Annotated in this window: 742 protein-coding genes, 13 tRNA genes, 2 other RNA genes and 29 pseudogenes; 412 read left to right on the forward strand and 374 right to left on the reverse strand. The window is 70.2% G+C overall.

The genetic code is table 11. From position 1 onward, the window contains the following. The first annotated feature begins 127 nt into the window (after positions 1 to 127). On the forward strand, positions 128 to 292 hold the full coding sequence (locus LJ657_RS00005) for a hypothetical protein (protein WP_232645991.1): 165 nt from the start codon (positions 128 to 130) through the stop codon (positions 290 to 292). A 5-nt stretch (positions 293 to 297) separates the two neighbouring features. On the opposite strand, the gene LJ657_RS00010 is transcribed toward LJ657_RS00005, so the two are convergent. The 3 genes from LJ657_RS00010 to LJ657_RS00020 form a co-directional block, all read right to left on the reverse strand. Next, positions 298 to 3,438 carry a DEAD/DEAH box helicase gene (locus LJ657_RS00010; protein WP_308116994.1) on the reverse strand — a complete coding sequence of 1,047 codons (3,141 nt, stop codon included), beginning with the start codon at positions 3,436 to 3,438 and terminating at the stop codon, positions 298 to 300. Positions 3,439 to 3,617: 179 nt separating this feature from the next. Continuing rightward, on the reverse strand, positions 3,618 to 3,893 hold the full coding sequence (locus LJ657_RS00015; protein ID WP_232645992.1) for a hypothetical protein: 276 nt from the start codon (positions 3,891 to 3,893) through the stop codon (positions 3,618 to 3,620). 78 nt (positions 3,894 to 3,971) lie between these two features. Further along, positions 3,972 to 4,982, reverse strand: coding sequence for an SEC-C domain-containing protein (locus tag LJ657_RS00020; RefSeq protein WP_232645993.1), 1,011 nt, complete (start codon positions 4,980 to 4,982; stop codon positions 3,972 to 3,974). Between the two features lie 319 nt (positions 4,983 to 5,301). Here LJ657_RS00020 and LJ657_RS00025 point away from each other — a divergent pair, with 319 nt between their 5' ends. The 4 genes from LJ657_RS00025 (at position 5,302) to LJ657_RS00040 (ending at position 7,982) form a co-directional block, all read left to right on the forward strand. Next, on the forward strand, positions 5,302 to 5,598 hold the full coding sequence (locus LJ657_RS00025) for a WXG100 family type VII secretion target (RefSeq protein ID WP_232645994.1): 297 nt from the start codon (positions 5,302 to 5,304) through the stop codon (positions 5,596 to 5,598). Next, entirely contained in the window at positions 5,595 to 7,016 is a 1,422-nt protein-coding gene (locus tag LJ657_RS00030) for a WXG100-like domain-containing protein (RefSeq protein ID WP_232645995.1), read from the forward strand. The genes LJ657_RS00025 and LJ657_RS00030 overlap by 4 nt, the downstream gene beginning before the upstream one ends. Then, positions 7,004 to 7,426: a DUF6188 family protein gene (locus tag LJ657_RS00035; RefSeq protein WP_232645996.1), complete on the forward strand. Its 423-nt coding sequence runs from the start codon at positions 7,004 to 7,006 to the stop codon at positions 7,424 to 7,426. Before LJ657_RS00030 ends, LJ657_RS00035 begins: the two co-directional genes overlap by 13 nt. A gap of 97 nt (positions 7,427 to 7,523) precedes the next feature. Beyond that, positions 7,524 to 7,982, forward strand: coding sequence for a hypothetical protein (locus LJ657_RS00040; RefSeq protein ID WP_232645997.1), 459 nt, complete (start codon positions 7,524 to 7,526; stop codon positions 7,980 to 7,982). Between the two features lie 63 nt (positions 7,983 to 8,045). On the opposite strand, the gene LJ657_RS00045 is transcribed toward LJ657_RS00040, so the two are convergent. Then, the gene (locus LJ657_RS00045) at positions 8,046 to 9,191 is read right to left on the reverse strand and encodes an MFS transporter (RefSeq protein ID WP_232645998.1); all 1,146 of its coding nucleotides are present in this window, start codon (positions 9,189 to 9,191) and stop codon (positions 8,046 to 8,048) included. A gap of 47 nt (positions 9,192 to 9,238) precedes the next feature. Continuing rightward, complete coding sequence (locus LJ657_RS00050) at positions 9,239 to 10,711, reverse strand: glycoside hydrolase (protein WP_232645999.1); 1,473 nt, start codon at positions 10,709 to 10,711, stop codon at positions 9,239 to 9,241. A 227-nt stretch (positions 10,712 to 10,938) separates the two neighbouring features. Here LJ657_RS00050 and LJ657_RS00055 point away from each other — a divergent pair, with 227 nt between their 5' ends. Continuing rightward, positions 10,939 to 11,724, forward strand: coding sequence for a class E sortase (locus LJ657_RS00055; RefSeq protein ID WP_232646000.1), 786 nt, complete (start codon positions 10,939 to 10,941; stop codon positions 11,722 to 11,724). A 104-nt stretch (positions 11,725 to 11,828) separates the two neighbouring features. Here LJ657_RS00055 and LJ657_RS00060 read toward each other — a convergent pair whose 3' ends face one another. Beyond that, on the reverse strand, positions 11,829 to 13,229 hold the full coding sequence (locus tag LJ657_RS00060) for an MFS transporter (protein WP_372487780.1): 1,401 nt from the start codon (positions 13,227 to 13,229) through the stop codon (positions 11,829 to 11,831). Between the two features lie 161 nt (positions 13,230 to 13,390). Here LJ657_RS00060 and LJ657_RS00065 point away from each other — a divergent pair, with 161 nt between their 5' ends. The 4 genes from LJ657_RS00065 (at position 13,391) to LJ657_RS00080 (ending at position 16,109) form a co-directional block, all read left to right on the forward strand. Beyond that, complete coding sequence (locus tag LJ657_RS00065) at positions 13,391 to 13,930, forward strand: winged helix-turn-helix transcriptional regulator (RefSeq protein WP_232646001.1); 540 nt, start codon at positions 13,391 to 13,393, stop codon at positions 13,928 to 13,930. Between the two features lie 55 nt (positions 13,931 to 13,985). Beyond that, positions 13,986 to 14,312, forward strand: coding sequence for a DUF6412 domain-containing protein (locus tag LJ657_RS00070; RefSeq protein WP_232646002.1), 327 nt, complete (start codon positions 13,986 to 13,988; stop codon positions 14,310 to 14,312). A gap of 88 nt (positions 14,313 to 14,400) precedes the next feature. After that, positions 14,401 to 15,123 carry a YidC/Oxa1 family membrane protein insertase gene (locus LJ657_RS00075; RefSeq protein WP_232646003.1) on the forward strand — a complete coding sequence of 241 codons (723 nt, stop codon included), beginning with the start codon at positions 14,401 to 14,403 and terminating at the stop codon, positions 15,121 to 15,123. Between the two features lie 128 nt (positions 15,124 to 15,251). Beyond that, on the forward strand, positions 15,252 to 16,109 hold the full coding sequence (locus LJ657_RS00080) for a fumarylacetoacetate hydrolase family protein (protein ID WP_232646004.1): 858 nt from the start codon (positions 15,252 to 15,254) through the stop codon (positions 16,107 to 16,109). Between the two features lie 106 nt (positions 16,110 to 16,215). Here LJ657_RS00080 and LJ657_RS00085 read toward each other — a convergent pair whose 3' ends face one another. Then, on the reverse strand, positions 16,216 to 16,722 hold the full coding sequence (locus LJ657_RS00085; protein WP_099929141.1) for a heme-degrading domain-containing protein: 507 nt from the start codon (positions 16,720 to 16,722) through the stop codon (positions 16,216 to 16,218). After that, the gene (locus LJ657_RS00090) at positions 16,719 to 17,810 is read right to left on the reverse strand and encodes a Gfo/Idh/MocA family protein (protein ID WP_232646005.1); all 1,092 of its coding nucleotides are present in this window, start codon (positions 17,808 to 17,810) and stop codon (positions 16,719 to 16,721) included. Before LJ657_RS00090 ends, LJ657_RS00085 begins: the two co-directional genes overlap by 4 nt. On the opposite strand from LJ657_RS00090, the gene LJ657_RS00095 reads away from it, so the two are divergent. The 5 genes from LJ657_RS00095 (at position 17,809) to LJ657_RS00115 (ending at position 22,197) form a co-directional block, all read left to right on the forward strand. Further along, positions 17,809 to 18,993, forward strand: a complete 1,185-nt coding sequence (locus LJ657_RS00095; RefSeq protein ID WP_232646006.1) for an ROK family transcriptional regulator — start codon at positions 17,809 to 17,811, stop codon at positions 18,991 to 18,993. The genes LJ657_RS00090 and LJ657_RS00095 overlap by 2 nt on opposite strands. A gap of 247 nt (positions 18,994 to 19,240) precedes the next feature. Then, positions 19,241 to 19,990, forward strand: coding sequence for a hypothetical protein (locus LJ657_RS00100; RefSeq protein WP_232646766.1), 750 nt, complete (start codon positions 19,241 to 19,243; stop codon positions 19,988 to 19,990). 86 nt (positions 19,991 to 20,076) lie between these two features. Beyond that, positions 20,077 to 20,856, forward strand: a complete 780-nt coding sequence (locus tag LJ657_RS00105) for an HAD-IIA family hydrolase (protein WP_232646007.1) — start codon at positions 20,077 to 20,079, stop codon at positions 20,854 to 20,856. A gap of 92 nt (positions 20,857 to 20,948) precedes the next feature. After that, positions 20,949 to 21,527, forward strand: coding sequence for a hypothetical protein (locus LJ657_RS00110; RefSeq protein ID WP_232646008.1), 579 nt, complete (start codon positions 20,949 to 20,951; stop codon positions 21,525 to 21,527). 4 nt (positions 21,528 to 21,531) lie between these two features. Further along, complete coding sequence (locus tag LJ657_RS00115) at positions 21,532 to 22,197, forward strand: class F sortase (protein WP_232646009.1); 666 nt, start codon at positions 21,532 to 21,534, stop codon at positions 22,195 to 22,197. A 225-nt stretch (positions 22,198 to 22,422) separates the two neighbouring features. Here LJ657_RS00115 and LJ657_RS00120 read toward each other — a convergent pair whose 3' ends face one another. Beyond that, positions 22,423 to 22,878, reverse strand: coding sequence for an ANTAR domain-containing response regulator (locus LJ657_RS00120; protein WP_232646010.1), 456 nt, complete (start codon positions 22,876 to 22,878; stop codon positions 22,423 to 22,425). Positions 22,879 to 23,473: 595 nt separating this feature from the next. On the opposite strand from LJ657_RS00120, the gene LJ657_RS00125 reads away from it, so the two are divergent. Continuing rightward, positions 23,474 to 24,487 carry a glycoside hydrolase family 6 protein gene (locus LJ657_RS00125; protein WP_232646011.1) on the forward strand — a complete coding sequence of 338 codons (1,014 nt, stop codon included), beginning with the start codon at positions 23,474 to 23,476 and terminating at the stop codon, positions 24,485 to 24,487. 65 nt (positions 24,488 to 24,552) lie between these two features. Here LJ657_RS00125 and glxA read toward each other — a convergent pair whose 3' ends face one another. The 4 genes from glxA to LJ657_RS00145 all read right to left on the reverse strand — a co-directional run bounded on the left by glxA (position 24,553) and on the right by LJ657_RS00145 (position 29,970). Further along, the gene (glxA, locus tag LJ657_RS00130; protein WP_232646012.1) at positions 24,553 to 26,490 is read right to left on the reverse strand and encodes a radical copper oxidase GlxA; all 1,938 of its coding nucleotides are present in this window, start codon (positions 26,488 to 26,490) and stop codon (positions 24,553 to 24,555) included. Continuing rightward, positions 26,487 to 28,493, reverse strand: coding sequence for a glycosyltransferase family 2 protein (locus LJ657_RS00135; RefSeq protein WP_232646013.1), 2,007 nt, complete (start codon positions 28,491 to 28,493; stop codon positions 26,487 to 26,489). The genes glxA and LJ657_RS00135 overlap by 4 nt, the downstream gene beginning before the upstream one ends. Before the next feature lie 318 nt (positions 28,494 to 28,811). Continuing rightward, complete coding sequence (locus LJ657_RS00140) at positions 28,812 to 29,528, reverse strand: FadR/GntR family transcriptional regulator (protein ID WP_232646014.1); 717 nt, start codon at positions 29,526 to 29,528, stop codon at positions 28,812 to 28,814. A 368-nt stretch (positions 29,529 to 29,896) separates the two neighbouring features. Next, positions 29,897 to 29,970, reverse strand: a tRNA-Lys gene (locus LJ657_RS00145). Positions 29,971 to 30,157: 187 nt separating this feature from the next. Between LJ657_RS00145 and LJ657_RS00150 the strand changes: the two genes are divergently transcribed. The 5 genes from LJ657_RS00150 (at position 30,158) to LJ657_RS00170 (ending at position 35,739) form a co-directional block, all read left to right on the forward strand. Further along, a complete protein-coding gene (locus LJ657_RS00150) occupies positions 30,158 to 31,462 on the forward strand; it encodes a peptidoglycan-binding protein (protein ID WP_232646015.1) in 1,305 nt (434 codons plus the stop codon). 101 nt (positions 31,463 to 31,563) lie between these two features. Continuing rightward, a complete protein-coding gene (locus LJ657_RS00155; protein ID WP_232646016.1) occupies positions 31,564 to 32,673 on the forward strand; it encodes an SPFH domain-containing protein in 1,110 nt (369 codons plus the stop codon). A gap of 113 nt (positions 32,674 to 32,786) precedes the next feature. Then, positions 32,787 to 33,392, forward strand: coding sequence for a lytic polysaccharide monooxygenase auxiliary activity family 9 protein (locus tag LJ657_RS00160; protein ID WP_232646017.1), 606 nt, complete (start codon positions 32,787 to 32,789; stop codon positions 33,390 to 33,392). Positions 33,393 to 33,518: 126 nt separating this feature from the next. Then, the gene (locus tag LJ657_RS00165) at positions 33,519 to 34,037 is read left to right on the forward strand and encodes a DUF3592 domain-containing protein (protein ID WP_232646018.1); all 519 of its coding nucleotides are present in this window, start codon (positions 33,519 to 33,521) and stop codon (positions 34,035 to 34,037) included. 40 nt (positions 34,038 to 34,077) lie between these two features. Further along, complete coding sequence (locus tag LJ657_RS00170; RefSeq protein WP_232646019.1) at positions 34,078 to 35,739, forward strand: long-chain-fatty-acid--CoA ligase; 1,662 nt, start codon at positions 34,078 to 34,080, stop codon at positions 35,737 to 35,739. 136 nt (positions 35,740 to 35,875) lie between these two features. Here the strand turns inward: LJ657_RS00170 and LJ657_RS00175 are convergent. The 9 genes from LJ657_RS00175 to LJ657_RS00215 all read right to left on the reverse strand — a co-directional run bounded on the left by LJ657_RS00175 (position 35,876) and on the right by LJ657_RS00215 (position 42,005). Then, positions 35,876 to 35,949 (reverse strand) — tRNA-Lys (locus LJ657_RS00175). A gap of 115 nt (positions 35,950 to 36,064) precedes the next feature. Continuing rightward, entirely contained in the window at positions 36,065 to 36,823 is a 759-nt protein-coding gene (locus tag LJ657_RS00180) for an IclR family transcriptional regulator (RefSeq protein ID WP_232646020.1), read from the reverse strand. A 257-nt stretch (positions 36,824 to 37,080) separates the two neighbouring features. Next, positions 37,081 to 37,416: a LuxR C-terminal-related transcriptional regulator gene (locus LJ657_RS00185; protein ID WP_232646021.1), complete on the reverse strand. Its 336-nt coding sequence runs from the start codon at positions 37,414 to 37,416 to the stop codon at positions 37,081 to 37,083. Positions 37,417 to 37,679: 263 nt separating this feature from the next. Beyond that, on the reverse strand, positions 37,680 to 38,171 hold the full coding sequence (locus tag LJ657_RS00190) for a hypothetical protein (RefSeq protein WP_232646022.1): 492 nt from the start codon (positions 38,169 to 38,171) through the stop codon (positions 37,680 to 37,682). 181 nt (positions 38,172 to 38,352) lie between these two features. Then, positions 38,353 to 39,168, reverse strand: a complete 816-nt coding sequence (gene ehuA, locus LJ657_RS00195) for an ectoine/hydroxyectoine ABC transporter ATP-binding protein EhuA (protein ID WP_232646023.1) — start codon at positions 39,166 to 39,168, stop codon at positions 38,353 to 38,355. After that, entirely contained in the window at positions 39,158 to 39,808 is a 651-nt protein-coding gene (ehuD, locus tag LJ657_RS00200) for an ectoine/hydroxyectoine ABC transporter permease subunit EhuD (RefSeq protein ID WP_232646024.1), read from the reverse strand. The genes ehuA and ehuD overlap by 11 nt, the downstream gene beginning before the upstream one ends. Further along, entirely contained in the window at positions 39,805 to 40,560 is a 756-nt protein-coding gene (gene ehuC / locus LJ657_RS00205; protein WP_232646025.1) for an ectoine/hydroxyectoine ABC transporter permease subunit EhuC, read from the reverse strand. The genes ehuD and ehuC overlap by 4 nt, the downstream gene beginning before the upstream one ends. Beyond that, positions 40,557 to 41,492: an ectoine/hydroxyectoine ABC transporter substrate-binding protein EhuB gene (gene ehuB / locus LJ657_RS00210; RefSeq protein ID WP_372487781.1), complete on the reverse strand. Its 936-nt coding sequence runs from the start codon at positions 41,490 to 41,492 to the stop codon at positions 40,557 to 40,559. Before ehuB ends, ehuC begins: the two co-directional genes overlap by 4 nt. Positions 41,493 to 41,624: 132 nt before the next feature. Beyond that, the gene (locus LJ657_RS00215; RefSeq protein ID WP_232646026.1) at positions 41,625 to 42,005 is read right to left on the reverse strand and encodes a hypothetical protein; all 381 of its coding nucleotides are present in this window, start codon (positions 42,003 to 42,005) and stop codon (positions 41,625 to 41,627) included. Between the two features lie 214 nt (positions 42,006 to 42,219). Here LJ657_RS00215 and LJ657_RS00220 point away from each other — a divergent pair, with 214 nt between their 5' ends. Beyond that, complete coding sequence (locus tag LJ657_RS00220; protein WP_232646027.1) at positions 42,220 to 42,714, forward strand: DUF3830 family protein; 495 nt, start codon at positions 42,220 to 42,222, stop codon at positions 42,712 to 42,714. On the opposite strand, the gene LJ657_RS00225 is transcribed toward LJ657_RS00220, so the two are convergent. Together LJ657_RS00225 and LJ657_RS00230 are read right to left on the reverse strand one after the other, a co-directional pair. Then, a complete protein-coding gene (locus LJ657_RS00225; protein WP_232646028.1) occupies positions 42,695 to 44,134 on the reverse strand; it encodes an amidase in 1,440 nt (479 codons plus the stop codon). The two genes, LJ657_RS00220 and LJ657_RS00225, sit on opposite strands and share 20 nt — an antisense overlap. 22 nt (positions 44,135 to 44,156) lie before the next feature. After that, positions 44,157 to 45,104, reverse strand: coding sequence for a D-2-hydroxyacid dehydrogenase (locus LJ657_RS00230; protein WP_232646029.1), 948 nt, complete (start codon positions 45,102 to 45,104; stop codon positions 44,157 to 44,159). 151 nt (positions 45,105 to 45,255) lie between these two features. Here LJ657_RS00230 and LJ657_RS00235 point away from each other — a divergent pair, with 151 nt between their 5' ends. The 3 genes from LJ657_RS00235 (at position 45,256) to LJ657_RS00245 (ending at position 48,100) form a co-directional block, all read left to right on the forward strand. After that, positions 45,256 to 46,053, forward strand: a complete 798-nt coding sequence (locus LJ657_RS00235) for a maleate cis-trans isomerase family protein (protein ID WP_232646030.1) — start codon at positions 45,256 to 45,258, stop codon at positions 46,051 to 46,053. Then, entirely contained in the window at positions 46,050 to 46,781 is a 732-nt protein-coding gene (locus LJ657_RS00240) for a maleate cis-trans isomerase family protein (RefSeq protein WP_232646031.1), read from the forward strand. Before LJ657_RS00235 ends, LJ657_RS00240 begins: the two co-directional genes overlap by 4 nt. 230 nt (positions 46,782 to 47,011) lie before the next feature. Further along, on the forward strand, positions 47,012 to 48,100 hold the full coding sequence (locus LJ657_RS00245; protein WP_232646032.1) for an LLM class flavin-dependent oxidoreductase: 1,089 nt from the start codon (positions 47,012 to 47,014) through the stop codon (positions 48,098 to 48,100). Here the strand turns inward: LJ657_RS00245 and LJ657_RS00250 are convergent. Beyond that, a complete protein-coding gene (locus tag LJ657_RS00250; protein WP_232646033.1) occupies positions 48,079 to 49,956 on the reverse strand; it encodes a putative bifunctional diguanylate cyclase/phosphodiesterase in 1,878 nt (625 codons plus the stop codon). The genes LJ657_RS00245 and LJ657_RS00250 overlap by 22 nt on opposite strands. 315 nt (positions 49,957 to 50,271) lie before the next feature. On the opposite strand from LJ657_RS00250, the gene LJ657_RS00255 reads away from it, so the two are divergent. Further along, complete coding sequence (locus tag LJ657_RS00255; RefSeq protein WP_232646034.1) at positions 50,272 to 51,552, forward strand: M6 family metalloprotease domain-containing protein; 1,281 nt, start codon at positions 50,272 to 50,274, stop codon at positions 51,550 to 51,552. 246 nt (positions 51,553 to 51,798) lie between these two features. Here the strand turns inward: LJ657_RS00255 and LJ657_RS00260 are convergent. The 8 genes from LJ657_RS00260 to LJ657_RS00295 all read right to left on the reverse strand — a co-directional run bounded on the left by LJ657_RS00260 (position 51,799) and on the right by LJ657_RS00295 (position 58,343). After that, positions 51,799 to 51,872, reverse strand: a tRNA-Lys gene (locus LJ657_RS00260). After that, positions 51,863 to 52,456, reverse strand: coding sequence for a bifunctional DNA primase/polymerase (locus LJ657_RS00265; RefSeq protein WP_232646035.1), 594 nt, complete (start codon positions 52,454 to 52,456; stop codon positions 51,863 to 51,865). Before LJ657_RS00265 ends, LJ657_RS00260 begins: the two co-directional genes overlap by 10 nt. A gap of 130 nt (positions 52,457 to 52,586) precedes the next feature. Next, entirely contained in the window at positions 52,587 to 52,952 is a 366-nt protein-coding gene (locus LJ657_RS00270; protein WP_030943902.1) for a DUF8844 domain-containing protein, read from the reverse strand. 147 nt (positions 52,953 to 53,099) lie between these two features. After that, positions 53,100 to 53,273, reverse strand: a complete 174-nt coding sequence (locus tag LJ657_RS00275) for a hypothetical protein (protein ID WP_232646036.1) — start codon at positions 53,271 to 53,273, stop codon at positions 53,100 to 53,102. Beyond that, positions 53,270 to 54,607: an AAA domain-containing protein gene (locus LJ657_RS00280; protein ID WP_232646037.1), complete on the reverse strand. Its 1,338-nt coding sequence runs from the start codon at positions 54,605 to 54,607 to the stop codon at positions 53,270 to 53,272. The genes LJ657_RS00275 and LJ657_RS00280 overlap by 4 nt, the downstream gene beginning before the upstream one ends. Next, positions 54,604 to 56,193 (reverse strand): hypothetical protein, encoded by a 1,590-nt coding sequence (locus tag LJ657_RS00285; protein WP_232646038.1) that lies wholly within the window; start codon positions 56,191 to 56,193, stop codon positions 54,604 to 54,606. Before LJ657_RS00285 ends, LJ657_RS00280 begins: the two co-directional genes overlap by 4 nt. A 91-nt stretch (positions 56,194 to 56,284) precedes the next feature. Continuing rightward, complete coding sequence (locus LJ657_RS00290) at positions 56,285 to 57,445, reverse strand: PD-(D/E)XK nuclease family protein (RefSeq protein ID WP_232646039.1); 1,161 nt, start codon at positions 57,443 to 57,445, stop codon at positions 56,285 to 56,287. Next, a complete protein-coding gene (locus LJ657_RS00295) occupies positions 57,396 to 58,343 on the reverse strand; it encodes a phosphatase PAP2 family protein (RefSeq protein ID WP_232646040.1) in 948 nt (315 codons plus the stop codon). Before LJ657_RS00295 ends, LJ657_RS00290 begins: the two co-directional genes overlap by 50 nt. 194 nt (positions 58,344 to 58,537) lie before the next feature. Here LJ657_RS00295 and LJ657_RS00300 point away from each other — a divergent pair, with 194 nt between their 5' ends. Then, complete coding sequence (locus LJ657_RS00300) at positions 58,538 to 59,137, forward strand: histidine phosphatase family protein (protein WP_232646041.1); 600 nt, start codon at positions 58,538 to 58,540, stop codon at positions 59,135 to 59,137. Between the two features lie 158 nt (positions 59,138 to 59,295). Here the strand turns inward: LJ657_RS00300 and LJ657_RS00305 are convergent, their stop codons facing one another. After that, positions 59,296 to 60,762: an NsdA family TPR-like regulatory protein gene (locus LJ657_RS00305; RefSeq protein WP_232646042.1), complete on the reverse strand. Its 1,467-nt coding sequence runs from the start codon at positions 60,760 to 60,762 to the stop codon at positions 59,296 to 59,298. A 273-nt stretch (positions 60,763 to 61,035) separates the two neighbouring features. Between LJ657_RS00305 and LJ657_RS00310 the strand changes: the two genes are divergently transcribed. Beyond that, entirely contained in the window at positions 61,036 to 61,488 is a 453-nt protein-coding gene (locus LJ657_RS00310; protein ID WP_232646043.1) for a hypothetical protein, read from the forward strand. A 60-nt stretch (positions 61,489 to 61,548) separates the two neighbouring features. Beyond that, positions 61,549 to 62,418 (forward strand): spermidine synthase, encoded by an 870-nt coding sequence (locus LJ657_RS00315; protein WP_232646044.1) that lies wholly within the window; start codon positions 61,549 to 61,551, stop codon positions 62,416 to 62,418. A 26-nt stretch (positions 62,419 to 62,444) separates the two neighbouring features. Here the strand turns inward: LJ657_RS00315 and LJ657_RS00320 are convergent, their stop codons facing one another. Further along, positions 62,445 to 62,954 (reverse strand): hypothetical protein, encoded by a 510-nt coding sequence (locus LJ657_RS00320; protein ID WP_232646045.1) that lies wholly within the window; start codon positions 62,952 to 62,954, stop codon positions 62,445 to 62,447. A 111-nt stretch (positions 62,955 to 63,065) separates the two neighbouring features. Between LJ657_RS00320 and LJ657_RS00325 the strand changes: the two genes are divergently transcribed. From LJ657_RS00325 to LJ657_RS00335, 3 genes are all read left to right on the forward strand, one after another. Then, positions 63,066 to 63,785, forward strand: a complete 720-nt coding sequence (locus LJ657_RS00325; protein WP_232646046.1) for a response regulator transcription factor — start codon at positions 63,066 to 63,068, stop codon at positions 63,783 to 63,785. Continuing rightward, positions 63,782 to 65,185, forward strand: a complete 1,404-nt coding sequence (locus tag LJ657_RS00330) for a sensor histidine kinase (protein WP_232646047.1) — start codon at positions 63,782 to 63,784, stop codon at positions 65,183 to 65,185. Before LJ657_RS00325 ends, LJ657_RS00330 begins: the two co-directional genes overlap by 4 nt. 108 nt (positions 65,186 to 65,293) lie before the next feature. Continuing rightward, positions 65,294 to 66,736, forward strand: coding sequence for a cellulose binding domain-containing protein (locus LJ657_RS00335; protein ID WP_232646048.1), 1,443 nt, complete (start codon positions 65,294 to 65,296; stop codon positions 66,734 to 66,736). A gap of 294 nt (positions 66,737 to 67,030) precedes the next feature. Here the strand turns inward: LJ657_RS00335 and LJ657_RS00340 are convergent, their stop codons facing one another. From LJ657_RS00340 to LJ657_RS00355, 4 genes are all read right to left on the reverse strand, one after another. Further along, positions 67,031 to 68,470: a GH1 family beta-glucosidase gene (locus tag LJ657_RS00340; protein ID WP_232646049.1), complete on the reverse strand. Its 1,440-nt coding sequence runs from the start codon at positions 68,468 to 68,470 to the stop codon at positions 67,031 to 67,033. Between the two features lie 169 nt (positions 68,471 to 68,639). Further along, positions 68,640 to 69,533 (reverse strand): carbohydrate ABC transporter permease, encoded by an 894-nt coding sequence (locus LJ657_RS00345; RefSeq protein WP_232646050.1) that lies wholly within the window; start codon positions 69,531 to 69,533, stop codon positions 68,640 to 68,642. Then, positions 69,530 to 70,558, reverse strand: a complete 1,029-nt coding sequence (locus tag LJ657_RS00350; protein WP_232646051.1) for a carbohydrate ABC transporter permease — start codon at positions 70,556 to 70,558, stop codon at positions 69,530 to 69,532. Before LJ657_RS00350 ends, LJ657_RS00345 begins: the two co-directional genes overlap by 4 nt. Further along, a complete protein-coding gene (locus LJ657_RS00355) occupies positions 70,555 to 71,880 on the reverse strand; it encodes an ABC transporter substrate-binding protein (RefSeq protein WP_232646052.1) in 1,326 nt (441 codons plus the stop codon). The genes LJ657_RS00350 and LJ657_RS00355 overlap by 4 nt, the downstream gene beginning before the upstream one ends. A 390-nt stretch (positions 71,881 to 72,270) precedes the next feature. On the opposite strand from LJ657_RS00355, the gene LJ657_RS00360 reads away from it, so the two are divergent. Together LJ657_RS00360 and LJ657_RS00365 are read left to right on the forward strand one after the other, a co-directional pair. Then, on the forward strand, positions 72,271 to 73,311 hold the full coding sequence (locus LJ657_RS00360; protein WP_232646053.1) for a LacI family DNA-binding transcriptional regulator: 1,041 nt from the start codon (positions 72,271 to 72,273) through the stop codon (positions 73,309 to 73,311). Positions 73,312 to 73,783: 472 nt separating this feature from the next. Beyond that, on the forward strand, positions 73,784 to 74,575 hold the full coding sequence (locus tag LJ657_RS00365) for a serine/threonine protein kinase (RefSeq protein WP_232646054.1): 792 nt from the start codon (positions 73,784 to 73,786) through the stop codon (positions 74,573 to 74,575). Here LJ657_RS00365 and LJ657_RS00370 read toward each other — a convergent pair. The 5 genes from LJ657_RS00370 to LJ657_RS00390 form a co-directional block, all read right to left on the reverse strand. Next, complete coding sequence (locus LJ657_RS00370; RefSeq protein ID WP_232646055.1) at positions 74,564 to 74,974, reverse strand: GNAT family N-acetyltransferase; 411 nt, start codon at positions 74,972 to 74,974, stop codon at positions 74,564 to 74,566. The two genes, LJ657_RS00365 and LJ657_RS00370, sit on opposite strands and share 12 nt — an antisense overlap. 64 nt (positions 74,975 to 75,038) lie before the next feature. Continuing rightward, positions 75,039 to 75,111 (reverse strand) — tRNA-His (locus LJ657_RS00375). Between the two features lie 95 nt (positions 75,112 to 75,206). Then, a complete protein-coding gene (gene orn, locus LJ657_RS00380; RefSeq protein ID WP_232646056.1) occupies positions 75,207 to 75,818 on the reverse strand; it encodes an oligoribonuclease in 612 nt (203 codons plus the stop codon). Positions 75,819 to 75,927: 109 nt separating this feature from the next. Further along, positions 75,928 to 77,157 carry a helix-turn-helix domain-containing protein gene (locus LJ657_RS00385; RefSeq protein ID WP_232646057.1) on the reverse strand — a complete coding sequence of 410 codons (1,230 nt, stop codon included), beginning with the start codon at positions 77,155 to 77,157 and terminating at the stop codon, positions 75,928 to 75,930. A 377-nt stretch (positions 77,158 to 77,534) separates the two neighbouring features. Beyond that, the gene (locus LJ657_RS00390; protein ID WP_232646058.1) at positions 77,535 to 77,867 is read right to left on the reverse strand and encodes a hypothetical protein; all 333 of its coding nucleotides are present in this window, start codon (positions 77,865 to 77,867) and stop codon (positions 77,535 to 77,537) included. A gap of 335 nt (positions 77,868 to 78,202) precedes the next feature. Between LJ657_RS00390 and LJ657_RS00395 the strand changes: the two genes are divergently transcribed. Together LJ657_RS00395 and LJ657_RS00400 are read left to right on the forward strand one after the other, a co-directional pair. Continuing rightward, a complete protein-coding gene (locus LJ657_RS00395) occupies positions 78,203 to 78,730 on the forward strand; it encodes a universal stress protein (protein WP_115908015.1) in 528 nt (175 codons plus the stop codon). A gap of 150 nt (positions 78,731 to 78,880) precedes the next feature. Continuing rightward, complete coding sequence (locus LJ657_RS00400; RefSeq protein ID WP_232646059.1) at positions 78,881 to 79,447, forward strand: GPR1/FUN34/YaaH family transporter; 567 nt, start codon at positions 78,881 to 78,883, stop codon at positions 79,445 to 79,447. A gap of 176 nt (positions 79,448 to 79,623) precedes the next feature. On the opposite strand, the gene glmS is transcribed toward LJ657_RS00400, so the two are convergent. Together glmS and LJ657_RS00410 are read right to left on the reverse strand one after the other, a co-directional pair. Next, a complete protein-coding gene (glmS, locus tag LJ657_RS00405) occupies positions 79,624 to 81,441 on the reverse strand; it encodes a glutamine--fructose-6-phosphate transaminase (isomerizing) (protein WP_232646060.1) in 1,818 nt (605 codons plus the stop codon). 14 nt (positions 81,442 to 81,455) lie between these two features. Continuing rightward, positions 81,456 to 81,713: a hypothetical protein gene (locus tag LJ657_RS00410; protein ID WP_232646768.1), complete on the reverse strand. Its 258-nt coding sequence runs from the start codon at positions 81,711 to 81,713 to the stop codon at positions 81,456 to 81,458. A gap of 165 nt (positions 81,714 to 81,878) precedes the next feature. Between LJ657_RS00410 and LJ657_RS00415 the strand changes: the two genes are divergently transcribed. Then, the gene (locus tag LJ657_RS00415; RefSeq protein WP_232646769.1) at positions 81,879 to 83,444 is read left to right on the forward strand and encodes a purple acid phosphatase family protein; all 1,566 of its coding nucleotides are present in this window, start codon (positions 81,879 to 81,881) and stop codon (positions 83,442 to 83,444) included. 48 nt (positions 83,445 to 83,492) lie between these two features. Here the strand turns inward: LJ657_RS00415 and LJ657_RS00420 are convergent, their stop codons facing one another. Continuing rightward, positions 83,493 to 84,383 (reverse strand): DUF4429 domain-containing protein, encoded by an 891-nt coding sequence (locus LJ657_RS00420; protein ID WP_232646061.1) that lies wholly within the window; start codon positions 84,381 to 84,383, stop codon positions 83,493 to 83,495. Positions 84,384 to 84,445: 62 nt separating this feature from the next. On the opposite strand from LJ657_RS00420, the gene LJ657_RS00425 reads away from it, so the two are divergent. Next, positions 84,446 to 86,011, forward strand: a complete 1,566-nt coding sequence (locus tag LJ657_RS00425; RefSeq protein WP_232646062.1) for a beta-N-acetylhexosaminidase — start codon at positions 84,446 to 84,448, stop codon at positions 86,009 to 86,011. Between the two features lie 131 nt (positions 86,012 to 86,142). On the opposite strand, the gene LJ657_RS00430 is transcribed toward LJ657_RS00425, so the two are convergent. From LJ657_RS00430 to LJ657_RS00475, 10 genes are all read right to left on the reverse strand, one after another. Next, complete coding sequence (locus tag LJ657_RS00430; RefSeq protein WP_232646063.1) at positions 86,143 to 87,915, reverse strand: IucA/IucC family protein; 1,773 nt, start codon at positions 87,913 to 87,915, stop codon at positions 86,143 to 86,145. Beyond that, positions 87,912 to 88,451, reverse strand: a complete 540-nt coding sequence (locus LJ657_RS00435; RefSeq protein WP_232646064.1) for a GNAT family N-acetyltransferase — start codon at positions 88,449 to 88,451, stop codon at positions 87,912 to 87,914. Before LJ657_RS00435 ends, LJ657_RS00430 begins: the two co-directional genes overlap by 4 nt. Beyond that, positions 88,448 to 89,731 (reverse strand): lysine N(6)-hydroxylase/L-ornithine N(5)-oxygenase family protein, encoded by a 1,284-nt coding sequence (locus tag LJ657_RS00440; RefSeq protein ID WP_232646065.1) that lies wholly within the window; start codon positions 89,729 to 89,731, stop codon positions 88,448 to 88,450. Before LJ657_RS00440 ends, LJ657_RS00435 begins: the two co-directional genes overlap by 4 nt. Next, a complete protein-coding gene (gene desA / locus LJ657_RS00445) occupies positions 89,715 to 91,157 on the reverse strand; it encodes a lysine decarboxylase DesA (protein WP_232646066.1) in 1,443 nt (480 codons plus the stop codon). Before desA ends, LJ657_RS00440 begins: the two co-directional genes overlap by 17 nt. Before the next feature lie 118 nt (positions 91,158 to 91,275). Then, complete coding sequence (locus LJ657_RS00450) at positions 91,276 to 92,109, reverse strand: siderophore-interacting protein (RefSeq protein WP_232646067.1); 834 nt, start codon at positions 92,107 to 92,109, stop codon at positions 91,276 to 91,278. Positions 92,110 to 92,235: 126 nt separating this feature from the next. Beyond that, positions 92,236 to 93,282, reverse strand: a complete 1,047-nt coding sequence (locus tag LJ657_RS00455) for an ABC transporter substrate-binding protein (RefSeq protein ID WP_232646068.1) — start codon at positions 93,280 to 93,282, stop codon at positions 92,236 to 92,238. A gap of 141 nt (positions 93,283 to 93,423) precedes the next feature. Then, positions 93,424 to 94,584, reverse strand: a complete 1,161-nt coding sequence (locus LJ657_RS00460; RefSeq protein WP_232646069.1) for an acyl-CoA dehydrogenase family protein — start codon at positions 94,582 to 94,584, stop codon at positions 93,424 to 93,426. 8 nt (positions 94,585 to 94,592) lie between these two features. Beyond that, positions 94,593 to 95,516, reverse strand: a complete 924-nt coding sequence (locus LJ657_RS00465) for a hydroxymethylglutaryl-CoA lyase (protein ID WP_232646070.1) — start codon at positions 95,514 to 95,516, stop codon at positions 94,593 to 94,595. Continuing rightward, on the reverse strand, positions 95,513 to 97,492 hold the full coding sequence (locus LJ657_RS00470; protein ID WP_232646071.1) for an acetyl/propionyl/methylcrotonyl-CoA carboxylase subunit alpha: 1,980 nt from the start codon (positions 97,490 to 97,492) through the stop codon (positions 95,513 to 95,515). The genes LJ657_RS00465 and LJ657_RS00470 overlap by 4 nt, the downstream gene beginning before the upstream one ends. An 11-nt stretch (positions 97,493 to 97,503) precedes the next feature. Continuing rightward, entirely contained in the window at positions 97,504 to 99,120 is a 1,617-nt protein-coding gene (locus tag LJ657_RS00475; RefSeq protein ID WP_232646072.1) for a carboxyl transferase domain-containing protein, read from the reverse strand. A gap of 94 nt (positions 99,121 to 99,214) precedes the next feature. Here LJ657_RS00475 and LJ657_RS00480 point away from each other — a divergent pair, with 94 nt between their 5' ends. From LJ657_RS00480 to tesB, 3 genes are all read left to right on the forward strand, one after another. After that, entirely contained in the window at positions 99,215 to 99,811 is a 597-nt protein-coding gene (locus tag LJ657_RS00480) for an SACE_7040 family transcriptional regulator (RefSeq protein ID WP_232646073.1), read from the forward strand. A 107-nt stretch (positions 99,812 to 99,918) separates the two neighbouring features. Beyond that, positions 99,919 to 101,076: an acyl-CoA dehydrogenase family protein gene (locus tag LJ657_RS00485; RefSeq protein ID WP_232646074.1), complete on the forward strand. Its 1,158-nt coding sequence runs from the start codon at positions 99,919 to 99,921 to the stop codon at positions 101,074 to 101,076. A gap of 46 nt (positions 101,077 to 101,122) precedes the next feature. After that, complete coding sequence (tesB, locus tag LJ657_RS00490) at positions 101,123 to 101,989, forward strand: acyl-CoA thioesterase II (protein ID WP_232646075.1); 867 nt, start codon at positions 101,123 to 101,125, stop codon at positions 101,987 to 101,989. 37 nt (positions 101,990 to 102,026) lie between these two features. Here tesB and LJ657_RS00495 read toward each other — a convergent pair whose 3' ends face one another. Together LJ657_RS00495 and LJ657_RS00500 are read right to left on the reverse strand one after the other, a co-directional pair. After that, positions 102,027 to 102,818 carry a phosphatase gene (locus tag LJ657_RS00495; RefSeq protein WP_232646076.1) on the reverse strand — a complete coding sequence of 264 codons (792 nt, stop codon included), beginning with the start codon at positions 102,816 to 102,818 and terminating at the stop codon, positions 102,027 to 102,029. 122 nt (positions 102,819 to 102,940) lie between these two features. Next, positions 102,941 to 104,413 carry a PucR family transcriptional regulator gene (locus LJ657_RS00500; RefSeq protein WP_232646077.1) on the reverse strand — a complete coding sequence of 491 codons (1,473 nt, stop codon included), beginning with the start codon at positions 104,411 to 104,413 and terminating at the stop codon, positions 102,941 to 102,943. Between the two features lie 290 nt (positions 104,414 to 104,703). Between LJ657_RS00500 and LJ657_RS00505 the strand changes: the two are divergent. The 4 genes and pseudogenes from LJ657_RS00505 to LJ657_RS00520 all read left to right on the forward strand — a co-directional run. Further along, positions 104,704 to 105,084: pseudogene (locus LJ657_RS00505) on the forward strand (sodium:solute symporter); the annotation flags it as partial. Between the two features lie 66 nt (positions 105,085 to 105,150). Continuing rightward, entirely contained in the window at positions 105,151 to 106,119 is a 969-nt protein-coding gene (gene speB, locus LJ657_RS00510) for an agmatinase (protein ID WP_232646078.1), read from the forward strand. Continuing rightward, positions 106,116 to 107,801, forward strand: coding sequence for a thiamine pyrophosphate-binding protein (locus LJ657_RS00515; RefSeq protein WP_232646079.1), 1,686 nt, complete (start codon positions 106,116 to 106,118; stop codon positions 107,799 to 107,801). Before speB ends, LJ657_RS00515 begins: the two co-directional genes overlap by 4 nt. A gap of 63 nt (positions 107,802 to 107,864) precedes the next feature. Then, positions 107,865 to 109,487, forward strand: a complete 1,623-nt coding sequence (locus tag LJ657_RS00520) for an alpha/beta fold hydrolase (protein WP_232646080.1) — start codon at positions 107,865 to 107,867, stop codon at positions 109,485 to 109,487. A 259-nt stretch (positions 109,488 to 109,746) separates the two neighbouring features. Here LJ657_RS00520 and LJ657_RS00530 read toward each other — a convergent pair whose 3' ends face one another. Both LJ657_RS00530 and LJ657_RS00535 read right to left on the reverse strand, forming a co-directional pair. After that, entirely contained in the window at positions 109,747 to 110,550 is an 804-nt protein-coding gene (locus LJ657_RS00530) for an endonuclease I family protein (protein WP_232646081.1), read from the reverse strand. A 211-nt stretch (positions 110,551 to 110,761) separates the two neighbouring features. Further along, positions 110,762 to 113,023: an ArnT family glycosyltransferase gene (locus tag LJ657_RS00535; RefSeq protein ID WP_232646082.1), complete on the reverse strand. Its 2,262-nt coding sequence runs from the start codon at positions 113,021 to 113,023 to the stop codon at positions 110,762 to 110,764. 156 nt (positions 113,024 to 113,179) lie between these two features. Between LJ657_RS00535 and LJ657_RS00540 the strand changes: the two genes are divergently transcribed. The 5 genes from LJ657_RS00540 (at position 113,180) to LJ657_RS00560 (ending at position 120,987) form a co-directional block, all read left to right on the forward strand. After that, on the forward strand, positions 113,180 to 114,040 hold the full coding sequence (locus LJ657_RS00540; protein WP_232646083.1) for a serine hydrolase: 861 nt from the start codon (positions 113,180 to 113,182) through the stop codon (positions 114,038 to 114,040). A 48-nt stretch (positions 114,041 to 114,088) separates the two neighbouring features. Continuing rightward, the gene (locus LJ657_RS00545; RefSeq protein WP_232646084.1) at positions 114,089 to 115,117 is read left to right on the forward strand and encodes an esterase-like activity of phytase family protein; all 1,029 of its coding nucleotides are present in this window, start codon (positions 114,089 to 114,091) and stop codon (positions 115,115 to 115,117) included. 134 nt (positions 115,118 to 115,251) lie between these two features. Then, positions 115,252 to 118,995 (forward strand): ABC transporter ATP-binding protein, encoded by a 3,744-nt coding sequence (locus tag LJ657_RS00550; protein ID WP_232646085.1) that lies wholly within the window; start codon positions 115,252 to 115,254, stop codon positions 118,993 to 118,995. 77 nt (positions 118,996 to 119,072) lie between these two features. Beyond that, positions 119,073 to 119,468, forward strand: a complete 396-nt coding sequence (locus LJ657_RS00555) for a hypothetical protein (protein ID WP_232646086.1) — start codon at positions 119,073 to 119,075, stop codon at positions 119,466 to 119,468. Between the two features lie 97 nt (positions 119,469 to 119,565). Continuing rightward, on the forward strand, positions 119,566 to 120,987 hold the full coding sequence (locus tag LJ657_RS00560; protein ID WP_232646087.1) for a S28 family serine protease: 1,422 nt from the start codon (positions 119,566 to 119,568) through the stop codon (positions 120,985 to 120,987). 34 nt (positions 120,988 to 121,021) lie between these two features. On the opposite strand, the gene LJ657_RS00565 is transcribed toward LJ657_RS00560, so the two are convergent. After that, positions 121,022 to 121,657, reverse strand: a complete 636-nt coding sequence (locus LJ657_RS00565) for a hypothetical protein (protein ID WP_232646088.1) — start codon at positions 121,655 to 121,657, stop codon at positions 121,022 to 121,024. A 165-nt stretch (positions 121,658 to 121,822) separates the two neighbouring features. Continuing rightward, positions 121,823 to 123,616: a glycoside hydrolase family 3 protein gene (locus tag LJ657_RS00570; RefSeq protein WP_232646089.1), complete on the reverse strand. Its 1,794-nt coding sequence runs from the start codon at positions 123,614 to 123,616 to the stop codon at positions 121,823 to 121,825. 530 nt (positions 123,617 to 124,146) lie between these two features. Here LJ657_RS00570 and aroA point away from each other — a divergent pair. From aroA to LJ657_RS00585, 3 genes are read left to right on the forward strand one after another with little or no spacing between them, the layout of a single operon-like run. Next, entirely contained in the window at positions 124,147 to 125,397 is a 1,251-nt protein-coding gene (gene aroA / locus LJ657_RS00575) for a 3-phosphoshikimate 1-carboxyvinyltransferase (protein WP_232646090.1), read from the forward strand. Then, a complete protein-coding gene (locus tag LJ657_RS00580; RefSeq protein ID WP_232646091.1) occupies positions 125,387 to 126,064 on the forward strand; it encodes an HAD family hydrolase in 678 nt (225 codons plus the stop codon). The genes aroA and LJ657_RS00580 overlap by 11 nt, the downstream gene beginning before the upstream one ends. Before the next feature lie 14 nt (positions 126,065 to 126,078). After that, entirely contained in the window at positions 126,079 to 126,711 is a 633-nt protein-coding gene (locus LJ657_RS00585) for a GNAT family N-acetyltransferase (RefSeq protein WP_232646092.1), read from the forward strand. Here LJ657_RS00585 and LJ657_RS00590 read toward each other — a convergent pair. The 3 genes from LJ657_RS00590 to LJ657_RS00600 are packed head-to-tail and all read right to left on the reverse strand — an operon-like array spanning position 126,635 to position 129,154. Continuing rightward, positions 126,635 to 127,390, reverse strand: coding sequence for a LysR substrate-binding domain-containing protein (locus tag LJ657_RS00590; protein ID WP_232646093.1), 756 nt, complete (start codon positions 127,388 to 127,390; stop codon positions 126,635 to 126,637). The two genes, LJ657_RS00585 and LJ657_RS00590, sit on opposite strands and share 77 nt — an antisense overlap. A 19-nt stretch (positions 127,391 to 127,409) precedes the next feature. Beyond that, entirely contained in the window at positions 127,410 to 128,210 is an 801-nt protein-coding gene (locus tag LJ657_RS00595; RefSeq protein WP_232646094.1) for a sugar phosphate isomerase/epimerase family protein, read from the reverse strand. Positions 128,211 to 128,221: 11 nt separating this feature from the next. Further along, the gene (locus LJ657_RS00600) at positions 128,222 to 129,154 is read right to left on the reverse strand and encodes a bifunctional helix-turn-helix transcriptional regulator/GNAT family N-acetyltransferase (RefSeq protein WP_232646095.1); all 933 of its coding nucleotides are present in this window, start codon (positions 129,152 to 129,154) and stop codon (positions 128,222 to 128,224) included. A gap of 182 nt (positions 129,155 to 129,336) precedes the next feature. Between LJ657_RS00600 and LJ657_RS00605 the strand changes: the two genes are divergently transcribed. Further along, positions 129,337 to 130,065, forward strand: a complete 729-nt coding sequence (locus LJ657_RS00605) for a class I SAM-dependent methyltransferase (RefSeq protein ID WP_232646096.1) — start codon at positions 129,337 to 129,339, stop codon at positions 130,063 to 130,065. A 188-nt stretch (positions 130,066 to 130,253) separates the two neighbouring features. Here LJ657_RS00605 and LJ657_RS00610 read toward each other — a convergent pair whose 3' ends face one another. Next, positions 130,254 to 131,300, reverse strand: coding sequence for a LacI family DNA-binding transcriptional regulator (locus tag LJ657_RS00610; RefSeq protein ID WP_232646097.1), 1,047 nt, complete (start codon positions 131,298 to 131,300; stop codon positions 130,254 to 130,256). 311 nt (positions 131,301 to 131,611) lie between these two features. Between LJ657_RS00610 and LJ657_RS00615 the strand changes: the two genes are divergently transcribed. From LJ657_RS00615 to LJ657_RS00625, 3 genes are read left to right on the forward strand one after another with little or no spacing between them, the layout of a single operon-like run. Beyond that, positions 131,612 to 132,769, forward strand: coding sequence for a Gfo/Idh/MocA family protein (locus LJ657_RS00615; protein ID WP_232646098.1), 1,158 nt, complete (start codon positions 131,612 to 131,614; stop codon positions 132,767 to 132,769). Then, positions 132,766 to 133,920 (forward strand): dihydrodipicolinate synthase family protein, encoded by a 1,155-nt coding sequence (locus LJ657_RS00620; protein WP_232646099.1) that lies wholly within the window; start codon positions 132,766 to 132,768, stop codon positions 133,918 to 133,920. Before LJ657_RS00615 ends, LJ657_RS00620 begins: the two co-directional genes overlap by 4 nt. A gap of 32 nt (positions 133,921 to 133,952) precedes the next feature. After that, positions 133,953 to 134,750: a sugar phosphate isomerase/epimerase family protein gene (locus LJ657_RS00625; protein ID WP_232646770.1), complete on the forward strand. Its 798-nt coding sequence runs from the start codon at positions 133,953 to 133,955 to the stop codon at positions 134,748 to 134,750. An 88-nt stretch (positions 134,751 to 134,838) separates the two neighbouring features. Here the strand turns inward: LJ657_RS00625 and LJ657_RS00630 are convergent. The 9 genes and pseudogenes from LJ657_RS00630 to LJ657_RS00670 all read right to left on the reverse strand — a co-directional run. Continuing rightward, positions 134,839 to 135,258: pseudogene (locus LJ657_RS00630) on the reverse strand (zinc ribbon domain-containing protein); the annotation flags it as partial. A gap of 37 nt (positions 135,259 to 135,295) precedes the next feature. Next, positions 135,296 to 136,660, reverse strand: coding sequence for a hypothetical protein (locus LJ657_RS00635; RefSeq protein ID WP_232646100.1), 1,365 nt, complete (start codon positions 136,658 to 136,660; stop codon positions 135,296 to 135,298). A 13-nt stretch (positions 136,661 to 136,673) separates the two neighbouring features. Beyond that, positions 136,674 to 138,062 (reverse strand): type VII secretion integral membrane protein EccD, encoded by a 1,389-nt coding sequence (gene eccD, locus LJ657_RS00640; protein ID WP_232646101.1) that lies wholly within the window; start codon positions 138,060 to 138,062, stop codon positions 136,674 to 136,676. A 312-nt stretch (positions 138,063 to 138,374) separates the two neighbouring features. Next, a complete protein-coding gene (rbsD, locus tag LJ657_RS00645; protein ID WP_232646102.1) occupies positions 138,375 to 138,764 on the reverse strand; it encodes a D-ribose pyranase in 390 nt (129 codons plus the stop codon). Further along, positions 138,761 to 139,663 carry a ribokinase gene (locus LJ657_RS00650; protein ID WP_232646103.1) on the reverse strand — a complete coding sequence of 301 codons (903 nt, stop codon included), beginning with the start codon at positions 139,661 to 139,663 and terminating at the stop codon, positions 138,761 to 138,763. The genes rbsD and LJ657_RS00650 overlap by 4 nt, the downstream gene beginning before the upstream one ends. 139 nt (positions 139,664 to 139,802) lie before the next feature. After that, complete coding sequence (locus tag LJ657_RS00655) at positions 139,803 to 141,755, reverse strand: ABC transporter permease/substrate-binding protein (RefSeq protein WP_232646104.1); 1,953 nt, start codon at positions 141,753 to 141,755, stop codon at positions 139,803 to 139,805. Beyond that, entirely contained in the window at positions 141,745 to 143,274 is a 1,530-nt protein-coding gene (locus tag LJ657_RS00660) for a sugar ABC transporter ATP-binding protein (RefSeq protein ID WP_232646105.1), read from the reverse strand. The genes LJ657_RS00655 and LJ657_RS00660 overlap by 11 nt, the downstream gene beginning before the upstream one ends. After that, on the reverse strand, positions 143,271 to 144,287 hold the full coding sequence (locus LJ657_RS00665; protein ID WP_232646106.1) for a LacI family DNA-binding transcriptional regulator: 1,017 nt from the start codon (positions 144,285 to 144,287) through the stop codon (positions 143,271 to 143,273). Before LJ657_RS00665 ends, LJ657_RS00660 begins: the two co-directional genes overlap by 4 nt. Positions 144,288 to 144,444: 157 nt before the next feature. After that, entirely contained in the window at positions 144,445 to 145,083 is a 639-nt protein-coding gene (locus LJ657_RS00670; RefSeq protein ID WP_232646107.1) for a hypothetical protein, read from the reverse strand. A 264-nt stretch (positions 145,084 to 145,347) separates the two neighbouring features. On the opposite strand from LJ657_RS00670, the gene recD2 reads away from it, so the two are divergent. Together recD2 and LJ657_RS00680 are read left to right on the forward strand one after the other, a co-directional pair. Beyond that, positions 145,348 to 147,600, forward strand: coding sequence for an SF1B family DNA helicase RecD2 (gene recD2 / locus LJ657_RS00675; RefSeq protein WP_232646108.1), 2,253 nt, complete (start codon positions 145,348 to 145,350; stop codon positions 147,598 to 147,600). Positions 147,601 to 147,863: 263 nt separating this feature from the next. Continuing rightward, positions 147,864 to 149,153, forward strand: a complete 1,290-nt coding sequence (locus LJ657_RS00680; protein WP_232646109.1) for a citrate synthase — start codon at positions 147,864 to 147,866, stop codon at positions 149,151 to 149,153. Between the two features lie 706 nt (positions 149,154 to 149,859). On the opposite strand, the gene LJ657_RS00685 is transcribed toward LJ657_RS00680, so the two are convergent. From LJ657_RS00685 to LJ657_RS00695, 3 genes are all read right to left on the reverse strand, one after another. Beyond that, positions 149,860 to 152,118, reverse strand: a complete 2,259-nt coding sequence (locus tag LJ657_RS00685) for a heavy metal translocating P-type ATPase (protein WP_232646110.1) — start codon at positions 152,116 to 152,118, stop codon at positions 149,860 to 149,862. A 20-nt stretch (positions 152,119 to 152,138) separates the two neighbouring features. Beyond that, on the reverse strand, positions 152,139 to 152,378 hold the full coding sequence (locus LJ657_RS00690) for a heavy-metal-associated domain-containing protein (RefSeq protein ID WP_232646111.1): 240 nt from the start codon (positions 152,376 to 152,378) through the stop codon (positions 152,139 to 152,141). A gap of 106 nt (positions 152,379 to 152,484) precedes the next feature. Then, complete coding sequence (locus LJ657_RS00695) at positions 152,485 to 153,156, reverse strand: TetR/AcrR family transcriptional regulator (RefSeq protein ID WP_232646112.1); 672 nt, start codon at positions 153,154 to 153,156, stop codon at positions 152,485 to 152,487. Between the two features lie 131 nt (positions 153,157 to 153,287). Here LJ657_RS00695 and LJ657_RS00700 point away from each other — a divergent pair, with 131 nt between their 5' ends. Next, positions 153,288 to 155,495 carry an MMPL family transporter gene (locus LJ657_RS00700; RefSeq protein ID WP_232646113.1) on the forward strand — a complete coding sequence of 736 codons (2,208 nt, stop codon included), beginning with the start codon at positions 153,288 to 153,290 and terminating at the stop codon, positions 155,493 to 155,495. 79 nt (positions 155,496 to 155,574) lie between these two features. Further along, positions 155,575 to 156,618, forward strand: a complete 1,044-nt coding sequence (locus tag LJ657_RS00705; RefSeq protein WP_232646114.1) for a zinc-dependent alcohol dehydrogenase family protein — start codon at positions 155,575 to 155,577, stop codon at positions 156,616 to 156,618. On the opposite strand, the pseudogene LJ657_RS00710 reads toward LJ657_RS00705, so the two are convergent. The 3 genes and pseudogenes from LJ657_RS00710 to LJ657_RS00720 all read right to left on the reverse strand — a co-directional run. Then, positions 156,599 to 156,874 (reverse strand): annotated as a pseudogene (locus LJ657_RS00710) (GNAT family N-acetyltransferase); the annotation flags it as partial. The gene LJ657_RS00705 and the pseudogene LJ657_RS00710 overlap by 20 nt on opposite strands. 61 nt (positions 156,875 to 156,935) lie before the next feature. Next, complete coding sequence (locus LJ657_RS00715) at positions 156,936 to 157,160, reverse strand: helix-turn-helix transcriptional regulator (RefSeq protein ID WP_232646115.1); 225 nt, start codon at positions 157,158 to 157,160, stop codon at positions 156,936 to 156,938. A 378-nt stretch (positions 157,161 to 157,538) separates the two neighbouring features. Then, positions 157,539 to 158,459, reverse strand: coding sequence for a sugar phosphate isomerase/epimerase family protein (locus tag LJ657_RS00720; RefSeq protein ID WP_232646116.1), 921 nt, complete (start codon positions 158,457 to 158,459; stop codon positions 157,539 to 157,541). 125 nt (positions 158,460 to 158,584) lie between these two features. On the opposite strand from LJ657_RS00720, the gene iolC reads away from it, so the two are divergent. From iolC to LJ657_RS00775, 11 genes are all read left to right on the forward strand, one after another. Beyond that, on the forward strand, positions 158,585 to 159,535 hold the full coding sequence (gene iolC / locus LJ657_RS00725; protein ID WP_232646117.1) for a 5-dehydro-2-deoxygluconokinase: 951 nt from the start codon (positions 158,585 to 158,587) through the stop codon (positions 159,533 to 159,535). Continuing rightward, complete coding sequence (locus tag LJ657_RS00730; protein WP_232646118.1) at positions 159,532 to 160,422, forward strand: Cgl0159 family (beta/alpha)8-fold protein; 891 nt, start codon at positions 159,532 to 159,534, stop codon at positions 160,420 to 160,422. The genes iolC and LJ657_RS00730 overlap by 4 nt, the downstream gene beginning before the upstream one ends. 7 nt (positions 160,423 to 160,429) lie before the next feature. Further along, positions 160,430 to 161,257 (forward strand): 5-deoxy-glucuronate isomerase, encoded by an 828-nt coding sequence (iolB, locus tag LJ657_RS00735; protein WP_232646119.1) that lies wholly within the window; start codon positions 160,430 to 160,432, stop codon positions 161,255 to 161,257. Further along, positions 161,254 to 163,143 carry a 3D-(3,5/4)-trihydroxycyclohexane-1,2-dione acylhydrolase (decyclizing) gene (gene iolD / locus LJ657_RS00740; RefSeq protein WP_232646120.1) on the forward strand — a complete coding sequence of 630 codons (1,890 nt, stop codon included), beginning with the start codon at positions 161,254 to 161,256 and terminating at the stop codon, positions 163,141 to 163,143. Before iolB ends, iolD begins: the two co-directional genes overlap by 4 nt. A 14-nt stretch (positions 163,144 to 163,157) precedes the next feature. Then, positions 163,158 to 164,660, forward strand: coding sequence for a CoA-acylating methylmalonate-semialdehyde dehydrogenase (gene mmsA, locus LJ657_RS00745; RefSeq protein WP_232646121.1), 1,503 nt, complete (start codon positions 163,158 to 163,160; stop codon positions 164,658 to 164,660). Positions 164,661 to 164,913: 253 nt separating this feature from the next. Next, on the forward strand, positions 164,914 to 166,314 hold the full coding sequence (locus LJ657_RS00750) for an APC family permease (RefSeq protein ID WP_232646122.1): 1,401 nt from the start codon (positions 164,914 to 164,916) through the stop codon (positions 166,312 to 166,314). Positions 166,315 to 166,540: 226 nt separating this feature from the next. Further along, positions 166,541 to 169,321, forward strand: coding sequence for a CocE/NonD family hydrolase (locus LJ657_RS00755; protein WP_232646123.1), 2,781 nt, complete (start codon positions 166,541 to 166,543; stop codon positions 169,319 to 169,321). Continuing rightward, positions 169,318 to 170,190 (forward strand): ABC transporter permease, encoded by an 873-nt coding sequence (locus tag LJ657_RS00760; protein WP_232646124.1) that lies wholly within the window; start codon positions 169,318 to 169,320, stop codon positions 170,188 to 170,190. Before LJ657_RS00755 ends, LJ657_RS00760 begins: the two co-directional genes overlap by 4 nt. 147 nt (positions 170,191 to 170,337) lie before the next feature. Next, positions 170,338 to 171,966: a vWA domain-containing protein gene (locus LJ657_RS00765; RefSeq protein WP_232646125.1), complete on the forward strand. Its 1,629-nt coding sequence runs from the start codon at positions 170,338 to 170,340 to the stop codon at positions 171,964 to 171,966. A 97-nt stretch (positions 171,967 to 172,063) separates the two neighbouring features. Beyond that, positions 172,064 to 173,986 carry an AMP-dependent synthetase/ligase gene (locus LJ657_RS00770; RefSeq protein ID WP_232646126.1) on the forward strand — a complete coding sequence of 641 codons (1,923 nt, stop codon included), beginning with the start codon at positions 172,064 to 172,066 and terminating at the stop codon, positions 173,984 to 173,986. A 119-nt stretch (positions 173,987 to 174,105) separates the two neighbouring features. Continuing rightward, complete coding sequence (locus tag LJ657_RS00775) at positions 174,106 to 175,308, forward strand: glycoside hydrolase family 26 protein (RefSeq protein ID WP_232646127.1); 1,203 nt, start codon at positions 174,106 to 174,108, stop codon at positions 175,306 to 175,308. Here the strand turns inward: LJ657_RS00775 and LJ657_RS00780 are convergent. The 9 genes from LJ657_RS00780 to LJ657_RS00820 all read right to left on the reverse strand — a co-directional run bounded on the left by LJ657_RS00780 (position 175,284) and on the right by LJ657_RS00820 (position 185,581). Next, a complete protein-coding gene (locus LJ657_RS00780; RefSeq protein WP_232646128.1) occupies positions 175,284 to 176,159 on the reverse strand; it encodes a class I SAM-dependent methyltransferase in 876 nt (291 codons plus the stop codon). The two genes, LJ657_RS00775 and LJ657_RS00780, sit on opposite strands and share 25 nt — an antisense overlap. Before the next feature lie 97 nt (positions 176,160 to 176,256). Further along, a complete protein-coding gene (locus tag LJ657_RS00785) occupies positions 176,257 to 177,378 on the reverse strand; it encodes a GNAT family N-acetyltransferase (protein ID WP_232646129.1) in 1,122 nt (373 codons plus the stop codon). After that, complete coding sequence (locus LJ657_RS00790; RefSeq protein WP_232646130.1) at positions 177,375 to 178,043, reverse strand: YveK family protein; 669 nt, start codon at positions 178,041 to 178,043, stop codon at positions 177,375 to 177,377. Before LJ657_RS00790 ends, LJ657_RS00785 begins: the two co-directional genes overlap by 4 nt. Beyond that, positions 178,040 to 179,182 carry a glycosyltransferase gene (locus tag LJ657_RS00795; RefSeq protein ID WP_232646131.1) on the reverse strand — a complete coding sequence of 381 codons (1,143 nt, stop codon included), beginning with the start codon at positions 179,180 to 179,182 and terminating at the stop codon, positions 178,040 to 178,042. Before LJ657_RS00795 ends, LJ657_RS00790 begins: the two co-directional genes overlap by 4 nt. After that, on the reverse strand, positions 179,179 to 179,949 hold the full coding sequence (locus LJ657_RS00800; RefSeq protein ID WP_232646132.1) for a polysaccharide deacetylase family protein: 771 nt from the start codon (positions 179,947 to 179,949) through the stop codon (positions 179,179 to 179,181). The genes LJ657_RS00795 and LJ657_RS00800 overlap by 4 nt, the downstream gene beginning before the upstream one ends. After that, the gene (locus LJ657_RS00805) at positions 179,939 to 181,627 is read right to left on the reverse strand and encodes a lipid II flippase MurJ (RefSeq protein ID WP_232646133.1); all 1,689 of its coding nucleotides are present in this window, start codon (positions 181,625 to 181,627) and stop codon (positions 179,939 to 179,941) included. Before LJ657_RS00805 ends, LJ657_RS00800 begins: the two co-directional genes overlap by 11 nt. Further along, positions 181,624 to 182,955 carry an O-antigen ligase family protein gene (locus LJ657_RS00810; RefSeq protein ID WP_372487782.1) on the reverse strand — a complete coding sequence of 444 codons (1,332 nt, stop codon included), beginning with the start codon at positions 182,953 to 182,955 and terminating at the stop codon, positions 181,624 to 181,626. Before LJ657_RS00810 ends, LJ657_RS00805 begins: the two co-directional genes overlap by 4 nt. Positions 182,956 to 182,960: 5 nt before the next feature. Beyond that, positions 182,961 to 184,424: an exopolysaccharide biosynthesis polyprenyl glycosylphosphotransferase gene (locus LJ657_RS00815; protein ID WP_232646134.1), complete on the reverse strand. Its 1,464-nt coding sequence runs from the start codon at positions 184,422 to 184,424 to the stop codon at positions 182,961 to 182,963. A gap of 20 nt (positions 184,425 to 184,444) precedes the next feature. Continuing rightward, the gene (locus tag LJ657_RS00820; protein WP_232646135.1) at positions 184,445 to 185,581 is read right to left on the reverse strand and encodes a glycosyltransferase; all 1,137 of its coding nucleotides are present in this window, start codon (positions 185,579 to 185,581) and stop codon (positions 184,445 to 184,447) included. A gap of 323 nt (positions 185,582 to 185,904) precedes the next feature. Between LJ657_RS00820 and LJ657_RS00825 the strand changes: the two genes are divergently transcribed. Next, complete coding sequence (locus tag LJ657_RS00825) at positions 185,905 to 186,237, forward strand: hypothetical protein (protein ID WP_232646136.1); 333 nt, start codon at positions 185,905 to 185,907, stop codon at positions 186,235 to 186,237. Between the two features lie 447 nt (positions 186,238 to 186,684). Here LJ657_RS00825 and LJ657_RS00830 read toward each other — a convergent pair whose 3' ends face one another. The 4 genes from LJ657_RS00830 to LJ657_RS00845 all read right to left on the reverse strand — a co-directional run bounded on the left by LJ657_RS00830 (position 186,685) and on the right by LJ657_RS00845 (position 188,465). Further along, entirely contained in the window at positions 186,685 to 187,005 is a 321-nt protein-coding gene (locus LJ657_RS00830) for a hypothetical protein (protein WP_232646137.1), read from the reverse strand. Positions 187,006 to 187,064: 59 nt separating this feature from the next. After that, positions 187,065 to 187,382 (reverse strand): hypothetical protein, encoded by a 318-nt coding sequence (locus tag LJ657_RS00835; RefSeq protein WP_232646138.1) that lies wholly within the window; start codon positions 187,380 to 187,382, stop codon positions 187,065 to 187,067. 60 nt (positions 187,383 to 187,442) lie between these two features. Next, complete coding sequence (locus LJ657_RS00840) at positions 187,443 to 187,718, reverse strand: hypothetical protein (RefSeq protein WP_232646139.1); 276 nt, start codon at positions 187,716 to 187,718, stop codon at positions 187,443 to 187,445. Between the two features lie 351 nt (positions 187,719 to 188,069). Further along, positions 188,070 to 188,465, reverse strand: a complete 396-nt coding sequence (locus LJ657_RS00845) for a hypothetical protein (RefSeq protein ID WP_232646140.1) — start codon at positions 188,463 to 188,465, stop codon at positions 188,070 to 188,072. A gap of 278 nt (positions 188,466 to 188,743) precedes the next feature. On the opposite strand from LJ657_RS00845, the gene LJ657_RS00850 reads away from it, so the two are divergent. From LJ657_RS00850 to LJ657_RS00865, 4 genes are all read left to right on the forward strand, one after another. Continuing rightward, on the forward strand, positions 188,744 to 189,472 hold the full coding sequence (locus tag LJ657_RS00850; protein WP_232646141.1) for a glycoside hydrolase family 16 protein: 729 nt from the start codon (positions 188,744 to 188,746) through the stop codon (positions 189,470 to 189,472). Positions 189,473 to 189,493: 21 nt separating this feature from the next. Then, the gene (locus tag LJ657_RS00855; protein ID WP_232646142.1) at positions 189,494 to 190,036 is read left to right on the forward strand and encodes a hypothetical protein; all 543 of its coding nucleotides are present in this window, start codon (positions 189,494 to 189,496) and stop codon (positions 190,034 to 190,036) included. A 138-nt stretch (positions 190,037 to 190,174) separates the two neighbouring features. Further along, entirely contained in the window at positions 190,175 to 190,642 is a 468-nt protein-coding gene (locus tag LJ657_RS00860) for a tyrosinase family oxidase copper chaperone (protein WP_232646143.1), read from the forward strand. Beyond that, positions 190,626 to 191,498: a tyrosinase family protein gene (locus LJ657_RS00865; protein ID WP_232646144.1), complete on the forward strand. Its 873-nt coding sequence runs from the start codon at positions 190,626 to 190,628 to the stop codon at positions 191,496 to 191,498. Before LJ657_RS00860 ends, LJ657_RS00865 begins: the two co-directional genes overlap by 17 nt. A gap of 37 nt (positions 191,499 to 191,535) precedes the next feature. Here LJ657_RS00865 and LJ657_RS00870 read toward each other — a convergent pair whose 3' ends face one another. Continuing rightward, on the reverse strand, positions 191,536 to 192,495 hold the full coding sequence (locus LJ657_RS00870; protein WP_232646145.1) for a D-2-hydroxyacid dehydrogenase family protein: 960 nt from the start codon (positions 192,493 to 192,495) through the stop codon (positions 191,536 to 191,538). Between the two features lie 182 nt (positions 192,496 to 192,677). Here LJ657_RS00870 and LJ657_RS00875 point away from each other — a divergent pair, with 182 nt between their 5' ends. The 5 genes from LJ657_RS00875 (at position 192,678) to LJ657_RS00895 (ending at position 198,323) form a co-directional block, all read left to right on the forward strand. Next, the gene (locus LJ657_RS00875; RefSeq protein WP_232646146.1) at positions 192,678 to 192,956 is read left to right on the forward strand and encodes a hypothetical protein; all 279 of its coding nucleotides are present in this window, start codon (positions 192,678 to 192,680) and stop codon (positions 192,954 to 192,956) included. A gap of 166 nt (positions 192,957 to 193,122) precedes the next feature. Further along, positions 193,123 to 193,491 carry an ArsR/SmtB family transcription factor gene (locus LJ657_RS00880; RefSeq protein WP_232646147.1) on the forward strand — a complete coding sequence of 123 codons (369 nt, stop codon included), beginning with the start codon at positions 193,123 to 193,125 and terminating at the stop codon, positions 193,489 to 193,491. Beyond that, on the forward strand, positions 193,484 to 196,102 hold the full coding sequence (gene mgtA, locus LJ657_RS00885; protein WP_372487783.1) for a magnesium-translocating P-type ATPase: 2,619 nt from the start codon (positions 193,484 to 193,486) through the stop codon (positions 196,100 to 196,102). Before LJ657_RS00880 ends, mgtA begins: the two co-directional genes overlap by 8 nt. A 33-nt stretch (positions 196,103 to 196,135) precedes the next feature. Beyond that, positions 196,136 to 196,438, forward strand: a complete 303-nt coding sequence (gene tatA / locus LJ657_RS00890) for a Sec-independent protein translocase subunit TatA (RefSeq protein WP_232646148.1) — start codon at positions 196,136 to 196,138, stop codon at positions 196,436 to 196,438. Between the two features lie 166 nt (positions 196,439 to 196,604). Then, on the forward strand, positions 196,605 to 198,323 hold the full coding sequence (locus tag LJ657_RS00895; RefSeq protein WP_443735545.1) for an LCP family protein: 1,719 nt from the start codon (positions 196,605 to 196,607) through the stop codon (positions 198,321 to 198,323). A 28-nt stretch (positions 198,324 to 198,351) separates the two neighbouring features. On the opposite strand, the gene LJ657_RS00900 is transcribed toward LJ657_RS00895, so the two are convergent. Beyond that, a complete protein-coding gene (locus LJ657_RS00900; RefSeq protein ID WP_232646150.1) occupies positions 198,352 to 198,750 on the reverse strand; it encodes a winged helix-turn-helix transcriptional regulator in 399 nt (132 codons plus the stop codon). A 211-nt stretch (positions 198,751 to 198,961) separates the two neighbouring features. Then, a complete protein-coding gene (locus tag LJ657_RS00905) occupies positions 198,962 to 199,567 on the reverse strand; it encodes a TetR/AcrR family transcriptional regulator (RefSeq protein WP_232646151.1) in 606 nt (201 codons plus the stop codon). A 105-nt stretch (positions 199,568 to 199,672) separates the two neighbouring features. Here LJ657_RS00905 and LJ657_RS00910 point away from each other — a divergent pair, with 105 nt between their 5' ends. The 3 genes from LJ657_RS00910 to LJ657_RS00920 are packed head-to-tail and all read left to right on the forward strand — an operon-like array spanning position 199,673 to position 202,421. Continuing rightward, a complete protein-coding gene (locus LJ657_RS00910) occupies positions 199,673 to 200,443 on the forward strand; it encodes an SDR family NAD(P)-dependent oxidoreductase (RefSeq protein ID WP_232646152.1) in 771 nt (256 codons plus the stop codon). 29 nt (positions 200,444 to 200,472) lie between these two features. Continuing rightward, entirely contained in the window at positions 200,473 to 201,939 is a 1,467-nt protein-coding gene (locus tag LJ657_RS48855; protein ID WP_372487784.1) for an RHS repeat domain-containing protein, read from the forward strand. Between the two features lie 35 nt (positions 201,940 to 201,974). Further along, the gene (locus LJ657_RS00920) at positions 201,975 to 202,421 is read left to right on the forward strand and encodes a hypothetical protein (protein ID WP_232646153.1); all 447 of its coding nucleotides are present in this window, start codon (positions 201,975 to 201,977) and stop codon (positions 202,419 to 202,421) included. Positions 202,422 to 203,061: 640 nt separating this feature from the next. Here the strand turns inward: LJ657_RS00920 and LJ657_RS48490 are convergent. Next, a complete protein-coding gene (locus LJ657_RS48490) occupies positions 203,062 to 203,226 on the reverse strand; it encodes a hypothetical protein (RefSeq protein WP_308116996.1) in 165 nt (54 codons plus the stop codon). Between the two features lies 1 nt (position 203,227). Here LJ657_RS48490 and LJ657_RS48495 point away from each other — a divergent pair, with 1 nt between their 5' ends. After that, on the forward strand, positions 203,228 to 203,440 hold the full coding sequence (locus LJ657_RS48495; RefSeq protein WP_308116997.1) for a hypothetical protein: 213 nt from the start codon (positions 203,228 to 203,230) through the stop codon (positions 203,438 to 203,440). 1,017 nt (positions 203,441 to 204,457) lie between these two features. Here the strand turns inward: LJ657_RS48495 and LJ657_RS00930 are convergent. Then, a tRNA-Arg gene (locus tag LJ657_RS00930) sits at positions 204,458 to 204,533 on the reverse strand. A gap of 320 nt (positions 204,534 to 204,853) precedes the next feature. Between LJ657_RS00930 and LJ657_RS00935 the strand changes: the two genes are divergently transcribed. From LJ657_RS00935 to LJ657_RS00980, 10 genes and pseudogenes are all read left to right on the forward strand, one after another. Further along, entirely contained in the window at positions 204,854 to 206,461 is a 1,608-nt protein-coding gene (locus LJ657_RS00935) for a dynamin family protein (protein ID WP_232646154.1), read from the forward strand. Between the two features lie 153 nt (positions 206,462 to 206,614). Further along, positions 206,615 to 208,354, forward strand: a complete 1,740-nt coding sequence (locus tag LJ657_RS00940; protein WP_372487797.1) for a YfjP family GTPase — start codon at positions 206,615 to 206,617, stop codon at positions 208,352 to 208,354. Between the two features lie 273 nt (positions 208,355 to 208,627). Further along, positions 208,628 to 209,104 carry a single-stranded DNA-binding protein gene (locus tag LJ657_RS00945; protein WP_232646156.1) on the forward strand — a complete coding sequence of 159 codons (477 nt, stop codon included), beginning with the start codon at positions 208,628 to 208,630 and terminating at the stop codon, positions 209,102 to 209,104. Positions 209,105 to 209,370: 266 nt separating this feature from the next. Continuing rightward, complete coding sequence (locus tag LJ657_RS00950) at positions 209,371 to 210,780, forward strand: Cys-Gln thioester bond-forming surface protein (RefSeq protein ID WP_232646157.1); 1,410 nt, start codon at positions 209,371 to 209,373, stop codon at positions 210,778 to 210,780. A gap of 86 nt (positions 210,781 to 210,866) precedes the next feature. Continuing rightward, the gene (locus tag LJ657_RS00955) at positions 210,867 to 211,556 is read left to right on the forward strand and encodes a phosphotransferase family protein (protein WP_232646158.1); all 690 of its coding nucleotides are present in this window, start codon (positions 210,867 to 210,869) and stop codon (positions 211,554 to 211,556) included. Between the two features lie 90 nt (positions 211,557 to 211,646). Beyond that, positions 211,647 to 211,988, forward strand: a pseudogene (locus tag LJ657_RS00960) (hypothetical protein); the annotation flags it as partial. Between the two features lie 95 nt (positions 211,989 to 212,083). Continuing rightward, complete coding sequence (locus LJ657_RS00965) at positions 212,084 to 212,380, forward strand: zinc-ribbon domain-containing protein (RefSeq protein ID WP_232646159.1); 297 nt, start codon at positions 212,084 to 212,086, stop codon at positions 212,378 to 212,380. Positions 212,381 to 212,514: 134 nt separating this feature from the next. Further along, positions 212,515 to 214,179 (forward strand): energy-dependent translational throttle protein EttA, encoded by a 1,665-nt coding sequence (gene ettA / locus LJ657_RS00970; RefSeq protein ID WP_232646160.1) that lies wholly within the window; start codon positions 212,515 to 212,517, stop codon positions 214,177 to 214,179. Positions 214,180 to 214,185: 6 nt separating this feature from the next. After that, positions 214,186 to 214,599, forward strand: coding sequence for an acyl-CoA thioesterase (locus tag LJ657_RS00975; protein ID WP_232646161.1), 414 nt, complete (start codon positions 214,186 to 214,188; stop codon positions 214,597 to 214,599). Continuing rightward, positions 214,596 to 215,273, forward strand: coding sequence for a DUF8185 domain-containing protein (locus LJ657_RS00980; RefSeq protein ID WP_232646162.1), 678 nt, complete (start codon positions 214,596 to 214,598; stop codon positions 215,271 to 215,273). The genes LJ657_RS00975 and LJ657_RS00980 overlap by 4 nt, the downstream gene beginning before the upstream one ends. Positions 215,274 to 215,478: 205 nt before the next feature. On the opposite strand, the gene LJ657_RS00985 is transcribed toward LJ657_RS00980, so the two are convergent. Beyond that, positions 215,479 to 215,892: a globin gene (locus tag LJ657_RS00985; RefSeq protein ID WP_232646163.1), complete on the reverse strand. Its 414-nt coding sequence runs from the start codon at positions 215,890 to 215,892 to the stop codon at positions 215,479 to 215,481. Positions 215,893 to 216,015: 123 nt separating this feature from the next. On the opposite strand from LJ657_RS00985, the gene LJ657_RS00990 reads away from it, so the two are divergent. Further along, positions 216,016 to 216,999 carry a methyltransferase domain-containing protein gene (locus LJ657_RS00990; RefSeq protein WP_232646164.1) on the forward strand — a complete coding sequence of 328 codons (984 nt, stop codon included), beginning with the start codon at positions 216,016 to 216,018 and terminating at the stop codon, positions 216,997 to 216,999. Between the two features lie 106 nt (positions 217,000 to 217,105). Here the strand turns inward: LJ657_RS00990 and LJ657_RS00995 are convergent, their stop codons facing one another. The 14 genes from LJ657_RS00995 to LJ657_RS01060 all read right to left on the reverse strand — a co-directional run bounded on the left by LJ657_RS00995 (position 217,106) and on the right by LJ657_RS01060 (position 235,953). Beyond that, the gene (locus LJ657_RS00995; RefSeq protein ID WP_232646165.1) at positions 217,106 to 218,395 is read right to left on the reverse strand and encodes an FHA domain-containing protein; all 1,290 of its coding nucleotides are present in this window, start codon (positions 218,393 to 218,395) and stop codon (positions 217,106 to 217,108) included. 93 nt (positions 218,396 to 218,488) lie between these two features. Beyond that, positions 218,489 to 219,835 carry a vWA domain-containing protein gene (locus tag LJ657_RS01000; protein WP_232646166.1) on the reverse strand — a complete coding sequence of 449 codons (1,347 nt, stop codon included), beginning with the start codon at positions 219,833 to 219,835 and terminating at the stop codon, positions 218,489 to 218,491. A 98-nt stretch (positions 219,836 to 219,933) separates the two neighbouring features. Beyond that, complete coding sequence (locus tag LJ657_RS01005; protein ID WP_372487785.1) at positions 219,934 to 221,274, reverse strand: PP2C family protein-serine/threonine phosphatase; 1,341 nt, start codon at positions 221,272 to 221,274, stop codon at positions 219,934 to 219,936. Continuing rightward, complete coding sequence (locus LJ657_RS01010; protein WP_232646168.1) at positions 221,275 to 223,770, reverse strand: serine/threonine-protein kinase; 2,496 nt, start codon at positions 223,768 to 223,770, stop codon at positions 221,275 to 221,277. It abuts the gene before it with no gap. Continuing rightward, the gene (locus LJ657_RS01015; protein ID WP_232646169.1) at positions 223,767 to 225,095 is read right to left on the reverse strand and encodes a coiled-coil domain-containing protein; all 1,329 of its coding nucleotides are present in this window, start codon (positions 225,093 to 225,095) and stop codon (positions 223,767 to 223,769) included. The genes LJ657_RS01010 and LJ657_RS01015 overlap by 4 nt, the downstream gene beginning before the upstream one ends. Before the next feature lie 76 nt (positions 225,096 to 225,171). Next, positions 225,172 to 226,221: a glutamate ABC transporter substrate-binding protein gene (locus LJ657_RS01020; RefSeq protein WP_232646170.1), complete on the reverse strand. Its 1,050-nt coding sequence runs from the start codon at positions 226,219 to 226,221 to the stop codon at positions 225,172 to 225,174. Positions 226,222 to 226,235: 14 nt separating this feature from the next. Continuing rightward, positions 226,236 to 227,690, reverse strand: coding sequence for a GlnX family signal transduction membrane protein (locus tag LJ657_RS01025; protein ID WP_232646171.1), 1,455 nt, complete (start codon positions 227,688 to 227,690; stop codon positions 226,236 to 226,238). Positions 227,691 to 227,898: 208 nt separating this feature from the next. Continuing rightward, positions 227,899 to 228,888: an N-acetylglucosamine kinase gene (locus LJ657_RS01030; protein ID WP_232646172.1), complete on the reverse strand. Its 990-nt coding sequence runs from the start codon at positions 228,886 to 228,888 to the stop codon at positions 227,899 to 227,901. Next, positions 228,879 to 230,144: a 6-phospho-beta-glucosidase gene (locus tag LJ657_RS01035; RefSeq protein ID WP_232646173.1), complete on the reverse strand. Its 1,266-nt coding sequence runs from the start codon at positions 230,142 to 230,144 to the stop codon at positions 228,879 to 228,881. The genes LJ657_RS01030 and LJ657_RS01035 overlap by 10 nt, the downstream gene beginning before the upstream one ends. 6 nt (positions 230,145 to 230,150) lie before the next feature. After that, a complete protein-coding gene (locus LJ657_RS01040) occupies positions 230,151 to 231,044 on the reverse strand; it encodes a carbohydrate ABC transporter permease (protein ID WP_232646174.1) in 894 nt (297 codons plus the stop codon). 3 nt (positions 231,045 to 231,047) lie between these two features. After that, on the reverse strand, positions 231,048 to 232,016 hold the full coding sequence (locus LJ657_RS01045) for a carbohydrate ABC transporter permease (protein ID WP_232646175.1): 969 nt from the start codon (positions 232,014 to 232,016) through the stop codon (positions 231,048 to 231,050). Next, positions 232,016 to 233,353, reverse strand: a complete 1,338-nt coding sequence (locus tag LJ657_RS01050; RefSeq protein WP_232646176.1) for an ABC transporter substrate-binding protein — start codon at positions 233,351 to 233,353, stop codon at positions 232,016 to 232,018. Before LJ657_RS01050 ends, LJ657_RS01045 begins: the two co-directional genes overlap by 1 nt. A gap of 94 nt (positions 233,354 to 233,447) precedes the next feature. Continuing rightward, positions 233,448 to 234,659, reverse strand: coding sequence for an ROK family transcriptional regulator (locus tag LJ657_RS01055; protein ID WP_232646177.1), 1,212 nt, complete (start codon positions 234,657 to 234,659; stop codon positions 233,448 to 233,450). A 196-nt stretch (positions 234,660 to 234,855) separates the two neighbouring features. Then, the gene (locus LJ657_RS01060; protein WP_232646178.1) at positions 234,856 to 235,953 is read right to left on the reverse strand and encodes a mechanosensitive ion channel family protein; all 1,098 of its coding nucleotides are present in this window, start codon (positions 235,951 to 235,953) and stop codon (positions 234,856 to 234,858) included. Positions 235,954 to 236,276: 323 nt separating this feature from the next. Here LJ657_RS01060 and LJ657_RS01065 point away from each other — a divergent pair, with 323 nt between their 5' ends. From LJ657_RS01065 to LJ657_RS01085, 5 genes are all read left to right on the forward strand, one after another. Further along, positions 236,277 to 236,813, forward strand: a complete 537-nt coding sequence (locus LJ657_RS01065) for an HNH endonuclease (protein WP_046259555.1) — start codon at positions 236,277 to 236,279, stop codon at positions 236,811 to 236,813. Positions 236,814 to 237,008: 195 nt separating this feature from the next. Next, positions 237,009 to 237,164 (forward strand): DUF397 domain-containing protein, encoded by a 156-nt coding sequence (locus LJ657_RS01070; RefSeq protein ID WP_372487786.1) that lies wholly within the window; start codon positions 237,009 to 237,011, stop codon positions 237,162 to 237,164. Between the two features lie 108 nt (positions 237,165 to 237,272). Further along, a complete protein-coding gene (locus LJ657_RS01075) occupies positions 237,273 to 237,509 on the forward strand; it encodes a hypothetical protein (protein WP_372487787.1) in 237 nt (78 codons plus the stop codon). Then, positions 237,510 to 239,597 carry a 4-alpha-glucanotransferase gene (gene malQ, locus LJ657_RS01080; RefSeq protein ID WP_232646179.1) on the forward strand — a complete coding sequence of 696 codons (2,088 nt, stop codon included), beginning with the start codon at positions 237,510 to 237,512 and terminating at the stop codon, positions 239,595 to 239,597. 71 nt (positions 239,598 to 239,668) lie between these two features. Continuing rightward, positions 239,669 to 239,920, forward strand: coding sequence for a hypothetical protein (locus LJ657_RS01085; RefSeq protein ID WP_232646180.1), 252 nt, complete (start codon positions 239,669 to 239,671; stop codon positions 239,918 to 239,920). 122 nt (positions 239,921 to 240,042) lie between these two features. Here the strand turns inward: LJ657_RS01085 and LJ657_RS01090 are convergent, their stop codons facing one another. Next, positions 240,043 to 240,642 carry a TetR/AcrR family transcriptional regulator gene (locus LJ657_RS01090; protein WP_232646181.1) on the reverse strand — a complete coding sequence of 200 codons (600 nt, stop codon included), beginning with the start codon at positions 240,640 to 240,642 and terminating at the stop codon, positions 240,043 to 240,045. Between the two features lie 114 nt (positions 240,643 to 240,756). On the opposite strand from LJ657_RS01090, the gene LJ657_RS01095 reads away from it, so the two are divergent. Further along, positions 240,757 to 242,193, forward strand: coding sequence for an FAD-dependent monooxygenase (locus tag LJ657_RS01095; protein WP_232646182.1), 1,437 nt, complete (start codon positions 240,757 to 240,759; stop codon positions 242,191 to 242,193). Positions 242,194 to 242,229: 36 nt separating this feature from the next. Here the strand turns inward: LJ657_RS01095 and LJ657_RS01100 are convergent, their stop codons facing one another. After that, positions 242,230 to 242,739, reverse strand: a complete 510-nt coding sequence (locus LJ657_RS01100) for a MarR family winged helix-turn-helix transcriptional regulator (protein WP_232646183.1) — start codon at positions 242,737 to 242,739, stop codon at positions 242,230 to 242,232. A 150-nt stretch (positions 242,740 to 242,889) separates the two neighbouring features. Here LJ657_RS01100 and LJ657_RS01105 point away from each other — a divergent pair, with 150 nt between their 5' ends. The 5 genes from LJ657_RS01105 to LJ657_RS01125 all read left to right on the forward strand — a co-directional run bounded on the left by LJ657_RS01105 (position 242,890) and on the right by LJ657_RS01125 (position 247,730). Continuing rightward, positions 242,890 to 244,179, forward strand: coding sequence for an MFS transporter (locus tag LJ657_RS01105; protein WP_232646184.1), 1,290 nt, complete (start codon positions 242,890 to 242,892; stop codon positions 244,177 to 244,179). Next, positions 244,176 to 245,102 (forward strand): EamA family transporter, encoded by a 927-nt coding sequence (locus tag LJ657_RS01110; RefSeq protein ID WP_232646185.1) that lies wholly within the window; start codon positions 244,176 to 244,178, stop codon positions 245,100 to 245,102. The genes LJ657_RS01105 and LJ657_RS01110 overlap by 4 nt, the downstream gene beginning before the upstream one ends. Before the next feature lie 41 nt (positions 245,103 to 245,143). After that, positions 245,144 to 245,458 carry a hypothetical protein gene (locus tag LJ657_RS48860; RefSeq protein WP_372487788.1) on the forward strand — a complete coding sequence of 105 codons (315 nt, stop codon included), beginning with the start codon at positions 245,144 to 245,146 and terminating at the stop codon, positions 245,456 to 245,458. A gap of 115 nt (positions 245,459 to 245,573) precedes the next feature. Further along, positions 245,574 to 246,896 (forward strand): sigma-70 family RNA polymerase sigma factor, encoded by a 1,323-nt coding sequence (locus tag LJ657_RS01120; protein ID WP_232646186.1) that lies wholly within the window; start codon positions 245,574 to 245,576, stop codon positions 246,894 to 246,896. A 75-nt stretch (positions 246,897 to 246,971) separates the two neighbouring features. Further along, positions 246,972 to 247,730 carry an SDR family NAD(P)-dependent oxidoreductase gene (locus LJ657_RS01125; RefSeq protein WP_232646187.1) on the forward strand — a complete coding sequence of 253 codons (759 nt, stop codon included), beginning with the start codon at positions 246,972 to 246,974 and terminating at the stop codon, positions 247,728 to 247,730. 67 nt (positions 247,731 to 247,797) lie between these two features. Here the strand turns inward: LJ657_RS01125 and pepN (LJ657_RS01130) are convergent, their stop codons facing one another. Beyond that, the gene (pepN, locus tag LJ657_RS01130) at positions 247,798 to 250,368 is read right to left on the reverse strand and encodes an aminopeptidase N (protein ID WP_232646188.1); all 2,571 of its coding nucleotides are present in this window, start codon (positions 250,366 to 250,368) and stop codon (positions 247,798 to 247,800) included. A gap of 158 nt (positions 250,369 to 250,526) precedes the next feature. On the opposite strand from pepN (LJ657_RS01130), the gene LJ657_RS01135 reads away from it, so the two are divergent. Beyond that, entirely contained in the window at positions 250,527 to 250,997 is a 471-nt protein-coding gene (locus LJ657_RS01135) for a DUF1203 domain-containing protein (protein WP_232646189.1), read from the forward strand. On the opposite strand, the gene LJ657_RS01140 is transcribed toward LJ657_RS01135, so the two are convergent. Beyond that, positions 250,994 to 252,010: an aspartate-semialdehyde dehydrogenase gene (locus LJ657_RS01140; protein ID WP_232646190.1), complete on the reverse strand. Its 1,017-nt coding sequence runs from the start codon at positions 252,008 to 252,010 to the stop codon at positions 250,994 to 250,996. The genes LJ657_RS01135 and LJ657_RS01140 overlap by 4 nt on opposite strands. 307 nt (positions 252,011 to 252,317) lie before the next feature. On the opposite strand from LJ657_RS01140, the gene LJ657_RS01145 reads away from it, so the two are divergent. Continuing rightward, on the forward strand, positions 252,318 to 252,845 hold the full coding sequence (locus LJ657_RS01145) for an RNA polymerase sigma factor (RefSeq protein WP_232646775.1): 528 nt from the start codon (positions 252,318 to 252,320) through the stop codon (positions 252,843 to 252,845). Position 252,846: 1 nt separating this feature from the next. Continuing rightward, positions 252,847 to 253,587: a hypothetical protein gene (locus LJ657_RS01150; protein WP_232646191.1), complete on the forward strand. Its 741-nt coding sequence runs from the start codon at positions 252,847 to 252,849 to the stop codon at positions 253,585 to 253,587. 53 nt (positions 253,588 to 253,640) lie between these two features. Here LJ657_RS01150 and LJ657_RS01155 read toward each other — a convergent pair whose 3' ends face one another. Together LJ657_RS01155 and LJ657_RS01160 are read right to left on the reverse strand one after the other, a co-directional pair. Continuing rightward, complete coding sequence (locus tag LJ657_RS01155) at positions 253,641 to 256,928, reverse strand: S8 family serine peptidase (protein ID WP_232646192.1); 3,288 nt, start codon at positions 256,926 to 256,928, stop codon at positions 253,641 to 253,643. Positions 256,929 to 257,091: 163 nt separating this feature from the next. Next, positions 257,092 to 257,289 (reverse strand): annotated as a pseudogene (locus LJ657_RS01160) (CGNR zinc finger domain-containing protein); the annotation flags it as partial. Between LJ657_RS01160 and LJ657_RS01165 the strand changes: the two are divergent. The 6 genes and pseudogenes from LJ657_RS01165 to LJ657_RS01190 all read left to right on the forward strand — a co-directional run. Further along, positions 257,288 to 257,401 (forward strand): annotated as a pseudogene (locus LJ657_RS01165) (pyridoxamine 5'-phosphate oxidase family protein); the annotation flags it as partial. The pseudogenes LJ657_RS01160 and LJ657_RS01165 overlap by 2 nt on opposite strands. Before the next feature lie 9 nt (positions 257,402 to 257,410). Next, the gene (locus LJ657_RS01170; RefSeq protein ID WP_232646193.1) at positions 257,411 to 257,872 is read left to right on the forward strand and encodes an NUDIX hydrolase; all 462 of its coding nucleotides are present in this window, start codon (positions 257,411 to 257,413) and stop codon (positions 257,870 to 257,872) included. Positions 257,873 to 257,976: 104 nt separating this feature from the next. Then, positions 257,977 to 258,417: a hypothetical protein gene (locus LJ657_RS01175; protein WP_232646194.1), complete on the forward strand. Its 441-nt coding sequence runs from the start codon at positions 257,977 to 257,979 to the stop codon at positions 258,415 to 258,417. Further along, a complete protein-coding gene (locus LJ657_RS01180) occupies positions 258,414 to 259,553 on the forward strand; it encodes a serine/threonine kinase C-terminal domain-containing protein (RefSeq protein WP_232646195.1) in 1,140 nt (379 codons plus the stop codon). Before LJ657_RS01175 ends, LJ657_RS01180 begins: the two co-directional genes overlap by 4 nt. A 249-nt stretch (positions 259,554 to 259,802) precedes the next feature. Beyond that, positions 259,803 to 261,551 carry a TIGR03767 family metallophosphoesterase gene (locus tag LJ657_RS01185; protein ID WP_232646196.1) on the forward strand — a complete coding sequence of 583 codons (1,749 nt, stop codon included), beginning with the start codon at positions 259,803 to 259,805 and terminating at the stop codon, positions 261,549 to 261,551. Between the two features lie 127 nt (positions 261,552 to 261,678). Beyond that, positions 261,679 to 262,842: a serine hydrolase domain-containing protein gene (locus tag LJ657_RS01190; RefSeq protein ID WP_232646197.1), complete on the forward strand. Its 1,164-nt coding sequence runs from the start codon at positions 261,679 to 261,681 to the stop codon at positions 262,840 to 262,842. A gap of 23 nt (positions 262,843 to 262,865) precedes the next feature. Here LJ657_RS01190 and LJ657_RS01195 read toward each other — a convergent pair whose 3' ends face one another. Next, positions 262,866 to 263,117 (reverse strand): DUF397 domain-containing protein, encoded by a 252-nt coding sequence (locus tag LJ657_RS01195; protein ID WP_232646198.1) that lies wholly within the window; start codon positions 263,115 to 263,117, stop codon positions 262,866 to 262,868. 50 nt (positions 263,118 to 263,167) lie between these two features. Here LJ657_RS01195 and LJ657_RS01200 point away from each other — a divergent pair, with 50 nt between their 5' ends. Both LJ657_RS01200 and LJ657_RS01205 read left to right on the forward strand, forming a co-directional pair. After that, complete coding sequence (locus LJ657_RS01200; RefSeq protein WP_232646199.1) at positions 263,168 to 263,560, forward strand: ATP-binding protein; 393 nt, start codon at positions 263,168 to 263,170, stop codon at positions 263,558 to 263,560. 35 nt (positions 263,561 to 263,595) lie between these two features. Further along, positions 263,596 to 264,132 (forward strand): GNAT family N-acetyltransferase, encoded by a 537-nt coding sequence (locus tag LJ657_RS01205; RefSeq protein WP_232646200.1) that lies wholly within the window; start codon positions 263,596 to 263,598, stop codon positions 264,130 to 264,132. A 7-nt stretch (positions 264,133 to 264,139) separates the two neighbouring features. Here the strand turns inward: LJ657_RS01205 and LJ657_RS01210 are convergent. Further along, positions 264,140 to 264,364, reverse strand: a pseudogene (locus LJ657_RS01210) (formylglycine-generating enzyme family protein); the annotation flags it as partial. Positions 264,365 to 264,438: 74 nt separating this feature from the next. After that, positions 264,439 to 265,839 (reverse strand): MocR-like pyridoxine biosynthesis transcription factor PdxR, encoded by a 1,401-nt coding sequence (gene pdxR, locus LJ657_RS01215; RefSeq protein WP_232646201.1) that lies wholly within the window; start codon positions 265,837 to 265,839, stop codon positions 264,439 to 264,441. A gap of 46 nt (positions 265,840 to 265,885) precedes the next feature. On the opposite strand from pdxR, the gene LJ657_RS01220 reads away from it, so the two are divergent. Together LJ657_RS01220 and LJ657_RS01225 are read left to right on the forward strand one after the other, a co-directional pair. Next, positions 265,886 to 266,128, forward strand: coding sequence for a hypothetical protein (locus LJ657_RS01220; protein ID WP_232646202.1), 243 nt, complete (start codon positions 265,886 to 265,888; stop codon positions 266,126 to 266,128). Positions 266,129 to 266,199: 71 nt separating this feature from the next. Further along, positions 266,200 to 267,384 (forward strand): glycosyltransferase, encoded by a 1,185-nt coding sequence (locus tag LJ657_RS01225; RefSeq protein WP_232646776.1) that lies wholly within the window; start codon positions 266,200 to 266,202, stop codon positions 267,382 to 267,384. Between the two features lie 105 nt (positions 267,385 to 267,489). On the opposite strand, the gene LJ657_RS01230 is transcribed toward LJ657_RS01225, so the two are convergent. After that, a complete protein-coding gene (locus LJ657_RS01230; RefSeq protein WP_232646203.1) occupies positions 267,490 to 268,536 on the reverse strand; it encodes a hypothetical protein in 1,047 nt (348 codons plus the stop codon). Between the two features lie 213 nt (positions 268,537 to 268,749). Beyond that, positions 268,750 to 271,326 carry an aminopeptidase N gene (gene pepN, locus LJ657_RS01235; RefSeq protein ID WP_232646204.1) on the reverse strand — a complete coding sequence of 859 codons (2,577 nt, stop codon included), beginning with the start codon at positions 271,324 to 271,326 and terminating at the stop codon, positions 268,750 to 268,752. Positions 271,327 to 271,474: 148 nt separating this feature from the next. Here pepN (LJ657_RS01235) and LJ657_RS01240 point away from each other — a divergent pair, with 148 nt between their 5' ends. Beyond that, on the forward strand, positions 271,475 to 272,137 hold the full coding sequence (locus tag LJ657_RS01240) for a mycothiol-dependent nitroreductase Rv2466c family protein (RefSeq protein ID WP_232646205.1): 663 nt from the start codon (positions 271,475 to 271,477) through the stop codon (positions 272,135 to 272,137). Between the two features lie 3 nt (positions 272,138 to 272,140). Here the strand turns inward: LJ657_RS01240 and LJ657_RS01245 are convergent, their stop codons facing one another. The 6 genes from LJ657_RS01245 to LJ657_RS01280 form a co-directional block, all read right to left on the reverse strand. After that, on the reverse strand, positions 272,141 to 272,368 hold the full coding sequence (locus LJ657_RS01245) for a hypothetical protein (RefSeq protein WP_232646206.1): 228 nt from the start codon (positions 272,366 to 272,368) through the stop codon (positions 272,141 to 272,143). An 87-nt stretch (positions 272,369 to 272,455) separates the two neighbouring features. Beyond that, complete coding sequence (locus tag LJ657_RS01250; RefSeq protein ID WP_232646207.1) at positions 272,456 to 273,880, reverse strand: FGGY-family carbohydrate kinase; 1,425 nt, start codon at positions 273,878 to 273,880, stop codon at positions 272,456 to 272,458. A 129-nt stretch (positions 273,881 to 274,009) separates the two neighbouring features. Further along, on the reverse strand, positions 274,010 to 275,032 hold the full coding sequence (locus tag LJ657_RS01255; RefSeq protein WP_232646208.1) for a 2-hydroxyacid dehydrogenase: 1,023 nt from the start codon (positions 275,030 to 275,032) through the stop codon (positions 274,010 to 274,012). Next, positions 274,953 to 275,714: an ATP-binding cassette domain-containing protein gene (locus tag LJ657_RS48035; RefSeq protein WP_269785920.1), complete on the reverse strand. Its 762-nt coding sequence runs from the start codon at positions 275,712 to 275,714 to the stop codon at positions 274,953 to 274,955. The genes LJ657_RS01255 and LJ657_RS48035 overlap by 80 nt, the downstream gene beginning before the upstream one ends. Then, entirely contained in the window at positions 275,692 to 276,528 is an 837-nt protein-coding gene (locus LJ657_RS01275; RefSeq protein ID WP_232646209.1) for a DeoR/GlpR family DNA-binding transcription regulator, read from the reverse strand. Before LJ657_RS01275 ends, LJ657_RS48035 begins: the two co-directional genes overlap by 23 nt. Positions 276,529 to 276,538: 10 nt before the next feature. After that, entirely contained in the window at positions 276,539 to 276,838 is a 300-nt protein-coding gene (locus LJ657_RS01280) for a hypothetical protein (protein ID WP_232646210.1), read from the reverse strand. A 124-nt stretch (positions 276,839 to 276,962) separates the two neighbouring features. Here LJ657_RS01280 and LJ657_RS01285 point away from each other — a divergent pair, with 124 nt between their 5' ends. Together LJ657_RS01285 and LJ657_RS01290 are read left to right on the forward strand one after the other, a co-directional pair. Beyond that, positions 276,963 to 278,402, forward strand: coding sequence for an FGGY-family carbohydrate kinase (locus tag LJ657_RS01285; RefSeq protein WP_232646211.1), 1,440 nt, complete (start codon positions 276,963 to 276,965; stop codon positions 278,400 to 278,402). Continuing rightward, entirely contained in the window at positions 278,399 to 279,019 is a 621-nt protein-coding gene (locus LJ657_RS01290) for a histidine phosphatase family protein (RefSeq protein ID WP_232646212.1), read from the forward strand. The genes LJ657_RS01285 and LJ657_RS01290 overlap by 4 nt, the downstream gene beginning before the upstream one ends. 10 nt (positions 279,020 to 279,029) lie before the next feature. Here the strand turns inward: LJ657_RS01290 and LJ657_RS01295 are convergent, their stop codons facing one another. The 7 genes from LJ657_RS01295 to LJ657_RS01325 all read right to left on the reverse strand — a co-directional run bounded on the left by LJ657_RS01295 (position 279,030) and on the right by LJ657_RS01325 (position 286,927). Beyond that, entirely contained in the window at positions 279,030 to 280,412 is a 1,383-nt protein-coding gene (locus tag LJ657_RS01295) for an amino acid permease (protein ID WP_232646213.1), read from the reverse strand. Between the two features lie 113 nt (positions 280,413 to 280,525). Then, complete coding sequence (locus tag LJ657_RS01300; protein WP_232646214.1) at positions 280,526 to 281,440, reverse strand: TauD/TfdA dioxygenase family protein; 915 nt, start codon at positions 281,438 to 281,440, stop codon at positions 280,526 to 280,528. A 15-nt stretch (positions 281,441 to 281,455) separates the two neighbouring features. After that, on the reverse strand, positions 281,456 to 282,796 hold the full coding sequence (locus tag LJ657_RS01305) for an LLM class flavin-dependent oxidoreductase (protein WP_232646215.1): 1,341 nt from the start codon (positions 282,794 to 282,796) through the stop codon (positions 281,456 to 281,458). 122 nt (positions 282,797 to 282,918) lie between these two features. After that, positions 282,919 to 283,635, reverse strand: coding sequence for an ABC transporter ATP-binding protein (locus LJ657_RS01310; protein ID WP_232646216.1), 717 nt, complete (start codon positions 283,633 to 283,635; stop codon positions 282,919 to 282,921). Next, a complete protein-coding gene (locus LJ657_RS01315; protein WP_232646217.1) occupies positions 283,611 to 284,456 on the reverse strand; it encodes an ABC transporter permease in 846 nt (281 codons plus the stop codon). Before LJ657_RS01315 ends, LJ657_RS01310 begins: the two co-directional genes overlap by 25 nt. Before the next feature lie 5 nt (positions 284,457 to 284,461). Beyond that, complete coding sequence (locus LJ657_RS01320) at positions 284,462 to 285,529, reverse strand: ABC transporter substrate-binding protein (protein ID WP_232646218.1); 1,068 nt, start codon at positions 285,527 to 285,529, stop codon at positions 284,462 to 284,464. A 231-nt stretch (positions 285,530 to 285,760) separates the two neighbouring features. After that, a complete protein-coding gene (locus tag LJ657_RS01325) occupies positions 285,761 to 286,927 on the reverse strand; it encodes an ROK family protein (protein ID WP_232646219.1) in 1,167 nt (388 codons plus the stop codon). 424 nt (positions 286,928 to 287,351) lie between these two features. On the opposite strand from LJ657_RS01325, the gene LJ657_RS01330 reads away from it, so the two are divergent. Further along, a complete protein-coding gene (locus LJ657_RS01330) occupies positions 287,352 to 287,927 on the forward strand; it encodes a biotin transporter BioY (protein WP_232646220.1) in 576 nt (191 codons plus the stop codon). A gap of 12 nt (positions 287,928 to 287,939) precedes the next feature. On the opposite strand, the gene LJ657_RS01335 is transcribed toward LJ657_RS01330, so the two are convergent. Beyond that, a complete protein-coding gene (locus tag LJ657_RS01335) occupies positions 287,940 to 289,268 on the reverse strand; it encodes an FAD-binding oxidoreductase (RefSeq protein WP_232646221.1) in 1,329 nt (442 codons plus the stop codon). Positions 289,269 to 289,349: 81 nt separating this feature from the next. Then, complete coding sequence (locus LJ657_RS01340) at positions 289,350 to 290,081, reverse strand: LPXTG cell wall anchor domain-containing protein (protein ID WP_232646222.1); 732 nt, start codon at positions 290,079 to 290,081, stop codon at positions 289,350 to 289,352. Positions 290,082 to 290,295: 214 nt separating this feature from the next. Between LJ657_RS01340 and LJ657_RS01345 the strand changes: the two genes are divergently transcribed. Continuing rightward, the gene (locus LJ657_RS01345) at positions 290,296 to 292,644 is read left to right on the forward strand and encodes a serine/threonine-protein kinase (protein ID WP_372487789.1); all 2,349 of its coding nucleotides are present in this window, start codon (positions 290,296 to 290,298) and stop codon (positions 292,642 to 292,644) included. 74 nt (positions 292,645 to 292,718) lie between these two features. Here the strand turns inward: LJ657_RS01345 and LJ657_RS01350 are convergent, their stop codons facing one another. Further along, positions 292,719 to 294,140, reverse strand: coding sequence for an amino acid permease (locus tag LJ657_RS01350; RefSeq protein WP_232646223.1), 1,422 nt, complete (start codon positions 294,138 to 294,140; stop codon positions 292,719 to 292,721). A 217-nt stretch (positions 294,141 to 294,357) separates the two neighbouring features. On the opposite strand from LJ657_RS01350, the gene LJ657_RS01355 reads away from it, so the two are divergent. Together LJ657_RS01355 and LJ657_RS01360 are read left to right on the forward strand one after the other, a co-directional pair. After that, positions 294,358 to 294,843, forward strand: coding sequence for a ribose-5-phosphate isomerase (locus tag LJ657_RS01355; RefSeq protein WP_232646224.1), 486 nt, complete (start codon positions 294,358 to 294,360; stop codon positions 294,841 to 294,843). Positions 294,844 to 295,018: 175 nt separating this feature from the next. Next, complete coding sequence (locus tag LJ657_RS01360) at positions 295,019 to 295,828, forward strand: Fpg/Nei family DNA glycosylase (protein ID WP_232646225.1); 810 nt, start codon at positions 295,019 to 295,021, stop codon at positions 295,826 to 295,828. Between the two features lie 7 nt (positions 295,829 to 295,835). On the opposite strand, the gene LJ657_RS01365 is transcribed toward LJ657_RS01360, so the two are convergent. Beyond that, entirely contained in the window at positions 295,836 to 297,065 is a 1,230-nt protein-coding gene (locus LJ657_RS01365) for a GNAT family N-acetyltransferase (protein WP_232646226.1), read from the reverse strand. Positions 297,066 to 297,227: 162 nt separating this feature from the next. On the opposite strand from LJ657_RS01365, the gene LJ657_RS01370 reads away from it, so the two are divergent. Together LJ657_RS01370 and LJ657_RS01375 are read left to right on the forward strand one after the other, a co-directional pair. Then, complete coding sequence (locus LJ657_RS01370; RefSeq protein WP_232646227.1) at positions 297,228 to 298,418, forward strand: PP2C family protein-serine/threonine phosphatase; 1,191 nt, start codon at positions 297,228 to 297,230, stop codon at positions 298,416 to 298,418. Positions 298,419 to 298,422: 4 nt separating this feature from the next. Beyond that, entirely contained in the window at positions 298,423 to 298,890 is a 468-nt protein-coding gene (locus LJ657_RS01375; RefSeq protein ID WP_232646228.1) for an HD domain-containing protein, read from the forward strand. 104 nt (positions 298,891 to 298,994) lie between these two features. Here LJ657_RS01375 and LJ657_RS01380 read toward each other — a convergent pair whose 3' ends face one another. Then, on the reverse strand, positions 298,995 to 300,173 hold the full coding sequence (locus LJ657_RS01380; RefSeq protein WP_372487790.1) for an acyltransferase family protein: 1,179 nt from the start codon (positions 300,171 to 300,173) through the stop codon (positions 298,995 to 298,997). 616 nt (positions 300,174 to 300,789) lie between these two features. On the opposite strand from LJ657_RS01380, the gene LJ657_RS01385 reads away from it, so the two are divergent. Further along, positions 300,790 to 300,984, forward strand: a complete 195-nt coding sequence (locus tag LJ657_RS01385) for a hypothetical protein (protein ID WP_099928874.1) — start codon at positions 300,790 to 300,792, stop codon at positions 300,982 to 300,984. Positions 300,985 to 301,144: 160 nt separating this feature from the next. On the opposite strand, the gene LJ657_RS01390 is transcribed toward LJ657_RS01385, so the two are convergent. Further along, a tRNA-Gly gene (locus LJ657_RS01390) sits at positions 301,145 to 301,215 on the reverse strand. A gap of 130 nt (positions 301,216 to 301,345) precedes the next feature. Here LJ657_RS01390 and LJ657_RS01395 point away from each other — a divergent pair. From LJ657_RS01395 to clpX, 5 genes are all read left to right on the forward strand, one after another. After that, a tRNA-Pro gene (locus LJ657_RS01395) sits at positions 301,346 to 301,422 on the forward strand. 225 nt (positions 301,423 to 301,647) lie between these two features. Then, the gene (gene tig / locus LJ657_RS01400; RefSeq protein WP_232646230.1) at positions 301,648 to 303,045 is read left to right on the forward strand and encodes a trigger factor; all 1,398 of its coding nucleotides are present in this window, start codon (positions 301,648 to 301,650) and stop codon (positions 303,043 to 303,045) included. 382 nt (positions 303,046 to 303,427) lie between these two features. Continuing rightward, positions 303,428 to 304,051 carry an ATP-dependent Clp protease proteolytic subunit gene (locus tag LJ657_RS01405; RefSeq protein ID WP_308116999.1) on the forward strand — a complete coding sequence of 208 codons (624 nt, stop codon included), beginning with the start codon at positions 303,428 to 303,430 and terminating at the stop codon, positions 304,049 to 304,051. Positions 304,052 to 304,101: 50 nt separating this feature from the next. After that, positions 304,102 to 304,782: an ATP-dependent Clp protease proteolytic subunit gene (locus LJ657_RS01410; RefSeq protein WP_308117000.1), complete on the forward strand. Its 681-nt coding sequence runs from the start codon at positions 304,102 to 304,104 to the stop codon at positions 304,780 to 304,782. Positions 304,783 to 304,960: 178 nt separating this feature from the next. After that, entirely contained in the window at positions 304,961 to 306,250 is a 1,290-nt protein-coding gene (gene clpX, locus LJ657_RS01415) for an ATP-dependent Clp protease ATP-binding subunit ClpX (protein WP_232646231.1), read from the forward strand. 86 nt (positions 306,251 to 306,336) lie between these two features. Here clpX and LJ657_RS01420 read toward each other — a convergent pair whose 3' ends face one another. Further along, positions 306,337 to 307,359, reverse strand: coding sequence for a hypothetical protein (locus LJ657_RS01420; protein WP_232646232.1), 1,023 nt, complete (start codon positions 307,357 to 307,359; stop codon positions 306,337 to 306,339). Between the two features lie 136 nt (positions 307,360 to 307,495). Here LJ657_RS01420 and LJ657_RS01425 point away from each other — a divergent pair, with 136 nt between their 5' ends. The 11 genes from LJ657_RS01425 (at position 307,496) to LJ657_RS01475 (ending at position 323,078) form a co-directional block, all read left to right on the forward strand. Further along, positions 307,496 to 310,153 carry a valine--tRNA ligase gene (locus LJ657_RS01425; protein ID WP_232646233.1) on the forward strand — a complete coding sequence of 886 codons (2,658 nt, stop codon included), beginning with the start codon at positions 307,496 to 307,498 and terminating at the stop codon, positions 310,151 to 310,153. Between the two features lie 160 nt (positions 310,154 to 310,313). Continuing rightward, positions 310,314 to 311,798, forward strand: a complete 1,485-nt coding sequence (gene folC, locus LJ657_RS01430) for a bifunctional tetrahydrofolate synthase/dihydrofolate synthase (protein ID WP_232646234.1) — start codon at positions 310,314 to 310,316, stop codon at positions 311,796 to 311,798. Positions 311,799 to 311,804: 6 nt separating this feature from the next. After that, complete coding sequence (locus LJ657_RS01435) at positions 311,805 to 312,173, forward strand: DUF4233 domain-containing protein (RefSeq protein WP_232646235.1); 369 nt, start codon at positions 311,805 to 311,807, stop codon at positions 312,171 to 312,173. A gap of 71 nt (positions 312,174 to 312,244) precedes the next feature. Then, positions 312,245 to 312,658: a nucleoside-diphosphate kinase gene (gene ndk / locus LJ657_RS01440; RefSeq protein WP_232646236.1), complete on the forward strand. Its 414-nt coding sequence runs from the start codon at positions 312,245 to 312,247 to the stop codon at positions 312,656 to 312,658. Positions 312,659 to 312,958: 300 nt separating this feature from the next. Further along, entirely contained in the window at positions 312,959 to 313,978 is a 1,020-nt protein-coding gene (locus LJ657_RS01445; RefSeq protein WP_030934321.1) for a rod shape-determining protein, read from the forward strand. A 190-nt stretch (positions 313,979 to 314,168) separates the two neighbouring features. Beyond that, entirely contained in the window at positions 314,169 to 315,104 is a 936-nt protein-coding gene (gene mreC / locus LJ657_RS01450; RefSeq protein WP_232646237.1) for a rod shape-determining protein MreC, read from the forward strand. Positions 315,105 to 315,123: 19 nt separating this feature from the next. Beyond that, positions 315,124 to 315,804: a rod shape-determining protein MreD gene (gene mreD / locus LJ657_RS01455; protein WP_232646238.1), complete on the forward strand. Its 681-nt coding sequence runs from the start codon at positions 315,124 to 315,126 to the stop codon at positions 315,802 to 315,804. An 83-nt stretch (positions 315,805 to 315,887) separates the two neighbouring features. After that, entirely contained in the window at positions 315,888 to 318,137 is a 2,250-nt protein-coding gene (gene mrdA / locus LJ657_RS01460; protein WP_232646239.1) for a penicillin-binding protein 2, read from the forward strand. Continuing rightward, entirely contained in the window at positions 318,134 to 319,333 is a 1,200-nt protein-coding gene (rodA, locus tag LJ657_RS01465) for a rod shape-determining protein RodA (protein ID WP_232646240.1), read from the forward strand. The genes mrdA and rodA overlap by 4 nt, the downstream gene beginning before the upstream one ends. A gap of 165 nt (positions 319,334 to 319,498) precedes the next feature. Then, positions 319,499 to 321,004 (forward strand): CYTH and CHAD domain-containing protein, encoded by a 1,506-nt coding sequence (locus LJ657_RS01470; protein WP_232646241.1) that lies wholly within the window; start codon positions 319,499 to 319,501, stop codon positions 321,002 to 321,004. Positions 321,005 to 321,116: 112 nt separating this feature from the next. After that, positions 321,117 to 323,078 carry a TIGR03960 family B12-binding radical SAM protein gene (locus LJ657_RS01475; protein ID WP_232646242.1) on the forward strand — a complete coding sequence of 654 codons (1,962 nt, stop codon included), beginning with the start codon at positions 321,117 to 321,119 and terminating at the stop codon, positions 323,076 to 323,078. Positions 323,079 to 323,186: 108 nt separating this feature from the next. Here the strand turns inward: LJ657_RS01475 and LJ657_RS01480 are convergent. Beyond that, a pseudogene (locus LJ657_RS01480) lies at positions 323,187 to 323,344 on the reverse strand (recombinase family protein); the annotation flags it as partial. Between the two features lie 101 nt (positions 323,345 to 323,445). On the opposite strand from LJ657_RS01480, the gene LJ657_RS01485 reads away from it, so the two are divergent. After that, positions 323,446 to 324,228 carry a glycosyltransferase family 2 protein gene (locus tag LJ657_RS01485; protein ID WP_232646243.1) on the forward strand — a complete coding sequence of 261 codons (783 nt, stop codon included), beginning with the start codon at positions 323,446 to 323,448 and terminating at the stop codon, positions 324,226 to 324,228. On the opposite strand, the gene LJ657_RS01490 is transcribed toward LJ657_RS01485, so the two are convergent. Further along, positions 324,201 to 324,896, reverse strand: a complete 696-nt coding sequence (locus tag LJ657_RS01490; protein WP_232646244.1) for a DUF899 domain-containing protein — start codon at positions 324,894 to 324,896, stop codon at positions 324,201 to 324,203. The genes LJ657_RS01485 and LJ657_RS01490 overlap by 28 nt on opposite strands. Positions 324,897 to 325,017: 121 nt before the next feature. On the opposite strand from LJ657_RS01490, the gene LJ657_RS01495 reads away from it, so the two are divergent. From LJ657_RS01495 to LJ657_RS01570, 15 genes are all read left to right on the forward strand, one after another. Then, positions 325,018 to 326,097, forward strand: a complete 1,080-nt coding sequence (locus LJ657_RS01495) for a hypothetical protein (protein ID WP_232646245.1) — start codon at positions 325,018 to 325,020, stop codon at positions 326,095 to 326,097. Between the two features lie 48 nt (positions 326,098 to 326,145). Next, positions 326,146 to 326,910, forward strand: coding sequence for a TIGR03936 family radical SAM-associated protein (locus LJ657_RS01500; RefSeq protein ID WP_232646246.1), 765 nt, complete (start codon positions 326,146 to 326,148; stop codon positions 326,908 to 326,910). Between the two features lie 264 nt (positions 326,911 to 327,174). Next, complete coding sequence (locus LJ657_RS01505) at positions 327,175 to 330,945, forward strand: Rne/Rng family ribonuclease (RefSeq protein ID WP_232646247.1); 3,771 nt, start codon at positions 327,175 to 327,177, stop codon at positions 330,943 to 330,945. A gap of 235 nt (positions 330,946 to 331,180) precedes the next feature. Next, positions 331,181 to 331,501 carry a 50S ribosomal protein L21 gene (rplU, locus tag LJ657_RS01510; protein ID WP_007381993.1) on the forward strand — a complete coding sequence of 107 codons (321 nt, stop codon included), beginning with the start codon at positions 331,181 to 331,183 and terminating at the stop codon, positions 331,499 to 331,501. Positions 331,502 to 331,515: 14 nt separating this feature from the next. Next, complete coding sequence (gene rpmA, locus LJ657_RS01515) at positions 331,516 to 331,770, forward strand: 50S ribosomal protein L27 (RefSeq protein ID WP_019063244.1); 255 nt, start codon at positions 331,516 to 331,518, stop codon at positions 331,768 to 331,770. Positions 331,771 to 331,900: 130 nt separating this feature from the next. Beyond that, on the forward strand, positions 331,901 to 333,343 hold the full coding sequence (obgE, locus tag LJ657_RS01520) for a GTPase ObgE (protein ID WP_232646248.1): 1,443 nt from the start codon (positions 331,901 to 331,903) through the stop codon (positions 333,341 to 333,343). A 429-nt stretch (positions 333,344 to 333,772) separates the two neighbouring features. After that, positions 333,773 to 335,323, forward strand: coding sequence for an alkaline phosphatase D family protein (locus LJ657_RS01525; protein WP_232646249.1), 1,551 nt, complete (start codon positions 333,773 to 333,775; stop codon positions 335,321 to 335,323). Positions 335,324 to 335,860: 537 nt separating this feature from the next. Then, positions 335,861 to 337,357 (forward strand): bifunctional cytidylyltransferase/SDR family oxidoreductase, encoded by a 1,497-nt coding sequence (locus tag LJ657_RS01535; protein WP_232646250.1) that lies wholly within the window; start codon positions 335,861 to 335,863, stop codon positions 337,355 to 337,357. A gap of 180 nt (positions 337,358 to 337,537) precedes the next feature. After that, a complete protein-coding gene (locus LJ657_RS01540) occupies positions 337,538 to 339,646 on the forward strand; it encodes a hypothetical protein (RefSeq protein ID WP_232646251.1) in 2,109 nt (702 codons plus the stop codon). Between the two features lie 231 nt (positions 339,647 to 339,877). Then, complete coding sequence (locus LJ657_RS01545) at positions 339,878 to 341,098, forward strand: glycosyltransferase family 2 protein (RefSeq protein ID WP_232646252.1); 1,221 nt, start codon at positions 339,878 to 339,880, stop codon at positions 341,096 to 341,098. Between the two features lie 642 nt (positions 341,099 to 341,740). Beyond that, the gene (proB, locus tag LJ657_RS01550) at positions 341,741 to 342,868 is read left to right on the forward strand and encodes a glutamate 5-kinase (RefSeq protein ID WP_232646253.1); all 1,128 of its coding nucleotides are present in this window, start codon (positions 341,741 to 341,743) and stop codon (positions 342,866 to 342,868) included. A 768-nt stretch (positions 342,869 to 343,636) separates the two neighbouring features. Further along, positions 343,637 to 344,089: a DUF8830 family protein gene (locus LJ657_RS01555; protein ID WP_232646781.1), complete on the forward strand. Its 453-nt coding sequence runs from the start codon at positions 343,637 to 343,639 to the stop codon at positions 344,087 to 344,089. Between the two features lie 146 nt (positions 344,090 to 344,235). After that, positions 344,236 to 345,525, forward strand: coding sequence for a glutamate-5-semialdehyde dehydrogenase (locus LJ657_RS01560; RefSeq protein ID WP_232646254.1), 1,290 nt, complete (start codon positions 344,236 to 344,238; stop codon positions 345,523 to 345,525). A gap of 49 nt (positions 345,526 to 345,574) precedes the next feature. After that, on the forward strand, positions 345,575 to 346,132 hold the full coding sequence (locus LJ657_RS01565; RefSeq protein WP_443735547.1) for an SCO2584 family spore wall biosynthesis protein: 558 nt from the start codon (positions 345,575 to 345,577) through the stop codon (positions 346,130 to 346,132). 112 nt (positions 346,133 to 346,244) lie between these two features. After that, a complete protein-coding gene (locus LJ657_RS01570; RefSeq protein ID WP_232646256.1) occupies positions 346,245 to 347,318 on the forward strand; it encodes an SCO2583 family membrane protein in 1,074 nt (357 codons plus the stop codon). Between the two features lie 120 nt (positions 347,319 to 347,438). Here the strand turns inward: LJ657_RS01570 and LJ657_RS01575 are convergent, their stop codons facing one another. Next, on the reverse strand, positions 347,439 to 348,539 hold the full coding sequence (locus LJ657_RS01575) for a M48 family metallopeptidase (RefSeq protein WP_232646782.1): 1,101 nt from the start codon (positions 348,537 to 348,539) through the stop codon (positions 347,439 to 347,441). A 126-nt stretch (positions 348,540 to 348,665) separates the two neighbouring features. Here LJ657_RS01575 and LJ657_RS01580 point away from each other — a divergent pair, with 126 nt between their 5' ends. The 10 genes from LJ657_RS01580 (at position 348,666) to LJ657_RS01625 (ending at position 353,775) form a co-directional block, all read left to right on the forward strand. Next, positions 348,666 to 348,827, forward strand: a complete 162-nt coding sequence (locus LJ657_RS01580; protein ID WP_232646257.1) for a hypothetical protein — start codon at positions 348,666 to 348,668, stop codon at positions 348,825 to 348,827. A gap of 108 nt (positions 348,828 to 348,935) precedes the next feature. Then, positions 348,936 to 349,097 (forward strand): hypothetical protein, encoded by a 162-nt coding sequence (locus LJ657_RS01585; protein WP_232646258.1) that lies wholly within the window; start codon positions 348,936 to 348,938, stop codon positions 349,095 to 349,097. A 79-nt stretch (positions 349,098 to 349,176) separates the two neighbouring features. Beyond that, positions 349,177 to 349,863 (forward strand): nicotinate-nucleotide adenylyltransferase, encoded by a 687-nt coding sequence (gene nadD / locus LJ657_RS01590; RefSeq protein WP_232646259.1) that lies wholly within the window; start codon positions 349,177 to 349,179, stop codon positions 349,861 to 349,863. A 16-nt stretch (positions 349,864 to 349,879) separates the two neighbouring features. Beyond that, positions 349,880 to 351,589 carry an LCP family protein gene (locus LJ657_RS01595; RefSeq protein ID WP_232646260.1) on the forward strand — a complete coding sequence of 570 codons (1,710 nt, stop codon included), beginning with the start codon at positions 349,880 to 349,882 and terminating at the stop codon, positions 351,587 to 351,589. A 112-nt stretch (positions 351,590 to 351,701) separates the two neighbouring features. Further along, positions 351,702 to 352,145, forward strand: a complete 444-nt coding sequence (rsfS, locus tag LJ657_RS01600; RefSeq protein WP_232646261.1) for a ribosome silencing factor — start codon at positions 351,702 to 351,704, stop codon at positions 352,143 to 352,145. Then, a complete protein-coding gene (locus tag LJ657_RS01605; protein ID WP_232646262.1) occupies positions 352,145 to 352,816 on the forward strand; it encodes a histidine phosphatase family protein in 672 nt (223 codons plus the stop codon). The genes rsfS and LJ657_RS01605 overlap by 1 nt, the downstream gene beginning before the upstream one ends. A 91-nt stretch (positions 352,817 to 352,907) precedes the next feature. Continuing rightward, positions 352,908 to 352,980, forward strand: a tRNA-Ala gene (locus LJ657_RS01610). Positions 352,981 to 353,187: 207 nt separating this feature from the next. After that, positions 353,188 to 353,361 carry a hypothetical protein gene (locus tag LJ657_RS01615; RefSeq protein WP_107057459.1) on the forward strand — a complete coding sequence of 58 codons (174 nt, stop codon included), beginning with the start codon at positions 353,188 to 353,190 and terminating at the stop codon, positions 353,359 to 353,361. Between the two features lie 3 nt (positions 353,362 to 353,364). Continuing rightward, entirely contained in the window at positions 353,365 to 353,598 is a 234-nt protein-coding gene (locus LJ657_RS01620; RefSeq protein ID WP_003976229.1) for a hypothetical protein, read from the forward strand. Positions 353,599 to 353,702: 104 nt separating this feature from the next. Next, positions 353,703 to 353,775: transfer RNA gene (locus LJ657_RS01625), tRNA-Ala, on the forward strand. Positions 353,776 to 353,885: 110 nt separating this feature from the next. Here LJ657_RS01625 and LJ657_RS01630 read toward each other — a convergent pair. Both LJ657_RS01630 and LJ657_RS01635 read right to left on the reverse strand, forming a co-directional pair. After that, positions 353,886 to 355,499 (reverse strand): NADH-quinone oxidoreductase subunit NuoF family protein, encoded by a 1,614-nt coding sequence (locus LJ657_RS01630; protein WP_232646263.1) that lies wholly within the window; start codon positions 355,497 to 355,499, stop codon positions 353,886 to 353,888. Further along, positions 355,496 to 356,803, reverse strand: a complete 1,308-nt coding sequence (locus LJ657_RS01635) for a ferric reductase-like transmembrane domain-containing protein (protein ID WP_232646264.1) — start codon at positions 356,801 to 356,803, stop codon at positions 355,496 to 355,498. Before LJ657_RS01635 ends, LJ657_RS01630 begins: the two co-directional genes overlap by 4 nt. 419 nt (positions 356,804 to 357,222) lie before the next feature. Between LJ657_RS01635 and leuS the strand changes: the two genes are divergently transcribed. From leuS to holA, 9 genes are all read left to right on the forward strand, one after another. After that, on the forward strand, positions 357,223 to 360,105 hold the full coding sequence (gene leuS / locus LJ657_RS01640) for a leucine--tRNA ligase (RefSeq protein ID WP_232646265.1): 2,883 nt from the start codon (positions 357,223 to 357,225) through the stop codon (positions 360,103 to 360,105). 140 nt (positions 360,106 to 360,245) lie between these two features. Next, on the forward strand, positions 360,246 to 360,974 hold the full coding sequence (locus tag LJ657_RS01645; protein ID WP_232646266.1) for a hypothetical protein: 729 nt from the start codon (positions 360,246 to 360,248) through the stop codon (positions 360,972 to 360,974). A gap of 72 nt (positions 360,975 to 361,046) precedes the next feature. After that, positions 361,047 to 361,892: a DegV family protein gene (locus LJ657_RS01650; protein ID WP_232646267.1), complete on the forward strand. Its 846-nt coding sequence runs from the start codon at positions 361,047 to 361,049 to the stop codon at positions 361,890 to 361,892. 114 nt (positions 361,893 to 362,006) lie between these two features. Continuing rightward, a complete protein-coding gene (locus tag LJ657_RS01655; protein WP_232646268.1) occupies positions 362,007 to 363,026 on the forward strand; it encodes a ComEA family DNA-binding protein in 1,020 nt (339 codons plus the stop codon). Beyond that, positions 363,023 to 365,638 carry a ComEC/Rec2 family competence protein gene (locus LJ657_RS01660; protein ID WP_232646269.1) on the forward strand — a complete coding sequence of 872 codons (2,616 nt, stop codon included), beginning with the start codon at positions 363,023 to 363,025 and terminating at the stop codon, positions 365,636 to 365,638. The genes LJ657_RS01655 and LJ657_RS01660 overlap by 4 nt, the downstream gene beginning before the upstream one ends. A gap of 4 nt (positions 365,639 to 365,642) precedes the next feature. Next, positions 365,643 to 366,449 carry an arylamine N-acetyltransferase family protein gene (locus LJ657_RS01665; RefSeq protein WP_232646270.1) on the forward strand — a complete coding sequence of 269 codons (807 nt, stop codon included), beginning with the start codon at positions 365,643 to 365,645 and terminating at the stop codon, positions 366,447 to 366,449. A gap of 142 nt (positions 366,450 to 366,591) precedes the next feature. Further along, positions 366,592 to 367,473, forward strand: coding sequence for a YceI family protein (locus LJ657_RS01670; protein WP_232646783.1), 882 nt, complete (start codon positions 366,592 to 366,594; stop codon positions 367,471 to 367,473). 89 nt (positions 367,474 to 367,562) lie between these two features. Beyond that, a complete protein-coding gene (locus LJ657_RS01675) occupies positions 367,563 to 367,808 on the forward strand; it encodes a hypothetical protein (protein WP_232646271.1) in 246 nt (81 codons plus the stop codon). A gap of 132 nt (positions 367,809 to 367,940) precedes the next feature. Further along, positions 367,941 to 368,930 carry a DNA polymerase III subunit delta gene (gene holA / locus LJ657_RS01680; protein ID WP_232646272.1) on the forward strand — a complete coding sequence of 330 codons (990 nt, stop codon included), beginning with the start codon at positions 367,941 to 367,943 and terminating at the stop codon, positions 368,928 to 368,930. Positions 368,931 to 369,155: 225 nt separating this feature from the next. On the opposite strand, the gene rpsT is transcribed toward holA, so the two are convergent. Further along, positions 369,156 to 369,422 carry a 30S ribosomal protein S20 gene (rpsT, locus tag LJ657_RS01685; protein WP_232646273.1) on the reverse strand — a complete coding sequence of 89 codons (267 nt, stop codon included), beginning with the start codon at positions 369,420 to 369,422 and terminating at the stop codon, positions 369,156 to 369,158. A 245-nt stretch (positions 369,423 to 369,667) separates the two neighbouring features. On the opposite strand from rpsT, the gene lepA reads away from it, so the two are divergent. Together lepA and LJ657_RS01695 are read left to right on the forward strand one after the other, a co-directional pair. Beyond that, positions 369,668 to 371,536, forward strand: a complete 1,869-nt coding sequence (lepA, locus tag LJ657_RS01690; RefSeq protein ID WP_232646275.1) for a translation elongation factor 4 — start codon at positions 369,668 to 369,670, stop codon at positions 371,534 to 371,536. A 266-nt stretch (positions 371,537 to 371,802) separates the two neighbouring features. Continuing rightward, positions 371,803 to 373,677: an AMP-dependent synthetase/ligase gene (locus tag LJ657_RS01695; protein WP_232646277.1), complete on the forward strand. Its 1,875-nt coding sequence runs from the start codon at positions 371,803 to 371,805 to the stop codon at positions 373,675 to 373,677. Positions 373,678 to 373,782: 105 nt separating this feature from the next. Here the strand turns inward: LJ657_RS01695 and LJ657_RS01700 are convergent, their stop codons facing one another. Next, positions 373,783 to 374,358 carry a response regulator gene (locus LJ657_RS01700; protein ID WP_232646278.1) on the reverse strand — a complete coding sequence of 192 codons (576 nt, stop codon included), beginning with the start codon at positions 374,356 to 374,358 and terminating at the stop codon, positions 373,783 to 373,785. 12 nt (positions 374,359 to 374,370) lie between these two features. Beyond that, positions 374,371 to 378,513 carry a HAMP domain-containing protein gene (locus LJ657_RS01705; protein WP_232646280.1) on the reverse strand — a complete coding sequence of 1,381 codons (4,143 nt, stop codon included), beginning with the start codon at positions 378,511 to 378,513 and terminating at the stop codon, positions 374,371 to 374,373. Positions 378,514 to 378,615: 102 nt separating this feature from the next. Between LJ657_RS01705 and LJ657_RS01710 the strand changes: the two genes are divergently transcribed. The 3 genes from LJ657_RS01710 to LJ657_RS01720 all read left to right on the forward strand — a co-directional run bounded on the left by LJ657_RS01710 (position 378,616) and on the right by LJ657_RS01720 (position 382,586). Beyond that, positions 378,616 to 380,628, forward strand: coding sequence for an ATP-binding SpoIIE family protein phosphatase (locus LJ657_RS01710; RefSeq protein ID WP_232646282.1), 2,013 nt, complete (start codon positions 378,616 to 378,618; stop codon positions 380,626 to 380,628). Positions 380,629 to 380,659: 31 nt separating this feature from the next. After that, on the forward strand, positions 380,660 to 381,892 hold the full coding sequence (gene hemW / locus LJ657_RS01715; RefSeq protein WP_232646283.1) for a radical SAM family heme chaperone HemW: 1,233 nt from the start codon (positions 380,660 to 380,662) through the stop codon (positions 381,890 to 381,892). 127 nt (positions 381,893 to 382,019) lie between these two features. Further along, complete coding sequence (locus LJ657_RS01720) at positions 382,020 to 382,586, forward strand: Uma2 family endonuclease (protein WP_232646284.1); 567 nt, start codon at positions 382,020 to 382,022, stop codon at positions 382,584 to 382,586. On the opposite strand, the gene LJ657_RS01725 is transcribed toward LJ657_RS01720, so the two are convergent. Further along, complete coding sequence (locus LJ657_RS01725; protein WP_232646285.1) at positions 382,564 to 383,379, reverse strand: DUF3097 domain-containing protein; 816 nt, start codon at positions 383,377 to 383,379, stop codon at positions 382,564 to 382,566. The two genes, LJ657_RS01720 and LJ657_RS01725, sit on opposite strands and share 23 nt — an antisense overlap. 34 nt (positions 383,380 to 383,413) lie before the next feature. Continuing rightward, positions 383,414 to 384,142, reverse strand: a complete 729-nt coding sequence (locus LJ657_RS01730; protein WP_232646286.1) for an MBL fold metallo-hydrolase — start codon at positions 384,140 to 384,142, stop codon at positions 383,414 to 383,416. Positions 384,143 to 384,292: 150 nt separating this feature from the next. On the opposite strand from LJ657_RS01730, the gene hrcA reads away from it, so the two are divergent. From hrcA to LJ657_RS01780, 10 genes are all read left to right on the forward strand, one after another. Beyond that, positions 384,293 to 385,309: a heat-inducible transcriptional repressor HrcA gene (gene hrcA, locus LJ657_RS01735; protein WP_232646287.1), complete on the forward strand. Its 1,017-nt coding sequence runs from the start codon at positions 384,293 to 384,295 to the stop codon at positions 385,307 to 385,309. Then, the gene (gene dnaJ / locus LJ657_RS01740) at positions 385,310 to 386,446 is read left to right on the forward strand and encodes a molecular chaperone DnaJ (protein ID WP_232646288.1); all 1,137 of its coding nucleotides are present in this window, start codon (positions 385,310 to 385,312) and stop codon (positions 386,444 to 386,446) included. A 156-nt stretch (positions 386,447 to 386,602) separates the two neighbouring features. Further along, entirely contained in the window at positions 386,603 to 387,679 is a 1,077-nt protein-coding gene (locus LJ657_RS01745) for a nitronate monooxygenase (protein WP_232646290.1), read from the forward strand. Continuing rightward, entirely contained in the window at positions 387,676 to 388,428 is a 753-nt protein-coding gene (locus tag LJ657_RS01750; protein WP_232646292.1) for a 16S rRNA (uracil(1498)-N(3))-methyltransferase, read from the forward strand. Before LJ657_RS01745 ends, LJ657_RS01750 begins: the two co-directional genes overlap by 4 nt. Before the next feature lie 18 nt (positions 388,429 to 388,446). Further along, the gene (locus tag LJ657_RS01755; protein ID WP_232646293.1) at positions 388,447 to 388,839 is read left to right on the forward strand and encodes a VOC family protein; all 393 of its coding nucleotides are present in this window, start codon (positions 388,447 to 388,449) and stop codon (positions 388,837 to 388,839) included. Between the two features lie 77 nt (positions 388,840 to 388,916). Beyond that, a complete protein-coding gene (locus LJ657_RS01760) occupies positions 388,917 to 389,483 on the forward strand; it encodes a hypothetical protein (protein ID WP_372487791.1) in 567 nt (188 codons plus the stop codon). A 45-nt stretch (positions 389,484 to 389,528) separates the two neighbouring features. Beyond that, positions 389,529 to 392,744 (forward strand): S41 family peptidase, encoded by a 3,216-nt coding sequence (locus LJ657_RS01765; protein WP_232646297.1) that lies wholly within the window; start codon positions 389,529 to 389,531, stop codon positions 392,742 to 392,744. 64 nt (positions 392,745 to 392,808) lie between these two features. Beyond that, positions 392,809 to 393,162 (forward strand): histidine triad nucleotide-binding protein, encoded by a 354-nt coding sequence (locus tag LJ657_RS01770; protein ID WP_232646298.1) that lies wholly within the window; start codon positions 392,809 to 392,811, stop codon positions 393,160 to 393,162. A gap of 6 nt (positions 393,163 to 393,168) precedes the next feature. Continuing rightward, on the forward strand, positions 393,169 to 394,101 hold the full coding sequence (locus LJ657_RS01775; protein ID WP_232646303.1) for a ribonuclease Z: 933 nt from the start codon (positions 393,169 to 393,171) through the stop codon (positions 394,099 to 394,101). Between the two features lie 20 nt (positions 394,102 to 394,121). After that, positions 394,122 to 395,111: an adenosine deaminase gene (locus LJ657_RS01780; RefSeq protein WP_232646304.1), complete on the forward strand. Its 990-nt coding sequence runs from the start codon at positions 394,122 to 394,124 to the stop codon at positions 395,109 to 395,111. Here LJ657_RS01780 and LJ657_RS01785 read toward each other — a convergent pair. Further along, positions 395,108 to 396,331: an MFS transporter gene (locus LJ657_RS01785; RefSeq protein ID WP_232646305.1), complete on the reverse strand. Its 1,224-nt coding sequence runs from the start codon at positions 396,329 to 396,331 to the stop codon at positions 395,108 to 395,110. The genes LJ657_RS01780 and LJ657_RS01785 overlap by 4 nt on opposite strands. Before the next feature lie 196 nt (positions 396,332 to 396,527). After that, positions 396,528 to 397,313, reverse strand: coding sequence for an IclR family transcriptional regulator (locus LJ657_RS01790; protein ID WP_232646308.1), 786 nt, complete (start codon positions 397,311 to 397,313; stop codon positions 396,528 to 396,530). A gap of 144 nt (positions 397,314 to 397,457) precedes the next feature. Here LJ657_RS01790 and LJ657_RS01795 point away from each other — a divergent pair, with 144 nt between their 5' ends. The 11 genes from LJ657_RS01795 to LJ657_RS01845 all read left to right on the forward strand — a co-directional run bounded on the left by LJ657_RS01795 (position 397,458) and on the right by LJ657_RS01845 (position 409,018). After that, complete coding sequence (locus LJ657_RS01795; RefSeq protein ID WP_372487798.1) at positions 397,458 to 398,354, forward strand: 5-dehydro-4-deoxyglucarate dehydratase; 897 nt, start codon at positions 397,458 to 397,460, stop codon at positions 398,352 to 398,354. Then, a complete protein-coding gene (locus tag LJ657_RS01800; protein ID WP_232646311.1) occupies positions 398,351 to 399,640 on the forward strand; it encodes a glucarate dehydratase family protein in 1,290 nt (429 codons plus the stop codon). Before LJ657_RS01795 ends, LJ657_RS01800 begins: the two co-directional genes overlap by 4 nt. 172 nt (positions 399,641 to 399,812) lie before the next feature. Next, positions 399,813 to 400,961, forward strand: coding sequence for a carbohydrate kinase family protein (locus tag LJ657_RS01805; protein ID WP_232646312.1), 1,149 nt, complete (start codon positions 399,813 to 399,815; stop codon positions 400,959 to 400,961). 143 nt (positions 400,962 to 401,104) lie between these two features. Then, positions 401,105 to 403,264, forward strand: a complete 2,160-nt coding sequence (locus tag LJ657_RS01810; RefSeq protein WP_232646314.1) for a PhoH family protein — start codon at positions 401,105 to 401,107, stop codon at positions 403,262 to 403,264. A gap of 13 nt (positions 403,265 to 403,277) precedes the next feature. Further along, on the forward strand, positions 403,278 to 403,775 hold the full coding sequence (gene ybeY, locus LJ657_RS01815) for an rRNA maturation RNase YbeY (RefSeq protein WP_030934120.1): 498 nt from the start codon (positions 403,278 to 403,280) through the stop codon (positions 403,773 to 403,775). Then, positions 403,772 to 405,079, forward strand: a complete 1,308-nt coding sequence (locus LJ657_RS01820; protein WP_232646315.1) for a hemolysin family protein — start codon at positions 403,772 to 403,774, stop codon at positions 405,077 to 405,079. The genes ybeY and LJ657_RS01820 overlap by 4 nt, the downstream gene beginning before the upstream one ends. Further along, positions 405,076 to 405,435: an MmcQ/YjbR family DNA-binding protein gene (locus LJ657_RS01825; protein WP_232646316.1), complete on the forward strand. Its 360-nt coding sequence runs from the start codon at positions 405,076 to 405,078 to the stop codon at positions 405,433 to 405,435. The genes LJ657_RS01820 and LJ657_RS01825 overlap by 4 nt, the downstream gene beginning before the upstream one ends. Positions 405,436 to 405,454: 19 nt before the next feature. Next, positions 405,455 to 405,808, forward strand: a complete 354-nt coding sequence (locus tag LJ657_RS01830; protein ID WP_232646317.1) for a cytidine deaminase-like protein — start codon at positions 405,455 to 405,457, stop codon at positions 405,806 to 405,808. A 203-nt stretch (positions 405,809 to 406,011) separates the two neighbouring features. Further along, positions 406,012 to 406,488 carry a hypothetical protein gene (locus LJ657_RS01835; RefSeq protein ID WP_232646318.1) on the forward strand — a complete coding sequence of 159 codons (477 nt, stop codon included), beginning with the start codon at positions 406,012 to 406,014 and terminating at the stop codon, positions 406,486 to 406,488. Positions 406,489 to 406,629: 141 nt separating this feature from the next. Next, on the forward strand, positions 406,630 to 407,946 hold the full coding sequence (locus LJ657_RS01840) for a WxL domain-containing protein (protein WP_232646319.1): 1,317 nt from the start codon (positions 406,630 to 406,632) through the stop codon (positions 407,944 to 407,946). A 55-nt stretch (positions 407,947 to 408,001) separates the two neighbouring features. Then, entirely contained in the window at positions 408,002 to 409,018 is a 1,017-nt protein-coding gene (locus tag LJ657_RS01845) for a WxL protein peptidoglycan domain-containing protein (RefSeq protein WP_232646321.1), read from the forward strand. On the opposite strand, the gene LJ657_RS01850 is transcribed toward LJ657_RS01845, so the two are convergent. Both LJ657_RS01850 and LJ657_RS01855 read right to left on the reverse strand, forming a co-directional pair. Next, positions 408,912 to 409,250, reverse strand: coding sequence for a P-II family nitrogen regulator (locus LJ657_RS01850; RefSeq protein ID WP_232646324.1), 339 nt, complete (start codon positions 409,248 to 409,250; stop codon positions 408,912 to 408,914). The two genes, LJ657_RS01845 and LJ657_RS01850, sit on opposite strands and share 107 nt — an antisense overlap. Continuing rightward, positions 409,247 to 410,566 (reverse strand): ammonium transporter, encoded by a 1,320-nt coding sequence (locus tag LJ657_RS01855; protein WP_308117001.1) that lies wholly within the window; start codon positions 410,564 to 410,566, stop codon positions 409,247 to 409,249. Before LJ657_RS01855 ends, LJ657_RS01850 begins: the two co-directional genes overlap by 4 nt. A 174-nt stretch (positions 410,567 to 410,740) precedes the next feature. Here LJ657_RS01855 and era point away from each other — a divergent pair, with 174 nt between their 5' ends. Further along, positions 410,741 to 411,700 (forward strand): GTPase Era, encoded by a 960-nt coding sequence (gene era / locus LJ657_RS01860; RefSeq protein ID WP_232646325.1) that lies wholly within the window; start codon positions 410,741 to 410,743, stop codon positions 411,698 to 411,700. A gap of 103 nt (positions 411,701 to 411,803) precedes the next feature. On the opposite strand, the gene LJ657_RS01865 is transcribed toward era, so the two are convergent. The 4 genes from LJ657_RS01865 to LJ657_RS01880 are packed head-to-tail and all read right to left on the reverse strand — an operon-like array spanning position 411,804 to position 415,781. Further along, the gene (locus LJ657_RS01865) at positions 411,804 to 413,057 is read right to left on the reverse strand and encodes an MFS transporter (protein ID WP_232646327.1); all 1,254 of its coding nucleotides are present in this window, start codon (positions 413,055 to 413,057) and stop codon (positions 411,804 to 411,806) included. Next, positions 413,054 to 414,367, reverse strand: a complete 1,314-nt coding sequence (locus LJ657_RS01870) for a GH1 family beta-glucosidase (RefSeq protein WP_232646328.1) — start codon at positions 414,365 to 414,367, stop codon at positions 413,054 to 413,056. The genes LJ657_RS01865 and LJ657_RS01870 overlap by 4 nt, the downstream gene beginning before the upstream one ends. Before the next feature lie 58 nt (positions 414,368 to 414,425). Then, on the reverse strand, positions 414,426 to 414,692 hold the full coding sequence (locus LJ657_RS01875; protein WP_232646329.1) for a protealysin inhibitor emfourin: 267 nt from the start codon (positions 414,690 to 414,692) through the stop codon (positions 414,426 to 414,428). Positions 414,693 to 414,713: 21 nt separating this feature from the next. After that, positions 414,714 to 415,781, reverse strand: coding sequence for a M4 family metallopeptidase (locus tag LJ657_RS01880; protein WP_232646330.1), 1,068 nt, complete (start codon positions 415,779 to 415,781; stop codon positions 414,714 to 414,716). A 320-nt stretch (positions 415,782 to 416,101) separates the two neighbouring features. On the opposite strand from LJ657_RS01880, the gene leuA reads away from it, so the two are divergent. Together leuA and LJ657_RS01890 are read left to right on the forward strand one after the other, a co-directional pair. Beyond that, a complete protein-coding gene (leuA, locus tag LJ657_RS01885; protein ID WP_232646331.1) occupies positions 416,102 to 417,823 on the forward strand; it encodes a 2-isopropylmalate synthase in 1,722 nt (573 codons plus the stop codon). A gap of 354 nt (positions 417,824 to 418,177) precedes the next feature. Further along, positions 418,178 to 418,873, forward strand: coding sequence for a tellurite resistance TerB family protein (locus LJ657_RS01890; RefSeq protein WP_232646332.1), 696 nt, complete (start codon positions 418,178 to 418,180; stop codon positions 418,871 to 418,873). Between the two features lie 85 nt (positions 418,874 to 418,958). Here LJ657_RS01890 and LJ657_RS01895 read toward each other — a convergent pair whose 3' ends face one another. Continuing rightward, positions 418,959 to 419,402 (reverse strand): DUF6234 family protein, encoded by a 444-nt coding sequence (locus LJ657_RS01895; RefSeq protein WP_232646335.1) that lies wholly within the window; start codon positions 419,400 to 419,402, stop codon positions 418,959 to 418,961. Positions 419,403 to 419,638: 236 nt separating this feature from the next. Between LJ657_RS01895 and LJ657_RS01900 the strand changes: the two genes are divergently transcribed. From LJ657_RS01900 to LJ657_RS01915, 4 genes are read left to right on the forward strand one after another with little or no spacing between them, the layout of a single operon-like run. Further along, positions 419,639 to 421,720: an MMPL family transporter gene (locus tag LJ657_RS01900; protein ID WP_232646336.1), complete on the forward strand. Its 2,082-nt coding sequence runs from the start codon at positions 419,639 to 419,641 to the stop codon at positions 421,718 to 421,720. Positions 421,721 to 421,776: 56 nt separating this feature from the next. After that, positions 421,777 to 422,955: a sensor histidine kinase gene (locus LJ657_RS01905; RefSeq protein ID WP_232646785.1), complete on the forward strand. Its 1,179-nt coding sequence runs from the start codon at positions 421,777 to 421,779 to the stop codon at positions 422,953 to 422,955. Then, complete coding sequence (locus tag LJ657_RS01910) at positions 422,952 to 423,614, forward strand: response regulator (RefSeq protein ID WP_232646338.1); 663 nt, start codon at positions 422,952 to 422,954, stop codon at positions 423,612 to 423,614. Before LJ657_RS01905 ends, LJ657_RS01910 begins: the two co-directional genes overlap by 4 nt. A gap of 2 nt (positions 423,615 to 423,616) precedes the next feature. After that, on the forward strand, positions 423,617 to 424,804 hold the full coding sequence (locus tag LJ657_RS01915) for a sialidase family protein (protein WP_232646339.1): 1,188 nt from the start codon (positions 423,617 to 423,619) through the stop codon (positions 424,802 to 424,804). Between the two features lie 55 nt (positions 424,805 to 424,859). On the opposite strand, the gene LJ657_RS01920 is transcribed toward LJ657_RS01915, so the two are convergent. From LJ657_RS01920 to LJ657_RS01940, 4 genes and pseudogenes are all read right to left on the reverse strand, one after another. Next, positions 424,860 to 425,387: a hypothetical protein gene (locus LJ657_RS01920; RefSeq protein ID WP_232646340.1), complete on the reverse strand. Its 528-nt coding sequence runs from the start codon at positions 425,385 to 425,387 to the stop codon at positions 424,860 to 424,862. 447 nt (positions 425,388 to 425,834) lie between these two features. Continuing rightward, positions 425,835 to 426,191: a carboxymuconolactone decarboxylase family protein gene (locus LJ657_RS01930; RefSeq protein ID WP_232646342.1), complete on the reverse strand. Its 357-nt coding sequence runs from the start codon at positions 426,189 to 426,191 to the stop codon at positions 425,835 to 425,837. Between the two features lie 275 nt (positions 426,192 to 426,466). Then, positions 426,467 to 427,402, reverse strand: coding sequence for a dihydrodipicolinate synthase family protein (locus LJ657_RS01935; protein ID WP_232646344.1), 936 nt, complete (start codon positions 427,400 to 427,402; stop codon positions 426,467 to 426,469). Continuing rightward, a pseudogene (locus tag LJ657_RS01940) lies at positions 427,399 to 428,110 on the reverse strand (oligopeptide/dipeptide ABC transporter ATP-binding protein); the annotation flags it as partial. The gene LJ657_RS01935 and the pseudogene LJ657_RS01940, both read right to left, overlap by 4 nt. A 303-nt stretch (positions 428,111 to 428,413) precedes the next feature. Between LJ657_RS01940 and LJ657_RS01950 the strand changes: the two are divergent. After that, complete coding sequence (locus tag LJ657_RS01950) at positions 428,414 to 428,842, forward strand: phosphatase domain-containing protein (protein WP_232646345.1); 429 nt, start codon at positions 428,414 to 428,416, stop codon at positions 428,840 to 428,842. Positions 428,843 to 428,933: 91 nt separating this feature from the next. Here the strand turns inward: LJ657_RS01950 and bla are convergent, their stop codons facing one another. Then, complete coding sequence (gene bla / locus LJ657_RS01955; protein ID WP_232646786.1) at positions 428,934 to 429,806, reverse strand: class A beta-lactamase; 873 nt, start codon at positions 429,804 to 429,806, stop codon at positions 428,934 to 428,936. Positions 429,807 to 429,935: 129 nt separating this feature from the next. Here bla and LJ657_RS01960 point away from each other — a divergent pair, with 129 nt between their 5' ends. Both LJ657_RS01960 and LJ657_RS01965 read left to right on the forward strand, forming a co-directional pair. Then, positions 429,936 to 431,060, forward strand: coding sequence for a glycoside hydrolase family 113 protein (locus LJ657_RS01960; RefSeq protein WP_232646346.1), 1,125 nt, complete (start codon positions 429,936 to 429,938; stop codon positions 431,058 to 431,060). Between the two features lie 45 nt (positions 431,061 to 431,105). Then, entirely contained in the window at positions 431,106 to 431,552 is a 447-nt protein-coding gene (locus tag LJ657_RS01965) for a DUF1707 SHOCT-like domain-containing protein (RefSeq protein WP_232646347.1), read from the forward strand. Between the two features lie 13 nt (positions 431,553 to 431,565). Here LJ657_RS01965 and LJ657_RS01970 read toward each other — a convergent pair whose 3' ends face one another. The 3 genes from LJ657_RS01970 to LJ657_RS01980 form a co-directional block, all read right to left on the reverse strand. Beyond that, positions 431,566 to 433,041: an alpha/beta hydrolase gene (locus LJ657_RS01970; RefSeq protein ID WP_232646349.1), complete on the reverse strand. Its 1,476-nt coding sequence runs from the start codon at positions 433,039 to 433,041 to the stop codon at positions 431,566 to 431,568. 92 nt (positions 433,042 to 433,133) lie between these two features. After that, complete coding sequence (locus LJ657_RS01975; protein WP_232646350.1) at positions 433,134 to 433,961, reverse strand: ABC transporter permease; 828 nt, start codon at positions 433,959 to 433,961, stop codon at positions 433,134 to 433,136. Further along, positions 433,958 to 434,872: an ABC transporter ATP-binding protein gene (locus LJ657_RS01980; RefSeq protein ID WP_232646352.1), complete on the reverse strand. Its 915-nt coding sequence runs from the start codon at positions 434,870 to 434,872 to the stop codon at positions 433,958 to 433,960. The genes LJ657_RS01975 and LJ657_RS01980 overlap by 4 nt, the downstream gene beginning before the upstream one ends. Before the next feature lie 134 nt (positions 434,873 to 435,006). Here LJ657_RS01980 and LJ657_RS01985 point away from each other — a divergent pair, with 134 nt between their 5' ends. Continuing rightward, positions 435,007 to 436,206: a sensor histidine kinase gene (locus LJ657_RS01985; protein WP_232646353.1), complete on the forward strand. Its 1,200-nt coding sequence runs from the start codon at positions 435,007 to 435,009 to the stop codon at positions 436,204 to 436,206. Beyond that, entirely contained in the window at positions 436,203 to 436,865 is a 663-nt protein-coding gene (locus tag LJ657_RS01990; protein WP_232646354.1) for a response regulator transcription factor, read from the forward strand. Before LJ657_RS01985 ends, LJ657_RS01990 begins: the two co-directional genes overlap by 4 nt. Positions 436,866 to 436,892: 27 nt before the next feature. On the opposite strand, the gene LJ657_RS01995 is transcribed toward LJ657_RS01990, so the two are convergent. After that, entirely contained in the window at positions 436,893 to 437,402 is a 510-nt protein-coding gene (locus LJ657_RS01995) for a GNAT family N-acetyltransferase (protein ID WP_232646360.1), read from the reverse strand. Between the two features lie 276 nt (positions 437,403 to 437,678). Between LJ657_RS01995 and LJ657_RS02000 the strand changes: the two genes are divergently transcribed. The 12 genes and pseudogenes from LJ657_RS02000 (at position 437,679) to LJ657_RS02055 (ending at position 448,213) form a co-directional block, all read left to right on the forward strand. Continuing rightward, the gene (locus LJ657_RS02000) at positions 437,679 to 438,491 is read left to right on the forward strand and encodes an SCO2525 family SAM-dependent methyltransferase (RefSeq protein WP_232646361.1); all 813 of its coding nucleotides are present in this window, start codon (positions 437,679 to 437,681) and stop codon (positions 438,489 to 438,491) included. A 102-nt stretch (positions 438,492 to 438,593) separates the two neighbouring features. Further along, entirely contained in the window at positions 438,594 to 440,447 is a 1,854-nt protein-coding gene (locus LJ657_RS02005; protein ID WP_232646363.1) for an SCO2524 family protein, read from the forward strand. 4 nt (positions 440,448 to 440,451) lie between these two features. Then, the gene (locus tag LJ657_RS02010; protein WP_232646365.1) at positions 440,452 to 441,369 is read left to right on the forward strand and encodes an SCO2523 family variant P-loop protein; all 918 of its coding nucleotides are present in this window, start codon (positions 440,452 to 440,454) and stop codon (positions 441,367 to 441,369) included. After that, positions 441,366 to 442,352: an SCO2522 family protein gene (locus LJ657_RS02015; RefSeq protein ID WP_232646367.1), complete on the forward strand. Its 987-nt coding sequence runs from the start codon at positions 441,366 to 441,368 to the stop codon at positions 442,350 to 442,352. Before LJ657_RS02010 ends, LJ657_RS02015 begins: the two co-directional genes overlap by 4 nt. A 1-nt stretch (position 442,353) precedes the next feature. After that, positions 442,354 to 443,325: an SCO2521 family protein gene (locus tag LJ657_RS02020; RefSeq protein WP_232646375.1), complete on the forward strand. Its 972-nt coding sequence runs from the start codon at positions 442,354 to 442,356 to the stop codon at positions 443,323 to 443,325. A gap of 37 nt (positions 443,326 to 443,362) precedes the next feature. Beyond that, positions 443,363 to 444,397, forward strand: a complete 1,035-nt coding sequence (locus LJ657_RS02025) for a DUF6879 family protein (RefSeq protein ID WP_232646378.1) — start codon at positions 443,363 to 443,365, stop codon at positions 444,395 to 444,397. A gap of 381 nt (positions 444,398 to 444,778) precedes the next feature. Then, a complete protein-coding gene (locus LJ657_RS02030) occupies positions 444,779 to 444,994 on the forward strand; it encodes a hypothetical protein (RefSeq protein WP_232646380.1) in 216 nt (71 codons plus the stop codon). A gap of 15 nt (positions 444,995 to 445,009) precedes the next feature. Continuing rightward, positions 445,010 to 445,633 (forward strand): DUF1266 domain-containing protein, encoded by a 624-nt coding sequence (locus LJ657_RS02035; RefSeq protein ID WP_232646381.1) that lies wholly within the window; start codon positions 445,010 to 445,012, stop codon positions 445,631 to 445,633. A gap of 77 nt (positions 445,634 to 445,710) precedes the next feature. Then, the gene (recO, locus tag LJ657_RS02040) at positions 445,711 to 446,457 is read left to right on the forward strand and encodes a DNA repair protein RecO (RefSeq protein ID WP_232646383.1); all 747 of its coding nucleotides are present in this window, start codon (positions 445,711 to 445,713) and stop codon (positions 446,455 to 446,457) included. A gap of 23 nt (positions 446,458 to 446,480) precedes the next feature. Then, positions 446,481 to 447,332 (forward strand): isoprenyl transferase, encoded by an 852-nt coding sequence (locus tag LJ657_RS02045; protein ID WP_232646385.1) that lies wholly within the window; start codon positions 446,481 to 446,483, stop codon positions 447,330 to 447,332. 20 nt (positions 447,333 to 447,352) lie between these two features. Beyond that, positions 447,353 to 447,640: pseudogene (locus tag LJ657_RS02050) on the forward strand (histidine-type phosphatase); the annotation flags it as partial. A gap of 39 nt (positions 447,641 to 447,679) precedes the next feature. Further along, entirely contained in the window at positions 447,680 to 448,213 is a 534-nt protein-coding gene (locus LJ657_RS02055) for a YcxB family protein (RefSeq protein WP_232646386.1), read from the forward strand. Positions 448,214 to 448,216: 3 nt separating this feature from the next. Here LJ657_RS02055 and LJ657_RS02060 read toward each other — a convergent pair whose 3' ends face one another. The 4 genes from LJ657_RS02060 to LJ657_RS02075 all read right to left on the reverse strand — a co-directional run bounded on the left by LJ657_RS02060 (position 448,217) and on the right by LJ657_RS02075 (position 451,370). Beyond that, a complete protein-coding gene (locus tag LJ657_RS02060) occupies positions 448,217 to 448,633 on the reverse strand; it encodes a Fur family transcriptional regulator (RefSeq protein ID WP_232646388.1) in 417 nt (138 codons plus the stop codon). 61 nt (positions 448,634 to 448,694) lie between these two features. After that, entirely contained in the window at positions 448,695 to 449,597 is a 903-nt protein-coding gene (locus LJ657_RS02065) for a metal ABC transporter permease (RefSeq protein ID WP_232646390.1), read from the reverse strand. A 10-nt stretch (positions 449,598 to 449,607) separates the two neighbouring features. Continuing rightward, positions 449,608 to 450,414, reverse strand: a complete 807-nt coding sequence (locus LJ657_RS02070) for a metal ABC transporter ATP-binding protein (RefSeq protein WP_232646392.1) — start codon at positions 450,412 to 450,414, stop codon at positions 449,608 to 449,610. Further along, entirely contained in the window at positions 450,411 to 451,370 is a 960-nt protein-coding gene (locus LJ657_RS02075; RefSeq protein ID WP_232646397.1) for a metal ABC transporter substrate-binding protein, read from the reverse strand. Before LJ657_RS02075 ends, LJ657_RS02070 begins: the two co-directional genes overlap by 4 nt. Before the next feature lie 150 nt (positions 451,371 to 451,520). Here LJ657_RS02075 and LJ657_RS02080 point away from each other — a divergent pair, with 150 nt between their 5' ends. The 4 genes and pseudogenes from LJ657_RS02080 (at position 451,521) to LJ657_RS02095 (ending at position 455,436) form a co-directional block, all read left to right on the forward strand. Then, positions 451,521 to 452,903, forward strand: a complete 1,383-nt coding sequence (locus LJ657_RS02080) for a glycine--tRNA ligase (protein ID WP_232646398.1) — start codon at positions 451,521 to 451,523, stop codon at positions 452,901 to 452,903. Positions 452,904 to 453,058: 155 nt separating this feature from the next. Continuing rightward, a pseudogene (locus LJ657_RS02085) lies at positions 453,059 to 453,669 on the forward strand (LysE family translocator). A gap of 140 nt (positions 453,670 to 453,809) precedes the next feature. Next, positions 453,810 to 454,820 carry an aldo/keto reductase gene (locus tag LJ657_RS02090; protein WP_232646399.1) on the forward strand — a complete coding sequence of 337 codons (1,011 nt, stop codon included), beginning with the start codon at positions 453,810 to 453,812 and terminating at the stop codon, positions 454,818 to 454,820. A 25-nt stretch (positions 454,821 to 454,845) separates the two neighbouring features. Then, positions 454,846 to 455,436 (forward strand): TetR/AcrR family transcriptional regulator, encoded by a 591-nt coding sequence (locus LJ657_RS02095; protein ID WP_232646405.1) that lies wholly within the window; start codon positions 454,846 to 454,848, stop codon positions 455,434 to 455,436. 127 nt (positions 455,437 to 455,563) lie between these two features. Here LJ657_RS02095 and LJ657_RS02100 read toward each other — a convergent pair whose 3' ends face one another. The 3 genes from LJ657_RS02100 to LJ657_RS02110 form a co-directional block, all read right to left on the reverse strand. Beyond that, on the reverse strand, positions 455,564 to 456,709 hold the full coding sequence (locus LJ657_RS02100; RefSeq protein WP_232646406.1) for a serine hydrolase domain-containing protein: 1,146 nt from the start codon (positions 456,707 to 456,709) through the stop codon (positions 455,564 to 455,566). An 84-nt stretch (positions 456,710 to 456,793) separates the two neighbouring features. Beyond that, complete coding sequence (locus LJ657_RS02105) at positions 456,794 to 457,009, reverse strand: hypothetical protein (protein WP_123964983.1); 216 nt, start codon at positions 457,007 to 457,009, stop codon at positions 456,794 to 456,796. Positions 457,010 to 457,120: 111 nt separating this feature from the next. Beyond that, positions 457,121 to 458,548, reverse strand: coding sequence for an MFS transporter (locus tag LJ657_RS02110; protein WP_232646408.1), 1,428 nt, complete (start codon positions 458,546 to 458,548; stop codon positions 457,121 to 457,123). A 110-nt stretch (positions 458,549 to 458,658) separates the two neighbouring features. On the opposite strand from LJ657_RS02110, the gene LJ657_RS02115 reads away from it, so the two are divergent. Then, the gene (locus LJ657_RS02115) at positions 458,659 to 459,558 is read left to right on the forward strand and encodes a helix-turn-helix transcriptional regulator (RefSeq protein WP_232646787.1); all 900 of its coding nucleotides are present in this window, start codon (positions 458,659 to 458,661) and stop codon (positions 459,556 to 459,558) included. Between the two features lie 90 nt (positions 459,559 to 459,648). Here the strand turns inward: LJ657_RS02115 and LJ657_RS02120 are convergent, their stop codons facing one another. After that, positions 459,649 to 461,097: an MFS transporter gene (locus LJ657_RS02120; protein WP_232646410.1), complete on the reverse strand. Its 1,449-nt coding sequence runs from the start codon at positions 461,095 to 461,097 to the stop codon at positions 459,649 to 459,651. A 98-nt stretch (positions 461,098 to 461,195) separates the two neighbouring features. Between LJ657_RS02120 and dusB the strand changes: the two genes are divergently transcribed. Continuing rightward, on the forward strand, positions 461,196 to 462,392 hold the full coding sequence (gene dusB, locus LJ657_RS02125) for a tRNA dihydrouridine synthase DusB (protein WP_232646412.1): 1,197 nt from the start codon (positions 461,196 to 461,198) through the stop codon (positions 462,390 to 462,392). A gap of 14 nt (positions 462,393 to 462,406) precedes the next feature. Here dusB and LJ657_RS02130 read toward each other — a convergent pair whose 3' ends face one another. The 3 genes from LJ657_RS02130 to LJ657_RS02140 form a co-directional block, all read right to left on the reverse strand. Next, entirely contained in the window at positions 462,407 to 463,957 is a 1,551-nt protein-coding gene (locus LJ657_RS02130; RefSeq protein WP_232646788.1) for an alkaline phosphatase family protein, read from the reverse strand. Positions 463,958 to 464,457: 500 nt separating this feature from the next. After that, positions 464,458 to 466,395 carry an amylo-alpha-1,6-glucosidase gene (locus tag LJ657_RS02135; RefSeq protein WP_232646420.1) on the reverse strand — a complete coding sequence of 646 codons (1,938 nt, stop codon included), beginning with the start codon at positions 466,393 to 466,395 and terminating at the stop codon, positions 464,458 to 464,460. Continuing rightward, complete coding sequence (locus LJ657_RS02140) at positions 466,392 to 467,891, reverse strand: MGH1-like glycoside hydrolase domain-containing protein (RefSeq protein ID WP_232646421.1); 1,500 nt, start codon at positions 467,889 to 467,891, stop codon at positions 466,392 to 466,394. Before LJ657_RS02140 ends, LJ657_RS02135 begins: the two co-directional genes overlap by 4 nt. A gap of 120 nt (positions 467,892 to 468,011) precedes the next feature. On the opposite strand from LJ657_RS02140, the gene LJ657_RS02145 reads away from it, so the two are divergent. Continuing rightward, a complete protein-coding gene (locus LJ657_RS02145) occupies positions 468,012 to 469,208 on the forward strand; it encodes an ROK family transcriptional regulator (protein ID WP_232646422.1) in 1,197 nt (398 codons plus the stop codon). Between the two features lie 417 nt (positions 469,209 to 469,625). Beyond that, on the forward strand, positions 469,626 to 472,346 hold the full coding sequence (gene ppdK, locus LJ657_RS02150) for a pyruvate, phosphate dikinase (protein WP_232646428.1): 2,721 nt from the start codon (positions 469,626 to 469,628) through the stop codon (positions 472,344 to 472,346). A gap of 118 nt (positions 472,347 to 472,464) precedes the next feature. Here ppdK and LJ657_RS02155 read toward each other — a convergent pair whose 3' ends face one another. Next, the gene (locus LJ657_RS02155) at positions 472,465 to 472,992 is read right to left on the reverse strand and encodes a DUF4232 domain-containing protein (protein WP_232646430.1); all 528 of its coding nucleotides are present in this window, start codon (positions 472,990 to 472,992) and stop codon (positions 472,465 to 472,467) included. Positions 472,993 to 473,134: 142 nt separating this feature from the next. Here LJ657_RS02155 and LJ657_RS02160 point away from each other — a divergent pair, with 142 nt between their 5' ends. The 3 genes from LJ657_RS02160 (at position 473,135) to LJ657_RS02170 (ending at position 475,866) form a co-directional block, all read left to right on the forward strand. Further along, positions 473,135 to 474,061: an oxidoreductase gene (locus tag LJ657_RS02160; RefSeq protein WP_232646432.1), complete on the forward strand. Its 927-nt coding sequence runs from the start codon at positions 473,135 to 473,137 to the stop codon at positions 474,059 to 474,061. Positions 474,062 to 474,286: 225 nt separating this feature from the next. Next, a complete protein-coding gene (locus LJ657_RS02165) occupies positions 474,287 to 475,621 on the forward strand; it encodes a S8 family peptidase (protein WP_232646433.1) in 1,335 nt (444 codons plus the stop codon). Further along, a complete protein-coding gene (locus tag LJ657_RS02170; protein WP_030933889.1) occupies positions 475,618 to 475,866 on the forward strand; it encodes a hypothetical protein in 249 nt (82 codons plus the stop codon). The genes LJ657_RS02165 and LJ657_RS02170 overlap by 4 nt, the downstream gene beginning before the upstream one ends. Positions 475,867 to 475,938: 72 nt before the next feature. Here the strand turns inward: LJ657_RS02170 and LJ657_RS02175 are convergent. The 5 genes and pseudogenes from LJ657_RS02175 to LJ657_RS02195 form a co-directional block, all read right to left on the reverse strand. Then, positions 475,939 to 476,100, reverse strand: a pseudogene (locus LJ657_RS02175) (SDR family oxidoreductase); the annotation flags it as partial. Positions 476,101 to 476,376: 276 nt separating this feature from the next. Next, positions 476,377 to 476,901 (reverse strand): annotated as a pseudogene (locus tag LJ657_RS48500) (LLM class flavin-dependent oxidoreductase); the annotation flags it as partial. Continuing rightward, positions 476,847 to 477,197 carry a nitrite reductase small subunit NirD gene (gene nirD / locus LJ657_RS02185; protein ID WP_232646435.1) on the reverse strand — a complete coding sequence of 117 codons (351 nt, stop codon included), beginning with the start codon at positions 477,195 to 477,197 and terminating at the stop codon, positions 476,847 to 476,849. The pseudogene LJ657_RS48500 and the gene nirD, both read right to left, overlap by 55 nt. Continuing rightward, positions 477,194 to 479,788 carry a nitrite reductase large subunit NirB gene (gene nirB / locus LJ657_RS02190; RefSeq protein WP_232646437.1) on the reverse strand — a complete coding sequence of 865 codons (2,595 nt, stop codon included), beginning with the start codon at positions 479,786 to 479,788 and terminating at the stop codon, positions 477,194 to 477,196. Before nirB ends, nirD begins: the two co-directional genes overlap by 4 nt. Beyond that, entirely contained in the window at positions 479,788 to 481,014 is a 1,227-nt protein-coding gene (locus tag LJ657_RS02195) for an NAD(P)/FAD-dependent oxidoreductase (protein WP_232646438.1), read from the reverse strand. The genes nirB and LJ657_RS02195 overlap by 1 nt, the downstream gene beginning before the upstream one ends. A 220-nt stretch (positions 481,015 to 481,234) precedes the next feature. Here LJ657_RS02195 and LJ657_RS02200 point away from each other — a divergent pair, with 220 nt between their 5' ends. Both LJ657_RS02200 and cpt read left to right on the forward strand, forming a co-directional pair. Beyond that, on the forward strand, positions 481,235 to 482,017 hold the full coding sequence (locus LJ657_RS02200) for a sulfite exporter TauE/SafE family protein (protein ID WP_232646446.1): 783 nt from the start codon (positions 481,235 to 481,237) through the stop codon (positions 482,015 to 482,017). Positions 482,018 to 482,032: 15 nt separating this feature from the next. Then, the gene (gene cpt, locus LJ657_RS02205; protein ID WP_232646447.1) at positions 482,033 to 482,635 is read left to right on the forward strand and encodes a chloramphenicol phosphotransferase CPT; all 603 of its coding nucleotides are present in this window, start codon (positions 482,033 to 482,035) and stop codon (positions 482,633 to 482,635) included. Here cpt and LJ657_RS02210 read toward each other — a convergent pair. Next, entirely contained in the window at positions 482,587 to 483,210 is a 624-nt protein-coding gene (locus LJ657_RS02210) for a class F sortase (protein ID WP_232646449.1), read from the reverse strand. The genes cpt and LJ657_RS02210 overlap by 49 nt on opposite strands. 117 nt (positions 483,211 to 483,327) lie before the next feature. After that, entirely contained in the window at positions 483,328 to 483,852 is a 525-nt protein-coding gene (locus LJ657_RS02215; RefSeq protein ID WP_232646451.1) for a hypothetical protein, read from the reverse strand. Between the two features lie 304 nt (positions 483,853 to 484,156). On the opposite strand from LJ657_RS02215, the gene LJ657_RS02220 reads away from it, so the two are divergent. Further along, on the forward strand, positions 484,157 to 484,765 hold the full coding sequence (locus tag LJ657_RS02220; RefSeq protein ID WP_232646453.1) for an NADPH-dependent FMN reductase: 609 nt from the start codon (positions 484,157 to 484,159) through the stop codon (positions 484,763 to 484,765). Positions 484,766 to 484,939: 174 nt separating this feature from the next. On the opposite strand, the gene LJ657_RS02225 is transcribed toward LJ657_RS02220, so the two are convergent. Further along, positions 484,940 to 486,592, reverse strand: a complete 1,653-nt coding sequence (locus LJ657_RS02225; RefSeq protein ID WP_232646454.1) for a M4 family metallopeptidase — start codon at positions 486,590 to 486,592, stop codon at positions 484,940 to 484,942. A gap of 146 nt (positions 486,593 to 486,738) precedes the next feature. On the opposite strand from LJ657_RS02225, the gene LJ657_RS02230 reads away from it, so the two are divergent. Continuing rightward, entirely contained in the window at positions 486,739 to 487,167 is a 429-nt protein-coding gene (locus tag LJ657_RS02230) for a gamma-glutamylcyclotransferase family protein (RefSeq protein ID WP_232646456.1), read from the forward strand. A gap of 15 nt (positions 487,168 to 487,182) precedes the next feature. On the opposite strand, the gene LJ657_RS02235 is transcribed toward LJ657_RS02230, so the two are convergent. After that, positions 487,183 to 489,330 (reverse strand): molybdopterin oxidoreductase family protein, encoded by a 2,148-nt coding sequence (locus LJ657_RS02235; RefSeq protein ID WP_232646457.1) that lies wholly within the window; start codon positions 489,328 to 489,330, stop codon positions 487,183 to 487,185. A 102-nt stretch (positions 489,331 to 489,432) separates the two neighbouring features. Beyond that, complete coding sequence (locus tag LJ657_RS02240) at positions 489,433 to 490,104, reverse strand: SanA/YdcF family protein (protein ID WP_232646458.1); 672 nt, start codon at positions 490,102 to 490,104, stop codon at positions 489,433 to 489,435. 212 nt (positions 490,105 to 490,316) lie between these two features. On the opposite strand from LJ657_RS02240, the gene LJ657_RS02245 reads away from it, so the two are divergent. The 5 genes from LJ657_RS02245 (at position 490,317) to LJ657_RS02265 (ending at position 497,493) form a co-directional block, all read left to right on the forward strand. After that, the gene (locus LJ657_RS02245; RefSeq protein ID WP_232646459.1) at positions 490,317 to 491,213 is read left to right on the forward strand and encodes a sirohydrochlorin chelatase; all 897 of its coding nucleotides are present in this window, start codon (positions 490,317 to 490,319) and stop codon (positions 491,211 to 491,213) included. Between the two features lie 139 nt (positions 491,214 to 491,352). Continuing rightward, positions 491,353 to 492,609, forward strand: a complete 1,257-nt coding sequence (locus LJ657_RS02250) for a deoxyguanosinetriphosphate triphosphohydrolase (protein WP_232646460.1) — start codon at positions 491,353 to 491,355, stop codon at positions 492,607 to 492,609. A 168-nt stretch (positions 492,610 to 492,777) separates the two neighbouring features. Further along, on the forward strand, positions 492,778 to 494,043 hold the full coding sequence (locus LJ657_RS02255) for an NAD(P)/FAD-dependent oxidoreductase (RefSeq protein ID WP_232646461.1): 1,266 nt from the start codon (positions 492,778 to 492,780) through the stop codon (positions 494,041 to 494,043). A gap of 129 nt (positions 494,044 to 494,172) precedes the next feature. Beyond that, positions 494,173 to 496,074: a DNA primase gene (gene dnaG / locus LJ657_RS02260; protein ID WP_232646462.1), complete on the forward strand. Its 1,902-nt coding sequence runs from the start codon at positions 494,173 to 494,175 to the stop codon at positions 496,072 to 496,074. 102 nt (positions 496,075 to 496,176) lie between these two features. Beyond that, positions 496,177 to 497,493, forward strand: a complete 1,317-nt coding sequence (locus tag LJ657_RS02265) for an RNA polymerase sigma factor (protein ID WP_232646463.1) — start codon at positions 496,177 to 496,179, stop codon at positions 497,491 to 497,493. Between the two features lie 124 nt (positions 497,494 to 497,617). Here LJ657_RS02265 and LJ657_RS02270 read toward each other — a convergent pair whose 3' ends face one another. From LJ657_RS02270 to LJ657_RS02285, 4 genes are all read right to left on the reverse strand, one after another. Continuing rightward, positions 497,618 to 499,549 carry an ABC transporter ATP-binding protein gene (locus tag LJ657_RS02270; protein ID WP_232646464.1) on the reverse strand — a complete coding sequence of 644 codons (1,932 nt, stop codon included), beginning with the start codon at positions 499,547 to 499,549 and terminating at the stop codon, positions 497,618 to 497,620. Next, positions 499,549 to 501,282, reverse strand: a complete 1,734-nt coding sequence (locus LJ657_RS02275; protein ID WP_232646465.1) for an ABC transporter ATP-binding protein — start codon at positions 501,280 to 501,282, stop codon at positions 499,549 to 499,551. The genes LJ657_RS02270 and LJ657_RS02275 overlap by 1 nt, the downstream gene beginning before the upstream one ends. 115 nt (positions 501,283 to 501,397) lie before the next feature. Further along, on the reverse strand, positions 501,398 to 502,840 hold the full coding sequence (locus tag LJ657_RS02280) for an FGGY family carbohydrate kinase (RefSeq protein WP_232646466.1): 1,443 nt from the start codon (positions 502,838 to 502,840) through the stop codon (positions 501,398 to 501,400). A gap of 81 nt (positions 502,841 to 502,921) precedes the next feature. Continuing rightward, positions 502,922 to 503,227 carry a YtxH domain-containing protein gene (locus LJ657_RS02285; RefSeq protein ID WP_232646467.1) on the reverse strand — a complete coding sequence of 102 codons (306 nt, stop codon included), beginning with the start codon at positions 503,225 to 503,227 and terminating at the stop codon, positions 502,922 to 502,924. A 134-nt stretch (positions 503,228 to 503,361) separates the two neighbouring features. Here LJ657_RS02285 and LJ657_RS02290 point away from each other — a divergent pair. The 3 genes from LJ657_RS02290 to LJ657_RS02300 all read left to right on the forward strand — a co-directional run bounded on the left by LJ657_RS02290 (position 503,362) and on the right by LJ657_RS02300 (position 503,755). After that, positions 503,362 to 503,434, forward strand: a tRNA-Asn gene (locus LJ657_RS02290). Positions 503,435 to 503,439: 5 nt separating this feature from the next. After that, a tRNA-Asn gene (locus LJ657_RS02295) sits at positions 503,440 to 503,512 on the forward strand. Between the two features lie 166 nt (positions 503,513 to 503,678). Then, a tRNA-Ile gene (locus LJ657_RS02300) sits at positions 503,679 to 503,755 on the forward strand. A gap of 439 nt (positions 503,756 to 504,194) precedes the next feature. Here the strand turns inward: LJ657_RS02300 and LJ657_RS49480 are convergent. Next, a pseudogene (locus LJ657_RS49480) lies at positions 504,195 to 504,434 on the reverse strand (Rv1352/Rv1906c domain-containing protein). Between the two features lie 127 nt (positions 504,435 to 504,561). Between LJ657_RS49480 and LJ657_RS02305 the strand changes: the two are divergent. The 3 genes and pseudogenes from LJ657_RS02305 to LJ657_RS02315 form a co-directional block, all read left to right on the forward strand. Next, positions 504,562 to 504,654 (forward strand): annotated as a pseudogene (locus LJ657_RS02305) (flavodoxin family protein); the annotation flags it as partial. A 143-nt stretch (positions 504,655 to 504,797) separates the two neighbouring features. Beyond that, a complete protein-coding gene (locus tag LJ657_RS02310; protein ID WP_232646468.1) occupies positions 504,798 to 506,042 on the forward strand; it encodes a sensor histidine kinase in 1,245 nt (414 codons plus the stop codon). Further along, positions 506,030 to 506,677, forward strand: coding sequence for a LuxR C-terminal-related transcriptional regulator (locus LJ657_RS02315; RefSeq protein WP_232646469.1), 648 nt, complete (start codon positions 506,030 to 506,032; stop codon positions 506,675 to 506,677). The genes LJ657_RS02310 and LJ657_RS02315 overlap by 13 nt, the downstream gene beginning before the upstream one ends. A gap of 510 nt (positions 506,678 to 507,187) precedes the next feature. Here the strand turns inward: LJ657_RS02315 and LJ657_RS02320 are convergent. Both LJ657_RS02320 and LJ657_RS02325 read right to left on the reverse strand, forming a co-directional pair. Next, the gene (locus LJ657_RS02320) at positions 507,188 to 507,877 is read right to left on the reverse strand and encodes a 3-oxoacyl-[acyl-carrier-protein] synthase III C-terminal domain-containing protein (protein ID WP_232646470.1); all 690 of its coding nucleotides are present in this window, start codon (positions 507,875 to 507,877) and stop codon (positions 507,188 to 507,190) included. A gap of 325 nt (positions 507,878 to 508,202) precedes the next feature. Beyond that, entirely contained in the window at positions 508,203 to 508,634 is a 432-nt protein-coding gene (locus LJ657_RS02325; RefSeq protein ID WP_232646471.1) for a hypothetical protein, read from the reverse strand. 266 nt (positions 508,635 to 508,900) lie between these two features. On the opposite strand from LJ657_RS02325, the gene LJ657_RS02330 reads away from it, so the two are divergent. The 3 genes from LJ657_RS02330 (at position 508,901) to LJ657_RS02340 (ending at position 510,121) form a co-directional block, all read left to right on the forward strand. Continuing rightward, a complete protein-coding gene (locus LJ657_RS02330) occupies positions 508,901 to 509,539 on the forward strand; it encodes a class I SAM-dependent methyltransferase (RefSeq protein ID WP_232646472.1) in 639 nt (212 codons plus the stop codon). A gap of 115 nt (positions 509,540 to 509,654) precedes the next feature. Then, positions 509,655 to 509,855: an LLM class flavin-dependent oxidoreductase gene (locus tag LJ657_RS02335; RefSeq protein ID WP_232646473.1), complete on the forward strand. Its 201-nt coding sequence runs from the start codon at positions 509,655 to 509,657 to the stop codon at positions 509,853 to 509,855. A 2-nt stretch (positions 509,856 to 509,857) separates the two neighbouring features. Beyond that, complete coding sequence (locus tag LJ657_RS02340) at positions 509,858 to 510,121, forward strand: winged helix-turn-helix transcriptional regulator (RefSeq protein WP_232646474.1); 264 nt, start codon at positions 509,858 to 509,860, stop codon at positions 510,119 to 510,121. A gap of 46 nt (positions 510,122 to 510,167) precedes the next feature. Here LJ657_RS02340 and LJ657_RS02345 read toward each other — a convergent pair whose 3' ends face one another. After that, the gene (locus LJ657_RS02345; RefSeq protein ID WP_232646475.1) at positions 510,168 to 511,049 is read right to left on the reverse strand and encodes an SPL family radical SAM protein; all 882 of its coding nucleotides are present in this window, start codon (positions 511,047 to 511,049) and stop codon (positions 510,168 to 510,170) included. Positions 511,050 to 511,460: 411 nt separating this feature from the next. On the opposite strand from LJ657_RS02345, the gene LJ657_RS02350 reads away from it, so the two are divergent. Then, positions 511,461 to 511,853, forward strand: a complete 393-nt coding sequence (locus LJ657_RS02350) for a nuclear transport factor 2 family protein (RefSeq protein ID WP_232646476.1) — start codon at positions 511,461 to 511,463, stop codon at positions 511,851 to 511,853. A gap of 99 nt (positions 511,854 to 511,952) precedes the next feature. Beyond that, positions 511,953 to 512,378, forward strand: coding sequence for a PPOX class F420-dependent oxidoreductase (locus LJ657_RS02355; protein ID WP_232646477.1), 426 nt, complete (start codon positions 511,953 to 511,955; stop codon positions 512,376 to 512,378). Between the two features lie 85 nt (positions 512,379 to 512,463). Here LJ657_RS02355 and LJ657_RS02360 read toward each other — a convergent pair whose 3' ends face one another. The 3 genes from LJ657_RS02360 to LJ657_RS02370 all read right to left on the reverse strand — a co-directional run bounded on the left by LJ657_RS02360 (position 512,464) and on the right by LJ657_RS02370 (position 514,651). Then, entirely contained in the window at positions 512,464 to 512,979 is a 516-nt protein-coding gene (locus LJ657_RS02360) for a MarR family winged helix-turn-helix transcriptional regulator (RefSeq protein WP_232646478.1), read from the reverse strand. 296 nt (positions 512,980 to 513,275) lie between these two features. Next, on the reverse strand, positions 513,276 to 513,587 hold the full coding sequence (locus LJ657_RS02365; protein ID WP_232646479.1) for a hypothetical protein: 312 nt from the start codon (positions 513,585 to 513,587) through the stop codon (positions 513,276 to 513,278). 98 nt (positions 513,588 to 513,685) lie between these two features. Further along, positions 513,686 to 514,651: a helix-turn-helix transcriptional regulator gene (locus LJ657_RS02370; protein ID WP_232646480.1), complete on the reverse strand. Its 966-nt coding sequence runs from the start codon at positions 514,649 to 514,651 to the stop codon at positions 513,686 to 513,688. A 106-nt stretch (positions 514,652 to 514,757) separates the two neighbouring features. Here LJ657_RS02370 and LJ657_RS02375 point away from each other — a divergent pair, with 106 nt between their 5' ends. Together LJ657_RS02375 and LJ657_RS02380 are read left to right on the forward strand one after the other, a co-directional pair. Further along, positions 514,758 to 515,123: a VOC family protein gene (locus LJ657_RS02375; RefSeq protein ID WP_232646481.1), complete on the forward strand. Its 366-nt coding sequence runs from the start codon at positions 514,758 to 514,760 to the stop codon at positions 515,121 to 515,123. Positions 515,124 to 515,164: 41 nt separating this feature from the next. Next, positions 515,165 to 515,523 (forward strand): annotated as a pseudogene (locus tag LJ657_RS02380) (helix-turn-helix domain-containing protein); the annotation flags it as partial. 313 nt (positions 515,524 to 515,836) lie between these two features. Here the strand turns inward: LJ657_RS02380 and LJ657_RS02385 are convergent. The 3 genes from LJ657_RS02385 to LJ657_RS02395 all read right to left on the reverse strand — a co-directional run bounded on the left by LJ657_RS02385 (position 515,837) and on the right by LJ657_RS02395 (position 517,738). Next, complete coding sequence (locus LJ657_RS02385; protein ID WP_232646482.1) at positions 515,837 to 516,250, reverse strand: PIN domain nuclease; 414 nt, start codon at positions 516,248 to 516,250, stop codon at positions 515,837 to 515,839. Then, entirely contained in the window at positions 516,247 to 516,510 is a 264-nt protein-coding gene (locus LJ657_RS02390; protein WP_232646483.1) for a type II toxin-antitoxin system VapB family antitoxin, read from the reverse strand. The genes LJ657_RS02385 and LJ657_RS02390 overlap by 4 nt, the downstream gene beginning before the upstream one ends. Before the next feature lie 409 nt (positions 516,511 to 516,919). Next, positions 516,920 to 517,738 (reverse strand): oxidoreductase, encoded by an 819-nt coding sequence (locus LJ657_RS02395; protein ID WP_232646484.1) that lies wholly within the window; start codon positions 517,736 to 517,738, stop codon positions 516,920 to 516,922. A 203-nt stretch (positions 517,739 to 517,941) separates the two neighbouring features. Between LJ657_RS02395 and LJ657_RS02400 the strand changes: the two genes are divergently transcribed. Then, a complete protein-coding gene (locus LJ657_RS02400) occupies positions 517,942 to 518,520 on the forward strand; it encodes a TetR/AcrR family transcriptional regulator (protein ID WP_232646485.1) in 579 nt (192 codons plus the stop codon). A 605-nt stretch (positions 518,521 to 519,125) separates the two neighbouring features. Here the strand turns inward: LJ657_RS02400 and LJ657_RS02410 are convergent. Next, complete coding sequence (locus LJ657_RS02410; protein WP_232646486.1) at positions 519,126 to 519,677, reverse strand: COG4315 family predicted lipoprotein; 552 nt, start codon at positions 519,675 to 519,677, stop codon at positions 519,126 to 519,128. 308 nt (positions 519,678 to 519,985) lie between these two features. On the opposite strand from LJ657_RS02410, the gene LJ657_RS02415 reads away from it, so the two are divergent. Next, positions 519,986 to 520,657 (forward strand): anti-sigma factor family protein, encoded by a 672-nt coding sequence (locus LJ657_RS02415; protein WP_232646487.1) that lies wholly within the window; start codon positions 519,986 to 519,988, stop codon positions 520,655 to 520,657. Between the two features lie 95 nt (positions 520,658 to 520,752). Further along, entirely contained in the window at positions 520,753 to 521,262 is a 510-nt protein-coding gene (locus LJ657_RS02420; protein ID WP_232646488.1) for a hypothetical protein, read from the forward strand. A gap of 7 nt (positions 521,263 to 521,269) precedes the next feature. Here LJ657_RS02420 and LJ657_RS02425 read toward each other — a convergent pair whose 3' ends face one another. Further along, positions 521,270 to 522,148, reverse strand: coding sequence for a UbiA family prenyltransferase (locus LJ657_RS02425; RefSeq protein WP_232646489.1), 879 nt, complete (start codon positions 522,146 to 522,148; stop codon positions 521,270 to 521,272). 109 nt (positions 522,149 to 522,257) lie between these two features. On the opposite strand from LJ657_RS02425, the gene LJ657_RS02430 reads away from it, so the two are divergent. From LJ657_RS02430 to LJ657_RS02450, 5 genes are all read left to right on the forward strand, one after another. Then, positions 522,258 to 523,334, forward strand: a complete 1,077-nt coding sequence (locus LJ657_RS02430) for a type III polyketide synthase (protein ID WP_232646490.1) — start codon at positions 522,258 to 522,260, stop codon at positions 523,332 to 523,334. 7 nt (positions 523,335 to 523,341) lie between these two features. Then, positions 523,342 to 523,890 carry an isoprenylcysteine carboxyl methyltransferase family protein gene (locus tag LJ657_RS02435; RefSeq protein ID WP_232646491.1) on the forward strand — a complete coding sequence of 183 codons (549 nt, stop codon included), beginning with the start codon at positions 523,342 to 523,344 and terminating at the stop codon, positions 523,888 to 523,890. After that, positions 523,875 to 524,906, forward strand: a complete 1,032-nt coding sequence (locus tag LJ657_RS02440) for an NAD(P)/FAD-dependent oxidoreductase (RefSeq protein ID WP_232646492.1) — start codon at positions 523,875 to 523,877, stop codon at positions 524,904 to 524,906. The genes LJ657_RS02435 and LJ657_RS02440 overlap by 16 nt, the downstream gene beginning before the upstream one ends. A 21-nt stretch (positions 524,907 to 524,927) precedes the next feature. Beyond that, positions 524,928 to 525,437: a TetR/AcrR family transcriptional regulator gene (locus tag LJ657_RS02445; protein WP_232646789.1), complete on the forward strand. Its 510-nt coding sequence runs from the start codon at positions 524,928 to 524,930 to the stop codon at positions 525,435 to 525,437. 145 nt (positions 525,438 to 525,582) lie between these two features. Next, on the forward strand, positions 525,583 to 525,747 hold the full coding sequence (locus LJ657_RS02450; RefSeq protein WP_232646493.1) for a hypothetical protein: 165 nt from the start codon (positions 525,583 to 525,585) through the stop codon (positions 525,745 to 525,747). 7 nt (positions 525,748 to 525,754) lie between these two features. On the opposite strand, the gene LJ657_RS02455 is transcribed toward LJ657_RS02450, so the two are convergent. Together LJ657_RS02455 and LJ657_RS02460 are read right to left on the reverse strand one after the other, a co-directional pair. After that, on the reverse strand, positions 525,755 to 526,240 hold the full coding sequence (locus LJ657_RS02455) for a hypothetical protein (protein WP_232646494.1): 486 nt from the start codon (positions 526,238 to 526,240) through the stop codon (positions 525,755 to 525,757). A gap of 38 nt (positions 526,241 to 526,278) precedes the next feature. Beyond that, positions 526,279 to 526,614: pseudogene (locus LJ657_RS02460) on the reverse strand (pyridine nucleotide-disulfide oxidoreductase); the annotation flags it as partial. Positions 526,615 to 527,260: 646 nt separating this feature from the next. Here LJ657_RS02460 and LJ657_RS02465 point away from each other — a divergent pair. From LJ657_RS02465 to LJ657_RS02475, 3 genes are all read left to right on the forward strand, one after another. Continuing rightward, positions 527,261 to 528,127 (forward strand): DUF6424 family protein, encoded by an 867-nt coding sequence (locus LJ657_RS02465; RefSeq protein WP_232646495.1) that lies wholly within the window; start codon positions 527,261 to 527,263, stop codon positions 528,125 to 528,127. Positions 528,128 to 528,140: 13 nt separating this feature from the next. Then, entirely contained in the window at positions 528,141 to 529,256 is a 1,116-nt protein-coding gene (locus tag LJ657_RS02470) for a T6SS phospholipase effector Tle1-like catalytic domain-containing protein (protein ID WP_232646496.1), read from the forward strand. A gap of 371 nt (positions 529,257 to 529,627) precedes the next feature. Further along, positions 529,628 to 530,611: an anti-sigma factor RsbA family regulatory protein gene (locus LJ657_RS02475; protein WP_232646497.1), complete on the forward strand. Its 984-nt coding sequence runs from the start codon at positions 529,628 to 529,630 to the stop codon at positions 530,609 to 530,611. A gap of 13 nt (positions 530,612 to 530,624) precedes the next feature. On the opposite strand, the gene LJ657_RS02480 is transcribed toward LJ657_RS02475, so the two are convergent. The 7 genes from LJ657_RS02480 to LJ657_RS02510 all read right to left on the reverse strand — a co-directional run bounded on the left by LJ657_RS02480 (position 530,625) and on the right by LJ657_RS02510 (position 541,971). Then, positions 530,625 to 531,662, reverse strand: coding sequence for a rod shape-determining protein (locus tag LJ657_RS02480; RefSeq protein ID WP_232646498.1), 1,038 nt, complete (start codon positions 531,660 to 531,662; stop codon positions 530,625 to 530,627). A gap of 146 nt (positions 531,663 to 531,808) precedes the next feature. Continuing rightward, a complete protein-coding gene (locus LJ657_RS02485; protein ID WP_232646499.1) occupies positions 531,809 to 535,948 on the reverse strand; it encodes an SAV_2336 N-terminal domain-related protein in 4,140 nt (1,379 codons plus the stop codon). Further along, entirely contained in the window at positions 535,938 to 536,942 is a 1,005-nt protein-coding gene (locus LJ657_RS02490) for an AAA family ATPase (RefSeq protein ID WP_232646500.1), read from the reverse strand. The genes LJ657_RS02485 and LJ657_RS02490 overlap by 11 nt, the downstream gene beginning before the upstream one ends. A gap of 33 nt (positions 536,943 to 536,975) precedes the next feature. Further along, positions 536,976 to 538,637, reverse strand: a complete 1,662-nt coding sequence (locus LJ657_RS02495; protein ID WP_232646501.1) for a VMAP-C domain-containing protein — start codon at positions 538,635 to 538,637, stop codon at positions 536,976 to 536,978. Continuing rightward, on the reverse strand, positions 538,634 to 539,005 hold the full coding sequence (locus LJ657_RS02500) for a CU044_2847 family protein (protein WP_232646502.1): 372 nt from the start codon (positions 539,003 to 539,005) through the stop codon (positions 538,634 to 538,636). The genes LJ657_RS02495 and LJ657_RS02500 overlap by 4 nt, the downstream gene beginning before the upstream one ends. 100 nt (positions 539,006 to 539,105) lie before the next feature. Next, positions 539,106 to 540,533, reverse strand: a complete 1,428-nt coding sequence (locus LJ657_RS02505; RefSeq protein ID WP_232646503.1) for a carboxyl transferase domain-containing protein — start codon at positions 540,531 to 540,533, stop codon at positions 539,106 to 539,108. Further along, complete coding sequence (locus LJ657_RS02510; RefSeq protein WP_232646504.1) at positions 540,526 to 541,971, reverse strand: acyl-CoA synthetase; 1,446 nt, start codon at positions 541,969 to 541,971, stop codon at positions 540,526 to 540,528. The genes LJ657_RS02505 and LJ657_RS02510 overlap by 8 nt, the downstream gene beginning before the upstream one ends. Positions 541,972 to 542,216: 245 nt before the next feature. Here LJ657_RS02510 and LJ657_RS02515 point away from each other — a divergent pair, with 245 nt between their 5' ends. Next, positions 542,217 to 543,089 (forward strand): ATP-grasp domain-containing protein, encoded by an 873-nt coding sequence (locus LJ657_RS02515; RefSeq protein ID WP_232646505.1) that lies wholly within the window; start codon positions 542,217 to 542,219, stop codon positions 543,087 to 543,089. Positions 543,090 to 543,144: 55 nt separating this feature from the next. Here the strand turns inward: LJ657_RS02515 and LJ657_RS02520 are convergent, their stop codons facing one another. Beyond that, the gene (locus LJ657_RS02520; RefSeq protein WP_232646506.1) at positions 543,145 to 543,333 is read right to left on the reverse strand and encodes a hypothetical protein; all 189 of its coding nucleotides are present in this window, start codon (positions 543,331 to 543,333) and stop codon (positions 543,145 to 543,147) included. A 14-nt stretch (positions 543,334 to 543,347) separates the two neighbouring features. Next, a complete protein-coding gene (locus LJ657_RS02525; protein ID WP_232646507.1) occupies positions 543,348 to 543,932 on the reverse strand; it encodes an ArsR/SmtB family transcription factor in 585 nt (194 codons plus the stop codon). Between the two features lie 174 nt (positions 543,933 to 544,106). Between LJ657_RS02525 and LJ657_RS02530 the strand changes: the two genes are divergently transcribed. From LJ657_RS02530 to LJ657_RS02545, 4 genes are all read left to right on the forward strand, one after another. Further along, the gene (locus LJ657_RS02530) at positions 544,107 to 544,523 is read left to right on the forward strand and encodes a TIGR03668 family PPOX class F420-dependent oxidoreductase (RefSeq protein ID WP_232646508.1); all 417 of its coding nucleotides are present in this window, start codon (positions 544,107 to 544,109) and stop codon (positions 544,521 to 544,523) included. A 33-nt stretch (positions 544,524 to 544,556) separates the two neighbouring features. Next, complete coding sequence (locus LJ657_RS02535; RefSeq protein ID WP_232646509.1) at positions 544,557 to 544,778, forward strand: GntR family transcriptional regulator; 222 nt, start codon at positions 544,557 to 544,559, stop codon at positions 544,776 to 544,778. Between the two features lie 6 nt (positions 544,779 to 544,784). Then, positions 544,785 to 545,327 (forward strand): GntR family transcriptional regulator, encoded by a 543-nt coding sequence (locus LJ657_RS02540; protein ID WP_232646510.1) that lies wholly within the window; start codon positions 544,785 to 544,787, stop codon positions 545,325 to 545,327. A gap of 545 nt (positions 545,328 to 545,872) precedes the next feature. Beyond that, positions 545,873 to 546,292, forward strand: a complete 420-nt coding sequence (locus LJ657_RS02545) for an ATP-binding protein (protein ID WP_269785926.1) — start codon at positions 545,873 to 545,875, stop codon at positions 546,290 to 546,292. A 103-nt stretch (positions 546,293 to 546,395) separates the two neighbouring features. Here LJ657_RS02545 and LJ657_RS02550 read toward each other — a convergent pair whose 3' ends face one another. The 10 genes from LJ657_RS02550 to pgfA form a co-directional block, all read right to left on the reverse strand. Further along, positions 546,396 to 546,995 (reverse strand): hypothetical protein, encoded by a 600-nt coding sequence (locus tag LJ657_RS02550; protein WP_232646512.1) that lies wholly within the window; start codon positions 546,993 to 546,995, stop codon positions 546,396 to 546,398. Continuing rightward, complete coding sequence (locus tag LJ657_RS02555) at positions 546,961 to 547,791, reverse strand: FkbM family methyltransferase (protein WP_232646513.1); 831 nt, start codon at positions 547,789 to 547,791, stop codon at positions 546,961 to 546,963. The genes LJ657_RS02550 and LJ657_RS02555 overlap by 35 nt, the downstream gene beginning before the upstream one ends. Next, on the reverse strand, positions 547,788 to 548,018 hold the full coding sequence (locus tag LJ657_RS02560; RefSeq protein WP_232646514.1) for a Trm112 family protein: 231 nt from the start codon (positions 548,016 to 548,018) through the stop codon (positions 547,788 to 547,790). The genes LJ657_RS02555 and LJ657_RS02560 overlap by 4 nt, the downstream gene beginning before the upstream one ends. Beyond that, positions 548,015 to 548,935, reverse strand: coding sequence for a hypothetical protein (locus LJ657_RS02565; protein ID WP_232646790.1), 921 nt, complete (start codon positions 548,933 to 548,935; stop codon positions 548,015 to 548,017). The genes LJ657_RS02560 and LJ657_RS02565 overlap by 4 nt, the downstream gene beginning before the upstream one ends. 24 nt (positions 548,936 to 548,959) lie before the next feature. Next, positions 548,960 to 549,706 carry a class I SAM-dependent methyltransferase gene (locus tag LJ657_RS02570; protein ID WP_232646515.1) on the reverse strand — a complete coding sequence of 249 codons (747 nt, stop codon included), beginning with the start codon at positions 549,704 to 549,706 and terminating at the stop codon, positions 548,960 to 548,962. Beyond that, positions 549,703 to 551,190 carry a condensation protein gene (locus LJ657_RS02575; protein WP_232646516.1) on the reverse strand — a complete coding sequence of 496 codons (1,488 nt, stop codon included), beginning with the start codon at positions 551,188 to 551,190 and terminating at the stop codon, positions 549,703 to 549,705. The genes LJ657_RS02570 and LJ657_RS02575 overlap by 4 nt, the downstream gene beginning before the upstream one ends. Further along, a complete protein-coding gene (locus tag LJ657_RS02580; protein ID WP_232646517.1) occupies positions 551,187 to 555,581 on the reverse strand; it encodes an alpha-(1->3)-arabinofuranosyltransferase in 4,395 nt (1,464 codons plus the stop codon). The genes LJ657_RS02575 and LJ657_RS02580 overlap by 4 nt, the downstream gene beginning before the upstream one ends. Next, positions 555,578 to 556,429: a class I SAM-dependent methyltransferase gene (locus LJ657_RS02585; RefSeq protein ID WP_232646518.1), complete on the reverse strand. Its 852-nt coding sequence runs from the start codon at positions 556,427 to 556,429 to the stop codon at positions 555,578 to 555,580. The genes LJ657_RS02580 and LJ657_RS02585 overlap by 4 nt, the downstream gene beginning before the upstream one ends. Further along, positions 556,413 to 557,591: a glycosyltransferase family 4 protein gene (locus LJ657_RS02590; protein WP_232646519.1), complete on the reverse strand. Its 1,179-nt coding sequence runs from the start codon at positions 557,589 to 557,591 to the stop codon at positions 556,413 to 556,415. The genes LJ657_RS02585 and LJ657_RS02590 overlap by 17 nt, the downstream gene beginning before the upstream one ends. A gap of 206 nt (positions 557,592 to 557,797) precedes the next feature. After that, positions 557,798 to 558,772 carry a cell envelope lipid trafficking protein PgfA gene (gene pgfA / locus LJ657_RS02595; RefSeq protein WP_232646520.1) on the reverse strand — a complete coding sequence of 325 codons (975 nt, stop codon included), beginning with the start codon at positions 558,770 to 558,772 and terminating at the stop codon, positions 557,798 to 557,800. A gap of 198 nt (positions 558,773 to 558,970) precedes the next feature. Here pgfA and LJ657_RS02600 point away from each other — a divergent pair, with 198 nt between their 5' ends. Next, positions 558,971 to 559,123, forward strand: a complete 153-nt coding sequence (locus LJ657_RS02600) for a hypothetical protein (protein ID WP_185124029.1) — start codon at positions 558,971 to 558,973, stop codon at positions 559,121 to 559,123. A gap of 3 nt (positions 559,124 to 559,126) precedes the next feature. Next, positions 559,127 to 560,368: a PucR family transcriptional regulator gene (locus tag LJ657_RS02605; RefSeq protein ID WP_232646521.1), complete on the forward strand. Its 1,242-nt coding sequence runs from the start codon at positions 559,127 to 559,129 to the stop codon at positions 560,366 to 560,368. A gap of 252 nt (positions 560,369 to 560,620) precedes the next feature. Here LJ657_RS02605 and LJ657_RS02610 read toward each other — a convergent pair whose 3' ends face one another. Then, positions 560,621 to 561,670, reverse strand: coding sequence for an NAD-dependent epimerase/dehydratase family protein (locus tag LJ657_RS02610; protein ID WP_232646522.1), 1,050 nt, complete (start codon positions 561,668 to 561,670; stop codon positions 560,621 to 560,623). A gap of 134 nt (positions 561,671 to 561,804) precedes the next feature. Between LJ657_RS02610 and LJ657_RS02615 the strand changes: the two genes are divergently transcribed. Both LJ657_RS02615 and LJ657_RS02620 read left to right on the forward strand, forming a co-directional pair. Continuing rightward, complete coding sequence (locus LJ657_RS02615; protein WP_232646523.1) at positions 561,805 to 562,578, forward strand: IclR family transcriptional regulator; 774 nt, start codon at positions 561,805 to 561,807, stop codon at positions 562,576 to 562,578. Further along, entirely contained in the window at positions 562,575 to 563,420 is an 846-nt protein-coding gene (locus LJ657_RS02620) for an SMP-30/gluconolactonase/LRE family protein (protein WP_232646524.1), read from the forward strand. The genes LJ657_RS02615 and LJ657_RS02620 overlap by 4 nt, the downstream gene beginning before the upstream one ends. 394 nt (positions 563,421 to 563,814) lie before the next feature. Here LJ657_RS02620 and LJ657_RS02625 read toward each other — a convergent pair whose 3' ends face one another. Further along, on the reverse strand, positions 563,815 to 565,062 hold the full coding sequence (locus LJ657_RS02625; protein ID WP_232646525.1) for an MAB_1171c family putative transporter: 1,248 nt from the start codon (positions 565,060 to 565,062) through the stop codon (positions 563,815 to 563,817). After that, complete coding sequence (locus tag LJ657_RS02630; RefSeq protein WP_232646526.1) at positions 565,059 to 565,661, reverse strand: toxin-antitoxin system, toxin component family protein; 603 nt, start codon at positions 565,659 to 565,661, stop codon at positions 565,059 to 565,061. Before LJ657_RS02630 ends, LJ657_RS02625 begins: the two co-directional genes overlap by 4 nt. Positions 565,662 to 565,902: 241 nt before the next feature. Between LJ657_RS02630 and LJ657_RS02635 the strand changes: the two genes are divergently transcribed. The 5 genes from LJ657_RS02635 to arfA all read left to right on the forward strand — a co-directional run bounded on the left by LJ657_RS02635 (position 565,903) and on the right by arfA (position 571,655). After that, the gene (locus LJ657_RS02635) at positions 565,903 to 567,252 is read left to right on the forward strand and encodes an extracellular solute-binding protein (protein WP_232646527.1); all 1,350 of its coding nucleotides are present in this window, start codon (positions 565,903 to 565,905) and stop codon (positions 567,250 to 567,252) included. Next, positions 567,249 to 568,187 (forward strand): carbohydrate ABC transporter permease, encoded by a 939-nt coding sequence (locus LJ657_RS02640; protein WP_232646528.1) that lies wholly within the window; start codon positions 567,249 to 567,251, stop codon positions 568,185 to 568,187. The genes LJ657_RS02635 and LJ657_RS02640 overlap by 4 nt, the downstream gene beginning before the upstream one ends. Beyond that, complete coding sequence (locus tag LJ657_RS02645) at positions 568,184 to 569,065, forward strand: carbohydrate ABC transporter permease (RefSeq protein ID WP_232646529.1); 882 nt, start codon at positions 568,184 to 568,186, stop codon at positions 569,063 to 569,065. The genes LJ657_RS02640 and LJ657_RS02645 overlap by 4 nt, the downstream gene beginning before the upstream one ends. Next, the gene (locus LJ657_RS02650) at positions 569,062 to 570,030 is read left to right on the forward strand and encodes an arabinan endo-1,5-alpha-L-arabinosidase (RefSeq protein WP_232646530.1); all 969 of its coding nucleotides are present in this window, start codon (positions 569,062 to 569,064) and stop codon (positions 570,028 to 570,030) included. Before LJ657_RS02645 ends, LJ657_RS02650 begins: the two co-directional genes overlap by 4 nt. Before the next feature lie 113 nt (positions 570,031 to 570,143). After that, the gene (gene arfA, locus LJ657_RS02655) at positions 570,144 to 571,655 is read left to right on the forward strand and encodes an arabinosylfuranosidase ArfA (RefSeq protein WP_232646531.1); all 1,512 of its coding nucleotides are present in this window, start codon (positions 570,144 to 570,146) and stop codon (positions 571,653 to 571,655) included. Between the two features lie 4 nt (positions 571,656 to 571,659). Here arfA and LJ657_RS02660 read toward each other — a convergent pair whose 3' ends face one another. Continuing rightward, positions 571,660 to 574,641 (reverse strand): beta-galactosidase, encoded by a 2,982-nt coding sequence (locus LJ657_RS02660; protein WP_232646532.1) that lies wholly within the window; start codon positions 574,639 to 574,641, stop codon positions 571,660 to 571,662. A gap of 91 nt (positions 574,642 to 574,732) precedes the next feature. Here LJ657_RS02660 and LJ657_RS02665 point away from each other — a divergent pair, with 91 nt between their 5' ends. From LJ657_RS02665 to LJ657_RS02680, 4 genes are all read left to right on the forward strand, one after another. Further along, complete coding sequence (locus tag LJ657_RS02665) at positions 574,733 to 575,191, forward strand: RrF2 family transcriptional regulator (RefSeq protein ID WP_232646533.1); 459 nt, start codon at positions 574,733 to 574,735, stop codon at positions 575,189 to 575,191. 160 nt (positions 575,192 to 575,351) lie between these two features. Beyond that, entirely contained in the window at positions 575,352 to 575,801 is a 450-nt protein-coding gene (locus LJ657_RS02670; RefSeq protein ID WP_232646534.1) for a hypothetical protein, read from the forward strand. Then, positions 575,780 to 575,977, forward strand: a complete 198-nt coding sequence (locus LJ657_RS02675; protein ID WP_232646535.1) for a hypothetical protein — start codon at positions 575,780 to 575,782, stop codon at positions 575,975 to 575,977. The genes LJ657_RS02670 and LJ657_RS02675 overlap by 22 nt, the downstream gene beginning before the upstream one ends. Before the next feature lie 214 nt (positions 575,978 to 576,191). Beyond that, positions 576,192 to 576,842 (forward strand): DUF4360 domain-containing protein, encoded by a 651-nt coding sequence (locus LJ657_RS02680; protein ID WP_232646536.1) that lies wholly within the window; start codon positions 576,192 to 576,194, stop codon positions 576,840 to 576,842. A gap of 53 nt (positions 576,843 to 576,895) precedes the next feature. Here LJ657_RS02680 and LJ657_RS02685 read toward each other — a convergent pair whose 3' ends face one another. Both LJ657_RS02685 and LJ657_RS02690 read right to left on the reverse strand, forming a co-directional pair. Further along, positions 576,896 to 577,138 (reverse strand): DUF397 domain-containing protein, encoded by a 243-nt coding sequence (locus LJ657_RS02685; RefSeq protein ID WP_232646537.1) that lies wholly within the window; start codon positions 577,136 to 577,138, stop codon positions 576,896 to 576,898. Further along, a complete protein-coding gene (locus LJ657_RS02690) occupies positions 577,135 to 577,971 on the reverse strand; it encodes a helix-turn-helix domain-containing protein (RefSeq protein ID WP_232646538.1) in 837 nt (278 codons plus the stop codon). Before LJ657_RS02690 ends, LJ657_RS02685 begins: the two co-directional genes overlap by 4 nt. Positions 577,972 to 578,101: 130 nt before the next feature. Between LJ657_RS02690 and LJ657_RS02695 the strand changes: the two genes are divergently transcribed. Continuing rightward, positions 578,102 to 578,590, forward strand: coding sequence for an ATP-binding protein (locus LJ657_RS02695; protein ID WP_232646539.1), 489 nt, complete (start codon positions 578,102 to 578,104; stop codon positions 578,588 to 578,590). Here LJ657_RS02695 and LJ657_RS02700 read toward each other — a convergent pair. Next, positions 578,562 to 579,494 (reverse strand): hypothetical protein, encoded by a 933-nt coding sequence (locus LJ657_RS02700; RefSeq protein WP_232646540.1) that lies wholly within the window; start codon positions 579,492 to 579,494, stop codon positions 578,562 to 578,564. The two genes, LJ657_RS02695 and LJ657_RS02700, sit on opposite strands and share 29 nt — an antisense overlap. Before the next feature lie 4 nt (positions 579,495 to 579,498). Then, entirely contained in the window at positions 579,499 to 580,005 is a 507-nt protein-coding gene (locus LJ657_RS02705; RefSeq protein WP_232646541.1) for a hypothetical protein, read from the reverse strand. Between the two features lie 235 nt (positions 580,006 to 580,240). Here LJ657_RS02705 and LJ657_RS02710 point away from each other — a divergent pair, with 235 nt between their 5' ends. Next, positions 580,241 to 581,143, forward strand: a complete 903-nt coding sequence (locus LJ657_RS02710) for an arabinan endo-1,5-alpha-L-arabinosidase (RefSeq protein ID WP_232646791.1) — start codon at positions 580,241 to 580,243, stop codon at positions 581,141 to 581,143. 51 nt (positions 581,144 to 581,194) lie between these two features. On the opposite strand, the gene LJ657_RS02715 is transcribed toward LJ657_RS02710, so the two are convergent. From LJ657_RS02715 to LJ657_RS02750, 8 genes and pseudogenes are all read right to left on the reverse strand, one after another. Beyond that, a complete protein-coding gene (locus LJ657_RS02715; protein WP_232646542.1) occupies positions 581,195 to 582,829 on the reverse strand; it encodes a pyridoxal phosphate-dependent aminotransferase in 1,635 nt (544 codons plus the stop codon). A gap of 260 nt (positions 582,830 to 583,089) precedes the next feature. Next, a pseudogene (locus LJ657_RS02720) lies at positions 583,090 to 584,139 on the reverse strand (aldose epimerase family protein); the annotation flags it as partial. A gap of 65 nt (positions 584,140 to 584,204) precedes the next feature. Further along, a complete protein-coding gene (gene mmsB / locus LJ657_RS02725) occupies positions 584,205 to 585,452 on the reverse strand; it encodes a multiple monosaccharide ABC transporter permease (RefSeq protein ID WP_232646543.1) in 1,248 nt (415 codons plus the stop codon). Next, entirely contained in the window at positions 585,449 to 586,999 is a 1,551-nt protein-coding gene (mmsA, locus tag LJ657_RS02730; RefSeq protein ID WP_232646544.1) for a multiple monosaccharide ABC transporter ATP-binding protein, read from the reverse strand. The genes mmsB and mmsA (LJ657_RS02730) overlap by 4 nt, the downstream gene beginning before the upstream one ends. Before the next feature lie 62 nt (positions 587,000 to 587,061). Beyond that, positions 587,062 to 588,168, reverse strand: coding sequence for a multiple monosaccharide ABC transporter substrate-binding protein (gene chvE, locus LJ657_RS02735; protein WP_232646545.1), 1,107 nt, complete (start codon positions 588,166 to 588,168; stop codon positions 587,062 to 587,064). Between the two features lie 137 nt (positions 588,169 to 588,305). After that, on the reverse strand, positions 588,306 to 589,277 hold the full coding sequence (locus tag LJ657_RS02740; protein WP_232646546.1) for a hypothetical protein: 972 nt from the start codon (positions 589,275 to 589,277) through the stop codon (positions 588,306 to 588,308). Positions 589,278 to 589,386: 109 nt separating this feature from the next. Next, positions 589,387 to 590,391: a zinc-dependent alcohol dehydrogenase gene (locus LJ657_RS02745; protein ID WP_232646547.1), complete on the reverse strand. Its 1,005-nt coding sequence runs from the start codon at positions 590,389 to 590,391 to the stop codon at positions 589,387 to 589,389. Further along, complete coding sequence (locus LJ657_RS02750) at positions 590,388 to 591,545, reverse strand: mandelate racemase/muconate lactonizing enzyme family protein (protein ID WP_232646548.1); 1,158 nt, start codon at positions 591,543 to 591,545, stop codon at positions 590,388 to 590,390. Before LJ657_RS02750 ends, LJ657_RS02745 begins: the two co-directional genes overlap by 4 nt. A 255-nt stretch (positions 591,546 to 591,800) precedes the next feature. Here LJ657_RS02750 and LJ657_RS02755 point away from each other — a divergent pair, with 255 nt between their 5' ends. The 6 genes from LJ657_RS02755 (at position 591,801) to yjfF (ending at position 598,909) form a co-directional block, all read left to right on the forward strand. Beyond that, on the forward strand, positions 591,801 to 592,589 hold the full coding sequence (locus tag LJ657_RS02755) for an SCO2400 family protein (RefSeq protein WP_232646549.1): 789 nt from the start codon (positions 591,801 to 591,803) through the stop codon (positions 592,587 to 592,589). Positions 592,590 to 592,961: 372 nt separating this feature from the next. Continuing rightward, positions 592,962 to 594,008 (forward strand): LacI family DNA-binding transcriptional regulator, encoded by a 1,047-nt coding sequence (locus LJ657_RS02760; RefSeq protein ID WP_232646550.1) that lies wholly within the window; start codon positions 592,962 to 592,964, stop codon positions 594,006 to 594,008. A 135-nt stretch (positions 594,009 to 594,143) separates the two neighbouring features. After that, positions 594,144 to 595,145, forward strand: a complete 1,002-nt coding sequence (locus tag LJ657_RS02765) for an ABC transporter substrate-binding protein (RefSeq protein ID WP_232646551.1) — start codon at positions 594,144 to 594,146, stop codon at positions 595,143 to 595,145. A 97-nt stretch (positions 595,146 to 595,242) separates the two neighbouring features. Next, entirely contained in the window at positions 595,243 to 596,781 is a 1,539-nt protein-coding gene (locus LJ657_RS02770) for a sugar ABC transporter ATP-binding protein (protein WP_232646552.1), read from the forward strand. Then, a complete protein-coding gene (locus tag LJ657_RS02775; RefSeq protein ID WP_232646553.1) occupies positions 596,778 to 597,887 on the forward strand; it encodes an ABC transporter permease in 1,110 nt (369 codons plus the stop codon). Before LJ657_RS02770 ends, LJ657_RS02775 begins: the two co-directional genes overlap by 4 nt. Next, on the forward strand, positions 597,887 to 598,909 hold the full coding sequence (gene yjfF, locus LJ657_RS02780) for a galactofuranose ABC transporter, permease protein YjfF (protein ID WP_232646554.1): 1,023 nt from the start codon (positions 597,887 to 597,889) through the stop codon (positions 598,907 to 598,909). The genes LJ657_RS02775 and yjfF overlap by 1 nt, the downstream gene beginning before the upstream one ends. Before the next feature lie 102 nt (positions 598,910 to 599,011). Here the strand turns inward: yjfF and LJ657_RS02785 are convergent, their stop codons facing one another. Further along, positions 599,012 to 599,458 (reverse strand): MarR family winged helix-turn-helix transcriptional regulator, encoded by a 447-nt coding sequence (locus LJ657_RS02785; RefSeq protein WP_232646555.1) that lies wholly within the window; start codon positions 599,456 to 599,458, stop codon positions 599,012 to 599,014. Positions 599,459 to 599,557: 99 nt separating this feature from the next. Here LJ657_RS02785 and LJ657_RS02790 point away from each other — a divergent pair, with 99 nt between their 5' ends. Beyond that, the gene (locus tag LJ657_RS02790; RefSeq protein ID WP_232646556.1) at positions 599,558 to 600,556 is read left to right on the forward strand and encodes an NADP-dependent oxidoreductase; all 999 of its coding nucleotides are present in this window, start codon (positions 599,558 to 599,560) and stop codon (positions 600,554 to 600,556) included. Positions 600,557 to 600,652: 96 nt separating this feature from the next. After that, on the forward strand, positions 600,653 to 601,072 hold the full coding sequence (locus LJ657_RS02795; RefSeq protein WP_232646557.1) for an organic hydroperoxide resistance protein: 420 nt from the start codon (positions 600,653 to 600,655) through the stop codon (positions 601,070 to 601,072). An 84-nt stretch (positions 601,073 to 601,156) separates the two neighbouring features. Here the strand turns inward: LJ657_RS02795 and LJ657_RS02800 are convergent, their stop codons facing one another. Next, the gene (locus tag LJ657_RS02800) at positions 601,157 to 602,308 is read right to left on the reverse strand and encodes a serine hydrolase domain-containing protein (RefSeq protein ID WP_232646558.1); all 1,152 of its coding nucleotides are present in this window, start codon (positions 602,306 to 602,308) and stop codon (positions 601,157 to 601,159) included. Positions 602,309 to 602,533: 225 nt separating this feature from the next. Between LJ657_RS02800 and LJ657_RS02805 the strand changes: the two genes are divergently transcribed. Both LJ657_RS02805 and LJ657_RS02810 read left to right on the forward strand, forming a co-directional pair. After that, positions 602,534 to 603,397 (forward strand): hypothetical protein, encoded by an 864-nt coding sequence (locus LJ657_RS02805; protein WP_232646559.1) that lies wholly within the window; start codon positions 602,534 to 602,536, stop codon positions 603,395 to 603,397. Positions 603,398 to 603,529: 132 nt separating this feature from the next. Then, positions 603,530 to 604,345: an EI24 domain-containing protein gene (locus tag LJ657_RS02810; protein WP_232646560.1), complete on the forward strand. Its 816-nt coding sequence runs from the start codon at positions 603,530 to 603,532 to the stop codon at positions 604,343 to 604,345. On the opposite strand, the gene LJ657_RS02815 is transcribed toward LJ657_RS02810, so the two are convergent. Both LJ657_RS02815 and LJ657_RS02820 read right to left on the reverse strand, forming a co-directional pair. Then, entirely contained in the window at positions 604,323 to 605,579 is a 1,257-nt protein-coding gene (locus tag LJ657_RS02815; RefSeq protein ID WP_232646561.1) for a pyroglutamyl-peptidase I, read from the reverse strand. The two genes, LJ657_RS02810 and LJ657_RS02815, sit on opposite strands and share 23 nt — an antisense overlap. 123 nt (positions 605,580 to 605,702) lie before the next feature. Further along, a complete protein-coding gene (locus LJ657_RS02820; protein ID WP_232646562.1) occupies positions 605,703 to 606,653 on the reverse strand; it encodes a LysR family transcriptional regulator in 951 nt (316 codons plus the stop codon). A gap of 50 nt (positions 606,654 to 606,703) precedes the next feature. Between LJ657_RS02820 and LJ657_RS02825 the strand changes: the two genes are divergently transcribed. The 3 genes from LJ657_RS02825 to LJ657_RS02835 are packed head-to-tail and all read left to right on the forward strand — an operon-like array spanning position 606,704 to position 607,984. Further along, entirely contained in the window at positions 606,704 to 607,222 is a 519-nt protein-coding gene (locus LJ657_RS02825) for an NAD(P)-dependent oxidoreductase (RefSeq protein ID WP_232646563.1), read from the forward strand. A gap of 9 nt (positions 607,223 to 607,231) precedes the next feature. Beyond that, a complete protein-coding gene (locus tag LJ657_RS02830; RefSeq protein WP_232646564.1) occupies positions 607,232 to 607,621 on the forward strand; it encodes a RidA family protein in 390 nt (129 codons plus the stop codon). A gap of 24 nt (positions 607,622 to 607,645) precedes the next feature. Then, a complete protein-coding gene (locus LJ657_RS02835; protein ID WP_232646565.1) occupies positions 607,646 to 607,984 on the forward strand; it encodes a YrdB family protein in 339 nt (112 codons plus the stop codon). Positions 607,985 to 607,993: 9 nt separating this feature from the next. Here the strand turns inward: LJ657_RS02835 and LJ657_RS02840 are convergent, their stop codons facing one another. Then, positions 607,994 to 608,572, reverse strand: coding sequence for a TetR/AcrR family transcriptional regulator (locus LJ657_RS02840; protein WP_232646566.1), 579 nt, complete (start codon positions 608,570 to 608,572; stop codon positions 607,994 to 607,996). A 122-nt stretch (positions 608,573 to 608,694) separates the two neighbouring features. Here LJ657_RS02840 and LJ657_RS02845 point away from each other — a divergent pair, with 122 nt between their 5' ends. Further along, positions 608,695 to 611,139, forward strand: coding sequence for a beta-glucosidase (locus LJ657_RS02845; protein ID WP_232646567.1), 2,445 nt, complete (start codon positions 608,695 to 608,697; stop codon positions 611,137 to 611,139). A gap of 210 nt (positions 611,140 to 611,349) precedes the next feature. Here the strand turns inward: LJ657_RS02845 and LJ657_RS02850 are convergent, their stop codons facing one another. Together LJ657_RS02850 and LJ657_RS02855 are read right to left on the reverse strand one after the other, a co-directional pair. Next, positions 611,350 to 612,330 carry an aldose epimerase family protein gene (locus tag LJ657_RS02850; RefSeq protein ID WP_232646568.1) on the reverse strand — a complete coding sequence of 327 codons (981 nt, stop codon included), beginning with the start codon at positions 612,328 to 612,330 and terminating at the stop codon, positions 611,350 to 611,352. A 34-nt stretch (positions 612,331 to 612,364) separates the two neighbouring features. Then, positions 612,365 to 613,252, reverse strand: a complete 888-nt coding sequence (locus LJ657_RS02855) for an SGNH/GDSL hydrolase family protein (protein ID WP_232646569.1) — start codon at positions 613,250 to 613,252, stop codon at positions 612,365 to 612,367. Positions 613,253 to 613,517: 265 nt separating this feature from the next. Between LJ657_RS02855 and LJ657_RS02860 the strand changes: the two genes are divergently transcribed. Further along, the gene (locus LJ657_RS02860; protein ID WP_232646570.1) at positions 613,518 to 614,012 is read left to right on the forward strand and encodes a DUF3145 domain-containing protein; all 495 of its coding nucleotides are present in this window, start codon (positions 613,518 to 613,520) and stop codon (positions 614,010 to 614,012) included. A 150-nt stretch (positions 614,013 to 614,162) separates the two neighbouring features. Here LJ657_RS02860 and fabF read toward each other — a convergent pair whose 3' ends face one another. The 5 genes from fabF to fasR form a co-directional block, all read right to left on the reverse strand. Continuing rightward, positions 614,163 to 615,434, reverse strand: coding sequence for a beta-ketoacyl-ACP synthase II (gene fabF, locus LJ657_RS02865; protein WP_232646571.1), 1,272 nt, complete (start codon positions 615,432 to 615,434; stop codon positions 614,163 to 614,165). A gap of 79 nt (positions 615,435 to 615,513) precedes the next feature. Beyond that, entirely contained in the window at positions 615,514 to 615,762 is a 249-nt protein-coding gene (locus LJ657_RS02870; protein ID WP_030931809.1) for an acyl carrier protein, read from the reverse strand. A 108-nt stretch (positions 615,763 to 615,870) separates the two neighbouring features. After that, on the reverse strand, positions 615,871 to 616,869 hold the full coding sequence (locus LJ657_RS02875) for a ketoacyl-ACP synthase III (protein ID WP_232646572.1): 999 nt from the start codon (positions 616,867 to 616,869) through the stop codon (positions 615,871 to 615,873). Between the two features lie 20 nt (positions 616,870 to 616,889). Beyond that, entirely contained in the window at positions 616,890 to 617,807 is a 918-nt protein-coding gene (locus tag LJ657_RS02880; RefSeq protein ID WP_232646573.1) for an ACP S-malonyltransferase, read from the reverse strand. 89 nt (positions 617,808 to 617,896) lie between these two features. Further along, positions 617,897 to 619,102, reverse strand: a complete 1,206-nt coding sequence (fasR, locus tag LJ657_RS02885) for a fatty acid biosynthesis transcriptional regulator FasR (RefSeq protein ID WP_232646574.1) — start codon at positions 619,100 to 619,102, stop codon at positions 617,897 to 617,899. A 71-nt stretch (positions 619,103 to 619,173) separates the two neighbouring features. Here fasR and LJ657_RS02890 point away from each other — a divergent pair, with 71 nt between their 5' ends. Beyond that, complete coding sequence (locus LJ657_RS02890) at positions 619,174 to 619,851, forward strand: pirin family protein (protein WP_232646575.1); 678 nt, start codon at positions 619,174 to 619,176, stop codon at positions 619,849 to 619,851. A gap of 158 nt (positions 619,852 to 620,009) precedes the next feature. Here LJ657_RS02890 and LJ657_RS02895 read toward each other — a convergent pair whose 3' ends face one another. Both LJ657_RS02895 and LJ657_RS02900 read right to left on the reverse strand, forming a co-directional pair. Then, on the reverse strand, positions 620,010 to 620,831 hold the full coding sequence (locus LJ657_RS02895) for a serine hydrolase domain-containing protein (protein ID WP_232646576.1): 822 nt from the start codon (positions 620,829 to 620,831) through the stop codon (positions 620,010 to 620,012). A gap of 18 nt (positions 620,832 to 620,849) precedes the next feature. After that, on the reverse strand, positions 620,850 to 621,326 hold the full coding sequence (locus tag LJ657_RS02900; protein ID WP_232646577.1) for a GNAT family N-acetyltransferase: 477 nt from the start codon (positions 621,324 to 621,326) through the stop codon (positions 620,850 to 620,852). 112 nt (positions 621,327 to 621,438) lie between these two features. Between LJ657_RS02900 and LJ657_RS02905 the strand changes: the two genes are divergently transcribed. Beyond that, the gene (locus LJ657_RS02905; RefSeq protein WP_115908394.1) at positions 621,439 to 621,879 is read left to right on the forward strand and encodes a MerR family transcriptional regulator; all 441 of its coding nucleotides are present in this window, start codon (positions 621,439 to 621,441) and stop codon (positions 621,877 to 621,879) included. After that, a complete protein-coding gene (locus tag LJ657_RS02910; protein ID WP_232646578.1) occupies positions 621,876 to 622,892 on the forward strand; it encodes an aldo/keto reductase in 1,017 nt (338 codons plus the stop codon). Before LJ657_RS02905 ends, LJ657_RS02910 begins: the two co-directional genes overlap by 4 nt. 193 nt (positions 622,893 to 623,085) lie before the next feature. Here LJ657_RS02910 and LJ657_RS02915 read toward each other — a convergent pair whose 3' ends face one another. The 3 genes from LJ657_RS02915 to LJ657_RS02925 all read right to left on the reverse strand — a co-directional run bounded on the left by LJ657_RS02915 (position 623,086) and on the right by LJ657_RS02925 (position 625,959). Beyond that, positions 623,086 to 623,943 carry a DUF4429 domain-containing protein gene (locus tag LJ657_RS02915; RefSeq protein ID WP_232646793.1) on the reverse strand — a complete coding sequence of 286 codons (858 nt, stop codon included), beginning with the start codon at positions 623,941 to 623,943 and terminating at the stop codon, positions 623,086 to 623,088. Between the two features lie 57 nt (positions 623,944 to 624,000). Then, positions 624,001 to 625,218: an alpha/beta hydrolase gene (locus LJ657_RS02920; RefSeq protein WP_232646579.1), complete on the reverse strand. Its 1,218-nt coding sequence runs from the start codon at positions 625,216 to 625,218 to the stop codon at positions 624,001 to 624,003. 114 nt (positions 625,219 to 625,332) lie between these two features. After that, a complete protein-coding gene (locus LJ657_RS02925) occupies positions 625,333 to 625,959 on the reverse strand; it encodes a TetR family transcriptional regulator (RefSeq protein ID WP_232646580.1) in 627 nt (208 codons plus the stop codon). Positions 625,960 to 626,025: 66 nt separating this feature from the next. Here LJ657_RS02925 and LJ657_RS02930 point away from each other — a divergent pair, with 66 nt between their 5' ends. Both LJ657_RS02930 and LJ657_RS02935 read left to right on the forward strand, forming a co-directional pair. After that, the gene (locus tag LJ657_RS02930) at positions 626,026 to 627,645 is read left to right on the forward strand and encodes an MFS transporter (protein ID WP_232646581.1); all 1,620 of its coding nucleotides are present in this window, start codon (positions 626,026 to 626,028) and stop codon (positions 627,643 to 627,645) included. Positions 627,646 to 627,923: 278 nt separating this feature from the next. Next, positions 627,924 to 628,232: a small hydrophobic protein gene (locus tag LJ657_RS02935; protein WP_232646794.1), complete on the forward strand. Its 309-nt coding sequence runs from the start codon at positions 627,924 to 627,926 to the stop codon at positions 628,230 to 628,232. Positions 628,233 to 628,372: 140 nt separating this feature from the next. Here the strand turns inward: LJ657_RS02935 and LJ657_RS02940 are convergent, their stop codons facing one another. Both LJ657_RS02940 and aceE read right to left on the reverse strand, forming a co-directional pair. Continuing rightward, positions 628,373 to 629,110, reverse strand: coding sequence for a potassium channel family protein (locus tag LJ657_RS02940; protein ID WP_232646582.1), 738 nt, complete (start codon positions 629,108 to 629,110; stop codon positions 628,373 to 628,375). Positions 629,111 to 629,181: 71 nt separating this feature from the next. Continuing rightward, a complete protein-coding gene (aceE, locus tag LJ657_RS02945; RefSeq protein ID WP_232646583.1) occupies positions 629,182 to 631,929 on the reverse strand; it encodes a pyruvate dehydrogenase (acetyl-transferring), homodimeric type in 2,748 nt (915 codons plus the stop codon). A gap of 352 nt (positions 631,930 to 632,281) precedes the next feature. Between aceE and LJ657_RS02950 the strand changes: the two genes are divergently transcribed. The 6 genes from LJ657_RS02950 to LJ657_RS02975 all read left to right on the forward strand — a co-directional run bounded on the left by LJ657_RS02950 (position 632,282) and on the right by LJ657_RS02975 (position 636,732). After that, entirely contained in the window at positions 632,282 to 632,713 is a 432-nt protein-coding gene (locus LJ657_RS02950) for a DUF3052 domain-containing protein (RefSeq protein WP_232646584.1), read from the forward strand. 109 nt (positions 632,714 to 632,822) lie between these two features. Beyond that, positions 632,823 to 633,290, forward strand: coding sequence for a peroxiredoxin (locus LJ657_RS02955; RefSeq protein ID WP_232646585.1), 468 nt, complete (start codon positions 632,823 to 632,825; stop codon positions 633,288 to 633,290). 113 nt (positions 633,291 to 633,403) lie between these two features. Continuing rightward, on the forward strand, positions 633,404 to 633,979 hold the full coding sequence (locus LJ657_RS02960; RefSeq protein WP_232646586.1) for a calcium homeostasis/redox stress adaptation protein: 576 nt from the start codon (positions 633,404 to 633,406) through the stop codon (positions 633,977 to 633,979). 103 nt (positions 633,980 to 634,082) lie between these two features. Then, positions 634,083 to 634,661, forward strand: coding sequence for a TerD family protein (locus tag LJ657_RS02965; RefSeq protein ID WP_232646587.1), 579 nt, complete (start codon positions 634,083 to 634,085; stop codon positions 634,659 to 634,661). A gap of 52 nt (positions 634,662 to 634,713) precedes the next feature. After that, the gene (locus LJ657_RS02970; protein WP_232646588.1) at positions 634,714 to 635,862 is read left to right on the forward strand and encodes a DUF475 domain-containing protein; all 1,149 of its coding nucleotides are present in this window, start codon (positions 634,714 to 634,716) and stop codon (positions 635,860 to 635,862) included. Between the two features lie 132 nt (positions 635,863 to 635,994). After that, positions 635,995 to 636,732, forward strand: a complete 738-nt coding sequence (locus LJ657_RS02975) for a TerD family protein (RefSeq protein ID WP_232646589.1) — start codon at positions 635,995 to 635,997, stop codon at positions 636,730 to 636,732. 108 nt (positions 636,733 to 636,840) lie between these two features. On the opposite strand, the gene LJ657_RS02980 is transcribed toward LJ657_RS02975, so the two are convergent. Continuing rightward, on the reverse strand, positions 636,841 to 637,626 hold the full coding sequence (locus LJ657_RS02980) for a TerD family protein (protein ID WP_232646590.1): 786 nt from the start codon (positions 637,624 to 637,626) through the stop codon (positions 636,841 to 636,843). A gap of 207 nt (positions 637,627 to 637,833) precedes the next feature. On the opposite strand from LJ657_RS02980, the gene LJ657_RS02985 reads away from it, so the two are divergent. Genes LJ657_RS02985 through LJ657_RS02995 form a run of 3 tightly spaced genes read left to right on the forward strand, consistent with a single transcriptional unit; the run spans position 637,834 to position 642,465 of the window. Next, positions 637,834 to 639,000: an HpcH/HpaI aldolase/citrate lyase family protein gene (locus LJ657_RS02985; RefSeq protein ID WP_232646591.1), complete on the forward strand. Its 1,167-nt coding sequence runs from the start codon at positions 637,834 to 637,836 to the stop codon at positions 638,998 to 639,000. Positions 639,001 to 639,028: 28 nt separating this feature from the next. Beyond that, entirely contained in the window at positions 639,029 to 641,647 is a 2,619-nt protein-coding gene (locus LJ657_RS02990) for a phosphoribosyltransferase (protein ID WP_232646592.1), read from the forward strand. Continuing rightward, complete coding sequence (locus tag LJ657_RS02995) at positions 641,647 to 642,465, forward strand: HAD family hydrolase (RefSeq protein ID WP_232646593.1); 819 nt, start codon at positions 641,647 to 641,649, stop codon at positions 642,463 to 642,465. Before LJ657_RS02990 ends, LJ657_RS02995 begins: the two co-directional genes overlap by 1 nt. Before the next feature lie 86 nt (positions 642,466 to 642,551). Here the strand turns inward: LJ657_RS02995 and LJ657_RS03000 are convergent, their stop codons facing one another. From LJ657_RS03000 to LJ657_RS03010, 3 genes are all read right to left on the reverse strand, one after another. Continuing rightward, on the reverse strand, positions 642,552 to 642,773 hold the full coding sequence (locus LJ657_RS03000; protein WP_232646594.1) for an FmdB family zinc ribbon protein: 222 nt from the start codon (positions 642,771 to 642,773) through the stop codon (positions 642,552 to 642,554). A 247-nt stretch (positions 642,774 to 643,020) separates the two neighbouring features. Next, positions 643,021 to 644,394 carry a coiled-coil domain-containing protein gene (locus LJ657_RS03005; protein ID WP_232646595.1) on the reverse strand — a complete coding sequence of 458 codons (1,374 nt, stop codon included), beginning with the start codon at positions 644,392 to 644,394 and terminating at the stop codon, positions 643,021 to 643,023. An 81-nt stretch (positions 644,395 to 644,475) separates the two neighbouring features. Further along, entirely contained in the window at positions 644,476 to 645,258 is a 783-nt protein-coding gene (locus tag LJ657_RS03010; protein ID WP_232646596.1) for a DUF4097 family beta strand repeat-containing protein, read from the reverse strand. A gap of 173 nt (positions 645,259 to 645,431) precedes the next feature. Here LJ657_RS03010 and LJ657_RS03015 point away from each other — a divergent pair. Continuing rightward, a tRNA-Val gene (locus tag LJ657_RS03015) sits at positions 645,432 to 645,503 on the forward strand. Positions 645,504 to 645,571: 68 nt separating this feature from the next. Here the strand turns inward: LJ657_RS03015 and LJ657_RS03020 are convergent. Then, positions 645,572 to 645,898, reverse strand: coding sequence for a DUF8825 domain-containing protein (locus tag LJ657_RS03020; RefSeq protein ID WP_232646597.1), 327 nt, complete (start codon positions 645,896 to 645,898; stop codon positions 645,572 to 645,574). A 257-nt stretch (positions 645,899 to 646,155) separates the two neighbouring features. Between LJ657_RS03020 and LJ657_RS48865 the strand changes: the two are divergent. From LJ657_RS48865 to LJ657_RS03035, 3 genes and pseudogenes are all read left to right on the forward strand, one after another. Beyond that, positions 646,156 to 646,338, forward strand: a pseudogene (locus LJ657_RS48865) (EamA family transporter); the annotation flags it as partial. 362 nt (positions 646,339 to 646,700) lie between these two features. Further along, positions 646,701 to 647,252 carry a DMT family transporter gene (locus tag LJ657_RS48870; protein WP_232646795.1) on the forward strand — a complete coding sequence of 184 codons (552 nt, stop codon included), beginning with the start codon at positions 646,701 to 646,703 and terminating at the stop codon, positions 647,250 to 647,252. Beyond that, positions 647,162 to 647,686 carry a GNAT family N-acetyltransferase gene (locus tag LJ657_RS03035; RefSeq protein ID WP_232646598.1) on the forward strand — a complete coding sequence of 175 codons (525 nt, stop codon included), beginning with the start codon at positions 647,162 to 647,164 and terminating at the stop codon, positions 647,684 to 647,686. Before LJ657_RS48870 ends, LJ657_RS03035 begins: the two co-directional genes overlap by 91 nt. A gap of 34 nt (positions 647,687 to 647,720) precedes the next feature. Here LJ657_RS03035 and LJ657_RS03040 read toward each other — a convergent pair whose 3' ends face one another. Continuing rightward, positions 647,721 to 648,623 carry a ketopantoate reductase family protein gene (locus LJ657_RS03040; RefSeq protein WP_232646599.1) on the reverse strand — a complete coding sequence of 301 codons (903 nt, stop codon included), beginning with the start codon at positions 648,621 to 648,623 and terminating at the stop codon, positions 647,721 to 647,723. A 93-nt stretch (positions 648,624 to 648,716) separates the two neighbouring features. Here LJ657_RS03040 and LJ657_RS03045 point away from each other — a divergent pair, with 93 nt between their 5' ends. Beyond that, on the forward strand, positions 648,717 to 648,941 hold the full coding sequence (locus tag LJ657_RS03045; protein WP_232646796.1) for a DUF2277 domain-containing protein: 225 nt from the start codon (positions 648,717 to 648,719) through the stop codon (positions 648,939 to 648,941). 168 nt (positions 648,942 to 649,109) lie between these two features. Here the strand turns inward: LJ657_RS03045 and LJ657_RS03050 are convergent, their stop codons facing one another. From LJ657_RS03050 to LJ657_RS03065, 4 genes are all read right to left on the reverse strand, one after another. After that, the gene (locus LJ657_RS03050) at positions 649,110 to 649,721 is read right to left on the reverse strand and encodes a DedA family protein (protein WP_232646600.1); all 612 of its coding nucleotides are present in this window, start codon (positions 649,719 to 649,721) and stop codon (positions 649,110 to 649,112) included. Positions 649,722 to 649,912: 191 nt separating this feature from the next. After that, the gene (locus tag LJ657_RS03055; protein ID WP_232646601.1) at positions 649,913 to 650,368 is read right to left on the reverse strand and encodes a DoxX family protein; all 456 of its coding nucleotides are present in this window, start codon (positions 650,366 to 650,368) and stop codon (positions 649,913 to 649,915) included. Positions 650,369 to 650,665: 297 nt separating this feature from the next. Then, complete coding sequence (locus tag LJ657_RS03060) at positions 650,666 to 652,312, reverse strand: alkaline phosphatase D family protein (RefSeq protein ID WP_232646602.1); 1,647 nt, start codon at positions 652,310 to 652,312, stop codon at positions 650,666 to 650,668. A 91-nt stretch (positions 652,313 to 652,403) separates the two neighbouring features. Then, positions 652,404 to 653,048, reverse strand: a complete 645-nt coding sequence (locus tag LJ657_RS03065; protein WP_232646603.1) for an HNH endonuclease family protein — start codon at positions 653,046 to 653,048, stop codon at positions 652,404 to 652,406. 390 nt (positions 653,049 to 653,438) lie between these two features. On the opposite strand from LJ657_RS03065, the gene LJ657_RS03070 reads away from it, so the two are divergent. Next, on the forward strand, positions 653,439 to 654,020 hold the full coding sequence (locus LJ657_RS03070) for a TMEM165/GDT1 family protein (protein WP_232646604.1): 582 nt from the start codon (positions 653,439 to 653,441) through the stop codon (positions 654,018 to 654,020). A gap of 274 nt (positions 654,021 to 654,294) precedes the next feature. Then, positions 654,295 to 654,963: an HAD family hydrolase gene (locus tag LJ657_RS03075; RefSeq protein ID WP_232646605.1), complete on the forward strand. Its 669-nt coding sequence runs from the start codon at positions 654,295 to 654,297 to the stop codon at positions 654,961 to 654,963. A 211-nt stretch (positions 654,964 to 655,174) separates the two neighbouring features. On the opposite strand, the gene LJ657_RS03080 is transcribed toward LJ657_RS03075, so the two are convergent. After that, a complete protein-coding gene (locus tag LJ657_RS03080) occupies positions 655,175 to 656,122 on the reverse strand; it encodes a peptidoglycan-binding domain-containing protein (protein WP_232646606.1) in 948 nt (315 codons plus the stop codon). A 168-nt stretch (positions 656,123 to 656,290) separates the two neighbouring features. Between LJ657_RS03080 and LJ657_RS03085 the strand changes: the two genes are divergently transcribed. Beyond that, a complete protein-coding gene (locus LJ657_RS03085) occupies positions 656,291 to 658,372 on the forward strand; it encodes an MDR family MFS transporter (protein WP_232646607.1) in 2,082 nt (693 codons plus the stop codon). Here the strand turns inward: LJ657_RS03085 and LJ657_RS03090 are convergent. Together LJ657_RS03090 and LJ657_RS03095 are read right to left on the reverse strand one after the other, a co-directional pair. Then, complete coding sequence (locus LJ657_RS03090) at positions 658,365 to 658,880, reverse strand: GNAT family N-acetyltransferase (RefSeq protein ID WP_232646608.1); 516 nt, start codon at positions 658,878 to 658,880, stop codon at positions 658,365 to 658,367. The two genes, LJ657_RS03085 and LJ657_RS03090, sit on opposite strands and share 8 nt — an antisense overlap. Positions 658,881 to 658,884: 4 nt before the next feature. Further along, entirely contained in the window at positions 658,885 to 659,517 is a 633-nt protein-coding gene (locus LJ657_RS03095; protein WP_232646609.1) for a dihydrofolate reductase family protein, read from the reverse strand. 411 nt (positions 659,518 to 659,928) lie between these two features. Here LJ657_RS03095 and LJ657_RS03100 point away from each other — a divergent pair, with 411 nt between their 5' ends. Together LJ657_RS03100 and LJ657_RS03105 are read left to right on the forward strand one after the other, a co-directional pair. Then, positions 659,929 to 660,600: a hypothetical protein gene (locus LJ657_RS03100; RefSeq protein ID WP_232646610.1), complete on the forward strand. Its 672-nt coding sequence runs from the start codon at positions 659,929 to 659,931 to the stop codon at positions 660,598 to 660,600. Positions 660,601 to 660,605: 5 nt separating this feature from the next. Continuing rightward, complete coding sequence (locus LJ657_RS03105) at positions 660,606 to 661,043, forward strand: hypothetical protein (protein ID WP_232646611.1); 438 nt, start codon at positions 660,606 to 660,608, stop codon at positions 661,041 to 661,043. On the opposite strand, the gene LJ657_RS03110 is transcribed toward LJ657_RS03105, so the two are convergent. Continuing rightward, positions 661,032 to 661,484 carry a DnaJ family domain-containing protein gene (locus LJ657_RS03110; RefSeq protein WP_030931958.1) on the reverse strand — a complete coding sequence of 151 codons (453 nt, stop codon included), beginning with the start codon at positions 661,482 to 661,484 and terminating at the stop codon, positions 661,032 to 661,034. The two genes, LJ657_RS03105 and LJ657_RS03110, sit on opposite strands and share 12 nt — an antisense overlap. 82 nt (positions 661,485 to 661,566) lie before the next feature. Here LJ657_RS03110 and LJ657_RS03115 point away from each other — a divergent pair, with 82 nt between their 5' ends. After that, positions 661,567 to 661,959 (forward strand): FHA domain-containing protein, encoded by a 393-nt coding sequence (locus LJ657_RS03115; RefSeq protein WP_232646612.1) that lies wholly within the window; start codon positions 661,567 to 661,569, stop codon positions 661,957 to 661,959. 22 nt (positions 661,960 to 661,981) lie between these two features. Here the strand turns inward: LJ657_RS03115 and LJ657_RS03120 are convergent, their stop codons facing one another. Together LJ657_RS03120 and LJ657_RS03125 are read right to left on the reverse strand one after the other, a co-directional pair. Continuing rightward, positions 661,982 to 662,653: an O-methyltransferase gene (locus LJ657_RS03120; protein ID WP_232646613.1), complete on the reverse strand. Its 672-nt coding sequence runs from the start codon at positions 662,651 to 662,653 to the stop codon at positions 661,982 to 661,984. 102 nt (positions 662,654 to 662,755) lie between these two features. Beyond that, complete coding sequence (locus tag LJ657_RS03125) at positions 662,756 to 663,139, reverse strand: hypothetical protein (RefSeq protein WP_232646614.1); 384 nt, start codon at positions 663,137 to 663,139, stop codon at positions 662,756 to 662,758. A gap of 105 nt (positions 663,140 to 663,244) precedes the next feature. Between LJ657_RS03125 and LJ657_RS03130 the strand changes: the two genes are divergently transcribed. After that, on the forward strand, positions 663,245 to 665,299 hold the full coding sequence (locus LJ657_RS03130; protein WP_232646615.1) for a bifunctional glycosyltransferase 87/phosphatase PAP2 family protein: 2,055 nt from the start codon (positions 663,245 to 663,247) through the stop codon (positions 665,297 to 665,299). Here the strand turns inward: LJ657_RS03130 and LJ657_RS03135 are convergent. After that, complete coding sequence (locus LJ657_RS03135; protein ID WP_232646616.1) at positions 665,281 to 666,516, reverse strand: cytochrome P450; 1,236 nt, start codon at positions 666,514 to 666,516, stop codon at positions 665,281 to 665,283. The genes LJ657_RS03130 and LJ657_RS03135 overlap by 19 nt on opposite strands. A 247-nt stretch (positions 666,517 to 666,763) precedes the next feature. On the opposite strand from LJ657_RS03135, the gene LJ657_RS03140 reads away from it, so the two are divergent. After that, entirely contained in the window at positions 666,764 to 667,933 is a 1,170-nt protein-coding gene (locus LJ657_RS03140; RefSeq protein ID WP_232646617.1) for a steroid 3-ketoacyl-CoA thiolase, read from the forward strand. A gap of 46 nt (positions 667,934 to 667,979) precedes the next feature. Continuing rightward, positions 667,980 to 668,222, forward strand: a complete 243-nt coding sequence (locus LJ657_RS03145) for a hypothetical protein (protein WP_232646618.1) — start codon at positions 667,980 to 667,982, stop codon at positions 668,220 to 668,222. Here LJ657_RS03145 and LJ657_RS03150 read toward each other — a convergent pair. After that, positions 668,206 to 668,472 carry a DUF397 domain-containing protein gene (locus tag LJ657_RS03150; protein ID WP_232646797.1) on the reverse strand — a complete coding sequence of 89 codons (267 nt, stop codon included), beginning with the start codon at positions 668,470 to 668,472 and terminating at the stop codon, positions 668,206 to 668,208. The two genes, LJ657_RS03145 and LJ657_RS03150, sit on opposite strands and share 17 nt — an antisense overlap. On the opposite strand from LJ657_RS03150, the pseudogene LJ657_RS03155 reads away from it, so the two are divergent. The 4 genes and pseudogenes from LJ657_RS03155 to LJ657_RS03170 form a co-directional block, all read left to right on the forward strand. Beyond that, positions 668,434 to 668,613, forward strand: a pseudogene (locus tag LJ657_RS03155) (ATP-binding protein); the annotation flags it as partial. The gene LJ657_RS03150 and the pseudogene LJ657_RS03155 sit on opposite strands and share 39 nt — an antisense overlap. A 12-nt stretch (positions 668,614 to 668,625) precedes the next feature. Next, positions 668,626 to 669,177, forward strand: coding sequence for a GNAT family N-acetyltransferase (locus LJ657_RS03160; protein WP_232646619.1), 552 nt, complete (start codon positions 668,626 to 668,628; stop codon positions 669,175 to 669,177). Between the two features lie 48 nt (positions 669,178 to 669,225). Beyond that, positions 669,226 to 669,684: a hypothetical protein gene (locus LJ657_RS03165; protein ID WP_232646620.1), complete on the forward strand. Its 459-nt coding sequence runs from the start codon at positions 669,226 to 669,228 to the stop codon at positions 669,682 to 669,684. Then, on the forward strand, positions 669,681 to 670,145 hold the full coding sequence (locus LJ657_RS03170; RefSeq protein ID WP_232646621.1) for a pyridoxamine 5'-phosphate oxidase family protein: 465 nt from the start codon (positions 669,681 to 669,683) through the stop codon (positions 670,143 to 670,145). The genes LJ657_RS03165 and LJ657_RS03170 overlap by 4 nt, the downstream gene beginning before the upstream one ends. A 524-nt stretch (positions 670,146 to 670,669) precedes the next feature. On the opposite strand, the gene LJ657_RS03175 is transcribed toward LJ657_RS03170, so the two are convergent. Then, positions 670,670 to 671,350, reverse strand: coding sequence for a YoaK family protein (locus LJ657_RS03175; protein ID WP_232646622.1), 681 nt, complete (start codon positions 671,348 to 671,350; stop codon positions 670,670 to 670,672). A gap of 112 nt (positions 671,351 to 671,462) precedes the next feature. On the opposite strand from LJ657_RS03175, the gene LJ657_RS03180 reads away from it, so the two are divergent. Then, positions 671,463 to 672,719 (forward strand): alpha/beta hydrolase family protein, encoded by a 1,257-nt coding sequence (locus LJ657_RS03180; protein ID WP_232646623.1) that lies wholly within the window; start codon positions 671,463 to 671,465, stop codon positions 672,717 to 672,719. A 15-nt stretch (positions 672,720 to 672,734) separates the two neighbouring features. On the opposite strand, the gene LJ657_RS03185 is transcribed toward LJ657_RS03180, so the two are convergent. From LJ657_RS03185 to LJ657_RS03210, 6 genes are all read right to left on the reverse strand, one after another. Then, positions 672,735 to 673,154, reverse strand: a complete 420-nt coding sequence (locus LJ657_RS03185; protein WP_232646624.1) for an aggregation-promoting factor C-terminal-like domain-containing protein — start codon at positions 673,152 to 673,154, stop codon at positions 672,735 to 672,737. A 320-nt stretch (positions 673,155 to 673,474) separates the two neighbouring features. Next, on the reverse strand, positions 673,475 to 674,287 hold the full coding sequence (locus tag LJ657_RS03190) for an ECF transporter S component (protein ID WP_232646625.1): 813 nt from the start codon (positions 674,285 to 674,287) through the stop codon (positions 673,475 to 673,477). Beyond that, on the reverse strand, positions 674,284 to 676,056 hold the full coding sequence (locus LJ657_RS03195; RefSeq protein WP_232646626.1) for an ABC transporter ATP-binding protein: 1,773 nt from the start codon (positions 676,054 to 676,056) through the stop codon (positions 674,284 to 674,286). The genes LJ657_RS03190 and LJ657_RS03195 overlap by 4 nt, the downstream gene beginning before the upstream one ends. Continuing rightward, positions 676,053 to 677,231: an energy-coupling factor transporter transmembrane component T gene (locus LJ657_RS03200; protein WP_372487792.1), complete on the reverse strand. Its 1,179-nt coding sequence runs from the start codon at positions 677,229 to 677,231 to the stop codon at positions 676,053 to 676,055. The genes LJ657_RS03195 and LJ657_RS03200 overlap by 4 nt, the downstream gene beginning before the upstream one ends. Beyond that, on the reverse strand, positions 677,224 to 677,862 hold the full coding sequence (locus tag LJ657_RS03205; protein WP_232646628.1) for an SCO2322 family protein: 639 nt from the start codon (positions 677,860 to 677,862) through the stop codon (positions 677,224 to 677,226). Before LJ657_RS03205 ends, LJ657_RS03200 begins: the two co-directional genes overlap by 8 nt. After that, complete coding sequence (locus tag LJ657_RS03210) at positions 677,859 to 679,094, reverse strand: SCO2321 family membrane protein (RefSeq protein ID WP_232646629.1); 1,236 nt, start codon at positions 679,092 to 679,094, stop codon at positions 677,859 to 677,861. The genes LJ657_RS03205 and LJ657_RS03210 overlap by 4 nt, the downstream gene beginning before the upstream one ends. Before the next feature lie 326 nt (positions 679,095 to 679,420). Between LJ657_RS03210 and LJ657_RS03215 the strand changes: the two genes are divergently transcribed. Then, entirely contained in the window at positions 679,421 to 680,077 is a 657-nt protein-coding gene (locus LJ657_RS03215) for a phosphotransferase (RefSeq protein WP_232646630.1), read from the forward strand. Between the two features lie 187 nt (positions 680,078 to 680,264). Here LJ657_RS03215 and LJ657_RS03220 read toward each other — a convergent pair whose 3' ends face one another. Further along, complete coding sequence (locus LJ657_RS03220; RefSeq protein WP_232646631.1) at positions 680,265 to 681,293, reverse strand: Strvi_7410 family MBL fold metallo-hydrolase; 1,029 nt, start codon at positions 681,291 to 681,293, stop codon at positions 680,265 to 680,267. Positions 681,294 to 681,483: 190 nt separating this feature from the next. On the opposite strand from LJ657_RS03220, the gene LJ657_RS03225 reads away from it, so the two are divergent. Both LJ657_RS03225 and LJ657_RS03230 read left to right on the forward strand, forming a co-directional pair. Then, positions 681,484 to 682,941, forward strand: a complete 1,458-nt coding sequence (locus LJ657_RS03225; RefSeq protein ID WP_232646632.1) for an aldehyde dehydrogenase — start codon at positions 681,484 to 681,486, stop codon at positions 682,939 to 682,941. 4 nt (positions 682,942 to 682,945) lie between these two features. After that, on the forward strand, positions 682,946 to 683,218 hold the full coding sequence (locus tag LJ657_RS03230; protein WP_232646633.1) for a ferredoxin: 273 nt from the start codon (positions 682,946 to 682,948) through the stop codon (positions 683,216 to 683,218). A gap of 444 nt (positions 683,219 to 683,662) precedes the next feature. On the opposite strand, the gene LJ657_RS03235 is transcribed toward LJ657_RS03230, so the two are convergent. Next, complete coding sequence (locus tag LJ657_RS03235) at positions 683,663 to 684,313, reverse strand: TetR family transcriptional regulator (protein ID WP_232646634.1); 651 nt, start codon at positions 684,311 to 684,313, stop codon at positions 683,663 to 683,665. A 208-nt stretch (positions 684,314 to 684,521) separates the two neighbouring features. On the opposite strand from LJ657_RS03235, the gene LJ657_RS03240 reads away from it, so the two are divergent. From LJ657_RS03240 to LJ657_RS03250, 3 genes are read left to right on the forward strand one after another with little or no spacing between them, the layout of a single operon-like run. Continuing rightward, complete coding sequence (locus LJ657_RS03240) at positions 684,522 to 685,952, forward strand: glycosyltransferase family 4 protein (protein WP_232646635.1); 1,431 nt, start codon at positions 684,522 to 684,524, stop codon at positions 685,950 to 685,952. Next, on the forward strand, positions 685,946 to 686,680 hold the full coding sequence (locus tag LJ657_RS03245; protein WP_232646636.1) for a class I SAM-dependent methyltransferase: 735 nt from the start codon (positions 685,946 to 685,948) through the stop codon (positions 686,678 to 686,680). Before LJ657_RS03240 ends, LJ657_RS03245 begins: the two co-directional genes overlap by 7 nt. Beyond that, on the forward strand, positions 686,677 to 687,747 hold the full coding sequence (locus tag LJ657_RS03250; RefSeq protein WP_232646637.1) for a prenyltransferase/squalene oxidase repeat-containing protein: 1,071 nt from the start codon (positions 686,677 to 686,679) through the stop codon (positions 687,745 to 687,747). The genes LJ657_RS03245 and LJ657_RS03250 overlap by 4 nt, the downstream gene beginning before the upstream one ends. Positions 687,748 to 687,908: 161 nt before the next feature. On the opposite strand, the gene LJ657_RS03255 is transcribed toward LJ657_RS03250, so the two are convergent. Further along, on the reverse strand, positions 687,909 to 688,196 hold the full coding sequence (locus LJ657_RS03255) for a hypothetical protein (RefSeq protein WP_232646798.1): 288 nt from the start codon (positions 688,194 to 688,196) through the stop codon (positions 687,909 to 687,911). A gap of 97 nt (positions 688,197 to 688,293) precedes the next feature. Between LJ657_RS03255 and LJ657_RS03260 the strand changes: the two genes are divergently transcribed. Then, positions 688,294 to 688,698, forward strand: a complete 405-nt coding sequence (locus LJ657_RS03260; protein WP_232646638.1) for a VOC family protein — start codon at positions 688,294 to 688,296, stop codon at positions 688,696 to 688,698. Between the two features lies 1 nt (position 688,699). On the opposite strand, the gene LJ657_RS03265 is transcribed toward LJ657_RS03260, so the two are convergent. From LJ657_RS03265 to LJ657_RS03275, 3 genes are all read right to left on the reverse strand, one after another. After that, positions 688,700 to 689,710, reverse strand: a complete 1,011-nt coding sequence (locus LJ657_RS03265; RefSeq protein ID WP_232646639.1) for an LLM class F420-dependent oxidoreductase — start codon at positions 689,708 to 689,710, stop codon at positions 688,700 to 688,702. Positions 689,711 to 689,834: 124 nt separating this feature from the next. Continuing rightward, positions 689,835 to 690,641 (reverse strand): hypothetical protein, encoded by an 807-nt coding sequence (locus tag LJ657_RS03270; RefSeq protein ID WP_232646640.1) that lies wholly within the window; start codon positions 690,639 to 690,641, stop codon positions 689,835 to 689,837. An 86-nt stretch (positions 690,642 to 690,727) separates the two neighbouring features. Further along, entirely contained in the window at positions 690,728 to 691,699 is a 972-nt protein-coding gene (locus LJ657_RS03275; protein WP_232646641.1) for an N-acetylmuramoyl-L-alanine amidase, read from the reverse strand. A gap of 72 nt (positions 691,700 to 691,771) precedes the next feature. On the opposite strand from LJ657_RS03275, the pseudogene LJ657_RS03280 reads away from it, so the two are divergent. Further along, positions 691,772 to 692,025 (forward strand): annotated as a pseudogene (locus LJ657_RS03280) (Txe/YoeB family addiction module toxin); the annotation flags it as partial. Here the strand turns inward: LJ657_RS03280 and LJ657_RS03285 are convergent. Together LJ657_RS03285 and LJ657_RS03290 are read right to left on the reverse strand one after the other, a co-directional pair. Then, complete coding sequence (locus LJ657_RS03285) at positions 692,022 to 692,699, reverse strand: class I SAM-dependent methyltransferase (protein ID WP_232646642.1); 678 nt, start codon at positions 692,697 to 692,699, stop codon at positions 692,022 to 692,024. The pseudogene LJ657_RS03280 and the gene LJ657_RS03285 sit on opposite strands and share 4 nt — an antisense overlap. Positions 692,700 to 692,865: 166 nt before the next feature. Further along, the gene (locus tag LJ657_RS03290) at positions 692,866 to 694,599 is read right to left on the reverse strand and encodes an MFS transporter (protein WP_232646643.1); all 1,734 of its coding nucleotides are present in this window, start codon (positions 694,597 to 694,599) and stop codon (positions 692,866 to 692,868) included. Positions 694,600 to 694,814: 215 nt separating this feature from the next. On the opposite strand from LJ657_RS03290, the gene LJ657_RS03295 reads away from it, so the two are divergent. The 4 genes from LJ657_RS03295 (at position 694,815) to LJ657_RS03310 (ending at position 698,987) form a co-directional block, all read left to right on the forward strand. After that, on the forward strand, positions 694,815 to 696,029 hold the full coding sequence (locus LJ657_RS03295) for a lipid-transfer protein (RefSeq protein WP_232646644.1): 1,215 nt from the start codon (positions 694,815 to 694,817) through the stop codon (positions 696,027 to 696,029). A 64-nt stretch (positions 696,030 to 696,093) separates the two neighbouring features. Beyond that, on the forward strand, positions 696,094 to 697,572 hold the full coding sequence (locus LJ657_RS03300) for an MFS transporter (protein WP_372487793.1): 1,479 nt from the start codon (positions 696,094 to 696,096) through the stop codon (positions 697,570 to 697,572). Positions 697,573 to 697,623: 51 nt separating this feature from the next. Next, positions 697,624 to 698,166, forward strand: a complete 543-nt coding sequence (locus LJ657_RS03305; RefSeq protein ID WP_232646646.1) for a SigE family RNA polymerase sigma factor — start codon at positions 697,624 to 697,626, stop codon at positions 698,164 to 698,166. Next, positions 698,166 to 698,987 carry a hypothetical protein gene (locus tag LJ657_RS03310; RefSeq protein WP_232646647.1) on the forward strand — a complete coding sequence of 274 codons (822 nt, stop codon included), beginning with the start codon at positions 698,166 to 698,168 and terminating at the stop codon, positions 698,985 to 698,987. The genes LJ657_RS03305 and LJ657_RS03310 overlap by 1 nt, the downstream gene beginning before the upstream one ends. Before the next feature lie 27 nt (positions 698,988 to 699,014). Here the strand turns inward: LJ657_RS03310 and LJ657_RS03315 are convergent, their stop codons facing one another. Next, positions 699,015 to 699,647: a response regulator transcription factor gene (locus tag LJ657_RS03315; protein WP_232646799.1), complete on the reverse strand. Its 633-nt coding sequence runs from the start codon at positions 699,645 to 699,647 to the stop codon at positions 699,015 to 699,017. A gap of 261 nt (positions 699,648 to 699,908) precedes the next feature. On the opposite strand from LJ657_RS03315, the gene LJ657_RS03320 reads away from it, so the two are divergent. Further along, on the forward strand, positions 699,909 to 701,471 hold the full coding sequence (locus tag LJ657_RS03320; protein WP_232646648.1) for an alpha-L-arabinofuranosidase B: 1,563 nt from the start codon (positions 699,909 to 699,911) through the stop codon (positions 701,469 to 701,471). Here the strand turns inward: LJ657_RS03320 and LJ657_RS03325 are convergent. The 3 genes from LJ657_RS03325 to LJ657_RS03335 are packed head-to-tail and all read right to left on the reverse strand — an operon-like array spanning position 701,449 to position 704,382. Further along, entirely contained in the window at positions 701,449 to 702,726 is a 1,278-nt protein-coding gene (locus LJ657_RS03325) for a sensor histidine kinase (protein ID WP_232646649.1), read from the reverse strand. The two genes, LJ657_RS03320 and LJ657_RS03325, sit on opposite strands and share 23 nt — an antisense overlap. A 16-nt stretch (positions 702,727 to 702,742) precedes the next feature. Continuing rightward, on the reverse strand, positions 702,743 to 703,459 hold the full coding sequence (locus tag LJ657_RS03330; protein ID WP_232646650.1) for an ABC transporter permease: 717 nt from the start codon (positions 703,457 to 703,459) through the stop codon (positions 702,743 to 702,745). Beyond that, positions 703,459 to 704,382 (reverse strand): ABC transporter ATP-binding protein, encoded by a 924-nt coding sequence (locus LJ657_RS03335; protein ID WP_232646651.1) that lies wholly within the window; start codon positions 704,380 to 704,382, stop codon positions 703,459 to 703,461. The genes LJ657_RS03330 and LJ657_RS03335 overlap by 1 nt, the downstream gene beginning before the upstream one ends. Positions 704,383 to 704,639: 257 nt before the next feature. On the opposite strand from LJ657_RS03335, the gene chsH3 reads away from it, so the two are divergent. From chsH3 to LJ657_RS03350, 3 genes are read left to right on the forward strand one after another with little or no spacing between them, the layout of a single operon-like run. Continuing rightward, positions 704,640 to 705,497 carry an enoyl-CoA hydratase ChsH3 gene (chsH3, locus tag LJ657_RS03340; RefSeq protein ID WP_232646652.1) on the forward strand — a complete coding sequence of 286 codons (858 nt, stop codon included), beginning with the start codon at positions 704,640 to 704,642 and terminating at the stop codon, positions 705,495 to 705,497. A 29-nt stretch (positions 705,498 to 705,526) separates the two neighbouring features. After that, positions 705,527 to 706,612, forward strand: a complete 1,086-nt coding sequence (locus tag LJ657_RS03345; protein ID WP_232646653.1) for a Zn-dependent alcohol dehydrogenase — start codon at positions 705,527 to 705,529, stop codon at positions 706,610 to 706,612. 17 nt (positions 706,613 to 706,629) lie between these two features. After that, a complete protein-coding gene (locus LJ657_RS03350; protein WP_269786048.1) occupies positions 706,630 to 707,574 on the forward strand; it encodes a 3-oxoacyl-ACP reductase in 945 nt (314 codons plus the stop codon). Between the two features lie 67 nt (positions 707,575 to 707,641). Here the strand turns inward: LJ657_RS03350 and LJ657_RS03355 are convergent, their stop codons facing one another. Then, a complete protein-coding gene (locus LJ657_RS03355) occupies positions 707,642 to 707,797 on the reverse strand; it encodes a hypothetical protein (RefSeq protein WP_232646655.1) in 156 nt (51 codons plus the stop codon). Positions 707,798 to 707,893: 96 nt separating this feature from the next. After that, the gene (locus LJ657_RS03360; protein ID WP_232646656.1) at positions 707,894 to 709,072 is read right to left on the reverse strand and encodes a hypothetical protein; all 1,179 of its coding nucleotides are present in this window, start codon (positions 709,070 to 709,072) and stop codon (positions 707,894 to 707,896) included. Between the two features lie 221 nt (positions 709,073 to 709,293). Between LJ657_RS03360 and LJ657_RS03365 the strand changes: the two genes are divergently transcribed. From LJ657_RS03365 to LJ657_RS03375, 3 genes are read left to right on the forward strand one after another with little or no spacing between them, the layout of a single operon-like run. Continuing rightward, the gene (locus LJ657_RS03365) at positions 709,294 to 710,154 is read left to right on the forward strand and encodes a Nif3-like dinuclear metal center hexameric protein (protein ID WP_232646657.1); all 861 of its coding nucleotides are present in this window, start codon (positions 709,294 to 709,296) and stop codon (positions 710,152 to 710,154) included. Further along, positions 710,151 to 710,894 (forward strand): zinc ribbon domain-containing protein, encoded by a 744-nt coding sequence (locus tag LJ657_RS03370; RefSeq protein ID WP_232646800.1) that lies wholly within the window; start codon positions 710,151 to 710,153, stop codon positions 710,892 to 710,894. Before LJ657_RS03365 ends, LJ657_RS03370 begins: the two co-directional genes overlap by 4 nt. Positions 710,895 to 710,905: 11 nt before the next feature. Next, positions 710,906 to 712,096 carry a bifunctional RNase H/acid phosphatase gene (locus tag LJ657_RS03375; RefSeq protein WP_232646658.1) on the forward strand — a complete coding sequence of 397 codons (1,191 nt, stop codon included), beginning with the start codon at positions 710,906 to 710,908 and terminating at the stop codon, positions 712,094 to 712,096. On the opposite strand, the gene LJ657_RS03380 is transcribed toward LJ657_RS03375, so the two are convergent. After that, positions 712,071 to 712,718, reverse strand: a complete 648-nt coding sequence (locus tag LJ657_RS03380) for a bifunctional 4-hydroxy-2-oxoglutarate aldolase/2-dehydro-3-deoxy-phosphogluconate aldolase (protein WP_232646659.1) — start codon at positions 712,716 to 712,718, stop codon at positions 712,071 to 712,073. The two genes, LJ657_RS03375 and LJ657_RS03380, sit on opposite strands and share 26 nt — an antisense overlap. A gap of 72 nt (positions 712,719 to 712,790) precedes the next feature. Next, complete coding sequence (yaaA, locus tag LJ657_RS03385) at positions 712,791 to 713,573, reverse strand: peroxide stress protein YaaA (RefSeq protein WP_232646660.1); 783 nt, start codon at positions 713,571 to 713,573, stop codon at positions 712,791 to 712,793. A gap of 117 nt (positions 713,574 to 713,690) precedes the next feature. Between yaaA and LJ657_RS03390 the strand changes: the two genes are divergently transcribed. Further along, positions 713,691 to 715,124 carry an RNB domain-containing ribonuclease gene (locus LJ657_RS03390; RefSeq protein ID WP_232646661.1) on the forward strand — a complete coding sequence of 478 codons (1,434 nt, stop codon included), beginning with the start codon at positions 713,691 to 713,693 and terminating at the stop codon, positions 715,122 to 715,124. Here the strand turns inward: LJ657_RS03390 and LJ657_RS03395 are convergent. After that, entirely contained in the window at positions 715,075 to 715,701 is a 627-nt protein-coding gene (locus LJ657_RS03395; protein WP_232646662.1) for a hypothetical protein, read from the reverse strand. The genes LJ657_RS03390 and LJ657_RS03395 overlap by 50 nt on opposite strands. Then, positions 715,698 to 716,471 carry a MerR family transcriptional regulator gene (locus tag LJ657_RS03400; RefSeq protein WP_232646663.1) on the reverse strand — a complete coding sequence of 258 codons (774 nt, stop codon included), beginning with the start codon at positions 716,469 to 716,471 and terminating at the stop codon, positions 715,698 to 715,700. The genes LJ657_RS03395 and LJ657_RS03400 overlap by 4 nt, the downstream gene beginning before the upstream one ends. 163 nt (positions 716,472 to 716,634) lie before the next feature. Between LJ657_RS03400 and LJ657_RS03405 the strand changes: the two genes are divergently transcribed. The 7 genes and pseudogenes from LJ657_RS03405 to LJ657_RS03435 all read left to right on the forward strand — a co-directional run. After that, complete coding sequence (locus LJ657_RS03405; RefSeq protein WP_232646664.1) at positions 716,635 to 717,213, forward strand: Uma2 family endonuclease; 579 nt, start codon at positions 716,635 to 716,637, stop codon at positions 717,211 to 717,213. Between the two features lie 46 nt (positions 717,214 to 717,259). After that, positions 717,260 to 718,078: an AraC family transcriptional regulator gene (locus LJ657_RS03410; RefSeq protein WP_232646665.1), complete on the forward strand. Its 819-nt coding sequence runs from the start codon at positions 717,260 to 717,262 to the stop codon at positions 718,076 to 718,078. Between the two features lie 85 nt (positions 718,079 to 718,163). Further along, positions 718,164 to 718,883, forward strand: a pseudogene (locus LJ657_RS48875) (DMT family transporter); the annotation flags it as partial. Between the two features lie 118 nt (positions 718,884 to 719,001). Beyond that, positions 719,002 to 719,408: RNase P RNA component class A (gene rnpB / locus LJ657_RS03420), an RNA gene on the forward strand. A 399-nt stretch (positions 719,409 to 719,807) separates the two neighbouring features. Continuing rightward, positions 719,808 to 721,733 carry a zinc-ribbon domain-containing protein gene (locus LJ657_RS03425; protein ID WP_232646667.1) on the forward strand — a complete coding sequence of 642 codons (1,926 nt, stop codon included), beginning with the start codon at positions 719,808 to 719,810 and terminating at the stop codon, positions 721,731 to 721,733. 52 nt (positions 721,734 to 721,785) lie between these two features. Next, positions 721,786 to 722,191, forward strand: an RNA gene (gene rnpB / locus LJ657_RS03430) — RNase P RNA component class A. Between the two features lie 237 nt (positions 722,192 to 722,428). Beyond that, positions 722,429 to 722,689: pseudogene (locus LJ657_RS03435) on the forward strand (hypothetical protein); the annotation flags it as partial. Positions 722,690 to 722,709: 20 nt separating this feature from the next. On the opposite strand, the gene LJ657_RS48040 reads toward LJ657_RS03435, so the two are convergent. The 8 genes from LJ657_RS48040 to LJ657_RS03470 all read right to left on the reverse strand — a co-directional run bounded on the left by LJ657_RS48040 (position 722,710) and on the right by LJ657_RS03470 (position 729,320). Then, positions 722,710 to 722,832, reverse strand: a complete 123-nt coding sequence (locus LJ657_RS48040; protein WP_269786065.1) for a hypothetical protein — start codon at positions 722,830 to 722,832, stop codon at positions 722,710 to 722,712. Positions 722,833 to 722,993: 161 nt separating this feature from the next. Then, entirely contained in the window at positions 722,994 to 723,146 is a 153-nt protein-coding gene (locus LJ657_RS03440) for a hypothetical protein (protein ID WP_232646668.1), read from the reverse strand. After that, the gene (locus LJ657_RS03445) at positions 723,143 to 724,483 is read right to left on the reverse strand and encodes an NtaA/DmoA family FMN-dependent monooxygenase (protein ID WP_232646669.1); all 1,341 of its coding nucleotides are present in this window, start codon (positions 724,481 to 724,483) and stop codon (positions 723,143 to 723,145) included. Before LJ657_RS03445 ends, LJ657_RS03440 begins: the two co-directional genes overlap by 4 nt. Before the next feature lie 114 nt (positions 724,484 to 724,597). After that, complete coding sequence (locus LJ657_RS03450; protein ID WP_232646670.1) at positions 724,598 to 725,299, reverse strand: nitroreductase; 702 nt, start codon at positions 725,297 to 725,299, stop codon at positions 724,598 to 724,600. 272 nt (positions 725,300 to 725,571) lie between these two features. Then, on the reverse strand, positions 725,572 to 726,312 hold the full coding sequence (locus LJ657_RS03455) for an NADPH-dependent F420 reductase (protein WP_232646671.1): 741 nt from the start codon (positions 726,310 to 726,312) through the stop codon (positions 725,572 to 725,574). A gap of 104 nt (positions 726,313 to 726,416) precedes the next feature. Beyond that, positions 726,417 to 727,010, reverse strand: a complete 594-nt coding sequence (locus LJ657_RS03460) for a TetR/AcrR family transcriptional regulator (RefSeq protein ID WP_232646672.1) — start codon at positions 727,008 to 727,010, stop codon at positions 726,417 to 726,419. Between the two features lie 240 nt (positions 727,011 to 727,250). Beyond that, the gene (locus LJ657_RS03465; protein WP_232646673.1) at positions 727,251 to 728,087 is read right to left on the reverse strand and encodes a helix-turn-helix transcriptional regulator; all 837 of its coding nucleotides are present in this window, start codon (positions 728,085 to 728,087) and stop codon (positions 727,251 to 727,253) included. A 483-nt stretch (positions 728,088 to 728,570) separates the two neighbouring features. After that, a complete protein-coding gene (locus LJ657_RS03470; protein WP_232646674.1) occupies positions 728,571 to 729,320 on the reverse strand; it encodes an SDR family oxidoreductase in 750 nt (249 codons plus the stop codon). A 94-nt stretch (positions 729,321 to 729,414) separates the two neighbouring features. Between LJ657_RS03470 and LJ657_RS03475 the strand changes: the two are divergent. From LJ657_RS03475 to LJ657_RS03485, 3 genes and pseudogenes are all read left to right on the forward strand, one after another. After that, positions 729,415 to 729,555, forward strand: a pseudogene (locus LJ657_RS03475) (DUF6233 domain-containing protein); the annotation flags it as partial. Between the two features lie 160 nt (positions 729,556 to 729,715). Then, positions 729,716 to 729,823, forward strand: a pseudogene (locus tag LJ657_RS03480) (IS5/IS1182 family transposase); the annotation flags it as partial. A gap of 221 nt (positions 729,824 to 730,044) precedes the next feature. Next, positions 730,045 to 730,437, forward strand: a complete 393-nt coding sequence (locus LJ657_RS03485) for a nuclear transport factor 2 family protein (protein ID WP_308117003.1) — start codon at positions 730,045 to 730,047, stop codon at positions 730,435 to 730,437. Between the two features lie 8 nt (positions 730,438 to 730,445). Here the strand turns inward: LJ657_RS03485 and LJ657_RS03490 are convergent. After that, positions 730,446 to 731,253 (reverse strand): annotated as a pseudogene (locus tag LJ657_RS03490) (IS5 family transposase). A gap of 95 nt (positions 731,254 to 731,348) precedes the next feature. Here LJ657_RS03490 and LJ657_RS03495 point away from each other — a divergent pair. Together LJ657_RS03495 and LJ657_RS03500 are read left to right on the forward strand one after the other, a co-directional pair. Further along, positions 731,349 to 732,287: an alpha/beta fold hydrolase gene (locus LJ657_RS03495; RefSeq protein ID WP_232646676.1), complete on the forward strand. Its 939-nt coding sequence runs from the start codon at positions 731,349 to 731,351 to the stop codon at positions 732,285 to 732,287. A 274-nt stretch (positions 732,288 to 732,561) separates the two neighbouring features. Continuing rightward, positions 732,562 to 732,993, forward strand: coding sequence for a cupin domain-containing protein (locus tag LJ657_RS03500; protein WP_232646677.1), 432 nt, complete (start codon positions 732,562 to 732,564; stop codon positions 732,991 to 732,993). 344 nt (positions 732,994 to 733,337) lie between these two features. Here the strand turns inward: LJ657_RS03500 and LJ657_RS03505 are convergent, their stop codons facing one another. The 3 genes from LJ657_RS03505 to LJ657_RS03515 all read right to left on the reverse strand — a co-directional run bounded on the left by LJ657_RS03505 (position 733,338) and on the right by LJ657_RS03515 (position 734,938). After that, positions 733,338 to 733,613, reverse strand: coding sequence for a hypothetical protein (locus tag LJ657_RS03505; RefSeq protein WP_232646678.1), 276 nt, complete (start codon positions 733,611 to 733,613; stop codon positions 733,338 to 733,340). 105 nt (positions 733,614 to 733,718) lie between these two features. Continuing rightward, positions 733,719 to 734,774 (reverse strand): DUF4158 domain-containing protein, encoded by a 1,056-nt coding sequence (locus LJ657_RS03510; protein WP_308117004.1) that lies wholly within the window; start codon positions 734,772 to 734,774, stop codon positions 733,719 to 733,721. Between the two features lie 56 nt (positions 734,775 to 734,830). Beyond that, on the reverse strand, positions 734,831 to 734,938 hold the full coding sequence (locus LJ657_RS03515) for a DUF4158 domain-containing protein (protein WP_232646680.1): 108 nt from the start codon (positions 734,936 to 734,938) through the stop codon (positions 734,831 to 734,833). A 324-nt stretch (positions 734,939 to 735,262) separates the two neighbouring features. On the opposite strand from LJ657_RS03515, the gene LJ657_RS03520 reads away from it, so the two are divergent. The 9 genes from LJ657_RS03520 (at position 735,263) to LJ657_RS03560 (ending at position 747,350) form a co-directional block, all read left to right on the forward strand. Continuing rightward, positions 735,263 to 735,790: a (2Fe-2S)-binding protein gene (locus tag LJ657_RS03520; RefSeq protein ID WP_232646681.1), complete on the forward strand. Its 528-nt coding sequence runs from the start codon at positions 735,263 to 735,265 to the stop codon at positions 735,788 to 735,790. A 3-nt stretch (positions 735,791 to 735,793) separates the two neighbouring features. Next, a complete protein-coding gene (locus LJ657_RS03525) occupies positions 735,794 to 736,795 on the forward strand; it encodes an FAD binding domain-containing protein (RefSeq protein ID WP_232646682.1) in 1,002 nt (333 codons plus the stop codon). Beyond that, positions 736,792 to 738,966: a xanthine dehydrogenase family protein molybdopterin-binding subunit gene (locus LJ657_RS03530; RefSeq protein ID WP_232646683.1), complete on the forward strand. Its 2,175-nt coding sequence runs from the start codon at positions 736,792 to 736,794 to the stop codon at positions 738,964 to 738,966. Before LJ657_RS03525 ends, LJ657_RS03530 begins: the two co-directional genes overlap by 4 nt. Positions 738,967 to 739,269: 303 nt before the next feature. Continuing rightward, positions 739,270 to 740,430: an XdhC family protein gene (locus LJ657_RS03535; RefSeq protein WP_232646684.1), complete on the forward strand. Its 1,161-nt coding sequence runs from the start codon at positions 739,270 to 739,272 to the stop codon at positions 740,428 to 740,430. Positions 740,431 to 740,813: 383 nt separating this feature from the next. Continuing rightward, positions 740,814 to 742,454, forward strand: a complete 1,641-nt coding sequence (locus LJ657_RS03540; RefSeq protein ID WP_372487795.1) for an MFS transporter — start codon at positions 740,814 to 740,816, stop codon at positions 742,452 to 742,454. Positions 742,455 to 742,656: 202 nt separating this feature from the next. Beyond that, positions 742,657 to 743,631 (forward strand): Lrp/AsnC family transcriptional regulator, encoded by a 975-nt coding sequence (locus LJ657_RS03545; RefSeq protein WP_232646685.1) that lies wholly within the window; start codon positions 742,657 to 742,659, stop codon positions 743,629 to 743,631. A 59-nt stretch (positions 743,632 to 743,690) separates the two neighbouring features. Then, positions 743,691 to 744,704: an amidohydrolase family protein gene (locus tag LJ657_RS03550; protein WP_232646686.1), complete on the forward strand. Its 1,014-nt coding sequence runs from the start codon at positions 743,691 to 743,693 to the stop codon at positions 744,702 to 744,704. Between the two features lie 700 nt (positions 744,705 to 745,404). After that, positions 745,405 to 746,154: an SDR family oxidoreductase gene (locus LJ657_RS03555; protein WP_232646687.1), complete on the forward strand. Its 750-nt coding sequence runs from the start codon at positions 745,405 to 745,407 to the stop codon at positions 746,152 to 746,154. A 356-nt stretch (positions 746,155 to 746,510) separates the two neighbouring features. Then, entirely contained in the window at positions 746,511 to 747,350 is an 840-nt protein-coding gene (locus LJ657_RS03560) for a helix-turn-helix transcriptional regulator (protein ID WP_232646688.1), read from the forward strand. 624 nt (positions 747,351 to 747,974) lie between these two features. Here the strand turns inward: LJ657_RS03560 and LJ657_RS03565 are convergent. From LJ657_RS03565 to LJ657_RS03595, 7 genes are all read right to left on the reverse strand, one after another. After that, entirely contained in the window at positions 747,975 to 749,663 is a 1,689-nt protein-coding gene (locus LJ657_RS03565) for a CocE/NonD family hydrolase (RefSeq protein ID WP_232646689.1), read from the reverse strand. A 58-nt stretch (positions 749,664 to 749,721) separates the two neighbouring features. Continuing rightward, entirely contained in the window at positions 749,722 to 750,867 is a 1,146-nt protein-coding gene (locus LJ657_RS03570; protein WP_232646690.1) for a serine hydrolase domain-containing protein, read from the reverse strand. 1 nt (position 750,868) lies between these two features. Further along, positions 750,869 to 751,696 carry an alpha/beta fold hydrolase gene (locus tag LJ657_RS03575; protein WP_232646691.1) on the reverse strand — a complete coding sequence of 276 codons (828 nt, stop codon included), beginning with the start codon at positions 751,694 to 751,696 and terminating at the stop codon, positions 750,869 to 750,871. 222 nt (positions 751,697 to 751,918) lie between these two features. Next, positions 751,919 to 752,935, reverse strand: a complete 1,017-nt coding sequence (locus tag LJ657_RS03580; RefSeq protein WP_232646692.1) for an ABC transporter ATP-binding protein — start codon at positions 752,933 to 752,935, stop codon at positions 751,919 to 751,921. Position 752,936: 1 nt separating this feature from the next. Further along, complete coding sequence (locus LJ657_RS03585) at positions 752,937 to 754,877, reverse strand: dipeptide/oligopeptide/nickel ABC transporter permease/ATP-binding protein (protein WP_232646693.1); 1,941 nt, start codon at positions 754,875 to 754,877, stop codon at positions 752,937 to 752,939. 8 nt (positions 754,878 to 754,885) lie between these two features. Then, positions 754,886 to 755,920 (reverse strand): ABC transporter permease, encoded by a 1,035-nt coding sequence (locus LJ657_RS03590; protein WP_232646694.1) that lies wholly within the window; start codon positions 755,918 to 755,920, stop codon positions 754,886 to 754,888. A 2-nt stretch (positions 755,921 to 755,922) separates the two neighbouring features. After that, complete coding sequence (locus tag LJ657_RS03595; RefSeq protein ID WP_232646695.1) at positions 755,923 to 757,461, reverse strand: ABC transporter substrate-binding protein; 1,539 nt, start codon at positions 757,459 to 757,461, stop codon at positions 755,923 to 755,925. A 498-nt stretch (positions 757,462 to 757,959) separates the two neighbouring features. Here LJ657_RS03595 and LJ657_RS03600 point away from each other — a divergent pair, with 498 nt between their 5' ends. Both LJ657_RS03600 and LJ657_RS03605 read left to right on the forward strand, forming a co-directional pair. Then, positions 757,960 to 758,955 carry a LacI family DNA-binding transcriptional regulator gene (locus LJ657_RS03600; protein WP_232646696.1) on the forward strand — a complete coding sequence of 332 codons (996 nt, stop codon included), beginning with the start codon at positions 757,960 to 757,962 and terminating at the stop codon, positions 758,953 to 758,955. 236 nt (positions 758,956 to 759,191) lie between these two features. Continuing rightward, positions 759,192 to 760,511, forward strand: coding sequence for a cytochrome P450 (locus LJ657_RS03605; protein ID WP_232646697.1), 1,320 nt, complete (start codon positions 759,192 to 759,194; stop codon positions 760,509 to 760,511). A gap of 442 nt (positions 760,512 to 760,953) precedes the next feature. Here the strand turns inward: LJ657_RS03605 and LJ657_RS03610 are convergent, their stop codons facing one another. Together LJ657_RS03610 and LJ657_RS03615 are read right to left on the reverse strand one after the other, a co-directional pair. After that, positions 760,954 to 762,630 carry a CocE/NonD family hydrolase gene (locus LJ657_RS03610; RefSeq protein ID WP_232646698.1) on the reverse strand — a complete coding sequence of 559 codons (1,677 nt, stop codon included), beginning with the start codon at positions 762,628 to 762,630 and terminating at the stop codon, positions 760,954 to 760,956. 137 nt (positions 762,631 to 762,767) lie between these two features. Continuing rightward, positions 762,768 to 763,475 (reverse strand): enoyl-CoA hydratase/isomerase family protein, encoded by a 708-nt coding sequence (locus LJ657_RS03615; RefSeq protein WP_232646699.1) that lies wholly within the window; start codon positions 763,473 to 763,475, stop codon positions 762,768 to 762,770. Positions 763,476 to 763,695: 220 nt separating this feature from the next. Between LJ657_RS03615 and LJ657_RS03620 the strand changes: the two genes are divergently transcribed. Continuing rightward, entirely contained in the window at positions 763,696 to 766,113 is a 2,418-nt protein-coding gene (locus LJ657_RS03620) for a SpoIIE family protein phosphatase (protein WP_232646700.1), read from the forward strand. 182 nt (positions 766,114 to 766,295) lie between these two features. On the opposite strand, the gene LJ657_RS03625 is transcribed toward LJ657_RS03620, so the two are convergent. The 9 genes and pseudogenes from LJ657_RS03625 to LJ657_RS03665 form a co-directional block, all read right to left on the reverse strand. After that, positions 766,296 to 766,985 carry a TetR/AcrR family transcriptional regulator gene (locus LJ657_RS03625; RefSeq protein WP_232646701.1) on the reverse strand — a complete coding sequence of 230 codons (690 nt, stop codon included), beginning with the start codon at positions 766,983 to 766,985 and terminating at the stop codon, positions 766,296 to 766,298. A 156-nt stretch (positions 766,986 to 767,141) separates the two neighbouring features. Continuing rightward, positions 767,142 to 768,110, reverse strand: coding sequence for an NADPH:quinone oxidoreductase family protein (locus LJ657_RS03630; RefSeq protein WP_232646702.1), 969 nt, complete (start codon positions 768,108 to 768,110; stop codon positions 767,142 to 767,144). Positions 768,111 to 768,244: 134 nt separating this feature from the next. Then, on the reverse strand, positions 768,245 to 769,003 hold the full coding sequence (locus LJ657_RS03635) for an SDR family oxidoreductase (protein ID WP_232646703.1): 759 nt from the start codon (positions 769,001 to 769,003) through the stop codon (positions 768,245 to 768,247). Then, complete coding sequence (locus LJ657_RS03640) at positions 769,000 to 769,791, reverse strand: enoyl-CoA hydratase/isomerase family protein (RefSeq protein WP_232646704.1); 792 nt, start codon at positions 769,789 to 769,791, stop codon at positions 769,000 to 769,002. Before LJ657_RS03640 ends, LJ657_RS03635 begins: the two co-directional genes overlap by 4 nt. Then, on the reverse strand, positions 769,788 to 771,431 hold the full coding sequence (locus tag LJ657_RS03645; protein WP_232646705.1) for an AMP-binding protein: 1,644 nt from the start codon (positions 771,429 to 771,431) through the stop codon (positions 769,788 to 769,790). Before LJ657_RS03645 ends, LJ657_RS03640 begins: the two co-directional genes overlap by 4 nt. After that, positions 771,428 to 773,176, reverse strand: a complete 1,749-nt coding sequence (locus LJ657_RS03650; protein WP_232646706.1) for a CocE/NonD family hydrolase — start codon at positions 773,174 to 773,176, stop codon at positions 771,428 to 771,430. Before LJ657_RS03650 ends, LJ657_RS03645 begins: the two co-directional genes overlap by 4 nt. A 351-nt stretch (positions 773,177 to 773,527) precedes the next feature. Continuing rightward, positions 773,528 to 773,995, reverse strand: a pseudogene (locus LJ657_RS03655) (NAD-dependent malic enzyme); the annotation flags it as partial. An 85-nt stretch (positions 773,996 to 774,080) separates the two neighbouring features. Further along, entirely contained in the window at positions 774,081 to 775,424 is a 1,344-nt protein-coding gene (locus LJ657_RS03660; protein WP_232646707.1) for a cation:dicarboxylate symporter family transporter, read from the reverse strand. A gap of 165 nt (positions 775,425 to 775,589) precedes the next feature. Next, positions 775,590 to 776,756 (reverse strand): mandelate racemase/muconate lactonizing enzyme family protein, encoded by a 1,167-nt coding sequence (locus LJ657_RS03665; protein WP_308117005.1) that lies wholly within the window; start codon positions 776,754 to 776,756, stop codon positions 775,590 to 775,592. 109 nt (positions 776,757 to 776,865) lie between these two features. Between LJ657_RS03665 and LJ657_RS03670 the strand changes: the two genes are divergently transcribed. Next, positions 776,866 to 777,549: a GntR family transcriptional regulator gene (locus tag LJ657_RS03670; RefSeq protein ID WP_232646709.1), complete on the forward strand. Its 684-nt coding sequence runs from the start codon at positions 776,866 to 776,868 to the stop codon at positions 777,547 to 777,549. Between the two features lie 248 nt (positions 777,550 to 777,797). On the opposite strand, the gene LJ657_RS03680 is transcribed toward LJ657_RS03670, so the two are convergent. Then, positions 777,798 to 778,763: a tyrosine-type recombinase/integrase gene (locus LJ657_RS03680; protein ID WP_232646710.1), complete on the reverse strand. Its 966-nt coding sequence runs from the start codon at positions 778,761 to 778,763 to the stop codon at positions 777,798 to 777,800. A gap of 549 nt (positions 778,764 to 779,312) precedes the next feature. On the opposite strand from LJ657_RS03680, the gene LJ657_RS03685 reads away from it, so the two are divergent. The 3 genes from LJ657_RS03685 (at position 779,313) to LJ657_RS03695 (ending at position 783,743) form a co-directional block, all read left to right on the forward strand. Further along, the gene (locus tag LJ657_RS03685) at positions 779,313 to 779,531 is read left to right on the forward strand and encodes a helix-turn-helix domain-containing protein (protein ID WP_232646711.1); all 219 of its coding nucleotides are present in this window, start codon (positions 779,313 to 779,315) and stop codon (positions 779,529 to 779,531) included. Between the two features lie 399 nt (positions 779,532 to 779,930). Further along, on the forward strand, positions 779,931 to 781,817 hold the full coding sequence (locus tag LJ657_RS03690; protein ID WP_232646712.1) for an ATP-dependent nuclease: 1,887 nt from the start codon (positions 779,931 to 779,933) through the stop codon (positions 781,815 to 781,817). Between the two features lie 3 nt (positions 781,818 to 781,820). Further along, positions 781,821 to 783,743 (forward strand): UvrD-helicase domain-containing protein, encoded by a 1,923-nt coding sequence (locus LJ657_RS03695; protein WP_232646713.1) that lies wholly within the window; start codon positions 781,821 to 781,823, stop codon positions 783,741 to 783,743. On the opposite strand, the gene LJ657_RS03700 is transcribed toward LJ657_RS03695, so the two are convergent. Continuing rightward, positions 783,740 to 783,877, reverse strand: a complete 138-nt coding sequence (locus tag LJ657_RS03700) for a hypothetical protein (RefSeq protein WP_232646714.1) — start codon at positions 783,875 to 783,877, stop codon at positions 783,740 to 783,742. The genes LJ657_RS03695 and LJ657_RS03700 overlap by 4 nt on opposite strands. A 317-nt stretch (positions 783,878 to 784,194) precedes the next feature. On the opposite strand from LJ657_RS03700, the gene LJ657_RS03705 reads away from it, so the two are divergent. The 3 genes from LJ657_RS03705 to LJ657_RS03715 are packed head-to-tail and all read left to right on the forward strand — an operon-like array spanning position 784,195 to position 787,449. Beyond that, a complete protein-coding gene (locus LJ657_RS03705) occupies positions 784,195 to 784,632 on the forward strand; it encodes a hypothetical protein (protein ID WP_232646715.1) in 438 nt (145 codons plus the stop codon). A 1-nt stretch (position 784,633) separates the two neighbouring features. Then, positions 784,634 to 786,682, forward strand: coding sequence for a hypothetical protein (locus LJ657_RS03710; RefSeq protein WP_232646716.1), 2,049 nt, complete (start codon positions 784,634 to 784,636; stop codon positions 786,680 to 786,682). Next, positions 786,679 to 787,449 (forward strand): hypothetical protein, encoded by a 771-nt coding sequence (locus LJ657_RS03715; RefSeq protein WP_232646717.1) that lies wholly within the window; start codon positions 786,679 to 786,681, stop codon positions 787,447 to 787,449. The genes LJ657_RS03710 and LJ657_RS03715 overlap by 4 nt, the downstream gene beginning before the upstream one ends. A 412-nt stretch (positions 787,450 to 787,861) precedes the next feature. On the opposite strand, the gene LJ657_RS03720 is transcribed toward LJ657_RS03715, so the two are convergent. After that, a complete protein-coding gene (locus LJ657_RS03720; RefSeq protein WP_232646718.1) occupies positions 787,862 to 788,407 on the reverse strand; it encodes an IS1096 element passenger TnpR family protein in 546 nt (181 codons plus the stop codon). A 439-nt stretch (positions 788,408 to 788,846) separates the two neighbouring features. On the opposite strand from LJ657_RS03720, the gene LJ657_RS03725 reads away from it, so the two are divergent. From LJ657_RS03725 to LJ657_RS03740, 4 genes are all read left to right on the forward strand, one after another. Further along, positions 788,847 to 790,043, forward strand: a complete 1,197-nt coding sequence (locus tag LJ657_RS03725) for a helix-turn-helix domain-containing protein (RefSeq protein ID WP_232646719.1) — start codon at positions 788,847 to 788,849, stop codon at positions 790,041 to 790,043. Between the two features lie 37 nt (positions 790,044 to 790,080). Beyond that, the gene (locus LJ657_RS03730; protein ID WP_232646720.1) at positions 790,081 to 790,740 is read left to right on the forward strand and encodes a PIN domain-containing protein; all 660 of its coding nucleotides are present in this window, start codon (positions 790,081 to 790,083) and stop codon (positions 790,738 to 790,740) included. A gap of 321 nt (positions 790,741 to 791,061) precedes the next feature. Continuing rightward, positions 791,062 to 792,537: a hypothetical protein gene (locus LJ657_RS03735; RefSeq protein WP_232646721.1), complete on the forward strand. Its 1,476-nt coding sequence runs from the start codon at positions 791,062 to 791,064 to the stop codon at positions 792,535 to 792,537. A 594-nt stretch (positions 792,538 to 793,131) separates the two neighbouring features. Beyond that, a complete protein-coding gene (locus LJ657_RS03740; protein WP_232646722.1) occupies positions 793,132 to 794,715 on the forward strand; it encodes a hypothetical protein in 1,584 nt (527 codons plus the stop codon). A 168-nt stretch (positions 794,716 to 794,883) separates the two neighbouring features. Here the strand turns inward: LJ657_RS03740 and LJ657_RS03745 are convergent, their stop codons facing one another. Beyond that, entirely contained in the window at positions 794,884 to 795,060 is a 177-nt protein-coding gene (locus LJ657_RS03745; protein ID WP_232646723.1) for a hypothetical protein, read from the reverse strand. Positions 795,061 to 795,182: 122 nt separating this feature from the next. Then, positions 795,183 to 796,085 carry an SRA domain-containing endonuclease gene (locus LJ657_RS03750; protein WP_232646724.1) on the reverse strand — a complete coding sequence of 301 codons (903 nt, stop codon included), beginning with the start codon at positions 796,083 to 796,085 and terminating at the stop codon, positions 795,183 to 795,185. Between the two features lie 642 nt (positions 796,086 to 796,727). On the opposite strand from LJ657_RS03750, the gene LJ657_RS03755 reads away from it, so the two are divergent. From LJ657_RS03755 to LJ657_RS03770, 4 genes are all read left to right on the forward strand, one after another. Next, positions 796,728 to 797,999 carry a Wadjet anti-phage system protein JetD domain-containing protein gene (locus LJ657_RS03755; RefSeq protein ID WP_232646725.1) on the forward strand — a complete coding sequence of 424 codons (1,272 nt, stop codon included), beginning with the start codon at positions 796,728 to 796,730 and terminating at the stop codon, positions 797,997 to 797,999. Next, complete coding sequence (locus LJ657_RS03760; protein WP_232646726.1) at positions 797,996 to 799,270, forward strand: hypothetical protein; 1,275 nt, start codon at positions 797,996 to 797,998, stop codon at positions 799,268 to 799,270. Before LJ657_RS03755 ends, LJ657_RS03760 begins: the two co-directional genes overlap by 4 nt. Before the next feature lie 157 nt (positions 799,271 to 799,427). After that, on the forward strand, positions 799,428 to 800,516 hold the full coding sequence (locus LJ657_RS03765) for a helix-turn-helix domain-containing protein (RefSeq protein ID WP_232646727.1): 1,089 nt from the start codon (positions 799,428 to 799,430) through the stop codon (positions 800,514 to 800,516). Continuing rightward, positions 800,513 to 803,662 (forward strand): hypothetical protein, encoded by a 3,150-nt coding sequence (locus tag LJ657_RS03770; RefSeq protein WP_232646728.1) that lies wholly within the window; start codon positions 800,513 to 800,515, stop codon positions 803,660 to 803,662. The genes LJ657_RS03765 and LJ657_RS03770 overlap by 4 nt, the downstream gene beginning before the upstream one ends. A 100-nt stretch (positions 803,663 to 803,762) precedes the next feature. Here LJ657_RS03770 and LJ657_RS48510 read toward each other — a convergent pair whose 3' ends face one another. From LJ657_RS48510 to LJ657_RS03805, 7 genes are all read right to left on the reverse strand, one after another. Next, positions 803,763 to 804,767, reverse strand: a complete 1,005-nt coding sequence (locus LJ657_RS48510) for a restriction endonuclease (RefSeq protein ID WP_232646729.1) — start codon at positions 804,765 to 804,767, stop codon at positions 803,763 to 803,765. Between the two features lie 344 nt (positions 804,768 to 805,111). Then, positions 805,112 to 805,423, reverse strand: coding sequence for a hypothetical protein (locus LJ657_RS03780; protein WP_232646730.1), 312 nt, complete (start codon positions 805,421 to 805,423; stop codon positions 805,112 to 805,114). 122 nt (positions 805,424 to 805,545) lie between these two features. Next, positions 805,546 to 806,400, reverse strand: coding sequence for a hypothetical protein (locus LJ657_RS03785; protein ID WP_232646731.1), 855 nt, complete (start codon positions 806,398 to 806,400; stop codon positions 805,546 to 805,548). Continuing rightward, the gene (locus LJ657_RS03790; RefSeq protein ID WP_232646732.1) at positions 806,397 to 807,113 is read right to left on the reverse strand and encodes a ParA family protein; all 717 of its coding nucleotides are present in this window, start codon (positions 807,111 to 807,113) and stop codon (positions 806,397 to 806,399) included. The genes LJ657_RS03785 and LJ657_RS03790 overlap by 4 nt, the downstream gene beginning before the upstream one ends. Then, positions 807,110 to 807,271, reverse strand: coding sequence for a hypothetical protein (locus LJ657_RS03795; protein WP_232646733.1), 162 nt, complete (start codon positions 807,269 to 807,271; stop codon positions 807,110 to 807,112). The genes LJ657_RS03790 and LJ657_RS03795 overlap by 4 nt, the downstream gene beginning before the upstream one ends. After that, entirely contained in the window at positions 807,268 to 807,840 is a 573-nt protein-coding gene (locus LJ657_RS03800) for a helix-turn-helix domain-containing protein (protein ID WP_232646734.1), read from the reverse strand. Before LJ657_RS03800 ends, LJ657_RS03795 begins: the two co-directional genes overlap by 4 nt. Then, the gene (locus tag LJ657_RS03805) at positions 807,837 to 809,171 is read right to left on the reverse strand and encodes a MarR family winged helix-turn-helix transcriptional regulator (protein ID WP_232646735.1); all 1,335 of its coding nucleotides are present in this window, start codon (positions 809,169 to 809,171) and stop codon (positions 807,837 to 807,839) included. The genes LJ657_RS03800 and LJ657_RS03805 overlap by 4 nt, the downstream gene beginning before the upstream one ends. Before the next feature lie 934 nt (positions 809,172 to 810,105). On the opposite strand from LJ657_RS03805, the gene LJ657_RS03810 reads away from it, so the two are divergent. Continuing rightward, the gene (locus LJ657_RS03810) at positions 810,106 to 811,767 is read left to right on the forward strand and encodes an N-6 DNA methylase (RefSeq protein WP_232646736.1); all 1,662 of its coding nucleotides are present in this window, start codon (positions 810,106 to 810,108) and stop codon (positions 811,765 to 811,767) included. 33 nt (positions 811,768 to 811,800) lie between these two features. Here LJ657_RS03810 and LJ657_RS03815 read toward each other — a convergent pair whose 3' ends face one another. The 5 genes from LJ657_RS03815 to LJ657_RS03835 form a co-directional block, all read right to left on the reverse strand. Continuing rightward, positions 811,801 to 813,936, reverse strand: coding sequence for a UvrD-helicase domain-containing protein (locus LJ657_RS03815; protein ID WP_232646737.1), 2,136 nt, complete (start codon positions 813,934 to 813,936; stop codon positions 811,801 to 811,803). Positions 813,937 to 813,976: 40 nt separating this feature from the next. Continuing rightward, a complete protein-coding gene (locus LJ657_RS03820; RefSeq protein ID WP_232646738.1) occupies positions 813,977 to 815,188 on the reverse strand; it encodes an McrC family protein in 1,212 nt (403 codons plus the stop codon). After that, positions 815,185 to 817,002 carry a DUF4357 domain-containing protein gene (locus LJ657_RS03825; RefSeq protein WP_232646739.1) on the reverse strand — a complete coding sequence of 606 codons (1,818 nt, stop codon included), beginning with the start codon at positions 817,000 to 817,002 and terminating at the stop codon, positions 815,185 to 815,187. The genes LJ657_RS03820 and LJ657_RS03825 overlap by 4 nt, the downstream gene beginning before the upstream one ends. A gap of 90 nt (positions 817,003 to 817,092) precedes the next feature. Then, positions 817,093 to 817,470: a hypothetical protein gene (locus LJ657_RS03830; protein WP_232646740.1), complete on the reverse strand. Its 378-nt coding sequence runs from the start codon at positions 817,468 to 817,470 to the stop codon at positions 817,093 to 817,095. After that, a complete protein-coding gene (locus LJ657_RS03835; protein WP_232646741.1) occupies positions 817,467 to 819,884 on the reverse strand; it encodes an AAA family ATPase in 2,418 nt (805 codons plus the stop codon). Before LJ657_RS03835 ends, LJ657_RS03830 begins: the two co-directional genes overlap by 4 nt. Positions 819,885 to 820,069: 185 nt before the next feature. Between LJ657_RS03835 and LJ657_RS03840 the strand changes: the two genes are divergently transcribed. Further along, a complete protein-coding gene (locus tag LJ657_RS03840) occupies positions 820,070 to 820,570 on the forward strand; it encodes a hypothetical protein (RefSeq protein WP_232646742.1) in 501 nt (166 codons plus the stop codon). Positions 820,571 to 820,675: 105 nt separating this feature from the next. On the opposite strand, the gene LJ657_RS03845 is transcribed toward LJ657_RS03840, so the two are convergent. Then, on the reverse strand, positions 820,676 to 821,035 hold the full coding sequence (locus tag LJ657_RS03845) for a hypothetical protein (protein WP_232646743.1): 360 nt from the start codon (positions 821,033 to 821,035) through the stop codon (positions 820,676 to 820,678). Beyond that, positions 821,032 to 821,510: pseudogene (locus LJ657_RS03850) on the reverse strand (hypothetical protein). Before LJ657_RS03850 ends, LJ657_RS03845 begins: the two are co-directional and overlap by 4 nt. Before the next feature lie 257 nt (positions 821,511 to 821,767). On the opposite strand from LJ657_RS03850, the gene LJ657_RS03855 reads away from it, so the two are divergent. Together LJ657_RS03855 and LJ657_RS03860 are read left to right on the forward strand one after the other, a co-directional pair. Next, a complete protein-coding gene (locus LJ657_RS03855) occupies positions 821,768 to 822,121 on the forward strand; it encodes a DUF6247 family protein (RefSeq protein WP_372487796.1) in 354 nt (117 codons plus the stop codon). After that, a complete protein-coding gene (locus LJ657_RS03860; protein WP_232646744.1) occupies positions 822,118 to 822,381 on the forward strand; it encodes a hypothetical protein in 264 nt (87 codons plus the stop codon). Before LJ657_RS03855 ends, LJ657_RS03860 begins: the two co-directional genes overlap by 4 nt. A gap of 37 nt (positions 822,382 to 822,418) precedes the next feature. Here the strand turns inward: LJ657_RS03860 and LJ657_RS03865 are convergent, their stop codons facing one another. After that, positions 822,419 to 823,687, reverse strand: a complete 1,269-nt coding sequence (locus tag LJ657_RS03865; RefSeq protein WP_232646745.1) for an McrC family protein — start codon at positions 823,685 to 823,687, stop codon at positions 822,419 to 822,421. Beyond that, positions 823,680 to 825,773 (reverse strand): DUF8426 domain-containing protein, encoded by a 2,094-nt coding sequence (locus tag LJ657_RS03870; RefSeq protein ID WP_232646746.1) that lies wholly within the window; start codon positions 825,771 to 825,773, stop codon positions 823,680 to 823,682. The genes LJ657_RS03865 and LJ657_RS03870 overlap by 8 nt, the downstream gene beginning before the upstream one ends. Before the next feature lie 138 nt (positions 825,774 to 825,911). Here LJ657_RS03870 and LJ657_RS03875 point away from each other — a divergent pair, with 138 nt between their 5' ends. Beyond that, positions 825,912 to 826,139, forward strand: coding sequence for a hypothetical protein (locus LJ657_RS03875; RefSeq protein WP_232646747.1), 228 nt, complete (start codon positions 825,912 to 825,914; stop codon positions 826,137 to 826,139). A 27-nt stretch (positions 826,140 to 826,166) separates the two neighbouring features. Here LJ657_RS03875 and LJ657_RS03880 read toward each other — a convergent pair whose 3' ends face one another. The 3 genes from LJ657_RS03880 to LJ657_RS03890 all read right to left on the reverse strand — a co-directional run bounded on the left by LJ657_RS03880 (position 826,167) and on the right by LJ657_RS03890 (position 828,375). Then, positions 826,167 to 826,430 carry a hypothetical protein gene (locus LJ657_RS03880; RefSeq protein ID WP_232646748.1) on the reverse strand — a complete coding sequence of 88 codons (264 nt, stop codon included), beginning with the start codon at positions 826,428 to 826,430 and terminating at the stop codon, positions 826,167 to 826,169. 65 nt (positions 826,431 to 826,495) lie between these two features. After that, on the reverse strand, positions 826,496 to 827,791 hold the full coding sequence (locus tag LJ657_RS03885; protein ID WP_232646749.1) for a PIN-like domain-containing protein: 1,296 nt from the start codon (positions 827,789 to 827,791) through the stop codon (positions 826,496 to 826,498). Between the two features lie 146 nt (positions 827,792 to 827,937). Next, complete coding sequence (locus LJ657_RS03890) at positions 827,938 to 828,375, reverse strand: ATP-binding protein (protein WP_232646750.1); 438 nt, start codon at positions 828,373 to 828,375, stop codon at positions 827,938 to 827,940. 174 nt (positions 828,376 to 828,549) lie between these two features. Here LJ657_RS03890 and LJ657_RS03895 point away from each other — a divergent pair, with 174 nt between their 5' ends. After that, positions 828,550 to 829,437, forward strand: coding sequence for a helix-turn-helix domain-containing protein (locus LJ657_RS03895; RefSeq protein WP_232646751.1), 888 nt, complete (start codon positions 828,550 to 828,552; stop codon positions 829,435 to 829,437). After that, positions 829,434 to 829,619, forward strand: a complete 186-nt coding sequence (locus LJ657_RS03900) for a DUF397 domain-containing protein (protein ID WP_232646752.1) — start codon at positions 829,434 to 829,436, stop codon at positions 829,617 to 829,619. The genes LJ657_RS03895 and LJ657_RS03900 overlap by 4 nt, the downstream gene beginning before the upstream one ends. Before the next feature lie 6 nt (positions 829,620 to 829,625). On the opposite strand, the gene LJ657_RS03905 is transcribed toward LJ657_RS03900, so the two are convergent. The 6 genes and pseudogenes from LJ657_RS03905 to LJ657_RS49315 all read right to left on the reverse strand — a co-directional run. After that, positions 829,626 to 832,112 carry a hypothetical protein gene (locus LJ657_RS03905; RefSeq protein WP_232646753.1) on the reverse strand — a complete coding sequence of 829 codons (2,487 nt, stop codon included), beginning with the start codon at positions 832,110 to 832,112 and terminating at the stop codon, positions 829,626 to 829,628. 521 nt (positions 832,113 to 832,633) lie between these two features. Then, a complete protein-coding gene (locus LJ657_RS03910; protein WP_232646754.1) occupies positions 832,634 to 833,890 on the reverse strand; it encodes a hypothetical protein in 1,257 nt (418 codons plus the stop codon). A 64-nt stretch (positions 833,891 to 833,954) separates the two neighbouring features. Beyond that, on the reverse strand, positions 833,955 to 838,004 hold the full coding sequence (locus LJ657_RS03915) for an Eco57I restriction-modification methylase domain-containing protein (protein WP_232646755.1): 4,050 nt from the start codon (positions 838,002 to 838,004) through the stop codon (positions 833,955 to 833,957). Further along, complete coding sequence (locus LJ657_RS03920) at positions 838,004 to 840,964, reverse strand: DUF8741 domain-containing protein (RefSeq protein ID WP_232646756.1); 2,961 nt, start codon at positions 840,962 to 840,964, stop codon at positions 838,004 to 838,006. The genes LJ657_RS03915 and LJ657_RS03920 overlap by 1 nt, the downstream gene beginning before the upstream one ends. A 38-nt stretch (positions 840,965 to 841,002) precedes the next feature. Continuing rightward, positions 841,003 to 847,296 carry a protein kinase domain-containing protein gene (locus tag LJ657_RS03925; RefSeq protein WP_232646757.1) on the reverse strand — a complete coding sequence of 2,098 codons (6,294 nt, stop codon included), beginning with the start codon at positions 847,294 to 847,296 and terminating at the stop codon, positions 841,003 to 841,005. 1,556 nt (positions 847,297 to 848,852) lie between these two features. Then, positions 848,853 to 849,027: pseudogene (locus tag LJ657_RS49315) on the reverse strand (IS701 family transposase); the annotation flags it as partial. 163 nt (positions 849,028 to 849,190) lie between these two features. Here LJ657_RS49315 and LJ657_RS03935 point away from each other — a divergent pair. Then, complete coding sequence (locus LJ657_RS03935) at positions 849,191 to 851,026, forward strand: DUF262 domain-containing protein (RefSeq protein ID WP_232646759.1); 1,836 nt, start codon at positions 849,191 to 849,193, stop codon at positions 851,024 to 851,026. A gap of 90 nt (positions 851,027 to 851,116) precedes the next feature. Here the strand turns inward: LJ657_RS03935 and LJ657_RS03940 are convergent, their stop codons facing one another. Together LJ657_RS03940 and LJ657_RS03945 are read right to left on the reverse strand one after the other, a co-directional pair. Further along, positions 851,117 to 851,476 (reverse strand): hypothetical protein, encoded by a 360-nt coding sequence (locus LJ657_RS03940; RefSeq protein ID WP_232646760.1) that lies wholly within the window; start codon positions 851,474 to 851,476, stop codon positions 851,117 to 851,119. Further along, on the reverse strand, positions 851,473 to 851,952 hold the full coding sequence (locus LJ657_RS03945) for a hypothetical protein (RefSeq protein WP_232646761.1): 480 nt from the start codon (positions 851,950 to 851,952) through the stop codon (positions 851,473 to 851,475). Before LJ657_RS03945 ends, LJ657_RS03940 begins: the two co-directional genes overlap by 4 nt. A gap of 340 nt (positions 851,953 to 852,292) precedes the next feature. Here LJ657_RS03945 and LJ657_RS03950 point away from each other — a divergent pair, with 340 nt between their 5' ends. Continuing rightward, positions 852,293 to 852,520 carry a hypothetical protein gene (locus LJ657_RS03950; RefSeq protein ID WP_232646762.1) on the forward strand — a complete coding sequence of 76 codons (228 nt, stop codon included), beginning with the start codon at positions 852,293 to 852,295 and terminating at the stop codon, positions 852,518 to 852,520. Between the two features lie 19 nt (positions 852,521 to 852,539). Here LJ657_RS03950 and LJ657_RS03955 read toward each other — a convergent pair whose 3' ends face one another. Beyond that, positions 852,540 to 853,244, reverse strand: coding sequence for a terpene synthase family protein (locus LJ657_RS03955; protein WP_232646763.1), 705 nt, complete (start codon positions 853,242 to 853,244; stop codon positions 852,540 to 852,542). Positions 853,245 to 853,347 lie beyond the last annotated feature (103 nt).

Raw genomic sequence — 853,347 nt, forward strand, 5'->3', positions numbered from 1 at the left:
CATCGAGATGCACGACGAATGGATCGCTTTCCCCCGCCGCTACCTCCCCGAAGGCAGCATGGACAAGATCTACCCACCTGAAGATCCACCCGACACGGCTACACCACTACAGGGGACATGACCCGAAGTGCAGGAGATCGACGATGCCTGGGCGCAGGAGTCGAAGGAGTTCGAGGGGGAGACGGGCGAGGTACCTCTTCGTCTTCTGTCTCCGCACGACGAAGTCGAGACCGACTACGCGCGGATGGCCTGGAAAGTCGCCACCGCGCTCGCCCGAGAACTTCTCGGCTGACCTGGCTATCCGGCGGCGATGGCGGAATACGTCCAGACATCCGCCGGAAGGTCATGTTCGAGCTCCCACGTGATCGCCATCGGCTTGCTGCCGGTGTGTGTTTTGTACGTGCCCGGGCCCAGGAACATCCACGGCTCGGACTTGCCGATGGCGTTGGTCTTGTAGCGGCGCAGGAATAGCAGCACGTGGCTGCCCTGCTCGGCGTGGTGCTGATAGCGCAGCCCGATTCGGGAGTTTGCGGGAGTGTTGCCCTGCGACTCCCAGTGGAAGCGAGTGGGGGTGATCGCGTAGTCCTTGTAGCGGACGCTGGGGGAGAAGTCCTTTTCGTTCTTCTCCAGTGTGATCAGTAGGGCGTCAGTCTTGATCTCCTCTGCCCAAGCCGCTCCTTGGGAGAAGACCCCCGGCATTTGCCCGCCGAGTCGCGCTACGCCGAGCGCCGAGAGGACCTCGGAGCGGTTGTAAGCACTGTGGATCTTCAGGGGGAGGTGGCTGAGCGGGCCCTCCATGGGGATGGGGTAGTGGTCGGTTCGATCGAGGACGTATGTCAGGACCTGCTGGAGCTCATCGCGGAGCAGGTGTTGGACACGAAGGGATTCGAGGCCATCTCGGTAGCTGGTGAAGCCGCCGGCCTTGTCCCACAGGTTGAAGAAGAGCATGCGGGCGTATGCCTGCTCGGTCGGGGAGAGGGAGTCGTAGTCCGGGGCGCCGTCCGCTAGGAGGCGGAGGTATGTGTCGGCTCGGTCCTGGTCGTCCACGTGCAGGAAGGCGTGGACGCGCTTGAGGAGGTCCTCCTCGCCCGGCAGAGGGGCTTCCTTGATGACCCCCGCCTTACGCAGGACTTTGGTCCAGGAGTTGTCGCTCTTGTAGAGCTCCTTGATGTCCCGCCTGCTTTCGCGCAGGTAGGCGTCCAACTTGGGCGTGCTGTAGTCCCGGACCTCTTTCGCCAACGTGTTGATGGTGGCGTTGAGTTGGGTGCGGATGTTGTCGAGGACGAGCTCCTTCGACTTGCCCTCCAGGATGATCTGGCAGCCAGAGGGCAACTGCGGGAAGTCGCGTTCGATGCTGTCGACCAGGCGGTTGCGGGACAAGTTCGTCAGTGCCCGGAACTGCTCCTCGAACCGGAACTCCGCCCGGTGCTGGCCGATGAAGTCCAGCACTGTCAGCACCGGCTTGTTCGGCGTACGGCGCAGACCACGGCCCAGCTGTTGCAGGAAGACGGTCGCGCTGTTCGTGGGGCGTAGGAGAAGCAGGGTATCGACGTCGGGGATGTCCAGGCCCTCGTTGAACAGGTCGACGGAGAAGATGACTTGGATCTTGCCGTTCTTGAGGTCATCCAGCGTCCGATCCCGCTCCGCGGGAGACGAGTCGCTGTCGAGAGCCGCGGCCCGGAGTCCCACCTTGTTGAATTGCTTCGCCATGAAGTGGGCGTGCTTCTTGGTTACACAGAAGCCCAGGGCGCGCATGGCCGCGGGGTTGGAGATCTTGTCCTTGACCTGCTTGAGGACGATGAGAGCCTGTCCGTCGTCGGCCGTGTAGACGTTGCCGAGTTCGTCTCTGTCGTAGTTGCCCGATCGCCACTTCAGCCGGGTCAGATCTGTACCGTCCGGGATTCCGAAGTAGTGGAAGGGGCACAGCAGATCGGCCTCCAGGGCCTCCCACAGCCGCATTTCGGCGGCGATCCGGCCCCTGAAGAACTCGTCCTGCACATTCAGCCCGTCCATCCTCTCGGGCGTCGCGGTGAGGCCGAGCAGTTCGGTCGGCTTGAAGTGTTGGAGTACGCGGCGGTACGTGCTCGCCGTGGCGTGATGGAACTCGTCGATGACGATGACGTCGAAGTGGCCTGGATCGAGCTGTTCCAGCCGCTGGAGATTGAGGGACTGGACGCTGGCGAAGACGTGGGTCCAATCGCGGGGTTCCTGGCCGTTGTGGAGCAGTTCACCGAACGAGGCGTCGGCGAGCACCTCTTGGTAGGTGCGTAGGGACTGCCGCAGGATCTCCTTGCGGTGGGCTACGAAGAGCAGACGAGGACGTTCTCCACCGAGCCCGTCGCGCATGGCGCGGTAGTCCAAGGCGGCCATGACGGTCTTGCCTGTGCCAGTGGCGGCGACCAAAAGGTTTTCGTGGTGCCCGCGGATCTCGCGCTCGACCCGGAGACGCTCCAACATGTCCCGCTGGTGCGGGAAAGGCTGCACTTCGAGGCCGGAGAGGTTGATCTTGAGGTCGTCGCCCAGCCCCTTGCCCCCCGCTCGGGCCAGTGCATCGGCGAGGCGCTCGCCGTCCTCGTCGGGGTCGTAGGACTCGAAGGCGGGATCATCCCAGTACGCGTCGAAGGTCGCCTCGAACTTGTCGAGCACTCGGGGCGTGGCGACCGATGACAGCCGTACGTTCCACTCCAGACCGTCGAGGAGTGCGGCCTTGGACAGGTTGGAGCTGCCCACGTACGCCGTGTTGAAGCCGGTATCGCGGCGGAACAGCCAAGCCTTTGCGTGTAGACGCGTGGACCTGATCTCGTAGTTGACCTTCACTTCGGCGCCGAACTCGCGGACCAGGCGGTCCAAGGCATGTCTGTCGGTGGCACCGATGTATGTCGTCGTGATGATCCGGATCGGGACGTCCCGTTTCTTGGCCGCGCGGAGTGATTCCTCAAGGACCCGTATCCCGTGCCATTTCACGAACGCGCACAGCAGGTCGATGTGATCGGCCGTGGCCAGCTCCGCCCGCAGCTCGGCTCCCAGGTTGGGGTCGTCCGGGGCATTGGTGATCAGCGCGGTCTCGGAGAGGGGAGTCAGCGGACGGATCGCGTAGACACCAGGGGCTTCTTGCTCGGCGAGGGCGAGCAGCTGGCGGGGGCCGTCCGCGATGGAGTGCGTCTCGTCTTCTGCGTCCGGCGCGCTAGCGGCGAGCGACTCCATGATCTGGTTGGCGACGGCGACCTGCTTATTGTGCGGCAGTTGAGCCAGCCGCCGCCCGACAGCTTCGCCGATATGCCGAGCCAGCACGTGCGGTGTGGACTCTGCACTGACTTCCGCATCGATGGCCTTCCAGCCAGCGGCTTCCAGTCCCTCGATCTGATCCAGCAGGTCCTGAGTGACCAGCTTCTCGTAGACACCCGCGACAGGCTGTGTCAAGTCCCCCGATTCCGCCACGACTGCTCCCTAGATCCCTCGTGCCGATATGGATCTGTTCTAACAGCAGTCACTGACAATCGAAGGTCCCCCGCTGAAAAGTGATCGCTTTCAGACAGACAATTCTGGGATGGGACGCGCTGGCCTGAGCCGTGGGGGAGCTCTTCTGTACATGCGTCATGGCGGAAGTGCGGAGCCGACTACGTACGACGCATGACCTGGTACTTCGTCTCTGAACTCGGCCCCGGGTGAGGGACGTCGTGCCAGCCGATCTCCTTCGCCCGCTCCATGATTGCTTCGCGGGCGGCTGAGGCGGCTGTTTCGTCTTCGAAGAATGCGATGGACAGTCCGTTGCCCGTGGCCGGGTCGACGAGGTGGTACGCGCCATGGACTCCAGGAACGCCAGCTGCTGCTTCCAGCACCCAGTCCCGATCGTCGTCGGGCATCGGCTCCCATACGGCTACTCGCGCGATCATCGCTTCCTCCCGTGATGTGTTGGTGCCCTCGGCGTGCCAATCACGCGTGACCAGCTCACGACTACGGCCCAGAAACGATCAAGCGCCGTGGCACTCCCCATAACCCCGCCCCGACCCACACCAACACCCAGCCCCACGCTGCGGCGGCCACTCCACAGCCCGCCCCCGGGCCGCCAGCGTCGTCGCGTACTGCGGCAACAACTCCGCCTCCCCCGGCGAAGCCATCTCCGAGGCCGCGAAGGCCTCGTACGACGGCACCGTCCCCGTCACGATCCCCAGGTTCGGCGTGCCGGAGGCAGCCAGTTCCCGCAGGGACCCCTCTATCGTCGCCAGGTGCTCCTCATGCGACGGGTACTCGGCCGCCAGAGCCGGATACGCCTCCACCAGCTCCGTCAGTTCGCCTGCCGGCCAGTGCAGGACCGCCACCGGGAAGGGGCGGGACAGAGCCTCCCGATATGTCCCCAATTCCGCCCGCAGGCGCGAGATCTCCGCCGCCAGTTCCGCCGGGTTGTCCGACCCCAGGGACCACACCCGCTTCGGGTCGTGGAGCTCGTCCAAGGAGACCGGAGATGAGTGGAGGAGGTCCGCGACCGTGTCCCACTCGTCGTGGGCGACGCCCAGCATGCGGCGTACGCGGTGGCGGCCGAACAGCAACGGATGCGTCGAGTACGGCGGCTCCTCCACGCCGGTCAGGAGCACACGTGCCCCCTCCGTGAACGTCTCCTGGGCCGCCTCCAGCTCGTCGTGGGCCTCCAGGGACTCCGCCACGATCACCCAGGGGGCCGGGTCGCGGGGGGACGCCGTCCGGACGCCGTCGATGATCGCTCGGGCCTCGGCCTCGTGGCCGTACTCCCAGAGGTTGGAGGCCTTGAGGGCGCGTACCAGGTACGGGTTCTCCAGGGCCGCCTGGGACGACAACAGGCGGTCGTAGAGCGTGGTCGCGGCGGGGCGGTCGCCGGACAGTTCGAGGTGGGCCGCGGCCTGGATGAGCAGGGCCTCGGCGTCCTCGGGATACAGGCCGGCGGTCCGCTCCAGGCGAGCCGCTTCGGCGGTGTGGTCGACGTTCTCGGCAGGCGTGTCGGGGCGCATGAGGGAAACCGTACTGCCCAACAGCGGCTAAGAAGAGGTATGTGCTGGTCAAAGCGTGGGGATCGGATCAGGGCGTCTCCCCTGCGTGGGGCTGACCGGGTTCACCTGTCGGTGTTACCTCTCGACTTTTGCTGCGGCCGAGGAGTCTCGCGCCTCAGGAACCTTTGCGGTATTGCAAGACGGGAGCAACTGATCGATCAAGGGCGGTCAATGATCGGGTCAATATCAAACGTAGCGGAACACCATAACGGCATGGACGGGGCAAAAGGGAACCGGATGCTTGTGAGACTCTTCTCGGCTGACCACCGGGGGGAGACACATGCCGGGCGAGTTGAAGGTCCACTTCGAGACCTTGGCTGAGGCCACCGAGGAGCTCGACTCCGTAGCCAAGGCGTTGGAGGAGCATCTCGCGGAGCTGGACCGGGCCGTGAGCCGGATAGCGGAGAGCTGGGAAGGCGACGCACACGAGGCGTTCCACGGCTATTACCAGCAGTGGTCTTCGGCCTCGCGCAGTCTGCACCGCACGGTCCGCACGCTGCACAAGTCCCTGCGCACCGCACACGGCAACTATTCGGCGGCCAGGGCTGCCAACCTGAGGATGTGGGGGCGCCGATGAGCGCGTCCGGATCCGGCGGGAAGCCGATCGGTCTGTATCCCGAGGACCTGCACCGCGTGGCGCTGAGGTTCGCCAAGGGACAGGACCGTCTCGATCGCATCGCCGACACGCTCAACACCGCGCTTCAGAACGCGGCCGGCATGGCGGGCAACGACGACTACGGGAAGAAGTTCGGCGCGAAGTACGACCCCGCTGCGAGGGCCCTTTTCCGTACGCTCGCTGCGGCCGGGCGGGCGATCGGCCAACACTCGACGGGTTTGGTGACCACCGCCAACAACTACCTCAAGGCTGACCACCACTCCAACGTCAAGGCGGCGGTGGGCGGACCGGAGCGGTATCCGGTGCCACCGGTGTTCGCTGACGTGTCGTACCCCGAGCCAGGCTCGGCGATCGGGCCGGGCGACAGCGACGTCCCCGGCGCGATCGCGAAGTACTGGCCCAACGGCCACCAGGACAAGCTGCGCGCAGCGGCGGACGCCTACCGCGCGGCGGCCACCGCGATCGAGGACCTGGGCCAGGATCTGCATCAGCAGGTGCGCACGATCACCGACAACAACAATGACGACTCGGTTGATGCCATGGCCGAGTTCTGGGGGCAGATCTGGAAGGGTGGCCAGCGCGCGGACAAGGCGCCGTTGTCCGCGGTGAAGCACGCCTGCGACGAACTGGCCAAAGCCTGTGAGTCCTTCGCCCACGCCATCGACGAAGCGCACAGCAAGACTGAGTCGAAGCTGGCCGAGGCAGGCATAGCCATCGGGCTCACCAGTGTGGTCGGACTCCTGCTCACCCCGTTCACCGGCGGTGGCTCGGATGCAGGAGCGGCGGCCCTGGACGGCGCGGAGGCCGGCGCCATTCTCGGCGATGTCGCCGTCACTCTTGACGCGTCTGTCACTGCGATCAGCACCGACATGATCGCCGACCTGGAGGTCTACCTCGAAGCCGCCGCAGAGAGCGCCCCTGAGCTGGAAACGGTCGATGCCGAGACCACCGAGGTCAGCCAGGTCCTTGAACGTGAACTCGCCGAAACCGAAGCCCGGGAGCCCGCTGGGGTCGGCGGCCGAGGAGGAGGGGGAAGTGAACCGCCAAAGACCGGTGGAGGCGACGAGCCACCTTCCGAGGAACCCACGCCCGAAGAACAGGCGCGGTTTTCGGAGGCTGCCGAAGAGACACCGGAGCCCATACCCGAGGGCTGGGAACCGCGTGTTGCCGACAACGGCAAGGGGGTTGTGTTCCAGCGCCCGGGAGCTGAGGGAAACGCAGACATGATCAGGGTCATGGACCCGACACCCCGGTATCCGAACGGATATATTCGCGCCTATAATGAATATGGTCAACCTGTGGACGCGGCAGGAAAGCCTGGATCAAAGGCTGCCACCCACATTCCGACCGGATCGTCTTGGAGTTGGTGGCCGAAGTGAGCGATATGGAATTGATTGAGATCGCTGATTACTGGGATCTTCCGGTGGAGGGTTCTGAGGTGACGCGAGTGAGTTTCGACTGGGCGGTCTCCTTGCTCATCGGATCCCCTGAATCAACATTCGAGGTACGAATCGAGGACGGTATCAGGCTGGATACTCCCGAGCACGGCAGCTTGACGATCGACCCCGAAGGGGACCCGCAGCAACTGGCCGCAGCCCTTGTGCTGTTGCGTCAGCCTGTTGCCTACGTGCGTGCACTAAAGAATGGGGAGCTCAACATCGGCCTGGACAATGGCTCGACTCTCCGGGTGTCAGCATCTGATGAATATGAGCCTTGGGAGATCACGGAACCGCGCGGTACGCGCATTGTCTCCACCCCGGGTGGAAGCCTTGCCATTTGGCGAAGCTGAGAAATCCCACGGGACGAAACCACCCCTCAGTTGCTGGCGCAAACGGGGTCTGTTTTATTGGGGCGCTCGCACGTTCGTCGCACTCTTTCTGTTGCTGATGACAGTCATGATATTTGCCATGGCCATTGGAATAACTGTCGGCATCATCGAGGCGGGCGCTCCTCCTTGGGTCATCATTCCTCTGGTGGTGTTGGTTAGCGTGTCGAGCGCCTTCATGAATGCCCGATCGGCGATTCGGAAGCGGCGTGGGCAGGAAAATGTTGGCGACCATGAGCCCCGCCCTGAAAGTGCCCGCAAGAGCGAGATGCGAACACGCGGACGGCGCATGGCTGGTAGCGCTGGAGCGCTTGGCTATGGCCTGAGTGCGCTGGGCGGCATAGGCGCGTTCTTTGTCGTTATTAGCGTGCCGATCGCGGTGGGTGTATTCCCGGTGATCCTCTCGTACTGGTTGAAGCCATTTGCGCCCGGAGAACTCCGCGCCCGACGCAAGATTGCACGCTGGCTCACGCTCCATGGTCGAGAGGATGAGATCTGGGCTGGTTGGAAGATGTCTTGAGTCGCCACGAGAGCATGCAGGCGGGAACTGGAGGTCGGTGTCCGCAACGCCGTGAACGTCGAGTCACCTCGCCCCTCCCACAGCCACCCCCATAACCCCCACCCCCGCCAACACAATCCCCGCCCCCGCATACAGCGGAGCCGCATAACCGAACCCCGCGCTGATGGCCAAGCCCCCCAGCCAAGCCCCCAACGCATTCCCGACATTGGACGCCGATACGTTCGCGCTCGCCGCCAGTGGGACTCCTTGGGCGTGGTCCGTCACCCGGGTGATCATGCCGGGGACCTGGGCGAAGCCGAACACACCCGTCAGGAACACCAGGATCACGGCGGCTGTCGGGCTGCTCGCCAGCAGGCCGAACACGGCCAGCGTGGCACCGAGCGCGGCCAGGGAGATGATCAACGTGAGGTCGCGGTTGTGGTCCGCGGCGCGGCCGCCCGCCAGGTTGCCGAGGACCAGGCCGCTGCCGTAGACGACCAGCAGCCAGGCCACGTCCGTGGTCGAGAAGCCGGTGACCTCGGTGAAGGTGTAGGCGAGGTAGCTGAAGGCGCCGAACATGCCGCCGTAGCCCAGGGCGGTCGCGGTGAGGGTCAGCCAGACCTGGCGGGAGCGCATCGCCCGTAGCTGCCCTGTCAGGGCGCCCCCGGACCCGGCCGCCTTCCCCGCCCACCCCGGCACCAGCACCGCGATGGCGATCGCCGCCACCGCCCCGATCCCCGTGATCGCCCAGAACGTCACGCGCCAGCCCCAGCGTTCGCCGACCAGCGCGCCGAACGGGACCCCCAGCACGTTCGCCACCGTCAGGCCCGCGAACATCACCGCCACCGCCCGCGACGCACGTTCCGGTGGGACCAGACGGCGGGCGACGAGGGAGCCGATGCCGAAGAACGAGCCGTGGCACAGGGCGGCCACGATGCGGCCGAGCAGCATCACCGGGTAGTTCGGGGCGAGGGCTGAGAGGAGGTTGCCGAGGACGAACAGAACGACCAGGCCGGTGAGGACCGGCTTGCGGGGCAGCCCCGCCGTCGCGGCTGTCAGCGCTATCGCGCCCACCGCGACGGTCAGGGCGTAACCGGAGATCAGCCAGCCCGCCGCGGCCTCCGACACGTCGAGGCTCCGGCCCACCTGTGGCAGAAGCCCCGCGATCACGAACTCCGTCAGGCCGATCCCGAAACCGCCGAGCGCCAGTGCCACCAGCCCGGCCGGCATCCTCGTGGAAGGCGGGGAGGGCGTGGGAAACAAGGACGGCGAGGACGTCAGATCGTCACCCCGTCGATCTGCAAGGTCTGTACCGCCTTCCCCGCCAGCGACACCGAGACCGACTTCCCGCTCAGGAACGTGTCCGAGTACGACTTGTACAGGTCCCCGCCCGTCGTCACCGTGTTCCAGCGCGGGACCAGGCCACCCGAACCGCCGCTCACCGTCGAGAAGTTGGAGAGGTTGAAGGTGAAGGTCTGGGCCGACGTCGAGGTGTTCAGCGCCACGATCACCAGGCGCTTCGCGCTCGAGTCGTAGGCCGCGACCGCGTTGCTCACACCCGTGTCGAGGATCTTCATGCCCGGGCGGATGTGACGGCTGAACTGGGCCATCGTGTAGTACTTCGTCTGGACGGCGCCCGCCTGCAGCGTGCTCGCGTCGTACGCGATCATCGCCCAGTTCGAGGACGGGTCCATGACCTGCCAGTAGACCCAGGCGGTGGGGTGCAGCCAGCGGAAGTCGTAGAGGAGGTTGAAGGCGAGGGTGTAGCCGGTGCCGTCGTTGTCGCCGGTCTCCGAGTTCCACAGGGCCTTGCCGGCCGTCGTCACGACGTCGGTGTAGAGCAGGTCCCTGCGGCCGCCCGAGCCCTGGTAGCCGTGGACGTTGACCCGGTTCACATAGCCCTTCGTCGTCGACGAGAAGGAGTTCCACGTCGTGCGGGCCAGGTCGTAGCTCGTCTCGTCCGAGGCCGAGATCTTCGTGCCCGTCAGGCCACGCTTGTCCAACTCGCTGCGGACGTACGGCAGTACGGCGGACTGGACCGTCGAGTCGATGTGGCAGCCCTCCTGGGTGCCGGTCGCCTTCCACCAGCTGGAGCTCGGCTCGTTGAAGGCCTCCACCGTCGCGAAGTTCACGCCCCAGTTGTTCTTGGCGTAGAGGGCCACCGCCGCGAGGTGGGAGGCGTGCTGGCGGTAGTTCCAGGACTGGAGGTTGTTGCCGCCGTCGGAGGCGCCGGACGGGTTGTGGTTCAGGCACATCCACCACATGGGGGAGTTGGCGAACAGCTCGGTGGTCGCCCCGCGCGCGGTCGCCTTCACCAGCATCGCGCGCTGGGTGGCGTCGGCCGTCCACTTCCAGGCCGAGGACGTCGGGTCCTCGTTGTTCCAGTCCTGCCAGTAGCCCTCGATCTGCTTGAACGCCGGGATGTTCGGGGACGCGACCATGCTCGTGCCGCTCACAGAGTTCGAGCTGCACGCGCCCAGGTTGTAGCGGGCGATGTTCAGGCCCAGGCCGGGGAGCGTCGTGCCGTTGTACGCCGTCGACTTGGTGGTGAAGAAGATGTCGGCGAAGTCGTCCCGCGCGCCGAACACATTGGCCCACCAGGCCAGCGAGGTGCCCCAGCCCTCCCAGGTGCCGTACGACGTCCCCGGGTTGACGGCGATGGTGGCGTCCGCGCGTGCGGTGCCGGTCGCCAGGGCGCTGCCGAGGAGGGTGCCGCCCGCTGCGGTCAGCAGGGTTCTGCGTCGGATCATGGCTTCTCCGCCTTCGCCGGGTGACCTGGCCCGTCAGGTCACTGGAGGGAAGCATCGGGTGTGACGGGTGGGGTTGTCGAGGGTTGCGCAAGCCCTTTCTAAAACCTATGTGCGAAGTCCCGAACGGCCCCTGTCGTACGGCTGTCGAACGGCCGGTGCCGTGCGGGTCTGGTGACTTCGGCGTCCGGCCCTTATCGTGCGGGCGGCCCGGTGAAGGAGGTGTACGGATGCGCGTTCCCGTCGTGCAGCACACCACCCGGCGGCAGCGCGCGCGACGCCGGCGTGCGCTGTGGACCGGCGGCGAACTCCTCGTCACCGCGGGCCTCGTCCTCCTGCTCCTCGTCGTCCACCAGCTGTGGTGGACCAACCGGGAGGCCCGGCGCGGCGCCGAGCGGAAGGTGGAGGCGCTGGAGCGGGAGTGGGGTGAGGGGACCGGCGGCCAGGGGGACGGCGACTCCGGTACGGCCGCCCCGTCGGCGTCCGCCCAGCCGAACAGCGGCACCGGCACCGGCACCCGAACCCGCCAACAGACCGCCACCGCCCGGCAGCCCCGCCCCGACTGGTCCCAGGCCTACGCCGTCCTCACCATCCCCCGCCTGGGGCTGCGCGTCCCCGTCGCCGAGGGGGTCAGCAAGCAGGACGTCCTCAACAAGGGGTACGTCGGCCACTACCGCGGCACCGGGCAGCCGGGCCAGGTGGGCAACTTCGCGCTCGCGGGGCACCGGAACACCCACGGTGAGCCCTTCCGGTACATCAACCGGCTACGGGCCAAGGACCTCGTGGAGATCGAGACGGAGAGCGCGACCTATACGTACGCCGTCGACAGGACGCTGCCGCAGACCTCGGCTCGGGACTCCGGTGTCGTACGGCCGATTCCGCGCTCGATCGTGAAGCCGGGGTACGGGTATTCCGAGCCGGGCTACTACATCACGCTGACCACCTGCACTCCGGAGTACACCTCCAGGTACCGGCTGGTGGTGTGGGGCAAGCTCGTTTCCATGCGCCCCCGTTGAGCCCCCGTAGAGCCACAAGCCGAGTCCCGCCCGGCACGCTCGGCCCGGCACGCTCGGCCCGTCGCGCCCGGCCCGTCGCGCTCGGCCCGTCACGCTCGGCCCCGTCACGCCCGGCCCGTCCGCTCGCGCAGCACCAGCACCGCGACCGCCGCCAGCAGGGCCAGGCCCGCCGACACCAGCAGCGCGATGTTCGCGCCGTGCCCAAGGCCGCCCTTCGTGGACGTGACGATCGCGATCGTCAGGGCCACGCCGGCGCACGACCCGATGTAGCGGAAGGTCTGCTGGGCGCCCGAGCCCATGGCCGCGCGGGCCGCCGGAACCGACTCCACCGACAGCAGGGGCAGGGCGGCGTTCAGGAGGCCGCTGCCGATGCCGCCCAGGACCAGTCCGGGGAGGAGGCGGGGCCAGGAGCCCGAGTCGATCGCGCCCAGCATCGCCAGGACGCCCGCCGCGTGCAGGGTGAAGCCGACGGCCAGTTGGTGGCGGGGCGGGACGCGGCCCGCGAGGCGCTTCGCCTGGAGCGCCACCGTGAAGGACAGACCGGACCAGAGCAGGAACAGCCATGCCGTGTCCATGGGGGACAGGCCGAGCGCCTGCTGGAACAGGACCGGCAGGAAACTGAAGAGGCCGATCACCGCGAGGCCCGTGAACAGGCCTCCCGCGGACGAGGCGAGGAAGCCGGGGCGGCGCAGCAGGCTCAGGTCGATCATCGGGGTCGCGGTGCGCCGCTCCACCAGCGCGAACACGGCGACCAGCAGCACGGCCGCCAGGAACAGCAGGCCCACCTCGGGGCGCAGCCAGCCGTCCCGGCCGAGGGTGAGGGCGGCGACCAGGGACACCAGCGCCAGGCCGAAGGTCAGTGCGCCCAGGATGTCCGGGCGGCCGCCCCTCGGCGAGCGGGACTCCGTCAACGTACGGGTCCCCAGGACCGTCACGATCACCGCCGCCGCGCCCAGCACGCCGTACGCCACCCGCCAGTCGGGCATCGCGCCCGCTACCAGGGGGCCCGCCGCGATACCGCCGCTCACGAAGGCTCCCCACACGCCGGTCGCGTGCAGCCGGCCGCGCGGGGTCGGGAAGGCGTGGACCAGCAGGCCCAGACTGCTCGCCAGGATCGCCGCGCTCGCCGCGCCCTGCGCTGTGCGGGCCAGTGTGAACTGCAGGGTGGAGGAGGCCAGGGCGCCGAGGGCCGTGGTGATGCCGAGGGCGAGGGTGCCGGCCAGGAAGATCCGGCGGCGGCCGTAGTCGTCGGCCAGGCTGCCGGCGACCAGGAGAAGGGCCGCGAGGCCCAGCGGAGTGCCGTTGATGAGCCAGGCCTGTGCGGAGAGCGGGGTGTGCAGGGCGACGGCGGTGTCCCGGAGCGTGACCACGGGGGCGGTGTATGTCATCAGGGTCACGGCCGTCGCCGCGCTGGTCAGGGCGAGGGTGGCGCGAGGGTGCGGGGGCGCCTCCGGGTGGGGAGCCGGCTGCTGTGTGCGCGGAGCGCCGCCGACCGGGTCCTGCACCTCGGTTGCATCGGCTCCCGTGAGGGTTCGCCGGTTGCCGGTTCGTTCATTGCTGGTTGCTTCATCGATGGTTCGTTCATTGAACCCAGTCATGTCCTGAAAATAACATCACAGGTTCGGTCACTGAACCAAGGTTGCGGAAAATGGTTACAGTGGACGCCATGGCACTCGGCAAGGACTACGCGACACAGGAGTGCTCCATCGCCCGCGCGCTGGAGATCATCGGCGAGCGGTGGACGCTGCTCGTCATCCGCGACGCGCTCTACGGCGTGCGCCGCTACAACGACTTCCTCGTCCACCTCGGCATCCCGCGCGCGGTCCTCGCCGCCCGCCTCCAGGCGCTCACGGCGGAGGGGATCCTGGAGAAGCGGCGGTACCAGCAGTCGCCGCCGCGGGACGAGTACGTCATCACGGAACGCGGTATCGCCCTGTGGCCGGCCCTCCGCTCCCTCGGCCTCTGGGGCCGGCAGCACTACACCGAGATCCAGCTGCGCTACTTCCGGCACGCCGACTGCGGCACCGAACTCGGGCCGTACGGCGAATGCCCCGCGTGTGCAACCGTCGTACCCGTCGAGGACGTCCTCATGGAGCCGGGACCCGGGCTCGATCCGGACCCGGCGGATCCGGTCAGCCGGGCGCTGCTCGTGCCGAGGAGGCTGTTGCAGCCCCTGGAGCTGCCCGTCCAGCCCGGTCGGGTATAACCGTGGCAGGACGAATGAACGAGTAGCAGTGCGTACGCGGACGAGGGGGGGCGTCATGATCCGTAGCCGGATGGCGATGCCGTTGCGTCCTGCCGCCGTACTGCTCCTGCTGCCGCTCCTCGTCGTCCAGGTCGCGCTGCTCGACACCGGCAGCCTCACCGCCACCGTCGCGCTCGCCGCGACCGCCGCGGCCGGCTCGGCACTCGCCGCCTGCGCCCTGCTCACCGCGCGCAGCGCGCCCGCCGTGCCACCCACGCGGGTGCGTACGGCCATCCGCGACCGTGCCCGCCGTACGGCGTTCCTGCCGCAGCGCGACCCCGACGCCAAGGGGCGGACCCGGCCCCGGGCGCCCGGATCAGCCCTTCCGGCGACCGCCGCGTAGGGCTCACCACCACGTCAGTGACCCCGCGCGGGTCGTCATGCCGCCATGTCCCGGTACCGGCACGACGAGACCCCCGGAGGGCTCACCCATGTCCGTCTTCTCTGTGTTCGCCGACCTGGTCGGACACTTCGCCGACCTGCTCCAGCCGCTGTTCGGCGCCTCGGCGGCGGCCGCCGCCATCGTCCTGTTCACCGCTCTCGTACGACTCCTCGTACATCCCCTGTCCCGGGCCGCCGCGCGCGGGCAGAAGGCCCGGACCGCGTTGCAGCCGAAGATCGCCGAGCTGCGGAAGCAGCACAAGAAGGAACCCGAGAAGCTCCAGAAGGCGGTGCTGGAGCTGCATGCCGAGGAGAAGGTCTCGCCGGTGTCCGGGTGTCTGCCGTCCCTGCTGCAGTTGCCGGCGTTCTTCCTGCTGTACCACCTGTTCTCCAGCACGAGCATCGGCGGGCGGGCGAACGAACTGCTCACCCATCAGTTGCTCGGCGCTCCGCTGGGCGGGCGGTGGGCGGATGCGCTCGGCGGCGGTGGGGTGTTCGGCGGTGCGGGGGTGGTCTATGTCGGGCTGTTTGCCGTGGTCGCTGTTGTTGCCGCGTTCAACTATCGGCGGACGAAGCGGATGATGGTCGCCGGCAATCCCCTCGCCGTGCAGGAGGGCCAGTCGGTGCCGGGGGTCGGTGCCGTCAGCAAGGTCATGCCGTTCATGTCCTTCTTCACGCTCTTCACCGTGGCGGTGGTGCCGTTGGCCGCCGCGCTGTATGTGGTGACCAGTACGGCCTGGAGCGCTGTGGAGCGGGCCGCGCTCTATCAGTAGGCCCGCCGGTTACGGTCCAGTCCGTGAACCGGGTATTGCGGACTGGACCCTGACCTTGGAGGATCGACCAGTCCTCCGATGGCTGCACCCATCGGTCGGGCGCCCCGCGATCGAGGGAGATTGAGACCATGAAGCTGCTGCGAGTCGGTACGGCGGGTGCGGAGACGCCTGCGCTGCTCGACGCCGAGGGGGTTCTGCGGGACCTGTCCGGTGTCGTGACCGACATCGACGGGACGGTACTCGCCGACGACGAGGCGCTCGGCCGGATCCGCGCCGCCGCCGACGCCGGCGAGCTGCCCGCGCTGGACGCCACCGGTCTGCGGGCAGGGCCGCCGGTGGGGCGGATCGGCAAGATCGTGTGCATCGGGCTGAACTACCACGACCACGCCCGCGAGACCGGGGCCCAGCCGCCCGCCGAGCCGGTGATCTTCTTCAAGGCCGCGGACACGGTGGTGGGGCCCTACGACACGGTGCTGGTCCCTCGCCGGTCGGTGAAGACGGACTGGGAGGTCGAGCTCGCCGTCGTCATCGGGCGCACGGCACGGTATCTGTCGGACGACGAGGATCCGCTGGCGTACGTCGCCGGATACGCGGTCGCGCACGACGTGTCCGAGCGGGAGTTCCAGATCGAGCGGGGCGGGACCTGGGACAAGGGGAAGAACTGCGAGACGTTCAATCCGCTGGGGCCGTGGCTGGTGACGGCGGACGAGGTGGGTGATCCGCAGGATCTGTCTCTGAAGCTGTGGGTCAACGGGGAGTTGAAGCAGGACGGGACGACCGCTGAGCAGATCTTTCCCGTGGGGGAAGTCGTGCGGTATGTCAGCCAGTTCATGACCTTGTACCCCGGGGATGTCATTAACACGGGGACGCCGGCGGGGGTTGCCATGGGTGCGGCTGAGCCGAAGCCGTATCTGCGGGGCGGGGACGTGGTGGAGCTCGAGATTTCGGGGCTCGGTCGGCAGCGGCAGGAGTTCAAGGACGCCTAGAGGGGTGGGGGACTGCGCTTTGTGGGCGACCGCGGGTGCATCGTGGTCGCTCGCGCAGTTCCCCGCGCCCCTGAAAGATGCGCAGTTCCCCGCACCCCTGAAAGGGTCACCCCTTGTGCAGGAACTCCTCCAGGGCCTCCACCACGAAACGGTGGTCCGCCAGTTGGGGAAGGCCCGAGACCGTGACCGCGCCGATCACGCCTACGCCCAGGACGTTGATCGGGAAGGAGCCTCCGTGGGCCGCGTACTCGTCCGGGTCCAGGCGGGACGAGTCCTCGAAGGTGCTGCCCTTGGCGCGGAAGCGGGCGCCGACCAGGTAGGAGGCGGAGCCGAAGCGCTCGACCACGCGGCGCTTGCGGGCGATCCAGGCGTCGTTGTCCGGGGTTGAGCCGGGCAGGGCCGCATGGAAGAGCTGCTGGCCCGCGCGGTGGATGTCGATCGCGACCGGGGCCTGGCGCTCGCGGGCCATCTCCACGAGCAGGGAACCCAGCGCCCAGGCGTCCTCGTGGGTGAACTGGCTGAAGACCAGGTGCCGTTCCTGCGCCTCCAGTTCCTCCAGGGGAGGGGTGAGTTCAGGGTGGAACTTCGGGGTGATCTCCTGGTTGTGGGTCACAGCGCCACCGCCACTCCGTCGCGGGCCGAACGGCGGGCCGCCTCGAGTACGTCGAGGGCGGCGGCCGCGTCGAGAGCGGTCACCGGGTTGGGACCGTCGTCGTTGAGGGCCCTGGTCACGGCCGCATAGTAGGCCGGATAGTCGCCGGGAAGGGTGGGTTCGGGGCGGCCTTCTCCGGTCGCCGGGGATTCTCCCCCAGTGGGGGGACCCCCAGAGCCGATGCGGCCCCACAGGGACTCGGGCTCCGTGCCCCAGTCGGGGGTCGTGCCCGGGCGCTCGCCCTCCCGCAGCGCCGCCTCCTGGGGATCGAGGCCGTACTTGACGTAACCCGCCCGCGAGCCCAGCACCCGGAAACGCGGGCCGAGTTGGGCGGCCGTCGCGGAGACGTACAGATGGGAGCGCACGCCGTTGGCGTGGGTGAGGGCGATGAACGTGTCGTCGTCCGTCTCGGCACCCGGGCGGCGGATGTCCGACTCGGCGTAGACCTGTGCCGCCGGGCCGAAGAGGACCAGGGCCTGGTCGACGACATGGCTGCCGAGGTCGTAGAGCAGACCTCCGATCTCTGCGGGGTCGCCGGACTCGCGCCAGCCGCCCTTCGGCTGTGGACGCCAGCGCTCGAAGCGGGACTCGAAGCGCCACACCTCGCCCAACTCGCCCTCGGCCAGCAGCTTGCGCAGGGTCAGGAAGTCGTTGTCCCAGCGGCGGTTGTGGTAGACGGAGAGGAGGAGGCCGCGGTCCTCGGCGAGGGCGGCCAGCTCGCGTGCCTCGGCCGCCGTGCCCGCGACGGGCTTGTCGACGACCACCGGGAGGCCGGCCTTCAGGGCGGTGGTCGCCAGCGGGACATGCGTCCTGTTCGGGGACGCGATGACGATCAGGTCCAGCTCGGCGGCGCGGTCGAAGAGCTCGTCGGGGGTGGTCGCGATCCGTACGTCCGGGAACTCGGCGCGGGCCTGTCGCTGCCGCTCCGGGTTGGAGGTGACCACCGTGTCGAGGACGAGGCCCTCGGTCGCGGTGATCAGCGGGGCGTGGAAGACGGAGCCCGCGAGGCCGTAGCCGACGAGGCCCACGCGCAGAGGGGTACGAGTCATGCCTCCACTTTCACAACGCTGTTGCCAAAGTGCAAGCGTGAGGGAGAATGGAGGCGTGGACAGGACGAACGCAGGGGCGGAAGCGGGGACCGGGCGCACGGGGCTGACCGGGGCCGCCGGCGTCAATCTGCCGGTGCTGCGCAGCCACAACACGGCGCTCGTGCTCGATCTCCTGCGCACGGCCGGGGCGGAGGGCATCAGCCGGCTGGAACTCGCCGAGCGCACCGGGCTGACCCCGCAGGCCGTCAGCAAGATCACCGCCCGGCTGCGGGACGAGGGGCTCGCGACGGAGGCGGGCCGCAGGGCCTCGACGGGAGGTAAGCCCCCCACGGTGCTGCGGCTGGTGCCCGAGGCGGGCCACGCCGTCGGGCTGCACCTGGACCGCGACGAACTGCGGGCGGTCATGGTCGACCTCACGGGGACCGTGGTGGGGGAGCGGCGCACCTCGCTGGACCTGGGGGCGGGGGCCGAGGCCGTCGTCGACGCGGTGGCGGAGGAGGCGGGCGCGCTGATGGTGGGGGCCTCGGGCGCCGGTTCCGTCCTCGGCGTCGGTATCGCACTCCCCGGTCCGCTGGACCACAACCGTGGAGTCCTGCACCGCGTGACGGGGTTTCCCGAATGGGACGGCTTCCCCCTGCGGGACGCGCTCGCGCGGCGGCTCGGGGGGCCGGTCGTCGTCGACAAGGACACCAACGCCGCCGCGCTGGGACTCGCCGTCAGCGGCGAGAGCGGGTCCTTCGCCTATCTGCATCTCGCTACGGGGCTCGGCGCCGGGCTGGTCATCGGCGGCGCCGTGCACCGGGGCGCCCGTACGGGGGCCGGGGAGTTCGGGCACCAGGTGGTCCAACTGGACGGACCGCCGTGCGGCTGCGGCGGCCGCGGCTGTGTCGAGGCGCTGTGCCTGGCGGCGGTGGCACACGGCGCGCTCGACGAGGCGGCGCACGTGCTCGGCACCGCGGCCGGCAACCTCGTCGCCCTGCTCGACATCGACCTCGTACTCCTCGGCGGCCGCACGATCACGGCCGCCCCGGACACCTTCCTGCGAGGGGTACGCACCGTCCTCACCGAACGTGCCGAGCGCCTGGGCGAGGACCCGGTACCGGTTCGGCTCGCCTCCGGCGGGGTGGCCGAGGGCGCGGCACAGCTGGTACTGGCACGACTCTTCAGCCCGTCCCGCGCCTGAGTTTTCAGCCCGACCGGCGTTCGAGCCTTGAGCCTGTCCGGCGTTCGGGTCTTCAGCCCGTCCGGCGTTCGAGGACGAGGCCGTCCAGGCCGAAAGCGGGGGTCTGGGGGCGCAGCCCCAGGGACGGGACGCGAAGGGAAGGGGCAGAGGGGGCGAGACACGCGTGTGCGCTGAACGAGCGGACTTGACGCGCCGTACGGAGCGGCACCACTGCCCGGCCGCCGGCATCCGGCAGGGTCACGTGTCCATGCGACCCTGCACGCCCGTCTCCCTCTGCCTGGCGGCAGCCGCCCTGCTCCCCGCGGCGCCCCCGGCGCACGCGGCCCCCGGCCTCGGGGCCTGCGCCGCCCCCGACGACCGCCGCTTCCCCCTCACCACCCGTATCCACGGTGGCCCCGACTCCTATGAGGCGGGCGGCGGATACGGCGTCTGGTACCTGGACCTCACCAACACCACCACCCGGACCTGCGCGGACATCCACCCGGTCGTCGTGCTCGTCGACAGCCGGCACGCGCTGACGCCCGCGCAGCCCCGACTGGAGTTCTACGACGGCACCCGCCCGCAACCGCACCCCGTCCACTTCGAGACCACCGACGAGGACGAGCTGGTCGGCGCCTTCGACGACGGTTTCCCCGGCTTCACCGTAGGCCCGCGAAAGACCGTCACCGTGAAGGTCCGCCTCACGCTCACCTCGGAAGCCGCACCCAACGAGGTCACCGCCGACGCCGCCGTCGTCCAGCGGCGGGGCGACGACGGCGACTGGGTCGGGCAGTCCAACGACTACGTCTTCCGCATCCACAACGACGCGAGCCCCACCCCGGGCCCCACCGGCACGGGAACCGGCACCACCCCGCCCAGCCGAGCCCCCCGCCTCCCCTTCGCCGACGAACTCGCCCGCACCGGACTCGGTACTCCGGGCGCGGCCCTCGCCGCCGCCGCGGTCCTCGTCACCGGCGGCGCGCTGCTGCTCGCCCGAAGGCAGCGCAGGCGCCGCTGAGACGCCCATTCCCCAAGATCCGGCCAGTGTCTACTCTGGGGGCGCACGCAGCACCGCGTACATGCGTACGGCAGGAGATCCCGCACATGGCAGACCGCAGGCCCATCGAGTCGTGGCTCACCGACATGGACGGTGTGCTCATCCACGAGGGCGTACCGATCCCCGGCGCCGACGACTTCCTCAAGAAGCTGCGCGAGTCCGGCAAGCCCTTCCTGGTCCTCACCAACAACTCGATCTACACCCCGCGCGACCTGCACGCCCGGCTGCGCCGCATGGGCCTGGACGTGCCGGTCGAGTCCATCTGGACCTCGGCGCTGGCCACCGCCCAGTTCCTGGACGACCAGCGGCCGAGCGGCTCGGCCTACGTCATCGGCGAGGCGGGGCTCACCACCGCGCTGCACGACATCGGCTACATCCTCACCGACCACGAGCCGGACTACGTCGTTCTCGGCGAGACCCGCACGTACTCCTTCGAGGCCATGACCAAGGCCGTACGGCTGATCAACGGCGGCGCCCGCTTCATCTGCACCAACCCCGACGAGACCGGCCCCTCCACCGAGGGCCCGCTGCCCGCCACCGGCGCGGTCGCCGCACTCATCACCAAGGCGACGGGCAAGAAGCCGTACTTCGCGGGCAAGCCCAACCCGCTCATGATGCGGACCGGTCTCAACGCCATCGGGGCGCACTCCGAGACCAGCGCCATGATCGGCGACCGCATGGACACCGACGTACTGGCCGGCATGGAGGCCGGAATGCAGACGTTCCTGGTGCTCACGGGGCTGACCAGGCCCGAGCAGGTCGAGGACTTCCCGTACCGGCCGTCCAAGGTCGTCGACTCGATCGCGGATCTCGTCGACCGGATCTGAAACCCGTGTGACCCGTTCGGAGCAATGTGGCCCCGCTGAGGATGCGGCGCCCGGGTCCGAGGGGGAGTCTCCAGATATCTGGAGGTTTCACGATGGGTTCACTACGTCTCACTCTCTGTACGGGGGTCCTGGCGGTCTGCGCCCTCACCCCACCGGTGTACGCGGCCGGCGAGGGCGGAGCAGGCATCTCGGTGAGCCCCTCGTCCCCCGCCCCCGGCGCGGACGTCACGCTCCGGGTGACCGGCTGCTCCGCGAAGACGGCGAGCGCCGCGTCCAGGGCGTTCGTCGCGGACGTACGACTCGCGACCGCCGACGGCGGCCTCGCAGGGGGCACCCGGGTCCGCGCCTCGGCCGAGCCCGGCTCCTACGACGTGAAGGTCGCCTGCGCGGGCTCCATGATCACGAGCAAGATCACCGTCGTATCCCAGTCCCAGTCGCCGCCGACGTCCCAATCGGGGCGGCAGTCCCAGTCGCAGCCGGTCTCGCACGTTCCCGCGTCCCCCGTCGCTCCCGTCCACGCGGGCGGCGGTGGTACCGCGCACTTCGCCACCGTGGATGTCCGCGAGGCCGGGCCCGGAACGGGGCAGGCGGTCACCGGGCTGGTGCTCGTGGGCGCCGCCGCGGCCGCCGTCGCGGTCCTGAGCGCGCGCCGGAGCCGTGGAACGGACTGAACCCATGTCCGACGACGAGCGCTCCTCCGGCCCCGGGCGCCTCCTGATGGGCCTGACCTGGGTGGTGCTGCTGCTCGGCCTGTGGCTGTGGGCGCGGCAGGTGACCGACGTCCGGCAGGGCATACCGGTGACCGTCACCGGTGACATGGCCGCGGCCGGGCGGCTGCCGGATGCGGAACTCCCGCCCGCGGCCCGCCCGTTGGGGGACGCACTGCCGCAGCGCATCGACATTCCCGCCCTGGGCGTCGAAGCGCCCGTGGTGCCCCGCGGCCTGGACCGGCAGGGGGCGATCGACCCGCCGCCGTTCGACCGGCCGGGCGTCGTGGGCTGGTACGCGGCCGGGGCCAGACCGGGCGCCGCCGGGGCCGCGCTGATGGTGGGACACCTCGACACCGAGAACCGCCCCGCCGTCTTCTACAAGCTGAGCACCGTACGGCCCGGCCAGACCGTCCGCGTCGTCCGCGACGACCGCAGGGTCGCCGAGTTCACCGTCGACGACGTCCAGGTCCAGGACCGCGACCACTTCGACGCCCGGCAGGCCTACGGCCGGCACCGGCCGGGGCGCGCCGAGCTGCGGCTGATCACCTGCGGGGGCACCTTCGACCGGGGCAGCGGCAGCTACACGGCGAACGTGATCGTCTCGGCGTATCTCACGGGGACCGGTCGCTGAACCCCCTCACCGGGGCCCGCCCGCACCTGGCCCGGCCGACGGCCTGCTCCCCCCGAAGCCGCCGACCGGGCTGGTCCTCAACCGCGCGCGCACGGGCTGCGGGAGTAACCCGGCGACAGGCGCGGGAGGTTCAGGAGGCCACAGCGGCAAGGACCGGCCGGGGGCTGGGGCCGTCTGAGAAGACTCTGGATCTGAGAAGACTCTAGAACGGATGAGCGCCAGAGCCTAGAGTCCGAAGGACGGCAGGTTCCGTTGCGGTGGCTCTCCGTCACAACCGCTGGTGACCGAAGTCCATTGAGGGGTCCAGGAGGGCCCGTCGGACCGGTCCGGCGCTTCCCCGCGCAGCTCGTCGTCGTCCGCCACCCGCTCGATCGCCGCCTGCGCGACCCGGTTCAGCGGCAGTCGGCGCCGGCGTGCGTACTGCCTCAGGGCCGCGAACGCCTGATCGGCGTCGATGTTCCACCGCTCGGCGAGCATCCCCTTCGCCTGCTCGATACGGATCCGGCTGGAGAGCGCCTCCCGCAACTGGTCGGTCAGCGTGCGGTACCGCGTGTACGCGCGGTGGTTCCGCAGCCCCACGGCGGCGGCGCCGGCGAGGAGCTGCGCCACCGGCAGCCCCGACTGACCGCCCGCCGCGGAGCCGTCAGGGGAGGAGCCGTCGGGCGGGGCCGGCAGGAACACGTTGAGAGCACGGAGCGGTGTTCCGCCCCGGCGCAGCGGGACCGCGAGGTCCCCGCGATGCCGTGCCCGAGGGCCCGTTCGGTGAAGTCGGGCCGGCGGACGTCCGCGTGGGCCGCCCGGATGGAGACCGGCGGGACCGGCCTCCGGGAGTCATGGCTCTCCAGGCAGGGACCGCCGCCGTGCGGGCCGCGAGCGGGTCGAGCGCCAGCGCCTCCTGTCGGCTGCTGCCGCTCAGCGACACCGCATGGCCGCCGTCGATGAGCATGATCCCGGCCGCCCGCGCGGCCGGCAGCTCCACACAGTGGCCGGCCACTCGTCGCAGATGGTCCGTGGCCTCGAAGCTCTCGGCGAGGGTGTCCACCACCTCCACCACCTCCACCACCTCCACCAGCACCGTCGCCGGCCGGAGTTCCCGCGTGGTGTCGTACATGACCGCGCACCCCGCTTCCCCCCTGCCGCCCTCCTTTGTTGAAGCGCGCGCCCACCCCAGCCGTGGTGCTGTAACAGCTCGCCGACAAGGTTCGGGCGACCTCGTGGCGAGGCGGGCCGTATGTCAGGATTGAGACTCCGACCAGTGCACCCAAGGGGGAGTTGGATGTACGGCATGAGGGGGGCCGGAATGAGGGCTTCCGCGGCGGCGCTGGGGGCGGCGCTGCTGGTCGCGGGATGCTCCTCCGGAGGCGGCGACGACAAGAACGCCGGCGCGAGGATCACCCAACAGCCCAAGGACAGCGACCCGTTCTGGGTCAACCCGGACGGCAACGCGGCACGTCAGGTGGCCGCCTACGCCAAGTCCGGCCAGGACTCCGACGCCGAGCGGATCCGCAAGATCGCCGAGCAGCCCACCGGCGAGTGGATCGGCCCGGAGAACCCCGAGCAGGAGGCCCAGGGCTTCACCGAGGCCGCCGACAAGGCCGGCCGCACGGCCCTCCTGGTCCTCTACAACATCCCGCATCGCGACTGTGGCCAGTACTCCCAGGGCGGTGCGGCCGACGGCAACGCCTACCGCGCCTGGATCGACGGCGTGGCCACGGGTATCGGGGACCGCGCGACGATGGTGATCCTCGAACCGGACGCCGTACTGCACCTGGTGGACGGCTGCACCCAGGCCCAGTTCCAGGAGGAGCGCTACAGCCTCCTCAACTACGCCGTCACCAAGCTCAAGTCCCTGAAGAACACCAAGGTCTACCTCGACGCGGGCAACGCCGGCTGGGGCCACCCCGACCAGATCTTCCAGCCCCTCCAGCGCGCGGGCGTGGCCCAGGCCGACGGCTTCTCGGTCAACGTCTCCAACTTCTACTCCACCGACGACTCCATCGCGTACGGCAAGCAGCTCTCCGCGAAGGTGGACAACAAACACTTCGTCATCGACACCAGCCGCAACGGCAACGGCCCCTACACGGAAGGCAGGCCGGACGAGAACTGGTGCAACCCGCCCGGCCGAAAACTGGGCGAGACTCCGACGACGAAAACGGCGGATCCCCTGGTGGACGCATACCTGTGGGTCAAACGCCCGGGCGAGTCGGACGGCACCTGCAAGGGCGGCCCAAAGGCAGGCGAATGGTGGCCGACCTACGCTTTGAGCCTGGCGGCGGGGTCAGGTAGTTAGGGGCGCGGGGAACTGCGCGACAAGCCACAGTGCTCCCGCACCCAACCAACCAGCCCGCGGGAGCGCTACGGCACCTTCACCCACTGCGCCTTACTCGGCGTCCCCTGATCGTCATCGACAAACAGCATGTACCAGCCGGACGTCACCAGATTCCGGTTCTCCGGCACAGTAACCGTGATCTTGTCGCCGGAGACCTTGTAGTCCAAAGCAATGGACCGCTGATCGACATCAGTCACATGCGTCGACGCGCTTGGCCGAATCAACCGCACCTTCTTGATCGCCGAAGCCTGCGGAGACGTGAACGTCCCCGACCCGCCCCGAGCGATGGTCTGCGGCCCCCCGGACAACGACGGCCGCGAATCCCGGTAAAGATAGGGCGGGGTGTAGATCTCGATCCGCTGCTCGAACTTCCCCGGCTTCGTGTTCGCCTTGTCCCCGTACAACGAGTCCGACCCGAAGAACATCACCCGGCCGTCCGGCAGCAGAATCGACCCCGAGTGGTAGTTCCGCCCCACCTCGGGATCCGCGACCCTCTTGAACGTGTTGGTGTCCGGGTGGTAGATCCGGGCCTGCAGGATGTTGGAGTCGCTGCGCCCGCGATAGTCCTCCGACCCGCCGGACACCAGCACCGTGTCGTCGGGCAGCACCGAGGACTGCGGATACCGGGTCCCCTTCTCCAACGTCGGCCCGTCCACGAACTTCGGGTTGTTGTCCTTCAGGTCGATCAGCCGCGTCTTGTTGCTGGACAGCTTGGACTCGCCGACCCCGCCACCCCCGATCACCATGAACTTCTCGTTCTGTGCCGGAGGCAGCAGCACCGTGCCGGACGTCTCCATCTCGCCCGCGTCACTCAGCCCGGGCAGCTTGCTGAACTTGTTCGTGTCGACGTCCCAAACACCCGGATCGCGGCCCACGTTGTCCGGCCCGTACCCCGCATTCGACCCCGAGTAGAAGATCTTGCCGTTCTGCATCAGGAACAGTGCCGGGTACGTCGGGAACTGCCGGATCGTCGACGTGTACGTCCACTTCCTGGTCTTCGGGTCGAAGATCTCGTTCTTGCCCGGCACCAGCTGACCGATGTCGTCGAGACCGGACACGCTGAGGACCTTGCCGTCGCTCAGTGTCGTCAGCGTCGGATACCAGCGGGCCTCGTTCATCGGGTCGACCTTGATGTACTTCTCGGCGACCGGGTCGAACTCGAAGGCGTCCCGGATCCCCTGGAAGTCCTTCTTGTCGAGGGCGAGCTTCTGCGCGATGCCGTAGGTGTTGCGTGCGTCGGTGCCGGTCAGGCCCTGGATCCGGTAGTTGTCCTGAGTACCGGTCTCGTACTTCGTCCCGCTCTGCTTCGCCTCGACGTAAATACGCCCCAGACCGGGGTCGTTGCGCAGGAACCTGCCGGTCTTCGGGTCGAAGACCTTCTTCGCGCGCGGCACGAGCACCGGGTCCTTCGAGACGAAGGTCTTGCCGTTCTCCTTGCCCGTGAACCTCGTCCCCGCGGGCAGGGTCATCGGCTTGTCCGGGTTCTCGTTGTGCACCACCATCAGGCCGCCGGCCTTGGTGACGTCACCCTTCAGCTTCTCGTACCGCTTCGTCCCGCCCGCGATCAGCAGATTGCCGTTCGCCAACTGGGTGTGGCCGGTGCAGAACAGGTCCTTCGGCGTCGGGATCTTCTTGATCGTGCCCTTGACCGGGTCCCAGATCCGGGTGTCGAACTTCTTCGCGTTGAAGTTGTCCTGGTTGTTGCCCGAGCCCGCGATCAGCAGCACCTTGCCGGTGCGCAGCAGCGCCGCGTGAATGGTGTCCTGGCGGTATTCCGGGGGGAACTCGATGATGTCCCAGTGCCCGTTGTCCGCCTTGTACTCAGGTCTGTTGATCTTGTACTGGTGGTATTTCTCGGTGCCGACGCGGTAGAGCCACGGCCCGTTCATCCCGGCCAGCGCGAGTACCACCGCCGTGCCGATCGCGAGTCGACGGGCGCGGCGGCGGCCTGCACGGTCGTTCATTCCTTACGTCCCCCAAATCCACCGAGAGCGATCTGCATCGTCTGGTCGCTGCCTGCGCCCGGGCCCCCGCCGGAGGCGGCCCAGGTGGGCTTCTGCCCCGAGCCGTGCGGTGAGTGCGGCGCCTGCTGCCCGGGCAGCGGCTTCGGCTGGTACGCCGCAGCGGGCGCCGCCGAGTCCTGCGGCTCCTCGTACACCGGCGCGGGCGGCTGCTTCTTCGCCTGCCTGAGGCCGTACCGCCACGCGAAGATCGGCGACGCGGTGATCAGCAGGGCGAACGTGGCCCAGATGATCATCGCCGGGTGCGAGTGCCCGAGTGCGAAGCCGGCGGCGATCGAGCCGCCGAAGACCAGGATGAAGAACAGGTGGATCCGGAAGGTCCCGAACAGCGTGTCCGGGCTGGCCGAGTCGCCCTTGGGCGTCACCACGAACTTGCTCTTGCGGCGCAGCACGGTGTCCATCAGGGAGCGTGCGTAGATCGGCGCCGACAGGGCCGACATCACCATGCCCGCCACACCGCCGGAGCCCTCCGGCTCGTGCGGGGAGACGTTGTGCCGCCGGTTCCAGACGTACAGGCCGATCTGCAGCGCGGACGCGTTGCCGTACAGCATCAGCCAGACCGTCGGGTCGATGTTCACACCCGAGGCGCCCAGGCCCAGGAACAGCGCACAACTCAGCGCCGCCAGGATCCAGTTGAGGGCCGACATCGGGTAGAAGATGATCATCATCGTGTAGTTGAAGAGCTTGCCCGGAGGCAGTGAGAACCAGCCCTTCCAGTACTGCTTCAGGATCGTCTCGTACGTGCCCCGGGACCAGCGCAGTTGCTGCGTGAAGAAGTCCGTCCAGGCGCCCGGTCCCTCGCCCACCGCGAGCACGTCCGGCGTGTAGACCGACCGCCACTTCTTGCCCGTGGCCGGGTTCCGGTGCCGGTGGATCTCGAAGCCGGTGGCCATGTCCTCGGTGATCGAGTCGTACAGGCCGCCGATCTGCTGGAGCGCCTTGATGCGTACGGCGTTCGACGTACCGACGAACATCGGGGCGCCGTAGCGGTTTCCGGCCCGCTGGATGAGGGCGTGGAAGAGGAACTGCTGGGATTCCGCCGCCTTGGTGATGGGGTTGTCGTAGTTGCCGTACACCTGCGGGCCGATGACGAAGCCGACGTCCGGGTCGCGGAAGAAGCCGAGCATCCGCTCCAGGTAGTTGGGCAGTGGCACGTGGTCGGTGTCCACGGAGGCGAAGAAGTCGTAGTCGTCGCCGTGCGCCTGGAGCCAGGCGTTGTAGTTGCCGTGCTTGGTCTTCGCGCGGTGCGGGCCCTTCTTCTGGTTCCACGCCTCGACTCCCTTGCGGGAGAAGTGGTGCACGCCGAGGCGCTCGCAGACCGCCTTCACCTCGGCGTCGTCGCCCTCGTCAAGGAGCCAGATGTGCAGCAGCCCCCGGTGCCGCAGCCGCACGGCCGCCTCCAGGGTCTTCGTCACCATCTCCAGGGGTTCCTTGCCGGGCACGTACGTCGTGATGAACGCGACTCTCGTGCCGGTCTCCGGCACCACCGGGATGGGGTCGCGGGCGACCAGCGTGGCGTGCGCGTTGGACAGCACGTTCATGCAGCGGAAGAACTCGATCAGACCGATCGAGACGAGCATCACGACGTCCAGCGCCGGCAGGAGGCTGAAGGCGGGGTACTCGCGTTCGGTCCAGTGCTCCGGCTGCAGCAGCCAGCCGAGCAGGATCAGCGAGAGCAGCGGCGCCGCGCCCAGCATGAGGGCGGCGCGCAGCCGGTGCGGCTCCTGCGAGAGCAGCGAGCGGTACTGCACCTTGTAGGGCTTGTTCGGGTCGGGCTGGGTGAGGGGGCCGGCCAGCCGGCTGTAGTGCTCGTAGTCGTATCTCGGCAGTGTCTTCTTGATGCGGCGGAACTGGCCCGTCTGGCTGTTCCGGTGCGAAGGCATCCTTAGCTGGGTGGTTTCTGACGGATCGAAGTTTTGCCGGGCGCCCGTCGGCGTCGACGTCATGAGTCATCCCCCCACACGCAGGTCAGCCGCGTGTTGTGTTGGTTCCTTCCGCCCGCGGTCGAGTCCCCCTCGACTCCCCTCGGACGTATCAGTGACCGGCCGCAGTCACCACACTTTCCACACCCACAGACATGGAACCGCGACCTTCCGGTTGCATGATGCCCCCCTCGGCATCTGCCCGTGAACGGGGCCCCCTATCCCCACGAACCCGGCAACCGCTTACTAGACCCCCAACTGCCGCGTATCCGCAGCATCTTGGAAAACAGGGTTCTACGGCGTTCATCATGATCGCAAGATGCGAAACGCGGTGTTTACCGGTCATACGCGTTCATTGTGGCGCGCGTGGGGGTCCTGTGGACCAGTTGTGGACAGCCGGGCGCGGATGTTGCCGAAGTGCTCTCTTATCGCCTCCTCCGCCCGGACCGAGTCGCCCGACCGCACCGCGTCGAGGATGTCCCGGTGCCGTCTGCAGGTCACCGTGGGGTCCTGCGGCGCACCGCCCAGATCCGTCTGTACGCGGTGGAAGGCGTCCCAGAACGCCTCCAGGACCTCGCCGAGCAGCACGTTGGCCAGCCCCCGCCACAGGGTGGCGTGAAAGGCGCGGTCGGTGTCCGCGAGGCCGGCGCCCCCTTGCGCGGCCTGTTGTTCCATGCGGTTCACCAGGACGTCGAGTTCGACGAGGTCCGGCTCCGGGATCCGTCCCGCGCGCCGGGAGACGAGCCCCGTCTCCACCGCCTCGCGCAGCTCCAGCAGCTGGAGCAGGGAGTCCTCTCCCCGGTAGTGCCCGGCGACCGTGCGGAAGGCGAGGCCCTCGGTCATCGGGGCCAGTGACATCGGGCCGACATACGTCCCGAAGCCGTGCCGGATCTCCACGATGCCCATCGCCTGCAGTGCCTTCAGCGCTTCGCGCACCGAGTTCCGGCTCGCCCCGAGGAACTCCATCAACTCGGGCTCGGTCGGCAGCGGGGCCCCGGAGGGCAGCCTGCGGTCGATGATCAGCTTCTTGATCCGCTCCTGGAGGTCGCGCGCTGCCATGGCGAGAACGTAGTGCTCCGCTGGGTGAGCGGGACTGGGCCGTCGGGCGTGTGCGGGTGCGTCGTGGCTGGTCGCGCCCACGCGGCGGAGCCGCACATTGACAGAGCCCCGCGCCCCTTGCGGAGCTACCGAACCGCACCAGACTCTGCGCGCCCCGGCATGCGAAAGGCCCCCGCTTCCGCGGAGGGCCTCTGCTGTCTGCGCCGCCGGGGGCTCGAACCCCGGACCCGCTGATGCTGCATCTGCCGGGGGCTGATCCCCGGACCCCCAGCCGCCGCTGCGGCGCCGAGGGGGCGGGATCCGGCCCCGGTGGGGGCCCGTCCGCATGGCGAAGGCCCCCCGCTTCCGCGGAGGGCCTCTGCTGTCTGTGCGCCGCCAGGGACTCGAACCCCGGACCCGCTGATTAAGAGTCAGCTGCTCTAACCAACTGAGCTAGCGGCGCCTGCTGACGTCGTAACTCTACCCGACGGTCGGGAGTGCTCCGCACCACCCGCCCCCGGAGGCCCCCCGGTCACGGGTGGCCCTTGTACATCATTCGGACCGTCAACATGCGCGTCGGGAAGACCGTTGGGAAACTGATCACCGTGGACAGGCCCGGTCATTTTCATCTGGAGTGTGAGGGGAATCGCATGGCGGCACCGGTATTCGAGGAATTCGATCCGGCGAACGACTGCGACTGCCCGGGATGTGCGCACTGGCGGAGTGTTCTGCCGTATTCACGGGCCGGACGTCATCCGGCGGCCCGCCGGGCCGTGATCGTGGCGGCCGCAGCGTCCGCGGCCCTCGGCGCGGGACACGTGGCACCCGCGCTCGCCGCCCCGCACGTACCCCCCGGCCCAGGTGTTTCCGCAGGCAGCGAGGTCGCCACCCCGCAGGGCCACCGGGCTCCGCTGCACGGCCGGGGCGGTCCGCCCCTTGAGCCCGCGAGTGCGGTCAAGCTGCCCGAGACCACCCGCGCGGAGATCATCACCCGGGCCAGGACATGGGTTGACGCGAAGGTGCCGTACAGCATGGAGGCCTACTGGTACGACGGTTACCGACAGGACTGTTCGGGCTATGTCTCGATGGCCTGGGGGCTGCCCGGAAACGAATGGACGGGCAGCCTGAAGCGCTTCGGGGAGCGCGTCGCCAAGGAGGAACTGCAGCCTGGCGACATTCTGCTGTTCCACAATCCGCAGAACCCGGAGAGAGGCTCGCACGTCGTCATTTTCGGCGGCTGGAAGGACAGCACGCGCACCTCGTACCTCGCCTACGAGCAGCGGCCCCCGCAGACCCGCCGGAAGGACACCCCGTACGCCTACTGGCACCAGTCGGACCGCTACGTCCCCTACCGCTACAAGGGGCTCAAGGAGGACGCGGCGGGTCCGGACAAGCCGAAGCCTCCGGCTGCCGCGACGACGCCGTACCCGGGAGCGGCGTATTTCGGCCCGGGCGCGAACAACAAGTACGTGACCCAGCTCGGGCAGATGCTCGTCACGCGCGGTGCCGGGCGGTACTACACGATGGGCCCCGGCCCGCGCTGGTCGGACGCGGACCGCCGGGCCACCGGGGCCTTCCAGCTGGCCCAGGGCTGGAAGGGCGCGGAATCGGGCGGGCTGCCCGGGCCGCTGACCTGGGACCTGCTGGTTTCGGGCAAGGGCAAGGACATCGCTGGTGTCGAGGACTCGGATCCGCAGGTGCCTTCGTCCCACGGGGTGCAGGGCTATCCGGGACGGGCGATGTTCCGCCCCGGCGCCTCCAACCCCTATGTCACCCAGCTGGGAGAGCAGCTGGTGAAGAAGGGGTTCGACAAGTACTACACGACCGATCCGGGGCCGGACTGGGACGAGGAGGACCGGCGCAACGTCGAGGACTTCCAGCGCTCCCAGGGCTGGCGGGGCGGCGCGGCGGACGGCGTCCCGGGCCCGGAGACCTGGCGGCGGCTCTTCTCCTGAGCCCTTCCGGCAGTGCTGGCTTTTTCTGGTTACGAGCAGTTCGAGCGGTTTGGTTCGACCCACCCGTTGTGACGCATCTGGCGCGGAGGCTGGAGGCACGCATGAGTACGACCACTTCACAGACGCCCGAGTCCGAAGGACCGGGCAGACCCGGCCGCCTCATCCAGAACGAGGCGACCACCGAGATCCCCGTCCATCTGCTGTTCCGCGACGAACAGGACCCGGTGTCCGTACCCCTCAGGCCGACGGTGGTCGGCCGCCGGCAGGGGACGGGCGAACAGCCGAGGTTCCGGCGCCCCACGCCGGCGAAGCCACGGCCCGCGCCCGAGGTCGACCCCCAACTGGGCGAGCGGCCCGCCAGGGTGCTGCCCGCGACGGTGGGCGTGCTCGCGGGGGCCTGCGGGGCGGCCGGCTGCGTGGCGACCTCGTGGTGGGCCGGCGTCCTGCCGTCCCTCGCGGTGGCGGCGCTGCGGCTGCCGGCGGACCCGGGGGCCGGGCTCGGCCCCGCGCAGTGGGGGGCCTACGCGGGCGCGGCGGCGCTGGGCTTCTTCGGATTCGGCGGACTCGCGCGCGGCCGGACCGGACGGGCCTGGGTGCTGGGGCTGTACGGCCGCTACCGGGGGACCGTCCGGCGCACCGGCCTGATGTGGGTCAACCCGCTGCTGCTGCGCCGCCGGGTCGACGTACGGCTGCGGCACTGGCGCAGTGAGGAGATGCCCGCGGCCGACGGCAACGGTGTCGCGCTGCGCGTGGTGGTGCTGGTGGTGTGGCGGGTGCGCGACACGGCACGGGCGGTGCTGGGCATCGAGGACCACGAGACCTATCTGCGCGAGTGCGTGGAGGCGGCCCTCGCCCGGGTCGCGGTGGAGGCACCCGGCGCGGCGAGGGGTTCCATCGAGGCGGTCGGGGAGGTGCTCACCCGGCTGACGGCGGCGGACGCGGCGCCGGTCGGACTGGAGGTGTTCTCGGTGCAGCCGGTCCGGGTCGAGTACGCCCCAGAGGTCGCCGCCGCGATGCAGCGCCGCCGTATCGCGGCCATGGATGCGGAGCAGCGGGCGAGTGTGCTCACCTCGGTCGTCGACTCGGTGGAGGACACCGTGACCCGGCTGACCGTGCGGGGCCTGGTGGAACTGGACGACTACGAACGCAAGGCGCTGGTCAAGGACCTGACGGTGGCGTTCTGTGCGGGGCGCGGCGAACCGGGCCCGTGATGGGCATGGACACGTCTTATATATGGACACAGCCAAGGCACGGCAATAATCTGAGACTTGGTCTAGACCTGCACGCCTCATGGAACCTCCCCACGTTCTTCAGGAGCTGCAGCATGCGCAAGAAGGCCAAGTGGTACGCCGCCGCGCTCGGACTCACCACGGCAGGAGCCTTCGTGCTCTCCGCCGGAGGCGCGAGCGGCCACGGCTACACCGACCTGCCGGTCAGCAGGCAGAAGCTCTGCCAGAACGGCACCGTGACCAACTGCGGTGAGATCCAGTACGAGCCGCAGAGCGTCGAGGGCCCCAAGGGCTTCCCCGCCGCCGGACCGGCCGACGGTGCCATCTGCTCCGGCGGCAACTCCCGCTTCTCCCAGCTCGACAGTCCGAGGACCCCGTCGGGCGGGGCCTGGCCCACCACCAGGGTGACGGGCGGGCAGAGTTACACGTTCCGCTGGCAGTTCACCGCCATGCACGCCACCACCGACTTCAAGTACTACGTCACCAGGCAGGGCTGGAACCAGAACCACGACCTGGCCCGCTCCGACCTCAACACGACACCGTTCCTGACCGTCCCCTACAACGGGCAGCGTCCCCCGGCCACCCTCTCCCACAGCGGCACCCTGCCGTCCGGGCTGAGCGGCCACCACGTGATCGTCGCCGTATGGACGATCGCGGACACGGGCAACGCCTTCTATGCCTGCTCGGACGTCACGTTCTGATCCCGAACGCGGCCGTACGGGGTTCCTCGATCTCTGAGCCTTTCTTGAGCGAATTCCGCCCTACCCGCGGGTACGTTCCGGGTACGCCGACCGAACGGGGGCGGCGTACCCAGACCGGGGGACCCCATGGACGTGCTCTTCTACCTCGTGCCCAGCCTGATCCTGGCTGTGGTCCTCTTCGGCGCGTACAGCGTGGTGCGCCGCTCGCTGCAGATGAACAGCGCCTGGAACAGCGGGCTGACGGCGGAGGGGCGCTGTCTGCGGATGTTCACGACGACCCACGGCGGCAGTGGCGACTCGTCCGTGCACACCACGATGCACCACGTCTACGAGTTCACCGCCCGCGACGGCCGCGTCGTCCGCTTCGAGGAGAAGGACGGCCCGGCGACGGTGCTGGAGGGCGACTTCGTCACCGTCTACTACAGGGAGGGCAGTGAGGTCGTCGCCACGGCAAAGGCGCCGCGGCGGGCCGGGCTGGCGGCGTCCACCATCGCCGTCCTGGCGTTCCTCGGGGTGATAGCCGTGTTCTGCGTCGGCTTCATGGTCACGTACCACCAGATGTCCGAGAGCTTCGGCTTCGGCCTCGGCGAGAGCACCGACGACACGACCAACACCGTCGTCGACGGCGTGACGATGACCCCGTGACCCTCCACATCTGACGGTCCATCAACTACCGTGCGCGGCCATGGAGTCCAACAGGCGCACGGTCGCGGAACTCGTAGCCGAGCGGTGGGGGGACCACCGTCCCGGCCTGTGGTTCGAGGGACGCGCGCTCACCCACCACGAGGTGGCCGCGGGCGCCGCCGCCCGGGCGGCCCTGCTGGCCGACCTGCTGCCGGCCGGCGCCGAGCCCCATGTGGGGGTGCTGCTCGACAACACCCCTGAATACCCCCTGTGGTTGGGTGCCGCGGCGCTGGCGGGAGCGGCGCTCGCCGGGATCAACCCAACCCGCCGGGGCCCGGAGCTGGCCCGCGACATCCTGCACACCGAATGCCGCATGGTCATCACCGAGCGCACCCATCTCCCCCTCCTTGCCGACCTCGAACTCCCCGGCGTACGCCTCCTGTTGACCGACAGCGAGGAGTACGGGGACTTGCTCGCGTCGTATACGGGCGCCGCACCGGACGCCTCCCGGGCGGCCCCCGACGAACGCCTGCTCCTCTACTTCACGTCGGGCTCGACCGGCGCTCCGAAGGCCGCGATCTGCACCCAGGGGCGACTGGCCGCCGCGGGCGCGTCCCTCGTCGGCCAGTTCGGGGTGCGGCGCGACGACGTGCACTACGTCTGCATGCCGATGTTCCACGGCAACGCGGTGATCGCCGACTGGGCGCCCGCGCTGGCGGCCGGCGCGGGCGTGGCGCTGCGGCGGCGGTTCTCGGCGTCGGGGTTCCTGGCGGACGTACGGCAGTACGGGGCGACGTACTTCACGTATGTGGGGCGGGCCGTGCAGTACGTCCTGGCCACCGAGGAGCGTGAGGACGACCGGGACAATCCCCTCCGGCTCGGCTTCGGCACGGAGGCGGGCGCGGTGGACGCGGCGGCCTTCGAGCGGCGGTTCGGGGTGCGGCTGGTGGAGGGGTACGGGTCGTCGGAGGGCGGGGCGGCCGTGCAGTGGTCGCCGGGAACGCCGTCCGGAGCGGTCGGGCGGGCGGCGCCCGGGCTCGTCGTGCTCGATCCGGAGTCGCGCAAGGAATGTCCGCGCGCCGTGTTCGACGCGGCCGGGCGGCTGGTCAACGGGGACGAGGCCATAGGGGAGCTGGTGAACCAGGGGCCGAACCCCTTCGAGGGGTACTGGCGCAATCCCGCGGCGGAGGCCGAGCGGCGGCACGACGGCTGGTACTGGACCGGCGACCTCTTCTACCGCGACTTTGACGGCTACCTCTACTTCGCCGGCCGCACCGACGACCGCCTCCGCGTCGACAGCGAGAACCTGGCCGCCGCGATGATCGAGAACATCCTCGCCCGGTACGGGGGTGCCGAGGCGGTCGCTGTGTACGCCGTGCCGGACCCGGTGACCGGGGACCAGGTGATGGCGACGCTCGCGGGGAACTTCGATCCGGCGGCCTTCGCCGACTTCCTCGCCGCCCAGCCCGACCTCGGGACGAAGATGGCGCCCCGGTTCGTGCGGGTCGTGCGCCGGATGCCGGTCACGGCCACGAACAAGATCCACCGGGCGCAGCTCAGACGGCAGGGGTTCCGGTGCGCCGACCCCGTGTGGTGGCGGCCGCCCGGCGACCAGACATCCCCGTACCGAAGGCTGACCAGGGAAGACATCGAGGCGCTTCTCGCTGCCACGAGAAACCCTTCAGAGGCCCACCGCCGGGGACCCACCCCCCGGCCCCGCTGATTGCGCACTCCCGGGGATCGTGACATCAGCGGCTTCGCCACCGGCCCCCGGACCGCCGGCCGTCCGTGCAGGAGCCGGGAGGGACCTGCCTCAAAGGTGAAGGCCCCCCGCGTTTGCGAGGGGCCTTCACCGTTTGTGCGCCGCCAGGGACTCGAACCCCGGACCCGCTGATTAAGAGTCAGCTGCTCTAACCAACTGAGCTAGCGGCGCATGACTCCCGCCGACCGCGCTTCGTACGTTTCCGTGTCTCGCGGGCGGCGACGAAGAAAATAGTACCTGGTCCGGAGGGGTGCTCCGGACCACCTTCCGATTCGTCCGGAGCGCCCTAGATCGCCAGGGACAGCAGTACCGGCGCCGCGTTCCGGTTCAGGGTGTCCGCAGCTTGGCGGAGACGGTGGGCGTCCTCGACGGGGAGGGAGAGGGCCAGGCAGCCGACCGCGGAGCCGGCGCTGATCGGGACGGCCGCGCAGACCGTGCCGACCGCGTACTCCTGGAGGTCCAGGTGGGGCACGGTGGGCGGCTGGGACTCCAGACGGGAGAGCAGGAGCCGGTCGCTGGTGATCGTGCGCGAGGTGAGGCGGGCCAGCTTGTGGCGGGAGAGATGGTCGCGCCGGCTGTTGTGGTCGAGCTGGCCGAGGAGGCTCTTGCCGACCGCGGTGGCGTGCGCCGAGTAGCGGAAGTCGACCCACTCGTTGACCGCGGGGGTGGTCGGGCCGTCGGCGTACTGGGCGATCCTGATCTCGCCATCGACGTACCGGCTCAGGTACACGGCCGCTCCCACCGAGTCGCGCAGCCGGTCCAGGGTGCGCTGGAGCTTGTCGCGCAGTGCCTCTTCACGGCCCTGGGCGGAGCCGAGGCGGGTGAGGGCGTCGCCCGTGACATAGGCCCCGTCGGTGATCTGCTCGACGTAGCCCTCGCGGCGCAGCATCCTCAGGAGCGTGGTCAGACGCTCCGGGGTGAGGCCGGTGAGCCTGGCGAGCTCGGTGTCGGTGACTCCGGTGGTGTGCCGTGCCACGGTCTCCAGGACGCGCAGGGCGTCCTGGGCCGAGTGGTACGGCGCGGTCGGCTCGTGCTTCAGCGCCACGGTGGTCCCCCTGCACTCGCTCTACAACTGGGCCGTATTGCGGACAGCGAATCTCTTCCACGATAACGGTCAAGCGGCTTGTTGTGAGCGGTTGTTGACGAGATTCAGACCCCGGCGCACGGCTCTCAGCAGGGGCGCAGACACTCTGGCATATGCCGATGTCATGCCCCGGGGCCCGGACCTCGGGGATTGAACTGCGTTCAACTCCCGACGCGGCGGCGTCGCGGCGAGAAATTTCCGGGCCCGGGGCGAGACGTCTACCTGCTGTGGGAGCTTCTGCCCGGGCAGATCAGATCGTGGTGAAGGTTGGCGACGACCGCTGCCTCGAGCCGGGTGCGCAGTCCCAGCTTCTCGATGATGTGCGCGACATGGGCCTTGACCGTCCGCTCCGCGATGCCCAACTGGCGGGCGAGGAGGCGGTTGGGCAGTCCGCCCCCGAGGAGGACCAGGACCTGTCGCTCACGGTCCGTCAGCTCGTCCACCGCCGGTTCGGTCTCGACCGGCTGGAATGCGAGCCGACAGGGGCAGTGTGGATCTCCGGGCTCGTGCGGTGTGTTGTGGCAGTTGTATTGCTCGGCATTCTTGGTCAGCACGCTGATGGTTACCTTCCCCGTTTTACTTCACCTTCGCCCAACACTCTAGGGCAGTGCCTTCGCGTCCGCGATCCATTGGCGAGATCCACAGGGATAAGGGATAGGGGTGCGGGGGGCGATGCGAGGTCGAATTACGGAGAGGGGAGGGGTGCGGGAGGGGCGGGATATTTGCGGTCGGCGCGCGAGGGCCGCGGAATGCCTGCAATGCGATACGGCCCGCCTCGGCAGGCGGGCCGTATCGGCGAGGGGGCGGGGGTGGCGGCTCAGGCCTTGACACAGACCTTCGCCTCGCTGCGCACCGGGTTCGTCTCGTCGAGGGGGGAGTTGACGTAGGCGAAGGCGCAGATGTTCTGCTTGCCCCGGGGGTTCGTCTCCTTCACGGCCGTGGTGTACACCTTCTTGGCGGTGCCGCGCGCGGTGGTGTGCTTGATGTGGTTGTTGTTGATGCTGATGCCGACGACCACCACCTGGGACATCCGCACCTTGCACTCGCCCGAGGCCGCGCCGTTGGCGGTCCCGCCGGCGCTGACCGCCACGTAGACGCGGCACTTGTAGCGGGCCGGGCCGGTCGCGACCCACTTGCCGTACTTGTCCTTCCCGACCACGGCGGTCGCACCGGAGTGCGCGGTGCCGGCGGACGGTGCGGCGGTGGCGGCGGGGCTCGCCGCTCCCAGCAGGGCGAGGGACGCGGCGGCGGCCAGGCCTGCGGCTGCGACGCGGCCCACGGAAGTGCGGCGAGCGGTGGTCAATGCCATGGGGGATACCTCCAGGTAGCCGGAACCGGTGACGTGGTTGAAATTCTTCAACGCCGTTTCACCGGTCGCCATTGGGACTTGGGGAGGTGTCCAGAAGGGCAATGCCCTTATGGGCAGTCGCGTGCTGGGAAAATGTGTGAAGGGAAAGTCATTCACCCTTCACGCGACCGCCTCGGGCCGGTTACAGGACCGCGCTCAGGAATTGTCGGGTGCGCTCGTGGTCGGGCTCGGAGAATATTTTCTCCGGCGAACCGGACTCGATTACCCGGCCCGCGTCGAACATGAGGACATCGTCGGAAATATCCCGCGCGAAGTTCATCTCATGGGTGACGCAGAGCATCGTGATGTCCGTCGAGTGCGCGATGTCGCGCAACACGTCCAGCACGCCGGCCACCAGCTCGGGGTCGAGCGCGGAGGTGACCTCGTCGAGCAGCAGTACCTGGGGCCGCATGGCGAGGGCGCGGGCGATGGCGACACGCTGCTGCTGGCCGCCGGACAGCTGGGTCGGGTACTTGTCCGCGTGCTCGGTCAGGTCGACCAGGTCCAGCAGTTCCCGGGCCCGTTCCTCGGCCTCGTCCCTGGACAGGCCGAGGACATGCATCGGGGCCTCGGTGATGTTCCGCATGACCTTCATGTTGGGGAACAGGTTGAACTGCTGGAACACCATGCCGATGTGCTTGCGCACCTCACGGACGTGCTTCTCGCCGGCCGGGACGAGGCTGCCGCCCCGGTCCTCGTGCGTGAGGTACTCGCCGCCGACCTTGATGGTGCCCTCATCGGGCTTGATCAGGGTCATCAGCAGCCGCAGGATCGTGGTCTTGCCCGATCCGGACGGGCCGATCAGCGTGACGTGCTTGCCGGAGGAGACGGTGAAGTCCAGGGAGTCCAGGACGGTGTTGCCGCCGAAGCGCTTGGTGACCTTGTCGAAGCGGATCAGCTCGCTGCCGTCCACCGCGGGGTTGACCGTTTCTTTCGAGGGGCTGCTGTCAGCGGACAAGACGACGCTCCAGGACTCGCAGGAGAAGGGATGCCGGGTAGGAGATGACGATGAAGGCGATGCCGACGATCGTGATGGGCTCGACGGTGTGGAAGGTCTGGGCGGAGTACTGCCTGGCCTCGCCCAGCATCTCCAGCACGCCGATCACGAAGATCATCGGCGTGTCCTTGAGCATCGCGACGACGTAGTTGCCCAGCGCCGGTACGACCCGCCTGATCGCCTGCGGCAGGATCACCGCGAACCAGGTGCGGGCGCGGGGCAGGCTGAGCGCGGTGGCCGCCTCCCACTGGCCCACGGGTACGCCGTCGATGCCGGCGCGGTACACCTCGGCGGTGTACGTCGAGTAGTGCAGGCCCAGGCCGATCACGCCGGTGGTGAGCGCCGAGAGCGTGAGCCCCCATTCCGGCAGCACGTAGAAGAGGAAGAACAGCTGCACCAGCAGCGGGGTGTTCCGTACGAACTCGGTGACCGCCATCACCGGCCAGCGCACCGCGGCGTGCTCGGAGCGCTGCATCATGGCCCACACCAGGCCGAGGACGAAGGCGAGCACGGCGCCGAGCGCCAGTGCCTCAAGGGTGACCAGCAGACCGTGCCAGAACATCGGCATGAAGTCGCTGACCGCGTTCCAGTCCCACTTCACTGGGCAGCACCTCCGCCGGGAGTCGCGCCGGAGCGCGCGAAGTCGTTCACCTGGCCGCCGTTCATCCGCGCCCGCAGACCCTCGCGCTTCTGCGGGGCCTGGCCGACGCCGGCCTTGGCGTGCCGCTCCACGACGCGCATGCCGCGGGTGAGGACGAACGCCAGCACGAAGTACATGACGAGGATGATCGTGTAGACGGGCGCGCTCTGACCGGTGGCGTTGCGCACCAGTGAGGCGCCGAAGGTGATGTCGCCGACGCCCATGATCGAGACCAGCGCGCTGCCCTTGAGCATCTCGATGAGCAGGTTGTTGAAGGGCGGGACCATCCCCGGCCAGGCCTGCGGCAGGATGATCTTGCGCAGCTGCTGGGCGGGGCTGAAGCTGAGCGCGATGCCCGCCTCCCGCTGGGCCGGCGCCACCGCCTTCACGGCGCCTCGTACGATCTCCGAGCCGTAGGCGCCGTAGCTCAGTCCCAGGGCCAGCACGGCGGCCCACATCGGGACCAGCTGCCAGCCGAAGCCGATCGGCAGCACGAAGAAGATCCAGAACATCAGGATCAACGCGGAGGTGCCGCGGAAGATCTCGAAGTACGCGCCGGAGACGAAACGCACGATCCACAGCCGGTGGGTGCGCGCCAGGCCGATGGCGAAGGCGACCACGGCGGCGAGCGCCGCACTGTAGACGGTGAGCTGGACCGTGATCCATATGCCGTTGAGGAGGAGTTTCCACAAACCCCAGCTGATTTCGCTCATGGCTTGCACTTCTCCTTGGCGGTGATGGTCGTCATCTGGTCCTTCGTGAACCCGAAGGGCCGCATGACGTCCAGGAGTTCGCCGCTCCGCTTCATCTTGTGCAGCTCGCGGTTGTACGCGTCACGGAGATGGGTCTCCGGGCTGCGGAACGCGAAGGCGCCGACGTCGATGACCGGCTTTCCCTTCACATACGGCGTGACTTCCGGTGTGCCCTCCACCTTCCGGGACTTGCTCTGGTTCACGACATTGCGCACGGTGACCGCCGTGCCGACGAAGACATCGACACGGCCCTGCTCGACCGCGAGGAGGCCGGCCAGCTGGTCGGGCAGGGTCGTGATGTGCTTGACCCCGGCCTCCTTGGCGTAGTCGATCTCCGCGTAGCCGAGGCCGGTGGCCATCCTGGCCCCGGTTCTGGCGATGTCCTTGTAGGTGCGGAGGTTCTTCGGATTTCCCTTCGGCACGATGAAGGAATCGAGCATCTGGTATTCGGGGTCGGCGAAGATGACCTGATCGCAGCGTTCCGGAGTGATGTACATGCCGGCCGCGACGCAGTCGAACTGAAGGGAGTTGAGACCGGTGATCAGCGAGCCGAACTCGGTCGCGAACGGCTCTACCCTGCCGACCCCGAGCCGCTTGAAGATGCGCTCGGCGATGGCCGGAGCCTCGCCCGTCATCTTTCCGTCCTTGCCGATGTAGCCGAAGGGCTGTTCGCCCGCCAGGCCCAGCCGGACCACACCTTTCGCCCGGAGCTGTTCCAGCAGATGCCCGCCGTCGCCGGTGTCCGCCGTCGCCACCCTGCTGCATGCGCTGGTCGCGCCCATCGTGCCCACCGCGCCGAGCGCCGCTACCCCCGCGAGCAGCGAGCGGCGCCGGATGCCTGGTGCGTCGCTTCTTTTGTCGCTTACTGAGTTCTTGCCCTGTGGTGGAGCCATGGGCGCGCGTCTACCCAGACCGATTGCACCTATGCCGATCGTTTGTGGCCCCTGATCCAGGTGGGGTGCAGGCCATGAAAGGGACGTGCCCGATGCCCTGGCGCGGGCATCGGGCACGTCGGCGCGGAGCTGTCACCACTGCAGTGCGACGGTGCTGTTCCTCTCGTACGAGGCCGTCAGCTTCAGCTTCCCCTTCGGCATGTTCTTGCAGGTGAAGGTCTTCGCCGGCCAGCGCTCGCGGACCTCTCCGGAGCACACGATCCGGCCGTTGTGGCGCAGGTCCCAGCCGTACTTGTACGGCTTGCTGCCTCCGGTGTTGTCGATCCGCACCCGCACGGTCCCCTTCTTGGGGTGGACCTTGGCGAGGACGCAGTTGGCGGGACCACCACCGCACTTCTTGGTCGCGGTCGCGGCCCCGGCGGGGGCGGCACCGAGGGCCGTCGCTGCGGTCACGGCGACGGCCAGGACCCCGAGCCGGGTCATGCGGGGACGGCGGGCGGTCGGCGAGGTCATCGAGGGAGCCTCCTGGGCGGGATGTACTGATGCTTCAGCGGGATGTACTGATGCTTCACATGAGGTCACGCGTGGCCTCCTCCTGTGCGGGCACCAAGAGTCTTGTGGCGCGGGCACCACTGCTGCCATTGGCTCTTGGGGAGGTGACCGAACGGGCAATCGCGGCGTCGGCGCGGCACACATGGCTGAAACCAGCTCCCTAGGAGGGCACCACATGGCCGACCGTCACATCGAAGTCTCGCTGGTCAAGCGGGGCGTCCACTGCACGGCGAAACTCCTCGACGAGCGCGCGCCGCACACCTGCGCGGCGGTGTGGGACGCCCTTCCGCTGAGCAGCGACGTCTACCACGCCAAATACGCACGCAACGAGATCTACGCGCTGTTCCCGCCGTTCGCCGACCGGGAGCCGCCCCTGGAGAACCCGACGGTCACGCCCATCCCCGGCGACCTCTGCTACTTCTCCTTCGCCGGCACGGAGCTGGGCACCAAGGCCTACGGCTACGACACCGACGTACGCCCCGACACCACCGTCGTCGACCTCGCCCTCTTCTACGAGCGCAACAACCTGCTGCTCAACGGGGACGTGGGCTGGGTCCCGGGCATCGTCTGGGGTCAGGTGATCGAGGGCCTCGACGCGATGGCGGACGCCTGCAACGACCTGTGGCGCACGGGGGCGGCGGGGGAGACGCTCAGCTTCCGGCGGGTGTGACACCGGGCGTGACACCGGGCGTGACGCCGGCCGCGATCCCCGCCTCGTAGAGCGTGTGCGCCGCCCGCAGCACCAGTCCGTCCCGGTGCCGCGCCGCCACCAGCTGCAAGCCGATCGGCAGACCGTCCCCGTCCACGCCCACCGGGACGGTCGCCGCCGGCTGCTGCGTCATGTTGAACGGGTAGGTGAACGGGGTCCACCCCGTCCAGCGCCGGTGACCGGAGCCCTTCGGCACCTCGGCGCCCGCCTCGAACGCGGTGATGGGCAGCGTCGGGGTGACGAGGAGGTCGTAGGACTCGTGGAAGCGGCCCATGCGGCGGCCGAGTTCCATGCGGACGTCGACCGCGGCGAGGTAGTCCAGGGCGGAGAGGCGGGCCCCGGTCGCGCAGATCTCCCTCAGACCCGGGTCGAGCAACTTGCGCTGCTCCGGACCGAGTTGCTGGGTCACCCGAGCCGCGCCCGAGAACCACAGGGCGTGGAAGGCGTCCACCGGGTCGGTGAAGTCGGGGTCGGTCTCGGTGACGTACGCGCCGAGTTCCGCCAGCCGTTCGACCGCCCGCCGCACCGCGGCCGCCACCGCGGGCTGCACCGCCACCTGGCCGCCGAGGGACGGCGAGTAGGCGATCCGCAGGCCCTTCACCCCGCCGGACAGCCCGGCGACGAAGGAGCCGGGTGCCGCGGGCAGCGCCGACCAGTCGCGGTGGTCCGGCACCCCGATCACGTCCAGGAGCAGCGCCGCGTCCGCCGCGTCCCGGGTCATCGGGCCCACATGGGCCAGGGTGCCGAAGGCGCTCGCCGGGTAGAGGGGCACCCGGCCGTACGTCGGCTTCAGGGCGAAGACGCCGCAGAACGCCGCCGGGATACGGACGCTGCCGCCGCCGTCCGTGCCCAGCGCGAGGGGGCCGGCGCCCAGCGCCACGGCCGCCGCCGCGCCGCCGCTGGAGCCGCCCGCGGTGCGGGTCGGATCGTACGGATTGCGGGTCACCCCGGACCGCGGCGAGTCCGTGACGCCCTTCCAGCCGAACTCCGGGGTCGTGGTCTTGCCGATGAACACGGCTCCGTGCTCGCGCAGCCGGGCGACGGACGGGGCGTCCTCGTCCCAACTGCCCTGCTCCGGGATCGTCTTGGAGCCCTTGAGGGTGGGGGCGCCGCGCAGCAGGATGATGTCCTTGACGGTCGTCGGGACGCCGTCCACCAGGCCCTTCGGCTCACCGCGCCGCCATCGCCCCGTCGACTCCCGGGCCTGCGCGAGGGCCTGGTCCGCGAGCAGGCGCACGAAGGCGTTCACCTCTGGCTGGATCCGCTCGGCCTGTTCCAGCGCGGCCTGCGTGACCTCTTCCGGACTGAACTCCCCCTTGCGGTAGCTCTCGACGAGTCGTGCGGCGGTCAGGTCGGTGAGTTCGAGTCCGGGGTCCGTCATCTGTCCTCCATCGCTCGGCGGTTCAGCGTCCGGGTACGTACCCACGCTTCTTGTCCACCACGTTCAGCAGTGGTCTGCCCGCCTCCCAGCGCTCGTACAACTCGACGAACTGATTGCCGAGTTGATCGCGCCAGCCGATCGTGTCGCCGCTCATGTGCGGGGACACGATCAGGCCCGGGACCTCCCACAACGGGCTGTCGGGGGTGAGGGGTTCATGCTCGAAGACATCGAGGGCGGCGCCCGCGATCCACCGCTTGGTCAGCGCCTGGGCGAGCGCGTCCTCGACGACCAGACCGCCTCGCCCGATGTTGATGAAGCGGGCCGAGGGCTGCATCACGCCGAAGCGGCGCGCGTCGAACATGCCGTACGTCTGCTCGGTGAGCGGGGCGGCCGCGATCACCCAGTCGGCGCGGGCGATCAGCCGGTCCAGGTCGTTCGGGCCGTGGATGCCGGTGTGCGGAGTGCGCCCGACGATCGCCGTCGTCATGTCGAGCGCCTTGAGCGTGCGGGCGATCGTACGGCCGATGGGCCCGGAACCGACGACGCACGCGCGCGTGCCCGCGATCCGCTGCGTCTCGCGGTGCCGCCAGGTCCGCTCCCGCTGCAGCTCCCAGGTCCGCGGCAGGTCCTTGGCCATGGTGAGCACGAGCGCGGCGACGTACTCGGCGATGGGCTGGTCGAAGACGCCGCGCGCGTTGGTGACCACCGTGTCGGAGGCGGCGAGTTCCGGACACATCAGGTGGTCCACGCCCGCGCTCGCCGTGTGCACCCAGCGTGGCCGCGGGCCCTCGCCCGGCCAGGCGGAACGTACGGCCCGGGAGGCGAAGTCCCAGACCAGCAGGACGTCCGCGTGCGGCAGGCGCTCGGCGAGCGTCGACTCGTCGGCGTGCTCGATCCGGGCGCGGCCGGTGAGTCTGCCGAGGCGGGGGAGAGGGTCGGTGTCGAGGACGAGAAGCGTCGGGGTGGTCATGCGGAAAGCCGTTTCTACGGGAAGTTGCGGCCGTCTGACATGCGAGGTTTGACCACGCTCGCACCCGAACCTACCTTCGTCAACACGGGTGCGATGGGGGGTCCGTTGCTCCGCTGTTTCTCACGGTGAGGCGGTGGTCGCCATGGCTGCCATGGATGTTTCCTTTCTCGGTGGACCACTGCCCCAGCGGGGTGTGGGTGTGGTCGCCCCTTTCGACTTCGCTCTGGACCGCGAGCTGTGGCGCTGGGTCCCGGACGACGTCTCGCTGCATCTGGCGCGGACGCCCTTCGTACCGGTCGAGGTGAGTCTCGACCTGGCCCGGCTGGTGAGCGAGCACGAGACGCTGGACGACGCGGTCCGCACGCTGATCGCGGTCGCGCCGGAGGTCGTCGCGTACGCCTGCACCTCCGGCAGCTTCGTCGGCGGGGTCGCCGGGGAGCGCGCGATGTGCGCGGCGATGACCCGGGCCGGTGCCATCCCCTCCGTGACCACCTCGGGCGCTCTGCTGGAGGCCCTCGTGGCGCTCGGCGCACGGCGGGTGGCGCTGGTGACGCCGTACACCGTGTCGGTGACGCGCGCACTGGAGGAGTACGTCGCCGAGGCGGGCGTCAAGGTCACCGGATGCGCGTACATGGGCCTGACCCGGCACATCTGGAAGGTCCCGTACCGCGATGTGGTCGCCATGGCCCACAAGGCGGTACGACGGCCGGCCGACGTCCTGTTCATCAGCTGCACCAACCTCCCGACGTACGACGTCATCCCGCAACTGGAGGCCGAACTGCGCATCCCGGTGATCTCGGCCAACCAGGTGACGATGTGGGCTGCGCTGTCCCGACTGGGTACCCGGGCGGTGGGACCGTATCAGGCGCTGATCGATCCGGCGGCGCGCTCCGGCCCCGTACTGCCACAGCTCCCGGACGGCGAACAGCAGCAGGAAGGCAGGTCATGACGTCACTCGGATTCCTCTACCCCGGCCACTCCGCGGAGGACGAATACCCACGCATCGAGCAGTTGCTCGGCAGCAACATCCGCCTCGACGTCGTCCACACCGACATCGGCGAGGACGCGCACCGGGTGGACGCGTTGCGGGAGATGGGCTCGGCCGAGCGGCTCGCGGCGGGGGTCGAGCAGCTGCGTATGGCCGGCGCCGAGTCGGTGGTGTGGGCCTGCACCAGCGGGAGCTTCGTCTACGGCTGGGAGGGCGCCCACGAGCAGGTGCGCGCCCTGGCCCGTGCCGCCGGGATGCCGGCTTCGTCGACGTCCTTCGCCTTCGTGCACGCGCTGCAGGAGGTCGGGGCGCGGCGGGTGGCGGTCGGGGCGACGTACCCCGAGGACGTGGCCGGGCTGTTCGCGGACTTCCTGCGGGCGGGGGGTGCGGAGGTGACGTCCGTCCGTGGCGCCGGGATCATCACGGCGGCGGAGGTCGGGACGTGGGGGGAGGCGGAGGTGTTTCTGCTGGCCCGCGAGGCCGACCGTCCGGATGCGGACGCGCTGCTGCTGCCGGACACGGCGCTGCATACGGCTGCGCACATCCCGGCGCTGGAGAAGGAGCTGGGGAAGCCGGTGCTCACCGCGAATCAGGTCACTGTGTGGGAGGCGTTGCGGTTGGCTGATCGGCGGGTGAATGCGCCGATGCTGGGTGCTTTGTTCACGCGGGAGCCGATTGTGCAGGCCTGAGGGGTTCGCCCCCGCCGCCTCTACCCGTCCCGTCCCGGGGGCCAGCCCCCGGACCCCCGCTCCTCAAACGCCGGAGGGGCTGGATTTCATCGGCCAGGGCTGGAATTGGTCGGCCGGGGCTGGATTTCGTCGGCCGGGGCTGGAATTGGTCGGCCCCTGGGAATAAAACGGAGAGTGCCTCCTGTTAGGGGCTTGCGGACACGGCGTCGCAGCTAACAGGAGGCATTCACGTGACGGCAGACGAGATCCGGGGAACCGCGCAGGGCAGCGCGCCCGTGCCCCTCTCCGTACTGGACCTGGTGACCGTCGGCGCGGGGCGCACCGCCACCGATGCACTGCGCACGAGCGTCGACCTGTCCCGTCTCGCGGAGTCCCGCGGCTTCCACCGGTACTGGGTGGCCGAGCATCACTCCATGCCGGGGGTGGCCTCCTCGTCCCCCGCCGTGATCCTCGCGCACCTCGCCGCCCACACCGAACGCATCCGCCTCGGCTCTGGCGGCGTCATGCTCCCGAACCACGCGCCGCTGGTCATCGCAGAGCAGTTCGGCACGCTGGAGGCGATGGCTCCGGGCCGTGTCGACCTGGGCCTCGGCCGCGCCCCGGGCACGGACGGCGCCACCGCCGCGGCCCTGCGCCGCACGGAACGCCTCCACGAGGGCGCCGACGACTTCCCCGAGCAGCTCGCCGAGCTCACCCGCTTCCTGGACGACGACTTCCCGGACGGACACCGCTACCGCCGTATCCACGCAGTCCCCGGCCCGGTCCAGGCGACCTCCCCCGGCGGTGTCCAGTCCCCCCACCGCCCGCCGATCTGGCTGCTCGGCTCCTCCGGCTTCAGCGCCCGCCTGGCCGGCGCCCTCGGCCTGCCCTTCGCTTTCGCGCACCACTTCTCCGCGCAGAACACCGTCCCGGCCCTGGATCTGTACCGGGAGTCCTTCCGGCCCTCCGCCGTCCTGGACGCCCCCTACGCCCTCATCGGCGTCTCCGCCCTCGCCACCGACGACGAGAAGGAGGCCCGCCGCCAGGTCCTGGCCGCCGCCCTCAACATGGTCCGTCTGCGCACCGGCCGCCCCGGCCTCGTCCCGACCCCCGAGGAGGCCGAGGCGTACGAATTCAGCCCGATGGAGCGGGAGTTCGTCGACTCCTGGAACTCCAACGTCATCCACGGCACCCCGGACGAGGTCCGCACCGGCCTCGACGACCTCCAGAAGCGCACCGGCGCCGACGAGTTGATGATCACCGGCAACGCCCACAGCGGTGAGGTGCGGCTGCGCTCGTACGAACTCATCGCGGACGCCTACGGGTTGGCGACCGCCTGATCCCCGGCGTGTGCGCCCTGCTCCTCGCCGGGCCCGAGCAGTTCGGAGATGCGATCCGGTGACACCGGCCGTGAGTACAGCCACCCCTGGCCGGTGTCGCAGCCGATCCGCCGCAGCCGGGTCGCCTGCGCCGACGTCTCCACGCACTCCGCGGTGACCGTGATTCCGAGGCGGTGGGCGAGCTGGATCATCGCCTCGACCACGACCTCGTCGGCCGGGTTCGGCGGGACGGCGCCCTCCTTGTCGCTCTCGTACTGGAAGCCCCGTACGAAGGAGCCGTCCAGCTTCAGCACCGACACCGGCAGCCGGCTGAGATACGCCAGGTTCGAGTAGCCCGTGCCGAAGTCGTCGATCGCGATGCCGACGCCCATGGCGCTGAGGGCCTGGAGCGCTTGCAGGGGGCGGCCCGCCGAGCCCATCACCGCGGACTCCGTGAGTTCCAGCTGGAGCAGATGGGGCGCGAGCCCGGTCTCGGCGAGCGTCTCGGCCACATCGGCCACCAGATCCGAGTCCCAGACCTGACGCACCGCCACATTGACGCTCACGAACAGCGGCGGCTCGTCCGGATGGTCCACCTGCCAGCGGCGCGCCTGGCGGCACGCGGTGCGCAGGATCCAGCGGCCCAGCGGCACGATCGAGCCGTCCTCCTCCGCCAGTCCGATGAACCGATTCGGCGTCAGCATGCCGAACTGGGGATGGTTCCAACGGATCAGGGCTTCGACACCGCGCAGCCGGCCGTCCTCCATGCCCACCAACGGCTGGTATTCGAGCACGAATTCGTCGCGTTCGATGGCGGGGCGGAGCGTGGAGGCGAGGGCCTGGCGGGTCATACGGTGGGCGTTGCGCTCCGGGTCGAAGAGCGTCCAGCGGGCCTTTCCGTCGGCCTTCGCCCAGTAGAGCGTGGTGTCGGCCGCCTGCATCAGGGCGGTGGCGGTGGTGTCGGCCGCGCGCCGCTCCACCACGCCGATCGAGGCCGACACCGACACCCGCTGACCGGCGAGGTCGAACGGTGCCTGCACCGCCTCCAGCACCGCCTCGGCCAGATCGGCGAGTTGCTCCGTGCCCGTCGAGTCCTCCACCAGCAGGGCGAACTCGTCGCCGCCGAGTCTCGCCACCAGCGGGGCGCTCGTCCGGGCGTAACCCGCCGCGTCGGCGCAGCGCGTGAGGCGTTCGGCCACGGCGGCCAGCAGCCGGTCGCCGACGCGATGGCCGAGCGTGTCGTTGACGGCCTTGAAGCCGTCCAGGTCGAGATAGCACAGGCCGATCCGGCCGGTGCCGCTCTCCTCGTACGACTCCGCCTCCAGCGTGGCCGTCAGCCGTTCGAAGAACAGGGTGCGGTTGGGCAGCCGGGTCACCGGGTCGTGCATCTGCAAGTGACGTAGCCGGCCCTGGAGTTCACGGTGGGCGCTGATGTCGGTCAGCGACAGCAGTACGCCCTCGTCGTGGGCGGCCAGCGGCGAGACGGTGACCTGGACCCAGACCGACTGCCCGTCGGGGCTCTTCAGACGGCGCGTACAGCGCAGTCTGGCCTCCCGGCCGCGCAGCACCTCGCGGTACGCGTGCCAGGTGCGGGCGTCGGACGCCAGGTCCACCAGATCGGCGGCGAGGCGGCCGGCCAACTCGTCGGGGGCGCTGCCGAACAGGGCGCCGAACCCGTCGTTCGCGCTGACCACCAGCCCCTCGCGGTCGACGACCGCCATGGCCAGAGGCGCAGCCGTGAAGACGGAGTGGTACGCAGGCGGCTCCGTACGAGTCGTCAGCGACTCGGTACGAGGAGACGCATAGTCATTACTCTCTGTTACGGCGCCCCGGTCGAGGTCTGCCGTGGGCGCCGGCCCTTCGGACGTTCCGCTCACCGCTCGCTCCCGCAGTGCACTCGATCTCTGTCCGTGCAGGAAAGTGTGCCGATCATAGAGGCAGACCCAAGGGCCTTCCACCCCACGTCCAGTGTCCCCGATCGAGGGGCCCTTCTGGCAGATCGTTTCTGCCCGCAGCTGGACGGGTTGTTGGGGCCCCCGACCGCTTGTGACGTTCCGTGAGCGTTTCGGGGGTGTCGACTCTGATCGGGTCTTCTGCCCGACTCACTCATCTGGGGCAGGCGAACAGGGCGTAATACGACAAACTGACACAGGCTGGGTGCGGTGTCCCGAGTGCCGCCCCCGGAGGTCCCTGTGCCGCGTCAGTCCCCCCTCAAGGAGTTCAGGGGTTCCCGACTGCGCAGCACCGCCGCCGTGTTCACCACCCTGTCGGCGCTCGCCGCGACCTCGCTGGTGACCGGGCCGTCGATCGCCGAACCGTTCTCAGCGGTGCCGTGCGCGCTGCAGCGCACCGACGCCCATCACTCGGAGGGCCTCGACACCTGGAACGCCGCATATCCGCGGCCGACCCGCGCGTTGAAGGCCGTCATGATCTTCCTGTCCTTCCCGGACGCCGTCCCGCGGACCACACCCGCACAGTTGACCGCCGACCACTTCCCGGCCACCAGTCGCTACTTCGAACGTGCCTCCTACGGCAGGTTCACCCTCCATCCGCACGCGCTGCGGCACTGGATCCGGATGCCGGAGCCGTCCACGGCGTACGCGATGAAACGGGACTGGGGCGCCGAGCACCGGGCCGCCTATCTGCACGACGCACTCGCCGTCGCCGACCCGCAGGTCGACTTCTCCCGCTACGACATCGTCTACTTCGTGGCCGATCCGGACGCGCCCGGCGTGGACTCGGACGCGACGAAGGTCGTCAACCTGGACACCCCGCTCAGGGCCGACGGCACGGACATCCGCCGGGTCGTCACCGTCTTCGAGAAACACCCGCCGGACCGGCTCGTACTGGCCCATGAGACCGGACACGTCTTCGACCTGCCGGATCTGTACCACCGGCCGGACGACGGCAAGGGCGACTGGGACACGTACGTCGGGGACTGGGATCTGATGGGCAGCCAGTTCGGGCTGGCTCCGGACCTCTTCGGCTGGCACAAGTGGAAGCTGGGCTGGCTGGACCCCCGGCAGGTGGTGTGCGTGCGCGAGGCCGGCGTCACGCGGCTCACCCTGGAGCCGCTGGGTGCCGGGCCGGGGATTCCGGTCAGGGGCGCGGCGGGGCCGCCGGCCTTCGGGTTCGGGCACGGCGCGAAGCTCGCGGTGGTGCGGACCGGGCACGACAGTGTGCTCGCCTTCGAGGCGCGCGGGCCGATCGGCAACGACGCGGCGGCCTGCCGGTCGGGGATCCTCGTCTACCGGGTGCGGGGCGGCGCCCAGTCCGGCGGCGGCCCGATCGAGGTGATCGACGCCCACCCGCACACGGAGGCGTGCTGGGAGAACTCCGTCTACCCCCCTCTCGCCGACGCTCCCGTCTCCCTGGGTGAGACCTTCACGGTGCCAGGGGAGGGGATCAGGGTGGGGGTGGAGGGGCGGACGGTGTCGGGGGCTTGGACGGTGAAGATCACGGCCGGGGGCTGACTTCCCCGGCCTGCGGCCACGGCACCAGGGCGGTTTCTTGGAGCTGTGGCGGGTAAGGGCGCGGGTGGCGAGCCCGTGCCACGCCTCCGCGGCTGGGGTTGGCCTCTTCGCCCTGCGGCCACAACAGCCACCGGTGTAAGGGGGGTGTGGGTGGCGAAGCCCCCACAACGCGCGGCGAAGCCGCGCAAAAACGACGATGGCGAGACAGTTCGCGCTTTCCGCGAACAGGCCTCGCCATCGTCACAGTGCGCCGCCAGGGACTCGAACCCCGGACCCGCTGATTAAGAGTCAGCTGCTCTAACCAACTGAGCTAGCGGCGCCTGCTGACGTCGTAGACCTTAGCATCCTGATCGGCGGGAGGAAAAATCGATATGCGCACCGCCGCACGGGCGGCCCGTACGGCCGCCCAGAGCAGGATCTCGGGGCCCGGCAGCCAGGGATGGCGAGTGTCGGGGGCGACCAGCCAGCGGGAGTCGGGGGAGGCCGGCGGGGTGGTCGTGAGCAGGGGCGGGACGGTCACCGCGTCGCCCCTGCCGTGGCACAGCAGCGGCGGGATCGCCCCCGTACGGCCGAACTCCTCCCAGCGCAGCAGTGAGGGCAGCCGCTGGGCCGTGCCGGGCGCCGCGAACAGCAGCATCCGGCCCCGGAAGGTCGCCACCGGACCGGAACCCGGGCCCTCGTCCCACAGCCGGTCGACCATCCGGCGCGCGAAGACCGCCGGCGCGCTGACGACGTCGAAGGCCGAGCCGCACGGGAGCACCACCGGGGCGTCGGCGCGCTCCCTCCAGAGGGCGAGCGTGCTGCGCGGATACGTCCCTGCCGAGGCGAGCCAGGCGGCGCCGTCCGCGGTGACCCCGCTGACGTCGAAGCGGTCGGAGAACACGTCGGTGCGTTCGCTGCTCATGGCATCTATATCTACCGGCTGTGAACGCACCGCTCCCCACGGTTGCCGGAAACCGGGACAGAGGGGAGAGGGGAGGAGTATCTTGCCCGCCTGGCATATGCCAAAGCGAAGTGGGTCGTATTCACACCGCTCACACGGGGTCCGCGGAGCCCCGTCCCTCGGCCCCGCTCATCAGGTCCCGTCCGTACTCGACCATCTTCTTGGCATAGTCCTCGGTCCACTCGGCGCGTTCCGCGATGTCCGCCGGCGTCAGCCGGTCGAACCGCCGGGGGTCGGCCAGTTGCGCGGCCGCCATCGCCTGGAACTCCACCGCCCGGTCGGCCGCCGCGCGGAATGCCTGCGCCAGCTCCGTCGAGCGGGCCAGCAGCGCCCGCGGATCGTCGATCGACTCCAGGTCGAAGAAGTGCTCCGGGTCGGAGGCCGCCTCCGCGGGCTCGAAGAGCAGGGGCGCGGGGCGTAGCCGCGGTTCGTTCCGACGCGGCGTGGGCTCCGCCATGTCTTCTCCTCCTCGTACGTCGCGATCGACCCGTCCAGGACCGGGCCACCGTCCATTGTCCCGCGGCCACGCAAGTGGGCCGGGAACCCCGGGTCCCTCAAGGTCCGAACGGCACCCGATGTTCCCGGAGCCGCGCCGGCTCCGCGGTCACGGCTGCCGGCTCACCCGGTGCTCGGCCAGGCGCGCCAGTACCGCTTGGTTCGCCTCCCAGCCGTCGGGGCTGTATTCATTGGCCGCCTCCGGCGGCGTGCCGGGCTCCGGCCGGCGGGTTGGCGGGGCGGGGGTCGAGGGGAGTTGCTGGGTGTCCGGGGTCTCGGTCACGGCTGCCGGCTCACCCGGTGCTCGGCCAGGCGCGCCAGTACCGCTTGGTTCGCCTCCCAGCCGTCGGGGAACTTCACCAGGGTTCCCAGCTGCACCGGCTCCGTGGAGGGATAGTCGTCCAGGAGTTCGCTCACGCCTGCCCGGCAGACCACGATGCAGGCGTGGCGGTGGCGGGAGGTGAGGACGCACAGACGGCCCGTTTCCAGGTGGAAGGCGGTGGCGTCGGGGCGGCCGGAGAGGGGATGGAGGATGACCGTGACGTCGTACTCGCGGCCCTGGAGGCGGTTCGCCGTGTCGACCGTGACGTCCGTGACGCCCAGCTCCGCCAGTGCCGCCCGGACGGCCGCCGCCTGGTCGCGGTGGGCCGTGCCCACGGCGATCCGGTCGGGGGTCAGGGGCAGGGGCTCCTCGGGTGCGCGCTCCGACGTCGCCGCGCCGCCCCGGTCCACCAGCCGCCGTACGACCGTCGCGACCGCCCGCACCGCTTCGGGGTCGGTGCGCGGGGTGTGCCGGGCGGGCAGCTCCAGCAGGCCCCAGCCCCACTCGGCCGCCTCGTCGATCACCCGGTCGGGGCCGGAGCCGTCGGACGGCACGGCGAAGGCGAGACGGCGGTCGCCGTGGCCCGTGCCGCTACGGAAGGGCGTGTACGGGTAGAAGGCGTCCGAGACCAGGGGGGCCGCGGAGGCCGGGAGGCGCCAGGACACCGGCAGGCGGTGCTGCGGCAGTTCCGGGTTGTGGGCCAGAAGGGTGGTCACGGCGGAGGCCGAGGGGTCGTACGACAGCCCCGCCCACTGCTCGCTGCCCACGATGGAGAAGGGGTCGAGCTGACCCGGATCGCCCACGAACAGCGCCCGCTCGAACAGCCCCGCCACCGCGAGCAGCGCGTCCGAGCGCATCTGGTACGCCTCGTCCACGATGGCGTGCCGCCACGGCTCGTCGACCTTCACATGAGCCCACTTCGCGGCCGTGGAGATGACGACCGAGAGGCCGGTCAGATCGCCCGCCTTCGCCGACTTGCGGACGTTCGGCAGGTCGTCGAGCGCCTTGTCGTAGGGGTCCGTGTCGCTGCTGTGAAGGCGGCCGACGGCAAGTTCCCGGTTCTTCTCCGCGAGGCGCAGCACGAGGTCGTCGACCTGGGCGTTCGTCTGGGCGACGATCATCAACGGGCGCCCCGCGTCGGCCAGTTCGAGGGCCGCGCGGACGACGAGCGTGGACTTTCCGGCGCCGGGCGGCGAGTCGACGACCACGCCGCGGTGGGTGCCGTGCAGGGTGTCGCGCAGGATGGCGTCGGTGGCCTCCGCGGCCAGGGCGCCGGGGTCGAAGGCGGATGTCACAGCACGTCCTCCGAGGTCAGGGGATCGGCGGCCTCCGCAGCGGCCTCGCCCGGCGGTCCGCCATGGGTCCACGGCGTCTCCTGCGGGTCGGGCAGCTTCGGGCCGCCCCGCTGCTCGTGCTCGAAGAGGGTGAAGCAGAGTTGGTCGCCCTTCTCGGGCACCGACCCGGCCTCGGGCTCCTTGCCGCGCCCCATCTTGTCGACCACGCGCAGCACGAGCAGATCCTCCGCCTCCCACCCGACGAACTCCGCCGCCTGCGGCTTGCCGCCCAGCGAGCGGTACACCCTGACCCGCTCGCCCAGGTGTGGGCGGTCCTCCGTCCGCACGGTGACCAGGGGGCGCGGGCTGGGCCGCTTGCTCTCGCTGTACGCCATCACCACATCCGTCACCTCCCCGGCGAACGCCTCCCCGGACAGCCGCCGCCCCGCCATCACCAGCGGATCGTCAAGCGCCTCCTGGGCCTCCAGACGGGCCTGTTCGCGCTCGCGTGCGGCGAGCTTGTTGGCGGCGGTGACCGCGTCGTCGCGGCGCGGCTGCGGCGGTTCGCCCGCGACGATCCGGTCGCGGTGGGCGGTGAACGACCAGCGGTCGCGTGTCCACCGCTCCTCGACGTGCGCCCCGTCGGGCAGCGCCCGCAGCAGGTCGAGGCCCTGCCAGACCTTCTCCCAGGTGGGCAGGGTGCGGCTCAGCACCAGCTCGCGGATCTCCCGCTCGGCGGCGGTGAGTTCACCGAGCCGGTCGTCCGCCTCCGGACCGTCCTCGGCGGTGGCGAGGGCGGTACGCGCGCGGTCGTAGCGCTCGATCGCGGGCGCGAGCAGCTTGTTGTCGAACGCCGGGTCGGTGGCCGGTCCGGCAGGCGGGCACATCAGCTGGCCCTCGGGGTCGCGGGCGAGCTCGGCGTGCAGGGCGGCCTCGGCGCCCGTCGAGCCGTCCGGCGGGTCGATCCAGGCGAGCAGGGCGCCCAGGTGCTGGTCCTCCAGGGTGGACTGTCCGGTTGCCCAGTGCCGGGCCAGGAGGTCCGTCATCGCCGGCAGGAGGGAGGAGCCGGGGACGCGGGCGCGCTCCCCGAAGTGCGTCAGCCAGCGCCCGAGCAGCGGCACGCGTGGGGGCGCGGGGTACGGCGCCTCCGGGTCCTGCTCCGCCGTACGCCTGAAGCGCATGGAGCGGCCCAGCAGCCGTACGAAGTCGACGCCCGCTCGGCTCGGCACGATCAACTGCGGGGCGTCCGCGCACAGCTCGACCTCGACTTTGACCCGCTTGCCGGTCTCCGGGTCGGTCTCGTTGCGCTCGGCGGCCTCCACGTCCTCCGTGTACGCGTCGAGATACGGCAGGACGACGTCGGCCAGCTCGGCCAGGAACGTGAACCTGAGGTCACGGTCGCGCGGCTGCGGCACCGCCAGGAGGCGCGGCGCGTACCGGTCGGTGCCCACGAGCGCACCGAGCGGGGCGCCGGCCTCGCCCGCGGTGGTGAGCGGCACGAAGACGAGGGGCCGCTCGGACAGATGCCGGTGCCGGACGGTGGCGGCGGGCTGGGCTCGGCCGGTGCGACAGGCTTCCAGCCGGGCGAGCGTCGTGATCAGCGACACGGAGGCTCCTCCGAACAGGGGGCCGGGACCCCGTCGTGCGGGCCCCGGGCGTGGTGGGACGGCGCCGGAGCGGCCGCAGGCGGGAACGCCGTCAAGACCGGCCACCCCCCGTCGTGGCATCCACCGTGGCCAGCGGCCCGCGGTTCTGCAGCGCCTCCGCGCGCAGCCGGGCCGCCCTCCGCAGGGCCGTCACCGCTGGATCCTCCGGGTCTCCGGCTTCTCCCCGAGCCGCCGAAAGGACGTCCTCGACCGTCGTCAGACCGCCCAGTTCGGCACGGACCGAGCGGCCCAGGGACGTCACCGCGCCGGCCGCGCGGGAGCGGTCGCGGCAGTGGAAGGCCAGCTCGCAGGCGGACAGGCACTCGGGCGCGAACGCCGCCGGGACCGACTCGACGGCCGAGGTCAGCTCGTCGGAGGGCAGCTCCGGGGAGAAGCAGGTGCCCTCGGGGAGCGTGTCGGCGATGTCCTCGATGCGGGTGAGACGCGCCAGCTGGCGGCCGGTGACCGCGCGCTGCTTGCGCACGTCGACGGCCGAGGCGGTGGGCAGGTTGGAGAAGTCCTTCGGACAGACGAGGAGGATCCGGTGCCGTACCGCGGGGGCCGGATCGAGGCGGGCCGCGACCTCTTCGAGGGCGAGCACGTAGACGGCCGCCTGGCGTGCCGCCGCGCCCACCTTCGCCGGGTCCGCGGAACCGTCCAGCATCGGGAAGGACTTGATCTCCACGACCGTCCAGCTGCCGTCGGGATGCACCACCACGGCGTCCGGCTCCAGGAACGCGGGGGAGCCCGCGACGTCGAGCGCGAGCATCGGGTGGTCGAGGAGTGTCCAGGTTCCGGCGGCCGCGGTGGCCTCGCGCAGCGCCAGCGCCGTACGGGCCGCGCGGCCCTCGGGGCCGGTCGCGGCAAGGTCCGGCACCTGCGCGTCGGCGGGCGGTTCCGCGCGCCGGTCCAGCTTCTCGTGCACCAGCCGCAGCAGCTCCGCGCCGCCGTCCGCCTTGACCTTCGCCTCGAACGCGTTGCCCCGGGTGAACGCGAACTGCGACTGCCCGAAGGCCGACGGGGAACCCAGCGCGCTCGCCACCGCGGCCTTGTTCACCCCGGCGCCGTCCAGGATCGCGCGCCGTTTGCAACCGGGGTTGGCGGCGAGGGCGGCCAGGGCGCGCGCGTCCAGCGCCTTGGCCGGCAGGTCGGGACCGCGCAGCTCAGCGAGCCGCTGCCGGAGCGCCTTCCCCCGCGTCCGTGGGAGAGGCACCCGGCTCGGCTCCGGATCCGATCCGGGACTCGAGCTGCCGTGGAATTCGCTCACCCGCGGAAGTCTGGCATCCGGCACTGACAATTGAGGAACCTGCGACCTGAGAGCCACCCGCGCCGGAGGACAGCCGCTGCCTGACCGAGTCCGCGCCCCGCATGACGTACGGCGTCAGGAGCAGCCCGACGCCCATCACGGCCGCACCCGCGACCGCATCCAGGAAGTAGTGGTTCGCGGTCCCCAGGACCACCATCGTGGTCCCCAGCGGGTAGGCCACGGCGGCGACCTTCGTCGCAGGCGTCCGGCCGTACCGCCACAGCATGACCCCGCACCACAGCGCCCAGCCCACATGCAGGCTCGGCATGGCCGCGTACTGGTTCGTCATCCCCCCGAGACCGCGCGGGGCGCTGGCCTCGCTGCCCCACCAGCCGTACGAGCTGTACTGGGCCATGGTGTCCACGAAGCCATGGCCCGCGGACAGCAGCCGCGGCGGGCAGGTCGGCAGCAGGGTGAAGCCGATCAGGCCGAAGAAGGTGGACGTCATCAGCCAGGTGCGGGCCGCGCGGTAGTGCGCCGCGCGCGATCGGAACAGCCAGACCAGGATCGCCGGCGTGACCAGGTAGTGCAGCGACGCGTACCAGAAGTCGGCCGGGACGCCGAGCCACGCCTCGTGCGTGAAGAGCCGGTTGAGCGGGTGCTCGGCGTTGATGTGCAGGAACTTCTCGATGTGCAGGATCGCCACACCGTGGTCGACGGCGCTGGAGGTGTCACCGCGCGCGAGAAGGCGGCCGGCCGAGTAGCAGGCGTACACGAGCAGGATCAGCGGCAGCTCGGTCCACCAGCGCAGGCGGGTCCGCGGGGTTGCTGCCTCGATGCCCGGTGTCGTCTCGGTCTTCGGCATCCGATCGCCTCCCCCTTCGTTCTCGCCCGGCGCCCGGCGGTGCGGTCGTGCCACTTTACGGCGTATGTGCGCGCCCCTCTCGGGCGCCCCCGGCCCTCATAGACGCAGAGATCGCCCACCGGGTTGCCCGCAGCAGGCGTGCGCGATGATGGAGTGGTTCCGCCTGCGACTTCTCCTGGAAGGCCTCTCAGCTCATGGCACCGCGCATTCTGCTGGCCCGGCACGGACAGACCGAGTGGTCGTTGTCCGGCAAGCACACCGGCAGGACCGACGTGCCGCTCCTGGAGGAGGGCCGACGCGGCGCCAAGCTGCTCGGCGAGCGGCTGCAGCGGGCGCCGTTCGAAGGGCTTCCCGGGGTTGCCGTCCGCACCAGTCCGCTGGCACGCGCGCGTGAGACGTGCGAACTTGCCGGGTTCGGGGAGCGGGCGGGCGTGTGGGACACGCTGATGGAGTGGGACTACGGGGCGTACGAGGGCATGACGCCCGAGGAGATTCAGGGTGTGCGGCCGGGGTGGCTGATCTGGCGGGACGGGGTTCCGGAGGGTGAGGCGCTTGCCGACGTGGTGGGTCGGGCCGATGAGGTTGTGGCGTGGGCGCGGGGTGAGGACCGGGATGTGTTGGTTTTCGCCCACGGGCACATTTTGCGGGCGATCGGGGCTCGGTGGTTGGGGCTGCCGCTGGAGTTCGCCGCTCGGATCCGGCTGAATCCGACCTCGCTGTCGGTGTTGGGGTGGGCTTATGGCGAGCCTGCAATTGAGAGCTGGAACGATCTGGGGCACTTGACCGGGGAGTGAGCTGTGCCCGGCGGTGTCGCCGGCGGGCGGGGGTGTCGCCGGCCGGCGCTTGCCGGGTGCCGCTCTCTCTGGGACGGGTGCCGCCCCAGCGGCACGATTGCCCGCAGCTGCGTCGGCACGACTGCCTGTCGGCTACGCGCGCGTGCCCCCCGCTGCGGTCACGGCGTTCGGGGCTGGCTGGCGTGGCGTTCCAGGAAGCCCGATACGCCCGATGCCCTGCGGTGGGGGAGGAGGACCCTGGCCGTTCCTGCCAGCATCGTCTGGACTCGGGAGGACTGGACCTGGTCCAGGAGGTCCAGTACTCGCATGCCGGCTGCTGCCGCCTCGTCCGGGCGGCCGCCTCTTGCCAGGTCGTCCGCCAGTTCCGCGGTGTACAGGGCGATGTTGCGGGTGAAGTGCGGGTTCTGGAGCTGGGCCGCGCGGCGGGCGTGGCGGGCGGCGCGTGGCCAGTCGCCCAGCGTCGACCAGCACTGCGCCTCCAGGCCCTCCAGTTCGGCCTCCCCGTAGAAGCTCATCCACTCGGGGTCGGCGTCCGAGGGGCCTCGCTCGAAGAGGGTCTGCGCGCGGACGAGCGCCTGCTCGCAGGCGGTGCGGTCGGCGAGTCCCGCCCAGCCGCCCGCCTCGCGCAGCGCGAGCAGCGACATCAGGCGGGCGGAGCCCAGGGGGCGCGCGACGCGTTGCGCCGCCTGCGCGGCCCGGACCGCCTCGCGTGGGCGGCCGGCGTCGCGCGCGAGGAACGCCGTGTTGCAGAAGCCGTGCGCCTCCAGGGCGTCGTCGCCGGTCATCCGGGCGGTCGCGAGTGCCTCCGCGTAGTGCGAACGGGCATCGTCGAACCGCCCCGAGTCGTGCGCCAGCCAGCCCACGGAGATGGCGAGTTCACCGGCGCCCGAGTGGAGACGGTCGGCGGTCGTCTGCCGGGTCGCGCCGGCGTCCAGCAGCGCATAGGCGGCGCGCAACGGGGCCGACGCGCGCCGGTAGAGCCCGTCCGCGCCGTGCCGGTCGTCGAGCAGCCGGATTCTGCGTACGGCCTCTTCCAGCGCGTACGCGTCGTTCGCGCCGGGGCGGCGGACGGGACGCCCCGCTGCCGCGGCGTCGAGGGCGAGCCCGATCGGGCCCAGCGAGGCGGCGGCCACCGTGGCGCCACCGCCGGTCATGAATGCGCGACGCAGCACGTCGCTCTCCTCGTAGTTCTCGTGAAGCGCATGGCTCTCGTGATGCCCATGCGGGTCGTAAGGGACTCGCGGGCCGTAAGGGACTTGCGGGTCCGGGCCGTCCTGCGTTTCATACGGCTCGTACGCCCCCTGTGTCTCACCGGTGGGGTGCGCCCGGCGTCCGCGTACGGACGAGCGGGGCGCGAAGCCCAGGTCGGTGAGGGTGCGGCCGGGGAACATATGCAGGAACACCCGTTCGTATGCGTAGTTGGGGCAGCGGATCTCACCCGCCTCGACCCGGCCGACGTAGCGCGCGTCGCAGCTGACCCGCTCCCCGATCTCGCGCGCGGCCCGACGCACCACGGCGGCGAACTCGGCCGGCGAGCGCTGTCCGCGCAACTGCCGGAAGACGAGGTTCGGCCGCGGTGGCCTGGGGGGCGTGGGCTGGGACGAGGTCAGCTCTGACGACGTCATGGCCGGGTCCTCTCGTGCGAACCGTCGAACCATGCCGGATTCAGGGTGGGTTGTCCGTGTAGAGCCCTGTCTCCTGGCGGGGAAGAACGTACCTGCTGTGCCGGACCGCTCACGCTGTGTTTGGCTACAAACCGGATATCTCATACGGGATCTGCCATGAACTGCCATCCTTTGTGGCTGACTTCCGCCGTAGCCGTTGACGCGGCGCCGCGTTGAACTCTGCGGACCGGGAGCCGCCCGACTCCCGACCCGCTTCGTTCAAGGAGGGGTTCCGTGGTGGAGGCCGGGATGGAGACCAGCCAGAGAGTCGTTCCTCGTACGCCGCCCGCGACCGTGGCGCACGCCCAGGCCCCGGGGTGCGGCGGGCCGCCCCTCCCCGACGGTGCGTGCGACCTCGTCACCGTGCCCACGCGGCAGGGGCTGGAGGCCGTCGACATCCTGCGGCGCGGTGCGGGCGACGCGGTCGGCCCCGTCCTGCACGACGACGACTGCAACACCCTGGGCTTCGTGGTGCCGCCCGGCACGGCCGCCGCCTGGGATGTCCCGGGCAGCACCTGTACGGAGACCAACGGCCGCGGCCTGAGCCTGAACCCCGAGCCGCCCGTGGAGGGCTCGGACTGGCTGCTCCCGCCCGGCGAGGCCGACCTCGCGACCGACCCGGCGGTGCTGCGCGCCGCCCTGGGAGAAGCGGCACGGATCATCGAGGCCGCGGACAACTGCCGCTGACCTGGTCGCTTGCGTCACCCTGCGCGGGCGGGGCCGCCCCGGGCTGCCGATAATGGGGAAATGGGAAAGTCCAGGAACCCCCGGCGCGGCGGCGGCGGCGCCGAAGCGGTCGTCGAGGCCGTCGACGGCGGGCTCGCCGAGCTCATGCCCGACCGGGACCGGGCGCGGGCCTGGACGCTGCTGATCGACGGGGCGCCGCAGTCGCACGTGGATCTCGACGACCCCTCCTACCTCTCCTTCGAGTACCAGCGCCGGCTCGGCCACGTCATCGACCTCGTCGCGCCGGCCGGGAAGCCCGTGCACGCCGTGCACCTCGGCGGCGGAGCCCTCACCCTCGCCCGCTATGTCGCCGCCACCCGCCCCCGCTCCACCCAGCAGGCCGTCGAGCGGGACGCCGCGCTCGTCCAACTGGTCCGCCGCGAGCTGCCGTTGGATCCGAACGCCCGGGTCAGGGTGCGTTCCGTCGACGCCCGCGAAGGGCTCGCCAAGGTGCTCGACTGCTGGGCCGACCTCGTCATCGCCGATGTGTTCAGCGGGGCCCGCACTCCGGCCCACCTCACCTCGACCGAGTTCCTCGACGACGTCCGCCGGGTCCTGAAGCCGAGCGGTTGCTACGCCGCCAACGTCGCCGACGGGCCGCCGCTCGCCCATCTCCGCGGCCAGATCGCCACCGCCGCCGCCCGTTTTCCCGAACTCGCCCTGGTCGCCGACCCGACCGTGCTGCGCGGCAAGCGCTTCGGCAACGCGGTCCTCGTCGCCTCCGACGCCCCGCTGCCGATCGCCGAACTGACCCGCCGGGCCGCCTCCGACCCGCACCCCGGCCGGGTCGAACACGGCCGCGCGCTCCTCGACTTCACCGGCGGCGCGACTCCGGTGACGGACGAGGCGGCGATCGCCTCACCGGCGCCGCCGCCCTCGGTGTTCCGCTGACCAGCCGGCGTACCGGTAGTCCCCGGCTAATAGTTCCCGATCTCCACATGCGGCGGTCCGTCGTGCCAGGTGCAGATCACCGAGACCTTGTTCGTGCCCGAGGTGAACTCCACCCGGATCCAGGTCTCCGTCTTCCACGTCTGCATCGACCAGCCGGTGTCCGGGGTCGCCATGACGAGCGTCGCCGCGGTCCTGCCGAGGTCGAAGACCACCCGCCCGCCGTCGGTGTCGTAGGCCTTGACCTGGCCGGATGCCGTGGGGGTCGGGGTGGGGCTCGGTGGCGGTGCGGTCGACGTCGTGGGTGTCGGGGAGGGCTCGCGTGACGCGCTCTTCGACGGTGACGCCGACGGCCGTCTCGTCGACGACGCCAGCGGTTTCGACTCCTGTGTGGTCGCGTCCGCCGCCGTGATCGGCAGGGCGCGCGGCGGGTCGTACGCCGTGCCCGCCATCACCGTGTGGACACCCCACCACGACAGCGTGACCGCCGCGCCCGTGGCGAGCGACCAAGCAAGTACGTGTACGAGTCCTCTGCGCATCGCGGGCCATACTGCCTCACCCGTCCCACGGATGTCCCGTCCGTTGTCCACAAGTGCGGAGTTGTCCACAGGCTCCGATGCGGCTCTTGCGCATGGCGTACGGTGCCGCGCATGGCAAGTGTGCTCGTGGTCGAGGACGACCAGTTCGTACGCTCGGCGCTGATCCGGCACCTGACCGATGCCGCGCACACCGTGCGCAGTGTCGGGACGGCGCTGGAGGCGCTGCGCGAGGTCGCCCATTTCCGTTTCGACGTGGTGATTCTGGACCTGGGACTGCCCGACCTGGACGGCTCCGAGGCCCTGAAGATGCTGCGCGGCATCACCGACGTGCCTGTGATCATCGCCACCGCAAGGGACGACGAGACCGAGATCGTCCGGCTGCTCAACGCGGGCGCCGACGACTATCTGACCAAGCCCTTCTCCGTCGAGCACCTGTCCGCGCGGATGGCCGCGGTGCTACGACGGTCCCGGTCCGCACCCTCGGACGCCCCGCCGTCCACCGTCCTGCGTGTCGGCGGCCTCACCGTCGACCCGCTGCGCCGCCAGGCCGAACTGGACGGTGTCCGCCTCGACCTCACCCGCCGTGAGTTCGACCTGCTCGCCTTCCTGGCCGCCCGGCCGGGCGTCGTCGTCCCCCGCAAGGAACTCCTCGCCGAGGTGTGGCAGCAGTCCTACGGCGACGACCAGACCATCGACGTCCATCTGTCCTGGCTGCGGCGGAAGTTGGGCGAGACGGCGGCGCAGCCGCGCTATCTGCACACCCTGCGGGGCGTCGGCGTGAAGCTGGAGCCGCCCGCCACGGAGTCCGAGGGATCGGGGCCGCCGCGATGAGATGGGCACTGGTCAAGGTCTGTCTGGCGGTCACCGCGATGGTCGTGGTCGCCTTCGCGGTGCCGCTCGGGCTCGTCATCAAGGAGATGGCCCGGGACCGCGCGTTCTCCAACGCCGAGCGCCAGGCCGCCGCGGTCGCCCCGGCGCTGTCCATCACCACCGAGCGCGACCAGCTGGAGCGGGTCGTCGCCTCCGCGGGCTCGGACTCCGGGATGGCCGTGCACATACCCGCGGCCGCCGGGCAGTCCGCCGTCGACATCGGCCGGCAGCGCGCCGCCGGCGGGGACATCGCGACCGTGCGCAAGCTGGGCCGCGCCTCCACCACCGCGGTCTCCGGCGGCTCCACGCTGCTCCAGCCGGTCGCGCTGAGCTCCGGCGCGATAGCCGTAGTCGAGGTGTACGTCCCCGAGTCCGAGGTCAGTAACGGTGTGGGCACGGCGTGGGCGGTGCTCGCGGGGGTCGGTACAGCCCTGATCGTCGGGTCCGTCGCGGTCGCCGACCGGCTGGGCGTACGGATGGTGCAGCCCGCGCAGAAGCTGGTCGAGGGCGCGCACGAGCTGGGGGATGGGAAGCTGGGGGCGCGGGTGCCGGAGGAGGGGCCGACCGAACTGCGGCTGGCGGCGGTCGCGTTCAACTCCATGGCCGACCAGGTCGTACAACTCCTTGCCAACGAGCGGGAGTTGGCGGCGGACCTGTCCCACCGGCTGCGCACCCCGCTGACCGTGCTCCGCCTCAACGCGGCCTCGCTCGGCGACGGGCCGGCCGCCGAGCAGACCCGGGCCGCCGTCGCCCAGCTGGAGCGGGAGGTCGACACCATCATCCGCACGGCCCGGGACGCCAAGCCGCAGACCGCGGCGGCAGGTCCCGGCGCCGGATGCGACGCGGCCGAGGTGGTCCGTGAGCGGATGGCGTTCTGGTCGGCGCTCGCCGAGGACGAGGGCCGCAAGTGGCGGATGGCCGGTGCCGACCGGCCGGTGCGGATACCGGTGGCCCGGGCGGACCTCGCGGCCGCGCTGGACGCCCTGCTCGGCAACGTGTTCCGGCACACCGCCGAGGGCACGGCCTTCGCGGTCGACCTGCACAACGGCGAGGACGCGGTGATCGTGCTGGTCTCCGACGCCGGCCCCGGGATCCTGGACCCCGAGGCCGCCATGGCGCGCGGGCGGGGCTCCGGCAGTGACGGGTCCACCGGGCTCGGCCTGGACATCGTGCGCCGCCTCGCCGAGGCGACCGGCGGTGACGTGCGGATCGGGGCCTCGGTCCTTGGCGGGACCGAGGTGCGGATCTGGATCCAGCTGGACGGGCGGGAGCGGATACCCGGGCGGGGCCACCGCTCCGTCAGGCGACGCAGACAGAAGAAATTGGTCTCTACCTTTAACCGTCCCCGATCCCTTCCTTAAGCGCACCCTAAGATCCCCAACCCCCGTCCGGATCAGGAACTTTGCCCGATTCCGGCTCGCTAGCGTGCTGCCGCACCCGACCCCCGAACCATGAAGGCAGGCACGCGCATGAGCACGCACCGGCGCAGGATCAGTGGCAGGAACAAGGCGATCGGCGGAGCTGTCGCCGCGGCTGTGATCGGTGGCGGCGCACTCCTGCTCACCGGTACCGCACAGGCGGCCGGCGTGGCCGCCGCGTACACGAAGACCAGTGACTGGACGACGGGTTACACCGCGCAGTACGTCGTCACGAACAACACCGGCCAGCCGGAGAAGACCTGGAAGCTGGAGTTCGACCTGCCGTCCGGCGCCAAGCTGAGCTCGCTCTGGAACGCCGAGTCCGGTGTGAGCGGGCAGCACGTCACCGTGACCCCGGCCAAGTGGGACACCGACGGCCTCGCACCCGGCAAGTCCGTCACCGTCGGCTTCGTCGTCAACGGCACCGGCAACCCGAGCAGTTGTCTCGTCGACGGCGCCCAGTGCTCCGCGGACGACGGCCCGACGCCCGAGCCGAGCGGCCGCCCGACGCAGTCCGCGACACCGACGCCCACTCCCACCAGGACGCCGACCCCCACGGCCACCCCCACCCCGTCCCAGAGCCCCGGCACCGGAACCAAGGCGAGCGCCGGCTTCGCCCCCTACGTCGACACCTCGCTCTACCCCGCCTTCGACCTCCTCGCGAGCGCCGACGCGACCGGCGTGAAGAACTACAACCTCGCCTTCGTCACGGACGGCGGCGGCTGCACACCCAAGTGGGGCGGGGTGACCGACCTGGGCAGCGACGGGGTCGCATCCCAGATCGGCGCACTGCGCGCCAAGGGCGGCGACGTCCGCGTCTCCTTCGGCGGCGCCTCCGGTTCCGAACTGGCGACGACGTGCTCCTCGGCGGACGCGCTGGCCACGGCGTACGGCAAGGTCGTGGACCAGTTCAAGCTGACCAAGGTCGACTTCGACGTCGAGGGCGGCGCGCTGCCCAACACCACGGCGAACACCAACCGCGCGAAGGCGATAGCCAAGCTCCAGGCGGCCCACCCCGACCTGGACGTCTCCTTCACTCTCCCGGTCATGCCCGAGGGCCTCACCCAGGACGGCGTGAACCTCCTCTCCAACGCCAAGTCCAACGGCGCGAAGATCAACACCGTCAACATCATGGCGATGGACTACGGCGCCTCCTACAGCGGCGACATGGGCACCTACGCCGAGCAGGCGGCCACCGCCACACAGGCGCAGGTCAAGAGCGTGCTCGGCCTCTCCGACACCGCGGCCTGGAAGACGGTCGCCGTCACCCCGATGATCGGCGTCAACGACGTCTCGTCCGAGATCTTCAAGGTCGACGACGCCACGCAGCTGGTGAACTTCGCCGGCTCCAAGGGCCTCGGCGGCCTCTCGATGTGGTCGGCCACCCGCGACAAGCAGTGCGACGGCGGCACCAAGCCCACCGCCGACGCCACCTGCAGCTCGATCACCCAGGACAAGTCCGCCTTCTCGAAGGCGTTCGCCGCCTTCAACTGACCACCACGCAACGGGGGCGACGCGCCCCGGCCGGACCTCCCCCCACCCGGCAGGGGCGCGCATGCTTGGGCTGGACTGCTTGCAGCCGTGGCCGAGACGGCACTGCAGGGACATCAGGTGAACTCGACACCATGGGGGACACGGTGTCGCCCGCGCCCTGCGTCGCGCAGGCCGTGCTCGGTGGCTTCGAGGCCCCGGGCGGTCGCCCGAAGCGACGCGGACGCGCATCTGGGACGTCGTTTCCGCACACGTGAGGCTCAACGGGCACGGCGATCGAGACGCCGCACCCGTCGGTCAGTCGGTCGGCAGCGGCGGCAGGGAGCCCGTCCGAGCCGCCTCCCCGTACCAGAGCGCACTCGACTTCGGCGTACGAGTAAGGGTGGCGTAGTCGACATACACCGCCCCGAAACGCTTCTCGTAGCCGTACGCCCATTCGAAGTTGTCCATCAGGGACCACAGGTAGTAGCCGCGCACGTCCGCGCCGTCCGTGATCGCCCGCCGTACCGCCGCGAGGTGTTTCTGCAGGTAGGCGATGCGCTCGGGGTCGTGGACGCGGCCGTCGGGGTCGGGCTTGTCGTCGTAGGCCGCGCCGTTCTCCGTGATGTACAACGGCAGTCCGGGTGCCTCCCGCGAGTACCGCATGATCAGCTCGTGCAGGCCCGTCGGGTCGATCGTCCAGCCCATCTCGGTGCGCTCGCCCGGGGTCTGGTGGAAGGCGGCGTCGTCCGCGCCCGGCCAGGGGGAGTGGGAGCTGGCGCCGTGGCCGTCGGCGCGCGGGCCGCTCGCGTCCGCGTCGGTCGCCGAGACCAGCGCGGGCGTGTAGTAGTTGAGGCCGAGCGCGTCCAGCGGCTGGTTGATCGCACGCAGGTCGCCGTCGAGGACGTACGACCAGTCGGTGATCAGCTCGGTCGCCGCGAGCAGCGACTCCGGGTACGCCCCGTGCAGGATCGGGCCGTGGAAGACGCCGTTGGCCAGGTCGTCGATCTTCCGCACCACGGCCAGATCCGCCGGGTCCCGCGGCGAAAGCGGCCTGACCACCGCGGAGTTGAGGCTGAGCGCGACCGAGTTGCGGGCCGGCATCACCGACCGCAGGGCCGAAGTGCCCAGCCCGTGCGCCAGGTTCAGGTGGTGGGCGGCCCTCAGCGAGGCCTCCGGGTCCGTCCGGCCCGGTGCGTGCACCCCGGATCCGTAGCCCAGAAAGGCGCTGCACCACGGCTCGTTGAGCGTGATCCACTGCTCCACCCGGTCGCCCAGCGCCTCGCCCACGATCTGCGCGTACTCGGCGAACCTGAGCGCTGTGTCCCGCTCCGGCCAGCCGCCCGCGTCCTCCAGCTCCTGCGGCAGATCCCAGTGGTAGAGGGTGACGGCCGGCTTGATGCCGTGCTCGAGCAGCTCGTCGACCAGCCGCCGGTAGAAGTCCAGGCCCACCTGCACGGCCGGACCCCGTCCCGTCGGCTGCACCCGCGACCAGGAGATCGAGAAGCGGTACGCCGACAGGCCCAGCTCGGCCATGAGCGCGACGTCTTCGCGGTACCGGTGGTAGTGGTCGACAGCGATGTCACCGTGATCGCCGCCGGCGGTCTTGCCCGGCGTATGACTGAAGGTGTCCCAGATCGAGGGCGTACGGCCGTCCTCCCGCACCGCCCCCTCGATCTGGTACGCGGAGGTCGCGGCACCCCAGAGGAAGGCGGGGGGAAAGGTCACCGGGGTCGCCGGCTGTGCGGACTCAGGCATGGAAGCGCTCCCATAAGTGGTCGTTCAGACCGAAGAGTTGGAGGGGAGGGGTGGGGGAGGACAGCGGGAGGACAGAAAGAGGAGAAGGAGAGGAGAGGGGCCGAGGCGGCGCTGACCCGGCCCCGAGGGCGCGTACGACGATGGACGACGAAACCGGAATGACGAGCCGTCAGCCCTTGATCGCGCCCTGCATGATGCCGCCCACGATCTGCTTGCCGAACAGGATGAACGCGATCAGCAGCGGCAGCGTGCCCAGCAGCGCACCCGCCATGATCACCGCCTGGTCGGGGACGTAACCGGTGCCGAGCGAGTTGAGGGCGACCTGCACGGTCGGGTTCTGCTGGTTGAGGGCGATGATCGGCCACAGGAAGTCGTTCCAGGCGAACACGAACGTCAGCAGGCCGAGCACGGCCATCGCGGGGCGCGCCGCGGGGAAGACCACGTGCCAGACGACTCTCAGGCTGCTCGCGCCGTCCACCCGGGCCGCCTCGATCAGCTCGGTGGGCAGCGCCTGCACCAGGTACTGCCGCATGAAGAACGTGCCGAAGGCCGTCACCAGCGTCGGCAGGATGACCGTCTGCAGCTGGTTCGACCAGCCCAGGTGGCTCATCCACAGGTACAGCGGTACGACGGCCAGCTGCGGCGGGATCATCATCGTGCCGATGGTCAGCAGCAGCAGGACGCTGGAGAACCTGAACCGCAGCTTGGCGAAGGCGAACCCGGCGAGCGTGGAGAACAGCACCGTGGCGACGGTGATGGTGCCCGCCACGACCGTGCTGTTGAACATCGCGGTGCCCATGCCGGCCTGGTCCCAGGCGGCCTGCAGGTTCTTGAACAGGTTCCCGCCGAACCACAGCGGCGGCGGAGTCTGGGCCAGCCGGCGGTCGGTGCGGGAGGCCGCGACCGCCGTCCACACCAGGGGGGCCAGCGAGAGCAGTGCGAAGACGCTCAGTACGAGGTACGTCACCGGGCCCGCGTGCAGCTGTTTGCCCGCGCCCATCACCCGACGGGAACGGTCCTTCTTCGGCCGCGCCTGAGGCAAGGCCAGTTCACTGGTGGTCATAGGGATTTCCTCAGGCGTCGGGTGAACAGCATGTTGATCACGGCGACGATCAGCAGGATCAGGAACATCGACCAGGCGATCGCGGACGCCTTGCCGAGGTTGCCGATGATCCAGCCCTGGTCGTACATGTACAGGCCGAGCGTCTGGTACTGGTGCTCGGAGCCGCCCTTGGAGCCGCTGACCCCGCCGAACAGCAGGGGCTCACCGAAGAGCTGGGTCGCGCCGATCGTGGAGACCACCACCGTGAACAGGATGGTGGGCCTGAGCTGCGGGATCGTCACGTGCCGGAACTGCTGCCAGCGGTTGGCGCCGTCGAGCGCCGCCGACTCGTACAGGTCGATCGGGATCGCCTGCATCGCCGCCAGGTAGATCAGCGCGTTGTAACCGGTCCACCGCCAGATCACGATCGACGACACCGCGAACTGCGAACCCCAGTCGGACTCACGCCAGTTGACCGGGCCGATCCCCACGAAGTGCAGGAACCAGTTGATCATGCCGCCGTCCCACGAGTACAGCAGCGTGAAGACGAGGGTCGCCGCCGCCACAGAGGTGGCGTACGGGGTGAGCATCACGACCCGCCAGATCGTCGAGCCGCGCAGCTTGTAGTTCAGCAGGTGCGCGAGGCCGAGCGCCGCCAGCAGCTGCGGCACGGTCGAGATCACACCGATGGTGAAGGTGTTCTTCAGGGCGTTCCAGAAGAAGTCCGAGCTGAGCAGGTTCTTGTAGTTGTCCAGGCCCGCCCAGGTCTGGGTGTCCAGCGAGGACAGCTGCACGTTGTGCAGCGAGTACCAGGCCGTGTACAGCAGCGGGATCAGCGAGAACGCGCCGAAGATGATGAAGAAGGGGGCGATGAACGCGTACGGGGACGCCTTCATGTCCCAGCGGTACAGCCGGCTGCGCCAGGAGTCGGCGGCCGGGGGTGGCGTACCGCGACCTTGAGCGCCCCGGGCCGCGCCCGGCGGGGTGCCGGGCGCGGCCTCGGCGCTCGACGCGGGATGCGCGAGTGCCTGCTTGGAGCTGCTCACTGGCCGAGCACGTCCTTGATCTCGTTCTTGGCCGCGTCCCAGCCCTGCGAGGGGGTCTTGCCCTTCTGCTCGACCTGGAGGATGCCCACGTCGGTGATGGCGGTGTTGATCGGCTGGTCCTTGATCCCGAAGTACTGGCTCGGGATGGTCTTCGCGGAGTCGGCGAAGATCTGGGTGATCGGCGCGTTCGAGAAGTAGGCCGTGGTGTCCGCGGCCGGCTTCAGGGTCGAGTACGCCGACGGGGTCGACGGGAAGCTGGCCTGCTTGGCGAAGACCTTCGCCTGCTGCTCGGGCGCGGTCAGCCACTTGGCCAGGGCGATGGCCTCCTTCTGGTGCTTGCCCGCCGTCGGCACGCCGAGGAAGGAGCCGCCCCAGTTGGACGCGGTCGGGGCCGCCGCGACGTCCCAGTTGCCCTTGCCGGAGTCACCGGACTTCTGCTCGATGTAGCCGATCATCCAGGCCGGGCAGGCCACCGTGGCGAAGGTGCCGTTGGCGTAGCCCTGGTCCCACGGCTTGTCGAACTGCTTCAGCTTCGCCGACATGTTGCTGGTCGCCACCGACATCGCGACGTCCCAGGCCTTCTTCACGCCGTCGGACTTGTCCCAGACGACCTGGCCGCTGCTCTTGTCGTAGTAACGCTCGCTCGCGCCGCCGAGGGCCGCGTTGTAGACGGAGGAGGCCGAGTCCACGAACTTGGTGCCCTTGGGCGCCTTCTTCATGTACTCCTTGCCCACGTCCACGTACTTGGCCCAGTCGCCCTTCCACTGTGCGGCGAGCTTGGTGCGGTCCGTCTCCAGACCGGCCTTCTTGAACAGGTCCTTGCGGTAACAGATCGCCATCGGGCCGACGTCCGTGCCGAGGCCGATCAGCTTGCCGTCCTTGGTGGTGGCCTGGGCGTTCTTCCAGTCCAGCCACTGGGATTTGTCGACCTCCTTGCCGAGGTCGACGAACTTGCTGCCCTGCGTCTGCACGGCCTCGGTGATGTTGCCGACCTCGATCGCCTGGATGTCGTCGGTGCCGGAGCCCGCCTGCAGCCGGGTGAGGACCTTCGGCCAGTAGACGTCGGTACGGGTGGTGACGTTCTCCTTGATGCTGATGTCCGGGTGCAGCTTCATGTACTCGTCGTAGAGGCCGGCCTGCTTGTAGCCGAACACACCGAAGGTGCCGACGGTCAGCGTGGTCTTGCCCTTGGCGTTGCCTCCGCCGTCGTTCGACGAGCTGTTGTCCGAGTCGCTGGAGCAGCCGGCCAACAGCCCCGTGGCCAGCGCGGCGACGGCCGTGAGAGCCATCAGCCGACGGGACCGTCGGGTACTCGTGCCCATGTGCGTCCTCCTGTTGCCTGACGTGCCGACCCCCCGGCCAACTGCATTGTTGGGCCCGTTCTACACGCTGCGGCTCGGGCGGGGAACGTGCGGGATGTGTATGTGTCAGGTACTGTGGGAGCGCTCCCACAAGTGATGTGTTGAAGGTTCGCCGGTTCGGGCGGGGGTGTCAAGGGAGTCGGCGTGGCGAGATGTGTTCAGTTATCGGGACGTTAACTGGACGGAATGAGTCCGGTGCCTGTCGGGTATTTCAGCCCGTCCGGTGTTTCGAGGACGAGGCCGTTCAGGCCGAACGGGTGTCCGGGGCGGAGGCCCCAGCGACGTTCACTGGTCCGGCGGGGCTGTTACATTCCAGGCCAACAAGGGTTCAGCGGAGGGAGGCGGAGCCAAATGCGGAGCCGGAGCGGTGGTCGGCCCACCCTCGAAGAGGTCGCCGCGCGGGCGGGCGTGGGCCGCGGCACGGTCTCCCGCGTGATCAACGGCTCGCCCCGGGTCAGCGACGCGACCCGCGCGGCGGTCGAGGCGGCGGTGGCCGAACTCGGCTACGTCCCCAACACGGCCGCTCGCGCCCTCGCGGCCAACCGCACCGACGCGATCGCCCTGGTCGTTCCGGAGCCGGAGACCCGGTTCTTCGCGGAGCCGTACTTCTCGGACATGCTGAAGGGTGTCGGTGCCGAGCTGTCCGACACGGAGATGCAGCTCCTGCTGATCTTCGCGGGCGGCGACCGCGAGCGCCGCCGCCTCGCGCAGTACCTCGCCGCCCACCGCGTGGACGGCGTGCTGCTGGTCTCGGTGCACGCGGACGACCCGCTCCCCGACCTGCTCGCCCAGCTGGAGATCCCCGCCGTGATCAGCGGCCCCCGGTCCGCGGCGGAGACCCTGACCTCGGTGGACTCGGACAACTACGGCGGCGGCCGCTCGGCGGTGGAGCACCTGCTCTCCCGGGGCCGTCGCAAGATAGCCCACATCACCGGCCGCCTCGACGTCTACGGCGCCCAGCGTCGCGTCGACGGCTACCGCGACGCGCTGCGCGACGCGGGCCAGGAGGCCGACGAACTCCTCATCGAACCGGGCGACTTCACCGAGGAGGGCGGCCGTCGGGCCATGACGAAACTGCTCGGCCGCCGCCCGGACCTGGACGCGGTCTTCGCGGGCTCCGACGTGATGGCGGCCGGCGCCCGCCAGGTCCTGCGCGAGGAGGGCCGCCGCATCCCCGACGACGTGGCGCTCGTCGGCTACGACGACTCGGCCATCGCCCGCCACATGGACCCGCCCCTCACCAGCGTCCGCCAGCCCATAGAGGAGATGGGCCGCCGCATGATCGACCTCCTCCTCGGCGAGATCGCCGACCGCCGCCCGGCCGTCTCCCGCGACCTCGAACGCCGCCAGGTGGTCCTGGCGACGGAACTGGTGACGCGTACGTCTTCCTGATCACCGAGGGGGCCGTACGGCGTCCCCGGCCGGCAGGACGAAGGCTGCGCCGACCGCAGCCGCGGGGCGGGCAGGGGCCGGTCGAGGTTGCGTGTTTCTGCGGTGAAGCGGTCGGCGGTCGCAGGGGTGGGCAGGGGCCGTTGGGGGTTGCGCGTCTTCACGGTGGAGGCGGCCGGCAGCCATGGCGGCGGCGGAGCCCGTAGAGGCCGCGCGCCTCCACCGCGAAGTGGCCGGCAGCCACAGGGCCTGCGGAGGGCCGCCCATGCTCCGCGCCTCACAGCGAAGTGGGCCGGCGAGCCGTGACGGCAGCACACGACCCCGCGGTGCCTGCCGGATCGCGTCCCGCGGGCACGGTCCGGCACCATCGCTGCCCGGGACGCCACCACGGCGGCCTCCAGGTGCGCCCCCGCGTCGGGCTCCCGGTGCTCGAAAACAACGGCCTCCATCCGCCCGGGAACGCATGCTGACACCCATGACTCCCCACCCCCTGCTGGACGCCCGCGAGGTTCCCGCCGTCGAGCCGTATCTCCACGCCGTGGGCGAGGTGTTCCGTGCCTTCCGGGACCAGGACTCGGGCTGTGTGTCGTACGGGGTCCTTCTCCCGGACGGCGACCGCTGGTTCGTCAAGGAGGGGGTGACGGACCGGGCGCAGCGGTCCCTGGACCGGGCCTGGGCCTTTCACCGGGCGGTACGCCACCCGGTGATCGTCCCCCAGCTCCACCGCATCGGTGTACGAGGCAGCAGTCGTACCGCGACGGTGATGCCCTGGCACGGGGGAGAGCCCCTGTACGGCCCCACCGCCCGCTCCCGCTTCCGCGCCCTCCCGATCCCCCGCGTCCTCCGTGCGCTGGACCGCGTCCTCGACGCCCACCTGGCCGTGGAGGCGGCCGGCCACGTCGCGGTCGACCTCTACGACGGCGCCCTCCTCCACGACTTCGACGCCGACGATCTCCACCTCATCGACCTCGACGAATACCGCCCTGGCCCCTTCGTCCTGACGGCGGCCCGCCTCCCCGGCTCCCGCCGCTTCATGGCCCCGGAGGAGTGGAGACGGGGTTCGGTCATCGACATCCGCACCACCGTCCATGTCCTCGCCCGCACGGTCCGCCTCCTCCTGGACGCCGGTGACGACGAGCTCGCCTGGCGGGGTACGGCGGCACAGCTGGCGGTGGTGGAGCGGGGGACGCGGGCGGATCCGGGCGAACGGTTCGCGGGCGTACGGGAGTTGGCGGCGGCGTGGCGGGCGGCGACGTCAGCGGGGTAGCGGGAGCCGCCACCGGCGCTCGCCGTCCTGCTCCTCGTCCGTCGGGATGAGCCCGGCCGCGCGGGCCACCGCCGCGGAGGCGAGGCCACGCCCCTGCCAGGGGGTGCCCACGACCCAGGCGATCTCGGCGACCTCCCCGGTGGCGGTGGCCTGGACGGTCCCCACCAGCCGCGACTCCGCCCTCTCCCGCAGCACCCGGTTGCACCAGGAGGCGGAGGTGTCGGGGCAGCCGGCCACGAGCCGCTCGTAGCGGACGCGCAGGGCCGCGGGGGACAAGGGGCTACCGCCGATGAACGTGTGCAAAGCCGGGTCGGAGAGGACTTCGGTCATCTCGGCGGCGTGCGAGACGCGGAGGGGGAGGAGGTCGAGCCTCGGGGTGCTGATACCGGCGGCGTACACGGGGCGCCTCCCGGGAAACGAATCAGCCGGTGACCCTTCTCAGGGTCACCGGCTGATTACTCAGGGTGAGTGACGGGACTCGAACCCGCGACATCCTGGACCACAACCAGGTGCTCTACCAGCTGAGCTACACCCACCACGACCGGCGGTCTACTTCGTGGTTTTCCGACCGGCCGAGAAAAAGTGTACAGGGTCCGAAGGGGTGCTCGCGCACGCCTTTTGCGACGCCCGCTCAGGTTCCTTGCTCCGCAGGCAGGACGTGCTTCGCGGCGATCGACCTGGCGGTGTCGGAGTCGGGGCCGGGCTGCGGCACGAAGATCGCCTCGCGGTAGTAGCGCAGCTCCGCGATGGACTCGCGGATGTCGGCGAGGGCGCGGTGGTTGCCGTTCTTCTCGGGGCTGTTGAAGTAGGCCCGCGGGTACCAGCGCCGCGCCAGCTCCTTGACGCTCGACACGTCGACGATCCGGTAGTGGAGATAGTCCTCCAGCGTCGGCATGTCGCGGAGCAGGAAGCCGCGGTCGGTGCCGACCGAGTTGCCGCACAGCGGGGCCTTGCCGGGTTCCTTGACGTGTGCGCGGACGTAGGCGAGGACCTGTTCCTCCGCGTCGGCCAGCGTCGTGCCGCCGGCGAGTTCGTCCAGCAGCCCGGACGCGGTGTGCATCTGACGCACCACCTCCGGCATCGTCTCCAGTGCCTTGGACGGCGGACGGATGACGATGTCGACACCCTCGCCGAGGATGTTCAGCTCGGAGTCGGTGACGAGGGCGGCCACCTCGATGAGAGCGTCGTCGGACAGCGAGAGGCCGGTCATCTCGCAGTCGATCCACACCATGCGATCGTTCATGCGACCACCCTAAGGCTGGCGCCCGCAAAATCGGCCCCTCCGGTGTTCGAGGAGCAGGAGTACGGGGGGAGGGGGTGGGTGGCCTCGGTCACCCACCCCCTCCTCGCCGTCACGTACCGCTGCGCTGCCCCGGCAGGCTCGCCCGGCTCGTCACATAGGCCTCGCGGCCGTTCTCGGCCGCGGCGGAAAGTGACGCACCCGACCCGACGGCACTCGCCGCGGCGCGGCGGCTCTGCAGCGGAACCGGCCCCTCCGGGTGGAGCAGGGGCGCGGGCCCCGGCGCCCCGGCGGTGCCCTCCACGTCGGCCGGCTTGTCACTCTGCGGACGGCGAGCGCGGTACGCGGCGCGGTAGGCCGCCGGAGACGACCCCAGCTGACGGCGGAAGTGACCGCGCAGGGCCACCGGCGAGCGGAAGCCGCAGCGGCCCGCGACCTCGTCCACCGAGTAGTCCGACGTCTCCAGCAGCCGCTGCGCCTGCAGCACCCGCTGGGTGATCAGCCACTGGAGCGGGGCGCTGCCCGTGAGCGAGCGGAACCGGCGGTCGAAGGTGCGCCGACTCATGTACGCACGCGCGGCGAGGGTCTCCACGTCGAACTGCTCGTGGAGGTGCTCCAGCGCCCAGGCGACGACCTCTGCGAGCGGGTCGGCGCCGATCTCCTCTGGTAAAGACCGATCGAGGTAGCGCTCCTGACCGCCCGACCGGCGCGGCGGCACGACCAGACGCCGGGCCAGTGCGCCCGCCGCCTCGTTGCCGTGGTCCGTCCGCACGATGTGGAGACAGAGATCGATTCCGGCCGCCGTACCGGCGGACGTCAGCACATCGCCGTCGTCGACGAAGAGCTCTCTCGGATCGACGTGCACCGACGGGTAGCGCTTGGCCAGCGTCGGTGCGTACATCCAGTGTGTGGTCGCGGGGCGGCCGTCCAGCAGGCCCGCCGCAGCCAGCACGAAGGCGCCGGTGCACAGCCCGACTATGCGGGCGCCTTCCTCGTGCGCCCGGCGCAGCGCGTCGAGCGCCTCCTCCGGCGGCGGAGACGTGATCGAGCGCCAGGCCGGCACGACGACCGTGCCGGCGCGCGATATCGCCTCCAGGCCATGTGGCGCGGTGAGTTCCAGGCCCCCTGTGGTCCGCAGCGGGCCTTCCTCGCCGCCGCACACCAGCAGTCGGTAGCGCGGGACGCCGGCGTCCTGGCGGTCGATCCCGAAGACCGACAGCGGTATGGAACTCTCGAAGATGGGGCCGCCGCTGAACAGCAGCACCGCGACGATCTCCTTGCGGCGTCGCCCGGAAAGCTTCCGGGCCGCGGCTTCCGGCGCGGCAGTGGAGTCGTGGCTCATACTGCTAAGCCCCCCTCGGTGGTCGCGGCTCCTCGGTTGTGTCGCTCCTGCACGTTTCCCCTCGGTCCTGCACGAGTCCCCCGCCGTAAGACGTCAAGATCGAATCTACTGTGTCGCACGGTGCCGGTGTGACCAGTTCGCCAACCGGCACATTGTCGACATGGCAACTTGGCGTGAAGCATTCGATCACGAAGCGTTGCACTCACGGGCCGTGCAGGGAAGTGCGCCTTGTCGCAGTGGCCAATCCACGTAGGGTACGCGGGGCCCCCGAGCCCCTTTCTCTGCAGGTGGAACGGGGGTTGGGGGGTGGTCGGGGCAAGGGGTGCGCAGGGTCCGGAAGTTGGCTGAAAAGCATCGGACGCGTGCGCGGAAACCGGTCAGCCGACCGGTGTACTTCCCCCAGTGTGACGCCTGCCTCTGTGAGCACCCGTGCCGCTCCTGTGATGGCGGCCCCGACGGGACGTGTGGTCCTCGCTCGGCGGGCGGGCCGCCACCCGTTCGGACTGGCGCAGCAGCAGCCGGCACACCGCGGTGACGGCGGCGAGGCCGAACGCGGTGCCCGCGGCGCCGGCGAGCGAGGTGCCGTACCAGAGAAGGACCACGGGGACGAGGACGCAGCTGAACGCCGCCCAGCGGACGACATCGGTCACGGTGTCCTGGGGCGGGGCGGTCGCGCGGGGAGTCTCGGGGGTGGGGTGCGGTCCGGACATGCGTGCTCCCTGGGGCCTGGGTCTCGGTGTTCAACGCGTGTTCGACCGGGCGGTCACTGTACGCCCGCCGCCGCAGGCCCCCCGGGCAAGTGAACCCCGTGCAAACCGCCTGTACAGCGCAGCAACCATTGCGTTACGGGCGCACCCTCGTGCATGCTCCCTGGAACCCCCACGCCCTGTGGGTGGGATCTGGGCTAAGGAGGCGTGCCGCCGTACCCTTGGGGGTATGGGGTTGGGAAGATGATTCCCGGACACAGCTCCGCCGCACCTGCTGCATCCGTCAGCGAGTCCCGCTCGCGGGCCCTCCCATAAAGGATCAAAACGCCGAGACAGCCATGGCCGGTCACGAATTCTTCGAACCCGCGGACCGCAAGCGCCCCGTCGCCGATCCCACGGCGGCCGAGCCCCAGGCGGCCGAAGAGCCACGCCATTCCTGCGATCCAGCCTTCAAGCACGGCGTGGTCGTCGGCTTCGACGGCTCCACGTCCAGCGAGCGCGCCCTCGCCTACGCGATCGGCATGGCCCATCGTTCCGGATCGGGCCTGATCATCGTCCACGTCGCCAACCGGCTGCCCACCACGGTGTGGGCCGGCTGTGAGCCACCGGTCTTCGTCGATGTGCCCGACCACCGCACCGAGGTGCTGGGCCTTGAGCTCGCCTGTGCGGACTATCTGGCCGAGGTGCCCTGGATCCTGGTCGAGCGCGGCGGCGACATCTGCCACGAACTCGAAGAGGTGGGGCGGGAGTACGAGGCGGACGCCATCGTCGTCGGCTCCACGCAGGGCATCGTGGGGCGGATTTTCGGCTCCGTCGCGGGTCGGCTCGCCAAGCGGGCGAAGCGGCCCGTCGTTGTCATTCCGTAACTCCTCGTTCCCCCAGGTGAGATGCGATCCGGGAACGGCCTGCCTCCTTTGTGCAGCGCGCAAATCTACTCGCGCGTAGAGGTGTTTGTGCCCTTGTGAAGGGCATATATCGGTCACCGCACAACTGCACATGCATGAAGGGAGCCCGCCGTGGACAACGACGTCTCCGCGGGAAGCGGAACCACTACCGTGGTCGGCCGACTCGCCCTGGGTATCACCCTGTTGGCGTTCGGACTCGGATACACCGACGTGATCAATGGCGTGTCGGCCGCTGACGCCGTCTCACTGGCCCACTACGTAGGCGGCGTTGCGCTCTTCGTCGCCGGACTCCTCGCCTTCCGCGACGGTGACTCCGTCAACGGGACGGCGTACTCGGCGCTCGGCGCCCTCTGGTTCACCTGGGCCGTCACAGCCGGGGCCGCCATGTCCGCCAACGCGGCCGGTCTGTTCCTGCTGCTGTTCGCCCTCGTGGCGTTGTCGCTCACCCTCGCGGGCGGGGACCAACTCACGCAGGGGACGTACGGGTTGTTCTTCGTCTCCCTGGTGCTTCTCGCCATCGCGCAGTTCGCGACGAGCGGGTCGCTCGCGAAGGTGGGCGGTTGGTTTGCCGTGGCGGCCGGGGCGGTTGCCTGGTACGCGGCCACGGCGGCTCTCGCGCACTGGCCGACGGTGCTTCCTCGGCGTGCTGCCGGTCGGGGCGTGACGGCCGCCGGCTAGCTGCGCAGGCCGGGGGTTTGGGCGGCCCCCGGCGAATGGAGCGGACCCCCACGTGCTTGGTGGCAGCACGTCGGGGTCCGTTCCCCTTTTTGCGCCTAAACCGGCGCCGCTCTCGCGGACGTGGCTGCTCGCCGTAGGGGTTACTCAACTATCGCTTCGGCCGTCGCAGGGACTTCCTACTCGACCGTCACCGACTTGGCGAGGTTCCGGGGCTTGTCGATGTCCCTGCCCAGAGCCAATGCCGTGTGGTAGGCGAGGAGTTGGAGGGGGATGCCCATGAGGATGGGGTCGAGTTCGTCCTCGTTCTTCGGGACGATGATCGTCTCGTCGGCCTTCTCCTCGTGCTGGTGGGCCACCGCGAGGATGCGGCCGCTGCGGGCCTTGATCTCCTCCATGGCGGCACGGTTCTTCTCCAGGAGGTCGTCGTCGGGGACGATCGCGACCGTGGGGAGGGCCGGCTCGATGAGGGCCAGGGGGCCGTGCTTGAGCTCGGAGGCCGGGTAGGCCTCGGCGTGGATGTACGAGACCTCCTTCAGCTTGAGGGAGGCCTCACGGGCCACCGGGTAGCCCCGGACGCGGCCGATGAAGAGCATCGAGCGGGCGTCGGCGTACTGCTCGGCCAGCTTCTTGATCTCCTCCTCCTGCGCCAGGATCTCGGTGATCTGGGCGGGGAGCCTGCGCAGGCCCTCGATGATCCGCTTGCCGTCGCGGACCGAGAGGTCGCGGGTGCGGCCCAGGTGCAGGGCGAGCAGGGCGAAGGCCACGGTGGTGTTCGTGAAGCACTTCGTCGAGACGACGCAGACCTCGGGGCCCGCGTGGACGTAGATGCCCGCGTCCGCCTCGCGGGCGATCGCCGAGCCGACCACGTTCACGACGCCGAAGACCCGTGCGCCCTTGCGCTTCAGCTCCTGGACGGCCGCGAGGACGTCGTAGGTCTCGCCGGACTGGGAGACGGCCACGTAGAGCGTGTCGGGGTCCACGACCGCGTTGCGGTAGCGGAATTCGGAGGCCGGCTCGGCGTCTGCCGGGATGCGGGCCAGTTCCTCGATCATCTGGGCGCCGATCATGCCCGCGTGGTACGAGGTGCCGCAGCCGAGGATCTTCACCCGGCGGATCTGGCGGGCCTCGCGGGCGTCCAGGTTGAGGCCGCCGAGGTGCACGGTGGAGAAGCGGTCGTCGATACGGCCGCGCAGCACGCGGTCCACGGCCTCGGCCTGCTCGTGGACCTCCTTGTGCATGTACGTGTCGTGGCCGCCCATGTCGTACGAGGCCGCCTCCCACTCCACGGTGGTGGGTTCCGCCGTGGTGCGGGTGCCCTCCGTCGTGTACGTGCGGAAGTCGTCGGCCTTGAGGGTGGCCATCTCGCCGTCGCCGAGAGTCACTATCTGCCGCGTGTGCGCGACCAGGGCGGCGATGTCCGAGGCGACGAACATCTCCTTCTCGCCGATTCCGAGGACCACCGGGGAGCCGTTGCGGGCCACCACGATCCGGTCCGAGAAGTCGGCGTGCATCACGGCGATGCCGTACGTGCCCTCGATGACCCGGAGGGTCTCGCGGACCTTCTCCTCCAGGGTCTCCGCCTGGGAGCGGGCGACGAGGTGGACGAGTACCTCGGTGTCCGTCTCGGAGAGGAACTCGACGCCGTCCGCCTCCAGCTTGCGGCGCAGGTCGGAGGCGTTGTCGATGATGCCGTTGTGGACGACCGCGACCTTCTGGTCGGTCGACATGTGCGGGTGGGCGTTCACGTCGGAGGGGGCGCCGTGGGTGGCCCAGCGGGTGTGGGCGATGCCGGTCGTGCCCTTGAAGCGGGCCGGGACCTTGGCCTCCAGGTCGCGGACGCGGCCCTTGGCCTTGACCATCTTCAGCCCGGCCGTCCTGGGGGACGTCACGACGATGCCGGCCGAGTCGTAGCCGCGGTATTCGAGCCGCTGCAGGCCCTCCAGCAGGAGGGGGGCCACGTCACGCTTCCCGATGTATCCGACGATTCCGCACATATATATACGTAGTCCTAGCCGTAGACGATGCGGCGCAACTGCCTGAGCGTAAGCTCCGGCGGCGCGACCGCCCGGTATTTCAGATCCGCCTCGATCCGTTCGAAGATCTCCGCGTTCACCAGGCCCTGGGCCTGCAACTCGCGGTGGCGGCGACGGACGTACTCCACGGTCGTCTCGTCGAAGTAGGCGAGCACGTCCTGGATCACCCGCAGTGCCTCGCCCCTGCTGAGGGGCGTGGACCGCGTCAGATGATCAACAAGTTCGTCGTGCACCCGGTAGATCCTGAGGTACCGGAGACGGTTTCGCAAGAATCCTGCCCGATATCGGGCAAGTGACTGTTGATGTTCTTGTGAACCTCTGTTCGCAGGCCGTCCATCCTGAGTCCTGCGCCGCGTTGCTCAAGTCGACGAGTTTCAGACGCCATGGACATACCTCGTATGGGAGTACCGGAGCAGCTGGCCGAGCGCATGAGCATGGCCGAGCAGCACGAGTACCTGCGCGCGAGATTCTCGCGGCGCAACCTGATGAGAGGCGGCGCCGTGACGATCGGCGCCGTCACCGGTGGCGCGTTCGTGCCGGGTGCCGTGGCCCAGGCCGCGGTTCCGACGCAGAGCACCGCCCCCGCGGCCGAGTACGTCGACGGTGCACTCGTCGCCCCCTTCGGCCGCCACCTCGCCTACGGCAACGACGCCAGCACCGAGATGACCGTCTCCTGGCAGGTGCCGGTCGCGGTGAAGAAGCCCTTCATCCGTATCGGCGCCCACCCATGGGACCTCTCCCGCAAGATCGAGGCCGAGGTCCGCAGCCTCTACACCCCGGCCGGGGTCGGCGCGAGCGGCGACCACACGCAGTACTACGTCCACGCCAAGCTCAGCCATCTTCGCCCCGGCAAGACGTACTACTACGGCGTCGGCCACCAGGGCTTCGACCCGGCCGAGCCGCATCTGCTCGGCACCCTCGGCACTTTCACCACCGCCCCCGCGCACAAGAAGCCGTTCACCTTCACGGCCTTCGGCGACCAGGGTGTCAGCTACCACGCGCTGGCCAACGACAGCCTGATCCTCGGCCAGAACCCGTCCTTCCACCTGCACGCCGGAGACATCGCCTACGGCGACCCGGCCGGCCAGGGCAAGTCCACCGACACCGGCTTCGACTCGCGCACCTGGGACCAGTTCCTCGCCCAGACCGAGTCGGTCGCCAAGTCCGTGCCGTGGATGGTGAGTTACGGCAACCACGACATGGAGGCCTGGTACTCGCCCAACGGCTACGGCGGCGAGGAGGCCCGCTTCACGCTCCCCGACAACGGGCCGGACAAGGCGAACCTGCCGGGCGTCTACTCCTTCGTGCACGGCAACACGGCGATCATCTCGCTCGACCCGAACGACGTGTCGTACGAGATTCCCGCCAACCTCGGCATCTCCGGCGGCACCCAGACCAAGTGGTTCGAGGCGCAGCTGAAGAGGTTCCGGGCGTCGAAGGAGATCGACTTCATCGTCGTGTTCTTCCACCACTGCGCGTACTGCACCTCCACCGCGCACGCCTCGGAGGGGGGCGTGCGCCAGGAGTGGGTGCCGCTGTTCGAGAAGTACACGGTGGACCTGGTCATCAACGGCCACAACCACCAGTACGAGCGCACCGACGTCATCAAGGGCGACAAGGTCGTCAAGAAGCTGCCGATCGGCGAGACGGCGTACTCCGAGACCGAGGGCGTCGTCTACGTGACGGCGGGTGCGGCGGGCCGCAGCCTGTACGCGTTCAGCGCGCCGGACTCCTACGAGGGGCACGAGCACGAGGTCGACTCCGTCGCCTCGTTCATCAACACCAAGGACGGCAAGGTCAACGAGACCGTCGCCTGGTCCCGGGTGCGCTACCTGAACTACTCCTTCCTGCGCGTGGACGTCGAGCCCGCGCCGCGCGGCCACTACGCCAAGCTGAAGGTGTCGGGCATCGCCGAGACCGGTGACCGCATCGACCACTTCACGGTGGCGCGCAAGGCCAAGTAGGCAAGTACACCCCGAAGGCAGGGTGTACTTCCCGCCCGCAGGCGGTCCTCACATCGCCTTGAGGACCGCCTGTTTGGCCATCGCGAACTCCTCGTCCGTCAGGACGCCCGTGCGGTGCAGTTCGCCGAGTTCGCGCAGCCGCCGCAGCAGCGCGTCGTGGTCGTCCTCGCGCCCGTCGGCGGGGGCGAGCCGTCGGGGGGCGTGCGGCTCCAGAGCCGGTACGTCCGGGACGGCCGCCGCCGAGGGATGCGGCAGCCTTGCCTGCACGGCCGCCGCGACCAGCGCCATCAGCGGGTCCTTCTTGAAGCCCCACAGCTCCACGGAGTTGTGGTCGTACTTGGGTGGCGCCTTGGTGCCCGCGCCCCGTACGGTGAAGCGCAGATGCCCGTTCTCCAGGCCGGCCGCGGGCTGCCACTCCACGGCGAGGAGGTCGGTGACGGCCAGCGTGCGGGGGCCGGCGGCAGCCTTGGCGTCCTCCGTCTTCCAGTTCCACTCCAGGCGGACGTGCTCGCCGTCGAAGCTCGCGGTGCCGTCCCCGGCGGAGACGGAGAGCGGGACGGACGGGCCGGGGAGCAGGTACTCGTCCACCGGTTCGGACGGGACCTCGTCCAGCAGCAGGGCGGCTCGTACCTCGTCCGTGAAGTACTCCGCGACCCCGTACCGGTCGGATTCGACGAGCAGCTGGTAGGGGTCGTTGGGCTCGGTGAGGCGGCCGCCGGAGGCGTGCAGCAGCGGGTCGGCGCCGTCGCGCAGCCGTAGCCTGAGCCGCCCCGCCTTCTTGCCCTGCTCGAACGAGATCCCCGCCAACGCGCCCATTGGCACGACGAGTTCACCCAGTGTCCGGCGGAGCAGGCTGACGTTTCTGTCCCGCCCGGGGGTCAGTCGCAGGGCGTCGCCGTCGAAGGCCCAGATGCCGTCCCGCTGGATGATTTCCGCCATGGGGGGATTGTTTCACCGGATCTGAGGGAGAGTGGTCTCTACCAATTCCGAAGGGAGCGCATGTGAGACTGCACCGCGTTCTGGGGTCGCTGCTGCTCGTGGCGGCGACCGGCACCTTCACGGTCGGAGCGACTACGGTGACGAAAGCGGACCCGACCCCGCTCGACCGGGTGGTTCCGGCACCCGCGTCGGTCACCCCGGGAGGCTCTCCGTACCGCATCACCGGTTCCACCGCCATCCGCGTCGACGACTCCCCGAAGGTGCGCCGGATCGGCGAGTACCTCGCGGACATCCTGCGCCCGTCGACCGGCTACCGGCTGCCCTTGGTCACATGGGGCCGGGCCGGCATCCAGCTGCGGCTGACGAACGGCAGGTTCGGGGCGGAGGGCTATCGCCTGGACAGCGGAGACGGCGGCATCACCATCACCGCCACCGAGCCCGCCGGCCTCTTCCACGGCGTCCAGACCCTGCGCCAGCTGCTCCCGGCGGCGGTCGAGAAGGACTCCGTCCAGCCCGGCCCGTGGCTCGTCGCGGGCGGCACCATCACGGACCGCCCGCGCTACGGCTACCGCGGCGCCATGCTCGATGTCTCCCGCCACTTCTTCACGGTGGCCCAAGTCAAGCGTTACATCGACCAGTTGGCCCTCTACAAGATCAACGAGCTGCATCTGCACCTCAGTGACGACCAGGGCTGGCGCATCGCCATCGACTCCTGGCCGAGGCTCGCGCCCTACGGCGGCTCGACGGAGGTGGGCGGCGGCCCCGGCGGCCACTACACCAAGGCCGACTACCAGGAGATCGTCCGGTACGCCGCCTCCCGCTATCTGGAGGTCGTCCCCGAGATCGACCTGCCCGGCCACACCAACGCGGCCCTCGCCTCGTACGCCAAGCTGAACTGCGACGGCACGGCGCCCCCGCTCTACACCGGCACCGACGTCGGCTTCAGCTCGCTGTGCGTCGGCAAGGACGTCACCTACGACTTCGTGGACGACGTCGTCCGCGAGCTGGCCGCGATCACACCCGGCCGCTATCTCCACATCGGCGGCGACGAGGCGCACTCCACCAGCCACGAGGACTACGTCAAGTTCATGGACCGGGTGCAGCCGATCGTCGCCGAGTACGGCAAGACCGTCATCGCCTGGCACCAGCTGACCGGCGCGTACCCGGCCAAGGGGGCCATCGCTCAGTACTGGGGCCTGGACGACACCGACGCGGCGGAGAAGGCGCAGGTCGCGAAGGCCGCGCAGAACGGGACCGGGCTGATCCTCTCGCCCGCCGACCGGATCTACCTTGACATGAAGTACACCGAGGACACCCCGCTCGGCCAGGACTGGGCCGGGCTGGTGGAGGTGAAGCGGTCGTATGACTGGGATCCCGGCAACTACCTCGCCGGAGCGCCGAGTTCGGCGATCAGGGGCGTCGAGGCACCGCTGTGGACCGAGACGATCGTGACGGACGCCGACATCGACGCCATGGTGTTCCCGCGGCTGGCGGGGGCGGCCGAGCTCGGCTGGTCGCCGGCGTCCACGCACGACTGGGACGCCTACAAGGTGCGGCTGGCTGCGCAGGCTGCGCGGTGGGATGCGCTGGGGATCGGCTATTACCGTTCGCCCCAGGTTCCTTGGTAGTTCGTCTGATCGCCGGCGGGGGCTGGTCGCGCAGTTCCCCGCGCCCCTAAGGGCGCTACAGGTGCCGGACGTGTCGGCGGGCGCCCCCGGAGGACCGTACTCCGGGGGCGCCCGCCGGTCTGTGGCAGGGGCTATACCCCTGCGATGGGATTCTTCAGGTTGCCGATCAGATGGAGGGCCCCCGCCGGGTCCGCCAGGTCGACCATCTGCCTGTTGTTGCGCAACTGGAGCCGGTTGAGGCAGGACAGGGCGAACTCCGGGGCGAACATGTCGTACCGCTGGAACTTCTCGGTGAGTTCGGGCACCGACTCCTGGTACTCGCGGGTGACCTCCGCGACCGTCCGCCAGAAGTCGTCCTCCTCCAGGATCCCCTCGGTGGCGAGGTTCGCGGCGAGGAAGCGGAAGAAGCAGTCGAAGACATCCGTGAAGACGGACAGGAGCTTCTTGTCCTCGGGGACCTCCACGCGCAGCCGCTCGACCGTCGGCGGGAGCACCGCGTCCGGGTCCATGACGGCGATCTCCTCGGCGATGTCCTTGTAGATCGCGCGCTGCACGACCCCGTCCTTCAGGACCAGGATCACGTTCTCGCCGTGCGGCATGTAGACCAGGTCGTAGGCGTAGAAGCTGTGCAGGAGGGGCGTGAAGTACGCCCGCAGGTAGTGCCGCAGCCACTCCGTCGGCGCCAGGCCCGACTGCTCGACCAGCGCGCCCGCGAAGGACGCGCCCTCCTGGTCGACATGGACGAGACAGGCCATGGTGGCGAGCGACTCGCCGTCCCGGAGGCCGGGGACCGGGCTCTCGCGCCACAGGGCCGCGAGCATCTTGCGGTACGGCGAGTAGCGGTCCGTCGCCTTCTCGTACTCCAGGTGCCGGTATCCGACGGCGGCCCGCTCGCGGATGATGGACAGGCCGGTGGACTTCAGCACCGGGTCGCCCTCGATCAGTTGGGCCAGCCAGTCGTTGATGGCGGGGGTGGCCTCCATGTAGGCGGCCGACAGTCCGCGCATGAAGCCCATGTTGAGGACCGACAGGGCGGTCTTCACATAGTGCTTCTCGGGGTGCGAGCTGTTGAAGAAGGTCCGGATGGACTGCTGGGCCAGGTACTCGTCGTCGCCCTCGCCCAGGCACACCAGGTGCCGGCGCGCGACCTCGGCGGCGAAGGTGACGGTGAGCTTGTTCCACCACTGCCAGGGGTGGACGGGGATGAGGAGGTAGTCGGCGGGGTCCAGGCCCTGCTCGCGCAGGAGGCCGTGGAACCGCTCGACGGTCCGCTCGCCCAGCTCCTCCCGTACGAAGGTCTCGTACTCGATCCCGACGCCCGCGGTGAAGGCGGCGCGCGACCTGTGCGCGGCCAGCCACACCAGGCGGACCGGGCTCGCGGTCTCGGGGGCGTACGACAGGTACTCGTGGATGCCGAAGCCGAGCCGTCCGTTGTTCGCGACGAAGCAGGGGTGGCCCTCGGTCATACCGGTCTCGACGGCCTGGAAGCCGGAGCGGGTCAGCTCGGCGACCGGGATCTGCGGTTTGGCGAGCTTGTAGCAGGTGCCGGAGACGGTGGAGGAGATCTCCTCCAGATAGACGGGGAGGACCTCGTCGCTCAGGCCCAGCGCTGTCCTCAGCTCGATGAAGAAGTCCAGGGCGGCGAGGGGGAGTTCGGTGCCGTCGCGGTGGCGGGTGATCGAGTCGGCGTCGACCTGCCAGTGGTCGAGGGCGCGGCGCGTGGCGGTGAAGCGGTAGCGGGTCAGGCCGTCGTCGCTGCGGACGACGTACCCGTTTTCGGCGGTGGCTTCCGGTGTGATGAGCCGCTCGTGCGCGAACTCGGCGAGCGCCTTGCGGATCAGCAGGCGGTTGGCCTTCTCCCAGCGTTCGGGGGAGAGGTGGGCGACGGCGTCGGCGAGGGTCATGAGGGCACCACCGTGTTCTCGAACTGTTCGCGCGTGCAGAAGCTCAGCAGCGCCTTCTTCTCCGGCTTGCGGATCTCGCGTTCGGGCACGAACCCGACGGCCTCGTTCAGGGCGTGGACGGCCTTGTTGGACACGTCCGGTTCGACGACGACGCGCCGCACCGCCGGGTCCTCGAAGAGGCGTGCCATCACGGCGGTGATGACGGACCGGGTGAAGCCGTGGACGGGTGTGTCGGTGGCGGGGGTCAGGAAGTGCATGCCGATGTCGCCCGGCTGCGGCTCGTAGAGGCCGACCAGCTCGCGGTGGGCGGGGTCGTAGTACTCCATCAGGAAGGCGGGTTCGCCGTCCCCGTCGAGCCCGAGCAGCGCGTGATGGTGCTCGTCGGCCGCGATCTCCATGTAGGCGCGCTCGACGTCCTCCGGTTTCGCGTCCTGCATCATCCAGAAGGCGGCCTTGGGGTGGGTGACCCAGGTGTGCAGGAGTCCGGCGTCGGTCAGCGGGTCGAGAGGGCGGAAGGTGAAGGCCGTGGGGCTCATGCGGTGAACTCCTGGAACGCGATGGTCTTCTCGACCGGGTAGTACTCGGTGCCCAGCAGCTCGCGGATGATGTAGCTGTTGCGGTAGGCGCCCATGCCCAGGTCGGGGCTGGTGATGCCGTGGGTGTGCACGCCGGCGTTCTGCAGGAAGACGCCCCGGCCGGTGGTGTCGATGGAGTAGTTGCGGGCGACGTCGAAGTTGCCGTGCGCGTCGTAGAGCAGCCGGTCCCGTACGGGCTTCAGGAACTCCGGCTCGGCGTACCGGTAGCCGGTGGCCAGGATCAGCCCCTCGGACTCGATCTCGTAGTCCTTCTCCTGCTCCTCCTGGCGGAAGGAGAGCGTGTACGCGCCGTCCTCGTGACGCGCGCTGTTCAGCGAGGAGTTGGTGAGCAGGCGGGTGGGCACGGGACCGCCGAGGTTCTTCTGGTAGAGCAGGTCGAAGATCTCGTTGATCAGGTCGCCGTCGATGCCCTTGAACAGGCCTTTCTGCTCAGCCGTGAGCCGGTACCGGGTGGCCTCCGGCAGCTCCCGGTAGTAGTCGATGTACTCCGGGGAGGTCATCTCCAGCGTGAGCTTCGTGTATTCGAGGGGGAAGAAGCGCGGGGAGCGGGTGACCCAGTTCAGCCGGTAGCCGTGGACGTCGATCTCGCTGAGCAGGTCGTGGTAGATCTCGGCGGCGGACTGCCCGGAGCCGACCAGCGTGATCGACTCCTTGCGCTGCAGCTCCGCCTTGTGCTGCACATAGCGGGAGTTGTGGATGAAGTCGCCGCCCAGGTCCCGGCAGGACTCGGGGATGTGCGGCGGGGTGCCCGTGCCCAGGACGAGGTGGCGGGCGCGGTAGACGTCTTGGCCCTCGGTGCGGACGAGGTAGTGCTCGGCCTCTTCGTCGTACGTCACCTCGGTGACCGTCGTACCGAAGCGGACGCCGGTCAGGTTGTGCGCGGCCCAGCGGCAGTAGTCGTCGTACTCGACGCGGAGGGGGTAGAAGGTCTCGCGGATGTAGAACGAGTACAGCCGGCCCTTCTCCTTGAGGTAGTTGAGGAAGGAGTACGGCGAGGTCGGGTCGGCGAGGGTGACCAGGTCCGACATGAACGGGGTCTGGAGGTGGGCGCCGTCCAGGAACATGCCCGCGTGCCACTCGAAGTCCGGCTTCGACTCCAGGAAGACGCCGTCGAGCTCGGCGATCGGCTCGGTCAGACAGGCCAGGCCGAGGTTGAACGGGCCGAGTCCGATCCCCACGAAGTCATGGGTTCTGGTCGGGTTTTCAGGACGCGCGGTCAAGGGACTCTCCCAGGTACTGCTCGGCGTGGCCGGCTATCAGGTCGAGGACGGCGGCGATGTCGTCGGTCGTCGTCTCGGGGTTGAGCAGGGTGAACTTCAGGTAGTGGCGGCCGCCCACCTTGGTGCCCGCGACCACCGCGTCACCGGAGGCGAACAGGGCCCCCCGGGCATACAGGTTGGCGCGGTCGATCTCGGCCGGGTCGGTGACCGCGGCCGGGATGTAGCGGAAGACGAGGGTGGAGAGGCCGGGCTCCACGACGACGTCGTAGCGCGGGTCGGCGGCGAGCAGCTTCCAGCCCTCGGCGGCCAGGTCGCACACCTCGTCGAAGAGCTGACCGATCCCGTCGGCGCCCATCACGCGCAGCGTCATCCACAGCTTGAGAGCGTCGAAGCGGCGGGTGGTCTGCAGGGACTTGTCGACCTGGTTGGGGATGCGCTCGGTGACCATACGGCGCGGGTTCAGGTACTCGGCGTGGTAGGTCGCGTGGCGCAGGGTCGAGGCGTCCCGGACCAGCACGGCGGACGAACTCACCGGCTGGAAGAAGGACTTGTGGTAGTCGACGGTGACCGAGTCGGCGCGCTCGATGCCCTCGATGCGGTCCCGGTACCTGAGCGAGGCGAGCAGCCCGCAGCCGTACGCAGCGTCCACGTGCAGCCAGGCGCCGAACCGGGCGCACAGTTCGGCGACCTCGGGCAGCGGGTCGATGGAGCCGAAGTCGGTGGTGCCCGCGGTGGCGACGACGGCCATGGGGACCAGGCCGTCCCTCTTGCAGCGCTCCAGCTCCCGGGCGAGGGCGACGGTCTGCATCCGCTTGTCGTGGTCGACGGGGATCGGCACCACCGAGTCCTGCCCGAGGCCCAGCAGTTTCGCGGACTTCTTCACGCTGAAGTGGCTTGCCTCGGAGGTGAAGACACGCAGTTTCGCCGGGGAGTCGCTCTTGGCCTCCTCGCGGGCCAGCAGCAGCGCCTGCAGGTTGGACTGGGTGCCTCCGGAGGTGAACACACCGTCGGCGTTCTCGCCCAGCCCGATGCGGGCGGTCGTCCAGTCGATGAGCCTGCGCTCGATCAGGGTGCCGCCGGCCGACTGGTCCCAGGTGTCCAGGGAGGAGTTGACGGCGGACAGGACGGCCTCGCCGAGCACTGCCGGGATGACGACCGGGCAGTTGAGGTGGGCGAGGTAGCGGGGGTGGTGGAAGTAGACCGCGTCGCGGAGGTAGACGTCCTCCAGCTCGTCCAGGACCGCACTGGTGTCGCCGAGCGGCCGGTCGAGGTCGATGGCGTCGATCCGGGGAGTGAGGGCGTCGACGGTGACACCGGTGAACGGACGGTCGGTGGTGGCGAGTTTGGCCGCCACCCGCTCGACTCCTTCGGTCACGGAGCGGCGGTAGTGCTCCGCGGTCAGGTCATTGAGCAGGTGCGAGCGCATGGGGGGTCCTCCGGTGGGGACAGTCCGGGCGGGGACGAGGGACGAGGTTGGCCCGATGGATTTAGGTAAGGCTAACCTAACTTTATTGGGTTTGATCCCGCCCCTCCCGTGACCGCCGTCACTCCTGTTCGCGCAACTGCTCCTCGCTCAGGCCCTGTCGCCAGTAGCCGACGAAGGTGACCCGCCGCCGGTCGATGCCGTGCTCCCTGACGAGTTGCCGGCGCAGCTGCTTCACGCTCCCGCTCTCGCCCGCGATCCAGGCGTACGGGCGCTCGGCGGGCGGGAACCGGTCGGTGCGCAGGGCGTCGAGGGCCATGGGGGACCCCTCGACGCCGCCCGCGTCCCGGACCAGCCAGGTGATCTCGGCGTCGGCGCCGGTCGCCAGGTCCTGGATGTCCCCGGCGTCGCGCACCTCCAGCCAGACCCGGGCACGGGCGCCGGCCGGCAGCGACTCCAGGATCGCCGAGACGGCCGGAACGGCGGTCTCGTCCCCCCAGATCAGCATCAGATCGGTGTCCGCGGGCGGCCGGAACCGGATCGCCCGGTTGTCCGCGACCGCGGGCCCGAGCAGCACGACACGATCACCTGCGGCGGCCTCCGCGGCCCACCGTGAGGCCGGGCCCGCCGGGGTGTGCAGGACGAAGTCGATGTCGATCTCGTCGGGGTCGCGGCGCAACGCCCGCAGCGTGTACGAACGCATCACCGCCCGCACGTCGTCCGGCAGTTCACGCCATGCCTGCCACCACCCGTCACCCAGCTCGTACGGTACGGCGGGCTCGCTCTGCCCGGGATGCGGCAGGAACAGCGACAGGGACTGGTCGCGTCCGTCGGAGGAGAAGTTCCGCAGGTCGTCCCCGCCGAAGGTCACCCGCACCAGAGACGGCCCGAGCCGCCTCGTCCGTACGACCTGGAGGGCAAAGAAACGGAAGGGGGCGGCTACGGCGGTGGTCACATGTGCTCCCTGGGTCGACGCGCGCCATAAGGGGCGCGGGGAACTGCGCGACCAGCCACGACGGACCCGCAGTTCATCACGGTGTGGTGGGCCTGTGGCGCTGGACCGGCTCTTCCGGCGCAGCGCCTAGCCGACCTTCTTCGCGTTCTCCAACGCCTCGGCGAGGTTGGTGAGAAGCGGCGTGCACTTGTCGTACGACAGAATCGGTTCGGGCGACCGCGAGATGACCTGCCCGGCCCTGACCGCCGGCAGCTTCTTCCATGTGGCCTTGGTGATGGCGCCCGGCTGAATGGCCGAGGACCGGTCGTCCATCATGATGACGTCGGCCTTGTACTTGTCGACGTTCTCCCAGCTCAGCGTCTCGAACCAGCCGCCGGTCGCCTTCTTGGCCGACTCCGTGGGCTCGACGAAGTTCACGCCGAGGGCCTTGAAGTACTCCAGGTCGACGGAGAGGTTGGTGCCCGAGACGTAGAACGCCGTGTCCGCCGCCGAACCGGCCAGCACCTTGAGGTCGGGGTGTGCCCTGGCGGCCTTGCGCAGCCGCTCGGAGGCGTCCTCGAAGCGCTTCTTCGCGCCGGTGACCTTGGTGGACTCCATGTCCGCGCCGAGCGATCGGGCGAGTTCGGCCATCCGCTGGAGGGGGGCGGTGAGTTGGCGGTCGTAGACCGAGATGGCGACGCTCGGCGCGAGCTTGGCGATCTTCGCGGCGGATGCCACGGGGACGTACCAGAGGGAGCCGGCACTGTCGAAGGTCGTCGTGATGAGGACCTCGGGGCCGAAGGCGGCGTACTCCTCGATGTTGAACTGGTCGAACTTGTTGCCGAAGATCGTCAGCTTGCTGACGTCCATGTCGCCGGCCTGCACGTCGGCCTTGCCGTCCGCGGTCCTGGTCGGGCCGAAGACGCCCTTGACCTCGATGCCGTAGTCGTGGAGCGCGGCGGCGACGCCGGTGAACGCGACGATCCTCGTGGGGATCGCGTCCAGCTTCACGGTGGTACCGCGATCGTCCTTGAACGACCAGGGACCGGACTTGGCGGCTGTCGTCTCCTCGCGCGAGCCCTCGCTGCCGGAGCCTCCGTCACCGCAGGCCGCGAGCGCGACGCCGAGGCCGAGGGCGCCGCCCGTGGCGAGGATGCCGCGTCGGGTCGGATGGGTGGCTGTGGCGTTGGACATGCTGTGGCTGCTTTCGAACGGGGCGGAACGCCCGCCGGACAAGTCGAATGTAGGTTAGCCTAACCTTACTCGATGTCCAGGGGGTGGGCGTTCCGGGCCCGCATCTGCAAGCGGCCCGTGAGCCGCGGAGCTGTGGCCCCGTCAGCCCGTCAGCCCCAACTCCCGTGCGATCAGCATCCGTTGGACCTCGCTGGTGCCCTCGCCGATCTCCAGGATCTTGGAGTCGCGCCACATACGGGCCACCGGGTACTCGTTCATGAAGCCGTAGCCGCCGTGGATCTGCGTGGCCTCGCGCGCGTTGTCGACGGCGACGGTGGAGGAGTGGAGCTTGGCGAGCGCGGCCTCCTTCTTGAAGGGGGCGCCGCTCACCAGCCGGGCGGCCGCGTCACGCCAGGCCAGACGGGCGGTGTGGGCCTTCATCTCCATGTCGGCGATCTTGAACTGGATGGCCTGGTTGGCGCCGATGGGACGGCCGAAGGCGTGCCGTTCCTTCGCGTACTTCACCGACTCGTCCACGCAGCCCTGGGCGAGCCCGGTCGCAAGAGCCGCGATGGCGACACGGCCCTCGTCGAGGATGCGCAGGAACTGGGCGTAACCGCGGCCCTTCTCGCCGAGCAGGTTGGCCGCCGGGACGCGGACGTCGGAGAAGGACAGCTCCCGGGTGTCCGAGGCGTTCCAGCCGACCTTCGAGTACGGGGCCGCCACCGTGAAGCCTGCGGTGCCGGACGGGACGATGATCGATGAGATCAGCGGCCTGCCGTCCGGCTTGCGACCGGTCACCGCCGTCACCGTGACCAACCCCGTTATGTCCGTACCCGAGTTGGTGATGAAGCACTTGGTCCCGTTGATCACCCACTCGTCCGTCGACTCGTCGAGGCGGGCCGTCGTACGGGTGGCTCCGGCGTCGCTGCCGCCGTCGGGCTCGGTGAGGCCGAAGGCGCCGAGGATCTCGCCCGAGCAGAGGCGCGGCAGCCACTCCTGTTTCTGTGCCTCGGTGCCGAAGAGGTGGATCGGCATGGCGCCCAGGGAGACACCGGCCTCCAGGGTGATGGCCACGGACGAGTCCACGCGGGCCAGCTCCTCCAGCGCCACGCCCAGCGCCAGATAGTCGCCGCCCATGCCGCCGTACTCCTCGGGGAACGGCAGCCCGAACAGGCCCATGCGGCCCATCTCGCGGACGATCTCGTACGGGAACTCGTGGTGCTCGTAGAACTCGCCGATCTTGGGTGCCACGACGTCGTGCGCGAACTCCTCGACCGTACGGCGGAGTTCCTCCAGCTCGGGTGAGAGTCGGTAGTCCATGGCTGTGATCACTGCTCCTGGTGGGAGAGGGCTCGGACGGTGCGGGACGGGCTGGGTCGGCCCAGTTGTTCGGCCATCCACACGCTGGTGGCGACGAGGCGGCCGAGGTCGACTCCGGTGTGGATGCCGAGACCCTGAAGCATCCACACGAGGTCTTCGGTGGCGAGGTTGCCGGTGGCGGACTTGGCGTACGGGCAGCCACCGAGTCCGCCGGCGGAGGCGTCGACCGTGGTGACGCCGTGCTGGAGGGCGGCCAGCGTGTTGGCGAGGGCCTGGCCGTAGGTGTCGTGGAAGTGGACGCCCACCCGCTCGACGGGGACGTCCAGTTCGGTCAGCAGGGCTCGTACGTGACCCGGCGTCGCGACCCCGATCGTGTCGCCCAGGCTCAGTTCGTCACAGCCCATGTCGAGCAGGGCCCTGCAGACCCGGACGACCTGGGGGATCGGGACCGCTCCCTCCCAGGGATCGCCGAAGCACATGGAGAGGTAGCCGCGGACATGGACCTGCTGGGACTTGGCGCGGGCCACCACCGGCTCGAACATGGCCAGCGCCTCGTCCACCGTGCGGTTGAGGTTGGCCTTGGCGAAGGACTCGGTGGCGCTGGCGAACACGGCGACCCGGCGGGCCCCCAGCGCCAGGGCACGGTCCAGGCCGCGTTCGTTCGGCACGAGCACCGGAAGGTCTGCCGGGAGCTCGGAGATCTGCGGGAACAGCTGCTCCGCGTCGGCGAGTTGGGGCACCCACTTCGGATGCACGAAGCTCGTCGCCTCGATCGTCGTGAGCCCCGCGTCGGCCAGGCGGCGGACGAACTCCGCCTTCACCTCCGTCGGCACCGTCGACTTCTCGTTCTGGAGGCCGTCACGGGCGCCGACCTCGTGGATGCGGACGCGGGCCGGCAGGCCGGCAGCCGGTACGGCCATGGGCAGCGTCATTTCTCCTCCTCCGCCGAGTGCGACGCCGAGTTCTCCGCCGCGTTCTCGACCGGCGTGATGACGGCGAGCACCTGGTCCATGGCGACCGTCGTGCCCGGTGTGACGTCCAGTTCGGCGACCGTGCCCGCGTGCGGGGCGGAGATGACGTGCTCCATCTTCATCGCCTCGACGACCAGCAGGCTCTGACCGGCGCTCACCTCGTCGCCGACGGCGACCTTCACGACCGTGACCGTGCCGGGCATGGGCGCGGTGAGCGAGTCGGCGCCCGCGTGCCGAGCACCCGTGAGGGACGCGGCGACCGGGTCGTGGTCGCGCACGTGCCAGGCGTCGCCGTCGCGGCCGATCCAGTCGGCGGCGCGGTGGAAGGTGTGGCGGACGCCGTCGAGGGTGACGGAGACGGTGTCGCCGGTGAGGGCGTGAGTGCCGCGCGGCACGTACTCCACGGGCTCCTGCACCCGGAGGTGGAAGCCGACGGGCTTCGGTGTCCCGCCCAGACGCCAGCCGCTCGGCACGGAGAACGGGTCGGTCCAGCCTTCCTCGCGAGGCTCCAGGGCTTCCAGCCGCACGGCCGCCGCCGCCTCGTACACCTCCTCCGGTACGTCCGCGGAGACGAGGCCGTCCACCTCCCGCTCCACCAGCCCGGTGTCCAACTCGCCCGCGACGACGGCCGGATGGGCCAGCAGCCGCCGCAGGAACCCGGCGTTGGTCTGCACGCCCAGCGTCACCGTCTCCGCGAGTGCGGCCCGCAGCTTGCGGATCGCCGTCTCCCGGTCCGGCCCGTACGCGATCACCTTGGACAGCATGGGGTCGTACAGCGAACCGACCTCCGTGCCTTCGCTGAGCCCGGAGTCGGTGCGGACGCCGTCGCCCTGGGGCTCGCGCAGCCGCAGCACCGTGCCACCGGACGGCAGGAACCCGCGCGCGCCCTCTTTGATGGACACAGTCTCGGCACACACGCGTGCCTCGATCGCGTGCCCGGTCAGCGTGATGTCGCCCTGCTTGTACGGCAGTGGCTCACCAGCCGCCACCCGCAGCTGCCACTCCACCAGGTCGAGGCCTGTGATCAGCTCGGTGACCGGGTGCTCCACCTGGAGCCGGGTGTTCATCTCCATGAAGTAGTACGAGGACGGGTCGCCGCCGGGGACGATGAACTCGACCGTGCCCGCGCCGCGGTAGCCACAGGACCGGGCAGCCTGGACCGCCGCCTCGCCCATCGCGGCCCGGGTCTCCTCGTCGAGGAGCACGCTCGGCGCCTCCTCGATGATCTTCTGGTGCCGGCGCTGCAGCGAGCACTCGCGCTCGCCGAGATGCACCACGTTCCCGTGGCCGTCCGCCAGCACCTGGATCTCGATGTGCCGGGGCCGGTCCACCCACCGCTCGACGAGGAGCGTGTCGTCGCCGAAGGAGGCGCGGGCCTCGCGGCGGGCGGCGGCGATCTCGTCCGCCAGCCTCTCCGCGTCCCGCACCAGCCGCATGCCCTTGCCGCCACCGCCGGCCGACGGCTTCAGCAGCACCGGCATCCCGATCTCCCGGGCGGCGTCGGCGAGTTGGTCATCGGAGAGCCCGCTGCCGCTGGACCCGGGGACGACCGGTACTCCGGCCGCCTTCACCGTCTCCTTGGCGCGGATCTTGTCGCCCATGAGGGCGATGGCCTCCGCGGACGGCCCGATGAAGACCAGCCCCGCGTCGGCGCACGCCCGCGCGAAGCCGGCGTTCTCCGCGAGGAAGCCGTATCCGGGGTGGACGGCCTGGGCGCCGGTGCGGGCGGCGGCCTCCAGCAGCCGCTCCACCGACAGATAGCTCTCGGCCGCGGGCGCCGGACCGATCCGTACCGCCGTGTCGGCCTCGCGCACATGCCGTGCGTCGGCGTCGGCGTCGGAGAAGACGGCCGCCGAGCGCACGCCCAGTGAGCGGAGCGTACGGATCACGCGGACGGCGATCTCGCCCCGGTTGGCCACGAGCACTGTGTCGAACATGGGTCCCCTCCTCACATCCGGAAGACGCCGAACTGGGGCTCACCCAGCGGCGCGTTGGCACAGGCGGTCAGCGCGAGACCCAGTACCTGGCGGGTCTCCAGCGGGTCGATCACGCCGTCGTCCCAGAGGCGGGCCGTGGCGTAGTAGGCGTTGCCCTGGTGCTCGTACTGCTGCCGGATCGGCGCCTTGAAGGACTCCTCGTCCTCGGCCGGCCACTCCTCGCCCCGGGCCTCCAGCTGATCCCGCTTGACGGTCGCGAGGACCGAGGCGGCCTGCTCGCCGCCCATGACGGAGATCTTGGCGCCGGGCCACATCCACATGAAGCGGGGGGAGTAGGCCCGGCCGCACATCGAGTAGTTGCCCGCGCCGTACGACCCGCCGACCACGACGGTCAGCTTCGGCACGCGCGTGCAGGCCACGGCCGTCACCATCTTCGCGCCGTGCTTGGCGATGCCGCCCGCCTCGTAGTCCCGGCCGACCATGAAGCCCGAGATGTTCTGCAGGAACACCAGCGGGATCCCGCGCTGGTCGCACAGCTCGATGAAGTGGGCGCCCTTCTGGGCGGACTCGGAGAACAGGATGCCGTTGTTGGCGACGATCCCGACCGGGTGACCGTGGATCCGGGCGAAGCCGGTCACCAGGGTCTGCCCGAACTCGGCCTTGAACTCGGCGAAACGGGAGCCGTCGACCACGCGCGCGATGATCTCGCGGACGTCGTACGGGGTGCGGGGGTCGACCGGCACCGCGCCGTACAGGCCGTAGGGATCCACCTTGGGCTCCGCGGCCGTCATGACCTCCCAGGGCAGCGGCCCGCGCGCGGGGAGGGTGGCGGCGATGTTCCGCACGATCCTGAGCGCGTGCGCGTCGTCCTCCGCGAGGTGGTCCGTCACGCCGGAGACCCTGGAGTGGACCTCGCCGCCGCCGAGCTCCTCGGCGGTCACCACTTCACCGGTCGCCGCCTTCACCAGGGGAGGTCCGCCCAGGAAGATGGTCCCCTGGTTGCGGACGATGACCGCCTCGTCGCTCATCGCCGGGACGTACGCCCCGCCCGCCGTGCAGGACCCGAGGACCGCGGCGATCTGCGGGATCCCGGCCCCGGACATCCGCGCCTGGTTGTAGAAGATCCGCCCGAAGTGCTCCCGGTCCGGGAAGACCTCGTCCTGCATGGGCAGGAAGGCGCCCCCGGAGTCGACCAGGTAGATGCACGGCAGGTGGTTCTCCAGGGCCACCTCCTGGGCGCGCAGATGCTTCTTCACCGTCATCGGGTAGTACGTGCCGCCCTTGACGGTGGCGTCGTTGGCGACGACCACGCACTCGCGGCCACTGACCCGCCCGATGCCCGCGATGACCCCGGCGGCCGGGGCGGCGCCGTCGTACATCCCGTCGGCGGCAAGCGGCGCCAGCTCCAGGAACGGCGAGCCCGGGTCGAGCAGCGTGTCCACCCGGTCCCTCGGCAGCAGCTTCCCGCGCGCGGTGTGCCTGGCCCGCGCCTTCTCGCCGCCGCCGAGCCGGGCCGCGGCCAGCTTGCCGCGCAGCTCCTCGACGAGCGCGCGGTGCGCCGCCTCGTTGGCCCGCCAGGCCTCCGACGCGGGGTCTGCCGCGCTCGTCAGCTCCGGTGCCTCGTGCATCCTGCGGCCCCTCACCCAGTGATCGACTGTTAATGAGCGTTAACCATTTCCTTCAGGTTAACGACCGCTAACCTCCCTGTCTAGAATTACCTTCATGGCCACCAGAACCGACGCCCCCACCCGCCGCGAGCAGATCCTCAAGGAGGCCGCGCGGCTCTTCGCCGAGCGCGGGTTCCACGGGGTCGGAGTCGACGAGATAGGTGCCGCAGTCGGCATCAGCGGCCCCGGTCTCTACCGTCACTTCGCGGGCAAGGACGCGATGCTCGCCGAGCTGCTGGTGGGGATCAGCGGCCAGCTGCTGACCGGCGCCAAGCGGCGTCTGGCGGAGGCGGACGGGGGCTCGGCGGACGCGGTCCTCGACTCGCTCATCGAAGGGCACATCGACTTCGCGCTCGACGACCGCCCCCTGATCACCCTGCACGACCGCGAGCTGGACCGCCTCCGGGACAGCGACCGCAAGCTCGTGCGGCAGCTGCAGCGGCAGTACGTCGAGCTGTGGGTGGAGATCCTGCGCGAGGTCTACCCCGGCCTGGCGGAACCCGCCGCCCGCTCGGCCGTCCACTCGGTCTTCGGCCTCCTGAACTCGACCCCGCACCTGGGCCGCCCGGGTTCCCTCCCGGGCCGCGGGGCGACGGCGGAGCTGCTGCACCGGATGGCGCGGGGTGCCTTCGCGGCGGCCGGGGCGGAGTGACGAGCGTTACGGGATCACCTCTGGACGCCTCTCCTTACCCGCCGGTACCTTGGTGTTCTGAGCAAGCGCTTAGACACGGACTCAAGGACCAGGTGGAGGTGGCGGGAGTGCGCCGTACGGTGTTCAACGAGGACCACGAGGCGTTCCGGGAGACCCTCCGGGCCTTCATCGAGGCCGAGGTCGTCCCCGTCTACGACGAGTGGTTCGCCGCGGGCCAGGCGCCGCGCGACTTCTACTACAAGCTCGCCGAGCTCGGCGTCTTCGGCATCCGCGTGGACGAGGAGTTCGGCGGCGCCGGCATCGACTCGTACAAGTTCGAGGCCGTGATGTACGAGGAGACCGCGCGCGCGGGCGTGCAGTTCGGCGGCTCCGGTGTGCACGTGCTGCTCGGCCTGCCGTACATCAAGATGCTCGCCACCGACGAGCAGAAGAAGCGCTTCCTGCCGAAGTTCGTCTCCGCCGAGGAGATGTGGGCCCTCGCGATGACCGAGCCGGGCACCGGCTCCGACCTCGCGGGCATGAAGACCACCGCCAAGCTCAGCGAGGACGGCACGCACTACGTCCTCAACGGCTCCAAGACCTTCATCACCGGTGGCGTCCACGCCGACCGTGTGATCGTCTGCGCGCGCACCGCCGCGCCCACCGCCGAGGACCGCCGCCACGGCATCTCCCTCTTCGCCGTGGACACCAAGTCCGAGGGCTACTCCATCGGCCGCAAGCTCGACAAGCTCGGCCTGAAGACCTCCGACACCGCCGAGCTGGCGTTCGTCGACGTGAAGGTGCCCGTCGAGGACCTGCTCGGCGAGGAGAACAAGGGCTTCTACTACCTGGGCCACAACCTGGCGTCCGAGCGCTGGGGCATCGCCTTCGGCGCCTACGCGCAGGCCAAGGCCGCCGTGCGGTTCGCCAAGGAGTACGTCCAGGAGCGCACCGTCTTCGGCAAGCCCGTCGCGTCCTTCCAGAACACCAAGTTCGAGCTGGCCGCCTGCCAGGCCGAGGTGGACGCCGCCGAGGCCGTGGCCGACCGTGCGCTCGAAGCCCTCGACGCCGGTGAGCTGACGCCCGCCGAGGCCGCCTCCGCCAAGCTGTTCTGCACCGAGGTCGCGCACCGCGTGATCGACCGCTGCCTCCAGCTGCACGGCGGCTACGGCTTCATGAACGAGTACCCGATCGCCCGCCTGTACGCGGACAACCGCGTCAACCGCATCTACGGCGGCACCAGCGAGATCATGAAGACGATCATCGCCAAGGACATGGGCCTGTAAGGCCCGGGAAACCCCAAGAAATCACTGGCGGGTACAACTGTCTGCCATGAGCCAGGCACTACAGGGTCTCCTCGATCTGCTCGACCTGGAGCAGATCGAGGAGGACATCTTCCGCGGCCAGTCCCGGTCCGCCGTCGTCCCCCGCGTCTTCGGCGGGCAGGTCGCGGCCCAGGCGCTGGTCGCCGCCGGCCGTACGGTCCCGGCGGACCGGCACGCCCACTCCCTGCACGCGTACTTCCTGCGTCCGGGGGACCCGGGCGCGCCGATCGTCTACCAGGTCGACCGCATCCGTGACGGCCGCTCCTTCACCACCCGCCGGGTGGTCGCCGTCCAGCACGGCAAGCCGATCTTCCACCTGTCGGCCTCCTTCCAGACGGACGAGGACGGCCTCGACCACCAGACGCCGATGCCCGCGGCGCCCGACCCGGCCACGCTGCCCACCTCCCACGAGCGGCTGCGCGGCTACGACCACCTCGACCCCGCGGTGGTGGAGAAGTTCCTGGAGGCCCGCGAGGCCGTCGACCTGCGGTACGCCGAGGAGCCGCCGTACGGGAAGTTCGGCGAGCCGCGCGAGCCGCACTCCCAGGTGTGGTTCCGCACCAACGGAAAGCTCGACGACGACCCCCTGCTGCACGTCGTCCTCGCCACCTACGTCTCCGACATGACGCTCCTGGACTCGGTGCTCCTCGCGCACGGCCGGGGCGGCTGGGCCGTCGGCGACGTGGTCGGCGCCTCGCTCGACCACGCCATGTGGTTCCACCGGCCCTTCCGGGCCGACGAATGGCTGCTCTACGACCAGGAGTCGCCGACCGCCCACGGCGGCCGCGGGCTCGGCCAGGCCCGGATCTACACGCAGGACGGGCAGCTGGCCATCTCGGTGATCCAGGAAGGGCTGGTCCGGGTTCCTCGGTGACGCCACCGTCGGAGGATCTCGGTGGCGCCCCCGGCGGTCACGCCGACAGGCCCGCCTCCGCCAGCAGATAAGCCGTCATCGGGTCGTAGTGGCGCGGGCTCGGCACATGGTCGTCGAGCGGGACCGTCACCTGTACGGTGCCCTCGGCCTCGGCGAGGAAGAGCGCCGGGTCGTTGCAGTCGGCGTAGCCGACGGAGTCGACGCCGTGCTGGCCGGCGTAGCCCGCCCAGCCGTGGTCGGCGACGACCAGGTCGGGCAGCGGGCGGCCCTCGCTCTCAAGTGCCGTGAGGATGGCCTTCATCGGCTCGCCGGAGTGCGTGTGCCACAGAGTGGCGCCGTGCTCCAGGACCGCCACGTCCGCGAGCTGCCAGACATACCCCTCGTCGGTCTGCAGACCCTCCGGGATCACCACGATCTCGCAGCCGGCGGCGCGCAGCGCGGCGGCCGTGGCGCGGTGCACGTCGAGCAGGCCGCCCGGGTGGCCGGTCGCGAACAGCACCCGCTGCTGCCCTTCGGCCGCCTTGCGCAGGCGGGCCGCCATCCGCTCCAGACCGCCCACCGTCAGCTCGGGGTCGATGGTGTCCTGGCCGTACCGGTACTCGGGATCGTCGTTCACACCCACCCGCTCCGCCATCACCGCGAGCACGTCCTGCTCGTCGGTCCACCGGTCGCCGAGTTCCAGGCCGAGCCAGTAGTTGCGGACGCCGTTCGCGAGCTGGCGGTAGTGGGAGAGGTTGTTCTCGCGCGGGGTGGCGACGTCGCCCGCGATGCGGGTCTGCACGAGGTGTTCGACTAGCTCGGCGCGGCTGGGTGTCCCGGGTATCGGCATGAAACCCATTGTGAGGCAGACGACTGTGCGATTCCCTGGCGTCCGGCGCGCTGGGACGTGAGTCACCTACTCAGTGACATGGGCTCCCGTACCTATTGCCGACGTGCCCGGTGCCGCCGTGTCTACTGCTGCCGCAGCGCGAACCACAACTCCATGCGTACGTCCGGGTCGTCCAGGTCCGTGTCGAGGAGCGCGGCGCAGCGGGCGACGCGCTGGCGGACCGTGTTGCGGTGGACGGACAGGGCGACGGCCGTACGGTCCCAACTGCCGTGCAGGGACAGCCAGGTGCGCAGGGTCTCGGTCAGCGCGGGGGTGCCCGCGATCGGGGCGAGGAGCGTACGGGCGTGGGCGGCCGCCTCGTCCGACGGCACCAGGTCGGCCAGTCCGGCGCGGTCGCCGTGCCGGACCAGGGCCGTGCGGGTGGCGCGGGCGCGGGCCAGCGCGCGGGCGGCCTGGATGTCGGCGGACGGCCACCCGGACGGGGCCGAGGCGGCGCTGACGCCCAGCGTCCAGCCCGGCTGTGCGGCAGGTTCGCGGTCGGCGGCGACCAGGACCCGTACGACGTCGTCCGCCAGGTCGACCAGCGGCGACCCGAGGGCCGCGCCCAGCGCCGAGGCGGCCACCGGGTCCGGCGCCTGCGCATCCGGCCGGGCGTGCACCACGAGCCACGGGCCGGGTCCGAGGAGGGCGGCCACGTCGGCGCGTGGCGCCCCCAGCAGCAGCCGTACCAGCGCGGACGACCGTGCCGCCCCGGTGCCGCTCTGCTGCTCGCCGGTCAGCAGCGAGAGCAGGACGGCGGCGACGGAGGCGATGGTGTGGTCGCCGGGGTCCCGCTGCGGCGCGGCGACCCCGAGCACGAAGCCCCGCCCGGCACCGAGGGCGTAGGCGGCGAGGTGGGTGCCCGCGGTGGTCTCGGTGGCGGAGGCGGGTGTCCCCGGGCCAGAGGGGCGTACGACCTCCGCGAGCCCGGCCAGCGCCTCCCGGACGGCGGTCTCCACCGGGCGCCCCGCGGCGGCGATCTCCGCCCCCTCCGGCCCGTACAGCACCGCCCGTCCGCCCACCCGCCGGGCCAGCTGCCGCAGCACCGCCGGTACCGGGTCCGGGCGGGAGGCCGCCGCCGCGAGGCTCTGCTGGGCCTCCGTCACGCGGCGCAGTTCGGCGAGGCGGGCCCGGGCCATCAGCTGCCAGACCGCGCGGGCCACACCCGAGAACGTGGTCTGCGGAGGGACCTCGACCAGCGGCAGCCCGTGCGCGTCGCACGCCGCCACCAGCGCGCGCGGCACCGCGTCGTGCACCGGAGCCAGACCGAAGCCGAGGGCTGCCCCGCCCGCCGCCACGATCCGCGACACGTAGTCGTCGAAGTACGTACCGGAACCGGCGGCCTCCGGGACATGGACCCCCGCCGTCAGCAGCAGCTCCCCGCCCAGCAGATACGGATACGGGTCGGCCATCTCCGAGGTGTGCGCCCAGTGGATGACGATGCCGGGATCGGCCGGCCCGGCGATCTGCCGCAGGGCCAGGTCCTCGCGGGCCAGGAGCGCCGTCAGGGGCACGGGTGGCGTGGGTGGTGTGGCGGGAACCGCGGGGTCCGGCATGGTGTGCGCTTCCTCCACCTTGTACGGCTCGAATGGATGAAACGTACACTTCGCAGTCGCTTTTCAGCCACCTAGTGTCAGTGCTCATCACCCGCCGGCGAGACCGAGCGAAGGAGGGCCCCGTGGCCATCGACTGCACAGTGATCGTCGTCTGTCCGGCCGGAATGCCGGCCGTGGGCTGGTGGGGCATGCGCCGCGCCCGGTCCAAGCGCGAGTTCCTGGTCGCGGGGCGCCGCCTCGGGCCCGCGATGTACTCCGGCACCATGGCCGCGATCGTCCTCGGCGGCGCCGTTCTGGTCATGGGTCTCGTGGTGATCGGCACGGCGATCGCGCTCAACAATGTCGTCGAGGCGCTGACGATGGCGTACGACCTGCTGGTCGGCGGGCTCCTCGTCCCCATCCTCGGCGGGCTGCTGTGGAAGCGCGGCACCGCGCAGGGCGCCCTCGCCTCGGTGATCGTCGGCGGCCTCGCGGTCATCGGCCTGATGGCGGGCTACGGCATCCTCGCCGACGAGCCCGTCCACTACGGTCTTCCGTCGTTCCTCGTCGCATATGTGGCGGTCTCCCTGGGGACGAAGCCCACGGACGAGGTTGTCCTCGCCAGCTGGCGCGAGCGCCTGGCGGGACGGTCCTCCGAAAGCGCGTCCGAACCGGTCCTGGCCCCCCAGTAGAGTCGTACGAGAATCGGTATTTATCACTCCATACGCGATGAAGCGTAGGAAAGAAGGCATAGGCCCATGAGCAGCAACGAGACGCCCCGCGGCCCCGTCGACTCCTCCCGCATCCCGCGGTACGCCGGACCCGCGACCTTCGCCCGGCTGCCCCGCCTCGACGAGGTCGGGCGCGCGGACGTCGCGGTCGTGGGCGTGCCCTTCGACTCGGGCGTCTCCTACCGGCCGGGCGCCCGCTTCGGCGGCAACGCGATCCGCGAGGCGTCCCGGCTGCTGCGGCCCTACAACCCGGCGCAGGACGCGGCGCCGTTCGCACTGGCGCAGGTGGCGGACGGTGGCGACATCGCGGTGAACCCGTTCAACATCAACGAGGCCGTGGAGACGGTCGAGGCGGCGGCGGACGAACTGCTGGGCTCCGGCGCGCGTCTCATGACCCTCGGCGGCGACCACACGATCGCCCTCCCGCTCCTGCGCTCGGTGGCGAAGAAGCACGGCCCGGTCGCCCTGCTCCACTTCGACGCCCACCTCGACACCTGGGACACGTACTTCGGTGCCGAGTACACGCACGGGACGCCGTTTAGGCGGGCCGTGGAGGAGGGCGTCCTCGACACCTCGGCGCTGTCGCACGTGGGCATCCGGGGGCCGTTGTACGGCAAGCAGGACCTGGCCGACGACGAGAAGATGGGCTTCGGCATCGTGACGTCGGCGGACGTGATGCGACGCGGTGTGGACGAGGTGGCCGACCAGCTGCGGCAGCGCATCGGCGACCGCCCGCTGTACATCTCGATCGACATCGACTGCCTGGACCCGGCGCACGCGCCCGGCACGGGGACCCCTGAGGCGGGCGGCATGACCTCGCGGGAGCTGCTGGAGATCCTGCGCGGCCTGGCCTCCTGCAACCTGGTCTCGGCGGACGTCGTCGAGGTGGCGCCCGCGTACGATCACGCGGAGATCACGTCGGTGGCCGCGTCCCACACGGCGTACGAACTGACCACGATCATGTCCCGCCAGATTGCCGAGGCCCGCGCGAAGTGACCCACGACCACGACCTGGAACTCCGCCCGACCGAGGCGCAGATCTCCGCCGCTCTGAACCCTCCTCCCGGCCGCAACGGCGGAGACCTGGTCGTGGAGACGCTCGCCGGACTCGGCGCGACGACGGTCTTCGGCCTGCCCGGCCAGCACGCGCTGGGCATGTTCGACGCGCTGCGCCGGTCGTCACTGCGGTATGTGGGCCTGCGGGTCGAGAACAACGCGGGGTTCGCGGCGGACGCGTACGGCCGGGTCACGGGCGAGGCGGCGCCGCTGCTGCTGTCGACCGGCCCGGGTGCGCTGACGTCCCTGGCCGCGCTCCAGGAGGCGGCCGCGGCCTCGGCCCCCGTGCTGGCGATCAGCAGCCAGATCCCGACGGCGGGGCTGGGCGGCGGCAGGCACGGCTATCTGCATGAACTCCCGGACCAGGCGGCCTCGTTCCGGGGGGTGGTCAAGTCGGTCCACACGGTCCGCACCCAGTCCCAGATCCCGTCCGCGGTGGCGGCCGCCTGGAGGTCGGCCCTGACCGCCCCGCACGGCCCGGTGTGGGTCGAGATTCCGCAGGACGTACTGCTGGCCCGGACTTCGCTGCCGGTGGTGACGGGAGTGGACGCGACGCCGGAGGACGTGGTGCCCCGGCCCGAACTGACGGCCGTGGCCGCCGACCTGCTGTCGCGCGCCGAGCGCCCGGCGATCATCGCGGGCGGGGGAGTGGTACGGGCGGACGCCTCGGGCAAACTGCGGCAGCTGGCGGAAGCGTTGCAGGCGCCGGTGGTGACGACGCCGGGTGGCAAGGGAGCGTTCCCCTGGAAGCACCCCCTCTCCCTCCAGTCCTGGATCGAGGACCGGCACACGACGGACTTCCTGGAGGACGCGGACGTCCTGTTGGTGGTCGGCTCGGGTCTGGGTGAACTCTCCTCGAACTACCACACGTTCAGGCCCCGCGGCCGGGTCGTCCAGATCGAGGCGGACCTCGGAAAACTGGAGTCGAACCACCCGGCGCTGGGGATCCACGCGGATGCCCGACCGGCGCTGCAGGCGCTGCTGGAGACGGTGGCGGAACGGGAGGACCCCTCCGCCGCCGAGCGCGTGCGCGAGGTCCTGGCGAAGGTCGCCGAACGTATCGCGTCCCAGGAACTCACCCTGGAACAGGACGTGCTGGCCTCGGTCCGCCGGGCCCTTCCCGCCGACTCCCCGTCCTTCTGGGACATGACCATCCTCGCCTACTGGGCCTGGTCGGCCTTCGACGCCAAGGGCCCCAACCTCCTGCACTCCGCCCAGGGCGCCGGCGGCCTCGGCTACGGCTTCCCCGCGGCCCTGGGAGCAGCGACGGCGGACCCGACCCGCCCGGTGCTGGCGGTGTCGGGGGACGGCGGTGCGCTGTACTCGATCGCGGAGCTGGCGACGGCCCGCCAGTACGACCTGAACGTCACCTGGCTGATCGTCGACGACGGCGGCTACGGCATCCTCCGCGAGTACATGACGGACGCCTTCGGCGAGGCGACGGCGACGGAGCTGTCCCGGCCGGACTATGTGGCCCTCGCCGAGTCCTTCGGGGTGCCGGGGGTTCGTACGGCCCCGGAGACCCTGGAGGCGGACCTGGCGAAGGCGCTGGCGCAACCGGGTCCGTCGGTGGTCGTACTTCCCGCCGTACTGCGGATGTTCGCGCCGACCCACCTGCGGTGAGTGCCGCTTCCCGGCGTACCGGATGACCGGAAAGAGGGACCCATGGCGTGAGTGAATAGGGGCATGCTCTTCGACTTCACGCACGGCCACGACGGTGAACGGCTCAGGGGTGTGTACGGCGGTGATCCCTCCAGGGGCACCGCCGTGGTGCTGCACGGCGCGGGCACCGGCAGCATGGAGCGACTGCGTCCGCTGGTGCGGGAGTTCGTGGCGCACGGCTGTCGCGGGGTCGCCTTCGACTTCTCCGGGCACGGCGAAAGCACGGGAAAACTGGGGGAGTTGAGTCTGAGCCGACGGTTCGAGCAGGCCGTCGCGGTGATCGACGCGTACGCGGGGGCGGACGGGCCGCTCGTCCTGGTGGGATTCAGCATGAGCGGGCAGACGGTGGCGGATCTCGTCCGGCACTACGGGGATCGGGTGGCGGCGCTGGGGCTGTGTGCGCCCGCCGTGTATGCCGACGAGGCGTGGGACGTGCCCTTCGGGCAAGGGGACGGCCGGTTCAGCGGGATCATCCGGCGGCCCGACAGCTGGCGGGCGGCGCCCGCGCTTCAGACGCTGCGGGCCTACGAGGGCCGGGCGGTGCTCGCGGTGCCGGGCACGGACACGGTGATCCCGCCCGCGGTGACCGAGGCCGTGCAGGACGCACTGGCCGCGCGCGCCCAGTACACACGGTTCGACCTTCCGGACGCGCAGCACCAGCTGGGACTGTGGTTCCGTGATCACGACGACGACCGGCGGGAGTTCGTGGCGGCGGTGCTGACCGGCCTCGACGACCGGGGCTGGTCGGCCACGCGTGCGTGGGTGACCAAGCAACTCGGCCACGGCCGCTCGGTCGCCGACTCCCGCCTCCTGTACGGCGGTTGGAGCTCCCAGATGCGCCGACTCACGCTCTACGACGGCACGGCGCTGGTGCAACGGACCTTCGTGAAGCCGTTCTTCCGCCACGCGGCGCCTGGGCTGCTGGCCCGAGAGACGTCCGTACTGGCGCTGCTCGCCGGGCAGGAGGGCATCCCGGCGCCCGGATTCGTCGCGGTGGACGCCACGGCCGAACACTGCGACCACCCGACCCTGTTGATGTCCGCGCTGCCCGGCCGCGTCCGCGTGGACGAGGACGACCTCGACCGGCGCCTGGACCTCCTCGCGGCCCAGCTCGTCCGCGTCCACCGTGTCGCACCGGACGAAAGACCGCGCACGTACCAGGCGTGGACGTCCCCGGAGCGTGTCCGCACCCCGGCCGGCCCTCTGTGGGAGCGGGCCGTGGACGTGCTCCGCCGCGACCCACCGTCGTACGAAGGCTGCTTCCTGCACCGCGACTTCCACCCCGGGAACGTGCTCTTCACGGGAGCCGGGCCGGGGCTGCGGATCACCGGTGTCGTGGACTGGGTCGAGACCTCGTGGGGGCCCGCCGACCTGGACGTGGCGCACTGCTCGACCGCGCTCGCGCTGCTGCACGGGCCGGCGCACGGGCTGGAGTTCCGCGAACGGTACGAGGCACACGGCGGGCACGAACTCGCCGACGACCGCGACCACCTGTACTGGCGGCTGCTCGACGCCCTGCACTACTGCCCCGACGCGGCGAAGCTGGCCGGACCGTGGCGTGACCTGGGGCGTGACGATCTGACGTCCGGGGTGCTGGGAGAACGGCTGGAGGCGTACGTGGACGGACTGCTGCAGCGGTACGGCTGACCGGCCGTGGATCTCACATCCGGCCGGTCCGCGGACACCGTGCGACGAAGGCGAAATCCCCGGAGTGTCTTCCCGCTCCTGCGTATCGACGATGGCCTGGGCGAGGTTCACCGTCATGGTCGCCAGGTCGGCCCGCAGCGGCGGGACCGCCGTCACATCACCGCGGATCCAGCGCACCCGTTCACGCCGCTGCCGAACCCAGGCGGAGCCGGCCGTGTCGGACCACGGAATTTCACCGGCCCCGCCTGGGGTGACCGGCCTACCAGATCGCGTCCACCCACTCCGGGTGGTCGATGAACGGGTTGCGGTTGTGCTGGTAGGTGTCGTAGATGACCTGGTTGCGCTTCTCCTCGAAGGCGCTCGGCGGGTCCTCGTCGTTCCACTGCTTGAGGACCGAGAGCTTGCCGATGTAGGGGTTGGTGCCGTTGTCGACCTTCTCGTCGGGCTCCAGGTCGGGGAAGCCGTCGCCGCCGTCGTAGCGGACCGCCATGTAGAGGATCATGCGGGCGACGTCGCCCTTGTCGGCGTCGCGCGGCTCGAAGGAGTCGGAGTCGACCTTGCTGCCGCCGCCGCCCGTGACCGTGCTGCCGCCGTTGTCGAAGTCCAGGTTGCCGCGGATGCTGTTGACCGTCACGTCCGCCGGGCGCAGGTGGTGGAGGTCCGTGCCGGGGCCGGTCGCGGTGCCGAAGTCGCCGTGGGACTTGGCCCACACGTGCTCGCGGTTCCAGTCGCCCGTGTCGCCGCCGTTGAGGGACTTGGCACGGGAGACACCGCTGTACAGCAGGATCACGTCGTTGCTGTTGTTCGGGTCCTGGTCGGTGACCTTCAGCGCGTCCCAGACCGCGGAGTACGAGATCTTCGTCTGGCTGCTGATGATCGTGTGCAGGGAGGACTTCAGGCTCGCGCCCGTCTTGCCGATCGCGTTCTTGTAGTACGTCGAGTCGTAGTCGGTGGTCGTGGCGCCGGCCGGAGTCGCGGTCAGGGCCGGGGCGGTGAGGCCGACCAGGACGGCTGCGGTGGCCCAGGCCACGGACTTCCAGCGGCGGGTGCGTGTCGCCAGCATGTGGGGGTCCCATCTACGCGGGTTGAATGGAGGCGGCAGACGGGAGCGTGTCATGGACACGCAGTCAGGTAAAGAGAGTAAAGGTGTCCATCGGGTTACCTGGACCGGCAAATCGTGCTGTCTCCACGCGAGTTGACGCAGTGGAACGGCCCCCGAGCGGTGCTCGGGGGCCGTTTCCGTGTGCCGGTGCCGGTGCCGGTGCCGGTGCCGGTCAGCCGACGTCCGACGGGTCAAGCCGGTAGAGCGACGACGAGCTCGACCGGGAAGAGGAGGATGAGGACTTCGAGTTCGAGTTCGACGTGGAACTCTTGCTGTACGAGCTCTCCTTCACCGCCGTACCGTGCTGCTTCACCCAGTTCGACACCGCGGTGCTGAGGGTGTTGCCGCCGCCAGGGCCGCCGCCCATGCCGCCGCTGCCGATCTGGATGTAGTGCAGCTCGCCCTTCTTCACGAGCTCCTTGAGCCTGGCCACAGTCATCGCGTTGTCGGAGCCGGTGAAGCCCCACATGGAGATGACCGGTTCCCTGGCGCTGAGCTCGATCTGGGCGGCGCTCTGCGAGTTGGACACCGCGAGCAGCCACTTGGCGCCGTCCTGGTGTTTCTTCAGGTACGCGATGAGCTCACTGTCCGCGCCGCCCATGCCACCGCCGGGGCCGCCGCCGAAGCCGCGCTGTCCGGACGTACCACCGCTCCCACCGGTGCCACCGGGTGCCATACCACCCAACTCGCCGTTGCCGCCGGGAACTTGGCCGCTGCCCTGCTGGGCGCCGCCCGGCAGCTCGCCGTTCCCCCCGCCCGGCAGTTCGCCGTTCTGACCCTGCTGACCGCCGCCGGGGAAGCCGCCCGTGCCCTCGGCCTGGCCACCGGCCTGGTCGCTGCCACCGCCCTGCCGGGTGCCGCCCGGCATCTCGCCCCCGCCCGGGAAGCCGCCGCGGGTGCGGCCGGGTCCGCCGCCGAAGCCGCCTCCCGTGGAGGGACCCGCCGTCGGGTTGGTGCCGCCCATCATGCCGCCGGAGGAGCCGAAGGCCGGTGAGGCCGCGTAGGCCGTCGGGCCCGCGAGCGCGGCGATCACCGCCGCCGCCAGGGACGCGGTCAGCAGCCGGGCGCGGGAGCCGAAGAGCAGCATGCCGACCACGCCGGCCACGGTCAGGACGCCGATCGTGGGCCACAGCCAGGTGTTCCAGCCGGAGGCACGACGGAGCAGGGTGATCGCCCAGATGCCGGTGACGCCGAAGGCGAGGGGAAGGACCCACGCCCACCGCTTGTCGTTCCGGAACGCCCGCAGCAGCATCGCGCCACCGCCGCCGCACAGCGCCGCGATGCCCGGAGCCAGAGCGGTCGTGTAGTACGGGTGCATGGTGCCCTGCGCGGTCGCGAAGATCACGTAGTGCAGCAGGGTCCAACCGCCCCACAGGACCAGTGCCATCCGGCGGAGGTCGGTGCGCGGAGCGCGCCCGCACAGCACCAGCCCGCCGATCAGGGCGATCGCGGAGAAGGGCAGCAGCCAGGAGATCTGGCCGCCGAGGATGTCGTTGAACATCCGGCCCAGGCCCGCGGAGCCGGAGAAGCCGCCTCCGCCTCCGCCACCGCCTCCGCCGTTGCCCTCGCCGCCGAGGACGCGGCCGAGACCGTCGTAGCCCATGATCAGGTCCCAGGCGGAGCCGTCCGTGGAGCCGCCGATGTAGGGGCGGTCGGAGGCCGGGATCAGAGAGACGGCGATGGCCCACCAGAAGCTGGAGACGGCCAGCACGACCGCGGCGAGCAGCAGGTTGACGATCCGCTTCACCCAGGGGGCCTTCGACGCGTGGAGATAGAGCGCGAAGACGGCCGGCAGTGCGATGTAGCCCGCCAGCAGCTTGGTGTTGAAGGCCAGGCCGAAGCATGCCGCCGAGCCGAGCAGCGGCAGCAGCTTCTCGTCACGGGTGGCGCGCATCGCGAGCGCCGCGCCCGACACCATGAGGAAGACGAGCAGGGTGTCGGGGTTGTTGTCGCGGTTGATGGCGACGGTGATCGGGGTCAGCGTCAGCACCAGCGCGGCGACGGTTGCCGCGCCGTGCCCCCACACCCGCTTCACGCTGGTGTGCAGGATCCAGATCGTGGCGAGGGCCACCACGATCATCGGCGCCATCATCTGCCAGGTGCCGAAGCCGAAGACGCGGCACGACAGGCCCATGACCATGAGCGCGAACGGCGGTTTGTCGACGGTCAGGAAGTTGCCCGGGTCCAGCGACCCGAAGAACCAGGCCTTCCAACTTTGCGTGCCCGCCCAGACGGCACCGCTGTAGAAGGTGTTCATGTTGGAGCCGGAGAGATTCCAGGCGTACAGCACCGTCGCCAGGACCAGGATCGCGACCAGCGCGGGCAGCGACCAGCGGGGCGCCTTGTCCGGGGGCACCGCGGGTGGGGCCGGCGGCGGCCAGTCGGCGGACACGGTCTCGGTGGTGTGGGGGAGTGGATCGGTGGCAGATGTCACGAGCGCATCGTGCAAAGGCGGAGTGAGTGCGCGCTGTGGCGAACCTGGCTCCTGGCTGTGAATTGGCCAAGGCCGCGTCACGCCTCGTACTGCTTTTGCCCAACGGGTGCGGTGATGCGTACAACCATTCAGTCGAACCCGTGCGTCAACACAGGCATGACTCACCGGACTTCCACCAGACGCGCAAGAGCGCTCGCCGCAGGGGCCGTTGGCCTCGGCGTCCTCATACCCGTGGTGGCCGCCGCCGCGCCCGCCGCGGCCGCCACCACACCGACCGTCAGCTGTACGTCCTCCAAGGCCGGACTGGCCACCAAGCTCCAGAAGGACATCACCGCCGCCCTCGCGAGCCGCACGGGCACCGTCTCCGTCGGCCTCTACGACCGTTCCACCAACACGACGTGCTCGCTGCGGGCCACCTCTTCCTACGACTCCGCGAGCGCCGTGAAGGTCACCGTCCTCGCCACGCTGCTGTGGGACGCCAAGAAGCACAACCGGTATCTGACCGACACCGAGGCCTCGCTGGCCAAGGCCATGATCACCAAGTCGGACAACACCGCGACCAGCAAGCTCTGGAAGCAGCTGGGCCTGACGAAGATCAAGGGCTTCCTGAGCGCCGCCGGCATGACGAAGACCGTCCCCGGCGCGAACGGATACTGGGGCCTGACCCAGATCAACGTCACCGACGAGCAGAAGCTGCTCAAGCTGGTCACCGCGCCGAACACGGTCCTGAGTGACAACTCCCGTGCGTACATCCTGAAGTTGATGAGCCAGGTCATCTCCTCGCAGCGCTGGGGCACGCCGTACGGAGCGCCCTCCGGGGTTTCGGTCCACGTCAAGAACGGCTGGCTGCAGCGCTCCACGCACGGCTGGCGGGTGCACAGCCTCGGCACCTTCAACGGCGGCGGCCACGACTACATGATCACGGTGCTGACGTGGGGCAACAGCACCATGAGCTACGGCATCAACACCATCCAGGGCGTCGCCAAGGTGATTCACAGGGATCTCGCCGCGAGTTGACCCCTGCCGGTCTCCCGCCCGTCACTCACCCGTCCTAGCGTGACGCCCATGCGCCTGAGAACCGTACTCGCGACCGTCACCGCGGCCCTGGCGGCGGCCACCTGTCTGACCGCCGCCGGGCCCGCCGCGGCCAACTCCCGTATCGGCAAGGCATGTTCGCCCTCCGTCTCCATCGACCGCTTCTCCGACGCGCTCGACAAGACGACGTACCAGGGGTCCTTCGTCGGCAACTTCTCCGCGCTCGCCGTGGACCGCGACGGCTCGATCGCCGCGCTGGAGGACCGCTCGTCCCTCTTCGGCCTGGACCCGGCGACCCTCGCGCCGAAGTCCGTCGTCCCGCTCGCCGACGAGAAGGGCGCCGCGCTCGACAGCGAGGGCCTGGTCATCGACCGGGACGGCACCCGGCTGATCACCTCGGAGACCGAGCCGTCGATTCGCCGCTACAGCGTGGACGGCAAGATCCTCGACCGCCTCCCGGTCCCGTCCGCGCTCCTCGTCGCCCCCGCGGGCCGGGCCACGTCCAACCAGACCTTCGAGGGCCTGACCCTCCTCCCCGGCGGCCGCACCCTGCTGGCGTCCATGGAGAACGCGATCTCGGGCGACGCCACGAACACCGTCCGCTTCCAGACCTGGCAGCGGACGAAGGGCGGGCACTTCCGGCTCGGCGCCCAGTACGCGTACCCGGTCGACTCCGGTCTCGGCGTCCCGGAGGTCCAGGCCACCCCCGACGGCCGCCTGCTCGTCCTGGAGCGCGGCTTCACCTCCGGTGTCGGCAACACGGTCCGCCTCTACCTCGCCGACCCGCGCCATGCGACGGACACCAGCGGTATCGAGAACCTGACGGGCCGGCCCGGCGTGCGCATGATCAAGAAGACGCTGCTCACGGACATGGTGACCTGCCCGTCACTGGGAGCGACGGCCAAGCAGGCCCAGCCCAATCCCCTCCTCGACAACATCGAGGGCATGACGATCACGGGCCGCGACGCCCGGGGCCGTCTGAAGGTCCTCCTGGTCAGCGACGACAACCAGAACGCGGCGCAGACGACCCGCTTCTACTACTTGCGGGTACGGGTCTGATCGTCCCCTTCGTTCTTTCCCCCGCTTTGTCCCCCGCTTCGTCCCACGATTTGTTGCAGCGGGATGAAATCGCGGCCCGTACGCGTTGGTGCCTTCCGGTAGATCAGGACTTCTGAGCGATGGAGGGCACCCGCGTGGAACCGCAACGGGGATGGGCACGACGACTGGCGGCATACGCCTGGCGCTACCCCAAGGACGTGCTCCTCGCCCTCGGCTCCTCGCTCGCCGGCATGGCTGTCATGGCGCTGGTCCCGCTCGTCACCAAGGTGATCATCGACGACGTGATCGGTGATCACAGCCGGCGTATGGCGCCCTGGGCCGGCGCCCTGCTCGGCGCCGCCGTCCTCGTGTACATCGCCACCTACATACGCCGCTACTACGGCGGCCGCCTCGCCCTCGACGTCCAGCACGACCTGCGGACCGAGATGTTCGAGACGATCACCCGGCTCGACGGGCGCCGCCAGGACGAGCTGTCCACCGGCCAGGTCGTCGGCCGCGCCACCAGCGACCTCCAGCTGATCCAGAGCCTGCTCTTCATGCTCCCGATGACCATCGGGAACGTCCTGCTCTTCCTGATCTCCCTCGTGATCATGGCCTGGCTGTCGCTGCCGCTGACCCTGGTCGCCCTCGCCGTCGCCCCCGCCCTGTGGTGGATCGCCAAGCGCAGCCGCTCCAAGCTGCACCCCGCCACCTGGTACGCCCAGGCCCAGGCCGCCGCCGTCGCGGGTGTGGTCGACGGCGCCGTCAGCGGCGTACGCGTGGTGAAGGGCTTCGGGCAGGAGGAGCAGGAGACCGGGAAGCTCAGGGAGGTCGGGCGGCGGTTGTTCGCGGGGCGGCTGCGCACCATCCGGCTGAACAGCAAGTACACCCCGGCCCTCCAGGCCGTTCCCGCGCTCGGCCAGGTCGCCATGCTGGCGCTGGGCGGCTGGCTGGCCGTCCGCGGGCACATCACCCTCGGCACCTTCGTCGCCTTCTCCACCTACCTCGCTCAGCTGGTCGGCCCGGTCCGGATGCTCGCCATGGTCCTCACGGTCGGACAGCAGGCGCGGGCCGGCACCGAGCGCGTCCTGGAGCTGATCGACACCCAGCCGTCCCTCACCGGCGGCACCAAGACCCTCCCCGCCGACGCGCCCGCCGCCGTCGAGTTCGACGACGTCTCCTTCGGGTACGACCGCGCCTCCGGCAAAACCAGCCCCGTCCTCGACGGGCTGAGCTTCGAGATCCGCCCCGGCGAGACCCTCGCGGTCGTCGGCTCCTCCGGCTCCGGCAAGTCCACGGTCTCCCTCCTCCTCCCGCGCTTCTACGACGTCACCCACGGCGCCGTCCTCATCGGCGGCCACGACGTCCGCGAGCTCACCCTCGACTCGCTGCGGGCCGCGATCGGGCTGGTGCCCGAGGACTCCTTCCTCTTCTCGGACACCGTGCGGAGCAACATCGCCTACGGCCGTCCGGACGCCACCGACGAGCAGATCGAGGCCGCCGCGCGTGCCGCCCAGGCGGACCGTTTCATCACGGAACTGCCGGACGGCTACGACACCAAGGTCGGCGAGCACGGCCTGACCCTGTCCGGCGGTCAGCGCCAGCGCGTCGCCCTCGCCCGCGCGATCCTCACCGACCCGCGCCTGCTCGTCCTCGACGACGCGACGTCCGCCGTGGACGCCCGCGTGGAGCACGAGATCCACGAGGCCCTGAAGCAGGTCATGCAGGGCCGCACCACCCTGCTCATCGCCCACCGCCGCTCCACGCTCAACCTCGCCGACCGCATAGCCGTCCTCGACGCCGGCCGCCTCGCCGACATCGGCACCCACGATGAACTGCAGGAACGGTCCGCCCTCTACCGCCGGCTGCTCACCGACCCCGACGAGCTCGGCGGTGTCTCGCCCGGCCACACCCAGCCCTCCGCACCGGCCGAGGACACCTCCGTACGGGACTCGGTACGGGACGAGCTGGACGCCGAGTTCGACGCCCAGCGCGGCCTGACGCCCCGCCTGTGGACCGGCGACCGCGAACCCAAGGACACCGCGCTGGCCGGGACGCCGGCCACGCCCGAACTTCTCGCCCTGGTCGACGCGCTGCCCCCGGCGACCGACACCCCGGACATCGACGAGGCGCGGGCGGTGCGGCCGGAGGAGTCGTACGGCCTGAAGCGGCTGCTGCGCGGCTTCGGGCTCCCGCTGCTGGTCAGCCTGGCGCTCGTCGCCGTGGACGCGGGCATGAGCCTGCTGCTGCCGATCATGATCCGGCACGGCATCGACCAGGGCGTCACCAAGCTGGCCCTCGGCGCGGTCTGGTCGGCCTCCCTGCTGGCGCTGCTCGCCGTGGTGGTGCAGTGGGCGGCGCAGCGCGGTGAGACCCGGATGACAGGGCGCACCGGGGAGAGGGTTCTGTACTCGCTCCGTCTGAAGATCTTCGCGCAGCTCCAGCGGCTCGGACTCGACTACTACGAGCGGGAGTTGACCGGCAGGATCATGACGCGGATGACAACCGACGTCGACGCGCTCTCGACATTCCTGCAGACCGGTCTGGTCACCGCGTTCGTCTCGGTCGTCACGTTCTTCGGCATCATGGTCGCCCTGCTGGTCATCGACGTGCAGCTGGCGCTCGTGGTCTTCGCGACCCTGCCGCCGCTGATCGTCGCCACGTTCTTCTTCCGCCGGGCGAGCGTGAAGGCGTACGAACTGGCCCGTGAGCGGGTTTCGGTGGTCAACGCGGACCTGCAGGAGTCGGTGTCGGGGCTGCGGATCGTGCAGGCCTTCCGGCGCGAGGGCGACGGCGGCCGGCGCTTCGCGGAGCGCAGCGACAGCTACCGCCAGGCCCGTGTCAGGGGACAGTGGCTGATCTCGATCTACTTCCCCTTCGTGCAGCTCCTGTCGTCCGTCGCCGCCGCCTCCGTACTGATCGCGGGCGCGGGACGGGTCGACGACGCCACGCTGACGACCGGCGCGCTGGTGGCGTACCTGCTCTACATCGACCTGTTCTTCGCCCCGGTCCAGCAGCTCTCCCAGGTCTTCGACGGCTACCAGCAGGCCACCGTCTCCCTCGGCCGCATCCAGGAACTGCTCCAGGAGCCGACCTCCACCAAGTCCGCCGACGAACCCCTCGAAGTGCTCTCCCTGCGCGGCGAGGTCGCCTTCGAGGACGTGCACTTCGCGTACGGGGAGGACGAAGAAGCCCTCGGCGGCATCGACCTGAGGATCCCGGCCGGGCAGACCGTCGCGTTCGTCGGGGAGACCGGCGCCGGCAAGTCGACCCTCGTCAAGCTCGTGGCGCGGTTCTACGACCCCACGGGCGGCCGGGTCACGGTCGACGGCCAGGACCTGCGCACCCTCGACATCACCTCCTACCGGCACCGGCTCGGTGTCGTCCCCCAGGAGGCGTACCTCTTCCAGGGCACCGTCCGCGACGCCATCGCCTACGGCCGCCCGGACGCCACCGACGCCGAGGTCGAGGCGGCGGCCCGGGCGGTCGGCGCGCACGAGATGATCGCCACGCTCGACGGCGGCTACCTCCACGAGGTCGCCGAACGCGGCCGCAACCTCTCGGCCGGCCAGCGCCAGCTGATCGCCCTGGCCCGCGCGGAACTCGTCGCCCCCGACGTCCTCCTCCTCGACGAGGCGACGGCCGCCCTCGACCTGGCCACCGAGGCCCAGGTCAACCAGGCCACCGACCGCCTCGCAGGCCGCCGCACCACGCTCGTGGTGGCCCACCGCCTGACCACCGCGGCCCGCGCGGACCGCGTCGTGGTCATGGATCACGGCCGGGTCGTCGAGGACGGCACACACGAGGAGCTGCTGGCGCTGGACGGCCGGTACGCCGCGCTGTGGCGGACGTTCATCGGGCAGGCCGAGCCCGAGGAGCCGGTGGGCGCGGCTTACTGACGGCCGTGCAACCATCCGACATACGTCCTGCGTCCGTACACCCGTACGTTCATCGTCGGGGTACGGGAGGGATCACAGTGGACAGTGGTGCGATACGGCGGCGGCTCGGGGCGGTCCTCGGTGTGCTCACCGCTTCCGGGCTGCTTGCGCTCGCGGCGCCGGGGGTGGCACAGGCCGCCGACCCCTCGTCCTGTTCCGGCCGCAAGATCAGGACGTTCACCTTCTCCACCGGCTCCGTGAGGCTCTACAAGGACGGCAACTACCTCTGCGCCGTCACCGCTCCCAACAGCGGCGGCGGCAAGCGCCCGATGATGGTCAGCCTGCAGGCCCGCGGTTTTGAACCGGTCGTCGACAAGGGGCTGTTCGCGCAGCACGCCGGCCCGGTCCGCTCGTACGTCGGACACCGCAAGGTGTGGATCAAGGGTTCGGTCGGCCGGGGGTCGTACGACTCCGGTGGCTGGAAGCGCTACTAACCCGCCAATCACAGCAGTAATCCCCCATCTCCCCTGGTGCGTAACGGAGTTGCTCCGGTAGCTTCCGCTCGCACATCTGACTCACAGGGGAGGGTGCATGCGCAAGGCGCTCAGATGGCTGCTCGCGCTCGCCGTGTTCATAGGCACGCTGAGCACGGCGGGAGCGGCCACCGCCGCACAGCCGGAGGCCACCGGAACGACCGACATCAAGGATCAGCTGCTCGCCATTCCGGGGATGAGCCTGATCGAGGAGAAGCCGTACACCGGCTACCGCTTCTTCGTCCTGGACTACACCCAGCCGGTGGACCACCGCGACCCGTCCAAGGGCACGTTCCAGCAGCGGATCACCGTGCTGCACAAGGACGTCAGCCGCCCGACGGTCTTCTACACCGGCGGCTACAACGTCTCCACGACCCCCAGCCGCCGCGAGCCGACCCAGATCGTGGACGGCAACCAGGTCTCCATGGAGTACCGCTTCTTCACCCCCTCCCGGCCCGACCCGGCCGACTGGAGCAAGCTGGACATCTGGCAGGCGGCCAGCGACCAGCACCGTGTCTTCAAGGCGCTGAAGTCCATCTACACGAAGAACTGGATCTCCACCGGTGGCTCGAAGGGCGGTATGACCGCCACCTACTACAAGCGCTTCTATCCGCGCGACATGGACGGCGTCGTCGCGTACGTCGCCCCGAACGACGTCGTCAACGACGAGGACTCCGCCTACGACCGCTTCTTCACCAAGGTGGGCACCAAGGAGTGCCGCGACCGGCTGAACGCCGTGCAGCGCGAGGCGCTCGTGCGCCGGGAGCCGCTGGAGAAGAAGTACGCGGCCTACGCGGCGGACAACGGCTACACCTTCACCACGATCGGCAGCCTGGACCGGGCGTACGAGGCCGTCGTCCTCGACTACGTATGGGGCTTCTGGCAGTACAGCCTGCTGTCCGACTGCGCCACCGTCCCGGCGGACGCGAGGACCGCGACCGACCAGGCGATCTGGGACTCCGTGGACACCATCTCCGGCTTCTCCGCCTACGCGGACCAGGGCCTGGAGCAGTACACGCCGTACTACTACCAGGCGGGGACACAGCTGGGCGCGCCGGACATCCACTTCCCGTACATCGAGAAGCAGTACATCCGGTACGGCTACGAGTCGCCGCGGAACCTGGTCCCGCGCGACATCCCGATGAAGTTCCAGCCGTACGCGATGCGCGACGTCGACTCCTGGGTGCGGCACCACGCCCACCACATGCTCTTCGTCTACGGCCAGAACGACCCGTGGGGCGCGGAGCGCTTCCGCGTCGGCAAGGGCGCGGAGGACTCCTACGTCTTCACGGCACCCGGGCTGAACCACGGCGCCAACGTCGCCGGGCTGGTCGCCGACCAGAAGGCGCTGGCCACCGCCCGCATCCTGCAGTGGGCCGGTGTCCCCGCCACCTCCACGGCCACGGCGAAGCCGCTGGCCAGGTTCGACAGCAGGCTGGACGTGCGGGGAGTGGAGCGCGAGCCGGCCATGCGCCCGTAGATCTGCCGACTCCCATGCTGCGCCCGGCAGTTGTTCACACCCGCCGGGCGCAGCCCACCGGCTCCGCGCCGTTCAGCTGCACGTACAGCGCTGTCGCCGCGGGGCACTGGGCGCGCCCGGCGACCGCCTTCGCCACCTTGTACTGCGGTTTCCGCTTGCCGCTGCCGTCGCACGCCGTCTCGCGGACCTGCCCGCTCCCGGAGCCGTAGACGCAGTCGCCGACGATGGTGCGGGGGCCGCCCCCGCCGCCCGGGTCACCGGGATGCGGGGGCTCCAGGTTGCGCATACAGGCGTAGCCCTGCGGGATCGAGCCGTCGCCGTCCTCGCCGGAGGACGGGCTCTGCCGGCTGATGTGCAGGACGAAGTCCGTGGTCGCCGGGCACAGCGGACCCCCGCCCACCGTGCCGTCGTAGCGGGCCACGACCCGGGCCGCCGCCCGCTCGCTGGTGCACGGCACCTCGGTGAAGCTCGTCGAACCGAACGAGCTGCACTCGTCCACGGCCAGGAACACCGCCCCGTAGCCGGAGGGCTGCGTCGTGGTCGCCCTCGGTGTCGCGCCGGCCGGGCCGTCGTCGCCCGCCCCGGCCCTCAGCACCTGGCAGCCGGTCAGCAGCGCAGCGACCAGTACCAGCAGTGCGCAGACCACCCCCACGGAACTTCTCTCACGCATCGCGAACCCCCCGGGCACCTCCCCAGATGACCCGCGTCCAGCGTGACCCGCCGCAGCGGGCGCACGCCAGACGCGCGGGAGGCTTTGGGTCAGTTTGGGGTTGCACGCCGGGTGTGAGACGTACGCCCCCTACGCCCGACGTACCGGCGCCGCACGCACCTGGTGCTAGTACGACAATCCGTACCCGATGGGATACAGCACCTTCGCCGGATCGTCCGCCTGCTGCACCGCAACCGGCAGCCTGCCCCGCGGTGCCGCACGGCCCGCGATGACCCGCACGGCCGCCCGCAGCTCCACGTCGGTCCACGAGTACGAGGCCAAGTGGGCGGAGGCGGACGGGAGTTGGGCCACGTCGTAGGGGTTGCGGACGGCGAGGGCCACCACCGGCTTCCCGGTCGCCGCCAGCTGCTCGACCAGCGTGCGCTGCGAGCTGCCCGCGGTGACGTTGTAGGTGCCCACGACCACCGCGTCCGCGTCCCGCGCCGCCGCGACCGCCGTGGCGATGGTGGCCGCGGAGGGGGCCGTGCCCGTGGACAGGGCGGTCGCGGCGAAGCCCAGTTCGGTGAGGGCGGTTGCGAGGACGCCGGTGGGCGGTCCCGTCGTACCGGAGGGGGAGGCCGGGTCGGCTCCGACGACCAGGACCTTCCGGTGGGTGCGCCGGGACAGCGGCAGCAGGCCCGCCTCGTTGACCAGCAGGGTCGTCGTGCGCTCGGCGATGCGGTCGGCGGCAGCGAGGTGCTCCGCCGTGCCCACGGTGCGGTCGACGCCGTTCCGGCTGACGTAGGGGGCGTCGAAGAGCCGTAGCCTCGCCTTGAGCCTGAGGATGCGCAGGATCGATTCGTCCAGCCGGGATTCGGTGAGTTCGCCGTCCTGCACGGCCTTGAGGACGGCGTTCCAGGCCGTGGCGAGGTCGGGCGGGTTGAGGAGCTGGTCGACGCCGGCCTTGAGGGCGAGCACGGGGACGCGGTCGTCGCCGTACTTGGTCCGCACGCCCTGCATCCCCAGGGAGTCCGTCACCACCACCCCGTCGTAGCCCAGCTCCTCGCGCAGGATGCCGGTGAGGATCGGGTGGGAGAGGGTGGCCGGGTCGCCGGAGCCGTCCAGGGCCGGGAACTGGATGTGCGCGGTCATGATCGAGTCGATGCCCGCCCTGACGGCCGCCCGGAACGGCACGGCGTCCAGCTTCTCCCACAGTTCCCGGCTGTGGGTGATCACCGGGAAGCCGTAGTGGCTGTCGACGGCCGTGTCCCCGTGCCCGGGGAAGTGCTTGGCGGCCGCGGCGACCGACGAGCTCTGGTACCCGGCGACCTCGGCGGCGACCAGGCCCGCCACCGCGTCGGGGTCGGCACCGAAGGAGCGGACGCCGATGACCGGGTTGGCCGGGTTGATGTTCACGTCGGCGTCGGGGGAGTAGTCCTGGTTGATGCCCATCGCGCGCAGCTCGGCGCCGGAGATACGGCCGAGGGTGCGGGCGTCCTCGCGGGAGCCGCCGGCGCCCATGGCCATGGCGCCCGGGAAGAGGGTGGCGGGCCGGCCGACGCGGCAGACGATGCCGTGTTCCTGGTCGGTGGTGATGAGGACCGGCAGGCCGCGGGGCCGGGTGAGGGAGGCGCGCTGGATCCCGTTGGAGAGGTCGGCGATCTGGTGGGGGTCCTTGGTGTTGTGTGCCCAGGTGAAGTAGATGATGCCGCCGACGTGGTACCTGGCGATCAGTTCGGCGGCCGTGCGGACGCCGATCTCCTGGAGGTTGGCGTCGATGTCGGCCTGGTCCGGGTCGGTGGCCGAGTGGCCGTAGACCCGCATGACGAAGAGCTGGCCGACCTTCTCCTCCAGGGTCATGCGGGAGACGAGGGAGCGGAGCTTCTTGTCGCCGGGGGTGCCGGCCTCGGCGGTGGTGCCGATGGCCAGAGCCGCGGTGACGCCCGCGGTGGCGGCGAGGACGGTACGTCTGGAGGGCACGTGCGCTCCTTCCGGAGTGATCCGTTGGAGATCGACTGAAGGAAACTTCCGTGAGGGAGTCAATATCCGGGAAGTTTCTGCCGGTCAAGGGAGCGCGCAGGGCAGGGGCTTTCGTCGAGGGGCCGCCATCGGCGCTGTTGGAGGGGGGCGCGCCGATGGCGGCGTGCTGCCGGCCGCAGTACGGCGGAGAGGGTGGGTCAGCGATCGCAGCCAGCAGCGAGGGCCGACACCGCACGGCGGAGACTCTTCCGGCAGCTTGCGGGTTGGACGAACCGTATTCGGGGCGGGTTCCCGCGTTCCCCGCGATTCCCGGAAGTCGGTGCCCGAGGGGTCAACGAGGCGGGTGAGACATGATGGTCGGCCACTGCTCCTGCAAGGTGCGTACGGTCTCTGCGATCGCGGACGACATGTGGCTGCGGGTGTCCGGGGTCGGGGCGTGCAGCCGGTCTCGGTGACGTGGGGGCGACGGGAAGTCGTCCATCCCGTGGACGGGGAGGCGATCTGGCCCGTGCTCGGCCGATCATGAGGGTATGCCCGTAGTCACCATCCCCGGTTCCAAGTCCCTCACCGCCCGCGCGCTCTTCCTGGCGGCGGCGGCCGACGGAGTCACCACCCTCGTACGGCCCCTCCGCTCGGACGACACCGAGGGCTTCGCCGAGGGGCTGGTCCGGCTCGGGTATCGCGTCGGCCGGACCCGGGACGCCTGGCAGGTGGACGGCCGTCCGCAGGGCCCTTCGGTGAGTGAGGCGGACGTGTACTGCCGGGACGGCGCCACGACGGCCCGCTTCCTGCCGACGCTGGCGGCGGCGGGGCACGGCACGTACCGCTTCGACGCGTCGGCCCAGATGCGGCGCCGGCCGCTGCTGCCCCTGACCCGCGCCCTGCGCGACCTGGGGGTCGACCTGCGGCACGAGGAGGCGGAGGGACACCACCCGCTGACGGTGCGGGCGGCGGGGGTCGAGGGCGGCGAGGTGGTCCTGGACGCAGGGCAGTCCTCGCAGTACCTGACGGCGTTGTTGCTGCTGGGGCCGCTGACCCGGAAGGGCCTGCGGATCCGGGTCACCGATCTGGTGTCCGTCCCCTATGTGGAGATCACGATCGCGATGATGCGGGAGTTCGGGGTGGCGGCGGAGCGGGAGGGCGATGTGTTCGTGGTCCCGCCGGGCGGCTACCGGGCGACCACGTACGCGATCGAGCCCGACGCGTCGACGGCCAGCTACTTCTTCGCGGCGGCCGCGGTGACCCCGGGCGCCGAGGTCACGGTGCCGGGGCTGGGCACGGGGGCGCTCCAGGGCGACCTCGGCTTCGTCGACGTGCTGCGGAGGATGGGCGCGGAGGTGTCGGTGCGCCCGGACGGTACGACGGTCAGGGGGACGGGGGTGCTGCGCGGCCTGACGGTCAACATGCGGGACATCTCGGACACGATGCCGACGCTGGCCGCGATCGCCCCGTTCGCGGACGGGCCGGTGCGGATCGAGGACGTGGCGAACACGCGGGTGAAGGAGTGCGACCGGCTGGAGGCCTGCGCGCAGAACCTGCGGCGACTGGGGGTGGAGGTGGAGACGGGCCCGGGCCGGATCGAGATCCGGCCCGGGGTGCCGTCCGGAACCGGTGCGGAGATCACGACGCACGGCGACCACCGCATCGTCATGTCCTTCGCGGTCACCGGGCTGCGGGTGCCGGGTATTTCGTTCGACGACCCCGGCTGTGTACGGAAGACTTTCCCGGGCTTTCATGAGGCGTTCGCGGAGCTGAGGAGTGGGCTGGGGGATGACCGGTGAGCTGCGGGCCGTTCTCTTCGACTCGGGCGGTGTACTGATCCGTCCGGTCGGTGGACGCTGGAACCCGAGGGCCGACTTCGAGACGACGATCCTCGCGCACGACCCGACGGTCACACCGGAGCGGTTCGCGCGGGCGATCGCCGCGGGGGAGGACTTCTTCGCCGCCTCGGAGTCGACGCCGGACTACGACGACTACCACCGGGTACTGCTGCGTGACCTGGGCCTGGAGCCGACTCCGGCGCTGCTCGCCGAACTGCTCCGAGAGGTTCCGGTGAACATGGTGCTCGAGACCTACCCCGACGTCGCAAAGACCCTGGCGGAGCTCCGCCACCGAGGCGTTCGCATGGCGGTCGTGTCGGACGCGTGGCCGGGGCTGGCCGAGGCCCACGACGAGCTGGGCATCGGCGGCTACTTCGAGGCGTACGCGATCTCGGCCGTCCTCGGTTGCCGCAAGCCGGACCCGCGGATGTACCGGCACGCGAGCGACGCGTTGGGGTTGCGGGCGGCGGAGTGCGTGTTCGTGGACGACGACCCGGAGCTGGTGGCGGCGGCGATCGAACTCGGTTATTCGGGGCGGGTGTTGTGCCGGGACGGGGCGGTGGCGGGGGCGCCCGGGATGCCGGTCCCGTCCATCACCGACTTGAGCGAGATCGTCGAACTGTTCTGAAGGGGAGTCGCCGGGTGGGTCACGCACTTGAAGGGCCGTTGCTGGAAGGCGAGTTGGTGCGCCTCGAATCGCTGGAGCACCGGCATGCCGCCGATCTGGCGCTGGCCGCGGAGGAGGAGCGCGGCACATACGAGTTCACCTGGGTGCCGAGAGCCGATGAGGTACGCGGCTACATCGACGCCCAGCTCGCCCGCGCGGCCACGGGACGGCTCGCGCCGTACGCCCAGGTGTCGGTCGCGACCGGGCGGGCGATGGGCGCGACCTCGTACTGGGAGCCGCGCTGCTGGCAGTCGGACGACCAACTGGACGCCGTGGAGGTCGGGTTCACGTGGCTGGCCCGGTCGGCGCAGGGCACGGGCATCAACGCCGAGGCCAAGCTGCTGCTCTTCCGGCACGCCTTCGAGGTGTGGGGCGTGTCGCGGGTCGACCTGAAGACGGACGCGCGCAACAGCCGCTCCAGGGCGGCGATCCAGAGCGTCGGGGCGCGCTTCGAGGGCGTCCTCAGGAACTGGTCGCGGTCCTGGGTGCCGGGGGAGGAGGGGCGGTTGCGCGACTCCGCGATCTTCTCCATCACGGCGGCGGAGTGGCCGGACTCCCGGCAGCGGCTGGAACAGCGGGTGGCGGCGTTCGTGGCGGCCGGCGTGTGATCGACTCGGCGCCGCTCAGCAGCAGTTGATCCCGCACCGCCGCCAGCACCGCCTCCGCCCCCGTCCGCACCGCCGCGAACACGTTCCGCGAGGCCGGCTCCCCCTCCGTCTCCAGCACCGCCACCCGGCGGCGCGCATACGACGGCCGCACCAGCCGCGGGATCAGCGCCACCCGCCGCCCTGCCTCCACCAGCGCCGCCGGCGCACCCCGGTCGTTCACCGCATGCCGCACGTCCGGCGTGAATCCGGCCGCCGCGCACACCGAACGCGCCACCGCCCCGCAGCGGCCGTGCGCCGCCCCCACGATCCACGCGTCACGCGCCGGCGCCCGCAGGGCCACCGGGCCCCGGCCGACGAGGCGGTGCCCGGCCGGTACGACCAGATCCAGGACGTCCGTGAACAGGTCCACCCGGTCGTACCGGTCGTCCGTGTGCGGCGGCGCCCTCGCGAAGTCCACCGCCGGCGCCACGTCGACCTGGCCCGCGTCGAGCGCGGTGAACAGGTCCGGGGGCTCCGCCTCCACGACGTCCACGCGCACCCCTGGCAGCCGTCCGGCCGGCGCCCGCAGCACCCCGGGCAGCAGCCCCAGGATCCCGCTGGAGAAGCACCCGATGAACGGTGCCTGGACGGGGCGGCGAGGATCACCGGGCGTCCGGCGCAGCGCCGCGGAGCCGCACATCGGTACAGCCCGCGGAGCGCTACGCGCAGTCGTTCAGCAACCGCCCCAGATGCTCCCGCCCCGCCGCCAGCAGCTCCGGCAGCGGTGCGGCCTCCTCGTACCACCGCTTCTCGTACTCCCAGCACAGCCAGCCGTCCCAGCCGTGCCGGGAGAGGACCTCCACGGTCTCGGTGAGCGGGAGCACGCCGGCGCCGAGGGCGAGCGGGGTCGTGTCGTCGGCCGAGGCGATGTCCTTGACCTGGACGTAGCCCAGGTAGGGGGAGAGGGCCGCAAACGACTCCGCGGGCTGTTCGCCGCCCAGCCACGTGTGCATGACGTCCCAGAGGGCGCCGGCATGGCGGTGTCCGACCCGGCCGAGGATGCGGATCACGTCGGCGGCCCTGCGGTGCGAGTCGTGGGTCTCCAGGAGGATGCGTACGCCGAGGTCAGCGGCGTGCTCCGCGGCCGTGCCGAGCCGTCGGGCGGCCACCGCGTCGGCGCGTTGGACGGTCTGTTCGTGGTCGGCGCCGGGGAAGACCCGGATGTACGGGGCGCCGAGGTCGCGGGCGAGTTCGAGGAGGCCACGGATCTCGTCGATCACCGGGCCGTCGTCGCCGGGGGCGGCCACCCGCGCGTACCCGGCGAGGCCCAGCACCTCGATGCCGCCCGCCTTGAACTCGGCGGCCACGTCGGCCCGCTGGGCGAGGTCGATGCCTGGGTGGACCGGCTCCTCCGGATGCGCGCGCAGTTCGACGCCGTGGTAGCCGTGGGTGGCCGCGAGCCGGACCACGTCCGGGATGGGCAGGCCGGGGACGCCGAGGGTGGAGAACGCGAATCTCATGGTTCCCACTCTCACTCGGGGGTGCCGTGCAGGTCCAGGCGCCAGTCCTGGCCGTTCAGGTCCTGTCCGAAAGAACGGTGCGGTTTCTCGGCGACGAGCACGAAGCCGTGGCGCTGGTAGATGCGGCGGGCGGCGGCCAGGACGTCGTTGGTCCACAGGACGAGCTCGCGGTAGCCGGCAACGCGCGCGAAGTCGACGACGGCCCGTACGAGCCGGTCGCCGATGCCGAGCCCGCGCGCATCCGGCTCGACCAGCAGCAGCCGCAGCCGGGCCGTGCCCGGTGCCTCGTCCCGCACGCACATCACGCATCCCACCGGCCGCCCGTCCAGCTCGGCGATCCACACCCGCTCCAGATGCGGGTCGTGGTCCTCGGCGAAGTCGGCGACGATCCGCGCCACCAGTCCCTCGTAGTCGGCGTTGAAGCCGTACTCGACGGCATACAGCGCGGCGTTGCGCTGCACGATCCAGCCCAGGTCGCCCGGACCGGGCTCGCGCAGGACGACGTCCTCGCGGCGGGGCGGGCGCCCGTCGGAGAGGATCTCGCGGACGGCCCGCATCGCCTCCGCCAGACGCGGCCGGTCGGCGGCCGGCACGGTGGACAGCAGCGCGCCCACGGATTCGTTCGCACGCTCGGCGAGCAGGGCGGCCGTCTCGCGCCCGAGGTACGTGAGCGAGACGCGGCGGCGCCGGGTGTCGTCGGCGGACTTGGTGCGCTCGATCAGCCCGTCCGACTCGAACTTGTTGAGGATCCGGCTCAGGTACCCGGCGTCCAGGGAGAGTTCGGCCCGCAGGTCGGCCGCGTCCGTTCGCGGGGAGTGCGCCAGTTCGTACAGGACGCGGGACTCGGTCAGGGTGTACGGGGCGTACAGCTGACGGCTGTAGTCGAGGGCGCCGATGACGTTCGTGTAGAAGCGGTTGAACGTGCGGATGTCCTGGACGGTCATGAGTGTCGACCCCCGGATGGTTGTCCCGGATACGTGAACCAGATAGTTGACTCAGTCAGAGATAGCACCGGGTCCGAGACTAGGACACCCCCACCGCCGTGGCTACCCCGCGCGACGGCCCGGTGGAAGCTGTGAGCGAACGGCGCCTCACGCGCCCGGGGGCGCTCCCTAGCATCGCGGTCATGGAGACGACGGTGACCACGACCGCGGCGTACGACGAACACGCCGACTGGTACGACGAGCACATGTCGGCCGACGGTGTCGGCGACTACGTCCAGCGGGTCCGCGCGACCCTCGGCGACCTGCTGGGCCGCGGCAGCGGAAGGTGCCTCGACGTCTGCTGCGGCACCGGCGCCCACGCGTCCCGGCTGGGCGGACTGGGCTGGACGCCGGTGGGTGTCGACCTCTCCCGCGGTCAACTGCGCCATGCGGTACGGCGGTTGCCGGTCGCGGCCGCCGACGCGACGGCGCTCCCGCTGGCGGACGCCTCGGTACCGGCCGCGGTATGCGTGCTCGCGAGCACGGACGTGCCGGACTACGCGGCGGTGCTGCGCGAGATCGCACGGGTGCTGGAGCCCGGCGGGCGGTTCGTGCATCTGGGCGTGCACCCCTGCTTCGTCGGCGCCTTCGCGGACCGGACCGACCCGCCGAGGGTGGTGGTGGGCCCCGCCTACGCCGACCGCTCCCGCCGCTTCGACGGCGGGAACCCGGCGGGCGTACGGGCCCGGGTCGGCGCCTGGCACATCCCCCTGTCCGACCTCCTGAACGCCACGTCGACCGCGGGCCTGCACCTCACCCGCACCACGGAGACGGGCCCGGCACCCGGCGTCCCGGAGCTGTTCGGCTTCCTGGCGGTGAAGGATGGAACCGGTGAAGGCTTCCTGGCGGTGAAGGACGGAACCGGCCTGTAGGGGCCCGCACCCTTGTGTCGGGCGGACCCTCGGCGCCGGTCCGCGTCATCGGCGCAGGCCCGGCGATCCCAGCCCGTCCGGCGTTCGAGGACGAGGCCCCTTCAGGGCCGAAAGCGGGGGTCTGGGGGCTGCAAGTCCCCAGCCGACGGCACGGCAAGCGCCGGATGTCGATCCACGCAACGGCGCCCTCAGCCCCGCGGCACCCCGGAGGACCCCCGCACCATCAGCTCCCCCCGAACCGTGGCCGTCCCCCCGGGCGGCGGCTCCTCCCGCCCCATGGCGATCCGCCCGGCCCGGGCCCCCGCCTCCGCCAACGGCAACCGCACTGTCGTGAGCGCGGGCACCGCGTCGACGCTGAACGGCAGATCGTCGAACCCGGCGACCGACACGTCCTCCGGAATCCGCAGCCCGGACTCCCGCAGCGCCGCACACGCCCCGAGCGCGACGGAGTCGTTCGCCGCGACCACCGCCGTGAGCGACGGGTCCCGGCGGAGCAGTTCCAGTGTCGCCTCGTACCCGGACGTCCGGTCGTACCGCCCCCACATCGTCGACCGGGGATCCTCCTCGATGCCCGCCGCGGCCAGCGCTGCCCGGTGCCCCTCAAGGCGGTGCCGCGTCGTCGTCCGCTCCTCCGGCCCCGCGATATAGCCGAGGCGCCGGTGCCCCAGCCCGATCAGGTGCTCGGTCAGCCGCTGCCCGCCCCCGCGGTTGTCGAAGGCCAGCGCGATCGCCGCGGTGTCCGGTGCCGGCGGCCGCCCGCACAGCACCACCCGCGTCCCGGCGTCCGTCAGCTTCCGCAGCTTGGACGCGACCGCCGCCGCGTGCGGCTCGTTCTCCATGGCGCCACCGGTCAGCACGACCGCCGCCGCCCGCTGCCGCTGCAGGAGCGTCAGATACGTCAGCTCGCGCTCCGGAGAACCCCCCGTGTTGCAGACGACCGCCAGCCGCTCACCACCGGCCCGGCCGCCCGGCCCCCCGATCTCCGACTGGATCGCACTCGCCATGATCCCGAAGAAGGGGTCGGCGATGTCGTTGACGAGAATCCCGACCAGATCGGAAGTCGCCGCCGCCAGCGCGCTGGCCGGCCCGTTCAGCACGTAGTCCAGCTCGTCGACCGCCTTCAGCACCCGCTCACGGGTGGAGGTGGCCACGGGATAGTTCCCGTTCAGCACGCGCGACACCGTCGCGGGGGAGACCTGCGCGCGGGCCGCCACGTCCGCCAGGGTCACCGTCATCTCGTCGTCCTCCGGTCGCGCGGTTCGTCGCGCATCTCTCGTACCTCGTCGTACGTCCGTACCTCGTCGTACGTCCTCGTAGACAGGCCACGCCGGGCCCCCGGTTCCGAGCACGTCGAGCAGACCTTACGGCCAGAACCCCCCACTGTTCGTCCCCTCGAACAACTCGAAGCGGTCACGGTCTTGTCCGGACCGCTGCTCAGAGGCTAGCTTCTCCTTGTATAGAAAGCGCTTGCTGTGACGCTCTGGGGCCGACGCGGCGCACACCACCCGCGTACGACGCTGTGTACGACGCCTGCGAAGGGAATGACGTGACACGCAAGACGGTGCGTATCGCCATGAACGGCGTGACCGGGCGCATGGGCTACCGCCAGCACCTGGTCCGTTCCATCCTTGCCATCCGCGAACAGGGCGGCCTCGATCTGGGCGACGGCACCGTGCTGTGGCCGGAGCCGATCCTGGTCGGCCGCCGCGAGCACGCCCTGCGCGCGCTCGCCGAGCAGCACGGTCTGGACCCGGAGAACATCTCGACCGACGTCGACGCGGTCCTCGCCGATCCGACCGTCGAGATCTACTTCGACGCCCAGGTGACCTCGGCCCGCGAGGAGGCGATCAAGAAGGCGATCGCGGCGGGCAAGCACATCTACACCGAGAAGCCGACCGCGACCGGCCTGGAGGGCGCCCTGGAGCTGGCGCGCCTCGCGAACGAAGCGGGCATCAAGCACGGCGTCGTCCAGGACAAGCTCTTCCTCCCGGGCCTGCTGAAGCTCAAGCGCCTCATCGACGGCGGCTTCTTCGGCCGGATCCTGTCCATCCGCGGCGAGTTCGGCTACTGGGTCTTCGAGGGCGACTGGCAGACCGCCCAGCGCCCGTCCTGGAACTACCGCGCCGAGGACGGCGGTGGCATCGTCGTCGACATGTTCCCGCACTGGGAGTACGTGCTCCACGAGCTGTTCGGCCGCGTGAAGTCCGTCCAGGCCCTCACCGCCACCCACATCCCGCAGCGCTGGGACGAGAACGACAAGCCCTACGACGCCACCGCCGACGACGCCGCGTACGGCATCTTCGAGCTCGACGGCGGCGCGATCGCCCAGATCAACTCCAGCTGGGCCGTGCGCGTCAACCGCGACGAGCTGGTGGAGTTCCAGGTCGACGGCACCGAGGGCTCGGCGGTCGCGGGCCTGCGCAACTGCCGTGTCCAGCACCGCAGCCTGACCCCCAAGCCGGTCTGGAACCCCGACATCCCGGCCACCTACTCCTTCCGCGACCAGTGGCAGGAGGTCCCGGACAACGACGAGTTCGACAACGGCTTCAAGGCCCAGTGGGAGCTCTTCCTCAAGCACGTCTACGCCGGTGCCGACTACCACTGGGACCTCCTCGCCGGCGCCCGCGGTGTGCAGCTCGCGGAGCTGGGCCTGAAGTCCTCGGCCCAGGGCGTCCGCATCGACGTACCGGAGATCGCCCTGTGACCATCCAACTCCCCGACTTCGAGGGTGGGCTGAGGGCGTACGAGCCCCGCCCCGAGCCCCTCGCCGTCACTCCCGGCGCGCCGCCCTTCACCTCCCGTACGGTCTTCTCGGCCGCGCACGTCGTCGCCGACCCGTTCGCGGACGTGTCGCCCGACGCGCCCGCCGCCGTCGACTGGGACGCCACCCTCGCCTTCCGCCGGCACCTGTGGTCCCACGGGCTCGGGGTCGCCGAGGCCATGGACACCGCCCAGCGCGGCATGGGCCTGGACTGGGCGGGCGCGGCCGAGCTGATCCGCCGCAGCGCCGCCGAGGCCAAGGCGGTCGGCGGCCGGATCGCCTGCGGCGTCGGCACGGACCAGATCACCGCCGGGTCTCTCGTGGAGGTCCGGACGGCCTACGAGGAGCAGCTCGCCCTCGTGGAGGAGTCCGGCGCGCAGGCCATCCTGATGGCCTCCCGCGCGCTGGCCGCCGCCGCGTCCGGACCCGAGGACTACCTGGAGGTCTACGGCCACCTCCTGCGCCAGGCCACCGAGCCGGTGGTCCTGCACTGGCTCGGCCCGATGTTCGACCCGGCGCTGGAGGGCTACTGGGGCTCGTCCGACCTGGACGCGGCCACCGACACCTTCCTGGAGGTCATCACCGCGCACCCGGACAAGGTGGAGGGCATCAAGGTCTCCCTGCTGGACGCCCAGCGGGAGATCGACATCCGCCGCCGGCTCCCGCAGGGCGTCCGCTGCTACACGGGTGACGACTTCAACTACCCCGAGCTGATCGCCGGCGACGAGAAGGGCTTCAGCCACGCCCTGCTCGGCATCTTCGACCCGCTTGGCCCGCTGGCGGCTCAGGCGGTACGGGTCCTGGACACGGGTGACGTGGCGGGCTTCCGTGCCCTGCTCGACCCGACCGTCGAACTCTCCCGCCACCTCTTCCAGACCCCGACCCGCTTCTACAAGACGGGCGTGGTCTTCCTCGCCTGGCTGGCCGGCCACCAGTCGCACTTCACCATGGTCGGCGGCCTCCAGTCGGCCCGCTCCCTCCCGCACTTCGCCCGCGCCTACGAACTCGCCGACGGCCTGGGCCTGTTCCCGGACCCGAAACTGGCGGAGGAGCGGATGAAGAACCTTCTCGCCCTGTACGGAGTGACCCAGTGACCGGCGACCTCTCCCGCTTCTCCATCAACCAGATGACGGTGAAGCAGCTGTCGTTGCCCGAACTGGTCGACTCCTGCCTGGAGTTGGGCGTACCGGGCGTGGGCCTGTGGCGCGAACCGGTCCAGTCCCACGGCGTGGAGGAGACGGCGAAGCTCATCCGCGACGCGGGTCTGACCGTCACCACCCTCTGCCGCGGCGGCTTCTTCACGGCGATCGACCCGGCGGAGCGTGCGGCCGCACTGGACGACAACCGGCGCGCGATCGACGAGGCGGCCACCCTGGGAACGGACACCCTGGTCCTGGTCTCCGGCGGCCTGCCATCGGGCTCCAAGGACCTGCACGGCGCCCGGGAGCGCATCGCGGACGCACTCGGCGAGCTGGGCCCGTACGCCGAGCAGCACGGCGTACGCCTGGCCATCGAGCCGCTCCACCCGATGTACGCCGCCGACCGCTGTGTGGTCTCGACGCTGGCCCAGGCGCTCGACCTCGCGGAACGCTTTCCCGCCCACCAGGTCGGCGTCACCGTCGACACGTACCACATCTGGTGGGACGACCACGCGCCCGCGCAGATCGCCCGCGCGGGTGCGGGCGGCCGTATCCACACCTTCCAGCTCGCCGACTGGACCACGCCGCTGCCGGAGGGTGTGCTCACCGGCCGCGGGCAGATCGGGGACGGCTCGATCGACATGCGGGAGTGGAAGGGGTACGTGGAGGCCGCCGGATACACCGGTCCCATCGAGGTCGAGCTCTTCAACGACGGGTTGTGGGCGCGGGACGGCCGGGAGGTGCTGGCGGAGACGGCCGCGCGCTTCGTGGAGCACGCCGCCTGACCGCACCGGAACAATGCGCTGGAACCGCATAGAGGTTCGTGCAGAATTTGAATCCTCCCCCTCGTAAACGAGGGGGATCCCTGGCGCAGGCTGCCTCCGGGAGCGGCGCTCCCGGAGGTCTTACGCCGTCGGCGCCAGCCGGGTTGAGACCAGCCCGGACGAGCATCACGCGGGCGGGGTTCTTGTCTCTGGGGGAGACGGATCCGCACGCGGTGCAGGTATACGTTCGTTCCGACAGCGGCAGGGCGTGCTTGGCTCTCGCTCCGCAGTCGCCGCAGTCCATGGTGGTGTGGGCCGGGTGCACCAGGCGCACGATCCGGCCGTGTTTGCGGGCCATCTCGGGCAGGGCCCTTTTCGTGGCGCCGATCGCGGCGTCAGCGGACTTGCGGGCCATCGTCGACTTCGCGAGGAACCTGGGCCGGAAGTCTTCCACCGCCATCGCGTCGTGGTCGCGGGCCACATGCTTGGCCCACTTGCGGCCGGTGTCCTGGCGTTGCCGGGCGATCTTCGCGGCCATGCGCGTGCGGTTCTGATGCCGCCGGTGGTCAGTGCGCCCGCACCGCCCGGTGCAGGGCCTCTGCCGCCAGCCGCATGGCCGCGTCCTGGGCGGCCCGGCCGAGCAGATCGGTTCGGATGGGGCCGCCGCCGGCCAGATGGCGGTCGTACGGCAGGACGACGACGGGAACACCCGTCTCCTTCAGGTGCGCGGTGGCAGCCTTCACGTCGAGGATCATGTCGGGCGAGCTCGCGGTGAGGGCCACCACGGTCGCCGAGAGCGCGGAATGCGGCAACTGCCCCAGCCAGTCCAGCACTTGCCGGGTCGCGCCGACGCCCTCCGCGGTCGTGGGCGCGACCACCACACGAGCGTGTGCGGTGTCCATCGCCGTACGCGCGACGTCACCGGGCAGCGTCTCGCAGTCGACGACCGTCACGGAGAAGTAGCGCCGCAGCGCCAGGGTCACGGTCCGGTACGTCCGTACGTCCAAGGGGGCGCCGACCTTCCCCTGGCTCCCGGGCAGCAGCCAGCCGCCGTCGGCCACCGGCACCAAGTACCCGGTCACATGGGTCAGTTGCATGGCCGGCGTCAGAATCCGGGCGAGGTCGGCGCACGACCACCGCACCGACTCCGCACCCATCCGCACCGGAAGCGTGCCCAGCGCGGAGTCCGCCTCCAGCGTGAGCACCGGGTCGTGCCGGTAGTGGTTGAAGGTACGGCCGAGCAGCGCGGCGACGGTCGACTTGCCGACACCTCCGCGGATGGACGTGACGGCGATGACCCGCCCGGTGGTCACCGGTTGCTGCAACTCCCGGGCGATCCGCGTCTGTTCGGCCACGTCCTGCGAGGCGGAGGTGGCCAGCCGACGGAGCGTACGGCCGGTGCGATGGGCGAGCGAGTCGCCGTGGTGGGGGCGGCCGAGGGCGAGGGCCAGACGGGGGTCGAGGGTGGGCAGGGTTTCGGGGGTGGAGGTGCGTGTGGCGGGAGATGAAGGGGCGGCGGGCACGGGGACGGAGACCGTCGGCCTGGGCGCCGTGACGGGCGGAGTGGGCCGGGCTGCGGGGAGTGGGGGCGGAGCGGCCGCGGGGGGCTGGGGCGGAGCCGGGCTGTACTGCGGGGCGGGAGCGGTTGTCGCGGGCATGGGGCCGGCCGCGGGGGCCGACTGCCCTGCACCAGCGGTCGGCTGCTCCTCTCGTGCCGAGTGCACGAGACGCAGGGTGGGCTCGCCGCCGGGTCCGGGAAGGGCAGGATCCGCTGCTACGACGGCCTCGCCCGAAGGCGCCGGAGCCGGCTGCTCCTCCGGCTGCTGCTCCGGCTGTCCGAGCTGGAACAGCGCGTCGCGCCGCCAGTCGTCGCTGTCGTCCTGCGGCTCCCGCTCCCGCGCCTGATCCTGCTCCTGTTCCCCGTGAACCATGCCGTCCCGTCCCCTAAGCGATGGTGCCGAGCAGCCGCCCGTACACGCCGAAGACCCCGATGAGCAGCGGAAGCAGAGCGATCACGCCGACGGACTCCAGCAGGTCACCTGCTCGCCGCAGCAGCACCCGGACCTGCTCGGCGGGCTGTACGACGAGCGAGGCGAGCGACAGCCCGCCCAGCGCCGCGAGCACGACCAGGGCCGGCCCCGTCGCACCGGACCGCTCCACCCACACCGCCAACAGGCGTACGGCCACCACGGCGGCACCCGCCAGCAGCACCACCACTTCGGCGACCAGTGGAAAAGCCCGCGCCCGCAGGGCCACCACCACCGACGTGACGACGGCGAGCAGCACAGCCCACACGGAGGGCGCACGCAGCGCCCAGACCCCCGCCACGGTCGCCGACACGGCCGCGGTGACGGTGGCGAGCACCAGCCCGCGATGGGCGGCCGTCAGTGCCGCGGACACCTCGTACCGGCTCACGGAGACGCCGCCGGCCCGCCGGTCGTCGAGCCCGGACAGCCCGGAGGTCATGAGCGCGAGCCGCGGCAGCACACCCAGGACGACGACGGAGACGACGGCGAGCACCGCCCCCACCCGTGCCTGCTGCCCGGCCGTCCCCGCTCCCGACTGCAGGGCGACGGCGCCCTCCCAGCCGAGGACGGTGACGGCGACGGCGCCCGCGCCGACCAGCGCACCGCGCCCCCACCGGGTGAACAGGCCCAGCAGCACGAGCGTCACCGCACCCACCGCGGCCGGCGCACCCACGTGCAGCGCACCGGACCAGTGGAGGTCATCGGCGAGCGCGGAGGCCCCGAGGGCACCGAGCACCCCGGCCGTGCAGATCAACGTGCCGGCGATCCCGTCCTGCCGCCTGCCACGCCCCACCAGGGCCCCGGCGCCGCCGGCGACGGCAGCGAGGACGAGCAACGCAGCCGCGACGACGGACGCGTCGTAGGCGCTCCGCGCGAAGATCCCGCCCGCAGCGGCCCATGCCATGGTCGCCAGGCCGGCGACGAGACGCAGCGACTCGGGCCCCCATCGTCGTGCCCGCCCGCCGAGATCCTCCGCTGCCTCGTCGCTCACGTCGTGGACGACGGGCGCGGACGGAGCATCCCCGGCCCGCCCGAGCCGCAGCAGGGCGCCGTCACGGATCCCGGCGGACTCAAGGCTGCTGTCGTGACCGAGCGCGGACCCGTCCACGGTCACCAGATGCCGCGACTCGGGCCGCTCACCCACCCGGTCGCCCAGCACCCGCAGAATCTCGGGCAACAACACCCCGACCGGCTCCCGGGCCGGCAACACGAGATCCACCCGACGCCGCTCCCCGACGAGGGTGACGCGACTCAGAGCAACTGCGGACCCGTTGGCCGCCGCACGACTCAAGGCCCCCGCAGACATCACGTGTTCGAACCTATCACCGGGTGGGGGACGACCCGCCGGACTAGCCCAGCCTCGCCCCAAGGCTGCACGGAACCTCCCTACGACGCCTGCACAGAGCCCCCATACGGGCCCTTCTCCGCGGCGCCGAAAAATTCTCAAGACGCCGTACAACCCTTCCCCCACCTCGCCGGTCGTACTTGGCATCAGGACTTCTCGGAGGGGGATCTGGGGGGATCGCGGGGGTTCTGATGTTGGAGGGGAAAAGCCGAGGGGGCCCGGTCCAGGACCGGGCCCCCTCGAATTTGTGCGCCTTCCGCCTTCCGGACGTCCTCAGAAGAACACCCCACAGCGCAGCAGCACATTCGCGTACGGCCGCGCTTCCCCCGTCCGTACGACCAGCCGCGCGCCCCCCGACAGCTCCTTGAGCCGCTCGTGCGGGACCAGGTCCAGCCCGGGGAAGCGGCCGTCCAGCAGCTCCGAAGCCGCCGGGTTCGCTTCCCGTACCTCGGCCGCCGCCGTCGCGCCCTCCACCACCAGCTCCGCCAGCAGACCGTCGACCACCTCCGCGAAGGACGGCACCCCGGCGCGGAACGCCAGGTCCACGACCCGCGGACCCGGCGGTATCGGCATGCCCGCGTCGCACACCAGCACCCCGTCCCCGTGGCCCAGTTCGGCCAGCGCGCCGGAGAGATGACGGTTCAGGATTCCCGTCTTCTTCACAGGGCGTCGACCTCCTCTGCCGTCGGGAAGGACACCTGCGCGCCCTCCTTGGTGACGGCGGCCGCGCCGACGCGGGCCGCGTACGTCGCGGCGTCCGCGAGGGACGCGCCCGACCCCAGCCGGAACGCCAGCGCCGCCGTGAACGCGTCGCCCGCACCCGTCGTGTCCACGGCGTCCACCTTCACCGGAGGCACCCGCGTCACCCCGGCCGACGAAGCCACCAGCGCGCCCTCCGCGCCCAGGGTGACCACGACCGAGCGCGGGCCCTTGGCGAGCAGCAGCCGCGCCCAGTCCTCCGGGCGGTCGGAGACACACGCGTCACCGAGGACCACCTTCGCCTCGTGCTCGTTGACGATCAGCGGGTCGCAGGCCGCCAGCACCTCGGGCGGCAGCGGCCGTGGCGGGGACGGGTTCAGCACGAAGCGGTTGTCCGGCGCCAGATTCCGTACCACCTCCACGACCGACTCCAGCGGGATCTCCAGCTGGGTCGAGACCACCCGCGAGGCCAGGAAGAGGCTCGCGGCGGTCCGGACGTCCTGCGGGGTCAGCCGGCCGTTCGCACCCGGCGACACCACGATGCTGTTGTCCCCGGACGGGTCGACGGTGATGAGCGCGACCCCCGTCGGCGCCCCGCCCACCAGCACCCCCACGGTGTCGACACCGGCCGCCTGCTGCGAGTCGAGGAGCAGCCGGCCGTACGCGTCGTCGCCCACCCGGGCCAGCAGGACCGTACGGGCCCCGAGGCGGGCGGCGGCGACGGCCTGGTTCGCGCCCTTGCCACCCGGATGGACGGCCAGGTCGGAGCCGAGCACCGTCTCGCCTGCGCCCGGCCGCCGCTCGACGCCGATCACCAGGTCGGCGTTGGCGGATCCCACGACCAGCAGGTCGTAGTCGTACATCAAATGACTCCCCTGAGAGATGATGAGAGATGACCTGAGGCGGGCGTCCGTCGCCACCGGGCAACCACCTGTGCAACCCCCGGCACCCGGGCGACGACCGCCCACCTCTTCCCCATGTCGCCGTGTCGTCGGCCGGTTCTCAGCCGCTGAAGCCGGCCACGTTCTCCTTCGTGACCACCTTCACCGGCACCATCACCGACTTCGTGACCTTCTTGCCCTCGGCGACCTTCAGCGCGTTCTGTACGGCGATTCTGCCGAGTTCCGTCGGCTGCTGGGCTACCGACGCGTAAAGCGTGCCCGCCTTCACAGCGCTCAGCCCGTCCGGGGTGCCGTCGAAGCCGATGACCGCGACGGACTTTCCGGCCTTGCCGCCCAGGGCCTTGATCGCGCCCAGCGCCATCTCGTCGTTCTCCGCGAAGACGCCGTCGACGTCGGGGTGGGCCTGCAGGAGGTTCGTCATCACGTCCAGGCCCTTGGTGCGGTCCCAGTCGGCGGGCTGCTCGGCGACGACCTTGATGCCCGGGTAGGCCTTGAGGCCCGCGGTGAAGCCCGCGCCGCGCTCGCGGCTGGCGGAGGTGCCCGCCTGGCCCTGCAGCACCACGATGGTGCCCTTGCCGCCGAGCCGGTCCGCGAGGGACTTGGCGGCGAGCCTGCCGCCGGTGACGTTGTCGGAGGCGACGAGCGCGGCGGTGTCCGCGTTGTTGACGGCGCGGTCGACGGCCACCAGCGGGATGCCCGCCTTGTTCACGGCCTTCGCCGCCGGTGTCACCGCGTCGGAGTCCACCGCGTTGACGATGATCGTGCCCAGGCCCTCGCTGGTGAAGTTCTGCAGCTGGTTGGCCTGCTGGGAGGCGTCGTTCTGCGCGTCGGTGACGGTCAGGTCGACGCCCAGCTTCCTGGCCTCCTGCTGCGCCCCGGCGCGGATCTGCACGAAGAAGGGGTTGTTGAGGGTCGACAGCGCCAGACCGATCTTCTGGTCCTTGGCCGCCGACGAACCGCTGTGCAGGAAGGACATGGCCCCGACGACGGCCGCCGCGACCACGGCCGCGAGCACGTAGGTCGCCGCCTGCCGGCCCTTGCCGCCGCCTGACGCACCGGCCGCCACCGGGGTGGCTCCGGCCTTGCGCCGCACGGTGTCGAGCAGCACCGCCAGCGCGATCACGACACCGATGACGACCTGCTGCCAGAACGCGGACACGGACAGGAGGTTGAGGCCGTTGCGCAGCACCGCCAGGATCAGTGCGCCGATCAGGGTGCCGGACGCCTTGCCGGTGCCACCGGCCAGCGAGGCGCCGCCGATGACGACCGCCGCGATGGCGTCCAGCTCGTAGCCCTGCGCGGCCTGCGGCTGTGCGGAGGACAGCCGGGCGGCGAGCACGATGCCCGCGGCCGCCGCGAACAGCCCGGAGAAGGCGTAGATCGCGAGCTTCTGCCTCTTCACCCGCAGGCCGGACAGGCGCGCCGCCTCCTCGTTGCCGCCGATCGCGTACATCGAGCGGCCGATGTACGTCCGGCCCAGTACGAGCGCCGTGATCAGGCCCATGACGACCATGACCAGCACCGGCACCGGCAGCCACCCGCCGAGCGTGTCCCCGAGGTGCGAGACCGAGCCGGGGAGGGCGATGGGGGAGCCCTGCGAGATCACCAGGGACAGGCCGCGGCCCACCGACAGCATGGCGAGCGTTGCGATGAACGGCGGCAGCTTGCCGTACGAGATCAGGAAGCCGTTGACCAAGCCGCAGGCGATACCGGTGGCGATCGCCAACACCACCGCCAGCGCTACCGGCAGGCCCTGCGAAGTGGCGCTCCAGGCAAGGACGGTGGCGGACAGGGCGGCCACCGAGCCCACCGACAGGTCGATGCCCGCCGAGACGATCACGAAGGTGACGCCGAAGGCGAGGATGGCGGTGACGGCCGCCTGGACGCCGACGTTCAGGAGGTTGTCCGCCGTCATGAAGTCGCCGGACAGCGCCGACATCGCGATGACGAGGACGATCAGCGCGGTCAGCGCGCCGTTGTCGAGCAGAAGGCGGCGCAGGCCGCCCGTGGCGCCACCCGCGCCCGTCGTGCTCTTGAGCGTGTCAGTGGCCACGGGTGGCCTCCGTTTCGTGCGTGGGTGTCGTAGGTGTGCTTACGGCGAGCGCCATCACGGCGTCCTGGGTGGCCTCGTCGGCGGCGAGTTCGCCCGCGATCCGGCCCTGGGCCATCACCAGCACCCGGTCGCTCATGCCGAGGACCTCCGGGAGATCGCTGGAGATCATCAGTACGGCGGCGCCCGCGGCCGTGAGTTCGTTGATCAGCTGGTAGATCTCGACCTTGGCGCCGACGTCGATTCCGCGCGTCGGCTCGTCGAGGATCAGCACCTTGGTGTCGGCGAGCAGCCACTTGCCGATGACGACCTTCTGCTGGTTGCCGCCGGACAACGTCCGTACGTGCTGGCCGAGTCCGGCCATCCGCACGCCGAGCCGCCCGGCGACCCGGGCGGCGGCCTCGCGCTGGCCCCTGAGATCGACGAGCCCCGCGCGCGTGGCCTTCCGCAGCGTCACCAGGCCGAGGTTCTCCTCGACCGACGCGTCGAGGACCAGGCCCTGGCCCTTGCGGTCCTCGGGGATCAGGCCGATGCCGGCCGCCATGGCGGCGTTGACGTCGCCCCGCCGCACCTCGGCCCCGGCGACCCGCACGGCCCCCTTGTCGTACGGATCCGCGCCGAACACGGCGCGCACGACCTCCGTACGGCCGGCTCCGACCAGGCCCGCGATGCCGACGACCTCACCGGCGTGCACCTGGAAACCGACGTCATGGAAGACGCCGTCACGCGTGAGTCCCTCGACGGACAGCAACGCGGCGCCCGTGTCGGCCCGTTCGCGCGGGTACTGCTGCTCGATCGAACGGCCCACCATGAGGCGTACGAGCTCGTCCTCGGGGGTGGCGGCGGGGACCTGCCCGACGCTCTTCCCGTCCCGGATCACCGTCACCCGGTCGCCCAGGGCGGCGATCTCCTCCAGGTGATGCGTGATGAAGACGATCCCGACCCCGTCCTCGCGCAGCTTGCGCACGATCGCGAAGAGCTTCTCGACCTCCTCGGAGGTGAGCACGGCGGTCGGCTCGTCCATGATCAGCACGCGCGCGTCCAGGCTCAGTGCCTTGGCGATCTCGACCATCTGGAGGCGCGCGATGCCGAGTTCGCGCACACGCGCGCGTGGCGACACACTGACGCCGACACGCTTCAGCAGGACCTCGGCGTCCGCCTCCATCGTCTTCCGGTCGATCATCCCGAAGCGGCGCGGCTGCCGCCCCAGGAAGATGTTCTCGGCGACCGTGAGGTCGGGTACGAGGTTGAACTCCTGGTAGATGGTGGCGAACCCGAGGCGCTCGGAGTCCTGCGCGCCATGGATGCGCACCTCCTCGCCGCCGACCAGGATCCGCCCGGCGTCGGGGGTGTAGGCGCCGGAGAGCATCTTGATCAGCGTGCTCTTGCCCGCGCCGTTCTCACCGAGCAGCACATGCACCTCGCCCCGGCGCAGGTCGAAGTCGACGCCGTCCAGCGCGACCACGCCCGGGAAGGTCTTCCGTATGCCCTCGATGCGCAGCAACTCGTCCGGGTTGCTCACAAGCGGCTCCTGTTCTCAGCGGGGTTCTCACCGCACGAGCGGCGTACGACGAGACGGGCGGCGAGGGTGACGGACCGCGCGGGCCGCCCCTCGATGCGGTCGACCAGGGCGCGCACGGCGGCCCGGCCCAGCTCGCCCGTGGGCTGGGCGACCGCGGTGATCGGCGGATCGGTGTGCACGAACCACGGGATGTCGTCGAAGGCGGCCAGCGCGAGGTCCTCGGGAACGTGCAGCCCACGCGCGCGTACGGCGTCCAGCGCACCGAGCGCCATCAGGTTGTCGGCGGCGAACACGACCTCGGGCGGCTCGGGCAGGTCGAGGAAGCCCTCGGTGACCCGCCGCCCGCTCTCGGCCTGGAAGTCGCCCTGCCCGATGTACGCCTCGGGGAGGTCCAGTCCGTACGCGCCGAGCGCCTCCCGGAAGGCCTCCACGCGCTCCCGGCCGGTGGTGGTGGCCGCGGGTCCCGCGATGATGGCGAGCCTGCGGTGCCCCAGGCCGTGCAGATGCGCGACGAGGTCCCGCACGGCGGCCCGCCCGTCCGCCCGCACCACCGGCACCTCGACGCCGGGGATCCACCGGTCCACGAACACCATCGGCGTCCCCGAGCGCGCGGCGTCCAGCATGAGCGGCGAGCCGCCGTCGGTGGGGGAGACCAGCAGGCCGTCGATACGGCGGTCCAGCAGGTTCCGTACGTGGTGGTCCTGCAGGTCGGGCCGTTCGTCGGCGTTGCCGATGATGACGCTGTAGCCGAGCGCGCGGGCCTCCTCCTCGACGGAGCGGGCCAGTTCGGTGAAGTAGGGGTTCATCACGTCGCTGATGACCAGGCCGAGGGTGTGGGTCTGGTCCGTGCGCAGGGAACGGGCGACGGCGTTCGGGCGGTAGCCCAGCGCCTCGACGGCGGCCAGTACGCGCGTGCGTGCGTCAGCGCTGACCGACGGATGGTCGTTCAGGACGCGCGACACCGTGGCGACGGACACCCCCGCCTCGGCAGCGACGTCCTTGATGCTCGCCATCGCCGCTCCACCTCCTCGTGGAATCGATTACATCGACTTCGTACCGGCGATTGGAATCGATTACACGGCGGAGAATCAAGACCTCGGCCGGGCCCGAGACGCGATCGTGATGAAGGGGCCCGCAAGCGCCGGGGCCGGGAGGGCGCGGTGGCCCCGCTCAGTCGTCGGTGATCGGATACATGTCGGCGTACGGGTCCGGCTCCCCGGTCATGGGGTCGAGCCCGGCGACCAGCCGACGGCGCTGCTCGCGCCAGCTCACGAATGTCCCCGGGCTGCCCCACAGCGACGCGTCGCTCAGCGGGCACTCGTCGAACTCCGCGCGCATCGTCCGGTTGAGGAACTCCACCATGCCGCAGTCGAAGATCGCCCAGTGGTGCGGGTTCGCGGGGCCGCCGCCGTGCCGGCGCCAGACCACGACCGGCCACTTGTCCGGGTCCGCGTCCGCGGTGAGCCACCCCATCTCGTTGGCGTTGCACCCGCTCCCCCAGGGAAGGACGGCCTCCGCGCTCTCGGTGACCCCCGGGACCCCGCCTCCCTCCTCCCAGAGCGCGCGAAAGCCCGGAGCCACGGCCCCGATGTGCCAGCTCTGCAGATCGGGGACGTCGACGGACAGTGGCGGAAGGATCATCAACTCGTCGATGTCACCCACGCCGTAGGTGTCCAGCAGCGACCGGTAGTCGCTCGGCAGCCCCGTCCCCAACTCGGTCCGAGCTGCCGCCCAGTCGACGCGCTCCTCGCCCCGGTGCGTGTCGGGAACGATCCGGAGCAGCGCCTCCACGCCAGGATGAACACTCATGATGCGGGCCCCCTCGAGTACGGTGGCCGCCCACGCTAACGGGAGGGTCCGACAACCAGGTCCTGTCTCCACGGCCCTCCGCCGTGTCAGTGCGGGCCGGTACCGTCGGATCATGGCTCGACAGACGGGGAACCCCACGGGCGAACAGCGGCTCGCCCTGCTCGAAGGCGTACTGGAGCGGATCACATGGTTTTGACAAGTCGGTGATCAGGCTGGAGGGCGGGAGCTGCTCCCGCTGTCAGAGCCGGCCGGTACCGTCGGATCATGTCCAGGCAAGAGGCAGACGCGGACCGCCGACTGGCGACGTTGGACGGCGTACTGGAGCGGATCACCTACGCCAACGAGGAGAACGGCTACACGGTCGCCCGGGTCGACACCGGCAGAGGAGCCGGCGACCTCCTCACGGTCGTCGGCGCGCTCCTCGGTGCCCAGGTGGGGGAGTCCCTGCGCATGGAGGGCCGTTGGGGGTCCCACCCGCAGTACGGGAAGCAGTTCACCGTCGAGAACTACACGACACTGCTCCCGGCCACCGTCCAGGGAATCCGCCGTTACCTCGGCTCAGGCCTGGTCAAAGGCATCGGCCCCGTCTTCGCCGACCGCATCACCCAGCACTTCGGCCTGGACACCCTCCAGATCATCGAGGAGGAGCCGAAACGGCTCATCGAGGTCCCCGGCCTCGGTCCGAAACGCACGAAGAAGATCGCCGACGCCTGGGAGGAGCAGAAGGCGATCAAGGAGGTCATGCTCTTCCTCCAGACCGTGGAGGTGTCCACCTCCATCGCCGTGCGCATCTACAAGAAGTACGGCGACGCCTCGATCTCGGTCGTGAAGAACCAGCCCTACCGCCTCGCTTCCGACGTCTGGGGCATCGGCTTCCTCACCGCCGACAAGATCGCCCAGTCCGTCGGCATCCCGCACGACAGCCCCGAGCGGGTGAAGGCCGGTCTCCAGTACGCCCTTTCCCAAGCCACCGACCAGGGCAACTGCTACCTCCCCGAGGAGCGGTTGATCGCCGACGCGGTGAAGCTGCTGCAGGTCGACACGGGCCTGGTCATCGAGTGCCTCGCCGAGCTCGCACAGCCGCCCGAGGACGGCGAGGACCCCGGTGTCGTACGTGAGAAGGTGCCCGGCCCGGACGGCGGCGACCCGGTGACGGCCGTGTACCTGGTCCCCTTCCACCGCGCCGAACTCTCCCTCTCCGCCCAGCTGTTGCGCCTGCTGCGCACCGACGAGGACCGGATGCCCGGCTTCCACGACGTGGCCTGGGACAAGGCGCTGGCCTGGCTGAAGGACCGTACGGGCGCCGAGCTCGCACCCGAGCAGGAGGCCGCCGTCAGGCTGGCGCTGACCAAGAAGGTCGCCGTGCTGACCGGCGGCCCCGGCTGCGGCAAGTCCTTCACGGTCCGCTCGATCGTGGAGCTGGCCCGCGCCAAGAAGGCGAGGGTGGTCCTGGCCGCCCCCACGGGCCGCGCCGCCAAACGGCTGGCCGAGCTCACCGGGGCCGAGGCGTCCACCGTCCACCGTCTCCTGGAGCTGAAGCCCGGCGGCGACGCGGCGTACGACAAGGACCGCCCGCTCGACGCCGACCTGGTGGTCGTCGACGAGGCATCCATGCTGGATCTGCTGCTCGCCAACAAGCTGGTGAAAGCGGTCCCGCCGGGCGCCCACCTCCTCTTCGTCGGAGACGTCGACCAACTGCCCAGCGTGGGAGCCGGCGAGGTGCTGCGCGACCTGCTCGCCGACGGCGGCCCGATCCCCGCCGTGCGCCTCACGCGCGTGTTCCGCCAGGCCCAGCAGTCGGGAGTCGTGACGAACGCGCACCGGATCAACTCCGGCCACCACCCGGTCACCGACGGCATGAAGGACTTCTTCCTCTTCGTCGAGGACGAGACGGAGGAGGCGGGGCGGCTCACGGTGGACGTCGCGGCCCGTCGAATTCCGGCCAAGTTCGGGCTCGACCCGCGCCGGGACGTGCAGGTCCTCGCGCCCATGCACCGCGGCCCGGCAGGCGCCGGCAACCTCAACGGCCTGCTCCAGCAGGCCATCACCCCCGGCCGCCCCGATCTGCCCGAGAAGCGGTTCGGCGGCCGGGTCTTCCGCGTGGGCGACAAGGTCACCCAGATTCGCAACAATTACGAGAAGGGCAAGAACGGTGTCTTCAACGGCACCGTCGGCGTGGTCACCTCGCTCGACCCGGTCGACCAGCGCCTGACGGTGCTGACGGACGAGGACGAGGAGGTCCCGTACGAGTTCGACGAACTGGACGAGCTGGCCCACGCGTACGCGGTCACCATTCACCGCTCCCAGGGGAGTGAATATCCCGCCGTGGTGATCCCGGTCACCACCGGCGCGTGGATGATGCTCCAGCGGAACCTGCTGTACACGGCGGTGACCAGGGCCAAGAAGCTGGTCGTCCTGGTCGGTTCACGCAAGGCGATCGGCCAGGCGGTGCGCACGGTGTCGGCGGGCCGGCGCTGCACGGCCCTCGACTTCCGGCTCTCCCCAAGACCCCTGTGAGAGTTCCAGCGCCCCCTGCGCGGCCGATCCCGGGGCAGGTTTGAGACAGGCATCACGAAAAATGATCGATCAAATGAGTCGTGAAGGTCACAGAGCACTTCCGGATGGGGAATCAAGGGGGCAGGATGAGCAAGTTGGCGGCACTCAGTGCCGTCAATAGGCCCGATGGTCGACCCCGAGTGCACTCTCCTGAGCCAATTGGGGGATGGTAGAGACAGTCAGGGCAACCTCGAAGATGAGGCACTACGTCGGTGAGGGAAGACGTGAGCGACAACTCTGTAGTACTGCGGTACGGCGACGGCGAGTACACCTACCCGGTGATCGACAGCACCGTCGGCGACAAGGGCTTCGACATCGGGAAGCTCCGCGCCCAGACCGGGCTGGTGACCCTGGACAGCGGCTACGGGAACACCGCTGCCTATAAATCCGCCGTCACCTACCTCGACGGCGAGGCGGGCATCCTCCGGTACCGCGGCTACCCGATCGAGCAGCTGGCTGAGCGCTCCACCTTCCTGGAGGTCGCCTACCTGCTGATCAACGGCGAGCTTCCGACCGTCGACGAGCTCTCCGTGTTCAAGAACGACATCACGCAGCACACCCTGCTGCACGAGGACGTCAAGAACTTCTACAAGGGCTTCCCGCGCGACGCCCACCCGATGGCCATGCTGTCGTCGGTCGTCTCGGCGCTGTCCACGTTCTACCAGGACAGCCACAACCCGTTCGACGAGAAGCAGCGCAACCTCTCGACGATCCGTCTGCTCGCGAAGCTCCCGACGATCGCGGCGTACGCGTACAAGAAGTCGATCGGTCACCCGTTCGTCTACCCGCGCAACGACCTCGGCTACGTCGAGAACTTCCTGCGCATGACCTTCTCGGTCCCGGCACAGGAGTACGACCTCGACCCGGTCGTCGTCGCCGCCCTCGACAAGCTGCTGATCCTGCACGCGGACCACGAGCAGAACTGTTCGACGTCCACGGTCCGCCTGGTCGGCTCCTCGCAGGCGAACATGTTCGCGTCGATCTCGGCCGGCATCAACGCCCTCTGGGGCCCGCTGCACGGCGGCGCCAACCAGTCCGTCCTGGAGATGCTCGAGGGCATCCAGGCGGGCGGCGGCGACGTCGACTCCTTCATCCGCAAGGTGAAGAACAAGGAGGACGGCGTCCGCCTGATGGGCTTCGGCCACCGGGTGTACAAGTCCTTCGACCCGCGCGCGAAGATCATCAAGGCGGCGGCGCACGACGTCCTCTCGGCCCTCGGCAAGTCCGACGAGCTGCTGGACATCGCGCTCAAGCTGGAGGAGCACGCGCTCTCGGACGACTACTTCGTCCAGCGCAACCTCTACCCGAACGTGGACTTCTACACGGGCCTGATCTACCGCGCCATGGGCTTCCCGACCGAGATGTTCACGGTCCTGTTCGCCCTCGGCCGCCTCCCGGGCTGGATCGCCCAGTGGCACGAGATGATCAAGGAGCCTGGCTCCCGCATCGGCCGCCCCCGCCAGATCTACACGGGCGTGGTGGAGCGGGACTTCGTCCCCGTCGAGGAGCGCTGACACCTGCCGGTGGGGGCGCCTCGCCCAAGAACTCGCCGCTGACGGTGCGTGGGCGACTGCGGGCCGTCGTGGTTGGCCGAGCAAGTCCCCGCGCAGTTCCCTGCGCCCTCGGGCGGCTGCTGCGAGCCATAGGGGTAAGCGCGCTCCCGGCGGCTGAGACAAAACAGAAGGCGCCCTGGCGCCGGTCCCCCCACGGGCCGACGTCCAGGGCGCCTTCCCATGTCCCGGTGCGGATTCCCCCCACGGGATCCGGCCGGGCGTCTGCGAAGACAGCGCCTGAATCGCTGTCGAGTGCGGCGAGAGTTGAGCAGAATGAGCAAAACTCGCCGTACTCATGGTGGTGCGGTCTGCCGGGACAACGCACGCTCGGGAGGGCCGCTCAAAGCACCCCGGTGTACGTGGCCCCGGCAACGCAACTCTGAGGAAGTCCCCCAAGACATCCTCAGATGCCAGGAAACGCCCCCCAAGACGCTGCCTGACATCGTCAACTTAGACCTTCGAACCCCTTCGATGGTTACGTTCACATCACTGTGATCTGCGTCTCTTGCATATGTCCTTTAGATACGCAAGAGCCCCGATACAGCGATCGGTGCCCAAGCGTAAGGATGATGCGCGAGCCTTGTGAAGAGCTTATGTGAGGCTGGCGCCGGACTCCAGAGGTGCTCTCACCTCGACTTCGACTAACCGCCGGTAACCTCGCCGCGGTTCAACGGAACGTCCGCAGGCGAAGGCTGTTCGTCACGACGAACACCGACGAGAAGGCCATCGCGGCCCCGGCGATCATCGGATTCAGCAGGCCGGCGGCGGCCAGCGGCAGCGCGGCCACGTTGTAGCCGAAGGCCCACACCAGGTTGCCCTTGATCGTGGCCAGCGTCCTGCGGGAGAGCCGGATCGCGTCCGCGGCGACCCGCAGATCGCCGCGCACGAGCGTCAGATCGCCCGCCTCGATGGCCGCGTCCGTCCCGGTCCCCATCGCCAGGCCCAGATCGGCGGTGGCCAGCGCGGCCGCGTCGTTGACCCCGTCGCCGACCATGGCGACCGTCCGTCCCTCGGCCTGCAACCGCCGTACGGCCGCCACCTTGTCCTCGGGCAGGACCTCCGCGATCACCTGATCGATCCCGACCTCGCGCGCCACCGCCTCAGCGACCGCCCGGTTGTCCCCGGTCAGCAGCACCGGCGTGAGCCCCAGCGCGCGCAGCTCGCGCACCGCCCGGGCGCTGGTCTCCTTGACCGCGTCGGCGACGGCGATGACACCGCGTGCCACTCCGTCCCAGCCGACCACGACGGCGGTCCGTCCGTCCTTCTCGGCCGCGTCCTTCGCGTCTGCCAGCTCCTGAGGCAGCTCGGCGGTGTACTCGGCCAGCCGCCCCACGGCCACGTCACGGCCCTCCACACGGCCGCGTACGCCCCGGCCGGGCACGTTCTCGAATTCCGCCACCCCCGGCAGCCGCCCGGCCCGCTCCTCGGCGCCCAGGGCGATGGCCCGGGCGACGGGATGCTCGGAGGCGTGCTCGACGGCGCCCGCGAGCCGCAGTACCTCCTTCTCGTCGGTGCCTGCGGCGACGTACACCTCGTGCAGGGTCATCCGGCCGGTGGTGACCGTTCCGGTCTTGTCGAGTACGACGGTGTCGACGCGGCGCGTGGACTCCAGGACCTCCGGGCCCTTGATCAGGATGCCGAGCTGGGCGCCACGCCCCGTGCCGACCACCAGTGCGGTCGGGGTGGCCAGTCCCAGCGCACACGGGCAGGCGATGATCAGGACCGCGACGGCCGCCGTGAACGCGGCCGCGGTGTCGCCCGTGACGCCGAGCCACACCCCGAAGGTGCCGACGGCGATCAGCATGACGACGGGCACGAAGACCGCCGAGATCCGGTCGGCCAGCCGCTGCACCTCCGCCTTGCCGTTCTGCGCGTCCTCCACCAGCTTCGCCATCCGCGCCAGCTGGGTGTCGGCGCCGACCCGGGCGGCCTCGACGACCAGCCGCCCGCCGGCGTTGACCGTGGCCCCGGTGACGGCATCGCCCACGCCCACGTCCACCGGCACCGACTCGCCGGTCAGCATCGAGGCGTCCACGGCGGACGCACCCTCGACGACGGTGCCGTCGGTCGCGATCTTCTCCCCGGGCCGAACGACGAAGCGGTCCCCGACGGCCAGTTGGGACACGGGGACACGGGTCTCACGGCCCCCGCGCAGTACGGCCACGTCCTTGGCGCCCAGCTCCAGCAGCGCCCGGAGCGCCGCGCCCGCACGCCGCTTGGAGCGGGCCTCCAGATAGCGGCCCAGCAGGATGAAGGCGACGACGCCGGCGGCGACCTCCAGATAGATCGTGGAGGCGCCGTCCATACGCGAGACCGTGAACCGGAACTCGTCGTGCATGCCCGGCATGCCCGCGTCGCCGAAGAACAGCGCCCACAGCGACCAGCCGAACGCGGCCAGCGTGCCGACCGAGACCAGAGTGTCCATGGTCGCCGCGCCGTGCCGGGCGTTGGTCCAGGCCGCCTCGTGGAAGGGCAGCCCGCCCCAGACGACCACGGGCGCGGCGAGCGTGAGCGCCAGCCACTGCCAGTTGTCGAACTGCAGGGCCGGGATCATCGACAGCAGTACGACGGGGAGTGCGAGCAGGGCGCAGACGGTGAAGCGCTGCCGGTAGGAGGCCGGTTCCGGGTCCTCGGCGGGCTCCTGCGCGGTGCGCTCCGGCTGCGGCGGGGGCGGCTCCTCGGCCGTGTACCCCGTCTTCACCACGGTGGCGATCAGGTCGGCGACCTGGATGCCCGCGGGGTAGCTGACCTTCGCCTTCTCCGTCGCGAAGTTCACCGTGGCGGTGACGCCGCCCATGCGGTTGAGCTTCTTCTCGACACGGGCCGCGCAGGAGGCGCAGGTCATCCCGCCGATGAGCAGCTCGACCTCGGAGGCGTCCGCTGCCGTGCCTATCGGTGCCGGTGTCGCTGTGGTGGTGCCGCTCATCCCGGGTACCCGCGCTTCCGTCAGGCCTGGCCGACGAGCTCGAAGCCCGCCTCGTCCACCGCGGCACGCACCGCCGCCTCGTCGAGCGGGGCCGCGGAGACGACGGTGACCTCGCCGGACGCGGCGACGGCCGTCACCGAGCTGACGCCGGGGAGCTCGCGGATCTCACCGGAGACGGAACCCTCGCAGTGTCCGCAGCTCATACCGCTCACCTTGTAGACGGCGGTGACGGTACCCGGGGTGTCGGTCTGGGCGGTCATGTCGTTCTCCTCGTCGAGGCGTGTGGGGCTGCGGGGGCCCTCGGGAGGCCCACCACCTCTCACACTATACCCCTAGGGGGTACCCATCCAAGGAGGGGCGCGACCGTCAGGCGGTGCGCGTCGTCGTGTCGCCGGTGTCCTCCGGGGCGCCCAGGCGGTCGCCGACCAGGGGCTCCAGATAGCGGATCAGCACGTTCTTGATCTCCCGGGTGTACGCGTCGCGTTCGGCGCCCTGGTGGGCGAGGACCAGCTCCAGGCCCGCCTTGTACACGCCGAGGCAGACATGCGCGGTGCGGGTGACGTCGGCCGGGGGCGCGTCCGGCAGGAGTGAGAACAGCAGGGCCTCGATCCGGGAGACCAGGGTCGCGTGCAGGGCGTCGTGCTCCTCGGCGATCCGGCCGGGGATGTCGGGGCCGTGCATCAGTGCGAAGAACACCGGGTGATCGCAGTTGAAGGCGATGAACCGGTCCACGGCGGCCCCGACGGCCTCCTCCAGCGGGGTCGCCGGATCGACCGGCGCGAGCGCCTCGCCGTACGCCTCCCGCATCTCGTGCATCAGCCGGTCCCCCAGCTCGATCGCGATCGCTTCCTTGTTCGGGAAGAACTGGTACAGCGTGCCCGGCGAGACGCCGGCCTCGCGGGCGATGGCATTGGTGCTCGCGGCCGTGTAGCCGGTGGTGCAGAAGACCGAGGCGGCGGCCTCCAGGAGCTGGGCGATGCGGCGCTCGCCGCGGGCCTGGCGGCGGCGCGGCTGTTCCTTCTGTGGGTTGTCGGGCACGCGTTATCCCCAGTTCTCCGAACGCGATTGACAAACACGAGCGGTCGCTCGCATTCTTGGTTCAGGCGAAACGCGAGCGCTCTCTCGTGTTTGCCAGTCTATGGTTTCCACGGTGAAGGGGACACCGCACGATGACCGAAGTCAACAAGTCACCGCGCCCCGGGGGCTGGACCCGTTTCGTGACCGCCCGCCCGCGTCTGTCGCTGCTGGTGGCCCTGGTCATCACCGCGCTCGCCGTGCTGGCCGGCAGCGGGGTCGCCGACCGACTGGGCAGCGGCGGCTGGGAGGACCCGGGCGCCCAGTCGACGTATGCGACCAAGGCACTGGAGCGAGAGTTCCCGGACTCCCAGCCCAACCTGCTGCTGCTCGTCGACTCGGGCCGCGCTTCGGTGGACGACCCCGCCGTCGCCGCCCAGGCACAGAGCCTCACCGCGCGCCTGGCCGGTGAGAAAGGCGTCATGGGTGTCGGCTCCTACTGGCAGTCGAAAGCGCCGGCTCTGCGGGCCGAGGACGGCCACGAGGCGCTGATCGCCGCGCACATCACGGGTGACGAGAAGGCGATGGGCGACACCCTGGACCGCATCGCACCCCACTACCGCGGCACCCACGGCCCAGTGCAGGTGAAGGTCGGCGGGCTCGTCGCCGTGCGGCACGAGATGCAGACGATCATCAAGGAGGACCTGACCCGCGCCGAGATGATCGCCCTGCCGGTGACACTCCTGCTGCTGGTGATGGTCTTCGGGTCGGCGATCGCCGCAATGCTGCCGCTGGGCATCGGCATCGTCGCGATCCTCGGCACGAACGCGGTGCTGCGCGGACTGACGGAGTTCACGGACGTGTCCGTCTTCGCGATGAACCTCACCACGGCCCTGGGCCTGGGCCTGGCCATCGACTACGCACTGTTCATCGTCCGCCGCTTCCGTGAGGAACTGTCCACCGGCGCCGAACCGAAGGCGGCGGTGGGCACCACCCTGCGCACAGCGGGCCGCACCGTCCTCTTCTCGTCCCTCACGGTCGCGGTCTCCCTTGCGGCGATGCTGCTCTTCCCGCAGTACTTCCTGCGGTCCTTCGCATACGCCGGCATAGCGGTGGTCCTGCTGGCCGCCGCGGCCGCCCTGATCCTGCTCCCGGCGGCCCTCGTCCTGCTGGGACACCGGGTCAACTCCCTGGATCTGCGCCGCCTGTTCCGGCGCGGACGAATGCCGAAGACCTCCGGCGAGGAGGGCACGGCCTGGGCTCGCGCGGCGACCCTCGTGATGCGCAGGGCGCCGCTCTTCGCCGTGGCGACCACCGCCGTCCTGATCGTCCTCGGACTGCCCTTCCTCGGCGTGAAGTTCGGCACCGCGGACGACCGCCAGCTGCCCTCGACCGCGGAGTCCCACGTGGTCCAGGAGCACATCCGCGACGGTTTCCCCGGCAGCCCCGGCGGCGGCCTGGAGGTACTCGCCGAGGGCAAGGCGACTCCCGCCCAGTACACCGCCTACAAGGACCGGATAGCTGATCTGCCCGGAGTGCTGAGGGTCGACGGCCCGCTGGTGAAGGGGGAGTCGGCGTACTTCACCGTGCTGCCGAAGGGGGAGGCCGTGGACGACGCGGCCCAGCGCCTGGTGGGTGAACTGCGCGCCGCGGACGCCCCCTTCGACACCAAGGTGACCGGCACGGCGGCCGTCCTGGTCGACTCCAAGCACGCGATAGCCGAGCGCCTGCCCTGGGCGGCCGCCTTCATCGCGATCGTCACCCTGCTCCTGGTCTTCCTCCTGACCGGCAGCGTGCTGATCCCGATCCAGGCGGTGGTACTCAACGCGCTCAGTCTGACCGCCATGTTCGGCGCGGTGGTCTGGGTCTTCCAGGACGGCCACCTGTCCAGCCTGCTCGGCTTCACCAGCCCCGGCTCCATAGAGACCACCCTGCCGGTCCTGATGTTCTGCGTGGCCTTCGGCCTCTCCATGGACTACGGCGTCTTCCTGCTCTCCCGCATCAAGGAGGAGTACGACAGGACGGGCGACCACAACGAGGCCGTCCGCCACGGCCTGCAGCGCACGGGCGGCCTGATCACGGCGGCGGCGGTGATCCTGGCGGTGGTGATGGTGGCCATCGGGACCTCCCGGGTCACCAACACCAAGATGCTCGGCCTCGGCATCGCCCTGGCGGTGCTGATGGACGCGATGATCGTACGGAGCCTTCTGGTCCCCGCGGTCATGCGGCTGACGGGCCGGGCGACCTGGTGGGCGCCGGGGCCGCTGCGGAGGTTCCATCAGCGGTTCGGTCTGAGCGAGGGGGAAAGCGAGCAGACGGAGGTCGCGGCGGAGAACAGGGACAAGGTGGGAGCGCCGGGCTGAGACGCGCCCTGTAGGGGCGCGGGGAACTGCGCGACAAGCCACGATGACCCCGCAGACACAAACGGTGATGGGAGCGCACATGCGGGCAGTGGTGTTCGAGCAGTACGGGGAGCCGGCCGAGGTATGTGAGCTGGCCGACCCTCGACCCACCGACCACGGAGTGGTCGTCCGGGTCGAGGCCACCGGCCTCTGCCGAAGCGACTGGCACGGCTGGCAGGGCCACGACCCGGACATCACCCTCCCGCACGTCCCGGGCCACGAACTGGCCGGTGTCATCGAGGCGGTGGGCACCCGGGTGACCGGATGGCACCCCGGCGAACGCGTCACCGTCCCCTTCGTCTGCGCCTGCGGCGGCTGCGCGGCATGCGCGGCCGGCGACCAGCAGGTGTGCGAGCGCCAGACTCAGCCCGGCTTCACCCACTGGGGCTCGTTCGCTCAGTATGTGGCGCTCGACCACGCCGACGTGAACCTCGTCACCGTACCCCAGGGGCTGTCGTTCGCCACTGCGGCAGGGCTGGGCTGCCGGTTCGCCACGGCGTTCCGGGCGGTGGTGCAGCAGGGCCGGGTGGCGGCGGGGGAGTGGGTCGCGGTGCACGGCTGCGGGGGCGTGGGCCTGTCCGCGGTGATGATCGCGGCGGCATCGGGGGCGAGGGTGGTCGCGGTGGACGTGTCGCCGCAGGCCCTGGACCTGGCGCGGAAGTTCGGCGCGACGGAGTGTGTGGACGCGATGCGGACACCCGACACGGCCGCGGCGATCCGCGAGCTGACCGGCGGCGGCGCCCACCTGTCCCTCGACGCCCTCGGCTCACCCACCACCTGCGCTGCTTCCGTGAACGGCCTGCGCCGCCGGGGGCGGCACATCCAGGTGGGCCTGCTCCCGTCGCCCACCGGCACGACCCCCGTCCCGATGGCCCGCGCGATCGCCCTGGAGCTCGAACTCCTCGGCAGCCACGGCATGGCGGCGCACACCTACCCGCCGATGCTGGAGCTGGTACGCGCGGGCGTGCTCCGCCCCGACCTGCTGGTCACGTCCACGATCACGCTGGACGCGACGCCCGACGCGCTGGCGGCGATGGGGACGGCGCCGGGAGCGGGCGTGACGGTCATCGAGCCGTGGAGCTGAGGGCGGCCCACTCGCGGCCGAGGATGCCCATGACCACCTCGTCGACCCATTCGCCATCGCGCGACCGGGCCTCCCGTCGCACCCCTTCGACCACGAATCCGACCTTCTCGTAGACGCGCAGTGCGCGATGGTTGTGGCCGTGGACGTGCAAGCCGATCCGGTGGAGCCCGAGTTGCTCGAAGCCGTACCCGGCGATGAGTCGGGCAGCCTCCGTCCCGATGCCACGGTCCCGGCCGCGAGGTCCGATGAGCGGACGACTGTGCCCCACTGGTCAGGTGGGGCACAGGTGCTTTTCAAGAGGCCAGGAGACCGGGCGGTCAGGAGACCGGGCGGTCAGGGGCCTCGTCGTCTCTGCGGCCGCGGTTTCCGGGCCTGGAGGCGACCCAGGCCCGGACCGTGTCCGCGTACCAGAAGGGCTTGCCTCCCTCGACGTGGTCGGGCGGCGGCAGCAGCCCGTGCTTGCGGTAGGACCGCACGGTGTCCGGCTGCACCTTGATGTGCGCCGCGATCTCCTTGTACGACCAGAGCCTTCGGTCGGTCATGGGTGGCACCTCCCCGCGCGCACCGCGGGGGCGGCCGGGGGCGGCCGTCGGGGGAGCCGGGCGCTGCGCTGGCGATCACAGATCTGTGCCCGGTCAACGACGGAGCGTGAGCGGAGGGCAGGGGCTGTGGGACGGGTGTGACGCAGGCCTCGCGAACATGCGACACCCGTGACAGGAAAGGGGTGTTTGTGACACGAGTGCTGCAAACGCGCGGGCGGGCTCAGAGGCGTGGTGCGTTGACATCGCCACGAGGGGAGACTGCGACTCCCCAGGGGCGCGGGACGGTATCAATGTGCGGCTTCCGCCGCGTGGGCGCGACAAGCCACCACGAACCCGCGGGCCGCAATCGCACAGAACCCGGCAGACGATCAGGCGCCCTCACGCACCGCAGGACCGCAGAAACGCCCGAGTCCGCTGAGCAATCGGCAACGGCTTGTCCGGCTCGCACGGATACATGTCCTGCTCGACGATCGCGAACAGATCCACATCCAGCTTCTGTGCAGCTTCCAGCACGGGTCCCAACGCCGGCACCCCGGCAGGGGGTTCGCACATGACACCCTGCGCGACCGCCGGCCCGAACGGCGTCGCCTTGGCCCGTACATCCGCAAGAATCTCCGGGTCCACCTGCTTGAGGTGCAGATACCCGATCCGCTCCCCATACGTCTCGATCAGCTTGACGCTGTCCCCACCGCAGTACGCGTAGTGCCCCGTGTCCAGGCACAGCGACACCAGACCGGAGTCCGTCCCGTCCAGGAAGCGGACGACGTTCTCCTCACTGTCGATATGAGTGTCGGCATGCGGATGGACGACGATCTGCAGCCCGTACCGCTCCCGCACCTCCCGCCCGAGCCGCTCGGTCAGCGAGGTCAGGTTCCGCCACTGCTCGGCCGTCAGTGTGTCCGGCTCCAGCACCTCACCGGTCTTGTCGTCCCGCCAGAAGGACGGGATGACCACCAGGTGGGACGCGCCCATGGCCTGTGCGAGCACCGCGTTGTCCGCGACGTGCGCCCAGGTCTTCTCCCAGACCGCCTCGCCATGGTGCAGGCCCGTGAAGACGGTCCCCGCCGAGACCTTCAGGCCACGCCTGGAGGTCTCCTCGGTGAGGACGGCCGGATCGGTCGGCAGGTACCCGTACGGGCCCAGCTCGATCCACTCGTAGCCGGACTGCGCGACCTCGTCGAGGAAGCGCTGCCAGGGAACCTGCTGCGGGTCGTCGGGGAACCACACACCCCAGGAGTCGGGAGCCGACCCGATCCGGATGCGGGACAGTGCGGAAGAGGAGGGTGACAACGACGTCATGCCGGCCAGCTTCCGTGCCCGTAGTAAGCGCTGTCAAGGTGTCGTCCGAATGTCTGGACAAAACATTGACAGGGCTCCGTGTGCGGGGCTAAAAACGCGGGGAGAGCCGTAACGAAGGGAAGTCGATGGCGTACGACCTGATCACCATGGGGCGGATCGGAGTGGACCTGTATCCGCTTCAGACCGGTGTCCCGCTGCCGCAGGTGACGAGCTTCGGCAAGTTCCTCGGCGGCTCGGCGTCGAACGTGGCGGTCGCCGCGGCGCGCCTCGGCCGCCGTACGGCGGTGATCACGCGTACCGGCGACGACCCTTTCGGCGCCTATCTGCACGAGGCTCTGCGGGGCTTCGGCGTCGACGACCGCTGGGTCACACCGGTACCGGGCCTGCCCACTCCGGTCACGTTCTGCGAGATCTTCCCGCCCGACGACTTCCCGCTGTACTTCTACCGGCAGCCCAAGGCCCCCGACCTGGAGATAGACGCGCACGAGCTCGACCTCGACGCCATCCGTGACGCCCGGATCTTCTGGGTCACCGGCACGGGCCTGAGCGAGGAGCCCAGCCGTACGGCGACGCTGGCGGCGCTCGCCCACCGGGCGAAGGCCGGTACGACGGTCTTCGACCTCGACTGGCGCCCCATGTTCTGGGGCGACCCCGCCTCCGCCCGGCCCTTCTACAAAGAGGCCCTGCGCCACACCACCGTCGCGGTCGGCAACCTCGACGAGGTGGAGGTCGCCACCGGAGTGCGTGAACCGCAGGCCGCCGCCCAGGCGTTGCTGGACGCGGGCGTCGAACTCGCCGTCGTCAAGCAGGGCCCCAAGGGCGTCCTCGCCGTCAACAGCAAGGGCGATTCCGCCGAGGTCCCGCCGCTCCCGGTGAACGTCCTCAACGGTCTCGGCGCCGGCGACGCCTTCGGCGGTTCGCTCTGCCACGGCCTGCTGGAGGGCTGGGACCTGGAGACGGTCATGCGGCACGCCAACGCGGCCGGCGCGATTGTCGCCTCACGCCTGGAGTGCTCCTCCGCCATGCCGACCACCGACGAGATCGAGGCCGCGCTCTCCGCAGGGGCCGTACTGTGACCGTCGACGTGGCGGAGCTCGTCCGCATCCGTGCCCACCGCCCCGAGGCGATAGCCGAGGCCGCCGCCCGCCGCACCCGCCGCCCGCTGCTGGGCGACTCCGGCCGCCTGATGATCGTCGCCGCCGACCACCCGGCGCGCGGCGCGCTCGGGGTCGGCGACCGCAGGCTCGCCATGGCCAACCGCGCCGACCTGCTGGAACGCCTCTGCCTGGCGCTCTCCCGCCCCGGCGTGGACGGCGTCCTCGCCACCGCCGACATCCTCGACGACCTGCTGCTGCTCGGCGCCCTCGACGGCAGGGTCGTCATGGGCTCCATGAACCGCGGCGGCCTCCAGGGCGCGCGCTTCGAGCTCGACGACCGTTTCACCGGCCACCGCGCCGAGGACATCGAGCGCCTCGGCTTCGACGCCGGCAAGCTGCTCCTGCGCATCGACTACGACGACCCGGGCTCCCTCACCACGCTGGAGTCCACCGCCCGCGCCATCGACGACATGGCCGCGCGCGGGCTTCCCGTCTTCGTCGAGCCGTTCATCAGCCGCCGCACGGACGAGGGCCGGCTGAAGAACGACCTGTCCGCCGAGGCCGTCACCAAGTCCATTGCCATCGCCTCCGGCCTGGGCGGCACATCGGCCTACACCTGGCTCAAGCTGCCGGTCACCGAGAACCCCGACGACATGGCCGAGGTCATGGAGACCTCCACGCTCCCGGCCGTCCTCCTCGGCGGCGAGGTCGGCGGCTCCGCAGAGGAACAAGCCGGGGCGTACGAGAAGTGGCGCGGCGCCCTCCAGCTCCCCACCGTGCGCGGCCTGGTCGTCGGCCGTTCGCTGCTCTACCCGGCGGACGGCGATGTGGCCGCCGCCGTGGACACCGCCGTAGGACTGCTGTGAGGACCGCATGACCAGCAAGGAGCTGTACGTCGCGCGGGGCACCACCGCGGACGCCAACTACGCGCTCGACATCGACCCCAAGCGGGCCGGCTGGGAGTACTGCAGCCTGCGGATCGTCGAGCTGGAGCCGGGTGGTACACACACCTTCACCACCGGCGAGAGCGAGTGGATCGTGCTTCCGCTGCAGGGCGGATGTACCGTGCGCACAGCCGACGGCACAAGCGACGAAGAGTTCCAACTCCTGGGCAGGGACAACGTGTTCGCGTCGGTCTCCGACTTCGCGTACGTACCCCGTGACGCCCGGGTCCAGATCGCCTCCGGCGCGGGAGGCCGCTTCGCCCTGGCAGGAGCGAAGTGCGAGCGACAACTCCCCGCCCGCTACGGCCCCGCGCCGGAGGTCCCCGTCGAAGAGCGCGGCAGCGGCAACCGGTTGCGGCACGTCCGCAACTTCGCCTCCGCCGACGGCTTCGACTGCGACAAGCTCATCGCCGTCGAGGTCATCACCCCCGGCGGCAACTGGTCCTCGTACCCGCCGCACAAGCACGACGAGCACCGGCCGGGCGTCGAGGCGGAGCTGGAGGAGATCTACTACTTCGAGATCGACGGCCCGAACGGTTTCGGCTATCAGCGCGTATCTCCCTCCCGTGAGGGCGGATCGGACGTCCTCGCCGAGGTCCGCTCCGGCGATGCCGTCCTCGTCCCCGACGGATGGCACGGCCCGTCGATCGCCCAGCCCGGCCACGACATGTACTACCTCAATGTCATGGCGGGACCGGGCCGGACGCGGGAGTGGCGGATCTGCTTCCATCCGGAACATACGGAGGGTTACCGATGACGTCCTCAACGACGAGGCTCACGGTCGCGCAGGCACTCGTCCGCTTCCTGTCGGCCCAGTACACCGAGCGCGACGGCGTCCGGCAGCGGCTGATCGGCGCCACCTGGGGCATCTTCGGCCACGGCAACGTGGCGGGGATCGGCCAGGCACTCGTCGAGTACGCGGACGACATGCCGTTCCACCAGGGCCGCAACGAACAGGCCATGGTGCACGCGGCGGTCGGTTACGCGAGGCAGTCGGGCCGCCTGTCCACACACGCGGTGACGACGTCCATCGGCCCGGGGGCCACCAACCTCGTCACGGGCGCGGCCCTCGCCACCGTCAACCACATCCCGGTCCTGCTCCTGCCCGGTGACGTCTTCGCCACCCGCCCCGCCGACCCGGTGCTCCAGCAGCTCGAAGTCCCCTACGCCGGCGATGTGTCGGTCAACGACAGCCTGCGCCCGGTGTCGAGGTACTTCGACCGCGTCACCCGGCCCGAAGCCCTGGTCCCGTCGGCCCTGAACGCCATGCGCGTGCTGACCGACCCCGTCGAGACCGGCGCCGTGACCCTGGCCCTCCCACAGGACGTCCAGGCGGAGGCGTACGACTGGCCGGACGAGTTCTTCGCCGAGCGCACCTGGGTCGTACGACGGCCGGGCGCCGACCCGGCGGAACTCGCCGAGGCGGTACGGGCGATCAGGTCCGCGCGTCGGCCTGTCGTCGTCGCCGGCGGCGGCGTCCACCACAGCCGCGCCGAGGAGGCCCTGGCCGAGTTCGCCGGGAGCACCGGCATACCGGTCGCCTCCACCCAGGCCGGCAAGGGCTCTCTACGCCACGACCATCCCCAGGACGTCGGCGGGATCGGCCACACCGGCACGGCGACCGCGAACGAACTCGCCCGCACCGCCGACCTGGTGATCGGCGTGGGGACCAGGTACACCGACTTCACCACGGCCTCCGGCACCCTCTTCGCCGGCGAGGACGTCCGCTTCCTCAACCTCAACATCGCGCCCTTCGACGGCCACAAACTCGCCGGCCGGCCCCTGATCGCGGACGCCCGCAGCGGCCTCCAGGAGCTGACCGCGGCCCTCGACATGCACGCGTACCGGGTCGCGGCCTCCTACGTCACCGAGTACACCGAGGACAAGGAACGCTGGGAGCAGCGCGTCGACGCCTGCTACGAGGCCGACGAGCCGGACGTACGCCCGACGCAGCCGCAGGTCCTCGGTGCCCTGGACGCCCTGGTGGACGAGTCGGACGTGATCATCAACGCGGCCGGCTCCCTCCCCGGCGACCTGCACAAACTGTGGCGGGCGCGGTCGCGGGACCAGTACCACCTGGAGTACGGCTACTCCTGCATGGGCTACGAGATCCCGGCCGCGATCGGCGTGAAGCTGGCCGCCCCCGAACGGTCCGTGTGGGCGCTGGTCGGCGACGGCACGTACCTGATGATGCCGACGGAGATCGTGACCGCCGTGCAGGAGGGCATCGCGATCAAGGTCCTCCTGGTCCAGAACCACGGGTACGCGTCCATCGGCGGCCTGTCCGAGTCGGTGGGCGGCGAACGGTTCGGCACGGCGTACCGCCACCGTTCCCCTGCCGACGGTTCCTACACGGGCGCGCCGCTGCCCGTCGACCTCGCCGCGAACGCCGCCAGCCTGGGCATGCGCGTGCTGCGCGCGAAGACCGTGGCGGACCTGCGGGGGGCGCTCGCCGAGGCGCGCGCCGCCGACACACCCACATGTGTCTACGTCGAGACCGAAACGGCCGACACTGTGTCGGGCCCGCCGCCCGCGCAGGCCTGGTGGGATGTACCTGTGGCCGAGACCGCGACCCGACCGTCCGCGGTCAAGGCCCGCGAGCTGTACGAACGGCACGTCTCGACCCGACGCCGCCATCTGTGAAGGAGCAACTGGGCATGACGAAGATCGTCAACCACTGGATCGGCGGCAAGACCGTCGAAGGCGCGTCGGGCACGTACGGGCCGGTCACCGACCCTGCGACCGGCGCGGTCACCACGAAGGTCGCCTTCGCGTCCGTCGACGAGGTCGACGCGGCGGTCGCCGCCGCGAAGGACGCCTTCCTGACCTGGGGCACCTCTTCGCTGGCCAAGCGGACCACGATCCTGTTCAGGTTCCGGGCGCTGCTCGAGGCGAACCGGGACGCGATCGCGGAGCTGATCACCGCCGAGCACGGCAAGGTGCACAGCGACGCGCTGGGCGAGGTCGCGCGCGGTCTGGAGATCGTCGACCTGGCCTGTGGGATCACCGTGCAGCTGAAGGGCGAGCTGTCGACCGAGGTGGCCAGCCGCGTGGACGTCTCGTCCATCCGTCAGCCGCTCGGTGTCGTCGCGGGCATCACGCCGTTCAACTTCCCGGCCATGGTCCCGATGTGGATGTTCCCGATCGCGATCGCGACCGGCAACACCTTCGTGCTCAAGCCCTCCGAGAAGGACCCGTCTGCGTCCATCAAGATCGCCGAGCTGCTGGCCGAGGCCGGTCTGCCGGACGGCGTCTTCAACGTCGTGCACGGCGACAAGGTGGCCGTCGACCGCCTCCTGGAGCACCCGGACGTCAAGGCCGTCTCCTTCGTCGGCTCGACCCCGATCGCCCGCTACATCCACACCACCGCCGCCGCCAACCACAAGCGCGTGCAGGCCCTCGGCGGCGCCAAGAACCACATGCTGGTCCTGCCGGACGCCGACCTGGACGCGGCCGCCGACGCCGCCGTCTCGGCCGCCTACGGCTCCGCGGGCGAGCGCTGCATGGCCATCTCCGCCGTCGTCGCGGTCGGCTCCATCGGCGACGACCTGGTCGCCAAGATCCGCGAGCGCGCCGAGAAGATCAAGATCGGCCCCGGCAACGACCCGTCGAGCGAGATGGGCCCGCTGATCACGAAGGTCCACCGCGACAAGGTGGCGTCCTACGTCGAGGGCGCGGCGGCCGAGGGCGCCGAGGTCGTGCTCGACGGCACCGGCTACACGGTCGAGGGCTTCGAGGACGGCCACTGGATCGGCATCTCGCTGCTCGACAAGGTGCCCACGTCCGCGAAGGCCTACCAGGACGAGATCTTCGGCCCGGTCCTGTGCGTTCTGCGCGTGGACACGTACGAGGAGGGCGTGGCGCTGATCAACGCCTCGCCGTTCGGCAACGGCACCGCGATCTTCACCCGGGACGGCGGCGCCGCCCGCCGCTTCCAGCTGGAGATCGAGGCCGGCATGGTCGGCGTGAACGTCCCGATCCCGGTCCCCGTCGGCTACCACAGCTTCGGCGGCTGGAAGGACTCCCTCTTCGGCGACCACCACATCTACGGCAACGACGGCACCCACTTCTACACCCGCGGCAAGGTCGTCACCACCCGCTGGCCCGACCCGGCCGACGCCCCCTCCGGCGTCGACCTGGGCTTCCCCCGCAACCACTGACCGTGGTGTGAGCACCCCGACAGGGCCGTCCGTCATACGGACGGCCCTGTTTTTTGTGCGCGCGGGCTACGGTTCCCGCACGGGCCCAACTCGGAGAGTCGACAGGCGTTGAGTGCCGTATCCGCGATCAAATGGCCTTCTGATCTACGGATTCCGTAGGTAAACAGGTATTGACGCGCTGGTTTTCGTCGCGATTCCATGCAGCCACCCAGCCGCCGGAGTCATCCGCACGAGTCGATCGGAATCCGCCCGTATGACCGACATGCTCCGCCCTGTAGACACCGCCGCCCCAGAGGCACCGGACGGCAGCCCCAAGACCCTCAAGCGCTCCATCGGGGTGGTCGGCGGAACCCTTCTCACCCTCTCCTGCGTGACCCCCGCCTCCACGCTCTTCGTGGTCGTCCCGGACCTGTTCGGATCGCTCGGCACCGCCACCGCCCTGACGATCGCCATCGGCTCCCTCCTCTGCATCGCCGTGGCGTTCTGCTACTCGGAGCTGGGCACCCTCATCCCCAGCGCGGGCGGCGAGTACGCGATGGTCTCGACGCTGGCGGGCCGGCTCGCGGGCTGGCTCGTCTTCGTCCTGTCCCTCCTGGTCGTGATGATCGTCCCGCCGGTGATCGCGATGGGTACGGCGGACTACCTGGCACCGGTCGTCCACCTGGACCCGGCGATCGCGGGTGCGGGAGTCATGCTCCTGGCGACCCTGGCCGGGCTGCTCGACCTGCGCGCCAACGCCTGGATCACCGGCATCTTCCTGGTCCTGGAGGTCATCGCGGCGGCCGTGGTGGCGGTCCTGGGCTTCGCGCACAGCGAGCGGGGTGCCGGGAGCCTGGTCTCCATGCGGGTGGCGGGCAACGGCGGCCACCCGGACACGGTGACGGCGATGCTGGTGGTGTCGGGCCTGGCGATCGCCCTCTTCGTCACCCAGGGCTTCTCGACCGCCGTCTACCTCTCCGAGGAACTGGAGCACCCGCGCCGCAACGTCGCCCGCACGGTCCTGGCCACCCTCGCCATCTCCACGGTGATCATCCTGGTCCCGGTGGCGGCGATCACCATGGGTGCCCCGGACCTCTCCACGCTGACCGGCGGCGACATCAGCTCCATGGTCACCGCCTGGTCCAACTCCGCGGTCGGCACCTTCGTCAGCCTCTGCGTGGCTCTCGCGATCATCAACGCGGGCATCGTCATGGTCATCCAGAACTCCCGTGTCCTGTTCGCCTCGGCCCGCGACAAGGCCTGGCCGGAGCCCGTCAACAACGTCTTCGCCAAGCTCGGCCGCTTCGGCTCCCCGTGGGTCGCCACGCTCGCCGTCGGAGTCCCCGGCGCCCTGCTCTGCTTCGTGAACCTCGACACCCTGTACGGCGTCACGGGCGTCTCGGTGACGGGCATGTACCTCCTCGTCGCGGTAGCCGCCCTCCTCTCCCGCCGCGGCTCCCACAAGCACACCCCGGCCTGGCGCATGCCCCTGTGGCCGGCCATGCCCCTCCTGCTGATCGCGGTCCTGGCCTACATCCTCAGCCAGCAGGAGACGAGCTACCTCCTGTGGACGGGCGGCATCACGGCGGTGGCGACCCTGTACTGGGCCTTCTACCTCCGCCCCCGGAGGGAGACCCGCTGGCTGGTGTCCATCCCGGAGGACGCGCAGGCCTGAAGCCCGGCGAAGCCTTTCAGGGGCGCGGGGCTGTATCGATATGCGGCTCCGCCGCACGGGCGCGACAAGCCACGACGCGGCCGCACCCGGCACCCTGAAGAAGGAACCGAGTTCGTAGCCGTACAGCAAACGCGGTACAGGCTGATCGCCCCGTCCTCCCAAGGGATACCCCCGGTTCACCCCGCGGTCTGCCCCAACTGTCAGAGACGCCCCGTACCGTTGAGGCATGGATCTTCGACTACCCCGCCTGCGAGGGCTGCTTCGGCGGCCCCGGCGCCTGCTGGCCGCCGGGGCCGCAGTCGTCGTACTCGCCGGCGCAGGTACGTGGACGGCAACCGCAGCCTCCGACGACGCACCGCGGGTACACCGCACCGACCGGGTCATGGCAGTGGACGGCGTCCGCATCGACACCTCGTACTTCACCCCCGGCTCAACCGGCGGACGCCACCCCGCCGTCCTCCTGGCCCACGGCTTCGGCGGCAGCAAGCAGGACGTCCGGCAGCAGGCGCAGGACCTGGCCCAAGACGGATACGTGGTGCTGACCTGGTCGGCCCGCGGCTTCGGCAGGTCCACCGGCAAGATCGGGCTGAACGACCCGAAGGGCGAGGTCGCCGACGTCTCCAAGCTGATCGACTGGCTGGCGAAGCAACCCCAGGTCCAGCTCGACAAGCCCGGCGACCCGCGCGTGGGCGTCGCGGGCGCCTCGTACGGCGGCGCGATCTCGCTGCTGGCGGCGGGGTACGACCACCGAGTGGACGCCATCGCCCCGGCGATCACGTACTGGAACCTGGCGGACGCGCTGTTCCCGAACGGCGTCTTCAAGAAGCTGTGGGCGGGCATCTTCATCAACTCCGGCGGCGGCTGCGACAAGTTCCAGCCCGAGCTGTGCCGGATGTACGAGCGGGTCGCCGAGTCGGGCAAGCCGGACGCACAGGCCCGTGAGCTGCTGGCCGCCCGCTCCCCGTCCGCCGTCGCCGACCGCATCAAGGTGCCGACCCTCCTGGTGCAGGGCCAGACGGACTCCCTCTTCCCGCTCGGCCAGGCGGACGCGGCGGCGAAGGCCATCCGTGCCAACGGCGCTCCTGTCGACGTCGACTGGATCGCCGGCGGGCACGACGGCGGCGACATGGAGGCGAGCCGCGTCCAGACACGCGTACGTGCCTGGTTCGACCAGTACCTCAAGGACGAGAAGGGTACGGACACGGGCCCTGCCTTCCGTGTCACCCGCACCGGAGGCGTCGACTCCACGGACGGCGCGGCCGTGCTGCGGGGAGCGACCGACGACACGTACCCGGGCCTGGAGAGCGGACAGCGCTCCGTGCCGCTGAGGGGCACGGAACAGAGCTTCGCCAACCCGGCGGGTGGCAGCCCGCCCGCCGTCTCCGCCCTGCCCGGCCTCGGCGGCTCCGGCGGCCTCGCCCAGCTGTCCTCTCTCGGCGTCGGGGTGTCACTGGACTTCCCCGGCCAGTACGCACGGTTCGAGTCGGCACCGGTGCGCAGCGGCCTGCGGATCACCGGATCGCCGACCGTCACCGTCCATGTGAAGTCGACCAGCGACGACGCGGTGCTGTTCGGGAAGGTGTACGACGTCGGTCCCGGCCGTGGCAGTCCCGTGCTGCCCTCGCAGCTGGTGGCCCCCGTCCGCGTCCAGGGCGCGAAGGCCGGCAAGGACGTGACGATCACGCTCCCGGCCGTCGACCACGAGGTGGAGCAGGGCCACCGGCTGCGCCTGGTCCTCGCCTCCACCGACCTGGGCTACGCCTCCCCGGCCGCCCCGGCGACGTACACCGTCTCCCTCAAGGGCGACCTGTTGGTGCCGACGGCACCCGGCGCGACCACCGCGGCCGCCCCGCTGCCGTCCTGGGTGTGGTGGCTCCCGCTGGCCGGCGCGGTCCTCGCCCTGGCCCTGCTGCTCACCGGCCGCCGCCGCACGATCGCCGCGCCGCCGTCCCCCGAGCTGGCCGAAGTCCCGCTCCAGATCACGGACCTGAGCAAGCGGTACGCCAGGTCGGCGGACCGTTACGCGGTACGGGACCTGTCCTTCCGCGTGGAGAAGGGCCAGGTCCTCGGCCTGCTCGGCCCCAACGGCGCGGGCAAGACGACGACCCTGCGCATGCTGATGGGCCTGATCAGGCCGGACGCCGGCGAGATCCGTGTCTTCGGCCAGGCGATCCGTCCCGGCGCCCCCGTCCTGTCCCGGGTCGGCGCGTTCGTGGAGGGCGCGGGCTTCCTCCCGCACCTGTCCGGACGCGAGAACCTGGAGCTGTACTGGCAGGCGACGGGCCGCCCGCCCGAGGACGCCCACCTGGACGAGGCACTGGAGATCGCCGGTCTCGGCGACGCGCTCGCCCGAGCGGTCCGCACCTACTCCCAGGGCATGCGCCAGCGACTCGCCATCGCCCAGGCCATGCTCGGCCTCCCGGACCTGCTCATCCTCGACGAACCGACCAACGGTCTCGACCCGCCCCAGATCCGCGAGATGCGCGAGGTACTGATCCGCTACGCGGCGGCCGGCCGCACAGTGATCGTCTCCAGCCACCTCCTGGCGGAGGTCGAGCAGTCCTGCACCCACCTGGTCGTCATGGACCGCGGCCGCCTCGTCCAGGCGGGCCCGGTAGCCGAGATCATCGGCTCCGGCGACACCCTCCTGGTCGGCCTGGCCTCCGACATCCCGGACCCCCTGATCGAGAAGGTGGCAGCCCTGCCCGGCGTGGACTCGGCGGTACGGACGGACGGTGGCCTCCTGGTCCGGCTGGCGCCCCAAAGGGGCGCGGGGCTGCATCCATCAGCGGCTCCGCCGCGGGGCGCGAACAGCCACGACGAAGCCGCAGACGAACGACGGCAAACCGCGGCACTCACCTCCGAACCGGCGGCAGCCCCACGCACGGGCACCGCCGCTGCAAGCCTCCTCGTAGAGCTGGTGCGCCTCGAAGTCCCGGTCACCTCCCTCGGCCCCCACCGCCGCCTGGAGGACGCCTTCCTCACCCTGATCGGAGGTTCCGCATGAGCACGCTGGCCGAGCGCACCGAGCCCCTTCACGCCGCCCCCGGCTACCGGGCCGGCCGCACGCTGCCCCTACGGGTGGAGCTGGCCCGGCAGCTGAAGCGGCGCCGGACGCTGATCATGGCGGGGATCCTCACCGCGCTGCCGTTCGTGCTGCTGATCGCGTTCGCGATCGGCGGCGACCCCAGCGGCCGCAACGGCCAGGTGACGCTGATGGACACGGCCACCGCGTCGGGTGCCAACTTCGCCGCCGTCAACCTCTTCGTCTCCGCGGGCTTCCTGCTCGTCATCCCGGTCGCCCTGTTCTGCGGGGACACGGTGGCCTCCGAGGCGAGCTGGTCCTCCCTGCGCTATCTGCTGGCCGCGCCTGTCCCACGGGCCCGCCTCCTGTGGTCCAAGCTCGTCGTCGGACTCGGCCTCAGCCTGGCCGCGATGATCCTGCTGCCGGTGGTGGCACTGGCCGTGGGCACGGCCGCCTACGGCTGGGGCCCGCTCCAGCTCCCCACCGGCGGTGCGCTGGACCCGGGGACGGCGGCAGGGCGCCTGCTGGTGGTCGTGGCGTTCATCTTCGTGTCCCAACTGGTCACCGCGGGGCTGGCGTTCTGGCTGTCGACGAAGACCGACGCGCCCCTCGGGGCGGTCGGCGGGGCGGTCGGACTCACCATCGTCGGCAACGTCCTGGACGCCGTGACGGCCCTGGGCCACTGGCGCGACTTCCTGCCCGCGCACTGGCAGTTCGCCTGGGCGGACGCCGTCCAGCCGCACCCCGAGTGGTCCGGCATGATCCAGGGCACGGCGATTTCCATAACGTACGCGCTCGTGCTGTTCGCCCTGGCCTTCCGGGGTTTCGCCCGCAAGGACGTGGTGTCCTAGGTCAACGGAGGATCACCCACCGGTCTCGACCCGCCATGATCGTGGCCGTCTTGAGATTCATCCGCAACACCCCGTGCCGCACACTCCGACCCCCTGCGCCGTCACAGTCACAGACGTCGGCGTCAACACACCAAGGGGGCACGGAAGATGGAGCGGTACCGAACACCACGGCCGGGCACGCCACACCCACGCACCCGTAGGCCGCACACGCCGCACCCACGCACCCGTAGGCCGCACACGCCGCACCCACGCACCCGACGGCTGCGCGCAGCGCTCCTCGCCCTCACGGCGACGAGCGGCCTGCTGCTCACGGCCTGCGGGGCGGGCGGCGGCTCCAACAGCAGCAACAAGGCCTCGGACGGTTCGCACCGGACGGGCTTCCCGGTCCCGGCCGCCCCGACGGCCGGCGAGCAGAAGGGCGAGGACAGGTTCGCGAGCCCGTCCCCGACCTCCGACGACCACCTCTCCACCTTCGCCCTCGATGTCGACACCGCCTCCTACGGCTACGCCCGCCGCACCCTCGCCGCAGGACAGCGCCCCGACCCGTCGACCATCCGCCCCGAGGAGTTCGTCAACAGCTTCCGCCAGGACTACGAACGCCCCGACGGCAACGGCTTCACGGTCACCGTCGACGGCGCCCGCACCGGCGAGAAGAACTGGTCCCTGGTCCGCGTCGGCCTCGCCACCCGCCCGGCCACCGAGACCGGCGAACGCCCGCCCGCGGCCCTCACCTTCGTCATCGACATCTCCGGCTCCATGTCCGAGCCCGGCCGCCTCGACCTCGCCCAGAAGTCCCTCGACACGATGACGGACCGGCTCCGCGACGACGACTCGGTCGCCATCGTCACCTTCAGCGACAAGGCCGAGCAGGTCCTGCCGATGACCCGCCTCGGCAGCCACCGCGGCAAGATCCACGAAGCGATCGACAGTCTGGAGCCGACCTACTCCACCAACCTCGGCGCGGGCGTCGAGACCGGCTATGCCACCGCCGTCGAGGGCCGCCGCAAGAACGCCACCAACCGCGTCGTCCTCATCTCGGACGGCCTCGCCAACGACGGCGACACCGACCCGGACTCCATCCTGAACCGCATCTCCTCGGCCCGCCGCGAGTACGGCATCACGCTCTTCGGCGTCGGCGTCGGCAGCGACTACGGCGACGCCCTCATGGAACGCCTCGCCGACAAGGGCGACGGCCACACGGTGTACGTGTCGGGGGAGGCCGACGCCCGCAAGGTCTTCTGCCAGGACCTCCCGCAGAACATCGACCTGACCGCCCGCGACGCCAAGGCCCAGGTCGCCTTCGACCCCGCCACGGTCGCCGAGTTCCGCCTCGTCGGCTACGACGACCGCCAGGTCGCCGACGGCGACTTCCGCAACGACCGCGTCGACGGCGGCGAGGTAGGCCCCGGCCACACGGTGACCGCCCTCTATGCCGTCCGCACCAGGCCGGGTGCCGACGGCCACCTCGCCACGGCCACCGTCCGCTGGCTCGACCCCGACACCCGCGACCCGCACGAGAAGTCCGGCGAAGTGGAGACCGGCGCCCTCCACGACTCCCTCTGGGAGGCGAGCCCCCGCTTCCAGGTCACCGCCGTCGCCGCCTACTTCGCCGACGCCCTCCGCCAGAACGACGAACGGTGGCGCCCCCTCCCCGGCGCCCCCGGCCTCGGCGAACTCCACCACCGCGCCGAGAACCTGGCGGACCGGACCGAGGACAAGGACGTACAACAGCTCGCCGACGCGATAGAACAGGCAGACCGAGGCGGCCAGGACTAGAACATCAGTCCACGGAAGCCTGCTGACCGCGGCCCCATTGACCTTTCCTTACTTGCGAGTAAGTTGACCTCCCAGTCAGAGCCGACTGGGAGCCGTCATGGGCGTTCGCAAGGACTTGAAAAGGGCAAAACGGCGCACCGACCTCGCATCCCGCACCAGGGTCGAGGTCACCAGGGACGAGGACGGGACCGTACGCGAGGCCCGCACCCCCGCCCTCGCCGCGCGTCCGGCCACCGGCAGTACCGCCGACCTCCCCTTCACCAACGCGACCGAGGCCCCCGACGCCGTGGTCCTGCGGCGCAGGCACCCCAACGGGTCCTGGCAGCCGGTGACCGCGGCGGCCTTCGCCAGCGAAGTCACCGCCGTGGCCAAGGGGTTGATCGCGGCGGGCCTCGAACCGGGCGGCCGGGTCGCGGTCATGTGCCGCACCCGCTACGAGTGGACGGTCCTCGACTTCGCGATCTGGGCGGCGGGCGGCCAGACGGTCCCGATCTACGCCACTTCGTCGGCCGACCAGGTCGACTGGATCGTCCGCGACTCGGAAGCCCGCTACGTCGTCACCGAGACCCTCGAGAACGCCGCCACGGTGACGACGGGCACGGCCCGGCACGAACGGCAGCCGCGCATCTGGCAGTTGGACGACCATGCCATGACCGATCTCGTCACCCTCGGCGGCGACGTCCCCGACGAGGAGGTCACCAAGCGCCGCACCGCCCTGACCCCCGAGACCATCGCGACGATCTGCTACACCTCCGGCACCACCGGCAAGCCGAAGGGCTGCGTCCTCACCCACGCCAACCTGCACGCCGAGGCCGCCAACACGGTCGAGCTGCTGCACCCGATCTTCAAGGAGGTCACCCGTCAGGTCGCCGCCACCCTCCTCTTCCTCCCGCTCGCCCACATCCTCGGCCGCACCCTCCAGATCGCCTGTCTGATGGCCCGTATCGAGATCGGCCACTGCCCCAGCATCAAGCCCGACGAACTGCGGCCCGCCCTCAAGGAGTTCCGCCCGACCTTCCTCGTCGGTGTCCCGTACCTCTTCGAGAAGATCCACGACACCGGCCGTGCGACCGCCGAGAAGATCGGCCGCGGCGCCTCCTTCGACAGGGCGGACCGCATCGGCGTCCGCTTCGGAGAGGCGTACCTGAACAGGTTCCTGGAGACGGGAAAGGGCCCGAGCCCCGCCCTCTACGCCGCCTGGGCCCTCTACGACCTGCTGGTCTACCGCCGTGTCCGCAAGGAACTCGGCGGCCGTATGCGCTACGCGATCAGCGGCGGCTCCCCCCTCGACCGCAACCTCAACCTGTTCTTCTACGCCGCCGGAATCATCGTCTACGAGGGCTACGGCCTCACGGAGACGAGCGCCGCCGCCACCATCGTCCCGCCCCTCGGGCCCCGTCCGGGCACGGTCGGCGTCCCGGTCCCCGGCACCGCGGTGCGCATCGCCGACGACGGGGAGGTGCTCATCAAGGGCGGGGTCGTCTTCGGCGCGTACTGGAACAACCCGGCCGCCACCGACGCCGTACTGCGGGACGAGTGGTTCGCCACCGGTGACCTGGGCTCCCTCGACGAGGACGGCTACCTCACCATCACCGGCCGCAAGAAGGACATCCTCGTCACCTCCGGCGGCAAGAACGTCTCCCCGGCCGTCCTGGAGGACCGGCTGCGCAGCCGCCCGCCGATCGGCCAGTGCGTCGTCGTCGGCGACAACCGGCCCTTCGTCGCCGCACTGATCACCCTCGACCCCGAGTCCGTCGCCCACTGGCTGACGGTCCGCAAGCTGCCGGCGGACACCCCGATGGCGGAGGTCGTACGGGATCCGCGGATGTGCGCCGACGTCCAGAAGGCCGTGGACTACGCCAACGAGGCCGTCTCCCGCGCCGAGTCGGTCCGTGCCTTCAGCCTCGTCGAGGGCGAGTTCACAGAGGACAACGGTTTGCTCACCCCGTCGTTGAAAATCAAGCGGCACGCCGTGACGGCGGCGTACGCGGAGGAGATCGAGGCGCTGTACGGCGGCTGACGGCCTGACCAGGTCACTCGTGCGGGTGATCCATGACTGGTCGCCCGACTCAAGTGGTGCAATTAAGTGATATATGACTGTGTGTCATTAATGTGCGGAATTGCGGCAAAGGAGGATGAATGACCCCTCGTCGCCGCCGGTCCGCCCACAGGCGACTGGCGTTCATCATCGCCGGAGCGGTCGCGTCAGCGGCTCTCGCCTGGGGCCCGGCCTCCCCCGCCGATGCCGCACGGCACCCCGAGTCGCAGGGCGCCACGCCCGTGGTGCCCGGCGCACAGGCTCCCAGCCCCGCGCCCGTGGACGACGCGCGCGCCTACTCGGTGGCGGACGTGCGGCGGGCCGCGTTCGGCGCGTTCCTCGACTCCGAGCCCGAAGGGCTGGTGCGGCTGAAGGAGTTCAGCGGCTGGCTGGGCGGCACCGAACTGCGCGTGGGGCACACCTATCTGCCGGGGGACGTGTGGGAGAACATCGAGGGCGGTTACGGCTTCCTCGACAGCTGGGCCAAGTGGCGGCTGGCCAAGCCCGACCGGCTGCTCGTGCTCAACGTCCCGCTGATGGAGCACAACGAGGCGCAGGTCTCCGACATCGCCGTCGCACGGCTGCTGCGGCGCGCCGCGGCCGGCGAGTTCGACGAGCACTTCCGGCTGCTGGCGAAGCGCCTCGTCGACCTGGGTGCGACGGACACGGTCCTGGTGCTCGGCTGGGAGATGAACGGCGTCACGTACACCCACCGCTGCGGCCCCGACCCGGAGGACTGGATCCGGTACTGGCGGCGCATCGTCACCGTCATGCGCTCGATTCCCGGCCAGAAGTTCAAGTTCGACTTCACCCCGAACCGGGGCCAGGACGCGATTCCGTGGCCGAAGTGCTACCCCGGTGACGACTTCGTCGACATCGTCGGCATGGACTCGTACGACCAGCCGCGCGGAATGTCGTTCGACGAGGAGGTGGCGGAGCCCTACGGCCTGAAGTTCCACGTGGACTTCGCGCGGGCGCACCACAAGCCGATCTCGTATCCGGAGTGGGGTCTGTACCGCAACGGCGACAACGTCACGTACATGCTGCGCATGCTCGCCTGGATGGACGAGCACAAGCCGCTGTACAACGCGATCACCGACTACTGCCCGCACGGCGTGTGGCTGTGCACCGACAACCCCCGGGCCGCGGCCATCTACCGTGCGGTGCTGGCCAGTTCCGTCCTGCCGGAGCCGACGCCGGGGCCCGTCGTCCCCGTCCCGCCCGCGCCCGTGATTCCCCAGCCACCGGAGCCGACACCGGTGCCGCTGCCGACGCCGCTTCAATCGGCGGAGCGCCGGCGGTGATCCGCAGGACCGGGATCGCGGTGAGCGATGACGATCAGTTTGTTGCCGCGTCCCGCGCGACGGGCCGCGCCTTCGAGCCGGGGCCATGCACGGGCCATGGCGCGGCTCGGCCAGGATGCGCCCGCATAGCGAGTGAAGATCTCCTGCATCTTCGCCCGAGGAGACGTCGGGCGCTGCACCGAGACCACCTTGCAGCCCAGTCGGCCCAGGATTGCGCGCATCCCGGCTTCCGTGAAATAGATCTTGTGCTCCCAGTAGTACATGTGGCCCGTCAAATCCACCCGGCCGCGACTCGCGGCATTCACTGCCAGAATGAGCGGGCGTACCGGGAACGACGCATCCGGCGTCTCGAAAATGACCGTGCCGCCCGGACGGAGTTTCTGCAGAGCCAGGCCCAGCACGGGAAACGGGTCGTAGAGATGCTCGATGACATCCCACAGCGTGACCACATCTGCGGTGGCGTCGGGCAGCAGCGAGTCCAGGTCCTCGCTGAGAGCGACCCGCAATCCGCGGGAGCGCGCCATGGTCACGGCATCGGGGTCCACGTCGACTCCGTATGCGTTGGCATAGCGGGTCTGGGCGAAGGAGACGAAGTTGCCGATCCCGCATCCGATATCGAGGACTGTTTCGATCGGTCCGGTCAGCCGCTCGGCTTGATCGAGTGTCGCCGTGTACCGCTGCTCGTAGCCACGGCGGACATCCTCACTCGCGTACAGGCCGAACTTGTACTCCTCCCAGTACTCGCTGACCGGTTCCGTTTTGGCGCGGGCGGCAAGCGTCAGGTCGGGCCGGAAATATTCAGTGCGGCACTCCCGGCATCGGACCAGTCGATACCGGTCTTCGACGACCATGCGCAGCGATTTTCCCTGCCCAGGACACGCCGGACACCGGAGGTCTGGCACTGTCATGCTGTCCCTTTCATTTTATTTGCAGTGAATCCAGACTGATTTATGCGCCCTGATTTGCCCGAAGTGGTTCGGCGTTCCGGCGCAGGACCTTCTTCGCCCCGCGCCGGGCGGCGTCATGGCAGAGGGTGGCGGCGAGCAGCGGCAACGTGCGCCGGCCGGCCAGCAGGAAACGCTGGTTGAAGACCGTCTCGGGGCACCAGCGGTACTTGTACGGCTCGTCGCCGCGCAGCAGGCTCAGGACCCGGCTCTCGCTGCGGGACGCAAGCTCGCTCGACGCGCGCATCAGCATCGTCGCCACGTCCACTTTGCGCTCCCGCAGCTGCGGGTGGAAGCCGTACAGGTAAATGCCCGCCAACCCGCCCGACAAAAGAGTCAGATTGACTGCCACCACCGAGCCCTCGAACAGGAACTCCGTCACCGCCGCCTGGCCGGACCGGGCCATGGGGACCACCGACCGCATCAGGTGTTCCAGAAACCGCGGCCGGGTGTGCTCCGGCGTGATCTTCTTGCCCTCCCACTGCAAACGGTGCAACTCGAGCAGTCGCCGCAGCGCGGTCTCCATCTCGTCATGGCTCACCACATGCCACTCGACACCGAGCCGGGCGAGTTTGTTCATCTTGTTGCGCACCACCCCCTGGGCGCGTGCCGACGGCAGCCGTTTGACCAGCTCGGTCATGGGTACCGCGGGCAGCTCCAGGCACATCGAGTCGCGCAGACGGCGGCGCGGACCGTGCCAGTGCCGGTAGACCTGCTCCACCGCGCTGCCCGGGCGGACCTCCCGGAAGTCGATCAGAGCGGTGCGGGCGGCGTCGGCCAGGGCGTCCGCCAGCGCAAGGCTGCCGTGCTCGGCCACAGCCTCGTCGAGCAGTACGTCGCAGAAGTCGGAGATGGCGCTGCCGATCGGCACCAGCTTGGGCACTGGCTGCCGCACGCGCATCAGCGGCGCGGCGGCCACCAGTTCATCGCCCTGGCGGACCAGGAAGAGCCGCAGCGCGTCCGGTGTGCCGTACGACAGCCACCAGGAGTGCAGCCAGGCATGGCTCTGGAACGCTGTCGCCGACGGGCAGGAGCCGTGCAGCCGTCCCCACTCCTCGGCCAGTGCGCCGAACGTCCGCTCGTCGGTGCACAGCTCCACCGACAGCCCGCGGCCGGACGCGGTCATCCGAGTGTCCCGTGGGCGTCCGCGGCGTGGGTCGGGCCGGGCACCACGGCCTGGGCCGGGGCGTCGTCCGCCGAGCGCCGCGGCCTGGCCAGCAGCGCGAGGCCGCCCAGCAGACCGCCGGCGCTCGCCCCCACGAGCGAGGTCAGTTTCCAGGACGCGGACGACGGCTCGGTGGGCCTCAGGGCACGCGAGAGGCGCTCGAGTCGGATTCCGGTGGTTGCCTTGGTGTGGTTCGCCTGGGTGACGAGTGCTCCGGCGACGGCGTCGGCCATCTCGACGGCCTTGCCCGGGCTCGACGAGGTCGCCGAGACCGCGACCATCGGCGCGTCCGGCGAGGTCGCGACCTGCATGCTCTGCCGCAGCTTCGAGGCCGGCACACCCGCCGCCACCTGCGCGTCCCCGAGCACCGCGAGCTGCGGGGCCACGCGGCCGTAGGCCTGTGCGAAGCCGAGCGCGTCGGCGCAGTCGACGTCGGACCGGCCGGATGCCACGGCGATGACGGAACTCGTCGCCGTGTACTGCGCGGGCTGCAACTGCCCGTACGTGCCGCCGGCCACAGCACCGAGCAGCGCGCCGGCCGGCAGCAGCCACCACGAGGGCAGCAGCTTCACACGCCCGTCTGCCCGGCGGGACGGCCGTGTGCGCTGAGCGAGGTTGTCGGTCATGGAGAACTCACTTCCAGGTTCGAGCCGGCCAGAGCGGCCGTGTACACATCCATCAACTGCCGGGCGCTGTGCGCGATGTCGTAGCGGTGCACAGCGGCCGGCACGGTCCGGTCGCCAGGTCCCGCCGCCTGCAGCCGCAGCAGTTCCCGCGCGTACGCCGCGGCGCCGCCCACGACGCGCCGGGCACCGGGTGCCGCCTCCGGCGGCAGGTCCTCGACGGCGGGGCAGTTCGCGTAGAGCACGGGGAGCCCGGCCGCCAGCGCCTCCACAACGGCCAGGCCGAAGGACTCCTCCGCCGACGGCGAGGCGAGCACGTCCATCGCGGACAGCAGGGCGACCAGGTCCGGTGCGTCGTCACCGGGGTCGGGCAGATACGGCCGCTCGCCCGTCAGCACCATCCGGTCCGCGACGCCCAGCTCCCGCGCGATGCGCCGCAGCATCTCCTCCTCGGGCCCGCCGCCGACCAGCAGCAGCCGTACGTCGCCGGGGAGTTGGGGCAGTGCTCTCACCAGCAGCTCGAAGCGCTTGCCCGCGGCGAGGCGCCCCACACCGCCGACGACGTACACGTCCTGAGGCAGCCCGTAGAACGCCCGGGCCTTCTTGCGGCCGACCTCGTCGAAGCGGAAGCGGGGCGCGTCGATGCCGTTCGGGATGACGCGGATGCGTGCCCCGGGAACGCCCCAGTGACGCAGCCGCTCGCCGACCGTCGGTGACACGGCGACCGTTGTGCGGCCGAGGCGCTCGCCCGCCAGGTACAGCGCGCGGACGCCCGGGGTCAGCGGCCGGCCCTCCAACCGGGTGTCGCCGATCGAGTGCTCGGTGGCCACGACGGCCCTGACTCCCGCGAGCCGCGCCGCGATCCGGCCGTAGAGACAGGCCCGGTACAGGTGGGTGTGCACGAGGTCGTAGCCGCCGGACCGGATCAGCCTGGTCAGGCGGGGCAGCGCGCCGAGGTCGTGGTTGCCCCGTATCCCGAGGTGGGTGACGCGGACGCCGTCGGCGGCCAGGCCCGCGGCGACCGCGCCGGGGTTGGTCAGGGTCACCACGTCGCACTGTGCGGGAAGATGCCGCAGCAACAGGCGCAGCTGCTGTTCCGCGCCGCCGACGCCGAGACCGGTGATGACGTGCAGGGCCCTCACACGGCCTCCACAGCGCGGCCGAAGCGCCGGGCCAGGCGCCGCTTCAGCGCCAGTCGCGCCGGGGTGTCGGCCTGCCCGACGTGGATACGGGGCAGCGCGAAGTCGCCGCAGCCGTCCGGGCCGGGGGTGATCGAGCAGGCGTACCGGTAACCGGCCCGGCGCACGGCGGCGGCGACCCGCTCGTCGAGATAGCCGTAGGGGTAGCAGAAACCCTCGACGTCGGCGCCGATGATCTTGGCGAGCTCGTGACGGCTGTCGTTGACCTCGGTGTGCAGCACCTGGTCCGTGGCCTTGGTCAGATCGAGGTGGGTCAGACCGTGCGAGGCGACCTCCATGCCCGCGGCGACGGCACGGCGGATGCCGTCCACGTCGAGCAGCGGCTTGCGCGGCCCCATCGGCTCCCACGCGTTCTCGCCGCCGAGCCGCCCGGGCAGTACGAACACCGTCGCCGAGAAGCCCTGGCGGTGCAGCACGGGCAGGGCCATCGTGTCGAAGTCGGCGTATCCGTCGTCGAAGGTGAGCCCCACCAGGCCGCGCTCCGCGCCACGGGCGCGTGCCGCGAGCAGTTCCCCGATGCTCACCCCGCGCAGGCCGCGGCGCGACATCCAGGCGAGCTGGCGCTCGAGCTGCGAGGGGGTGACGGTGACGTTGTACGGGTCGTCCGGACACTCCGAGACGGAGTGGTACATGGCCACCCAGACGGCGGGGCCACGCTTGGAACGCCTTTTGGCGGGCGGGTGCGGTGCAGCGGAGACGTCAGCGACCATGGCCCAGCTTTCGTGTGACGGAGTGACGGACGAACTGCATGACGGGAAGCAGAAGAGACCGTGCACCAGCCGCATCGAGGAGCCAGGCCAGCAGCAGGAAGACGGCGGTCACACAGGTGCAGCAGACGGCGAGGGACGCCGCGGGAGAGGCGAACAGCCCCGCGCAGAGCAGCCCGGCCGGGGTGGCGCACAAGGCCGCGCACACAGGCCGGACCAGTTGGACGACGACCCGGCGGACGCGTACGGGCACGCTGGCCGGCCCCAGGCCGTTCAGCAGGAGCAGCGCGGCGAGGGTGATGCCGGTCGCGTTGGCCGCGGCGATGCCCAGCGCACCCCAGTACGGGACGGCCCAGGCGTCGATGACGACGGTGGCGAGCGCGCCCACGCTCATCGCGCCCAGCGGGAACCAGGTGGTACGGCCGCCCGCGAAGTACGACCGCACGAGTGCCCCCACCAGCGTCTGCCCGAGCAGTCCGGCCGCGTACACCCGCATGACCGCGGCGGTCGTGGCGGTGTCCCGCGCAGTGAACGCCCCGCGCTGGAACAGGAGCTGGACGATCTGCGGCGCGCAGGCCACGATCACCGCGGCGCCGAGCAGGACGAGGCAGGCGATCAGTGCGATGTCCCGCTCGACCCGGTCCCGGGCGCCCCGGCTGTCGCCCTCCGCGATGGCCTGCGCCACCACCGGGAAGGTGACGACACACAGCATGAGCGACAGCGACATCGGCAACTGGGCGACCTTCTGGGCGTAGTTGAGGTGCGAGATGGCGCCGGCGGGCAGCCCGGAGGCGAAGTAGCGCTCGATGAGGACCTGCGACTGCCGGCACAGGGCGAAGAGCAGGACCGCGCAGACGAGACCGGGGGCGAGCGGCCGGCCCTCGTCCGCGGCGTGGACGGAGACGAGCCGGCCGGGCCGCCCTGCGACCTGCCGCACCAGGGACGGCGTCTGTACGGCGACCATGAGGCATCCGCCGAGGGCGACACCGAGAGCGGCGGACCGTACGCCCCAGTGCTCACCGAGGACGAACATCGCGGCGATGATCGCGATGTTGTACGCGATGTTGATCGAGCCGGGCGCGAGATACGAACGGTGGGCTCGCAACGCCGCACTGCAGTACCCGGCCAGCCCGACGCTCAGCACGCAGGTCGCGGTCAGCCGGGTGCAGGAGACGGCGAGGGACGAATCAGGCAGACCGGGCGCCAGGACGGAGACCAGCAGCGGTGCCCCGGCCACGGTCGCGGCGGCCGCCGCGGCGAAGGCGAGGCACAGCCGCGGCAGGGAGGCGGCGATCAGGGCGTGCACGGGGTCGGGAGTGCTGTGCCCGCGCGCCCGCCGCGCCAGCGCCATGCTGAACGCGGGCACGAGCACGAACGCCATGCCGTCCTCGATCAGCAGGGTTGCCGCCAGCTCGGGCACCGTCCAGGCCACCAGGAACGCGTCGGTCGCCGCGCCGGCGCCGAAGAGGTGTGCGAGCGCCTGGTCCCGCCCGAGGCCGAGCACCGCCCCGGCCATGGACAGCGCGGCGGACAGCAACGTCGCCTTGGCGAGGAAACGGCGCGAGGGCGGGTCCGCGCGCAGGGCGGCTTCCGGGGCGTGATCGGCGCCCGCCGGGAGCGGGCCGCCCACGCCGGTCGTGCGGTCGGCGGGGCCCGCGGTCTTCGCGGTTCCGGACGTCATCGCACGCCCGATACGGCGGCCGGGCCGGTCGTCGCCTCGCCTGCCAGCGACCACCAGGCGGCGAGGCCGAGGCAGACGGCCGTCAGGACGGTGGAGGGGCCACCGATGTCGGCGTACAGAAAATTCACGAGCTGCCAGGGCAGCAGCCCGCAGGCCGCGAGCGCGCAGTCCCGGGCGGGTCCCGCCCGCCGCAGCCTGCCGAGCGCGCAGACCAGCAGGGCCGCCCAGCTGCCCGCCACCGTGAGCAGCCCCAGCAGGCCCTGCTCGCTCAGGAGCAGCATGTACATGTTGTGCGGGGAGAGCAGGGGCTGGCGCCTGAAGGCCTGGCCGTCGCCCTCCGTGTCGCTGCCCGAGGACAGCGCGAGCGAGGCGTGGGAGTCCCGGTGGGCGGGAAAGGCCTTCAGTCCCACGCCCGTGACCGGGTGCTCGCGCCACATGTCGATGGACGCCGCCCACATGGTGTACCGGTCGACGACCGACTGGTCCGGCGCGCCGGCCACCTGGGTGATGCTGGCCAGCCGCTCCTGCAGCGCCGAGCCGCCCACCCCGAACCCGCCCACCAGCACCACCGAGGCCGCGGCCGCCGCCGCGAACACCAGCACCGCCCGCCGCACCCCGGCCAGCAGCAGCTGCGCCCCGCAGCTCACGGCCGTGGCGATCCAGGCACCCCGGCTGAAGGACAGCGCGAGCGGCACGAGCAGCGCCAGCGCACATCCGGCCGCCACCACCCGGTGCCGCCGCGCACCCGTCCCGAGCGCGAGACCGGTCAGCGCCACCACTCCGGACGCGACGACGGCCGCCATCCCCATCACGTCATGCGGCCCGAAGGTGCCCACCGCCCGCACGTAGTTCCCCTGGTACGAGGCTCCGGTTCCGGTGAGGTACTGGTGCACCCCGACGGCCCCCTGCCACAGCGCGAGGCCGGCCAGCGCCCAGAGCACCAGCCGGGCGTCGCGGCGGCCGCGCACGAGCAGCACCATCGCGACCGGGACGAGCACGAACACCTGGAGGTAGCGCGCCAGTCCCGTGATCGCGTCGCCGGACGTCACCGCCCCGGTCGCGGACACCGCGATGCCCACCACGGGCAGCCCGAGCACGACCGCCGCCGTCCGCGTCAGCGGGCGCCGCGCCCGTCGTACGGTGCACACGGCGGCCCAGAGCACGACCAGCCCGCAGGCCGCGTCGGCGGGCGTGGCGCCGCTGTCCGTCTCGGCCGGCAGCCCCAGCAGGGCGATCACCGCCAGGACGGGCAGAACGGGAGCGGCCCGGCGAAGCGCCGCAAGCTGCGGCACGAGCGGTACGGAGGCAGTCGCCGAGGTAGTGCTCACCCGCCTCAGCTCCCCGTCGGCCGCACGAACAGGACCGCCGTACGGGCCAGGATGCAGATGTCCTGCCACAGCGACCAGTTGTCGATGTAGGCGTTGTCGAAGCGGCACCGGTCCTCGATGGAGGTGTCGCCGCGCAGCCCGTGGATCTGGGCGAGCCCGGTGATCCCGGTCGGCATCCGGTGGCGCTCCCGGTAGCCGGGATAGGTCTGGCTGAACTTGGCGACGAAGTAAGGCCGTTCGGGCCTCGGACCGACCAGGCTCATGTCCCCGCGGCACACGTTCCACAGCTGCGGCAGCTCGTCCAGCGAGGTGCGGCGCAGGAACTGGCAGAAGCGGCTCATCTCCTGCTCGTTCGCCACGCTCCAGCGGGTCGCCGCCTCGTGCGCGCTGGCGGGCCGGTGGGTGCGGAACTTCAGCAGGGTGAACGGCCGCCCGTCCTTGCCGATCCGCTCCTGCCGGAACAGCACGCCGGGCCCGTCCATGCCCCGCAGCACCGCCGCGCACACCAGCAGCACCGGGCAGGCCAGCAGCAGCAACGAGCCCGAAAGCACCGCGTCGAGCACCCGCTTGCCCACCCCGACCCGCCGCCGTCCGCGCCCCGGACACAGCAGCCTGCGCGGGAAACCCGCCAGATGCCCGGCTCCCTCGCGCCGCCCGCCGAGTCCGTACGAGGGCGCCTCCGCGTCCAGCTCCCACACCACGCATCCGTACGCGGCGAGATCCCGCAGCAGGGCCGTCTTCTCCACCCGGGTGGCGGCGCCCACCACGAGCACCGTCTCCACGCCGTTCTGGATGACCGCCCGACGCGCCTCCTGATCCGTGGTCAGCAGCGGCAGCTCGGGACCCTCACCGGACCGGGCCAGCACGTCGAGGGGGTCGCCGACCACGCCCACCGGCCGCACTCCGCAGCCCGGTTGACGCAGCAACGCGGCCGCGACCTTCCGGGCCGCCGCGACCGGGCCGACCACCAGCGCGGGATCGGGCCGGCGCCGCCGCGCCCGCCGCCCGTGCACCGCCGCGCGCCCCGAACAGGCCGCCGCGCAGTGCACGGCGAACGCGGTGACCAGTACGGCCGGCGGCAGCGGCCGCAGCGGAGAGAGCACCCCCACACCGGCCCAGCCTGCGGCGATCCGTCCGCAGACGGCGGGAAGTTCGTCGAGCACACCGCGCACGACGGAGCCGTCGTACAGCCGGGCCCGCCGGTTCAGCCCGATCACCCCCAGCGTCAGCAGGGCGATGACCAGCGGATACCTCGGAGCCCCGGGCACGACCAGGACCCCCAGCAGGGCGGCGCAGCCGTCGACGAGCGGCAGGGTCACCCAGCAGGCCCGCCGCGGCCGGCTCTCTCTCCGTCCGGCGGGCAGTCGACGTCCGGCTGCGGGGCCGCGCGGGGCGAGAACGGAGACAGAGCGCTCTGCCGCCCGCGGCTGCTGCCCCGTAGGAGGGGGAACGGTACTTTCCGCAGTCATCTGGTGATGCACTTCCTGCTCTAGTTGGGTACGGCGGCCGACGCGCCAACGGCGCCGAGCGGTTCGCCGAGCAATTCGCGGTACACGGCGGTCACGGCGTCCGCCGCCTGCCGCAGGTCATGAGCGGCGAGCACATGACGGCGGCCCTGCGCACCCAGCGCCGCGCGCAGCGGCTCGTCCCGCAACAACGCCGTCAGCGCCCGTGCCAGCGCGCCGGGGTCCTCCGCCGGCACCAGGCAGTACGGCAACTGCTCGGGAGGCAGGCTCTCGCGCGCCCCGTCCACGTCCGTGACCACGACCGGCCGGGCACACGCCATCGCCTCCAGCGGGGCGAGCGCCATGCCCTCCCAGCGGGACGGCAGGACCACGACGTCGGCGGCCCGGTACCAGGGGGCCGCGTCGGGCGCGGCACCGGCGAACAGCACCGAACCGGGCGCACCGGAGCGCAGCCGCTCCGCGTCCGGGCCCTCGCCGACCAGCACCAGCCGCGCCCCGGCCACCTGCCGCTCCACCTCGGGCCACGCCCGCAGAAGCACGTCCTGCCCCTTCTGGCGGCACAGCCGGCCCACGCACACGACGAGCGGCCCCGTCCCGGACCGGAAGTCGTCCCCCTCCGGCCGGAACCTGAGCGTGTCGACACCGTTGGGGACCACCCGCCACCGAGCGCTGATCCCGCACCGCGCCCCGGTCCGCTGCTCCGCCTCGCTGACGCACACGACGCGCGTCGCCCACCGCGCCCCCAGCCGTTCCCAGCCCAGCGCCAGATGCGCGACGATCCCGTCCGCGGCCTCGAACGACCAGGCGTGCGGCTGAAAGACGGTGGGGAGAGCGCCGCGTACGGCCAGCCGGGCCGCGAGTCCCGCCTTCGCGCTGTGCGCGTGCACCAGGTGCGGCCGCACCTCGCGCAGGATCCGCGCCAACCGCCGTACCTCGCCCGGGAGTCGGTGTCCCGGCGAACGGGTCGCGTCCCAGCGGAGCACCGTGCAGCCCGGCGCACGCAGGGCGTCCGTCAGCGTGCCACCCTCCGGACAGGCCACGGTCACCCGCAGCCCGGCGGCGAGCTGAGCCGCCACCAGGTCCGCCACGACCCGCGCGACACCGCCCTCGACGGGCTGGGTGACATGCAGGATGTGCGGCACGCGTGGGGAAAAACGCATGGGAAAGGATGCCCTTCCGAACAAAAGAGTCCGAGCCGGGGCCAGGACGTGCGGCTCGTGTTCTTGATATAAAAACCCGCACCCGTTCGAGAGCGTGAGGTTCGTTGTTCAACCGGCATCGCTGAAATCACGAGGTGAGCCACTCTAGCCGCTCAACCGTATTTATCTGCGGACCGGTCATCTGTGTCGGAATGGTGGCGTTTCCTTGAGCTATTTGTCGCCCTGGATCACCCATTTGGAGCCACGGCAACGGCAACAGGGTTTCCCGGAAGCCTCCCTCTCGTTAGGCCGGTCGAAGACGACTTACGAAAGAAAGGCACACGATGAAGACTCTGAAGGCTGCCGCCGTCGTAGCCGGTTCCCTCGCTCTTGCCGGTGTCGCCGTGCCTGCCGGCGCGGTGGACATGCCGGCCGGGGGCCTGGTGGACAGCGGGAAGACGGTCGCGAGTGGCGTCCCCACGGCAGCCAAGGTGTCGACGGGCTTCGTGGGCGACAACGTCGGCCAGGTGGCGCAGAGTGTGAAGGACAGCGTGAAGGGCAGCATGAAGGAGGCGGGCATGAAGGGCCCCGTCGTCGGTGGCACCCTGCCCAACCCCGCCCTGCCGGCCACCGCGGCCGACGGCAAGCTGCTGGGCGGGCTCCCGGTCGGCAAATAGCAGGCCGGACGGCACGGCGACAACCTCGCCGCCCGTGGGTTCGACGATTCGGGTCGGCTCCGTATTCCTCGGAGTCGGCCCTTCGGCATATGCGGGAGAGTGATTAGTCAGGTGAAATGCGATCACGCTCCGTGCGCTGGGCCGAATGAACGACTCAGGGTGACTGCAGACGGCAGAGTGCCGTTGTTCCCAGTGGAATGACCCGGTACGGCGGGGGGCGCCTTTCCCTCCTTGTTGGCGCGCTCTTCGTCGGCCACCTCCTGATCGCGGGGCCTGTCCGCAGCAGATGCGGACGGGCCCCGCGGCATGTGCGGCCCGGAAAAGACATCGGCGGGGCCTGGACATAGGCGGGGCCCGGACATCTGCGGGGCCCGGAAAAGAAGGGTGCGTAAAGCCGATGGCGGCCCACCGGAGTTCCGGTGGGCCGCCATCCGCGTGAAGTACGGCTCAGAAGAACAGGCCGCCCGAGTACGGGGCGTTCTGCGACTGGTCGACGGCCGCCGTGTTGCACGCGGCGTAGTGCGAGTTCGGGGCCACCACGCCACCGAGGACGGCACCGTTGGACCACGGAGCGATGCAGCGCCCGTCGATCAGCGAGCCGTTGATGACGGCGACGCCCTGCTGCGGGGCGTTCACGACGATCGGGGACTCCGAAAAGCCGTTGCCGCCGGTGACGGTGGTGTTGGAGTCGTTGGCCGAGGCGGCGCCACCGGCCGCGAGCACGAGGCCCGCGGCGAGGGCGGAAATGACCGTAACCTTGTTACGCATAGGATGCGCCTTTCGGTGGGGCGGTTGGGATTTCCGTGCTCCGAATTGCTCGGAGTAGGTCAGAAGAACAGGCCGCCCGAGTACCGGGCGTTCTGCGACTGGTCGATCTTCGCCGTGTTGCACGCGGCGTAGTGCGAGTTCGGGGCCGCGACGCCGCCGAGCACGGCACCGTTGGACCACGGCGCGACGCAACGGAGGTCGGCGACCGAGCCGTTGACGACGGCAACCCCCTGCTGGGGAGAGTTGACGACGACCGGGGACGACGAGAAGCCGCCTCCCCCCGTGACGTCGGTGCAGTCCTCGGCCGCGGCGGTGCCGGCCGCCACGAGGACGAGGCCCGCGGCGAGGGCGGAAATGGCCGAAACCTTGTTACGCATGGGATGCGCCTTTCCGGGCTGTTTTGGGTGGTGCACCTGCTCCGAATAGCTCGGTGCAGATCAGAAGAACAGGCCGCCCGAGTACGGGGCGTTCTGCGACTGGTCGACGGCCGCCGTGTTGCACGCGGCGTAGTGCGAATTCGGGGCCACGACGCCGCCGAGGACGGATCCGTTGGACCACGGGGCGATGCAACGACCGTCAACGAGCGTCCCGTTGACAACCAGAACGCCCTGCTGAGGGGCGTTCACGACGACCGGCGACTCCGAAAAGCCGCTGCCGCCCTTCACGGTGGTGTTTTGGTCGTTGGCCGAGGCAATACCGACGCTGCTGACCATGGCGCCGATGGTGAGGGCCGTGATGACCGCGAACTTCCTGGGCAACTCAGTTCCTTCCTCAATTCACGGTTGCGCACGCTTGCATACCAGGAAACCTTGATATGCGCGTATAAGTCACGGGAGAAGCGCCTAAACATGGTTTATTCCGTCGGATGGCGCAATGCCCCAGGTTCCGGAGGGTCGGACCGTAATGGATCCGGAATCCGTGTGGCGTAAATGAACGACAATCCGAAAATGGAACGGGCGTCGACATGTGTCCGGCCCACCGGAAGGGAGAGGGCCGGTGGGCCGGACAAATGATTCGAATGAGGGTTTTCGCCGGTACGGCCGGCTCCTACGGTTTCCGTCTCGTCACTTGCTGAGCAGGTTTCCCAGCCCGGCGGAGGTCGGTGCCTGCAGCGGGTGGACCTGAACGACGCCGTTTCCGGCCGGGTTCTTCACCGGAATCGTGGGCTTCTTGGAGGCGTTCGGGTCCATGCCGTCGAGGTAGACGCCCGAGACTCCCGGCGTCTTCTTCTCGTCGAAGGCGCTACCGTTGGCCAGTTTGCCGTTGCGGGCCAGGCGCGACACGACGTCGGCCGCGGGCACCACCGCCGGGGTCACCTTGGTCGGGGACATGAGACCGAGCAGGCCGCCCGACGCGGCCGGTGCGGCCGGTGGAGTGGCGGCCGACGCCGCGACGGCGGACCCACCCACGAGGCCCGCGCCGATGGCCAACGCCGCAGTGGTGAAAATTGCCTTCTTCATGATTCACCTCGGTTGAAAGTTACCTCTGATCCGACGGCTGGAGAACATAGCAGTCCAAGCCCTCCGTAAAAGCGATGCGTTACTCCATACGCATGAAAGTCAGAGGAGTGAACAATCCTTTGCGTACGGTGCCCTCAAAGGGGTTCGGATGGTCGGGGAATCGATTGATCGTATGGTGGGTGCGGTTTGGGCCGGATGGGTAGTGTGAAAGAGGAATTCCAGCGGTGCGGACGGTGCTTCGGCCGGGGCGGCCGCTTCGCGGCCCTACCCTCACCGCCATGACCGCCGACAGTGCCAAGCCCATGCCGACCGCGTCCCCTGCCACCGGCAAGTCGCTCACTTGGTCGGAGGAGTTCGACGCCCCCATCGCCTGGGGGACCAAATGGGTCGGCGACAGAACCAGCGCCTACCGCTACGGCAACCACAATCCGGACGACAACAAGCTCGACTGGCTCAGCCCCGGCTGTGTGACCGTCTCGGAAGGCGTGGCCACGTTCACCGCCACCCCGGCCGGCCACACCCTGGAGAACGGCCGGCCGGCCTGGCACACCGGCCTGCTCACCACCGAGTACTCCGCCGAGGGCTTCCAGGTGCGGACCGGTGACTACGCCGAGACGCGCGTCAGACTGCCGTCCGGGACCGGTGCCTGGCCGGCGCTGTGGACCTGGAAGGACGGCGGGAACGAGATCGACTCGTTCGAGTACCACCCCGACAACCCGAACCTGCTGGAGCTGTCCAACCACGTCAACCACGCCTGCACCTATCACACCGATGCCGACGCGATCGCCCCGAACGAGTGGGTGACCATCGGCAGCCGCTACGGCAGGCACTCCGTCGACTGGTACGTCAACGGCGAACAGGTCTTCCGCGACGGCGTCGGTGTGGGCGCCCACTGGTCGGCGTACCTGATCCTCAATCTGTCGCTGAGCGCCGGCAGGTACCACCCGGCCCCCTCCGGTCCGGGGCCCGTCACCTTCGCCGTCGACCACCTTCGCGTCTACCGCTGAGTGTTCTCGAAAGGAACCCCCATGCGTGAACTGCCCGCGCGGCGTATCGCGTCCGTCGCTCTCTGCGTCTCCCTCCTGGTCGGCATCGCCGCCCCGGCCGCGGTCGCGGCCGACTCCGCACGGGAGCGCACCCGCACGTCGTCCCGCTCACCCGTCCCCGGGGCGGATGAGCTGCTCGCCCAGGTCAAGAAGCTCGGCGATCTAGGGGGCGTGCTCACCCCGGTCGCCAGACTGCTCAACGCCGTACTGAAGGCGGACGGCGGCCAACTGTCCGTCGCCGAGGCGCAGAAGCTCGCCGACAGCGTGAAGGACGCCATCGCCAAGGTCACCGCGGAGAGGACCAAGGAGCCCAAGGGCGACGCGCTCACCGCTCTGAAGAAGGCGGTCGACGCCCTGCTCGCGGCCGTCACCTCCGGCGACGATGACAAGGTCGCCCCGGCCGTCACCGGCATGGTGACCACCCTGGGCAAGGTGCTCGGCGCGGCGACAACGGCGGCGAGCCCCGCTCCGGCCGCCGGTCACCCCGGCGAGAAGGCGGCGGGCCATACGGCAGGCCGCCGATAAGGTCATCCGGTTTCGGACGGCTGCCCCTGACCCGTTGGTGGGATTTTTGGACGAAATGACCTATCGGTTCCGTCAGTGTCCCGGGTGCGCACAGCATCGTATGGCCGTACCGGTGTTGGGCGTACGAGGGAGCAGGCCATGGTCGTCACTGCCGACGGGGTGCCGATGGGTGGAGAGCAGCGGGCGAGGCGGGCGATAAGGCGCCGGGTGCTCGCCTCCCTCGCCGCTCTCGCGCTCGCACCCGTCCTTGCCGCCTCGCGCGTCCCGCGGCGCGCCCTCGGCTCCGGGGGTGCGGCGGAATCGGCCTTCGACGAGGTCTACCGCGGCCGCCGTATCCGGGGCTCCCTGCTCACCGCCGCCGGACCCCGCGCAGGCGGCCACGCGTGGCAGGTCACCGTGGACGGTCACCCGCTGCATCTGATGCGCCGCTCCGACGGCACCTGGCTGAGCATGGTCAACCACTACAGCTCGTACCGGACCTCGCTGGAGGCGACCCGGGCGGCCGTCGACGAACTCGGCCCCGGGCAGGGGCTGCGCGACCTGGCCCCGGGCCCGCTCGACGGGGGCCCCGTGCACATGGGGGACGACCATGGCGTACGTGCGTAAGGACGTGAGCACGCTGACGCGCGAGGAGCGGCGACGGTTCGTCAACGCCCTGCTCCAGATCAAATGGCGGGGAGAGTACGACGAGTTCGTGCGACTCCACATCGCGTACTACACCTCCGACGGTGAGAGCGGCCTGCGTTCGGCCCACATGGGGCCGTCCTTCCTGCCCTGGCACCGCCGTTTCCTGCTGGACCTGGAGCGGGCGCTGCAACGGGTTGACGAGTCGGTGACGGTGCCCTACTGGGACTGGACGCGGGACCGTTCGGCGACGTCCGTGCCGTGGACCGACGACCTGCTCGGCGGCAACGGGCGCAGTTTCGACCGCCAGGTCGTCACCGGGCCGTTCGCCCATGTGCAGGGCTACTGGCCCATCAGGGAGGGCGTCATCGACGCCGTGTTCCTCACCCGGGACCTCGGCCGCCCCCATGACCCCATCGAGCTGCCGACGGAGGAGGAACTCGAGGCGGCGCTCGCCGACCCGGTCTACGACACCGAGCCCTGGGACTCCACCTCCGAGGAGGGGTTCCGCAACAAGCTGGAGGGGTGGGGGACCGGAGAGGACGCCGCCGCCCTGCACAATCACAACCTCGTGCACCGCTGGGTCGGCGGGGCCATGCTGGGCGGCGCCTCCGTCAACGACCCCGTGTTCTGGCTGCACCACGCCTTCGTCGACCTGCAGTGGACGCTCTGGCAGCGACGGCACAGGAACGGCGCACCACAGTATCTGCCCACCCGTCAGCCCGGCCCCCGCAGCGGACAGCGCGGGCGCATCGTCGCCCGCTACGAGCCGATGCCGCCGTGGGGCGTGACGCCGGACCAGATGGAGGACGTGAGTCAGATCTACCGGTACGCCTGACGATTCCCGCCTCGGTCACGCCTTGCGGCTGCTTGTCTCAGCCGAGCCGGCGTACCGGCGCCCCGTCCAGGAACGCCCGGATGTCCTCCACCGCCTCCCGGTAGTACGTCTCGTAGTTCGCCCGCGACACATAGCCGAGGTGGGGTGTGGCGAGCAGGCGGGGAGCCGTGCGCATCGGGTGGTCGGCGGGGAGGGGCTCGATGTCGAAGACGTCGATGCCCGCGCCGGCGATACGGCCCTCGTGCAGGGCGGTGAGCAGGGCGTCCTGGTCGACGATCGCGGCGCGGGAGGTGTTGATCAGGTAGGCGGTGGGCTTGAGGAGGGCGAGTTCGGCGGGGCCGAGCAGGCCTCGGGTGCGGTCGCCCAGGGCCAGGTGGACGGAGACGTAGTCGCTTTCCGACAGCAGCTCCTCCTTCGAGGCGGCGAGTTCGACGCCCACCTCGTCGGTGTACTCCTTGGTGAGGTTCTGGCTCCAGGCGCTGACGTGCATGCCGAAGGCGGTGCCGACCCGGGCGACCCGGCTGCCGATCTTGCCGAGGCCGAGCAGTCCGAGGCGGCGGCCGTGCAGGTCGGCACCGACCGTCCGCTGCCAAGGGCCGCCGGAACGAAGGGAGTTGCTCTCCTCGACGATGCCCCGGGCGAGGCCGAGGAGCAGGGCCCAGGTCAGTTCGACGGGCGGCGTCGAGGTGCTCGCCGTACCGCACACGGTGACGCCCTGTGCCTCGGCGGCGGCGTAGTCGATGACGCTGTTGCGCATGCCGGAGGCGACGAGCAGCTTCAGCCGGGGCAGGCGGGTCAGCAGCGAGGACGGGAACGGGACGCGCTCGCGCAAGGTGACGACGATGTCGAAGTCGGCGAGGGCCGAGGCGAGGGCGTCCTCGGTGTCGAAGTGTTCGCAGAAGCTGACGGTCTCCACCCGGTCGGCCACGGGTGACCAGTCGGCGAGCTCCGTCGCCACCTGCTGGAAGTCGTCGAGCACAGCGCAGCGCAGCCGCACGGCGGGTCCCTTTCGTCGGCGCGGTCGGGTGACAGGGCGTGCTCAGCAATGGTCGCGTATGCGCGGATCCGCGATCCAGTCGAGTAGGCATAGATCAAATAAGCCTTTAAAGATTGCGCAAGCCGAGAACCATTACACTCGCCACTCCATGCCGCGGGCGTCCAACCATCGGGGGGAGATACATGCGGTTCGTGTGTGTGCGGGCGATGCTCGTGACCGGTGTGCCGGCCGCTGCCGCGGCCGTGTTTCTGTTCCTCGGGTTCGGCGCGGGGGCTTTCGCCGGGCGGCCCTACGTCGGACAGGGGCTGATCACGGCCGGTCTGGTTGCCGGGGCCGTGGCCGCGGGGACGGCGGTCGGCGACATCGCCTGGTTCCTGATGGCGGCCCGCGGCCGCCCCGACCCGGACGACGGCGCGACGGGGAGCGGCGAGACGGAGGTCCGGGCACAGCCGGACGCCTAGGAACCCAGCGGCGTTGTCGTCGGCTGCCGACGCTCCGCGTCGCCCATGAGCCCGCTCGGGGCAGTCGGCCGGAGCCCTGCCCTGCACCGGTCCGACCCGCCGGACAGCCCCTAGACTGTTCCGGCGCGGTTGCGGTGCGGTGGTCAGGGTGGGACGGGAGAGGGTTGTGGCGGCAGACATCGGGGGCTTCGAGGATCCGTCCGCCGAGGTACTGGCCGAGGCGGCCGCCGCCTTCGGACTGCTGGCCTCCGCGGCCCGGCTGCACCTCGTGTGGCTGCTGGCGCAGGGCGAGAGCGATGTCACCCACCTCGCCGACCGGGTGGGCGGGGCCCTGCCCGCGGTCAGCCAGCATCTGGCGAAGCTGAAGCTCGCCGGGCTCGTGCGGTCCCGGCGGGAGGGGCGGCGGCAGATCTACTTCGTCGACGATCCCGACGTCGTCACCGTGGTCCGGGTGATGGTGGGTCAGCTGGCCGCGCGTGCCGGCGGGGCGTCCGCGTCCGCGCCCGTGCACGCGCTGCGCGGGGCCGGTGGCTGACGCCACCGCGGCCTCGGAACCGGACCCCGGGGTGCTCGTTTCCGCGGGAGGGCCGGGCCCTGCGACCCTGCTGCAGACGCTGCGGCGTCTGGGCAGCGGGCCGCGTGGTCTGACGGAGGCGCAGGCCGAGGAGCGGCAGGCCCGCTTCGGGGCCAACATGCTGCCGACGCACCGGGACGCCTCCTGGCCGAGAGTGCTGCTGCGCAGTCTGCGCGATCCGTTCACCGCCGTACTGCTGTGCCTCGGGCTGGTGTCGGCGGCGGTGGCCTCCTGGGACACCGCCTGCGTGATCCTCCTGCTGGTCGCCGTGAGCTGTGTGCTGCGTACGTCGGGGGAGTACCGGGCCGGCCGGTCCATGGCCGCGCTGCGCGGCCTGGTCGCCACCACGGCCACCGTCCTGCGCCGCACCGGGGAGGATCTGCCGCCGGACGCGCGGGAGATCCCGGTGGACGAGCTGGTGCCGGGCGATGTGATCCGGCTCGGTCCCGGCGACCTCGTCCCCGCCGACGTACGACTCCTGCGTGCGCAGGGCCTGACCGTGCACCAGTCCGCGCTCACGGGCGAGTCGGCCCCCGTGGCGAAGGACGCCGCCGACGGGGCGGCCGGTGCGGGCGGTGGCCCGTTCGACCGGCCCCAGCTCTGCTTCCAGGGCAGCAGTGTCGCGTCCGGCAGTGCCACCGCGGTCGTGGTGGCGACCGGCGCGCGGACCCGGTTCGCCGCGGCCCACGGCCGTACGGACGTCCGGCCCGAGGCGAGCGCCTTCGACCGGTCCGTGCACGGCATCTCCTGGATCCTCATCCGGTTCATGCTGCTGACCCCGCCGCTGGTCCTGATGGCCAACGCCGCCCTGCGCGACCGCGGTCTGGAGACACTGCCGTTCGCCGTCGCGGTGGCGGTCGGGCTGACGCCGGAGATGCTGCCGGTCATCGTCACCATGTGTCTGGCGCGCGGCGCCTCGCTGCTGGCCCGCACCCACGGCGTGATCGTCAAGCGGCTGCCCGCGCTGCACGACCTCGGCGCCGTCGACGTGCTGTGCCTCGACAAGACCGGCACGCTCACCCAGGACCGCCCGGTCCTCCACAGCGCCCTCGGCCCGGACGGCCGGGACGACCCCGAGGTGCTGCGCTGGGCCGCGGTGAACGCCTGGTGGACCCTGCAGCTCGCCGACCTGCCCGCCCCGGACGCCCTCGACGACGCGGTCCTGGACGCGGCCGGCGGGGCCGACGAGGACGGTGCCATGGCGTACGACGGGGTGGCGGCCCTTCCGTTCGATCCGCTGCGGCGCCTCGCGACCGCCGTCGTCCGTACGCCGGGGCGGCTGGGCACGCACACCCTGGTCGTCAAGGGGGCCGCCGAAGCCGTCCTGGAGCGGTGCGTACTGGAGGACGGCGAACGCGCGGAACTGCTCGCGCTGGCGGCACGGCACGCGGACGACGGGCTGCGGGTGCTGGCCGTGGCCACCGCGGACCGCCCCGCCCGGACCCGCGAATACACCGCCGCCGACGAACGCGGCCTGGACTTCCGGGGCTTCGTCGCCTTCAAGGACGCGCTCGCCCCCACCGCCGCCGAAGCGCTGAAGGTCCTCGCCGACCGGGGTGTCACCGTGAGGATTCTCACCGGCGACCACCCGGGCACCGCCGTCCGCGCCTGCCGTGACCTGGGCATCGCCGTACCACCTGACGGTGTGCTCACCGCCGACGGCATCGACTCGCTCACCGACGCCGAACTCGCCGCGGCCGCCGCCCGCACCGTCGTCCTCGCCCGCTGCACCCCCGAGCACAAGGCCCGCTTCGCCGCCGCCCTGCGGGCCGGCGGACACACCGTCGGCTACCTCGGCGACGGGGTCAACGACCTGCCCGCGCTGCGCGCCGCCGACGTCGGCATCGCACCTCGCGACGCGGTGGCCGTCGCCCGGGAGAGCGCCGACGTGGTCCTGGCCGACAAGGACCTCACCGCGATCGACCACAGCATCGCCGCCGGCCGGTACTCCGGGGGCAACATCGCCACGTATCTGCGCATCACCCTCTCCTCCAACCTCGGCAACGTCATCGCGATGCTCGGCGCCGGCCTCCTGCTGCCGTTCCTGCCGATGCTCCCCGCACAGGTGCTGGCGCAGAACCTGTGCTTCGACGCCGCGCAACTGGCCTTCGCATACGACCGGCCGCATCCGTCGGTGCTGCGCCGCCCGACCGTGCTGCGCCCACGCGACCTGCTGCGCTTCATCATCGGCTTCGGCGTCCTCAACGCGGTCGCCGACCTGGCCACCTTCGGCGTGCTGGAGCTCGCCCTGCACGGACCCGGGGGGCTGGACGACCGGGCGGTGTTCCACTCCGGCTGGTTCACGGAGAACCTGCTCACCCAGGCCCTCGTGATGGTGCTGCTGCGCGCCGGGCGCCGCGAGGCGGGGCGGGGGCCCGGGTCGATCGGCTGGGCGGCGGGCGCGCTGGCCGCCGCAGGACTGCTGCTGCCGGTCTCCCCGCTCGGCTCGCTGCTGGGCCTCACGCCGCTGCCGCTCCTCTACTACCTGCTGCTGGCCGCCGTTCTCGCGCTGTACACCGTCGGACTGATGGCTGTCAGAAGGGCCCCATGGTTGTACAGTTGCGCAACGTAGCAACCGTGCGAGAAGTGAGAAGGGGTGGGCGGGATGCTCCGCAACGGACTGGAACCCTGGCACCTGCTGGTCCTGGCGATCGTCATCATCTTGCTGTTCGGCTCGAAGAAGCTGCCTGAGGCCGCCCGCGGGCTGGGCAAGTCCATGCGCATCCTCAAGAGCGAGGCGAAGGCCATGAAGGAGGACGGTGCCGGCCCGGCGTCCGCCGCCCAGGCCCCTGCCGCGCAGTCCGAGCCCGCGTCCTCGTCCGACGCGACGGCCGCCCGCGTCATCCAGTCCTCCCCGGGTGACGCCGCGTCGGCCCGTCCGGTGTCCGAGGACAGCACGGTTCGCTGAGCCGGGAGAGGCGTGCCGTTACGGCGCGCCGCCCCGGTGCAGGTGGGAGGTGTGACACAGCCCACCTGCGACGGGGATAACGCTTGCTATATTGCGCAATCAACCAACCCGAGGGGTGCGCCGTGGCGCCGTCGGTTGGCGTCGGCCACAGCGTAGGGAGTGGGAGTTGAGCGACCCCTGGGGCGGAAATCGTGGCCATGCGGCCACCCGAGATCGCACAGCAAACGTTCCGCGCCAGCGCGGGAACGATGACAGCCCGCCCCGCCCACCGCACGGAGGCCGGGCAGCCGCCCGGCAGGCGCAGCGCTCCCGGGGACGCGGCGCGGGGCGCCGGGCCAAGCCCGTCGCCCGGCGCCGACGGATCGCCCGCATAGCCCTGTTCACGGTGTCGGCGCTGATCCTGGTCACCGCCGGGGCCGGTGCCTGGCTGTACGAGCACCTGAACGGCAACATCAAGAGCGTCGCGATCGACGACGGTGCCGGCGGCCAGGAGAAGGCGGATGCCTTCGGGCGGACCCCGATCAACATCCTGGTGATCGGCTCCGACGGCCGGAACAACGCGGCCGACTGCAAACTGGGCGGCGGCTGCGGCTCGGCGAGTTCCACCGTCGGACACAACGCGGACGTGGAGATGGTGGTGCACGTCTCCGCCGACCGCTCCAACGCCACCGTGATGAGCGTCCCGCGCGACACCATGACCCACGTCCCCGCCTGCAAGGACCCGGACAGCAGCCAGGCGACGGCGGGCTACTACGGACAGATCAACAGCGCACTGCAGTACGGCGCGGCCTGCCAGGTCAAAACCATTCACCAGCTCACCGGCATCACCATCGACCACTTCGTGATGCTCGACTTCTCCGGTGTCGTGAAGATGTCCGACGCGGTGGGCGGCGTGTCGGTGTGCGTCAGTGACAACGTCTACGACACCTACTCCCACCTGAAGCTCGCCAAGGGCACCCACACCCTCCAGGGCGATGCGGCGCTGGAGTTCGTCCGCTCCCGGCACGGCTTCGGCGACGGCAGCGACCTGGGCCGTACCGTCTCCCAGCATCTCTTCCTCGGCGCCATGATCCGCAAGTTCAAGAGCGCGGGGACCCTGACCGACCCGGGCAAGGTCTACTCCCTGGCGGACGCCGCGACCAAGGCGCTGACCGTGGACACCGGCCTGGGCAGCGTCAGCAAGCTCGTGAGCCTGGCGACCGACCTGAACAAGGTCCCCTCCAAGCGGATGACGTTCACCACGATGCAGACCGCGGCCGACCCGACGGACGCCAACCGTGTCGTTCCCGCGGCCACCGCGAAGTCGCTGTTCGCGACCATCGAGAACGACCAGTCCCTGACGTCGGACAGCGGCAGGAAGAAGACGTCCTCGGCGTCCCCGTCCGCGTCGGCGGCGCCCACCGTGCCCGCCTCCGAGGTCGCCGTACAGGTCGAGAACGGCACCAGCACCGGCGGACGCGCCTCGGTGATCGCACAGGCCCTCCTCTCCAAGGGCTTCAGCCCGAACACCACCACGGGCAACGCCCCCGCGCAGTCGTCGAGGACGACGATCAGCTACGGCCCCGGTCAGAAGGCCGAGGCCCAGACGGCGGCCGCCGCCCTCGGCGTGCCCGCCTCGCACCTCACCCAGGGCGGCAGCAGCGGCGTGGTCCTCGTCATCGGCAGCGACTGGCCGAGCGGCACGGCGTACGGCTCCTCGGGCGGCTCGTCGGCCGCCCCCGCCGACACGCACGCCGCGGTCGCCGACGCGCACGCCCAGACCGCCGACAAGGCCAAGACCTGCGCGAAGGTCAGCCCCTACAAGACGGTGCAGATCAACGGGGTGCCGATGACGCCGGCCCAGGCGTACGCGGCGGCGCGCGGCAAGCCGGACTCCGCACCGTGACCGAGGCGGTGCGGGCCGTCCGGCCCGCTCAGTCGGAGTCGGGTCTCTGCTCCGCCACGGTGTCGTAGGCGGCGCGGGCCTCGGCGATGGCGGACCGGTGCCGCTCGGCCCAGCCCACCAGCCCGGTCAGCGAAGCGTGGAGCTCCGGGGCCATGGGAGTGAGGCTGTACTCGACCTTGGGCGGCACGGTCGGATACACGGTGCGGACGAGCAGTCCGTCCCGCTCCAGCCTGCGCAGGTTGAGGGTGAGCATCCGTCGGCTGATGCCCTTGATGGCGCGTTCGAGTTCGGTGAAGCGGACCGGGCCGTGGGCGGCGGCGATCAGGATCCCGATGCTCCACTTGCCCGCCACGCGGTCGAGCACCTCGGTGACCGGGCAGGCTTCGTCTCTCAGCGCTTCGGTGACACGGGTGTGACTGCGTGACATGGAAGTGCCCCCTTCCGTGCCCTCGCCGAGGTGCCGAAGGGCCTGGAGTCGGCGCGGGCGGTGGCGCTGCCGGTCGCCGGAGTGGCGGCACTGCGCTCGCTGCGGGCCGCCGGACCGCGTCCGCGGTGACCCGCTGACCGCGCGCGGCGCCGGTCACTGCCACGGCGGTGCCCCGTTCAGTCACGCACCGGTCCCCTCCCGACCCTCCCGACTATCCGGTTCGTCCCGTCGTGCGCAGATGCTCGATCCCGGTGTCGAGGGCTGCCTTGAGGTGGGACGAGTCGCCCGTGGACATCATGATGGTCACGCCTCCCTGGATGCCCGCCAGCAGCGCGGCGGCCGTCCGGTCCACATCGAGGCCCGACGGCACCAGGCCGTTTGCCTGAAGGGCGCGCATCCCGCGCGCGAGCTGCTCCTGCCACTGCCGCATCAGCCCCGCCACGATCGCCCGCGCGCCGGGGCCGGCCCGTCCCACCTGGAGGAACAGCGATCCCAACGGGCAGTGGTCGCCCTGCAGTTCGTAGCGTTCCACCACGGCGTCCCGCCACTGTCGCCACGACTCCCACGAGTCCAGCCGCCCCAGGTGTGGCTGCTGGTCCTCCAGTACCCGGTCCGCCTCGAACTGTGCCACCGCCAGCAGCAGTTGGTCCTTGCCGTCGGGGAAGTAGTGAAAGAGCTGGCTCTTGCTCGTGCCGGTGCGGCCACGGATGTCGTCGAGCGTGGTGAGGACGACGCCCTGCTCGCGCAGCACCTCGGCCGCACCCTCGACGATACGGGCCCGTGTGGCACGACCCTTCTCGGTCCGCGCGTTCGGCATCCGGCCTCCTCATCGCGAATTTCTGGACTTGCTGGTCCATTTTCCACGACGCACAGTGGTCTGCGCACGGCAAGACGTACGCGACCGCACAAGGGAGAACACGTCATGAGCGAACGACTGCGGAACAAGACGGCGTTGGTCACAGGGTCCACCAGCAACATTGGGCAGGCGATCGCCGAAGCGTTCGCCGCCGAAGGGGCTCACGTCATCGTCTCCGGGCGCAATCGGGAACGGGGAGCACAGGTCGTCGAACGGATCCGCGCATCCGGCGGCCGGGCCGACTTCCTGGCAGCGGACCTCGACGGAAGCGCGGAGAACTCCCAGGACCTGGCCGATCGCGCCCGGGAGACCTTGGGCGGGCGGATCGACATCCTCGTGAACAACGCCGGCATCTACCCGGCCCCCGCCACCACCGCCACGGACGAGAAGACGTTCGATGAGGTCTACGCAGTGAACGTGAAGGCCCCGTTCTTCCTCACCGCTGCCGTAGCGCCGGCCATGACGGAATCCGGTGGCGGGGTGATCATCAACCTCGGTTCGTGGATCGCCCGCCTGGGCATCCCTCTCGGCGCGCTCTACAGCTCTACCAAGGGAGCCATGGAGACACTCACCCGCGCATGGGCCGCTGAGTTCGGCCCGATGGGCATCCGCGTGAACGCCGTCTCCCCGGGCGTAGTCCTGTCCCCGGCCGCGGAGGACGGCGAGCCCCATCCGGGCGAGGTGATGATGAAGGGCACCCCGGCCGGGGAGGTCGGCACGCCGGACGCCATCGCGCATGCGGTGGTCTGGCTGGCCAGTGACGAAGCGGCCTTCGTGCACGGGACAGTGGTGGACGTCGACGGGGGCAGGACGGGTGTTGCCGTCATCGCCGCGTAGCGCACGCGTCCGGAGTTTCCGCACCTGTCGTGCCTACCGCACTCGCCGCCACCTCACGCCCTGGACCGACCGCCCAGCAGACCCTGGCCTGGAACACCGAGGGTGACCTGTCCAAGCTCACCGAAGGCACCAAGGAGACCAGCTACCTTTACGACGCAAACGGCGACCTGCTGATCCGCCGCGCCAAGGGAGACGGCGAAACCGTCCTCTACCTGGGCGCCGACACCGAACTCCACCTCACCACCAAGGGCACCACCAAGACCGCCTCCGGCACGCGCTCCTACACCGCCAACGGTCAGACCATCGCCGTCCGCACCGCGACGTCCGGGGTGTCGGGCACGAAGCTGAGTTTCCTGGCCGCCGACCAGCACGGCACCTCCAGCAACGCCCTCGACGCGAGCACGTATGCCGTCACCAAGCGCTACAGCACACCCTTCGGCGCCCCACGGGGCACCAAGCCGACGTCCTGGCCCGACGACAAGGCCTTCCTCGGCAAGCCGGCCGACGGTGCGACCGGCCTGACCCACGTGGGGGCTCGCGAATACGACCCCACCATCGGCCAGTTCATCAGCGTCGACCCGCTCCTGACTCTGGATCAACACCAGTCGCTCAACGGCTACTCCTACGCGAACAACACCCCGGTCACCAGCGCCGACCCCACCGGTTTGTGCGCGCAAGTGGATTGCCCCACCCGGCCCGGCCCTGGCTACGAAAACAACACACCCGGGACCATCCCTCACAAGCCGCGAAAATCGGCCAACACCATCTACAAGGAAGAAGGCCTGAGTTACAACGGCTCAGGAACGGCGTCCACGAGTAGCTCCGGCGACTCTGGCAGTGTCACTGTCACCCTCATAGCAGGACCGGGCGACGATTCGAATGCTACGCCCGATCGAAAAATCTATGCGATGGGTACTAACCCCGCATATGACCCCCAAGGAATCAAGGCAGCCGAAGAATCAGAGCGACAGGCTGCAGCAGACTTCTGGAATAACCTGCCATGTGCCAAGGGTGACGCCCACTGGCAATGTGAGGCGCGTAGGAGCTGGGGACGCACCATCTCCCTCTTTGGCCCCCTGATCGGCCTTCGGGCAGTCCCGGGTGTAGACGAGCCTAGCCTGGTCAAGGTTTATCGAGTCGACGGCGAAGGGAAATATGCCCGCATTAAGATCAAAAACGGGTATCCTCTCATTAAAAACGCAACCAAGCAGCCGATATTCCTCAACTTCGGAAATGAAAGTCGAGCTACCTCCTATCTAGCTAGGCGGGTCGATCAATACGGGGACGGCACTCATCGGCTAGTCACCTTCGAGGTCGACCGAGAGTACTTGAACTACCTGAGGAATAATGCGGTCCCGGAGCGCATGGCGAGAAGGTATCCTGACGGCCCTCTGGTAGTTGACAGGAAGTATTCGGATCAGTACGGCCTTCGTCCAGAGCAAACGAAGATGCTGTTCGATAATATAATCCCCGGAACGGCCAGAGAGGAGAACTAAGCCGTGCTTCCAGGCTCCGAAGGAAGGGGTGTGAGTTGGAATATCAGCTCAACGTATCCGTGACGGGAGGGAGGGAATCCCTGGTCCGTCTGGCTGAGGTGCTGGACGCGCTCAAGGAGTATCCTCCTGACGGAAAGCTCGACGAGGAGTCCGAAGCGTATTGGCGGACCAGGATACCTGGCTGGATGGTCGCGAATTTTGCCGACCAAATGAGTCCGCAAGAATCTCGGGCGTGGCTACGAAAATGGCGCCGAGCGTCGGTCGAAAATCGAAGCGAAATGGAAGATGCGGCAGGGTGGGAGCTACTGGATTGGCTCTATTGGTTCTCCCTCGGTAACGAATTCTGGCGCATCGGCGGATACTCTTTGCGTGATAGCGGAGAGATGGTAGTGACGCTTTCTGCCGCTAACGAACGCGTTCCGATGCAGGCGCTGGAATGGCTGATCGAGAAATGTGGCGCCAAAATAGCCTCGATCGGCTGAAGCGCCGATTCTCTACAGCTACGTAGGTAGTTTGTCCTTCGATAACCTCCTGGTAGGGGTGGCCCCGTTCGGGGGCCGCCCCGCCACCTGTACACGCGGCGCGCTGGTGGTGGCCCCAGCGGCCAGCCCCGGCCACCGTGTGGGCCTGGCCGTCCATGCCCCGGCAGGCGGCCGTCTCACCGCCCATGGCGGTCGTCGCCAAATGACCTGGGGTGTGCTCTCGGCTCGGTGGCGCTCGGACACCCGATTACGCCTACAGCATGTCGGGCCCCCACTGCTGACGCGAGCAGAACGGACCTCGGGCTCCCAGCGAACGCATACCTGTCGATGGATCTCGGGGGCGAGGTCGATCGCGGTGAGGACGTCCCGGCCCCGGCCGATCCGCTGGGATCCTCAGCGCAGTGGACGAACTCGTTAACCGGACAGGGATCGAGCTATGGGGAATGGCTCCCTTCGCGGGAAACGCGGACGACCCGATCTGGCAGACGGCGGACACTTCCACGTTCCTCATCTCAGACCAGCAGACCAGCGCGCTGCAGGCAGGCGTCGCCGCAGCGTTCGCGATTCCCGACGTCACCCGTCTCGCGGTCGGCACCTCCCACGTCGAGTACCTCGCTGAAGCTGTGGGAGGCTCGCGCCTTCAGGCTTCGCGCACTCCTGCCTCGCGCCTGGTCGTCGCGGCCCCGCGCTCCTCCCGCTTCGCGAACTCGACGGTCAGGAAGGCGTGGTGGAGGTCTTCACCGGCCGAGACGTTGACGAGGACGAGTTTGAGGAGATCGTCGATACGAAGGCCAGGCCCCCCCATCGTGGTCCTGGCCGACGACGCCGAGGCGCTGGACGACTGCGACGCCGAGGACGTCTTCAACCGCATCGACGAGCGTGGTACCGAGGGCCTCGCCGTTGTCCTTGCCGGTGACGAGGACGAGATCTGCGACGGTTTCTCCGGCTGGCAGGTCGATACGAAGAAGGCCCGCCGCGCATCCTGCTGTCGCCGCAGAAGTCCGGCTCAGGCGAGCTGATCGGCATCCGCGCCAACCGCAGTATGGTTGGCGGCCCCATCACGCTGGGCCAGGTCATGCTGCACGTGGGCAGCGGGCAGCATGTGACGGTTACGACGCCGATGTGATGGTGAGGAACGCGGGATGAGCGGGGGATCGGCCAAGCGGGGCCGAAAGAAGGCTGCCGGTGCGACGTTGTAGTGCGAGCATCGGCCGGGCAGGGTTGTCGCCGAGAAGCCTAGGCAAGGCGGTTTCAGCTGGGCCGTCGCCTGCCTGGTGCTGCTCGCTGCGCTGGCGCTCATCGTGCCGATCGGCGCGGCCGAGCAGGTGGGGGGCGATGAGGTGTGGGGTGAGCTCGCCCCGTTCTGGCCAGGCGGTGGTTATTCCTTCGCCGTCTGTGTCGGCGCCCTCGTACCGTTGTCCCTCGCCGCCCTCATCGCGCCACTGGCCCGGCTGAACTGGAAGAAGCGCAAGCTGCGTTCACTCGCCTGGGCCGCGGCCGCTCTGCCCGGGCTGGCCTCATTCCAGCTCCTGGCGGCCGTGATCACGGCAACCCTCCGGCCGAAGCACCGGGAGGACTGGGACGGTACAGCAAGGGCAATCCCTGCTGGATTCACGTGCACTACCCGTTCCTGTGGGCCGTGTGCCTGCTCGCCACCCTCGTCGGCGTGGCCCTGCTGATCACCCTGCGCGGCCGCTCCGCATGCCCGAAGTGCCCAAGCCCGGGTCCAGCGACCTGGAGCCCTTCATGCACAGCTGGAGTCCGTACGGCCCTTACCGCAGGTGAGCCGGCGTCAGGGTCGCGTCCCACGGACCAGCCATGTTCTGGGTGCCCACCTGGGACTCGAACCTGCGGCGCGGCCTCCGGCGGACAATTCCCGGATCAGGTGCTTTGGCCCGCGATTCTTCCGATTAAAGCGAGAGGCCGGGGCAGTGTGTGCGCCATGTTCCCCCAGGGGCACACGTACGAGAGCCTCGCTGGCAGGGGATACTCGCCCGCTGACCTGCGGCGATGCCCAGGCAGGGCTGACCACAGGTTGGCGCCCCCGGCAGGACTCGAACCTGCGGCCAAGCGCTTAGAAGGCGCCTGCTCTATCCACTGAGCTACGGGGGCCGGTGTGTGGCCGCTGTCGTGGGTGCCCCGGTGTGGGCTGATCCGTGACGTTGCCGGGGACAAGGATAGGGCTCCCGTGTCCTTGTCCCTGTTGCTTCGCCTCCGTGGCTCGATGTGGAGGTTCGGTGAAGCGGTCCTGATAATCGCAGGCAGGTACGAATCGTGCACCGCTTTTGGGCTCTCGCGCACCGGGTGTTGTGCACTCGTTATGCCTGGACTGTGCCCGTGTCCCAGTCGTCCCTTCCGTCCCTTGTGTCCTATCGGCGCGCAGACATGCTCATATGCTTCAGAATTCCCCTAAAATCGGGCATTCTCCGCATGTGGTGACCTTGGACGTACGGCCTCAGTTGCTCGACGCACTCTCCGCCCTGCGCGACAGTGTCGCCGCCGCACGCTTCCCGCTGCCCCTGGCCGGGGCTCCACGCGCGCGTGCCAACCGCGACGAACTGCTCGCGCAGCTCGACGACTACTTGGTGCCCCGCTTGCGGGAGCCCGAAGCGCCCTTGCTGGCCGTCGTGGGCGGATCGACGGGAGCCGGCAAGTCGACTCTCGTCAACTCCCTCGTGGGGCGCCGGGTCAGCGAGGCGGGCGTGCTGCGGCCGACCACGCGGACACCGGTGCTGGTGTGCCACCCGGAGGACCATCACTGGTTCAGCGGGATGCGCGTGCTGCCCGACCTCACGCGCGTGTGGGTTCCCCATCAGGACGCCGGGGAGGACCTGTTGCTCCCCGGCGAGGACCCCGCGCGCGTGCTGCGCGTCGAGACCGCCGACACGATGCCGCGAGGGCTCGCCCTCCTCGACGCCCCCGACATCGACTCCCTGATCGCCGACAACCGCGTCCTGGCCGCCGAACTCGTCTGCGCGGCCGACATCTGGGTGATGGTCACCACGGCAGCCCGCTACGCCGACGCCGTCCCCTGGCATCTGCTGCGCACCGCGAAGGAGTACGACGCCACCCTCGTGACGGTGCTCGACCGAGTGCCGCACCAGGTCGTCTCCGAGGTGTCCCGGCAGTACGGCGCACTGCTCACCAAGGCCGGGCTCGGCGACGTGCCGCGCTTCACCGTGCCCGAACTGCCCGAGTCCGCCTGGGGAAGCGGGCTGCTGCCGGCCACCGCCGTGGCGTCGCTGCGGACCTGGCTCGTGCACCTGGCGCAGGACCCGGCCGCCCGGCAGCAGGCCATGGCCCGCACCGCGAACGGGATGCTCGACTCCCTCAAGACCCGGCTGCCCGAACTGGCCGGCGCCGCAGCCGCCCAGTACGCGGCCGCGCTGCGGCTCACCAACGCCGTCGAGGGGGCGTACGACAGCGAGCACGCGCGCGTGCGGGGGAGGCTGCAGGCCGGTGCCGTACTCGCCGGAGACGCCCTCAAACGGTGGCGCGCGTTCCCCCTGGACTGCTCCGCCGGTGAGCTGCTGGACGCGCTCGTGGAGAGTCTGGCCACGCTCCTGCTGTGCGCCGTCACCGCCGCCGACGAGCGCATCCGGGAGGCCTGGGGCCGCGAACCCGCCGCGCTCGCCCCCGAGCTGACGGAGCACGAACCGGCCCTGGAGAGCGCCGAGGACCGTATCGGGATGGCCGTACGGCGATGGCGGCGCGAGCTGGAGGAGTACGCCGAGGAAGAGGTCCGCGACCTCGACCGCAACGTCGCGCCGGACCCCGAGGTCGTCGCCGTCCTCGTCACCACCGCGCTGCTGGGCGGCCGCCGGGCACGTTCGGCCGGCGAAGGGCTCGCCGAGCGGATCGGCGCGCACGGGGCGCTGCGGCTGCGCGACCGGGGCGGACGGCTGCTCACCGAGCACCTCGACCGGGTCATGCACACCGAACGCGAGCGCCGTCTCGCACCGCTCGACGCACTCGAGATCCACCCCGAACCCCAGGCCGAACTCATCGCCGCGCTGTCCGTACTGCAGAAGGAGAGGTGACCGGTGACTGCCGTCACTGACGAGGACCACACGGGCCGGGCCGAGCACCCAGAAGAGAGCGCCAAGGGCCTCCCCGGAGCAGACGGAGCTGCGAAGCATGAGCCCGTCGAGCGGGAGGCAGGCGTACGTGACAAGGGCGGCCACGCGCGCATTGTGGACGGCGCCACCACCCGTCGTACGGACTCCACGAGCGCCTGGGACGACGGGCTGATCGCGCGCCGCGCGACCGAGGAGAACACGGGGTCCGAGCACGTCCCCGTCGTGGAGACGCGGGCGCTCAGCGTCCAGCCGGCGGTCCCGCTCACCTACGACCGTCCGCTGCGGTCGCGGCTCGACGCGCTGCGGGAACTCGTGGGCCTCTCCCGCACCCGGCTCGACGGCCAGACGCTCGCCGAGGCCGGCCGGGTGCTCGACGAGTCGGCCGCGCGGCGCAGGCTCTCCGGGCAGCACACCGTCGTCGCCATCGCGGGCGCGACCGGCAGCGGGAAGTCGCAGCTGTTCAACGCGCTGGCCGGGGTCCCCATTTCGGAGACCGGCGTACGGCGGCCCACCACGGCGACCCCCATCGCGTGCAGCTGGAGCGACGGCGCGGCGAGCCTCATCGAGCGGCTCGGCATCCCGCCCCGGCTGCGGCGGCGCCCGCTGCAGAACCCCGAGACGGAGGCGCAGCTGCGCGGGCTGGTCCTGGTCGACCTGCCCGACCACGACTCGGCGGCCGTGCAGCACCGCGAACAGGTGGACCGGGTCCTGGCCCTGGTCGACGCCGTCATCTGGGTCGTGGACCCCGAGAAGTACGCGGACGCCATCCTCCACGAGCGCTATCTGCGGCCCATGGCGGGGCACGCGGAGGTCATGTTCGTCGTCCTCAACCAGACCGACCGGCTGCCCGGCGAGGCCACCCACCAGGTCCTCGACGACCTGCGGCGGCTGCTCGACGAGGACGGGATCGCGCTCGGCGAGTACGGAGATCCCGGCGCCACCGTGCTCGCGCTGTCCGCGCTCACCGGGGACGGCGTCGGTGAACTGCGTGAGGCACTTGGGCAGTTCGTGGCGGAACGCGGCGCACCGGCGCGGCGAATTTCGGCCGATCTCGACGCGGCCGCGGCGGAGCTGCGGCCCCTCTACGCCGCCCGGCGGCGGACCGGGATGAGCGAGGAGGCGCGGGACGAGTTCTCCGCCCGGCTCGCGGACGCGGTGGGGGCCTCCGCCGCCGGCGAGGCGGCCGAGCGCGCCTGGCTGCGCAACGCCAACCGCGCCTGCGGAACGCCCTGGCTGCGGCTGTGGCGCTGGTACCGGGACCGGTCCGAACCGACCACCGGGCGGGTGCCGTTGCCGACTCAGACGGACGAGGAGGTCACGGCACGCCAGCGCGTCGAGCAGGCGGTACGGACACTCGCCGACCGCGCCTCGACCGGGCTGCCCGCGCCCTGGGCACAGGCGGTGCGCGAGGCGGCCGTACGCGGCTCCCACGGGCTGCCCGAGGCGCTCGACGAACTGGCGGTACGGGCGGGTCTGCCGCCGGGCCGGCCACCACGGCCGGGCTGGTGGCCGCTGGCCGTCATGGCCCAGGTCTCCATGACGATCCTTCAGGTCGTGGGCGGACTGTGGCTGCTGGGGCAGATCATCGGGTTCATGGCACCCAACCTGGGGGTGCCGGTGCTGCTGATGGCGGCCGGCATCATCGGCGGCCCGATCGTCGAGTGGAGCTGCCGGATGGCGGCGCGGGGACCGGCCCGGCGCTACGGCACCGACGCGGAACGGCGATTGCGGGAGGCGGCCGCCGGGTGCGGCCGGGCCCGGGTGCTGGATCCGGTGGCGGCGGAGCTGCTGCGCTACCGGGAGGTGCGGGAGCAGTACGGGCGGGTGACGGGGGTGAAGACCGGGCTCCGGTGACACCCGGACGAGGCGGTGGGCCCCGGAGGGTGACGGTGAGCCTTTCTGTAGATGATCACTCGTCGGGGTCGTCCTGGCCTCACTCGTCCGGGTGACGGAGTTCTCCACAGCCGGGGGACGGTCCACAGTGCTCAGCGGGCTCGGCCCGACGGAGGCAGTCTGGCGGTGCGGCGATCGCGAGGGACGCGGTCGCCGCGGCAGACGCAGCCGTACGGGACGGGCCCGTAGGCATGTCCGTCCGGCCCCGCCGGCCGGGCGAGGGAGGGGGTCGTGATGAACGAGACGATCATCTGCGCCGTGGGGAACGTGGCGACGAAGCCGGCGTTCCGGGATCTGGCGTCGGGGCCGTCGGCACGCTTCCGGCTCGCGGTGACCACGCGCTATCTGGACCGCGAGAAGAACGAGTGGACCGACGGCCACACCAACTTCTTCACGGTGTGGGCCAGGCGGCAGCTGGCCACGAACGTGACGGCGTCGCTCGACGTGGGTGATCCCGTCATCGTGCAGGGCAGGCTCAAGGTGCGTTCGGAACCGCGCGAGGGGCAGAACTGGACCTCGGCGGACCTTGAGGCGGTGGCGATCGGCCACGACCTCACACGTGGGACCTCGGCCTTCCGGCGGCCGGGCAGGGCGGAAACGGATACCGCCGCCGCGGCGCCCCAGCAGCCCGAGCCCGACTGGGAGACTCCGCCCGGCGTTTCAGGGGGCACATCGGCCCAACGGGAGCCGGAACCAGCTGCGGTGACGTGATGTCAGACCGTGCCCCGAGCTGACCGTACTGCGGCTTATCGGCGAATGCGTTCCGAACAGTCCGGTGGATTTGTCGATAAGCCCTGCTCATGGGCCGTCTGGCGATAACGATTCCGAGTCGGATCGCTTGTCCGACGGTATGACCGGCGGGCAGGGTGCGCCGCGTCCTTAGGATGCCGGGCATAGCTCTCGGCGCTCTCGGGGCTTCTGATTCTGCTGGTGGGACCGCACCCCCACGTCAATGGGTCCTGCTCGAAGGGAATTTGGTGTCTTCTTCTTTCTCCGCGCTGTCCGTACGCAGGCGAGGGGCCGTGCGTCTCGCCTGCGCGACGCTGGTGTCCGGTCTCGTGGCCCTCGGGGTGCTCACCGGAGCCGGCACGGCCACCGCGGAGGAGACGACACAGAGCCAGGGCGGGGCGACCGCCACCATGGGCGGCCTGAAGACGTACGGCACCGCCGTGATCCATGAGAACACCGGGGACCAGCAGGTCTCGGCAGGCCTCTTCGAGATGTCCGTGGACGGCGGCGGCACCCTGCAGACGTACTGCGTCGACATCCACAACCCCACCCAGCGGGACGCCAAGTACCACGAGACCGCCTGGAGCGGCACCTCGCTGGGCGCCAACAAGAGCGCCGGGAAGATCCGCTGGATCCTGCAGCACTCCTATCCGCAGGTCAACGACCTCGCGACGCTCGCGGCGAAGGCGGGTGTCAAGGGCGGCCTGACCGAGCAGGACGCGGCGGCCGGGACCCAGGTGGCCATCTGGCGCTACTCGGACCACGCCGACGTCGACGCCGTCGGCCCGCAGGCCGAGAAGCTCGCGGACTATCTGCAGAAGAGCGCGCTCGACGTGGCGGAGCCCGAGGCGTCGCTGACGCTGGATCCGCCCGCGGTCTCCGGCCACCCCGGCGAGCTGCTCGGTCCGGTGACCGTGCACACCAACGCGACCGGCGTGACCGTGACACCCCCGGCGGACGCGGCCACCAGCGGGGTGCGGATCGTCGGCAAGAACGGCAAGCCCCTCACCTCCGCGGCCGACGGCAGCCAGGTCTTCTTCGACGTCCCCGAGGGCGCGGCCACCGGCTCGGCCGACATCACCGTGCAGGCCTCGACCACCGTGCCGGTGGGCCGCGCCTTCGCCTCCGAGACCCGCAGCCAGACGCAGATCCTGGCCGGCTCCAGCGAGTCGACGGTCTCGGCGACGGCCAGTGCGACCTGGGCGAAGAAGGGCGCCATACCGGCCCTGTCCGCCATGGAGAACTGCGCCAGGAGGGGTGTGGACATCACCGCTGCCAACCAGGGCGACGAGACGTTCACCTTCGAGCTGATGGGAATCGAGCACGGCATCCCGGCGGGGGAGACCCGCACGGTGACGATCCCCCTGCAGGAGGACCAGCCCTACGACTTCACGATCACGGGACCCGGTGGCCTCCAGAAGCGTTTCACCGGCATCCTCGACTGCAGGACGCACGACGCCGAGAGCGGCAACGCGATCCAGGTCCTGAGCGAACCCAGCCCCGCGACGGTGGGCGGCACGGCGGACGACACCAACCTCGCCGCAACCGGCGGCACCAGCACGACCCCGCTGATCGCGGGTATCGCCATCGCCCTGGTGGTGATCGGCGGCGCGGCCCTGGTGCTCGTAGGAAAGAAGGACGCACCGACGCAGGACTGAGCCCCCGGAGGAACCGGTGTCCCGGCATGGCGCCCCGCGATGACGAGGAAGTCCCCCTGACAGGGGGACGCGTCACGGAAGGGGTGGTGAGGGTCGGGGACACCGTGCGCCGGCCCGCGACGGAGTCCTCCGCCTTCACCGGCGCCCTGCTCACCCACCTCGAGCGGTACGGCTTCACCGGCGCACCCCGCCACCTCGGCGCCGACGAGAAGGGGCGCGACGTGCTCACGTACCTCCCCGGACGGGTGCCGTCCCGCTTCCGGCGCTGGACGGACCCGCAGATCACCGCGGCCGGCACCCTGCTGCGCGAGCTGCACGAGGCCACCCGCGCCAGCGATCTCACCGGCATGGCCTCTGTGGTGTGCCACCACGACCCAGGCCCCAACAACGTCGTCTTCGGCTTCCACGACGACCTGCCCGCCGCGTTCATCGACTTCGACACCGCAGCGCCCGGCGACCCGCTCGAAGACCTGGGCTACATGGCCTGGACATGGTGCGTCTCGTCACGCCCCGACCGAGGACCGGTCTGCATCCAGGCAGCCCAGGTACGGCTGCTCGCCGACGCCTACGGCCTCGCCCCGCCGAGCGGTCCGGTCCTGATCGACGCGATGCTGGACCGCCAGGCCCGCAACGCCCGCTGGTGGCACGGCTACCTCGACCGCCCCGGGCCGCACCGCGCGGACCAAGACCAGGTCGCCGCTCGCATCGCCTGGTCCTGGCGCGAGCACGACTACACGGCGGCGCACCGCGCCGAGTTCGCCGCGGCCCTGCGCTGAACGGATCCGCCGCCTCCCCAACTCGCGCCTCTCCAGGACGTGTTCGTCCATACGCATGGAGCCCCGCGCACTGACGGCCAGGATGGGCCCATGACGAAGCCATCCGTACCGCCGGCGCGGCACACCTCCTCGGGCTCGGTGCTGTCCCTGTGGTCGCAGGACTCGGTACTGTCGATCGGTTCGGTGGGGTCGGTGCTGTCCATCGGGTCCGTCGGCTCGGCCCTGTCCGTGGCCTCGATCGGGAGCGCGCTCTCCGTCGGATCGATCGGTTCGGCGCTGTCGCTGATCTCGGCCGGATCATGGCTGAGCACGGGGTCACTGCTGTCCGCACAGTCCCGGTGGTCGGTCCTGTCCTGGCGTTCCTCGCGCACCTTCCGGTCGGCCGGGGTGGTGGGCGCGGCGGCCGTGACTGCCCTGCTGCTGACCCAACGGCTCCCGAGGGTGAACGGCGACGACAAATCTGCGAGAAGATCGCGGTCAGCGTCTCCCACCCCGCGGCAGACACCGACCCGAGAAGGGCCGACCCCGTGATCATCTTTGGCACCAAGGGATACCTGTACCAGCTCGCGATACTGACGCTGGTGTGCGGAGGGTGCGGCAACCCTGCCGCACACACACTCAGGAAGCGCGTCACCAAATTCACGCTGTTCTTCGTGCCGCTCTTCCCCGTCTCGACGAGGTACGCCACGCAGTGCACCTTCTGTGGCACGGAACAGAAGCTGACCAAGGAACAGGCCGAGCAGCTCCAGACACAGGCCACCGGCGCTCCCGGCGGCCAGGCATACGGGCAGCCGCAGCAGCCGCACCAGCACCCCGGAGCCTGAGCAGCCGCCGACACCGGCAGCGAAACCCCAGGTCACAGCCCCCCAGCCATATGGGTTACCACCCAAGGCTGGACCTCAGGCAAGATGGGGTGTATCTGCCCACTGCCAGATTTCAAGCTGCCGGACGGTTTCTCTTGGCTGAGTACATCTACACCATGCGCAAGACGCGCAAGGCAATCGGCGACAAGGTCATCCTTGACGATGTTTCGCTGAACTTCCTGCCCGGCGCGAAGATCGGTGTGGTCGGTCCGAACGGTGCCGGTAAGTCGACCATTCTGAAGATCATGGCGGGGCTGGAGCAGCCGTCGAACGGTGACGCGTTCCTGTCGCCGGGCTACACCGTGGGCATCCTGCTCCAGGAGCCGCCGCTCAACGAGGACAAGACGGTCCTGGAGAACGTCCAGGAAGGCGTCGCCGAGGTCAAGGGCAAGCTCGACCGGTTCAACGAGATCGCCGAGCTGATGGCCACCGACTACTCCGACGCGCTGCTCGACGAGATGGGCAAGCTCCAGGAGGAGCTGGACCACGCCAACGCCTGGGACCTCGACGCCCAGCTGGAGCAGGCCATGGACGCGCTCGGCTGCCCGCCCGGCGACTGGGCCGTCACCAACCTCTCCGGTGGTGAGAGGCGCCGCGTCGCGCTCTGCAAGCTGCTGCTTGAGGCCCCCGACCTGCTGCTCCTCGACGAGCCCACCAACCACCTCGACGCCGAGTCGGTGAACTGGCTGGAGCAGCACCTCGCCAAGTACGACGGCACCATCGTGGCCGTCACCCACGACCGGTACTTCCTGGACAACGTCGCCGGGTGGATCTGCGAGGTCGACCGCGGCCGGCTGCACGGCTACGAGGGCAACTACTCCAAGTACCTGGAGACCAAGCAGACCCGTCTCAAGGTCGAGGGGCAGAAGGACGCCAAGCGCGCCAAGCGGCTCAAGGAAGAGCTGGAGTGGGTGCGGTCGAACGCCAAGGGCCGGCAGGCCAAGTCCAAGGCCCGTCTCGCGCGCTACGAGGAGATGGCGGCCGAGGCCGACAAGATGCGGAAGCTGGACTTCGAGGAGATCCAGATCCCGCCGGGCCCGCGGCTCGGCAGCATCGTCGTCGAGGTCACCAACCTCAGCAAGGGCTTCGGCGACAAGGTCCTGATCGACGACCTCAGCTTCACGCTGCCGCGCAACGGCATCGTCGGTGTCATCGGCCCGAACGGTGCCGGCAAGACCACGCTCTTCAAGATGATCCAGGGTCTGGAGACCCCGGACTCCGGCGCCATCAAGGTCGGCGAGACCGTCAAGATCTCCTACGTCGACCAGAGCCGCGAGAACATCGACCCGAAGAAGACCCTGTGGGCCGTCGTGTCGGACGAGCTGGACTACATCAACGTGGGCCAGGTCGAGATGCCGAGCCGGGCGTACGTGTCCGCCTTCGGCTTCAAGGGCCCGGACCAGCAGAAGTCCGCCGGCGTCCTCTCCGGTGGTGAGCGCAACCGCCTCAACCTGGCCCTGACCCTCAAGCAGGGCGGCAACCTGCTGCTCCTCGACGAGCCGACGAACGACCTGGACGTCGAGACCCTCGGCTCCCTGGAGAACGCGCTGCTGGAGTTCCCGGGCGCGGCCGTGGTCGTCTCCCACGACCGCTGGTTCCTGGACCGGGTCGCCACGCACATCCTCGCCTACGAGGGTGACTCCAAGTGGTTCTGGTTCGAGGGCAACTTCGAGTCCTACGAGAAGAACAAGATCGAGCGGCTCGGACCGGACGCCGCGCGTCCGCACCGCGCCACCTACAAGAAGCTGACCCGGGGCTGATCGATCTTGCGTCACATCTACCGCTGCCCCCTGCGCTGGTCGGACATGGACGCGTACGGCCATGTCAACAACGCGATCTTCCTCCGGTATCTGGAGGAGGCCCGCATCGACTTCCTGTCCCTGCGGGGCAAGGAGTCCAGGCAGGGGTCCGTGGTGGCGCGCCATGAGATCGACTACAAGCGGCAGCTCGTGCACCGGCCCGAACCGGTGGACATCGAGCTGTGGGTCACCGAGATCAGGGCCGCGTCCTTCACCGTCACCTACGAGGTGAAGGACGCAGACCAGGTCTATGTACGGGCCTCGACCGTCGTCGTGCCGTTCGACTTCGAGACGGAGCGGCCGCGCCGGATCACCCCCGGGGAGCGGGAGTTCCTCGAGGGGTACCGGGACGACGCCGAGGAGGGGGCCGCCGCCGCATGACGGTGCTCCACCTTGCCGACGAGGGGGAGGCGGCGGACCTCGCGGCCTTCCTCTCGCGGCTGCTTCACTACGACCGTGCGGCCGCGGTACGCCTCCAGGCCGCCGGGACCGCGCTCGCCGTCTTCGGGCGGCCGCCGTCCTTCGAGGTGCTGGCGATCCGCGCGGTGCGGCTGGCCAAGCCGTACGAGAAGGGGCTCGACGTCACGCTCGACGTGACCGTGTCCGCCGGTGACCTCCTGGAGACGGTGGACGAGTCGGCCGCGACGGCCGGCGTTCCGGCGGCGGTGACCGGGCCGCCCTGGGCGGGTGTCCTTCCGCCGCGCGGCGGATGGCGGCCCGAGCCGGGGCTGCCCGCGCCCGACGCCCTGCGGGCCATGGTCGGCGCGGCCGTCACCGAATTCCGTTCCCGTACACAGGAGTTGGCGCCGGAGCTGCGAACCCGCGCCGAACTCGACCGCATCGGACGGGAGATCTGGTCCCGGACGGTCGGGGACACCCGCCTTCCGGTACGGGCCGCGCACGCGGCGCAGTCGCTCGGGTTCCTCCGGTCCACGCAGGGCGCGGGCGACCTGGCACTGGTCTCGTCGGGTGCCTGGCTGCGGCTGCGCACGCCGTACGGGTCGATCGCCGTACGACGGGCGGGGCTCGGTGCCCTGGACGTCAGCGTCCGGTAGACGTCCTCCGGCCAGCGGCCGGAGCGCGGCCAGGAGCCCGGAGCCGATGACGCCCACGGCGGTGCGGTCAGAGGCGAGCCCCTCACCTCAGCGATGTGCGCACGGTCGCGGGCGACGCCGTACATCAGGATGATCAGGCCGACCTCGAAGAAGACGAAGAAGAAGACGAAGAAGAAGACAGGGATGCCGTTGGTACCCCTGCCGGTCAGTCCGGGGCGTTCACCATCGAGGCCGCGGCGTACGTCATGTACTTCCACAGCTGCTGCTCGTGCTCCTCGGACAGGCCGAGCTCGTCGACGGCGTCCCGCATGTGCCGCAGCCAGGCGTCGTGCGCCTCGCGGTTCACGGTGAAGGGGGCGTGGCGCATGCGCAGCCGGGGGTGGCCGCGGTTGTCGCTGTACGTCGTCGGACCGCCCCAGTACTGGATCAGGAACAGCGTGAGGCGCTCCTCGGCCGGGCCGAGGTCCTCCTCGGGGTACATGGGCCGCAGCACCGGGTCCTCGGCCACACCCTCGTAGAAACGGTGGACGAGGCGGCGGAAGGTGTCCGCCCCGCCGACCTGCTCGTAGAAGGTCTGCTCCTGAAGCGTGCCGCGCCGAATCTCATTCACGCTCCCCATGCTCTCAGACCGGGCGGAGGAGGACTTGAGGCTTAGGTCCCGTCCCCGGCCAGAGGAGCGGACATTCCGGATCCGGTGGCTCCGGTACTCGCCTCGTGCCCCGTCCCGCAGGACAGTGGACGTATGGGCGCAGCTGCTCTCGACAAGGATCTGGACGACCTCGCCGCGACCGCGCGGGCGGCGCTCGTGCGGGAGATCGACACGAGCGGGGCCTGGGACGACGACCCGGTGTGGCAGGAGACGTTCGAAGCGGTCCCGCGCCATCTCTTCGTGCCGTACTACTACGTCGGAGTCGTGGGGGGCTACGAGCGGCGATGGGGCGAGAGCCCCGATCCGCGGACGCGCGAGCGCTGGATGCGAGGGGCCTACGAGGACACCCCGCTGGCCACGCGGCTGCGCGACGGCGAGCTGCTCTCCTCCAGCAGCCAGCCGTCGCTGATGGCGAGGATGCTGGCCGAGCTGAGGGTCGAGGACGGCAACCGCGTCCTGGAGATCGGCGCGGGCACCGGCTACAACGCGGCCCTGCTGGCCCACCGGCTCGGAGACGACGACCTGGTCACCACCGTCGACCTGGAGCCGGAGATCACCGAGTCGGCCCGGCAGCACCTGGCCGCCGCCGGATACCACCCGGCCGTCGTCACCGGGGACGGCACGCGCGGAGTCCCCGAACGCGGCCCCTTCGACCGGATCATCGCGACCTGCACCCTGACCTCGATCCCGCGCGCCTGGCTCGCCCAGTGCAAGCCGGGCGCCCGCATCCTGGCGCCGCTCGCCACCGGCCTGATCGTCCTGACGGTCGTGGACGCCACCCACGCCGAGGGCTGCTTCCTGCACACGCCGGCCTACTTCGTACCGCTGCGCGGCCAGACCCGCCCCGACCCGGAGACGCTCGATCTCGACGCCGTCCCCCGCCGGGCCAGAGACCACGAACTGTTCCGCTTCCTCCTGGCTCTGACCCGCGGCACCCTCGATCCCCATGAGGCCTTCGCCGTCTGGGACCGCGAGAACCAGCCAGAGCGCCGGCGCTACGGCATCACGGTCGACGCAGACCGAGCGTGGGCATGGCTGGACAAACCGGAGGGACCGTACAACTGGCCCCTCCGATGAACCCGCCGGTTCGGGGGCGCCCCGACAGGGGCGCGGGACTGTGTCGATGGCCGCTCCGCCGCGTGGGCGCGACCAGCCACAACGGGGCCGCAGCCGAAAGACGGCATCAACCCCGACGAACCGTGATCGTCGTCCACGCACCCACGTGCACCCGATCCCCATCCCGCAACGGCACCGGCACAAAGGGCTGAATCGGCTCATCAGAGCCGTTGACGGTCGTACCGTTCGTAGAGTTCTGGTCCACGACCGCCCAGCTCCCGTCCGGCTGCTGCACCAGCACCGCGTGCTGGTGCGAGACGCCCGGGTCCTCCGGCGGCACGGCCAGATCGATGTCGGGGGTGTCGCCGGTGGAGTGCCGGCGGCGGCCGATGGTGATCTGGTTGCCGCTGAGGGTGCGCTGCTGTTCAGGCGAGTACGCGGGCAGGTTGAGGCCCGCGGCCTCCGGGCCGGAGCGCTGCATCATCGCCATGAAGTACTCGCGGTCGGGACCGATGGTGGCCGTCCAGGTCACCGGCCCGCCGTGCGTCTGCGGGAACCCCGGGTTGGGCGGGGGCGGGGGCGCCTGGGTCGGGCCGGGCTGCGGGTAGCCGTAGCCACCGCCCTGAGCGGGGCCACCGGGGCCGCCGGACGGCGGGGAGATCACCCAGTCGTCGTCACCGCCGCCGCCGCCGAAGGACGGACCGCCGGGCTGCTGCGGACGTCCCGTCTCCTGCGGGTAGGCGGGCGGACCGGGCTGCTGGAACGCCTGCGGGGCGCCGCCGTAGCCGCCGGGGCCACCGGGGCCACCGGGGCCACCGGGACCGCCGGGGCCGGCGTGCGGTGTGGGGCCGGGCGGCGGCGGGACCGGACGCGAGGGGTCGGGGCCGAAGCCGGACCGGTCGGCGAAGGGACTCGGCGGACCGGGAGGCTCGGTGCCGAACGGGTTCGGTGGGCCCGAGGGCTCGCCGCCGAACGGGCTCGGCGGGATCGGCTCGGCCGGGCGGTTCACCTGGGACGGCCGCGAGCCCTGGTACTCGTACGAGTCACCGCCGCCGTACGACGGTCCGGGCGGCTGCTGCTGGAAGGGGCCGCCGGGCGCCGGCGGGCGCGGGGCGGCCGGCGTGTACGAGGTCGCGGTGTTCGTCAGGAAGTTCCACCGGCACTCCTCGCAGAACGGCGCACCGCCCTCACGGGGCGTGCGGCACTGCGGGCAGAGCTCCGGCTCGTGGTCCGGCACCGCGGACAGCGGCGGACGGCCGCCGGGCTGAGGGCCCTGGCCGGGCGGTGGGAAGCCGTAGCCGCCGCCGGGCGGGGGCGGCGGTGGAGGGGGCGGAGGCACGGCACCCGCCATGCGGTGACCGCAGACCTCGCACCAGTCGTCGGAACCCGACTGGTGTCCGTTCGGGCAGGTCGGCATGTCGGCGCTTCCCCCTCTCTTTCAGGAATTCTCTTCAGGAAGCTTCGCCCAGGAAGTCTCGCTCAGGGAGCTTCTCTTCAGGAAACCTCTACGTCACTTCTTTACACGAACAGTCTTTGTCGACCGTGTCTCGAGAGTCATCTCGTCGGCGTCCGCGACCTTCGCTTTCAGTCGCACAGTACCTGTCGCGGCATCGACCACGTCCACCACCTTCGCAAGCAGTTTCGCAGTATCCGCGTTTCCGGAGGCGCTGGCGAGCTGAACGGCCCGGCCCAGTTTGGCCGTTGCTCCATCCATATCGCCCGCTTTGCGAAGATCCAGCCCTTGTTGGATGGCCTGTGCCAGTTCGGCCTGCCCGGTGTAATGGGCGACCTGCGGATTGATCGACGTGGAGGCTGCCATGTCGTCGGTCCACACTGCCCTCACGAGACCCTGGGCGCCGAGGTTCTGCGCGCTGCCGTCGGGCTGCGGGACGACCAGGGAGACCCGGGCGGCGAGCATCTCCTGGCCGAGGCCCGCGGCCGGGACCTCGACGCATACGTGGTAGTCACGGGACTCGTCTCCCCAGGAGCCGGTGGGGTAGTCCCCGGCGCGCGGGCCCGCCTCGGTGCGGCGGTCGGTCAACTCCTCGACGGTGGGCGCGACCTGCTTGACGAACTTGATGGCGGTGCCGACCGGCGTCCACAGCCTCAGAGCGACGTCGGCGACCTCCTTGCCCATGGCCGTCTCCATCATCCGCGTGAAGTCGGCGGCCAGGCCGGCCGGGTCGGCGACGATGTCGGCGGTGCCGAGCAGGGCGGAGGCGATCCCTGTGACTTCTTTCACTTCCCAGTCGGTGCCGACGCCACGTGCGTCACAGGTGAACCGTCCGGCACAGGAGTCCAGGGCGGCCCTGAGGTCCTCCGGCGACTCGTGCTCGTTGCGGCCGTCGGTGAGCAGGATGCCGTGCCGGATGGCGACCTCGTCCGAGGAGAGCAGGCGGTCGGCGAGGCGCAGCCAGGTGCCGATGGCCGTGCCGCCGCCGGCGCTCAGCTTGCGCAGGGCCTCCTTGGCCTGGCCGCGGGTGGCCGCGTCGGCGACCGCCAGGCGCCCGCCGCCCGGGTAGACCTCCTTGGCGACGTGTGTGCCGCCGATCACCGCGAAGCGCACCCCGTCGCGCAGGGTGTCGATCGCGGCGGCGGTCGCGTCGCGGGCGTTGCGCATCTTGGTGGGCGGGTAGTCCATCGAGCCGGAGCAGTCGACCATGATCGCCACCCCCGCGGACGGGCCCTGCCCCGAGGCGTAGAGGTGGGGCGCGGCGACCGCGCTGCCGACCGTGCCGCCGCCGGTGGCGGTGACCGTGACGATGGCGTTGACCTCGCGGCCGCCCTCCGCCAGGTACTCGTTCTGGTACACGTCCATCGAGAACTGCGGCGCGCTGGACTTCGAGAAATTGGCCATGCCTGCTCAAATCCCCCTCGAAAACCCCGCGTTCGCGGGGCGACGACTGTATGCGGACCGGTCCCCTCCGGTCCGCTGAGGCATCCCCGTATACGGCCTCAGGCCGATCCTGCCCCCTGAGGGACGGCAGGGAACGGCACGACGGCCACTGTTACGTTGTCGTGGCCCCCGCCGTCCAGGGCGTGACCGACCAGCACCCGGGCGCTGTGCAGCGGACGTACGGCGGCGTCCAGCGGCACGACCTCGGCCATCTCCTCGGCAGCCTCCGCGTAGTTCCACAGTCCGTCCGTGCACACCACCACTACACCCGGCCGGTCCGGCTTGAAGGAAGCGGTGTGCGGCTCCAGTTCGTAGGCATCCGCGCCGAGCCAGCCGGTGATCGCGTGGGCCCGCTCGTCGGCGTACGCCTCGGCCTCGCTCATCAGGCCCGCGGAGACCATCTGAGCGGCCCACGAGTCGTCCTCGGTGAGCCGGGCCGGGGGTGAACTGCGGTCCACCGGCACCCAGTAGGCGCGGCTGTCGCCGACCCAGCCGACGACCAGCAGCCCGGACGTCACGACCGCGCCGACGATCGTGCAGGCCGGCGCGTTCTGGTGCGGGGCGTGCTCGCGGGCGGTGGCGGGTTCGTCGGCCAGGGCGTTGACCGCGTGCGAGGCGGCGACGATCGCGTCGTGCATGGCCTGCTGCGGGTGCGTGCCGCGGGGCAGGGCGGTGAGCAGCGAGTCGCCCGCTGCGCGCGCGGCGGCGAGCGAGGCGTCGTCGGGGCGGGTCGCCGAGGAGACGCCGTCGCAGACGATCGCCACCGACGCCGGAGCGCCGTCGGGCAGGGCAGCGGTGCCGATGCCGAACGCGTCCTCGTTGCGGTGGTGGCGCAGACCGCGGTCGCTGACGGCGGCCACCGGGCCGGACTCCTGCTCCATGTGGTCGCGCTCCCTGGGCTGGGCATGCCCGCAGTTCTCGCAGTAGCCGTCGTTGTCGACGCGGCCCGCGCGGCAGGCCACGCACAGCTTGGCCTCCTCGGCGGGCGCGGCGAGAGAGGCCACACGCGGGTCCGGGGCCTGCAGCGGGTACTCGTCGGGCACCGGCGGCCGGTCGAAGCGCACACCGGAGGCCGGGGAGACCGGCGATCCCGTCGGCTGCTCCGGCAGCGGCGAGCCGCCCGAGTCCGTCCCGTGCAGGTCCGTCGGCAGATGGGTCGCCGCCGGGGTGTCGGAGCCGCCGGGCGCGGCGGCGAGGGGCCAGGGCGCCCCCCCGCCGTCGACGTCGCCCGGCTGCGGGTCCGAGCCGTTCAGGGCGATCGTCGGGTGGTCGTCCGGCCGTGCGGGCACTGCGGACAGGTCGTATCCGCACGCACCGCAGAAACGGTCACCCGACTCGAGCGGCCACTCGCAGCTCGGGCAGTTCGACAGGGCGGCCTGCTGGGGCATCTGCGACATCAACTACACCCACGTCCGGGGGCGGTAACGGTTTGCACGTTCCACCAGGTCGATCCTCTCCTCGCCGCCCCGCGCCAGCCGGGCCAGCGTGCGGTACGAACGCTCCAGGCCGAAGCGGAGTCCTCGCTCGTCCAGTTCGCTGCCGAGCAGCACGCGCTGCGTGGCGGGCGCTACTACCTGGCCACCGGAGAGTATCCAGTCCAGCGCGCAGCCGAGAACTTCGGCCGACAACTGCTCCCGGCGCGCCGGATCCAGACCATACGCGTCCAGCGCCTCGACCTGCCCGGCGGCGGCCTTCACGTCCTCCAGGAACGGTACGTCGGAAGCGGCCGCCGTGCGCCCGCGCAGCCGCGCCCGTACGGCGGCCACCCGCGCGGCCGTGTAGTGGATCGACGACTCCGGCACCGACTCCAGCGTCCGTACGGCGCTGCGGCGGTCCCCGGCCGCGAGCTGGACGCGGGCCAGGCCGAACGCGGCGCTCACATAGCTGGGGTCGGTCGACCAGACCAGCCGGTAGTACTCGGCCGCGTTGTCCAACTGGCCCAGCACCTCCGCGCACAGGCCCAGGGCCAGCTTGGGCGCGGGCTCGCCGGGGAACGCGTCGTAGATCGCGTCGAAGGCGAGCGCGGCGCCCTCCTCGTCGCCGGTCACCAGTGCGGCCACGCCCCGGTACCAGACCACCCGCCAGTCGTCGGGCCGCTCGGTCTCCAGGGTCTGCAGGGCGCCCCGCGCGGTGGCCGAGTCGCCGTTCTCCAGCCAGGCGCGGATCTGCCTCAGCCGGGTCTCCACCGACGCCGCCGGAGCCGCGGCGAGCGCCCCGAGCAGTTCGGCCGGCGCCGTCGTCATCAGACCTGCCAGAAAACCCGCGTTCGGATCGGAGGGGTCGACGCGGGGGACGGGCAGCGCGAGGGCCGCGATCGGGGAGTCGGCGTGCTTGACCAGGGCCGCGGTGCCGTTGGCGACGGCGGGGAGCTGTGGCTGCTTCCCCTTCCGCGGCTGCACCACCCGCGCCCCCAGCCGAGACACGTCCCCCTCCAGCTTCGGGAACAACTCCGTGTCCGTGACCTTCAGTTCGGGCCCGAACAGTGTCGACAGCGCGGGCCGCGCCCGCCCCGACTGCAGCGAGACGACCTCGCGCAGCACGCCCGTCAGCTGCTCCGCCATCTCCTGCGCGGAGGCGAAGCGGCGGGCCGGGTCGGGGTCGGTGGCGCGGACCAGGAGCCGGTAGAAGGACTCGTACTGGCGGAAGACCTCGATGTTGTCGGGGTCGGGCAGGGAGTCCACGAAGACGTTCGTGTAGCCCTGGAAGTCGAAGGACAGGACGGCCAGCGTGCGCGCGACCGTGTAGAGGTCGCTCGCCACCGACGGGCCGACGTCCGCGACCTCCGGCGCCTGGTAGCCCACCGTGCCGTAGATGGCCGACTCCTCGTCGTCCATCCTGCGCACCGCGCCCATGTCGATCAGCTTGAGCTGGTCCTCGGTCTGGATCGCGTTGTCGACCTTGAAGTCGCAGTACAGCAGGTTGCGGCTGTGCAGATGACCGAGCGCTTCGAGCGCCTCGATGCCGTACGCGCAGGCCTGCTCCACCGGCAGCGGATCCCGCCTGCCGTCGGAGGCGCGACGGCCGTTGGCGATCTCCTTGAGGGACTTGCCGCCGACGTACTCCATGACGATGTAGCCGTCGAGCGAGCCGGTGCGCTGGTCGAGGTGCTCCACGAAGTTGTAGATCCGCACGATGTTGGAGTGCTCGATCTCGGCCAGGAAGCGCCGCTCGGAGATCGCCGCCGCCATCGCGTCCTGGTCACCGGTGTCCAGGAGGCCCTTGAGGACCACCCACCGGTCGGAGACCGCCTTGTCCACGGCCAGGTAGACCCAGCCGAGCCCGCCGTGCGCCAGACAGCCCACGACCTCGTACTGGCCGTGGACGACGTCGGCGGCCTTCAGCTTCGGGACGAAGGAGTAGGGGTTGCCGCACTTGGTGCAGAAGCCCTCGGTGCGGCCTGCGCGGTCACCGCGCGAGCGGCCGACCGGCGCCCCGCAGGCGGAGCGCGAGCAGAACCGCTTGCGCTCGGGCACCTCCGGGTTCTCCAGCACCATCGCGCGCGGGTCGGGCCGCGGTACGTCCGGCACCTGTACCAGCCCGGCGCCCAGCCGGCCGCGGGAGCCGGTGCCGGTGCCCGAACCGGAGCTGCGCACCGACAGCGAACGGCCCGTGGACTTCCCCGAGAGGGAGCGCGAGAGCCGCCCCGACACCGAGCGCCGGGACTTCGACGACTGCGAGGACGTACGCGAGCTGCCGCGGCCGGCGGCCCGCGAACTGCCGCTGTCCTGCGAGCCCTTGCCGCCGCCGCTGATGCCGGTGGCCGGCGAGCTCACCATGCCCTTCGCCGACACGACCGGCGCCAGACCGCAGGTGTCGCAGTACAGCTCGCCGCCGCCCACGTCCTCGTACGTGCCCTCGCAGTCGGGCCGTTGACAGGTCTGCTGTGCCTCGCTCATGACGATGTCTCCCCCCTGCGGTCCTGCGGGCCGCCCTGCGGCGGCACGCGCGGGGCGCCCAGCACCTCGGCGGCCGCGTGCTGGTAGCGCAGCACGGCCTGTTCGGCGACGCGCAGGTCGCACGGTGCGCTCCACAGCATGCGGCGCGCCGCGTCGTACCGCTCGATCAGGAACGGGTCCTCGGCGTACCCGAGCCGGGCGACCTTCGCCTTGTACGCGTCCAGGCGGCCGCGCAGCTCGGCGCGGACCGCGAGCGGCGCGGTGACCGCGGTCAACGACTCGCGGGCGCGCAGCAGTTCGTCCTCCGCCTTCTGCTCCAGGGACTCCAGGAGCGGGGACAGGCGGTGCCACTGGGCGTGTCTGCGGTACTCGGCGGCCGTCGCCAGCTGCTCCTGCAGCACGGTCGGCGGGCCGCTGACGACCGGTACCTCCGTGGCGGCGATCTTCGCGAGGACCTCCCCGCGCGCGTTACGCGCCTCCGCGAGCGTGCGGTCCGCGCGGCTGAGCACGTCGCGCAGCCTCAGCAGCCGCTGCTCCGCGTCCTGCCGGACGGTGAGCACGGCGTCGATCTCCCGGCGGACCTCCTCCAGGGCGCGCGCCTCCCGGTCGTACACCGTGGTGTCCGGCCGGCCGCCGCCCGGCGCCGAACTGCCCTGTGCGGGAAGCCAGTACGCGAGCGGGTCGGAGATCACCTGCTCACGCAGTGAGGTCAGGGTGCGGGTGATGCGCTCCAGGTCGTCACCGGACGGGTGCTCGCCGGGGCGCACACCGACGGAGTGGGCGAGGGCACGGGTGCGCTGGAGCTCCGCGGCCAGTAAATCGATCCGGGCGGGCAGCGCCGACCAGACGGCGTCGGCGGTGACGACCATGTCCAGGCTCGTCGCATACAGCTCGTTCATCAGGTCGACCAGGGCGGCCAGGGAGAACTGCCGGCTCAGCTTGCCGGGCGCGGACAGCAGCGTCGGCGCCGTGGCCGTCGTCGAGCCCGCGACCGTGACGCACTCGCCGCGCAGCAGCTCCGTCAGCTCCACCAGGTCCTCACGGCTGGACCAGCGGCGGCGGGAGCGGATCTCCCGGGCCGAGCGCAGCGCGTCCGTGTACGCGTCGAAGTACGCCCACAGCAGCGTGATCGACGCCTCCGCGGCGGCCCACCGTTCCCTGGTGATGCCCGTCAGCTCGGCGCCCTCGAGGAGTCTGCGGCCCGCGTGGTCCTGCAGGGCGAGGAGCGAGGTCTCGATGGCCTCGTGCTCCGCGCCGAGCCGCGCCAGCGCACGGTCCACCTCGTCCCGGTCCATCACCGGCCCGGCGGGGTCCGTGACGCCCATCGATCACCTCTCGCTGCTGTCGTGTTCCGTCGGTGTTCCGTTGTGTTGTGCCGTATGTCCGTCAGTTGATGGCCGGTCACCCGTAGTGGGCTTCGGGAGGGGTCGCGGACGCCGACTTCTTGTCGCCCTGGTCCATGGTCGGGTGCAGCCACTTCTCGTACGACGCCGCCCAGTTGCCGTCCTTGATGTAGTTCTGGAGGGTTCGGTTGACCTGGCGTATCAGATCCTCCGAGCCGAGCTTCATCGCCACGCCGTAGTACTCGTCGGAGAACAGCCCGCCCTTCAGCTGCACCGTAGGGTCCTGGGCGGCCTGGCTCGCGGCGAGCGCGCCGTCCGTGACGACGGCGTCGACCTCGCCGAGCTGCAACTTCACCAGGCAGTCGAGCTGGTTGGGGACCACCGTGCCGATGTCCGCACCGGTCGGGAGGGTGCCCTTGCCCTGGTCCGCCTGCAGTCGCTCCAGCGCCGTCGAGCTGTCCGCCGAGCAGATCCTCTTGTGGGCGAGGGTGTCGTTGTATCCCGTGATCGCGGAGGTCCGCGGGGCGAGGACCTGCTGACCGGTCCTGAAGTAGGGTGCGGAGAAAGCGACTTGCTTGATCCGGTCGCAGTTGATCGTCATGGTGCGGACCACCATGTCGACCTCGTCGTCCTGGATCGCCTTGACACGGCGGCTGGTGGGGATGGCCTTGAACGAGACCGCGTCCGGGTCGCCCAGCAGGTCCTTGGCGATCTGGTGGACGAGGTCGATGTCGAAGCCCTCCGGCGCACCGGACGTGTTGTTCGGGTTGAGATAGCCCCAGCGGTAGCTGTTGGTGTCGATGCCGACGATCAGGCGCCGGTCCTTGCGGGCCTTGATCTTGTCGATGACCGGCGTGCTGCCGTCGCCGCTCGACGGCGACAGGCTGCGGTCCTGCGGGTTGTCGCACTGGGCCGCCGCCCTGGCCTGCACGCCCTGGGCGGCCCCTGGGCCGCCGCTGCCCGCGGCGCCGTCCGGACCGCTCGACTGGGTCAGGGGCAGCAGCAGCGCGAACGCCAGGGCCAGGGCGCACAGAGCCGCCATCGCGCCGACCCCGCCCCAGCCCCGGAGGCCGGTCCGCATACGGTGTGCCAGACGCCGTGCATCCATCGTCACGCCCCCTCTCACCGGTACTCCGACAGCCTGCGCCCGATGCCGGCCACCGCGCCGGCCGCACCCAGCACCGCGAGGACCGCGGCCCCGTACGGCAGGCCCGTCAGTGCGTCCTTGCCGTCGCCCGCGGCCTGCTTGAACTCGGCCTGTTCGTGGTCGAGTGCCGTCTCCAGAGCGATGTCGATGTTGTCGAAGCACTCGCTCGTCGGGTCCTTGCCGACGCCGATGACCTTGTCCCGGGCCTGCTGGTACTCGCCCTTGTCGTTCCAGCCCTGCGCGACCTCGTGCCGCTGCTTCCAGGCCTTCATGAAGCTGTTCGCGTCCTGTACGGGCTTGCGGCCCGCCGAGTCGTCCGCGAGACCGTCGGCCCTGGTCAGCGACTTGGCCAACTCGCCGATCTGCTCGTCGTACCCCGCGGCGTAGGCGTCCACCGGATTGCCGCCGACGACCTTGGTGTCCGCGCCGCGGCGGATCAGGCTCAGGTTCTCGTCACTGCGGGCCGTCAGGGACGCGATACGGGCGTCGTGCAGCACGTTCAGCGAGCGGACGCCGTGGTTGTACGAGGCGTTCAGCCCCGTGCGGGCGACCGTGTGGCCGACGACGAGCCAGAGCAGGACCACCACGGACGCGGCGGAGGCGGTGACCAGGCCGTGGTTCAACACCCGGTTGGTGCGCAGGTAGTTGCGGCGCTGGGCCCAGGCCAGCCCACCGAGGGCGAGCAGACCGAGGCCGATCGCGGCCCACGGGAACGACTTCGCGTCCGCGTAGTCGGAGCTCAGCCGCTGGTTCTCCTTCTGGTACAGGGCCTCGGCCTTCGGCAGCATCTGCTTCTGCATCTGCTCGTTCGCCGCCCGCAGATACGCGCTGCCCACCGGGTAGCCCTGCCGGTTGTTGGCCCGTGCCGTCTCGACCAGGCCCTTGTACTGCGGCAGCAGCTTGTTGAGATCGGCGATGGTCTTCGCCGAGTCGGACCCCGGCTGCGAACTGGAGGCCGCTGTGACCAGCTTCTCCGCGGCCGTCCGGATGCCGTCCTCGTACCGCTGCCGTGTCTCGGGCTTCTCCTGCGGGCCCGCGAGATAGCCGCTGGCCGCCGCCGTGTTGGCGTCGGCGAGCGAGCGGTAGATGTCGGCCGCGTCGGAACTGAGCGGCTGGCTGCGGGTGAGCACGTCCTCGGCTGCCGTCGCCCGGTCCGTCATCTGCCAGGCGGTGACCGCGCCGAACGCGACGACGAGGAGGGCGATCAGCGCACCGATGATGCGCAGCCGCCCGGGCTCCGTGGTCGCGGCCTCGCGCAGCCGGTCGACGCCCTCCGCGAAGGCCGTACGGCGTGCGGAGACGACGTCGGGAACGGCTGCGGGGCCCGTCGGGGTGGGGGGAACGGGCCGGCCCGGCTGAGGCGGCACGGACGGCATCGTGGGCACGGCGGTGCCCGGCCGTGCTGTGCCGCTCTTCGGCGGGTGTGTCACTCTTGACCTCCCCCATGGTCATCCGTCACAGCAAGTATGGCTGCCGGGACTGACATTCGCACGGGGTGCCTGCCGGCGGCTTGTAGGATCCCGCACGACCCCTGCCCAGGAACACGTGCTGGGAATCAGTTCGGTTCCGTACGGGGGGCTGCCGCCCCCCGGGGCCCCGCCCCCGGGCTGCCGCCTTTCGGCCTGAACGGCCTCGTCCTCAAACGCCGGACGGGCTGGGGTGTTCGAAGTGGGCCCTTACTCGGTCGTGCACCTCCGTCTCCGCGCCCACCCTGTCCAGGCCCAGCAATGCAGCCCCCAGCACCGGGCTCGCCGTCACCACCCGGGGTGCCGCCTTCGGGGCGCGTGCGGTCAGCAACTCGCGGATGCCGTCGTTGAGTTGGGGGTGCTGGGCGGCCAGGACGCCGCCGCCCAGCAGGACCGGGGTCTCCTCCTCCAGCAGGTCCAGGCGGGTCAGGGCGACGGTCGCCATCGTCACCACCTCGTCCGCCAGGCGGTCGACGATCGCGCGGGCGACGGGGTCGCCGTCCGCCGCCGTGGCGAAGAGGACCGGGGTCAGTTCGTGGCGGCGGGCGGGCGGCACCTGCTCCAGGTGGAGGGCCTGGATGAGGGCGAGCATGGTGCCGTGGCCGAAGTGAGCCGGGAGCGTGTGCGCGAGGGCCGTTGGCTCGCCGCGACCGTCCTCCGCCCGTGCCGCGTGCCACAGGGCCTCCTCGGCGAGGCCCCAGCCGCCGCCCCAGTCGCCGGAGATACGGCCGAGCGCGGGGAAACGGGCGGTGCGGCCGTCGGGGCGCATGCCGACGCAGTTGATGCCGGCGCCGCAGACGACGGCGACCCCCCGGGGTTCGGTGACGCCCGCGCGCAGAAGGGCGAAGGTGTCGTTGCGGACCTCCACGTCCGCGCCCCAAGCGCGCGCGTGCAGCGCGGCCGCCAACTGCTCCTCCTCGAAGGGGAAGTCGGCGTTGGCGAGGCAGGCGGAGACGCGGTCCACCGAGCGAACGCCGGCCGCGGCGAAGGCCCGCTCCACCGCCTCGGCGACCTTGTCGACGGCCGCCGCCACGCCCACCACGGGCGGCCGGAACCCGCCGCCGCGGGCCGTGGCGAGGACGGTGCCGTCGGCCGCCACGACCGCGACGTCGGTCTTGCTGTTGCCCGCGTCGACGGCGAGGACACGTGCGGTCATGCCCACGCGAGATGCTCCCGGTTGTGTGCGATCAGCTGGTCGGTCAGGGCGTCGGCGTACTCGTACTGGCCGATGAGGGGGTGGCACAGCAGGGCCCGGAAGACCCGGTCGCGGCCGCCTCGCAGCGCCGCCTCCAGAGCCAGGTCCTCGTACGCCGTCACGTTCGCCATCAGGCCCGCGTACAGCGGGTCGACGGGCGGTACCGGCAGCGGGAGCGGCCCCTTCGGGCCGACCGCCGCCTGCACCTCGATCACCGCGTCGTCCGGCAGGAACGGCAGCGTGCCCCGGTTGTGGGTGTTCACGACCTGGTACGGGTTGCCGGCCGAGCCCAGCAGCGCGGCCGCCAGGTCCACCGCCGCCTCCGAGTAGTAGGCGCCGCCGCGCTTGGCGAGCAGTGCCGGCTTCTCGTCGAGCTCGGGATCGGCGTACATCTTCAGCAGGTGCCGTTCCATCTCGGCGACTTCGGCGGCCCGGGAGGGCTTGGTGCGCAGCTCGCGTACGACCTCGTCGTGAGCGTAGAAGTAACGCAGGTAGTACGACGGGACGACGCCCAGACGGTCGAGCAGGGCCCGCGGCAGCCGCAGGTCGGCGGCGATCGTGTCGCCGTGTTCGGCGAGCAGCTTGGGCAGCACGTTCTCGCCCTCGGGGCCGCCGAGGCGTACACCGGTCTCCCAGGTGAGGTGGTTGAGGCCCACGTGGTCGAGGTGGACGTCGGCCGGTGAGACGCCGAGCCGGTCCGCGAACTTCCGCTGGAAGCCGATCGCCACGTTGCACAGGCCGACCGCCTTGTGGCCCGCCTGCAGCAACGCGCGCGTGACGATGCCGACCGGGTTGGTGAAGTCGATGATCCAGGTGTCGGGGTTCGTACGGCGGACCCGTTCCGCGATGTCCAGGACCACCGGGACCGTGCGCAGCGCCTTGGCCAGGCCGCCCGCGCCGGTCGTCTCCTGGCCGACGCAGCCGCACTCCAGCGGCCAGGTCTCGTCCTGCTCGCGGGCCGCCTGCCCGCCCACGCGAAGCTGCAGCAGCACGGCGTCGGCGCCTTCGACGCCGGCGTCCAGGTCGTCGGTCGTCACGATCCGGCCGTCGTGCGCCTGCCTGGCGAAGATACGGCGGGCCAGTTGGCCCACCAGCTCCAGGCGTTCGGGCGCCGGGTCGACGAGGACCAGTTCCTCCACGGGCAGGGTGTCACGCAACCGGGCGAAGCCGTCGATGAGTTCGGGGGTGTAGGTCGAGCCTCCGCCGACCACGGTGAGTTTCATGAACAGTTAACCCTTCACTCCGGTCAGCGTGACGCCCTCTACGAACGCCTTCTGGGCGAAGAAGAACACGACGATCACTGGGGCCATGACCAGTACGGTCGCGGCCATGGTGAGGTTCCAGTCGGTGTGGTGGGCGCCTTTGAAGGACTCCAGGCCGTAACTGAGGGTCCAGGCGGCCGGGTTCTCCGAGGCGTAGATCTGGGGGCCGAAGTAGTCGTTCCAGGCGTTGAAGAACTGGAAGAGGGCCACTGCGGCGATGCCGGGCTTCGCCATCGGGAGGACGACCTTCAGCAGCGTGCGCAGGTCTCCGCAGCCGTCCACCTTCGCCGCGTCCAGGTACTCGTTGGGGATCGTCATCAGGAACTGGCGGAGGAGGAAGATCGAGAACGCGTCCCCGAATGCGAGCGGGATGATCAGCGGCCACAGGGTGCCGGACAGGTCCAGCTGCTTCGCCCAGAACAGGTACATCGGGATGACCACCACCTGGGGCGGCAGCATCATCGTCGAGATCACCAGCATCAGGGAGAGGTTGCGGCCCCGGAAGCGGAACTTGGCGAGCGCGTACGCCACGGGGATCGACGACAGGACCACCAGGACCGTGCCCGCGCCGGCGTAGATCAGGGTGTTCTTCCACCAGGTCAGAAAGCCCGGGGTGTCGAAGACCTTGCGGTAGTTGGCCCACTCCCAGGTGTGCGGGATCAGGTCCCGGCTGAGGGCCTGGTCGTCGCTCATGAGCGAGGTCAGGAAGACGAAGACGAAGGGGAGGGTGAAGAACAGGGCCGCGGCGATGCCGAGGGAGTGGATGGCTATCCATTCCAGGAGCGCCTTGCGGCGGGCCGTGCGTTCGGCGGGGGAGGCCGGGGTCTTCAACTCCACGGGCCGGTCCAGTACTTGGGTCATCTGTCAGTCACCTGCCTGGATGAGACCGCCGCGGCGCCGCATCAGGAACGCGGTGAAGGCCATGGAGAGGGCGAACAGGACGAGGGCGACCACGCAGGCCGAGCCGTAGTCGAAGCGCTGGAAGCCCAGGTTGTAGACGAGTTGGGGGAGGGTCAGTGTCGACTTCTCGGGGTAGCCGGGCTCGAACATGGTGCCGGCGCCCTGGATCACGCCCGAGGCGACTTTTCCGGCGACCAGCGGCTGGGTGTAGCACTGCATCGCCGCGATCACCCCGGTGACCACCGCGAACATGATGATCGGCGAGATGTTCGGGACCGTGACGAACCGGAACCGCTGCCACGCCGATGCTCCGTCCAGCTCGGCCGCCTCGTACTGCTCCTTCGGTACGTCGAGCAGCGCGGCCATGAAGATGACCATCAGGTCGCCCACGCCCCAGAGGAAGAGGAGAGTGAGGGCCGGCTTGGACCAGTTCGGGTCGTTGAACCAGCCCGGGGCCGGGATGCCGATCTTCTCCAGGAGCGAGTTGACCGGGCCCGTACCGGGGTTGAGGAGGAAGGCGAAGGCCATCGTGGCCGCCACTGGCGGGGCCAGGTAGGGCAGGTAGAAGAGGGTGCGGAAGACACCCGTGCCGGTCTTGATCTTCGTGATGAGGAGGCCGATGCCCAGTCCGAAGAGGACTCGCAGGGTCACCGTGATCACCACCAGCCACAGGGTGTTGCGCAGGGCCGGCCAGAAGTAGGGATAGTGCTCGAAGACGTACGTCCAGTTCTTCGTTCCGCTCCACGTGGGCGGCTTGAAGCCGTCGTAGTGCATGAAGGAGAAATAGACCGTCGAGATCAGCGGGTACGCGAAGAAGACCGCGAAGCCGATCAACCAGGGCGACATGAAGGCGAGAGTTCGCAGTGCCTTTTTCCGCTGCTTCGCGGCGAGGCCAGACCTGCGGCGCTCCGACGCCAGGGCGGTCGTGGCCATTACTTCGCCTGCGCGATGTCTGTGTCGATCTGCGCGGCCGTCGTCTTCAGGCCGGCCTTCAGGTCGGTGACCTTTCCGCTTTCGTAGTCGTAGCCGAAGTTCTGGATCGTCGTGAGGTACACGCCGCCGTTGATGGAAGCCGGAGACGTGGTCGAGTTCGGGTTCGCGGCGATGTCCAGGAACGTCTTGAAGCGCGGGTCGTACTTCAGCTTGGGCGACTTCAGGGCGGCGAGCGTCGAGGGCACGTTGTGGATGGCGTTGGAGAAGTTCACCACCGCGTCCGTGTTCGTGGTCATGTACTTCACCAGTTCCCAGGCCGCGTTCTGCTTGTGGCCGGCGGCGGAGATGCCGGTGATGGTGCCGGTGATGTAGCCCTTGCCGTACTGGCTCGCCTGGTCGTCGGGGACGGGCAGTGGAGCGACACCGATCTCGAACCCGGGCTTTGCGGCCAGGGCCATTCCCAGGCGCCATTCACCGTCCAGCTGCATGGCCACCTGGCCGGTGTGGAAGGGGTGCTTGACACCCCATTCGTCACCGAGCTTGGAGCGGTAGGTCTCCAGTTTCCTGAATCCGCCGAGTTCGTCGACGAGCTTCTTCTGGAGCGTGAATCCGGCCTCGAAGGCGGGGTCCGTGGCGAGCTGCGACTTGCCGGCCTTGTCGAAGTACGTCGGGGAGAACTGACCGAAGTAGTGCTCCGTCGTGGTCTCCCAGCCGTGGTAGTCCGGCATGAAGCCGAGCTGCTTGTAGCTGTCGCCGTCCGTGATGGTCAGTCTCTTGGCGTCGGCCTCGAATTCGGACCATGTCTTCGGCGGGTTCTTGATGCCCGCCTTCGCGAAAGCCGTCTTGTTGTAGTAGAGCCCGTAGGCATCGCCCAGCAGCGGTGCGGTGCAGCGGTTTCCGTCGAACTGGGTGTACTCGTTCATCGGTTTCGGGAACGTCGTCTGCGGGTCGATGCCCGCCTTCTTGAAGAAGGGGTTGAGGTCGACCAGCGCACCCGACGAGCAGAATTTTCCGACGTTGTTGGTGGTGAAGGAGGAGATGACGTCCGGGGCCTTGTCGCCGCCCGTGCGCAGCGCCTGGTTGATCTTGTCGTCGGTCATGTTGGCGACGACGTTCACATGGATGTTGGGGTGCGCCTTCTCGAAACCGGCGATCAGGGAGTTGACGGCCTTCATTTCATTGGGCGCGCTCCAGGCGTGCCAGAAGTTGATCGTCGTGTCCTTCGAGGCGTCGTCGTCGGCACTGGAGGAGGACTGGCCGGTGCAGGCGGTGGCGAGGAGCGCGAGTGAGGCGGAGGCGGCGAGGGCGAAGGCCGCTTTCCGTGATATTCCGGGCATGGCAGGGTCTCCCAGGGACAGGGCGGGGCGGGGCGGGGAACGGTGAAAGAAGGCGGGGGGTGAGTACCGGGGGCCCGTACGGTGCGTACGGGTGTCAGCGCGAGGTGTCGAAGACCTCGTCGCGGGTGGTCGCGAGCGCGCTCTCCAACGCGCCGCGCAGCACGGGGTGTTCACGGACGTCGCCGACCACGAGCCGGGGCCGGGACGCCGCCAGCTCCTCCAGCTCGGCCTGGACGAGGGCGCGCAGCACCTCGCCGCCCGAGGTCAGCGAGGCGCCGCTGAGGACGACGAGTTCGGGGTCGAGGACGGAGACGAGGGAGGCGAGACCGGTGGCCAGCCGGGTCGCGTACGTCTGCAGCAGCTTGCGGTGGAGCACGGTGTCCTCGGCGGCGGCCCGCTCGACGAGGGCGGCGGCGACCTCGGCGTACGGCCCGGAGGGGATGTTCCCGATGCCGAGTTCACCGGCGAGGTGCGGGACGGCCTGGGAGCCGGCCAGCTCCTGGTAGCCGCCACTGTTGGCCTTGGTCACATGCCGGACCAGGGGCGCACCCGGAACAGGAAGGAAACCCACCTCTCCCGCGCCGCCGGTCCAGCCGCGGTGCAGTCTCCCGCCGAGGACCAGGGCGGCACCGAGGCCTCCCTCGTTCCACAGCAGGACGAAGTCCTCGTGCCCGCGGGCCGCGCCCAGCCGTTGTTCGGCGACGGCGGCGAGGTTGACGTCGTTCTCGTACTCGACCGGCATCGGCAGCGCGGCGGCGAGTTCGTCGAGGAGGGCCGGGGTGTGCCAGCCGGGGAGGTGGGAGGCGTAGCGCAGGCGGCCGGTGTTGGGGTCGAAGGCGCCGGGGGTGCCGATGACGAGCCGGTGGATGTCGTCGCGGGCGAGCCCGGCGGCCTTCACGGCGCCGTCGAGGGCGTCGGTGACCTGCCGGACGACGGGCCGGGTGGGCCGCCTGCCCGGGGTCGGGAGCTCGAACGAGCCCACCCTGCGGCCGGTGATGTCGGCGACGGCGGCGAGGACGCGCTCGGGGGTGACGTCGAGTCCGGCGGCGTACGCGGCGGCCGGATTGACCTCGTACAGCTGGGCGTTGGGGCCGGGGCGTCCCTCGGTGGTGCCGGTGGCGAGGACGAGCCCGGCCGCTTCGAGACGGGCGAGCAACTGGGAGGCGGTCGGCTTGGAGAGGCCGGTGAGCTTGCCGATCCGGGTGCGGGACAGGGGCCCGTGCTCCAGGAGGAGGTCCAGGGCGGCGCGGTCGTTCATGGCGCGCAGGACGCGCGGAGTGCCCGGCGTACCGGCTGTTCCTGCCATGTGGTCGACACCTGCCTTTCGACTGCCCAGCTTCCCATTGATCACTGCGTCGAGGACTCATTGGTCACTGTTAGGAAAGTTTCCTATTGGCTGGAGAGGAAGGTAAGCCCAGCGCGAAGGAGGCGTCAAGAGAAACCGCCCCCGAGGCAACAGACTCGTTACCTCGGGGGCGGTGGGGAGTGCTGGGGTCCGGTCCCTACTTCGCCGACGGCCGCTGCGGAGCGAGCGGCGATGCCGCTGCCGTCTGTGCGGAGTCTGAGTTGGAGAACACCGACGGGGCCGCGACCGCCGCCGTCGGGTCGGCGGCCTCCTCCTCGTCCAGGGGAGCCGTCGCGCCGCCCACGATGCGGATGTTCGCCGCGTCGAAGGCGCGCTTGATGCGCCAGCGCAGTTCGCGTGCCACGGTGAGGGACTTGCCGGGCATCGTCTTGGCGGAGACGCGGACCACCATCGAGTCCAGCAGCACGCTGTCCAGGCCCAGGACCTCGATCGGGCTCCACAGGAGCTCGTTCCAGGGCTCCTCCGCGCTCATCTTCTCGGCGACCTCGTCGAGGGTGGCCTTCACATGGTCCAGGTCCTCGTTCGCCTTCACGGTCACGTCCACGCCGGCCGTCGCCCAGCCCTGGGAGAGGTTGCCGATGCGCTTGACCTCGCCGTTGCGGACGTACCAGATCTCGCCGTTGTCGCCGCGCAGCTTCGTCACGCGCAGACCGACCTCGATGACCTCGCCGGACGCGACGCCCGCGTCGATCGAGTCGCCGACGCCGTACTGGTCCTCCAGGATCATGAAGACGCCGGAGAGGAAGTCCGTGACCAGGTTGCGGGCGCCGAAACCGATCGCCACACCCGCGACACCGGCCGAGGCGAGCAGCGGGGCCAGGTTGATCTGGAAGGCCGCCAGCACCATCAGGGCCGCGGTGCCGAGGATCGCGAAGGACGCCATCGAGCGGAGCACCGAGCCGATCGCCTGGGAGCGCTGCCGGCGGCGCTCGTTGTTGACCAGCAGGCCGCCCAGTGAGGTGCCGTCGACGGCCTCGGCCGTCCGGGTCATCCGGTCTATCAGCTTGGTGATCGCCCGCTGCACGACCGCTCTGAGCACCCCGGCGATCACCAGGATCAGCAGGACCCGGAGCCCGATCGCGAGCCACGTGGACCAGTTCTGCTCGACCCAGCTGGCGGCGTTGGTCGCGCTCTGCTGGGCGTCCTGGTACGTGGGGACCGCCGGGGTCGTCGACTTCGAGGGGGTCGGCGACGGCGACGAACCGGCGGCTATGAGGACGGCGGGCAAGGACACGGCAGGTACCTCCAGGTGCAACGGTCTGCCGTCCCGTACGTCGACTCGGTCAAGGTCACGAAAAGGTCACCGGGAAGGCAGGCCCACCACACTATCGGGGCGTGGTGTGCGAATCCTTGCCATCTTCTGAGGAGAGACCGTGCTCACCCCGGGTTGAGCAGGTGGGATAAACCGATGCCCCTCCGGGGGATGAATCAGATGTGGTCGAAAACACTCCCAGCCCGTTACCGGGACATGGTGGCGCTTCCACCAGGCAAGAGGGGAGACTGACTACAGATCGTCCCGGCGCGAGCCACGCGCCGCCGACGCCCAAGGAGGCATCCGTGCCGCATGTCCTGGTCCTCAACGCGTCGTACGAGCCACTCGGCGTCGTACCGCTCCGCCGCGCGCTCATCCTCGTCCTGGAGAACAAGGCTGTCTCCCTGGAGGAATCCGGCGCCTTCATGCACAGCGCAACCGTCACAGTCCCCGCACCCAGCGTGGTCCGGCTCAAGCGATTCGTCCGGGTTCCCTATCGGGGGCCCGTTCCTCTGACCCGGCGGGCGCTCTTCGCGCGCGACGGGGGCCGGTGCATGTACTGCGGTGGCGTCGCAACCAGCGTCGACCACGTCATCCCGCGCAGCCGCGGGGGCAAACACGTCTGGGACAACGTGGTGGCGTCCTGCCGCCGCTGCAACCACGTGAAGGCCGACCGACACCTCTTCGAGATCGGCTGGCGGCTGCGCCACAAACCTGCTCCACCCACCGGTCTGGCGTGGCGCATCATCGGCACGGGCCATAGGGACCCGCGCTGGCTGCCGTACTTGCAGCCGTACGGCGCGGAGGACGCCATGGCCCGGATCGACGGCATTTCCGCCTGAGGATCCGGGCTTTCGCATACCTGGGGTACCCCGTGGCTCAGGCGGCCACGGGGCCTTCGGTATGCGTCTCACGTGCGGCTACGGGGCCGCGGCGCCGACGGCAGCCCTGGCGGAGACGAACCTCACTCTCGTTTCGTGCACCGGGCCCAGGCCTGGTGCAGGCGGACCCCTTCATTGATCACTGGATTCGACTTCGTGAAGTCCAGCCACAGCAGTGGCAGCGACGAATGCGTCGAGGTCGCGCACAACATCGCCAGCACCGTGGCCGTACGCGACTCCAAAGCCCCCGACGGCCCGATACTCCGCCTCACCCCGAAAGCCTGGCAGGATTTCACCACCTCGTTGCGCTGACAGAATGTGACGAGAGGCACGTTGTTCCGTCCCGTACGTCTGCCATCGCGCCCGCTGGGTAGGGCTGCGGTAACCCAAAAGGTCGCCGTACTCGACAAGGAGGCCCCCGTGGCCGCACCGGCTTACCCCCTCTCCAAACCCGTGGCGCAGCTGCCCGTCCAGCCCGAGCAGCCCGAGACGCACCTGTGCGTCTTCAGCGCGGAGGGCGCCTGCGCCGAGACCCCGCTGACCAGCGAACCGCCGCTGCCCGAGGCCGAGCCCCTCACCAGCGAGCCGCCGCTCGCCGACGCCGCACCCCTGACCAGCGAGGCAGTGGCCCCCGTGCCGGACTCTCCGAGGCTCTAGATGACGGCGCAGGGGTCGGCCGACCCGCCCTCCGAGGATCTGTCCCGGCTCGCCGCACTGCACGGCGTCGCCACCTCCTACAGCCCTTCCCCGGACCGCACGGTCGCGGCCTCCGTCACCGCCGTCTCCCTCGCCCTGGCCGCCCTCGGCGTCGACACGGGCACCCCCGAGGCCACCCGTGCCGCGCTCGCCGCCCGCGAGCGGGAGCTCGGCGAGCGGCTGCTGCCGCCGACGGTGGTCGTGTGGAGCGGCGCCACCTCCTCCGCCCTCGCGGACCTCCCGGCCGGCACCCGGCTGCGCATCGAGACCGAGCAAGGTGAGACGCGGGCGTCCGTCGAGCAACTCCCGCCCGGCGTCCACCGGTTGACGGCCGACGCGCCTGACGGTCGTACCGCCGAGGCCCACCTCGTCGTCGCCCCGCCCCGGCTGCCCACGCCCACCGCACGCTCGTACGGCCTGCTCGTCCAGCTCTACTCCCTGCTCTCCCGGCGCTCCTGGGGCATGGGCGACCTCGGTGACCTCACCGAACTCAGCGCCTGGGCCGGCCGTGCGCTCGGTGCGGGATTCGTCCAGGTCAACCCGCTGCACGCGGCGGTGCCCGGCGCCCCCACCGACCCCTCCCCGTACCGCCCCTCCTCCCGCCGCTTCCCCGACCCCGTGCACCTGCGCGTCGAGGACATTCCCGAGTACGCCCACGCCGAGGACCGGTCGCGGATCCGGGGGCTGCTGGGGCGCGCCGCCGAACTGCGCGAAGCGGTGCTGGAGAAGGGCGCGTTGATCGACCGGGACGCCGTGTGGGCGCTCAAGCGGGAGGCGCTGGAGCTGATCCGCGAGGTGGAGCTCGGGCCCGGCCGGCGCGCCGCGTACGTCGACTTCCTCGCCGAGCAGGGCGAGGCCCTGGAGGACCACGCCACCTGGTGCGCCCTCGCCGAGGTGCACGGCTCCGACCGGAGCCGCTGGCCCGCCGCCCTGCGCGACCCCCGTTCGCCCGAAACGGCCCGCGCCCGCCGGGAGTTGATGGACCGCGTCGACTTCCACTCCCGGCTGGCCTGGCTCACCGACGGCCAGCTCACCGAGGCCCAGCGCGCCGCGCGCGAGGCCGGGATGCCGGTGGGGATCGTGCACGACCTGGCCGTCGGGGTGCACCCCGACGGCGCCGACGCCTGGGCGCAGCAGGAGTACTTCGCCGCCGGGATGTCGGTGGGCGCCCCGCCGGACGCCTTCAACGCGCGCGGCCAGGACTGGGGTCTGCCGCCCTGGAGACCGGACCGGCTCGCCGAGTCCGGCTACGCGCCGTACCGCAGCCTGCTGAAGGCCCTGTTCCGCTACGCCGGCGCCCTGCGCATCGACCACGTCATGGGCCTTTTCCGCCTCTGGTGGGTGCCGCAGGGCCACCCGCCCACGGAGGGCACCTACGTCCGCTACGACGCCGAGGCCATGCTCGCGATCCTCGTGCTGGAGGCCTCGCGCGCCGGCGCGGTCGTCATCGGCGAGGACCTGGGCACGGTCGAGCCGGGGGTGCGGGAGACCCTGCGCGAGCGCGGGGTGCTCGGCACCTCGGTGCTCTGGTTCGAGCGGGACTGGGAGGGCGACGGACAGCCGTTGCCGCCCGAGGCCTGGCGCGCCGACTGCCTGGCCACCGCCACCACCCACGACCTGCCGCCCACCGCCGCCCGCCTCACCGGTGAGCACGTCGAACTCCGCGACCGTCTGGGCCTGTTGACGCGCCCGCTGGAGGAGGAGCGCGCGGAGGCGGCGAACGACACGGGGGAGTGGCTGGGGCTGCTCGCCCGCCTCGGCCTGCTGCACGGCACCGGCGGCGCGCGCGGCGGGTCGGAGGAGGAGGCCGAGATCCAGGCCGTCCACCGCTTCCTGCTGCGCACCCCGTCCCGCATGATCGGCATCTGGCTCCCCGACACGGTGGGCGACCGCCGCCCCCAGAACCTTCCCGGCACCTGGGACCAGTACCCGAACTGGCGACTGCCGATCGCCGACGCGGCGGGCCGCCCGGTGACGCTGGAGGAGCTGGCCGGGTCGCCGCGGCTGCATGCGCTGATCGACGTACTGCGGACCGTACGGCCGGGGTGAGGAGGGGGGCCGGTCCCGTAGGGCACCCCCCGAACGAGCGGCCCCAATCGTCGTTCGATATTTTTGACAACGTGGACAAGAAGAACGCCCTGCGCGCCGGCGCCCTGGCCGCCGGTACGACGCTGATGATGCTGCTCATGTCGTCCCCCGCCTTCGCGAACATCCGCGACGACGGCGACGACCCCGGCAAGGGCCTGAGCGTCGGCGAGACGCTGGGCCTCTACGTCCTGGCCCCGCTGGCCCTGTTCGCGATCATCGCGGGCCTGGTGATGGTGCTGGACAAGTCCAAGGACCGTCAGCCGAAGGCCAAGGCGAAGGCCTGACCTCCGACTGACCCCACACGCCTTCGAGGGCACCGGTCCCGCCGTATCCGGGCGGGACCGGTGCCCTCTGCATGTCTTTGGAAGGCTCCGCCCCGGGGGACTCGGCTTCTGGGCACCCGGTCTCAGGGGCTCGGCGCCGTCAGGTACCGCTGCAGCGTCGGGGCCAGCCATGCCGCGATCTCCTCGCGGCTGAGCGCCACGGCCGGCGGGAACCGCAGGACGTAGCGGGTGAGCGCCAGCCCGAGCAGCTGCGCCGCGCCGAGCGCGGCCCGCGCGGGGGCCTGTTCGGGATCCGGGCACACCGCGTGGGCGACCGGTATCAGCTGGTTCCGGAAGATCTCCTGCATCCGCTCGGCCCCGGCCGGGTTCGTCACCCCGACCCGGAGCAGGGCCGTCAGCACCTCGTTCTCCTCCCACGTGCCGAGGAAGTGCGCCACCAGTGCCCGGCCGACCTCGTCCCGCGGCAGCGCGGCCACGTCCGGCATCTTCAGGTCGATGGAGACCGCCGCTGCGAACAGGCCCTCCTTGTTGCCGTAGTAGCGCATCACCATCGAGGGGTCGATGTCCGCGTCCCGGGCGATGGCGCGGATCGTGGCCCGCTCGTAGCCATCGGCCGCGAAACGTATGCGGGCCGCGGTCAGGATGGCGCCACGGGTCCTCTCCGAGCGGCGGCGGGTGCCGCCCGAACCGGAATCCGTGCTGCCGCTGTCACTGGCTCTCACATCAACAAGCGTAGGCCGACAGTTGTAGGCCAACAAGTGTTGACTCCCTTGCCTCGGCGCCCTAGTCTCGTCAACGAGCGTTGGCAAACAAACGTTGGCAACCGGGAGGTCATCATGAAGACTCAGCACTCCGTGATCGTCGTCGGCTCGGGTCCCGCCGGTCTCCTGCTGGCCGGCGACCTGGCCACCGCCGGTGTCCCGGTCGCCCTCCTCGAAAAGCGCCCGCAAAGGATCAGCAACCTGTCCCGCGCCTTCGTGCTGCACGCCCGCACCCTGGAGCAGCTGGACGCCCGCGGTCTCGCCGACGGCCTGGAGTCCGTCGGCCGCCCCCTCGACAGCCTCCGCCTCTTCGGCCGCCTCACCATCGAACTCGGCACCCTCCGCTCCCGCTTCAACCACCTCCTCGTCATCCCGCAGTACGAGGTGGAGAAGGCCCTGCAGCGGCGCGCCGCCGAGGCCGGCGTGGACTTCCGGTACGAGACCGAGCTGACCGGGCTCGCCCAGGACGCGGACGGCGTGACGGCCGAGGTCCGCGGACCCGGCGGGACGGCCGGCAGCCTGCGGGCCGCGTACGTCGTCGGCGCCGACGGCATGCGCAGCGCCGTGCGGGACGCGATCGGGCTCCCCTTCCCCGGCCGCTCCGCGATCCGTTCCGTCGTCCTCGCGGACGTACGCCTCGCCGAGGAGCCCGAGAACCTGCTGACCGTCAACGCGGTCGGCGACGCCTTCGCCTTCCTCGCGCCCTTCGGCGACGGCTACTACCGCGTGATCGCCTGGAACCGCGCCCGCGACGTCCCCGACGGCGAGCCCCTCGACCTCGACGAGGTCAAGGAGGTCACCCGGCTCGCCCTCGGCCGCGACTTCGGCATGTACGACGCCCGCTGGATGTCCCGCTTCCACAGCGACGAGCGCCAGGCCCCCGCCTACCGGGTGGGCCGCGTCTTCCTCGCCGGGGACGCCGCGCACGTCCACACCCCGGCCGGCGGCCAGGGCATGAACACCGGCCTGCAGGACGCGGCCAACCTGAGCTGGAAGCTGGCCGCCGTCGTCCAGGGCCACGCGGAGGCGGCCCTCCTCGACAGCTACCAGGCCGAGCGCCACCCGGTCGGCAGGGCCGTGCTGCGCAGCAGCGGCGGCATCGTCCGCCTCGCGATGGCCAAGCGCCCCTGGGAACTGGCGCTGCGGGCCGCACTCACCACCTTCCTCGACACCGTGGGCCCGGCCCGACGCAAGGCGGTCGGCCAGATCACCGGCATCGGCTACCGCTACCCGGCCCCCCGCGGCGCCCACCGCCTCACCGGCACCCGCGTCCCCGACCTCGCCCTGGAGGGCGGCCGCCTCTACGAGTCCCTGCGCGGCGGCAGGTTCGTACTGATCACCCCGGAGGCATGCGAGGGCCAGGGCACCCGCAAGGACCGGCTGGCCGTGGAGCACTGGGCGGGCGACCGGCGTACCACCGTCCTCGTCCGCCCCGACGGGTACGTGGCGTGGGCGGCGGACTCGGCGGACGCGACGCGGATCGAGGACGCGCTGACCCGGCACGTGGGGTAGCGCGCGGTTGCGTGGGTCGGCGCCATGCCGTGGGGGCTAGTGCCCCACCTCCTGTGTCCCCGTCAGCAACTCCCTGAGCAGGCCGGCCAGTTGGCCGGCCTGTTCGTCGTCCATGGTGGACAGGGCCTCCGTCTGGACGGCCAGCCCCGCGCCGACCGCCTGGTCGATGACCGCCAACCCCTTCTCCGTGAGCGTCACCTGGAGGGCCCGGCGGTCGTGCGGGTCGGGGGAGCGGCGCAGCAGACCGGCGCGTTCCAGTTTGTCGAGGCGGCCGGTCATGCCACCCGTGGTGAGCATCAGGGTCGCCGAGAGCTGCCGCGGCGAGAGGGTGTACGGCTCTCCGGAGCGGCGCAGGGTCGCCAGCACGTCGAACTCGCCGCGTGAGATGCCGTGGGGGGCGTACGCCTTCTCCATGCGGTCGCCCATGGTGCGGGAGAGGCGGTAGATCCGCCCGAAGACCTCCATCGCCCTGGTGTCGAGGTCCGGCCGGACCTCCGCCCACTGCTCGACGATCGCGTCGACGGCGTCCTTGCGCTGTGCACTCATGTCCCGAGTATCCGCATGCGCAGAGTCACTGGCAAGAAAGTAGCTTGACGAAAAGTTGCTTAGCGCTAAGCTAATTATCGTCAAGCTAATCACCGCCAAGCTGACTTCCGCTCGTCCCGAGCCGCCGCATCCCACTCCGAGAGGTCGACCGTGCAGAAACCGGACCGCATACCCGGCCAGTGGGCCCTGCCCGTCGCCGCCGCCGTCAACGGCATCGGCACGGGCATGTACGTACCCTTCACGCTGGTCTTCTTCCACTACGTCACCGGCCTCTCCTTCACCACCGTCGGGCTGGTGCTCACCGTGACCGGGCTCGTCGGTATCGCCGCCCTGCCGCTGGCGGGCGCGGCCGTCGACCGGTTCGGCGCGCGGCGCGTGCAGCTCGCGCTGTACGGGGTGCGTGCCGCCGGCTTCGCCGTCTACCCCTTCGCCGACACCCTCGCCGCCTTCGCCGCGGTCGCCCTGGTCACCGCCGCGGCCGACCGCGCCTTTCCCGCCGTGCAGTCCTCGCTCCTCGGCGAGGTGGCGCGGGGTGCCGGGCGGGACCGGCTGCAGGCCGCCACCCGGGCACTGCAGAACGGCGGCAACGGCGCCGGCGCGCTGCTGGCCACCCTGGTCATCGCCTTCGCCGGCCCCACCGGTTACACCTACGCGGCCTGGGGCAACGCCCTGTCCTTCGGCCTCGCCGCGCTGCTGCTGCGGCCGCTCAGGCCGTTGCCCGCCGCCGACGGTACGGCGGCTCCGCGGGCCGGGGCCGGCTACCGGCTCGTGCTGGCCGACCGGCCCTTCCTGGTCGTCGCCGGCGCCAACTTCCTGAACGCACTGAGCTATTCGGCCCTGTCCGTGCTCTTCCCGCTGTTCATCCTGGAGTGGCTGCACGGGCTCGCGGTGCTCACCGGTGCCGCCTTCACGATCAACACCGTGCTGTGTGCGGTGGCCGGGGTGTTCGTCGGCGGGCGGGTGCGCAGGGCCGGTGCCCGGCGCACCCGGGCGGCGGCGCTGGGCGGGAGCCTGTTCGCGGTGGCGTTCCTCGGGCAGATCGTGCTGGGCACCCTGCGGCCGCACTCCGGCCCGGTGCTGGGTGCGGCTCTGGTCGCCGTGGTCCTCGTCTACACGCTCGGCGAGCTGATCCACAGCCCCGCCGCCGAGGTCCTCGCCGTGACTGCGGCACCCGAGGCGGTGCGCGGCCGGTACCTGGCGGCCTACCAGATGTCCTGGTCCCTGGCGAAGGCGCTGGCGCCGTCTCTGTTCACCGCACTGCTCGCGGTGGACGGCCGGGCACCGTGGGCGGTCCTCGTCCTCACCTCGGCACTGGCCGCCGCCCTGCTGATCCGCACGGAACGCCACCTGCCGCCCGACGCGGTACGCCCGGCCGCCGAGAGGGTCGTACGCGAGGCCGCCCCACTCACCTCCCGCCACCCCGAAGGAACCCGGTCATGAAACGGACCGCGACCGTTCTGCTCACCGCCCTCGCCCCCGTCTCCTGGGGCACCACCTACGCCGTCACCACCCAGTTCCTTCCGGCCGGCCGGCCCCTGTTCACCGCTCTGGCCCGAGCTCTGCCCGCCGGTCTTCTCCTGCTGGCCGTCGCGCGGGTGCTGCCGCGCGGCGCCTGGTGGTGGAAGTCGGTGGTGCTCGGTGTGCTGAACATCGGCGCCTTCTTCCCGTTGCTGTTCCTGTCCGCGTACCGGCTGCCCGGCGGCATGGCGGCCGTCGTCGGCTCGGTCGGGCCGCTGGTCGTCGTCGGGCTGTCGGCGCTGCTGCTGGGGCAGCGGCCTACGGGGCGGGCGCTGCTCGGCGGCGTCGTGGCGGTGTTCGGCGTCGGTCTCGTCGTACTGAAGGCGGCCGGGGCGCTCGACCCCGTCGGTGTCCTGGCCGCCCTCGCTTCGGCCGCGTCGATGTCCACCGGCACGGTGCTGACCAAGAAGTGGGGACGCCCGGACGGTGTGGGGCCGCTCGCCCTCACCGGCTGGCAGCTGACGGCCGGCGGGCTGCTCATCGCCCCGCTCGCCCTCCTCGTCGAGGGCGCCCCGCCCGCCCTGGACGCCCGCGCGCTCGGCGGCTACCTCTACCTCGCGCTGGCCAACACGGCCGTCGCCTACTGGCTCTGGTTCCGTGGCATCGGCCGCCTCACCGCCACCCAGGTCACCTTCCTCGGCCCGCTCTCCCCGCTCACCGCCGCGGCGGTCGGCTGGGCGGCCCTCGGCCAGGCGCTCACCCCGGTCCAGCTCGCGGGCATGGCGCTGGCGTTCGGTGCGACGGTGGCCGGGCAGGCGGGAAAGCCCGCTCGCGCTCAATCATTCAGTTCTGCTGAAGTGAATCGTCGAAAAGATTCGATGGACCTGACAGGTGTGCCGCTGTGACGGTGGATCCACCGAGATCACCCGTCACCGAAAGGACCTCCGTGGCCGTCGCCCTCGACCGGACCGCCCCCACCCGCACCACCCCCACCACCCACTCCCTCCGCGGACTCGCCCTCGCCGCCCTCGCCACCGTCGTCTGGTCCGGCGGCTTCGTCACCTCCCGGGCCCTGCACGACAGCGTGCCGCCGGTGCAGCAGGCGTTCTGGCGATGGGTGGCCGCGCTGCTGGCCGTGGCACACGTGGTGGCGGCCGTACGGAAAGGGGCCGGGGAGGGCGCGGCCGTGGGGCGGGTGCTGGGGGTGTTGCGGGAGGTCGCGGTGGAGCTTTCCGACAGGGCGCGGGCCGCCACGGGCTGACGTGGTCCGTGACCGGAGGGCGCCCCTCCGGCCTCCGTGTCGCGATAGCGTCACATCGTTCCCGTGTGACGCAACGACCGGGCTCGATGCCCTTGCCGGACTCCCGGAGGTCCCCGTGGTCGCCGACATCTGTGCCAGCTGCGGCAAACCGCTTCCCGCACGGGCGGGCCGCACCGGCCGCAGCTCCGTGTACTGCTCGGCCGCGTGCAGGCAGAAGGCGTACCGGCGTCGGCAGGGGGCCTGGACGGGAGCCGGCGTGCAGGGCCTGATCGACGACATCGGGCGGCGGGTTCAGGAGCTCACGCCGCAGCCGCCGTCGGTCCTGTACTCCGGGGTGGCCGACCTGTCGGCCGCCGTGGCGCGGCTGCGGCGGGTCGCCCGGACCGCCCGGGACACCGCGAAGGAGCCCCAGGGGGCCACCGAGCCTTCCGTAACATCGAGAGCCGTTACGGAAAACCCCCTCACCGAAGCCGACTTCGCCACCCTCACCGAGTCCCACCGCCGCGAGATCCACGTCCACTGCTACCGCATGACCGGCTCCTACGACGACGCCGAGGACCTGGTGCAGGAGACGTTCCTGCGGGCCTGGCGGGCCCGGGACGCCTTTGAGGGACGGGCCGGCGCCCGCACCTGGCTGTACCGCATCGCCACCAACGCCTGCCTCGACTTCCAGCGCCGCACCGCCCGCCGCCCGCAGCGCTACGAGCCGGTCCCCGGCATGAACCACGGCACCGGCGAGGCACCCGCCCGCATCACCTGGCTGCAGCCCTACCCCGACGACGAGCTGCCCACGGCCGAGGAGGACCGGCCGGACGTCGCCGCCGTCTCCCGCGAGACCCTGGAGCTGGTCTTCCTCGCCGCCATCCAGCACCTTCCGCCCCGCCAGCGGGCCGTGCTGATCCTGCGGGACGTGCTCGGCCTGACCGCCGCCGAGACCGCCGAGGCCCTCGACCTGACCGTGGCCTCGGCCAACAGCGCCCTCCAGCGGGCCCGACCCACCCTCCGCGACCACCTCCCCGGGCAGCGCGCGGACTGGAACGCGGGCGAGCCGACGGAAGCCCAACGCACGGTCCTGCAGCGGTACATGACCGCCGCCGAGCAGCTCGACTTCGCCGCGATGACCGACCTGCTCAGCAAGGACGTCACGCTCACCATGCCGCCCAACCCGTTCTGGTTCACCGGCCGGGACGCCCTCGTCGAGTTCCTGCGCCCCACCCTCGACCCGGCGTCCCCCATGTTCTTCGGCCACTGGCGCCACCTGCCCGCCCGCGCCAACGGGCAGCTCGCGGCGGGTGGTTACGTCCGCAGACCCGGCACGCAGGTCCACCGTGCCCAGGTCCTCGACGTCCTCCGCTTCGACGCCGACGACCGGATCGTGGAGATCACGTCCTTCGAACCGCACCTGTTCCCGGCCTTCGGGCTGCCGCTGCGGCTGTGACGACCGATGAGTGATCCGGGTGCGGTGCGTCTGTATGACCGACCGACACGGAACACCCCGACCGAGGAGATCACCATGCTGCTCACCGACAAGACCGCGATCGTCTACGGCGCCGGCGGCTCGATCGGCGGCGCGGTCGCCCGCGCCTTCGCCGAGCAGGGCGCGCGGGTCCACCTCGTCGGACGTACCCGCAAGACGCTGGAGGCCGTGGCCGCCGACATCGCGGACGCCGAGGTCGCCGTCGTGGACGCCCTCGACGAGGCGGCCGTCGAAGAGCACCTCGCGGGCGTCGGGGACGTCGACATCTCGTTCAACCTGGTCACCCGCGGCGACGTGCAGGGCGCCCCGCTCACCGACATGCCCGTGGACGACTTCCTGCGGCCCGTGCTGGGCGGCGTCCGCGCCAACTTCATCACCGCCCGCGGCGCCGCCCGCCGCATGGCCGAACGCGGCTCCGGCGTGATCCTCACCCTCAACAGCGGCTCCGCGCACGGCAGTCCGATGATGGGCGGCACGGGACCCGCTGACGCCGCCATCGACACGCTCGTACGGAATCTGGCGCTGGAGTGCGGTCCGCGCGGGGTGCGCGCCGTGGGCCTGTGGGCGGCCGGCGTCCCCGAGACCTTCACGGTCGAGAAGCTCTCCGCGGTCAACCCCGCCATCGACGAAGCCGCCGTCCAGGGCATCGTCGCCAACCTCGCCGGCATGCGGATGACACACCGCAACCCGACCCTCGCCGAGGTCACCGCCACGGCCGTGTTCCTCGCCTCCGACCACGCGGCCGGCATCACCGGCACGTTCGTCAACGTGACGGGTGGGATGGTCGTGCGCTGAGCGCAGGAACGAGGAAGGGCGCCCGGTGGGACACCGGGCGCCCTCGCTTTCGTACTCCTGCGGGTGGCTACGCCTCCGCGTCCGCCGCCTGCGCCTTCAGTGCGCGCTCCACGCCCGACCGGGACTCGGAGACCAGCCGCCGCAGGGCCGCGCTGGGCTCGGCGGAGGACAGCCAGGCATCCGTCCGGTCCAGGGTCTCCTGTGACACCTGGACGGCCGGGTAGAGGCCGACCGCGATCTGCTGGGCGATCTCGTGCGAGCGGGAGTCCCAGACGTCCTTGACCACCTCGAAGTACTTCTCGGCGTACGGGGCGAGCAGCTCGCGCTGGTCGGTCTGGACGAAGCCGCCGATGACCGCCTCCTGGACGGCGTTCGGCAGCTTGTCGGACTCGACGACCTGCGCCCAGACCTCCGCCTTCGCCTCCGCGGTCGGCCGGGCGGCACGGGCGCTGGCCGCGTGGCGCTCGCCCGCGGCCGTCCGGTCCCGCTCGTACTCGCCGGCGATCTCCGTCTCGTCGTAGCGGCCGACCGCGGCGAGCCGCTGCACGAACGCCCAGCGCAGCTCGGTGTCGACGGCCAGACCCTCGATCGTCTGCGAACCGTCCAGCAGGGCCTCCAGCAGGTCCAGCTGCTCCGGCGTCCGGGCCGTCGCCGCGAACGCGCGCGCCCAGGCCAGCTGGTGGTCGCTGCTCGGCTCGGCCGCGCGCAGGTGGGCCAGCGTGGCGTCGGTCCAGCGGGTGAGCAGGGCCTCGCGGGCGGCCGGGTCGGCGTACAGGTCGATGGCCAGCTTCACCTGGCGGTGCAGCGACTGCACGACACCGATGTCGGACTCCTTGCCGACGCCCGACAGGACCAGGGAGAGGTAGTCGCGGGTCGCGAGCTCCGCATCCCGTGTCATGTCCCAGGCAGAGGCCCAGCACAGGGCGCGGGGGAGCGACGACTCGAAGTCGCCCAGGTGCTCGGTGACGAAGGCGAGGGACTTCTCGTCGAGGCGGACCTTCGCGTACGACAGGTCGTCGTCGTTGAGCAGGACGACGGCCGGGCGGCGCTTGCCCACCAGCTGCGGTACGGCGGTCAGTTCACCGTCGACATCCAGCTCGATGCGCTCGTCGCGGACCAGCTTGCCGCTGTCGTCGTCGAGTTCGTACAGGCCGACCGCGATGCGGTGCGGGCGGAGGGTCGGCTCGCCCTTGGCGCCCGCGGGGAGCGCCGGGGCCTCCTGGCGGATGGCGAAGGAGGTGATGACGCCGTTCGCGTCCGTCTCGATCTCGGGACGGAGGATGTTGATGCCGGCGGTCTGGAGCCATTTCTCCGACCAGTTCCCCAGGTCGCGGCCGGAGGTCTCCTCCAGCGCGCCCAGCAGGTCGGACAGGCGCGTGTTGCCGTACGCGTGGCGCTTGAAGTACGCCTGCACACCCCCGAAGAACTCGTCCATGCCGACGTACGCGACGAGCTGCTTCAGGACGCTGGCGCCCTTGGCGTAGGTGATGCCGTCGAAGTTGACCAGGACGTCGTCCAGGTCGTTGATCTCGGCCATGATCGGGTGGGTGGAGGGCAGCTGGTCCTGCCGGTAGGCCCATGTCTTCATGGAGTTGGCGAAGGTGGTCCAGGAGTGCGGCCACCGCGACTGCGCGTGGTCCGCCTGGCAGGCGATGGAGGTGTACGTGGCGAACGACTCGTTCAGCCACAGGTCGTTCCACCACTCCATGGTGACCAGGTCGCCGAACCACATGTGGGCCAGTTCGTGCAGGATGGTCTCGGCGCGCAGCTCGTACGACGCGTCGGTGACCTTGGAGCGGAACACGTACTGGTCCCGGATGGTCACCGCGCCCGCGTTCTCCATCGCGCCCGCGTTGAACTCCGGCACGAACAGCTGGTCGTACTTCTTGAACGGGTACGCGTAGTCGAACTTCTCCTGGAACCACTCGAAGCCCTGCCGGGTGACCTCGAAGATCGCGTCGGAGTCGAGGAACTCGGCGAGCGAGGGCCGGCAGTAGATGCCCAGCGGCACGCTCTGCCCGTCCTTCTCGTACACGCTGTGCACGGAGTGGTACGGGCCGACGATGAGCGCCGTGATGTAGCTGGAGATCCGCGGCGTCGGCTCGAAGGCCCAGACGTCGTCCTTCGGCTCGGGCGTCGGCGAGTTGGAGATGACGGTCCAGCCGGTGGGGGCCTGCACCGTGAACTGGAAGGTCGCCTTGAGGTCGGGCTGCTCGAACGACGCGAACACGCGGCGGGCGTCCGGGACCTCGAACTGGGTGTAGAGATAAGCCTGTTGGTCCACCGGATCGACGAAGCGGTGCAACCCCTCACCCGTGTTGGTGTAGGCGCAGTCGGCGACGACCCGGAGGATGTTACGGCCCTCCAGCAGCCCCGGGAGGGCGATCCGCGAGTCCTTGAAGAGCTCGGCGGGGTCGAGGGCGTCGCCGTTCAGCGTCACTTCGTGGACGGTCGGGGCCACCAGGTCGATGAAGGACTCGGCACCGTTTTCGGCCACGTCGAAACGCACCGTCGTCACGGACCGGTAGGTGCCGCCCTCCTGCGCGCCGGAGAGGTCGAGATCGATCTCGTACGAGTCAACGGTGAGCAGCTTCGCCCGCTGCTGCGCCTCTTCGCGAGTCAGGTTTGTGCCAGGCACGCGGTCATCTCCTCGTTATGTGTGGGTTCCGCCATCCTTCCATGTCACCGTGGGGAGGGCGACGAGGGTTTTCCCGATGGATCAACCGGTCGGCACCACCGGACCGCCACGTCCGAATCCCGCCGGTCACGCGGCGCCGCACGCGTCAGCCTGGACGTATGACGACGTACCCCGCACGACCCATCGCCCCGTCCGTCCTCAAGGAACTGCGCACCGTCGACGACGCGGGCCGTCCGACGGTCCCCGTGGCCGACGACGAGGGCGGCGCCCCGCTTCGTTGCTGTCTGCGCCGCAGCGAACCGGGGGAGCGGATCGCCCTCGTGTCGTACGCGCCCCTGCGCCGCTGGGCGGCCGAGACGGGCGCCCAGCCCGGGGCCTACGACGAACAGGGTCCCGTCTTCATCCACGCCGACGAGTGTGAGGGGCCCGACCTCGACGGCCACCCGTTCGACAACGCCCACCGCACGGTCCGCCGCTACTCGGCCGACGGGCACATCCTCGGCGGCGAGCTGGTCGAGGCGCCCGACGACGTGGCCTTCCGCAACGCGTTCGACGACCCGTCCGTGGCGCTCGTCCACGTCCGGGCCGTCGAGTACGGCTGTTTCCTCTACGAGGTCAGGAGGGGCTAGCCCTTCAGCTCCGCCGCCACCAGCTCCGCGATCTGCACCGCGTTCAGCGCGGCACCCTTGCGGAGGTTGTCGTTGGAGATGAACAGGGCCAGGCCGTTGTCGACCGTCTCGTCGCGGCGGATGCGGCCGACGAAGGACGGGTCCTGGCCGGCCGCCTGGAGGGGGGTCGGGATGTCGGAGAGCGCGACGCCCGGGGCGCCGGCCAGCAGCTCCGTCGCGCGCTCCGGGGAGATCGGGCGGGCGAAGCGGGCGTTGACCTGGAGGGAGTGGCCGGAGAAGACCGGAACGCGGACGCAGGTGCCGGAGACCTTGAGCTCGGGGATCTCCAGGATCTTGCGGGACTCGTTGCGGAGCTTCTGCTCCTCGTCCGTCTCGTTCAGACCGTCCTCGACGATCGAGCCCGCGAGGGGGAGCACGTTGAACGCGATGGGGCGCTTGTAGACGCCGGGCTCCGGGAAGTCGACCGCGCCGCCGTCGTGGGTCAGCTTGTCGGCGTCGGCGACGACCTTCTGCGCCTGGCCGTGCAGCTCCGCGACGCCCGCGAGGCCCGAGCCGGAAACCGCCTGGTAGGTGGCGACGACCAGAGCCTGAAGACCGGCCTCGTCATGCAGCGGCCTGAGGACCGGCATCGCGGCCATCGTCGTGCAGTTCGGGTTGGCGATGATGCCCTTGGGGCGGTCGGCGATCGCGTGCGGGTTCACCTCGGAGACGACCAGCGGGACCTCCGGGTCCTTGCGCCAGGCCGAGGAGTTGTCGATCACGACGGGGCCCTGCGCGGCGACCTTCTCGGCCAGCGCCTTCGAGGTCGCGCCACCCGCGGAGAACAGGACGATGTCCAGGCCCGTGTAGTCGGCGGTCGCCGCGTCCTCCACCGTCACACCGTCGAGCACCGTCCCGGCCGAGCGGGCCGAGGCGAACAGGCGCAGCTCGGTGACCGGGAAGTCGCGCTCCTTGAGGATCCTGCGCATGACCGTGCCGACCTGCCCGGTGGCTCCGACGATTCCGACCCTCACGGCGACTCCTTCTGCGTGTTCCTGTATGTCTGCGGCGTTTCCATCATGCGGCCGACCCGGGTCCGCCTGTCCAATTCTTTGCGCTCCATGCCCGAAGCCTGGGACGCCGCGCCGCGATCAACGGTTGCCAAACTCCGCCCACACCCCCGCTGAGCTGGAGAAATTCATCCTACGGAGGCCCGGTGCCGCAAGCTGTGCTGGCCGCGCGCGGCGGTGTGACGTACACCTCTGAACGATTTCCCGCGGCAGGGCCGAACGTTTCCGCCGGCTCCCGCGTCGTAGAGGAAACGCGGTGAGGGGGTGGCTTGTGCTGCGCAGAAAGGCCCGCCGTGGCCAGGAGGACGATCATGGCGATCCTCTGGACGCGGCTCAGGAACGCCGGGTGCGGGCGGTGCTCGCGCTGGGCGGGGTGCCGCAGACGGACCTGCCGGACGGGGTGCAGCAGGTCCGTCTGCGGCTGCTGGAGCGGGCCGCGAAGGGGTACGAGGCCCCGCGCGACGTCTCCGCGTGGGCGGCCGTCGTCGCCTCCAACCTGGCCATGGACTGGCACCGCGCCAAACGCCGCCAGGAGCGGATCGGCGAGCGCCTCGCCTCCCTGCGCCAGCTGGAGCACCCGTCGGGAGAGGACACCAGCGTGCTCTCCCTGGCCGTCGCCCGGGGCCTGGACGAGCTCCCCGACTCCCAGCGCCAGGTCCTCGTCCTCCGCTTCTACGCAGACCTGCCCGTCCGCTCGATAGCCGACGAGCTCGGCATCCCGGAGGGCACGGTCAAGAGCAGGCTGCACACGGCGGTACGAGCTCTGCGCGCCCGCCTGCACGAGGACGAGGTGGTGTGAGATGACCGCCGGACACGAGACGCACGAGATGTACGACGGCACCGACGCGCTGATGGCCGCGATCACCGGCGAGGAGCTGCCGGAGGAGGCCCGCGCGGACGCCGCCCTCGCGGCCGAGCACCGCAGGGCGACGGCCGATGTGGCGCTGCTGCGGCAGCAGCTCGGGATCATCGGGGACGCGCTGGCCGAGGAACCGCGGCCGGAGCGGACGCCCGCTCCGGTACGGGCGTCGCGGGACCGGCGCCGGGTGCGCAGGTTCGCCTTCGGCTCCCTCGCGGTGGCCACCGTCGCGGCCGTGCTGTCGGGGGTGGGCTGGCTGGTGGTGCAGGCCGGGAGCGGCGCCGGCTCGATGCCGGGCGGCAGCGCCGACTCGGCCTCCAAGGGGGAGCGGAACGCCGAGGCCGGCTCCGCCTTCTCCAGTCCCGGCTACCTCGCCTGCGCCCGGCTGGTCGCCGAGGGCGAGGTGACGGGCGTCGAGCCGGTGCCCGGGACCGCCGGGCAGGAGCGGATCACCGTGGACGTGACCCGCTCGTACAAGCCGCAGAAGTCCACCAAGGAACTCTCGGTCGTGATCGACGAGGGTGCTCTCCTCAAGGCCCTCCACAAGGGCGATCACGTCCTCGTGGCTGTTCCGCAGCACGCGGCCACGCCGGACCACGTGCTCGTCGGCGAGAAGTCGATCGCCCGCGAACGCGCCGGACTCGGCCGGGCGTTGAAGGAGTCGGCCGGCATCGGCTGCTGACGGGAAAGGGCGGGCGCCCGTACGGACGCCCGCCCTCACCGCCGTACCGCGGACTACGGAGTGACCTTCTCGATCTTCACGCTGCCGGTGCCCGCGGCTGTGCCGCGTGCGTTCACCAGCTGGACCTGCCCGAAGAACGCACGGCCCTCCGGGGCGGCCGCCGCTGCGGTGACGCTGCCGGAGACGGTCGCCGAGTCGCCCGTGCCGAGCTTGACCGGCGCCGAGTCGTCGACGGTGACGGTGCCCAGGGACGCGGAGAAGAAGACGTCCCGGTAGTCGTACGCGGTGGAGCCGGACGGGACCGAGTAGCCCGCGACCTCGATGGTGTACGTACCGGCGACCGGGGAGGCGACCGAAACCGCCTCCTCCGAGTCGCCGTCGGCGGACTGGCCGACGACCGTGCCGGCCGCGTTCTTCACCGTCAGGTCGAGGTCCGCGGACGCGTCCGACACCCTGCCGATGGCGACGTCCAGCGACTTGGCGCCCGTGGGCACCTCGACCGTGGTGGTCTGCGTCTCGCCCTCCTTGATGGTCGGGCGGGCCGTCTTCGACGAGCCGAGCGGGCCGCCGACCAGCTTGCCGTCGAGCGCGGCGAGCTTGTTCGTCACCTTCCAGGAGACGGCGGCCGGGGTACCGACCCTGGCCTCGGGCACGGTGACCGTCTCCGGGTCGAAGGCCGCACCGAGGACGGCGACGTCCAGCTGGTACGGGTTGTCGAGCAGCGGCGAGGTACGTCGCGACTCGACCTCGATCTCCCAGACGCCGGTCTGCGGGTCCGCGTACGAACGCACGTCGGGCTTGCAGCCGTTGCCGTCGAGGTAGTTGTTGTAGCACTTCGGGGTGCTGGTGTCGTCGACCGGAGTGCCGTACGGGTGGATCGCGATGAACCGGGTCTGGCTCTTGTCCTTCAGCCCGCCGATGGCGACCTCCAGGGACTCGGCGCCCTCGGGCACGGTCACGAAGTACGACTGCGTGCTGTTGCGCTGCACCGTGTTCGAGGCGGTGAAGGTGTACTTCACCGGCGTCGAGACCACGACCGTGGCGAGGATCTGCCTGTCGACGCCCTCGGTCCGCGGGTCGTCGACGTAGAGGATCGCGCTCTTGATGCCCGCGGACCTCGGGTTCGCCTGAACCTTGACGGTGACCGGCTGGTTCAGCGGCAGCTTCACCTCGTCCTTGCCGACGATCCGGAAGGTGTCACCGGCGTTGTTCTCGATGCCCAGCTCGTGCCGGACCGCCTTGTCGGGGCCGGAGGTCCGGGTGATCGTGACGTCGTACGTCTTCCTGTCACCCGCCTTGAGGCCGCCCTCGCGGTCGTACAGGCCGGTGCCGAAGCCCGGCGTCTTCAGCGCCTGGTCGAGCGCGGTGTCGACGGGTGCCTTGACGGTGTAGTCGTGAGACGTGGCGCCGTCGCGGATCGCGTCCCAGGCGTCGACGATGTCGATGCGTCCCGCGCCCTCCTCGTATGCCTGAACGCCCTTGATGTGGTGGGCGGTCGACGTCAGCGCCGTGCGCAGGGTGGCGGGCTTGAGCTCGATGCCCTTCTGCTTGGCGGCCGACAGCAGCAGCGCGCTCGCACCCGTGGCCTGCGGGGAGGCCATGGACGTGCCCTGCAGCATGGAGTAGCCGGCCGGCAGCGAGTAGCCCGCCTCGGCGACCGGGGAGCCCGGCAGCCAGGTCTGGGTGGTGTTGATCGCGGCACCCGGCGCGACCAGGGTCGGTGTGAAGCCGCCCTCCTCACGCGGCCCGCGCGAGGAGAAGGGCATCATCGCGTACTTCTTCTGCACGGCGGAGCCGTAGTTGGACGCCCAGGTCGCCTTGGAGATACCGGCGCCCACGGAGATCACCTTGTCGGCCAGCCCCGGGTCGCCGATGGTGTTCGCGCCCGGGCCGGAGTTGCCGGCCGAGATCACCAGCTGCACGCCGTACGTGTCGATGAGGCGCGTGTACAGCTCGGCGCGCGCGTTGTTGCCGTCGTTGAGGGCCGGGAGGCCGCCGATCGACATGTTGACGACGTCGACACCGCGGTTCACGACGAGGTCGATCATGCCCTCGGTGAGCGCGACGTTGGTGCAGCCGCCCGTCCAGGTGCAGGCACGGGAGGAGACGATCTTCGCGCCGGGGGCCGCGCCGTTCATCTTCCCGCCGAACAGGCCGTTGGCAGCGGTGATGCCGGCGACGTGCGTGCCGTGCTCGGACTCGATGACGCCGATGTTGACGAAGTCGGCCTTCTTGCCGACCCAGTCACCGCCGAACGGGTCCATCGGCACGTCCTTGCGGATCTGCACGACGAACGGCTGGCGCTCCACGACGTCGGTCGACGGGTCGTCGGTGCCGAAGTAGCCGATCTGGAAGCCGTCCTTGTACGGCTTCATCGGCTCGTCGTCGCCGAAGTCGTGGTTGTTGTTCAGGTCGACGCGGACGGTCCCGGCGGCGGCGTCGTAGAGGACGCCCCACTTGTCCGTGGTGTCCCCGTCCCGGTTGGCGTCGCCCTTCGCGTCACCGCCCGCGGTGGCGGCCTCGCTGAAGGTGCTGACCTGGTACGAACCGGCGGGCGCCGTCCAGGTCCGGCCGCCGTAGGTGAAGGTGGGCCCGGAGACGGCGGTCACCATCGGGCGCCAGGTGGCGTCGCTGTCGACGATCGGGTCGGTCGCCGTCACCCAGTCGACGATCTTCCGCTCACCGGTGGTGGTCTTCTGCAGCGCGGGGTGGCCGAGGTCGACACCGGAGTCCAGGATGCCGATGGTGACGCCGCGGCCGTCCGCCTTCGGGTGGTCCTTCACGAAGTCGACGGCACCCGTCTCGAAGGACGGGTTGTACGGGTTCTCGGCGGGCGTGTTCTTGTCCGGGGCGGGGTAACTCACCGTGCCTGAAGCCGACTTGGAGCCGCTCGTCGCGCTCGGGTCGTCCAGCGGTATCTCCTCACGCAGGTCGATGCCGTGCACGGAGGAGAGCTTCGCGGCGGCGGCGATGGCCGCGTCCGCCTGCGAGGTGGGGACGGTGGCGCGGACGTAACCGAGCTTGTCGTAGGTCCGGCCGACCGAGCCGCCCTTGACCGCGTCCAGCTTCCCGGCGACCTGCTCGGTCTGCCCCGGGGCGGTGGCGATCATCATCGTGACGTTCTTGTCGCCGTCGGCCTTGGCCTCGGCGAGCAGGTCCGCGTCGTCGGAACCGAGCTTTTCCTGCGCGGACTTGACGCTGCCGTCCGAGGGGGCGGTGGAGCCCGGGGACGGCGCGTCGGCGGAGAAGGCCATGGGTATCGGCCCGGCCGCGGAGAGCGCGGCGACGAGACCGGCGGCCACGGCTATTCGGGCCACGGGTCTGAGGGGCGTGAGGGTCATCGGCATCCCTTGGAGTGAAGATTTTCAGTGCCGGACGAGCGCACAGCTTTACCCAAGGGGCAGTTGTTTGGGAAGTGTTGACCGAAACGCTATGGACGTATGGGGAAAACCCCCGATGTGCTTTACGGGCATCAGCCGCAAATACGGCAAACAACCCGCAAGTTCAAGCAATCTTCGAGCGCGCGTAATGCCGTGACGCCTTGGCCCGGTTGCCGCAGGCCGCCATCGAGCACCAGCGACGCGTGCCGTTCCCCGACGTGTCGAAGAAGTGCCGGACGCATCGCTCATGGGCGCAGCCGCGGATGCGGTCGGGCGCGGTGGTGAGCAGTTCGAGGTGGTTCCGGGCGGCGAGCCAGGCCGGCGAGCGGAGGGTGAGCTTCACGCCGGCCGAGGTCGTCGAGGCCCCGTCGACGGTGCCGCTGCGCTGGACGGCGCCCGAATACTCGCCTGCCAATCCGACGCCGGCGTTCTAACGTCCGTACGTGCGCAGGAAACTGAGGGTGGCGGCCTACGCCATGTGCGTCCAGGAGGGCCGGCTCCTGCTGGCCCGCGGGTACGACGAGGCGGGTGAGCCGGAGTGGACCCTGCCCGGCGGTGGCATGGAGCACGGGGAGGATCCCTACCACACCGTCCACCGGGAGGTGGGGGAGGAGAGCGGGTACCTGGTGGAGATCACCGGGCTGCTCGGCGTGGACTCGTTCCGCCGGACCCTGCCCGGCCGCTTCGGCCGGTCGGTGGACCACCAGGCCCTGCGGCTGGTCTACGAGGCGCGGATCACCGGCGGCGAACTCCGCCCCGAGGTCGGCGGCTCGACGGACATGGCGGCCTGGCACCCGCTGGACGAGGTGCCCCGTCTGCAACGGGTCTCCCTGGTCGACGTGGGGCTCGCGCTGTGGCGGGAGCGGCCCGTGACGGGGCATGCGGGGGCGGCCGGGGAGGAGTGACGGTCCGGTGTTCGTCCGTCGAGCACCTCTGCTCACGTCAACTCGCCACCTACAATGGCATATTGCACCTGCAGCAACAGCCGTGAGCAGGCGGTGAGCAAGCCGTGGGCACCGCCGTCGCCGAGGGGACGGCAATGGAATGGACGGTGTGCGCCGTGTACGGCGCACTGGGCGGCCTCGTGGTGGAGGCCGTCGCCTTCTACGGGCGGATCGCCGCCTGGCAGAGGGCACGGCACCAGGCCCTGGCCAGAAACCGGAAGCGGCTTCCCGGGTTCGGCAAGTACGTCGACGCGCCGTCCGACATCGCCGTCGCGCTCACCCGTCTCGGCCTCGGTGCGGGTGCCGGGATCGCCTTCCACTCCCAGCTGACCGGCCCGCTGGCCGCACTCGCCGTGGGCGCCTCGGCACCGGCACTGATCGCACAGCTGGGCGGCGCGCGAACCGTCCAGGAGGTCCTCGGCGGGGCGCGCGCCACCGCCCCCGAGTCCGGCGTCGCGTCGCCGTCCGTGGCACTGCCCAAGGGAGCGGAGGCGGTCGAGCCATGAGCGAGCCGACGGAGACCACGCGGGTGGCGGAGCGCGAGGGATTCGGTCACCGCTACTGGCGTTCGCTGACGGAGGCGGACCCGCGGGACACGGACGACCCCTTCGTCGAGCACGGCCGCAACAAGACCCTGCCCTTCTGGCGCCGGTACCTCGCCGCGCTGCTCGGGGTGACGCTGGTGGCGCCGGAGCCGGGCGGCGCGGCGTTACAGGCGGGGCGGACCGAGGAGACGGAGCAGGCGGAGGCGACCGGGGTTCCGGCGAGTCCGGCGGACCGGGGCCGGTCGCACGCGAGTGGGTTCTCCCCGAGCCGACCGAGCGAACGCCCGCGTCCGGCCGACGGACGGCGAGACCCCCGTGACCGCAGAGGGTCCCACGGGCCCCTGCCCCGCCGCCCGGCATCCACCGGGCCGGGGAGCACCCATCGTCGCGCGACGTTCGCCGGCGGTCCGCTCTCGTACGGCAGCCCGCAGCAAGCCTCCGCACAAGGCTCTCCGGCGTCGGGCGGCCCCCCGCCGCAGTGGCCCTCGTTCCGTGCGGCGTCGGCCAGTTCACGACGCCACGGCCTGCGCCTCGCCCTCTCCGGACTCGCCGTCGGCCTCATCGGCGCCGGTGTCACGCTCGGCGTCATTCTGGTGCCCCTCGTCATGACCAACGAAGGAAACGATCCCGGAGGCAACCAGGGGTCGGCCTCCACACAGGCCGGCCCCACCCCGCCCAAGGGCGCCCGCGTCGAGCCCGCCGGCTTCGCCTGGATACCGCCCAAGGGCTGGAAGCGGACGGAGCACGGCGACGCGATCACCTACACCGCCCCGGACGGCAGCCAGCAGATCACCGCGTCGGTTGCCATGGCGGCCACCTCCTACGGCCTGCTCGACGGCTGGGAGGAACAGGACCGCAGCATGACCGGGAAACGGGACTACCACCTCCTCCGCCTGGAGCAGACCGACTTCCAGAACCGCTCCGCCGCCGTGTGGGAGTACACGTACACCTCCGACGGCACCTCCCGGCACACCGTCGAACTCGCCTTCACCGAAGGGGTGGAGACCTACCGGATCGCCACCCGCTACCGCCCGGCCACCGCACCCCGCGGCCGCGCCGTCTACGACAAGGTCCTGGACGGCTTCACCGTCCTGTGAACAGTCCCGTGAACTCCCTTCAGTACCCCGAAAAATGAACACGGAGTGACCGCCCCCGGGCCGCCCGACGAGCGGTCGTGAACGCACAGGGTGGCCCAAGATCCACGTACGGTGATCGGCGTTGCCCGTTGCCGTCTCGTTCATGTGCAGGTCATTCCCGGTGCCAAGCATCCAGGTGAGCGGATTGTTCGCGACAGCGAAACAGCCCGCGACCACTGCCGACGCGTTGCCACTCGGGGAGATCGCGCCATGTCGCGCATACGCTCTGTCGCCGCCACCATCCCGGCGATCAACCGCCGTACCGTCCTCGCCGCCACCGGCGCGGCGGCCGTCTCCGCAGGCGTCGGCTACGCCCTGCGGCCCACCGACAGCCAGGCCGCCACCGACTCCACCCGGGTCGTGGCGCAGTCCCGCAGGGCCCCGGCCGCCCCCCTCGCGCCCTACACCAAGGGCACCACCCTCGCCACGGTCGCCGCCCCGCGCACCTCCTCCGGCTACCGCCGCCTCGGCGACGGCCCCGGCTGGTCCCGCGTCGTGCGCAGCGAGCTCGCCGCCCCCAAGTCGGGCCGCGCCGGCCGCCGTACCGCGCTCGCCGCGTTCGTACAGCTCACCGACCTGCACCTGATGGACGTCCAGCACCCGCTGCGGCTGGAGTACCTCCGCTCGACCTCCCCGCACAACTGGCGTCCGCAGGAGGCGCTGACCGTGCACGGGGCGATCTCACTCGTGGAGCGGATCAACTCCCTGCGCGGGGCGCCCGTCACCGGTACGCCGCTGCACTTCGCCATGACCACCGGCGACAACACGGACAACAACTCCGGGACCGAGCTGGAGTGGTTCCTCACCATCATGAGCGGCGGTCGGATCACGCCCAACTCCGGTGATCCGCGGCACTACGAGGGCGTCCAGAACAGCGGGCTGAAGCTGTTCTGGCAGCCCGACTCCGCCATCCGCGACGGCGACAAGCAGCTCGGCTTCCCGCACCTCGACGGCTTCCTCGCCGCCGCCGTCCGCGAGGTCCGCAGCCCCGGCCTCAACCTGCCCTGGTACTCCACCGTCGGCAACCACGACGCCCTGCCGCTGGGTTGCTACGGCCACGGCGACTCCTGGCTCGCCGAGTACGCGGTCGGCGGCAAGAAGCTGATGAACTTGCCGGCGGCCGAGGCGAAGAAGCTCCTGGACCACATCGCCGCAGGCAACGACCCGCAGGGCCACGCCTTCCGGGACCTGCTGAAGGCGCACGCGCGGGACATGCGATCGGTGACGGCGGACGAGAGGCGAGCGCCGTACACCCCGACCGCCTACCTCAAGGCCCACCTCGACCCGGCCCACCGCGGCAACGGCCCGGTCGGCCACGGCTACTCCTCCGCCAACCTCGCGGCGGGCACCCAGTACTACACCTTCCGTATCTCCGACGACGTCATCGGCATCAGCATCGACACCACCGACCCGGGCGGCCACTACGAAGGCTCCATCGGTACGGCCCAGTTGAACTGGCTGGACAGGCAACTGCGGGACAACAAGGACTCGCACGCCATCATCTTCAGCCACCACACCAGCCAGACGATGGACAACACGTCCCATGCCGACCCCTCCCGCCCGAACGAACGCCGTCACAACGGCCAGGAGGTCCTGGCCCTGCTCGGCAAGCACGCCAACGTGATCGCCTGGGTCAACGGCCACATCCACCGCAACGACATCACCCCGCACAAGGGCTCCGGCGGCCGTTCGTTCTGGGAGATCTCGACCGCCTCGCACGTGGACTACCCGCACCTCGCCCGCGTGATCGAGATCGCCGACAACAAGGACGGCACCCTGTCCCTGTTCACGACCCTGGTCGAGTCGGCCGCCCCCCACCGCACCGACTTCGCCGACCTCACGCAGACGGGCCTGGCCGCCCTCTACCGCGAGCTGGCGTACAACGCTCCCGGCCACGGCACGACCGGCGGCGGCCACCCGGGCGACCGCAACACGGAACTGGTACTGAAGAAGGGCTGAGCAACTGAACAAGGGCTGAAAGCGGCTCAACCGGCTCGCGGCGCATCAACCTTCACACCGCGGGCCGGGTCTGCTTCCCCGACCGAGCTCAGCTCTATGCAGAGCACGAGATGGGGGAAGAGACGACATGAACACGAACACGAACACGCGCCTGCGGACGCCCCTGGTCGCGGCGGCGGCCGTGGCGCTGTCCGCAGCCCTCGCGGCCCCCGCGATCGCGTCCACGTCCGCCAGAGGCGCAGCCGACCACGACGCGACCCGCCGGGCCGTGGAGGCCGCGGTCGAGGCCGGCGTCCCCGGAGTGACGCTGACCGCGAAGGACGCGCACGGCACATGGTCGGCGACGGCGGGCGTCGGCAACCTCAAGACGAACAAGCCGCGTTCGCCTCAGGACCGTTACCGCGTCGGCAGCATCACCAAGACCTTCGTGGCCACCGTGCTGCTCCAACTGGAGGCGGAGGGCAGGCTGTCGTTGGACGACAAGGTGGAGAAGTGGCTGCCGGCAGTCGTTCGGGGCCACGGCCACGACGGGCGCGCCATCACCCTCCGCCAACTTCTCAACCACACCAGCGGTGTCTTCAACTACACGCAGGACGACACGTTCGCCCGCACGTACTTCCTGAAGGACGGCTTCTTCAAACACCGTTACGACCGGAAGACCCCGGCGGACCTGCTGGCGATCGCGATGTCCCACAAGCCGAACTTCGCCCCGGGCACCTCCTGGAGCTACTCCAATACCAACTACCTTCTGGCCGCGATGGTGATCGAGAAGGCCACGGGCCATCCGTACGGCGACGAGATCCGTGACCGCGTCATCGACCCGCTCCACCTGACCGGCACCTCGGTCCCCGGCACCCGGGTCACCGTCCCGCAGCCCAGCAGCCGCGCCTACTCCAAGCTCGCGGAAACGACGACGGGCCCGACGTACGACGTCGCAACGCTGAACCCCGCCATCGCCTACGGCTCGGGCGAGATGATCTCGGACTCCGCGGACCTGGACCGCTTCTACTCGGCCCTGCTCCGCGGCCGGCTGCTCCCGCCGCAGCAGCTGAAGGAGATGAAGACCACGGTGACGGTCGATGTCGAGCCCAACGCCCGTTACGGTCTGGCCTTGATCGACCGCACGCTGTCCTGCGGCGTCCACGTCTGGGGACACGACGGCGGCATCCACGGCTCCACGTCCGTGGCGGTGACCACGGAGGACGGCCGCCATTCCCTGGCGTTCAACTTCAACGGCGACTGGTCGGGGGACAGCGACGCGGTGATCGAGGCGGAGTTCTGCGGCAAGTGACCTGCCGGTCGGATTGACTCGGCTCAGGCTGTTGCCTCGCGAAGGTGGGTGACGAAGGTCGTCCAGGCTGCGCGGGGCAGCAGCAGGGCGGGGCCGGTGGGGTTCTTGGAGTCGCGGATGGCGATCCCGCCGGGGGTGGGGCGGGCGGCTTCAAGGCAGTTCTGGCCGCCGTCTGACGCAGTTGTAGACCAAGTTCGAGTCGTTGCGCCGTGCGCCCGCGCTTCGTGGCCATGCGTACCGCCTTTGTGCTTCAGCACGTTGTGCTCGTTCAGCACGTTGTGCTCGTCGTCGTGGCCAAGGGAGCGGGGCGAACCACGACTGGAGCATGGGCTACCCCATGACCCTCCGGGGCGTCCGCCTCGCCCGGCTCCACACCCGCCGTCGACTGACCATGTGGAACTGGACCGGCGACATCGAGGACGCCGTCCTCGTCACCTCGGAACTGCTCGCCAACGCCGTACTGCACGGCAGGCTCCCTGGCTACGAACTGTGGTTGCGGATCGCCGAGTTGGAGGACAGCGGGCTGAGCATCGAGGTGTCGGATCCGGTGCTCGTATTTCCCCGAACCGCTGAGGAGCGACCCGACGGCGAGGGCGGCAGGGGTCTCCTGGTCGTCGCCCGACTCGTCGTCGAAATCGACTGGTATCTCCGCCCGGACGTCGGCAAGACGGTCCGCGCCCGCCTTGCCGCACTGCGGCTGCGTACGCCACCGGCGTGAAGGTCGCTCTGGGCGGAGAGACCATCATGTGGAGGATGACTGAGAACCAACCCTCTGTGACACCAACTGTGGTGCGGCTCCCGCGATACACGAAGGCTGAGCAGGACGAGATCCTCGGCGACGGCGATGATCCCTTCGGCGTTGCCGCGGCGGGACTGACCTGGCTGCCCAAAGAAGAACACTTCGGGATCAGACGCGGCAACCGGCTCGTGGCCCATGCCGGCCTGCTGCGACTGCCCGTCGCGATCGGCGAAGCCGAGACGCAGGTGGTGGGTGTCGGCGGGGTGGCCGTCGCACCCGACCTGCAAGGCCGGGGACTGGCGCGGCTCGTTGTCACAGCCGCACTGGAGCACGCCCGCACCATGGGCCCTCAGCACGCACTTCTGTTCTGCCGACCCGCCCTCGTGCCCCTGTACCAGCGCCTCGGATGGCACCCGCTGGACAAGGACGTACTCGTCGAACAACCCGAGGCCCACCTCGTGACCATGCCGCTGCGGACCATGGTGACGCCCCTCCGCGACAACGCTCGCTGGCCCTCAGGCGAGGTACGCCTGCTCTCGTTGCCGATGTGACCGCTCGTCACACGAGGGAACGAGCGATGCGGAATCCCACGTCGTCGACCTGGAAGGCCGCGTGGTTGCGGCGCCGCTCCGAGGCCCGGCAACTCCGGTGCTCATCGAACCAGCCGCCGCCACGGAGTACCCGGTAGGCGCCGTAGACCTCGGGGTCGTACACGTCCCAGCACCAGTCCCAGACGTTGCCGAGCATGTCGTAAAGCCCCCACGAGCCGGCCGACGGGAGCTTCGACCGGGTCGGGGGAGTGCTGGGGCGGCGGAGGGATCTTGGAGCGCCCTTGGCTGATTCCTGACCTCGCCGTTTCACCGGATCGTCGCGCAAAGCAGCCCCACCGCCTCCCCCACCGCCCCATCCGCAAGGTTCCCGTACCCCAGAACCAGTCCATGATCGGCGTGGCCCTCTGTGGCGTGATACGCAGCGAGGTCGGCGACGCGCAGGGAGCGGGCGGCAGCCGCCTCGACCACGATCGCCGTGTCCACCCTCGTGGGCAGCCGGAGGAGCAGATGGAGGCCGGCCGCGATGCCGGACACCGGGGCGTCGGGCAGCTGCTCGGCGAGGGCCCGGACCAGGGCGTCGCGGCGGTTGCGGTAGCGCTTGCGGCAGGCGCGGAGATGGCGGTCGTAGGCGCCTGATTCCAGCAGGTCCGCGAAGGCGAGCTGGTCGAGGGGTGGGGGCTGGGTTGCTGCCTGGTCGGCCTCGTGCAGCTCGCGGGTCCAGTGCGGGGGCGCGACGATCCAGCCGATGCCGAGCGCCGGGGAGAGGATCTTGCTGAGTGACTTGAACAGGACGACCCGGGAGGGGTCCATGCCCTGGAGGCTCGCGACCGGCCGGCGGTCGTAGCGGAACTCCGCGTCGTAGTCGTCCTCCAGCACGACGCCGTCCACCAGGCGGGCCCACTGCAGCAGGGCCGCGCGCCGGTCGGGGGCGAGCACGGTGCCCAGCGGGAACTGGTGCGCCGGGGTCGTCAGTACGGCCCGTAGACCCGGGTGGGCGGCGAGGTCGTCGGTGCGCAGGCCGCCGCCGTCCGCGCGGACCGGTACGACGTCCATGCCCGCAGCGCGGATCACCTCCCGGAGCCGGGTCCAGCCCGGTTCCTCGACTCCGACGGCGGTGATGCCGCGGGCGCGCAGGGCCTGGCAGAAGCGGCGTACTCCGTCGGTCACGCTCGTGCACACCGTCACGTCCTGCGGGGCCGCCGAGACACTGCGGGAGCGGCCCAGGTACTCGGCGAGCAGCCGTCTGAGCCGGAGGTGGCCGCCCGGCGGCGGGTAGCCGAACTCCGTGAACGCCACGTTCGTCGCCTGCGCGCGGACCGCGTCGGCCCATCGGCGCCGCGGGAACGCCCGCAGGTCCGGCAGGCCCGGGGCCAGGTCGTAGCGGGCCGCCGGAGCCTGGCGGGGTGCGCGGCGCGCGGAGCCGTCGTCCGGGCTGTTCGACCAGCGCACCCGGGTGGCGGAACCCGTCCGGGCCTCCAGATATCCCTCCGCGACGAGCTGGCCGTACGCCTCGGTCACGGCCCACCGCGAACAGCCCAGGTCGGCGGCGAGCTGCCGGCTGGGCGGCAGGGCGGTGCCCACCTCGATCCGGCCGTCCCGGATCGCCGAGCGCAGTGCCCGCTTCACCCGCTCGTGCAGCGGCCCGTCGGCGGCCTGCCCCAGGTGGAGCAGGAGATCGCTCGCCAGATTGGTCTGTGATTCCCGCATGTCATTGGACGGTAGCAGCGAGCCATTTCTCAGTAGCTTCGAGTACATGAAGGACGTACATGAGACCCACCCGTTGTTCCGCGGAGTCTTCGAGGACTGGCAGACCAAGGCGGGTGTCCTGTCGGCGAGACCGGACGCGCCGGTGGTGGCGGACGACTCCCCGTCGTTGCGGCTCGCACTGCGCCGGTTGCGGGCCCGCTTCGGGAGACCGCCCGGTAATTCAGCCGACTCGGACACGAGACGCCTAGTTCATCCGCACGAAACGTCCATGCCGCCTCATATCGGCTAACCCGCACTTCACGGGGATGGCTCGATTTGTGCAAGGCGGGTGGTCATATGCGCACAAGGCGCGGACTGCACGTGCTCTCGGTCTACGAGGGTTTCTTCTCCGGCGGTGCCCGGATCGTTCACAGTGACGTCGTGCTCGGACTTCAGGAGGGTGACCAGCAGCATCGCGTGCTGAGCCTCCATGGCGAGGTGCACCGGGAGGCCACCCGGCAGCGCATGGAGGACGACGCCTGCTACCGGTCGCTGACCGCGGCGGGCGTGGGCGTCACCTCCCTGGGCCGGGTCTTTCCCGCAAGCGGTGATCAGGCCACCTTCACCGGGCCGGAGCTGGCCGACACGGCGCGGGCGACGGCGGACGCGGACGTGATCCTCTCGCTGAAGGAACAGCCTCTGCGCCTTCTGAACCAGGCGGGCCTGCCGCGCCGCCCCGTCGTGGTCTGTCTGCACCGCTCCGACCCGGAGAACCAGGGGGCGGCACTCGACGAGCTGAAGGCCGGCATCGCGGACGGCAGGGTGGTGGCGTGCGTGTGCTGCGCGGAGTCGACCCGGGCCGCGTACGAGGCCGCCGGGATCCCGGCCGAGCTGCTGCACGTCATCCCGAACGGCGTGGACCTGCTGCGCTTCCGCCCCGACGCGGCCCGGCGGCTGGCACTGCGGGCCTCCCTCGATGTCCCGGTCGGGGCGCCGGTGGTCGTCTTCGCGGCCCGCTACGACGCGATGAAGAACGTCCCGCTGTTCCTGCGGGCGGCACGGGAGTGGCTGGAGCGGGAGCCCGACGCGCACGTGCTGATGTGCGGCGCGGGCATGACACCGACGAACCCAGGGCTGGAGACGGACATCAAGGCCGCGTTCGGCCCGCAGCGATCACTGGTGGACCGGGTGCACCTACTCGGCGTCCGGCACGACATGGAGTCCGTGTACGCCGGTGCCGACATCGTCGCGCTGACCTCCGCCTGGGGCGAGGCGGCCCCGCTGTGCCTGGTCGAGGGCATGATGTGCGGCGCCGTACCGGTCGCCACCGACGTCGGCGACAGCGCGGCGATCGTGGCGGGCCACGGCTTCCTCACGCCCCCCGATCCGGCGGCGATCGCCTGGGCCTGGACGGAAGCGGCAGCCTCCCGCACCGACCTGGCCCCCGCCCTCACCGCAGGCCGCGAGCGCTTCAGCCGCACCCGCATGATCGCGTCGTACGCCACCCTCCTCGACCGGGTCGCCGCGGGCGCCGCCGACAGGCCGGTACTTCCGGAGCCGCTGTGAGGCCTTCGGGCGGAGAGCGGGAGCGGCGCCCGACGGTGTACGAGGAGGGGCCACCGGTACCCGGTGGCCCCTCCTCTCCCCTCCTGGTCCCGCCCCGGTCCGTCACTACCGGGGCAGCACCACGACATACGCGGCGGGCTCCCGGTCGCCGGACGCCATCAGTGCCGTGCGGACGACCGCCGCCTGCTGTTCCATCGAGTCGCGCAGCTTCTTGGGCGTGATGTGGACGACCGTGATGCCCAGGCGCTCCAAGTGCTCCCGCTTGCGGGCGTATTCGGACCACAGGGCGTCCTCGTCCTGCCGTGGGGCCCGGGTGTCCAGCTCCACGGCCACCGCCTGCTCCGGCCAGTACGCGTCGAGGCCGCCGAGGTGGGGGCCGCCCGGCAGGCGGAGGTCCACGTTCCAGACCGGGTCGGGCAGGCCGTGGTCGCGGACCATCCGGTACAGCCGGTCCTCCGCGATGGCGCGGCCCTCGGCCAGCAGGGAGTCCACCGCGTCCACCACGTGCGGGCGGCTGAGCAGCTTCGCCTGGTTCAACGCCCGTACCACCGACGCCGGTTCGCAGTGGCCGGCGCGTACCGCCTCGGTCAGCAGTCGGCGTACCGCGCCCGCGTCCGCGAGTTCCGAGACCGCGTCGGCCAGGGCGCGGGGCACCGGCGCGATCGGAACTCCCGTCACCTGCTGAGGGGTCGGCAGCGTCTGCGTGCGCACGACCCGCGCGCAGCCCGCCGAGCGCAGCCGGCGCAGCCGGGGGACCAGGACGTCGATCTTCTCCAGCGACAGCAGCGGCGGCGCGGACGTGAAGCCGTGCAGCGTCAGCGCCGCCAGGCCCGTGATCATCGCCTCCGCGTAGACCGGTCGGTGCGGTTCCTCCGCGCCCGGCTGCGCCGGCACTCCGGGGGCCGACTCGCGCGCCGCGTACATCAGCACCGCGTGCAGCCGCTCCTCGCTGGTCGGCGGGCCGGGGTGGAGGAGGAAGACGCCGGGGAGGAGCTGCTGCCAGGGGCCGCCGGTGCGGCACTGCTCGGTCATCTCCGCGGACGAGACGCCGTGCGCCCGGAGCTGAGCCGTCGTCAGAACACGGCGGTGCGCCTCGGCAAGGTGGCGCAGGGGGCGGGGGGAGGCCGGGGGGAGCGGGGTGTTGTGGTTCATGCCGGGGGGTTTCCCGCGCTCGAACCCTCCTCTAACCGCTGTTACACGCCCGTCGACAAAAACGGACAAGGTGGCACTAAAGGACGCTTGTTCGGATGCCGATAGGGCAGGCAAAACCCCTGGTCCGTTCGGGTTGGACCAGGGGTTACGGGTGTGATTGACCGGATTCCGTAACGGTCACGGGTGGATCAACCGTTGGCCAAAGCCCGTGTCCTAGGCGCCCGCAGCCTGGGCCCGCATCGCCCGCGCCAGATCGTCGCGCGCCTCAAGGACCAGCCTCCGCAGCGCCGGCGCCGCGTCCTCGTGGGCCGCCAGCCACGCGTCCGCCGCGTCCAGCGTCGCCTGCGCGCCCTGCTCCGTCGGGTAGGACGGGAACAGGCCCCGAACCACGTCCATGCCGATCTGGATCGACCGCTCCCGCCACACCCGCTCGATCGCCGCGAAGTACTTCGGGGCGAACGGCGCGATCAGCTCCCGCTGCGAGGGCTGCGCGAAGCCCGCGATCGTCGCCTCCACCAGGGCGTTGGACAGCGCGTCCGACTCCACCACCTGCGCCCAGGCCTGCGCCTTCACCGCCTCGGAGGGGCGGGCGGCCAGGCAGCGGACCTGGTGGCGCTTGCCGGACGCCGTGTCGTCGCGAGCCAGCTCGGCCGCCAGCACCGTCTCGTCCGCGGCTCCGTGCGCGGCGAGGGGCTCCAGGAACGCCCAGCGCAGCTCCTGGTCGACCTCAAGACCGTCGATCTTCTCCGTGCCGTCCAACAGGCCGCGCAGCAGCGCCAGTTCGTCCGGACCCGCGGCCACCGACGCCAGGAAACGCGCCCAGGCCAGCTGCTGCTCGCTGCCCGGCTCGGCCGCCCGCAGATCCCGCAGGGCGACCTCGGCCAGCAGCCGCTCGCCGGTCTGCCGCCAGGCCGGCGCCGCGTAGTTGACCAGCGCCGAGTTCGCCCACGCGTGCAGCATCTGCAGGACGCCGATGTCGGACTCGCGGCGAGCGAACCGCGTCACCAGGTCCACGAAGTCGGCGGCGGGCAGCAGGGCGTCCCGGGTCAGGTTCCACAGCGCCGACCAGCACAGGGCGCGGGCCAGCGGGTCGGTGATCGACCCGAGGTGCTCGCGCAGGGTGGCCAGCGAGGTGTCGTCGAAGCGGATCTTGCAGTACGTGAGGTCGTCGTCGTTGACGAGCACCAGCTCCGGAGCCTCGGCACCCGCCAGCTCCGCCACGACCGTACGCGGACCGTCGACGTCCACCTCGACCCGGGTGTACCGCTCCAGGGCGCCCTCGGCGGTACGCCGGTACAGGCCCACCGCCACCCGGTGCGGCCGCAGCTCGGGGTGCGACTCGGCGGCCTCCTGCAGCACGGCCAGCTCATCCACCCGCCCCTCCGCGTCCAACAGCACCTGCGGAGTGAGGGAGTTGACCCCGGCCGTCTGGAGCCACTTCCGGGCCCAGGCGCTCATGTCCCGGCCGCTGGTCTCCTCCAGCACCGACAAAAGATCGCCGAGGCGCGTGTTGCCGTACGCGTTCCGCTTGAAGTAGCGCCGCGCGCCCTCCAGGAAGGCGTCCTGCCCGACGTACGCCACCAGCTGCTTCAGCACCGACGCACCCTTGGCGTACGTGATGCCGTCGAAGTTGAGCTTCGCGTCCTGCAGGTCGCGGATGTCGGCGGTGACCGGGTGGGTGGAGGGCAGCTGGTCCGCGCGGTACGCCCAGGCCTTGCGGCGGTTGGCGAAGGTGATCCAGGCGTCGGTGAAGCGGGTCGCGCCGACGTTCGCGAACGTGCCCATGAAGTCCGCGAAGGACTCCTTCAGCCACAGGTCGTCCCACCACACCATGGTGACCAGGTCGCCGAACCACATGTGCGCCATCTCGTGCAGGATGACGTTGGCCCGGCCCTCGTACGAGGCCCGGGTGACCCGGCCGCGGAAGATGAACTCCTCGCGGAAGGTGACCAGCCCCGGGTTCTCCATCGCGCCGAGGTTGTACTCGGGGACGAACGCCTGGTCGTACTTTCCGAAGGGGTACGGGTAGTCGAAGTGGTCGTGGAAGAAGTCCAGACCCTGCTTCGTGACGAGGAAGACGTCGTCCGCGTCGAAGTAGGGGGCCAGACCCTTGCGGCACAGGGCGCCGAGGGGGATCTCCAGCCGCGTACCGTCCTCGAAGGTCCGCTCGTAGGAGTCCGTGACGTAGTGGTACGGGCCCGCCGTCACGCACGTGATGTACGTCGAGATCGGCTTGGTCTCCGCGAACCTCCACACTCCGTCCGCCTGCTCGCCGGCGCCGTTGCTCCAGACCGTCCACCCCTCCGGCGCCCGTACCTCGAAGCGGAACGGGGCCTTGAGGTCCGGCTGCTCGAAGTTCGCGAAGACCCGGCGGGAGTCGGCCGGCTCGTACTGGGTGTAGAGGTACACCTCGCCGTCCTCGGGGTCGACGAAGCGGTGCATGCCCTCGCCGGTGCGGGAGTAGGCGCACTGGGCGTCGACCACCAGCTCGTTCTCGCCGGCGAGGTCCTCCAGCAGGACCCGGGAGCCGTCGAAGACCTGGCCGGGGTCGAGATCCCTGCCATTGAGTGAGACGGAGGTCACACTCGGCGCGATCAGGTCGGCGAAGGTGGCGGCGCCGGGTTCGTTGCTGCGGAAGCGGATCGTGGTGACGGACCGGAAGGTGCGCGGACCGTCGCCGTCCTCTTCCCCCACCGCCGTACGCAGGTCGAGGAACACGTCGTACCCGTCGACGGACAGCAGGGCGGCCCGCTCCCGGGCCTCGTCGCGGGTCAGATTCTCACCGGGCACGGGTGGCACTCCTTCTGGGCATACCGGACATAGGTGGGTGCGGCGGAACAGGACCGATCCTGCCATGTGCCCCTGACCCGGGGCACCCGGGAATGGGCGCGACGACGGCCGTTGTTGCCTGGGAAACGACCGTATTCCTGGGAGAGCCATGTCCGAGACCGCGACCACCTCCGCCAAGACCCCCGTCGACTTCTGGTTCGACCCGCTGTGCCCCTGGGCCTGGATGACGTCCCGATGGGTGCTGGAAGTGGAGAAGGTCCGGGACATAGAGGTCCGCTGGCACATCATGAGCCTGGCGGTGCTCAACGAGAACCGGATCGACGAGCTGCCCGAGGAGTACCGGGAGATGCTCGCCACCAAGGCGTGGAAGCCGGTGCGCGTGGTGACCGCGGCCTGGCAGAAGCACGGCGACGACGTCGTGGGCCCGCTCTACACCGCGCTCGGCACCCGTATCCACAACCAGGGCGAGGGCCCGACCGTCGAAGCGATCGCGGGCGCCCTGGCCGACGTCGGCCTGCCCGCCGACCTCATCGACTACGCCGACCAGGAGGACTTCGAGTTCGACGCCGAGCTGCGCGCCTCCCACAAGGAGGGCATCGACAAGGTCGGCCAGGAGGTCGGCACCCCGGTCGTCGCCGTCCCCGGCGCGGACGGCGAGCAGATCGCCTTCTTCGGCCCGGTCGTCACCCCGACCCCCAAGGGCGAGGACGCCGCCAGGCTCTGGGACGGCACCCTCGCGGTGGCCTCGGTCCCCGGCTTCTACGAGATCAAGCGGACGCGGACGGCGGGCCCGGACTTCAGCAACCTGTAGGGCTCACTCCTTGGCGGCCTCCTCCTTGCGGAACTTCTCGGGGAGGAGGCCGTGCTCGTGCCGGCGCCCGGCGGGGAAGTACGTCAGGCAGCCGACGGCGGTGCAGCGCCAGAGGTCGTCCACGAAGTACCGGGCCCCTTTCCTCTCCCGGACCGCCGCCTTCTCGTCGTCGTGGAGCCGCCGGAACTCCTGCATCGAGCCACAGGTCGGGCACTCCCGGTCCCTGATCATCAACCCCTCCTCGCCTCGACCCCCAGGCGGTAGTACAGCGCGTACTGGGCGAGCGCGTCCCGAAATCGCGGGGTTTCCTCGGGGCGTTCAGGCGCGCGCCCGCCTCCGCGCATCAGTCAGCCGGGCCAGATGGTCCTCGTAGGCCTTCGCGTAGTACGCCGCCCGGGCCGCGTCCGGCGCCACGACCGCCGTCGGCTCGGTCCACGCCGCCGTGTCCAGCGAGACCCCGTAGCGCTCCGCCGCCGCCAACGCCGCGCCCCGCGCGCCCACTTCACCCTCGACGACCCGCAGCGGACGTCCCAGCACATCGGCGAGCAGCCGCATCCAGGCGGGGCTGCGCGTCCCCCCGCCGCAGACGGCCAGCGAGCCCGTCAGACCCGCCGCCTCCAGGCAGTGACGGGCGGCGTACCCGATGCCCTCGCAGGTGGCGCGGATCAGGTCGCCCTTCGTCGACTCCAGGGAGACGCCGGTGAGTTCGGCGCGCAGACGGGGTTCGACGAACGGGGCGCGCTCGCCGGACGGGGCGAAGTGCGGCAGGACGCGGACGCCGTTCGCGCCGGGCGGGGTCCCGGCGAGCAGGGCGTCGACCTCGCCATGGTGGACGCCGGTCGTGGACAGCACCCAGTCCAGGGCGGCCGTGCCGACCATCGCGGGCATGGCGCGCAGCCAGTGACCGGGACGGTCGGTGGAGATGTACAGGCCGGCCGGCTCGCCGGTCAAGTCGAGGTCGGTCGTCGCAACCAGACTGGCCAGACAGGTGCCGACGATGAGCAGACCGTCCCCAGGCGTCGTGACGCCCGCACCGAGGGCGCACGCCGGGAGGTCGTACGGGCCGTTCGCCAGCCGTGTACCGGCCGGCAGGCCCTCGCCGCGCGCCGCGGCCGTCGCGATCGGATCGCCGACCGGAGCGAGCAGACCGCGTCGGTGGGCCAGCCCCAGCAGCTCCACCACCCGGTTGTCGTACGTCCGGGTCCGCGGGTCGAGGAACGGCATCGACGCGTCCGACACATCCGTCGTCACAGGCGCACCCGTGAGCCGCCGGAAGACCATGTCCTTGCAGTACAGGGCCGTGGCCGCCGTATCGAGGGACTTCGGTTCGTACCGGTCGAACCAGGCGAGCAGCGGCCCCGGACAGCCGGGGAACATGGCACTGCCCGTCCGCCGGAACACCGTCTCGAAAGTACCGTCCGCCAGCCACTGGTCGAGCAGCTCGTGCGCCCGCCCGTCCATCCAGGACGCGGCGGGCCGAACCGGCCGCCCGTCCTCGTCGACCAGCCAGACGCCGTCGCCCTGCCCGGTCAGCCCGGCGAGCTCCACCGGTTCGGTCACCCGCGCGGTCAGCGTTTCAAGCACCCCGACGACGGCCGTATACACCTCCTCCATGTCCTGCTCGACCACACCGCCGTGCAGCGCGAGACGCACCGGCTCTGCTTCGACGGCCAGTTCACGCCCCGCACCGTCAAACGCGGCGGCCTTCACCATGGACGTTCCTACGTCGATCCCGACGTACATAGCGCTCTCTCCTTTGCGGTCCGGTGGCGTTTTCAAGGGGCGCGGGGCTGTGTTTGCCATGCGGCTACCGCCGCGTGGGCGCGACAAGCCACGACGGCGCTGCAGACGAACGACGACACTCCCCGGCAGTCACGTCAACTCGTGCGCGAGGGCCTCCCCTCGCACCCACCGCCCCACTTCGGCGGCAGCGATATGCGCCGCCTTCTCCGCCACCGCCCGGGACGCCCCGCCCAGATGCGGGGTCATCACCACCCGGTCACGCAGTCCGAACAGCCGCGAACCCGCCGGTACGGGCTCCGTCGCGTACGTGTCGAGGGCGGCACCCGACAGCCGCCCACTCTCCAGCGCGTCGCACAACGCGTCCTCATCCAGCAGAGGCCCGCGGGCGACGTTCACGACGACCGCGCCCCGCGGCAGCAGCGAAAGTTCGCGCGCACCGATCAGACCACGGGTCTCGGCGGTGAGCCGGGCATGCAGGGTGATCACCCGCGACCGCCGCAGGAGTTCGTCAAGCGAAGCCACCCGCAGCCCATGGATCTCCCCGCGCACATAGGGGTCGTGGACCATCACCTGCGCACCGAAGGCGCACAGCGCGCGGGCGACCCGGCTGCCCACAGCCCCGTAGCCGACAAGCCCGACCGGCAGGTCCTCCAGCTCCAGTCCGCTGTGTTCGTACGTGTAGTACGTCGCCCCCTGCCAACTCCCCTCCCCGGCAAGGAGGTTGTGGGCCTGCGGGATGCGCCGCAAGGCCGCCAGCAGCAGGCCCACGGTGAACTCGGCGGTGGCGGCTGCGTTGCGCCCCGGGGCGAAGCACACGCGGACGTCGTGCCGCTTGGCCGCCTCCAGGTTGACGTTGACCGGGCCGCCCCGGCACACGACCACCAGCCGCAGGTCCGGGCAGGCGTCCAGGACACGCTCCGTCACCGGTCCCATCTGGGTGACCAGCACCTGCGCCCCCGCGAGCGCCTCGATCAGTTCGTCCTCGGCGTCGCTGGCCTCCGTCACCTCGGCCACCGGCCCGAAGGGTTCGAGCGGCCAGCCGAGGGTCAACTCGCGTACATCACAGGTGAGTTCATGGTCGAGTGCCGCCGTGATGAGCGACGGCAGGATGAAGTGGTCGCCAGCGGCGACGACACGCACGGATTCGCTCATCGCAGGGAGCTCCTGTCTTGGCGTCGAAGGCATGGGTGTGGTCGGGATCGGCGGTGACACGGACCCGCTCGCCGTGGGCGAGGGTGGCGATGCCCGCCTCCGGGAGGGGCTCGTGGGCGACGACCTTGGCGGGTATGCCCGCGTCGCCGGTGAGAGGGAGGTCCTCCGGGCGCACACCGACCACGACCTCCCGGCCCTCCGCCACCGGCAGCGCGATCCGTACCGCGCCCGAGAGACGGGCGTGACCCTCCGTGTCCGCGACGCCGGGCAGGAGGTTGACGGCGGGTTCGCGGACGAAGTCAGCGACGAAGACGTTGGCCGGGCTGTCGTAGATCTCGTAGGGCGTGCCGAGCTGCTGGATGACGCCGTCCTTCATCACGGCGATCCGGTCGGCCAGGGAGAGTGCCTCCTCCTGGTTCTGCGTGACCAGGATGGTGGTGTGCCCCCGCTGCGCAGGCAGCGCGACCACCGACGCACCGTCCACCAGGATGTCCCCGCCGGTCTCCGGCCCAAGGCCGGTGATCATCCGCAGGGTGGTGGACCTGCCGCAGCCCGACGGGCCGGGCAGCCCCAGCAGTTCCCCCGAGTGCGGCACGAGGTCCGTGCCGCGTACGGCGTGCACCGAAGGCCGGCCCCGCGACCGGTGGGTCTTGCGCAGATCACGTGGCTCCAGCACGGTCATCGCTGCCCTTCGTCGCGCAGACCTGATAGGTGACCTTGTGCTCGTCCAGGTCCCGCAGCGCCTGAGCCGACGCCCCGTCGTCGACGAGGAGCAGGTCGATGCGGGAGAGCGGGACGACCCGGTGCAGGGCGGTCCGGGCGAGCTTGGTGTGGTCGATGAGCAGGACGTTGCGGGCGGCCGAGTCGAGCATCGCCCGCTTCACCGACACGATGTGCTGCTCCTGGTGGTAGGCGTAACCCCCGTGCACGGAGGACGTCGACGCGAAGCACACGTCCACCCGCAGCGACTGCACCGCCTCCACGCAGGACACCCCGAGGAAGGACGAGTGCAGCGGGTCGTAGTCGCCGCCGAGGGCCATCAGATGGATGCCCCGCTGGTCGGCGAGCAGGTTGATCGCCTCCAGGAAGTTGGTGACGACTGTCAGCGGGGTGATCTCGCCCAGGCGCAGCCTGCGGGCTATCTCCAGGGTGGAGGTCGAGTCGTCCAGCATGATCGCCATGCCGGGCTCTATCGACCTCAGTGCGTGTTCGGCGACGGCGGCCTTCTCCGCCCGCATGGTCTTCAGCCGGTACTGCACGTTCGACTCGAAGACCCCCGACGGCTGGGCGGTCACCCCGCCCCTGAACTTCCTGACGAGGCCCTGCCGTTCGAGCTCGTCCAAGTCCCGGTGGATGGTCATCAAGCTCACCCCGAACCGCTCGGCGAGCTCCGCCGCGGTCGCCGAACCGTCGGCCAGGACCTGTTCGGCCATGGCGGACCGCCGGGCCGCGGGCCCCTGCTGGTGTGCGCTGCCGCCGCTGCTGTTGCTGCTCATCGTGTCCCGATCAGTCGTCCTGGACCTGGGGGCCGTCGGCCTCGAACAGCAGCAGGTTCTCAGGCCGGACCGTCAGCCGTACCGGATCGTCGGGCCGCAGCCCGCTCGTGTCGGCGCGCGGGGCGACCAGCGACACATGCTGCCCGCCCGGCCGGACGGTCACCTCGACGGAACGGCCGAGCAGGCCGCGAGGGACGGGGTGGCGGCGGCCCCGGCGGTGAGGGCGGGCAAGCGTCGGCGGTCGTGCGCGTGCGTGTCCATCGGTGACCTCCGGCCGGGGTCGGGCCCGGTGCGCTGTGTGGGGTGACACGTCGAGTCGACTCGTTAACAGAGGGTGTAACGGCGGAACATGACCGTCAATCCCTCGCGCACTCGAAAATCTCAGGGCAGAGTGAGAAGTTCACATCTCAGGTCGCGATCAGTGGGAGGTCCGGATGGGATATGAGGGCGAGGCGTGGCTGGGGATCGACCTGGGCACGCAGAGCGTCCGTGTGCTGCTGGTCGCCGCCGACGGCACGGTCCTCGGCGCCGGCTCGGCCCCGTTGGAGGGGCGGCGCGACGGGATACGGCACGAGCAGGATCCGGGCGAGTGGTGGCCGGCGGTGTGCGCGGCGGCCCGCGTAGCCCTCAGGGAAGGACCTTCCCGTATCGGCGGGCTCGCGGTGTGCGGGACGTCCGGGACCGTGCTGCTGACGGATGCGGCGGGGCGGCCGGTGAGCCCCGCGCTGATGTACGACGACGGGCGGGCCTGGGCCGAGGCGGAGCGGCTGCGGGGGGCGGGGCTCACGGTGCAGAACACGTGGGGCCTGCCGAAGGCGCTGTGGCTCCTGCGCAGCCACGGGCACGGTCGCATCACCCACCAGCCCGACCTCGTCGCCGCCCGCCTGGTCGGCCGTCCCGTCCCCACCGACTCCAGTCACGCCCTCAAGACGGCCTACGACGTGGAGGCCGACGCCTGGCCGGACTTCCCCGGCGTGCCCGCACTGCCCGACGTCGTACGGCCCGGCACCCCGCTCGGCGAGGTCTGCCCGGCCGCCGCCCAGGCCACCGGCATCCCGGCCGGCACCCCGGTGATCGCCGGGATGACCGACGGCTGCGCGGCCCAGATCGCGTCCGGGGCGCTGCGCCCGGGCTCCTGGAACTCGGTGCTCGGCACGACGCTCGTTCTGAAGGGGGCTTCCCGGACGCCCGTCCACGACCCCACCGGCGTGGTCTACAACCACCGTGCGCCGGACGGGAGTTGGCTGCCCGGTGGGGCGTCGAGCGTGGGGGCCGGGGTGCTGACGGCCGCCTTCGCGGGCGCCGACCCGGCCGCCATGGACGAGCGGGCGGCCGCCTTCGAGCCATCCGGTGCGGTGGCGTACCCCCTGGTCTCGCCCGGCGAACGGTTCCCCTTCCAGGCGCCGCAGGCATCCGCCCTGGTCCTGGGCGAGCCGGAGGGTGAGGCCGACCTGTGGGCCGCGCTGCTTCAGGGCGTCGCCTTCACCGAACGGCTCTGCCTGGACTACCTGCACCACCTCGGCGCCCCCCTGGACGGTCCGCTCACCTTCACCGGCGGCGGCGCCCGCAGCCCGTACTGGAACCAGCTCCGCACCGACATCCTCGGCACCCCCGCCCGCGTACCGGAACAGACCGAACCGGCCCTGGGGATGGCCGCACTGGCCGCTCACGGAACCGGATCGGGCCCTTTGACGGACGTGGCCGACCGCATGGTCCGCATCGACACCCTCCTCGAACCCCGCCCCGACCGCACGGCCCTGTTCGCCGAGCCGTACGCCCGCCTGGTCGACGAACTGGCGGCACGGGGCTGGCTCCCGCCACCCGTGGCCGCACACGCGCACGAGCGTCTCAACCGGAATACTGCGGACTCATGAGCACGACCCTCCTGCTGGCCCGGCACGGGCAGACCGTCTGGCACGCCGAGAACCGTTACGCGGGGGTGAGCGACGTGGCCCTCACCGACACGGGCCGCGCCCAGGCCGAGGCCCTCGGCCGCTGGGCCGCCGCCCATCCCGTCGACGCGATCTGGACGTCCACCGTCTCCCGCGCGATCGCCACCGCCGATCCCGCCTGCCGAGCCCTGGGCCTCACCCCGCACCGCGAACCCGGCCTGCGGGAATGCGACTTCGGGGTGGTGGAGGGCCGTACCCTCGCGGAGTTCGCGGCCGAGCACCCGAAGGCGGCGGAGGCCTTCCGCGCCGACCCGGTGGCCCACCCCTTCCCGGGCGCCGAGGACCCGACGGCCGCCGCGCGGCGGGGCGCCGCCGCCCTGCACCGCATCGCCGCCGCCCACGACGGCGAACGTGTCCTGGTCGTCGCGCACAACACCCTGCTCCGCCTGGTCCTGTGCGGCCTGCTGTCGATCCCCCTCAGCGACTACCGACGCGTCTTCCCGCGACTGCGGAACGCGGCGGTCACCGAACTCCGTATGGACACCGGGTCAATCGGCCTGATCGCGCTGAACGTTCCGTGCGAGCCGGACGCGGCGTAGGGGCGGCCGGTCAGTCCCTGGCCCGCTGCCGGGCGTACCCCACCGCCGCCAGGACCGCAGTCATCCCGCCGGTGTAGTAGAGCTGCACCCGGGTGCCGGGTTCCCGGGCCATCAGTACGAAGATCGCCGCCATGCCGGCCAGTGCCACCCAGGTCAGCCAGGGGAACGCCCACATCCGGACGGCCAGTTTCCCGGGGGCCTCCCGGTTCAGCCGGGCACGCAGCCGCAGCTGGCTGACCGCGATGAGGATCCAGACGACCAGGACCACCGCGCCGATCATGTTCAGCAGCCAGGGGAAGACGTCGTCCGGACGCCAGTAGCTGAGGACCACGCAGACGAAGCCGAAGACCGAGGAGGCCAGGACGGCGATCCGCGGGACGCCGCCCGACACCCGGCCCAGCACCTTCGGGCCCTGGCCGCGCCCGACGAGGGAGTAGGCGATGCGCGAGGAGCCGTAGATGTTGGCGTTCATGGCCGAGAGCAGGGCGACCAGGACGACCACGTTCATGAGCTGCCCGGCGCCCGGGATGCCGAGGTGGTCGAGGGCGGCGACGTACGGGCCCTTCTCGACGACCTCCTTCGAGTTCCAGGGGACGAGCGTCACGATGACCGCCATCGAACCGATGTAGAAGAGCGCGATGCGCCACATCGCCGTGCGGACGGCGCCCGCCACGCCCCGCACCGGGTCCTGCGACTCGGCCGCCGCGATGGTGACGGTCTCCAGGCCGCCGTACGCGAAGATCGAGGCGAGCACACCGACGATCAGGCCCTGGCTGCCGTTCGGCAGGAACTCGGTGAGGTTCGCGGTGCCCGGGGCGTCCGTGCCGGGGAGCACGCCCGCGATCGCCAGCACGCCCAGGATCAGGAACAGGCTGATCGCCCCGACCTTCAGGGCCGCGAACCAGAACTCGAACTCGCCGAAGTTCTTCACGGCGGCGAGGTTCGCGACACAGAACACCACCATGAACAGGGCCACCCAGCCCCACTCGGGCGTGTGCGGCAGCCAGCCCGTCACGATCTTCGCGGCGCCGATGCCCTCCAGGCCGACGGCCGTGCAGAGCAGCACCCAGAAGGACCAGCCCGCCGTGAAGCCGGCCCACGGGCCGATCGCCCGTTCCGCGTGCGCCGAGAACGAACCCGACGACGGATACGCGGCCGACATCTCGCCGAGCATCCGCATCACCAGCATCACGAGGAGACCGGAGAGGGTGTAGGCGACGACGATCGACGGCCCCGCGGCGGCGATACCCGCGCCGGAGCCGACGAACAGTCCTGCGCCGATGACCCCGCCGAGGGCGATCATCGAAAGGTGGCGCTGCTTCAGGCCGTGGGACAGGGTGGCGTCGGCGTCCGCCTGCGGCGGCGTCTCGACCTCGGTGGTGCTGCTGGGCATGGGCGCGGCTCGTCCAGTCCATGAGATGGGCAAAAACGCCCACAGTCTGGGCAGCCTCTCCGGTCAGGAGGAGAGGCTGCCCAGTATCCGGACGCTACCGCCACGTGCTGCGACTAGGCGGCTACGGATTCTGCGGATGCCACGGACGTGTAGTGCGACGCGTCGCCCTCGATCGAGTAGCTCTCCTTGCCCTCGACGCCGACCGGGACGTCACCGGCGACGGTCACCCGGTGCAGACGGCGCGGCAGACCGTCGTAGTTGTCGACGGCGTAGTGCTGTGTGATGCGGTTGTCGAAGAGGACCAGCTGGTTCTCCGACCAGCGGTGGCGCAGGATGTTCTCCGGCCGGGTGACATACGCCTGGAGCAGGTCGAGGATCTTGCGGGACTCGCCCGGCGACAGACCCACGATCCGCTGCGCGAACCCCCCGATGAACAGCCCGCGTTCACCGGTCAGCGGGTGGACGCGGACCACCGGGTGGACCGTGCGGTACTTGATCGACGTGAACTGGGCTCGCTGGGCGGCCTGCTGCTCGTCGAGTTCCTCCTCCGGTGCGGCGTAGTCGTAGTCGTTGGTGTGCTCCGCCCACAGCGTGTCCGCCAACTGGCGGAGCGAGTCCGGGAGTTGGCGATAGGCGGCCGCCGAGTCGGCGATCAGGGTCTCGCCGCCGTACGGCGGGATCGTGATGCTGCGCAGGGTGCTGGCCTGCGGCGGGTTCAGGACGAAGGTGACGTCGGTGTGCCAGTGGTTGGCGGCGCGACCGCGCTCGCTGTCGACGGGCAGGACGTTCGGGACGCCGTCGACGGAGGAGACCGTCGGGTGGGCGGTGGTGACGTCACCGAAGTGGCGGACGAAGGCCTGCTGGCCCGCGTCGTCGAGGTTCACGTCGTCGAAGACGAGAGCCTTGTGGACGTTGAGGGCCTCGCGGATCGCGGCGGCCGTCTCCGCGTCGAGCGGCCTGGAGAGGTCGACGCCGGAGACACGGGCGCCGATGCGGGCGGTGACCTTCTGGATTTCGCTGACTGACACTGGTGGCCGGTCCTTTCAGACGAGGGCGGGTTCCTGGGTGGAGTACTGGTTGGCGGGGCGGGGGAGGCCGTAGCGCTCCCGGAGGGTCTGGCGGGAGCCGTACTCGGTACGCAGCAGGCCGCGGGCGCGGAGGATCGGGACGACCTGCTCGACGAAGGTCTCCAGGCCGGAGGGCAGCACGGCGGGCATGATGTTGAAGCCGTCGGCGGCTCCCTGTGTGAACCACTCCTCGATCGCGTCGGCGACCTGCTCGGGCGTGCCCGCGAAGGTGAGATGGCCGCGCCCGCCGCCGAGCCGGCCGATCAACTGCCGGACGGTGAGGCGTTCGCGCCGGGCGAGTTCGACGACGAGCGTGTACCGGCTCTTGGCGCCCTCGATGGCGTCCTCGGGCGGCAGGTCGGTCGGCAGCTCGCCGTCCAACTCCAGGCTTCCCTCCGGGAGTTGCAGGAGGCGCTCCAGGCGGTCCACCCCGTGGGTGTACACGATGTGGTCCTCCAGCGCCTGCTCGTTCGCCCGCGCCTCGGCCTCCGTCGACCCGATGACCGGCACGATCCCGGGCAGCACCTTGATATGCCCGGGATCCCGGCCGGCCGCCGCCGTACGGGACTTGAGGTCGGCGTAGAAGGCCTGCGCGTCGGGCAGGGTCTGCTGGGCGGTGAACACCGCCTCCGCGTACCGCGCCGCGAAAGCCCTGCCGTCCTCGCTGGACCCCGCCTGCACGAGCAGCGGGTAACCCTGTGGCGAGCGGGGCACATTGAGCGCGCCCTCGACGCTGAAGTACGCCCCCTTGTGCCGGGGCGGGTGGATCTTCGCGTCGTCGCCCCAGACGCCGGCCGCCTTGTCGCCGACGATCGCGTCGTCCTCCCAGCTGTCCCACAGCTTCAGGGCGACATCGAGGAACTCGGCAGCCCGGGCATACCGCTCCGCGTGCGCGGGCTCGGCGTCCAGACCGAAGTTGCGCGCGGCCTCCGCGCCCGCCGTGGTGACGATGTTCCAGCCCGCCCGGCCACCGCTGATGATGTCCAGGGAGGCGAACTTGCGGGCCAGGTTGTAGGGGGAGTTGTAGGAGGTGGAGGCGGTGGCGATCAGCCCGATGTGCTCGGTGGCCGTCGCCAGCGCGGTGAGCAGGGTGAGCGGCTCCAGGGCGCCGGCGGGCCGCTGCGCGAGGGTGCCCCACAGCTGCGGCCCGTCGGCGAGGAAGAGCGAGTCGAAGGTGCCGCGCTCGGCGACCTGGGCGAGCCGCACGTAGTGGTCCAACTCGACGTGCGCGTAGGGATCGCTTTCGGGGAGGCGCCAAGAGGCTTCGTGATGACCGGTGTTCATGAGGAAGGCGTTGAGGTGGAGCTGGCGGGGCATGGGGTGTCCTTTGGGCAGGTTTTGAAAGCGCCGGGCGGGGCTCGGTCTTCCAGCCCGTCCGGCGTTTGGGGACGAGGCCGTTCAGGCCGAAGCGGGCTGGGGGCGGCAGCCCCCAGTGACGGTCACCCCACCCCCTCGGTGACACCCAGCGCCGCGAGCAACCGCCCCCGGTACTCGCCGCGCGCACGCGCATCCCGCTCGATGGCCAGATCGAGCCCGACCCGCCCGGAGTCGAGCACCAACACCCGATCAGCCAGCACGATCGCCTCATCCACGTCATGGGTGACGAGCAGCACGGACGGCTGATGCCGTGTCCACAGCTCCCGCAGCAAGGCGTGCATCCTGATCCGTGTCAGTGCGTCCAACGCCCCGAACGGCTCGTCGGCCAGCAGTAGTTCGGGCTCGCGGACCAGCGACCGGGCCAGCGCGGCACGCTGGGCCTCGCCGCCGGACAGCTCGCTCGGCCAGGCCCGTTCACGGCCTTCCAGGCCCACCTCGGCGAGGGCCGCGCGGCCCTTCCGCTCGGCGTCCGCGCCGTTCAGGCCGAGGAGTACGTTGTCCAGGACCCGGCGCCAGGGCAGCAGCCGGGAGTCCTGGAAGACGACGGACACCTTCTCCGGGGCGGTGAGCCGGCCGCTGCCGGCGACCTTGTGGTCCAGGCCCGCGATCGCCCGCAGCAGCGTGCTCTTGCCGGAGCCGCTGTGCCCGAGCAGGGCCGTGAACTGCCCCGCCGGGAGGTCGAGGTCGATGCCGTCGAGGACGGTCCGACCCTCGAACGACCGTGTCAGTCCCCGGAGCTGTACGGCGGGCCGGGTCAGCTGCTCAGTGTGCGGCGCCATGACAGCACCCTCCGTTCGATGAGACGGACCGCGCTGTCGGAGACCAGGCCGAAGATCCCGTACACGAGCAGGCCGACGAGGATGACGTCGGACTGGCCGTAGTTCTGGGCCTGGAACATCATGTAGCCGAGTCCGCTGGTGGCGTTGATCTGTTCGAGGACCACCAGGCCCAGCCAGGACCCGGTCACCCCGAGCCGCAGTCCCACGAAGAATCCGGGCAGGGCACCGGGGATGACGATCTGGCGGACGAACCGGAGGCGGGACAGCCCCTGGACCTCGGCGAGTTCGACGAAGCGGCTGTCGATGCCGGACAGCGCGGAGTGGGTGTTCAGGTAGATCGGGACGTAGACGACGATGGCGATGATCGCGATCTTGAACGCCTCGCCGATGCCCAGCCAGAGGATGAACAGGGGGATCAGGCCGAGCGTCGGGATCGCCCGGTTGAGGTTCACGGTCCCGTCGATCAGCGCCTCGCCGACCCGGCTGAGGCCGGCGGCCAGCGCCAGGACCACCCCTGCGGCGAGACCGATCGTGAAGCCGTACGCGGCCCGTTCGAGGGAGGTCAGGATGTCCGTCGGCAGCGTCCCGGCGGACCACAGGCGACCGGCGGTCCGCAGCACCGTCCAGGGTGCCGGGATCGCCCCGGGGTCGAGCTGTCCGGCGGCCGAGGCGGCGGCCCACAGGGCGAGGAGGAGGGCGGGGCCGATCAGCCGGGAGGCGGGCAGAGCCCTGCCGGGGGAGAGGCCGCGGCGGCGGCGCCGTACCGGCTGGTCCTCCTCCTGGGCCCGCACCGGGAGTACGGCGGGCGTGGTGGTGGTCATGGCGGTCACCTCCGGTACTCCGCCGGCACGGCCCTGGCGGCGATGGACTCGAAGCGGTGGTCGAAGAGCGAGGAGACGTCGAACTTCTTGACGAAGCCGCCCTCCGCCAGCAGATCGGCGGTCTCCTGCTCCCACTTGACCGCCTCGCCCCAACTCGGCGGGAACAGCGGCTTGTTGGCGAGCTTGCTGATGCCTCTCGCCTGCGCGAGGGTCAGGTTCTGCGTCTTGACGTAGAACTCCTCGTTCCAGGCGTCGGGGTTCTCGTACGTCCAGACCTGGCCCTTGGCCCAGTACGGGATGTACGCGGCGACCGCGGCGGCCTTCGCGGGGTCGTCGAGTACGGAGGTCGGCGCCCACAGGAGGTTGAGGAGGTCGACGACGTCCGTGGTGATGGCGTGGGCGCCCTTGGACCCGTACTGCTGGAGATAGGCGGGCGCCTGCTGGTTGGCGAGCGGTGCGATGTCCACCTGGCCGGACTGCAGGGCGGTCAGGAACTGGTTGCTGGTCAGCGGCACGAGCTGGACGTCGTCGTACCCGAGGCCTGCCTTCTTCAACGCCCGCAGGAGTACGACACCTTGGGCCTGGCCCTGCGAGAAGGCGAGCTTCCTGCCCTTGAAGTCGGCGACCGACCGGATGTCGCTGCCGGGCTTGGTGGCGAAGAGGTAATTGGGCTTGCGGGTGATGTCGATCGCGACGATCTTCGCGTCGAAGCCCTGGTAGTGCGCCTGGATCGGCGGGATGCCCGCGTTGTTGGCGACGTCCAGGGACTTGGCGCGGAAAGCGTTGATCACGTCCGGTCCGGCGCCGATGTTCAACCAGCTCGATACGTTGAACGGCGGATCTCCCAGTTTGGCCAGTCTGAACTGGAGTTGCTGGGTGTTCTGATACGAGGCGATCTTAAGGCTCGTACCGGCCGGAACCTTGTCGGCGAGCGGCGCGGACGAGACGCCTTTGCTGTCGGCGACCGCACTGCTGCCTGCGCAGCCGCTCAGTCCTGCGACACCGGCCGCGGCACCGAGCAGTGAGGTGAGAAAGAGCCGTCGGTCGACACCCGGCAGCGTAGAAGAAGACATGGCGGTACTCCGTGAGTTTCAGAAGGAGAGAGTGCAGGCGGAATTCTGGGCAGGGCGGAGCCGGAGAAAGGAATTCACAGAATTCACGCAGGAAGAAATGAGCGCTTCACACGCGGCAACGTGTCAGCAACAAAGGGTGCGACAGCTCACGATCGGGCTCATGAGCACGATGTTCCCGGCCTGCCGTGATCCCTGTCAATATTCCGAGGTTCTGAATTAAATAGCGTCAGGTCAAGCGGCCAGCGGATCCCGGTAGAGCACGTCGAGGGCCACCGAACCGCCCGCCACCGCGAGCACCGAATCCGGGAAACTCGTCGGCACCACGGCAGCCGCACGCTCGTCGCCGACCCCTTCGCGCAACGCGTTCAGGCAGTCCTCCCGGTGAATGATCCCGACCTCCGTCACGACCACCGTCTCCGGATTGAGCACATCCAGCAGCAGCCGCGCCGCCCGCCCGATCACCCCCGCACGCTCCACCAGCAGCCGTACGGCCTCGGGATCGTCCGCGGCGGCCGCCGCGACCACATGCATGGGGTTCACGCCGTCGGTCACGCCCGCCTCCCGCGCCCGCCGGCACAGCGTCCGCTCGCTCAACTCGGCCTGCAGGCAGCCGGTCCGCCCGCAGGCGCAGGGCTCCGTGCCGCCCGGCACCGGCAGATGGGCGATGGCGCCCGCCTGGGAGCGGGGCCCGTGGTGCACCTCGTCATGGGTGGCGAACGCCGCGTCGACGACGTTGCCGACGAACAGATGCAGCATGCTCCCGCTGCCCCGCGCCCGCCCGAACAGCCGCTCCCCGTTGACCAACGCCCGCGCGTGGCCGTCCACATGGACCGGCAGCCCGGTGCGCTCGCCGAGCACCTCCCGCACCGCCACGTCCCGCCAGCCGAGCAGCGCATGCTCGACGACGGTGCCGGACTCCCGGTCCACCCAGCCGCCGACGGCCACCCCGACACCGAGCGCTCTGCAACGGGGGTTGCCGGCCAGTAGCGTCCCGAGGCCCTCGGCGGCCCGGGCCAGCACCCACCCCGGATCGGTGCGCTCGTGCTTCAGCTCGCGCCGCGCCACCACCCGGCCGCGCAGGTCGAGCAGCGCGACCGTGGTGTAGGGCACGGCCACATGGACCCCGCCGACCACGAACCGCGAATCGTCCAGGTCGACCGGAACATGCGGACGGCCCACCCCGTTCGAGCGCCGGGGCACGGCCGACTCGCGGATCAGGCCCAGTTCGGCGAAGCGGGCACAGTAGTCCGTCACCGAAGCGGGCGAAAGGCCGGTCAGCCGGGCGATGGTGCTGCGGGCCACCGGACCGTGCTCCAGCACGGACCGCAGCACGACGCTCGCGCTGGTGCGGCGGCGGGTGGAAGGGGACGCCAGGGGGGATGCCGTGGCAGAGGGCATGGGAGACCGTCCTCGGGAACGGGGCCGACACGTCTCGGAGGTGTGAGGCGCGCCGCGGCCCGCCTCACACCGGACGGCGACAGGTGGCAGCACCCTGGCGTCGCAGGTCGACATAGCGACGCGACGTGAAGTTCAGGGCCTGGGCAACCATGGCTCGAAGAGTAGGCCAGAAAAGGTGAATCCGGCCAGACCACTAGGATTCATTTGGTGAGACCCTACAGACCTGCCTGTGTCCTGCCAGGTGACCGCGGCCTCCCTGCCTCAGTGACCGGCATCACGCGAAACCCCGTGTAACCAGCACTATTTGTGCGGAGTCCACCAAGCCCGCGTTCCACCCTTTGTCGGCCGCTGACGGTGATCGGCTCAAGTCGGCTGGGATAGCGTCACCGTGTCCCAGCATGTCCCCGTCACCCGCGGAGTCCCCATGAGCACCGCCGCCACCGCCCGCCCCCGCGAGGTCCTCGCCGACCTCCTGCCCGCGTCCCGCGTCCGGGACGTGGCGCTCGTGCTCGGCGGCGCCGCGCTCACCGGCCTCGCGGCCCAGATCTCCGTCCCCGTCCCGGGCTCCCCGGTGCCGGTGACCGGCCAGACCTTCGCCGCGCTGCTGGTCGGCACGACGCTGGGCGCGAGCCGCGGCCTGGCGTCGCTCGTCCTGTACGCGCTGGCCGGTCTCGCCGGTGTGCCGTGGTTCGCCGGCGGCAGCTCCGGTGTCTCCGTCTCCTTCGGCTACGTACTCGGCATGCTCCTCGCATCCACCGTCGTGGGCGCCCTGGCCCGCCGCGGCGCCGACCGCTCCGTGCTGCGCATGGCGGGCACGATGCTGCTCGGCGAGGCGATCATCTACGCCGTCGGCGTCCCGTACCTGGCCTACGCCGCCGACATGTCCGCGTCCGCCGCGATCGCGGCCGGCCTCACCCCGTTCCTCATCGGCGACGCCCTGAAGGCGGCCCTGGCGATGGGCGTCACGCCCACCGCCTGGAAGCTCGCCGACAAGCGCTGACGCCTGGGCCGTTCAGGCGCTGACGTTGTAGTTCTCGCGGAAGAGGTTCGCCGGGTCGTACGACGACTTCAGCCCGGCGAGCCTCTTCAGCGTTGCGGTGTCGTACAGCCCGTCGGTCCGGTCGCCCGCGCCGAAGGCGAAGTTGAGCGCACGGCCGATCGTGACCGGGGCGAGCAGTGCGAACGCCGGATCCAGCACGGCGCGAGCCGCGTCCCGGTCGCCCACCGACAACAGCCGCACGAGGAAACGCCCTTCGCGATAGGGCACCGAGTTCGGCGCGGGCCGGGCGAGAGCCCCGCCCAGATGGCTGATCTGCAGGACGCACATCGGACCACCCGCATCCGGCCCGGTGGCGGCGAGCAACGCGCCGCCCACCTCGACGTCCAGCCCGCTCAGCACCGCGCTGTCCCCGTAGTACGCGTGCGGGAGATCCGGGTCGCTGTGGATGGTGCGGCTCTCGGCGTACGGCATCTCGCGCAGGGAGTCGGCGAGCACGGGCCCCGACTCGCGGAGCGGAGCGACGAGTTGATCACCGTCGGTGCCGGTGTACGCGACGCGCACGGAGACGACGTACCGGCCGCGCAGATGCGGTGGCAACGCCGGGATGTCCGGATACGGTACGGCCGCCAAGGACGAGGTCAGCCCGTCGGGCACGGTCCGCGTCCACTCCTCGTACGCCCGCAGCACGGCCGCCGGGTCGACCTCGCGTCCGTCGAACGCGAGCGAGCCGCCGTAGAGCGTCCGCACGGGTACGAGGCCGATCTCCAGCTCGGTGACGACGCCGAAGTTGTGGCCGCCGCCGAGCAGCGCCCAGTGCAGGTCGGGGTCGGACTCCCGGGTCACCTGGTGCAGCCGGCCGTCGGCGGTGACGAGGTCCAGGGAGCGTACGTGGTCGGCCGCGTACCCGAACTCCCTGGCCAGGATGCCCAGGCCGCCGCCCAGTGTGTAGGACACGGCGCCGACGCTCGGCGCGGAGCCGTTGAGCGGGGCCAGTCCGTACGGCTCGGCGGCCGCCACGACCTGCCCCCAGCGGACACCCGCCTGGAGGCGCACGGTGCGGGCCCCGGGGTCGACGGCCACCCGGTCCATCCGCTTCGTCGTCACCAGCACTCCGCCCTCGCAGGCGCCGGGCAGCCCGTGTCCGGTGGCCTGGACGCCGGCAGACAGGCCGTGGTCGGCCGCGTACCGTACGGCGGCGATCACGTCGTCGGCCGAGGAGGCGGCGAAGACGACGGAGGGCCGGTGGGTGAACCCGGTCTGGAAACCGGCGAGTTCGTCGTCGTAGCCGGGATCGCCGGGACGGAGGACGAGCAGGTCGGTGGTGCGGTCGGCGAAGTTCATGAAACGCATGGTGCCCGCATAACCTGACAAGTCCCGTCAGGTTATGCGGGCGGCGTGGCGGCCGCTGTGCCCGAGGGGCGTTCAGCCGCGCAGCCCCTGCCGGGTCGGGCGCCGGGAGGACCACCAAAGCCCCGCCGCACCGGCCGCGATCAGCGACGCGCCGGCCGCGCCCAGCGGCAGGACATCGCGCCCGACACCGGTCTTGGGCAGCTCCTTGCTGCCGCCCGGGGCCACCGGTTTGTTGTCGGTGCCGAGGAGCAGCGGGGTGGCCGGGGCGTTCGGCGAGGGGTTGGTGGTACCGAACGGAACCGGTCCCTGCTGCCAGTACGTCTTCTTCCCGTCACCGGACTGCACGGGCAGGCAGATCCTGCCGGCCTTGCGCAGGTCGTATGTGGCGTCGACGGCGAAGGACTTCGACTTGCCGGCCGCGAGATTGTCGACCGGGCACGAGAAACCGCTGTTCGAGCCGGCCGGAAGATTCTTTCCGGCAACCTGGGAGCAGCCTTGGACACTCTTGACGGTGAGGCCGTCGAAACCGACGACCAGAAGCTGGATCTTTCCGCTGTCCTTGGTCCCCCCGTTCTTGACCGTGGCGGTGATCGCCGTCTTTTGCGAACCATTGTCGACCGAGATCCTGGAGGGCAGGAGCGTGGTCAGCCTTACACCTGCCGGCGCCTCGTCGACGGCCTTTCCCCCCTTGTTGCTGCCGGGGCCCTGGTCGTCCGCGCTGGCGGTGAAGGAAAGGATCATCACCGCCGAAAAAGATGCCGTGACCAGCGATCCCGCGATGGTCGTCGTGCGACGAGAACTCATGTTCACATCCCCCTTGGCTGCGCCTGAATTCGCAGTACTTGAAGAGCTACCACAAGATTTCTCCGCACTATGCTGGTACGCCGTGAAGTGTGACCATTGTGTTTCGGTCGGGGCGCGGTTGAGACAGTCGCGGTAGTTGAGGGAATTTCGGTGGCTGAGGGGGTGCAGCGGATTGCCGGGAAATGCGAGGAGTGGCGGAGTTCCAGGGCTACTGGTGACGGGGCGCTATCGGCTGGTCGAAAGCATCGGCCAGGGAGGAATGGGGCGGGTGTGGCGGGCCGCCGACGAGATGCTCGACCGCCCGGTCGCCGTCAAGGAGATGCGTATCGACGGCCTGGACGCGGAGGACACCCGAACCCGCCGGGAACGCACACTTCGGGAGGCCAGGGCCACCGCCCGGATCGACCATCCCAATGTCGTGCGGGTCTACGACGTCGTCGACGAGGGCGAACGCCTGTGGATCGTCATGGAGTTGGTCGTCGGCTGCTCCCTCGAACGGATCATGGTGGAGGAGGGGCCGCTGGGGCCGGGTGAGACGGCACGGATCGGGCTCGGTCTGGTGGCGGCGCTGCGCCAGGTGCACGCACGCGGTGTCCTGCACCGGGACATCAAACCGGGGAACGTCCTGGTGGAGGGCAGCGGCCGGCGCATCGTCCTCACCGACTTCGGCATCGCCGCGATCCAGGACGCCAAGGCGCTCACCATGGTCGGCATGCTCGTCGGCTCCCCCGACTACATGGCCCCCGAACGCATCTCCGGCCGCCCCCAGGGCCCGCCGTCCGACGTGTGGTCCCTGGGCGCGACGCTCTGCGCGGCCCTGGGCGGGCGCTCCCCCTTCTCCCGCGACACGACCCTGGCCACACTGCACGCGGTCCTCTACGAGGAGCCCGAACTCCCCGCCGCGGCAGGCCCCCTGCGCGGCGTCCTGGCCGCCCTCCTGGAGAAGGAGCCCTCGGTCCGCCCGTCCCTGCCCGACCTGGAGGAGGCCCTGCGCCCGGTCGCGTTCCCGGCCCCCACCCCGACTCTTCCCGTGCGCGGGGGAGAGGGCCATGGTGCGGAGCAGGAGGCGCGCGGGGCGGGTGCGGAGGCCGCTCAACCGGCCGACGAGGAAGAGCAGCCGTCCGAGTCCCAGGAGCCACCGGCGGCCGGACCGCCCGAGGGCGCCGAGCCGAGCCCGGCGGATGCGCCTGCGGCCCGAGCGGCGAGGGACGCCGAAACCGAGCCTGAGCCTGCGGGCGGGTCCGAGGAACTCGCCGGCGTCGACACGTCCCAGCAACTCGCCGGCGTCGACGCGTCCCAGCAACTCGCCGGCGTCGACGCGTCCGGCTCGACGGAGCAGGCCGCGACCATCCGCCGGGCCCCGGACGACACGCCCACCCCCGCTCATCTGGACACCCGTCCCGTACCCACCGCACCCGACCCCAGGCGGCCCGCACCCGCCCCCGTCGAGGACGCGGTACCGCAAGGACAGCCGGACACCCACGACTTCAGCCGAGGCCGCGCCCCGGCCCCGGGCACCACCCACGAGTCCTCGCACAACCACACGGCAACTCCTCCCGCACCGTCGGTACCCGCCCAGCCCCCCAACGCCTCCACCGAAGTCCCCTCCGAGCTGCGCTCGCAGGCCCGCTCCGAGACCCCGTCCGCCAACTCCGCGCCCCCCGCACCCCAGCGGTCCGGCGTCTCACTCACCCGTCCCCACAAGGCCACCGAGCGGCCCCCCGCGCAGCGGAACGGCTACGCCCCCGCAGCAGTCGGCATCCCGAGCGCCCAGCAGGCCCCGGTCCCAAACACGCAGCAGGCCCCGGACCCAGGCGCCCGACAAGGCCCGCCTCGCGGCCTTCAACAAGGTCCGCCTCCCGGCCTTGCTGAAGGCCCGCACCCGGGCCCGCAGCGGGGCTTGCACCCCCTGCGCGCCCCCCAAAGCGAAGTACTCCCTCACCGAAGCCGCCGCCCTGCCGTACTCGTGGCCGCCGTAGGGCTGCTGGCGGTCGGTGCCGTCGTCGCCGTACTCCTCCTGACGAACCCGGGATCGCCCGGCGGCGAGCACGCAGGCTCCTCCACCTCGCCGACGACGTCCGCCACCACACCCCCCGGCAGCCCGTCGCCCACGGTGGAAGGCACGTCCAGGCCGCAGAGCCTGCCCCCGGGTACGCGCCGGGAGGCCGGAGGGTTCGCGTGGGCGCCGCCGCAGGGCTGGCGGCGGGATCTCAAGACGGGAGCGGAGGTGCACTACACGTCCCCCGACGGCACACAGGAGCTCGTGGCCAAGTCGTCCCTGGCCCGCGGCGACCTGATGGAGACCTGGCAGAGGTCGGAGCAGGACGCCCACCAGGGCCAGGGCTACCGGAAGATCCGCCTGGAGAAGACGACGTTCCGTGGCAACCCGGCAGTGGTCTGGGAGTACACCTTCACCCTGAAGGGCACCCCCTGGCACGCCCGGCTGCTGGGCTTCGACAAGGACGGGAAGTCGTACCAGATCAGCACCTGGTACCGGCCGGAGACCGAACCCCAGGCCCTCACGACCTACGACGAGGTCAAGGACAGCTTCACGGTGCTGTGAGCGTGCGTGAGCGTGCGAAAGGGGCCCGCGGCGCTCACCGCGGGCCCCTCATCCAGCACACGACACCGTTGGCGTCAGCCGGCCTTGACCTTGTCCTGAACCTCCGCCGAGGAAGCGCTCGCGACGACCTCCCGGCCGCCCCCACGGACCTTCTCCTTCGCCACGGCGACGACAAGAACGACCGCCGCGACGAGCAGCGACAGCAGTACGGTCTCGCGCCCGTCGTGCTCCGTGTCCGTGAGCATGTAACCGAGCACGAACACGATCAGCGCGGCCGTCGCCCAGGTCAGATACGGGTACAGCCACATCTTCACGACCAGCTTCTCCGGCGCCTCGGCCTGGATGATCTTCCGCAGGCGCAGCTGCGAGAAGCAGATGACCAGCCACACGAACAGGGCCACCGCACCACTGGAGTTGACCATGAAGAGGAAGACGGAGTCCGGGAACCTGTAGTTGAAGAACACGGCGACGAACCCGAAGACGACGGACGCGACGATCGCGGCCATCGGCACGCCCCGCGAGGTCGTCCTGGCGAACGCCTTCGGCGCGTCTCCCCGCTCACCGAGCGAGAAGGCCATGCGGGAGGCCGTGTACAGACCCGAGTTGAGACAGGACAGCACCGACGTCAGCACGATGAAGTTCATGATCTGACCGGCGTGCGCGATACCGAGGGAGTCGAGGGCCGCGACGTAGGAGCCCTGCTTCTTGATCGACGGGTCGTTCCACGGCAGCAGGGTCACGACGACGAAGATCGAGCCCAGGTAGAAGACCCCGATACGCCAGATGATGCTGTTCGTGGACTTGGTGACGGCCCGCTGCGGGTCCTCCGACTCACCCGCCGCCAGCGTGGCGATCTCACTGCCCATGAAGGAGAAGACGACCAGCAGGACGCCGGTGAGAACCGCCCCGGGCCCGTGGGGCAGGAAGCCGCCGTGGCCGGTGAGGTTGCTCAGGCCGGCCTTGTCGCTGTCGACGCCCGGCAGCACACCGAAGACCGCGAGCCCGCCGACCACGATGAACGCACCGATCGCGACGACCTTGATCCCGGCGAACCAGAACTCGAACTCGCCGTAGGAACCGACCGAGACGAGGTTGGTGGCGGTCAGTACCGCCATAACGATCAGTGCCCAGCCCCACTGCGGAACGGCCGGCACCCACTGCGCCAGGATCTTGGCCCCGGCGGTGGCCTCCACCGCGAGCACCACGACCCAGAAGAACCAGTAGAGCCAGCCGATGGAGAACCCGGCCCAGCGGCCGAGCGCCCGGTCGGCGTGCGCCGAGAACGAGCCGGAGGTCGGGTTGGCGGCGGACATCTCGCCGAGCATGCGCATCACGAGAACGACGAGCGTGCCGACGACGGCGTACGACAGGAGGATGCCGGGTCCTGCGGTGGCGATACCGGAGCCGGAGCCGACGAAGAGGCCGGCGCCGATGACGCCACCGATGGCGATCATCGACAGATGGCGGTTCTTCAATCCGGCCTGGAGACCAGTCATGGGGAATTTCCTTTGCGCCGGGTGAGCGGTCCCGTACGGGTCGCGTACGAGCTGGTCCAGTGAAACGGAGGTAATGGAATCCGTGAACCTCTGAATCCATATCGTTACTTGAGGTTTCCTTGAGGTTCCATAGTCAGATCGACTCGATCGGGCCCTCTTCCGTCCCGCCCGACACCCGAGGCTGCCGCCCGGAAACAGCCATGTCACACTCGGAACCATGCGCGTGTATCTCGGCTCCGACCATGCGGGCTTCGAACTCAAGAACCACCTCGTCGAGTGGCTCAAGGCGGCAGGCCACGACGCCGTCGACTGCGGCCCCCTCATCTACGACGCCCAGGACGACTACCCGCCCTTCTGCCTCCGCGCCGCGGAGCGGACGGCCGCGGACCCCGACTCCCTCGGCATCGTGATCGGCGGCTCCGGCAACGGCGAGCAGATCGCCGCGAACAAGGTCAAGGGCGTCCGCGCGGCCCTCGCCTGGAGCGAGGAGACCGCGTCCCTCGGCCGCCAGCACAACAACGCCAACGTCGTGGCGGTGGGCGCGCGCATGCACACACAGGAAGAGGCGACGAAGTTCGTCGAGACCTTCCTGGCCACCCCGTTCTCCGAGGACGACCGGCACATCCGCCGCATCGACATGCTCGCCGACTACGAATCCACAGGCGACCTGCCGCCCATCCCGGCGCACCACCCGCAGCAGTAGTTTTCTCGGCCCGGCCGGGGTTGAGCTTCATCCCGTCCGGCGTACGAGTTTTTCGGCCCGTCCGCGTTTGAGGACGAGGCCGTTCAGGCCGATCGGGGGTCCAGGGGGCGGAGCCCCCTGGCGGGGCCGAAGGGGCAGCGCCCCAGGGGACACCCACGGACGAACAGGAGCCACCGTGCCGGAGGGGCACACGATCCATCGCCTGGCCAAGGACTACGCCAAGAAATTCCTCGGCACCCACCCCCGCGCCACCAGCCCCCAGGGCAAGTTCTCAGACGCCGCAGAACTCCTCACCGGCGCCGAACTGACCCACACCGAAGCCCACGGCAAACACCTCTTCCTCGGCTTCCGCGACACCGACTGGGTCCATATCCACCTCGGCCTCTTCGGCAAGGTCGCCTTCGGTGACGCCCCGGCGCCCCCGCCCACGGACACCGTCCGCCTCCGCCTCGCGAACAACACGTCGTACGTCGACCTGCGCGGCCCCACGACCTGCGCCCTGATCACGGACCCCGAGAAGCACGCGATACACGACCGCCTCGGCCCCGACCCTCTGCGCGAGGACGCCGACCCGCGGTCGGCGTACCGCAGGATCTCCCGCAGCCGTACGACGATCGCCGCCCTCCTCATGGACCAGAAGGTGATCGCCGGCGTGGGCAACGTCTACCGCGCCGAGGTCCTCTTCCGGCACCACATCGACCCCTACCGCGCCGGCAAGGACGTCACCCCGGCCGAATGGGACGCGATCTGGACCGACCTCGTCCACCTCATGCACGAGGGCGTCCGCAACAACCGCATCGACACGGTCCGCCCGGAACACACCCCGGAGGCCATGGGCCGCCCGCCGCGCGTCGACGACCACGGCGGCGAGGTGTACGTCTACCGCCGGGCCACCCAGCCCTGCCACCTCTGCGGCGGCGAGATCCGCACCGCCGGCCTCGCCGCCCGCAACCTGTTCTGGTGCCCGGCCTGCCAGCAGGCCTGACGGCCGGTCAGAACCCGTGCGCCAGCCACGGCGCCACCGTCGACCCGAAAGCGACCGACACCTCACCGAGCGCACCCTGCCTCAGCTCCCGCACCCGCCCGGCCGCGGCGAGCGCGTCCAGGCTCACGCCGCCCAGGTACGCCGACCCCAACTCCCTTACGGACAGGGCGAGATCGGCGGCATCTTCCGTACGCATGCAGGACGCGCCCTTCGGGTCACCGGTCAGCCGCCAACGCCCGCTGTTCCAGGGGCAGAACGCGTCCTCGACCTCCAGCACCACGTCCACCGGCGTCTGGTAGGTCCGCGCTTCCAGGGCCGCCCCGACGTCCACCAGCCGTACGTGCAGCGAGTCCCGGACCAGCAGCGAGCAGCGCCGGATGTCGGAGACCAGGTGCTGCCACGGCTCGTCCAGGGGCCGCCGCCGCGCGTCGATCTTCGACGTCAGGTCGATCTCGAACAGGAACCGCCACAGCGCCGCGTGCGCAGCCGGGTCCAGCGCGTCCACGTCCTGTACGACGACCGTGCCCTTGGGGCCCGCCGCCTCCCAGTCCCCCTTGATCCGGAACCGCGCGTACCCGACGACCTCCCCGCCCCGCTCCGCCAGCACGCACTGCAGCGGCGACGCACCGCCCCGCTCGCTCTCCGGATCGAGCAGCCACAGCCGCTCCCAGCCCGGAATCCGCGCCACCATCCCCGGCCGCCGCGACACCAGTTGCGCGTACACCGCCTCGCACGCGTCGAGTACGTCGGCCGGCGCGGCGTACCGCAGCCGCACGTCCTCCGTGCCGGGCGGCACGGACAGCCGTACGCGTGCCGTGTCGATCTCGGCGTTGACGTGGTACGACCCGACGCCGTACCCGAACCGCCCGTAGATCACGGGCTCGGAGGCCGTCAGCACCGCCAGCGGCTCGCCCCAGGACCGTACGTCGTCCAACTGGCGCCGCATCATGGACGTCAGCATCCCGCGCCGCCGGTGTGTGGCGGCCACGCTCACCATCGTGACGCCCGCGGCCGGCACCGCGGCCCCGCCGGGCACGGTCAGCCGGAAGGAGAACGCACCGGCCGTCCCCACGCACACACCACCGTCCCAGGCGCCGAGGGAACGGTCCGTCTCGGTGAGCTCACGCCACAGCGCCCGCTCCTCGGCCGACTCCGGAACCCCGCCGAAGGCGCGGACCAGATTGTCGTACCACTCGTCCCAGTCCTCCCGGCGCAGCACGCGCAAGTCATTCCCCATGAACCATGCCTACCAGGGCATTGCGGGACGAGCGAGGGAATTTCGCCTTGGCGGACCCGCAACGGCTTTCTGTGAAGTTCACTGTGAAGTTGAACCTCGGACGGGGGACAAGTGGGACCTCCCGTGCCAAGCAGCTGGTCCGATGGATAGGGTCCCGAACTAATGGCAGCAGGACGAGAGCGGCGCGCGGCAGCCGAGACGTTCACGGCCCGGTTGAAGATGGCGTGGCACCGGGTCCGCGTCGGCCTGCGCAGAAGCGCCGTGGACTACTTCCGCGGGGACGGCTCTGACTGGGTCGCGCTCGCCGGTCTGCTCCTCACCGTCCCGCTGATCGCGGTCGTCACCCTCGCCAACTCGGTGTGGTGCTCCCCGGCCGTCCTGGTCCTGCCGATCGTCGCGGGCGGCCTGCTGCTGCGCCCCGCGAGCCTGCTCGGTCTGTACGCGGCCGCGGCCACGGCGCTGATCGTGGAGTCGGTGAAACTGGGGCCCTACACGGAGGGCCCTTCCCGTGTCACCCCCGGCGTCGTGCTGGTGGTGGCCGCATGCGGCTTCTTCGGTCTGCTCATCGCCCAGTTCCGCAGCCGGGTCGGTGTGCCCTGGCGGCGCGGCGGCACGATGCTCTTCGACCTGCGCGAACGCATCCGGGTGCAGAGCAAGCTGCCGACGCTGCCGATGGGCTGGCACCGCGAGATGGCGCTGCGCCCGGCGGGCGGCCAGTCCTTCTCGGGCGACTTCGTGGTCGCGGCGCGTACCAACGGAGGCCGCACCATGGAGGTTGTCCTGACGGACGTGTCCGGGAAGGGCATGGACGCGGGTTCGCGCGCCCTGCTCCTGTCGGGGGCCTTCGGCGGCCTTCTCGGCTCCCTGCCCCCGCACGCGTTCCTCCCGGCGGCCAACGGCTATCTGCTCCGCCAGGACTGGGACGAGGGTTTCGCGACCTCGATCCACCTGGTCCTCGACCTCGACTCCGGCGACTACGAGCTCTACTCCGCGGGCCATCCGCCGGGTCTCCAGCTCAGCGCGGGCAGCGGCCGCTGGGAGGAGAAGGCGGCCGAGGGCCCGCTCCTGGGTGTGTACGACGGCGCGCAGTTCGACCCCGTGAAGGGCTCGCTCCGCCCCGGTGACGTGTTGATGCTGTTCACGGACGGCCTGGTGGAGACCTCCGACCGGGACATCGTCGAGGGCATCGACCGCCTCACGGGCGAGGCCGACCGCTACGTCGCCGGCGGCTTCCACGGCGCCGCCTGGCACCTCATCGAGGCGGTCGCGAGGGACGTGAACGACGACCGGGCCCTGCTGCTGATCTGCCGGGAGGGCCCGACGGCGATCTCCCAGCCACCGACACCGGGTTGAGCCGATGACCGAAACCCCTCGCAGGCCGATGACGCTCGCCGAAGTCGAGGCCACCGCCCGTGCCGCCCACGAAGGCCAGACGGACAAGGCGGGACGACCCTACGCCGAGCACCTCCGGGCCGTCGCGGAAGGCGTACGCGCACGTGGCGGCGACGACGAACAGATCGCTGCGGCCTGGCTGCACGACGCCGTCGAGGACGACGCCCTGTCCGAGCAATGGCTGGAAGAGGCCTCCCTGACCCGCCGCACGAAGAACATCGTCCTCGCGGTCACCAAGCGCGCGGGGGAGGGCCCGGAAGCGTACGCCGAACGGATCCTGTCCACGCCGGGCGCCCTCCTGGTGAAAGAAGCGGACCTGGCCCACAACGCGGACCCGGCCCGCCTGGCCCGCCTCACCGACGGGCCCACCCGCGAAAGACTGACCGAGAAGTACACCCACATGCGCGCACTTCTCGGCCTACGTCAGCAGTAGCGGCTTCTGAGGGGCGCGGGGCTGCATCGATATGCGGCTCCGCCGCGGGGCGCGATCAACCACGGTGAACCCGCGGACGCCGGACGACATAGCGCGGCAAATCTTCAGGCGTTGGCCATCTCGCGCTTGCCCGCTGCCTCGCGCCCCCGCGTCCCCTCCGTCGCATCCAGCTTGAAAGCCCACCTCATCTCGGGCTCCATGACGCCCTTGAACACCCGCCGCACCGGCGGAGTGCACAGCAACGTGACGGCACCGGCAAAAACCACCGTCACAAAGACCTCCCCCAACGGCCGGTGCAACCACTTCGGCTCGAACCAGCCGTAGAAGTCCCCGGCCTTCACCAGGAACCCGTGCAGCAGATAGCCGTAGAGCGTGCCCGCGCCCAGCGCCGTGAACCACATCTTCCGGCGTGGCACCCAGGCGAAGAAGCAGGCGGTCAACAGCAGCGAGCAGCCGAACAGGGCGAGCACCATGACCGGCCCGGTCCACCACGGCGCGGCCAGCTCCTGGGCGGCGTCCCGGTGGTAGAACCACGCGGTGTTCATGCGCGGCACCGCCCACCAGCCGACGGCCAGCGCGGTCGCGAAGACCGGAACCGCCAGGATCCGCATCTTCCGTGTGCGCACCCTCTGGAAGTGCTCGGGCTTCATGCACAGGCCCAGCACGAAGTACGGCAGGAACTGAAGGACGCGCTGGAGGTCGAGGTCGTTGCCGATCTCCGGCGAGACCGACCCGAACATCGCGATACCGAGCGCGACGGGCAGGGGCCGGCGCAGGGTCTTCCACAGCGGCGTCGTCAGACGCCAGATGAACAGGGCGATCAGGAACCAGGTGAGGTACCAGGGGTCGAGCAGACTGACCGTCATGCTCGGGTCGTGGTCGCCGTAGCGCTTGAAGAGGCTGTACGCGGTCTCGAAGACGATGTACGGCACGAGGACGCCGGTGACCAGACGTCTGAGGCGGTCGGCGCGCATGTCGAAACTGCGCGAGAAGTAGCCGGAGATGATGATGAACGCCGGCATGTGGAAGCAGTACACGACCGTGTACGCGGCCTCCAGGGTGCGGCTGCCACCCTTCAGGGGCTCCCAGGAGTGGCCCATCGCCACCAGCAGGATCGCCAGGTACTTCGCGTTGTCGAAGAACGAGTCGCGTTGTTTGCCGGGTTTGGGGGGATTGTTCTGCTGTTCCTGCGGTGAGCGAGGAGTCGGCACCTCCGACGTCGGCGACTGTGCCGGAGGGAGCGGCGCTCTGTTCTGGCCGTGCGGTTGCAACGAGTTCGTCACAGACGCTCCCCCCGGAAACGGGGAGAGGCGATCCCGGACCTCGCTGCGCGTGCGGGGGACGAGGCAGCGTGAAACATCTGAGGCACCCTAGCGTCGTCTGTGGGTTTTCGTAAAACTCCCCACGTTGTGCGTGCCAATTGGCTTCGAGTACCCGCGATTAAGGGAGGTTGACGACCTCGTGGAGGTGTCGGTCAACGCACCATTACATGTCCTGGTTGTTGCGAATCGTCCCGACTAAACGGGGCATATGACCAGGGGGCGACAGCAGTGGAATGTCTGCTTCATTGGCCTTTCGGGGGGCGGGTGTTGGCGGCTTTGCCGTTCCCGTGACAACAATTCGAAATACCTGCGAACACGTTGTGTGGACATGGAAACGATCCCGTTGAATTCCCTGTGCGGGTGCACCGTCGAATCGCTGTACGGGAGACGGGCGTTGGGGCACTCGTACGGGGCGCGCCCGCGTGGCTGGGGCAAAGGTCCGGCACAGGTGTGACCGACGATGCCTCACCTGTCGCATACCGGGGCCCCGTTGGTGGCACGATGGTTCTGGCGGGGGTGCGCGGGGCTGGCACCCCCGGGCCGGGAGAGCGGACCGACCGAGGGTGTGTGATCAGTTGTGGCCATTTCACTGTCAGTGGTGCTGCTGTTGGCGATCATCCTGGTGGTGTTGATCAGGGGAGGCTCGATCAAGGCCGGCCCGGCGATCGTCGCGGTGCTCTTCGGCTTCTTCCTCGCATCGACCGGCATGGCCCCGTCGATCAACCGGTTCCTCAACTCGATAGCGGAGACCATCAACTCGATCAACTTCTGATCCGGTACCGATCCGGGCAGATGCTCCGCCCACAGGGGGCGCGGAAGCCGCCACGCCGCGCCCGCGGGCGACCACGCTCTGCCACCGGACGCGACGGGTGCCGGAAACGATCAGGGCCGGGCCGGAGGATGTTCCTCCGGCCCGGCCCTGACGCGTAGAGAGCGGGCGACGGGAATCGAACCCGCGTAGCTAGTTTGGAAGACTAGGGCTCTACCATTGAGCTACGCCCGCACAGCACGCGCCGCAGGTCAGCTGACCGCGGCACAGAAGGCATCGTAGCGGGTCGGCCCCCCTCGGCGCACACCCCGTAAATGCGGCAGCCGCACTGCCTGCGGGCATGTACCCTACGTGTCGCACCTGACGGGGTGTGGCGCAGCTTGGTAGCGCGTCCGCTTTGGGAGCGGAAGGCCGTGGGTTCAAATCCCGCCACCCCGACCACCGACCGGTCAACACCGGTCACCCCGGGCGATCACCTCGCATGATCGCCTTTGGGGCGTTCAGTCGCTGCGGTTACTATGCAAGCTGCGCGCCCGTGTGTCTCATCCACAGGAATCCACTGGACCACCACTGGAGATCCTTCGGACGTCCTCCGGGCGGCCAAATCCGCCGGAACCAGTCTGGCTCCGGCAGAAACCAAGAAGTCAGCCACAAGGAGACCGAACCGTGAAGAGCGCCGTGGAGACCCTGAACCCGACTCGGGTTCGGCTCACTGTCGAGGTGCCCTTCGAGGAGCTCAAGGACAGCCTCGACGCGGCGTACAAGAAGATCAACCAGCAGGTCACGGTGAAGGGCTTCCGGAAGGGCAAGATCCCGGCGCGCGTCATCGACCAGCGGTTCGGCCGCGGTGCGGTCCTGGAGGAGGCGGTCAACGACGCGCTTCCGAAGTTCTACACCGAGGCGGTCAACGAGGCCGACCTGAACGTCCTCGGCCAGCCCGAGGTCGACATCACGGAGCTGAAGGACGGCGAGACGCTGAACTTCACCGCCGAGGTCGACGTCCGTCCCGCCCTCGAGATCCCGGACTACTCCGGCATCGAGGTCGAGGTCGACGCCGTCGAGGTCACCGACGAGGACGTGGAGAAGTCGGTCGAGCAGCTCCGCGAGCGCTTCGCCTCGACCTCCCCGGTCGAGCGCGCCGCCGAGGACGGCGACGTCGTCACCATCGACCTGGAGGCCAAGGTCGAGGGCGAGGTCCTGGAGGACGGCGTCGCCAGCGGCGTCTCCTACACGATCGGTTCCGGCGAGCTGCTCGACGGCATCGACGACGCCGTGAAGGGCCTGGAGGCCGGTGGCGAGGCCACCTTCACCTCCGAGCTCAAGGGCGGCTCCGCGGCCGGCAAGGAGGCCGAGGTCACCGTCAAGGTCACCCAGGTCGCCGCCCGCGAGCTGCCCGAGCTGGACGACGAGTTCGCGCAGCTCGCCTCCGAGTTCGACACCCTCGACGAGCTCAAGGCGGACAGCCGCAAGCGCCTCGAGAACATGAAGCAGTACGACCAGGCCACGCAGGCCCAGGAGCGCGTCCTGGAGAAGCTGCTTGAGCTGGTCGAGGTCCCGGTCCCCGAGAAGCTGCTCGAGGACGAGATCAACACCCGTAAGCACAACCTGGAGCACCACCAGCTCGGCCAGATGGGCCTCGACCTCGAGAAGTACCTCGAGATCCAGGGCAAGACGGTCGAGGAGTTCGACGCCGAGACCAAGGAAGCGGCGGTCAAGGGCATCAAGACCCAGTTCGTCCTCGACGAGCTGGTCAAGCAGGAGAAGCTCAACGTCAACCAGGAGGAGCTCACCGAGCACCTCATGCGGCGCGCGGCCTCCTCCGGCATGTCCCCCGACCAGTTCGCCCAGGCCGTCGTCGAGGGCGGCCAGGTTCCGCTCCTGGTCGGCGAGGTCGCCCGCGGCAAGGCCCTCGCGGTCGTCGTCGAGGCCGCCACGGTCAAGGACACGAACGGCGAGGTCATCGACCTCGACGACGAGGACGAGGTCGAGACGGCCGCCGAGGTCGCAGCCGAGGCCACGGAGGCCGACGCCACCGAGGCCGACGAGGAGAAGACCGAGGGCTGACGCCCACGGCGCCTCTGACGGACGTATGACGGGCCCCTGGGGACAACCCAGGGGCCCGTTCCGTTCGGGGCGAGGGCGGCTCGGCCTGAAGGGGCGCGGGGCTGTGTCGATCTGCGGCTCCGCCGCGGGGCGCGAGCGACCACGCACAACCGGCGGCCGCCCGCCCGCCGACGAGTTACGGCGAGTTACGGCGAGTAGGCACCGGCCCCACTGCCGGAGGCTCTACGCCCCCGGCGAACACCCCCCTTCGCGGGATTCCCCGAAGGGACCCGCGCGTTAGGGTCCATGAATACGGGGGCAGGGAACTCCGCGAAACCGCCGGAGGCCCCCGCAGGGATACGTGAGACGGCCCGGCGCCGTCGTAAGACGAGCAGGTGGATACGTGACGAATCTGATGCCCTCCGCCGCCGGCGAGCCTGCCATCGGTGGTGGCCTCGGCGACCAGGTCTACAACCGGCTGCTTGGCGAGCGGATCATCTTCCTCGGCCAGCCGGTCGACGACGACATCGCTAACAAGATCACCGCGCAGCTGCTGCTCCTTGCCGCGGCTGACCCTGACAAGGACATCAACCTCTACATCAACAGCCCGGGCGGCTCGATCACGGCCGGCATGGCGATCTACGACACCATGCAGTTCATCAAGAACGACGTGATGACGATCGCGATGGGCCTCGCCGCTTCCATGGGCCAGTTCCTGCTCAGCGCGGGCACCCCGGGCAAGCGGTTCGCCCTCCCGAACGCCGAGATCCTGATCCACCAGCCCTCCGCGGGTCTGGCCGGTTCGGCCTCCGACATCAAGATCCACGCCGAGCGGCTGCTGCACACCAAGAAGCGCATGGCCGAGCTCACGGCCCAGCACACCGGCCAGACCGTCGAGCAGGTCACCCGTGACTCGGACCGCGACCGCTGGTTCGACCCCGAGGAGGCCAAGGCGTACGGCCTCATCGACGACGTCATCACCACGGCTGCCGGTATCCCGGGCGGCGGCGGCACCACCGGGGCCTGAGGCCCCAGGAAAGCCCCCAGCCGACCGCCTCAGCCCCTAGGAGACAGACAGTGAACGACTTCCCCGGCAGCAGCCTGTACGACCGCACAAGCGCCGAGTACACGGGTCCCACGGCGGAGTCCCGTTATGTGATCCCGCGCTTCGTCGAGCGCACCTCGCAGGGCATCCGCGAGTACGACCCGTACGCGAAGCTCTTCGAGGAGCGTGTGATCTTCCTCGGCGTGCAGATCGACGACGCCTCCGCCAACGACGTCATGGCGCAGCTGCTGTGCCTGGAGTCGATGGATCCCGACCGGGACATCTCGGTCTACATCAACAGCCCCGGCGGCTCCTTCACGGCGCTGACGGCCATCTACGACACGATGCAGTTCGTGAAGCCGGACATCCAGACGGTCTGCATGGGCCAGGCGGCCTCCGCCGCGGCCGTCCTGCTGGCCGCCGGTTCGCCGGGCAAGCGCATGGCGCTGCCGAACGCGCGCGTGCTGATCCACCAGCCGTACAGCGAGACGGGCCGTGGTCAGGTCTCCGACCTGGAGATCGCCGCCAACGAGATCCTCCGGATGCGCTCGCAGCTGGAGGAGATGCTGGCCAAGCACTCGACGACGCCGATCGAGAAGATCCGCGAGGACATCGAGCGCGACAAGATCCTCACGGCCGAGGACGCGCTGTCGTACGGCCTGATCGACCAGATCATCTCCACCCGGAAGATGAACAACGCCGCCGTCCGCTAGTCGGAGGCTGTATCGTCTGCCGCCCCTTGGCACGGTAAGTGGGCTTTGACACGCTGCACGTCAAAGTGAACCGCGCCAAGGGGGGCCCGGACGGGGGGCCCGGCAAGGTACCGTCGGAATAAGGCAGCACCAGGAGCCGCTGGATCCAGGCGTCTCCCAGGCGAAGGGGAAGCACACCGTGGCACGCATCGGTGACGGCGGCGATCTGCTCAAGTGCTCGTTCTGCGGCAAGAGCCAGAAGCAGGTCAAGAAGCTCATCGCAGGGCCTGGTGTGTACATCTGCGACGAGTGCATCGACCTCTGCAACGAGATCATCGAGGAAGAACTCGCGGAGACGAGCGAAGTGCGCTGGGAAGAACTTCCCAAGCCCCGCGAGATCTACGAGTTCCTCGAGGGCTACGTCGTCGGCCAGGAGCCGGCGAAGAAGGCCCTCTCGGTGGCGGTCTACAACCACTACAAGCGCGTCCAGGCCGGCGAGAACGGCGGCGCCAACGGCCGTGACGACGCGATCGAGTTGGCGAAGTCCAACATCCTGCTGCTCGGCCCCACGGGCTCGGGCAAGACCCTCCTGGCCCAGACCCTGGCCCGGATGCTGAACGTCCCGTTCGCCATCGCCGACGCGACGGCGCTCACGGAGGCGGGCTACGTCGGCGAGGACGTCGAGAACATCCTGCTCAAGCTGATCCAGGCGGCCGACTACGACGTCAAGAAGGCCGAGACAGGGATCATCTATATCGACGAGATCGACAAGGTCGCGAGGAAGAGTGAAAACCCCTCCATCACGCGCGACGTGTCGGGCGAGGGCGTCCAGCAGGCGCTGCTGAAGATCCTGGAAGGCACCACGGCGTCCGTCCCGCCGCAGGGCGGCCGCAAGCACCCCCATCAGGAGTTCATCCAGATCGACACGACGAACGTCCTGTTCATCGTGGGCGGCGCCTTCTCGGGCCTGGAGAAGATCATCGAGTCCCGGGCGGGCGCGAAGGGCATCGGCTTCGGTGCGACGATCCGCTCCAAGCGCGAGCTGGAGGCCAAGGACCAGTTCGAGGACGTCATGCCGGAGGACCTGGTCAAGTTCGGCATGATCCCCGAGTTCATCGGCCGCCTCCCCGTCATCACCTCGGTCCACAACCTGGACCGCGAGGCCCTGCTCCAGATCCTGGTCGAGCCGCGCAACGCCCTGGTGAAGCAGTACCAGCGACTGTTCGAACTCGACGGTGTGGAACTGGACTTCGAGCGCGAGGCCCTGGAGGCCATCGCCGACCAGGCCATCCTCCGCCAGACGGGCGCGCGCGGCCTGCGCGCCATCATGGAGGAAGTCCTCATGTCCGTGATGTACGAGGTGCCTTCGCGGAAGGACGTGGCGAGGGTCGTCGTCACGGCGGACGTCGTCCACTCGAACGTGAACCCGACGCTGATCCCGCGGGACGCCCGCAACGGGCGGGGGCCGGGGGAGCAGAAGACGGCGTAAGCCGTCGCCCGGCCTGAGAGCTGAGCTGATGCGGCGATGGGGCGCCCCGGTGAGCCGGGACGCCCCATCGTCAGGTGTGGCTGCGGTCAGGCCTTGACGCGGACGTCGTTTCGGAGCTTGGCCGCCACGGACGCCGTGTCGTCGATCGAACCACCGCCGCTGGCCAGTTGGGCGAAGCCGAAGTTCGTGACCACGGCGACGGTGCTGTGGTCACCCCAGATGCACATCGGCATCTTGATGGTCTTCGCGGCGCCGGCGGTCGACGAGGCGGGGTTGTCGATCTGGATGTTCTGGCACTTCATGATGCCGTCAGCGAAGCCCGCGGGCGACACCTTCTCCGGGCTGCCGATCAGCTTGCCCTTGCTGCTGCCGCCGCTCTGGTCCTTCTGGGACTCCGACTTGACCTTGGCGAACATGGCGTCGACGACCGCCTCCGGGTCGTCGATGGTGCCGTAGACACCGCTGAAGGACAGGTTCGTCACGCTGAGCCCGGTGCCCTTCTGGTAACCGGCGCTGACGTCCTGGGGGTTCTTCACGCCCCACTTCTCGAAGTCGGCCTTGTCTTCGCTGGTCATCGCGTCGCTGGAGCCGCCGTTCGCCGACTTCTTGTACTCACCGTTGATCACGGCCGCCGGTGTCGTCAGCTTGTGCGCTCCGTCGTCCGCGACGGACGAACCGCCGCCGACGCCACCACCCCCGCCGGTCACGAGGTACACCCCGACACCGATCGCCGCCACGACCGCCACCGCGCCGATGATCAGGGCGGCCTTCTTGCCGCCGCCACCGCCGGGCGCCGGCGGCTGCGGGACGCCGTAGGGCTGCTGGCCGTACGGGTCCTGGCCGTAGGGAGGCTGCTGCTGCGGGTAGCCGTAACCCGGCTGGGGCTGGGCCGGGGGAGCCTGCTGGGGGTAGCCGTAACCCGGCTGGGGCTGGGGCGGAGGGGCCTGCTGGGGGTAACCGGGCTGGGCCGGAGGGGCCTGCTGCGGGTAGCCGTAACCGGGCTGGGCCGGGGGAGCCTGCGGCGGCTGCTGGCCGTAGGGGCCCGGCTGGCCGTACGGACCGGGCTGCTGGGGCTGCCCGCCGTACGGGCCCGGCTGGTTGTGACTCATTACTGGGTTCCCCTCCAGATGCTTATATGTCCCCGACATCCTGGCGTAGACCGGGAGCGCGCGTCCCATCGGGGGGCGCACCATCACAGAACAAACGCGTTTCGGGACACGCCCGTGACACCCCTAAACTGAGCCCGTGACCGAGAACGCTCAGCAGCAGCCACCAGCGCCCGACACCGAACTGCCGACCCAGTACGCGCCGGCCGACGTAGAGGGGCCGCTGTACGAGCGCTGGGTGGAGCGGGGTTACTTCGAGGCGGACGCGAAGAGCGACAAGCCGCCGTACACCATCGTCATCCCGCCGCCGAACGTCACCGGCAGCCTGCACCTCGGGCACGCCTTCCAGCACACGCTGATGGACGCCCTGACGCGCCGCAAGCGCATGCAGGGGTACGAGTCGCTGTGGCTGCCGGGCATGGACCACGCCGGCATCGCCACCCAGAACAAGGTCGAGCAGCAGCTCGCCGAGGAGGGCAAGTCCCGTCACGACCTCGGCCGCGAGGAGTTCGTCGACCGCGTCTGGCAGTGGAAGGAGGAGTACGGCGGCAGGATCCTCGGCCAGATGCGTCGCCTCGGCGACGGTGTCGACTGGAGCCGCGAGCGCTTCACGATGGACGAGGGCCTCTCCAAGGCCGTCCTCACCATCTTCAAGCGGCTCTACGAGGACGAGCTGATCTACCGCGCCGAGCGCATCATCAACTGGTGCCCGCGCTGCCTGACGGCCATCTCGGACATCGAGGTGGAATACCAGGAGGACGCGGGCGAGTTGGTCTCCATCCGCTACGGCGAGGGCGAGGACAGCCTCGTCGTCGCGACCACGCGCGCGGAGACGATGCTCGGTGACACCGCAGTCGCCGTCCACCCCGACGACGAGCGGTACCGGCACCTGATCGGCAAGCAGATCAAGCTGCCGCTCACCGACCGCACCATCCCGGTCGTCGCCGACACCCATGTCGACCCCGAGTTCGGCACCGGCGCGGTCAAGGTGACCCCGGCGCACGATCCGAACGACTTCGAGATCGGCCGCCGCCACGACCTGCCGTCCCTGACGATCATGGACGAGCACGGTGTCATCACCGTCCACGGCCCCTTCCTCGGCCTGGACCGCTTCGAGGCCCGCTCGGCCGTTGTCGGCGCGCTCAAGGAGCAGGGCCGCATCGTCGCCGAGAAGCGCCCGTACATGCACTCGGTCGGCCACTGCTCGCGCTGCAAGACCACGGTCGAGCCGCGCCTGTCCATGCAGTGGTGGGTCAAGGTCGGCCCGCTCGCCAAGGCCGCCGGTGACGCGGTCCGCGACGGCCGCGTCAAGATCCACCCCGAGGACATGTCGAAGCGCTACTTCGACTGGGTCGACAACATGCACGACTGGTGCATCTCGCGCCAGCTGTGGTGGGGCCACCGCATCCCGATCTGGTACGGCCCCGACGGTGAGGTCGTCTGCGTCGGACCGGACGAGGAGCCGCCCGGCACGGAGGCCGAGGGCTGGACCCAGGACTCCGATGTCCTGGACACCTGGTTCTCCTCCGGCCTGTGGCCGTTCTCCACGCTCGGCTGGCCCGAACAGACCGAGGACCTGCGGAAGTTCTATCCGACCGACGTGCTGCTCACCGGCCACGACATCATCTTCTTCTGGGTCGCCCGGATGATGATGTTCGGCCTCTACGCCATGGACGGCCAGGCCCCCTTCCACACCATCGCGCTGACCGGCCTGGTCCGCGACGAGTTCGGCAAGAAGATGTCGAAGTCGAACCCGAACGCGGTCGATCCGCTGGTCTGGATGGACGCCTACGGCTCCGACGCCGTCCGCTTCACCCTCGCCAACGGCGCCAACCCGGGCGCGGACGTGCCGATCGGCGAGGACTGGGTCAAGGCCTCCCGCAACTTCACCAACAAGATCTGGAACGCCACCCGCTTCGCCCTCATGAACGGCGCCACGGTCGAGGGCCCGCTGCCGGACGCCTCCGAGATGTCGGCGACGGACCGCTGGATCCTCTCCCGACTGAACACCACCGTCGCCCAGGTCGACGCCTACTACGACGACTACCAGTTCGCCAAACTCGCCGACGCGCTCTACCACTTCGCGTGGGACGAGGTCTTCGACTGGTACGTCGAGCTGTCGAAGACGACGTTCTTCGCGGGCGGCGAGCGGGCGAGGGTCTCCGGAAGGGTCCTCGGCGAGGTCCTCGACGTGACGCTGCGGCTGCTCCACCCGGTCATCCCGTTCGTCACCGACGCCCTGTGGACCACGCTCACGGGCGGCGAGTCGCTGGTCGTCGGCGAGTGGCCGAAGGCTGTGTCTGTTCCTGGTGCTGACGCACCGGGCGGCTTCCGCGACAAGGACGCCGAACTCGAGATCGAGCTGGTCCAGCGGGTCGTCACCGAGGTGCGCCGGTTCCGAAAGGACCAGGGACTGAAGGACGGGCAGAAGGTCCCGGCCCGTCTGACCCTCGACGGCACGGCGCTGGCTCCGCACGAGGCCGCCATCCGCCAGCTGCTGCGCCTGCAGCCGGAGGGCGACTCCTTCGCGGCCACGGCGACCCTGCCGGTCGGCGGTGCGGAGGTCGCCCTCGACCTGTCCGGCACGATCGACGTCGCGGCGGAGCGCAAGCGCCTCGCGAAGGACCTCGCGGCCGCGGAGAAGGAGAAGGCCCAGGCCACGGCGAAGCTCGGCAACGAGGCGTTCCTGGCGAAGGCGCCGGACAACGTGGTGGACAAGATCCGTGGCCGGCTGGCCAAGGCGGAGGAGGACCTCGCCCGGATCCAGGCCCAGCTGGACCGGCTGCCGGAAGCGTGAGTCGTAGTGCGTGGCTGAAGGCCCCCGGTGCTGATGGGCGCCGGGGGCCTGTGCGTGCCTTCAGGGGCGCGGGGAACTGCGCGACCAGCCCCCAACCTGCCCGCACTCGCCTGCCAAGGCCAGCCACCCCTCTCAATGGGCGCCGCCTTAGACTGACCCCGTGAGTGAAAGCGACCCCTTCGACGACATCGTCGCCGCCGAGACAGACCGCGACCCCGACCTCGCGATCATCGAGGCCGGCAGCCGCACCCTGCGCACGCAGGGCGGCGCGCCGCAGGCCGACGTGCCCGCGCGGCCCGAGGACCCCGAGGTCGACAAGGCCCTGCGCGAGGTCGAGGCGGAGCTCGCCTCCCGCTGGGGCGAGACCAAGCTCGAGCCCTCGGTCAGCCGTATCGCCGCGCTGATGGACGTCCTGGGCGAGCCGCAGCGTTCGTACCCCTCGATCCACATCACCGGCACCAACGGCAAGACCTCCACCGCCCGCATGATCGAGGCCCTGCTCGGTGCCTTCGAGCTGCGCACCGGCCGGTACACGTCGCCCCACGTCCAGTCGATCACCGAGCGCATCAGTCTCGACGGCGCCCCGATCTCGGCAGAGCGTTTCGTCGAGACGTACAACGACATCAAGCCGTACGTCGAGATGGTCGACGGGCAGCAGGAGTACCGGCTCTCCTTCTTCGAGGTGCTTACGGGCATGGCGTACGCGGCCTTCGCGGACGCGCCCGTCGATGTCGCCGTGGTGGAAGTGGGGATGGGCGGCTCCTGGGACGCCACCAACGTCATCGACGGGGACGTCGCCGTCGTCACCCCCATCGACCTCGACCACACCGACCGCCTCGGTGAGACGCACGCCGCGATCGCCACGGAGAAAGCCGGCATCGTCAAGCAGGACGCGACGGTCATCCTGGCCCAACAGCCGGTGGACGCGGCCCAGGTGCTGCTGAAGAAGGCCGTCGACGTCGATGCCACCGTGGCCCGCGAGGGCCTGGAGTTCGGGGTCGTGTCACGCCAGGTCGCGGTCGGCGGGCAGATGCTCACCCTGCGCGGCCTCGGCGGCGAGTACGGCGAGCTCTACCTGCCGCTGCACGGCCCGTACCAGGCGCACAACGCCGCGGTCGCGCTCGCCGCCGTCGAGGCGTTCTTCGGCGTCGGCTCCCAGCGGCCCGAGCCGCTCGACATAGACACGGTCCGCAAGGCCTTCGCGGCCGTCTCCTCGCCGGGCCGCCTCGAAGTCGTACGACGCTCGCCCACCGTCGTCCTGGACGCCGCCCACAATCCGGCGGGCGCCCGCGCCACCGCCGAGGCGATCGGTGAGGCCTTCGACTTCAGCCGGTTGATCGGTGTGGTCGGCGCGAGTGGCGACAAGAACGTGCGGGGTCTCCTTGAGGCCTTCGAGCCGATCTTCGCCGAGGTCGTCGTCACGCAGAACTCCAGCCACCGCGCGATGGACGCCGACGAGCTCGCCGCGATCGCCGTGGAGGTGTTCGGCGACGAGCGCGTCCAGGTCGAACCGCGGCTGCCGGACGCACTGGAGGCGGCGATCACGCTGGCCGAGGAGGAGGGCGAGTTCGCGGGCGGCGGTGTGCTCGTCACGGGCTCCGTCATCACCGTCGGCGAGGCCCGACTGCTGCTGGGGAGGGGCTGAGAACCCGTGCGTACGCTCTGTGCTTCAACCCTGATCGGCGAGTTCTTCGTGATCGGCTTCGCCGGGCTCGTCGCCATGAAGGACCCCGGGCTGTCCACGTCGACGGTGTGGACGGTCAGCGGCATCGCGATGTTCCTGTGCGTGGCGCTGTGCGGTGTCGTGACGCGTCCGGGCGGGATCGTCCTCGGGTGGGCCCTCCAGGTCGCCCTCGTCGCGTCCGGCTTCGTCGTTCCGACGATGTTCTTCCTGGGCGTGGTCTTCGCGGCCCTGTGGTGGGCCTCGGTGCACTACGGAAGAAAGATCGACGAGGCGAAGGCACGATTCGCGGCGGCACAGCCGGGCTCGGCAGGCTCCTCCACACCTGACGCTGCGTAACAAGAGCCCGGACACGCCCTGTAATCTTCGAACACCCCCGCACACCTCTTGATCCTCAATAGGAGCCCGCAGTGACCCAGCGCACCCTCGTCCTGCTCAAGCCCGACGCGGTCCGCCGTGGCCTGACCGGCGAGATCATCAGCCGTATCGAGCGCAAGGCCGGCTGGCAGATCACCGCGCTGGAGCTGCGCACCCTGGACCAGGAGACCCTGGAGCAGCACTACGGCGAGCACAAGGGCAAGCCCTTCTACGAGCCGCTGGTGGAGTTCATGGCCTCCGGTCCGGTCGTCGCGCTGATCGTCGAGGGCGAGCGGGTCATCGAGGGGCTGCGCGCGCTGGCCGGCCCGACCGACCCGATCGCCGCCGCCCCCGGTTCCATCCGCGGCGACTTCGGCGTGATCGTCCGCGAGAACCTGATCCACGCCTCCGACTCCGAGGAGTCCGCCGAGCGCGAGGTGAAGATCTTCTTCCCCGGCCGCGGTTGAGCGACAAACCTATGAATTTTTGAGTGATCGTCAGGTCGCTCACCCGTCTGACCTGGGACGGCCGAGAGTTTCCGGCCGTCCTCTGGCATATGCGTGCCGATCGGGGGAACGAGTGCCTCCGATGGGCCGTCTCCACAAGCGAGGCGACACTTCATCTGCTGACAATGGCGAAGACCCTCGCGCAGTGTTCGTGCAGGCGCGTCTACGATGGAAGCCTTCACGTCACAGCACCCACTTCGCCGACCTGAAAAGCCCTCAAAAGCTCCCAGGAAGGCCAGACGAATCCTGATGGGGAACTCAATGTCGTTCATCGGCCGTGACATGGCTGTCGACCTCGGGACCGCCAACACGCTGGTGTACGTCAGGGGTCGCGGGATCGTACTCAACGAGCCGTCCGTCGTCGCGATCAACACCAACACCGGTGGCATTCTCGCGGTCGGCGCCGAGGCGAAGAAGATGATCGGTCGGACCCCTGGCAACATCGTTGCCGTACGACCGCTGAAGGACGGCGTCATCGCCGACTTCGAGATCACCGAGCGGATGCTCCGCTACTTCATCCTGAAGATCCACAAGCGGCGGTATCTCGCGCGGCCGCGCGTCGTCGTGTGCGTGCCCTCCGGCATCACCGGGGTCGAGCGCCGCGCCGTGATCGAGGCGTCGTCCCAGGCCGGCGCTCGTCAGGTGCACATCATCGAGGAGCCGATGGCAGCGGCCATCGGCTCCGGCCTGCCGGTCCACGAGGCCACCGGCAACATGGTGGTGGACATCGGCGGCGGCACCACCGAGGTCGCGGTCATCTCGCTCGGCGGCATCGTCACCGCCCAGTCCATCCGCGTCGCGGGTGACGAACTGGACAACGCGATCATCCAGCACATCAAGAAGGAGTACTCCCTCCTCCTCGGTGAGCGCACTGCCGAGCAGATCAAGATCACGATCGGTTCGGCGTACGACCTGGACGACGACCAGCACACCGAGATCCGCGGCCGGGACCTGGTCTCCGGACTGCCCAAGACCGTCGTCATCTCCGCCGCCGAAGTGCGCAAGGCGATCGAGGAGCCGGTCAACGCCATCGTCGACGCCGTCAAGACGACCCTCGACAAGTGCCCGCCGGAGCTTTCCGGCGACATCATGGACCGGGGCATCGTGCTGACCGGCGGCGGGGCGCTGCTGAAGGGACTCGACGAGCGGCTGCGCCGGGAGACCGGGATGCCGATCCACATCGCCGAGGACCCGCTGGACAGCGTGGCGCTCGGCTCGGGCAAGTGCGTCGAGGAGTTCGAGGCGCTCCAGCAGGTGCTGGACGCCCAGCCGCGCAGATGACATAACCCTTCGATTCCGCCGTACGGGACGATCTCCTCTCGTACGGCGGATCGTTGATATAGAGGCAGTTGATATAGAGGCATAAGCTCGCCCATATGCCTCTGCACGCTGGAACTGCCCCCTGAACTCAACACTGAACTGAACACCTGAACCTCTGCACATTCCTATGAGGAAGGCACGGCCGCCGCACGTGAGGGACACACGAGAGAGCCGGCTGCTCCTGGTGCTGCTGATCGCCATCGCGTTCGCACTGATCACGGTGGACATCCGCGGCGGGGAGGACTCCCCGGTCGACGGTGCGCGGCAGGTCGCGGCCACGGTGTTCGGCCCGATCGAGGACGGTGTGTCGTCGGCGGTGAACCCGGTCGGCGACGCCGTCTCCGCGGTCCGTGACTCGGGCACCCGGCACGACCGGCTCGCCCGTCTGGAGACACAGAACGCGGCCCTCAAGGCGAAACTCGGCAGCGACGACCGCAACCGCAGCCGCCTGGCGCAGCTCGACAAGATGCTGAAGGTCTCCGCCGAGGGCCAGTACGGCATCAAGGGCGCCCAGGTCATCGCCATAGGAGCGGCCCAGGGCTTCTCCTGGACGATCACCATCGACGTCGGCGCCAACGACGGCATCAAACGGGACATGACCGTGCTGAACGGGGACGGCCTGGTCGGACGGGTCACCAACGTCGGCCCCGACGCCTCGACCGTCCTCCTAGCCAACGACCCGGACTTCACCGTCGGCACCCGCATGGAGGGCAGCGACGAGCTCGGCTTCGCCACCGGGCAGGGCGACCGCCCGCTCCGCGTCGAACTGCTCAACTCCAAGGCGGACGTGAAGAAGGGCGACCGCCTGGTCACCTTCGGCTCCGAGGCCGACAAGCCCTTCGTGCCGGGCGTCCCGGTCGGTGTGGTCTCCCGCGTCGACCCGTCCGGCGGCGACCTGACCCGCACCCTCTACGTCACGCCGTACGTCAGCTTCTCCAAGCTCGACATCGTCGGCGTCGTCGTGGAGACCCCGAAGAAGGACCCGCGCGACACGGTGCTCCCGAACAAGCCCAAGCCGACGCCCACACCGACGGTCACCGTCACGGTCACCCCGTCCGCGACCGCGTCGCCCGGCCAGACCCCGTAGCAGTAGGAGCTGAATCCCCATGCGCGTCAACCGGATCCTGCTCTCCTCGGCCCTGGTCGTCGTAGCCCTGGTGGTCCAGGTGAGCGTCCTCGCCCGGCTCCATCTGCCGGGCGCGGTCCCCGACTTGCTGCTGCTCACCGTGCTGGGCCTGGCCCTGGTGTACGGCCATGTCGGCGGCGCCCTGGTCGGCTTCGGCGCCGGCCTGCTCGCCGACCTGGCCCCGCCCGCCGACCATGCCGCGGGCCGCTACGCCCTGGTGCTGTGCGTCATCGGCTACCTCGCCGGGCTGGCCAGACCGGAGAACGGGCGGCTCAAGTCGGCCACCGGCCCCATGGTCGTCGTGGTCGCCGCCGCCATCGGCTCGACCCTGCTGTACGCCGGTGTCGGCGCCCTCGTCGGCGACACTGCGGCCCGCCATGTCGGCCTCGTCAGCCTGATGTTCACGGCGGCCCTGTACGACCTGCTCCTCGCCCCCTTCGTGGTCCCCGGGATCATGGCCCTGGCCCGGCGTGCGGACAACGACCCGCTCGCCGAGAGCAGCTCCCCCTCGAAGAAGGCCACCGACATCACCTCCGGCTGGATCTCCGCCGGGACGGGCCTGAAGCTCGGCGGCCAGCGCGGCGGCCTCGGCGGCCTGAAGACCAGGGCCCGCACCCGCACCGCGCGCGTGGGCCGCATCAAGGGGGTCAAGCGGCTGTGAGCGGGCGGGACTTGGCGGCGATCGGCATTCACAGCTCCGTCGTATATGACACGTACACACACTGAGAGGAGGAGGCAGCCGCAGTGACCAATATTCCCGAGACCGGACGGACCCCAAGGGTCCAGATCCGGCTCGTCGTCATCCAGATCCTCGTCCTCTCCCTGCTCGGCACCCTCGGCGGCCGGCTGTGGTACCTGCAGATCCGCGAGGGCAGCCAGTACGCCAAGGAGGCATCCGGCAACCACGTCCAGCAGGTCGTCGACCCCGCCGTACGCGGCTCGATCCTCGACGCACGCGGTGTGGCGCTCGCCGACAACGAGACCCGCCTCGTGGTCTCCGCCTCCCGCACCGACCTGCTGAAGATGAAGGACGACGGCAAGGCGGTCCTCACCAAGCTGGCCGGGGTCCTGGGCATGAAGCCCAAGGAGGTCATGCAGCGGGTCCGGCTGTGCGACGCCAAGACGCCCCAGCCGTGCTGGAACGGCTCGCCCTTCCAGCCGATCCCCATCACCGACGAGGCCACGCCCCGCCAGGCCATGCAGATCCGCGAGCGTTCCGAGGACTTCCCCGGCATCACCGCCGAGCCCGAGGCGCTGCGCCGCTACCCCGGTCCCGGCAAGTCCAACACCGCGCAGGTCCTCGGCTATCTCTCGCCCGTCACCGACGAGGAGATCCAGAAGGCCAAGGACACCAACTCGCCGTATCTCCGCTCCGACCAGGTCGGCCGCTCCGGACTGGAACGCCAGTACGACAGGGAACTGCGCGGCAAGGCCGGCGTCACCCGCTACGAGGTCGACAACCTCGGCCGGGTCATCGGCAAGGCCAAGTCCGATGCCGCCCAGGCCGGTTCGAGCCTCGTCACCAGCATCGACTCCCGCGTCCAGCGGGTCGCCGAGTACGAGCTGGACAACGCCATGAAGATCGCCCGCACCCAGTACGACAAGGTCACGGGCGAGAAGTACAAGGCCGACTCCGGTGCCGTCGTCGTGATGGAGGCCAAGACCGGCCGTATCGTCGCCATGGCGTCCGCACCGACGTACGACCCGAACGTGTGGATCGGCGGTATCTCCGCCAAGGACTACAAGCAGCTCACCGGCAAGGACTCCGACTACCCGCTGCTCAATCGGGCCATACAGGGTCAGTCCGCGCCGGGTTCGACCTTCAAGGTGGTCTCCACGGCCGCCGCGGTCCAGGCCGGCTACGCCTGGGACGGCGGATACCCCTGCACCAGCTCGTACTCGGTGGGCGGCCAGGTCTTCAAGAACTTCGAGGGCGAGAGCTTCGGTCCCATCTCGCTGGGCCGGGCCCTGGAGGTCTCCTGCGACACGGTCTTCTACGGTCTCGCCGACCGCGAGTGGAAGAAGGACGGCGGCATCAACCCGAAGAAGGGTGAGCCCAAGGACTACTTCTACAAGACCGCCCACCAGTTCGGCCTCGGCAAGCAGACCGGCATCGACCTGCCGAACGAGGTCACCGGCCGCGTCCCCGACCGCCAGTGGAAGCAGGACTACTGGAAGGCCAACAAGGACGCCTGGTGCAAGAGCGGCAAGAAGGGCGGCACCTACGTCGAGAAGATCGAGTACGAGGGCTGCCTCGAGGGCTACAAGATGCGCGAGGGCGACTCGATCAACTACTCCATCGGCCAGGGTGACACCCTCCTCACCCCGATCCAGGAGGCCATGATCTACGGGGCCCTCGCCAACGGCGGCACCGAGCACGTCCCGACCATCGGCAAGGCGATCATCAGCGCCGACGGAAAGACCGTCAAGGAGATCCAGCCCCAGGTCCTGCGCAAGCTCCCGATCAGCGAAGCCACGCACAAGGGCATCGACAAGGCCCTCGCGGGCGTCATCACCAGCGGCACCGCCGCCTGGAAGTTCAAGGGCTGGCCGCAGGACAAGATCACACTGCACGCCAAGACCGGTACCGCGGAGGTCTACGGCAAGCAGACCACCTCCTGGCTCGCCACCTACTCCAAGGACTACACGGTCGTCATGACGATCGCCCAGGCCGGTACGGGTTCCGGCGCCTCCGGTGAGGCCGTCCGCAGCATCTACAGCGCCCTCTACGGCGTCCAGCCCGACGGCTCGATCGACAACAAGAAGGCACTGCTGCCCACCCCGCAGCAGGGGCTGCCGAAGGTCAAGACCGACGGCACGATCGCCTCGCCGAAGGTCGCCAAGGACCCGGCCAAGGAACTCCACGCCAACGACAACGCCAGCCCCTCCCCGGGCGGGACCCAGCCGGCCGCGACCACGGCCTCACCCACGTCGACCAACCGGACCACCCGCAGGCGGCCGCGCAGGCGGGGAAGCCGGAGGATGCTCACATGACCGGTGCAGGCAGCTTCTCCGTCCCCGGGTACGGCCCCCGGCGCGCGGGCTGGACAAGGATCTTCGCCCGCGACTCGGTGGCCCGCAGGCTCGACTGGCCGATGCTGCTGGCGGCCCTCGCGCTCTCGGCGATCGGCTCGGTGCTCGTCTTCTCGGCGACCCGCAACCGCACCGAGATCAACCAGGGCGACCAGTACTACTTCCTCATCCGGCACATCATGAACACCGGCATCGGGTTCGCCATGATGGCCGGCACGGTCTGGCTCGGCCACCGCACCCTGCGCACCGCCGTCCCGATCCTGTACGGCGCCTCGGTGTTCCTGATCCTCCTGGTGCTCACCCCGCTCGGCGCCACCATCAACGGCAGCCGCAACTGGATCGTCTTCGGCGGGGGCTTCTCCCTGCAGCCCGCCGAGTTCGTGAAGATCACGATCATCCTCGGCATGGCGATGATGCTGGCGGCGCGGGTCGACGCGGGCGACAAGAAGTACCCCGACCACCGCACGGTCCTGCAGTCCCTGGGCCTGGCCGCAGTGCCCATCCTGATCGTGCTGCTCATGCCCGACCTCGGCACGGTCCTGGTCCTGCTGACGATCATCCTGGGCGTGCTGCTCGCCTCCGGCGCCTCCAACCGCTGGGTCTTCGGCCTGATCACGGCCGGCGTCGTCGGCTGCATCGCCATCTGGCAGCTGCACATCCTGGACGAGTACCAGATCAACCGCTTCGCGGCCTTCGCCAACCCGGCGCTCGACCCGGCGGGCGTCGGCTACAACACCAACCAGGCGCGCATCGCGATCGGTTCGGGCGGTCTGACCGGCGCGGGCCTCTTCCACGGCTCGCAGACCACCGGCCAGTTCGTGCCCGAGCAGCAGACCGACTTCGTCTTCACGGTCGCGGGCGAGGAACTGGGCTTCGTCGGCGCGGGACTGATCATCCTCCTGCTCGGTGTGGTCCTGTGGCGCGCCTGCCGCATCGCCCGCGACTCGACCGAGCTGTACGGCACGGTCGTCGCCGCCGGGATCGTCGCCTGGTTCGCCTTCCAGACCTTCGAGAACATCGGCATGACCCTCGGCATCATGCCGGTCACCGGCCTGCCGCTGCCCTTCGTGTCGTACGGCGGCTCGTCGATGTTCGCGATCTGGATAGCGGTGGGGCTGCTGCAGTCCATCAGGGTGCAGCGACCGATGTCGGCGTAGGCCTCCGGCGGTTGAGCCGGGTCCGGTGCGGGTGAGTGGAGGGTGCGGCCCTGGGGGCTGTGCCCCCAGACCCCCCTTCGGCCTGAACTGCCTCGTCCTCAACGCCGGACAGGCTGAAAGATGCGGCCCCTGTCGTCATGCCCCGGCAGCAACTAGATTCGGTTCATGGCGGACACAAAGCGCGAGATCGAGCGTAAGTACGAGTCCGACGAGAGCGGCTTGCCCGACCTGACCGGGGTCGCCGGTATCGACGCCGTCGTCGACAAAGGGGTCGCGCACCTGGACGCCACCTACTACGACACCGCCGACGAACGCCTCGCCGCGTCCGCCATCACCCTGCGCCGCCGCACCGGCGGCTCCGACGCGGGCTGGCACCTGAAGTTCCCGGTCGCCCCCGGTGTCCGCGACGAGATCCGGGCCCCGCTCTCCGACACCGTCCCGCGCAGCCTCGCCGGACTCGTCCGCTCCCGGGTCCGCGACGCCGAACTGCTGCCCGTGGTCCGGCTGCGCTCCGACCGCGACGTACGCGACCTCGTGGACGCAGGGGGCCGGCTGCTCGCGGAGGTCAGCGTGGACGCCGTACGCGCCGAACGGCTCACCGGCGACGGCGGCGCGGCCCAGTGGACCGAGCTGGAGGTGGAACTCGCCGACGGCGGCGACCCCGCCTTCCTCGACAAGGTCGACAAACGGCTGCGCAAGGCGGGCGTACGACCGTCCGCGTCGGCGTCGAAGCTGGCCCGGGCCCTGGCGGAGACCGCTCCGAAGAAGAAGCGCAGGAAGAAGGAGCAGACGAAGCCGCCGGTGACGGCCGGTGACCACGTCCTCGCCTACGTCCGCGAGCAGCGCGACGCGATCATCGAGCTCGACCCGGCCGTACGGCAGGACGTGTACGACTCCGTGCACCGCATGCGCGTCGCCACCCGCCGTATGCGCAGCGCCTTCCGCTCGTACGGCAAGGTCCTCGACCGGACCGTCACGGACCCCATCGGCGACGAACTGAAGTGGCTGGCCGGCGAGCTCGGCGTGGACCGGGACCGGGAGGTGCTGACCGAGCGTCTGACGGCGGCCCTGGACGAACTGCCCAGGACGCTGCTCTCCGGCCCGATCCGCACCAGGCTGCGCACCTGGATGAACGCCCGCCGCGGCGGATCGCGCCGCCGTCTGACCGGCGTCCTGGACTCCCAGCGTTATCTGAAGCTGCTCGACAGTCTGGACGCGCTGGTCGCGGACCCGCCGCGGCTGGCGGCGGCCGCCGGAAAGCCGGAGAAGGTGATCGCCAAGGCCGTACGGAAGGACTTCGGAAAGCTGTCCGACCTGGTCGAGCAGGCCCTCGGCCTGGAACCCGGCCACGACCGCGACCTCGCCCTGCACGAGGCCCGCAAGAAGGCCAAGCGGACGCGGTACTCGGCGGAGACGGCCGCACCGGCCCTCGGCAGCGCGGCATCCGCCCTGGCCAAGTCGATGAAGTCCCTGCAGAACCTGCTGGGCGACCACCAGGACAGCGTCATGACCCGCCAGACCCTGCGCGAGCTGTCCGCCGTGGCCCACGCGGCGGGGGAGAGCTCCTTCACGTACGGAGTGCTCTACGGCCGCGAGGAAGGGCGTGCCGCGGCCGTGGAGACGCAGCTGCCCGCTGCCTGGCGGGAGGTGAGGGACGGGATGCAGGTCTGAGCGTCCCGCGAGGTCCGAACGGTCGGGGCGGGTGCACGGCCGCGTTAGGCTAGATGGTCACCCCTGTCAGTTCAGACCATCCCATCCAGCCCATCCCACGAAGGTTCGCGAGATGTCTGCCGAAGTCGCTGCGGCCGCCGAGTCTGTGTTCCCGCAGCTCGAAGCTCTGCTCCCGCATGTGCAGAAGCCGATCCAGTACGTCGGCGGAGAGCTCAACTCCACGGTCAAGCCGTGGGAGTCCTGTGACGTCCGCTGGGCGCTCATGTACCCGGACGCCTACGAGGTCGGGCTGCCCAACCAGGGCGTCATGATCCTCTACGAGGTCCTGAACGAGCAGGAGGGCGTCCTGGCCGAGCGCACCTACAGCGTGTGGCCGGACCTGGAGGCGCTGATGCGGGAGCACGCCGTCCCGCAGTTCACGGTGGACAGCCACCGGCCGGTGAAGGCCTTCGACGTGTTCGGGCTCAGCTTCTCCACGGAGCTCGGCTACACGAACATGCTGACGGCCCTGGACCTCGCCGGGATCCCCCTGGAGGCCAGGAACAGGGGGCTGGACGACCCGATCGTCCTGGCCGGCGGCCACGCGGCCTTCAACCCCGAGCCGATCGCGGACTTCATCGACGCGGCGATCATCGGCGACGGCGAGCAGGCCGTGCTGGACATGACGAAGATCATCCGCGACTGGAAGGCGGAGGGCCGGCCGGGCGGCCGCGAGGAGGTCCTGTTCCGCCTCGCGAAGACGGGCTCGGTGTACATCCCGGCGTTCTACGACGTCGAATACCTCCCCGACGGCCGTATCGCCCGTGTCGTACCGAACAAGTCGGGCGTCCCGTGGCGTGTGTCCAAGCACACCGTCATGGACCTGGACGAGTGGCCGTACCCCAAGCAGCCCCTCGTCCCCCTGGCCGAGACCGTCCACGAGCGCATGTCGGTGGAGATCTTCCGCGGCTGCACCCGCGGCTGCCGCTTCTGCCAGGCCGGCATGATCACCCGCCCGGTCCGCGAGCGCTCCATCACGGGCATCGGCGAGATGGTGGAGAAGGGCCTGAAGGCAACGGGCTTCGAGGAGGTGGGCCTGCTGTCCCTCTCCTCGGCGGACCACTCGGAGATCGGTGACATCGCGAAGGGTCTCGCGGACCGGTACGAGGAGGACAAGATCGGCCTCTCCCTCCCCTCCACCCGTGTGGACGCCTTCAACGTCGACCTGGCGAACGAACTGACGCGCAACGGCCGCCGCTCGGGCCTGACCTTCGCGCCCGAGGGCGGCTCGGAGCGCATGCGCAAGGTCATCAACAAGATGGTCTCGGAAGAGGACCTGATCAGGACGGTCTCCACCGCCTACGGCAACGGCTGGCGTCAGGTGAAGCTGTACTTCATGTGCGGCCTGCCGACGGAGACCGACGAGGACGTCCTCCAGATCGCCGACATGGCGATGAACGTGATCGCCGAGGGCCGCAAGGTCTCCGGCCAGAACGACATCCGCTGCACGGTCTCCATCGGCGGCTTCGTCCCCAAGCCCCACACCCCCTTCCAGTGGGCTCCCCAGCTCTCCGCCGAGGAGACGGACGCCCGCCTCGAAAAGCTCAGGGACAAGATCCGCGGAGACAAGAAGTACGGCCGCTCGATCGGCTTCCGCTACCACGACGGCAAGCCCGGCATCGTCGAGGGCCTGCTGTCCCGCGGCGACCGCCGCATCGGCGCCGTCATCCGCGCCGTCTACGAGGACGGCGGCCGCTTCGACGGCTGGCGCGAGCACTTCTCCTACGACCGCTGGATGAGCTGCGCGGACAAGGTGCTGCCCGCCTTCGGCGTCGACGTCGACTGGTACACCACACGCGAGAAGACGTACGAGGAGGTCCTCCCCTGGGACCACCTCGACTCCGGCCTCGACAAGGACTGGCTCTGGGAGGACTGGCAGGACGCCCTCGACGAGACGGAGGTCGAGGACTGCCGGTGGACGCCTTGCTTCGACTGCGGGGTGTGTCCTGCCATGCAGACCGAGATCCAAGTCGGACCGACGGGTAAGAAGTTGCTGCCTCTTACGGTCAAGAACGGTGCGCCCAGCCGGAGCTGAGTGAACCACTGAGCCTCCCGGTCGGGAGGCTCAGTGGTTCATCGGAGCTACCGAGCTCGGGCGTCGGGACGGGCGGAGGCCTCCGTGAAGGCGTCCTGCCTGAGGATCAGTCGCAGACACGTTCAGGTCGCCGGCAACACCCGCCACTCGACATCCCGGTCCCCGGCGAGCGCGCGAAGATCAAGCTCCTGTCGCACCGGCGAGGCCGTGTCGGCGGTGAGGACCGGCAGACGCACTGACAGCAGTGCCCGTGGAGCATCGTCCGGCCACCCTGCCCCATCCGGCTGTCCGGTGCGGTCGTCCCTGTCCGTAGGGTGGCTCCGAATGGAAGATCGTCCTGCGGACATCACCTGGAGTGCCAACACCCATGCCCGCACTGAATGTCGTTTCCGTCGTCACCCCGGTGCACAGCGGCGCTGTCCGTTTCCTTCCTGACGCCTACGCCTCTCTGTTCGCCCAGGACCTTCCCGGCGGATGGTCCTGGGAGTGGTGTGTACAGGAAGACGGCAGTGACGTCGGCGCACAGTCGTGTCTGCCTGCCGGCGATCCACGGATCCGGATCTCGGCGTCCCGCGCCGGCGGCCCTCACGTGGCCCGGACCATGGCCTTCGCGCGCTCGACCGGTGCCTACGTGAAGACGCTGGACGCCGATGACCAGCTCACCCCCGGCACTCTCGCACGTGACCTCGCCGTGCTGGAGGAGGATGCCTCGGTCGGCTGGACCACGTCGCGGGTCGTCGATCTCCTGGAGGACGGCAGCACCGTCTCGTTCGAATCGAGCGACCCGCAACCGGGCCGGCTCCCCAGGGGAAGCGCGTTCGGCTTCTGGACCGAGCACCACCGGCCGCAGGTCCACCCCGCCACCCTGTGCGTGAGGCGGTCCCTGCTGGCGCTGCTGGGCGGCTGGATGGCCCTGCCCGCCTCGGGCGACACCGGGCTTCTGCTCGGTCTGGACGCCCTGGCGGACGGATGGTTCATCGGCGGCACCGGACTTGCCTACCGCAAGCACGGCGGCCAGATCACCGCCCACCCCGACCATCGCAGCGGAGCGGAATGGGAGGCCCGTATGTCCCTGATCCGTGAGCACGCGGAGGCAATCCGGGCATGGGCCGACACCAGGGTTCAGCCGCCGCCGGAGCCCGGCCCGTAGAGCGCGGCGATGTCCTTGGACGCCGCCCACCGGCTGTAGGTCGGGGACTGGGGCCAGCCCTCGGGTGAGTCCTGCCATTCCTCCTGGCGGCCGTACGGCAGGAGGTCGATCAGCGCGAACGCGTGACCGAGCTGCTCGGTGCCGCGGCCGTCGGTGTGCCAGGTGCGGTAGACGGTGTCGCCGTCGCGCAGGAAGACGTTGACCGCGAATCCGCCGCCGGGCGGTGCGCCGACGTCGGTCCCGAACGAGCTGTTCGCGGTCGAGTACCACGCCATCCGGTTGCCGACGCGCTGCTTGTAGGCGAGTGCCTCGTCGATCGGGCCCTGTGTGACGACGACGAACCGGGCGTCGTAGTTGTCGAGGAACTCCAGGCGGGTGTACTGCGAGGTGAACCCCGTGCAGCCCGGGCACTGCCATTCCTGGCCGGCGAACCACATGTGGCTGTAGACGATCAGTTGCCTCCTGCCTTCGAAGACGTCCGTCAGCCGAACCGGGCCGTCCTCGCCCTCCAGGGTGTAGTCGGGCATCTCGACCATCGGCAGACGGCGGCGCTCGGCGGCGATGGCGTCGAGCTCCCGCGTCGCGGCCTTCTCCCGGGCCCGCAGTGTTTGGAGCTTGCGCTCCCACGTTGCGGCGTCGACGACAGGTGGTAGTGCGTGGGTGGTCATGGTCCCCTCACAGAGCTCGCGCGTGGCTTTCGCTGGTACAGAGGTGGACTCCGCCCGGCTCCGGAACTCATCGGTGTACCGACGAGGGATCCGGACGGGCGGTCCCGGCGTCTGTGTGGGTATGGATCTGCAGAAGCCGACCGCCGGGCACCCCGGAAAGCAGCCCGCCCGGCAGTCGCCCGAAGGGTGCCTCGTCGTGGCGATCCGCCTTCCCGTGCGGATCGTCGTGCTCGTACTGCTCGTGCCGGTGCGGATGGTGTGGGATGCGCTCGCCGTCGCCGGGCGGTTTCTGAACGGCACCGTGTTCCGGCCGGTGGGACGGGCGTTGCTGTGGGTCGCGCGGGCCGTGTTCGTGTGGCCCTTCGTGGGGCTTTGGCGGTACGTCGTCGTGCCCTTGGGCAGGGCGTCGGGGTGGCTCGCGAACGTCCTCGTCGTCCTTCCGCTCAAGTGGTTCCACCGGTATGTCCTCACGCCCCTCGGACAGGCCCTGGTGTGGGTGTACGCGCGCGTGCTGACGCCCGTCGGGCACGGCGTGATACGGGTGCTCAGGGGGACGGGGGCGGTGCTCGCCCTGCTCGGGGGCGGTGTGTACGCCGGTATCGCATGGCTGGTGCGGTATCTCGTCGCCGTTCCCGCCCTGTGGGTGTACGAGCGGGTGCTCGCGCCGGTGGGGCGGGCGACCGCGTGGGTCGTGGGCATGGTCGCCACCGGTGTCGGGATCGGGCTGTACTGGGCGGGGCGGGTGCTGTTCGTGCTGCCCGCGCTCGCCCTGTGGCGGTGGGTGCTGGTGCCCGTAGGGCGGTTGCTCGCCGTCGTCGGGCGCGAGGTGGGGCAGGCGGTCGGGCATGCCTGGCGGGTGGCCGGGCGGATCTCGCTCGCCGTGGGGCGGGCTCTCGGAACCCTCTTCCGGTGGATCTTCGTGGAGCCCGTCAGCTGGGTCTACCGGACCGTGCTCACGCCCGTCGGGCATGTCGTACGGGACGCCGTGCTGCGGCCCGTCGCCGAGGCGGCGCGCAGTGTGGGGCGGGCCACCCGGCTGGCGCTCGCCGCCGCCCGGGAGTCCGCGCGGCAGGCGCGGGCCGATTTCCGGCGGCTGCTCTTCGGGGAGCCCGAGCGGACCGGGATCGCGGTCCGGCGGGAACCTCCGGGCCGCGAGACACGTACTCTTGGTAGCAGTACGACCGCTCTCACGAAGGACTGAACGACACTGGGCAAGCGACAGCCCGAAGGCCCGCCGCCCGCACCCGCGGTGCAGCGCATCCGACTCCGCTACACCAAGCGCGGCCGCCTCCGGTTCACCAGCCACCGTGACTTCCAGCGCGCCTTCGAGCGTGCGCTGCGCCGCGCCGAGGTGCCGATGGCGTACTCGGCGGGGTTCACGCCGCATCCGAAGGTGTCGTACGCCAATGCCGCACCCACCGGCACGGGCAGTGAGGCGGAGTTCCTGGAGATCGCCCTCACCGAGGCGCGGGATCCGGAGCAGTTGAGAGCCCTGCTCGACGAGTCGCTGCCCGCCGGGCTCGATGTCGTCGACGCGGTCGAGGCCCGGACCTCCGGGCTCGCCGACCGGCTCACGGCTTCCGTGTGGGAGCTGCGGCTGGACGGCGTGGACCCGGCCGAGGCGGAGCGGGCCGTTTCGGCCTTCAACACCGCCGACGCCGTCGAGGTCCAGCGCATGACCAAGAACGGCGTCCGGACCTTCGACGCGCGCCCCGCGGTCGTACAACTTGAAACGCATAGTGATCCGGCTGATAGGCCGACCGACCAGCCCTGTGCGATACTGCGGCTGGTTGTTCGGCACGTGACGCCTGCCGTACGACCCGACGACGTCCTGTCCGGTCTCCGCGCCGTGGCCGACCTGGCGCCGCCGGTCCCCGCAGCGGTGACCAGGCTGGCGCAGGGGCTGTTCGATGAAGAGACCGGCACGGTGACCGACCCGCTCGCGCCCGACCGCGAGGCAGCGACGGCCGGACCCACGGCCGATTCCGCTGCCGCCGCGAAGGCGTCGGCGTAAGGAAGGTCCCGCGAAGGACGGACGTCGTAAGCGCCGCCCTCGGACTCGGGAGCCACCTGGGTCGGGCAGCGCACCGACACAGAAGACTTTCGCCAGGCCGTACGCATTCGGTGGACGGAACCGGCGAGACAGGACACAGAGAGCTCCCGTGCGGCGCCCGCGCCCCGGACGGCGGCACCGCGCAACGCGCGAGCCGCGGACGTCACCGGCGATCAACGCCGGACCAGGCGCGGCGCCCGGGAGCCTGACGGGAGATAAGCCCGCATGCTCGAACCGACCGAACCCACCGAGGGTTCCGAACTGAACACCCCGAGCGACACCTTGCCGCCGCGTCGTCGGCGCCGTGCCGCCTCACGCCCGGCGGGTCCCCCCGCCGCGGCCGCCTCCGAAGCCCCGGAGGAGATCGTCGCGCCGGCCATACCGGCCGACAGCGACAAGAAGGCCGACGAGGACGAGGCCGAAGAGGTCGCTGCGGTCGAGGAGTCCGAAGAGGCCGCCGAGGTGCCTCCGGTTGTCGAGGAGGCCGCGCCCGCAGGGCGTACGCGTCGTCGTGCGACCCGCCGCGCCTCCGCGCCCGCCGGGGCGCCCGTTGCCGCCGAGGTCGCCGAGACCGTCGTGCCCGCCGCCGCTCCGGTCGAGGAGCGGGAGGGCGCGGCCGTCGCCGAGGTGCCCGCCGCGTCGGCCGGCGAGTCCGACGAGGACGCCGCTCCGCGTCGCACCCGGCGTCGTGCCACGCGCCGGGTGTCGGCGCCCGTGGAGGCGCCCGTCGCCGCCGAGGAGGCCGAGGCGCCCGCCGTGGCCGAGGAGCCCGCCGCCGAGGCCGTGGAGCCGGCCGAGGACGCTGCCCCGCGTCGTACCCGGCGTCGTGCCACGCGCCGCGTGTCCACGCAGGTCGAGGAGACGGCAGGTGCCGAAGAGGCGCCCGCCGTCGAAGAGCCCGTCACCGCTCCGGTTGCCGAGCAGGCCGAGGAGGACGGTGCCCCGCGGCGTACGCGTCGCCGGGCCACCCGTAAGGCAGCGACCGGGTTCGCCGAGCCCGCGCAGACCGCCGGTGCCGTGGAGGACGCCGAGAGCGTCGAGGACGAGGGTCCGCGGCGGCCCGCCCGGCCTGCCGTCGCCGTGTTCCAGGCGCCCGTGTTCACCGAGCCGCAGTTCCAGACGCCGCAGCGGGCCGCCGCCGAAGCGGCCGCCGAGGCCGAGACCGCCGAGCCGGAGGAGCTCCAGGAGGAGCAGGCCGGTGCGCGGCGCCGTCGCCGTCGCCGGGGGGCCGCGTTCGGCGAGGAGGCCGAGCCGCAGGCCGTCGAGACCGTCGTGGAGGACGAGGCGGAGGAGGACGAGGAGTCGGCCGAGGACGCCGCCGAGGGCGACGAGTCCGAGGAGACCGGTTCGCGCCGTCGCCGTCGTCGTGGCGGCCGTCGCCGTCGTCGTGGCGAGTCCGCCGAGTCCGCCGGTGAGGACGATTCGGAGGAGTCCGACGAGTTCGCCGCCGTGCAGGCCGCGCAGGACGCCGAGGACACCGCCGAGCAGGTCGAGGACGACGAGGAGGACGAGGCCGGCGGCTCCAGCTCCAGCAGCCGTCGGCGCCGTCGCCGGCGCCGTCGTGCCGGTGACTCCTCCGCGGACACCGAGCCCGGCGACGGCGACCCCGAGCGCACGGTCGTCAAGGTCCGCGAGCCTCGTCCGAAGGCCGAGCCGTCCGACGAGGTGCAGTCCATCAAGGGCTCCACGCGTCTGGAGGCCAAGAAGCAGCGCCGCCGCGAGGGCCGTGAGCAGGGTCGCCGGCGCGTCCCGATCATCACCGAGGCCGAGTTCCTGGCCCGCCGTGAGGCCGTCGAGCGTGTGATGGTCGTCCGGCAGAGCGGTGAGCGCACGCAGATCGGCGTCCTGGAGGACGGTGTGCTCGTCGAGCACTACGTCAACAAGGAGCAGGCGACCTCGTACGTCGGCAACGTGTACCTGGGCAAGGTGCAGAACGTGCTGCCGTCGATGGAGGCCGCGTTCATCGACATCGGCAAGGGCCGCAACGCCGTCCTGTACGCCGGTGAGGTCAACTTCGAGGCGCTCGGCATGGCCAACGGGCCGCGCCGTATCGAGTCCGCCCTGAAGTCCGGCCAGTCCGTGCTCGTCCAGGTGACCAAGGACCCGATCGGCCACAAGGGCGCCCGCCTGACCAGCCAGGTCTCCCTTCCCGGCCGCTACCTCGTGTACGTGCCCGAGGGCTCGATGACCGGTATCAGCCGCAAGCTGCCCGACACGGAGCGCGCGCGTCTGAAGACCATCCTCAAGAAGATCGTCCCCGAGGATGCGGGCGTCATCGTCCGTACGGCCGCGGAGGGCGCTTCGGAGGACGAGCTGCGCCGCGACGTCGAGCGACTGCAGGCGCAGTGGGAGGACATCCAGAAGAAGTCGAAGAACGGCAACGCCCCGACGCTGCTGTACGGCGAGCCGGACATGACCGTCCGCGTCGTCCGCGACATCTTCAACGAGGACTTCACCAAGGTCGTCGTCAGCGGTGACGAGGCGTGGGAGACCATTCACGGCTATGTCTCGCACGTCGCGCCCGACCTGGCCGACCGGCTGTCGAAGTGGACCTCGGAGGTCGACGTCTTCGCCACGTACCGGATCGACGAGCAGCTGTCCAAGGCCCTGGACCGCAAGGTCTGGCTGCCCAGTGGTGGTTCGCTGGTGATCGACCGGACCGAGGCGATGGTCGTCGTCGACGTCAACACCGGCAAGTTCACCGGTCAGGGCGGCAACCTCGAGGAGACCGTCACCAGGAACAACCTGGAGGCGGCCGAGGAGATCGTGCGTCAGCTGCGGCTGCGCGACCTCGGCGGGATCATCGTCATCGACTTCATCGACATGGTGCTGGAGTCCAACCGGGACCTGGTGCTGCGGCGTCTGCTGGAGTGCCTGGGCCGCGACCGTACGAAGCACCAGGTCGCCGAGGTCACCTCGCTGGGCCTGGTCCAGATGACCCGCAAGCGGGTCGGCCAGGGTCTGCTGGAGTCCTTCTCCGAGACCTGCGTCCACTGCAACGGCCGCGGTGTCATCGTCCACATGGAGCAGCCGACCTCCGCCGGTGGCGGCGGCAAGCGCAAGAAGCGCGGCCGTGGCGGCGACGGGCATGTGCACGAGCACGAGGCCGGGGCGGCCGTCGAGGCTCCGGAGGCCGTCGAGGAGACCGAGGACGAGGTCGCCGCCGAGGTCGCGGCGCCGGTCGCGCTGTCCGAGCCCTTCTTCGCGCCGGACGAGGAGCTGTACAGCAGCGTTGCCGAGGCGGAGGCCGCGGTCGGCCGTGGCCGTTCGCGGCGCCGGTCGAGCCGGCGGGCGTCCGCTCCGGCGGGTGCCCCCCGGCGTGAGGCACCGCGGCACGAGGAGGCCGAGGCGCCGACCGCTCAGGACGTGACGGTCGAGGCAGAGGTGGAGCGTCCGGTGCAGCCGGAGCCGGCCGCCGCGGCGCTGGCCGAGCCCGCCGCCGTCGAGGACGCGGTCGTCCAGGCCGCCCCCGCCGAGGCTGCGGCCGTCGAGGAGGCCGCGCCCAAGGGGCGTACGCGCCGTCGTGCGACCCGCAAGGTGTCCGCGCCGGCCGGGTCGCCCGCGGGGGCCGAGGCCGCCGTGGTGACGGTCGCCGAGACCGCGCCCGTGGCCGAGGCCCCGGTGGCTGCGGAGCCGCAGACCGAGGCCGAGGCCCCCGCCGAGAGCGCCGCTCCGGCCCGCCCGCGGCGCCGTGCGGTGCGCAAGGAGACCGCGCCGACCGCGTCCGAGGAGACGGCCGTCGTGGTCGTCCCGTCGGGTGCGGAGGAGCCCGCGGTCGCGGAGGAGAGCGCTGAGGAGGCGGCTCCGGCCAAGAAGACGGCCGCCCGCAAGACGGCCAAGAAGGCCACCGCGAAGAAGGCCGCCACCAAGAAGACCGCGGCCAAGAAGACGGCGGCGAAGAAGGTGACGGCCAAGAAGGCGGCGACCGCCAAGACGGCCGCGGCCAAGTCGACGGCGAAGAAGACCGCGGTCTCGGCCGCCGCCGACGAGAGCTGAGCAGTGCGCTGTGCGGCCGGTCCCTGTGACCGGCCGCACGCGTGTGGGGCCCGGCCCGGTTTGACCCCTCCGGCCACGGCCCCGTAACCTTGACCGTCGGCGTGTCCTTGGATATGGGCGCGCCACATCCCCGTAAACCTCATTCCTCCAGGGCACTGGGTGCTCCGGAGAGGCTGCCCCTGCCGGGTGGCTGGACTGCGGGGGTGCCGTTCCCGAGCGAGAGAGTGAGATCCGCGTGTACGCCATCGTGCGCAGCGGTGGTCGCCAGCACAAGGTTGCTGTCGGCGACATCGTTGAGGTTGACAAGATTTCCACCGCCAAGGTTGGCGACACGGTCGAGCTCTCGACCCTGCTCGTTGTCGACGGCGACGCTGTGACCAGCGACCCGTGGGTGCTGGCCGGCATCAAGGTCCAGGCCGAGGTCGTGGACCACCACAAGGGCGTCAAGATCGACATCCTTCGCTACAAGAACAAGACCGGCTACCGCCGACGTCAGGGCCACCGCCAGCAGTACACGGCGATCAAGGTCACTGAGATCCCCGCGGCTGCGAAGTAAGGGACTGAGGAGAAATGGCACACAAGAAGGGCGCATCGTCCACCCGGAACGGTCGCGACTCCAATGCCCAGCGGCTCGGCGTGAAGCGCTTCGGCGGTCAGGTCGTCAACGCGGGTGAGATCCTGGTCCGCCAGCGCGGCACCCACTTCCACCCCGGCTCCGGCGTCGGCCGTGGCGGCGACGACACGCTGTTCGCGCTGAACGCCGGCGCGGTGGAGTTCGGTACCCACCGTGGCCGCAAGGTCGTGAACATCGTTCCGGTCGCCTGAGTCAGTTCCTGATTCAGGGCTGAAGCCCGAACGCTTCGCGAGGCGGACCTCACTTCCCGTGTGGGAAGGCGGGTCCGCCTTTCGCGTGTTGACATGAGTAACACCCGTACGTATCTGGAGGCACCGAACCATGACCACCTTCGTGGACCGCGTCGAGCTGCACGTCGCCGCGGGTAGCGGAGGTCACGGCTGTGCCTCCGTCCACCGTGAGAAGTTCAAGCCGCTCGGCGGACCCGACGGCGGCAACGGCGGGCACGGCGGTGACGTCATCCTCACCGTCGACCAGTCCGTGACGACTCTTCTCGACTACCACCACTCCCCGCACCGCAAGGCCACCAGCGGCAAGCCCGGCGAGGGCGGCAACCGGTCGGGCAAGGACGGGCAGGACCTGGTCCTTCCCGTGCCGGACGGCACCGTCGTCCTCGACAGGGCGGGCAATGTGCTCGCCGACCTGGTCGGGCACGGCACCTCGTACGTCGCCGCGCAGGGCGGCCGTGGCGGTCTCGGCAACGCGGCGCTCGCCTCGGCGCGGCGCAAGGCGCCGGGCTTCGCGCTGCTCGGTGTCCCCGGCGATCTCCAGGACATCGTCCTGGAGCTGAAGACGGTCGCGGATGTGGCGCTGGTGGGGTACCCGAGCGCCGGCAAGTCCTCGCTGATCTCGGTGTTGTCGGCCGCCAAGCCGAAGATCGCCGACTATCCGTTCACGACCCTCGTCCCCAACCTGGGTGTCGTCACGGCCGGTTCGACCGTGTACACCATCGCGGACGTACCGGGGCTGATCCCGGGTGCCAGCCAGGGCAAGGGGCTGGGGCTGGAGTTCCTGCGGCACGTCGAGCGGTGCAGCGTGCTGGTGCACGTGCTGGACACGGCGACGCTGGAGTCCGAGCGGGACCCGGTCTCCGACCTCGATGTCATCGAGGAGGAGCTGAAGCAGTACGGCGGGCTCGACCGGCGGCCGCGGATCGTCGTACTGAACAAGATCGACGTACCGGACGGCAAGGATCTCGCCGAGATGGTGCGGCCGGACCTGGAGGCGCGGGGATACCGGGTCTTCGAGGTGTCCGCCGTGGCCCATCTCGGGCTGAAGGAACTGTCGTTCGCGCTGGCCGACCTGGTGGCGAAGGCACGCGCCGCGAAGCCGAAGGAGGAGGCCACGCGGATCGTCATCCGGCCCAAGGCCGTCGACGACGCGGGCTTCACGGTGACGCGCGAGGAGGACGGGCTGTTCCGGGTGCGGGGCGAGAAGCCCGAGCGCTGGGTGCGGCAGACCGACTTCAACAACGACGAGGCCGTGGGGTATCTCGCGGACCGCCTCAACCGCCTCGGTGTGGAAGAGGAGTTGATGAAGGCGGGTGCCCGGTCGGGTGACGGTGTCGCCATCGGACCCGAGGAGAACGCCGTCGTCTTCGACTGGGAGCCGTCGGTGATGGCCGGGGCGGAGATGCTGGGCCGTCGCGGTGAGGACCACCGGTTCGAGGCGCCGAGGCCCGCGGCGCAGCGGCGCCGGGACCGGGACGCGGAGCGGGACGAGGCGCTTCGGGAGTACGGGGGCTTCGAACCCTTCGGTGAGTAGTCGCTCCGCTGGGTGGCGGTGCCGCCTGGGGGCTCCGCCCCCAGGCCCCGAGGCCCCCGGTCGGCCTGGACGGCCTCGTCCTCAAACGCCGGACGGGCTGGGTTTCGGATCACCCGGTCGAGTGATCTGTAGTGATCGTGAAGCTGGTGGCGCACGCCCGCTGATCAGCCTCAACCCCGTACCCCTCGTACGGATCGCCGAACTCGGCTCGAACTTCGCTTCCTGAACAGCCCCCTGCCCGGTGTCAACTGAGGGTACGTAAGACCCGTTGCGGCAAAATCACGTTCGTCGTGTTCTTCCCGTGTCGCAACGGGTCTTCTGTTGTCTGCTCATTTGTCATGCACGCGAAGGCCCTCGTTCAACGGGTGGACCGCCCGGCTGCGTGAGCTTTCACGTGTCCAAGAGGCTTGCGAGACAGGGGAGTTCGCGATGACCGGAGCAATCTCGCCCGACCGACGCCGCTTTCTGGCCGCCGGCGCCGCCGTCCTCGGCGCCACCGCGTCGGCCCAGCTCTGGCTGCCGGGCACGGCCCGCGCGGCCGAAGCAACCCTGCCCGACGGCGTGTTCAGCCTCGGCATCGCCTCCGGCGACCCGCTGCCCGACGGCATCGTGCTGTGGACCCGGCTCGCCCCCGACCCGCTGAACGGCGGCGGCATGCCGGACAGTGTGGTTCCGGTGGAGTGGGAGCTCGCGGAGGACGAGCGGTTCAGAAAGCCCCTGCGCCGGGGCGTCGCCCAGGCCCGGCCCGAGTACGGGCACAGCGTTCACGTGGACGTACGGGGCCTGCGCCCGGACCGCTCGTACTGGTACCGCTTCCGCACGAGCGGTCAGATCTCGCCCACCGGTCGCACCCGCACCGCCCCGCACCCGCACAGCAGGGGTGGCTCGCTGCGCGTCGCTCTCGCCTCCTGCCAGAACTGGCAGCACGGCTATTTCACGCCGTACGCCGACATGCTCGACCAGGACCCCGACTTCGTCCTCTTCGTCGGCGACTACATCTACGAGTCCGCGCCGTCCTCGGCGGGCCCGCGCAGGCACGAGGGCACGGGGGAGCCGTACACCCTGGAGGAGTACCGCAACCGGTACGCCCAGTACAAGACCGATCCCGACCTCGCCGCCATCCACGCGAACACACCCTGGGTGGTCACCTTCGACGACCACGAGGTCGACAACGACTGGGCCGGGGAGATCCCGCAGGACCCCGCCAAGCAGTCGCACGACGCGTTCGTGGCCCGGCTGACGGCGGCCTTCCAGGCGTACTACGAGCACATGCCGGTCCGTGCCTCCGCGATCCCGAACGGCCCGCACATCCAGATGTACCGCCGGCTGGAGTTCGGCCGCCTGGTCCGCCTGAACGTCCTCGACACCAGGCAGTACCGCAGTGACCAGGTGACCAGCCAGGCGGACGCCGAGAACCCGTCGCTCACGATGCTCGGCGCCGCGCAGAAGCAGTGGCTCCTGGACGGGCTGCTGGACTCGCCGGCCCGCTGGAACCTGATCGCCTCGCAGATAATGATGGCGGAGACCGATCTGCAGATCGGCGAGGGCAAGCTCTGGTACTACGACGCCTGGGACGGCTACCAGGTGGAACGCAACGCCCTGCTGGAGGAGTTCGCCGACATCCGCAACCCCGTCGTGCTCAGCGGCGACCGCCACCTCACGATGATCAGCGACCTCAGGACCGACTACGACGACCCGGACTCCGAGGTCGTCGGCGCCGAGTTCGTCGGTACGTCCATCTCCAGCAACGGTGACCAGGACCAGGCCGCCTTCCACGCCGAGTGGGACCCGCGGATGCCGGACAACCCGCACTGGAAGCTGATCGACGCCCACCGCGGCTACCACCTCTTCGACATCGACCGCGACGGCATCGACGCACAGGTGAGGGTGGTGGACACGGTCCGGCAGCCCACGGCCGCGGCGAGCACGCTGGCGCGGCTGCGGGTGGAATCCGGTGACCCGGGCGTCCGGCTGGTCTGACGGCTCGCGCGGACACCGTGGGACTGACCGGAGTCCCACGGTGTTCCAGGGCACGACGAATCGGTCCCTCACCCTCACCGAGACCGAAATACTGCGGAATCTTGATGAGGAATTCCGGGGCAATGGGCTGCCGGCCGGGCTCTATTCCAAGCCAGTTCGTAACGGCGCGGTCGTGGATATGAAGAACGCGTGCGGCCCGCCGCCGCGGGGCGTGAAGGTCTCGACACCGCGGTGGGCCGTCGGGCCCGCCACCGGGGCCGGCGTCGAGATGATTGACCGCATCGCTCATATGGGCGTACGTGTCCTCGGTGATCCCGCACCGCGGCGCGCACGGTTCACCGGGGCGGCACTGATCCGCTGTGCAGTTACTCACAGCAATTCCGTGGGAGGGTGCGGAGGGAGTCCCCACCGTCACCAGCAGTGCCAGGTGAATGACAGGTAGCGCGCACATATGCAGCGAAGGGCGCTCACCTTGCACAGCGGTAACCGCAAGTGGGACCATTTCTGCGTTCCCTGTCGCCCCAAGGTAGGTCCTCTGTGTCCCAGCACATAGCCAAGCCCCGTACCACCGCAGTGATCCTGGCCGGCGGTACCGGCCAGCGGGTGGGTCTGTCGATCCCCAAGCAGCTGCTGAAGATCGCCGGCAAGGCAGTCATCGAGCACACCCTGACCACCTTCGAGAAGGCCGACTCGATCGACGACGTCATCGTGCTGATGGCGCCGGGCTACGTCCCCGACATCGAGAAGATCGTCGCCAAGGCCGGGTTCAAGAAGGTCAAGAAGATCATCGAGGGCGGCTCGACCCGGAACGAGACCACCGAGCGCGCCATCGAGGCCCTCGGTGAGGGCCTGGCCGACGGCGAGGACCTGAACGTCCTGTTCCACGACGCCGTACGCCCCCTGCTGGCGCAGCGCGTGATCGACGACTGCGTGGTCGCGCTGGAGCGCTACCAGGCCGTCGACGTCGCCATCCCGTCCGCGGACACCATCATCGTGACGCGCACGCACGGTGAGGACGGCGAGTTCATCACCGAGATCCCGGACCGCTCCCGGCTGCGCCGCGGCCAGACCCCGCAGGCCTTCAAGCTGTCCACGATCAAGCGGGCGTACGAGGTCGCGGCCGGCGACCCCAACTTCCAGGCCACGGACGACTGCTCCGTCGTGCTGAAGTACCTGCCGGACGTGCCGATCCACGTCGTCGCGGGCGACGAGTACAACATGAAGGTCACCCAGCCGGTCGACGTCTTCATCGCCGACAAGCTGTTCCAGCTCGCCTCCACGGCGGCGCCGGAGCAGGTCAGCGAGGAGGCCTACCGCGAGCTGCTGACCGGCAAGACGGTCGTGATCTTCGGCGGCTCGTACGGCATCGGCAAGGACATCGCCGAAATCGCCGAGTCCTACGGCTCCACCGTGTACGCGCTCGGCCGCTCCACCACCGGCACGCACGTGGAGAACCCGGAGGAGGTCGACGACGCGCTGTCCAAGGCGTACGCGGAGACCGGCCGGATCGACTACGTCGTCAACACCGCGGGCGTGCTGCGCATCGGCAAGCTGGCCGAGACCGACAACGCGACCATCGAGGAGGCGCTGAAGGTCAACTACCTGGCCCCGGTGCAGATCGCTCGTTCCGCGTACAAGTACCTGGCGGAGACCAAGGGCCAGCTGCTGCTGTACACCTCCAGCAGCTACACCCGCGGGCGTGCCGAGTACAGCCTCTACTCCTCGACCAAGGCCGCCATGGTGAACCTCACCCAGGCCCTGTCCGACGAGTGGGCCGGCGACGGCATCCGCGTCAACTGCGTCAACCCGGAGCGCACCGCGACGCCGATGCGTACGAAGGCCTTCGGCCAGGAGGCCGCGGGCACCCTGCTGTCCTCGGAGGCGGTCGCCCGCACCTCGCTGGACGTGCTGCTGTCCGAGCTGACCGGCCATGTCATCGACGTCCGCCAGCAGGACCCGACGGCGGGCGCGGCGAAGGCCTCCGGCTTCGAGCAGGCGCTGGCCTCGGTGCTGGACCGACAGGACGGCATGTAATAATCGACGGGAATTAGTCTTCCGTTATTCAGGCCTCTGCTTTCCGGTGTCAATGCAGTGCATTGATCCGGTGTTCGCAGGGGCCTGAATCCGTACACCCGACGAATTCCCGTAGAATTGCCACAAATCCTGCGCACTTCAGAACAAAACCGGCACTCCCCCTCCCAGAGCAGGTTCTCCGTGATATCCACCGCTATTCGCGTCGCCCGGGTGGGCAGCGCGGCCGAGCTGGCCGCGGCGGTCCTCATGATGCTGGGCTTCCCGGCGATCATGGTGGCCGCGCTCATCCCGAGCGTCTACGCCTTCGCGGCAGCGGCCGCCGTGACGTACCTGGCCGACCACTACCTGCACCGGAAGGGCAGTTATCTGGTCAACCGGCTGAGCAAGGTCAGAGCCGGTCTCTCGATCCGCTTCCTGATCCGAGAGCTCCTGCTGATCCTGCTGCTGGCCCGGCTGGACCTCGCGAACAACCTGATCTACTACGGCGCGATCGGCTGCTTCATCGCGTTCTACGGCCTCCAGGCCCCGCACGGCGCCGTGGTCACGCTGATCCGCAACCGGCGCCGGTTGCCGGTCGCCACCCGCAACGTCGACCTGAAGTCGCGGATCGACATCCCGGACGCGCCGCGGCGGGGGCTGCTCGACCGGTCGGCCGAGAAGATGCTCCACCTCGACCTCGCGGCCGTCGTCGGCATCCTGATCTCCGCCGTGGCGGGTTCGTCCGTGGCCGGCTTCGTCGGCATCGGCATCACCCTCGGCCTGGGCAGCCTGTACGTCCTCGCGCTCGTGCCGTACGTCAGTGGCCGCAAGATCCCGCCCGACGCCGACAAGGTCCTCGTGGCCGTCGACGACTGGCTGCACGAGTACAAGCCGCAGACGGTGCTGTACTTCTCCGGCTCCAAGGACTCCGCCTACCAGGTCAACATGTGGCTGGAGACCATGGAACAGCTGGACTCCCGGCCGCTGATCATCCTGCGCGAGCGGATCATCCTGCAGAACCTGGCGCCCACCACGGTCCCCGTCATCTGCGTGCCCGGAGGGGTGCACCTGATGAACATGGACCTGTCCACGGTGCGCGTCGCGCTGTACGCCGCGAACGTGGGCAAGAACATCCACCTGCTGCGCGTGCCCACCATGAAGCACGTCTTCATCGGCCACGGCGACAGCGACAAGCTGGCCAGCGTCAACCCGTTCAGCAAGGCGTACGACGAGGTGTGGACCGCCGGCCGTGCGGGCCGCGACCGCTACGCCATCGCCGACGTCGGCGTCCGCGACGAGGACATCGTGGAGGTCGGACGCCCGCAGCTGGCGCCGATCCAGGGGTGGGAGGGCGTGCCGGAGGGGCCCCGCGGCGGAGCCGCTGATGGGCGCTGTCCGACCGTGCTGTACGCGCCCACCTGGGAAGGCTGGGACGGCGACCCGGGCAACACCTCGATCATGCTCGCCGGTGAGAGCATCGTGAAGAAGCTGGTCAAGGCCGACCCGCCGGTGCGTGTCCTGTACAAGCCGCACCCCTTCACGGGCACGGTGCTCCCCAAGGCCGCCGCCGCCCACCGGCGCATCGTCGCCCTGGTCGAGAAGGCCGGCGCCGAGCGTGCCGCCGACTCCCGCTTCACCGCCGACTCCGCCGAGCAGGAGAAGGCGAAGGCCGACCTCGTCCGCATCGAGGCCCGGATCGCCGAACTGGTCGGCACCGGCGGTGAGAAGGCCGACGAGGCCGAGGCCAGCCGTGATGGCGTGGTCGACGTCGACAGGTACGAGGAGATCGCCCGGCTGCGCGGCGAGTGGAACGAGGCCTACTGGCGCTCCTTCCCGGTGTGGGAGCACCGTGTCATCGAGGGCGCCGAGCCGCGCCTGTACGACTGCTTCAACGTCTCCGACGCGATGGTCTCCGACATCTCCAGCGTGGTCTCCGACTTCATCGCGAGCGGCAAGCCGTACGCGGTCACGGACTCCGCCGAGCTGGGCGTCGAGGAGTTCAAGCGGCAGAACACCGCCGTGCGCGCCGCGGTGATCCTCTCCAACAGCGCCAAGGAACTGGGCGAGCTGCTGGGCGCGGTCCGCGACCCGGCCGCCGACGCGCTGGCGGAGGACCGCAAGGATCTGAAGGAGTACCTGCTCGGCCCGGACGATCCGACGTCCCTTGCGCAGTTCAACACCGCGGTGGCGAACCTGACCCTCAAGGCCGACACCCGCAACCTGGGCCAGGAGTCCCGGGCCGCCGCGGCCGGTACCCCCGGCGCGGACGAACTGTCGGACGCGCTGTCGGCGCAGCCGCCCACCGCGTGAACGGGCCGCCGCTCACGGTGTGAAACGAGTGAGAAGGGCCCGGTTTTCGAGGAGTGATCCTCGAAAACCGGGCCCTTCTTCGTATGTTCATGTGTCCGTACCCGTCTGTTCGTCATGTGAACTGAGTCACGAAAACCCGGCCATAGGGCAACCGCTTGTCCGGGTCGGCCGTCTTTCTAGGTGGCGAATGAGGCGATAAGGGGTAAATATCCCGTTGGCGAGGGGGAAACAGTGACCGTGACGCAGCCTGATGTGAGCGTCGTCATCGGGGCGTACGAAGCGATGCCGTATCTGGTCGAGTGCCTGGCGTCCGTCGAGGCACAGACCATCGATCCGGAGCGCATCGAGGTCATCGCGGTGGACGACGGCTCCACCGACGGGTCGGGGGAGTGCCTGGAGGAGTTCGCGGCCCGCGCGGCGATGTCGGTCACGGTGATCCGGCAGGACAACTCCGGCGGCCCCAGCGGCCCGCGCAACGTCGGTCTGGGCAAGGCCGCCGGCCGCTATGTCTTCTTCCTCGACGCCGACGACCGGCTCGGTCCTCAGGCCCTGGAGCGCATGGTCGCCATGGCCGACCGCAACGGCACGGACGTGGTCCTCGGCCGCGTCGAGGGCATCAACCGCAAGCCGCCGGGGTCGATGTGGGGCAAGACCCTCGACCGCACCGACGTCTACTCCTCCAACATCAAGTTCACGCTGAGCGCGCAGAAGCTGTTCCGCCGTGAGCTCCTGGAGCGGCACGGTATGCGCTTCGACGAGTCCCTGTGGACCGGCGAGGACGCCCTCTTCACGATGGAGGCGTATCTGCGGGCGAACGGCGTCTCCGTGCTCGCCGACTACACCTGCTACTACCTGGTGGGCCGCGACGACGGCAAGCACGTCACCAAGAGCGGGGGCTACACCCTGCGCTTCGACTCCGCGCGCGCCCTCATGAACCTGATCGCCGACCTCGTCCCCGCCGGGGACAGGCGCGACATGCTCCTGGTCCGCCCCTTCCTGATCACGCTGCTGCCCCAGTTCGGCCCGAAGTACCTCACGGACAGCGAGAAGATACGGCGGCACAAGTTCGAGTTGGCGAAACCGCTGATGGAGGAGTTCTGGAGCGAGGGCGTCGCAGGCCGCCTCAAGGTCGAGGAGCGGCTTCGACTGCACCTGGTCGCCGAGCAGCAGCCCGAACTCCTCGTCCCCGTCGTGCAGTTCGTCAAGGGGAAGAAGCAGGCGGCGGCCCTCCTGGAGAAGAAGGGCCGGGAGGTCTACCTCGTCTACCCGCACTTCCGCGACGCGACGGCCGCCATACCCGACTCCGTCTACCTCGCCGCGCCCCGCGAGGCCCGGGCCGTCGCCGGCTACCGCGAACACTCCGCCCGCTCGGTACTGAAGCGGGCGGTCCGCAAGGCGCGCCGGGTACTGAAGGCACGGGCGGGCGCGGGCGGAACCGCTGCGGCGGCCTGACGGCGCCACGAAGGGGCGGGGGGAACGGCGCGACCGGCCACAACGAGTCCGCAGACGGACGACGGCACATCGCGGCACACCCCGCGGGGTGACCGGCCGACGCTGGTGTCGTCCCGACTGCATCGCCCGCCGGATCGGCGCCCCACCACCCGCCGGGCCCGCCGGTGGACGGACGCCGACGGGGCTGCCGGTGGACGGACGCCGACTGGGCCGCCGTACCGGGCTTGGCGGCGCTGCGCTCCAGCTCGCGCTTCAACTGGGCGTTGTCCAGCGGCAGTTCACTGATACGGCTCTGCAGCCAGCCGAAGTGTGAGGTGAGCGAGGCGCGGCCGGGGTCGTTCCAGGGGCGGACACCGGCCGGTAAGTCCGGCGAGCGCATGCGGGCCTCGAAGGGCGCGCCGCCGCTGCTGTGGGTGAACGTGTTCTCCAGGCCGTTTCCGTCCAGGAACACCGTGAACCGCTCGAAGTGCTTCAGATGGCCGCCGACCAGGCCGCTGAAGTCGGCTTCCTCGTACAGTTGCGCCGGGTCGGGATGGCTGTGTGGCGCTTGTCCGGGGACTGGACCGGCGCGCGGGGAGCGGTCCCCTTCGCGTAGATTGCCGGGCGGGGAAGCCTGAGCGTGCGAGGGGACGGAAGAACAAGGTGGCAGGGGCAAGGCAGGCCGTGAGCTCGGCCCGCAGAATCGTCGTCAAGGTGGGTTCCTCGTCGCTGACCACCGCGTCCGGCGGCCTGGACGCCGACCGCGTCGACGCGCTCGTGGACGTCCTCGCCAAGAGCCGCAGCGGCGGAGAGAAGGAGATCGTCCTGGTCTCCTCCGGCGCCATCGCCGCGGGGCTCGCCCCGCTGGGCCTGCGCCGCCGCCCCAAGGACCTCGCCCGCCAGCAGGCCGCCGCGAGCGTCGGCCAGGGCCTGCTGGTCGCCCGCTACACCGCCTCCTTCGCCCGGCACGGCGTCCGGGTCGGCCAGGTCCTGCTGACCTCCGACGACATGAGCCGCCGCGCCCACCACCGCAACGCCTCCCGCACCCTCGACAAGCTGCTCGCGATGGGCGCCTTCCCGATCGTCAACGAGAACGACACCGTTGCCACCGACGAGATCCGCTTCGGCGACAACGACCGGCTCGCCGCTCTCGTCGCCCACCTCGTCCACGCCGACCTGCTGGTGCTGCTGTCCGACGTCGACGGCGTCTACGACGGCGATCCGAGCAAGCCCGGCACCTCGCGGATAGCGGAGGTGCGGGGGCCGGAGGATCTCGCGCACGTCGAGATCGGCAGCGCGGGCAAGGCCGGTGTCGGCACCGGTGGCATGGCCACCAAGGTCGAGGCGGCCCGGATCGCGGCCGCCGCCGGCATCCCCGTCGTCCTGACCAGCGCCATCCACGCCGCCGACGCGCTGCTGGGCCGGGACACCGGCACCTACTTCCACCCTGCCGGCAAGCGCTCCGCCGACCGGCTGCTGTGGCTGCAGCACGCCTCCACCCCGCAGGGCTCGCTCACGCTGGACGACGGGGCGGTGCGGGCGGTCGTGGAGCGGCGCAAGTCGCTGCTGCCGGCCGGAATCGCCGCGGTCGAGGGCGAGTTCGTCGCTGGGGACCCGGTCGAACTGCGGGACGCGGAGGGGCGCGCGGTCGCCCGCGGGCTGGTGAACTTCGACGCCAAGGAGATCCCCCAGCTCCTCGGCCGCTCGACGCGTGAACTGGCCCGCGAACTTGGCCCGGCCTACGAACGCGAGGTCATCCACCGGGACGACCTGGTGCTCCTGCAGCCCTGACACGCGCCGGGCGCCTGCATTTTCGGGGGGCCCGCCGGGCCTCCGGCCGCTGCACTCTCCCGGGGGTGGCCCCGGCTCCCGGTCTGCTGCTGTTTCCCGGGGGTGGCCCCCTGGCCCCCGGTCGCTGCTGTCTTCCGGGGCTGGATCCCCCGGCCTCGGGCCGGGCTTTGTTCCGGGGCTGGCGCCGGGGCCGTCGTTGGGGGCTTTGCCCCGGGGCTGATCCGGAGCCTGCGGCCGCCGCGTTCTGCCGGGGTGTCCTCGGGCCTCCGGCCGCTGCTTTGTCCTGGGGCTGTTCCCCCTGGCCTCGGTCGGGCTGCTTTGTCTCGGGGCTGCCCCCGGGCGCCTGGTCGGCTGCTGGCTCCCGGGGGCGATCCTCGGGCCCTGGGGTGGTTGCTGGCTCCCGGGGGCGATCCTCCGGCCCTGGGGTGGTTGCTGGCTCCCGGGGGCGATCCTCCGGCCCTTGGGGCGGCCCGGAGACGGTCCTCGGGTCCTGGGGCGGCCCCTGACGCCCGTGGCTGATCCCCCCGGCTCTGGACGGCTGCTGCCACCCGGGCGCCCCTCCAAGGCCCCCAGCCGACGGCCTGCTCCCGGGGGCGCCCCACCCCCGGGCCGAAAACGGGGGGAACGCCCCGTAAATCGGCCCGTCCTGAGGTGGACGTTCCGCAAAACCGCCCCATGAGCCCTTGCGGCCTGCTCAACTTTGTCTCAGGGATACATTCCGCACGTCCACCAGTCGATCACTGCGTGAAGGAGGCCGTCGTGAGACGAGTGCGCCCTGGGGCGGCGGCGTCCCGTGACGGCGCCCCCTCCCGCGCGGCCGGCGAGGAGCGCGCCCTGACCAGCGTCGCGGCCGGCGACCGGTACGAGGAGCCGGCCGACCTGCCGCGTCTGTGGCATGTCACCCTCAGCGTCTCCGGCGAGGAGGCCCCCCTGAAGGAGGTGCGGCGCGGCCTGGAGCAGCTCGCCCACGACCACCCCTTTCTGCTGACCAGCCGGTACGCGGGCGACCACGCGGAGATCCGCTACTGGGAGGAGGCCCGCGACCTGCACGACGCGGCCGCCGTCGCCCTGCGCCTGTGGGGCGAGCACCGCCAGACCTCCAAGCTGCCGCCCTGGGAGATCGTCGGCCTGGAGGTCATCGACCGCGAGACATACCACCAGCGGATCGCGGAGGGCTACGGCCCGGCGCCCGCAACCCCAGTCGGCGTGCACCCGTTTTGATCCCACCACGGACCGTGACCATCGATTGAGGAACCCCGACGGCGAGCAACCAGGTCCGCGGGAGCGGCGCCGGTTCAGGCGCAAAGGGCGGTCTCGGGGTTTGGAACAGCTGCTGGACGGGCCGTCCGGCGCACTACCCTTCCCTCATGACCACGCTTTCGCCGTACGACTCCATGTCCCCGGTCAACCGGGCCGCCTACCGCGCCAAGGCCGCCGCCGCCGACCTCGCCCCGCTGCCGCGCGCGGTCAAGGACGACGCGCTGGCCGCCATCGCGGACGCCCTGGAGGTCCGTACGAGCGAGATCGTCGAGGCCAACGCCAAGGACATCGCCAAGGCCCGTGAGGCCGGCACGAGCGAGGCCATCATCGACCGGCTGACGCTCACCCCCGAGCGGGTGCGTGCCATCGCCTCCGACGTGCGTGACGTCGTCGCCCTGCCCGACCCGGTCGGCGAGGTCGTGCGCGGCTCGACCCTCCCGAACGGCATCGACCTGCGCCAGGTCCGCGTCCCGCTCGGCGTCGTCGGCATCATCTACGAGGCCCGCCCCAACGTCACCGTCGACGCCGCCGTCCTCTGCCTGAAGTCCGGCAACGCGGTCCTGCTGCGCGGCTCGGCCTCCGCCTACGAGTCCAACACCGCCCTCGTGCGGGTCATCCGGGACGCCGTGGGCGGCGCCGGACTGCCCGCCGACGCCGTACAGCTCGTACCCGGTGAGGGCCGCGAGAGCGTGCGCGAGCTGATGCGTGCCCGGGGTCTGGTCGACGTGCTGATTCCCCGGGGCGGCGCCTCGCTCATCCAGACCGTCGTCTCCGAGTCCATCGTCCCGGTCATCGAGACCGGCACCGGCAACTGCCACGTCTACGTCGACGCGCACGCCGACCTCGACATGGCGATCGACATCCTGATCAACTCAAAGGCCCAGCGGGTCAGCGTGTGCAACGCCGCCGAGACCCTCCTGGTCCACCAGGACATCGCTCCCGAGTTCCTGCCGCGCGCCCTGGACGCCCTCGCGGAGGCCGGTGTGACCGTCCACGCCGACCCGCGGGTGCTGGCGTACGCCAAGGAGTCCAAGGCGACCGTCGTCGAGGCCACACCGGAGGACTGGGACACCGAGTACCTCTCCTACGACATCGCCGCCGCCGTCGTCGACTCCCTGGACAAGGCCGTCGAGCACATCCGGCTGTGGACCTCCGGTCACACCGAGGCGATCGTGACGACCTCCCAGCAGGCCGCCCGCCGCTTCACCCAGCTCGTCGACTCCACCACCGTCGCCGTGAACGCCTCCACCCGCTTCACCGACGGCGGCCAGTTCGGCTTCGGCGCGGAGATCGGCATCTCCACGCAGAAGCTGCACGCGCGTGGCCCGATGGGTCTGCCGGAGCTGACCAGCACGAAGTACATCGTCACGGGGGACGGCCACATCCGGCGCGGATGAATTTCCATACCGTCTGCCCAAAATGACCCCCCAGGTCTACTCTGGATCCGTGCCGGAGGACGTGGGGGGCACGCCGTTCCCTGACGGCTGGGAGCCCGACGACGACCACGACCGCGGGGTGTCGGACGAAGAGTTCGCCTCCGTGGTCTTCGACGAGGCCTTCGTACGGGCGGCCGTGGTGCACGAGCCGACCGCCGTCGAACGCCTCCTTGCCGCCGCCCAGGCGAGAGCGGAGGCCTCCGAGGCGGAAGCACGCCGGGCCCACGGCAGGGGCGAGCGATACGACCCCTCCGGTTTCGGCCATGATCCCGAGCTCGACGACCCGGACGACACCGACATCCTGGAAGGCCGCTACGGCGCCCCGGGGACGTACGGAAAACAGGTCCGCTGGCACCGCCCGGTCGCCTGGATGCTCGCCCTCGTGATGGGCATAGGCATGGTCGCGCTGGCCTTCGCCGCGGTCTACCGGGGCGCCTCCTCGAGTAACCGGGACCAGGTGCCCCCGCCGCCCGCCTCGACCGGCCTGGGACAGGGCAGCGCGGCACGGCCCTCCGCTTCCGCCGATCACTCTCAGCCAGCGCTCTCGGTCATCCCGCCCAGCCCCTGAGCGGCGCCCTCGACGCCCCCTTCGCGCTCACTTTCGAACCTGGTGAGAACCTGTCAGAAGTTGTCGTGTAGCAGGGCGTTTACCGGGGCTCCCGGAGACCTACCCTGAATATATGGGAGGGCCTGGAGACCCACCTGAGGGGATACCTGAGGGCGCCCCCGGCGGTGGAGGAGAGGACGAATACCGATCCGTCGTCTTCGACGAGTCGTTCGTCCGGGCTGCCCGCCTCCAGGAGTTCTCAGCGCGGGAACGCATGGCCGACCACGCGCCCGCCGTGCGCCGTCGCCCGCCACTGCACAGAGGTCTGTCCCGGCAGGCCCTGGTCCTGGTCCTGCTGATAGCCGTGGCCTTCGGCACCGCGATCTACATGGGTGTACGGCACCCCTACCAGAGCACCGCCGCCCGGCAGCCCGTCGAGCCCCTGCGGATGACCGTCATACCGCTCTCCCCGCAGGGCAAGGTGCCGGGCGCGGCCGATCCCGAGTACCTGTACGCGCACAGCCCCGCCGCGCAGTTCCGCGTCGGCGCCGAGGGCATACCGCTGCCCGCCGTGCGGCGCACCGCGCACTTCTCGGACAGCCAGGTGGTGGCCGCCCTGACCACCGCCAAGGACTACATAGTCCGCTCCTCGCTCTACCCCGAGGTGCTCAGCAGCCAGGACGTCCGCGCCGCGCGCGTCATGCTCGACGGAAGCCAACTCGACCAGTTCGACCAGAGTTTCGAGCACCCGACGGCCGACGGCCGGCATCAGCCCACCGGCTGGCTGGTTCGCTTCGACCAGACCCGCGCCCAGCTCGCCGACGGCAGGATCCGGGTCCAGGGCTCGCTGCAGGCCACCGAGACGGACTCGGCCACCCTCGAGGTCACCGCGGACCACACCTTCGTCTACGCGCTGCGGCCGACCGGCGCCGACGCCAAGGCCCCGGCCTCCCTGTTCACCGTCCGGCGCGAGCTGCACTTCCGCTTCGACCACGACGACCTGCGTCTGCACCAGGCCCAGCTCGTCGTCTCCTATGTCCAGGCCGGCCCGCTGTCCTGCGCCGAGGACTCGACCAACCACTTCCACCCGCTGCTGGCCGGACAGACGGCCAGGGCGGGCGGCCCCGCCGGCACCGACCCCTACGCCACGGGCGGCGCCACGGCCCTCTGCGGGACGTTGGCCACTGGGGCGGAGCCGAAGGTGTGACGGGGGCGCGGGGTCGGTTGTTCTGCTGCGGCGCGGTGGGGGCTTGTCGCGCCCACGCGGCGGAGCCGCAAATCGATACAGCCCCGCGCCCCTCAGGGCGTTGCGGTCGCCCGGAGTCGGTCAGTCCTGATCCCGCGGCGGAGTGTCCGTCGGCGGTTCGTCCTCCTGCCCCGGAGCCGGACTCGTGAAGCCGTCGAACCCGCGCCGCATCCGCCCGCCGATGCCCCCGGCCCCGCCGGCGATGTCGCTGACCAGCTTCATCAGCGGGTCCTTGGAGCTCTTCACATTGCTGGCGTAGCTCGCCGCGGACTCCTTGAACGAGTCCGAGACCGAGGTGTCCTTGTCCTCGGTGCGCCGCGGGTAGTGGCCGTCCATGATCCGCTGGTAGTCCCGGGACTCGGACCACTTCTTCAGCTCGGCCGCCCGGATGGTGGTGAACGGGTGCGAGCGCGGCAGCAGGTTCAGGATCTTCAGCACGGAGTCGCGCAGGTCGCCGCCCTCCTCGTACTCCTCGGCCTGCTTGAGGAACGCGTCCACGTTCATCTCGTGCAGATGGTTGCCGCCCGCGATCTTCATCAGGCCGCGCATCGAGGCATGCAGATCCTGCCCGGCCAGCAGTCCCGCACGGTCCGCGGACAGCTCCGACTTGCGGAACCACTCGCGCAGCGCCGTGACGATCGCCATGATCGCTATGGTGCCGAGCGGGATCCAGGCGACCCGGACCGCCAGGTTGGTCAGGAACAGCAGGATCGTGCGGTACACCGCGTGCCCGGACAGGGCGTGGCCCACCTCGTGGCCGACGACCGCCCGCATCTCCTCCTCGTCGAGCAGCTCGACGAGCCCGGTCGTGACGACGATGATCGGCTGGTCCAGCCCGATGCACATCGCGTTCGGCTGCGGGTCCTGATTGACGTACATCGGCGGGACCGTCTCCAGGTCCAGGATGTAACAGGCGTCCCGCAGCATGTCGTTGAGGTGGGCGAACTGCTGGTCCGAGACGCGCACCGAGTCGGACAGGAACAGCAGCCTGAGGCTGCGCTCGGGCAGCAGCCCGCTGAGCGCCTTGAAGACCGTGTCGAAGCCGCTCAGCTTGCGCAGCGCCACCAGCGCGCTGCGGTCGGCCGGGTGCTCGTACGCACGCGAGGAGATCCCGGGGAAACGCCTGCGCTGCCTGCTCGGTACGTGCTCGTGGCCGTTCTGCTCGTGGCCGTCGTCGGACATGTCTTCCCCCATGTGCGTGAGAGTGACCCTTTGCGGACCTTTGTGCGGCCCTTTGCGCCCCCGAAGCAAGCCCCAGCCTAGGCGGAGTTACCGTGGACGGGCACTACACCGAAGGAGTCCGAAACCATGGAGCACACCCCCGCGGCCGCCTGGCTCGCCGAGGCCGCGAGCGCCGCCCAGCACCAAGGGCCGGGGAATCTGCTCCGGGTCGTACTGGTCGTGATGATGGTGGGCTGTGCGCTGACCGGGTGGTTCCTGTTGCGGGGCTACAAGCAGAAGGACGACTGACGACCGTCCAGGGTTCCCCGACAGCGGAGTCGGGGTGATCGCCCGGGAGGCGCCCGCTTACGATGGGCCGACATCTTTATCCCGCCCACACCGATAGGTCCTGTCGAGATGAGCTTCCACAGCACCGCCGCCCAGTTGGCCACCCTTGCCGCCGAGGGCGAGGGCGGTGGCAACCACGAGAGCCTCAGCCCCTACGTCACCGGCGGCAGCGCGCTGTTCATCCTGCTGCTCCTGCTGTGGATCACCACCCGTTTCAACCGCGACCGCTGAGGCGCCCGATGCCCATAGCGGGGCACTCGGGACATCCTCGGGCCGGTGTCCTCAGGCCGGGCCGGTAGGGTCTGCACGCATGGGAGAGCAGGACATGCCTACCGGTCCGGCGAAGGACGCGGTGATCGGCACGGAACCCCGCCCGAAGAGCGGCCCCGGCAACGGGCCGTCGAACCCGGGCAAGCGCCGCCTCGGCGTCATGGGCGGAACGTTCGACCCGATCCACCACGGGCACCTCGTGGCGGCCAGCGAGGTCGCCGCGCAGTTCCACCTGGACGAGGTGGTGTTCGTCCCGACCGGGCAGCCGTGGCAGAAGAGCCACCGCCATGTCTCCCCGGCCGAGGACCGCTACCTGATGACGGTCATCGCGACGGCCGAGAATCCGCAGTTCTCCGTGAGCCGTATCGACATCGACCGCGGCGGCCCCACCTACACGGTCGACACCCTGCGCGACCTGCGCGCGCTCAATCCCGACACGGACCTCTTCTTCATCACCGGCGCCGACGCCCTCGCACAGCTGCTGACCTGGCGGGACACCGCGGAGCTGTTCTCCCTCGCGCACTTCATCGGGTGCACCCGACCCGGCCACCACCTGACCGACCACGGTCTCCCGGAGGGCGGTGTCTCTCTCGTGGAGGTTCCCGCGCTGGCCATCTCCTCCACCGAGTGCCGTGCGAGAGTCGCCAAGGGAGACCCCATCTGGTACATGGTGCCGGACGGAGTCGTGCGCTACATCGACAAGCGCGAGCTGTACCGCGGCGAGTGAGCCGAGAGGGGCACCGGTGAACGACCGATACGACGCGGGCTACGGCGGCGACCACGACGAGCAGTACGAACTCGTCGGCTACGACGAGTACGGCCGGCCCATCTACCGCCAGGCCGCGCCGGGGCAGGCTCCCCAGCAGCCGTACGACCCGTACCCGCAGCAGCAGGGCTACGGGTACGACCCGTACGCCACCGGCCGCCAGCAGCAGGTCCCGCAGCAGTACGACCCCTACGGCACCGGTCAGCAGCCGCCCGTGCCCTCCTACGACCCCTACGGAACCGGTTCGCACCAGAGCGGCCCGTCCGGGGCGCCGTACGACCCCTACGGGCAGGCCGCGGCCGGCGGTCAGCAACCCCGTGTCGTCGCCGAGCAGACCGCCTACATCCCGCAGCAGGCCGGCCCGGCGGAGCCGGCCCAGGACGAGAAGGCCCCGCCCCGGCCCGAACGGGACTACCACACCGAGCAGTTCGCCTTCGTCGAGGATCCCGACGCCGAATCCGAAGACGTCATCGACTGGCTGAACTTCACCGAGAACCGCACCGAGCGCCGCGAGGAGGCCAAGCGCCGCGCCCGCAGCCGGATGGTCGCCCTCGTCGTGGTCCTGGCGCTGGTCGCGGTCGGCGGGGTGGGCTACCTCTGGTACGCCGGGAAGCTGCCGGGTCTGTCGTCGTCAGCCAAGTCCAAGACCGGCACCGCGACGGCCGCGGGCGCCCAGAACCGCGACGTGATCGTCGTCCACCTGCACAACACCAAGAAGGGCGGCACCTCGACGGCGCTGCTCGTCGACAACACCACCACCAAGCAGGGCACCACCGTCCTGCTGCCCAACTCCCTTGCCCTCACGGACGACAACGGCAACACGTCCACTCTCGCCAAGTCGGTCGAGGACGACGGCTCTTCCGGCACCCGCGACGCCCTCAACACCGTCCTCGGCACCAACATCGAGGGCACCTGGCGCCTGGACACCCCCTATCTGCAGAACCTCGTCGACCTCGTCGGCAACATCGACGTCGACACCGACGCCGACGTACCCGACCCGGCCGCCACGAAGAAGGGCAGCGCTCCCCTCGTCCACAAGGGCAAGGACCAGACCCTCAGCGGCAAGATGGCGGTCGCCTACGCCACCTACCGCGCGTCCGGCGAGGCCCAGAACGCCCAGCTGGAGCGGTTCGGCCAGGTCATGCAGGGCACGCTGCGCAAGCTGTCGTCCGACCCGACGGCGGCGACGACCACCGTGCAGACGCTGGCGCAGATCCTGGACCCGTCGCTGACCGACAAGGACCTCGGCACCTTCCTCGCCAAGCTCGCCGACCTGGCCAAGGGCGGCGACTACAAGACCGCCCTGCTACCCGTCCAGAACGACGGCACGCTGAGCGAGCAGGCCAGTGCCGGCGTGGTCAAGGACGTCCTCGGCGGCTCCGCGAAGAGCCCCGACCAGGGCTCCGCGGTCCGGGTCTCCGTACAGAACGCCAGCGGTGTGAAGGACAACACGGAGAAGGCCCGTGTCGTCCTCCTCAACGGCGGTTTCACCTTCCTGGAGGGCGGCACCGCCTCGACCGCCTCGGCCACGTCCAAGGTCGTCTACGGCGACGCCGCCGACAAGGAGAACGCCGCCGAGGTCGCCCAGACCCTGGGCCTCCCCGCCGGCTCGGTCACCAAGGGCAGCGTCACCGGGAACGCGAACGTCTCGGTGACCCTCGGCCAGAACTACCGGCCGTCGTCCTAGCCTTCGTCCCGGCACCCGGCGGGCGCCCGACGTGATCCCTCAATCACGTGGGGTGCTCCCGGCGGGCCGTGAGACCCTTGAGGTCAAGTGACCACCGACCGAAAGCCACGTAGTGACCGCCACTGACCGTTCTCTCGAACTCATCACCGCCGCCGCCCAGGCGGCCGCCGACAAGCTCGCGCACGACATCATCGCCTACGACGTCAGCGACGTCCTGTCGATCACGGACGCTTTCCTGCTGGCCTCCGCGCCCAACGACCGCCAGGTCAAGTCGATCGTCGACGAGATCGAGGAGCGGCTCCAGAAGGAGCTCGGCGCCAAGCCGGTGCGCCGCGAGGGCGACCGCGAGGCCCGCTGGGTCCTGCTCGACTACGTCGACATCGTCGTCCACGTCCAGCACAGCGAGGAGCGTGTCTTCTACGCCCTGGAGCGGCTGTGGAAGGACTGCCCCGAGCTGGAGCTGCCCGCCGACGCGAAGGCCACCCGTGGCAAGGCTGAGGAGCACGCCAAGCTGCGGGCCGCCGAGGAGGCGTCCGACCTGGGCGGTGAGTGGTGATGAGCGCCACCGGCGAGGTGTACGCCGGGCGGCCCGGCCGCGGCCGCCGCGTCATCCTTTGGCGCCACGGCCAGACCTCCTGGAACGTGGAGCGCCGCTTCCAGGGCTCCACGGACGTCGCGCTCACCGAGGCGGGCCTCGCCCAGGCCCGCCGCGCCGCCCGGCTGCTCGTCTCCCTCAAGCCCGACGCGATCGTCGCCTCCGACCTCCAGCGCGCCGCGAACACCGCGGCCGAGCTCGCCGTACTCACCGGCCTGGACGTCACCCATGACGAGGGCCTGCGCGAGACCTACGCGGGCGCCTGGCAGGGGCTGACGCACGAGGAGATCATCGAGCGCCACGGTGAGGAGTACGCCGCGTGGAAGCGCGGTGAGCCGGTCCGCCGCGGCGGCGGCGAGCTGGAGACCGAGGTGGCCGAGCGTGCGGCCCCCGTCGTGCTGCGGCACGCCGAGAAGCTCCCCGACGAAGGCACGCTCGTCGTGGTCAGCCACGGCGGGACGATCCGTACCACCATCGGGCGCCTCCTGGGCCTGGAGACCCGCCACTGGGAGAGCCTGGGCGGTCTCTCCAACTGCTGCTGGTCCGTCCTGGGCGAGGGCGCCCGCGGCTGGCGCCTGCTGGAGCACAACGCCGGCACGCTTCCGGAGCCGGTGCTCGGCGACGACGACTGACGTCCCGGCGGTCGCTCACCCGGATTTCACTTTCCGGCAGGTCGCAGGCTAGAGTTCTACTCGTTCGCCCCGCCAAGCGGGGGGTACGCGAGGGGCTATAGCTCAGTTGGTAGAGCGCCTGCATGGCATGCAGGAGGTCAGGAGTTCAATTCTCCTTAGCTCCACAGATCGGTCGATGAAGATCCCGTCCCCAGTGGGGGCGGGTTTTTTCATGTTCCGGCACCGACTTGAGTCACTTCGGCCCAGGAGGCGTATACCTCTGCGAAGGCGCCGTGTCCGGACTGGTACTGAGGCGTCGCTGACCGTATTGGTCCGGCCGTGGCAGAATCAAACGGCCGGAAGGGGGCGCGGCCCGACGGGAGGGAGCAGTGATGCCTGCGAGCATCCTCGAGGAGGTCGGCCACCTCCTCGAAGCGGCGTCGACACGGGACACGGTCACCCGTCTGAGCTGCCCTTCCTGCGGTTCCGTCCATGTCGCCCAAGTCCTCGGCGACAACGGCGGAATCTCCTACGTGTGCACGGCCTGCGGCCACAGCTGGAGCTGATCGATGGGTGCACACAGGCGAAAGTGCGACTGGTGCGGCAGCGGTACGCCGATCGTCCGCGACATGGAGCCGGTCAACCCCGACTACCAGTACTGGTGCGAGGAGTGCGCGCGGGCGCTGATCATAAAGGGCGACCCGATCGAGACGTACCGCGAGCTGGAGGGCGAGCCGATCTACGGCCGACTTCTGGAGGAACACTGCACCCTCAAACGGTTCTACTCCTTCGTCACCGCTTGACGCCGTCGGCCGGTCCGGAGCCGACGGAAACGATTTGGTGTTCCACCCGGTGGACCGTGTAATGTTGGCGTCGCCGCCGGGGGAAACCCCGGAGGACCAAGCAAGGGGCTATAGCTCAGTTGGTAGAGCGCCTGCATGGCATGCAGGAGGTCAGGAGTTCAATTCTCCTTAGCTCCACAATCAAGATCCCGCCGGATCGTTTCGATCCGGCGGGATCTTTGCGTTTTCGGGGGCTGTTGTGCTGAAAGGGGCCGCCCCGGTACGGGCGGCACCCTCCTGACGTCGGCTCAGCGGCCCAGTGCGCGCCGCCCGCGGCCCTGGGAGAGCACCGGCAGATTGCGGGACGGCGCCCGGTCCCGGGGCGTCTCCTCCTCGATGCGCAGGGCGAGCGCCGGGCAACGGCGCACCGCGCGCACGGCCTTGGCCTCCGCGTAGCGCGGCACCTGCGCTTGGGCGACGGTCGGGAAGCCGTCGGCGCCGAGTTCGAACACCTCCGGGAGGATGTCCGCGCAGAGGCCGTGGCCGCGGCACAGGGTCCAGTCGACGTAGATCTTCTGACGGCTGGGGCCGTTCTCCACGGGCTCCCCGCCACCCGCGATGCCCGTTGGCATCTGGCCGCCCTCGAAGAGCGGCAGAACGCCCTCCACGGGCCGCCCGCAGCCGTTTCCGAGGACGTGTGCCGCCAGGTCGTCGGTGAACGCCTTGATGGTCGACTCCAGGAACATCGCGGAGCCGTCCGGGTGCGAGCACGCGCCGCGCCGCTTCACGTTCTTGGCGACCTGCTTGAGGGCCTCCAGGGCGGCCGGGCCGCCGCCGCCCAGGATGTCGGCCATGCCGCGCGCGGCGGCCGGCAGGCCGAGGTAGCAGGGACCGCACTGGCCCGCGCTCTCCTCGGCGAGCCACTGCGCCACGCGCAGCGACTCGCCCAGCGGGCAGGTCTCCTGACTGATCGGCAGGATCGCGCCGGCACCGAGCGAACCGCCCACCGCGTCCAGGGAGTTGCGGGAGACGATCGCCTCGTTAACCGTCGCCGCGTCGATCCACTTGCCGTGGTAGCCGCCCGTCAGCACGCCCTGGGGCACCGGCGGGGCGCCGGCGAGCTGGAGGACGTAGCGCAGCGGGACGCCCGTGGGGACCTCGATCACCATGGGGCGGGCGACCGCGCCGGAGACGGTCAGCATGACGGTGCCCGGCTCGTCGTACAGACCGGTGTTGCCGTAGCGCTCCGGGCCGATGCGGGCCGCGATCGCCAGCTGGGCGAAGGTCTCGGCGTTCGACAGGAGCGTGGGTGCGCCACCGACGCCGTTCTGGGAGGCGCTGACCTTGCGGCCGGGCGGGATCGCCGGGCCGCCGTCGATGGACCGGATCAGCGAGGCCGCCGCTCCGGTCACCATGCGGACGGGGTTGCGCTGCACGCGCGCGCGTAGAACCGATCGGCGGCCGTTGCTCAGGCCGCGTTCGGCGAGCGCGGCCTCCATCGAGCGCTGTGTCGACTCACGGGTGACCCCCACCACGAGCGTGCGGGCACCCAGCGCCTCCGCGACCAGCAGAGCGCCGTCCAGGATGAGGTGCGGGGCACGGTTGATCAGCACCGTGTCCTTGCGGCAGGCCGGCTCGTCCTCGCTTCCGTTGACGACGACGACCGGCCGTACGCCGCGCTTGATCGCCGCTTCGGCGACCGAGCGCAGCTTCTTGTGGAAGGGGAAGCCCGCGCCGCCGCGGCCCTTCAGATTGATGTTCTCGGCGAGCTTCGCGAGCTGCTCGCCACCGAGCGGTTCGAGCGGCCCGTGCACCTTGAGGTGCATGGGCAGATCGAGTCTTTCGACAAGGTCGAAGCCAGACGTGAGCTGCGGAAGTCCGACCACGCGGACTTCTGGGACGTCGGGCAGGGCCTCGTTCACCTATAGCCTCCGGAAGGCGTGTTCCAAGGTTCGCCCGAACCCGGTGCGTCGAAGGAGGCACCGGGGGATGGTTCATTGGCGGGACCGCTGTTGTACGTGTCGTTCGGGTTGTACGTGCCATAGAGGGTGTTCGTCTCACCGGTGTCGTACATGTCACTTCCGCCGTATCCGCCGGCGCCCGAATTGCCATAGGCCGGGATGTTGTATCCGGTGTCCTGCATCGGGTCGTACGCCGACGGGGGCGCCTCGCCGACCGGCGGGGGCATGGGGACCGGCCAGCTGCCCGAGGTGCTGCCGCCGCCGTCCATGCGCGGGATCGACTCCGTGGGCTGCATGTCCATGGGCAGGTCCATGCGGGCGGTCTGGTCGGCCCCGTAGGACTGCTGGCCGCGCTGCTGGGGCGTGACGGCGCGGTAGGCGGCCGCGAAGCCGCCCGTGGGCTCCGGGGTCATGGTGCGGGCGGCGGGGGCGTCGTAGTAGGGCGCAGCGGGGGTCGTCATCGTGTCGGCGGGGGACTGCTTCGGCGCCCGCGCGTTCTCGTAGCCCGGCAGCGCGGAGGAGGTCTCGCCGACCCGTGCGCGGCTCGCTTCGAGCTCCTCGGCGCGGGCCGAGCCCGGCTCGTTGCCCAGGAGCTCGGCGAGCCGGTCGGCGACCCTGCGCTTGAACGGCCGGGGGGCGGCCCGCAGGGCGAGCGCGCCGGCCACCGCGACCAGGCACAGCTCGTAGGAGATCATGAAGAACGGCTTCGCCGCGCGGCCCGCGAACAGGCCGTGGACCAGCGCCGCGCACCAGGCCGGGTAGGCCAGGGCGTGCATGGCGCGCCAGCGCGCCGCGACCGGCGCCGGAGTGGCGAACTGGTTGCGCAGGGCGCCGGTGATGCCCACGAAGATCATGAGGAGTCCGGCCAGCGAGCCGAGTCCGATGAGTCCCGCGCTGCCCTTGACGCCGAGGCTGAAGGGGATCAGCGCGGCGATCAGCACCGTGTGGTCCAGCGCCAGCTTGACGGTGATGTGCACCAGCAGGAACGCGATCGAGCCGACGGCCGTCACCCGGTGGATGCCCTGGGCCACGATCCGCTGGCGTGTGTTCATGATGAGCCGGTCCTGGGCCACCAGTCCCCAGATCACCGAGCAGGTGAGGCAGACGAGCGAGAGGACGCCCGCACCGAAGTTCAGGAACTGTTGCAGCCAGCCGCCTCCGAGGAGCACGACGACGGGTATGAGCAGCAGTACGACAGCCGACGCCACCCCATAGGCCGACCGGCCCGGCTTGGGGAGCGAGGTGTTACTACGACGAGGGTTCATGGGGGCAACTCCGAAGCAGTTCGGGAAGGCGGTCCCGCTGCCGAACTCTAAGTGGCTCCATACCGATCGGTACGAGGTTTGAGTTATTGCGTTGTTATCAAAGGACAACGCGCTCGTTGCGATGTCCCGGTAGTGGGTGTTACGCGAAGTAACTTTTGACCTTGGTCCAGCTTTTGTCGGGTGATGACAGTGGTGCCAAGGAGCCATACGGAAGCGCGTCGCATCGTGCTCAAGCGCTGCGGTACCCTAACGCCATGCGTGCTGTACGCCTTCTGCTTAGCGGGCCGCGCTGATCAGTCCCGACCACCGGGCGAATCGGATGGTCGGAATCGGCGCGGCGTCCCCTCCTGTGCGAGGGGATTTTTCGTTTCTCGAACGACACCGCTGCTGGCAGAGACGATCGATGGAGCTTAAGGATCATGAGCGAGACGAACCCCGCTGCCGCCGCCGAGGCGGCAGCGCCGCACCGCTACACGGCCGCCGTCGCGGCCGAGATCGAAGCACGCTGGCAGGACTTCTGGGACGCCGAGGGCACCTATGCGGCGCCGAACCCCAAGGGTGACCTGGCCGGTGACCCCGAGGTCGTCGCCCGGCCCAAGAAGTTCATCATGGACATGTTCCCGTACCCCTCGGGCGCGGGCCTGCACGTCGGTCACCCCCTGGGGTACATCGCGACCGACGTCTTCGCGCGCTTCCAGCGCATGACCGGCCACAACGTCCTGCACACCCTGGGCTTCGACGCCTTCGGCCTGCCCGCCGAGCAGTACGCCGTGCAGACCGGCACGCACCCGCGTGTGTCCACCGAGGCCAACATCGAGAACATGAAGGCCCAGCTGCGCCGGCTGGGCCTGGGCCACGACAAGCGCCGGTCGTTCGCCACGATCGACCCGGACTACTACAAGTGGACCCAGTGGATCTTCCTGCAGATCTTCAACTCCTGGTACGACGACGAGGCGGACAAGGCCCGCCCGATCTCCGAGCTGATCGCCCAGTTCGAGACCGGTGAGCGCGCCGTACCGGGACGCACGCGCGCGTGGCACGAGCTGAGCGCCACGGAGCGTGCCGACGTCCTGAGCGAGTTCCGCCTGGCGTACGCCTCCGACGCGCCGGTCAACTGGTGCCCCGGCCTGGGCACCGTACTGGCCAACGAGGAGGTCACCGCCGACGGCCGCTCCGAGCGCGGCAACTTCCCGGTCTTCAAGGCCAAGCTGCGCCAGTGGAACATGCGGATCACCGCGTACGCCGACCGGCTGCTGGACGACCTGGACGCGCTGGACTGGCCCGAGGCCATCAAGCTGCAGCAGCGCAACTGGATCGGCCGCTCCGAGGGCGCCCGCGTCGACTTCCCGATCGACGGCGAGCGCATCACGGTCTTCACCACGCGCCCGGACACCCTGTTCGGCGCGTCCTACATGGTGCTGGCCCCCGAGCACCCGCTGGTCGAGAAGTTCACGCCGGCCGCCTGGCCGCAGGGCACGCACGAGGTGTGGACCGGCGGTCACGCGACCCCGGCCGAAGCCGTCGCCGACTACCGCGCGCAGGCCGCCTCGAAGTCCGACGTCGAGCGGCAGGCCGAGGCCAAGGACAAGACCGGTGTCTTCATCGGCGCGTACGCGACCAACCCGGTCAACGGCGAGCAGGTCCCCGTCTTCATCGCCGACTACGTCCTGATGGGCTACGGCACCGGCGCGATCATGGCCGTACCCTGCGGCGACCAGCGCGACTTCGAGTTCGCGCGCGCCTTCGAGCTGCCGATCCCCTGCATCGTCGAGCCGACCGACGACCGGGGCACCGACACCTCGACGTGGGAGAACGCCTTCTCGGCGTACGACGCGAAGATCATCAACTCGTCCCACGGCGACATCTCCCTGGACGGCCTGGGCGTCGTCGAGGCCAAGGCGCGCATCACCGAATGGCTGGCGCGCAAGGGCATCGGCGAGGGCACCGTCAACTTCCGCCTGCGCGACTGGCTGTTCAGCCGCCAGCGCTACTGGGGCGAGCCCTTCCCGATCGTCTACGACGAGGACGGCATCGCCCACTCGCTGCCCGAGTCGATGCTGCCGCTGGAGCTGCCGGAGGTCGAGGACTACTCGCCGCGCACCTTCGACCCGGACGACGCGAACACGTCCCCGGAGACCCCGCTGTCCCGCAACGAGGACTGGGTCAACGTCACGCTGGACCTGGGTGACGGCCCGAAGCGGTACCGCCGCGAGACCAACACCATGCCCAACTGGGCCGGTTCCTGCTGGTACGAGCTGCGCTACCTGGACCCGCACAACGGCGAGAAGCTGGTCGACCCCGAGATCGAGCAGTACTGGATGGGCCCGCGCGAGGGCCAGCCGCACGGCGGTGTCGACCTGTACGTCGGCGGCGCCGAGCACGCCGTGCTGCACCTGCTGTACGCGCGCTTCTGGTCCAAGGTCCTGTTCGACCTGGGGCACGTCTCCTCCGCGGAGCCGTTCCACAAGTTGTTCAACCAGGGCATGATCCAGGCGTACGTGTACCGGGACAGCCGTGGCATCGCGGTGCCGGCCGCCGAGGTGGAGGAGCGCGACGGCGCCTACTACCACCAGGGCGAGAAGGTCTCCCGGCTGCTGGGCAAGATGGGCAAGTCCCTGAAGAACGCGGTCACTCCGGACGAGATCGCCGCCGAGTACGGTGCCGACACCCTGCGTCTGTACGAGATGGCGATGGGCCCGCTGGACGTGTCCCGGCCGTGGGACACGCGCGCGGTGGTGGGCCAGTTCCGGCTGCTGCAGCGGCTGTGGCGCAACGTCGTCGACGAGGCGACCGGCGAGGTCACCGTCGTCGACGTCGAGGACGCCGACATCGACGAGGAGACGCTGCGCGCCCTGCACAAGGCGATCGACGGTGTGCGCCAGGACCTGGAGGGCCTGCGCTTCAACACCGCCATCGCCAAGGTCACCGAGCTGAACAACCACCTGACCAAGGCGGGCGGTGCGCTGCCGCGCTCCGTCGCCGAGGCCCTGGTGCTGCTGGTCGCCCCGCTGGCCCCGCACATCGCCGAGGAGCTGTGGCGCAAGCTGGGCCACACCGACTCGGTGGTCCACCAGGACCTGCCCGTCGCCGACCCGGCGTACGTGGTCGACGAGTCCGTGACCTGCGTGGTGCAGATCAAGGGCAAGGTCAAGGCGCGGCTGGAGGTCTCGCCGGCCATCTCCGAGGAGGAGCTGGAGAAGGTCGCGCTGGCCGACGAGAAGGTCGTCGCGGCGCTGGACGGCGCGGGAATCCGGAAGGTGATCGTGCGGGCGCCGAAGCTGGTGAACATCGTTCCGGCGTAGTCGCCCACCGGCCGACGCGAGCGTCTCGGGGTAGTCCCCTACGGGCAGGTTCGGGGTTCTTCTGGAACTCCGGGCCTGCCCGTCTCGTTTACCGTGGAAGAGCGACACGGGGTGTGTCGCGACCGGTCGGAGGAGGAGCGGTGGAAGGAGTGATCGCAGTGTTCGCCCTGCTCTTCGTGCTCTTCCTGGTACTCGGCACCTACGCCACGGTGAAGGTCGTCGGCGCCGCCAAGCGCCGCGTGGACCACACGATCACCCAGGCCCGCCGCACGGTCGAGGACCACACCCTGCGGGCCAAGTCCTTCGCCCAGCCCGGAGCGGCCGGCGAACTGGCCCAACTCCGCCTGAAGCTGCGCACGTCGATGCGTGCCACGCAGGACGCGCTGCACGCGGGCGTGGCCGAGGACGAGTCCCTCAAGGAGTCCCTCGGCCTCTTCGAGCGCCTCAGCGCGCACGGGCACGAACTGGACGGCGATCTCAAGCGCCTGGAGGCCGAGCCGGACCGCGCAACGCTCGCCGAGCGGCTGCCCGCCCTGCGGGAGCGCACCGAGCGCATCGTCGAGTCGGCGGACGCACTGCGCTGGGCGGCCCGCGACCGGGCGCGCCGCTTCGCCGACGACGACCTGGACTCGCTGAGCGCGCAGATAGACGTCGAGGCGGGCGCCCTGCGGCACTGGACGACAGCCGAACCCGCGTCCACCCCTCCGCCGTGGCCAGAGGCACCCGACGCCGAGGCATCCCGGCAGACCTGGCCCGAAGGCTCCCGGTCCCGGACCACCGAGGAGCCGGCGCGGCCCGCCATCACCCCGCCGGGACGGCGCCCCGCCTACCCCTGGCAGAAGAAACCCCGCCCCGAGAGCACTACTTGATCGGGTCAAGGGCAGACCAGGTGAGAGGGGCCGGGCTGCCGTCCGGCCGCTACGGCAGGTAACCTCCAGCTCATGTCCCGCCATGTCGCGATCGTCACCGATTCAACGGCCTACCTGCCGCCGCGGACGATGGAGCGCCACGGCATCACAGCGGTGCCCCTGACCGTGGTCCTCGGCGACCAGGCACTGGACGAGGGCACCGAGATCTCGACGCGCTCACTGGCCCAGGCACTCCAGAAGCGGCGCCCCGTCACCACCTCGCGGCCCAGCCCCCAGCTCTTCGCCGAGACCTACCGCAAGGTCGCCGAGTCCGGCGCCACCGGCATCGTCTCCCTCCACCTCTCCGCCGAACTGTCCGGCACCTACGACGCGGCGGCCTTGGCTGCGCGTGAGGCGCCGGTACCTGTGCGGGTGGTGGACACCGGCGCGGTGGCGATGGCGCTCGGGTTCTGCACGCTCGCCGCCGCGGAGGCCGCGGAGGCGGGCGGGACGATGGACGAGGCCGTCACGGCCGCCGAGAAGCGGGCCTCCGGCACGTCCGCCTACTTCTACGTCGACACCCTCGACTATCTGCGCCGCGGTGGCCGGATCGGCGCCGCGCAGGCGCTGCTGGGCTCCGCGCTCGCCGTGAAGCCGCTGCTGCAGCTGGACGGCGGCCGTATCGAACTCCTGGAGAAGGTCCGTACGGCGTCGAGGGCGATCGCCCGCCTCGAGGAGATCGTGGCCGACCGCGCCGGCAGCGCCCAGGTCGACATCGCCGTCCACCATCTCGCCGCCCCCGAGCGGGCGTCGGCCCTCGCGGACCGGTTGCGGGCGCGGGTGCCGGGGCTTGCCGACCTGCATGTGAGCGAGGTGGGGGCGGTGATCGGGGCGCACACCGGGCCCGGGCTGCTGGGGGTCGTGGTCTCACCGCGGTGACACGCGCCTGCCCTTTCACCCGTGTGAGGGGCGAAGTTATCCACAACTGGTGGGTAATCCCCGGGAATTGAGCAAGATCATCGCGATGGTGGCGCGGTGCCTCATCGTCGTGGCATGGCACTTCGATCACGTTCACGCACGGCGACCGCGGCCAGTGGCCCGGGGCGCGGCCCCGCATCCGACGGCCGGATCCGGCATCGTCGCCCCATGGCCCGGAGCGGGGTCCGGCAGCGGCGTCGGCATGCTTCGTCGGAGGAACTCCGTCGTCGTGCGGAGGTCCTGTTTCCCGAACGGGCGGGGGAATGGCGGGAGTCGGGGGCAGGCCCGCCGGCCCCGGCCGTCGAGGAGAACGACGAACGCGGTCTTCCACCCGGCGGGGGAACGCCCGACAGCCCGGACGGTCACCGGGCCGGCGAGACCTGGCAGACGCGGGCCGGGCTTGCGCTGCGGGAGCGCATGCCGCTGTGGTTGCAGGCGCGCTGTGGGCTGGAGCGGCGGAGTGTGGTCGCGCTCACGGCACTGCTCGTCGTTGCCGCGGTGTTCGCCGTTCAGCACTTCTGGGCCGGGCGGACACAGTCCGTGCGGGCGCCCGAGGTGGTGCGGGCGGCGGCTCCGTTCGGTGAACGGAGGGCGAGCGGGGCGCCAGGGCCGGGCGCATCGCCCGGGGTGCCGCAGGCCGCAGGCACGGCCGGGTCCGAGATCGTCGTCGACGTCAGCGGCAAGGTCCGCGAACCCGGGATCCATCGTCTGCCCGCCGGTTCACGCGTCGCCGACGCCTTGCGCGCGGCCGGTGGGCTGCGTCCCGGCACCAGCACCGACGGGCTGAACCGGGCCCGGCTCCTCGTGGACGGGGAGCAGGTGATCGTCGGCGGCCCCGCCGCCCCGGCGTCCGGCCCGGCCGCCGGCGGCCCGGTCGGTTCGGCGGCGGGCGCCGCACCCGCGGCTCCGGTCCCCCTCAACACCGCCACCGTGGACCAGCTCGACACCCTGCCGGGCGTCGGCCCCGTGCTGGCCCAGCACATCGTCGACTACCGCGCCCAGCACGGTGGTTTCCGCTCTGTGGACGAGTTGCGCGAGGTCAACGGCATCGGCGCCCGCCGCTTCGCCGATCTCCGGAATCTCGTACGGCCATGAGGCGCGCTCCCGATCTCCAGGCCCGGCGCGCGGCCGTCCACGCCGCTTCTTCCGGACGGCTCGGAGCCGCCCACCCCCGACAGGAAGGGCCGACGGACCTGCGCCTCGTGCCGCCCGCGCTCGCGGCCTGGGCGACGGCGGCGGTGATGCTGGACGCGGCGGCGGTGTGGGTCACGAGCACGGCGGTGGTGTGCCTGGTCGCGGCCGGTGTGCTGCTGCTCGTGCGCGGACGGGCAGCGGGCGGCGGAAGCACCGGCGGGCCGGTCGCCGGGCAGTCGACACCGGTGCCTGTGCCCGCGGGCCGGGCTTCGCGGGCGGGCGGTCCACCGGCGCGTGGGGCGTGGCCACGGGTCTCTGTCGCCGCCCTGCTGCTCTGCGTCGCCGCGGCCGCCGTGTCTGCGGGGCTGCACGGTGCCGACGTCCGGCGCGGTCCCGTACCGGAGCTGGCGCGCCGGTACGCCACCGTGACCGCCGAGGTCGAGGTCACCTCCGACCCACGGCTCACCCGGCCCCGCATCAGCGGGGATCATGCCGCTCCGGCCTCCCTTCTGATCGAGGGGGACGTGCGGCGGGTGGTGGAGGCCGACGGCACGGCCGCGGTGACACGGACACCCGTGTTGGTGATCGTCGACGCGGGCGCACGTGGTGCCGGAGGGGAGACCTCCGCCGACGGGCCACGGTCGCCCTGGTTCACGCTGTTGCCCTCCACGCGGGTGCGGGTCGTCGCGCGGTTCGCACCCCCCGCGGTCGGCGGAGACCGGATCGCGGCCGTGCTGCGGGTACGGGGGAAGTCGGTACCGGAGGTGGTGGGCGGGCCGTCGGGGGTGCAGCGGTTCGCGGGGCGGTTGCGGGCCGGTCTGCGGGAGGCGACCGACGGGTTGCCGGCGGACGCCAGGGCCCTGCTCCCCGGGCTGGTCGTCGGGGACACCTCGCGGATCACCCCGGAGCTGGACGAGGCATTCAAGGACACCGACCTCGCGCACACGCTCGCCGTGTCCGGGAGCAACCTCACGATCATCCTCGCCCTGCTCATCGGACCACCCGGCACGGCACAACTCGTGGAGCGCCGCGGGCTCGCGCCCCGGCTGGGCATCCCGCTGCGGACGACCGCGCTGCTCGGAGGGGCGCTCACCCTCGGGTTCGTGGTCGTGTGCAGACCGGATCCGAGTGTGCTGCGGGCCGCGGCCTGCGGGGCCGTCGTACTGCTGGCCCTCGCTACCGGACGCCGCAGGTCACTGATCCCGGCGCTGGCCACGGCGGTACTGCTCCTCGTGCTGTACGACCCTTGGCTGGCCAGGAGTTACGGCTTCCTGCTCTCCGTGCTGGCCACCGGCGCCCTGCTCACGCTCTCGCCCCGCTGGAGCGAGGCGCTGCGCAGGCGCCGGGTCCCGCCGAGGCTGGCCGAGGGGCTGGCCGCGGCGGCCGCGGCGCAGGCGCTGTGCGCGCCCGTCGTCGCGGTGCTGTCGGCGCGGGTGAGTCTGGTGGCGGTGCCGTGCAACCTGCTCGCGGAGATCGCGGTGGCGCCGGCCACGGTGCTGGGCTTCGCGGCACTGGCGACGGCGCCGGTGCTGATGCCTGTAGCCAAGGTGCTGGCCTGGTGCGCGAGTTGGCCCGCGGGCTGGATCGCGGACATCGCCCGGACGGGCGCCGCCCTGCCCGGCGGAGGAGTGGACTGGCCAGGTGGTTGGGGCGGGGCGTGGCTGCTCGCCCTGGTCACGGTGGCCGTGCTGCTGATCGGCCGAAGGCTGCTGAGACATCCGTGGTGGTGCGGTGCCTGCCTGGTGCTGCTCGTGCTCCTCGTCGTGCAGCCGCCACCGTTGACCAGGGTGATCACCGGGTGGCCGCCGCCGGGGTGGCGGTTCGCCATGTGCGATGTGGGGCAGGGCGACGCAACGGTCCTCGCGGCGGGGAACGGCAGCGGTGTGGTGGTGGACGCCGGGCCCGATCCGAAGCTCGTCGACCGCTGCCTGCGGACGCTCGGCATCACCAGGATCCCCCTGATCGTGCTCACCCACTTCCATGCCGACCATGTGGCCGGGTTGCCCGGTGTGCTGCGCGGACGTGAGGTGGGCGCGATCGAGACGACGGGCTTCGAACAGCCCGCGGACCAGGTGCGGTTCGTACGGAAGGAGGCGGTGGCACGGCACATCCCGCTCACCCGGGCGGTGGCGGGGGAGCAGCGCCGGACTGGTTCGCTGTCCTGGCAGGTGCTGTGGCCCCCGCCCCGCCCGGCACCCGATCCGGACGGGCCGAACGACGCCAGCGTCGCCCTGCTCGTCAGGTCGGGTGGGCTGCGGCTGCTGCTGCTCGGGGATCTCGAACCCCCGGCCCAGCAAGCGCTGTTGAGATCGCAGCAGGGTGCGCTGCTGGGCGGTGTGGACGTGCTCAAGGTGGCCCATCACGGTTCGGCGTACCAGGATCCGGAGCTGCTGCGCAGGGTGGCGCCGCGGATCGCGTTGATCAGTTGTGGGGAGCACAACATGTACGGCCACCCCGCCCCCAGCACGGTCGCGGCGCTGCGGGCCGAGGGCGCGGTGGTGCTGCGGACGGACCGGGACGGGGCCCTCGCGGTCACGGGGGAGGGCAGGGAGCTGGGGGTGGCGCGAGACTGAGGGCATGAACTCAGCACAGGTCGATGCCTACCTCCGCCGCCTGGGAGCCGAGCGTCCGGCGCGGGCCCTCGGCGCCACCGCCGACGTGCTGCGCGAGCTGCACCTGCGGCATCTGCGGACGGTGCCCTTCGAGAACCTGTCGATCCACCTCGGAGAGAAGATCGTGCTGGAGGAGAAGCGGCTGCTGGACAAGCTGGTGGGGGCGCGGCGGGGCGGGTTCTGCTACGAACTCAACGGGGCGTTCGGGGCCCTGCTCGGCGCGCTGGGGTTCGACGTCACGCTGCTCGCGGCGCGGGTGCACGGGGACGAGGGGCGACTCGGGATCCCGTACGACCATCTCGCGCTGCGGGTGCGGGCGTCGGACGGGAGCGAGTGGCTGGCGGACGTGGGCTTCGGGGCGCACAGCCACTACCCGCTGGCGTTCGCGGAGCGGGGTGAGCAGGAGGATCCCGGTGGCAGCTTCCGGATCGTCGAGGCGGGGCCGGACCTGGACGTCGTCGTGGGCGGCAGGCCGCAGTACCGGCTGGAGGTGCGGCCCCGTGAGCTCGGCGACTTCGTGGCCGGGGCGTGGTGGCACAGCACCTCGCCGGCGTCGCACTTCGTGCAGTCGCTGGTGTGTTCAAGGGTGACGGAGGACGGAGGGAGGATCACGCTCAGCGGGCGCACGTTCAAGGAGACAGCTGCCGACGGGGCGCGGGAGGAGCGGGAGTTGGGCACGGACGAGGACGTGCTCGGGGCGTACCGGGAGAGGTTCGGGATCGACCTCGGCTGTGTGCCGACTGTGCGAAATCCCCTGGGGGTGACGGATTGATGTCACATGGCGTCACATGGGTCGAGAGGGGACCAGTCGTTGCTACTCGTGCGTAGACACTCCGTGTTGCCTCGAAAGCCGCATCGGTGATCGAATGTCTCTTCGGCAACAGGAGATGTCGAGGCGTACAGGGGTGGCGTGGATGTTCGGCCGCTGGCTGGGAAACCGAACGAACAGGGTGCAACGGACGGGTCCCCTGGCGGCGGTGCAGACCCCGCCGAGTGCCGGGGTGCTGAGCTGTCGGGTGCTGGATCCGGTCAACGAGCCGGTGAGACACGCGGAGTTCGCGGTAAGCGACACCATGGGGCGCAAGGTGGTCGGCGGGGAGACGGATCCCTACGGGTCGTTCGTGACCACGGTGCCCGCGGGAGAGTACCGGCTCGCGGTGTCCGCCGAGGGATACACGCCCTACCGGGCGAGCGCGACCATCGGGGAGAACGCGCTCGCCTCGCTGGGGGATGTGACGCTTCAGGTCGCGAGGCCGCCGGAGCTGCCGCCGGCGGGCGACTGGGAGATCGAGCCCACGCATTCCTCGATCGGGTTCACCGCGCGGCACATCGGGCTGGCCCGGATCCACGGCCGGTTCAACTCCTTCGCGGGGGCCGTCCGGATCAACGAGCCGGTGGAACAGTCGGCGATGCATGTGGTGATCGACGCGGCGTCCATCGACACGAACGTCCGGATGCGGGACGATCATCTGCGGTCCGGGGACTTCCTGGACGTGGTGCGCTTTCCGACGCTGGAGTTCTACAGCGAGCGGTTCGTGCACAAGGGCGGCAGCCGGTGGGCGGTCGTCGGTGCCCTGTCGCTGCACGGTGTGACGCGTACGGTCACGCTCGACACCGAGTACCTCGGGCTCGGCAACGGCATGGAGGGCGAGGTACGGGCGGCCTGCCGGGCCACGACGGAACTGCACCGGGACGACTTCACGGTGAGCTGGCAGACCATGCTGGCGCGGGGGATCGCGGTGGTGGGGCCGAGCATCCGGATCGATCTTGACGTACAGATCATGCGCAAGGCTTGACGTACGGACCGTGCGCAGGGCTTGACGTGCGGACCGTGCGCAAAGGGTGACCTGCGGGGCTCTCCCGCCGGTGCCGGACAATGGCTGCCGTGAGTGATGTGAGACATGTGCTGGTGCTGCCCGACCGCGATGCGGCGGAGGAGGTGGCCGAGGCGCTGGGGAAGCGGTTCGGGGTGTCCGAGGAGCCGCGGCTCGTACGGGACGCGCTGGCCGGTGAGGACGACGCTGAGGACGCCCAGTGGCTGGTCGTGCTGCGGGACGAGGACGGGCGGCTGGATCCCGGCGAGCTGGACGAGTTCGCGGGGGAGTGGGAAGGGTGGCGGGAGGAACCGTAGCGGGGGTTTCGCTCGCCCGCGGGTGCCGCTCTCTTTGGGACGGGTGCGGCCCCGAGCGGCACGACTGCCCGCAGGCTGCGTCCGTGCGACGCTCGGATCGCATTGTCAGTGCCCCGTGCCATGCTTGTCGCGATGGCCAGGAAGACTGCTGAAGACGACCCTCTCGCCCCGGTGACGCTTGCCGTGGGCCAGGAGGACCTCCTGCTCGACCGTGCCGTGCAGGAGGTGGTGGCCGCCGCCAGGGCCGCCGACGCCGACACGGACGTACGTGACCTGACACCGGACCAGCTGCAGCCCGGCACGCTCGCCGAGCTGACCAGCCCCTCGCTCTTCGCCGAGCGCAAGGTCGTGGTCGTACGCAATGCCCAGGATCTCTCCGCCGACACCGTCAAGGACGTGAAGGCCTATCTCTCGGCGCCCGCCGAGGAGATCACCCTTGTGCTGGTGCATGCGGGCGCGGCCAAGGGCAAGGCGCTACTCGACGCCGCGCGCAAGGTCGGGGCGCGGGAGGTGGCCTGTCCGAAGATGACCAAGCCGGCGGATCGGCTGGCCTTCGTGCGCGGGGAGTTCAGGGCGGCTGGGAGGTCTGCCACGCCCGAGGCCTGCCAGGCACTCGTCGACGCCCTCGGCAGCGATCTGCGGGAGCTGGCGTCCGCTGTCTCCCAGCTGGTCGCGGACGTCGAAGGGACCATCGACGAGGCCGTCGTCGGGCGGTACTACACCGGGCGGGCCGAGGCGTCGAGCTTCACGGTCGCCGACCGGGCCGTGGAGGGGCGGGCGGCCGAGGCCCTGGAGGCGCTCAGATGGTCCCTGGCCACCGGAGTGGCACCGGTGATGATCACCAGTGCGCTGGCGCAGGGCGTGCGGGCGATCGGAAAGCTGTCGTCCGCGCGTGGCGGGCGGCCGGCCGACCTGGCGCGTGAGCTGGGGATGCCGCCGTGGAAGATCGACCGGGTGCGGCAGCAGATGCGGGGGTGGACGCCGGACGGGGTGGCGGTGGCCCTCAGGGCGGTCGCGGAGGCGGACGCGGGCGTCAAGGGCGGCGGGGACGATCCTGAGTACGCGTTGGAGAAGGCGGTCGTGGTGATCGCCCGTGCCGCGCGGTCCCGGGGGCGGGCGTAGGGGGCCGACGCCGTACGGGCTGACCAGCGCCGAAGGCCCCGGCACCCGCCCTGGGGAAGGGCTGGGTGCCGGGGCCTTCGGCTCAAGCTGTCGGATCCGCGCCCGCGTGGCGAACGCAGGCCGCGCGCGGATCCTCTGGTGCCGGTCAGGAGCGGATGAGAGAGGGCCCGCTCTGGGTCCTTCCGGCGGTTCGGTCCCGTGGGACCGGTCAGATCAGTAAGAGGTTCAGCCCTTGACGGCGGTGACCTTGGAAGCAAGCGCCGACTTCTTGTTGGCGGCCTGGTTCTTGTGGATGACACCCTTCGAGACGGCCTTGTCGAGCGCACGCGCAGCAGCGCGCTGGTACTCGGTGGCCTTCTCGGCGTCACCCGCGGCAGCGGCCTCGCGGGCCTTGCGGATCGCGGTCTTCAGGGAGGACTTGACGGCCTTGTTGCGCAGCCGGGCCTTCTCGTTGGTCTTGATCCGCTTGATCTGGGACTTGATGTTCGCCACTGATTGAGCCTTTTCAGGTTCAGGTACAGGGCCAGGAGCACTCCGTGCAGGAGATACCGGGTCCCGTACCGGGTGATTTCTTGGGAGTTGTGCCTCGCGCTGAGAGGGCATGAGACACAGCCACCCAGAGTACCAGTGGCCGCCCGGACGGCCCAAAACGGTCTCCGGTCGCCACCCGTGGGACCATGGAGCCTACGTATCGATCCGACCCGAGGCACAAGGCGCCTCAAGAGACAGGACCCTGCGTGCCCGCGACCCCTAACAATGTGCCCGAGCCGAGCCGTACCGCCCCGGCTCTGATCCGCAATTTCTGCATCATCGCGCACATCGACCACGGCAAGTCCACGCTCGCCGACCGGATGCTCCAGCTGACCGGTGTGGTCGAGCAGCGGCAGATGCGTGCTCAGTACCTCGACCGGATGGACATCGAGCGCGAGCGTGGCATCACGATCAAGTCCCAGGCGGTGCGGCTGCCCTGGGCTCCGACCCACGAGCCCGGCAACACGCACATCCTCAACATGATCGACACGCCGGGGCACGTCGACTTCACCTACGAGGTCTCGCGGTCGCTCGCCGCCTGCGAGGGAACCGTCCTCCTGGTCGACGCCGCCCAGGGCATCGAGGCCCAGACCCTCGCCAACCTGTACCTGGCGATGGAGAACGACCTCACGATCATCCCCGTACTGAACAAGATCGACCTGCCGGCCGCGCAGCCCGAGAAGTTCGCCGAGGAGCTCGCGAACCTCGTCGGCTGCGACCCTGACGACGTGCTGCGGGTGTCCGCCAAGACCGGTCTCGGCGTCGACGCGCTGCTCGACAAGGTGGTCAAGGAGATCCCGGCGCCGGTCGGCGTCGCGGACGCCCCCGCCCGCGCGATGATCTTCGACTCCGTCTACGACTCCTACCGCGGCGTCGTGACGTACGTACGAGTCATCGACGGGCAGCTCAACAAGCGCGAGCGCATCCGGATGATGTCCACCAACGCCACGCACGAGCTGCTGGAGATCGGGACCAACTCGCCGGAGATGCTCCCCGCCGACGGTCTCGGCGTCGGCGAGGTGGGCTACCTCATCACAGGCGTGAAGGACGTCCGCCAGTCCAAGGTCGGTGACACGATCACCAGCCTGCACAACGGCGCGACCGAGGCCCTCGGTGGATACAAGGACCCGAAGCCCATGGTCTTCTCCGGGCTGTATCCGCTGGACGGCTCCGACTACCCCGAGCTGCGCGACGCCCTCGACAAGCTCCAGCTGAACGACGCGGCGCTCGTCTACGAGCCGGAGACCTCCGCCGCCCTCGGCTTCGGTTTCCGCGTCGGCTTCCTGGGCCTGCTGCACCTGGACGTGATCCGTGAGCGGCTGGAGCGGGAGTTCGGGCTCGACCTGATCGCGACCGCGCCCAACGTGGTCTACCGCGTGATCATGGAGGACGGGACCGAGCACACGGTCACCAACCCCAGCGAGTTCCCCGAGGGCAAGATCAACGACGTGTACGAGCCGGTCGTGCGCGCCACGATCCTCGCGCCGTCGGAGTTCATCGGCTCGATCATGGAGCTGTGCCAGACCCGGCGCGGCACCCTGCTCGGTATGGACTACCTGTCCGAGGACCGCGTCGAGATCCGCTACACGCTCCCTCTCGCGGAGATCGTCTTCGACTTCTTCGACCAGCTGAAGTCGAAGACGCGCGGCTACGCCTCGCTGGACTACGAGCCCACCGGCGAGCAGACCTCCAGCCTGGTCAAGGTCGACATCCTGCTGCACGGAGACAAGGTCGACGCCTTCTCCGCGATCACCCACAAGGACGCGGCCTACGCCTACGGTGTGCGGCTCGTCGCCAAGCTGCGCGAGCTCATCCCGCGGCAGGCCTTCGAGGTGCCCATCCAGGCCGCCATCGGCTCCCGGGTGATCGCCCGCGAGACCATCCGTGCCATCCGCAAGGACGTCCTCGCCAAGTGCTACGGCGGCGACATCTCCCGTAAGCGCAAGCTGCTGGAGAAGCAGAAGGAGGGCAAGAAGCGGATGAAGATGGTGGGTTCCGTGGAGGTTCCTCAGGAGGCGTTCATCGCCGTGCTCTCCAGCGATGACAGCGCGGGGTCGGGCAAGGGCAAGAAGTAACCGCGGGTAACAACGGGTTACGGAACCAATCCGGACACAACAGGGGCTCGTCGTACGAAACCGCGGCGAGCCCCTACGCGTGCGTAGCGTTGCTCTCTGTAGGAAGCGACAGGCCGCCGCCCCTTACGAACCGGCCGGTCGGGCTCTACCCTGATCTCTGCTCGATAGTTACTCGCGAGTTAAACAACGGTTCGCGAGTGGATACAGCCGCAGTCAATACCGCCGCACTTGAGCCAGCCGCGCTGCCGCGGGCCCCGGAGGATGTCGTGAGCGACACACAGACACTGATCGAGAACCGTCCGCCGAGCGTGGCGACCCTCTTCCTGGAACGCGTCGTGGCCACACCGGACGCGGAGGCCTACCGCTATCCGGTGGCGCCCGCCTCCGGTGGGGGCCCCGACGACTGGAAGGCGCTCAGCTGGGCGCAGGCCGCGGAGCGGGTCTACGCGATCGCGGCCGGTCTGATCGAACTGGGCGTGCAGCCCGAGCAGCGCGTCGCGCTGGCCGCCTCCACCCGGGTCGAGTGGATCCTCGCCGACCTCGGCATCCTGTGCGCCGGAGCGGCCACGACCACGGTCTACCCGCAGACGAACGCCGACGAGTCGGCGTTCATCCTCTCCGACTCGGAGAGCCGGGTGCTGATCGCGGAGGACGCGGCACAGCTCGCCAAGGCGGTCGAGAAGCGCGGCGAGCTGCCCGACCTCACGCATGTCGTCGTGATCGACCCCGCAGGAGTCGAGACCGGCGACTGGGTCCTCACCCTCAGCGAGCTGGAGGCGCGGGGCGCCGCCCGCCTCGAGAAGGACCCCGACCTGATCAAGGAGCGGGTCGGTGCGATCACGTCCGATCAGCTCGCGACCCTGATCTACACCTCGGGCACGACCGGCCGTCCCAAGGGCGTGCGCCTGCCGCACGACAACTGGTCGTACATGGCCAAGGCGATCGCCGCGACCGGCCTGATCAGCACCGACGACGTGCAGTACCTGTGGCTGCCGCTCGCGCACGTCTTCGGCAAGGTGCTCACCTCGGGCCAGATCGAGGTCGGTCACGTCACCGCAGTCGACGGCCGCGTCGACAAGATCATCGAGAATCTGCCGGTCGTGCAGCCGACGTACATGGCGGCCGTCCCGCGCATCTTCGAGAAGGTCTACAACGGGGTCGCGGCCAAGGCGAAGGCCGGCGGCGGCGCCAAGTACAAGATCTTCCAGTGGGCGGCCGAGGTCGCCCGCGAGTACGCCAAGACCGCGCAGGACAACTTCCGGCGCACCGGCACGGCGTCCGTCCCGTTCTCGCTCGGCGCCAAGCACAAGGTCGCCGACGCGCTGGTCTTCGCCAAGATCCGCGAGGCCTTCGGCGGGAACCTGCGGGCCTGTGTCTCCGGGTCGGCGGCCCTCGCGCCGGAGATCGGCTACTTCTTCGCCGGCGCCGGCATCCACATCCTGGAGGGCTACGGCCTCACCGAGTCCTCCGCCGCCTCCTTCGTGAACCCCGGCGAGGCCTACCGCACCGGCACGGTCGGCAAGCCGCTGCCCGGCACGGAGGTGCGGATCGCGGACGACGGGGAGATCCTGCTGCGCGGCCCGGGCATCATGGAGGGCTACCACGGGCTGCCCGAGAAGACCGCCGAGGTGCTGGAGTCGGACGGCTGGTTCCACACCGGTGACATCGGTGAGCTGTCGCCCGACGGGTATCTGCGCATCACCGACCGCAAGAAGGACCTCATCAAGACGTCCGGCGGCAAGTACATCGCGCCCGCGGAGGTCGAGGGGCAGTTCAAGGCGGTGTGCCCGTACGTCTCCAACATCCTGGTGCACGGGGCCGACCGGAACTTCTGCACCGCGCTCATCGCGCTGGACGAGCCGTCCATTCTCGACTGGGCCAAGGAGAACGGGCTGGAGGGCAAGTCGTACGCCGAGGTCGTGGCTGCGCCGACCACCGTTGCGCTGATCGAGGGGTACGTCAAGGAGCTCAACGCAGGGCTTCAGCGGTGGCAGACCGTGAAGAAGTTCCGGTTGTTGCCGCGGGATCTCGATGTGGAGCACGGTGAGATCACGCCCAGCTTGAAGCTGAAGCGGCCTGTTGTCGAGCGGGAGTACAAGCACCTCATTGATGAGATGTACGCGGGGACGCGCGAAGCGTAGGGGGTGGCCGGGGACCGTCGGCGACTGAATCGTCGTCGCGGCTGGTCGCGCCCACGCGGCGGAGCCGCAAATCGATACAGCCACCGCGCCCCTGAAAGACAAGAGCTAGAAGGCGCGGCCCCTGGCTACGAGTTCCCGGAGCTCCCGGACCTGCACACGCAGTGCTGCCAGGTCCGGGGGCTCCTCCGCGTCCAGCTGCCTTTCCAGTTCGGCCAGTCCGGTGCCCACCTCGCCGTAGTCCGACTGCTCCTGGGCCAGTATTCGTTCCAGTTGTCGGTTCTTGCGGTGGAGGTCCAGGAAGACGCTGACCTTTGCCCTCAGGACCCAGGGGTCGAAGGGCTTGGTCAGGTAGTCCGCGGCTCCGGTGGCGTAGCCGCGGAAGGCGTAGCCGGAGTCGTCCTCCGCGCCGGTCAGGAAGATGATCGGGACGTCCTTGGTCTGGTCGAGCCGCTTGATGTTGGCGGCCGTCTCGAATCCGTCCATGCCGGGCATGCGGACGTCGAGCAGGACGAGGGCGAAGTGCCGGCGCAGCAGTGCTTTCATCGCCTCCTCGCCCGAACGTGCGCGTACCAGCGGTTCGTTGAGGGACCCCAGGACGGCCTCCAGCGCGATCAGGTTGTCCTCCATGTCGTCCACGAGGAGGATGCTGGCGCGCTCGTTGGTCGTTGCCTCAGCGCTCATGGTGAGTGTGCCTCATTCGGTGTTCGGCCCTGCCGCCGCTTCCTCGGTCGTGCCCGGCTGCGGGGCAGTGGTGTCGGTGGTGTCGTCTGCGCCCTCCGGATCCAGCAGTGCGCAGACGACCGTCAGCAGCTGGTCGACGTCCACCGGCTTCGGTACGTAGTCGTTCGCACCCCGGCCGATGGACTTCTCGCGGTCTCCGGGCATCGCCTTGGCGGTCAGGGCGACGATCGGCAGACCGGTCCAGCGGGGGGCGCGGCGGATGGCGGCGATGGTCTCGTAACCGTCCATCTCCGGCATCATGATGTCCATCAGGACGAGTTCGACGTCCGGGTTGCGCTCCAGCGTCTCGATGCCCTCGCGGCCGTTCTCCGCATACAGGACCGGCATGCCGACGCGGCCGAGGACATGGGTGAGGGCGAAGACGTTGCGGATGTCGTCGTCGACGATCAACACCCGCCGCCCGGGCAGTACCTGGCCCGCCCGGCCCGTCTTCCACGCCTCCAGTTTGGTGGGGGCCGGCCAGGAGTCGTCCACGTCGTGCGTGGCGGTGAACGGCTCGGTGGACAGCTGCTCCGGCATCGGCAGGGCATGCTCCTCGGGGACGGTGGCGGGGTGCCCGGGGCTGACGACGGGGACGTACAGCGTGAAGGTGGACCCCTTGCCGGGCTCGCTGGTGGCGACGATACGGCCGCCGAGAAGGCCCGCGATCTCCCGGCTGATGGACAGGCCCAGGCCCGTGCCGCCGTACTTGCGGTTGGTGGTGCCGTCGGCCTGCTGGAACGCCTCGAAGATCACCGGGAGTTTCTCGGCCGCGATGCCGATGCCGGTGTCCGTGACGGCGAAGGCGATCACGTCGTCGCTGTCGCGGACATGGAGGCGCTCGGGGTCCTTGATCCGGTTCACCCGCAGCTCGACCCGGCCCGCCGCGGTGAACTTGATGGCGTTGGAGAGCAGGTTGCGCAGGATCTGCTGGAGCCGCTGCTCGTCCGAGTACATCTCACGCGGCACGTCCTCGCCGACCGCCACCTCGAAGGCGAGGCCCCGGTCGAGGGTGAGCGGGCGGAAGGTGGCGTGGACGTAGTCCAGGAGCTTGATGAGCGGCAGCTTCTTCGGGCGTACGTCCATGCGGCCCGCCTCGATCTTCGACAGGTCCAGGATGTCGTTGATCAGCTGGAGGAGGTCGGAGCCGGAGCGGTGGATGGTCGTCGCGAACTGCACTTCCTGGTCGGAGAGATGGCCGTCCGGGTTGTCGGAGAGCAGCCTCGCGAGGATCAGCAGGGAGTTCAGGGGCGTGCGCAGCTCGTGCGACATGTTCGCCAGGAACTCCGACTTGTACTGGGAGCTGGTGGCCAACAGGGCTGCCTTCTCCTCCAGTTCGGCGTTGGACCGCTGCAACTCGGCCTGCTGTTTCTGGAGTTCGTCCGAGCGCTCCTGGAGCTGCATGGCCAGGCGCTGGGACTCGCCGAGCAGGGACTCCGTGCGGGAGTTGGCGATGATCGTGTTGATCGCGACGGCGATGGTGTTGACGAACTGGTCGAAGAAGGCGAGATGGACGTCGGAGAAGCGGGAGAAGGACGCCAGCTCGATCACGCCGAGGAGCTTGTCCTCGAAGAGGATCGGGATGATGACCACGCTCGTGGGGGCCGCCTCACCGAGCCCGCTGTTGATCTTGATGTAGTCCGGCGGGGCCTCCTCGACGAGGATCCGCTTCTTCTCGCGGGCCGCCTGCTGGACCAGGCCGTGCACCGGGAGCCCGCCGGTCTCGACGGTCGCGCCCTGCGCCGAGCCGTACCCGGCGATGAACGCGAGCCCCTTCGTGGGAACGGTGGTGCGCAGCGCGGCGCCCTCCTCCTCCGGGTCGGCCAGGAAGAACGCGCCGTACTGGGCGTTCACCAACGGCGTCAGCTCGCGCAGCAGCAGGTCGGCGACCTCCATCAGGTCGCGGTGGCCCTGCATCAGCGCGGCCAGCCGGGCCAGGTTGGACTCCAGCCAGTCCTTCGCGCGGGTGGTCTCGCGGAGGTTGGACACCATCAGGTTGATGTTGTCCTTCAGCTCGGCGACCTCGCCCTGGGTCTCCACGGTGATGGAGCGGGACATGTCGCCCTGGGCCACCGCGGAGGCGACCTCGGCGATCGCACGGACCTGGGTGGTCAGGTTCGACGCCAGCTCGTTCACGTTCGTCGTCAGGCGCTTCCAGGTGCCGTACACGCCCTCGACCCTGGCCTGGCCGCCGAGCTGACCCTCGGAGCCGACCTCACGGGCCACGCGGGTGACCTCGGAGGAGAACGAGGAGAGCGTGTCGACCATCGTGTTGATGGCGGTCTTCAGCTCCAGGATCTCGCCGCGTGCGTCGACGTCGATCTTCTTGGAGAGGTCGCCGTTGGCGACGGCGGTCGTCACCTGTGCGATGTTCCGCACCTGCGAAGTGAGGTTGTCCGCCATGTAGTTGACGTTGTCGGTCAGGTCCCGCCACACACCGGACACCCCGAGCACCTGGGCGCGACCGCCCAGCCGGCCGTCGGTGCCGACCTCGCGGGCCACCCTCGTCACCTCGTCGGCGAAGGCGCGCAGCTGCTCCACCATCGTGTTGACGGTGTCCTTCAGTTCCAGGATCTCGCCGCGTGCGTCTACGGTGATCTTCTTGGAGAGGTCGCCGTTGGCGACGGCGGTCGTCACCTGTGCGATGTTGCGGACCTGCGAAGTCAGGTTCAGCGCCATGAAGTTGACGTTGTCGGTCAGGTCCTTCCAGACTCCGCTGACGCCCCGCACCTGCGCCTGGCCGCCGAGGTTTCCCTCGGTGCCGACCTCGCGGGCCACGCGGGTGACCTCGTCGGCGAAGGCGGACAGCTGGTCCACCATCGTGTTGATCGTGGACTTCAGCTCCAGGATCTCGCCCTTCGCCTCGACCGTGATCTTCTTGCCGAGGTCGCCCTGGGCCACCGCGGTCGAGACGAGGGCGATGTTGCGGACCTGCGAAGTCAGGTTGTCCGCCATGAAGTTGACGTTGTCGGTGAGGTCCTTCCAGACGCCCGAGACGCCCCGGACCTGGGCGCGACCGCCGAGGTTTCCCTCGGTGCCGACCTCGCGGGCGACCCTCGTCACCTCGTCGGCGAAGGCGGAGAGCTGGTCCACCATGGTGTTGATGGTCGACTTCAGTTCGAGGATCTCGCCCTGCGCGTCGACCGTGATCTTCTGGCTCAGGTCGCCGTTGGCGACGGCGGTGGTCACCTGTGCGATGTTGCGGACCTGTGAAGTCAGGTTCGAGGCCATGAAGTTGACGTTGTCGGTCAGGTCCTTCCAGACCCCGCTGACGCCCCGCACCTGGGCCCGCCCGCCCAGCTGACCCTCGGTACCGACCTCGCGGGCCACGCGGGTGACCTCGTCGGCGAAGGCGGACAGCTGGTCGACCATCGTGTTCACGGTCAGTTTCAGTTCGAGCAGCTCACCGGTCGCCTCGACCGTGACCGTACGGGTCAGGTCACCGCGGGCCACCGCGGTCGTCACCAGGGCGATGTCCCGCACCTGGGCGGTCAGCCGGGACGCCATCGTGTTGACGGCCTCGGTCACGTCCCGCCAACTGCCCGAGAGCCCCGTCACCTTGGCCCGCCCGCCGAGCCGCCCCTCGGTGCCGACCTCGCGCGCGACCCGGGTGACCTCGCCGGTGAACAGCGACAGCTGGTCGACCATCTTGTTCACGGCGCGGCCCAGCCGCCGCAGATCACCGCGCAGCTGCCGGTTGCCGTCGTGCAGGTCGACCCGCTGGGTCAGATCGCCGCCGGCCACCGCGTCGAGCACCCGCGTCGCGTTCGCCGCCGGGGCCACCAGGGCGTCAAGGAGCTGGTTCACATCGTTGACCCGGGAGGTCCAGGCGCCCTGCCCCGGGCTCGCCGTCACCCGTTCGTCGAGCCGCCCGTGCCGTACCAACTCCCGCTTCACGCGCTGCACTTCTCCGTTGAAGTGCGTGTTGCGGTCCATGATCTGGTTGAACACGGCCGTCAACTCGGCCACGATCCCGTGGCCTGTCTCCGGAACCTTCGTGAAGTCACCGTCCCGCGCGGCGGTCATCGCGGCGAGCAGCGGACGCAGCTCCGATGCTCGGAGTTGTTCCGGTTTTTGACCGTCTTCGAGCACACGCGTAGCACTGTTCTCACTCATGGCGGCCCACTTCAGTAACTCGGCGCTTATGGGCGGGGTCAGTCTGTCACTCTGTCGGCATCGACTGAGGCGAATTCGTCCGAACCGTTCGGGGAGCTGTCCATGCGGGCCATTCCGACGCAACGGGAGACCGCTTCCTGCGCTTGCGATGCGCCTGCTCACCGGCACGCGACCGAGCACGGGAGGGCGGACCCGTGTGCGCAGACGTACACGACGCTGCCGGGCAGCCCCCTCGCGCCGGGTTCCGCCCGCGCCCTCGTACGCACCGCGCTCACCGACTGGGCCGAGGCCCGGGTCCCCGGCGCCGAACACCTCACCGACCGGCTGGCCGACGACGCCGTGCTCGTCGTCAGCGAACTCGTCACCAACGCCGTCGTGCACGCGGGCACCGAGGTCGAGGTGGAGTGCCGCCTGGAGCAGGCGGCCGGTGCGCTCGTCGTGGAGGTCTCCGACCACCATCCCTCCCGGCCGCCCCGCGACTCGGACGCCGAAGCACCGTACGAGACGGCCGAAGTGCCGTACGGGACACCGGAGTACGGCCGCGGGCTGCGTCTGGTCGCCACGCTCGCCGAGTCCTGGGGCGTCACCTTCCGCAGGGGCGCCAAGACGGTGTGGGCGCGGCTGCCCGCCGAGCGGAGCCCGGCCGTGGGCGAGCCGGAGGCGCACGCAGGCCGGCAGGCGCTGGAGCGCGGGCTGCGCGCCGCCGAGATACTCGCGCCCGACCCCCAGCGCGCCGAGCGCGACCGGGACTGGCTGCACCGCGGTGCCCTGTCCTTCCTCGCCGAGGCCTCCGATCTGCTGGCCGGGCAACTCGACGAGAACCTGGTCGCCGCGCTCGCCGGGCAACTGATCGTGCCGCGGCTCGCCGACTGGTGCGCGGTGTGGCTGGAGGACGAGGCCACGGGCCGCGGGGGCTGGGCCGACGGCACCGGGGGCGCCGGGCCCCGGCTGGCCCGCGTCTGGCACTGCAGCGAGAACCGCATCGAGGAACTGCGCCGCGCCCTGGAGAAGGACCCGCCGCACCTGCCCGAGACGACGGGCGCCGCTCCGGCCATGGGGGTCCCGCCCGAGGGAGGCCGGGAGTGGGGGAGGAACCGGGAGTGGGGCAGGTCCGGGCCGGTCTCCTACCCCTGGCCCGGCGAGGCGCTCGACGTGCGCGAGGAGCACGGCGCGGCGCTCGCCTACCGCCTGATCGCGGGCGGCCGGCCGCTCGGCACGCTCGTCATCGGCCGCGCCGGGCTGCTGCGCTTCCCCGACGAGGTCACCGGGCTCGTCGAGGACCTCAGCCGCCGGGTGGCGCTCGCCATCGGCGCGGCCCGCCAGTACGCCCGCCAGGCCACCATCAGCCAGGTCCTGCAGCGCGGCCTGCTGCCCGCCGGCGTCGCCGAGATCCCGGGCGTACGCAGCGCCCTCGTCTACGAGCCGTGCGACAAGGGCGGCCCCAGCGGCGACTTCTACGACCTCTTCCCGGCCGGCGACGGCCGCTGGTGCTTCGCCGTCGGCGACGTCCAGGGCAAGGGCCCCGAGGCCGCCGTGGTCATCGGCCTGGCCCGCCCGTGGCTGCGCCTGCTCGCACGTGAGGGCTACCGCGTCGCCGACGTCCTCGACCGGCTCAACCGCCTCCTCCTGGACGACGCGACGGAGGCCGCGGACGCCGCCGCCCGGGCCCTGGTACGCCCGGCCGCCCCCGGCGACGGCCCGCAGACCCGCTTCCTCTCCCTCCTCTACGGTGAGCTGACCCCCTTCGACGGCGGCGTCCGCTGCACCCTCGCCTCCGCCGGCCACCCGCTCCCGCTGGTCCTCGGCCCCGACGGAACCGTCCGCACGGCCGCCCGCCCGCAGACCCTCCTCGGCGTCATAGAGGACGAGACGTACACCAGTGAGACCTTCGAACTGCGCCCAGGCGACAGCCTTCTGTGCGTCACGGACGGCGTCACGGAGCGCCGCTCCGGCTCCGACATGTTCGACGACGCCGACGGCCTCTCGACGGCCCTCGCCGGCTGCGCCGGGCTGAGCGCCGAGCTGATCGCGGAACGCATCCGCAGGCTGGTGCACGAGTTCGGCGGGCGCCCGCCGGAGGACGACCTGGCGCTGCTGGTGCTCCAGGCGGAGTGAGCAGTCGCGGCGGTGCTGGACAATGGAGGGCATGCCTTCCGCACTCCCCGACGGCGAGCCGGTCCCCGCCGACGGCGCACTCCCCGCATCCGCACTCGCCGGGTCGGCCACCCGCCCCCTCGGCTTCTATCTCCACGTCCCGTACTGCGCGACCCGCTGCGGCTACTGCGATTTCAACACCTACACCGCCACCGAGCTCCGCGGCACGGGCGGTGTCCTCGCCTCCCGCGACAACTACGCGGACACCCTGATCGACGAGATCCGCCTGGCGAGGAAGGTGCTGGGCGACGACCCGCGCCCGGTCCGCACGGTCTTCGTGGGCGGCGGTACGCCGACCCTGCTGGCCGCCGGTGATCTCGTACGGATGCTGGGCGCGATCCGCGACGAGTTCGGTCTGGCGGCGGACGCGGAGGTCACGACGGAGGCGAACCCGGAGTCGGTGGACCCGGCGTACCTGGCCACGCTCCGGGAGGGCGGCTTCAACCGCGTCTCCTTCGGCATGCAGAGCGCGAAACAGCACGTGCTGCGCGTGCTGGACCGGACCCACACGCCGGGCCGCCCGGAAGCGTGCGTCGCGGAGGCCCGAGCGGCCGGCTTCGAGCACGTGAACCTGGACCTGATCTACGGCACCCCGGGGGAGTCGGACGACGACTGGCGGGCCTCGCTGGAGGCGGCGCTGGGGGCCGGGCCCGACCACGTGTCGGCGTACGCGCTCATCGTCGAGGAGGGCACGCAGCTGGCGCGTCGGATCCGTCGGGGCGAGGTCCCGATGACGGACGACGACGTCCACGCGGACCGCTATCTGATCGCGGACGAGGTGATGTCAGGGGCGGGCTTCGACTGGTACGAGGTCTCCAACTGGGCCACCTCGGAGGCGGCCCGCTGTCTGCACAACGAGCTGTACTGGCGGGGCGCCGACTGGTGGGGTGCGGGGCCGGGCGCGCACTCGCACGTGGGCGGGGTGCGGTGGTGGAACGTGAAGCACCCGGGGGCGTACGCGGCGGCGCTGGCGGAGGGGCGGGCGCCGGGGGCCGGACGTGAGCTGCTGTCGGAGGAGGACCGGCGGGTGGAGCGGATCCTGCTGGAGCTGCGGCTGCGGGAGGGGGTGCCGCTTTCGCTCCTGCGGGAGGAGGGGCTGGCGGCTTCTCGGCGGGCGCTGGGGGAGGGGCTGCTGGAGGGCGGGCCGTATGAGGAGGGGCGGGCGGTGCTGACGTTGCGGGGGCGGTTGCTGGCGGACGCGGTGGTCAGGGACTTGGTCGACTGATCACCCTGGCGGGTGAATCGGTGCGGAACGTCGGTTCGGTCCCTAACCTGGTTCGTACGCTGTCGCCGTAGTTGCACGGTGGCAGAAACCGGAGGGCTGCGGAGTGACCGCTGTGGACGACCGACCAATGACCACCGATGTCGTGGAGTTCTTCGAGAACCTTGAGGTTCCCGAGGGATACAAGGCCGAGCTCCTCCGGGGGGAAATCGTGATGATGGCGGCGCCAGACCTGGTGCATGTCGACATCGTCGAAGCGGTTCTCGATCAGTTCCCGCGCCGGGACTGGCGGAGGCTCCAGACGGTGGCCGTCGCCATTCTGCAAGAGACCAGCGAGCCGCTGCCGGACCTCGTACTGGTGGAGCGAGGCGTTGGACCGCGTGAGGGGCAGCTGATGCCGTCCAAGGTCATCAGCATGGTCGTCGAGGTCGTGTCCAAGACGAGCATCGAGCGTGATTACGTCGTCAAGCGTTCGATCTATGCAGCGGGCGGCGTCCCCGTCTGTCTGCTCGTCGATCCGATCATGGGGCACTGTGTACTGCTCACCGAGCCGACTGGCACGGGTGAGGAAGCCGACTACCAGGTGCAGCGGGTGACCAAGTTCGGCGATCCGGTGCCGCTGAGGATGCTGGACATCCAACTGGATACCACCGAGTTCGGCACCTACAAGGGCGTCAAGCCCCACCACCGACCGTGACGAAGTCGATCAGCTCCTCCACCCGCCCCAGCAGCTCCGGCTCCAGGTCCTTGTAGGACCCCACCCGCTTCAGGATCGCCTGCCAGACCGCCCCGGTGTTCTCCGACGGCCACCCCAGCGCCCGGCACACCCCCGTCTTCCAGTCCTGCCCGCGCGGCACCCGCGGCCACCCCGCGATCCCCAGCGACGACGGCTTCACGGCCTCCCAGATGTCGATGTACGGGTGCCCCACCACCAGCGCGTGCTCACTCGTCACCGCCTCCGCGATCCGCCACTCCTTCGACCCCGGCACCAGGTGGTCCACCAGCACCCCCAGCCGCGCATCCGGCCCCGGCGCGAACTCGGCCACGATCGCCGGCAGGTCGTCCACACCCTCCAGGTACTCCACGACCACGCCCTCGATGCGCAGGTCGTCGCCCCAGACCTTCTCGACCAGCTCGGCGTCGTGCCGCCCCTCCACATAGATCCGCCCGGCGCGAGCCACACGCGCGCGTGCGCCAGGGACGGCCACCGAGCCGGAAGCGGTACGAGTGGGCCGTACAGGAGCCGCACCGGACGGTCGTACGAGCGTCACCACCCGCCCCTCCAGCAGAAACCCCCGCGGCTCCAGCGGGAACACCCGGTGCTTGCCGAAGCGGTCCTCCAGGGTCACCGTGCCCGCCTCGCAGCGGATCACCGCGCCGCAGAAACCGGTGCCGGGTTCCTCGACCACCAGACCGGGCTCGGCCGCGACCTCCGGAACGGGCTTGGGCTTCTTCCACGGCGGGGTCAGATCGGCAGAGTACTGGCGCATTCGAGTGACGATAGGAGAAGCCGTCGGGCGGCGGCTACGACACGCCGAAACGTGCCGTCAGCTCGTCCCGCTGTCTCCGCACGAAGTCCGCGTCCACCACCGCTCCGTGACCGGGCACGTACAGCGCGTCCTCCCCGCCCAGGTCGAGGAGCCGGTCGAGGGCGGCCGGCCAGTGCGACGGTACGGCGTCCGGGCCGGACTGCGGTTCGCCGGACTCCTCCACCAGGTCGCCGCAGAAGACGACCTCGGGGGAGCCCGGTACCAGCACCGCGAGATCGTGGGCCGAGTGGCCCGGACCGACGTTCGCCAGCAGCACCTGCCGGCCGCCGCCCAGGTCGAGGGTCCACTCGCCGGAGACGTGGTGCCGGGGCCCGACCAGGGCGTCCACCGCCTCCTCGGCCAGGCACGCGTCCAGCCCGTTGCCCACCGCGTCCGCCCGCAGTTCCTCGCGCGCGTGCCGGCCGTCCAGCACCGTGTCGATGCCCACCGCGCCGTAGACCTCCGTGCCCGCGAACGCCGCCACCCCGAGGACATGGTCGAAATGGGGATGCGTGAGCGCGAGATGAGTCACACGATGACCGGCGAGCTGCTGCGCCTCGGTACGCAACCGTGCGCCCTCCGCGAGGCTCGACCCCGCGTCGATCAAGAGCGCCGTGCCCTCCCCGACGACCAGCCCCGTCGTGCAGTCCCAGCCCGGAAGACGGCACCGCCCGACCCCGGCCGCCAGCCGCTCCCACCCCAGCTCTTCCCAAGTCATCGTCATACGGCGACGCTAGCGGTACGCCCCGTTCAACAGGGGCCGACCTTGCCCCGGGTGTACCCCACCGCCGTACACTGGCCGGTAACGGCTGGCACTCGGGCGGACAGAGTGCCAGGCGAAGCGCCTAGGGGACGAATTCTGGAGGTGTGCGCGATGCTGAGCGAACGACGGCTCCAGGTGCTGCGCGCCATCGTCCAGGACTACGTCGGCACCGAGGAGCCGGTCGGGTCGAAGGCCCTGACCGAGCGGCACAACCTCGGTGTGTCCCCGGCGACGGTCCGCAACGACATGGCGGCCCTGGAGGACGAGGGGTTCATCGCCCAGCCGCACACCAGCGCCGGGCGGATCCCCACGGACAAGGGCTACCGGTTGTTCGTCGACAAGCTCGCGGGCGTCAAACCGATGTCAGCGCCCGAGCGGCGCGCGATCCAGAACTTCCTGGACGGCGCCGTGGATCTCGACGACGTGGTGGCGCGGACGGTTCGGCTGCTCGCCCAGCTCACCCGGCAGGTCGCCGTCGTGCAGTACCCGTCCCTGACCCGCTCGACCGTGCGGCACGTGGAACTGCTCTCGCTCGCCCCCGCGCGCGTGATGCTCGTGCTGATCACCGACACCGGCCGGGTCGAGCAGCGCATGGTCGACTGCCCGGCGCCGTTCGGGGAGGCCTCGCTCGCGGATCTGCGGGCGCGGCTCAACAGCCGGGTCGCGGGGCGCCGGTTCTCCGACGTCCCCCGGCTCGTGGAAGACCTGCCCGAAGGCTTCGACGCCGAGGACCGGGGTACGGTTTCGACAGTGCTCTCCACACTTCTGGAGACACTGGTCGAGGAGAACGAGGAACGGTTGATGATCGGCGGCACCGCCAATCTGACCCGCTTCGGACATGACTTCCCCCTCACCATCCGCCCCGTCCTGGAGGCGCTGGAGGAGCAGGTCGTGCTCCTCAAACTGCTTGGCGAGGCGGGGGATTCGGGCATGACGGTGCGCATCGGGCACGAGAACGCCTATGAGGGACTCAACTCCACTTCCGTGGTGTCGGTCGGCTACGGTTCGGGCGGCGAGGCAGTCGCCAAGCTCGGCGTGGTCGGACCGACCCGCATGGATTACCCGGGAACGATGGGAGCGGTACGCGCAGTGGCACGGTACGTCGGACAGATCCTGGCGGAGTCGTAAGTGGCCACGGACTACTACGCCGTTCTCGGCGTGCGCCGCGACGCGTCGCAGGAAGAGATCAAGAAGGCCTTCCGGCGGCTCGCGCGCGAGCTGCACCCGGACGTCAACCCGGATCCGAAGACCCAGGAGCGGTTCAAGGAGATCAACGCCGCTTACGAGGTGCTGTCGGACCCGCAGAAGAAGCAGGTCTACGACCTCGGCGGCGATCCGCTCTCGCAGGCCGGCGGCGGTGGCGCGGGCGGCTTCGGCGCGGGAGGTTTCGGGAACTTCTCGGACATCATGGACGCGTTCTTCGGTACGGCGTCGCAGCGCGGACCGCGGTCGCGCACCCGGCGCGGCCAGGACGCGATGATCCGGCTGGAGATCGAGCTCGACGAGGCGGCCTTCGGCACGACGAAGGACATCCAGGTCGACACGGCGATCGTCTGCTCGACCTGCAACGGGGAAGGCGCGGCGCCCGGTACCTCCGCCCAGACGTGTGACATGTGCCGTGGGCGCGGTGAGGTGTCGCAGGTGACGCGGTCCTTCCTGGGCCAGGTCATGACCTCGCGTCCCTGCCCGCAGTGCCAGGGCTTCGGCACGGTCGTCCCGACGCCGTGCCCGGAGTGCGCGGGCGACGGCCGCGTGCGGTCCCGCCGTACGCTCACGGTCAAGATCCCGGCCGGTGTCGACAACGGCACGCGTATCCAGCTCGCGGGCGAGGGCGAGGTCGGCCCCGGCGGCGGTCCCGCCGGTGACCTGTACGTCGAGATCCACGAGCTGCCGCACTCCACGTTCCAGCGGCGCGGCGACGACCTGCACTGCACGGTCACCATCCCGATGACGGCCGCCTCCCTCGGCACCAAGGTGCCGCTGGAGACGCTGGACGGCATGGAGGAGGTCGACATCCGGCCCGGCACGCAGTCCGGCCAGTCGATCCCGCTGCACGGCCGGGGTGTCACGCACCTGCGCGGTGGCGGTCGCGGCGACCTCATCGTCCATGTCGAGGTCCAGACCCCGACGAAGCTGGATCCCGAGCAGGAGCGGCTCCTGCGGGAGCTGGCCAAGCTGCGGGGTGAGGAGCGGCCGACAGGGCAGTTCCAGCCCGGGCAGCAAGGGCTGTTCTCGCGGTTGAAGGATGCGTTCAACGGGCGCTGACCGTGGTGCTGGGGGCTGCGCCCCCAGACCCCCGCTTTCGGCCTGAACGGCCTCGTCCTCCAACGCCGGACGGGCTGAAAAGCGCTGAAAGCGCAGGCATGTGCCAAGGGAAAGGCCCGATTCGGACTTGTTCGGAGGACGTGACAACATGCCGTCATGTCCTCCGCACTGACCGATCTCTTCCCTCATCCGATCGTGCAGGCCCCCATGGCGGGCGGTGTCTCCGTGCCGCATCTGGCGGCCGCCGTGTGCGAGGCCGGCGGGCTCGGCTTCCTCGCCGCCGGGTACAAGACGGCCGAGGGCATGTACCAGGAGATCAAGCAGCTGCGGAGCCTCACGGGCCGCCCCTTCGGCGTGAACCTCTTCATGCCGCAGCCCGAGCACGCCGACCCCGGTGCGGTGGAGATCTACGCCCACCAGCTGGCCGGGGAGGCCGGCTGGTACGAGACCGAGCTCGGAGATCCGGACAGCGGACGCGACGACGCCTACGACTCCAAGCTCGCCGTCCTGCTCGACAACCCGGTGCCGGTGGTCTCCTTCCACTTCGGTGTCCCGAGCCGCGAGATCCTCGACTCCCTGCGCCGGGCCGGCACCTTCACTCTGGTCACCGCCACCACCCCCGAGGAGGCCCTCGCCGTGCAGTTGGCCGGCGCCGACGCGGTGATCGCGCAGGGTGTGGAGGCCGGCGGCCACCAGGGCACGCACCGGGACAACCCGGAGGCGGACGGCACCGGCATCGGGCTGCTCTCGCTGATCGCCCAGGTCCGCGAGACAGTGGGCCTCCCGATCATCGCCGCCGGCGGCATCATGCGCGGCGGCCAGATCGCTGCGGCGCTCGCGGCCGGCGCGAGCGCGGCCCAGCTCGGGACGGCCTTCCTCGCCACACCGGAGTCCGGCGCGAACGCCGTCCACAAGCAGGCGCTCACCAACCCACTGTTCGTGCGGACGGAGCTGACCCGCGCGTTCTCCGGCCGCCCGGCCCGCGGGCTGGTCAACCGCTTCCTGCGCGAGCACGGCCCGTACGCCCCCGCCGCCTACCCGGAGGTCCACCACCTCACCTCGCCGCTGCGCAAGAAGGCCGCCGCGTCCGGCGACGCTCAGGGCATGGCGCTGTGGGCGGGGCAGGGGCACCGCTTGGCGCGCGAACTCCCGGCCGGGCAGCTGGTGGAGGTCCTCGCCGCCGAGATCGACATGGCCAGGACAGCGTTGTCGGGCAAGGGGGATCTGCGATGACCGCGCCTGTGTTCGTCGTCGAGTCGCTGGCGGCCGTGGGGCCCGGCTCGATCGTCGAACTGGACGGCCCCGAGGGACGCCACGCGGTGTCCGTACGGCGGCTGCAGCCCGGCGAGGACGTGGTGCTGACGGACGGGCTGGGCCGCGGTGCCGCCGGTGTGGTCGTGCGGACGGAGGGCAAGGACCGCCTGTTCGTCGAGCCCGTCGAGTTCCCGGTCGAGCCCGAGCCCAGCCCCCGTATCACCGTCGTCCAGGCCCTGCCCAAGGGCGACCGCGGTGAGCTGGCCGTCGAGACGATGACCGAGACCGGCGTCGACGCGATCGTGCCGTGGTCGGCGGCCCGCTGCATCACCCAGTGGAAGGGGGACAGGGGCCTGAAGGCCCTGGCGAAATGGCGGGCCACCGCCCGCGAGGCCGGCAAGCAGTCCCGCCGGCTGCGCTTCCCCGAGGTCGCGGACGCGGCGACGAGCAAGCAGGTTGCCGCACTTCTCGCCAAAGCGGACTTCGCCGCCGTACTGCACGAGGACCGCGACTACGGCAGCGAGCCGCTGGCGACTGCCGAACTTCCCACCGAGGGTGAGATCGTGCTGGTCGTGGGCCCGGAAGGGGGCGTATCCGAACAGGAGTTGGCGCTCTTCGAGGAGGCGGGCGCGAAGGCGTACCGGCTCGGGCGTAGCGTGCTGCGTACATCGACCGCGGGCACCGCGGCGGCCGCCCTGCTGCTGGGCCGCACCGGCCGCTGGTCCTGAACCGATCACGGGGAACACATGGAACTCGCCCAAGTACGGCTCCTCGTCAGCGACTTCGCGGCCTGTTACCGCTTCTACGCCGAGGTCCTCGGCCTCAAGCCGCAGTCGGGCGCGACCGCCGGGCCGTACGAGAAGTTCAGCCCGGCCACCGGTTCGGCGGGCATCGCGCTCCAGGACCGGTCGATGATGGCCGAGGTCCTGAACGAACTGGGCGGCACGGCAACGGGGCACCGCTCCCTGGTGGTCCTGCGCGTCGACGACCTCGACACCTACTGCGAGGAGATCGCCGCCCGGGGCGCGGTCCTGCTGCGCGGCCCGTCCCCCATGACGGACCGTATGCGTGCGGCCCATCTCAAGGACCCCGAGGGGAACCTGGTGGAGTTGCAGGAGTGGCTGCTGCTGCGCGGCTGACACCGCAGGGCGCACGGGCGCTTTCGTGACTGTATGCGCTCTACCGCCGGACGGCACTCGGTGGCAGGCTGCCGTCCATGGGGGCATTGAGGCGGATTTGGCGGCGGCCGCGGGGACGGCGGGTGGCGGCCGCGATGGGACTTGCCGTCATGGGCGTCGGCGGCGCCGTGGCCTGTGACCCGGGCGGGCTGAACTCGGCGTCCGTGGCGTACACGACCGACCAGACCGCGACCAGGGAACTGAAGCGGCAGCACGTCGACGTGCAGTGGCTCAGCTGCACCGCCAACTACGGGAACAACAAGGTCTCCACGGCCGGCCGGACGGCGCCTTCGGCAAGTGAGACCACCGTCGCCGACGTCGACTGCCAGGGGCAGACCAAGGACGGCCGGGAGATCACCGTCACCGGCAAGGTCACGCGTGCCGTGGACGGCGCCTGCGTGCGCGGCGACCTCACCGCCAAGGTGGGCGGCAAGCAGTGGTTCCATGTGACGGGACTGGGCAACTGCAACGCGAAGCCGTCGCCCATCCTCAACAACCCCTCGGGCGGCAACGGACAGCGGCCCGGCGCCACCGTCACCGTGACGGTCACCAGGACCATCTGGTGCAAGGGCGATCCGAAGTGCTGGCCCGTCGAGGGCAAGTGATCGAAAGCTCTGGCTGCCGGTACCGCCCATGCCTAAGGTGATCGGGTGACTCAGTCCACATCGAAGGCATCCCCCGCATCCTCCGCGTATCTCCGATTCCCGCATGTGCACGGTGAGTTGGTGGCCTTCACCGCCGAGGACGACGTGTGGCTCGCCCCCGTCGACGGCGGACGCGCCTGGCGGGTCAGCGCGGACAACACACCGGTCACCCTGCCCCGCATCTCGCCCGACGGAACGACCGTCGCCTGGACCTCCACCCGCGACGGCGCCCCCGAGGTGCACATCGCCCCGGTCGCCGGCGGGCCCTCCAAGCGGCTGACCCACTGGGGCAGTTGGCGCACCCAGGTGCGCGGCTGGACCCCGGACGGACAGGTCCTCGCGATCACCACGCAGGGCCAGGCCAACCTGCGCCGCAGCTGGGCGCACGCCGTCCCGCTCGACGGCGGACCGTCCACCGTCCTGCCGTACGGCCTCGTCGGGCATGTCGCCCACGGGCCGGGCACCGTCCTGCTGTCCGCACCCATGGGGCGCGAGGCCGCCTGGTGGAAGCGGTACCGCGGGGGTACGGCGGGCAAGCTCTGGATCGACCGGGACGGGCACGGCGAATTCGTACGGCTGCATGAAGAGCTCCACGGGAACCTGGAGTTCCCGGTGTGGGCGGGGGAGCGCATCGCCTTCCTGTCCGACCACGAGGGTGTCGGGGCGCTGTACTCGTCCCTGGCCGACGGCTCCGACCTGCGCCGGCACACCCCTCTGGACGGCTTCTACGCCCGGCACGCCGCCGGCGACGGCACCCGTGTCGTCCACTCCTCGGCCGGTGAACTGTGGATCCTCGACGACCTCGACGGCGCCGGGCCCCGCCGCCTCGACATCCGGCTCGGCGGACAGCGCGCCGACCGGCAGCCGTTCGCCGTGAACGCCTCCCGCTGGTTCGGCTCGGCCGCCCCCGACCACACCGCGCGGGGCAGCGCGGTCGCCGTGCGCGGAGCCGTCCACTGGGTCACCCACCGCTCCGGCCCCACCCGCGCGCTCGCCGCCGAACCCGGCGTTCGGGCCCGGCTGCCGCGCACGTTCCGCGCCGCGGGCGAGGAATGGGTGGTGTGGGTGACGGACGCGGAGGGCGAGGACGCCCTGGAGTTCGCGCCCGCCACCGGTCTGGCGCCCGGCGCCACCCCGCGCCGCCTCGCCGCCGGACAGCTCGGCCGCGTCCTCGGGCTCGCCATGGCACCCGACGGCAGCCGGGCCGCGGTCGCCGCGCACGACGGACGCGTGCTGCTCGTCGAGCGGGAGACCGGCGAGGTCCGCGAACTCGACCGCGGCGAGGACGGCGACGCCACCGGCCTGGTCTTCTCGCCCGACTCGTCCTGGCTCGCCTGGTCCCACCCCGGCCCGCGCCCGCTGCGCCAGCTCCGCATCGCCAACACCACGGACCTGACGGTCACCGAGGCGACTCCGCTGCGCTTCCGGGACTACGCGCCCGCCTTCACCCTCGACGGCAAGCACCTGGCCTTCCTGTCCAACCGCTCCTTCGACCCGGTCTACGACGAGCACGTCTTCGACCTCGCCTTCGTGGTCGGCGACCGCCCGCACCTGATCACCCTCGCGGCGACCACGCCATCCCCGTTCGGCCCGCAGCGCCACGGCCGCCCCTTCGACGCCCCCGACAAGGACGAGACCCCCGACAGCGAGGGCACCCCGGCCACCCGTGTCGACCTCGAAGGCCTCGCCGAGCGCATCGTGCCGTTCCCGGTGGAGGCCGCCCGCTACTCCCACCTGCGGGCCGCGAAGGACGGCGTGCTGTGGCTGCGCCACCCGGTGCAGGGCGTCCTCGGGGTGTCCCGGGCCACGCCCGACGATCCCGACCCCAAGACCGAGCTGGAGCGCTACGACCTCGCCCAGCAGCGCCTGGAGCACCTCGCCGCCGACGCGGACCACTTCCGGGTCAGCGGCGACGGCAAGCGCGTCCTGTTGTGGACCGACGGACGGCTGAAGGTCGTACCAAGCGACCGGCGCGCGGCCGGCGACGACGACAGCGACACCAACATCACCGTCGATCTGACCCGGATCCGGCAGACCGTCGATCCCTCGGCCGAGTGGCGGCAGATGTACGAGGAGACCGGCCGCATCATGCGGGACCACTTCTGGCGGCCGGACATGAGCGGGGTCGACTGGACCGGCGTGCTCGACCGCTACCGGCCGGTCCTGGACCGCGTCGCCACCCATGACGACCTCGTCGACCTGCTGTGGGAGGTGCACGGCGAGCTCGGCACCTCGCACGCCTACGTGACGCCGCGCGGCGGATACGGCAACGGGCCCCGGCAAGGGCTCCTCGGGGCCGACATCTCCCGCCACGAGGACGGCAGTTGGCGCATCGACCGCATCCTGCCGACCGAGACCTCCGACCCCGACGCCCGCTCCCCGCTGGCCGCGCCCGGCGTCGCGGTGCGGGCCGGGGACGCGATCGTCGCGGTGGGCGGGCAGCCGGTGGACCCGGTGACCGGGCCCGGCCCGCTGCTCGTCGGTACGGCGGGCAAGCCGGTCGAGCTGACGATCTCGCCGTCCGGCGGGGGCGAGGTACGGCATGCGGTGGTCGTGCCGGTCGCGGACGAGGAGCCGCTGCGGTACCACGCGTGGGTCGCGGACCGGCGGGCCTACGTCCACGAGAGGTCCGGCGGGCGGATCGGCTATCTGCACGTTCCCGACATGCAGGCGCCGGGCTGGGCCCAGATCCACCGCGACCTGCGCGTCGAGGTCGCCCGCGAGGGACTCGTCGTCGACGTCCGGTACAACCGCGGCGGCCACACCTCGCAGCTGGTCATCGAGAAGCTGGCCCGGCGGATCGTCGGCTGGGCCGTGCCGCGCGGAATGCGGCCGTACAGCTATCCGCAGGACGCGCCGCGCGGTCCCGTCGTCGCCGTCGCCAACGAGTTCTCCGGCTCCGACGGCGACATCGTCAACGCGGCCATCAAGGCACTCGGCATCGGACCGGTCGTCGGCACCCGGACCTGGGGCGGCGTCATAGGCATCGACAGCCGCTACCGCCTGGTCGACGGCACGCTCGTCACCCAGCCCAAGTACGCCTTCTGGCTGGAGGGTTACGGCTGGGACGTGGAGAACCGCGGTGTGGACCCGGACGTGGAGGTGGTCCAGCGGCCGCAGGACTACGCGGCGGGACGGGACGTCCAACTGGACGAGGCGGTGCGCATCGCGCTGGCCGCGCTGGCTCAGACCCCCGCCAAGACACCGCCGAGCCTGGACTGACTCCCTCGATACGATGCCTTCGTACTCGATCAGAGTGATCGATCAACCGGCTGGAGGAGACCACATGGCTGGGGAGCCGCAGGACGACTGCCTGTTCTGCAAGATCGTCGCGGGGCATGTCCCGGCGACGATCGTCCGTGAAACGGAGACCACCGTCGCCTTCCGGGACATCAACCCCCAGGCGCCCACTCATGTCCTGGTGATCCCCAAGGCGCACTACAAGAACGCGGCCGAGCTCGCCGCCGCCGAACCGGTGCTCGCCGCGGACGTCCTGCGCGAGGCCCAGTCGGTCGCCGACGAGGAGAAACTGGAGAGCTACCGCGTCGTCTTCAACACGGGCGCCGGCGCCGGCCAGACCGTCTGGCACGCCCATGCGCACGTCCTCGGCGGGCGCGGCCTGCAGTGGCCCCCCGGATAACGGGCCGTGTCCGTACGTGAACTGGTGGTTCTCGGCACCGCCAGCCAGGTCCCGACCCGGCACCGCAACCACAACGGCTACCTGCTGCGCTGGGACGGCGAGGGCATCCTCTTCGACCCCGGCGAGGGCACGCAGCGGCAGATGCTGCGTGCCGGGGCCGCCGCGCACGACCTGAACCGGATCTGCGTCACGCACTTCCACGGCGACCACTCGCTGGGCCTCGCGGGCGTCATCCAGCGCATCAACCTCGACAGGGTCCCGCACGAGATCACCGCGCACTACCCGCGCTCCGGACAGCGCTTCTTCGACCGGCTGCGCTACGCCACCGCCTACCGCGAGACGGTCGGCCTCACCGAGGCCCCGGTCGACACGGACGGCCCCCTGGCCGTCACCGCCTCGTACACCCTGGAAGCCCGCAGGCTCTCGCACCCCGTGGAGTCCTACGGCTACCGGCTGACCGAACCCGACGGCCGCCGTATGCTCCCCGACCACCTCGCCGCGCACGGCATCAAGGGCCCGGACGTCGGCCGTATCCAGCGGGAGGGCGCCCTCGACGGGGTGTCCCTGGCGGAGGTCAGCGAGGTGCGCCGGGGCCAGCGGTTCGCGTTCGTCATGGACACCCGGCTGTGCGACGGGGTGCACGCACTCGCCGAGGGCTGCGACATGCTCGTCATCGAGTCGACGTTCCTCGACGAGGACACCGACCTCGCGGTCGAGCACGGCCATCTGACCGCGGGCCAGGCGGCGACGGTCGCGCGCGAGGCGGGCGTACGGCACCTCGTGCTCACGCACTTCAGCCAGCGCTACACCGAGCCTGGGGGCACCTCCCGGACGGAGTCTGGGGGAGAGTTCGAGCGGCAGGCACGGGCGGCGGGCTTCGAGGGCGAGCTGACGGTCGCACACGATCTTCTACGGGTGCCGGTTCCGAAACGCCGGTAAGGCGCCCGTACGATGCTTCGATGCCCCTCCCCAAAGCTGAACTGCACCTGCACATCGAAGGCACCCTGGAGCCCGAGCTGGCCTTCGAGCTGGCCGCTCGCAACGGCGTCGAGCTGCCGTACGCCGACACGGACGAGCTCCGCAAGGCGTACGAGTTCGAGGATCTGCAGTCCTTCCTGAACCTGTACTACGAGCTCATGGCCGTCCTGCGCACCGAGCGGGACTTCGAGGACCTCGCCAACGCCTACCTGGCCCGCGCCGCCGCGCAGGGCGTACGGCACGCGGAGATCTTCTTCGACCCGCAGGCGCACCTCGCGCGGGGCGTGGACATGGGCACGGTCGTGGAAGGGCTGTGGCGGGCGCTGGGGAGCAGCGAGTCCGCCCACGGTGTCTCCACCCGGCTCATCCTCTGCTTCCTGCGCGACGAGTCCGCCGAGTCGGCGATGCGGACACTGGAGGCCGCGAAGCCGTACCTGGACCGGATCACCGGTGTCGGCCTCGACTCCGCCGAGGTCGGACACCCGCCGGTGAAGTTCCGCGAGGTGTACGAGGCCGCCGCCGCGCTCGGTCTGCGCCGGGTGGCGCACGCGGGCGAGGAGGGCCCGCCGGAGTACATCACCGAGGCCCTGGACGTCCTCGGCGTCGAGCGCGTCGACCACGGCCTGCGCTGCATGGAGGACGAGCAACTGGTCGCCCGCCTGGTCCGCGACCGCGTCCCGCTCACCCTCTGCCCCCTCTCCAACGTCCGCCTGCGCACGGTCGACACCCTCGCCGACCACCCGCTGCCCGCCATGCTCGACGCCGGCCTGCTCTGCACGGTCAACTCCGACGACCCCGCCTACTTCGGCGGCTACGCCGGCGACAACTTCGGTGCCGTGCACAGGACTCTGGGGTTGTCGCAGGACCGCCTGCGCGAACTGGCCCGCAACTCCTTCCTCGCGTCCTTCCTGGAGGACGACGAGGAGCGGCGGGCCAGGTACCTCTCCGAGGTGGAGGCGTACGAGTTCTAGGCGGCCGTGGTGAAGTCCGGTGCGGGTGTTGCGGGCGTCGCTGGGGGCTGCCGCCCCCAGACCCCCGCTTCGGCCTGAACGGCCTCGTCCTCGAACGCCGGACGGGCTGAAATACCCGCGACCGCGGTCATCGGTACGGCGATCACCAGCAGCCCCACGGCCAGGACCGCACCCATGACCGGGAACCCCGCCTGCGCCGCCAGCAGGCTCCCGGTCAGCGGTCCCGCCGCCGTTCCCAGCGACGAGGCCGACCCGACGAGTACCGCCCAACGCCCGCGCGGATCCAGGGAAGCCGCCAGCCCGATCACGTACGACAGGACGATCGGGTAGAGCACGTTCCAGGCGATCTCCCCGCTCGCGAAGGTCGTCAGGTCGGCCGCGGACGCGCTGAGCACGATGCAGCCGGAGATCAGCACCGTTCCCGCCCCGATGGGCAGTGCGCGGCCGAACCGGGGGCCGACCGCTCCCGCACCGACGACCCCCAGCAGTCCCGCGCCGAGCGCCACCGCGAAGACGGCGCCGACGGTGGCCTCCGCGAGGTGCGCCTGGGCCAGACCGATACGGCCGCTGACACCCCACAGCGCGTTCTGCGCGAGCGACCAGCAGAACATGACGAGGGCGAGGACCAGCCCGGAACGCGGACGGGGCAGCCGGGTGCCGTCGAGCGGGCTGTGCGCGACCGCCGTACGAACCGGGAGCCGGCCGGTGAGCGGCCACACGGCGAGCGAGGTGAGCGCGATCGCGGCGAGGGGCTGTCCGTGGCCCGCGCCCAGGTGGGGGATCGCCAGATACAGGGCGCCCGCGAGAGCGGAGACACCGAGCAGGCCCAGTGTGGTCGTCCGGTGGGGGTCCGGCTGCGCGGCGATTCCGGTGGCCGCGACCGTCGTCGCCGTACCGGATCCGAAACCGCCTACGAGGGCGCCCAGGACGACCGCGGGGACCGCGCTGGTGAGGGCGGCTCCGCCGTAGCCGAGGACCGCGAGCACGAGACCGATGCGGGCCAGGGTGCGGGGGCCGACCCGGTCGACGCGGGAGGCGAGCAGGAAGCCGGCCGCGGCCGAACTCAGCAGCAGCGCACTGCCGATGGCGCCCGCCGCGGTGGCGGAGAGAGGAAGCCCCGAGTCGAGCCGTCCGACGGTCGTCGGCAGCAGATACGGAGCGAGGTACCCGGCCGTGAAAAGGGCGACGAGGGGCCAGGGGGTGGTGCGAGGGGCGAACACGGGCGTTCCCAGGGCATGCGAAAGAAGCGGCTCAAGAAGGGGTGGGCGACGACCGTCGACGGACAGGAACGCGCGAAGAATTTGTATCAAGCACGCGGTTCGGGAAAGAAGCTCGGGGGGTGTGATGTGGCACACGTTGCGTTTGGGGTGGGAGAGGCCGGGTAGACGAGGACCCCAACCGGCGTGGGCGGGCGCGCTAGCGCCAGTGTGCCGAGCTGCCCGCACCCGGTGCCGTGGCCTCGATCTTCACGCGGATCTCCCGCATCACCGCCACGATCCGCTCCTCGTGCTCCGGCGTCAGCCGGGCCACCGGGACCGAGCAGCTGATCGCGTCCTGCGCGGGGACGTCGTAGCGCAGCGCGAAGCCGAAACCGACGATTCCGGCCACGCCCTCCTCGCGGTCGACGGAGTGGCCGCGGGTGCGGACTCGCGCGAGATCCGCCGACAGCGACTCCCGGCTGGTGTGCGTGTTCGGGGTGAGCGCCTCATACGGCCCCTCGGGCAGCTCCTCGGCACCCCGCTCGGCCAGCAGCGCCTTGCCCAGCGCGCCCGCGTGGGCGGGCAGTCGGCGGCCGACGCGGCTGATGGTCCGCAGGTATTCGTGCGACTCCCGCGTCGCCAGATACGCCACGTCCCGCCCGTCGAGCCGCCCCATGTGGATCGTCTCGCCGAGCGCCTCGGACGCCTCGTCGAGATACGGCCGCACGGCGCGCACGCGCGGGTCGGAGTCGAGGTAGCCGGTGCCGGTGAGCAGGGCGTGGATGCCGATGCCGTACAGCGAACCGGTGATGTCCGTACGCACCCAGCCCCGGCCGATCAGGGTCTGCAGCAGCGCGTACATCGAACTGCGCGGCACGCCCAGCTCGTCCGCCAGCTCCTGCAGTCGTGCCGGGCGGTCACCGCGCGCGGCGAGCAGTTCCAGCAGTTCCACCGTCCGCGCGGCGGACTTCACCTCGCGTACGCCACCACCTGTCTCCGACATGGGGCGATGTTAGTCGGCCCCTGCGGGCCGTTGACTGCTGCTGTTCGCGTATCTAGGCTCTGTCTTCATACATGGATGACATCTATATGGGGAGACATCGTGACGGGTGAGGCGGAGGCGGCTGCGCGGAGACTGCGCGACGGGATGGAAAGAGGAGTGCTCTCCTTCCCGCTGACGTCCTTCCACGAGGACGGCTCGCTCGACCCGGAGGGCTGCCGCGCCCATGTCGCGGCACAGATCGCCACCGCCCCCGGCGCCGTCTTCCCCGCCTGCGGCACCGGCGAGTTCTTCTCGCTGGACGAGGACGAGTACCGCCAGGTCGTCACCATCGCCGTCGAGGAGGCGGGCGGGCGCCTGCCCGTCGTCGCCGGGATCGGGTACGGCTGGGCGCAGGCCGCCCGGTTCGCCCGCATCGCCGAGGAGGCCGGCGCCGACGCGCTCCTCGTCCTGCCGCACTACCTGGTCGCCGCCCCGCAGGACGGGCTCGTCGCACAACTGGAGCAGATCGCCGCCCGCACCCGGCTGCCGCTCATCGCCTATCAGCGCGGCCAGGTCGCCTATACGGCAGCCTCCTTGAGGCGCATCGCGGCCATCCCGAACGTCATCGGCCTCAAGGACGGCCACAGCGACCTCGACCGCCTCCAGCGACTGACCCTCGCCGCACCCGAGGGCTTCCTCTTCTTCAACGGCGCGTCCACCGCCGAGATCCAGGCCCGCGCCTACGCCACCGTCGGCATCCCCGCCTACTCCTCCGCCGTGCACGCCTTCGCCCCCGAGATCGCCAACACCTTCTTCGCGGCCCTCCGCGACGGCGACGGCAAGACCGTGGAGCGGCTGCTGCGCGACTTCTACGTCCCGCTCGTCGAGCTCCGCGACCGTGTACCGGGATACGCCGTGTCGCTGGTCAAGGCGGCGGCCCGGCTGCGCGGCCGCCCCGTCGGCCCCGTGCGCGCCCCGCTCACCGACCCCTCGACCACCGACCTGGCCGACCTCGAAGCCCTGCTCACCACCGGACTCGACCTCGTAGGAGCCGCGCTGTGAACCTCACCATCACCGACGTACGGCTGACGCCGATCCTGGTCGCCGACCCGCCCCTGCTGAACACGCAGGGCGTGCACCAGCCGTACACCCCGCGACTGATCGTGGAGGTGGTGACGGCCGACGGGATCACGGGTGTCGGCGAGACCTACGGCGACACCAAGTACCTGGAACTCGCCCGCCCATTCGCCGAAAAGCTGAAGGGCCGTCAGGTCAGCGATCTGAACGGCCTCTTCGCGATCGCCGACGAGGTCTCCGTGGACTCCTCGCGGGTCGAGAACCAGGTCGACGTCGGCGGGCTGCGCGGCGTCCAGACCGCCGACAAACTGCGGCTGTCCGTCGTCTCCGGCTTCGAGGTCGCCTGCCTCGACGCCCTCGGCAAGGCGCTCGGCCTGCCCGTGCACGCCCTGCTCGGCGGCAAGGTGCGCGACGCGGTCGAGTACAGCGCCTACCTGTTCTACCGGTGGGCCGACCACCCCGACGGCGTGGCCTGCGAGAAGGACGACTGGGGTGCCGCCCTCGACCCGCCAGGGGTCGTGGAGCAGGCCCGGCTGTTCAAGGAGCGGTACGGGTTCACCTCGTTCAAGCTCAAGGGCGGTGTCTTCCCGCCGGACGAGGAGATCGCCGCCGTACGGGCCCTCGCTCAGGCGTTTCCCGGCCATCCGCTCCGGCTGGACCCCAACGGCGCCTGGTCCGTGGAGACCTCGCTGAAGGTGGCCCAGGAGGTCGGGGACGTCCTCGAATACCTGGAGGACCCGGCGCTCGGCACCCCCGCCATGGCCGAGGTCTCCGCCGCCACCGGAGTGCCGCTCGCCACCAACATGTGCGTGACGACCTTCGCCGAGATCAAGGAGGCGTTCACGCGGGACGCCGTCCAGGTGGTGCTGTCGGACCACCACTACTGGGGCGGGCTGCGCAACACGCAGCAACTGGCCGCGATCTGCCGCACATTCGGTGTCGGGGTGTCCATGCACTCCAACACCCACCTCGGGATCAGCCTGGCGGCGATGACGCATGTCGCGGCCACCGTGCCGAACCTGCACCACGCCTGCGACTCGCACTACCCCTGGCAGTCGGAGGACGTGCTCAGCGCACGGCTGACGTTCGACGGCGGGAAGGTCGCCGTCTCCGACGCGCCGGGGCTCGGTGTCGAGCTCGACCGGGCCAAGCTGGGCTTTCTGCATCAGCGGTGGCTGGACGACGACGGGTCGCTGCGCGAGCGCGACGACGCGGCGGCCATGCGGGTCGCCGAGCCGGGGTGGGTGACGCCCGCGGTGCCCCGCTGGTAGCGCCCCCGCCGCCCTCACCCTTCCCGTCCCTGAGGGCTGCGCCCCCGGACCCACGCTTTCGGCCTGGACGGCCTCGTCCTCAAACGCCGGACGGGCTCCAAGCGCCTGACCGGCGTGTCGGCGGTGGGGTGGTGCACACTGGCCTGATCCGCACCATGCCAGGGAGTGCACCGTGAGCGCGTCCAACGGAAAGGGACCATCACCCATCACAGCGGGACCGGAGTGCCAGGCCCAGGTCGACCCCCTGGCCGTACTGCGCACACCGGACGATCCCCCCTGGGACGTGTACCTCACCGGTCCCGTCTTCCTCGACATCATCTTCACCGGGCTCGACTCCGCCCCGGTGCGCGGGACCGAGTCCTGGGCACGCGGGATGGGGTCGAGCCCCGGCGGCGTCGCCAACATGGCCACCGCATTGGCCCGCCTCGGCCTGAAGACCTCCCTCGCGGCGGCCTTCGGCGACGACCACTACGGGGAGTACTGCTGGGACGCCCTGGAGCAGGGCGAGGGCATCGACCTCTCCACCTCGCGCACGGTTCCCGGCTGGCACTCCTCGGTCACCGTCTCGATGGCGTACGAGGGTGAGCGCACGATGGTCTCCCACGGCCACGAGCCGCCCCCCGAGACCGTGTTCAACCAAGGGGGCGCCCCCGACTGCCCGCCCAGCGCGCGTGCCGCCGTCGCCTCCCTCACCCCCGGCAAGCGCGCCCCCTGGGTCGCCCAGGCCGCGAGCAGCGGCACCCGCATCTTCGCCGACGTCGGCTGGGACGACACCGGCGCCTGGGACCTGGCGGGCCTCACCGACCTCGAACACTGCGAGGCCTTCCTGCCCAACGCGGAGGAGGCGATGCGGTACACCGGCGCCGCGACCCCGCGCGCCGCCGCCCACGCCCTCACCGAACACGTTCCGCTCGCGGTGGTCACCCTCGGTGCGGAGGGCGCGTACGCCGTCGACCGGCGCACCGGAGAGACGGCCGAGGTCCCCGCCATCGCCGTGGAGGCCCTGGACCCGACCGGCGCGGGCGATGTCTTCGTCGCGGGCTTCGTCACCGGCACGCTCGCCAACTGGCCGCTGGCGGACCGGCTGGCCTTCGCGGGGCTGACGGCCGCCCTGTCCGTCCAGGAGTTCGGGGGATCACTGTCGGCCCCGGGGTGGTCGGAGATCGCGGCCTGGTGGCGGAAGGTGCAGTCGGTGGCGGGGCAGGACCCGGCGGCTCTCCGGCGGTACGCGTTCCTGGAGCGCCTGATCCCGCAGGGGGAGGCCGCGAGGCCGTGGCCGCTGCGCAGGGCCGTCCCGACGATCGGGTTCCGGTCGGCCTGAGCACCGCCAGGAGTGTGAAACAGTGCCAGCCGAAAAGGCCTACGGCGTTGTCAGCCCCCCGGCGTACCCTTGAAACCGCCAAGCAGCCCACGTGGCTGGCGTGCCGTTTCGAGGAGGACGAGCAAGGCCTACAGAGCCGGCCCATGACTCAGACACCCACAGCTCATACCCCCGCGCAGGGGCAGGCGAGAGCACAGTTCACCGTCCCCGCCCAGCACCCCATGGTGACCGTTCTGGGGTCCGGCGACTCCCTTCTGCGCGTGATCGAGAAAGCCTTCCCGGCGGCCGACATACACGTCCGGGGCAACGAGATCAGCGCGGTCGGCGCCCCCGCGGAAGTCGCCCTCATCCAGCGCCTGTTCGACGAGATGATGCTGGTGCTCCGCACCGGGCAACCGATGACGGAGGACGCAGTGGAACGCTCGATTGCCATGCTCAGAGCAAGTGAGAACGGCGAGGGTGAAGGCCAGGAGACCCCGGCCGAGGTCCTCACCCAGAACATCCTCTCCTCGCGCGGCCGCACGATCCGCCCCAAGACCCTCAACCAGAAGCGGTACGTCGACGCGATCGACAAGCACACGATCGTCTTCGGCATCGGCCCGGCGGGTACGGGAAAGACCTACCTCGCCATGGCCAAGGCCGTGCAGGCCCTCCAGTCCAAGCAGGTCAACCGCATCATCCTGACCCGGCCCGCGGTCGAGGCGGGGGAGCGGCTGGGCTTCCTGCCGGGCACGCTCTACGAGAAGATCGACCCGTACCTGCGCCCGCTGTACGACGCGCTGCACGACATGCTCGACCCGGACTCGATTCCTCGGCTGATGGCGGCGGGGACTATTGAGGTGGCGCCGCTGGCGTACATGAGGGGCAGAAGCCAGCCGCTCTTCACGAATGTCCTAACGCCCGACGGCTGGCGCCCGATCGGCGACCTTCAGGTCGGTGACCTGGTTATTGGTTCGAATGGTGAGCCGACGCCGGTCCTCGGCGTGTATCCACAAGGTGAGAGGGACATCTACCGCGTCACGGCCCAGGACGGCTCCTGGACCCTGGCCTGCGGCGAGCATCTGTGGACCGTCAGGACGCGCGACGACAAGCGCCGTGACAAGCCGTGGCGGGTCCTGGAGACCCAGGAGATGATCGGCAATCTGCGGGCGGCGCACTATCGCCGGTACGAGCTGCCGATGCTGACGGCGCCGGTCTGCTTTCCCGAACGCGAGGTTCCGTTGGACCCGTACGCGCTGGGGCTGCTACTCGGCGACGGTTGCGTCTCGGGGCGCCGTACTCCTTCATTCACCACGGCCGATCCGGAGCTGATCTCGGCGCTGGAGACGGCAGTGCCCGGTGTCAGCGTGCGGTCGCGTGGCGGCTACGACTACCTCATCAACCGGATGCCGACGCCCCGCGACGTTGAGGGAGGCTTGCTGACGCACCCGCTCAAGCAGGCGCTGCGGACCTTGGACCTGCTCGGCAGCAAGTCATACTCCAAGTTCGTGCCGGACGACTACCTGTACAACTCAGCCGAGGTCCGCCTCGCTGTGTTGCAGGGGTTGCTCGACACTGACGGGGGGCCAGTCACGCAGAAGGACCGTACCTGCCGAATTCAGTTCTCAACAGCGTCGATCCTGCTCCGCGACGACGTCGTCTCCTTGGTTCAGTCGCTGGGGGGCGTCGCGTATACCCGGCGCCGCATGGCCGAGGGCCGCAAGCCCGGTTTTGCAAAGGACCGTGATGTGCACCACCGCCGCGACGTCCACATCATCGACATCCGCCTCCCCGAAGGCATCGAGCCCTTCCGCCTCGCTCGCAAGGCGGAGAAGTACCACGCGGCCGGTGGCGGCGGACGCCCGATGCGCTTCATCGACAGCATCGAGCCCGCGGGCCGGGAGGACACCGTCTGCATCCAGGTGGCCGCCGAGGACTCCCTCTACGTCACCCAGGACTACCTGCTGACGCACAACACCCTCAACGACGCCTTCATCATTCTCGACGAGGCCCAGAACACGAGCGCCGAGCAGATGAAGATGTTCCTCACCCGCCTCGGCTTCGACTCCAAGGTCGTCGTCACGGGTGACGTGACGCAGGTCGACCTGCCGAGCGGCACCAAGTCGGGTCTGCGGCAGGTGCAGGACATCCTCGAGGGCCTCGACGACGTGCACTTCTCGCGCCTCACGTCCCACGATGTCGTACGGCACAAGCTGGTCGGCCGTATCGTCGACGCGTACGAGAAGTACGACAGCGAGCACGGCACCGAGAACGGCACCCACAAGGGCGGCCGGGGCAGGCAGTCCGGGCACAAGGGGAAGTAGAAGCAGCGGCACCATGTCGATCGACGTCAACAACGAGTCCGGAACCGAGGTCGACGAGCAGGCGATCCTCGACATCGCCCGCTACGCACTCGCGCGGATGCGCATCCACCCGCTCTCCGAGCTCTCGGTGATCGTCGTGGACGCCGACGCCATGGAGCAGCTGCACATCCAGTGGATGGACCTGCCGGGGCCGACGGACGTCATGTCCTTCCCGATGGACGAGCTGCGTCCGCCGTCGAAGGACGACGACGAGCCCCCGCAGGGCCTCCTCGGCGACATCGTGCTCTGCCCCGAGGTCGCCAAGAAGCAGGGCGAGGAAGCGCACACCCAGCACTCCATGGACGAGGAGCTCCAGCTGCTCACCGTCCACGGGGTGCTGCATCTCCTCGGGTACGACCACGAGGAGCCCGACGAGAAGGCCGAGATGTTCGGTCTGCAGGCGGCCATCGTGGACGGCTGGCGCGCGGAGAAGGGCCTGACCGGTCCGTCCCCGGCCCCGACCGTCTCATGAGTCCCCAGATCGTCGCGGGCGCCATCGCCCTGGTCGTCGTGGCATGGCTCGCCGCCTGCGCGGAGGCGGGCCTCGCGCGCGTCTCCAGCTTCCGCGCCGAGGAGGCCGTACGATCCGGCCGGCGCGGCAGCGCGAAGCTCGCGCAGGTCGCCGCCGACCCGACCCGCTACCTCAACGTGGCGCTGCTGGTCCGCGTCGCCTGCGAGATGGCGGCCGCGGCCCTGGTGACGTACGCGTGTCTGCAGGAGTTCGCCGGCACCACGCGCGCCCTGCTGGTCGCGATCGGCGTGATGGTCCTCGTGTCGTACGTCGCCGTCGGTGTCTCCCCGCGCACCATCGGCCGCCAGCATCCGCTCAACACGGCGACGGCGGCGGCGTACGTGCTGCTTCCGCTGGCGCGGATCATGGGGCCCATCCCGCCCCTGCTCATCCTCATCGGTAACGCGCTGACCCCCGGCAAGGGCTTCCGCCGCGGCCCGTTCGCGTCCGAGGCGGAGCTGCGGGCGCTGGTCGACCTCGCCGAGGCGGAGTCGCTGATCGAGGACGAGGAGCGCCGCATGGTGCACTCGGTCTTCGAGCTCGGCGACACCCTCGTCCGGGAGGTCATGGTCCCGCGGACCGACCTGGTCGTCATCGAGCGGTACAAGACGATCCGTCAGGCGCTGACCCTCGCGCTGCGCTCGGGTTTCTCGCGCATCCCGGTCGCCGGGGAGAGCGAGGACGACATCGTCGGGATCGTGTATCTGAAGGACCTGGCCCGCAAGACGCACATCAGCCGGGACGCCGAGAGCGAGCTGGTGTCGACGGCCATGCGGCCCGCGGCGTTCGTGCCCGACACCAAGAACGCCGGGGATCTGCTGCGCGAGATGCAGCAGGACCGTAATCACGTCGCCGTCGTCATCGACGAGTACGGCGGCACGGCCGGCATCGTCACCATCGAGGACATCCTCGAGGAGATCGTCGGCGAGATCACCGACGAGTACGACCGTGAGCTGCCGCCGGTCGAGGACCTCGGCGAGGACCGGTACCGGGTCACCGCCCGCCTGGACATCACCGACCTCGGCGAGCTGTACGGGCTCGACGAGTACGACGACGAGGACGTGGAGACCGTCGGCGGTCTGCTCGCGAAGGCTCTGGGCCGGGTGCCCATCGCCGGGGCGTCGGCCGTCGTGGAGGTGCCCGACGGGCGCGAACTCCGGCTGACCGCGGAGGCCGCGGCCGGCCGCCGGAACAAGATCGTGACCGTGCTCGTGGAGCCCGTGGATCCGGCGGATCCGCCGGAGGGGGAGGCGAAGGAGGAGTGAAGCCCGAGGAACTGCGTGGCTTGTGCCTGTCCTTCAACGCGGCGGTGGAGGACTTCCCCTTCGCCCCGGACATCTCGGTCTTCAAGGTGCTGGGCAAGATGTTCGCCCTGAGCTGGCTGGACTCCCGTCCCCTCACGGTCAACCTCAAGTGCGACCCGGAGGACGCGGTCCGGCTCCGCACCGAGCACGAGGGGCTGATCATCCCCGGCTACCACATGAACAAGCGCCACTGGAACACCGTCACGGTCGACGGCGGCCTTCCGGACCGGCTGGTCAGGGAGCTCGTCGAGGACTCGTACGACCTGGTGGTGGCGGGTCTGCCACGGGCCGAACGCCTCCGCCTCGACCGTTCCTGAGCACACGTATGCTCGGCCCATGACCGACAGCAACGCGCTCGACCCCGAGGACCGCAAGATCGTCACCCTGGCCCGTTCCGCGCGGGCCCGCAACGGTGTGCCCGAGGGGGCTGCCGTACGGGACGAGACGGGCCGTACCTATGTCGCCGGGACGGTCGACCTGGTCTCGCTGAAGCTGAGTGCGCTGCAGACGGCGGTGGCCATGGCGGTGGCGTCCGGGGCGAAGTCCCTGGAAGCGGCGGCCGTGGTGACGGACGCCGAGTCGGCCTCGGCTCAGGACCGGGCCGCCGTGCGGGATCTGGGCGGGGCGGGGACGCCGGTGCTCGTCGCCGGGCCGGACGGAACGGTACGGACCACCCTCACGGCAGGCTGAAAACCGGCCGCTTCAGAGTCGTCCTGAATTCACCCTTGCCGTTTCTTCACCTCACGGGCATCAATGGAACCGGTAGTTCCGACGGACCGTCAGATTCACCCCCCACCCGGCGCCCCGCACCGCGCCGGCCGGCTGTCCGTCCGGACCTCTCCCATCCATCCCCACATGGCAGTTCCCAGCTTCGGGAAGGGAGCCGGATCCCCATGAGAGCCAAACGGATAAGTACAGGTGCGGCAGTTGCGGTGGGGGCCCTCGCGGCCGCCTCGCTCGCATTCGCGCCCAGCGCCCTCGCCGTCACTCCGCAGTCGGCGACGATCACCGCCGACTGTGGAAGCTTCGGCGGCGGAGCGGCCACCCTCACGGCCACCCAGGACGGCACGTCGGCCACGTTGACCCTCACGTCGTCCGCCATCACCGCCCCCATCGCCCTGTCGGCGGACTCGATCTCCTCCACGCTGACCATGGTGAAGGCGAGCGGCGGTACCACCGCCTTCACCGGCACCAAGAACCCGGCGATGGCCGCCGGCGACCCCGTCACCGTCGGCCCGCTCTCCGGCACCGTCGCCTCCGGCGACAGCCTGGAGGCGTACGGCGGCTCGCTGCAGATGACCGTCTTCGGTATCACCATCACCTGCACCGCGACCGCCGCGCAGTCGCCGGGACCGTTCGTGTTCGACTGAGCCACGATCGATGGACCGTCAGTTCCTGGCAGACGCACAGAAACTGACGGTCCATCAGTTCATTTCGGCTTCTCCATTGACTTCTCACGCAATGCACACATCAATGCCCCCAGTGAGCGCAGAAAAGAAGGGGGCACACCCATGGGTTCGACAACCCGAAGACGCCGCTGGGCGTCGCTGCTCGGCGGGACCGTGCTCGCGGTCACCGCGGGTGGTGCGCTGGCCTGTCCGGCCGGAGCCGCCACCAACGTGGACTTCGCCACGCACTGCATCCCGCCCGCGGTCGCGGGCATCCCGCCGATCGACGGTACGACGACCGCCACCATCGAGGTGGACAACACCAGCCCGAAGGTCGGCGACACCGTCACCGTCACCTACACCGTCGTCAAGCCCGCCGCCAGCAACCCCACCGCCATCGCCCTGCCGGCCGACATCATGACGCCCACCGGCAAGGTCGCCCTCGGCGGTGCGCAGACGGGGGACGTGACGGTCGCCGGGCCCAAGAAGAACGACCCGGTGCCGGGCAACGGCGCCTTCCCGTCGTTCTCCATGACCGGCACCTTCAAGGTCACCGCCGCCGGATCGATCACGCTCTCGCCCGGCGACTACAACATCCACACCAGCTACATCCTGGAGCTGGACACCCCGTGCACGGTGACGAATCCGCCCGCCCCGGTCTCCGAGACCATCACGGCGACGGACGCCACCCCCGCCAACAACCGTGCCATCTCCCTGGGTTCGGCCTCGGGCAACGCCGGTGCCGGCGTCACCGTCACCGGCAGCAACTTCACGCCTGGCGCGACCGTCACCCTCGCCGGACGCTCCGGCGACACCCAGACCGCGGACACGGCGACGGCCACCGCGGGCACCGACGGCTCCTTCAGCGGCTCCCTCGTCGTCAACGACAAGACGACGACGGGGGTCGTGGCGTACGAGGGAAGCGAGTGGAGCGCCGGCAAAGGGGCCGGGCCCGCGGCCTACGTCGTGAAGGACACCACTCCTGTTCCCGACGGCAGTCAGAAGGTCACGACAACGGTGAAGGCGGGCACGCTGTCCATGTCCCAGGCCGGGGACTCAGTCGCCCTGTCGGCGGTCGACTTCGGCAAGGGCGGGGCCTCCACGGGCGCGCTGAACACCGTCACCGTCAAGGACTTCCGCGGCGGACCCGCGGGCTGGTCCCTGACCGGCAAGGTCACCGACTTCACCGGTCCCGGCGCCAAGATCGACGCCGGGAAGCTGAGCTGGACCCCTGCCTGCGCCACCAAGGCGGGCAGCCCGAGCACCTGCAGGGCCGGTTCGGCGGGCACGGTGGGCAGCTCGGGCGCGACCCTGGCTTCCACCCCCAACGGCACGCTGACCGGCGGCGAGTTCACGGCGGACGCCGGGCTCTCGCTGGACGTACCGGCGTTCACCCCTCCCGGGTCGTACGCGGGCGTGCTCACCCTCACGCTCAGCTGACCGTACGGGCGTCCGCACCCGCCCGGCCATCTCATCCACGTGGGGGTCCGCACCGATGCGCAAGCCGTACGTCCTCCTCCTGGGCCTGTTCCTGGCCCTCTTCGCCGCGCCCGCACCCGCGCACGCCGCCGACAACGGCAGCTGGTCCGTCTACCCGGCCTCCTCGAAGGTCGCCGCCCGCCCGTACTTCTACCTCTCCGCCGACCCGGGCACGATGATCGAGGACGAGGTGGTCGTCGCCAACAAGACCGCCCAGCCACTGACTTTCCGCCTCTACGCCGCCGACGCCTACAACACCCCCCGCGACGGAGGTTTCGCCGTCAGGACGGTGCAGGAGAAGCAGCGGGGCGTCGGCGCCTGGGCGAAGCCCGCGAGGTCACGCGTGACCGTCCCGGCGCACGGCAAGGTCACCGTCCCCTTCACACTCCGCGTGCCCGAGGGCGCCGAACCGGGCGACCACCCGGGCGCGCTCGTGGCCCTCGACGAGCGGATCGACAAGGGAGACGGCTCGATCGCGCTCGGGGTGCAGCGCGCCGTGGGCGCCCGGGTGTATCTACGGGTCGGCGGCCCGACCCTCCCCGCCATCGCCGTGGAGAACGTCCACGTCGTCCACCACCAGCCGCTCGTTCCCGGCCTCGGCGACAGCACCGCGACGATCTCGTACACCCTGCACAACACCGGCAACGTCACCCTCGACCCGAAGGTGGAACTGCGCGCGGAGGGCCTGTTCGGCCGTACGCTCCTGGCCCGCGACCTGTCCCGCGCTCCCTCCGAGCTGCTGCCCGGCCAGCGCGTCCACCTCACCGAACCCTGGCACGGCGCGCCCCAACTCGACTGGGGCGACGTCACGTTGACGGCGAGCGCGCAGGACACGCGGGAGTCGGCGAGCACGTCGTTCTTCGCGCTGCCGTGGCTGGTGGCGGTGATCCTGCTCGTGGGGGTGGCCGGGGGAGCCGTACTCGTGATCAGAGCGCGTCGGGGCCGCGCTCTCCCGTCCGTACCCGTACGACCGTCTCGACGGGCAGCGCCCACACCTTCCCGTCCCCGATCTTCCCCGTCTGCGCGGCTTTGACGATCGCGTCGATCACGGCGTCCGAGTCCGCGTCCCCGACGACGACCTCGATACGGACCTTGGGGACGAGGTCGACCTGGTACTCGGCGCCGCGGTACACCTCGGTGTGGCCGCGCTGCCTGCCGTACCCGCTGGCCTCGGTCACGGTCAGACCGTGCACGCCGAGCTCCTGGAGGGCCGTCTTCACCTCGTCGAGGCGGTACGGCTTGACGATCGCGGTGATGAGCTTCATGCGTGGTTCTTGACCTTCTGCGTGGGGGAGAGGACGGAGGACGAGACCGGGGCGCCGTGGCCCAGGACGCCGTGATCGTATGCGGTCTCGGCGTGCACCGTAAGGTCCAGGCCCTTGTGCTCCTGCTCCTCGCTCGCGCGGAAGCCCATCGCCTTGTCGAGCAGCTTGCCGATGCCGTACGTGACGAGGAAGGCGTATGCCGCCACGACGACCACGGCCACCAGCTGCTTGCCGAGCTGGGCGAGCCCGCCGCCGTAGAGAAGACCCTCGGTGGAGCCGGTCATGGCCTTCTCCGCGAAGACGCCGATGAGCAGGGTGCCGATGATGCCGCCGACCAGGTGGACCCCTACGACGTCGAGCGAGTCGTCGTAGTTGAGCTTGAACTTCCAGCTCACGGCGTACGAGCAGACGACGCCGGCGGCGAGGCCGACGACCAGGGCGCCGAGGAGGGAGACCGAGCCGCAGGAGGGGGTGATCGCGACCAGACCGGCGACCGCGCCGGACGCGGCGCCCAGCGTCGTCGGGTGGCCGTCGCGCTTCTGCTCGACGAAGAGCCAGCCGAGCAGACCGGTGCAGCCGGCGGCGAGGGTGTTGAGGAAGGCGGCCGCGGCGAGACCGTTGGCGCCGAGGGCGGATCCCGCGTTGAAGCCGAACCAGCCGAACCAGAGGAGGCCCGCGCCCAGCATCACCATGGGCAGGTTGTGCGGACGCATCGCGTCCTTCTTGAAGCCGAGCCGCGGGCCGAGGACCAGGCAGAGGGCCAGGCCCGAGGCGCCGGAGGTGATTTCCACCGGGAGTCCGCCCGCGAAGTCGAGGGCGCCGAGGCGGTGCGCGATCCAGCCGCCGGGGCCCCACACCCAGTGGGTGACGGGAACGTATACGAGCAGCGCCCAGACGGGGACGAAGACCAGCCAGGCGCCGAACTTCACCCGGTCCGCGATCGCGCCGCTGATGAGCGCGGCCGTGATGATCGCGAAGGTGAGCTGGAACGTGGCGAAGAGGAGGGTGGGCACGGTGCCCTGCACGCTGTCCGGGCCGAGGCCCGCCATGCCGGCGTGCTTCAGCCCGCCGATGAGCCCGCCGCCGATGTCGTCGCCGAACGCGAGGGAGTAGCCGCACGCCAGCCACACCACCGTGACCAGGGCGATCGACACGAAGCTCATCATCAGCATGTTGAGGACGCTCTTCGTGCGGACCATGCCGCCGTAGAACAGGGCCAGGCCCGGTGTCATCAGCAGGACGAGGGCGGTCGCGGCGAGCAGCCAGGCGGTGTCGCCCGCGTTGATCTGCGCGGCGTGTGCGGCGGCGAGGGGCACGGTTGTCTCCAACGGTGTGGGGGCTCGTCAGAGGGTCACTGCCGTGCGTTTCCGGTTGTGCACGGGTGTGTTTCCGTGATGTTTCGTTGCGTCGGTGTTTCCTGGATCTCACAGCGTGGGCGGCGGTCGTTCGGTTGTGCGGCGGGGCTCTGTGGATCAGGGAGAATGGGCGCCATGAGCGTTCGCAGCCAGTCATCCAAGCCGTCTGAATCGTCGGAGGCTTCCCACCGCGCCGGCTTCGCCTGCTTCGTGGGCCGCCCCAACGCGGGCAAGTCCACCCTTACGAACGCTCTGGTCGGCCAGAAGGTGGCGATCACCGCCGACCAGCCGCAGACGACGCGGCACACGGTACGGGGGATCGTGCACCGGGAGGACGCCCAGCTGATCCTGGTCGACACCCCTGGGCTGCACAAGCCGCGCACGCTGCTGGGCGAGCGGCTGAACGACATCGTGCGCACCACCTGGGCCGAGGTCGACGTGATCGGCTTCTGCCTGCCGGCGAACGAGAAGCTCGGCCCCGGTGACCGCTTCATCGCGAAGGAACTGGCGTCGATCAAGAAGACGCCGAAGATCGCGATCGTCACGAAGACCGACCTCGTGGACAGCAAGACCCTTGCGGAGCAGCTCATCGCCATCGACCAGCTCGGCAAGGAGCTGGGCTTCGAGTGGGCGGAGATCGTGCCGGTGTCGGCGGTCGCCGGCAAGCAGGTGGACCTGCTGGCCGATCTGATCGTCCCGCTCCTGCCGGAGGGGCCGGCGCTGTACCCCGAGGGCGATCTCACCGATGAGCCCGAGCAGGTCATGATCGCGGAGCTGATCCGGGAGGCGGCACTGGAGGGCGTCCGCGACGAGCTGCCGCACTCGATCGCGGTGGTGGTGGAGGAGATGCTGCCGCGTGAGGGGCGGCCTGCGGAGAAGCCGCTTCTCGACATCCATGCGTTCGTGTACATCGAGCGGCCGAGCCAGAAGGGGATCATCATCGGGCCGAAGGGGCAGCGGCTGAAGCAGGTCGGTATCAAGAGCCGGAAGCAGATCGAGGCGCTGCTCGGTACTCCGGTGTTCCTGGACCTCCACGTCAAGGTCGCGAAGGACTGGCAGCGGGACCCGCGACAGCTGCGCAAGCTGGGGTTCTGACCTTTTTCGCCCCCGCCGCCCCTGCCTCTGCCGACCCGGGGGCCCGGCCCCGGGACCCCCGCTCCTCAAACGCCGGAGGGGCTGATTTTTCAGGGGGCGAGGTTCAGTCCACCCCCCTGATCCGCCCCACCAGCACCGCTCCCGCCAGCCCGATCACCGCCGCCACCAGGTACAGCACCCGGTAGCCGCCGAGATACGTCACGATCGGTGCGGCGAGGGCGGGCGCCGCGACCTGGGGCAGGGCGTTGGCCACGTTGATCACGCCCAGGTCCTTGCCGCGGTCCAGCGCCTTCGGCAGTACGTCCGTCATCAGCGCGAAGTCGACCGAGGTGAAGACGCCGAAGCCGACCCCGAGCACCGCCGCCGCGACGACCGCGCCCGGCCAGGTCTGCCAGCCCGCCAGCGCCGCCGTGGCCACCGCCATCAGCAGCCCGGACCAGATCACGAACGGCTTGCGCCGCCCCACCCGGTCCGACCACACCCCGCCCACGACGACCGTGGCGAGCAGTGTCACCCCGTTCACGGCCGTAAGGATCAGCACGCCCTGCTCGGGGTCGCCGTAGTGGAGGCGGTCCCGCAGGTAATAGAGCAGGTAGAGCAGCACCAGGGCGTTGCTGAGGTTGATCAGGAACCGGGTCAGCCAGGCCCAGCCCAGGTCCGGGTAGCGGCGTGGACTGAGCCAGAACCCGGTGACGAAGGGCCGCCACTGCCACGCCGGGCGGTCCGCCGCCGCCAGCCGCAGGTCCTCGTAGCGCACGACGTACGGCAGCACGCCCACCACCGTGAACACCGCGCATGCCGCATATCCGGCCCCGACGCCCCCGGCCACCGTCGCGAGCCCCGTCCCGCCGACCACGCCGAGGATCTGCGCGGCCCCCAGCCAGCCGCCCACCGAGCCCCGTTGGAGCCGCGGCACCCGGTCCGGCACCGCCGCCGTCACCGCCGCGAACGCCGCGTTCAGCGTCAGCTGGACCAGGCACCAGCCGGCCGCCATGGTCCACACGCCGCCCGCGCCGGCGAGCAGCAGCAACGACAGCGCGCCGCCCGCCGCCCCGGCCACGATCCATGGCGTACGGCGGCCGCGGCGGGACGTCGTCCGGTCCGAGAGGGCGCCGAAGAGCGGGTTGGCGACCAGGGACACCAACGCCCCGGCCCCCGTCACCCACGCCAGCATCGTCTCCTTGGACATGCCGGAGCCCGGTGCGAAGTCCCTCGCCTGGGAGGCCAGCAGGATCTGCAGGGGGCCGTACCAGCCCACCCAGATGGCCCCGTTGGCGAGCGAGAGGGCGGCCGTCCAGCCGCGGCCGACCCGTTCGACGGGCTCGGCGAGCGCCTCCGTGGGCCGGGTGGCGGTCATCTCTGCGCCCGCAGCACGTCCCGGAACCAGGCGTACGAGGCCTTCGGCGTCCTCTTCTGTGTCTCGAAGTCGACGTGCACCAGCCCGAACCGGCGCTCGTACCCCTCCGCCCACTCGAAGTTGTCCAGCAGTGACCACACGAAGTACCCGCGCACGTCCACACCCGCCTCGACGGCCTTGTGCAGGGCCCGGAGGTGGCCGTCGAGGTAGGCGATCCGGTCCTGGTCGTCGAGGCCCGGATACGAGCAGCCGTTCTCGGTGATGACGACGGGCGGGAGGCGGTCGCCGTAGCGCTCGCGGAAGCCGGTCAGCAGTTCCGTCAGACCCTCGGGGACCACGGGCCAGCCGAAGTCCGTCACCGGGACGCCCTCGATCTGCCGTACCGAGAAGGGGAGTTCCGCCGGGATGGTCAGCCCGCCGAACTCGATGTCCTCGCCCTGCGGGGCGCCCACCCGGGTCGGCGCGTAGTAGTTGACGCCGTACCAGTCGAGCGGTTCCGCGATGACCTTCAGGTCGGACTCGACGTCGCCCGGCATCAGCTCGCCGATGCCCTCCGGGTACCGGCCGAGCAGCAACGGGTCGGCGAACAGGCGGTTGAGCAGCAGGTCGTAGAAGCCCGCCGCCTCCAGGTCCGCGCTCTCCTCGGACGCCGGCCAGGTCGGCCCGTGCGAGTTGGCGATCCCGATGTCGGTGGCGCCGGACGCGCGCAGGGCCCGTACGGCCAGACCGTGGGCCAGCAGCTGGTGGTGGGCCACCGGCAGCGCGTCGAAGAGGAGTTGCCTGCCGGGCGCGTGAGCACCGAGGGCATGCCCCAACAACGTGTGCTCCGCGGGCTCGTTGATGGTGATCCACTTCTGTACGCGGTCGCCGAGCCGCTCGGCCACCACCGACACGTACTCCGCGAAACGCGAGGCCGTGTCCCGCTCCAGCCAGTCCATTCCCAGTGGGAGGTCCCAGTGGAAGAGGGTCGGTGCCGGTCGTACGCCCGCCGCGCACAGCTCGTCGACGAGACGGTCGTAGAAGTCGAGGCCGCCCGTGGAGCGGACCCGCGGCCAGGAGATGGAGAAGCGGTACGCGTCCACGCCGAGGTCGGCCAGGAGCGCCACGTCCTCGCGGTAACGGTGGTAGTGGTCGCAGGCCACCGCCGCGGTCGAGCCGTCCTTCACCCGCCCCGGCTCGGCCGTGAAGGCGTCCCACGCGGACGGCTCGCGTTCGTCGGCAGCGCCCTCGATCTGGTGGGCCGAGGTCGACACGCCCCACAGGAAGCCGGCCGGGAAGCGGGGTATCGGGTTGCCTGCATCAGAAGCCATGGGCGGGATCATCCTTACCGGCGGTAACGGAAGTCAACGCCCAGGAATGAACTGCCGGTTACGCCCCTTCCTTCAGTACCCGGCTGATCAGTTCGCGCTGCTCGTCCGTGAGCCGGGGATCGGCCGCGTACACCGTCTTCCCGTCCACCGTGATCTCGTAGCTGAAGCCGTCCGGCACCCCGACGGGAGGCGTGCCCCGGCCGGACGCGAGAGCGCGCTCGGCCAGGGCGTGCCACTCCTGGGCGTCGGGCCGGCCCGAGGTGTCCACCTCGGCATGGCGCTCGATACCCGCGAACCCACCCGTACGCCTCACCTGAATACGCATGGGGCCCTGTCTAGTACGGAGTCACAGGATCCGCACCCCGACCTGTTCCCACGCCTTCTGTACGGCCTGAAGTTCCTCGCCCTCGTTGAAGCGGGCCTTCGCCGCGGCGACCGTGAGCTTCGCGAAGTCGTTGAACAGCGCCTGCGAGGACAGCTCACCGCCGGTCAGGACGTCGTACCAGATCTGCCCGGCCTTCTCCCAGGCGTGGCCGCCGAGCGCCGAGGCGACCAGGTAGAACGCGTGGTTCGGGATACCGGAGTTGATGTGGACGCCGCCGTTGTCGCGGCCGGTGCGGACGTAGTCGTCCATGGTCCCGGGCTGCGGGTCCTTGCCGAGCACGTCGTCGTCGTAGGCGGTGCCCGGTTCCTTCATGGAGCGCAGCGCCTTGCCCGTCACGCTCGGGGCCAGCAGGCCCGCGCCGATCAGCCAGTCGGCCTCGGCGGCGGTCTGGCCGAGCGTGTACTGCTTGATGAGCGAGCCGAAGACGTCGGACATCGACTCGTTGAGGGCGCCCGGCTGGCCGTAGTACGTGAGGTTCGCGGTGTGCTGGGTGACGCCGTGGGTCAGCTCGTGGCCGATGACGTCGATCGGGATGGTGAAGTCGAGGAAGATCTCGCCGTCGCCGTCGCCGAACACCATCTGCTCGCCGTTCCAGAAGGCGTTGTTGTACTTCTCGTCGTAGTGGACGCTGGCGTCCAGGGGCAGGCCGTCGCCGTCGATCGAGTGGCGCTGGTACGCCTTGAGGTAGAGGTCGAAGGTGGCGCCGAGGCCCGCGTAGGCGCGGTTGACCGTGGCGTCCTTGACCGGGTCGGCACCCTCGGCTCGCACCTTCCGGCCGGGCAGGTCGGTCTTGTGCCCGGCGTCGTAGACGGTGCGCAGCGGCTGGTCCGACGGTGCCTTCGTCGTCGGCGCGGCCGCGAGGCCGAACTCGGTCGTCACGCGGCGGCGGCCGCGCAGCTCGCTGTCGCGCATCAGGGTGCGCCGGGCGGGACCGGAGAGTGCGGGGTCGTCGTGCCGGGCCAGCTTGTCGAGGACGTGTGGCGGTACGACGGTGCAGAAGACGGGCTCGAAGCCCCCGTTGGTCGTCATGCCCGGCACCCTTGCACTGAGTTATGCCGGTGTCACTACCCGCAACCATGATTGGTGAAATATACGGACAGGGAACCACACGCTCCGTGACGAAGTGGTATAGCGCACTTTTTGTCCCTTTTATCTTGCGGGTCCCGCATACTGATACGGCGCCCCGCATCCGAAGAGGCTCGGCTAGCATGCTTCGCATCATGCGTTTCGGGCTGCTTCTCCTTAGCTGCCGCGGCGAGGGCCTGTAGTCCAGGTCGACTCCCTCCCCGCGGAGCTTGGCGTTGCGTCGTCGGCCGTCCTTCCGGACACCCTGAGGAGCCCGAGTCATCATGGCGAACCGCCAGCAGCCCAGCACCATGCCGATCCACAAGTACGGCCGGTACGAGCAGGTCGACATCCCCGACCGCACCTGGCCCGAGAAGCGGATCACCCAGGCCCCCCGTTGGCTGTCGACCGACCTGCGTGACGGCAACCAGTCCCTGATCGACCCGATGTCGCCCGAGCGCAAGCGCCGGATGTTCGACCAGCTGGTCAAGATGGGCTACAAGGAGATCGAGGTCGGTTTCCCGGCGTCGGGCCAGACGGACTTCGACTTCGTACGCTCGATCATCGAGGAGCCCGGGGTCATCCCCGAGGACGTCACGATCTCCGTGCTGACCCAGGCTCGCGAGGACCTGATCGAGCGGACCGTCGAGTCGCTGAGGGGTGCCAAGCGCGCCAACGTCCACCTGTACAACGCCACCGCGCCGGTCTTCCGCCGGGTCGTGTTCCGCGGCTCCAAGGACCAGATCAAGCAGATCGCCGTCGACGGCACGCGCCTGGTCATGGAGTACGCCGAGAAGCTGCTGGGCCCGGAGACGGAGTTCGGCTACCAGTACAGCCCCGAGATCTTCACCGACACCGAGCTGGACTTCGCTCTGGAGGTCTGCGAGGCGGTCATGGACGTCTGGCAGCCCGGCCCGGGCCGCGAGATCATCCTCAACCTGCCCGCCACCGTGGAGCGTTCGACCCCCTCGACCCACGCCGACCGCTTCGAGTGGATGGGCCGCAACCTGTCCCGCCGCGAGCACGTCTGCCTGTCGATCCACCCGCACAACGACCGCGGCACCGCCGTCGCCGCCGCCGAGCTGGCCCTGATGGCCGGCGCCGACCGCGTCGAGGGCTGTCTGTTCGGCCAGGGCGAGCGCACCGGCAACGTCGACCTGGTCACCCTGGGCATGAACCTCTTCTCGCAGGGCGTCGACCCGCAGATCGACTTCTCCGACATCGACGAGATCCGCCGTGTGTGGGAGTACTGCAACCAGATGGAGGTCCACCCGCGCCACCCGTACGTGGGCGACCTGGTCTACACGTCCTTCTCCGGCTCCCACCAGGACGCCATCAAGAAGGGCTTCGACGCGATGGAGGCCGACGCGGCGGCTCGCGGGGTCACCGTCGACGACATCGAGTGGGCGGTCCCGTACCTGCCGATCGACCCGAAGGACGTCGGCCGCTCCTACGAGGCCGTCATCCGCGTCAACTCGCAGTCCGGCAAGGGCGGTATCGCGTACGTCCTGAAGAACGACCACAAGCTGGACCTGCCCCGCCGGATGCAGATCGAGTTCTCCAAGCTCATCCAGGCGAAGACGGACGCCGAGGGCGGCGAGGTCACCGGCGGCGACATCTGGGCGGTCTTCCAGGACGAGTACCTGCCGAACCCCGAGAACCCGTGGGGCCGTGTTCAGGTCAAGAACGGCCAGTCGACGACCGACACCGACGGCGTGGACACGCTGCGGGTCGAGGCGACGGTCGACGGCGTCGACACGGTCCTGGCCGGCTCCGGCAACGGTCCGATCTCCGCCTTCTTCGACGCCCTGCAGTCCATCGGCATCGACGCCCGCCTGCTGGACTACCAGGAGCACACGATGAGCGAGGGCGCCTCCGCGCAGGCCGCCTCCTACATCGAATGCGCGATCGACGACAAGGTCCTGTGGGGAATCGGCATCGACGCGAACACGACGCGTGCGTCGCTGAAGGCGGTTGTCTCGGCGGTCAACCGAGCCGCCCGCTAGGACCTGGCGTCAAAGGTGATGTCGTCCGCCCGAAGGGCGGGCCGCGCGGCGTCCGGTGCGTGCAGCTGCAAGGGGGAGTCGACGCGGAGCGTCGGCGACTGACGACAACGCGGCAGATGTGCGTGCCAGACGCCGCGCGGCAGGCGGCACCTTTGACGCCAGGTCCTCACCCGTCTGACCGGGCGTTTCGGGGCCTTGACCGCCGTATACGGCGGTCAAGGCCCCGATGCTTATCGGCCATCTGTTCGTGGAGGTCACGGAAAGGTCTCGTCCAGGGTGCTGACTACGCCTCACCGATGTGGCTAACATCACGGGCACCGCGACGATGATGCCGCGGTGTGAAGGAGGTGCGACGTGCTGCCAGTACGGGGACGAAACGGCCGAGCCGCCAGGCCTGCGCGCCTTCTGGGGACCCGCACCGCGTGGACACCCGTCGGAGACGGCGAGTTCTTCTGCCCGGGCTGCGGGGGCGACCGCAACTACCAGCGCCTGACCGGCCACCGTCGCTTCATCCTCCTCGGGGTGCCCGTGCTGCCCCGCGGCGAGACCGCGCCGGTCGTCGAATGCGCCGCCTGCCGCCGCCACTTCGGCACCGACGTCCTCGACCACCCCACCACCACCCGCTTCTCGGCGATGCTCCGCGACGCCGTCCACACCGTGGCGCTCGCGGTGCTGGCCGCGGGCGGCACCTGTTCCCGTACGGCCCTGGAGGCCGCCGCCGGCACGGTCCGCGCGGCCGGCTTCGACGACTGCACCGAGGACCAGCTGAACGCGCTCGTCGAGGCGCTGGCCGCGGACACCGGCCGGGTCTACGGCCAGTCCTGCGGCGCCGGACTCGCCATAGAGCTGCACGAGGCCCTGGACCCGCTGGCCCCGCATCTCGCCGCGGTCGGCCGCGAGTCGATCCTGCTGCAGGGCGCCCGCATCGCTCTCGCCGACGGCCCGTACACCCCGGCCGAGCGCGACGTCCTGTCCACGGTGGGCGCGGCGCTGACCATCTGCTCGGACGACGTGACGAGGCTGCTGGCGGCGGCGCGTACGCCGTCGTAGACCCGGACTTGTGGCGGCTGAGGCGGTGGCCGTCGGCCTGACCTCGGCGGCCGCTACGGGTGCTGAGCCGCACGGCTGTGGTGGATCACCGGCGCGATGCGGCCGTGTGTCCGGATACGGACGAATCGGCCCGGGCACCGCGGCCCTCGTCGAGCTGTGCGCCGCTCACGGCGACGAGCAGTACGGCGATGCCGGCCAGCACCTGCAGACAGGTGCTGACGACGGCGCCTAGCCGGTGGAGCAGAGCGGCGGTCAGCAGCATGACGCCGCCGGCGATGCCCACGTACTGCCAGTCGGGGGTGAGGTGGATGCCGGAGTTGTCCGCGCCGGGATCGAACGGCTGCCAGCCGCTGTAGTCGATGCCGATCAGGACGGCCACCACGGCACCGATGGCATCGAGGACAAGCAGCCCGACGGCCAGGGCGATGTCCCCGGCGATGGGCAGCCACTGGCGTCCGGCCCGTGGCGGCGGCACATTGGCACCGCGGAAGTGCGGGAGGCCGAGGGGTCGAGGGACGGGATCGGTCATGGGCACAAGCTTTCCCTGGAAGGCGGGGCCGGTCCTGAGTACCTGTACTCAGGCCCCGGCGTCGTGCGGACCGCTGCGCGTGCCGGTGGAGCCCGCAGTACTCCCCGGGGAGTAATCCCGCGACCGTGCCACCCCCGGCAGTACCCCTGAACTCGCCCTCACGCCCGACGAACCGTGCCCCGAGCGCCGGGAGTCTGGAAGCGACCCAGACATCCCGAGCGGAGGGAGGCCCGTCCATGGGGGCCGCAAGGACAGGAACACGGGGACGGCGTGCCGTGCCCTGGGTGGTGCTCGGACTGTGGCTGGCCGCGCTCGTGCTCGCCGGACCGTTCGCCGGGAAGTTCTCCGACATCCAGCAGAACCGGTCCGTGGACTACCTGCCCGACAGCGCCGACTCCACCCGGGTGGCCCGTGTCCAGGACGAGTTGCCGGGCGGTCAGACCACCGACCTGGTGCTCGTCTACCACCGCGACGGCGGCCTCACCGCCGCCGACCGGGAGAAGGCGGATGCGCAGGTCGCCGAGATCGGGACCGCCTACAGGCTCACCGGCACTCCGAAGGCGGTCCCGTCCCGCGACGGCACCACCCTCATGTATCCGGTCTCCAGCACCGGGCCGGGCCAGGACGACAAGGCACGGGACGCCTTCGTCGACGGCGTGCGCGACCTCGCGAACGGGGGCGCGGGGCTCAGCGTGCAGGTCGGCGGACCCGGCGCCCTGAACACCGACATGGGCAAGGTGTTCGGCTCCATCGACGGCACCCTGCTCTACGCCACCCTCGGCGTCGTCACCGCCCTGCTGATCCTGATCTACCGCAGTCCCTTCCTGTGGCTGGTGCCGCTCGCCGTCGCCGGGGTCGCCGCGGGCATGGCGATGGCCGCCGCGTACGGCCTGCACGAGGCCTTCGGCGTCACCGTCACCGGCCAGAGCGGCGGGGTGATGACGGTCCTCGTCCTCGGTGCGGGCACGGACTACGCGTTGCTGCTCATCTCCCGCTACCGCGAGGAGCTAGGACGCCACGAGCGACCGTACGAGGCCATGCGCGCCGCCCTGCGCGGCTGCGGCCCTGCGATCATCGCCTCCTCCGGCACCGTCGCGGCCGGGCTGCTGTGCCTGCTCGCCGCCGACCTCAACAGCAGTCGTGGCATGGGCCCGGTCGGCATGGTGGGTGTACTCGCCGCACTCGCCGCGATGATCACCTTGCTGCCCGCCCTGCTGGTCCTCCTCGGGCGCCGGGCCTTCTGGCCGCTGATCCCGGCGTTCGGGAGCGAGCCGAAGACACGACGGTCGCTGTTCGCGGCGATGGGCAGCTCGGCCACGCGCCGTCCGATCCTCGTACTCGCCGCAGGCGCCGTGCTCCTCGGCGCGCTCGCCCTGGGCACCCTGAACCTCCCCGGCACCCTCAAGCAGGAGGACTCCTTCACCCGGCGGCCCGAGTCGATCGCCGCCGCCCAGACCCTGGCCCGCGCCTACCCCGGGCGCAGCAGCCAGCCGATCACCGTCATCGCTCCCACCACCAGGGCCGATGCCGTCCTGGCCAAGGCCCGCTCGACCGACGGGGTCGCCCAGGCGACGACCGGCCGCACCGGCTCCGGCTGGACGGAGATCTCCGTCTACGCCACCGCGGCCCCCGAGTCGAAGGGGGAGACCCGCACCATCGAGGCCCTGCGCGCGGGGCTCGACGACACCTATGGCAGCTACGTCGGCGGGCCCAGCGCCCAGCAGCTCGACCTGACCGACAGTCAGGCGAGGGACCGCGACGTGGTCGTGCCGCTGGTCCTCGCCGCCGTGTTCGTGATCCTCGTGGGCCTGCTGCGGAGCCTGATCGCGCCGCTGATGCTGCTCGTCGCGGTGGTCGCGGTGTGGGGCGCGGCGCTCGGGATCGGCGGGCTGGTGTTCGGGCCGGTGCTGGGCTTCGCGGGCACGGACTCGGGGCTGGGGCTGTTGTCCTTCGTCTTCCTGGTGGCCCTCGGCGTCGACTACGGCATCTTCCTCATGCACCGCATGCGCGAGGAGTCCGTCGCGGGCGCCGAGCCCGAGACGGCGGCGCTCACCGCGCTGCGCACCACCGGCGGGGTCATCGCCTCCGCGGGTGTCGTACTCGCGGCGACCTTCGCCGTGCTCGGCACGCTGCCGCTGGTGCCGTTGGCCGAGCTGGGGTTCGTGATCGCGGTGGGCGTGCTGCTGGACACCTTCCTCGTACGGACGTACCTGGTGACGACGGCGAGCGTGCTGCTGAAGCGCCGGGTGTGGTGGCCGGGGCGGCTGTCGCGGGCGCCGGAGCCGGGGCGGGTGGAACGGCAGCCGGAGCGGGTGTGAGGCTGAACCCCGTGCAGCAGACGACAGTGACGGGATCCCGCCGGGGCGAGCGGATCATGGCGGTGGTCAACCGCGACCCCCGCACCGCCCCGCACGGCACCCGCAACGACGCGATCCTCGCCGTGGTCCTGGCCGCGGCGGGGGTGTCCCTGGCGCTGTTCACCGCCCCGCACGACCGCCCCGACGCGCTCGGCTGGACGCTGCTGCTCGCCGCGTACGTGCCGATCGTCTGGCGCCGCCGCCACCCGCTGCTCGTGCTGGCGGCGGTGGTGGCGCTCGTCGCGCCGTACCACGCGCTGGACAACAACCACGGCGCGCCCGTGCCCGCCACCTGTGTCGCGCTGTACACGGTCGCCGTCACCGGCCGCCCGCTGCGGACCGTGCTGACCGCCGTCGCCGTCCTCGGCGTCACCGTGACCGCGATGTTCGCCGTCGACTACCGCCAGGGCATCGAACTCCTCCGCGTCTCCGGCTGGGTGATCGCCACGCTGTTCTGCGGTGTCGACGTCCGCTTCTACCGCCAGTACGTCGCCGCGATCGTCGAACGCGCCGAGCGCGCCGAACGCACCCGGGAGGAGGAGGCCCGCCGCCGGGTCGCCGAGGAGCGCCTGCGCATCGCCCGCGACCTGCACGACCTGCTCGCCCACACCATCACCCTCATCGGCGTGCAGACGTCGGTGGCCGCGCACGTCCTGGCCGCCGACCCCGAACGCCTGGACAGGGAGACGGTGGCGAAGGCTCTGGACGACATCGCTCAGACGTGCCGCACGGCACGCGGAGAGGTGCGGACCACGCTGGAGGTGCTCCGCGAGAACGACTCCGCCGACGGCCGCGGCCCGCTCCCCGGCCTCGACGGCCTGCCCGACCTGGTGGAGACGGCCCGGCTCGCGGGCGCACGCGTCGAGCAGACGGTACGGGTACGGCAGGCCCCGCCCGCCGTCGGCGCCGCCGCCTACCGCATAGTGCAGGAGGCGCTGACCAACGCGGTACGGCACGCCGGCCCCGAACCGGCCGTACGCGTCGACCTGTACGCCGACGAGGGCGCCCTGCACCTGTCCGTCACCGACGACGGCACCGGCCCCACTCCCGGCACGGCGCCCGGCTTCGGGCTGGTCGGCATGCGGGAGCGGGCCCGCAGCGCGGGTGGCACACTCGACGCCGGGCCGCGGACGGAGGGCGGTTTCGAGGTCACGGCCGTACTGCCGCTGACGACCACGGGGGAAGGGAACGGATGACCATCCGCGTACTGCTGGCCGACGACCAGACTCTCGTACGGGCCGCGTTCGCCATGCTCGTCGAGTCGGCGCGGGACATGGAGGTCGTCGGGCAGGCGGGCACCGGCCGCGAGGCCGTGGCGCTGGCCCGCAGCGTGCGGGCCGACATGGTGGTGATGGACATCCGCATGCCGGACCTGGACGGCATCGAGGCGACCCGGCTGATCGCCGCCGACGAGGACCTGGCGGGGGTGCGGGTCCTGGTCCTCACCACCTACGACACCGACGAGAACATCGTGGAGGCGCTGCGGGCGGGGGCCTCCGGCTTCCTCGTGAAGGACACCCGGCCGGCCGAACTCCTGGATGCCATCCGTACGGTGGCCGCGGGCGACGCACTGCTCTCACCGGGACCGACGGCACGGCTGATCGAGCGGTTCCTGCGCGGCCCGTCGGCGCCCGTGACGGGCGGACCGGACTGCCTCTCCGACCGGGAGCGGGAGGTGCTGACCCTGCTGGCGCGCGGGCTCAACAACACCGAGATCGGCGAGGCGTTGGGGCTGAGCCCGCTGACGGCGAAGACCCACGTCAGCCGGATCATGGGGAAGCTGGGGGCGCGGGACCGGGCGCAGTTGGTCATCGTGGCCTACGAGTCGGGACTGGTCACCCCGGGAACCATCTGACGGTGACTTTCCTGAGCCGCACGCTCCTCGCAGCCACCGTGTTCCTCACCCCGCTCACGGCCCTCGCACCGGCCCACGCCGCCACCGGCTGCACGTCCTCCGTCCCGTACGTCTCGGGCGAGGGCGGCTACGACACCTACCGCGTCCCGGCGACGGTCAGGACCGGCCGCGGCACGGTGCTGGCCTTCGCCGAGGGTCGGCACAACGGTGCCGGGGACACCGGGAACATCGACGTCGTCCTCAGGCGCTCCGGCGACGGCGGCTGCACCTGGGGCCCGCTGCACGTGGTGGCCGCCGGGAACGGGAACACCCGGGGCAACCCGGCGCCCGTCGTCGACCCGCGCACCGGCGCGATCGTCCTGCTGACCTCCTACAACAGCGGGACCGTCACCGAGGCGCAGATAATGCGCGGCGAGGTCACGCCTCAGCAGAGCCGACGGGTGTTCGTGCAGCGCAGCCGGGACGACGGTCGGAACTTCACGCCGCCGCGGGACATCACGGACGAGCTGAAGCCGGCGGGCTGGCGCTGGTACGCGACCGGGCCGGGCCACGCTGTCGCGCTGACCCGCGGCCCGCACGCCGGCCGTCTGGTCGTCCCCGCCAACCACTCCGCGGCCCCGCCCCCCGGTTCGCCCGACACGGGCCAGGAGGCCAGGTACTACGGCGCGCACGCCATCTACAGCGACGACGGGGGGCGGAGCTGGCGGCTGGGCTTCGTGGACTCCTCCTACGACGGCGTGGACAACGCGAACGAGTCGTCCGCAGCCCAACTCCCCGACGGCAGGCTCTACTTCAGCGCCCGGGATCAGAACGGTACGAGTGCCGGCAACCGGCTCGACACGTACTCCGGTGACGGGGGTGAGTCCCTCGACCGCCCGTACGCCGTGCAGCGGACGCTGAACGACGTGCCGGTGGTGCAGGGCAGTGTCCTCCAACTCATCGGCCGCAAGGCCCCGTTGCTGTTCTCGGGCCCGTCGGTGCCGACCGCTCGGCGGGCGATGGCGATCTGGCGGAGTGAGGACGGAGGGGAGACGTTCACGAAGGCGCTGACGGTGTCGGCGGAGCGGGCGGGGTACTCCGACCTGGTGCAGGTGGACGGGGGCACGGTGGGGCTGCTGTACGAGACGGGGGTGTCGGGGCCGTACGAGACGATCGAGTTCCGCCGAGTGCGGGTGTCCGAGCTGGGGTAGCGGTTTTCAAGCCCTCTCGATCAGCGGTCAGGGCGCCCCGGAGAACCGCCACGGGTCAATGCTTCAGAACGATCTTGAAGGAGATGATCAGCAGGCCGAGCAACAGGTTGACCGACGCGGTGGTGGCCATGAGCCGCCTCGAAGCACCGGCGCGGCGCGCCGCAGCCACGGACCAGCCCACCTGGCCGGCCACGGCGATCGAGAGAGCCAGCCAGAGGGCACCTCGCACATCCAGGCCCAGGAGCGGGCTGACGGCCACCGCGGCAGCCGGCGGGACGGCGGCCTTGACGATCGGCCACTCGTCGCGGCACACGTTCAGCACGGCCCGGCGGTCCGGCGGCCGTTGTGCCAGACGTGCCCCGAACAGCTGGGCATGCACGTGCGCGATCCAGAACACCACGCCGGTGAGCAACAGCAGCAGTACCAGCTCGGTGCGGGGGAAGGAGCCCAGGGAGCCGGCGCCGATCACCACGGAGGCCGCGAGCATGGATCCGTAGACGCCGCCCGTGTAGTCCGCGTGGCCCCGGCGCTCGGCGCGGCGCGCCCCGCGGGCCGTGCTCGGGCCGGTCCTGGCTCTGGACATCGGCGACTCCCTCGGCATTCAGCGCGTCGTTCCGGTCGCTCCGGCCGGAGTGTCGGCGTCGGACTGCCGAGGACGGCTCTTGATCGCCGCCTTCAGACCGTCCGGCGGCGCGGAGGCGCCGAGCCCAGATTCTGTGCCGGTCACCAGCAACCACCCGCACGGCGCGGCCCCCACAGCCGTCCCAGCGAGGACGCGGAGAGGGAGGTACAGCGGGATGGCGAAGAACAGCCCCAGCAGGGACAGGTGTACGAGGGGTCGGCGCACTGGTGCCCCCGGCTGCCGCTCTCAGTCCCGGAAGACGGTGCAGGACGGCCGCTCCGGTGCCGACGACGAACAGCGTCGGGGCGAGGCCGAGGACGGTGAAGGGAGGATTGCGGGGCAGCACCCATCCTCAGGTGCTGCTCCGCGGTACCCCGAGCACGCCCGGCCCCGGTCGAGAGAGCTTGCTCAGGGCTTGTTCCGGCTCCGGGCTTCCGTCTCAGCCATTGTCTCGGCCTCGGCCTCGGCCAGTGCGATGGTGATGCCCAGTGCCTGGGTGATGTGAGTTGCGGCCGACATCACGCGTGCTGTGCCGACAACCGGGGCGATGGCAACGAGAACGTCCTGCAGCTGCTCGGCCGTCAGGTCGGCCTTGATGGCAGGGTCGACCTGCGCGAGATAGGAGATCGCCGGTGCGTCCATGGCCGCGAGCGCGGCCAGGCGGGTGAGGATGAACGTTCTCTCGTCCAGGCCGCAGCGCTCGATCGAGTCGACCGTCATGGCCGCCAGTGTGTCGAGAACGGGAGTGTCTGACCGTGTGGCCATGTCCGGTCCGCCTTCCGGTGATGTGCGGAGCCGACACGCGCCATCCCGTTGCCCACGGGAACCGCTCACACGCCGGCCGTTTACTCATCCACGGTAGGAGCCGCGAGAACCGAGCGCATGTCGGGCTCAGCAGGTGATCGCAGCCTTCTTCGCCACATCGGGCACCAACCGCATCGAGGGGGTCCTGACCGACAACGTCTGGCCCTACCGCCCGCACACCAGCGGCAAGGCCGGGAAGGACGGGAATGGGTAGGGGCGGTGGGGGCGGAAAACCGCTACAGCAGGCCCGCCGTCGCCAGGTGCTTGCCCACCCGCTCCACCTCCTCCGGCGACAACGGCACCTGCGGCTCCGCCGTCACCGGACAGTCGATCACGCCCCGGAGATGCAGCGCCGCCTTGAACGCCCCGAGGGCCGAGGAACTGCCGCCCATCCGCCCCGAGTCCCCGACCCGCACCATCCCGAACAGCGCACACAACCGCTCCTGTTCGGCCCGCGCCCGGTCCCAGTCCCCCGAGCGGCACAGCCCGTCGAGGCGGACGTACCCGTGAGGATCGACATTGGCGAGCCCGGGCACCGCCCCGTCCGCGCCCATCGCGAGTGCCGCGTCGATGACCAGTTCCGAGCCGGTGAGGACACTGAAGCCGGTGATGTCGGACCGGTTGCGCGCCCCGCTGACGACCTCGCGGAAGGCGGCCAGATCGCCGCTCGAGTCCTTGAGCCCCGCGAGCACCCCGTCGGCGGCCAGGCCGAGGACGACGTCTGCGGGCAGTTTCGTGTGCACGGCGGCCGGGATGTCGTACGCGATCACCGGTACCGGCGACGCGGCAGCGATCACGCGGTAGTGGCGTGCGATCTCCGCCGGGTGCGTGCCCGCGTAGAACGGCGCCGTCACCACCACCGCATCCGCCCCCGCGGCAGTCACCGCCGCCACATGATCCAGCACTCTCGGCGTGGTCATGTCGATCGCCCCGGCCAGGACGGGCAGTTGACCGGCCATATGGGCCACCACCGACTCCACCACCAGCCTGCGCTGCCCGTCCCGCAGAAACGCCGCCTCCGACGACGAGCCCAGCACGAACAGCCCGCGCACCCCGCCCCCCACCAGATGGTCGACCAGCCTGAGCAGGGAGGGGACGTCCACCTCGCGATCCGGTGTCAGGGGCGTGCAGACGGGCGGGACGACACCGGTGAGCGGGGTGGGGACGGTCATGAGGGCTCCGTGGGGTGGTTCTGGCGTACCAGGTCCTGGGTCGACTGGTTCTCCTCCACAGGATGGTGACAGCGGAACCGGTGTCCCGCGCAGGACGCGGCCGAAAAGTCCGGCGTCTTCGCCGCGCACACCTCGTCCGCCTTCCAGCACCGCGTGCGGAACGGGCAGCCGCTCGGCGGGCGCGTCGCCGAGGGGACCGGGCCGGTGAGGGGGATGGGGGCGACGGGGTTCAGAAGGCCGGGGGTCGCCGAGAACAGGGCGCGGGTGCAGGGGTGCCGGGCGCGGTCCGTGACGTCTGCCGCCGGGGACTCCTCGACGATCCGGCCGAGGTACATGGTGACGACACGGTCGCTCATCCGCCGTACCGTCCGGATGTCGTGCGAGACGAAGACCAGGGCCAGGTTCAGGCGTTCCTTCAGGTCCAGGAGGAGGTTGAGGATCTGGGCGCGTACGGACACGTCCAGGGCGCTCGTCGGTTCGTCCGCCACCACCAGACCGGGGTCCAGGGCCAGCGCCCGTGCGATCGCGACCCGTTGGCGCTGGCCGCCTGACAGCTGGCCGGGGCAGGGCGTCGGCAAGGGCTCGGGGAAGGCCGACCAGGGACATCAACTCCCGTACGCGGTCCTCGCGTTGGGGCTTTGTCCCCCGCTCGTGCACGTCCAGCGGGTCCCGCAGGATCTGCCGTACCGGCAGACGGCGGTTCAGAGCCGGACCGGCACGAGGTCGTGCAGCTGATCCTCGACCGAAGGCTCGGCCCCGGCGCCCCGCTGCCCTCCGGGCCGAGCTGATGTCGTCGGCAACGCGCTCGTGTCCCCGCCGCTGGTGCCTTCTGGACCGTGTTCCGCGTTCCGCAGGGTCGCGGGCGCCCGTGGCTGGACCGGAGACCCGGCGTCCGAGGTGTCGGTCCGCCGCCACCGGGATAGTGACGGCCCTGCGGGCCGGGGACGCCGAGGGCGCCCAGCGGGCGATGACACACCACTTACGCGGCATCGAGGCACGTACGCTGACCCGATGACGGACACCTGGCATCCCACGGACCCCGGTGTGCTGCGACTGCCGTCGGGCCGACTGGTCCGCGGCCGCGGGCTGCGACACCCTCTGCCTCCGGGCGCGCCCACCCCCTCGTACGCCCTCTACCTCCTCGGCCGCCAACCACCGCCCGTGCCATGGGAGTTCACCTGGATCCGCTGGCCCGACTTCCGCCTCCCCGCCGACCGCCCGGCCGCCCGCGCCGCGCTGACCGCCGCCTGGGCGCGGACGGCGGACGAGCGCGTCGAGATCGCCTGCGGAGGTGGCCGCGGCCGGACCGGCACGGCACTGGCCTGCCTGGCGGTTCTGGACGGCGTACCGCCAAAGGAGGCGGTGGCCTTCGTACGGCGAGGCTACGACCGCCACGCGGTGGAGACTCCGTGGCAGAAGCGGTACGTGCGGCGGTTCTGAGCGGAACGGATGCGCCCTGAAGGGGCGCGGGGAACCACGCGACCAGCCACGACGAAGCTGCTGACGAACGACGGCAGATCCCGCCGAGCGCTCAGCCGAGGGCCCCCGCCAGAACCGCCGCGGTCTCCGCGATCAACGCGTGATCCCACGCAGCGTCCCGTTCGGGCTTCGTCACCTGCACGGCCAGCACGATCGGCGTGCCATCGGGCGTCCACGCGATGCCCACGTCGTTGTTCGCGCCGTAGAACCCCGCGCCGGTCTTGTCGGCGACCGTCCATGTGCTGGGCAGCCCCGCGCGGAGTCGGTTGCCGCTGGTGGTGTTGGACAGCAGCCAGTGGGCGAGGAGTCCGCGGTCCCGGCGGTCGAGGGCGTCGCCGAGGACCAGGCGGGCGTACGAGCGTCCGATCGCACGCGGGGTCGTCGTGTCGGTGATCCGCCACGGTTCCGCCGAGTTGAGGTCGGTCTCCCAGCGGTCGAGGCGGGTCACCGGGTCGCCGATCGAGCGGGCGAACCGGGTGATCGCGGTGGGGCCGCCCAGCTCGCGCAGCAGCAGGTTGCCGGCCGTGTTGTCGCTGTAGCGGATGGCCACGTCGGCGAGTTCGGCGACCGTCATGCCCTCGGCCAGGTGCTCCCTGGTCCTGTCCGAGCCGTCGACGAGGTCGGCCTCCGTGTAGTGGATGCGCCGGGCGAGGACCTCGCCGTGCCGGTCCAGGTCGCGCAGGACGGCCGCGGCGGCCAGGGTCTTGAAGAGCGAGCAGACCGGGAAGAGCTCGTCGGCGCGGTGGTCGACGGTCTGCTTCGTATGGACGTTGTGCGCGAACACGCCCAGGCGGGCGCCGTGCTGCTGTTCCAGCTCGTGCAGGCGGTCGGTGACCTTTCTGCCGGCGGCGAGGGCGGGTGCGCTCGTGAGGAGCGCGGCTGCGGTGGCGGTGCCTGCGGTCAGCAGGGTGCGTCGGCCTAAGATCTTGGTCTCCTTCGCTCGGTACGGGCATCGGTCGCTTCAGTGATCGACGCCGTACGTCATCCCTTGGTTGCCGGACCGTAGACCATCGGCGGACGGCGGGGCGGGCGCGGCCTCGCCACAGTGAGGGGTATGGAGAAGACGAAGGGGATCAGTCGGGCGCGGTTTCTGGCGGGGGCGGCGGCCCTCGGTGTGTCGGCGGCGGTGCTGCCGTCCCGCCCGGCGGCAGCGACCGGTCGTGGGCTGCGGCACCGCGGCGTCGTCTACACCGTCGGCGAGGGCGAGACGCCGGGGACCGCATGGAGCGCGGCCCGGATGCGCCGGGACATCCGCGCCATCCGCGACCGGCTGCACGCCGACACCGTCGATGTCACCGGCGACGGCGTCGAACGGCTCACCGCCACGGCCGCCGAGGCCGTCGAGCGCGGGTTGCACGTATGGCTCCAGCCGACGCTCGCGGACGCATCGCAGCCGGACACCCTGGAGCACCTGGCGGAGTGCGGCCGGTTCGCGGAGCGGCTGCGGCGGCGGGGGGCGAGCGTCGACTTCAGCGTGGGCTGCGAGTTCTGGCTGTTCGTGCCCGGGATAGTGCCGGGGGAGACGGTCCTGGAACGCGTACAGAACATGCTGAACGGCACCTTCGACCCCGTGAGGATGCAGCGCCGCCTCGACGGCTTCACGGCGAAGGCGGCGGCGGTCGGCCGGTCCGTCTTCCACGGCAATCTCAGTTATGCCGCCGCCCAGGACGACAAGGTGGACTGGGACCTCTTCGACGTCGTGGGCATCGACTACTACTCGTACTTCCGTCAACCTACCGACTACGTAAGGGAGTTGAGGAAGTACCTGTGCTGGGGGAAACCCCTCGCCATCACCGAGTTCGGGACCTGCACCTACGTCGGCGCACCGGAGGCGGGCGGCATGGGCTGGAACGTCGTCGACTACGACAAGGACCCGCAGGAGATCAAGGGCCGTCTCGTCCGCAGCGAACACACCCAGGCCGCCTACCTGACCGACCTGCTGGCCGTCTTCGAGTCGATGGGCCTGTACGCGGCGATGGCCTTCGAGTTCGTCACCCCGGACGCCCCGCACCGCACTGACAACCCGCGCTACGACCTCGACATGGCGAGCTACAGCATCACCAAGACCATCAAGGACCACCCCGACGACCCCCGTTCCGGCTGGCACTGGGAGCCGAAGGAGGCGTTCCACGCGCTGGCGCGTCAGTATGGGAGGTCCTGCGTACGCCAGACGCAGTAGACAGACCCGTTGCCCGGCCGTGGGACCGATGAGAGGACGCAACCGTTGGAGAGAGCTGCGGACATACGCGTCGGCACGGCCGAGCGGGAGCGTGCCGTCGCGGCTCTCAGTGAGCACATGGCGGCGGAGCGGCTGACGCGGGACGAGTTCGAGGCCCGCATCGACGTGGCGTACCGGGCCGTCTCGCAGTCGGATCTGCGGGACCTCTTCGCCGACCTGCCCGCCCCGGACTGGGAGGGCGCCCTCTCCACCGGGTCACCGGCCGCCCCCGAGCCCGCCGCTCCGGCGTACGGCATGGCGGGCAGGGCGGCCGCCCTGGCGGGTGCGGTGCTTCCGGCGGCCGGGGTGATCGGACTCGTCCTGGCCGTCCTCACCGGCTCCTGGTACTGGCTGGTGCTGTTGCCACCGGCCGTCTACGGCGTCCGTCAGCTGGCGAGGAAGGTTCAGGACGGCGATCAGAAGGGGCGGACCGGGCGTCCGGAGCTGCGGTAGGCCGCGGGTGCGGTCAGCGGCAGTGGACGTCCTGCCGCGGCCGCTTCCCCGTCGCCAGGAACCGGGAGACCGTCGCGTCGCCGCACCTGGTGCCGTTGGCGAGGTAGGCCTCGTGTCCGGTGGCGTCGTTGGTGACCATCACGGCGCGCCGGCCGAGGGCCTCGCGGAGTTTGAGGGCGCCGCTCAGGGGGGTCGCGACGTCGCGCTCGTTCTGGACGAGCAGGACGTCGGACGGGCCCCGGTCGGTGATCCGTACCGGGGGCTCCTTCGGCCGCCACGGCCAGGCGGCGCACACCAGGGCGTTCCTCGGCATGCCCGCGGTCAGCGGGTACCTGGCGCGGCTCTCGGCGACCCCCTTCCGGTACGTGGCGGCATCGCGCGGCCATGCGGCGTCGTTGCAGATGGTGGCGGCGCTCACTGCGACGAGGTTCTGCATGGCCGCGTCCGGCGGGGTTGCCGGCGCGGGCAGCGCGGTGCCCTTCAGGGCAGCCGTGATCAGCTTGGCCAGGGTCGGGTACTCGTCGGGGTCGTCGAGGCTGTCCAGCATCGTCTGGCGCAGTACGTTGCCGTTCAGTTCCTCCGGGTTGGCGCCGGGCCAGGGGATCGGCTCGTGGTCCAGGCGGGCGGCGAGACGGAGGAAGAGCGGACGGACCTCGGCGGCCGTGTCGGCCAGGCGGTACGGGTGGCCGGGCGCGGACGCCCACTCGGCGAACTCGGGGAAGTTGTCCTCGACGCCCACCTCGTACGCGGCGACCCAGGCCCGCTCCGCCCGGACCGGGTCGGGGTTGTCGTTGCTGTCCAGGACGATACGGTCGGTGCGCTGCGGGAACATCTCGCTGTACGCGGCTCCGACATAGGTGCCGTACGAGACGCCCCACGCGGACAGTCTGCGCTCGCCGAGCGCGGCGCGGATGCGGTCGATGTCGCGGGCGTTGTCCTTGGTGGTGATGTGGCGCATCAGCTCGCCGCCGCCCGACGCGCAGGCGGCGGCCACCCGTCGGGCGGTGGTCATGTTCTCGGTGACGGACCCGTCCGGGGCGGGCCAGGGGCGCAGCTTCGACAGGGCGAGGTCGGCATGGTCGAGGCCGCAACTGAGGGACGTGGAGGGCGCGTTGCCGCGCGGCGCGAACCCGATCAGGTCGTAAGCGTCCCGGACGGCCTGCGGCAGCTTCTGCCCCTTCCCCGAGGGGTCGTTCAGGCTGGTGCCGCCCGGCCCGCCGGCGATCAGCAGCAGGGCGCCCCGGCGGGCGGACGGTTTCTCGGCGGGGATGCGGGAGACGGCGATGTCGATCGTCGGACCGCCGGGGTGGGCGTAGTCCATGGGCACTTCGAGGGTCGCGCACTGCTGACGGGGGTCGAGGCCGCTGCCCGCGCACCTGGTCCAGGTGAGCGGCTCCTCGGCGGCGGACGCGGTGAGGGGCGTGACGACACCGAAGACGATGCCCGCGGCGGCGGCGATCAGGGCCGCGCTTTTCGTGATCTCCTTCATGAACACGAGACTCCCGGATGCCGTCGGCGCATCCCATCCGGTCAACAGCCTTGTCGGCACGGGGGTTTACCCCCGCCCGGGCGCAGGGATTCTCATACGTCCCGCCGGTCCACGACCACCACCGCCACGACGGCCGCCACCGCCGCCCACACCGCGAACACGACCCACCCGCCCCCGACGGTGGCCGGATACTTCGGGACCAGCATGTGGGATTTCCCGTAACCCACGTCCACGATCCGCGCCCAGGCGTTGAACGGAAAGGCGTGGCGGACCGACGCCGTCCAGTGGTAGCGGTCCGTGACGAAGGACGGCAGGAGCAGCAGGACGAACGTCGTCAGGACCATCGTCGTGGCGCTGTGCCGGATCACCGCGCCCAGACCCATGCCGACCAGTGCACACACCGGGGCGAGCAGGGCCGAGGCCACGACCACCCGCCAGGCGCCCGGATGGCTGATCGGCACGCCCAGGCCCCGCCCGTCGAGGATGGCCTGCGAGGAGGCGTAGGAGGCGGCCGCGAGGAGCGCGCCGAAGACCGTCATGACAGCCGTCAGTACGACCACCTTGGCCGCCATCACGGCACGTCGGTCCGGCACGGCGGTGAACGTCGTACGGACCAGGCCCGTCGCGTACTCGCCGACGATCGTGATCGCGCCGATGCTCGCGCACACCAGCACGAGGATCATGGCGGATCCCTGGGTGAAGGCGTCCCGCAGCGCCCAGTACACGAAGTCATCGCGGATCGGCCCGCCGTAGTGCGGGTAGTTGACGTGGTCGGCGCGGGCCGCGTTCGTGTTGAAGCCGATGACGGCCAGGGCGCCGGAGCCGAAGGCCCAGTAAGTGGAGCGCAGGGAACGGAGCTTGATCCACTCGGCGGCGAGCAGGTCCGAGAAGCGGGCGGCCGGCAGGGCGAGGGTGGTCATCGGGTCTCTCCAGCCGCGTACTCGACGCTGTCGGCGGTCAGTTCCATGAAGGCCGTCTCCAGAGAGGCCGTCTGCGTAGCCAACTCCCAGACCGGAAAGCGGTGTTCGTGCGCCAGCTCACCGACCCGGACGGCGCTCACCCCGTCCACCTTCAGCGTCTCCTCGTCGTACGGCGCGACCACCGCGCCCTCCGACTCCAGTACGACGGCCAGGGCGCCCGCGTGCGGCGAGCGCACCGTCACCGTCGGCGCGGTACCGCGCGCGGCGAACTCCGTGAGGCTCTCCGCGGCGATGAGCTGCCCGCGACCGATGACGACCAACTCGTCGGCGGTGTTCTCCATCTCCGACATGAGATGACTGGACACGAAGACGGTGCGCCCCTCGTGCGCCAGCCTCCGGAACAGCCCGCGCACCCACAACACCCCTTCGGGATCGAGCCCGTTGAGCGGCTCGTCGAACATCAGCACCGGCGGATCCCCGAGCAGCGCGGCAGCGATGCCGAGCCGCTGCTTCATGCCCAGCGAGAAGGAGCCGACCCGGCGCCGGGCGGCGGCCTCCGTGAGGCCCACCTCGGCGAGCACCTCGTCCACCCGCGCCCTCGGGATGCGGTTGCTGCGGGCCAGCGCGTGCAGATGCGCCCGCGCACTGCGCCCGCCGTGCACGTCATGGGCGTCCAGCAGAGCTCCGACGTGCCGCAGCCCGCGCGGATGGCGGCGGAAGGAGTGGCCGCTGACCATGGCGGTACCGCCACTCGGCTCGACGAGCCCGAGCAGCATCCGCAGGGTCGTGGTCTTCCCGGCGCCGTTCGGGCCGAGGAAGCCCGTGACATGGCCGGGACGGACGGTGAAGGACAGTTCGCGTACGGCGGTCGTGGGGCCGTACCGCTTGGTGAGCTGCTCGACTTCGATCATGCGGACCACGGTGACGCGAGGGGAGGGTGCGGAGCATCGGGCGGGGGCTGACACTCGTACGGCCCGGCTGTCGACCGTGGTTGTACGTCCACGGGCCGATGACCGCGCCGTGCACCCGCGCCTACGATCACGGCATGCCCGCCACCGCGCCTCCGCAGCCCCTGCTCAAACGCCTGCCGCCGGGCGCGTGGACGGGGCTCGTGTGGTGCGCGAGCACACTGTTCACGCTCCTGACGACCTTCCGTCTGCCCGGCGAGATGGAGCCGGCGCAGTGGCCGGCCGCCCAGCTGTACCGCTGGGACGGCCTGACGTTCCTGGCGCTGTCGACCGTCATGGCGGTCCAAGGCGGCAGGCTGCTGCACCGCAGGCCGCTGCTCGCGGTCACACTGACGATCTTCGCCGGGCTCTTCGAAACGAGCACGCTCGGCGTCGGGGAACTTCCGATGGCGCAGTACCTCACGACCATGGTGGTGCTGTACTTCGTCGCGGCCGGCCATGCTCGCCGCACCGCGCTCATCGCCCTGGCCCTGGCGGTCAGCACCCTGATCGTCTACATCTCCGTACGGATGCTGCGCGACTGGGCCGTCGGCACCTCCGCCGAACTGGCCGTCGCCCTCGTCACCGTCATCGTCTGGCTGCTCGGCAACTCGGCCCACCAGTCCCGGGTGCACGCCGAACGGCTCAGCGCCGAGCACGCGACCCAGGCGGTCACGGCCGAACGCCTGCGCATAGCCCGCGAGATGCACGACACCATCGCCCACAGCATCGGCATCATCGCCCTCCAGGCAGGTGCCGCGTCCCGGGTGGCGGCCACTCGCCCCGAGGAGGCCCTCGCGGCGATGCGGGCCGTCGAGCACGAGGGCCGCGAGACCCTGGCGGGCCTGCGGCGCATGCTGGTCGCGCTGCGGGCGGCGGACGAGGGGCGGGACCCGGACCTCGCCCCGGCGGGCCTGGCGGACGTCGACCGGCTGGCGGCCACGACGACGGCTGCGGGGGTGCGGGTGGAGGTGCTGCGGCTCGGTGAGACACGCCAGCTCCCGCCGGACATCGACCTGTCCGCGTTCCGGATCGTCCAGGAGTCGGTGACGAACGTCGTACGGCACGCGGGCACGCGCGCGTGCCGGGTCACCCTCGACTACCGCGACGAGGACGAACTCGCCCTGGAGATCACCGACGACGGCCTGGGGCGGGGCAGCTCGACCGACACCGGCTTCGGCCTGGCCGGAATGCGCGAGCGAGTGGCCCTGCTGCACGGCGAGTTCACGGCGGCACCGCGCCCCGAGGGCGGCTTCCGCGTGACGGCCCGCCTGCCGCTCCCGGTGGCCGTCCGATGACCGCCGTCCCGACGATCCGGGTCCTCCTCGTCGACGACCAGGAACTCATCCGCACCGCACTGGGCATGGTCATGGCCGACATCGAGGACGTGGAGGTCGTCGGCGAGGCGGCGACCGGAAAGGACGCGGTACGGCTGGCCGGCGAACTCGCCCCCGACGTGGTGGTGATGGACATCCGCATGCCGGGAATGGACGGCATCGAGGCCACGCGACGGATCACGGAGACGCAGACCGGGGTGCGGGTGGTCGTCCTGACCACCTTCGACGACGACGCCTATGTGTACGGGGCGCTGCGCGCCGGTGCGGCGGGCTTCCTGGTCAAGGACATGGCGCTGGACGACATCATCGGCGCGGTACGGGTGGTGGCGGCCGGCGATGCGCTGATCGCACCGAGTGTGACCCGCCGTCTGATCCAGGACTTCGCGTCCCGCCCCGAACCGGCCTTCAAAAGACGGGAGTTGAAGTCCATCACGGACCGCGAACGCGAGGTCCTCACCCTGGTCGGCAGCGGTCTGTCCAACGCCGAGATAGCCGCCGAACTGTGCATCAGCGTGGCCACGGCGAAGACGTACCTCACCCGCCTGTTCACCAAGCTGGACGCGCGGGACCGGGTCCAGCTGGTGATCATGGCCTACGAGGCGGGGCTGGTGTCTCCTTGATCCCCCTGCCCCCCTGATTCCCTCGACTCACAGCCCCAACGCCATGATGAACCGGTCCTCGCCGGGCCCGAAGTAGCCCTTGCGCACACCTCCCTCGAAAGAGAAGCCCAGTGACTGATACAACGTGATCGCGGTGGCGTTCGTCGGTTCCACCGTCAGACGGACCTGGTGGACGCCCTCGGCGCGCAGCCGGCGCAGCACCTCGAGCATCAGCCGCCGGCCCAGCCCGCGCCCGCGCAGTTCGGGGGTGACGGCGAGGCTCTTGACCCAGTTCACATAGCCGTCCGAGGTGGTGACGAAGAGGACGTAACCGTGCAGCTTCTGGCCGTCGTCGAGGACGAGGATGCGGTCGCCGTGGATGTCGTAACTCTGGCGCAGCTCGAAGTAGTGGTACGGCTCCTCGGGGAAGGCCTCCTGGTCGACGCGGTGGAGTTCGGGCAGGTCGGCCTCGACGACACCCCTCATCGCCAGTCGTCGATCGGTGCGGTCGGTGCGGTCGGCCGTGGAAGGAAAACGTTTCTCTGGAAGAGCCGTCATACCGCCCCCTGCGGGTTGGGAGTCAAGGGTACGTTGACACCCGTACGGGTGGTACGGGTGAGACGCCTGCTGTCTGCCTTTCAGGTGTGTTCGGCAGAGTTGCGACCATCTTGAGCGGGACAATCCGGCCGTTCAAGGCCGGATCAGGCCGCGGAAATGCATTCGCCCCGGTGCGCCCCCAGTGCGCCCCGCCCGGCTGCCGGGGACATGACGTAATTCTCGGGACATTGACCTCAGGGGGATCCGGAGGGCCGCCGGTGTTGGTACCGTAGGTAAATGACCTTGAGCTCGTCGGGGGATGCCCAGGTGAAGAATGCGGACGCACCCTGGGACTCATTCGACCCGATCGCCTACGTTCGGCACAACTACCGCGTCTTACAGGCAGAGGACGCGGAGATCCTGCATATCATCCGGGATCATTTCGGCGGTCATTTCCGGAAGCAGGGCGTCGGGCCGGTTTACGGCATCGACGTGGGCGCCGGAGCGAATCTCTATCCCGCGCTCTCCATGCTGCCCTGGTGCGACGAGATCACCCTCTTCGAGCACTCCTCCGCGAACGTGGAGTACCTCGCGAGTCAGGCCGACGGCCACGACGGGAACAGCGGCTACGACGAGAACTGGGACCCGTTCTGGAACGCCCTGTGCGAGCACGAGGCGTACAGCACCCGCCACTTGGACCCCCGCGAGCGGTTCCGCAAGGTCGTCAAGGTCGAGCAGGGCAACATCTTCGGGCTGGAGCGCTTCGGCGGGCGCTGGTCCGTCGGGACCATGTTCTTCGTCGCCGAGTCGATGACCACCTCCCACCAGGAGTTCTGCCTGGGAGTCGAGCGCTTCATGGGCGCCCTGGCCCCCGGTGCCCCCTTCGCCGCCGCCTTCATGGAACATTCGAAGGGTTATCACGCCGGAGAAGAGTTCTTCCCGGCCTGTGACGTGGGAGAGTTCGAGGTGCGCGACAGCCTCGGACCATTCGTGGGTGACTTCGAGGTGCAGCGGCTCAAGTCTGCGGCAGGTGTGCGCGACGGGTATTCGGGAATGATCCTGGCCTACGGTTGGCGACGGAATACGGACGCAGGCATTCCGGCCGTTTGACCAGTGGTTGTCCGATCAGCGGTTGTCCACGGCAAAAATCTTCACAACAGAAAAGGGATATTCCTCAAGTGACGGCAGTGCGGCCTGTGTGAGGGGCATGGGATGCAGATCAAGCCACGCCAGCATTTGCTGGACATCTGGCAGGCCATCGCCCGCCACTCGTTCGAGCGGGAGCAGTGGGCCTGGGGCGAGTGGGGCGGACAGAGCAGCGTCGCCGACGCCGAGCGGCTGCTCTGCCTGCTGTACCCGGCCACGGAGATCCCCGCGTTCCGGCTCGACGACCCGGACACCACGCAGGAGGACGTCCAGCAGGCACTGAGGAAGGCCGGCGGGCGGCTCGACCTCCCGGCCAATCTCGTCAAGGCCGCCTCCGAGTTCATGCGCAACCACACCGGCGAGGACAAGAGGCCCACCTTCGCCGGGGGCTACTACTTCGGATCCCAGGACAAGGGCCAGGGGGAGCCCACCGAGGAACAGCGCCAGCTCGGCGTGGTCGACTCCTTCTCCATGTCGATCACCCTCTGCCTGGCCACGCTCGGCTTCCTCAAGGTCTACGAGACCAGGACCAGACGCAGCGACATCCAGGAGACGATCGCCGAACTGCGTTCGGCCACCAGCAACCGGCTCACCGCCGCCATGGTGAGCCTGCTGCGCTCCTTCACCGTCAACGCCTTCGACGCCGATTCCGCCCAGGGCCGCAACCTGGTCGAACTCCTCGGTCAGGGACGGCTGTCGCCGCGGCAGGTGCTGAGCATGTACCAGAGCCGCTTCCGTGCGCTGCGCGCCGCGATCGTGGAGAGCCTCTCCCTCGGTATCGACGTCCAGGCAGGCCTCAAGGACGAGAACCAGTTCTTCGAGTGCGGCTGGTCGTGGAGCCTGGTCAAGGACGCCCCCGAGGTCGAGACCGACGAACCCATCGGGCCGCAGCCCAAGGGCGCCGCCGACCCCGTGCCGTACCTCTACTTCACGGTGGTCGCCCTCGACGGCATCCAGGACCTGTTCTCCGACCGCACCCTCACCCTGGGCCTGCTCAACACCGAACAGCAGAAGCTCGCGGAGGCGCTCCGGCTGCGCTGGGAGCTGACCCAGCAGTACTGGTCCGGCATCGCCCGCTTCGACCCCGAGCGCTGGCCGCTGGAGGACATTCCCTGGCGTACGACGGGACAGGAACTGGAGTCCGAGTACTTCTCCCTCTCCGTCGCCGCCATCCTCGTCCACGACCTGATGCGGCGCCGGGCCACCGACGACGACCTGGCCCGCACCGTCACCGTCATGGAGCGCCTCGCCGAGCGAGGCCGTATCACCAGCCGTATGACCCGCGACGACCGCACGGTCTTCGAACTGCACAACGCGGGCGTCAAACTGCCGTTGCAGGGCAGCGAGCGGCTCGGCCCGCCGATGACGTGGTCCCTGCACGACTTCTCCGCGCAGCTGCTGAAGCGGACCATCCAGCTGCGCGCGCTCTCCCGCAACCTCGACTCGCACGACCGGCTGCTCAAACTCGCCGAGGACGTCTTCGACCACATGTGGCGCCGCCGTATCCGGGAGGGCGAGGGCACCGGCCTGTGGGACTACGTCCACGCCGCCTATCCCGAGGCGGAGATCGTCACACGCCGGGTGCCGGTGTCGTGGAACATCACCGAGCGCGTCGCCGAGGTGATGGTCCAGGTCCACCAGATGTACCGGCAGCCCCCGGTCCGCAGCCCCGAACTCTTCGAACTGGCCGGGGCGTTGCTCAGCGAGTCCGCGCACCTCCTGGGCAACGAACAGATGGAACCCGCGCCCACCGACGACGGCCGGCACGGAATGCAACTGAGGAACATCGAGGTCAAGCTGCGCCGCGCCCGCACCCTCCTCGACCAACAGCCGGGCACGGCCTACGCGTTGGCGCTCGACGTGCTGGGACAGCTCGACTCGCTCAACCGGGCTCGCGAAGCCGCGGCCCAGGGACGGTGACAGCGTGCTGATCTTCGCCGCCTCCGACAAGGGGGGCACAGGCCGCTCCGTCACCAGCGCCAACCTCGCCTACCACCGGGCGCTGGCCGGGGACGACGTCTGCTACCTCGACTTCGACTTCGGCTCGCCCACCGCCTCGGCCGTCTTCGACGTGGCGGACGCCCGCGAGGCCGCCGAGGACCGCGGCCTGCACTCGTACCTCATAGGGGAGGTCGGCGAACCGGAGCGCATCGACATCTGGGCCAGGACCGAGCACCAGGTGCTGCGTGACCCGCCGCCCGGCTGCGGCCGTCTGGTGCTGATGCCCGGCGACGTCAGCGGCGGCGAGTTCGCCACCACCGGCGACCACGTCCGGCTCTGCGTCGACCTGCTGATGAAGCTCTACTACGAGTTCGACCTGGTCGTCGTGGACCTCAGCGCCGGCCGCTCCTACGCCGTCGACATGGTCCTGGAGGCCACCGCACAGACCGAGATGCGGGAGATCACCGCCCGCTGGCTGGTCTTCCACCGCTGGACCCGCCAGCATGTGGCGGCCGCCGCGAGCCTGGTCTTCGGCGAGCGCGGCATCGTCGCCGGCGGCGTCGACCGCGGCCACGAGGAGGAGGCGCTGCGCGGCGCCATCCGCTTCGTCCGGGCCGCCGTACCCGATCCCGAGTCGCCGCTGTGGTCGCAGGTCTCCCCCACCCAGTCGGCGTGGATGCGCAAGACCGACAGCGACCTCAAGCAGCTCGCCTCCAACCACGGCATCGGCTACAGCCAGGTCCTCGGCTCCATCCCCCTCGAACCGGTCCTGCAGTGGCGGGAGCAGCTGATCACCGACGAGGACGTGCTCGACAGCCAGATCGCCAACATGGAGACCTGGCGCGCGCTGAGCGGGCTGGCGGCCCGGCTCACCGACGACAAGTACTGGGAGCAGGCGTGACCGAGGCCGTCTTCCGGGAGACCACAGCGGAGCTCCGCACCCAGTCCGTGCCACTGGCCCACCTCTCCCTGGAGCTGGGCCACCTCTACATGGAGGACTTCGAGGCGGGCCCCGAGCGGCTGCGCGAACACTTCGCCGAGGTGCGGCTGTGGGTGGACGCCGCCCGCGCCTCCGCCGCCCGCCGCACCGGCGGCAAGCGCCCCCGCATCAGCACCTGCTTCCTGATCGACGACTACTTCACACGCTTCTCCACCCCCGCCGAGCTGGTCCCGCTGGTGCTGAAGGAGGCCGAGGAGGCAGGCCTGGTCATCGACTACCTGGCCCGCGAATCGGGTTGCGCGGTCGCCGACCGGATCGAGCTCGCCGAGTCCGTCAGGCACCGCCTGGTCGAGTCGCCGCCGCCCGGCAGCTACGGCTCCCGCCCGTCCGTCAGCCAGACCGGCTGGCTCGCCAACGGGCAGCGCACACCCAGCACGAAGCGCGCCGCCCTGGGCGAGGTCAGGGGCTGGCAGCCGCCCCAGGAGACCGCGGCCCGCAACCACTCCGTCTTCATGGACGTCGAGTTGTGGTCGGAGAAGGACGGCCGCCGGCTGTGGTCCTGCCCCTTCCTGGCCGCCGTATGGCAGCTGGCCCGGCTCGGACTGTTACGACACCTCGGTGAGCCGGTGCTCGTCCCGCGCCCCTGGACCGGCGAGGACTTCCCGACCGACTGGGACCGGCTGCCGCCCCTGCTCCAGCTCAACCCGCGGGCCGCGGCCTTCAGCGCCTACCGCACCTGCACCCTGATGCCGAACCGTTTCCTGGCCGTCGAGGACGCCGTGCGGCTCATCCTCGACCAGACGGAAGTCGACTCCGGTGCGCTGCGGCAGGTCGCGGAGCGCTCGGCCCGGGAGGGGCTCGCGGTCCCGGCGGCGGTCGCCCAGCGCGCCACGTACGTCTTCTACGAGGAGCCGGTCAACGCCACCGCCCCCGAGGGGCCCTGACATGACGACGGCCCCCGGACAGCCCGCCCGCCCGGTCCTCGCCTGTGGTGAGGTGCGTACCTGTCTGCTGCCGTCCTTCCAGGCGCTGGACGGCCGGGCCGCCGCCCAGCTGCTCAGGCTGCGCGCCGACGAACACGTCCGGGTCTCCGAGCGGCCCAACCTGTACGCCCTCTCCCCGGAGGTGCTGACCGGAGTGGACTGCCGGCTGCCCACCTCCAACGGCGCCAAGGTCCGGGCCGTCGGGACGGTGGCCACCCGCGTGGCGCTCACCGAGGGCCGTCTGCTGCAGTCGACCGCGTACTTCAGCGCACCGGCCGCGGGCCCCGACACGCGCCGCCCCTGGGGGCACTATCTGGTACGGCCCGGAGTGGTCGAGCCGTTCGGCAAACTGCCCGAACAGGCCACCGCGGAGGGCGTGTTGCGCGGCGCCGGGCGCGGTGAACTCGACCTGGGGACCATCGCCGAGTCCCTGCTGACGCGGCTGCTGCGCCACCCGCTCCTCGATCGCAAGGTTCCCTTCAAGTCCCGTCGCACACACCTGCGTTGGACAGCCCGTCGGATCCCGGCGGGCGAGCGGGCGGAACTGACGCGGTTCACGCTGGCCGAGGACGGGCTGCGGACCGTGGAGCTGCGGCTGCCGGAGGACACACCGGTCTCCGCGGCCGCGGGCCTGTGCGAGGATCTCGCGCTGCACGACTGGCTTTTGACGACGGTGGTGCACATGCTGGACAGCAGTCGGCTCGCGGCGGCGGACGGTCGCGCCGCGGTCCAGGCGCTGCGCCCGGCCGTCGACCATCTGCTGCATCTGTGGATGCCGCACGCGCAGGTGGACCGCTCGCTGGTCCACCTGTGGGAAGTGCTGGAACGGGAACCGGGGTTCACGCGCCAGTGGCAGAACCTGGTCCAGCGCATCCGGGACCAACTGGCCGTCCAGGCCATACCGCTCCTGCACCAGGCACTGAGCACGAGCTGAGGGGCGGCACCAACCACATACCCGACGGGGGAGAGACATGAGCGGAGCGTCGTTAGGGCCCGGGGGCAACGGAGCGGGGCCGCAGCGGCAGGGCATACCCAAGCTGTTCTGGAAGATCCTGATCACAGCGTCGGCGGCGGGCGGCGCCTTCCTGCTGACCACCATCCTGAACGGGGACGACAACAACATCTGGCAGTGGGTGGCGTCCATCGTCCTCGGCAGCGCCACGCTGATCGTCCAGTACCTCGTGGACTTCGGGGAGCGCCTGGAGGTGGTCGAGGAGAGCCAGCGCCGGCACATCGACGACATGAAGCAGAGCCTGGCCAACCACCACGCGGAGATGCGCACGGCGGTCGACCAGAGCTTCGCCAAGATCAACGAGGCGACGGAGCTGTTCAGCAAGGTGGACGGTTCCGTGCTGCGCTCCGAGGAAGTGACCCGGCTGGTCAAGGCGTACACCCAGGTCGGCGACGAGGCGCCGGGGATCGTCAAGAGCTTCGCCGAGGAGGAGCTGAAACGTCTCGCCGAGCTGATGGAGGACCTCATCAGCGGCAGAGCGGACTCCTCGTTCGAGAACCACGAGTGGCTGATCGACCTCGCCCTGTGCGTCAAGAAGACCCTGTACGCCACGAGTACGACCGTCGACCGGGACTTCTGGGCCAGTGAGCCCGCGAAGCGGTATCTCAGCGCGCAGGAGAAGGCCATCAAGACCCGGGGGGTGGAGGTCCGGCGGCTGTTCCTCGTGGACGAGCCGGAGGAGGTCACCGAGGCCCTGGAACAACTCTGCGCGCGGCAGCGCAGGTACGGCATCGACGCGCGTATAGGTGTTCAGTCGCAGCTGGATCCGGGCGGCACGGTGATGGACTTCATCCTCTTCGACGGGGAGCTGAGCTACGAGACCCGGCCGGACAATCACGTCCGGCCGGACATGACGATGCTGAGGATGAAACACGAGCACGTCGAGGACCGCGTCAGCCTGTTCAACGAGCTGTGGGCGGCGACAGGGCCGGAGCATGAGCCCGAGCCGGAGCAGGGGGGCGTGCGCCGCCGGCTGCGGCGGGTCGCGGAGTGAGCCGGCCCTCGCCGCTGCTGTAACTGCTTTCTCCGCATAGGCGACCGACGGACCTCCGCGAACTCCGTGAGTCGCTCGAAAATATCGTCGGTTTACAGGGTCTGGTCAATCCGCATCGCGATATCGGGCTGAGGCTTTCGAATGGCCTGCTCGAATTTTCGGCTTGCGTGCCGTGCCGTGCGCGAAGCGTTGGCCATGACCCAACCACCTCTCCCTGGCCAGCACTTGTGGAGCACAGACTCCTGCCGAGTGTAGGCGGAACGGCCCACGCCGGAGACGAAAAGCGTGAAACTCAAAAGGAAAGGGGAGCACGCTGTAGGCGCAACGAACACGGTGCCCGCAATTATGAGTCGTGTTCGTTACGGCCGTTAAGGAGAGGAAATGAAACCGCCCGTCGGCGCTCATGTCGTGGACACGCGTACTGGAAAGGTGGGAATCGTCATGGGGCACGAAGGGCCGTACGTGCAACTGAGACCGTACGGCGGTGGCCGGGAGTGGGACGCCGATCCCGGTGCCGTGCGCGGGGCCACCCAGGCCGAGCGGCTCAGCGCGGCGACCGCCTACGCCAACGCCCGCAGCCGGGGTGAAGTGCCTTGAGTAAGGTGCGGGCGCATGAGTCTGTCGCGCATACGGAGATGGCGGAGGCCGCGGGCCCAGCGGCGGTACCCCGACCCGCTCACGGCACACCAGCTGTGGATGGTGTCGCTGAGCGCGCCGGTCAGCCGGGACCGCGGCACCTCGCGGACCACCCTGTACCCGTTCACGCGGATCGACGACGACAGCGCCCGCAACTGGCTGGCCGAGCAGTGGGAGATCACCTCGCGCGCCGAGCTGACCGACCGGCTGGACGGGTTGTCGCGCGGTGGCTACCGCGCGCGTGCCCAGCAGCTCCTCGGCGTCTCGCCGCTCGCCTGGGACGCCGCCCTGTACGCGGACATCGCCCGGCTCGGCTTCGGGTGCGGGATGATCAACGAGGCCGAGGCCTGGACCGCGCTGAAGAACATCGTGCCGGCGGTCGTGGGGACGTACGCCTCCTGGCAGGAGTACGCCGACCACTACCTGCTGGGGCGGACCGTGTGGCGGGACGGGCTGCGCGGCACCCAGGACGCGGCCTTCCCCGCCCCGCAGTCCGCCGCCGACGCACACCTGCGCGCCCTGCTGGACCCGGCGAACCGGTCCAGCCCGTGGAACCTGGCCCCCTGGGACACCATCAGCCACCCCGACCGTGCCCGCTGAGTCCGGCGGTACGCGAGAATGGACCGCATGAGTCTGTTCCCTGACGAAGACCGGCCGCAGCCCCGCGGGGGGCGGCGATGAGTCTTTTCCGGGACGACGGCATCGTGCTGCGCACCCAGAAGCTCGGGGAAGCGGACCGCATCATCACCTTGCTCACCCGTGGTCACGGTCGCGTGCGCGCCGTGGCTCGTGGTGTCCGCCGTACCAAGTCCAAGTTCGGTGCCCGGCTCGAACCCTTCTCGCACGTCGACGTGCAGTTCTTCGCGCGCGGCAGTGAGCTGGTCGGGCGCAGCCTGCCGCTGTGCACGCAGAGCGAGACCATCGCGCCGTACGGCGGCGGGATCGTCGCCGACTACGCCCGCTACACCGCGGGGACCGCCATGCTGGAGACCGCCGAGCGGTTCACCGACCACGAGGGCGAGCCGGCGGTGCAGCAGTACCTGCTGCTCGTGGGCGCCCTGCGCACCCTCGCCCGCGGCGAGCACGCCCCGCACCTCGTCCTCGACGCCTTCCTGCTGCGCTCCCTCGCCGTCAACGGCTACGCCCCCACCTTCGGGGACTGCGCGAAGTGCGGCATGCCCGGGCCGAACCGGTTCTTCTCGGTCGCCTCCGGCGGAGCCGTCTGCGTCGACTGCCGGGTGCCCGGCAGCGTCGTACCCTCGCCGCAGACCCTGGAACTCCTGGGCGCACTGCTTACGGGAGACTGGGAGACCGCGGACGCGTGCGAGCCGCGGCATGTCAGGGAGGGGAGCGGGCTGGTGTCCGCGTATCTGCACTGGCATCTGGAACGCGGGCTGCGCTCGCTGCGTTACGTAGAGAAGTAAGCCGTAGAGGAGACGAGAAGCACATGGTCGTACGCGGGATCCTGGGACGCCAGCGCCGCGAGTACAAGGCACCGGAACCGCACCCGTCCGGCGCCCGCGCGCCGAAGCTGCCGGGCGAGCTGGTCCCGAACCATGTGGCGATCGTCATGGACGGGAACGGGCGGTGGGCGAAGGAGCGGGGCCTGCCGCGGACGGAAGGCCACAAGGTCGGCGCCGAGCGCGTCCTGGACGTGCTGCAGGGCGCCGTCGAGATGGGCGTGGGCAACATCTCCCTGTACGCCTTCTCCACCGAGAACTGGAAGCGCTCGCCCGACGAGGTCCGCTTCCTCATGAACTTCAACCGCGACTTCATCCGCAAGACCCGCGACACCCTCGACGAACTGGGCATCCGGGTGCGCTGGGTGGGCCGTATGCCCAAGCTGTGGAAGTCCGTCGCCAAGGAGCTCCAGGTCGCGCAGGAGCAGACCAAGGACAACGACAGGCTCACGCTGTACTTCTGCATGAACTACGGCGGGCGCGCGGAGATCGCCGACGCCGCGAAGGCCCTGGCGGAGGACGTGAAGGCGGGGCGTCTCGACCCCTCCAAGGTCACCGAGAAGACCCTCGCCAAGTACCTCTACTACCCGGACATGCCGGACGTGGACCTGTTCCTGCGGCCGAGCGGAGAGCAGCGCACCTCCAACTACCTGCTCTGGCAGAGCGCGTACGCCGAGATGGTCTTCCAGGACGTGCTGTGGCCGGACTTCGACCGGCGCGACCTGTGGCGGGCCTGCATGGAGTTCGCCTCGCGCGACCGCCGCTTCGGCGGCGCCGTTCCGAACGAGCAACTGCTCGCCATGGAGCGGGACATGCGGGGCGGTCCGGCCACCTCGTAGCCGCCGGGGGTTCACGAACATCCCGGGAGATCATCCCGCTGGCCGCCCTGATGGGCCTGCCGGGCAGCACCGAGCCGGCCGCACCGGACACCCCGTACACCTACGCCGACAACCCGTGGCGCGGCGCTGACGTCTCTCCCCTGGGCGCGAACATCCAGTGGGACGTCTTCCAGAAGGGCGACCACTACCTGGTCCGCATGCTCTACAACGAGCGGGAGACGGCTTTCAGGGCCGGCTGCCACCCGATCGCGAAGGGCAGCAAGTTCTACGACCTTGACGAACCGGAGCGCTGCTTCGGCCGAAGCTGATCACCGGGCGGCCGAAAAGCGCCTGTACTATCCCGCCTCATGGTCATGGACATGGGGCGGGACGCCGGACAGGGCGTGGTCGAGCTGGTGTATCAGCCGGTCGCGGGGGATTTCTCGGGGGCACTGCGGGAGCGCAAGCGGTTCAGCCGGGCGGGGAAGATACAGAGGTGGTCGGTCGGCTTCATAGCCGTAGCCCTCGTCATCGAGATCGCGGGTGCGCTCGCCGGGGGACACGTCAACTGGTTTCTGCTGATCTGGCTGCCGCTGTTCGCAGGACTCCTGCTCTTCATGCCGCAGTTGCAGGCCCGTACGGTCGTCAAGATCGCCGCTCGCAACGGCACGTACCGCGCGACGGTGACGGACGGCGGGCTGACGATGACGACCGACAACAGCACGACGTCGGTCAACTGGGCCGCGCAGCCCCGCTATCGGGAGACCAAGGACGCCTTCTTCACCTTCAGCGACGACAAGAACGCCACCTGCTTCACGGTCCTGCCCAAGCGCGGCCTGCGGAACCCCGGGGACGCGGACCGGCTGCGGGAGATCCTCGACCGCAACCTGACCCGCGTCTGAGCTTCAGTTCCCGGCGGAGGCGCAGTCGGCACAGGTGCCGAAGATCTCCACGGTGTGCGCCACGTTGACGTAGCCGTGCTCGGCGGCGATCGCCTCCGCCCACTTCTCCACTGCCGGTCCCTCCACCTCCACCGCCTTGCCGCACACACGGCAGACCAGGTGGTGGTGGTGTTCCCCGGTGGAGCAGCGGCGGTACACCGACTCGCCGTCGGAGGTGCGCAGGACGTCGACCTCGCCGGCGTCGGCGAGGTTCTGGAGGGTGCGGTAGACCGTGGTCAGGCCGACCGAGTCGCCCTTGTGCTTGAGCATGTCGTGGAGTTCCTGCGCGCTGCGGAACTCGTCGACCTCGTCGAGCGCCGCCGCCACAGCGGCACGCTGCCGGGTGGCGCGGCCCTTCACGGGCGGTCCAGCGGTCGTCACCGGTTGCCTCCTCCTACGTCTGCGCTTGCCGGGCCATTGTGCCAGCCCGGCCCGTGCGCGGTCAGACGCCGACCTTGTCCGTGGCCTCCCGGGTGGCCGGAATCGCGCACTCCGCGGGGTCGCCGGCGGGCTGTCCGGACGCTGCGGCGCGGGCGCGGCGGCGGGCCAGCGGGGCCGCCAGCGCGGTCAGCGCCATGAAGGTCGCGATGGTCAGCAGCACGATCGTCGCGCCGGGCGGCACGTCCTGGTAGTAGGACGTGACCGTGCCGCCGATGGTCACGGAGACCCCGATCGCCACCGCGATCGCGAAGGTCGCCGCGAAGCTGCGGCTCAACTGCTGTGCCGCCGCCACCGGCACCACCATCAGGGCGCTCACCAGCAGCAGGCCCACCACCCGCATCGCGACCGTCACCGTCACCGCCGCCGTGACGGCGGTGAGGAGGTTCAGGGCGCGCACCGGAAGGCCCGTCACCCGCGCGAACTCCTCGTCCTGGCTGACCGCGAAGAGCTGCCGGCGCAGACCGAGGGTGACCAGCACCACGAAGCCCGCGAGCAGGCAGATCGCCGTCACGTCCGACTGCGAGACGGTCGACAGCGAGCCGAAGAGGTACGAGGTCAGGTTGGCGTTGGAGCCGCCGGGCGCGAGGTTGATGAACATCACGCCGCCGGCCATACCGCCGTAGAAGAGCATCGCGAGGGCGATGTCGCCGCGGGTGCGGCCGTACCAGCGGATCAGCTCCATCAGGACCGCGCCGAGCACGGAGGTGAGGGTCGCCATCCAGACCGGGGAGGCGGAGAGCAGGAAGCCGAGGCCGACGCCGGTCATCGCCACATGGCCGATGCCGTCGCCCATCAGGGCCTGGCGGCGCTGCACGAGGTAGATGCCGATCGCCGGGGCGGTGATGCCGACGAGGACGGCGGCGAGCAGGGCCCGCTGCATGAAGGCGAAGTCGAGAAAGTCCATTACCGGTCCCTCAGCTCAGCAGGCCTGTGCGCACGGGCGTGTGCTCGTGGGGGTGTACGTGGTCGTGGCCGGGCAGGGCGTGCTGGCCGACGGCCCGCGGGGGTGGGCCGTCGTGCAGGACGCAGCCGTCGCGGAGCACCACCGCGCGGTCGATCAGGGGCTCCAGCGGCCCGAGTTCGTGCAGGACGAGCAGCACGGTCGTACCGGCCGCGACCTGCTCGCGCAGCGTCTGCGCGAGCACCTCCTGGCTGGCCAGGTCCACGCCCGCCATCGGCTCGTCCATGATCAGCAGTTCGGGTTCGGCGGCGAGCGCGCGGGCGATCAGCACGCGCTGGTGCTGGCCGCCGGAGAGGGCGTTCACCGAGTCCTTGGCCCTGTCGGCCATGCCGACCAGCTCCAGGGCCCGGCGTACGGCCGCGTGGTCCGCCTTGCGCAGCACACCGAAGCGGGCGCGGGACAGCCGCCCGGACGAGACGATCTCGGTGACGGTGGCGGGGACTCCGCCCGCGGCGGTCGTGCGCTGCGGGACGTACCCCACCCGAGCCCAGTCGCGGAACCGCCTGCGCTCCGTGCCGAACAGCGCGATCTCACCGGCGCTCACCGGCACCTGGCCGATGAGCGTGCGGATCGCGGTCGACTTGCCGGAGCCGTTGGCGCCGAGCAGCGCGACGACCTCGCCGTGTGCCACGGTGAGGTCGATTCCGCGCAGGACGGGGCGCGAGCCCAGATCGGCGCGGACCCCGCGCATCGCTATGACGGGCTCGATGCCGGGATCACCCAGTGCGCCCACGCCCATGTCGTCCTCCGTAAACGTCATTTGGATCCCAGGGCCGTCTGCAGCGCCTTGAGGTTGGCCTCCTGGACCGAGAAGTAGTCCTTGCCGCGGGACTTCGACGTGATGCCCTCGAGCGGGTCGAGGACGTCCGTCTTCAGTCCGGCGTCGGCGGCGATGGTCTTCGCGGTCTTGTCGCTGACGAGCGTCTCGTAGAACACGGTCGTGACGCCGTCGGCCTTCGCCATCTTCTCAAGGTCCTTCACCCGGGCCGCGCTCGGCTCGGACTCGGGGTCGAGGCCGTTGATGGCCTCCTCGGTCAGGCCGTAGCGCTCGGCGAGGTAGCCGAACGCGGCGTGTGTGGTGACGAACACCTTGGACTTCGAGCCCGAAAGGCCGTCCTTGAACCGGGTGTTGAGCGCGTCGAGCTTCTTGACCAGGGCCGCGGTGTTCTTCTTGTAGTCGGCCGCGTGGTCCGGGTCGGCCTTCTCGAAGGCCGCGCCGACCCCCTCGGCGACCTGGGCGTACCTCACCGGGTCGAGCCAGATGTGGGGGTCGAGGCCGGCCGGCTCCTCGTTCTTGGAGGTGTCGTGGGAGGCCGCGTGGCCGCCGACCTCGTTGCCGTGCTTCTCCAGCGAGGTGAGGGAGGCGGCGTCGATCTTCGTCCTGACCTCGGACTGGGTCACCGCGTCGTCGACGGCGGGCTGGAGGTTCTTGAGGTAGAGCACCGCGTCGGACTCCTGGAGCTGCGCGGTCTGCCGGGCGCTGATCTCCAGGTCGTGCGGCTCCTGGCCGGGCTGGGTCAGGTTGGTGACGTGCACATGGCTGCCGCCGATCTGCTCGGCGAGGAACTCCAGCGGATAGAACGACGCGACGACGTCGAACTTGTCCGTGTTGCCCGCGGCTGCGCTCTCGCCGGCGCAGGCGGAGAGGGTGGTGAGGCCGAGGGCGGTGACCGCGGCCGTGGCCGCGGTGGATATGAGGCGTCGTCGTACGTTCATGACAGTCATTTTCAACAAAGATGGAAACCGTTGTCAACAAACATCTGAGGGCAGACCGATTTGATTGAGGGGGAGCCCTCGCCGGTACCCTGAAGCATTCGCTCTGAAGCGTCTCGCTTCGTCGCCCGTCGTCGTAATGAAGAGAGCACCGTGGCCGCCGACAAGATCGACACCATCGTCAGCCTGAGCAAGCGCCGTGGCTTCGTATTCCCTTGCAGTGAGATCTACGGCGGCCAGCGCGCCGCCTGGGACTACGGGCCGCTGGGTGTCGAGTTCAAGGAGAACATCAAGCGCCAGTGGTGGCGCTACATGGTGACGTCGCGCGAGGACGTCGTCGGCATCGACTCGTCCGTGATCCTGGCCCCCGAGGTCTGGGTCGCCTCCGGCCACGTCGCCACTTTCACGGACCCGCTCACCGAGTGCACCTCCTGCCACAAGCGGTTCCGCGCGGACCACCTGGAGGAGGCCTACGAGGCCAAGCACAAGCGCCTCCCGGAGAACGGCCTGGCGGACGTGAACTGCCCGAACTGCGGTAACAAGGGCCAGTTCACCGAGCCCAAGCAGTTCTCGGGTCTGCTGTCGACGCACCTCGGCCCGACGCAGGACTCCGGCTCCGTCGCGTACCTGCGCCCGGAGACCGCGCAGGGCATCTTCACCAACTTCGCCCAGGTGCAGACCACCTCGCGCCGCAAGCCGCCGTTCGGCATCGCGCAGATGGGCAAGTCCTTCCGCAACGAGATCACGCCCGGCAACTTCATCTTCCGCACCCGCGAGTTCGAGCAGATGGAGATGGAGTTCTTCGTCAAGCCGGGCGAGGACGAGAAGTGGCAGGAGTACTGGATGGAGCAGCGCTGGAACTGGTACACGGGCCTGGGTCTCCGTGAGGAGAACATGCGCTGGTACGAGCACCCGGCGGAGAAGCTCTCCCACTACTCCAAGCGCACCGCCGACATCGAGTACCGCTTCCAGTTCGGCGGCAACGAGTGGGGTGAGCTGGAGGGCGTGGCCAACCGCACCGACTACGACCTCTCCTCGCACTCCAAGGCCTCCGGCCAGGACCTCTCCTACTTCGACCAGGAGGCCGGCGAGCGCTGGACGCCGTTCGTCATCGAGCCCGCGGCCGGTGTCGGCCGTGCGCTGCTCGCCTTCCTCCTCGACGCCTACGTCGAGGACGAGGCCCCCAACGCCAAGGGCAAGATGGAGAAGCGCACGGTGCTGCGCCTCGACCACCGCCTGGCGCCGGTGAAGGTCGCGGTGCTGCCGCTGTCCCGCAACCCCGAGCTGTCCCCGAAGGCCAAGGGCCTCGCCCAGGCGCTGCGCCAGAACTGGAACATCGACTTCGACGACGCGGGCGCCATCGGCCGCCGTTACCGTCGCCAGGACGAGATCGGTACGCCGTACTGCGTGACGGTCGACTTCGACACGCTGGACGACAACGCGGTGACGGTGCGTGAGCGTGACTCCATGAAGCAGGAACGCGTGTCGCTGGACCAGATCGAGGGCTACCTGGCCGGGCGGCTCGTCGGCGCCTAGGTTCCTGGGGGCTGCCGCCCCCGGACCCCCGCTTCGGCCCTCAAGGGGCCCCGTCCTCAAATGCCGGACGGGCTGGAACAAGATCCGTGGTGGCCCCCGATACAGGCCTAGAATTGGCCCTGTATCGGGGGCCGTTGCGTTACCAGGCTGGCCCCATGAGCCTCGCCTTTCTCCTCAGCACCCTTGTCGTGGTGGCCACGCCCGGCACCGGTGTCGTCTACACCCTCGCCGCCGGTCTGTCCCGCGGCCGTCGCGCGAGCGTCGTCGCGGCCTTCGCCTGCACGCTCGGGATCGTGCCGCATGTGCTGGCCACCGTCACCGGACTCGCCGCGCTGCTCGACGCGAGCGCGGACGCCTTCCAGATCCTCAAGTACGCCGGTGTCGTCTACCTCCTCTTCATGGCGTGGGCGATGGTGCGGGACAAGGAGGCGATCGTGGTGGAGGAGGACGCCCCGAGTTCGGCGGGCCGGGTGATCCTCCGGGGTGTGCTCATCAACATCCTCAACCCGAAGCTGACGATCTCTTCTTCGCGTTCCTGCCGCAGTTCGTGGACCCGGCCGAACCGCGTGCGCTGCCGCGGATGCTGGGGCTGAGCGGCGTGTTCATGCTGGCGACGTTCGTCGTCTTCGCCGGGTACGGGGTCCTCGCCGCGTCGGTCCGGGGTCATGTCATCTCGCGGCCGCGGGTGATGGCGTGGCTGCGGCGGGGGTTCGCCGGGTCGTTCGTGGCGCTCGGCGCGAAGCTCGCGCTGAGCGCCCCGCGATAGAGCAGCCCAATGACGGCTGACAGTCCAATGACGGATGGCGGCCCAGTGGCGGCTGACAGCCCAGTGACGGATGGCAGCCCAATGACAGATGACAGGTGACAGATATTGAAATCTGTCACCTGTCATGTCAGAGTGGGGGCATGACGATGCGAACCCGATCCCTCGGAACCACCGGCCCCCAGGTCTCCGCCCTCGGCCTCGGCTGCATGGGCATGTCCGGCATGTACGGCGAGGCGGACCGCGCCGAGTCCATCGCCACCATCCACGCGGCCCTGGAAGCCGGCGTGACCCTGCTCGACACCGGCGACTTCTACGGCATGGGCCACAACGAGCTGCTGATCAGTGAGGCCCTGCGCACCGCCCCGGCCGCCCTGCGGGAGAACGCGCTGCTCAGCGTGAAGTTCGGCGCCCAGCGCGGCCCGGACGGCGAGTGGTACGGCTTCGACGGCAGCCCGGCCGCCGTGAAGACCTCCGCCGCGTACTCCCTCCAGCGCCTCGGCGTCGACCACATCGACGTCTACCGTCCCGCCCGGCTCGACCCGGACGTGCCGATCGAGGAGACCGTCGGCGCGATCGCGGAACTGGTGGAGAAGGGGTACGTCCGCCACATCGGCCTCAGCGAGGTCGGCGCGGACACCATCCGCCGGGCCGCCGCCACCGCCCCGATCGCCGACCTCCAGATCGAGTACGCACTCATCTCGCGCGGCCCCGAGCAGGAGATCCTGCCCACCCTGCGCGAACTGGGCATCGCGGTCACCGCGTACGGCGTGCTCTCCCGCGGGCTGATCTCCGGCCATGTCACGGCCGGCAAGGAGTACGCGGCGACCGACTTCCGTGCCCACTCGCCCCGCTTCCAGGGCGACAACCTCCAGCACAACCTCACCCTGGTCGAGTCGCTGCGCAAGATCGCCGAGCAGAAGGGCGTGTCCGTCGCGCAGATCGCCATCGCCTGGGTGCTGTCGCGGGGTGAGGACATCGTGCCGCTGGTCGGCGCCCGCACCCGTGAGCGGCTCGGCGAGGCGCTGGGCGCGGTGGACGTGACCCTGGACGCGGCCGACCTCGCCGCCATCGAGGCCGCAGTACCGGCGGACGCGGCAGCCGGCGAGCGGTACGCACCCGCCCAGATGGCCATGCTCGACAGCGAGCGCTGATCACGGTGCCGGGTACCGTCTAGGCATGCCTGCGACCAGCGAGACCCTGACCGCCGAGCGCATCCTCGAAGCGACCGAGGAGGTGCTGCGCCGCCACGGCCCGGCCAAGGCCACCGTGGTCGACGTGGCCCGCGCGCTCGGCGTCAGCCACGGCAGCGTCTACCGCCACTTCCGTACGAAGGCGGCGCTGCGGGAGGCGGTGACGAAGCGCTGGCTGGACCGTACGACTCTGGTGCTGGCCGGCATCGCCGCGGACGCTGAGCGGGACCCGGAGGCCCGGGTGCGCGAGTGGCTCGCGGCGCTCTTCGCGGCCAAGCGCCGCAAGGCGGGCGGGGACCCCGAACTGTTCGCCACGTACTCGGTCCTGGCCGGCGAGACGGGCGAGGTGGTCAGCGCCCATGTCGCCGAGCTGGCCGGCCAGTTGACCGAGATCGTGCGGGCGGGCGCCGAAGCGGGCACCTTCGCCGTCGCGGACCCGGAAACCGCCGCCCGCGCACTCTTCCACGCCACCGGGCGCTTCCACGACCCGGGTTACGCCAAGGAGTGGGAACGGCCGGGGGCGGAGGGGGAGTTCGAGGCGGTGGTGGATCTGCTGGTGCGGGGGCTGCGGCGCTAGGAGCCGCGGGATACGCCCTGCCCTGACCGGTCGTCGATCGCCTGCGGGTTCGCTGTGGCTGGTCGCGCAGTTCCCCGCGCGCCTTACGGGGCGCTCCTGGATCGCGTCGAGCTCCAGCGGGTCCCCTTCAGCGGCCCGCCACCGCCCAGAAGTCCCGCATCACCCGCGTCGGGGTGGGGTTAGCCATGGCGACCTGGGTGAGCAGGATGGCCACTGTTCCCGTGGTGGGGGTGATGTGGGCCGTCGTGCCGGTGCCGCCGACCCAGCCGTAGCGGCCGGGGACGTTCCACGGGTCGGACGGGGTGACGTCGACCTGGCCGCCGTAGCCCCAGCCCTGGCCCTCCAGGAAGAGGGGGACGGCGTCCCGCTGCTCGGCCGTGAGGTGGTTGGTCGTCATCCGGCTGACCGAGGTGGGGGAGAGGAGCCGGTGGCCGTCGGGGCCGGTGCCGGCGTTCAGGAGCAGACGGGCGAAGGCGAGCCAGTCGTCGGCCGTGGAGGCGAGGCCCCCGCCGCCGGAGTGGAAGCGCGGGACGCTGCTCCAGACGCCGTCCGGGGTGTCCGCGAGGTGCAGGGTGCCGTCCGCGGCCGGGGAGTAGGACGACGTGAAGCGGTGCCGTTTCGACGACGGGACCTCGAACGCGGTGTCCCGCATGCCCAGCGGTTCGAAGATCCGTTCCGCGAGGAAGCCGGGGAAGGTACGGCCCGACGCCCGGGCGATCAGGATGCCCTGCAGATCGGACGAGGTGCCGTAGAGCCAGGCCTCGCCAGGATGGTGGAGCATCGGCACCTGCGCGAGGAGGCGCAGCCAGGTGTCGTGGTCCGGCCAGTCCTGGAGGTTCCTGCCGTCCTTCTGCACCGTGAACAGGGACTGCACGGCCGGGAGCGAGAAGTCGGCAGGGAAGCCCCAGCCGGTGCGGGAGCTGAGCAGGTCCTCGACCGTGATCGGGCGGGCCGCCGGGACCACGTCGTCCACGGGGGCGTCAGGGGTGCGTACCACCTGCGGCTTCGCCAGCTCCGGCAGCCACTCCTCCACCGGTGAACCCAGCCCGAGCAGCCCGTCCTCGACCAGCATCAGGACCGCCGCCGCCGTGATCGGCTTGGTGATGGAGGCGATACGGAAGAGGGAGTCCCGGGCCATCGGGGCGGTGCCGTCGGTGTCCACCGAGCCGACGGTCACCACCTCGACGTCGTCGCCGCGGGCCACCAGGGCGACGGCGCCCGGAACGGTTCCGTCGTCGACGTGCCGGCGCAGGGTGTCGTGGAGAGTGCTCATCGGTCGGCCTTCCGGTCGGGGCGGTCGTCCTGAGTACGACTTCCGGGGCGGCGGAAAGTCATCGGGCCGCCGGTCCCGGGAGCCTCACGCGTCCGACGCCCCCGACGGATCCACCGTCGCCTGGTGCTCCTCCGCGAGATGCTCCTCCGCCTTCAGCCAGGGCAGGAACTGCGCACCCTTGCGCCAGCCGCACGTGTCACATCTGATCATGCGCTGCGCGCCCTTGCGCTGCACTCGGACGACGTGCTCGCGCCCGTGCTGGTCCCAGCGGCTCACCTTGCTCGTGTTGATCTCCAGCATGATGTCTCGCCTCCGGCACAGGAGTGTGCAGCAAGACCAACATCAACAGGGACTTCCGCACGGCGAGTTGACCAAGCCGTAGCCGATTCCACACAGGATCGCGCGCGGTCGTCAGCCGATGGTGCGCGGCAGGCGCAGGCTCAGCAGGCCGGTCAGGGCCACACAGCCCAGCTGGGTCAGCAGCGTGGTGACCAGGGCGTCCCGCATGCCCATCCCCGGGACCAGGGACAGGAAGAGGGTGCCGAGGGCCGCCACCCCGAGGGCCAGGGACGACTGCTGGGTCGTCATCATCACGCCGCTGCCGACACCGGCCCTCGCGGGCTCCACCTCGGACAGCACGACCCGGAAGACGATGGGGAGTTGGAGCGCCTGGCCGGCGCCGGCGAGGGCCGCTCCGGGGAGCAGTTCGACGAAGCCGAGGTCCGGCCAGGACCGCCAGGCGGCCAGCGCCATCAGGCCGACGCCCGCCCCCTGGATCACCGCACCGGCGGTCACCACCCGGGTGCCGTACCGCGCGACCAGCCGTGGCCCGGCGAGCGAGACGAAGAAGAAGACGACGGCCATGGGCGCGAGCGCCAGCCCCGCCGGGACCGGCCCCAGCCCCGCACCCCGCTGCAACGCCACCGCGATGACGAACATGAAGCCGCTGAAGCCGACACCGAACGGCACGATCATGACCAGTCCCCGGCGCAGCGAGGTGAGCGCGAACAGACTGGGCGGGACCAGCGGCGTACGGCCCCGGCGGTCCGCCCGCCGCTCCACCGCGTAGAACGCCGCCGCGACGAACGGGAACGCCGCCAGCGACAGCCATGTCCACAGCGGCCAGCCCGCCGAACGGCCCTCGGTGAGCGGGGCCAGCAGCGCGAGGAGGGTGGCGGTGAGCAGGACGGTGCCGGGGCCGTCCACCGGCTCCGGATGCTGGGAGCGGGTCTCCGGGACGGCACGGGCGGCGAGGACCAGGCCGGCGATCACCACGGGCACGTTCACCAGGAACACCGAGCGCCAGCCGGTGCCGGCTATGTCGGCGGCGACCAGGACCCCGCCGAGGATCTGCCCGGCCACCATGGACAGCCCGGCCGTGGCGCCGTACAGGCCCATGGCCTTCGCCCGCCGCTGTCCCGAGGTCGCCGCCTGGATGGTGGCGAGGACCTGAGGCAGCATCGCGGCGGACGCGGCGCCCTGCGCGACCCGCGCCGCGACCAGGGCCCAGGCGCTGGGCGCGAGGCCGCAGGCCAGCGAGGTCAGCCCGAAGGCCGCCACCCCGCCGAGGAAGAGCCGCCGACGCCCGAACAGGTCGCCCAGCCGTCCGCCGAGGACGAGCAGGACGGCGTACGCGAGCCCGTACCCCGCGACGACGAGTTCGAGAACGGCCTCACTCGCGTGCAGATCCCTGCCGATGGTCGGCAGAGCGACGTTGACGATGAAGAAGTCGATGAGAGGAAGTGCCGCTGCCAGCAGCACGGTGAAGAGTCCGAGGCCGCCGAGCGAGGGTGGCGCGGCCGGCGGTCGGACGGTGCGTGGAGCGATGGTTTCGGTCACGCCTTCGAGCCTGCGCCCGCTCCCAGGCTGGTACCAGAGTCTCCTTATCCTGGTAGAAGAACCACCTGGAAACAGGGTCCGGAGCGCGGCAGGCTGGAGGCATGGCGACGATGGCTCAAGTGACGACCCAGGAGACGGCGACCCGACCCTCGCACGGCACGGGCGCCGAGGTACGGCGCCTTGAGCTGGCGGCTTTCCTGCGCAGCCGCCGCGAGCGCATCACCCCGGAGGAGGTGGGGCTGCCGCGCGGCCGCCGGCGCCGCACGCCCGGTCTGCGCCGTGAGGAGGTCGCCCAGCTCTCCGCTGTCGGCGTCACCTGGTACACCTGGCTCGAACAGGGCCGTGACATCCAGGTCTCCGTCCAGGTCCTCGATGCCCTGGCCCGCAGCCTGATGCTCGACGCCACAGAGCGCGCCCACCTGTTCCAGCTGTCCGGCGCGGTGGACCCGACACCGGCTCTGACCTGCCCGTCGGTGACGCCCGCCCTGCGGGCCATGCTGGAGCAACTGGAGCCGTACCCCGCGAGCATCCAGAACAGCCGGTACGACATCCTCGCCCACAACCGCACGCTCGGCCTGCTGCTGTGCGACCTGGAGGCGGTACCGCCCGAGGACCGCAACTGCATCCTGCTGTCCTACACCAACGACGACTGGCGCAACTCGATCGTGCACCTGGAGGACACCCGCCGCCTGATGGCCGCCCGCCTCCGTGCCGCCATGGCCGGCCATCTCACCGAGCCCGCCTGGAAGATGCTCCTCAAACGGCTGCGCGAGTACCCGGACTTCTGCGAGGCCTGGGAGCGCCACGAGGTCGTCGTCGCCCACAGCAAACGCAAGGAGTTCCTCAACCGCCTGGTGGGCCGAGTGGTCGTGGACCAGTCCGAACTCTGGCTGGGCCCGGAGTTGGGGTCGCGCATGGTGACGTATGTCCCGGCGGACGAAGAGTCGAGGGGGCGCATGGAGAGGCTGCACGAAATTGCGCTCGAGAAGGGCGCTTCTCAACCGGCCTGAGTGCGGCGGCTTCGAAGGGCCGCGGGGCTGTGTCGGTCTGCGGCTCCGCCGCGTGGGCGCGACCAGCCCCCACCCACCGCACCCGCCAAGCTACGCACGAACGCCCGCGGCTTGGCGCACCTCCGCAGAGTCGTCCAACTGCTCAGCCGTCCGCTCGGCAGTCCCCCGAGCCCACCTCCCACTGGTCAGCGCCCCAAGAACCAGCACCGCCACCCCACACCCGGTGAGAATCCACCACCCCGGCACGGAGGCCGAGACGAACACGTCCTTGTACGACGACGCTCCGACCCCGGAAGCCAACACCGCCCCCACGACCGCGACCCCCAGCGTCTGCCCGAGTTGCCGGCTCGTGGAGGCGACCGCGGCGGCAACGCCCGCCTGACTGCGCGGCATGCCCGACACCGCCGTGTTGGTGATCGGCGCGTTCACGAACCCGAACCCGATTCCGAACAGCAGGTACGCGACGAACAGCGTGACGTTCGACGTCTCGGCCTCGAACCCGGCGAACAGCACCGCGCTCGCCGTGATCGCGGTGCCGGCGACGAGGAGCGGCAGCCGCGGCCCCCTGCTCCCCACCAGCCGCCCGGACAGGGGCGCGCACAGGAACGTCGGCACCGCCATCGGCAGCATCCACAGCCCCGCGTGCAGGGCGTCGTACCCGCGCACGTTCTGCAGATACAGCGTCGACAGGAACAGGAACCCGCCGAGGGCGGCGAACGCGCTGATCGCGATCACCGTCGCCCCACTGAACGGCACCGAACGGAAGAACCGCAGGTCGATCAGGGGTTCGGTGCGACGGGGCTCGTACCAGAGCAGGCCCGCCAGTGCGGCCACTGCGACCGCGACGAAGGGGAGCACGAAGGCCGCGCCGGAGTTCGGGGCCTCGATGATCGCGTACGTCAGGGAGCCGAACAGGGCGATCACCAGGAGCTGGCCGACCGGGTCGGGGCGGCGGGCCTTGGGGGCGCGGGACTCGGGGACGTAGCGGAGGGTGAGCAGCAGGGCCGCGAGACCCACCGGCAGGTTGACCCAGAAGATCGAGCGCCAGCCGACCGACTCCACCAGCAGCCCGCCGGCCAGCGGCCCCGCGGCCATGGAGATGCCGACCACGCCTCCCCAGACGCCGATAGCCCGGGCGCGCTCGGCCGGGGCCGTGAAGGTGTTGGTGATGATCGACATGGCGACCGGGTTGAGCATCGAGCCGCCGACCGCCTGGATCATGCGGAAGGCGATGAGCGAGTCGAGGTTCGGGGCCAGGGAGCACAGCAGCGAGCCGGCCGTGAAGACGATCAGGCCCGCCATGAAGATGCGCTTGCGGCCGATGCGGTCGGCCGTGGAGCCGGCGAGCATCAGCAGCGAGGCCAGGACCAGTGTGTACGCGTCGATGGTCCACTGCAGGCCGGCCGTGCTCGCGTGCAGCTCCCGCTGCATCGACGGCAGGGCCACGTTCAGGGCGGTGACGTCGAGGCTCACGATCAGCAGGCTCATACAGCAGATAGCCAGGACGAGGAGACGTCGACGAGGGCTGAGCTCGGGCATGCGCTTCACTCTACGCCGACTTCGATAGTGCGTCTAACTAATAGTGCTGCTAACTAATGGCAGCTACATGATCACTGCCGATGCGCGACAATGGGCCAATGCCCACGCCCGTGTCCCCCTTGCAGATCGGCCCGCACACCGTCGAGCCGCCCGTCGTCCTGGCCCCGATGGCCGGGATCACCAACGCGCCCTTCCGCACCCTGTGCAGGGAGTTCAGCGGCGGCAAGGGCCTGTTCGTGAGCGAGATGATCACGACCCGGGCGCTGGTCGAGCGCAACGAGAAGACCATGCAGCTGATCCACTTCGACGCGAGTGAGAAGCCGCGCTCCATCCAGTTGTACGGCGTCGACCCGGCGACCGTCGGCAAGGCCGTCCGTATGATCGCGGAGGAGGACCTCGCCGACCACATCGACCTGAACTTCGGCTGCCCGGTCCCGAAGGTGACGCGCAAGGGCGGCGGCTCGGCCCTCCCCTACAAGCGCAACCTGCTCCGCGCCATCCTGCGCGAGGCGGTCTCCGGCGCGGGCGACCTCCCGGTCACCATGAAGATGCGCAAGGGCATCGACGCCGACCACATCACCTACCTCGACGCCGGCCGCATCGCCGTCGAGGAGGGCGTGACGGCCATCGCCCTGCACGGCCGCACCGCCGCCCAGCACTACGGCGGCACGGCGGACTGGGACGCCATCGCGCGCCTCAAGGAGCACGTGCCGGAGATCCCCGTCCTCGGCAACGGCGACATCTGGTCGGCCGAGGACGCGCTGCGGATGGTGCGCGAGACGGGGTGCGACGGGGTGGTCGTCGGCCGTGGCTGCCTGGGCCGGCCCTGGCTGTTCGCGGACCTGGTGGCGGCCTTCGAGGGGCGCACGGAGGACATCGCGCGTCCCTCCCTGCGTGAGGTCGCCGACGTCATGGTCCGCCACGCCACGCTTCTCGGCGAGTGGATCGAAAATGGAGGGGCGGCCCGGAGGGCCACTGATGAGGGTGGTGGTGGGAGACGGGCGGGCGAGTCCAAGGGCGTCGTGGACTTCCGCAAGCACGTCGCCTGGTATCTGAAGGGCTTCGCGGTCGGCAGCGAGATGCGCAAGCGCCTTGCGATCACGTCCTCCCTGGCCGAACTCCGCGCCGGGCTCGACGAGTTGGACCTCGACCAGCCCTGGCCCACCGGCGCCGACGGCCCCCGCGGCCGCACCTCCGGCAACAACCGGGTGGTCCTGCCGGACGGCTGGCTGAAGGACCCGTACGACTGCGCGGGGATCGGCGAGGACGCGGAGCTGGACACGTCCGGCGGCTGAGACTCCCCGCCTCCTCAGTCCTTCTTCGGGTGCGGGGTCGAGCCGTATGCCGTCAGGAACCTGTCGCGGAACGCGCTCATCTTCCACACCGGGGCGTTGTGCGCCGGGCGCAGGCCGTCCGACCAGCCCCAGCTGTCGATCTTGTCGAGGACCTTGGGGTCCTTGGCGACGATCGAGATCGGCACGTCACGGCTGGCGTGGTTGCCGCTGACGCGGGCGATGGGCTGGTGGTCGCCGAGGAAGACCAGAACGGTGTTGTCGTTGCCGTAGCGCTCCAGCCACTGCGTGAGGGCGGTCACCGAGTACTGGACCGACTTGCCGTACTCCGCCTGGGACCTGGGCGAGCTGGCGATGATGTCCGACGGCTTGTTGCCGGCCTTGTGGATGGCGTTGAAGACCGAGCCGTCACCGAGGTCGTCCCAGGGGACCATCTTGGGGATCGGCGCCCACGGCTGGTGGCTGGAGGTCAGGATGACCAGCGACATCAGCGGTTTGCTGCGCTTCCTGCTGTGCTCCAGGTTCTGGAACTGCTGGAGCGCGTACTGGTCCGGCATCGTCGACCAGCTGAACTTCGGGCCCTTGTAGCCCATCTGGAAAGCGTTGCGGTAGGAGTCGAGGCCGTAGAACTTCGACTCCGGCCAGCTCTTCTGGACGCCCGGCATGATGCCGACCGTGTCCCAGTCGCCCGTCTTCTTGAACGCCTCGGTGAGGCTCATGTGGTCGCTGGCCATGAGCGTGCGGTAGCGCTGCTGGTTGCTGATCCACAGGCCCGACATGGTGGTGGAGTGACCGAGCCAGCTGCTGCCGCCGTAGGTCGCCGAGGTCAGCCAGCCGCTCCTGGCGTGGAAGCCCGCCTTCGCGAGCGCCTTGGTGCGGGCGTCGAGCGTCGCGTCGACACCGGGCGCCTCCACCGGGTCCTCGATCGCGCTGCGGCCGTAGCTCTCGATGAACGTGAAGATCATGTCCTTGCCGCGCAGGTCCGGCACCAGCTGGCCGGGCGGTGTGTTCCCGAACGCGTCGACCTTGGCGACCTTCTGGAACTCCGCCTCGTCCCGCAGGGTGTCCCGCACCCGGGCCGCCTGGATCGCCACCGCCCCGGCGGTGCGGTCGGAGGCGATCGGTACGCCCATGATCTGCAGGCCGAGCGCCGAACACAGCACCCAGACCGTCGTGGCGCCCAGGGTCGCCCTCGTCGCCACCTGCTTGTGGAGCGCCAGCAGATTGCTGAGCCGGACCATCGCGAGCGCCATCAGGCTCAGCGCGAGGAGGACCAGGACGACGGCACCGACCGTGGCACCGATCGCCACGGCCCTGCCCATCGAGTCCTGGATGTACGACTGCGCGTCGGGGAGCAACTCCCAGTCGAGGACGAGGTTGAAGGGCCGGCCGAGATACTCGTTGAACCCCATGTCCAGGAAGTTCACGATCGTCATCGCGCCCAGCGCCACCCCGGACAGCACCGCCACCACCAGCCGCGGCCTGCGCGGCAGCGCGAGCGCGACGGCGGCCCCGATGATCGCCTCCACCGGTATGCGCAGGAACCGGTCGGTGTGCAGCGCGGTCATCCGGTTCGGCAGCAGGAGCGCGCCGAGGACGAGCACGGCGGCGAGGCCCGTGATCGTCCACCGGATGTTGCGTACGGCTGCGGGGTGCCGTTCCCGCCGCGCGGCGAGCCGCGCGCGCAGCGTGACGCGGGCAGGCGCCGCCTGCTCCGATGCTTCCGGCTCGACCTCGGGTGTTGTGCCCTCTGTGACGTTCTCGACGGTGTCCGGCTGCACCCGAAGGTCCTTCCGCGCATGGCCCGTGACAAGGCGGCGGGCCACGCTGGGGAGGCAACGCGGATCGGTTTCAGGACCCGCTCGGCCCGCCGCCATTCCGTACGGGCTGCCGCACACCCCTGTTCAGGGGCGTGAGGCAAACACCGGGCAAATGCCTGGTCAACGGCGCGCGGTCACGGCTTTTGTCTTCAGGGGCGCGGGGGCTGTGTCGATGTGCGGCTCCGCCGCGTGGGCGCGATCATCCCCCTCGGACCCGCACCTGCCACACAACCGACCGAACCGAGCCCTTACGCGCCCCCCACGGCAGTGAGCAGCGCCAGCGGCGCCGCCGCAGACCGAGACTCCCGCACACACGCATGCGGATACGGCACAGGCTCCGCATGAGTGTCCCGCCCGTACCCGGCAATGACTTCCGGAAGTCGATGCCCGGCTGCCGTCGCCGCGTCCACCAGCCCACGCGCCACCTCCCGAGCCTCGTCATGCAGCCCGTACCGAGCCAGCCCGAGCGCGATCAGCGCGTTGTCGTGCGGCCACACCGAACCCCGGTGGTACGACAGCGGGTGATACGCCGCCTGGCCCGCGGCCACCGTGCGCACACCCCACCCGGAGAAGAAGTCGGGCTCCAGCAACCGCCGGCCCACCGACTCCCCGTACTCCTTGTCCAGCAGGCCGGACCACAGCAGATGTCCGGCGTCCGACGCCAACGCGTCCACCTGCCTGCCCTCGCCGTCCAGGGCCAGCGCCGGGAAGGACCGGTCCGCCATCCAGAAGTCCCGCTGGAAACGATCCCGCAGATCACCGGCCGCCTGCTCCAGCAGCGCCGCGTACACCTCGTCCGCCCAGACGGTGCGCGCGACCCAGGCCGTCCGGCGCAGTGCGTCGTAGGCGTAGCCCTGGGCGCCGGCCGCCATCACGGCCCCGCTCGCCCGTGCTCCGTCGGCGGAGCAGATCGCGCCGGGGGAGTCCTTCCAGTTCTGGTTGGCGAGGCCGCCCTGGTCGGCCCGGTAGACCAGGTAGCCGCGGGAGGTGAGCCCGCCGTGATCCAGCATCCAGCCGATCGCGGCGCGGGCGTGGGGTTCGAGGCGGCGGGCGAGCGCCAGGTCCCCGGTCTGCTCGACGTACGCACCCAGCAGTACGAGGAACAGCGGTGTGGCATCCACGGAGCCGTAGTAACGCCCGAACGGCACCTGCCCGAAGTGCGCCAGCTCCCCGTGCCGTACCTCGTGCACGATCTTGCCGGGCTGGGACACCGAGTCCGCGCCGGTCTCGGTCGCCTGGGTGGCGGCGAGGGCGGGCAGCGTGGCGGCGGCGAGCTGCGGGCGGAAGGGGAGGGCGAAGAGGGAGGTGAGCAGTGCGTCGCGGCCCAGCAGCGTCAGGAACCAGGGGGCCCCGGCGGCCGGTACGTGCAGTTCCTCGCCGTCCGGGCCGGTCGCGGTGACCTGGAGCGAGGCCAGGTCCGCGAGTCCGCGGGCACAGGCCGCCGCCAGCTCGGGCCAGCCGGTCGGGAAGGGCACACCCTCCGCGAACTCGCCTTCCAGGGCGAGGAGTCGGGCGCCGGCGGCGGCAGGCGAGTCGGGGACACGCGGGGGCCGCACCGCTCCGTGCGGATGGGCCGCCACCCGCAGCGCCAGTTCGGCCGTGCCGTGCGGCTCCAGTTCGAGCGTCCAGACGAGGCGCCGGGCGCCCGTGCCCGTCTCCTCGACGCCGTCCGGGGCGGGCTCGGCCGTCACCGTCGTACCGGAACGCCATTCACGGCGCTGGTAGGTGAACTCGACGCCGTCGTCGAGGATCTGGCGGGAACGGGTGGCGCCGATCTTGGTGTAGGTGCGGTGGTCGGAGCGCAGCTCGAACTGGTCGGTGAAGTCGGCGTCCGCGGTGAGGGCGAGGCGGATCGTCGTCGGCACCGGGCGGTTGCTGGTGACCCGCAGGGACTCGACGAACGCGCTGTCGCCGACGGCCTGCTCGCGGAAGATCGTGTACGCGGGCGGCTCCTGGCGTCCGCCGCGCGGGACGAGGACACAGCGCGCCGTGTCCCCGTCGGCGACGGGTGTGAGAGCCTCCGGCACCGCGCCGTCGACCGTCAGCTGCCAGCGGCTCAGATGCCGGGCGTCCCGAACGAACAACCCGTCCGGGGAGCCCGACCCCCGCACGCCGCTGATGTCCCCGCCGTCGCCGACGGCCGCGAACGTTCCGCCGTGCACGAGCAGATGATGCCGGTCCGTCATGCCCGGTCGCCTCCCCTGACTTCCTTGTCGCTCCTGTCGAGGTCACTTCCGTCGCAGCCACTTGCCTCGCGGCCGGTGCTGCCGAAGTCACTTCTGTCGAACGTGCCGATGCCCGTACGGGACACGCCGTGCCCGGGGCGCTCATGGAGCAGATCCAGCGCCAGGGCGGCGGTCCAGCTGAACCCGGTCGCGCCGCACGCCTCGCCGGTGAACGGGTCCACGTACTCCGCGAACCCGGACGTGCCGGCGATGTCCAGGACGGCCTCCCGCAGCGCGTCGGCCCGCGACTGCTCGCCGTGCGTGCGCAGCCCGCGCTCCAGCAGCCAGCTCATGTTGAACCAGGCCGGGCCCCGCCAGTAGCGGTGCGGGTCGAAGGCCTCGCCGAGGAGGTCGTAGGAGGGGGCCAGGCGGGTCGTGCCGCCGAGGCCGAAGTGCGGGCCGCCGGCCGTGCGGACGAGGGCGGCGGCCGTCTCGCGCGGGAGCGTGGGAAGAAGGAGGGGGACGAGGCCCGAGACGCTCCGCTCCGGGATCAGCTGCCCGACGCGCACGTCCCGGCAGAAGAACATCCCCTCCGCCGGGTCCCACAGCCGGTCGAGCAGCGCGCTCGTCAGCCGCTCCGCGCGCGCGTGGCGGGCCGTGCCCGTCGCGCCCAGCTCGTGCGCGATCCGGGCCAGGGCGTGCTCGGAGGCGATCAGCAGGGCGTTGAAGGCGGGGTCCTCGACGGCGAAGTCCCCGGGCGCGTCGGCGTAACCGCGATCCCGGTAGTCCGTCGCCAGCCGCACGTACCGCCCGTAGTCCAGATCCGTCGGCCGGTCCTCGGCGGCCCCGTGGTCGAGGTCGGCGCGCCGGAAGGAGCGGGCCGGGGCGGGGGTGACGCGGGCGAGCGGCGCGTCCCAGCAGGGGCTGTTGTCCATGCCCTGTTCCCAGGGGTGCACGACGGACGCCAGGCCGCCCCCGCCGAGGTCCCGCCGGTGCAGCAGATAGCGGTGCCAGGCGGCCAGCTTGGGATACATCCGGGTGAGGAAGCCGCGCGCACGGGACAGCCCGGGGTCGGCGCAGTGCACCAGCCAGACGGCGAGCGCGTGCACCGGTGGCTGCACGATGCCGGAGGTCTGTACGGTGCGCGGGGCGCCCGCAGCACGCCCCGCGGTCGAGGAGCGCCAGAAGTCCGGGCTCGGGAAGTACGCGTCGAGCGGTACGGAGGGGTTGAAGACGATGTGCGGGACGCGCCCGTCCTCCCACTGGGCCGCCAGCAGCGTCTCCAGCTCCGTCTGCGCCCGTAACGGCGACAGGTGCCTGAGGCCGATCGCGACGAAGGCCGAGTCCCAGGACCACTGGTGGGGATACAGGCTGCGCGAGGGGACCGTGGACGCTCCCGTCCAGTTGTCCTCCAGCACCCGGGCGGCCCTGACGTGCAGCGAACCCGGCACGGGGGGCGGATCGTATGCAATGGGGTGCTGTGCGGCACGGCTGGTGAGTTGGGCGGTGCGATCCACTCGGGGCTCCCCGAAAGACGTGCGCTCGACCGGTTCGGTCGCGGCTACCGTAGAGTTACGTCTATTTAACACGCAAAACCCAGGATGTAATGCAAGCTTGAGAAACACAAGGGGGTGCGCATGACCGGACGGAGCCAGGCCAGCGCCGGAGATCTGCTCGAACTGGTACGAAGCGGGCGTGCGACCACGCGCGGCGCGCTCCAGCAGGCCACCGGACTGTCCCGCGCCACCGTCGGCCAGCGCCTCGACCGGCTCTTCCGTGCGGGCTGGCTGCGCGAGGGCGCCGGCGGCCCGGTCGACTCGCCCCTCGGCGGCCGCCCCTCCATCACCCTGGAGTTCGACGACGAGCACGCGGTGGTCCTCGCCGCCGACCTCGACACCCGCCACGCCCGCGCCGCCGTCCTCACCCTGACCGGCGAGATGCTCGCCGAGCACGCCGGCACGCTCGTCGTCGAGGACGGCCCGGACGCCGTACTCGGTGAACTCGGGCACTGGTTCGCGGAGTTGCTGGAGAAGGCCGGGCGCCGGGCGGAATCGGTCTGCGGGATCGGACTGGCGGTACCGGGGCCCGTCGACAGCGAGACCGGGCGGGTCGTGCAGCCGCCGATGATGCCGGGCTGGGACGGCTACGACATAAGAGGCCGCCTCGCCGGAGCCTTCACCGAGCACACGGGCGCCGGGCCGGTGCCCGTGCTGGTGGACAACGACGCGAACCTCATGGCGTACGGCGAACAGTGCACGGGATACCCCGACTGCTCGGCGTTCGTGCTGGTCAAGGTCTCGACCGGTATCGGCGCGGGGGTCGTCGTCGACGGCTCGGTCTACCGCGGCATCGACGGGGGCGCCGGCGACATCGGGCACATCCGGGTGGGCGCGGAGGCGCTGTGCCGGTGCGGCTCCTACGGCTGTCTGGCCGCCGTCGCGAGTGGTGGCGCCGTGGCGCGGCGGCTCGCGGAGTCCGGGGTGCCGGCCGCGTCCGGATCGGATGTGCGGGACCTGCTGGCCGCCGGGCACCCGGAGGCGGTCGGGCTCGCGCGGGAGGCGGGGCGCCGGGTCGGGGACGTTCTGGCGACCGTCGTCACGCTGCTCAACCCCGGGGTTCTGATGATCGCGGGAGATCTGGCCGGAACCGCGTTCCTCACCGGCGTACGGGAGCTGCTGTACCAGCGGGCGCTGCCCCGCTCCACGGCCCACCTGGACGTCGTCACCTCGCGGCTCGGGGAGCGAGCCGGGCTGGTGGGAGCCGGTGCGCTGGTCGTGGAGTACCTGTACGCGCCGGAGCGGGCGGAGGAACGGCTGCTGGCGATGGGCGTGTGACGTCGGTGTTCTCTCCCGGTTTCCGTCCCAGAACGCGTCCGCATGGTGAAATCCGGTCCTCTGTGGGAGCGTGATTCTTGCCACCCTTGATAAGGGTTACGCTCAGATGAGCGGATCTTGACCGACTGCACTTCTCCAAGGGGTGGCACTGGGTGCCACCCCTTGATCGTTCATCGATCGAAATCAAACGTGCAGTCTGCCCGCTCATCTGAGCGGAATTCCGTACTCATGCACAGCCTTGCGTTCAAGAAATGAAAACATCCACCCGTCACCGCTTGCCAAGCTTTGACTTTCGATCCGCTGGCGGACGGCTGGTTACGAGCGCATGACACGCGAGTAGACGTACCCAGACGCCTTTGATCTGGGTATGTTCCTCGCCGTCAGGGCAGCCACCGCGTCCTCGAGGGAGTCGAGACCGTGTCGGAAAACAAAGAACCCCACGTAGCGAAGCTCGTTTACGACTTCACCGAGGGAAACAAGGACCTCAAGGACCTCCTGGGTGGCAAGGGCGCGAACCTCGCCGAGATGACCAACCTGGGACTCCCCGTTCCCCCCGGCTTCACCATCACGACCGAAGCCTGCAAGGTCTACCTCGACAGCGGTGAGGAGCCGGCGGCACTGCGTGACGAGGTGAGTGCGCACCTCGTGGCCCTGGAAGACAAGATGGGCAAGAAGCTCGGCCAGGCCGACAACCCGCTGCTCGTCTCGGTCCGTTCCGGCGCCAAGTTCTCGATGCCCGGAATGATGGACACCGTCCTCAACATCGGGCTCTCCGACAGGTCCGTGAAGGGCCTCGCCGAGCAGGCAGGCGACGAGCGGTTCGCCTGGGACTCCTACCGCCGCCTCATCCAGATGTTTGGCAAGACGGTCCTCGGCGTCGAGGGCGACCTCTTCGAGGAGGCGCTGGAGGCGGCGAAGGCGGCCAAGAAGGTCACGGTCGACACCGAACTGGAGGCGGCCGACCTCAAGAAGCTGGTCACCAAGTTCAAGAAGATCGTCAAGACCGAGGCCGGCCGGGACTTCCCGCAGGACCCGCGCGAGCAGATGGACCTCGCCATCAAGGCGGTCTTCGACTCCTGGAACGGCGACCGCGCCAAGCTCTACCGCCGCCAGGAGCGCATCCCGCACGACCTGGGCACGGCCGTCAACGTCTGTTCGATGGTCTTCGGCAACCTGGGCCCGGACTCGGGTACCGGTGTCGCCTTCACCCGCGACCCCGCCTCCGGCCACCAGGGCGTCTACGGCGACTACCTGCAGAACGCGCAGGGCGAGGACGTGGTCGCGGGCATCCGCAACACGGTCCCGCTCGCGGAGCTGGAGCAGATCGACAAGAAGTCGTACGACCAGCTGATGCAGATCATGGAGACCCTGGAGAACCACTACAAGGATCTCTGCGACATCGAGTTCACCATCGAGCGCGGCCAGCTGTGGATGCTGCAGACCCGCGTCGGCAAGCGCACGGCGGGTGCGGCCTTCCGCATCGCCACGCAGCTCGTGGACCAGGGGCTCATCGACGAGACCGAGGCCCTGCAGCGCGTGAACGGCGCCCAGCTCGCTCAGCTGATGTTCCCGCGCTTCGACGAGGACGCGAAGGTGGAGAAGGTCGGCCGGGGCATCGCGGCCTCGCCGGGCGCGGCGGTCGGCAAGGCCGTCTTCGACTCGTACACCGCGGTGAAGTGGTCGCGCTCCGGTGAGAAGGTCATCCTCGTCCGCCGCGAGACCAACCCCGACGACCTCGACGGCATGATCGCGGCCGAGGGCATCCTGACCTCGCGTGGCGGCAAGACGTCCCACGCGGCCGTCGTCGCGCGCGGCATGGGCAAGACCTGTGTCTGCGGTGCCGAGGAGCTGGAGGTCGACACCAAGCGGCGGCGGATGACCGTGCCCGGCGGGCATGTCGTGGAGGAGGGCGACATCATCTCCATCGACGGCTCCAGCGGCAAGGTCTACCTGGGCGAGGTCCCGGTGGTCCCCTCTCCGGTCGTCGAGTACTTCGAGGGCCGGATGCACGCCGGCGCCAACGACGCCGACGAACTCGTCGAGGCCGTGCACCGGATCATGGCGTTCGCCGACCGCAAGCGCCGGCTGCGGGTGCGCGCCAACGCGGACAACGCCGAGGACGCGAACCGCGCCCGTCGCTTCGGCGCGCAGGGCATCGGCCTGTGCCGTACGGAGCACATGTTCCTCGGCGACCGCCGTGAGCTGGTGGAGAGGCTGATCCTGGCCGACACGGACGCCGAGCGCGAGGAGTCCCTGAAGGAGCTGCTCCCGCTGCAGAAGCAGGACTTCGTCGAGCTGTTCTCGGCGATGGACGGTCTGCCGGTGACGGTCCGCCTCCTGGACCCGCCGCTGCACGAGTTCCTGCCGGACATCACCGAGCTGTCGGTACGTGTCGCCCTCGCCGAGTCCCGCAAGGACCCGCACGAGAACGAGCTGCGGCTGCTGCAGGCGGTCCACCGCCTGCACGAGCAGAACCCGATGCTGGGCCTGCGCGGTGTGCGTCTCGGCCTGGTCATCCCGGGCCTGTTCACCATGCAGGTACGGGCGATCGCCGAGGCGGCGGCCGAGCGCAAGAACGCCAAGGGCGACCCGCGCGCCGAGATCATGATCCCGCTCGTCGGCACGGTCCAGGAGCTGGAGATCGTCCGCGAGGAGGCCGACCAGGTCATCGCCGAGGTCGAGGCGGCCACGGGCACACAGCTCAAGCTGGCCATCGGCACGATGATCGAGCTTCCGCGCGCCGCCCTCACGGCCGGTCAGATCGCGGAGGCGGCGGAGTTCTTCTCCTTCGGCACCAACGACCTCACCCAGACGGTGTGGGGCTTCTCCCGGGACGACGTGGAGGCCTCGTTCTTCACCGCCTACCTGGAGAAGGGCATCTTCGGGGTGTCGCCCTTCGAGACGATCGACAAGGACGGCGTGGGCTCGCTGGTCAGCGCCGCGGTGAAGGCGGGCCGCGAGACGCGTCCCGACCTGAAGCTCGGCGTCTGCGGCGAGCACGGCGGTGACCCCGAGTCGGTCCACTTCTTCCACGAGGTGGGTCTCGACTACGTCTCCTGCTCGCCGTTCCGGATCCCGGTGGCCCGCCTGGAGGCGGGGCGCGCGGCCACCCAGTCCGCGGGCAGCGACCACCGGTAGGCGCCACAAAAGCCCCGGAGCCGCCGCCTGTCCCCGACCCTCAACACCGATGGGCGGCGGCTCCGGATCACCAGAGGAGGGGCGGCACCTGTGCGGAGGTGCCGCCCCTCCGGGCTGCTCAGAGGGCGCCCTGAGTGTTCACCGGCCCGACCTGGAACAGGTGGGAGCAGATCGTCCAGGAAGCCGGGACGAGGACCGCCTTGAACGAGGCCGGCGGATAGACCCGCAGGTAGGTGCCGGTGCGCAGGCAGGGCCCGCCGACCGGGCCGTTGGTCGTACGGATGACCGCGGAGACGGAGTGGGCGGGGGCGAGCACGACGGTGGCGTAGGGCCGGCCGCTGTGCGTGGCGGCCGGACCGATCTGCCGGTGCGCCGTGTCCAGGGCGCGGACGCCCGGATAACCGCGCAGGACACAGTCGGTCGTGCTGGTGTTGGTGAACCGGATCGGCCAGTACACCGAGCCCGCCGCGCCCTCCTTGCGCCCCATGGAGACGTAGAGGTCGCTCACGGCGCAGGTACGCAGTCCGGGCGCCGCCGTAGCCGTCGTCGCGCTCCATGCCGCTCCCGCGCCCGCGAGCCCGAGGACGCCGGCGGACAGGAGGGCGGCTACCCCGCGTCGGGACAGTCGTTGAGTGTGAAGAAACATGGCATATCCGCCTCCGTCGGGCGAATGGGTGGATGTGGGCGTTCTGTTAGATGAGTGCCCGGCGGAAAAAGTTGTATCTCGCTGTGCCCCGGGTGCGGGCCCTACGCTGGGAGATTGATCCGCTCGCGGAGGGAGCCCGTACATGTCCGGCTGGAACGAGAAGGCCGTCCCCGACCAGAGCGGGCGTATCGCCGTGGTCACCGGGTCCAACAGCGGGCTCGGCTACGTCGTCGCGCGGGAGCTGGCGCGCAAGGGCGCGCGCGTGGTGCTCGCGTGCCGGAGCGAGGTGCGGGGAAACGCGGCGGCGGACCGGATCGTGGCCGAAGTGCCGGGTGCGATCGCGGAGTTCGCGCGGCTGGATCTCGGGGACCTGGAATCCGTACGGGAGTTCGCCGCGTCGTACCGCTACGACTATCTCGACCTGCTGGTCGACAACGCCGGGGTGATGGCCCTGCCGTACGGCACGACGGCGGACGGGTTCGAGACGCAGTTCGGGGTCAATCACCTCGGCCACTTCGCGCTCACCGGCCTGCTGATGCCCACGCTGCTCGCCACTCCCGGCGCCCGTGTCGTGAGCGTCTCCAGCGGGATGCACGCGGTGGCCAACATCGACATCGACGACCTCAACAGCGAGCGCCGGTACCGGCGTTGGATCGCCTACGCCCGGTCCAAGACCGCCAATCTGCTCTTCGTCCACGAGCTCGCGCGCAGGCTCGCGGCGCACGGCGCGGACGTGGTGGCGGCAGCGGCCCACCCCGGGTACGCGGCCACCAACCTGCAGGGCACCGCACCCCGGATGGAGGGACGCCGGCTCGTCGGGCGGGTGGTGGAGCTCGGCAACCGGGTCTTCGCGCAGTCGGCCGAGGCCGGCGCGCTGCCCGTCCTGTACGCGGCCACGGCGCCGGATGTGCGGCCGGACTCCTTCACCGGACCGTCGTTGATGATGTGGCGCGGGGCGCCCGCCCCGTCCTGGCGGGCGCCGTGGACGCTCAACGACGCGGCGGGGGAACGGCTTTGGGCCGCATCCGAGCGGCTCACCGGGGTGACGTACGACGCGTTGAAGGTGTGACCGGGCACGGCCTGAGAACTGTCGTGTTGCGGGCCCCCGTGCTCGATGCGACGGTGGACCCCAGGGGGCGATGCCGACGGCCTGGCCAAGGGAATCCTTACAGGTCACGGTAGTACGCGTCGATCCACGCGACCGATCCGCGCCCCCGTTGTCCGGCGCTGACTCTCCGTGTCCCGACGTGTGTCCACGAACGGGGGGAGCAGCGCACAGAAAGCGGGAAATTCAATGGCGAACGGACCCATGGACAGGCGCGCCTTCGGCGAGCACCCCGATCGGCCCCACCCCCGATTCGAAGGCCAGGGAGCGGAGTACACCGGCCGGTACGTGGTGTTGCTCGACCCGAGCAACCAGGAGAGCGGGTTGAACGCACTGCGTTCCTCCGCAGACATCGCGTCCGTCGAACGTGTCCGAGGAACCGACGTCGAGAACGTCGCCGAACTCCTTGAGCGCCCTGACGTCTCGGTGCACTTCGAGGAACTCGGCGCGGCCGTCGTCGAGGTACGGCCCGAGCAGCGTCATGCGCTGGTGACCACGGCGGAGAGGGAGTCGTCGATCATCGCGGCGGAGCCGGAGCGCAAGGTGTACGCCTTCCCGGTCACCGCCCCGACGCAGGCGCCGACCGAGTTCTACCCCGCGTACCGCAGTGACGAGGACGTGGTCGGTCGCCACTCCAGGGCCGAGATGGCCGCCGCCCAGGGCCCGGCCTGGGACGAGCAGAGCTGCACCTGGGGCCTGCAGGCGATCCGGGCCCAGCTGTCCCAGCTGACCGGACGCGACGTGAAGATCGCCGTGCTCGACACCGGCGTGGACACCGACCATCCGGACTTCGCCGGCCGCATCGAGGCGACGGCCTCGTTCGTCCCCGGCGAGCCCGTCAAGGACGGCCACGGCCACGGCACGCACTGCATCGGCACCGCGGCCGGCCCGGCCCACCCCCAGCAGGGGCCCCGGTACGGCGTGGCCTGCGAGGCCCGGATCCTCGCGGGCAAGGTGCTCAACAACCAGGGCTCCGGCACCGACGGCCAGATCCTGGCGGGCCTGGCCTGGGCTGTGGCCCACGGCGCGAAGGTGATCTCCATGTCGCTGGGCGCGCCGGTCCAGCCGGGTGAGCTCTTCCCGCAGACGTACGAGAAGCTGGCCCAGCGCGCGCTGGAACGCGGGACGGTGATCGTCGCCGCCGCGGGCAACGAAAGCCACCGGCCCACGGACGTCAGGCCCGTCGGCCGGCCGGCCAACTGTCCCTCCATCCTCGCGGTGGGCGCGGTGGACAAGGCGATCAGGACGCCGTTCTTCTCCAACGGCGCCATCAACGGGCGGGGCGGCGAGGTCGACATCGCCGCACCCGGCTGGCAGGTGTTCTCGGCCAAGCCCGGCGGCGGGCAGCAGGAGATGAGCGGTACCAGCATGGCCACCCCGCACGTGGCGGGTGTCCTGGCGCTGCTCGCCCAGGCGAACCCCGACGCCTCCGCCATGGAGCTGTGGAACGCCCTGCAGGCCGGTGCCTACCCGCTGATGCAGTCCACCAAGGACGTCGGCGCGGGCCTCCTCCAGGCCCCGTGACCGAGTCGTCCCACTCCGCCCCGGTCGGGGTCGTCCTCGCGGTCGACCCCGACCGGTTCGCGGAGGTCGTCGAGGCCCTGCGCCGGGCCGGTCTCACGGTCACGGGCGAGCAGCCGATCCTCGGCACGCTCTCCGGCACCGTCGCGGAGGACCGGATCCCCGCGCTGGAAGCGGTCGACGGCGTCGACGCCGTCGACCGGGAACTCACCATCCAGCTCCCGCCCCCTGACGAGCCGATCCAGTGATCCCGGCGATCCCGGCGATCCCGCCGATCCCGCCGATCCCGGGGCGACGGTGGTCACCCGTCCACCGGTTCCTCAGGCCGTCGCCCCGCTGTCCACCACCAGGTCCGTGCCCACCACCGACGCCGCGGCGTCCGAGGCCAGGTAGAGGACGGCGTCGGCCACTTCCTCCGTCGCCGAGATGCGGCCGAGGGGGAGGGCGGCCCGCACCCGCTCCGCGCGGTCCGCCACCGCCTCCCGGTACAGCTCCACCAGCCGGGACACCCGGGTCAGCGGCTCCCGCAGCGTGGTGCCCCAGGACGCCCACCCCGCGCCGGCCCGCCTCCTCGAAGGACGCCGGACCGGAAGCCGCCTGCCAGAGGGGAGGGTGCGGATCCTGCAGCGGGCCCGGAACGAGTGGCTGGTCGCCGCCGCCCCTCCACAGCCTGGGGACCTCCTCGAAGGCCCGCTGGGTCTGGCCCGGGCGCCCGCCGGGTCCACGCCGAACATGCGCCACTCTGGCGCCGTCGAACGGGTCGGGCCCAGCTCCACCCGGCCGCCGCTCAACTGGTCCAGCCAGGCTGCGCGTTCCGCGACCCGCCTCGGGCGGTCGATCCCGGCCGGTGCCGGCACCGCCGTGCGTCCGAGCCGTATGCGGGACGTACGCTGCGACAGCGCCACCAGCAGCAGCTCCGGCGCCGAGCTGAGGCTGAACTCCTCTTGCCCCGTGGTGCTCCACCTGCCACCAGCAGCCGTACCCCAGCTCGTCGGCGAGAACGGCCTGTTCGACCGCCTCGTTGATCCGCCGGTGCTCGTGGTCCCCGGTCGCCCACGGTCTGGGGTCCTGGATCTCGCTGAACATGTCGAGCTTCGCTTGCTGAACTGCCCTTCTCGCCTGCCGGATTGTTCGTGGAAAGCGCTTCCACGCTCCAGCTTCAGGGTGTCGGGCGAGGGGGCGAAAAGCAGAGTGCCCCTCCGATGGGAGGGGCACCCGGAAACCAGGTTCAGCTTGCGCGTACCTCGTACGTCGCCACCCGTACCGACTCGTCGTCCAGGCACTGCCCGGTCTCCAGGTCGAAGCGCTGCTTGAGCAGCGGCGAGGCGACGAACGGGCGGCTTTGGTGGGTGCCGGTCAGGCCGCGGGAGAGGACCGCCGCGCCGCCGAAGGGATCGCGGTTGTCGATGGCGTACAGCTCACCCGAGCGGTCGCGGAACAGGGCCACCTGACGGCCGTCCGGCAGCAGGGCCGCAACCCCGCGGCCCGGCAGCAGGGCGTTCAGGTCGCAGACCGTGAACCAGCCGTCCTTGAGCTCGAGTTGGACCTTCAGGTCGGTCGTTTCGGGTGCCAGGGTCATCGCTGGGCGCTCCCTTCCAGGGGACGGTGGCCGATGGTCAGCAGCGGCAGGTCGGGCTTGATCTGGTCGCGCTCCGGGACGAAGCCGACGACCGGGTCGGGGGTGTCGGGGGCGTTCACGAAGGACACGAACCGGGCGAGCTTCTCCGGGTTGTTGATGGTGGTCGCCCACTCGTCGGCGTAGTTCGCCACGTGGTCCGCCATCAGGGACTCCAGCTCCTCGCAGATGCCGAGGGAGTCCTCCACCACCACGTCGCGTACGTGGTCCAGGCCGCCGGGGATGCGCTCCAGCCAGGTCGAGGTGCGCTCCAGGCGGTCGGCGGTGCGGATGTAGAACATCAGGAACCGGTCGATCAGGCGGACCAGTTCGGCGTCGGAGAGGTCCTGCGCGAGGAGGTCCGCGTGGCGCGGGGTGGCGCCGCCGTTGCCGCCGACGTACAGGTTCCAGCCGTTGGAGGTGGCGATGACGCCGAAGTCCTTCGACTGGGCCTCGGCGCACTCGCGGGCGCAGCCGGAGACCGCCGACTTGAGCTTGTGCGGTGACCTCAGGCCCCGGTAGCGCAGCTCCAGGTCGATGGCCATGCGGACGGAGTCCTGGACGCCGTAGCGGCACCAGGTCTGGCCCACGCAGGACTTGACGGTGCGCAGGGCCTTTCCGTAGGCGTGGCCGGACTCGAAGCCGGCGTCCACCAACCGGGCCCAGATCAGGGGGAGTTGCTCGACCCGGGCGCCGAACATGTCGATCCGCTGGCCACCGGTGATCTTCGTGTAGAGGCCGAAGTCGCGGGCGATCTCGCCGATCACGATCAGGCCCTCGGGGGTGACCTCACCGCCGGGGATGCGCGGGACGACCGAGTACGAGCCGTTCTTCTGCAGGTTGGCGAGGAAGTGGTCGTTGCTGTCCTGAAGGGCCGCCTGCTCGCCGTCCAGGACGTAGCCGCTCACGCCGATCGTCGGGGCGAGGGAGGCGATGATCGAGCCGACCGCGGGCTTGCAGATCTCGCAGCCGTCGCCGCCCTTGGCCTCGTCGCGGCCGTAGCGGTCCAGCAGGTCCTGGTAGGTGTTGATGCGCAGGGCGAGGACGATCTCGTAGAGCTCCTCGCGGGTCTGCGAGAAGCAGCCGCACAGGCCCTTGTCGACCTCGACGCCGGACGCCTCCAGCTCGGCCGTGACCAGCTGGCCCAGCACCTTGACGCAGCTGCCGCAGGTCGTACCGGCCTTGGTGCACTTCTTCACCTCGGGCACGGTCGTGCACTGGTGGTCGGTGACCGCGGCGCGGATCGTGCCCTTGCGGACGTTGTTGCAGGAACAGATGATCGCGTCGTCCGGCAGCGCGGTCGGGCCGAGCTGGACGGACTCGCCGGCGCCGGCGGGCAGCACCAGCGACTCGGGCGAGACCGGCGGGACGGAGCCGGTGAAGGCCTTCAGCGTGCCGTACGCCTCCGCGTCGCCGACCAGGATGCCGCCGAGCAGCGTGCCGTCCCTGCCGATGACCAGCTTCTTGTACAGGCCCGCGCGCGAGTCGGAGTAGACGACGTCCAGGCAGTCCTCGGTGGCGCCGTGCGCGTCACCGAATGACGCCACGTCCACGCCGAGCAGCTTCAGCTTGGTGGAGAGGTCGGCGCCGGTGAACGTCAACTGCTCAGTCTCGTCCTGGGCGATGGTCGCGGCGGCCGTCTCGGCCTGCTCGTAACCCGGGGCGACCAGGCCGTACACCCGGCCGTCGGAGGCCAGCGCGCACTCGCCGATCGCGAAGACGTGCGGGTCGGAGACCGTACGGCACTGCTCGTCGACCGTGATGCCGCCGCGCTCGCCGACGGTGAGGCCGCAGTCGCGGGCCAGCTGGTCGCGAGGGCGGACGCCGGCGCTGAACACCACCAGGTCGGTGGCGAGTTCGGAGCCGTCGGAGAGCTTCATGCCGGTGACGGCTCCGTCCTCGCCGACCACGATCTCCTGCGTGCCGACGCCCGTGTGGACGGTCAGGCCCATCTCCTCGATGGTGCGAAGGAGGGCCGCGCCGCCGCCGTCGTCGACCTGGACGGGCATCAGACGCGGCGCGAACTCCACGATGTGGGAGGTGAGACCGAGGCCCTTCAGCGCACCCGCGGCCTCAAGGCCCAGCAGACCACCGCCGACCACCGCACCGGTGGTGCGGGTCTTCGCGTACTCCTCGATCGCGAGAAGGTCCTCGATCGTGCGGTAGACGAAGCAGCCCTCGGCGTCCTTGTTCGGGACCGGCGGCACGAAGGGGAAGGAGCCGGTGGCCAGGACGAGGGTCTCGTACTCGAAGACCTTGCCGGACCTCGCCGTGACCTTCTTCGCCTCGCGGTCGACCGTCTCGGCCGGGTCGCCGACGTACAGCTCGATGCCGTGGTCGTTGATGAACTCCATGTCGGTCATGGAGAGATCCTCGGGCGTCCTGCCCGAGAAGTACGAGGTCAGCGCGACGCGGTCGTATGCGGGACGCGGCTCCTCGCACAGCACGACCACGCGGTGCGTGGCGGTCAGGCCGCGCTCGGCGAGCGCTTCGAGGAAGCGCTGGCCGACCATGCCGTGGCCGACGAGCACGATCGTGGGGGTGCCGGTGGACATCAGGAGCCTCCATCGTTGGTGAGCAGGTGGAGCAGTGGGGCGCCGTTGGCGGGGAGCGGCTCTGCCCCCTCCCAGGCGCGCGCGAGCGCGCCGACGGTGCCGAGTTCGCCGACGAGGACCCCGCCGACCAGGCGGTCGTCGCGGACGACGACCTTGCGGTAGGTGCCACGGGTGGCGTCGGCCAGCTGGACGACGTCGTCGCCGGGCCGCGCCTCCGTCTCGCCGAACGCGGCGAGGTCGAAACTTCCCAGGGGAGCGTCGTGCCCGGTGAGCGTGAGCCGGGTCAGCGCACGGGTGCCGCTGTAGCGAGCGCTCGTGCGGCCGGACAGCAACTCGGCCAGGACTTCCGCCTGTTCGAGCGCCGGGGCGGCGAGACCGTAGACCTCGCCGTCGTGCTGGACGCAGTCGCCGATCGCCCGGATGTGCGGGTCGGAGGTGCGGAGCTCGTCGTCGACGACGATCCCCTTGCGCACCTCGAGACCGGCGATCTGCGCGAGGCCCACGCGAGGGTGCACCCCGCAGGACAGCACCACCAGGTCCGCGTCGAGGGCGTACCCGTCGTGCATCTCGACCGAGCGGACCGCGCCGCCCACGCAGCGCACGTCGCGCACCCGGCACTCGGTGTGGATCTCGACGCCGAGGTCCTTGAGGTGCCGCTGCACGAGCTTCGAGGCGCTCGGGTCGAGTTGGCGCTCCATGAGCCGCTCGCCCTGCTGGGCGAGGACGACCTGGGCGCCGCGCCGGGCGAGCGCGCGGGCCGCGGAGACCCCGAGGAGCCCGCCGCCGATGACGACCGCCTTCACCCCCGGCCGCACGGCCTTCGACAGCCCCAGGCAGTCGTCCATGGTCCGGAACGCGTGCACGCCCTCGGGCAGCACGTGGTCCGGGGTGAACAGTCCGCGCAGCGGCGGGAGCACCGGGTTGGAGCCGGTGGCCAGGACCAGCGTGTCGTATGCGATCTTCGAGCCGTCCGCGCACTCGACGGTCCGCTCGGCGCGGTCGATGCCGGTGACCCGGGCGCGGGTCAGCTCCGCGGGCGCCGGCAGCGCGATCACCTCGGGGCTGTACCGCCCGGCCAGCACTTCGGCGAGAAGCACCCTGTTGTACGGGCGGTGCTCCTCCTCGCCGATCAGCGTCACGGGCGTGCCGAGCTCACCGAGCCGCCGGGCGAGACGGACGCCCGCGAGCCCGGCGCCGATCACCACCACACGCGTATTCGAGGTCATGCCTAGGAGCGTGCGATGCCGGTGTTACCCGGCAGCATCACATCTGTTTCCCGCGAGGAACGCTGCCCTCAGCACCAGCCCGGCGAGGGTGTGAGGGTTCGGAGGACGGGCCGGGCGCGCGCTGTGAGGAGAGGGGCGCGGGCCACGTCCCGGGGGCCGAAGCTCAGAAGTCGCTCAGGTCGATGGACGCTGCATGTATCCCGTCCCTAGGGTCGCGATCATGCCCGACATATCGCTGACCACCGTCGTCGTCCTGTGTCTCGCGGCGCTCGCGGCCGGCTGGATCGACGCCGTGGTCGGAGGCGGGGGCCTGCTCCTGCTCCCCGTTCTGCTGCTCGGCCTGCCGCCCGGCACCTCCGCCGCGCACGCCCTCGGCACCAACAAGGCGGTGGCCATCGTCGGCACCTCGGGCGCCGCGGTGACCTACGCCCGCAAGGCGCCCGTCGACGTCCGACTGGCTGTACGGATCGGGCTGGCGGCCCTCGTCGGCTCCTCCACCGGTGCCTTCTTCGCGGCCGGGATGAGCGCGGAGGTCCTCAAGCCGGTGATCATGGTGGTGCTGCTCGCGGTCGCCGCCTTCGTCATCCTGCGCCCCGCCTTCGGCACGGCCCCCGCGACCGGCCCGGCCTCGCGCCGCCAGATCCTCGCCGCGATCGGCCTCGCGGGCCTGGGCATCGGCTTCTACGACGGTCTGATCGGCCCCGGCACCGGCACGTTCCTCGTCCTCGCGCTCACCGCCGTCCTCCACCTCGACCTGGTCACCGCCTCCGCCACCGCGAAGATCGTCAACTGCTGCACCAACGCGGGCGCCCTCGCGATGTTCGCCTGGCAGGCCACGGTGCTGTGGCAACTGGCGGCCCTGATGGCCGTGTTCAATCTGGCGGGCGGCACCCTCGGCGCGCACACCGCACTGAAGAAGGGCAGCGGTTTCGTACGGGTCGTGCTGCTGACGGTGGTGTTCGCGCTGGTGGCGAAAATGGCGTACGAGCAGTGGGTGGCCTGACGCTACGGTGACCCGATGGCGACCCAGGTGATCGTGCTCAACGGCGGTTCCAGCTCCGGCAAGTCGGGGATCGTGCGGTGTCTGCAGGCGGTGCTGCCGCAGCCGTGGCTGGCGTTCGCGATCGACACACTGGTCGATTCGATGCCCGCCTCCCTGCGGGCCTCGCTCGTCGCTCCGGACGGCGGGGTGAGCGTCGGGCCGGAGTTCCGGACGCTTCAGACGGCGTGGATGGAGGGCGTCGCGGCGACCGCCCGCGCGGGCGTCCCGGTCGTCATCGACGACGTGTTCCTCGGCGGCGCGGAATCCCAGGAGGGGTGGCGGAAGGTCCTGACCGGCCTGGGCGTCCTGTGGGCCGGTGTCCGCTGCGAGGCTGCGGTCGCCGCGGGCCGGGAGATCGCGCGGGGCGACCGGGTGCGGGGGATGGCGGAGCAGCAGGCGGAGCTGGTCCACCGGGGCGTGGTGTACGACGTCGAGGTGGACACCACGCACACGGAGTCGCTGGAGTGTGCGCTGACCATCGCGCAGGCGGTGCTCAGCGGCTCCGTACAGCCGTCCTCGGCCGGCTGTCGTCAGCGGCTCGCGGTGAGATGCGCGAACACGACCACGTTCCCCTCGTAGCCGGTCGACCGCGAATACCCCCCGCCGCAGGTGATCACCCGCAGCTCGGGCCGGTCCGCGGCGCCGTACACCTTCTCGTCCGGGAAGTGCGCGTCGTCGTACACCTCGACCGCGTCCACCGAGAAGAGCGCGGTGCTCCCGTCCCGCCGGTCCACCTCGATGCGGCTGCCCTTCTTCAGCGCACCGAGGTCATAGAAGACGGCGGGGCCGTCCGCATTGTCGACATGGCCCGCGACGACGGCGGTCCCCTTCTCCCCGGGGGTGGTGCCGGCCTCGTACCAGCCGGCGAGGTTCCGCTTCGCGGCCGGCGGTACGTCGAGGCTGCCGGACGGGGTGAGGGCGAGGCCCATGAGGGGGGCGTCCACATGGATCGACGGGATGCGGATGCGGTCGGGCGGGGAGGGGGGCAGCGCGGGCGCGCCGCGCGGTTCGCCACCCTGGCCACTGCGGGCCGCCTGCGCGGCGGACGGCTGCGGCGGGGCGTGCGTCCCGGCGCCGCTGCCGAGCAGCCACGCGCCGGAGCACAGGGCGACCACGGTGACGGTCCCTATCGCCCCGTTGCTGACTCTGCGCACGCGAGCCTCCTGCCTGACTCGTACGGGTGAACCCGGCCCCCTCCGGGCCGCGAGGGGCGTCGGACCCGGAGGGGGAGGGACATGCGGTACCGGTGGACGGACAGCGGAGGGTGTCCGTCAGATCCCGTCGCCTCTCGCCCGGCGATGCAGGAGCCAGGTACCGCCCGCGGCGGCGACGGCGAGAGCCGTCACGCCGGCCGCGGTCTGCACGGGATCGGGGCCCAGGGCGCCGCCGACCCCCGTCTTCACACTGCCGCGGGGCTCCTGCCCGCGGGGCGCGGTCATGGTCACCACCAGGTCGCCCTTGACCTGCCGGTTGCTTTCGGCGCACTTCGCGACGATCTCGTACGTCCCCGGCTGGGCGCTCGGCGGTACCCGGAACTGCCCGACCGCCTCGCCGTCGTGCGCGCTCGGCGCCAGGGTGAAGACACCGGCCCCCACCGCTCCGGCGTCGCCCGCCGCCGCGCCGTCCGTGCCGCACTCCGCGGTGTTCACCGTGATCTGGGTGCCCGGCACCGCCTGGGAGGGGAAAACCTCCAGGCCGCCGTCCCCCTCGTCGTCGGCGTACGCGGGCGCGGCCACGAAGCCCGCGGCTGCCACGGCGAGTGCGGTACCGGTCAGCAGACGGGCGGTACGTCGCATCGGTGTTCCTCCGAGCTCTCTTCGGTGTCCCCTGCCCTTCCGAGGTAAGTGGCAGCCGCGCGAGCGCGCTTCCTGAAGGTCTGTCAGAAATGCGGTGAATGGGTGTCAGATCCGTGCGCGACGCGGTCGCTCGGGTGGACTTTCAGCAGGTCACCGGCGTGGGGCAGGGGTTGTGCGGAACAGCACCCGAAGGGCGCAGGGGAGCGCGTGTGAACGGGTGACCCCGCTGATCGCGGCGCGCACGCCGCTGACAAGGAGGGTTGCTCTTGACCTCAAGAAAGGTTGAGGTACGAGGCTGGGCCGCATGCAGATCAAAGACGCACCCCTCAATGCGGACGATGTCGAGGCCCCTCTCGCTGTGACCCTTGTCGTCGGGAGCAACCGCCACGGCCGCTTCGGCCCCGTCGTCGCCGACTGGCTCCTGGGCCGTATGCGCGACCGCGACGACCTGCTCCCCGCGGTCCTCGACGTGGCCGACGCGAACCTTCCCACGACCTTCGCCCCGACCTCCGCAGCGATGGCGGCACGCTCCTCGGTCACCCCGAAACTCGCGGCCGCGGACGCCTTCGTCGTCCTCACCCCCGAGTACAACCACTCCTACCCGGCCGGCCTCAAGAACCTCATCGACTGGCACTTCACCGAATGGCAGGCCAAGCCCGTCGCCCTCGCCTCATACGGCGGCCTCTCGGGCGGCCTGCGCGCGGTCGAACACCTCCGCCAGGTCTTTGCCGAACTCCACGCGGTCACCCTCCGCGACACGGTGTCCTTCCACAACGCGGGGGCGTCCTTCGACGAGGGACGGCTCAAGGATCCGTCGGGCCCGGAGGCGGCGGCGAAGGTGATGCTGGACCAGCTGGTGTGGTGGGGGAGGGGGTTGCGGGAGGCGCGGGAGCGGCGACCCTACGGGGCATGAGTCAAGGCCGTATACGACGACTTCCTCGACATCCACGGCGGCATCTGCGGCAAGACCCGCCTGGACTGGTACGAGGGCAACGGCTTCGAGTACTGGCCCTGGTGACGAGAACGGCCGGACGGCCGCCCCGGTCGATCAACGAGGCGGCCGCCCGCGCGTTCACCGCACCGTCGATCAGTTGACGTTGACCGCGCTCCAGGCCGCCGCCACCGCGTCGTACTCCGTACTCCCGGCGCCGTAGAGGTCCTTGGCCGCGCTGAGCGTCGCCGCACGCGCCCCCGCGTAGTTCGTCGAGGACGTCATGTAGACCGTAAGCGCCCGGTACCAGATCTGGCCGAGCTTGTCGCGGCCGATGCCCGTCACCGTTTTGCCGTTGTACGTCGGGGAGTCGTAGCTGACGCCGTTGATGGTCTTCGCGCCGCTGCCCTCCGCCAGGAGGTAGGCGAAGTGGTTGGCGACGCCCGAGGAGTAGTGGACGTCGAGATTGCCCACCGACGAGCTCCAGTAGTCGGCCGACTTGCCGTCCTTGGAGGGCTTGTCCATGTAGCGCAGGGCGGCCTGGCCGAATCCCGGCCGTACGATCTTCTCGCCGATCAGGTAGTCACCGGGGTCCGACGTGTTGTTGGCGTACCACTCCACCAGCGTGCCGAGGATGTCGGACGTCGCCTCGTTCAGACCGCCGGACTCGCCCGAGTAGGTCAGGGCCGCCGTCTTGGAGGTGACGCCGTGCGTCATCTCGTGGCCGGCCACGTCCAGCCCGACCAGCGGGCCGAGGCTCGTGCCGTCACCGTCGCCGTACGTCATGCAGAAGCAACTGTCGTCCCAGAAGGCGTTGTTGTACTTGTTGCCGTAGTGGACGCGGTTGTACGAGCCCTTGCCGTCGTTCGCGATGCCGTTGCGGCCGAACGTGTTCTTGTAGAAGTCCCAGGTCATGTTCGTGCCGTACTGGGCGTCCACGGCGGCGGAGGCGCGGTCGGCGTCCGTCCCCGTCCCCCAGTGGTTGTCCGTGTCCGTGAACACCGTGGACGGGGCGCGGCTGACGCAGATGCTGGTGAGGAAGCACAGGTCCGTCTGGTTCGCCGCGTCACCCGTGTACGTGCCGCCGCGCGTCGCGTCCTTGAGCTGGTACGTCGATCCCGACTGGGTCGTCTCCAGCGGAACCGTGCCGCTGTACAGCGACTTGCCGTCGCCCGTGGCCGTCTCGATGTCGTCCCAGGCGTCGATCTGCGAGCCGGTCCTGGCGTCCGTGAGGACGGTGCGGGAGACCGGGTTGCCCAGGGAGTCCTTGGCCGCGACCTTCGTCCGCCACGCCAGCTTCGGCGTTCCGTGCAGGGCGTCGACGACCAGCTCCGGCCTGGCCGTCAGCTTCTTCAGCGTCTGGCCGAGGTTGACCGCGCGCAGGGCGTTCGCCGCGAGGTCGGCGGCCTTCGGGCCCGATATGGAGGGGACGATCGAGGCGAGGGATATCTTGCTCCGCGTCGCCCGGTCCGCGCTGCGGTACTTGCCGTCCGAGGCCAGATGGACCACGAAGTCGCCACCCAGCACCGGAAGTTGACGGTACGTCCGGTCGTAGCGCACATGCTGCGTGCCGTCCCTGTCGACGATCACGTCCCGCACCTTAGTGCCCTCGTCGGAGGTGAGCCCGAGACTCGCGGCGTGTGCCAGAAGTGCCGACGCCGCGTTCGCGATCGCGCCGGTCCTGCTCGGTTGTTCATCGGCGACGGCGGCGGGGGAGAGGGCCGCGGCCAGCAGACCGGCGGTGGTGGCGGCCACGCCGAGAGCGGCGAGACGACGGGAACCTCGGACGTCGATACGTATCCGGCTCATCGATCTCCTCGAGAAGGCGCCAGAGGGCGCGTGGGGGCGGTGGGCGGCGCAGGTGTTGACGAAGATTTAAGGGGCCATGACACAGGAGGTCCATAGCGCGTACTGGGAGGTATGGGAGAGGTGTGTGAGGAGAGAGAATCGTTTTTGTGAGACTCCCGTTTTTCGTCTACGGCACCCTCCTCCCCGGCGAGATCAATCACGATCTGTTCCTGCGCGGTCGCACAGGGGCGGAGGAGCCGGCGCGGCTGAACGGCGCGGTCCTGTACGACGGACCCGGCTATCCGTACGCCGTCGAGGAGCGCGGCGGGGTGGTGCACGGCGAGCTCGTGACCGCACTGCCGCAGGAGTACGAGGAGTTGCTCGTCGCCCTCGACCGGCTGGAGGAGTACGCGCCCGGTGCCCCGCGCAACCTCTACGAGCGCGTCGAGCGGGAGGTGATCCGCGACGGCGGGGACACGGCGGCCCGTGACCACACGGCCGTACGCGCCTGGGTGTATGTGGCGGCCCCTGCCGTCGCCGCCCGCCTGCGCTCCCGCGGCAAGCTGATCGAGAGCGGGGACTGGCGGGTCAGGTGAGCCCGCCCCCGGCGGCTACGACGTCACCGTCTCCAACCGCACCGCACACGCCTTGAACTCCGGCATGCGTGAAGTCGGGTCGAGGGCAGGGTTGGTGAGGGTGTTGACGCGGCCCTCGCCCGGCCAGTGGAAGGGCATGAAGACCGTGTCCGGGCGGATCGAGGTGGTGATGCGGGCCGGTGCGACGGCCCGTCCCCGGCGGGACACCACCGCCACCGGGTCGCCCTCCGCCGCCCCGAGCCGCGCCGCCAGCCGGGGGTGCAGCTCCACGAACGGCCCCGGCGCCGCCGCGTTCAGCTCGTCCACACGGCGGGTCTGGGCGCCGGACTGGTACTGGGCGACGACCCGGCCGGTCGTCAGCAGCACCGGGTACTCCTCGTCGGGCTCCTCGGCGGACGCCCGGTGCGAGACGGGGACGAAGCGGGCCCGGCCGTCCGGGGTGGCGAAACGGTCGAGGAAGAGGCGGGGGGTGCCGGGGTGGGCGTCCGCCGGGATGTCCCGGGCCGCGGAGCCGTCGTCGCCGGGCGCGTCCAGCGAGGTGTCCTCGCCGTCCGGCGGGCCCGCCGGACACGGCCAGAACACCCCGTTCTCCTCGGCCAGCCTGCGGTAGGTGATCCCCGAGTAGTCGGCCGGCCCGCCCGCGCTGGCCCTGCGCAGCTCCTCGAAGACCTCCTCCGGGTCGGTCGGGAAGCCCTTCTCCACGCCGAGCCGGTCGGCCAGTTCGTGCAGGACGTCGAGGTCGCTGCGGACACCTTCGGGAGCCGTGATCGCGCGCCGCCGCAGCAGCACCCTGCCCTCCAGGCTGGTCGTCGTGCCGGTCTCCTCCGCCCACTGGGTGACGGGGAGCACGACGTCCGCCAGCGCCGCCGTCTCCGAGAGGACGACATCGCAGACCGCCAGGAAGTCCAGCGACTTGACGCGCTCCTCGATGTGCGCGGCACGCGGCGCCGACACCACCGGATTCGACCCCATCAGCAGCAGGGACTTGATGTCCGTGCCCAGGGCGTCCAGCAGCTCGTACGCACTGCGGCCCGGCCCGGGAAGCGAGTCCGGGTCCACGCCCCACACCTCGGCCACGTGCCGCCGCGCCGCCGGGTCGTCCAGCTTGCGGTAGCCGGGCAGCTGGTCGGCCTTCTGACCGTGCTCACGTCCGCCCTGCCCGTTGCCCTGCCCGGTCAGGCAGCCGTACCCGGACAGCGGGCGGCCCGCGCGACCGGTCGCCAGGCACAGGTTGATCCACGCGCCGACCGTGTCCGTGCCCTTGGACTGCTGCTCGGGGCCGCGCGCGGTCAGCACCATCGCGTTCTCCGGCTCGCAGAACAGCCGTACGGTCTCCCGCAGTTGGGGAACGGACACCCCTGTGATCCGTTCCACGTACTCCGGCCAGTGCGCCATCGCCGCCGCCCGGGCGTCCTCCCAGCCGGCCGTGCGCTCCTGCACGTACGCCTCGTCGACCCGTCCCTCGGCCACCACCAGGTGCAGCAGACCGAGCGCCAGGGCGAGATCCGTGCCGGGCCTCGGTGCCAGATGCAGGTCGGCCTGTTCGGCGGTCTTCGTGCGGCGCGGGTCGATGACGATCAGCGTGCCGCCGTTCTCCTTCAGCTCGTTGAAGAACCGGAGCGACGGTGGCATGGTCTCCGCGAGGTTCGATCCGACCAGGATCACGCAGCCCGTCCTGGGGATGTCCTCCAGCGGGAAGGGGAGCCCCCGGTCCAGCCCGAACGCCTTCATGCCGGCCGCCGCGGCCGACGACATGCAGAACCGCCCGTTGTAGTCGATCTGCGAGGTGCCGAGCACCACGCGCGCGAACTTGCCGAGCGTGTACGCCTTCTCGTTCGTGAGGCCGCCGCCGCCGAAGACACCGACCGCGTCCGGGCCGTGTTCCGTACGCGTCCGGCGCAGTCCCCCGGCGATCCGGTCGAGCGCCTCGTCCCAGGTGGCGGGCACCAATGCGCCCTCGGAACGCACCAACGGGGAGGTCAGGCGCACCCGGGACGAGAGCACCGCCGGCGCCGTACGGCCCTTGCCGCACAGCGCACCCCGGTTCACCGGGAAGTCCGCGCGCTCGCTCACCTCGACCGTGCCGTCCGGCGCGGGCGTCAGGTTCATCCCGCACTGCAGGGCGCAGTACGGGCAGTGCGTGGGCGTCGGGGAGATCTGCATGCCACTCAGCGTGCTTCGGCCGTGTTACGTGCGGGACGGCTCCTTGTTACACGGGCGGCACGGCGACCTCCCGGCCGTCCGGGAGCGGCGGTGAGGCGCCCTTCACCGGGCATCGGCCAGCGCCTTCGCCACCCCCGTCTCCTTCGGTCCGAGGAACCGGGGGTCCGGGTGGAACACGGCGTCCAGGGCCGCCTTGCCGGCCGCGAAGATCTCGCGGGTGCCGCCGTAGTACCAGGTCACGTCGTGCTTGGCGTCGACCCCGACGCCGTACGACGTCACACCCGCCGCCTCGCACAGGGCGACCGCCCGCCGGATGTGGAAGCCCTGGCTGATGAGCACGGCCCGGTCGACGCCGAAGATCTTCTTGGCCCGGACGCAGGAGTCCCAGGTGTCGAAGCCCGCGTAGTCGCTGACGATCCGCCCGTCCGGGACACCGTGCTTCTTCAGATACGTGCGCATGGCGTCGGGCTCGTCGTAGTCCTTGCGGCTGTTGTCGCCGGTGACGAGGACGACCCTGACACGGCCCGTGCGGTACAGCTCGGCCGCTGCCTTCAGGCGGTTCGCGAGGTAAGGGGACGGCTCGCCGTTCCAGAGGCCGGCGCCGAACACGACGGCGACCTCGGTGCGGGGCGCGTCGGCGGTCGTCCGCAGCCGGTCACCCGTCGCGACGTACAACCAGGTCGCCGGCAGCAGCGCCAGCACACACCCGGCCATCACGGCCTGCACGAGCCTTCGCTGCCCGGCACGCGTGCGTGGCAGACGTGGTCTGCGCATCGGTCCCCCTTCTCCGGCCTGCTTTTCGACAGTCAGAGACGTCCTGTCAGGCCCCGCGGTTCGGCACACGATACGTGACCAGGTTCACTACGAGAGGTGAAACCGCAGGTCAGATCAGCTCACAGGCCCCCTGCACCCCACCGTGAACCGCCGGAAAACGGCTGTCATTCCCGTGCAACGGGACGGCAACCTCCGGCCGTCACCATCGGTCCATGACGCCGTCGAACCCTCCTCGCGACGAGTCCACGACCAAGCCCGGTGCGGCCCAGGCAGCCCACCTCGACAGTACGGCGCACCTCATGAACCGGATCAGCAGCCAGCTCGCCGGCCAGCTCAGCCTCGTCTCCCTCAACGGCAGACGGCGCCCCGGCCCCCCTGCGCTCGTCGTCGTCGCGCACGGCAGCCGCGACCCGCGCGCCCTGAGCACCGTCAGTACGCTCCTGGACCGCGTCCGCGAGCAGCGCCCCGGTCTGCCCGTCCACCTGGGCCACATCGAGCTGAACGACCCTCTGCTCCCCGACACGCTGGCCGGCCTCGGCACCCAGGAAGCCGTTCTCGTCCCCCTCCTCCTCGGCCGCGGCTACCACATCAAGCGGGACATCCCCGAGATGGCCGCCGAGTCGCAGGTACACGCGCGCGTGGCCGGCGCCCTCGGCCCGCACCCCCTCCTGGTGGAGACCCTGCACGCCCGCCTGGCCGAGGCCGGCTGGCAGACCCCCCTGGACGAGGCGACCCGCCGTGAGAGCGCGGTCGTCCTCGCCGCGGCCGGCTCCCGCGACCCGGAGTCGAAGATCGACACCAACCGCACGGCCCAGCTGCTGGCGGAGCGCCTGGGAGTTCCCGTGGTCCCGGCCTACGCGACCACGGCCGCCCCGACGGTCCCGGACGCGATCCGCGCCCTGGCGGCAAGAGGCCGACACCGGGTGGCGGTGGCTTCGTACTTCACAGCCCCGGGCCGCTTCGCCACCGAGTCCGCGGAGGCGGCACCCTGGATCGCCTCGGCCCCGCTGGGCACACACCCCGCGATGGCGAGCCTGGTCCTCCACCGCTACGACCAGGCGCTGGCAACCCCGGCGACGACGACGGAACCGGCACTGGCGTCGGCTTAGAACGCAGGGTGGCGGCAGGTCCTCGGGGGCGCGGGGAACTGCGCGGCAAGCCACAATGAGCCCGCACCCGCAAGACATCACGACCCGGCAGACGAGTGGGCACACCCCAATTGTCACTACCTCCGCTTACTGTCGAGACATGTCGTACGACGCGCAGTCAACAGAACGCTGGGCCCCCGAACCCGACAAACGCCCCGGCCGCACAGCCTTCCAACGCGACCGCGCCCGCGTACTGCACTCCGCCGCGCTCAGAAGACTCGCCGGCAAGACCCAGGTCGTCACGCCCGGCGAGCGCGGCGCCACCGCCTGGGACGCAAGCCCCCGGACCCGCCTGACCCACTCCTTGGAGTGCGCCCAGGTGGGCCGCGAACTGGGCGCGGCCCTCGGCTGCGACCCCGACCTCGTGGAAGCCGCCTGCCTCTCCCACGACCTGGGACACCCCCCCTTCGGCCACAACGGCGAACAGGCCCTGAACGAATTCGCCGAGGACTGCGGCGGCTTCGAGGGCAACGCCCAGTCCCTGAGACTCCTCACCCGCATCGAGCCCAAACGCTTCACCCCGGAGGGCTCCGTGGGCCTCAACCTCACCCGGGCGGCCCTGGACGCCGCCACCAAATACCCCTGGCCCCGAGGCGCCCACCCCACCGACCCGGGCTCCCCCAAGTTCGGCGTCTACGAGGACGACCGCCCCGTCTTCGACTGGGTCCGCAAGGACGCCCCGGGCACCAGCACCACCTTCGAGGCCCAGGTCATGGACTGGTCCGACGACGTGGCGTACTCGGTGCACGACGTCGAGGACGGCCTGCACGCGGGCCATATCGACCCCAACTGCCTGCACGCCGAGCCCGAACGCCAGGCGGTCTTCGCCGTCGCCGTCGGACGCTACGTTCCCGTGGACACCGACCCGGCCGAACTCGCCGCCGCCCTGGACCGCCTCCAGGACCAGGAGTGGTGGCCGCACGGCTACGACGGCTCGGCGGTCGCCCAGGGCCGCCTCAAGGACGCCACCAGCCAGCTCATCGGCCGCTTCTGCCTCGCCGCCGAGACCGCCACCCGCGCGGCGTACGGCACCGGCCGCCTCACCCGCTACGACGCCGAACTCGTCGTACCGCACGAGACGCGGCTGGAATGCGCGGTCCTCAAGGCCGTCGCGGACCGGTACGTCATGCAGCGTGCCGAACAGGAGCTGCTGAGGGCCGACCAGCGGATCGTGGTCGCCGAGCTGGCCGAGGCGCTCACCGCCCGCGCCCCGGCCGGCCTGGACCCCCAGTTCCGTGCCCTGTTCGACCAGGCAGGCGACGACCGTTCCCGCAAGCGGGTGATCGTCGACCAGATCGCCTCGCTCACCGACGCCTCGGCCCGTTCGCTTCATGCGCGCCTGACAGGGCATCTGTGAGACTGACGGGACGCGGGTGACGCCGAACGAGTCCGAATGTGACCCTCCGTGGCCTGATCGGGCCACCCCCTCTTCCCGCATCACGCTCCGTGCGGGACGCTCGCATGTGGCGGCACCCGCTGTGTTTTCTGAGGCGACACCCCTCAGACACCCCGTAGGAGGCATCAAGTGGTCGACGCGGATCAGACATTCGTCATCGTCGGAGGCGGTCTCGCCGGCGCGAAAGCGGCCGAGACGCTCCGAGCGGAGGGCTTCACCGGCCGCGTGATACTGATCTGCGACGAACGCGACCACCCTTACGAGCGCCCTCCCCTCTCCAAGGGCTATCTGCTCGGCAAGGAGGAGCGCGACAGCGTCTTCGTCCACGAGCCGGCCTGGTATGCGCAGCACGACATCGAGCTGCACCTCGGCGAGACCGTCGACGCCGTCGACCGTACGGCGAAGACGGTCCGCTTCGGCGCGGACGGCACGCTCGTCCGTTACGACAAGCTCCTGCTGGCGACGGGCGCGGAGCCGCGCCGCCTCGACATCCCGGGGACCGACCTGGCCGGCGTCCACCACCTGCGCCGTCTCGCCCACGCCGAGCGGCTCAAGCACGTGCTGACCGCCCTCGGCCGGGACAACGGCCACATCGTGATCGCCGGCGCCGGCTGGATCGGTCTGGAGGTCGCGGCGGCGGCCCGCGAGTACGGCGCCGAGGTCACCGTCGTCGAACCCGGACAGACCCCGCTGCACGGGGTCCTCGGTCCCGAGCTCGGCGGCCTCTTCGCCGAGCTGCACCGCGAGCACGGCGTCCGCTTCCACTTCGGGGCGAAGCTGACGGAGATCGTCGGCCAGGACGGCATGGTCCTCGCGGCCCGCACCGACGACGGCGAGGAGCACCCCGCCCACGACGTCCTCGCGGCGATCGGCGCGGCCCCCCGCATCGGCCTCGCGGAGGCCGCCGGCCTGGAGATCGCCGACCGCGCACACGGCGCCGGCGTCGTGGTCGACGAGCACCTGCGCACCTCCGACCCCGACATCTACGCGGCCGGCGACGTGGCCTCGTTCCCGCACGCCCTCTTCGGCACCCACCTCCGCGTCGAGCACTGGGCCAACGCCCTCAACGGCGGCCCGGCGGCGGCGCGGGCGATGCTCGGACGGGACGTCACCTACGACCGTGTGCCCTATTTCTTCTCCGACCAGTACGACCTCGGTATGGAGTACTCCGGCTGGGCGCCCGCGGGCTCCTACGACGAAGTGGTGATCCGAGGGGACGCGGGCAAGCGCGAGTTCATCGCCTTCTGGATCAAGGAGGGCCGGGTGCTGGCCGGGATGAACGTGAACGTGTGGGACGTCACAGACCCCATCCAGAAACTGATCCGCTCGAAGGCACAGGTGAATACGGAGGCACTGGCGGACCCGCACGTTCCGCTCGAACGCCTCGTCTCTTAGGTGTCAGTCCGTCCCCGTGACGCAATTCCCGGGGGCGCTGTATCCGATTGCCGCTGCGCGGCGGGCCGGACCCCCGGCCGAACGTGGAGGCGCCCCAGGAGTGTCAGTTCTGCCCCGTAGAATCACCACGTGGCAGGACGGATCAACGACGAGGACGTGAAGGCGGTACGGGACGCGGTCCCGATCGACGCCGTGGTGTCCGAGTACCTCCAGCTGCGCAACGCGGGCGGGGGCAACCTCAAGGGCCTGTGCCCGTTCCACGACGAGAAGTCGCCGTCCTTCCAGGTCAGCCCGAGCAAGGGACTCTTCCACTGCTTCGGCTGCCAGGAGGGCGGCGACACCATCACGTTCGTGATGAAGGTCGACCACCTCTCCTTCTCCGAGGCGGTCGAGCGCCTGGCCGGTCAGGCCGGCATCACCCTGCGCTACGAGGAGGGCGGCTACAACCCCGCCCACCAGCGCGGCGAGCGCATCCGCCTGGTCGAGGCCCACAAGATCGCCGCGCAGTGGTACGCCGAACAGCTCGCGACCGGCCCGGAGGCCGACACCGGCCGCAAGTTCCTCGCCGAGCGCGGCTTCGACCAGTTGGCCGCCGAGCACTTCTCCGTCGGCTACAGCCCCCAGGGCTGGGACCACCTCACCCGCTACCTCCGCGGCAAGGGCTTCACCGACAAGGAACTCCTCCTCTCCGGCCTCTCCCAGGAGGGCCGCCGCGGCCCCATCGACCGCTTCCGCGGCCGCCTGATGTGGCCGATCCGCGACATCGGCGGCGAGGTCGTCGGCTTCGGCGCGAGGAAGCTCTACGAGGCGGACAACGGCCCCAAGTACCTCAACACCCCCGACACCGCGATCTACAAGAAGTCCCAGGTGCTGTACGGCATCGACCTGGCGAAGAAGGACATCGCCAAGGCCAGCCGCGCGGTGGTGGTCGAGGGCTACACCGACGTGATGGCCTGCCACCTGGCCGGCGTCACGACCGCGATCGCGACCTGCGGCACGGCCTTCGGCGGCGACCACATCAAGATCCTCCGCCGGCTGCTGATGGACAACGGCAGCGCACGTGTCATCTTCACCTTCGACGGCGACGCGGCCGGCCAGAAGGCGGCCCTGCGCGCCTTCGAGGACGACCAGAAGTTCGCCGCAGAGACGTACATCGCCATCGCCCCCGACGGCATGGACCCCTGCGAACTGCGCCTGGCGAAGGGCGACGAGGCGGTCTCCGACCTCGTCGAACCCCGCACCCCGCTCTTCGAGTTCGCGCTCCGCCAGATCGTCGTCCGCTACGACCTCGACACCCCCGCCGGCCGGGCCGCCGCCCTGGACGAGGCGGCCCCCATCGTCGCCCGCATCAAGAACAGCGGCGCCCAGCACGAGGTCGCCGTCCAGCTCGCCGGCATGCTCGGCATCCTCGACACCCAGTTCGTGGTCAAGCGGGTGGCCCAGCTGGCCCGTTGGGCCCGCGACCGTGGCGGCAAGGGCCCGGCCCCGGCGCGCGGCCCCCAGTCGTACGAGGCCGCGCCCCGCTCCTCCGGCCCGTCCGGCCCGGCGCTCAACCTCCGCAACCCCGTCTATGCCACGGAGCGCGAACTCCTCAAACTCGCCCTCCAGCGCCCCGATTTGGTCTCCCCGGCCTTCGACGCATACGGCGTCGACGAGTTCACCGCCGCGCCCTACGCCGCCGTACGCCAGGCGATCATGGAGGCGGGCGGCGCGGAGTACGGCGTCCAGGACCCACAGGACTACCTGGTCCGCGTCCGCGCGGTCGCCCCGGACGACACGGTCCGCGCGATGGTCACGGAACTGGCCGTCGAGGCGATCATGCGCCGCACGGTCGACGAGAACTACGCGGGCGAACAGCTGGTGACCGTCCGCCGCCGGGCCGTGGAGCGCAGGGTCCAGCAGATCCAGATCACCGTCAGGCGCTTGGAAGCAGGCGGCGACCCGGCTCAGTTGGCCGCGGTGAAGAACGAACTCTGGGTACTCCAGCAGTACGACCAGGCACTCAAGGTGCAGGGCCCCGCTGCTCTCTGAGCACATTCGTACGGCGCGGTAACCACCCGGTCACGGCACGATTGCAAAAAGTCACCGCACGCCCCTCGTGGCGGCGATGTGTCGTACTCCACACTGGGTCCGGTGCCTGAGTCCTCGGAGCGCGGCCGATCCGTCCCACACGGGTCGCACAACCCCGCGGTTCCGCTCAACGCGTACGGGACGGACAGCGGCGAGGCCGTCGACTCCGCTCCCGAAGCAGCGCTGCCGCACACCTCAGCAGCGATCATCCTGGAGGTCGCCCCCGTGCAGACCCAGACCCTCGCCCAGACCGACAGCAGTACCGCCATCGGCGATGACAGCACTGCGCCGGACGCCGCGCCCGACGTTCTCGTCGCGGTCCCCCCGCAGACCCGTGTCGCGCACCACCCCGAGGCGGAGCCCGAGAGCCCGCCCGAGCCGGCCGAACCGCCCGCGGAGGCGCTGGAGGCCGCCGAGGACCCCGAGCCGGTGGCACCGCCGCGGGCCCGTGCCGCCGCCGACACCAGCGGCCCGTCCTCGGACCTGTTCCGCCAGTACCTGCGCGAGATCGGCCGTATCCCCCTGCTGACCGCGGCCGAGGAGGTCGAACTCGCGCGCCGTGTCGAGGCCGGACTGTTCGCCGAGGAGCGGCTCAGCAGCGCGCCCGACCTGGACAGCCAGCTCGCCCTCGACCTGGACCGTCTCGTCGTCATGGGCCGGATGGCCAAGCGCCGCCTCATTGAGGCGAACCTGCGGCTCGTGGTGTCCGTGGCCAAGCGGTACGTCGGCCGCGGGCTGACCATGCTCGACCTGGTCCAGGAGGGAAACCTGGGCCTGATCAGGGCAGTTGAGAAGTTCGACTACGCCCGCGGCTACAAGTTCTCGACCTACGCCACCTGGTGGATCCGCCAGGCCATGTCCCGGGCCCTCGCCGACCAGGCCCGGACCATCCGGGTCCCGGTCCACGTCGTCGAGCTGATCAACCGGGTCGTCCGCGTGCAGCGGCGCATGCTGCAGGAACGCGGCTACGAGCCCACCCCGGAAGAAGTGGCCGACCACCTCGACCTGCCCCCCGAGCGGGTCAGCGAGGTCCTCCGCCTGGCCCAGGAACCCGTTTCCCTGCACGCCCCGGTGGGCGAGGAGGACGACGTGGCCCTCGGGGACCTCATCGAGGACGGCGACGCCGCCTCGCCGGTGGAGTCGGCGGCGTTCCTGCTGCTCAGGGAACATCTGGAGGCGGTCCTGTCCACGCTCGGCGAGCGCGAACGCAAGGTGGTCCAGCTCCGCTACGGCCTGGCGGACGGCCGCCCCCGTACGTTGGAGGAGATAGGCCGCATCTTCGGCGTGACGCGGGAACGCATCCGCCAGATCGAGTCGAAGACCCTGAACAAGCTGCGGGACCACGCCTTCGCGGACCAGCTGAGGGGCTATCTGGACTGACGCCGCCTGCCGTGGCCTGCGGGCATTCGTGCCGCTTGGGGCGCCGCCCGTCCCAAAGAGAGCGGCACCCCGCAAGCGCGGGCAAGAGCACCCACCCGGCCCAGCCCCGACGCCGGGCAACAGCTCAGTCGACCTCAGCCACCGCCTGCGCGAACTGCGCCTTGTACAACCGCGCATAGGCCCCGTCCGCGGCAAGCAGCTCCGTATGAGCCCCCTGCTCCACGATCGCCCCGTTCTCCATCACCAGGATCGTGTCCGCGTCCCGGATGGTCGACAGCCGGTGCGCGATCACGAACGACGTACGCCCGTGCGCCAGCTTCGCCATCGCCTTCTGGATCAGCACCTCGGTCCGGGTGTCCACCGACGAGGTCGCCTCGTCGAGCACCAGGATCGTCGGGTCGGACAGGAACGCCCGCGCGATCGTGATGAGCTGCTTCTCACCGGCGCTGACGCCCGTGCCCTCGTCGTCGATCACGGTGTCGTACCCGTCGGGCAGCGTCCGCACGAACCGGTCGGCGTGCGCGGCCCGCGCCGCCTCCTCGATCTCACCGCGCGTGACGTCGCGGGCGGCACCGTACGCGATGTTCTCCGCGATCGTGCCGCCGAACAGCCAGGTGTCCTGCAGCACCATGCCGATCCCGGACCGGAGTTCGTCCCGGGACATGGTCGCGATGTCGACGCCGTCGAGCGTGATACGCCCGCCGGAGACCTCGTAGAACCGCATGAGCAGATTGACCAGCGTGGTCTTTCCCGCTCCCGTCGGTCCGACGATCGCGACCGTGTGCCCGGGCTCGGCCTTCAGCGACAGGTCCTCGATCAGCGGCTTCTCGGGGTCGTACCGGAAGGAGATGCTCTCCAGCTCCACCCGGCCCCGCAGCTCCTCGGGCAGCTCGCCGCGCACCGGATCGGCCTCCTGCTCCTCCGCGTCCAGGAGTTCGAAGATCCGCTCGGCCGAGGCGACACCCGACTGCACCAGGTTCGCCATCGAGGCGACCTGCGTCAGCGGCATCGAGAACTGCCGCGAGTACTGGATGAAGGCCTGCACATCACCGATGGACAGCGCGCCGGACGCGACCCGCAGACCGCCGACCACTGCCACCAGCACGTAGTTGAGGTTCGACACGAACATCATCAGCGGCTGCATGACCCCGCTGTTGAACTGCGCCTTGAACCCGGCCTCGTACAACGCGTCGTTCTGCTCGGCGAACTGCTTCGCCGACTCCTCCTGCCGCCCGAACACCTTCACCAGCGTGTGGCCGGTGTACATCTCCTCGACGTGGGCGTTCAGCTTGCCGGTGGAGCGCCACTGCTGCACGAAGTGCGGCTGCGACCGCTTCCCGATGCGGGTGGCGACGACGAACGACAGCGGCACGGTGACCAGCGCGACCAGTGCGAGGAGCCAGGACACCCAGAACATCATCGCCAGCACACCGATGATGGTCAGCACTGAGTTGATGAGCTGGCCCATCGACTGCTGCAGCGTCTGCCCGATGTTGTCGATGTCGTTGGTCGCCCGGGACAGCACCTCACCGCGCTGCCGCTTGTCGAAGTACGACAGCGGCAGCCGCGACAGCTTCGCCTGCACGTCCTCGCGCAGCCGGTACATGGTCCGGTTGACGGCGCGGTTGACCATGCGGGTCGCCACCGCCATCAGCATGCCGGCGACGAGGAACGTGCCCAGTGCGAGCAGCAGGACGTCGCCCACCGCGGCGAAGTCGATGCCCTTGCCCGGGGTGAAGTCGGTGCTGCGGAGCATGTCGGCGATCTGGCCCTGCCCCCGCTCCCGCATGGACGCGAGGACCTCGTCCTTCGTGGCCCCGGACGGCATCTGCCGCCCGATGATGCCGGCGAAGACCAGGTCGGTGGCCTTGCCGAGGATCTTCGGCCCGACCACGTTCAGACCGACGCTCACCACCACGCAGAACAGCAGTACGCAGATGGTCAGCCGCTCGGGCTTGAACTGGGCGATCAGGCGCCTGCCCGACACCTTGAAGTCCATCGAACGGCTGTCGGGGCCCCCGCCCTGCCCCATCATCCGCGCCATTGGCCCGGCCATCAGGCAGCCTCCGCTTCCGTCAGCTGGGAGAGCACGATCTCCCGATAGGTCTCGTTGTCCGCCATCAGCTCGTGATGGCGGCCGGTCCCGACGACACGTCCTTCGTCGAGTACGACGATCCGGTCCGCGTCCCGGATGGTCGCCACCCGCTGGGCGACGATCACGACGGTCGCCTCCGCGGTCTCCTCGGCCAGCGCCGCCCGCAGCGCCGCGTCGGTCGCGTAGTCGAGGGCGGAGAAGGAGTCGTCGAAGAGGTAGATCTCGGGGCGCTGCACCAGCGTCCGTGCGATGGCGAGCCGCTGCCGCTGGCCGCCGGAGACGTTGGTACCGCCCTGTGCGATGGGGGAGTGGAGGCCGTTCTCCAGCCCCTCGACGAAGTCCTTGGCCTGCGCCACCTCCAGCGCGTGCCACAGCTCCTCGTCGGTGGCGTCCGGGTTGCCGTAGCGCAGGTTGGTCGCCACCGTCCCCGCGAACAGGTACGGCTTCTGAGGGACCAGCCCGACCGTTCTGGCGAGCAGCTTCGGGTCGAGGGTCGCGACGTCCGTGCCGTCCACGAGCACCTCGCCGTTGGTCGCGTCGAACAGCCGCGGGACCAGCCCGAGCAGCGTGGACTTGCCGCTGCCGGTCGAGCCGATGACGGCCGTCACCTCGCCGGGCCGCGCCACCATGTCGATGCCCTTGAGCACGGGCTCCTCGGCGCCCGGATAGCGGAACCCCGCGCTCCGGATCTCCAGATGTCCGTGCCGGCGCAGCTCCGTGACCGGCGCGACGGGAGGCACCACGCTCGACGAGGTCCCGAGGACCTCCTCGATCCGCTCGGCACACACCTCCGCGCGCGGCACCATCATGAACATGAAGGTGGCCATCATCACGGACATCACGATCTGCATCAGATAGGCGAGGAACGCGGTCAGGTCGCCGATCGCCATCCCCCCGCTGGCGATGCGGTGCGCGCCGAACCACACCACCGCGATCGACGACAGGTTCACCACCGTCATCACGATCGGGAACATCAGCGCCAGCATGTTGCCGGTGGCCAGCTGCATCTCGGTGAGGTCGGTGTTCGCCTTGCGGAAACGATCCTTCTCGTAGTCGTCCCGCACGAAGGCCCGGATCACACGGTTGCCGGTGATCTGCTCCCGCAGCACCCGGTTCACCGTGTCCAGGCGCACCTGCATGGCCCGGAACAGCGGTCGCAGCCGCCGTACGATCAGCGTCACGCAGATGCCCAGCGTCGGGACCACGGCGACCAGCACCCCGGACAGGGGCACGTCCAGGCCGAGCGCCAGCACGATGCCGCCCACGCACATGATCGGCGCCGACACCATCAGCGTGAACGTCATCAGGGCCAGCATCTGGACCTGCTGTACGTCGTTGGTCGTACGGGTGATCAGCGAGGGCGCCCCGAACTGCCCGACCTCCCGCGCCGAGAAGGACTGCACCCGGTCGAACACGGACGCCCGGAGATCCCGGCCGAGCGCCGCGGCGGTCCGGGCGCCGTAGTACACGGCACCCATGTTGCACACGACCTGCACCAGCGAGATGCCGATCATCAGGGCGCCGAAGGAGAGGATGTAGCCGGTGTCACCCTTCACGACGCCGTTGTCGATGATGTGCGCGTTCAGGGTGGGCAGGTAGAGGGTGGCGCAGGTCTGCAGGAACTGCAGCAGCACCAGCACGGCTATGGGTTTCTTGTAGGGCCTGAGGTAGGTCCGCAGAAGTCGTATGAGCACGCTACGTCTCTCGGAGTCGGCGGCGGGGCGGGCTTGATGCCCCAGGCTCCTATCGTCGGACACTCCACCCGTGTTACCTCAACCGATTAAGCCGACAGCAGTGCTCCTTACCGCCTTATGGGCGGAAAGCGCCGGGGTGTGTCTGCTCCCGGACGGAAACGAACTGCTGCCTGACCGCCTGTCCCACCGCCAGCTCGTCGCCGGGCTCCAGCACCTGCCCGGTCGCGCCCTGCCACATCGGCGGGTTGCGCCGGTCGAGTGTGCCCTGCGAAACCCCGAGCGCCCAGGCGGCCTGCCGGGCGGCGCCGATCGCCGCGTAGTCCGCCGGCTGCGGCACCACGACCTGCGCTCCGAAGAGCATGGGGGCCGCCGCCTGGACGGCGGGCAGTTCGGCCGCCGCCCCCAGCAGGAAGACCCGCCGCACCTCGACACCCCGGCCGCGCAGCACGTCCAGCGCGTCCGCGAGCCCGCACAGCATCCCCTCGAACGCCGCCCGCGCCAGGTGCTCGCCCTTCATCGACTCCCGCCGCAGTCCGGCGATCGACCCCGCCGTGTGCGGCAGGTTCGGCGTCCGCTCACCCTCCAGATACGGCAGGAGTACGAGCCCGTGGGCGCCCGGCGTCGACTTCGTCGCCAGCTCGGACAGGCTCTCCAGATCGGGCAGCCCGAGCAGCTCCGCGGTCCCGCGCAGGGTCCGCACGGCGTTCAGCGTGGTCACGACCGGCAGATGCATGCCCGTCGCGTCGGCGAGGGAGGTGATCATCCCGGTGCTGTCCACCAGGGCCTCGCGGTGTACGGCCATGACGGACCCGGACGCGCCGAGCGACACCACCGCGTCACCGAGCCCGATGCCCAGCCCGAAGGCGGCGGACATGGTCTCCCCGGTCCCGGCGGAGATCAGCAGCCCCTCGGGGGTCGTACCGGCGGCGTCCGCGGGTCCGATCACCTCGGGCAGCATCGCCTGGTGGCCGAGCGCCAGCTCGACGAGATCGGCACGGTAGTTGCCGGTCGCCGCCGACCAGTACCCGGTGCCGGAGGCGCCGCCCCGGTCGGTGGTCCGTCTGACCGGCCGCCCCAGCAGCTGCCACACCAGCCAGTCGTGTGCCTGCATCAGCATCGCGGTGCGCAGGGCGGCGTCGGGCTCGTTCTTCGCCAGCCAGCGCAACTTGGTCACCGGCTGCGCGGCCTGCGGCACACACCCCACCGCCTGCGCCCACGCCTCCCGCCCGCCGAGCGCGTCGATCAGATCGGCCGCCGCGACCTGCGCACGCTTGTCGCCGCCGACCATCGCGGGGCGCACTGTGCCGCCCTGCGCGTCCAGCGGCACGACCGCGTTCTGCTGCGCCGACACGCCGATGGCCTGCACGCCTTCGAGGAGTCCGCCGCCGGCCGCTTCACCCAGGGACAGCAGCCAGGCCTGCGGGTCGACGTCGGCGGGCCGGTCGCCGTCCACCGGATGCGGGGCATAGCCCTGCCTGAGTACGGCGCCCGTGTCCGTGTCGCAGACGACGATGCGAGTGAAATCGGGTGCACTGTCCAACCCGGCGACTATCCCCATGGCGAAAATTCTATGGGTCAGGCGCAGCAGAGGCGTGTGCGCTGCGCCGGGCACGGGCGCGTCGGGGCAGGTGAGGTGGAGCTAGGTGTTGCTGGTGCCCCAGTCGTCCCCTGCCGCACCGTCGGTGTTTCGCTCCCGCAGGGACCGGACCCGCTGGGCCACCGAGTCGGGGACGTGGTCGCCGACCTTGTCGCTCACCACGTGGTACGCCTTGCCGGCGAACTCGCGGCCCTGCTGGGCAGCCGACTCCGCGGTGTTGCGGACGGCCGGGTTCTGCGAGACCTGACGTGCGGACTTCTTCAGCTGCTCGTAGCGCTCGCGACCGGCACGCGTGCCCAGGACGTAACCCAGAGCCAGTCCGACGACGAACGTGAGCTTGTAGCGCATGGCGGAGCCACCCTTCCGTCCCTGGGGAGTACCGATTGGCGGAGCACCCCCCTGCTTGCGCTAATGTATGTGTCGCAGCGAGCGCCCGCCCCCTGGCGAATACCCAGGTAGCTACGTTCGATGCAACGAGGCATTCCTCCGTAGCTCAATTGGCAGAGCAGCCGGCTGTTAACCGGCAGGTTACTGGTTCGAGTCCAGTCGGGGGAGCTCGGTCCTCCGTAGCTCAATTGGCAGAGCAGCCGGCTGTTAACCGGCAGGTTACTGGTTCGAGTCCAGTCGGGGGAGCACAAGAAGAGGACCCCCTTGGGGTCCTTTTTCATGTGGGCGGGAACCGCGCAGGCGGCGGTGCAGTCTCCATGGGCGTGCGAAGTCGACCATCCGAAGCAGGAGATCGTATGAGCGGCTATGCTGCGGCAGACGGCGCGCACACATGTACGCGACACGCCGCTATGGGGCGGTAGCTCAGCCGGTTAGAGCAGCGGACTCATAATCCGTCGGCCGTGGGTTCGAGTCCCACCCGCCCCACCATCACCTACGCGTGCAGAAACGATCTGACCAGCACAAACGGCAAGGCCTCTGCTTCAGCAGGGGCCTCTTTGCATCCCTCAAGATCATTAGCTCGGCCAATGCTCGGCCGAAGTGAAATCACCCCACTCCGATGGCCGAACACGTTGCAGGGTGCCCGGCAACAGGCCCCCTTGTGGAGTCTCTTGGGTAGGCGCGGGATGAAGATTCCTGCCGCTACGGCGCGTTGCCGGGAAGGCAGAGATCGAGGATCGGCAGGACGCTGATACAGAGGCCGTCGTCGTTGCCGCCAGGCTCGTCGCCGTCGCTGGGCTTGTCGTCGTCGGCGGGCGGCTCTGTGGCCGGCGGCTGGCTCCGTTCCCACGGGAACGTGCGCCGGTGTCCTGTCCGGCGCACGCTGTCCCGTGCTCGTCACACCTGTCTCACCAAGGAGCCCAGAGTCTCAGCCGATCTTCACCCAGTCCTTGCAGTCCTGAGTCACGAGGAGCTTGTCGGTGGGCCGGACGGAGACGACGGCTGAGCCGTTCGGGTTGCCGTCGGCGATGATCGAGCTGAATTCGTGTTTGGTGTCCTTGTCGCACTCCCACTAGCAGCTGGGCAGCGAGCTGTCGGCCGGGCCGGCGGTGCGGTATGTGCCCGGCTGGATGTCGGTGCCGACGATGTACTCGCCATTGCCGCCCACGGTGGTAGCAGGTTTGGCTGGCGGGGCGCTGTGAGTTGGGGGCGTTGGGCTCGGTGTCAGCGTCGGGCTCTGTGCTGGCGCGCTGAGGGGCGGGATGGCCGGCTTCGCAGGGGTGGACTGTTCTCAGCAGGCCGACGCCGGCTGGATCGGCGGACCCGGCCCCGGCCCGCCCTGCCTCGACCCCGGCTCCGGCGGCCCCGAGAGCGACTTCACCAATGAACCGAGCCCACCGACCCCGCTGTTCTCGGCGTGGGGCGTGTCGGCCTGCTCGGCGGGTCCGTCGCGGGGGTGGCACTGGTTTCACCATGGATCCGGGTACAGGCCTCATGGCAGGCCCCCGTCGGGCTGTCCTAGGGTCGAGCCATGACGATTCCAGCCGGGCTGAGGCGCTCGGCGCTTCGGGTGCGGCGGGACGTCGGCTTCCTGGCCGCCGGTGTCCTGCCGCACCTGGCTCTGGTGCCCGTGTGGGCCTGGGGCGTGGTGACCTTCACCGAGACGGGGAACTGGGCTCTGGTGCTCCCCGTGTCGGCCGCCCTGATCCTGCTCGGTGTCCCGGTGCTGACGGCCGTTCAGCGGTTCCGCCACCGGGCGCTGCTCCGCGTGGACATCCCTCGGCCGGCGCCCGTGCCGCAGCGGTGGTCGTGGGCGTCGGCCGCCCGCCGGCTCTCGGCGACGCGTCCCTGGCGCCGGCTCGGATACCACCTGCTGCTGGGCCCGTTGCTGGCCGCGCTGGAGCTGTCGGTGCTGGTGGTGGCGATCGCGGGCCTGGCGGGCGCGACCGCCGGCGGTTGGGTGTGGGCGCTGCCGGTGAGGGTCCGCCAGGACTGGTTCGGCTACGCGACGCAGCTACCGTGCTACACGGTGGGCGGTCTGGCCCTGCTGTGCGTCGTGCCCTGGACGGCCGGGGCGGTGGCCCGGTTGGAGTCGCGTCCCGCGTTGGTGCTGCTCGGGCCCAGCCGGGCGCAGCGGCTCCAGGAACGGGTCGACTACCTGGCCGGGAGCCGCACCGACCTGATCGAGGCGGTCGATGCCGAGCGCCGCCGCATCGAGCGTGACCTGCACGACGGCACCCAGCAGCGGCTGGTCTCCCTCGCGGTCAACCTGGGCCTGGCGATGGCCACCCGCCCGGACCTGTCGGGCGGGGCCCGCGAGGTGCTCGCGGAGGCTCATCTAGAGGCGAAGGAGGCGATCGCCGAACTCAACGACCTGGTGCGCGGGTTGCACCCGGCGGTCCTCGAAGACCGCGGGTTGGACGCGGCGTTGTCCGGGTTGGCCGCCCGGGTGCCGTTGCCGGTCCGCCTGCGGGTGGATCTCGACGAGCGGGTCGCGCCGGCCGCGGAGTCGGTCGCCTACTTCGTGATCTCCGAGGCGCTGACCAACGTGACCAAGCATGCCCGTGCGACGCGGGTCGCGGTGACCGTCCGACGGGTCGGGAAGGTGTTGCGGGTGCACGTCACCGACGACGGGCTGGGCGGTGCCGACGCCTGCGCAGGGACGGGGCTGAGCGGGCTGGCCAAGCGGGTCGGCTCGGTCGACGGCACCTTCCGCGTCAGCAGCCCCGCCGGGGGACCGACGACCGTGACGGCGGAGTTGCCGTGCGGGCGGTGATCGCCGAGGACTCCGTACTGCTGCGCGTCGGCCTGGTCAAGGTGCTGGAGATGGGCGGCTTCGACGTGGTCGCCGAGGCCGGCGACGAGCCGGGCCTGCTCGCCGCCGTCGAGCAGCATCGCCCCGACATCGCCGTCACGGATGTGCGGATGCCGCCCTCCCACAGCTCGGAGGGGGTGCGCTGTGCGCTCGTCATCCGGGAGCGGTGGCCCGGGACCTCGGTGCTGCTGCTGTCGCAGTACGTCGAGGAGCAGTACGCCGCCGATCTGCTGGCCAAGGAGACGGCCGGGCTCGGCTATCTGCTCAAGCAGCGCGTCGCCGACGTGGAGGAGTTCGTCGAGGCGCTGCGCCGGGTCGCCTCGGGAGGTACGGCCCTCGATCCGCAGGTCGTCTCGCAGCTCCTGCTGCGCCGCCGCAGCGACCCGCTGGAGCGTCTGACGTCGCGGGAGCGCGAGGTGCTGGAGCTGATGGCCAGCGGCCGCTCCAACCTGGGCATCGCGCAGCAACTGGTGGTGAGCGAGAGCACGGTCGCCAAGCACATCAACAACATCCTGGCCAAACTCGACCTGCCCAACGCGGACGCGGACCACCGCCGGGTGCTGGCCGTGCTGCGCTTCCTCGGGATCGCGGAGTGAGAGCGACTCACCCCCGGCGCACCGCGCGGCCATCAACTCCGGCAGCGGCCGGGGGGATTCGGCCAGATACATGTGCGCGCCGGGCAGCTCCACGGCCTCGAAACCGCTGTCCGTGACGTCCTGCCGGCTCTCGATGTCCTCCAGGGACGTGAGCGCATCGTCCCCGCCGCGGACCGCGGTGACCGGCACCGGTATCGGCTTGCTCACCTGACGCCGGTAGGTCTCGTGCATGTGGACGTCTGCCCGCAGCGAGGGCATCCGCAGCATTTCGGGCTCCTCGAACGCCTCGTGCCGGTACCCGGCGAACTCCTTGACGCGCTCGAGGAACAGACCGTCGTCCTGGATTCCCGTCGCTCTGCGCTCCGGCAGGGTGCGTGGTACGACGGGGGTGCCGCTGACGAACAGGTGCACCGCCCGCGGACCGTCCGCAGACACAGGAGCGGGATGTCCATGGGGTCGACCTCTGTAGGGCTCGGCGGCTTTGGGACGTTGTTGCAACAGGCTGGGCAGTCACGGGAGTTGTACGACCTGGCCCGCCCAGGGCAGTCCCACGCCGAACCCGACGAGCAGCGCACGGCCGCCCCGGGGTACGTCACCGGTCTCCCGCAGCCGGTCGAGGGCCAGGGGCACCGATGCCGCCGAGGTGTTGCCCGCGTGGGTCACGTCCCGTGCCCCGGTGACGTGCGACGGCAGGGCGAGCCGGGCGGCCAGTGCGTCGGTGATCCGCAGACTGGCCTGGTGCGGGACGAACGCCGACAGGTCGGCCGGCCGGACCCCGGCCGCGGCCAGGGCCCGCTCGGCGATCTCGGGGATCTCCCCGACGGCCCAGCGGAACACCTCCGGCCCTGCCATCCCCATCGTCGGCCAGGGCAGCTCCGGGTTGTCGCGATGCTCCACCCCGGTCGCCGAATGCGCGATGAGATGCCGCTGGCCGCCGTCCGACCCCCATACGGTGGGGCTGATGCCGTCCTCCGGGCCCGGCCCGACGACCGCGGCCCCGGCTCCGTCGGCGAAGAGGAACGCGGCGGCGGCGTCGTTGGGGTCGACGATGTCGCTCATCTTGTCGGAGCCGACGAGCAGCACATGAGCGGCCGCATTGCTGCGGACCAGGGCGTCGACCACGCCTGGCCCGTAACAGAAGCCGGCGCATGCCGCGTTGAGGTCGATGGCGCCCGATCCGGTGCCGAGGCGGGGCGCCACCTCCAGGGCGCCCCCGGAGGCTCTGGCGGACGTTGGACATGCTCGTCAGCAGTACCGTGTCCACCCGGTAGGGGGCGATACCGGCGTCGGCGAGCGCCTTGCGTGCCGCCTCGACCGCCATGTCCGTCACACCCTCGCCGGGCTCCGCGTAACGGCGTTCGACGATGCCAGTACGGCGCCGGATCCGGGCGTCGGACCGGCCGGCCCGGGCCACCAGCTCGTCGTTGCCGACGATCCGCCGTGGCCGATACGCACCGATTCCCAGGATGCGGGCGCCTCTGCCGGGCCGTTGAGTCGTCATGCCGTCCGAGTGTGGGAGGCGTGCCTATCGCGCTCCTATACGCCGGTGCCGCAGCACCCGCACCACACGGCGCTCCACGTCTGGCTCCGAACCGTCCCCGCCGGCCCGGCAGGTGACTGTGACCTCGGTGAAACGCCCGTCCGCGGCGCTGATCCAGAACCGGTCGCCGACCGTGAAGGTCTCGCCGCCGAAGCCCACCCTCCCCCGTATCCGCCTGCGGCGGAAGGTCACTTGGGGCAGATCGTCCCGCTCGGCGTCGAACATGCCCCAGGCCAGGGTGACCCGGCCCCGGCCGTCCGTGGTGGAGCAGGCGCCACGCAGGGCGCCGGAGACGAGGGTCGTGGGTACCACCACGTCCACGAGACGGTCGCCGACGTACACCTCCAGAGCGGAGCGTTCCAGGGAGGACCAGCTGAGCCGTACCGACCAGGAGGCGTCCCGGAGCCGGATCGGCATGTCGCCACCCGTGCCGGGAAGCTCCTCATTCCGCAAGGTGTCCACAGTCTCGGTCCTTTGCTGCCTGCTCGACGGGTGGACAACCGAGTCTGCTCGGCGCGGGGCGCCGGGTCTCCCACGTGAGTACCCGACTCCGTGGTGGTCCTGGTACCACCACGGAGTCGGAAGCCTGCGTTGAGGTGCGTGCCCGGCCGCCCGGGCATCGTGGATCGGGAGGCGTCAAGGTAAGGACGCCGCCCGATCCACGCATCCCGGCAAGGAGAACAGTGTCCGCGATCACGCCATCGGCACAGGTCAGGCCAGGCAGGAATCTCAAGTGGGCAGCGGCCGGGCTGGGCGCCGCCGCGGTCGGTGCCTGGTGGATGTCCGACTCCGCCCCTTATCCGTACTCCCAGCACCGGCTGCTGGACCTGCCCCTGCCGTTCCTGACCCTGCGCCGCCTCGACGGGGTGCTGGAGGCACGGCGCAGCGAACGGGTGCTCGAGATCGGGCCCGGTACGGGGTTGCAGTCCCTGCACGTCGCACCGCAGGTGGAGCAGCTGGACATCGTCGACGTCCAGCAGGAGATGCTCGATCACGTGATGTGCCGGGCGAAGGAGCGGCACATCGCCAACATCGTCCCGACGTTGGCCGACGCCCATCAACTCCCCTTCGCCGATGGCACGTTCGATGCCGCATACCTGGTAACCGCGCTGGGCGAGATCCCAGACCCGGTGCTGACGCTGAGTCAACTGCGCCGGGTCCTCAAGCCCGGCGGCCGCCTCGTGGTCGGCGAGTTCTTCGACCGCCACCAGGTACGCCCGGCCCACCTCATCGGCCATGCAGGCGCCGCGGGCCTCCGCGTGAGCCGCTTCGTCGGCCCGGCGTTCGCGTATTACGCGCGGTTGCATCCGTCCACGACGTGAACCCCGGTCCGGTGTCGTCCCTGAAAGGGGCCGGGCCGTTCAACTGCCGGACCTGTCCGGGTTCTTCCTGTTAACTGCCCGGGCGGGCGATGAGCGGGGCGGCCCGGCCCCGCGCTTGTCGGTGCTGGACCAGTCGCCCGTCGGCGCGGGTCTCTCACCCGCCGACTCGCTGCGGGCCTCGGTCGAACTGGCACAGACCGCCGAGGAGTTGGGACACGTCCGCTACTGGACCGCCGAACACCACGGCTCCCCGGGATTCGCGGGCTGCGCCCCGGAGATCCTGGCCGCCATTCTGCTGGGCCACAGGCCACCTTGATCGTGCGCGAGCTCCTGCGCGGCCCGCACCGCTTCACCGAGCTGCGCGAGGCCCTGCCCGGCATCAGCCCGCACACGCTGACCAGCAGGCTGCGCCAGTTCGAGACCCACGGCATCGTCATCCGCACCGCCTACGCGGAGATCCCTCCACGCGTCGAATACCGGCTCACCCCCCTCGGCGAGGGGTTGCGCGATGTCCTCAACGCCATGGGCGCCTGGGCTCAGGCGGTCCCCGACCCTGACCCCGAGCCCGACGCCGTCAGCTGACACTGCCGCCAGTGCGACGCGTGACACTGCCGCCAGTGCGACGCGCTCACGCCGGGCCGGCCAGCCTCTGCCGCAGGGCGTCGTTGTCGTCGTGATGGACGACCTCGTCGAAGCGCAGCCGCAGCCCGTGCTTGGCCAGCAGGCCGGCCACGATCGCGTCGAGCTGTTCGCGGTGTTCCTTGGTACGGGCCTGTACGTACGCCTCGCGCACCTCGTCGGGTTCGTCGGCGAGGACCTGGTCCATGCGCTCGCGGATGTACCGCTTGAGGTTGATGTGTTCCATGAACACCTCGGTGATGCCGGCCTCGACGAGCTGCCCGAAGAGGTGGTCCAGCAGCTCCGGCCGGGCGGCGAAGTGGGGCAGGAGCGGGCCGACGAAGGCGAAGGTGGGGATGCCGGCCTCGCGTAGTTCCGTGAGCGTGCGCAGACGGCGGGAGGCGAGCGGGGCGCGGACCTCCAGCCAGCGGCTGACCTTGTCGTCCGCAGTGGTCACGGTCATGCCGACCTCCGCCCGGGGCAGGCTGGTGAGCAGGTCGATGTCGCGGGTGACGACCGGCGACTTGGTCAGGATGCGGATCAGACCCGGGTAGGCGACGGCGTCGAGCTCGCGCAGAATGCCGCGGGTGAGCCGGTACTTCGTCTCGTGGCCCTGGTAGGGGTCGGTGACGGAGCTGAGCAGCATCGTGCCGTGGCGCTTGTGCTCGGGCATCATGGCCAACTCTTCGTGGGCCAGTTCGACGGCGTTCTTCTTTACGTACAGGTAGTTGCCCCACTCCTTGACCGACCGGCCGAACTGCCGTCCCGCGAAGGACGCGAAGCAGTACGAACAGCCCAGAACGCAGCCGGTGTAGGGGTTGATCACGTAGTCGTTCGACGGGGTCTTCGACTTCTGGATCAGGGTCTTCGCCTCGATCTCGACCGGTTCCATGACGGCTTCCTCTCTGCTGTCGGACGCCACCTGCATCACATGGAATAATAATCCTTGGAAGTTGATTCTATGGAATCTAAATGGTTTGCTGGGTGGGCGACCGATCCGGGGCTTTGATTGCCCGCCCCCCGACCGGCCGCGCGGGCCACCGCACGACACCCGCCGGACGGTCTGTCCCGCAGCACGGATGAGAGCCCTTCTCCTTACGTCTTTTCCCCTGCCGGGGCCACCCGCAGGGCTCGCGTCAGCACAGTTCCCCGACCGGGAGGCCTTGGATGTCCGGCACCAGCGCCGTCAGCCAAAAGGTCCTCGGCCACGTATACGGCGGCCCGACCACCCTGATTCCTCGCCGACCGCCTCGACTTCGCCCGACAGCCACCACCCCGTACAAGAACCCAAGGAGCAACCGACATGACCAGCACGAACATCGACGTCGCCCGCACCTACTTACAGGCCGTCCAGACCGGAGACATGGCCGCTCTCGGCGAACTCCTCGACACCGGCATCGTCTGGCACCAGCCCGGAGCCAACCAGTTCTCCGGCGAGCACAAGGGCCAGGGCGCCGTCTTCCAGATGCTCGGCAGCATGATGGAGACCAGCCAGGGCACCTTCGCCATCGACAAGATCCACACCGTCATGGGCAACGGGGACCTGGTCACCGCCACCATCCACTTCACCGGCCGCCGCGACGACGCGTCGATGAGCATGGACGGCGTCGACCTCCTGCGCATCGAGAACGGCAAGATCGCCGAGATGTGGCTCTTCTCCGCCGACCCGGCCGCCGAAGACGCTTTCTGGGGCTAGGTCTAGGTCTAGGTCTAGGGCGAGGGGTCTGGGGGGCCCGGGGTCGACTCGGCCCCGGGCACCCACGAGTCGATCTGTACGCACACGAAAGGCACCCGCATGCGGAAGATGACGGAGCAGCAGTGGCGGGCGTTCGTCAACTACGGAACCCGCACCGGCAAGCTGTCGACCAGCCGCGCCGACGGCAGCCCTCACGTGACACCGGTCTGGTTCCTCCTCGACGGCGACGACATCGTGTTCACCACCGAGAAGACCGGGGTCAAGGGCCGCAACCTCGCCCGCGACGGACGGTTCGCACTCTGTGTCGACGAGGACCGGCCCCCGTACGCGTTCGTCCTCCTCCAGGCCCGCGCGGCGATCTCCGAGGAGCCGGAGGGCATGCGGCGCTGGGGTGGTCTTCTGGGTGCCCGGTACATGGGCGACGACCGCACCGAGGAGTACGCCGCACGCAACGGTGGCCCCGGCAACCTCCTCGTCCGGGGCCGCATCGACAAAGTCGTCGCCTTCGCCGGTATCGCCGACTGAACTGTGGGCTGACGGACCGGGGCCGGGGGCTGAGTGCATCAGGCTCCGGCTGGTCAACCCACGGGCACTGCCGAGCCGTCGGGGCTCACGATGCCGGTCGGCCGGGCTCCTTGGGCACCCGCATGGCCGACACCGGCGTCTGCGCGGCGGCCTTCCGCTCCGCGTCCAGGGCGCGGCCGGCTGCTCGCAGTGTGCTGAGGACCGCGGTCACCTCGCGTACGGACTGCTCGGGAATCACCGACCCGATACGCAGTTCCAGCTCCTCCTCGAAGACCTTCAGCGCCCCGTCCACCAGCTTCCGCCCTTCTGGCGTCAGTTCGACGATCGAGGAACGGCGGTCGTTCGGATTGGCCCGCCGCTCACACAGGCCCGCCGCCTCAAGGCGATCGACCACCTTGCTCGTGCCGCCCACCGTGATCGAGAACTTCTCCGCGATGTCCTGGATCCGCCGCCCGGGCCGCTGATGCAGCAGGTGCAGCACCTCGAACGAGGTCAGCGGCAGGTCGTACTCGGCCTTCAGTCGCCCCTCGATACCGTCCCACAGCTCGATTTCCAGCGAGACCAGCTCCCGGTACAGCAGCTTCAGGTCGGCGTCGGCCATCACTCAACTTCCGTAGAATTATCTTCCATGGACAGTTAATTGTAGGCTGCTGCCATCCCCGTCCTGCGGACTGGAGTTACCGCCCCGGGCGGCCCGACCTGGTTGCGGAGTTCCCTGTCGACGAGCAGCCGTCCAGGGGTGGCTACCCGTCACGCCCTTCCAGCAGAGCATGTGGCCGAGCAGCGGATGCCGCCGCATTGTGCACGGCCCAGAGCGAGACGGTGCGCGCCTGAGGGTCGAAATGGACGCCGCCTGCGGCATGTCGGTGAGTACAGGGGTGGCTGGCGACGCGACGATCAGGTCGAGCAGGCCGGGGCCGGCGGCGAGGTGCTCGATGGGTTCCCAGTCGCTGCCCCAGGCGCGAACGCTTCCGTCAGGCAGGCGCAGGCAGGCGACGGAGCAGGGCTCGGTGTACTGAGCAGGATTCGGCGGTCGTGGTCGACGAGTGCGGCGCCCTCGCACCACACGTCGTCGAGCCATTCGTCGATCTCCCGGTTGGCGCGGAAGCAGCGTGTCGCCGCGACCGGACCGGGCAGCAGATCGTCGACCACCCGGTGGGCGGCCCAGTGCGAGTAGTACCGCTGCCAGGCGCCGTTGTCGACCACCACGTACTGCGCTCGTGCTCCCGTGACCAGCGAGGCTCGCGCCGCTGTGACGCCTGCTTGGCATCGCCGCCAAGGTAGCGCCCAAGAACACCTGTTGCGGGTCAGGACGTTGGTGACGGCGCATAGTGGTGGGCAAGATTGGTGGCGAGGTCGCGGAGGTGAGCCCTGGCTTCGGCGGGACCGTGCACAGTGATGGCGCTCCCGAACGGCAGTAGTGCTCGCACGTCCTCCAGATGCAGGAAGCGGATCGTCACCTTGTGGCCGGTGGCGGATTCTTCATGGTCGTCCCGGACGAGTCGTGGGCCGAAGATCCGTTGCGCTCGCTCGATCTGGGTCTGGTCGATGGTGGCGCTGACCTCTATCGCGTGGTTGTGTTCCCACTGATCGATGAGCGCGGCAGCGACGGTGGCCAGGGTCTGGCTCTGACGGATCCGTCGTGGCTGGTCGACTTCTTTCCACGTCGTGATCCGTTCGAGTCGGTACATCCGTGGCACTCGGGCGCAGTCGGCAACGAGGTACCAGATGCCGGCCTTGGCGAACAGCCCGTAGGGATCCACGACCAGGTCGCGTGGGCATGACTCGCGTGGGCTGTCGTACTCGATCCGTAGCCGGCGACCTCGCCGCACTACACCGATCAGCGAAGCCGGAGTCGTGCCGGAAGCTCGTGCCTGACGCCAGGGACGGCTGTCCACGTGCACTACGTCGGTGAGCGGCAGGAGGTCATGAACTCGACGTGGCTGTGCAGCGGCGATCTTGGAGAGCGCGCGCCGGCTTTCGGCCGATGCGTCGAGCTCCGCACGTTGCCTCTCATCCAGCCCGGTGAGCGACAGATGATCACGCTCGCCCGGTGTGAGTCGCGTGAGGTCGAGCCCGGACCCGGGCAGCATGGTCACGCCTCCGAGGCGGCCCCGGTGTGCGGTCACCGGCAGACCGGCGTCGCGAAGCCAGTTCAGGTCCCGGGTGATGGTTCGAAGGGACACCCCGAGCGCTGAGGCGAGTTCCTGTGTGGTCACCGCATCCCTCGATTCGAGGAGCAGCATCAGCGTGAAGAAGCGGTCTGGGGTCACCCCCCAATTTTTTCAGGAATTGCGACACGATGCGGCGCATATCCCGTTCAGGCTGGTGGGTGCGTACCTATGACCTACGACCTACGACCTGCGAAAAGGAATGACCATGACCAGATCCGTCGTGTCCATCGTCTACGTGAACGACGCTCCCGCCGCAGCTCGTTTCTACGGCGGCCTCCTCGGCATGAGCCCCTCGTTCGAGACTTCGGGATACATCACCTTCGACCTCGGGCCGGGCGCTGACCTCGGTCTGTGGTCTGGCCAGTTCGAGGATCTGTCACCGGACGTCCCGCGCACCAGTGAGGTTTGCCTGGCCATTGACGGTGGACCCGACGAGCTCAACGCGACCTTTGAGCAGTGGAATTCCAAGGGGGTCACGATCCTGCGCGAGCCTCATGACGCGGGGTTCGGGCTGACCTTCCTCGCAGCCGATCCTGACGGGAACCGTATCCGCGTCGCACCGCGGGGCTGAAAGGCCGCAATGCGGCAGGCGCGCACGAGTAGGTGTCGCGCCTGCCGTCGTCTGACTTCGAGAGGGCGACGAGTGCCCCACGGAATGCGCCCCTGAGCGTCGAGGGCCGTGGGCGGCTCGTGAAGCGGTGCCAGACACGTCCCATCGCCCACGTCGCCGCTGAGATGGGCATCTGCCGCGCATGCGCGGGCAAGTGGGTCAATCGCCGGCGGCTGCACGGTGATGCGGGATTGCAGGACCGGCCGTCGAGTCCGCACCGGAGTCCGAACGCGACACCGGCATGGGTGATCGAGCAGATCGAGTCCTGGCGCCGCGAGCAAAAGTGGTCCGCGCGCAACGGGTCGCCGACGAACTTGTGAGTATCGGGTTTGTGATCAACCGGCGAACGGAAACGTCTCATCAGGGGTACGGATTCAGGACGTTGGCCCGCGGGGCTGTATCCGCTGTTCGTGAGTTCAACTCCGTTGCCATCGGCGTTAGTTGAGGTCGCTTTGACCTGCGCAGACGTATCAGCCCGCGGCTGGAGGAGGGCGTCGTGGGTGGGCTGCGCGAGCGACTGGACGTCGAATTCTGGACGCTGGCTGGACGCGAGGATCCAAGAGTGGTGCCGTCCGGTGCCCCCTGGGTGTCGGGAGACGGTCCGGGCCATCGCGGACTGACCGCCAGGCGGCGGGCCGGTCAGTAGCTCGTTGCCCGTCGGTACCGCGTGAGTTCTACTGCCTGAGGTCGATCGTGCGGACCGGCTGCCCTGTTGTGCGGGCGATGCTGTCGAAGTCGCGGTCGTAGTGGAGGAGGGTGAGCCCTGCTTCTTCCGCGGCTGCGGCCACCAGGAGGTCGACGGGGCCCGCGCTGCGGTGTTCTCCCTTGGCGGTCAGTTGTTCCTGGATGATGCGGGAGCGGCGGTAGACGCCGTCGGGCATGGGGCACCAGGCGTAGTGGGCGTCGAGGGCTGCTTTCAAGCGGGTGCGGTCCGTGACGGAACGTGCCGAGAAGAGGACTTCCAGTTCGGTGAGGTCGCAGATCGCGACGAGGCCGGCGGCGATCCTGTCGTCCCATTGGGTGGTGTTCTGGCGTAGCAGGACGCGGGCGAGGGCGGAGGTGTCGATGAGGTAGTCGGCGACGGTCACTCGTGTGCTCCGGCGGCGTGGTCGTCGGGTGCCGCGCCCGCGCTCGTGGGGCGGTATGCGCGCTTGTCCAGCAGCAGGTCGATGTCCAGAGCGCCCTCAGTCACCAGTTCGCGGGCTTCGTCGAGTGCCCGCAGACGCCGGTAGCGGGCCGTGACTTCCCGCAGTGCGGTGTTGATGGTGTCGCGTTTGGTAGAGGTGCCGAGTTCTTTGGCTGCTTCCTCCAGCGCCTCGTCGTCGAGATCGATGACCGTGCGACTCATGGTGGCCTCCTTCCGCTGGAGTATATCAGGTGAAGTGTATCACGATACAAGATCGTTTATATATTCCCGGACGCGGGGCCGCAACCGTTCGCGTGGGCCAGGAACTGGCCGATCGGCGGGGCGTGGACACCGGACAGGCCCTGGCGGATTGAGGGGATGTTCCAGATGGAGGCCGTTATTTCTTGAGCCAGACAGCGTGGTCGGGTTCCAGCAATCCGTCTTCGCCGGGACCGGTGGCCAGAAGGACCGTGGTGCGGTCGGGCGGCATCTCTTCCAGGCCGGTCTTCTTCTGGCGACCCGGGAGTCGGCCACCTGAACGGTGATTCACTTCGCCTGAGGCGCGAGGTAGGCGCGGCCGGTATTGCTGTCGGTCATCAGGGGGGCGTTGTCGCTGTGTCCACCAGGAAGGTCAGGCGGCGGGCAGGCGGTTGAGCCTGCGCAGCTGCTGGTCGAACATGCGGGAGGGGACCATGCGGCGCATCGTGCGGACGCGTCCGGTGATGGCGCCTGCGGTGTAGCGCAGCTTGGGCTTGGCGTCGGTCGCGGCGGCGACGATCTCCTTGGCGACGACGGAAGGGTCGTCGCCGTCCCTGACCGCCTGGGCCATGTACTCCTCGAAGACGTGCCGTTGGTGGGCGTAGACGTCCAGGGGCCGGTCGGGGCGGACGCTGGCGGCGTCGAACGCGGTGCTGGTCCAGGCGGGTTCGATGAGCAGGACCCGCACGCCGTGCTCGCGGACCTCATGGTCGACGGACTCGGAGTAGCCCTCGACGGCGTGCTTGGAAGCGGCGTAGACGGCCATGTAGGGCTGCGGCATGAACCCGACGATGGACGAGATGTTGATGACGCGTCCGCTGCGCTGGGCGCGCATGTGGGGCAGGACGGCGTTGGTCATGCGGATGACGCCGAGGACGTTGATGTCGAAGAGGCCCTGCGCCTGCGCGGCGGAGGACTCCTCGGCGGCGCCCGCCGAGCCGATGCCGGCGTTGTTGACCAGGACGTCGATGCGTCCGAACCGGTCGATCACCTCTCCGACCGCAGCGGTGACCGAAGTGTCGCTGGTGACGTCGAGGTCGAGGAAGGTCACGCCCTTGAGCGGGGTGACGTGCGCGGTGTTGCGGCTGGTGCCGACCACCTCGTGGCCCGCCGCCGCCAGCGCGAGGGCGGCCGCCTTTCCGATGCCGGAGGACGCGCCCGTCACGAGGGCTACCGGTCGTGTCGTGGCCATTGTGGGCTCCTTGGTCATGGGTTGATGTCGTCCTTGCGGTGAGTGAGTGATCGCGGTGCCGGTGGCGAGCGATCCTCAATCGGTTTCACCAATGTATCAGTTTCTTGGCTAGTGGCAACACTAAAGAATCAATTAACTATGTACCGGTAGCATTCACGTATCCTCTACAGGGGACCGGGTAGTGAACAAGACAGGAGACAGGCATGGGCCGAGCACTGCGGGCAGACGCCGAGCGCAGCGTGCGCGCGATTCTCGAGGCGGCCGAGCGGGTCTTCGCCCAGGACGCCGGCGCCTCCATGGAGCAGGTCGCCGAAGCGGCAGGGCTGACCAGGATCACTGTTCACCGTCGGTTCGCGAACCGACAGGCGCTGCTGGAGGCCCTCGCCGTCTCCGCGAAGGAGCAGCTCATCGATGCCATCGAGGAAGCCCGGCCGCAAGCCGCTCCCGCACTCGTGGCGCTGCATCGAGTGACGGCGAACGTCCTCCGGGTCAAGAACACCTGGCGCTTCACCCTCAGTCACGCCACCGCCCACACCCCCGCCGCAGCCTCCCTCTGGGACGAGATCGACGGCCACACGGTCAACCTCATGAACCGGGCGCAGCGCGAGGGGTTGATCGCCACGGACGCAGACCTGGCGTGGACGCGACAGGTGTACTACGCCCTCCTCAGCGAGGCCATCAACAGGCCCGGCGCAGAGCAGGGTCCCGCCGCGCAGGACCCGGACGCACTGGCCACGCTCGTCATCGAGACACTCCTGCACGGCGCGGGGCCCCGCAGCTGAGTCGCACGGCTCGACAGAACGCGGAAACCAACGATCGGCTGCGAGCGCCGCCGAAGCCTGTCGGCGGCGCTCACGCTTTCCCAGTTCGGCGGGCGGGGCCACGTCGACGTGGGCCCAGCCGGGGACGATCACGGTGTCGGCGCGCTGGAGTGGTCGAGGCCGGTGGTCGGGCTCCAGAACGGAACCGGCCGAAGGGTACGACGTCGGGTCCGCGTGAGCCGTGTTTCTGCCCGGCTTTGCTGTGTGGCGGCGTTCTCCGCCGAGTCGGCAGTGTGTGGCGGCTCGGGGCGTGCCATACGGCGATCGTCTTGGGGTGCCGACGGACCCGCTCCTCGACGCGAGCTCAGGTGGAGAGAGGCCCGCGGCTTCCTCGGTCGGCCACAGCCTCCGCAGGGATCGCCCCGAGCGACGGTCCCGCAGGACGCGCCCGTTCTTCGTGCCAAAGGGATGCCGCCCACGGCGCGGGGCGAAGTGACCTTGTCATCAGCGGCAGACGGACCCCTCGCGAGCAGGGGAGTTCCGGAACTCCGGCCCGGCGCTCGCGACAGGGAAGGGTCGTACGCCCTCGGCCTACGCCGAGGGCGTCGCGGTCGGCTTTGCGGCGGTCAGTAGCCGTTGCTGCTTCCCGACCCGCTTGAGGAGGGGCTGGGCGCGGGGCTGGTGATCGCGGCGCCGCTCGGGCTGACCACGTACCAGGTGCCTCCGAAGGCCGTGCTGCCCTGGCCGGTGGTGTCGCCAGGCTTGGCGTCCTGGGAGAAGCGGTAGAGGGGGTGGCCGTTGTAGGTGACCTGGGTGGTGTGGTCCTTCCGGGAGGTGGTGCCGACCATGGTGGAGTTCAGGCCGTTGGCGCTCGGGTGCCCGGTGGTGGTGTCGGGTGGCCATGCCTGGGCGCAGCTGTCGTAGCAGTGCGAGGTGGTGCCGCTGTCGGCCTGGAACAGGTACAGGGTCCGGCCGGTTCCGTCGACGAGGATCCGGCCCAGGGAGGAGGTGTGTGCCTGCAGTGTGCCGACTCCGCCGGTGGCGGGCGCCGAGCTGCTGGACGGGGGCGATGCGCTGGTGGGTGGAGACGATGAGCTGGTGGTGCCGGAGCTTCCGCATCCGACAGCGAAGGCCGCGACGGCGGTCGCGGCCGCGGTGATGGTGGCAGCGCGGTTCATGACGGTTCCTCTTTCCGCTGGGGCATCCTGCCGCGACGCATGAAGCAGGGCTGGTCCACGGGTCCGACGCGGGGCGGGTCTGTAGTTCGGTCCGTAGTTCGATACGTCTGGTACACGGTTTTGATTCACTTTTGTCGCTGTCGTCTTTGGCATCTTTGTAATCTTTGCCACCTTTGAGGCATTTCGTTGCCGAGTGGAGCGTCGGATGAACCTGGAGCACTCGATGCGCGTATATCGGGTTATAGCGACCTTCCGCATGCATGCGCCTGTTCGTTCGGCAAGGGGGGCGGAGGTGGGGTGAGGGCGCGATGGCGTGTCGCGAGAGCCTGGCTCTTGGTGCCTACCTGCTGGGAGTGCTCGAGTCGGAGGAGTGCTCGACGGTGGAGCGGCACGTGGCCCGCTGTGCGCAGTGCCACGCCCAGCTGATGGAGCTGGCGCCGCTGGTCGGGCTGATGGAGCAGGTGCCCTTCGAGGAGCCGGGGCAGCTGGCGCAGACCGGTCCGACAACGAATGTCCCGGCCGCGGCGCCCGAGCCGGTCGGCACGGCTCAGGCCGTGTCCCGCTCCGTACGGCGTGCAAGGGTGCGCAGGCTCCTGATCGCCGGCGCACTCGCGGTCGCGGCCGCCGTCACGGGTTTCGGCGTCTATCTGAGCACGCAGAGCAGTCAACCGGCGGCAGTCCCGTCGGCGGTCACGGTCTCCGTCACCGACCCGACCACACATGTGACCGCGTCCGCCGCACTCGCCCCGGCCGTGACGGGTACGTCGATCCGGCTTCGCCTGTCAGGGCTGCCCCCTGCCGTCTGTCGACTGGTGGTGCACGCCCGCGACGGCCACACCGAGACGGCGGCCACCTGGACGTCCGGCTACGAAACCGCGGTCAGTGTCCCGGGATCGTCCGCGCTCGGCGTGCGTGACATCGCCCGCATGGACGTCGTCACCAGCTCCGGCCGACTCCTCGTCGAGCTCCGGCCCCGGTGAGCGAGGTCGACTCAGAGAGTGCGCGGTGCGGATGAACTTGCAGATGTCCTGACTCGTACCCCTTGATGGGGGGCGGCGGACTGAGGAGGCGCCCCATGAAAGTCATCGGATCCGGACCACGCGAACCGTCCCGTACGCGGCGGGTACTCGCCCTGAGCGCCTGCCTGTGGGCGCTTCGCCTGATCACCGCCGCCGGTCTGGCGGTGGACGCCTACGTGCATGCCGACCTCGCCGCGACCTACGACCCGGTCGCCAGGACGATCAGCCAGGGCGACCTGTTCCGTATCGAGGCAGGTGCCGCGGCACTGGCGGCCGTGTTGCTGGTCCTCTTCGGCAGGCGGCCCCTCGTGTGGGCTTACGCGCTGCTGGTGGCCGCGGCCGGCCTCGCCGCGGTGCTGCTGTACCACTCCGTCGACGTCGGCACGGTCGGGCCGCTGCCCAACATGTACGAACCCGTCTGGTATCCGGAGAAGACCGCCTCCGCTGTCGCCGAGGCGGCCGCGACGCTCACCGCTGCCGCAGGGCTGCTCCTGGCCCTCCGCCTGCGCACGCGTTCCCGTGAAAGGGGGGCAGCCCCGGCGCCCATCGACGCGCGATCGACGTGATGTCCCGTCACGCGAGGCGTGCGCCGCGGAGGAGCAGGAGGGCGACGTCGGAGGCGGCCAGACCCAGACAGGCGATGAAGGCGGCCCGGCTCCGCCCGGTCGGCCACAGGGCGACGGTGAGCGAGAGCGCGCAGGTCGCGGCGAGCCCGGCTCGTCCGGGGATGCCGACGGGGCCCGCCGGGCCCAGGACCAGCACGGCAGAGCCGGCGGCGAGCGCCGACGCCGCCAGCGTCCGCGCGCCGCGGAGGCCCAGGCGTTGGGGCAGGCCGCGGATGTTCACCGCGAGGTCGTCGTCGATGTCCGGCAGGACGTTCGCGGCGTGGGCGCCCACCCCCAGCAGCGCGGCGCCGACCGGCGCCCACCAGTGCGGCCATGGGCCGCCCGGCAGGGAGAGGGTGACGAACGCGGGCAGCAGCCCGAAGGCGACCGCATACGGCAGCCACGACCAGACGGTGCTCTTGACGCCGAGGTTGTAGCCCCAGGCCGCGGCCACGCCGATCAGGTGGGCGCCGCCCGCCAGCCATCCGTTCGCGAGGGAGAGCGGCACACAGGCTACGAGGGCGCAGCCCGCCGCGATCGTCACCGCCCGCACCGAGGCCGCTCCGGTCGCCAGGGGCTTGTCGCCACGCGTGGCGGCCACGTCCCGGTCGACGTCGATCAGATCGTTGCTCCAGCCCACTGACAGCTGGCCGGTGAGCACCGCCGCCGCGATCAGTGCCGTACCGGCGCCGCCCCGCCCGGATGCGGCGGCCAGCGCGGTGACCACCGCGGTCACGGCCGCCGAGGGCGCGGGGTGGGCAGCCTTCAGGAGGTCGATCGCGCGTGCGGTTCCGCGGCGGCGAGGCCCAGCGGGGGCCGGGATCGGCGACGTCTCGACGCTGTGCACGCCCCGAATGCTAGGCGCGGTCGGCTTGCTCCCACAGCTCCCACACTAGCGAAATGCCGTCTATGTGTGGCTTATCAGCATTTTTGTCGATCATCCCTATTCTTGCTGAATGACGCGTATCGCCGCCGTCCATGGAGTGCTGCCGGCTCACCGCTACCCCCAGCGCGAGATCACCGATGCGCTCGCGCTGATGCGCCTTCCCGGAGCCGGTGCCCCGAAGCGGGACCGTGGTGTGCTGGACCGGCTGCACGCCACAGCCTGTGTCCGCACCCGTCACCTCGCCCTGCCGCTGGAGCGGTACGCCCTGCTGGACGGCTTCGGCCAGGCCAACGACCTGTTCATCGAGGAGGGCCTGCGGCTCGGAGAGGAGGCACTGCGAGCCGCCCTGGACCAGGCCGGGCTCGTCCCGCAGGAGGTGGACCTCGTCTTCGCCACCTCGGTCACCGGGATCGCGGCCCCGTCACTGGAGGCCCGGCTGGCCGGGCGCCTGGGGTTTCGCCCGGACGTCAAGCGCGTGCCGGTCTTCGGCCTGGGCTGCGCGGCCGGCGCCGCCGGGCTGGCCAGGGTGCACGACTACCTGGAGGGCCACCCGGACCAGGTCGCGGTGCTGCTCTCGGTCGAGCTGTGCTCCCTCACCCTGCAGCGCGATGACACCTCCGCGCAGAACACGGTGGCCGGTGCGCTCTTCGGCGACGGCGCCGCCGCGCTGGTCGCTGTCGGCCGGGGCCATCCCCGCGTCCAGGAGTACGCCGGACCTCAGGTGATGGCCACCCGCAGCCGCCTGTACCCGGGCACCGAGGACGCCCTCGGCTGGGACATCGGCGACAGGGGATTCACGATCGTGCTCCGCGCCGAACTGCCGGAACTGGTCCGGCTCCACCTGGGCGAAGAGGTGCGGTCCTTCCTGGCCGCACACGACCTGAAGCCGGACGACATCACCGGCTGGGTCTGTCATCCCGGCGGCCCCAAGGTGCTGGAGGCGCTCCAGGAGACACTCGGCCTCGGACCCGACTCGCTGGAACTGACCTGGCGCTCCCTCGCCGAGGTCGGCAACCTCTCCTCCGCCTCCGTGCTGCACATCCTGCGCGACACCCTGGCCCTGCGTCCGCCCCCGGCCGGCACCCCCGGCCTGCTGCTGGCGCTCGGGCCGGGCTTCAGTTCCGAACTCGTACTCCTGCGTTGGTAGGTGACGGATGACCGGCTACACCGTGCTGATCCTGCTGGTGGCCGCCGAGCGGCTCGCCGAGCTCGTCGTCGCGCGCCGCAACGCCGCCTGGAGCCGCGCGCGCGGCGGCGTGGCGTACGGGGACGGCCACTATCCGGTGATGGTCGCCCTGCACACCGGTCTGCTGGCCGGCTGCCTCGCCGAGACCTGGCTCGCCCCGCGACCCTTCCAGCCGCTGCTCGGCTGGCCGATGCTGGCCCTCACGCTCGGGGCGCAGGCGCTGCGCTGGTGGTGCATCAGCACCCTCGGACCGCGCTGGAACACCCGCGTCATCGTCGTGCCCGGCCTGCCGCTGGTCAGCGCCGGTCCCTACCGGCTGCTGCGCCACCCCAACTACCTCGCTGTGGTCGTGGAGGGACTCGCCCTGCCGCTGGTCCACGGGGCGTGGCTGACCGCGACCGGCTTCACTCTGCTCAACCTGCCCCTCCTGACCGTCCGGCTCCGCTGCGAGAACGCGGCACTGGCCCCGTCCGCCCCGCCCCCGGCCCCCGCGACTCCGCCATGCTCGACCTGCTGATCGTCGGCGGCGGGCCGGCCGGTCTCGCCACCGCGATCCACGCCGCCCGCGCCGGACTCGACGTGGCCGTGGCCGAGCCCCGGCCGACGCCGGTCGACAAGGCCTGCGGCGAAGGGCTGATGCCGGGCGCGGTGCGGGCCCTAGCCGAACTGGGCATCGCCCCGCCCGGGCACCCTCTGCGCGGCATCCGGTACCTCGACGCCGAGGACGACGCCCGGCAACACGCCGAGGCGGGCTTCCGCCGCGGCCCCGGCCTGGGGGTGCGGCGTACGGACCTGCACGCGGCGCTCGCCCGTCGGGCGGCGGAGCTGGGCGTCCCGGTACATCCGGTCAAGGTCGATCCGGTGACGGTCCGTCAGGACACCGGCAGCGTCACCGCGGCCGGGTTCACAGCCCGATATCTCGCTGCCGCCGACGGCCTGCATTCGCCCGTCCGCCGACACCTCGGCCTGGACCTGCCCGACCCGCGCCCGTCCCGTTACGGGCTGCGCAGACACTTCGCCATCGCGCCCTGGACCGACCACGTCGAGGTCCACTGGTCCGGGCGAGCCGAGGCCTACGTCACCCCGCTGGGGCCCGAGTTGCTCGGCGTGGCCATCCTGACCGGCGAGCGGGCACCGTTCGACGTGCAGCTCGCCGGCTTTCCGTCCCTGGCCGGCCGCCTGCCCGCGCACGCCTCCTCAGCCGTCCGCGGCGCGGGACCACTGCGGCAACGGGTCCGCGGCCGGGTGGCCGGCCGAGTCCTGCTGGTGGGCGATGCCGCCGGATACATCGACGCGCTCACCGGCGAAGGCATCTCGCTCGCCGTGGCCGGTGCCGCCCAGCTCGTCCGCTGCATCCGAGGTGACCGACCCCTGGACTACGAACAGGCCTGGCGCCGCGCCTCCCGCCGCCACCGTCTGCTCACCGACACCCTGGTACGCCTCCGCGCCCACCCCCGACTCACCCACCTGATCGTCCCCACCGCAGTACGCCTGCCCTCCCTGTTCACGGGGCTGGTCAACGGCCTGGCCTGAAGCCCGCTCCGGCGGCCGGGTCTGACGTTTCGGGCGGTGGACACCGAGGCCGGTGTGCCCGCCGGTACGGCCTCCAACTACTTCACCAACCGCGACGACCTGCTCCCCCAGGCCGGCGCCCGTGTCTACGAGCGGCTCCAGCCCGACGAGGCAACCATCGCCCGGCAGCGGGCGGGCACGCGAGACCGGGAGACCTACGCGGTCCTGATGCGCGAACTCGTCGGCCGGATCAGCGACTTCCGCACCGGCTATCTCGCGCTTCTCGAACTGCGCCTGGAGGCCACCCGGCGGCCGCGACTCCGCGCGGTGCTGACCGAACAAGTGCGTGCCGACCTCGAAGCCAATGTGGCCTACCACGAGGAATCAGCCCTGCCCGGCGACGCCACCGCCGTCCAACTGCTGTACCTGACGCTCAACTGGCTGATCGTTGAACAGCTCACTCTCCCGGATGTGCTCTCGGAGGCCGAGCGCGAACGACTTGTGACGGCAGCGGTCGAACGGCTGACAGCGAGCCTTCCCCACTCAGGCTGAGTGCCGGGCCGGTCGGCGGCCCGGGCAGCCATGTGGTGCTCGGTACCGCTGGGGCGCCGGTGCGGTGTTGTGCTTGTCGGTGTGCTGTGAAGAACGGGGCCTCGGTGTCGGTTCGGCGCGTAGGCTCCCGACCGAGGAGGGCGCCATGGCCGGGCACGCGAAACCGATCAGGATGTGGTGGCTGGTCACGCTGACAGCCGTGACCATGGCGGTCATAGCGGTCGTTCTCGTTCTCCAGGCCGACTCCGGTGAGGCGACCTCGCCCCGGCCGACCGATCCTCCCTCGGCCACTTCGACCGTCCTCGGGTAGGCGTTCCTCAGCCCGTCTCCTCGCGCAGCCCGTCGCGCAGGCGGCGCAGGTCGTCGGCGTGCCGGCCCAGGCCGTTGAGGCGCAGGCGGGTGGCCTCGGTGCGGGGGTCGGGGCGGAGCGGGAAGGCCAGGTCGAGCGACTGGCGCAGCATCCAGAGGTCGTAGGCGATGAGTCGTGCCGCGTGGGCCTGCGCCCGCAGCAGGTCCGGGTCGGTGAGTTCGAGGTCCTGCAGGCGGGTGCGCAGACGGTGCAGGGTGCTGCTCTGGCGGCTGCACAAGCGTGCCGTCCCGCGGGAGACGGGACCCGGTTCGCCGCAGGCGGCCACCGCCGCGTCGGCCGGTGTCTGGGCGGCCACCGCCTCGTCCAGGACGGCCACGAGGGCGAGCAACTGGGCCCGGTGCGAGGGGCGGGCGGGGGCAGGATGGTGGTGGCGGATGGGCGTCCGTGCGGCACGGAGCCACCGGACGGCGCCCGGGGGTGTGCGTATGCGCATGGTTCCAGTGTGCGCCGCGGACGGCGGGAGCCGGTCGGTCAGTAGGGGGCGGCCGTTTTGAGTTCCGGCTCGGTCAGGGGTTGGCCCTGCAGGTGTGGTTTCCGGGGGCCGAAGAACATGGGGATCAGCATGTCGGGCGAGGACAGGCGGGTGGCGGGTTTCTCCAGGCTCATGACGTCGAGGAGGGCACCGAGGGCCCGGGGGTTGCGGGCCCCGGTGGCGACCGCGCGGTCGACGAAGCGGGCGAGGAAGCGTTCCAGGGCGGTCGGCGGTGTGTCCCTGGCGCCGGGGTGGAACGCGTCCTGCCCCACGGCCAGGTCCCAGGCGGCGCCGACCGGGCGGGCGGCGGCGCGCAGGACGCGACGGGCAGGGCCCGTATCGGATCCCGCTGTCCGTCCGGTCCCTCCAACCCCCGCAGGACGGGCAGGAGTACGCGGTCGAGGGCGTCGGCGGCCGGTGCGGTGAAGAACGCCTCGCCGCCCTCGACGCCGAAGAACTCCACCAGGCCGTGCAGGAACTCGACGCTGGGCACCTTCCTGCCCGCGCACACCTGGCGCGCCCAGTGGTCGGAGACGCCCAGGCGTTCGCGGATGTCGCCGGCGAGATCCGACACACGGCCGCCGGTACGCGCCAGATGGGCGTCCGCGAGGGGCCTGAGGCGGGCGCAGACACGGTCGTTGACCTTGTCCGCCGGAGCGGTGCCGCCCTTGAGCAGGGTGCGCACGGTGTGCTCGGGCAGGGCCGTCCTGGCCGCCGGCTCCCGGGGGCCGAGCGGGCCAGGCCCTGCTCTTCGGCAAGCGCGTCGAGACGCCGAAGCGTCTCGGGGAGGTGGGCGGGTGACTCCACCACCCGACGGGCGCACCCGTGTCTCTCAGTGATCGTTTATCGGCCCAAAAGCGATCGTTGAAAGGTCAGCTGTTATGTCGTTGAACGGTCCAGGTGTTACGCAGAGCGAGAACTGGGCCTCGGGAGGACGATGAGGAGAGAGATGTCGACAGGTCGACAGAAGGAGGCCCCGCCATGGCCGACGACCGATCCGCGACGGCGACGAAGACCCCTCCCTCCCTCACCTTCGGCAAGACGGAACGGGAGGACCACCCCTGGGAGATACAGCTCGTCAAGCACCAGGTACGCGTCGAGTCCGCGGAGTTCCGTGCCGCGAAGACGGCCGTGAACAAGATCCTCCAGGAGCTGGGGAAGACCGAGCGGCCGTACGGGCCGGGGCCTTACGAGATGCACCACGGCGGCAGTCTCTGGGTGAAGACGGACGCCGGCTGGCGGATGTTCCGGGCCCGGGTCGGCATCGAGTGGAGCATGCAGTTCTGCGCCGACCCCGCGAAGGTCGACCGGCTGCGGCAGGAGGCCGCCGACCTCGTCGCCGCCTTCCCCCAGACCCTTCCCGCCCTCGAAGCCCTCGGCTACAAGCGGGCCCGCAAGCTGCTGGAGACCCCGATCGCGGACGCCGAGGGCGTCGCCGCCTGGACCGACTCGCTGTTCAACGCGTGCGTGCCGCTGACCCGCGGCAACCATCAGGGGATCCTGCCCAGGGCGGCCGGGGAGCACCACTACCCCTGGCCGATCAAGGGCGCCGACTACGTCCGGTACGACGACTTCAACCTGTGGGTGACCCTGCCCGACGGCACCCACGCCGCGGTCGCCCCGGTGGCCGCCCGCGGCTCCGGCGACGGACGCGTGCGCATCGTCCATGCCCGGCACGGCACACCGGCCGGCGACGTCCTGGCCAAGGCGCAGCGGCGCCGCGTCATGGCCGTACTCCCGGCGGACAGCCCGATGGCGCTGGAGGCGTTCCAGCAGCAGATCACGCCCGGGGCGCGCACCGCGTCCGCCCGGCCGCGTTCCCGCGCCGGCAGCCGCCGGGCCGGTTAGGCGGGCCGTGGTCATGCCACGCAGGATCGTCGTCTGCCTGGACGGCTCGGGCAACCAGGTCGGCGCCCGCAACCCCACGAACGTGGTCAGGTTCTACGAGATGCTGGAGACGGACGACCCGTCCAGGCAGCTGCTCTACTACGACCCCGGGGTCGGCACCATGTCCTCGGCCACCGCGCGAGGGCCGCTGGGCCGGCGGCTCTCCCGGCTCGGCGGCCTCGCCTTCGGGACCGGGCTGAGGGCCAACCTCACCGAGGCGTACACCTACCTCATGCAGCACTGGCAGCCGGGGGACGCGGTGTACGTCTTCGGGTTCAGCCGCGGTGCCTACACGGCACGCGCGCTGGTGGGCATGCTCAACAAGCCGGGGCTGATGCGGCCCGGTGCGGAGAACCTGGTTCCGTACGCCGTGGCGAAGTACGCCTTCAACCAGAACATCGACGAGAGCGAGCAGGAGGTCGCCCGTTTCTCGCACGCCTTCTGCCTGCGCACCGAGAACGAGCCGCTGTGGCCGCAGGTGAAGGGCAACGACCCCCGGCAGGTCTCGCACCACGCCCTCCCGGTCGCCTACCTGGGCGTCTGGGACACCGTGAAGGCGGCGGGCCTCCTCCGTCTGGGGAACCTGCGCTGGCCGTACACCCACTCCCTGCCCAACGCCGCCCGCATCCGGCACGCCGTGTCCCTCGACGAGAGGCGGCGCCCGTACCGGGAGTTCCTCGTCAAGCCGCGCAGCCCCGGCCCCGACACGGACACCAGCACGGCGGAGGAGGTGTGGTTCGCCGGGGTGCACTGTGACGTCGGCGGCACCTTCGACCACGCCCCCGACGCGCCCCTGCTCTCCACGATCCCCCTCAAGTGGATCACCGACGGTGTCTGCGACGACCTGGACTTCCGGCCCGGCGCCTACACCGCGGCCACCGCGGTGACCGAGGCCTTCGCCGACGCCCCCGTCCACCACAACGGCACGGCGTGGATCCTCGTGGGCCGGCGCACGCGCCCCGTACCCCCCGAGGCGGTACTCCACTGGAGCGTCCGGCTGCGCAGGGAACGGGACCCCGGCTACCGCCCGGACCTGTCGGGACGCGAGCGCTGGGCCGACCCCGACTGGTTCAAACCGGCCCGCACATAGGGGGCTAATGGGTTTCTAAGGGTCGTTCTCCTCCCCGGGAAGTAGCGAATCCGCCCCGGGTCGTGCTGCGGAGGCATGACAGGTGCCTCCGTGGGCACGATGTGCCGAAGTGGCGCGCGGACCAGGCTGGTTCACGTCAGCCAGCAGGTCCGAGGAGGTCGCCATGAACCGTCAGACCCGCGTCCGTGTCATCCGCAGGCCCGCTACGCCCCGCGACACCACCATCGACCGCAGGACACCCTCGGGGCGGATCCTGCCGTACTGATCCCGCACGCGGAACTCCCCCGGATCCCGGGGGAGTGACAGCCGTCCGCCGGGGTACGCGCCCTGACATACAGGGAGCCGGTGGGGCGGAGGAGGCGGTGGTGAGCATGCGCGCACGACGGGAGCGGTCCCCAGTGATCCCCGCCGACGGCGCGCACCTCGCTTCCCCCTTCGTGCACCCCGCTCTTCTCTACGGCGACGAGGACGAGTACCTCGCGGGCACCGTCCCCTTCGTCCGTGAGGCTCTCGCGGCCGGTGAACCCGTCGCCGTGGCCGTGCCCGGGGAGCGCCTCCGGCTGATCCGGGACGCGCTGGGCGACGAGGCCGGCGCCGTGCGGTTCCTGGACATGCGGGAGGCCGGGCGCAACCCCGGCCGGATCATCCCCGCGGTGCTGCGCGCCTTCGCCGACGCCCAGCGGCCCGGTCTGCGCGTGAGCATCATCGGCGAACCGATCTGGGCCGGCCGTACGCCCGCCGAGTACCCGGCCTGCGTCCAGCACGAGGCGCTGATCAACGCGGCCTTCCGGGGCCGCAGCGCGACCATCCTGTGCCCGTACGACATCCGGAGCCTCGACCCGCAGGTCATCGCCGACGCCTGGGCCACCCACCCCACCCTCGTCCGGGCCGGCTCCGGGCGGCAGGAGGACAGCGGGGCCTACGCCCCCGCGGAGGTCGTCGCCCGCTACAACGAACCGCTGCCACCCGGACCGGACGTCCCGTCCTTCCTGTCCTTCCGCTTCGACGCGGACACCCTCTCCGAGGCCCGGCACCTCGCCGTGGACGAGGCCCTGCGCTTCGGCCTGCCGTCCACCCGGGGCGGGGACCTCGCGCTGGCCACCGCCGAACTGGTCACCAACAGCGTGGTGCACGGCGGCGGTTCGGGTGCGCTCGGCGTGTGGGCCGAGGACGGGTACGTGGTGTGCGAGGTGCGCGACAAGGGCCACCTCACGGACCCGCTGGCCGGCCGCCGGCCCGTCGCCCGCGACCAGTACGGCGGCCGCGGGCTCCTCATGGTCAACCTCGTCGCGGACCTCGTCCGGATGCACACCGGGCCCGGCGGGACCACGGTCCGCTGCTGGTTCACCCGCTGACCGGCGGCAGGGCTCAGATGACGATCGGGCCGAGCGCCAGTGGCTCGATCCTGCCCTCCAGCATGTAGCCCAGGCCTTGTACGGCACACACGTCGGGCCGTTCCGCGATGTGCACCGGCATGCCGGTGGCCTGCCGCACCATCTCGTCCAGCCCCGGCAGCAGCGCGCTGCCGCCCACCAGCATGATCCCCCGGTCGACGAGGTCGGCGACCAGATCGGGCGGGCACTCCCGCAGTACCCGGCCGATGACGTCGACCACGGCGGTCAGCGGGGTCTCGATCGCCTCGCGCACGGCGGCGGTGTCGACCTGCACCGAACGGACGAGACCGGTGACGACGTCCCGCCCCCGGATCTCCGTGGACGTCGGCCCCTGGGCGGTGAGTCCTATGCCGGAGAGTGCGACGTGCAGGGGGCGTACGGACTGGCTGGGGAGCATCAACTCGTGCTGGTGGCGCAGATGCTGGACGATCGCGTGGTCGACGGCCTCGCCGCCGACGGGAATGCGTTCGGAACTCACGGTCGAGCCGAGCGAGAGCACGGCCACCTGGGTGGTCGCGGTCCCGCAGGCCATGATCATGGTGGCCTCGGGCTGCTGCACGGGCAGCCCGCACCCCACGGCGGCGGCGATGAGCGTGTCGACGAGCTCCACACGCCGTGCGCCGAGCCCCACCAGCGTCTCGACGGCCGCCCGCCGGGCCAGCGGGTCGGCCTCGTGCGGGGTGCAGGCCGCGGCGCGCAGGAACGGCTTGCGGCGCAGGGCGCGGCGCAGCCTGTCGCCGAGCAGGCCCCGGAGCATGCGCTGCGCCATCTCGATGTCGACGACGGTGCCGCCTGACACCGGGCGCACGACGCGGATGTGGGCCGGTGTGCGGCCCCTCATCCGCTCGGCGAAGTCACCCACGGCGATGAGGGCACCGCTCCGGGTGTTCACGGCGGCGACCGACGGCTGGTCGACGACCAGCCCGGCCCCCCTGACATAGACGCGGGTCCGGGCCGCCCCCAGATCTACGGCGAAATGGCAGCGCCGCAACTGCTCCAGACTTGCGGTCATGCAGGGTCCTCCAGAGAAACGCAGACCGTTGCGGGGCCGCCGGGCGGCGGGTCCCACTTGCATCGTGCGGTGCCGGAGGCGGGTGGCGCCTTTTGTGGGGGGCCGGTCGGGGTGCGGCCGAATGGTGGTTCTGCGGTTTATGTGCGTCACCGCGCGGTCCCTGGCGCGTCCCCCGGCGCCGTCAGCCGAATCGAGCACGCCACCGCCAGACCCGGCACCGGCCAGTGGCGCAGTGCGTCGCGCACCGCGCTCTGGGCCGCCCCGGCGCGTGCGAGCGGGTGTCGGCGGGTGATGCGGCGTGCTTCCTCGGTGACGTGGGCGAGCAGACGTTCGGGGATGCCGGTCATCGCGCCGCGGACGAAGGCGACCGGGTCGTCGACGTGCCAGGACAGTTCGATGAAGGCGGCGAAGGCGCCGCCCCCGTGGCTCGGCAGGGATACCTGGTGGCCGGTGTGGTGGATGGTGAGGTCGACCTCGTAGTAGCTGTGGGCCTCCGGAGTGCGGGCGAGGCTGAACTCGCCGCCGGGGAGGGCGAAGACGACGTTCCGCGTCCTGCCGTGGGGCGCGGGCAGGGGCCGGGTGGCGGTCAGGGGATACGGGCCCAGTGCGGGCGACGGGGGAGGGGTGCCGTCGTAGGCCGTGCGCGGCAGGTGGATGAGGAGGTACCAGCCGGCCGCCGGGTCCAAGGTGAGCGGTCGCAGCGCGGGCGTCGAGCCGTCGGCCTCGCCCAGCTCGGCACGGAGGGCGGCCGACACGGCGATGATGCCGCGCGCCCCGGACGTGTCCAGGAGATGCCGGGCCGCCGCCTCGTCGGGTTCTTCGTCCCCGGTGGCGCGGAAGGCGATCTGCAGCCTGGTGCCGCCCAGTTCGACGAGCCGGTCCGCCAACCGGACCATCGTGGCAACGAGAAGAGGCCGTGCCGCACCGGAATCCAGGGACACGGCGTAGCCCTTCTCGCCCTCGCGCTGCCTGTACCGCGTCTCCTCCAGCCCGCTCGCCGTGATCAGCCGCATCACCGCACGACCCAGCGCGGGGAGGGACTCCCGGTCCTGGGGACCGTCGGCCAGGTCGTAGCGGGCGAAGCCTCCGTAGGCGGGCGAGGCCTCGGCGGACTCCACGTCCAGATGGCTGGAAGGGGACGCCGACTCCTCGTCGAGGTACAGCAGCGAAGGCAGGTCCTCCGGCCGGAAGCTCCCCTCCGGCGTCTCGTCCGGAGCGAACAGGCCGAAGCCGGTGTTCTGGTCCGGGCCCGGCTCGTACTCCGGCTCCGGCTCGTCCTCGGGGGTCTCGCCGAACTCCTCGCGCAGTTCCCGCCCCAGCAGGCGGAGTTCGGGGTTCGTGCCGCCGGAGAGCCGGTACTCCTCGTACACCTCCAGGGCTTCCTCGATACGGCCCTGGCCCTTCAGGGCGATCAGGTACAGGCGGCGGAAGTCCTCGCGGGACGGGTACTCGCCGACCAGCCGCTCGAGACTGGTCGCGGCCATCTCGAACTCGCCCACGTCCAGGTCGAGTTCGGCGCGGGTGCGGTACAGGCCCAGGCGGAGCTGGAGCAGGCGGGTGCGGGCCGCGGCCGCGGCGGGGCCGGGGACGCCGTCCAGGGCGGTCTCGCCGTGCCAGAGGCCCAGGGCTTCGTTCACCCACCTGTGGGCGAGTTCGACGCGACCCAGCGCACGGTCCTTTTCCGCCTCGGCCACCAGTTGCTGGCAGTGGATCACGTCCACGATGTCGGTGCTGGTGTGCACGGCGTACCCGTCGGACAGGGTGGCCAGGACCCCGGGACCCACGGCGTTGCGCAGCCTGGAGGCGTAGGTGCCCAGGAGCGCGTCGGCGCGCTCGGGGGCCTTGGGGCCCCAGATGCCCTCGGTCAGCTCGGCGCGGGTCACCCTCCGGCCGTGGTGGAGGAGGAGCATGCACAGCATCGCCTGTTCCTGCGGGGAGCCGATGGCCAGGGGGCGGCCTTCGCCCCGGTCGACGGCGGGTGGACCGAGGAGCGCGTAGTGGAGGCGGGCGTGGGCCGTCGCCAGGGGGGACAGGAGCGTCGGGTGCTGGAGGCGCCCGAGGCCGCCTCGCTGGTTGTCGAGCTCGCCGGAAAGGAGCGCGTCGAGCGCCGACGCGAAATGCGTGCGCAGCTGGACCGGCAGGCCTGTGAGGTGATCGGGTGCGACCGGCGTGCCGTCCCCGCGCGGATGGCCCGACGCCAGATGGAACAGCAACTGCCCGAGCGTCCGCAGATCCGCCGAGTACTCGTCCTGTTCCGTCGTCCGCTCCAGTGGGAGCAACGTGAGCTTGGCCGTACCGTCGGGCAGCAGGAGCACCTTGGTCATGTCGAGCCCGATGTGGGCGAAACCGGCCTCGTGGAGCGCGCCGAGGGCCTGTGCGAGTTGCCACCCCAGCGACACGGTCAGCGGCGCCGGCAGACGGTAGCCGTTCGGTGCCGCCAGGCTGTTCAGGGCGAGGCCGTCCAAGTGCTCCATGACGACGTACGGGACGCCGTCCTCGATGCCGAAGTCGTGGACGGTGACCACGTTCCGCTGGTTCAGGTCCCGCAGCAGCCGTGCGTCCCGCAGGAATGCCGCACTTCGGGCGGGATCCGTGATCGGTTCGTGCAGGCGCAGCACCACCGTGCGGTTCTCCTCGGTGTCCTGTGCCTGCCACAGGGACCTGGTCGGCCCGAGCCGCCGAACCACCCGGTAGCGGGTGCCCAGGCGCCCCGGAACCGAGGACGGCGTCCGGCCGCCCTCCCCGGTCAGCTGCCGCGCACTGTCCGGACTCACCGTCGCGAACGCCTCGGCGTCCACCGCCCTCGGTGTGCCGTCCACCGCGGGTGCCGTGGCCTGGAACTCCCCGGGTGCCGACCCGGCCCGATCGTCGATCAACTTGCCTATCCGGGCGAGGAGTTCGGAGGTCCCCGCCCGGGCCCTGCGGGGCAGTCCGCGCAGCAGCAGGTCGCGTACGCCGGGGCGGAAGGCGTACGAACCGGGCGGGCCGGGGACCGTCGTGAGCATGCCGCTCAGGATCACCTCGGCGAGGTGCTGGGGGCGCGGCCGTGGTTCGAGGGTCGCGTGGACCAGTCGCATGACCGACAGGTCGGGCCGGCCGAGGGCCAGGTGACCGGCCAGCCGGACGGCCTCGGCGGAAGCGGTCGCCCGGAACCGGAGGACCAGTTCCTCGGCGGAGAGCCGGGCGACGTCGGTGCGGTCGTCGGCGTCGGCCGGGAGGGGGCCGGTGAGGAGGGCGGCCGAGGCGGGGTGTTCCGTGCCTCCCGGTGTGGCGATCAGCGCCGCCCAGTTCGCCAGCCACTCCGGGCCCGGTTCCAGCACGGGGAGGGCGATGGCGCCGTCCCCCTCGTGCTGGACCGTCGTGTCGTACGGCGTGAAAGCGAGCGCGGTGGTGGGGGCCGCCGGGTACGGGGCGGACAGCCGGCCGGGCACCGTCGGCAGGGCGGTGTCCGCCCAGAGGTGCTCGGGCAGCGGCTGTACGACGGCCAGCGGCATCCGCCGGGCCCAGCGGCGCAGCACGCCGTACCAGAGGCTGCCGGCGGGGCCCTCCCGCCACTGCGGACCCATGCAGTCGCTGACCAGAAGGGTGACCGTGCGGCCGTCGGCGGGGGCGTCGCCGCCGTGCCGGTGGACCGTGCCGTCGGGGCCGGCGTGGTGAAGGCCGACCGTGCGGAAGATGCCGGACTGGGCGAGTGCCGTGTGCAGTTCGTGGACCAGAGGGCGCCAGACCGGCATCGTGGGCCCGTCGTCGTAGACCAGGTTCAGGCGCAGCCAGCGTTCCTGGGCGGGGCGCATGACAGGCAGCCACCACTCGGGGGCCGCGCCCAGGCGGGCGATGCGGTCGGCGGTGGCCCGCTCGTCCAGTTCGAGGCGTACGGGGGCGTCGATACGGCGCTTGAGGGGCCGCAGGGAGCGCTGCAGGGCCAGGGGGTGGCGCAGCATCGGCGGTGCGGGGGCCAGCAGGGTGGCGTGCGGCTTCGTCGCCGGTCCGGGGCCGGGTAGGTGCAGGGGGACACGGCGGGGCTGAGACGGCGGGGTGGGGGCCGGGTCGTGGTGGTGCGGGCGTGGCGGGGGCGGGGGCTCGGCGGTGTCTGTGGGGCCGGTGTCCGGTGCGGGAGGCTCCGGGGCCGGGGGCGGGGCAGACTCGTCGGCAGGCTCCATGTGGGCGGCCAGCCAGAGGAGTTCGGCGAGTTCGAGCGGGGTCGGGCGGGTGCCCTCGGCCGCCTGGGTCAGTACGTCGGCCAGGCGGGCGAGGGGCTCAGGGGCGCCGGAGGGCTCAGAAGGCATCGCTGTGCGGGGCCTCGCCGAGATAGGGCATGAGCTGCTCCGCCAGCTCGTCGAGGTTCTCGGCGGGCAGGTCGGAGGAACGGGCCAGGTAGATCGCGTTCAGAAGCTGGTCGGTGGCCAGGTCGCCGCCGCCCACCCGGGACAGGAACCGGCCGATCAGGCGCTGCGCGCCCGCGTCGGGCTCCTCGTCGAAGTGGGCGCGGACGATGTCGGCGAGCCGGCTGCCGTCGGGCTGGCGCAGTCGCAGGGTGACGCAGCGGCGCAGGAAGGCGGGAGGGAACTCGCGCTCGCCGTTGCTGGTGAGCACGACGAAGGGGAACGCCTTGCAGCGGACCCGGCCGCGCCGGACGGCGACCCGCTCGTCGGTGCCGTCGACCATCACCTCCGCCTCGGGGGCGCGGCGGGCGGTGCGGACCAGCTCCGGGATCTCGTACTGACCCTCCTCCAGCACGTTCAGCAGGTCGTTCGGCAGGTCCAGGTCGCTCTTGTCGATCTCGTCGATGAGCAGGGCGCGGGGGCGGGCGTAGGGGAGGAGGGCGGTGCCCAGCGGGCCCAGGCGCAGATGGTCCTCGATGCCGGTCTCCGGGGCCGTGGTGTGCCGGGCCGCGTACAGGCGGGAGAGCGGGTCGTACTGGTAGAGGGCGTCGTGCAGGGTGCTGCGGCTGGTGATGTTCCAGCGCAGCACCGGGCCCAGGCCCAGCTCGCGGGCGACCGCGTAGACCAGCGAGGACTTGCCTGTGCCGGGCGGTCCGGTGACCAGGAGCGGGCGGCGCAGATACAGGGCCGCGTTGACCAGCTGGACGGTCTGCTCCGTGGGCCGGTACGTCTCGGCGCGGTGTGCGCGGTCCGGGGAGGTGGCCGCGTCGTCGTCGCCCGCCTCCGGCAGGCCGAGCACCGGTCCGCCGTCGAAGGCCCGCCAGGGCGGGGGCGGCGGCAGCTCGGTGATGCCGTCGTGCGGCTCGTTGGTGCCGGTGTAGACGGGCCACAGGGGCATGGGATCTCTCTCCGTGGGGGTGCGGCGGGCGGCTCAGGCGACGGGGGAGTGGAGGCTGGCGGCGGGCTCGGGGAAACAGCGCGGATCGTCCCAGAGGAGCTGGACGTCCTTCGCCCAGTGCTGCTCCGGGTCCTCGTCCGCCTCCGCGGTCTCACGCAACTCCCTTATGTGAGAGGGGAGTTCGGCGGGCGGGATGCCGGCGACGGAGGCGGCGAGCTCGTCGAGGAACGCGGCACCGGTGCACGGGGCGTCGTGCCGGGAGTCTGCGCAGCCCGTCCGCGGCCACAGCAGCACCGGGACGGGGGTGTTGAGGCCGATCTCGAAGTGGCGCCGGGCGGTGGCGGGCGGGAAGGCGAAACCTGCCAGCTCGGCGTCGTCGTCCCGCAGCCGCTTGCGCAGACTCGGCGGATGCTCCGGGGTGCCGCACTCGACGCGGTGCAGACGCGCCCCCGGACAGGCGTCCAGCTTCTGCCACTTCTTCGCCAGCCGGTGGCGCAGACCACCGCTGCGGTACCGGGCCCGGTCCACCACGACGAGGGGATAGGCGCAGCCCAGCGGGGTGGAGTCGTCGGCACCGCACTCCCACTGCGCCACCGGCTCGTTGAGCCACTCGCGGGGCAGCACGAACGTGACCAGCTCGTCCGCGTCCGGGGCGAGCTGGGCGAACGCCTCGTCGATGCGCTCCTGGACGTAGGCCCGCACGGCGGTGCGCGGCAGCCGGTGCGAACCCACGCGCCGCCGCTGTCCGCCCCGGTAGGCGGAGACCTCCACGGTGACCTGGTCGGCGCCCGCGCCGCTGTGGTCGATCTCGACGAGGATCGGAGACCAGACGGACGCGGCGGCGACGGTGTCCGGCGCGTCGAGCAGCTCCGCGAGGCGGCCGGCGAGCCGGGTCGCCGCCTCGGGGTCGGGCACCTCCCACTGCACATACCCGGTCGCGTCCCACAGCGAGCCGAACCCGCCCTCGGGCAGCGGCGGCCCGAAGGGGCCCACGGCATCGACGTACAGCCGGTCCGGGTCGCAGTCCGCGCCTTCGGCGACCGCCCGCCGCACCAGCGTGTACAGCCGCTTCATGGCGTCCGGCCGGTGCTCGGGGGTGGGGACCAGTTCGCCGAGCTCGGGCCAGTAGCGCGCCATCACCTGGGTGGGCAGCATCCGGCCCACCCGGACGTCCCTCGCGCCCGCGATCGCCGAGACCATGCCGACCACCCGGCCGTCCCCCAGGGTCACCGCCGCCCCGCTGAACCCGGCGGCGAGCGGCTGCCCGTGCGCCGTGGCGGCCTCCAGTTGCACCCACTCACCGGCGATCAGCGTGCTCGACACGGCCCGGTACTGGGCGAGCGTGCCCTCGTCGTACCCGACCGGGAAGCCGTAGGCCTCCAGCAGCGGCGAGGGAACGCCGTGCTCGGCCCCCGGCGGGGCGAACACGGCCGGGACCAGCGGCACTTCGCGGTCCAGCTCCAGTACGGCCAGGTCACCGGGGTCGGCCGCGGCGCCCTCCCAGCCGCCGTGCACGGCAACGGTGGCGGACAGCGCGCCCAGCTCCCCGCGCTGCGGGAACGACACGGTGACGTCCGCCGAGCCGCTCTGCCGGACGACGTGGGCACACGTCAGCACCCGCCGGGCGGAGACGAGGAACCCCGCGCCGACCTCGTTCCCGCACTCGACACGGGCGTGCCAGGCGGCTGCGCTCATGACCGGCCGGCGTCCGCGGGAGCAGCCTGCGGCGGTTCCGGAGCGGGCCGGGACCGCTCCGGTGACCAGCTGAGCTTCACCACCAGATGCCCCTCCGCCGCGCCCTTCGCGATGATCGCGCCCGTCTCCGCGCTGAGCTTCACCCCGAACTCGAGCTCCACGGTGTCGGGCCTGAGCGAGCCGTCCCGGAACACCCTGAGCGCCGACTCGGCCGCCGCCCGCACCCCGTCCAGGGCGCCCTCGAAGGTCCGCGCGGCCAGGACCGGACCGCCGCCGCGGGAGACGAGCCGGGCGCCGGACTCGCTCTCCACGCCCTCCACGACAACCCTGGCACCGTCCTCGGTCCTGAACTCCATCAACCCGTCCATGGCGCCGCTCGCTCCCCCGTGTGCTGTGTGACCTCGCCGAACTCCATTGTTGCGGACGGTGCTTGGCGATGTCCCGGGTTCTGCGGGGCCGGGCTTCCGGTCAGCACCCCACGACGCCCCGGATCACCCCCAGCTCCACCAGGTCCTGCGGCCGGATGCGCAGCTGGCCGGCCGTGGCCTCGACCTCCTCTGCCGGCCGCTTGAGGATCGCGGCCGCGAGCTCCGGGGCGATCACCGAGAAGTAGCTGTCCGGCGTGGCCCAGGTGCTGCCGGGCGCGGCCAGCGCCAGTGCGCCGCCGGAGCCGCCCTCGCCTATCACCAGCGTGGTGACCGGAACGCGGGCGGCCGCCACCGCGCCGAACAGCTCCGCGATCGCGGCGCCCGCACCCTGCCGCTCCGCCTCCGCGTCGTTGGCCGCGCCCGGCGTGTCCACCAGGGTCAGCACCGGGATGCCGAGCCGGTCCGCGAGCCGGATCAGCCGGGTGGCGGTGCGGTAGCCCGCCGGGCGGGTGGGGGTGCCGGTCTGGGCGGCGTAGGCGACGGTGCGGCCTTGGGCGGTGCCGAAGCCGCAGAGGATGCCCTCGGTGTCGGTGCCGCCGCAGCGGTCGCCGTGGATCGCTGCGCGGTGGGTGAAGTAGGCGTCCAAGTAGGCGTGGGCGCGGGGGCGTCGAGGGGAGCGCGCTTGTTGGACTGCGTCCCAGCCGGTGGTGGGCAGCTCCTGGGCGCCGAGGGCGGAGGGGAGCGGCGCTGCAGGTAGTGGCGCGTTGGGGCGTATGGCGTCTGCGGTGGTGTTGTGGCTGGTCGCGCCCCCGCGGCGGAGCCGCATATGGTGCAGCCCCGCGCCTCGGGGCGCGGAAAGCAAGCGGAGCCACAGTCCCAGCGTCTCCCGCAGTTCCGTCAAGGGCACCACCGCGTCCGCCGCCCCCGCCGTCACCTGGGCCTCCGCCGTGTACGCCGTCGGGTCCGCGTCCTGGGGCCGGACCCGGGAGCCCGCGAAGCCGACCTGGGCGCCGGGCAGGGCGAGGATCACGTCGGCGCCCGCGCCGAGGGTGGCCCAGCCGCCGCCGGTTGTCGGGTCCCTCAGGACGGCGATCTGGGGCAGTCCGGCCTCCCGGGTGAGGGCCGACTGGCGGGCCACGCGCTGGAGTTGGGTCAGGGCGAGCATGCCTTCCTGCATACGGCTGCCGCCCGTGGCGACCAGCGGCACGACAGGGAGCCGGTGTGCACGGGCATGGCCGTGGGCGGCCTCCAGGCGGTCGCCGGTCCGCTCACCGAGCGAGCCGCCGAGGAAGCCGAACTCGAAGGCGATCAGCACGGCCTGGGTGCCCGCGACCCGGGCGGTGCCGCACACGACCGACTCCGTCTCGCCGGTCCGCTCGGCCGCACGGGCGCGCGAGGCGTCGTAACCCTGCCAGGCAAGAGGGCCGTCGGGCCTGGACTCCCCTGCCGGGTACGGGAGTTCGGCGAAGGTCGAGGCGTCGGTGACCAGCGTGAGGATCTCGCGGGCGGAGAGGCGGGGCTCAGGCACGGTGCAGCGCCCGCTTCATGATCTTCCCCATGTCGTTGCGGGGGAGGCTCTCCAGGTAGTGGACCACGCGCGGACGCTTGTGGGGGGCGAGGCGGCCCGCCACATGGTCCGCCAACTCCTCGGCACCCGGGGGTGCTTGAGGATCAGCCGGCACCACCCACGCCACGATCCGCTCGCCCAGATCCGCGTCCGGCTCCCCGGTGACCGCCGCCTCCCGCACCCCCGCATGCTCCAGCAGCGCGTTCTCGATCTCACCGGCCCCGATCTTGTAACCCCCGCTCTTGATCAGGTCGGTGGCCTTGCGGCCGACGATGCGGACGTACCCGTCGGGCTCGCGGACGGCCATGTCGCCCGTGCGGAAGAACCTGTCGGTGGTGAACGCGGCGGCCGTGGCGTCGGGCCGGTTCAGGTACTCGGTGAACAGGTTCGGGCCGCGCACCTGGATCTCACCGACGGTCTCTCCGTCGTACGACGTGATCGTCGACCCGTCCTCCTCCACCAGCCGCAGCTCGACACCCGGCAGCGGCACGCCCACCGTGCCCGCGCGCGGCTCGCCGTCCGCCCGGACGCTGGTGTTCATCAGAGTCTCGGTCATGCCGTACCGCTCGATGACCTGCCGCCCGGTCGCCGCCGCGATGCGCTCGTGGTCGTGGACCGGGAGCGCGGCGGAACCCGAGACCAGCAGCCGCGCCCGGCCGAGGGCCTTCGCCAACTCCGCTTCATCGGGGAGTGCTTGGGCGATCCGGTGGTACATCGTCGGCACCCCGAACAGCATGGTCGCGCCGTCGTTCAGCTCGCGCGCCACGCCCTCCGTGCTGAACCGCCCCAGGTGGCGCACGGAGCCGCCGCGCCTCAGCGGGCCCAGGATGCCCAGCACCAGCCCGTGCACATGGAACAGCGGCAGCCCGTGCACGAGTACGTCGTCGCCGGTCCACTGCCAGGCGTCGGCGAGCGCGTCCAGCGTGGTGGCGATCGCCCGGCGGGGGAGGACGGCGCCCTTCGGCGGCCCGGTGGTGCCGGAGGTGTAGACGATCAGGGCGGGGGCCTCGTCGTCGGTCAGGAGGGCGAGGGCGGTGCCTCCGGTGCCGGTCACGTCGACATCGACGCACTCCAAATCCCGTACACGGGAAGGCAGTTCATCACCGGGAGCCGCCAGTATCACCGACGGCGCACTGTCGGACAGGATGTGCCCGAGCTCCTTCTCGCCCGACTTCGGATTGAGCGGTACGGCGGCCGACCCGGCCCGCAGCACCGCCACCACGGCCACCGCGGTCTCCAGCGCCGACGTGGCCCAGATCGCGACCCGTCCGCCGTGCGGGAGCCGGGCCGCCAGGGCACCGGTCGCGGACGCGAGCTCGGCGTACGTCAGGGACCGGTCGCCGAAGCGCAGAGCCACCTGCTCGCTCGGGCTCTGCAGGGCGGGAAAGAGAGGAGACACGCGATGCACTCCATCCGTGAGGGCAGGAACGACACCCTCGTTCCTACACCAGCCGCCCCGCCGACGACGATCAGGAGGCCTCCCGCACCACGTCCGCTACGACACAGCCTCGCGTTCCTTTCCACCGATGCTGGGGCTTCACCAAGGTGAAGGTCAATCCGGTTGCTTTGGTTGCAGGCGTGCCGGTTAGCCTGCGAAGCGATCCACCGCCGTAAGAACTTCTGCCTACGAGACTGGAGGCCGCCGTGGTCCGTGTCGCTCTCGCCACCTACGATCCCGGACCGGAGCCCAGCAAGGACCGCGACCTCCCCGTGCTGGTGCGCGCGCTGCGGGACGCCGGGGCCGAGGCCGTCGCCGTCCCGTGGGACGACCCCGGCACCGACTGGGGCGGCTTCGACCTCGTCGTCATCCGGTCGACCTGGGACTACAGCTGGCGGGCGGACGAGTTCGTGGCGTGGGCGGAGAAGTGCGGTGCGGTCACCAGGCTCGCCAATCCGCCCGTGGTCGTGCGCTGGAACACTGACAAGCGGTACCTCGGGGAACTGGCGGAGGCGGGAGTACCCACCGTCCCCACCCGGTACCTCGCACCGGGAGACGCCCCCGACCTCCCCGACGACCACGAGTACGTCATCAAGCCGACCTCGGGCGCGGGCGCCCGGTACGCCGCCCGCTACACACCGGACGACCACGACACAGCCGTACGGCACCTCGCGCGCATGCACGAGGAGGGGCTGACCGCGATGGTCCAGCCGTATCTGTCCGGCATCGACGTCAGCGGCGAGCGGGCCCTGCAGTTCTTCGGCGGCCGCTTCCTGCACGCCGGCCGGAAGGGCGCCGTACTGGCACCCGGCACGGCGTACGACGCCACCAAGGTGGCCCACCCGGACCTGGTCCCATGGACCCCGACCCCGGCCGAACTCGCAGTCGCCGAACGGGCGTTGGCCGCCGTACCGGATGCGCCCGAGCTGCTGTACGCGCGCGTGGACCTCGTCGACGGGGCGGACGGGGAGCCGCGGCTGATGGAGCTGGAGCTGGTCGAGCCGAACCTGTTTCTCTTCCTGCATCCCGGGTCGGTGTCCGCGGTGGTGGAGGCGATCCTGGCGGAGGCCGGTCGCTAGGGCTGTCCGTGTGCGCAGCCTGACCGATCCCGGCGAGCCTCCCCGGACGGAACGACTAGAGAACAGCAGCCGCAGTCTTGGGCGCGGCCGCCAGCCGCAGTCCAACCTCCACGAGGGTCCAGCCGATGCGGGTACGGAGGTCCCGGCGGTGCCGGGCCGCGGCGGTGAGACGGTACGCGTCGGCTTCGGCACGGAGTTCGGCGGCGCGGGCGTGGTGCAGGGCGAGGTGGGTCTCGGGGTGCATCGGGCTGCGGCCTCTCATTCCGTGGTCAGGGGGAACGCGTGCGTGTGGATCCGCACCTGGGCGGTGGCTTCGTCGTCCTCGTCGGCGGCGCGGTCGCGGTAGGTGTCGACGAGCGCGTGCATCTTCTCGACGAGTTCCCGGGTGAGTTCGGGCGTCAGCCGCAGTGTCGCGCTGCTCATGTCCCAGGTTCGGTTCCAATCCTCCGGCCAGTCCTGGCGGTTGCCGAGCCAGGTCGACAGCTCCCGGGTCTGGGCGGTCGCGACCTCGTGGAGGTACATGTCGGCGGCTCCGCGTACGTCCGGGTTGGCATCCGTGAGCAGCGCGTCGTCGAAGCGCAGGCCCTTGTGGACCGCCTTCCACCACCGCTCCCGCCCCTTGCCGCGCTCAGGGGCGTCCTCGATGAAGCCGTGGGCCGCGAGCTGTCGCAGGTGGTAGCTGGTGGCACCGCTCGACTCGCCGAGTTTTTCGCCGAGTTGGGACGCGGTAGCCGGACCGCCGAAACGCAGGGCGTCCAGCAACTGCATGCGCAGGGGGTGTGCCAGCCCGCGCAGGGAGCGGGCGTCGAGACTGCGGACCTGTGGGTCCTGGGGCTCGTTCATGCGCACAAAAGTAACCCTTACAAAGGGTTCGTTGCAACAGACTCTTTGCAACAAACTCTTTACAAGGGAGGTGAACTCACATTTCCAGCCGGGCCCGCGATGTCCGCGCTGCCGCGTGCCCTCGGGTCGTACGGCAGGCTTCTCCGCTGCCAGAGCCTCGATACGGTGGGACACATGAAGCTTTCGCCGCTCGTCGCCCGGGAACGCTTTGCCGCATCGCCCGTCGCCAGGTTGGCGACAGCCGACGTCCACGGGGTGCCCCATGCGGTCCCCATTACCTTCGCCGTCCTGGGTGACGTCCTCTATTTCGCGGTCGACCACAAGCCCAAGAGCACGTGGGATCTACGGCGGTTGAGCAACATTCGGGAGAACCCGTCGGTGACCGTGCTGGTGGACCATTACGACAAGGACTGGTCGACGCTGTGGTGGGCTCGCGCCGATGGGTCTGGCGAAGTGCTGGAGGACGGGCAGGAGTGGCGCCGCGCGGTGGAGTCGCTGTGCGGCAAGTACGAGCAGTACAAGGACTCGCCTCCCGAGGGCCCCGCAGTCGCCGTTCGGGTCGGGCGGTGGAGTGGCTGGTCCTTCACCTAATCTTGCCGGGACCCAGAGCCCGAGGTGACGTACATGCCGGACCGAGACCTTCCCCCGTACCGCCGGATCGCGGACGATCTGCGGGCCGCCATCGCGACGGCGAAGCTGGCTCCCGGCGAGAAGCTGAAGTCGGAGAACGAGCTCAAGGACCTGTACGGCACAACCCGGGTCACCGTGCGCAAGGCGTTGGCCCTGCTCAAGGCGGATGGACTGCTGATCAGCGAGCAGGGCAGAGGCGTTTTCGTGCGTCAGTAGCCCAGAGTGCGCTTGCAGACCACCGGCGCGAACTTCCGTGAGCGGCTCTCGACCGGCGTAAGCAACTTCACTGCAGAGGCGGCGGCGCAGGGGCTGCGGGCGCAGCAGCGGATCCTCTCAGTGGAGAGGGTTGCTGCTCCGGTGGAGGTGGCTGAGCGATTCGGCGTGTCCGAAGGCGCTTCGGTGATCGTCCGGCGCCGGGCGTTCTTCATCGACGACGAACCCATGCAGTTCGCCGACGGGTACTACCCGGAGGAGCTGTTCGCCGGCACTCCGGTCGAAGAGCCTCGGCGCATTACCGGTGGCGTGAGCGCCTTGATCGAGGATCCGGCTGGGCCGGTGGGGCAGCGGATCGTGCGCTTCGTCGAAGACCTGGAAATCCGCATGCCGACTCCGGAGGAGGCCGGGGCGCTGCGCATCGCGCCCGGCGTTCCGCTGGCCCGAGTGCTGCGCAAGGCGCAGGTGGGGGACGGTCGAGTGGTCGAGGTGCTGGACTCGCGCGTGCCGTGCGACCGCCACCTCTTCCAGTACGTCATCGACGTGCCCTGACGGCGAACTCTCGCCTCCGTCCTGTCGACCTCCGACGCCAGCTTGTATATCCAAGTGGTTGAGGCTACTCTCGCCTCAGCTTGAATATGCAAGTTGATCGGGGCTCGGCCCACTGCGAAGGAGCTGATGTGAGCCCTCTGTTGCAGATTGTTGAAGCCGTGAGAGCTCTCCTGTTCGGGCCACGCATGCCCGGTCAGCGGGTTCACACCCCGACGACTCAAAGGCCGGATGCGTGTCAGCCCGTGCGATCTCCCTCAGCACGGGAATGGGCGGGCGTCCTGCAACGGGCCAGGTGTCGCCGGGCCCCGCATCTGTGGCCGCCCGCGCCGCCCGCGCGCACAGCGGACGTCGGCATGGCCTCACCTGTCCGCGTCTACATCCTCCCCCGGAAGAACAGCGACTGGCATTGTCGCGGCAGTTGAAGCAGGGGAAGCCATGGTGACCACGGAATCAGGGGCGGAATCCGTCACGTGCGTCGGGCCGTACGCAGTAGCCGAACAGAGGGAACACGCGTGATCGTGATTGCGCCGAGTATGCCAGTGACGATGCGGGATGCCGCGCGTACCGCGTACTACACACAGACCCTTACCTTGGTGCCGTCCACCGTCCGGCTGGCCAGGATGAGCATCAGAACCACCTTGGAGTGCTGGGGACTTCACGAGTTCGTGGAAGACGCCGTACAGGTCGTGTCCGAACTGGTGACGAACAGCGTGCAGCACGCGGCCGGACAGAGCGCGGACGATCCCGGCTGCTGCCGGTTGACGGTCCAACGCCCCACGCACGACGTCGTAGCCGTGATCGTGTCAGACTCGTCCCCGCGCAGGCCTGTGCGCTGCCAGCCGAACGCGGAGAGCGAGAACGGCCGCGGCATGCTCCTCCTCGACGCGCTCGCCCCTGGATGGAGGGTCATCCCCACGCCTTCCGGTGGTAAGGCCGTCCACTGCGAGCTTCGAGCACACTCATGAAGCCTGACTACGGCACGTTCAGTGCGCGGTGACGCCCGGCTGGATCGGCCCGCCCAGAGATCAAGACCCCCACCAGGGCACACCCGCGACGGGACGGAACTGCTCAGCTGACCGCCACCTGCTGCAACAACCCCCACGTGAACTCCGCGGCCACATCCCGCCGCACCCCCTCCCCGTCCGGTGCCGTGAACGCCAGCCCCCACCGCGTGGGTGCCGTGCCCTCCAGCGGCCGGGCGGGGGCGAAGGCTCGGGCCGCCTCGTCGACGGTGCAGGACCAGGGGGTGAGGTCGTCGAGGGTGCGCAGGGTCGGGCCGGGGGTGTCCGGGGCGCGGACCAGCCATTCGTTCCAGACGGCGCCGTTCGGGGCGAGGAGCACCTCGAAGCGGAGGTCCGGCCAGAGGGGGAGGGGCCAGAGCCAGGCCTCGCAGTCCAGGTCGCCGATCTTGCGGGTGACGACCGACTCGGGAGTGCCGAGGATCGAGCGGTAGCGGGAGGCCGCCGCGCGTGCTCGTGGCGAATGCAGCATCGCCTGCCAGCGCTTGTTGGCCTCCCTCATGTCGGCGATGGATACGCCCAGTTCGTGGCGGGCGTCCTCCACCAGGTCCGGGTTGTGGTCGGCCATGCGGCGCAGCAGGACCAGCTGGAAGTCGCGGGGGGTGAAGGGGCGGCTAGCGGGGCGCTCGGCGGACGGCATGGGAACCATGGTGTCCCATCGCGTCGGTGCCCGGTCGGCGGCCGTCCGGGAGGAAGAGGACCGAGTTGACGTAGCGCGGGTGCTTGCGGAAAGGCAGGATGCGGCCCAGCAGGCCCTGGGCTACGACGTGCGAGGTGCTCTCCTGATGGGCCTCCAAGGGGAACTTCGCCAGCGGCACCCAGCTCGATCCGGGAAGCACCCAGCCCTCGTAGCGAAGCAGGGAGAGGTAGGTGATGACCGGCGCGATCGGCTGGATCCGGGACTCCAGTTCGACGAAGAGGGCCGGGCGGTCCCGGGCCAGCAGGGCCGTCGCACCGCGTAGTACCGCCAGCTCGTTGCCGTCCACGTCGATCTTGATGAAGCCGACGTCCCGCAGGCGGAGCTCGTCGAGCGTGACGCAGGGGACGTGCAGGGCCCGGGCGTGGATGTCGCGGCGGACCAGCGAGGACACGCCCCGGTCGCCCGCGTCGTCCGCCGGGAGCCACAGGCGGGCGGTGCCGGGGCGGTCGGAGGCGGCGGCCTGGACGACGCGGACGTTCGGCGGGGCGGCGGAGGTGAGCAGGCGGGCCAGGTGGGGGACCGGTTCGATGGTCACCACCTGACGGGCGCGGGTGGCCAGGCGCCGGGTCCAGGGGCCGTACCAGCCGCCGACGTCCACGGCGGTGCCGCAGCCGGGCGGGCACAGGTCGGCCAGCCGGGCCAGCTCGGGCTCGAAGCGCGGGTAGACCGCCCGGGCGGCGGCGGCGACCAGACGAGTGGGCAGGAGGGGGGCCAGCCGGGCGGCCAGGGTGCGGGGCGGGGTCACGGGCGCTGGGCCATCCGCTTGAGCAACGCCTCGTGCTCGTCGTCCGAGACCTGCTCCCCGGACGACGGCAGCAGCTGCGGGATGCCGTCGACGATCGGGTAACGGCGGTGCAGGCGCGGGTTGTACAGGGCCTCGGGGGCCGTCGGTCCGTCCGGCTTGACGAGGTGCAGCGGGCCCTTGTCGAGCGGGCACGCCAGGATCCGCAGCAGCGGGTCGTCGGGGTTCATGGAGGGGTCAACTCCTTGGTCGCGATGGGGGGTTGGGGCGGAGCCTGGGGTGCCGGCTGGTCGTGCTTGGGCATGGCCAGCAGGACGGAGACGGCGAGGACGGTGCCCGCCAGGCGCAGGGCGAGCCGCAGCGGGTCGTGCGGGAGGGCCTCGCCGAACGAGAGGGTGCCGAGTACGGCCGTGTAGAGGCAGGTCACCGTCGTGCACACCGGCACGATCAGCGAGGCCCGGCAGCGCTGAAGCGCGGCCTGCGACATCACCAGACCGAACGCGCCGGTGAACAGGAGGAGGTAGGGATAGGGCGACTTGAGCAGGCCGGCCACCGCACCACCCAGCCCACTTGACGTCAGGTAGCTCGACACGCCCTTGATGCCGAGCGAGCTGACCCCGTACAGCAGGCCGACGGCCACTCCGTACTCCACGCCCGTCGTCGGTGCGCGGTGGCGGTGGCGGGTGCGTCGCTCCGCGGCGCCGTACAGCCAGACACCGCCTGCCAGCGACGGCACGCACACGAGCAGGATCAGCTGGTACGGGGCGCTGTGGCTGACCGTGTCCGAGCCTTCCTTGAGGGAGAGCACGACCATCAGCAGCGCGGCGAGGATCGCGCCGAGCGCATACCGTTCCCGTCCGCTCGTCTCCTCGCCCAGCAGCCGGGCGGAGAGCAGGACGAGGAGCACCAGACCGGAGACGAAGATGCCCTGGGCGGCGGCGATCGGCAGCGTCCGGTACACCACGAGCTGGGCGCCGAAACCGGAGGCGAGGGCGAGGGAACCGCCGATCCACAGCGGGCTGCCCAGCACCAGTCTGAGCAGCCGCGCGGGGTTGCGGATCGTCACCTCCGGGAGCGAGGTGAGCGCCCGTTTCTCCAGGACGAAACCGAGGCTGTACAAGGTGTTCGCCAGCAGGGCCGCGGCCACTCCCCACCACATGACGTGCCCCCTCTACGTCTTTGTCTTGCGCGCGTGCAGGAGAAGGATCGAGGCGAGCGAGGGTCTGCGGCAGGCCAGCCGGTCGAGGGGGCGCAGGGGGCGGGGTACGCCGTGGAAGGGGGCGCCTTTGACTTCCACGACCTCGAAGCCGGACGCGGCGACGAACTCCCGTAGCGCGCGGGCGGTGTAGAGCCGCAGATGTCCCACGACCTCCGTGCCCGGCCGTCCGTGGATCGCCCGCAGACTGACCTCGGAGAAGACGGGCTGTACGCCGGCCAGCAGCAGGGCGCGGTTGTACCAGGCGGCCAGGTTCGGGGTGGAGAGCATCAGGTGGCCGCCCGGGCGCAGGACGCGGCGGATCTCGTCGAGGGCGGCGTCCGGGTCGACCAGGTGCTCGATCACCTCGCTGAACAGCACGGCGTCGGCGGAGGCCGCCTTGAACGGGAGCCCGCCGTCGGTGAGTTCGCCGCGAATGGCGTACGAGAGGTGGGTGCGGGCCCGTTTCAGGGCGTCCTGGGACCAGTCGACGCCGATGATGCGGTGGCCGGTCAGGAGCGGGGCCGCGGTGGCGGCCGCGGTGCCGTCGCCGCAGCCGATGTCGAGGATGGTGCGGGGTGTGCCGGTGGCCGGGCCGAGGGCGGCGGCCAGGATGCGGGCCTGGCGGAGGCTGCGGGGGGTGCCGGAGGCGACCGGGACGTCGGGGTCCTCGTAGAAGTCGCGCAGGTCGGGATGGTGCACGGGGGCGGTGGTCCCGTTCACGGGGTCACCTCCGTGGAGTGCAGGTAGTGCTCGAACAGGTCGCGGAGGTGGGCGCCGTCGCCGTGGCTGAGCAGGGCGCGGGACCAGCGCAGGGCGAGATGGAGGCGGCCCGCGGTGGAGGCGGTGGTGACGGTGAGGCCGCGGGGCATACGGGCGGGCGCCGAGAACCAGACCGCGTGCGCGCGGCCCGCCTCCTCGCCGAAGTCCAGGGGGTACGGGATGCGGCCGATGTTGCTGAGGAGTGTCGTCGACGTCCAGGGTGCGGCGGCTCTGCGCAGGCCGCGGGTGAGGGCGGCGCGCCAGGCTACGGGGGTGACGGGGGCGGTGAGGAGGGCCGCGCCGTGGCCGAGTTGGGGGCGGGGGAGGGATTTCAGGGCTCGTGTACGGGTTGCTGTGCGATGGAGGAGGGCGGGCATGTCGGTGGGGTTGTGGACGTCCAACTCCTGTGGGGAGAAGGGGACTTCGACCAGGCGGGTGCCGTTGCCCATCGGCATGGTGGCGTCCCGGGGGCGGTCGTCCACGGGCATGGTGATGCGGAGAGGGCGGGAGGGTGCGCCGTGTTCTCTGTTCCAGTGGGTGATGGTGAGGGCCGTGGTGACCATGAGCTGGTCGTTGACCGTGTAGGGAGAGCCCTTGGGGCGGTGGGGGAGGGGGAGCTCGGTGACGAGGAGGCCGTTGCCGGGGGAGGGTTCGGGGGTGCCGGGGGCCACCCTGGCGGGTGGGGACCAATTTGACGGGGTGTCGGTTGGGCCTTGGGGGGTGTCGGGTGTGCGGACGGGGGGTGCGGCGGGGGAATTGTCTCGACCACCGTAGATCTCTGCGGCCGTTGCCAGGACTCGGAGGCAGGCGGGGCCGTCGAGTGCGGTGTGGTTGATGGTGAGGAACAGGACGGTGCCTTGTCCGGTGCCGGGGGCCGGGGTCGATTTTCGATTGTCTGCGGCACCATCGTGGCTGGTCCCGTACCGCGGCGGAGCCGCTGATCGGTACAGCCCCGCGCCCCTTTGCGGTGCTTCCGAACCGCGCCGGACTTCGTCGAGCCGGCTCCTCATCCCCACTGCATCAGCCGCCTCGCTGCCTTCGGCCGGTCCCGCGTCCTCCACCACCTCCAGCCGTATCGGTGGTGACAAGGTCAGTGGTGGAGCCGTGGTCAGGGCTCGGGTGCGGGCGTCACGCAGCGCGGAGGGTCCCGTCGGCGGGAAGGTCACCACCTCCGTGTCCGGTTCTGCCGTCAGTTCCCACTCGTAGCGGCGTCGGTACCAGGGGCCGGAGGCCTCGCGCATCAGGATGCGGGGGTGGCGGCGCAGGGCCTCAGTGAAGGCCGCGCGGAGGCGGTCGCGGTCCAGGTGGCCCGGTAGGTGGACCTCGATGTGGACCGTCTCCGGTTCTTCTTCCTGGAGGCAGTGGCGGGCGACCTCGTCGACGACGGGGAAGGGGATGCGGGCCGGCGGGTCGTCGGCGCGGGCGGGGTGTTCGAGTGCGGTCACGTGGGTTCGTCCCTCCCCCTGTCTGCTTCCGGCTGTGGCGGCTGTGGCGGCTGTCGTGGCCGCTCGGGCGGCGATGTCGGCCGGAACGTCGGTTTGCGGAACTGGATCCGCGCGGTCGGCGGGTCGGGATCGGGCCCCCCGGGGCCGCGTGCCGAGACGGTCGGCCCGGCGTCGGGGGGCGGGGGCGGTGCGGTCGCGCCCCGGCGCCGTTGCGGGAGTGGCCGGGTCGGTGCCGCAGAGCCGGGTACCGGCGGCAGCACCGCCGTCGACCCCGGCCCCTCGTCGGGCTCCCGCACGCTCACCACGCCCGCGAACAGCCCGATCAGCGCGAGCAGTTGGGCCACATGGCCGAAGGTGCCCTGCCCCGCACCCACGGGCTCCCCGGCCCCCGTGGCCGCCGCGACGCCCGCCCCCGCGAGGGCGACGAACGCGAGCGGCACGAGCAGCGCGTGCCGGCGATACGCCAGCAGCGCCAGCGCGGGCACCAGTAGCGCGAACCATCCGGCGATCAGCACACCCACCACCGTCAGGGCCACTGTGCCGAGCCACAGCCCGGGGAGCGGCGGTACCGGCTGCGGGAGGTCGGGGTTCGGCGCGCGGCGGCGCCAGACGACCAGCCCGACCAGCACCGCGAGGCCCGCCGCGCCGCCGATCAGCCCGCCCTCGTAGGTCGTCGCGGGCTCGTACGACAGCTTGACCGTGCCGCCCGCCCCGGCCGGGATCCGCCAGCCCTGCTGCCAGCCGTCGAGGCGGACCGGGGCCAGTTCCCTGCCGCCGAGGGTGGCCGTCCAGCCGGCGTTGTAGTTCTCGTACGTCGTCAGGTACATGGCCGCCCCGGAGCCGACCGTCACCTCGCGGCGGTCGCCCAGCCAGTCCCGTATCGTCAACTGGCGCTCCGCGGCGGCGGGTTCGGTGACCGTGCCGCGGGTCAGGGTCACATCGGTGAGGGTGAGAGGGCCGGCGTCCCCCGCCTCGACGCGGTGCGTACCGGCGGTCAGCTCCAACTCGCCGTCACGGCGTCCTTGTTGGCAGAGCGTCACGTCGATCGTCCGGCGCTCCGTCAGGTCCCGTACCGTCCCCTTCGCGCTGGTCTGGTACAGCTTGCCGTCCACCGCCACGTCCGGTCCCTGCCCGCACGGCAGCGAGAAGGTACGGCTGCTGCTCGGCTGCGGGGTGCGGTACTGGTCGAGCGCCGGGATGTATGCCTCGGTCAGGCCCACCGGCAGTTGCAGGTCCTCGTCGGCGACCGGGTTGTGCAGGGTCAGCGGCGCGGTCTCGGTGACCGTGATGTCCAGGCGGTCGGTGGTGATCGGGTCGAAGCGGACCACGCCGTTCTCGTCGACGCCGGCGATGGTCGCGCCGTCGGGGGAGCTGATGTCCACCTGGGTGGGACGGGTCGACAGACCGCCCGCGGGAGCCAGCACGATCTCCCCCACCGGCTGTTTGCCGCTCCAGCTCAGATGGATCGTCGGCCGGTCGCCCGCGATCCACGCCGTCGTCAGATCGCCGTCGGTGAGGTTGCGCGCCGACAGCCCCGCACCGAGGGCCGCCGTGGAGTCGGCGGTGGCGACGATGCGGTTCTGCTGGTCGGGGGCGACCTCGTACAGCAGCTTGTCGAGTGCGGCGCCGCTCACCGGCACCGCGCCCGCCTTCACCTCGTACGTCCCTGCCGTGCCGGTGGTGAAGCGCCGGTGCAGCCCGTCCTCGGTGCCGGTCGCGGAGAGGCCGGTGGGGTCGGGCGTGCGGTGCAGGGAGATGAGGGTGGCGGCGGCGTCGGAGCCGTCCGCGTCCGTGGGCAACCGCAGCAGACGGGTCACCTGGACGTGGGGGAGGGCGATCTCGGAGAAGCCCGCACCCGTCAGACCCGAGCGACGCTCCACCGACTCGACGATCGTCAGCTTCATCCAACTCGTGGCGCCCGCCGGTGCCTTGACGGTCTGCGTCTGGCCGTCCGGACGCAGGAAGCTGGTCCTGGTCCCGTTCTCCGTCTCCACCCGTACCTTCGTCGCCGCCGAGCGCACGCTCTCCTGCGGCAGCGGGGTCACCTTGAACGAGGGCGGCATGTCGTACTTGTCGGTGAAGCCGATCCGCAGCCACTGCCCGTCGGGCGAGCCGGGTGCGCCCTCCGCCCAGGCCGTGTCCGGGTTGCCGTCGAAGGCGTTCACCGGGTCGTACTGCGGGAGGTGGAAGAGCCAGTTGCCGCTGGAGGACGCCGTCACCGAGCGGGCGCCGCGCAGCTGGGCCACCGTCTGGTGGTCGATCCCCTTGGTCGGCAGGATCTGGTGCGGGTTCTTCCCCGCGTCCTGCACGGCGTCCGGCGCGTTCCGCTCGGAACCGGTGTACGTGTACGAGGTGTTGCCGCTGACCAGCCCGAACCGGGTGTCCGCGCGGCGCAGCCCGTCGCCGACCACCTGGAGCGGCGGCGAGCCCAGCCCGGGATGGTTGTCGCCGGTCAGCACGGTCGCCCGGCCGCGCAGCTCGGAGGCGAGCGGCAGCAGGGCCTCGGGGCCGCCGGAGACGACGGCGGTGTCGGAGACGGGCAGCAGATGCGCCTGCCCCGGTCGCGGTACGCCGTCGCCCGAGGGCTCGTAGATCTCGACCGCCCGCTGCCGCGGATACAACCCCTCGACCTGCAGCGGGGCGTCGTGGGCGATCGTCTGGCCGGTCATGACCGGCCCGAAGCCCGTCACCCGGACGTACCCCGACTGCTCCAGGGTCCGCTTGACCGTCGTGGTCGGCACGGAGCCGATCTGGTCGGGGTCGAGGTCGTTGCGTACGACGACGTAGTACACGCCCGCTCGGCTCAGGTAGTCGGCGAGCCCCGGGACGTCACTCCCGGAGGCCAGGGCGTCCTCCACCGCGTCCATCGCGCGCCGGTTGCCGGGGGTGCCGAAGGGGACGTAATCCCGTTGTGCCCAGCGGGACTTGGCCAGAACATCGAGGGGCTGGTCGATGGGCGAGCCCCAGGCGTAGATGCCGTGCGAGGTGGCCGGGACGACGAGGGCGCGGGAGTCCGGGGAGTACTTCTCCAGCCAACTCGCCGTGGTCTTCCAGTACTGGGGAAGCTCCTGGAAGGACCCCGGGTTGAGGATCGAGCCGTTGAGATACGGCCACATCAGACCCGGGACGATGAGCACCGCGGCGACCAGCGGGGCGAACCGGCGCCCGCGCACCGGCCGGGCACCGCGCGACTCGGCCGCGATCCCCACCACATGCGCGAGCCCCAGCACCAACGCCAGAGCCAGCCCCGTCTGGAACTTGTAGATGTTCCGGAAGGGGACGAGCCCGCCGTTCAGCCAGTCCTGAACGACCCCGTGGAAGGGCGCGCCGAACGCGCCGCCGTACCCGGCGAGCAGCACCAGAACCGTGGAGATCACGGTCAGCACCAGCCACCGCCGCTCCGGCATGTCCCGTCTCGCGAGCCCCGCGAGACCGAGCCCGGCGGCGAGCGTCGAACACACGATGACGACGACCGAGGCGGCGACGGTCCACCCGGCCGGCAGCCAGGCCTGCCCGAAGTGCAGATAGGCGACCCAGTTACCGGCGCCGCGCAGTGCCTCCGTAGCGGACACGGTGGCGGTCGTGGTCTGCGAAGTCTCCACGTACGGAAGGAAGTTCTCGCCGTACACACCGAGCATGACCAGCGGTATCCACCACCAGGCGGTCGCCACGATCACCGCCGGCGCCCACCAGGCGATCAGCTTGCGCTGCCGTGGGCCGGGCGGGCGGGAGAGGAGGTACAACCCGACCGGCAGCAGCGAGGCCAGCGTGGAGGCGCCGTTGACACCGCCCATGAAGGGGACGATGAGCGCCGAGCGCAGGGCGGCGATGCGGGCGCTGTACCGCTCGTTCGTCAGCGGCAGCAGCACCCAGGGCAGAAAGGCACCGGGCAGCGCAGCGGCCGACGTCGATCCGACGACGATGGTGAACACGGGCCACAGCGCGTACGCGACCCCCGCGAGCAGCCGCGACCCACCGCTCCCCACCCGCAACCGCTCGGCCAGCCGCAGCGCGCCCCAGAAGGCGACGGACACGATCAGCGACAGCCACAGCCGCTCCGCGAGCCACACGGGGAGGCTGATCGCGTGGCACAGCCAGTAGAACGGCAGCATCGGCCACAGGTAGCCGGCGTACTGGTCCTGGATGCCCCCGAAGCTGCCCTGGTCGTGCCACAGCTGCCCCAGGCCGGAGAAGAACGCACCCGGGTCGACCGTCACACCCAGCTTGGTGTCGAAGGTCTGCCGGCCCGGGTGCACCACCAGGAACAGCACCAGCATCACGGCCCAGAACCCCACCAGCCAGCGCCGCGACCGCGGGCCCTCCGGCGGGCCGGAGGTGGCCGCGGTGGTGTGGACGGCTGCCGGAGGAGGGGCCTGGACCGTGGTCGTCATGGGGGACACCGCCGGAGGATGAGGAGAAGGTTCCAGGTGGCCACCTCGCGTATCCCCGGCGCTTTCACGACGGTCTCCGCGAGGAACGGCCAGTAGCGGGAGCGCGCCGAGACGACCGTGACGTCGTCGCGGGCGCGCACCTGCCGCAGGGTGGCGCCGATGTGCACGGCGAAGAGGTTCTCGCCGAGGGTGTGCTTGGCGGGCTTTCCGGTACGCCGCCGGTAGCGGGCGCGGGCCCGCTCGGCACCGAGGTAGTGCCAGGGCGCCCACTCGTGACCGCCCCACGGGGACAGCCAGTTGGTGAACGACACATAGATCAGCCCACCGGGCCGCGTCACGCGGGCGAGTTCACTCAGGAATGTCTCCGGATCGGCGACATGCTCCAGCACGTTGGAGGAGAAGGTCACGTCCGCGACCCCGTCGGACAAGGGGAGCAGATACCCGTCCGCGATCACGGCCCCTTCAGGGGGCTTCTCGCCGAGTTCCTGTACGTCCGGCTCGAAGAGGTAGGCATTGGCGCCACGTCTGCGGAACTCCTCCGTGAAGTAACCGCCCCCGCCGCCGACGTCCACGACGGTGCGGCCGTTGACGGACCCGTCGTAGGCCTCGACCTGATCGGCCGCATCCCGGGCCAGCAGTTCGTAGCAGCTCTCCGGATCATCCTGCTCATGCCGAAAGGCCCGGAAGAGGGCAAGGGAGCGCTGAAAGGAGGGGTCCTTGAACCTGGGGGGTGCTGCAGCGCCCCCATAGGGGCGCGGGGCTCTGCTGAATCTGCGGCTACCGCCGCGTGGGCGCGACCAGCCACGAACGGCCGGCAGCCGAGATACGACCTCACCGACGCGGCGCATTCGGCTCACCCCCGCCGGAGGCGCCCCTCACCGCCTCGGAGGCCACCGCCCGAAACTGTCTGACCGTACGGTGCCAGCGATAGCGCGCAGCGCGATCACGTGCAGCCTTGCCCATGAGCTCACGGCGGTGCCCGGACAGGGCAAGCGTGCACCAAGCGGCGGCGAACGAGGACTCCCCGTGCGCCAGCACACCGGTCTCCCCGTCCACGACGGAATCCCGCAGCCCCGGCACATCGAAGGCGATCGTCGGCGTCTCCCGAGCCGCAGCCTCGGTGACGACCAGCCCCCACCCCTCCACCGCAGAGGGATGCAGCAACAGCCAAGCCGCACACAGCAGCCGGTGCTTCTCCGCCTCGGAGACATGACCCACGAACTCCACGCCAGGCCCGGCAAGCTGCTCCAGCCGCCCCCGCTCGGGCCCGTCACCGACGATCACCAGCCGACCCCCGGACACGGGACGCACCCGCTCCCAAAGCCTCAGCAGCAGATCGATCCGCTTGTACTCGACGAGTCTGCCGACGGCCACGAAGAGCGGCTCGGCCGACCGGTCGGCACGGGGACCGGGCTCCTCCACGCCGTTGTGCACGACACGGATCCGGTCTCTCTCGACGCCGATGCCCCGCAGGGCATGCGCGGTCGAGGGCGAGACCGCGACCAGCAGGCTCCGGTGCTGCGCCCCGGTCAGCGCCCACTGCTCAAGTCTTCGGCCGATCCGCGCGGCCGGCGTGAGGGGTCCGCCGAACCGCATCTTCCACAGGTCGGAGTGGACGTGGTTGACCAGGCACAGGGTGGGGCCGTGGTGCCAGAGAGGTGCGAGGTACGGCATGCCGTTGCAGACCTCGACCAGCAGATCGGTCTCGCCGACCTGGCGGGCGAAGGCGGAGCGGGCACGCAGGTAGTGGGCGAACTCGCCGCCGGCCGACACGACCCGGTAGTCCCGGAAGGCCGCGGGACCGCCGCAGATCAGGGTCACCTGGTGGCCGAGGCCGGTGAGCCCCTCGGCGAGCCGGTCGACCAGCAGCTCCGAGCCGCCGGCCGCCGGATTGTCCAGATCCCGGTGGGCGAGGAAAACGATTCGGCGCGGATGTGGGGGGAGCGCCGAAGGGTGCTGCGGAGCCCCGGAGTGCGGGGCGCGCAGCGAGGATGGCACGTGCTGGGGCATGGGTGCTCCAACTCGTCTCAGGGTGCGGAACTCAGCAGTGGCTTTCCGGACTTGCTGTGGGGGGACTGAGCTCTTCATGGGCGGGGGGTGTGGACACGTTGTGCTTGGGTGGGGTTGGACAGTTTTCGCCCAGCCGTTCGCCACGGCTACTCACCGGGGTGACAAATTTCCGGCTTATTAGAACTGACGTCATGTCACATCGTGAGCTAAGCCTGTGAAGTCCGTGACATCTCCGGCGAACCAGGACGCTTCCGTCCTCGTGCCACCAAAACCCCACCCACCACCGCCAGTACGAATCCGGCCACAGCGGCGGTAATCGGCAAGGTCTGCCCCACCATGAGCAGCTGACCGCTCTCCTTTTTGGCCAGCTTCACCTGGTCCTTCTGCGTGGCGGTGGTGAAGGCCAGTTTCCGGCTGTCGAGCAGCACCACCGCGTCCTTCTCGGCGCCCGGCGCCCGCAGGGTGCGGCGCGGGCCGACCTGGGCGTAGAGCACCCGGCCGGTGCGCTGGTCGACGACCAGCTCGATGCCGTGGTTGGAGTACCACTCCTCGGCCAGGACCTGCGGTTTGTTCTTCTGGCCGACGATGCTGCCGGGGACCAGCCGCGTCCCGATCTTCGACGGCGAGACGGTGCCGGTGAAGCGGTAACCCTGGTACCCCTGGACCTTCTTGGTGCCGGAGTAATGCAAAGTGACGGTCGAACCCAGCGAGTTGTCCCACCACTGGTACGACTTTCGAGCCACGTCGAAGGGGAACTTCAGATAGGCGTCGCCCTCGAAGTACGGGTTCTCCTTGCAGCAGTGCACCGGCTGGTTGGTGTGGCGGTTCGTCACCCAGCGGTTGAGGAAGAACTCCAGCGCGTCGTGCGGATCGGCGGCCGGCAGCGACTTGTCCGTGTCGACCGTCGTCGTCACGTCCCACACCGCCCGCCCGCTCTTCTCACTGTCCGCGACGTTGCCGCGCACCTGCTGGGTGACCGTGATCCGCTTGTCGTGGACGGTCTGGATCTGGTCGGTGTCGAAGTAGCTTCCGGTGCCTCTGTAGACGGCTGTGGTGTCGATGTCGACCGGGTTCACGGCGGCCCGCGGCTCGACGTACCAGGCCAGCATCGGCGCCAGGACCAGCAGAAACGTGCCGAGTCCCAGCAGAATCAGCGAAAGGGGGGAGGCGGTACGGCGCATCCGGACACTCCAGGGGGAGGGATGACGGAGTTGGGGCCGCTCTGGCCCGCGACGCCGGACTGGCGAGAAGACAGGGCCTTGGGCCGGGAACCGTAGGCTGCTCTTGACGGGGTGTCAATGCTTGTCGAAACTGGGGCCGACAGGCAGGGGTGGGGCACCGGGGTGGGACAACCTCCGGACAGAGAGGCTGACCCTGCGATGTCCAGACTGCTCGCAGCCGTGCTCACCGTCGTGGCCGCCGCCGCGCTCGCCGTGGGCGCCGCGCTCGGCATCGTCGCGCTGCTCGACGCGACGCCCGCCCAGCCCAACACCCCCTTGATCACATACGAGCAAGCCGGGCAAGGGAGTTGACCTGTGACGCCCGCTCACTCACCGGCCGTCACCGCCCGCTCGGCCTGGCACGACGTGCCCCGTCTCCAGGTCCGCCGGTTCGCCGCGCTCGCCATGGCCGAGGCGCCCGCGCTCGCCGAGGAGATCCTGCGGGAGATCCGCCGCGAGTACCCGCACCTGCCCGTCGTCCTCGACGAGTCGGGCGAACCGATGGCCCTGGTCGGCATCCGTCGGGCCATCGAGGTCTTCGTTCAGCATCTGGAGCAGTCCGAGGGCCGCCCGACGGTGCCGCCGGGCGTCTTCCAGGAGTTCGGCCGGGGCGAGGGCCTGCACGGCCGATCGCTCGACTCCCTCCAGGCGATCTACCGGATGGGCGTACGCCTGGCCTGGCGCTGTTTCGCCGAGATCGGCCAGCGGGTCGAGATCCCGCCGCCCGCGATGTACGAACTCGTCGACGCGGGTTACGAGTACCTGGACGGCCTGGTCGACCAGTCGGTGCGCGGCTACGCGGAGGCGGCGGCGCGGCAGGCCGGGGAGCGGCTGAGGCTCCAGCGGCGGCTGATGGAACTGCTCCTCGCCGAGCACCACCGGGGCGACCCGGCCGACGCGCTGACCGAACGGGCCGCCCGGGTCGGCTGGACGCTGCCGCGCAAGGTCGCGGTCGGCGTCCTGCTCCGCCCGGCCCGCGAGGCGGTCGCACCCGCCGTGGGGCAGGGCGTGCTGCTCGACATGGAGTACGAGCAGCCCCGCATGGTCGTCCCCGAGCCGGACGCGGCCGGCCGCCCCGAACTGCTGCACCGGGCGCTGACCGGCTGGTCCGGGGCGATCGGGCCGCCCGTACCCCTGGCCGACGCGGCGAAGTCACTGCGCTGGGCCGAGGCGGCCGTACACCTGATGGAACGGGGGCTGCTGCCCGCCGGGGACGTCCTGTACTGCACGGAGCACACGGAGGCGCTGGTCCTGCTCCAGCCCGAGGAACTGATCGACGACCTGGCCCTGCGCTGCCTGGCTCCCCTCACCCACTGCGGCCCGACGCACGGGCGTCGGCTTGCTGAAACGTTACTGGCGTGGCTGGAGACACGAGGCGGGGCACCGGAGGTGGCCGCCCGGCTGGGCGTCCACCCCCAGACCGTCCGCTACCGCCTCCGCCAGATCCGCGAGCTGTGGGGCGACGAGATCGACGACCCGGACCGCCGCTTCGAGCTGGAACTGGTGCTCAGGGCACAGCGGTTGAGGGGGGTGCTGGGGGAGGCGGGGCGGCGCTGAACGGCAGTTGGCGGGCAAGGCTTGGACGTCGTCCGGTCGCGCCCCCTGCCCGACGGAGCCACGCCGACCACAGCGACCCCAACGGAGGACTCCGGGCGGGCTGTCGGCGACGGAGCAGAAAACCCCACGGCGCGAGCCGTAGGAATCTGCCTCGCTCGCGAGGGGGTGATGCCAAGAGGAAGCAGCACTGGCCCCGCCTGCCCGCCTGCCTGCCTGCCTGCCTGCACGAAGCGGATGGCCGGATCGGCGTCGCTAGGACCGCTGCGCGCGCCAAGCCTCGTAATGATCCAGAACGGTCTCCTCGATCGGCCGGTAGGAGATGCCCAACTCCCGGACACTACGGCTGTTGTCGACCTTGAACCGGATGCCGAGATGCTTGCGGATGTAGTCCTGGGTGAGCCCGAAGGCGGGACCCAGGACGCGAACGGGCCAGTGCGGAAGGCGGTTTCGCGGCAGCCGCAGATCCCTGGGATACCGCCCCCGAATGATCCGCGCCATCTCATGGAAGGACGTCATCCGCTCCGCCGCGACGATGTAACGCCCCTGGGCGTCCGGTTTCTCGGCCGCGGCGATGTGCGCGTCGGCCACGTCCCGCACATCGGCCGTGGTGAAGCTGAAGTCGGGGGCGCCGTAGAAGAAGTAGCCCTTGAAGAGCTCTTCGAGGAGGAAGAGGCTGCCGGACTCGGAGGCGGGGGTGAGGGAGGGCCCGAGCACCAGCCCCGGATTGACGGCGACCATGCGCCAGCGCGACTGCCCCTGCTCGGCATCCCGGGCGGCCTGCTCCGCCACGGTCTTGGCGTAGTGGTACGGGTTGTTCTCGACGGTACTGGTGGTGTTGAAGTACGCCTCGGTGAGGACCTGCCCCTCCATGTGGCGTACGTCCGCGTAGTCGCCGAATATCGCGCCGACGGTGGAGGTGAGGACGAGCCTGCGCACGCCGGCCGTCCGCTCGATGCTCCCGATCACATTGCGCGTACCGGTGAGGGCGGGCTCGACCATGTCCCGCTGTCCGTCCTTGATCTTCTCCGGCATGAAGAAGGGCGAGGCGACATGGAACACGACCTCGCACCCCTTCATCGCCTCGTCGAAGGCCCCCTCGACGAGAAGATCGGCCTCGAACAGCTCCAGCCGGCCGGGGAAGCGGTCCTGCAACGCCTTCAGGGGCGCCACCTTCGCGGTGTTCGCGGCGCTGCGGACGGTCGTGCGTACGCGATACCCCCGTTCCAGCAGCCGTTCCACGAGATGACAACCGACGAACCCACTGCCTCCGGTCACCAGCACGTCCACGCGCACTCCGATCATTCGGTCAGAACCATTGCCCGGGCAAACGCGTATGCGTAGCCTGTGTTCGTCATGCCGATCGTCTGTTGAAATTTCGAACAGGCGCCTAGGGTAAATACCTCAACAACCTCAGATAACAAGGGAGGGGGCCGGTCGTGGGACGCCTTGTACCTGCCGTGACTCGGGCTCTCGACATTCTTGAGCTCTTCCTCGACGGGGACGGGACGCTCTCCGCCCCCGACATAGTGCGCAAGCTGCAGCTGCCGCGCACCACCGTGCACGAACTGGTCACCACGCTCGCCGCCCGGTCGTACATCGTCCAGGTGCCCGGGCAGCCGGGACGCTACCGGCTCGGTGTACGTCCGTACCAGCTCGGGAGCCGGTACGCCGAGCAGCTGGACCTCGCGGCCGAGGGACAGCAGGTGGCCCGGTCCGTCGCCGAGACCTGCGACGAGACGGTGCACGTGGCGATCCTCGAGGGTACCGACGTCATCTACATCGCCAAGGTGGACTCCACCCACGCGGTGCGTATGGTGTCGGCGGCCGGTCGTCGGCTGCCCGCCCACTGCACGTCTGTCGGGAAGATGCTGCTGGCCTCCCTTCCCGAGCCGGAGCTCACCTCGCGGATCCCGGACGACGCCGAGCTCGTCGGGATGACTCCCAACAGCATCACCGAGCCGTCCGCCCTGCGCGAGGCCCTGACGCAGATCCGTCAGCGCGGGATGGCGGTCGAGAACCGTGAGTCCAACCCGGACGTCAGCTGCGTCGCCGCGCCCGTACGGGACCGCACCGGGCAGGTCGTCGCGGCCCTCTCCATCTCCGTCCCCATGATCCGCTGGAGCGACGAGCGCCGCGTCGAGCTGGAGCAGCTCGCCGCCAAGGGTGCCGTCGAGCTGTCGGAGCGCCTCGGCCACCGGACCGTCGTATGACGGCGTACGAGGTGGCGGTGCGTGCCGAGGCCACCCTGGGCGAGGGCCCGACCTGGGACGCGGCGGCCGGCCGGCTGATCTGGATCGACATCCTGGGCGCACGTGTGTACACGTACGACCCGGTGACCGGCCGTCGCACGGCCCGCGTCACCGACCAGCACGTGGGCGCGGCGAAGCCGAGGGCCGGCGGCGGGCTGGTCCTGAACCTCAGGGACGGAGTCGGCCTCGTCGACCCCGACGGCACCTTCCGCTGGCTGCACCACGAGGTCGTCCCCGGCCGCCGCGCCAACGACGCCGCCGTCGCCCCGGACGGCTCCCTCTGGGCGGGCACCATGCGCTACGACGAGGCGGCGGGCGGCGGCACGCTGTCCCGTCTCACCGGTGACGGCTCGGTCGAGCTCGTCCTCGACGACGTGGCCGTGAGCAACGGCACCGGCTGGAGCCCCGACGGCAGCCTGATGTACTACGTCGACTCGCCGACGCGGCAGGTCGACGTCTTCCACCACGAGGACGGCCGGGCCGTGGACCGCCGCCGGTTCGCGCAGATCGAGGACGGCGCCGGCTACCCCGACGGGCTGACGGTGGACGCCGACGGCTGCGTGTGGGTGGCCCTGTGGGACGGCGCGGCGGTACGCCGCTACACACCCGACGGCGAACTGGACAGAGTGATCGAACTCCCCACGCCCCGCGTGACCGCCTGCGCCTTCGGCGGCCCCGATCTCACGGACCTGTACATCACCACGGCCCGGGTGGGGCTCACGGCACCCCACCCGGTGGCAGGTTCCCTGTTGGTGGTCCCGGGAGCGGGGAAGGGCCTGCCTCAGCCGGCGTTCGCGGGCTGACGGAGGCGGCGGACGGGCCGGGACGGCGGACGGGCCAAGGGCGGCGGACAGGCCAGGGCGGCGGACAGGCCAGGGCGGCGGACAGGCCAGGACGGCGGGCGGGGCGGCTCCGCGCTGTCCGTCCCGTTTCACGCCGGACCGGTCGCCTGACCGCCGCTCGGCCACCACTTGCCCTGCCGCTGCTCGGCCACCACTTGCCCTGCCGCTGCTCGGCCACCGCTTGCCCTGCCGGCGCCCGTCTCCACCGGCTTGGCCCACACCTGGGCCGACCGCCGCCCCGTCTCCCGGCGGTTTGGCCGTTTGCCCGGCCCCCGTCCTGCTCCGCCGACTGTTCGGCCCGCGCCTGGGCCGCCGCCCGGTCCTCCCCGCCCCCGCTCACCCAATTGATCAGCCCCTACCGCCGGATCCCTCGCTGATCCCGCGCACCGGCTGGCCCCGTCCGTGCCCGTACCGCCTCCAGGTCCTCCGGGCGGCGCAGGGCGTGGGAGATGGCTGCGATCTCGCGGAGCAGGTCCGTCGTGTCCGGGTCGTGGTGGTCGTCCGGCTCCGGCGAACGGCGGCGGGTCTCGACGGCGTCCTGGATGGCCAGCGCGGCGGCGAGGGACTTGGCCCGGGCCGGGTCGTGGCCGAGGGTGAGCGCCGTCTCGTACGTGCGTCGGCGACCGGGCTCGTCGATGTGGCGGGCCAGGGGGAGGAGGGCGTCGCGGATGAAGGTCTCCCGGCGGATCAGCCGCAGCTCCGGCGTCGCGCGCAGGACGAAGGAGACGCCGCTGCCGTTGACCGTGCGCATCAGCAGGTACAGGGGCCGGAGCCGGTGGTGGGCCAGGCGGACCCGCCACTGCTCGGCCAGGTACTGGCCCGCGTGCGGCAGGATGAAGCCGACCGCGATCAGGAGGGCGGAGAGGCAGGCCAGCGGGGGTGCCACGGCGGTGCTCAGCCAGTCCAGGTCATGGCCCGTCCAGCGAGCCGCCACCGCGGGCAACTTGACCGCGTAGAAGGAGAGTTGGGCCGCGTAGCCGACGCCGAGGAACTTCAGGCCCCAGCGCAGCCACGCGTCGAGCCCGTCGGTGCGCACCCAGTTCCAGATCAGGCCCGAGGTGATCACCGTGGCCACCGCCTGCGCGAGCAGATACAGCAGGATCATCTCGCGCATGTACGGGGTGTCGGCGTAGTACGTGTCCAGGTCACGGAGCCGTTCCACCGGGGCGTCCGCCAGCGCGAACAGCACCCACAGTGTGGCGATCACCCCGAGGGAGCCGGCCACCACCCACCGCACGGCCCGCACGGTCGACGCCGAGCGGTCCGACAGGCCGTTGCGCCACGCGATGATCAGCAGCAGGCACGAGCCGCAGAACGCCGTCAGCAGTGAGTACACCCACGGCGCCGAGATGTTCGGTACCCCCGTGACCCGGTTGACCCGGGCGATCGTCGACGGCGCCACGAACACGAACACCGCGCAGGCGATGAGGAGTACGCCGCCGACGGCGCGCAGCAGCGGGTCGCTCCAGAGGCGGACGATGGTCGGCAGCTTGATCGCCAGCGCGGCGGTCAGGACACCGGCCGGGATCCACCAGAAGGACGGGTAGAACTCGTTGACGAAACCCGCGGGGGACCAGGCCAGTGGGACGAGGGCCGCGGTCACCGACCCGTTCCTCCGCGCCCGCGGTAGCCCAGGGACCGCTGGATGCGGCCGAGCGGTGCGTCGGCGTCCCGCCCCGACAGCAGCGGCCGGAACGCGGCCGCGAGCCGGTGCCCGAAGTCGTCGGCCTCCGCCTCGTCGGTCATGCGCGAGCCGTCGCGCGCGGCAACCGACAACGCCGCGTCCTTGAAGGCGTTCCACCTGCGCCGGTCGGCCAGCGCCGCCCCCGCCACATGGTGATGGCTGTGCCCGGCGTGCAGATGCCACAACTCATGGCCGAGGATGACCAGTTGCTGCACCGCCTCGGCCCGCTCCTCGACGATCACCAGGTCGAAGTCCGAGAACTCCACCCACAGCCCGGTCACTTCGATCTCGTCGGGGAACCGTTCGAAGCGCAGCTCCACCGCCCGCCCGCCGCGCAGCACGCTCATCTCCTGGCACAGCGCCCGGCACAGCTCCCGCACATCGGCCGGCGGGCGAGGTCTGGCCCGTATCGCCGCGCCGAGGCGGTCCGTCAGCCTCCGCATCCCGGACACCCTCCGTGAGCGTCCCAGCCAGGCCGAGATCCGGGCCGCCTTCCTCCGCGCGCCCGCGCTGTCCATCGCTCCCCCTGTCCGACGCCGCCGCTCACTGCCACACAACAGGCCGTCCGAGACTACGCCGTCGTTCAACTGCGAACGGTCTCGCCGGCCGGAAAGTCCTGTCCAACCCATTGACTAGCAAGCGCTTCCTATCTACGGTCCCGTTCGAAGTTACGAGCGCATTTCGAAATACCGAACAGGCGAGCAAGGGACCCACAGGCGACATCTCAAGATCTCAAGCAGTGACGGCAGGGGGCAGGGCATGGAACGACCCGAACTGAACCGCAGACGACTTCTGGCCACGGCAGGCGGTCTCGCGGTCGCGGGCAGCTTCGGCTTCGCCGCACTCGGCACCGGCGCGGACGCACTGGCCGCCGGCGCGGACACCCGGGTGCGCTACTGGAACCTCTTCAGCGGCGGCGACGGCGCCAACATGATCGCGATGCTGGACGCCTTCCGCAAAGAGCACCCCGGCATCGCCGTCAAGGACTCCACGCTCCAGTGGGGCAACCCCTTCTACACCAAGCTCGCCATGGCCGCCGCCGGCAACCGCGCCCCCGAACTCGGCGTCATGCACATGGGCCGCGTCGCCGGCTTCTCGCCCGGCCGCCTCCTCGACCCGTGGGACATCGAACTGCTCGCCAAGTACGGCGTACGGCAGCAGGACTACAACCCCGCCCTGTGGAACCGCGGTGTCATCGACGGCAGGCTCTACGCCCTCCCACTCGACATCCACGTCCAGCTCTGCTTCTACCGCAGGGACGTGCTGAAGAAGGCGGGCCTGCTCGGCGACGACGGCCTGATGATCCCGGTCACCTCCACCGACGAGTGGTTCGACGTCCTCAAGAAGGCCAGAAAAGTCCAGAAGAAGGGGCTGCAGACCATCGGTCTGTGGACCAACGACCAGAACTTCCAGTGGTGGTTCTTCGTCGCCTTCTACACCCAGCTCGGCGGCCAGTGGTTCGACGACGCCCGCACCCAGGTCCTCTTCGACGCCGACAAGGCCACCCAGGTCCTGGAGTTCTTCCGCAAGCACGTCACCGACGGCTACGTCATCCCGGGCGCCCCGACCGGCGAACAGTTCATCAACGGCGCCCCCTTCACCTGGGAGGGCAACTGGTCCGTGCCGGTCTTCTCCGGAGCCAAGCTGGACTACGGCGCGACCCCGCTGCCGCCCGTCTTCGGCAGGCAGGCCACCCACGCCGAGTCGCACTCCTTCGTCCTGCCGCACCAGTCGGGCCGCGGCGGCGCCACCAACGAGGCCGCCCACGAACTGGCCGCATACGTCGTCACGCACGCCCTGCAGTGGGCGGCCGGCGGCCACATCCCCGCCTACCGGCCGACGCTCTCCACCGAGGCGTACAAGACGCTCACCCCGCAGAACGAGTACGTCAGCGCCATGAACCACCAGGCCACCGAGCCGAAGGTGTGGTTCGCGGGCTCCACCGGCGTCCTCGCCCAGGACCTCGGCCCGATGGTCGTCTCCTCCACGATGGGCTCCGCGGGGCCTGCCGCCGTCGCACAGCGCATGAAGAAAGAGCTCGCCAAGCTTCTCGCCTCGAAGAACCCGATGGACGGCAGGACCGCCGCGCAGGGAGGTGCGGTCGCATGACGACCAGTGCTCAGACCGTCCTCGCGCCGGCGCGCGCCAGAACCGCCGCCGCGACCGCGACCGTACGCCGTAAGCAGGGCTTCCAGCACGGGGGCTGGTTCGTCGCCCCGTTCCTGGCGCTCTTCGTGCTGTTCGTGATCTGGCCGCTGCTGCGCGGCGTCTACCTCAGCCTCACCGACGCCAACATCTCCGGCGAGGGCGCGAGCTTCATCGGCCTCGACAACTACCGCGAGGCCCTGCACGACCAGCTGATGTGGGACGCGCTCGGTCACAGCGCGTACTTCACGCTGCTCGTCGTGCCCTGCATCACGGTCCTCGCCTTCCTGCTCGCGATGCTCGCGCACCACATCGAGCGCGGCAAATGGCTGTGGCGGCTGTGCTTCTTCGTGCCGTTCCTGCTGCCGTCGACCGTCGCGGGCAACCTCTTCCAGTGGCTTTTCACCCAGGGCATCGGCATGTTCAACCACACCTTCGGGATCGACACGCCCTGGCTGACCGACAAGTCGTACGCCATGCTCGCCATCGTCATCGAGACCCTGTGGTGGACGGTCGGCTTCAGCTTCCTGCTCTACCTCGCCGCGCTCCAGGGCATCCCGGACCACCTCTACGAGGCCGCCAAGCTCGACGGCGCGAACGCCTGGCACCGCATGGTCCACATCACCCTGCCGATGCTCCGCAACATCACGGGCCTCGTCGTCGCACTCCAGGTCCTGGCCTCGCTCCAGCTCTTCGACCAGGCCGTCGTGATGATGGACTTCGGCCCCGGCCCGGAGCTCAGCACCCGCTCCTTCGTCCAGTACACCCTCGAACAGGGCTTCACCAGCTACCGGGTGGGCTACGCCTCCGCGATGTCCATCATCTTCTTCGTGATCATCGCAGTCGTCGCCCTGGCGCGGATGTGGCTGCTGCGCAACCGTGAGGAGGGCGGCCGATGACCACCGTCGGGACGACCGCAAGCACCGCACGCTCCGTACGCCCCAGGTCCCGCAGGCCCTGGACCCCCAGCCAGATCGTCCTCACCCTGCTCGGTGTCGCCGTCTCCGCCGTGTTCGTGGCGCCGATCGCGGCGGCCCTGTTCACCTCGCTCAAGTCCGAGGCCGAGGCCGCCGAGATCCCGCCGCACTGGCTGCCGAAGGTGTGGACGGCCCAGGCGTGGAAGGCCCTCTGGTCCACCGGCAACCTCACCAACTGGTTCGTGAACTCGCTGGTCGTCTCGGTCTGTGTGACGACCGTCGTGCTGGTCGTCAGCGCCCTCGCCGGATACGGCTTCGCCCGCACCGAGTTCCGCGGCAAGAGCGTCCTCATGGGCATGGTGATGTCCGGCCTGATGGTCTCGCCCGCCGTCCTCGGCGTGCCCCTCTTCACCACGGTCCAGCAGATGGGGATGGTCGACACCTACTGGGGCATGATCCTCCCCCAGTGCGCGCCCGCCGCCATGGTCTACATCCTCTACAAGTTCTTCCAGGGCGTCCCGCGCGAACTGGAGGAGGCCGCGTTCATCGACGGCGCCGGCCGCTGGCGGGTCTTCCTCACCATCGTCGTCCCGCTCGCCCGCCCCTCACTCGCGGCGGTGGGCATCTTCACCTTCATCGCGTCCTGGAACAACTTCCTCTGGCCCTACATGGTGACCAACAACCCCGACCTGATGACCATGCCGAACGGCATCGCGACCGTCATGAACTCCTACGGCATCCAGTGGGCCCAGCTCATGGCCGGCGGCCTCATGGCGGGCCTGCCGCTGATCGTCGTGTTCGTCTTCTTCCAGCGCCAGATCGTGGCGGGCGTCGCACACACGGGATTGGCCGGACAGTGAGAGCACACAGAGCGCTGACGGCCCTGGTGGCGGTCCTCCTGGCCGTCCTGCCCACCACGGCACAGGCAGCGGAGAGCTACCCCGACCCGCTCCCCGTGACCGGACAGCAGATCATCCACGACCCGACCGTCATCCACCTCAAGTCCGGGGAGTACGTGGCCTATTCGACCGGGGGCGTGATCGGCGCGCGCCTCTCGAAGGACATGCGCCACTGGGACGACGCGGGCAACGCCTTCGCCGAGCCCCCGAGCTGGTGGTACGAGTACAACAACACCGGCGACCCCTGGGCCCCGGACATCTCCCGCCGCGACGGCCGCTACTGGCTGTACTACGCAGTCTCCTCCTGGGGCACCAACCACTCCGCGATCGGCGTCGCCACCTCCCCGTCCGGCCTCCCCGGCACCTGGACCGACCACGGCAAGGCGTTCACCTCCGAGACCACGGACACCTGGAACGCCATCGACCCGGCGATCGTCCGGGCCGACGGCGGACTCTGGATGGCCTTCGGCTCCTACTGGACCGGCATCCGCATGGTCGAACTGAACCCCAGGACGGGCAAGGCGGTCGAGGGAGCCACGGTCGAGCACCTGGCGACCCGCCCCGATGCTCCGTACGCCGTCGAGGGCGCGTACGTCGTCCGCCACGGCCACTACTACTACCTCTTCGCGTCGTACGACGCCTGCTGCCAGGGCGTGAACTCCACGTACAAGATCAGAGCGGGCCGTTCGACGAAGGTGACGGGCCCGTACACCGACAGCACGGGCAAGCCGATGCTGGAAGGCGGCGGCGACCTGCTGCTGGCGAGCCACGGTCGCTACATCGGCCCAGGCGGAGAATCGGTCTTTCGTGACCACGGCAAGGACTGGCTGGCGTACCACTACTACGACGCGGACGACAACGGCACCCCCAAGTTGGGCCTCAACCGCCTCAGCTGGACACGAGACGGCTGGCCAGCGGCTTTTTAGCTTTTAGGGGCGCGGGACTGTGTCCATTTGCGGCTCCGCCGCGTGGGCGCGAGCAACCCCCACGAACCCGCAGCCGCCAACGCACCAGGAACCACCCACCCCGAAAGGCGCCCATGAGCACCGCCCGCTTCACACTCGATCCCGCCTTCACCGTCGGCGAAGTCAACCCCCGTCTCTTCGGATCGTTCGTAGAACACCTCGGCCGTTGCGTCTACACCGGCATCTTCGAGCCAGGGCACCCCACGGCAGACGAGGCCGGCCTCCGCACCGACGTCCTGGACCTCGTCCGAGAACTCGGCGTCACCGCCATCCGCTACCCCGGCGGCAACTTCGTCTCGGGCTACAAGTGGGAGGACTCGGTCGGCCCCGCCGAGGACCGCCCCCGCCGCCTCGACCTCGCCTGGCGCTCCACCGAGACCAACCGCTTCGGCCTCTCCGAGTACATCGCCTTCCTGAAGAAGATCGGCCCCCAGGCCGAGCCCATGATGGCCCTCAACCTCGGCACCCGGGGCGTCGCCGAGGCCCTCGAACTCCAGGAGTACGCCAACCACCCCGCCGGCACGGCCCTGTCCGACCTCCGTGCCGCGCACGGCGACAAGGACCCCTTCGGCATCAACCTCTGGTGCCTCGGCAACGAGATGGACGGCCCCTGGCAGACCGGCCACAAGACCGCCCAGGAGTACGGCCGGACCGCCGCCGAGACCGCCCGCGCGATGCGCCAGATCGACCCGGGCGTCGAACTCGTCGCCTGCGGCTCCTCCAGCCAGTCCATGCCGACCTTCGCCGCCTGGGAGGCCACGGTCCTGGAGGAGACGTACGACCTCGTCGACTACATCTCCCTGCACGCCTACTACCAGCCCGAGGACGGTGACGTCGACTCCTTCCTGGCCTCCGCCGTCGACATGGAGTCCTTCATCGAGAACGTGGTCGCCACCGCCGACCACATCGGTGCGAAGCTGAAGTCGAAGAAGAAGATCAACCTCTCCTTCGACGAGTGGAACGTCTGGTACATCTCGGAGTGGCACGAGATCGAGAACTCCGGTGCGCGGGACTGGGCGGAGGCCCCGCGTCTTCTGGAGGACAACTACAGCGTCATGGACGCCGTCGTCTTCGGGTCGCTCCTCATCGCGCTGCTGCGGCACGCGGACCGTGTCACCGTCGCCTGCCTCGCCCAGCTGGTCAACGTGATCGCCCCGATCATGACCGAGCCCGGCGGTCCGGCCTGGCGCCAGACGACCTTCTTCCCCTTCGCCCAGGCCTCGAAGTACGGCCGCGGCCAGGTCCTCGACGTCCGGGTCGACTCGCCGACGTACGAGACGAAGAAGTACGGCGAGACCGACCTCCTGCACGCCACCGCCGTGCGCGCGGAGGACGGCACCGTCACCGTCTTCGCCGTCAACCGCAGCCGCACCGAGGCACTGCCCCTCGAAGCCGCCCTGAACGGCCTGGACCTGACGGAGGTCGTCGAGCACAGCGCCCTCGCCGACGCCGACCCGGACGCCCGCAACACTCTCGACGACCCCGAGCGGGTGGCCCCGCACCCGGTCGAGGGCACCGCGCTGCGGGACGGCACCCTCACCGCCGTACTGGAACCGCTGTCCTGGAACGTGATCAGGCTGGCCTAGGGCCTCACGTCGACCGGCCGGGGGAGGCCACCGGTGCCACCGGTACCCCTCCGGCCGCCGCGCCCAGCAGCGTCAGCCGTACGTCCGACGGCCCCGACGGTGTGGTCCCGTCGGACAGGACGGCCAAGGCGAGTGTGTTGGCGCCACGTGTGTGCAGAATCCCGTTCGGGAGCACGAAGGTGTGCTGGGGGCCCACGTCGTTGATGTACTGGCCCATGTTCCAGCCGTTCAGGAAGATCTGGACGCGGTACGCGCGGGCCGGGTCGTCGTCGAGCACGAGCCCCACGGAGGCGTCGGTACCGGCGTCGACCGCGAGCCGGAAGGAGGTCCGGTACCAGGTCACCCCCTGCCGCCGGTCCGCCCGCGGCAGCTGCACCGCCTCCCAGCCTCCGTCGCCGTACCCCGGCAGATGCCAGCCGTTGCGCTCCCCGTACAGCCCGCCGTTGTTCTGCGGCCCGCGCACGGGATCGGGCGCCGCCTCGCCCTGCAACCGCCAGCTCACCTGCGGAGCGGCCCCCGTGAAGGTGACCGCCGTCAGCCCGCGCGCCACCTTGTGCGTGTCCTGCGTCTTGCCGTCCTGGTCGTGCTGCATACGGCGGACGAGGACCGACAGCACATGCGGCTCGTCCGTGCGCAGCTCCTCCGGCACGGAGAAGACCGCCGTGTCCGCCCAACTCCCTTTCCGTACCGTCTTGTTGTCCGGTACGGGCATCCGGTGCGTGCCCAGCGGCCGCCCGTCCAGCCACGCCATCAGCAGCCCCTGCGTGCCGGTGCTGTAGGCCAGCGAAACGGACTCGGCGCCGGTCGCGTCGGTGAAGCGTCCGCGGTACCAGACGTCGCCGTAGTGGAAGGAGTAGTCGTCGGCGAAGAGGACCGGCTGTCCGGCCGGGACGGGTGTGGTGCTGTGGGTGGTGGTCTTTTCGGCGGGTGTCCAGGAGGAGTCGTCGAAGGCGGGCGCCGACTCGGGGTTCTCCGTCTTCCGCAGCCAGCCGTTGGTCAGTGCGGGGAGTGCGACCGCCCCGGCACCGGCCAGCGGCTGCGCGGCGCGCAGGCTGCCGGAGGAGGTCGCGTGGGCCTTCAACTCCCTTTCGTTCCAGGTGAGTTCATGGATGCCGCGCGGTCCCCACACCTCCAGGTCCGCGGCTTCGATGGTGTCCCCGGTCAGCCCGACCGACGGTCCGTCGACGGCGGCGGTCCGCAGCAGGGCGGGCCCGTACACGAGGACCGGGCCGGACGGGGTGTCGTGCGGCCACAGCCGCACGGAGGTCTCGTCGTCGGCGAGGAGCAGCAGGAGGGGGGTGGAGGTTCCGCCGCCGCTCACCAACACCCGTGTCATGCCGTCCAGTTGGGCTTCGACCCGCAACAGGCCGTCCGCGTACGACTGCTCGGCCTCCCCTTCCAGCACGGTGACCGTCGGCTCGCTCGCGCACTCCAGTGCGGTCACGGTCTCCTCTCCCGACCGGCCGGTGAGCACGGCGATCTCCTGGCGTCCGGCGGTGAGGGCCAGCATGGGCTGGGCGTTGGAGTAGCGCAGCTTCCGCCGCCCCAGCCTGATCCCGGCGGCCAGCAGCCGCGCGTCCTGCGCCGGGACGGCCACGGGGACGGGGAGTCCGGCGCCGTGCAGCGGAAGTCCGGAGGCGACCGGTACGTCGCCGTCGTTGCGCAGGACGTACACATGGGCGCCGGTGTCGGGGTTGGTCAGGTGGTACGCCTTCAGCCCGTCCGCCGCGGCGTTCGCCTCGACGTCCGGCGCGCGGTCCAGCTTGGCGAAGTCGGGGATGTGCCGCAGCAGATGCCCGAGCTGGTGCATGGGGATCAGCTTGGCTGTCGGCTGCCGGCCCTCGTCGATGGCCGCCCCGTAGTCGTACGACGTGTAGACGACCGGCGCGGGCAGCCAGCCCCACGAGGTGCCGCCGAAGGTCATGTAGACGCTGTGCAGGGTGATGCCGTTGGCGAGGTTGGTGAGGTAGAAGCGCCGCTCGTACGCCGCGTCCCGCAGCCGCCGCGACTCCGCGTACCCCTTGCCGTCGAACCAGGCGCCGCCCCACGGATCGAACCAGCCGCCCCCGAACTCCGGTACGAAGCCCGGGGTTCGGGGGCTGGCGGTCGCGCCGCCCTTGACCCCGCCGGCCCCGAAGTGCCCCCAGTCGGGCGGCGCCAGGGTCGGCGACGGATAGCCGTCGAAGCCGTACAGCCAGCGGCCCGTCTCGCCGCCCGTGTCGAAGGAGCCGGGGACCCAGTACCCGTTCCTGCCCTTGTCGTTGTGGAAGAGCGGTACGTCGATGCCGTCGGCCCGGACCTTCCGGTACAGATGGGCCATGTAGTCGCGGCCGGCCGGGTCGGTGACGTAGGCGTCGTACTCGTTCTCGATCTGGTACAGCAGGACCGTCCCGCCGCCCTTGGTGTACAGGTGGCGGGCGACGATGGCGTTCACCCGGGTCAGCCACTCGTCGACATGCGACAGATAGGCGGGGTCCGCGGTCCGGGCCCGGCCCTCGGTGGCCGTCAGCCAGCCGGGGAAGCCGCCGCCGTCGATCTCGGCGTTGATGTAGGGGCCGGGGCGGAGGATGACGTACAGGCCGGTCTCGCTCGCCATCCGCAGGAACAGGTCCAGATCCCGGATGCCGGTGAAGTCGTAGTGCCCCGGGGCGGGGGAGTGGTAGTTCCACGACACATAGATGCTCACCGTGTTGTAGCCGTGGGCGCGCATCTTCTGCAGGACGTCGCGCCACAGGGACGGGCTCGGCAGCCGGAAGGGATGCATCTCGCCCGACCAGACGACCAGCCGTCTGCCGTCGACGACGAGCGAGTAGTGGTCGAAGCCGATCGTGTGCCCCCGCCCGTCCGCGCCCGGCGTGCCGGGCGGCGGGCCCGTGGGGACGGTCTGGGCGGCGTAGGCGCAGGTCAAGGCCCCGCTGCCGCCCAGCGCCAGACCGAGGGCCGTGGTGCCGGCGAGGGCGTTGAAGGTACGTCTGCTGAGCCCCAAGGGAGCCTCCCGTCGGGCCGGCCGGTCGGCGGCGCGTGTGAGGTCATTGTGCGAGGTCATTGTGTACGGCCGCACCCAGCACAATGGTCGTATGAGGATCTCGGCACGGGCGGATTACGCGGTACGGGCGGTTCTTGAACTTGCGGTCCGGCAGGGCGACGGGCCCGTGAAGGCGGAGGCCATCGCCGCCACGCAGGAGATCCCCCACAAGTTCCTGGAGGGGATCCTCGGCGATCTGCGCCGCGGCGGCATCGTGGACAGCCGGCGCGGGGGAGGCGGCGGCTACCGGCTGGCCCGTGAGGCCGCGGGGATCACCGTCGCGGATGTGATCCGGGCGGTCGACGGCCCGATCGTGTCGGTGCGCGGCGAGCGGCCCACGGGCCTGGAGTACACGGGGTCCGCGCAGCCGCTGCTGCCGCTGTGGATCGCGCTGCGCGCCAACGTCCGCCGCATCCTGGAGGGCGTCACCATCGCCGACATCGCGGCGGACGCCCTGCCCGAGCCGGTACGGGAACTGGCTGCGGAGCCGGCGGCCTGGGAGAACCCGTAAAGGCCTGGGAGAACCCGTAAGCAGTGCCGCTCGCACCATTGTGCGTAGATCATCTCGCTGATAGCGTCATATTCGCTCTGACCAAGCAGCAATTCAAATAATGGGGGAATGCTTCGTGAACGTGCGAAGTAAAGGAATCTCCGTCGTACTCGCCTGCGCCATGACCGGTGTGGTGGGCGGTATCGGCGCGAACACGGCATCCGCGGCTCCGGCGGGAACGGACCTGCAGACCCGTGCCGGAGCGGACGAGATCTGCGCAGTCATCGGCATCGGCAGCGGCGCCGCGGGCCTGACCAAGGCGCTGGCCAAGGGCGCTTCGTGGGTAGGGATCGGCGCCAGTATCGGGTGCTATCTGTACACCAAGGCCAAGGAGCAGACACCCGCGGCAAAGCGGGCGGCCATGATCAAGGCGTACAACGAGTATCAGAGGAAGAGCGACCTCCAGAAGCTCGACGCGCTCGGCTATTACTGCCGCAAGAAGAGCGGCGGCGGTGGCGGCGGCGGTGACTTCGCATCCGTTACTCCGAATACTCCGAATATTGCGAGGGTCGGGTGGCGGGATATCAAAATGAAGGGTGTGACGTACAAGTGCACGGCCACCGGGGACTGACCGGCCGCGACCTCGGCCACGGCGAGCGATTCCTGTTCGCGGTGGCGCTGGCCGTGGTGAGCCTGCTGTGGATCACCCAGGACCTGGCCGCCTGGGCGACAGCGCTGTGCGTCGCCGGTGCCGTCGTGGGAGTGTCGGGAATGCTCTATTTCGGCTGGCGTTACCTCAGGAAGTGACACGACACGACAGAACGCCGCCCACCGGCCGGTGGGCGGCGTTCTGTCGTGTGAAATCCCCACCTGTGAATGGCTTGAGTTCGCCCTGACTGGCTCGTGTGCGCCTCCCTACGATGCGGATCGCCTCACGCCTTCACAGGATCCCCACGGTTTCTCCAAAGGGTTCCAGGGCGGCCGGGGTGTGCCACCCCCCACTCACAGAACCGGAGAGACCATGCCTGGTGGACTCCTTCTGGGCGGCGCCGTAGCCGCTCTGCTCACCGCAGCACTGCCCGCGCCGGCCTCGTCCCCCGTCGTCGACAATCCGCCCCCGGACAAGATCGTCATCGACGTGGCGACGGTGAACGGCTCCGGCTGCCCACAGGGCACGGCGGCCGTCGCCGTCTCGCCGGACAACACGGCCTTCACGGTCACCTACAGCCAGTACCTGGCCCAGGCCGGCGGCAACTCCGACCCCACGGCCTTCCGCAAGAACTGCCAGCTCAACCTGATCGTGCACGTCCCCCAGGGCTTCACCTACGCCATCGCCAGCGCCGACTACCGGGGCTTCCTCTCGCTCCAGCCGGGGGCGACCGCCACGCAGAAGGCCTCGTACTACTTCCAGGGCTCCTCGAACACGGTGCCCAAGACCCACCCGTTCAACGGCACGTACAACGACGACTGGCAGGCCACCGACAGCACGGACGTGGCCCAACTGGTCTGGGCGCCCTGTGGAGTTCTCCGCAACTTCAACATCAACACCGAGCTGAGAGTGAACGCGGGGACGGCGAACCCGGGCAAGGTCAGCTTCATGACCATGGACTCGACCGACGGGAACATCAGCACCACGTACCACATGGCGTGGAAGGAGTGCCCGGCGTCCTGAGGTGAACGGCCCGTGGGGGTTTCCGGTGGAGCCTTCGGCCCCCACGGGCCTGCTCAGCGCGTGACGTACGTGAGGAAGTCTTCCCAGGCGGGGGAGGTGAGGGCGAGTTGGGGGCCCTGCTTGTTCTTGGAGTCGCGGATGTGGATGGTGGTGGGGCAGGTGGCTACCTCTACGCAGTCGCCGGATCCGCCGCTGCTGTAGCTGGACTTGTGCCAGGCCAGGGCGACCTCGACGCAGTCGTCGCCGGATGCGCTGCTGTAGCTGCTTTTGAACCAGGCCAGTTCGGACGTGCTCATAAGTCTCCTCGCATCCCCTGCAACAGGCTCAAGGAGTCCTGAATGGTGAGAGCCTGTGAACGCATCCTGGCATACCGGCTCTGGAGCACGCTGACCACTTTCGGGTCGGAGATCAACTGCCCGCTCTCCTGCCCCTCGCAGTAGCCGAGCCATTTGTTGTCGGGGTTCTCCAGCAGCCTCATGGGGCCTTGCAGGCCGGCGTGCGACTCCCGCACCAGGGGCATGATCTGGATCTCGACGTTCCGTAGCTCGGTGACCTCCAGTACGTGATCGATGAGTTCGCGCGTGACCTCCGCCCCGCCCGTGCGCCGTAGGAACAGATGCTCTTCGAGGATGAAGCTAAACGGGGTGCTCGACCGCTCCCGCAGCAGTCGCTGTCGCTCCTCGCGTGCGGCCCACCGTTCCTCGATCTGCTCGTCGTCCAGTAGCGGCAACTGGTCGGCGGACAGTGCCTGCACGTAGGCCTTCGTCTGCAACAGCCCAGGGATCATGCGGCATTCGTATGTGCACAGAGTGATTGCGGACGTCTCCAGGAGTGCCCACCGCCGAAACCATGAGGCCAACCCCGGCTGCCGAACCAGTTTCGGAAACGCCTTCCGCAACGCTCCCGTGTTCCCGGTGACCTCCTCCGCCCGCTCCACGAGGACCATGTCCGGCATCCGGCGCCCCAACTCCACCGACGCCACCGTGTGCTTGGAGAACCGCACCAGATCGGCGAACTCCTCGCGGCTCAGTCCCGCGTGCTCCCGCAGCGCCTGGAAGAACGCGCCGAACGTCCGCAGGCTGTCCGAAGGCTCAGGTTCGCCACCCGTCCCCACCGCACCATCGACCACTGTCGATCACCTCCCGCGCCCATGGTTACGGTCGGTCACATGTACTGTCCAGTCCGTCACCGCGTACGCTCCCGCAGCGTACGCGCCCCGGACCTGGTGAACTGCCCTCCAGTCCCGCCACATTGGGCCCATGACAGGCCTCCCCACCTCCCAACCCTCAGCCACCGTACGTGCGTTCGCCCAGTGCCTGACCGCCACCCCGCGTGCCGCCCGCCTCGCCCGGCACCTCGCCGTGAACCAGCTGGACGCCTGGGGCATCCCGCACGGCAGTGACGCCTCCGACACCGTCGCGCTGATCGTCGCGGAGCTCGCCGCCAACGCCGTCACCCACGGTCGTGTCCCAGGCCGGGACTTCGAGCTTCGGCTCTCGCTCGTCACGGGCAGCGTCCGTATCGAGGTCACCGACACCCGCGCCGAACGGCACCCGCGCACACCGCCGCCCTCGAACCTCCTCGAAGAGACCGGCCGCGGACTTCTTCTCGTAGACGAACTCGCCGACCGGTGGGAGGTGCTGGACCGCGAGCCGCCACCTGGCAAGACCGTCCGCGCCGAGGTCGACCTGCGAGAGTGGCCGGCGGTGCGGCGGAACGTCAGGCGGTGGGCGTCGGAGGGTCGGTAGGGCCCGCGCGATAAGGCGCGAAGGCGTCGCGGGCTGCCGGGGCGTACGGCCTTCGGGACATGCGGGTCACCAGGTGCCACATGGTGCGCTCGTCATGCAGATCCTTCGGCAGGACGAGTCCCAGCGCCTCGGCGAGCGGCTTGCGGCCGAGGTTGACCATGGCCCGTACCGCGGCCGCCCACTCGTCGGTGGCGGCCACCGACGCGTGGTACCACAGCGGGATCAGCGCGCTCAGGCTCACACCGGTTGCGATGAGCACCATGTGGTCGGCATCGGATGCGGCCAGAGCGGCGAACGCGGTGACGGCCACGGCCAGATGGCCGTACAGAAGTGCCACGAAGAAGTCGACGTTGGTGCGAGCGGTGTCGATCTGGCGGCGGGTCCAGTCGGGGGCGGCACTCGTCAACTCGTTCCACAGGACCTGAGTGTCGAGGCGGTATCGGTCGTACCCGTATTCCTCGAACCGGCGGATGGCGTTGCCCAGGCGAGTGGGGGCCACCTGGGTGTCGTCCGCCGGATAGCGGCTCAACTTCTCGCTGAGCAGGGCTCGTCTGATGGGGGAGGCGGACGCTGCAAGCGCAAGCCGGTCCGCCGTGCGCCGGCGCCGCGCGCGTTGTTTGCGGCAACCCCGCTCGTACGCTGCGGTCGGCCACAGAGCGTACCCCTCCAGAAACCGGTAGAGCGGCGTCTGCAGGGCGTTGAGGACCAGGCCGAGCAGGATGGCGGCGACGAGGAGGGGCAGCGCGGCTTGACCCGTCGGCAACAGCCGTTCCAGGAAGGGCGGCCGGTGGAGACTGGGTGCGACGGTGAACAGGAACACCGCCAGGTTGAGCGCGGTGGGCAGGATCCACCCGACGACCAGCGCCCATCCGCCCCCGAGCACGCCTTTGGCGATGTCTCCCACGGGGCTACGCCTGATCGTCGGTCGCGGGGATGTCTTCGCGCGACCAGTCGTCGTCGGGGTCGAGGACGGGTCCGGGAGGGGTGTGGTACTTCGTGCCGCCATAGCGTTCGTCGGTGACGTGCACGTTGTCCGGGGTGACTACGCCCTCGGCGTGGTCTGTCTCGGAGGGATCGCCGTACGGCCTCTGCTGCACCAACTGGGCCACGCGGCGCCTGAGTTCGGCGAGTTCGGCGGAGCTTGCGGGGGTGATGGAGAACCGAGTGCCGTCAGGCGCCCGGACGGCGATGACGGCGGCCCAGGACAGACCGGCCTGGCTGAACCAGTCCGCCATTTCCTCGGCCAGCAGAACCGCCGACCTGGCAGGCGAGCCGATCCGGAACCCCGTACTTGCGTCGGCGCGGGCCGCGACGAAGGTCCACCCAGTTTCGGCCGTCCGTGACTGGAGCCGGTCCAGCAGCTCGCGCAACGACTGCACCGTCGGGTCACTGGTGACGGTGAAGAAGAGGTCCATGTCGCCCCCGTATGTCCGGCATCTCCGCCGAAGATCTACTGCACCGATGACAGCCTAGGCGCGGGCCATTGACGCGCAAGTTGTTCGATTCTACGGTCCCGTCCGAAGCTCTGATCGGCTACCGACATGCCGAACAACTCCCCCCACTGCAAGGAGGGTCCGCGTGAGCCGCACATCCCGCAGAACCGCACTCCTCGCCATCCCCGCCGCCGTCCTGCTCGCCCTCGTCCCGGGCATGGCGTCGGCGTACCCCAACCCCGGCACTGTCACCGGTTCCACCGTCGTCCACGACCCGACGATGATCCGTACCTCGTCCGGGCAGTACCTGCTCTACGCCACCGGCGGTGGGCTCGCCAACAAAAAGTCCAGTGACCGGATCGCCTTCAGCGCGGGCGGCGACGCCTTTTCCAGCAAGCCGAGCTGGTGGAGCAACTACTCCTCCGTGCCGGAGGCCTGGGCCCCCGACATCTCGTACCAGGGCGGCAAGTACCTGCTGTACTACGCCGTCTCGAAGTTCGGTTCGAACACCTCGGCCATCGGTCTTGCCACCTCCACGACCGGGCAGCCGGGCAGCTGGACCGACCAGGGCGTCGTCTACACGTCCGGTTCATCCAGCGACTACAACGCCATCGACCCGAACCTGTTCGTCGACAGCGACGGCAAGTGGTGGCTGTCGTTCGGGAGTTGGTGGACGGGCATCAAGATGATCCAGATCAACCCGGCCACGGGGAAGCAGCTCAGTTCCAACACCAACCGGTACTCGATCGCCTCCCGCCCCACCGGGACCAAGGCGGTCGAAGCGCCGTACCTCGTGAAGCGGAACGGCTACTACTACCTCTTCGCGTCGTACGACGTCTGCTGCCAGGGCACCAGCTCGACGTACAAGGTGAAGGTCGGGCGTGCCACCAGCGTCACCGGGCCGTACTACGACAAGAGCGGTGTCGCGATGATGAGCAACGGCGGGACGCCGGTGCTGGAGTCGCACGGCAGCGTCATCGGGCCCGGCGGCCAGTCCATCATGAACGACACCGACGGCGACCTGATCGTCTACCACTACTACGACGGCAACGACAACGGCACGCCCAAGTTGGGCATCAACTTGCTGAACTGGAGTACGGGGTGGCCCGTCGCCTACTGACGTGCCGCGATGGGGTGTCGCACTCCGCCACGCACCGCACCCCTACGACGATCAGCCCGCTTGGCCCATCCCGGCGGCGTTCGGCCAGCTCTGGGCGTTGGGCCAGCCTGTCGCCGGGGCCGGGGTGAGGCCCGGGGCGACCGGGCCGGTGGTACCCCGTACCTGGGCCGCCGTGAGGCCGCCGCGGGCCGGGACGCCCGGTGGGGTGGGACCGGGGGCCGGAGCGGGTACCGGGGTGGGCATGGGGGCCGGTACCGGCGCCGGCAACGGCTGCTGCATCGGGACCGGTGCCGGTTGCATGGGGACCGGTGCCGGTTGCATCGGGATCTGGGCAGGGAAGCCCACCGGCTGCGGGGCCACCTGCGCCGCCGCCGGCATCGGGGCCTGAGCTGCCGCGGGTATCTGCATCGGCATGGGCATCGGCATCCCGGCCCCCGCGACCGAACCTCCGGAGGCCATCGCAGCAAGTGGCATGCCCGCCCCGTTGGTGGCGCTGACCAGTCGGTCCACGGCCGCCGTACCCGAGCTGTAGCTGGTCCCGGTGCCCAGCTCGGGTACGGCGGCTCCCCTCCTGGTCCCGTAGAGCACCTGTTCCAGGCCGGACACCAGGCGACGCACATCCACCTGGGGGCGCACCACGAGTCGCAGGAAGCGGCTGGACGAACCGATCTTGTTGCCGCACTCGCGGACCAGGATCCGGTGCTCGGTGAGCATCCGGTCGCGGACCACGGTGCCTTCGGCGCCGACGGGGAGGCGTACGAAGATGAAGTTGCCCTGAGAGGGGTAGACCGTGAGGCCGGGGAGTGCGGAGAGCTGGCTGGCCATGTCCAGGCGGTCGCGGCGCACCTGGTGGAGGCTCTGCGCGTACTCGGCGCCGTGCTCCCTGAGCATGAACACCACGTACTCGGCGAAGGAGTTGAGGTTCCACTTGGGGAGCATGGAGCGGACACGGCCGGCCAGGGCCGGATTGGCGACCAGGTAGCCGAAGCGTATGCCGTGCAGACCGAAGTTCTTGCCGAGGCTGCGCAGCACGATGACGTTCGGGCGGATCATCGCCTCCTGCACGACGGACGGTTCGGCCTCGGCGTCCGCGAACTCGAGGAACGACTCGTCGATGACGACCAGGTCCAGGTCGGCCATCGCGTCCATGAACTGCACGAGCGCCTGCTTGTGCAGAAAGCCGCCGTCGGGGTTGTTCGGGTTGCAGACGACGGCGACCCGGGTGCCGCGGGCCCGGATGAACTCGGCGTACTTGGCGAGGTCCAGGGCGAAGCCGCTGGACTCCTGCAGCGGGAACATGTCGACCCGCTTGCCGGTCTCCATCGGCTGGTCGGTCCAGCGGCCGAAGGTGGGGACGGGGATGGCGAGGGACTCGCGGACCATCAGGTGGTCGATCCAGGTGATCAGTTCGGTCGAGCCGTTGCCCATCGCCACGCACTGCGGCGGCAGCTGGAGCAGGTTGCACAGCTCCGAGGTGATCGTGTCGGCGCTGCTCGGGTAGTACGTGACGATGTCGCGCAGCCGGGCCGACATCTCGTCGAACATCGCCGGGGTGGGGAAGTACGGATTGCACGGAACGCAGAAGTCCACGGGGCCGGTCCCGTCGCCGCCCTGCCGCGTCAGCGCCGCCATCGACGGGCTGTGTGCGGCGGTGCTGCCAAACAGCGAGGTGACGTTGTCGGCCATGGAACCTCCGTATGGGGCGGGCCCGGCAGGAGCGACCGGGCCCGTCGCGTTTGGGTGGCCCGCGCGGGGGAGCACGGGCCACCCATGGATACGGGGTCAGGGGTGACGTTGTTCAACGCATGTGAAAGGGGTGTGACTTCGGGAACCGACACCTCACTTCCCGCGTCACGGCGCCGGTCGCGCCCCTGAAAGGGGCGCGGGGAACCGCGCGACCAGCCACAACCGGCCCGCAGCTCCCCACGACCTACCGAGTGGAGCGCTCACGCTCCGAACGTGTGCACCGTCCTGGTGCGATACGTCTGCCCCGGCCGCAGCACCGTCGACGGGAAGTTCGGGTGGTTCGGCGCGTCTGGGAAGTGCTGGGTCTCCAGGCACAGCGCGTCACCCTGGCGGTAGGTCCTGCCGCCCGTGCCGGTCAGGGTGCCGTCGAGGAAGTTGCCGGAGTAGAACTGCAGGCCCGGCTGGTCGGTGGCGATCTTCAGGGTGCGGCCGGAGCGCGGCTCGCGCAGGGTGGCGACGTGCTCGGGCTTGGAGGTGATGCCCTTGTCCAGGACCCAGTTGTGGTCGTAGCCCTTGGCCTGCACCTGCTGGACATGGCCGTCGCGGATGTCGCGGCCGATCGTCTTCGTCTTGCGGAAGTCGAAGGGGGTGCCGGAGACCTTCGCCAGTTCACCTGTGGGGATCAGGCCCGTGTCGGTCGGCGTGTAGCGGCCGGCGGCGATCGTGAGCTCGTGGTCCTCGACGGTGCCGCTGCCCTCGCCGGCCAGGTTCCAGTAGACGTGGCTGGTGAGGTTGACGACCGTGGCCTTGTCGGTGGTGGCCTCGTAGTCGATGATCCAGTCGCCGTGCCTGGTGAGCGTGTACGTCACCTTCGCCTTGAGCGTGCCGGGGTATCCCATCTCGCCGTCGATGCTGGTGTAGTGCAGCACCAGGCCGACGTCGGAGCCCTTGGCGAACGGCTCGACGTCCCAGATGTGCTTGTCGAAGCCCTGCTTGCCGCCGTGCAGGCTGTTGACGCCGTCGTTCACGGACAGCTGGTAGCTCTTGCCGTCCAGGGTGAACTGGCCCTTGGCTATGCGGTTGCCGTAGCGGCCGATCAGGGCGCCGAAGTACGGGGTCTTGGCGACGTAGTCGTCGATGTTGTCGAAGCCCAGGGCGACGTTGGTGTAGTGGCCGTGCCGGTCCGGGATCTCCAGACCCTGGACGACACCGCCCCAGTTCAGGACCTTCAGCCGGGTGCCGCCGTTCTCCAGCGACCAGCGGTGGACCTTCGTGCCGTCGGCGAGCTTGCCGAAGAGCGATTTCACTGGTCCTGCCTCTTCCTCCCATGGGAAGGGCCCCGCCTTACGACGGGGCCCGATCCGGTCATTCCGGTTTACGAACCTGACTTGCGCTTGTTCCACACGTCGAACCCGACCGCGGCCAGCAGGGCGAGGCCCTTGATGACCTGCTGCCAGTCCGTGCCGACGCTGAGGAGGTTCATGCCGTTGTTCAGCACGCCGAGGACGAGACCACCGATGATCGCGCCGAGGACGGTACCCACACCGCCGCTCATGGACGCGCCACCGATGAACGACGAGGCGATCGCCTCGAGTTCGAAGTTGAGGCCCGCCTTCGGAGATGCCGCGTTCAGACGGGCGGCGACCACCAGACCCGCCAACGCCGCGAGCACGCCCATGTTCAGGAAGACAAGGAAGGTGACCTTCTTGTCCTTGACGCCGGACAGCTTCGCCGCCGGCAGGTTGCCGCCGATCGCGTAGATGTGACGGCCGAAGACCGCGTTGCGCATGACGTAGCCGTAGCCGACCACCAGCACACCGAGGACGATCAGGATGATCGGGGCGCCCTGATAGCTGGCGAGCAGCATCGTGACCGCGAGGACCGCGGCGGCGATCGCGACCAGCTTCAGCAGGAACGCGTTGCGCGGCAGCACGTCCAGCGAGAACTCCTGCTCGCGCTTGCGGTCGCGGACCTCCTGGTAGACCACGAAGGCCAGCAGCACGAAGCCGAGCAGCAGCGTGAGGTTGTGGTAGTTGGTGTTCGGGCCGACCTCGGGCAGGAAGCCGTTGCCGAGCTTCTGCAGTCCGTTCGGGAACGGGCCGAGGGTCTGGCCCTGCAGGAAGATCTCCGTCAGACCGCGGAAGAGCAGCATGCCCGCGAGGGTCACGATGAACGACGGTATGCCGAGATACGCGATCAGGAAGCCCTGCACCGAACCGGCCAGCGCGCCCACCAGCAGGCACAGCACCAGCGCGACCGGCCAGGCCACACCGTGCTGCACCGTCAGCACGGCCGCGAAGGCGCCCACGAACGCCGTCAACGAGCCGACCGACAGGTCGATGTGACCCGCGATGATCACCAGCATCATGCCGATCGCGAGGATCAGGATGTAGCTGTTCTGCAGCACCAGGTTGGAGACGTTGCGCGGCAGCAGCAGGTCGCCGCCCGTCCACACCTGGAAGAGGACCACGATCAGGCCGAGCGCGATCAGCATGCCGTACTGGCGCATGTTGCGGCGCAGGCCGCCGAGTATCAGCTGCAGCAGGTTGCCGCCGGCCGCCGAGCCTCCGCTCTTGCCGGGCGGCGCCGAGGCCGGGACCTTGTCCGTCACATCCGTGCTCATCGGGTTACCTCTTTGTCCTTCGTCATCTGGCGCATCAGCACTTCCTGCGTGGCCTCGGCCCGCGGGACCTCACCCGTGAGCCGCCCGGCGGCCATGGTGTAGATGCGGTCGCACATACCGAGCAGCTCCGGAAGCTCGGAGGAGATGAAGACGACCGCCTTGCCCTCGGCGGCCAGCTGGTCGATGACCGTGTAGATCTCGTACTTGGCGCCCACGTCGATACCGCGGGTGGGCTCGTCCAGGATCAGCACCTCGGGACCCGCGAAGATCCACTTGCTGAGGACGACCTTCTGCTGGTTGCCGCCGGACAGCCGGCCCACCGTCTCGAAGACGGTCGGGGCCTTGATGTTCATGGACTTGCGGAAGCGCTCGGAGACCTTCCGCTCCTCGTGCTCGTCGACCACGCCACGCTTGGCGACCTTGTCCAGGGCGGTCAGCGAGATGTTCCGGTTGATGTTGTCGATGAGGTTGAGGCCGTAGTGCTTGCGGTCCTCGGTGACGTACGCGATGCCGTGCTCGACCGCCTCCGCGACGGTCCTCGTACGGATCTCCTTGCCGTCCTTGAGGACCGTGCCGCCCGCGTGCCGGCCGTAGCTGCGCCCGAAGACGCTCATGGCCAGTTCCGTGCGGCCCGCGCCCATCAGACCCGCGATGCCGACGATCTCCCCGCGCCGCACGTTGATCGACACGTCGTCGACCACCTTGCGCTGCTGGTCGATCGGGTGGTGCACGGTCCAGTTGCGGATCTCCAGCGCGGGTGCCGCCTCCAACTCGCCCTCGTACACCGTGCGTTCGGGAAAGCGGTGGTCGAGGTCGCGGCCGACCATGCCGGAGATGATCCGGTCCTCGGTGGTCTCCTTCGACTTTACGTCGAGGGTCTCGATGGACTTGCCGTCGCGGATGATCGTCACCGAGTCGGCGACCCGCCGGATCTCGTTCAGCTTGTGGGAGATGATGATCGAGGTGATGCCCTGGTTCTTCAACTCCAGGATGAGGTCCAGGAGTTTGCCGCTGTCCTCGTCGTTGAGAGCCGCGGTCGGCTCGTCGAGGATCAGCAGCTTCACCTTCTTGGACAGCGCCTTGGCGATCTCCACCAGTTGCTGCTTGCCCACGCCGATGTCGGCGATCCGGGTCTCCGGGTGGTCGGTCAGACCGACCCGGCGCAGCAGCTTCGTGGCGTGCTTGAGCGTCTCGTTCCAGTTGATGAACCCGCCCGAGGCGTGTTCGTTGCCGAGGAAGATGTTCTCCGCGATCGACAGGAACGGCACCAGTGCCAGCTCCTGATGGATGATCACGATGCCGCGCTGCTCGCTCGCCCGGATGTCCTTGAACTCGCAGGTCTCACCCTCGAAGAGGATGTCGCCCTCGTAGGTGCCGTGCGGATGGACGCCGGAGAGCACCTTCATCAAGGTGGACTTCCCGGCGCCGTTCTCACCGCAGATGGCGTGGACCTCGCCCTGACGAACCGTCAGCGTGACGTCCGACAGCGCTTTGACCCCGGGAAAGGTCTTGACGATCGAGCGCATTTCCAGGACGGGTCCCGCCATGGTGTGCCCTTTCAATCCGTAGGAATGGCCGGTCTGTTCACCGACTCCACCGACTGGGGGGACTACTTGAGCTCGCCCGCCGTGTAGTAGCCGGTGTCGACCAGTTCCTTGGTGTAGTTGGTCTCGTCGACGCTCACCGGCTGCAGCAGCATCGCGGGGACGACCTTGGTGCCGTTGTCGTAGGTCTTGGTGTCGTTGACCTGCGGCTTCTTGCCATTGAGGACGTCGTCGACCATACCGGCGGCGACATCGGCGAGCTTGCGGGTGTCCTTGTACACGGTCTGCGTCTGCTGGCCCGCGATGATCGACTTCACCGAGGCGAGTTCGGCGTCCTGGCCGGTGATGACGGGCAGCGGCTTGCTGCTGGAGCCGTAACCGTCCGACTTCAGGGCGGCGAGGATGCCGATGGAGATGCCGTCGTAGGGGGACAGGACCGCGTCCACCTTGGCGCTGCTGTACGTGGAGGTGAGGATGTCCTCCATGCGCTTCTGGGCGGTCGCGCCGTCCCAGCGCAGGGTGGTGACCTGGGTGAGCTTGGTCTGGCCGGACTTGACGACGAGCTTCTTCTTGTCGATGTACGGCTGCAGGACGCTCATCGCGCCGTTGAAGAAGTACTTCGTGTTGTTGTCGTCGTTGGAGCCGGCGAACAGCTCGATGTTGAACGGGCCCTTGCCCTTGTCCAGGCCCAGCTTCTGGACGATGTAGTTGGCCTGCAGCTGACCGACCTTCTCGTTGTCGAAGGACGCGTAGTAGTCGACGTTCTTCGTGCCGAGGATCAGACGGTCGTAGGCGATCACCGGGATCTTGGCGTCCGCGGCCTGCTGCAGCACGTTGTTGAGCGACTTGTTGTCGATGGCCGCGACGATCAGGCCCTTGACGCCCTGCGTGATCAGGTTCTCGATCTGCGAGACCTGCTGGTCGGGGTCGTCCTCGCCGTAGACCAGCTTGGTCTTGTAGCCCTTGGCCTGAAGGTCCTTGACGACGTTCTTGCCGTCGGCGATCCAGCGCTCGGAGGACTTGGTGGGCATCGCGATTCCGATGGTGCCACCCTTGGCGCTGCCCGTCTTCTCCTTGCTGCCGCCCGTGCCGCTCTGGCCGCAGGCGGACAGGGTGAGGGCGAGGGAGGCCGCTCCGGCTATGGCGGCGAGTGCAGCTCTGCGATTGCGCATGATCATCATCCTTGATGTGGGTGGGGCAGTACTCGGCCTTGCGGTGCGAAGGCGCTCCGAAGCGGTGCGGGAGACCGAGGGATGTGTGGGATTGTGTTTGGCTACGTCTTCTTTTGTGAAGGGGATTGTCCGGAACGTTATGCGGCGGTGTCGAACCGCTTGAGCGTCCCGGGCAGCCGTGAACCGAGGGGGGCCATGTCGCCGTCGGCTCCGTGCCGCGCCAGAAGGTCCAGGGCCAGTCGGCCGCGCCGCACCCGTTCCCTGGCGGTGGCCAGCGTCAGGTCCCGCATGTGGTGTCCGTACGGGTAGATGCCGGGGCTCTTGGACAGACCGAACTTCAGATACAGCGGTGCGCCGCGCCGGATCAGCTCGGCGACCTCGTACATCCGGATGTAGCCGCCGAGGTCGTCGGGTGCCTCGATGTACATGTCCATGGGGGCGGCGGAGACCCGCCGGATCTCCGTGAGGTGGTCGAGCGTCAGGTCGCTGGGCACGTTGAGCGAGTCGGCGCCCAGCCGCTCGTAGACCGCGTAGGAGGCCGGGTTGACCGGCCCGATCAGCGCGGACACCTTCAGCGTGGTGTCGGCCGGGATGATCCCGGTCTCCCGTGCCCGGTGCAGCGTCCACAGCACACCCTCGTCGGCGACGAGGAGGCACTTGACGCCCAGCTCCGTCGCGCGGACGGCGTCCTCGACGCAGCCGGCGACCGCGTCGTGGCCGCGGGCGCGCAGACCGGCCCCCCGTGAGTCGGTGCGCGTGGAACCGCCGATGTCCCACGTGCCGCGCGGACCCGTGAACAGGCAGAGCTCGATGTCACGTTCGCCGGTCGCCTCGACCATCTCGGTGATCTCGGCGTCGGTCAGCATCCACACGCCGCTGCCCTGGCTGATCCGGTGGATCGGCACATCGAGCCGCGAGGCTTCCTTCAGGACGACGGCAAGCGCTTCGGGACCCTCGCACGAGGGGATCTCGGTGCGCCAGCGGCCGCCGCCCGGGAAAGCGTGGGGCGAGGCGTCGGCGGGGGAGAGGTCGGGCGCGCCCAGGCCGAGGGCGGCGAGCGCCTGCTCGCCGGGTCGACGGGCTGCCGTAGCGGAAGCGTCGGTCGTCACAAGCTGTCCTTTGTGTTCGATATATCGGACGAGGTTCGCGGCTCAAGTCATGGGGGCTTGGTGTACACCGGTACGGAGGCCGTCAGGTCGCCCCCGTACCGGCGTACGTCTAGGGGCGGAGCAGCACCTTGCCCACCTTCGGGTCACCGGACCCGACGAGCTCGATGGCCTGCGGGAACTCGTCCAGCGCCAGCTCGTGCGTGACCAGCGGCAGCGGATCGAGCAGACCGGCCCCGAACACCCGCACCGCGTGCGCCCAGGCATCCGGAGCCGCCCCGAAGACGGTGTGCACCTCCAGCTGCCGTACGACCAGGTCGGTCGGGTCGAGTCCCTCGGCGCCCGGCGCCGGGATACCGGTCAGGACCAGGCGCCCGCCGCGCCTGAGCAGGGACGTGGCGGTGCGCGCGGCGGACCGGGACCCGGCGGTCTCGATGACGACGTCGAAGTCGTCGGGGAGCTCCTGGTCCTTCGTACGGAAGTCGGTGGCGCCGAAAGTTCGCGAAAGCTCCGCCCGGTCCGGCCGCGTACCCACGACCAGCAGTTCCGCCGGCGATCCGGCCTTCAGGAACTGCACGGCGAACATCCCGAGCGTCCCCGTGCCGACCACCGCGACCCGCTCGCCCGGCAGTGCGTTCGCCTTGATCGCGGCGGCCGCGATACAGGCGGCGGGCTCCAGCAGGGCCGCCGCCGTGAGGTCCGCGTCGTCCGCCAGGACGTGCAGCAGCCGGGCCGGCAGGGTGAGCGTGGTGGCCATCGCACCCGGCTGGGTGAACCCGGTCTCCTCGTACCCGGAGGTGCACAGCGTGGTCTCGCCCACATGGCACCGGTCGCAGACCTGGCAGTTGCGGAAGCCCTCGCCGACGACCTTGCGGCCCACCAGAGCCGCAGGCACCCCGGCCCCGACGGCCTCCACCGTCCCGGACCACTCGTGGCCCGGCGTGATCGGGTAACGGACGTACCCCTCGGGGCGGTTGCCCTGGTACACCTCGCGGTCGCTGCCGCAAATGCCCACCGTGTGGACGCGGACCAGCGCCTCACCGGCCTCGGGCTGCCGCGGTTCGTGCGAGGCCAGCCGGTGCTCGCCCGGTGCCTCGATGACGACCGCGCCGGTCACTTGCTGCCCTTCGGCTTGCGCTGCTCCCAGCCCTCTGCCCACAGGTCGAACCGGGCCTGCTGCTGCGGGAACTCGGCGGCCGCGTCGACGTCCAGCTCGACACCGAGACCGGGAGCGTCCGACAGGTGGAAGTAGCCGTCCACGACCTGCGGCGCGCCCTTGACCACCTTCTTGATCTCCGCGTCGGCGAAGTCGTTGAAGTGCTCAAGGATCTTGAAGTTGGGGGAGGTGAAGCCGACCTGGAGGGAGGCGGCGGTCAGCACCGGGCCGCCCACATTGTGCGGGGCGACCAGCATGTAGTGGGTCTCGGCGGTCGCGGCGAGCTTCCGCGTCTCCCAGATGCCACCGATGTGGCCGACGTCGGGCTGGATGATGTCGACGGCCTGGCTCTCGAACAGCTCGCGGAACTCGATGCGATCGTGAATCCGCTCACCGGTGGCGACCGGGATGTCGACCTTGGCGGCAACCTTCTCCAGCGCCTTGAGGTTCTCCGGCGGGCAGGGCTCCTCCAGCCAGGCGGGCTTGAACGGAGCCAGCTCGTGGGCGAGCCGGACGGCGGTGGCGGGGGAGAATCGGCCGTGCATCTCCAGCATCAGCTCGGCGTCGGGCCCGATGGCGTCCCGCACGGCCTCGATGAGGGAGACGGCGTAGAGGGTCTGCTCGTGGTCCAGCTCGAAGTGCCCGGTCCCGAAGGGGTCGATCTTGAGCGCCCTGTACCCGCGCTCCATGACCCCCTGCGCGGCCTTGTGGTACGCCTCAGGCGTCCGCTCGGTGGTGTACCAGCCGTTGGCGTACGCCTTGACCTTGTCGGTCACCTTGCCGCCCAGCAGCTGCCAGACGGGCACCCCGAGGGCCTTGCCCTTGATGTCCCAGCAGGCCATCTCGACGACGGCGATGCCGGACATCACGATCTCGCCGGCGCGGCCGTAGTCGCCGTACTTCATGCGGCGGGTCAGGTCCTCGACGGCGAACGGGTCGGAGCCGAGAATGTGGTTCTGCTCGGCCTCTCTCAGGTATCCGATAAGCGCGTCGGTGTGGCCCAGCATGCGGGTCTCGCCGACACCCGTGATGCCTTCGTCGGTGTGCACCAGGACGTAGGTCAGGTTGCGCCACGGCGTGCCGACCACGTGCGTGCTGATTCCGGTGATGCGCACGGAAGCTACCCTTCGGATGTTCGAGATTTCGGATCATGTTCGAAATGCTGGGCAGACAGTAAGGATGGCGTGAGCGGGGTGTCAATGGGTGGAACAGGTAACGGTTTCGCCAGTTTCGACGCCTCTTGCGTATGTCGCCCCTCCCCGGTGTGCGCCAGTTCACTCCGGCGGTCGCGTCGATATGGCGGTTTCCCACACAACCTTCACGGCCATGCCTGGGAACGTGACCCTCCGGGAACTTAATCTTCCCACGTCATGGACTACTGCCACCCGTGCCAACGGCACCTCAACGGCGCCCTCGCCTGTCCGGGGTGCGGGACGCGCGTCGAGCAGCTGCCCGCGTACTGGGATGGCTACGAGCCGGAGCCGTACGGTCACGCCGACGCTCCCGTCGATCATGATGCCCCGGCGGCTCCCGACGGCCATACCGCCCACCCCGGCGACGACGGTCGCGAAGGCGAGAGCGGCGAGCCGCACGGTCGCGCCGCGCGCCGCCGCGAGCGGGGCCGGGGTGGCCGACGGGGTCCCGGCACCGCGGACGGTGCGACGGACACGAGTCGTCGCGACCGCAAGGCCGCGCTCCACCGCCGACGCCGCAAGCGCACGCTGCTCATCGCCGCGGGTTTCGTCCTGGCGGCGGGTGGTCTGAGCCTGGCCGAACTCGGCACGGACGCACCGGGGTTCTCCTCGTCCGCCGACCGGTCCGCGGCCGGGGGAGGGCCGTCCGGGGGCGACCGCTCGACGGCGGAGCCGAGCGAGTCCGCGGGGACCCTGGGTCACGGGGAGGACGCCTCCGGCGAGACGTCCTCGGCCTCCCCGGACGCCTCCGCCTCGCCGTCGGCGTCCAAGTCCGCCGACGGCAAGGGTGACGCGTCCCCGACCCCAGGCAAGGCGACCCGGTCGGCAGCCGTTCCCGGCTCCTCCGGCTCGACGCCCCCGCCCGCCTCGGGCTCGACCGCCGATCCGACGGCCTCCGACCCGTCCCCGCAGCCGTCGCCATCGCCGTCGAAGACGTGTACGCGCTTCCTGTGGTGGTGTACGTAACACGGCCGGTCGCTGCCAACTTCCCCTGATGTGACCGCTGTTGAGGTACTGCCCGAGCGGCCGCCCGGCCGGACCCTTCCGGTCGCGTTATTCAACCGTAACGGCCTTCCTCCGGCATCCCTCTTGACCGCCGTGATTTGTTAGCGCTCACAATTACCTCCGCATTCACCAGCCAGCGTCCAACGTCAGCGTGGGAGATATGAGCGTCGTGCCCGCAGTGTCCCGACCAGTCGATCCCGCCGGTGCTGTTGGGCCTGTTGGACTTGTTGGGCCTGTTGGGCCTTCCCGGAGACCTGTGTGAAGCCGCCGGGGCGGGACCGTCGGCCCACAACGCAGGCTTTGCCGGCAGGCGAGCACCACGGAGGTGCGGCCGTGACTCACGCGCAGCTTCGGCCGCCCACCATGGCCGACGTGGCACGCCTGGCAGGCGTGTCCCACCAGACGGTGTCCCGCGTGCTGGGAGACCACCCCAACGTGCGGGACGAGACACGGGTCAGGGTGCTGCGTGTGATCGAGGAGACGGGCTACCGCCGCAACTCCTCCGCACGGGCCCTGGTGACCCGGCGCACCCGGACGCTGGGGGTGGTGGCCTCCGACACCACCCTCCACGGACCGGCCAGCACCTTGTTCGCGCTGGAGGAGGCGGCGCGGGCCGAGGGGTATCTCGTCTCGACGGTCACTTTGCGCAAGCTGAGCATGGAGACGCTGTCCGAGGCCCTGGACCACCTCAGTGAGGGCGGGGTGGAAGGAGTGGTCGCGATCGCCCCGCAGCGGTCCGCGGTGGCCGCACTGGCCGAACTGCGCTGTCCGTTCCCGGTGGTGGTCATGGGCAGCGGGCCGGGCGTGGAGATTCCCAGCGTCAGCGTGGACCAGCACCTCGGAGCCCGGCTGGCCACCGGCCACCTGCTGGCCGCCGGTCACCGCAACGTCTGGCACCTCGCCGGGCCCGAGGACTGGCAGGAGGCGGCCGACCGGGCGGCCGGCTGGAAGGCGACCCTCGAAGCGGCGGGGGTGGAGCCGCCCATGCTGCTGCGCGGGGACTGGAGTCCGCTGTCGGGGTACCGCGCCGGCCAGGAACTGGCCGGCTGGGTGGGCCGAGGGCTGACCGCGGTCTTCGTCGCCAACGACCAGATGGCGCTGGGGGTGTTGCGGGCGCTGCGGGAGGCCGGGGTTCGCACTCCCCAGGACGTGGCGGTGGTGGGCTTCGACGACATCCCGGAGTCGGAGTTCTTCGCTCCTCCCCTCACCACCGTCCGGCAGGACTTCTCGACGGTGGGAAGGCGCGGCATCGAGATACTCCTGGAGCTGATCGAGGGGCGGCCACCCGCCACCGCCCGCAGGGTCGCCATCGAACCCCAACTCGTCGTCAGGACCAGTACTTTCCCGCACGCCGTCCAATGGGAGGGCGAACCTCTCTGACGTACTGACCAACCACACACGCGGTTTCGTGTGGCCGAAATACCGAACAATGATCGACAGGCTGGACGTAGTACGGCCGGTCCCATCGAGTGCCAGCAGGTCCATCCCCGGGCCGGCTCTTCAAAGGAGAAGAACATGCTCAACAGAAGGAACTTCCTCACCGCGGCGGTCAGCGTGGCGGCCGCGGGTGGACTGGCCGCCTGCGCCAAGAAGGACGGCAGCGGCTCCGGCTCCGGCGGCGGCAGCAAGGCGCTCTCGCTCGGCTTCTCCCAGGTCGGCGCGGAGAGCGGCTGGCGCGCCGCCAACACCACCTCGGTGAAGTCCGCGGCCAAGGAGGCGGGCATCAACCTCAAGTTCTCCGACGCCCAGCAGAAGCAGGAGAACCAGATCTCCGCGATCCGCGGCTACATCGCGCAGAAGGTGGATGTCATCGCCTTCTCGCCGGTGGTCGTCACCGGCTGGGACGCGGTGCTCAAGGAGGCCAAGGCCGCGAAGATCCCGGTGGTCCTCACCGACCGCTCGGTGGAGACCTCCGACAGCTCTCTGTACGTCACGCTGGTCGGTTCCGACTTCACCGACGAGGGCCGGCGCGCCGCCCGGATGCTGGAGAAGGTCCTCGCGAAGGCCGGCCTCAAGGGCCCGGTGAAGATCGCCCAGCTGGAGGGCACCACCGGCGCCGCTCCCGCGATCGAGCGCGGCAAGGGCTTCAAGGAGATCATGGACGCGGAGCACAAGTCCGACTGGAAGATCGTCGTCAGCCAGAGCGGTGACTTCACCCGGGCCGGCGGCAAGCAGGTCATGGCGGCCTTCCTGCAGTCCCACTCGGACATCAACGTGCTCTTCGCGCACAACGACGACATGGCCATCGGCGCCATCCAGTCGATCGAGGCGGCCGGCAAGAAGCCCGGCAAGGACATCCTGATCGTCTCGGTCGACGGCGTCCACGACGGCTTCGTCGCCATGTCCCAGGGCAAGATCAACGGCATCGTCGAGTGCAACCCGCTGCTCGGCCCCCAGCTGATGGAGGTCGTGAAGAAGGTCCACGACGGCCAGAAGGTCGAGCGCTGGATCAAGACCAAGGAGAGCGACTACACGCAGGACCAGGCCAAGGCCGCGCTCCCGACCCGGAAGTACTGACCCACCGCACCCACCGGCAGGGAGCTCCCGGCCGACCGAGCCATCGGTTTGACGGGGCTCCCTGCGGGAGTGAACCAATCCCACAAGGAGCGCTGCCATGGCAGAGCCGCGGCCCGTGCTGCAAATGACGGGCATAGTCAAAGAGTTCCCGGGGGTACGGGCTCTGTCGGACGTCGACTTCCGGCTCTTCCCCGGCGAGATCCACGCCCTGATGGGCGAGAACGGCGCGGGGAAGTCCACCCTGATCAAGGTGCTGACGGGGGTCTACTCCCTGGACGGCGGCACCATCACCCTGGACGGCAGATCCGTGCTGTTCGGCAGCCCGCTGCAGGCGCAGCAGGCCGGCATCAGCACCGTCTACCAGGAGGTGAACCTCTGCCCCAACCTGTCGGTGGCGGAGAACATCTTCATCGGCCGCGAGCCCACCCGCATGGGCCGTATCCAGTGGAAGCGGATGCGCAAGGAGGCGGCGGAGCTGGTGGACCGGCTCGGCCTCGACATCGACGTCACCGCGCCCCTGTCCTCGTACCCGCTGGCCGTGCAGCAACTGGTCGCGATCGTGCGGTCGGTGGGCACCGGCGACAGCGACGGCCAGGGATCGGGCACCAAGGTGCTGGTCCTGGACGAGCCGACCTCCAGCCTCGACCGCGACGAGGTCCAGGAGCTGTTCCGCCTGATGCGGCGGCTCAAGGACGAGGGCGTCGCCATCCTGTTCGTCTCGCACTTCCTCGACCAGATCTACGAGATCTGCGACCGGATGACCGTGCTGCGCAACGGCACGCTGGTCGGCGAGCACATGGTCGCCGACCTCGACCAGGTCGGGCTGATCCAGCTGATGATCGGCAAGGCCCTGGACCAGCTGGAGGAGCTGCACGACCAGCAGCTGCACTCCGACGTCGGCGAGACGCTGCTGACGGCGGAGGGCCTCGGCCGGACCGGCGGCATCGCCCCCTTCGACCTGGAGATCAAGAAGGGCGAGGTGCTCGGACTCGCCGGTCTGCTGGGATCGGGCCGGACCGAACTCGCCCGGCTGCTCTTCGGCGCCGACCAGCCGGACAGCGGCAAGGTGACCATCGGCGGCAAGCAGCTCTCGATGAGCGCGCCGAACGCCGCGATCGGCGCCGGCGTCGCCTTCTGCTCCGAGAACCGCAAGGCCGAGGGGCTGGTGCCCGATCTGACGGTGCGGGAGAACATCATCCTGGCCCTGCAGGCCGCGCGCGGCTGGACGCGGCCCATCCCGGTCGCCCAGCGCGACGAACTCGTCGCCAAGTACATCAAGGCGCTGGACATCCGGCCCGCCAACCCCGAGGCCAGGGTCGGCCAGCTCAGCGGCGGCAACCAGCAGAAGGTGCTGCTGGCCCGCTGGCTGATCACCCAGCCCAAGCTGCTGATCCTGGACGAGCCGACGCGCGGCATCGACGTCGGCGCCAAGGCGGAGATCCAGAAACTCGTGGTCTCGCTCTCCGAGGAGGGCATGTCCGTGCTGTACATCGCGGCCGAGCTGGAGGAGGTACTCCGGCTCAGTCACACCATCGGAGTGCTGCGCGACCGCCGGCTGGTGGCGCAGCTCGCCAACGGGCCGGAGATCACCAGCAGCCGCATCATGGAGACCATCGCGAGCGGAGAACACCAGTGAGTACCAACTCCCGATGGCGAGCACTGACACACCACCACCTGTTCTGGCCGGTCGCGGTCCTTGTCTTCCTGCTGCTCGTCAACGTGCCCTTCACCCCTGACTTCTTCTCGGTCAAGATGACGGGCGGCCACCTCTACGGCAGCCTCGTCTCGATCGTGCTGTTCGGATCGCCCCTCATCCTGGTGGCGGTCGGCATGACCGTGGTCATCGCCACCGGTGGCATCGACCTCTCGGTCGGTGCCGTGGTCGCCATCACCGGAGCACTCGCCTGCTCGTACATCAGCCACCAGGCCGACCAGAACGCCCTGTCCGGGGTGCTGCTCGCCATGGGCCTGGGCCTGCTGGCCGCGGTCGTCTGCGGCCTGTGGAACGGCTTCCTGGTCGCCAGAATGGGCATCCAGCCGATCATCGCCACGCTGATCATCATGGTCGCCGGACGCGGTGTCGCCCAGCTGATCACCAACGGCCAGATCATCACTATCAACAGCGACCCGTACAAACTGATCGGCGGCGGCTACTGGCTGACGCTGCCGTTCTCCATCTTCGTGGTGGCCGTGGTCGTGGCCGTCACCGTGGCGCTGACCCGCCGCACGGCGCTCGGGCTGCTGATCGAGGCGGTCGGCGGCAACGCCGAGGCCAGCCGCCTCGTGGGCATCAGGTCCCGGCGCATCAAGATCATGGTGTACGTGTTCTGCGCGCTGTGCGCCGCCGTCGCGGGCCTGATGATCAGCTCCAACACCTCGGCGGCGGATGGCAACAACGCCGGTCTGTGGATCGAACTCGACGCGATCCTCGCGGTGGTGATCGGCGGCACCTCGCTGCTGGGCGGCCGGTTCTCCATCGGCGGCACGGTGGTCGGCGCCCTCGTCATCCAGACCCTGACGACCACGATCTACACCATCGGTGTGCCGACCCAGACCAACCTGGTCTTCAAGGCCGCCGTCGTCATCGTCGTCTGCCTGCTCCAGTCCCCGAAGTTCCGCGCCAAGGTCTTCGGTGCCAAGTTCGGCGCCCGGTTCGGCGCGAAGGGCGGCGCCAAGCCGGCCGTGGCCGAGACGGACACCGCCGCGTCGACCGACGCCGCTCCGAAGATGGAGGTGTCGTGATGAGCGCGACCACCCAGAGCCCCACGGCCGTGGGCAGCCGTACTCCGTCCAAGGCCCAGCGTCTGCTCGGCGACCGACGTCTGCCCGTCGCGGCGACGGCCCTGCTCTTCCTCGTGATGTACGGGGTGGGCCTGGGTCGGTACCAGTACTACGGGTTCGACGAACCGCAGGTCTTCCTGAACCTGTTCATCGACAACAGCTATCTGCTGGTGGCCGCGGTCGGTGTCACCTTCGTCATCCTGTCCGGCGGTATCGACCTGTCCGTCGGCTCGGTGATCGGCTTCACCACGATGCTGACGGCCTGGCTGGTGGAGCGCGAGGGGCTGCCCCTACTGGTGGTGATCCCCATCGTGCTGGCGGTCGGGGCATTCGGCGGCTTCCTGATGGGCTATGTGATCCACAACTTCGAGATCCAGCCCTTCATCGTGACCCTCGCCGGCCTCTTCCTCTTCCGCGGCCTGTGCCTGGTCATCAGCAAGGAGTCGATCTCCATCAGCGACTCCGCGGTCAGCAGCATGGCCGAGGCGCAGGTGTCGCTGGGGATGGGGTTCCTGTCGGTCGGCGCGGTCGTCTCGCTGGTCGTCCTCGCCGTGGCGTTCTACGTCCTGCACTACACCCGCTTCGGGCGGCGCGTGTACGCCATCGGCGGCAACGAGCAGTCGGCCCTGCTGATGGGTCTCCCGCAGGGCGGCACCAAGATCGCCGTGTACACGGTGAGCGGCTTCTGCTCGGCGCTCGCCGGTCTGCTGTTCACCCTCTACATCCAGTCCGGTGACCCGCTGCACGCGACCGGCATGGAACTCGACGCGATCGCCGCGGTCGTCATCGGCGGCACGCTGCTGACGGGCGGTTCCGGCTATGTGGTGGGCACTCTGTTCGGAGTGCTGGTGCTGGGCCTGATCAAGAGCATCATCCAGTTCGAGGGCACGCTCAGCTCCTGGTGGACGAAGATCGCCACCGGCGTGCTGCTGTGCGCGTTCATCCTGGTCCAGCGCGTCATGACGGCCCGCAAGAAGACATGACGAACCCGTAGCAGGAGCTGAGCCCGGAAGGCTCCCTGTTCGAAGAGGTCCGGCGCACGCATCCCGTGCGCCGGACCTCTCGCATGTCGGGTGGTGCCGGCCTCAGTCCTCGGTCTGCCGCAGCATCCGCCGCAGCAAGCCCCTCAGTGCCAGCCGTTCCTCCCTGCCGAGCCCCGCCAGCGGTTCGCGCGCGAAGCGCAGGGACTCGCGCAGGTCCTTGGCCACCCGCCGGCCCTCCTGCGTCGCCGCGGCCAGCTTCACGCGCCGGTCGGCCGGGTCGGGGCGGCGTTCCACCAGGCCACGGGACTCCAGGCGGTCGACGATGCCGGTCACGTTGGACGGCTCGCACTTCAGTTTCTGGGCCAGCTTGCGCATGGGCAGCGGTTCCAGGGAGAGCAGACTCAGCAGCCGGGCCTGGGCGCCGGTCAGCGAGTGCTCGGCGGCGGCGTCCTCGTAGTCCTCGTGATAGCGGGCCACGATGTCACCGATGAGTCCGACGACCTCAAGGGTCAGTTCATCGGGACGACGGGTGTTCGGTGGAGTGGCCATGGGCTCAGCGTACCCTCATTACTTGACAGCCTGAAATATTCAGGAGCATTGTTGTTTCATGTACTGAAGTATTTCCCGCACGCTCGAAAGGCTCTCGTCATGATCAACCGCGAATGGCACCTGCTCAGCCGCCCCGTCGGCTGGCCGAAGCCTGAGGACTTCGCCCTGGTCGAGACGGAGGTCGCGACACCGGGTGAGGGCCAGGTGCTGGTCCGCAACAAGTACCTCTCGGTCGACCCGTACATGCGTGGCCGCATGAGCGACGCGAAGTCGTACGTCGCGCCCTTCGAGCTCGGCAAGGTCATGCAGGGCGGCGCGGTCGGCGAGGTCGTCGAGTCCAACGCCGAGGGCATCGCCGTCGGCGATCACCTGCTGCACTTCCTCGGCTGGCGCGAGTACGCGGTCGTGGACGCGAAGACCGCCGTCAAGGTCGACCCGGAGGCCGCGCCGCTGAGCACGTACCTCGGCGTCCTCGGTATGACCGGCCTCACGGCGTACTCCGGCCTGCTGCGGGTCGGTGCCTTCAAGGAGGGCGACGCGGTCTTCGTGTCCGGCGCCGCGGGTGCCGTCGGCAGCCAGGTCGGCCAGATCGCCAAGCTCAAGGGTGCCTCCCGGGTCATCGGCTCCGCCGGCTCCGACGACAAGGTCAAGCTCCTCGTCGAGGAGTACGGCTTCGACGCCGCGTTCAACTACAAGAACGGCCCGGTCTGGGAGCAGCTGAAGGCGGCCGCCCCGGACGGCATCGACGTCTACTTCGACAACGTCGGCGGCGAGCACCTGGAGGCCGCGATCGGCGCACTCAACCTCAAGGGCCGGGCCGTGATCTGCGGCATGATCTCGCAGTACAACTCGACCGAGCCGACCCCCGGCCCGCGCAACATGGTCAAGATCCTGCAGAACCGGCTCCGCGTCGAGGGCGTACTGGTCGGCGACCACTACGACCTGCAGCCCGAGTTCGTCCGCGAGGTCGGCCCCTGGGTCGCCTCAGGGCAGCTGAAGTACCGCGAGACGGTCGTCGAGGGCATCGAGAACAACCTGGAGGCGTTCCTCGGGGTCCTGCGCGGCGACAACACCGGAAAGATGATCGTAAAGCTGTAGGCCTTCCTCGCCGTTTCCGGTATGCGGTAACTTCTTTCCGAAACCGTCGTCGACCGTGGGCGCGAGTCGCGGCGGACCGAGGAGGAAGACAACCGCATGTCCATCCAGCAGACCGACGTCCTGTACACCGCCGTCGCCACCGCCGAGAACGGTCGCGACGGCCGGGTCGCCACCGACGACGGCAAGCTCGACGTCATCGTCAACCCGCCCAAGGAGATGGGCGGCAGCGGCGCCGGCACCAACCCGGAGCAGCTGTTCGCGGCCGGCTACAGCGCCTGCTTCCAGGGCGCGCTGGGCGTGGTCGCCCGGCAGGAGAAGGCCGACCTCACCGGCTCGACGGTCACCGCGAAGGTCGGCATCGGCAAGAACGACGACGGCTTCGGCATCATCGTCGAGATCTCGGCCCGGATCCCGGGCGTCGACGCGGCAACCGCCAAGGCCCTCCTGGAGAAGGCCCACCAGGTCTGCCCGTACTCGAAGGCAACTCGCGGCAACATCACCGTGACGCTGATCTGACGGACTCGTTGCTACGACGGAGGCCGCACCCTTGGACGTGGGGTGCGGCCTCTGTTGTACGGCGAACGGACGGCTGTACGGGGATCAGGAAGCCAGCGCCGCCGTGTGTGCCGCCCTCACCAGCCGCTCGTTCTCCGGCGCCGCCCCGCCCGGGAAGGCAATGCGCCGCCGGGTGTAGCCGTAGGCCAGCCCGCTGCGCGGATCCGCGAACGCCTGCGAGCCGCCCGCCCCTGCGTGCCCGAACGCCCCGGCGCCCAGGAACAGGTACCAGGCCTCGCCGGTCGCCTGGAAACCGAGGCCGAACGCGCGGTGGCCGCGGGCCACCAGGTCGTACCCGACCGAGTGGACCTGCCCGACCTCGGCGACGGTGTCCGGCTTCAGCAGCGGCGGCCGCCCCGCCACCTCGCTGATCGCCGCCGCGTACATCCCGGCGAGCCCGCGCGCCGCGGCCACACCGCCCGCCGACGCCGGACCCTTGGCCCGCACGGTACGGGAGTTGGCGTGGCCGACCAGGTCCCCCGGCTCGGCCACATGGGTGTTGGACGCGATCGAGGCGAGCGTGTGCGGCCCTCTCGGCGCCGCGTCCAGCACGGCCTGCTGCTTCGCCGTCGGGGCCATCGGCCGCACGGACCGGAAGCGGGGCTCCAGAGCCTCGGGCAGCCCCAGGTAGAAGTCCAGCCCGTACGGCGCCCGCACCCGCTCCTCGTAGATCTCCTGAAGGGTGTGGCCCGTGGCCCGTCGGACCACCTCTCCGGCCAGCGCGCCGATGACGAGCGCGTGGTAGCCGAAGGCCGTGCCCGGGCGCCAGAACGGCCGCTGGTCGGCGAGCCGTTCGGCGATCGCCCGGTCGTCGGCCAGCTCGTCCTCGCTGAACCCGGCGTCGAGCCCGATCAGCCCGGCGCGATGGGTGACCAGGTCCCGCAGCGTCAGCGCCGCCTTGCCCTCGGTCCCGAACTCCGGCCAGTAGTACGTCACCTTGCGGTCCAGCTCGAGCGTGCCGTCCTGCACGAGGAGCGCGACCACCAGATGGGCGGCGCCCTTGGTCGACGAGAACACACCGTAGAGGGACTCGGCGTCGTTGCCGTCCCCGGCCCACAGGTCGACGACCTTCCGGCCGTGCACATACGCGCACAACTGGCCCTCGTAGTCGGCCAGTTCCCCCGCCACGAACGCGGCGAACTCCTCACGCACCGTCTCGAAGCCGTCCGCGACGGTGCCGTGGATCTGCTGCGTCATCCGTTCTCCTCAAGCTCGGCCGCTGTACGCGTACCTCCTCCGGGGCTTCCTGAGATCGGTACGGCGGGATGTACCTGTTCGACTCAACCCCAACAAGAGGTGGTTCATGTCACGGATGCCCCGGATGGCGCATCACCGGGTGGGCCCAAGGGGGCGACGGGGTCCACCGCATGGGGGCATGCTGAGGGCGACCGCCGGTCCGCAGGCTCCAGCCGAGGAGAGCCCATGGCAACGATCCCTTCGCTCCCCAGCAGGGACGACGTGCTGCGCATGGCACGCAACACCACCGACATCACCGGACAGCTCCTGGACACGGCCCAGAACATCACCCGGATCGCGATGAACACCTTCGACCCACGGGACGGCTCGGGCGCCGAGGTGCTGCGCGTGCTCCGCGAGACCACCGCGGAACTGGCCGAGGCGAGCGCGTCCCCGCAGGCGCAGGAGGCGTTCTACCGGATCGTCGGCACCCTGACCCGGCTGGGCACGAGCGGGGCGCCGCTCGCCGTGCACCCGGTGAGCGAACCGGCGCAGGCCCTGCTGACGGCGATCGGCGACAGCCTCCTGCCGGTGCTGGACGCGGTCGAGCCGGCGGTGGAGGAGTTCGCGGACGCCCTCGGCGACCTGGTCGAGGCGACGTCCCCGCTGCTGCCCGCGGCGGCGGGCGTGGCCGCGGGAGCACTTCTCGCGGTGACACCGGTACTCCGAGCGGCAGCAGACGTCCTGCGCGACTCCTCCCCCGAACTCCGCCGCGTCGCCGACGCGCTGACCGCAGCCCTCGCCCCGCTGATGCCCCTCCAGGTCGCCCTCGCGGAACGCGCCACGGCCGCCGGAGCAGGCGTCGTCCGAGCCACCCTGCCCCCACTGGCCGACCTCGCCGAGGCGGCAGCGGCAACTTCAAAGGTGGCACGTCCGGTGCTGGTCGCGGGGGAGGAACTGCTGGTGTCCGGCTTCGAGCGATTCCAGCCCCTGTTGCTGGCTACGGCGTCCCGGGCGGGGCGGGTGGCGCGGGCGGCGGCGGTACGCGTGAGCGCGGCGGTGTCACCGACGGCGGAGCCTGGAGTGCTGGTCGCAGTCTCAACACCGTGAGCTGCAGCGCCGGTCCAAGGGGCGCGGGGCTGTATCGATATGCGGCTCCGCCGCGTGGGCGCGACAAGCCGCAAACAACCCGCAGACCGCAGCCAGGACAAGCCTCCCACCCCTCCCCGTAAAATTCCCCACATGCGCGATCTAGGGGCGGGCTTCACATACCTTCTGAAGGGCCAACGATGGGTGGCCGCACACGGCAAGCAATACGGCTTCGGCCTGCTGCCGGGCCTGATGACCCTGGTCCTCTACATGGCCGCCCTGGTCGGCCTGGCCCTCTGGGGCGAAGACGCCGTCACCTGGGCAACCCCCTTCGCAGACAACTGGTCGAGCCCGTGGCCCGCGCTCTTCCGGGGCTTCCTCACCGCGGTGCTCTTCGCCCTGGCCCTCCTCCTCGCCGTCCTCACCTTCACAGCCGTGACGCTCCTCATAGGCCAGCCCTTCTACGAGAACCTCTCCGAGAAGGTCGACCGTGACGTCGACCCGAACGGCACGGCCCCCGCGTCCGGCCTCCCCCTCTGGCGCGAACTGTGGATCTCGGCCCGCGACAGCCTCCGTATCGTCGTCCGCGCACTGCTGTGGGGCGTCCTGCTCTTCGCCCTCGGCTTCATCCCGCTCGTCGGCCAGACGGTCGTCCCGGTGATCGGTTTCTTCGTCACCGGTTTCTTCCTCACGGAGGAGCTCACCGCGGTGGCCCTCCAGCGCCGCGGCGTCGAACTGCGCGCCCGCCTCACCCTGCTGCGCTCCCGCAAGACCCTGGTCTGGGGCTTCGGCACCCCACTCGGCCTGGCCTTCCTGGTCCCGTTCGTCGCGGTGTTCCTGATGCCGGGCGCGGTCGCGGGCGCGACACTGCTGGCGCGGGAGCTGCTGGGCGAGGAGACCGAGGAGGGTGACGACGACACCGCCGACGACCCCGAACCGGAAGACGTCACCCAGCGCTCGTGGCGCTGACCGCCACGGTCAGGATCGCCCGTACCTGAGTGATGATGTCCTGCCGGTTCTGCAGGAACTGCGGGTCCGTGACCGTCCCGGTGGCCGGGTCGGTGTTGCCGGGGCCGAACTGCAGCACCGGCGTGTGCACATGGCCGCCGGGCAGGGTGTCGTGCAGCCCGAGACGGTCGCGCAGCAGCGTCGCCCGGTACGCGATCTCGTTGGAGAGGTAGTCGCCCCCGCCGCCGGCCCGCGCGGTCGACCCGGGAGTCGGCCCGTCCGGCCGTACCACCGCGTCCGTGCCGCCCGCCGGTATCTCGGTCACCTCGGTGTGGTCGTACACCGGGAATCGTCCCGTGTGCGCGGCCACGATCTCCTTGTACGGCAGGGTCGTCGTCGTCCACTGGGGCTGTGAGGCGGGATCGGTGACCGGGACGGTCTCCGTCCGGCTGATGTTGTCGTTGTCGGGGAACCCGCCCCGCCAGGCCCCGTTGGTCCGCTCCACGTCGAACCGCCCGACCCGCCCCTGGCTCACCGTCGTGAAGAGATCCACCTTCCTCAGGTACGGCCGCAGCGTCCGCTCCACCGTTCCGTCAGCGAAGTCCTGCCAGCGCACCGGGAACACGACCGTCTCGACCCGCGCCGGTCCGTCCGCCGTCTCGATCACCGTGCCGTCGAGTGCGAGCGCGGTCGCCCCGGAGGGATTGGAGATCCGGATGTCCCGGTCCAGCGTGAACGGATCGAAGCCGGTGACGAGCACCCGCCGCAAGCCCTTGCCGCGTTGCGGGTAGCGGACGTCGGCCTGCCCGCGCGAGGTGCGCTCCAAGGCATCGACCAGCGTCGCGCGTTGCCGGTCGCTCAGCTCGAACTCCGGCTCCCAGGTGCGGACTTCGCGCGTCATGCCGAGCCGGGCCCAGTACAGCGGCCGGTCGTCGTCCCGGGCCAGGTCCCCGCCCGCCGGCCCGTGCCCCTGCGCCCGGTCCACGGCCCGCCGCCACAGCGCCGACCCCTCGTGTACGACGATGCGACGGGCCTGCGCATAGGAACGGGCCCCGTCCAGCGCGCGGGTGAGCGCCGGGGCCACGTCGTCGAATCCGGACCGTTCGAGGATCTCCTGCGGTACGGCCTTGTCGAGCCGCTGCTCCTCCACGGTGGGGGAGGGGACGGTCCCGGCGGCGGCCGCCGCGGTGGGGGCCGTGAACCCGGCCAGCAGCGCCAGTCCGAGTACACCGATCCGAACACGTAGGGAATTCAAGGGAGTTCAGGTCCTTCCGTCGCCGTCGCGGGGGAGCGTGGTGCGGACGGCCGCAGTATCGCCCGACGGAAGTGGTCTACGCCATGGTGCGGGTGTGTCAGGTGGGCACCGGAGTACACCCGCCTACCCCGGGATACGAGCCACCGCCTCCCGCAGCGCCCCCACGAACGCCTCCGCAGCCGGCGTCAGTGCCCGCCCCCGTGCCGTCGCCGCGTAGACCGCCCGGGCAGGAGCCCCCTCGTCCAGGACCGACAGCAGCACGATGTCCGGGCGTACGGACTCGGCGGCCAGAGCGGGGACCAGGGTGACTCCGAGTCCTGCGGCGACGTACCCCTGCTTGGCGGTCCACTCGCCCACGACATGCGTTACGCGCGGGCGGAAGCCCTGGCGCAGGGCGGCGTCCAGGAGGGTGCCCTCGGGGCGGGAGCTGCCGGAGATCCAGTCGGCGCCGGCGAGTTGACCGAGCCGTACCGGGCCCTCGTGACCGGCCAGCGGGTGGTCGGCGGGCACGGCGACGTACAGCGACTCGTCGAGGAGATGGTGGAGTTCGTACGACTCCAAGGGCGCACCGCCGGTCGTCGACACGACCGCCAGGTCCAGGTGGCCCGCGGCCAGCCGGTCCAGGAGGCCGGGCGTGAGGCCCTCCTCGCGGGAGAGCCGGACCCGGGGGTGGCGGGCCCGGAACGCGGCCAGCGCGTGTGGCACCAGCGCCGCGTCGGCCGTCGCGAACGCCCCGAACCGCAGCCGTCCGCCGGCCACTTCACGCAGCGCCGCCAGTTCGCGCGCGGCGCCGTGCAGGGTCTCGGCGACCGTCTCCGCGTGCGGGACGAGCAGCCGGCCGGCCTCCGTGAGCCGTACGCCGCGGGGCAGCCGGTCGAAGAGCGGGGCTCCGCCCAGCGCCGCCTCCAGCGAGGAGATCTGCCGCGACACCGCCGACTGCGTCCACCCGAGCGCCCGCGCGGCCACGGTGAACGATCCGTGCCGGGCGACCACGAGGAACACCCGCAGCCAGACGGTGGAGAGGTCCGGTACCGGAACGCCTGCTGCGGGATGCTGTTTCGGCATGGGAGCCATGCTAGACATTCGCTTGTCGCATCGCGGGTGGCGGGCCTAGCGTCGACGGCATGCCGCAGATGGATCAGACAGCGCAGATGGATCGGATCGCATTCCTGGGCCTGGGCCACATGGGTGCCCCCATGGCCCGCCGACTCCTCGCCGCCGGGCACCCGTTGACCGTCTGGAACCGCACCGCCGCCAAGGCCGCACCGCTGGTCGCCGAGGGCGCCGTGCTCGCCGCGCCCCCCGCCCACGCCGTTCGGGAGGCCGACGTGGTGATCACGACGGTCGCCGACCCGGCCGCGCTCGACGCGGTCGCCGGCGAGATCGTGCCCGCACTGCGCCCCGGCACTCACTGGATCGAGATGCCGACCGTCGGTCCGGACGCCGTACGGGAACTCGCGGCCAGAGCCGGGGAGTCGGCCACCGTCATCGACGCGCCTGTCAAGGACCTGGCCCTGGCGACGAAGGCGGCCGAACTGCCCGCCATGGAAGCCGCGTTGGACCACTACCGCCGGACCGCCGCCGACCCCGCCCTCGCGGACGCGGACCTCTCCCACGAGGCCGCCGGCATCCGAACCTCCTGAAGGAGCGACGTGAAGGTCACCCTCGACAACCCGGCCGGCGCCCCACAGCCCGCCAGCCCCTACTACTCCCAGGTCGCTCGCGTCGAACACGCCGACGGCAGCGCCCTGTTGTTCGTCTCCGGCCAGATCGCCGAGGGCGCCACCCTCGCCGAGCAGACGCGCGGCATCTTCGAGGGACTCGACGCCCTGCTCCGCGCCCACGGCGCGACCCTGGCCGACGTCGTCAACATCCGCTCGTACCTGACCGACATCGCCGGGCTGCAGGAGTACGGCGCCGTACGGCGGGAGTTCCTCACCGGGACGCCGCCGACAAGCATGACCTTCGAGGCCTCGCGACTGTTCCGGCCCGAGGCGCAGATCGAGATCGAGGTCGTCGCCGCCGTACCCGCGCCGGAGTGATCCCTTCCGGGTGATACTGCCGTCATGAAGGCGGTCAGAGCAGTGAACCTCGGCGTCCTGTTCCTCATCGAACTCGGCGCGCTCGCGGCCGTGTCGTACTGGGGCTTCACCCGGGACGTGGCGACTGCGCTCGGCTGGCTGCTCGGCCTCGGCGCCCCGGCCGTCCTGATCGTGCTGTGGGCGCTGTTCGGCTCCCAGAAGGCGTCGTACAAGACACGCGGCGCGGTCCGCGTCGGCTTCGAACTGCTCTGGTTCGGGGCCGGTGTGGCCGCGCTGTTCGCCGCCGGAGCCATGGCCTGGGCGGTCGCCTTCGCCGCCCTGTGCGCGGTGAGCAAGACTCTCGCCGTCATCTGGCGCCAGTAGCAGGGGAGTTCAGGCGCCCTCTCCCAGCAGCGCCAGGAAGTCCCGAAACGCCCCCGGCATGTCCACCGACTCAGGGTCCAGCAGCCACTGGTACTGCAGACCGTCCATCACCGCGACGAGCAGGGGGGCGGTCCGCTCCGGGGTGAGCCCGTTCGGCAACCGCTCCCCGTACTCGGCCCGCAGCACCGCCGCCATGCTCTCCCGCACCTGCCGGTACCGCCCGGTGAAGTACCCCCGCGCCGGATGCCCCTCCGTCACGCTCTCCCCCAGCAGCGCGGAGAAGGTCTGGATGATGCCCGGCCGCATGGCGTTGTACTCGACCATCGAGGCCAGCAGATCCACCCGCCACTGCGTGGCCGGTACGGCGTCCCACTGGTCCCGGTCCTTCAGCACGGCGACCAGCAGCGCGTCCTTGGTCGGGAAGTAGTGCAGCAGCCCCTGCTGGGTGAGCCCGACGCGCTCCGCGACCGCGGCCAGGCTCGCGCCCCGGTACCCGCGCTCGGCGATCACCTCCAGCGCCGCCCGCACGATCTCCGCGCGCCGTTCCTCGCTCCTGACCCTGGCGTTCATGGCGTCACCGTACGGCATCCCCGTAGAGTCAATATTACGAAATCATAACGAAACCTACCGCGTTACAGGTAATGGATGCACGATGAGGCCCAGGGCGACCTGAATGAAGTTGGCAGCATGACTTGATGAGGAGGCACCCGATGGCGGGAACCCCTGGAACCTCTCCGGCCGACCGGGCGCGCGAGGCCGCCGTCGACGCCGCGCTCGGCAAGCTGGATCTGGACGCCAAGGCCCGGCTGCTGTCCGGCCAGGACATGTGGTCCCTGCCCGCCCTGCCGGAGATCGGCCTGGAGTCGATCGTCATGTCCGACGGGCCGATCGGCGTCCGGGGCGTGCGCTGGACCGCCGACGACCCCTCCGTCGCCCTGCCCTCCCCGACCGCCCTCGCCGCCACCTGGGACCCGGAACTCGCCCGCCGCGCCGGCACGCTGCTCGCCCAGGAGGCCCGCCGCAAAGGCGTGCACGTGCTGCTCGCGCCGACCGTCAATCTGCATCGCTCCCCGCTCGGCGGACGGCACTTCGAGGCCTACAGCGAGGACCCGTGTCTGACCGGGCTGATCGGCGCGGGGTACGTGCGGGGCGTGCAGTCCGGCGGCGTCGGCACCACCGTCAAGCACTTCGTCGCCAACGACGCCGAGACCGACCGCTTCACCGTCGACAACCTGGTCTCCGCGCGCGCCCTGCGCGAGCTCTACCTGGCCCCCTTCGAGTTCATCGTGGAGAACGCCCACCCCTGGGGCATCATGACCGCCTACAACACGGTCAACGGCACGACGATGACCGAGCACCGGTATCTGGTGAACGAGGTCCTGAGAGGGGAGTGGGGCTTCGACGGGTACAACGTCTCCGACTGGATGGCGGCCCGGTCGACGGCCGGCGCCATCGAGGGCGGCCTCGACGTCGCCATGCCCGGCCCGCAGACCGTGTACGGCGAAGCCCTCGCCCAGGCCGTACGGGACGGCAAGGTCGAGGAGGCGGTCGTCGACGGGGCCGTACGCAACGTCCTGCGGCTCGCGGCCCGCGTCGGCGCCCTGGAGAGCGCCGATCCCGCCGTCACCGAGCTGCCCGGGACCGTCGACGGCATCGCACTGGCCCGCGAGATCGCCCGCCGCGCCTTCGTCCTCGTGAAGAACGACAACCAGGCCCTGCCCCTCAAACCGGGCACGGTGGCGTTGACCGGCGCCGCAGCCCGCGACGCCCGGGTCCTCGGCGGGGGGTCGGCGACGGTCTTCCCGGCCCGGATCGTCTCCCCGCTCGACGGCCTCACCGCCGCCCTTCCCGAGGGCACGCTCAGCTACGCCGTCGGCGCCGACCCCAACACCGAACTCGCCGTCGCCGACAAGGGCTTCGCACTGCGGGCCGTGTGCCGGGACGCCGAAGGCCAGGTCATCGGCACGGGTTCGGCGCCCAACGGCCAGATCCAGTGGATGGGGTCGGACCTCCCCGAGGGCGTCACCCACGACCGCCTCCACACCGTCGAGCTGACCGGCACCTTCACCCCGCGCGAGACCGGCCTCCACACCTTCGGCGCCAAGGGCACCGGCCACTTCACCCTCACCGTCGACGGCACGACGCACTACGACGACCTCCAGGGCCCCGCCGACGACAGCGACCCCTTCGAGGCGTTCTTCGGCGCCCCGGTGCCCCGCGCCACCGCCGAACTGACCGCGGGCGAACCGGTGGAGGTCTCCCTCACCCACACCTACGCGCTCCCCGAGGGGTTCCCCTTCGAGGTCGTCGCCTTCGCCCTCGCCCATCTGGAGCCGCAGCGCGACGCCGACGAGCTGATCGCCGAGGCCGTCGAGGCCGCCCGCGCCGCCGACACCGCCGTCGTCGTGGTCGCCACCACCGACCGCGTGGAGTCCGAGGGCTACGACCGCAAGGACCTCACCCTCCCCGGCCGCCAGGACGAACTGGTCCGCGCCGTCGCCGCCGCCAACCCGAACACCGTCGTGGTCGTCAACTCCGGCTCCCCCGTCGAGCTCCCGTGGCGGCACGAGGTCGCCGCGGTCCTGCTCAGCTGGTTCCCCGGCCAGGAGGGCGGCGCGGCCCTCGCGGACGTGCTGACCGGCGCGTACGAGCCGGGCGGCCGTCTGCCCACCACCTGGGGCTCCCTGTCCGACGCCCCGGTCACCCAGGTCGTCCCCGAAGGCGGCGAACTCCCGTACACCGAGGACGTCTTCATCGGCTACCGGGCCTGGGAGAAGCAGGGGCGCACCCCCTCGTACCCCTTCGGCCACGGCCTCGGCTACACCGAGTGGACCTACGAGTCCGTCGAGGTCGACGGCACCACCGCCACGATCCGCCTCCGCAACTCCGGTGAGCGGGCGGGCCGGGAGGTCGTGCAGCTCTACCTGGCGCCGACCGAGCCCGGCCCCGACCGCCCGGCACGCCGGCTGGCCGGCTTCGCGGGCGTCGAGGCGGCCCCCGGCGAGACGAGGGAAGCAGTCGTCGAGATCCCCCGCCGCGCCTTCGAGGTCTGGGACGAGGCGACGAACTCGTGGTCATTTGTGAAGGGTTCGTACGAGATCCAGGTGAGCCGCTCGATCACCGACCGCCGCCTCACCGCGACGATTAACGTCTGATCCGGGACAAGTCTCCCCACGAACAGCCCCGGCCCGGGACCTGACCCCCGGGCCGGGGCAACGCGCTCCGCGGGTTCGGCCGTGCTGGGGCGTCCGTCGTCTGCCGGTGCGTGGTGGCTGGTCGCGCCCGCGCGGTGGTAGCCGCACATCGAATACAGCCCCGCGCCCCTTTGGGGCGCGGCCGACCGCAGCGGACTTCGCCAGCCCCGCCTAGCGGGTGGCGAACCCGTACACCGTCTCCGACCGGAACACCCCGCCCGGCCGCAGCACCGTGCTCGGGAAGCCCGGGTGGTTCGGGGAGTCGGGGAAGTGCTGGGTCTCCAGGGCGATGCCGTCGCCGGGAGCGAAGGGGGCGGACAGGTGGTCCGCGGTGTAGATCTGGAGGCCGGGCTCGGTGGTGGCCACGGTCAGGACCCGGCCGGATGCGGGGTCGTGCAGTTCGGCGACCTCACGAGGGGTCTCGGTCACCCCGCCGTCGAGCACGAAGTTGTGGTCGTATCCGGCGCCGACCTTGCGCGCCTGACGGAAGTCGAAGCGCGTGCCCGTCACGTCGGCGAGCTCGCCGGTCGGGATCAGATCGGCGTCGACCGGGGTGTAGCGGGAGGCGGCGAGCCGCAGTTCGTGGCCGCCCGTGCTGCCCGATCCGCCGAGGGTGAAGTAGCTGTGGTTCGTCAGGTTCAGCACGGTCGGCGCGTCCGTCACCGCCTCGTAGGCGATACGCAGCGCGCCGGACTCGTCGAGCGTGTACGTCGCCGAGACCTCCAGCCGGCCCGGGAAGCCCTCCTCACCATGCGCACCGACCCGGCTCAGACGCACCCCGTGCGCCTCTGCTTCGAGGGGCGTAACGTCCCACACCCGCTTGTCGAAGCCGCGCTCACCGCCGTGCAGGGAGTTGGGCGGTGTGTTCTGCTCAAGCGCGTACGTCACCCCGTCCAGCGGGAAGCGGCCGCCCGCGATCCGGTTGGCGTACCGGCCGACGAGCGCGCCGAAATACGGCTCCGGGTGCGCGAGATAACCGTCCAGCTCCGCGAACCCCAGCACCACGTTCCCGGCCCGCCCGTCCCGGTCCGGGATCTCCAGCGACTGCACGATCCCGCCGTACGACAGGATCCGGACCCGTACGCCCGCTCGCTCCAAGGTCCAGCGGTGCACCGGGGTGCCGTCGGAAAGTGTGCCGAAGAGTTCGTTCATGTGCGGAACTTTAGGACACCTCCCTGAGGCCGGCTCATGCCTTGTCGGCCGTGACCTTCCGGTAGGCGATCTCCGCCAGCCGCGCCTGCCCGTTCACACTGGGATGGAACCAGTCCCACTGGCTCAACTGCGACGTGCCGAACCGGTAGTCGTACACCGCGCCGCCGTCGAACCGGCACCGCCGGTCCTTGGCGCAGACCTCCTCCAGCACCTTGTTGTACGCCTCCACCCGCTTCTGCACGGTGTCCCGCCGCAGCGTCGCCGCCGAGTCCAGCGCGTCCGCGTCGGCCAGCATCGAGGGGCAGATGCCGAGCTTCCACACCTGCTTGCCCAGCGGGTTGGTGCGACCCTCGGACCACAGCCGCTTCAGGTTCGGCACGCTCGCCACGTACACCTGCGTCTTCGGCAGCGACTTGCGCAGAATGCCCAGCGCGTCCTCGAAGTCGGCGCGGAAGCTCTCCACCGAGGTCATGGCGGCGGTGCTGGCCCGGCAGGCGTCGTTCGCCCCCGCCATCACCGTCACCAACTGCGGCCTGCGCGTCACCGCCTGCGCCAGCTGGCCCGGCAGGTCCGCCATCCGCGCCCCGGTCACCGCGTAGTTCCAGCTGCGCTCGGCGGCCTGCGCCTTCCCCAGCAGCCGTACGGCGAGGCTGTCGACCTTGGCGCTGCTGCCGGTCGCCCAGGACACCTCGGGGCAGTCCGACAGGACCGTACAGGCGTCGAAGCCGCGGGTGATGGAGTCGCCGACCGCCGCGATCGAACGGGGGCTCACGTCCCACGCCGGAGTCGGCTTCGCGCTGTGCGCCTTGGTGCCCGTCGGTCCGGCGGAGTTGCCACCGACGGCGTCGCAGCCGGCGACGCCCAGGACGGTCGCCGCCACGGCGGCGAGAACGGTCCGTGAACGGTGGCTTGGCTTCCGCATACGCCGGTGATCCCCTCGGTCAGTCCCGCTACGTACGGATGTGTCACCCCATGACAACGCGCGAGAGTTCCCGATCCACGCATCATGCAACGGATCACACCCGTACAAGCGTCCTGCCGGGTGAATGGCGGACGTTTCAGCGCATCGGGACCGACGGTACGTCACACTCCTTGCGCCGTCGCACGGTAGCCTCGCCATCAACGTGGCCGACCGCCACGGCCGACCGCCAGTTCGCCAGATTGTCCTGCTCTGCCCGGAGGTCCCGGTGACGACACGTGGGGTTCTGTACGTGCACTCCGCGCCGCGCGCGCTGTGCCCGCACGTCGAGTGGGCCGTCGCCGGGGTGCTCGGCACACGCGTCAACCTCGACTGGATCCGGCAGCCCGCCGCCCCCGGCACCTGGCGCTCGGAGTTCTCCTGGCAGGGCGAGGTGGGCACGGCGTCCAAGCTGGCGTCGGCGCTGCGCGGCTGGCAACTGCTGCGCTTCGAGGTCACCGCGGAGCCCTGCCCCACCGCGGAGGGCGAGCGCTACAGCTGCACCCCCGACCTCGGCATCTTCCACGCCGTCACCGGCATCCACGGCGACATCCTCATCCCCGAGGACCGCCTCCGCGCCGCCCTGGCCCGCTCCCAGCAGGGCGAGACGGAACTGGAGGCCGAGATCGCCAAGCTGCTCGGAAAGCCGTGGGACGACGAGTTGGAGCCCTTCCGGTACGCGGGTGAGGGCGCTCCGGTGCGCTGGCTGCACCAGGTGGTGTGAACGGCTTTTGTCTTCAGGGGCGCGAGGCTGTGTCGATACGCGGCTCCGCCGCGTGGGCGCGATCGACCCCCACCGGCCCGCAGACAAACGAACGGCGTGTGGCCCGCCCCTGAACCCGGGGTGCGGGCCACACGCCGTTCACGGCAATACTCAGACCGTACGGAACGCCAGCACCACGTTGTGCCCACCAAACCCGAACGAGTCGTTCAGAGCGGCAATCCGTCCCTCGACAGGAAGCTTCCGGGCCTCGCCACGGACGATGTCCGCCGCCGCCTCCGCCTCGGGGTCGAGGTTCTCGACATTGATGGTCGGCGGAGCGACCCGGTGGTACAGCGCAAGGATCGTCGCGACGGACTCGACACCGCCCGCACCACCCAGCAGATGTCCGGTCATCGACTTGGTGGCCGAGACCGCCATGTGGTCGGCGTCGTCGCCGAACACCTTCCGCAGTGCCTTCAGCTCGGCCACGTCACCGGCCGGCGTCGAGGTGGCGTGCGCGTTGACGTGCACGATCTCCGCCGGGTCCAGGTCGCTGCGGTCCAGCAGGTTCTGCAGGGCGTGCGAGATGCCGCGGCCCTCGGGCTCGGGCTGCACGATGTCGTGCGCGTCGGAGGAGACGCCCTGCCCGACGGCCTCCGCGTACACGCGGGCACCGCGCTTGGCGGCGTGCTCGGCGGACTCCAGGACGAGGACGCCGGCGCCCTCACCGAGGACGAAGCCGTCCCGCGCGACGTCGTAGGGCCGCGAGGCGCCCTGCGGGTCGTCGTTGTTCTTGGACATCGCCATCATGTTGCCGAACGCGGCGATGGGAAGGGGGTGGATGGCCGCCTCCGTGCCACCCGCGACGACGACGTCGGCGCGGCCGGTGCGGATCATCTCGATGGCGTAGCCGATGGCCTCGGCGCCCGACGCGCAGGCGGAGACCGGGGTGTGCACGCCCGCACGGGCGCCCACGAGGAGACCCACGTTGGCGGACGGGCTGTTCGGCATCAGCATGGGGACGGTGTGCGGGGAGACGCGGCGGACGCCCTTCTCCTTGAGCACGTCGTACTGGTCGAGCAGAGTCGTCACACCACCGATCCCGGAGGCGATGACGGCACCGAGACGCTCCGGGTCGATGCTCGCATCGGCACCCGCCTTGTCGGTGAAACCGGCGTCCGCCCAGGCCTCCTTGGCCGCGATCAGCGCGAACTGCGCCGAGCGGTCCAGGCGGCGGGCCTGCGGCCGGGGGATGACCTCGGAGGGCTCCACGGCGACCGGGGCGGCGATACGGACCGCCTGCTCGGCGGCCCACTCCTGCTCCAGGGGCTTCACGCCGGACTTGCCGGCGATCAGACCCTCCCAGGTAGAGGCTGCGTCGCCACCCAGCGGTGTGGTTGCGCCGATACCGGTGACGACCACGGTGTGATTGGTCGGGCTCACGGGAATTCTTTCTCCAACGGATCGGGATTCAGCGGCGCCACCGCCGGGTGGCGGGGCAATACAGCCGGGCCTAAAAGGCTCAGGCCTGGTGCTTGAGGATGTAGTTGGTCGCGTCGCCGACCGTCTTGAGGTTCTTGACATCCTCGTCCGGGATCTTGACGTCGAAGCGCTCTTCGGCGGCGACGACGACCTCGACCATGGACAGCGAGTCGACGTCCAGGTCGTCGGTGAAGGACTTGTCCAGCTGGACGTCCTCAACCGGGATGCCGGCGATCTCGTTCACGATGTCGGCGAGACCGGCGACGATCTCTTCCTGAGTGGCGGCCATATCAGGCGCTCCTTCGTAGTAATCCAGAGGGTGTGGCGCCCGCCGCGTCAGCGGCAGGTGTTGCAGTGCTTTCCGCACCGGATCCGATGATGATCCGGCACGGAGTGCCTAGGGGAGGGTAACGACCGTCGCGGCGTACACGAGACCCGCCCCGAAGCCGATGACGAGCGCGGTGTCGCCGCTCTTCGCCTCACCGGTCGCCAGAAGCCGCTCCATGGCGAGCGGAATCGAGGCGGCCGAGGTGTTGCCGGTGGTGCGTACGTCACGCGCGACCGTGACGTGCTCCGGCAGTTTCAGCGTCTTCACCATCGAGTCGATGATCCGCTCGTTGGCCTGGTGAGGAATGAAGACGTCCAGGTCGTCCGGGGTGATTCCGGCCGCGTCCAGCGCCTGCTGGGCGACCTTCGCCATCTCGAACACGGCCCAGCGGAACACCGCCTGGCCCTCCTGTGTGATCGCAGGGAACTTGTCCGTGGAGCTGTCGTACTCGTTCCACGCCACGGTCTGCTTGATCGTCTCGGACTTGTCGCCCTCCGAGCCCCATACGGTCGGGCCGATCGCCGGCTCCTGTGCGGGGCCGACCACGACCGCGCCCGCGCCGTCGCCGAACAGGAAGGCCGTCGCGCGGTCCTCCAGGTCGGTGAGGTCGGACAGCCGCTCCACGCCGATGACGAGGACGTACTCCGCGGAGCCCTCGACGATCATGCCCTTGGCGAGGGTGAGGCCGTAGCCGAAGCCGGCGCAGCCCGCCGAGATGTCGAACGCGGCGGCCTTGTTCGTGCCGAGCTTGTCGGCGATCTCCGTCGCCACGGCGGGGGTCTGCTTGAAGTGCGAGACGGTCGAGACGATCACGCCGCCGATCTGCTCCGCGGAGATCCCCGCGTCGGCGATCGCCTTGCCGGACGCCTCGATCGACATCGCGGCGACGGTCTCCTCGTCGGAGGCCCAGTGCCGGGTCTCGATGCCGGAGCGCGAACGGATCCACTCGTCCGACGAGTCGATCGTCTCGAGGATCACCTCGTTCGGCACGACCCGGGTCGGGCGGTAGCCGCCCACACCGAGGATGCGCGCGTACGGGGCGCCCTTGCTGGGCTTGATCTTCGACATGTTCGTACGGCTCCTTGATGTCAGGCGTTGGCGTGCTCAGTGATGAGCTCGCGGGCCGCGTCGAGGTCGTCGGGGGTCTTGAGCGCGAGCGTCCTCACGCCCGGCAGCGCGCGCTTGGCGAGGCCGACCAGCGTGCCGCCGGGGCACACCTCGATGACGGCCGTCGCGCCGAGCTCCTTGAAGGTCTCCATGCACAGGTCCCAGCGGACCGGGTTGGCGACCTGGCCGACCAGCCGCTCCAGCACCTCGGCGCCGGTCGCGACCGTCTGCCCGTCCTTGTTGGACACGTACGTGAACTTCGGGTCGGCGGGGGTCAGTTCGGCGGCGGCCTTGGCCAGCGCGTCGACGGCGGGCGCCATGTGGTGCGTGTGGAAGGCGCCGGCGACCTTCAGCGGGACGACCTTGCGGACGCCCTCGGGCTTGTCCTCGTTCAGCACGGCGAGCTGCTCCAGCGTGCCCGCGGCGACGATCTGGCCCGCGCCGTTCACGTTCGCCGGGGTCAGACCCAGCTTCTCCAGGTGCGCGACCGACACCTCGGGGTCGCCGCCGAGCAGCGCCGACATCCCGGTCTCGGTGATCGCGGCGGCGTCGGCCATGGCCAGACCCCGCTTGCGTACGAGGGTGAGCGCGGCGGCGTCGTCGAGGATGCCCGCGAAGGCGGCGGCGGTGATCTCGCCCACGCTGTGGCCCGCGACGGCGCCCGGCGTGACGGCACCGAGTGCCGAGGCGGACAGGATGCCGGCGGCGACGAGCAGCGGCTGGGCCACGGCGGTGTCGCGGATCTCCTCCGCGTCGGCCTTCGTGCCGTAATGGGCAAGGTCCAGCCCGATGGCGTCCGACCAGGCGGCGACGCGGTCGGCGGCACCGGGCAGTTCGAGCCAGGGAGTCAGGAAGCCGGGCGTCTGGGCGCCCTGGCCGGGAGCGACGAGTACGAGCACTCTCACACTCTCTCTTGTGGACGGCCACGGCCGCCCGTGGGGACAGGGACGAAGAACACGAGGGGGTTTTGTGGACCCCCGACAAAAGACTAGGCGGGGAGATCCCCGTCGGCCAGACGCCCCAGGATCAGCGCGATCCGCAGCGTGAACGCGGAGCGTACATCGGAAGGCGACCAACCGGTGACGTCAGTCACACGTCGGAGCCGGTAGCGCACGGTGTTCGGGTGAACGAAGAGCATCCGGGCCGCCCCCTCCAGACTGCTCGCCTGCTCGAGATAGACGGAGAGCGTCTCCAGAAGTGCCGAGCCGGCCTCCTCCAGCGGTCTGTAGATCTCCTCCACCAGCTGCTCGCGCGCGCTCGGGTCCCCGGCGATCGCGCGCTCCGGAAGCAGATCGTCCGCCAGCACCGGCCGCGGGGCGTCCTGCCAGGCGGAACACGCCTTCAGCCCGGCGGCCGCGGCCTGCGCGGACCGGGTCGCGGCGAGCAGATCGGACACCACGGGCCCGGCCACCACGGGCCCGGCCGCGTACGGCCCGATCAGCGACTTGGCCACCGCGATGGGGTTGTCGCTGCCGCCGGCGATGACGACGAGCCGGTCCCCGAGCACCCCGGTGAGCACCTGCAGCTTGGCGTGCCGGGCGGCCCGCCGAATCGCCTCCACCGTCAACTCTGAGTCCCCGTCGGGGGCGGTACCGAGGACGACACACACATGCTCGGGCGCGTTCCAACCCAGGGCGGCGGCCCTGCTGACGGCGCCCTCGTCGGCCTCGCCGCTGAGCACGGCGTTGACGACCAGTGACTCCAGCCGGGCATCCCAGGCACCGCGTGCCTCGGCGGCCTGGGCGTACACCTGGGCGGTGGCGAAGGCGATCTCCCGGGCGTACACGAGCAGCGCCTCGCGCAGCACGTTCTCGTCACCGGGCGCCGCCACCTCGTCGATGGCGGACTCCATGACCTCGATGGTGGTGCGCACCATCTCCACGGTCTGCCGCAGCGTGATCGCCCTGGTCAGCTCGCGGGGCGCGGTCCCGAACACATCCGTCGAGATGGCCTGCGGGGCATCGGGGTGCCGGAACCACTCGGTGAAGGCGGCGATACCGGCCTGGGCGACCAACCCGATCCAGGAACGGTTCTCCGGGGGCATCGCCCGGTACCACGGCAGCGTCTCGTCCATGCGCGCGATGGCCTGCTGGGCGAGAGAGCCGGAGGACTTCTCCAGACGCTTCAGGGTCGCTGCATGCTGGTGGACGCCGGGCGCGGCGGCTTCGGGCTTGCTCGTTTCGGGTTCGGGCACGGGGACAAGACTGCCTTATCCGGACGGGAGCGTGCGTCGCCGGGTGCAGACCGAGGTCTACCGTGGAGTGCGTGATGGACGTACGGCGCGCTGCGGAGCGCTACCCAGGGGGCGACCCGGCAGCCGGCATCGAGTCGTGGCACGCCTTCTCCTTCGGGCCGCACTACGACCCCGACAACCTCCGCTTCGGCGCGGTGATCGCCTGCAACGAGGAGCGTCTCGCCCCCGGCGCCGGCTTCGGCGAACACCCGCACAGCCACACCGAGATCGTGACGTGGGTGGTCGAGGGTGAGCTGACCCACCGTGACTCCTTCGGCCACGAGACGACGGTCCGGCCCGGCGACGTCCAGCGGCTCAGCTCGGCCGCGGGCGTACGGCATGTGGAGCGCAACGACGGCCCGACCCCCGTGACCTTCGTCCAGATGTGGCTGGCTCCCCGCGAGCCCGGCGGCGACCCCGCGTACGAGATCGTCCACGGCATCGCCGACTCGACGCCGTACGCGGTCCCGGAGGCGGGCGCGATGCTCCACGTACGGCGCCTGGGTGCGGGGGAGCGCACGGCGGTCCCGGACGGACACCACGTCTACGTCCATGTCGTACGCGGTGAAGTGCGCCTGGACGGCGAGGAGCTGGGGCCGGGCGACGCGGCTCGCATCATCGACGCCAAGGATCTGGAGGCGGTCGGGGCGACGCGGGCGGAGCTGCTGATCTGGGAGATGGCGGGATCTTCCAGCCCGTCCGGCGCCTGAGTCCTTCAGCCCGTCCGGCGCCTGAGTCTTCCAGCCCGTCCGGCGTTTGAGGACGAGGCCGTTCAGGCCGAAGCGGGGGTCTGGGGGCGGCAGCCCCCAGGGACGGGACGGGTAGGGGCGGCGGGGGCGAAACGGACCCGGCGGTGCCCCCACCGGCCTCAGCCCCGCAACTCCGAGAGCACCGCATCCGTGAACACCGGCCACACCTCGACCGCCCAGGGCCCGAAGGCCCGGTCGGTCAAGGCCACGCCCGCCACTCCCGCATCCGGGTCGATCCACAGGAACGTACCCGACTGTCCGAAGTGCCCGAAGGTGCGCGCGGAGGACGAAGAGCCCGTCCAGTGCGGCGACTTGGAGTCGCGGATCTCGAAGCCCAGGCCCCAGTCGTTCGGGTTCTGGTGCCCGTAGCCGGGCAGGACACCCTTCGTACCCGGGTACTGGACCGTCATCGTCTGTGCCACCGTCCGCGGATCCAGCAACCGCGGCGCCTGCACCTCGGCGGCGAACCGCAGCAGGTCCTCCACCGTCGACACACCGTCCTTCGCGGGGGAGCCCTCCAGGGATGTGCCGGTCATCCCCAGCGGCTCCAGCACCGCCTGCCGCAGATACTCGCCGAACGGGATGTCCGTCGCCTTGGCGATGTGGTCGCCGAGCTGCTCGAACCCGGCGTTGGAGTACAGCCGCCGCTCCCCGGGCGGTGCGGTCACCCGGTGCTCGTCGAACGCGAGCCCCGAGGTGTGGGCCAGCAGATGGCGGACCGTCGAGCCGGGCGGACCGGCCGGCTCGTCGAGCTCGATCGCCCCCTCCTCGTACGCGACGAGGGCGGCGTACGCGGCGAGCGGCTTGGTGACCGAGGCGAGGGGAAAGCGGTGGTCTGCCGGGCCATGGGTGCCGAGGACCGTGCCGTCGCCCCGCACCACACCCGCCGCGGCGGTGGGAACCGGCCAGTTTTCGATCAGCGCAAGGCTCTTCAGCGACATGCCGTCGAGCCTAAGCGCTCACAGCATGAGCTCCAGCAGGGGGTCGGGCCTGGGCTTGGTCCTGAAGCCGAGGGAGACATAGAGCGGCTCAGCCTCCGGGGAGGCGGTGAGGTGCACCCGTGCGGCACCGCGCTCCCGGAACCAGTCCAGCAGTACGTCCATGCACGCGCGCGCGTATCCGCGGCGCCGCGCGTCCGGGTCGGTCGCCACGCTGAAGACGTAGCCGACCCTCCCGAGCGGATCGCCCGCCTTCCCGATCCGGTAGTCGACGGTCCCGGCCACCAGCGCGGCCAGCGCCCCCGGCCGCTCCGGATGGTCCACGACGAACGCGGCGAAGTTCCCCTCCGCCTCGCCCAGCCTCTCCCGCAGCCCCGGCAGTGACTCCTGGTGCCAGTCCGTGGCAGGATCCGCCCCCGGTATCGAATCGATCATCACCTGGCGCAGCCGCAGCACTTCCCGCGCGTCCTCGGGCACGGCCCGGCGTACAAGACTCATGCCCCGCACGCTAGCCACCGCCACAGCCCGATGTCCCGCCGATTTCCGCCGTGCTTGTTTCTTACGGGTTCCGCTTGCTTGGAGTGCACTCGAAGGTCATAGCGTTGAGGTCATGACGGTGATGGAGACCACGCCCACCAGGACCGACAGTTGCGGTGCCCCGCCCCACCCCCATCGGCGCCCCGAAGGCCAGGACAGCTACACGATCAGCGAGGTCGTCGCGTTCACCGGCCTCACCGCGCACACCCTGCGCTGGTACGAGCGCATCGGGCTGATGCCGCACGTGGACCGCTCGCACACGGGCCAGCGCCGCTACAGCAACCGTGACCTCGACTGGCTGGACCTCGTCGGCAAGCTCCGGCTGACCGGTATGCCGGTCGCCGACATGGTGCGGTACGCGGAACTGGTGCGCGAGGGCGACCACACGTTCGGCGAGCGTTTCGAACTGCTCGAGCAGACCCGCCGGGACGTGCTGTCCCGGATGGCGGAGCTCCAGGACACCCTCGCGGTGCTCGACCGGAAGATCAGCTTCTACGCGGAGAAGGTGCGATGACGGACAGCAGGATCCCGACGGTACGACTCGGCGCCGACGGCCCCGAGGTCGGCGTACAGGGCCTCGGCTGCATGGGCATGAGCTGGGCGTACGGCCCCACCGACGCGGAGGAGTCGCGGGCCACCCTGGAGCGGGCACTGGAGCTGGGCGTCACGCTGTACGACACGGCGGAGGGCTACGGCGACGGCGACAACGAGCGCTTCCTTTCGCCGTTCTTCAGGGCGCACCGGGACGAGGTCGTCATCGCGACCAAGTTCGGCGTACGCGTCCCGGCGGGCGACCGCACCAAGCGGGTCATCCGAGGCGACGCCCCGTATGTCCGCCAGGCCGTCGAGGGCAGCCTGCGCCGCCTGGACGTCGACGTCATCGACCTCTACTACATGCACCGGCGCGATGTGAACGTGCCGATCGAGGAGACCGTCGGCGCCATGGCCGAGCTGGTCCGCGAGGGCAAGGTCAAGCACCTCGGCCTCAGCGAGGTCACCGCCGACGAACTGCGCGCCGCGCAGGCCGTGCACCCGATCGCCGCCGTGCAGTCGGAGTGGTCCCTGTTCAGCCGGGACATCGAGGCCAACGTGGTGCCGGCCGCCCGCGAACTGGGCGTGGCCCTGGTCCCGTACTCCCCGCTCGGCCGCGGCTTCCTCGCCGGCTCCTTCTCCAACGCGGACAAGGACCTGACCGACGGCGACGTCCGCCGCTCGATGCCCCGCTTCCAGGGCGACAACGCGGCCACCAACGCGGCCCTCCTCGACCCCATCCGCACCGTGGCGGAGGCCCACCACGCCTCCCCGGCCCAGATCGCCCTCGCCTGGGTCCAGCAGCGGGCGGATGTGCACGGGCTGGCGGTCGCCCAGATTCCTGGCACGACGAAGCGCAGGAGGGTGGAGGAGAACGCAGCGGCAACGGCCATCGTCCTGACGGACGAAGAGCTGGCTGCGCTGGAACCGATCGCGTCGAAGGTGGCGGGGACGCGTTACCCGGACATGACCTTCGCATCTGCAGGCAGGGAGTAACCCCTTTCAAGGGAGTAACCCCTTTCAAGGGGGCGCGCGGAGCAGTTTCCAAGCGGGTCCGGGCGGGACGGCTTTCAAGGTGGCGCGGGACGGCTTTCAAGGGGCGCGGGGCTGTGTCGATTTGCGGCTCCGCCGCGGGGCGCGACCAGCCACGACGAACCCGCGGAAGCCAACGAACCGCACTCGGCAGACGCTAGAGCTCCGCCAGCAACTCCGCCTTCTTGACGGAGAACTCCTCATCCGTCACCAGCCCCGCCTGATGCAACTCCCCCAGGTGACGAATGCGCTCGGCAATGTCGGCCGGATCGCGCCTAGGCGCACCGGCCGACACCACAGCCGCCGGCCCGGCCTCCCGCACCGCGGCCAGCACAGCCGCCGCAAACGGCAACGACTCATGTACGGGTCCGTACCCCAACCCGAACACCACAGCCGCCGGATCCTGGTCAACCTGCTCAGCCTGTGCAGCACTACGCCGTACCAACCGCAGATGCCCCTCGAGCACCTCCGGCGACCGCCACTCCACCCCGCTCAGTTCACCGACCGGAAAACTCTGGTCCCCGGCCTTCCACTTGGCGGAGGACGCCCCCGTCCAGAACCACCGGAAGTGCACGGTCTTCCCGTCGAAGGACGCCTTCGCGTCATACGCCTTGAACTGCCGGGGCGCCTCGGGCGCGGCCACCAGAAACCGCTCGGCGGGCTCCCCGTCCGCGGTCAGCAGCGCCCGCAGCTCGTCGGCGTAGTACTCGGCGAGAGCGTCCCGCTCGGCAGGCAGCACCAGCCGGTACGGATCGCACCCTTCCTTGAGCTGTCCCGCCGCCGCCTCCAGCAGCGGATCGGCCCCGGGCCGCACCTCGGCCCGCAGGACGACGGTGCCGCGCTTCCCGGGGGACAGCGTCACCCCGGAGATCGCCTCCAGCGGCACACGACGTTCCCCCAGCGCCTGGAAGAGCTTGGGTGTTCGAATCCCCCGTTCGTAACGGATGAGCACGGAGTCGGACTCGAACTCCCAGGCGGCATGAAATCCGGCCAGTACGTCACCCATGCGGCTCATCGTATGCATGACCCGGTCCTTCGTCTCCACCCCGCGCATACCGCGGTTTCTGCGCCTCTACGCGCGTCCGGCCGCGGTCGTGCCGGACAAACCCTCCCGGCACCCGCTCTCCTCGCGTGCGCAGCGCACCGACTGGTACGCGCCAACGCCGATCTCCGCGAAGTTCAGCACGCTCTGCGTGCCCGGCTCGAAATAGCCGGCATGCCCCTTCGCGCCCTGCGCGGACAGCACCCGTGCCCCGAACGCGGCCGACACCGGGTCGGCCCCGTGGCCCAGCCCGCCGAGCTCCAGGTACGGCACGTCCTGGACCCAGTCGGTGGCGTCCCGCATCGCCCACACCTGAGCGGTGGTGCGCAGGTGGGAGGCGTTCGACACGCGCATGCCGGGGCTGGCGGCCACCGCTATGTCGGCCACCCGGCGCGGCAGTCCGGGAGCGGCGATGCCGCACACCACGGAGCCGTAGCTGTGGCAGAACAGCGAGACCGGCGCCTTGCCGGGCAGCCCGCGCAGCATCGCGTTCAGCCGCAGCGAGCCCTCCGCCGCGCGCATCGCCGTCGCCGAGTCGATGCCGAGCCCGGCGGGCGCCGTGTAGTCGGCCCAGGCGATCACGGCCGTACGCGTCGTCGGGCTCGCCGCATGCTCCGCCGCGTACAGCGACTGGGCCATGCCGAGGGCTGCCGAGTACGGGCGGTTGGTCTTCTGGAAGGTGAGCAGGTTGGTGTCGACGCCGGGGACGACGACCGACACGCGTTCGGCCCGCTGCAGGTCTCCGATCACCTCCGCTACCCGCCCCGAGCCCTCGGGATCGAAGGCGAGGATCTGCCGGCCCTTGTTCAGCAGCGAGTCGTAGCGGTGCATACGGCGGCCGGCGTCCCGCTGTCCGACGGGCGAGAGCCGGCTGTCGTGCATGCGTCCGAGCTCGACCTTGCGCTGCTCGCTGAGCGCGACACGGTTGGCGCGGTAGCGCAGCGCGACGGGAGCACCGTTCATGTTGCCGACCGCGAGGGGGTAGCGGTGCGCGAGGTGGCTGCGCTCCTGAGCGGTGAGCGAGGCGAAGAAGCGGGCGAGGTGCGCGGGGGACGCGTCGGCGTCCGGCAGGTGGTGCCCGTGGAAGCGGCCGTGCTCCCAGGAGGAGAGCGAGGCCTGCAGCGGAGTCACCGCGCGATGGCTGCGCAGGGCCGTCCATCCGGTGGTCGCCAGCATCACGAACACGACGGCCAGTGCGAGCAGCGCGCGCCAGACGTTCAGTTGCGGGGAAGTGTCGAAGGAAGTCACTGGGAGGACACACTAGGAGAACGAGAGGGTCTCGCGTGAGCTGAGTGACGGGTATCACGTTTCGATAAACGTGGCGATGACCTCAGTGTCTCTCAATGTCCCGCCCGATCTGCCTCAGCGTGTTCGCCATCTCTCTGTGAGTGCCGGGCCCACCTGTTCGAGGTACGAAATCGTCAACGCGCGCATCGCCTCGACGCTGAAGTCCTCACCGGTGGACCACTGCCGTTCCGTCACCCGCATCACCCCGCCGAACACGGCCACGGCCAGGCGCGGCCGGGGATCGGCGTCCACGTCCAGGCCCTCGCGCTCGGCGAGGACGCGCGCGATGGTGTCCTCGGTCTCCTCGTTGCGTCGCAGATGTGCGGCGAGCAGCACGGGCGTCGACTCGATCACCCTGTGCATCCGCAGATAAAGCTCGACCGGTACGACGGCCTCGATCACCTCGTGGAGCGTGTCCCAGCCCTCCAGGACCGCCTGGCGCAGGGCCTGCACCGGCGCCTCGTCCGCCGGCCGTTCGCGCACGGCTTCGACGAACCGAAGCACCGCCAGCTCCTGCAGGGCGAGCGCGGCCTCCTCCTTGCCGGCGAAGTAGCGGAAGAAGGTGCGCTGCGAGACGTCGACGGCCTCGGCGATCTCGTCGACGGTCGTCTCCTCGTACCCGCGGGTGGTGAACAGTTCGACGGCGGTCCGCAGCAGCGCGTCCCGCGTGCGCTGCTTCTTGCGTGCGCGGAGTGTTTCCATATGCGTCAGTTACTGACTTGTGAATTGGTTTGTCAATTGTCAGCGGCTGTCACTAGCCTCGAACACATGACTAGTCAGACCACCATCGACACGACGGGGCCGGGGGACAGGGCACCGGCAGCCCCGTCGGACGCGCCGCAGGCCGCCGGGCTGCGCGGCCACCCGTGGTTCACCCTCATCACCGTCGCCGTCGGGGTCATGATGGTGGCCCTCGACGGCACCATCGTGGCCATCGCCAACCCGGCCATCCAGAAGGACCTCAAGGCGAGCTTCGCCGACGTCCAGTGGATCACCAACGGGTACTTCCTCGCCCTCGCGGTCTCCCTGATCACCGCCGGAAAGCTGGGCGACCGCTTCGGGCACCGCCAGACCTTCCTGATCGGCGTGACCGGCTTCGCCGCCGCCTCGGGTGCCATCGGCCTGTCCAACAGCATCGCCGCGGTCGTCACCTTCCGGGTCTTCCAGGGACTGTTCGGCGCGCTGCTGATGCCGGCCGCGCTCGGCCTGCTGCGGGCGACCTTCCCGGCCGAGAAGCTCAACATGGCCATCGGTATCTGGGGCATGGTCATCGGCGCCTCCACCGCCGGCGGCCCGATCCTCGGCGGCGTCCTGGTCGAGCACGTCAACTGGCAGTCGGTGTTCTTCATCAACGTGCCGGTCGGCGTGACAGCCCTGCTCCTGGGCCTGCTGATCCTGCGCGACCACCGCGCCGAGAACGCCCCGCGCTCCTTCGACCTCCTCGGCATCGCCCTGCTCTCCGGCGCGATGTTCTGCCTGGTCTGGGCCCTGATCAAGGCCCCGGCCTGGGGCTGGGGCGACGGCAGGACCTGGACGTTCATAGCCGTCTCGATCGTCGGCTTCGTCCTCTTCTCCTTCTGGGAGACGAAGGTCAAGGAGCCGCTGATCCCGCTGACCCTGTTCCGCTCGGTCCCGCTGTCGGCGGGTGTCGTGCTGATGGTCCTGATGGCCATCGCCTTCATGGGCGGCCTGTTCTTCGTGACGTTCTACCTCCAGAACGTGCACGGCATGAGCCCGATCAAGGCCGGCGAGCATCTGCTGCCGCTCACCGGCATGATGATCGTCGGCTCCCCGCTCGCGGGCGCGCTGATCACCAAGCTGGGCCCGCGCATCCCGCTGGCCGGCGGCATGGCGGCCACCGCGATCGCCATGTACGGCATGTCGACGCTGAAGGCGGACACGGGCAGCGCCGAAATGTCCCTCTGGTTCGCCCTCCTCGGCCTCGGCCTCGCGCCGGTCATGGTCGGCGCCACGGAGGTCATCGTCGGCAACGCGCCCATGGAGCTCTCCGGCGTCGCCGGCGGCCTCCAGCAGGCGGCGATGCAGATCGGCGGCAGCCTCGGTACGGCCGTCCTCGGCGCCGTGATGGCGTCCAAGGTCGACAGCGACCTCCCGGCCAACTGGAAGGACGCCGGGCTCCCGCCGCTCACCCCCACCCAGCTGGGCCAGGCCTCCGAGGCCGTCCAGGTCGGTGTGGCCCCGGTCGCCAAGGGAACCCCGGAGGCGATCGCCGCGAAGATCGCGGGCGTCGCGCACGACACGTTCATCTCCGGCATGAGCCTGGCGTCCCTGGTCGCCTGCGGAGTCGCGGTCGTGGCCGTCTTCGTCGCCCTGCTCACCAAGCGCGGCGAGAACGCGGAGGCGGGAGCGGGCGCGGCCCACATCTGACGCGGGGGACACCCGGCGAACCTGACGGGTTTTCAACGGACTTCGCCTATCAGGGTGAAGAAGCTAAAGATTCCTCGCGTCCCATGCGAGCCGCAGGCCACAGTGGTCAAGCCCTCCACACGGCATGTTCCTAGGGCACGTTCGTACGGCGTGGAGGGTGATCGGTGCTGCGGCGCGCTGCCGGAGGGGGTCAGCGCGCCGGCAGCCCGAGGATTAGGAAGCGCACGGTGGGTACCCGCTCGTTGAACCCCGAACAGACCCCGGGGTTCAGGGAGTTGATGATGGCGGGCTTCGGACACGGAACGCGCAGGTACCCCCGCTCACGTGGCCGCACGTGGTCACGGACCGGGCCGGATCGCGCAACGCTCGGAATCATCGGAACCATCTGCGCGGTCGCCGGATTCTTCGTGCTGGGGATCATCCTCGGCCCCCTGGCGATCGTCTGCGGTTGGCTGGCAATGGGTCGCACCTGGGCGGGCAGCCGCTCGGTCCCGGCCTTGGTCGCCTTCGTACTGGGCGCCATCGACACGCTCCTGGCGATCGTGTGGCTCGCCGGAGCGGCAACCCCGGGCAACGGTCTTCTGTGACCCGGGGCGCGTGAGGGAAGGGCCCCCGGCGGATCGGCCGGGGGCTCGCCCGCGGGCAGTCGTGCCGCCACGGGCGGCGCCCCTCCCAAAGAGAGCAGCCCCCCGCACGCGCGGGCAAGCGAACCCGCGGCGCCTCCCGTTCACGGCGTACCCGACGGCTCCCGCAACGCCGCGACCTCGGCCCGAAGCGCCCGTACCTCCTCCGTAAGCGCCTCGATCGCCTCCGTCTGCCGCCGCTCCTCCACATCGTCCTTCTCGAACCGTGCGATGAACCACGTGGCGATGTTCGCGGTGACCACACCCAGCAGGGCTATACCGGCCAGCATCAGCCCGACGGCGATCATCCGCCCCAGCCCCGTGGTCGGCGCATGATCCCCGTACCCCACGGTCGTCATCGTGGTGAACGACCACCACACCGCGTCACCCAGCGTCCGGATGTTCCCGTTCGGCGACTCCCGCTCCACGGACAGCACGGCCAGCGACCCGAACATCAGCAACCCGACGACGGCGCCCGCGACATACGTCGTCAGCTGGATCTGCGGGGCCATCCGCGCCCGCCGCCCGACGAGTATCAGCGTCGACACCATCCGCAGCAGCCGCAACGGCTGAAGCATCGGCAGCACGACGGCGCAGAGGTCTATCCAGTGCGTCCGTACGAACTCCTTGCGCCGCGGGGCGAGCCCCACCCGCACCAGATAGTCCGTGGCGAACGCCCCCCAGACCACCCACTCCACCACCGTGCACGCGGAGGTCAGCGAGTGCCCCGCGGAGTGGTCCACGATCGGCACGGCATACGCGACGGCAAAACCCACCGCGAGCGCCAGCAGGGGCCGCTGGGAGTACTGCTCCCAACGCCCCTGCGCCGTTTGATGCTTCATGCCCGCATCGTAAAGAACGAGTAAGGGCGGCGAGACCATCTGGTCCCGCCGCCCTCAAACCGGCCTCGGCGTTATGCGTCCCCGCCGGCCGCCCCCGGATCCGCCGCCGCGACATCCAGAAGCTGATACCGGTCAATGGCCTGCTTGAGCACCGACCGATCGACTTTCCCCTCCTTGGCCAGCTCCGTCAGTACCGCCACCACGATCGACTCCGCATCGATGTGGAAGAACCGCCGAGCCGCCCCCCGGGTGTCGGCGAAGCCGAACCCATCCGCACCCAGGGACTGGTAAGACCCCGGCACCCACCGCGCGATCTGGTCCGGAACCGCCCGCATCCAGTCGGACACGGCCACGAAGGGCCCCTGCGCACTCGACAGCTTCTGCGTCACGTACGGCACCCGCTGCTCCTCCTCGGGGTGCAGCAGGTTGTGCCGCTCGACGTCCACGGCCTCGCGCCGCAGCTCGTTCCAGGAGGTCGCCGACCAGACGTCGGCCTTGACGTTCCACTCCTCGGCGAGGATCTTCTGCGCCTGGACGGCCCACGGCACGGCCACACCGGACGCCATGATCTGCGCCGGGATCGACCCCGAAGGGCCCTCGGAGAGCCGGTGGATGCCCTTGAGGATGCCCTCGACGTCCACGTTCGCAGGCTCGGCCGGGTGCTGGATGGGCTCGTTGTAGACGGTGAGGTAGTAGAAGACGTCCTCGCCGTGCGGGTGCTCCGCGTCGCCGCCGTACATCCGCCGCAGACCGTCCTGCACGATGTACGCGATCTCGTACGAGTACGCCGGGTCGTAGGCGACACAGCCCGGGTTGGTCGAGGCGAGCAGCTGCGAGTGGCCGTCCGCGTGCTGCAGACCCTCACCGGTCAGCGTCGTACGGCCGGCGGTCGCACCCAGGACGAAACCGCGCGCCAGCTGGTCGGACATCTGCCAGAACTGGTCGCCGGTGCGCTGGAAACCGAACATCGAGTAGAAGACGTAGACCGGGATCAGCGGCTCGCCGTGTGTGGCGTACGCCGAGCCCGCCGCGATCAGCGAGGCCGTGCAGCCCGCCTCCGAGATGCCGTCGTGCAGCATCTGGCCGGTCGGCGACTCCTTGTAGGCGAGCAGCAGGTCGCGGTCCACGGCCTCGTACTGCTGCCCCAGCGGGTTGTAGATCTTCGCACTCGGGAAGAAGGAGTCCATACCGAACGTGCGGTACTCGTCCGGCGCGATCAGTACGAACCGCTTGCCGATCTCCTTGTCCCGCATGAGGTCCTTGAGGAGACGGACGAAGGCCATCGTGGTCGCGATCGACTGCTGACCCGAGCCCTTCTTCACCGTCGCGTACGTCTTGTCGTCCGGCAGCGCGAGCGGCTTGGAGCGCACGACGCGGGTCGGGACGTACCCACCGCACTGCTTGCGATGGTCGTGCATGTACTGGATCTCTTCCGAGTTCCGGCCCGGGTGGTAGTACGGCGGAACCCCGCTCTCCAGGTCCTTGTCGGAGATCGGCAGGTGCAGCCGGTCGCGGAAGCGCTTGAGGTCGTCGACCGTCAGCTTCTTCATCTGGTGCGTGGCGTTGCGGCCCTCGAAGTTCGGGCCCAGCGTCCAGCCCTTGATCGTCTTGGCCAGGATCACCGTCGGCTGGCCCTTGTGCGCCTTGGCCGCCGAGAACGCCGCGAAGATCTTCCTGTGGTCGTGACCGCCGCGGCCCAGGTGCAGGATCTGGTCGTCGGTCATGCCCTCGACCATCGCGCGCAGCCGCTGGTCGTCGCCGAAGAAGTTCTCGCGGATGTACGCGCCGGACTCGGTGGCGTAGGTCTGGAACTGGCCGTCCGGCGTCGTGTTCATCTTGTTGACGAGGATGCCGTCGCGGTCCTGGGCGAGCAGCGGGTCCCAGGAGCGGTCCCAGATGAGCTTGATCACGTTCCAGCCGGCGCCGCGGAAGACCGACTCCAGCTCCTGGATGACCTTGCCGTTGCCGCGCACCGGGCCGTCCAGGCGCTGCAGGTTGCAGTTGACCACGAAGGTCAGGTTGTCCAGGCCCTCACGGGCGGCGATGGTCAGCTGGCCGAGCGACTCCGGCTCGTCCATCTCGCCGTCGCCGAGGAACGCCCACACCTGGGACTTGCTCGTGTCGGCGATCCCGCGCGCGTGCATGTAGCGGTTCATCCGGGCCTGGAAGATCGCGCCGATCGGGCCGAGGCCCATCGACACGGTCGGGAACTCCCAGAAGTCCGGCATCGAGCGGGGGTGCGGGTACGAGGACAGCCCGTGCGGGGCCTTCGACTTCTCCTGCCGGAAACCGTCGAGGTTCTCCTCGCTGAGGCGGTCGAGCAGGAACGCGCGCGCGTAGATGCCCGGAGAGGCGTGGCCCTGGAAGAAGACCTGGTCGCCGCCGTCGCCCTCGTCCTTGCCGCGGAAGAAGTGGTTGAAGCCGACGTCGTAGAGCGACGCGGAGGAGGCGAAGGTGGCGATGTGGCCGCCGACGCCGATGCCGGGGCGCTGGGCGCGCGAGACCATGACCGCCGCGTTCCAGCGGGTGGCGTTCAGGACCTTGCGCTCGATCTCCTCGTTGCCGGGGAAGAACGGCTCACTCTTGGTGGGGATCGTGTTGACGTAGTCCGTGCTGCGCATCTCGGGCACGGCCACGCGCTTCTCGCGAGCCCGCTCGATCAGCCGCAGCATCAGGTAGCGGGCCCGCTCACGGCCGCGCTCGTCGACGGCGGCGTCCAGGGAGTCGAGCCACTCCTGGGTCTCCTCGGGATCGAAGTCAGGAACCTGACTCGGAAGGCCGCCAATGATGATCGGATTGCGATCGGATCCGGAAGCCACGCTGTTCCTTACCTGTCAGAGGGCTGCATTGAGCTGCTTTTCGGTACGCCTGCACCGTTCCCCATCGTGTACCTCGGGAAAGCAAACGTCATCTCTACTGAGAGGTAACCGAGACCTGCGTCAGCTCCACCTGGTTCCCAATGCCACAAAGGGGGCAGAAAGGTGTGGTGTAGGTCACTTGTGGCGGCGGTTGCGTGCCTGGAGTTGGGGTGACACGGCCAGGATCGTCACCGTTTCGGCGGTCTGAACGGCCGGGTACTTGCGCGATCCGCCCCGCCCGTGTGGACTACGGCCAATGCTTCGCGCACGCGCGTGGCTGAACACTTTCCAATTCATGATCAGGAGGCACCCCGTGAGCGCGACCGCGGACCACGCGGAGACGAGCCCTGCCGTGAGGCTGGGGTTCCAGCCCGAGCAGGTGGTCCAGGAGATCGGCTACGACGACGACGTAGACCAGGAACTCCGCGAGGCCATTGAGCAGGTCATCGGCAGCGACCTTGTGGACGAGGACTACGACGACGTCGCCGATGCCGTGGTGCTCTGGTTCCGCGACGACGACGGCGACCTGACCGATGTGCTGGTGGATGCCACCACGTACATCGAGGAGGGCGGCTCGATCCTGCTGCTGACGCCGAAGACCGGCCGCGACGGCTACGTGGAGCCGAGCGACATCTCCGAAGCCGCGACGACGGCGGGGCTGTCCGCCTCCAAGAGCGTCAGCGTGGGCAAGGACTGGAGCGGCAGTCGGCTGGTGACGCCCAAGGCAGCCAAGTCCAAGAAGTAGAAGACCACCGGGGACGGGCTGAGTACGCTCAGCCCGTCCGTCGGCTTTCCGTGGCCGCTGCGTAGGGTGGGTGCCACCCGAACAGCCCCACCGAAAGGGACGTATCCCGATGGCGATCCAGGTCGGCGACAAGGCCCCCGACTTCGAGCTCAAGGACAACCACGGCGCCACCGTGAAGCTCTCCGAGTTCCGGGGCGGCGAGAACCCAAAGAACGTCGTCCTGCTCTTCTACCCCTTCGCCTTCACCGGAGTGTGCACCGGTGAGCTGTGCGAGGTGCGGGACAACCTGCCGCAGTTCTCCGACCGCGACACCCAGGTGCTCGCCGTCTCCAACGACTCCATCCACACCCTGCGCGTCTTCGCCGAGCAGGAGGGCCTGGAGTACCCGCTGCTGAGCGACTTCTGGCCGCACGGCGAGGTCTCGCGCGCCTACGGCGTCTTCGCCGAGGACAAGGGCTGCGCGGTACGCGGCACCTTCGTCATCGACAAGGAGGGTGTCGTGCGCTGGACCGTCGTCAACGCGTTGCCGGACGCCCGCGACCTGAGCGAGTACGTGAAGGCGCTCGACACCCTGTGATTCTTCGGCTCCAAGCCATGCGTGCGGCGGGAACCCCTCACTAGGATCGAATCGTTGATCCGGTATCAGACGCACGGCGGGGCTCCCCGCCCCTGGACACCAATGGAGGACTCGTGGGAGTCAGCCTCAGCAAGGGCGGCAACGTATCGCTGACCAAGGAGGCCCCGGGCCTGACCGCGGTCATCGTCGGTCTGGGGTGGGACGTCCGCACCACGACCGGTACCGACTTCGACCTGGACGCCAGCGCGCTGCTGCTGAACGCGTCGGGCAAGGTCGGCAGTGACGCCAACTTCGTCTTCTTCAACAACCTCAAGAGCCCGGACGGCTCGGTCGAGCACACCGGGGACAACATCACCGGTGAGGGCGAGGGCGACGACGAGCAGATCAAGATCAACCTCGCGGCCGTCCCGGCCGAGGTCGAGAAGATCGTGTTCCCGGTCTCGATCTACGACGCCGAGAACCGCCAGCAGTCGTTCGGCCAGGTGCGCAACGCGTTCATCCGCGTGGTGAACCAGGCGGGCGAGGCCGAGATCGCCCGCTACGACCTCTCCGAGGACGCCTCGACGGAGACCGCCATGGTCTTCGGCGAGCTGTACCGCAACGGCGCGGAGTGGAAGTTCCGCGCCATCGGTCAGGGGTACGCCTCGGGCCTGCGCGGCATCGCGCAGGACTTCGGCGTGAACGTCTGAGATCCGTCACCGGGTCTCACATCGTCCGGCGCCGCACCGTTTGCGTGCGGCGCCGGACGCGCAGGACAACCAAAGAAGCACCATCTCGGGGAGGACCAGCATCATGGGCGTCACGCTCGCCAAGGGGGGCAATGTCTCCCTGTCCAAGGCCGCACCCAACCTGACCCAGGTGATGATCGGGCTGGGCTGGGACGCGCGCTCCACCACCGGAGCCCCGTTCGACCTGGACGCCAGCGCCCTGCTGTGCGGCGCCGGCAACCGGGTCCTGGGCGACGAGTACTTCGTCTTCTACAACCAGCTCAAGAGCCCGGAGGGCTCGGTGGAGCACACCGGCGACAACCTCACCGGTGAGGGCGAGGGCGACGACGAGTCGATCCTGGTCGACCTCGGCCAGGTGCCGGCCCACTGCGACAAGATCGTCTTTCCGGTCTCGATCCACATGGCCGACGAGCGCGCCCAGACCTTCGGACAGGTGAGCAACGCCTTCATCCGCGTCGTCAACCAGGCCGACGGCCAGGAGCTCGCGCGCTACGACCTCAGCGAGGACGCCTCCACCGAAACCGCGATGATCTTCGGTGAGCTCTACCGCTACCAGGGCGAATGGAAGTTCCGGGCGGTGGGACAGGGGTACGCGTCGGGGCTCCGGGGCATCGCTCTAGACTTTGGAGTCAACGTTTCGTAAAGGCGAGTACGGCGCGGGGGAGAGACCCGTACCGATACGGATTGGGTAGCCAGTGCTTCTGAAAACCTTCGGCTGGTCGTTCGCGATTACCGCGGTCGGCCTGGCCGTCGCCGTCCTCTACGGGGGGTGGGAGGCCCTCGGCATCGTGGCGATCCTCTCCATCCTCGAGATCTCGCTGTCGTTCGACAACGCTGTGGTCAACGCCGGAATCCTGAAGAAGATGAACGCCTTCTGGCAGAAGATCTTCCTCACCGTCGGCGTCCTCATCGCGGTCTTCGGCATGCGGCTGGTCTTCCCGGTCGTCATCGTCGCGATCAGCGCCAAGATGGGCCCCATCCAGGCCGTCGACCTCGCCCTCAACAACAAGGACCGCTACCAGCAGCTGGTCACCGACGCCCACCCGTCGATCGCCGCCTTCGGTGGCATGTTCCTGCTGATGATCTTCCTCGACTTCATCTTCGAGGACCGGGACATCCAGTGGCTGCGCTGGATCGAGCGCCCGCTGGCCAAGCTCGGCAAGGTCGACATGCTGTCGGTCTGCATCGCCCTGGTCGTCCTGCTGATCACCTCGTTCACCTTCGCCACCCACGCCCACCAGCACGGCGGCGCGCACGTCGACAAGGCGCAGACGGTGCTGATCTCCGGCATCGCCGGTCTGATCACGTACATGGTCGTCGGCGGACTCTCCGGCTACTTCGAGGACAAGCTCGAGGAAGAGGAGGAGCGGGAGCACGAGGAGGAGGAAGAGGCCGCGCGCACCGGCAAGAAGCGCTCGCCGGTCGTCCTCGCGGGCCAGGCCGCGTTCTTCATGTTCCTCTACCTCGAGGTCCTCGACGCGTCCTTCTCCTTCGACGGTGTGATCGGCGCCTTCGCCATCACCAACGACATCGTGCTGATGGCGCTGGGCCTCGGTATCGGCGCCATGTACGTCCGTTCGCTGACCGTGTACCTGGTCCGCCAGGGCACTCTCGACGACTACGTCTACCTGGAGCACGGCGCGCACTACGCGATCGGCGCGCTGGCCGTGATCCTCATGGTCACCATCCAGTACCAGATCAACGAGGTCATCACCGGCCTCGTCGGTGTCGTCCTGATCGCCTGGTCCTTCTGGTCCTCGGTGCGCCGCAACAAGGCGCTCGCGGCAGCCGAGGGAAAAGCGGCGGGCTCGGACGAGAAGGCTGAGATCCCGTCCGGGGTGTGAGGCGCGCCCGGCCTGGGATATGACACAGGCTCCGAGGGAACGCTCTGTGCGGGGCGGCCGGTCTCCGGCCGCCCCGCCGGTTTTTCAAGTGGAGCCGGGTCCGGCAGGACCCGGGTGAATCTGGGGGCGGGAATGGGCTTCTTCGACGGACTCCGGCGTGGACGCGCGGACGACTTCGACTCGGGCAGCGCGGCCACCAACTCCATCGAGCTGACCAAACGGCACCACCAGGTCTCCCTCACCAAGCAGGGGGCGGCCACCGGGCATCTGCGCGTCAACCTGAGCTGGCGGATGCGGACGTCCGACATCGGAGGCTCGCAGCGGGAGTCCCTGTTCCGTCACCCCTTCAAGGCGCTCAAGCCCGCGGAGGTCATGGGGCACGGCCAGAGCATGGTCAACGTCGACCTCGACCTGGCGTGCCTGTACGAGCTCCAGGACGGCACGAAGGGCGTGGTGCAGCCGCTCGGCAACTACCTCGGGGACGTCAATGCGCCGCCGTACGTCAAGCTCAGCGGCGACGACCGGTTCGGGTCGGCGTCCGGCGAGACGATGTACGTCAACCTCGACCACCGGGACGAGATCAAGCGGCTGCTGGTCTTCGTGTACATCTACGACCAGACGCCGGCGTTCGACCGTACGCACGCGATCGTCACGCTGTATCCGAGCAACGGGCCCCGGATCGAGATCCACCTCGACGAGCGGCATCCGCAGGCCCGGTCGTGTGCGGTGGTGATGATCGAGAACGTGAAGGGGGAGCTGGTGGTGCGGCGTGAGGTGAAGTTCGTCTACGGGTTTCAGGCGGAGTTGGATCGGTTGTACGGGTGGGGGTTGCAGTGGGGGCGGGGCTACAAGTCCGCGGTGGAGCGCTGACGCTGGTTCTCGGCCGGTGCCCGGAGAGCTCGGGTGGCCCTGTTCGTCGGCGGCTGCGGGTTTGCTGTGGCTTGTCGCGCAGCTCCCCCCGCCCCTTGGGGGCGCTCCTTAGCGCCCGATGAACTGCGGCCCCTGCGGCGGGAGCCGGAAGTCCGGGTTCGGGGCCGGGACCGTCACCGGAGGCGGGTAGCCGTAGCCGGTGGAGGCTGCTGCGGGCTGGGGGTAGCCGTAGGCGGGCTGGGTGGTGGGGGGCTGCTGGGGGTAGCCGTAGATCGGCTGGGTGGGGACGGCGGTGGGCTGCTCCGGGGGGAGGGGCTGGGAGATCTCGGGGGCGGGTTCCACAGTGGCCTCCGACTCGTCCACCGAGATGCCGAACTCCGTGGCCAGGCCCTTCAAGCCGTCCGAGTAGCCCTCGCCCAGCGCGCGGAACTTCCAGGCCTTGTCACGGCGGTACAACTCGCCGCAGATCAGGGCGGTCTCCTGGCCCGTCTCGGGCTTGATGTCGAAGAGGATCAGCGGCTCGTCGGCCGCGCTCGCCGCGTCGTACAGCAGGATGCGCAGACCCTGTACGCGGTCGAAGGTGACGTCGTCCGCCGAAGCGACCAGAAGAATCCGGCTGACGTCGGCCTCGACTCCGGCCAGGTCTGTCTGGATCGTGTCGGTGAGGCCGTCGGCGACCCGCTTCTTGCCGAGCCACCTGGCCTTCCCGGACGGATGCCGGGGCTGGTTGTAGAAGACGAAGTCCTCGTCGGAGCGCACACGACCGTCCGGGCCGAGGAGCAGCGCAGAGGCGTCGACGTCCGGGACCCCCTGCCCGGGCGTCCAGCGCAGCACGGCGCGCACCGTGGCGGCCTCGAGCGGGACGTTCGACCCCTTCAGCATCGCGTGCGTCATGCGGTCATCCTGCCCTCTCGGTCCTGATCACGACAACGCGGGGTGGGAGACCCGCGACCGTGTCGACGGCTTGTGGAATCGCCGTCGACATGGCCGAGTTACCAGAAATTCATGCCCCACGGGAACCTTTGGCACGACTCTCTACGTACTATTACCGGCCACCTGTCATCGAATCCACAGCCTTACCTGGCGTCACGGGGGAGTTCTATGCGTCATTTCGGGCACATCGCCCCGGAGGTGCGGCAGCGCCTCTTCCATCAGGAGCCGTGCGAGTTCGGCACGGACTCCCCGGCCCGGGTGCTCTCCGCGGCCCTGGGCGCCACGCTCTACAGTCCGGCCACGAGACCGCGGCTCGCCGACGACGTCGTCAAGCAGGCCGGACTGGGTGTGGTCTCGATGGTGCTGTGCCTGGAGGACTCGATCGACGACGCGGACGTGGTGGCGGGGGAGGAGAACCTCGTCCGCCAGTTCGCCGAGCTGGACGGGCGGCACGCAGCCGAGCTCCCGCTGCTGTTCGTCCGGGTCCGTACGCCCGAGCAGATCCCCGATCTCGTTCAGCGGCTCGGGGCGAGCGTCCGGCTGCTGTCGGGGTTCGTGATGCCCAAGTTCACCGAGGAGCGCGGGATCCCCTTCCTGGAGGCCCTGGCGAGCGCCGAGGCCGCGAGCGGGCACCGGCTGTTCGCCATGCCGGTGCTGGAGTCGCCCGAGCTGCTCTACCGCGAGTCGCGGGTGGAGACCCTGGAGGGCATCGCCCGCGCCGTCGACAAGTACCGCGACCGCGTGCTCGCGCTGCGCCTGGGCGTGACCGACTTCTGCTCCTCGTACGGTCTGCGCCGGGCCCCCGACATGACGGCGTACGACGTCCATGTCGTCGCCTCCGTGATCTCCGACGTGGTGAACCTGCTGGGGCGGGCCGACGGCACCGGGTTCACGGTGACCGGGCCGGTGTGGGAGTACTTCCGGGTCCCGGAGCGCATGTTCAAGCCGATGCTGCGGACCAGCCCCTTCCTCGAAGGGCAGGCCGTCGAGCTGCGCGAGAAACTGATTGAGCACGCCATGGACGGGCTGCTGCGGGAGATCTCCCTGGACCAGGCCAACGGCCTGCTGGGCAAGACCTGCATCCACCCCTCCCACGTACTGCCCGTGCACGCGCTGTCCGTGGTCAGTCACGAAGAGTTCGGCGACGCCGCGGACATCCTGCGGCCCGAGCGGGGCGGCGGGGGTGTACTGAGGTCGGCGTACACCAACAAGATGAACGAGGTGAAGCCGCACCGCGCATGGGCCGAGCGGACCATGCTGCGGGCCGAGGTGTTCGGCGTCGCCCGCGAGGACGTCAGCTTCGTGGACCTGCTCGCCGCGGGCATTCCCGGCTGAGCCGCACTGTCTAGCCATCAAGGGGCAAGTGATCAACGCAGTGAACAACCCGGTCTGGTCCGGCACCTGGGTCGCCGAGCGGCTCGGTGTCGAACTCGTGGGCGACGACAAGCTGACCGGCCTGCTGGGACTGGCTCTGCGCCGCAATCCCAAGCGGGCGCATCTACTGGTCTCCAACGTGCTGGGCAAGCACGTGCCGCAGTCGCCGTCCGTGGTGTACGAGTACGGGTTCGCACTCGGCCGCCGGGTGCGGGAGCTCCTGGGTGACGAGGAGGCCGCCCGGGCGGTCGTGCTCGGCTACGCGGAGACGGCGACGGGGCTCGGCCACTCGGTCGCCGACGGTGTGGGGCTCGCCCCGTACCTGCACTCCACGCGTCGTCCGGTCGCCTCCGTCGCCCCGGCAGGCGGCTTCGAGGAGTCGCACTCGCATGCCACGTCCCACCTGTTGCTGCCGGAGGATCCCGCGCTGCTGGTGGGGGACGGGCCGCTGGTGCTGGTCGACGACGAGTTCTCCACGGGCAATACGGTGCTGAACACCATCCGGGACCTTCACGCGCGGTATCCGCGGCGGCGGTACGTCGTCGTGGCCCTGGTCGACATGCGGTCGGCGGCGGATCTGGGGCGGCTGGAGGGTTTTGCGCGGGAGATCGGTGCGGCGGTCGACCTCGTCGCGGCCGCTTCCGGGACGGTGCGGTTGCCTCACGGCGTGTTGGAGAGGGGGCAGGAGCTGGTGGCGCGGTACGAGGCGGAGAGTGCCGCGGCGGGTGGTTCGTCGGCTGCGGGTTCGTCGTGGCCGGTCGCGCAGTTCCCCGAGCCCCCGAACAAGGGCGGTGCCGTTGAAGCCGACTTGGGCAGCACCCCCCCAGGGGCGCGGGGAACTGCGCGACCAGCCCCACACGACCTGCACCCGGAAGACAATCGCACCCGGCAGACGCGACCCGAAAACGGCCACGTCACCCGCGTCGAACTGTTCTGGCCCCGCGGCCTCCCCGACGGGGGGCGTCACGGCTTCACGCCAAGCCACCGCACCCGCCTCGAAAACGCCCTGCCCGCGATGGCAGCCCGCCTCGCAGAGGCACTCCCCACCAACGCGCACCGCGTACTCGTCCTCGGCTTCGAGGAGCTGATGTACACCCCCCTCAGGCTCGCCCGCGAGCTGGAGCAGCTCGCCGACGCCGAGGTGCGGTACTCCACGACCACCCGCTCACCCGTCCTCGCGGTCGACGACCCCGGTTACGCGATACGCAGCCGCATCGTCTTCCCCGCCCACGACGACCCGGCCGACGGCCCCGGTCAGCGCTACGCCTACAACGTCGCCGGCGGCGGCTTCGACGCGGTGGTCGCCGTGGTCGACTCGGCCGCCGACACCCCCGAACTGCACGCACCGGACGGCCTGTTGGCCCAGCTGGCCGCCCATGCCCCGCATGTTCTGCTGGCGGTCGTGCCCTCCTACGTGCCAGAGCCCCTGTACGTTCCCGAAAGGCCCGCCATGCTGCCCGAGCCCCTCCGCGGCCCCGCCTTCTCCTCGTATCCGCCCGAGGAGGTCGGCTGGCTGCTGCAGGACCTCTCGGACGTGACGCTGGAGGCGCCGACCGAGGAGCGGGAGGAGGCCATCCAGAGCGGCGGCGCGCACTACGCGGAGTCGCTGCCGGTGGAGTACCAGCCGAGCGAGCAGTACCAGGAGCTGTTCCACGCGGCGCTCGGTGAGTCCGCGGCGCGTCTCGCCCTGGCGGTCGGCGCGGTGACGGAGATCGTGCTGGCCGAGCGGTCGCCGCGGCCGGTGCTGGTGTCGCTGGCCCGCGCGGGCACTCCGGTCGGCGTGCTCATGCGCCGCTGGGCGCAGTACCGGCACGGCCTCGACCTGCCGCACTACGCCGTCTCGATCGTCCGCGGCCGCGGCATCGACGCCAACGCGCTGCGCTGGCTGGCCGCCCACCACGACCCTTCCGACGTCGTCTTCGTGGACGGCTGGACCGGCAAGGGCGCCATCACCCGCGAACTCGCCGACGCCATCAAGGAGTTCGAGGCGTCCGACGGCATCACCGGCTTCGACCCGGAGATCGCGGTGCTGGCCGACCCGGGCTCCTGCGTGCGGACGTACGGCACCCGGGAGGACTTCCTCATACCCTCGGCCTGCCTCAACTCGACCGTCTCGGGCCTGATCTCACGGACCGTGCTGCGCGCGGACCTGGTCGGCCCGCACGACTTCCACGGCGCCAAGTTCTACCGCGAACTCGCCGGCACGGATGTCTCGGTGGACTTCCTGGACGCCGTCGCCGCCCGCTTCCCGGAGGTCGCGGACGCCGTCACCACACAGGTCAAGGAGCTGCTGTCCGGCGACCGCGAGCCGACCTGGGAGGGCTGGGCGGCCGTAGAGCGCATCAGCGAGGAGTACGGCATCCACGACGTGAACCTGGTCAAGCCCGGCGTCGGCGAGACCACGCGCGTGCTGCTGCGCCGGGTGCCGTGGAAGATCCTGGCGCGGGCCGGAGCGGGCGCCGACCTGGACCACGTACGACTGCTCGCCGAGCAGAGAGGAGTACCGGTGGAAGAGGTGGCCGAACTGCCGTACACCTGTGTGGGATTGATCCACCCCAAGTACACGCGGGGCGCCACGGGCGCCGACGGCAAGGCGGTGGCGCTCTGATGCCGGTGCTGGTGGCGAGCGACCTCGACCGTACGCTCATCTACTCCTCCGCGGCCCTCGCGCTGACCATGCCGGACGCACGGGCGCCCCGGCTGCTCTGTGTCGAGGTGCACGAGAGCAGACCGCTCTCCTTCATGACGGAAACCGCGGCCGGCCTGCTGACCGACCTGGGCGACGCGGCGGTCTTCGTACCGACGACGACCCGGACACGCAAGCAGTACCAGCGCATCAACCTGCCGGGCCCCGCGCCGAAGTACGCGATCTGCGCCAACGGCGGCCATCTGATGGTGGACGGCGTCTCCGACCTCGACTGGCACGCGCAGGTGACGGCACTGCTGGCCGAGCAGTGCGCTCCGCTGGACGAGGTGCGGGAGCATCTGCTGGCCACGGCGGACCCGGAGTGGGTGCGCAAGCACCGGGTCGCCGAGGACCTCTTCGCCTATCTCGTCGTCGAGCGGGAGCTGCTGCCCGAGGAGTGGGTCAAGGAGCTCGCGGTGTGGGCGGAGAACCGCGGCTGGACGGTGTCGCTGCAGGGCCGCAAGATCTACGCCGTCCCGAAGCCGCTGACCAAGAGCGCCGCGATGCACGAGGTCGCCCGGCGCACGGGCGCGGATCTGACGCTGGCCGCGGGCGACTCGCTCCTGGACGCCGACCTCCTGCTCGCCGCCGACCGCAGCTGGCGCCCGGGCCACGGCGAGTTGGCCGACGCCGAGTGGACGGCACCGACGATCACGGCGCTCCCGGAGCGGGGCGTGCTGGCAGGCGAGCGAATCCTCCGGGAGTTCCTGAAGGCGACGCGAGCAGGAGCGCCGCTCTAGAGGCGCGGGGCTGTATCAGTTTGCGGCTCCGCCGCGTGGGCGCGAACAACCCCCATGCACCCGCGGACAACCACGCACCGGCCCACCTAGCCGCAACACCCTCCACCACAACACCCGCCCCCGCCGCCACCGCCCCGCGGTGCCGCGGCAGGGGCGGACGCGGTCCCGCCCACCGCCACCGTCGACAAGAGCTTCACCGTGTCCCCATGCCCGGCAGGGCACATCGCCGGATCGGAGGACTGAGCCATCGGCCGGCTCAGCTCAAACGTGTCGCCGCAAGTCCTGCAGCGGTACTCATAACGAGGCATGCGACCAGGTTAGCGGCGGTGCGGAGCAACGAGTGTGACCCAAGTCATGGGGCCGGTTTCCGGGCGTGACCGGGACAGCGCCACGACATGGCCGGCCGGCTGCACAGCCACGCCGCCCGGCAAGCGGCAGGCGATGCCGCTGAAGGGCATAACCCGGTGTCACAGCGGCGCCGCCCGCCGACGCCAGCCGGCTGCCCGTCGTACGGCGGCGGGGCGAGCTGGTGCATACCCGCGCTCCGGCGGCGGCTCAATGGCCGCCCCCGCGCTCCTCCCGGATCTGCGAGACCACCCGGGCCACCGTCTCGCGCACCGCCTCCGTCTCCGTGAGGAAGTGCCAGTAGTCGGGGTTGCGGCCCTCCAGGGAGGCGATCGCGCGCTCCAGCCGGGCCACCGAGTCGTCCAGCGGGCGGGCGTGACGCGGATCCGGCGTCGTCCGGCCCGTCATCGCCAGCCGCTGGGCGTCCCGGATCGCGAACCGCGTGCGGTCGATCTCCTGCTGAGGGTCCTTCTGCACGGCGTTCAGCCGCTGCAGCCGGTCCCGGGCCGCCGAGACGGACTCATCCGTCGTGTTCAGCAGCGCCCGGACCGTCGACAGCAGCGAGGTCGCGTCCGGCCAGCGCTGGGCATCCCGCGCGGCCTGCGCCTCCTTCAGCTTCAGCTCGGCCTGGCGCACGTTCTCAGCGGCCTGCTCCGGTACGTGCTGCAGGTCCTGCCAGCAGGCCGCCACGAACCGCCGCCGCAGCTCGCTCAGTACCGGATCGACCTGCCCGGCACGGGTAGTGAGCGCCTGCGCGCGCGTGCGCAGCGACACGAGGCGGTGGTCGATCTCGGCCGCCTTCTCGGGCAGCCGCCCGGCCTCCACCCGGATCGCCTCGGCCTCCCGTGCCACCCGCTCGGCCCGCTCCAGGGTCTGCGGCACCCCGTGCTGCCCCGCACCCTGGTTGAGCTTGGTCAGCTCGGGACCGAGGGCGGCGAGCCGGGCGGCGAGATCGTCCGCCCTGAGCTTCGTCTCCCGGACGGCATCCAGCGCGTTCGAAGCGGCGAGCAGCCCCTGCCTCGCCCGCTCCACCGCCGGGGCCAGCCGGGCCAGTTGGGTCTCCGCCTTGCCGAGCAGCGGCCCGAGGCTGTCACCGAAACGATCCAGCTCCCGCTTGACGTTCGCCAGATCGTCCTTGGCCTTGGTCAGCTCGGTACGCGCGTGGGCCGCGGCCGACGCCTCCAGATCGTCCCGGTCGAGGTCGTGCGCGTCGACGGCCTCGATATAGCGATGGCTGGCCTCGTCGATCCGCCGCCCCAGCGCCTCGAAGTCGGACACGGCCCGCCGGGCGGCAGGAGTGCCGTCGACGGCCGTGATCGTCTCGATCGAGATCCGCAGATCGCGCTGCGCCGTGTCCAGCTCGTAGAACGCGGCGGCCGCGGCGTCCTTCGCGGCCTGCGCCTCGGCCCGCTGGCTCTCGGCCCGCCCGCCGAACCAGCGCCGGGTGCCCCCGCCCGCGAACGCGGCGGGCAGCGCGAGAGCGGCGACGAGGGGCAGGGCGACGAGGGTGAAGACATCCCTCATCGCCTGACGGTGTGCACCCGGCACCGACGGCGAGTACGGCTTCGAAGGTGTCGCCGTCACATCCCTCTCCCGTGCTGTCATCCGTCCTGGCCGGTGCCTCGTTTCATTCTCCCACCGGTTAAGGACGAACACACGGGCCGGTTAGTTCGCGGTCCCGACGGTGACTTTGCCGTCACCGCTGCGCGCGGACACCACATGCGAGCTGGAGTCCGACCGGGGCACGGACACATGCACCGAGCCGTCCCCGGTCGTGGCGGTCACCCGGTACGTCGCCTTGGGCAGCGCGATGGTGACCGAGCCGTCGTCACTGCGGGAGTCCACCAGGTCCGGCACGGCACCGAGTTCGAGATCCACGGAACCGTCACCCGACTCGGCGCGCACCCGCCGCGAGGAGACGGCGGCCCGCACGGACCCGTCGCCGGTGTGCAGCTCCAGCGGCCCGCTGGAGTCCGTGACATGCACCGACCCGTCCCTCGTACGAATACTCAGCGCGTCCTTGAACCCCCGCGCCCGCACGCTCCCGTCCCCGTCCTCGACCTTCACGGTGACCCCGCGCGGCACCTCGATCCGGTGCTTGGCCGAGCAGTCGGCGACGACACCGAAGCACTTCATCCGCAGCGTCAGCCGGTCGTCCGCCATCGTCCAGCTCACCTTCGGGCCCTTCCCGATGGCGACACGTCCCTGGAACCACCGCGTGACCTCGACCTTCCCCGCCGGATTCCCGTCCACGGCGACGATCTCCAGCGCCGAGTCGTCGGAGTCGACGGTGAGCGTGTGCCCCGTCAACGCGAACGACCGGTGATCGGGATCCTTGTCGTCCCCCGCGGAAGCCCCGCAGCCGGCGACACCCCCGACGAGAACCACGACGACCCCGACGGCGAGGACGGCGCGTGCGACGATGGGACGGGTACGGACGCGGGCCATGACGATCTCCCCCTGGACGGATGATGAAGGTGCTTCGACCGTACGGAGCGGGAGGCCACGGGGGGATCCGGGCCGCTCCCGGATGCAGGGTGGGGCTAACCCCCGCACGGGCCGGCCACGGATACGGGTTTGCGGGGCACTGCCTCGGGCAAGGTAGGCTGTCGACTCGTCTCGGGTGCGTAGCTCAGGGGTAGAGCGCCTGCCTTACAAGCAGGATGTCGGCGGTTCGAAACCGTCCGCGCCCACACAGGAAGAAGACCCCGGCCGATCATGGCCGGGGTCTTCTTGTGCCGGGTGGTTCCATGCCTTCGTTTCATGCCTCGTGTGCGTGCTTCAGGCTGGTGCGGGCGGCCACTCGGTCTCCGGTTGTGATCTCCGCCCAGAAGCGGTGGGTGCTGACGAACACGGCGAGTTCGTGCTCGCGTTGACGGAGCTTCTCCACCTCGGCCTGTTCGTCGGCCGTCCAGCCCGGGGAGGCGGGGCGCTCCACCTTGCGCCAGCCGCCCGTGTCGCTGAAGCCGTCCAGCGGCTGGACCGACCAGGGCAGCCGCTTGAGCAGGGCCGACAGCTCCGCCCGGACCTGATGCAGCTCCTCCTGACCGGCGAGGAGGTCACTCGGAAAGTCGTAGGTCGTAGCCACGATGCAATGCTACGCCTGTTCGAATTTGGGATGCGAGTTCCTTCCCGGGGTTCATGCGGACGGGTGGTGCCGGGCACATACCATCGCGGGGTGAACGCCTGATAGCACGTCGTTCTGCCGCCGCTCTGCGCCTGACCGGGCGCGGACACTGATGGTTTGATTCCCGGCCCCGGCGCCCGCAGGGCGGTCAGGGGCTTGTGTCGTGCGCCCGTTTCGGATCGATTCCCAGACGCATTCGACGACGGAGGATCACGGCTGTGCCGAACCGCACGACCCCTCTGACTCCCGCGCGCCCGGCCACTCCCGGCCGGCGCCCGTCCCGTACCGGTCTCCTCGGCGGCCCCGCCCCCATCCTCATCTCAGCCGTTCTGTGGGGGACGAGCGGGACCGCCGGTTCCCTGGCGCCCACCGGTGCACCGGCGGCGGCCATCGGCTGCGCCGGTCCCACCGTGGGCGGCATCCTCCTGTTCCTCACCTCGCGCGGCGCCGCCTCGCTGCCCGCCGCCTGCACGCGCGCCGAGCGCTGGCTGCTCGTCCTCGGCGCTCCGGCGGTGGCCGGCTATCCGGTGGCCTTCTATCCGGCGGTGGCCCGGACCGGGGTGGCGGTGGCCACGGTGATCGCGTTGGGCAGCGCACCGGTCTTCGCCGGGCTGCTGTCCTGGATCACCGGAGTGGCCCGCCCGACCGCCCGCTGGACCAGTGCCACGGCGGCGGCCGTGCTGGGCTGCACCCTTCTGGTGCCGGGTCGCGAAATCACCGGACGTGCCGCGCCGACGGACCTGACGGGCGTCGTGCTCGCCGTATGCGCCGGGCTGTCGTACGCCGCCTACTCGTTGATCTGCGGCAGGCTCATCAGCCGTGGGCATCCGTCCGACGCGGTGATGGGGGTGCTGTTCGGCACGGCCGGGGTTCTGGTGCTGCCGCTTCTCCTCTCCGTGGACATCCGCTGGTCGCCACCGGCCGCGGTGCGGCGGTGGCGGTGTATCTCGCCCTGTTCACGGTCTTCCTGGCCTACCGGCTCTTCGGGTACGGGCTGCGCCACACCCCGGCGTCGGTGGCCACGTCGCTCACCCTTGCAGAGCCCGCAGTTGCGGCGGTCCTGGGCGTCACCGTCCTCGGCCAACGCCTGCCGACCGTCTCCTGGTGCGGACTTGCCGTCCTTGGTCCGGGGCTGGTCCTGTTGACCGCCCCGGGCCGCCCCGGACGGGTAGCCGCACCGGTGAAGCCGCGGCGTTGTCAGACCCGGCTCCTATGGTTGGCGGCATGGACTTCGCGGACATGGAGAAGGTGCGGCTGGAGCCCTGGAGCGAGGGTGACTTGTGGCTGTTGCGGCGGGCCAACAGCCCCGAGATGACGGTGCACTTGGGCGGCCCCGAGAGTGAGGAGAAGCTCGCCGACCGGCATCGGCGGTATCTGGAGGTGACGCCCGGCCAGATGTACCGGGTCGTGCTGGCGGGCAGCGGGGAGACCGTGGGCTCGGCCGGGTTCTGGGACCGTGAGTGGCGGGGCGGCACGGTGTGGGAGGCGGGGTGGGGTGTGCTGCCCGAGTTCCAGGGGCGGGGGCTGGCCGTGCGGGCGGCGCGGGCCGTTGCGGAGGCCGCGCGGGACACCGGCGCGCACCGGTATCTGCACGCCTTTCCGAAGGAGAGCAACGGCCCGTCGAACTCGGTCTGCCGACGGGCCGGGTTCACCCTGCTCGGGCGGGTCGACCTGGAGTACCCGAAGGGGCACCCGATCACGTCCAACGACTGGCGGGTGGACCTGCACTCCATACGGCAGCCCCCCTGACGGGACCCGTTCCGCCCTCCCTTGCCGCACGGCGTCAGTGCCCGGCGGCCGCCAACTCCCGGACCACCCGCGCCGTCACCGGCACGCTCACCCCGTGCCGCTCGGCCGCGCGCAGCAACGCCCCGCCGATCGCGTCCAGTTCGAGCGGGCGGCCCGCCTCCGCGTCGCGCTGCATCGAGGACTTCGTCCGCGGTGGGAAGGCGTCGTACCGGGCAAGTGCCTGGGCCGGATCCGCCGGGCCTCCGCTCGCGCGGCTGACCGCGGCCGTCTCCTCCACCAGGGCCGTCAGCTCGTCGCGATGCCCGGTGCGTACGTCACCCAGGGGAAGGCCGTACCTGGTGGTGAGGAGAGCGAACGGCGCCAGGAACGACATCTTCGCCCAGAGGGCGGCCGTCTCGTCGTCGAGCACGCGGGTTGCCGGACCTGCGGTGTCGAGCGCGCGGGCGAGGGAGTCGAGCCGGTCGCGGTCCACTCCCTCGCCGGTCAGGTCGATCTCGGCGAAGGGGCTGCCGTGCTCGATCGCTCCCGCCGCGACCCGGGTCGACTCGGCGCGGATGACGGCAGGGGCGACCAGGCCGGGACGGTAGCGGGCGCGCAGGGCTGCCGGGTGTTCGACGCCGTTCAGGAACGGCACGAGGAGGGCGTCGCCGAGGGCCGTGGGCGGGACGCGGTCGAGGGCGGCGTCCAGGGAGGTGTGCTTGACCGCGACCAGGCACGCGTCGACCGGTTCCCGTAGCGCGGTGTCCGCGTCGACACGGGCCCTGAAGTCGCCGAACAGGCCGCTGCGGACGTGGATTCCGTCCGTGCGCAGGGTCGCGGCGGTGGTCTCGCCCGCCAGGCAGATCACGCGGTGGCCGGCGCGGGACAGGAGCCCCGCGAGGAGGCCGCCGATGCCGCCCGGGCCCAGGACGGCCACCGTGAGTGCGTCGTTCGCCATGACTCTTTTGTCCTTCCGTCGGTCGGCCCCGTGGTGGTGGCCGCCTCGCGAAGGATCATCGCAGTCGGCCCGGAGTTGGGCGAGACTTGTCTCATGTGCCGGAGCATCAAGACACTTCGCCCGCCCGTGTTGCCCGAAGAGGCGACGGAGGAAGAGATCAGGGCCGCGGCCCTGCAGTTCGTGCGGAAGGTGTCCGGCTTTCGGGCGCCGGCCGCACACAACCGGGAGGTTTTCGACCGCGCCGTCGAGGCGGTTGCCGAGGCCACGGCGGAGTTGTTGGCCGGGCTTGAGGTGCGGGGGCAGAAGGCGTCCGCCTAGCGCCCTCGGGTTGCGGCTTCGCCGCGGGGGGTGTGTCGGGTCGTTGGTCGTCTGCGGGTTCGTCCTGGCTGGTCCCGCCCGCGCGGCGGAGCCGCAAATCGACACAGTCCCGCGCCCTGAAGGGGCGCTGCCGGGCCCGGCAGCGGATTTCGGCCGACCTGCCCGGACCTACGACGCCTTCGTCGGGCGGCGCATCACGTATGCCGCTCCCGCTCCCGCGCCGAACAGTGCCAGTACCGATACTCCCGTGGCCAGCCATGTCGTGCCCAGCCACTGGCCGCCGTAGTAGCCGAGGGCCACGCTGTACGTCGCCCAGGTCAGGCCCGCCAGGGCGGACCAGGGGAGGAAGTCGCGGGCGCGGCGGTGGGCGGCGCCCGCGCCGAGGGAGACGACCGAGCGGCCGGCCGGGGCGAACCGGGCGAGGATGACCAGCCCCCCGCCGCCGCGGGCCAGGGCGGCGCCGAGACGTTCCTGCGCGGTGGTCAGCCGGCGTGAGCGGGCGATCGCGCGGTCCAGACGTTCGCCGCCACGCCAGGCCAGCCGGTAGGCCACCAGGTCGCCGAGGACGGAGGCCGTGGCGGCGCAGAGCGTCAGGGACAGGATGTCGGGGACCGCGTGCGGCACCTGCCCGGTCGCCGAGCCCGCGGCGGCCGCCGTGGCGGCCGTGATCACCAGCACCCCGCTCGGCAGGACCGGCACGAACACGTCAAGCAGGACCGACAGCGCCACCATGGCGTAGATCCAAGGGCTGCCGGTCAGCGACCCCATACTCTCCAGCACCGCGAACTCCCCGTGACTCCCCCGTGGGCCGTACCGTGCCGCGAACGTCGCGAGGGAGCGGCAAGGGCGGCCATAACAGCCATACAGCGTACGCGTGGGCTGTGACGGGAGATTCATGGGGGGCGCGTGTGACCGGCACAGCACGTTCACGTGGCCGCCGGTCGATCAGGGCGCCGGTTCAGCGCACGCGATCAGGCGGCAACCGGCCGCTGCTCCGTCGCGGCCTCGTCCTGCGCCGTGGCGCGCTTGGTGAACAGCCGGTCCAGGCCGAAGGCGCCGGAGCCGGTGAAGACCAGCAGCAGAAGGGCCCAGCTGAACATCGCCGCGGCTTCGCCGCCGTTCTCCATCGGCCACAGGGCGTTCGGCTGGTGCACCTTGAAGTAGGCGTACGCCATCGAGCCCGAGGCTATGAAGGCGGATGCGCGCGTGGCGAGGCCGAGCAGCACGAGGATGCCGCCGACCAGCTGGATGGCGGCCGCGTACCAGAACGGCCAGGCGCCGGTCTCCACGGTGCCGCCGTTGGTTCCGGCCACGCCGCCGAGGACGCCGAAGAGCGAGGCGGCGCCGTGGCAGGCGAAGAGCAGGCCGACGACGATGCGGAACAGCCCGAGGGCGTACGGCTGTGCGTTGTTGAGGCGAGCGGACATGTGGGGGTTCTCCTTCGGTCGGGCCGATCCGGGACGGACCGGTCTGGGGACGAGCCGAGTGAGTAATTCACGTTAGGTCTGCCTAATCGATGCTTGCAAGTTCAACATCAAGCCATCGATTCGGTTCCGCTTCCGGTTCCGTTTCGCCCGCAGCCGCACGTGGCAGGGCCCCGGTCACCGCGCCCGCGTCCGAAAGCATGACCGAATCCCATCAGGCACACGGACCAACCCGAGGCCCAGGCACCCCGTTTGGCACTCATGGGTCGCCCATGCGCCGCTTCATATGCATGGGCCGCTTCATATGGGGGTGAGCGTGGACTCCTCCACGGTCTTCAGCACGCTGTTCGGCTGCGCCTGCTCCAGCCGCAGCCGCGCCGAGCGGCCCCGCAGGGTCAGCGTCATCAGCTGGTTGCCGAACCAAGGGCCGCCCTTTTTACGCCAGTTGACCGGCGGTTGCTCGCACCGCCCGTGCCGGGCGAACCGCCGGCCGAGGGCCCGGGCCGCCGCACTCCAGCCGAAGCGGAAGCCGAGACGGATGGAGAGCGGGACGGAGTTGTGGACGGGGGAGCAGGTCAGCTGCAGCACGCGGGCGTCCGGGGCAGGGGAGGGCCAGGCCGTCGGCTCGGCCACATACGCATGGTGCACGTCTCCCGACAGGACGAGCACCGTCGCCGGTGCCTGCGGCCCCGAACCGGCCTGAGCGATCAGCTCGGCCAGCGCGGCGAAGGAGGCCGGAAAGGCCGCCCAGTGCTCCAGGTCCGCCCGCCGCCGCAGATCCTCCCCGAACCGCGCCCAGCGCGCCCCGCGCTCGCCCCGGCACAGGGCCGCGTTCCACGCCTCGGCGTCGTGCACCAGATGCGGCAGCAGCCAGGGCAGGGAGGTGCCGATGAGAAGGTGGTCGTACGACCCCCGTCCGGTCAGAGCCTGCTCCCGCAGCCACTCGGCCTCTCCCGCGTCGAGCATCGCGCGGTTGTCCTCGTCCAGGACGCGGGCCGCCCGGGTGTCCACCATCAGCAGGCGTACGCGGCCGAAGTCGCGCCGATAGCTCCAGCGCACGGAGGCCGGATCGGTGTCGGCCCTGCAGGCGAAGGCGCGCAACTCGTCCGTGCCGTCGGGGAGTTCGCATACGGCCGTGTACAGCGGGTCGGCCGCCAGCTCGGCCGGGGAGAGGTTCCCCAGGTGCTGGTGCACCCAGTACGACATCAGACCGCTCAGCAACCGCTCCCGCCACCAGGGGGTCGCCCGCATGTCCGCCAGCCAGGCGGCGGAGGTGTTCCAGTCGTCGATGACGTCGTGGTCGTCGAAGATCATGCAGCTCGGTACGGTGGACAGCAGCCAGCGCACCTCGGGGTCGAGCCACGATTCGTGGTAGAGGCGGGTGTACTCCTCGTAGTCCGCGACCTCGTTGCCCGGCGGCTCGCTCGGATCGCGCCGGGCGGCCAGCCAGCGACGGGTCGCCTCGGAGGTCTCGTCGGCGTACACCTGGTCGCCCAACAGCAGCAGTACGTCGGGCCGTTCGCCGTCCGGGTCGGCCGCGATGCGCGCGGCAAGGGTGTCCAGGGCGTCCGGGCCCGCGGGGTCGTGCTTACCTGCGGGCGGGGCGGCCCAGCGGCAGGAGCCGAAGGCGACCCGGACCCCGTCACCCTCGGGCGAGGTGCGGATGACGGACGGCGGGAACCTCCGCGAGGCGCCGGGGGCCTCGGGCGGCGGCCATACACGCGTGCCGTCGAGGAGGACGTCGTACGGCGTGGTCGTGCCCGGCGTCAGCCCGGTGACCGGCACGAGGGCGTAGTGGTGGCCCGCGACCTGGAAGGTGCGGGCCTCGCCGTGGGCGCCGTCCGCGCAGCGCACCTCGGCGGTGCACGGACGGCTCGCCTCGACCCAGACGGTCGCGGACGAGCCGTCGGCATACCTCAGCAGTGGACCCAGGCGCAGTTCGGCCACGTCATGCCCTCCTCCGTCGCCCCGTACGGTACGGAACGAGGTGGGCCGACGGGGAGGTTCCTCTACAGAATCCGCCGGATCATCCGCGAGATCAGCAGCCGCTGAGGACCGAGCTGAGCTTGCTCTTCTCCGCCGAGTCGACGGAGAGGTCGTAGTAGTACTTCACCTGGACCCAGGCGCGGACGTAGGTGCACGCGTAGGAGCTGAGCGGCGGCATCCACTCGGCCGGGTCCTTGTCGCCCTTGGACTGGTTGACGTTGTCCGTGACGGCGAGGAGCTGCGGGCGGGTGACGTCGTTGGCGAAGCCTTCGCGCTCGGAGGTGGTCCACTGACTGGCGCCGGAGTCCCAGGCCTCGGCGAGCGGCACAAGGTGGTCGATGTCGACGTCGGAGGCGGCGGTCCACGTGGCGCCGTCGTAGACCGAGTACCAGCTGCCGCTGGTGGCGGTGCAGGCGGAGTTGGTGGCGACGTTCGAGCCGTCCCGCTTGAGGATCCACTCACGGGTGTTGCAGGTGCCGCTGATGGTGTCCCACGTCGGGAACAGGGACCGCAGGTAGCCGGTGCGGTCCTCGGCCGCCACGGTGAGCGAGGCGAGGTAGGTGCGGGCGGTGGCGGCGCTGACCGGGGTGGGGAGCGCGGCGGACGCGGTCGGGCTGTTCAGAAGCCCGACGGAGGCTATGAGTCCGGTAAGAGCCGCGAGTATGCTGAGCCGTCGACGCGCGTAGAACTTCGGCATGTGAACTCCCTTGGGGTGCGGGGGTGTTGGGGTGCGAGCAAGGGAATGCTCGCGGCGCCGTATTGCCTGGAGGTGTGTGTTCGGTAAGAAGTTAATGTCACGTACATGACATGACAAGGTTTGTTGCCGAACTTTCGTCGGCGGACCACTCGCATGCGATCGCGTACGATGGACGGCGCAGAAGGGGAGTAGCTCTTCGCCGGACCGTCGACATACTGCTCAGCTCCTCTGAGCCGGCGCCCGGAGGCAGGCCTCGGTCACGGGGGTCGGCCAGCGAGACCTTCGGCAAAGCAGTGCACATCTGTGTCTTCCGCTGTGTGCTGCCGTGCCGAGGTGTCGTAGCGCAGTCACAGCACTCTCGGTGGGGCGGCCCCGACCGATTGAGGAACCTTGATCAGCTTCACCGTCATGGCGCTTGTCTTCGGCGTCGTCTTCCTTGCCGAACTTCCGGACAAGACCGCGCTCGCCGGGCTGGTGCTGGGCACCCGCTACCGCGCCTCGTACGTCTTCGCCGGTGTGGCCGCGGCGTTCGCGCTGCATGTCGCGCTGGCCGTGGCGGCCGGAAGCGTGCTCACCCTGCTTCCCCAGCAGATCGTCCACGCGCTGACGGGTGTCCTCTTCCTGGGCGGCGCCGCGGTGCTGCTGTTGAAGAAGGGCGAGGACGAGGAGGAGGTCCGGCAGCCCGAGAACCAGTCCTTCTGGAAGGTCGCGGGCGCCGGGTTCATGCTCATCCTGATCGCCGAGTTCGGGGACCTGACCCAGATCATGACGGCGAACCTCGCGGCCCGTTACGACGACCCGCTCTCCGTCGGCCTCGGGGCGGTGCTGGCGCTGTGGGCGGTGGCCGGGCTCGGGATCGTCGGCGGAAAGGCGCTGATGAAGCGGGTGCCGCTGGCCCTCATCACCAAGATCGCGGCGCTGCTGATGCTGGCGCTCGGCGTGTGGAGCCTGTGGGAGGCCGTCGCCGGGTGAGCCGGATGCGAGGTGGGCCGGGTGCCGGGTGGGCTGAACGCCGGGCGGGCCGGACGTCGGGTGAGCCGGATGCGAGGTGGGCCGGGTGCCGGGTGGGCTGAACGCCGGGCGGGCCGGACGTCGGGTGAGCTGAACGCCAGGTGAACTGTTTCCGGGGGCACTGGCGGACGCCGGACGGGTTTTGTACCGTATAGAAACAAAGTGGCTCCCGCCCGTTTTCCCTGACCGGCGGGCGGGGCCGCCTTGTTTCCTCCCTCGCGCCCTGGAGCTGCCGATGACGGTCACCACCGTGCCCACCGTCCTCACCGCCCGCGCCCTCCTGCTGGACATGGACGGCACCCTCGTGAATTCCGACGCCGTCGTCGAGCGCATCTGGCGGCGCTGGTCCGAACGGCACGGCCTGGACGCCGACGAGGTCATGAAGGTGGTGCACGGGCGCCAGGGTCATGCCTCCATGGCGTTGCTGCTGCCGGACCGGCCGGTGGAGCAGAACCTCGCCGACAATGCGCGGATGCTCGCGGAGGAGACCGCGGACGTGGACGGCGTCGTCGCGATCCCCGGCGCTCCCGAGTTCCTCGCCTCGCTGCGGGGGCTGCCGCATGCTCTGGTGACCTCGGCCGATCTGGCTCTTGCGACGGCGCGGATGGGGGCGGCGGGGCTGGCGCTTCCCGAGGTGCGGGTGACCGCGGAGTGTGTGGGTGCCAGTAAGCCGGATCCCGAGGGGTTTCTGAAGGGGGCGGCCGAGCTGGGTGTCGAGCCGGCTGAATGCGTTGTGTTCGAGGATTCCGCCGCGGGGATTGAGGCGGGGCGGGCTGCGGGGATGCGGGTTGTGGGGATCGGGGCGCGGGCGGACTTGTATGAGCCGGATGTGGTGGTGCGGGATTTGACCCGTGTGCGGGTCGAAGGCGTGGCGGATGGCGGGATTCGGCTGTACGTGGGCTGATCTGCGCCGGGGGTGCCGTCGGGGGTGGGGTGCGCAGTCCGGCGCTTGCGGGGTGCCGCCTCTCTTCGGGCCGGGAGCCGCCCTGGGCGGCACGAATGCCCGCAGGCCGGCCGGGCTGGGCTGTTCAGCCCGTCCGGCGTCTGAGGACGAGGCCGTTCAGGGCGAAGCGGGGGTCTGGGGGCGGCAGCCCCCGGCCGGAGCCGCGCGGGTCTCACGGCTGCGACGTCTCCGACTCCAGCCGCGCACGCGTCTGCGCCCCGTACACCCCCAACTCGTCCCCCTGGATCCCCCGTGCCCACTGGTATCTGCTGACGGCGTCCTCGACGCCCTCGTCGTAGTGGCCGCCCGGCTCTCTCGTGTAGAGGCCGAGCTGGGTCAGGCGCAGTTCGAGTTCGACGACCTCGGGGCCCTCGGAGCCGCGGCGCAGCACGGGGGGTGTCGTGTCGCGGCCGGCGGTCGCCCCGATGCTGCCGCTCGCGGTGACCGTCGGCACGGGCCGGCTCGGCTCGGGCGACCGCGACGGGCTCGGCGAGGCACTCGTCGCCGACGGGGACGGTGAGAGCGACGGGCGAGCGCTGACCACCGGTGCCGGCCGTGCGGGCCGCACTGACGTGGCGGGCGCGGGCGGCGACGCGGACTCCGAACTCGGCGACACGTCCGGCACACTCGCCCGTACGTCGTCCGGCAGTGCGGTGTCCCGCGTGGGCGCCTCGTAGGAGAACAGCCCGCTCGCCATCCCGGCTGCCGTCATCACCGCGACGACCGCGCCGCCGGCCCCGAGCAGCACGGTGCGGCGTCTGCGGCGCGCCCTGCCCGCCGAGTCGTCCTCGTCGTACGGGTCCTCGGCGCACTCCGCGCCCGCGCCCTCGAACAGGCGCGGAGCGTCGGCGCCCGGCACCTCGGGACCCACCGACCGCAACCGCATCGTCGCCTCGACCGCCGGCACCGCGGGAGGTGCGGCGGGCGCACTCCCCGCACCCTCCAGCTCGACATACGGCCGTATCCGCAGCGGGTCGAAGTCCTCCGCGGCGGCCTGCTCGGCCGTACGGGCGTCGCGCAGGGCGTCGGACGCCCGCTGAGTGCAGCCGCAGGACGGGGTGTTGTCCGCCCCTCTGGGCGCTCCACACTCCGGGCACTGGTGACCTTTCGGGTCTGTCACGCGTTCGTCCCTCCCTTCACGCTCCCCTCGCGAACTTCAGAGGTTATCCAGATCATCTCCACGCTGCGCCCGTAGCCCCCGGAATATCGGCTTCCACCAGGACTCAACAGGCCATAACCGGTCACACCGATCACCATGGACGTGTAACGAGAGCCGCGGGAGGTCTTCATGGCGCGGGATGCGCACGGTATGACGGGGAATGTGCGAGACGCACAGGCATCCGCGAAGCCCCCGCAGCGGGGCAGCGCCGCCCAGGAACATGTGTCCGGGAACGTTCTCGTGTCGATCGGTGCGCTGCTCCTCGGGATGCTGCTCGCCGCCCTCGACCAGACCATCGTGTCGACCGCGCTGCCCACCATCGTCAGCGACCTCGGCGGCCTGGAGCACCTGTCCTGGGTGGTCACCGCGTATCTGCTGGCCTCGACCGCCGCGACCCCGCTGTGGGGCAAGCTCGGTGACCAGTACGGGCGCAAGCGCCTGTTCCAGATCGCGATCGTGATTTTCCTCGTCGGTTCGGCGCTGTGCGGAATGGCGCAGAACATGCCCCAGCTGATCGCGTTCCGGGCGGTGCAGGGCCTGGGCGGCGGCGGGTTGATTGTGCTGTCGATGGCGATCGTCGGAGATGTCGTCGCGCCTCGTGAACGCGGCCGCTACCAGGGGTTGTTCGGTGCCGTCTTCGGTGCGACGAGTGTGCTGGGGCCCCTGCTCGGCGGGCTGTTCACCCAACACCTCAGCTGGCGCTGGGTCTTCTACGTCAACCTTCCCGTCGGCGTCGTCGCGCTCGCCGTGATCGCGACCGCCCTGCGCATCCCGCGCAGGACCGCGCGGCACGTCATCGACTACCTCGGCACGTTCCTCATCGCCGCGGTCGCGACCTGTCTGATCCTGGTCGCCTCCCTCGGCGGCACGACCTGGGGCTGGGGCTCGACACAGATCGCCGGGATGATCCTCCTGGGCGTAGGGCTGGCCGTCGCGTTCGTGGCCGTGGAGCGGAGGGCCGCCGAACCCGTCCTGCCGCTCAAGCTGTTCCGCATCCGCACCTTCGCCCTCTCCGCGGTCATCAGCTTCATCGTCGGCTTCGCCATGTTCGGCGCGATGACCTATCTGCCGACCTTCCTCCAGGTCGTCCAGGGCGTGACGCCGACCATGTCCGGCGTGCACATGCTGCCGATGGTGTTCGGCATGCTGCTGTCGTCCACGGCCTCCGGCCAGATCGTCAGCCGCACCGGCCGCTGGAAGGTGTTCCCGATCGCGGGCACGGGTGTCACCGCCGTCGGCCTGCTCCTCCTCCACCAGCTCGACGAGAACAGCTCCACCGCCGCGATGAGCGTGGACTTCTTCGTCTTCGGCCTCGGACTCGGCCTGGTCATGCAGGTACTGGTCCTCATCGTGCAGAACGCCGTCTCGTACGAGGACCTCGGCGTCGCCACCTCCGGCGCGACCTTCTTCCGCTCGATCGGGGCCTCCTTCGGCGTGGCGATCTTCGGCACGGTCTTCGCGAGCCGCCTCGGCGACAAGCTGACGGACGCCTTCCGGGGCGTCCGGCTGCCCGCGGGCGTCTCCGCGGGCGCCCTCAAGTCCGATCCGCGCGGCATCGGCTCCCTGCCGCCCGCCCTGCGCGGGCCCGCCCTGCACGCGTACGCCTCGTCCATCACCGACGTCTTCCTGTACGCCGCCCCCGTCGCCGTCCTCGGCTTCGTACTGGCCTGGTTCCTCAAGGAGGACAAGCTGCGCGGCTCCGTCACCGCGCCCGACGTCACGGAGACCCTGGCCAGCAATCCGGTCGAGCGGTCCTCGTACGACGAGGTGTGCCGCGCGCTGTCCGTACTGGGCACGCGGGAGGGCCGGCGCGAGATCTACCAGAAGATCACCGAACGGGCGGGCTACGACCTGCTGCCCGCGGCGAGCTGGCTGCTGCTGCGGATCAGGAAGCACGGCTGGGCCGAGCCGGCCGTGCTCGCCGAGCGCAGCGCGGTGCCGCTCCAGGTCGTCATGGCCGCCGCCCGGCAGGTCGAGGAGCGGCGGCTGGCCACCCGGGAGGGCCTCGACCTCGTCCTCACCGGCCAGGGCCTCGAAGTGGCCGAACGGCTCGCGCAGGCCCGCGAGGAGTCCTTCGCGGAACTCCTCGGCGACTGGTGGGGTCCGGACCGGCCGACCGATCTGAACCGGCTGGTCAAGGAGTTGAACGACGAGATGTGCGGCTCGGACCGCGAGCAGCCGCACAACGAGTCGGAGGCAGGGGTCAGCTGAGGCTCGTACGCCGAGCCCCGTCGAGGTCCTTGCGGAACCAGTGCTCGGCGTACTTGTCGTCGTTGTGCGGCTCGGTCTCCGTGTAGCCGAGCCGTGCGTACAGGGAGCGGGCCTCCGCGAGGTCGCTTCGGGTGTCGAGGATCAACTGCCCCGCGCCGAGGGCCCGGGCGGCCTCCTCGGCGGCGCCCACCAGGAGCGCGGCACCCCCCTTGCCGCGCATCGCCTCGTGCACGAACACCCGGGTGAGCTCGGCGGTCGTGGCGTCCAGCAGCCGTACACCCGCCGACCCGGCGGGCTCGCCGCCGTACCGGGCGACCAGCAACCGGCCCGTCGGCGGGGCGAGTTCGGCGCCTGGGTGGGCGGCGATCTCGCGCTCCAGCTCGGCCGGATCGGTCCGCCGTCCCTCGTGCAGGAGGTAGTAGCGGTCGCTGACCTCCGTGTAGTACGCCCGCCAAAGGGCCGCGGCGGCGGGGGAGCCGACGGGTTCCGGGGCGATCGTCCAGGTCACCAGCTCATTCTGCGATGACGGCGTGGGGGGCGCGCAACCGAATATGGGTCACCCCCGGCGAGTCCAGGACCTGCGTCTTCTCCCACTCGATGTGCTGGTCGCCCAGGTCGTCGAAGAGCCGGCGGCCGCCGCAGGCGAGGACCGGCACGACGTGCAGGAGCAGCTCGTCCAGCCATCCCGCCCGGATGAACTGCTGCACCAGGTCCGCGCCGCCCGCCAGCGACACGTCCTTGTCGCCCGCCGCCTCCCTGGCCAGCTCCAGCGCCCGCCCCGGGCCGTCCGTGACGAAGTGGAAGGTGGTGCCGCCCTTCTTCACCAGTGACTCGCGGGCATGGTGGGTGACGACGTACACGGGCGCGTGGAAGGGCGGCTCGTCGCCCCACGGGATCTCCCCGGTGATGTACATGCCGTGGCCCATCACGACCGCGCCGGGCCGGACGACGTGCTCGGCGATCAGGTCGTCGTCCGGTCCGGTGTCCCCGCCCGTCATCCCCTGCATCTGCCGGAACGTCCGCAGCCCGTACACCCACGAGTGCAGCCGTTCCCCGCCGATCCCGAGCGGGTGCTCGCGCCCCGACTCCGGTCCCGCGATGTATCCGTCGAGCGACATGGCCAGCCGTGCGATGACCTCACCCATGACAACCTCCTCAGTGCGCCTGCGGACCTCTGTACCCCTGCGTCGATCGGGCCACCGCGGAATCGACACCCCGCTCGCACGAATGCGCAGCGGGTTCGCGCGGGGTGCCTTGCGGCTCGGCCTCCGGCTCCACCTTCGGCGGAGCCGTTCCCACCCGCACGCGGTGGGCGGGGCGCGCGGTCTGCTGCTCGGGCACGCTGACGCCGTGCTGATCCGCCCGACAGGGCCTGGGCGTCGCGCGGTTTCCGGTCGGGGTGCCACAGGCTCCGCCCCGGGCCCGGCGCCGCTCGGCGGCTCAGGTGGCCGCCGCCGTGAGGTGGCCCTGGGGCCCGTCGCCGCCGTTTGAGGGGTGGGTTCCGGGCAACCCGGACGAGGAACCGGCCCACGGGGCCGACACACCGGAAGGCACCCATGTCCACAGGCATGATCATCGCTCTGATCGTGATCGTGGCGGCCGTCGTCGTTGTCGCGGCCGCCCTCACCCTGCGTGCCCGGGGCCCGCACGGCGGCCGGGACCTGAAGCGGCGCTTCGGGCCCGAGTACGACCGGACGCTCGCCCGGCACGACGGGGACGCCAAGGCAGCCGAGCGCGAGCTCACGGAACGCGTGCAGCGGCACGGATCGCTGCGCGAGCAGCCGCTGGAGCCGGGCCGGCGCGAGGAGTTCACGGCCCGCTGGACGGCCGCACAGGAGCGCTTCGTCGACGCGCCGCGGGAAGCGGTCACCGAGGCGGACCGGCTGCTCGCGGAGCTCGCCGCCCTCCGTGGCTTCCCCGACGACAGCCACTACGAGGAACAGCTCGCCGCCCTCTCCGTCCACCACGCCGACCACGTCCACGGCTATCGCCACGTCCACCGTGTCGCACGCGTGGGCGCGAGCGGGCAGGACGGCGACCGGGCCGACACGGAGGAGATGCGCGAGGCCATGGTCGAGGCCCGGGCCCTCTTCGAGGACCTGACCACCCCGCCCCGCGGCACCGGCAAGGCTCCGGCGCCCGCCACCACCCGCACCAGGGCCCACAAGCACGAGAGCGGCGGCCACCTGCCCTGGGCCCTCAACCGACGTCACGCAAAGGGGAGTTGAGCGACATGACGGACGCGACGACCGGCCCCGCCGCCGAAGGTACCGAGGCCGAAGACAGGACGAACCGCACCACGGTGGCGCCCACCCCGCACGAGGTGACGGAGGAGTCGGACCACGGGACGGACCACGAGGGCACGGCTCCCGGCCGGCCCACCGGCAGCACCGCCGCCACCGCCACCACCGGCCGTCTCCTCCCGCACGACGAGTGCGACAAGCTGGAGCTCCGTCTTCGCCAGGCGGTATCCGGGTTCGTGGACGGCCCCCGGGGCTCCGTGGAGGAGGCCGACCACGTGGTCGAGGAGATCGCCGGGCGGTTCACCGAGGCCCTGACCCGGCGCCGCCGCACCCTGCGCATGTCCTGGCAGGACGGCGAGGACACCGAACAACTCAGGCTGGCCCTGCGGGACTACCGAAACCTGGCGGAACGACTCCTACACGGGTGACCCGTTCGAAGTACCCGTATCCCGCTCGGCGTCCCTCGCCGTCGTCCGGCGCTCCCGCCACTCCCGTGCGACCTCCTCGACGTCGTACGGCTTCATCCCGAGCGGAGGGCCGGGCGGCGGCTTGAACATCATGTCGCGGATCTTGACGTTGACATCGGTGACGATCTTCCGCGCGATCCGCTCCGAGGGCGCCGCATAGGCCGCCGCCAGCGCGTCCTCCGCCTCCTTGCGCAGGGCCAGTGTGGGCGGCAGCACGGAAAGGCCCTCGCGGGCCATCTTCTGCTTGATCCACCACAGTTCGTCGTACGAGGTGTCGGTTCCCGCGGGCAACGGCTTGCCCGCGCCGGGTAGTTGGGTGAATTCGCCGCGTCTCTCGGCGTCACGGATCTGTTTGTCGACCCAGGACTCGAACGGCACACCTGGTGGCTTTCGCTCGGTCATGACTCCATTGTGCCGGACGCGGCATGCCCGGGCGATTTATCATGCGGCGGCTGTGTAAGGACACTTCAACGAGGAGCAGCGCGTGCTCGAACTGACCATGGCCACCGTCTCCGGGGCGGAAGAGGGGGCCACGGCCGGCATGCTCATGGCCGACGCACCCAGTGAGACCGGCGCCGTGCTGCGGGTGGGGCGGGACACGACCGTGTGCCGTCTCGCGACGCCCGACGACTGGCTGTTCATCTCCCGCGTCCACCTGGAGTTCCTGTGCGGCCCCGAGGGGACCTGGCAGGTGACCTGGCTGCGCGGCTCACAGGCCGACCCCTCCTCCGAGGTCCGGCTGATCGTCGGGGAGTACGCGCAGCCGCTCGTCTACGGCGGGACCGTGTCGCTGCCCAGAGGCGGCAGCGGCGAGATCGTCGTCCAGGACCGCACCGCCCCACGCAGCGTCAACGTCGGCTTCTACCACGAGTTCTGAGTAACACCCCAGGGCGTGAGGGCTACGCCAGCACGCGTGCCAGCGCGAAGCCGTCGTGGCCCTTGCCGCCCACCGTCTGGATCGCCGTGCCGCTCAACCGCGGGTGCGAGCCGATCAGTTCGACGGCGGCGCGGCTGCCCAGCACGTCGGGCGCCTTGCTGTCCGCGTCGGCGACCCGGCCGCCGCGTACCACGTTGTCCACGACGATCAGGCTGCCCGCGCTGGTGAGCCGGAGGGCCCACTCCACGTAGTTCGGGTTGTTGACCTTGTCGGCGTCGATGAAGACCAGGTCGAAGGGGGGCGGGTTCTCGTCGGCCAGCTTCGGCAGCGACTCCAGGGCGGGGCCGACCCGCACCTGGACGATCCGGTCGAGGCCCGCGCGCGCGATGTTGCGGGAGGCGACCTCGGCGTGCTTGGCGCTGTACTCGAGCGAGATCAGGCGGCCGTCCTCGGGCAGTGCGCGGGCCATCCAGATCGTGCTGTAGCCGCCGAGGGTGCCGATCTCCAGGATGCTGCGGGCGCCCTGGATCTGGGCGAGGAGCTGCAGGAACCTGCCCTGGAGCGGGGTGACCGCGATCGGTGGGAGCTCGGCGGCGTCGCTGTCGCGGAGGGCCGCTTCGAGGGCGTCGTCGTTCTGCGCGAGGTGCGCGGTGAAGTAGTCGTCCACGTCGTCCCAGACCTGCGACTCGCTCATTCACCTGTGCCTTCCGTGTGACTGGTTAGCGCTTCTAACTAGCTATCCTAATGAATATAGCCGCGGGCCGGCGCCCCCTCAGGGAGATCATGACGCCCGGGTTCAGCTGATCGGTGGAGGCGCGTGCACCGGCGGCGGAGGCGACACCGGACGCCGGGAGCGCCGTACGGCGAACACCGTCACGGCCGTGACGGCGAGCGCGAAGGTGCCGCCGACCGTCAGCAGCCACGCCGGGATCCCGGCCACCTTGCGCAGGTGGTCCTCGTGGACCACCTGCTGGAACGGGGTGTCCGCGGACGCCTGCCGCGGTACATGGTCGCCGGAGATCGACGAGGGGTGCGGGAACTCCTGGCCGACGGCGGTCAGGAACGGTGTGCCGGCGGCCGGCCCGGCCGGCGGGCCCGGCCCGACCTCGCCGCAGGAAACAGGCCACTCCCCTGAGTCCCCGCGCTGCCGTGGACGGGGTTTCGAACGGTGTGGGCCCACGGCGGTTCCGGAGGCGATCCCGCATCGGGCGCACTATGGTCATTCCGACAAATCGGGCGCGCGCAGGGTGCCAAGAGGAGAGAAGGGGCGGGAGGCCGACCAGGCGTGGCGAACGTGGAGCCCAGCGGGCGACCGGCAGAAGCCTTCGGAGCGACAGCCGTCGGAGGGGCTCCCCGGCGCCTGCGTGTGATCCGCCTCGGCCTGTGGCTGCTCGCCGTCGTGCTCGCCGTACGCCAGATGGCCGTCGTCCTCGGTACACCCAGGGGTGAACGGCTGGCGGATCTGGAGACCTGGGTCCGCCCGAACGGCCTCCTGTACGTGAAGGGCTCGCTGTACGACTCGACGCGGTTCACCGGCACACCGTTCGGCGGACTGGTTCTCAAGCCCCTGACCCGGGCGGCCGAGCAGGCCCTCGGCTGGGGCTGGACCTTCGGCACGCTGCTGCTGGTGGTCGCACTCGGCCTGATCGTGGCCCGTGCGCTGCCGCAGCCGGTGAGCCGGCGGACCTCTCTGTTCGCCGCGCCGCTCGCGATCAGCCTGCTGATGCTGTCGCTGCCGGTACGCAACACGCTGTTGCTCGGGCAGACCAGCGTCATCCCGGTGCTGCTGGTCCTGGTCGGCTGCTTCGTCGTCCGCGGCGAGCGCGCCGGCGGTCTGCTGATCGGTCTCGCCGCCGCCCTCCAGCCGACCGTGCTGCTCTTCGCCCCGCTGCTGTGGTTCACCGGCCGCCGTCGCTCCGCGGCCGCCGCCTGCGTCACGTTCGCCGCCTGCACGGGGCTCGCGTGGGCCGCGATGCCGCACGACTCGTCCGCCTACTGGGTGCACCACATGGCGGGCGCCGGTCTCGGCGGCAGGGCCGACGACCTCGCCAACCAGTCCCTGCACGGCGCACTGCTCCGGCTCGGCCCGGCGGGCCCCCTGGAGATCGTCCTCTTCTTCGCGCTGGGCACGGCGGTCGCCGTCGCCGGTGTGCGCCGCGCCGTGCGCTACGCGCGCGACGGGCAGCTGCTCCTCGCGGTCGCCGTCACCGGCTGCGCGGCGATCGCCGTGTCGCCGACCGCCTGGCAGCACCAGCTGCTGTGGGTGCTGCTCGCGGTCGTCGGACGGGTCGGCAGGCGGACCTCCGACCGGTATGTGTGGCCGGTCGCCGTGGTCCTGGTGATGACACTGCCGGCGAAGATGATGCTGCCGAACATGCCGCAGCTGTACACACTGCGCGACGACCTGGTACTGATCGCCGCCCTCGCAGCGGCCACCGCCGTACCGTTCCTGTCGCGTACCTCGCCGTACTACCGGTCCCCGGTCCCGACCGAGTACGCCGCCCCGGCCCCGGCCCGCTTCGGGCACGTGGCCTCCGGCCCGTTCCTGCGCCGGGTCCTCACCCGCCCGAACCTGTTCCTCGAACTCCTCCTGATCCGCGTCACCTACGCCGCCTACCAGGAGATCCGGCTCGGGGTGACCGCCGACCGGGCCACCGCGGAACGCCACGGACACCAGATCCACCGGATCGAGCAGTGGCTGTCCGTCGACTTCGAGCACCGGGTCAACCACGCCGTGGTGCAGGTGGACTGGCTGCGCGGCTTCCTCGACTACTACTACCTGTCGTTCCACTTCGGCGTCCCGCTCACCATCCTCGCCGTGCTCTACGTCCGGCGTCCCGTGGACTACCGCTGGGCGCGCTCGGTGCTCGGCCTGGCCACCGGGTTCGCCCTGCTCGGCTTCTGGCTGTATCCGCTGGCGCCGCCGCGCCTGATGCCGGGCCTCGGCTTCATCGACACGCTGAACGGCGTCCAGGACTTCTCCAGGCCGAACTACGGCACGCTGACCGAGTTCACGAACCAGTACGCGGCCATGCCGTCACTGCACTTCGGCTGGGCGCTGTGGTGCGGCACCGTGATCGTGGTCATGGCGCCCAGGTGGTGGATGAAGCCCCTGGGACTGCTGCATCCGCTGTGCACGGTGTCCTCGATCATCGCGACCGGAAACCACTGGGTCCTGGACGTGGTCGGCGGTGCGACCGTGGTCGGGGCGGGCTTCGGCCTGCAGTACCTGGTGTCGGGCCCGCGGGCGGTCACCCGGGCACTGACGGGCCGGCGGCGCCGGGATGCCGCCGGCCCGAGATCAGCGTCGGCCGGAGACGGTCAACGGGCCTCCACCTGAAGGTGCTTCACGCCGTTGATCCACGCGGAGCGCAGCCGGGACGGGTTGCCGGCCAGGGTGAGGCCCGGCAGGGCGTCGGCGACCGCGTTGAAGATCAGGTCGATCTCCAGGACCGCCAGGGACTTGCCCAGGCAGTAGTGCGGGCCTCCGCCGCCGAAGCCGAGGTGGGGGTTGGGATCGCGCAGGACGTCGAAGGCGTCGGGGTCGGTGAAGACCTCCGGGTCGTGGTTGGCGGACGCGTAGAAGATCCCGACCCGATCCCCCTTCTTGATCAACTTTCCGCCCAGTTCGGTGTCCTGAGTGGCCGTCCGCTGGAAGGAGTTGACCGGCGTCGCCCACCGCACGATCTCCTCGGCCGCCGTCTCCGGGCGCTCCCGCTTGTACAGCTCCCACTGCTCGGGATGGGTCAGGAAGGCGTGCATCCCGTGGGTGATGGCGTTACGGGTCGTCTCGTTGCCCGCGACGGCCAGCATCAGCACGAAGAAGCCGAACTCGTCGGAGTTGAGGTTGCCCTCGTCCTCGGCCGCCACCAGCGTCGTCACGATGTCCTTGGCGGGGCACTGCTTGCGGTCGGCGGCCATGTTCATGGCGTAGGCGATCAGCTCGGTGGCCGACTCGGCGCCGACCTCCTCGGTGATCGCGTACTCCGGGTCGTCGTACGAGATCATCTTGTTGGACCAGTCGAAGATCTTGGCCCGGTCGTCCTGCGGGATGCCGATCAGCTCGGCGATCGCCTGCAGGGGCAGTTCGCAGGCGACGTCGGTCACGAAGTCGAAGGGCCCGGGATGCGCGCGGGCGCTCCGCGCGATGGCGTGGGCGCGCTCACGCAGCCGGTCCTCCAGCGCCCGTATCGCGCGCGGCGTGAAGACACGCTGCACGATCTGGCGGACCCGGGTGTGCTCCGGCGGATCCATGTTGAGCAGGATCAGCCGCTGCGCGTCGATGGCGTCGCGCTCGATGTGCTCGTTGAAGCGGATGATCGCCGTGTTGAGGTACGACGAGAACAGCTCGGGGTGGGTGGAGACGTACTTGACGTCCGCGTGCCGGGTGACGGCCCAGTACCCCTCGTCCTGGAAGCCGGCGACGTTGCCCGGCTGCGGGATCCAGCGGACCGGTTCGGCCCGCCGCAGCTCGGCGAACTCCGGCAGGGGCACACGGTGGTGCAGCAGGTCGGGGTCGGTGAAGTCGAACCCGTCGGGGAGGGCTGGACAGTGCATGGGCGACTCCGGCTTGGGTGGCCAGGCTTCTGACGGTCCATCAGGAATCAGGATTGCGGTGAAGGTAGTAACGGGTTCTACAAGAGGCAAGGGGTATGGCGAACCCAATTGCGTGCACGACCCTTGCGGTTACGGACGCGCTGTCAGCAGACTGCTGGCAGAACTAGAACACGTACTAGTTCAGCGTGGCGGGGCCGGCCGGGACGCCCCCGCGCCGCGCGGGTACCGGAGGAGAGGATCCCCCACCATGGCCGCGGAACCCGTGATCGTAGAAGCCGTACGCACCCCCATCGGCAAGCGCGGCGGCGCGCTCGCCAACCTCCACCCCGCCTACCTCCTGGGCGAGACCTACCGTGAACTCCTCGGCCGCACCGGCATGCCCGCCGACGCGGTCGAGCAGATCGTCGGCGGCACGGTGACGCACGCCGGCGAACAGTCCATGAACCCCGCCCGCACGGCCTGGCTGACCATGGGCCTGCCGTACGAGACGGCGGCGACGACGGTCGACTGCCAGTGCGGTTCCTCGCAGCAGGCCTCGCACATGGTGGCCAACATGGTCGCCGCGGGCGTGATCGACGTCGGAATCTCGTGCGGCGTCGAGGCGATGTCGCGGGTGCCGCTGGGGTCGGGTTCGAAGCACGGCCCCGGAAAGCCGTTCCCCGACGAGTGGAACGTGGACCTGCCGAACCAGTTCGAGGCGGCGGAACGGATCGCGCGCCACCGTGGCCTGACGCGCGAGAACGTCGACTCCCTGGGCCTGATCTCGCAGGAGCGGGCCGCCGCGGCCTGGGCCGAGGAGCGCTTCAAGAGGGAGACGTTCGCGGTCCAGGTCCCGACCACCGAGCAGGAGCAGCGCGCCGGACAGGGCATGTGGCGGCTCGTCGACCGGGACGAGGGCCTGCGCGACACGACCATGGAGGGCCTGGCGGGCCTGAAGCCGGTCATGCCGACGGCCGTCCATACGGCGGGCAACTCCTCGCAGATCAGCGACGGCGCCGCGGCGATCATGTGGGCGTCGAAACGGATGGCCCGCGCCCTGAAGCTGAGGCCGCGGGCGCGGATCGTGGCACAGGCGCTGGTGGGCGCCGACCCGCACTTCCACCTCGACGGCCCGATCGACGCGACGCGCGCTGTGCTCGGCAAGGCGGGCATGTCCCTCAAGGACATCGACCTCGTCGAGATCAACGAGGCCTTCGCCTCGGTGGTGTTGAGCTGGGCGCAGGTCTTCGAGCAGGACCTGGAGAAGGTCAACGTCAACGGGGGCGCGATCGCGCTCGGACATCCCGTGGGGGCGACGGGAGCGCGGTTGATCACCACGGCGCTCCATGAACTGGAGCGGACGGACAAGGAGTTCGCGCTCATCACCATGTGCGCGGGGGGCGGGCTGGCCACGGGCACGATCATTCAGCGCCTGTAGGCGTAAGCAGGTAGCGCGGATTGACGCGAACTGGTCAACTTACCCAATGCTGATCAACGTAATCCTCCGCGTCCTGCCCTTCTATCTCCGCGAACCCGTCATCATCGCCATCTGCCTGTCCTTCGCCGGCCTGGCCCTCTACTACTTCGTGCAGGTAGGGGGCTGGGGCCGGGGCGGCTTCGGGCTGCTGTTCCTGGCGATCGCGGTCCTGCGGGGGTACTTCTTCCGCAAGGAGTGGAGAGCCCACCGGGCGGCGAAGACAGGCGGTGCGGTCAGACCTCCGGCGTAGCGCCGGCCCAGGAGACGAAGTGGCGGAACGCGTCGGGCCGGAGGGTCAGTACCGGCCCGGCGGGGTTCTTGGAGTCGCGGATGGCGATGGTGGGGCAGGGGGACTCCGCGACTTCGAGGCAACTGCCGCCCTGGTCGCCGCTGTATGACGACTTGCGCCACGCGAGGGAGCCGAGGGGCGCGCACTCGACGCGGTTGCCGCCCTGGTCGCTGCTGTGACGAGGGTGGAGGTGGCGGACGGGTGTCCTCAGCCTCCGTGCGTTCCGGAGGGGTTGTCGCCGGAGGCGGAGGGCGGGCGCGGGCTCCTGCTGCTCGACGCCGTGGTCGACAAATGGGGCGTGGGTCCTGCGGTCGACGGTGGTAAGACGGTGTGGTTCGAGTGCGCGATGTGAGGCGGTGGAACCATGGATGCGATCGAGGTCGTGGGCGGCAGCCCCGTGACGGTGCGGGAGATGCGGCCCGAGGACGAGCCGCAGGTGGCGGCTCTGTTCGCGTCCTGCGAGGACTACTTCGCCGCCGCGACCGGAGGCCCGGCGCTCCCGGCGGACGTACAGAGCCTGTACTACGCGCTCCCCGAGGGCGCCGACTTCGACCAGAAGCGGTTGCTGGTGATGTGCCGGGGTGAGGGCGTCGTCGGGCTGGTCGATGTCGTGGACCGGTATCCCGATGCCGAGTCCTGCTCGGTGGGGATGTTCCTCGTCGACCCGGAGGTGCGGCGTGAGGGAATCGGTACGGGTGCCGCTCGTCGCCTCGTCGCGGAGGTGGCCGGGCGGGGGATGCGGACGGTTGCCGCCACCTGTCCGGGCGGCTGGGAGCCGGGGCTCGGGTTCCTGCGGAGCATGGGGTTCGAGGTCGGGGCGCCGCAGGAGCCGGTGGGTGGGGCGGTGGGCAATCGGACGCGGAGTTCCGGGGAGACCGGCCTGCGCGCGGCGACGCTGCGCCTCGCGGACCGATGAGTTTCACTCGCGGGCATCGTCTGTCCCTGTGAGAGGGAGGTGTTCGCGGTGGACGCGACGGAACGGCAGGAAGCCTTGAAGCGGCTGGACGTCCTGGTCGGGGAGTGGGTGGTGGAGGCAGAGTTCCCCGGGCTGGAGGTGCCTCCGGGGCGCAGCGTGTTCGAGTGGACGCTGGACGGACAGTTCCTGGTCCAGCGGACGGAGGCGCCGAACCCGGCACCCGACAGCATGGCGGTCGTCGCCGTCGACCCGGAGACGGGCGGCTACACACAGCACTACTACGACGCGCGGGGCGTCGTACGGCTGTATGCGATGACCTTCGCCGAGGGGGCCTGGCAGTTGCTGCGGGAGACCCCGGACTTCTCGCCCCTGGACTTCCGGCAGCGGTTCACCGCGCAGGTCGGCGAGGACGGCGACAGCATCCGTGGTGTCTGGGAGATGTGGCGGGACGGCTCGGAGGGCTACCAGCGGGACTTCTCCCTGTCGTACCGGAGGATCCGCCGGTGAATCCCGGTGACATCGTGCGCGCGGTCGTCGACACGAACCTGTACATGGTGCTCGCCACCGCCGACGCGGACGGGCGGCCGTGGAGTTCGCCGGTGTACTTCGCGCATGAGGGATACCGCGAGTTCTTCTGGGTCTCCGCGCCGGACGTCCTGCACTCCCGCAACATCGCCGTGCGGTCCGGGGTGGGGATCTCGGTCTTCGACTCGTCGGTGGCGATCTCCACCGGTCAGGGTGTGTACGTGTCCGCCACCGCCGCGCGCGTGGACGGGCCGGAGGCCGAGCACGGGCTCGACGTCTTCTCCGGGCGTTCCGTGCGGCACGGTGGGCGGGTGTGGACCGCCGAGGACGTCGGGGGCGACTCCGGTATGCGGCTATACCGCGCGGTCGCCCACGACCACTCGATCCTGGCGAAGGACGGCCGCCCTGACCACCGGATCCCGGCCACCTGCCCTCGCCCCTGACCCTGTCTGCCTGCCCGGCCCGCCTGTCTGGCCTTATCGGCCTGGCCTGCCCCGCGGCCTGGCCCGGTCTGCCCGCCTGGCTTGGCCTGTGCGCACGGTCCGCCTGGCCTGGCCCGCCCGGCGGCCTGGTGTCCCTGGCGGCCCGACCTGCCTCGCGGGCTTGGCCCGTGCGCCTAACCCGCGTGCCTGGCCCGCCTGGCCTGGCCCGCGCGCCCGGCCTGCCTCGCGGCCTGGCCTGCCCGCCCGGGCCTGCCCGCCCGGGCCTGCCCGCCCGGGCTTCCGGCCTTCCAGCCTTCCGGCCTCCCGGGCCTCCCCGGCCGACCTGCCCTCCCCGTCCGCCTGGCGGTCTGCCCTGCCTGCCCGGCGCCCCCGGCCTGCCCGCCCGTCCCGCGCCCCCGGCCTGCCCGCCCGGCCCGCGCAGCCGCCCGGCTTCCCCGGCCGATCGGGTCCGGTTGATCGAGGCCGTCGTCCCGGCTGCGTCGCAGGGGCGCGGCGAGGTCGGAGGGGAAGTCGGCGGCAGGGGGTCAGTCCCGCCCTGAGGCCAGCACTGCCAGCACTGCCGCTGTCACCGCCGCGACCAGCAGTGGAATGCCCAGGCCGTGGTGGAGGACCAGCCAGGCGCCGACGCAGGCGCCGGCGGCCATCGCGACGACCGCCGCCGAACGGCGTGGTGAACGGCGGCCGGAGCCTCCGCCCGCCCGGGAGTCGGCGGCCAGGCCCGTCAGTGTCATCGTCAGGACGGTCGTCGTCGTGAGACCGGGGACGTCGAGCTTGCGGACCGTCGCGTTGCGCAGGCCCATCGCGACGGCCGTGAGCCCGATCACGGCGTAACGGGTGGCGGTGGCGTGCGGGGCGGCGAAGGCCGTCGCGGCGGCCGTACCCACCAGCACCGCCTCGGCGGCGAGCGTGAGCCGCGCCCAGGTGCGCCGCGGACCACCGCCCAGCAGGCGCGTGAGCCGCCCACCGGCCACCGCGCCGAGCAGGAAGCAGACCAGCGAGGTCGCGGTGTGCGGTACGGAGAACCCGGGCGCCCCGGCCGCGGCGAACCCCAGCACGACCACGTTGCCGGTCATGTTGGCCGTGAAGACGTGCCCGAGCCCCAGATAACTCACCGCGTCGATCAGTCCGCTGACCACCGTCAGCCCCAACAGCACGAACACCAGGCGCAGTCCGCGCGCCTCCTGGTCGCTCTCGTTCACGCTCATCGACTCTCCGGGTGGCCGGACGGACAGGGTGCACTCAAGTCCACCACGGACGCGGGGGTCACTCGGATGCCGACATGAGATGCGTGTCCGTAGCGTCGAGGACATGAGTGACATGAGTGATGAGACGCGCAAATCCTTTGGAACGCCGGCCAGTTGGCGGACGCGGAGGGCTCTCGCCGCAGCGGCCGCCCTGTTGCTCGCGGGGCTCGCCGCCGCGCCCGTGGCCACCGCCGCCGAGCAGACGCACCACCGGACGGGACGCGGAGACCTGGTCTCCGTCACCCCGGTCGCCGACCGCGACGCCGGGCAGGTCAGGAAGTTCGTGGCCGACAGGGGCGTCGCCGCCGGCCCCGTGCGGTACGGCGTACGGGCGTACCGGCTGACGTACCGGACGGTGGACCCGTACGGGAAACCCACGACCGCGACCGGCCTCCTCACCCTCCCCAAGGGCGGCGCCCACCGTCTCGACCTCGTCTCCGACACCCACGGCACGATGGTCAAGCGCAGTTACGCACCGTCCGCGAGCGAGGACTACGGCCGCATCCCGTCCTACCTGAACGCGGGCGCCGGGCGTGCGGTCGCCGCGCCCGACTACCTGGGTCTGGGGGAGGGGCCGGGCCCGCACCCGTACATGGACACCCGCTCCTCCGTCACCGCCTCCGTCGACATGCTGCGTGCGGCCCGCACCGCGGCGGACCGGTTCGGCCGTCCGCTCACCGGTGACGTCTACGCGACGGGGTTCTCACAGGGCGGCCAGGTCGCGATGGCCCTCGGCAGGGCGCTGGAGCAGGGCGCCGACGGGCACTTCCGGCTGAAGGCCCTCGCACCGGTCAGCGGTCCCTACGACCTGGCGGGCCAGGAGATCCCCGCGCTGTTCGACGGCCGGGTCAACGACACCAGCGGGGTGCTCTACATCTCGTACTGGCTGGTCGCGCAGAACCGCCTCCACCCTCTCTACAAGGACCCGGCGGAGGCCTTCCGCGCCCCGTACGCGAGCCGGGTCGAGGGCCTCTACGACGGTGACCACGAGGAGGACGACGTGGTCAAGGAGCTGGCCCCCACGGTGAAGGACCTGCTCACGCCCGCCTTCGTGGAGCGTCTGAAGCATCCCTCGGGCCCGCTGCTGGACGCCATGCGCGCCGCCGACCACACCTGCGAGTGGAGGCCGGACGTGCCGGTGCGGCTGTACGCCGGTGACGACGACACCGACGTGCCCGTCGGCAACGCCCGGACATGCGGCCGCACCCTCGCCGGTCAGGGAACGAGGGTGCGGGTGGTCGATCAGGGAGCCGTGGACCACTTCGGCTCCTTCGCCGCGTCGGCCCCGCAGGTGGTGCGGTTCTTCGACGGCGTACGGGCTCGGCGGTGAGCCGGGCGCGGTGGCTCAGTACCAGCCGTTGGCCTGCCAGAACGCCCAGGCGCCGGTCGGGCTGCCGTAGCGGGAGTTCATGTAGTCCAGGCCCCACTTGATCTGGGTCCTGGGGTTGGTCTTCCAGTCCGAGCCGGCGCTGGCCATCTTCGAGCCCGGGAGGGCCTGGACCAGGCCGTAGGCGCCGGAGGAGGAGTTGGTGGCCGTGATGTTCCAGCCGCTCTCGCGCTCGACGATCTTGCTGAAGGCGTTGTACTGCGCCGCGCTCGGGATCATCTTGTGCGCGATCGCCTGAGCACTGGCGGCCGAGTCGGCGGTCGCGGCGTGAGCGGGTGCCGCGGTCAGCACCATGCCGGCGGTGGCGGCGGCCACGGCGGCGGAGGCGAGGGCCTTCTTCGGGGACGCGATACGGCGGGCGATGCGGGAGACGAACACGAGGAACCTTTTCCTTCGGGGACAGGGGGTCGCACGCGGTCCCGGGGGTGCCGGGCGTCCCGGGAGGCCCGGGGGACATGCGTCGGCGCCGAGGCCCTGAGGGCACGTCGGCGCCGTGCGACGTCATCCAGAGAAGCAGGCTCGGAGGGGGTCCGCAATGACCCTATTTGCTAGTTGTGGTCGTATGTGAGGGCGGCGAGTACCGTGTGACCTGGCTCTCAAAGTGCAGGTCAGAGGCGGTTATGGCGTGGACATGGCGTCCGAAATGCACTACTAGGGAAGTTAGTGGGTGATGTGGGTCATGTGGGGTGGTTCACCGCTCAGTGGGGGTCGAAAGTGACCGCGGTCTCGAACGCCGCCCGGCGGGTGGCTCTGCGTAGTGCCCTGAGCACCGCCGGGCCGAGCGTGAGTGTCAGTACGACGGTGACGACGGCCCGGCCCAGGTCCCAGCCCAGCGAGGTGGCCGCGCAGTACGCGAGGAAACGGGCCAGGTTGGCGGGGACCGCGGCCTGCGGGTCGAAGGCGATGCCCGAGGCGAGCGCGCCCATGAAGGGCCAGCCGGCCAGGTTCATGATCGTGCCGTAGGCGAAGGCGGCCAGGAAGCCGTAGGCGGCGAGGAGGGCGAGTTCGCCGCGGCCGCGCAGGCGGTCCGGGCCCGGGAGCAGCCCGGCCCCCATCGTGAACCAGCCCATCGCCAGCATCTGGAACGGCATCCACGGGCCCACCCCGCCCGTGAGCAGCGCGGACGCGAACATGGTGAGCGAACCGAGGGTGAAGCCGAAGCCCGGGCCGAGCACGCGTCCGCTCAGCACCATCAGGAAGAACATCGGCTCGATGCCCGCGGTCCCGGCACCGAGCGGGCGCAGGGCCGCGCCGGTCGCCGCGAGCACACCGAGCATCGCGACCGCCTTCGGGCCTAGCCCGGACTCCGCGATGGTCGCGGCCACGACGGCGACCAGCAGCACCAGCAGGCCGGCGAAGAGCCAGGGGGCGTCCTGGGCATGGGCACCGAGCTGTGAGGTGGGCGGGGCGAGGAAGGGCCAGCCGAAAGCGGCCACCCCCACGGCGCCGACGAGGGCGAGGGCGGCGACGGAGCGGGGGCCGAGGCGGATGGGGCGGGCTTGTGGCGTCATGCCAGGGCCGCCCGTACCTGCGCGACCGTGAGCCACTGCTGTGGGGCCAGGATCTTGGTGATCTGCGGGGCGAAGGACGGGGAGGAGACGACGACCTCGGCCGTCGGTCCGTCGGCGATCACCTCGCCGTCGGCGAGCAGGACCACCCGGTGGGCGAGTTCGGCGGCCAGTTCGACGTCGTGGGTGGCCAGGACGATCGCGTGTCCGTCGGCTGCCAGGTCGCGCAGCAGGGTGACGAGGCGGGTCTTGGCCGCGTAGTCCAGGCCGCGGGTCGGTTCGTCGAGGAGGAGCAGGGGTGGGCGGGCGGTGAGGACGACTGCGAGGGCGAGGGTGAGGCGTTGGCCCTCGGAGAGGTCGCGGGGGTGGATGTCGGCGGTGAGGCCGGTGGTATCGGGGAGGAGGTCCGAGAGGAGGGCCCTGCAGGTGCCGGGGGTGGCGTGGGCGTCGCGGTCGGCGGCCGTGCATTCGGCGGCGACCGTGTCGGCGTGGAGGAGGTCTCGGGGTTCCTGGGGGACGAGGCCTACATGGCGGATGAGGGTGGGGGGTGGGGTGCGGTGGGGGGTCCGGCCGCCGATGCTCACTGAACCCCCGGTGGGTTCGATCAGGCCCACGAGGGTGTTGAGGAGGGTGGACTTGCCTGCGCCGTTGCGGCCCATGAGGGCGAGGGTTTCGCCGGGGGTGATGGTCAGGTCGATGTGGCGTAGGGCTTGGATTCGGGCTCGGCGGACGGAGACGGCGTGGACTTCCGCGGTGAGTGCGGGAGTCGGGGGTTCCGTGACGGGCGGAGCTGTGTTCTTGCGGAGGAGGGGCAGCCACCGGCGGGTGCGGGCTGAGGCAGGGGCGCTGTCGCCGGCCCGCGCTTGCGGGGTGCCGCCTCTCTTCGGGTCGGGAGCCGCCCTGGGCGGCACGGGTGCCCGCAGGCCACGGGGCTGAGCGGCACGACTGCCCGCAGGCTGCGCCAGCTGTTCGCGCAGCCCGGCCGCCCGGCGCCGTGCGTCCCGCACCGTCAGCGGGAGTGGTGACCAGCCCGCCAGGCGGCCCAGTTCCACAACCGGCGGGCACACCGGGGACACGGCCATCATGTCGGCCGGGGGACCGAGTTGCAGGGGGGCTCCTGGAGCGGGGAGGACGGCGACCTGGTCTGCGTACTGGATGACTCGTTCCAGGCGGTGTTCTGCCAGGAGGACCGTGGTGCCCAGGTCGTGGACCAGGCGTTGGAGGACGGCCAGGACCTCTTCCGCGGCGGCCGGGTCGAGGGCCGAGGTCGGTTCGTCGAGGACCAGGACCCTGGGGTGCGGGGTGAGGACCGAGCCGATGGCGACGCGTTGCTGCTGGCCGCCGGAGAGGGTGGCGATGGGGCGGTTGCGGAGGTCGGCCAGGCCGAGGAGGTCGAGGGTCTCCTCGACGCGGCGGCGCATCACGTCGGGTGCGAGGCCCAACGACTCCATTCCGTAGGCCAGTTCGTCCTCGACGGTGTCCGTCACGAAGTGGGAGAGCGGGTCCTGCCCCACCGTGCCCACCACGTCCGCGAGTTCGCGTGGCTTGTGGGTACGGGTGTCGCGGCCCGCCACCGTCACACGGCCCCGCAGGGTGCCGCCCGTGAAGTGCGGGACGAGACCGCTGACCGCGCCGAGGATCGTCGATTTCCCGACCCCTGACGGGCCGACCAGGAGTACCAGTTCGCCTTCCGGGACCTCGAAGTCCACGCCCCGAACGGTTGGTTCGGCCGCCCCCTCGTACGTCACGGAGACATCCTCGAAGCGGATCACGACGGCTCCTTCGGGGCGAGGAGAGCGGGCAGCAGGGCGAGGAGTACGGCCGCCGCCGGCCACAGGGGGAGCGTGGGGGCGACGAGCGGGACGACACCGGGGAGCAGGGCCGCCGGGTCGGCGTCGGCGGCGACGGTGAGCAGCGCGGCGACCGCGGCACCGGAACCCGCGACCAGCCAGGCGCGGGCGTCCCACCGGTCCGGGCGGTAACGCGTGCGCAGGCTGCGCCGGCCGCCCAGCCGCAGACCGGCCAGGGCCGCGGCGACCCCGGCGAGCAGCAGGGGCAGGCCGTAGGTGCCGCCTTCGGCGGTGAGCAGTCCGTACGTTCCCGCGCAGACGCCGAGCAGGCCGCCGAGGGTGAGGGCGGCGGTGGTGCGGCGGACGGCGGGTGGGACCTCGGCGGTGCGGCCGTAGCCGCGGGCGTCCATCGCGGCGGCGAGGGCGACCGAACGCTCCAACGCGCCCTCCAGGACCGGCAGTCCGACCTGCAGCAGGCCGCGGATGCCGCTGTCCGGGCGGCCTCGCAGACGGCGGGCGGCGCGCAGACGCTGGACGTCGGCGATGAGGTTCGGGGCGAAGGTGAGGGCCACGACCACCGCGACTCCCGTCTCGTAGAGCGCACCGGGCAGGGACTTGAGGAGACGGGACGGGTTGGCGAGGGCGTTCGCCGCGCCCACGCAGACGAGGAGCGCGGCCAGCTTCAGGCCGTCGTAGAAGGCGAAGAGGAGTGACTCGGCGGTGACCCGGCCGCCCAGGCGGATGCCCTGCGCCCAGTGGGGGAGCGGGAGTTCCGGCAGGGTGACGAGCACGTGGGTGCCGGGGACGGGGGAGCCGAGCGCCACCGCGAAGACGAGACGGATGAGGAGGACGGCGAGGGCGAGTTTGAGGAAGGCGGAGTAGGAGTGCGAACCGGGGGTTCGGGAGCGGCAGGTGGCCACGACGTAGGCGGACGCCGCGATGAGGAGGGAGAGGAGGAGGGGGTTGGTGGTACGGGTTGCTGCGGTGCCCAGGCCCAGGGACCAGAGCCACCAGGCGCCGGGGTGGAGTTGTGCGGGGCGGTGGGGGTGGGTGGGATCGCTCACCGGCGCCGGCCGGGTGCCGCCTCTCCTTGGGGCGGGGGCCCCGGCGGCACGACTGCCCGCAGGCTGCGGTGGAGGAGTTGCGCGGCTACGCATGCCTGCGTCGCCGTGCCTGCCACACGGCTGCTGCGGCCAGCAGCGCGACGGCGCCCGCCCCGACGAACAGCCCGACCGACGGGCCGCCCGTCCTGTCCCCCTTCCGCGCGGCAGCGGTCGGCTTCCTGCCGCTTGCGACCTGCTCCCCGCACCCCTGCCGCGGATACCCCCCGATCGCACACAACAGCGCGTTCGTGTCGTACCGCAGCGGTTTCGCCACCGACGCCAGTGCGTCTGCCGTCGTGCCGTCGGTGGACACCTGCGCGCAGACCGTACGACGGGCCGGCGGTGTCTCACCGGACGGGGCGTCCGCCGCCGTGCCGAAGTCGAGGACGAGCGCCACGCGCTTCCTGCCCTCCCGTGCCGGCGTCCGCGCGCAGATCACCGGGAACGACACGGGCCCGCGCGGCTTGGCCGAGTCGCCCGAGTCCTCGCTCACCGAGAAGCGGAAGCCCTGGACGGCGCCGTCGGAGGGGCGGGCGGTGGCGGGGCCCTGGGTGGCGTACGTCCAGTGACCGGCGTCCTGGTCCCAGAAGGACCAGTAGCGGTAACCGGCGGCCTGCGCCTGGCCGCTGCCCGCCAGGGTCAGGAACAGCGCGGCGAGGAGGAGCGCTGCCCAGCGGCGTGTCACGACTGTCGCCGCCTCTTGTTGCGGCCGCCGAGCAGGAACCCGATGCCGATGCCCGCGACCAGCCCCACACCGACGATCCACCAGACGCCGAGCCCGGAGTCCTTCGCCGCGGCGTGGTCCGCCGCGCTTTTCGGGGCCTCGCTGGGGTAGGCCCCTGACGTCGGGAGGGCGGCAGGCTTCGGACCGGTCGCGTTGAGGAGCGTGACCAGGTCCTGGCCGCCGAAGTCGTTGTAGTCGAAGGTCTCCGCGTGCGCGGCGAGGATCAGCTGTGCGTACGCGGCCGGTCCGGCCTGCCGGGCCCAGGCCCCGGAGTTGGTCTCCAGCCAGCGCATGGCGTCGGCGGCCTGGTCGCCGTGGCCGGCGGTCGCGAGGGCGAGCACCGCGTCGGCCGTGTTGCCGTAGTCGGGCTGGGGTTCGGCGCCGGGGAGCGCCGACGTCAGGTGCTTGTCCTTGGCGAGGGCTTTGACGAGGTACGCGGCACCGTTCTGCGCCGCCTGCTCGGGGTCGGTGGCCTTCTTGCAGGTCGGAGCGGCGCCGGTGGGTTTGGGGGAGTCCCCGGCCAGCCCCTTGCCGAGTGCGCCCACCACCGCCGCCGCACTCGCGTCCGCGTTGGCGGCCGACTTGCCCTTCTTGTCCGGCTGGAAGGCGAAGGCGCCCGAGCCGTTCCCGGCACAGGGGAGGGCGAGTTTCAGCAGGGCGTCGTAGGGAGACCTGCCGTCCTTCACGACCTGGTCCGGCTTCTCACCCACGGCGGTCAGCGCGCCGATGACGACGGAGGTCGAGTTCGCGTCGCTGGCTCCGCCCGGGGCGTAGCCCCAGCCGCCGTCCTTGTTCTGCACGGACTTCAGCCAGGAGGCCGCCTTCCCGGTGGCGCTCCGGTGTCCGCCGAGCGCGGCGAGGGCCTGGACGGCGGCGCCCGTACTGTTCGTGTCGACCATGACCTTCGTGTCACAGGCCTTCGCCGGGTCCGCGCGGAACGGCGCGAAGGCCCCGTCCGCACACTGCTGTCCCGCCAGCCAGTCCACCGCCGTCGCCGCCGGCTTCACACCCACGGTGTCCTGCGCGAGCAGCGCCAGCGACTGGCGCCAGACGCCGTCGTACTTCGGGTCGGAGGTGCCGTACAGGCCGTCGGGTATCGACGGGGAGGGGGACGCGGCGACGGCGGGGACGGCGGCACCCAGTACGGCGGTGGCGGCGGCCAGTGCCGCGGCGCTGCGGCGGACGACATTCATGATCGGCGGGTGCCTCTCCCTGCGGGAGCGGGCAGCACGGGACACCCCGGGCGGCTCGGCTCCGTATGCCTCGACGGTGCCGCGCGCCGGCGGGTGCCGACGCACGTGAGCCGGTCACAAGCGTGCGGGGCAGTCCGGCTGACCGCCCTTGGAGGAGCGGTTTACGGGTGGGGGTACCTCCCAGGCCCTTAAGGCACTGGGGAGGGTCAGCGCCGGAATTGCGCCGGCTTCCCCCCGTACGGCGTGATGACGACCCGGCCACTGTACCGGCCCGTAGGAACACGCTGAGAGCCGCCTGTGAGGCATGGCGGCGGTAGCTTCGAGCCATGGCGAGGAGACTGCTCGGCAGGGGCCGGGTCAACGACGTGTACGAGATCGATGAGACGTGGGTGCTGCGGCGCAACCGCGAGGGGTGGGGGGACGCGCTCGCCGAGGGGACCGTGATGGAGCATGTCCGCGCGCACGGCTACCCCGTGCCCCGCGTACGGCTCTGCGACTCCACGCCGACCGAGCTGGTGATGGAGCGGCTGTCCGGGCCGACGATGCTCGAGGCGCGCCTGGCCGGTTCGCTCGGCGCCGACGAGGCCGGCGCGATCCTCGCCGATCTCCTGCGCCGCCTGCACGCCGTCCCGGCCCGCGATTCCGCCGCCGACTGCCGCGTGCTCCACCTCGACCTGCACCCGGACAACGTGATGCTGACGCCCGAGGGCCCGTACGTGATCGACTGGACCAACACGGAGGAGGGGCTCCCGGGCCTGGACTGGGGGGTCTCCGCCATGATCCTGGCGCAGGTCGCCGTCGGCGGCGCACCGCTCGCCGACAGCGCCCGCGCGATACTCACCGCTCTCCTCGCCGACCCCTCTGCCCTCACCGACGACGGCCTGACGCAGGCCCGGCGCCGACGCGCGGCCAATCCGACGATGAGCCGACGGGAGGTCGAACTCCTCGGCAAGGCAGAGGAGTTGATCCGTACGATCGCGTAGGGGCGCGCCCCCCTGCGACGGCCGCCGCGTCCACGTCGACCTGGGTCGGGCCGCCGAACGAGAGGTGAAGTACCCGGGAGGTGCGCAGCCATCGGCCGTCGACGCGACGGAAGGTGTCCTCGATGGGCCCCCGGCCGTGCGCCGAAGTACTTGCGGTACCGGCGGCGGATCACCGGCCGCGACCGCTTCACACCGCCACGTACGTCACCGGATCGCTCCCCGCCACCGCCTCCGCCCGCCCCAGCTTCACCAGCCGCCGCAGATGCGCCTCGGCCTCCGAGACCGCGATGTTCCTTGATCCGTACGGGATCTGAGCCCAGGGGCGGTTCCACTCCATGCGCTCGGCGACCTGCCAGGGAGTGAGCGGTTCGACCAGGAGGGACCGGAGGCCGGTGAGCCGCTCCTCGTGGTGGGCGAGCAACTCCCGTACGCGGGCGGGCGCGTCGGCGAAGACGTGCTGGTGCGCGGGGAGCACCTCGGCGGGGGTGAGCCGGCCGACGCGTTCGAGGGAGTCGAGATAGTCGCCGAGCGGGTCGGTGACCGTGGTGTCGTCGGGGTCCTCGTACAGGCCGATGTGCGGGGTGATCTCGGGGAGCAGGTGGTCTCCGGAGAACAGCCGCCCGTGACCCGGCAGTTGGGCCGGGTGCTCCTCCTCCAGGTGCAGGCAGACATGGCCGGGGGTGTGTCCCGGCGTCCAGATGGCGCGCAGCCAGCGGCCCGGGAGGCCGAGGAGCTCGCCGGGGACGATCTCCCGGTCCGGCAGGGCGGGGGAGAAGCCCGGCAGGGTGGTGCGGGGGGCCGCGTCGCGCAACGGCGCCACGTGTTCCTCGGGGGCGCCCGCGGCGATCAGCTTGGCCGTCATGTACGCGAACCAGCGCCCCGGCCGGGTGTCACGGGTGCGCCGCACGATCGCGGTGTCCGCGGCATGCATGGCGATCCAGGCGCCGGACGCCTCGCGCACCCTGCCGGAGAGGCCGTGGTGGTCGGGGTGGTGGTGGGTGATGACGACGCCGTGCACCTCGCCCACGGCCGTACCGCAGGCCGTCAGCCCCTCGGCGAGCGTGCCCCAGGAGGCGGGGTCGTCCCACCCCGTGTCGACCAGTACCGGCCCGCGGTCGGTGTCCACGACGTAGACCAGCGTATGGCCGAGGGGGTTGTCGGGGATGGGGACCTGGATCGACCGGACGCCTCCGCCGTGGTCGTACACCTGCGCCATGGGCTCCCCAATCACCGCGAACCGGCCACGTAGCGGCCACTATAACTAGAACGCGTTTCGATGGGAGCCCAAGTCACCTGTCCCGGGGCGCCGTCGGCGGCTCGCGCTGTGGACTCCTCCGGGGGGAACTGGTATCAGTGCCGTATCTGATGAACCGTCAGAGACAGGCGCTCCGGGGAGGCAGTCGGCCATGACCGAGCTCGTGGAACACGGACAGCTGTTCATCGGCGGGGAGTTGACCGATCCCCTCGGCAAGGACGTCATCGAGGTGATCTCGCCGCACACGGAGGAGGTCATCGGTCGGGTGCCGCACGCCTCGCGCGAGGACGTCGACCGGGCCGTCGCCGTCGCGCGCCGCGCCTTCGACGAGGGGCCCTGGCCGCGGATGACCCTCGACGAACGCATCGAGGTCGTCACCCGCATCAAGGACGCGATCGCCGTACGCCACGAGGAGATCGCCCGCATGATCTCCTGCGAGAACGGGTCGCCGTACTCCTGGAGCGTCCTCGCGCAGGCGCTCGGCGCGATGATGGTGTGGGACGCGGCGATCACGGTCGCGCGGAACTTCCCGCACGAGGAGCGGCGCGACGGCGTGCTGGGGAAGATCCTGGTGCGCCGTGAGCCGGTCGGGGTCGTGGCGGCCGTGGTCCCTTGGAACGTCCCGCAGTTCGTGGCCGCCGCCAAGCTGGCTCCCGCGCTGCTCACCGGCTGCACGGTGGTCCTCAAGCCATCGCCCGAGTCGCCGCTGGACGCGTACATCCTGGCCGACATCACCCGAGAGGCCGGGCTGCCGGAGGGCGTGCTGTCGATCCTCCCCGCGGACCGCGAGGTCAGTGAGTACCTGGTCGGGCACCCGGGGATCGACAAGGTCGCCTTCACCGGATCGGTGGCGGCGGGCAGGCGCGTGATGGAGGTCGCCTCCCGCAATCTCACCCGCGTGACACTGGAGTTGGGCGGCAAGTCGGCGGCGGTCGTCCTGCCGGACGCGGACGTGGCGACCACCGTCGCGGGCGTCGTGCCGGCGGCCTGGATGAACAACGGCCAGGCGTGCGTCGCCCAGACCCGCATCCTTCTGCCGCGCTCGCGCTACGACGAGTTCGCGGAGGCTTTCGCGGCGGCGGCGGGCGCCCTGGTCGTCGGCGACCCGCTGGACCCGGCGACCCAGGTCGGCCCCCTCGTCGCCAGGCGCCAGCAGCAGCGCAACCTCGACTACATCCGTATCGGCCAGGAGGAGGGCGCCAAGATCCTCACCGGCGGCGGCCGCCCACCGGGCCTGGACCGCGGCTGGTATGTCGAGCCGACCCTCTTCGGCGACGTCGACAACTCGATGCGGATAGCGCGGGAGGAGATCTTCGGCCCGGTGATCTGTCTGCTCCCGTACGGCGACGAGTCCGAGGCCCTGAAGATCGCGAACGACTCGGACTACGGGCTGAGCGGCAGCGTGTGGACGGCGGACGTCGAGCACGGCATCGAGGTGGCGCGGCAGGTCCGTACCGGCACGTACTCGGTGAACACCTTCAGCCTCGACATGCTCGGCCCCTTCGGCGGCTACAAGAACTCGGGCCTGGGGCGGGAGTTCGGTCCCGAGGGATACGGCGAGTACCTCGAACACAAGATGATCCATCTTCCGGCCGGCTGGGAGGGCTGAGCGGATGGGGGTACATCCCGCGCGAGCGTGTTCGAGCGTGGGGGCGGGCGACCGCTGGCAGGTCGAGGTCGATCGCTCCGTCTGCATCGGCTCCGCCCAGTGCGTCCACCGCGCGACGGGTGCCTTCCGCCTCGACTCGGCCATGCAGTCCCACCCCGTCGAGCCGGAGACCGACGCCGACGAACGCATCCTGCAGGCGGCGGAGAACTGCCCGGTGGAGGCGATCGTGATCACGCTGCTGGGGAGCGGGGAACCGGTGTTTCCGCCGGAGGAGTAGGACCGGCACCAGACCGAAAAAATCTCCCTTTCAGGGTGTTCTATCTTCCCATGGGCGTTCTATCCTGGTATTGGCCTACGGGACGAGTGAGGGAGTCCGACCGGAGTAGCCGACTTTGGCGAGACGCATCAGCATCCGCTGAGGCCGACGTCGACGGTCGGGCTGAGAGGCCGGACGGCAGCAGTCGGGCCGGACGGCGACCCCCACCACCTGATCCGGGTAATACCGGCGAAGGGAACCCGTCTCGTAGGTCTTTCGCATGCCCGTCAAGCGCATGCCCGTCAAGCAGGCGCGGAAGGCGTGGGGGCCGAGGAGCGGCTTCCCGGGCGGCCCCCGAGGAGGAGGCGCGGCGGCTGCGGGAGCAAGGGGCGGACGGCCCGGCTGTCGGGCGGAGCCCGGACGGACCGGCCGCGATCGGCCGGGACGGGGTCCCCGGGTGCGCGGCTAGGACGGCTTTCCGGTCGCCGTCGGATCCGTCAGGTCGATCAGCCGGCACACCGTCTCGATGTCGATCTTGACCTGGGCGATGGAGGCGCGGCCCGAGAGCCAGGTGATCAGCGCCGAGTGCCAGGTGTGCTCGATGACACGGACCGCGGAAAGCTGCTCGGGGGTCGGGTTCTCCAGGCCCATCGCGTCCAGGATGATCACGGTGGTCTGACGGGAGACCTGGTCCACCTCGGGCGAGACGCTCCGGTCGGCGAACGTCAGCGCGCGGACCATGGCGTCGGCGAGGTGCGGCTCGCGCTGCAGCGCGCGGAAGGCCCGCATCAGCGTCTCGGCGACCCGCTCGGCCGCCGTCTCGCCCTGCGGCGGCTTCTTCCGCAGCGTGCCGTGCATGTGCTCCAGCTGGTCCTGCATGGTGGCGACCAGCAGATGGATCTTGGACGGGAAGTAGCGGTAGAGGGTGCCGAGGGCCACCTGTGAGGACTCGGCGACCTCCCGCATCTGCACCGCGTCGAAACCGCCCCGGCTGGCCAGCTGCGCGCTCGCGTGCAGGATGCGCCGACGACGCGCCTCCTGCCGCTCCGTGAGGGGCGGGGAGGCCGGCTGCGAGGTACTTGCTTCCACCTTGGCCACCTTCGCTTGCGCAGGCATGGATCCGTCCGTGACAGTCGGTGAGGGCTGGTGATCGCACCGAGTTTGGCAGGGCGTCCGCCGTGGCGCGAATCACCTGATCCACTGCTCACCGCGCCCCTACCTGCCGGTAGATTCAGAGCCTCCTGGACGATCAAGTCTGAAACTTGTTCTAGATTAGCGTCCCGGCGTAATCTCGCGGGACAGTGCATGCAGAAGGGGGCCCAGAGTGACCGCTGAGGCCAGTCAGGCGGGTCCCCAGGAGGACCCCGCCACCGACGGCGAGCGACCGCTCCACATCGCGCTCCTCACCTATAAAGGGAACCCGTTCTGCGGCGGACAGGGCGTCTACGTCCGCCATCTCTCGCGCGAGCTGGCCCGCCTCGGCCACCGCGTCGAGGTCATCGGCTCCCAGCCCTACCCCGTCCTCGACGAGGGCGCGGAGTACGCGGACCGCCTGAGCCTGACCGAGCTGCCGAGCCTCGACCTCTACCGCTCGCCGGACCCCTTCCGCACCCCCCAGCGCGACGAGTACCGCGACTGGATCGACGCGCTGGAGGTCGCGACCATGTGGACCGGCGGCTTCCCGGAGCCGCTGACGTTCTCGTTGAGGGCTCGTCGTCATCTCCGCGCCCGGCGCGGCGAGTTCGACGTCGTACACGACAACCAGACCCTGGGATACGGGTTGCTGGGAGATGTGGGTGCCCCTCTGGTGACCACCATCCACCACCCCATCACCGTCGACCGGCAGTTGGAGCTGGACGCCGCCGAGAACTGGCAGCAGCGGTGGGGCAAACGGCGCTGGTACGCCTTCACCCGCATGCAGAAGCGCGTCGCGCGCCGCCTGCCCTCGGTCCTCACCGTCTCGGGCACCTCGCGCGCCGAGATCGTCGACCACCTCGGCGTACGGGACGACCGTATCCACGTGGTCCACATCGGCGCCGACACCGACCTCTTCTCGCCGGACCCGTCCGTGCCCGCGGTGCCCGGCCGGATCGTGACGACGTCCAGCGCGGACGTCCCGCTCAAGGGCCTGGTGTTCCTCGTCGAGGCACTGGCGAAGGTCCGCACCGAGCACCCGGCCGCCCACCTCGTCGTCGTCGGCAAGCGGCCCACCGAGGGCCCCGTCGCCCAGGCCATGGAGCGCTACGGCCTCGAAGGCGCCGTCGAGTTCGTGAAGGGCATCTCCGACGCCGAACTCGTCGACCTGGTCCGCTCGGCGGAGGTCGCCTGCGTGCCCTCCCTGTACGAGGGCTTCTCTCTCCCGGCGGCCGAGGCGATGGCCACGGGCACGCCGCTGGTCGCGACGACCGGCGGGGCGATCCCGGAGGTCGCAGGGCGGGACGGCGAGACGTGTCTGGCGGTGCCGCCTGGTGACCCGGGCGCGTTGGCGGCGGGGCTGAGCCGTCTGCTGGGTGACCCGGAGCTGCGGGTGCGGCTGGGCCGCGCCGGCCGTGAGCGGGTGCTGCGGCACTTCACCTGGGCGCGGGCCGCCGAGGGAACCGTGGCCAGGTATCGGGAGGCCATCACCGGCTCCCCGGTCCCGGAACGGAGGGCGGCCGACAAGCCGACGGCCGTGGACGAAGCCGTGGATGCCGCCGTAGATGCAGCCGTAGAAGAACTAGCCGCCCCCCACCCCGAAAGCAGGGCCACGTGCTGACCGTCGACTTCTCCCGGTTCCCGCTCGCGCCGGGCGACCGCGTCCTGGACCTCGGATGCGGGGCCGGCCGGCACGCGTTCGAGTGCTACCGGCGCGGCGCCCAGGTCGTGGCGCTCGACCAGAACGGCGAGGAGATCCGCGAGGTCGCGAAGTGGTTCGCCGCGATGAAGGAGGCCGGCGAGGCCCCGGCGGGCGCCACCGCGACGGCGATGGAGGGCGACGCCCTGGCACTGCCCTTCCCCGACGAGTCCTTCGACGTCGTGATCATCTCCGAGGTCATGGAGCACATCCCCGACGACAAGGGCGTACTCGCCGAGATGGTACGGGTGTTGAGGCCCGGCGGCCGCATCGCCATCACCGTCCCGCGCTACGGCCCCGAGAAGGTCTGCTGGGCGCTGTCCGACGCCTACCACGAGGTCGAGGGCGGCCACATCCGCATCTACAAGGCGGACGAGCTGCTCGCGAAGATCCGGGAAGCCGGTCTCAAGCCCTACGGCACCCACCACGCGCACGCACTCCACTCCCCCTACTGGTGGCTGAAGTGCGCGTTCGGCGTCGACAACGACAAGGCGCTGCCGGTGAAGGCGTACCACAAGCTGCTGGTCTGGGACATCATGAAGAAGCCGCTGGCGACCAGGGTCGCCGAACAGGCCCTCAACCCCCTGATCGGCAAGAGCTTCGTGGCCTACGCGACCAAGCCCCACCTGCCGTCGGTGGACGCCCGGTGACCACTCCCCGGACAGAACACCTCGTCCTACCCGGGGTCCTCACCGCAGAGCAGGCTGCCGCGACCGTCCGCGGCATCCTCGCCGTACAGCGGGAGGACGGCGCGATCCCGTGGTTCCGGGGACACCACCTGGACCCCTGGGACCACACCGAGGCCGCGATGGCGCTGGACGCGGCGGGCGAGCACGAGGCCGCCGAGCGGGCGTACGAGTGGCTCGCACGGCACCAGAACAAGGACGGCTCCTGGTACGCGGCCTACGCCGACGGGGACGCCGACGACATCACCGACCGCGGGCGCGAGACGAACTTCGTCGCGTACATCGCGGTGGGCGTGTGGCACCACTACCTGTCCACGGGCGACGACACATTCCTGGACCGCATGTGGCCGGCCGTCTACGCGGCCATCGAGTACGTGCTGCGGCTCCAGCAGCCCGGGGGCCAGATCGGCTGGAAGGGCGAGGAGGACGGCAGCTTCACCACCGACGCCCTGCTGACCGGCTCCTCCTCCATCCACCACGCACTGCGCTGCGCGCTCGCCGTCGCCGAACAGCGCGAAGAGCCGCAGCCGGACTGGGAGCTGGCGGTCGGCGCCCTCCGGCACGCGATCCGTCGCCACCCCGAGCGGTTCCTCGACAAGGACCGCTACTCGATGGACTGGTACTACCCGGTGCTGGGCGGCGCGTTGACCGGTGCGGAGGCCAAGTCCCGTATCGAGGAGGGCTGGGAGCGCTTCGTCGTCCCCGGACTCGGGGTGCGCTGCGTCGTCCCCAACCCGTGGGTCACCGGCGGTGAATCGGCCGAACTCGCCCTCACCCTCTGGGCGATGGGCGAGTCGGACCGCGCGCTGGACATCCTCCAGTCGATCCAGCACCTGCGGGACGCGGAAACCGGCCTGTACTGGACGGGCTACGTCTTCGAGGACCAGGCGATCTGGCCCCGGGAACTGACCACCTGGACGGCCGGCTCCCTCCTCCTCGCGGTCGCCGCGCTCGGCGGCGACGAAGCGACGTGCACGGTGTTCGGCGGGGGGCAACTGCCGAGGGGACTGGACCCGGACTGCTGCGCCTGAGGCCTCAGCGGCTCAGCAGGTCGGGCGAAGTCCGCTGCGGTCCGGTAGCGCCCTGACGGGGTGCGGGGCCGCGTCGGTCTGCGGCTCCGCCGCGGGGCGCGACCAGCCACGATCGCGCCGCAGACGATCGACAGCAGATCGTGGCACCACCAGCGGAGCGCCTAGTTGCGCGACATCCGTCCGGCGATCGCGTGGCCGACGAACAGGTAGACCACGGCTGCCAGGCCGTAGCCTGCGATCACGCGGGCCCAGGCCTTGTCGAAGGTGAACAGGTCACGCGACCAGCCGGCCAGCCAGTTGGCCGCGTTGTGGACGAACTGCACCAGGTCGTTGGCACGGTTGGCGTCCAACAGGTACATCAGGATCCACAGGCCCAGTATGAGGGCCATGATGTCGGCGACGATCGCTACGACCGCGCCGGCCCGATTGCCGCTGCTGTATCGAGACATACTCTCCGGATTGCCGCCGCGCCCTCGAACAAACCCGAACGGCTGCACGGCCACATTGCCGCGGTCGTCACCGGGCACAGGGGTACGCTCGTGCGACGTGGATGCCTTGTACCCCAGGCTGCTCATCGATGACTTCGACACCGCGGCCCACTTCTGGACCGAAGCGCTGCGCGACCTGCTCGGCATCGAGCCGGTCAAGGTACTGCCCGCCGCCGGCTACGCCAACTGGGACGTGGACGGCCAAGCCGTACTCGTGCTCTACGGGCGCAGGACCATCGCCCGGGTCATCGGCACCGGCGACCTGCCGTCGCCCGCGTCCGCGCAGGACACCGCGATGCTCGTCCTGCGCGTCGACGACGTGGACGACGCGACGCGTCGCCTCACCGACCACGGAGCGACGGTCCTCGCCGAGCCCCAGGACCGCCCGGAGTGGGGGCCGGGCCTGCGCTCCGCCCACCTGAGGACACCGGACGGCACGCTGGTGGAGCTGCAGGCGTACTGAGCTAGGAGTTCAGCTCCGCCAGCACCCGCAGCGACTCCCGGTCGGGCGAGAGGGCCAGCAGATCCGTCACCGGTCCCTTCCGCCACGACTCCAGCCGCTCGGCGATCCGTTCACGCGGCCCGACGAGGGAGATCTCGTCCGCGAAGGCATCGGGAACGGCGCGCACGGCCTCCTCGCGCCGCCCGGCCAGAAACAGCTCCTGAATCCGCCGGGCCTCCTCCTCGTACCCCATCCTCGCCATCAGATCGGCGTGGAAGTTGCGGGCCGCGTGCCCCATGCCGCCGATGTAGAACCCGAGCATGGCCTTCACGGGCAACAGGCCTCCGGCCACGTCGTCGCAGACCTGGACGCGGGTCATGGGGGCGACGAGGAAGCCCGGGGGAAGTTGTTGGAGCGCCGGTCCGTAGACGTCGGGCCGCGTGGGCGACCAGTACAGGGGAAGCCAGCCGTCGGCGATACGGGCCGTCTGCGCGACGTTCTTCGGGCCCTCGGCGCCGAGAAGGATGGGAAGCCCGGGACGGAGGGGGTGCGTGATGGACTTCAGGGGCTTCCCGAGGCCGGTGCCGTCCGCGCCGCCGTACGGATGGGAGTGGAACCGCCCGTCGAGCACGACCGGCGCCTCCCGCCGCAGCACCTGCCGTACGACATCGACGTACTCCCGCGTCGCGGTCAGCGGCGACTTCGGGAACGGCCGCCCGTACCACCCCTCCACCACCTGCGGCCCCGACAGACCCAGCCCGAGCAGCATGCGTCCGCCGGAGAGGTGGTCGAGAGTGAGGGCGTGCATGGCGGTGGTGGTCGGCGACCGGGCGGCCATCTGCGCAACTGCCGTACCCAGCTTGATGGTTGACGTCCGAGCCGCGATCCAGGTCAGCGGGGTGAACACATCCGACCCCCACGACTCGGCGGTCCACACGGAGTCGTACCCGAGCCGCTCGGCCTCCTGCGCGAGCGATACGTGATCGGGGGAGGGGCCGCGGCCCCAGTAGCCGAGGGCGAGACCGAGTCGCATGACGCCTCCACAGATGCCCAGATATCTGACGGTCAGTCAGTTACGAAGCTGCGGGCTGCGACTGTACGACAACGGCCCCCCACCCGGAAGGGCGAGGGGCCGTGTACGGCTTCGGTGGGCGGGGTCAGCCGCGCTGGATCCCGGAGGTGTCCTGCAGCACGCCGCGACGGCCGTCCTGCGTCTGGGCGACCAGGGCCGGACCGCGCTGCTCGACGGCCAGGTACCAGGTGCCCGGCGCGAGTTCGGCGATCGGCGTGGGCGAACCGTCCTCCGCGAACAGCGGCCGCGGCACCGGAACGGCGAACCAGAACGGCGAGAAGTCCCCGGCGGGCGGCTGCGGAGCCGACGGCTGCTGTGCCTGCTGCGACTGGGCGCCATAGGGCTGCCCCGGCTGCGGCTGCCCGCCGTAGGGCGGCTGCTGGGCTCCCGGGTAGCCGTAACCGCCCGGCTGGGGCTGGGCGCCGTACGGCTGAGGAGTCTGCGGCTTGGGGGCGGGGATGAGGGCGGCCTGGAGGGCGGGGACGAGGGGAGTGGCGATTGCGCCCCCGGCGAGGAGGAGGGCGGCGATGAGGCCGAGGATGAGGCCCGAGCCTGCGCTGATGCTTGAGTTGTCGCCCGCTCCCAGCGGGTCGAGGATGGTCCAGAACGAGGTCCACGCGGCGAAGATGGTCAGCGCGACGCCGAGCGGGCCGAGTTCGAGTCCGGCGACCTTGGGCGGCTGCGGGAGTGCCCGGGCGACGACGATCAGGACCGCGCCGATGATGCCACCGACGTACATGCTCATCGCCAGGCCGAGGTTGTCCCAGGCGTTGGGGATGGCGCTGCTCGAGGCACCGTCGATGGAGAATGAGCTGAGAAACGACGCGATGAACAGCAACACCGCTGCCCCGATCACCACGCCGTCGCCTCGTGTGAGGGAGCGGATATTCACTTCAGTCGGTCCTTCGTAAGTCGTCTCGTCGTCGGTAGACCCTATCGTCCGTCCGGTCGACGTGTCCGCCGGGATCAGCCCGCTGATCACGAACCGTGCAGGAAACTCACGATTCCCTCAGAGATTCCTTGCGCGGCCTTCTGTCGCCACGCACCGCTGGTGAGCAGTGCCGCGTCCTTGCTATCGCGCATGTTCCCGCATTCGATGAACACCTTGGGAACCGTTGACAGATTGAGACCGCCGAGGTCCTTACGTGTGACCAGGCCGTGGCCGTCGCCGATGTAGTTGGCGGGCGGTTCGTCCGTGACGCGGACGAAGTAGCCCGCGATGCGCTCGCCGAGGTCGGCGGAGGAGGCGACGATGGGCCGGGTGTCGGCGGCGCCCGCGTGGACGGAGCCGGGAAGGATGACGTGGAAGCCGCGGTTGCCGGCCGCGGAGCCGTCCGCGTGAATGGAGATCGCTGCGTCGGCGTGGGCCGCGTTGCCGATCTGCGCCCGCTGGTCCACGCAGGGCCCCCAGGCGGGGGAGTTGCCGTCGTGGGTCAGCTTCACCGTGGCGCCCTGCTTCTCCAGCAGGGCCTTCAGGCGGTGGGACACGTCCAGGGTGAACTGGGCTTCCGTGTAGCCCGAGTTGGTGGACGTGCCCGTCGTGTCGCACTCCTTCTGGTTCGTGCCGATGTCCACCTTGCGGGCGATCTCGGTGGCGTGCTGGAAGTTGCCGGGGTTGTGGCCCGGGTCGATGACGACGACCTTGCCCTTGAGGGGGCCGGAGGCGGCGGGGGCCGATGAGGTGGGGGAGGCGGGGGTGGGCGCCGGACTGCTCGGGTTCTTGTCGTCGCCGGCAGAGGTGGAGGCGGGTGCGCTGGACGTCGCCGTAGAGGACACCCGTACGGTCGCCTGTCCCGCCCCGCCGCCGTCGCCCCCGCTCCCGCCCACGGCCTCGTACACGAGCCACCCGAGCAACGCGCCCGGCACGAGCGCGGCGACCGCCACGGTCAGGGGGCTGCGGCGGGGACGGCGGGGCTGGGGAGGATCGAAGTCCGGGCCTACGTACGACACGGCTGCCACCCTACGGGGCGTCCGTCCGATCCGCAGGGCTCCCGAGTTCGTCGACCTTGCCGGAGGCGAGGCGTGAGGGGTGTTTCCTTCGACCCGGACGCGTGGGAGGACTTCCTGCACCGGCTTGCCGCCGACCGCAGAACGGCCCGGAGGATCACGCGGTTGATCGCGAGATCCAGCGCACCCCGTTCGAAGGGATCGGCAAGCCGGAGCCGCTGAAAGGCGAGTTGTCCGGCTGCTGGTCTCGGCGGATCGACGACGAACACCGTCTCGTGTACCGGGCGGGCGACAAGGAAGTGAAGATCCTCGAAGCCCGCTACCACTACAGCTGGGACCGGGGCCGGCGGGGGCGCATCCCGGCACCCGTTCGCCGCAGTACGCGCAACGAACCGGCCACCGAGATCTCCGTGAACGCGCCGGACTCCAGGGCCCGCAGGTAGACGCGGTACGGGGCCTGCCCGGTGAACTCGTCCTTCGGGTCCGGGAAGACGTCGTGGATGAGGAGCAGGCCGCCTTCGGCCACATGGGGGGCCCAGCCCTCGTAGTCGGCGCCGGCGTGCTCGTCGGTGTGGCCGCCGTCGATGAAGACCAGGCCGAGGGGCGAGTTCCAGAAGGCGGCGATCTGCGGCGAGCGGCCGACCAGCGCCACCACGTGCTCCTCCAGCCCCGCGCGGTGCAGGGTGCGGCGGAACGTCGGCAGCGTGTCCATCAGGCCGATCTCCGGGTCGACCGTCTCCGGGTCGTGGTACTCCCAGCCCGGCTGCTGCTCCTCGCTGCCGCGGTGGTGGTCGAGGGTCAGCGCGGTGACACCGGTCTCGCGGGCCGCGTCGGCGAGGAGGATCGCGGAACGGCCACAGTAAGTGCCGACCTCCAGCAGAGGCAGTCCGAGGCCGCCCGCCTCGACTGCGGCCGCGTAGAGCGCCAGCCCCTCGTCGACGGGCATGAACCCCTTGGCGGCCTCGAACGCAGCCAGGATTTCCGGCTTGGGTGCCGCGGCCATGGGGTTCCTCCCGGTCGTAGGTATGTCTGCGGCCCCCATGCTGCCGCACCCCCGGCCGACGGATTCGACAGGGGGTGCGGCACGGCTTCCAGCCTTCAGGGGCCCGGGGAACTGCGCGACCAGCCACAACGGCGAGTGAACCGCAGAACAACAGACCAGCCGAGTTCTATGCGCTCACGGTCTCGCCGGGCAACGACAGATCCAGGTCCACCGCAGCCTCCCCGGGGTGCGTAGCCGACGAGGCAAGCGGCCCATGCCCCACAGCCCGTGCGGCCAGCACATACGCCCCCTCGGCCGGCACGGCCAGCACATAACTCCCGTCCTCGTCGGAGACCGCCGCCCCGGCCTGGCGGCCACGCCGGTCGATGAGGGTGACCTTCGCACGGGCCACCGGAACACCGTCGGCACCGAACACCCGGCCACGGAAACCGCGCAGCACCTCCTCCGCCCGCTCCACGACGGCGTCGTCCTCCTCGCTGCTCGCACGCAGCTGCGGCGCGCGGTTCGGCTTCGGCAGGAACAGGGCCATCAGCAGACCGACGGCGACGGCTGCCGTGGCGATCAGGAAGGAGACGCGGAAGCCGTGCATGGTCGGTATCTCGACGCCGCCGACGTTGTTCGCGGTGTTCGCCAGGACCATGCCGATGACGGCGCTCGACACGGACGTACCGATGGAACGCATCAGCGTGTTGAGGCCGTTCGCCGCCCCCGTCTCGGAGGCCGGGACCGCGCCCACGATCAGCGCGGGGAGGGACGAGTACGCGAGACCGATGCCCGCGCCGAGCACCACCGCGATGACCAGGCTCTGCCACGCCGCGCTCATCAGGCCGAGACCGGCGCCGTAGCCGATGGCGATGATCAGCATGCCGAGGATCAGGGTGACCTTGGGGCCGTACTTCGCGGACAGACGGGCGTAGACCGGCGCCGTGAACATCATCGTCAGGCCCAGCGGAGCCACCAGCAGGCCCGCGACGACCATCGACTGGCCGAGGCCGTAACCGGTCGCCTTCGGGAGCTGGAGCAGCTGGGGAAGGACGAGCGAGACGACGTAGAAGGAGACACCGACCATGATCGAGGCGAGGTTGGTGAAGAGGACGGCCGGGCGGGCCGTGGTGCGCAGGTCCACCAGCGGGGCCTTCACGCGCAGCTCCATCACGCCCCACAGGACGAGGATGACGGCGGACGCGGCGAACAGGCCGAGTGTGGTGCCGGAGGTCCAGCCCCAGTCGCTGCCCTTGGTGATCGGCAGCAGGAAGAGGACGAGACCGGCGGAGAGGCCGAGTGCGCCCAGGACGTCGAAGGAGCCCTCGGCGCGCATCGGGGACTCCGGTACGACGAGGAGGGTGAGGAGGATCGAGAGGGCGCCGAGGCCCGCGGCGCCGTAGAAGAGGGCGTGCCAGTCGGCGTGCTGGGCGATCAGGGCCGCGAGCGGCAGGGCGAGGCCGCCGCCGACGCCTATGGAGGAGCTCATCAGGGCCATCGCCGAGCCGAGCTTCTCGCGGGGCAGCATGTCGCGCATCAGGCCGATGCCGAGCGGGATGGCGCCCATCGCGAAGCCCTGGAGCGTACGGCCGGCGATCATCGTGAGCAGTTGGCTGGTGAGGGCGCTGACCAGGGCGCCGACCACCATCACGGCGAGGCTCAGGATCAGCATGCGCCGCTTGCCGTAGAGGTCGCCGAGGCGGCCCATGATCGGCGTGGCCACGGCACCCGAGAGCAGTGTCGAGGTCAGGACCCAGGTGGCGTTGCTGGGTGCGGTGCCGAGCAGCTGCGGCAGGTCCTTGATGACCGGGACGAGCAGGGTCTGCATCACCGCGACGACGATGCCCGCGAAGGCGAGCACCGGGACCACGGCCCCGCTCGCCCGCCGGGCGGGCTGTTCGGTCGTTGTGTGCGTCATTGAGTGAGGCCTCCAGGCCGTACGAGACGAAGAGCTGTGCGAGATAAGTGGTGGGTAAACCTCGTATGCACAGGCAACTATTCCGTTGCTTCGGGTCTCTAATGAATTCTTGACCCGGCCATGGGGATCTGATCATCCGTCAGGTCTGGCAGGTTGGTGGAACATGTTCTAGTCTCGCGCGCCATGAAGGCATACAGCACAAGGCATACCGCGCCATGAAGGCTTACGTCGTCGGGGTCGGGATGACCCGTTTCGAGAAGCCCGAGAGCCGTGACTGGCAGTACTGGGACATGGTGCGGGAGGCCGGTGGTGCCGCCCTGGCCGACGCGGGGATCTCCTACGGCGAGGTGGAACAGGTTCCCGTCGGCTACTGCTTCCAGCCCTCGACGGCCGGGCAGCGCGCCGCGTATGAGCTCGGTCTCACCGGCGTGCCCGTCTACAACGTCAACAACAACTGCGCGACCGGCTCGACCGCACTGATGCTGGCCCGGCAGCTGGTGGAGGGCGGGGCCGCCGACTGCGTACTGGCGCTGGGCTTCGAGAAGATGAAGAGGGGGGCGCTGGGGGGTGGGGCCGACAGTGGGGCCCGCGGCGGAGCCGCCGATGATTGGGGCTCCACGTCCCCTGTTGCGCGGCACTACGGCGTCATGGCCGCCCGTCACGGCTTCGAGATGACCCCGCCCACCGCCCAGATCTTCGGCGACGCGGCCCGTGAGCACATGGAGCGGTACGGCACGACCGAGGCGCAGCTCGCGGCCGTCGCCGCCAAGAACCACCGGCACTCGGCGCACAACCCCCACGCGCAGTTCCGGGACGTGTACGAGGTCGACGACATCCTCGCCGCGCGTACGGTCCACCGGCCGCTGACCAAGCTGCAGTGCTCGCCGACCTCGGACGGCGCAGCGGCCGCGGTGGTGGTCTCGGAACGGTTCGTGGAGCGGCGGGAGCTGGGCGGCAAGGCGGTCGAGATCGTGGCGCAGGCGATGACGACCGACACGGAGGAGTCCTTCGCGTCCGGGTCGTGCATCGACGTCGTGGGGCAGCCGATGTCGCGGGAGGCGGCCCGGCAGGTGTACGAGCGGTCCGGGCTCGGGATCGGTGACGTGGACGTCGTGGAACTGCACGACTGCTTCTCCGTCAACGAGCTGCTGACGTACGAGGCGCTCGGGATGTGCGGGGAGGGGGAGTCCGGGAAGCTCGTCGAGTCGGGGGCGACGACGTACGGGGGACGGTGGGTGGTGAACCCGTCCGGTGGGCTGATCTCCAAGGGGCATCCGTTGGGGGCGACCGGGATCGCCCAAGTGGCCGAGCTGGTGTGGCAGTTGAGGGGAGAGGCGGGCGAGCGTCAGGTGCCGGGCGCGCAGGTCGGGCTCGCGCACAACATCGGGCTGGGAGGGGCGGCGGTGGTGACGCTCGTACGGGCGGTGTAGGTCCTGAGGAGGAGGACCCCCTGCGGCGAAATCCCGATGCAAGGGGCGTAGCCCGGTTGAGAGCATGACAGGCATGCTGGAAGCCGCTGACGTCACCCGGAGTTCGACCCGCCGTAGCGCCCCTCCCACCTGGCTGGTCGTGGCGCTCGCCTGCGCCGGGCAGTTCCTGGTGGTCCTCGATGTGTCGGTCGTCAACGTGGCGCTGCCGTCGATGCGGGCCGACCTGGGGCTCAGCCCGCAGGGGCTGCAGTGGGTGGTGAACGCGTACGCGATCGCCTTCGCCGGGTTCATGCTGCTCGGCGGGCGGGCCGGGGACCTGTACGGGCGCAAGCGGATGTTCCTGGTGGGGCTCGCCCTGTTCACGGCGGCCTCGCTGGGCGGCGGACTCGCCCAGGAGGGCGATCAGCTGCTGGTCGCGCGGGCCGTGCAGGGGCTGGGGGCAGCGGTGCTCGCGCCATCGACCCTGACCATCCTCACGTCTGCCGTCCCGGAGGGGGCGGCCCGCGCGCGGGCGATCGCGACCTGGACCGCGGTGGGTGCCGGTGGGGGAGCCGCGGGTGGGCTGGTCGGCGGGGCGCTCGTGGACGGGCTGTCGTGGCGGTGGGTACTGCTGATCAACGTGCCGATCGGGGCGCTGGTGCTGGCCGGCTCGATGCGGTGGCTGGTGGAGAGCCGCAACGGCGACGGGCGGCGGCTCGATCTGCCGGGTGCGCTGCTGGTGACGGCGGGGCTCGGGACGCTGGCGTACGGGATCTCGCAGACGGAGGCGGAGGGGTGGACGGCGGCGGCCACGGTCGTGCCGCTGACCGCCGGGCTTGCGCTGATCGCGCTGTTCCTCGCCGTGGAGGCGCGTACGACGGCGCCGTTGATGCCGCTCGGGCTGTTCCGGGTGCGGGCCGTGTCGTCGGCGAACGCGGCGATGTTCGTGAACGGGTCCGCGATGTTCTGCATGTGGTTCTTCATGACGTTGTACGCGCAGAACGTGCTCGGCTACACACCCTTCGAGGCCGGGCTGGCGTTGGTGCCGAGCTCCCTGGCGGTGCTGCTCGGGTCCAAGTCGGCGCCCCGTTTCCTGCCGGTGTTCGGGGCGCGGAACGTGGCCGTGCTCGGGACGGTCCTGGCGGCGGTGGGCTTCGGCTGGCAGTCGATGATGACGCCCGAGGGCAACTATCTGACGGAGATCATGTTCCCGGGGATCCTGATGATGCTGGGGGCGGGTCTCACGGCGACCCCGCTCGCCGCGCTGGCGACCTCGGGGGCGGCTCCGGGGGAGGCCGGACTGGTGTCGGGGCTGGTCAACACCTCGCGCACGATGGGTGGTTCGCTGGGGCTCGCGGTGATGTCGACGATCGCCGCGACGCGGACGGCGGGCAGCGGTGCTCCGGGGGCGCTCACGGAGGGGTACGCGCTGGTGTTCCGGACGGGCACCGGGGTGCTGCTCGCGGGGGCGGTGCTGATGCTGGTGTGGCTGCCACGCGGACTCTCCGCGAAGTCCGCGAAGTCCGCGAAGTCCGCGCGGTCGGCGAAGTCGTCGGGGAACTGAGGCAACGATCCGGGGTGCCCATGGACTCCTTTAGACATCTAGGAGGTGCCCATGGGGGATCGCAAGGAAGCTCGGGACAAGGAGTTCCAGAGCTTTGTCACCGGCCGCTGGCCGCGACTGCTGCGCACGGCATTTCTCCTCACGGGGGAACAGCACGCCGCGGAGGACCTGGTCCAGTCGACGCTGGAGCAGGTCTACGTGGCCTGGCGCCGAGTCGGCTCGGCGGACGACCCGGAGGCGTATGTACGGCGCGTGATGATCAACGCGCACGCGCGCAAACACCGCAGAAAACTGAGGGAGTTCCTGGCGCCGAAGGACGACTCGGGACTGGTGCGCGAGGTCGCCGACGCGGGTGACCGCATCGCCCAGGCCGACGACCGGGGTGTCTTGCTGAAGGCGCTCGCCCAACTGCCGGTGCGGCAGCGGGAGGCGGTGGTCCTGCGGTACTGGGAGGACCTCACCGAGTCACAGACAGCGGAGGCGATGGGCTGTTCCGTCGGCGCGGTGAAGAGCAACGCGGCCAAGGGGATCGCGAAACTTCGCGCCATACCGGGACTGGCGGACGTGGTGACGAGTGGGGGAGGGCGTAAGTGATGAGCGCGGACCGGGAGACGAACCACGACATGACGAACACCGACATCACCCTGCTGCTCGCCGAGGCCGCGGACGGGGTCGAGATCGGTATAGCCCCCACCCAGGCGGTGATCCGCGGTGGCCGGCGGCGCAGGGCCCGGCGCTGGGCGGTGGCCACGGCGGCGGCACTGGCGATCGTCGGGACAACGGGGACGGTGGCGCTTGCGGGGCTGCCGGGGGGCGGGGACGGGCATCGGGGGGCGCCGGTGGCCACGCGGCCGACGGCCGCGGCGCCGGGGCTCGACCGGCCGCAGCGGACGATGCTGGCCAGTGGGACCGAGGGCGGCAAGGACTGGGAGGTCTCTGTCGACGTGTGGGCCGCGCCGCGCAATGCGGCGGAAGCGCAGACCCAGTTGGCGGTCATGACCCAGTACGGGGAATTCCCCGGGGACGTCCGCAACGCTTCCGACCTGATCGGAAAGAGCGCCTACTTCGTGTACAGGAGCTACGGGGACAACCGGTCGGTGGTGATGTACAGCACTCTTCCCGAGGGGAGCAGCCAGAAGCACACGGACGTGGAAGCCGGCTCGACCCGGTTGGAACCCGCCTCCGGGGGACCCGTGCGCCTCGTGATCGGCCGGGTCGCCAAGACCGCCCAGGAGGTCACGTGCACCTGGAAGGACGGCACGAGCACCAAACTGCACAGGATTACGTCGCCGAACTCCTACGGCGACAACGTCCTTCCGCAGGGCATCCGCTCCGCCGACGGCTCCCCGGACAACTGGTTCGTGTGCCTGGCGCCGAAGAGCACGGGCTTCAAGTCGGTGTTCGTGACGAAGTAGATGGAGCGAACGAAGCAGGGGTGACGGTCAGAGCCACCCCTGCTGACGAGCCTCCCGCATTGCCTCCATGCGGTTGCGGGTGCCCGTCTTGCCGATGGCGGACGAGAGGTAGTTGCGGACCGTCGACTCGGACAGGTGCAGCTTCGCGGCGATGTCCGCGACCGTCGCACCGTCCACGGACGCCTTGAGGACGTCGCACTCGCGGGCGGTGAGCGGGCTGGGGCCGGCGCTGAGTGCGGCGGCGGCGAGCGCGGGGTCGATCACGGTCTCGCCGGTCAGCACCCGGCGGATCGAGGCGGCCAACTCCTCGACGGGACCGTCCTTCACGAGGAAGCCGGCCGCTCCGGCCTCCATCGCGCGCCGCAGATAGCCGGGCCGCCCGAACGTGGTGAGGATCAGTACCCGGCAGTCCGGGACCTGCTCGCGCAGCTCGGCCGCCGCGTCCAGGCCGCTCATGCCCGGCAGTTCGATGTCGAGCAGGGCCACGTCGGGCCGGTGGGTCAGCGCGGCGTCCACGATCGCGTCGCCCGCCGCGACCTGGGCTACGACCTCCAGGTCCTCCTCCAGACCCAGCAGCAGGGCGAGCGCGCCCCGCATCATTCCCTGGTCCTCGGCGAGCAGGACCCGCACGCTCTTCGACGGCCGGTGATCCCGGGGCATCTCGTTCACGATCCAAGGGTAGGGCGCGGACGGCGCCGGAGTCCGATTAAAGGCTCGTCCAAAGACTTGTCATTGTTCCGTTCCGCGAGTCTTGACGGCCTCCGGGTTCGGCCCAACAATCGCGTCTGCATTGGGAGTTCGCCTTTGCAATTCCTGTGTCTGCACCCCCATCCGCAATTGTTCGGCATTTCGATCGCTGAAACAGTTTCCCCATTTCAGTCGAACGTTGTTCGGTATGCCGGACGTGAAGGAGGCTCCATCTTGTTCTCCGGACTCAGTACCGCGACGTTCTCCAGACTCAGAACCGCGACTCTGGCCGCGCTCTCCGCGCTGGTCACGGTCCTGGCGCTCGCCGTCGGTGTGCCGCAGGCGCAGGCGGCGGGCTCGCTGCCCTGCGACATCTACGCCGCCGCGGGCACCCCCTGCGTCGCCGCGCACAGCCTCGCCAGGGCGCTCTACTCGTCGTACAACGGCTCGCTCTACCAGGTGCAGCGGGCCTCGGACGGTGCCACCGCGAACATCGGGCTGCTGGCCGCCGGGGGGTACGCCAACGCGGCCGCCCAGGACTCCTTCTGTTCCGGCACCACCTGCATCATCACCAAGATCTACGACCAGTCCTCGCGTCACAACGACCTGACGGTCGAGGGAGCCGGCGGGGCCGGCGCGGCCGATGTCGGCGCGCCCGCCGACGCCCTGCCGGTGACCGTCGGCGGGCACCAGGTCTACGGCCTGGAGATCTCGGCCGGGATGGGCTACCGGGACAACGCCACCTCCGGCGTCGCCGTCAACGGGCAGGCCGAGGGGATGTACATGGTGACCTCCGGCACCCATGTGAACGGCAGGTGCTGTTTCGACTACGGCAACGCCGAGACGAACAACAAGGACACCGGCAACGGTCACATGGACGCCATCAACTTCGGCACCGAGTGCTGGTTCTCCCCGTGCTACGGCGGCGGCCCCTGGGTGCAGGCCGACCTGGAGAACGGCCTCTTCCAGTCGGACTCCGGCTACAGCAAGAACACCTCGAACACCGGCACCGGGCCGATGCCCTTCGTGACGGCTTTGCTGAAGAACAACGGTCAGAACCATTTCGCGCTGAAGTACGGCAACGCGCAATCCGGCAGCCTCACCACCACCTATTCCGGCGGTGAACCCACCACCAGCGGCTACTCGCCCATGCACCAGGAGGGCGCGATCGTCCTCGGCACCGGCGGCGACAACAGCAACGGCTCCATCGGGTCCTTCTTCGAAGGCGTCATGACCTCCGGCATCCCGACGGACGCCGCCGACAACTCGGTGCAGGCGAACATCGTCTCCGTCGGCTACGGCGGCTCGACCGGCTCCACCGGCTCGCTGACCCCGGGTTCGGAGATCTCCCTGCGCGCGACGACCTCGTGCTGCACGGGCGACTACATCCGCCACCAGAACAACGCGGCCGTCATCTCCCCGATCACCTCCAGCAGTTCGACGCTCGACAAGAACGACGCCACCTGGATCGTCCGCCGCGGCCTGGCGAGCAGCTCCTGTGTCTCCTTCGAGTCGCGCAACTACCCGGGCGACTTCCTGCGCCACTACGACTTCCAGCTGCTGCGCCAACCCATGGACGGCACCGCGCAGTTCAGATCCGACGCCACCTTCTGCCCCACGGCCGGCAAGAGCGGCACCGGGACCTCGTTCGCCTCGTACAACTACCCGGCCAAGTTCCTCCGCCACTACGACCTCAACGTCTACATAGCGAGCAACGGCGGCTCCAACACCTGGGACAGCGCCACGTCCTGGACCGACGACGTGAGCTGGGTCGTCAGTACGCCCTGGGCGCCGTAGCCGCCGCGGGTTCGGACGCGTCGTCGGCCTCCACGGGGAGCTCGGCGGTGACCGTGAAACCGCCTCGCGGTGACGGGCCGGCCCGCAAGGCGCCGCCGGCCGCCGCGAGGCGCTCCGTCAGTCCCTTGAGCCCGGTACCGCCGATGCCCGGCAAGGACGGGGAGGGGGCCGTGGGGGGCGGGCCCTCCCCGTTGTCGGCGATCGTGAGGCTGACGCGCTCGGACGTGCTCTGCACGGTGATCTCGCAGCGCGTGGCGCCGGCGTGCCGCACGACGTTGGTGACCGCTTCCCGCACCACCCACCCCAGCAGCGCCTCGGTCTGCGGGGCGAGGGGCGCGCCCGAGCGGAGGACCACCGGTTCGACGGCCGCCGCGGACAGGGCCGAGCGGGCCCGGTCCAGTTCGGTGGCGAGGCTGCCCTCGCGGTAGCCGGTCACGGCCTCGCGGATCTCCGTCAGTGCCTGGCGGCCGACGGACTCGATGTCGCCGATCTGGGTGAGCGCGGCGTCCAGGTTCCCCGGGGCCAGCCGCCGGGCCGCCTCCGACTTCACCACGATCACCGACAGGGTGTGCCCGAGCAGATCGTGCAGGTCGCGGGAGAAGCGCAGGCGTTCCTTCTCGACCGCCTGGTGCGCCAGCTTCTCGCGGGCCGCCTGCAGTTCCCGTACCGCCTCGGACAGGGAGAGGATCGCGGCGGTGATCATCGTCGACAGGAAGGTGCCGTAGGCGATGGTCACGGCGTCCGACCCGTCGCGGTACACGGAGACGGCACCGGCGAACGCGGCGAGCAGGATCCCCGTCCGGCCCAGCCACGGCCCGCGCAGGACCGCGCCCGTGGCGAGGCCGAGCAGCGGGAAGAACATCAGCCAGTTGCCCCCGTAGCCGAGGGCCAGAGCGGTGGTCAGCAGGGCCATCAGCAGCAGTGCGACCCGGGTGGACCGCTCCTCGCGCCTGCGCCGGTCGAAGCAGCGGAACGTCACGTAGATGTAGAGGGAGTTGAAGGCCAGCAGGCCGAGGCCACCGAACCACGGGTTGGCGGTCTTGCCCTGGATGACGTTGGAGAACGCTCCCATACCCATCAGCAGCCAGGGCAGCAGCCCGAAGCCGGTCGGCGGCGGGCCCGGGTGCTCGGGCAGCTTCCCGGTCCTGCGTGCGTCCTTCTGCGCGGCCCTGAACGCCGCCACGTCCGCCCTCCACCGGGCCCGCGCCGCCCGCCAGTGGCTCACCTGACAGGCGACCCCTCGTATCCAGAACATGTCTCCGCTCCCCCGTTCAGGCGGTCCGTCCGGACCGCCGGTACGACAGCACAGCGTACGAACCGAAGGCCAGCAGCCAGAGGGTCAGCACCGTGATCGCGCCGAGGGCCGGGGCGCGGCCCTCCGCCGCCGAGGTGCCCAGCTGGGCGAAACGGTAGGTGGGTGTGTACGCCGACAGGGCGCGCAGCCAGTGCGGGAAGAGGGTGACCGGGAACCACAGGCCGCCGAGGACCGCGAGGCCCAGGTTGCACGCCATGTTCGTCACGCCGGTGGTCTGACCGGTCAGCCGGTAGCCGTTGCCCAGGCCCAGCAGGGTGAAGGGCAGCGAGCCCAGCCACAGCAGCCCCGCGACCGCCGCCCACTGCCAGGCAGCCAGCCGTACGCCGTTGACCAGGCCGCCCGCGGCGAGCACCGCGAGGATGGCCGGCAGCACCGTCACCGAGCCGGTCAGCGTCCGGCCGACGACGACCTGGCGCGGGGTCATCGGGGTCACGCGCAACTGCCGCAGCCAGCCGATCGCCCGGTCCTCGGCGACCCCGCCTCCTGTGTTGAGGGCGCAGCCGACGGCGCCGTATCCCGCCATGCCGACCATCGCGCCGGTCTTCCAACTCCCGTCGTCCGCGCCGAGGTTGGTGAACAGCAGATACATCAGCACCGGCATCGCGATCCCGCCGATCACAAAACCCGCGTCGCGCAGGGTCCGGCGCACTTCGAGCCGCAGATAGTCCAGCATCACGCCGCCTCCGTCACACGCGCGGTCAGGGCCAGGAACGCGTCGTCGAGCGAGGCGGGCGCGACCTCCAGGCCGCGTATCGCGCCCAGTTCCGCCAGTGCGACCACCGTCGCGTCCGGGTCGTCGGTGCGCAACCGTGCCCGCTCGCCGCGCACCTCCACCGACCGCACACCGGGCAGCCGCTCCAGGCCCTCCGTACCCCGCCCCGCGAGGTCGATGGCGACCAGGCTGCCGCCCACCGACCGCTTGAGCTGCTCGCCGGTGCCGTCCGCGACGATCCGGCCCCGGTCGATGACGAGGATGCGGTCGGCATGGGCGTCCGCCTCCTCCAGATGGTGGGTGGAGAACAGCACGGTGCGGCCGAGACGGGCGTACGAGCGCATCGACGCCCAGAAGGCGTGCCGCGCCTCCACGTCCAGGGCGGCGGTCGGCTCGTCCAGCACGATCACCGAGGGGTTCCCGGCGAGCGCCACGGCGAACCGCACGCGCTGCGTCTGGCCGCCGGACAGCCGGTCCACCCGGCGCTCCGCCAGTTCGGTGATCCCGGCCAGCCGCAGGGCACGCGCGACGGGCATCGGATCGGGGTAGCGGCGGGCCACGAAGGACACCAGTTCCCGCACGGTGACCCGGGGCACCGCGCGTCCCTCCTGCAGCATGGCGCCGACCCGCCCGGCGCGCACCGCCTGCTCCGGGGGCGCGCCGAACAGCCGCACCGTGCCCTCGTCGGGCTCGTTCAGGCCGAGCAGCAGCGAGATCGTCGTCGACTTGCCGGCGCCGTTGCGGCCGAGCAGCGCCACGGTTTCGCCCGGCTGGATCCGCAGGTCCACGCCTTGCAGCGCGCGCACGCCGCCGAAGGTCTTGACCGCCCCCGTGAAGGACACGGCGGGGAGCGCCCCGGCCGTCGTCCCAGTCGTTTTCGTCATGACTACGAAGCTACGGAGACGGAGTGCCCGCCCGGCAGATGCGCTTGTACGGACTCCGGCAGGACAAATGTCACGGCCCGGGTCCGAACCATATCTGACATGCCGTCAGAAGCCTTCACAAGTGCCGGGCGCTGGGCTATACAGAGGGCGCCGGACTGGAACGCGTTCTAGATCGGCACTCGTGACGACCTCGGTCGCGGCCGACGGTGCGGACGGCCGCGCCGAGGTCTTGAACCATCCGAGCCACCAGGAGCCGTATGCCCATCGACGCAGCGAAGGCCCTCGCCGCCGAACCCCGTTCCGGCGAGATCACCTGGGACCGCAAGGACGTCCAGCTCTACCACCTGGGCATCGGGGCAGGCATCCCGGCGACCGATCCCGACGAGCTGCGCTACACCCTGGAGTCCCGGCTGCACGTCCTGCCGAGCTTCGCCACCGTCGCGGGCAACGGCTCGCCCGGAGTGATCAGCGGCCTGTCCATGCCCGGCGTCGACGTCGACCTGGCCTGCGTCCTGCACGGCGGCCAGTCCCTCACCCTGCACCGCCCGATCCCCGTCGAGGGTACGGCGACCGCCACCGGCCGTATCGCCGCCGTGCACGACAAGGGCAAGGCGGCCGTCCTCGTCATGCGCACCGAGGTGGCCGACGCCGACGGCCCGCTGTGGACCAACGACGCCCAGATCTTCGTCCGCGGAGAGGGCGGCTGGGGCGGCGACCGAGGCCCCTCCGTCCGACTGGACCCGCCCACCGGCGACCCCGACCGCACCGTCGAGCGCCCGATCCGCGAGGACCAGGCCCTGCTCTACCGCCTCTCCGGCGACTGGAACCCGCTGCACGCCGATCCCGACTTCGCCAAGACCGCCGGGTTCGAGCGGCCCATCCTGCACGGGCTGTGCACCTACGGCATGACGCTCAAGGCGGTCGTCGACACGCTCCTCGGCGGGGACGTGACCCGGGTGCGGTCGTACGCCACCCGGTTCGCGGGCGTCGTGTTCCCGGGGGAGACCCTGCGCATCCGGATGTGGCGGGCGCCGGAGTCCGTCAGGGTCGCCGTGAGCGCCGTCGAGCGGGACGACGCGCCCGTCCTCGCCGACACGTTCGTCGAACACTCTTGATCCAGCAGGCAGTTGAGGGGAGCCGCACCATGCGCGCAGCCGTACTGCACGAGATCGGCCAGGACAAACTGGAGGTCTTCGAGGACGTCGAGGCGACGGGCTTCGGGCCCGGCAAGGTGAGGATCCGGGTGCGGGCCACCGGGCTGTGCCACTCGGACCTGTCCGCGATGAGCGGGGTGCTGCCGCAGCCGGCGCCGTTCGTGCCCGGGCACGAGGGCGCGGGCGAGATCGTCGAGGTCGGCGAAGGTGTCAGCCACCTGAAGGCGGGCGACCGGGTCGTGGTCTGCTGGCTGCCCGCCTGCGGCGCCTGTCCGGCCTGCAAGCGCGGGCAGACCGAGCTGTGCCTGGCCGGCTTCATGAACGCGGGCACCCCCAACTTCCGCCGCCCCGGCGGCACCCCTTCCGATGTATTCGGCTTCGCGGGCACCGGCACCTTCGCCGAGGAGGTCGTCGTGGATGCGGGCTGCGCGGTGCCGATCCCGGACGACGTGCCCTTCGACATCGCCGCGCTGATCGGCTGCGGGGTCACTACCGGCCTGGGCGCCGCGCTCAACACGGCTGACGTGGAGGCCGGATCGTCGGTCGCGGTCATCGGCTGCGGCGGCGTCGGCATCTCCGCGATCCAGGGGGCGCGGCTCAAGGGGGCCGCCGAGATCGTCGCCGTCGACCCGGTCGCCTCGCGCCGCGAGTCCGCCCTCAGGTTCGGCGCCACGAAGGCGGTCTCGCCGGACGAGCTGGCCGACGCCAAGCAGAACGTCACCGGCGGCGAGGGCTTCGACTACGTCTTCGAGGTCGTCGGCAGGTCGGCCACCGCACGGACCGCGTACGAGAACACGCGGCGCGGCGGCACGCTCGTCGTCGTCGGCGCGGGCGCCCTGGACGACTTCCTGCAGCTCAACATGTTCGAGCTGTTCTTCGACGAGAAGCGGATCCTGCCGTCGATGTACGGCGGCGGCGACGTCCTGCGCTCCTACGAGCGGACCATCGCCCTGTGGCGGGCGGGCCGCGTCGAGCTGGAGGGCCTGATCACGCACCGGGTGCCGTTGTCCGACATCAACGAGGCGCTGGACCAGATGCGGACGGGCACGGCGCTGCGTACGTGCATCGAGATCTGACGGGGGTGCCTGTGTCGCTGCCACAGCAAGGGCCGCTGGAAGGGCTGTCCGCCGTCGTGACCGGAGCCGGTCGCGGCCTGGGCCGGGCCGAGGCGCTCGAACTCGCCCGGCTCGGCGCCGCCGTCGTCGTCAACGACTTCGGTCAGCCGGGCCGGGACGGCTCGGGGAAGGCCTCGGCGGGCCCCGCCGAAGAGGTCGCCGCCGAGATCCGCGCGGCGGGCGGCAAGGCGCTCGCCCACACCGGGGACGTCGCCGACTTCCAACAGGCCCGAGGGCTCGTGGAGTTGGCGATCGGCGAGTTCGGCCGGCTGGACATCCTGGTCAACAACGCGGGCATCCTGCGCGACCGCATGGTCTTCTCCATGACCGAGGGCGAGTGGGACGCGGTGATCCGGGTCCACCTCAAGGGCCACTTCAACACCACCCACTTCGCGGCCGCACACTGGCGCGAGCGCTCCAAGGCGGTGGGCGGTCCGGTCTACGGGCGGATCGTGAACACCTCGTCGGAGGCGTTCCTGGCGGGCTCGGCCGGGCAGCCCAACTACGCGGCCGCGAAGGGCGGCATCGTCGGCCTGACCACCTCCACGGCCCTCGCCCTCGCCAAGTACGGCGTGACGGCCAACGCGATCTGCCCGCGCGCCCGCACCCGGATGACCGAGAACGTCTTCGCCGGCTTCGAGCTGCCGGCCGACGGCCTCGACCCGCTCGCCCCCGAGCATGTCGCCCCGCTCGTCGGCTATCTGTCCTCGCCGGCCGCGGCCCGCGTCAACGGCCAGCTGCTCGTCGTGCACGGCGGCATGGTGGCCGTCGTCGAACGGCCGCGGGTGCAGGCCAGGTTCGACAGCAAACAGGACACCTTCACCTACGACGAGCTGGACGCCGTACTGTCTGCGCACTACGCGGACAGGCCGCCGGGGGAGACCTTCGGGGCGGCAGAAGTACTGGGTCTCAAGCGGGCGTAGAACGGGCGTAGAGATACGGAAGGGGCTCGCACACCGGCCGGTGTGCGAGCCCCTTCCCTGCGTGCCCTCAGGCAGCCGCTTCGCTGTCCTCGGCCGGCTTGCGGTGCCGGCCGCGAGGGGCCGTGTCACCGTCCTGGGCCGAACCCGAACCCCGGTGCCGGCCGTGACCGGCGTCTTCCCGGGCCTCGGCGGACAGCGGCTGCATGGTGCTTGTGTCGCTCATCGGAAGGATTCACCCCGTCAACATGATCTTTCAAACAGCCGGGCGAGTTTAACCGGCCACCCTCCGTGCGAATCCAGACGGGCACGCCCATCGGCACTACTTCGTTACAAGACGTCCCAAGGGCGCTTGCTGCAAGGGCACGGGACGCGGCGCGACGGGCTCCGGAGGATCCGGCCGTGCCGGCTCACCCCGCACCGGATCCTCCGGGCCCGCGCCCCCCGATCCCCCTGCATCCCCCGATTCCCCCGTCTCCCCCGAGGGCGCCGCCACCCGCGCCACGCCGCACGGCACCTCGGCCGTGGCGTACGGCAGTTGGAGCACCCCGTCCCTGGTCCAGATCCCCGCGCCCGCCAACCACCCGTACGGCGCGGCGAGATGATGCACCTGCCGCCGGTCCGGCCGCCACAGGCCCACCCAGCTGCCGACGGGCCCGTCGATGCGCAGCGCCACGGAGCAGCTCTCCGGCAGCAGCACCTGCCCCGGCTGGATGGCGAAGGGCGTGACGGCGCATTCGGGGAGCCGCAGGCACTCCGGGAAGCGCACCGGCAGCGTGCTGCCCAGCACGCCCCAGCCCAGCCGCTCCTCACCCGGCGAGGGCGCGTCGGAGCGGATCAGCAGCAGCCCGCTGTCCGGGTCGGCGAGCAGCAGCCGGTCGTCGCTGCCCTCGGCGATCTGCAGCAGCGGCGAGACCTCACCGGCCCGCTCCAGGTCGACCACGACCGCCTTGGTCCGGCCGCCGGTCTCCCGGTCGAGGGCCAGCATCCGGCCCGTGCGGTCCAGCCACACCCCGCCCGAGCAGCGCCCCGGGATCTCCGCCACGTGCTCCGGCCCGAAGGCGCCGCCCGCCACCAGCCACACCGTGCTGGAGCGCCGGCCCACGGCCAGGGCGTACGCCTTCTCGCCGCCGGGCGCGGGCGGCAGCAGCCGCAGCCCGGCGCCCTCGTCCGCGCAGTCGACCGCGCCGATCAGCAGCTCGCCCGTGTCCGGTCCGGTCGGATACAGCAGCGAGAAGACGTGCCGTCCCTCCGACCGCCGGTGGATGAGGACCCGCCCGTCGCCCATCGGCTGCACCTCGGTGCCGGGCTCCTCGGGCTGGTTGCCGGGCAGCGGCACGGCGTACGGCTCGGGGCCGTCCAGCGTCCAGCGCTCCGGGAACCAGGAGTCGCCGTCCAGCGCGAGCCGGGCGGCGTAGGCACCGTCCACGGTGATGGTGCAGCCCGTCTGCGGGGCACCGTCCTCGGCTGCAGCCTCGGGCTCGATCGCACAGGCCGTCATGGTCTGGTCACCTCCGGCGACGAAGCTAGTTTTCGCACGCACACACGTGGGACCGCGAGGCTCCTGCTTCACACATAAGGGTGGCGGGGGAACGATTCGCCTGAGGAAACGGGGGCGGGTGTGCTGAAGGGGACCGGGGGTGAGCCCCGGTCACCGGCCCCGCTCCACCCGACGTCGGACATCGGTTCAACGCCACAGATCAGCCAGGTAGCCTTTTGCCCGTGCCCCTCCTGTCTGAAGTCATCGCCGCGCTGGAGAACCTGTGGCCCGCCGAGCGGGCCGAGTCCTGGGACGCGGTCGGCACAGTCGTGGGCGACCCCGGCCAGGAGGTCACCCGGGTCCTGTTCGCGGTCGATCCCGTGCAGGAGATCGTCGACGAGGCGGTGAAGCTGGGCGCCGACCTGCTGGTCACCCACCACCCGCTGTACCTTCGCGGTACGACGACGGTCGCGGCGACCCACTTCAAGGGCCGCGTCGTACACACGCTGATCAAGAACGACATCGCGCTGCACGTCGCCCACACCAACGCGGACACGGCCGACCCCGGAGTCTCGGACGCCCTCGCCGGCGCGCTGGACCTCCGCGTCGTACGCCCCCTGGTGCCGGACCCGGCCGATCCGTCCGGCCGCCGCGGCCTCGGCCGGATCTGCGAGCTGGACCACCCGCTGCCGCTGCGGGAGTTCGCCGAGAAGGCCGCCGCCCGGCTGCCCGCCACCGCGCAGGGCATCCGCGTAGCCGGGGATCCCGAGGCGATCGTCCGCACGGTCGCCGTGAGCGGCGGCTCCGGAGACAGCCTCTTCGACCAGGTCCGCGCGGCCGGTGTCGACGCCTTCCTCACCGCGGACCTGCGCCACCACCCGACCGCCGAGTTCATGGCGGCCGGCACCCAAAGCCCCCTCGCGCTGCTCGACGCGGCGCACTGGGCCACCGAATGGCCCTGGTGCGAGCTGGCCGCCACCCAGCTCGACGAGATCTCCGACCGCCACGGATGGGACCTGCGCGTCCACGTCTCGAAGACGGTCACCGACCCCTGGACCGCCCACGCGGCCTCACCTCTCACCCCTGCAGGAGCCCCCAACTGAACGCCGCGCCCGCCGACCAGATCCGACTCCTCGACGTCCAGGCACTCGACGTCCGGCTGCAGCAGCTTGCGCACAGGCGAAGGTCGCTGCCCGAGCACGCCGAGATCGAGTCGCTCACCAAGGACCTCACCCAGCTGCGCGACCTGCTGGTGGCCGCCCAGACCGAGGAGAGCGACACCGCCCGCGAGCAGACCAAGGCCGAGCAGGACGTGGACCAGGTGCGCCAGCGCGCCGCCCGCGACCAGAAGCGCCTGGACTCCGGTGCCGTCACCTCCCCCAAGGACCTGGAGAACCTCCAGCGCGAGATCGTCTCTCTCGCAAAGCGGCAGAGCGACCTCGAGGACGTCGTCCTGGAGGTCATGGAGCGCATCGAGTCCGTGCAGGAGCGGGTCGCCGAGCTCACCGAGCGCGACTCCTCCGTCCAGTCGAAGATCGACGACGCGACCGCGCGCCGGGACGCCGCCTTCGAGGAGATCGACGGCGAGGTGGCGACGGTGACGAAGGAGCGCGAGGTCATCGCGGGGACCATCCCCGCCGACCTGCTGGGGCTCTACGACAAGCTGCGCGAGCAGCAGGGCGGCATCGGTGCGGCCAAGCTGTACCAGCGCACCTGCCAGGGCTGCCGCCAGGAGCTGGCGATCACCGACATCAACGACATCCGCGCGGCCGCCCCCGACACGGTGGTGCGCTGCGAGAACTGCCGTCGCATCCTGGTGCGTACGGCCGAGTCCGGCCTCTAGGAGCCTGTGCCGTGCGGGAGTTCATCGTCGAGGCCGACGGCGGTTCGCGGGGCAACCCGGGACCCGCGGGCTACGGATCCGTCGTGCTCGACGCGGCGACGGGTCAGACCCTGGTCGAGGCCGCGGAGTACATCGGCGTCGCGACCAACAACGTCGCCGAGTACCGGGGCCTGCTGGCCGGCCTGCGCGCCGCCCACGAACTGGACCCCTCCGCCAGGGTCCACGTCCGCATGGACTCCAAGCTGGTCGTCGAGCAGATGTCGGGCCGCTGGAAGATCAAGCACCCCGACATGAAGCCGCTGGCGACGGTGGCGGCCCGCGTGTTCCCCGCGGACCAGGTGACGTACGAGTGGATCCCGCGGGAGCAGAACAAGCACGCGGACCGGCTGGCGAACGAGGCGATGGACGCGGGGAAGCGGGGCGAACAGTGGTCGCCGGCGACTTCTACGGCGGAGCTGGACGCGTCCGCCGCGAGGGCCGCGGCCCCTGAGCCGGCCGCCGCCGATGCCCAGAAGGCCGACGCCGATGTGCGGGCCGCCACGGCCGTCGCCACCCCCGGCTGGGCCCCCGCCGACCTGGGCGCACCCGCGACCTTCGTCCTGCTGCGGCACGGTGAGACCCCGCTGACTCCGCAGAAGCGTTTCTCGGGCAGCGGTGGCACCAACCCCTCCCTGTCCGACGTCGGCCGGGACCAGGCCGAACGCGCCGGGGCCGCGCTGGCCCGGCGCGGCACCATCCAGGCGATCGTCGCCTCGCCCCTCGCCCGTACCCGGGAGACCGCCGGCATCGTCGCCTCCCACCTCGGCCTGGAGGTGAGCATCGACGACGGACTGCGCGAGACCGACTTCGGCGCCTGGGAGGGGCTGACGTTCGCCGAGGTCCGCGAGCGCTACCCCGACGACCTGAACGCCTGGCTCGCCGACCCGGAGGCCCAGCCCTCGGGCGGCGGCGAGAGCTTCGCAGCGACCGCGACCCGGATGGAAGCCACCCGGGAGAAGCTGGTGGCGGCGTACGCGGGCCGCACGGTCCTGCTGGTCTCCCACGTCACCCCGATCAAGACGTTCGTACGCCTGGCCCTGGGCGCCCCGCCCGAGTCCGTGTTCCGCATGGAACTGTCGGCGGCCGCGCTGTCCGCGGTGGCCTACTACGCGGACGGCAACGCGAGCGTACGGCTCTTCAACGACACGTCCCACCTGCGCTGAGCGCCCAGGTGAGCCCCGCCGCCTCGCGGGCCAGCGACTCGATCCGCCCCCAGTCGCGGGCCGCGAGGGCGTCCGCCGGGAGCATCCAAGTACCGCCCACGCAGCCGACGTTGGGGAGCGCCAGGTAGTCGGGCGCGCTGGCCGGGCCGATGCCCCCGGTCGGGCAGAACCGCGCCTGCGGCAGCGGCCCCGCCAGCGACTTCAGATACGCCGTACCGCCCGCCGCCTGCGCCGGGAAGAACTTCATCTCCCGCACCCCGCGCTCCAGCAGCGCCACCACCTCCGAGGTGGTGGACACCCCCGGCAGGAACGGCACCCCGGACGCCTTCATCGCCTCCAGCAGTACGTCCGTCCAGCCGGGGCTGACCAGGAAGCGGGCCCCGGCGGCCACCGAGTCCATCACCTGCTCCGGCGTGATCACGGTCCCGGCCCCGACGACCGCGTCCGGCACCTCATCGGCGATCGTGCGGATGGCGTCCAGGGCGGCGGGCGTCCGAAGGGTCACCTCGATGGCGGGCAGTCCACCCGCCACCAGCGCCCGCGCGAGCGGTACGGCGTCGGCGGCGTCCTCGATGACGACGACGGGCACGACGGGGGCAAGGTCGAGGAGCGATGAGGCCATGCCGACATCGTGCCCGTGCGCAACAACATACACAACGGTGATTGCACATGTTGCAACGCGCGCCGATGTCCGTCAGTGGATCTCGTCCACCAACACGTCGAGCATCCAAGCTTTTCCAGCCCCCGTCGGAGGCTCCACCTCCACCACGTAACCGAGCTCGCGCAGCGTCTCCACCAGCTCCGCCGGGCCCTTGGGTGCCGCGCCCGCCGTCAGCAGGCTCCGGACGATCCGCCCCTTCGTGGCCTTGTTGAAGTGGCTGACCACCTTGCGGGTGGGCGCATGCAGCACACGCACGCTCGCCGTACGACCGGCCACCTCGCCCTTCGGCTTCCACGCGGCCGCGTACGCGGAGGACCGCAGGTCGAGCACCAGCCCGTTCCCGGCGGCCTCGGGCAGGACGGCCGCCATCGGCGTCCGCCAGTACGCACCCAGCGCCCCGATCCCGGGCAGCTTCACGCCCATCGAGCAGCGGTAGGAGGGGATGCGGTCGTTGATGCGCACCGCGCCCCACAGCCCGGAGAAGACGAGCAGTGACCGTGCAGCCCGCCTCTTCGCGGCGGCGTCCAGGGAGGCCAGGTCGAGGGCGTCGTACAGCACACCCGTGTAGATCTCCCCGGCGGGCCGCGCCCCGGCGGTCAGCAGCTCGGCGTTCTTCGCGACCTCGCCCCGCAGCCCCTCACTCAGCCCGAGCACCTCACGCGCCTTCTCCTCGTCCCCGGCGCACAGCCCGACCAGTTCGCCGAGCACGGCCTCACGGGCCGGGGTGAGCCCCGGCAGTGACAGCGACTCCGTCTTCAGCGGGGCGCCACGGCCAAAGGACGCCTTGCCTTCGGAGGGAGGCAGCAGGACAAGCACGGAAGATCTCCTTCTGTTTGAGCTCCCGGACAGCGTACGGGCCCCGGTGTGCTGAGAGCCTGGGTCTGAGTCCCGCTCGGATCAGCGGGACTCAGACTCAGGCTCTACCCTCGCTGTATGCCCCGCCGCCACATCCGCGTGACCGGCGCCCCCGAAGCCCCCCTCCGGGCCGCCCTCACCGCGCTGCGCACCGAACTCGGCATCTCCGAGAGCTACCCGCCCGAGGCGCTGGCAGAGGCCGAGCGGGCGGCGAAGACCCCCACGGTCCCTTCATACGACGCCACGGACATCCCCCTGTTCACCATCGACCCGCCCACCTCCACCGACCTCGACCAGGCGATGCACCTCTCCCGGCAGGGCACCGGCTACCGGGTGCGGTATGCCATCGCGGACGTGGCCGCCTTCGTCGTGCCCGGGTCGGCGCTGGACGCGGAGACCCACCGGCGGGTGACCACCCTGTACTTCCCCGACGTGCGGATCCCGCTGCACCCGGCGCTGCTCAGCGAGGGCGCCGCCAGCCTGCTGCCCGGCCAGGCCCGCCCGGCCGCCCTCTGGACGATCGACCTCGACGCGGACGCCCGTACGCTCGCCGTCGACGTCCGCCGCGCCCTCGTCCGCAGCAGGGCCAAGCTCGACTACGCCGCCGTACAGAAGCAGATCGACGACAAGACGGCCGAGGAGCCGCCGGCGCTGCTCAAGGAGATCGGGGAGGCACGGGAGCGGCTGGAAGTGGAACGGGGCGGAATCTCGCTGAACGTCCCCGAACAGGAGGTCGTGGAGCACAACCACGCATACGAGCTCAGCTACCGCGCCCCCCTCCCCGCCGACGGCTGGAACGCCCAGATCTCCCTGCTGACGGGGATGGCGGCGGCCGACCTCATGCTCTCGGCCGGCACCGGCGTCCTGCGCACCCTGCCCGCCGCCCCCGACGGCGCCGTCGGCCGCCTCCGCCGCACCGCGCACGCCCTGCACATCGACTGGCCGCACCACGTCTCGTACGCCCAGCTCATCCGCTCCCTCGACCCGCACCGCCCGCACCACGCGGCCTTCCTCCAGGAGTGCACGACACTGCTGCGCGGCGCCGGCTACACGGTCTTCCGGGACGGCGACCTCCCGCCCATCACCACGCACGCCGCCGTGGCCGCCCCGTACGCCCACTGTACGGCGCCGTTGCGGCGACTGGCCGACCGGTACGCGTCGGAGATCTGCCTGGCGGCCGCGGCGGGCGAGCCCCCGCCCGACTGGGTACTGGCCGCCCTGGACGCGCTGCCGCACGAGATGGCCGACGGCAGCCGACGCGCGGGCACGGTGGAGCGGGAGTGCGTGGACATCGTGGAGGCGGCGCTGCTGGCGGGCCGGGTGGGGGAGGTGTTCGACGGATGCGTGGTGGACGTGGAGGAGCGTCAACCGGGCGTCGGCACCGTGCAGTTGGAGTCCCCGGCGGTCATCGGCCGTGTCGAGGGAGAACACCTGCCGCTGGGGGAGCGGCTACGGGTGCGCCTCACCCAGGCCGATCCTGCATCGGCCAAGGTGCGCTTCGCACCTGCGTGACGGCAGGCGCGAGGACTTGTACGAGGGTCTGTACGAGGCTGTCGGCGTCGTCGGCGTGAAAGCGGACCAGGCGGATCTCATGCCGTCGGCCGAGGAAGGTGAAGTGGGCGACGGGCTCGGCGAGTTCGAGGGTGACGGTGGTCCGCGCGCCCACCGCGACGTCGAGCTCGCCGGGGGCGCGTGTGTGCGTGGTCCGCAGCTCGCGGCGCACGGACGCGATGCGGTCGACCGGTATGCGCAGATCGACGTGCACGGCGCGGCGGATGCGCAGCACGTCGGCGCCGAGCACGTGCGGCCGTACGACGGAAGCCGCGTGCACCCCGACGACGAACACGATGGTGTAAACGTCGAGCACGAGGACCCCCTGATGCACGGCGGGGTAGTCACGCAGCAGCACGGACATCGTCAGCGTCTCGACGAGACACACGAAGGCGATCCCGAACACCACCGCGCCCTGCCCCCGCGCATACCCGAACACCCGCCCGCCGTCGGCCCCGTGCGTGCGCCGGGCCACCCACATCGCCAGACTGGTGAGCAGCCGCAGCTCATGCCGGACGAGGACGTACGCCGTTCTCATCTCCCCTCCTCGGTCTCGGTCTCGGTCTCGGTCAGGATCCGCATCGCCCGGCGGATCGCCTCCGCCTGGGCCGGGGCGAAGTCGGCGTAGAAGGCGCGCAGGAAGCCGTCGTCCTGCCCGACCCCGGGCTCGGGGAGCAGGCCGTCGGGCAGACAGGCGGCGAGGGCGTGCGCCGCCTCATCGACGCGGGGGTCGGCCGGGTCGGCGTCGGCCAGCCGGTCAAGCAGCGAGTACACCTCGGTCGCCCGGGCGATCGCCTCCGGGGAGCCGAAGGCGTCGCGCAGCACTCCGACCAGACGCTCCCGGACCTCCGGGTCGGCGGTCGTCTCGATGAGCGCGAGCATCTCCCGGTCCTTGGCCGCCATGGGGGAGCCGACGGCCACGTTCGCCATGTCACCGAAGAGCGCGGCCAGTCGAGGCGAGACCGGCCCCTCCGCCGGCAGCCCGCCCTCCGCCTCCAGCAGCGCACGCAGTCGGGTCCGCCGCTGCCGGATCGCCGTCTCCTGCCGGGCCAGGTCCTCGTCGAGTTCGGTGAGCACCTCGACGAGGTCCTTCCCGGCGTCCTCCGCCAGCACGTCCCGCACCTCCGCGAGCCCCATCCCCAGCTCGGTCAGCCGCCGGATCCGCGCGAGCACGACGGCATGCCGCAGCGTGTAGTCCCGATACCCGTTGGCCAGCCGCTCGGGTTCCGGCAGCAGCCCCTGATGGTGGTAGTGCCGCACGGTCCGCGTGGTGACGCCGACGACCGCGGCGAGTTCTCCGATCCGCATGGGACCAGTACAGAGGCTGACGTCGCGGCAGGGTCAAGCGGGCGGGGCGGCGCCTGACGGCCGAGGTGATCGTGTGCCACGATCGAGGAAACGGTTCCCGATCTCTCGGACAGGTGATCTTCCGATGTCCCAGTCTGGCGAGCGACCGAAGGAGGGGCGTGACATGACTGCCATGGCCCACGAGCCGCTCACGCCGGCGGAGGGACTGCTGGAGATCTTCCTGTCCCTCGACACCCCGGAGGGTTTCCGGGCGGAGCTGATCGAGGGAGAAAACGTTGTGACGCCGCCGCCGGACGGGGACCACGAGGACTACATCGAGCTGATCGTCAACCAGGTGTACCGGCGGTCTCGGACCGACATGCAGTTCTCAGGAAACAAGGGGCTGAAGCTGCAGAGCGGGGGCGGCTGCCCGAAGAACCATGTGATCCCGGGCGGCGCGTTCGCTCCCAGGGAGCTGCGGCTCTACCGTGGCGCCGACTCCTGGATGCCCTGCGAGGGCGTCGCCATGGTGCTGGAGGTGACATCCACCAAGCCCAGGGCCGACCGCGAGGCCAAACGCCGCTGCTACGCCCGCGGCGGCATCCCCCTCTACCTGCTCATCGACCGTGAGGTCTCTTCGATCACCCTGTTCAGCGACCCCGAGAACGACGACTATCGAGAACAGTGCACCCGCCCCCTCGGCAAACCGCTCACCCTCCCCGCCCCCTTCGCCTTCGACCTGGAGACAGCGGACTTTCTCTGAGCCGCCCGGCGTTGCACCCTGTGAACGACGGAAATGGGGGCGGCGCATGGAGCAGGCACTGTGGACCCGCGCCCGCCTCGGCCGCAGCGGGCCGCCCCTCGACCTGCTGACCGCCCGCTTCCAGCAGCACGTCTACGCCCCGCACGCACACGCCGAGTACACCATCGGAGTCTGCGTCGGCGGCTCCGAGGTCATCGACTACCGCGGGGGCCACGTCCGCACCGGCCCCGGCTCGATCGTCGTCCTCGACCCCGGCGAGGTGCACACCGGCGGCCCCGAGACCACCACCGACGGCTACGCCTACCGCGCCCTGTACGCCGACCCCGCCCTCCTCGCCGACGGCACCCTCGGCGGCGTGCCGCACTTCCGCGACCCCCTGATCGACGACCCCGAGCTGGTCGCCGCCCTCCGCCTCGCCCACACGGAACTCAGCGCCTGCCCGGACCCGTTGGAGACGGAGTCCCGCCTCCCGTGGCTGCTGACGGCCCTGGCCCGCCGCCACTCCACAGCCCGCGCGGCCCCGGACGCGGTACCGGGCGCCGACCACATCGCTTTCGTGGTCCGCGACCGCCTGGCGGACGAACTGCTGGAGCCCCCGTCCCTGGCCGACCTCGCGCGGGACCTGGACCTGTCCCGCTACCAACTCCTGCGAGCCTTCCGTACGACGATGGGCATACCGCCGTACGCCTGGCTCGCCCAGCACCGGGTAACCCTGGCCCGCCGCCTCCTGGAGACGGGCCTGCGCCCCGCCGAGGTGGCCCCGCTCGTCGGCTTCGCGGACCAGGCGCACCTCACCCGCTGGTTCCGCCGGGTGCTCGGGGTGACTCCGGCGGCGTACCGCAACAGCGTTCAAGACGCCAGGTAGCCGGCGAGCCGATTCTGTCTGCATGACTGCACGCGGCTGGTTCCTGTTCTCCCTGATGGGAGTCGTCTGGGGCATCCCCTACCTGATGATCAAGGTGGCGGTGGACGCCCCCCTCTCCCCGTCCGTGGTGGTCTTCACGCGCTGCGCCCTGGGTGCGGCCCTCCTCCTCCCCTTCGCGATACGGCAGGGCGGCCTGATCCGAACCGTCCGTTCGCACTGGCTGCCCATGCTGGCCTTCGCGTGCATCGAGATCATCGGCCCCTGGTTCACGCTCACGGACGCGGAACGGCACCTGTCGAGCTCCACGGCGGGCCTGCTGATCGCGGGCGTGCCGATCGTGGGTGTGGTGCTGGCCCGCTTCTTCGGCGACACGGAGAGGCTGGGGCTACGGCGAGGGGCAGGACTGGCGCTGGGCCTGGCGGGCGTCGGAGTCCTCACGGTCCCCCACCTCACCGGCGGCGACGCCCGCTCCCTCGGCGAGGTCATGCTGACGGTGCTGGGTTACGCGACGGCACCGTTGATCGCGGCACGCTGGCTGAAGGAGGTCCCGACCCTGCAGCTGACGGCCCCGTGCCTGGCACTGGCGGCGGTCGTCTACGCAGCACCGGCGACGGCGACCTGGCCATCGTCCCTCCCGTCCGCCTCTGTCCTGACAGCCCTGATCGGCCTGGGAGTGATCTGCACGGCACTGGCGTTCGTGGCCTTCCTGGAACTGATCAAGGAGGTCGGTCCGACCCGCGCGACGGTGTTCACGTACGTCAACCCGGCGATAGCGGTGGCAGCGGGAGCCCTCTTCCTGAACGAGCCCTTCACCTTGGGCATCGCGATCGCCTTCACCCTGATCCTGGCGGGCTCGGTCCTGGCGACGGCGGCCGCCGGTCCGGCGAAGGGCGGACGCCCGGTAGCATGGTCCACACGGCAGACGAGCCGGGCGGACGGCCGCGTGGAGTCCCCTTGAGGGGCTTCCCGAGGAACGTCCGGGCTCCACAGGGCAGGGTGGTGGCTAACGGCCACCCGGGGTGACCCGCGGGACAGTGCCACAGAGAACAAACCGCCGGGGACCTCGGTCCTCGGTAAGGGTGAAACGGCGGTGTAAGAGACCACCAGTGCCCAGGGTGACCTGGGCAGCTAGGTAAACCCCACCCGGAGCAAGGTCAAAAGGAGCGCCGTAAAAAGCGCTCTGCGGGGACGTTCGAGGGCTGCCCGCCCGAGCCCCCGGGTAGACCGCACGAGGCCGGTGGCAACACCGGCCCTAGATGGATGGCCGTCTCCCCGGCTGCCGCGAGGCGGTTGGGTGACAGAACCCGGCGTAGCATCCGAGTATCGTTCCCACCCGGCATAAGCGCAGGTCAGAGCGTGTGTGGCAAAGGGAAGTCGGCAGGCCGGGTCGAATCCGGGTCGAATTTCGCCGTGCGAGTGCGGAGTGACGTTCGCCGACTGAGGCGCCAATCGTCGAAAGCGCTGTGACCAGCGGAAAAGCGTCGGACAGTCAGACACCTCGGACGATATAAAAATATCGTCCGAGGTGTCTGGCTTGGTCAAATGCGGATGATCTGGACATCGGTGCGGCTCTGTCAGACCTCGCTCGTATCCTCACGCCGTGATCGCAGCTCAAGGTTCAGACGCGTCCGGGAGTGACGGGTCAGCACTCGCCGCCTGGCCACCTCGGCCAGCACCGCTTGACACCGGGAGTGGTGGGCGTGAGGACCGGTTACGGATGCTTCGACAGATGCGGTCCGTCTGGGACGACTTCAACGGGGCCCACCGTGAGCTGATCAAGAAGGAAGTGGCAGTGGCCCGGGCCCGGCAGGCCGAGGTCGTCGCTTACTGGAATCGGCACAAGGTCACGGTCATGGGTCGGTGGCGCAGCCGTATCGGTGGGCGTGGAGAAATGACCGTGGCGGACATCCCGGAGGTCGCAGCGCAGTGGCACCGAGACAACGTCGTCCGTCCTGAGAATGTCTTGGCGACGACTCAAAGGCGAGGCGAGGCCAGTCCGTTCCGGTGGCAATGCCCCCTTGGCTTCGGTCATGAGCCGTGGCCGGCCTGGCCCAAGGACCGCATCCGGAAAGGTTCGGGGTGCCCCGAGTGCCGGCGCTTGATCCGGCTCGCGGACCTTCCGGCGCTGGCCGCTCAGTATCGTGGAGAGAGACCAACGAGCGACATCACCCACGCTTCGCACGAGAGTGTGCCGTGGATCTGCCGGACGTGGGCAGTCGATCCAAATACCGGAGTGTGGTGGCCAGTTGAGCATCGTTTCGAGGCGGTGGTTAAAGAGCGGGCTCTTCAGGGGAATGGCTGTCTGGTGTGTGCGGGGTACGTGATCGACGATACGAACTCACTGTTCACCTGGTTCCCGGAAATCGCTGACGAGCTGGATGCTCCGGACCTTGACCCGCGTCGGCTGCCGACGAGCCAGCACAACGTGTCGCAAAAGCATGCTGCCGCAGCGGGCAATCGGGGCGTGTACGCGACCCTGTCTTGGCGATGCCGTCATGGCCACGGCTGGGAAGCCACGGTCCTCAACCGTGTCCAGGGCACCGGCTGCCGCAAGTGCTCGACCTCTGGGATATCGAAGGAGCAGGTCCGGCTGGTGGCTGAACTCGCGGGACTCATCGACCTCGTACCGCCGGAGAGCCAGGATCCACGGCTGCCGGACGGTGCGCCCGACTTCGCCTCGCACCGTCTCACCGTTCCGCCCGAGCACAAGCCGGCCCGCTGGCGCTACAAGGACGTCGAGGTCGACGCCGTCTTCCATCTGCCTCACGGTGTCCGCGTAGGCCTCGAGTACGACGGAGCTTTCCACCACTCGACCAGACAGCGGGACCGCCGCCAGTACGAGAACGACAAGAGCCGGGTACTGGTCGCAGCGGGGCTCCTGGACCTGCTCATACACGTGAGAATCGGCGATCTGCCGGAGATGGACTCTCCCCACGCCCTGGTCGTAGCGGTGCCCGAACGGGCCACGGCCTACCAGCAGGCCAGTGCGGTGGCCTCGGCCCTCGCGATGCGTTTTCCCGAGGCTGTGCCCGGCCTGGACGCGTACCTCACTGGTGGCACCGCCCGGCATCAGGCCGCTGCTGATGCCTACATCGCCGCGGTGTGGGGCGAGGTGCGTCCTCCGCGCCGAAAGCCGAAGAAGGCGGGCCCGCCGACACCGCGCCGCCTCTCACCAACAGCACCGCATGCGGACAGCCTGTTGTCACCCGTTTCCGAGCCGTACCGGAATCCAGAAAGCCCAGACCAGATCGTCCGCGACTACCAGTGCGGGTGCGGCAATCCCGAGATCTTCACTGCTGTCCAGTCCCAGGTCACTTCTGGAAACACCCGTAGTTGCGGATGTTTGGCCACACAGGCCAGGCGGCGTCAGCGATCAGCTGTCTCCGGGCCCGAGACGCACGCAGTCCGAGCCTGGGCTCAGCAACGGGGGATACCCACCGGTCGCAGCGGACGAGTCCCGGACCGGGTGACTGCTTCCTACCGGCTCGACCAGGCCAGGCGTAACGACCTGCTCGGCCCGGACGGGCTGCTCGACGAGGGACGCGTTCGCGAGTGGGCGGTGTCCGTAGGCCGCCAGCTGGGCGCGAGGGGCAGGGTGACCGGCGAGTTGTGGCTCGACTACTCCACAAAGCCGGAGCCGCTCGTCGGCCGCTGATCGACGAGACAAGGAGCCGCGCCTGGTCGGCTAACATGGTCGACACGGCAGACGAGCCGGGCGGACGGCCGCGTGAAGTCCCCCAGGGGGCTTCCCGAGGAACGTCCGGACTCCACAGGGCAGGGTGGTGGCTAACGGCCACCCGGGGTGACCCGCGGGACAGTGCCACAGAAAACAGACCGCCGGGGACCTCGGTCCTCGGTAAGGGTGAAACGGTGGTGTAAGAGACCACCAGCGCCTGAGGTGACTCAGGCGGCTAGGTAAACCCCACCCGGAGCAAGGTCAAAAGGAGCCGCCGTAAGAAGCGGCTCTGCGCGGACGTTCGAGGGCTGCCCGCCCGAGTCCGCGGGTAGACCGCACGAGGCCGACGGCAACGTCGGCCCTAGATGGATGGCCGTCTCCCCGGCCGCCGCGAGGCAGCCGGTTGACAAAATCCGGCGTACAGCCCGACTCGTCTGCCATTAGGGCTCTGACCTGGCCATATGGCCAGGTCAGAGCCTTTCGTTGCATCTCGGCACATCCCGCTTCTACCTGGGAGTTCCTGGGAGGTCCCGTGCACCGGCGCGGGGTGCTGGGCCGTGGGTTCGATGAGTGATGTCACCGAGCCGGCGGAGGGGGCTGGTGGGAGCCGGGGCTTCGATCTGGACGCGTGGATTTGCGTCGCTGTGCTCTGGTCGTGGCCGGGGTCGCCGCGTATGCCTCGTACCTGCACCAGCGGAGTTCGCGCTGCAGGGCGGAGCCGACACCTATCAGTCGTGAGGGTCAATCTCCCCCTTCCGGCTGTGCCGCATGACGGTCGCGCACTGCTGTCTGGAGTTGGCGACCTGACGTGTCCATTTCCAGCCAAGGTGAGGGATTCTACTAACGAGGCACGAGTGCCGCCGGAGGACATCGCCGGTGTAGCGCTGTTCTTGGCGTCGGAAAAGGCGGCGTTCATCAACGGAGCCATTCTGCTGGTCGACGGCGGCGATCTCGTTCATGAGTCCTCACCGCGGCGATTCACGAGCATCGATATCACGGCAGTCAGGTTGCCCTTGGCCAGCCGGACCGGGTGATCGACGACGCGGGTGTCCGGGGGGAAGCTGAACTGGAACTTCATGTCTTCGATGTGGCGGGCCAGGCCGTCGGTGTAGTGGCCGTCGGGCCAGTGCGCCCGGACGTTCTTCGCGCGGCTCTCGCCCAGGCGGTCCCACTTCTGGCCTGAGAAGACGACGAAGTCCAGTTCGTCGAAGGTCTCCAGATTGCGCCGCTCCTCGTGGGTCAGGTGCTTGGGGTAGGAGTCAGCGGTTCACCTGTCGCCCAGCAGACCATCAGGCAGAACGCGGTGTAGCCACCGGTGTCGTCCTGGCAGAACGTGCGGAAGCCATCTCCGTTCAGGTTGCGTCGAGGAATGGGCTGCGTGGTGGTGGTCATGACCGGGCCGGCTTCGTGAGACGCGGGTCCAGGCCATACTGCTCGTGGGCGCCGAGGTTCTCGCGCAGTGTGGAGCCTTCGTAGTCGTCGTGGAACAGGCCGCGTTCCTGCAGGATCGGGACGACCTGGTCGACGAAGGCGTCGAAGCCGTCGTGGTAGCTGTCGACGGCGATCGAGAAGCCGTCGCAGGCACCTGCCTCGAACCACTGCCGCATGTGGTCGGCCACGTCGGCGGCGGTGCCGGCGACCACCGGGTGGTAGTCGATGACGCCGTGGGCGAGCACGTCGCGCAGGGTCCAGCCTTGCCGGGCCACTTCGAGGGCGCGGGCGGAGCGCGGGTCGTGCGGGCTGGGTACGGCATCGGCGAGCTGGTCCGCCGTCAGCGGCTCGTCGAGCTGGCCGGGGTCGAGCGGGAGGCCGATCATGGCGCCGAGGTAGCGGACGCGTTGGTTCAGGTCGACGACCTCGTCCAGGAAGCGGCGCCGCTGAAGGGCGGCCTGGCGGGAGGGGGCGATGGTCGGCATGAAGCCGGCGAGCATCTTCACCTCCTCCGGGTCGCGTCCGGCGCGCTTGGCGGCGTCCCGCAGGGCCTGGCGCTGGGCCCGGGCGTCCTCGATGGTGTACGGGTTGGCGTAGACGCCACTGGCGTAGCGGCCCGCGAGTTCCAGGCCGTAACTGCCGCCGCCTGCCTGGAAGATGACCGGCTGGCCCTGCTCGGACGGGGGGATGGGCAGCGGGCCACGGGAGGCGGCGTGCTTGCCCTGCAGGTTGACCGGCTGGATCTTGTCCATGTCGGCGAACCGCTTGCCGTCGACGTCGAGCAGCCAGGCGTCCTTCTCCCAGCTGCCCCACAGCCCCTGCACGATCTGGATGACCTCGTGGGCACGCTCGTACTTCTCCGCGCGCGGCGGGATCGTCGCGCCGAAGTTCGCCGCGGCGGCGGGGTCGGAGGTGGTCACCGCGTTCCAGCCGGCCCGGCCGTGACTGATCACGTCCAGGGCCTTGAACTGGCGAGCGAGATTGTAGGGCTCGGTGAACGTGGTGGAGGCGGTGGTGACCAGGCCGATCCGCTCGGTCTCACGCGCGAGGACGGTAAGGATCAGCAGCGGGTCGATCATGTGGTGCGGGGCATGGTGGTCGAGGTCGACGTCCAGGACCGGGGTGTCCGCGATGAACAGCAACTGGATCTTGCCGCGCTCGGCGGCCTGCGCGTAACGCACGAACTGGTCCATGTCCGTGTAGCTGTTCAGGTTCGCACCCGGCAGCCGCCAGGCCCCTGGGGCGGCTCCGTATCCGCCGCTGAACTGCATGCCCAGGATCATCTGTCGGCTTGTCATGGTTACTCCTCAGACGAGGTGGTGAGAAACGGAGTATGTCTCCGATGCGGGCGCCGGGCCCGGGCCGGCCGAGTGGCGGCCCGGGCCCGGCGCCGGATGGTTCCGGCGGGCGGACTACTGCCCGCCGAGGACTCCCGGGGTGTCATGCAGGACCACGCTCCGCTGCAGCGGAACCCGCTCCGTGCGGAGCGTGTTCACCGGTGCCGCCGGGTCGGCCATGCCGAAGGAGATCCCGAACAGCAGCTTGAGCTCCGCGGGGACGCCCAGGAACTCGCGGACGGTGTCGGCGTAGACGCCGAGGACGGTCTGCGGGATGCCGGCCAGCCCCCGGGCCGCCAGCGAGAGCAGGAAGTTCTGCGCGTACATGCCGATGTCGCCGGCCGTCCGTACCCCGTCACCGAGGGCCGGCATGAACAGGAAAGCGGCATGGGGAGCGCCGTAGAACTCCAGGTTCTCGCGGACCGCCGCCCTCCTGCCGTCTCGGTCCGAGCGCTCGACACCCCGGACCCGGTAGACACTCGCGCCCAGGGCATGCGACCGCTCGAGGTAGATGTTCTCCTCGCCGTAGCCATCGGTGAAATCCGGAGAGGTCCGCCCCTCCTCCTCGGCCCGGAGCAGCTCTTTGCCCAGGGCGTCCCGCGCCGCACCCGAGACGACGTGCACCGTCCACGGCTGGGTGTTGCTGTTCGAGGGGGCGGTCTGCGCGTCTTCCAGCACACCGCGGATGTCCGCAGGGGACAGGGCGGTGGGCAGGAACTGCCGGGGGGAGCGGCGGGAGCGTGCAATGTCGGTGAAGGGTGATGCGGTGCCGGGCAAGGCGGTTCCTCTCCGTGGCGCGCAGTCTCCGCCACGGCGGCTGCGGCACAGCGCAGTACGGCAGGCCGCACGAGGCGGCAGTCGACGTGAGGGCCGGATGCGAGATGCGCTCTTGCGACTATCTGCAGGCTTGCGGATGTTCGCAGGCAGCGGGGTGCCGAGGCTGCAGTGTGGGGGGACGGTGCGCCCTTCGTGTTCGTCTTTGTGCGTTCGTGGCGTGCCGCTGCTGCCGCTCTCGTGCCGTTGCGTGCACGAGTGCCGCGTCGGGCGACTCAGCGGTGGGCGGCGCGGTTCATCTCGACGATGTCGTCGAGAGTGGGATTGGCACCGCGGGCGGCGATGCGTTCCGGGAGGCTGTCGCGGATGGCTGCGTCCTTGGCGCGGTCGGCCGCGGCCAGGGCCGCCGGCAGTTCGTCGAGGGTCAGTTCGGTGCAGTAGGCGGGGCTGTTTGGCTGCTGGCGCCAGGAGTCGGCCAGTGTGCCGGCGTCGTAGGGGTCGAAGCCGGTGTCGTCCACGAGCTGCATGGCCACGCGCCGCGCCTCGTCGGAGTCGCCGGCGACGGGGATGGCGAGGCGGCCGGGCGTTCCGGCCGGGACGCCCCGGGTCTGCTGTGTTCCGGCCAGGGCTGCGTTCCACGCCTTGACCACGGGGCGGCCGAGCAGCTCGGCGGTGTACACGCTCTCCACCTGGCCGTTGTCCACCGCCTCGATCGGCTCGCTGAGCATGCCGGGGTAGTAGTTCGAGGTGTCGATGACCACCGTCTCGTCGGGCACCGACGCGAACAGGTCCGCCAGCTGGCCCGCCACCCCGAACGGGATCGACAGGACGATGACGTCCCGGCCCTGGACGGCGGCGTCGGAGAGGTCCACCGCGCGGGCCCCGGACTCCAGCACCTCCGCCCGGACGGCCTCGGGGCCGCGGGCGTCGGCCACCTGGACGTCGTGACCGGCCGTGCTGAGCTTGGCAGCGAGGTTCCCGCCGATGGCACCGGCGCCTATGACAGTAATTTTCATGATTTGTTCCCTAGGAGGTTGTGCCGCCCCTGGGGCAGCACGACGTGATGGATGGGTGGTGGTGCCCGCCTGGCGTTGCGGGGCGGAGCGGGGTGCCTGGCGGTTTACGCCTGGGTGTCCTGCCGGCGGTAGCCGCTCGCGATGAGTGTGCGGAGCCGGTCGAGCGACTCCTCCTCGGTGCCGGTGCCCTTGATCCAGGCAACGGAACAGGCCGCGAGGAACAGGTCGTGCCCCCGCACCGACGCGCGCACGCGCCCCGCGAGCTGCGCGGCTCGCACGTACTGGTCGGTGGCGGAGATGAGGATGTGGCAGGGGATGGTGAGCGGGTTGTCCGGCTCCTGGGCCCGGGCGGCGGCCATGAGCGGGTCCGGCAGCCCGCTGAAGGCGCTGAAGTACTCCTCCATCGCCCGCAGCCACTGCTCCAGCGCCTCGGCGGGGTCGCCGAGCTGATCGATGTCCGCCTGGCGGGCCACCAGCTCCTCGGAGCGCGTCTGTAGCACAGCCGCCAGCAGTGCTTCCCGGGTGGGGAAGTGCCGGTACAGGGTGGCGGGTCCGACGCCCGCCTCCTTGGCCACCGCCTCGAGGGAGGTGCCGACCCCGTGCTGCAGGAAGTGACGCTGCGCGGTCTCCAGGAGGGCAGCGCGGTTGCGCTGGACGTCCGCGCGGGGCTTGCGTTCCCGCTGTGCACCGGCGCTCATGCGCCCTCCTGTCTGCCGTGCTCCTGCGGCCGCATCAAAACGGATGCTGCCTCCGTACTTGGTCGAGAGTAAAACGGAGGCAGCGTCCGGTCAAATGGGCGGCCTGAGCGCGGAGCCCGGACACCGCAGGGGGCCGACACATTGAGCAGCCGTAGAGCGCGGGAGCCGTGCGGGCTGCACCATTCCAGGGGACCCTTGTCCGGCCTCTCCAGCGCGGAGCCCGGTCCTCGGTCCAGGACGTCAGGGGGTGAGCTGTTGGTGTCCGATGACGGCGAGCAGTTCGAGTTTGCTGTGGCTCTCCGTGCCGGGGCGGGTGGTCAGCACCACCAGGGTCTGGGCGCGGTTCTCGGTGTACAGGAGCTGGGCGTCGACGTCGATGCGGCCGAGTTCGGGATGGAGGAGGGTCTTGCAGTCGCCGTAGCGGGCGACTTCCTGAAGTTCCCACATGCGGACGAACTCGGGGCTGCGTTCCTGGAGTTCGGCGAGGATCCGGGCGGCTCGGGGGGTGTCGCTGCCGGCTGTCAGCGCGGCCCGCAGGCGTGCCGCCTGGGCGCGGCCGTGGCTTTCGTGGACCTCCTCGGGATACACCAGACGTTCGGCCGGGTCCATGAACCAGCGGTAGTAGCCGCTACTGGCCAGACCGGTGTGGCGGGTCTGGTCGCCGAGCAGCGCGATGGCCAACGGGTTCATCGCGAGGGTGTCGGACAGGTCGGTCGTTACCAGGGCAGGGGAGTCGTCCAGGCGGTCCAGGACCCGTAGCAGCGTCGGGCTGACATGCTCCGAACGCAGGAAACGGGCCGGGGCGTTGTGCCCGATGAGGACGAAGAGATGGTCGCATTCGTCCAGGGTCAGCCGCAGCGCCCGGGCGAGAGCCGCGGTGATCTGGACGGAGGGCTGCGGAGCACGCTGCTGTTCCAGCCGGGCGTAGTAGTCGGTGGACATGCCGGCGAGCTGCGCGACCTCCTCGCGGCGCAGCCCCCGTGTACGCCTGCGCGGCCCCTCGACCAGCCCGACGTCGCGGGGCCGCAACATCTCACGTCGGTGGCGCAGGAATTCCGCCAGTTCCTTCTTGTCCATGCCGTCCATCCTCGCCGCATCCTGCCCGGCTATCCAGAGACCGCCGATCCATGGCTGAGCCCTCCTCTCCCACCCGCGCGAAGCCGCTCGTATGGCTGGCTGGCCGACGCGAGGGCGCGCGCGGCGAGACGACCCGATGACCACCTACCCCTGCATGACCCGCTGGGCAATTCGCCGGCTGTTGGCGCTGCGCCGCTTTGGACCCAACGCTTTGACCGGCCCCGGCCCCGGCCCCGGGCCTCGTCGCCGGCCCGGCTGACACGACGATGTTCGCCGAGTCAGCCGGGCGCTCGCGTGCCCCTCGGCGTTCAGGACGGAGCCGGTCGTCTCCGTTGAGACGACCGGGGCGGAGCCGAAGGCGCTTCCTTACCGTTCCGCGTCTTCGGTGAGGAGCTCCCCGAGGCGGTCCAGCTCGCGTTCGTCCATGATGCGGCCCGACAGGACCCGCCCGCGTGCTGTTGTTACGCGTCTGTCACAGGTCGGTCAGCTGCCGCTGAGCATGGCGAGGACTTCGTCGTAGGAGCCGTTGGCCTGCGCGTCGCGGAGGAACCTGGCGCGCTCCACGACCAGTTCCTTGGCGTCGGGCTTCTCACGCAGCAGGCCGAGAACCTCGGTGAGGAAGTCGTCCAACGGCATGGACTGCTCGTTGTCCTGCTGGCCCATCAGGGTCGTGCGCACAGCCGGCGGGACCATCTCGATCACCTGGACGCCGGTGTCAGCACTGGCGAGCTGGATGCGCAGGCTCTCGGAGAAGGAGTGCAGCGCGGCCTTGGTCGCGTTGTAGGTCGGTGTGAACGGGAGCGGTACGAACGCCAGCGCGGAGGTGACGTTCACGACGACCGCCTCGTCCTTGCCCACCAGGAGGGGCAGGAAGGCGTATGTCATCCGGATCGTGCCGAGCAGATTGGTCGCGACGTGATCCTCGGCGGCCTGGAGTCCGGCCGGGTCGAGGACGCTCTCCGGCAGCTGAATGCCCGCGTTGTTGACGAGGACGTTCAGCCCCGGGTGGCTCGCCGCCACGGTCTCACTCGCCCGGGCGATCGAGTCGGGGTCCGCGACATCGAGGACGAGCGCGTCGATGCCCGGGTGCTCGGCCGTGATCTCGTCGAGGAGTTCCTTGCGCCGGCCGGCGACGATCACCTTGTTGCCGGCCTCGTGCAGACGCAGGGCCAGACCGAGGCCGATGCCCGAGGTTCCGCCGGTGATCAGGATCGTGTTGCCAGTCATCTTCATGAGGGTCCTGCTCCTTCGGTACGGCGGGCCGGTGAGCGCCCGCAGCCTCGACCGTAGGAGCGTCCGCGCAGGGGCGGGAGAGGAAGGTTTGTCCATGGATCGGCGGTCTCTGCCTCGTGAAGCGAACGCCGCACGTCGGGCTGGGTCCTGCAGAAGCCGGACGGCGGGCCGCGGTCCCGGCCGAGGCGTAGTCCACGCCGTCGACTGCGAGGAAGCACCTGCCGGGGCACCGCCGCTGACGCTGGATCAGGCGCTGGACGACGCGGAGCATCCCGGTACCCGGCTGTGCTCCGTGGGCAGCCCATGCTCGACGTCCCGTACGAGCTGGTTGAGCACGTCTCGTGGCTCATCCACCCCCTATCGCGGCTTACTACAGCGCCTGCGCCACCGCCCGCACCCCTTACACGGCCACCGTGAACTTCCCGGAGCACTACCAGCGATACAACCGCGCCCACGCCCGTCTCCGCGCTCCAGGCGAACGCGCCTTCGCCCGTCTCAAGTCCGGCGACTTGATGGTGGCCGGCTGGGGAGGATCGTCGGTCCATGGATATGTGATCCTCTCCCGCCCCCGCCGATACACCCCCATAGTCGAGACTGCCGGCGCGCCCGGCCCCTGCGGCGAAGGAGAGCATCGCCGCGGCCAACGGTGCCTACGACCAGGTGCTGGCCATGCTGAACGGGCACCAAGGCCTGATCCAGCAACGCACAAAATGGAGAGCCGAACGTGAAACCCACGCATGAAGACACCGTCGAAATCAGCAGGGCCGTGGCGCTGTGGGCGCACATCATGGACGAGCACGAACTGGACCGGCTCGGCGAATGCCTCACCGAAGACGCGGTGTGGGACGGCAGCGTCTTCGGCGGCGACCCGGTCGTCGGGCTGGACGCGATCGCGACCTTCATGAACGCCCCCGGGCACGCGAAAGCCCACCACACGACGAACATCGTCGTGTCGGAAGGCCCGGGCGATGAGGTCCGGGCCCGATCCAAAGGTCTGAGCCTGCTGGAGGGCGGGGGTGTCGCCAGCGTCGTCTACGCCGACGACCTGCGACGCACCGATGACGGCTGGCGCATTTCCCGGCGGGTCATCCATGTCACGTGGCCACATCGCTTCTAGGGGTGCTTTCAAAAAGCCGGGTGCTTGCGGGCGAGTGTCATGCAGTAGGCGAGTTGCAGTAAGGCGTCGTGCATGTCGTCGCGTGCTTCCCACCGGATCCGCAGGCGGCGAGGGCCATGGAGCCAGGCGATGGCGGACTCGGTGTCCCAGCGGACCTTGCCCAGGCCCGAGCGGTGCGGCTGGCTCCGTCGAGCGATCTTCGGTGTGATGCCGCGCTCGCGCAGTCGGCGGCGATAGAGGTCGTAGTCGTAGCCGCGGTCGGCATACAGCATCCTGGGTTTGGGCCCCGCTTGCCCCGCACCGGCCCAAGGCTGTCGATCAGCGGCAGAAGCCGGGTGACATCGTGGCGGTGACCGCCGGTCAGCGACACCCGCAGCGGGGTGCCGCGGGCATCGGTCAGCGCGTGATGCTTCGAGCCCGGCCGCCCGCGGTCCACCGGGCTCGGACCGACTTTCGGGCTGCGTCGCCCCCGTTTGGCCTGCACGTGTGAGGCGTCGATGGTGGCGCGGGAGAAGTCGAGACGGTCCGCCGCCCGCAACCCGTCCAGCAGCACCCGCTGGAGTTCCTCCCACACCCCGGCCTCCTGCCACTCGGCCAGCCGCCGCCAGCAGGCAGGACCCGAACCGAACCCCCACTCCTGCGGCAGGAACTCCCACTGGACACCTGTGTAGAGGACGAACAGCACACCTTGGAGCGTCTTGCGGTCATCGATCCGCTTGCGCCCCGGTACCGGAACCGCCGCTCATGCTTCGGCAACAGCGGCTCGATCACCACCCGCAACCCGTCCCTGACCTCCCATGGCTTCCGCCGCGCCATGGTCACACCCCACAGAAAACACGGGATTACGTACATCTCCACCGTGCCACAACACGATCTTTCTGCAAGGACCCCTAAAAGGACGTAACACCGCCATGAACGCTTTCACCACCGCCGTAGCCGTCGGGTCGGAGGAGCCGCTCAGCCCCGGCTACGACGCGGCGACCAAGGACGACGCCGAGTTCAACAAGTACTTCCGGCACGGCTTCACCACCATCGACGACGTGCAGATGCACTACGTCATCGGCGGCGACGGCCCGCAGGTCTTGGTGCTGCTGCACGGCTGGCCGCAGAGCTGGTACGAGTACCGCCAGATCATGCCCTCGCTGCTGCCCGGCCGCACCGTCATCGCCATCGACCTGCCGGGCATGGGCGACTCGACCGGAAACCCGCCCTCCATGACCAAGACGGTCCTGGCCACCTACGTCCACAAGCTGCTCAACCACCTCGGCCACCACGAGAACGTACACGTCGTCGGCCACGACTTCGGCCTCAACGTCGCCTACCCACTGGCCGCCCAGCACCGCGACCAGGTGGCGGGCCTGTTCCTCATGGACGGCGGCCTCGTCGGCAAGAACCTGAAGTTCGCCACCCTCGCATCGGTATCTTGGCACTTCTCCTTCTTCCTGCAGAATCCGCTCGCCGAGGAACTGGTCACCGGCCGGGTCGAAACCTTCCTCACCCACTTCTTCCAGAGTGTGAAGACCGCCGGCGAGAACGTCTCCGACGACGAACTCGCCGAGTTCGTCCGGGTGTTCTCCCGCCCCCAGGTCCTGCACGCCGGCTTCGAGCTCTACCGGACCCTGACCCAGGACGAGGCCGACAACACCAAACTCCAGGACACCCCGCTGACCATCCCGGTCCACATGATCACCCAGGCCGCCCTCGCCGACGTGTTCCTGCCGCCCATCCAGGACGCCGCCCCCCACGCCACCTCCGCCATCGTCCCCGGCGCCGGACACTTCCTCGTCCACGAAGCACCCGACCGCGTCCTGGCCGAGATCAACGCCTTCTACCCCACCCCCACCCCCTGACACAAAGCACCACACGACCACATGACGTCCAAACCATCCGACGCCAGAACTCGCGCGGTCCCTGAACGGCAACCTCGAAAGCCAGCACACCGAGGCCAACGTAAACGGCGCCTGACGACGTCTCAGCCGGATCACACCTGCCGGAATCCGCGTACGAGTGGATCCGCACCCATCCCACAGCACCCTCCTCAAGCGCATCTACACCGCTCCGAGGACGCGACCTCCATCATGTCGTCACCCCCGACGCCGTCTGCCTGAAAGGTTGTCAGCGCTTATGCGTGCAACACACCTCGCCACGCTCACCGCCGTATCGGCCCTGGCCCTGGCCCTGGTTCCGGGCACCGCCAGTGCCACGCCCGCTTCGGGCATAACCTCCACCACCATCTACCAGCGCACGGTAGGGAGCACGACCTACACTCTCAAGCAGATCACCATCGCGCCCGGCGGCAGCACCGGGTGGCACTACCACGACGGTCCGTTGTACGCCGTCGTCGAGAAGGGCACGCTCACCCACTCCGACGCCGACTGCGCTACGGATGGGATCTACTCCGCCGGCGCCTTCATCGACGAGATGTCGGGAGCGAACCATGTCCACATCGGCCGCAACCTGGGGACCACGCCCCTGGTACTGGACGCGCTCTACGTCGATCCGGTCGGCGACCCGCTCTCGGTGAGCGCTCCCAACCCGGGCTGCGACTTCCAGTAACGGCGGTGGCCTGCGCGACCAGCGTCACGGCCGGACAGGCCACCGACCGTCCTCGGGCATCAGCCGCAACAAGTAGCGCGCAGGGCCTATTGGGCGGGGAAGCTCAAGGGCAACCAGCCGAAGCTCACCACCCGCCAGCAGGAGCACCTGGTCGAACAGCACGCCACCGGCGAGCGGACGCCGCGCCAGGCGTACGTCTGACGCGGCCGGGGCCCGTACAACCGGCACACGATCCCGTCGACCCGGGCCCCTACCCGCCCGACAGCCTCGCCCGCTCAGACTGCGACCCGCGAAAGGCGGGCACTCGCAGCTGACCCACCTCGCGCAGACAAGGCGGTCCGGAGTCATCGCCACTGACTCCGGACCGCCTTCGACCGTACGGACAACTGGGAAACCGTCCACGCCCTTTGGGCCAGCTCGGGCCGTTGCCGCTGCTGCAGCCCGGCTCCGGGCTCGTCCACGGTCACGGTCCGCAGCGGCCGGTGTCCCTGGTCGTCGAGCTGGGCGAGTTCGCGGTCGTAGTCGACGGTGATGGAGCCGTGGTAGTTGACCACCGAGCTGCGGGCCGGGGAGATGTGCGCCAGGACCTCGGCGTCCCTCCCCCTTCGCCGCGGCCTCATCGAGGTAGCCCTGCCAGCGGGCCGGCACGAACGAGGCCGGGGCGCCTGTGGGGACGTTGCGGGCGCCAGTGGCGTTCAGCTCCCGCAGGATGCCAAGAGCCTCGATCAGCGGCTTCGCCTCGGTTCCGCCCGCGAACCGCACCGCCTCCAGCACCTTGGGGGAACTGGCGGATGTAGGTGTAGGAGCGGTCCAGCATGCGCAGATGCCCGCGGCAGCCGCAGGCTGGTGCTGGCGTGCGCGGCCCGGATGCGGTCCATGCCGATCTTCTCGCGCAGCAGCTTCCCGACGTCCTCGTCCGCGATCCCCACGTCCGCCAGGACGGGTAGGATCTCGTCCAGCAGTGCGAGCCGGTCCTCCGGCGTCTTCGCCCGCTCGGCGAGCTCGTCGCGCAGCTTGATCCTCGCCCGGGACTCCGAGCCTGAGAGGGTCTGGTCGAAGAGCTGCACGACGGAATCGAGGACGTCGACCGCGGACTGTGCCAGCAGGGTGAGCAGGATCGGGTGACGCCGGTTCGGCTCGCGCCGCACCAGTGCCTGCGCGGTCAGGCGGCGTCCGATCTGGGCGAGGTGACGACGCTGCTCGGCGGGCAGCACGGACATGTCGAGCGTGTCGGCGTCCAGGCAGCGCAGGAACTTCAGCTTCTCGACCTCGCCGCCCAGGCTGTTGGGCAACGCCTGCACTGGACCGATGACCATCCAGTGCAGGCGCGAGGACTTCAGCTTCGGGTCGACAACCAGCAACCCGTCCAGGCCCTGCGCGCGCTCGCTGGTCAGCAGGTGGGCCACACGGGCGTGGGTCTCCCGCTCGGCGGCCTGACGGGCAGTGCCGACCTTCTCCAGCAGCGTGACCACGCCGTGCGGGATCACCGTCGCCGAACGCAGATACTCACACCCCAGACGGAACAACAACGACGGCGAATCGTGCTCCATGGCGCGGGCCAGCAGAAACTCGTCCAGCTCCTTCAGCTCCAGCGACTTCGCTGGCCGCCACCCCAGGTACTTCGCCACCTGCCGCAGATGATCCGTACGCGTCTGCTCCCTCGACACCCCGTAGCCGCGCAGCACCTCCACCGGCAGGCCGAGCTGCCGGGCCAACCGCCCTACGGCCGCGGGGGGGAGGGAATCTCGTCCGGGACGAAGCCCAGCCGCGGCAGAGTGCACAACTGCACCGCGGCGCCGAGAACCGTCTGGGGACGCAGGAACTTCCGCAGGAACGCCTATTCCGCCGGGGTGAGGGTGAAGTAGCGGATCAGCTCGTCCTTGCCGATCGCCGGGAACGAGCGCAGGGCCTCCAACTCCTCATCGGAGAACACCCGCGTTGCCATCTGCCCGCCCCTCTCGCCACCGGATCACTCGTTCAGCCCAACGAGCCATCGGCCCCACGGCAACGGGCCAGGTCAGGAGCTACTCCGTTGTCTTTTCGGCGAGTACTGCCGGGACCCCGGCTTGGGCCCTGGGGCGGTTGAACCGTGCAGTTCCCTGTGGACGCCGAACCGGCACCAGATCCACTGGGCGGTTCAGGGACCTCTCCGTCAGGCAGGGACCGCCGATCCATGGATAAACCTTCCTCTCCTGCTCCTGCGCGGGGGCTTCTACGGTCGAGGCCGCAGGCGCTCACCCGCCCGCCGCAACGAAGGAGCGAGCCCCCTATGGAGAAGACATCGACGACCACGAGGCCGCCGACCGGCCTGGTGGAGACGGCCTTCACCGTCAACGGCGAGGAGGTGTGCCTCGCTCTGGATCCTCGTGAGTCTTTGCTCGACGTGCTGCGCGAGCGTCTCGTGCTGACCGGGACCAAGAAGGGGTGCGATCAGGGGCAGTGCGGTGCCTGCACGGTGCACATCGACGGCCGTCGCGTCGTGTCCTGTCTGACGCCGGCGGTCCAGGTCGCGGGACAGGATGTGATGACCATCGAGGGGGTCGCGGCTCCCGACGGCACGCTGCACCCGTTGCAGCAGGCGTTCGTCGACTGCGATGCCCTGCAGTGCGGCTACTGCACACCTGGGCAGGTGATGTCCGGCCTGGCCTGCCTGGCCGAAGGCCACACCGGGACCGACGGCGACATCCGCGAGTACATGAGCGGCAACCTGTGCCGGTGCGGCGCGTATGTGGGCATCACCGCCGCGATCCGCCGGGTGGCCGACCAGGCCGACCAGGCCGCGCAGAGCGAGGTGTAGACGATGCGCTCATTCGCCTATGTGGTGCCCGACAGCGTCGCCGGGGCCGTCGATGCCCTGGCCGCCGCCGAGCCGGGCACCAGGATCCTGGCCGGTGGCACGACCCTGTACGACCTGATGAAGCTCGGTATCGAGGCGCCGCCGGCCGTCATCGACATTCACCGTCTCGCCGAGCTGACCGAGATCAGCACGGGTGAGGGCGAACTGTCGTTCGGTGCGGGAGCGAGAATGGCCGAGGTCGCCGACCATCCGGTCGTACGCCGTGACTATCCGGCGCTGTCGGAATCCTTGTGGCGGGCGGCGTCCCAGCAACTGCGCAACATGGCAACGGTCGGCGGGAACCTGCTGCAACGCACGCGATGCGGCTACTTCCGCGGCGGAGCGGAGTTCCCCTGCAACAAGAGGAATCCCGGCAGCGGCTGTGCGGCTCTCGACGGACTCGACCGCACCCACGCGCTGCTGGGCACCAGCGACACCTGCATCGCCACCTACCCGGGCGACTGGGCCGTGGCCCTGATCGCGTTCGACGCCGAACTCGACGTGGTCGGCCCGGCAGGCGAGCGGACGCTGCCGCTCGGCGAACTGCACGTCGAACCGGGGGACAACCCCCTGCTCGAACACACCCTGGCTCCCGATGAGTTGATCCTGCGGATCCGCGTTCCCGCGACACCCGCCGGGCGCGGCTCCACCTACCACAAGATCCGTGACCGGGAGTCCTACGCCTTCGCCCTCACCTCGGCCGCCACCGCCGTGACGCTGGACGCCCAGGGTCTGGTCACGGACTGCCGGATCGGTCTGGGAGGGGTCGCCACGCGCCCCTGGCGGGCGACGGCAGCGGAACGCTCACTGATCGGCGAGCGACTCACAAGGGAAACCGCCCGCCGCGCGGGGGAAGTCGCCTTCGCCGAGGCCCGCCCTCCTCGCACCGGCGCGTTCCGGGTCGAACTGGGCATCCGCACCGTCACCGACGCACTGCTCACCGCCGGGAAGCGAGCCGCCCGATGAAGAACCCAGACCTGCGCCGCGTCGACGCCCACGAAAAGGTCACCGGCACCGCACGCTACGGCGCCGACCGCGTCCCGGACGACCTGGCGTATGCCATGTTCGCCCCGGCCACGATCGGAAAGGGCCGCACCCTGTCCATCGACACCGCCGCGGCCGAGGCGGTCCCCGGAGTCCGTCTGGTCCTGACCCGGTTCACCGAGGACGAACTGCGCGGCCCCGGGTTCCTGATGGGCGGAGGCTTCGCCTTCCAGAGCCTGCAGCCGCTGCTCAGCGATGTCGTCGCCTACCGCGGACAGCCGATCGCCTTGGTCGTCGCCGACACCCCGGTCGCCGCCACCGAGGCGGCGGAACTCGTCCGGGCACGCTACGAGACCGAGCCGTTCGCCGTCGGACTCGATGACGAAGGCGCCACCTCCGTCCTCCAGGAAGAAGTCCTGCCCTGGTTTCCCGACGTCAAGGTGGGCGACGCCGAGAGCGCGTACGCGGCGAGCCCGGTGCAGATCGACGAGACCTACGTGCACCCGGCCCAGCACCAGGTCCCGATGGAACTGATGAGCTCGGTCGTGGAATGGCGGGGCGACAGGCTCGTGGTGCACGAGAGCACCCAGAACGCCGGCGCACTCCGCCACGGAGTCGCCGCGCAACTGAACCTCGATCCGGCCGACGTCGAAGTGATCTCGCCCTACGTCGGAGGCGGCTTCGGATCCCGCAACGCACTGCAGCCGCACATCGGGCCACTGGCGCTCGCCGCACGCCGGCTGATGCGTCCGGTCAAGCTGGTCGTTCCGCGCCCGCAGACGTTCCACACCGGCAGCTTCCGGCCGGTCAGCCGTCATCGCATCCGGCTCGGCGCCGACTCGTCGGGACGGCTCCTGGCCGCCCTCCACGACGCGGAGCACCAGACGTCCCGCCACGACCTGTACCCCGCCATGTTCACGGAGATGACGTCGAGGCTGTACGCCGTACCCAACTTCGGGGGACGTCAGCGCCTGGTTCAAACTGATGTCCAGACGCCGGGATTCATGAGGGCTCCGATGGAGGGCCCGGCCAGCTTCGCGTTCGAGTCGGCCATCGACGCACTGGCCTACGCCACCGGCCAGGACCCCGTCGAGCTGCGGTTGGCCAACGACACCGCCACGGACCCGGTCACCGGTCTGCCCTTCTCCTCCCGCCACCTGGCGCAGTGTCTGACGCGGGGTGCGGAGCGGTTCGGATGGGACAAACGCGATCCTCGGCCGGGGTCGATGCGTGCCGCTGACGGATCGCTCGTGGGCATGGGCGTCGCTGTCGGCGGCCACCCGGTCCTGGTCGCTCCGGCCGTGGCCCGTATGTCCGCGGCGGCCGATGGCCGGGTGACCGTCAGTGTTGACGGCCACGAGATGGGGCAGGGCATCCGCTCGGCCATCGCTCTCCTGGTCGCGGAGGACCTCGGTGTTCCCGTGCGGGACGTCGTCGTACGGGTCGGTGACACGCGCTTCGCGCCGCAGCATCTCACCGCCGGTGCGTGGGGCACCGCGACCGCGTTGCCCGCCGTGCACAAGGCACTTGGCGAGCTGCGCAAGCACCTCGGCACGGGCGACACCGGGACCGTGGATGTGGCAGCCACGGTTCGAGCCACCGGAGGCGGGTCGCCGGAGGTGGAGGTGACCTCCGTGGGACCGGGCCAGCCCCCCGAGATGCTCGACCGTTCACGGGCCGGCCTGTTCTCCGCCGCGGGTCCGGTCTTCCCGGACTTCACGGCCTTCAGCTGGGTCGCTCACTTCGTCGAGGTCCGCATCGAGGCCACGACACGGCGCATCAGTGTGCCCAGGGCGCTCTGCGTGGCCGACTGCGGCAGGGTCGCCAGTCCGGTCACCGCGGCCAGTCAGGTCCGCGGGGGCGTGGTCTGGGGCATCAGCCAGGCCCTCCGGGAGTCGAGCGAGGTCGACGGGCGCTTCGGCGGATTCCTCAACACCACGCTGGAGGAGTACCCCTTCGCGGTCAACGCCGACATACAGGAGATCGACTTCGACTTCATCGACGAGCCCGACCTGCTCCTCAACGACCTCGGGGTGAAGGGCCTCGGCGAAGTCACGATGATCGGCGCGGCAGCCGCTGTCGCGAACGCGGTCTTCCACGCCACCGGACAGCGACAGAACCAGCTGCCCATCCGGATCGAGCACGTGATGTAGGCCGTCAACCCGTCAGGATCACTCCGGGCAGGAGTGCTCGGGTGGTGCGACCGACATCGCACCACCCACGGGATCACTGGAAATTCAGCCTCCCCGGAAATGCACATCCGGGGCTTGCCCGGGGGCCGTTCCGCACGGCGCAGGCCCCGTTCGCCAACGCGGTCTTCAATGCCACCGGCCTGTCCGGTAACCGGTCTCCCGCCCGGCTGCCGGACCCACCAGGGTCGCCGCCGCGTATGCACTCCCCGACGACGCGGCGGCGACCCGCCCCACGCCCCGACGGCAAACCACGGAGAAGGACTCATGCTGAACATCGCGGACACACTGCACCGCTGGTGCCGCGAGGCACGCCCCTTCGCCCTGGCCACAGTCGTCGACGTCACCGGCAGCGCGCCCCTGCCCGTCGGTACGTCGGTCGCGGTGGACGAGGACGGCAACGCCGTCGGAAGCATCTCCGGCGGCTGTGTCGAAGGCGCCGTCTACGAACTGTGCCGACAGGTGCTACAGGACCGGGGCGCCCCACAGCGCGCGTGGTTCGGCTACTCCGACGACGACGCCTTCGCCGTCGGCCTGACCTGCGGCGGCGAACTCGACGTTCTCGTCCAGCGCATCGACCCTGCGACCCGGCCGCATCTCGGCGCGGCCCTCGCCGAGGTTGCCGGGGACCGACCCGCCGCCGTGGCCCAGGTCGTCGACGGCCCCGACGCACTCATCGGCGCCACCCTGAGCGTTCTCGGCGACAGCTGGACCGCCGACGCGACGCTGGCCGCAGGGCCGACAGGCCAGGCGGTGGCGGACCGGGCCACAGCCCAGCTCCGGGCGGGACGCACCGCGGCCGTCTCGTTCGGCGGGGACGCGGACACCTGCCCCGACCGGCTGTCCGTCCTCGTCCATGTGGCCGCGACCCGCCCCCGCATGCTGATCTTCGGTGCGGTCGACTTCGCCACCGCGCTCAGCCAGGCCGGCCGCTTCCTCGGCTACCGGGTCACCGTGTGCGACGCCCGCCCCGTCTTCGCCACCGCGGCCCGCTTCCCCCACGCGGACGAGGTCGTGGTCGACTGGCCCCACCGCTACCTGGAACGCACCGACGTGGACGCCCGTACCGCCGTCTGCGTCCTCACCCACGACTCCAAGTTCGACATCCCCCTGCTGCAGCTGGCACTCGACCTGCCCGTCGGTTACGTGGGCGCGATGGGATCCCGCCGGACGCACGACGAACGCCTGCGTCTCCTGCGCGAGGCCGGCGTCGCGCAGGACCGACTGGCTCGGCTGCGCTCCCCGATCGGTCTCGACCTCGGTGCACGCACGCCTGAGGAGACGGCGATCTCCATCACCGCGGAGATCATCGCCCACGCCAACCAGGGCACGGGCCTGTCCCTGACCCTGGGCACGGGCCCGATCCACCGGCCGGGTCCCCAGGCAGTCGACGAACATCGTGCCCTCAACCCGCTACTGACGCCGTGACCTGGCACGCCCTCCGGGATGGCCCCTCCCACACAAGGACTGATCATGACGACCTTTGCCTTTGCCGGCGCCGTCCCCGCGCCCGAATTCCAGCGCGGCCGGGACGGCTGCACCCGCCGCTCTGTCAGACCTCCGGGCAGACCGGGTGATGCAACTGCTCACCCGAGTCGGGCACCGCTGGTCGGCGCCGTCTTCGCAGTGCGCCGGAGAGTGCTGTTGTCCGTAGTTTCTTCGCAGGGTCGGACTTCCTCCGGACCGAAGGCTCGGATGTCGAATTTCCGGGATCCGGCGCTCGTGGCTGGCCTCTGCTCCCCGGCAAGCCGGAACGTTGCGGCGGAAGCCAGCCGACCACAGCGCCTGGCACCTAAGGGAGAGAGTCTTTCGTGAACGTCACGACCACGGGGAACGCGCCGCAGGAACGGCGGGTGCCCACATTCGTCATGGCCTGCATCGGCGTGTTCGTCGCCTATCTGCCGGTGACCACCGTCTCGGCGAGCCTGCCCGCCATTCAGCGCGCGCTGAACACATCGACCGCTCAGCTGTCCTGGGTGAGCGTCGCGTTCGTGCTGCCCATGGCCGCGCTCATCCTCACCGCGGGCGTCTTCGGTGACGTGCACGGCCGCAAGAAGGTCTTCCAGGCGGGCCTGGCCTTCAGCGGTCTGGGTGCCCTGATCGCACTGTGCGCCCAGTCAATCGAGGTCCTCTGGGCCGGACAGGCCTTCGCCGGTCTGGGCGCGGCCGCGTTGCTGCCCTCGACCCTGGCCCTGATCAGCCACGCCGTCCCCGACCCGCGCGAGCGCGGGAAGTTCATCGGCGTGTGGGCGACCTCCCTGATAGCCGCCCTCGCATTCGGCCCCGTCATCGCGGGCGTAATCCTCGACCACTTCGCGTGGCGCTGGCTCTACCTGCTGCCCGTCCCCGCCTCGCTGCTCGCGCTGGTCGTCTCGACGAAGCTGCTCACCGACTCCCGTGCCCCAGGCACGCGCCGACTGGACTGGCCCGGCCAGCTCACCTCCGCGCTGGCCATCACCGCTCTGGTCTACGGCATCATCGAGGGCGGCGCCAACTCCTTCACCGACACCAAGGTGATGCTCGCCCTGTCCACCGCTGTTGTCGCATCGGTCGCTTTCATACTGGTGGAGCGGCGCAGCTCAAGCCCGATGCTGGACCTGACACTGTTCCGCAGCCCCTCCTTCACCGCCACCGCACTGATCGCCATGATCAGCTTCCTCGGGCTCATCGGGTTCTTCTTCGCCCTCAGCCTCTACTTCGGCATGGTCCAGCAGCTCAGCACCCTCGAATCGGCCTGGCGGCTGATGATGGTGTGCATAGTGCCGATGGTCCTCGGTGTCCCCATGGGGCGCCTGGTGCACCGGGTGTCTCCTCGGGTGCTGATTCCCGGCGGCCTCCTGCTTGCGGCGGTCGCGCTGCTGTCGCTGACCACGATCGACGCCGGCACCTCGTTCGGTTCAGTGGCCTGGCGGCTGGCCCTGCTCGGCCTGGGCGTGTCGTTCGTGCTGACCCCGATGACCGCCACCGCCGTCAGTTCGGTGCCGTTCCACCAGGCCGGTATGGCCGCTGCCGCCAACAACGCCTTCCGTCAGCTCGGCGCCGCCCTGGGCCCCGCTGTCCTGGGCGCGCTGCTGTCCGCTCGGGCCGTGGACGCTCTGCCCGGACATCTCACCGACGCGGGGCTGGGCGGGGCGACGGTCCGGCGCGTCACCGAGGCCGCGGACGCCGGCGGACTGAGTGCGGTCGGCAGGCTTCGCCTGGGCGCGGACACCCCGCGTGTCCTCGGCGCCGTGTCTCAGGCGTTCATCGACGGTCTTCAGCTCTGCCTGGTCGTCGCGGCCGTCCTGACCCTGCTGGCGGCCGTGGTGGGCTTCGTCCTGCTGCGCCGGCCGCAGCAGTCGGTCCTGCCGGCAACGGGCCCGGCTGCCTCCGTCCAAGGGCCTCGCACACCCGACCAGCCCACCGCCGACGTTCGGACGACAGCTGGGCCGCAGGCAACCGCCCCTCGGTGAGCGCCGGCCTTCCACCGAGCTAACACCAGACGTACCGGCACGGGCTCAGGAGCGGACAGTCACCGCGCCGGTACCGGCGCCGTCCGTGGGGACGGGCACGGCGCCGCACAGTGGCCCGGGACCGGACCCTTCCCGTCCCGGGCCACACAGCGCTGTCGTACGACACGACGTGAACAAAACCCGCTCGAAACAGGAGCCATCAATGCAGTCCCCTTCACCCGACGCGCTTGATCTGAAACTGCTGCACGCGCTCCAGGTGGACGGGCGGGCGCCGTTCAGCCGCATCGCCGAAATCCTCGGAGTGTCCGACCAGACCGTCGCCCGCCGCTTCCGCAAACTGCGCACCACCGCCGGACTCAGGATCGTCGGCATGACCGACGAGAGCCTGCTGGGCCGCCAGAGCTGGATCGTCCGGCTGCGCTGCACTCCCGACGTGGCCGAACAACTCGCCACCGCGCTGGCCCGGCGCCCCGACACCTCACACGTCGATCTCATCTCCGGCGGCACAGAAGTGCTGTGTGCCATGAAACCCCGCAGCCGACAGGACCGCGACGAACTTCTCTTCGACCGCCTGCAACGCACACCTCAGGTCATGTCGGTCAGCGCCCACTGCCTGCTGCACACCTTCTACGGCGGTCCCCTCGGCTGGCTCGACAAGACTCAAGCGCTCGAACCCGACCAGGAGGCGGCACTGCGTCCCCTGTACAGCGAACCGGTAGCCGCCCCCATCACTCTCGACGGAGCGGACGAGGCGCTGCTCGCCGTGCTCCGGCGCGACGGCCGGGCAACCTTCAGTGAATTGCAGACCAGCACCGGCCAGTCGGAGTCCGCTGTCAAACGGCGCCTGGAGCGTCTGCGCTCCACGGGCATCCTCTACTTCAAAGTGCAGCACGACCGCGAGTCCCTCGGACACGGCATCAGCGCGATGCTCTGGCTCACCGTCGCCCCCTCCGCACTCGACGCCGCCGGACGGAAGCTGGCCGAACACCACGAGGTCCGCTTCGCCGGCGCCACCACCGGCCAGGCCAACCTCCTCGCCACCATCGCCACCTCGAGCACCAGCGAGCTCTACACATACCTCAGCAAAAAGATCGGCAGCCTCGACGGCGTGCAGGCCGTGGAAACCGCCCTGACCCTGCGGCACGTCAAGCAACTCACCTACGAACCGAGCCGCTGACCGCCGAGCGCCGCCCCCTTGTGTCGCACCCACATTCCAATTGGACGGAGAACAAGATCATGCGCATCGTTGCTCTAGAGGAACATGTCCTTTTCACTGATCTGACGCAGAGGATTTCCCCAGCGGACGTCGCTGCATCCGGATGGGTGCCGGCCGGATGGGCGCCCTCTCATTCAGACGAGCCGGCGAGTGCGCTCGACCGGGCCCTGGACGATACAGAGCAGGAACGCATCGGCTCGATGGACGAAGCCGGAATCACCATGCAGGTACTGTCGGCCGTGGGCCCGGGCGCCGAGATGCTGTCCGGTGAGGAGGGTGTCAGCCTTGCGCGCGACTATAACGACCGACTGGCCCAGGCCGTCGAACGGCAACCGGATCGGTTCGCGGCGTTCGCGCACCTCCCCATGAAGGATCCCGAGGCGGCCGCGGACGAACTGGAACGGTGCGTGACCCGATTGGGCTTCCGCGGCGCCTCGATCAACGGGACCACCGACGGACTGTTCCTCGACGACCCGCGCTTCGCTCCGATCCTGTCGCGTGCCGAGGCCATCGGCGCCCCCCTCTATGTCCATCCCGGACCCGCGCCACGTGCGGTGCGCGACATCTACTTCCAGGGGCTGCCGGACTTTACCGCGTTCATCTTGTCCAATGCCGGTTTCGGCTGGCATGCGGAAACGGGGCTTCACATTCTGCGCCTGGCCGTGTCGGGCGCACTCGACCGAAATCCGGATCTGAAGCTGATCATCGGCCATATGGGCGAGCTGCTGCCGATGATGCTCCAGCGCGTCGATGCCATGTTCGGACCGGGAAAGGCAATCGGGCTGAAGCGGGACGTATCGCAGACCATCTTGGATCAGGTGTGGATCACGACCAGTGGTTTCTTCGATCAATCCGCGTTCCTTGCCGCCCTGACCGCTTTCGGTGCGGATCGCATCCTTTTCTCGGTCGATTATCCGTACAGCCCCAATGACGAGGCCACGGCGTTCCTCAACAGCTTGCCGGTTTCTCCCGCCGATCGGGCGCGGATCGCTCATGGCAACGCCGACGCGCTCCTTGGCTTGTCAGGAGCCTGATCGTTCGCGCTCGCGAGGTTGGGTGTCCAATGCTTGATCAAATAAGCGGGGAGTTCTCCTGACCTGCAACGATGGGACTTGTCTAGGGTCCAGTTGGCTGCACGGAAAGAAGCACTCTCTGCTTATTTGATCAAGCCTCGGACACCCCACCCTGTGAAAGCGCGAGGCTGGACGGCGCAGCCGTGTCCAGGTCGAGGGGTTTCCCGGCGAGTTCGTCACAGAGCCGGTTTCGTCGTACAGGTGGGCCGCGGTGACACGACGACAGTGCCTGGGCGTCATCGGAGTCTGCGGCTGGTGACTCGTCTGCGTTCGGTCCAGGGCGTTCGATGTGGTGACCGGCAGATGACCCAGGGCCATGGGCTGTCGGTGCCGAGAGATGGGAAGGCGCTGGTTGTTCACGCGGAGCAGAGCTGCCGCGGAGGCCAGCGGATGCTGGAGCCGGCCCAGGTCCGCGCGGGTGCTGCGGTGCAACGACGGACCCACCGTTACCGCACAGGCTGTGCTCCTGGCCACCGGGTTCTCCTACCGGTGGCTCGCTACGCCCGCTCTGGAGGCGCTGACCGGCAGGAGCGTCGTCTGCGGCTCAGCCAGGGAGTGCCGGTCCATGGATAAGCGGTCCTCTCCCGCCCCTGCGCGGGCGCCTCTACGGTCGAGGCTGCGGGCGCTCACCGGCCCGCCGTACCGAAGGAGCAAGTCCCCCATGAAGATGACCGGCAACACGATCCTGATCACCGGCGGAACCTCGGGCATCGGCCTCGGTCTGGCCCTGCGTCTGCACGAGGCCGGCAACAAGGTGATCGTCGCCGGCCGGCGCAAGGAACTCCTCGACGAGATCACGGCCGAGCACCCGGGCGTCGACGCGCTCGTCCTCGATGTCGCGGACCCCGACTCGATCGCGCGGGCCCGTGAGAGCGTGGCGGCGAGCCACCCGGGGCTGAACGTCCTGGTCAACAACGCCGGCATCATGCAGCGGGAGAACCTCCTCGACCCGGCCGGACTCCAGGTCGCCGAGGATCACGTCGCGACCAATCTGCTCGGCACGATCCGGATGACGTACGCCTTCCTGCCGCTGCTGGTGGGCAAGGACGACGCGGTCGTCATGAACGTCACCTCGGCGCTGGCGTTCGTCCCGTATCAGAGCACGCCGACCTACAGTGCAACCAAGGCCGCGCTGCACTCCTTCTCCGAGAGCCTCCGCATCCAGCTCGCCGGCGCTGACACCGGCGTCCAGGTGATCGAGATGGTTCCGCCGGGCGTGCAAACCAACCTGTTCGGCCAGCAGGACAGCGAACACGCCATGCCGCTGGACGACTTCCTCAGCGAGGCCCTGGACCTGCTGCGCGAGAAGCCCGACGCGAAGGAGATTGTCGTCGAGCGCGCCAGGTTCATCCGCGACGCGGTGGCCACCGGCTCCTACGACGACGTCCTCGCCATGATCGCCGGCAGCTGACCAACCTGTCATTTCCGACGGGAAACAACAGCACGCGAGCGCCGTCACACGACAACCCTCGTCCTATCGGCCGGGTCGGGCGACGAGGCCCGGGGCCCGTCCAAAGCGTCAGGAGTCCTCGACGGAGACCGTCGCCGCAGGCCGCCTTCCATGCCGACGGCCTGCGGCGTACCGCCGACAGCCGGCGAATTTCCCAGCGGGTCACACAGGGGCAGGTGATCATCGGATCGTCTCGCTGCGCGCGCCCTCGCGTCGGCTGTGTGAGCGGCTTCGCGCGGGTGGGAGGGGAGGGGAGGGCGTAGCCATGGATCAGCAGTCTCTGGATAGCCAGGCGGGATGCAGCGAGGATGGACCGCATGGACAAGAAGGAACTGGCGGAATTCCTGCGCCACCGGCGTGAGGCGCTGCGGCCCCGCGACGTCGGGCTGGTCGAGGGCGCGCGCAGGCGTACACAGGGGCTGCGCCGCGAGGAGGTCGCCCAACTAGCAGGCATGTCCACTGACTACTACGCCCGGCTGGAACAGCAGCGTGCTCCGCAGCCCTCCGTCCAGATCACCGCAGCCCTCGCCCGGGCACTGCGGCTGACCCTGGACGAACGCGACCATCTCTTCGCCCTCATCGGCCACAACGCCCCGGCCCGCTTCCACCGCTCCGAGCATGTCAGCCCGACCCTGATGCGGGTCCTGGACCGCCTGGACGACTCCCCGGCCCTGGTGCAGACCGACCTGCTCGACACCCTCGCGATGAACCCGTTGGCCATTGCGCTGCTCGGCGACCAGACCCGCCACACCGGTCTGGCCAGTAGCGGCTACTACCGCTGGTTCATGGACCCGGCCGAGCGTCTGGTGTATCCCGAGGAGGTCCACGAACACCACGGCCGCGCCCATGCAGCGCGCCTGCGGGCCGCGCTGACAGCCGGCAGCGACACCCCCCGAGCCGCCCGGATCCTCGCCGAACTCCAGGAACACAGCCCCGAATTCGTCCGCATGTGGGAACTGCAGGAAGTCGCACAAAGCTACGACGACTGCAAGACCCTCCTCCATCCCGAACTCGGCCGCATCGATGTCGACGCCCAGCTCCTGTTCACCGAGAACCGCGCCCAGACCCTGGTGGTGCTGACCACTCGTCCCGGCACGGAGAGCCACAGCAAACTCGAACTGCTCTCCGTCATCGGACACCAACAGCTCACCCCCTGACGTCCCGGACCGGGGACCGGCCGGGCTCGGCGCGGGAGGGGCCGAAAAGCTGGAGACCTGTGTGCCGAATCCGGTCAGGGGCGCTGGTGATGCACGGGTCACGGTCCAGGACGCCGGAAGGCGTCGGGACCAGCGGCGCGGCACCCCGCGCGCCCACTTCCGCACGGCCCTTGTCCCGCGCGCTGCGGCCAGACAGGTGGGCCCCCTGGACTGTCCGGACTCCGTGGTCGGGCCACCGTGACCGGATGCCGCCTCCGTTTACTCTCGCCGGATATGCGGAGGCTGCATCCGTTTTGATGCGCCGCAGGATCACGGCAGGCAGGAGGGTGCATGAGCGCTGGTAAGCAGCGGGGACGTAAGCCCCGCGCGGACGTCCAGCGCAACCGCGCTGCCCTCCTGAGCGCACCCGGGGCGTTCCGGCCGGAACGCTCGGCCGCCTCGCCATCCCCGTCACCGGCGACTTTGAGGAGGCGCGGCGTGTGGCCATGCGGCTCGTGGACGACACCGGCTACGACGCCGGCATGCTGGCCGACTCCTGGCGCCAGCAGCCGAACAGCCCTGCCTACTGGACCGAACTGACCCTCGATGAGCTTCCCGCGGCGCTGGCCGCGGCCGACCGTGTCATCACCTGGACGGCGTCGGCAGGAGCACGCGGGAGATCGCGCCGGTGTCGTGGTGGATGGTGTGCGTGCACGGCTCCAACTCGCTTCCGGTGCCGGGCGCTGCGCCGGTGCCCTCGTTACGTGCGTATCGGGGGTGGGAGCCACCGGCTATGAGCAGGCGGATCCGGTGTCCGGCCTTGACCTGGTGCGCGCAGGCGTCCAACCGCACACGCACGGTCTGCACCTGGTCGGGGGGCGAGGTGGGGTCCAGGCGGAGGAGTCCTTCGGCGAAGTTGCGGGACACGCCCTTGGGGTCGACGTCGCAGAGCCGCACGAAGACATCGGCGTGCGGGTTGCTCCTGCTGTGCGCCAGCTCGACGACGGGTGTTCCCATGATCTCCAGCGGCGCGGTCAACGGGTCAGTGGTGAAGGTGAGCACATCGGAGCGGCTCTCCAGAGCGGCGTTGTCCTTGGCGCCACCGCCGGGGACGAGCAGTGGACCACCGAGGGTCGGCGTGGGGTCCGCCGGGTCGTAGACGTACGTGGACGGCGCGCCGCTGCTCGGTTCGTCGGCCAGGAGCTTGCCGCCCGACTGCAGGTAGCGCACGGTCTCGCCGGCCTCCGGTGGCCATTCGGCCAGGTGTCGCCAGGCGCCCTGCCCGGTGAGGTACACCTCGACGGGGGGTGCGGAGCGTGGGTGTGCCGGCGCTTCGTCGGCAAGGTGCGTCTCCAGCCATTCGAGATTGGCGCGGAGCAGGCGCCCCATGCCCTTTTGGCCCAGTTCCTGGTGGGTCCAGGGGCCGATGGTGAGCGAGACCTCGACCCCGCGCGCACGCAGCGCCTGGTACTGGTGCAGGGTCTGATCGAGGAAGAGGTCCTGCCAGCCGGCGACGAGCCGCACCGGGACGTTCGCCCGCTGAAGGGCGTCGTCGAGTTTGAGCCGGTCCCACACGGGATCGTCGCGGTCCGGAGTCGTCAGCCATTCCCGGAACCACTGCGCGCGGTGCTCGGTCGCCTCGTCGGCCGCATCGGCCAGCGGGAGAGCGCCGTAGACCGGGGCCAGTCGCCGGTTCAGGGTCAGCAACCTGGTCACGCCCCGCAGCCCGGGGAACTTCTCCTGATGGACGACCATCTCCGCCCAGGGCAGGAAGTCGCCCAGGTGGAACGCTCCGCCTCCGTGAACCGCGTTGTGCATGTCGTGCGGTGCCACGGCGATCAAGCACGTGCGCAGCTCAGGGGGCGGGTCCATCAGCAGCGCCCACTGGGTCCAGCCCACATAGGACCCACCGGAGGTGGCGAGCCGCCCGTCGAACCACGGCTGGGTGCGCAACCATGCGACCGCGTCCTGGGCGTCATCGGCTTCGTTCGCCATCGGGTAGAAGGTTCCCGTGGAGCCGAACGTGCCGCGGCAGCTCTGAACGACGACGTGATATCCGTGGTCCGCGTACACCCTCGCCTCGAGGTCATGCGGAAAGCCGCGCCCGTAGGGCGTGCGCAGGAGGACGGTGCCCTTCGGTTGGCTGGTGTCGGGGGCGTAGTGGTCCGTCACCAGGAGGGCGCCGTCGCGGGCGGGGACCGGAAGGTTCCGCTCGACCTTGTAGCCGTGTCGGGTGCCCGGCAGCTGCATCAGGCGGGTCAGGACCCGGTCCGCCGCTCGGGCGGACCGGCTCGGGGGCGCCAATGTGGTGGGACGAGGAAGTGTCGTGGTCATGACCTGGTCTCTGGTTCTTCGGTGGACTGGTTCGGACGTGGTGTACCGAAGTCGGGCTTCACAGGCAGGCGTTCAGCGCGCGGCAGAGCGCGTTGGCCCGGTCGTCGGGCAGGCCACCGGGCTGTGCGGTCTGGTAGGCGAAGGCAATCTCTGATTCCAGGTGGGCGAAGCCCAGGCAGCCGCCGAGGCCGTCGTGGCCGAAGCTGCCGGGTCCGATCATCGGCCGGTGGGTGGAGCTGGTCATGAAGCCGGTGCCCCAGCCGCCGCCCGCGTCGGGGCCGACGAACGGACGGCCCTCGGAGCGCACCACTAGGGCGTCGCGGACGACGTCCGCGCCCAGCAACCTGACTCCGTCGACCTCGCCCACCGTGGCCGCGTACAGCCGTGCCAGGCTGCGGGCGTTCGTCACGAGATTGCCTGCCGGGATCTCTACCGAAAGCCACGCCTCGGTGTTGGCTTCCTGGGTGATGCGGGTGGCGTCGAAGACACCGCCCAGGCTGATGGAGCGTTCGATCATCGGTGCGCCGAGAGCTGCGGCCATCAGCGCGGCGGCCTCGGGGTCGGTGATGGGCAGTGGGTCCGCCAGGGGGTGGAAATCGGCTGACGCGGGGTCCGCGCCGTACGTCATCGTCAGGTTCAGGGGATCTGCCACGTGCTCGCGCAGCCACTGACCGGGGCGCAGTCCCGTCGCCCGGCGCAGCACCTCGCCGGCCAGCCAGCCGAAGGTGAGCGCGTGGTAGGCGTACGCGGTCCCCGGGGCCCAGGCCGGCGCCTGCCGGGCCAGCGTGTCCGCCACCGGCTGCCAGGCGCGCAGGTCCTCCACCGTCACATCCGCCTCGGGTGCCACCAGCCCGGCCCGGTGCGCGAGTAGCTGCCGTACCGTCGTCGCTTCCTTGCCGTTCTCGGCGAACTCCGGCCAGTACTTGGCCACCGGGGCGTCGAGGTCGATCAGGCCGCGCTCCGCGGCCATCAGCAGGCAGACGGTGGTGACGCCCTTGCTGACGGAGAAGACGACGGTGCGGGTGCCGGGTGTCCAGGCGCCCCGGGCGGTCTGCCCGGCCCAGATGTCCACCACCGGCGCTCCCTCGGCGTACACCACGCAGGAGGCGGCCGTGTCGCCGCGGTGCCGGAAGTTGTCGGCGAAGGCGTCCGCGATCGCCTCGAATCCGCTGGAGACGCGGCCTTCCATCTGTACTGCTGTCATGTCACGCACTCCCTCGTGCCGTGTTGTCCCGGATCTGGGTGATGATCTGAGGCCAGAGCGGACGGGGAAGCTCATGGCCCATTGCGCGGTGGACGGTCAGCTTCGAATCCGCGATCAGTTCGTGCATGGCCGTGGACCCACCGGGATCGATCAAGCGGTCGCCGTCGCCGTGCAGGATCGTGGTGGGCACGGTGATGCGGTGCAGGTGAGGCGTACGGTCGGGAGAGTTGTCGAGCGCCTCCACCTGACGCACGATGCCGTCGGGGTCGTAGTCCCGGTCGTACATCTGGCCGCCGAGTTCGCGCAGCCAGGCGATGTCCTGGGGGTATCCGGGTGAGGCGCACACCGCTTCGTTGTCCAGGTACAGGGCGATCGCCTCGTCGCGATCGCGGGCCCGGGGACGGTGGGTCCGCTCGTCGACCAGGTCGCGTCCGGCAATGAAATCCGTGCTGGGCGCCGTGTAGATCAGGGCGAGGGTCAGCACGCGCGTGGGGTGGTCGAGGGCGAGCTGCTGGGCGACCATGCCACCCATGGACTGTCCCACTATGTGCGCCGCGGGAATGTCGAGCGCGGTGAGGAGGCCCGCGGTGTCGTTCGCCATGTCGGCCAGGGTGTAGCCGCCTTGCGGGAACTTCTGCGACAGGCCGACGTCCCGGTTGTCGAAGCGGAGGACGTTGAAGCCGGCGTCGGCGAGTTGTCGGCACAGATCGGCGTGCCATCCGAGCATGTGGGCGCCGAGGCCCTGGATCAGCAGCAGCGGGGGGCGGCCGGGATCGCCGAAGGTGTCGTAGTTGAGCGACACCCCTGCGGGCGTGGTGACCATGGTCATGGAAGGTTCCGTTCCGTTATCGGATCGAGTGGATGCCCATGGCCGGCTGACCGGCGACCAGGGCGGACGCGCCGCTGACGAGGAACGCGAGCCGCGGCCGCCAAGCCCCTACGAGTGAGCCAGCGGTGGCCGGGGCCGTGAGCTGGGGCAGACCGGTGGGGACCTTGAGCCTCCGTCCGGGTCCGGCAGGCGGAGTGCGTGCGATGTGGGCGACGGCGTTGTTCAGCGCACGGAAGGCGTCGATGCGGCCGCCACTTCCGTCGGTGCGGTGCTGAGTTCTCGCCACCGGTGACAGGCGACGGTCGTGCCTGCCGGGGTCTGTTCGAGCGCCGGCCGTTCGGTGCGGCACAGCGGGGCCGCGTGTGGGCAGCGTGTGGCGAAGGGACATCCTGCGGCGGAGACGGGGCCGGTGTTGTCACCCGTGCGCACGCGTCGCAGGCGGCGTTCTGCCTGGCGCACCGGGTCCGGGACGGGCGCTGCTTCGAGCAGGGTCCTGGTGTAGGGGTGCATCGGCGCGGTGTAGACCGTGTCGGCGGGGCCCTGCTCCATGATCTGTCCGCGGTACAGGACCATGATGCGGTGCGAGAGGTGCCGGACGACGTCCAGGTCATGGGCCACGAACAGGTAGCCGAGGGCGAACTCGTCCTGTAGCTCCCGGAGGAGGTTGAGCACCTGGGCCTGGACCGAGAGGTCCAGGGCGCTGACCGGCTCGTCGCAGATCACCAGCCGTGGTTGTGCGACCAGAGCCCGGGCGATGGCGATGCGTTGCCGCTGGCCGCCGGAGAAGCTCGACGGGTAACGGTCCGCAGCGGTCGCGGGGAGTCCGACGCGCTCGAGCATGGTGATGACCCGGTTGCGGACCTCGTCCGTGGCCAGTTTCTCTGCCCGCAGCGACTCGCCGAGCGTCTGAGCGACGGTTCGGGTCGGGTTCAGGGAGCTGTACGGATCCTGGAAGATCACTTGCAGGTCGCGGCTGAGCGCACGGCGTCGCTTGTGGTCGGCCCGGGTGATGTCCTCGCCCGCGAACTCGATCTGACCGTCGGCCGACGACACCAGGCCCAGCACGGCCCGGCCGATGGTGGTCTTGCCGGAGCCTGATTCGCCCACGACGCCCAGCGTCTCCCGCTCGGCCACGGAGAAGCTCACCTGGTCGACGGCTCGCAGGACGGGTGAGCCGTGGCCGCGGCGGAAGTGCACCGACAGATCGCGGACTTCGAGGAGGTTCGTCTCGTCGTTCACGTCATGCACCTTCGATCTGGTGGGCGTAGAGGCAGCGGGCCTCGTGGAGGGCACCGATCTGGAGGAGGGGAATATTGCCGCTGCCGCACTGGTCGGTGGCGTGTGCGCATCTCGACTGGAAGTGGCAGCCCTGCGGCCACGAGCCCGGCATGGGGACCGCCCCCGGGATGGTGGGCAGCACCGCCGAGCTGTGCTGGTTGTGCGGGTTCGAGGCGAGCAGTGCCCGGGTGTAGGGGTGGTGTGGGTTGCCGAACAGCTCTTTCACGCCGGCGCGTTCGGCGACCTGGCCGGCGTACATCACCACGACCCGGTCGCACATGTCGGCGACCACGCCCAGGTCGTGGGTGACCAACATGATCGCCATGCCCCGGTCGCGCTGAAGCGTGCGCATCAGATCGAGGATCTCCACCTGGATGGTGACGTCGAGGGCGGTGGTCGGCTCGTCGGCGATCAGGAGCTTCGGTTCCCCGGCGAGGGCACGCGCGACGACGACGCGCTGGGCCATGCCGCCCGACAGCTCGTGCGGGTAGCGTCGAGCCACGAGATGGGGTTCGGGCAGCTGCACCTGTTCCAACAGCTCGACGGCGCGTCTCTTGGCCTTGGCACGGCTCATTCCGGTGTTGATCCGGACGGCTTCGGCGAGTTGCCAGCCGATCCGGAAGGCAGGATCGAGCGCGACCATCGGTTCCTGGGAGACGTAGCCGATCTCGGAACCGCGGACAGCCTGGAGTTCGGACTCCGACAGGGCCGCAAGGTCCCTGCCGTCGAAAAGGACGTGTCCGGAGTCGATCCGTCCGCCGCCGCCGAGCAGCGCGATGACGGCGAGAGCCGTCGTGGTCTTCCCGCAACCGGACTCTCCCACGACTCCGACGGTCTCTCCACGGGCGATGTCGAAGGTCACACCGTCGATCGCACGGATGGGGCCGGTGGGGGTGGCGTAGGACACCGTGAGGTCGCGGACCGAGAGCAGGCTGTCGTCGGTGCTCGCGGGAACGACGGCGGAAGCCCGCTTGGGCGCGCCTCGGCGCTTGTCGCCCAGCGGGAGGGCGGACTTCGCAGACCAGCCCTCCGTGCCGGCGTCTCTGACCGCGTCGCCCAGAAGTCCGAACGCCAGCACGGTCAGCGCGATCGCCAGGCCGGGCGGCCAGATCAGCCAGGGCTGCTGGAAGAGGGCGCCGACCCCGTCCGCGACCATCCCTCCCCAGCTCGGCTCGGGTGGGGCGGCGATGAGGGAGAGGAAGGCCAGCCCGGTCTGCACCAGCAGGGCAGCCGCCGCCAGCAGGGACGCCTGCACGACGATGGGTCCCATGACGCGCGGCAGCACGTGCCGGGTGATGATGTAGGTCCGCGACATGCCGGACACCCGGGCGGCGGCGACGTAGAGCTGTTCGCGCACCGGCAGTGTCGCGGCTCGTACTACGCGTACAAGACCCGGCGCGGCCAGGACACCGAGAGTAACCATTGCGGCTGTCACGCTCTGCGGGAAGACCGACAGCACGACGATGACCAGGATGATCGCCGGCAGCGACAGCACGAGATCTGCCAGCCAGGTGATCGCCCGGTCGATCTTGCCGCCGACGTAGCCGGCCACGAGCCCGATGGGGATGCCCAGCGCCAGGACGACCGCCATCGCCTCGACGACGCCGACCAGTGTGACCCGGGTGCCCACCAGCAGTCGCTGGAGAACGTCGCGGCCCAGGCTGTCGACGCCGAGGGGATGAGCGGCGCTCGGGCCGTGCAGGGCGGTTCCGAGATCGCCGGCCCTGTCGGTCCCGACGTGTGGCATCAGCATCGGGGCGACGACGGCGATCAGGACGAGGATCGCCAGGTATGCCAGGCACACGACAGCCAGTGGCCGTCGCATCAGGCGGCGCACGAAGCGGGGGTTCACGGCGGGTGACGCCGACACTTCGGCATCCGCCACCGTCTCTGTCACAGTCACGGTCACAGTCATGCTGTGCTCACTCTCGGGTTGAGCAGCCCATAGGCGAGATCGACCAACAGGTTGACGATGATGACCACCACGGTGAAGAACACCGCGACCGCCTGGACCGTCGGGATGTCGTGGGCCAGGGCCGAACCGACCACGAGCGAACCAAGGCCCGGCACGGAGAAGACGCTCTCGATGAGAACCGCGCCGCCCAGCAGGCCGATGGTCTGGACACCCAGGACGGTGACGACCGGGATGGCGGCGTTCTTGAGGGCATGCCGGTAGATCAGTGAGTTTCGGGAGACCCCGTTGGCGGCCGCCATCCTGATGTACTCGCTTCCGAGCACGTCGAGCATGGCTTCCCGGGTCTGCTTCAGGACGGCCGCGACGGAACCGAGGGAGAGTGCGGTCACCGGCAGCACCAGCGATCGGACCCACTCCTGGGGCGATTCAGTGAACGGCACGTACCCGAGCGCGGGGAACCACTCGAGCTTGATGGCGAAAACGACGACCAGCACGGAGCCGACCCAGAAGACCGGCAGTGCCCAGCCGAGGAGAGCGAGAGCGTCGACCGCCCTGCCGATCACCCCACCACGAACGGCACTGAACACGCCGAGGCCGACGCCGACCACGACGCTCACCAGCAGAGAGCCGACGATGAGTGACATGGTGACAGGCACCCGGCTCATGATCGATTCCAGGACCGGGGTGCCACTGGTGATCGAGTTGCCGAAGTCACCCGAGACCGCATGGCCCAGCCAGCGCCCGTACTGCTCGTAGACCGGGAGGTCGAGCCCCAGCTGCCGGCGCAGCGCTTCGTACTGTTCCGGTGTGCCACTGGTTCCGAGCATCTGCCGTGCGGCGTCTCCCGGGGTGAGCGACAGCAACAGGAAGTTGAAGCTCGACACGACCAGCAGCAAGGGGACCGCGGTCACCATGCGGCGGGTCAGCAGCGAGGTCAGCCCGCTGCTTCCGGCGCCGCGTCCACGGATGGCGCGCCCGCGAGGGGAGCGCGTGAGCGGCGCTCCGATCGCGTCAACCGACGTGTCGGCCATCGTCAGTTCTTCCATCCGAGGTCGGCGCCGAAGACCATCCAGGAGCCCTTCTTGACTCCGGTGATGTGCTCGTTCATGCCCCACGGGATGTGGTACTCGTAGATCGGCACGTTGAACGCCTGCTCGGTGACCAGGCTGTTCAGCTCTCTGAATGTGTTCGCTGCCTGGTCGCCCTGCTCCGTCTGCCCCTGCTGGTAGAGCGCGTCGATCTTGGCGTTCGAAGCACCGAAGGGGTTCATCGAGGCTTTGGGGGCGTACAGGAGCGAGTAGGCGATCGCCGTCGGGGAGGTGTCCGGTGTCCACTGCATCGCGGCGAACTTCTTCGAGAGCGCCTGCGGGATGAAGTCAGTGGTCGCCGGGGTGACCTTGACGTGGACGCCGATCTTTTCCCAGTCCTTCGCGACCGTCTGCATCGTCGGGTCGCCCCAGTTGCCGATGATGGACCCCGGGTCGACGACGTCCATGCTGAAGCCGTGCGGGAAGCCGGCCTGGGCGAGCAGCGCCTTCGCCTTCGCCGGATCGTAGGGGTAACGATTGTCCAGGGCCGGGTCGGTGTACTCGGTCTGGTACTGGGAGGTGGGCCGACCGTACTCGCCGACCATCGCCTTGGTGATCGGCTCACGGTCGACGGCGTAGTTCAGCGCCTGTCGCACCCGGACGTCGGCGAGCGGCTTGGTGGCTGTCCCGTTGCGGTCGGCGAGCGTCACCGCCACGGTGCCGCTGCGCCAGTGCATCACCTTCACGCCCGCCTTCTCCGCCGCGGGCGCGGTGGAGGAGTCCAGGTTGCCGAAGTCGATCTGCTTGGACTGGAACGCGCGCAGCATCGAGGAGGGGTTGGAGATGATCCGAACGGTCACCTTCTTGAAACGGACGGCCGACGGATCGTGGTAGTACTTGCTGGGCACGAGGGTGTAGTGGTCGCCTGTCACGGACTGGGCGGCATCCAGGACGTAGGGACCGACGCCGTAGGTGCCCTTCGCCAGGCTGGCGGGGTCGGCGACGGACTTGGGGCTCGAGAGGGCGCCCCGGTTTCCGTACTGGGACAGGAGCAGGGGCACGATCGCGGACGGCGTGGCGAGGTTGAGCCGGACCGTGTACTCGCCCTTCGTCTCGACGGAGGCGAGAGAGAGCGTGGAGGCGAAGGGCCCGGGCTGCTTCGCGAAGTAGTCCAGCCAGGTCTTGACCGCCGCCGCGTTCAGCGGACTTCCGTCGGTGAAGCGGATCCCCTTCTTCAGGGTGAACTCGAAGACCTTGTTCCCGTCTCCGACGTACTTGTAGTCGCTCACCAGAGCCGGGCTCGCGGTGTAGTCGGCGTTCATGTGGAACAGGGACTCGTTGGTCAGCGAACGCATCACGTTCGGCGCTCCGCCGCCGTCCTTGGCCGGGTCGAGCGTGGACGGCCCGAACGAGAGGCCGATACGCAGTTCGTTCGCGCTGGTGCGCGCCGATCCGTTCCCTCCCTGGCTGCCGGCGCCGCATGCTGTTGCGCCGAGCGCCAGCGCCGATGCGGCGAGCAGCGCGATCAATGGATTGCGGTTCATGCGTCTTCTCCTGGAAGTCTCAGCTGGGCCACGACTCGCGTGGGGACACGCGTGGGTCACATGTGTGGGGACTGCGAGCAGGCGTCGGCAGGTCGCTCGGTCGGGTGTCACGGCGAGTGCCTGACAGCCGCATCAGGTGCGGGTCAGGACCGGTCCGTCGGGCGAGCAGCCAGGCTCGGGGGCGTCGAAGCGGCGTGGCGCGGAAGTGCCGTGGTCATGAGACCGGACCGGCGGCGGACGCGACGCGGCCGGGGCTCGTGTCGGTGCTGACGGGGATCGTGTCGTCCATGACAGATCTCTCTTCATGTGGATCCACCCCATCGGCACGTACGAAGACGGTGATCATCTGGGGGTGGGCGGCTCGGGCAGAACGGGTGCGGGGCGTCGTCCCCTACAGGCCATTACGGCTACCTATGCGGCGATCTAATACGTATTAGATCCGCTGGTTGCCGTACCGTAGCCTGTGCGTGAAGGCGTGGCAAGAGGTTGGGAGGGGCATTGCCAAGGGTCACCAGCAAGGACGTGGCGCGAGAGGCCGGGGTCTCCCAGACCACCGTGAGCTTCGTGCTCAACGGCAAGGACGAGCACGGCCTCTCCGCGGAGACCCGCCGTCGCGTGCTGGAGACGGCGAAGCGCCTCGGCTACGTACCGTCAGGGGCCGGCCGAGCGCTGCGCAAGGGCCGCAGCAAGGTCGTGCTCTGCGTGGTTCCGGACTTCCCCGTCGCCGAGGCCATGGAGCAGTTCAAACTGGCCCTCGGCCGATCACTGGGCGAGGCCGGTTACACCTGCGTGTACCTGCACCACGCCGGGACCACGACGCCGCTGGCCGAGCTGTGGCAGCACGTGCAGCCGGCGGTGGTCGTCGCGTTCGGCAGCCTGTCCCCCGACGACACGCAGTCACTGCATCGAGCGGAAATCCCCCTGATCGACGGCGTGTTCACACCGGACGGCACCCACCTGACCGGACTGAGCCAGGAAGACATCGGACGCCTGCAGATCGAGCACCTCGCGGCACGCGGGCACCGGCACATCGGCTACGCCGCGCTGGACGACCCCCGAGAGCGCCCCTTCTGCCGACCGCGCCTGCGGGGAGCCACCCGGGCCTGCAGCGACCTGGGCCTGCCCGCGCCGCAGGTGGTCAGCATGCGCTACTCCCGGGACAGTGCCCGGAACGCCGTCGCGGAGTGGACGCAGGGCGCCACCCCGGTCACAGCAGTCGCCGCCTTCAACGATCTGGCAGCTCTTGCCGTCCTGGCCAGTTGCCGCATACAGCACATCGTGGTTCCGGACGACCTGGCGCTCATCGGCGTCGACGACCTCCCCATGAGCTCGCTCGCCGTACCGGCCCTCACCACCATCCGGATGGACCTCACCGCAGCAGCCGACAATCTCGCCTCAAGCGTCCTCTCGACGGTCGGCGCTCAGCCCCCGACTGCGCCGAGCGGACCCGACGCGGCCGACATCCTCGCCATCGTCCCGCGTGAGACGACGTAGCCGACCGGCGAGAACATTGATGCCCTGCTCCCCTCGCTGCGACGCCTCGTCGAGGGTGGTGCCGGGCAGTGAGAGCCCATGTCGCTCGCTCGCTTGCCTTCCACATCGTGCGCGGCTGACGACCGGAGCGGAGGCGGTAGTTGACGCAGTGCGGCTGTCAGGACTCCAGCGCGTGGTCGAGTGATGAGGCGCACACTGCGCCGGGGGCTGTGTGCGCGGCGTGTTAGCGTCCGGCCGTGATTTCCCCGGCATCGCATGCCTCCGTACCCGACAGCGCGATTGTCGGCACCGGCCTGGGGGGCTGCCCCGCGGCGCTCGGCGCCCGTGACCCGCTCGGCGTGCTCGATCTGTTCAGCGACGACTTCGTCCGTGACCCGTATCCCTGGCTGGCTGCCCTACGGTCCGAGTCTCCGGTGCACCACGACGCCGCCACCGGGCTGTGGCTGGTCAGCCGTTACGACGATGTGCGCCGGGTACTGCTCGATGCGGCCGTGTTCCATCCGGACAACGCCCTGCGCGCCGTCACCCCTTTGCCGGTCGCCGTGCTGCGGGTTCTCGCCCGGGCCGGCTTCACACTCCCACCCGCGCTCGCCAACAACGGCACCCCCAGCCACGCCGGACTGCGCCGCGTGGTGACCCGGTTCTTCAACGCCGAGCGCGTCACCGCAGCCGTACCGATGATCCGGCGCGTCGCCGAGGAGTTGCTCGAAAGAGCGCGCTCGGAGCTCGACGCCACCAGCCGCTGCGAGCTGTTCACCTCGTTCGCCCAGGTTCTGCCTTGCCGGGTGCTGATGGAACTCCTCGGCATCGACGGGGTTGCCCCTGCCACCCTGATTCGCTGGAGTGATGCGTCGCTGGAGCTGTTCTGGGGCAGGCCCGCACTGGAAAGGCAACTGGAACTGGCGGAGTCCGTCGGGGAGTTCCATCAGTGGCTGACCGACACGGTGCGCGGCGGCACTGCCCCGCCCAGCTCGTTCGTCGGGGCGTTGGCCCGCCACCGTCTGCCGGGCGGCGAGCCGCTGGACGCCGAGACCGCGGTGGCCGCCTGCTTCTTCGTCTTCATCGCGGGCCAGTCCACCACCGGGCAACTCCTCGCCACAGTGCTGCAGCGCGGGCTCACCGAGCCCGGCCTGTGGCAGCGCGTGGCTCGGCAGACGGGTCTGGCCGAGGCCTGGGTGGAGGAGGTGCTGCGTCGCGAACCGCCGGTCACCACCTGGCGCCGGATCACCGCGCGTGCGACGGAAGTGGGCGGCGTGAGCCTCCCGGCGGGTGCCCAGTTGCTGCTGATGCTGCAGGGCAGCGGATCCGACCCGGAGATCTTCCCCGACCCGGAGCGGATGCGTCCGCACCGGACGAACATCCGCCACCACCTCGCGTTCGGCGTCGGCCGTCATCGCTGCCCGGGAGCGTCCCTGGCACGCACAGAGGCGGCAGTGGCCCTGCGGGCAGCGGCCGATCGCCTGCCGGAAGTGCGGCTGGAGCAGGGTGGGACCGAATCACCCATGCTGGATCTGCTGTCCTTCCGGGCACCCCTGCGCGTCACCGTCCTTCGGTGAACCCGGCAGCCCGCCGTGTGACTTTCGCGTGGTGCGTGACGTCCGCCGGGATGCGGGTAGGAGCCCGACGAACGGTGTCCGAGGCCCACTCCTCGGGCAGGGACAGGCGCCATTGCAGAACACGTGACCCGGTCGGCCTTCTGGCCGTTGCAGCAGCGCCCCGCCGGCACCTGGTACTCCGTGTCCTCCAGCGTGTGCGTGATGCCGTCGAGTAGGTCGGGGGAGGACGGATTGCGGATGTCGGCAGCATCATGTGGTGTGGGTAGCCCGCGCAGGGTCCGGCTCCCGCCTGCGGCCGACAGGCGAGTTCGTCGATCGCGCGCCGCACTTTGGCCGCGTCTCGGGACCGGCCCCGTCACCAGGCCGTTCGCGCACCACCTTGGTGGCCGCCACTGATGAAGGACCGGGAGGCCGGGCCTCCCGGTCCTTCACTTCGCACCGGTCAGTCGGCGACGATGGGGAGCCGGATGTGTGACGGCCGTGAGCGGTCGTGGAAGATGCGCTGCTGGGCGACGCGCGCGGTCGTCCCTTCGGTCACCGGTTCGCCGGTGTTGAGGTTGCGGTCCCAGCGCGGGAAGTTGCTGGAGGTCACCTGGACGCGGATGCGGTGCCCCGCCTTGAACACGTTCGACGTGGACCACAGGTCGACCTCGATCTCGTCGATGCGCGACGGGTCGGTCTTCACGCGGGTGATGCCGTCGACGATGTTGCGGGACACCCCGCTCTCGTCGACGTCGCACAGGCGGACCACCCAGTCCGTGGACGGACCGTCCGTTGCCGCGAAGAGCGTGGCATATACGTGCCCGGTGACCTCGACGTCGGCCTCCAGCGGTGGCGTGGTGAACACGAGCACATCGTCACGCTCTTCGGTGACGCGCTGATCGAAGGCGCCTGCGGGGAACTCGCTCGACATGACGAGGTTGCCGCCACGGGTGATCACAGGGTCGGCTGGATCGTAGGTGAAGTCCGACTCGGCGTTCTCGTCGGTCGGCGACTCCCAGGACAGGGTCGCGTCTTCGCCCAGATAGAGGGCGGTATCCCTCGCGCGAGCGAGTGGCCAGTCCTCTTCGAGGCGCCACTGGTTGACACCCATCACGAAAATCATCACACCTGACTCATGGGCCGACGTCGCGGGTCCGTCCTTGAGCCAGTGGTCCAGCCATTCGAGATGGACATCCGTTAGGGGCTTGCCGAACGGGCCCGCTGCCGCGAGACCGAAGTTGACCTCTCCGACCTTGCCCGGACCGAGGGTGTCACTCACCGTAAGGGCGTGGTGCCACGGACCGACGATGAGCCGGGCGACGCGGCCGTGAGCGCGCATGCCGATGTAGTTGTCGAGGCTGCCCTGCCCGAAGATGTCGTACCAGCCCGCGATGTTCAGGCTGGGCAGTTCCAGCTTGGCGTAGTGATCGGAGACACGTGACTCGGCGAGGGTCGCCGGGTCGGCGAGCGCGCGGGTGACTCCGAGGTCGGGCTGACCTGTGCGGACGATCAACGGCAGGTTTCCGGACGGCAGCCCCCAGTAGCCGACGGTAGCCAAATCGTCGATATCAGCCATGGCCGCGCCGATCCTGCCCATCAGCTCCTCGACCGGGAGCCCTTCCTTCGGGTACTGCCCCAGCGCGGTGACAGCACCCCAGAGCGCGTTGACGCCCAGCTCGATCGCACCACCACGGAAGAGCAGACCGTCTGCCGGGTCCGCCCACGTGATGGACGGTGTGATCGCAACCAGGTGCGGGGCGCCGGAGATCGCGGCGCTCCATTGGGTGGACCCGAGATAGCTCCCGCCGACCATGCCCACCTTGCCGTTACTGCCCGGCAGGGACGCGGCCCACTCGATCGTGTCGTACCCGTCCTCCCGCTCGTACTTCCAGGGCACCCACTCACCGTCGGAGACGGCCCGCCCACGGGTGTCCTGGTTGACGACGATGTACCCGTTCCGCGCGGCGAGCCGGAAATCGAGCAACACATCCGCGACCGAGACCGACTTGTCATACGGCGTGCGCTGCACGATGACGGGAAACAGGCCCTCACCTGCCGGGCGGTAGACATCCGCTCGCAACACGGTGCCGTCCCGCATCGGCACGGGAACGTCGAACTCAATCTCGATCTGGCGCATGTGTCTCCTTTGACAGGGGGCTGAACTGTTGGCAGCCAGCCCGTATGGCGCGTTGTGTGGGGGCCCGCATTCCGAACATGGCGGGGATCGACGGGGATCGGCGGACGGAGGATCCGATGCCGAGCCAGCCGTCGACGTCAAGGACGACGCCGGTGACGTAGCCGGCGGCGGGTGAGCAGAGGTGGCGGCGGCTTCGGCGATGTCCATGGGGTCGCCGGTGTGGCGCAGCGGCACCTTGGAGACGCTTCAAAGCGGTCTTCTCGGGATTCGCGGCCTCGGCGAAGATCTCGGCGACGCGCAGAACGGGCGTCAGCGCCCTGTCCGGGCTCGACGACCTCGTGCAGCCACCGGGTATCGAGGAATCGCTCGGCGGGAAGCAGCTCGCCGGAGAGGGCGAGCCATCGGCCCAGCGAATCGCCCAGCTTGCGGCGCATTCGCACTGCCGACCCAGCGCCAGGCACCAGATGGTTGCGGATGTGCCCGTCGCCGATCAGCGTGCCTGGCTCCGTGACGACGGCGTCGCACGCCAGCGCGATCTCCAGACCACTCGCGACGGCCTGACCGTGCAGTACCGCGACCACCGGATGCGCGCTGCGCTCAAGGCGGCGGGTCAGGTCGGAGACGGTGCGCAGGAACGGCACCGGCGGCGCGCCCGCCTCGGCCAGAGCCGGCAGGTGCTGCAGGTCCGCACCGGCGCAGAAGCTCGGACCCGACCCGGTGACCAGGACCGCGCTGGTCGAGGTATCCCTTTCGGCCTCGGTCAGTGCGGCGGTGAGTGCGTCGGCGAGAGGGGCGTTGAGCGCATTGCGCGACCTCGACGAACTCATTGACCCGTGCGCCGGCACGCTCGGCGCTTCTGGTCGGCTGCGGGTCCATGCCCCCTCCTCGGGTACGCTTCACGGTACTCAATAATCAGCTAACGTACCCGCCTCGGAGGCGAGGCTCAAGGGGGAAGCCGTCGGCATTGAACATCTCGTGATGCGCGCTGTCCCAGTGCAGCCCTCGCAGGGTCCTGCCTGAGTCGCACATACTGGGCGTAGCCTCACCAGGCGATGGGAGCGAGAGATGAGTGCCTCCTACCAGCATGTCGGCCCTGATCTGTCCTTGCCGGACGGCGTGGCGACGGCCCTGCTGGACGAGGAGGGGGTCGTGTTGCGCTGGTCCAGGACGGCCGTCGACATGCTGGACCGGACGGCAGCGGAGGTCTGCGGAAAGCCGGTCGGGTACCTGCTCGCGGACGGCTCCGCGGGTTGCCGGGCCGGGCACGGCAAGGTCGTCATGCCTGCGGCGGGCCGGGCGGTACTGCGGCACCGTTCGGGCGGCGTGGTTGAGGTCGACTTCCGGGCGCTGCCGCTGGAAGCGTGCACCGAGATCTTCGTTCTCGCGGTTCCCAGCGGCTCTGTGACCACGTCGGAACAGGACTCGGCCCTCGGACGGGCGCTGCTCGCCCAGGACCGGATCGGGGTCGGCATCCATGACATGGATCTGAAGCTGGTGCGGACCAATATCACGCCCGGGATGTTCCCCAGCGCCGCTTTGCCGCTGGGGGGACGGCCGGCGGACGTGATGTCCCCGCCGCACGCGGCGCTGCGCCGGGTGCTGGAGACGGGGGTGCCGCTGATCGGGCACGAGCAGCCGATGCGCTCTCCGCAGGTTCCGGGGCGGCAGGAGTGCGTCTCCCTGTCAGCCGTCCGTCTCGAAGACGCCCAGGGAAACCCGACCGGGGTGGCCGTGCTGTACACCGACGCCGAGGAAGAGCGGCGCTCCCGCCGCCGGCTCGAGGTGTTCCACCAGGCCGCCCGGATCGGCGGTTCCCTCGACGTCAACCAGACTGCCCAGGACTTGGCGCACGTCCTGGTCCCCGCCCTCGGGGACCTGGCCTGGGTGGATCTCGCCGAGGCCGTCCTGCTGGGGGACGAGCCCCCCAAGATCCTCGGCGGATATCTGAACCTACGCCGGGTAGCGGTGGCTGCGGGCTCCGCTCCCTACCCCGCCACGCTCCTCCAGCCGGGAGCGGCGATTCCCCGGATACCGGAAGGGGCCCATCTGCGGCGCTACCAGCGCGGTGAGGCCGTCATCATCGACCGGGAGACGATGAGAAACATACTCAGAGACGACCCGGAAGCGTTCCGGCTGCTCACCCCTAAGGACGGGCACTCGTCCCTCTGGGCTCCGATGTTCGCGCGCGGTCTCGTGCTCGGCAACGTCGCGATGTGGCGTACCGAGCGGCCCGAGCCCTTCGACGAGGACGACGCGGCCTTGCTGGCTGAGCTCGCCTCCAGGGCCGCGATCAGCGTGGACAACGCCCGCCGCTACACCCGCGAGCGCCGGGTGGCCGTGGCCCTGCAGCAGCGCCTGCTGCCGCGCGCCACCACCGACACCCCGGCGGCCCAGACCGCAGGTTTCTACCTGCCCGCCGGCGGCGGAGCCGAGATCGGCGGCGACTGGTTCGACGTGATCCCACTGCCCTCGCTGCGAACCGCCTTCGTCGTGGGCGACGTCGTCGGCCACGGCCTGCACGCCACCGCCACCATGGGCCGCCTGCGCACCGCCGTCCAAACCCTGGCCGACCTGGAACTCGAGCCCACGGAACTGCTCACCCGTCTCGACGGCCTCGTCGCCCGGCTCTCCGCCGAGGCCGCTCCGGAACACCGGGACAGCGTCGGCGCCACCTGCCTGTACGCCGTCTACGACCCCATCGACTGCCGCTGCACCCTGGCCAGCGCCGGCCACCCGCCCCCCGTCCTGCTCCGGACCGACGGAACCACACACGTGCTCAAGGTCTCCCCAGGACCCCCGCTCGGCGTCGGCGCCATGCCCTTCGAGACCACCACCGTCGACCTTGAACCCGGCAGCGTCCTGGCTCTGTACACCGACGGGCTGACCACACGCGACAGCCAAGACCCGGATGTGGCTCTCCGGCACCTGAGCGACCGCCTGCCCGCGTACTACCTCCCGGAACGCTCCCTGGACGGTACCGGCCACGCCCTGTTGGCAGACGCCGACGACCCCCCGCCCCGCGACGACATCGCCCTGCTCCTCGCCCGAACCCGCGCCCTGCCGGCAGAGGCCGTCGCCGCCTGGGAATTCCCCGCCGATCCCGCCATCGTTGCCGACGCCCGAGAGGCAGCCATGCGCCAGCTGGCTGCGTGGGGGCTGGAAGAGACCGCCTTCACCACTGAACTCGTCGTCAGCGAACTCGTCACGAATGCCGTCCGCTACGGCGGGGGACCCATCGGCCTGCGTCTCATCCGCGACGAGGTGCTCGTCTGCGAAGTCACCGACTCCAGCAACACCCAACCCCGCCTGCGCCGCGCCCGCACCACCGACGAAGGCGGCCGCGGCCTCTTCATGGTCGCCCAGCTCACCACACGCTGGGGCAGCCGCTACGGCCAGACCGGAAAGACAATCTGGGCCGAACAACCCCTCGAAGCCCCAGACATCGGTCAGCTCGCGGATCTGCCGCAGAACACTCCGGTCTGACACTCGGGGGCGTGTCGACTGAACGGCGATGTCTCACATTCGGTGGTGACGGAGTGTGCCGTTATCGGAGGAGGGTGCGCTGGCGAAGGCGAGTGAAGCCTGCTCGTCCGTGCATCTGGCGCGATCCGGTTGGTTTTGGTGTTGACGCGGTCGTTGGCCGACACAGGGAACGGAACGGGTCCCTACCTGGGCGCCGAGATCTGGTCCCTGGGCGAGCGCACAGCCGTGGAAGGAGGCGCGGATGCGCCCGGTTCCGAACTGAGCCCGTCCAGCAGGAGGTCACCGAGTTCGGAGAAGGCGTCGCCGGCGGTCAGGCCGGTGCTCTCCAAGAGGACCCCCGACTGAACCGCATCGATGGTGACGGCCACGACCTGGGCCGCGAAGTGCCCGTTGAGCGCGCGGAAGACGCCGGCCTGCACGCCCTCCTCGATCAGTTCGTGGACCCGGTGCGCAGCGGCGGCGGAGTTCGTGCGGTAGATCTGTGCGGTCGGTTCGTAGCCGACCATGTCGTCGTAGAAGGCGTGGGAGTGCCGGCGCATGGCCGTGCCGACGCCGGTGAGATAGACGCGGATGCGTTGCCTGGGGTCGGGCTCGGCCTGGACAGCCTGTTCGATCTCGGCTGTCGCGTCCCGGAAGAAGGCGCGGGTGACCGCCAGGACCAGCTGTTCCTTCGTGGAGGCGAGGCTGTACAGCGTGGCCTTGGAGCACCCCAGTCGCTGGGCGAGCTCGTCCATGGTCACCGCGGTGAAGCCTTCGGTCAGGATGATCGCCTCGGTTTGGCGCAGCAGTTCGTCCCGCCGGTGTGTGTCGACGACCCGTCTGCGCGCCGTTCGGCGTGGGCGTCGGTCACGCGAGTCAGTTTGGGCCGTCACCGCAGCAGTCTCCCATGAGCGTCTCCGCCTGAAGCGGCGGGTGGCCGTCCGGGCCGGAAGGCCACCCCAACCAATGGGTACTAGCGTATCGCCTGACGTACCCAGGCTTGGTGGCAAGTCCCTGGGGGTGCGGTGCCTGACGATTCCGAGGTGTCCTCAGGTACGGACCTGCAGCAGTGTCCGGCCGAGGGCTTCTCGCCGGTCCAGGTGCTTCAGCGCGGCCGACGCCTGTTCCAGGGGGAAAACGGACGAGATGGGCGGGTCCAGTCGGCCGGACTTCAGCAAGGGCCACAGTTCGTGCCAGTAGACGCGGGCGGCTTCCGGGTCCTGCCGCCAGTACTCGTCCATCCCGACTCCGAGCACAGAGGTGTTGGTCAGCAGCAGACGATTCACTTTGACCGTGGGGATGCCCCGGCCCGCGAATCCCAGGACGAGGAGGCGTCCCCCGCCGTGCCGTAGCGCACGAAGCGAGTCGGGGAAGCGATCGCCGCCGACGGGGTCGATCACCAGGTCGACGCCTCGGCCGTTGGTGAGGGTCCTGACCTCGTCGAGAAATCCGCCGACACGTACGACCTCGTGTGCTCCTGCCGACCTGGCCAGTTCGGCCTTCTCGTCGGTGGACACGACCGCGATGACGCGTGCGCCGTACGCCGCGGCCAGCTGGCAGGCCGCGCTGCCCACTCCGCCCGCGGCGCCGTGGACGAGGACGACCTCGCCAGGGCGGAGAGCGCCCCGGTGCATGAGGGCGAAATGTGCGGTCAGGTAGTTCAGGGGCAGGGCCGCGCCACGGCGGGTGTCGACGTTGTCCGGGAGAGGAAAGACCATCGATGCGTCGACGGCGGCTGTCTGGGCGAAGCCACCGGTGACCGGCAGCGCTGCGACGCGGTCACCGGCACGGAATCCGGCACCGTCCGTGCGGACCGTTCCGGACATTTCCCAGCCGGGGATGAACGGCAGTTCGGGACGCGTCTGGTACTCCCCGCGAGTCTGCAGGAGGTCTGGGAAGACCACGCCCGCCCATTCGACGTCGATGAGGACCTGGCCCTCTTGGACCTCCGGCTCCGGGAGCTCTCGTACGACCAGGGCGTCAGGACCCTCGAAAGCGGTGACGATTACACCCTGCATCTATACCTCCCGGCCCCAAGGACCATCGAGACCACTACGTGCTCGCATTGTCACTACGGCCCGGCGAGTGTGGTCGGGCCGGGCGACGCAGGCTGACGGGCTGGTGATCACCTGTTCCTCCGCCGGGTTCGTGGTTACCGGATGGAGGATCCGATGGAGATGCCGCCGTCGACGTCGAGGACGATGCCGGTGATGTAGCCGGCGGCTTCGCTGGCGAGGAAGGCCGCGGCTTCGGCGATGTCCTCGGGCCTGCCGGTGTGGCGCATCGGGACCTTGTTGGTGAGTTTGTCGCGTGCGGGGCCGTTCATGGAGGCGAGCATGGGTGTCTCGATGAGGCCGGGGGCGATGGCGTTGGCGGTGATGCCGTGGCGGGCGCCTTCGAGGGCGAGGGTGCGGGTGATGCCGACGATGCCGGCCTTGGCGGCCACGTAGTTGGTCTGGCCGAAGTTCCCGCGCCATGACATGGACGAGAAGCTGACGATGCGTCCGTAGCCCTGGCGTTTCATGGTGCCGAACGCGGCGCGGGCGCAGTGGAAGCCGCCGGTGAGGCTGACGTCGATGACGGCGTGCCAGTCGTCGTCGGTGATGTCCTCGACGCGGTTGTCGCGGATGATGCCGGCGTTGTTGATCAGCACGTCGAGGCGGCCGAGTTCGTCGGTGACGCCGGTGATCCAGGCGTTGACCTGGGCGGAGTCGGTCACGTCCACCACGTCGGTGCGGAGTTTCGCGTCGTGGGCGTCGGTGATGGTCCGGGCGGCGTCGGTGAGGGCCTGTGCGTTGACGTCGGCCAGCGCGACGGTGGCGCCCTCGGCGGCGAAGCGGGTCGCCATGGCGAGGCCGAGGCCTTGTGCGGCGCCGGTGATGGCGACGACGCGTCCGTGGTAGCGGTTCACGTGGTGTCTGCTTTCGTGGTCCGGGGTGCGAGGAAGGCCCGCAGGGCGTCGGCCACCGAGCTCGCCGACCAGTTGTCTGCGAAGGTGGCCAGTTCCTCGCACAGAGCGTGCTCGGGGGCGGCCCCGTCGATCCGGTGCAGCAGCGTCTTGAGCCGGTGCTGGGCCGGGCTGCTTTGGTCGGCCAGTTGCCGGCAGATGCGGGTTGCGGTGGCGTCGAGGTCGGCTGCGGGCACGATCGCCCGGATCCAGCCGGTGTGCGCGAAGGCGGTCGCGGGCAGCAGTTCGCCGGTGAGCAGGAGCCAGCGCGAGAGTCCGCGTCCAACCGCACCGGGAAGCCGGACGCTTGACCCGCCGGCCGGTACCAGCCGCCGCATGACGTGGCCGTCGCCGATGAGCGTGGTGTCGGCGGCGACGACGACATCGCAGGCCAGCGCGAGTTCGAGGCCGCCGGCGACGGCGTGACCGTGCAGCACGGCGACCCAGGGTTTCGGGCTGGCCGCGATGCGGCTGAAGCAGGCCGACACGTCGGTCAGGAAGTCGACCGGGTTGTCGCCCCGCTCGTGCAGCTGGAGGAACTGGTGGAAGTCCCCGCCGGCACAGAAACTCGGCCCGTTGCCGGCCACGGCGATGACCGCGGTGCCGGGGTCGGCCTCGGCGCTGGTGATCTGCTTGTCCAGGGCCTCGATGAGAGCGGCGTTGAGGGCGTTGCGCCGCTCGGGGCGGTTGAGCAGCAGCCACCGGACGGTGCCGCGTTGCTCGACGAGGAGGGGGTCCGTGTCGGTGGTCACTGTGCCTCTCGGCTGGAGAGTTCGGTGCGCCGGCGGCTGCGCAGCAGGTAGCGCTGGGTCTTGCCGCTGGGCGTCTTGGGCAGGGCGTCGATGAAGTGGATGGTGCGCGGGTAGGCGTGGGCGGCGTAGCGGGTCTTGACCAGCAGCTGGAGCTCGGTGGCCAGGTCCGGGGAGGCGTCGTGGTCCTCGCGCAGGACGACGTACGCCTCGATGACCTCGCCGCGGACCTCGTCGGGTGCGCCGATGACACTGCACTCGGCGACGGCGGAGTGCTGGGCCAGGACGCTCTCGATCTCGAACGGGCCGATCCGGTAACCGGCCATGATGATGACGTCGTCGTCGCGGGAGGAGAAGAAGAAGTCGCCGTCGGCGTCGACGCGCCCGGCGTCGCCGGTGAGGTAGTAGCGGCCGTCGGGGGTGAACTTGGAAGCGCTCTGCCCGGGGATCTGGTAGTCGCGGAACGTCATGAGCGGGCTCGCCGTGACGTCGATCGCGACCCGGCCCAGCACGCCCGGTCCGGCGGGCTCGTCCTTCTCGTCGGCCAGGACGGTCAGGCTCCAGCCGGGTACCGGCCGGCCCATCGATCCGGTCTTGAGGGGGCGGGCGAGTTCGCTGTGGTGGTGGTTGGCCAGGGGCATGCCGACCTCGGTCTGGCCGAAGTGGTCGTGCACGGCCAGGCCGAGCGCCGTACCGGCCCATTCGTTGACCTCGGGGGTCAGGGGCTCGCCCGCGCTGGACGCCCGCTCCAGCCGCAGCCCCTGCGGCACCGGCACCGACGAGGAGCGCAGTCCCCGGTACACGGTCGGGGCGGCGGCGAAGTCGGTGACCCGGTGGTCGACGAGGGTGCGCCAGGTCGTCTCCGGGGAGAATCCGCCGGACAGCAGCAGGCTGGGGATGCCGGCGGCCATCGGGGCGACGATTGCCGAGTACAGGCCGTAAGCCCAGCCGGGGTCAGCGGCGCACCAGTAGCTGCTGTCCCGGGTGACACCGAGGCCGTACTCCAGGTAGACCTGCCATCCGGCGATGTAGGAGACGGGGTGGATGACTCCCTTGGGCTTGCCGGTGGTGCCGGAGGTGAACATGTGCACCAGGGGTCCGTCCCCGCTGGTGGTGACGGCGGGCACCGGCTCCGGTGACGCGGTGGCGATGAGGTCGGGCAGCGACACGTCGCCGTGCTGTGCGCCGCTTCCGGTGACGACGACGCGGCGCCGGGGGTCGTCCGGCATGTCGGGGCCGGGGTCGAGTTTGTGGCGCTGGTCCGGGTCGACGACCACGACGTGCGCACCGGAGCCTTCCAGGCGCAGGGCGATGGCCTGGGGCGCGAACGCGGTGAACAGCGGGACGTAGACCGCGCCGAGCCGCCAGATCGCCAGGATGACGGTGACCAGGTCGGTGCCCTTGCCCATCAGGGTCGCCACCCGGTCACCCGGACCGACCCCGAGCCCCTGCAGCGCCCGCGCACAGCGGTGCGAGTCCGCGGCGAGATCGCCGAAGGTCAGAGCGGAAGCCTTGCCGTCGCTGTCGACCACGGTGATCGCGACGCGGTCGGCGGGGTGTCGGTCGCACAGCAGCCATGCCACGTCGAGGGAGGGTGCCGTGAATGTCGCGTTCAGTTCGGTGACTCGGTCGGCGGCGCTCACTGCTGGTCCTTCCGGTCGATGATCGGCAGGACCAGACGGCTGGGGTGGCTCGGCCCGTGATGGATGTGGTTGACCGCGGGAATCATCTGCTCCTCGCTCTCGCGGGCGATGACGCCGCCGGTGTTGGTGTTGCGGTCGTAGCGGGGGAAGTTGCTGCTGGAGACGTCCACGCGGATGCGGTGACCGGGAAGGAACACATTCGAGGTGGCGGTCATGTCGATGGTGATCTCGTAGACCGTGCCGGGTTCCATGAGTTCTTCCGTGGCGAGGCCGCCCCGGTAGCGGGCGCGCAGGATCCCGTCGCACAGGTTGATCGCCTTGCCGTCGGGGAAGACGTCGACGAGCTTGGCGGTGAAGTCGGTGTCCACCGCCGAGGAGGAGACGAACAGGGTGAGGCTGACCGGACCGGTGACCTCGACAGCCTCGTCGAGTACGGGCGTTGCGAAGCACAGGACGTCTTCGCGGCCGGCGACGGTCCGCTGGTCGACCGGGCCGCAGAATCCCGGGGTCGTCGGCATGGACGCCCCGCCGGCCGAGGGAACCGGGCGGCGCGGGTCGTAGAGGTAGGTCTCGTGCCCGGCGCCGGCAGGCGCCTCGGTCGTCAACACCCCGTCGCCGTCTGCGGTGTTGGCGTGGCCGGCGCTCGTGAGGTGGAAGTCGGTCCACCTCGTGTCGGGCAGCGGCCACTCCTGCTCATCACGCCACTGGTCGATGCCCATGACGAAGATCTTCACCGGCGCCAAGCCGTCCAGAGCGGTGGTGTCGCCCCGCAGCCAGCGGTCGAAGAACTTCAGCTGCAAGTCGCCCAGGCCCACCATCTGGGCGCTGGCCAGCGGACCGAAGGAACGGTCGCGGTAGACGCCTGTCGAGGAGGGGTCGTGGTCCCACGGACCGATGATCAGCCGCTGCCCCTCACGCGCCTGCGCACTGCCTGCCTGCCTACAGGCGGTCGTGTAGGTGCGCAGGGTCTGCCCGATGTAGAGGTCGTACCAGCCGCCGATGTTCAGCGCCGGGGCAGTGACGTTCTTGAGCTCGGACGTGAGCTCCATGGCGTCCCAGTACCCGTCGTGGGAGGGGTGGGACATCCAGTCGTCCCACCACTTCCCGTACGCCGCCAGGACCGGCACCTCCGCCGTCGGCAGCACATCGTTGAGAGACTCGTGGGACAGCACCGCCTGACCGAGCTCCTGCAGCTGGGACAGGGTGTCCTCGCCGGCCGCCAGGGAGCGCTGTGCGTCGGCCGCGTACATCATGGCATTCCACAGCGTGACCAGGCTCAGTGAGAGGGCACCGCCCGCGGAGTACCAGGGCGCCTCGTAGTTGTCGATCGAGGTGAAGGTCGGCGCGATCGCCTTGAGAGCCGGGGCGCCGGTCACGGCGGTTTCCCACTGGACCATCCCGCCGTAGGAAGCCCCGTACATGCCCACCGTGCCATCCGACCACGGCTGGTCGGCTATCCAGGCGACGGTGTCCTCGCCGTCGTTTCGGTCCGCCAGATGGGGAACGAACTCGCCTTCCGAGCGGTGGGTGCCCCGGCAGTCCTGCACCACCAGCGCGTAGCCGGCTTCCAGCAGAGTCCCGAGGTTGGGCATGGAGGCAAAGCTGATGCCCAACAGGTCCTTGCCGTACGGCAGGCGCACGAGCAGCGCCGGAGCCTTGCCCTCGACCGGATGCCACACGTTGGCGGCCAGGGCTACGCCGTCACGCATCGGAACTTGGACATCTATCTCGTACAGGTGCTGCATCGGTGCTCCTCGTCGAGCCGACGGCGTTGCGGTGATATGGGTACGTTAAGAGATACCTTCGTACCCAGTCAATTACCGTGACGAGTCTGACCTCCCGTGATTCACCTGCACGGGTTCCCCCGTTTGGCCTCTGCGGACAGATCGCCCGACGGCGGGAAGCCGCGAGGGCCAAGGCCGGCGAGGCGTGTCGGCGGGTGGCGCCTCGCGCGAGCTCCTCAATGCCGCCGCCCGGTCGAGGGCGGCCGCCGAACGGGTGCAGGCGAGGTGACAGCCGGCACAAGGCCGGGTTCCGAGACGACGTCCCGGGCGGCCGTCCGGCCGATGAGTACCGGGCCCGGGCATGTCGTCGTGGCCCAGCACGGCCGAGCCGTCCGTCACGACCCGCAACGGAGGTGCGCTTGATGGTGAGACGGCGGGTGTCCTCGGGGGTTCTCGGCGATCGCCGTACAGACGCGGGCCACGCCCCGGCGTGTAGACCATGGAGAGGTCGTCACGGTTGCGGATGGGGTGGACGCTGTCTCGATCATGCCGCCGAGGTGCATCAGGAACGTACGGTCGGAGACCTTGCCGAGCGTGAACGCTCCCGATGTCGCGCAGCTGTTCGACGATCTCGCGGCGTGCAGGTGGAGGTGGCGGCGATGGTGACGTCGATGCCGAGACGGTCGGCGTCGGATGAGACGACGTCGAGGGTGGTGACCGAACTGCCTGGCGCCTCCAGAGTGGCCGTCAGCTGAAGGACCGCGTTGCCTGCCGCGGGACTTCGAGGCGGATGGCCATCGAGTAGGCGACGCCGGGCGTGCGCACTGGAAGGGTCCTCATCCGTCCTGGTGTGCGGCGGCCTGGAGGGTGCCGCCGGTGGGTGACGTGTACGCCGTCGAGGGGTGACTGCATTCGATGGGTACGGCTACTTGTCGGCGCCGACCTTGGTGGTGTCCGACTGGGCCTGCGGCGCCGTGGTGGTGCGGGAGTGCAGGACCTTGCGGGCCTGTTCGGTGTCGAAGTCGTTCTCCCACTTGCCGATCACGATGGCGGCGACGGCGTTGCCGAGGACGTTGATGAAGACGCGGCCCTCGTTGAGGATGCGGTCGATGCCGACGATCAGGGAGAGGGCGGCGAGCGGGATGTGGCCGACCGCGGTGACGGTGCTGGCGAGGACGATGAACGCGCCGCCCGCGATCCCGGCGGTGCCCTTGCTGGTGAGCATCATGACGCCGACCATGATCAGCTGCTGCTGCCAGGACAGGTCGATGCCCATGGCCTGGGCCAGGAAGAGGGAGGCCATCGTGAGGTAGACCGCGGAGCCGTCCAGGTTGAAGGAGAACCCGGAGGGGATGACGATGCCGACCACGGGCCGGCCGATGCCGAGGATCTCCAGTTTGCGTACCAGCTGGGGCAGTACGGCCTCGCTGGAACAGGTGCTGAGGGCGACGAGCAGTTCGGCCTTGAGGAAGCGGATGAGGCCGAACAGGCTCAGGCGGCAGGCCCGCATGATGGCGCCGAGGACGACCAGGACGTAGACGACGCAGGTCGCGGTGAACAGGATGATGAGGTAGCCGAGCTGTTTGAGGCTCTCGGCGCCGTAGGTGGCGACCACGGTGGCCAGGGCGCCGAAGGTGCCCAAGGGTGCGAGCCGCATCACCCAGCCCACGATGCGGAAGACGACGTCCGACAGCGCCTTGATGCCGCGGGTCAGCGGTGCCCCTTCCTCGCCGGCCATGTTCAGGGCCGCACCGAAGACGATCGAGACCATCAGCGCGGCCAGGATCGCGTCCCCGGTGATCGCGCCCAGCAGGGAGGCGGGGATGAGGGAGGAGACGAAGCCGGTGAAGGTGGCGTGCTCGGTGGCGGCCTTGGGCACCTCCTCGGCGTTCAGTGACGAGGGGTCGACGTGCAGGCCGGAGCCGGGCTGGAAGATGTTGGCGACGACCAGCCCGATCAGCATGGACACCAGGGACAGCACCAGGAAGTAGCCGATCGCCTTCACACCGATCCGGCCCGCCTTGCGCAGGTTGTCCATGGAGGCGATGCCGGTGGTCACCACGCAGAAGACGACCGGGATCACGATCATCTTGACCAGCGCGATGAACCAGTCGTTGAGCGGCTTCAGATCCTCACCCAGCCCGGGCGCGAGGATGCCGACGGCGATGCCGAGGACGGCGGCCAGTACGACCTGGAACCACAGCTCCCGTATGAGACGGCTCAGCCGTGACCGCTGCGGGCGGCCGGCGACGGTGGTGGTGCTTGTCATCGTTGGTGCTCCTTTGCACGACGATCGGGTGTAGCCCTGTCCCGTGGGGGTTCGGGGGACGCGACACGGCCCGGGCGTCCCCGCTCTCGTGTGTGGCGCCCGTATCTGGCGGCGTCGGCCGACGGCGCCCGCCCGGTGGCGGGCGCGTCCGCGGTGGGGTGGCGGTCAGCTGTGCAGGGCGCGCAGCACCTTGTAGAAGGCGGCCTTGCTTTCGAAGCCGATGCCGGGGGTGTCGGTCAGGCCGACGCGGCTCTTCTCGACGACGGCGTCGTCGGCGAAGCCGCCGGTGGGCTGGAACTCGCCCGGGTAGGACTCGTTGCCGCCGAGCTTGAGGGCGGCTGCGATGTGCAGGGAGAACTGGTGCCCGCCGTGCGGGATGCAGCGGCGCGATGACCAGCCGTGCTGACGGAGCATGTCCTGGATGCGCAGGTACTCCACCAGACCGTAGGAGAGCGCGGGGTCGACCTGGATGGTGTCGCGGTCGGGGCGCAGGCCGCCGTAGCGGATCAGGTTGCGGGCGTCCTGGAGGGAGAAGAGGTTCTCGCCGGTGGCGATGGGGCCGGTGTAGTGCTCGGCGACGGTGGCGTTGAGGTGGTAGTCGAGCGGGTCGCCGATCTCCTCGTACCAGAACAGCCTGTAGGGCTCGATGGCCCGCCCGTACTCCAGGGCCGTGTTGAGGTCGAAGCGGCCGTTGACGTCGACGGCCAGCCGGGAGCCGTCGCCGTCCAGGACGTCGATGACGGCCTCGATACGGCGCAGGTCCTCCGCCAGGTCGGCGCCGCCGATCTTCATCTTGACGACGTCGTAGCCCAGGTCGAGGAAGCCGCGCATCTCGTCCTGGAGGTCGGTGAGGGTCTTGCCCGGGGCGTAGTAGCCGCCGGCGGCGTAGACGAAGACGGAGTCGTCGGGCTGCCCGTCGCCGTAGCGCTCGGACAGATACCGGTACAGCGGCTTGCCCTCGATCTTGGAGGCCAGGTCGAACAGGGCCATGTCCACCACACCGACCGCGACCGAGCGCTCGCCGTGGCCGCCGGGCTTCTCGTTGTTCATCATCACGTCCCACGCCTTGGCGTGGTCCAGGCCGCCCTGCTCGTCCAGCAGGCTGCCGGGCTCGGCCTCCAGGAGGCGGGGCAGGACCCGGCGGCGCAGGATCTCGCCGGCGCTGTAGCGGCCGTTGGAGTTGAAGCCGTAGCCCACCACGGGCTTGCCGTCCCGGATGACGTCGCTCTCGATCGCCACGATCGAACAGTCCATGGAGCTGAAGTCGATCCAGGCGTTGCGGATCGAGGAGCTGATCGGAACGACGCCCTCGTAGACGTTGGTGATCTTCACTGCCAAGCCTCTCTCATATCTTATAAGATGCAACGCCTGTTAGGGTGAGCTGGTCCGCTGCGGGATGTCAAGGGGTGGGGAAGCTCCGGAAAGGAATGGTCAGGGGGCTATGGCAGGACCGAACCTGTTCTTCAGCAAGAGCGACCTCGCCTACGCAGAACTCCGCGATCGGATCCTCTCCGGCACTCTTCCCGCCGGGTCACGGCTCGCCCAGTACGACCTCGCCGAGTCCCTCAACATGAGCATCACGCCCCTGCGCGAGGCCATCCGCCGCCTCAGCAGCGAGGGACTCCTCACCGTCGAAACCCACCGCGACGTCCGGGTCTCCGTCATGAACTCCAACGAGGCCCGCCAGCTGTTCGAGGTCCGCCTGTCCCTGGACCCGACCGCCGCCGAACTCGCCGCCCAGCGACGCACCGACGACGACATCGCCACCATGCAGGCCGCCGTCGACAAGCTCCTCCCCGTCACCCGCCAATGGGGGGAAGAGGCACTCACGGCCCACCGCGCCTTCCACCAGGCGCTGTACCGCGCCTCGCACAACGACGTCCTCATCCGTCTCCTGGACGACCTGTGGGACAAGTCCGACCGCTACCGGCGCCTCGGCCTCGAACTCCCGCCCGGCGACGAACCCCGCACCCGGGACCTACAGGAACACCACCAACTCGTCTCCCTCATCGTGGACGGCCGCGCCGCCGAAGCCGCCCAGCTGATGCGAGGCCACATCACCCACAGCCTCACCGCCACCGCCATCAGCGCCCTCGAAGACCGCGAGGGCCTTCGCGTCACGTGACACGCGGCGACCGGCTCCGTCGGGGTGCATGAGGGGAGAGGACTGGGAGTGCGTGAGCTGGAGCATTTCCTGGCAGCCGTCGACCCCGGCGGCTTCAACCGTGCCTTCGCCCTGCACGTCTCGCAGCCGCGCCTGACGCTTCTCACGGATGTACTCGGCCAGGTCATCGAAGTTGGGTGGAGAAGGGGGTGCGCTTCAGGAGCGTGAGATCTGGGTTTCGGTCCGGCACGACGGCGACCGCGCTGCAATCAACTGCTGCTCTGCTGCATTGAACGGAATGCATCGCCGAACGCGGTCACGCGCAGGCCTTCTGCCACCCTCGGTGGGCGCGCATAGGTGTCCCATGTTTCGGTGAAGCGGGCGTGCCGCGAGAGCGCTTGGACGGTCTTCGGATCATGCTGGCCTGGTCCGCCGAGTGTGGTGGTGTAAAACACCTTGAGATCGTGGAAACGGGTGCCTTCAGGAAGGCCGGCCCATGCAACAACCCGTCGCCACTTCTCGTTGAAGTCACTACTCTGAACAGGCCTTCCGTATCGGTTCGTCACGATGAGGTCTTCGTCCATTGGCTCGACGTGCCGCCGAGCCCGACGCTTGCGCGCGACGGATTGAGTGACGGGTTCCGGCTCGCTGAGGTGAGCCACGTGGGTAGCCAACCGCTCGATCAGGAAATGATCCACAGGCAGTGTCGCGTAACTGGCTTTGGTTTTGAGCGGTACGGCTTTGCCGCGCTGGCGCTGCTCTTGAACGTACAGGAGATCCTCCTGCCAGCCGATGCGCGTTCGTGTCAGGCCCAGAGCCTCGCCGGCACGCAGTCCCGCGCACGCGCCGAGCCACACCAGGACTTCGTAGCGCGGCTCGATCGTCCGCATGGCGAGGGCTGCTGCGGCCACCTGCTCGGGGGTGAGGGCGTCCCCACTGCCGTCGCTGATCTCGGGAAGCTCGATGCGGGACACGATGTTTGCAGGCAGCGGAATGTCTTCGTCCATCATGTAGTGGATGAGAATGCGCCAGGTTTTGAAAATCTGGACAATTGTGCGAGGGGATCTGAGGTTGGGTTTTTCTAGCAGATGATCCACGAAGGCCATCGAGTCGCTACGCCGTAGCGATGTCGGTATGCGATTGCCTGCGAACGGCAGGATGTGATTGTGAAGATGACTCTCGTACGTATTGATCGTATTCGCTCTCTTTTCCTTCTTCCGCTTTCGGTCGATCATCTGCGCGCCGAAGAAGGCTACTCGCGCACTGTGTGCTGCTTGGTTCCCTCTCATCATGGACGCAGCCTCGGAGGTCAGCTCGGCGAGGCGGTCGAGGGCTTCCTGCCATGTATCGAACGACTCTCTGCGCTCTTTTCCGAGGTGATCGACGTGGCGAGTCTGCCAGCGGAGTCCCCGTCCGTGATCTGCTGACGGGTAAAGGGGGCGGTTTTTGGTCCCGCACTTACAGGGGGTATCACCCCGGTCGGGTTTCGGATATGACTTGTGCCATCGGTCGAATGGCAAAATCGGTCTGGCCATATGTTCTCGTTCGTTGCTTGTGGGCTAGCGACCTCGCTGCCGCGCCGTGGGCTATCCGTTTGCCGGGCAGGTCGTACGAGTGATTGGTTTTCGTAGCCGCCGGGCTGTTCGTGTGTGCTCACGTGCAGGATTTCCAGCCCAGAGCCTGATTATGCACAGCTGTTCATGGCCTGAGGGAAGTCGTACCGGTCGAGTCGCTGTGTGCCAGCACGCGAACCGTCACCGGACCCCCGACTCCTGTCCCTCGGTATGCAGATCCGACGGCTCCGGGAAGAGCGGGGCTACAGCTTGGAAGAACTCGCAGAGCGCAGTGGAATGAGCTTTCGCGGCCTCATCTACATTGAGCACGGCCAGCGCAGCCCCAGTGTGCTCACGCTCTTGGATATTGCAGCTGGACTCGACGTGCAGCCAGGGGAACTCGTTAACCACATCACACGGGAAGAATCCGGAAAATCCGAGCCCCGGTAATGCGGGTCGGCGATCAAACGATCGTGTTTTTTTCCAAGGCTGTGATGAGTCCGTAGGATCTGCTGATCGGGCCCCACGCAGGAGGTGTGCACGAACCCGTAGACGCGCTCACTCCGCGCGGTGTCGACGCGCCTTGTGCGTAGGAGGTGCCCTGCTGTGGCACCTACCGGTCGTGAGGGTCCATCTCCCCCTTCCGGCTGTGCCGCAATGACGGTCGCGCACTGCTGTCTGGAGTTGGCGACCTAACGTGTCCATTTCCAGTCATGGGGACGGATTCGTCTAACGAGGCACCAGTGTCGCGATGAATCGTATGATGCGTCAGAACCGCATGCGGGTGGGGCACTTGAGGCGGTTACAACCGCCTGTGTCGTCGAGGGCGCGGGCCTCATCGCTCGGGGGATGTCGGTGTACCTTGCCTGTCTGTATGCGGAGAACTTCCGGATCTTCGGCGCGGTGCCGCAGAAGGAAGGCGACAAGGACGCCAGCCTGAGCCTGGACTTCGGTCCCGCCACGAACGTCCTGGTCGGCGAGAACGACAGCGGCAAGACGGCCATCATCGACGCGATCCGCCTGTGCCTGCTGACGACCGCCGCTGACTTCTACCGCATCACACGCGACGACTTCCACGTCGGACCGGACGGCCGCGCGGGCACCTTCAAGATCACCTGCGGGTTCAAGGACCTCACGACGGCGGAGCAAGCCGTCTTCCTTGAGTTGCTGACCACGGACGATGAGGGCAACGTCGCCCTCTACGTCACCGTCAAGGCGGAGTTGATGGACCCGCTGCGGCCCCACCGCGTCGCGGTGACCACGCGCACCGGCCGCGATGGGCAGGGGCCGGCCCTGGACGGTGCCGCGCGTGAACTGCTGAAAGCCACCTACCTGCGTCCGTTGCGGGATGCCGAGGCGGAGCTGCGCTCCGGGCGGGGATCGCGGCTGTCGCAAATCCTGGCCGGTTACCCGGCCATGCGCGAGCAAGGTGAAGATGACTTCGATGAGGAGAGCGGCAGCGCCTCCACCCTGGTCGGCATCCTGCGCCGCGCGGAACGGCACATCAGCGACAACAAGGCCGTCAAGACGGCCCGGGACGACATCAACACCGGTTACCTGCAGAAGTTCTCCATCGGCTCCGACATCCTGCGCGGCGAGATCGGCGTCGCAGGTGACGCCACGCTCGCCCGCGCGCTGGAGCGGCTGGAGCTCACGCTGTTCGCGGGTACAGGGGAGTGGACCCGGCATGGTCTGGGTTACAACAATGCCCTGTTCATGGCGGCCGAACTGCTCCTGCTCGGTAACAGCGCCTTCGCGCCCCTGCTGCTGATCGAGGAACCCGAAGCCCACCTCCACCCGCAGCTCCAGACCCGCATCATGGACCTCCTGCGGGATCGTGCCGAGACCGCGAACACAGCGGAGACGCCGCCGGTCCAGGTCATCCTCACTACCCACAGCCCCAACCTGGCCTCGGCCATTCCGGTCGAACACCTCACCCTCGTCGCCCGCGGATCCACCTTCCGCCTGGCACCGGGCCTGACCCAGCTCGATGAGGGCGACTACGCCTTCCTCACCCGCTTCCTCGACGTGACCAAGGCCAACCTGTTCTTCGCCCGCAGCGTTGCCATCGTCGAAGGCGACGCCGAAGCCATCGTCCTGCCCGCCCTCGCACAGGCGGTCGGCCGGTCCTTCAGCGAATGCGGCGTCAGCGTCGTCAACGTCGGCGGCGTCGGTCTCTTCCGCTACAGCCGGATCTTCCAGCGCGACGGCGAGCAGATACCGGTCGCCGTCGCCTGCATCCGGGACCGGGACTTGGTTCCCGCCGGTACCTCCGCGGAGATGCGCAAGAAGCTGAAGTGCTCGGCGGAGATGACCAAGCAGCAGATCGACGAGCACGTCGCCGCGCTGACGGCCGAGGACAGCGGCCATGTACGCACCTTCGTCTCCGACCACTGGACGTTGGAGTACGACCTGGCCGCCGCCTCCTGGACCATGGCGACCCTGATGCACCAGGCCGTTCGTGCCGCTGTCGTCTCCAAGACCACCTGGCCCACCGCGGACAGACTCGCCGACCTGGACCGCTTGGCGCAGGAGGAGGTCAAAAAGTGGCGCGAGGGCAACGTTCCCCTGGAAAAGGCGGCCCTGGACATTTACGAGCCGCTGCGCATGGGCCGGGGCAGTAAGCCGATCGCCGCCCACCACGCGGCCAGGCTCCTGCAGACCACCTCCGTGACCGAGGACGATCTGCCGCCCTACCTCGTAGCCGCCTTCACGTACCTGTGCAGCGAGGTCTGAGCCATGACGAACCTCTACGCGCCGGACGCCTTCATCAAGGACAAGGTCGAGGCCCTTGCCCAGCAACTCGGCCTCGACCTGCCGCACCAGGAACAGTGGAACTTCATCCAGAGCGCGGAATCCCTGGACCTTCAGGCGGCTCCCGGCTCGGGCAAGACCAGCCTGATCGGTCTCAAGCTCGCCCTCCTGGGCCAGGCCTGGGCCTCTCCCACACGCGGCATCTGCGTCCTGTCTCACACCAACACGGCCAAGGACGAGATCACCCACCGCCTCACGGCCACACCGGCGGGACGCCGCCTGCTGCAGTACCCGCACTTCATCGGCACGATCCAGGCCTTCACCAACACCTTCCTCGCCCTGCCGGCCCTACGGTCCCGGGGCATCGAAGTCCAGACCGTCGACGACCAAGCCTATGCGGACGAGGCCCTCCGGCTGCTCGAACGCCATCCCCGGTTCCGGAAACTCAACACCGCACTCGGGCACCGCACGAACGGCCCCGCACTCGTCGCTGAGGCCCGCTACGTCTGCGACGCCGGAGACCTGGTCGCGACAGGACCTGACGGCACCCCGCCCTTCAAAGCATCCAGCGACAGCGGCCAACAGTTCGCCGCGCTCAAGGAAGTGCTCACCGAGCGAGGCGTCTTCCGCTACCACGACATGTTCGCCCTCGCCGAGCACCACCTCTTCCAGCACCCCCAGCTCGCGCTGGCCGCCGCCCACCGCTTCCCCTTCGTCCTCCTGGACGAAATGCAGGACACCAGCGACCTCCAGCAACGCCTGCTCGACAAGGTCTTCGGCCCGCCGGGCGCGGTCGTTCAGCGCGTGGGTGACGTCAACCAGCGCATCTTCGCCGACGCACCGGATGCCGCCCAGCCCTCGTCGTTCCCCCTGCCGCAGGCCGCTCAACTGCCCGTCAGCCGCCGGTTCGGCAGCAAGATCGCAGCACTCGCCAGCGATCTCACGGTCCACCGCCGCCAACGCATCGACGGCGCCGGCCATGAGGGGACCGTGGCCCTCCTGGTCTTCGACGACGACACCGTCGCCGAGGTCGTACCGGCCTTCGAACGGATGGCAGCCGCCACGGTCCCCCGCCAGTTGCTGCTGGACAACCCGCCCCGCGTCCTGGGCGCCCGCCTCACGCGGGGAAGCGCCAAGGCCTTTCCGCAGTCCCTCTCCTGCTACGTACCCGGCTTCACCAGCACGCCGGTCCAGACAACCGGCAGTCTCATCACGACGACACGCGCCGCCCAGGCCCAGCGGCAATCCGGCGACAACCACGCAGCGATCACACTCCTGTGGAACGCAATCCGTGACGTAGCCCGACTCGCCAGTTCCGGCGGCCTGCCCCCGCTGAGGCGACTGGACCGGGACCCGGCCACCGCCGGAGGCAGGGCACGCCTGCTCCTGCACGATCTGCTGACGAGCCCCCTCGACAGCCACGTCGAATGGGCGGTCCTCACCGCCCGGCTTCTGCGGCTGCTGCCCGACCTGACCCAGAGCCCCCTGAAGGGTGTCGCCCGTCTCGCAGATCCCCTCGCTCACATCCCCTACATCGCCCAGCCAGTCGCCGTGCTTGAGACGCCGGCTGATGCGGATCAGGGTGTGGTGGCGTCGGTTGCGGGATCGATCCAGAGCGCCAAGGGCGAAACTCATGCGGCCACACTCATCCTCGAATGCCTGGAACGCAGCGGCAAGAAGCACGACGTACACGAGGTCCTCGGACTCCTGAGCCGACAACAGGACGCCTCCAAGGCCCTGCTCACGGTCCAGCGCGCGGCACAACTCGTCTTCGTGGGCGCCACCCGCCCCACTCACCTGCTCGCCTTCGCCGCGCACCGCACACGAGCCGAACCGCATATCGAGGCGATCACGGCCCGCGGCTGGTCCGTCCACGACATCCACTCGCTCAAGGCGATGCCGATCTAGCCACAGGGGGCTCGGGCGTATCCGCAAGGCGCGGGCGCCGGATCCTCCTCGGTGATGCGGGTGGGCAGGGCGCCGCCGGGAACCCGGAGTTCTCGGAGCATCAGAAGCACCTTGGGCGCCTTCAGCTCTGTCATCCTCAGGGGTATATAGAGGGATGAAGGGCTCATACAGGCGTAGTTCAACCTGTTCTGTATTTGCGCCATTCTTGTCGACTGCTGCGGCCCGGTGAGGCAATCCCGGCTGGCCTATGCATTTCGAACTGGTTAACGCTTGCTGGATGAGACCTGGGCCTGCTGGTGGACAGGCCAGCAGTATCCGGCCATTGGGTATGACGCGGTGTTTGACTGTGCAAAGTCGGATTTCAGACGCTTCCGCGAGCTTTGGTTGCTGTCGGTCCGGTACGTCTCGCAGGCTGTCCCAGGCCTACTCCAGGCGTGAAGATCGGGGGATCATGAGCCAAGAGCTGGACGTGATGGTGCTGGCCACGCACGGGGCGCAGGTGCTCATCACAGAGATGCTCACCGGCGGCTGGCAGCTGCTGCGCGAGAAGATTGCGCGTTTCCTGCGCAGGGACGGCCAGGAGAGGTCAAGCCGTCAGCTGGAGATGCTGGACGAGATCGAGCGAAGCCTGCCTGAGGCGTCCGAAGCAGACCGGGAAGCGATCCAGGAACGTCTGGTGCGGCAGTTTGCCGCCTACCTCGACCGCTTCCCCGAGATGGCCGACGAACTGCGTGAGCTGCTGCCGACCCAGGACGAAGCCTCTTCACCTGCGTCCACGATGGCCGCGTACAACAACACGAACAGCCAGATCCTGCAGTCCCTCGGCGACATCGATGCTGGAGACGGAGGCATCAACTACGGCGTTCCCTCAAGGAAGGGGGAGCGCTGAGGTGACCGTTGCCGCTGCGAGCGTCGAGAGAAACGGTGGCGTGCCCGCTCACCAGCTCAGCGCCGCCGATATCTCGGACTCCGTCCTGTACATGGCCGGGCGGGACATCAACCTCCACACGCGTCAGACGTTGAGCACGGTCCCCGTGACCCGCGATGAGCTGGCAGCAGTCAGGCGTGCCTGGGCGAAGCGTGACCGGCAGGGGGACCTTCTGACGACGGCTCCCGCGGTGCTGGAGTTCCTGAAGCAGGAGGAACCGGTCGTGGTGATTGCCGGAGCACGCGGCATGGGTAAGACCGCTGCTGCGGTCAAGGCGCTCAGTGATTACGGCCGTGACCACGTCGGCGAGCAGGCGGAGGCGCCGTGGGTCCTGGAGCACGTCCTGCCGGACTGGGAGCAGCCAGGTGAGGGGCTTTTGCCGTCCAAGCGCTGCCGCGGCTACATCCTCGACGTCTCCGAGGAGATCGACGGGTGGGCTGACCCCGTGGCCGTGGCCAAGAAGATCGTCGCTCACGGCGACGCTCTGGTGAAAAAGGGCTCGCGCCTGATTGTCATCGCCAGCCAGGACGGTTGGCCCGCCAGTCAGACCCCGGGGCTTGGCCGCATCGTTGTCCGTGCCACGGCCGCGCCGTCGGGCAGGGAGATCGTTCAGACCCATCTCGCCCGTCTGTACCCGTCGGTGGCTGAGCGGGCCTGGCTGACGGCAAACGCTGACGACCAGGGCCACGTTCTGACCGACCTGTTGGGCGTCGATATGTATCCAAGCGACGCTGCGGCCCTGGCGTTGGAACTGAGCAGAATCGACGACTCTCCCCATGCGGTGGAGACGGCGCGTGCCGCCGCCACACACTGGCGGGACGTCGTCAAGAAGGTGTTCACCGCCACTCGCGAGAACGCAGATGACCGAGCGTTGCTGCTGGCAGCCATCGCGCTCGAAGGCCTCGCGCCGCCCGACGTTCTCGCGGCTTCCCGCCTGCTGCTGAAGGAGAAGACCTCCAAGAGCGTCCGCCAGATCCTGACCGGACCTGACCTGGTGACACGTCTGGAGGAAGTCGAAGCGCGTGTCGCTTCCGGCAAGGTCTCCTTCGCGCACAAGCCTGGATACCCCAACGCAGTTCTCGGCTATGTCTGGCGTCAACTGAGCGACGTGCAGAAACCTCTGCTGGCCTGGGTGAAGCTCCTCACCAAACACGGTGCACTCGGGTTCAGCCGGCTCTCCCAGATCGCTGACCTCCTCGTGCAACTCGCGACCGACGAACAGGATCTCGGCCCACTCGACGTCGCCCGGGCCTGGGCGACGTCCGGAGACCAGGCCGGCCGCGAGGCGGCGGCGTCGATGCTCGCCACGGCCGCGGCCGACCCCACTTTGGGGACCGTGACCCGCGCCAGACTGCGGGACTGGGCCCAGCAGGATGTGGACCCGGCACGGGTTACGGCCGTGGTCTGCCAGGGCAGTTTCGCCGCCATCTATCCCCGTCAGGCGCTCACATGCCTCCGCCACATCATGGGACGCCCCATCGTGGATGAAGCCGTCGCCGACGGTGAGAAGGCCCTGCGGGCCATGGCCGAGGACGACTTTCTGCTGCCACAGGTATGGGAGGCGATCACCGGCTGGATCGAAGGCAAAGCGAAGCCAGCCGGATGCCGGGCCTTTCTCGCGCTCCTCGACCCAAAGGCCGCACCGTCCACCGTCACCCTCCTGCTGAACGACGCCTTGGCGCACCCTGAGACCGCCGACGAACTGGTCACCGGCTGGTGCGCCTGCCTGGCTGATCCCGCCCTGGCCGATCGCTGCGAACGGCTGCTTGAGAAGTGGGCCGAAGCAGTGGCCGACCACGATCTCGCCGACGACGCAGTCGTCCACGTTCTCGACCGAGTCGTCGATGAGCACATGGTCACCGGGCCGATGGCCGCATTCCTGCTCGGCAAGGAAGGCGTCGCCTACAACTCACCCGCCATCATCGCCATGCGCGAACGACTCATGCTTCGCCGCCACGAGCGCCGAAACCACACCCCTCATGCAGGAGACGAGGGGGCTGCCGCCCTATGACGTACCGATCGGCACGATCGCGGCGGCGTGCTCTCAGGCGCGGCATCACCGAGTTCCCCGCCGTCTTGTCGAGCCTGCGCCCAGGCATTCGCTTCACCACGACCATCACCGCTTACCCCGAGGCCGGCCCATCCGGTGCCTACGACCCCGATGCGCTCGCGGACCAGGTCCGCCTCGCCCTGCGGGCAGCGGCAGCGGACGCGGTACGGCACATGGACCCACGGGACCTGCCAGCAGCCCAGGATGCATGTGCGCGAAGCCTGCGGCGATCACGCCGCATCGACACAGAATCCGGTCTTGAGGTGAGAGCCGAGTGCCGTCTCACGCTCGCATCTGACGATGATGAGGCGGTCCGGGCACTGCTTGAGGCCAGCAGGAAGCAGGGCATTCAGGAAGCCCTGACACGCCAACGCAACCGGGCCCTTGTACGCGAACTCGCGCACCCAGCGGGGGTCTTTGCCTGGTGGCTGCAGCAGGCAGCGCAGCCGGCGGCCGGACTGCCGGATCCCCCGAGCGACGAGGTCCTGCGCCAGACAGCCGATCGCCTGCGGAACTACCCCCTTGACGATGAGGAGCCCTTCGAGGCCCAACTGCTCGAAGTTCTGCGGGACTTCCTCACCACCTTCTCCCGCAACGAGCAGAAACGCATGCTGCTCAGCCTCCTCGCCGACGGCATGCGGGCTGCTCGGCAACCCGAACACGCTGTGGCCATCGAAGTCATCGCCGCTCAGAACGGAACGGGATCACGCGGTCCCGGAAGCCCATGACCACGTTGCTGAGGTGGATCCTGGCGCCCCTCACCAGCTGCAGCGCCCTCCGCCTGATGTGGACCAGCCCTGACAAGCCGTCCTTCGACGTCGCTTGGCGGCAAGCACGTATCCGGCGGCACCCGGATGAGGCCCCCTTCCGGCAACACGGTCACGGCACCCCCGGTGCTCGGCGGCCCTCGGCTGCAGACGATCGGCACACTCAGAGCAGGGACTGATGCTGTTCACGCAAGCGGCAATGAAGAGGCCGCTGGCAGCCTCACCGCGTCGAGGTGCCCGAGGAGAGCTGTTCGTCGTCAGATTGCCTGCCGGCGGCCAGCAGATTTCATTTCCCCGCTCGCGGCCACTTCAGCTCCCCACCGTGGCCACTTCCCTTCCCCGCTGGCGGCCACTTCGAGTACGCAGCGTGAGGTCAACCTCGGCGGCGCTCGCCCCACCACGGCAGGATCGGGGGCAGATCGCTGAGCCCGCGGGCCGGCCGCCTCGGCATCGGCGACTCCCCGTCGTCCCCGTCCCAGCGGCGTGCGTACTGGTCCGGGAGGCTGCCCCAGCCCCAGTAGGGAACCGGGAGGTCGGGCACCTCGCCGAGTTCGTCGAGGGGATCGATGCGCTTGTCCGCCACCGTGCACAGGTGGGCCCAGTCATCACCCATGTCGAAGACATAGGCGAACCGCTCGCCGGCCTGCAGCCTGCTCAACTTGGTCGCATGGCCGTCCACGGTGCCGTCCGGGGCCTCGTCGTCCCACCAGTCCAGGGGGCTGACCCGGGCGCCGTCGGACAACGTGAACAGGTGCAGATGGGCCAGATCCCAGCGGCCGAAAGCGAGATCGATGGCCGTGGCGAACTGGGCGAAGGAATGCGAAGGCGCGCCGGCAAAGACCCGGCCGGGGCGAGGCCACAGGTCCGCACCGTGCCCAGAGACCAACTCCACCCGGATGGACAGCCAGGTACGTGCCACGATCAAAACCCCTTCATGCGCCAGATCCACGAGCCAGCACCGAGGCTACTGAGTGTGACTGACCCATAGGGAAACACGCTGCACGTACGCGGGGAATTTCCAACCGGCAGCTGACAAGCTCGGGCGTGGTCTTGCCGAAGGGGCACGCTGCAGTGGCGTCGCGTGGGAGGGCGAGCACCGAATCGGGACCTTGGCCAAGAGGGCAGTCTCCCTTTACGCCGGTCCGGCAGCAGCCGATTGGTTCCTGAGGTTCACACGGCATCGTTGCCGATCTTCACCCGTGGGATGCCACGTGGCGAACCCGTCCGCTGGCCTGCCGGGCTCCTGGCCTCCATCTGTGCTGGCAGCTCCACGGCGAGGACTGTCAGTGGCGAGTGATACACATATCACTCGCCATCGTGAATCAGACGGGTAGAATTGATTCAGAAGGAGGTGCTACGTGGATCTTGAGCTTGTGGGGGAGCGGATCCGCCGTGAGCGTGAACGCGCTGGGTTCAGCCAGCGCGACCTCGCCGCTCGCGCTCACCTCTCCCAGCCAACCTTGACACGCATCGAAAATGGCGCCCGCGCCAACGTGACGCTCGCTGAGCTGGATCGCCTCGCAGTTGCCCTGGACATTCCGGTGCGGCTGTTGACCAGCGGAGATCCTGTACGCAGCAGAGTGCGCATCGCGGCCAGGGTCAACGACGTGGTGACCGAGGAGCGTGAGGAGGCCCTGCGGCACACCCTGGAAGTGCTTGAGCTGGATGCTCGTCTGGACAAGCTAGGGCCCGCGGCCACCCAGCAGCGCAAGCCGGATGGCTTTTTGCCCGTGCCGGATGAGCGCCTGCCGCGGGAGCAGCAGGCGAAGGAACTGGCGCAGTGCGTTCGGGTGGCTCTCAACCTCGGCAGTGCGCCCATCGCTGACGTGGATGAGCTGATCGAGCAACTCACCGGCGTAGACACAGCAGTGCTGCAGCTGCCCAGGACGACGGACGGATTCACCGCCACAGATCCAGAGCGTGAGACCACACTCATCGCTGTGCGTGCCTGCGACGTCCCAGAACGTCAGCGGTTCAGTTTCGCTCACGAGCTTGGGCACCTGCTGTGGAACGACGGTGCCCAAGTGCACGAGCTGGATGACGGGCGAACGCCCGGGGAGCGGCGGTGTGATGCCTTCGCCCGCCACCTCTTGGCGCCGGAGGAAGGAATTAACACATGGCTATCCGCCGCTAGGCTGTCTGAAAAGGGCAGTATAAACGAGCGTACGGTAGCGCTCCTGGCCCGCCACTTCCGAGTCAGCTTCGTCGTGATTCTCATCCAGCTTGAATTGATGTCGCTGATCACGGAAATCCAGAAGAAGGAACTTCGCGGGCCGACCGGCGCCCAGCTGGCGCAGCGGTATGGCTGGGGGCCGGCATACAAGCAAGAACAGCAGGCTGCCGAAGCGGTAAGGGCTCCTCGGCGTATCCTGGAGCGCGCGGTCGAAGCATACCGTCGGAATATGATTGGAGTCCGCGCTCTGGCTATGCTTGAAGGGCGTCGTCCGGAAGAGGTCGAAGCCGGACTCAGGGAAGCTGGCATAGTTCCCAGCCCTCCGAGTCCAAAGCGCGCTAATCTCTCGCGGTTGGTCGCCCGCGGCTTGGCGAAGGACTAGTAGAGTAGTCCAGACGGAGGCGTCGAAGGGGTGGGGCTTGCCCGAGGAGCGGATAGAGGCATCCGGTGAGGACGCTTCACTGGAGCAACAGGAACCGGTCTGCATTCTGGACGCGGTCATCTGCGTGCACTTCGTCGGCGCAAACCTCCAGCGCCTCCTGGTGGACGTCCTGCAGAAGGCCGACCTCGTGCTCCTCGTGCCACAAGAAGTCTGCGACGAAGTCGCACGTAAAGACCGGAAGTACAAGGGGATCAAGCTCAGATGGGCCCGCTTCACGAACAGTGACTGCGTCAGGGTGCTGCCGGCGCTCCAAGCCCAGTCAGCACCCGACCGCGTGGTTGAGGTCTTCGTGGAAGTGCGAGGTCGTCAACTCGAAGATGCCCTGCGGGAGTCGAAGGATCTCGGCGAAGCAGTCGTCGTAGCCCACGGAGTGCACTACCAGGACCAGGGTCACGAGGTCCTGGTCGCCATCGATGACCAGGGCGGCCAGGCCCTCGCGGCAGACCGCGATCTCCAGATCATCACCGTCGAGGATGTTCTGGAAATGGCTGTCGAATTCGGAAAATTCCCCACCGAGGGTGACCTCAAGAAGATCTACGAAAAGCTTCGTAAATTCGGCGACGGGCTGCCACCCTACGGGTACACGTCACTGTCCGTCCGTTTCAAGGAATGGCTGGCCCGTAAGTCGGAGGGGTAGTGGCAGGCCCGGTTCCACTCCGTTACTCGCCTTCATCGCATCAACGAAGCAATTACTCCGTCCCCATTATCTCATGTGTGCGCCGGACAAGTGACAGATGATTGGCTCAACTGAGGGCCAGGGCAATTCGCCCAATGCCTCCCGATTCCGGTGGCGCTCAGCACTCGTGGGAAGCGACCTGCCAGCCCTGTGACCCTCGGTGGGATCCAGGTTGTCAGTGGGCGTCAGTACGATCTCGGGAGACGAGCCACATGCCCTTCGTGATCAAGGAGCATGCGGACGGCCGACACTGCAGTACCGCGTTTCGGTAAGGGGCAGGACATGACTTTCGACACGAGGTTGATTCAGACAGCAGTCCTGGGTGATCCCGACTCAGACGAGCCGGTGATCTGTCCAGAGGACCCGATCGAACTGGACATCTTCAAGGAGGAGACGCAAGGGGCCACATTCTGGTGCAGCCCCTTGTTGGGGGGATGCGGCCGGCAGCTGGGGACACGGAGATGCGTTACCCGCGCGTCCCACTTCTTCCATCTTCACGATCCGGAGGGTGTGCAGTCTGATTGCACCCGGCGTACACGGGGCGGAGGTATCGGCAGCGCCGATCACCTCTTCGTCAAGAGCGCGATGCAGAGGATGTTCCACCGCCAGGGACTGGAGCCGCGGTACCGGTTCGTAAGCCTTGATGACGCACCGGTCGGCTCGGTGGTGGACATCGAGCTCAACGGCCACAAACTACGCGTTCACATGAACAAGGACGTCCCTATCGATTGGAAAGCGGTCGGGACTGGTGAACTCATCCTGGGGCCCGGAGTCCAGATCAGCGACGACCTGCTGCAGGTGCTGCGGTATGTCAACCGCGTGAAGTTCAGGAGCGAGGGCCGTCGACGGATCATGGTCATCGGTACACAAGTCGCAGGGGAAGCCACGACCTGGGGCATCGATCCATCAGACTGCAAAATCGCAGATGACGGCTGGCTCGTGACACCCGTCGTGGAACGAGTCTGGAACACCGAGGGCCACGACCCCGCACGGCTGCAGGACGTGTGCAGGAGAGCAGGCGATGAAACGGCATCCGAAGCTTCGCCGCAGATCGGGGAGCTGATCCGCCTGATCAAGTTGGACATGCATGCCGGGCTGACAGGCTCAGTCCAGAGCCTGTGTGCACAGGCCGAGCAAGAGATCAGTAGATGTCGGGGTACAGCCCTCAGCCGGCTGAGCGCGGTGCTAGCGGAGGCCCATGACTGGCACAACGGACAGGACCGTGATCGGCAACGCCTCTTCACCCTCCTCGGCAAGGCTCAGCGAAACCGCGACGTTACCCAGACACGCGCTCTGGTCGCCCGGGCAGAAAAGCTCCTCAAGCGGGGCACGCCAGCCTCACAGGCAGAAAAGGACCTCCTGGCGTCCGCGCGGCGAATGATGGCGACACCTGCTCCGGTGCCAACGCCCAGGCCTCCCACTCCGTCTCACACGGTCAACATTCAGCCGCAACCCCAACCCGAGCACCAGGCGCCGGCAGACCGTTCACGGCAAAAGCAGCGGGCTGAGCGCGAAGACCTGACGAAAGCCAAGGAAATTATCGTTCGTCTGCGCAACAGGAGACTGTCTGACAAAGAACGGCTGGACCTCCTTACCCGACTGGTCTCGTTGGAGGAGACCGTCGGCCACCGTTTCTCCGTCCGCGAGCGACATGACGTACAGCGCTGGAAGAGGAGGTTTCCCTCCCTACGCGATAGTGCCGCAGCGACAGTCGTTACTGAAAGTGATGTACCGGGGGTCGCTGCCATGTCCGAGTGATGGTGCACCTACTCCGGGAGAATTTGCCCTTCCCTGTTCTCCGGAGCGAGGTAAAGAGCGATGCCCGTCATGAAACTTCTGTCTCTCGCGGTTTGAGGTCGGGCGGGTAGCATTTGCGCGGAGCCAGGTGTCGAGGGCGAGGGCGACGATGTCTCCGTGCGGTACGCCCGTAGCGGCGGATCCGGCGCTGGAGCTGGAGGACTTCGGGGACGGCGTGGTTGAACTGTCCGCGTTTGGTGTGCCGGTTTGCTCCAAGAGTCACTGATGGGCGCCGGGGTGAGTACGGAGCGCGGGCGTAAAGACCACTGCCGTGTTGCTCAGTCACCGCGCGCAGCCAGCTTCGGGGGGTTGCGCAGTGTCCGCCGGCCCCAGACGCTGTCCTAGCTGGACATACCTCGGACCGCAGGGGAGACGCCTTGGAAGAAAAAGAAGAAAGGGGCAGTGGCCGCGGAACGGCGAGTGCCCCTTTAAGTCTGCAGCCAATGTAGCACGGACTCTGCTAGATGAGCAGGGCGCAGTGTGGTGATCGGCTAGGGTGCTGCGATGGCATCGCCCCCTACTTCGGAGCCCTACGCCCGGCACGTGTTAGCTCGGATGGCGGACTACTTCACTGACGAAGGCACACCATGGGCGCGTCGGCTGTGGGACATAGGATCCGTGCTGGCTCTGGAAGAACTGTGGGAGGCGGGCTACTGGCAAGCCCACGGGGTGCTCTCACAGACCGCCTGTGACTGGCAACGTAATGAGCTCAACGCCTTGATCGGCCCCGATCGAGGCCTTGGCGACAGGGAGCTGCGCAAGGAGCTCACCGAGCTGCTGAAAAAGCCGCTGCCGGATCCGAGCCCCACCCGCCGCCGACTCAAGGAGATCATCGGCCACGTGCGGGCCGGCTACCTGGAACGCTGGGCAGCCGCCGTAAATGTTCCTATCGAGGAGCGCGTCAAGCCGGAGCGCTACTCCCGCACTGTCGCCTCTCACCTCCTGGACCTGGGATATAGCGCCAGCCACCTGAAGGCATGGGCGAACGATCTTTATCAGGCTCGCGCAACCACGGCAGACATCGCAGACAGCTCCGCAGAACTCGCCAGGACCCCGGCCAGCATGTTCGAGGTGCTGGTGGTGCTGGAGAAGGTGCCCCGGCGGGAGCTGGCAGAGCCGCTTGAGAACTGGCTGGACAAAGGCAAGGTCGTGAGCTGGTTGCGCGAGCACGGGCACGACACATCGGGTGTCCGCCCCGGAGGCGGGTTCATCTACCAGGTCCAGGCCCGCGACCCCTTCAGCGCCGCCGAGCAGGCACGGCAGCTGGTGGAGCGCATGACCGCACGCGCCCAGTTCCTGCGCAGGGACCGGGGCGGTGTAGAGCCTCTCCCGTACATCTGGGTCGCACGCCACGCGAAGCCTGTCCCGCTCGAACCCCCGGCTCGGGGCGCGGATGTCCTGACCCTCGTCAACGAGGGACACCTCTACCGAATCTCAAGCCAGCGCAGCCGGATCGACGATGCGCTGGAGCTCGCGGCCGCGGTCAACCGTGGTCCGATGGCTCCGGCTGTCGCCGGGGCCTGGGCCGCTGTGGAATCGCTGCTTTCGCATCCGGACGATCCCAAGGAGAACGAGCGCTCGGGCAAAGCGGTGGCAGCCGACCGGATGGCGGCTATCATCGCCTGCTCTTGGCCCCGCGCCGAGCTCACCGCCCTCGCACACCGACACAAGCCCCGGCAAGCAGATGACCTCACCCGCGCAATCGCGGCCTGCACGACGAATCAGGAACGCGCCAGGCTGGTAGCCGAGGCATTGCGTACCAAAGGAGCCGGGGCACTTGACTTCACCCGGACGCCCACCAAATACTCCGACAATCCCGCTGCCCAGCGCATGGCCGACCTGGTCCAAGACCCCCGACCAGTTCTGAACGACGTCGCGGGAGCCTTTCGGATCGCGCTGCGACGCCTGTACCGCACCCGGAACATCATCCTGCACGGCGGTGCCACCCAGGGCGTGGCGCTAGAGGCGTCGCTTCGCACAGCCGCGCCGCTCGTAGGCGCAGGCCTGGACCGTATCGTGCACGCTGCGTACGCCGAGGACCTCCCCCCTCTAGACCTTGCGGCCCGGGCCGAGGTCGCCCTCCAGCTCGTCAACGGCGAAACCAGACTCTCCGTAGTCGATCTGCTGGAACCTGTCTGAACATACTGGCCGTCGGCGGTCACGCTCATGACCTGAGTAGGCCAGACAGTGAGAGAACTGGCCGCCGATGCTGAGGTATTTCGTCAGCTGCTTAAGCCGACTCCCTCGTGAGCCGATCCCGGCAACAGGTGCGACGGCCGCTCTGCGGAGAGCGGCCGTCGCGTATGGCTATCGCCTCTGCTCGAAAAGGACGAGGAAGGGGGAGACGTACCCCGAGGCCTCCAGCGGGGTGGTGTGCCCCATGATGATCAGTAGGACTCCGGCCAGCAGCGCGCTGCTGTACATGTAGAGGATCGCCGGATCGGTTCCGTGATTGCCTTCGGCAGTGGTGCCGCTATCGGACATACTGGAGAAGCTCCTGTTCAATGCTGGACATGGGTGCGGTTACTCACAGCGCCTAGGAACCCTGTGAGACCGGGAGGGCGGTCGGGATGGCGTCGCATGCCTGTGCGGTGTCATCCCGACCGTCAGTCATGGGTCGATACGAAACCTCCGTCTTCGCGTGGCCATACGACCTCGATGCACAGGGACGCGCAGAGATCGAGCAGGTCCTCTCGCGGCTGCGAGGGCAGGAGTACAGCGAGGGTCGGCGTGGGGTTGAAGAACCGCCGGAAGTCCAGCAGCTTCCCGATCGCCTCACGGACAGCAGCCCGGGTTGCGCTCCCCTTCGCCTCGATCAACCGGTTCTCCGTGGAGTCGAGCAGATCCACCCTGTAGGGCGTGGTCTCGCCGGCCAGTGTCAGCTGAGCTTGGGTCAGGCTGCGCCCCGATGCCCGCAGATGCGCGGCGTAGCTTTCCACCAGCTGTGCTTCGGTGTGCGCACGCGACGGACGTATCTCCGAGGTGTGCCTGGATTGGTAAGTCGGCTGCAGTTCGACGATGCGCACCGTTGTCGCTGGTGTCCTGGGGAGCTGCGGGCCTCCATCGGCGATCGCGCCGATGGGCCGAAGCCGAAAGATGATCACGTTGCGGTTGGTGCCGTCCTCGTCCGGGGCGTCTGCGGAGTAGTACGGCGTCTCGTCGTCCAGGCGGAAGCGTCCCAAGTGGCGATACAGCGGAGCCCCACCGGTAGGCCGATTCGGGAGCCGGTGAAACACGTGCAGCGTGCGGTTGTCTTCTTGGTGGCGTAGGAGGGAGCGGTTCCCCTGTGTCATCGTCTGGTTGCCACGGGCGCCCTGCCCCATGAAGTGGAAGGTCCCGTCGTCGCCCCACCCCGTGTAGTCCGAGGCGGGGGAACTGTCCATGGTGAAAAGCATGACCATCCGCGACGCAGAGGAGGGAGCGATGCCTCCCTGTGGGGTCCCGCCGAAACGCCGGTGCAGCTCGCGCCGCGTCAGTTCCTCGCCCACTACCAGCTCTGTATCGGTCATGCCCTCACCTCCCAGTACAGAGGGTAACTAAACCAGGTTGGTATTCGACCCTGGTTTGCGTAGCAGGAAGCTCACAGGAGGCTCATTCCAGTCGATGATTTATGGATTAATGCGGACGAAAGGTGCAATCATGTGCTCCTGCTAGTTATCTATTTGTTATATTCCGTCGCGGTCGGCTGGCTTCGCGTCGCCGCGTGGACCCGGTGGGGGCGTGTGGTTGCGCTCGGGTGGACGGGTTCGATGGGGCAAGTGGCTGATTAATGGGCGTGGACTACCGATCGAACAACGTGATCATGACATTCCCGAGAAGTGATGTAGGCCTCAACTCATGTGGTCTGTCCTGTATTCAGTGCACCGATAGCCTCGATGGGGCACACGCCGCTGTTGGCCAGCACCCTGCCGTATCGAGCCGGGGAGGCCTAGCGACAGGGCTGCTGGCGAAGGCCACGGCCGGGGGGAGAGAGACCTGTGGGAGTCGCCGCGCGCACCGGGGACGGGCTGCTCTTCGGAGAGTCGTTCGGGCGGGTGCCCGTCGTACTTGAGGGAGTACCGGAGGGACTGCGTGCCGTCACAGTCCCGACACGGCGAGACGGACAGGACAGGTTGCCGCGTGATAGACGGCGGAAATTGAACGTCAGGCGGGTGGATTTGGTTCCAGCTGGCGAGGTGCCCCTGTTCAGCGCGCCCGAAGGGCTGTCGGCGTCGCACCTGGTGTGGGTCCTGGACTCCGGTCGACGCGAGTGGGTGTCCGTCGTCAAGCGATTCGGTGCGCAGGCCTTCGAGGTGACGGCCGACCTGGTCCGCTGCGGGGCGGTGGTGTTGCGTTGCGAGGTCGACGAATTGCTCCACCTGGGTCGCCCGGTGCGCTGGACGTTGACTCAGGCCTGGCAGGAGCAAGCGGAAGATCGCTTGGCGGAACTGCGTGGTGCGCGTGATCCGCGCCGCGCGCGCCGTGAGCTTCTACAGCTAATGGAACCGGTAGAGCAGCTCGCGCAGGAGCGCCAGCTTCTTGCCGCAGTCCCCGAAGGGGCCGGGCTGGTCGTTCCAACTGGAAGTCGCGTCCAGACGGCGGCGTGGTCGGTCTACGAGGCTGCGGTCCGGGCCGCCGTGCAGTGGTGGAAGCTGCGTGGTCAGGGGGAGAAAGAAGTGACCTTGAAGCAACTGGCCGCTCACGCGCTGGGCGGCTCCAAGACGTGGACGGCACAGCAACAAGTCGGGTTTGCCAACCTCATCGGCGTGGACTTCGAGGGCGCAGTGCGTGAAGAAGACACCGATCTTCGGGTGAAGGGGCCCCTGTCGTGGCACATCGGCGAGGTTGCCGCGGACGCCTCGGTCGCCCAGCCCTGGGTCGGGCTGCCCTCTCAGGGCATCCGAGTGATCGGCCAGGCCCAATGTGGCGCCCGCGGTGTACTGGTGATCGAGAACTCCGACACCTTCGGAGCGGTTTGTCGCAGATTGCCGGAGCTGACCGCCAAGTGGCTGTGCGTCTGGGGCGCTGGCTACGCACGCGACCAGCTCGTCACGTTCCTTCAGTGGCTGCAGCCCAGGCCGATCGTCGCCTGGTGTGATCTGGACGCCGACGGCATCGGCATCATCCATGACCTGTCCCGCCGGCTCGGCACATCGGTGCACGCCGTCGGAATGGACGTGGACCTATGGCGCGACGGCCCATACCGGCGGCGTAAGAATCCTGAGCAAGACAAGGCCCTTGACGCCGAACATGCCGCGGACCTGGCACGGCACGTGACAGGCCCTCTGCGCGAGCTGGCCCTCGCCGTCGCCGAGAGCGGGGAGTCACGAGAGCAGGAGACGCTTTACCTCTCCGTTCTTCCCCGCCTGCCCGAGCTGCTGGAGCCCTTCCTCCACCTGCCCGTACCTGAGGTCGCCTACCTGAGCCAGGAGCAGACGCGGTGAGCAGCGGCCAGCTGCCCTTGGACGAGCAGGACCAGGTTCTCCTCGCGCCCGGCCAACGGCTGATGAACTGGCGTGCATTCTTCGCGCCGTTGGCAGCGCACCGCGAGGCACTGGTGAAGGACCCGGAACTGGTTCGCCTGGCCGCGGACGTCGTCGCTGTCTTCGCCGAGCACGCCGCCTCCAGCGGACTGACCCGAAACCAGATGCGGGAGTTTCTGGGACCCAGCGGGAGGGGCTGGCCGTTGGCCGTCCTGGATTCGCGCCTGTCGCTGATGATTGACATGAGTTTCCTGGAGCCCTACGTCCTCAAGAAGCACCAGGACCGCTACGTCATGCGCCCCGCGGGCCTTGCCGGCGCCATCGCCGCCGAACGCCTCGCCCTGCACGGGGGAGTCGACGAACTCATCGGCCTGCTGGACCGTACACGCGAGCTGCTGGAACGAGACGACCCAGATCCCACCCCCGTGCTGGAAGCACTGCGAACGTGCCGGCACGGACTGACTGTCTTCGCACTGGATTTGCAGCGGCAGGTCATCATGGCCACGCCCGCAGAACTCATCAACGCCCAGCGCCAGCACGACCACACCGACTTCACCCGCCAAGTGACAGATCTGAACGAGCTTGTCACCCGGGCATTCTCCGGAGACCTCGTCCTGGAGGACGCGGCCACCGCGCTGATCGAAGCCGCACAGTTCTACCGCGAGCAACTCATCGCGGCCATCGACAAAATCCTGGAGCACGGCGGCGGAAGCCTGAACCTTGACGTCCTTACCCCCGCCGAGTACCTCCACCTCGCCAAAACCGCCGGCGTCGACCGTCTCGGACACTTCGGTGAGTCCCTCGTCGCCGACACGCCCCCGGTGTGGATCGACGGCCAGCACGTGATCGACACCGCAGCCTCGTACACCCCGCAGCGGCCGCCACGACCGCGTCCGGCCCCGCCCCAGCCGACACCCGACGACGCCGCCGATCCCTTCGCCGCCCTGGACGACGCCACCCAGCACGAAAACCTCCGCCAGGAAATCCTCCTGGAGGACCTCCTCGGCGGACAGCAGCACACAGCCCTCGCCGACGTACTCGAAGCACGAGGCTGGCCCGGAGCCGGACGACTGCTGGTCGACCTCCTGGCAGCCGATGCAGACCCCCTCGTCGACTGCCACATCGAGATCGCCGTGCCAGTACGCGTCGATCCCACCGCCAAGGTCACCTACCTCCACGACATCACCCTCCACGCCGGAACCGACGTGGGAGGCCACGACCGTGACCGGTGACAGCGCCCTACCGTCCCCCTCCGCGCTCCTGCTGGCCGCTATCCGAGCCGCCGGATCAGTCGCCGCCCCCCGAAGTGCCCTGCTCAAGGAAACCGCCGATGCCGCCGGGCGAGCTGGCCGGACCGTGCTGCAGCTCCGGGCCGCCGGGGAGAGCATGATGACGCTGAGACTGGGGTGGCCCGCCGGCAGCGCCCCGGACGTCGAGCAGCTGGGGGAGCAAGCTCCAGCTGCTCTGGCCCGCATTCCCACCCTGGTCTGGGCCCTTTGCCTGAAGGCCGCGTGGCCCGATCCCACCCTGCCGCACTACCCCGGGCAGCCCTTTTCCGCCCAGCTGATCGAGACCGCCTGCGCCCACCTGGGCGCGGATTGCAAGAGCGTCTCCACCGCTCTGGAACGCGTACTGCCCGGACACGGGCTCATCGTGGCGGTCGGCCCCTTGCTGCATCTGGGGCCCGCCGTGGCCACGCTGCCCGGTCCTACGATCGCCGCGCTCCGCAGAGGCCACCACCGGCTGCCCGATCCCTACCAGCAGCACGCCGTGCACTGCGCACCCCATCCCCCCGAGGCACACGCTGACGATCCAGATACCGCTACCTCGCCGCACGAGCTCACCCAGCCCGACGCGAGTCCTCAACACAGCAGTGAGCACATCAGCCGCAGCATCATCACCGCCCTGGAAATCGCACGAGGCCCACTGCCCCCACGCGACCTGCCAGCCCTCAACGACCCCGACATCCGTGCCCACGTCCAGGCCGCCTTGGCCGACATCGGCCGCACACTCATCCGCACACCCCAGGGCAACTGGACCACCGGATACCCAGACCCGGTCGCCGAAGCACTCGCCGCAGCCGGGATCGGCACACTGAGCCCTGCCGAGCGAACCGTCCTCGCCCTCGTCCTTCTGCACACCGTCGCTCTGCCGCGAGCCCAGGGACGCCATACGCACCCGCACTGGAACGCCACCCAGCATTCCGTCACCCTGCGCGAACTCGCCCGCAACCGCGCCCTGACCAAAACCACGATCCGCGAGGCCCTGCGCACCTTGACCGCGGCAGGGATGGTCGACACCGCCGGCCAAGGAAACTACGTCCCCGGCCCGTGCCTGCAGCGCCTGAGCGAAACCCGCATCGCCGCCCTGTGGGAGGACCTCATCCTCGCCGGCCGGCCCGACGGCCACCTCGCCCGCGCCATTGCACGGCGGCGCCAAGCCGCCCGCCCCTCCTCCCCGTCCCAGGAGTACCCGTGACCATCCCGACCGGCCCCGACAGTCAGCTGTCCACCGGCATCATCGGCAGCCGGCAACTGGTCGCTGTGCAGACCTTCGCTATCGCCCGGCTCACCAGCGACCCGGTGGCACTGATTCCTGGCACCTTCATCGCTGTGACCGGCCGAGGCCCCAAGGACTCCAACGAGTCAGGCAAGACCAGCTTCCTCGCCGCCGTGGCGCTGCTCCTGGGCGACCCCGAGTGGCAGATCACCAGCAACGGCACAGCCAATACCGTCAACTTGCTCTTCGAACCCGTCATCGCCGGCGCCTCCACCCAGCTGGTCGACGCAGCCGACCGCGGCTACATCGCCGGCGTCTTCGCAGAGTCCGACGGCAGCCGCCCGCACAGCGTCTGGCTGCAGATCAGCAACGACTCACCCCATGTCCAAGTACGCCACAACCCCGGCGTTCACCTGCTCACCGATGGAACCGACGACGAACGTCACCGCGCAGCACCAGCCTTCTACCAGCAACTCGGTGTCGAGGCAGTGGGCTCCAGCGAATACGCCAACCAGCTCTACGGCCGATCGCCCAAGGTACTGGCCTACGTGGCATCCCGCGGGCAGGTACGCTCACGGCCCTCCCTGCTCAAGCTCGAAGCCGGCACCTACTCACCCGATCACATCGGCGATGCCCTGATCACCTTGTCGGGCCGCTCCAGCCTGCTCGAACACGACAAAGGACAGCGCAAGGCGCTGGAGGACAAGCGAGCCAAGTACGCCAAGGCCCTTCAACGGCACGAAGAGGCACTTGCCCGGGAAGACACCATGCTCCGCGAGGCAGAGGCCCGAGACGAACTCCGCCGCAAGATCGGCAGTGCCGTAGCCGACCGCCGCGCTGCCCTGGCCCGCACCCTGTTGGACGAGACCGCACGCCTGCGCAGTGCCGAGGTTCTCCTGCCCCAGACCGCGGCCACCCTCAAGACGACGACCGATCTTCTCGGACATCTGGAGGCCCAGAAGACCGCTGCCTCCAACCTCACCGGACTTGAGCGGGCCCGTGAAACAGCCGAGCAGACCAAAGAACAATGCCTCACCGACTTGACCAACGCGCAGACCGAGGAACGCCACCTTGTTGAAGAACTCACCAAGGCCCAAAAGACGCTAGACGAGGCCCGGAATCTCAGTGCCACGCACCCCGGCGAAACCGCTGCCGCGCTCCAAGAACAGCTGACACTGCTCGCCCAGCAGACGGCAGAAGCAGAGATCAACTGCGGCATCGCCCAACGTGACGCCCGCCATTACGCCGACCAACTCCGCAAAGCCGAGCAAGGACAAGCAGGACTCGTCGGAGAGGTCCTGAACGCGCTGGCCGCCGAGGAGGACATCGCCGGAGTCGGCCTGCTCGACCAGATCGACCTCGACGACCAGACCCGAGACAGGTGGGAAGCCGCCCTTCACCCATGGCGCCACGCCGTCTGCGTGGCACATTCCGATCTGCCCATCGCCCTGAAAGCACTGGCCGCACTGCCCGGCGCAGTCCTGATCACAGAGGACCCCGAACGGACCGTAACCGCCACATCACCCACCGGCGACGAGATCCCGTGGCCGGAAGGCATCCGCTCGGCGCCAGAACCGGCACGCGGCTTCCTGCATGCCCTCGCCGCCCAGACCCAATGGACCCAACAACCCCCGCACTCCAGCGTCGGCGCCCTCGGCGTCCACATCGTCGGATCCTTCCCCAACCCAACCGTCGGGCGGGCTGCCTTGTGCGCCCACCTGCGCGCCCGTCACGACGAGGCCCTGCTCAGCCAGCAGAAAGCGCAGAACCTCCTCGCGCACCTCGCACGCCGTATCACTCTCACTGAGGCTGAACTCAAACGGGCCCTGGCCTTCGAAGCCCTACCGCAACTGCTGAAAGACCACCGCGAAGCCACGGACAGACTCACCCACAGGCGCAGCACACTTCCCCAGGTCGCAGCACTCCTCGAAGAGGCAGTGGACGCCTGGGCCATGGCCAAAGCCGCCCTCAGCGGCCGCAAGCAACGGATCGAAGAACTCGAGCGGCGCATCCAGGAAACGAACGTCACGCTCCAAAACTGTGACGCTGAGCGCCGCGAACAAGAGGCGGTCATCGAACGACACGGCGCCGACACTGCGGCAGCCGACCGAGGGCTGGACGCGGAAGCCGCCCGTACGTTGCTGAACTGGCCCGCGGACTGGCTACCGATGCAGTACACGCAGCTTCTCACCGAAGCGCCACTTCCACCTGCTGCGCCTCACGGGGAACAGCCCCGGGAACGGCGCTCCGCGGCCCAACTCCACATGGCCGCCAACGCGACCGTCGACGGCTGCATGGTCGCCCTCTCCCTTCGGGCGGGAACCAGCGGCTATCCCACCGTCGGCCTCGCCCACGCCAGCCGCCTCGACGACGCGGACCCCGGCATGAAGGCCGACGCCGCGCTGCAGGCGCTCAGCGAGTGGCTCACCGACAACGAGGCCGCCGACGCCGACATCTACACCACCGTAGAGAAGGTGCGTGCCGAACGCCTTGAGGAGAACGTCTTCATCTCCCGCTCGGTGGAGACCCTCGCCGAGGAACTCCGACACACTCAGGAAGTCATCACCCAACGCGTTGCCGGAGCCCTCGACAACATCACCACGGCCCTGGACCAATTGAACCGCGACGCCGGTCTCTTCGGCGCCGACCTGCACTACCAGATCGACCCACCAACGGACACCGACCACAGCTGGCGCTGCTCCGTTACACCGCGATGGCGACGCAACCCCAACGGCCCGATGCTCGCCTACGACACCGTCACCAACACCGCCCAGGAAAAACTCTTCTCCATCCACCTCGTTCTCGCCGCTCTCCTGGCAGCTCCTCACGCCCAAGGGCGTGTGCTCGTCCTAGACGAACTAGGCGACTCCCTGGGCCAAGAACACCGCCGTGAAGTGCTCAGTGCGATCACCAAAGTTGCCACCGCCCACAGCATCACCGTCCTGGGCACCTGCCAAGACACACTGATGCGAGACGTAGCCCCGGTGTGCGGGCAGATTCTCTACTTCCAGTACCCCTCAAAGTCCGACTACCTCAACCGGCCCACCCGCATGTTCGGATACGACGCTCAAGCTGGCCGAGTGGAGCTCACGGCCGAACAACTGACCCGGCGACTCGCCCGCTGAGACCGACCCGGCAGCAACACCACACTGCTGCCGGGTGCCCCGCGGGTAGCCAACTCGGGCGCGTGGTGGGTGCGATCGACCCGCGCCTGGGGCAGGGCGATCAGGCTGGTGCCTCAAGGGCGCTTGCCCGCGAGATGCCAACGACCTCGTACAGGGAGTCTCCCCATGCAGCCCAGCGCTCCAGTTCCGGTGCACCGATCAAGTGGATCGCGTGATCGTTGGCGAAGTCACGCGCCGGGTCGGAGAAAGTGCCGTTCGTGACCATCAGCGCGATGTCAGCCTTGTGCTCAAGGCGCGCGGTTCCATTGAACGTCTGGACGTTCGTACTGGTCACCAGGTGCTTGGCAGACCTGCTGGTCTGCTTGCACTGCACCACCACGCGTCGGCCGTCCGGCGTCTGAGAGATGACGTCTGCCCCCCGGTCCCCGGTACCGCCGTGCTGCCGGATCACCTTCATTCCGTCGCGCTGAGTGAGCCAGGCGACGAGAATTTCGAAGTCCTTGCCATCGAGCTCCTGGATGCGCCGCAGACTGTAGCTCTTCTGGCTCTGGGCGAAGACGTTCCTTCGGTCGTCGACGACTGTGAGGCGTTCGACCTCTGCGAGTGCCCGGTCATTCATTGCCGCAAAGCGTTCTGTGCTGGGGGCGATCTCGTCCCACTGTTCGGCGATGGTGTTCAGCGGAGAGTCGACGCGGCCGGGAGCGTAGCGTGTGGATAGGTCCTCTTCAGGCAGCCTACTCAGTTCCTCGAAGGCCAGGCTTGCTTGCAGCAAGGAGCCATCGATGAGGTCGAGTTCATCGTTCACCGTCTTGATGAATGCGTCGAAGATCGAGTCAAGTTCGGCCCGAGTGAAGTCCCAGGTGCGCCCACGAAAGTGTGAGGTGCTCTTGAGGCTGCCGAGTCTTTGGAGATTCTCTCGGAGGGCATCTCTCTGCCTTCGCAGCGCAGTGCAGGCTTCGCGGCCGATCGAAACTTCCTGGACCCACAGGTACGCAGCGAGCAGATCGGCATCGTCGGCTTTACCCAACGCGTCGCCGATCCTGCTGCGTACGTCGCGGTCGGGGTAGCGGGGAGGGACGACGCGAGCGGTACGGTCAATGATCACCGGGGGAGCGTATACGGGGGCACTGACATCCCAAGGCGGCCTCCCGCCCTACTGTTCATGCGTGAAAGGGATGCCTGCCTCGTCGCCAGCGGTGCATGTGACGCTTGATCGTCTCTGAAGATTCGCCTGTTTGATGTCCGTTCCGAATCGCGTGTGCGGTGGAGCGCTTTAGCGGACGTGGTGCTTGGGTTTGAGCCGGGAGACAACTGAGTCGTCGGTTTGCCCGGCCAACCAGAGTTCGGCGGGTAGCCGAACACGACCGAGCGGCGGGGAATGTTTCCGCCTCCCGGTCGGTATGGGACTGCAGTAGAGGTAAACCCCTTCCCAGTTCGTCGGCCTGCCGATCATGTTGCGGTCGTGTTGGTGGGGGTGAGGCTCGGCGGGTAGCCCTTTGCGCGGAGCCAGGTGTCGAGGGCGAGAGCGACGATGTCTCCGTGCGGTACGCCGGTGTCGGCGTTGTAGCGGCGGATCCGGCGCTGGAGCTGGAGGACTTCGGGGACGGCGTGGTTGAACTGTCCGCGTTTGGTGTGCCGGTTCCTGATGACGTCCAGGGTGTCCGGGTGCGGCGTGAGAACGTCATCGATCTGCTGGGGCTCGGCGTCGAGCGCGTCGGCGATTTCACGTAGTCGGCGGGCGTAGGGGGAGTGATCAGGCACGCGAGCTGCTCCGGTCGGTCCGGATAGGCGGATAGCTATCCGCCTATGGGGCTATTGGAATAGTCGGCACGGGGCGGCCGCCCCCTTGCATGAGGGTGGCCGCCCTGTGCCTTGCGGTCGGGTCAGAACCCGCGGGTGGTGAGCCACTCGTCCAGGGCGACCGAGACGATGTCGCCGATGGGCAGGTGGTCGAGTTCGTTGTCCAGCGCGAAGCGCTTGAGCCGCTTCTTCAGCTTCAGCGCTGTGGGGACCGACGAATCGAGACTCTCGCGCGTGATGATGCGCTGGTTGAGAACGACGGCGGTCTCAGGAATGTCCTTGGGACGGCCGGATCCCTGAGCCCACGGTGTTCCTTCGCTGGGCGCTGCCTGTGATTGCGCCTCCTGTTCCTGGTGAGCCCGTGGAACATCGGTCCTCACCGGGAACCCGTTGCCGCCTGCCCTCGGGGAATCTGCAGGGCGAAGCGCTACCTCGGCGCCCCAGGCTGCGCCGGGAGCCGCGGATGTGCCGTGCTGCACAACGGGTGCGGCTGGCTGCGTGGGCTGGATGGCAGGTGCTGCGGGCTCGGCAGCCGGGAGTGCAGGCGATACCTGCCGCTCCATCGGCTGACCGGCGAATTCCGGCGCCGCCTCGGTGGCGGCGACGGCCGGGCGAACTGGCTGACTGGCGGCCGGCTCCGGGACGGGCCTGTTCGGGGCCTCTGCAGTCGGCTGGGCGGAGGTCTGTGCCACTTCGGGCATCGCCTCGGCCCGGCCGTGTGCCGACCCCTCGGGGTTGGGAACAGCGGAAGGAGCGGGCTGAACCTGCGGCTCGCCGACCGCAGGACGGCCTTCGCCCGGGGCAGCGGCCTGTTCGGCGGCGTACTGCTCGTGGGTGAGCTCGGCGGCCGGGGGAGGCGGCGGAGGGGTCGTCTTCCTTGCTCCACCCAGGGTACGGCCACCGGTGCGGCGGGCCGGGGGCTTCATGCGTTCGGTCATGCCGCGGTCAGCTCCTTCATCAGCTCGGCGTACTCGCTCAGCTCGGTCGGGATCTCGCCGAAGGCCTCCATGTAGTGCACCCAGGAGTGGATGGTGGTCTCGGCGAGCGGGAACGCCTCGTCGCGGTCCGGGCCGATGCCCTCGCCCTCGGCGGGGTCGAGCAGTTGGTCCTTTGCCCGGCCGGGCAGGCTGGTGCGGTCGTCGGCCTTGACCATGACGACATGGGCGGTGACGCCGTGCTCGTTGCGGGCTGCGGCGCGCTCGGCCTCGTCGAAGGTGGCCACGAGCTTGCGGCGCTCGATCTTGGTGGGAGCGACCGGCACGAGCAGCAGGTTCGCCTCGGTAACAGCCTCGTGGAAGATCCGGGCGCTGCCGCCGCCGGCGTCGACCACGATCGCGCCGAACTCGGCGCGCTTGGCCCGGATGTGCTCGGCGATGTCGTCGAACGGGTACCGCTCGACAACCAGGTTCTCGGGAATTTCGAAGCCGGCGGCCTGCGCGACCTTGAACCAGTCGTAGGCGGACTGACTGGTCGCGTCGGCGTCCAGCAGCAACGTGGGCAGGCCGAGGACGACGGCGTAGTAGAGGGCGATGAACCAGGCCGAGGTGGTCTTGCCGGTGCCGCCCTTGAGCATGCCGACGACGATGACGAAGGCGTCCCAGGCGCTTTCAGTGGCCGCGGCCAGGGTCTTGTGACGGGTGTTCTCGTTCACGTGTGCTTGATCTCCTGGAAGGGGGAAGGGATGTTGGTTGGTGCGCGGGCCGGCGACGGGGGTGCCCGTGCTGCCCTGTGGTGGCCGGAATGGCGCACGGCCGCCTTCTTGATCTGCCAGGCAGGGTGGGGAATATCCACGAGGATGTGGTGGCTCATGGCAGCTTCCTCGCGTCGTGGGCGGGTCCGTGGGCGTGCTGGGGCCGCATGAGGGTGCCTGCCTGGTGCAGGAGCCGGTAGACGGTGGCGACGGAGTAGCTGTGCTCCCTGGCGAGGTCCGGCACCGTTTCACCGGCCTCGTACCGTGCGCGCAGGGACAGCGCGACCTTGTGCCGTTCGGCGGCCCGTGCTGCGGCGCGCATCCGCAGGGTCTGCTGGGTGGTGCGCACGGTGCCGCCGGCCTCGATCAGCAGGCGCCGGGCACCGCGCCTCGTCTCTCCTGCTGCCGTGGCGAGTTCGGTGAGCGTTGCGCCGTGCTGCTCGTACAGGGTGCGCAGACGGGCCGCGAGTCGCTGGCGGGCTTGTGGGTTCTGCCGCATCCGGCGTGTCTGCCAGGAGGTGCGCATGACGGTTCCGGCGTCGTGCAGCCGGTTGAGGACGGTGCCGTAGGACAGGCCGCTGGCGGTGACAAGTTCGTCGACCGTGGCACCGGACTCGTACTGCTCGCGCAGGGCTTGGGGCGTCACCGCTTTGCTGGCGTCGGACGTGACCGGGGGATGTGGATTCATGCGACGGACTCCCATTCGCTGAGGGCTTCGGCATGGGCAGCGGCCAGCTCGTCGTAACTGCGCTGGTCGGCGGGCGTGATGAGGATCAGGCGGCCGTCGGTGGCGATGCGCCAGTCGGCGGCCGGACGACCGGTGACGGGGTCGATGACCCGCCCGCCCGGGGCGTGCCACGGCGGTGGGATCTCGTCGGGACGCGGCACTGGCACCAGGACTTGACGGCCGTCGCGGACGATCACGAGAGCCCTGCTGCGGTGCTCCGCAAGCCGGTTCAGTGCCTCCTGGTAGGCCGCCCGCTCGGCCGCGTGCAGGGCCTTCCGCCGGGCCGCGATGCCCCAGGTGCCGTGTTGCTCGGCGACCTTGTCCCAGCCCTGTGCCGGCGCTGCGGTGTGGCCGCTGTCGGCGTCCGGGAGGCGGATACCGAAGCCCTCCAGAGCACGTGGCGCGAGGGCCCAGGTCTGCCCGGTGTGCTGGACGAGGTGGTGGTCGGCGAGGCGTTTCAGGGTCCGGTAGGTGGTGGCGCGGGAGACCGAGGAGGTACCGACGAGCTCGGCAACGGTCTGATCCTGGCGTACGCGTAGAGCGCTGATGATCATGAGGGCAGCGCTGCCGAGGCCGTGGTGGGCAAAGGCGTCGTGGGCCATCAGACGGCCGAGGACGGTGGAGTCGATGTCGGCGGTCGTGGCCGTCTCAGGGGTGGTCCACTCCTCAAGTGCCGGGTCGGGGGGGAACTGAGTGGACCGGAAACGAGACAACAGAGCCGGGCCACCGTGGTCGTGGATCTTGCCGTCGCCCAGGTACCAGGTGGAGCCCTCCCGGCCATGACCCACCCGCAGACGCCGCAGCCAGCCACGCGGCCGGAGGACCGTCTCGTAGACGACCCGCAGTGTCGTGCGGGAGACCCCCGCTTCCTCCGCGGTTTGCCGCTCACTGGCGTGGTGCAGCGGGCCGCCGGCGATCTCGGCGAAGTTCAGATGCGCTCTCAGGACCCGCAGCGCTGTCCGTCCTCGTTCCCCGCGCCACGGTGTCGTTTCGATCCGGTCGCGCAGTGCGGCGAGGACTTCGTACGCCTCGTGCCGGGAGCCCAGCGCCCTGGTGCTGCTGATCGCGTCCGAGGCGCTGGCCCACACCCGGCGGATGTAGTCCAGGGCGCGCGACTGCCCGGATCGCAGCGCAATGTGCCGGGTGTGCCGTCCGCCTTCGTGGTCGGGGTGCAGCAGGAGCTGCGTGAGCTGGTCGACGCTGCCGCCGGCACGGGCCACGTGGCAGGCGATGGCGGCGGTGATTCGATGCCCGTGCTCGGCCGCGCCCTGACGGTCAGCGCGCAGGACCACGCTCCGGCGGTCGGAGCCGAGCCTGCTGTAACTTCCCGCCGCATAGCGGCCGGTGAGGTCTCCGAGCAGAACCAGGTCAGCCGCAGCCGGAGACAGCCGGTGAAGCCCCAGTCGCTCGCTCGGGTGAATGGGTCGTTGGGATGGGTCTGCCTGGTGGGTGTGGTGTGGCACTGTGGGGTCGTCTCGCAAGGACGTGGACGCCACCTGGGCCCGCTAAAACCACGGGTGGTGTCCGGAACCGACCTCCAATCGGTGCCAAGCGAAGCCTCCAGGATTGCCGTCCTGGAGGCCTTCGTATGCCTGGCCCCGCATCAGAGGCAGGCGTCCCCATCGCGGCTCGACCGAGAACGACTCGGAGGACCGCCAGAGGAGTCCAGATCCGCTCGACACCGCCTTGACCTCGGCCGATTCGAGGCCAAACAGAGGACGATTGCCTCTGACTGGCTCCGAGCAGCTCGGGTCGAACCCGGGTCGAATCAGAGCGGTTTCCTCTGACTGCCTCCGATCGCCTCTGCAACCCGTCCTAGCAGGTCACAACCGATACGGCTCACAAAAGCGCAGGTCAGAAGGGTGCTCAGGAATACCCGGCGTACAGCCCGACTCGTCTGCCGCTCCGGGTTTTGGCCATAGGGTGCTGCTCGGAACCCCCCTTTTTTCCTGGTTGAGGGCCGGAACAAAACCCGCTCCGTACCGATCCAAACGGGGTGGCCCGGCTACGTACGTAGCCATGAACGTAGCCATGGGGTGTGGGGTTGGAGATCGGCGGCTTCGGTGCCTGGCCTTCCGTAAGCGGCCTTTGCCTGAGTCCTTGGCGGGCGGGTTCCTGATTGCGGCCGCTCCATGAGGTGTACCCCTGCGGCAACAAGGATGCGTGTACGATGTCAACGTGCCCTAATCGTTGATAGAGTAATGGCGTCCGTGTACGGTGGCGCACATGGCAGACCATCCCGCCCCACCAGTCGGCGGACCGCTTGTCACCGGCTCCGAGATCGCTCGGCTTGCAGGCGTCACGCGTGCCGCCGTCTCCAACTGGAGGCGCCGGTACGAGGATTTCCCCGCACCCGCAGGCGGCGGTGCGAACAGTCCGTTGTTCGACCTGGCCGCGGTGCAGGCGTGGCTGGACAAGCAGCGCAAGGGCCAGGACGTCTCGGTGGAGGTGCAGCTGTGGCAGGCCCTGCGAGCGGCCTACGGTGACGACATGATCGGCGGGCTCGCCGACGTGGCCCAGCTGTTCGCCGGTGCCGAGGACGAGGCCCCGGAAGGTCTGCCGACAGACGCCATCCGACTGGCGCGGCAACTCGGCGACAGTGGATCACCCGGTGACCTGGTGAGCGCGCTTACCGACCGCTTCACCGACTCGGTGCGCCGGGCCGGGTCCGACCAGGTCACCTCACCCCGCATCGTCCACGCGGTGCGGCACTTCGCCGGCCAGGTACGCAGCGATGCGACCCTCTTCGATCCGGCTTGTGGCATCGGAACGCTGCTGTTGGCTGTCGGGCCCGAGGTGGGCCCCCAGCGGTGTGGTCAGGAGGCCGACACCCGCAGTGCTCGATTCGCGCAGCTGCGGGCCGATCTCACAGGACGCACCGGCATCGACATCCGCACCGGAGATTCCTTGCGCGGCGACCACTGGCCCGACCTCAAGGCCGATCTCGTCGTCTGCGATCCGCCCGTCGGTGCCACGGACTGGGGTCGTGAGGATCTGCTGCTCGACCGTCGGTGGGAACTCGGCACACCGTCACGTGCCGAAGGCGAACTCGCCTGGCTGCAACACGCTTACGCACACACCGCGCCGGGTGGGCGCGTCCTCATGGTCATGCCTGCTTCGGTCGCCTACCGCAAGGCCGGTCGCCGTATCAGGGCGGAGCTCGTGCGGCGCGGCATCCTCACGGACATCGTCGCCCTCCCCCCGGGCAGCGCGGTGTCGCACGCGCTCCCCGTGCACCTCTGGCATCTGCGGCGCCCGCAATCCGGGGATGACGCCGTCGCCAGGGTGCGCATGGTCGACCTGACGGCGAACGATCCCGATGGCCCATTGGTGCCAGGGCCCGACCAGACGGCGGACGTACCCCTGATCGAACTCCTCGACGACACCGTGGATCTGACTCCCGGCCGTCACGTCGAGGAGTCCCACCGCGACTACGCGACCGAATACGCGGCACTGCGGCAGGAGTTGGCCGAACAGGTGAGTCTGCTGGCCGACCTGCTGCCGACCTTGATGGGAGGCGGCGGCGCCAGTGCTTTGGAAGGGCCGTCCGTCAGTGTCGCCGACCTCGCGCGGGCCGGGCTGGTCGAGTACGGCGATCCGGAGCCGGTGTCGGTGAGCGATCAACTCGACACCGACTACCTCCAGGGCTTCCTGCGCAGCGCGGCGAACACACGTCGCTCCACCAGCGCCAGCGGCACCTACCGGCTCGACGGCAAGGGTGCTCGCATCCCGCAGATGGACATCGCTGAGCAGCGTCGATACGGGGCAGCATTCCGCGCACTGCAGGAGTTCGAGGAGCGGGTGCGGAGGGTGGCCGAACTCGGTAAGCAAGCGTCGGCGCTGGCCCGGGACGGCCTCGGCAACGGGGCTCTCACGCCAGGAGATTGACTGGCAGTCACATCACAATAGAAGAGCTGTACCTCACCCCGCCTGCGGAACGAACGCACTGGGCGATCCGCTCCACGACACGGCCAACGCCTCCCGCGCCCGTGTGCACGCCACGAACAGCAGACACCGCTCCCGGAGCAGGTCGGACTCGTGCTGTAGCGCGTCCACGGACGCCGGAGTCACTTCGCGGGCGAAGGGCAGCGCGCTCGCCGTCGCTCCGAGGACGGCGACACACCGGAACTCCAGTCCCTTCATGGCGTGCATGGTGGCCAGCCGTACGCCGTCCGTGCCCGGCCCCGGATTGTCTCTGACCCGCACCACCGGCACCCGGGCCGCGGCCAGCTTGTCGTACGCCTTGTCGAGCAGCACGTTGAAGCGGGCGCAGACGCCGATCTCCGACGGGCGGATGCCCTGCGCGATCCAGCCCTCGACGCGCTCGACCAGCGCCGCGACCTCCGCCTGCTCCAAGCCGTACCCGTCCACGTGCGGTCTACGGCCGTGCAGGAGCGACCGGTAACCCGCCAGGGTGTCGCTGCCCTCGCCGCCCAGGTCGTCGACCGACACCGGGCTGAGGATGCCCGTCGACCAGGCGAGGATCTCCTCCGTGCTGCGGTAGTTGATGCGCAGGCGGTGAGTGCGTCCGGTCACCGAGATGCCGAGCGAACCGAGGGAGACCTTCGAGTCGTAGATCCGCTGGTGCGGGTCTCCGGTGATGAACAGGTCGTCGCTGCCGGCCGGCACCGCACCGCGCAGGACGCGCCACTGGGACGGGTGGAGGTCCTGCGCCTCGTCGACGACGACATGGTCGTGCGTGGGTGAGGAAGAGGCCAGGAGCTCGGCCGCGCGGGCGCACACCTTCAGGTGGGTCGTGGTCTTCTGGTCGCGCAACATGGACTCGAACAGCTCGACAGCGGGCCACAGTTGCTCCCGCCTGGTCGGCGAGAGCGCGCTGCCGCGACCGCGCCGGGAGGCCGCGCGGTAGTCGTCCAGAGTGCGCAGATCCTGGGCGAGGACGACGTGGCGGTACTCCTGGGCCAGGAACTGCTCCGTCCAGGGCAGGCCGAGCTTCTTGACGACCCGCTGCCACACCTGCCGCTCCTCCCGGTCGCCGATCGGGGAGGGCGCCCGGCCGTCGAGGCGGGTCACGATGCCGTGCGCGTAGGCGTTGACCGTGGTCACCTCGACGCGGGTGAGCAGCGACTCGTCGTCGTCCAGGAGGACGGCCAGGTTCTCCCGCAACGACGCGGCCAGGGCGTTGGTGAACGTGGTGAGCAGCACGCGGGTGTCCGGGGAGCGGTTGAGCAGGTGCTTGACGCGGTGCAGTGCCGCGACCGTCTTGCCGGTCCCCGGTCCGCCGGTGACCTGCACCGGGCCGCCGTACGACGTCCGGTAGGCGACGCGGCGCTGGGAGGGGTGCAGGAACACCCGCCAGGCCGTGAACGGTTTCTCCAGGATGTCGGCGAGTTCCTCCGGGCCGGTGACCAGTGTGATGCGGCTCGTGGTGTTGGCGAGGACGACGGCCAGGCTCTCGTCCGGGTCGGGTCCCGCGTCGACAGGCCGTCGGACGGCGATCACGTCCCGATAGACCTCTTCGGGGCTGAAGCCCTCGGCGAGGTACTGCAGCACCTCGCACTGGTCCTCCGGCAGCAGTGTCTCGAAGGCCCGCAGTTGCGCCTTGTCGACGATGGTCCGCACGGCCCTGAGCACCTGGTCGTCGATGCCGAGTTCGCGCAGGACCGTGTCCGAGTACGTCGCGAAGAGCAGCGCGTCGGCGGCCGCGGCGGCCTTCTCCAGGGCCGGGGTCAGCTGCTCGATCGCCGCGACGTTGCGGACCTCCAGCGCCCGGGTCGCGGAGTTCGTGGTGTACAGCCGCTTCGCGGCCCAGGTGTAGGCGTCGTCGTGCGGGACGACGTTGACGAGCAGAAAGACGTCACTGCCGTCGTCGGGGGCGAGGACGACGCCGCGCCAGAAGTCGTTGATGCGGATGGTCCGGATGCGGGGGTCGCGCGCGTTCTCCACAGACTCCAGGTGCAGGCCCTTGTCCGCGTGCAGTTCGGGCACAGTGAGCTGCTGGAACTTCTGCATCGCCTTGCGCACACCGGCTTTGACGGGCCGTTCCAGGACGTCGTAGCTCTCCCAGAAACTGTTGGCGAACGCGAGCTGCGGCACGAGGCGCACTCCCCACCCTGAACGGACACTCCGCAGTCGATCATACGCGCGGTGTGCTCACCAGCCGGTCGGCCACCTTCGCCATGTCCGAGAGCAGCCCGGAGGGTTCCTGGTCAAGGTCGAGGGCGTGCTGGTGGATGACGATGCCCGCGTGCCGGACCACGTGGGCCGCGTGTGGGGCGTTGCCCTTGGCGTACACCAGGTGACCTTCGCGCAGGCCGAGGGCGGTGCAGTACGCGAGCATCTGGTAGAGGTCGGCGTCCGGGAAACCGTCCCGCTTCTCGGCCTTGTACTTGGCGTCCACGACGGCGCACGGGGCGCCGTGCGGCCCGTAGAGCACGAAGTCGGGCTTCATGCGGATCGCGGACGCCTCGTCGAGGTGATGCGGATCCTGGAGCCGCGCCGAGTGCCCGAGGCCACGGCACGCCTCGCGCAGTGCCACCGTCACGAAGTCCTCGAAGAGCTTGTTCATGTCGAACAGGAAGCCGTCGAGGCGCAGTTCACCGGGCGCGTGCTCGACGGAGGCGTTGTCCAGGACGACCCGGGCGAGGTGCAGGGCGTGCTGGTAGCGCGAGTTGAGCCGGCTCGGCTGCCAGGCAGGCAGCGGTTGACCCCGCACGATCACCGTGACCTCGGCCAGGCGGGCACGTTGGTGGAGCAACCCGCGACGCACGTCGTGGGGTACGCCGGGCAGTCGCAGGAGGCGCTCGACGGCGGCGCGCAGCAGTCGGTTCTCCGCGATGTCGGTGGTGAACTCGTCGTACTCCACCTCCACCGGCAGCGTCGCGCCGAACCGACGCCGTATCTGCTCGGCTTCCCGGATGCGGCCCCGGACGACCAGGGACGCCTCCTCGGTCACCCGATATCCCTGGAGGAGCCCCTGCCGCAGGGCGCGGTCGATCTGCCGCTCAACGGCATGGGCGAGGGCGGGCAGCAGATCGCGGTGCCCGGTGACATCGACGTCCCCGTCCCGCCAACCGCCCTTCGGGTCGAGGCCGTACCCGAGGAGGAAGAAGAGGCGGGCGATGGGAACCTTGGGGGTGACGCGTACGGTGACCGGCTCGTCGTCTCCCGGCACCGCGACCGCCACCGCGCCGACCTTGCTGCCGGCCCGCAGGGACCAGTGCCCTGGGACATACGGATCAGGAGCCGCGTCCACGATGTCCCCGGCCGCCAGCGCCCGCCCGACCGTGTCCGACAGGGCGACGCCTGCGGCCGCCGCGTGCTCGACGAGTTCGACGACACGGGTCACCTCGACGACTCCCGCAGGGCGGCGAGCCCGTACCGCTTCTCGACGTCCACGCCTTCCCCGTAGTGGTACTCCTCCAGCAGGGGCAGGATCTTGGTCCGCCACGTCCGTTCGAGGCCGCCCTCCCGATAGACGCCCCGCTTCATCAGATACGAGGGCCCGATGCGGAAGTCGGCGTCGTCGATACGGGAGTTGAGCGCGTCGAGCAGGTCGGCCGGCTCGGCGTCGCGTCCCTCGCGGGTGAGCCAGCGGCGCAGCAGTCCGCTGGTCGGCTCGGTGCGCGGGGACAGTTCGACGAAGGCGAAGCGGCGGCGCATCGCCGCATCGACGAGGGCGATCGACCGGTCGGCGGTGTTCATGGTGCCGATCACGAAGAGGTTGGGCGGCAGCGCGAAGTCGTCACCGGAGTACGTCAGCCGGACCGACTTGTTGCGGTACTCCAGCAGGAAGTACAACTCGCCGAAGACCTTGGCCAGGTTGGCGCGGTTGATCTCGTCGATGATCAGGAAGTGCGGGATGTGCCGGTTGCCCTCACGGGAGGCCAGATCGGCGAGTTCGCGCAGCGGACCGGCGGTGAGCCGAAAGGCGACCTCGCGGGTCTGCGGATCCTCCTGCGGCCGGAAGCCCTCGAAGAAGTCCTCGTACGCGTACGACGGATGGAACTGCACGAGCTTGACCTGCTCGGGCCCGCCACCGAGGAACTCGGCGAGCTTCAGGGCGAGATATGTCTTACCGGTCCCGGGCGGGCCGCACAGCACCAACTGCCGTTCGTCCCACAGCAGATCACGCACCTCACGCAACCAGACCGTTTCGTGTACGAGGAGCTCCTCGGCCAACTCGTCCGTAGGCTCGGGCAGCTCCAGCTCACGCCGGGCGGTGAGCGCGGGGATCTCCACGCTCGGGTCCCGATCGGCGGCCTCGGCCTCCTCGATCAGGTCCTCGTCGCTTATCCCCAGGCCGTCGATGAGATCCTTCACCGCGGTCAGGTCGACGACGTCATGCTGCGCGGAGAGCTTCTGCTGGAGCGCCTCGGGCAGGCCCTCGTACGCGTGCCCGTCGTCCGCCCAGTCCACCGGTCGGCGCAGATCCGACCGGCCGTCCTCGGAAGCGAGCTGCTCGGCGTCGCCCGTGATCTTGCCGACGTACAGCCGACCGCCCGAGATGGTGCACATGGTGTCGCCGGGCCTCATCCGGGAGAGGAACATGTGCAGTTCCTCGACCAACTGCACCTTCTGGTTGTACGTCGCGGTGGAGGCGTAGTCCTCCTCGACGGCGGTGCGCAGCCGGTCCTTGCTGACGCCCTGCTCGACACCTTGCCGCAGGTGGCGTGCGCGCAGGGTCACCAACCCCTCGGGCAGCCACAGGCGCCGGACGAGGTCGAGGCCCGAGACATTGGAGCCGCGTACCAGCCAGGCCCGGTTGGGCCCCCACCACACCTGGTCGAGATAGTCGGAGAGCGGATGGCCGTCGTCCGTCTTCCACTCCAGCCAGCCGTTGGCACTGCGACCGACCAGGATCTCGGCGGCGGCCGACGGCGAGTTGCACTCGACATCCCGCGTCGTCTCCAGCCGGCCGGGCCACTTGGCCGATTCGGTGAGGACCCCTTCGTCGATCAGCCGCTGCCTCAGCCGGTAGGACGACGGCATGCGCACGGGGAACGACGGCACCACCTCGGACCGGCCCGGAGAACCGGCCAGGACGACGAACTTCTGACTCCCGTTCGTCCCCTTCTCGGTCAGCAGCCGCCCCCGGGCCTCGGGGCCGCCGTTGGGCAGCCGGAGCCGGAACTCCGGGTACTGCGGGCCGTCGTCGACCATGGGTTCCCCCTTGCACAGCTGGTGCGATCTTGCTTGCAGCGTACGGGCCGGCACTGACAGCCCCGCAGGAAATCCCGGGAGATTTTCGGCTCAGCTGCCTGTGGCACGGAGGACCGTCAGGAGGCTGGTGACCTCCTTCAGCCGCCCGTGGATCTCCTCCGGACGTGGCGGCAGCTCGTACGTGCGGTAGTGGCATGCCGCGCTCAGCGCCGACCAGGTGGTGCGGCATCGACGGGCGGTGTCGTGGCCCGCGTACCACTCCAGGCACAGCATGCGGTGCTTGCCGACCCGCGTCATCGACGGAGTGACCCGCTGCCAGTAGGCGTCCAGGGCCTGGTCGAGCGCCATGCGGAGCAGGACCGCGGCGGCACGGGCGCGGAGGCCGGGAGGCAGGGTGGTCACGGTGCCGGGGGCGGGCAGGAGGAGGCGGGCGGCGGCGGCCACCAGGCCCTCTGGGGACGCGCTCATCGGGCGCCCCCGGTGCTCTCGGCCCCAGCACTGTTCCGGATCGCCGCCGCGAGCGCCTTGGTGCGGCGGACGAGATCCTTACGGTCGTCCACGGTCGGCAGAGGTGTGTGGGCACCCGAGTTGAAGGCCTCGATCAGCGCCCAGCCACCGGGACAGATCCGTTCGACGGCTGCACGGGCAGGCTGCTGCTCGTCGCCGAGCAAGGCGAGCGACACGTACGTCTTGGTGCGATCGAGGGACTCCACGCGCTCCTCCACGGCCCGAAGCCCGAGTCCCTTCTCATCGCGGAGCCTGCGCCGAGCCGTCTCCAGACAGGCGGCTTCCACCGCCACCCTGCACATGGCGGGGAGCACATGGTCGGCCACGTCCTGCGGCAGGCCGCGGTCCAGAGAGACGGCCCGCGCCTCCGCGAGAGCCTGCTCCACCGGGTCGGTGAGCGTCTCCACGCCCACCACGGAGTCCGTCTGGCGGCTCACGCGTAGGACGGTCGCCTTGATGCCGAGATGGGCGACGGCCTGCTGGAGCCGGGTGTCATGGGTGAAGACGATCACCTGCCGGTCCTGGGCGTACGCGTCGAGCACCCGGGCCAGACCCTCGACCTTGTCGGGGTCCATGGACTGCACGGGGTCGTCGATGACGAGGAACCCGAACGGACTGTCCGCGTGTGTGGCACGGGGCAGGAAGAGCGAGAGCGCGAGCGAGTGCAGCTCGCCCTGGCTCATCACGCTGTAGGCGGGGGCGGACATGTCGTCCACGGAGACGTCGAGCTCGACCTTGCCACGACCGGGAGTGCCCGCGAGGGTGACGGATCCGAGCGTGACGCTGCTGTGCTCGCACAGCTTCTGCCACACCTCCTGCGACCGCTGGGCGAACGGCCGCAGACGCTCGTCACGCAGCTCGTCGATGATCGGCCGCAGCCAGGCCCGCGCCTTGCGCGCGTGCTTGCGGCGCTCGCGCGCGACCTCGGCTGCTTCCTCGGCACCGAGCCACTCCGCCAGCCGTACGGCGAACGGCTGCCAGGCGACGTCATGCGCGGAGAGCCGCTGAACGGCTTCTTCCCGCACCTGCCGGCAGGCGTCGTCCAGGGTCGCCGCGGCACGCTCGACGCGGTCCGCCAGCTCCCGGGGGTGGATGACATCCCGGCACTGGACCCACTCCTGCCACACCACCATGAGCGGGGAGTCCTTGCCGCGCAGCCACACCGGAACCGGCTGTACGAGGTCGTGCACGGCCCGCACGGCCACCGCCACCTCCTGCCGGGCGGCCTCGGCGTCGGCTGCCTCCGTCTGGAGCCGCTCCACCTCCGTCCGCGCCTGCTCGGCCCACGCCCGGTCCAGCCGGTTCTCGGCGCGGCAGACCGGGCAGTCCGCGCTCCCCGAGCGCCGCTGGTGCTCGATCGCCGCCGCCAGCAGCCGGGCCAGGCGGCGCGCCTCCTCGGCACTGCCGTACCGGGCCTCCTCGGCAGCGGCGGCGGCCTCCCGCAGCATTCCGACAGCCCCGCCGACCTCCGCCAGATCCGGCCCGGCGAGGCTCGCGTGCTGTCGCAGCCGGGCCAGCTCGGCCTCGGCGGCCGGGGTACGGCTCCCCAGCAGCGCACGCACCCGGCCGAGGTCGCGCGTGGCTCCCGACAGCGCCTGGGTGGCCTCGCGGGACCTGGGGTCGTCGAGCGTGCCCAGCGCGTCGAGGAGCTGCGTGGTGAGAGCGTCCGCGTGCTTGATCGCCTGGTCGCACTCGCTCGCCGTGTCCTTGACCCGGCCGTCGAACTCGGCGAGCAGTTCGAGCCCGAGGAGCTTGAAGAAGGCGTCGTGCAGACCGCCGAGCGTGCCGTTGATCATCGACCCGAGTTCGCTGTACGGCAGGAACGGCCGGGCGAGGTCCAGCGCCTCGGCGTCGACGACCTCCTCCAGTTTCCGCTCCGAGCCGTCCGGTCCCTCGACCTTGGTGCGCGCCTCGTCGACCTTGAGCCCGTGCCAGGTCCGCCGCACGGTGACCGCATCGCCCCGCTCGCCGACGGCCAACTCGACGCAGACCTCGGGGGTGACATCGGGACTGTGCAGGTTGCGCCAGCCCTTCTGCCAGTCGGTGGCCCGCCGTCCGTCCCACCGGGAGTTGCGTCCCGTCAGCGCGGTCTCGGCGGCCTCGGCGAAGCTCGACTTCCCGGAGCCGTTGGGACCCGCGACGACGACCAGCCCGGGTCCGGGCGGCAGTTCGAGGGTGGTCCGCGGACCGACGCCGCGCCAGCCGGCCGCGGTGATGGACCGGAGCTGCACGGGTTCAGCGCGACCTCCACTGCTCGTGGCCGGTTCGTCGGGAAGCAGCTCGCGCAACAGCTCCTGCACCTGAGGCGCGAGGTCCGAGTGGCGCAGTCGGTCGAGGAGGAGAGCGCGGAGGGAGGCAGGGGGCTGATCGGTCATGGTCGGTTCCCGTTGTCGGGGCGTGGGAGAAGGGGCCACGCGGACTGATGATGTGCCTTGTTGGCGCCTTTAGCATGGCGACATCCTGTTAGCACTGTCAACGCATATGCGAGATTCCCAATAATCGAAATTGTGTACGCGCTGGAGATGTCGGACCGGTCGACCAAGCCCGCTAAGGTGACCGCATGCCGTCCGCGCACCTGCTGATCATCGGAGACCGCGCCGCACTGAGCTGGGTGGTCACCGAGCAGCGGATGGCGTTTCCCGCTGGCCGGGCCAAGGCGGCGCACGCTCTGGGGGAGGGCGACGAGGTCTTCGTCTACACCACGCGCGGTTGCTTCAGGAATCCGACGCGTGACCTCGGCCGGGTCATCGGACGGGCGACGATCGTGAGTCCCGTGCGCGTCTTGGACGAGCCGGTCGTCTTCAACGAGCGCTCCTACTCCGAGGGTTGCCGCCTGAAGGTGTCGGGGCTGGCCGCGTTCCGTGAGGGGCTGGTCCTGCGCGATCTGGTGCCGCGGCTGTCAGTCTTCCCTGACCCGGCGACCTGGAGTGTCCGTATGCGTCGAGCGTCGCTGACCCTTCCACCGGCTGACGCCGAAGTCGTGCGCACGGAGTTGGAACCGCTGTTGCGTTCGTACGGCGAAATGCGCGAGAGGTACCGCTGGGAACCGGCAGGGGCTTGAGTGTCACCACGAGCTTCGGTGTACCGGCCACGTTGAACGGCCAGGGGGCGGAACCAGGAGGTCGATTCTCCCCGGCCTGTTCCGCCCCCACCCGACTGTCCCGGGTCAGCGTCGGTCTGTGGCTCGCGGGTGCCCCGTACCTGCGAAGGTGATCCAGCAAGTCTCCCGGGCGGTGTCGAGGAGGTACCAGATGCGGCCGCCGCCGGTCACCTCGATCTGCCACTGCTCGCAGGTCTGCCCGCGGTGGGTGCCATGCGCCAGGCCGCCCTTGAGGCGGTGGTGCCGGGGTGTCTCGGTGGCCGGTCTGGGGGCGGTGCGCATGGTGATCCAGGCGCGGTAGGTGTTCTCGCGGGCCTGCTGGGCGAGGCTCTCCCAGCCCTTGGCCGAGGCGGCGTCGGCGAAGCGGACTTCCCAGTGGCCGTCCGGTGCCGGAGGTGCGGCGCGGTCGCCGCGGCCCGCGGTCATGTGACGTCCCGCGGGTCCGGTACCGGGCCGTAGTCCTCGCCGTGATCCCTGGTCAGCGCGGCCAGCAACTCGGGGTCGGAGTAGACCTCGGCGGTGTGCTGCCAGGCGATGAGCAGTTGGGCGACGGACGCGCTGTTGCCGAGCGAGTCGGCGGCGCGCATGGTGTCGACCAGTTCGACGGCGAAGGCGTGGAGATCGGGCTCGGGAAGGAAGCGGACCCAGAGGAAGGCGTCCGGCAGTATGTCGAGGAGCAGTTCCATGCTGCCGGGCTCCCGGCGCGCCATCGCGACCAGCATCCGGGTGGCTGCTGACACCACGGTCTGGTCCTGCTCGGCCCGCGCCGCGGTGTGAGGACCAGATCCTCGCCGTCTCTGCGGTGCAGGAGCAGTCTCGGCGATTCCTTCAGCCGGGCAAGCGTCTGCTTGTTCTTGTTCACCAGCTCGGAGAAGTTCACGGCTGCACTCTCGGCACTCATGACTTTGAAACTACTTCGAAACTCACCCTGGCGCCATCACCCAGAAGAGGGACGCGGAGTGGTGGACCGATCACCGCCCTGCGCAGTCGGCGGACTGACGTAGGACTGGTTGCGGGCGTCGACACGGTTCTCTTCAGTCGACCGGCGACCAGGTGTCATCGGCTCGTGCCCGCGCGCTGATCCGGCCATCGATCCGGCGTGGTGCGAGTACCGTTTAGAACGCAGCCGACGCCCACCATCGAACCGGGAGCACGACCGTGACCGCACTGCACGCGCAGCCGCAGCCCGGTGAGCCGCTCATCCCCATGCCCGCCCTGACACCCGACGCCCTGCGTGCCGCCGTCGAACAGCTCACGCCGAGCCGTATGCCGGCGTTCGTGCGTGATCTCGTCGACGCGACCACCAGCGCCCAGCGGGCCCAGTCCCTTGCGCCGCTGCGCACCTTCGTCCACGCGTGGGGTGTGTTCGTTGCGATCCAGCGCTACCCCTCACGAGCCGCTCGCCTGCGTCACCTGGAAGACGTGGTGAGCGGAGGGGTGGAGGATCCAGCGGATGCCATCACCGAGATAAGGAAGATCCACGCAGATGCGGAGGCCGAGGCCGGCCTGTGACCGACTGGAAGTGGGACTACAACCCGAGCGAGGAGTACCTGACCGCCGGGCTTCCCGTCGGCGTTGTCGCAGAGGTGGAACGCATCGCCACCGAACTCGCCGCGCTGGGCCGCGACGCCGAGACGGCAGGAAGCAGACCCGAGGACAAACCCGGTGGGCTGAGAAACTTCCCGATCTTCGGCGGGCGCGGTTTCATCCAGTTCCTCGCCGTACCCCGGCACGAGTGCGTCTACATCTGCAACATCGTCTGGAACGGGTAACGGCGCTGCGGCGAACATCACTGCTCGTGTCCGCTTCTCAGGGCGGCAATGGTCCGCACACCGATGTGGCCCGCTCCGTAAGCCACGCGGCCGCTCGTTGAGGAGGCGCATGGGTGTCGACGCCGATGACGTGAAGGGTGCCGAGCCTGCCCCGCGAGCCGTCGACCCGGAGGACGCGATGAGCGTGGCCGCCCGGCTGGGGATGGACGATCACCGCGTTGGGGGCGTCGGCGGGGGCATAGCCGGCGCTGTACGTGAGGAGTTGGTGGATGTCGGCGGCGCTGACACCGTGGCGGTCGTAGCGCTTGTACTTGGCGTCCACCGGCAGCAGCGTGCGGTGGGGCCGGTCAGGCGCCGGGAGGCTCAGGAGCAGGTCGGGGCGGAAGGTGGAGGCGTTGCCGAGGTCCCCGCGGACGGTGATGCCCCTCTCGCCGCGGCTGGCGACGGTGTGTCCACCGCACGGGGCGGCGGCCTCGGCGCCGAGGCGTCGTACGACGGCTTCCCAGAGCGCGGGCATGGGCAGCAGGAGGCCGTCCGCTGTACTGCCCAGGTCGGTGAGCAGGTCGGTGACGCCTCCGCCGCGCAGCAGCAGGCGTGCCCAGGTGTGCGCGGGGCGGTAGCGGGCGTTCAGGCGCGTGTATCTGATGCGATCGAGGGCGCGCAGTGCCGCGTCCGGGGTGGCGGCCCGCGGGAACGCGCCGGCGATCCCGTGCAGGTCGCGAGCCAGGTCGGAGCCGGAGGTGACGGTGAGTGCGACTCTCAGCGCGGTCCCCAGGACGCGGTTGTCCCAGATGTCGGTCTCGCGGTCGAAGGTGCGTATGTGCAGCTGGTCGAGTTGTCCATACCGACGGGTGGCCTGGGCCGCGAAGTCCAGCCGCCCCCGCAACACCGGTTCCACGCTCTGGTGACGTACGTAGTCGCGGCGCAGTCCCTCGCGCACCAACCGTTCGCACTGCTCCAGCAAGGCCGCGGCCACGAGATCGGCGTAGCCTTCCGGGCCGGTGGCCCAGTGTCGTGACATTGTCCGAACGGGCGTCGGCGCGTTCAGGGCGTAGGCGAGCCAACTCATGAGCCGTTCGCCCGGTATGGCGAATTTGGGCTCGATGACGATGCGGACGCGGTCGAGGATCAGGACTCCGACGCTCGAATCCGCCCGGAGTCGCCATCCGGAGCGGTCGGGGCGCAGGGTGAGGTGACCGCCGGCCTGGAGGGCGTGCAGACGCCCGATGTCCCGGGAGGTGAGCTGTTCGATGTCCAGTGGAACGGACTGGTACTCGCCGAGGCGGACCTCGGTGCGCTCAGGCATCGAGACCTGACTCACCGCCGCTGAACTCGGCGGCCAGGGCGGCGGCGAGGTCCTGGGGTGACATGAGCGCGGTGCGGCCGGTGTCCGCGTCGACCAGGCTGCCGAGGACGCGGTGCAGCAGGTCGGCGCGGCCGAGGCAGTAGTCCTCCAGCAGCGGGATCACCTCGTGGTGGAAGGCCGCGGCGAGGTCGTCCTCCGTGGCGATCGGCATGCCGTCCCGCAGCAGGTAGGCGTGTCCTATCTGGTGATCGGCGTCGAGATGCCGGGTGATGCGGGTGTTGAGGGATTCGAAGAACTCAGCCAGGTCCAGCGGGCCGATCGTGCCCGAGACGGCGTCCGGGTCGGGGCCGACGGAAACGAAGGCGAAGCGGCGGCGTACGGCCGCGTCGAGGTGGCTGATGCTTCGGTCGGCGGTGTTCATCGTGCCGATGATCCGGATGTTCGGCGGCACGGAGAAGCTCCGCCCACTGACGGACAGGGCGAGGGGCAGGCCGCGCTTGTCGAGTTCGAGGAGCGTGATCAACTCGCCGAAGATCCGGGGCAGGTCACCGCGGTTGATCTCGTCGATGATCAGGAGGTACGTCTGCTCGGGATGTGCCGAGGCCCGGTCGCACAGGGCGTGGAACACCCCGTCCGTGAGGGCGAGCGTGAGCCCGGGGCCCGTGGCGCTCAGGTCCGGTTTGAAGCCCTCGACGAAGTCCTCGTAGCCGTAGGAAGGGTGGAAGGTCACCAGATGGACCTGCTCGCCGCCCAGCATCTCGACCTGGGCCGCGGAACGCTGGGCCGGGCCGGTGTTGATCACGTCCGCGCGGCCGGCCATGAAGAGGGCGGCACTGAGCGCGAGCCGGGTCTTGCCGGTTCCGGGAGGCCCGTGGAGGATCACCTGGCCCTTGCGTTCCAGCGCGTCCAGTACGGCCCGGACGTCCTCGGGCGCCAGCTCGGCGGATGACGGGGCGGCTTGCGCAACGGAGTCGGCCGCCCGGTGTGCGGTGAGCCTGGCGAAGAGCGTCGGGTCGACCTTGGCGAACGTGGACCGCCAGCCGTGCTGAGGTCCTGACAGCTTCTGCGCGTGGGAGACGTCCCAGTCGACCGGGACCACGTGCCGGAACTCCGGCCGTTCGGGGTCGAACCGATAGCCCCCGGTGACAGTGCCCGTGGCCAGGACCTCATCCATCCCACGGTTGGCCACGACCCGGTCTCCCGCCTCAAGGTCCCGGAACGCGAGAAGTCTGCGCGCGGTGGTGAGGCTACGACCGCTGCCGCTGGGCCAGTTCGCGTCGAGAGCCTCTTTCAGCTCGGAGTCGGTCTGATACTCGCCCAGGTCACGAAGCTCGTCCCACCCTACGCAGATGAACCCGCCGTCGCGGCACTCCTCCCACAAGCGGGCGCGCTCGCCGGGGGCGATCTTCCAAATCGTGCGCGTCTGCGGACGCGGGTCGAAGTCCTGGTAGAGGAAGGTCATCACCTCGTTCCCGGTCCAGCCCGCGAACTCCGGGCGGGAGCCGACTAGTTCGAGGAGTTGCCGGTTGCTTCGCCAGGTCGGTGAATCGGCGCCCGACGTGCCGCCCAGCAGGGCGAGGAACTTACGCAGGTGCCCCGCGGAGTAGACGGGGAGGAAGTGCTCGGGGAAGTAGGTGGCGAGAGTCTTGGTCACCAGCGCGGGCCCGAACCGAAGGATTTCGAGGTCGTCCACAGCCGCGAAGTCGCCCACGGCCGTGGCGGTCAACGCCCGGCAGAACTCGGCCCGAAGACGCTCCCACGCCTCCTGGGGCTCCATCCCGCGCAGCGGCGCCGCGAGCCGCCACTCACCGGAGTTGTGGCGGTACATGATGTGCTTCGCGGCGCTGCCGCCCTTGATGCTGCCCAAGCTCTGGGTGCCGAACTCCATGAGCCGGCAGTACGTCATGCCCGGACCGGACGGGTTCAGGCCAAGGGCGTAACGCTCCAGGAGCAGCTTGGGCCAGTCCTCTAGGGGGAACTGGGCCAGCACCTGCTTGCGCTCCTGCTCCGCGCCGGCTTCGTCCTTGGCAGCGGTGCTCCGGTCAAACCGGGCCGCTGCTTCCCATATGTCCACGCCGTCGGTCATGGGCGTCATGATGCCGGAACGGTGAGGGTCGCAGGGGGTGTAGGGCGATTTGGGCCTGCGTGGCCGCGTCCGCCGCACCGGCCGACAGGAGCCCTGCCACCGCGTGTCATGCTGTGACGATCTTAGGGGGAGGGTGACATGACCGAGAAGCCGCTGACGCACAAGCAGGCACTCGCCGCAGTGATCCAGGCGCTGGGTGGCACCTGGGACACGGAGCGTGCCGTACTGGCCCTACGGGTCTCGGGGTACCAGCCGGCGAACGACGAAGCCGCGGGCAAGGAAGCCCGCCGCAACCTGCGCGAGCTCGCCGACGACGGTCTGATCGTGAGGCCGGACCCGGACCAGGCTGTCTACCGGCTGGCGTAAACGCCACCACGGGGCTCCGGCGCGCCGTCAGGAAGCAGCGGGCTCCTGGAAGCCGTTCGTTTTGATGTGGGCGATGGCTGACGGATGGGTGGTCAGGCACTCGCCGCACACCCGCCAGTGATGAACGCTGCCGTCACGGAACTTGGTGCGCACCTCCGCGACGAGCTTCTTGTCGCACTCGCCGCTCGTGGCCATGGAACAGATGACCTTGTCGTGTTGCTCGAACGCCGGAATGTAGGGGTGGATCGACAGGATCGGAGAGAGCATCTCCCGCGCTGCTGCATGAGGCATGACACGGGAGAGTAGCGACGTGGCTTCGCCGGGCGCCTACGCGCCGTGTAATGCCCGGTCGGCGGTCACGACTCGTCCTCGTCTCCCAGCTCGTTGACGAGTGGTACGAGGAGCGGGTGGACGGAGAACCCGGACGCGCGGCCGCCGGGGTCTGCGTCGTATTCGGCCTTCAGGACCTGGACCGCCGACTCCGAGATCTTGCCCAGGTTGCGCAGCAGGCCGGTGATGCGGGTGACCGGCTTGGTGAAGCCTCTGAGGGAGCGGCCCTCGGAGTAGTGACAAATGTCGTAAACGCTCTTGGCGTCGGCGACGCCGTCCATCGCGGCGGCGTACTTGATGACGTCGACCCTGTCTCCGTAGTTCTCGTAGGTCAACCGGTCGAAGAGTTCCTGGAGCGCGTCGGTCGTCCAGCCGCCGTAGGCTCCGTCGTCGGTCCCGATCCGTTCGACGCGTTCGATGTCCTCGACGGACCCCTCCCGGAGACCGAACTCCAGGATCGGTGAGGCGACTTCCAGGAACCGCTTGGGCGTCAGCATGAAGAGCCGACCGCCGCCCCGGGTCCTGAGCTCCTCGGTCAGTTCCGGCCGGGGGCCGCGGTTGAAACCCTGCTCCTTACGCCACCAGTCCTCCTTGACATCCGCTGTCACGAACAGCACGTCACACTGGCGGCGGCCGGCCTCCCGGAGGATCTGCTCCCACACGAGATAGTCGGCAGCCGCTCCCACGCCGTCCTTCGTCTTGTCCATGTAGCCCGGAGGCAGTCGCTTCTCGACACGGCGCATGCCCTCCGTGATCGCCTTGTCGTAGTCCCGCTGACTCAGTGGGGCACCGACCCGGCCGGCGAGCGCGGGCTCCAGTTCCGCGATGACCGGATCGGAGCTCGTGTCGTGGGTGATGTTCTGCCACTCACCCTCGCCGACCTTGACAATCGCCTCCTGCACGTCGTCGAAGACCTCGTTCAGCTGGCTGCGTAGGCGGTCGGTCTCCTCCTCCGGCAGAGCCACGCGATTGGCCCAGGTGCGCAGGGTGCGTTCTGCTTGGGCTGCGTGACCGGCCATGTCCTCGGCGGCCTGCGCACCGGACGACCGTGCGTCGCTGAGGGTGCCCTCACGGTTCCGCCAGAACTCCACGAGGACCTGGTGCGGCACCCATAACCGGTCCTCCACGGCGCCGAGCGCGCGCAGCAGGTCGCCGCGGGCCTGCTCGGTGTAGCGGTAGAGGTTCAGCAGGACGTTGGCGTCTGGGGCCACCAGACCGTGGGTCAGTACGGAGGTGAAGTCCTCGGTGGTCGGGGTCCGGAAGGCGCCGAAGTCGTCGAAGAGGCCTCGGTTGTCCGCCCCGGCCGTCGTGTCCTCTGCCACTGCTCCACCGTCGTCGCCGTATGCCGCCTTCGAGGGGCGTACGGTCTCGACCCCTCGCGTTCGCCTGCTTGGACCGTAGCGCGTAGAAGGGGACCAGGGGCAGTGAACGGGCAACTCTGGCAGGCCTGTTGGACAGGAATTCCTCGTCAAGTGGGCCGGTGACCCACCTCGGCCCAAACGGTCTTGCCGCTCGGCGGATGTGGTTCGGTGCCCCAGCGGTCGGCCAGCGCGCTGACCAGGAATAGACCGCGGCCCGTCTCGCCGTACGTCGCCGAGTCGGTGGGTAGGACGGGGAGCTGCCCGCCCTTTGCATCGGTGACTGCGATGCGGAGGAGGCCGGTCGTGGTGTCGAGGGTGAGGGCGAGCCGGAAGTCGCGGCCCTGGACGCGGCCGTGCAGGGCCGCATTGGCGGCGAGTTCGGCGACGATCTGCTCTGCTCGCTCGGTCACGTCGGGTGACAGGTCCCAGGCGCGGAGCTGGGTGGTGGCGAGGAGGCGTGCGAGGCGGGCGCCTCGGCGGGTGGAGGACAGGAGCTGGGCGAACGTGGCAACGGTGCAAGGTGGTTGGGGAAGGGTTGCGTTCATGGGGCCACCGTGGCGGGTGCGTGGGGGCGCGATCCAGGAGTGACGCCCGTACGGTGCGTCAGCGTACGGGCACATTCTGTGGACGGTACGCGAGGTTTTCCGTCACGCTGGGTGCCGTCGGGTGCGGGGCGACGGACGTGTGAGTCGCGTGTACGGAGCGGGAGGTGGCCGCGTATGACGGGCGGCATTGACATCATGGCCGAGGGCGGCTGCGACGAGGAGCCAGCCGGCGGTGAGCCGGATCGTGAGCCTGACCCCTCGGACTGTCTGCGGACCTGGGGTGCCGTCCAGCAGGCGCTGCGTGAGCACGCGGGATACAGCAGGGCCGAGTTCGCGGATCTGGTGTGCTTCTCCAAGCACACCGTGGAGTCGGTGGAGCTGGGGCGGAGGATGCCCGACGAGTCGTACGTGGTGCGGTCGGAGGAACTCCTCGGGAACACCGGGGCGTTGCGGAAGTCGTCGAAGTACGTGACGCGGGGGCGGGGGGATGTGGGGCTGGCGGCGTGGTTTCGGCAGTGGGCCCGGCTGGAGCGGGTGGCGGAGAGTCTGTGCACGTATGAGTGCAGGCTGGTGCCGGGGTTGTTGCAGTCGGAGGGGTATGCGCGGGCGGTGTTCGAGGGGACCGTTCCGGTGGCACCGGACGACCAACTGGACGAGTTCATGGCCAGGCGCATGGAGCGGCAGAGGATGCTGTTCGAGCGACCGACCATCCCGTTCAGCTTCATCGTCGAGGAGCATGTCTTCCGGCGCCGGTTCGGGGACGCCGACCAGATGCGGGGCATGTTCGATCGCGTGCTGGAGTTGAGCGCGCCGCGCAACGTGACGCTGCAGATCGTGCCGCTTGAGGCCGGGTTGCACGCGTGCCTGGACGGTGCGTTGCAGCTCTTGGAGACCCCCAAGGGGCAGCGGCTTGCGTACTCGGAAGGGCAGCAGAACGGCCGTCTGATCTCCGACCCGAAAGAGGTGAGCTTCCTCTACCAGCGCTATGACACACTGCGCTCGCAGGCCCTCAACTCCAAGGACTCCCGGGGCCTGTTGGAGCGACTTCGAGGAGAGCTATGAGCGCGACGGAACTGGCCTGGTTCAAGTCCAGCTACAGCGGCAGCCAGGGCGACAGCTGCGTCGAGGTCGCCTTCCGCGAACAGGCTGTCTGCGTACGCGACTCCAAGGATATGACGCGTCCTCACTTCGTCGTCGGGCATGAGGAATGGGCGCGGTTCGTGGGGTTCGTGGCGGACGTCTGAACGAAGTCAGCGGTGCTTCCATAGGCCGTAGAGCCGCAGGACATCAAGCTGCCACTGGGCGTGCAACTCGTCTTGTGAAGCGGGCAGTTCCCGGCCGAGCGAGTAAGCCACGTGCCGGTACAGCGGGTGCAGTTCCCCATTGTTCGTGGTTACCAGAGCGGAGAGAAGCGGCTCGCTCATCGGGGTGTCCGCGTCAGCGAGGACCAGAACCTCCCCCTGGTCGTCCGGGTGCAGATGCGGAAGTTCCACGCCCGGACGATGCCGGATGGTGGACCAGGTTGTGGTGGTGCCACCGTGTGCGGCGTCTTCCAGCGCGGCGCGGACGATGGCCGCGAGTTCGGAGAGCTTCTCCCTGCTTGTCCGGGACTCGTGGTCCGTCTCGGGATCAGGGACGCTCACCTCATTCCGCGACGCGGTCAGATCGTCAAGTCCTTCCTCGCTGGCTCGGAGAGCTGCTTGGACGTCCTCCGGCAATTTGCCGTGGTACTTCCTCTTCAGTTCCTTCGCCTTGTTCAGTTCGTCGCGGAGGGTGCTGGCCGCTGCGGCTCCGTCCTTCTGTGCAAGGTTGTCGAGCAAGGGACGAAGTTCTGCCAGGACATTCTCGTTCTCGCGGTCCCGGACCCAATCGCTCATGTCGCGCAGGTGGTTCCGGTACTTTGCCTGGTTCTCAGGCGTCAGTTTCGTACCGTAGACCCTTCCCGCCTCCTGCCAGACCCGCTTGGCTTCGGCGAGTTCGCCGGTCTGACGGGCTCTGTCGAATCTCCAGCGGAGCCCCGTGAGCGTGCCAATGGCAGCGACTTCGGAAACGTGAGCCTGGAGTTCGGAGCCTGATCGTGCCTCAGGGGCGGATGCGGCATCGGAGGGTCCGGTTCCGACGGTCTTCCGTCGGCGCTCGGCGTCCGTGTACGCGTCGCGGATGCGGCCTACCTCCAGTTGCCTGGCCCAGTGGACCTCGCTCGCGAGGCCCGGTACCGGACGGCCATGCCGCTGAAGGATCGCCGCGAAATACGGCAGCGGGTTGCCGTCCTCGGCGACGACGAGGGCCGCGTACATGAGGCCCCCATCCTGGAGTGGCTCATCCACACGGAACAGGAGGTTGGCGCACCGCTCGTCCGAGAGAAGCCGGAAGGCGAACCCCGTCATTTCCGAGAGTTCACGCCAGGTCATGTCGGCGGCACCGTTCTCAGCGCGTGCCCTGAGGTGCTCACGCAGTGCGAGTACGAGCTGAAGAGTGGGAAGGCTCGCGGGTGAGATTGGCTCCCGACCAAGTTGGGGTTTCTGAGGCTCTTGCACTCCCTGGGGATGACCCGCAGACGCGGGCGGGGCCTTCGCCGCCGCTGCCTTCCGGCTCGGCGATGCCTCGGCCCGGCGCGCGCCGCAGAGCTGGTACACACGCTCCAGCTCCTGCTGATGGATCCGATGAACCTCCTGTGTGGACGTGCCCGGGGCCCAGCCCAGCGCGGTGAGCACATCGGCGAAGAAGGATGCCGGTCCGTCGCCGCCGGTAGTGAGCAGTGAGGACAGCACGGGTCTGTCCTGGGTTCGGGGGAAGTCCATTGCCACGAGAAGCTTGAGTCGGTGTTCCGGTGTGATCGACTCTGCGCCGTTCCCTATCGTCCGGACGAGCGTGGGCCAGGCAACCCGGCCACGGGAGCGGGCGATGCGCTCCAGGTTTCGACGGAGGGAGGCGACCATCTCGGGGTCGCTGAGGCGTGGTCGTAGTACGTCGGGCGCCGGTGTGGGCCGTGAGGTTTGAGTGTGGCCGGTAGCCGTCGACTCGGGCAGCGCCGGCCTTAGTCCGTTCCAGGCGGCAGCCTCCCGGGCGTCGAGGCGTCGCGCCCGGCTCGCGAGGATGAGCCAGGCAGGGGTGTCTTCCGGGGCGCCGACGTCGGCGCCGAGGGGGGTCAGCGTCACCCCGTCCCCGAGGAGGTACACCCTCGATGGCTTGGGGGTCGGAGTGATCGAAGGAAGGACGATGCGGGCCTGGAGCACTGCCGCGCCCGCGGGCTGAATGTCCGCGTCGTAGACCCGCCCTGTTGTTCCCGCTGGTGGGCGTACGTCGTTCCGCGGTATGGCCCCTGTGAAGGCCACGGTGTCATCGGCCAGTTGGAAGAAGACCTGGGCGGCTGTGGCAGCCACCTCGGACGAACGGCGCGGCATGACGCCCTTGGGCGTGTGCGCCAGGCTCGGCGTGACGATGCCCTCGCGCGTCATCGAGCACTCGGACAAGGTCGTCCACTCGATGGTGCCACCGGGAAGCTGGGTACCGACGCGCACCTCACGCGTGGCGCCGACGGTCCGGCACTCGATGCGAATCGCGTAGCCGTGAGTCTTCACCCGGTCGTAGGCGAGCATGCTGTCCGGGCCGAACAACCACTCGACACCTTCAGCTCCCTGGGCGAGGTCTTCTGCCTCCTGCTGCCACTGCCGGAGGCCCAGCCGCGCCAGCTGAACGCGTACGAACTGCCGCCCGCCGGACAACCGGAAGTCCACGGTCCCGCCCGGCCTGTCCCCGACCGTCCCGTACGACGCCTTGGCCTTCCGGTGGTTCTGCTGGGCGAGCCATTGGGTCAGGGCCTGGCCGATGTAGAGATGGTCGGCGCTTGACTCGCCGTTCGCGGTGCGGCGGCAGTGGACGGGCGGTCGGTGGGCGAAGTGGCACTTCTTCTCGGTGTACCGCTTGGGAGTGAGTTTCTTGCCACAGCCACCGAGGAGGGTTCCACAGTAGAACTCGTCGCGCGAGCGGCCTCGCATGAAGGTGTCGAACTCGTCGTGGTCGTACGGGAGGAACACTGGTACGTCGGAACCGGCACGTCCGATGACGGCGGTTTGGACTTTGCGGGTGTCTCCCTCGTCGGGGAACGATGTCATGACACGACTCCGGGTGGGCGATGAGTCAGGGCTTACGGCGGGAAGCGGTACCGGCGATCGTCACGGCGGCGTGGTCTCCCGCTGGCCTCGCCTGGGGGCCGGGAGAACGCCACTGGGCGGGCGCGCGTGAGGGGACCCCTCGGTCAGCCTTTCGCGTCGCGTTCTTCCCCGTCGCCGCCCCCGCCCCGGCGGCGCACTCGCTCAGCGATCCCACTGGAGAGCCTGCCCGTAGTCGTTCTTGCCCGGTCGAGGGTCTCGTTGCCGAGGCTCTTGGCGGCACCGACGCCCTTCGCTCCAGTCTCTAGTGCCCTGTCCCTTACCTCAGTCGCAGCTACCGCCCATCGTCTTGTCTCCGACGACCGGCTACCGGACTCGATACCGAGCCTCCCGTGGAGGCCATGGATGCCAGTCACGACATGGTTGCTCGACTGAACGACTGCTGGGGACTTGGTCGGGTGCAGCAGCACCTTGGCGTTGGCCTCACCTGCGGCCGCGTTCATCCGGTCCAGCAGACGCTCGGTACTCCGCGAGATGAGTTCCAGGCGATTCTGCCGGGCGATCCGAATCCCGATGCGATGCCGGTCCAGTTCCTCCGGAGCCGCGTCCAGCACGCGGTCAAGTTCGAGCACTGCGACCGCGTCCTGGAGTTGAAAGCAACGAGCCAGAACGGCGAGCCATTCTGGCGCCTTTGACTCGGCTTCTTTGGCCGCCGTCGCGAGATCACCGACCTTGGTCTTGCGCTCCATCTTCTCCGCGAGCGCGTCGAGTCGACGTAGCGCGTACGCCTGGGTCGTCGCGATCGTCTCCGACGTGTTCTGTACCTTCGACCACGTGATCTCGGAGACCCGACCCACCTGCTCCCGGATGGTCATCGCCTCACCGATCACGAGCTCCACTCCGACCATGCCCGCCAACGCCTTGTCCTCCTGGGCGCGGAGCACGTCGGTGACCTTCTCGTCAATCTTGGCGAGATAGTCGGTGATCTCGTCCATGGTCTGCTGCATCGAAAGCTGTGCCATGATCCCCGCGGCCCCAGCCAGACGCGCCGGGTTGGTCAGGAACGAGCCGGCCCCCTTCTCCGTCTGAAGCCAATTCTTGATCGAGCCAGGTTTCCCCACCATCACGTGGCTGATGCCTGGCGTCTTGCTGTCCATCAGCCCGAACTTCTTGACACGCTGCGCGGACTCCTTGGTCAACTTCACCCAAAGGGCGGAGCCGGCAGCAATGTCCGAACCTGCCTGCGCGGCTGCAGCCCCGGTACCGAAGACGGACTTGAGCCTTTTCGGTTCACGGCCCTTTGGTGACAGCCCTTCCGAGACGAGGAAGCGTTCGACGTCCGCCGCGTTCCCGATGACCGCCAGTCCGTCACCGTCACTGATCAGCTGTATCTCGTTGTCCAATGCCCGCTCCTGAAGTGGCATCTAGCAGTTGAGGTGGTCGGGATGCAGCGGCAATCGCCAGCGGTCAGGCGGGGTGTCGTGGGCCGTGACCCGGGGGCGGGATGAGGGTGGAGGTGTAGTTCTCGCCTTCGACGAGCGGGTTCTCCAGCGTGAGGCCGGCGGCGGCCATGCGGTCGTACTCGGCGAGGATCAGTTCCTTGGTGCGGTACGTGCCGTACTTGGCCTCGTCTTTGCGGCGAACGATAGGGAAGGTGTTGAGGATGTAGCTCGCATCGGCCCGATTGATCCCGTAGAGGTGGAAGAAGAAAGCGTCCAACTCTGCGCGGATTGCGGAGCGGCGGTCGTCGTCCCAACGGAAGGGGGCACCGGTATCGCCAAGATCACTGGCATACCCAGTCATGTCGTACGCCGTGTAGGAACCTTCGAGTACGCGCGGAACCAAAAACCCCAAGTGTCGGGCGAGAGTCTCAGGAGCGAGAATCGGAAGTTGCTTGGCAATGAAGAAGTTCAGGTGCACCCCGCCCATCTTGAGGCGTGCGACGAAGTCCACGATGAAGGATGTCAGGCAACCTTGGAGTCCGGCAAAAAGCTGCACATCGCGCACGAATGCTGCCGATAGGGCCAGGGTATTTCCTACCGCTGCTCGCGGGAGAGGAGTTACGATCACCGTTCGCTCGTTTGTGGAATTAGTAACGTCGCGCCATCCGAGCAGCCAGGTCCTTTTCCAGTTTTTGGAGGAGAGTTTCATGTCGACCTCCCGTTGCTCAACCCAGTACCGCGGGAGGATTACAGTCGAAGGATCCTGCTTTTCGGTCAGGGTGATTTCCTGTGTGACTCCATCCTCTTGATAGGTTGCCCATCGGTGATCGAAGTGATGAATCATTTTCGCCTCATAGAGAGGCATGGCAAGAGTATTGCTTTCTCTCTCGATATAAGTGTTGCCTTCGAGCCTCCAGCCGGAAGCTTCCAGTTCAGCACGCGTCCGAAATAGATGAGATTCGTGTGACATGTTGAACAGGCCCTGCATGAAGGTTAGGCCCCATGGATTTCCACCCTGTGCGCCCTCGCTGATGAGTACGGGAACTCTGCGGTAGACGCTGAGGGTGATTTCGGCATCTCGGCGGGACCGAAAGATCGGGCAGGTGCCGGTATTGGGGTTGAGGAGTTCGATCTCTTCAGGTGTCAGGGTGAATGCCTTGGCGGCATCGTCGAGTTCCGACGGGTCGTGGAGGAAGAACGCAAAGGTGGCGGCTGCCTCGTGGAGGGCCCGACCAGCGAGCGACAGGATGCAGAATTTGAAGGAACGGTGGACTTCAGGGAATATTGGCGCTGCGTTTTCGAAGTCATATAGTGCGGAGATGGAGCCTTGATTAACTAGGTCCTTAAAGAAATACTGCGTCCTGGAGTCCGTTGCGACCCCGGTGGGAACGATGACGCCTACCCGTCCGCGTGCCGCCATCAGGATACGATCTGTCTCCGCAAAAACAGCGTACCTATTCAGGTTTCCCTGGCCCGTGAGTGGAACTCGCCCGGACCTGCGCAGAAAATGACTCTCCGCATAAACGGCCCGCTTGGCCGCCGCATAATTATTGAAAAGCGAAAGTGTATCCGGGTCATCCTGGAGCTTAGCGATCTGATTCTTCCGAGCGCTGGCATTGGAGACGGCCGCGATCTCCGGTGCGCTCTGTGCGAAGAACTCTTGCTCCTTAAGTTCCACGCTGTCCCACGGCGGGTTCCCTACGACGCAGTCGAAGCCCCCCGCCCAACCAGTGTCCGGCGACACACCCCGATCATCTTCTGGAACGGAGAACACCTCGGGGAACTCCAGGTGCCAGTGGAAGAAGGAGAACTGCTCACGCAGGCGCTTGATCTCGGTCTTGGTCTCCTCAGCCACTTGCTTACTGCTGGGTTCCTCCAGGGCCTTGAACACTGCGTACGTCACTGGCCTCGGCGCCTTCGGCGTCTTGAGCCACACGAACGCCGCGCACCAGGCGTCAGCCACGAGTTGCGCACGTCGATAGTCGGCAGAGCCGGTCCACTTCCCGTATGCCTGCTCCTGGCGGCGCACGTCAGGCAGATCGTCAGCCTGGGTTAGGGTGATCGCGCGCAACCCGCTGGCGAACACGGTGTTGGCGACGTTCACTGCCTCCCCTCCCAGGTCGAACAGGCTGCCCTGGCCCACCCGCTCCTGCTGGTTGATCTTCTCTAGGGCCTTCGCGTGCTTCTTGTCGTCGCCCTCCGTCGCGATGAACGCCTCGTCGGGGATGCCATCGCGGAGCAGCTTGGGCGTGGCGCCGATCAGGCCGTTGCCGTGCTTGACGTGCGCGTCGAGGAAGCTCAGCGGCTTGCCCGGTTCCAGGGCCTCCAACCACAGCGACACCTTGGCCAGGTCGACGGCCATGGGGTTGAGGTCCACGCCGTAGATGCACCGGGCAACGACCTCATGCAGGGCGTGGCGGACCGCGTCCAGCGTGGGCTCGGGGTTGCGCTCACGAACAGCGGCCACCTGCTTGGCGATGCGCCGGGCTGCTGCCACCAGGAAGTGTCCAGAGCCGCACGCCGGGTCGCAGACCGTCAAGGACAGCAGCTCTTTCACGATCGCGTCCGCCGGATCGGCTGTACCCGCACGTGTGGCCGCTTCCTCGCCGCGCTTCACCGCATCCGCTATCACCGGGTCCAGGCTGGAGTTCAGCAAGCACTCGATCAGCGACGACGGTGTGTAGTAACTACCCGTCGTCTTACGGGTGTTGCCCGCCACGTCGACAAGCGCGAAGGTGCGCTCGGCTGCGCTGTACTTCGGCTCCAGCTCCAGCAGGGACTCATAGACCGACCCCAGTTCCTCCGCGTCCAGGTGCCGGTAGTCCACGGCCCGCCAGCGGCCTGAGCTGCCGTCCCGGACCTGGGACAGGTGCCGTACGGCCGTCAGCAGTGCCTCGTTGGAGAGCTTCAGGTCGCGGAGCGGCGCGTCCGCCTCCGTGTCGTTGAAGAGGCCGCCGAGGCCGGGCAGGCCCAGCTCCGGGCGGCCCTTCTCATCGCCGAGAGCCGTGAGGACGATCCGCAGGGCCTCGTACAGGTCGCCGTGAGCCGTACCCCGCCGTTTCCTGGCGTGGGCGCGCAGCCGTGCCGACGAGAAGTACGCCTCGTAGCGCTCGCGTGCCTGCGGGTCTGCCTTCGGCGACAGCAGCGCGTCGCGGTCCTCGGCCACGAAGACGAAGAGCAGGCGGTACACCATGCGCAGCAAGGCGGCCTGCAGCGCCTTCGGACGGACGTCCTCCCGCAGCGCTGTGTTCTCTGGGTGCCGCAGGAAGCCGGTGCCCAGCGCGGTGATCGCCTCCTGAACGCCCTTGCGGAGCTGGTCCAGGGCGCGCGTTCCCGAGGCGATGGCCTCCGTGCGCCACTTCTCCAGCCAGCAGGAGGACGGCGCCGCCCCCTCCGCCACCTCGAACCGCGACGCGTGCAGCAGCCGGTACAGCAGTACGAACTCGCTGAACAGCTCGCCGTCGAAGATCGCTTCGAGGTCGAACTCGACGTACGACGCCGTGGCGAGCGCGCTGGAGTCGCGCAGCAGCCGCACCTGACGGCCGTTGGTCAGGACGCCCCACAGGTGGGCCTCCGTGCGGTTCAGGCACTCCTGGAGCATCGATTGCGGCGGGACCGTGCCGGGGCCGCCCGGTCGCTTGTCCAGCTCGGCGTTCCACGCCGTCTGGTGGATCAGGGCGTGGTGCCAGCGGTGGGTGACCGGGAACGTCTTCTCCGCGTCGGAGTCGGCGGTGATTCCCGCCGCGCCGATGTGCGTCAGGCGGCCGAAGCCCAGTTCTCGCCAGAGCGGGGTCAGCCAGTCGTTCTCCGCGAGCCCGGTGGGGTCGCTCGCCGGGAGGCCCGTCTCCCGGTCCTCCGGCAGGCGCTTGCGGACATCGCGCCACAGTGGCTTGAGGTACTCCCAGCTGCGCTCGGCCTCGTCCCGTACCGAACGGGACGATGGCAGGCCGTAGTCGGCCGGCTTGGAACCGGGGACGTCCTTGCCCTCGGAGATCCGGAGCAGCATGTCGGCCGGCAGCAGACCACCGATCGTGTGGACAGCGGTGAACACCTGGTTGCGGGTGGTGGCGGACATCAGGCGGACACTCCAGCGGTGACAGCGGCGGGGGCAGAGGTGGTCGCGGGCAGGTAGACGTACGCGCCGAGGATGTCGGCCGGCTTCTGGGCCGTGACCGACAGGCCTCGCACGATCTCGCCGGAGGCCGAACGGACCCGGCGGTGGGCCGCGTCAAGCTCGGCGGCGAGTTCGTCGCCGTACGACTCCAAGTAGCCGTTCACATCCGAGAGTTGGTCGAGGATGCGGGTCATCGCGCGCTCCCCGAAGTGCCGGTCGGTGTTCTCCGACGCCGTCGCGTCCAGCAGGTCGACCGCGCGTTCCTGCGGCAGCCACACCCCGTTCTTCGGCGCGCCCTCGAACGCCAGCAACCTCGCGTCCTCCGCAACCAGTTGCCGCTCGCCACTCCGTGACGGCAGCGTCAGATGGAAGCGGTAGCGCACCAGCAGCAGCGTCGTCCTCGTACTCACCGCGTTCGTCGTGATCACGCCGCAGCGGCGGGCAGGGCGCGCTCCCTCCGCCTGGGTGTCCAACGCCGCGTTGAGGACGTGCGAGGCCAGAGCGCCCACCACCGGGTCCGTGCGGACCAGTGCCGCCTCACCGCGCGCCACGGCAGGATCGGTCCGGAACGGGATCGCCCTGTCCTTCTCGATCACCTCCGCGCCCACCACCGGCGCCAGCGCGTCCCGCAGGCCCGCCGGAGTGCCACCCACCTGAGCCCTGAAGTCCTCGCCGTCGCCCCGGAGCACCGCTCCCAAGGCCCCCAGCGACTCCCGTACGAACGTGTGGATCTCGCCCGCGCCGCCCAGCGCCTCCCGGATCGAGGCGACCTCGCGGGCCACCTCCTCCGGATGGATCGAGCGCTGCGCGAACCGTGAGCGGGACGTACGCTCGCGCTCCGCCGCCGAGTTCCAGTCGCTCTCCAGCTTCTCCTTGCTGACCTTGAAGGCGTCCGCGCTGAACAGCGCGTCCTCGTTCTCCCGGCCCCGCATCAGCAGCCACTCCACGATCGCGTCCGTCACGCCCGTCGACAGCTCGTCGGGGACGGAGACCGAGATGCCGAGGTCCTTCTTGATCTGGCGGTGCTTCTTGATCAGCACTTCCAGGACCTTGCCGTCGATGCCGTTGTCGTCGCCGTAGAGGGTGATGACCCGGACCTCGTCGCGGCGCTGGCCGTACCGGTCGACGCGGCCCTCGCGCTGGTCGTGGCGGGTCGGGTTCCAGGCGAGGTCGTAGTGGACGACGGCGTCGAAGTGGTGCTGGAGGTTGACGCCCTCCGAGAGGCAGTCCGTCGCGATCAGGACCCGGCGGGCCGCCGCGTCCTCCCCGGCCTCCGCCGCCAGCGCCTCGATCCGCTCGATGCGCTGCTGCGGCGACAGCTCGCCGGTGACCGCCCTGACGACTGTCTTCGCGCCCAGGGGGCCGCGCTTCTTGGTCTCCGGGTCGTTCTCCAACTGCTCGGCCAGGTACTTCGCCGTAGGGATGTAGCGGCAGAAGACGATCGGGTTGTAGCCGTCGGCCAGCAGCGCCTTGAGGTGCTTGATGAGCGCCTTCAGTTTGAGGTCCTTCTCCGGGCCCTTCAACTGCTCCGCCAGCTCCGCGAGTTCGGTCAGCTGAGACTTCACCGGCCCTGTGCCGGCCCCCTCGTCCGTCTCCGCGCCCGGTGCCACGTCCATGCCCTCCAGTGCGTCGCTGTCCGCCGCGTCGCTGTTGAGGGGGGCACCCAGCTTGTCGGCCTCCTCGGCGCTCGCGGCGATCGCCGCCGCCGAACGCGTCGTCAGGGTCTGCGCGGCAGCCGCCGGCGACGACACCAGCGAGCGCAGCAGCGCGATCGCCGACCACCAGGCAATACGGGCCTCCCGCTTGCCCTGGCCGCCCGCCTGCTCGACGCGCTCGCTCGCGTAGGCGATCGCGTCGTCCAGCAGAGCCCGGTACTCGGGGGACAGCTTGTACGTCTCGTCCTTGAAGAAGCGGTCCGAGGGGAACGCGGTGCGCTCGGCGAGCGAGTCGTCGGCCAGGCCGTCCTCCTTGGTGAGGTACTGGCGTACGTCCGCCCGTTTGCGGGCCACGAAGTGCTGGGCGAGCTGCTTCCTGCCCGTCTCAGACTCCAGGTTCACGTGGGCCAGGTCGGGCCGGACCAGCCCGAGGAGGTTCCGGAACGCCGACTCCTTGCCGCTGTGCGGGGTAGCCGTCACCAGTAGCAGATGGCGCTCGGTGTCCTGCGCCACCCGGCGCAGCAACTCGTGGCGCAGCTGGCTCTGCGCGCTCGCCGAAGTGTCGTCGGCCGTCACGCACGTATGAGCCTCGTCGACGATCACCAGGTCGGGGCAGTGGCGGACGAAGTCGTCGCGGTGGCGGGTGGACTTGATGAAGTCCGTCGACACGATCACGTTCGGGTACCTGTCGAAGAGGGACTGGCCCAGGTCCAGGCCCCGCTCCAGGCGCGACACCGTCGAGGACAGCACCAGCTCCGCGTCGATGCCGAACTTGCTGCGCAGCTCCTGCTGCCACTGTTCCGCCAGCGCCGGGGAGCACAGCACCGCCAGGCCCGTCGCCTCGCCCTGCGCCAGCATTTCGCTCGCGATCAGGCCCGCCTCGATCGTCTTGCCGATACCGACGTCGTCCGAGATCAGCATGCGGACCGTCTTCTGGCGCAGTGCCATCAGCAACGGCACCAGCTGGTAGGCGCGCGGCTCCACCGCGATGCCCGCCAGAGAGCGGAACGGGCCCGCGCCCGAGCGGAAGCCGACGCGCAGCGCCGTGCGCAGCAGGCCGGCCGCCCGCTGGTCGCCGAGGTCGGAGGGCTCGGGCGGTGCGAAGCGAGCCTCCTCGACGGGCTCGAACGGGAGCACCGCCGCGATGTCGTCGTCCGAGCCGCCGAGCGGGCGCAGGACGAGCAGGTCGGGCTGGCTCTCGGGGAGTACCACCCACTCGCGGCCACGAGCCTTCACCAGCGATCCCGCGGAGTACGTGAATGCCATAGTGATCTTCAAATCCTCTTGATGCGCTCAGCGGGCGGTCAGTTGGCGGCCGGGGAGCCGAAGTAGCGGGTGTTGGCGGCGGCGATGGCATCCCAGTCGCCGCCGTGCGGGAAGCGGACCACGTCCCAGGTGGCGTCGAACAGCCGCTCCTCGGCGTCGGCGTCGCGCAGCGCGCTCGGCTCGGTGCCGGGACCGTCGACGAACACCGCGACGTTGGCGCCCGGGAGCCGGTAGACGAAGTCCGGAGCCGCGTTCGCGTCCGTCAGGAAGACGTCCTTCTCGTCCGGAAGCCGCAGGCCGCGTGCCTTCGCCCAGCCCAGGAAGTCGCCCTGCGCGGCCAGTTCGGACGCCGCCGCCTCGACCGCCGTGGGAGCGGCGGGAGAATCGGACAGCAGCCGCCGGTACTGCTCCGACCGGGACTCACCCCGCGACTCCCGCTCCGCCGTCGCCGACGCCAAGCGCACCAGCAGCCCGGCCACCGTGTGGCGGTTGATCTGAGCGTGGTCGAGCTGGTTGCCGTACGTGAGGAGGCACTCGTAGCAACCGCGCGCGCAGGCACGACCCGGGCGGTGCTCCTCGCCGCCCTCGTCCTTGCCGTCCTCGGAGAAGTGGCAGATCTCCAGCGCGCGGCGGGCCGCCTTGGCGAGGGCGTCGTCCTCGGCCTGGAGGCGGCGCAGCACGCCGGCGCCGCCCTCCGCGGCCTCCATGAAGAGGATGCGGCGCCTCGGGCCGTCGTCCGGCGGCAGCAGCTCACTGGACAGCTCGGCGTCCTCCAGCTCGAAGGCGGCCTCGATGCCGCGCTCCAGCGCGTACATCAGCGTCAGCGCGATCGGCTCGGGTAGCGCCTCGTCGAGGGTGACCACGAGGATGTTGCGGCGGTCCTCGACGAACGGGATGACCCGCTTCTTGCGCCGCCGTTCGTTGCCGTCCTCATCGACCGGCGGCAGCTCGCTGAAGTCGCCGACCGCCTCGGCCGCGTCCTTGTCCTTCATCCAGCGGCCGTCGGCCAGGTCCAGCCAGTAGCCCGGGGGTTCGTCGGTACGGGCGCGAACCCGGCCGGTGTTGGTGATGCGGATGGTGGCCGAGTCGCCGTAGGTGATCTGCGCCAGCTGGCCGTCAGGGTCGGCGATGGTGGCGTTGAGGCGGCCCTTGCGGATGCCGTGGTCGTGGAAGCGGTACGAGGTCTCCAGCCGGAAACCGGCCCGGCGCCGCTCCTCCTCGTCCGAGGAGATCCGCTCGCGGCGGGTGGTGTACACGGTGTGCAGGTGCAGCAGGCCGTAGGTCGCGGCGCCCAGCGTCTCGCCGCAGAAGCCGCAGCGGTCCTCGCGCTCCTTGGGCTCGTGGTGGTAGCCGCAGTTCGCGCAACGGCGGGCCTCGCCGGTGGTCAGCTCACCGGAGGAGTCCGGCGGCAGCTGGATGCGGGTGACCTGGTAGCGCGCGCCCTCGTGGTAGATCAGCGAGCCGGGACCGAACTCGCGGATGGCGAGGAAGCGGGGGCGCTGGAGGTAGTCACCGTCGCCGCGGCGGCGGCCGATCGTCGGGATGTACGCGGCCAGCGGCAGGCGCGGGAAGCTGTAGCCGGGCAGGAAGCCCTCGGAGGCCAGGTAGCGGTAGGGGTTGAAGTCGGAGAGGACCGACTTGCTGTCGACGCTCTCGTTCATCAGCAGGTTCAGCTGTGTCTCGGCCTCGCGGCGGCGGGCGTTGGCGCGGTTGCGGTCGCCCTCGGTGAGGCTGTAGTCCAGGCGCCGCTTGTTCTGGACGTACTGGTCGTCCAGAGCGGCCCGGAACAGGCTGCGCCAGCGGTCGAAGGCGCGGTCGAAGCGCTCGGCTACCGTCCGCACCTTGTCGTCGATCCAGTCGTCGTGCCACCACGTGGTGTCCGCGAACTCCTGGAACAGCGGGCCGAGGACGCGCAGTGCCGCGTTCACCGTGCGCCGCTGGGCGCCGTCGTCGTGGGCCGCGTCGCGGATGTCCGGCAGCAGGTGCAGGGCCGGGTCCGGGCGGTCGCCGGTGTCCGGGTAGGACACGTCAAGCACCTCGGGGATGGCCCGGCCCAGGCGCAGGCCGGCCTCGGCGATCCAGATGCCCTGGAGGTGAGAGAGGACCAGGTCCTCGTTGGCCAGGTCCAGACGCGGCGGGGCCACCGCGCCCGCCACCATCCGCTCGGAGCGGCGGAAGTAGTACTGGTCGTGGCTGTTGCCCGTCGCGCAGTACGTGGTCACCAGGGCGGGCTGGCCGCTGCGGCCCGCGCGGCCCGAGCGCTGGGCGTAGTTGGCGGGCGTGGGCGGCACGTTGCGCATCATCACCGCGTTGAGTTCGGAGATGTCGACGCCCAGCTCCATCGTGGGGGAGCAGTACAGGAGCTTCAACTCCGCTTTGCGGAACGCCTTTTCACGTGCCTCGCGGTCCTCCGGGGACACCTGGGCCGTGTGCTCGCGGGCGTACAGGCCCGACAGCGCGTCGGCCGTCTCCCGGTACAGCTTGAGGAAGAACGTGTTGATGCGCGGGCCGTCGCCACTCTGGTACGTACGGGTCAGCGGGTCGTGCGCGCCCGACTCGCCCTTGCCGGCGCGCCAGACGAGCGACTGGGCGGCCACCCGGTAGCCGGTCGTGACGGCGGATGACGACCTGCGGTAGCGCCCGGCACGCTGCGGGGCGACCTCCACTTCCTTGACCAGGCCCGCCTTGGTCAGCACCTTCAGCAGCTCGGCGATGATCAGCTGGAGATCGTCCTTGTCCAGGTCGCGGAAGGTACGGTCCGCGCGGCGCAGGTACTTGCCGAACTTGCCGCGGGCCGAGAGGAACAGGCTCGAACGGTCCGTGCCGGGCCGGGAGGGGTACGGGTAGGCGGTGCCGACCCGGGGCTTGTCGGCGGCGGACAGTACCCAAGGGTCGACCAGCCGCTCCTCGCTCGCGCGCTGGAGGGAGTCGAAGGTGTCGTCGCGGAAGTACGACACGTCGATGGCGAGGGAGCGGCGCATCTCGTCCAGCAGGGCCTTCGTGATCTCGGCCCGCAGCGCCGGGTCGGCGTCCCGCAGCGCCTGGTGCGTGCCCTCCCAGCGGTCCTGCTTGGCGGCGACCCAGTCCAGGTCCTCGTAGTCGATCTCCAGCAGGCCCGTCTGTTCCAGGTTGGGCATGGTGATGCGCCAGCCGCGCTCGAGGTCGAGGTAGAGGCGGAACGCGATCACGTCCCGCAGGGTGCGGGCCGCGTTGCGTGCCAGCGACGGCGGCAGGTCGGCCTCGCCGGTGTAGTCGGCGGGGGAGACGGCGAGGGCGTTGGTCACCGCCGAGGCCAGCTCCTCGTGGTGCAGGCCGTCCTCGCCGGTGTCCAGTGCCGCTCGGTACAGCGCGCCGCGCAACTGGGTGATCTGCACGAAGTCGTTGAAGTGGCCGGCCTGGAGGGAGGCGTCCTGACGGTTGTCGACGAAGGTGAGGAGTTTGCGCGCCTTCGGGTCGAGGGCCTCCTCCGGTACCGACTTCAGGGAGCGGACGATCGACGCCGAGACCAGCGAGGTCGCGGAGGAGCGGCCCTCCTGGTCCAGCGTCGCCAGCTTGGCGAAGTCCCGGCCGCGCGTCTGCTCGTACGCCACGCCGCAGTGCAGGCAGAACAGGAAGGGCGAGGGGATGAACGCGGCCTTCAGCTCGCCCTGGCCCTCGCGGCCGAACGCGTCGACGGTGACGGCCCTCGGCACCCGGTCGCGGTACGCGCGCTTGACGACCTCCTGGCCCTTGTCGTCCAACTCCAGCCAGGACTCGGGCAGTCGGCGGTCGTACACCGCGTACTGCACGTTGGACGGCCACTCGCGCTCGTGGTCGACGTAGAGGTAGCCGTCGCCCTGCCGGCCGCCGGTCGCCGAGGTGTCGCGGCGGGCCTCGTAGCGGACCTCGCCGTCCTTCTCCGTACGCCACACCGTCAGGTACTCCTGGCCGCACTCCCGGCAGAACGCCAGCGGTATCAGCGACTTGCCGCCGCTGCCCGGCTGTTCGAGCTGGTAGGAGCGGGTGAGGTGGCGGGAGGACTTGTCCTCCAGGGTGACGTAGACGGTGTCGCCCTTGGAGAGGAACTGGTGCAGGCGGAACGCGAACAGCGGCCGTTCGTTGCGCGGGTTGAGTGCCTGCGAGCCGGCCTCCAGGGTGGCGCGGATCGCCTTCGCGCAAGTCTCCTCGTCGACGCCCGACGTCTCGTGCAACTCGCGCGCCGCGACCTCGATCTGCGTCGGCGGCCGGCGTACGAGGCGGCCCGTGGCGTCGTCCTCGACGAGGCCGAAGCGGTCCTCGATCCAGCGCGCCAGAGAGTCCTGTGCCAGGTCGTCGTAGGCGCGCGGGGCGGGGGAGGTGAGGCGCTCGGCCGGTACGGTGGCGGGCGCCTCGCCGGTCGCCCGGACCAGGGTCTCGCCGATGACGTGCTCAGGACTGACCGTCGTGCCGAACAGTGTGCTCGCCACACCGGCGACCACCTGCCGCTGGTCCTCCAGCGTGCCCTCCGTCGACATGGTGGCCGACGTGCCGATGCACTGCAGGTTCTCCGCCTGGCATGCCTCGCGGACACGGCGTATCAGCAGCGCGACGTCGGCACCCTGACGGCCGCGGTAGGTGTGCAGTTCGTCGAAGACGAGGAACTCCAGGCCCCGCGCCATCTTGATGAGGCTCGCTCGGTCGGCCGGGCGGGTCAGCATCAGCTCCAGCATCACGTAGTTGGTGAGCAGAATGTCCGGCGGGTTGTCGCGGATCTCCTTGCGCTTCTCGTCGTCCTCCTGGCCCGTGTAGCGGGCGAAGGTGACCGGCTCACGGCCTGCGCCGTAGCCGTCACGCAGGTACTTCTCCAGCTCCCGGAGCTGGCTGTTGGCGAGCGCGTTCATCGGATACACGATGATCGCCCGCACGCGCTTCGGAGCGTTCGGGCCCTCCTCGTCGCGCTCGTGCAGCACTTTGTCGACGATCGGGACGATGTAGGAGAGCGACTTGCCGGAGCCGGTGCCGGTCGTCAGGACGTACGACGCTCCCGAGGCGGCGGCGTCGATGGCGTCGCGCTGGTGCCGGTGGAGGAGCAGCGGCCGGCCGTCGCAGACGGTACCGCCCTCGGTCTTCTTCGCCTGGAAGATGCGGGCGCACTCGGGGTGCAGCACCTTCTGCTGGGCGAGTTCGACCACCGTGCCGCCGCCCTGGAAGAACGGGTTGAGCGACAGCCAGGGGTTCGGCCACTGGGACTTGGCGTCGAGGTCCTTCTCGACGTACCCCTTGATGCGCTCGTCACGGATGACGGTGCCGCCCTCCGTGAAGGAGCGGTAGTCGCGGATGAGCGCCTGATGGACCCCGAAGACGTCCATGCCGGCGCCGGAGCCGGTCACCAGGACGGGCTGCTGCGGCGGGGTGGTCACCGGGGCCGGGGCGGCCTCGCGCAGGGGGAGAGTCGGGTCCCGATCGCTCCAGGCGGGGACGAGGCTGGTGTCGTCCGACGGCGGTACGGCGAGGGGGAGCAGGGCGTCTCGTACGGTCACGGCGTCGGCCGGGCGGTTCGCCGGGTCCTTGGCCAGCAGGCGATCCACGAGACGGGCAAGTTCAGCGGGGACCTCGGGGCGGATCGCGCGGACCGGGCTGGGCTCTTGATGGACGTGACGCTCGGCGAGCTCGTACGCCGACTCGCTCGTGAACGGGGGGACGCCGACCAGCATCTCGTACAGCACGCAGCCCAGCGCGTACAGGTCCGCGGCCTGCGTCACCTGCTTGGCCTGGCACTGCTCGGGCGCCATGTAGCGGGCCGTGCCCACGCTGACGCCTGTGCTGGTCAGACGGGTCTGGTCCGGGTCGTCGACGATGCTGCCCATACCGAAGTCGAGCACCTTGACCGTGCCGCCCCGCGTGAGCATGACGTTGGCGGGCTTCAGGTCCCGGTGGACCACGCCCTTCGCGTGCGCGGCGGCGAGGCCGGCGGCGATCTGGGCGCCGATGGCGGCGACCCAGGCGATAGGGAGCTGGGACTCCTCCTCAATGAGGTCGCGCAGCGACTCGCCGTCCAGGAACTCCATCGCCAGGTAGGGCAGATCGTCACAGTCCGCGGCGATGCCGCCGGCGATGAGCCGCGTGAGGTTGGGGTGGTCCCGCAGTGTCCGCATGATGGCCACTTCGCGGGCGAAGCGCTCCACGGCCTTTGTGTCGCCGCTGGTATCGATCCGGCCTCCTGTGCGGCGACGCAGGATCGTCTTCACGGCGACGGTGCGTTCGGGTGAGCCCTTGGGAGCGTTCAGGTCCTCGGCCTGGTGGACCTCCCCCATGTTGCCCCTGCCGATGACGCGCCCGATGCGGAATCTGCCGTCGACGAGCTCGTGGCTCACTGGCCGCTCCTCTGCCTACTGCTCGCGTTCTCGCGGTTCCGAACCGGAACGCGCCCCCTGATCTGCTGCCGCACGGCCCATCGTGTCAGAACGGACAGTGAGGCAGCCGTTACTGTACACGAATTGACTCTGACTTTATAGGCTTATACTTGTTGACATCGTCAACGCGTTCTCTCAGGTCTCATCGTGAGCGGAGTGGGTGGCGTGCAAGGTCGAACCGCCGTGAAGCGACTGTGCCCGGCTTGAGGTGGGCGGCCGTGAACGGTGTCGCGCCCGAGTCGGTCTTTGTGTAGATCCTGCAGCCCATGAGGCTCGACCAGGCCGAGTGGGGCCGGCTGCGATACATGTCGGCCTGGTTGGGTCTGTATGACCAGGACGTGCGTGTGCATGTAGACGCAGACCCTCCGGATGTGGAAAAGGTTGCACATATTGGTGAGGAAAATGTTCCTCGGTGCTGGTGTGGTGCAAGCGCTGCTTCCGGGCTATGTGGACACCGACGGATACGTGACCTCCAGAGCGGTGGACGGCGTCGCCCGGCCGGCGGGACTCGGTACACGGAAAGATGGCTGCGTTGAAGGCCTGGGCCGCCCTGGTCGCGGGGCTGGCGGTACGGGGGAGGGGCGCTTCTGTTGTCCCGGGAACCGTTTCCTGAGGCCGAAGTTTGCGGTCGGTCTCGCGTACCGCTGCGGCGCGGATCGCGTGGGGCGGGAGCCTGACGCCGCGGAATCGAGCAGACTGCCGCCCGGTGATCTGAGGATCACGGCTCACGTGGGCCAGCGCGGACGAGGGTGCTCATCCGGATTCCGGTCCGCATGCACGAGCAGAGGTGCAAGGTGACGGCTGCGGAACGCGCCTGTGCCGCGCAGGGGCGTCCCGCGACGGCCGTCGACGTGGCGGTGGAGTGCGACATGACCGAATAGGTGGTGGAGGAGGCCACGGACTCCGAGGGTGTCTTGTCAAGATCATGCCCGACGAGCGAGTCTCGTATCCGGACTTCCGCATCACGGCGCTTGGGCGCACCGCCTGACGAGAGGCAGATTTGCCTGAAGCTCATGGAGTCGGACTCGGACACTTTCGAGCGCATCGAGACCCTCTGGACGGGGAGGGCGACGCAGTCCCCGACCCGGAGCGCTTGTGGGCGGAGCGCCGCCTTGCGTAGCCACCAAGGTAGCCACGGAAGCGCCCTCCCTGCACGATTGGACAGGTCATAGCGTCGCGAGGGCTCTCCCCGGCGTACAGCCCGACTCGTCTGCCGCTAAGGGCCTCTGATCTGGGACGGAGGCCCTTTCCGATCTTTCGGGGGCTTGCCGCGTTACGCGGCGGAAAGTCCCTCAGACAGAGCTGAAAGTCCCTGGAGCTAAGGGGCGGTCGAAGCCTCTGAGCTGCCCAGCACCAATTTGACGTTTTCCCTGTTCAGGGGCGGTCTGGGTGAGTGTAGAGGGTTGAGATTCGGCCCGTGTTCTCTTTCCCGGGCCGCCCCTCGATCGTGTGCAGCCGCCGCTGATGGTGACAGCGACGGACGACAGCTTGGCGTCGTCTGCGCCAGTGCGACCATCTCAGTGCGCGTGCACTGATGAAGGGTTGGTGAACGGCGAGGCAGGAGTGGCCAGTTGCCAGGAGCCGCCGAACTTCTGCCACGGTGAGGGGCGCAAGGCAGGAACCGTTTCTGCTGGCCCCTTTTTCCGCGGCGTCGGCGGCCATGACGGCCAGGAACGCGAGCGCCAGCATGGCCGAACTCGTGCGTACGAACTGGAACCGCTGCTGCGTCCGTACGGCGACGTGCGCGAGGGGTACCGCTGCGAACCGGCGGCGGCCTGAGTGTCACCACGCGCTGCAAGGCTCTGACTTCGGACGCTACGGTGTGCGTGAAGCCTGAGTCGGGTGGGGGGGACCCATGTCATTCCAGACGCCCATCACGATCGCCAGCGCGTTGGAGAAGATCCATCGTCGCGAGTACGTGTTGCCTGCGATTCAGCGTGAGTTCGTCTGGTCGCGGGACAAGATCACGCGCTTGTACGACAGCCTGATGCGCGGATATCCCATCGGCTCGTTCCTCATGTGGCAGGTCCACGAGGGCAATTCCGGCCGTTTCGCCTTCTACGACTTCATGCGTGACTACCACGAGCGCGACAACGCCCACTGTGCGCCGACCGGCCCGCTGGGCAGCCGGGCCATCACAGCGATCCTGGACGGCCAGCAGCGACTGACGGCACTCAACATCGGCCTGTGCGGGTCCTTCACAGCGAAGCTCCCGCGCATGTGGGCGAACAACCCGCTCGCTTATCCGAAGAAGCTCCTCTACTTGAACTTGTTGCACCGCGGTCAGGACGACGACCTGGGGGTCGAGTACGACTTCCGGTTCCTCACCCAAGAGGAAGCCGAGGCCGGCACCGAGAGCGGCGACGCTCAGTGGTATCGCGTTCAGGACATGCGCGAGGTGCGCACTGTCGGGGACGTCATTCGCACGCTTCAGCAGCACGGGGTCGCGGACAACGCCACCGCTGGCGACGTGCTTACCCGACTCCACGAGGTCGTTCACGTCACCCCGACGGTGAACTTCTTCCTCGAGGAAGCTCAGGAGTTGGACAAGGTGCTCAACATCTTCATCCGGGTCAACTCGGGAGGGGCGGTCCTCTCCTACTCCGACCTCCTTCTCTCGGTGGCAACCGCCCAGTGGGTCGAGCACGACGCGCGCGAGACCATCCACAGGCTCGTCGACGAACTCAACGCGATCGGGCAGGGGTTCGCCTTCGGCAAGGACCTGGTCCTCAAGGCCGGCCTGGTGCTGCTGGGGAAGGGCGACATCCGCTTCAAGGTGGACAACTTCGACCGCGACACCATGACCAATCTGGAGAAGCACTGGACCGAGATCGAGAGCGCGCTGCGCCTCGGGGTGGCTCTGCTCGCCGACTTCGGATTCTCCGGCGTCACCCTCACAGCCAACAGCGCGGTCATTCCTCTGGCTTACTACCTCCACGGCCGAGGCCTTGGGGACAACTACCGCACCTCGGAGGCGTTCAGGGACGACCGTGCGGCGATCCGCCGCTGGCTTCAGCGCTCACTGATGAAGTCCGGCGTGTGGGGCAGTGGCCTGGACCGGCTGCTCACCGGTCTGCGCACGACCCTGGAGAAGGAGGGCGCACAGGGGTGGCCGACCGAGGCCGTCGAACGTGAGATGGCCCGGCAGGGCAAGTCGCTCCGCTTCGACGAGAGCGAGATCCACGACTTGTTGGATCTCAAGTACGGATCGAAGCGGCTGTTCCCGATGCTCGCGATGCTGTACCCGGGCGTCGACACCAGGGACCACTTCCACGAGGACCACATCTTCCCGCGCAGCCTCCTGCGGTCACGGACCAAGCTGCGGGCGGCCGGCCTCTCCGAGGACGCCCTGTCGTTCGTCGAGGACCGCGTAGACAGAGCGGCGAACCTCCAACTGCTCAGGGGACCCGAGAACATCGCGAAGCAGGCCGACCTGCCGGCCGTCTGGCTCAGGAAGCACTTCGACTCGGATACCTCACGCGAGAGTTGGCTGAGGGAGTACGACGCCACCGGCCTGCCTGAGGACGTGACCGGGTTCCCGGAGTTCTATGAGGCCCGTCGTGCGCGTATGCGTCAGCGCCTTGCGGCCGTCTTGGGTAGTGCGGCTTCCGCGGAGCAGGCCGGGGACACACGGGATGTCCCGACCGCCGTGCCGGAGGACGAACCGGATCCGGGGAACGAGGGGCTGTGAATCGGTGTGCCAGCCACGCTGAGCGGCCAGAGGGCGGAACAGGGAGGCCGATTCTCGCTTTCCTGTTCCGCCCCGCCCGGCTCTCCCGGGTCAGCGTCGGTCTGTGGCTCGCGGGTGCCCCGTACCGGCGAAGGTGATCCAGCAGGTCTCCCGGACGGTGTCGAGGAGGTACCAGATGCGGCCGCCGCCGGTTACCTCGATCTGCCACTGCTCGCAGGTCTGCCCGCGGTGGGTGCCATGCGCCAGACCGCCCTTGAGGTGGTGGTGCCGGGGAGTCTCGGTGGCCGGTCTGGGGGCGGTGCGCATAGTGACCCAGGCGCGGTAGGTGTTCTCACGGGCCTGCTGGGCGAGGCTCTCCCAGCCCTTGGCAGCGGCCGCGTCGGCGAACCGGACTTCCCAGTGGCCCCCTGGTGCCGGAGGTGCGGCGCGGTCACCGCGGCCCGCGGTCATGCTGCATCCCGAGGGTCTGGTACCGGCCCGTAGTCTTCGCCGTGATCCCTGGTGAGTGCGGCCAGCAGTTCGGGGTCGGAGTAGACCTCGGCGGTGTGCTGCCAGGCGATGAGCAACTGGGCGACGGACGCGCTGTTGCCGAGGGAGTCGGCAGCGCGCATGGTGTCGACCAGTTCGACGGCGAAGGCGTGGAGATCGGACTCGGGAAGGAAGCGGACCCAGGGGAAGGCGTCCGGCAGTATGTCGAGGAGCAGTTCCATGCTGCCGGGCTCCCGGCGCGCCATCGCGACCAGCATCCGGGTGGCTGCTGACACCACGGTCTGGTCCTGCTCGGCCCGCGCCGCGGTGGTGAGGACCAGATCCTCGCCATCTCTGCGGTGCAGGAGCAGTCTCGGCGATTCCTGGAGCCGGGCTAGCGTCTGCTTGTTCTTGTTCACCAGCTCGGAGAAGTTCACGGCTGCACTCTCGGCACTCATGACTTTGAAACTACTTCGAAATTCGACCTGGTGCTATCACCCAGAGGAGGGACGCGGAGTAGTGGACCTGTTACACGCCGCCTCGCGAACGGTCGGCTGCGGACAGTCGGTCCCGGGCTCTCTCGCCGCAGTCGAAGTTCGCAGCGGATCCGCAGGCTCAGTGTGGATCACGGACGATGGCGACCAGCCTCTCACCGTCGGCCGGGCCTGGGCGCGCTTCAAGAGCAGCGCGCGCGGCTCGGCAGGCGGTCTGTGCGGTTTCCGCTTCTGAGCTGCTCCGGCCGCCAGGAGCCCTGCCCCGTGTGCCATGCTGTGGCGGTTTTCGGGAGGGGAGGGTGAGATGGCCGAGAAGCCGCTGACGCACAAGCAGGCGCTTGCCGCGGTGATCCAGGCGCTGGGAGGCACCTGGGACACCGAACGTGCCGTGCTGGCTCTACAAGTCGCCGGGTACCGGCCGGCGGACGACGATGCCGCGGGCAAAGAGGCCCGCCGCAACCTGCGCGAGCTCGCCAAGGACGGTCTGATCGTGAGACCGGACCCGGATCAGGCCGTGTATCGGCCCGCTTAAAGGTTGTCCCGCAATTGATCTACGGCTCGGCGATGCTGCGGGCGGGTCGGTCCGACGAAACGAAGGGGCCGTGGTAGCGGGCGGTGCGGGAGCACCAGTCGTAGTTGCCGCGGATGGCGGCTCGCATCCCTTGCGCGAAGCGGGCCACGTCGGCACGGGCGGGAGCGGACAGGCCGACGGTGCCGTACAGCAGCGGCAGTTGTGCCTCGGCCGTCAGGAACGCCTGCATCCAGTTGTTGATCATGCGGTAGGCGGTTTTCAGCGCGTCTGGACGGGTGCAGGCTTCCTGCTGCTCCAGGACGAGGACGAGATTATGGCCATCACCGCGGGCTTCTTCCTTGGCTAGCGAGTACACGTCGTTGACGATGTTGATGTTCTGGCTGTCGGCGTCCCGCATGGTGCGCAGTTCGGGGCTGTCGTACACGGCGTCGGGAACCTCGCAGCGCCAGATGCGTTCGACCGCGTCCCACAGGGGTGGCATGAATCCACTGGCGTGGCGCAGTTGCAAGTATTCCGCCACGTCAGGCCAGACGTCGTCGCGGCGATGGACGGCTTCCTGTACATGGGCCTGTAGGTACTGCTCCCAGTGCCGTACTGCGCGCTCACGCCAGGTGGGGGACATCCCGTCCTGCTCGCGTGCCCACAGGTCGGCGAAGGCGACCGCGACTGGGGGCGCTTCGTGCGGGGTGGTGCCGGGGGGGGGTGCCTCTATGTCTTTCGTCAAGCGAGGCGTGGGGTTCTGGGTTCGTAGAAGGTGCCGTCGCGGAGCATGGCGAACAGCACGTTGATCCGTTGTCGGGCCAGGCGGAGAAGTGCTTGGGTGTGGG

Origin of the sequence: Streptomyces guryensis, from assembly GCF_021261325.1 — a bacterium.
Taxonomy (GTDB): Bacteria; Actinomycetota; Actinomycetes; order Streptomycetales; family Streptomycetaceae; genus Streptomyces; species Streptomyces guryensis.

Excerpts from the sequence above, each read along its gene's own strand:
- LJ657_RS00845 (WP_232646140.1), bottom strand. The coding sequence starts at position 188,465 with ATGAAGAAGGCAATTTTCACCACTGCGGCGTTGGCCATCGGCGCGGGC.
- LJ657_RS02000 (WP_232646361.1), top strand. The coding sequence starts at position 437,679 with ATGACCTTGAGCTCGTCGGGGGATGCCCAGGTGAAGAATGCGGACGCA.
- LJ657_RS01365 (WP_232646226.1), bottom strand. The coding sequence starts at position 297,065 with ATGGGGAATGACTTGCGCGTGCTGCGCCGGGAGGACTGGGACGAGTGG.
- LJ657_RS01760 (WP_372487791.1), top strand. The coding sequence starts at position 388,917 with ATGGGGGCATTGAGGCGGATTTGGCGGCGGCCGCGGGGACGGCGGGTG.
- LJ657_RS01155 (WP_232646192.1), bottom strand. The coding sequence starts at position 256,928 with ATGACCCTCACGCCCCTCAGACCCGTGGCCCGAATAGCCGTGGCCGCC.
- LJ657_RS02695 (WP_232646539.1), top strand. The coding sequence starts at position 578,102 with ATGACAGGCCTCCCCACCTCCCAACCCTCAGCCACCGTACGTGCGTTC.
- LJ657_RS01240 (WP_232646205.1), top strand. The coding sequence starts at position 271,475 with ATGTCCGAGACCGCGACCACCTCCGCCAAGACCCCCGTCGACTTCTGG.
- LJ657_RS02430 (WP_232646490.1), top strand. The coding sequence starts at position 522,258 with ATGACGCGTATCGCCGCCGTCCATGGAGTGCTGCCGGCTCACCGCTAC.
- LJ657_RS00685 (WP_232646110.1), bottom strand. The coding sequence starts at position 152,118 with ATGAGCGGCACCACCACAGCGACACCGGCACCGATAGGCACGGCAGCG.
- LJ657_RS02120 (WP_232646410.1), bottom strand. The coding sequence starts at position 461,097 with ATGCCCGAGCTCAGCCCTCGTCGACGTCTCCTCGTCCTGGCTATCTGC.
- LJ657_RS03400 (WP_232646663.1), bottom strand. The coding sequence starts at position 716,471 with ATGCGGATCGGAGAACTCGCCGCGGTCGTCGGCGTCACCACGCGGACC.
- LJ657_RS00415 (WP_232646769.1), top strand. The coding sequence starts at position 81,879 with ATGGGAGTACCGGAGCAGCTGGCCGAGCGCATGAGCATGGCCGAGCAG.
- LJ657_RS02560 (WP_232646514.1), bottom strand. The coding sequence starts at position 548,018 with ATGAACCCCGACGACCCGCTGCTGCGGATCCTGGCGTGCCCGCTCGAC.
- LJ657_RS03810 (WP_232646736.1), top strand. The coding sequence starts at position 810,106 with ATGGCAGACCATCCCGCCCCACCAGTCGGCGGACCGCTTGTCACCGGC.
- LJ657_RS00045 (WP_232645998.1), bottom strand. The coding sequence starts at position 9,191 with ATGCCGGCCGGGCTGGTGGCACTGGCGCTCGGCGGTTTCGGGATCGGC.
- LJ657_RS03035 (WP_232646598.1), top strand. The coding sequence starts at position 647,162 with ATGGACTTCGCGGACATGGAGAAGGTGCGGCTGGAGCCCTGGAGCGAG.
- LJ657_RS03525 (WP_232646682.1), top strand. The coding sequence starts at position 735,794 with ATGCGCTCATTCGCCTATGTGGTGCCCGACAGCGTCGCCGGGGCCGTC.
- LJ657_RS03140 (WP_232646617.1), top strand. The coding sequence starts at position 666,764 with ATGGCCGCGGAACCCGTGATCGTAGAAGCCGTACGCACCCCCATCGGC.
- LJ657_RS01310 (WP_232646216.1), bottom strand. The coding sequence starts at position 283,635 with ATGGCGCCGCACACTGAGCAGCTGACCCGGCCCGCCGTACAGCTCCGG.
- LJ657_RS03410 (WP_232646665.1), top strand. The coding sequence starts at position 717,260 with ATGGAGCAGGCACTGTGGACCCGCGCCCGCCTCGGCCGCAGCGGGCCG.
- LJ657_RS01865 (WP_232646327.1), bottom strand. The coding sequence starts at position 413,057 with ATGACCGCCACCCGGCCCACGGAGGCGCTCGCCGAGCCCGTCGAACGG.
- pdxR (WP_232646201.1), bottom strand. The coding sequence starts at position 265,839 with ATGCGGGAATCACAGACCAATCTGGCGAGCGATCTCCTGCTCCACCTG.
- LJ657_RS00340 (WP_232646049.1), bottom strand. The coding sequence starts at position 68,470 with ATGCCTGAGTCCGCACAGCCGGCGACCCCGGTGACCTTTCCCCCCGCC.
- holA (WP_232646272.1), top strand. The coding sequence starts at position 367,941 with ATGGCCAGGAAGACTGCTGAAGACGACCCTCTCGCCCCGGTGACGCTT.
- LJ657_RS00700 (WP_232646113.1), top strand. The coding sequence starts at position 153,288 with ATGACCGAAGTCAACAAGTCACCGCGCCCCGGGGGCTGGACCCGTTTC.
- LJ657_RS01795 (WP_372487798.1), top strand. The coding sequence starts at position 397,458 with ATGGAAAGAGGAGTGCTCTCCTTCCCGCTGACGTCCTTCCACGAGGAC.
- LJ657_RS03945 (WP_232646761.1), bottom strand. The coding sequence starts at position 851,952 with ATGAGTGCCGAGAGTGCAGCCGTGAACTTCTCCGAGCTGGTGAACAAG.
- LJ657_RS02800 (WP_232646558.1), bottom strand. The coding sequence starts at position 602,308 with ATGACGCAGCAGATCCACGGCACCGTCGCGGACGGCTTCGAGACGGTG.
- LJ657_RS01470 (WP_232646241.1), top strand. The coding sequence starts at position 319,499 with ATGGCGGACACAAAGCGCGAGATCGAGCGTAAGTACGAGTCCGACGAG.
- LJ657_RS02955 (WP_232646585.1), top strand. The coding sequence starts at position 632,823 with ATGGCGATCCAGGTCGGCGACAAGGCCCCCGACTTCGAGCTCAAGGAC.
- LJ657_RS02610 (WP_232646522.1), bottom strand. The coding sequence starts at position 561,670 with ATGATCGGAGTGCGCGTGGACGTGCTGGTGACCGGAGGCAGTGGGTTC.
- LJ657_RS00100 (WP_232646766.1), top strand. The coding sequence starts at position 19,241 with ATGCGACCCTGCACGCCCGTCTCCCTCTGCCTGGCGGCAGCCGCCCTG.
- LJ657_RS01490 (WP_232646244.1), bottom strand. The coding sequence starts at position 324,896 with ATGACCACCCACGCACTACCACCTGTCGTCGACGCCGCAACGTGGGAG.
- LJ657_RS03545 (WP_232646685.1), top strand. The coding sequence starts at position 742,657 with ATGCAGTCCCCTTCACCCGACGCGCTTGATCTGAAACTGCTGCACGCG.
- LJ657_RS02470 (WP_232646496.1), top strand. The coding sequence starts at position 528,141 with ATGCCACGCAGGATCGTCGTCTGCCTGGACGGCTCGGGCAACCAGGTC.
- LJ657_RS02495 (WP_232646501.1), bottom strand. The coding sequence starts at position 538,637 with ATGAGCGCAGCCGCCTGGCACGCCCGTGTCGAGTGCGGGAACGAGGTC.
- LJ657_RS00720 (WP_232646116.1), bottom strand. The coding sequence starts at position 158,459 with ATGACGTCGTTGTCACCCTCCTCTTCCGCACTGTCCCGCATCCGGATC.
- LJ657_RS03740 (WP_232646722.1), top strand. The coding sequence starts at position 793,132 with ATGGCGGACTACTTCACTGACGAAGGCACACCATGGGCGCGTCGGCTG.
- LJ657_RS01905 (WP_232646785.1), top strand. The coding sequence starts at position 421,777 with ATGGCGGTGGTCAACCGCGACCCCCGCACCGCCCCGCACGGCACCCGC.
- LJ657_RS03215 (WP_232646630.1), top strand. The coding sequence starts at position 679,421 with ATGGCGAGGAGACTGCTCGGCAGGGGCCGGGTCAACGACGTGTACGAG.
- LJ657_RS00320 (WP_232646045.1), bottom strand. The coding sequence starts at position 62,954 with ATGCGCAGAGGACTCGTACACGTACTTGCTTGGTCGCTCGCCACGGGC.
- leuA (WP_232646331.1), top strand. The coding sequence starts at position 416,102 with ATGGCGAACCGCCAGCAGCCCAGCACCATGCCGATCCACAAGTACGGC.
- LJ657_RS00610 (WP_232646097.1), bottom strand. The coding sequence starts at position 131,300 with ATGACGGTGACCCTGGCGGACGTGGCGGCCCGCGCGCAGGTCTCCCCC.
- LJ657_RS00150 (WP_232646015.1), top strand. The coding sequence starts at position 30,158 with ATGGCGGCACCGGTATTCGAGGAATTCGATCCGGCGAACGACTGCGAC.
- LJ657_RS03200 (WP_372487792.1), bottom strand. The coding sequence starts at position 677,231 with ATGCGTAGCCGCGCAACTCCTCCACCGCAGCCTGCGGGCAGTCGTGCC.
- LJ657_RS01880 (WP_232646330.1), bottom strand. The coding sequence starts at position 415,781 with ATGACGACCAACGGGGGCTTCGAGCCCGTCTTCTGCACCGTCGTACCG.
- leuS (WP_232646265.1), top strand. The coding sequence starts at position 357,223 with ATGAGCGAGACGAACCCCGCTGCCGCCGCCGAGGCGGCAGCGCCGCAC.
- LJ657_RS00170 (WP_232646019.1), top strand. The coding sequence starts at position 34,078 with ATGGAGTCCAACAGGCGCACGGTCGCGGAACTCGTAGCCGAGCGGTGG.
- LJ657_RS03650 (WP_232646706.1), bottom strand. The coding sequence starts at position 773,176 with ATGCAGCACCTGTACGAGATAGATGTCCAAGTTCCGATGCGTGACGGC.
- LJ657_RS01910 (WP_232646338.1), top strand. The coding sequence starts at position 422,952 with ATGACCATCCGCGTACTGCTGGCCGACGACCAGACTCTCGTACGGGCC.
- LJ657_RS02500 (WP_232646502.1), bottom strand. The coding sequence starts at position 539,005 with ATGGACGGGTTGATGGAGTTCAGGACCGAGGACGGTGCCAGGGTTGTC.
- LJ657_RS02025 (WP_232646378.1), top strand. The coding sequence starts at position 443,363 with ATGAGCGGAGCGTCGTTAGGGCCCGGGGGCAACGGAGCGGGGCCGCAG.
- LJ657_RS03680 (WP_232646710.1), bottom strand. The coding sequence starts at position 778,763 with ATGATCGACCGAAAGCGGAAGAAGGAAAAGAGAGCGAATACGATCAAT.
- LJ657_RS00115 (WP_232646009.1), top strand. The coding sequence starts at position 21,532 with ATGTCCGACGACGAGCGCTCCTCCGGCCCCGGGCGCCTCCTGATGGGC.
- malQ (WP_232646179.1), top strand. The coding sequence starts at position 237,510 with ATGACGGCGCAGGGGTCGGCCGACCCGCCCTCCGAGGATCTGTCCCGG.
- LJ657_RS01745 (WP_232646290.1), top strand. The coding sequence starts at position 386,603 with ATGTCCTCCGCACTGACCGATCTCTTCCCTCATCCGATCGTGCAGGCC.
- LJ657_RS02145 (WP_232646422.1), top strand. The coding sequence starts at position 468,012 with ATGACCGGACGGAGCCAGGCCAGCGCCGGAGATCTGCTCGAACTGGTA.
- LJ657_RS03100 (WP_232646610.1), top strand. The coding sequence starts at position 659,929 with ATGTCCACAGGCATGATCATCGCTCTGATCGTGATCGTGGCGGCCGTC.
- LJ657_RS00080 (WP_232646004.1), top strand. The coding sequence starts at position 15,252 with ATGAAGCTGCTGCGAGTCGGTACGGCGGGTGCGGAGACGCCTGCGCTG.
- LJ657_RS01250 (WP_232646207.1), bottom strand. The coding sequence starts at position 273,880 with ATGTACGTCGGGATCGACGTAGGAACGTCCATGGTGAAGGCCGCCGCG.
- recD2 (WP_232646108.1), top strand. The coding sequence starts at position 145,348 with ATGTCCAGGCAAGAGGCAGACGCGGACCGCCGACTGGCGACGTTGGAC.
- LJ657_RS00190 (WP_232646022.1), bottom strand. The coding sequence starts at position 38,171 with ATGGCATTGACCACCGCTCGCCGCACTTCCGTGGGCCGCGTCGCAGCC.
- LJ657_RS02530 (WP_232646508.1), top strand. The coding sequence starts at position 544,107 with ATGAAGCTTTCGCCGCTCGTCGCCCGGGAACGCTTTGCCGCATCGCCC.
- LJ657_RS02975 (WP_232646589.1), top strand. The coding sequence starts at position 635,995 with ATGGGCTTCTTCGACGGACTCCGGCGTGGACGCGCGGACGACTTCGAC.
- LJ657_RS02090 (WP_232646399.1), top strand. The coding sequence starts at position 453,810 with ATGACGATGCGAACCCGATCCCTCGGAACCACCGGCCCCCAGGTCTCC.
- LJ657_RS01840 (WP_232646319.1), top strand. The coding sequence starts at position 406,630 with ATGGGTTCGACAACCCGAAGACGCCGCTGGGCGTCGCTGCTCGGCGGG.
- LJ657_RS02635 (WP_232646527.1), top strand. The coding sequence starts at position 565,903 with ATGGAACGACCCGAACTGAACCGCAGACGACTTCTGGCCACGGCAGGC.
- LJ657_RS03745 (WP_232646723.1), bottom strand. The coding sequence starts at position 795,060 with ATGTCCGATAGCGGCACCACTGCCGAAGGCAATCACGGAACCGATCCG.
- LJ657_RS02135 (WP_232646420.1), bottom strand. The coding sequence starts at position 466,395 with ATGACGGACCGGCATCATCTGCTCGTGCACGGCGGAACGTTCGCGGCC.
- arfA (WP_232646531.1), top strand. The coding sequence starts at position 570,144 with ATGAGCACCGCCCGCTTCACACTCGATCCCGCCTTCACCGTCGGCGAA.
- LJ657_RS03225 (WP_232646632.1), top strand. The coding sequence starts at position 681,484 with ATGACCGAGCTCGTGGAACACGGACAGCTGTTCATCGGCGGGGAGTTG.
- LJ657_RS48870 (WP_232646795.1), top strand. The coding sequence starts at position 646,701 with ATGCGCCGGGCTGTCGTACGCCGCCTACTCGTTGATCTGCGGCAGGCT.
- LJ657_RS01615 (WP_107057459.1), top strand. The coding sequence starts at position 353,188 with ATGCCTGCGAGCATCCTCGAGGAGGTCGGCCACCTCCTCGAAGCGGCG.
- LJ657_RS03255 (WP_232646798.1), bottom strand. The coding sequence starts at position 688,196 with ATGTCTCGATACAGCAGCGGCAATCGGGCCGGCGCGGTCGTAGCGATC.
- LJ657_RS02545 (WP_269785926.1), top strand. The coding sequence starts at position 545,873 with ATGCGGGATGCCGCGCGTACCGCGTACTACACACAGACCCTTACCTTG.
- LJ657_RS00780 (WP_232646128.1), bottom strand. The coding sequence starts at position 176,159 with ATGGTCGTCGAAGACCGGTATCGACTGGTCCGATGCCGGGAGTGCCGC.
- glmS (WP_232646060.1), bottom strand. The coding sequence starts at position 81,441 with ATGTGCGGAATCGTCGGATACATCGGGAAGCGTGACGTGGCCCCCCTC.
- LJ657_RS01835 (WP_232646318.1), top strand. The coding sequence starts at position 406,012 with ATGAGAGCCAAACGGATAAGTACAGGTGCGGCAGTTGCGGTGGGGGCC.
- LJ657_RS01665 (WP_232646270.1), top strand. The coding sequence starts at position 365,643 with ATGAACTCAGCACAGGTCGATGCCTACCTCCGCCGCCTGGGAGCCGAG.
- LJ657_RS01850 (WP_232646324.1), bottom strand. The coding sequence starts at position 409,250 with ATGAAGCTCATCACCGCGATCGTCAAGCCGTACCGCCTCGACGAGGTG.
- LJ657_RS01525 (WP_232646249.1), top strand. The coding sequence starts at position 333,773 with ATGACCGGAGCAATCTCGCCCGACCGACGCCGCTTTCTGGCCGCCGGC.
- LJ657_RS02670 (WP_232646534.1), top strand. The coding sequence starts at position 575,352 with ATGACCGGTGTGGTGGGCGGTATCGGCGCGAACACGGCATCCGCGGCT.
- LJ657_RS02165 (WP_232646433.1), top strand. The coding sequence starts at position 474,287 with ATGGCGAACGGACCCATGGACAGGCGCGCCTTCGGCGAGCACCCCGAT.
- LJ657_RS01570 (WP_232646256.1), top strand. The coding sequence starts at position 346,245 with ATGGGAGGGCCTGGAGACCCACCTGAGGGGATACCTGAGGGCGCCCCC.
- LJ657_RS01895 (WP_232646335.1), bottom strand. The coding sequence starts at position 419,402 with ATGACCGATCCCGTCCCTCGACCCCTCGGCCTCCCGCACTTCCGCGGT.
- LJ657_RS01810 (WP_232646314.1), top strand. The coding sequence starts at position 401,105 with ATGACTCAGACACCCACAGCTCATACCCCCGCGCAGGGGCAGGCGAGA.
- LJ657_RS03465 (WP_232646673.1), bottom strand. The coding sequence starts at position 728,087 with ATGGACAAGAAGGAACTGGCGGAATTCCTGCGCCACCGACGTGAGATG.
- LJ657_RS00565 (WP_232646088.1), bottom strand. The coding sequence starts at position 121,657 with ATGCGTGAGAGAAGTTCCGTGGGGGTGGTCTGCGCACTGCTGGTACTG.
- LJ657_RS02630 (WP_232646526.1), bottom strand. The coding sequence starts at position 565,661 with ATGGACAGCGCGGGCGCGCGGAGGAAGGCGGCCCGGATCTCGGCCTGG.
- LJ657_RS02550 (WP_232646512.1), bottom strand. The coding sequence starts at position 546,995 with ATGGTTCCCATGCCGTCCGCCGAGCGCCCCGCTAGCCGCCCCTTCACC.
- LJ657_RS02600 (WP_185124029.1), top strand. The coding sequence starts at position 558,971 with ATGTCCAGACTGCTCGCAGCCGTGCTCACCGTCGTGGCCGCCGCCGCG.
- LJ657_RS02965 (WP_232646587.1), top strand. The coding sequence starts at position 634,083 with ATGGGCGTCACGCTCGCCAAGGGGGGCAATGTCTCCCTGTCCAAGGCC.
- ehuB (WP_372487781.1), bottom strand. The coding sequence starts at position 41,492 with ATGGCTCCACCACAGGGCAAGAACTCAGTAAGCGACAAAAGAAGCGAC.
- LJ657_RS00595 (WP_232646094.1), bottom strand. The coding sequence starts at position 128,210 with ATGAGATTCGCGTTCTCCACCCTCGGCGTCCCCGGCCTGCCCATCCCG.
- LJ657_RS00140 (WP_232646014.1), bottom strand. The coding sequence starts at position 29,528 with ATGGCAGCGCGCGACCTCCAGGAGCGGATCAAGAAGCTGATCATCGAC.
- LJ657_RS01045 (WP_232646175.1), bottom strand. The coding sequence starts at position 232,016 with ATGGCCACGACCGCCCTGGCGTCGGAGCGCCGCAGGTCTGGCCTCGCC.
- LJ657_RS02455 (WP_232646494.1), bottom strand. The coding sequence starts at position 526,240 with ATGCGCATACGCACACCCCCGGGCGCCGTCCGGTGGCTCCGTGCCGCA.
- iolC (WP_232646117.1), top strand. The coding sequence starts at position 158,585 with ATGGCGTACGACCTGATCACCATGGGGCGGATCGGAGTGGACCTGTAT.
- LJ657_RS02905 (WP_115908394.1), top strand. The coding sequence starts at position 621,439 with ATGACGGTGATGGAGACCACGCCCACCAGGACCGACAGTTGCGGTGCC.
- iolB (WP_232646119.1), top strand. The coding sequence starts at position 160,430 with ATGACCAGCAAGGAGCTGTACGTCGCGCGGGGCACCACCGCGGACGCC.
- LJ657_RS03670 (WP_232646709.1), top strand. The coding sequence starts at position 776,866 with ATGGCAGGACCGAACCTGTTCTTCAGCAAGAGCGACCTCGCCTACGCA.
- LJ657_RS02195 (WP_232646438.1), bottom strand. The coding sequence starts at position 481,014 with ATGACCTCGAATACGCGTGTGGTGGTGATCGGCGCCGGGCTCGCGGGC.
- LJ657_RS01100 (WP_232646183.1), bottom strand. The coding sequence starts at position 242,739 with ATGAGTGCACAGCGCAAGGACGCCGTCGACGCGATCGTCGAGCAGTGG.
- LJ657_RS00650 (WP_232646103.1), bottom strand. The coding sequence starts at position 139,663 with ATGTACGACTACGACCTGCTGGTCGTGGGATCCGCCAACGCCGACCTG.
- LJ657_RS00875 (WP_232646146.1), top strand. The coding sequence starts at position 192,678 with ATGCGGTTCGTGTGTGTGCGGGCGATGCTCGTGACCGGTGTGCCGGCC.
- LJ657_RS00050 (WP_232645999.1), bottom strand. The coding sequence starts at position 10,711 with ATGATCCGACGCAGAACCCTGCTGACCGCAGCGGGCGGCACCCTCCTC.
- LJ657_RS00760 (WP_232646124.1), top strand. The coding sequence starts at position 169,318 with ATGAGCACGCTGGCCGAGCGCACCGAGCCCCTTCACGCCGCCCCCGGC.
- iolD (WP_232646120.1), top strand. The coding sequence starts at position 161,254 with ATGACGTCCTCAACGACGAGGCTCACGGTCGCGCAGGCACTCGTCCGC.
- LJ657_RS00705 (WP_232646114.1), top strand. The coding sequence starts at position 155,575 with ATGCGGGCAGTGGTGTTCGAGCAGTACGGGGAGCCGGCCGAGGTATGT.
- LJ657_RS01325 (WP_232646219.1), bottom strand. The coding sequence starts at position 286,927 with ATGCCCTCTGCCACGGCATCCCCCCTGGCGTCCCCTTCCACCCGCCGC.
- LJ657_RS00860 (WP_232646143.1), top strand. The coding sequence starts at position 190,175 with ATGGTCGTCACTGCCGACGGGGTGCCGATGGGTGGAGAGCAGCGGGCG.
- LJ657_RS02795 (WP_232646557.1), top strand. The coding sequence starts at position 600,653 with ATGTCCATCCAGCAGACCGACGTCCTGTACACCGCCGTCGCCACCGCC.
- LJ657_RS02310 (WP_232646468.1), top strand. The coding sequence starts at position 504,798 with ATGACGATTCCAGCCGGGCTGAGGCGCTCGGCGCTTCGGGTGCGGCGG.
- LJ657_RS02200 (WP_232646446.1), top strand. The coding sequence starts at position 481,235 with ATGCCCGACATATCGCTGACCACCGTCGTCGTCCTGTGTCTCGCGGCG.
- LJ657_RS02840 (WP_232646566.1), bottom strand. The coding sequence starts at position 608,572 with ATGCCGTACGGTGACGCCATGAACGCCAGGGTCAGGAGCGAGGAACGG.
- LJ657_RS03335 (WP_232646651.1), bottom strand. The coding sequence starts at position 704,382 with ATGACGAAAACGACTGGGACGACGGCCGGGGCGCTCCCCGCCGTGTCC.
- LJ657_RS02100 (WP_232646406.1), bottom strand. The coding sequence starts at position 456,709 with ATGAGCACTCTCCACGACACCCTGCGCCGGCACGTCGACGACGGAACC.
- LJ657_RS02225 (WP_232646454.1), bottom strand. The coding sequence starts at position 486,592 with ATGAGCCGGATACGTATCGACGTCCGAGGTTCCCGTCGTCTCGCCGCT.
- LJ657_RS02665 (WP_232646533.1), top strand. The coding sequence starts at position 574,733 with ATGAGGATCTCGGCACGGGCGGATTACGCGGTACGGGCGGTTCTTGAA.
- LJ657_RS01320 (WP_232646218.1), bottom strand. The coding sequence starts at position 285,529 with ATGTCTTCTTCTACGCTGCCGGGTGTCGACCGACGGCTCTTTCTCACC.
- LJ657_RS02095 (WP_232646405.1), top strand. The coding sequence starts at position 454,846 with ATGCCTGCGACCAGCGAGACCCTGACCGCCGAGCGCATCCTCGAAGCG.
- LJ657_RS01845 (WP_232646321.1), top strand. The coding sequence starts at position 408,002 with ATGCGCAAGCCGTACGTCCTCCTCCTGGGCCTGTTCCTGGCCCTCTTC.
- LJ657_RS03865 (WP_232646745.1), bottom strand. The coding sequence starts at position 823,687 with ATGCCTGAGCGCACCGAGGTCCGCCTCGGCGAGTACCAGTCCGTTCCA.
- LJ657_RS03445 (WP_232646669.1), bottom strand. The coding sequence starts at position 724,483 with ATGACAAGCCGACAGATGATCCTGGGCATGCAGTTCAGCGGCGGATAC.
- LJ657_RS02525 (WP_232646507.1), bottom strand. The coding sequence starts at position 543,932 with ATGAACGAGCCCCAGGACCCACAGGTCCGCAGTCTCGACGCCCGCTCC.
- LJ657_RS02935 (WP_232646794.1), top strand. The coding sequence starts at position 627,924 with ATGATGGCGGGCTTCGGACACGGAACGCGCAGGTACCCCCGCTCACGT.
- LJ657_RS00945 (WP_232646156.1), top strand. The coding sequence starts at position 208,628 with ATGAACGAGACGATCATCTGCGCCGTGGGGAACGTGGCGACGAAGCCG.
- LJ657_RS02235 (WP_232646457.1), bottom strand. The coding sequence starts at position 489,330 with ATGCAGATCTCCCCGACGCCCACGCACTGCCCGTACTGCGCCCTGCAG.
- LJ657_RS02590 (WP_232646519.1), bottom strand. The coding sequence starts at position 557,591 with ATGCCCCAGCACGTGCCATCCTCGCTGCGCGCCCCGCACTCCGGGGCT.
- LJ657_RS02490 (WP_232646500.1), bottom strand. The coding sequence starts at position 536,942 with ATGCCCCTGTGGCCCGTCTACACCGGCACCAACGAGCCGCACGACGGC.
- LJ657_RS01700 (WP_232646278.1), bottom strand. The coding sequence starts at position 374,358 with ATGAGCGCTGAGGCAACGACCAACGAGCGCGCCAGCATCCTCCTCGTG.
- eccD (WP_232646101.1), bottom strand. The coding sequence starts at position 138,062 with ATGTCTGCGGGGGCCTTGAGTCGTGCGGCGGCCAACGGGTCCGCAGTT.
- LJ657_RS00715 (WP_232646115.1), bottom strand. The coding sequence starts at position 157,160 with ATGACCGACCGAAGGCTCTGGTCGTACAAGGAGATCGCGGCGCACATC.
- LJ657_RS01220 (WP_232646202.1), top strand. The coding sequence starts at position 265,886 with ATGAAGGACGTACATGAGACCCACCCGTTGTTCCGCGGAGTCTTCGAG.
- LJ657_RS00605 (WP_232646096.1), top strand. The coding sequence starts at position 129,337 with ATGGAGACGACGGTGACCACGACCGCGGCGTACGACGAACACGCCGAC.
- LJ657_RS00900 (WP_232646150.1), bottom strand. The coding sequence starts at position 198,750 with ATGTCACGCAGTCACACCCGTGTCACCGAAGCGCTGAGAGACGAAGCC.
- LJ657_RS00055 (WP_232646000.1), top strand. The coding sequence starts at position 10,939 with ATGCGCGTTCCCGTCGTGCAGCACACCACCCGGCGGCAGCGCGCGCGA.
- LJ657_RS01150 (WP_232646191.1), top strand. The coding sequence starts at position 252,847 with ATGACCGCCGGACACGAGACGCACGAGATGTACGACGGCACCGACGCG.
- LJ657_RS03180 (WP_232646623.1), top strand. The coding sequence starts at position 671,463 with ATGAGTGATGAGACGCGCAAATCCTTTGGAACGCCGGCCAGTTGGCGG.
- LJ657_RS00125 (WP_232646011.1), top strand. The coding sequence starts at position 23,474 with ATGTACGGCATGAGGGGGGCCGGAATGAGGGCTTCCGCGGCGGCGCTG.
- LJ657_RS00830 (WP_232646137.1), bottom strand. The coding sequence starts at position 187,005 with ATGCGTAACAAGGTTACGGTCATTTCCGCCCTCGCCGCGGGCCTCGTG.
- LJ657_RS02785 (WP_232646555.1), bottom strand. The coding sequence starts at position 599,458 with ATGGCCACTCCACCGAACACCCGTCGTCCCGATGAACTGACCCTTGAG.
- LJ657_RS00420 (WP_232646061.1), bottom strand. The coding sequence starts at position 84,383 with ATGGCGGAAATCATCCAGCGGGACGGCATCTGGGCCTTCGACGGCGAC.
- LJ657_RS00075 (WP_232646003.1), top strand. The coding sequence starts at position 14,401 with ATGTCCGTCTTCTCTGTGTTCGCCGACCTGGTCGGACACTTCGCCGAC.
- LJ657_RS03550 (WP_232646686.1), top strand. The coding sequence starts at position 743,691 with ATGCGCATCGTTGCTCTAGAGGAACATGTCCTTTTCACTGATCTGACG.
- LJ657_RS03110 (WP_030931958.1), bottom strand. The coding sequence starts at position 661,484 with ATGACCGAGCGAAAGCCACCAGGTGTGCCGTTCGAGTCCTGGGTCGAC.
- hrcA (WP_232646287.1), top strand. The coding sequence starts at position 384,293 with ATGCTGAGCGAACGACGGCTCCAGGTGCTGCGCGCCATCGTCCAGGAC.
- LJ657_RS01650 (WP_232646267.1), top strand. The coding sequence starts at position 361,047 with ATGTCCCGCCATGTCGCGATCGTCACCGATTCAACGGCCTACCTGCCG.
- LJ657_RS00160 (WP_232646017.1), top strand. The coding sequence starts at position 32,787 with ATGCGCAAGAAGGCCAAGTGGTACGCCGCCGCGCTCGGACTCACCACG.
- LJ657_RS01205 (WP_232646200.1), top strand. The coding sequence starts at position 263,596 with ATGACTGAGAACCAACCCTCTGTGACACCAACTGTGGTGCGGCTCCCG.
- LJ657_RS03105 (WP_232646611.1), top strand. The coding sequence starts at position 660,606 with ATGACGGACGCGACGACCGGCCCCGCCGCCGAAGGTACCGAGGCCGAA.
- LJ657_RS02400 (WP_232646485.1), top strand. The coding sequence starts at position 517,942 with ATGGGCCGAGCACTGCGGGCAGACGCCGAGCGCAGCGTGCGCGCGATT.
- LJ657_RS02485 (WP_232646499.1), bottom strand. The coding sequence starts at position 535,948 with ATGCCTTCTGAGCCCTCCGGCGCCCCTGAGCCCCTCGCCCGCCTGGCC.
- LJ657_RS00385 (WP_232646057.1), bottom strand. The coding sequence starts at position 77,157 with ATGAGCCACGACTCCACTGCCGCGCCGGAAGCCGCGGCCCGGAAGCTT.
- LJ657_RS02940 (WP_232646582.1), bottom strand. The coding sequence starts at position 629,110 with ATGAAGCATCAAACGGCGCAGGGGCGTTGGGAGCAGTACTCCCAGCGG.
- LJ657_RS02105 (WP_123964983.1), bottom strand. The coding sequence starts at position 457,009 with ATGCTGGAGATCAACACGAGCAAGGTGAGCCGCTGGGACCAGCACGGG.
- LJ657_RS03795 (WP_232646733.1), bottom strand. The coding sequence starts at position 807,271 with ATGAGCCACCACATCCTCGTGGATATTCCCCACCCTGCCTGGCAGATC.
- LJ657_RS03515 (WP_232646680.1), bottom strand. The coding sequence starts at position 734,938 with ATGGCAACGCGGGTGTTCTCCGATGAGGAGTTGGAGGCCCTGCGCTCG.
- LJ657_RS02440 (WP_232646492.1), top strand. The coding sequence starts at position 523,875 with ATGCTCGACCTGCTGATCGTCGGCGGCGGGCCGGCCGGTCTCGCCACC.
- LJ657_RS00455 (WP_232646068.1), bottom strand. The coding sequence starts at position 93,282 with ATGTCCAACGCCACAGCCACCCATCCGACCCGACGCGGCATCCTCGCC.
- LJ657_RS01655 (WP_232646268.1), top strand. The coding sequence starts at position 362,007 with ATGGCACTTCGATCACGTTCACGCACGGCGACCGCGGCCAGTGGCCCG.
- LJ657_RS03935 (WP_232646759.1), top strand. The coding sequence starts at position 849,191 with ATGTCATTCCAGACGCCCATCACGATCGCCAGCGCGTTGGAGAAGATC.
- LJ657_RS01255 (WP_232646208.1), bottom strand. The coding sequence starts at position 275,032 with ATGAGCGAATCCGTGCGTGTCGTCGCCGCTGGCGACCACTTCATCCTG.
- LJ657_RS02680 (WP_232646536.1), top strand. The coding sequence starts at position 576,192 with ATGCCTGGTGGACTCCTTCTGGGCGGCGCCGTAGCCGCTCTGCTCACC.
- LJ657_RS02995 (WP_232646593.1), top strand. The coding sequence starts at position 641,647 with ATGCCGGTGCTGGTGGCGAGCGACCTCGACCGTACGCTCATCTACTCC.
- LJ657_RS01790 (WP_232646308.1), bottom strand. The coding sequence starts at position 397,313 with ATGTCGGAGACAGGTGGTGGCGTACGCGAGGTGAAGTCCGCCGCGCGG.
- LJ657_RS02895 (WP_232646576.1), bottom strand. The coding sequence starts at position 620,831 with ATGTCGCTGAAGAGCCTTGCGCTGATCGAAAACTGGCCGGTTCCCACC.
- LJ657_RS00345 (WP_232646050.1), bottom strand. The coding sequence starts at position 69,533 with ATGACCACCAGTGAACTGGCCTTGCCTCAGGCGCGGCCGAAGAAGGAC.
- LJ657_RS02435 (WP_232646491.1), top strand. The coding sequence starts at position 523,342 with ATGACCGGCTACACCGTGCTGATCCTGCTGGTGGCCGCCGAGCGGCTC.
- LJ657_RS03895 (WP_232646751.1), top strand. The coding sequence starts at position 828,550 with ATGACGGGCGGCATTGACATCATGGCCGAGGGCGGCTGCGACGAGGAG.
- LJ657_RS03830 (WP_232646740.1), bottom strand. The coding sequence starts at position 817,470 with ATGAGCGCGTCCCCAGAGGGCCTGGTGGCCGCCGCCGCCCGCCTCCTC.
- LJ657_RS00300 (WP_232646041.1), top strand. The coding sequence starts at position 58,538 with ATGGCACCGCGCATTCTGCTGGCCCGGCACGGACAGACCGAGTGGTCG.
- pgfA (WP_232646520.1), bottom strand. The coding sequence starts at position 558,772 with ATGCGCCGTACCGCCTCCCCCCTTTCGCTGATTCTGCTGGGACTCGGC.
- LJ657_RS03610 (WP_232646698.1), bottom strand. The coding sequence starts at position 762,630 with ATGCGCCAGATCGAGATTGAGTTCGACGTTCCCGTGCCGATGCGGGAC.
- LJ657_RS00690 (WP_232646111.1), bottom strand. The coding sequence starts at position 152,378 with ATGACCGCCCAGACCGACACCCCGGGTACCGTCACCGCCGTCTACAAG.
- LJ657_RS01975 (WP_232646350.1), bottom strand. The coding sequence starts at position 433,961 with ATGACCACCCTCGCCCTGCCGGCCGCCCGCTTCTCGGACCTGCTCGCC.
- obgE (WP_232646248.1), top strand. The coding sequence starts at position 331,901 with ATGACCACCTTCGTGGACCGCGTCGAGCTGCACGTCGCCGCGGGTAGC.
- LJ657_RS01135 (WP_232646189.1), top strand. The coding sequence starts at position 250,527 with ATGACGACGTACCCCGCACGACCCATCGCCCCGTCCGTCCTCAAGGAA.
- LJ657_RS01340 (WP_232646222.1), bottom strand. The coding sequence starts at position 290,081 with ATGAGTTCTCGTCGCACGACGACCATCGCGGGATCGCTGGTCACGGCA.
- LJ657_RS01560 (WP_232646254.1), top strand. The coding sequence starts at position 344,236 with ATGACCACGCTTTCGCCGTACGACTCCATGTCCCCGGTCAACCGGGCC.
- LJ657_RS03295 (WP_232646644.1), top strand. The coding sequence starts at position 694,815 with ATGAAGGCTTACGTCGTCGGGGTCGGGATGACCCGTTTCGAGAAGCCC.
- LJ657_RS03285 (WP_232646642.1), bottom strand. The coding sequence starts at position 692,699 with ATGGCCGCGGCACCCAAGCCGGAAATCCTGGCTGCGTTCGAGGCCGCC.
- LJ657_RS01315 (WP_232646217.1), bottom strand. The coding sequence starts at position 284,456 with ATGACCACCACCACGCCCGCCGTACTCCCGGTGCGGGCCCAGGAGGAG.
- LJ657_RS03380 (WP_232646659.1), bottom strand. The coding sequence starts at position 712,718 with ATGGCCTCATCGCTCCTCGACCTTGCCCCCGTCGTGCCCGTCGTCGTC.
- LJ657_RS01110 (WP_232646185.1), top strand. The coding sequence starts at position 244,176 with ATGAAACGGACCGCGACCGTTCTGCTCACCGCCCTCGCCCCCGTCTCC.
- LJ657_RS03440 (WP_232646668.1), bottom strand. The coding sequence starts at position 723,146 with ATGACCACCACCACGCAGCCCATTCCTCGACGCAACCTGAACGGAGAT.
- speB (WP_232646078.1), top strand. The coding sequence starts at position 105,151 with ATGAGCAGCAACGAGACGCCCCGCGGCCCCGTCGACTCCTCCCGCATC.
- LJ657_RS00825 (WP_232646136.1), top strand. The coding sequence starts at position 185,905 with ATGAAGACTCTGAAGGCTGCCGCCGTCGTAGCCGGTTCCCTCGCTCTT.
- LJ657_RS02280 (WP_232646466.1), bottom strand. The coding sequence starts at position 502,840 with ATGGGGATAGTCGCCGGGTTGGACAGTGCACCCGATTTCACTCGCATC.
- LJ657_RS48040 (WP_269786065.1), bottom strand. The coding sequence starts at position 722,832 with ATGAAGTTCCAGTTCAGCTTCCCCCCGGACACCCGCGTCGTCGATCAC.
- LJ657_RS01875 (WP_232646329.1), bottom strand. The coding sequence starts at position 414,692 with ATGCGTATTCAGGTGAGGCGTACGGGTGGGTTCGCGGGTATCGAGCGC.
- LJ657_RS00500 (WP_232646077.1), bottom strand. The coding sequence starts at position 104,413 with ATGCCGGACCCCGCGGTTCCCGCCACACCACCCACGCCACCCGTGCCC.
- LJ657_RS01950 (WP_232646345.1), top strand. The coding sequence starts at position 428,414 with ATGACGGACACCTGGCATCCCACGGACCCCGGTGTGCTGCGACTGCCG.
- LJ657_RS00995 (WP_232646165.1), bottom strand. The coding sequence starts at position 218,395 with ATGCCGACCTGCCCGAACGGACACCAGTCGGGTTCCGACGACTGGTGC.
- LJ657_RS00430 (WP_232646063.1), bottom strand. The coding sequence starts at position 87,915 with ATGACCCTCGCCGACGCCGTCGCCCACCTCTCCCCCGAACGCTGGGAG.
- LJ657_RS03530 (WP_232646683.1), top strand. The coding sequence starts at position 736,792 with ATGAAGAACCCAGACCTGCGCCGCGTCGACGCCCACGAAAAGGTCACC.
- nirB (WP_232646437.1), bottom strand. The coding sequence starts at position 479,788 with ATGTCCACCGGCACCCCCACGATCGTGCTCGTCGGCCACGGCATGGTC.
- LJ657_RS01420 (WP_232646232.1), bottom strand. The coding sequence starts at position 307,359 with ATGAGTCACAACCAGCCGGGCCCGTACGGCGGGCAGCCCCAGCAGCCC.
- LJ657_RS01870 (WP_232646328.1), bottom strand. The coding sequence starts at position 414,367 with ATGGCTTCTGATGCAGGCAACCCGATACCCCGCTTCCCGGCCGGCTTC.
- LJ657_RS00475 (WP_232646072.1), bottom strand. The coding sequence starts at position 99,120 with ATGCACGAGGCACCGGAGCTGACGAGCGCGGCAGACCCCGCGTCGGAG.
- LJ657_RS00520 (WP_232646080.1), top strand. The coding sequence starts at position 107,865 with ATGCTCTTCGACTTCACGCACGGCCACGACGGTGAACGGCTCAGGGGT.
- glxA (WP_232646012.1), bottom strand. The coding sequence starts at position 26,490 with ATGAACGACCGTGCAGGCCGCCGCCGCGCCCGTCGACTCGCGATCGGC.
- LJ657_RS01920 (WP_232646340.1), bottom strand. The coding sequence starts at position 425,387 with ATGTCCAGAGCCAGGACCGGCCCGAGCACGGCCCGCGGGGCGCGCCGC.
- era (WP_232646325.1), top strand. The coding sequence starts at position 410,741 with ATGAGCGTTCGCAGCCAGTCATCCAAGCCGTCTGAATCGTCGGAGGCT.
- LJ657_RS00770 (WP_232646126.1), top strand. The coding sequence starts at position 172,064 with ATGGGCGTTCGCAAGGACTTGAAAAGGGCAAAACGGCGCACCGACCTC.
- LJ657_RS03560 (WP_232646688.1), top strand. The coding sequence starts at position 746,511 with ATGGACAAGAAGGAACTGGCGGAATTCCTGCGCCACCGGCGTGAGGCG.
- LJ657_RS03685 (WP_232646711.1), top strand. The coding sequence starts at position 779,313 with ATGCAGATCCGACGGCTCCGGGAAGAGCGGGGCTACAGCTTGGAAGAA.
- mmsA (WP_232646121.1), top strand. The coding sequence starts at position 163,158 with ATGACGAAGATCGTCAACCACTGGATCGGCGGCAAGACCGTCGAAGGC.
- nadD (WP_232646259.1), top strand. The coding sequence starts at position 349,177 with ATGGGAGAGCAGGACATGCCTACCGGTCCGGCGAAGGACGCGGTGATC.
- LJ657_RS02580 (WP_232646517.1), bottom strand. The coding sequence starts at position 555,581 with ATGACGACCACGGTCCAGGCCCCTCCTCCGGCAGCCGTCCACACCACC.
- LJ657_RS01305 (WP_232646215.1), bottom strand. The coding sequence starts at position 282,796 with ATGCCCCGCCAGCTCCACCTCAACGCCTTCCTCATGAACACCGGTCAT.
- LJ657_RS01605 (WP_232646262.1), top strand. The coding sequence starts at position 352,145 with ATGAGCGCCACCGGCGAGGTGTACGCCGGGCGGCCCGGCCGCGGCCGC.
- LJ657_RS00325 (WP_232646046.1), top strand. The coding sequence starts at position 63,066 with ATGGCAAGTGTGCTCGTGGTCGAGGACGACCAGTTCGTACGCTCGGCG.
- LJ657_RS01035 (WP_232646173.1), bottom strand. The coding sequence starts at position 230,144 with ATGAAACTCACCGTGGTCGGCGGAGGCTCGACCTACACCCCCGAACTC.
- LJ657_RS00230 (WP_232646029.1), bottom strand. The coding sequence starts at position 45,104 with ATGACCACCCCGACGCTTCTCGTCCTCGACACCGACCCTCTCCCCCGC.
- LJ657_RS01295 (WP_232646213.1), bottom strand. The coding sequence starts at position 280,412 with ATGCCCAGCAGCACCACCGAGGTCGAGACGCCGCCGCAGGCGGACGCC.
- LJ657_RS03460 (WP_232646672.1), bottom strand. The coding sequence starts at position 727,010 with ATGAGCGCCGGTGCACAGCGGGAACGCAAGCCCCGCGCGGACGTCCAG.
- LJ657_RS01900 (WP_232646336.1), top strand. The coding sequence starts at position 419,639 with ATGGGGGCCGCAAGGACAGGAACACGGGGACGGCGTGCCGTGCCCTGG.
- LJ657_RS01330 (WP_232646220.1), top strand. The coding sequence starts at position 287,352 with ATGAGCACCGCCGCCACCGCCCGCCCCCGCGAGGTCCTCGCCGACCTC.
- LJ657_RS00070 (WP_232646002.1), top strand. The coding sequence starts at position 13,986 with ATGATCCGTAGCCGGATGGCGATGCCGTTGCGTCCTGCCGCCGTACTG.
- LJ657_RS00040 (WP_232645997.1), top strand. The coding sequence starts at position 7,524 with ATGACAGTCATGATATTTGCCATGGCCATTGGAATAACTGTCGGCATC.
- LJ657_RS03845 (WP_232646743.1), bottom strand. The coding sequence starts at position 821,035 with ATGACCGCGGGCCGCGGCGACCGCGCCGCACCTCCGGCACCGGACGGC.
- LJ657_RS02395 (WP_232646484.1), bottom strand. The coding sequence starts at position 517,738 with ATGGCCACGACACGACCGGTAGCCCTCGTGACGGGCGCGTCCTCCGGC.
- LJ657_RS03835 (WP_232646741.1), bottom strand. The coding sequence starts at position 819,884 with ATGACCGATCAGCCCCCTGCCTCCCTCCGCGCTCTCCTCCTCGACCGA.
- LJ657_RS00365 (WP_232646054.1), top strand. The coding sequence starts at position 73,784 with ATGACTCCCCACCCCCTGCTGGACGCCCGCGAGGTTCCCGCCGTCGAG.
- LJ657_RS03470 (WP_232646674.1), bottom strand. The coding sequence starts at position 729,320 with ATGAAGATGACTGGCAACACGATCCTGATCACCGGCGGAACCTCGGGC.
- LJ657_RS01095 (WP_232646182.1), top strand. The coding sequence starts at position 240,757 with ATGAAGACTCAGCACTCCGTGATCGTCGTCGGCTCGGGTCCCGCCGGT.
- LJ657_RS02160 (WP_232646432.1), top strand. The coding sequence starts at position 473,135 with ATGTCCGGCTGGAACGAGAAGGCCGTCCCCGACCAGAGCGGGCGTATC.
- LJ657_RS02710 (WP_232646791.1), top strand. The coding sequence starts at position 580,241 with ATGGCGTCGGCGTACCCCAACCCCGGCACTGTCACCGGTTCCACCGTC.
- LJ657_RS00270 (WP_030943902.1), bottom strand. The coding sequence starts at position 52,952 with ATGGCGGAGCCCACGCCGCGTCGGAACGAACCGCGGCTACGCCCCGCG.
- LJ657_RS02645 (WP_232646529.1), top strand. The coding sequence starts at position 568,184 with ATGACCACCGTCGGGACGACCGCAAGCACCGCACGCTCCGTACGCCCC.
- LJ657_RS02535 (WP_232646509.1), top strand. The coding sequence starts at position 544,557 with ATGCCGGACCGAGACCTTCCCCCGTACCGCCGGATCGCGGACGATCTG.
- LJ657_RS03310 (WP_232646647.1), top strand. The coding sequence starts at position 698,166 with ATGAGCGCGGACCGGGAGACGAACCACGACATGACGAACACCGACATC.
- LJ657_RS00820 (WP_232646135.1), bottom strand. The coding sequence starts at position 185,581 with ATGCGTTTTTCCCCACGCGTGCCGCACATCCTGCATGTCACCCAGCCC.
- LJ657_RS03395 (WP_232646662.1), bottom strand. The coding sequence starts at position 715,701 with ATGAGAACGGCGTACGTCCTCGTCCGGCATGAGCTGCGGCTGCTCACC.
- LJ657_RS03315 (WP_232646799.1), bottom strand. The coding sequence starts at position 699,647 with ATGCCCCGGGATCACCGGCCGTCGAAGAGCGTGCGGGTCCTGCTCGCC.
- LJ657_RS01660 (WP_232646269.1), top strand. The coding sequence starts at position 363,023 with ATGAGGCGCGCTCCCGATCTCCAGGCCCGGCGCGCGGCCGTCCACGCC.
- LJ657_RS03230 (WP_232646633.1), top strand. The coding sequence starts at position 682,946 with ATGGGGGTACATCCCGCGCGAGCGTGTTCGAGCGTGGGGGCGGGCGAC.
- dusB (WP_232646412.1), top strand. The coding sequence starts at position 461,196 with ATGCCCACGCCCGTGTCCCCCTTGCAGATCGGCCCGCACACCGTCGAG.
- LJ657_RS03620 (WP_232646700.1), top strand. The coding sequence starts at position 763,696 with ATGAGTGCCTCCTACCAGCATGTCGGCCCTGATCTGTCCTTGCCGGAC.
- LJ657_RS00635 (WP_232646100.1), bottom strand. The coding sequence starts at position 136,660 with ATGGTTCACGGGGAACAGGAGCAGGATCAGGCGCGGGAGCGGGAGCCG.
- LJ657_RS03095 (WP_232646609.1), bottom strand. The coding sequence starts at position 659,517 with ATGGGTGAGGTCATCGCACGGCTGGCCATGTCGCTCGACGGATACATC.
- LJ657_RS03765 (WP_232646727.1), top strand. The coding sequence starts at position 799,428 with ATGACGCTGAGACTGGGGTGGCCCGCCGGCAGCGCCCCGGACGTCGAG.
- chsH3 (WP_232646652.1), top strand. The coding sequence starts at position 704,640 with ATGCCCATCGACGCAGCGAAGGCCCTCGCCGCCGAACCCCGTTCCGGC.
- LJ657_RS02020 (WP_232646375.1), top strand. The coding sequence starts at position 442,354 with ATGACGACGGCCCCCGGACAGCCCGCCCGCCCGGTCCTCGCCTGTGGT.
- LJ657_RS00025 (WP_232645994.1), top strand. The coding sequence starts at position 5,302 with ATGCCGGGCGAGTTGAAGGTCCACTTCGAGACCTTGGCTGAGGCCACC.
- LJ657_RS00480 (WP_232646073.1), top strand. The coding sequence starts at position 99,215 with ATGGCCACCAGAACCGACGCCCCCACCCGCCGCGAGCAGATCCTCAAG.
- LJ657_RS02115 (WP_232646787.1), top strand. The coding sequence starts at position 458,659 with ATGGCTCAAGTGACGACCCAGGAGACGGCGACCCGACCCTCGCACGGC.
- desA (WP_232646066.1), bottom strand. The coding sequence starts at position 91,157 with ATGCGCTCGCACCTGCTCAATGACCTGACCGCGGAGCACTACCGCCGC.
- LJ657_RS02930 (WP_232646581.1), top strand. The coding sequence starts at position 626,026 with ATGACTAGTCAGACCACCATCGACACGACGGGGCCGGGGGACAGGGCA.
- LJ657_RS03915 (WP_232646755.1), bottom strand. The coding sequence starts at position 838,004 with ATGTCCGCCACCACCCGCAACCAGGTGTTCACCGCTGTCCACACGATC.
- LJ657_RS02325 (WP_232646471.1), bottom strand. The coding sequence starts at position 508,634 with ATGCCGATCCGGCTCCGGGACGCCTCCTGGTCGGTACGGCTCAGCTGG.
- LJ657_RS00755 (WP_232646123.1), top strand. The coding sequence starts at position 166,541 with ATGGATCTTCGACTACCCCGCCTGCGAGGGCTGCTTCGGCGGCCCCGG.
- LJ657_RS02825 (WP_232646563.1), top strand. The coding sequence starts at position 606,704 with ATGCCGCAGATGGATCAGACAGCGCAGATGGATCGGATCGCATTCCTG.
- LJ657_RS02770 (WP_232646552.1), top strand. The coding sequence starts at position 595,243 with ATGGCAGAGCCGCGGCCCGTGCTGCAAATGACGGGCATAGTCAAAGAG.
- ehuC (WP_232646025.1), bottom strand. The coding sequence starts at position 40,560 with ATGAGCGAAATCAGCTGGGGTTTGTGGAAACTCCTCCTCAACGGCATA.
- LJ657_RS01050 (WP_232646176.1), bottom strand. The coding sequence starts at position 233,353 with ATGCCCGGAATATCACGGAAAGCGGCCTTCGCCCTCGCCGCCTCCGCC.
- LJ657_RS00530 (WP_232646081.1), bottom strand. The coding sequence starts at position 110,550 with ATGCTGGCGACACGCACCCGCCGCTGGAAGTCCGTGGCCTGGGCCACC.
- LJ657_RS01275 (WP_232646209.1), bottom strand. The coding sequence starts at position 276,528 with ATGAGCAGCAACAGCAGCGGCGGCAGCGCACACCAGCAGGGGCCCGCG.
- LJ657_RS03220 (WP_232646631.1), bottom strand. The coding sequence starts at position 681,293 with ATGGCGCAGGTGTACGACCACGGCGGAGGCGTCCGGTCGATCCAGGTC.
- LJ657_RS00625 (WP_232646770.1), top strand. The coding sequence starts at position 133,953 with ATGACGGTGAAGCAGCTGTCGTTGCCCGAACTGGTCGACTCCTGCCTG.
- LJ657_RS02475 (WP_232646497.1), top strand. The coding sequence starts at position 529,628 with ATGCGCGCACGACGGGAGCGGTCCCCAGTGATCCCCGCCGACGGCGCG.
- LJ657_RS02130 (WP_232646788.1), bottom strand. The coding sequence starts at position 463,957 with ATGACCGCGCTGCACACCGACCGGTTCCTGCGCATACCGGTGGAGGCG.
- LJ657_RS00020 (WP_232645993.1), bottom strand. The coding sequence starts at position 4,982 with ATGCGCCCCGACACGCCTGCCGAGAACGTCGACCACACCGCCGAAGCG.
- LJ657_RS01780 (WP_232646304.1), top strand. The coding sequence starts at position 394,122 with ATGCCCCTCCCCAAAGCTGAACTGCACCTGCACATCGAAGGCACCCTG.
- LJ657_RS02045 (WP_232646385.1), top strand. The coding sequence starts at position 446,481 with ATGGTCGTACGCGGGATCCTGGGACGCCAGCGCCGCGAGTACAAGGCA.
- LJ657_RS01375 (WP_232646228.1), top strand. The coding sequence starts at position 298,423 with ATGACCGAAACCCCTCGCAGGCCGATGACGCTCGCCGAAGTCGAGGCC.
- LJ657_RS01755 (WP_232646293.1), top strand. The coding sequence starts at position 388,447 with ATGGAACTCGCCCAAGTACGGCTCCTCGTCAGCGACTTCGCGGCCTGT.
- LJ657_RS00765 (WP_232646125.1), top strand. The coding sequence starts at position 170,338 with ATGGAGCGGTACCGAACACCACGGCCGGGCACGCCACACCCACGCACC.
- orn (WP_232646056.1), bottom strand. The coding sequence starts at position 75,818 with ATGAACGATCGCATGGTGTGGATCGACTGCGAGATGACCGGCCTCTCG.
- LJ657_RS03505 (WP_232646678.1), bottom strand. The coding sequence starts at position 733,613 with ATGAGGCCGCGGCGAAGGGGGAGGGACGCCGAGGTCCTGGCGCACATC.
- LJ657_RS03900 (WP_232646752.1), top strand. The coding sequence starts at position 829,434 with ATGAGCGCGACGGAACTGGCCTGGTTCAAGTCCAGCTACAGCGGCAGC.
- LJ657_RS03575 (WP_232646691.1), bottom strand. The coding sequence starts at position 751,696 with ATGACCATGGTCACCACGCCCGCAGGGGTGTCGCTCAACTACGACACC.
- LJ657_RS02585 (WP_232646518.1), bottom strand. The coding sequence starts at position 556,429 with ATGCGCCGCGTCGGTGAGGTCGTATCTCGGCTGCCGGCCGTTCGTGGC.
- LJ657_RS03000 (WP_232646594.1), bottom strand. The coding sequence starts at position 642,773 with ATGCCTCGTTATGAGTACCGCTGCAGGACTTGCGGCGACACGTTTGAG.
- LJ657_RS02450 (WP_232646493.1), top strand. The coding sequence starts at position 525,583 with ATGGCCGGGCACGCGAAACCGATCAGGATGTGGTGGCTGGTCACGCTG.
- LJ657_RS03265 (WP_232646639.1), bottom strand. The coding sequence starts at position 689,710 with ATGCGACTCGGTCTCGCCCTCGGCTACTGGGGCCGCGGCCCCTCCCCC.
- rodA (WP_232646240.1), top strand. The coding sequence starts at position 318,134 with ATGACCGGTGCAGGCAGCTTCTCCGTCCCCGGGTACGGCCCCCGGCGC.
- LJ657_RS02415 (WP_232646487.1), top strand. The coding sequence starts at position 519,986 with ATGGCGTGTCGCGAGAGCCTGGCTCTTGGTGCCTACCTGCTGGGAGTG.
- LJ657_RS03800 (WP_232646734.1), bottom strand. The coding sequence starts at position 807,840 with ATGAATCCACATCCCCCGGTCACGTCCGACGCCAGCAAAGCGGTGACG.
- LJ657_RS01820 (WP_232646315.1), top strand. The coding sequence starts at position 403,772 with ATGAGTCCCCAGATCGTCGCGGGCGCCATCGCCCTGGTCGTCGTGGCA.
- LJ657_RS00495 (WP_232646076.1), bottom strand. The coding sequence starts at position 102,818 with ATGCCGATACCCGGGACACCCAGCCGCGCCGAGCTAGTCGAACACCTC.
- LJ657_RS00470 (WP_232646071.1), bottom strand. The coding sequence starts at position 97,492 with ATGTTCGACACAGTGCTCGTGGCCAACCGGGGCGAGATCGCCGTCCGC.
- LJ657_RS02250 (WP_232646460.1), top strand. The coding sequence starts at position 491,353 with ATGTCGTACGACGCGCAGTCAACAGAACGCTGGGCCCCCGAACCCGAC.
- LJ657_RS01935 (WP_232646344.1), bottom strand. The coding sequence starts at position 427,402 with ATGACCGTCCCCACCCCGCTCACCGGTGTCGTCCCGCCCGTCTGCACG.
- LJ657_RS03345 (WP_232646653.1), top strand. The coding sequence starts at position 705,527 with ATGCGCGCAGCCGTACTGCACGAGATCGGCCAGGACAAACTGGAGGTC.
- LJ657_RS03390 (WP_232646661.1), top strand. The coding sequence starts at position 713,691 with ATGCCCCGCCGCCACATCCGCGTGACCGGCGCCCCCGAAGCCCCCCTC.
- LJ657_RS01585 (WP_232646258.1), top strand. The coding sequence starts at position 348,936 with ATGAGCTTCCACAGCACCGCCGCCCAGTTGGCCACCCTTGCCGCCGAG.
- LJ657_RS02390 (WP_232646483.1), bottom strand. The coding sequence starts at position 516,510 with ATGAGTCGCACGGTCATCGATCTCGACGACGAGGCGCTGGAGGAAGCA.
- LJ657_RS00665 (WP_232646106.1), bottom strand. The coding sequence starts at position 144,287 with ATGGCGAGCATCAAGGACGTCGCTGCCGAGGCGGGGGTGTCCGTCGCC.
- LJ657_RS00165 (WP_232646018.1), top strand. The coding sequence starts at position 33,519 with ATGGACGTGCTCTTCTACCTCGTGCCCAGCCTGATCCTGGCTGTGGTC.
- LJ657_RS00750 (WP_232646122.1), top strand. The coding sequence starts at position 164,914 with ATGACCGACATGCTCCGCCCTGTAGACACCGCCGCCCCAGAGGCACCG.
- LJ657_RS02245 (WP_232646459.1), top strand. The coding sequence starts at position 490,317 with ATGACGCCGTCGAACCCTCCTCGCGACGAGTCCACGACCAAGCCCGGT.
- LJ657_RS00840 (WP_232646139.1), bottom strand. The coding sequence starts at position 187,718 with ATGGTCAGCAGCGTCGGTATTGCCTCGGCCAACGACCAAAACACCACC.
- LJ657_RS02520 (WP_232646506.1), bottom strand. The coding sequence starts at position 543,333 with ATGCACCCCGAGACCCACCTCGCCCTGCACCACGCCCGCGCCGCCGAA.
- LJ657_RS00775 (WP_232646127.1), top strand. The coding sequence starts at position 174,106 with ATGACCCCTCGTCGCCGCCGGTCCGCCCACAGGCGACTGGCGTTCATC.
- LJ657_RS00980 (WP_232646162.1), top strand. The coding sequence starts at position 214,596 with ATGACGGTGCTCCACCTTGCCGACGAGGGGGAGGCGGCGGACCTCGCG.
- LJ657_RS00295 (WP_232646040.1), bottom strand. The coding sequence starts at position 58,343 with ATGCCGAAGACCGAGACGACACCGGGCATCGAGGCAGCAACCCCGCGG.
- LJ657_RS02765 (WP_232646551.1), top strand. The coding sequence starts at position 594,144 with ATGCTCAACAGAAGGAACTTCCTCACCGCGGCGGTCAGCGTGGCGGCC.
- LJ657_RS00600 (WP_232646095.1), bottom strand. The coding sequence starts at position 129,154 with ATGACCGTCCAGGACATCCGCACGTTCAACCGCTTCTACACGAACGTC.
- LJ657_RS01370 (WP_232646227.1), top strand. The coding sequence starts at position 297,228 with ATGGCAGCAGGACGAGAGCGGCGCGCGGCAGCCGAGACGTTCACGGCC.
- LJ657_RS01055 (WP_232646177.1), bottom strand. The coding sequence starts at position 234,659 with ATGGCAGGAACAGCCGGTACGCCGGGCACTCCGCGCGTCCTGCGCGCC.
- ybeY (WP_030934120.1), top strand. The coding sequence starts at position 403,278 with ATGTCGATCGACGTCAACAACGAGTCCGGAACCGAGGTCGACGAGCAG.
- LJ657_RS01495 (WP_232646245.1), top strand. The coding sequence starts at position 325,018 with ATGGATCTGCAGAAGCCGACCGCCGGGCACCCCGGAAAGCAGCCCGCC.
- LJ657_RS00460 (WP_232646069.1), bottom strand. The coding sequence starts at position 94,584 with ATGGACTACCGACTCTCACCCGAGCTGGAGGAACTCCGCCGTACGGTC.
- LJ657_RS00390 (WP_232646058.1), bottom strand. The coding sequence starts at position 77,867 with ATGTCCGGACCGCACCCCACCCCCGAGACTCCCCGCGCGACCGCCCCG.
- LJ657_RS02790 (WP_232646556.1), top strand. The coding sequence starts at position 599,558 with ATGATCAACCGCGAATGGCACCTGCTCAGCCGCCCCGTCGGCTGGCCG.
- LJ657_RS03940 (WP_232646760.1), bottom strand. The coding sequence starts at position 851,476 with ATGACCGCGGGCCGCGGTGACCGCGCCGCACCTCCGGCACCAGGGGGC.
- LJ657_RS02805 (WP_232646559.1), top strand. The coding sequence starts at position 602,534 with ATGGCAACGATCCCTTCGCTCCCCAGCAGGGACGACGTGCTGCGCATG.
- LJ657_RS02900 (WP_232646577.1), bottom strand. The coding sequence starts at position 621,326 with ATGAGTCTTGTACGCCGGGCCGTGCCCGAGGACGCGCGGGAAGTGCTG.
- LJ657_RS03290 (WP_232646643.1), bottom strand. The coding sequence starts at position 694,599 with ATGACGCACACAACGACCGAACAGCCCGCCCGGCGGGCGAGCGGGGCC.
- LJ657_RS03870 (WP_232646746.1), bottom strand. The coding sequence starts at position 825,773 with ATGACCGACGGCGTGGACATATGGGAAGCAGCGGCCCGGTTTGACCGG.
- LJ657_RS03595 (WP_232646695.1), bottom strand. The coding sequence starts at position 757,461 with ATGAACCGCAATCCATTGATCGCGCTGCTCGCCGCATCGGCGCTGGCG.
- LJ657_RS02480 (WP_232646498.1), bottom strand. The coding sequence starts at position 531,662 with ATGACCGCAAGTCTGGAGCAGTTGCGGCGCTGCCATTTCGCCGTAGAT.
- LJ657_RS02705 (WP_232646541.1), bottom strand. The coding sequence starts at position 580,005 with ATGGACCTCTTCTTCACCGTCACCAGTGACCCGACGGTGCAGTCGTTG.
- LJ657_RS00985 (WP_232646163.1), bottom strand. The coding sequence starts at position 215,892 with ATGGGGAGCGTGAATGAGATTCGGCGCGGCACGCTTCAGGAGCAGACC.
- LJ657_RS02985 (WP_232646591.1), top strand. The coding sequence starts at position 637,834 with ATGCGTCATTTCGGGCACATCGCCCCGGAGGTGCGGCAGCGCCTCTTC.
- LJ657_RS03160 (WP_232646619.1), top strand. The coding sequence starts at position 668,626 with ATGGATGCGATCGAGGTCGTGGGCGGCAGCCCCGTGACGGTGCGGGAG.
- LJ657_RS01185 (WP_232646196.1), top strand. The coding sequence starts at position 259,803 with ATGTCGCGCATACGCTCTGTCGCCGCCACCATCCCGGCGATCAACCGC.
- LJ657_RS03120 (WP_232646613.1), bottom strand. The coding sequence starts at position 662,653 with ATGAGCGAGTCGCAGGTCTGGGACGACGTGGACGACTACTTCACCGCG.
- LJ657_RS03535 (WP_232646684.1), top strand. The coding sequence starts at position 739,270 with ATGCTGAACATCGCGGACACACTGCACCGCTGGTGCCGCGAGGCACGC.
- LJ657_RS03825 (WP_232646739.1), bottom strand. The coding sequence starts at position 817,002 with ATGGTCGACGACGGCCCGCAGTACCCGGAGTTCCGGCTCCGGCTGCCC.
- LJ657_RS03890 (WP_232646750.1), bottom strand. The coding sequence starts at position 828,375 with ATGAACGCAACCCTTCCCCAACCACCTTGCACCGTTGCCACGTTCGCC.
- LJ657_RS02355 (WP_232646477.1), top strand. The coding sequence starts at position 511,953 with ATGCGGAAGATGACGGAGCAGCAGTGGCGGGCGTTCGTCAACTACGGA.
- yjfF (WP_232646554.1), top strand. The coding sequence starts at position 597,887 with ATGAGCGCGACCACCCAGAGCCCCACGGCCGTGGGCAGCCGTACTCCG.
- LJ657_RS02620 (WP_232646524.1), top strand. The coding sequence starts at position 562,575 with ATGACGGCGTACGAGGTGGCGGTGCGTGCCGAGGCCACCCTGGGCGAG.
- LJ657_RS02030 (WP_232646380.1), top strand. The coding sequence starts at position 444,779 with ATGAAACCGCCCGTCGGCGCTCATGTCGTGGACACGCGTACTGGAAAG.
- LJ657_RS00905 (WP_232646151.1), bottom strand. The coding sequence starts at position 199,567 with ATGCCGAACGCGCGGACCGAGAAGGGTCGTGCCACACGGGCCCGTATC.
- LJ657_RS01245 (WP_232646206.1), bottom strand. The coding sequence starts at position 272,368 with ATGATCAGGGACCGGGAGTGCCCGACCTGTGGCTCGATGCAGGAGTTC.
- LJ657_RS03040 (WP_232646599.1), bottom strand. The coding sequence starts at position 648,623 with ATGGCGAACGACGCACTCACGGTGGCCGTCCTGGGCCCGGGCGGCATC.
- LJ657_RS03495 (WP_232646676.1), top strand. The coding sequence starts at position 731,349 with ATGAACGCTTTCACCACCGCCGTAGCCGTCGGGTCGGAGGAGCCGCTC.
- LJ657_RS02220 (WP_232646453.1), top strand. The coding sequence starts at position 484,157 with ATGCAGATCAAAGACGCACCCCTCAATGCGGACGATGTCGAGGCCCCT.
- LJ657_RS00360 (WP_232646053.1), top strand. The coding sequence starts at position 72,271 with ATGCGGAGCCGGAGCGGTGGTCGGCCCACCCTCGAAGAGGTCGCCGCG.
- LJ657_RS03175 (WP_232646622.1), bottom strand. The coding sequence starts at position 671,350 with ATGAGCGTGAACGAGAGCGACCAGGAGGCGCGCGGACTGCGCCTGGTG.
- LJ657_RS03300 (WP_372487793.1), top strand. The coding sequence starts at position 696,094 with ATGACAGGCATGCTGGAAGCCGCTGACGTCACCCGGAGTTCGACCCGC.
- LJ657_RS03705 (WP_232646715.1), top strand. The coding sequence starts at position 784,195 with ATGAGCCAAGAGCTGGACGTGATGGTGCTGGCCACGCACGGGGCGCAG.
- LJ657_RS02850 (WP_232646568.1), bottom strand. The coding sequence starts at position 612,330 with ATGAACGAACTCTTCGGCACACTTTCCGACGGCACCCCGGTGCACCGC.
- LJ657_RS01830 (WP_232646317.1), top strand. The coding sequence starts at position 405,455 with ATGACCGACAGCAACGCGCTCGACCCCGAGGACCGCAAGATCGTCACC.
- LJ657_RS00090 (WP_232646005.1), bottom strand. The coding sequence starts at position 17,810 with ATGACTCGTACCCCTCTGCGCGTGGGCCTCGTCGGCTACGGCCTCGCG.
- LJ657_RS00395 (WP_115908015.1), top strand. The coding sequence starts at position 78,203 with ATGGCCGGTCACGAATTCTTCGAACCCGCGGACCGCAAGCGCCCCGTC.
- tesB (WP_232646075.1), top strand. The coding sequence starts at position 101,123 with ATGAGCCAGGCACTACAGGGTCTCCTCGATCTGCTCGACCTGGAGCAG.
- LJ657_RS01770 (WP_232646298.1), top strand. The coding sequence starts at position 392,809 with ATGGCTGGGGAGCCGCAGGACGACTGCCTGTTCTGCAAGATCGTCGCG.
- LJ657_RS00105 (WP_232646007.1), top strand. The coding sequence starts at position 20,077 with ATGGCAGACCGCAGGCCCATCGAGTCGTGGCTCACCGACATGGACGGT.
- LJ657_RS01010 (WP_232646168.1), bottom strand. The coding sequence starts at position 223,770 with ATGAGCGAGGCACAGCAGACCTGTCAACGGCCCGACTGCGAGGGCACG.
- LJ657_RS01580 (WP_232646257.1), top strand. The coding sequence starts at position 348,666 with ATGGAGCACACCCCCGCGGCCGCCTGGCTCGCCGAGGCCGCGAGCGCC.
- LJ657_RS01985 (WP_232646353.1), top strand. The coding sequence starts at position 435,007 with ATGCCCGCCACCGCGCCTCCGCAGCCCCTGCTCAAACGCCTGCCGCCG.
- LJ657_RS02875 (WP_232646572.1), bottom strand. The coding sequence starts at position 616,869 with ATGTCGAAGATCAAGCCCAGCAAGGGCGCCCCGTACGCGCGCATCCTC.
- LJ657_RS02980 (WP_232646590.1), bottom strand. The coding sequence starts at position 637,626 with ATGACGCACGCGATGCTGAAGGGGTCGAACGTCCCGCTCGAGGCCGCC.
- LJ657_RS01485 (WP_232646243.1), top strand. The coding sequence starts at position 323,446 with ATGCCCGCACTGAATGTCGTTTCCGTCGTCACCCCGGTGCACAGCGGC.
- LJ657_RS00335 (WP_232646048.1), top strand. The coding sequence starts at position 65,294 with ATGAGCACGCACCGGCGCAGGATCAGTGGCAGGAACAAGGCGATCGGC.
- LJ657_RS48035 (WP_269785920.1), bottom strand. The coding sequence starts at position 275,714 with ATGACCGTGCTGGAGCCACGTGATCTGCGCAAGACCCACCGGTCGCGG.
- LJ657_RS03305 (WP_232646646.1), top strand. The coding sequence starts at position 697,624 with ATGGGGGATCGCAAGGAAGCTCGGGACAAGGAGTTCCAGAGCTTTGTC.
- LJ657_RS00215 (WP_232646026.1), bottom strand. The coding sequence starts at position 42,005 with ATGACCTCGCCGACCGCCCGCCGTCCCCGCATGACCCGGCTCGGGGTC.
- LJ657_RS03135 (WP_232646616.1), bottom strand. The coding sequence starts at position 666,516 with ATGCACTGTCCAGCCCTCCCCGACGGGTTCGACTTCACCGACCCCGAC.
- nirD (WP_232646435.1), bottom strand. The coding sequence starts at position 477,197 with ATGACCCTGGCACCCGAAACGACCGACCTGAAGGTCCAACTCGAGCTC.
- LJ657_RS02075 (WP_232646397.1), bottom strand. The coding sequence starts at position 451,370 with ATGAACGTACGACGACGCCTCATATCCACCGCGGCCACGGCCGCGGTC.
- LJ657_RS01960 (WP_232646346.1), top strand. The coding sequence starts at position 429,936 with ATGGAGAAGACGAAGGGGATCAGTCGGGCGCGGTTTCTGGCGGGGGCG.
- LJ657_RS03840 (WP_232646742.1), top strand. The coding sequence starts at position 820,070 with ATGCCGTCCGCGCACCTGCTGATCATCGGAGACCGCGCCGCACTGAGC.
- LJ657_RS03950 (WP_232646762.1), top strand. The coding sequence starts at position 852,293 with ATGGCCGAGAAGCCGCTGACGCACAAGCAGGCGCTTGCCGCGGTGATC.
- LJ657_RS03055 (WP_232646601.1), bottom strand. The coding sequence starts at position 650,368 with ATGTCCGCTCGCCTCAACAACGCACAGCCGTACGCCCTCGGGCTGTTC.
- LJ657_RS01980 (WP_232646352.1), bottom strand. The coding sequence starts at position 434,872 with ATGATCGAAGTCGAGCAGCTCACCAAGCGGTACGGCCCCACGACCGCC.
- LJ657_RS00240 (WP_232646031.1), top strand. The coding sequence starts at position 46,050 with ATGACGTCACTCGGATTCCTCTACCCCGGCCACTCCGCGGAGGACGAA.
- LJ657_RS01350 (WP_232646223.1), bottom strand. The coding sequence starts at position 294,140 with ATGACTGGTCTCCAGGCCGGATTGAAGAACCGCCATCTGTCGATGATC.
- LJ657_RS03750 (WP_232646724.1), bottom strand. The coding sequence starts at position 796,085 with ATGACCGATACAGAGCTGGTAGTGGGCGAGGAACTGACGCGGCGCGAG.
- LJ657_RS03660 (WP_232646707.1), bottom strand. The coding sequence starts at position 775,424 with ATGACAAGCACCACCACCGTCGCCGGCCGCCCGCAGCGGTCACGGCTG.
- LJ657_RS02285 (WP_232646467.1), bottom strand. The coding sequence starts at position 503,227 with ATGCGCTACAAGCTCACGTTCGTCGTCGGACTGGCTCTGGGTTACGTC.
- LJ657_RS03690 (WP_232646712.1), top strand. The coding sequence starts at position 779,931 with ATGTCGGTGTACCTTGCCTGTCTGTATGCGGAGAACTTCCGGATCTTC.
- LJ657_RS02685 (WP_232646537.1), bottom strand. The coding sequence starts at position 577,138 with ATGAGCACGTCCGAACTGGCCTGGTTCAAAAGCAGCTACAGCAGCGCA.
- LJ657_RS01730 (WP_232646286.1), bottom strand. The coding sequence starts at position 384,142 with ATGACGATGACTTGGGAAGAGCTGGGGTGGGAGCGGCTGGCGGCCGGG.
- LJ657_RS00065 (WP_232646001.1), top strand. The coding sequence starts at position 13,391 with ATGGCACTCGGCAAGGACTACGCGACACAGGAGTGCTCCATCGCCCGC.
- LJ657_RS00030 (WP_232645995.1), top strand. The coding sequence starts at position 5,595 with ATGAGCGCGTCCGGATCCGGCGGGAAGCCGATCGGTCTGTATCCCGAG.
- LJ657_RS02855 (WP_232646569.1), bottom strand. The coding sequence starts at position 613,252 with ATGCGGAAGCCAAGCCACCGTTCACGGACCGTTCTCGCCGCCGTGGCG.
- LJ657_RS00265 (WP_232646035.1), bottom strand. The coding sequence starts at position 52,456 with ATGAGCAGCGAACGCACCGACGTGTTCTCCGACCGCTTCGACGTCAGC.
- LJ657_RS01930 (WP_232646342.1), bottom strand. The coding sequence starts at position 426,191 with ATGGCCACACGGTCAGACACTCCCGTTCTCGACACACTGGCGGCCATG.
- LJ657_RS03785 (WP_232646731.1), bottom strand. The coding sequence starts at position 806,400 with ATGACCGAACGCATGAAGCCCCCGGCCCGCCGCACCGGTGGCCGTACC.
- LJ657_RS00910 (WP_232646152.1), top strand. The coding sequence starts at position 199,673 with ATGAGCGAACGACTGCGGAACAAGACGGCGTTGGTCACAGGGTCCACC.
- LJ657_RS03735 (WP_232646721.1), top strand. The coding sequence starts at position 791,062 with ATGACTTTCGACACGAGGTTGATTCAGACAGCAGTCCTGGGTGATCCC.
- LJ657_RS01040 (WP_232646174.1), bottom strand. The coding sequence starts at position 231,044 with ATGACCCAAGTACTGGACCGGCCCGTGGAGTTGAAGACCCCGGCCTCC.
- LJ657_RS03210 (WP_232646629.1), bottom strand. The coding sequence starts at position 679,094 with ATGAATGTCGTCCGCCGCAGCGCCGCGGCACTGGCCGCCGCCACCGCC.
- LJ657_RS00315 (WP_232646044.1), top strand. The coding sequence starts at position 61,549 with ATGGGAAAGTCCAGGAACCCCCGGCGCGGCGGCGGCGGCGCCGAAGCG.
- LJ657_RS01505 (WP_232646247.1), top strand. The coding sequence starts at position 327,175 with ATGCTCGAACCGACCGAACCCACCGAGGGTTCCGAACTGAACACCCCG.
- LJ657_RS02640 (WP_232646528.1), top strand. The coding sequence starts at position 567,249 with ATGACGACCAGTGCTCAGACCGTCCTCGCGCCGGCGCGCGCCAGAACC.
- LJ657_RS01125 (WP_232646187.1), top strand. The coding sequence starts at position 246,972 with ATGCTGCTCACCGACAAGACCGCGATCGTCTACGGCGCCGGCGGCTCG.
- LJ657_RS02915 (WP_232646793.1), bottom strand. The coding sequence starts at position 623,943 with ATGAGCCGCATGGGTGACGTACTGGCCGGATTTCATGCCGCCTGGGAG.
- LJ657_RS02410 (WP_232646486.1), bottom strand. The coding sequence starts at position 519,677 with ATGAACCGCGCTGCCACCATCACCGCGGCCGCGACCGCCGTCGCGGCC.
- LJ657_RS02810 (WP_232646560.1), top strand. The coding sequence starts at position 603,530 with ATGCGCGATCTAGGGGCGGGCTTCACATACCTTCTGAAGGGCCAACGA.
- mmsB (WP_232646543.1), bottom strand. The coding sequence starts at position 585,452 with ATGAGCACGGATGTGACGGACAAGGTCCCGGCCTCGGCGCCGCCCGGC.
- LJ657_RS03085 (WP_232646607.1), top strand. The coding sequence starts at position 656,291 with ATGGCGCGGGATGCGCACGGTATGACGGGGAATGTGCGAGACGCACAG.
- LJ657_RS00785 (WP_232646129.1), bottom strand. The coding sequence starts at position 177,378 with ATGACCGCGTCCGGCCGCGGGCTGTCGGTGGAGCTGTGCACCGACGAG.
- LJ657_RS01725 (WP_232646285.1), bottom strand. The coding sequence starts at position 383,379 with ATGCGCCAGTACTCTGCCGATCTGACCCCGCCGTGGAAGAAGCCCAAG.
- LJ657_RS00220 (WP_232646027.1), top strand. The coding sequence starts at position 42,220 with ATGGCCGACCGTCACATCGAAGTCTCGCTGGTCAAGCGGGGCGTCCAC.
- LJ657_RS03565 (WP_232646689.1), bottom strand. The coding sequence starts at position 749,663 with ATGACCACGACACTTCCTCGTCCCACCACATTGGCGCCCCCGAGCCGG.
- LJ657_RS03455 (WP_232646671.1), bottom strand. The coding sequence starts at position 726,312 with ATGAAAATTACTGTCATAGGCGCCGGTGCCATCGGCGGGAACCTCGCT.
- LJ657_RS01710 (WP_232646282.1), top strand. The coding sequence starts at position 378,616 with ATGCGGGCCATTCCGACGCAACGGGAGACCGCTTCCTGCGCTTGCGAT.
- LJ657_RS01635 (WP_232646264.1), bottom strand. The coding sequence starts at position 356,803 with ATGAACCCTCGTCGTAGTAACACCTCGCTCCCCAAGCCGGGCCGGTCG.
- rpmA (WP_019063244.1), top strand. The coding sequence starts at position 331,516 with ATGGCACACAAGAAGGGCGCATCGTCCACCCGGAACGGTCGCGACTCC.
- LJ657_RS02035 (WP_232646381.1), top strand. The coding sequence starts at position 445,010 with ATGAGTCTGTCGCGCATACGGAGATGGCGGAGGCCGCGGGCCCAGCGG.
- LJ657_RS01015 (WP_232646169.1), bottom strand. The coding sequence starts at position 225,095 with ATGGGCGTCACGGACCCCGCCGGGCCGGTGATGGACCGGGACGAGGTG.
- LJ657_RS03520 (WP_232646681.1), top strand. The coding sequence starts at position 735,263 with ATGGAGAAGACATCGACGACCACGAGGCCGCCGACCGGCCTGGTGGAG.
- LJ657_RS02845 (WP_232646567.1), top strand. The coding sequence starts at position 608,695 with ATGGCGGGAACCCCTGGAACCTCTCCGGCCGACCGGGCGCGCGAGGCC.
- LJ657_RS00355 (WP_232646052.1), bottom strand. The coding sequence starts at position 71,880 with ATGGGCACGAGTACCCGACGGTCCCGTCGGCTGATGGCTCTCACGGCC.
- LJ657_RS00545 (WP_232646084.1), top strand. The coding sequence starts at position 114,089 with ATGCGCCTGAGAACCGTACTCGCGACCGTCACCGCGGCCCTGGCGGCG.
- LJ657_RS03010 (WP_232646596.1), bottom strand. The coding sequence starts at position 645,258 with ATGGCCCGCGTCCGTACCCGTCCCATCGTCGCACGCGCCGTCCTCGCC.
- LJ657_RS03555 (WP_232646687.1), top strand. The coding sequence starts at position 745,405 with ATGAAGATGACCGGCAACACGATCCTGATCACCGGCGGAACCTCGGGC.
- LJ657_RS02925 (WP_232646580.1), bottom strand. The coding sequence starts at position 625,959 with ATGGAAACACTCCGCGCACGCAAGAAGCAGCGCACGCGGGACGCGCTG.
- LJ657_RS02360 (WP_232646478.1), bottom strand. The coding sequence starts at position 512,979 with ATGGCCGACGCCGACCTGAAGCTGCTGTACCGGGAGCTGGTCTCGCTG.
- LJ657_RS00790 (WP_232646130.1), bottom strand. The coding sequence starts at position 178,043 with ATGACCGACAACCTCGCTCAGCGCACACGGCCGTCCCGCCGGGCAGAC.
- LJ657_RS02350 (WP_232646476.1), top strand. The coding sequence starts at position 511,461 with ATGACCAGCACGAACATCGACGTCGCCCGCACCTACTTACAGGCCGTC.
- LJ657_RS02055 (WP_232646386.1), top strand. The coding sequence starts at position 447,680 with ATGGTCATGGACATGGGGCGGGACGCCGGACAGGGCGTGGTCGAGCTG.
- LJ657_RS03190 (WP_232646625.1), bottom strand. The coding sequence starts at position 674,287 with ATGACGCCACAAGCCCGCCCCATCCGCCTCGGCCCCCGCTCCGTCGCC.
- hemW (WP_232646283.1), top strand. The coding sequence starts at position 380,660 with ATGCCTTCCGCACTCCCCGACGGCGAGCCGGTCCCCGCCGACGGCGCA.
- LJ657_RS00835 (WP_232646138.1), bottom strand. The coding sequence starts at position 187,382 with ATGCGTAACAAGGTTTCGGCCATTTCCGCCCTCGCCGCGGGCCTCGTC.
- LJ657_RS00225 (WP_232646028.1), bottom strand. The coding sequence starts at position 44,134 with ATGACGGACCCCGGACTCGAACTCACCGACCTGACCGCCGCACGACTC.
- LJ657_RS02345 (WP_232646475.1), bottom strand. The coding sequence starts at position 511,049 with ATGGAACCGGTCGAGATCGAGGCGAAGACCCTGATCCAGAAGTCGAAG.
- LJ657_RS00590 (WP_232646093.1), bottom strand. The coding sequence starts at position 127,390 with ATGTGCGGCTCCGCGGCGCTGCGCCGGACGCCCGGTGATCCTCGCCGC.
- LJ657_RS00155 (WP_232646016.1), top strand. The coding sequence starts at position 31,564 with ATGAGTACGACCACTTCACAGACGCCCGAGTCCGAAGGACCGGGCAGA.
- mmsA (WP_232646544.1), bottom strand. The coding sequence starts at position 586,999 with ATGGCGGGACCCGTCCTGGAAATGCGCTCGATCGTCAAGACCTTTCCC.
- LJ657_RS00865 (WP_232646144.1), top strand. The coding sequence starts at position 190,626 with ATGGCGTACGTGCGTAAGGACGTGAGCACGCTGACGCGCGAGGAGCGG.
- mreD (WP_232646238.1), top strand. The coding sequence starts at position 315,124 with ATGCGCGTCAACCGGATCCTGCTCTCCTCGGCCCTGGTCGTCGTAGCC.
- LJ657_RS01200 (WP_232646199.1), top strand. The coding sequence starts at position 263,168 with ATGGGCTACCCCATGACCCTCCGGGGCGTCCGCCTCGCCCGGCTCCAC.
- LJ657_RS00095 (WP_232646006.1), top strand. The coding sequence starts at position 17,809 with ATGCCTCCACTTTCACAACGCTGTTGCCAAAGTGCAAGCGTGAGGGAG.
- LJ657_RS00800 (WP_232646132.1), bottom strand. The coding sequence starts at position 179,949 with ATGGTCGCTGACGTCTCCGCTGCACCGCACCCGCCCGCCAAAAGGCGT.
- LJ657_RS00540 (WP_232646083.1), top strand. The coding sequence starts at position 113,180 with ATGACTCACCGGACTTCCACCAGACGCGCAAGAGCGCTCGCCGCAGGG.
- LJ657_RS03695 (WP_232646713.1), top strand. The coding sequence starts at position 781,821 with ATGACGAACCTCTACGCGCCGGACGCCTTCATCAAGGACAAGGTCGAG.
- LJ657_RS00560 (WP_232646087.1), top strand. The coding sequence starts at position 119,566 with ATGCGCAAGGCGCTCAGATGGCTGCTCGCGCTCGCCGTGTTCATAGGC.
- LJ657_RS02270 (WP_232646464.1), bottom strand. The coding sequence starts at position 499,549 with ATGGCCGGGCCAATGGCGCGGATGATGGGGCAGGGCGGGGGCCCCGAC.
- LJ657_RS02005 (WP_232646363.1), top strand. The coding sequence starts at position 438,594 with ATGCAGATCAAGCCACGCCAGCATTTGCTGGACATCTGGCAGGCCATC.
- LJ657_RS03330 (WP_232646650.1), bottom strand. The coding sequence starts at position 703,459 with ATGCTGGACTATCTGCGGCTCGAAGTGCGCCGGACCCTGCGCGACGCG.
- LJ657_RS02835 (WP_232646565.1), top strand. The coding sequence starts at position 607,646 with ATGAAGGCGGTCAGAGCAGTGAACCTCGGCGTCCTGTTCCTCATCGAA.
- LJ657_RS03920 (WP_232646756.1), bottom strand. The coding sequence starts at position 840,964 with ATGGCATTCACGTACTCCGCGGGATCGCTGGTGAAGGCTCGTGGCCGC.
- LJ657_RS01670 (WP_232646783.1), top strand. The coding sequence starts at position 366,592 with ATGTTCGGCCGCTGGCTGGGAAACCGAACGAACAGGGTGCAACGGACG.
- LJ657_RS03045 (WP_232646796.1), top strand. The coding sequence starts at position 648,717 with ATGTGCCGGAGCATCAAGACACTTCGCCCGCCCGTGTTGCCCGAAGAG.
- LJ657_RS02870 (WP_030931809.1), bottom strand. The coding sequence starts at position 615,762 with ATGGCCGCCACTCAGGAAGAGATCGTCGCCGGTCTCGCCGACATCGTG.
- LJ657_RS01180 (WP_232646195.1), top strand. The coding sequence starts at position 258,414 with ATGAGCGAGCCGACGGAGACCACGCGGGTGGCGGAGCGCGAGGGATTC.
- LJ657_RS03355 (WP_232646655.1), bottom strand. The coding sequence starts at position 707,797 with ATGAGCGACACAAGCACCATGCAGCCGCTGTCCGCCGAGGCCCGGGAA.
- LJ657_RS00435 (WP_232646064.1), bottom strand. The coding sequence starts at position 88,451 with ATGAGCCCCACGGCCTTCACCTTCCGCCCTCTCGACCCGCTGACCGAC.
- LJ657_RS03360 (WP_232646656.1), bottom strand. The coding sequence starts at position 709,072 with ATGACGGCCTGTGCGATCGAGCCCGAGGCTGCAGCCGAGGACGGTGCC.
- LJ657_RS00670 (WP_232646107.1), bottom strand. The coding sequence starts at position 145,083 with ATGAGTGTTCATCCTGGCGTGGAGGCGCTGCTCCGGATCGTTCCCGAC.
- cpt (WP_232646447.1), top strand. The coding sequence starts at position 482,033 with ATGGCGACCCAGGTGATCGTGCTCAACGGCGGTTCCAGCTCCGGCAAG.
- LJ657_RS03075 (WP_232646605.1), top strand. The coding sequence starts at position 654,295 with ATGACGGTCACCACCGTGCCCACCGTCCTCACCGCCCGCGCCCTCCTG.
- LJ657_RS03630 (WP_232646702.1), bottom strand. The coding sequence starts at position 768,110 with ATGCAGGGTGTAATCGTCACCGCTTTCGAGGGTCCTGACGCCCTGGTC.
- recO (WP_232646383.1), top strand. The coding sequence starts at position 445,711 with ATGAGTCTTTTCCGGGACGACGGCATCGTGCTGCGCACCCAGAAGCTC.
- LJ657_RS01990 (WP_232646354.1), top strand. The coding sequence starts at position 436,203 with ATGACCGCCGTCCCGACGATCCGGGTCCTCCTCGTCGACGACCAGGAA.
- aroA (WP_232646090.1), top strand. The coding sequence starts at position 124,147 with ATGCCCGTAGTCACCATCCCCGGTTCCAAGTCCCTCACCGCCCGCGCG.
- LJ657_RS02420 (WP_232646488.1), top strand. The coding sequence starts at position 520,753 with ATGAAAGTCATCGGATCCGGACCACGCGAACCGTCCCGTACGCGGCGG.
- LJ657_RS00015 (WP_232645992.1), bottom strand. The coding sequence starts at position 3,893 with ATGATCGCGCGAGTAGCCGTATGGGAGCCGATGCCCGACGACGATCGG.
- LJ657_RS48490 (WP_308116996.1), bottom strand. The coding sequence starts at position 203,226 with ATGGGGGGGCCTGGCCTTCGTATCGACGATCTCCTCAAACTCGTCCTC.
- LJ657_RS00850 (WP_232646141.1), top strand. The coding sequence starts at position 188,744 with ATGACCGCCGACAGTGCCAAGCCCATGCCGACCGCGTCCCCTGCCACC.
- LJ657_RS03405 (WP_232646664.1), top strand. The coding sequence starts at position 716,635 with ATGACTGCCATGGCCCACGAGCCGCTCACGCCGGCGGAGGGACTGCTG.
- LJ657_RS03715 (WP_232646717.1), top strand. The coding sequence starts at position 786,679 with ATGACGTACCGATCGGCACGATCGCGGCGGCGTGCTCTCAGGCGCGGC.
- LJ657_RS02910 (WP_232646578.1), top strand. The coding sequence starts at position 621,876 with ATGACGGACAGCAGGATCCCGACGGTACGACTCGGCGCCGACGGCCCC.
- LJ657_RS01190 (WP_232646197.1), top strand. The coding sequence starts at position 261,679 with ATGAACACGAACACGAACACGCGCCTGCGGACGCCCCTGGTCGCGGCG.
- LJ657_RS02755 (WP_232646549.1), top strand. The coding sequence starts at position 591,801 with ATGGACTACTGCCACCCGTGCCAACGGCACCTCAACGGCGCCCTCGCC.
- LJ657_RS01620 (WP_003976229.1), top strand. The coding sequence starts at position 353,365 with ATGGGTGCACACAGGCGAAAGTGCGACTGGTGCGGCAGCGGTACGCCG.
- LJ657_RS01000 (WP_232646166.1), bottom strand. The coding sequence starts at position 219,835 with ATGGCCAATTTCTCGAAGTCCAGCGCGCCGCAGTTCTCGATGGACGTG.
- LJ657_RS03145 (WP_232646618.1), top strand. The coding sequence starts at position 667,980 with ATGCTGATCAACGTAATCCTCCGCGTCCTGCCCTTCTATCTCCGCGAA.
- LJ657_RS01705 (WP_232646280.1), bottom strand. The coding sequence starts at position 378,513 with ATGAGTGAGAACAGTGCTACGCGTGTGCTCGAAGACGGTCAAAAACCG.
- LJ657_RS00855 (WP_232646142.1), top strand. The coding sequence starts at position 189,494 with ATGCGTGAACTGCCCGCGCGGCGTATCGCGTCCGTCGCTCTCTGCGTC.
- LJ657_RS03570 (WP_232646690.1), bottom strand. The coding sequence starts at position 750,867 with ATGACAGCAGTACAGATGGAAGGCCGCGTCTCCAGCGGATTCGAGGCG.
- LJ657_RS01230 (WP_232646203.1), bottom strand. The coding sequence starts at position 268,536 with ATGAACCACAACACCCCGCTCCCCCCGGCCTCCCCCCGCCCCCTGCGC.
- LJ657_RS02240 (WP_232646458.1), bottom strand. The coding sequence starts at position 490,104 with ATGCGCAGACCACGTCTGCCACGCACGCGTGCCGGGCAGCGAAGGCTC.
- LJ657_RS03875 (WP_232646747.1), top strand. The coding sequence starts at position 825,912 with ATGACCGAGAAGCCGCTGACGCACAAGCAGGCACTCGCCGCAGTGATC.
- LJ657_RS01750 (WP_232646292.1), top strand. The coding sequence starts at position 387,676 with ATGACCGCGCCTGTGTTCGTCGTCGAGTCGCTGGCGGCCGTGGGGCCC.
- LJ657_RS00135 (WP_232646013.1), bottom strand. The coding sequence starts at position 28,493 with ATGACGTCGACGCCGACGGGCGCCCGGCAAAACTTCGATCCGTCAGAA.
- LJ657_RS02715 (WP_232646542.1), bottom strand. The coding sequence starts at position 582,829 with ATGGCCGACAACGTCACCTCGCTGTTTGGCAGCACCGCCGCACACAGC.
- chvE (WP_232646545.1), bottom strand. The coding sequence starts at position 588,168 with ATGCGCAATCGCAGAGCTGCACTCGCCGCCATAGCCGGAGCGGCCTCC.
- LJ657_RS00465 (WP_232646070.1), bottom strand. The coding sequence starts at position 95,516 with ATGACGCTGCCCATGGCCGTACCGGCTGCCGGCCTGCCGGCCCGCGTC.
- LJ657_RS02215 (WP_232646451.1), bottom strand. The coding sequence starts at position 483,852 with ATGCGACGTACCGCCCGTCTGCTGACCGGTACCGCACTCGCCGTGGCA.
- LJ657_RS01445 (WP_030934321.1), top strand. The coding sequence starts at position 312,959 with ATGTCGTTCATCGGCCGTGACATGGCTGTCGACCTCGGGACCGCCAAC.
- LJ657_RS01355 (WP_232646224.1), top strand. The coding sequence starts at position 294,358 with ATGCGCGTGTATCTCGGCTCCGACCATGCGGGCTTCGAACTCAAGAAC.
- LJ657_RS03500 (WP_232646677.1), top strand. The coding sequence starts at position 732,562 with ATGCGTGCAACACACCTCGCCACGCTCACCGCCGTATCGGCCCTGGCC.
- LJ657_RS02375 (WP_232646481.1), top strand. The coding sequence starts at position 514,758 with ATGACCAGATCCGTCGTGTCCATCGTCTACGTGAACGACGCTCCCGCC.
- LJ657_RS03235 (WP_232646634.1), bottom strand. The coding sequence starts at position 684,313 with ATGCCTGCGCAAGCGAAGGTGGCCAAGGTGGAAGCAAGTACCTCGCAG.
- LJ657_RS01970 (WP_232646349.1), bottom strand. The coding sequence starts at position 433,041 with ATGAAGGAGATCACGAAAAGCGCGGCCCTGATCGCCGCCGCCGCGGGC.
- LJ657_RS00805 (WP_232646133.1), bottom strand. The coding sequence starts at position 181,627 with ATGACGTCCGGAACCGCGAAGACCGCGGGCCCCGCCGACCGCACGACC.
- LJ657_RS02070 (WP_232646392.1), bottom strand. The coding sequence starts at position 450,414 with ATGACGTTTACGGAGGACGACATGGGCGTGGGCGCACTGGGTGATCCC.
- LJ657_RS03065 (WP_232646603.1), bottom strand. The coding sequence starts at position 653,048 with ATGCCGAAGTTCTACGCGCGTCGACGGCTCAGCATACTCGCGGCTCTT.
- LJ657_RS02820 (WP_232646562.1), bottom strand. The coding sequence starts at position 606,653 with ATGGCTCCCATGCCGAAACAGCATCCCGCAGCAGGCGTTCCGGTACCG.
- LJ657_RS00235 (WP_232646030.1), top strand. The coding sequence starts at position 45,256 with ATGGATGTTTCCTTTCTCGGTGGACCACTGCCCCAGCGGGGTGTGGGT.
- LJ657_RS01020 (WP_232646170.1), bottom strand. The coding sequence starts at position 226,221 with ATGGATGCACGGCGTCTGGCACACCGTATGCGGACCGGCCTCCGGGGC.
- LJ657_RS00815 (WP_232646134.1), bottom strand. The coding sequence starts at position 184,424 with ATGACTGCGGAAAGTACCGTTCCCCCTCCTACGGGGCAGCAGCCGCGG.
- LJ657_RS01285 (WP_232646211.1), top strand. The coding sequence starts at position 276,963 with ATGGGATATGAGGGCGAGGCGTGGCTGGGGATCGACCTGGGCACGCAG.
- LJ657_RS02465 (WP_232646495.1), top strand. The coding sequence starts at position 527,261 with ATGGCCGACGACCGATCCGCGACGGCGACGAAGACCCCTCCCTCCCTC.
- LJ657_RS01475 (WP_232646242.1), top strand. The coding sequence starts at position 321,117 with ATGTCTGCCGAAGTCGCTGCGGCCGCCGAGTCTGTGTTCCCGCAGCTC.
- LJ657_RS01290 (WP_232646212.1), top strand. The coding sequence starts at position 278,399 with ATGAGCACGACCCTCCTGCTGGCCCGGCACGGGCAGACCGTCTGGCAC.
- LJ657_RS01720 (WP_232646284.1), top strand. The coding sequence starts at position 382,020 with ATGACCACCGATGTCGTGGAGTTCTTCGAGAACCTTGAGGTTCCCGAG.
- LJ657_RS01575 (WP_232646782.1), bottom strand. The coding sequence starts at position 348,539 with ATGTCCGACGACGGCCACGAGCAGAACGGCCACGAGCACGTACCGAGC.
- LJ657_RS03700 (WP_232646714.1), bottom strand. The coding sequence starts at position 783,877 with ATGACAGAGCTGAAGGCGCCCAAGGTGCTTCTGATGCTCCGAGAACTC.
- LJ657_RS01995 (WP_232646360.1), bottom strand. The coding sequence starts at position 437,402 with ATGACGGCTCTTCCAGAGAAACGTTTTCCTTCCACGGCCGACCGCACC.
- LJ657_RS00305 (WP_232646042.1), bottom strand. The coding sequence starts at position 60,762 with ATGACGTCGTCAGAGCTGACCTCGTCCCAGCCCACGCCCCCCAGGCCA.
- LJ657_RS03590 (WP_232646694.1), bottom strand. The coding sequence starts at position 755,920 with ATGGCCGACACGTCGGTTGACGCGATCGGAGCGCCGCTCACGCGCTCC.
- LJ657_RS03325 (WP_232646649.1), bottom strand. The coding sequence starts at position 702,726 with ATGTTCTGGATACGAGGGGTCGCCTGTCAGGTGAGCCACTGGCGGGCG.
- LJ657_RS03880 (WP_232646748.1), bottom strand. The coding sequence starts at position 826,430 with ATGCCTCATGCAGCAGCGCGGGAGATGCTCTCTCCGATCCTGTCGATC.
- LJ657_RS02155 (WP_232646430.1), bottom strand. The coding sequence starts at position 472,992 with ATGTTTCTTCACACTCAACGACTGTCCCGACGCGGGGTAGCCGCCCTC.
- LJ657_RS02065 (WP_232646390.1), bottom strand. The coding sequence starts at position 449,597 with ATGGACTTTCTCGACTTCGCCTTCATGCAGCGGGCCCTGCTCGCCGCC.
- LJ657_RS01335 (WP_232646221.1), bottom strand. The coding sequence starts at position 289,268 with ATGAACTTCGCCGACCGCACCACCGACCTGCTCGTCCTCCGTCCCGGC.
- LJ657_RS00110 (WP_232646008.1), top strand. The coding sequence starts at position 20,949 with ATGGGTTCACTACGTCTCACTCTCTGTACGGGGGTCCTGGCGGTCTGC.
- LJ657_RS00580 (WP_232646091.1), top strand. The coding sequence starts at position 125,387 with ATGACCGGTGAGCTGCGGGCCGTTCTCTTCGACTCGGGCGGTGTACTG.
- LJ657_RS03425 (WP_232646667.1), top strand. The coding sequence starts at position 719,808 with ATGCGGTCCGTCTGGGACGACTTCAACGGGGCCCACCGTGAGCTGATC.
- tatA (WP_232646148.1), top strand. The coding sequence starts at position 196,136 with ATGCTCCGCAACGGACTGGAACCCTGGCACCTGCTGGTCCTGGCGATC.
- LJ657_RS00990 (WP_232646164.1), top strand. The coding sequence starts at position 216,016 with ATGGGCGCAGCTGCTCTCGACAAGGATCTGGACGACCTCGCCGCGACC.
- LJ657_RS00330 (WP_232646047.1), top strand. The coding sequence starts at position 63,782 with ATGAGATGGGCACTGGTCAAGGTCTGTCTGGCGGTCACCGCGATGGTC.